Here is a 922,746-nt window from a genome sequence, read left to right on the forward strand (position 1 = left end):
GACGTCTCGCTCAAGGCCGTCGAACTCGCGGGCACCCTCGGTTACTCCCAGCGCACCCTGCTCGAGAAGTGGGGCCGCGACTCGAAGATCCTCGACATCTTCGAAGGGACGCAACAGATTCAGCAGCTGATCGTTGCCCGCCGGGTGCTCAACAAGACCTCGGCCGAGCTGAAATAGGCTGTTACGCAGTTCGGTGCGGGTCGAGGTTTTCGGCCCGCACCGATTTGCTTTGGTCGGCCAGGGGGCGTTCGTGCTGGGAACATGTCCGAGGCCGCTGCCGACGGCGCGGTTGCTCGGTGTGCGCTTTTCGATACCGTCGCTATCCGATGTCAAGTATTATTGGGATGTCACGTGAGTGACGCCGAGGGTGGGACCGCCCCCATAGACGGCCCCACCGGGTGGGTTTACCTAGCCCGCCAGACTCGGTGGACCAGGATGAGCGCCCCGGCGATTACGGCAGCACTGACCAAGACGATGCCGTAATCGACCGGGGCATCGCTCTTCTTCCTGCGATGTTTCCCCATTTCCCCACCACCTCCCTCCTGGGCGCGGCGTGTGGACCAAGTCCACCGCCCCTCGGCTGGAGGTAACGATCACATTACTGCATTGGGGTGACAGGAAATATCAATTCGCGTACGAAAGTTCCACTGCCCCAAGCCACTTCACCATTCCAATTGGACGAGCGACCGAAATTATCGCGCCGGGCCCATCCCCGCTTGCCGTGGCATCGAATCAACAAGTTAACCGGACGTAACAACCGGTCGGCCTACCGCGAAAGATTCAGCGGACGAATTTTCAGCAAGCGGTACCAGATGGGAGAGCTGGTTATGCCACTGAGTTTGAAGCGTCACCTCACCACCGCACTCGCCGCCACTGCCGCGGCAACCATTGTTTTCGCAGGTAACGCCGGTGCCGAGCCATCGGCGCTCGACTGGGGCGTCGCGGGTCAGCGGTTGCGCGCCGCCGCGGCGGGCGACCCGGACGCGACGCAGGCCGTCGACCGATTGCTGGCCTCCGGGCAGATTCCGGCGGCGGGGCAGGTGGCCCTGCCCGCGCAGCCGTTCCAGATACCGGCGCAATCGGATATCGGTCGCGGCGACGGCCCCGGTGTGTACGGCTCCGGGATCGCGCTCGGGTTGGACGGATTCCGGTTCGGCTTCTTCGGCGGGCCGGGCACCATCGCACCGGATCAGACCGGCGCGAAGCTCGAGGTGCTGTGGATCAACCTGTCCAACGGACGCAGCGGCACCGAGGTGCTGACAGAACATCAGGATGTCCCGGTAGACACCACGATTCGCACCCGTGTACTGGATCCGGGCGGCGGGCTCATCGTCGCCGCCGTGTACGGCAGCCTGTGGCACCGCTGGTCGGTTCCGGTCAGCGATGCCAACCCGGACGGTTACCAGTATCAGAAGGGCACCATATCGGTTCCGTCGTTCGGCGCCGTATACAACTGAGCGACAAACGATTCCGGCGCGGGCCGGTGCGCTCCCTCGTCTGTACGCACCGGCCCGCTTTGTTGGCGAGTGATGATCGCCCCGTGCTCACGATAGTTTGCGCACAGCGGTTGATCAGCGAACATCGAAGGGCCGGAAGGGATTTGAGACGGCAATCGCCGCTATAATCTTTGCGTTGCACGCAAGGATTAATTACCGAAGTTGCGCTGCGGGTCATGCCCGGATGGGTCGAGACTAATTCTCGACGGATCGGTCGCGCCGCCCCTCGCCGGGCGGCGCCGACTACCACCCCACCGGGACAGGAGCCCAATCATGCCCAGAATCGTGCGTCCGACGGCCTACGGCACACCCGATGTGCTCGCCGTGATCGAAGTGCCGACCCCGCGCGCGGCCGCCGACGGCGTGGTCGTCGAGGTCCGCGCCGCAGGAGTCAATCCGATCGATTGGAAGATCTACAGCGGGGCCTTCCACGCCGTGGACGACGACCACAGGGACGCCGCCGGCGTCGCCGCCTCGATGCCATCGATCGGTCTGGAGTGCGCGGGCGTCGTCACCGAGGTCGGCGCGGAGGTAACCGATGCGCGAGTCGGGGACGAGGTCGTCGTCTACCCCGTGACGGCCGCGTACGCCGACTACGTCACGGCCCCGGCCACGTCGATCTTCACCAAACCCGCGGGGATCGACTGGGCCCAGGCAGGTTCGCTGATGCTGGCCGGAACCACCGCGGTCCACGCATTGCACGCCGCGGGTGTCGGCTCCGGCGACACGGTGTTGATGCACGGCGGGTCAGGCGGGGTCGGCCTGATGGCCGTACAGCTGGCCACCGCGCAGGGAGCGACGGTGATCGCCACCGCCGCCGAACGCAACCACGCACTGTTGCGCGAACTCGGCGCCATCCCCGTCGAATACGGGCCCGGGCTCGCCGATCGGGTGAATATCGTTGCACCGCAAGGCATTACCGCCGCCGTCGACTTCGCCGGCACCGAGGAGGCGCTCGACGTTTCGCTCGAGTTGGTGGCCGACCGCACCCGGATCGCCTCGATCGCCGGGTCGCCACGACGCGCCACGGCAGGTATCAAGGTGCTCGGCTACGGGCCGGGGCAGGACGCGGGCACCGAAATCCGCGCCGCCGCCCGCGGCACACTCATCGAGCGGGCCGGGTCCGGTGCGCTGTGCGTCATCGTCGACACCACCTTCCCGCTCGCCGAGGCAGCGAAGGCGCACGAGGTCGGCATCCGCGGACACGCACCCGGCAAGCTCGTGCTGATCCCATGACGGGATTGTGAGCAGCTATCGATAGCCCCGCTTCAGCAGGTATTTCGCCCCTGCTTCGAAGCCCTCCGGGCCGAGTAGTTCGAAGCCGAAGGCGTCGGCCAGTCGATCGGTCGTATCGAATGCCGCGCAGACCGCGAGCGCGTCCTCGATCTGTTGGCGAGAAATGCCTGCCGACAACACTTCTCGCATGTCATCGGCGGCGACGGCGCCCTCGCGGGTCAGCTTGCCGAGCATGCGCAGCGTCGCGCGCAGGCCTTCGTCGATGGGGGCCGATTCCAGATCGGCGAGGACCGCTCGCACCTTCGCATCGTCCCGGTACGCCCGCGCCGCGGTCGCGGTGTGCGCGCCGACGCAGAACGCGCACTCATTGACCTCGGATACGAAGGCCGCCATCAGTTCTCGGTCGGCGATCGACCAGGCGGAGGTCCCGCGCATCGCCTCGTGCGTGAACTTCTTCGCCCTGGTTCCATAGAAGCCGGGACGGTAGAAGACGAGTTTGGCGGCATCGGGTATCGACTGCCCGGAGAACATCCGGATAAGGGCGAACAGCATCTTGGTCGCGGGACGGTAGCCACTGTTGAGGATTTCGAGTCGCATTACCCGGCCTCCGCCTCGGCCAAGGCGGCCAGCCCGGCGTCGTACATCCGGGCGGACCGGCCGACCGCCGCACATATCACCAGTTCGAAGAGTTGGTCCTCGCTGAATCCCGCCGCCTTCGCCGCCGCGAAGTCCGCATCGATGATCCGCACCGGGCTCGTGGCGACCTTGCCGATCAGGGCCCGCAGCGCAGGTGGAAGGTCGGTGTTGTCGAAGGCTTGGGCGCGCAATTCCCGAGACGCCGCACCCGCCCCGTACAACACGCCGTCCACCAGCGCACGGTGCGCCGCGCGCTTGTTGTTCCCATCCGCCACGCCGAGCCTCCGCTCCTCGCGCCCGCTGTGCCGGACTAGACGATAACCGGACGGTCCGACAACATCCGTCCACCGACCGGATACACCGCGCTCATCGACGACACGATCGGATGGCCTCGGTGACAGCGGCAAGCGCCAACAGCCGGACGACGTCGACATTGGCGTCGACCTGGCCCGTCGCGGCCGCGATGAATCCGTCGCCGTCGAATCGGGTGTGCGGCGGGGTCAGGGCGCGGGACAGTCCGTCGTGTGCGCCCTGCGCGACGATCTGGCAGGCGACCTTGTCCAGCCGCGCGTTGGTCAATACGGCGCCGATGGTGGTGTGCATGCGCGAACCTTCGAACTCGAAGGGGCGATCGAGTTGCGCCACCGCGTCGAACGAGATGTCACTCGCGCCGTCATCGATATCGCCGAAGGCATTGACCGCGCAGACGGCGCCGACGACGACATCACCCAATTGTCTTTCGGCATAACCGATTCCGCCGGGCACCCGAAGTCGCGGACCGCGCCAGTGCGAGACGTACGCGCCCGCGCCCGCGCCGACGCGGCCGTGCAGAATCTGTTCACCCGAGCTTGCTTCGGCGGCGGCGTATCCATGCTCGGCGGTCGGCCGCGCGGCGGGGTCGCCGACGCTCAGATCGAATAACCCCAGTGCCGCAACGATAGGAACGGGGCCGCCCGGCGTCGGCACGCCGCGCCCACGCTCTTCCAGATAGCGCATCACCCCGTCGGCGCTGGCGAGTCCGAAGGCCGAACCACCCGTAAGCACAATGGCATCCACCGTGACCACGGTCTTGTCCGGTGCGAGCGCGGCCAGTTCACGGCTCGCGGGTGCGCCGCCGCGAACCTCGCACGAGGCGGTCGTCCGCTCGGGCAGTATCAGCACCGTGCAGCCCGTTTCACCGACCGGGTCGGTCCAGTGACCGATGCGAACTCCGGGGATACCGATGGCCATATTCGTGTCTCCGATCCGCTCGTCAGCACGAATCCGCGCTGCCACAACGCTTCTCGGATCGATCATGCCACTCGGAACGAATCCCGATCGGCCCGGCGGGCTGGGGGTCGCCGGGCCGACCCGTGGTCATCGGGAATCCGGACGCTTACAGAGCACTACCGGTCGATGGCATGGTGGGAGCGGATCCGTCGCCGTCACGGTCCCAGTCGCCACCGCGGCGGTGGTGCCAGTCGCCGGGGCCGTGGTCGCGGCAGAAGTCGTCGCGATCCCATTGATTGCAGTGGTGCCAGTCGTTATCGATGAGTTGTATCGGGGAGCTGGACGCCACCGGTGCGGCCATCGCGGGCGCCGCCACCATGGCGGCGGGGACGGCGAGGACCGCGGCGGCTGCCGCGAACCGGGCAACGATTCGACGTCGACGAACCGATCGAACAGACATCATGTTTCCCTTCCGAGCGTGAACACCGTGCGAGTCGGCCCGAGCCGGGCCGCTCGAGCACTCACTACACTCACCCGGCCTGTGGAGAACCCGGCCTGGCGCTGTGAAGTTCCTGGGTCATCGATCCGGCGCTCCGGTCTGGAAAATATTGCCCGCGTTCATATATCGGTGAAATTCGATAACACTCGGAAAGCGAGCCGGAACAGGGTTTGCACGCGCAGCGTGAATCGCGGCCCGGCGGCGCACCGGCTCTAGTACGCTGAAATGCACATGGGGGCAACGCTTTGGGGATCCTCTCCCCTGATTCGTATGGAATGAAAGATCTTTCATCCCATAGCCGTCACCCCCGAACCTCTGACATCGAGGAAGGTACGATGAGCGCTGATCAGCCATTCTTCGACCCGGTGGCATACGGCAACGGTCCCGACGACAACGTTACCGACGCCACCGAGGCCGCCGCCGTCACCCACCACACCATCACGCTCGGCGGTCGCGAAATCGCTTACACCGCAACGGCGGGACATCTCGTCACGGTGGATCCGAGCAGTTCACAACCGAATGCGAAGATGTTCTATGTCGCATTCACCGAGGACGGCCAGTCCGAGGAAGCGCGGCCGGTCACCTTCTTCTACAACGGCGGCCCCGGCTCGTCCGCGGTTTTCGTCATGCTCGGATCGTTCGCGCCGCGCCGGATCGTCACGAATATGCCGGATTTCACCCCGCCCGCGCCGTATCGCATGGAGGACAATCCCGACAGCCTGCTCGACAAGAGCGACCTGGTGTTCATCAATCCGGTCGGTACGGGTTATTCGGTCGCGGTCGCGCCGCACAAGAACCGGGAATTCTGGGGTGTGGACCAGGACGCCGAATCGCTGAAGGATTTCATCAAGCGGTATCTGACCAAGAACAATCGGTGGAATTCGCCGAAGTTTCTCTTCGGCGAATCGTACGGCACTCCGCGCAGCTGCGTACTCGGCTACCGGTTGCACGAGGACGGCGTGGATCTGAACGGCATAACGCTGCTGTCGTCGATTCTGGATTACGGACAGTCGGGTAATCCGATCGGCATCCTGCCGACCGCCGCCGCGGACGCGTGGTATCACAAGCGGCTCGGAATCAACCCGCCGCCAACCGATCTCGCGAAATTCGTGGAAGAGGTCGAGCGGTTCGCGAGCGTCGACTACGCGAACGCGCTGCAGGCGTTCCCGAAGGCCGATCCGGCCACCGTCGACAAGCTCGCCGCGTACACCGGAATCGATAAAACCATCCTGACCTCGTGGAGCCTGGTCGTGAGCTGGCCGTTCCTGACGACCCTGCTCCAGGACAAGCATCTGGCCCTCGGCGCGTACGACGGCCGGGTCACCGGCATCGATTCGGGTATCGCGGGCCGGGTCGACCCGGCGTCGGGCGGCAACGACCCGACGATGGCCGCGGTATCCGGCGTCTACACCACGATGTGGAACAACTACCTGAACGAACAGCTGCTGTACACGTCGAATTCGGCGTTCACCGATCTCAACGATCAGGTATTCCAGAATTGGGATTTCAGCCATACCGATCCGACCGGCACGAAACGGACGGGACCGGCGCTGTACACCGCGGGCGACCTGGCCGCGCTGATGGCGATCAACGTGGACCTGAAGGTGTTGTCCGCCAACGGATATTTCGACTTCGTGACGCCGTGCTATCAGACGGTGATGGATCTGCAGAATATGCCGCTGGAGGATCAGACGGTGCGGCAGAACCTGACGATCCGCTTCTACCACTCCGGCCACATGGTGTACCTGGACGGGCACTCGCGCACCGCGCTCAAACAGGATCTGGTGCAGCTGTACGACTCGGCGGTAGAGGATAAGGAGGCTCGGCAGCGCATCCTCTCACTGCAGGCCGCCAAACGCTGAGACTCCCGCGGTGGCCGCGCACCGACCGATGCGCGGCCACGGCGATCAAGCCTTGGAAAACGTTGCCCGCCAGCGATTTACTTCGGCAACCTCTTCGATCTCGACCGCTCGCAGACCATCCGAGCCGAACGATTCGAGCTCGGTCCTGGTCAACGGCCACGGCGGACCGTCGACCGTCGCGCCCTCGGCGCGGATGCCGGAGATCACCACGAGTTCACCTGCGGGAGCGACCATTCGGCGGACATTCGCGATGGCGGGCTCCCGCACCGAAAGCGGCATCGACTGCACGGTGATCGACTCGACCACCAGGTCGAACGCACCGGTCCACGCCGCGGGCGGATCGAGCAGATCGGCCACCACATATTCGACGGGCGATCCGGGATTGCGTTGCGCCGCATCGCGGATCGCGGTTTCCGAGATATCGAATGCGGTGGTCCGGAATCCTTGTGCGGCAACGTATTCCGCATCCTTACCGTAACCGCAGCCGATCACCAACGCCCGCCCGGATCCGGCCGCCGCGCGCCGCTCGAACCATTCGACCAGTAGCTGATTGGGCGCATCGCGATCCCAAGGCACCGTCGCCTGCCCATTCGCCGCCGCAGCGTACAGCGGCTCGAACCAGCCGGTCGGATCGTCGCGGGTGACGAATCCCGCGGCCAGTTCCCGCGCCGCCGCGTCCGCCGCCTGCTGCCGTTCTTCAACCTTCCCCTTTTCAACCATTTCGAGCAGTCTGCCGCATACCGGCCCACCGATCGATCGAATATGTCGCAGTAGGCACTGTCAGGTGAAGCCGGAGGTACGCCTAATGGGCGCTGTCGGGCGAAGCTCGTCCTAGCCCGCGCACGGCCGGGAGCGAATGCGGAGGCACGCCTACGCTGCGATAATTGTCCTCTTGTCACGTATTACGTAGTTCCGTAACTTCACCGGCATGGGTCTAACGGAGCGGGTTGCGGAGTTGGAGCGGCGGGTCGCGGCGCTCGAGGGCGGCCGGACTCAGGACGACCATCCTTCGGCGGACGGCCAGGACCTATGGGCGGTGACCCGACTACGCGCGGAGTTCGCCGAATCCGGCGAACCGGGCGGCGGCGTCATGCTCGCCGGCTCGGTCCGCCTGCCGACCGAGGAGCGCTACGGCTGGCAGTCGCAGTTCGATACCGGCGGTCTGCTGGAGGACGGCTGGGATGAGGCCGCCGCGGATTGCCTTGCGGCACTTGGCAGTCCGGTACGGCTGCGCCTGCTGCGGGCCATCCTCGACGGCCGCAGGACCGCGGCGGAGCTCACCGAGCTCGACGGCGTCGGCACCTCGGGGCAGATCTACCACCATCTGCGGCAGCTCGCGGCGGTCGGCTGGTTGCAGACCGCCGGACGCGGGCGGTTCGAGGTGCCGCCGGTGCGCATCGTCCCGCTGCTGGTGGCGCTGGCCAGCGCTCGACGCTGAAGGACTGCGGCACAATACTTTTCGGCTAGCAGCCGTAGATCAGGCCGTACGTCTCATCCTTGTTCGCGGCCCGTTCCCGCAGGCAGCCGAATGCGACGACGCCCGCGTCGCTCAGCTGCACACCCGCGCGGTTCGTCGGGTCGACGCAGTACAGTCCGGTGGTGTCCATCCGGCAGACGAAGTCGTGCACGGTGATTCGCGAACCGTAGCCGAGTTGGGCGCCGTCACCGCGGAGGAACGGCCCCGGATCACCGTGGAACGAGCCGACGGTCAGCTCCGATCCGGGAAAGTCGACCCAGCCGCCGACCCAGTGCCCGACATCGTCGACGGGCCGCTGCGGTGGATTCTTCAATTCGACCAGACAGCTCAGGCCGCGAATCTGGTCCTGATAGTCACTGGTGCACTTGATCTTTCCCGTCGGGCTGACGAAAGCCCGGTCATCGCTTTGCAATTGGGTCGGGCCGCCATCGGATGGGCGCACCGTACCGTAGCTCGCCGCGTCCACCGCGGTACCGGCCTGGACCCAGGCCGCGAATTCCTTGATCGGCGTGCCCGGTTTGGGCGGCCCGGACTTCGCCGTTGTCGTTGCGGCGGTGCTCGTTCGGGAGCTCTCGGCGGTGACCGCACCGGCCGCGTCATGCGATTGATGATCCGCCGATGCGGCACATCCGGCCACGAACAGGAGTATGGCCGCAATGGCCGCGATACGCATGCGTGCACCCTATCGGCCGGTACCGGACCCGGCATCCGGGCCAACAATGGCTGCCGCCGTACGGAATTCGACCTACGCTCGGTACATGCGACTGAATGCCTTCGCCGATGACGTCATGGGCCGCGGTGACGCGGTGGCCCTCGCCGAGGCGGTCCGCACCGGCGCGACGACACCGGAGGAGTTGGCCGCGGCGGCGGCCGACCGCGCGGCACTGGTCGACCCGGCGCTGCACGCCATCGCCCACGCCGCATTCGACCGCCCGCGTTACGCCGACGACAAGGACGGTGCGCTGTACGGCGTCCCGACCTTCGTCAAGGACAACACCGATATCCGCGGACTGCCGACCAATCACGGCACCGCCGCGTTCCGCGCCGGACCCGCCCACCGCGACGGCGCATACGCCAAACAGCTGCGCAGCACCGGGCTCACCGTGCTGGGCAAAACCCGGCTGCCCGAGTTCGGCTTCAGTCCCACAACGGAATTCATGTCCGAGGCGCCGACGCACAACCCGTGGAACACCGACTATTCCGTCGGCGCCTCATCGGGCGGTTCGGCGGCGCTGGTCGCGGCGGGCGTCGTCCCGATCGCGCACGCCAACGACGGCGGCGGCTCGATCCGCATCCCCGCCGCGTGCACCGGACTCGTCGGGCTGAAACCGAGCCGAGGCAGACATGTCGACGGCGAGGCGGCCCGCACCATGCCGATCAATATCGTGTCCGAGGGCGTGCTCACCCGCACCGTCCGCGATACCGCCGCCTACCTCGCGGCCATCGAGGACTATCGGCGCAATCCGGCGCTGCCGCCGATCGGCCGGGTCGACGGCCCGGCCCGGCGCAGGCTGCGGATCGGCCTGATCACCGACAGCATCACCGGTGCACCGACCGACGAGCAGACCAGGGCCGCCGTGCTGCGCGCCGCGTCGCTGCTGGAGCAGGCCGGACACCGCGTCGAACCGATGGCGCTGCCGGTGACCAAGCAGTGGGCCGACGACTTCCTGCAACTGTGGGCGCTGCTCGCCGATATGGCCGCGTCCGCGGGCCGATTCGTGCTCGATCGCTCCTTCGATACGGCCGAACTCGACGGGCTGACCCGCGGCCTGCGCGCGCGGCACCGCGCCGCGATGCATCGCACGCCGGGTGCGCTGCTGCGGCTGCGCCGCACCGGCGAGGCATACGCGCGCATGTTCGCCAGGCACGAGCTGGTGCTGTCGCCGGTGCTGACGCATATCACCCCTAAGCTCGGATACCTCAGTCCCACAGTCGATTTCGACGAATTGCTGGAACGGCTGTTCAGCTATGTGGGCTTCACGCCGCTGAACAATGTCGCGGGCACGCCCGCGATCTCGCTGCCGATGGGTCTGGCCGCAAGCGGTGTTCCGATCGGCATCCAGCTGTCGGCCGCCTACGGTGACGAGCGCACGCTGCTGGAGACCGCGTACGAAATCGAGGCCGCGCAACCGTTTCCGTCGCTCGCCTAGGTATCTGTCACCGGGAGTCTGTGATACGCGACACTACCCACTGCTACGGTGAGGTTCCGTAGTCCTGGTGGAGGTGTTCGACATGAAGGTGGCGCACGCGCTCGAGGCGGTCAAGGCGCTGGGTGTTCTCCGAGCGAAGGGGGTCACCGACCCCACGAGGCCGTTGGAGACATTGCGAACCGTGCGGGAATCGCAGGTTCTCGGTCCGTCCGCCACGCTGACCAGGCATTCCGCCCGGGTCATCCCGCAGGCGCCCGCACTGGTCGACGAGCGCGGTGAGCTCACCTACCGGCAGCTCGACGAGCAGTCCACCGCGGTCGCCCGCGGCCTGCGCGCGGCGGGTATCACCGAGGGCACCGTGATCGGCCTGCTGGCCCGCGATCATCGCGGCCTGGCGCTGACGATGATCGCGGCGGGCAAACTCGGGGCGCGGATCGCGCTGATGAACACCGGATTCGCCAAACCGCAGTTCGCCGAGGTGTGCGCGCGGGAGAAGGTGCGGGCGGTGCTGCACGACAGCGAATTCCTCGGCCTGCTCGATGCGCTGCCGACGGACCTGCCGCGCTATCTGACCTGGGTGGACGAGGGCGTCGAGCTGCCGAGTGGCGCGCAGACGCTCGACGACTTGATCGCCGCGAATTCGACCGAGGAACTGCCGGCGCCGAGTAAGCCGGGCGGGTTCGTCATCCTGACCAGCGGCACCACCGGCCTGCCGAAGGGCGCGCCGCGCAGCAAGGTGACCCCGCTCAGCACCGCCCAGATGGTGGACCGAATCGCGTTCCCGCGCAAAGGAACTCAGGTGATCGTCTCACCGCTGTTCCACAGTACCGGGCTCGGCACCTGGCTGGTCGCCCTCGCGCTCGGCAACAAGACCGTGGTGCGCAGGCGATTCGACGCCGAGGCCACGCTGAAAATGGTGGCCGACCACCGGGCGGAAATGCTGGTCGCGGTGCCGACGATGCTGCACCGGATCGTCGAATTGGATCCGGCGATCCGCGCGAAATACGACACCTCCTCGTTGAAGTGCATCCTGCTGGCCGGATCGGCCCTGTCCCCCGAGCTGTGCGTCAAGGCGACGAAGGTATTCGGGCCGGTGCTCTACAACCTGTACGGCTCGACCGAATGCGCGGTGGCCACGGTCGCGACGCCCGAGGATCTGGCCCTCACCCCCGGCGCCGCGGGCCGCGCGCCCATCACCTGCGAAATCCGCCTCTACGACGACGAGGACCGCCGGATCACCACGCGCAACACCACCGGACGGATCTTCGTGCGCAGCGGCGCACCCTTCGAGGGCTACACCGACGGACGGCACAAGCAGATCATCGACGGCTATATGTCCAGCGGCGATGTCGGGCATATCAACGAGCACGGCCTGCTCATGGTCGACGGCCGCGACGACGACATGATCGTCTCCGGCGGCGAGAACGTCTTCCCGCAGGAGGTGGAGAACCTGCTGCTGGAGCGGCCGGACATCTTCGATGCCGCCGTGGTCGGGGTGGACGACGCCGAATTCGGCAAACGCCTGCGCGCGTTCGTCGTGCCCGAACCGGGACAGTCGCCCGACGGCGAGGAGATCAAGACCTACGTCAAGGAGAATCTGGCCAGGTACAAGGTGCCGCGCGAGGTGGTCTTCCTCGACGATCTGCCGCGCAATGCCACGGGCAAGCTGCTGCGCAGGGCGCTGGTGGAGTACGAGGTGTCCTGATATTCGCGCTCCGCACAGGCCGGGTCGGTCCGGAGTGAGATGCGAGACACATCGGTTTCACTAACGCTTGCTATTGTTAGCAGCAGCACTGGATCTCGAAGTTGCGGTCCGAATCACCCGAGTCCCGGCGGGTGGACCGCGGAAGGTTGTCATCGATGTCTTTGTCCTTCCCTGCGCTGAATGACTCGGTCCGCAAGGCGGGCGATCTCGCCTCCAGCGTCAACGTCATGGTCAAGCGGCGGTTGTTCAACCCGCTCCGGCCCGATCACGCGATGCGTTCCGCATTCAACATGCTCAAATTCGGACCGTTCGCCGGTGTCGTCATGCACGCCGCGCAGACCAGGCCACACGCCGGAGCCATCGTCGACGAGCGCGGCGAGCTGACCTTCGGCGAGCTCAACGAGCAGTCCAATGCGTTGGCCCGCGGTTTGCAGGCGCAGGGAATCAAACCCGGCGACGTGATCGCGCTGCTGGCCCGCGACCATCGCGGCATGGTGCTGAGCCTGGTCGCCACCGGCAAACTCGGTGTGCGCGCGGTGCTGATGAACACTGGCTTCGCCAAACCCCAGTTCGCCGATGTCGCCAAGCGCGAGAACGTCAAGGCCGTACTGCACGACAGCGAATTCATCGATCTGATGAGCGCCATCCCCGCCGAGATCCCGCGGGTGCTCACCTGGGTGGATAAAAAGGACAATGCCGACCCGTCGATCGAGACCATCGATTCACTGATCGCCGGACAGTCCGCCGCTCCCCTGCCCGCGCCCGATAAGCCGGGCGGCATGGTCATCCTGACCAGCGGCACCACCGGCACGCCGAAGGGTGCGCCGCGGGACAAGGTGAGCCCGTTCGCCTCGGCCCAATTCGTCGACAGGGTGCCGCTGCCCAACAACGGCACCATGATCATGGCCGCGCCGATCTTCCACGGCACCGGGCTTTCCCAATTCACCCTCGGCCTCGCGCTCGGCAATCGGGTGATCTTCCAGCAACGCCGATTCAACCCGGAGCAGACCCTGGCGAATATTGCCGAGTACCGGGCGGATTCGCTGGTGGTGGTGCCGACGATGCTGCAGCGCATCCTGGATCTGGACGAGACGGTGCTGGCCAAGTACGACGTCAGCAGCATCAAGGTGATCTTCGCGGCCGGCTCGGCGATCGCGCCCGACGTGGTCACCCGGACACTCGACCACTTCAACGACAGCCTCTACAACCTGTACGGCTCCACCGAATGCGCGGTGATGACCGTGGCCACCCCGGCGGATCTGCGCAAAGCGCCCACCACCGCGGGCCGCGCACCCGTCGGCATCCGGATCGTGCTGCTCGACGAGAACCGCAAGCCGATCACCGCGCCCAATGTCACCGGCACGATCTTCGTCGACAACGGCTTCGCCTTCAGCGGATATACCGACGGGCGCACCAAGGAGACCGTCGACGGCATGATGTCCAGCGGTGACGTCGGGCACTTCGACGAGGACGGGCTGCTCTACATCGACGGCCGCGACGACGACATGATCGTCTCCGGCGGCGAGAACGTCTTCCCGCTGGAGGTGGAGAATCTGATCGCGGGTCGCGAGGACATCTTCGAGGCCGCGGTGGTCGGCGTCGACGACCGCGAATTCGGAAAACGGCTGCGCGCATTCGTCGTTCCCGGACCCGATTCCAAGCGGGATCCGCAGGAGATCAAGGATTACGTCAAGGCGAACCTGGCCAGGTACAAGGTGCCGCGCGAGGTGGTCTTCCTCGACGAACTACCGCGCAATGCCACCGGCAAACTGCTCCGCAAACCGCTCATGGAGATGCGGATCGACGCCGACTGACTTCACCCACCCCGTCGGCTCCGCCTCCCTACCATCCCCGGGGGACGGGTAATCCTTCGGCTATCATCAGCGCGTGAGTTTCCAGGTCGGCCGCGCGGTTGCGGCGCAGCGCGGCGCGACGGCGCGGCTGCGCGGCGCGGCCGCCGGAACGACCTCGGGAGCGATATCCGTTGCGGCACATGGGTGGGCCTCCGGTGGCATGACACCGGATGGCACCACCTTCGCCCTGCTCACCGCCGCGGCGGCGGTGATCGGGGCGCTGGTCGCCGGGCTCGCGCCGCTGCGTGACACCTCGGTCGGGCTGGTCGCCGCACTGGTCGGCGGGCAACTGCTCGGCCACCTCACCATGGGTTTCAGCTCAGGGCATATGCATCACGGCGATGCGCAGCTGACACCCGCCATGCTCACCGCACACCTGGTGGCGGCCATTGTCGCGGCCGTTTTGATTCGCGGCGCGGAGGCCGCGTACCGGATCGGGTGCGCGGTGCTGTCGCGGGTGTTGCCGCTGCGGTACCACCCGCCCGCCGTCATCGGTCCGGCGTCGCTGCGGTCCGCGCATCGCGACCGGGTCATCCTGCGGATCTTCGCCGCGGAAACGCTGCGGACCCGCGGGCCGCCGATATCTGTTCATCTCTGATATTTCATTCCCGGACACACGCGTCTCGCGACTCATGTGGTCGCTGGTTTCACGGCGCGATTGTGTGCTGCCGCATGGGGGTTCGGCATCGTTCGCCGCACAGGTCGGCTGAGACCACGTCAGGCAGATCGGCCTGTTCAGCGGCATCCGGGGTTCCGTCGACTCCGAGAAACGAACAGATATGAGCATTACCGAGGACCTGAGTCCGCCGTCCACCGAAATATCCACGCCGCCAACGGAATCCGCACAGCGTAAACTTTCAGCGAAAGCGCTCTATCCGCTGGCGATGCGGCTGCACTTCTATGCCGGAATCTTCGTCGCGCCGTTCATCCTCATCGCCGCCGTCACCGGCGCGCTCTACGCGATCTCGCCGACGTTGGAGCGGATCGTGTCGCACGACCTGCTGTACGTCGACGGGTCGGGGCCGGAAAAGCCCTTGTCCGAGCAGGTTTCGGCGGCGGTACGGGAGCGGCCGGACCTGCCGCTGGTCGCCGTTGCGCCCGCGCCGGAGGCCGGGCAGACCACCCGGGTGATCTTCGGCGACACCACGCTCGGCGACGGTGAGCGGCGCGCGGTATTCGTGAATCCCTATACCGCACAACCGGTCGGCGAATCCGTCGTCTACGGCAGTTCGGGCGCGTTGCCGCTGCGGACCTGGATCGATCACCTGCACCGGGACCTGCATCTCGGTGAGCCCGGCCGCATCTACAGCGAGCTGGCCGCATCCTGGCTATGGATTATCGCGCTGGCCGGGCTGGTGCTGTGGTGGCGGCGGGTGCGCGGCCGCCGCAACCGCAACTCCGCGAAATGGCTGCTGGTGCCGGATCGTTCCCAGGGCGGTCGCGGTAAGTCGCTCAACTGGCATGGCGCCGTTGGTATTTGGGTGTTGCCGCTGCTGTTGATCATCTCGGTGACCGGCATGACCTGGTCCACCTACGCGGGCGACAATATCGCCGAACTGCGCAAGCAGCTGAGCTGGACCACCCCGTCGGTGAGTACGAAACTGCCGGGAAGCCAAGGGGCCGTTGCGCATTCGGGCGGCGAGCATGCCGAGCACGGTGCCGCCCCCGCGACCGCGCCCGCCGATCCCGCGGCGCGGATCGCCCAGCTGACCACGGTGTACGCGGTCGCGCGGGCCAACGGGGTCACCCAGCCCGTCGAGATCAGCGTGCCGGCCAAGGCGGATCAGGCCTTCGCGGTGAAGGAACGGCGCATGCCCGGCACATACACGGTCGATGCGATCGCGGTGAACGGGTTGACCGGCGTGGTCACCGATCGGCTGCCGTACGCGCAGTGGTCGCTGATGGCCAAGTTGACCAACTGGGGCATCCAGTTCCACATGGGTCTGATGTTCGGGTTGGCCAACCAGTTGCTGCTGCTCGCCGCCATGATCGGGCTGCTCGTTGTGATCGTGCTCGGCTACCGGATGTGGTGGCAGCGGCGGCCGATGCGGACCGGGGCGCGCATCGCACTCGGACGGGCGCCGCGGCGCGGCGCGATCCGGCAGTCGGCGTGGTGGCTGATGCTGCCGTTGGTGGCGGCCGCGCTGGTGGTCGGGTGGTTCGTTCCGCTGGTCGGGTTGAGCCTGCTCGGATTCGTCGCCGTCGATGTGGTCATCGGGATAGCGGGCAGGTTGCGCTCGGCTTAATGAGTTCTTTTACATACTTATAACTTCCCTTTACCTGGACGACTGACCGACTGAGCAGGATGGCCGTTGTCCCGCCATGCCCTCAGCAAATACTAAGGAACATCTCGAGTATGAAGATCACGAAGTTCGCCCTGGCCGCCGCGTTCATGAGCGTCGCGGTCGGCGTTGCCGCGGGCGCGAGCTCCGCCGAAATCAACGAAGGCCGAGGCATCGGTGTGACGGCGCGCACCGCGGATGGTGCGAGCATCATCGAAACCGATTCCGGCACAATGGTTGTCGAGGACGGGGTGTTCAAGGTCAAGGACGGAAACGGCGCGATGCTCGCGGGCACGCCGCTGAAATTCCGCCTCGACGATTTCGAATTCCCCATCGCCGCAACCATTTCCGGTCACACCGCCACCCTCACCCCGCAACTGGATATGGCGCATGCCGCCTACAAGCCGGTCGCGCTGCCCTTCGAGGACACCGCCCCCTGGAAGACGCCGTACGACCGGGAAAAGGATGCCTGGAGCCGAATGACCGGCACCGTCAGCCTCGGCGCGTCCATCGCCGCCATCGTCGGCGGCATCGGCGGCGCGGCCGTCGGCTGTGTCCTCGGCGGCTCACTCGGTGCGGTCGCCGCACTCGGCACCATCGTGGGACTGTTCGGCCCGTTCCTGCCCGCCGCCGTGGTCGGCTGCCTCGCCGGCGCGGTCATCGCCGCACCGCTCGGCGCCATCGCCGCCCAGTTCGTCATCACCGCGCCGGTGGCCATCGCCGCCGCCGTGCAGTACTTCAGCACGATCAATTCGCCGATGCCGAACAAGGCCAAGTGATGCGTTAAGTCCTTGCGGCACAATCGAACCCCGCTCGGCTCAGCAGCCGGGCGGGGTTCGTCCCATCAGAGGCAGTGGTCGGTGTGCCAGTCCATCACGTCACCCCAGGCCTGGAAGACCGGATCGGTGCGCAGCACGAGATCGCTTGGTGCGCCGTTCAATACCGCCGTTTCCGCATATGCCTCGATCAGCGAGTCGAGCTTTATTTCGGCGGGCGCGCTTGCCGCGAAGGCTTGGGCGCGGGCGGCGGCGCCCGCGCGATCCACCGGCGGGGTGTGTTCGAACAGATCCGTGAAAAGGCTGGTGACGTATTGCGACTCCGTGCAGAGATCGTAATTCGGCGCGGCGTTCGCGGCGCCGGCCCCCGACACTGTTGCGGCACCGGCGGCGATGACGAGGCCGGCCGCGGCAATGGTACGAAGCACGTGAAACTCCTTGTTGTCGAACCGGTCCCGATCCCGGGCACCGACGGAGATTCGAAGGCTAGATGCGGCCGATTTCAGTCGAATTACATTGCGCCGGTGTCATCTTCCCGGGCGAGGATCATGAGCTTTTCCGGGTCGGGAATGGGCACGAAACCGACCTTCTCATACAGCTCGTGCGCGTCGAGGGTGGACAGCAGCACCCGCTTCAACCGGTACGGTGCGAGGTGATCGCGGACGGCCGACGCCAGCCACACCCCGAGCCCGAACCCGCGGTGGGCACGGTCGACATACACATCACACAGCCATGCGAAGGTCGCCAGATCGGTGACGACCCGGGCGTAGGCGACCTGATTACCGAGGCCGTCGTAGACACCGAAATTCAGTGAGCCCGCCATCGACCGTTCGACGGTCTCCCGGTCGCGCCCGAGCGCCCAGAACGCGTCGGTGGACAACCAGTGATGCACCAGCGCCACATCGATGCGGCCTTCGTCCATATCGATCTCGTAGCCGTCTTCCCTGCGGTCGATCATGCCCTCGACACTAATCGCTTCGCCCGAAACCACTGCCGCCCAAGGCTTCTCCCCTCTGATCCGTACCAGCGTCCAACTTTTCGGCGTTTCGTGCGACATTTGCTAGCGAGTCGCGAGAATCGCCGACGCTGACCGAGCAAACTTTTAGCATCGAACAGGTTTTCGACGATTTCGAATTACGTTGGGCCGCATGGTTACTGCCAGACACGAAGCGATGCACGAGCTATTCAAGCGCGACCCCGGCGTCTTCGCCCGCGCGTTCCGGACGCTGGGCCTCCCGTTCGACGATCCGCTCGAAACAGACCTGCTCTCAACGGATCTGACGGAGACCGAGCCGCTGGAGCGCCGAGCCGACACGATCCTGCGTATCCGGACCGCTACCGGCACCTTCTTGCTGCTGGTCGAAGCGCAGGGAAAGGAAGATAACGACAAACCGGCATCCTGGGCGTACTACCTGGCGTTCCTGCGTGCAAAGTACACGCTGCCGCCGGTCCTGCTGGTGGTCTGCCAAAACCGGAAGGTGCAGGCTTGGGCGCGCGGACCGTGGAATATTGGTCCACCACGCTGGGCAAGTCTGAAGGTGCGCCCGCTGGTGCTCGGGCCGGACAACGTTCCCATCATCACCGATATCGAGGCCGTCGCAGCCGACATGCCGTTGGCCGCCCTGTCGATGATCACCCACGCGTACGAGCCCGTGGTCATGGACATAATGGAGCCGGTAGCCACGGTGCTCGAAAACCTCGAAAATAGATCCGACGCTCTCATCACCATCGAACTCATCGAACGTGGCCTGGTCGGCAGCCCGGCCCTTGAACCTTGGAGAAAACGGATGCCTGTGAAGAAGGAATGGTTCCAGGGACAGATCGCAACCGCACTATTCGACGAGATGCGGGAGGAGGCCAGGAACCAGGTCTACGAAGAAGCTAGGAACCAGGTCTACGAAGAAGCCAGGAACCAGATCTACGAAGAAGCCAGGAAGAAGCTCATACTCCGTAACCTGGAGATTCGTGGCATCGCGGTAGCAGCAGACGACCGCTCGAAAATACTGGCCTGCCAAGACGATGATCTACTCGACAGATGGTTCGACCGCTCCGCCGTCGCCAACACCATCGCCGACGTGTTCGCCTAGCATCGCGAATCCATCGAACGCGGCCTGGTCGGCACCCCGGCCCTCGACCTTTGGAGGCACTCGTGTCCGTCGATCCGTCCTGGTTCCAGGGACCCACCGCCCAGGCTATCCGTGAGGAAGGCCGCAAGGAGGCGGCGGTGCGCACAACGCAACAGCACATCCTCAAAAACCTGGAGATTCGTGGCATCTCCATCTCAGCCGCAGACCGCGCCAAAGTCTCGGCCTGCCGAGATATTGACCTGCTCGGTGAGTGGTTCACGCGCTCCATTACTGCCAACACCGTCGACGACCTGTTCAGCTGTATAAAGGAATCCAACTGAACACCGACGACGTGTTCCAATCTTGAACTAGCAATTTACTACTGAGAAGATCGCCGATATCTTGTAATTTCCGACGTTTGCCGCCGAGCCGAGTTCCGCTCAAAACTGCCGAATTCAGCTCGGCGGCAAGCTTTTACGCGACGTCGTCCGAAACTTCTTCGGCGGGTGGGGTTTCGGGTTCGGGTGGGACTACCGGGCGCAGCAGGGTCCAGGCCAGGAAGACCAGCGCCACGGCGATCATGGCGAGGCCGGACCAGAGGTTGATGTCGATGCCGCCGGTTTTGGCTTTTTCCTTGGCGGCGTCGGAGAGCAGGTCGGTGATGACGAGGATGATGCCGTAGAGGCCGAGGAGGGCGGCGACGATGGTGCGGATGTCGAAAAGCATTGGCGGAACCCCTTATCCGACGACGATGTTGAGGGCGATGACCAGGACGAGGGCGATGCCGGCGAGCAGGACGGGCCGCTGATACCAGGGCAGCGTTTCGGCCTCCGGGTCGGTGCGCCGGGATTTCGGGGTTTCGGAGTAGACGAGGCCGACGAGCTCGGCGGCGGGTTTCGGGGTGCTGACCTGTGTGACGAGCACGCTCACCACGATATCGACCACGAATGCGACACCCGCCGCGACGAAACTGGAACCCTGCCCGGACAGGTGGAACACATCCGCCTTGTGCAGGACAAAAACGATGATGGCCGAACCGGTCCCGCTGATCAGGCCGATCCAACCGGCCGCGGGCGTCATCCGCTTCCAGAACATGCCGAGGATGAAGGTGGCGAAAAGTGGCGCGTTGAAGAAGCTGAACAGCGTTTGCAGATAGTCCATCATGTTCTGGAATTCCGACGCGATGAAGGAGGTCAGGATCGCGACCACGGTCGCGCCGACGGTGGCCAGCCGCCCAACCGTCAGGTAGTAGCCGTCGGGCCGGTCCTTCTTGACGTACTGCTGCCACAGGTCATAGCTGAAAACCGTGTTGAACGCGGAGATATTGGCGGCCATTCCGGCCATGAACGCGGCGAGCAGACCGGCCAGCCCGACGCCGAGCAAACCGTTCGGCAGCACATCCTTCATCAAATAGAGCAGCGCCTGGTTGTAGGTGGTGTCACCGGTTTTCCCGCCCGACGATTCCGCCGCCTTGTACTCGATCATCTGCGGCACCAGCGCGGCGCTGATCATGCCGGGAATCACCACGATCAACGGTATGAACATCTTCGGGTAGGCACCGATGATCGGGGTGCGGCGGGCCGCCGAGATCGAATGGGTCGCCATGGCCCGCTGCACCTCGACGAAGTTGGTGGTCCAGTACCCGAAGGACAGCACGAATCCGAGTCCGAACACGATCCCGATCACCGAAAGGAAATTGTCGGAGAATCCGCTGAGTGCGTTACCCGGCCACGACTCCAGTTGCGCGGACCCGCCCGGCGAGTGAGTCACCTTGTCGCGCAAGCCGTCCCAGCCGCCGATCTTGTGCAGACCCACCAGGGTGAGCGGCAGCAGCGCGGCGACGATGACGAAGAACTGCAGCACCTCGTTGTAGATGGCGGCCGAGAGTCCGCCGAGGGTGATGTAGGACAGCACGATCACTGCGGCGACGATCACCGACACCCACAGCGGCCAGCCGAGCAGCACGTTCACGATCGATCCGAGCAGATACAGATTCACGCCCGCGATGAGGACCTGCGCGATGGCGAAGCTCAACGCGTTCACCAGATGCGCGCCGGTGCCGAACCGCCTGCGCATGAACTCGGGCACGCTGCGCACCTTGGAGCCGTAGTAGAACGGCATCATCACCACGCCGAGGAACAGCATGGCGGGCACCGCGCCGATCCAGAAGTAGTGGAAGGTCGGGAAACCGTATTGGGCGCCGTTGGCGGACATGCCCATGATCTCGACCGCGCCGAGGTTTGCGGAGATGAAGGCGAGACCGGTTACCCAGGCGGGCAGTGACCTGCCGGAAAGGAAGAAGTCGATACTCGACGAGACCCGCTGCCTGGCCAGCAGACCGATGCCGATGACGAAGACGAAATACAGTGCGACCAGGGCATAGTCGACCGGCGCCGCATCCAGCCGCAGGGTCGACCGGGCGAGCAGGGGTGAATCGGCAAGCGGCACAGGGGCGTCGAGCCCGATGAAGTCGGCGGGGCGGGTGAGCACAGCTTTCCTCCTGGATCCTCCGGGGGTACCGCGGTGCGGCGGCAGCGACCGCACGACCGCGCGCTACCGCTCACTGTGCGTGATTGTGCCGCAACGAGGAGGCGAAATCGGGCATTGAATCCGACCGTTTCGATCGATTCGCCGATTCAATCGAGCCGGTGCGCACCCGCCGACGGAACCACCACGAAGGTGCGCGGTTCCTCGAAACCATTGTGTGCGAACGCTTCTCGTACCGATGCGGCGACGGTCGCGGTTCGTGCGCGGTCGGTGAGCGCGATGGCGCTGCCGCCGAATCCGCCGCCGACCATGCGCGCGCCGTGCGCGCCCGCGGCGAGTGCGGTGGCGACCGCGGTGTCCAGTGCGGGCGTCGACACCTCGAAATCGTCGCGCAGCGAGTCGTGGGTCGCGGTCAGCAGCGGCCCGATCTCGCGCGGATCCGCACCGGCGCGCAGCTTTTCGACGACCGCGAGCACCCGCCGGTTCTCGCCGACCACATGCCGGGCGCGCCGCCGCAGCACCGGATCGCCGATCCGCTCGACGGCGGCCGGATCGGCATCGCGCAGGGCGGGCACCCCGAGTGCGGCGGCCGCGGCCTCGCACTGCGCCCGCCGCTCGGCGTATCCGCCGTCCACCAGACGATGCGGCTGTCCCGTATCGATCACCAGCAGCTCGAGACCGAATCGGGCGAGGTCGAAGGGGATCTGCTGGTACGCGGATCCGGTTTCGGCGCCGGCGAATCGGCGCACGTCGAGGAATAGCGCATGTCCGGCCGTGCACAGGATCGCGGCCGACTGGTCGAGCACGCCGGTCGGCGCGCCCGCGTAATCGTTCTCGGCGGCGCGCGCCATATCGATCAGTTCGCGGTCGGACAGCGTGGGCGCGAACAGATCTCGCAGCGCGATCGCCACCGAACAGGACAGTGCGGCCGATGAGGACAGGCCCGCACCGATCGGCACCGCACCGTCGAGCCGGAGTTCCACCCCGGCGATCGGCAGGCCGCGCCGCACGAATTCGGCGACGACGCCCAGCGGATACCGTGCCCAGCCGGGCAGCCGGTCGCGTTGGGCGGCCAGTTCGGTGAGCGCGACCCGCACCGGAGCTCCGGGCCGCTGGCGCGAACTCACTTGGGCGAAGCCGTCGCTGGTCACCTCGGCCGCACACGTCACCACCAGCGGCAACGCGATAGGCAACACATAGCCGTCGCTGTAATCGGTGTGTTCACCGATGATGTTGACCCGCCCTGGCGCCACCCATGTCTGCACCGGCCCACCCTACGAGAGCCGCCGATGACCCGAGACATGCCGCGCCAGCACGACTTTCGGTAAACGACCGACCGGCCGGACCGCCGCAGAATTAACCGCAAGATCAACCTGCAAAATGGGTTTCCGCAATCGGGTGGGCAACTATGATTCACACCACCGCGCGCAGCGGCCTGATGGCAACCCGCGCACCGGTTTTCCGCCATACCGGACGCCCGGATCGCGGCAGCTCACTCGACCGCGCTCGACGTGGTTTCGGCGCGACCGGAAAGATGGGTGAACCCGACTTGATTCGACTGTGCACCAGCGAAACTCACCGCGCCGTGCCCGCACCCCGCGCGACGCGCTACCCTGAGCATACGGCCCGCAATGCGATTCACTGCGCGGGTCGCATCCCTGTTGCGCCGAGCGCGGGACAGGGGACGGCTGTTCGTGCCATGATCAGATCAGTTGTCCAGTTTTCCGTGGCCGAACGAGCCGCGTCCGATCGGAACATCCGCTCGGACAACAACGCTCGGTTCTCATCGGCCCGCACGGTTCGATCGGCGCCTGATGAGCAATCGAATATCGAAGTCGCAGTGACGGATTCAACGATGTACTACACAGCGCGGTACACAGGGGACGGAGCGACCGAGGGGGGCTGATGACAGAGACCGAAAGCGAGCCGACGAGCCTGCCGAACATCGGAAAACGATGCTACGCACTGCTTCTGGGGGGAAGCGCGGCCGCGATCGGACTCGAGTTGTTCGCCGCGTCGCCGCTGGTCTCGCTGCTGACGACGCTCGCGGTGCTCGGCGCCATGCTGACCATGATCGCGATCGGCGTGCGGCGGCACCGGCCCGCGCGACCGCTGCCGTGGTGCCTGCTTCCGGTCGCGGCGCTTTCGCTCGCCACCGGAACGGTGTTGCGCGACACCGGCGGTCACGCCGTACACCTGCTCGACGACGCGTTCACCCTCGGCGGTTACGCCGGATTCGGCCTGGCCGCGCTGATCTGGCTGCGGCCGCGCCAGGTGCGCGGCAACTACGACATGCTGCTGGATTCGGCGCTGATCGGGCTCAGCGCGCTGCTCGCCTCCTGGACCTTCCTCATCTCACCGATCCTGCGCACGCATGCGACGACGCTGTCCACGGTGGTCGCGGCCGTCTATCCGGTGTGCGACGCGCTGCTGCTGACGTTGATCGCGCATTCGGTCGCCACCTCGGCCCGTTCGGAGACCTCGCTGCGCCTGCTGCACCTCGGCCTGTTCGCGGTGCTGGTCGGCGATTTCGGCTACAGCCTGGAAACCGTTGGCACCGCGGTGATCCGGAAGGAGCTGCTACTAGCCCCGCTACTGCTCGCGTACACGGTGGTCGGTTTGGCCGCACTGCATCCGACGATGAATGCCCTCGGCGCACCTCGACGCATCCACCCGCATCGTTCCCGGCAGCGGGCGAGCGTCATCGCGGTCGCGCTGATCGTGGCCTCACTGGTGCCGGTGGTCGGCGCGCGCCTCGCTCCGCTGGATCGGGTGGTGGTGTCGACACTGTTCGCGCTGTTGTTGATCGGTGTGCTGGTGCGCAGCGAACGGGCGATCGCGCGCAGCGCCCGCAGCGAGCGCCGCGCGCAGTACCAGGCCGACCACGACATGCTGACCGGACTGCTGAATCGGTCGGCCCTGCTGCGCGCGCTCAACCGGCACCGCGAGCCCTGGCGGACGACGGGCGAGCCCGGCGCCGATCAGCCGCTGTCCCTGCTGTTCATCGACCTCGACGGGTTCAAGATGGTGAACGACAGCTACGGGCATGCGGTCGGTGACGAGCTGATCGCCAACGCGGCCTCCAGGATTCGGCGGGTGATCCAGCCCGACGCGGTGGTATCCCGGTACGGCGGTGACGAATTCGTCGTGCTCGCGCCGCTGGATCGGCCGGGAGCGGCGCTGCTTGCCGAACGGTTGCTCGCCGCCTTCGTGCGACCGTTCGAACTCAGCGCGGGCGAAATCCCGATCACCGCCAGCATCGGCCTCGCCTGTGGCAGCCCGCGCAGCTCGAACGCCACCGTCTACGACCTGATCCGGGACGCGGATTCGGCCATGTATCACGCGAAGGAGTTTTCGCTCGGCTACTCCTTCCACGAGGACATCAGACACGCCCCACCGACCGCCGACTCCGGGCGCCGCATCTGGCGCCGGGAGACGGCGGTCTGAACCGCTCAGTCGTCGAGTTCGTCGAGCAGTTTGCGCGCCGCCTCCAATTCGGCCTGCAGCTGTTCCACTTTCGCGCGCTGGGCGCCGCGCGCCGCTTCCAGCACACCCGAAACCACATCGGCCACTTCCGGATGCAGCAGTTTGGCCGCCTGGGCCACCGCGGAACCCTGCACGGCGAGTCCGCGCACGGCCCGCTTCTTACCGCTCACCACATCGACGGACCATTCGCCGTCGGCGGTGCCGGTGAGGGTGATGGTCACCTCCGGCGTCTTCGCCTTGGCGGCGCGTGCGGCGGGCGCCTTCGCCGCCTTGGCGGCCGGCTTCGGGGCGGTCTTCTCGTCCGCCGGATCCGGTTGTGCCGGAACGGGTTTCGGCACGATCGGCGGGGTGTCCAGATCCGGGCGGACCTGGCTCTCGATGGGCGTGCTCGGCAGGGTCGACGGCTGGGTCACGGTGGATTCCTTCCTTGTTGTCGACTTCGGCTGGGCTGTGGATTGCTGTGCTTTCGATGCGCCTGCCTTCGGCGCGGCCGCCCGCGGCGGCTTGGTCAACGTCACTTCGGTCGGAGAAAAGGACAGTACATCCTTCGAGCCGGTCGGCCGCACCTGCAGGAAGTCGCCGACGGACGGGTCGCCGAGCGCGATCACCTTCCCGGAGCGGCCCTCCGGGACCCCGACCGCCGCCGCGGTGAACCACACCATGGGTGGGCGGCCATCGGCGATCTGCGTGGCGATCTGCTGAATCTCTGTGTCGGACAACGGGCGTGGCTTCGTTCTTGGCGACGGCATGGGGCACTCCGAGCGGTTTTCGTTGCGGTTTCGTTCGATGGCTGCGTGCACCGATGATGCCGCAAGGCACCGACACTTTCACCGACTGGGAGGCCAATCGATGTTCGTGACCGGCGGTCGCGCGCGTTTACCCACAAGTCAGCGAACTATCCGCTACATTCCTCGCCGATCCACTTCGACAAATCGCGAGGAGGAGTTCGATGCGTCTGTTCCGCCGTGCCGTCGCCGTCTCGGTGATCGCCGTCCCCGCGCTGACCGGCACGGCGGGCTGCGTTCTACATCAGATCCGCGCCGACGTGCCGCGCTCCGGCACCACCGCGGTGCTGAACTGCGTATCCCGGGCCAGGGTTCGCCCGTCCGATATTCCGATCACCTGCGCCGATCCCAACCATTTCATCACCGGGATCACCTGGGACAGCTGGGATGACACGTCCGCGCACGGCCGCGGCACCGACGACCGGAACCTGTGCGTCCCGGATTGCGCGGCCGATAAACGCCAGGCCGTCGAGGTCGAACTCGATCTGAGCAACCCGATCAACGGGGTGTTCACCCTCGTCACCATCACCGGCCCCTATGGCAAGCAGGGGAATTACGCGCTGCCCGGCTGACCTGGCGACTGCAACGCCGGATACCAGATATCGCCGAGCACCTCGGCGGCCTGTTCGGCGGTGACGTCGATGGTGCCCTGCATGGCCCAGCGGGTGAAGAACCGTTCCAACTGGGCCACCAGCAATTCCACCCGCAGCCGGGCTTCGTCCCGGCGCGCCTCGGGCCAGCGGGACAGGTACGAGGTCATGGATTCGGGCAGGGACATGATGCCGCGGCGGGCGATCTCGCGGAATTCCGGTTCCAGTGCGGTCGCCTCGTCCCAGGCGGGCAGCAGGTCCTTGTATTCGTGGAACCAGGCGATGGCGCGGGTCATCCAGGCGACGAATTCGGCGCGGGAACCGGTGTCGAGCACCCGGTCCAGGTCCTGGTAGAAGTGCCGCGCGCTGGGCGCGGTGCCCTGTTCGGCCACCGCCCGCAACACCTCCAGCTTGCTGGTGAAATGCAGGTAGAAGGTGGCGCGGCTGGCGCCGGCCGCCGCGGCGATCTCGTCCACCCGCACGGCCGCGTAGCCGCGGGCGGTGAACAGTTCCTTGGCGGCGTCCAGCAGCCGGGCCCTGGTCTGCGATTTCTGCTCATCGCGCAGCGTCGGCGTCTGCCGCGCATTCGGGGCCTTCACGGACAACCTCATTTCTTGTCGACGAAAAGCGTTGCCGTCCTGCGGCTTCCGGTGCACAAGTCTATGACTCAACCTTCGATAGACACAATGCCAGTCACTAGACATAGAGTCTAGTGACTGCTATTTTGTTGCCTACGTCACAGACGAGGACAACCGCATGACTTCACACGCACTCCCCCGGGTCGCCGTCATCGGCGCGGGACCGTCCGGGATCACCACCGCGAAACGCCTGCGGGATCACGGGATTCCGTTCGACTGCTTCGAGGCCTCCGACGAGGTCGGCGGCAACTGGTATTTCAAGAATCCGAACGGGATGTCGGCCTGCTACCAGTCGCTGCACATCGATACGAGCAAGTGGCGCTTGGCCTTCGAGGACTATCCGGCGCCCGCGTCGTGGCCGGACTTCCCGCATCACTCCCAGCTGTTCCGGTATTTCCGGGACTATGTCGACCATTTCGGCCTGCGCGACCGAATCCTGTTCAACACCAAGGTTGTTCACGCCGAACGCGGACCGGGCGGCGGCTGGCTAGTGCGCACCGCCGACGGGACGTCCCGCGACTACGACACGCTGATCGTGGCGAACGGACACCACTGGGATCCCCGAATACCGGACTATCCGGGCGAATTCGACGGTGTGCTGCTGCACAGCCATGCCTACAACGATCCGTTCGACCCCGTCGATATGCGCGGCAAGCGCATCGTCGTGGTCGGCATGGGCAATTCCGGGTTGGATATCGCCTCGGAACTGTCACAGCGGTTCGTCGCCGCGAAGCTGACCGTGTCGGCGCGGCGCGGGGTATGGGTGTTGCCGAAGTACGTCAACGGCCGGGTCGGTGACAAACAGAGTGTGCCGCAGTGGATTCCGCGCAGGGTGGCGCTGCGGCTCAAACAGCGGTTCGTCCGGAAATTCCGCGGCGAGATGGAGTTCTACGGTCTGCCGAAACCGGATCATCGCCCGTTCGAGGCGCATCCGTCGGCCAGTGAGGAATTCCTGCACCGGGCCGGTTGCGGCGATATCGCGTTCAAACCGGCCATCTCGGCGCTGGAGGGGCCGCTGGTGCGCTTCGCCGACGGCAGCACCGAGGAGGTGGACGTGATCGTCTGCGCCACCGGGTACCGCATCAGCTTCCCGTTTTTCACCGATCCGAATCTGTTGCCGGACAACGAGAATCGCTTTCCGCTCTTCAAACATATGGTGAAGCCCGGATATCCGGACCTGTTCTTCATGGGGCTGGCCCAGCCGCTGCCGACGCTGGTGAACTTCGCCGAGCAGCAGAGCAAATTCGTCGCCGCCTATCTCACGGGCAAGTACCGGCTGCCCACCGACGCCGAGATGACCGCCGCCATCCGGGCCGCCGAAAACCGCCGTATCGGACGGTATTACGACTCGCCGCGGCATACCATCCAAACGGAATTCGAACCGTATGTGCGGGATCTGAAGCGGGAGTTGGCCCGCGGCGCGAAACGCGCCGCCGCGGCCGGATACGCCCTGCCCGTGCCCGCACTCGCAAGCGTATGAGGTCCGCGATGTCTGTCGAGGGTTACTGTGCCGACGAATTCACCGGCGTACGAACGGAATTGGCGGGTCAGCTGGCATCGGGCGCGGAGGTGGGCGCCTCGGTCTGCGTGACGGTGGACGGCGAGCGCGTCGTCGATCTGTGGGGTGGGCACCGCGACCGGGAACGCACCGAGCCGTGGACCGCGGATACGCTCACCAACCTCTTCTCCATCACCAAGACCATGACGGCACTCTGCGCGCTGCTGCTCGTCGACCGCGGTGCGCTGGACGTGCATCAGAAGGTGGCGCACTACTGGCCCGAATTCGCCGCGAACGGCAAGGGCGGTATCGAGATCCGCCATCTGCTGAGTCACACCTCGGGGGTGTCCGGCTGGCAGCCGCCGATCGCGCTCGCCGATATCTACGACACCGCGGCCGCCGCGGCCCGGCTCGCCGCGCAACCGCCGTGGTGGGAGCCCGGTACGGCGTCCGGATATCACGCGCTCAACTACGGCCATCTCATCGGCACGGTGATCGAGCGGATCACCGGACGCTCGCTGGGCCGATTCTTCGCCGAGGAGTTGGCCGAGCCGCTCGGCGCCGACTTCCACATCGGCACCGGGCCCGAATATCGGCACCGCATCGCGCCGCTGATACCGCCGCCGACACCGGAATTCGATCTTTCGGTGCTCGACCAGGACAGTATCCTGGTCAAAACACTCACCAGCCCGCTGCTCGACGTGGCCGAAACCGCGACGCCCGCATGGCAGCAGGCCGAGAACGGCGCGGTGAACGGGCACGGCAATGCCAGATCGGTGGCGCGGGTACAGTCCCTGATCTCCTGCGGCGGTGTGCTCGACGGACGAAAGTTCCTGTCGGACAAGACAATCAATCTGATTTTCGAGGAGCAGTCCAACGGTGTCGACCTGGCGCTGCTGCTGCCGCTGCGCTTCGGCATCGGCTACGGACTGCCACAGCCGCAGACCGCGCCCGCGGTGCCGGACGGGCGGGTCTGCTGGTGGGCGGGCTACGGCGGCGCCATGGTGGTCAACGATCTGGACCGGCGAATCACCTTCGCCTACACCATGAATCGGATGGAACCCGGACTCGTCGGATCGGCGCGCGCGGATGCGTATCTGCGGGCCACCTTCGCCGCGGCCGAGGCGGTGGCATGATGCGCGCGCTGCAATTGACCGCACCCGGCACCCTGGAACTGCGCGAGGTTCCGGTGCCCGAGATCGGCCCGGCCGACCTGTTGCTGCGGGTGGGCGCGGCGGGGATCTGTCATTCGGATCTGTATGTGCTGGGACTGCCGTTCCGGATGCGCGATGACCCGCTCACTCTCGGTCACGAGGTGGCGGGCACCGTCGAGGCGGTGGGCAGCGCCGTCACCGGACGGACCGTCGGCGAGCGCGGGCTGGTGTACCTGTGCTGGTCGTGCGGACAGTGCCGGGAATGTGTGCGCGGCAACGAGAACGTCTGCCTCGCCGCCGGACGCGGTGCGATGCCGCCGTGCCCCGGCCTCGGCCCCGACGGCGGTATGGCGGAATACATTCGGATTCCGGCGAATTCGTTCGTGCCGATCGGCGATCTGGACTTCCCGCAGGCCGCCCCGCTGGCGGACGCGGCGTTGACCAGCTACCACGCCATCGAGGGCGCGCGCGAACAGCTGCGGCCCGGGTCGACGGCCGTGGTCATCGGTATCGGTGGGCTGGGACATGTTGCGGTGCAGATACTTTCGTCCACCACGACGGCCAGGATCATTGCGGTGGACGTCGACGCGAAGAAGTTGTTCCTCGCCGCGAACTATGGTGCGGACGAATGTGTGCGCAGCGATGCCGACGCCGTGCGATACATCCTGGACCGCACCGATGGTCGCGGCGCGGAGGCGGTATTCGACTTCGTCGGCGTCGACGCGACGGTGCGGCTCGCGGTGGAATCGGTTGCGCCCAACGGTGCTTACCGAATGGTCGGGCTGGGTGGGGGCGTCTCCGAGATCGCCGCGGTCCCGGCGGGCGGACCCGGTCTACCCTGGGGTGCGACGGTCCGGAAGTCCTACGGCGGCACCAAATCCGATCTCGTCGAAGCGGTCGCGCTCGCGCGGGCGAGCAAGATCACCGTCGAGGTCGAGCAATTCGATCTGGCCGACGGGCCCGCCGCATTCGAGCGCCTGGAGCGCGGCGATATCACCGGCCGTGCGGTTCTGATCCCATGATGAGCGGCGCCGATGATGCCGATATGACACGGAAATTGCCCAGCGACCGCATGCGGACGGTAGGACGGTTGAGCGATACCGGTGTGGCAAGGAGTTCGACGATGACGAAACAGGTTGACCTGCAAGCACTCACCGCCGAGGTGGCGGGCAGGCTCACCGGGCCCGGCGGCCCGTTCGAGTTGACCGTCGAGGAGGTGCTCGGCGCGCCGACCCCGCTCATGCGCAACCGGCGGCGTTCGCTCACCGAGGTCCTTCGGGCCTCGCTGACCTGGGGTGACAACGACTACCTGGTGACCGAGGACCGCCGCATCTCCTTCACCGAGCACGTCGCCGCCGTCGCAGCGCTGGCCACCGGGCTGCGCGACCGGTACGGCATCGAAAAGGGCGACCGCATCGGCATTCTCGCCGCCAATACGCCCGAGTGGGTATTGACCTTCTGGGCGGCGCAGACGCTCGGCGCGATCGCCGTCGGCTACAACGCCTGGTGGGCGCCGCGCGAAATCGCATACGGCATCGGACACACCGAGCCCGCGGTGTTGGTCGTCGACGCCAAGCGCGCCGCACTCGTCGCGGAGCTGGAAACGCGGATTCCGGTGCTCACCATGGAACGCGATATTCCCGGGCTCATCGCCGAGTACACCGGCGCCGAACTGCCGGAAACGCCGGTGGCAGAGGATGATCCGGCCGTCGTCATGTACACCAGCGGTACCAGCGGACGCCCGAAGGGTGCGGTGCATTCCCAGCGAAATCTGTTGGCGGTGGTCGAATATCACCGCTTCAACGATGCGATGGCCGCGGGTATGGCCGGCCGCACCGAACTGCCGAGCGGCAGGCGCTACCTGCTCACCTCGCCGCTGTTCCACATCGCCAGCCTGCACAACGGCGTGGTGCCGCGGGTGTTGAGCGGTGACGCAGCCGTGCTGTATCAGGGCGCGTTCGACGCGGATCGGGTGCTCGGGCTGATCGAGCGGGAGCGGATCACGCACTGGGGCGCGATGCCGACCATGGCCACCCGGCTGCTCGGCGCGGATCTCGACCGCTACGACCTGTCGTCGATGGCCGGGATGTCGCTGAACTCGGCGCCGTCCTCGGCGGCGCTGCAGCAGCGGCTGCGCGAGCGAATTCCGGTGGCGCGCACCGTACTCGTCACCAGTTACGGCATGACCGAATGCAGTACCGCGGCCACCATCACCAGCCCGGCGGAGCTGGCCGCCTTCCCGGATACCGTCGGGCGCCCGGTGATCGGCGCGACCGTGCAGATCCGCGACGAGCACGGCGAACCGGCGCCGGACGGCGTCGAGGGCGAGATCTGGGTGCGCGGCCCGTATGTCATGCTCGGCTACTGGAACGATCCGGACGCCACCGCCGCGGCGATCACCCCCGACCGCTGGCTGCGCACCGGCGATATCGGCATCATCGCCGATGGCAGGCTGCGGCTGTCCGGCCGCCGCTCGGATCTCATCCTGCGCGGCGGGGAGAACGTCTACCCGGTCGAGATCGAACAGGTGCTGGAGGATCATCCGGCGGTGCGCGAATGCGCGGTGATCGGCGTGCCCGACGACGATCTGGGCCAGCTGGTGGCCGCCCTGGTCGTCGTCGAGAGCGAATCCGCGACCACCGAGTCCGAGCTGCGCGAATTCACCGCCGAACGACTGGCCTACTACAAGGTGCCTGCCCGCTGGCGCCTCACCACCACCCCGCTGACCAGGAACGCCACCGGGAAGGTGGTGCGCACGGCGATCGAGGTTTGACAACGCGGGCTACCGTGGTGGTGCGGGCGTCTCAAAGTCGAACGCCGGCGAGGGGAGCCATCGTGCCGATATTTCACCATCGCGGCCGCGCCGTCGTCTACGACCGATGGGGCGACGGCCCACCGCTCGTCCTGCTGCACAACGCGGGGACCCAGCGGCACATCTGGGACGATCAGGTCACCGTGCTGCGCCGCTCCTATGAGGTGTTCGCGCTGGATCTGCCCGGCTACGGCGAATCGGAGCGGCCCGCCGACGGCTACCGGCTGACCGATTACGCGCGGCTGCTGGCGGAATTCCTCGCGGCGGGCGGCCATACCGATGTGGTGCTGATCGGTAACTGTCTCGGCGCGGCCACCTCGCTGCGCTACGCGATGACCCACCCGGACAACGTACGGGCGCTGGTGCTGATCAACCCGCTCACCTGGAATACCGTGTCCGGCGGCCGTTGTGGGCCGCTGGCCTGGGCCGATGCCCGGCTACCGCTCGGACCGCTGGCCGACCGGCTCGCCCTGCCCGGTCCGGTTGTCTCGCGAATCATCAACGAGCAGTTGGGTGTTCGCGGTAGGCAGCGCGGGCTGCGGCATTCGCCGCGGCTCACCGCGCACTGGGGCGATCGCGGGCGGCTGCGCGCGCTGCACGGGCTGGTGCAGGATTTCCCGAACTACCGCGAGCTCGACACCTTTACTCCCGCAGCGGATTTCCCGCCGCGCTGCATGATCTGGGGTAAGCAGAACCGCATCCTCTCGGCCGCGGCCGGTGCGCGCCTGGCGGATACGCTGCGCCCGCAGTCGAGCGCGGTGCTGTCGGATTGCGGCCATCTGCCGATGGTGGAGGATCCCGAGCGGATCACCGGCCTGATCACCGAATTCCTCGGTTCGGCCGCGGTGCGGCCGTATCGGGAGGCCGGACCGCTGGCCCGCTGAATCGGCGTTCCCGGAAACGGCAACAAACCTCGACGATTTCGCCCACTCGACGCACTCTCGCTGCCATGGGATCGAATGAGATGAACGGCGAAGTGTGGGACGCGGTGCTCATCGGCGGTGGCGCCGCCGGATTGAGCGCGGCCGTCACCCTCGGCCGGGCTGGGCGCAAAGTCGTTGTGGTGGACGATGATTCACCCCGTAACGCACCGGCCGCACAGGTGCACGCCTTCCTTACCCGCGACGGTATGCCGCCCGCCGAACTGTTGCTGCTCGGCCGGGCCGAGGCGTCGGGCTACGGCGCGAAACTGCTCGACGGCCGCGCGATATCGCTGAGCTGGCGTGGCGCGGAGCCCGGTTTCGTGATCGGGCTCGACGACGGCGCCGATCTGGTGGCGCGCGCGGTGCTGGTGAGCACCGGCCTGCGCGACGAACTGCCCGACATCCCCGGCCTGCGCGAACGTTGGGGCAGGGATGTGCTGCACTGCCCGTACTGCCACGGATTCGAGGTTCGCGACCAACCGATCGGTCTGCTCGGTGGCGGCGATCCGGATCTTTCCGTGGCACACGCCCAGCTGATCCGGCAGTGGTCGAACGATCTGGTCTACTTCCCCGGCGGGCTCGAACTGACCGGAGAACATCGGAATTCGCTGGCGGCCCGCGATATCCGTGTGGTGGACGGCGAGGTGGCGCGGGTGGTCACCGTCGATGACCGGCTGCGCGGGCTGGAACTCACCGACGGGCGAGCGGTGCCGCGGCGGGCGCTGTTCGTCACGCCGCGGATGACCCCGCACGACGAACTGCTGCGCGCGATCGGCTGCGATATCGATGAAACCGGTTACGTCACAATCGATTCCCTCGGCGCGACCAGTGTGCCCGGCGTATTCGCCGCCGGTAACGTCGCCGATTTCTTCGCCCAGGTGATCAATGCGGCGGCGGCCGGGAACGCCGCGGGCGCGGGAATCAACCGCTATCTGGTGGAACTGGACGTCGCCGCGGCCCGCGCGAAATTCCGCCCCGAGCAGCCCTTCTCGGCAGCTCTGGAGCAACTCGCACATCGGGTGCTGCACGGCGACGACGGATACGGGCTGTGATCCGGCCATAGGGGCGTACCTGGGCCAAACCGCTGCAAGAGCAACAGTGGCAGTGGCATACTGCGGCCAACCGGATACCTACTCGTGCTGAGGTGGCGGCGACATGACTGTTGCTGAAATCCAAGCCGTCCGGCCCTATCCGAAGCGGATGGGGCCGAAGGGTTCGTTCCTCTACAAAATGGTGACGACCACCGATCCAAAGGTGCTCGGCGTCCTGTACATCGTGTCGGCGATGTCGTTCTTCTTCATCGGCGGGCTGATGGCGCTGCTGATGCGCACCGAACTGGCCAGACCCGGTCTGCAGTTCCTTTCGCCGGAACAGTTCAACCAGCTGTTCACCATGCACGGCACGATCATGCTGCTGTTCTACGCGACGCCGATCCTGTTCGGCTTCGCCAATTGCGTGCTGCCACTGCAGATCGGCGCGCCCGATGTGGCGTTCCCGCGCTTGAACGCGCTGAGCTATTGGCTGTACCTGTTCGGCGCGACCATCGCCACCGCGGGCTTCCTGACCCCCGGCGGCGCGGCCGATTTCGGCTGGACCGCCTACACACCGCTGAGCTCCATCACCCACGCACCCGGCGTCGGCTGCGATATGTGGATCATGGGGTTGGCGGTATCCGGCGTCGGCACCATCCTCGGCGGCGTCAACATGATCACCACGGTCATCTGTCTGCGCGCGCCGGGTATGACCATGTTCCGCATGCCGATCTTCACCTGGAACATCCTGGTGACGAGCATCCTTGTGCTACTTGCCTTTCCGATCCTGACCGCGGCGCTGATGGCGTTGGCGATCGACCGGCATCTCGGCGCGCACATCTACGATCCGGGCAACGGCGGTGTCATCCTCTGGCAGCACCTGTTCTGGTTCTTCGGCCACCCCGAGGTCTATATCGTGGCGCTGCCGTTCTTCGGCATCGTCACCGAGATCTTCCCGGTCTTCAGCCGCAAACCGCTATTCGGTTACACCACACTGGTTTACGCGACGCTGGCGATCGGCGCGCTGTCGGTCGCGGTGTGGGCCCACCACATGTATGCGACGGGATCGGTGCTGCTGCCGTACTTCTCGTTCATGACCTTCCTCATCGCCGTGCCCACCGGGGTCAAATTCTTCAACTGGATCGGCACCATGTGGCGCGGTCAGTTGACCTTCGAATCGCCGATGCTGTTCTCGCTCGGCTTCCTGGTGACCTTCCTGTTCGGCGGTCTGTCCGGGGTGATCCTGGCCAGTCCGCCGCTCGACTTCCACGTCACGGACACGTATTTCGTGGTGGCGCACTTCCACTACGTGCTGTTCGGCACCATCGTGTTCGCCACGTTCGCGGGCATCTACTTCTGGTTCCCGAAGATGACCGGCCGCATGCTCGACGAGCGCCTGGGCAAACTGCATTTCTGGACCACGTTCATCGGCTTCCACACCACCTTCCTGGTGCAGCACTGGCTGGGCGCCGAAGGTATGCCGCGCCGCTACGCCGACTACCTGCCCAGCGACGGATTCACCACGCTGAACACCATTTCCACCATCGGCTCGTTCATTCTGGGCGCATCGATGGTGGTGTTCGTCTGGAACGTCTTCAAGAGCTACCGCTACGGCGAGGTGGTCACCGTGGACGATCCGTGGGGTTACGGCAATTCGCTCGAGTGGGCCACCTCCTGCCCGCCGCCGCGGCACAACTTCTACGAACTGCCGCGGATTCGGTCGGAGCGTCCGGCGTTCGAACTGCACTACCCGCATATGGTCGAACGGATACGCACCGAGGCGCACGTGGGCTGGGGTTCGCATGCGCGCCGGGCCGCCGATCTGGCGGAAGCGCACCGGGCCGCGGTCGCCCTCCAGGAGAAATCGGATGCGACGGAGCCGGGCCAGCCCGAATAGACTTTGCCGATTCGGCAACGAAAGTTGCCGAAGCAGGTCGCGCCGGTGGACAGTTGCCGCGTGGGCACGACACATGAGCACGGGGGCGACACCTCGATCGAATACTGGGAGAACTTCTATCAGGATCGCGAGCAGATCTGGTCCCGCTCGCCGAATCCGCTGCTGGTGCGCGAGGTCACCGGGCTGATACCGGGCGCGGCGCTGGATCTCGGCTGCGGCGAGGGCGCCGACGCGGTGTGGCTGGCGAGTCGCGGCTGGCACGTCACCGCGGTGGATGTCTCGGCCACCGCACTGGGCCGGGCCGCCGAACTCGCGGTGCGCGACGGGGTCGCCGAGCGGATCGACTGGCAGCGGCACGATCTCGCCGAAACTTTTCCTGCGGGCAGCTTCCAATTGGTTTCGGCACAGTTCTTCCACTCGCCGGTGGCGCGGGACGGTGAGCGGGAGAAGGTTCTGCGCCTGGCGGCCGACGCGGTCGCGCCGGGCGGCACCCTGCTCATCGTCGGCCATGCGGAATGGCCGTCCTGGGTGCGCGCCGGGGAGGAGCCGCGTCGCGACATCCACTTCCCCACCAACCGCGAGGTGCTCGACGCCCTGCAACTGCCGCAAGGAGACTGGCGCATCGAAGTCGACGAGTCGGTGCTGCGCGAGCTGACCGGACCGGACGGTCTACCGGCCACCCGTCACGACTGTGTACTGCGGCTGCACCGGATTCACTGATGGCACAGCGCGATTCGGCACATGCGGATCGGCCGACAGCGGCGCAACATCGGGTGTCGGCCGCTTGAATTGACCGTAACAGCCAAGGCGGTAACGGTATTCGAAAGTCGTACAACTGATCCGGCACCCGTTGTAACTTGTTCTAACATTGAGCGGCAAGCCCTCAACGTGGAGGAACGTGTCATGCCGCCGAATTCGACAGCCGCCGAACTACTCGCCGCGGTACAGGCCTCGCCGCGGGCCGTCACCGCGCACGACAGGGCCGCCTGGGTCGGACTGTTCACCGCGGACGCCGCAGTCGACGACCCGGTCGGCTCCCGGCCGCACACCGGCCGCGATGCCATCGAACGGTTCTACGACACCTTCATCGCGCCCAACACCATCGTCTTCGACGTATCGCACGATATCGTCTGCCCGCCGACGGTTTTCCGCGATCTGACGATCGAGATCACCATGTCGGCCGGTGCGGCGGTCGCGGTGCCGATGCATCTGCGCTACGACCTGGCCGACCAGGACGGGCTCTGGAAAATCGCTCGCCTGCACGCACATTGGGAACTCGGCCCGATGATCGGGCAACTGCTGCGCACCGGCGGACCCGGCCTGCTGGCCGGGCTTCAACTCGGCCGACGACTCGTCCGCCATCAGGGTGTCGGCGGCGCCGCCGGAATGCTGCGCGCGCTCGTCGGGGTCGGCGGCGCGGGTAAATACGAAGCGGAGCGGGTGTTCTCGGCCGCGGCCGCCACCGAGATCGGCGACATCCGCGGGTTGCTCGGCGCGGACGCCATCGTCGAACTGGGCGGAAACCGGGTCACCATCGAGGAATTCATCAATCGGACCCGGAATATGATGTGGGACAAGCTGATTGCCGCGGGCAATACGGTGACAGCGAGCGTGCTGATCGGCGAGGTCCCCGGAATCGCGCTGGTCGAATTCGTCTCCAGCACCGGCCGGATCACCGCGGTACGGCTCTTTCTCGATCGCTGATAAAGCGGCCCGAGCCGAACACCCATTGCTCCGGGTGCCCGGCTCGGGGCGCGGCCCAGCTCAGGCCGACACGGAAACCTTTGCCGCGGTATCGGTTTCCGCCGATTGCTCGGACCATCCCGGCGGCCCGAAGACGTAACCGAAGCGGCCGCGCCAGGTTTTCGCCTCGCGCACATCGCGCAGCAGTGCGCCGAGCTCGTGGTAGTTCACCCGCAGTGGGTTGTCGGTGCCGATATTCTTGGTGAGCCCGTAGCGGATCGGTTCGGATTCGGCGGCGAAACTACCGAATACGCGGTCCCAGATGATGAGGATGCCGCCGTAGTTCTTATCGATGTACGGCTTGTTCGAGCCGTGGTGGATGCGGTGGTGGGCCGGGGTGTTGAAGACGAATTCGATGGGCCGCCACAGGGTTGCGATCTTCTGGGTGTGGATCGGGAACTGGTAGAGCAGCCCGATACTCTGCAGCAGGAAGATCATCCACGGCGGAATGCCGATCAAAGCCGCCGGCACCCAAGCCATTCCGCGGATCAGGTTGGCCACCGGATGCAGCCACGGCAGCCGGATCGCGGTGGTGAAGTTGAAGTACTCGCTGGAGTGGTGCACGCTGTGCGCGGTCCACAGCAGCCGCACCCGATGGTCGGCGCGATGCGCCCAGTAGTAGCAGAAATCGGTGACCACCAAGCCGAGCACCCACACCCACCACGATTTCGCCGAAAGGTGGAGCGGGGTGATCGCGGCCGCGGCCACCACCGCCGAGAACGGCAGGATGTACTGCATCAGCGGCTTCACCAGGCGGCCGAGGAAGAAGGTCGCCACATTGGACGCGGTATCGCGGGCCGCGCCGCCGTTGTCCGGCCGATCCGGATCGCGCCGGTAGGCGATCCATTCCACCAGCATCAGCAGCGCGAATGCCGGCACCGCGTACCCGAGCAACTCCACCGGAGCCATCGACAACCTCCTCCACTCTGGCCTTCCGCAGCCACGGTACGGGCGCCTGCCTGCGGTTTCATCCCGCTGACGAGGGGTTTTCGGTCCCTCACACGGGGGACGCGCCGAACCGGGCGGCCGGGCAGAGTCGACCTCCGGCGCCCCCGGATCGGCTCGGTAGGATCGCCGCGACGACGGCAGGCGGAGGTGAGGGCTTGTGGACGTGAGCAGATCGCTGGCCCGCCAGTCGGTGGTGGTCGCGGTGGTGGCGGCCGTTATCGACACGCTGATGCTCGGGGTGTGCGGGATATTCGCCGTCGCACCGTGGCAGACCGGTGTCGTGCTGGCGGGCATCCTGGTGGCCGACCTCGCGCTGGCCGGACCGCCGCGCACGGCGGGCGCGGTGGCGCTGATCCAGGTGGCGCTGCGCTTCCTCGCGGCGATTCTGCTGCACCGGCACGGTTTTCCGGTCCGGTTCGCCGATGTCGGATTCCTGGTGGCCGGATACCGGGCGGGCGCCTGGCTGACGGGCCCGGAATCGGTGTGCACCATGCTCGCCATGTCGGCGGGCGTCGCCACGGCGAATATCGTGGCCGACAGCACCGCCGCACACGATTGGCGGATGCTGGTGGCCACCACCGTCGCGGGTGGTTGCGTCCCGTGGTTGGTCGGCCGGTACACGGCGGCGCGCAGCGCGTACATCGCCGACCTGGAACAGCGCGCCCGGCTGCGCGATCAGGAGCACCGAGCCGCCCTGGACCGCGCGGTCACCGACGAACGCGCGGCCATCGCCCGCGATCTGCACGATGTGATCTCCCATCACGTCAGCGCCATCGGCATCCACGCCGGCGCGGCGCGGATGGCACTCGCCGATACCGAAAATCCGGCGGCGACAAGGTCATTGACCGCCGTGGAGGCGAGCAGCCGGGCCGCCATGGTCGATCTGCGCCGCCAACTCGACCTGCTGCACGGCCACGAGGACGAGGGCCAGCGCCAGCCGGGTCTCGCCGATATCGACGAGCTGCTCGAGCGGGTACGCGCCGCCGGGTTGAATATCGAACTGTCCGAACGCGGTTCGGCGGTGCCGCTGCCGGATTCGTTGAATATCACCCTGTATCGGATCGTCCAGGAAATGCTGACCAACGCGCTGCGCCACGGCGACGGGGAAAACGCCCGCCTGACAGTGCGATACCGGCCGGACCGCATCGTCGTCGAGTCGGAGAACCCGTTGTGCGGCACACCCGCCGAGACCGGATCGCAGGTGCCGCGCGGGCTGGCGGGCATCCGCCGACGGGTCGATCTCTTCGATGGCGAACTCGACTACGGCGTCACCGGAAAGCGCTGGCGCATCACCGTTTCGATGCCGATCGGAGGACTATGAGCGGGCCGGTGCGGATACTCATCGCCGACGACCACAGCATGTTCCGCTCCGGCCTGCGCGCCGTCGTGGACAGCCAGGCCGACCTGGAGTGCGTCGCCGAGGTCGCGGACGGTCGCGCGGCCGTCGCCGAAACCGCCCGGCTGCGACCGGATGTCGCGATCCTGGACGTGCGGATGCCGAAGCTGGACGGGCTGGCCGCCACCGAGGCCATCGTCGCGGCGGGCGGCACCCGGGTGGTGGTGCTGACCACCTACGACAGCGATGCCAACCTCTACCGCGCGCTGCAGGCGGGCGCCAGCGGCTTCCTGCTGAAAAGCCTTCCCCCGGAAGAACTCGTCACCGCCATCCGGATCGCCGCCCGCGGTGACGCCCTCATCGACCCATCGATGACCCGGCGGCTGGTCTCCCGCTTCGCGACCACCCTGGCACCGCCGCCCGCACCGCCGGAGATGGATCAGCTGACCGCCCGCGAACTGGAGGTGCTGCTGCTGCTCGCCGATGCGCGCAGTAACGCCGAGATCGCGGCGGCACTCGGTGTCGGCGAGGAGACGGTGAAAACGCACGTCTCCCGGGTGCTCGCCAAACTCGGTGTACGCGACCGGATTCACGCCGTGGTGTATGCGCATCAGAACGGCCTGGCGCCACGCCGCTAGCCGGACTCGGTTAGACGAGACTCAAAGTCACGGTTTCATAACGCGGCCGGGCGGGTACACGCTTGATATGACAGTAAGGCGACACCGACAAGCGCGGATCGCCGGCCTGGAACTTGGCACAGCAATATTGTCACTATTGACCTGCCTATTCTTCGTCGGCGGCATTGCCGCGCTCTCCCGCTCCCCGATCATCGTGGCGCTCGCCGCCGTCAGCATCGTGATCGGGCTAGCCGTGACGCGCAGCATCCTCCCGCACGACAGGTAGCCGCGCCCGCGTCAACGCCAACTGGGTAACCACAGCTCCTGCTGCCAGCGCGACGGCGTGATCGGTGTCGCGGTGAGTATCGGGTGAATCCAGATGAAATTGGCGACGACGAGCCCGAGGTAGAGGCAGACCACAAGTCGACCGGTACCTCGACGCTCGCTGGAATCTGTTGCCCTGCCCAGTATTTCACCCAGCGGCAGGGCAATCAGCATGACCAGGAACGGTGCCATGACGGTGGCGTAGAAGAAGTACATCTGCCGGTCCAGCTCGATGAACCACGGCAGCCAACCCGCGCAGTACCCGGTGAGCACCGCGGCATACCGCCAATCGCGGTGCGCGATCGAGCGCCATCCGGCCCAACCGAGCGCCGGGAACGCGAGCCACCAGATGGCCGGGGTGCCGAGCAACATCAGCGCCGAAACACATTGGGGCGCACCACAACCGGCCCCGGGTTCCGGGCCGGTGTAGAGGTAGTAGAGCATCGGACGCAGACCCATCGGCCAGGTCCACGGTTTAGATTCCCAATTATGGTGTTGCCCTGAGGAATTCGTGAGATGTACGTGGAAGTTCAAAACCCAGGCACTGTTGTACCAGAGTGAGCGCAGCGCGTCCGGCACGAAGGCGAAGTAGCCGTCCCGGCCCACGGTCACCCCGACCGCGTAACGGTTGACGCCCGTTTCGCTGGCGAACCACCCGGCATACGAAAACAGATACACCGCAAGGGGAATCGCCACCAACGCGAACAGCGCGGGCCCGGCGTCGCGAACCAGCGTGCCGAGCAGCGGGCGCTCGACACCGTTGGCCCGCCGTGCCGCGAAGTCGAAACCCAGGCACAGCACCAGGAAACACAGCAGGAAGTACCCGCCGGACCATTTGGTGCCGCACGCCAACCCGAGCAGCACCCCGGCGCCGAACCGCCACCAGCGCACGCCGAGGCGAGGGCCATAGGGGCTCAACGCTATTCGTCCCTCGGCCAGCACCGGCGCGAACCGCTCGCGCACCTCGTCCCGGTCCACGATCAGGCAGCCGAACGCGGCCGTCACCAGCAACGCGAGGAATATATCCAGCATGCCGATCCGCGACGACACCATGCTGACACCGTCGGCGATCAGCAGAATTCCGGCGATCGCCCCGACCAGCGTCGACCGCGTCAGCCGCCGCACGATCCGGATCACCAGCAGCACCAACAGGGTTCCGCACACCGCCGCGGAAAACCGCCAGCCCCAAGGACTCCAACCGAACAGCAGCTCGCCGACGGTCATCAGCAACTTGCCGACCGGCGGATGGGCGACGAGCGGAAATCCGGGATTGTCCTCGATGCCCATCCCGTTGTTGAGGATTTCCCAGGCCTGTGCCGAGTAGTACTTCTCGTCGAAGACCGGTGTCCGGCCGTCCGTCGGCGATCCGAGGCCGACGAATCTGGTCACCGCCGCGAGCGCGGTGAGCGCGATGGTCACCAACCAGCCGCGCAGCCGATCCCGCGGCATCGGCTCCGCACCCGGCCGCAGCGGGGCGGGCCCGGTCATCGGCCGGGACTCGAAGGTAACCCCGGTCATACCTGCACACTAGGCAGTACCGGCGGATCGCTCAAGATCGCTGCGCCACACCGATTCTCGGCCAGCGGGGTGGTTCGGGCACACGAACCTGCGTAAACGCCCGGCAGCCGGGCGATCGATGTCGCGACGATGATCCCACCGTTATGCCGAATCGCTGAGCGGAAGGCGCAGGCGCACCACCGCGCCGCCCTCCGCGCGATTGGCGGCATCGGCGTGGCCGCCGTGCAGCGCGACGATCGAGCGGACCAGCGCCAAACCCAGTCCGTGCCCCTGACCGTGGCCGCGCGCGAAGCGACGGAAAACATGTGGCAGGACAGCCGGATCGAAGCCGGGACCGTCGTCGGTCACCGTGACGACGGCCTCGCGCCCTTCGACCTGCACGCCGACCCAGACGTGTCCGGCGCGGGCCACCGCGTTGCGGACCAGGTTATCGATCGCCTGCCGCAACAACACATCGTCACCGTCGACAACGGCCCGCTGAACATCGGTGAGTTCGACCGCCGCACCGCCCGCGGCCGCCGTCGCGACGATCTCCTCGGCGAGCAGATCCACCCGCAGCAGCGCACGAACCGGTTCCACCTGCCCCGCCTCCAGCCGGGCCAGGTCGAGCAGCTGCACGACGCCCTCCCCCGCGCGTTCGGTGGCGTCCCGGATTTCGGTGAGCGTGCGCACGTATTCGTCGGGTTCGCGCGGGCGGGCCAGCGCCTGACTCGCCGCGGCGCGGATCACCGCGATCGGGGTGCGCAGCTCGTGCGCCGCATCGGCGAGGAAGTCGCGCTGGGATTGCTGGGTGCGCACCAGCGGGGCCAGCATGCGGCCGGACAGCAGCCAGGCGGCCAGCGTCGCCAGCGCGACGACACCGGCGGCGGCGCCGCCGACGATCCAGCGCTGCCGCAGGATGACGGAATCGGTTCCGTCCAGCGAGGTCGCCGCCGCGACCACCTGACCATCGGGCCGGGCCCGCGCCGCCTCCAGATAGTGGCCGTCGACGGTCCAGACCTCGCGGAAGGCAATGCCGCCCGCCGGATCGTCGAGCACCCGATCGGCCAGATCCACCGGCGCGCCGACATCGGTGTCACCGAGTTGGTTGTAACCACCGTCGGCATCGAACAACCAGGCGTTGAACCGCAGCCCCTCCGGGGCCTGATCCGGTTTGGCCAGTGCCGCGATATCGCCGACCCGCTCACCTGCGGCCCCGCGCGCGGCCGTCTCGTCGCGATCGGCGAGCACACAGGCGAGATAGATCGCCGCCGCGCCCGCCAGCAGCAGCGCGCTCGCACCGACCGCGATCGTGAGCCGAATCCTGATCCGCCGCAACAACTCTCAACCCTCCGCGAAGAGCCGGAAGCCGACGCCGCGCACCGTGTCCAAGCGGGTGTGCTCGGTGGGCAGATCCAGTTTGCGGCGCAGCGTCGAGACGAAGACGTCGACGATATTCGAGGTGCCCTCGTAGTGCATATCCCAGACCTGCTCCAGCAATTCGGTGCGGGTCACGGTCTGCCCGGCCTGTTGCACGAAATACTGCAGCACGGCGAACTCCTTGGCGGTCAACGGAATCAGCACCTCACCGCGGAACACCCGATGTGTCGCCATATCGAGCCTGATATCGCCGACCCGCAGCTCCGATCCGCCGACGGTGACCGGTCTGCGCAATACGGCACGCACCCTGGCGGCCAGCTCACCGAAGTCGAACGGTTTCGTCAGGTAGTCGTCGGCGCCGGTGTCCAGACCCTTCACCCGCTCGGTGGCGCTGCCGCGCGCGGTCAGCACCAGGACCCTGGTGCGGCCGTCGGCCTTGAGCTGGCGGCACAGCGTCAGACCGTCACCGTCCGGCAGGCCGAGATCCAGCACCACCAGCGCGTAGTCGTTATAGGAGCACAGCTCGTCCGCGGCGGCCATGGTCGCGGCGTGATCGACCGCGTGCCCCTCCTCCCGCAGCCCGCGCACCAGCACCGGAGCCAGCCCGGCATCGTCCTCCACCACCAGCACACGCACCAGCTCAGTCGACCACATCACCACTCCCGCGCGACGCCCGGCATACGTTTGCCGCCGACTATCCCCGCGCGGGCGTTAAGCGATCATGAAGACGGGGTCATCGATTCGATCGCCGGTCTCGGACTCTGCCGCGGACGCCTGCGGGCGGGCCGCTGCCGGGACTCCGAACGAACCCGTTCGGCCAGTTCGTCCGGGACGTGCGCGATGATCTCCGATCTGGTGGCGACCATGAGCTTGCGGCGGATGGTCGCCACCTGAGCGTCGACCGTGCGGATGGAGCTGCCGCGGCGCGTGGCGATCACGCTGTTCGGCCAGCCCGCCGCGGCGAGGACGGCCACCTCCTGCTCCGCGGGCGAGAGTTCGGACCAGTGCGATGCGGTCTCGGCGGCGGGCAGTTGCTCGATCCGGAACCTGCCGAGCAGCAGACGTTGCAGCTCAGCGTGTTCCGGGCGCAACAATTCACCGCGGCGCAGCGCCGCCCGGTATTCCGATGCGCCGAGTACCGATTTGGCGGTGCGAGCGGCCGCATCGATCGCCTTCGCCGGAAAGATCAGCCGGTCGGGGGTGATACCGAGCGAGCGGTGCAGCGTCGACATGCCGCCGAGCACGTGCGCGAGTTCAGTCGCCGCCGCCGTCAGCTCGCCCGGCTCGGCGCCCGCCGCGATCCGTTCGGCGAGCAGGTTTTTCGACGCGACCATGAGGAAGTGCACGAACCAGCTGACCGTCCACAGATCGTCGGTCTCCATGTTGCGCTCCAGGGCGAACCGCCCGAAACGCACCGCCTCGCGCGGGTCTCCGTGCGCGTTCAGCGCCAGCATCCAACCCAGTTCGGCCCAGGCGATCGCGGCGCCCGCCGCGGCGTCGACGGCGCGGTCGAGATGCCGCCGCGCGACGGCGATGGCCTGTTCGGGTTCGCCGACGATCGAATGGGCCAGCGATTCGAACAGCTCGCTGCGCCCCATCCCGGCGCGATCACCCATCGCTTCGAATTTCGTTCTGGCCCTGGCCAATACGTCGATGGCCCGGCGATCATGGTGCACCAGAAGCAGTTCCAGGCCCCAGGTGCACTCCACCGCGGCGGGCAGCCCGATATCCCGCTCGGCCGTCTCGCGCCAGGTCCGGCGCAACACCGGATCGGTAAGGCATTCCGCCGCACATTCGTCCAGCAGCTGCGCGGTATAGAGCTGCCTGCCCTGCCACACCGCGATCCAGCCGATCAGCGCCATGGCCTCGACCCGCAGCGGGACCGCCGATTCGATGTCGCGGACGGCGGCCAATGCCCGCTCGGTCAGGCGCATTACGGCGCGGTTCGCACCGGTGATGAACGGAATCCGCAGCGCCATCAGCGTATTGGCGGTCTCCAGCGCGACGACGGCCTGCGTGGGCTCGGACAGGCCCGACTCGATCGCGAAGAGGACGTTCTCCCAGGCCGCGCGCAGCCATTCGATCCAGTCGTCCTGGCGCGGACTACACCAGAGCACCTGCCCGGCAACGACTTTGTCCCGGTAGTAGCGCCGGTGCCGGTCCAGCAGGGCGGCCTCGTCCAGACCGTCGACGCGGCGGCCCAACCGATCCCGCGCGAAGACCCGCACGCTCTCCAGCAGGTAGTACCGGACGGTCGTCACCGAGCTGCGGGCCGAGACCAGCGAACGCTCCACCAGCCGCTCCACCAGATGCTCGATCCGGTCCGCGGGCAGCGCGGCATCGGCGCAGACGGCGGTGATCGCGGCCAATTCCGCTCCGCCACCGCATGTTCCGCCGCAATCGATATCGAATCCGGTGACGAACACCGACATTCTGTCGAGCAGCAGTCGTTCCTCGGCCGTGCACAGCCCATACGACCAGGCGATCACGTCGTGGACGCTGCCGTGCCGCTCGGCGCCCACCCAGCGGTGGCACCACTGCATCCGCTTGTCGTCACGGTCACCGGTGAGCTCGCGCAGCACGGCGGCCACGGGCCGGTGCCGCAGCCTCGCCGCGGCCAGCTGGATGAACAGCGGATTGTTTTCCACTCGGCCACAGATCTTTTCGGCAATGTCGTGATGTTCGGCATCGCCGTGGATGGGCCTGCCGTTGCGTTCGGCCTGCCGCAGGAACAGCGTCAGCGCGTTCGGGCCCGAGAGCGGCGGTATCGCGATGAGGTGTTCGTCGAGCCAGCCGATCGGTTCCCGGCTCGTCGTGATCACCGTCAGCCCGGGAACCGCCTCGACCAGATCGATGATGAACGGCCCCACACCGGCCACTACGTGCTCGCAATTGTCCAGCACCAGCAGCGTCGCCCCGGCCCGGGTGAATATCTCGACCAGGCAGTCGCGCGCCGAGCGCCCGGCCATATCCGCCTTGGCGACCAGCTTCACCACTTCTTCGGCGATGACCTCACTCGTCGAACCGGGCGCCAGCCGAGCCAGCCGGGTCCAGTGCACGGGACGGTCCGAGACCTTGCGGTAGCGGCGCACCGCTTCCGCGGCCACCGCGGTCTTGCCGATACCCCCCGGCCCGACCAGGGTGATCAATCTCGCGTGCGGTGCGGGGAGCAACTGCTCGATCCGCTGCAATTCCGCGGCCCTGCCGACGAACTCGCCGATGGCCGCGGGCGGCGCCGGGACCGTCATGAGTACTCCTCCATCGCAACGCTTCCTGGCACGACCTCCTCCCGGACAGCACGGTACCGAGCGGCGTAGCGCGCGGCGAAGCCCTCGGTTCCCGGGGCGGCGACCATCGCCGGGCGGTTGCGGCGCGGCCTGCGTTCGGCCTCGCGCCGGACCCGGTCGGTGAGCTCGTCGGGCACCAGCGCGGCGATCTCGTTGCGGGAGGCCACCTTCAGCTTCTGCCGGATGACGGCGACCTGGACGTCGACGGTGCGCACCGAACTGTGCCGCCGGACGGCGATGGCGCTGTTCGGCCAACCCGCCGCGACCAGCACCGCGACCTCGTGCTCGGCATCGGAGAGCACATCCCAACCGGAACCGCGCCGGTGCGTGTCCACCGGATCCGGATCGGCGCGCAGCACGTCGAGCGCATGTCTGCGCACATCCTCGAAATCCCGCCAGCGCTGTGCGCCTTCACGTTCCGCCGCCGCATAGCCGCGAACGCCGAGCACGGCGCTGGAAACGGCTGCGGCCCTTCGTAGTTCGCTGCCCGAACCGCACGATTCGGCGTTCACGAATCCGGCCGCCCGATGGTATGCCCGGCCCGCCCCGACCAGCTGTGCGATTTCCCGTGCCGCCCACGTGGTTTCGGCGCCGCCGGACCCGTGCGGCGGCAGGCCCGTCGACAGCGCCTCCACCAGGGTCATGATGTAGCCGCCGACCGCGTACAGCGACGCCCTGGCGACCCGGGAGACCGGCGCGAAGCCCTCCACCCGCCGCCTTTCCAGCGCCCGATCGGCCAACCGCTCGGCGAAGTCGGCATCGCCGTGGACGAGCGGCGCCCACAGCGACATCAGCGCCGCCGACATCTCGACGCCGATCAGCGCCTCCGCCGGATCGTCGAGCGCGGTTTCGATGCCGAGCGAAAGGTTGTCCCAGGCCGCACGCACCCAGTCCAACGTCGGGCGGTCGCGCGCGCCGTGCCGGAGGGCGCCGTTGTCCATGAGCGCGTCGCGGTAGTAGCGGCGGTGCCGGGCGGCGAACCGCAGCACCTCGTCCGGATCGCGCCGCTGCCATCGATCGCGGGCGAAGATGCGCACGCTCTCGGTCAGGTACCAGCGCACCTCGGTATGGGTGAAATAGGTGGACAGCAAAGAACGTTCGGCCAGCTGATCGAGCAGCGGTTCGATCGCGGTACTCGGCAACCGGTCATCGTCCGCGCACACCGCCTGGATCACATCCGATTCGACGCCATTGCGCAGCATTTCGTCGCCGCCGGCCGGAAAACCCGGAGCGAACACCGACATTCGCTCCAGCAGCAGGCGCTCCTGCGGGCCACACAATGCATACGACCAGGCAATGGTGTCCGCGATACCGCGGTGGCGCGGTTCGACGCCCGCTCGCGCGCCGAGCGACCAGCGCAGGCGGCGGTCGTCGTGGTCGCCGGAGAGCTCGCGCAGCACCGCGGCCATCGGCTGCTGGCGCAGCCGGGCCGCCGCCATGCCGATGAACAGCGGATTGTGATCGACATGGCGGCAGATCCGAACGGCCATGGCGATCATGTCGGGGTCGTCGGGGACCGGCCGCCCGGCGCGCTCGGCCCGGCGCCGGAACACTTCCAGTGCGTCCGGGATGCTGAGCGGCGGTACCTCGACAATGTGTTCGTCGGGCAGGCCGATCGGTTCCGTGCTGGTCGCGATGATCGTCGAACCCGGTGCGGTATCGAGCAATTCGGCGATCAGCGGGCCGAGCCTGGCCAGCATGCGCTCGCAATTGTCGAGTACCAGCACGGTGGCGCCCGCGACCGATTGGAGCGAATCCACGCAGACCGCATCGGATTCGAGCTCGGCGAGCGCGAGCCGGCCGACCGGCCGGACCTGCGCGCGCAGCGCCTCAGCGGCCAGCCGGGACTTGCCGATACCACCGGGGCCGACCAGTGTGATCAGCCCGACACCGCGCCTCAGCAGCGTGCGGATGCGGGCCAACTCACTTGTTCGGCCGATGAATTCACTGGTAGACACCGGTAATCCGGTTCTGCCCAGCGAATTCACAGACATGTGTATCAAAGCTAGCCGACGGGTCGGTACTCCGCCACGGTGGTCAACGTTTGAATCAGGCGGGGGTCACCGTCTTTTCGCCGTCACGACGCGTGCACGGCGTGCTGGTAGTGCACCTGCACCACCGCACTCTCGTAGGCGGTGACGTCGAGCAGTTCCACGGCGGCGAGGTCGGTCGGTTTGCGGAACAGCGGCACGCCGCCGCCGAGCAGCAGCGGGTGGACGAAGAGCCGGTACTCGTCGATCAGGTCGTATTCCATGAAGGTCGCGGCCGTCTCGGCACCGCCGAACAGGATCATCGTGCGGCCCTGCGCCCGCAGCGCGCCGACCTCCTCCACCAGACCGTCCCGCACCACCCTGGTATGCCAGCCCGCGCCGCGCATGGTGCGGGAGAACACGATCTTCGGCGTCTGCTTCCACAGCCGCGCGAAGTCCACATAGAACGGCGAGATCGCCGGATCCGCGTCGGCGGTCGGCCAGAACGCCGCCATGATCTCGAAGGTCTTCCGGCCGTAGAGGAATATGTCGGCGGCCCGCAGCTCGTCGAGGTAGGACTCGCACAGTTCCTCGTCGACCACCGGCCAGTGGATCTCTCCGTCGGGCCCTTCCGCAAAGCCGTCGAGCGACATCTGCATCCACAGTTTCACGGTCCCCATCACACATACCCATCTGCTGTCTCGTACAACAGTCCGGATTCTGGCGACGGCGACGCCGCCGCGCATCGGTATGCCCGCATCGCCCGCATACGTAGGTAGGTATGTGAGCCGACGGTCACCGTTCGAGCTAGTTCAATACACCGTTGGCTAACGAGTCGCTAAACAGCGGCATATCACCGCCGCAGCCGCCGGACCCCGGGGCAGATGAACCCCCTCAGATGCCGGGAAGCACCTCGGCCAGCTCGGTGTCCTCCCGGAGATACCGAGCCATCGACCGATTGACCAGCTCCGTACTCGCCCGCCCCGGCACCGCGCTGGTCAGCGCGACCCGCTCCGCCAGCTGCGCGCGATCGAGCTCGGCGCGCTCTGACCGCCGGTAGGACTCCCACGCCGTCCGGCGGAAGAGGTCGACGAAGCGGCGGGCGATCCGGTCACAGTCACCGCGCAGTTTCTCCAGCTCGGCGACGATTTCCGCATCACCGATATCCGCTGCGGCCAGCTGCTCGGCGAGCCGGACGAGCTCTCGGTCGACCACCCGATAGGTCACGGCGTCCACCGGCTCGTACAGTCCGAGCCCGACCACTCGGGCCAGGCCGTTCGGGACGTCGCGGTAGCGCTCCTCCAGCTCGGTCGCGGCCACCGTATCGCCAATGGACGGCGCGGTCGCTTGTGGCGCATCCAGCCGCGTGACGCCGAGTACCGCGCCGAGGTCGTCACCGCGATCCCAGGCTTGCAGCAGCTCCCTGATGCCGTTGAGCTTGATTCCGCGATCCAGCAGTCTGGTGATCGTGCGAACCCGATTGAGATGCTCCGCCCCGTAGAAACCCGTCCGACCCTTCACCCGCGGTGGGGGCAGCACACCCCGCTCGTGATAAACCCGCAGGCTGCGCACGGTCGTACCGGCCTCGCGCGCCAGCTCGTCGATCGTGTATTCCACACCCGCTGCCATAGGTCTAAGCAAACCACACGGCGGCGCATCGAGAACGGTGCGGCGATGGTGGGGGAAGACCTCTCCCGGATCCGGATCGGGCATGGCCGGATCGTATCCGTGTCGCGGCGGACCCGGCACCGGCACGCTTCCCGCTGCCGGGAAGCACGGCCGTCGGCGCTACTTCTTCTCCGTCACGAAATACTCTGGGGGAACATCGAATACGCGCGCCAACGCGATGATCAGATCGAGCCGGGGTATCGCGTCACCGTGGATGAGCCGGTACAGACCGGACTGCGAGACCGGCACATCCGGATACGCCAACTCCAGGTGCTGCGCCAGCGCGTACAGCGTCAGCGAACGCGTCGTGCCGTACTCGGTCGAGACGACGGATTCGGCGATCAGTTCCGAAAGCCGGCTGGAGAAAACCGCCGCGGCCGCCTGCCGCGGCGTGAGTGGCTCCGCGCCGCCTCGATGAACGAAATCACCATCACCCGGCTGAGATTCCGATACCACGCTGATAGACACTACCGTCCCATCCGCAATTCGAGCCAATACCATCGAGTTACGCAGATCCGTTGGGGGCCAGTGGAATCGACGGACGCACCGCGACATAGTGAGCGACCGAGCCGATGAAATCGACAGGGCGCCCACCCGTTTCGAGGTATGGCCGCCACGGCGGCGGCGCCCCGCCGCCGTGGTGGCCCGGGTCGCGGTATGTCCGGCTACCACGACCTGCTCCCGTAACCGGATTGGGTGATTACGGAAGATGTTTCGCCAGTTATGACCTCCTGACAGCGAGAACGCTATGCCATCCCCAGCCATGGGAACGGCGGCGACCGTTGCCACCGGCGAGGCCGGAAATCAGGCGAGATCGCGGCACATACAGCCGGCGAGACAGTGGCGCAACTGATCGTCGTAACCTATCGGCGCATTCATCGGCCATCTGCTGTCGCGGCCCGACTCCGGTTGCGCGACGTCGTCGACGATCTGCACGAATTGTGCGATCGCGAGCCGATTCGCTTGTCCCGGATAGGGATACAGCAACAGGGAAGTCGGTGAATAGCCACCGCGGTAGTTCAGCGTGCGGACCGTGATCCCCGCGGCTTCTCCGGTGCGCAATCGCGCCGTCGACCCCATCAGCCTGGCTCGGTCGTCCGGATGGAAGACGTCGACGGGGCGGAACAGATAGTCCCATCGGATCCACGGCGCCGGATCGGTGAGCCAGTGCGAGATGCTGGTGTGTTCGGGCCGGACGACCGCGAGGTAGGTGCCCGCGCGGCGATGGGCCTCGCGCAGGCCGACCTGCTCGAGCGTCGGCGAATCCGACGGGACGTCGCCCGACGTGACGTCCTCCACGACGGACCAGACCTCGCGAGCCCTGCCGTCGGTGCGGGCGCGGGAGGTTATTCGCCAGCGGGCCGGCCGTCGCGAGCCGAGCAGAAGGGAGATCTCGACTTGCAGTTTGGCGCCGGGTTGCGGGTCGTAGAGCAGGTCCAGCACCTCGGCGTGCCGGTCGAAGGCGAATGCCCAGCGAAAGGCCTCCGCGATGGACATGCGCGGCACGTATTCCTCGTCCGTCATCTCGGCCACCCGGGTTATGGCCTTCGGCAATTGAAGGGTCTGAGTTTCGAGGTCCCATACCGTGCCCACCGCGGGCCGCAGCGCCGGGAGCGGCGCGCCGCGCGGCCCGAGCCACAGCCGCACCGCGGGTACGAACTCGCCCGGTCCGCGCACCGGCCGGATCCGCAATTCGTATGGCCCGGAGCGGGTTTCGATGGCGATGTCGACATTGCTCGCGCTGTCGCACGCCGCCCGCACCGCCTGAGTAATGCCCGCCGTTGTCATCGAGTCGTAGACCGCGGGCATTTTCGCCAACTGTCGTTGCAGTACGCGCTGGATGTCGGCGAAGTCCCGTGGGGCCGCGCCGACCGACGCGACGGACATCGTTCCGGGCGTCAACGTTTCCACCGTTATCCACGGCAGCACCGCGCTATCCGACACCTCAGATCGCATATGCCTCCACCAACCGTTCCTACATCGGCCCAGCTCGAGCCGCTTATGCCAAAGTATAATGTACCGTTATATAGCGGTACATTCAAGGTTACATCGGGAGGCCGGCTCCGATTCGGCAGGCCGCGAACCCGAGCGCCGCGGTCACGAAATACGCACCGCCGGAATTTGTTTCGCCGTCGACAGGTCAGCCGCCCGCGCCCGCGGGCTCGAGCGGCCGTCCGAGCACGATGTGCCGTCGCGGTGCGGCCATGGAGGCTTCGCCGCGCACCGGACGGACACCCGTGTGAATGATTCGCAGCGGCCGTTTGCGGTCCGCGGGCGCGACGCGGTGCCGGTCCAGATCCTCGACCACCCGACCCGCGTTGTCGTAGGCGATGCCAGCCCAGATCATCGCCCTCGGCGCGTCACCGCGGGCGATCAACGACTGCGCCAGGCGGCCGCACTGTCCCAGCAGCGGGCAGGCCTGGCAGCTGAGCACGGCCTCTCGCCAGGATTCCGGGTTGCCGACGTCGAGGTCCCAGTTGTCCGGCGTGTCCGCGCACGTCGGACGCACGGTGGATCGGGTTCGAGTTGTCGGAAGTTGCTCTGGCGCAACGCTGTTGCCGATCGGCCTATGGGTTGGGGTGAAGCTCATAACCGGTCTCCGGAGGATGCCGAGGGCACGCACGTGTCCACTGGTCTGGCGTCGTCAGGGCTGCTCAACAGTCCCCGGAAAACCCGGCGCTGAACGCCGGGCACTCGCACGGTATCCCGGCAAGCGCCCGGTCAGCAACCGAGCATGCCGCTATCCAACGGCACGCTACATTAGGATACTATCCACCGGTCCGTTATATGGCGGCTCATATCAGCACGGCTACCGGCCGATTCGCTCACAAGAAGCGCAGTGATGACGCCTTGCCGCCGAGCAGGGCCTCGGTGTGCTCGGCGATATTGAGTCCCTCGCTCAATGTCGCCCCGGCCGCGAGCCGCGCGATGAGCTTCGCCTCCGCCTCTTTGGTGGCCGCGGCGGAATCCAACAGGGATTCAACACATTTCGGATCGACGACGATAATACCCTCGTCGTCGGCCATGATCAGTTCGCCGGGTGCGACCGGCACTCCCCCGCAGGTTATCGAGATCTGTAGTTCGCCGAGGTCGGATGTGGTGCCCGCCATCGGTGTGACGAACCGGCTGTAGACCGGCAGTTCGCATCCGCGCACATACGCGATATCCCGGTACCCACCGTCGACGATGATCCCGCCGAGCCCGCGCGCCAGCGCACCTCGGGCGAAAAGTTCTCCGGCGTAGGCGATCTCGATACCGCCGCCGTCGACGACGAGCACATCGCCCGGCGCGGCCGCCTCGACGGCCCGCAGCACCCCGAAGAAGTCGCCCCGGCATCGGACGGTGAATGCGGGGCCGAGTATCCGCGAATTGGCCGAGCGCCCACGAATCCCGCTGTCCAGCACCCTGATCGACTTGTCCGCATCGCAGATCGAGGTCGTATCAACGGATTCGAACTTGGCGAGTAGCCGATTGTCGAGCACGGGACTCCTTCACGGTTTGGTCGCGACGACGATGTCGAACGGCCCCGGCAGCACCTCGATATTCCGGAACCCGAGTTCACCGAGCACCCGCACATAGTAGGTGACCTCACGCAGCAGACTGGAGCAGCTGTCGACGCCGAGTAGGAAATAGGACCAGAAGAACTGTCGCGCAAGGCGTTCGGCATCGCGGAACTCCTCGCAGATCAACAGGCGCCCGCCCGGCCCCAACGCCCGGTGCGCCTGCACCAGCAGCTCACGGGCCTGCTGAGGTTCCCAATCGTGCAGTACCCGAACGAAGGACAGCGCGTCGTATCCGGTCGGCAGTGGTTCGGCGAAGAAATCGCCGCCGACGAATCCGAGACGGTCACCGCAGGCCGATTCGGTGCGGGTCCGGTCGACCAGCGGCGCGACGGCGGGCAGGTTGTAGACATCTATACAGAGCCCGGGGGTGTCCCGCAGCAGATGCGCGGCCAAAGTGCCGTCCCCGCCGCCGATATCGAGCAGTCGCGTTTCGCCCGACCCCCAGAGCGCGTCCGCATGGATCCGGAAGGCCTCGGCGATAGGTCCGATCCCGGCCGCCATACTGCGCTCGAACCCCGCCACCTGCTCATCGGTATTCGGCGGCCAGCTGAACGCCTCCGACGGCATGCTGTGCTCGCCCCGGAGCACTTCGGGAAGTCTTCCGTGCAATGTCCGCCAGGGGTAACCGTCCCGGTCCTGCTCCAGCGACCCCGGCCCGAGGACATCCCGTACCGCGTCGCGCGCACCATCGATCGCGTGATAGCTGGTGTCGCGCAACGTATCCGACGAGTCGCGGCGGACGAACCCGATGCATTCGAGACAGTCCATCACTTTGTACAGCCGCATCGGCACGAGCCCGAACCGGTCCGCGAGTTCGCCCAGGGTGACCGGCCCGGCGTCCACCGCGTCGAGGATGCCCAGTTCCCATGCCGCCCGCAGCACGTCGATCGCCTTGTCGCCGTTGAACAACAGGCTCAGTAGTGCCCTCGGTGAGAGGCTCACGCGTGGGATTCCTTCCACTCCGCGACGAGCGCGTCCATGAAGGCATCCACCTCGTCGAGAGTGTTGTAGATATGCGGCGCGACCCGTAATCCCTCGCGCCAGCTGCATACCATCCCGCGTGCGGAAAGTCGTTGCTGCGCTTCGTGATCGCCCGGAAAACTCAGGCTGACCACCCCGCCACGCCGCTGCGTCGCTCGCGGTGTGAGCACCCGGATCCCGGCCTCGTCGGCCCGCGCCAACACCCGTTCGGTACACCGCAGCGAATGCTCGCGAATCGTCCGCACCCCCACCTCGGCGAGCAGATCGAGCCCGACCCGAGACAGCATGGCGGTCAACGGAATCGGCGTACCACCGGCCAGCCGCCTGGCATCGGCCGCCCAGTCCCGAGCCGGACGGAACGACAGCGGATCCGCGCCCGCGAACCACCCGGTCGCCGCGGGACGCAGTGTCGGCAACAGCTCCTCGCGCGCATACATAAACGCGGTGTGCGCCCCGCACAGCCATTTGTGCGCCCCGCCGAGCACGAAATCCGCACGGAGCGTACGCAGATCGATCGGCACCACCCCGACGGTCTGGAATGCGTCGACGATCACCAACGCACCCATCTCGTGTGCGCGGGCGACGATCCGCTCCAGATCGAGCAGGCCGCCGGTGAGGTAGCTGCCGTGCGCGACGCAGACCAGCAGGGTCCGCTCATCGATCGCCGATACCACTGCGTCCGTGTCGAATTCGACCGTCACCGGCTGGGCGCCATATTTCCCGAACCCCTGCCACAGAAACGGCACCGTTGGGAATTCCTGGTCGGTGATGACCACTTTCGCGCGCTCGGCAGCGAAATCGAAGCAGGTGGCGAGCCGGCCGAGCAGCGTGGTCAGATTCGTATCGATCACCACGGTTTCCGGTGTGGCGCCGAGGAATTCGGCGAGGGCACGGACGTAGTCGTCGAATTCGCCGAGCCAGCCGTACCAGGCGTCGTCGCGCCAGGTGCGCAGCGTCTCCCAGTAGCGCCGCAGTACCGCCTCGGCGCCGCGCGGTATCGCTCCGGTCGAATTGCTGTTGAGGTAGACGCAGGTCTCCAGCACGGGGAATTCCGCGCGCAGCGCATGGTTCATATGGCCGCGGACCTCCTGGTCTCGCCCGGCGCGTAACCGCCGTCGCGGCGCCAGCCCGCCGTCAGCTCGTCCCTGGCCTGCCAGAGGGCGCGGAACAGCGGTTTGGTCATCCGTCCCGTGAGCACCCTGGTCGGCACGCCGTCCAATGCGTGCACACCGTGACCGATGCCGATTGTCCTGCGCACCAACATGAAATGCGCGACCAGCCACAGCTGGAAGCGTTCGTCGAAGTCGATCAGCTGTTCGCAGACGCGTTTGATGCCGGGCGGCGCATCCGCCCCGTATACGTCCGCGATCCGGATGCCGCCGCGGTCGAGCAGCCGGTCCAGCGCCGCGGCGACGTACTCCGCCGCGGTGTGCACACCGTTGTAGCCGGGTGACTGTTGACCGCTGCCGTCGCCTAGGTTGCGCCGGATGACCTGATAGGTGTCGGGCGTCATGGATTCGAGCACCTGCAGTTCGCGCATCAGGCAGTCGGCGATCCGCACCACCCGGTCCAGCCGGGCGGACACCGCCCACAGCGCGTCTGTATCCAATTCGCCGACGACGCTCGCGAGTTCATGGGACAGCAGTTTGAGCCAGACCTCCTGGGCCTGGTGGACGATCTGGAACATCAGCTCGTCGGGATCGGTGAGCTCGTCGACCTCCGTCTGCAGCGAAAGGAGTTCGGCGGTGCGTAGATAGATTTCGTAGTCGGTGGTGCCGTCACCGACCCATGTCTTCAGGACCGGGTTGAATACCGGCTTGGCCAGCGCCTCGCGCAGCTGCTCCGCGGCGGTCCCTCCCCCCATCGCGCTCAATGCCTACCTCCTAGACCGAAAAAGCAAGTGCCACAATGGCAGATCCTAGTGCGCCGAGCCGCGATCCGGTTCGGTCAACGGATCGAAATCGGACCGCCGGGTAGAAACGCACCCCGGTGACCGGTGCGGCGGCCCAGGTCGCAGCGCCGATCCGGATGCGCACGCCGGGTCGCCAGATCCATCTGTCCACTGTCGGTAGACGGCTGGTTGTCGAGGATGGTTCAGCGTTCGGGTGCCGGCTGGATTCGATCAGGCTTGTGGGCCGTCTTGCCCGGGCGACGGCGACGCTCAATAACACCGTGGGACATACATTTTCGTGAGCCGAACAAATCGCGATCCCCTACCGGGTAATTCGGTCGCTGCTTTACCCCGCCGGAAATCGGGGTCGATATTCCGGAGCGGAAATCGAGCCGGAGTTTGTGCAGTCTCCGGAGCGCGGTCCGCGCCGGTCAGCGAATACTGTTGGGACGCTATCGGTTTGGTTCGCCCACCGGCCTCGTCGTCAAGTCGTGCGCGATCGGGTCCGCAAGGCGTACCGCTGGCGCGATACCGCGACGGGGCAGCGCCTGCCGATCATCGAGTCACAGCCCACTTTCCGCAGGCCACAAGGCATAGGAGTCACTGACCGAAAAAGAAAAGACCCGGAACCTGATGTTCCGGGTCTTTCCCTAGTAGCGGGGACAGGATTTGAACCTGCGACCTCTGGGTTATGAGCCCAGCGAGCTACCGAGCTGCTCCACCCCGCGTCGGTGAACACAACATTACACACGGGTGTGAAGCAGATGCAAATCGCCTGATCAGCCACCCATTCAACCGGCTCTACCGAACGCCGCGCGACACGCCGACGACCATTGGACCGGACATCACGCAACCCAATTGGGGATATCGGCGGCTTGACAAATTCCAAGATTCCTGCCGCATAACGCCGGAATTACTCGGCCCAACCCCCGAGATTTCCCCATGTCGATCTAGGTCAAGCTTCTCAAACGTGACCTGGATCACTATTTCACAGTGATCTCGGTCACATAACGGTACTATAACAGACCAGTCGGAATCCATTACTAAAGCTTAATTAACCTGCAAAAAGGCTAATATCCGTCCGATTCACTTCACACAATTCACCCGTTATCAAGATGTGATCGACGGTGATTTGTTCGTTACCGTCTGATCCACGGCCCGGAACAACCGGGAAGGGCCGAACTCGAACCGGCGAACACCGGCAACCCTGTCCCACGGTTCGAGTAACCCCGACGACCTGGGGACAGGGACCCGGTAACGCACCACCACCGGGCCGGCGGGCGCAGGGAGGGAAACGACATGTCTCACCACCGAAAGTTCAGCACCCGCGCCATCGGCTACATCGCAGTCGCAGGCGCCTTCGTTGCCGTACCGTTCGGTCTGTCCACCGGAACCGCCGCGGCCGCCGCCCACAACTGGGACGGCGTCGCGCAGTGCGAGAGCGGTGGCAACTGGGGAATCAGCACCGGCAATGGCTACTACGGCGGCCTGCAGTTCACGCAGAGCACCTGGAATGCCAACGGCGGCAGCGGTAACCCCGCCCACGCGAGCAAGGAGGAGCAGATCCGCGTCGCGGAGAACGTGCTCAACACCCAGGGCGCCGGCGCATGGCCGGTCTGCGGCCAGTACCTGAGGTCCGGCCAATCCTCCGGCGTCGCCGCCGAGGAACCCGCTCCCGCGCCCGCCCCCGCGCCGGCTCCCGCCCCTGCCCCGGCGCCCGCGCCCGGCAGCAAGCAGGCCCTGATCGAGCAGGCCAAGTCGACCGCCGCGCAGCTGGCCAAGCAGAACGGCCTGGAATCCCAGTACAACCAGATCCTGGACCAGAACAAGGATCTGATCGATCAGCTCAGCCGCTGAGGCTCGAGACATAACAGAAGCGGCGCTGCCATCACCGAGGATGGCAGCGCCGCTTCGTATTTCGACCGGTTTACCGTCCGGCCGCCTCGTAGGCCTTGATCGCCTGATCCAGGCGGGTCAATGCCGCACCCAACTTGCCGAGATCACCGCTGGTCTGCGCGTCGTGCACATTCGCGAGCGCCGAATCCAGTTCCCGCACAGCGGCATCCTTCGCACTCGGCGGCTGACCGCCCGCGGGCGGTGGCGGCGGCGGACTCTGGCTGGTGGGCGGTGGCGTGCCGCCCTGATCGGGCGGCGGCGGATTCTGGCCGGGCGTCACGTCGCCACCGGGAGCCGTTGCGGCACTGCCTGTTCCGGGGAAGATTCGGTCCAGCGCCGCGGCCAACGTCGGCTCGTAACCCACTTTGTTCACGCCGGTGGCCGGATCGCGGTAGCTCACCAGCACCCGCGCCAACTGCGGGAAGGTCGCGGTATTCGGCGCGCTGTTGCGTTCGGTGTACAGCGGCTCCACATAGAGGATGCCGCCGTCGGCGATCGGCAGGGTCAACAGGTTGCCGTAGCGAATCTTGTTGGAGCCCTGCAAGAGCGTCTTGTCGCGCGAGACCTCGTCGTTGATGGTCATGGTGTTCTGCGTCTGCTGCGGACCCTGCGTCTGGGTATCGGTCGGCAGCTGCAGCACGGTGAACTTGCCGTAGTTGTCCGGATCCGAATGAACCGAGATGTAGGCCGACAGATACTGCCGGTTGAAGCCGACCATGGCGCTGGTGAGGTTGAACGTCGGCTTACCCGACTTCAGATCGCCCGCAAGCACGTAGTACGGCGGCTGTTTGAAGGTGCCGCCCTCCATCGTCGGATCGCTCGGCACCGACCAGAAGGCGTTGTTGGTGAAGAACTCGACCGGATTGTTCACGTGGTACTTGGTGAGCATCTCGCGCTGCACCTTGAACAGATCCTCCGGGTAGCGGAAGTGCGCCCGCAGCTCCGGCGAGATATCGCTCATCGGCTTGACCGCGCCGGGGAACACCCCGCGCCACGCCTTCAGCACCGGATCGGTCGGATCCGTCTCGTAGAGGGTCACCGTGCCGTCGTACGCGTCGACGGTGGCCTTCACCGAATTGCGGATGTAGCTCACCTGTTTGCGCGGCACCAGCCGGCCCGTCTTCTGATCGACGCTGTCCTCGACCAAGCCCTGCAGCGAGGTGGATTGCGCGTACGGGTAGTTGTCGAGGGTGGTGTACGCGTCGACGATCCAGACGATGCGCTTGTTGACGACAGCCGGGTAGGCGGCACCATCGGTGGTCAGCCACGGCGCCACCTTCTGCACGCGATCGCGCGGGTTGCGGTTGAAGATGATCTTCGAATCGTTGCCGATCGCGCTGGAGAACAGGATGTTTCGCTCGGCGTACTTGGCCGCGAAGGCCAACCTGTTGAACCAGTTGCCGATCGAGACGCCGCCCTTGCCGTCGTAGGTGAACGACGCGTTGTCGGTGTCGTATTCGCGCGGCTGCTGACCGTTGACCGCGCCGACGATCGCGTAATCGGCGTTGGAATTGGCGATCAGCGGGCCGTAGTAGACGCGCGGCTGATCCACCTTGATGGCCTGGGTGACCTTCGGATCCGCCATCGTCGCCAGATCGCTGATGTAGGTCACCGAGCCGTCGGCGAATACCGGATAGCCGCTGTCGCCGGTGGACGATGCGGCCGTCGCGTCCTTGGCGGCCGCCTTGTTGATCCGGTTGGCGGGCGCGGCGACGAAACCGTTGCCGTGGGTGTAGACGGTGTGCCGGTTGATCCAGTCGGTCTGGTTGTCCTTGAGGCTCTGCGGTTCCAGTTCGCGCGCGGCGACGATGAAGTCCTGCAGCTGACCGTTGATGGTGTAGCGGTCGATGTCGAGCGGGTTCGGGAAACCGTAGAAGTTCTTCAGCTGCTGCAGCTGAGTGAACGTGGGCGACAAGATATTCGGGTCGAGCAGCCGGATGTTGGCGATGGTGGTCTTGTCCGCCGCGACATCGCGCGGATTCTTGGTGCCGTCACCCTTGTAGTTCTGGTATTCGATCTTGTCCGGGGTGATCCCGTACGCACTGCGGGTGGCGTCGATATTGCGATGGATGTATTCGCTCTCCTTGGTCGAGGCGTTCGGGCGCACCGAGAACTGCTCGACCACCAGCGGCCACACCGCGCCCACCAGCACCGACGACAGAATAAGCAGCGCGGCCGCCATCGCGGGCACCCGCAGATCGCGCAGCACGATGCCGGTGAAGAAGGCGATCGCGCAGATCACCGCGATGGACAGCAGGATCAGCTTGGCGGGCAACACCGCGTTGATATCGGTGTACGACGCACCGGTGAAGGTCGGCTCCTTACGGCTGCTGGACAGCAGCTCGTAGCGGTCGAACCAGTAGGCGATCGCCTTGAGCAGCACGAAGGTTCCGGCCAGCGAGGCGAGCTGCATCCGGGCCGGTTTGGTGAGCGTGCCCTCCCGGCCGGACAGGCGCAGACCGCCGAAGACGTAGTGGCTCACCAGATTCGCGAAGAACGCGATGACGACGGTGACGAACAGCCAGTTCAGCACCATCCGGTAGAACGGCAGATCGAAGGCGTAGAAACCGATGTCCAGATGGAACTGCGGATCGTTCTGCCCGAAGGAGCCGCCGTGCAGGAACAGCTGCACCGTCACCCAATTCGACTGGGCCACCAGGCCGGACAGCAGACCGAGCAGCACCGGGATACCGATGCCGAACAGCCGCAGCCGGCTCATCACGGTGGTGCGATAGCGCGCGATCGGATCGTTCGGGCCGTTCATCGGAACGAATACCGGGCGGCTGCGGTAGGCCAGCAGCAGCGCGAGCCACACCACCACCGCGACGAATGCCGCTACCGCGAGGAATAACAGCACCCGCGTCCAGAGCACGGTCAAATACACTCCGCGGAAACCGACCTCGCCGAACCACAACCAGTTCGTATAGGTATCGGTGAGCCGCGGCCCGAGCAGCAGCAGCGCCGCCAGGACGATGGCCGCCACCAGCAGCACACGGCTGCGTCGGGACAGCGAAGGTAAGCCGGTGGGGGGCCGCATGCCCACGATTCCACTCTCCCAAGGGTCCGGCGGCGCGCACGGCCGTACCGGCCGACGCGCCGCAGTCCGATGTTTGCGGTGGTCCTTACGGACCGTCTGCGGCCCACTCTACGGCGTGTGTCTGATTTGCTCCGTCGGCCTTCGCCGACGGCGATACTCTGCGACGGCTCCGCACGCGTTTGATTGGATGTGCAGCGTGACCGCAGACCTGCACGCCGAACTCGTCCTCGCCCGCTGCGTCCGCGAGGTGGCCGAATTCGTCGACGCCGAGGGTTGGGACCGTCCGCCGCAGATGTTCGCCCTGGTGCCGACCGCCGACCTGGTCGCGGCCGAACCCGGGTTGCTGGATCAGCTGGAGGACGGCAGCGAGCTGACTCCCATTGCCCAAGAGGCGTTCCCGGACGACATCACCGGCGGATCCATGGCCCTCGACGAATTCCTGGCCACCACCAGCTGGCCGCCCGCGGTGCGCGGCTGCATGCTGGTGCAGGAGATAGTCGTGCTGCCGCCGACCGCCGAGAGCACCCTCGACGACGCGCTGACCCCGCTGCTCGCCGATCACGACGCGGCCGACGCCGCCGCGCGCGCCGCGGCCGACGCCCATCCGGAGCGCAGGCAGGCCCGGCTGTTCGCGGCGGTGTTGCGGGAGGGCGCGTCGCTGTGCCTGCTACAGCTACGCCCCGAGGACGAGGACGATTTCGGCGGCGACCTCGACCTGCGCACCTACCCGAATCTGGCCCCGAACCTCATCGAGGCGCTGCACCACACCCTGGAGTGAGGCCGCTCACCCGCAGCTGGGCACATCCTTGCCCGCCTTGATGTCGTCTAGGGATTGCACTGCGCCGCTGAGGTTTTCGACCTTCACCAGGCGCAGCCCGTCGGGCGTGCGCTGCTTGGCCTCGTTGCAGTTGGCGGCGGGCACCAGGAAGGTCTGCGCGCCCGCCTCGCGCGCGGCGATCATCTTGTATTGAATGCCGCCGATCGGCCCGACCTTGCCGTCCTGATCGATGGTTCCGGTGCCCGCGACGAATTTGCCGCCGTCCAGCTCGCCGGGGGTGAGCTTGTCGATCAGCGCGAGGCTGAACATCAGACCCGCGGACGGCCCGCCGATATCGGCGAGGTTGAACGTCACCTGCATCGGCTGCCGCGCGCCCTCACCGGTGGTGATGCCCATATATCCCTTGGCGCTCGCGCCGGGCCGGGCGCCGAGCGTGACGGTCACCGTCTGTTCGGCGTTGTCGCGCAACACGACCACGGTGATCTTGCTGCCGGGCGGCTGCGCCGACACCGCGTCCACCACATCCTTGGGCGTGTTGACCGGCGCGCCGTTCACGCTGACGAACTGATCGCCCGCCCGCAGCGCATCCTTCGCCGGACCGTCCTCGCTGACGGCGCGCACCAGCACCGCGGTGGGCAGGTGCAGGTAGCGCATCACCGCGACCTCGGCGTTGCTCTCCGAATCGGAGAAGTCCTGCTGATTGGATTTGTCGATTTCCTCACGCGACTTGTCGGGCGGGTACACCTCGGCGCGCGGCACCAGTCCGTGATCGCCGCTGAGCCAGAACCCGAACGCCTCGAAGATATTCAGTCCGTCGCGCACCGAGACCGTTGTCATATTGAGGTGGCCGTCGGTCGGGTCGACGGGTACGCCGCGCACGTCGACCACCTGCTTGTCGTTCACCACGCCGAGGGTGTTCACGGTGGGTCCCGGCCCCAGTGCGACGAACGGCACAGTGACCAGACTCCCTGCGACACCGAGCACGACGACCGGGAGCAGAGCGGCGAGCAGGGTGAGGATCCGACGATTCACCCGGACCACAGTAGTGATCGCCGCTGGGAACAGCGGGCTCAGGCACGGATTTCGCGGCAGAGATTTCGCTCTGCGCGGACACCGCCGGATGACCGGCCGCCGCACAGAATCGTGTAAGTCCCGCCGCGTAACGTTAGGCATATGACTGACTTCCCGTTCGGATTCTCGAATCGCGATGACGACGAACGCAGGCGCGAAGAGGACGCGGCGCGCAAGCGCGGCGAAGATCCGGGCGCGAACAACCCGTTCGGCTTCGGGATCGGCGGACCGGGCACCGGGGGCTTCGACCCGGCCCAGCTGGGCCAGATGCTCACCTCGCTCGGTCAGATGCTCAGCGGTATGGGGCAGCCGGGCGCGCAGTCCGGGCCGGTGAACTACGACGTGGCCAAGCGGTTGGCCCGCCAGCAGCTGGGCGCGAGCGTGAGCCCGGTGTCCTCGGGTACCGCGAAGGCCGTCGCCGACGCCGCGCATCTGGCCGAGCTGTGGCTCGACGGCGCGACGACGCTGCCCGCCGGCGCGACCAGGACGGTGGCGTGGACCGCCAACGACTGGATCGAGGAGACGCTGGACACCTGGAAGCGGCTGTGTGATCCGGTGGCCGAACAGATTTCGGGTATGTGGTCCGCGTCGCTGCCGGAGGAGGCCAGGGAGTTCGCCGGGCCGATGATGGGCATGCTCGGCCAGATGGGTGGCCTCGCATTCGGTTCGCAGCTCGGGCAGGCACTCGGCCAGCTGGCCAAGGAGGTGCTCACCTCCACCGATATCGGCCTGCCGCTGGGCCCGAGCGGCACGGCCGCGCTGCTGCCCGCGGCGATTTCGGAGTTCAGCGCGGGTCTGGAGCAGCCGGAGAGCGAGATCCTGGTGTTCCTGGCCGCCCGCGAGGCCGCGCATCAGCGGCTCTTCGGGCACGTGCCGTGGCTGCGTCAGCAGGTGCTCGGCGCGGTGGAGGATTACGCGCGCGGTATCAAGATGGACTTCTCGGCGCTGGAGCAGGCGGCGCAGAACATCGATCCGATGTCGCTGACCGATCCGGCCAAGTTGGAGGAGATCCTGGCGCAGGGCACCTTCGAACCGCAGACCACCCCGGAGCAGAAGGCGGCGCTGGAGCGGCTGGAGACGCTGCTCGCCCTGATCGAGGGCTGGGTGGAGGTCGTGGTAACCGAGGCGATCGGCGATCGGTTGCCCGGTGCGGGCGCACTGGCCGAGACACTGCGCAGGCGGCGGGCCACCGGCGGCCCGGCCGAGCAGACCTTCGCGACCCTGGTCGGTCTGGAGCTGCGGCCGCGCAAGCTGCGCGAGGCGGCGGCGCTGTGGCGGCGGCTCACCACCGATGCCGGGATCGACGCCCGCGACGGGGTGTGGGCACATCCGGATCTGCTGCCCCATTCGACCGATCTGGACTCCCCCGCCGGCTTCATCGATTCGGTGATCGGCGGCGGCGCAACGGCTTTCGACGATCCGCTGGCCCAGCTCGCGGAGACCGAGGCGCGGGAGCGGGCCGAGCGCGGCGGCGATCAGGAGGACGGCCCGAAGGACACGGACGCGTCCTGACAGCTGTCCTGTGAATACCGCGAATTCCTGTGGACAACTCCGGTATTCACGGTAAAGGCGCTGGTCCGGGCCGCACATACTCGGGGCATGACGATTCGCCCGTTCGGTCCGATGCTGCATCCCGCGGTGCTCGTGCTGATCCGTCCCGGTGGGGTGATCCAGCTCGGCGTCGATCCGGAAGGTGCGCTGCTGCTGACGCCCACCGAGGACCGGCCCGATGCCGTGCACGCCCTGCGGCTGTTGGACGGTCTGCACACCAAACCGCAGATCATCTGGCGGGCCGGGGAATTCGGCATCGAGCCGGGCCGGGCGGTGGCGCTGCTCGCGGAGATCGATGCGGCGGGCCTGCTGGTCCGCCCGGAACATCCGGCCGCACGGATCCGGGCCGTGCGGGTGCACGGGCTCGGTCCGCTGGCCGACGCCATCTGCGCCGGTCTGCGCAGGCACGGCCTGCGTCCCAGCCGGTCGCGCGGCTACGGCCCGGAATCGACGGTCGCCGGTTGGCGCTGTGATCTCGCGGTGCTCACCGACGCCATGGTCCCGGATCCGCGCCTGGTGAACGACCTACTGCTGCACCGGATTCCACATCTACAGGTGCGGATCCGCGGCTACCGCGGCGTGGTCGGGCCGCTGGTGCTGCCCGGCGCGACCAGCTGCCTGCGCTGCGCCGACCTCATCCGCGCCGAATTGGATTCGGACTGGCCGCATCTGGCCGCCCAACTGCTGGACCGGGTCGGCCACGCCACACCCGCCGGTATCGCGGCCACCTCGGCGCTGGCGCTGCGCGAGTTGGAGGCGATCATGCGATGTTCGGCCGACCGGCAGCCCGACACCCTGGACACCACGCTGGAATTGGATCTGGAATCGCATCTCATGCGGGTGCGGCGCTGGCCGCGCATCGACACCTGCGAATGTCACAACCTCGCGTTCGGCCGGTCATGGGCGTGATTTATCCGGTCCGGCAACCGAACACGCCAAGATTGCCATGGCTAAGTAGCGGGTCCGTCGTTCATGATGGGTACGTGTCTGAGATCGTGCGCCGCCGCTCATCCCGCAATGCCAAGTTGGCCAAGATTCCGCTCGGTATCGCCGGGCGGGCCGCCGTGGGATTCGGCAAGAAGCTCGCGGGCGGAGATCGGGCGGAGATAAACGCGCAGCTGAACCAGAAGGCCGCCGAGCAGCTGTTCTCCGTGCTCGGTGAGCTCAAGGGCGGCGCGATGAAGTTCGGGCAGGCGCTCAGCGTGCTGGAGGCCGCGGTCCCGGAGGAATTCGGCGAGCACTACCGCGAGGCATTGACCAAACTGCAGGCTGCGGCGCCTCCGATGCCCGCGACAACCGTGCACCGGATGCTCGACCAGCAGCTGGGCACCCAGTGGCGGCAGCGCTTCGCCTCGTTCGACGACACCCCGGCCGCATCGGCCAGCATCGGCCAGGTGCACAAGGCGGTGTGGTCCGACGGCCGCGTCGTCGCGGTGAAGGTGCAGTACCCGGGCGCCGACGAGGCGCTGCGCGCCGATCTCAAAACGCTGTCGCGGATGACCGGCCTGATCGGTGCGGTGATCCCGGGCGCCGACGTGAAGCCGATCCTGGCCGAGATCACCGAGCGCACCGAGGAGGAGCTCGACTACCGCAACGAGGCGAACAATCAGCGCGCCTTCGCCAAGGGTTTCGACGGGCATCCGGATTTCGTCGTACCGAAGGTGGTCGCGGGCGCGCCGAAGGTGATCGTCACCGAATGGCTGGACGGCACACCGGTTTCGGCGATTATCAAGGCGGGCAACGAGGATCCGGAGGGCACCCGCGAACTACGCAACCGGGTCGCCGGGCTGATGGGCCAGCTCCACTTCTCCTCGCCGGAGATAGTCGGGCTGATGCACGGCGATCCGCATCCGGGCAATTTCATGATGCTGCCCGACGGCAAACTGGCCATCATCGATTTCGGCGCCTGCGTGCCGCTGCCCAACGGTATACCGGAGGAGCTCGGGCAGATCCTGCGACTGGCCGTCGCCGAGCAGTTCGACGAGCTCACCGAACTGCTCTACGCCAACGGCTGGATCATCCCCGGGCGCATCGTCACCGATCAGGAGATCGCCGACTATCTGCGCCCGTTCACCGATCCCATCCGCACCGAATCGTTCCACTTCACCCGCAAGTGGATGCAGCGGGTGGCAGGCAAGGCCTCCGACATCACCAGCCCGGAGATGAAAACCGCACGCGCGCTGCAACTTCCGGCGGATTACGTGATGATCTTCCGGGTGCTGGCCGGCTCCATCGGCATCTGCGCGCAGCTGGACGCGGAGGTGCCGTTCATGAAGCTGGCCAACACCTGGATGCCCGGCCTGCGCGAAGAACGTTCCGCCAGTTGAGGATTACTCCTCGCCGGGGGTGAACATCTTCAGATGGTCCAGCACCACGAACCGCGAGCCGGGGCTGGCCGCGGCCACCGCCTTGCGGAGTGGTTCCAGGCCACCCGCGTCGCGGGCCGGTTCGCCGAGCGGATAGTCGAAATCGTCCCAGTGCGTTGGTAATACGTAGCGCGGATGGCCGAGCACGTTCAACAGTCGGTTGGCGTAGTCGCGCACCTTGGCCCCGCCGACCGGCATCAGCAGCACATCCGGCCGCAGCCCGGCCAGTTCGGATTCGATGTAGTTGGAGCCGCCGAAGTTCAGCACGGTCATGCCGCCGCCGGTGACCTGATAGGCCAGCGTTCCGCCCTCGACGAGATCGCTGATCGTCTCCGGCGCCGGAATTTTCGTGCCGAGTCCGGGCCGGGTCCCCGGATACGGCACCTGCGCGCGCGGGCCGATCGCCGAATGCAGCGACGGCAGCACCTTGATCGAATATCCGTCGAAGGCAAGATCCTCGCCGCCGTAGGCGACCGCGAGCTGATCCTCGGGCGCGCCGAGCGCGATCATCAGGTTCAGGTGGGTTTCGGTGCCGATCACCGTCGCGCCGGTCTTCTTCGCCAGATACGGCACATCGGTCAGGTGGTCGTAATGCCCGTGCGTGACCAGGATGTGGTCGGCGCGCAGCTGCGCGGAATCCACATAGGAATCGATCAGCGCGGTGTCGACCGAGATCGGGGTGCGCGGATTCGGACCCTCTTTCGTGTAGGTGCCGGTCTTGAATCGGGTGAGCCACGGGTCGATCAGGACGACCTTCTTGCCGACCCGGATCTCCCAGCCGTTGTTACCCCACCAGCGCAGCGCGCCATCCGATTTGCCCGCCGCGGGTGTTTCGGGCGCCGGCGCGGGACCGGACCCTTTCGCGCATGCGGCCGCGGCCATCAGTGTCGCCGCACCGGCGCTCACTCCGAGCAAACCGCGTCTGCTGAACTCTGCCATGTGGGCACAACAACACGGATCCGGTGCGGCTGTCCAAGACCAGTCGGCGCGCCCACCGATATCCGAACCGATATCGTCGCAGCGTGGACCCCTTGCGCAAGCTGCGGTACTTCCTCGCCGTCGCCGAAGAATTGCATTTCGGACGGGCCGCCGAACGCCTCGGCATGGCACAGCCGCCGCTGAGCCAGCGCATCCGCGAACTCGAAAAGGAGCTCGGCGCACGGCTGTTCGACCGCGGCAGCCGACACGTCGAACTCACCGATGCGGGGCGGGTGCTGCTCATCGAATCCCGGGAGCTGCTCGCGCGTTGGGACCGCACCCGCACCCTGGTCGGCAAGGCGCATCGCGGCGAAATGGACGCGCTGCGGGTGGGAGTGCCGCCCGAACTGGCCGGGCGGGTGCTCGCGGCCATCGTCACCGCCTTCGCTGGGCGGCATCCGGAGATCCGGTTGGATCTGCAGGAGCTCAGCACCGCCGAACAGGTCCGGCTGCTCGCCGACCGTCAGCTCGACGCCGGGCTGCTGCAACATCCGGCCGATGTCACCGGCCTGGAGTTGGGACCGGCCATCGATACGCCGTTGGGCGTTGTGCTGCCGCGGGATTCGGCGCTGGCCGCCCGCGCCGAGCTGACCGTGGCCGACCTGGCGGGGCAGGGATTGGTGATCTTCCCGCGCGCCGCCGCGCCGGGACTCTACGACCAAACCCTGCACACCTGCCGCGAGCACGGCTTCCGGCCGACCGCGATCGTGCACGCGCGTAACCCGGAATTCGTACTGGGACTTGTGCTTTCGGGGCAGGGCGTGGCATTCGATCAGGGCGCGGTCGCGCAGAAGGAGCCGAGGGTGGTGTGGCGGCGGCTGCGCGACAATCCGCTCAACCGGCGGATGTCGCTGGCGTGGCCGTCTTCGGCCGCGCATCCGGTGGCGCGGGAATTGGCCGAGCTGATCGGGAAAGTGCTTCGGGACGACGGGGTTTCGAGGCTGGTGCCCGCCGAGGACGAGGTGCGGCCGTGGCATGTCGTCCAGCTGCGGCGGCCGTAATCGCCGGCGATCGGCGCTATCAGGTACCGCACCGGTCCGTGTGCCGTATCTCGGCGATCGCGGCCGCGGCGGCGGAGCCGATCACCCGGTCCACATCGGGCCTGCGCAGGTCCAGCGTCTGCGCGCGGGTGAAAACCGCTACCGCATAACGTGTTTCGTCGGGGAACTCGACTACGCCGACCTCGTTGCGCACACCGGGCAGCGTTCCGGTCTTGCTCCACACCGCCACGTCGGCGGGGAATGCGGCGGGCAAGCGCTGCTGGTTCACCTGATGGCCCATCAGCTCGCGTACCATCCGGCAGGCCTGCGGCGGGCCCGCCTCATCGCGCGCGATGAGTTCCAACAGCCGGGTCATCTCACGCGGGGTGCTCGCGGTCGTGCGTGCGGGATCGTATACGCGCATGGCGAATATCTCCGCAGCGGGCGATTCCCGGTAGCGGTGCGCGAATTCCGCCGCATCGCTCGCGCCGAGATCCTGCACCATCGTCAGCACCAGATCGCGCAGTGCGCCGACGATTCGGGTGCGCACCAACCCGAGTTCGCGCATCAGCGACCGCACATTGTCCAACCCGACCCGGTCGAACAACAGATCCGCCGCCGTACTGTCGCTCACCGACATCGCGAACAGCGCCGCATCCCGCAAACTCAACTCCACATCGTCGGCGCATCCCGACGTCCCGGCCCCACCCAACCGATCCGCCGCCTCCGCCCGCACCCGATCCCGCGGATCCACCTGCCCCGCCGCCACCTGCCGCGCGAACTCCACCACCAACGGCAATTTCACCACCGAAGACAGCACCACCAACTCATCCGCCCCCACCCCCACCTCTCCCCCACACCCCAAACACCGAGCATGCACCCACCCCCGCACCCCAACCCCCGCAAACATCTCCTGCACCCGCCCAGCATGCCCGGTGCCCGCCGCCCACTTCCATCGACCTCGACGATGGTCGTCGAGGTCAGCCAGCACCATGCGACAGATAGTGGGTCATCGCTCTGAGTCCGCGCTAAGGTTCTCTCTATATAGCTAGCTAGCTTGCTAGCACTGGCCATGCCACGAAGATGGAGACCGAGGAGAAGCTATGAGTGCTGCACTCGATTTCAACTCGTCCCTCGGGCTGGGCCCTTACACTGCGGATGATCTTCACAACAGCCCCGAGGAGGGGAAAGGCTTCGAGCTTTGGAACGGATGGCTGATCGAGAAGATGTCGCCCTCGCTTCGTCACAACCGGATGAGCCGTGGGCTGCGCCATCTCTTCATCGAAGCGGCGGCCAGGGCCGGGGCCGATGTCCTCGTCGAAGGCGGCGAGTACGAATTCTCGTTCCCCTCGGGCATTCGAAAGCCGGATGTCTTCATCCTGGATGCGAAGGCCGAGCAGATCGGCGTCGCCGAAGACGAGCTCTACATCGACCCCGCTGACCTACTGCTGGTTGCCGAAGTCGTCTCCCCGAGAAGCGGCAGCGAGGCGCACGATCGGAAGACAAAACGCGACGAATATGCGATGGCGGGCATACCGCACTACTGGATCGTCGACTTCCGCCCGGTTCCGCGGATTCTTGCCCTCGATCTCGAACGTGGCCGTTACGTCGCCAACCATGATGCTGTTACCGCCGACGAGGTGCTGGTGGTCGAGCGGCCCTTTGAGATCAGTGTCGCTCCCAATGCGCTGTTCGACCTCGGCCGCCACGACTTCACCTGAGCGGCAACAGGTTTCCGCGCCTCATTCGGAGTCGGGCAGTAGGGCGAAGGCTTCGATTTCCATCAGTAGGTCGGGGTGGACGAGGGCGGCCACTTGGACGGCGGTGCTGGCGGGTAGGTGGGCGGGGGTGATGTGGGCGTCGCGGGCGGTGCGGATCGCGGGGAGGTGGGCGATATCGGTGACGTAGTAGGTCAGCTTGATGACGTTGTCGAAGGTCGCGCCCGCGGCTGCGAGGCAGCGGCGCAGGTTCTCGAACACCTGGCGGGCCTGGGCGGCCGGGTCGCCGACGCCCACGACATTGCCGTCGGCGTCGAAGGCTATCTGTCCGGACAGCGCGACCATCCGGCCCGTTCCGATGACGACGTGGGTGTAGCCCTTGCCGGGAGCGACACCGTCCGGCTCGGCGATATGGGTGAGTTTCGTATCCTCCACCACCGCATCCTCGCATCCGAAGCATGCACGGCCCCAACCGTTCACGGCACCGGTATGTACAGCGCCTCGAACGGTCCTTCGCCGATCCCCGCGGTGTGATGGCCGCGCCCGGTGGTGTCGGTGACCAGCAGCAGGTCGCCGGGACCGAACCGGCGGCGAGTTCCGTCGGTCACCGCCACCTCGATGACACCACGCACCATCACCACCCATTGCTTGCGCGGCGCCGGATGCCAGGTGCCGCCGATCGTAGCGCTGCGCACGAATGCCATACCCGCCGCCGAGGGCAGCGCACCGAGGAACATCGGCGGAACGCCCGCGACAATGTGCTGCTCGGCCAGCGTGATTTCGGAATCCTTGAAGACCGTGCCGCCGTCGACGGTCACGACGGTGCTGTAGCGCAGGCTGTCCCGCTTCGCGTTCATGAACACAAGCATTGCCCGATATCGAGGCGCGCACGACTCCCTCCCGGGAATCTTGTTTCCGCACAATCACACTCGCGGTATTCGCACCGCATACAGCAGGTGCACAAGGCAACCGACGACGGCGGCCATGGTCACGCCGCTGCCGAGGAGCAACCGCAGGTCGGTGGGGAAGGCGCGGTAGAGGTTCGGGGTCAGGATGGGCAGCAGGCCCGCGGTGAGGGCGGCCGTCGCGGTGACCAGCGTTCCGTCGGCGGTCAGATCGATGCGTTCGAACATGCCGATGCCCGCGGCGACGATCATCGCGAAGGCGATGGCCGCGGTACCGCCGATGACCGGTCCTGGTAACGAATTCACCAGTCGCCCAATAGGTGCGAGGAATGCGGTGAGGACAAGCAGTACGCCGGTGCCCGCGGTGACGTAGCGGCTGCGGACGCCGGTGAGCCGGAGCAGGCCGATGTTCTCGCCGCTGGTGATCATGGTCGGCCCGCCGAAGAGTCCGGACAGCAGCGAGGTCACCGCGTCACCGCGGATGGTGCGGCCCACCGTATGCGGCGTATCCAGTTCCCGGCCGACGATTTTCGCGTTGAGCACGGTCTGTCCGGCCGCCTCGGCCATGGATCCGATGCCGAACACCAGCAGCGGCACGGTGGCCAGCAGATCGAAATGCGGTGTGCCGAAAGGGAACAGCCGCGGCAACTGCACGACGCCCGATCCGGGTTGCCAGTGGAATCGGCCGAGCGCGGTCGCCGCCACACATCCGGCCACCATGCCGAGCAGCACCGAGAGCCTGCGCCAGCCCACCGGGAGGATTCGGTGCGCGAGCACTGTGGCGAGCACCGTCACCGCGGCGAGTGCGGCGGCCGAGGCGGGCGGCTGATCGTTCGGCGCGGTGATCAGTGCGCCCGCGACCTTCACCAGGTTGACCCCGATGACGACGATCATGCTGGCGATCACCACCGCCGGCAGCCGGGTGACCAGCCGTCGCGCCACCGGCACCAGCACGAATCCTGCCGCCGCGGTGAGTATTACGGCACCGGAGGCGGTGGCCGGGCCGGATTCCTGCGCGATCTGGATGAACAGCACCACCGCCGCCCCGCCGGGCAGCATCACGAATGGCAGACCGGCGCCGATCCCGAAACGGCCACCGGATTGCAGTATCGTCCCGATACCGCTGAAAAGCAGTGCGGTGCAGAGCAATGCGCGGATCTGCCCGTCGTCGAGGTGCAGACCCCGGCCGATCAGCAGCACCGAGGTGATCGGCGTGGCGACCATCACAGCCATATGTTGCAGCGAAGCGACGAATGCCTTTGCCGGAGACGGTATTTCGTCGACCGGATGCGCCGATGTCACCCGGCCAACCACGGAATATCCTCTGCCCGATACCGATACGCGCGGAAGATCGCGTTCGAGATCCCCGGGAATACCTCGGCGGTGCCGGGGTCCGGATACGCGGTGAACGATGGCACCACGTACTCCCAGCAGATCCGTTGCGCTGCGGTGACTTCGAAGATCCGCCCGAACGCCGCCTCGGTGATCAGGGTGTTCCCGTTGGGCAGCCGCTGCGCGCCGCCCATGAACGGGGTGAAGAACGCCTCGCGCGGGGAGTCCTGATATCGCCACGCGATTTCCCCGGTGGCCGTGTCGATTTCGATGACCCGGCTGTAGGTCACCGACTCGCCGGTGCGGAAGGTGCCGTTGTCGAACACCAGGATTCGGCCGTCGCCGACGGGAGTCGCGTGATGCTGCTGCGCAACGGTGGCCCGGTCGGCCACGGACGTCACCTTGCCGGTATGCCGGTCGATCAGGATGACGGCGGATACGCTGCGCAGGCTGGCGACGACGGTGTCGGCGTCGAGCGGGTACACACTGTTGATCAGCGGCCAGTGCTCGCGCCAGTAATGCGGCTGCAGCGGGAACTCGGCCGGGTCCAGCTGGTCGGCCGCCTTCCACTCCCACAACGAACTTCCGTCCGGCGCAACCTCTTTGATCACATCCGCCCAGACAACCCCGTCGGCTTCGGTATCGGCGACGCCGCCCCGGATCCGCCCGGCCGCCGCGCCGGTCAGCGGTTCGACGGCGGTGTACAGGATGCGGCCGTCGTCGTAGTGGTGCGCGTCGTGATGCTGCAGCGGGTCACGGATTTCGTTGAGCAGCAGCCCATTCCGGTCATAGCGACCCATCGAACCGCCGCTGTATTTGCGCCACATGGCGAACGGCGCGTGTTCGAGCGTCGCACCGTTGTATGCCAGCGATCCGTCGGCGAGCAGACGCGCGTGCCGCCCGGGCCGATACGGCAGTTGCCAGCGATGCACCACCGACCCGGCGAGGTCGACAAGTTCGACGAGTCCGTTCGCGGCCAACGGCGCGTACAGCGTGTATCCGGGGGACGCCAGTTCGGGATCGCTGCCGATCAGCCCGGTACCGCGCCGTTTGAGCGTGTTCTGCTCCACCAAACCTCCTGAATATTCAGTGGCACTAAATATTCAGTACGCTAGTCCGGTAACGAACACTTCCGATCACGCTGATGTAAAAGCTGTGCTACTCAATAGCCGGATCCACAATGAGCGGAGGAGAGAGGTTGGTGCAGAGTGAGTAAGTCCTCGGAGCGCGGCGCGCCTCCCGCTCCGCACGCCGATCGCGAACCGCCGTCTGATCCCGCCCGCTGGCAGGGGCTTGGCGATGTCGTCCACCACCGCAGGCTCGCGGCCGGGCTCACGCTCGCCCAGCTGTCGACCGGATCGGGATTGTCGGCATCATTCCTCAGCCAATTGGAGAACGGCAGAACCAACGCGAGCCTGCGCTCCCTGCAACAGATTTCGGATGCGCTCGGCACCACCGCGACCGAACTGCTCGCGGCCGCCGACGCCGATCCGGATGCGCTGCTGGTCCGCGCGGGCGATAGCCTCGCCCAGGAGCGCACCGGCTCCGACGGCACGGTCCGCGCACTCGTGCACGGCGCGAGGGATCTGCGCGCCCTGGAATTCACCGGCGGAACCACCCGGGGCACCCGCGAATTCGCGCACGACAACGACGAATTGATCTATGTGGTGCACGGCAGCATCACCGTCGTCGCCGACGGTATCGAATCGACGCTGTCCACCGGCGATGCCTACTACTGCGCGGGCGGCAGTAAACATCGCTGGTGGGCGCACACCCCGGAGACGAAAACGCTACTGTTCGCGGTCGCCGACGGTCTCGTGGTGCGCCGCGCCACCCATCGACCCCGCTGACGGGGTCAACGCCGGACCGGGTCCGGCGCTCACCGCGTCAGCGGAAATCGTTGCGGGACAACGCAGACGAGCCGCACACCCGATCTCGGGGTGAGCGGCGCGTCTGCTTTCTCGTTCCTGGGCCCGGCTCGGGTCCGTATGCACGGGTGGGGCCTCAGCGACCGGAGGGAGGGAAGTCCCGGTTATCGGCATGAGCCCGATGAGGCTCATGCCGAAACCGCGATCTTGCGCGGACGACCACGCGGGCGCTTGCGGGCGATCACGACACCCTGGTCGAAGATCTCACCGCCCCAGACGCCCCACGGCTCGCGTCGATCGATGGCTGCGTTCAGGCAGCCCTTACGGATCGGGCACGAAGCGCACAGGGCCTTCGCCTCCTCCAATTGGACCGGGCTCTCGGCGAACCACAGATCGGGGTCCCCCACTCGGCACGGCACGGTGACCTCCCGGGTACGGGTCGGCCTCGCCACGGTCCGGCATGTCACGTCAGTAGTGGCCGACGGCCAGCTTTCTGCGGTGAACACGTCGTTCTCCTTCAGCTTTGTTGCAGCGGTTCGTTTCGTTCTTTCGGCGAAACCGGTGCCGGCGGCTGAGGAGCCGGAAAATACTGGCCACGGTTTCGCTTTGAGCGATCCGTGGCCAGGAGGTCTGGGAGTGGTCTCCCTACCTAGGTCGACATCTGTGTCGACCCCTGATCACGGACGCTGGGTGTGCGGTACGGCGGAGGCGGGCTGCCCGCATCGGCGCCGGCGCATAACCGGCCTCGATGACGAAGGCGCCGGAAACTGCTTTCGCGGTTACCGGGTGCTGCCAGCCAGCGCTGGGCTTGTCCTGTTCGACGGTGCGAATCGGCGAGTGCGTATCGATGACGTGCTTGTTCACCAGATGCAGCCGCTCGACGAATGCGCCGTCGAAGGACAGTCCGATCCCCTGCAAGGCGAGGAACCCCCGGGAGGCGGACACAGACGTATTCACCGCAACGCAATTGGCGCTGAAGTTCGTAATGCCGTTCATTGGTCTGCCTCCCTCCTTCTTCTCGTAATCGGTCTGTTCGATGTGCGCGCCGGAATCCCCTCCCGGTGCGTGCTTCCCACCATAGGCGACGGCCTATGATGCCGACAACCTATTTTCTACCTGCGGTTTTATGGGCTTGACGGCGCCGAGTCGCCACCAGCGCCAACACATCCGCGCCGTACTGATCGATCTTCTTCGCCCCGATCCCCGGAATCGCGGCCAGCGCGGCGTCGTCGGCGGGCAGCTGCTCGGCGATGGCGGTGAGGGTGGTGTCGGTGAACACCACGAATTCGCGCACCCGCAGTGCCTGCGCCTTCTCCTCGCGCCAGGTCTGCAACATGCCGAGCAGTTCGGCGTCCAGTTCGGCCGAACACCGCCTGCATCGCCCGAGCATCGTCGCATATGTGCCGATCAACGGCTTACCGCAGACCCGGCAATGCGGGCGGGCACCGTTGGCGCCGGTGTGCTCGACCGGCGCGGCGATCCGCGATGCGGGCGAATCGTCGGGGATCAGCCCGTTCAGGAAGCGCGACCGGCGTCGGGTGCGGCGGCCACCCTCACCGCGGGCGAGCGCCCATGACAGCCGCAGATGCTCACGCGCCCTGGTGACACCTACATAGAGGAGTCGCCGCTCCTCTTCCAGGGCGGCCTCATCGGCGACCGAGCCGTCATCGGCCAGCACATGTGCGATGGGCATGGTGCCGTCGGACAGGCCGACCAGGAAGACGGCGTCCCATTCCAAACCCTTTGCGGCGTGCAGCGAGGCGAGCGTCACACCCTGGACGGTCGGCGGGTGCCGCGCCTCGGCGCGGGCGGCCAACTCGCGCAGCAATCCGCCCAGTTCGAGTTCCGGATCGTGACCGACCAGTTCCTCGGTGAGCTGCACCAGCGCCATCAGCGACGACCAGCGCTCCCGCGCCTGCGCGCCCGCGGGCTCGGTCGCGGTGAGCCCGTGCGGTGCGAGCGCGGCCCGGACCAGCGTGACAAGCGCTGCGCCGCTGCGGGATTGATCGGGCAGGTCCTCGCGCGCGGCCACCTGACGCAGCGCGACCACCGCCTGCTTCACCTCGGGTCGTTGGAAGAAGCCCTCGCCCCCGCGCACCTGATACGGAATGCCGCGCTCGGTGAGCGCCTGCTCGTAGTTCTCGGACTGGGCGTTGATCCGGTACAGCACGGCGATTTCGGCCGCGGGCACGCCATCGTCGATCAGCTGTTTGATCGATGCGGCAACGGCATTCGCCTCCGCGGGCACATCCTCGTATTCGGCGAAGGACGGCTCCGGACCGTCCGAGCGCTGGCCGATCAACTGCAATCGGCTGCCCGCGATGCGGCCGCGCGCCACCCCGATCACCCGGTTGGCCAGCGAAACCACCTGCGGTGTCGAACGATAGTCGCGTTCCAGCCGGACCACCGTGGCCTCCGGGAAGCGACGGGAGAAGTCCAGCAGGTAGGCGGGCGTCGCGCCGGTGAAGGAATAGATGGTCTGGTTGGCGTCGCCGACGACGGTCAGATCGTCGCGGTCGCCGAGCCAGGCGTCGAGCACCCGCTGCTGCAGCGGGGTGACGTCCTGGTATTCGTCCACCACGAAACTGCGGTAGCGGCCGCGGAATTCATCGGCCACCGCCGGATAGTCCTCCAGCGCCGCGGCGGTGTGCAGCAGCAGATCGTCGAAGTCGAGCAGCAACCCGTCGGGCGTGGTCTTGAGCTTCTCGTATGCCGCGTACACCTCGCTGATCCGCGCCGGATCGTATGGGGTGTCGCGGTGCTGCCGCGCCGCGGCCGCCGGATAGTCCTCCGGGGCGATGAGCGTCGATTTCGCCCACTCGATCTCGCCGAGCAGATCGCGCACGCTGTCGGTGTGCGTCGGCAGGCCCGACGCGTGCGCGGCCTGGGCGACCAGCTGGAATTTGCCGTCGATCAGCCGCCACGGCACATCGCCGACGATCTGCGGCCAGAAATACCGCAGCTGCCGCAGCGCGGCGGCGTGAAAGGTGCGGGCCTGCACCTGATTCGCATCGCCGCCGAGGCCGAGCGCGCGCAGCCGGTTACGCAGTTCGCCCGCCGCGCGGGCGGTGAACGTCACGGCGAGCACCTGATCGGCCTTCACATGTCCGGCCGAGACCAGGTGGGCGATGCGATGAGTGATGGTGCGCGTTTTACCGGTGCCCGCGCCTGCGAGCACGCACACCGGACCGCGCGGGGCGCGCACGGCGGCGGCCTGCTCCGGATCGAGTGCGTCGAGGTCGGGGGCTGGCACGCGCTCAATGATGACAGCCCGCACCGACAAGAACCCGGGTGGCTCAGCCCCTGTCGCGCAGCATGCGCAGCGCCCCCGCGAAATGGGCCGCATCGGATCCGAGCGGGGCGAAGAATTCCTGATCGCAGTTCTCCACCGCGACCAGCGCCCGATTGACAAGGGCCGCACCGGATTCGGTCGGCGCGAGGGATTTGGCCCTGCGGTCGTGCGGGTGGTCGCGCCGCTCGATCAGGCCCTTCTGTTCGAGCGTGCGCAGCACCTGCGAGGTCATCATCGGGTCGGTGGCGGCGTGTTCGGCCAGGTCGCGCTGCATCACCGGCTCCTCGCGGCGGGCCGCGAAGTAGGTGAGCGAGGCGAGCAGCACGAACTGGACGTGGGTGAGGTCGAAGGGTGCGAGTGCCGCGCGCTGGGCGGCCTGCCAGCGGTTGGTCACCTGCCAGAGCAAGAGCCCGGGACTTTCGTCGGCGGCCGCGAAACGGGTGCGCAGGCCGGGTGTTGCGGATTCACTCATCGTCCTCCCTCACGCCGGATCGTATCGTCCAGCATCGCCGCGGAGATCACCGCGAAATCGTGTTCGCTGAGTTCGATCAGCCCGCGCCGCAACACGATTCCCCAGTTCGGCCCGCTCGTGAGCTCCAGTTCGGCGCGCAACCGCTCGATCGGGATCTCCCGCGCGTCGGTCCGGTAGTGCACCGCCCGCCGCCATGGCTCGAAGCAGCCACCGCCCGGAGCGGTGACTCCCTCCATGACAGCCTGCCAGGCCGGCCGATCGGCGACGACCCCGATGGCGGTGAAGGCGCGGACCGGCGCACCGGTCCGCATACCTTCCCGTGGCGAGTAGTAGACGAGGCCGTCGCCCGGCGTCATTCGTTCGATGCCGTGCCGCTTACCGTGATTGGCCTGGACGATCCCGAGTTCGGCCCCGCGCAGCACGTGTTCGCGCGAAACCACGTTGAGCCAGTACTTGGTCACACCCGCACCGCCTCGGCGGCCGCGACCAGCGCCTCCAGGTCGCGCTGCACACCCTTGGCCAGGTCGGCGCCCATGATCAGCTTCCAGAGCCCGCGCAGCGGACCCTCCATCGAGATGGTGACGGAAACCATTGTGCGACCGTCATTTTCGGTGACGTGATGGGCGAAAACCAGCCGCGCGCCGATCAGCTTGGAGACGTCGACGAATTCGGTATCGGTCAACCGCTCGACGATGAACTTCACCTTCGGCCCGCCCTTCGGCTTCAGCATTCCGGTGGCGCCCTCCGTGAACGGCCCGTCCAGGCGAACCCATTCGGTGTCGGCGTTCCACTCGGGCCAGGTGGCCATATCGGCCCACTTGGCGAAGAAGGCGGCGGGAGCGGCGGTCGAGGTGGCGTTTGCGGTGGCAATCTGTGTCATGTGAATAGTATGCGCGCTTACTAAATGGATGTCAATCCCGATCGCACGACGACGTTACGGACGCGCGAGATCCGATCTCGCCGGGGTGTTGGGGAGTTGACGGACGGCGTGGGTCGCGGTGGTGATGACGCCGTTGTCGTCGGTGAGATAGAAGGTGGGATAGGCCTGGATTCCGAAGGCTGTCGCGACGGCACCGTCGCTATTCGGTTCGCAGACGAGTGTGGTTGTCGGAGCGAGTGTTTCGACCATCGGGTCGGTCACGTCCCGGGTGGTGACCACGGCGAGGACGTGGTCGCGGGCATAACCGGCGCCCTGGATGTAGGCGATGAAGTCGGGCAGGTTGGTGCGGCAGTGCGGGCAATCGACCGCCAATAGCGCGATGGCGGCGGGGTGGCGCAGGTCGGTGTCGGCGAGGCGGCTGCCATCGATGGCATGGGTGGTGAACGCCGGAATCGGGGTGCCGACGGGTAGCGCGCGGGCGGTGGTGGTGCCGACGAGTTCGTCGAGCACGTCGGAGTGCACTCGTATGCGGCGCACGAGACCGTAGGTGACCAGCAGATTCAGTGCGGTGATGATCGAAAGCACGATAACGAGGATGTTCATCGCGGATGGTCCGGTTCGGTTCGGTTGTGGCGGGTGGGCGGCGGTGCCGGACGGATCAGGTCGGCCAGATCGTCGAAAACGATGAGGGATGCGCCGAGTACGACCCCGGCGAAGGCGGCGATCCACCAGTCGGAGATCGCGCGGGGGTGATGTCCCGTCGCGGTGGTGACCAGGCCGACGCCGGTAACCATGAGCAGCAACAGATTACGGACGAGCTGAACCCCCGATACCGGCCGCGCGGAGCGCCCGAAACAGTGGCACGCGGTGGTGGCGCCGCGGCGCACCGCCGCGGTGATCGCGATGGTGAACGCGGTGAGAGTCGCGGCGGCGAGGACGAACCCGGCGATACCGGGCAGCAGCAGCGTGATCGTGACGGCCCATTCGGTGACGATCACCGCGGTCGCCACCGACTCGGCCCGGCGTCCGCGCAGTCGTGGGACGAGCCCCGCGACCGCGGCCCGGAACCCGCTCCGGGCCGCGGCGCCGAACTTCGCGGCCACCGCGGCGGCGAAGACCGTGACCAGCGCGATCCGCGCCGCCACCGCCACCGAACCGATCGGATCGATCACCGGCGGGGCACCTCCTCAGCGCCTGGCCGGTCACCGGTCGGCGCGGCGCTCGGCCCGCTGCGGATCGATTCCGTCATCCGTCCCGACATTCCGCGCTTCGACCTACAGCGGCTCGCACAGACCGATACCGGACTTCTGGAGGATGCAATGGCCTTCACAGCATTGGCCGTCCACCTTGCACTCCTCCAACAATGGGACGCACATCCGGATGGGCGCGGGTGCCTTTCTGCGGATGACCATCTTGCAGGTGATGGTGTCGGCGATGCGGTCTATGCGTTCGATCAATGCACTAGCCATCAGGTTCATCTCCTTGCTCGCTGAACCCTGTGCACAGCTCCGGCGACCGCCGGTGCGGCCGTGACGACCGGCGCGGTGCACATCCTCAGGCTGCGCCAACCATCGGCACGACACGCCGAATCTCGAAATTAATTGTGCGACAATTAATTTCACCAAGCCGATGCCGGATGAACCAGGGGAAGGCGGTCGGTACGCGGTGGGCGCGGTCGCGGTGTTCGTATTGGGTCTGGCCTGGCGGGCGGGCCGCCGAGCGGTGGTGGCCTGTGTCGCGGTGAGCCTGGTCCAGGCGGGCGCCGGGGCGGTTTCGGTGCTGACGGTGCGACATGCCGTCGCGACCGTCACCGGCGCCCGGGAGGCGGCGACGGCACTGCTCGTACCCGCGGCCGTGCTGGCCGGGGCGGCATTGGTATCGCAGACGTTGTCGGGAATCGCGTCGTATCTGCAGGCGGTGCTCGGCGAAAGGACCGCACAACTGGCGGTGCGGCGGGTGATGGTGGTCGCGGCGGCAGCCGAATTGATCCGCTACGAGGATCCGTGGTTCCACGACCGCGTGGTGCGGGCGCGCACCACCGCCAACTCCTACCCGCGCACGGTGGTGCAAGCGCTGCTATCGGTGTTGCACACCGCCATCTACGGTGTCGCGGTCGCCGCCTCGGTGGCCGTGCTGGCCTGGATGACCGTGCCGCTGCTGTTGCTCGCGGTGCTGCCGATGTGGCTGGAAGCGCGCCGATCGAACCGCCGTTGGTACGAACTTGCGGTCTCCCAATCCGAAATTACGCGCGGCACAATGCATTTGGAGACCATGCTGACCGATCGCGCCGCGGCCGCGGAAATCCGCGCCTTCGCCGCCGGACCCACCCTGCTCGCACGTTGGCAGAACCTGCGGACCGAGTTGCTGACCGAGCAGATCCGGCTGCAGCGCATCACGGCGGTCCGGATGACCATTGCCCGAGCCGCGGGCGTCGCGGTGACGGTGGCGCTGATCGCGGTCCTGGCCGCCGCGGCCGAGGCCGGTGTGCTCACCCTCGCGACCGCCAGCGCGGTCGTCGTCGCCGTTCAACTGCTCATGGGACAGCTCACCAGCGTCGCGTCCACGCTGTCCATGGTCGGACGCGGGCGCTTGTTCCTCACCGACCTGATGGACTTCACCGAACTTCCTGCGGCGCAACCCGACCCGCCGCCACAGGCATTTCGTACGCTCGCCGCCCACCGGCTCGGGTTCACCTACCCGGGGACCGGCACCGCCGCACTCACCGATATCGACCTCGAACTGCGGGCCGGTGAGGTGGTGGCGCTCGTCGGCTGTAACGGCTCGGGTAAGACGACGCTGACCAAAATTCTCGCCGGACTCTATCCGCCGACCACCGGCCGACTGTCTCGCGACGGACAACCCCTCTCGGATGCCGACCGCCCGTCGCTGCGCGCCTCGGCCACCCTCGTACCGCAGACCCCGGGCCGATATCCGCTGTCGGCCACGGACAATATCGGCTTCGGCGCCGAACGACCCGATCCGGCCGCCGTGGCCGCCGCGGCCGACAACGCCGGTATCCACAGCCATCTCGCCGGACTGTCCGACGGCTACGACACCATCCTCAGCAAGGAGCGCAGCGGCGGCACCGATCTCTCCGGCGGGCAATGGCAGAAGATCGCCATCGCCCGCGGCTTCTATCGCGACACCCCGCTGCTCATCCTCGACGAACCCACCACCGGCCTGGATCCCGCCGCCGAGGCCGATATCTACCACCGGCTCCGTGCGCTACATGCCGGACACACCATCGTCCTGGTCACCCATCGCCTGGCCAATATCCGCGACGTGGACCGCATCTACGTCCTCGACGACGGCCGCGTCACCGAATCCGGCACCCACGACGAACTGATCGCCCGCCGCGGCGCCTACCACCGGCTCTACACCCTCCAAGCCGCCGCGTACCAGACAGAGCGGGCCAATGGAACAGGAGCAGACCGTCCGGCGTTGAATGTCGGCGTGACCGATGTGAACCCCACCCTGACGATGTACTCGACCACCTGGTGCGGCTACTGCCGCAGGCTGAAGAAGCAGCTGGAGGAGGCCGGTATCAGCTACGTCGAGATCGATATCGAACAGGATCCGGCGTCGGCCGAATTCGTCGGCAGCGTGAACGGCGGCAACCATGTGGTGCCCACCGTCAAATACGCCGACGGCTCCACCGCGACCAACCCGTCGTTGGCCCAGGTCAAACAGGCGCTGGCCGCAATGGCCTGACCCGATCAGTCCCGCGCCGCCCAGGATTCCAGGATGGTGCGGGCGATCGAGATCGATCCGGGCAGCAGCAGGCGCGTGCCCTCCCGCTTGGCCGACCAATCCCCCGCCGCCAGCGCATCGCGCACCTCGGTCCTGGTGAACCAGTACGCCTCGGCGATCTCTCCATCGGAGAACGCGAGCGACTGTTCCGGATCGGCGACGGCCGAGAAGCCGAGCATCAGCGAGCGCGGGAACGGCCACGGCTGGCTGCCCAGGTAGTGGATGTCGCGCACATCGACACCCACCTCCTCCTTGATCTCCCGCGCCACACAGCGCTCCAGCGATTCGCCCGCCTCGACGAATCCGGCGAGCAGCGAGAACAGCGTCTCCGGCCAGGTGTGCTGGCGGCCGAGCAGCACCCGGTCGCCGCCGTCGTGCACCAGGCAGATAACGGCCGGATCGATGCGCGGAAACTCCTCGTCGCCATTCGCGCCGACCCGCGACCAGCCGCCCTTCACCGCGGTGGTCGGCGAGCCGTCGGCACCGTGGAATCCGGCCTTGTCGTGCCAGTTGAGCAGGGCGACCGCGGTGCCGAGCAGCCCGATGACGCGATCGTCGAAGCCGCTGGACATGGCGCGCAGATCCGACAGCTCACCGCTGAGTTCCCGATCGCGCACCGCCCACACGTGCTTGCCGTCATCGATGCCCAAGAACACCGCCGCCTGGCTCGGTTCCGGCGCCAACTCGACGGCCTTGTCGAAGACCAGCGCGCCATCGGCCAGCCGAACCTGACCGCGCCGGTTCACCCGCAGCAATTTGGCGTCGGCCCAGCCGTCCTTCAGCGCCTGCTCGTCGCCGCGGACCTCCTCGGCCCGGTCGTGGGAGGAACGGGAAAGCAACGGAACAGCATTCAGCTCAAAGGACACGCCTCCGAGGGTAACGGGCGAGATTACTTGCCGGTGCGGCGGATATACAGCAGTTTGTCGCCCGCCTCCAGCGAATCCACCTCCGGCTCACCGACCCGCACCAGCACCGAACCGCGCACGACGCCGAGCACGATATCGCCGAGATGCCTTGGCGAGCCGCCGATTTCGGCTGGTTCCACCTCGCGCTCGGCGATCGCGAAACCCTCCTCCGGGGTGAGCAGGTCCTCGATCATCTCCACCACGCTCGGGGTGGCGGTGGCGATGCCGAGCAGCCTGCCCGCGGTCTCCGAGGACACCACCACCGAATCCGCGCCGGACTGGCGCAGCAGATGGGTGTTCTCGGCCTCGCGGATGGCGACCACGATCTTGGCGGTCCGGCTGAGTTCCCGCGCGGTCAGCGTGACCAGCACCGCCGTATCGTCCCGATTCGCCGCGACGATCACCGACGCCGCATGCTGTGCGCCCGCCAGGCGCAGCACATCCGATTGAGTCGCCGAACCGTGCACGGTGACCAGGCCCGCATTACCCGCGGCCGCGAGCGCGACGGCGTCGGTGTCCACCACGACGATATCGGCGGGCTGCACGCCGTCGCCGAGCATGGCGTCGATGGCGGTGCGGCCCTTGGTGCCGTAGCCGACGACCACGGTGTGATTACGCACTATGCGCCTCCAACGCTGAATCTTGAAAGCCTGCCTGGAGCGTTCGGTCAGCACGCCGAGCGTGGTGCCGACCAGGACGATGAGAAAAAGGATGCGCAGCGGGGTGATGATCACGATATTGGCCAGCCGCGCCGCCGGGCTGATCGGTGCGATATCGCCGTATCCGGTCGTCGAGAGCGAGACCGTCGCGTAGTAGAAGGCATCCAGGAAGGTCAGCTCGCCGCCCGCGTTGTCGTGGTAGCCCGAACGCCCGAAATACACCACCAGGGCCGCGGCGAACAGCAACGCGATGGCGAACAGCACCCGGCGCAACAGCGACCGCCACGGGCTGGTTTGTATCTCCGGGATCTTCAGCAGGCCGACGAGGGCGAAATCGGGGTGTCCGGCCAGCCCTAGCCGGGGCGCGCGTACACCGAACACGCTCGCGGTACTCGGCCGGCTCGACACGCACCGCAGCCTACCGGCTCCCGACGCGGTCGCGGGTCTCGACGCGAACCCTCGGCAAATGAAAGGGTGGCGGTCATGGCTGACAACACCCCATCCGACGGCGGCCGCAGGCCCGCGCTGTGGCTGGCCGCCCTGCTGTTCGTTTCCGGCATCCTGCATTTCGCCTGGCCGAAACCGTACGACGCGATCGTGCCGAGGGCACTGCCCGGCAAGGCGCGCGATTGGACCTACGCATCCGGCGCGGCCGAGCTCGGGGTGGCCGCCGCGCTGGCGCTGCCGCGCACCCGCAGCCTCGGCGGGCGGCTGGCCGCACTGCTGTTCGTCGCGGTCTTCCCGGCGAATGTGCAGATGGCCGTGGACGTGGTTTCGAATCCCAAAGCGCCGCAAGTGTTCAAGCTCGGCACGGTACTGCGGCTGCCGCTGCAGATTCCGCTGATCACCCAGTCGCTGAAGGTGAGTCGCCGGGCGCGGCGTTCCTGATCAGCTCCGCGAGTTCGGCGGGGCCGGCCAGGGTGCGCGGGGCGATGGTGCGGCCGGTGCGCACGTAATGGAATGCGGCGCCGACCTTTTCGAGCATATCGGCCTCGGGCGCGCCGGTCCGCGCCGCCATCAGGCGCGCCCAGGCCAGGCGGTAGACGGCCAGCTGCATGGCGACGGCGGGTTCCTCGGCGCGCGTCGGTTCGGCGCCGGTCTTCCAGTCGACCACGATCCAGCCGCCGCCCGGCTCGGCGAACACCGCATCCATCCGGCCGCGAATCACGGTGCCCGCGATGGAGGTTTCGAACGGCACCTCCACATCGATCGGGCTGCGGTTGGCCCACGCGGAATTCAGGAACGACTCCTGCATCTTGATCAGCTCCGCGTCCGCGGCGTCGGGCGCGCCGCCGTCGGCCGCGCCGGGCAGTTCGTCGAAGCCGAGCAGGCGGCTGGCGGCGAACCAGCGCTGCACCCAGGCGTGGAAGGCGGTTCCCCTGCGGGCCAACGGATTCGGCGGATACGGCAGCGGGCGGCGCAGGCGGGCGGCGAGTTTCGCCGGATCGGCGCGCAATTCCACCAGCGCCGTCGCGGGCAGCTGGCCGGGTAGTTCGACCTCCTGGGCGGCGGCCTCGGTGGCCGCGAATTCGGCGAGCAGGGCGTCGACGTCGGCGACCCAACCGTCCGGGTCGTCCGGGTCCGCGGCCGGTCGGTCACCGAATTCGGCTGGGGCGAAGTCGTATTCGGTGAGGTAGTCGTCGTCCGGGGGCGGGGTGAGGTCGGCGAAGTAGTCGTCGGGTGTGTGGCCGTATCCATCTTCGTGGGATTCATGGCCGACAGCGGTTTCCGCGAGGTGATCGTCGGCCGAGTCGGTTTCGATCGGCATTTCACCGGCGGATGCGGAATCGGCGGCGCGGTCGGGCCGTGCGACGGTTTCATTCGAGGTGCTAGCGGCCGATTTCTTTGGACGCGACCGCAATTCGTCCAGCGCCTGGCGAACCAACATGGCGCCCTGTTCGATGGGGTCGCGGCGATTGCCGAGAGGGTCGCGGGGCCATTCGGCGGTGGCCGGGTTATCGGTGAACGGGTTGACGGCGTCGATATCGGGGGCGTCGGCCCATTCGTCGACGGTGAGCACGCCGTAGGCGCGGCTGTCCGGGGATTCGCTCGCGCTCTTCAGTTCGAGCAGAAAGTCGGACGGCCCCTTGGGGGTGGTTCCGGTTTCGGCCCAGTGATGCGCCGAAACCAGCAGTGTGCGTTCGGTTCTGGTGAGCGCGACATAGAACAGGCGCCGCTCCTCGTCGATGCGGCGGCGATCCAGCGCCTCCTTGTGCGCCTTGATGGCGCGTTCCAGATCGGCGCGGTCGTAGAGCTCGGACAGGTCGAGGACCGGAACGCCCTCCGCGGCGTCGTCCTGTTGCCGATCGCCACGCAGGGTGGTGGGCAGTTCGGCGAGCGCGCCGAGCCAGGTGCCCGCGGCGGCGCCGGACGGGAAGACGCCGCGCACCACATGCGGTACCGCGACCACCTCCCATTCCAAACCCTTTGCGGCGTGCACGGTCAGCACCTGCACCCGGTCACGGGCGACCTCGACCTCACCCGGTTCCAATCCGTTCTCGACCGATTCCGCGGCGGTGAGGAAGGCGAGCAGGCCGCCGAGCGATGCGCCGGTATCGGCCGCGTACCCGGCCACCACTTCGGCGAAGGCGTCGAGATGTTCGCGGCCCGCGCCGGTGCCCGCCATGGCGCGGCGGGCCTGGGTCTCCACGCCGACGCCGATGGTGCGTTCGACATCGGCGACGAGTTCGGTCAACGGTTGACCGGCGCGCTCGCGCAGCGCGGCGAGCTCCCGGCCGAGCGCCTCGATACGCGCGTATCCGGCGGCCGAATACTGTTCCGCCGGACCGGGATCGGCGATCGCGTCGGCCAGACCCGCCTGTTCGGCCGGTTCCGGCGCCACCTCGCGCAGCGCGTCGGCGAGTGCGGCGCTGTCGGTGATCTCCGCCGCGTCACCGGTATGCGGGCGGATCGAGAGGTCCCGTGCCCGGCGGGCGAGCGCGGCCAGATCGGTGACGCCGATGCGCCAGCGGGCGCCGGTCAGTATCCGCATGGCCGCGCTGCCCGCGCCGGGTTCGGCGATGAGGCGCAGGGTCGCCACGATATCGGCGACCTCGGGTGTTGCCAGCAGTCCGCCGAGTCCGACGATCTCGACCGGCAATCCCTTGGCGCGCAATGCCTCCGCCAGCGGCGCGGCATCGGCGTTGCGGCGCACCAGGACCGCGGAGGTCGGCGGGACCGCACCCGCGGACCGGCGCTCGGCCCATTCCGCGGCAATGCGTTCGGCGATCCACTCGCGTTCGTCGGCAACGGTTTCGGTGAGCGCCAACGCGACGACGCCGGATCCGGCATCGGGTTTGGCGCGCAACGCGTCGACGGTGACTCCCCCGCCTTCGATCGCCTTGCGCCGCAACGGTTCCGCGACCAAATTCGCGAGCGCGAGCGCCTCCGGCGGATTGCGCCAGCTGGTCAGCAGGGGCAGGGTCGGCGCGGGAATCCCTGGGGCGCTGGGGAAGTCGGTCGCGAAACGCGGCAGGTTCGCCGCGGAAGCGCCACGCCAGCCGTAGATCGATTGCATCGGATCACCGACCGCCGTCACCGCCAGGCGCGACGCCGCGACGATTCCGTCCGCATGCGGCGATGATTCTCCCGGTATGCCGCCCTGCGGCTCGGTCGCGGCCGAATCCGGTGCCACCGCGCGCCGCTGGTTGTCGGGCCCGACAGTGCGCCGGTCCGGGCTCGATCGATCAGCGGATCCGTCCGCGGCGAATTCTCCCGCGCCGCCGAATAATGCGGACAGCAGCACGCGCTGGGCGTGGCCGGTGTCCTGATATTCGTCGAGCAGCACCAGGCGGAATTTGGCTCGTTCGGCGGCGGCCACCTCGGGATGTTCGGCGGACAACCGCGCCGCCAACGACATCTGCGCGCCGAAATCCAGTGCGCCCCTGCGCCGTAACGCCTCGTGCAGCCGCAGCACCAGCGGCAGCAGCGCGACCCGTTCGCGTTGCACCTGGAGAATGCCCAGCAGCGTCTGGCTGGGCCCGCCGCGCTGACGCGGACCGGCGGGCAGCGTGTGCACCAACTTCTCCAGCACGGTGTGCGCCTCGGCCAACTGCTCCGGTTCGACGAGGTGTTCGGCCAGCTGACCGGACAGCGCCAGCACCGCCTCGGTGACCGAGACCGGCGTGCGCTCGGTATCCAGATCGCCGTCCCAGGTGCGGACCACCTGGTGTGCGAGTTGCCAGAGCTGGGTCTCGGTGAGCAGCGTCGCCGCGGGCTCGACCGGCAGCAGCAGGCCGTGCTCGGACAGCAACCTGCCCGCGTACGAGTGGTACGTGCTGATCTCCGGTTCCGCACCGGCGAGCTGGGTGCGCAGCGCGCCCGACGGGTCCAGCTCGCGCAGCAGCGGCGACCCGGCCAACCTGGCCAACCGGGTGCGGATGCGAGAAGTCAGCTGCTGTGCGGCTTTTCGGGTGAAGGTGAGGCCGAGCACCTCATCGGGCAGCACCAGCCGGTTCGCCACCATCCACACGACGCGGGCGGCCATCGTCTCGGTTTTGCCCGCGCCCGCGCCCGCGACGACGAGCGTCGGGCCCGGCGGTGCGGCGATCACCGCGGCCTGCTCGTCGGTGGGGGCGGGCAGGCCGAGCGCCTCGGCCAGCCGCAGCGGGGTTACAGGGGCCACTACTCGTCGGTCACCTGCCTCCCGGCGTCCTGCACCGGGCAGCTGCCGGATACCGAGCAGTGGCGGCAGCCGTCGTTGCGCATGGCGAGATAGCTGGGGCCCCGGGTCGCCGCCGCCGCGTCGTGAATTGTGGTGCGCCACTTGTCGAGCGCCTCGGCGTCGAGCGGCGGCTGCATGCGCTGGGTCGCGCCCTCCTTGCTGCTCGGTTTGGCGACGTAGACCAGCCGGGCGCCGCCGGGCTCGCCGAGATCGCCCGCCGCCATCCCGGTCTGTTCACCCGGCTCCGCACGACCGGATTCGCCTGCCGCACCATCGGATTCAACCGCGTCCCGGCCGGATTCGGCGGATGCCACGCCGGTGTCGAGCGCACCCAACGCGGCGGCGACCTGATAGGTCGCCAGCTGGGCGTGATCGACGGCGGCCTGCTTGGTGACCGGCGTCTTCCCGGTCTTAACATCGACGATCACGAAGCGGCCGAGCGCATCCCGCTCCAACCGGTCCACCCGGCCCCGAATGCGTACGGGCCGTTCGTCTTCCGCGCGCGCGGGCAGCACACAGTCGACCGGCACCTCCACCCCGGCCTGGGTGAGCTCGCCGCGGGTATTGCGCACCCAGGACATGAAGGTCTCCAGCATGGCCTCGGTGCGCCGCCGCTCCTGCCGGGAATGCCAGCCGGTGCCCGGGTCGACGGCCTGCCAGGCCCGGTCCAGCGCCGCGCGCACCTGCGCCTCCGGCACCTTGCCTGCCAGTGCCTGCACCAGGGTGTGCACCAGGTTGCCCTTCACCGCGTGCGGGTTGTCGCCGTCGGTGCCGCCGTGCCGCTCCAGCGCCCAGCGCAGCGGACAGGTGCGAAGCAGCTCCACCGTCGACGGCGAAAGGGCAACGGCGGATTCGGTTTCCGCCCACAGCGGGTCGGCCGAGCTGAGTTCGGCGGTGCCGTACCAGTCGTCGGGGTGGGTGCCGGGCACACCGGCGTCGGCCAGCCGGGCCAGCTGCTCGGCCGCGCGTCGCCTGCGCTCCGGTTCGGATTCGGGATCGCAGACCGCGCCGCGCAGTTCGGCAACCAGCGCGTGCATCACCAGCGCGCGGCCCGGATCGACCACCGGCAGCACACCCGGTTCGGCATCGTCGTCGTGGCCGAGCAGTTCCGACAGGAAGCGCGACGGCACCAGATCTCGTTCGCCCGCAACCGATTCCACCGCGGTGACCAGTAGCGACCGGCGCGCCCTGCTGCACGCCACCAGCAGCAGCCTGCGCTCCTCCGCGAGGATCGGCGCGGCCCGGCTCACCCGCTCGCCCGGCTCGGCGATGCCCGCGGTGAGATCGATCAGATCCTCGGTGTTGAGCAGGGTGCCGCGCGGGCGCGGATTCGGCCAGATGCCCTCCTGCACCGCCGCCACCGCGACGACATCCCATTCCCGGCCCGCCGCGGCATGCGCGCTGAGCAGCGCCACCGCATCACCCGGCGCGGTGAGCGGCGCATTGTCGAACGGGATCTCCTGCTGGGCAAGGTACTCCACGAAGCCGTCGATGCTCGCGCGCGGCAGCCGGTCGACGTAGGCCGCCGCGGCGTCGAAGAGGCCGACGGCCGCGTCGAGGTCGCGGTCGGCCTGCATACCCGCCGCACCGCCGCGCCGGGATTGCGCCACCCAGCGCCGCTCCAGCCGCGAGGCGGTCCACAGCGCCCACAGCACGTCCTCCAGGCCCGCACCGCGCTTACGCGCCTTCGTCGCTCGCTCCAGCGCGCCGAGTACCCGGCGCAGCGGCGCGGACTCCACCTCGGTCAGACCGGCGAGGACGGCCGGGTCACCGATGCCGATCATCAAGTCGCGCAGCACTTCCGCCGAGGACATATCGGACAGGGAACGCCGTTGGCGCGCACCCTCGCTCGATTCCGGGCCGCGTTGGGCGGATCCGGTGTCGATTCCATCCACACCCGTTTGGTCGTCATCCGCGGACCGGTCGCCGATCGAGCGGCCGCCATCGTCTGAAACGGCTGCGACCGTGGCGTTTTCGGTGCCGGGCAGATCGGCATCGCGCTCTCCCCCGACGTGGTCTCCGTGGGAATCGGCAGTATCCCGGTCAGGATCTGCGCCGTATCGATCCTCACCGGAGGTCCACTGCTCATCGATGCCGTACCAATCGGATTCGTCGACCATCCGTTCGGCGTCGGTGAAATACCGTTCGGGCACTTGGTCATTCAGCGGGGCATCGGCCGATTCCACCGGCTCCCAGCCGGGTGCGGCCGAGCGTCCCCTGACCCGCTCGAATTCCAGGACGCTGCGGCGGATTCCGCGGCGCAACCGGCGCAGCGCGATCTGGTCCGCGCCGCCGAGCGGTCCGGACAGCAGGTCCAGCGCGTCCTCCGGCGTGAAGGATTCGGATCGCCGTCCTTCGGAAAGCAGTGCCCGCAGCGCGAGCAGCATCCAGGCCGCGCCGCGCCGCCGAGCCAGCGGCGTATCCAGCACCGGCTGCTGCACCGGCACCCCGGCGGCCAGCAGCGCCCGCCGCAGCGGGGCCAGCGAGAGCGGCACCGAGCGCACGATCACCGCCATCCGCGACCACGGGATCCCGCCCGTGAGATGGGCCCGCCGCAAATGGTCGGCGATCAGCGCGGCCTCCTTGGCGGGTGTCGCGAGCACCCGGACCCGGACCGAGGCGCCGTCACTCGCCTCCGCATCGGGCCGCGCGGGCACCGGAACGCGGTGCGGCGCACTGCCCGGCAACCTGGCCGCGATCCTGGCGACCGCCACCCGCACCGCGTCGCCGGAGCGGTGGTTGTCCCGCAAGATGATTCGCCGCTCGTCGGGGGCGTCGGGATCGGCGATGAAGCGCGGATCGGCGCCGCGGAAGGCGAAGATCGCCTGGTCCGGATCGCCCGCCAGCACCGTCGTCGCCGTCGCGCCGATCGCGCGAATCAGCATGGCCGCCTGCGGATCCAGGTGTTGCGCATCGTCCACCAGCAGGTATCGGATGCGTTCGCGTTCGGCCGCAAGCAGATTCGGGTCTCCGGCCAGGGCATCCAATGCCGCGCCGACGAGTTCGGCGGCGTCGAGTGCGGGCGCGGTGGCCTCCGGCGCGTCGACGCCGACCGACCAGCGCAGCAGCATCGACTGCTCGTAGCGGATGGCGAATTTGCCGGCGGCCACCCATTCCGGCCGGTCGTGTTCGCGGCCGAGGCGCACCAGATCCTCCGGTCCGAGCCCGCGTTCGGTGGTGCGCAACATGAGATCGCGCAACTGTTCGGCGAATCCGGTGAGGCCGAGCGCGGGCCGCAGGCGTTCCGGCCACAGCCCGCGCGCGCCCGCCGCGATATCGGCGAGGTCGCCGCGCAGCATTTCGCGCAGCACCGCATCCTGTTCGGCACCGGTCAGCAACCGTGGCGGCGGGTTGCCGTGCGCGGCGGCATGCCTGCGCAGCACCGCGAACGCGTAGGAGTGGATCGTGCGCACCAGAGGTTCCCGGGTGGCGCCGGGCACACCGCCCTCGCTGTCGGGATCCGGGGTGAGCCGCGCGGTAACGGCGTCGCGCACGGTCGCCGCAGCCCGCTTCGAATGGGTCAGTACCAGCACCGATTCCGGATCGGCCCCGCCGCCTACCCGGGACGCGGCCAGCTCGACAAGCAGCGCGGTCTTACCGGTGCCCGGGCCGCCGAGTACCTGCCACGGCCGCCAACCCGGCCGCACCGGCCCGGGCTCGGACAGCGCGTCGAAGAGTGCGCGAACGTCGGCGCCCCAGACCAAAGGCCGGGGTGCCGCCACATTCCGGCGAACAAGTCGCACCGCGCTATCCGATCGCACCACGCGGGCTATTGCAACAGACGGCCCTGACACGCCACGCGGCACATCGGGACACGCCACCGGCGCGCGAGTTTCGTCACACGGCAAAATGGGCCGGTGTCATCGCTGAACATCCACCGCTTCGGTCCCGCGGGCGCACCCCAGGTGCTCGCCCTGCACGGGGTGACCGGGCACGGCAAACGCTGGGAGCAGGTCGCCGAGCGGCTGCCCGGCGTCCGCGTCATCGCACCCGATCTGCGCGGGCACGGTCGATCGACACCGCTGCCGCCATGGGATTTCGAAACGATCGTCGCGGACCTGGTCGAGCTGTTCACCGCGGAGATCGCTGCGCCGGTGGTCCTGGTCGGCCATTCGTTCGGCGGTGCGGTCGGATTACATCTGCTCCAGCGTTATCCGGAGTCGGTGCGGCGGCTGGTGCTGCTCGATCCGGCGATCGGGCTGGATCCGGTCTGGCTCAACGAGATAGCGCTGGCCTCGCTCGCCTCCCCCGACTACACCGATGTGGCGGAGGCCAGGATGGACAAACAGGCCAGCGGCTGGGGCGAGGTGGATCCGCGCGTACTCGACGCCGAGCTCACCGAACATCTGATTCCCACCGCGAACGGCCGGGTCGGCTGGCGGATCAACAATGCGGCGATCAACGCCTACTGGGGTCAGCTGGCCCGCGAATTCGTGCTTCCGCCAACCGAATTGCCGACGGTGCTGGTGCAGGCGATGAAGGTGCGCCCGCCGTTCGTCACCCCGGAATTCCGGGCCGCGCTCGCCGCCCGGCTGGGCGACAATCTGACGGTGCACGAATGGGATTGTGATCATATGGTCGCGCAGGCCCGCCCGGATGAGGTCGCGGCGCTGATCCGCGCGGTGCTCTGACGTCATGGCCACCACCGACGCCGAGGTCGAGCGGGTGCGGGAACTCGTCGCATCGATTCCGCGCGGCCGGGTCGCCACCTACGGGGATATCGCGGCGGCCGCCGGACTGTCGACGCCGCGCACGGTCGGCTGGATCATGCGCACCGATTCCGCGGATCTGCCGTGGCACCGGGTGCTCGGCGCGAGTGGAAAACCCGCGCATCACCTGGCCGAACGGCAGCTGCGCCGACTCGCCGAGGAGGGCGTGCCGATCCGCGACGGCCGAGTGGACTTGCGCGCCGTGCGTTTTCCGTTCCACTGATCCGACGAATTCGTAACAGACCAGCACAACCGCGGTTACGGTTGAGTCATGTCCACCCGGCTGGCGTGCGTCGTATTCGATGCGGACCGCCCGCGGTTCGTCGCGGACTTCTGGTCCGAACTGCTCGGCTGGTCCGTGACGGTGGACCGGTCGGATCAGGTGGACGTGGCCGCGCCCGATCCGGACGGCCTCGATCTGGCCCTCACCTTCCTGCCGACGCGGCGAACCAAGAACGGCAAGAACCGCATCCACCTCGATCTGGCCAGCCGGTCGATCGACCATCAGCGGGTGCAGGTGGATCGGGCGCTCGCATTGGGCGCCCGGCGCATCGATATCGGACAGGGTTCGGTGCCGTGGGTGGTGCTCGCCGATCCGGAGGGCAACGAATTCTGTGTGCTGGAACCGCGCGAGGAATATGTGGACACCGGTGCGGTGGCGGCCATCGTGGTGGATACCCGCGATCCGGTGCGGCTTGCCGAATTCTGGTCCACCGCATCGGGTTGGCCGATGACGCACGGCGGCGCGCAGGCGGCCGGGCTGCGCTCGGCCACCGGGCTCGGCTCCTGGCTGGAGTTCGTGCGCACCCCCGACGAGAAGTGTGAACGTAACCGCCTGCACCTGGATCTCGCCGCGTTCCCGGCCGACGATCCGGCCGCCGAACTGCTTCGATTGTGTGCGGCGGGCGCCACTCAGGTGATGCCGGTGCACAATGGCGCCGCGCCGGGCCTCGCGCTCACCGATCCGGAAACCAACGAGTTCTGCGTGCTGCGACCAGCTCCCGATCGTTCGACCGTCTGAGGGGCCGGGTGACGGACCGGCCCCAGCCATCGGGACGGCCGGGCATAGCATTTCGGCCATGCGCAACCCAGGTCGTGGCCGGTGACGGCCGCCGATGCCATTGTGCTCGCCGGTGGGCGCGCCAGCCGGATGGGCGGGGTGGACAAACCCGCGATCGTCATCGGCGGGCGGTCCATGCTCGACGCGGCGCTGCGTGCCGTCGCGGGCTGCGAGCACACCGTCGTCGTCGGCCCGCACCGGCCGGAATTGGATCCGGCGATCCGGCAGGTGCGGGAGGTGCCGCCCGGATCGGGTCCGGTGGCCGCGCTGGGTGCCGGGGTGCGCGCGCTCGGCGATACGGCCGCGCCGCTGTTGGTGGTGCTGGCCGCCGATCTGCCGTTCCTGACGGAATCGACGGTGGCCGAACTGATCCGGCACACGGTGGAGTCCGGTGCGGCCGCGGTATTCGCCGAGGACGAGTCGGGCCGCCCACAGTACCTGGTCGGGGTCTGGCGTCGCGCGGCGCTGAAAAAGGCGCTGGAGCAATTGGATTCGCTGACCAATCAGCCGATGAAGGCGCTGGTGCCCGCGGATACGGTGCTGGTGCCGGTACCCGGAATCGCCGATTGCGATACCGAGGAGGCGGTGCGGCAGGCCAGGACGCGGGCGGGCGATCCGGTCACCGTCGCCGATCCGACTACCGTTGGGCGGGCCGCGCTTTCGCTCGACGAGGCGCGAAATATCCTGCGCACCCGAATCTCTCATCTGGTGGCCTACCGCGCGGAGCTGCGTTCGGTGCGCGGCGCCGCACTGGCCGAACCGCTGCGTGCCGCCGGACCTCTTCCGCGCTTCGATGTTTCGGCCATGGACGGATATGCCGTCGCCGGGGACGGTCCGTGGCGGCTGCGCCGCGATATCGGATTCGCGGGCGGGCAGCGGCCGGTGGGGCTGCTACCCGGCGAGGCGGTGCGGATCGCGACCGGCGCCCATGTGCCGGACGGGACCACCGCCGTGCTGCGCGATGAATTCGTCCGCATCGAGGCCGAGACACTGCACCGGCTGCCGGGCACCCCCGTTCGCGACGATATCCGCCGCAGGGGCGAGGACCGCAATCCCGGCGATCTCGTTGCGCCGGAGGGCACCTCGGTCGGCGATGCGTTGATCTCGGCGGCGGCCAGTGTCGAGGTCACCGAGGCCGGTGTGCGCGGCCCGGTGCGGGCGCGTATCGTCATGACCGGCGACGAGATCCGCGGCGACGGCCCACTGCACACCGGGCAGACCCGCGACTCGATCGGCCCGATTCTGCCGGATCTGTTGTCCTGGTACGGCATTCGGACCGTCGATCGCACCCATCTGCGGGACACCCCGAACGGCTTCGACGAGGTGCTCGGCGCGACAACGGATTGCGATCTGCTGATCGTCGTCGGCGCGACCGGCGGCGGAGCGGCGGACCAGCTGCGCGAGGCGGTCGCCCGAGCGCAGGCGCGAATCCTGGTGCACCGCCTGCGCTTACGGCCAGGTGGTTCGACTTTGGTCGCCGAGCTCGGCTCCGGAACGGTGGTGCTCGGGCTGCCGGGCAACCCGTTCGCGGCGATAGCCACCCTCACCGCGCTCGCGCCATCGGTGGTGGACGGGCTGACCGGCAGGCGCCCGGGCCGTGCGCAGACCGGCCCGCTGCACAATGCGGGCGCAATCGCCGGGCCGGTGCCCCGCATCGTGCCCGCCAGGATCGCGCCACAGGGCGGCTGGCTCGGCGACCCGAGCATCCGCACCGCCCACCTCGGCGGGCTCATCGATCGCGACGGGCTCGTCGTGGTGCCCGCCGGCGCCCGCGACGGCGATCCGGTCGAATTCCTGCCGCTGCGGCCGTAACTCACGGCCGGGCGAGAAATTCCGTTGCGCGGCGGGAATTGTCGGGCAATAATCCGCGACATGTCCCGAGAATTCGAAGAATTGGTCGCCGAGGCCGCGGCCGCCCCGGTGGAAGGCTGGGATTTCGGCTGGCTCGACGGCCGGGCCACCGAGCAGCGACCATCCTGGGGATATCAACGGCTGATGAGCGCGCGGCTCGCGAAAGTCGATGCGGCGCTGGATATCCAGACCGGCGGCGGCGAGGTGCTGGCCGGGGCCGGTGAATTCCCGCGCCTGATGGCGGCCACCGAATCCTGGCCGCCGAATATCGTGAAGGCCACCCAATTGCTGCATCCGCTCGGAGTGGTAGTTGTCGCGAATTCCGCGGAACCGCCACTTCCATTCGGCGACAATGCGTTCGATCTGGTGGTCAGCAGGCATCCGGTGCGGCCGTGGTGGACGGAAATCGCCAGGGTATTGCGGCCTTCCGGCACCTACCTCGCCCAACATGTCGGCCCGGCCAGCGTTTTCGAACTGGTCGAGTATTTCACCGGACCACAGCCGCCGGAAGTCCGGCGCGCCCGCCACCCCGACGACGAGCGCGCCGCCGCGGAAGCCGCCGGACTGGAAATAGTCGAGTTGCGGCCGGAGCGGCTCCGGGTCGAGTTCTTCGATATCGGCGCGGTGGTGTACTTCCTGCGCAAGGTGCCGTGGATGGTGCCGGACTTCGATGTCGATCGATATGCCGATACCTTGCGCAAGATGCATTCGGAAATCACGGCCAACGGATCTTTTCTCGCCCATTCCAGCCGATTCTTGATCGAGGCCCGTAAACCCTGACGACACGCCACACCGGCCCCGTCACGCCACATTTTCACTTTTCCCTTCCACGATTGATGCGGGGTAGCTATTGTGATGATCTAGGCGAAAACCTAATCCCCGGAAAGGACCGTGTGGAGATGACTGAAAAGTCGAAGAAAACGCCTAAGAAAATGCCCAAGCAGATGCAGCGCCAGCAGCAGCAACAGCAGCAGCGCCAGGAGCAGCAGGGCATGAACCGTGCCGGCTCGAATGCCGACAGCCAGCGGGACAGCCGGATGGGCAACAACCCGAACCAGGCGCAGCGCCCCGGCCAGCACTGATCGAAGTCTCATAACGCGCCGCCGGTCCTACCGACAGGACCGGCGGCGCTGCTGTGTCAATGATGCTGCGGCGCCGCACCTTCCACGCGCCGTGCGCCGAACCCTTGCGGAGCCGTACCAGCGGGCCTTGACTGGATACATGCGTGGACGGATCCGCCATTACCTCGGGGGTAATTGCCCGGCCTCGGCACCCGACCTATGTTCGGCTAACCCGAACAAAGGAGTGCCGCATGACCGCCTACGGATTCGCCCATCTGCGCAGCCGACGCCCGCATCCGGACATCATCGAGTATCTGGAACGCATCCAGGCGACCCTCGACCCGTTCGCGGGCGAATTCGTCATCCACGGCACACCCGTCGAGGTGGTGGAGGGCGATTGGCCCGGATCGATGGTGTTGATCGCCTTTCCGACCTTGGACCAGGCGCGGGCCTGGTATCGCTCGCCCGAGTACCAGGCCATCCTGCGGCTGCGCACCGACCACATCGACGGCGACCTGCTGCTGATCGATGGTGTCGGACCGGACTACGACCCGGCCCGGCGGGCCGCCCAGCTACGCGCCGAACCCGGATATCGCGCGGCGAGCTGACCGCGGCGGATGGGCCGTCGAGGCGGATTTCGGCCGCCGACCGGCGTCGGATACCGTTCACCAGGCGGTATGCGGTTCGCGACGAAGGATGCACCTGATGGACGACAGCTCTCTGACCTGGGACGACGGTGCGCTGGTCACCATCGACCAGCGCGGACTGCCGCATGAGGTGCGCGAGCTGCGCCTCGGCACCGTCGACGAGATCATCGACGCCATCCGGGCGCTGGCCATCCGCGGCGCGCCCGCCATCGGCATCGCGGGCGCGTTCGGCGTCGTCATCGCCACCCGCGCGCACACCGCGGCGGGTGTCGTCGACGTGCCGCGGGTCCGGGCCGAGGCCGAGCGCATCGCCGACGCCCGCCCCACCGCCGTCAACCTGGCCTGGGCGGTGCGCCGCGTCGTCGAGCGGGTGGCCGGGGGCGCCGACGCGGTGCTCGCCGAAACACTGGCCATGGTCGCCCAGGACAGCCGGGTGAACCGGGCCGCCGCGACCCACGCCGCAGATCTGGTGCTGCGGCTGTGCCCGGACCGGCCGCTGCGCATACTCACCCACTGCAATACCGGCCGCCTGGCCACCAGCGCCTTCGGCACCGCCATCGGCGCGCTGCGGGTGCTCGCCGAGCGCGGCGCCATCGAGGATGTCCTGGTCGACGAGACCCGCCCGCTGCTGCAGGGTGCGCGGCTCACCGCATGGGAGCTGGCCGAGGCCGGAATTCCGCACCGGCTCACCATCGATTCCGCGGCGGCATGGGCGATGGCCACCGGACAGGTCGACTGCGTGATCGTCGGCGCGGACCGCATCACCGCCAACGGCGACGTCGCCAACAAGATCGGCACATACGCGCTGGCCCTTGCCGCGCGGCACCACGGAATTCCGTTCATCGTCGTCGCGCCCGAATCCACAAGGGACACAACGATGGCGACCGGCGCGGATATCGTGGTGGAGCAGCGGGCCGCCGAGGAGGTCACCGGATTCGGCGGTGTCGCAACGGCTCCCGCGAACACCAGGGTTTTCAATCCGGCATTCGACGTGACGCCCGGCGAGCTGGTGACGGCCGTCGTCACCGAGCACGGCATCGTCTACTCGAACGAGGACGCGCCGGGCGACGAGATCGCCGGCATCGCCCGCGAACTGTATGCGCGGGGCTGGATGCCGGGCACCGCGGGCAATATCTCGGTGCGGTCCGGCGATCATGCGGTGATCACGGGCAGCGGGCTGTCCAAGGGCGAGCTGACCGCCGCCGATATGGTCACCGTGCACGTCGGCGACTCCACCCCGGTCGGGTCGCAGCGTCGTAAACCATCGGCGGAGACCACGATTCACGCCGCGGTGTACCGGACCAGGCCCGCCGCGGCCGTCGTGCACATCCATCCGCCCTATGCCACAACGCTTTTCACGTTGAACGGTGCGCCGGACGCGTCGACCACCCTGCGCGTCACCGATTTCGAGCTGATCAAGGGGCTCGGCGGACAAGATCCGGCGCTGATCGATATCCCGATCTTCCCGAACTGGCCCGACGTCGCGCGCATCGGCGCCGACATCGAGCGCTACCTGACCGAAAACCCCACCGCGCCACCGGTTCTCGGGATCGCCGGACACGGCATCACCGCGTGGGGGGACAATCTGTCGCAGGCACGCGACCGCGCCGAATGCCTGGAGGCGCTGTGCGAGCTGGTCGCCCGCACCGGTCGCCGCCACGCGTTCGCGACGCGCAACGAGATTCTCGAGATTGGACTGACATGACCCTGCTGCAGGTGATGGCCGCCGACAATGCGGCCGAGGTGCGGGTACGGACCACCGACGACGCGGTGATCGGCGCCGAATTGGCAAAGTACGGCGTCACTTACGGCCACTGGCCGGTGCTGGACGACGCCGCGGCGATCGCCTCGGACGAGCTGCTGGCCCGCTACCGCGACGAGGTCGGCGAGCTCAACGCCGACGGCCGCTACAAGCACATCGATATCGCGCGCATCCACCCCGACGACGGCAATCCGGAGTGGCCGCAGATCGCCAAGGGCGCGCGGGAGAAATTCCTGAACGAGCACCGGCACGCCGAGGACGAGGTGCGGTTCTTCGCCGCCGGACGCGGCTGCTTCTACCTGCACCTGGGCGAGGAGGTGCTGGCCACCGTGTGCGAGGCGGGCGATCTGCTCTCGGTGCCCGCGGGCACGCTGCACTGGTTCGATATGGGCACCAGGCCCGATTTCATCGCCATCCGGTTCTTCGAGGAGGAGGACGGCTGGATCGGTGATTTCAGCGGGGACCGGATCAGTGAAAGCTTCCCCACCCTCGACGAATTGCTGACCGCCCCGTGACCGCCGCGGTCGTCGTCGATATCGAGGGCACCACCAGCCCGACCAGTTCGGTGCGGGAGGACCTGTACGGCTATACCCGGCAGCGACTTCCGCGCTGGCTGGCCGAAAACCGCGGGGGCGCGGCGGTTTCCGTGGTCGAGGGCACGCGTGAGCTGGCCGGGCGGCCCGCGGCGGACGAGGCCGAGGTGGCCGAAATCCTGCGCGGCTGGCTGGATTCCGATGTGAAGGCCGAACCGTTGAAGGCCGCGCAGGGCATGATCTGCGCCGAGGGCTTCCGCAACGGTGCGCTGCACGGCGAATTCTTCCCCGACGCACCGCCCGCGCTGCGCGCCTGGCATGCGGCAGGCCTGCGACTGTACGTGTACTCGTCGGGATCCGAACGCAACCAGCGCGATTGGTTCGGCTTCGCCCGCGGCGGTGAACTCGCCTCACTCATCAGCGGCTACTTCGACCTGTCGACGGCGGGTCCGAAACGCGAGCCCGCCTCGTACGAGAAGATCGCGGGCGCCATCGGTACCGCACCCGCGGACATCCTGTTCCTCTCCGACCACCCGGACGAACTCGATGCCGCCACCACCGCGGGCTGGTCCGCCATCGGTGTGCACCGCCCGGGCGAACCGAATCCCCCGCGCCCACCACACCGTTGGATCGCCTCGTTCGCCGAACTGACGCTGCCTTAGCTCGGTAACCCACGAAAACGACCCGCCACCGATCGTCGGGACGGGTCGTTCAACGGTTCAGGCCTGGTCGTAGGCGTCCTGCAAGGTCTGCATTTCGATCTTCCGCATTGTGCGCAGGGCGGTGGCGACGGCGACGGCTTTGGTGGGATCGTCGCCTTCCATCAATTTGGGGAGGTCCGACGGGACCACCTGCCAGCTGACGCCGTATCGGTCGGTGAGCCAGCCGCAGGGACCGGGTTCGCCACCCTCGACGAGGGCGTCCCACAGGCGGTCGACCTCGGCCTGGGTATCGACGGTCACCTGGATGGAGGCGGCGTCGGTGAACGGATGGCCTGGGCCGCCGTTCAACAGGGTGACCGAGTGGCCGTCCAGTTCGAGCGATACGACGAACGCCGAACCGTCCGGGTTGCGGGTGATGCCGGTGACGTGCGAGTTGGGCACGATCGCGGCGTAGCGGGTGGCGGCCTCCTCGGCCTGGTTGTCGAACCAGAGGAATGTGGTGACGGACATTGGTGGCTCCCTTGTTCGTTCGGTTGACTTGCTGTCATCCCTTGGTCGGAACCGCGTGCACCGCTTCGACATATCTCGGCGAAGATTTTCAGCCGGACCGTAGTGGTAGTGCCGGCGGACCGGCGGGTGCCGGTGATTCTGGGGTCGGCCGGGCCGGTCTGATCTAATCGAACGACCGTCCAGTTTCTTTGATTCGGGGCGGTTTGTTCACGGGAAGGATTTGGATATGAGGAAGTCTGTCGCCATCGTGCTCGGCGGCGCGGCCGTCACGCTGGCCGCCGCGCTCGGCTCGGGTACCGCCGCAGCGGATCCCGTCACCGACGCGGTGGGCCCGGCGCTCAACATCGCCCCGGCCCAGACCCCGGAGCTCGACAAGCGCCGCACCGACTTCACCGGCGTCGGCGCGCTGATCGGCGCCGGCACCGGATCCGCGATGGCGGGCCCGGTCGGCGCCGCCGTCGGTGCTGCGGGCGGTGCGGCCGCCGGCTACGGCGTCGCGCTGGGCACCGAACAGCCGCGCTGAAGTAGCGCGTCCTGAGTAGCCGCGGCCACGGATGGCCGCGGCTACTTCTTTTTCGGCGGCAGGGTCCTGGCGTAGTCGACACCGCGATCGACCCACTCGCGCAGCGCCTCCTCGGTGCCGACGACCTCGGCGTCGACGCGCAGCCAGCCGTTCATCGTGCGGCCGCCCATGACCGCCGTTTCGACGTGGACGCGGGCGGTGAGCTCGTCGCTCTCCTCGGGATCGACCCGGACCAGCAGGCCGCCCGCGCGGTTGGCTGCCACCGCCATATTGCCGCCGACCAGGAAGGCCAGCCCACCGAACATCTTCTTCTCGGTCAGATCGGGTTCGGGCTCGATGAGCTCTCTGATCCGATCGGCCAGCTCTGTGTCGTATGCCACGCCCGCATTGTCCACCCGGGTACCGACATGCTCACACCCCGAGTGCGGCGGCGAACATCGGCCACGACTGGTGCACGTCGTCCTGCCAGTAGGACCAGGCGTGCGTGCCCGCCGGACGCAGGTTCACCGTCGCCGGGATGCCGAGCGCGGCCAGCTGGTCGATCAGCGGACGGGTGCAGGCGGCCACCACCGTCTCCATCGCCCCGCCGACCGCCACCCGGTCCAGCAGCCGCCCCGGATTGCCATCGATACCGGGATCGGTGAGCGTCTCGTGCGGGCCCGGCGCACCGTTTCCGGCCGAAATATAAAGGGCCACACCGCGTAACCGATCGGCATGCAGGGTCGGATCATGTTCGGCCCACGCCGGATTGGTCGGATCGCCCCACATATTCCCCGCATCGGCGCCGAAGGTGGCCAGCTGCGTGTACACCAGGGCGCGCGCCAGCGGATCGGTGGTGCGCGCGCAGCCGCTGTACGCCCCGACAGCTCGGTAGAGTCCGGGCGCGCCGATCGCCAGATCGAGTGCGGAGGTGGCCGACATCGACAGTCCCGCAACGGCATTGCGTCCGGTCATCTGGAAGCGGGCATCCAGCAGCGGCGGCAGCTCCCTGCTGAGGAAGGTGGCCCACCGGTTGCGGCCGAGCACCGGATCGTCGCGCAGCCAATCGGTGTAGAAACTGGCCCGCCCGCCCATCGGCACGATCACGTTGACCGGTTTGTCGGCGAAGAAGTTCACCACATCGGTGCGGGTGGTCCACGGACCGCCGTCCTCGCCGCCGTCCACCGCGTTCAACAGGTACAGCGCGGGCGCCGACCCATCCGGATGCGAAACCCACAGGGTGATCGGACGATTCATCGCGGCCGAATACACCACCACCTCGAATTGTCTGCCGCCCAACGGCCGTACGTCGAGTATGCGTGAATCCCCTTGATCGGCCGAGGCTCCGGTGACCGGAAGGCACACCAGGCAGACGATCAGGACCAAGCAGCGCAGCAGCCTGCGTATTCTCACGATTCCCTCCGGGTGGTCATCGGGCGTGTTCTCCTGGCGCGTGTACCCGCAAATCGGTGATCGCATCGGCCGCCGGTCCGTCGACCCGCATTCGTTCGGCGATGGTGCGACGCAGGTTACGCGGCAGCTCGGGCGCGATGCTGGACAGGTACGCGTACAGCCATTCGCTGCGGCCGACGAGGAACGGGAAGTCGGTGTTCATCATCTTCCGGATCACCAGCATCGGCACCGGCGCGTCCAAGGGGTGAAAGTCCTTGTTCCACAGGCCGGGAACGGCACAGCCCGGATAGAACTGGCCGAGCATCAGCCCCTGTTCGACGACGCCGGACTTCCGGGCGGCGTGCACCGAATCGACGAGGTGCAACCGGGTGAGGCCGGGAAACAGCGTGAGCGAGCAGAGCCGCGGATCCGGATCGGCCGAGCGCATGGCGCGGTAGATCTCGATGGCGTCGTCCACCGCGTCGGTCATCCGAGGCACGGTCAGCTCATCGCCGCCCGGCACCACGGCGGCCCACAGCGTATGCCGCTTGATCGATTGGCGCACAAAAGGACACACCGGACCGTCCCGGCCGAGATCGGGATGCGGGCGGGTCAGATAGCCGTCGATCCACTCGGTCAGTCCGGCGACCTCCGGATGCCCGTGGTCCCGTATATCGCGCCATTCGAGCCCGGTGCGGGTGCCGACGCTCGGAATCATGTTGCGAGAGTTCACTATCCGCTCCTCACCGGCGCGGCCGAACGCGCGAGGTGCGCGGCCAGAATCGGTCCGATGACGGCGACCACGTCGGAGTTGGTGAGCTGGGCATGGGTCGCGTCCACGCGGTGTTCGATCAGTTCGCCGGTGACGTACGGCCGCCAGATCCTGGCGTCGAGCAGTTCGGTCATACCGCGCGTCGCGGAGAAGTACAGCAGGTCGCCGTCGAAGACGCCGGGCCGGTAACCGTGTGAGAGGCCGACACCGTCCACATAGCCGCGGTGCAGCCGCGCCAGCTGATCCGCGGTCAGGCCGGTGCCGAAAGACGCTCCGGCAGCGGCCAATTCGGCCGCCGCCTCGGCGGCGGTGAGATCGGGTAGCGCGTCGGCGTCGACGGGCTCGTCACCCAGTAGATGGGTGAGCAGATCGCGCATGCGCGGTGCGGGCGGCGGATCCGCGCCATCCGGGATCACGACGCTGTCCAGCATCGCCAGCAATCCGACCGACGCGCCCATGGCACGCAGCCGGACCGCGACGGCGTGTGCGATCTGTCCGCCCAGCGACCAGCCCAGCAGGTGGTACGGCCCGTCGGGTTGCACCCGAATCATTTCCCGCACATAGGCATCCGCGAGATCGTCGATGGTGGTGACGGCGGGCACCGGACCGGTCAGCGCGGGCGCCTGTAGGCCGTACACGGGCCGGTCGGTGATATGCCTGGCCAGCCCGGCGTAACACCAGGCGAGCGGGACGGCGGAGTGCACGCAGAACAGCGGCGGCTGAAATCCGCTGCGCCGCAGGGGCAGAAGTATGCCGAGCGCGTCGTCGGCGGAATCCACGCCGTCGTAGGTGGCGATCCGGTCGGCGAGCGCCCGCACGGTCGGCGCGGTGTAGATCCAGCGCACGGTGACCGGGACGCCGGACGCCGCGGCCAACTCCGCCGAAACCGCGACGCCGAGCAGTGAATTGCCGCCGAGCTCGAAGAAGTCGTCGTCCAGGCCCGCCCGCTGCTCGGTCGCCCGCGCGAAATGCTCGGCCACCAGCCGCTCCAGCGCCGATTCGGGCGCCCGGTAGACGCGGGCCCGCACCACGGGTGCGGGCAAGGCGGCGCGGTCGAGTTTTCCGTTGGGCGACAACGGCAACTGGTCCAGTTCGACCAGCGCGGCGGGCACCGATGCCGCGGGCAGCACACCCCGCACCCGGCGTAGCGTTTCCGCCGCTTCGAACGAAAACCCTTCGGCCGCGACCACATAGCCGATGAGCCTGGCCTCGGGGCGACCCGCGTCGGCGACCGTGACCGCCGCCGCCGCGATCTCCGGGCCCGCCGCCAACGCCGCCTCCACCTCGGCCAGTTCGATCCGCCGCCCGCGCACCGCGACCTGCGCGTCGGCGCGGCCGAGGAAGTCGAATTCGCCGTCGGCACGGGTGGCCACGAGATCGCCGGTGCGGTAAAGGCGTTCGCCGGTGCCCGCCGGATCGGCGACGAATCGGACCGCGGTGAGCGCCGGGGCGCGATGATAGCCTCGCGCGACACCGGGCCCACCGATGTAGAGCTCACCGCGGCCCCCGAGCGGCGGCGGCCGCAGGCGCGGGTCGAGCAGCATGGTGCGCACGCCGGGCAGGGCCGGGCCGATGGTCACCGGTCCGTCCGGTGTCATCGCGCCGGTTTGCGTTGCCATGACGGTGGTTTCGGTCGGACCGTAGCCATTGCACAGCCGCACGTGCGGGGCCCACCGCCGTACCAGCTCGGCGGGGCAGGCCTCGCCGCCGACCACGACGAGTGCCAACCCCGGCACCTCGTCCGGGGCGAGCGTCGCGAGCACGGCGGGTGTGGTGAGGAAGTGGGTGATCGCATAATCCCGGATCAGCCCGGCCAATTCGCGGCCAGCGACAATCCTCGGCGGTTCCACCACCAACCGCGCACCGGCCGCGAACGCACCGAGCAATTCGAGCAGGTGCGCGTCGAACGACGGCGAATGGGCATGTAGCACAACCGAATCCGGATGCAACCGATAGTGCTCGACCAGGTAATCGGTGAGTGCGCCGAGCCCGCGGTGGGTCACCGTGACGCCCTTGGGTTTCCCGGTGGTCCCCGAGGTGTAGATCAGGTACGCCGGGTGGTCGGCGTGCAGTGGGCGCAGGCGATCCGCGTCCTCGATCGGATCCCCGGAGCGATCGGGCGCGGGCTGGTCGATGGTCAACCAGGCGACGCCCGAGCCGTTCGCACCACCATCCACCGTGACGGCACAGGCGACCTCGATCGGCCGCAGACGCGACGACCCGTAAGGCAACTCACCCAGCAATGCGGCCGATGTAATCCCGAGGCGGGCACCGGAATCGGTGAATACCGCGCCGAAACGCAGCGGCGGATCGGCCGGATCGATGGGTACGAAGCACGCGCCCGTCTTCGCCACCGACCACAGCGCGAGCACCGATTCCAGCGAGCGCGGCACCGCGACAACGACGCACTCCCCCGGCCCGGCCCCGTGTGCGATGAGTTCCCGCGCCCACCGCGACGAGGCCCGGTCCAGTTCCCGATAGGTCATGGTGCGCGAACCATCCTGGACCGCAACAGCATCCGGCATCATGCCCGCGCGCAAGAGATCGGGCAGCAGACGAAAACGGCCGATGTGGTGCGGGGCAAGCGGATACGCGACCGGCTCATCCAATGCCCTTACCGGACAATCCGCTTCGGCCGCCAGGAACCGGCCGAAGAAATCCAGGAAGAGCCGATGCTGCCAGGCGAGCGTATCGCGGTGGTAGCGCGCCGGATTGGCCTGGAAGTCGATTCGGGCCAGCCGCTCGTCCGGGCCGAGCTGATACCCGTTGACCAGCAAATCCTCCACCGGTCCGAGCGAAAGCAGGTGCACCGCACCGTGTACCGAGCCGAGCCGCAGCGGTTCGACGAAGCCGAGCACGTTCACCACCGGCCCGAATCCGCCGCGCACCGGCTGTAATTCACCGCGGTCGCGCTGAATGTCCTCGTACCGGTAGCGCTGATGGCGCAGCGCGCCGATGACCCGCAACCGGACCTGAGCGAGCGCCGCGCCGACCGTGCCGGTCCCGACGCCGGAAAGCCGCAGCGGCACCACATTCGAGATCGATCCGGCCGAGCGCCGCAGCGCCGCGGTCGGCCGAGCGGTGACCGGGAGGCTGAGCACGATGTCGTCGGCGCCGGTCATCCTGGCCAGGAAGCAGGCGAAGGCGGCGACCGTGAGTTCGGGGAAGGTGGCGTTATGCCTGGTCTTGGCGGCGGCAAGGCGCTGCGCGGCGGTCTCGTCCAGCACCCCGCTCACCTGCAGCGGATGTGGTTGCGGCGCCGCGGGTTGTCCGGCCAGGCTCACCGGATCACCAAGTCCGGCAACCTGTTCCAGCCAGTACGCGCGGTCCGCGGCGGACCGTGCCGAACCCTGGTAAGCCTGTTCGTAGTCGAGTAGCTCCGGCACCGACAGCGCACCGCATTTCGGCTCGGGCAGTCCACCCGCGGCCCGGTACAGCTCACCGATCCGCCGCAGTACCGCCGCCGCGCCGACACCGTCGAGCACGATGTGGTGGCTGCGCAGATACAGCAGATGGTGGTCGGGCCCGATCCGGTACACCGTCGCGACGGTGAGCGCGTCGGCCAGCGGATCGAGCGGCGCGCCGTAGTCGTCGGCCATATCGGCGAGGGCCGCGGCGACCGGATCCGGCCCGTCCGGCTCTACGAATCGGACCGGCAGTTCGGCGGCGGTGTCCACATACTGGCGCGGCTGTCCGTCCACCACCCGGAACCGCAGATGCGGCGATTGCAGTTCGCGCGCGGCGCGCCGGGCACACCGTCTGGTCAGCTCGATATCGACGCGACCACGCATTTCCAGATACATGGCCACGGTGAGCGGCACCGCTGGAAACAGTTGCTGCGCAACCCACCACCGTAACTGAGCCGTCGACAGTGGATGCAGCGTCACGCCGCAGTCGGCTGCCGTCAACACACCTCCCAGGCTGGATACCCCCGGCTAAAACTACGGCATCCTCGGCCTACCTGGTGTTATTCCGAAAGTGCGCGTCGGGATCAACCGCCGAGACCGACGGGCCTGATCACCATCGTATTCACATCGACACCCTCTGGTTGGGCGATTGCCCAGGCTACTGCGTCGGCGATATTCTCCGGCCGCAGCGCCAACGGCGGCGCGCCCTGGGGTCGATGGTCGAAGAACGGCGTGTCCACCGGGCCCGGCGCGATCAGCGTGACGCCGATGCCGTCACCGGTCACCAGCTGCCTGGTGTTCTCGGCCAGGGCGGTCACCGCCCATTTGGTCACCGAGTACATATTGCCCGGCGAATTCCGGAATCCCGCAACGCTTCCCAGCAATACGATCCGTCCGCGACTGTCCCGCAGCGCGGGTAGCGCGGCCTTGACCAGCAGCGCGGGCCCGAGCACATTCGTCAGCACCATCTCGCGCAGCCGGTCCGGGTCCGCGTCGGCGATGGTGTCGTGACTGGAGAATCCGGCGCTGGCGATCACGCAGTCGAGCCGCCCGAATCGGCGCACCGTTTCGTCCACCGCCGCGGCCATCGCCGGGTAATCGGTGGCATCGCCGGTGATCGCCAATACCCCGTCGGGCGCGTCGAGCCCGGCGGTGAACCGGGCCAGCCGGTCCGCATCGCGTCCTACAACCGCCACCCGATGCCCGGCCGCCAGCAGCTTTCGAGTCGTCTGCGCACCGATGCCGCTCGACCCGCCGGTGATCAGCGCAACCCGATCCATTTCTCTCCTAATTATCATTAGAACCCTAATGTTCGACCTTAGTCCGGCGCGACGACCCCCGCCAGCGTTGCGCCCGAATCCGCGCGTTTGGCTCGCCGCTCCAGCACCGCCATGACGATGGTCGGCAGGGTGGCCAGAACGGCGGCGGCGAGTACCCAGGCGAAGGTGGCACCGAAAGCCGCGGCCTGATCGGCGGGTTGAATTCCGTTGTCGCGCAGGCTTTTATCGAGGATGATGACGAATACGGCGGTGCCGATCGAGCCGCCGAGCCGCTGCATGATGTTGAGTTGCGGTGTGGCATCGCTGATTTTCTCCGGACGCAGGGTGCCCAGCGCGACCGTCATCGCGGGCATCACGGCCAATCCGATTCCGGCGCCGCGCACCACCATGGCCGCGGCGAGCACCCAGTAGGGCATATCGGCGGTGATCAGCATGAACGGCAGCGTGGCAACGATGCCGATTACGCTGCCCAGCACGCAGATTCGGCTGCCGATGCGGTCGAACACACGGCTCGACACCGCCATCGCCACCGCGGCGCCGATGCCCTGCGGCGCGAGCATCATGCCGGTATGCGCGGCATCCTGATGACGGACGAGCTGAAAATACAAGGGCAGCAACACCATCGCACCGAAGGTGGCCGCGCCGAAAATGAAGGTGGCAACCGAGGCGGAACTGAACAGCGCATCCCGGTAGAGCCGGACATCGAGCACCGGATGCGCCACCCGCAGCGAGCGCAGCACGAATGCCGCGAGCGCGACTATGCCGACCGCCGCTGTGATAAGCACCCGCGGCGCGGAGATCCCCAGCGAACCGGCCTCGGCCAGTGCGTAAGTCAGACAGGCCATGCCGAGCGAGGCCAGCGCCAGCCCGAAAACATCGAGCGGACCGGCCGATTCGGCGCGTTCGTCGGCGGGCAGCAACCGCAGGGCCAGTAGCAGCCCGATCACTCCCAGCGGCACGTTGATCAGGAAGATCCACTGCCAGCCGACGTTCTCCAGCAGCAGACCGCCGATCGTCGGACCGACGACGGGAGTCAGCACCATCGGAATCCCAACGGCCGCCATAACTCTCGCCAATCCCCGCGGACCGGCGGCGGTCACCAGGATCATCTGGCCGGCGGGAACCATGACACCGCCGCCGATCCCCTGGAACACCCGCGCGGCGATCAGCTCACCGACACCGCCGGACAGACCGCAGGCGATCGAGGCGATGACGAATACCAGCAGGGAAACCAGGTAGAGCCGTTTGGCGCCGATCCGCCGCACGGCCCAACCGGTCACCGGCAGGACCGCGGCCTGGGCGAGCAGGTAGACGGTGACCACCCATTGGATGGCGTCGAGCGAACTGCCCAGCGTGCCGGACAGCGACTTCAGCGCGACATTGACGACGGTGGCATCGAGGAAGGCGAGGATCGCGCCGATCAGCACGACCACGACGGCCCTGCGCGCCCGCGGCGTGAGCCCCGGCCGTTCGGAGGCGTCTTCGGAGAGGTTCGAAATTGTCACCCCGGAAGTGTCATCCCATAGGAATATTGTGTCAACCTACGGGATGATTAAGCCAACTCGCCGGTCAGTAGATGCGGTATCATCGCCGCATGACGTCCGAATCCGGTACCAAGCAGGGACCGCGCCGCTCCCCCAATGCCGAGGAGCGCAAACGCGACGCCGAACGCTCCCGGCAGGCGCTGCTGAGCGCGGCGTTGGATGAGTTCTCCGAGAAGGGATTCGACCGCGCGCGCATTCAGGACATCGCGGACCGGGCCGGCCTGAACAAACAGCTCATCGGCTACTACTTCGGCGGAAAAGAGGGTCTGTACCGGGAAATTCAGCGTGGTTGGCGCGAGAGCGAGGCCGATTTCGCCGATCCGGCGCTACCGCTCGAAGAGGTGGTCGACCGATACCTGCGCGCCGGGCTCGCCGACCCGCGCGCGGCCCGGCTCACCGCATGGCGCGGCCTGACCGCCGCCGACGCCGAATCCGACCTCGCCGAGGAGGCCCGGTCCGATCTGGCCAACCTGCGCAGGGCCAAGGAGCGCGGCGAGATCGCGGCGGAACTCGACCCGGCATTCATCCGAATAGTGCTGACGGCCATCGTGATGGCACCCGCCGTACTGCCCGGCACCATCCTCGGAATGACCGGAATACGGCCGGGCACACCGGAATTCGAGGACTACTACCGCACCCAGTTGCGCGGGCTCATGCGCCGGATCGCCGACGGCTCGGTCGATTCTCGGCCGGGCGGCGAGCCTGTCGAGTAGGACGCCGATCAGCCCACGGCCCACCATGCGGCGCTATTGGCGGCGAGTTCCGCTGCGCCGCCGTGAATTTCGAGTTTCTCGGCGCTGGAGAGCAGGAGTGCGCCGGGCACCGGCACGGTCACCGGCTCGTCGGTGAAGTTCACCGTGCAGCGAAAGGACGGTCCGCGGTCGAAGACCAGCACGCCTTCCGGTCCGGGCTGCCACGCAAAATCACTGTGGGACAACAACTCTCGACGTAGCACAAGGGCGCTGCGGTACAGCTCCAGCATCGAACCCGGCGTACCGGACTGCGCCTCGACGGTGCTCGCGGCCCAGTGATCGGGCTGCGGCAGCCAGGGCGCGACGTCCTGCGGGCTGAAGCCGAACGGCGGTTCGGCGCCCGACCACGGGATGGGCACTCGGCAGCCGTCCCGGCCCCGCTCGGTATGGCCGGATCGCTCCCAGATCGGGTCGGCCAGCACCTCCTCGGGCAGATCGGCCACCTCGGCGAGTCCGAGTTCCTCACCCTGATAGAGGTATGCCGATCCGGGTAGGGCCAAGGTGAGCAGTGCGGCGGCGCGCGCCCGGCGAGTGCCCAATTCGCCTCCGCCGTAACGGGTTACGTGCCGGACGACATCGTGATTGGACAGCACCCAGGTGCTCGTCGCACCCGCACCGGATACCGCGTCGATCGAGGCGTCGATCACCGAACGAAATTCCGCCGCATCCCATTCGGTGTGCAGATAGTGGAAGTTGAAGGCCTGGTGCAGTTCATCCGGACGCAGATAGTTCGCCAACCGCGCGGCATTCGGTGCGAACAGCTCGGCGGTCGCGATCCGTTCCCCCGGATAGGAATCCAGGATCTTGCGCCACCGCCGATGAATCTCGTGCACACCGTCTTGGTCCAGGTAGGGCAGCTCGGCAACGCCCATCAACCGCCACTGCCCGCCGTGTCCGACGTCGGGCAGCCCGGCCGCCTTCACCATCGCGTGCGCGACATCGATGCGGAATCCGTCGACGCCGCGATCCAGCCAGAACCGCAGGATCTCGTCGAATTCGGTGAGCACATCGGCGTTGTCCCAGTTGAGATCCGGCTGCCGCGCGTCGAAAAGGTGCAGGTACCACTGGCCGTCGAGCACCCTGGTCCAGGCCGGGCCGCCGAACAAAGATTCCCAGTCGTTGGGCGGCAGTTCGCCGCCCGTGCCGCGCCCGTCGCGGAACAGATAGCGTTCGCGCGCCAGCGAACCGGGCCCGGCGGCCAGCGCCTCGGCGAACCAAATATGCTGCGCCGAGGTGTGATTGGGCACCAGGTCGATCAGGACCCGCAGCCTGAGCCGATGCGCGTCGGCGATCAGCGCGGCGAGATCGTCCAGCCCGCCGAAGAGCGGATCGACGGCGCGATGGTCGGCGACGTCGTAGCCGCCGTCGGCCATCGGCGAAACGTAGAACGGTGTGAGCCATACCGCGTCGACACCGAGGGCGGCCAAATAGGGCAGCCGGGTGCGGATTCCGCTGAGGTCGCCGATGCCGTCACCGTCGCCGTCGGCGAAGCTGCGCACATAGATCTGGTAGATCGTCGCGTGCCGCCACCAACGCGACCCCGGGGCCGAGTTCTCGATCATGAATGTCCCTCTGGGATGAAGCTCTAGTTTGTACAGTAGCTGCACAAAGTAAGATACGGATATGCCCCGCACCGCACAAGAACCCGCGAAGAACGGCATCGGCGAGCTGCTCCTCGCGCTACACACGTTGGGCGGCAGTGCAACTCGGGCCGAGCTGACCGAACGGCTCGGTTGCGGCCGCAGCGTGACGGGTTATCTGCTGCGCGAATTGGATCAGCTCGGCATGATCGGCGTCGATCGCGAACACCAGCGGTCCGAGGGCGGGCGTCCCTCCCACCGGATCCGGATCGCCGACACCGGACCGGTGGTGCTCGCGATACAGCTGCACGCCGCCACGGTCAGCGCGGCCAGGGTCGCGCTCGGCGGCCGGATCCTCGAACGCGTCGACCGGGACCTGCCGAGCCGCGACGTCGCCGATGTGGTGCGCGAATTATGCTGTCTGGTAGTCGAATTGGCGCCGACTATACGGCCGCTGCTTGGACTCGGCATCGCCGTGCCCGGCCCGGTCCGGCTGCCGGATGGGCAGGTTCGGGCCGCGACACACCTCGGCTGGCCGCGATCGGTGCCGCTGGCGCGGCTGGTGCGCGCCGAATTACCGCCGCATCTCACCGATCTGCCGATCGAGGTCGGCAACGACGCGAACCTCGCCGCCTGGGCCGAACACCGCCACGGCGCCGGACGGGCCGCCGCTCAACTGCTGTACCTGACGACCACCCGGGTCGGTCTCGGTGGCGCGCTGGTGAGCGGGGGCCAATTATTCAGCGGCGCACACGGATACGCGATCGAGCCGGGGCACATCACCGTCGATCCGGCCGGTGCGCGCTGCCGCTGCGGATCCACCGGCTGCCTCGAGGTCGAGGCAGACCAGCGCGCCCTGTTGCGCGCCGCCGGGGTCCCGGATCTCCCGGACGGCGAAATTCCTGACGCCGCAGCGGAAGTGGTCGCCGCCGCCCGCGCCGGTGACGCCCACGCCCGCACCGCCGTCCGGCGACTGAACACCCGCCTCGGTAGTGGACTGGCCAGCCTGGCCAACATCATCGACACCGACCGCATAGTGCTCGGCGGAACCCTCGCCGCCCTCTACGAACTGGACCCCGCCACCGTCCGCGACCAACTCGCCGCCCGCGCCTTCCTCGTCGACATCGACGAAATCACCATCGCCCCCGAACAATTACCCGACAGCGCCCTCCTCGGCGCCGCCGAACTGGCCTGGCACCCCCTACTCACCGACCCCAGACGCACCCTCAACACAGCCCACCAACCCCAACGGGCTTGATACTGGTCAGCGGTTGGAAACTGGCACCAAGTCGCGGGTGGCGGTGTGGTAGCGGGTGGCGATTAGGCGGATTACGGCGGGGTGTACGCCGATGGGGGCGGCGACGCCGTCGGCGCCCGCGTCGTGTAGGCGTTGCTGGAATAGGCCGTGGGACAACAGGTATGAGGCGATGAAGACTCGTTTGTGGCCTGAATTGCGCAGTGCGGATACGACTTCCGGTACATGTGGGGCACCGGTGGCGATGTAGCCGACGGTGATCGGGGTGCGCAGGCGGTCGGCGAGCAGGGCCGCCGCGCGGCGAACGTCTTGGCGGGCACGGCGATCCGAGGAACCGGCGGCGGCGAATACCACCGCGTCGCCCGGCCGCCAGCCCGCGGCGTGCAGCCGCATCGCCATGACGTGGGCCAGTGCCGGATCCGGTCCGATGGCCGGGGTGACCGCGACCATCGGGTGGCCGCTGTCCGCGACCTCGCGCGGCACATCCTGGTAGACGTGGTACCCGGATGCGAGGAACGCCGGAACCACTACGGCGGGAACGGATTTCCGATCCAGATCGCGCAGCACCTCCGATGGCGACGGCCCGAGCACGTCGACGAACGCGGTGCGCACCCAGGGATCGCGAAACTCGGTGCCGGGCCCCGAAATCCCGGCACCGAGCTCCCGCGAAACCGCCTCGGCGAGCGTGCCGATGAGCTCGACTCCCTTGGTGCTCCTGGTGCCGTGCGCGACGAGTACCAGCGCGCTCACCACGTGCCCACCGCCTGTACGTAGCGCGGTGCGCGCACCGGGGTGCCGACGCCGGGCCCGGACGGCTGTGGGCTCTCGCACTCCTCCGCGGCCTCGATGGCCAGCCGATAGCCCCGTTTCACCACCGTCTGAATCGCTTTCGGGGTGCCGAGCCCGCTGCGCAGCCTGGCGATCGCCGTCTCGACGGCATGGGTGTCGTCACCGCCGCCGGGCAGCGCGGCCAGCAGCTGTTCGCGGGAGACCACCCGGCCCGGCTGCCGCACCAGCGCGCGCATCAGCGCCATAGGCGCCGGCGCGAGCTGGCGCACCGCACCGTCGACGACGACGCACGCACCGCGCACGCTGATGACGTGCCCGCCTGCCTGGATCCGGTTGGCCCGCCTCGGCAGTTCCTCGGCCACATGCCTGGCCAGCGCCCCGAGCCTGGCCCGGGCCGGCTGCGAGGTCGCGACGCCCAATTCCTCCAGCGGCGCGGCGGTGATCGGCCCGACACAGGCCGCGAGCACCCGCCCGCGGAACGCGTGCAGCAGCCCATCCAGCAGCCCGGTTTCCTTGGCGCGCATCAGCATCGACGCCACGGCGGGCGCACTGGTGAAGGTGACGCAGTCGAGGCCGCCGGTGACGACCGCCTCGATGAGATGGTCCATCGGCCCCGAATCCACCGGTGGCGTCCAGCGATACACCGGCACCGGGACGACATCCGCTCCGGCGCAGCGCAATACCTCGCAGAAGTCCGGCACCGGCTCCCATTCCGTTGTGGCGCCGTGCAATTGGACCGCGATCCGCACACCCTCGACTCCGGCGGCGAGCAGGTGATCCAGCACCTCCGCCGAGGATTCCGAGGCGGGCGACCATTCCTCGCGCAGGTCGGCGGCGCGGATCGCACCGGTGGCCTTGGGTCCGCGCGCCAGCAACCGTCCGGCGGCGAGGGTGTCGTGCAGCTGTTCGGCCAGCCCCCAGCCCTCGGCGGCCTCCACCCAACCGCGGAAGCCGATGCCGGTGGTGGCGACGGTGATCTGCGGCGGGGACTCGATGAGCCGCATGGTCACCCGCTCCAGCTCGGTGTCATCGGCCAGCGGGATTATTCGAATAGCCGGGGCCGCAACGACATTCGCACCGCGCCTGGTGAGCAGCGTGGCGAATTCATCGGCCCGGCGGGCGGCGGTGACGCCGACGGTGAACCCGGCGAGACAGGGACCGATCCCCGTCGGCTCGCCGCGCGATCCGGTGTCCATGGATCATCCGTCCGCGGGCAGGGCGGCGTCGACCGGCTCGTTCGACAGCGCGACGATGCCGTCGACCACCCGCACGGCGTACACGGGCAGCGCGGCGTCGGGATCGTCCAGGCAGTGCCCGTCCACCAGCGAGTACGCCTGCTTGAGCAGCGGCGAGGCGACCACCGGCACACCGCCCCGGTCCCCGACGATGCCGCGCGACATCACCGCGGCCCGCCCGATCGGGTCGATATTGCCGACCGCGTAGAGCATGCCGTCGGGCAACAGGAATAGGGCGGCCTGCTGGCCACCTTTCAGCAACACCGCGACGCCGCGGCCAGGGATCAGGTAGTCGAGCCGGCAGGCCTGCGTCCATCCGGTGATGGTCGTCGTCATGGTGCCGGGAATATCGATCACGGTCATCGGTGTCTACCTCCAAACGCCATACTCATTGGTACCGGCGTCCTGTTTCTGCACGGTTAAGTTGTCATTTCCCCTGCGTAGCGACAGGGATCGGGGGCATCCCCAGCAGCACGGGCACCTTGCGCTCGCCGCTTTCGTCGAAGGTGATGGTCGGATCGACCGCATCGGGTGCGTTGACGAAGGATACGAACCGGGACAGCTTCTCCTCGTCGTCGAGCACCGCCGCCCATTCATCCCGGTAGCCGGCGACATGCTGGGCCATGGCCGCCTCCAGGTCGTCGGCGATGCCGAGGCTGTCCTCGCAGATCACCTGCTTCAGATAGTCGAGCCCGCCCTCCAGCGCCTCCTGCCACGGCGCGGTGCGCTGCAGCCGGTCGGCGGTGCGGATGTAGAACATCAGGTAGCGGTCGATGTATTTGATCAGCGTCTCGTCGTCGAGGTCGCCCGCCAGCAGCACCGCGTGCTTGGGCGTGAGCCCGCCGTTGCCGCCGACATACAGGTTCCAGCCGTGTTCGGTGGCGATCACCCCGACGTCCTTGCCGCGCGCCTCGGCGCATTCGCGTGCGCAGCCGGAGACGGCCAACTTCAGCTTGTGCGGCGAACGCAGTCCGCGGTAACGCTTTTCGAGCAGCACGGCCATGCCGACCGAATCCTGCTGACCGTAGCGGCACCAGGTGGAGCCGACGCAGCTCTTCACCGTCCGCAGCGATTTGCCGTACGCGTGACCGGATTCCATACCCGCGTCGACCAGCCTGCGCCAGATCAGCGGCAGCTGCTCGACCCGCGCGCCGAACAGGTCGATCCGCTGCCCGCCGGTGACCTTGACGTAGAGCCCGAATTCCTTTGCCACCTCACCGATCACGATGAGCTGCTCTGGGGTGACCTCACCACCGGGCATCCGCGGCACCACCGAATAGGTGCCGTTCTTCTGCAGGTTGGCCAGGAAGTGGTCGTTGGTGTCCTGCAGCGCGGCCTGTTCGCCGTCGAGGATGTGATCGCTGGAGGTGGATGCCAGGATCGATGCCACCGTCGGCTTGCAGATATCGCAGCCGGTTCCGTTGCCGTACTTGGCGATAAGGCCGGAGAAGGTCCGGATACCGGTCACCTGGACGATCTGGAACAGCTCAGCTCGCGACTGGGTGAAGTGCTCGCACAGCGACTTGGACAACTCGACGCCGGACTGTTCCAACAGCTTCTTGAGCATGGGAACGCAACCGCCACAAGATGTTCCGGCCGAGGTGCAGCCCTTGATGGCCGGAATATCGCAGGCGCCGTCCGAAATCGCCCCGCAGATGGCGCCTTTCGACACGTTGTTGCAGGAGCAGATCTGCGCGTCGTCCGGTAGTGCGTCCGCGCCGAGTTCCGCACCCGCGGGCGAGATCAGCGCGGCCGGTTCGGCGGGCAGCGGGCGGCCGACCAGCGGACGCAGCGCCGAGTAGGCGGTGGCATCGCCGACGAGTATGCCGCCCAACAGGATTCGCGCGTCATCGGAAACGACGAGCTTGGCGTAGGTGCCCTTGGCCGCATCGTGCAGCACCACCGATAGCGCGCCCTCGGTGACGCCGTGCGCGTCACCGAAGCTGGCCACGTCGACGCCGAGCAGCTTCAGCTTGGTCGACATATCGGCGCCCGGGAATTCGCCCGCGCCGCCGAGCAATCGGTCCGCGACGATCTCCGCCGTCGTGTAGCCGGGCGCCACCAGGCCGTAGCAGACGCCCTCCACCGCCGCGCATTCACCGACGGCCCAGATATTCGGGTCCGAGGTCTGCAAACCGAGATCGGTGCTGACGCCGCCGCGCGGCCCGAGCTCCAATTCACAGTCGCGGGCCAGCTGATCGCGCGGGCGAACACCGGCGGAGAACACCACCAGCGACGCATCGATGACCGACTCGTCGGAGAGCGTAACCTTGAGCCGCCCTTGGCCTTCCGATTCGATCGACGAGGTGCCGACCCCGGTGTGCACATGCAGGCCCAGATCGGTGACGAGCCGTTCGAGGATCGCGCCGCCGCCCTCGTCCACCTGTGCTGGCATCAGCCGGTCGTTGTATTCGACGACGTGCGGAACCAGCCCGAGTAGCCGCAGCGCGTTCGCCGCCTCCAGCCCGAGCAGGCCGCCGCCGACGACGACGCCGACCGCACCCGGTCCGGCCGCCTCCGCCGCCGCCCGGATGCCGTCGAGGTCCTCCAGCGTCCGGTAGACGAAGCATTGCGCCAGATCGTGGCCCGGCACCGGCGGCACGAACGGATACGACCCGGTGGCCAGCACCAGCGCGTCGTAGGCGATGGTGTCACCGGCCGAGGTGGTCACCTTGCGGGCCGCCCGGTCGATGGTTTCGGCGCGCTGACCGAGCCGCAACTCGACCAGCTCATCACCGGCGTATTCGTTGCCGGGCAGCGCCAGCGCGGCGGCGTCCCAGCTGCCCACGTAGGAGGACAGGCCGACCCGGTCGTAAGCGGGCAGCGCCTCTTCGCTGAGCACGACCACCTGCCAGCGGCCGTCCTCGTCGCGCGAGCGCAGTGCCTCGACGAAACGGTGCCCGACCATGCCGTGCCCGACGACGACCACGGTCTTGCGCTGCGATGAGTTCATCGGTAAGTCCTCCAGTGGTTCGAAAGGTCAGACGCGGGCCGAAGCGGTCTCTGCGGAAGCGGTTTCGCGCACCTCGGCGACCTTGCCGGTGGGCCGCCGCAGGAACACCGCCCAGGTGAGCACGGCGCACGCCGCGTAGAACACCAGGAACACCCAGAACGCGTTGGTGGCGGATTTGGTCGAGGCGTAGGAGGCGCGCAGCACCATATTGATCAGCACGCCGCCGAAAGCGCCTACGGCTCCGGCGAATCCGATCAGCGCGCCGGACATGTTGCGCGACCAGGCGGCCTTCTCCGCGGTATCACCTTGCACACTCTTGGATTTGGCCTCGAAGATCGACGGGATCATCTTGTAGGTCGAGCCGTTGCCGATGCCGGACAGGATGAACAGCAGGATGAAACCGATTACGTAGAACCACAATTCGGCGTGCGTCGGGGCGCGGTGGCCGTTCTTCAGCCCGGTGACGACCAGGATCGCGGTCGAGGCGACCATGGCGACGAAGGTGTAGAGCGTGATCTTGCCACCGCCGAATCGGTCGGCCAGCTTGCCGCCGACCGGCCGCAGCAGTGAACCGAGCAGCGGGCCGATGAACGCGATCTGCGCGGCGTGCAGCGAGGCCTTACCCGCCACCGCGGCCAGCGCGGCGGCCTTCGCCGGACCGGACAGCGCCTGCGCCGCCTGGGTCAGCTCCGCGGTGAAGTTGATATTGAGCACCTGGCCGAAGGCGAAGCTGTAGCCGATGAACGAGCCGAAGGTACCGATGTAGAGCACGCTCATCACCCAGGATTCGCGGTACTTCAGCATCCGGCCCATCGCGGACAGGTCGGCCTTCTGGTTGCGCACGTTGTCCATGTAGAGGTACGCGCCGAGGGCCGCGATCACGATCAGCGCGAGGTAGATCGCGCACAGCACGCTGGCCTGCTTGCCGTCGCCGGTGTACTTCTGCCCGAGCGCGGCGATGATGGCCAGACCGATCAGCTGGATGACCGGCACGCCGAGGTTGCCGCCGCCCGCGTTCAGACCGAGCGCCCATCCCTTGAGCCGCTGGGGATAGAAGACGTTGATGTTGGTCATCGAGGAGGCGAAGTTGCCGCCGCCGATGCCCGCGAAGGCGGCCACCACCATGTACGTGGTGTACGACGCGGGATGCGCCATGAAGTACATGGTCAGCGCGGTCGGCACCAGCAGGGCGATGGCGCTGAAGGTGGTCCAGTTGCGTCCGCCGAATTTCGCCGTCGCGACGGTGTAGGGGATGCGCAGGATCGAGCCGATCAGCGTCGGCATGGCGACCAGGTAGAACTTGCCGATGACGTCGATGTGGTAGACGGCGGGCGGCATCATCAGCACCATCACCGACCAGATGGACCAGATGGAGAAACCGATGTGCTCGGCGAAGATGGACCAGATCAGGTTGCGCCGGGCGATGTCCTTACCGCCCGACTCCCAGGCCTCGACGTCCTCCGCGTCCCAGTGTTCGATATCTCTATTGCGTGCCAGCACACTCACCACGGGCCTCCCAGCATTCGGTTGGCCCAACGGTATGGAACGGGTATTGCGACAATGCTGCGCGCAATGACCGGCAAATCAACCCTTGCTCACCCGCGGCGCGACCGCGAGGTGAGGGTTATCAGTGCCAGGTGTCCTCGAGCATGCGCGGCTTGCTCGCGACCCACGCGCCGGCCAGCAGCACCAGCACCGCGACGACCAGCATGACGAACGGCGCCGCCCAGCCGCCGGTCGAGGTGTGCAGCATGCCGAACAGCACCGGCCCGACGCAGGCCACCGTGTAGCCGACGCCCTGGGTGAAGCCGGACAGCGATGCCGAACCCTGCGGGGTGCGGGTGCGCAGGTTGATCAGGGTGAGCGCCATCGGGAAGGTGCTCGGGCCGAGGCCCAGGATGATCACCCACAGCAGCGGCGCGCTCATCGGCGCGATCAGCAGACCGGCGAAGGCGATGAAGAAGCAGACCGCGCAGCCGACCACCACGATGAACGGATTGCGCAGCCGCGTGACGATCGTCGGCGCGCTCAGCGCGGCCACCAGGCCGACCAGGCCGAAGAGGCCGACCATGGTGCCGCCGAAGCTCGGGCTGGCGCCGGCCTCGGACAGGATCTTGGGCAGCCAGGCGAACATCGCGTAGGTGGTGAGCGAGGTCATGCCGAACATGGCCGCCATGCCCCAGGCCAGCGGCGAGCGCCAGACCTGACCCTTCGGTCCCTCGGCGGGCAGCGCGGTCTGGTCGGCCAGGTCGTGGCCGCGCCGGTCGCGCAGCACGCCGATCCACGGCAGCGCGGCGGCGAAACCGAGCGCCGCCCACAGACCGAGCGAGACGCGCCAGCCGTGCGCGTCGGCCAGCGGCACCGCGACCAGCGCGGGCAGCACCGTGCCCAGCTGCACCATCACGATGTACAGCGAGCTCACCGTCGCGAGCCGGTCGGAGAAATACCGCTTGACCAGCGGCGGGATGACGACGTTTCCGATGCCCATACCCGCGAGCGCGAGCGCGGAGAACAGCAGCAGCGTCCAGGTGTCGGACATGAGCACCCGGATCAGCATGCCCGTACCGGCCATCACCATGGCGACCAGCGCGGTGCGCTCCAGTCCGAGGCGGCGAACCAGCACGGGGGTGAGCAATCCGGACAGCGCGAACATCGCGGTGGGGATCATGCCGAAGACGCCGACCACCGCGGTCGAGTAGCCGATGTCGTGGCCGATCCGCTCGGCGAGCGGGCTGAACGCGGTGACGGCGACGCGCAGCGTGAACGCGGACACGACGATAGCGGCCAATACCAGGAGCCTGCCCTCGATCAGGGCGCGCTTTCGCTGCTCAACCCCGGCGAAGTCCGGGCGGGTCTGGGTCTCGCGGAGGGTCGAAGTCACCGCGAAATCATAGGATGACCCGACGATCACACACAACGATTTGTGACGAGCGGTACTCTGTTGCGGTGCAACCCGTCCGGCGCACCAGCCTCATCGCTCAAGTAACCGAACAACTACGTGCCGAAATTCGTTCCGGCCGTTGGCAGATCGGTGCCAGAATTCCCACCGAGCCGGAGCTCACCGAGCTCACCGGAACAGGTCGAAACACCGTGCGCGAGGCCGTCCAGGCCCTCGTACACGTAGGCATGTTGGAGCGCCGCCAGGGCTCCGGCACGTATGTGATCGCCGCCTCCGACCTCGGCGGCACCCTCGGCAAATATTTCGCCGACGCCGAGGAGCGCGACGTGCTCGAGCTCCGCCTGGCCCTGGATACCACCGCCGCCGCGCTGGCCGCCCGCCGCCGCGACGACGTCGATATCGCCAACCTGCGACGCCTGCTCGACGAGCGCAGCGTCAAGGACGAGGATGCGGCCAGCCGCACCGTCATCGAGGCGGATGTCGAACTGCACCGGGCCATCGTGGTCGCCAGCCACAACGCGGTGTACCTCGAGTTCTACGACTCGCTGCTGCCGACCATCGAACAGGTGATCCGTTCGCGCGTGTTCAAGGGTGACGACTCCTACGACGCCGAACATCAGGAGATGGTCCAGGCGGTGATCGATGGCGACGCGGATCGAGCGGCCACCGCGGCGCGCTGCTTTCTGGACGCGCTGATCGCCGACTATCCGGACGCCAGGTAGTACCGGATCACAGCAGGAGCCGGACCATATCCGCCGTGCGCGCGAGCCCCGGGAAGGCCTCGGGGGTCGAACGCGGATGCAGCGCATGTACCGCCAGCCGGAACATCACCGCGCGCAACAGCATCTGCGGCCACTCGGGTAGGTCCGCCCAGCGCTCCAGCAACCCGTCATCGGCCCCGCCCCAGGACAGCGCGTCCACCACGATCACCCCCGCCGCCCACGGCGCGGGCCGCCAGTAGGGCGTGATATCCGCGAGGCCCGGCGTGAAAACGCCTGCGAACAATACGGTTCCGAACAGATCGCCGTGCACCAGCTGCGCGGGCGTCTGCACCGGCTTGCGCAGGGTGGCCAGCTGATTGATCAACTCGATGCTGCGCTGCCCATCCGGTGACGTGGTCGGCAGCGTGCCGCCCGCCCGTAAACCGCGCAGCGGCACCGCCTCCCAGGCCGCCCGATCGGCCGCGACGAATACGTCGACGTCCACCCACGGCGCCACCGGCGGCTGCACCAGGAACCGCGGCCGCTCCAAGTGCGCGGTCGCCTTGTGTAGTCGCAGCGACACCGAAACCACCTCGTCGTGCCGGGGTTCCGGAGTGCCCTCCAGGTAAGTGTCCGCGCGCCAACCGGATACGACATATCTGCCGTCGGTCGCGCGCACCGGCCTGGCCAGGCGCAGACCGTCCACCTTCAGCGTCTCGCGGACCTTCGCCGACCACGCGGCCCGCGCGTGATCGGCGACCGGACTGAGCACCACGTCACCGAAGCGCCATGCACCGTCCCAGTCGTCCAATGCGACCGGGCCCACCTCGCGCAGCCCGAAGGTGGCGCGCACGTGATCGGGGGGTTCCAACGACGTCACGGGCGGTACCGTACCGCCGGTATGGAACGGGTTCCGTGACGCCGCGCCGAGGTCGCAACCGAAGCGATACCCCGGTCGATGCCGTATCCGATTCGCGGCGTTCACGGGCCCTGCGTGGTCACGCTTCGCTACCGCCTCCGGGCCTGACGCTCACGCCGCGGTGTCAGTTGTCAGTAGACCGGCAGCGACGGGTCTATCTGGTTGGCCCAGGCGATGATTCCGCCCTGCACATGGGTCGCGTCGGCGAACCCGGCCCGCTTCAACGCGGCCAGCGCCTCGGCCGAACGCACACCGGTCTTGCAGTGCAGCACGATCGGCCGGTTCTGCGGCAGCTCGGCCAGCGCCTCACCGGACAGGATGCGGTCCTTCGGAATCAGCCTCGCGCCCTCGATATGCACGATGTCCCACTCCACCGGCTCACGCACATCGATGATCTCCACCGGCTTACCCGCGTCGATCATCTCCTTGAGCTCCAGCGCGGTGATGGTGGATCCGGCGGCCGCGGCCTGCCCCTCCTCCGACACCACACCGCAGAACGCGTCGTAATCGATCAACTCGGTGATCGGCTGACGCTCCGGATCGCGGCGCAGCTTGATGGTCCGGTAGTTCATATCCAGTGCGTCGTACACCATCAGCCGGCCCAGCAGCGGCTCGCCGACACCGGTGATCAGCTTGATCGCCTCGGTCACCATGATCGAACCGATCGACGCGCACAGCACGCCGAGCACACCGCCCTCCGCGCAGGACGGCACCATGCCGGGCGGCGGCGCCTCCGGGTACAGGTCGCGGTAGTTGATACCGCGCCCGTCCGGCGCGTCCTCCCAGAACACCGACACCTGACCCTCGAACCGGTAGATCGAGCCCCAGACATACGGCTTGCCCGCCAGCACGGCGGCATCGTTGACCAGATAGCGGGTCGCGAAATTATCGGTGCCGTCGACGATCAGGTCGTATTCGCCGAACAGCTGCACCGCGTTCTCCGGCTCCAACCGGATCTTGTGCAGCCGCACATCGATTCCGGAATTGATCTCCAGAATCGAATCGCGCGCGCTGTCCGCCTTCGGGCGGCCGATATCGGATTCGCCGTGAATGATCTGACGCTGCAGATTCGACGCGTCGACCTCGTCGAATTCGACGATGCCGAGGGTGCCGACACCGGCGGCGGCCAGGTACAGCAGCGCGGGCGAGCCGAGACCACCCGCACCGATCACCAGCACCTTGGCGTTCCTCAATCGCTTCTGACCGTCCACCCCCAGATCCGGAATGATCAGGTGACGGCTGTAACGGGCGACCTCATCCCTGGTCAGCTCCGCGGCCGGCTCGACCAATGGCGGCAGGGACTTTGGTGATGACACGTCCAGGACTCCTCGAATCGAATTGGCCGATCGCAATATCTGTCTTTCAACACCGGCGGCACGACCGTTCTTCCCGACCATCGTCCTCCACCTCAGCCCCTCGGATACGGCCAGGGGTTGAAGTGGCAGGTCTTACCGTCCATCGGGACGACACCGCCCGGTTCCAGCGCGGCGATGTCGTTGTCGCGGACGCCGAAGGTCTGCTGCATCATCACCGGCGCCAGCCCGCCGTCGGTCTCACACGGCTGATGTTGGTGGTAGCCGATGGCATGGCCGACCTCGTGATTGATCTGGTACTGCCGATACGACCCGATATCGCCCTCGAATGCGACCGCACCGCGCACCCAGCGCACCTCGGAAAGCACCACCCGCCCGATATCGGCGTTGTAGCAGGACGAATCGATCGGAATTTCGAAACCGCATGCCTTGCGGGCGGTTTGGCGCGAGGTGAGGGAGATCCGGAATTCGGTGTCGCCCTGATCGACGCGGCGGAAGGCGAACCGTTTGTCATGGGTCCAGCTCTTCGGGTTCGCCAGGGTGGAGTCGATCATCTTGGCCACCGATTCGTCACCGCCGAATCCGGAGGTGTCGACGCCGTCCTCGATTTCCACGGTGTACCGGAAGACGTTCTCGGTGCCCTGACCGACCTGTGCGCCAGCGCCGGGAACGATATGCCAGGTCCCGGCGCCGGATTCGGTGAACGCGCCCCCGTCGGGCAGCGCGCCGGTCGGCAGGTCGGTCGGGAAGCGCCCGTCACCGGACGGCCCGCCGATGATGCCCTGGGTGGCGGCGCGCGGACTCAATTTGCCGAATCCCGGAATGCTCGTGGTCGGCACGGGCGCGTCGGTGCCGCGCACCGCGTCGACGATCACCAGCACGGTGACCACGAACAGGACCGGCAGTGCATAGGCCCGCCAACCGTAGGTGGAGACGAAACGTCCTAGGGCGCTTTGCTTTTTCGCGTTCCGCTCCGGTCTTTCGCGGGTGCGGCGGTCATCGGGCGCGGTGGGATCCCAGCGGGCCCGCAGCGGCTGATGCGAACGGTCCGCGGGTTGATAAAGGCCTAGTGGATCGTAGATTTCGACGCCGTTGTGATCGCGCAGCGGCGCATCCGGCTCCGGGGACGGGTCGGAGCCCCGCGAACGCTCCCGCGCGCTCGCACCGTCTCCGGCGCGCGACCGTGCATCCGGTCCGAACCCTGCCACGAAGCCCGACACTACGGAACCGGGGCCGCCGAAGCCAGCGGCCCTGGTGGCCATACCCGGTGCGAGCTAGGTCACCGAGTGGTACTTTCCCCTCCCGGACCGGACAGTGACTTGATACCGGGTATTGTTCATGGGATACCCGGTGCACACCCCCTCTTGCCGGGGAATCGACTGGGAGAGCCGAAATGACTGACCTCGTGGACCGGATGACGTCCCGCAGATCATCGTCGTCCGAGGCCATGGCGCCTACGAAGCGCGGTACCCGGCTGCCACGCGACGAGCGGCGGCAGCAATTGCTCCTGGCGGCGAGCGAGATCTTCGTGAACCGCGGCTACCACGCCGCGGGTATGGACGAGATCTCGCAGTGCGCCGGGGTGAGCAAGCCGGTGCTCTATCAACACTTCACCAGCAAGCTGGAACTGTATCTGGCCGTACTGCAGAACTACGTCGACATGCTGGTGTCGAGCGTGCGCCAGGCGCTGCGTTCGACCACCGACAACCGCCAGCGCGTGCGCGCCGCCGTGCAGGCGTACTTCGATTTCGTCGATAACGAAATGCAGGGTTTCCGACTGGTTTTCGAATCCGACCTGACCTCGGAGCCGCAGGTGCAGCGCCGGGTCGAGCAGGCCACCGAGGCCTGTGTCGACGCGGTCTTCGACCTGGTGGCGCACGACTCCGGATTGGACCCTTACCGGGCCCGCATCCTGGCCGTCGGCCTGGTCGGCGCCAGCCAGTTCACCGCGCGGTACTGGCTGGAGGCGGATCGGCCGATCCCGAAGGACGAGGCGGTCGACACCACGGTCGCGCTCGCGTGGGGCGGCCTCTCGCACGTCCCGCTGCATCCGATCGACTGAACACACGAGGAGAGCCCCTGGGTCACCCCAGGGGCTCTCCTCGTATCCGGCCGCGACTACACCGCGGCGAAGCCGACCCGGCCCGCGGCCGAGGTGCCGATCTCCACGTAGGCGACCTTGGAGGCCTGGATCAGGTACTTGCGGCCCTTCTCGTCGGTCAGCGACATGATGCCGCCCTGACCGCTGAGCGCACCGGACACCAGCTTCTCGACCTCTTCGGGCGTCTGCGAGCTGCTGATCACCAGCTCGCGCGGGCTATCCGCAATACCGATCTTGACCTCCACGGCCAACCTCCGAACCTAGAGTCCTTCGCTGTCGGAACAAGGCTAGTGCAGGGCAACCCGGGAATCGCATGCGCCCGCCTGCGCTGTCAGCGAACGTGCCGACCGGAATTCGCTACTTCGGCTCGACCAGCTGGATCTCGAGTTCGATCTTGACGGCGTCGCTGAGCATGCCGGGCAGCGGACCGCCGACACCGAAATCGGTGCGCTTGATGATGCCGGACGCGGAGAATCCGGCGTGCCGCTCGCCGGTGGCGGGATGCTCGCGCACACCGCCCCATTCCACCTCGAGGGTGACCGGCTTGGTGATGGCGCCGAGGGTCGCCTCGCCCTGGACGGTGAAGGTTTCGGCGACGGCGACCGGCTCGGTGGCGCGGAAGGTCAACGTCGGACGGTTTTCCACGTCGAGGAAATCGGCATTGCGCACGTGCGCATCGCGATCGGCGTTGCCGGTATCGAAGGAGTCGAGGTAAATGGTGGCGCCGATATTCGCGGTGCCGTCCGCGCCGACCACGAATTCGGTATCGAATTTGCTGAAGCCGCCGCGCACCTTGGCGATGCCGAGGTGACGAACGGTGAACCCGACCGAGGAATGGTACGGATCCAGCGTCCACGAGCCGGTTTTCAAAGATGTTGCGGTGGCGGTGTTCTCGGAAGTCGTCATACCGGCAAGAATTCCGCCGCGGCGATCGGGTAGCCAGACCGCCGTTATCCTGGACCTCCCAGGGCGAGGATAAGCGGACCGCCTCCCGGCATGATGGATCCATGGCTCGTAACGGTTTCGCGGAGTTCCTGGTCGCCCGCCGCGCCGAATTGCGCCCGGCCGACGTCGGACTTCCCGAGGGCGGCCGCCGCCGCACCCCCGGCCTGCGGCGCGAGGAGGTCGCCGTGCTGGCCGGGCTCAGCGCCGACTATCTGGCCAGGCTGGAACAGGGTCGCGACACCAATCCGTCGATGGCGGTGGTCAACGCGCTCGCCAAGGCGCTGAAATTGGAGGGCCCGGCCCGGCATCACTTCGGCTGGCTCGCCCTGACCAGTTGCGATCTCGGCACGCAGTGCCCGGGCAGCGACTCCCCCACCGAGGTTCCGGAGACCATCCACAGCATCCTGTGCGCGCTCCAGCCGACGCCCGCCTTCGTGCTGAGCCGCCGGCTGGACGTGGTGGATTGGAATGCCGCATGGGAGACGTTCGCGACACCCCTCGGCCTGCTGGACGATCCGGACCACGCCAACCTGGTGCAGTTCACCTTCGCGCACCCGTCGGCCCACCGCATCTGGCGCGACTGGTCGCAGGTCGCCGATCTGTTCGTCGCCGCGATACTCCGGTCCACCATCCGCTGGCCCGCCGATCAACGGCTCCGCGACTACGTCGAATACCTGTGCGGCTTCCCGGAATTCGCCGAACGCTGGAGCAAACACCAGCCGGCACTCCAGCCGACGGGCACACTGCATATCGAGCATCCGGCGCTCGGCCCGGTCGCCGTGCCATTCGAAACATTGGACGGCGCAGGCGATTACAGCGTCGCGGTCTGGCTCATCGAGCAAACCGCAACGCGCGCACCGGAACTGCGCCTGGTCCAGAACCGCGCCGTCAACGAGTGATCAGATGCCGAGCACGGCCATGCGTTCGGCGTGGCTGGCCTGCATCCGCTCGAACAGCGCGGCGATGCCGTTCAGGTCGCCGGTGGCGGTGAGCACCAGATCGGTGAGCTCATCGCGCTGGGCCATCACGTACTGCGCCTGGGTGATCGCCTCGCCGAGCAGGCGGCGGCCCCACAGCGTGAGCCGGTCGCGTTCGGAGCGGCTGGCCGCCACCGCGCGGCGCACCTCGTCGACGACGAACTCGGAGTGGTTGGTCTCCGCGAGCACATCCCGGACGACCGCCGCGACCTCGGGCGTCAGCGCGCCGGCGATCTCGGTGTAGAAGTCGGCGGCGATACCGTCACCGACGTAGAACTTCACCATCGATTCCAGCCAGGTGGACGGGTCGGTGGAGGCGTGGTAGGCGTCGAGGGCCCGCACGAACGGCGCCATCGCGTCGAAGATGTCGACGCCGCGCTCGGCCAGCGCCGATTCGAGCATTTCGAAATGCTCCATCTCGGCGGCGGCCATCTTGGCCACCGCGACCTTGCCGCGCAGCGTCGGCGACAGCTTGGCCTCCTCGGCCAGCCGGTAGAACGCGGAGATCTCGCCGTAGGCGAGCACCGCGAACAGATCGGTCACCCCGGGATGGTCGGCGAGGATGGGCGATCGGCTCGGGTCGTTCTGCGAAACACCTAGCGCGGTAGGTGACTGGGCTCCCATGCCGCACAGCCTAGTCGCGCACGGTGAATCCGGTTCGGCGGTCTCGCGGTTGCTCCCAGCGATTGGAAAAGACCACCCAGCATCCGAGATTCGGCGCTCACCGCTCCGACAGGAACTTGTCCAGATAGGCCCATGTGGTGTCGCGCGCGCCCGGTCCGGTCAGGATGCCGAGGTGGCTGCCCGGCGCGGTCTCGTACCGCACCTCGGCCGCGTTCACCAGCGTCGCGACGCCCGCCTCGACGGCGGCCGCCGCGGTGATCATGTCGTCGGGCCCGCCGACCAGCAGCACCGGCGCGGTGACGGCGGCGAGCTCGATCCGCCGCCGCCCCAGTCGCACGACGCCGCGCCCGATGTCGTTGTGCCGGATGAACCTTCCCCACAGCTGGTTGTAGAACCGGCCCGGATAGCCGGGCATCTCGGCCATGAACCGATCGATCGACTCCATCTTGGCCAGCGCCTCGGTGCTGGTGATGTTGTTGGCGACGAACCACGGCCTGGTCAGCTCGCGATCCCAGGCGGTGAGCCGGTAGGCGAGCCGGGTGAGCGCGGCCGGGACGCCGCCGACCGCGCGCACCGCGGTGGACATGCCGAGTCCGCCGGTGAGCCGGGCGAGCGCACGCACCTGCGGAATTCCGGCCATCCTGTCGTAGTCCAGCGGCGCGCCGACCGCGGTGATCGATCGGATCGGCAGTTCGGCGTGCGCCGCGGCGGTGAGCAGCGCCAGCGTGCCGCCGATCGACCAGCCGACGAGATCCACCGCGCGGCCGCCGCGATCGGCGCAGACCCGCAGGATCGATTCGGGCAGGATGTCGTCGATCCAGTCCTCGAAACCCATTCGCCGGTCGGCGAAGGTGATCTCGCCGTAGTCGACCAGATAGGGCGCGCGGCCGGATTCGAGCAGGAAACGCGCGACGCTCTGGTCCGGCCGCAGATCGAAGCAGGTCGCGGGCGCGGCCAGCGGCGGCACCAGGAGTACGGCGGAATCTGTTGTCTCGCTTGCATTTTCGAAACGACGCAGCAGACGGTGCGGCTCATCCCACAGCACCGTCGCCGGTGCCGGATCCGGCGCCTCGACACCCGGCCCGAAGGTGAGCGCCCAGGCATTGCGCGCGGCCAGCGTGACGTTTTCAGCGAAATTCACGAGCAGAATCTCTCACACTCCGGTACCGCCGGTAACACTCAACCCTCGTTCTTCCCCATCGCGATCGGCGTATTCGACGGCACCACCTCCGCCCGCACCCGCTTGACCAGCGGCGCGAACGCGGTGGTGAATTCCGCGATGGCATCCTGGGACAGCGCCGAGAGCGCACCGTGCCAAGCGGCCTCGTCGGTGGCCTTCTCCACGCGTTCCAGCAGTTCGCCGCCGCTCGCGGTCAGCGACGGATTCGTCGGCTCACCCTTCACCAGACCACCGGCGCGCAGCTCGTCCACCGCGTCGGCCCACTCCCGTTCGGAGATCCCGCGCGCGGTCCGCGTCACCGATTCGGTCGTCTTACCCGCCGCCACCTGCAGCACAAGTGCCTGACGCCCGGTGATGCCGTGCGCGACCAGCGCCGCGACATGTCCGTCGCCGCGATGCTCGCGCAGCGAGGTCACCGTCTGCCACAGCGCGCCGACCGGGTCGTCCGGCAGCCGCAGCGCGGCATTCGCGGCGTAGAGCGCGCGGCCGGTCGCGTCGGCGGCCCGCAGCGCGGGAGCCAGCAGCGCGGCCGCCCTGGCGGATTCCGCGTCACCCGCGCCGCATTCGCGCAGCACGCGGGTCGACAGGGCCAAACGCGCCTCCAGACAGTGCTGCGGCGTGGTCCGCGACCAGACGTCCGGCAGCGCCTTGGCGACCATATCGGGGTGGAATCCGGCGAAGGTCGCGAGCACGACGCCCGCCCCGACCTCCCCGAGTGGCGCGGCCCGGTAGGCGAAGTAGGTCTGCCAGTAGCCGCGCAGGCCCAGCGCGAGTCCGGACTCCTTCACCCCCGCTCCGAAATAGACGACATCGTGCAGCGGTTCGAGCGTCGTCCAGATTCGACGCGCCGGGTGAATTGCCATGTGCCGCACTGTACGTCGACAAACCGAGCGGGGAAACCGAACTATTGCGGCGAAATTACCGGCCCGGAATTCGAGCCGTGCACAATATCACGCTACAATCTTCCCGGACAACGGAAATTTCCCCGCCTTGACCGGTTTCGGGCGTGGTATCCGGAGTCCGAGAAAATGTGCGCGCACCTGATCCGCGTCACCCACGCGTCGCGCCGAAGATCCCGAGCTGGTTGGCCGTCGTCGTTTTTCGATGGCACCCGGGACCGGCAGCGACTGGCGGTGAGTATCACAGGCGGATACGTGGTCGTCGCGGACCGACCGGTCTGCCCCACGCCTCGTGCGCGCGTGACGCGCTGACGAGGAAGGCAAGAACCTGAGCAAGATCACCGTAGAACAGGAACCAGGACTGGCGGACACGCTGCTGACGGCCGAACTGGACGACACGCACACCGCCCCGAGTTTCGCCGAATTGGGCGTGCGCCCGGAAATCGTGCGCGCACTCGGCGAGATCGGAATCGAACGCACATTCGCCATTCAGGAACTCACCCTGCCGCTCGCGCTGGCCGGTGAGGATCTGATCGGCCAGGCCCGCACGGGTATGGGCAAAACCTTCGGCTTCGGTGTGCCGCTGCTGCACCGCATCGCCACCCCCGAATCCGGAACCACCCCGCTCGACGGCACGCCGCGCGCGCTGGTCATCGTGCCGACGCGCGAGCTGTGCATCCAGGTCACCCAGGATCTGGAAAACGCCAGCAAATACCTGACGAACCACAAAGGTCCCCTACGGGTCACCGCCATCTACGGCGGCCGCCCGTACGAGGCGCAGATCGACGCGCTGCGTTCCGGCGTCGACGTCGTGGTCGGCACCCCGGGCCGCCTGCTCGACCTGGCCGACCAGCAGCATCTGATCCTCGGCAAGATCGGCGTGCTGGTGCTGGACGAGGCCGACGAAATGCTCGACCTGGGCTTCCTGCCCGATATCGAGCGCATCCTGAATATGGTCCCGGAGAAGCGTCAGACCATGCTCTTCTCGGCCACCATGCCGGGCCCGATCATCACCCTGGCCCGCACCTTCCTCACCCGCCCGACGCATATCCGGGCCGAGGAACCACACGATTCCGCCGTGCACGACCGGACGGCCCAGTTCGTCTACCGGGCGCACGCGCTGGACAAGGGCGAACTCGTCGCCAGGATTCTGCAGGCCGAGAGCCGCGGCGCCACCATGATCTTCACCAGGACCAAGCGCACCGCGCAGAAGGTGGCCGACGAGTTGGCCGAGCGCGGATTCGCGGTGGGCGCCGTGCACGGCGACCTCGGACAGATCGCGCGCGAGAAGGCGCTGACCAAATTCCGCAAGGGCACCATCGACGTGCTCGTCGCCACCGACGTCGCCGCCCGGGGTATCGATATCGACGACGTCACCCACGTCATCAACTACCAGTGCCCCGAGGACGAGAAGACCTACGTGCACCGCATCGGGCGCACCGGCCGGGCCGGGCGCACCGGCGTCGCGGTGACGCTGATCGACTGGGACGAACTGAACCGCTGGGAGGCCATCGACAAGGCGCTCGGCCTCGGCATCCCGGAGCCGGTGGAGACGTATTCCCGTTCGCCGCACCTGTTTTCGGATCTGGGCATCCCGGAGGGCGCGACCGGCTTCATCCGCAAGCCGAAGCCGGAGCGGGATCCCGACGCGGTGGTCGAGGAGCGGCCCGCCCGCACCCCGCGCAAGCGGAATCGCAGGCGCACCAGGGGCGGTCAGCCGATCGACGTGAACGGTGTTGCGGCCGAGGCCGATTCCGAGGCAGCCGAAGCGGAGGCCGTCGAGGCGGTGGCCGAAAACGCCGACGCCGCAACGGTTGACGACGAGAACGCCGAAAAGCCCGCCCGTCGCAGGCGGCGTCGGCGCAAGTCGGCGGAGACCGGTGCGAACGGCACCGCCGACACCGAATCCGGTGTGGCGGTGCATGAATCCGGCGAATCCGACACAGCCGAGGCCGATACGGCCGAATCCGACGCGCCCGCCAGGCGCAGGCGGCGGCGCCGCCGGAGCGCGGACGAGCCGGGCACCGAAAACGGTTCGGCCAATGGCACCGTCGCGACCAGCGACAATGCCCCGGCGGAAAGGGCGGGCGCAACCGCGTCAGCCTGATCGCGCCGGATCGGCTAGTCTCGCAGACGTGCTCGCACCCGAGCGGCGAACGCGCGCCGACATCATCTCCGCAGTCGCGATCGCCGTGCTCGTGGTGGTCGCGGCGATCGTGGTGTGGGCGCGCGGCGATGCGAAGGGCACCGAATCGGTGACCGCCAGCCATCCCGCGCCGGTACCCGCTGTGGCTGATCAGCTGCCCACCACACTGCGCGAGCTGTGGCATGCGCCCGATTCGGCAAGTGCCCGTGCGCTCGTCGCGGGCGGTGTCGCGGTCACCGGCGACGACGGTTCCGTCGTCGGGCACGACCCGAAAACCGGTGCGCAGCTGTGGCTCTACAAGCGGGATATGCCGTTGTGCGGCGTGGAATCGCAGTTCGGCACCGTGATCGCGGACTACCGGGACCAGCGCGGTTGCAGCCAGGCCACGCTGCTGGCCGGCGAGGACGGCTCCCGCCGCACCGCGCGCAGCAGCTATATGGATCCGACGGTGCGGCTATCCGTCGACGGCACCTACGCGCTCGCGCTCGGCCCGAACCGGCTGGAGATGTGGCGCTCCGATCTGGTCCGCACGCTCGAATACGGCTACGTCGACGCGCCGGTGAATACGAAGACCCAGCCGCGCACCGGATGCAAGCTGTATTCCGCCGGTTCCAGCGCGACCCGGCTCGCGGTCGTCGAGCGCTGCCCCGGCGATCCGGCCGACCGGCTCACCGTGCTGAGTCCGGCGCCGAAGGACAATACGGTGCCGGAGGAATACGGCTCGCATGTGCTCACCGTCCCCGGCGGCGACGGGCTCGACGTGCGGGTGCTCGCGGTGTCCGACAGCCGGATCGCGGTTTACCTGCCCCCCGCCGCGGCCACCGCGGGCGAGGCCGCGGCCGGCCCGCGGATCGGCATCTACGACGCCTCCGGCAATCAGCTCGCGCTGCGCGACGCACCCGGCCCGATCAGCGACGGGGCCACTTCGGTCCGGATCGGCTCGGCCGACTTCGTCTTCACCGGCAACAGCGTGCTCGCTTGGAACGCAAGCACTTTCGACCAGCTGTGGAGTGCGCCGGGTGCGCTCGGCACGCCCGCGCTGATGGCGGGCCGGATCGTGCTGCCGGTAGCGGGTGGTATCGCCGTGCTGGATCCGGCCAGCGGCGCCGAACTCAGCCGGATACCCGTCGACCGGCCGGGTTATGACGGCGCGCCCATCTCGCTGTCCGTCCTCGGCAGCACGCTGCTGGAGAAGCGCGGCAACGAACTGCACGCGCTCGGCTGAAATCCACCCCCACGTCAAGTCCGCTGACCAGGTCGCGACCATGATGGTTTCATGTCCGCACTCGACGACGCCCGACTAGTCCTGCTCCGCCACGGCGAAACGACGTGGTCGGCCGCGCACAAGCACACCGGCCGCACCGATCTGCCGCTCACCGAGCGCGGCGAGGAGCAGGCCCGCGCCGCCGGACAGTTGCTGGCCGGGCTGAAGCTGCGGGATCCGCTGGTGCTCACCAGCCCGCGCGAGCGCGCCATCCACACCGCCGCACTGGCCGGATTCACCGAGACCGCCGTCGACGACGATCTGGCCGAATGGGATTACGGCGATTACGAGGGGCTCACCACCGCCGAGATCCGCGAATCCGCGCCGCACTGGACCATCTGGTCCGGCGCGGTACCGGGCGGCGAGTCGGCCGAGCAGGTGCGGGCCAGGGCCGACCGGGTGCTCGCCTCGGTGGAACCGGAGCTGACCGCGCGCGATATCGTGCTGGTCGGGCACGGTCATTTCTCCCGGGCGCTGATCGCCCGCTGGGCCGAGCTCGATGTCAGGGAGGGGCGTCGCTTCGCCATGTCGACCGCGGCGGCAACCGTGCTCGGTTACGAGCACGAGGAGCGAACCATCCTGGCGCACAACCTCGTTCAGCACACCGATGGAGCAATACTGTGAACGAATCCGGCACCCTGCGCCGCGCGACTCCGGCCGATGTCCCGGCCATCGTCGAACTCATCCACGAGCTCGCGGAGTACGAAAGGGCAAGGGATCAGGTCGAAGTCACCGTCGAGCAATTGCACGACGCGCTGTTCGGCACGGCCCCCGCGGTTTTCGCGCACGTGGTCGAGGAGAACGGCGAATTGGTCGGCTACTCCATCTGGTTCAAGAACTTTTCGACCTGGACCGGCACGCACGGTCTCTATCTGGAAGATCTCTACGTCCGGCCGGAAACGCGCGGAAAGGGTTACGGCAAGGCGCTGCTCGTCGCGCTGGCGCAGGAGGCCGTCGCGAACGGATACCGCCGCCTCGACTGGGCGGTGCTCACCTGGAATCAGCCGTCGATCGATTTCTACGAATCCCTCGGCGCGCTGCGCCAGGACGAATGGGTCGGTTATCGGCTCACCGGTGACGCGCTGGAAAAGGTGGCCGGGCAAACCCTTTGATCCGATGCGGATTTCGATTCGGCGACCATGGCCGACCACCCCGGAACAGGCCGTCGCGCTACAGGACGAACTGCGCCCGCTCGTCGATCCGGTGAATCCGCGCCCGCCGGATTTCCGCACGGTCGCCGGGCTGGATTCCGCCTATGCCGACAGCGGCGCGGTCGCGGCCGCCGTGGTGGTGCTGGATTGCGCGACGGCCGAATCCGTCGATTCGGTCGTCGTGCACGGCAGGACCGAATTCCCTTATGTGCCGGGACTGCTCGCGTTCCGGGAATTGCCGACCACCGTCGCCGCCCTGGAAAAGCTTTCCACCACACCGGATCTGCTGATCTGCGACGGCCAGGGACTGGCCCATCCGCGCCGCTTCGGCCTGGCCTGTCATCTCGGCGTGCTGACCGGAATACCGACCATCGGCGTCGCCAAAACCGTGTGGGGCGAATACACCGAACCGGGCCCGGAACGCGGCGCGGCAACGGATCTGGTGCTCGACGGCGAGGTGGTCGGCCGGGCGCTGCGCACCAGGGCCGGGGTCAAACCGGTCTTCGTCTCGGTGGGCCACCGCATCGACCTCGACACCGCATGCGCGCAGGTCCTCGCGCTCACGCCGAAATACCGGATCCCCGAAACCACAAGGCGCGCGGATCAACTGTGCCGCCGAGCGCTGAAAGAGGCTGCGGCTTAGACCGAATCGCTTCGCGACCTATTCGGGATCGATCCCGTACGACTGCGCGATATACCTCGTGGTCGGCGGCGCGAACAGCAGCCCGAGCGCCGTCACCGCGACGATGCCGAGCAGGGTTCCGTACACCGGCTGATGCGATTCGGTGAGCAGCGACCAGGTCACCGGGAGCAGCAGCAGCTGCGCGATCACCGCGATCGCCCGCCCCCATCGCTTGCCGAACAGCAGCCCGATACCTGCCGCGAGCACCGCACCGCCGAGGATGCCGAACCAGGCCGCGGTCCCGTATCCGCTGGCCTGGGTCTGGTCGTGGCCGAGCAGGCCGCGCACGATCAGCACCGCGGCGACGATCACCGCGACCGCGCCCTCCAGCGTCACGAGCGCGCCCGCCGCGCGCACCGTACCGGGAACCGCACCACCCTGTCCGCCGTCTGCCACGGGCCCATCCTCATCCGCCACGCGCCCAAGCCTAAACGCGGGTACTACCGGCTGTCGTTTCGGACGGCGTCCAGCTGCGTTTCAACCCGCGCGACGGTGGGAACTACGCTTCGAACGTGCGGACGCTGCTGATCGTGAACCCGAATGCCACCTCGACGACACCGGCGACCCGGGACCTGCTCGCGCACGCCCTGGAGAGCCGGACGCAGCTGACCGTCGCGCACACCCAGCATCGCGGCCACGCCGCGGAATTGGCCCAATGGGCATCGACCAACGAGATGGACCTGATCGTCGTGCACGGTGGCGATGGGACGGTCAACGAGACCATCAACGGCTTCCTGCCGCTGCCCGAATTGGCCGACGGACAGGCCTGGCTGCCCCGCCTCGGGGTGATTCCCGGCGGTTCGGCGAATGTATTCGCCCGCGCGCTCGGCATTTCCCCGGATCCGGTGACCGCGACCAATCAATTGATCGACCTGTTGACTCTCGACGACGATCGCCGGATCGGTCTGGGCCTCGCCGACGATCGCTGGTTCACCTTCAGCGCGGGCGTCGGATTGGACGCCGATGTGTGCGAGGCGATCGACAACAGTCGCGCCAAAGGGCACGCCGCCACGCCCGCCCGTTATCTTCGAACAACAGTGCGACAATTCTTCAAGACCAAACGGCACGCCCCCGAGGTAACCGTGGAAGTGCCGGGCAGCGAACCGGTGTCGGGTGTTCATTACGCCTTCGTAACGAACACAACACCGTGGACCTATCTCGAATCGACACCGGTGCACACCAATCCGGGCACCCGGTTCGAAAAAGGACTCGGCGTGTTCGCGGTACGATCGATGGCGGTGCTGCCGACCCTGCTACTCGCGCGGCAATTGCTGGCTGCCAAGGGAAACCCCAAGTCCCGCAATTTATTTCGCGATGACGACGTGGCGTCGGTGCGCATCGAAACCAAGGAACCCATAGGCCTGCAAATCGATGGCGACTACATCGGTAAGCGCAACGTGGTCGATTTCACCTCGGTTCCCGATGTGCTCGGTGTGGTGGCCCCGCGCCCGATCTGAACGCGAAACGCCGCGAAAAACATCGCGGTTGCGCTGCGAAAACCAGAGAGAGCGAGTACAAAGGACCGGGCAGGTTCCCCGAGCGGGGACCTAGTGAGCGTGAGCTTCCCCACGGTGCACCGCAAACCTATTGACATCTACGGTGTTCGTGAAAGCATTCACAAGCAACCGTGCGGAAACATTCGAGTCGCACAAGTGAACGGACCACAAACCATAGGCGCCCTTTGGGGTGCCCAGCAAAGGAGCAGAGGAATGGACTGGCGCCACAAGGCCATCTGTCGCGACGAGGACCCCGAGCTGTTCTTCCCGGTGGGTAACAGCGGTCCTGCGCTCGCGCAGATTGCCGATGCCAACCTGGTCTGCGCTCGCTGCCCCGTTACTGCCGACTGCCTGTCCTGGGCCCTGAAATCCGGACAGGATGCCGGCGTGTGGGGTGGTATGAGCGAGGACGAGCGCCGGGCGCTCAAGCGTCGCAACGCGCGCACCCGCACCCGCACCGTCGTCTAACCGACGACTTCCCGGTTACCGGGCCCACCAGCCCGGCCCGGTAACGCATTCACCCGGCACCCCAGGTGCCGGGTTTTTTGTTGTCCGAAACGGGCTCGCCCGAACCGAATTGGCGCGCGGCTCAGCGACCGGACCTGCGCCCCAACGGAACTCGCAGTACCGCATCGGTGCCGATATCGGCGCCGGGATGTAATCCGATGGAGCCGCCGAGTTCCGCGGTGACCAGCGTGCGGACGATCTGCAGACCGAGCCGGTCGGACGATTCGAGGCTGAAACCCGGTGGGAGACCGCGTCCGTCGTCGCTGATGATCACGTCGAGCCAGCGCGCCGACCGCTCGGAGCGAATGGTGACGGTACCGTTCTGTCCGGGATCGAAGGCGTGCTCGATGGCGTTCTGCACCAATTCGGTCAGCACCATCACCAGCGGGGTCGCGCGTTCCGCGGAGAACACGCCGAGCGATCCGGCGCGCCGCACCCTGATTCGCGCCGTATGCACCGTCGCGACATCGGCCATGATCGGCAGCAGCCGGTCGACCACCTCGTCCAGGTCCACCTCTTCGTCCACCGACATGGACAACATCTCGTGCACCGACGCGATCGAGGTGACCCGGCGCACCGATTCGGTCAGCGCGACCTGCGCCTCCTCGTTATCGGTTCGCCTGGCCTGCAACCGAAGCAGCGCGGCGACGGTCTGCAGGTTGTTCTTCACCCGGTGGTGGATCTCGCGGATGGTCGCGTCCTTGGACAGCAGGGCGCGGTCGCGCCGCTTCACCTCGGTCACATCGCGGACGAGCACCGCGGCGCCGGCCAGTTCACCGTGCGGACGCAGCACCAGGGTGCGCAGCAGTACGGTCGCGCCGCGCGCCTCCACCTCCATCCGACGGCCGGTGCGCCCGGCCAGCGCCGCCTGGATATCGCCGACCACCTCCTGCGCATCGAACGGATCGGTGATCAGCGAGCGGGTGGTCGCGGCCAGATCCTGGCCGGTCAGATCGTTCTGCAAGCCCATCCGGTGATAGGCGGACAACGCGTTCGGGCTGGCGTAGACGACGATGCCTTCGGTGTCGAGCCGGACGAAACCGTCACCGGCGCGCGGGCTGGAGTGGGTGGCCGCACGATCCTCGGTGGTCGGGAAGGTGCCGTCGGCGATCATCTGGCACAGGTCGTCGGCGCAGGCCACATAGGCGATTTCCAGCGTGCTGCGCACCCGGGAGCGCTGCACGTCGGTGTCCCGGCTGAGCACCGCGATGACGTCGTCGCCGCAGCGCACCGGAATGGCCTCGCGAATGGCGTGCACCGGATGCGGATGATAGACGCCCTTGGCCTCCACCTCGCTGTCCGCGCGCACGATCTTGCCGGTGAGCAGGGCCTCGAAGACCTGGGGGTAATCGTCCTTCGACGCCGTGCCGCCGACCATATCCTCCAGGTGCACGGTCGCCGCGGTGGTCGGACGGCACTGCGCGACACAGACCACATCGGCCCCGTCGGCGACGGGACCGGCCCCGACCCAGAGCAGCAGATCGGCGAAGGACAGATCGGCAAGCAGCTGCCAATCACCCACCACCCGCTGCAGATGATCCACGGCGACGCCGGGTAGGTCGGTGTGTTCGGCCAGGAGTTCGCTGAGTGTCGCCACGTTCGGTCTACCGCTTCGATATCGCTCTAGGAAATGACGGCGATCAGATCGCCCTGTTGTAGCACCTGACCCGGCGCGACCGCGATCGAGGTGACCTCGCCGTCGACCTCGGTGAGCACTGGAATCTCCATCTTCATCGATTCCAGGAGTACCAGCGTCTGGTCGACGTGCACCTTCTCACCCACCGCGACCTCGACGGTCAGCACGGTGGACACCATCTCAGCGCGCACTTCCTCAGCCATGACACCCCGTTCACTAGGTCGATTCCGGCAGCGGCCCGCATCCGCTGAAGGTACAGCCAACCACACATGAAACAATGGCCTTCAATCAGAAGGGAGACTACCGATGGGTAAGCGCGGACGTAAGAAGCGCAGTCGCAAGGGAAGCGCGGCCAACCACGGCAAGCGGCCGAACGCCTGAGCTGCACTGCCTGCAGACGCATCGAGCGGCATGTCCCTCCGTTACGGAAGAGCATGCCGCTCAGTGCTTTTGGGGGCTAGTCGGTTTCGATCTCGGTGACGGTGACCGTGCGCCGGATCTCCATCTTCAGCCGATCGCGCAGGCCCTCGGGCGCCCTGTCGCCACCGCATTTGCGGGTGAGCAGGCTCTTGATCTTCTCCTCGATGCCGTACGCCTCCAGACACGGCGTGCACTCGTGGATGTGCTGTTCGAGCCGGGCGCGCGTCGCCTCATCGCATTCGTTGTCCAGCATGAGCCAGACGTCGGCCAGCACGGCCGTGCAATCCAGCTCCATATCGGGGTCATGCTCGTGCTGCGTACTCACTGCTTGACCTCCTGACGCGCCGCACCGTCGCGGTTGAAACCACGTTCGCGCGCCACATCGGCGAGCAAACCCTTCAGTTGTTTACGGCCGCGATGCAGCCGGGACATCACCGTACCGATGGGGGTGCCCATGATGTCGGCGATTTCCTTATATGGAAAGCCCTCGACATCGGCGTAATACACCGCCATCCGGAACTCTTCCGGCAGCTCCTGTAAAGCGTTCTTGATGTCGTCGTCGGGTAGCGCGTCCAACGCCTCCACCTCGGCCGAGCGCAGACCCGTCGAGGTGTGCTCGGCGGTGGCGGCGAGTTGCCAGTCGGTGATCTCGTCGGTCGGATACTGCGCGGGCTGGCGCTGCTTCTTGCGGTAGGAGTTGATGTAGGTGTTGGTCAGGATCCGGTACAGCCAGGCACGCAGATTCGTGCCCTCCTTGAAGGATTTGAACCCCTGATACGCCTTGACATAGGTCTCCTGGACCAGATCCTCGGCATCGGCCGGATTCCTGGTCATGCGCAGCGCGGCACCGTAGAGCTGGTCGAGCAGCGGGAGCGCATCGCGCTCGAACCGCTGCGCCAGCTCGGCATCGTCGACCGCGGCACCGACCTCGTCCGGTTCGGTCGCCACGTCATCGTCGCTCGTCACACCAATCCCTTCGATCGCCGTACCAGCCAAATCTACCGGCAAGGCGTTTTCGAATGAGAAGCGCAGGTGTGTCGGGCGCTCTTCGACCAGAACAGGCACCGACCTCTCCTTCACGTCGATCACGGGTTTGAACCTCTGTACCTGCACATAACACGACACAACCGTCCGCTTGTTCCCGCAGCGACATCGGAGCATCGCAAAAAACCGGTACGAGACGAGTGCGCCGTGATATTAGGGTGACCCGCATGGCAAAGGGAGCCGCCACCCCGGCGATCACCGCGTTGACCAAAGCCGGTGTGGCCCACCGCGTGCACGAGTACAAGCACGACCCGCGTTCGGACTCCTACGGTGCGGAGGCGGTGGACGCGCTGGCCGCCGAACTCGGGGTCGGGCCCGCCCAGATCTTCAAGACACTGGTGATCGAATTGGGTACCGGCGCGCTCGCCGTCGCGGTGCTACCGGTGCCGAATACGTTGTCGCTCAAGGCCGCTGCCGCCGCACTCGGCGCGTCGAAGGCGAGTATGGCCGATAAGACCAAGGCCGAACGCACCACCGGATATGTGCTCGGCGGCATCTCCCCGCTCGGCCAGCGCAAACAGCTGCCGACCGTGATCGACGAATCGGCGCTGTCCTGGGACCGGATGCTGTGCAGCGCCGGGCGGCGCGGGCTGGAGATCGAACTCGCCCCGGCCGACCTGGTCCGTTTGACGTCAGCCGTCACCGCGCCGGTGATCTCGGGCTGATCACCCACGGGGATGGTAGGGAGGCGGAGCCGACCAGGGGTGGGTAAATTCCGCGGCCTCGACCGGGCGGGTTGCGCGGGGATCCGGGCGAATTGTGCGTTACTGGACGGATCAACCGGTCCGAGTCGAGGAGTGATGCGAGATGCGTGCGCGCCAGCTTGTCGTTGTCCTGTTCGGAGCCTCGTTGCTCACCCTCGGAACAGTGGTGCTGGACACCGCGACTACTGCCGCCGCGCCCGCTGTCATCCAGGTCGACGCCAACTACCCGCTCGACGGCAAGGACACCCCCGGCAACCCGCCGAAGAAGGATGAAAAGGCGGAGAAGGCCGAGAAATTCGGCGGTAAGACCACCAACAGCGTGATCGATCTGATCACCGGCGTGATCAAGTGCGCGTTCAACATCGCCACCAACAGCATCAAGTGCCCGCTCTGAACAACTGGTTCAGAGCAGGCTGATCTGCCCGGCCTGTTCGGTATCGGTAACGGGCGCAAGCAATTCCGGCCCGTTGTTCTTCACGCTGTTCACCAGTGGCGATACCGGGCGCACTGCGATGCCCGCCACGGCCGCCGCGGCCGGGGTCTCCAGCAGGGATGCGGGCGCGGGATGGTCCGGGTCCAGCCAGGCGTCCCAGTGTTCCTCGGGCATCGGCAGCGGCATGCGGTCGTGGATCTTGGTGAGCTCGCCGACCGAATCGGTGGTGAGGATGGTGCACGACAGCAGCGGATCGCTGTCCGGCAGCGCGCGGTCCCGCCACACCGACCACAGCCCGGCCATATACAGCCGGGAGCCGTCGGCGTTCGACATGTAATAGGGATGTTTGACGGCCTTACCGTTGCCCGCGGATTCGACCAGCCACTCGTACCAGCCGTCCATCGGCACCAGGCAGCGCCGGTATTTGACGGCGTCGCGGAACGACGCGGTGGTGGCGGCCTTGTCGGCGCGGGCGTTGAACAGCGGCTTGCCCTTCACCGGGACGCCGGGCTCGGCGACCTTGGTCCACACCGGGATCAGGCCCCAGCGCATCCGGCGCACCCGCAGTTTCGGCTCGTCGTCGGGGTGGCCGTGCTCGTGCCTGCGCACCACCGTGAGCACCTGGGTGGTGGGTGCGACGTTGTAACTGGTGAAGGTCCTGGCGTCGGCGGCGCCGGTCTCATCGATCGCGTCGAGGTCGGCGGCCAACCGGGCCGGGTTGGTGGTGGTCGCATAACGTCCGCACATATCCCGATACTCCCATCGTGTACCGACAAACTCGGGGACAATTGGACGATAGTGGGTGACCAGATGAGAGTTTTCACCTAGCATTCTCTCACGCGCCCAGGCTGCCCGCTGGCGAATCACGCAAGAGGAGAGATCCACCGTGACATCCACCGAGACCACCCCCGACCAGGACGTCCTGAAGTCGGTCGATCCGGCCACGGGCGAGGTTATCGCGACGCACCCGATCGCAGATGCGGACGCGGTGCGCACGGCCGTCGCCAAGGCCCGCACCGCCGCCGCCACCTGGGGTGCGCTGAGCTACGGCCGGCGCCGCGACCACCTGCTGCGCTGGAAGAGCCGCCTGGTGGCCGACGCCGACGAATTCACCGCGCTCATCCACCGCGAGAACGGCAAGCCGCTCGACGACTCCTTCCTCGAGCTCATGCTGGCCATCGAACATATCGACTGGGCCGCCAAACACGCCGAAAAGGTGTTGGGCCCCAAGAAGATTTCGCCCGGCATGTTCATGGCGAACTTCGCCGCCCGGCTGGAACACCGCCCGTACGGCGTCATCGGCGTGATCGGCCCGTGGAACTATCCCGTGTACACCCCGAACGGTTCCATCGCATACGCGCTCGCCGCGGGCAATGCGGTGGTGTTCAAGCCGAGCGAATACTCCACCACCATCGGCAATTTCCTCGCCGACGCGTTCGTCAGGGCGAATCCCGAACTGCCGGTAGGCGTATTCAGCACGATCAACGGCTTCGGCGCGACCGGTGCGGAACTGGTCAAGGCCGGCGTCGACAAGATCGCCTTCACCGGTTCGACCGCCACCGGCAAGCGGATCATGGCCGCCGCGGCCGAGACGCTCACCCCGGTGCTGCTCGAATGCGGCGGTAAGGATGCGGTGATCGTCGCCGCCGACGCCGACCTGAAGGCCGCCGCCGACGCGGTCGCCTGGGGCGCCACCGCCAACAGCGGCCAGACCTGCGCGGGCGTCGAACGCGTCTACGTGGACCGCTCGGTGCGCGATCAGTTCATCGCCGAGGTGAAGAAGATCCTCGCCGACGTCAAACCCGGTTCCGGTGCGGGGGCGCACTACGGGCCGATGACCATGCCGAGCCAGATCGATATCGTCAAACGGCATATCGATGACGCGTTGAAGCACGGCGGCACCGCGGTGCTCGGCGGACCGGATTCGGTGAAGGGTCCGTTCATCGAGCCGGTGGTGCTGGTGGATGTGGACGAGAACTCCGATGCGGTGCAGGAGGAGACCTTCGGGCCCACCGTCACCATCCGCACCGTCGACAGCGTCGACGAGGCCGTCGAACTGGCCAATGCCAATAAGTACGGGCTCGCCTCCGCGGTGTACTCGCGCAAGAACGGATTGGATATCGCGCGGCGGCTGCGGGTCGGCGCCACCTCGGTGAACTCGGTGCTGTCCTTCGCCGCCATCGCCGGCCTGCCGTTCGGCGGCGTCGGCGATTCCGGCATCGGCCGCATCCACGGTGCGGCCGGATTGCAGGAGTTCGCCCGGCCGCACTCGATCGCGGTGCAGCGCTTCGCGATTCCGGGCATGGCGCTGCTCAGCTACAGCCGCACCCAGTCGACCATGAAGCTGCTGCGGCGGTTGGTGCCGGTGCTGCACGGGCGGCACAAATAAACACACTCCGGTGGCGCGTCCATGTGACTCATGAGTCAAGATGGAAAGGTGAGTTTCTGGCCCGCTCCCCATGTCGACAGCCCCGTTCACGCGACGGTGACCCTGCCCGGGTCCAAGTCGATCACCAACCGGGCGTTGATCCTGGCGGCGCTGGCCGACGGACCGTCGACCCTGACCGGCGCGCTGCGCAGCCGCGACACCAACCTGATGATCAACGCGCTGCGCACGCTCGGCGCGACCATCGACGGCGCCGGTGACACGCTCACCGTCACTCCGGCGGCCGCCCTCGGCGGCGGCACCGTCGACTGCGGACTGGCGGGAACCGTGATGCGGTTCCTGCCGCCGGTGGCCGCGCTGGCCGGCGGCGCGGTGCATTTCGACGGTGACGAGCAGGCCAAGATGCGTCCGATCGGCACCATCCTGGACGCGCTGCGCGCGCTCGGCGCGCAGATCGAGGGCGACGGCCTGCCGTTCACCGTGCACGGACGCGGATCGCTGCGCGGCGGGTCGGTCAGCATCGACGCGTCCGGATCCTCCCAGTTCGTCTCCGGGCTGCTGCTCTCGGCGGCCCGGTTCGACGAGGGCATCGTCGTGCACCACACCGGTAAGGCGCTGCCGTCGATGCCGCATATCGAGATGACGGTGGAGATGCTGCGCCGCGCCGATGTGAAGGTGGGCGCGCCGACCGACAGCCGCAAGGCGCAGACCTGGACCGTGCATCCCGGCCCGATTCGCGCGGTGGACTGGGAAATCGAACCCGACCTGTCCAACGCCACCCCGTTCCTGGCGGCCGCCGCGATCACCGGCGGCGAGGTGAGCATTCCGCACTGGCCGCGCATCACCACCCAGCCCGGCGATGTGATCCGGGAGATCCTGGTGCGCATGGGCGCCGAGGCGCGCATCTTCGACGGCGTGCTCACCGTGCGCGGACCCGACCGGCTCGCCGGCATCGATATCGACCTGCACGACGTCGGCGAGCTGACGCCGACGGTGGCCGCCCTTGCGGCACTTGCGGATTCGCCGTCGGTGCTGCGCGGCATCGCACATCTGCGCGGCCACGAGACCGATCGGCTCGCCGCGCTGGCCACCGAGATCAACCGGCTCGGCGGCAAGGTCACCGAAACCGACGACGGTCTGGAGATCGTGCCCGCCGAACTGCACGGCGGCAGCTGGCACTCCTACGCCGATCACCGGATGGCAACGGCCGGTGCGATTCTCGGCCTGCGGGTGCCGGGCATCTCGATCGAGGACATCGGCACCACCGCCAAGACGCTGCCCAATTTCGTCGAGCTATGGGGCCGGATGTTGGGAGCCGCGCACTGAGCCCCGGACGTTCGGCGGCCAGCTACGACGAATCCGATGTGCGGGTGCGTCCGGGCCGCAGCTCCCGACCCCGCACGAAAACCCGTCCGGCGCACAGTGATGCGCAGGCGGCGATGGTGGTCTCGGTGGACCGGGGGCGCTGGGGATGTGTACTCGGCGGCGATCCGGCGCGCCCCATCGTCGCGATGCGGGCCCGCGAATTGGGCCGCACCCCGATCGTGGTCGGCGATCAGGTGGAGGTGGTCGGCGACCTGTCCGGCAAACCCGACACCCTGGCCCGCATCGTGCGGGTCACCGAACGCCGAACAGTGTTGCGGCGCACCGCCGATGACACCGATCCGTTCGAGCGGATCGTGGTCGGCAACGCCGAGCAGCTGTTCATCGTGGTCGCGCTCGCCGATCCGCCGCCGCGCACCGGATTCGTCGAACGCGCCATGGTCGCCGCGTATGCCGGTGGGCTGCAACCGATTCTGTGCCTGACCAAACACGATCTGGCCGCCGAATCCGAATTCGCTTCCGACTTCGACGATCTCGACCTGACCATCGTCTACGGCGGCCGCGACGACCCGCTGGAGCCGGTCCAGCACCTGCTGCTGGACCGGCTCACCGCGCTCATCGGCCACTCCGGTGTCGGCAAATCCACCTTGGTGAATCGCCTTGTGCCGGAGGCGGATCGGGCGGTCGGCGAGGTGTCCGGGGTCGGCAAGGGCAAGCACACATCCACCCAGTCCGTCGCCCTCCCGCTGCCGGGCGGCGGTTGGGTGATCGATACCCCCGGCGTGCGGTCCTTCGGCCTCGCGCACATCACCCCCGACGACGTCATCGCGGCATTCAGCGATCTCGCCGAAGCCATCGAGGATTGTCCGCGCGGCTGCACCCACCTCGGCCCGCCCGCCGATCCGGAATGCGCCCTCGACCTGTTGCCCGGCAAGGAACGCCGCGTCGCGGCCATCCGCCGGCTGCTCGTCGCACTCAACTCCAACGAGTCGTGGTGAAATCCGTTCGGCTGCAATAACGCTCGATGGAGCGATATCGCATTCCACAACACCGTCGGCCGCGATCGAACGGTCGCCGCCGCCGATATTGAAGTACGCGGTATCCCCCACCGGTCATTGCGCGTACTCCATGACAATCCGCGATATCAGATTCTTGGACTCCTCCTCGCCCAAAGCCATGTGCTGGAGCTGTGCCAGGGCACAGCGATATTGCCGAATCTCGTGCTCCTTATCCAGATACAGGCCGCCGGTGTAGCCCTGGATATAGATCAGCGGAGGTTCGGTGAGGTGCACAGTCGGATGTGCCGGAAACTCCATCATGATGAAGGCGCCGGTGATCAGGCCGATGCATGCGCCCATCTTCGACCGAGGTATCACCCGGATCGAGATATTCGGCATCGTCGCGACATCCAGCAGGTGGCGCAGCTGCCCGGACATCACCGCGGGGCCACCGACCATCGTGTGCAGCACCGTTTCCCCGATGAGCGCCCGCAGCTCCAGCCCGCCGGCGCGCCCGGTCAGTCGCCGCAGCCGCCGCCGGTGGATCTCGACTCGGTTTTCGACGAAATCGGTCGGTTGATTGGGATGTTCGATCCAAAGCACCGCCCGCCGGTAGTCGGACGTTTGCAGCAGCTCGGGCATCAGCGCGGGTTCGAATACGGTGAGCCGCTTCGCCCCCTCCTCGAATCCCAGGAAGACATTCGCATGGGCGGACAGCGGATCGCCGAAGCTGTGCCACCATCCGGACTTCTTCAGCTCGGCGACCAGGCCGACGAGCGCATTGGTCTCCGCTTCGCCCGCACCGTACATGGCGCACAGGATGCTCACATACAGCTCTTTGAGTTTCGGCCCCAGCTGACCGGATTCGATCCGCCACAGCGTCTGCTTCGACACCTCGATAGCCTTCGCCGCCGCGGCGGCGGAAACCCCCGCATCCTCGCGCAACTTCTTCAGCTGACGGCCCAGACTGCGCCGTGGAACAGACGATGCTGTCATTACGTAGCCTCACTATCGGTTGTAGTCGATTTTGGAATCGCCGCACGCGGCAAACTGGAAGAGCTACAACAACATTCACGACCGAAAGACAGATAAGTTACAAACCCCGATCCGGGAGTGTAGACCTGAACCAGACATCAACGTACCGAAAACAGCAAACCCCACGAGCCGGAATGCATTGCCGCATCGGCAATTTCGCCATTCTCGAAACAAGAGGTGCTCACCATGTACGACATTCCACCGAACGACCACAGCCGGCTCGACAACATGACCGCGTCGGATGCACACCGAATAATGCAGGAGCATATGAATTGCCCGCTAAACACCTGCGCCCGAAAAATCCAGGCCCGTCGCTTGCTGATCGAAATCGGCAGACTTGTACCCCGGCGATTCAGCTTCTGATAATCAGTCCGGTTTATTTCGGTTAATTAGTTGTGCCGCATGATTTCCGGCCGCGGTGGATGAGTTGTCGCGATGGTTGGGGGCAGGCGGGTTGTGGGTGGCGGGCGGTGGATGCGGCGTCTACCGTTGGCACCGGTATCGGCGCAAGGGAGTGATAGATGAGCATGCTCGAAAACCGGCCACACACCGCGCTTCTGGTGATCGATGTGCAGGATGCCTTCGTCGCGGGGACGTACGAGCGGGATGCGGTGATCTCGCGGATCGGCGACCTGGTCGCGCAGGCGCGGCGAGAAGACGTGCCGGTCATCTGGATTCAGCACTCAAATGACGAGGTCGCGATCGGCAGCGACGGATGGGCCATCGTCGCGGAGCTGAAACCGGCCGACACCGAGCGGCGGATCGAGAAGAAGTACGGCGACTCCTTCGAGGACACCGCGCTGGAGTCGATCCTGGCCGATCTCGGCGTCGGGCGGCTCGTCATATCCGGCGTGCAGACCGACGGCTGCATCCGCTCAACCCTGCACGGCGCGCTCACCAGGGGCTACGACACGATCCTGGTCAGCGACGCGCACACCACCGAAGACCTGACACAGTGGGGCGCGCCGGCACCGGAAAAGGTTATCGCGCACACCAATCTGTACTGGTCTTTCCAGGCGGCGCCGGGGCGGACCGCCGGAGTGGTCGAGACCAAGGATGTCGAGTTCCACTCCTAGACGGCCGGATTCGGCTGGGCGGCATCGAATACCGATGCCGCCCAGTGTCGTTGCCGGGCCGCGGCTTCGAATGGGTTAGAGTTACGCTGGCGCGCCGACGGCTCGGCGCCGGACCCGGGGGGAAGTGAAAACGTGACAACAGCGGCAGCACACGAACGAGTACTCGTCGACACCGTCTTGTTCGGCAATATCGTCGTCGAACGGACCGACACCCGCGTATCGACCCGTCTCGAGTCGGACGACTCGATCGTCGTCACCATCGAACGCAGCGGTCCACGTAAACGCAAACGTGTGCCGATCGGAACGCGCAAAGCCGACCGCTTATCCGCGCGGATCAACGATCGCAAGATCGCACTGTCTCCCGGAAAAGGGATCCTGACATTGCGATCGTATCGAGTCGTCGCCGAAATCGAAGGCCGGTATCTGAGCCTGCGTCCAGTGGACGTGGAGTCCAGCCTTTTCATCGGCGGAAAGCCGAATGAAGCCGAAAAGGAATTCGGCGAACTGACCGCCGGAACGGGCGGCACGATAGATATGGTGTGGGCGGTTCCGCGCACGGTGACCATCCTGAAAAAGAGTGTGGAGATCACCCCGCCGGAACCGACTATCGAGGACCTGCTCATCGGCTACGCCATGGCCGCGGCCTTCGGCACCGGCGGACTCCCGCTGACCGCCGTAGTACTCGGGCTGATGAATGCGTCACAGCCGGTCTGAACAAACGGCTAATCCACGAATACCCGATGCAGCTCGGAAAGCGGCGGTACATCGGCGACGAATCCGAATCGGCCGGCGCGCATCTCCGCGGCCGCGTCCGTGAAGGCGCGCAACGCGATTCGGGAAAGCGCGCCGCCGATGCTGATGCGCCGGACTCCGATTTCGCGTAATTGATCCAGCGTGATCGACGGATCGGCGAAGCCCATCACCACATTCACCGGTTTGCGCACCGAGGAGACCACCGCGCGCATCTGGTCGAGTGTGCGCAGGCCCGGCGCGTACAGCACATCGGCCCCGGCCTCCTCGAAGGCTTGCAGCCGCCGGATGGTGTCATCCAGATCGTCTATGCCGTACAGCAGATTTTCGGCTCTTGCGGTGAATACCAACGGATTCGGCAGCGCGCGAACGGTTTCCACGGCCGCGCGAACCCGGTCGACGGCCAGCGCGAAGTCGTAGATCGGAGTCCGGCTGTCTCCGGTGTAGTCCTCGATGGACGCACCGGCCGCACCCGCATCGGCGGCCAGTTCGATGGAGCGGGCCGCGGCGACGGGGTCGTCGGCGAATCCGTTCTCCAGGTCGACGTTCACCGGAAGCGGTGTGGCCGAGTCCATTTCGCGACAGTTGCGCAGAATCTCGGGCAGCGTCGCACGGGTGCGGCCGAGAACGTTCGCCACGCCGAGGCTGGTGGTGGCCAGCGCCTCGAATCCGAGCGCGGCCAACAGGCGGGCCGTTCCGGCATCCCACGGATTCGGCAGCAGCAGCGGTTCCGGCCGCTCGTGCAGGGCCCGGAAACGCGCGATCTTCGTCGCCTGATCAGTCATACGTTCACTCTGCGCGCCGACTCGTCATCATTCAAATGCATAATCCTTAGCCGTACGCATCAGGAATACTGATGGAATGACGTTCGAGGAGATCGAGGCCTTCCTCTGCATCGCGGAGGCGGGCGGATTCACCGAGGCGTCGCGGCGACTACATCGCTCGCAGCCGGCGATCAGCCGCCGGATCCACGAATTGGAGCGCGGCCTCGATACGAAGCTGTTCGAACGGGTCGGCCGCCGCATGCGACTGACCGATTCCGGACGCGCACTGCTGCCATACGCGGAGGCCGCGCTGGCCGCGCTCCGCGATGGCGAACAGGCCGTGCGGGACCGGGCCGCAACCCTCCCGCTCACCTTGCGGCTGGCCATCGTCGGCACGCTCGCCGATTCGCACATCGGCGACGCGCTGCGCGAATTCACCTCACGCACAGCGGATGTCACGATCGATCTGCGCACGGCGACCAGCCGTGAGGTGAGTGCGCTCGTCCGCGGCGGCACCGCCGATCTCGGCCTGCGCTACCACCCGGACACCGACCCGAAACTGGAATCGATCCCGCTCGGCGCGGAGCGGCTCTACCTGGTGGTACCGGCCGACCATCCGATCACCGCAGACCGGCTGCCGGACCTGCGGCCGCTGCGGGACGCCACCTGGCTCGGCTTCCCCGCCGAGCGCGGCGGCACCGGCTCGTTCCGCGGTCTGCTGGAGGGTCAGCTGGCGGCGGCGGGTATCACCGATCCATCGATAACCACCGTCGACAGCCTGACCGCGCAGAAGCGGTTGATCGAGGCCGGGCTCGGCGTCGCGCTCATGCCGTTGGCCAACATTCGCGAGGAACTGCGGATCGGGAGCCTCCGCGTAATCGACGTCCCGGCGATGAAGGCCGAAATCCCGGTCGTCGCCGTGCGCCGCGCGGGCGGCCACCCCGGCCGTGCCGCAACGGAATTCCTCGCCATCCTGACCGCAGGCGCCCCGAATCCGCACTGAGCCACACCGTTCCGTGCAAGCGGCACGCCGTTCGGTGCAAGCGACACGCAAGAGCCCGGGTGCAGCATGGATTTCATGGGTGAATACGTCATTGCCGGTGGTGTCAACACGTATTACGAGGTGTACGGCGAGGGTGAGCCGCTCGTGCTGCTACACGGCGGCGGCGCGAACGCGCTCAGCTGGTTGGCGCAGATACCGGAACTGGCCAAGCAGTTCCGGGTTTATGTGCCCGAACGGCGCGGCCACGGGCACACCGCCGATGTCGACGGCCCGATCAGCTACCAGATCATGGCCGACGACACCGCGGCCTTCCTCGAAACGCTGGAAATCGGCGCCGCGCACCTCGTCGGCTGGAGCGATGGCGGGATCGTCGCGGTATTGGTCGCCATGCAGCGGCCCGACCTGGTGCGCAAACTGGTCGCGATCGGCGTCTACGTCAACCGGGATGGCGAAACCCCTGGCTGCCGTGAGCTTTTCGAGGAACCCGCCAGCACCAGGATGGGCGAGATCGTCCGCGGCAGTTACACCGACGCCCCGGACGGACCCGACCATTTCCCGGTGATCTACGAGAAGCTGCTGCGGATGTGGCGGGAGGAGCCCAATATCGCCATCTGCGATCTCGCCGCGATCCAGGCGCCGACCCTGCTCATGCAGGGCGACGACGACGGGGTGACGGTCGAGCACAGCCTCGCCATGGCCAGGGCCATACCCGACTCCCAACTCGCCGTCGTCCCCGGCGCATCGCATGGCGTTCCCATGGAGAAGCCCGAGCTGGTGAACCGGATGATCCTCGACTTCCTCGCCGGGAATCAGCCGAGAAAGGTATTCGCCCTGCGTGATTCGCTTCCGGAGTACTTGCGGGAGCCTGCGGCGTCCGCCTGATCGGTCGGGGGCATGGTCCCGGATGTCGACCCCGCGCGGTAGGCTGCGCTCGATGGAGTGGCGAATGATGGTGCGCACGTTCCGGATTCAGCCGACCCGCGCCCCGGAACGGTCGATACCGGAGGTGATCGCACCATGCGCGTTCAGCGGATCGCGCGTTCCGCCGTCGTCGCGACGCTGGCCGCTGCCACCGTCATGACCTGGACAATGGCCGACCGGCGGGTCGACGGCCGGGCCATGCACTGGCGGGTGTGTACCGCGGGCTCGTGCGCGATGGCGGTACAGCTACCCGCATCGCGGCCGCTCGGCGCGCACCCACCGGTGCGTGGTCCGCAGGTACCGGGACGCACCGATCGAGCGCTGCCGCGCTGCGTACCACCGCACCCCGGCCCGCGAACCGGGCAGGCCCGGTCGCGGACGACGCCATCGCCGGTGGCCCGGCGCTGTGCCTTCACCGCCGCGCTCGCCCGATCGAACGCGGCGAGGGCGGCGGATCCGCCACAGCGCACCCGCGCCGACGATGCGGTGCGCATCGAAACCGTTGGCGGACAACACTGCCCGGCCGACCGGATCCCGGACAACCCGGCCAATTCGCTTCCGGCCATCCGCATCTGCCTGCGATGAGATTCTTTGCCCGGCAGGGCAATCACCGCGACCCAATGAACCGCAGCCCGGACATCGTGCCGAGTACGACGGCCGAACCCGATAGCGCCGGGGTGGCGAAATGCGGTAGCGGCCCGGTGCTGTGCTGCTCGATCACCCGCCCGGTCGCCGGATCGAGTGCGTAGAGGGCGCCGGAATGCCAGTCGACGGCCCAGATTCGATTCCTGTCGACAACCGGGGAACCGGTCGCGGGCACCGTGGCGCGCCAGAGCACCGCGGCCGTGCCGTCGGTGCCGATGCGCACCGCCGTAATGCCGTTGGCGCAGGGCAAATAGATCACGTCGGCGGCGACGGCGGCGGCGCCGAAGGCCCGGCAGTTGGTGAATGCCGGTGCGCGAGTGGATATTTCGCCTAGATTGCGGGCATCGAGCACATAACCGTTGCCCGCCTTGCCCGCGATCACGATATGCCCGCCGACCAGGGCCGGATTCATCGAACCGAGATCCTTGTCGGCAGCATTGTCCTGCGCCCAGGTCGCCGGGGCGAAGAAATCGGCCCGGCGCAGGTCCGCCGTCAGCGCGATCACCGAATCCGTTCCGTCATAAGCGGTTCCGGGCCCGGCGTCACCGTTGCCGACCGAGTAGTACAGCCGATCGTTCGCGATGACCGGTGGGCCAGGAGCCCAGATACCGCCACGCCCGCCGGACGACGCGCGATACCAGGTGACGGCGTTATTCGAAACATCCACAACCGCAACGGCTCCGGTGTATTCGCCGCAGTCGCCGAAATTGCCGCCGAATGCGGCGTACACGCGACCGTTCCAGAAGGCGAGCGCCGGGCGTTGCAGATATGCGGCGGGATCACCGAACGGCGGATCGACCGGAACCTGGGCGACCACCGCGCCGGAATCGGCGTCGAGGGTGTAGAGCACATGGTGGGCGTCGGCGGTTTCGGCGACCGCGTACAACCGGTGGGCCACCGCGTCGTAGGTGGGCTGCCCGGTTATCCCCTCCGGATCGATATCGCCACACGGCAGCTTCGACCGCGATATCGGCTCGGTGAGCCGGGCGCGCCAACGCACGGTCGAACCGGTCATGGCGTAGACCGAATTACGTTCTGTCGCAGCGTAAATCGTGTCCCCTGCCACCAGTGGCCGGCCGTAGACGGCCCCGTCGAGGGTGACAGTGTCACCGCCCGAGGGAGGAGGCGTCGTCTTCTCGGTCGGCGAACCGCCACCGCAGGCCGTCGCGAAAACCAGCACGCACGTCAACGCGGCGCCGAGCACACCGTTGCGTCGAGTTCGCATACTTCCAGTGTGCTTTCGGTCCACGACCATCGCGACCACCGGCCGCTCCCACTTCGAAGGCGCGACCCGGTGTCGAGGTGACCGCGCGTCAGCGCATCCGCGTGAAGGTGGCGTAGTGGTCGCCGGTGTACCAGGCCGAACCGTCGCTGCCGGTGACGATGCGCTCCGCATCGCGGTTGTGCCCCGGCAACTTTCGGTTGACATCCCATTCCAGGTAGTGGATCGGGTTGCCCGAGCCGTCCGTCCTCGGCAGCGTGCCCTCCCGGTTCGTCCAGGTGGTGCCGCCGTGCGTGCCCGAACCGTCGTTCGGCGGCCACTCCCCCGCGTCGATCTTCGCCAAGGTGTCCCAAGCGCGCTGCGGCACTGTGGCGTTCACCAGAACGACGGAATCCGCCCGCATCGGCTGCGGCGCGGCCGAAACACCGGCAACCACAGCGAATGCCGCGACGAGCACCGCGAAAACACCTGCGAATAGTCTTGTTCCAACCCCTGTCATGAACCGGCACGCTAACAAACCGAACCGAACAACAGGGTTCATCCGGTTTTCGGATCAATGACGAAATGTTTCCTGCGGAACTCAATTGGTGGGATCCGGCGGAAAGGCCCACTCCTCGAACCAGATACACCGTTCCGATTCGTCGAAGCGCAGAATCCACATGTCCCGCCAGCGAATCGGCGCGGCGCCCCCGTATTCGACCTCCACCCGGACCACCGCGGTCTCATCCTCGACCGCGACGACTTCGGATTCCATGGTGAAATCCTCGTCCGGGCCCTCCCGCTCGTCATCCCAGAATTCGGCGATGGCGGCCAGCCCGAGTATGGGCTCGGCCCACGGGGCGATCAGGTAACCGGCCTCCGGCGCGAACAGGTCCGCGAGCCCGTCGGTCCCCGCCGCGCGCCAGGCTCGTTCATAGCCGTCGACCCATTTCTCGACCGCTTTACGGTCCACGCTGCGTAAGCTACCCGAATTTTCCGCCGTCGCAGGGCGGTACCGCGAAGATCAGCCCCGGAAGGTTTCCCGGTGCACCGCCTCGTCCAACGGCCGCCCGGACCGCCATCCGAAACGCTCCAGATCGGGGACCCGCTGGAATTCGCGCACCGGTCCGGCACAGAGCCAGGCCACCGGCCGGATGCCGTCGGGCAGCCCGACCAGTTCGGACAGGAATCCGGGATCGTAGAACGACACCCAGCCGACGCCGACGCCCTCGGCCGTCGCGGCCAGCCACAGATTCTGGATGGCGAGCACGGCCGAATAGATGCCGGTCTCCGGCACCGTCGCCCGGCCGAGCACCTGCGGGCCGCCGCGCTGATGGTCGTAGGTGACCACGATGCCGGTGCCGCTCTCGACAATGCCCTCGATCTTGATCGGCTCGAAGGTCGCGGCCCGCTCCGGCGGCAGCGCGTCACGGAATTCGATCCGCTTCTCGGCCACATGGTCGGCGAACCTGCGCAGGGTGGCCCGCTCCCGCACCACCACGAAATCCCACGGCTGCGAATTCCCGACGCTCGGCGCCCGGTGCGCGGCGTCGAGAATCCGCCACAGCGTCGCATCGTCGACGACATCCCCGGTGAATTCCGCGCGGACATCGCGCCGCATCCGGATGACGTCGTAGACGTTCAGGTCTTCGGCATACACGAGGCAGAGTCAACCAGCCCCGACCCGGCAGGGCTCACCCGACCGGTTGAAGTTCCCGCGCCTGCCCGCGCCGCCCGAACCGGCGCTTGCCTGCCGCCAGCGCGGTGCGCAGACCCCGCCGCTTGCCGGTCACCGGGTCGACGGTGGGTTCGGTATTGCCGCCGAATTTGCGCTCGGAGGCGGTCTCCGGGGCGTCGTCGGCGGTGTCGCGCAGGTATTTGTTCGGCAGTGCCAGCTTGAGGATGGTGCGCCACGCCTTGAAGTACTGCACCGGCAGCGAACCGGTGGTGTACGGGAGGTCGTATTTGTCGCACAGCTCGCGCACCCGCACCGCGATATCGCGGTACCGATTGCTCGGCAGATCCGGGAACAGGTGGTGTTCGATCTGGTGGCTGAGGTTGCCGGTCATGAAATGGGTGAGCGCGCCGCCGGAGATATTGGCGCTGCCGAGCATCTGCCGCAGATACCACTCGGCGTGGGTCTCCCCGTCGACATCGGCCTTGGTGAACTTCTCCGCACCGTCCGGGAAATGCCCGCAGAAGATGACCGCGTTCGACCAGACGTTGCGGATCATATTCGCGGCCAGGTTCGCGGTGAGCGTCGAGACGAAGGCCGGGCCGGTGAGCAGCGGGAAGACGAGGTAGTCCTTCACGACCTGCTTGCCGACCTTGGTGAGTACCTCCTTGCGCTTGCGCTCGAATTCGGCGCGCGCGGGGGTGCCGGGCTTGTATCGGCCCGCGGCGAGTTTGCCGAGCTCCAAATGCTGGATGGCGACGCCGTATTCGAAGAACAACTGCAGCAGCAGGTTGTAGACCGGGTTGCCGATATTGAACGGCCGCCACTTCTGGTCCCGGGTGACGCGCAGCAGGCCGTAGCCGATGTCGTCGTCCATGCCGAGCACGTTGGTGTACTTGTGATGCAGGTAGTTGTGGGTGTGCTTCCAGTGTTTGGCCGGCCCGGTGTTATCCCATTCCCATGAGCTGGAGTGGATTTCCGGATCGTTCATCCAGTCCCACTGACCGTGCATGACGTTATGCCCGATCTCCATGTTCTCGATGATCTTGGCGGTGCTCAGCAGGGCAACGCCGGCCAGCCAGGCCGGGGGCAGGAAGCTCACGAAAAGTACCGCGCGGCCACTGATTTCGAGCGCGCGCTGCAGCCGAATGACGTTGCGGATGTAGCGGGCATCCTGCTCCCCGCGCGAGGCCTCGATCTCCCGCCGGATCGCATCGAATTCCGCGCCGAGCGCCTCGACGTCGGCCGCGGTGAGATGCGCGTATTCCTTGACATCCGAGATTGCCATGGCGGCTACAGTACCGTAACTTACGGCTCCGTAGGTTGTCAGGATCGCGTCAAGACTGTGGCAAATCTTCCATTGTGGATGTGACCTGAAGATGCTAGAAGCGTCAGGCCATGCGGCGACGGCGGACCCGCAGGATCGCCCGCTCTCGCAACGCCTTTCGTCGCAGCGCGACCTTCTCCTGCCTTGCCCTCTCCTGCAACGCCGACGTCGCCTCGCGCAGCGCGGCCTGCTCCTGGCGCGCCTTCTCCTTCAACGCCGCCTTGGCCTCGCGCAGCACTTCCTTCTCGTGCCGTGCCTTCTCCTCCAGCACCACCTTGGCCTCATACAGCGCCGAACGCAGCCCGCGCCGCTGCCCGGTCTCCGGATCCACCCCCAGCCAATGACTTTCGCTCCACCCGGCGGTGGGCAGGGTGATCCCGGCGAATTTGCGCTCCGACGAGGTTTCCGGCGCATCGTCGGCGGTGCGCTTCAGGAATCGGTCCGGCAGCGCCAGTTTGTGAATGGTGCGGAAGGCGAGCAGATACTGCTTGCCCAGCGAACCGGTGGTGTAGGGCAGATCGTATTTGTCGCACAGTTCGCGCACCCGCGCCGCGATCTCCGGATACCGGTTGCTCGGCAGATCCGGGAACAGGTGATGTTCGATCTGGTAGCAGAGATTGCCGCTCATGAACGCCATCACCGGGCCGGCCTTGAAATTCGCGCTGCCCAGCATCTGCCGCAGATACCACTCGGCCTGCGTCTCACCCTCGAGCTGTTCGATGGTGAACTTCTCGGCGCCGTCCGGGAAATGCCCGCAGAAGATCACCGCGTATGCCCACAGATTCCGCACCAGGTTCGCGGTGGCGTTCGCCTTCAGCGTCGATTTCCACGCGGGCCCGGTGAGCAGCGGATAGAACAGGAAATCCTTGGCCACCTGCCGCACGATTTTGCCGCCGAACTCCTTGTTCGCCGGCGAACCCAATTGGTAGCGCGGGGTTTTGGTGAGCTCCTTCTCGATGCTCCAGTCGTGCAGCGCGATACCCCACTCGAAGGTGGCGGCCAGCAGCAGATTCGCCAACGGCTGCACCAGGTGCAGCGGCTTCCACTCCTCGTCCCTGGTCATCCGCAGGATGCCGAAACCGAGGTCCTCATCCTTGCCGAGCACATTGGTGTAGGTGTGGTGCGAATAGTTGTGCGCGCGCCGCCACTGCGCCGACGGCCCGGTCATATCCCACTCCCAGGTGCTCGAGTGGATTTCCGGATCGTTCATCCAATCCCACTGGCCGTGGCTGACGTTATGCCCGAGCTCCATGTTCTCGATGATCTTGGCCACCGAGAGCAGCGCCGTCCCGGCCAGCCACGCCCATCGGTTGCGGCTGCCGAACAGCACGGCGCGCCCGGCCACCTCGAGACCGCGCTGGGCCGCGATGGTGCGCCGGATGTATTTCGCGTCGCGCTCGCCGCGAGCGAGCTCGATATCGCGCCGGATCGCATCGAGTTCGCGCCCCAGTGCCTCGATGTCGGCCGCCGTGAGATGAGCGAACGCCTGAATATCGGTGATGGCCACCGGGGTCCTTTCCCTACACGAAATTGCTTCGAGCCTACCCGCGCGAAATGTCGCGCCCTCAGACGTCGAGTGTGCAGTCGCCGGCCGCGGCGGAAATACAGGTCTGCACCTTGTCGCCCTCGCGGCGCTCATCACCGTTGCGCAGATCTCGCGTGTAACCGGAACTCAGTGTGACGACACAGGTTTGGCAGATGCCCATGCGGCAGCCGAACGGCATCTGGACACCGACCGACTCACCGGCCTCCAGCAGACTGGTCGCGCCGTCCACCGCCGCGCTGCGACCGGACTTGCCGAATGTCACGGTGCCGCCCTCACCCACCGCCGACCGCTCGATCTCGAAGCGCTCGACATGCAGCCGATCGCTCAGGCCCGCATCACGCCAGTGCCGCTCGATCTCGTCGAGCAGCGCGGCCGGGCCGCAGGCCCAGGTCTCGCGTTCGCGCCAGTCCGGCAGCGCCTCGTCCAAGGAATCCAGTGCGAATTTGCCCCGCTCACCCGTCAGATGCGGACGCAAGGTGAAGCTGGGATGCCGGTCGTGCAGTTCACTCAGTTCCGCGCCGAACATGATGTCCTCGGCGGTGCGAGCGGAATGGATGTGCACCACATCGGGCACCGCGTCGCGGCGATCCATCGCCCGCAACATCGCCATGACCGGGGTGATGCCGCTACCTGCGGTCAGGAACAGCACCTTCGGCGGCGGCGGTGACGGCAGCACGAAACCGCCCTGCGGCGCGGCCAACCGGACGATGGCGCCGGGCCGCACACCGTTGACCAGATGGCTCGACAGGAAACCCTCCGGCATCGCCTTCACCGCGATGGAGATCACCCGCTTGCCGCCATGCCCCGGCTCGTTCCAATTCGGCGGGCAGGTAAGCGAATACGAGCGCCAGTGCCAGCGACCGTCGATCAGGATGCCGATGCCGATGTACTGGCCCGGCTGATATTTGAAGTCGAAACCCCAGCCCGGCTTGATCACCAGCGTCGCCGAATCGGCGGTCTCCTTGCGCACCTCGACGACGCGGCCGCGCAACTCACGCACCGACCACAGCGGGTTCGCCAGATGCAGATAGTCGTCCGGCAGCAGCGGGGTGGTGACCCGCGCGACCGCGCCGCGCAACACGTTCAGCCGACCGCCCCGTTCGGCGACACTCGCGGCCGGGGCCTCCAGCCACTCCCGGACGCTCCGCACGGAAAATCCCCCACGTTTCGAGCTCATCGCTGCCGTTCGTCTCCTGTCTGGACCTGCCGTACCGCAGCAAGGTTACGGCATCGTAGGTTCCGATGGGTGGCGCAACCGGGCCCACCCATCGGCCCTCATCGAATCGCCGCGCGACGGCCTAGAGCAGTTCCAAAAGGAACGGCAGCTCCTGGGCCGCGTACCAGGCCAGTTGGTGGTCCTCGGCGTCGCCGAGCACGAATTCGGCGTCGGTGTCACCGAGATCTGCGGCGTCGATCACATCCACCGCCTTGGCCACCTCCGGCTCGGCCTCGGCCAGATCGACGTGCACCGAGGCGATCTTGCCGTACGGAACCGGGCCGGCCAGCTTCACCACCGCATCGTCCAGATCGGGCCGCAGCCGCGCGCCGCTCACATCGGCCGCGATCACCGCGCGCCGGTACACCGGGCCCGGGCCGCGGTCACCGGCGGGTGCGTCCTCGCCGGATTCGGTGATCCCGTCGCGTTCGGCGGCCAGCAGCCGCAGCGCGGCCCGCGCCGCCTCGCTCATCGCGACCTCGGCCAGTTCCTCGTCATCGCCCGAGGCGTACGCCTCGCGCAGCGCCGGGGTGACCGCGAACGCGGTGCCGCCGATCGCGCGCAGCTCCCGGTCGGCCACCAGCTCGCGCAGCATCGGCACCGTCGCGGGGATGTAGACCCGCATCGTGTTCTGATCAGAGACAGGCACCGAGCATCTCCTCCATGGACTCGTGCACCGACGCGGCGAGCACGCCGATGTCGGCCATCGCGTCGCGATCGGCATTGAGCCCGTAGCAGACCCGTCCGTCATAGGACGTGATCCCGATGCTCGATGCCTGGTTGCGCAGCAGCGGCGACACCGGATACATCTCCAGCATCCGCGCGCCGCCGATATACATCGGCCGCTGCGGACCCGGCGCGTTGGTGATCACCAGATTGAACGTGTGTTCTGCGAACGTACTCGCCGCCCGCACGCTCATCGCATGCAGGCTGGCCGGGGCGAAGCCGGCCATGTGCACCAGGGTGCGCGCCCGCACCCCGCGCCGATGTTTGCTGTTGGCCGCGGTGGCGTGCGAGATATGCGAAAGCCGCATCACCGGATTCGGTTCGCCCACCGGCAGATCGATCAGGAACGAGGACACCTCGCTGGCCGGATTCAGTTGCGCGGCGCCAGGGCTGTCCACATAGACCGACATCGGCACCACCGTCCGCACGGTCGACGATTCGATCAGCGCCTCGCCGCGCGAGAGCAGCCAGTTACGCAGCGCACCCGTGACGACGGCCAGGATGACGTCGTTGATCGAGCAGTCGAAACGCTTGCGCAGCTTGCGGTAGTCCTCCAGATCGGTGCGCACCACGGCGAAGCGGCGATTGCGCGAGGTCCGGATGTTGAGCGGGCTGTCCTGGGTGCCGGTCGCGGCGGCGCGCACCGCGCCGACCACCGAATGCACCGCCTTACCCGTCGAACCGATCATCCCGAGCACGCCGGACCGCGCCTCGCGCACCACCTCCAGCGCCTCACCCGGCTGGGCCGCCAGATGCGCGAGCGCGCCGATCAGCAGTTCGGATTCGGAGGGTTCGCGCGGCGCGTGCCACGCGTCGTCGGCGACCCCGCGCGGCGACGGGCCGGTATCGAGGATGACGTGGCCGATTTCGAGCGCGGTATCCCCGTCGACCAGCGCCGAATGCGTTTTGGTGAAGATCGCGCTGCGCCCGTCGGTGAGGCCCTCGATCAGGTACATCTCCCACAGCGGCCGGGTCTGGTCCAGCGGCCGCGAAGCCAGCCTGGCCACCAGGTCGAGCAGTTGCTCATCGGTGCCGGGACCGGGCAGCGCGGAGCGCCGGACGTGATAGGTGATATCGAATCCGCTGTCCTCCACCCACACCGGCCGCCCGAGCGCGAACGGGATCTCGCGCACCTTGCGCCGATATCGCGGCACCAGCGACAACCGCTCGTCGACCAGATCGACGAGCCGGTCGTAGTCCAGCGCGACCTCATCCGCGCCGCCGGAATTCCGGACGATCGCGAGTGAGCCGATGTGAATCGGATTGCTACTCGACTCGAGCCGATAGAACGACGCGTCCTGCGGCGTCAACCTCGTGATCACGCTGCCGCCTGCTCCCTTCGGTGCCATCCCTGGTCCGTGGCACACATGAATACATCGCCCCCGGATCCGCCGCGCGGGCAAGCTGTTTCGATCGAATCGTGCCGCCATCGCCAAGCGGACGGATATCGGCTCCGGAGTCCGAGCCGCGCTGCTCAGTGGTCGTCATATGCCGACACCGATCGTCCCCGATACGATCGGCCGGTATTCCGTCGGCATACCGAACGCCTTACATCGTACGATACGGATGACGAAACATGTTCCGGGCCAATCCGATTCGCTGAGAGGTCGCTGGCATCCCGGTGCTGGCCGGGACGGCGCGCCATCCCCAGTCCCGGGTAACCGATCCGGCGCACTTCACAGCAAGCACGGGTACGGTGAGACCCAGCGGGACATTCATGGCCGGAACCCGGGGGTGAGGCAGCACATCGTTGCTGGTCGGCGCCTACCATGGGTGCCGCATTAACATTGGGAATGCATCCGCGCCGTTGATACACACCGACCAGAGGACTGACGAGACCCGTGCCTGCGCTGACACTGACGAGGTTGCTACGGATTGGTGAGGGTCGCATCGTGAAGCGGCTCGCCCACCTCGCCGACGAGGTCATCGCGATCGGGCCGGACTTCGAGGAGCTCTCCGATGCGGAACTGCGCGCCAAGACCGAGGAGTTCAAGGAGCGCTACGCCGATGGCGAATCCCTGGACGACCTGCTGCTCGAGGCGTTCGCGGTAGCGCGCGAGGCGTCGTGGCGGGTGCTCAACCAGAAGCACTACAAGGTGCAGATCATGGGTGGCGCCGCGCTGCATCTCGGCAATATCGCCGAGATGAAAACCGGTGAGGGTAAAACCCTGACCTGTGTGCTGCCCGCCTACCTGAACGCGATCAGCGGCGACGGCGTGCACGTCGTCACCGTCAACGACTACCTGGCCAAGCGCGATGCCGAGTGGATGGGCCGCGTGCACCGGTTCCTCGGCCTCAGCGTCGGGGTGATCCTGTCCGGTATGACGCCCGCCGAGCGGCGCGAATCGTACAACTCCGACATCACCTACGGCACCAACAACGAATTCGGCTTCGACTACCTGCGCGACAATATGACCCATTCGCTGGAGGATCTGGTCCAGCGCGGGCACAACTTCGCCGTGGTCGACGAGGTCGACTCCATCCTCATCGACGAGGCCCGCACCCCGCTGATCATTTCCGGCCCGGCCGACGCCTCGTCCAAGTGGTACGCCGAATTCGCCCGTATCGCACCGCTGCTGAAGAAGGACGTGCACTACGAGGTCGACATCAAGAAGCGCACCATCGGCGTGCACGAGCAGGGCGTCGAATTCGTCGAGGACCAGCTCGGCATCGACAACCTCTACGAGGCCGCCAACTCGCCGCTGGTGAGCTACCTGAACAACGCCATCAAGGCCAAGGAGCTCTACACCCGCGACAAGGACTACATCGTCCGCGACGGCGAGGTCATCATCGTCGACGAGTTCACCGGCCGCATCCTGATCGGGCGCCGCTACAACGAGGGCATGCACCAGGCGATCGAGGCCAAGGAGGGCGTCGAGATCCAGCCCGAGAACCAGACGCTGGCCACCATCACGCTGCAGAACTACTTCCGCCTGTACGACAAGCTGTCCGGCATGACCGGTACCGCCGAGACGGAAGCCGCTGAGCTGCACCAGATCTACGGTCTCGGCGTGGTGCCGATCCCGACCAACAAGCCGATGATCCGCCAGGACCAGTCGGACCTGATCTACAAGACGGAGGAGGCCAAGTTCTCCGCCGTCGTCGACGATGTCACCGAGCGGCACGAGAAGGGCCAGCCGGTGCTGATCGGTACCACCAGCGTCGAGCGCTCGGAGTATCTGTCCAAGCAGTTCACCAAGCGCGGCATCCCGCACAACGTGCTGAACGCGAAGTTCCACGAGAACGAGGCCGCGATCATCGCCGAGGCGGGCAGGCCCGGCGCGGTCACCGTCGCCACCAATATGGCCGGTCGCGGTACCGATATCGTGCTCGGCGGCAACCCGGACATCATCGCCGACATCCTGCTGCGCAAGCAGGGCCTGGATCCGGTGGCGACGCCCGACGAATACCAGCAGGCGTGGTTGCCGACGCTGGAGCAGGTCAAGGCGCAGACCGAGGAGGACGCCGAGGCGGTGCGCGAGGCCGGCGGCCTCTACGTGCTCGGCACCGAGCGGCACGAGTCGCGCCGCATCGACAACCAGCTGCGCGGTCGTTCCGGCCGCCAGGGCGACCCGGGCGAATCCCGCTTCTACCTCTCGCTCGGCGATGAGCTGATGCGGCGATTCAACGGCGCCGCACTGGAATCGATCATGACCCGGCTCAACCTGCCCGACGATGTGCCGATCGAGGCGAAGATGGTCTCCAAGGCCATCAAGAGCGCGCAGACCCAGGTCGAGCAGCAGAACTTCGAGATCCGCAAGAACGTGCTCAAGTACGACGAGGTGATGAACCAGCAGCGCACCGTCATCTACAGCGAGCGCAACCGGATCCTGCGCGGTGAGGATATGGAGGGCCAGGTCGACGAGATGATCACCGATGTGATCACCGCCTACGTCGACGGCGCCACCGCGGAGGGCTATGTCGAGGACTGGGATCTGGAAAAGCTGTGGACCGCGCTGAAGACGCTCTACCCGGTGAGCCTCAACTACAAGGATCTGACCGGTGAGACCGAGGTCGGCGAGGCGGGCGATCTGACCCGCGACGATCTGCTGGAGGCGCTGCTCGAGGATGCGCACACCGCGTACGAGAAGCGTGAACAGGAGATCGACGGCCTGGCCGGCGAGGGTTCGATGCGCAATCTCGAACGGCAGGTGCTGCTTTCGGTGCTGGACCGCAAGTGGCGCGAACACCTCTACGAGATGGACTATCTGAAGGAGGGCATCGGCCTGCGCGCGATGGCGCAGCGCGATCCGCTCGTCGAATATCAGCGCGAGGGCTTCGACATGTTCGCGGCGATGCTGGAGGGCCTGAAGGAGGAGTCGGTCGGCTTCCTGTTCAACCTGCAGGTCGAGGTGCAGCAGCCACAGCCCGAGGGTGTCGCCGTCGATCCCGGTCTGCGTTCGCCGGTCGGCGCGTTCGGCGAGCAGCGTTCGCTGCCGACCGACGAGGCGCCCGGCAATGGTCATGCGGCGCCGGCGGCCTTGCGCGCCAAGGGAATCGACAACAGCGACCCGCGCGGTCTGAGCTACTCCGGCCCGGACGAAGGTGGGCACGCCGCGGTGCACGACGACGTCGACGAGTACGGTGACGGCACCACCCGGCGGGAGCGCCGCCAGGCCGCCCGCGCCCAGTCGAAGGACAAGCGGCAGCCGAAGACCCGGCGCAGGCACTGACCGCCAGAGCCGAATAGCGAAGGCGCCCATGGGATTCCATGGGCGCCTTTGCTTTACCGAAAAACCTTGTGGCTCAGACGCGTTCGAGAACCGCCGAGGCGCCGATGCCACCGGCCGCGCAAATACCGAGCAGCGCGGCGTTTTTACCGCTGCGCGCCAGCTCGTTGGCCATGGTGGTGACCATCCGCGCGCCGGTCGCGCCGAAGGGATGCCCCAGCGAGACCGAGCCGCCGTGCACGTTCAACCGGTCGATATCCACCGCGCCGACGGCGGTGTCCCGGTCCAGTCTGGTCTTGGCCCATTCGTCGCTGGCCAGCGCGGCGAGCACCGAAAGTGTCTGTGCGGCAAAGGCTTCGTGGATATCGACGAAATCGACATCGGCCAAGGACATTCCGGCCTTGTCCAGCGCGCGCGGCATGGAGATGGCCGGACCGATGAGCACCTGATCGGTGGGGTCGACGCTGACGTAGCTCCAGGACCGGAAGGCGGCCAGCGGTTGGTAGCCGAGTGCCCGCGCCCGCTCCTCGCTCATCAACAGCACCGCCGACGCGCCGTCGGTGAGCGGGCTGGCATTGCCCGCGGTGACGGTGCCGTCGGCCGCGAAGACCGGCTTCAGCCTGGCCAGTTTCGCGGCGGTGGTGTCGCCGCGCACCAGCCCATCGCGGGTGATCTCCTTGCCGTCGGGTGTGCGCACCCGCAGCACCTCGTCGTCGAAGCGGCCGGAATCGATTGCCGCGGCGGCCCGTTGATGCGAGCGGGCGGCGAACTCGTCCTGTTCGGCCCGGCCGATGCCGTGGATGCGGGCCATCTTCTCCGCCGATTCGCCCATCACCTCACCGGTGGTGCGCTCGGCGATCTTCGGCCGCCGCGGCACGATATCGGTGAACGGCGCCAGCTGCGCGACCGCCGAAAGGTAGTCCTTCGGCTTCGGCTTGCCGAGCGCGAGCGGCGCGGCCGCGTGCACCACCTTCTGCGGCAGCTTGACCTCGGCGTTGCTGGTGGAATCGCTGCCGCCGGCGATCATCACGTCGTATTCGCCGCGTTCGATGGCGGCGGCGGCCGCGGTCACCGCCTGCAGGCCGGATGCGCACGCCCTGGTGACGGTGTAACCCTCGCAGCCGGAATCGAGCCGGAGGTCGAGCGCGATTTCGCGGGCGATATTCGGTGCGGCGCTCGGCAGGATCACCCCGCCCCACACGATCGCCTGCACCTGATCCTTCGGCAGCGCGGTGCGCTCGAGCAGTCCGGCGACGGCGGCATCGGCCAGCGCGATCGAATCCATCCGCGTGTAATTGGTGAACGCCTTGCGGAACGGAGTCCGCGCCCCGGCGACGATGACAGCACGGCGAGCAGCAGTGGAAGCCATGCTAGTCCGCCTCTCCGCGCCTCTTGCCGATCGCAAGAGCGGCGAGACCCACGTTGCGGGCCGACGGCAAGATTCGTTGGCCCGGTTCTGGGCGTGCCCGACGAGTTACCCATGTCCTCGCGAAATCAATCATCACTGATCGATTTACTCATGAACCCCGACGAGATACCAGTACCCGGAGTAACGGTATTTCGGCGGACGCGAAGTTCCCCGCGCCGAGTGGCATCGCGAGGCTCGACCGGAGACCAGCTCAGCGATCCCCTCCAGATGCCGCTGAGCCGGTCTGCCGCGCGCCGTTGCGCAACAGACCGGGGCGCCCGTTCCGGCGAACGCCCCTGCCCGCTCCGGAACCGCAAGGCCGGGCGATGGTGCCACTCGGCGCCCTTCGACAGTAGCAATATTTCGATGAAGTTCTCAAATGCTTTCTACAAAGTTGGCTTCGGCTGCCGGATGGAACTACCATGAAGCCCACTATGCAGCGCACTTCGGAGCCGTCGCGGCAGAAGCGCTTCGGCCGCATCATCAGGGAACGCCGCGACGAGCTCGGCCTCACCCAGATCCAGATCGGGGATCTCGGCGGCCCATCCGCGCCCACGATCCGCAAGATCGAGGACGGCACCGCGACGATCAGCATCAGCACGCTGAACAAACTCGACGGGCCGCTGCGCTGGGTGCCCGGCAGCGCCGCCCGCACCTACGCGGGCGGCACCCCCACCGCGGACGAGCCCGCCGACCCACCGCAAACGGGCGAATCCGTTGTGGCGGGCCCGGATTCGATCCCCTTCGACATCGCCGACCTGACCGGGCTGCTCGCCGCCTCCGGCAAACTCAACGACGCGGTGGAACGCGGCCGCACCACCGATCCCCATGTGGTGGCGGCGATTTCGGAGCTCAACCGGGTGGTGTCCAAATTGTCCGCGCGCTACGCGACCACCATGCTGGAACGTAACGGCGGCCCGGGCAGGCAGCTGCACCCACTGGTCGAAATGGCCTTCGCGCATCTGCTGGAAACCCCGGCGGAGGCGGATGACGAGACGGAATTCGAGGAGCGCCGCTACCGTCGCTGGCTGGCCGGACGCGCCGAGACGGTGGACGCCGCCACCGAAACCCGGTTCCGGCTGCGCTGGCAGGCGGCCAACGGGGCACGGGCGGCGCGCAACGGGAAGGGAGCATGACGATGGACGACCAGACGGATCTGACCTTGAGCCATAAGATCAACCGGCTCTTCGCGGTCGTACATCCGCGCTCGGCCCCGGAGCGCAGCACCGAGACGGTGGCCGAACACGTCACCGCCCGGCTCACCCGCCCGATCGATGCCGCACAGTTGGAGCGGCTGCGCAGCGGCGAACTCGATCACCTAACCGATTGGACCCCGGCGGATCTCGAGGTACTAGCGGCGATCGCGCAGTCCTTCGGCGTCGCCCCCGACTACCTCACCACCACCGGAACCGCGGCGGCCGCCATCGACCGGGAGCTGGAACTGCTCGCCACCATGCGGGATGCGAATGTGGCGAGTATCGCGCTGCGCGGCGGCGATATCGACCAGGCGACGCTGACCCAGATCATCGCCGACTGTTAGGCCCGGTCACACCCGCTCGATACCGCGAGACCTCCGACCACAGCACGTCGCCCGCACCGCGCCGACTCGGTACGATCGTCTCCCGATGCAAGGCTGCAGTAGGGAGATCGCGTCGCATGGTCGGTATCGAACAACGGTTCCAGGAGCTCTCCAAAACCGTATCGATTCCCCAACCCTGGGATCTGACCGGCTATGTCGAGGCGGTCGCCGCATATCGCGGACGGCCGATCAGCCTGCATCCGATCGGGGCCGGCGTGCTGTCCGGCAGCGGCTGCGGCACCGGCAGCGGCCTGTGGATCGCCAAGCGTGACTCCGACGTCATCGTCTACGGCGCCGACACCACCCGGTGGCATGCCGAACACATCGTGGTGCACGAACTAGGCCACATGCTGCTCGGGCACGGCGCGGAACCGGAACCCCCGAACCCCCTTCCGGAACAGACGCTGGCGGCCGTCGCCGAACTGCTGCCGTCCATCTCGCTGGAATCGATCGCGCATGTGCTCGGCCGCACCGATTACGGCACCGCCCGCGAACGCGACGCGGAAACCTTCGCCGATCTGGTAATGCTCCAGGCAATGCGCCCACCGCGGCGAAACTCGTTGCTGCACAAGACATTTTTCCGCGATGGGCGGCTGTGAGATCTTGGTCCCGGCCGGTGCGTGACCGGCCGGGGAAACGCGTGACTTATGCGAGCCGGATGAGGCCGTAGTCGAACGCGTGGCGACGGTAGACGACCGACGGTCGGTCGGTCTCCCGGTCTTGGAAGAGGAAGAAGTCGTGGCCGACGAGCTCCATCTGGTAGAGGGCGTCGTCGACGGACATCGGGGTCGCGGAATGGACCTTGGTGCGCACGATATGTCCGGGGCCCGCGTACTCGGCGGGTTGCGCCGGCTCGGCGCGGTGGCCGTCGTGCTCATGCGCGGACCCGTTGGCCAGCGCGAACAGTGAGTCGTCTATCAGATCTGCGGTGGCCTCGGCGACGGAGACCGGGGTCTTCTCGCCGTAGTGCACCCGGCGCCGATCCTTGGTCCTGCGCAATCGGCTCTCCAGCTTCGCCGTCACCGACTCGAGCGCGGCGTAGAAACTGTCGGCGCATGCCTCGGCCCGGACGATCGGGCCCTTACCGCGCGCGGTGATCTCGACGCGCTGGCAGCTCTTGCGCTGCCGCCGGTTGCGCTCGTGGAACAGCTCGACATCGAAGAGGAATATCGACGGATCGAAGCGTTCGAGTCGGGAAAGCTTCTCCGCGACATAGATTCGGAAATGGTCGGGAACCTCGACGTTGCGTCCTTTCACTACAACGTCGGCGCGCGGCTCGCGCGTCTGGCCCGCGGGTTGGTCCAGCTCACCCATTTGCATGGGATTTGTGCTGAGCATCGAGGGCGTTACATCTGCCATGGGTCGTGATGACGTCGTCACGCGTACCTCCCGGATATGGCCGCACATACCGATTCACGTGCGGCGGGATTTGCCGTGCCGATCGACGATTCGCTCGGCACAAGTTGTCCGAGGCGCCACCTCCAAACTTCCGTTCGGTGTGTGATCGCGACGCTAGTACGACATTGGGCGGTCCGCCAGTGTTCACGCAAATTTCCCGGAGTCAAGCGCCGCACGTCACCAGAACGGCACATGCGCGCACCCCTACCCGCGCCAGCGCGCGGATCGATTCGCATGCCGTCGCACCGGTGGTCAGCACGTCGTCTACCAGCACGACCTCGGCATTTTCGGTGACCGACGCAACCTTGCCGTACCTGCGCGGGACCATAATTCGCCCGTGTAGATTGTGTTGCCGCTCACTGGCCGTCAAGCCCACCGAATCACGCACACCCCACCACACCCGCAACATCGGTACCACTTGGCTATCAGGCAGCCATCCCGCGGCCACCTGCGCGGCACGGACCACCGGATCGCCGCCGCGGCGCCGCGCCGCCGCCCGCCTGCTGGGCGCCGGAATCAGCACCAGCGGGCGATCTTTCGACCGCAACCGGGCCAGCGCCAGGGCCAACGCCAGGCCGAGCGGTTCGGCCAGATCGCGGCGGCCCTGCTCCTTGGCGGCGAGCACCGCGCGGCGGGCCGGGCCCGCGTACGGGCCGAGCGCCCAGCACGGCACCCCGGGATCGGTGCGCGGATGAATCCGCCGCGGCACCGCGGCCAGCGCGGCCGCACAGTCGGCGCACCAGTCGACGCCGGCGGTCCCGCAGCCGCCGCAGGCCGCGGGCAGGATCAGATCCAGCAGCGTGCGCATCGGCAGATTCTGCGGCAGCGGCGCGGGCCGTTCCGCGCGTCCCTACCCGGCGTGTTTCAGCCCGGCAGCACCGGAACCGCGTTGGCGCCCAGGTTCGGCAGCTCGCGCCAGTAGGCGTCGCCGACATCCGGCGCGGAGGCCAGCTCCAGAACCGCGCGGGCATCCGCGGCGTATTCGTGGTCGCCCGAACCGTCGACGAGCCGCACCGGCGGCGTCAGATTCCGGGCGGTCTGCGGGACCAACTGTGAGCCATCGATCGAAACGGTCGAGACCGGGTCGACATTGCCCTCCCTGGCGATGGCGATGGTGTCGGGGGTGAGCCAACTCAGCGAGACCGCGCGGGTGCTGAGCGTCACCCCGATCGGCAGCGGCGAGGTCAGCGCGTATGTCCCGTCCGGATGACGTTCGATCACCGCGACATACACCTTGCCATCGGCGACGAGCGCGGCGCGCACTCCGGTACGGGACACCCGTAGCTCCGTAATCGGCAGGCGCAGTGAAGAATTCGCGTTGGTGAGCGCGGAGATATCGACATCCTGCCGCGATACGGTGCCGGTGGCGCGATCGTTGACCACCCGGATCACCCGCTCGCCGTCCACCACCACCCAGGCAGCGGTACCGTCGGAATTCCAGGACGGCCTGCTGATCGAGCCGCCCTCGACCACCGGGAACGCGGTGCCGCCATAGCTGCCGATCATCAACGTCTGCGCCGGATCCGGCGCGGGCCGTCCGGTGGCCGCGACCGCGGCGACCAGCTGACCGTCCGGGGACAGCGCCACCGACTGCAGATTGTTCACCGCGCCGAAGTATCCGGGCGTCGGGTTGATGCTGCCGTTCGGCTCGACCTGCACCAGCCCGCCGCCGCGCAGGGCGTGCAGGCCGATCTTGTTCTGCGCGCCGGTCGCCGGGCTGAACGCCTCGACGTCGGCGACGGTATAACCGTTCGCCGCGTACCGCTCGTCGAGCGGCTTCCCGTCGACCGAGATCTGGTAGGGCCCGAGAATGCCCGCGCCCGAGAGGGTCAGCACCACCTGCGCGGCCAACAGCTCCCGATCGTGCGGGGCCAGTCCGGCGGCGCCGGAGAAGTCGATGTGCACGCCGCCGAGTCCGATGCCGACATCCTCCGCATCACCGTTGGCCTTGGTGATCGGACCGTGGATGGCCACCGGCGCGGCCAGCTCGTTGCGCAGCACCGAGGTCAGCGCGGGCTGTGTTCCCGCGTTCAGCAGGGCGAGCAGCCGCTGGGTCAGCTGGCCGTTCGGCACGGCGATCCAGCGCAGATCCGGTACCAGGGTGGTGCCGGTCGGATCGACGAAATACAGCACGTAGCGGCGGTAGAACTTGGCGAAGGCCGTCGAGTCCATGACCACGCCGTCGGGCGGATCGTCGATGCGCCATTCGCCGTCGACCTTGGTCATCTCGATCTTCTTCTCGAACGGATCGCTGACCGCCCGGTACGCGCCGTCGGCGGACAGCTCGCCGACGGTGCGCGCCCGGATCACATAGGTCGCCTTGTCTCCGGTGCGGGATTCGCGCAGCGTGTCCGGCTTCTCCACGATCACCGTGCTCGACGTGTCGTCCCAGTGCGTCGACGCCTCGGGCGTCATGAACTGCCTGGCGATGAGGTGCTTGTTCGCCGGATCGGCGCTGGCCACCAGGAAGTCGCGCAGCAGCAGATCCGGATCGCGGCCCTGCAGCGGCGGCGGCGGGCCGTCCGAGGTGGGCTGGCGGTTGATGGTGCCGAGTGCCTGCGGCGCGGTCGATTCCGGCAGGTTCGCGCATCCGCTGAGCGTCAGCAGCGCCAACAGCGCCGCGCCGAGCGCGTACACCCGGCGCCGACGCGGATATCGGTGACGCACCCTCATCACTGTACGTCCCGGCCCTCGGCGGATACGGCGTCACCGCTGGGCGTTGGCGCCGTGCCGTTTCCGCTCGGCCGGGAATCGGTTCCGGCGGGCCGTTCCGTCGCGGCGATCGAATTCGACTCGGCCCCATTCGGATTCGATGCACTGCCCGCTGAATTCGACCCGGTGCCATCGGAATCCACGGCAGGCCGCTCGGCAAGCGAATCCGGTTCCGCCGCAAAGGAATCCGTACTCTCGCCAGCCTCGATCGCACGCAACGGCGCGGCCTTGCGCGGCGGCGGCTCCAGCGAGAGCGGGCTCGCACCGAGCTTCTTGCCGCGCACCAGCGGCAGCGTCAGCCGGAAGCTGGCGCCGACGCCGACCTCGCCCCACGCCTCCAACCTGCCCTCGTGCAGATTCGCGTCCTCGACGCTGATCGAAAGCCCCAAACCCGTTCCGCCGGAACGCCGCATCCGCGACGGATCGGACCGCCAGAACCGGTTGAAGACCAGCTTCTCCTCCCCCGGCCGCAGACCGACACCCTGATCGCGCACCACCACCGAGACCGCGTTGGCCTCCAGATCGCCGCGCATCCGGATCAACACCGGCTTACCCTCGCTGTGATCGATGGCGTTGGCGAGCAGATTGCGCAGCACCCGCTCCACCCGGCGCGGATCCACCTCCGCCACCAGCGGATCGTCCGGCAGGTCGATGATCACCTCGGTGCCCGCATCCTTGGCCAGGTGCCGCACCGTGGAAATCGCGGCCCGCGCGCACATTCGCACATCGAGCGATTCCACCTGCAGTTCGGCCACACCCGCGTCGTGGCGGCTGATCTCCAGCAGATCGTTGAGCAGACCCTCGAATCGGTCCAGCTCGTTGACGAGTAGTTCGGCGCTGCGGGCCAGCGCCGGATCGAGTTCGTCGCTGCTGCCGTGGATCAGATCCGCGGCCATGCGCACCGTGGTGAGCGGGGTGCGCAGCTCATGGCTGACGTCGGAGGTGAAGCGGCGCTGCAGATTTCCGAATTCCTCCAGCTGGCCGATCTGGTTGGACAGGCTCTCGGCCATCTCGTTGAAGGCCTGCGCCAGCCGCGCCATATCATCCTCGCCGCGCACCAGCATGCGTTCCTTGAGCCTGCCGTCGGCGAAGCGGCCCGCGATCCTGGCCGCCGACCGGATCGGCAACACCACCTGCCTGGTGACCAGCGCGGTGATCGCCGCCAGCAGGATCAGCAGCACCGCACCACCTACGAACATGGTGCTGCGCATCAGCTGCAGGCTGCTCTCCTCACTGGCGAGCGGGAAGATCAAATAGATTTCCAGCGTCGGGATTTCGGCGCTGGGGCTGCCGATGATCAGCGCCCTGCCGTGGTATCCGTCCGGATCGTTGACCGTGGCGAACTGATAACTCACCTGGTTGCGCAGGACGAATCGGCGCAGTTCGTCGGGCACCTCCTGAATCGGCCCCGACGACATCTGCTGCTGCGGGGTGCCGCCGACGATGCTCAGCGCGGAATCGAAAGTGCCTGCGGCACCGGTGGATTGGCCGGTGCCGCCGCGGTTCGACAGCGCGTTGCGTGCGTCCGCGAGCCGCGACTGCTGGGTGCCGATATCGCGCACACCGGCCAGCTGGCTCTGCACGGTATTGCGGGCGCGGTCCATCTCCTCCACGGCCGCGTTGATCTTCGCGTCCAGCAGTCGATCGGTGATCTGGCTGGTGAGCACGACGCCGAGAATCGTGATGACGATCAGCGACAGGGTGACCGTCGAAACGATCACGCGCAGTTGCAGCGACCGACGCCACAGGTGGCCGAGGGCGATACCGACCGACTGGAACCAGGCCACCACCGGCGCCAGCGATCGTTCGAGCTTCCGGTACAGCTCACCGATCACGGGGGTCCGGCCTTGTAGCCGACTCCCCGGACGGTCAGCACGATCTCCGGGTTCTCGGGATCCTTCTCGACCTTCGCGCGTAGCCGCTGCACATGCACGTTGACCAGCCGGGTATCGGCGGCGTGCCGGTAACCCCAGACCTGCTCCAGCAGGACTTCACGGGTGAACACCTGACGCGGTTTGCGCGCCAGCGCCACCAGCAGATCGAATTCCAAGGGGGTCAACGAGATCTGCTGTCCGCCGCGGGTCACCTTGTGCGCGGGCACGTCGATGACGATATCGGCGATAGAGAGCAGTTCGGCCGGTTCCTCCTCGGTGCGACGCAGGCGGGCCCGCACTCGGGCGACGAGCTCCTTCGGTTTGAACGGCTTGACGATGTAATCGTCGGCACCGGACTCCAGACCGAGCACGACGTCGACGGTGTCCGTCTTCGCCGTGAGCATCACGATCGGGACCCCGGAATCGGCCCGCAACACACGGCATACATCGATGCCGTTCATGCCGGGCAGCATCAGGTCCAACAACACCAGATCGGGGCGGATCTCGCGAACCGCCGCCAGCGCCTGCGTGCCGTCGCCGACCACATGCGGGTCGAACCCTTCCCCGCGCAAGACGATCGTGAGCATCTCAGCGAGCGCCATATCGTCGTCGACGACCAGAATCTTCGGCTTCATAAGTACTATGTTGTCATCTCTCCGGCTCGGATCGGGCCGCCACGCCTACAGTCGTGACCCATCGGCGCACATCCAACCCTATCGGGCAATGATTTCGGTGAGCCGCGCAGCAAACGTTGCCGTATCGTCACCGGGCGTATGCACGGACCAGGGTCCGTACCAGTTCATCTCGGCCAAATCACAATAAACGGCGGCGGTGCGCTGTTGTAGTGCACCATCGCGTTCGTATGCGTCCAGTGCGCGATCACTATCGAGTTCGCCGCGCCTGCGCGCGCGTTCGGCGGCCACCTCGGTCGGCACGTCGAGCAGCACCTGTAGCGCGGGCACCGGCAATTCGAAGCGTTCGAATTCCAATTCGCCCACCCAGCGCACGATTTCGCCGCCGGCGGGCTGACCCAGCCGGGCCGCGTTATATGCCGCGTTCGAGGCCACATACCGGTCCAAGATCACGATGTCGTTGTCCGCCAACAACTTCAGCAGCTCGTCGCGGGCGCCGTACCGATCCAGCGCGAACAGCAAACCCATCCCGTTGACCGAATCGGCCAGATCGCCGTGCGCACCGCGCAGCGCCTCCGCCGCCAGATCCGCGTGCACCGAATGTCCGTACCGCGGAAACGCCAGCGTCTCCACCTTCGCGCCCCCGGCCCGCAGCCCATCGACCACGCCATCGATCAACGTCCGCTTCCCCGCGCCGTCCAGCCCCTCGACCGCAACCAACGCACCCATGAGCAGCGACCTTACCTGGTCAGCGCCCAACCCGACGCCCCGGCATCGGGTAAGAACACGAAGGCCGCCGGGGCCTTTCGGCGCCGGCGGCCTTCGGGGGACTGGATCAGTAGCGGTAGTGGTCGGGCTTGTAGGGGCCCTCGATATCTACGCCGATGTATTCGGCCTGGTCCTTGGTGAGTTTGGTGAGTTCACCGCCGAGGGCCTGGACGTGGATGCGGGCCACCTTTTCGTCGAGGTGCTTGGGGAGGCGGTAGACCTCGTTGTCGTACTCCTCGGGCTTGGTCCACAGTTCGATCTGCGCGATCACCTGGTTGGAGAAGCTGTTCGACATGACGAAGGACGGGTGGCCGGTCGCGTTGCCGAGGTTGAGCAGACGGCCCTCGGACAGCACGATGATCGACTTGCCGGACTCCTTGAACGTCCACAGGTCCACCTGCGGCTTGATATTCAATTTCGTTGCGCCGGAACGCTCCAGCGCCGCCATATCGATCTCGTTGTCGAAGTGGCCGATATTGCCGAGGATGGCCTGGTCCTTCATCGCCTTCATGTGATCGAGGGTGATGATGTCCTTGTTGCCGGTGGCCGTGATGACGATATCGGCTTCGCCGATGGCCTTGTCGGCGGTGACGACATCGAAGCCGTCCATCAGCGCCTGCAGCGCGTTGATCGGGTCGATCTCGGTGACCTGCACCCGAGCGCCTTGTCCCGCAAGGGATTCCGCGCAGCCCTTGCCGACATCGCCGTAGCCGCAGATCAGCACCTTCTTACCGCCGATGAGCACATCGGTGCCGCGGTTGATGCCGTCGATGAGCGAATGCCGGGTGCCGTACTTGTTGTCGAACTTGGACTTGGTGACCGAGTCGTTGACGTTGATGGCCGGGAACACCAGTTCACCCGCCGCCGCGAACTGGTACAGCCGCAGCACGCCGGTGGTGGTCTCCTCGGTGACGCCGCGGACCGATTCGGCGATCTTGCCCCACTTGGTCTTATCGGTCTCGAACCGCTCGCGCAGCAGGTTCAGGAACACCTTGTACTCGGCGGAGTGGTCGTCGTCCTCCGGCGGCACCACGCCTGCCTTCTCGAACTGGGCGCCGCGCAGCACCAGCATGGTGGCGTCGCCGCCGTCGTCGAGGATCATGTTGGCGGGTTCACCGGGCCAGGTGAGCATCTGCTCGGCGGCCCACCAGTACTCCTCCAGGGTCTCGCCCTTCCAGGCGAATACCGAAACGCCCTGCGGCTCGTCGACGGTGCCGTGCGGTCCGACGACGACCGCGGCGGCCGCGTGGTCCTGGGTGGAGAAGATGTTGCAGGAGGCCCAGCGCACCTGAGCGCCAAGTGCCACAAGGGTTTCGATCAGCACCGCGGTCTGCACGGTCATATGCAGCGAGCCGGAGATGCGCGCACCCTTCAGCGGCAGCACCTCGGCGTATTCGCGGCGCAGCGCCATCAAACCGGGCATTTCGTGCTCGGCGAGGCGAATCTCCTTGCGGCCGAACTCGGCCAGCGACAGGTCGGCCACCTTGAAATCGATGCCGTTGCGGACATCGGCGGTGAGGGTGGTACGTGCGGGAAGTTCTGAGGTCGTCATCTGCCTCTTTCAGCCTCTCCTGAATGTGTCGGTACCGAGGCAAGGCTAGCCGCCTGAATACCCCGGGAGCCGAGGCGGCCATACCGGCTGCGCCCCGGCCTGCGCAGGCTTACCGACGGACCCGTCCGGCTGCGCAAGTTGTGCGATCGTGCAACCGTCAGACGGTTGCTCCGTACGCGGCAAGGATACGTCGGCGCTTGCGGGGTTGGATATTCGCCAGGGTGACATCGCCGCCGTAGTGGGCGAGCACCCGATGATCCATCACGGCCCGCCACAGCGGCGGCAGCGCCGCGAACAGGATCATGCTCGCGTATCCGGCGGGCAGCTGCGGCGCCACCTGTGAGCTGCGCAGAGTCTGGTAGCGGCGGCCCGGATTGGCGTGGTGATCGCTGTGCCGCTGCAGGTGGAACAGGAAGATATTGGTGACCAGCCGGTCGCTGTTCCAGCTGTCCCGCGGCGAGCAGCGCTCCCAGTGCCCGTTGGGCCGCTTGGCCCGCAGCAGGCCGTAGTGCTCGACGTAGTTCACCGTCTCCAGCAGACCGATGCCGATGACCGCCTGCAGCAGCAGCCACGGCAGTGCGCGCCAGCCGAAGGCGGCGACCAGCCCGCCGAACAGCACCAGCGTCATCGACCACGCCTGCAGGATGTGGTTGTGCACGCTCCACCAGCCGTGGCCCTTGCGGGCGAGGCGGTCGCGTTCCAGTGGTAACGCCGAGCGGAAACCGCCGATCACGCTGCGCGGCAAGAACTCCCACAGCGATTCACCCAACCGCGCACTCGCCGGATCGTCCGGCGTCGCGACCCGCACATGGTGACCGCGATTGTGCTCGACGAAGAAATGACCGTAACCCGACTGCGCCAGCGCGATTTTCGCCAGCCAACGCTCCAAATGCTCTACCCGATGCCCCAATTCGTGCGCGGCGTTGATCCCGATACCGCTGACGAAACCCAGCGTCGCCGCCAGCCCCAGCTTGTCGACGAAGCTCAGCTCGTCACCCGCCCACATCGCGGCGGCGATGATCAGACCGATCAGCTGCACCGGCAGGAACAGATAGGTGCACCACCGGTAATACCGGTCATTCGACAGCAACTCGTAGTCCTCGTCGCGCGGGTTGCTGCCGTCCTCGCCGACCACCCAGTCGAGGACCGGGATGGCGATCAGCACGATGATCGGCCCGATCCACCAGAACACCGGCGCCCCGGTGTGCAGGACGAGCTGGGACGGGAGTAGCGCGGAGGCGGGAGCGATCAGTCCGAGAACCCACAGGTGACGCTTCGGGTCAGGTGAACCCGCCGGTTTGCCAACCGTTTGCACGTTTGCCCGCCTAAATATGTACCTTTTCTCCGTCGCATGACAATACTTGCAGACTTTACGTCCGTTACAGGCCACGGGCGTTCCTAAACGTGGGATCAATTACATCCCGTCCAGTTGGTTTTTAAGGGTGCCCTAATGTGTCGCAGGTCACCGCATACGCGCCGCTACCGCTATGTGGAATATCGCCGCTTCAGCGGCTCGCCTCCCGGGCGGCCAAGATCGCCTCGACATAGGGGCTCAGCAACGCGCTCAGCTCGGCCGGCGCATTGCGCCCCGGGGCGGGCGGCGTCGGGATGTAACTCAGCGCGATGCGGACGAGCGCGTGCGCGATGACATCCGATTCCTCGGCCGTCGCCGCCACCCAACTTTGCTGGAAGGCGACCGACAGCCGCTCGGTCGCCCGGTCGAGCAACGGTCCGGCATCGAGGGTGATCAGCCGTAGCAGATCCAATTTCACCTCGCCGGCCAGCAGCGACCGCACCAGCGGATCCGCTGCGGCGTCCAGGAAGAAACCGGCTAGCCCCTCCTTGAACGCGGCCCGCGCGTCGCCGACGTTGTTGACGATCGCCGAATCCACGTGATCGACCAGATCGTCGGCGAGGCGTAGCGCGTATGCCTGAGCTAGGCCCGCGCGAGAACCGAATTCGTTGTACAGGGTCTGCCTGCTGACCCCGGCCCTGGCCGCGACGTCACCGAGGGTGATCTTGGACCAGTCCCGCTCGGTGAGCAGTTCGCGCATCGCATCCAGCACCGAGGTGCGCAGGAGCTCCCGCGCCGCCTCCTGATAAGGGATCCGGGTTCCGGTACGCGGCATAGCAGCGACACTGGCACGGGAGGCCCACCTAGTCAAAACGCCCGGCCGACTTCACGAACGCTCGATCTCCACCATGTAGAAGTCGGACTTGGCCGCACCGCAGTCGGGGCAGCTCCAGTTGTCCGGAATATCCGCCCACCGGGTGCCGGGGGCGATACCGTCCTCCGGCCAGCCCTTGGCCTCGTCGTATTCGAAGCCGCACTGAACACATTGGTAGAGCTTGTATTCCGGCCCACCCGTCACCCGACCGCCGCCCCCCATCGAATCGCCTTGCGATGCTGTATTCATTTGATCCCAACCTGTTCGAAATCGATCTTCTCCCGCACCCCGCAGTCCGGACAGCACCAGTCATCCGGTACCGCCGCCCACGCCGTGCCCGCCGGAAACCCCTCGTGCGGTGCGCCTTTCGCCTCGTCGTAGACGTAATCGCAAACAGGGCAACGGTATACGCTCATGATCGAACTCCGGCGTGGCCATAGCGGGCGATCACCTTGTCCCGCTTGGCCGGATCAATATTTGCACGGGTGATGTCACCGCCATAGTGGGCCAGCACGCGCTTGTCCATAACCCGCCGCCACAGCGGCGGGAAGTAGGCGAGCAGGATCATGCTCGCGTAGCCGCTCGGCAGGTTCGGCGCGCCGTCCCAGCTGCGCAGCGTCTGGTAGCGCCGGGTCGGATAGGCGTGATGGTCGCTGTGCCGCTGCAGGTGGTACAGGAAGATATTGGTGACGATGTGGTCGCTGTTCCAGCTGTGCACCGGCGCGGGACGTTCGTAGCGTCCGGATGCGGTGCGCCGGCGGACCAAGCCGTAATGCTCGAGGTAGTTGACCGCCTCCAGCAGGCTGAAGCCGACCACCGCCTGCAGCGCCAGGTAGGGCAGGACTGCGATGCCGAACACCGCGACGAGCGCCGCCCACAGCACCGCCGACATCGCCCAGGCACTCAACACCTCGTTGTGCGGGCTCAGCGGCCGCTTGCCGAGCCGCGCCAACCGGGCCCGCTCCAACTGCCAAGCCGAGCGCAGACTGCCGAATACGGTCCGCGGCCAGAAGGCCCAGAACGTCTCGCCCACACGGGAACTCGCCGGATCATCCGGTGTCGCGACGCGCACGTGGTGGCCGCGGTTGTGCTCGATGTAGAAGTGACCGTAGAACGATTGCGCCAGTGCGATTCTCGACAGCCAGCGCTCCAGATCCACCTTCTTGTGGCCCAATTCGTGCGCGGTGTTGATGCCGATGCCGCCGATCATGCCGACGGTGATGGCCAGCCCGATCTTGTCGACAAGACGCAAGCTGCCATCGATGCCGAGCCAGCCGAGGTTCGGCGCGGCGATCAGATAGCAGGCCATGATCAGCGTCGCGTACTGGAACGGCAGGTACAGGTAGGTGAGGTACCTGTAGTACTTGTCGTTCTCCAGGTACTCCATCACCTCGTCGGGCGGGTTGTCGCCGTCGGGCCCGAAACAGATGTCCGCCAACGGAATCAGCAAGTACACCAGGATCGGGCCGAGCCAGAACGGCACCTGCGCCGCCCGGTGCCAACCGATTTCGTTGAACGCCCACACCAGCGGCAGACCGATGGTGAACAGGCCGGTCGGGGCGAACAGGCCCCAGAGCCAGAGATAGCGCTTGCGGTCGCGCCAGGCCGGTGCCGTAATTCGCGCGCCGGACCTGTCGGTATCCGTGGACATCGTTGTCTCCATTCCAGCGGCGCATCAGGTGTGACGCGCGGTACTACTGAAATGGACGATAGAGATCGATTTGTCGTATGTCTAGACAAATCAGATCATTTGTAAACTCGCCTGGATGTCAGCCGCGCAGCGGCACCTCCGCATTCTTCGGCAGCGCGTCGACCGGCCACCAGCGCAGATCGGTGGATTCGGCGCTGCGCACCGGCTCCGCACCCTTCGGCGCACGAATGCGGAAGAGCAGATCGAGATGCCGGGTCGGGACGCCGAGCGAGCAGGTGATCGAATGTGCCTGCACCCCATACAGTCCCGGATCGAGTTCGAGGCCGGGAATGCCCGACTCCTCGATCGCCTCGCGCAGCGCCGCATCGGACACCGTCTCGTCGAATTCCTCGCAGTGGCCGCCGAGTTGGATCCAGAGCCCGACCCGCGGATGCAGCGTCAGCAGCACCTCGCGTTCGTCATGCGAGAACACCAGCGCCGATGCGGTGATATGGCCCGGCGCGTACTCGCGCAGGCAGCCGCGCGGGGCGGAATCCAGGAAGGCCAGCAGCGCGACCGTCAGGGCACGATCGGAATCCGTTGGCGGCCGCCATGTTTCGAGCAGCGCGACGGCCGACTTGTGCAGCGATTCAGCACTCACAGCTCGACGAGCCCGAAATCCGGTGCGGGCACGGGCCGCGGTGCGAGCTCCTCCGGCGGATAACCGATCGCGATGGCGCCCAACGGATTCCAGTCCTCCTCCAGGCCGAGCACCGCACGGGTGATCTCCGGCGCGAAGATGGTGGACCCGATCCAGCAGCTGCCGATGCCCTCGGTGGCCAGCGCCACCAGCAGGCCCTGCACGGCCGCGCCGACCGCGACGGTGAACATGGTGCGCTCGGCGACGCGGCGGCGCTCGTCCGGATAGTCGTGCGCGCCGTCGGGCACGCAGAACGGGATGATCATCTCCGGCGCGTCGAACAGGATCCGGCCGCGGGCCACCCGCCGCTCGACGCTGTCCGGCGTGCGTCCGTCGCCGGCGAGGTCGGCGCGCCACTTCTGCGCCATCGCCTCCAGCAGCTGCTTGCGCAGCTCGGGTTTGCGCACCCAGACGAACCGCACCGGCCGGGTGTGATGCGGTGCGGGCGCGGTGAGCGCCACCGCCACCGCGGCCCGGATCCGCTCGGGATCCACGGGCGTATCGGCGAATTGGCGAATGGACCGGCGCAGCAGCACCGCCTCGCGCCTGCCCTTGTCGATCGCCTCGGCGGTGCCGAGCCAGAACAGGTCGTCGGTGCCGGTGCGCAGCAGATCGGCCGCGGTGGATCCGTCGTCGGTGACCGGCAGTCCGCGCACCACCGCCACCGGGATGCCGCCGAGCTTGCCCTTCACCAGATCCGCCGCCGCCGCCAGCTCGTCGGCGACGGCCACCTGGGTGACGTGCAGCTCGTTGCCCTGTCCGTCGACGGCGCCGTTGTAGTCGTGCAGCACCCGCAGTCCCGCGGCGCCGATGGCGGCGTCGATCTGGCCGCTGCGCCAGGCCCGGCCCATGGTGTCGGTGATGACCACCGCGACATTCACCCCGAGCCGCGCGGCGAGGCCGTCGCGCAGCGCCTTGGCGCTGGCGTCGGGATCGGTTGGCAGCAGCACCAATTCGCCCTTTTCGACATTGGAGCCGTCCACCCCCGACGCGGCCTGCACGATGCCGAGCCGGTTCTCGGTGATCAGGGTGCGGCCCTTGCGGGCGAGTACCCGCACCGCCTCGCGGTCGACGAGTTCGCGGCGAGCGGCGTCGCGTTCCTCCGGATCGAGCGGGGCGGCCACGATGCGCCCCTCGGCCTTGGCGACGATCTTGCTGGTGACGACCAGGATGTCACCGTCGGCCAGCCAAGGGGCCTTGTCGGCGAGTTGGGCGACCAGATCGTCGCCGGGCCGGAATTCGGGTAGGCCGACAACCGGCAGGATGCGCAGTTCGGATGCGGCGTGATCGGGCAACGCGGTCATTTCACTCCAGCCAATTCCAATGCCTCGCGGGCCATTTCGGCGGTGGTCTGCGGATCGGTCATGAGCAGCGGCACGCTGCGCACCTCGACGCCGGGCACCTCGGCGGAATCGGTGGTGTGCACCAGCCACCCGTCCAGGATCCCGGTCTCCGAGCGCGCGCCATAGTAGCGGCCGACCGCCTCCGCCGAGGTTTCGACGCCGATCACCGACAGGCATTCATCGGCCATGCCGCGCAACGGTTTTCCGTCGATGACCGGAGACAGCCCGACCACCTTGGCCTCCGTGGTGCGCAATGCGCCGCGAATACCCGGTACCGCAAGTATCGATCCGATGCTCACAACCGGGTTCGACGGGGCGAGCAAAACCGCGTCGGCGGCCGATATGATCTCTGTCACATTTGGTGCCGGTTTGGCTTGTTCCGCCCCAATTGTGGCGAATCCATGGGTCTCGATGCCCGCGCGGTACCGAACCCACCACTCTTGAAAATGGATCGCTTTACGTTCGCCAGGGTTCTCCGGATCGGTCACAACGACATGTGTTTCGCATCGGTCATCGGTTGCCGGCACCAGTTTCACGCCGGGCTGCCACCGCTTGCACAGCGCCTCGGTGACCGCCGAGAGCGGATACCCGGCGCGCAGCATTTCGCTGCGGATCAGATGGGTGGCGATATCACGGTCGCCCAAACCGAACCAATCCGGCTGCGCCCGATAGTTGGCCAGTTCCTCCTTGGCGTGCCAGGTTTCGCCGACCCGGCCCCAGCCGCGCTCGGTATCGATCCCGCCACCCAGGGTGTACATGCAGGTATCGAGGTCGGGGCAGATGCGAAGGCCGTGCATCCAGACGTCGTCGCCGACGTTGACGATGGCGGAGATATCCGCCTGCGGAAGCAGTTCCCTGACGCCCTGCAGGAATCGTGCGCCACCCACTCCGCCGACCAGGACGGCGATCCGGGGTCCGCTTGCGGGCGCGGTGCCCGCGTGTTGTCCACTCACATCCGCACAGCCTATGCGGTAGCCGCCGAACCGCGATTCACCCCATATTTGCTGGTCATTTGCCGAATGGCACTTCAAGATCGAAGTGGAATGCGGGCGCGGATAGTAACGGAATAGCGTCGGCGGCTTGACCATCGACACGTACGGCGTGTCTAATCACAGTCATGTCATTCCGGGTTCGCGCGAGAGTTCAAGGCGCGGACGGATTTTCGAACAGATGTTCCCATCGGGGTGACGAGCTCGGGGATGTCCGCGGGACTACGTCGCGGGGTAGTGCCGTCGGTGTGCGTGTTGGTCCGACGGAAATAATCATTCTGCGCTAACACACAGTGAGGAGGCGGAGCGATGGCCAATGAGCTGGTCTCGCCGACCGATTCCACCGCAGGCGCAGCACGTGGCGTCTGTGCAGACAACGGCCGGAAGGAACGAGAGGGGGGTAGCGAAGTCTCGTCGCCCCGGCTCAGCCTGGTCGTCACGGGCTTCGACGAGATGTTCGAGTCCATCGAGGAACAGTGGCAGGAACGTGCCCTGTGCGCGCAGACCGATCCGGAGGCGTTCTTCCCCGAGAAGGGCGGCTCGACGCGGGAGGCGAAACGGATCTGCATGGGCTGCGAGGTCCGGGACGAGTGCCTGGAGTACGCACTCGCCCACGATGAGCGCTTCGGCATCTGGGGCGGACTCTCCGAACGGGAGCGCCGCCGCCTCAAGCGCGGTATCAGCTAGACCTTCTCCAAGGCCGGCCCCGCCCTGGGAAGCGTGGCCGGGGCGGGCTGGCCTAAGTTCGTAGCATGGCTCGTTCTCGGAAGCGTCGTCCGCCGACCGCACGGTCGGTGATCCGCCGTGGGCGCGGAGTACGCGGGCCGATGTTGCCGCCGACGGTGCCCGCATGGCGCACCCGGGGGCAGAAATTCGACCGGCTGGTGCTCGAGGCATTCGCACCGCTGGACACCCGCTGGCACGACCGGCTCACCAAACTGGACATCGCGGTCGACGATGTGCCGAAAATCCGTCCGCTGCACCCCGATTCGGTCACCTGGCCGGATGAGGTGGTGGCCGACGGACCGGTACCGCTGTCGCGGCTCATCCCGGCCGGGGTGGACCGGCACGGCGCGGCGACCCGCGCCAGGGTCGTACTCTTCCGCAAACCGCTAGAGCTGCGCGCCAGCGATCCGGACGACCTGGTGGACCTGCTACGCGAGGTCCTGGTCCAACAGGTGGCCACCTATCTCGGCGTCGATCCGGACGTCATCGATCCGGAAGCGGAGTAACGGCGTCCGAATTCGGTTGTCCGCGGCGGAATTCACCTCCGCCGAGGCGTGTCCGCTCCCCATCCGACGGTCAGGGGGGTTACTCTCATCGGCGTGATCCCCATGCGTCGTTGCTGCCGACCCGGCTGCAAGAATCCGGCCGTCGCGACGCTCACCTACGTGTACTCGGATTCGACCGCGGTGGTGGGCCCCCTGGCGACCGTCGCAGAACCGCACTCCTGGGATCTGTGCGAAACACACGGTTCCCGGATCACCGCCCCCAAGGGTTGGGAGCTGGTTCGGCACGAGGGCGGATTCTCTTCCAGCACACCGGATGACGACGACCTCACCGCATTGGCCGAGGCGGTGCGCGAGGCCGGGCTGCGGCGCCGCGCGCCGGAGCCGGAACGGCAGCAGCGCGGTTACACCGGCTATCCGCCGCCCGCCCAGCGGGCCCAGCGCACCGGACGCCGCGGACATCTGCGGGTCCTCCCCGATCCGCCCAGCTGACGGAGAATCCGGGTCGATCGCGAAATGCGTTGCCGCCGAAGGCAAGAGCCGATGGGCGAGATGCGACCGACCGGTTGGCCGTGGCGACCTGCCGCACACCGGGGTGGACAGAATTCGCCTGAGCGGGCGCGCACACTAGTGTGGTGGCCATGACAGTCGCCCGCTCTGCCGAATTCGTGAACGCGGTGATCAAGGCCTACGACGTTCGTGGCGTGGTCGGAGAACAGATCGACGGTGACTTCGTCGGGGATGTCGGCGCATCGTTCGCGCGGTTGATGCGCGGCGAGGGCGCGACCCGGATCGTCATCGGACACGATATGCGCGAATCCTCCCCCGGTCTGGCGGCGGCCTTCGCCCAGGGCGTGCGGGCGCAGGGCCTCGACGTGACGCATATCGGACTGTCCTCCACCGACCAGCTGTACTTCGCCTCCGGCCACCTCGCATGCCCGGGCGCCATGTTCACCGCCAGCCACAATCCGGCCCGCTACAACGGCATCAAGCTGTGCCGGGCCAATGCGCTGCCGGTCGGCCAGGACACCGGACTGGCCACCATCAAGGCCGAAATCGTCGACGGCGTACCGGGCTTCGACGGCCCGCAGGGCACGGAGACCACCGTCGACCTGCTGCCCGATTACGCGAAGTTCCTGCACGGGCTGGTCGACCTGACCGGTATCCGGGAGCTGACCGTCGCGGTGGACGCGGGCAACGGTATGGGCGGCTACACGGTGCCGGCGGTGCTCGGCGGTCTTCCGCGGCTGAAGGTGGTGCCGCTGTACTTCGAACTCGACGGGTCGTTCCCCAATCACGAGGCCAATCCGCTGGATCCGAAGAATCTGGTGGATCTGCAGCGGCTGGTGGTCGAATCGGGCGCCGATATCGGCCTGGCCTTCGACGGCGACGCCGACCGGTGCTTCGTGGTGGACGAGAAGGGCGATCCGGTCTCGCCGTCGGCGATCACCGCGCTGGTGGCCGAGCGAGAGCTGATCAAGGAGCCGGGCGCGACGATCATCCACAATCTGATCACCTCGCGGGCGGTGCCGGAGCTGGTCGCCGAACTGGGCGGCACCCCGGTGCGCACCCGGGTCGGACATTCGTTCATCAAGCAGGAGATGGCCGCCACCGGTGCGGTATTCGGCGGTGAGCATTCCGCGCACTACTACTTCCGCGATTTCTGGGGCGCCGACTCGGGCATGCTCGCCGCGCTGCACGTGCTGGCCGCGTTGGGCGAGAAGGATCGGCCGATGTCCGAACTCGGCTCCTCGTATGCAACATATGCGAGCTCGGGAGAGATCAACTCCACAGTGGCGGACGCGAAGGAGCGGACGATGGCTGTGCTGAAGAACTTCGAGGGCCGAGCCCTCTCGGTCGACCGGCTGGACGGCGTCACCGTGCAGCTGCCCGACGATGCCTGGTTCAATCTGCGTGCCTCGAATACCGAGCCGCTGCTGCGGTTGAATGTGGAAGCTAGGACTTCCGAGGATGTAGACGTACTCGTAACCGAGATTCTGAGCATCGTGCGCTCCTGACTGGAATAGTGGAATCACAGACATTGGATTCGCCCGACCTGGGCTCGGTGTGGACGAAAACACAGCGCGATGAGGGGAGGTGGGACGCCCGATGATCGCTGGAACACCGGTGCTCGACCTGGACGATGCCGCATCACTCCAGGCAGCCGATGCCGGCGGCGCCCTGCGCTCGGCCGCCTCCGGCGGCGCTCAGGTGCGCGCCACCGCGGCGGCCGTCGGTGAGGACGCGCTCGCGCGCCTGAAGGATCTGCGTCCGCGCAGCGTGGTGTTGGTGTCCGGATCGGGCCGGGCCACCCGGGCCGCCGGACTACTCGTCGCCGCGCTCGGCGACCGCGTCGGCCTACCCATCGTGCCCGTCGCCGCGCTGCCGCCGTGGGTCGGTCCGCTCGATGTCGTCCTGGTTTCCGGTGACGACGCGGGCGACCCCCGGCTGATCGACGCGGTGGACCGGGCACTGCGCCGGGGCGCCGAGGTGGTTGTCGCCGCGCCGCACGAGGGCCCGCTGCGCGCGGCGGCGGCAGGCCGGGCGGCGCTGCTGGAGCCGCGAGTACAGGTCCTCGACCACAATCGGCTGCTGCGCTTCCTCGCCGCGGGCATTGCGGTGCTCGCCGCGGTGGATCCGGGCCGGGCGGGCGCCGCGGTGCCGGATCTGACCGAACTCGCCGACGTGCTGGACGCGGAGGCGCTGCGCGACGGTCCGCAGAACGAGGTGTTCCACAATCCGGCCAAAACGCTCGCCGCGCGCATGCAGCAGCGCGGGATCGTGCTGGCGGGCGATTCCCCCGCCGCGACCCAACTGGCCGAGCACGGCGCCGAGGTGCTGCTCGCCGCGGCGGGCAAGGTCGCGACGGCGGTGAATCTGGCCGAGGCGGTGGCAGCGAACCCGCAAATGACCGAGGCCGCAGGCCAATCCGCGCCCGGTTTCGATCCGCTCTTCCACGACGAACAGCTGGACGGTCCGGCGCCGGTGGAGCGGCTGCGGGTGTTCGTGCTCAGCGCCGACCCGGACCAGGTGGCCGCGCGGCGCAGGCTCGCGGTATTCGGCGGCGGTTCCGGACTGGTCGACGCCGATCTGGCGAGCGCCGATGTCGACCTGCTGCACACCGAGTTCACCGATCCCGGCGCGCCCGCACCCGCCGAGGAGCCCCGATCGGGCACGGGGCACGGCGGCAGCGAGTTGGAGCAGTTGGCGGTGCTGGCGCTGCGGCTGGAGATGGCCGCGGCCTACCTGCGGCTCATCGGCTCGCGCGGCGCCGCCACCACCGGATCCGGTGACTACGACGGGGGACGCTACTAGTGCACGAACTCGTTGGTGCACTGCGCAATTACGCATGGGGTTCGCGCACCGCGCTCGCGCAATTGTGCGGCAGGCCGGTGCCGTCGGCGCATCCGGAGGCGGAGCTGTGGTTCGGCGCGCATCCGGCCGATCCGGCGCTGGTGCGCATCGGCGGCGGCAAACGGTCGCTGCTGGAGCTGGTCTCGGACGATCCCGAGCGTGAATTGGGTTCCGCCGCACCGGAATTCGGCGGCAAACTGCCCTTCCTGCTGAAGATACTCGCGGCCGAGGAGCCGCTCTCGCTGCAGGCGCATCCGAGCCTGGCGCAGGCGCTGGAGGGCTATCAGCGGGAGAATCGCGCACGGGTGCCGCTGGATTCGCCGCTGCGCAACTATCGCGACGAGAACCACAAGCCCGAACTGGTTGTCGCACTGGAGCGTTTCGAGGCGCTGGCCGGATTCCGCGATCCGCGGCGCACCGTAGACCTGCTGCGCGCACTCGACGTGCCCGGGCTCGCGCAGTACGCGGACCTGCTTGCGGAGGCACCGGATTCGTCGGGTCTGCGGACGCTGTTCACCACCTGGATCACACTGCCGCAGCCCGCGCTGGCCACGCTGCTGCCCGCGGTGCTCGACGGCTGCGTGCGCTACCTCTCCGGCAAGGGCAGGCGAGCGTTCGGCGCGGAGGCCCGCACGGCGCTGGAATTGGCCGAGGCCTACCCGGGCGATGCGGGCGTGCTGGCCGCGCTGCTGCTGAACCGGGTGACGCTGGAGCCCGGCCAGGGTTTGTATCTCGCGGCCGGGAATCTGCACGCCTACCTGCGCGGGCTCGGTGTCGAGATCATGGCCAACTCCGACAATGTGCTGCGCGGCGGGCTCACCCCGAAGCACGTCGATGTGCCGGAACTGTTGCGGGTGCTGGATTTCGAACCCATCGACGTGCCGTTCGTGCTGCCGGAACCGGCCGGTGATGGTTCGGTGCGCTATCGCACGCCCGCGCCGGAATTCGAGCTGCGCCGCTTCGATCTCGCCGCGGGCTCGGGCCAGGCGCCGCTCACCGCGGCCGGGCCCGGCATCGTGCTGTGCACCTCCGGCGCCGTGCGACTGCTGCAGAACGGCACCGAACTGCTGGTGGAACGCGGTGGCGCGGCGTGGATTTCGGCCGCCGACAGCGATATCCGGGCACAGGCGGTGGATGGTGCGGCGCAGCTGTTCTGCGCCTGCGTCGGCGCGGGCAACTGACCGCTGTCCGGGTTGTCCGTTTCACTGATTTACGCTGTTCGAGCATGTTTCGCGACGGAGAGGACGGTCCATGTCGGCTGGCGGCGGCAAGAAGGCGATTATCGCGGCGCTATCGGCGAATGCCGGGATCGCGGCGGCGAAATTCGTCGGCGCGGCGCTCACCGGCTCCGGATCGATGCTCGCCGAGGCCGTGCACTCGGTGGCCGATACCGCCAATCAGGGTCTGCTGCTGCTCGGCCAGCGCCGCGCCGCGCGCGAGGCCGATGAGCTGCACCCGTTCGGATACGGGCGCAACCGGTACTTCTATTCGTTCATCGTCGCGCTGGTGCTGTTCACCCTCGGATCGATCTACGCGATCTACGAGGGCGTGCACAAGGTGCAGCACCCGGAGGAACTGAGCAATCCCCTTGTGGCCGTTGCGATCCTGGTGATCGCCATCGCGCTGGAGGGTTTCAGCTTCACCACCGCGATGCGGGAATCCGCACCGCTGAAGGGTTCGGCGAGCTGGTGGCGGTTCATCCGCAACTCGCGCAGCCCGGAACTGCCCGTCGTGCTGCTGGAGGACACCGGGGCGCTGATCGGTCTGCTGTTCGCGTTCGCGGGCGTCGGGCTGACCATGCTCACCGGCGATCCGGTGTGGGACGGTATCGGCACGCTGGCCATCGGCGCACTGCTCGGGGTGATCGCGCTGGTGCTGATCGTGGAGATGCAGAGCCTGCTGATCGGTGAGGGCGCGACGCCCGACGAGGATCGGGCCATCCGGGCGAATCTGGTCGACGGCACGCGAATCGACCGGGTCATCCATCTGAAGACCCAGTATCTGGGCCCGGAGGAAATCCTCGTCGCGGCAAAGGTTTCCATCGTGCCCGGCCTCGATATCGCCGCTATCGCCGCCGCCATCGACGACGCCGAGGCGCGGGTGCGCGCGGCCGTTCCGGCGGCGCGGGTGATGTACCTCGAACCGGATCTCTATCGCACGCGCTGACCGGCGAGCAGGTCGAGCGGATCGGTGCGGATGCCGAAACGCTCGCGCAGGACGTGCCGGGTGGCGTGCAGAGCGTTCATACCGTGCACACCCGGGCCCGGCGGCGTCGCCGCGGAGCACAGGTAGACGCCGGGAAGCGGGGTGCCGTAAGGGTTCCAGCGGGCGGCGGGACGGAATGGCACCTGGCGCAACGACATCGCGCCCGCGGAGATGTCGCCGCCGATGTAGTTGGCGTTGTGCGCCGGAAGTTCGGCCGCGGTGTAGACGTGCTTGGCCACGATCAGATCGCGGAAACCCGGTGCGAAGCGCTCGATCTGGGCGATGACGGCCTCGCTGACATCGCGGGTGGAGCCGTTGGGCACATGCGTATAGCTGTAGAGGGTGTGCCCGCCCGCCGGGGCGCGCGTCGGGTCGACCACGCCGGGCTGGATCGCGAGCACATAGGGACGTTCGGCGTGTTGCCCTGCGGCGACGGTCTTTTCGGCGGCCATCGCCTCGGCGCGGGTGCCGACCAGATGCAGGGTGCCGGCCAGCTCGCAGCCCGCCGCCCGCCACGGCACCGGGCCGGACAGCGCGAAATCGACCTTGCACGCCGCACCGCCGTAGCGGAAACGGTTGAGCTGCTTGGCATATCGCGGCGGCAGCCGGTCGCCCGCGAGGCGGAGCAGTTCGGCGGGGGCGGTGTCGAGGACGACGGCGCGGGCGCTGCCGAATTCATCGAGCGAATCCACCCGGTGGCCGAGGTGTACCTTGCCGCCCAGGCGCTCCAGCTCGCCGATCAGCGCGTCCGGGATGGCCTGACTGCCGCCGCGCGGGAGTACCCAGCCGCCCACATGCGCCAGGGTGCCGAGCAGCAGTCCGGCGCCGACGGCGGGCAGCGCCCTCGGCGGCGTGATCGCGTGTGTCGCAATGCCGCTCAGCATCGCTGGGGCGGCGTCGTCACGAAACCTGGTGTTCCACAGCGGCGATCCCTGCTCGAGCAGGCGAAGGCCGAAGCGGATCGCGCTGGGTATCGCGCGTGGGACATGCCGCAGATCCCCCATCGCGACATCCACCACCTCGGTCCAGTGCCGGACCAGCGGACCGAACAGCGAACGCCACGCCGCACCGTCCGGGCCGAGCCCGTCGACGGTGCGGTCGAGATCGCGCCAGGCCAATCCGGCCCGGCCGTCGTCGAGCGGATGGGCGTAGGAGACCTCGGGCGCAAGCAGGTCGACCCCATGCGCGGTCAGGTCGAAGGCGCGAAAAACCGGTGATGCCAATGCCATTGGATGCGCACCGGCGCAGACGTCGTGCCGGTAGCCGGGCAGCGTCAGCTCCGCCGTGCGCGAGCCGCCGCCTGCGGTGGGCTGCGCCTCGAAGACCTCGACCGAGAGACCGGCCTTGGCCAGGATCACCGCCGCGGCGAGTCCGTTGGGTCCGGAGCCGACAACCACCACATCAGGCATGTCACCCACGCTACCCGGGGTCACCTGGGCGTTCCGCACCTCCGATTGAGCTCTCGCACACAGTCCCAGCGCGATCGGGCCAGCGCGATTGGATCAGCGCGGCTGGGGCAGTGCCGCCAACCACTCACCGACGACGATCTCTAGCCGCCGATCGCGCAGTTCCGGGCGGAGCCTGCCGCTGCGTTCGAGGGTGGCCAGGCCGTGCAGAGTGCTCCACGCGGTTTCGGCGCGCGCACCGAGTTCGTCGGGGTCGGTGATGTACGGGCGGAACGGATTCTCGATCTCGGCGAAGGCGTCGCGCAGCGGCTGCGGCGCGTCGAGTCCGAAGACGAGGTCGACGTTGAGCACGAACATCGCGTCGTACAGCGCCGGGTTCGCGGCGGCGAAATCGAGGTAGCCGCGGGCCATGGCGGTGAGCGTCGCCGCATGAGTTTCGGTGCCCGCCTTGGCTTTTCGCAGTTCCTGGGTGAGGTCGACGCAACCCTGTACGGCGACGGCGGCGACGATCGCGGACTTTCCGGCGAAATGGCTGTAGAGCACCGGTTGGCTGTATTCGATGCGCTCGGCCAGCTTTCGCACCGTCACCGCCTCCCAGCCGTCCGCCTCGGCCAGCTCCCGTGCGGCGTCGATGATGCGCTGGTGGCGTTCGGCGCGTTCGCGTTCCTTGCGGGTTTGTGTGCTCACGAAATCATTCTAGCAACGCTAGACAACCTACCATCGCTTGTTTATCGTTGCTCGCAAGCCTAGCGCTGCTACGTTCAGGATCGACCGGCAAGGACTCTCAATGACCACCTCCCGCATCGCCACCGGGCTCGCCATCGTCGGCGCGGCCTTCATCCTCTACATCGGCATCAGCTACCTGGTCGCCCCGGAATCCACGGCCAGCGGATTCGGCCTCCCCGCCTGGCCGACCGGCGCCGCCGACGGCTTCCTGAACGTCAAGGGCGTGCGCGATACCGTGATCGGAATCGTGGTCATCGCCCTGCTGGTCGCCAAGCAGCGCTTCGCCCTAGGGATCACGCTGCTCGCCGTCGCCCTCATCCCGGTCGGCGACATGCTGACGGTCCTCGCCCGGCACGGCTCCACCGCCGCCGCCTTCGGCATCCACGGCCTCACCGCGGCGCTGGTGGCATTGACGGGCGCACTCCTGGTGCGCGAGCGCCGCGCCGCCTGAACCCGTCTCATGCGGGTGTGCCGCGAAACACACAGCGGCGTCGGCTAATTTGCGGCTGCCACTGCGTCACTACCACCGAACACACCACGAGCAAGGAGATTTCGATGGCGAACCAGCCGAAGGGCCCCGCATCCTACTTCCCGGCGATCGAGGCCAAGTACGGCAAGACGATCGAGGAGTGGAAGTCCCTGATCCGCGAGTCCGGCCTGACCGCGCACAAGGAACTCGTCGAATGGCTGAAGAACACCCACGGATTCGGCCACGGCCATGCCAACGCCATCGTCCAGCACCATCTGCACCCCGAGAAGTGGGCCGCCTGATCGCTATGCCGCCTCGGGACGAAATGCGTTGAGCCGCTGGGTCAAGCGGTCGCGGGCGGCGGGCCATTCTGGGGCGAGCATCGAGTAGAGGACCGTGTCGCGGGAGGTGCCGTCGGGGCGGATGCGGTGTGCGCGCATGACGCCCTCGCGCAGCGCGCCCAATCGTTCGATGGCGCGTTGCGAACGCAGGTTGCGGATATCGGTGTGCCAGGAGACGCGTTGTGCGCCAAGGGTTTCGAAGGCGTGCCGGAGCAGCAGGAGCTTCGCCTCGGTGTTCAGCGCGGTCCGCTGCCATGCCGCGCCGAGCCAGGTGTATCCGATCGAGATCGACCGATGCCGTTCGGAGATCTCGTAATACGAGGTGGTCCCGGCGATCTGCCCGGAAACCAGATCGATCTGCGCGAACGCCCGCCGCTCCGGATCGGCGAGGGTCTCGGCCACCATCTGTTCCGCATCGGCCAGGTCGACCGGCGCGCTCCTGCTCAACCAGGTCCAGATTCCGGGATCGCGCCCGGCCGCCAACAACCCCTTCGCATGCTCCTGACCCAGCGGCGTCAACCGAACGTGCGTACCGACCAGTTCTATATGCTCACTCCACTCACTCACCAGGCAACGCTAGCGAAGAAAGTGGCATTGCCGAATAGCCAATTCCACGGTATTCCGGAAGGCCACTTTCACCGCTCGGATGGCCGCCAGACATACCGGGTCTTCGGACGGCCCGCCCGCCCGTAGTCGGAGCGGCGGGTCACCAGGCCGTCCTCGGCCAGCTTCTCCAGATAGCGCCACGCGGTGATGCGGGAGACGCCGACGGTGGTCGCGGTATCGGCGGCGGTGATACCGTCCGGTGCGCCGCGCACCGCCCGCGAGATCTCGTCGAGCGTTTGCGGCGCAACACCTTTCGGGGCGGTGGCACGCTGGTCGGGTGTGCGCAGCGCGCCGAGGGCGCGATCGATGTCCTGCTGTGAGACGGCCGCCTCGCCCGCGGGCAGCGCGGCCCGGAAATCGCGATAGCGCTCCAGCTTGTCGCGAAATGCCGCGAAGGTGAACGGCTTCAACAGATACAGCACCACCCCGTAGGACACCGCGGTGCGCACCAGCGCCAGATCGCGGGCCGAGGTGATGGCGATGACATCCGGGCGCGGAGCCAACCCGGTCATGGCGGCGGCGACATCCAGGCCGCTCGCGTCGGGCAGGCCGATATCCATCAGCACCAGATCGATCGGCGCGCCCTCCGCGGCCGCGTCGGCGGTGGCGCGCATCGCCTCCCGGCCGGTATGTGCGATGGCGACCGGAACGAACCCGGGTATCCGCTCGACATACGCGCGGTGCGCCTCGGCGATCAGCGGTTCGTCCTCGACGATCAGGACACGGATCATCGGTCACCCCGCGGAATCCGCGCCGTCACGGCGCTTTCCGGCCGCACCTCGGTTTCGATGACGCCGCCGTAACGAGAGACCACCCGGTGCACCAGCGCGAGGCCCAACCCCTGATGATCGGCCTTGGTCGAATAGCCGCGCTCGGCCGCGCGGGCGAAGGTTTCCGGGGACATTCCGGGGCCACTGTCGGCAACCCGCACGTAAAGCACCGAATCATCATGCCGTACGGTCACTTCGACCCACCCGGCGGCATTGTCCGTCGCCGCGTCCAGTGCGTTATCGATGAGGTTGCCCACCAGCGTCACCGCCTCGTGCGCCGTCAGCGGCGCGGTGGAATCCAGCGCGGTGTCCTGGGTGACGGTCAGTTCGATACCCCGCTCGGCGGCCTGGTTCACCTTGCCGAGCAGCAGTGCGGCCAGCGCCGGATCGCCGACCGCCGCCAATAGTCGATCGATGAGCGCCTGGGACAGTTGCAGTTCCGCGGTCGCGAACTCCACCGCCTCCCGATAACGCCCGAGCTCCACCATGGTGACGACGGTGTGCAGCCGGTTCGCCGATTCGTGCGCCTGCGCCCGCAGCGATTCGGCGAAGCTGCGCACCGAATCGAGTTCGCCGAGGACGCCACGCAATTCGGTGTGGTCGCGAATGGTGAGCACGGTGCCGAGCGGGCGGCCCTCCCAAGTCACCGGATCCTGGTTGACCAGCAGGATGCGCGAATCGGTGACATGCATTTCGTCGCGAACCAGTCCGGGACCGAGCCGCTGGAACGAGACCGGCAGATCGTCGCGGCGGATCTCGCCGGGCGGCAGGTCCAGCAGCCGCCTGGCCTCGTCGTTCACCACATCCGCTCGGTCGCCCGCGGCGCCGAACACCAGCAGGCCCTCCCGGATCGAATGCAGTACGGCGTCATGGTGTTCGTACATGGTGCGCAGCTCATCGGGCGCCAACCCGTGCGTCAACCTGCGCAGCCGCCTGCTCAACAGCAGCGATCCGATGGTGGCGACGATGAGCCCGATCGCGGTGACCCCGAGGATCAGCGGCAGCTGAGCGCCGACCTGATCGCCGATCTTGGCCCTGGTCACCCCGGCCGACACCAGTGCGATGATCCGGTCGCCCGCATATACGGGCGTTACCGCGCGGATCGATGGACCGAGCGTGCCCGGGAATATCTCGGTGAACGTCTCACCCTTCAGCGCCCGGTCGATATTCCCGGTGAACGCGTGGCCGATCCGCTCCGGAACGGTGTGCGTGTACCGGGTCCGGTCGGGCGCCATCACCACGATGAAATCCATCCCGGTCAGCTTGCGGATCCGCTCGGTCACCGGTTGCAGCTGCGCGGTGGGATCCGGCGACTGCACCGCGGCCACCGTCGACGGCGCCTGTGCGACGCTCACCGCGACCGCGATAACCTGCTGCCGGGTCGCATCGTCGCGGCTCGATCGCTCCTCCAGTACGGCGAGTCCGGCGCCCGCGCCGATCACCAACGCGAGCACGATCAACTGCAGCACGAACGTCTGTCCGGCGAGCGACAACCGCCCAGGTCTCATGTACCGCCTTCTGCCTTTCCACTGAACGTAATGCACGAAACCGTGACCACCGTCACGATCGCGGCAACCATTCTCCATGGTCAGGCGTACTCCGCCCGATTCGGTACCACGTGAAGGAAAACCCACCCGTCATGGACACAACGCAACCCAAGCGGCGCGACCGCACCCACTGGCTGTACCTGGCCGTCATCGTCGCGGTGATCGCGGGCATTTTCGTCGGGTGGTTGGCGCCCAAAGCCGGCGAGGCGGTGGCGCCGCTCGGCACCATCTTCGTCAACCTGATCAAGATGATGATCGCGCCGGTCATCTTCTGCACGATCGTGCTGGGCATCGGTTCGATCCGCAAGGCCGCGACCGTCGGCAAGGTCGGCGGCCTGGCCATCGGCTACTTCCTGATCATGTCGACCGTCGCGCTCGGCATCGGCCTGGTGGTCGGCAACCTGATCCATCCGGGTACCGGCATGAATATCGCCAAGACCGCGAAGGCCGGTGCGGAATACGCGAAGACCGCGCACGCCGCGGGCGGCACCTGGGATTTCATCACGAATATCGTGCCGACCACGCTGCTGTCCTCGCTCACCGCGGGCAATGTGCTGCAGGCGCTGTTCGTCGCGCTGCTGGTCGGTTTCGCGGTGCAGGCGATGGGCGCGACCGGTGAGCCGATCCTGCGCGGGGTGGCCAGCATTCAGAAGCTGGTGTTCCGGATCCTGGTGATGATCCTGTGGCTGGCGCCGATCGGCGCATTCGGCGCGATCGCCAATGTGGTGGCCAAGACCGGCCTCGACGCGGTGCTGAAGCTGGCGACGCTGATGGTCTCCTTCTACCTCACCTGCCTGATCTTCATCTTCGGTGTGCTCGGCGCGCTGCTGTGGGCCGTCTCGCGGGTATCGATCCTGAAGCTGGTGCGCTATCTGGCCCGGGAATTCCTGCTGATCGTCGCGACCTCGTCGTCTGAGTCGGCGCTGCCGCGGCTGATCGCGAAGATGGAACACCTCGGCGTGGACCGCACGACGGTGGGTGTCGTTGTGCCGACCGGATATTCGTTCAATCTGGACGGTACCGCCATCTACCTGACCATGGCCTCGCTGTTCATCGCCGAGGCGATGGGCAAACCGCTGAACCTCGGCGAGCAGATCGGCCTGCTGGTGTTCATGATCGTCGCGTCGAAGGGTGCGGCGGGCGTCACCGGCGCCGGACTGGCCACGCTGGCGGGCGGTTTGCAGAGCCACCGGCCGGATCTGCTGGACGGCGTCGGCGTGATCGTCGGCATCGACCGCTTCATGTCCGAGGCCCGCGCGCTCACCAACTTCGCGGGCAATTCGGTCGCCACCGTGCTCATCGGCACCTGGACCAAGACGGTGGACGTGGACCGGGTGCGCGAGGTGCTCGACCGCAGACTGCCGTTCGACGAGAGCACCATGGTCGACGATCACGGCGACGCGCCCAGCGCGGGTCCGGAGGAGAAGGACCTCGTCACGGCATAGACCTGTTTCCCACCTGATTCGGTAAGACTGGGACGATCCGATCAGGACGAAGGGGCTCGCGCTATCAGCGTGGGCCCCTTCGCTTTTCAGACGCCCGCGGTCTCGCTGGTGCGGGCGGCGGCCCGGCCGAGGTGCACCGGCATGCGCTCGTAGCCGTGCAGGGTGAACAGCTGACGGCGCCGCGGCTGCCCGTCGAGGCGCAGATCCGGAAAGCGCTCGAAGAGGGCGCGCAGGGCGTACGCACCCTCCATCCTGGCCAGGCTGGCGCCGAGGCAGACGTGCACGCCGCTGCTGAAGGTCAAGTGCTCCTTGGCATTCGAGCGGGTGATGTCGAAGCGCGCCGGATCGGCGAAGACGGCGGGGTCGCGGTTCGCACCCGCCAGCGAGAGCACGATCGTTTGGCCCGCGCGGATCGGCACGCCGTCGACCTCGGCATCGGTGAGCGCGGTGCGCGCGGTGGTCTGCACCGGCGGATCGATGCGCAAGATCTCCTCGACGGCGTTGGGCCACAGGTCCGGTTCGGCGCGCAGCCGGGCCAATTGATCCGGGTGCGCGAGCAATTGGATGACGCCGTTGCCGATCAGGTTGACCGTGGTCTCGAAGCCGGCGCCGATGATGAGGCTGGCATTGGCCTTCAGCGCGAAATCGTCGAGTTCACCGCCGGTGACCATGGTGCTGAAGATGTCCTCGCCCGGTGTGCGGCGCAACCGTGCGATATGCGCGTCGAGGTAGTCGTTCATCTGCTCCATCGCCTCCTGCGCGCGGCGATACGCCTGCCACGAGATGCCGACGTCGAGCAGCGGGGACCCCCGGTCGCCCCAGTCCAGGAACATCTCCTGGTCTTCGTCGGGCAGGCCGAGCATTTCGGAGATGATCGCGATCGGCACCCGCGCGGAGAACGCGGCGACCAGGTCGGCCGAACCGCCGGACGGCAGCGCGTCCAACAGTTCCTCGGTGACCGATTCGACCCGCTCGCGCAGCCTGCCGATGGCGCGCGGGGTGAAGGCCGACGCGACCGGTTTGCGCATCCTGGTGTGGTCGGGCGGATTGATCACCAGCATCGCGGGCGGCTCGACCGGACTCGGTGGCAACGGGAACAGGGCGCCGAATTTCTTCAATATCTCCGGCGTATTGAAACTTTCGACGGTGCGCACACCGAAACGGTTGTCCCGCAGGATGGTTCGCACCAGCTCATAATCACAGGTGACCCAGGAGATCGGGGTGCGCTGCAGCCTTCCCTGCGCCCGCAGCTCCTCGACCAGCGGATACGGATCCGAAATCCCGCGCGGCCCGCCCATCAGCTGAGCGAAGGGCTGACCGCGCCGGGCCGCGCCGCGCAGCACCAACCGGGGCGTGCCCTGCACCGACAACCAGCGGAACAAGTACTGCGGCTTCATATTTCACCAACTCCATCGTTGTGCGGATGAAATCCACCGTACGGAACCGGATGAAATTGTGGAACGTCCCAGAGGCGGAGACGCACCTATACCGTGGTCGGACCCGGCTCAGAGCTGCGCTGTGACGCGCTCGCTTTCGATTCGCCTGTCCCGCAACGCCGGATCCGGATTCACCACCTGCACCAGCGAGGCCCCGGCCGCCAGCACCGCGACGAATCCGTCGATGAGCTCGTCGGCGGTCTCCCAGGGCGCGCTCGACAGCACCCGGTCGCCTTCGGAAAACCCTTGCCGCGCCGCGGATTTGCGGGCCATGGCGAGCACGTCGGCGACCGGGTGCCCGTCCAGCGCGACCCCGGCGCCCGCGGGCAGGAACTGGTCACCGTGCACGCGCACCGAGGTGGCGAAATCGGTGATGCCGACCGGCAGATCCCGGACCGGTGCGCCGAGCGCGTCCAGCGAGAGCGCGGCGACCTCGGCGATACCGTCGGTCTCGGCGAGCCGGTCGGCCGTCACCAGTGCCAGCTCGGCGTCCGGGTCGGGCCGCAGCACCACCTCGGTGCCCGCCCACCAGCAGCCGAGCAGTACGGCGGCGGTCTGCCAGTGCGCGGGCAGCAGCACCGCGACCCGCGCGCCCGCGCTCAACCCGAATTCGTCGCGAATCAGGTTGGCGGTCTTGGCCGCCCAGTTGGCCAGGGTGAGCCCGGACAGTTCGATGCGGGCGCCGGTGGCATCGTCGTAATAGGTGACGCGCGGGCCCGCGGGGTCGCGCGCGAGAATCGGGTCGAGCACCGCCTCGGTGAGGGTGTGCGTCGAATCGTGATCACGCATAGTTCAGTTCACACATTTCGGTCCGTTCTGGCCTGCGTCGATCGGTGGGGCGGGTGCGACGGGCGTCGCGCCGTTCGACGCCGTTGCCGACGTATCGAACATGCTGCTCGCCGCCGAGCCCGGACCAGAATAATCGCCCGCCAACACCACGCTCACCGAATCCGCGGACTGGGTGGTATCCGTCACCACGGTCAATCCGCCGAGCGCCTTGGCCACCGCCTTGGCCTTGGGGCTGGTGCTGTCGGCAGCGAGCACCCGGCTGCCCGGTACCGTTCCCCCGGTATAGTTCCCGACATCGCCGGTGCGGAAACCCTTGGCCGCCAACGACTGTGACACCTGTCCGGCCAGCCCGCCGACGGGGCCCGCGTTGTACACGTCGACGGTGACGGTGGCCGGATCCACCCCCACCGGAGCCTCGGGCGGTGCGTCCACCACCGCGGCGACATACTTCTTGACCGCCTTCGGATCCACCCGCACCACCGATTCGCCCGCCGCGGTCTCACCGTTCAGATCGGTCACCGGGACGGTCTCGAACCGCACCTTGCCGCCGGCCAGATCCTTGAGCTGTTGCAGGAAGGCCAGCACATCCCAGTCCTCGTCGAGTACGACGGTGCGGCCGACGCCGTCGCTGAGCTGCTTTAGTCGGCCGGGATTGCTGAGCGTCTTCGCGCTGAGTATCTGATGCACCAGCTGTGCCATGTACACCTGCTGGCGCACGATCCGGTCGAGGTCGCCGCGGGGCAGTTCGTGGCGCTGCCGAACGAAGCTCAGCGCCTGCGGACCGTTGAGGCGCTGGCGGCCCGCGGGGAAGTTGGCGCCGGACATCCATTCGTCGACCGGGTTGTTCAGGCAGACGTCGACGCCGCCGACCGCGTCGGTGAGCAGGACGAAGCCGAGCAGGCTGACCTCGGCGTAGTGGTCGACGGTGATGCCGGTCAAGTTGCCGACCGTCTTGATCAGCGCCTGGCGGCCCGCAAGGGTGGCCCGCTTCTCGGCCTCGTCCTCGGCGACGCCCTCCTTGATCAGCTTCAGCCGCTGGGTCTCCTTGGTCGCGCCGTACGCCGAATTGATCTTGCCCATGCCCAGACCGGGTATATCGACGTAGGAGTCGCGCGGTATCGAGATGGCGGTGGCCGACCGGCCGTCGTTGGGCACCCGGATCAGCACGATGGTGTCGGTATTGGTGCCGACCTCGTCGCCAGCGTGCAGCATGGCGCGCTCGGCGTCGGTGAGCGGATTGCCGTGCGCGTCGGTGCGGCTGTCCACGCCGACCAGCAGGATGTCGGTCGCGCCGTCGCGGCCGCCGCCGAGCCCGAGATCGCCGATCCGCTCGATATTCGAGATCAGCGCGTCGACGCTGTGCCAGGCCATTCCGGTGATGACCAAGATCAGTACCGCGGCGGCGGCGAGGATGGCCTGCCCGGTTCCGAACGTGGCAGCGCCGCCGTTCGCGCCGGATGCCGTTGACCGTGCCCAAGTCTGCCGCTGCGGTGACACCTGTATTCCTCTCGACACCCTCTCGACGAATTCGCGAACCGATCTCCCCACGACCGGTAATCCCCGGAGACCAGGCTAACGAACGGACCGGGCGGCGGACCTCAACCGCAGGTGCACCGGCGTGCCAGACTTGCGGCCGTGACCGACCAGATCGCACCATCCCGCCTCGTCGTCACCGGCGCGGGCGGACAAGTCGGCCGCGCGCTGCTCCGGCTCGCCGCCGCCCGCACGGGCACCGACTACCCCGGCGCACCGGCCGTAATCGGCTACGCCCGCACCGAACTGGATATCACCGATCCGGACGCGGTCCGCGCGGCGCTGCGACCCGGCGACACCGTCGTCAACTGCGCGGCGTTCACCGCGGTGGACCTGGCCGAGACCGAGGTGGCCGCGGCATACGCGGGTAACGAGACGGGTCCGGCGACGCTGGCCGCCGCCTGCGCCGAAACGGGGGCGCGGCTGATCCACCTCTCCACCGACTACGTCTTCCCCGGCAACGGGAGCTCCCCCTACGAGACAACGGATCCGACCGGACCCGCCACCGTCTATGGAAAATCGAAACTCGCTGGCGAACAAGCCATTTCGGCGATAGACGGCAATTCGACCATCGTCCGCACCGCATGGGTGTACACCGGAACCGGCGCCGATTTCGTCGCCACCATGCTGCGGCTGGAGCGCGAACGCGACACGGTATCCGTCGTCGACGACCAGCTCGGCTGCCCCACCTACGCCGTCGACCTGGCCGCCGGCCTGCTGGAGCTCGCCGCCCGGCCCGACGCGCCGCGAATCCTGCACGCCACCAATGCCGGACAGGCCAGCTGGTTCGAATTCGCCCGCGCCGTCTTCGAATTGGCGGGCGCCGACCCCGACCGGGTGCTGCCGTGCGATTCGGCCGCCTTCCCGAGACCCGCACCGCGCCCGGCATATTCGGTGCTGTCGAACCGGTCCTGGGCCGCGGCCGGGCTGACGCCGCTGCGGCCGTGGCGGGCGGCCCTCGCCGACGCGCTCGGCCCGGACCAACCCGCCGGCGTCGATTAGGCTTGCCGCTCGTGAACCCCGATTCCGCGGCCCCAGGTGGCCTTGTCGTCGTCACGGTGACCTACTCGCCCGGCGAGCACCTCGAGCACTTCATCAGCACCCTCGCCGCGGCCACCACGGAGAAGCCGCAGGTGATCCTGGCCGACAACGGATCGGTCGACGGCGTGCCGGAGATGGTGGCCGAGGCCAATTCGCATGTGCGGCTGCTGCGCACCGGCGGCAATATCGGCTACGGCGGCGCGATCAACCGGGCGGTCGCGGAGATCGATCCGGATGTCGAGTTCATCGTCATCGCGAATCCGGATATCCGCTGGGGCACCGACTCCATCGATCAGCTGCTCGCCGCCGCGCGCCGCTGGCCGCGGGCCGGCGCGCTCGGCCCGCTGGTGCTGGAGCCGGACGGCAGCGTCTACCCGTCGGCGCGGGCCGTGCCCGGACTGCTCGACGGCGCGGGCCACGCCATCCTCGGCACCGTCTGGCCGGGCAATCCGTGGACCCGCCGCTACCGCCAGGAGAACGAGCAGATCTCCGAACGCACCGTCGGCTGGTTGTCCGGCTGCTGCCTGCTGGTGCGCCGGGCCGCCTTCGACGCCATCGACGGCTTCGACTCGCGCTACTTCATGTACATGGAGGATGTGGACTTCGGCGACCGCATGGGCAAGGCGGGCTGGCACAACGTCTTCGTGCCCGGCGCGGAGGTCACCCACGCGAAGGGACATGCGGCGGGTCGCAATCCGGCAACTATGCTGCCCGCGCATCACGCCAGCGCGTACCGTTTCCAGGCAGATAGGCATCCGCACTGGTGGCAGGCGCCGCTGCGCCTCGCCCTGCGCCTCGGACTTGCGGTGCGCGAGCGGATTGCGGTTCGATCTGCGCTGCGCCGGCAGGCGCGCGAAGCGGGCAAAACGGCTTAGGCAAACAATCCCACCTGGACAGGGGACTCGATGGCAGGAAATGCAGGCACCGACGCCGTGGTTCTGGTCGGCGGACAGGGGACGCGGCTGCGGCCGCTGACCCTCTCGGCACCCAAACCGATGTTGCCGACCGCCGGCGTCCCGTTCCTGACCCACCTGCTGGCCCGCATCGCCGACGCCGGCATCAACCATGTGGTGCTCGGCACCTCGTACAAGGCGGAGATCTTCGAGGAACATTTCGGCGACGGCTCCGACCTGGGCCTCGAGCTCGAGTACGTCACCGAGACCAAACCGCTCGGCACCGGTGGCGGCATCCGCAACGTGCTGCCGCGGCTGCGCGCCGACAACGTGATGGTGTTCAACGGTGACGTGCTCGGCGGTACCGATCTGGGCGCGGTGCTGGATACGCACGAGTCGACGAACGCCGATGTGACGCTGCATCTGGTGCGGGTGAGCGATCCGCGCGCGTACGGCTGCGTGCCGACCGATGAGAACGGCCGGGTGACGGCCTTCCTGGAGAAGACCCCCGATCCGCCGACCGACCAGATCAACGCCGGCTGCTACGTGTTCCGCCGCGAATACATCGAGAAGATTCCGGCGGGCCGCCCGGTCTCGGTGGAGCACGAGGTGTTTCCGGCGCTGCTCACCGAGGGTGCGCGGGTGCAGGGACATGTCGACACCGCCTACTGGCGGGATATGGGTACGCCGGAGGATTTCGTCCGCGGCTCGGCCGATCTGGTGCGCGGTATCGCGCCGTCGCCTGCGCTGCACGGTCAGCGGGGGGAATCGCTGGTGCATCCCGGTGCGGGTATCGCACCGGGCGCACTGCTCATCGGCGGCACCTGCGTCGGCCGCGGTGCCGAGGTCGGCGCCGGTTCCCGATTGGACAGCACGGTGGTCTTCGACGGCGCGCAGATCGAGGCGGGCGCGGTGGTGGAACGCTCCATCATCGGCTTCGGCGCCAGGATCGGTCCGCGCGCCCTGGTGCGTGACGCGGTCATCGGCGACGGCGCGCAGATCGGTGCCCGCTGCGAACTGCTGCGCGGCGCCCGCATCTGGCCCGGCGTCGACATCCCCGACGGCGGCATCCGGTTCTCCACCGACGTTTAACTCACGCGCGAACCGACTCGGCTGTTCGCCTCATTCGAGGAGCCGAGTCGGTCCGCCGCGAGCGTTACCGGGTGTATTTCCTTCGGAGAAGGGCGCGGTTCAGGCTCAGGACGTCGGCCTGTCCCGGTGCCCCCATCAGCAGCAGCGCTGTCGCGGCGGCGCTGAAAACCGAAGCGCTGAACGGTGTTTCGAAGCCGGAGTAGGCGAACATCGAGACGGCGAAGACGAACAGCAGTGCCGCGCTCGCCGCGGCCGTCCAGCGCGGCCCGATGCCGAGTAGCAGTGCCGCACCGAGAACGACCTCGACGACGGTCGCGACCCAAGCGGCCGGGCCCACAAGGGAATCCGGCAGGTAGGGGGCCAGGTGGTGGGTGTAGTCGCGGAAGGCGTCGAAGGCGCCCCACGCCACGTGTGCGGTGCCGGGCGGTCCCCACAGCCCGAATCGGTCCGCGACGGCGGACAGGAATCCGGCGGCGAGCGCGCCTCGCGCGAAGAGCGTGGCCACCGGCCGAATCCGTGCCGCGGTAGGCGTTGAAATGCCGCTGCTCACATCGATTTCCGTTCGATCGGGGCGAGTCTGTCGGGGCGCGACCGCCATGGTGAGCGGCGCGCGTAGCGCGGCTGCCACAGGTAGCGGTAGATCAGGCGAAGCGGCGGTGGGAGCAGTGCGAGCGCCCAGGCCCGCGCAGCCGGCTCCGCACCGTCGAGCAGCCATGGGAAAAACCATGCGCCACCGCGTATTCCGATTCTGCGGCGCTGCTCGTCACCGAATGTCCGCCACTGCGCCACCGTGAGCGTCGCCGTCACGAGCGGCAGTGCGGCGGTTTCCTCGTGCGTCAGATGGTCTTCGAGGACCTCGGCGAGATTGTCGAACCGCGCCGCCAGGTCGGCGGTGCGCCCGTCGGCCAGATCCGCGTCGATCGCCGACAGCAGCGGATCGAGTCGAGCGTGCTCGGCGGCCATCTCGATGAGCAACGCCGTGCCGATTGAGTCTTCGGAGAGCTTCGACTGTAGTGCGGGCCAAAGGATTTCGTCTTCGACGGTGTGATGGACGGTGAGATACCGGTTGAAGGTGCGCCAGCCGTCGCGCACGGCGGCGAACGCCTCCGGGTTGTCCACCGAATCCGCTGCGGCGCTGCGAAATCGCCTCAGCTCGCGCCGAAAAGCGTTGTGCACCAGGATCATCATGGTGATGTCTGGACGGTTCATATCGAATGCCTCGATCGTTTCTCAGCCGATGGGAGTCGCCGCGCCGCCGTCGGCGACCTCGCGAATGGCGCCGACGGCGAGCACGCACGCCACGACAGCCGCGATGGCGGCGACGAGATAGGCGATGGCATAGCCATGTGCGAGCGAGTCGAGCCGGTTGTGGCTCGCGGTCGCCGCGATCGTCCCGAATACGGCCAACCCCAGTGCGCCACCCACTTGCTGGCAGGTGTTGAGCAGTGCCGAGGAGACCCCGCCCGCATCGGCGTCGACGCGCACCATCGCGGCCAATGTCAGGGGAACGAAGCACAGGCCGACGCCGCCGCCGGTCAACAGCAGTGGTCCCGCGAGATCACGCGCATAGGTGGAGCCCGCATCGAGGAACGACAACCAGAACAACCCGGCCGCCAGCGCGAGGGTGCCGATGCCGAGCAACAATCGCGGACCGGTCCGGCCCACCAACCTGCCGCTGAGACCGGCCGTCACACCCGCCGCGGCCGCGAAGGCGAGAAATCCGAAACCCGTTTCGACAGCACTGAATCCGAGCGCGATCTGCATGTACAGGGTGAGGAAGTAGAACACCGCGCCGATCGCCGCACCGACCACCAGCATGACGACATACCCGCCGGCCCGGTTGCGATCGGCCCAGACGCGCAACGGCATCAGCGGTGTGGTCTGCCGCATTTCGACCATCGGGAACACCAGCAGCGCGACCGCCCCGCCGAGCAACGGCCCGTAGGTGCCCGCGCTGCCCCAGGAATCCGATGCCGCGTGCATGAATCCGTAGACGATCAGCGATACGCCAGCGGTCGCGGCCAGCGCACCGGCGAGGTCGATCCGGCCGGACGATCCGGCCGAGGACCGGAATGCCTTGGGTGCGAACAGAAGTGCGCCGAGACCGATCGGCACGTTGACGAAAAGCACCCAGCGCCAACTCAATCCATCGGTGATCACCCCGCCGAGCACATTGCCGAGCGCGCCGCCTGCCCCCGAAACGGCGGCGTACACCCCCATCGCCCGATTGCGTTCGACGCCTTCGACGAAGGTCGCGGCGATCAGGGCCAGCGCCGATGGCGCGATCAGCGCGCCAGCGACCCCTTGTGCCACCCGCGCGCCGATCAGCCAACCCGGCCCCGGCGCCAGCCCGCCCGCCATCGAGGCGGCCACGAGTAGGCCCAGCCCCGCGACCAGCATGCGCCGCTGCCCGTAGACATCGGCCATGCGCCCGCCGAGCAGCAGCAGTCCGCCGAACGCGAGCGCGTACGCGTTGACCACCCACTCCAGACCGGTCGCGGAGAATCCGAGGTCCCGCTGAATCGTCGGCAGCGCGACATTCACGATCGATACGTCCAACACCACGGTCAACTGAGCCGCCGCGATCACCGCCAGCGCCAGCCACTTGCGGTCGGCGCCCACCCGAACGTCGGCAGGGACCATCACCTCACTGTCCACGGCCCACTCTCCTGAACTTCGTTGTGATCGACATCGTTTGCCCTTCACTTATGGAACAATTTGTACCGAAGATATGGAACAGTCTGTACCACAACTTTCTGTGGTGCAAGATGTCCCATAAGTGATCCGGACCAAACGAGCGGAGCGGCAGTGGACGAGGACGGGTTGGCCGCGGGCATGCCGGACCGCGGCCCGGACCCCCGGGTGGTGCGCAGCAGGCAGGCCGCGCTGACCGCGGCCCAGGATCTGCTGGCCGAATACGGTTGGACCGGCGTCACGCACGTCGCGGTCGCCGCGCGCAGCGGGGTCGGCCGCACCACGCTGTACCGGCATTGGCCCGACGTGGCGGCCCTGATCCACGACGCGATCATGCAGCGCATCGCCCAGATCCGGCCGACGCCGACGGGCGAACTGCGCACCGATCTGATCCGCGAACTCGACGGCCTGCGCCGCCTGCTGCATGACCCGGTCGGTGAGCGCGGCATGCGCGCGATACTCGACCGGGCACCGTTCGATCCGGCCTTCGGCAAGCTCAAATCCGCGCTCTACCAAGCCGGTTCGGCCGGTTTCCGAACCATCCTGGAATCCGCGAGAACGCGCGGCGAGCTACCGCCGGACGCCGATATCGACCTCGCGATCGATCAACTCGCCGGACCGCTCATCTTCCGCAGGCTGTTCGCCGAGCGCGATATCGACGAGGCATATGTGCACACCGTCGTCGACGGAGTGCTCAGCTGAAGCCGACGGCCTGTTCACCCCAGGCCGTGTGCATATCGCGGTCCGGGTTGTCGATGACGCGGTCGACGGTGTCGATGAGCATGGTGGTGCGGGTGGCCGGGCGGTACGGCGGCCAGTGCTTCGAGCCGTCGAGTGCGGCGGGGACACCGTGGGTGGCGAAGGCCAACCAGCGCCGCATCATTCGGCCGGACACCTCCATGGCCACCTTGCGACCGCCCAACCAGAAGGTCGGGTCGTGGTTGAAGGTGCCGAAATTGCCGAAGACATAAGGTAATTCGGTGGCGTGTCCGGCGCCGACCCGGGCCGCGCGCAGCATCGGCGTCGCGTGGTCGAAGCGGTACATCCAGGTCGGCGAGTGGCGGGCGTGCGCGTCGGCGACCCAGTGCGACGGCATCCGGAACGCGGCGTCGGTCGACATCGCCAGCGCACCCCTGGTCTTGTCGAGATCCGGGTAGGCGGAAGTGATTTCGGCGATCCGCTCATGCGGCAGATCGGGGTGGCTCGCCTCGATATCGCGCAGCATGGCGTTCACCGCGTCCGGCGTCACCGGCATGATCGGCGAGCGGAACAGCCGGAACAGCGAGGCCTCGTCCCGGTTGGTGCCGATGATCAACGGCACCCGATGCGAACGGCCGTGCTGGAAGCGGTCGATCGGATAATCGGGCACCAGATCGCCGTCCACCACCGGCGCGGCGGCCAGCCTGCCCGGTTCGCGCAGCGGCACCTCGTCGAGCAGGATGCCCGCGGCGTCGGTGATCCGTTCGATCGGGCAGGTGAGCAGCTCATCGGTGCGTTCGGCGGGCAGCTCGAGCAATTCCAGAAAGCGTTGCGCCACAACGGCCGCCCGCTCCCGGCCGAAGACGGTGGTGGCGGGCGGGCTCTGCGCGATCGCCCGGTGGAACAGGCCCGCGGCCCGCGGCGAAGTCAAAAGCGTTGTGACACAACCCGCTCCGGAGGACTCACCGAATATGGTGACATTGCCCGGATCGCCGCCGAACGCGGAGATGTTGTCGCGCACCCATTCCAGCGCCGCGAGCTGATCGTGCAGGCCCAGGTTCGGCACGAATTCCGGTCCGAGCGAAGACAGGTCGAGAAATCCGAGCGCGCCCAGCCGGTAGTTGACCCCGACCACCACGACGTCACCGGCTTCGGCGAGCCTGCGCCCGTCGTAGATGCCCTGTGCCGCGGTGCCGAGGCAGTACGCGCCGCCGTGCAACCACACCAGCACCGGACGCGGCTCGCCGTCGCCCGTCGGCTCCGGCGACCAGACGTTCACCCACAGGCAGTCCTCGCCGATCCGCAGGCCGGAGTCGAGCGGCACCATATTGCCGACGGTCTGCGGCGCGATATCGCCGAATTCGAGGCAGTCGCGGACACCGTCCCAGGCGTCCGGCGGGCGCGGCCTGCGGAAGCGATGCGGGCCCGCTGGCGGCGCGGCGTAGGGGATGCTGCGCCAGACCGCGACGCGGCCATCCCATGAGCCGCGGACCTGTCCGTATGTCGTTCGCGCGACGGGCGCGATCTCGCGCGTCTCCCAGGTCGGATCGAATTCGATCTGCGCACTCATATCCCGCAACCTCCTACCGACAGATCGTCGATGGCTACCAGTTTGCTACTGGTCGGTGCAGTCATCGATGAGCTGTTCTTCGAGGGTACGTCCCTCGCGCGGGTCGGCGCCGAGCGATTTGCTTCAGTCGCCGGGCACGGCCTTGTCGGCGTGCCTGTCGGCGTGTCCGAGATCACGCTCCGTCGCGACCCGATCGCGCACCCGTTGCTTGAGCACCGCGATATCCGGAAAGCCGCCGTCGGCCTTGCGCTCCCACACCTGTTCGCCGTCGACGGTGATCCGGAACACACCGCCGGAGCCCGGAATCAGCGCCACCTCGCCGAGTTCGGCGCCGAAGGTGCTCAGCAGCTCCTGCGCCATCCAACCGGCGCGCAGCAGCCAGCGGCACTGGGTGCAGTATTCGATCGCGACACGTGGCATGGTCGGCAACGCTACCTATGCCTCGATCGCGCCGTCGAGATACGTCCACGCGCCGTCGACCCGAACGAAGCGGCTGGTCTCGTGGAGTTCGCCGCGCCCGCCGCCCGAGCGGTAGTGCGCGACGAATTCGACGGTGCCCGCGTCGTCGAAGGGGCCGCCGCGTTCGGTGCGCACGATCTCGAGGAACAACCAACGCTGGCCCGGGTCCAGGGTGAGTTCGCGCGGGCGGGTCCGCGGATGCCAGGACCGTTTCAGATATTCGGCGTCACCGACCGCGAAAGCCGTGTAGCGCGAACGCATCAGCGCCTCGGCGGTCGGCGCGGCGCGCTCGCCCGCCAGGATCGGACCGCAGCACTCGTCGAATCGCTCACCTCGCCGGCACGGACACATATCCATACCCCCATCCTCTCTCAGCAAACCCTCGGCTCCGATCCGGATGGCCTCGCACACCGAATCACGAAATGAACGTGCAGGTTCCAACCACCCCGTCGAAGGAGCCAGTCATGAAGTTGCTCAATATCCTCAACATTCTCAGCACGGGGTCATCGGCCGCTGCCAGCGGTTTTTCCATGCTCAGCAGCATCATCAGCCTCTTGTCGATGTTCTGACACCCGCCAGATCGGTTGCGATGCGGGCGGTTTGCTCACGCCAGCGGCGCAACTCGGTGACGCTCGGGGCGAGTTCGTAGTCATGGTGGTGGGCGGCCCGCGACAGCGCCGCCCACACCGTGGCCACCTGCGCGGCCGCCTCCGCGCCCGCGAAGAAACGCAGCGCCAGCAATTGCGCGCGCATCGGGCAGCGCACCAGTTCGGGAGCCACCCGCAGCCACAGCTCGTCGACCGACTGTTCCAGCGCAAGCCGCAGAATCCACGCGGTGGCGCGCGACCACAGGCCGCCCGCATCGGTCACCGTGCCGGCCAACAGCCGGTCCACCGCATCGAGCCGCGCGCCGACCGACGGCCGCTCGGCCAACTCCTGCTCGAGTTCGCGACGCGCCGAACTACGTTGGCGACGACCATCTTTCGGCTTGCGACGCCGACCGTCCCCGCGTCTTCGGTCCTCCGTCATTTTGCCAACCAGGCCACGAATTTCTCGGTGTCGGCGATCAGATCCCGCATGCCGCGCCCGATCGGCACGTGCGCACCGGCGGTGGCATCGCGCAGCGCGTCGACCACCCAGCGGCCCTCCCGCGCGGCGAGATGCTTGTTCAGATCGTCGACCCGCGCGCCGACGCCCATCACCGCGAGCGCGACCATGGCGCGGGTGGTCTGCGCCGCCTCGATATGCCGTTCCACCGCGCGGTGATCCATCCCGCTGGACAACAGATTTCGGCGCGCCCTGGCCAGACTGGCCGCCTCGACGGCGGAGCGGCAGCAGGTGGCGACGAGTTCGTCGGCGATCCGCGGCGGCAGTTGCGGGGTGCGGACCAGCGAGCGGGCGTCGTCCAGGTAGCGGCGCACCGGATCGCTGGACACCCGCACCTCCACCACCGAACGCTCGCGCCGCTGCACCTCCAGCACCGTCGCGTCCAACTGCATCCGGCGCACCGCCTCGGCCAGGCGCTCGTCGTGGGTGAATACCACCACCTGCCTGGTCCACGCCACCGTAGCCAGCACCCTGGCCAGGCCGTCGACCTTCGCCGGATCCATTGCCTGCACCGGATCGTCGATCATGACGAACCGGAACGGGCTCTCCTCGACGGTGGCCCGCGGCAGAAACAGCGACAGCCCGAGCGCGTGCAGTTCGCCCTGGCTCATCACACCGAGCGCGGCGCCGTCCACCTCGTCGACGGTGACGTCGAGCAGTACCCGGCGCGCGGTTCCGGCGTTGCCCTGCAAGCGAATAGCGCCGAGTTCGACATTGCTCTGCTGCCGCAGCGTATGCCAGACCCAGCGGGCGGTGGTCTCCAGCGGCGCCATCCGCTCGCCGCGCAGACCGGCCGTCGCGGCCTTGAGCCAATCCTCGGCGCGGCGCACGGTGCGCAGCTCACCCGCGTTGGCGGCCACCGCACGCGCCCCGTCCAGCCAGGTCACCAGGCGTGGCACCAGCGGCGACCACACCTCGTCCAGCCGGTCCAGCTCCTTGCGGGTGCCCTGCTGCAGCAGGTCGAGTTCGTCGACGAGGCGGGCGTGCGCCTGCCGCAGGCGCTCGGGCAGGTCGGGGGTGTAGTCGGCACTGGTGAGCGCGGCCCATTCGGTCCAGGCCCGGCGCACCGCGTCGGTGTCGACGGTCGGCGGGTTGGCCGGATCGAAATCCAGTTCCGGCGGAACGTGATTGGGTAGTGCACGGGCGGCGCGCACCGCGCGGTCCAGTTCGTCGCGCGCGGTGCGCAAGGTCTGTACGCGGGTGCTCAAAGCCGCTATGGCGGCGTCGGTTTCGCGGGCCCACGCATGGTCCAGGGTGCGTGCGCCGCATACCGGGCAGGCGCAATCCCCCACCACCGCAACATGTTCCCGAGCCTGCCTGAGCAATTCCAGCACCCGCAGGTCGGATTCGGTGCTCGCGGTCGAGTCGCGGGCGATCACCTTGCCGTACTGCTCGATTCGCTCCGCGACCGCGTCCACCTCGGCTCCGCTCGGCAGCGCGAGCCGGACGATGGCGCGCAGTCCGGCGGATCCGACGGGATCGTCCGCGCCGCCGTGCATTTCGCGATGGATCGCGGACAGATCGGGTTGCGCCGGGCGCAGCAGCGCGGCCATCCGCACCGCGCGATCGTCGGCCACCGCACCGAGCACGTCGAGCAGTTCCAGTCGTTCCTGACGCGAATCACGTACCGCGCGTTCCAATTCCAGGCGACGGGCGCGGATCCGCTCCTGCGCCGCCGTCAACTCGTCGAGGCCGAGCAGCTGATGCAGGGCGTCGAACAGATCGCTCGGCTTACCGTCGACCAGCGCGCCCAATTCGCTGTAGGACAGGAACGGCCGGTACAGCTCGAGCCGGGTGGCCCAGCGGTCCACCGCGAATGCGGTCGGCGCGGCGGGCGGACGCTGTTCGGTCCAGTGCGCCTCGGCCAGGTCGGCGTCGGGCCGCCACTCCTTGGCGATGATGAGCCGTGGCGCCGGGCCGGTGGCGAGCAGTTCCAGTTCGATCCGGGTGGCATCGCCGTCGTGCAGGTTGCGCCAGCCCTCCCGCCATGCGGCGGAGCGGCCGTCCCAGCGGCGGTTACCACCGGTCAGCGCCAGTTCGGCGGCCTCGGCGAAACTGGATTTGCCGCTGCCGTTGCGGCCGACCACCAGCGTCAGGCCCGGACCCGGATTCAACCGCAGCGTCGCCTCCCGGCCGATGCCGCGGAAGCCGCGCACCCGGATCGCCTCCAGGAAAATTCCGGTGCCGTCGAATTCCGTTGTCCGATCGCCTGACTCGGTGCCGCCGAGCGCGCGCAGCACGGCCTTCGCGACCTCCGCGGTGACGCTCGGATCGTCCGCGAGCCGCCGGGCCACCACCTCGGTCAAACGTTGCGTACCCTCGCGTTGAATATCCTCGGTGGCCCGTGCGTCCGTGCGCATCAGCGAACCCCCTACAGCGGCCGACCGCAGCACGTCCTCCAGCCCCCGTACGCGGTGTAGTTTGTCGAAAGCTGTGCGAAACGCTACCCGATCGCGTCGGATTCGCCCACTTGCCCACCGAAGCTGCCCGCGGGGATGGTATTTGGCCATCGAGCGACCGGGGGCCGCGCTCGATGTCCACCCCTCGCCAACCCCGGCGGGCAGTTCGTTGGTGTAACACCCGATCCGGGTGGCTCGGACGAGCCGAACAAGACAGAATGCCAGAATCGGAAGCCTCACCGCAAGATGCTTCGGTCACCGAATCCGGCGTCCGCGCAGCGATTTCCGCGCGAAAGCCCGGGCTAGCACGGAGGATGTCGGTGGCCCGGGGTAGAAATTCGGCAACGGGAATTTCGGAGAGCGGAGAGCGAGCGGATGGCAGAGCGATGGACCGTCGCCGGGGTCGAGGCGCTCGCCCCCGATGCGAGCTCGGTATCCGCCGCCAGAAAACTCGCGGGCCGCTGGCGGGACACCGGATGCGGCGATGGTGCGCTGTGGGGGCTGTGCCGCGGCAGCGGTGCCGAACCGTATCGAACGGTCGTCGACCTGTCGGGGCCCGCGTACAAGTGCACCTGCCCGAGCCGGAAAATCCCGTGTAAGCATGCGCTTTCGCTGTTGTTCGACTGGGCGGAGGGCAAGGTCGGCACGGCGGGTGAGCCGCCGGGTTTCGCGGCCGAGTGGCTGGCCGCGCGGGCGGCGAAGGCGGCGGCCGGGACGGAAACCGTTGCGCGTACCGCGAATCCGGCGACGGCGGCGCAGCGGCGGGTGCGGGTCGGCGCGGGTCTGGAGGAGCTGGATATCTGGCTCGGCGATCAGGTGCGCACCGGACTCGGACAAACCGACCGTTCTTTCCAAACCTTCGAGGCGATCGCCGCGCGCATGGTCGACGCGCAGGCGCCCGGTATCGCCTCGGCGCTGCGCCAACTGCCCGCGATCGCGATGACCAGGGCCGAATGGCCGGAACTCATGCTGCGCGAATTCGCCAGACTGCATCTGCTCGCCGCCGCGCACCGGCGACTCGACGAGCTGGATCCCGCGCTACAGGCCAGCGTGCGCGGCCATATCGGCTATCCGACGCACGCGGAGACGGTGCGCGACGAACCCCCGGTGCGCGACCACTGGCAGGTACTCGGCCGCCGGGTCACCGAGGAGGAACGGCTCTACACCCGCCGAATCTGGTTGTACGGCCGCCGGACTCGGCGCTGGGCGCTGCTGGTCGACCATTCCTTCGGCACGCCGAACTTCGCCGCCGAGGTGCCCGCCCCCGGACTGCTCGCCGACGCCGACGTGCACTTCTATCCGGGCGCGGCGCCGCTGCGGGCGTTGTGGGGGGCGGGTTATGCCGCGGCCCAACCGTTCACCACCCTGCCGGTCGACGACGGTTCCATCGCGACCGCGCTGACCGAGCACGCGCGGGCACTCGGCGCCGATCCATGGCTGCGGTCCTGGCCGGTGCTGCTCACTGCGGTTACTCCCGTGCGGCACGAAAATTCATGGTACGTAGTCGAATCCGATGGCACAGCGCTGCCGCTCGCGGTACTCGACGAGCCGTGGCGGCTGCTCGGCATCGCGGGCGGATATCCGGTGACGCTGGCGGGTGAGTGGACCGCCGACGGTCTGGCGCCGATCTCGGTATTCACCGCAGGTGAGGTGACCGTGCTGGACCGGACCGATCCGGTGGGCAGGACCATCCCGAATCTGGTTGCGGCCCATGGTATTAACGCTGCGGCCCTGACTTCGGCCGCGCTGCTCGGCACCGCACGCCGCAACGCGGACGCCACCCAGCTGGCCGCACCGGTGGCCCGGGCCGCCGCCGGACTCACCGCGGACCCGGCACTGCGGCTGCTCGAAACCGCCGCGCTCGACGGGCTTTTCGCGCGCGGCGGGATATCCACCCGCAGCACACCGATCCCGGAACCCGCGGCCGAGGACCACCGGCGCAGGCTGCCCGACGATGCCGCCGCCAGCCTCGGAAGCATGCTGCGGGACCGATCACCGTTCCTGCCGGAATGGTTCGCGGCCGCCGAACCACACGACTATCGCGCACCCGACGAGTTATGCGGCCAACTGCTCGAATACGCGCGTACGAGCGCGGATTCGCGCGATCCGCTGCTGCGGCTGGCGGGCGAGCGCGGGCGCTGGCTGGCCGCACAGCATCCGGAATGGCGAACTCTGGTGCGCCCCGAAACACCATCCGACGAAATCTGGCGGTTCGGCTCGCCGCCCGAGCGCATCACCTGGCTGACCCGGCTGCGGGCCGCCGAACCCGAATCCGCGCTCACCGCGCTCACCGAGACATGGCCGAAGGAATCCGGCCCGGTGAAGGCGGAACTGCTCGCGGTACTGGCCGAAGGCATCTCGGCCGCCGACGAACCGCTGCTGGAGACCGCGCTCGACGACCGGCGCGCCGACGTCCGCCGCACCGCGGCCGGATTACTTGCGCTGCTGCCGGATTCGGCGTTCGCCCACCGCATGGTCGAGCGGGCGCAGGCCTGGGTGCCGAGCCCGCACGGGCACCGAATCGCCATCGTTGCGCACCGGCTCGCGGTGGAACTGCCCGATACCCTCGACGATGCCGCCCGCCGCGACGGAATCCACGACCGCCCGGTCGAATTCGCCTACCGCTGGGATGGCGCACCCGATCCCGCCGCGGGCTGGCTGCGGCAGCTGATGGCGGCGACGCCGCTGCGGCACTGGGGGCAGGTCTTCGGCGGTCCGCGCGAGGCCGTCACCGCGAAGATGCCCAACCGATTCCGCCAACCGATACTCGACGGCTGGGTGGATGCCGCACTCTCCCAAAGGGATTCGGCTTGGGCAGCCGCGCTCTTCGACGCCGGTGTCCCCTCGGATACGGCGATGCTGCGCCGCCGCGAACTCTTCGCGCTGCTGCCCGCCGCGGACCGGACCCAGCGCCTGCTCCGGCTGGACGGCTCATGGCTTTCGGAGCTGGAGGCGCTGCTGCCCGCGATGGGCCATCCCTGGCCGGATCCGCTTGCGCAGCACCTGATCCTGCTGCTGTTCGAGCGGGCGCGGGCCGCCGCGCGCAGGCCGGGCGCCTACGGCACCGGACCAGCCGCACACCGCTCGCTGCTCGCCGCCGCGGCCGTCCACTTCCCGTTCACCGCCGCGAGCGCGGTCGCCGTTGTGGCCCGCCGCTGCGCGGACGACAGCTGGCAGCGCGCCTTCGACCAGCTCGCCACCGCCATCAACCAACGCTCAGTAATGCTCGAGGAGTTGCGATGAGTACCGAATCCCCTGCGGGCCTGCTGCGTCCGCACGCCGAACAGTCCGACACCGCCGAACTCGCGGCGCTCGCCGCCGCCGACGATCGCCCGCGCCCGCCCTCGTGGCGGCTCTCGCCATGGGCGGTGGTCACCTATCTGCTCGGCGGCACCCTGGACGACGGCACCGTGATAACCCCGAAGTACGTCGGCCCGCGCCGCCTCATGGAGGTGGCGGTCGCCACCCTGGCCACCGACCGGGCGCTGCTGCTGCTCGGTGTGCCGGGCACCGCGAAAACCTGGGTGTCGGAACATCTTTCGGCCGCCATCTGCGGCACCTCGGCGCTGCTCGTACAGGGCACGTCGGGCACCGCGGAGGAATCGATCCGCTACGGCTGGAATTACGCCAGGCTGCTCGCCGAGGGCCCGAGCGACGGCGCACTGGTGCCGTCACCGGTGCTCACCGCCATGCGCACCGGCGGCATCGCCCGGATCGAGGAGCTCACCCGCATTCCGTCCGACGTGCAGGACGCGCTGATCACCGTGCTGTCCGAAAAGACGCTGCCCATCCCGGAACTCGGCGCCGAGGTGCAGGCCGCCAAGGGTTTCAATGTGATCGCCACCGCCAACGACCGCGACCGCGGCGTCAACGAACTGTCCTCCGCGCTGCGCCGCCGCTTCAACACCGTGGTGCTGCCGCTACCCGCCAGCGAGGACGAGGAGGTCGAGATCGTCACCCGCCGAGTCGCCCAACTCGGCGCCGCACTCGAACTGCCGCCCATCCCCGCCGCGGCCGAAGAGGTCCGCCGCGTCGTGCGGGTCTTCCGCGAATTACGTTCCGGCACAACAGCCGACGGCCGCACCAAACTCAAATCCCCCTCGGGCACCCTCTCCACCGCCGAGGCGATCTCCGTACTCACCAACGGCATCGCCCTGTCCACCCACTTCGGCGACGGAATCCTGCGCGCCTCCGATATCGCGGGCGCGGTGCTCGGTTCGGTCATCAAAGACCCGGTCGCCGACGCCGTGGTCTGGACCGAATACCTGGAAGCCGTTGTCCGAGAACGCCCGGACTGGGCCGATTTCTACCGGGCATGCCGCGAGGTGACGGGCTGACCGCCATGGCACCGCAGACGCCTGGCGGCGCGATCACGCGGGTATTCGGCATCCGACACCATGGTCCTGGCTCGGCGCGGTCGTTGCGGTTGGCGCTGGCGGAGTTCAGGCCCGACACGATTTTGATCGAGGGACCGGCCGATGCCGATCCACTCGTCGCCTATGTTGCGGCCGACGGCATGGTGCCGCCGGTTGCGCTGCTGGCCTACGCGCCGGATTCGCCCGCGCGGTCGGCGTTCTGGCCGTTCGCGGTGTTCTCGCCGGAGTGGCAGGCGCTCTGCTACGCGGTGGAAAACGCTGTGCCCGTGCACTTCTGCGATCTGCCAGCCAGTGCGGTCCTCGCGTTGGACGACGAGCCCGGCGACGGCATCGATCCGCTCGCCGAACTGGCCGCGGCCGCAGGATACGACGATGCCGAGCGCTGGTGGGACGCGGTTGTCGAATCATCCGCTGACGCAACGGCTTTCGAAGCGATAACCGAGGCAATGGGTGCGCTGCGGGATGCGGCCGAGCGGGGCGAGTTCGTGCGCATAACGCCTCCGGCCGAATCCGAGCGGCCGGTCACCGCACCGGAGGATCCGGACTCGGTCGCCGCGGCGACCGCGATCGACGAGCCCACCGAAGCGAATCCCCTTGGGCCCGAAGTAATCCGGATCGACGCGCACACGCTGCGCCGCGAGGCCTACATGCGCCAGACCATGCGCAAAGCGCTGAAGAGCGGCGCACAGCGCCTAGCCGTGGTCTGCGGCGCATGGCACGCACCGGCGCTCACGGGCGAACAGGGCAAACTCGGCCCCGCCGCACCCGATACCCGCATGCTCAAGGGACTTCCGAAGACCAAGGCGGCGCTCACCTGGGTGCCGTGGACGCATTCCCGGCTGGCCACCATCTCCGGCTACGGTGCGGGTATCGACTCACCCGGCTGGTATCACCATCTGTTCACCGAGACCGACCAGCCGATCACCCGCTGGCTCACCAGGGTGGCGGGTGTGCTCCGCGCACACGATCTGCCGGTGTCCAGCGCGCACATCATCGAATCGGTAAGGCTCGCCGATACTTTGGCGGCCATGCGGAACCGGCCGGTGGCCGGGCTCGCCGAGGTCACCGAGGCGGTGCGCGCGGTGATGTGCGGCGGCGACGAGACCGTCGTGCACTGGGTGGCCGCCGAACTCGTGGTGGGCGAGGCGCTGGGCAGCGTCCCTGAGAACGCACCGACGGTTCCGCTCGACGCCGATCTGCGCGCGAACATCCGCACGCTGCGGCTCAAACAGGAGCCGCAGGCCCGCACGGTCGACCTCGATCTGCGCAGGGAGCGCGAGGTCGCCAAATCGCGGCTGCTGCACCGGCTCCGGCTACTCGGCATCGATTGGGGCACACCGGCTTCCAGCGAGGTGCGCAGCACCGGCACCTTCCGCGAGACGTGGACGCTGCGGTGGCGGCCGGAGTTCGCCGTCGCCATCATCGAGGCCTCCCGCTGGGGCACCACCATCCGGACCGCCGCCGAGGCGAAGATTCTCGATCTCGCGGGCCGAGCGGGCAGCACGGTCGGCGAGTTGACGGCCGCGCTGGAACTGGCGCTGCTCGCCGACCTCGGCGGCGCCACCGACGGGCTGATCGCGCGGCTGGAATCCGTTGCGGCCCTTGATCACGACGTCACCCACCTGCTCGCCGCGCTGCCCGCCCTGATCAGGACGCTGCGCTACGGGGATGTCCGCGGCACCGACACCAAGGCGCTCGCGCACGTCGCCGACGGTCTGCTGGTGCGGGTGTGCGCGGGCCTGCCCGGCGCGGTCACCCACTTGGACACCGAGGCGGCGACCCAGCTGCGCACGCTGATCGACCAGGCGCACATCGCGATTCACACCCGCGACGACGCGTGGGCCACCGGCGAATGGCTGGCCGCGCTGCGCCGCATCGCCGACCGTGCCGAGGTGCACGGCGCGCTGGCCGGCCGCGCGGTCCGGCTGCTGTGCGACGCCGGGCTGATCGACGGAACCGATTCCGCGAAAAGGCTTTCCGCCGCCCTCTCGGTGGGCAACACCCCGGCGGCCAAGGCGGCCTGGATCGACGGCTTCCTCGGCGGCCGCGGACTGCTGCTGGTGCACGACCGAGAGTTGTTGCGCCTCATCGACTCCTGGCTGCGCGGCCTGCGCGAGGAGCAATTCGTCGAGGTACTGCCGCTGCTGCGCCGCACCTTCGGCGAATTCGAATCGGGTGAGCGCCGGGCCATCGGCCAGGCCGTCACCGAGAGTGGTTCGGCACCAGCGACTCTCACCGACGAATACGATATCGATCGCGGCATCGCGGCCATCCGCACCGCCGCCGAAATACTCGGAGTTTCCGCATGACCGAGGAAAACCACCTCCGGCGTTGGCGTTTGGTGCTCGGCGCGGCCGCGGAGCCGGAACTCGGCGGACTCGGCGGCTCGGGCGATTCCGACGACGCCGGTATGGATCGCGCGCTCTCGGCCCTTTACAACACCGCCGACGACCAGTCCGCGGGTGCGCGCGGCGGCGGCCTCGGCGGTTCCGCGCCGCGAGTCGCCCGCTGGCTCGGCGATATTCGCAACTATTTCCCGTCGACGGTGGTCGAGGTGATGCAGCGCGACGCGGTCGACCGGCTGAACCTGACCCAGTTGCTGCTCGAACCCGAACTGCTCGCGGCCGTCGAACCGGATGTGCACCTCGTCGGCACCCTGCTGAGCCTCAACCGGGTGATGCCGGAAACCACCAAGGCCACCGCCCGCGCGGTGGTCGAGAAGGTGGTGCGCGATATCGAACGACGCATCGCCGCGCATACCGTCGCCGCGGTGTCCGGCGCGCTGCGCCGCGCCGCACGCAGCACCCGCCCGCGGCACCGGGATATCGACTGGGACCGCACCATCCGCCGCAACCTGGCCAACTATCTGCCCGAACATCGCACGGTGGTGCCGGAGAAGTTGGTCGGCTACGGCCGCAAGGCCCAGGCGGTGCGCCGCGAGGTGGTGCTGGCCATCGACCAGTCCGGCTCCATGGCGGCCAGCGTGGTGTACGCGGCGGTGTTCGGCGCGGTGCTGGCGTCGATGCGCTCGCTGCGCACCTCGCTGGTCGTCTTCGATACCGAAATCGTCGATCTCACCGAACAACTCGCCGACCCCGTCGACGTGCTGTTCGGCACGCAGCTCGGCGGCGGCACCGATATCAACCGCGCCATCGCGTATTGCCAGTCGCTGATCACCAAACCGGACGACACGCTTTTCGTGCTGATCTCCGACCTGTACGAGGGCGGTATCCGGGACGAGATGTTGCGCAGGATCAACGCCATGAAGGAGTCCGGGGTGCGGGTCGTCGTGCTGCTCGCCCTCTCCGACGAGGGCGCGCCGTCGTTCGACCACGACAATGCCGCCGCCTTGGCCGCACTCGGCGTACCCGCCTTCGCCTGCACCCCGGACCGCTTTCCCGAGCTGCTCGCCGTGGCCCTCGATCGCGGCGATATCACCGCATGGGCCAACGGCGCTACTCCGTGAGCCCGTCGGCGACGTGTCCGTTGGTCTCCGCGACCTCGGCGGTCTGCTTGATCGCGGGCAGCAGCGACTCCCTGGCCAGACCGGTGAGCGCACCGGCCTGCTGAATGATCTCGGCCAGCGCCGAGGTGACGCCCTGCGCACCGTTCAAAACGGTGAACTGGCCGACGTGTTCGAACGGCGCGGCCGCGGCGGCCACGATCTCCGGCAGCCGCTCGGCCACCTGCTGGGCGATCACCGCCTCCTGGTTCTGGCTCATCGCCTCGGCCCGCTGCCGGATACCGGCCGCCTCGGCCTCCATCCGCGCCCGCACCGCATCGGCCTCGGCCAGACCCCTCGCCTTGATCGCGTCGGCCTCGGCCTGACCGTTCAGCCTGGTGGCCTCGGCCTGCGCCGATGCCCGCACCCGGACCGCCTCGGCCTCCGCCTCGGCCGCCAATTTCGTCTGTGCCGCAGCGGCTTCCGCGCGCAGCCTGGTCTCCTGCGCCTGCGCCTCGGCCTGATGGATATGCGCGTCGCGGGCCGCGGTGGCCAGGGTGGTCTGCCGGTAGGCCTCGGCGTCGGCGGGCTTGCGGATATCGACCTGCAGCTGTTGTTCGGTCTGCTGCGCCTGCAACTGCGCGACCCTGGTCTCCACCTCGACCACCTCCTGCCGCGCGGTGGCCTGGGCCAGCGGCCCCTGCTGCGCGGCCTTCTGGGTGGCCTGGTCGACCTCGGCCTGATAGCCCGCCTTCTTGATCTCGGTGTCGCGGCGGGCCAGCGCGATCTGCGCCTGTGCCGCCTGTTCCTGTGCGATGGCGTCGCGCTCGGCGTTGGCCCTGGCGATCCTGGCCCGCTGCTCGACCTCGGCCTGATGCGGAATCGCCAGGTTGGCAATGTAATTCGATTCGCTGGCGATGGACTGGATCTGGAAGCTGTCGATCACCAGGCCGAAGGATTCCATCTCACCGGAGCAGCGGTCGCGCACCTGCTCGGAGAATTTGTCCTGATCGCTGATCATGTCCTCGACGGTCATCGAACCGGCGATGGCGCGCAGGTGGCCGACGAAGACGTTCTGCACCTTGGTCTCCAGCTCCTGCGCCGGACGGTCCAGGAATCGCCGCGCCGCGTTGGCGATGGACCGGTAGTCGTCACCGACCTTGTACATCACCACACCGGTGAGCGCGAGGTTGATCTTCTGCTGGCTCACGCACGGCACGGTGATCTGACTTTCGTGCGCCTCCAACGAGATCCGGCGCACCTTGGTCAGGCCGGGGGCGACCAGCGTGCCTCGGCCGGTGACGATGCGGAAACCCATCTGATCGCCGGCGTCGGCTGCGCCGCGCCCGGCCCGGAAACCCGAAATGATCAGTGCCTCATCAGGTTCCGCGACCCGCCAGGCCACCCGGAACAGTATGAAAAGCACCACGAGGATCGCGATGACGATCCCGACAACGACCCCGATGAGGACGTCCACTGTGCACCTTCTGTTAGACGGTTACCACTTCGACGGTGCGTCCACCCAGGCTCCCAACCACGAGAACCTGGGCGTGCTTGGGGATGACGGCTTCACTGTCGGCGGCGCGCGCCAGGAACCGCTCGGTCCCCGCCCGCACCTCGATCACGACCTCACCCAGATGACCCGGCTTGATAGCCGCCGTCACCCTGGCGTACTTGCCGATCACATCCGCCGCCACCGACACCTCCCCCGCACCACCGCCGCTTCCGAACCCTGTCCACCGTAGACCCGAACCGGCCCGGCGGGAACGGTCTTGATGATTCCGCAACCGTTCTCGGGTCGGCGCGACCCGTTCACAGATCGGCGATCGCCGCCAGCGGTGGTGTCCTGGCCGCCCTGATACCGGGCCACAGCGCCGCGAGCACCCCGACCACACCGGACGCCAGCAACATCAGCACCAGTTGCGTCCACGGCACCGAGATCTGGTCCAGCCCCAGATCCCGCAGCGTGCGCAGGAATCCGACGCCGAGGCCGAGCCCGAGCACGACGCCGACCACCGCGCCGAAGATCGAAATCAGCACCGATTCCAGGTAAATGGTTCTGCGCACCTGCACCCGCTGCATGCCGACGGCCCGCAGCATCCCGATCTCCCTGCGCCGCTCGACCACCGACAGCGCGAGGGTGTTCACGATGCCGAGGATCGCGATCACGACGGCCAGCGCGAGCAGTCCGTAGAGGATGGCGAGCATGGTGTTGATCTGCTGGCCCTGAGTTCCCTTGAACTGCTCGTGATCCTGCACCTGCACGATGCGCAGCTGGTCGGTCGCCTTCTCCAGACCGGTGCGCAGCGCGGCCATATCGGCGCCGGGCTGCGCGGTGACAAGTACGAGGAAGTCGCTGCGGAATTTCTCCGGCGTCACCCGGTCGTAGACGGTCGCGGGCACCACCAGCCTGCCGAGCAGCTGGGTGTCCTTGTATATCCCGGACACCTTCAGCGAAACCTTCTCCGGCTCTTTACTGTTCAGCCCGACATTCAGCGTGGTGAGCTGAACCTGTTGTCCCACATGCCAATTCCGTTCGGCGGCCTCGGCCTGCGAGACCAGCACATCGGTGTCGCCGAGTGTCTTCGAGCCCTGCGCGATCTCGTAGTTCAGCACGGCGTCCAGCGGTCCGTCGGCGGAGGTGGCGATCAGCGTGTCGTTGCCCACCTTCAGGTTCGTGCCCCGGATCGCGACGACATCGCGAACGCCGGGAACGGATTTCGCCGCGCCACCGGTGGTCACCGGGATGCCGAGGAAGCTGCCGGGCGGTCCGGTCAGTATGTATTCGGCCTTGACGCCCTTGTCCACCAGCGCGCCGATGCTCGCCTTGGCCGAAGCGCCGAGCATGCCGATCGCCGAAACCAGCATAAGACCCAGCGTCAGCGCGAAAGCCGTTGCGGCCGTTCGGCGTCGATTGCGCACGGCATTGTTGCGGGCGATCCGGCCGATCGGCCCGAACAGTCTGGTGAGCGTGCCCAGCGAGCCGACGATGGGCCGGGACAGCGCGGGCGAAACCAGCAGCACGGCCAAAATCAGTGCCCCAGCGCCGATTCCGACGGTCTTCGCGGCATTGTCACCCGTGGACTGCGCACCGATGTACGCGACGACGGTGCCCGCCACCGCCAACACCGTGCCGAATACGGTTCGCAGCCGCAGCGATTCACCGATCGATGCGAATTCCTCGCGCATCGCTTGGACCGGTGGGATCCGGGCGGCCCGGCGCGCGGGCGCGTACGCACTGAGCACCGTCACCAGCACGCCGAGCCCGATCGAGACCAGCACGGTGCGCGGTTGCAGCGACATCGTCCCGGTCGGCAGGCCGACGTCGAATGCGTTGAGCAGTCCGGAAAGCCCGAACGAGAGGGCGACGCCCGCACCGAGACCTATTGCGCTGCCGAGTAATCCGATGACGAACGCCTCGGCGACCACCGACACGCCCACCTGCGCCCGGCTCGCGCCGACCGCCCGCAGCAGCGCCAGCTCGCGCAACCGCTGCGCGACGATCATCGAGAAGGTGTTGTAGATGATGAAGGTGCCGACCACGAGCGCGATGGCGCCGAAGGCGAACAGGAAGTAGTTGACGAACTTCAGCGTCTTGCCGACCTGCGCCTCCAGATCGGCGCGCAACTGGGCGGCGTCCTGAACCTTGAAGCCGGGCAGCTGTTTCGCGATCTGATCGCGCACCTGGTCCACCTTCGCCCCCGATGCGACGGCGACATCGATGAACTGCACGTGATACGGATCGGTGAACAGCGACCGCGCCTGCGCGTCGTCGAACAGCAGCCCGATGATTCCGCCGGTGTCGGAGGAGACCCGATAGATCCCGGTGACCGTGAGCTCGAGTGTGCTGTTGTCCCGCTGCTGTTGCGGCACAACGATTTTGGCCTTGTCGCCGACCTTCAGCCCGGCGCGCTGCGCACCGCTGGCGTTGATGGCGATCTCACCGTCGTGCGTCGGCGCGACGCCCTCGACGATCCGCTCCGGTTCCGCGACGGCGCGCTCCGGCGGCAGGTAGGACTGACCCCAGCTCGGCGCACCGCCGGTCTGCACCGGATGACCGCTCTTGTCGAGCAGGATCAGCGGCCCGCTGACCCGCGGCGCGACCGTGCGCACACCGCTGACGCCGGAGACGAGATCGACCGCGCCGACCGGAACACCCTGTGACATCTGCTCTTTCGAGCTGACCCGGATATCGACGCCCTTGATCTGACTGGAGAAGATGCCGTTGAAGGTGCTCTGCAGCGTATCGGTGAAGACGAAGGATCCCGCGATGAACGCGGTGCCGAGGATGACGGAGAGCAGCGTAAGCGCGAGGCGCACCTTGTGCGCGGCAAGGTTGCGCAGCGCGACCTTCCGCATGGGGTCGGCCATTACGCCTGCTCCAGCGATTTCATCCGGTCCAGCACGGTATCGGAGGTCGGGTCGCGCATTTCGTCGACGATGCGTCCGTCGGCGAGGAAGATAACCCGGTCGGCGAAGCCCGCGGCGTGCGGCTCATGTGTGACGATCACCACGGTCTGCTCGAATTCGTCGACGGCGGCCCGCAGGATGTTCAGCACCTCCTCCGAGGCGCGCGAATCGAGGTTGCCGGTGGGTTCATCGCCGAAGATGATCTCGGGTTTACCCGCGAGCGCGCGGGCGCAGGCCACCCGCTGCTGCTGACCGCCGGACAGCTCGCTGGGCCGGTGGGTGAGCCGGTCGGTGAGCCCGAGCCGCTTGAGTACGGTGTCGAGCCAGTCCTGATCGGGTTTGCGGCCGGCGATATCCAGCGGCAGCGTGATGTTCTCCAGCGCGGTGAGCGTCGGCACCAGGTTGAATGCCTGGAAGACGAAGCCGATTCGGTCCCTGCGCAGGCGCGTCATCTGTTTGTCGGAGAGGTTGGTCAGGTCGGTGTCACCGATCCGCACGGTTCCGGAGCTGGCGCCGTCGAGCCCGGCCAGGCAGTGCATCAGGGTCGACTTGCCGGATCCGGACGGACCCATGATCGCCGTGAACTCTCCCTTCGCGAACTCGGTGGACACTCCGTCCAGGGCCGTGACCCGGGTGTCGCCGGAACCGTAGACCTTGACGAGGTCGATGGCGCTCGCGGCGGCGCCGGTCGGCACCGCTGTGTCGATACCAGCGGGGGCGGTGCCGGAACCCAAAGCTTGCGAAGTCATGGTGTCCAGTGTGTAGACGATCGTCCGGCCGCGCCATCGGGGAAGTCCCCTAAGTGGAGCCGGTACCTCTACTTGGCCGGCACCGTTTCGGCGGCGTGCAGTCGCTCGATGAAGCCGTCGAGCGCTCGCGCCAATCGGCCCCGATCGGCGGCCAACGCGTCCAGCCCACTTTCCGCGATGGCCGTATTCATCACCTGATAGGTGAGCAGTCCGCGGCGGGTCGGGAAGACGAGAACCCGGCGGCGGTCGGTGTCGTCGACCTTGCGGTGCACCAGGTTGTCGGAGATCATCGCATCGATCAACCTGGTCAAACTGGCGCCGACCAGCAGTGTGGCCTCGGTGAGCTGTGACATCGAGCGGCCGGATCCGTCGGCGACCGCGGACAGCACATGCCAACGGCCGACCGAGGTTTCGCCGAGGCAGGTCGCGATCGCCTTATCCAATTCCTGTGACGCCCGGCGCACCAGTCGCGCCAAGTCTTCGAGCGCGGTGCTATCGTCCACCTCAGCACTATATCGACAACGCCGTATGAGAAAGCTTCAGACGGAAATATACGGTGGTGATCAGCGTTGGCGCCGTTCGGATTTCGTGACACGGTAGATATCGCACTGGTGGTGCCGCTGAGTGGTCCGGCAGGCATGTTCGGGCCGTCCTGTGAGGCGTGCGCCGATCTGGCCATCGATGACATCAATGCCGCGGGCGGCATACTCGATCGCCCGGTCCGGCTGCATCCGGTGGACGCGGGGGCACCGCTGCCGCTGTTGGCCGAGCGGATCGATCGAATGGTGAGCGCCGGAGCGATCGATGGCGTCGTCGGCTGGCATCTGTCCAACGCGCGCAAGGTGATAACGCCGCGCACCGCGGGCCGGGTGCCCTACGTGTACACCACCTTCTACGAGGGCGGCGAGGATTCCGACGGTGTGTACATGGTGGGCGAGACGCCCGATCAGCAGCTGTTCCCCGCGCTGCGCTGGCTGCGCGCCGAACTCGGGATCCGGCGCTGGTGCGTCGTCGGCAACGACTATGTCTGGCCGCGCGAAACGGCCAGGGTGACAAAGGATTTCGTGCGGACCACGGCGGATCTCGAGGTGATCGGCGAGATCTTCCTTCCGCTCGGCGGGCGCGATTTCCGCGGCGCGCTCGACCTGATCGGCGGTTCGTCGGCGCAGGGCGTGCTGCTGTTCATGGTCGGCGCCGACTGCGCCGCCTTCAACCGCGCCTTCGCCAGGGCCGGATTCGACGACCACCGGGTGCGCCTGAGCATGATGATCGGCGAGGACGTGCTGTACGCGGGCGGCGCCGCGAGCACGCACGGACTGTTCACCGCCTCCGGCTATTTCGAGAGCTTGGTGTCCAGCGCCGGGATGGATTTCGGGGCGCGGTACCTGCGTGAATTCGGGCCCGCCGCACCGGCGCTGAACAATATCGGCGAATCCTGTTACGAGGGGCTGCTGCTGTTCGCCTCGCTCGCCGAGACCGCGCGCAGCCTCGACCTGCGCACCATCGAGCGCAGCGCGGCCGGGGTCAGCTACGGCGGTCCGCGCGGCGAGGTGCGGGTGCGCGGCGCGCACACCACCCAGCCGGTGTACCTGGCGGGCGCGGACGCCCTGGAGTTCGGTGTGCTGGCCGAACTCTCCTCGTAATCCGAAGTTCACCTTGCGGTTTCGCCACGGAGACGCGCGTAGGTTTGTATCGTCACCGTACGAAATATACCCGCTTGAAAATATTTGAGGTGTAAAGTGCCGACCTACCAATTCATCTGCCGCCGCGGCTGCGGCAGCTTCGAGCGCAGCTTCGCCATGGCCGCCGCACCGGCGGTCACTTCATGCCCGCAGTGCGCGGGCGCCAGCCGCCGCTGCTTCGGCGGCGCGCTCGTCCAACCCGGCTCCGCCGCGAGCCGACTGTTGGAGGCCACCAATCGCACCGCGACCGAACCCGCCGTCGTCCATTCCCTGCCGGCCGGCCGAAGCGCAACGGTCACCCGCAATCCCTTGCACCGCAAGCTCCCTCGACCCTGATCCGGAAAGAGGTCACATCATGCCGGAACTGCTCTACCCGCTCGACTCACGCAAGCGGTTCACCGATCAGCAACTGGTCGGCCACAACCGCTGGCATCCGGATATCCCGCCCGTCGCCACCGTGAAACCGGGCGCCGAATTCCGGGTGCATGTGCGCGAGTGGTTCGACGGCGCGATCCACAACGACGATTCCGCCGAGGACGTGCTCAACGCCCCGCTCAGCACGGTGCACTGCCTGTCGGGCCCGTTCGCCGTCGAGGGCGCGCGCCCCGGTGATCTGCTCATCGTCGACATTCTCGATATCGGCCCCATCCCGCAAGAGGATTCGGGTCCGCTGGCCGGACAGGGCTGGGGCTACACCGGCATCTTCCCCACCGACAACGGCGGCGGATTCCTCACCGAACATTTCCCGGACGCCTACAAGGCGATCTGGGATTTCAGCGGCCACACCGCGACCTCGCGGCATATCCCAGGGGTCAGGTTCACCGGTATCACCCATCCCGGCCTGATGGGCACCGCGCCGTCGAAAGCGTTGCTGGCCAAGTGGAATGCGCGCGAGGCCGCGCTGATCGCCACCGATCCGCTGCGCGTGCCGCCGCTGGCGCTGCCGCCCGAACCGCGCGATGCCGTACTCGGCGCGCTCGCGGGCCCGGAGTACGACCGGGTCGCCGCCGAGGCAGCACGGACCGCGCCGCCGCGCGAGAACGGCGGCAATCAGGACATCAAGAACTTCACCCGTGGCAGCCGCGTGTTCTACCCGGTCTTCGTCGACGGCGCGAACCTCTCCGTCGGCGATCTGCACTTCTCCCAGGGCGACGGCGAGATCACCTTCTGCGGCGCGATCGAGATGGGCGGATTCATCGATCTTCGAGTGGATCTGATCAAAGATGGGATGGAACTGTACGGCGTCGCCGAGAACGCGATCTTCATGCCGGGTAGCGAAGGTCCGAATTACACGGAGTACCTTGCCTTTTCGGGCACCTCGGTGACGCTCGACGGTGAACAGCGCTACCTGGATTCACAGTTGTCGTTCGAGCGCGCCTGTCTGCACGCCATCGACTATCTGACCAAATTCGGCTACAGCCGGGAGCAGGCGTACCTGCTGCTCGGCGCAGCGCCGATCGAGGGCCGGTTCTCCGGTGTCGTCGATATCCCGAATTCCTGTGCCACCGTTTACATTCCGACAGCCATCTTCGACTTCCAGGTCACCCCGTCGGCATCCGGGCCGGTACGGATCGATCCAGGCCCCGGGGCGCCGCACGCATCCCGCTAGATATGCGAAAGCGCCGATCCCCCTGCAGGGTTGGACGGGATCGGCGCTTTCGGTTCGGTCGACTGCCGGATTACTTCGGCAGCGGCGTCACGCCACCGCTACCCGAGCTGAGCAGCTTGGCCAGGCCGGTGGCGAAGTTGGACGAGCCGGTCGGCGCCGGGGCCGGGTCCGCGACCTGGCTGTTGACCGCGGCGGGCGCGGCCGGGGCGAGCTCGAGGCCCTGGGCCGAGGCCAGGCCGGCGCCCGCGCCGACGATGGCGGCGGCCGCGGCGGCGACCAGGCCGAACGTACGGATCTTCTGCATGTGGCTACTCCCCTATTTCAGTGGTTCGGCGTCGAAGGTGCACGCCGACGCACAAGGAGTATCACGAATTCGCAACACTCGAATCGGGTGCGGATCCGGGCCGACTCACACCGGTAGCCAATGATTTGCCATCAACCTGAGCGGCGACCTGGACAATTGAACAGTAGTGCCCTATCGGATTCGACCCGGAAACCGCCGTAGTTCAACCGAAGTTTGCATCCCCGTCACACCGTGTTGATCACAGCTAACTCTCAGCCATCGTGAGATTTGGATCACACCAGGCGCTTCTTAACAGGTGATAAGCCCGCCAGCAAACGAAATCCTCAGTTCCGAACCACCCATTCGAAGGCCTCGGCCTTGGAGCGCGCCCCCTCCACCGCCCGCGACCGGTTGGGTTCGCCCAGCTCGGGCAGCAGCTCCTCGGTGAGCCCGACGAGTCCGGCGAGTGTGCTCGGAGTAAACCAGTCCGGCCTGGTCGCGAAAAGTATGTCCTCGCTAGCGGTATTGCCACTCGCTCCCGGCGCGAACGGGCAGCCACCCAAACCGCCGAGCGATCCGTCCACCATCGCCGCGCCCGCCGCGATGGCGGCCAGCGTATTCGCGACACCCATCCCCCAGGTGTCATGGCCGTGAAAAACGATGCGCCGCACCGGCGTTCGCTCACGCACCGCCGTCACCAGCGCGGTGACCTGCGCCGGATGCGCCTGGCCGAGGGTATCGGCGAGCACGATATCGGTCGCCCCATCGGCGCGGGAGTCGTTGGCAATGGCCAGCACTCGCTCCGGATCCACCGGACCGTCGAACGGGCAGGTGAAACTCGTTGCCAGACAGAGCTGGATCGCGCCGCCCGCGGCCGTCGCCAACCGAACCGCATCGGGCATGGCGGCCAGGCTCTCCTCGGTGCTGCGGCCGATATTCGCCCGGTTGTGCGCGTCCGATACCGAGAAGCAGTATTGGAAATTGCGCACACCGGCCGCGGCCGCCCGTTCGACGTGCCGCGGCGTCGCCACCCACACCCAACAGCGTTGCAGCTCTTCGGGTGTCAGTTCGGCGATCAACTCCATGGTGTTGGCCATCGGCGGCACCAGATCGGGCCGCGCCATCGAGCCGATCTCCAGTGCGGGCACGCCGAGCGCCAGCAACCGCCGCACCAGCCGCACCTTGCGCTCGGTCGGCAACACCTTGCCGGTCAATTGCAGTCCGTCGCGCAGGGTTACGTCCCGCAGCAGCGCGCTCAACGGTCCTCCCTGGCCGGTCCCAGCGTCCGGCCCCGCTCGTCACCCGGCTGCGGCGGCACGCACATCACACCGCCCCACGGCTTTTCGTGGCCACCGGCCGGATTCGGGTGCACGGTGGGACGCACATGTCCCGGCGCGCGCACCTCCCAGACGCTGCGCCCGGCCGGCCTGCGCCGCTCCCTGCGATGGCGGATCATCGTGCCTCCAGCGCGTCGATCTCGTTGTCGCTCATACCGAGTAGTCCGGACAGCACCTCGCGGGTGTGCTCGCCCAGATCCGGTCCGACATTCCGGATGGGCAGCGACTGCCCGCCGATCACCGGAACGATACCGGGAAAGCCGACCGTCTTCGGTTCCGCCGCACCGACATCCACCGAAAATTGCTGAATCATATTGCGCGCCTTGTACTGTTCGTCCGAAACGATATCTGCGGCGGTGTAAATGGGACCGCACGGAATCGCGGCGTCCTCCAGGATTTTCAGCGCTTCGTCGCGGCGGTGCCGGATCGTCCACTCGCCGATCGCGGCATCGAGACGGTCCCGGTTGCGCCAGCGGCCCGCATTGTCCTTCAGCTCCGGATCCGCCGCCAGGTCCGGCCTGACGATCACCTCCATATAGCGCTGGAAGATGGCATCGCCGTTGCCGCCGATGATGATGCTGGTGCCGTCGGCGCAGGGGTAGGCGTTACTCGGCGCGATACCCTCCATCCGCCCGCCGACCCGCTCCCGTTTGATGCCGTATGCGAGATAGTCGGGCACCAGCGATTCCATCACCGACAGAATCGCCTCGTTCAAGGCGACATCGATGATCCGCTCCCGCAACGGAATCGGCTCCGCGGCACGCTCCCGCTGGAACAGCGCCATCACGGTGCCGAACGCCGCGTAGATGCCCGCGATGGAATCGCCGATGGACACCCCGGTCCGCACCGGCGGCCGATCCGGATCGCCCACCAGCTCGCGCAGTCCGCCGACCGCCTCGGCCACCGCGGCGAAACCCGGCCGCTCGGCCAGCGGCCCGGTCTGGCCGTACGCGGAGATCCGGGTGAGCACCAGCCGCGGATTGGCCGCCTGCAAAACCTCCGGCCCCAGCCCCCACTTCTCCAACATTCCGGGCCGGAAGTTCTCCAGCAGCACATCGCTGCGCCGCACCAGCTCGAGCACCACATCGCGGCCCGCCTCGGTGCGCAGATCGAGGGTGATCGACTTCTTGTTCCGGTTGACGGTGCGGTAGAGCATCGAGGTGTCGCCGCCGTAGAGCCGCCAGTTGCGCAGCTCGTCGCCGACCTTCGGTCGCTCCACCTTGATCACCTCGGCGCCGAAGTCACCGAGAATGCGCCCGGCGGTGGGTGCGGCGATGTAATTGCCGAGTTCCAGGACGCGCACACCGTCCAGCGGCCGAATACTCATGCGGACAAGTTTGGACCATGCGCCGTTCGGCGGTCCGGGCGCACACGTTACGAGGCGAGCAGCGAGATCTCCTCGACGATCGAATAGTGCTCGGCATCACCCGCGATGACCGTGCTGGCCCGGCCGTCGACACCGACCGGGATATCGCCCGCCAGGGTGATCCTGGTGAGCTTGCGCGGCTGATCGTCGTAGTCGTCGACGGCGTAGTGCTGGGTGGCGCGGTTATCCCAGATCGCGACGTCACCGGGCGCCCAATTCCAGCGGACGGTGTGCTCCAGCCTGGTCACCCGATCCTGGAACAGGCGGAACAGCGCCTGCGATTCACCGGTGGACAGCCCGACGAAGTTCCGCACGAAATGCCCTACCAGCAGCGCCTTTTCCCCGGTTTCCGGATGCACCCGCACCACCGGATGTTCGGTTTCGAAGTAGCTGGATTCGAATTCGGCGCGGTAGGCCGATTCGTTCGGCCGGACCGGGTCGACATGGGTGGCGGCATAGTCGTAGACGTTGGTGTGCACCGCGCGCAGGCTTTCGGCCAGCTTCCGCAACGGCTCCGGCAGCGAGTCGTATCCGGCGACGGTCGATGCCCAGGTGGTAGAGCCGCCGTAGGGCGGCAGGTGCACCGCCCGCAGGATGGACGCCTTCGGAATCCGGTCGACGAAGGTGACGTCGGTGTGCCAACTGTTCGCCCGGCCGTGCTGGGAATCGATGGCCAGACTCTTGACCCCGTGCGAGGTGACCGTCGGATGCGGCGTGGTCGGGGTGCCGAGCAGTTCGGCGAATTCGTACTGCCCGTCCTCGGTGAGGTGGCCCTGTTCGCGGAAGAAGATCACCCGATGGTCGAGCAGTGCGCGCCGGATCACCGCGACGGTCGCCGCGTCCAGATCGCCACCCAGCCGGACATTGTCGACCCGGGCGCCGATATGCGCGCCGAGTTTGGTCACCGTTGCCGCCGTCATCGGCCGAGCACACCACCGAAACCCCAAGGCCCACCATGGTTTCGGTCGGCGTGATCCGAAGAACCGGCTCAGCCGATATGTTCGCGCAGGTAGGCCAGATCCTCGGCGACGCCATCGGCCGGCGTCTCCAGCACCACCGGCGCGCCCGCGGTGCGGCACACCTCGGCGAGCAGTTGCGGATCGATGGTGCCGTCGGCGAAATTGGCGTGCCGGTCGGCGCCCGAATTGAATTCGTCACGCGAGGAATTCAGGTGCACCAGATCGATCCGGCCGGTGATGGCCTTGATCCGATCGACGACACCGACCAGTTCCTCACCGCCCGCCCAGGCGTGACAGGTGTCGAGACAGAATCCGGCGCCGAATTCGCCGACCGCGTCCCACAGCCGGGCGATCGAATCGAAATGCCGTGCCATGGCGTGATTTCCGCCGGCGGTGTTCTCGATCAGGATGGGCACCGCGAAGCCGCCCTTCTCCTGCTGACGCTCGAACAGCTTGCGCCAGTTGACGATTCCCGCCTCGATCTCCGCATCGGACCGGACGTGCCCGCCGTGCACCACCAGGCCGAACGCGCCGAGCTCGGCCGCGGCCTTCGCCTGCTGGGCCACCGCATTGCGCGACGGCATCCGCAACCGGTTGTTCAAGCTGGCCACATTGATCTGATAGGAGGAGTGCACCACCACATCGATCGGGCTGGCCAGAATTTCCGCGGTCCGCGGATGCGGTTCGGGTTTATCCCAGCTCTGCGGATCGACGACGAACATCTGGATGACATCGGCGCCGAGTTTCTCGCCGAAGCCGATCGGATCGCTGTCGAGTCTGACATGAGCACCTATGCGCATGCGGGCCACTCTAATGAGTGGCACCGACAACACCGGAAAGTAAGGGGTGTTGCGTCCCGGTTGCGGTGCGAGATACATGGGTGAGATCCGCGGCCTCGGGAACCGGCGCAACTGCTATGGTTTCGATGTTTCCGTGGTCGTCGGGTCGCGATCACGCGTTTCCTTTTGCGGTACGCCTGTTCATCGGCGGGTCCCGGTGAGCGGCGGAAAGTGGGGCAGAAATGCTGGCCAGCGGCGATGTGTTCGCGGGCTATGTCATCGAACGGCAGCTCGGCCGCGGTGGCATGGGTTCGGTGTACCTGGCGAAACATCCGCGGCTACCGCGGATGACCGCGCTCAAGCTGCTCAACCGGGAGATGTTCTTCGACAAGGAAATACGGGCGCGGTTCGAACGGGAGGCGGACCTGGTCGCCCAGCTCGATCACCCGAATATCGTCACGGTGTACGACCGCGGGCTCGAGGACGACCAGCTGTGGATCTCGATGCAGTACATCGACGGTATCGACGCCGGATCGGTGGATCCGCATACGCTGCCGCCCGAACGCGCCGTGCAGATCATCAAGGAGACCGCCGACGCGCTGGACTACGCGCACGGCGTCGGGGTGCTGCACCGCGATGTCAAACCGGCGAACGTGCTGCTCGCCCGCTCCGGCGGCGGCCGAGGCGAGCGGGTGTACCTGACCGATTTCGGCATCGCCCGGCTGCGCGATGACACCGGCCACCTGACCCAGACCGGCACCTTCACCGCCACCCTGGCCTATGCCTCGCCCGAGCAGCTCACCGGCGCCACCCTCGATCACCGCTCCGATCAGTACTCGCTGGCCTGCTCGCTGTTCTGGTTGATGACCGGCAACGGGCCGTATCAGGCGACCAATCCCGCACAGGTCATCCAGGGGCACCTGCAGGCGCCGCCGCCCGCGCTGAGCAATCACCGCCCCGGTCTGCCATACGCCCTGGACAATGTGCTGGCCAAGGCGATGGCCAAACGCCCGGACGACCGGTTCGCCAACTGCACCGAATTCGCTTTGGCCGCAAGGCAGGCGCTCGGCAACCGCAGCGCGCCCGCCATACCCGTCGTCGGTCCGCGTCCGGTGACCGGGCCGCCGATTCCCAATCAGCAACCGCCGCAGACCAGTCAGCCGCATCCCACCTTCGGCCCGCAGTCCAGCGGATCGAATCCGCTTGTCGGACAGGGCGCTTACCCGCCGCCGACGCTGGTGGCCCAGCCGCAGCGGCCGCCGCAGACCAGCCCATACACCAACGGGCCCACCAACTTCCAGCCCCCGGTGCATCGGCCGCCGCAGCAGTTCACACCGCCGCCGCCACCGAAGAAGTCGAATGCGGGCCTGATCATCGCCATCTGCATCGGCGTCATCGTGTTGCTGGTGTTGGTGCTCGCGTTGATCGGCGCACTGGCCGACAGCTCGAGCAATGCCAGCGACAACGGCTCCTCGAGCACGAGCTCCGTTGCGGCACAGTCCACCTCGGGTGTGAAGAGCAGCTCCGGCGCGGCCGATGCCAAAACCATCAGCGCCCAGTTCTCCCGCATGGTGCCCGCGGGCGCCGACGACGGTACCGGCTTCGACAGCGCCCGCTGCTGGAACACCGACCCGAGCTTCAAACCGTCCACCTTCGACGGTGAGCCGAACTACGGCAACTGGGCATGGCAGTGGATCTGCTCCGGCGGCAACAACAATGACGATCCGCTCTACCGCTTCGTCATCTACAAGTCCACCGACGACCTGCAATCCGTCCTGAAGGGCTTACCCTCCGGCGCCACCAAGAGCACCGACACCAACGGCGGCAAGACCTACACCAACTACAAGTGGACCGACAGCAAATCCCACCAAATCCTCACGGTCTTCTCCGGCGGCGACAGGGACCGAATCCTGTTCGTATGCCACGACTATTCGTCCCCGGACGAACTGCTCAGCTGGTGGAAAAAGGCACCCCTGTAACCGAGAACCCGTACCGCACGAATTCGTGGGTCGGCTCGAAACCGATTGCCCGGTAGATCTTGTTAGAGGTGGGATTGGCGACATCCGCGAAAAGGCAGACGTCGGTATCGCCGCCACGGAGAACCCGCCCGATATGCGCGGTAAGCGCGCTTGCATAACCTTGACCACGCGCCTCGGGCGGGGTGTACACCGGCCCGATACGCGACCACCCCTGCACCGGGAGCTGGTGCGCCGCAACGCTTACCGGCTGGCCGTCGCGCTCCCAGAGCCACCAGCGGCCCGCGGCGATGCGGCGGCGGATCTGCTCAGCGGTCAGGCCGGGCATACCGGTCTCCGCGCGCATGGCGTCTATCCAACCAGAGCACAGTGGCACGTCGACATCCATTGCCCGGCGCGGGTTCCCGGCGACCTCCGGGATGCGCAGCTCTCCCAGCCGGTACAGCAGGTGCGTATAGAACCAGTGATACTCCTGACCTGACAGAGCGCACCATCGCCGCGCGAAAGACGTTGCGAGATCGGCAGTCCCCTCGACGCCATCGCTGTCCGGCACCGCGTCGGCCAGCGCTTCGGCCACTGCGGGCACGCTCGCGGTCGGCAGCGCACCGAGATAGATGGGACGCCCCGGAGCGCGTATGGCGACACCGACCACTTCGCCGCGGGAGCGCACAGTGAGCAGATACATCGGCTCGCCAGTCGGGTCCAGCCCAGCGGCGGTATTGACCACCGACGTGCTGATCATGGTGTGCCGCAGCACGTCTCGAAGAAGAAACCCTGCCGATTCGGCACGGAATTCCGCGATATCCGTGGTGATGTGGATCCGCATCGCGATGCGAGATCAGGTGGTGCTGTGGCTTTCTGCGCGGAGTTTGAGCAGGACCAGGCCTGCGGTGCAGGCGAGAATCAGTCCGGCGACGGTGATTTCGACGTGTAGGCCGGCCAGGCCGAGGCCGGCGCCGACGAGACCGCCGAGGAAGATCACCCAGCCGGCGATGCGCAAGATAAGCGTGGACAGCTTGCGCGCCTGCGGATTCGACACCTGGGGCTGGGTCGCGTTCGACACGGCCGATTCGGCTGTCGCGTTCGCGGCTTCCAGCGGGGTAGTCGAGTAAGCTCCCATCATCTACTCCTCGATGACGCCGTACAGACAAACGTCGCGGCGCGAACCGAGCAACGCGTCCCTCATCTTGGCACTGGCGTCTCATGCGTAACTTTGATCACACACGCTACGACTAGTCCCGGTAGTTCTACTACGACACGTGCCCACGACACGCCAACGAGATCAATTCGATATCTGAATTGTGGATGTTTAAGTCTGAATCGGGTCGGCCGACTAAGGTGAGCCCCGAAACACACGAGGAGAGTCACCCCATGGAGAGCAGCAGGGCCAGGATCATCGGTCCGGCTATAGCCGTAGGCGCGGTCTCCGCGGGTTTGATCCTCATCGGCGCCTGTGGCGTCGGCTCGCACGACACCTACGTGCCACCGCCGCCACTGAAGAACGGCCCGGCCATGGCGGCCGCGCAGGTGCACAGCGATGCCAGTTCCACCGCGCCGAAGGTCATCATCCCGCCCTCCCCCAGCTGGCAGATGGCGCCGAATGCGCCGCGCCTCAACGCCGGGTTCACCGTGCCGCCGTCATCCACCTCGACGGAAACCACGCCGCAGCCGGGTCAGCCGACCGACAGCGACGATTCGACGACCACCACACCGGCCCGCCCGACGACAACGTCGGACGAACCGCTCAGCACCACCCGGCCGCACCCGACAACGACGACGCGACCACCGCGACCGACCACCCATTCGGCCCCGGCCGACGATTCCGGCGACGACGGATAAGCAATACAGGGATAAGCAAAGGCGGTGCGGGCCAACAACTCTCCCGCACCGCCCGCCGCTCACAGTTCGGGCAGCGAATACTCCCCCGCCCGGTCGCCGAGCACCCGCAGATGCTCCAACGCACCGCCGAGGGTGTGCTCGATCGCGGTGAGCCTGGCCACGTAATGCCCCACCGGGTATTCGGCCGTCACACCGATACCGCCGTGCATCTGGATCGCCTCCTGCCCGATATGCCGTGCGGCACGGCTGATCTGGAGGCGGGCCCGGGACGAGACCACCGCGTCGGCGGTGCCGTCCGCCAGCGTGGCCGTCGCGTACAGGCTCATGCTGCGCGCGAGCTCCAGCGACACATACATGTTCGCGGCCCGCTGGGTGAGGGTCTGGAACTTCGATAGCGTGACGCCGAATTGCTTGCGGGTCTTCAGATATTCGGAAGTAAGCCGCAGCGCCTCCTCCATCGCGCCGACCGCCTCGGCGGCCAGGCTCGCCTGGGCCAGCGCCTCGACGGCCGCCAGCTGCGCGCTCGCATCGGTCGCGGCGCCGAGCAATTCGGCAGGCGCACCGGCGAATTCGAGCTGCGCGCCGCGCTGACCGTCGAGGGTGCGGTACGGCTTGCGGGTCGCGGCCGCGGCGTCGACCAGGAACAGGCCGGTTCCGCCGCCGGGCAGCCGCGCGCTCACCACCAGCTTGTCGGCGCAGTCGCCGTGCGGCACCGGATTCTTCACACCGGTGAGCGTGTACGAATCACCCTGCGCCACAGCGGCTGTCGTGATATCGGTGGCAGGCCAGCGCAGCCCCGGCTCGGCGTGCGCGAAGGCGAGCAGCAGATTGCCCGCCGCCACCTCCGGCAGAATCGCCTGCCGCTGTTCGGCACTGCCCGCGGCGGCGATCAGGCCGCCGGGGACCAGCACGGCATCCAGGATCGGTTCGGGCGCCAGCCTGCGGCCGACCTCGGCCAGCACGACCATGGTCTCCACCGGACCCGCGCCGACACCACCGTCCGCCTCGGCAAAACTCAGTCCGAGCACGCCGAGTTCGGCCAGCTGCCGCCAGACCTCACGGCTCCAACCCAGTTCGGTGTCGGTGACCTTGAGCCGGGTCTCCGGATCGTAGTTGCGGGCCAGCAGTTCGCGCACCGTGTCGCGCAACATGACCTGTTCTTCGGTGAGTTCGAAATCCATTGTCCTGCCTCACAATCCAAGGATCGTGGAGGCGATGATGGTGCGCTGCACCTCGCTCGAACCTCCGTAGATGGTCGTCTTGCGATAGTTCAGGTAGCCGGGGCCGGAGCGCTGCGCCCAAGCGGGCGAGGCGATCTCGTCCGCACCGACCGGCAGCGCGTCGGGTCCGGCGATGTCGAGGAGCAGTTCGGTGGCGGCCTGCTGCAGCTCCGAGCCGCGCAGCTTCAGCACCGAGGACGCCGGATTCGGTTTGCCATCGGCGGAATCGGAGATCACGCGCAGCTGGGTGAGCTCCAGCGCGAGCAGTTCGTTTTCCAATTCGGCGACCCTGGCCGCGAAGACCGGATCCGCCAACAGCGTGCCGGACCCCGTCTTGACCTGCGCCGCATACTCTTTCGCGACACCGATCTTGACCTTGGTGCGGCCGACGCCGGTGATGCCGGTGCGCTCGTTGCCGAGCAGGAATTTCGCGTAGGTCCAGCCCATATTCTCCTGGCCGACAAGCTGATCGGCGGGCACCCGGACGTTCTCGAAGAAGACCTCGTTCACCTCGTAGCCGCCGTCGATCAGCTTGATCGGCCGGATGGTCACGCCCGGCGACTTCACGTCGAACAGCAGGAACGAGATGCCCGCCTGCTTCTTCGGCGCGTTCGGGTCGGTGCGCACCAGGCAGAAGATCCAGTCGGCGTACTGGGCCGATGTGGTCCAGATCTTCTGTCCGTTGACGATGTAGGAGTCGCCGTCGCGCACCGCGGTGGTGCGCAGCGAGGCCAGGTCCGAACCGGCGTCGGGCTCCGAAAAGCCTTGGCACCACCAGATATCCAGGGCCGCGGTGGGCGGGAGGAAGCGCTGCTTGAGTTCCTGCGAGCCGAAGTGCGCGATCACCGGGCCGACCATCTGCGCGTTGAACGTCAGCGGCTCGGGCACCGAGGCGAGCTGCATCTCGTCCTGCCAGATGTGGCGCTGCATCGGCGTCCAGTCCTTGCCGCCCCATTCGACGGGCCAGTTGGGGACGGCGAGGCCGTTGTCATTGAGGATCTTGTGGGTGGTGACGATGTCGTCGCGGGACAGCTCACGGCCGTACTTCGCACGTTCGCGGATGTCGGACGGGATCTCGGTCCGGTAGAAGCTGCGCAGCTCGTCTCGGAAGGCCACCTCGTCGGGGGACAGGGCTGTTTTCATACACGACTCCCAATGTGTCTCGTACGTCCGAGTCCAACCTACCCCTCGGTAATTTGTCACTGTCGCGAGGATCACACAGGTGACGACATCCGGGTGTGGCCAACTCGAGACCTCGCACGGGCGAAAAGTCGAGCGACCTGGTAGCTTCTCGGCAGGCATGGGTCGGCGGCCCCATGGGTGTTCGGTAGCAAGGAGTTACGGTGAACGGCAGGACCATCGCGCACGTCGTGACGGCGGTTACTTCTCTCGGCATCGGCGCGGTTCTGACCCTCTCCGGCACGGCCGCGGCCGAACCGGCCCCGGCTCCCCCGCCGACACCGCTGGAAAAAGGCCTGACCAAGCTGGCCGAGGACGCGGGAACCGATCCCGGTAAGCAGGCCGGCGTCGCCGCGCTCAACCAGTACACCAAGCTGGTCGATATCGCCGCGCTGCAGAACATCGGCTCGGCCTTCGCACCGTTCGCTTACGCCGCACCGACTTTCGGCTGCGGTAGCAACGGACCGATCACCACCACCATCGCGGCCGTCACCACCACCGGACCGAATCTGGACGAGGGTTCGGCCCCCGGGCCCGGCACGCTGCGCTTCAGCGCCGCCCCCGCGACTCCCGGGCTGCCGATCTCGTCCGGACTCGTCGTCGGCTGGGTCAACCTGAACACCGGCGCCAGCGGCATCGACCCGCTCGACGATGTCACCCAATACAACCTGCCGTCGCTGTCCAAAACGGTGAACAGCGGCCCCGGCACCGTGCTCGCCTCGATGTGGGGCACCATCAACTACCCCAACACGCTCTGCGTGATGACCCCGACCGTCGGCACCTTCTTCGTTCCGGACCTGCCGGTCGAGGTCGTGCCCCCGCCCAGCGCACCGCCGATCGATCCGGACACCAAGAAGCCGCTCGTCCTCCCCGGCCCCGACGTCCACATCCCGGGCACGCCGACGCCGTCCGCGGCGCCGGCCCAGCCCGCCCCGGCCGCGGCGCAGCCGGAACCGCAGGCCGCCCAGCCCGCGCCCGCCGCCGCGCCGAGCCCGAGCAAGGCGCCGTCCGCGCCGCCCGCCAGCCTGGTGGGTCAGGCGGGCAACTGAGCCACCTTCGCGAAGAAGGTGCGGATATCGGCGGCGTGCGCGTCGGGAAGTTCCATCGCCACAAAGTGATTGCCGGTATTGCCGGTCGGCCAGTGCGCGATGATGTTGTCCCGCTCGGCAAGTCGGCGCATCAGCGGTGAGCCGCCCCCGTACACGCCCACCGGAACCAGCTTTTGGCCTGCGGGCCAAGCGAATCCGTCGGGGCCGAGGCCGTTGTACATCGGCCAGGACGAGGTCGCCGCGGTATCGGTGAACCAGTAGATGCTGATATTCGTCAGCACGTGGTCGCGGTCGTACGCATCCTCGAGATCGGCTGCCAGCGGCGCGAATTCGTTGAATTTGTGCACCAGCCAGGCCAGCAGGCCGACCGGCGAATCGGTCCAGCCGTGCCCGAAGGTCTGCGGGGCCTGACGCAGCAGCACGTGATGGTTCACCCCGGTCATCCACTGCTGCATGAGATCCCATTCGGCGCGTTCCTCCGGGGTCATCGTCGGCACATCGGCCGCCGTCGGCATGCCGATGCCCGCGTCGATGTGCACGCCGACGATCCGGTCCGGCGCGGCGATCGCCATCTCCTGCACCACGTACGCGCCGAGATCGCCGCCCTGCACGCCGTACCTGCGGTAGCCGAGACGGTCCATGAGTTGAACCCACATCTCGGCGACCTTGCGCGGGTTCATGCCGAGTTCCCTCGGCCCGGCGGAGAAGCCGAACCCGGGGACCGACGGGATGACGACGTGGAACGCCTGGCCTTCCACCCCGTGTGCCCGCGGGTTCGCGAGCAGATCAATGGATTTGGTGAATTCCACGAACGAGTTCGGCCAGCCGTGCGTGAGAATCAGCGGCAGCGCATCCGGCTCCGCGGACCGCACGTGCACGAAATGCACGTCGAGGCCGTCGATTTCGGTCAGGAACTGCGGAAGTTCGTTCAACGCCGCTTCCTGTGCGCGCCAATCGAATTCGGTGCGCCAGTACTCGGCGAGCTCACGCAGGTAAGCCACCGGAACGCCGCGGTCCCAGCCCTGCCCCGGCAGTTGCGCCGACCAGCGGGCGCGAGCCAGCCGGTCGTGCAGATCGTCGATATCGGCCTGCGGGATCTCGATGCGGAAGGGGCGGATCGCTGTGTTCGTCATGGTTACCACCGTAGAAACCATATAGGACCATTCATGTCCTAGTTTTCTGGAATTCTGTGACGCATGAACGGAACACCCGCTCGACTGCTGCACCTGCTCTCGCTACTCCAGACCCCGCGCGAATGGCCGGGCAGTGAGCTGGCCGAACGGCTCGGCGTCACCGACCGCACCGTCCGCCGCGATATCGATCGGCTCCGTGAACTCGGCTATCCGGTCGAGGCGACAATGGGCGCCGCGGGCGGGTACCGGCTCGTCGCGGGAACCGCCATGCCGCCGCTGCTGGTCGACGACGAGGAGGCCGTCGCCATCGCGGTCGGGTTGCGGATGGCGGCCGGTTCGGCGATCGCCGGGATCGAGGAAGCATCGGTGCGGGCCTTGACGAAACTGGAGCAGGTGCTGCCGAAGAAGCTGCGGCGGCGGGTCCGGGTGCTCGGTGCGGCGACGGTCGCGGCCGGATCGGATGGTTCCGTCGTCGATCCCGAGGTGTTGGTCGCCTTGGCGGCGACGGTAACCAACAGGGAGCGAGCGCGTTTCGGATATCTGTCGGGTTCGGGAGCCGAAAGTCGACGCAATGTGGAGCCGGTAGGGCTGGTGTGCGCTCGAAGGCGTTGGTACCTGGTGTGTTTCGATGTCGACCGGCAGGATTGGCGGACATTTCGGGTCAACCGGATTTCAGGGGTGCAGGCTACCGGTGCGCGATTCGTTCCCCGGGAGTTGCCCGCGGCGAACGCGGCGGCGTTCGTCGGTGGGGCACGGAGTGATTGGGGAACGAAAATGGTGCGGGTTCGGGTATTCATTCACGCGCCGGTCGGGCAGGTTGCGGGACGGTTGGGCGATCGGGAAGGGGATATCGTCGCGGTCGACGACGGGATTTGTTTGTTGGATGGTCGGCGGGACGATTCGATGGAGTGGTTGGCTCATCGGTTGATCGGGTTGGGGGTTGGGTTCGAGGTGGTGGGGCCCGGGGAGCTTATTGCGGAGTTGCGGAAGATTCGGGGGCGGGTTGATTCGGCGATTTCCGGTCGCGGCGATAACAAGAACTTGTGATTGACAAGGAAGGGGCTCACCGTGACATTCAAGTGATGACATTCAACGCGCTGTCACCACGCGCGGCGGCACGGCCGATTGGAATCGGAATCGCCCTGGCGTCACTGGGATTGGCCGCCGGATGCGGATCCGGCGCGCATTCCGATTCCGCGCCTGCCACATCGGCGACGAGCACGTCGCTCGCGCCCGCCCATACCGAATCAATGCCCGATATGTCAGCGAACGCCCCTGGCTACAAGACCGGCTACGGCATAACCTTCAAGTCTCCGAGCGGAAAGTTCATGTGCGGCATCTTCGACGATTTTGTGGGCTGCAACGGACGGTTCCCGCCGAAAATCCCGGTGCTCCGCGATTGCGGGGGCCGGATGATCAGACCCAATACGATCTCCGTATCGCGCGGAGCCAAGGCCAAATTCGTTCACGCCTGTTCGCCTTCGGCCGGTGACGATTCGAAGGTCCTGCCCTACAACACCGTCCTGCGTGTCGCCCAGACGCAGTGCGTGATTCACGAACAGACCGGCGTCAGCTGCGACACCGGCGATGGGCACGGATTCACCGTGTCCGATACCGCATACACGTTGAAGTAAGGGACAACTATCACCGCAAACCTTTTCGCCACCACCGCGGCGGCAGGCGTCCCCACCGAGGAACCGAACTGACCCGCGCGAAATCCGGTCGACCGCATCGACGCGGGCTGTCACGATGACGGTATGACAAGTCTGGGGGCTGTATTCCGTCCACAAAATCCGCCGGAACTACTGCGCGAGGTGGTGCACGTAGCCGATTCGACAGGCCTGGAACAACTTTGGTTGTGGGAGGACTGTTTCGACGAGGGCGGCGTCTCCACCGCCGCCGCCGCGCTGGCCTGGTCCGAGCGCGTACGAATCGGTGTCGGCGTGCTCCCGGTGCCGCTGCGCAATGTCGCGATCACGGCGATGGAGATCGCAACGCTGGAGCGGATGTTCCCGGGACGGGCGATCTGGGGAGTGGGTCACGGTGTGCAGTGGTGGATGGGTCAGGTCGGCGCCCAAGTCGGCTCACCGATCACGCTGCTGCGCGAATACGTCGACGCACTGCGGAATTTACTTGCCGGACAGCGAGTCACCGTGCAGGGCCGCTATATTCGGCTCGACGATGTGGCCCTCGGCTGGCCGCCGGCCGCCGCTCCGCCGGTGATCGGCGCGGCGACCGGACCGCGCACGCTCCAGCTGGTCGGGGAGGTGGCCGACGGCGTCATCCTGATGTCGGGCACCCCGCTGGCCGATATGCCTCGCATTGTCGAACTGGTCGAGAAGGGCCGTGCCGCAGGCGAATACCGTGGAGAGTTCTCGTTCGTCGTCCAACTGTTGACCGCCACCGGACCGGACGCTACCGACCGCGTGACGACCGAATTGCGGCGGATGGGTCATGACACCATCGACGGTCTCAGCGCCGTCGGTGATGCGCACGCGGTCGCCGACGCGGTCGCCCGGTGGGTGCAGGCGGGTGCCGATACGGTGATCCTCGAACCGACGCCGGACGAACCGGACCCGGCCGGATTCGTTCGGTTCGCCGGCGAGCAGGTTCGGCCGCTCATCGCATGACCTCAGGAGGGGGAGCCCATGACCTATCGCACCTTCGACACCGACTGGCAACGCCAATTGCCAAAGGACACAGCGGAGATCGTCGCCCGGGCACTGGCCTTCGCGCAGCGGGCGCACGGCGCGCAGACCCGGCCTGCGGGCGAACCGTATGTGGAGCATCTGCGCGAGGCGGTCGCGGTGCTGGTGGACGGCGTAGGCCGGATCGAACCGGACCTGCTGGTGGCGGCGGCCCTGCACGATGTGGTCGAGGACACCCCGGTGACCCTGGCCGAGGTCCGCGCCGAATTCGGCGACGGCCCAGCGGAACTCGTGTACTGGGTGACGCGCGACCCGGCACAGGAGAAGTCCGCCTATCTGAAACGGTTCGCCGCGGCGCCCGATGACGCGGTGCTGGTGAAACTGGCCGACCGGCTGAGCAATGTCCAACGCCTGCACACCCATCCGCGCCCGGCCAAGCGCGCAGCGTATTTCGCCGAAACGGTGGAGTTCATCCTGCCGCTCGCGGCGCGGCATCCGTGGTTCGCCGACTGGTTCGGGCAGTGGCGTACGGTGATGGAAAGCCGACTGTCCCAGGCGAATTCGTTCGGAGACGCGGCCGCCGCCTACGCCAAGGCGCGGCCGTCGTATCCACCCGAAGCCGTCCAGTGGCTGATACCGCCGCAGGCCGGTCTGGTGCTGGATCTCGGCGCGGGGACCGGCCAGCTGACGCGCGCGGCACTGGCGACCGGATTCGATGTGGTCGCGGTTGAACCATCGGAGGGTATGCGCACGGAATTCCGGCACGCGCACCCGGACGTACCGATCCATGCCGGTAGCGCAGAACGAATTCCACTGCCGGACAACGCGGTCGACGCCGTCGTGGTCGGACAGGCCTGGCACTGGGTGGATGTCGCTGTCGCGGTTCCGGAAATCGCCCGGATCCTGCGCCCCGGCGGACAACTCGGCCTGGTCTGGAACATCCGCGACGAGCGCCACGATTGGGTCGCCGAACTGGGCCGAATCATGCACCGGGGCATAGAGCAGGATATGGGCAGCGAAAACCCCTGCGTCGGTACGCCTTTCGCACCGATCGAACGCCGCGATTTCGAATGGACCTACCAGCTGTCCCGCGCCGACCTACTCGACCTGGTGGCCTCGCGCAGCTACGTCATCACCATGGAACCTCAACAGCGCGAACATGTCCTGGCCGAAGTGACGGAACTCCTGCACACCCACCCGGACCTGAAAGACCGGGACGTACTGGAACTCCCCTACCGCACCCGCTGCTCGCGCACTGTCACAGATCTTTCCGCGGATCGACCTGAACCGGCGTCGCCCCGGTGCGCCAGGTGATCCGGAGCGACAACTCACGCAGCCGCCAGCCTACGTCGTAGTACCGGCTGAGCAGTTCACCGATCTGCAGGCGATCGACCAAATCCGTTGCGGTTATCGTCATGTCGACCAAGGTCGGGCACCGGACTTGCGCGACCCTTGCATCGCGGTTGCACCGCGCTACTCGACGCGAAACCCGTTGACCCGGGCCAAGATCCGCTCCGCCTCGGCCGCGATCGAATGCACGATCTCGTCCGCGTGTGCCACCGAGGTGATCAGCCCGAGCGCCTGCCCCGCCCAGATCGGCATGGCGTCCGGATCCTCCCGGTCGATGGCCGCGCGCAGCTCGGCCAGTGCCGCGGTGTCGGCGCGGAGTTCGTCCTCGCGGTGCTGCCAGCGGTCGATGACGGTGTTGCGCAGGGTGCGGGCGGGATAGCGGTCGGGCCAGGCCGAGCCGCGGGCGATATCGAGGACGGTGTTGCGTTCGGTGTCGGCGCCGTGCGCGTCGAGCAGCGCCTTGGTCACCTCTGCGGTCACCACCGCCTCGAAGCTGGCCTCGAACCGGGTGCCGATGACCGCCCCCGCGGCGCCGAGCGCGAGCACGGCAGCGAGACCGCGCCCGTCGGCGATCCCGCCCGCGGCAAGCACCGGAACACCGGCGGCGAGATCGACCACCGATGGCACGAAGGACAGGGTGCCGATGGCCTTGCGGCCGACATGCCCGCCCGCGTCACCACCCTGCGCGACGAGCAGATCCGCGCCGACGTCGAGCGCGCGCCTGGCCTCGTCGAGGTCGGTGACCTGGATGATCAGCTTCGCACCCGCGGCGTGGACGGCCTCGGCGTACGGACTCGGATCGCCGAAGGACAGCATGATGGCGGCGGGCCGGGATTCGAGGGCCCTAGCCACCGTCGGCATATCCAGCCCCCACGTGAGAAAGCCCACACCCCAAGGCTTTTCGGTGCTGATCAAACCGAGTTCGCGTTCCAGGAAGTCCCGGTCGGCGCTGGTTCCCGCGCCGATCATGCCGAGACCGCCCGCCTCGGCGACGGCACTGGCCAGCGCGCCGCCCGCGACGCCGCCCATCGGGGCGCAGGCGATCGGGTGCCGCAGCGCGAGCAATTCGGTGAAGTCCGTTCGCAACATCCATCGAGCATAGGAGGTACGCAACCCGACCCGTCGGTAACAGAATCGGGAATTACATGAAGTCCCCTGTAACACACACTCTTTGGCAAGATCCGGGGATGCTCTACTTCGACGGCGCTCGCGGCCGTATGCACTATCGGCGCTGGCCGGTCGAAAACAACCTGGCAGTCGTGGTTCTCCTGCCCGGTCTCGGCCAGCACAGCAGCCACTATCACCGGTTCGCGCGCACGCTCACCGGTGCCGAAATCGAGATGTGGGCCCTGGATACCGCGGGCCACGGACTGAGCGAGGGCGATCCGAACAATCCGGGCACCCTGGCCGAATTGGTGGCCGACGCGCTACATCTGGTGGAACTGGCCCGGCTGGCGAATCCGGGCCGCCCGCTGATCCTGATGGGTCATTCGCTGGGCGCGGTCACCGCGCTCGGACTGCTCGGCGCCGCCGTCCCGGATCGGACGAGCGCGACCGATCTACGCGCGGTAGAGGGCAAGTATCCGGTGCACCCGAGCATCCCACCGGATACGGTCGCGGGTCTGGTGCTGTCCGGCGTGCCGAAGCGCGCGCTCGGCGGTGGTGTGCCCGGGGCGCCCGGCACGCCGCTGCCGCGCAGCCTGCCGATCCTGGCGGTGCACGGCGCGGAGGACCGTCGCGCACCGATTGATGCGATGAAGGTCTGGACTCGGCGGCATGATTGGGTAAGTTTTCTGGAGTACGCCGACGCCGGGCACGATCTGCTGCACGAACCGGTGCATGCGCGGGTCGCCGCCGACATCGCGGAGTGGATGCGGGGCACGGTCGTGGGGTTGGCTCGACACCCGTGAACTGAGCACGAATCGGAGAAGGGGGACGGCAGGTGCAGACGAACGATGTTGCCGCACTGAACAAGGCGGTCGACGATGGCCAGCTGTGGATCGACGGCGTGCTGGTCGCCGATGGTGCGCACGAGCGCTGCGCCGCCCGCTACGAACAGCTCGCGGATCGGGTCGAGGCCCAGATCCGCGTGCTGAGCGGAGCGACATCCCTACCCGGTTTCGGCGGTTTCGCCTCGGGTGACGCGCTGCGCGGCGGCTTCGAATCGAAGGCGGACAGCGCGATAACGCATCTGCGTGATTACGCCGATGCCGCGCGGGCGCTGGCCCAGACGTTCCGCGCGGCGGCGGCCGCGTACGACCGGGCCGACGGTCAGCTGGCGAGTGCGGTCAAGGCGACGGGAGCCGACAATGCGTAAATTGCCGCGCACCAAGGAGCGGGGAACGAACCAGTTCGTGGATCCGGAGTACGCACCGACCGTCGAGGAGTTCGACAACCTGTCGCACGCGGAGATCCACAAGAAGGTGCAGCTGATGGATCCGTCGGTGCTCACCGCGGGTCAGCAGGCCTGGCACGGATCCTCAGTCGGGCTGGCCGAGGCGGTGACGGACGCGCACACCGAGATCCGGTCGGCGATCGCCGACGGCTGGCGCGGAGCCGCCGCCGAGAAGGCGGTTGCCGCCGTGCGTTCGTTCGAGGAGAGCGGCCAGCGGCTCGCCGATGTGATGGCGACGGTCGCGCAGCGCCTCGGCCAGGCGGGCGATGCCGCGGAGGCGCTGCGTGCCGCGGTGCCGCAGCCGCATTCGGCCCGCCCGGATCTGTCGGCGGCCCTGCTGAATCCGTCCGCGGCGACGGCCAACGCGGGCATCCAGAAGTCCGCCGAGAGCGCCCGCCAGGATGTGGTGCGGGCGATGGACACCATCTACGCGTCGGCGTTCATCCCGACCGGCACCGGGGTGCCCGCGTTCGCGGACGAGACGCTGAGCCCGGCGGAGCAGCCGTCGACCGGCGAGAAGCGCACGGTCGCGGAAAATCCTGCGACGCAAACGGTTTCGCTGATCTCCGGTACACAGCCCAGCGAAACGCCGGTGGTCGCCGCACCCGAACCGCAGGCCGATCGGCCCGCGACGGCTACCGCGACACAACCCACCGCGATCATCGAAACCGCCCCCGCGACAGCCACTTCGGCGATCGATCCGGCGCACCCGGCAGCCGCCGACCCGGCGACCGTTCCGGCCACTACCCGAATCGCATCGTCCACCTCGACGGTTCCCACCACCGTCGCCGTGACCGAAACCGTTGCCCCGCAACCGGTTTCATCCATCGGATCGAGCGCAACGACGCCCACCGACGCGCAACCGGCCTTCGCCGCGACCCGCGCTGCGAGCACCTCCACCGATGAGAAGCGCAAACGCGATGAGCGGCAACGGGATTCGGATTCCAACTCGACCACCGATACGGTCACCGGTGTCGGCGCGGGCGCCGTCGGCGGCCTGATGGGCGGCGCGTTCGCCGCCGCGGAGGCGCCGCCGCGTTCCGGCCCCAGCGTCGCCGCCACCGCGGCGCGAGCGGCCCGCGCGGAGGACGAGGACGACGAACTGCACTGGATCGACGACGATCTCGACTACCTCGAACCCGCCGACGAGAGCACCGAACTGATCGGCGCGCTGGATCCCACCACGCCGCCGGTGCTAGGTGAGTGGACCGAACTGGAGTGAACTGGACCTTCACCCCGGATCAGTTCGCGCTGGCCTGGGCCCGCACCGATGGCGACCGCATTCCGTATCCGCTCGCCGTCCGGCGGTCCGCACGCGACACCGCCGAGCGCGAGGCGCAGCTGCCCGAACTCAATGCGTGGTGCGACGAAATGGTCGACGCGGATGTCGAAGCCGCGCTGCGGGTTCTCGCCAATCCGACCGTATGCGTCGAGGTATTCGGCGAGCGCGGCGCCGAATCGGAGGTGCGCCCCGTCCGGGTGCTCGGTGCGGCGGCGGGCAATATCGCGGTGGTCGCCGCGCAGCGCCCCGGCGCCGAGCCCGATCGCGGCGGCGAGGTGCGGCTGTATGTCGGCGGCGCGAAAACCCTTCCGGCCCGGGTTGTTTCGACGCTGCCGGAGAATGTGCCCGGCGGCACCGAGCGGTTGACCGCGCCGCTGGCCAAGGTCAACGAGGACAGCCGCGATCTGGTGACGGTTCCGGTGTCCGGGCCGACGGTTTCGGCGCGCATCCGCAGGCTGCTCAAACAGCCGCGCGACGGGATCGGGCAGCTGGTGGTCTCGGTGCGCCGCGATGACGAACTGCGCCCATTCGGCGTGCTGTGCTGGATCGATGTGGCGGGCGACGGCCGCTATGCGGTGCGCACCGGCGCCGACGTCGACGTCACCCCGGTCGGCGCCGAGGCGTTCACCGCGGTGCTGCGGCCGATGGTCACGGCGGCGGCGCGCAGCGTGCAATACGCCGAGCAGTGGTAATTCGCGAACCCGAAACCCACTGATCGCCGTTACGGTGGACGCGTGCCCCTATATGAGTTCGAAGGCAAACGCCCGCAAGTGGATCCGACCGCATTCATCGCGCCCAACGCGACGCTGATCGGTGATGTCCGCGTCGAGGCGGGCGCGTCCGTCTGGTACGGCGCGGTGTTGCGCGCGGATCTGGCCCCCATCATCATCCGGGAAAGGGCTAACGTGCAGGACAATTCGGTGCTGCACGTGCCGCCGGACGGGCCGATCGAGATCGGTGCCGGCGCGACCGTCGCGCACAGCGTCGTCGTGCACGGCGCCACCGTCGGCCCGGAATCCATTGTGGGGAACGGAAGTACGGTGCTCGACGGGGCGAAGATCGGCGCGGGCAGCATGCTCGCCGCGCATTCGCTCGTGCAGCCGGGTGCGGTGATCCCCGATGGTGTGCTGGCGGCGGGCTCTCCCGCGACCGTGAAAAAGACGTTGGAGCCGGGCAGTTCGGCGCTGCGCTGGGTGCAGACCAACACCGATTTCTATGCCGCGCTCGCGCAGCGGCACCGCACCGGCCTCATCGAGCTCTAGGCGAGCAGCGCACGTACCTCGTCGTCGTCGAGTTGGTGGAAGTCGCGATATGCCATGCCGACTCCGCCGAGCGAGCGCGGCACCAGCGGGCAGACCAATTCGTCCGCCTCCACCGAAACCCGTTGCAGCGCTTCGGCCGACGACACCGGGACCGCGACGACCAACCGTTGCGGCCGCTGTGCCCGCGCGACCCGGCAGGCCACCGCGACGGACGCGCCGGTCGCCATGCCGTCGTCGACGATCACCGTGGTGCGCCCGGCGATGGCGAGAGGTTTGGCATCGCCGCGCAACACCTCCCGCCGCCGCTCGAGCTCCAGCATTTCGGCCTGTTCGATCTCGGCGAATTCCTCCGGCGTTACGTCGATGTGCGCCAACACATCCGAGTTGAGCACCTGGACCCCGCCCTCGCCGATCGCGCCCATCGCGAGCTCCGGCTGCCACGGCACACCGAGTTTGCGCACCAGCAGGATGTCGAGATCGCCGCCGATCACCTCGCGCACCCCGGCCGCCACCGGAACCCCGCCGCGCGGTAATCCGAGCACCAGCGGAATCGCCGCGCGCAGGTGTTCGAGTTCACTACCCAGCGCACGCCCGGCGGACACCCGATCGGTATAGATCATCCATTCGAACGCTACTCCGCCGAGCGGCCGCTAATCGCGAATCGGGGCAATGCGTGGACCACCCTTCGAGTTGCCTAGGTCTCATCGAGTTGGGCCGGTGACCGGGCCGACCACGACCAGGCAGTAAACTCCTGGTCAATGAGTACCAATGAGGTCGACAGCGTTCCTGGCGACGAGAACCAGGAGACGTCCGGCCCCTCCTTCGCCGATCTCGGGATCGATGACCGCATCCTCGCGGCCATCGCCGATGTCGGCTACGAATCGCCGTCGCCGATTCAAGCCGCCACCATTCCGCCGCTGCTGGAGGGCCACGACGTGGTCGGGCTCGCGCAGACCGGCACCGGCAAAACCGCGGTGTTCGCCATCCCGATCCTGATGGGAATCCAGGCGTCGGGTAAGTCCCCCCGCGCCCTCGTGCTCGCGCCGACCCGCGAACTCGCGATCCAGGTCGCCGAGGCGTTCGGCCGCTATGCCGCGCATCTGCCCGGTATCCATGTGCTGCCGATCTACGGCGGCCAGAGCTACGGTGTGCAGCTTTCGGGTCTGCGCCGCGGCGCGCAGGTGGTGGTCGGCACGCCGGGTCGCGTCATCGATCATCTGGAGAAGGGCACGCTCGACCTCTCGCAGCTGCAGTACCTGGTGCTCGACGAGGCCGACGAGATGCTGAAGATGGGTTTCCAGGAGGATGTCGAGCGCATCCTCGCCGACACCCCGGCGGATAAGCAGGTCGCCCTGTTCTCGGCGACCATGCCGTCGGCCATCCGCAAGATCTCCAAGCAGTATCTGCGCGAGCCGGTGGAGATCACGGTCAAGGCCAAGACCGCCACCAACACCAACATCACCCAGCGCTGGGTGCAGGTGTCGCATCAGCGCAAACTCGATGCGCTCACCCGGATACTCGAGGTCGAGTCGTTCGAGGCGATGATCATCTTCGTGCGCACCAAGCAGGCCACCGAGGAGTTGGCCGAAAAGCTTCGGGCGCGCGGTTTCTCGGCGGCCGCCATCAACGGCGATATCGCGCAGGCGCAGCGGGAGCGGACCATCGGCCAGCTGAAGGCGGGCGCGCTGGACATCCTGGTGGCCACCGATGTCGCCGCCCGCGGTCTCGATGTGGACCGCATCTCGCACGTCGTGAACTACGACATCCCGCACGACACCGAGTCATACGTGCACCGGATCGGGCGTACCGGCCGGGCCGGGCGCAGCGGCGAGGCGCTGCTGTTCGTCGCGCCGCGGGAGCGGCACCTGCTCAAGTCGATCGAGCGGGCCACCCGGCATCCGCTCACCGAAATGCAGCTGCCGAGCGTCGAGGACGTCAACGCGCAGCGGGTGACCAAATTCGGCGACACCATCACCGAGAATCTGGCATCGGCGAATGTCGCGCTGTTCCGCAAGCTGATCGAGGATTACGAGCGCGAGCACAATATCCCGCTGGTGGATATCGCGGCGGCGCTCGCGGTCGGATCGTACGACGGCGACAACTTCTTCATGGAGCCCGAACCGGAACCGGAACGCCGGGAACGGGTTCCGCGGGAGCGTCCGGCCCGCCGCTTCGAGGACGAGGAGCGGTCGCATCACCGCGGCACCGGCGCGGAGCTGGCGACCTACCGGATCAGCGTCGGCAAGCGGCACCGGGTGGTGCCCGGCGCGATCGTCGGCGCCATCGCCAACGAGGGCGGGCTGCGCCGCAGCGACTTCGGGCATATCAGCATCCGGCCCGACCACAGCCTGGTCGAACTGCCCGCGCATCTGCCGGCGGAAACGCTGGAAGCATTGCGCCGCACCAGGATCAGCGGTGTACTGATTCAGCTGCAACTCGATCAGGGACCGCCCCAGCACCGCACGCTCAGCCGCGGCCCGCGCCGCGACCGCGACAGCGTCAAGCGATTCGAACGGCGCAAGCCACGCTCTTGAGCCGGGCAGGGTACGGCCCCTGCGGCGACGCTAGCTAAGGTGTTGCCGTCCGGTGTACCCGCGGGACGCACAGGAGGGGCGCGTTTGTTCGTGTTCGGAGATCGTGTCGTCTGCACCGCCGTTGATCTCGTGCGCGCGGCGCGCTGTGAATTCGCGATGCTGCGCGCCCTCGATCGCCGGATCGGCACGCTATCGGAGGTGGCCGAGCCGGTCACCGACACCGACACCGACACCGCAGGCGCGTTCGATGATTCGCACGCGCGCAGGCTCGCCGATCTGCGGGACCGGTTCGGCGGGGCGCTGGTCGATGTGCGGCTGCCCGCGCAGTTGCCCGACGATCCGGCGGCCAGAATCGCCGCGCTGCGAACCGCGCACACCGAAACCGTTACGGCGTTGCGGGCGGGGGTGCATGTGGTGCACCGCGCCACCTTCTTCGACGGAAGGTTCGCCAGCACCTGCGATTTCCTGGTCCGGGCCGGGCATCGGGTGCGCTACACCGTGCAGGGCACCCACCGGGGCGGGCCCGATACCGTCGGCGCCGCACTCGAACTCGCCGCCTGCGCCGACGCGCTGGACGGCAGCGGCGCGCTCACCGCGCCGGTGGTCCGATTGTTCACCGGCGAGCAGTACACGGATTACCCACTGAGCGAACTGCTTCCGATCTACGGTGCGCGCAGACGCAGACTGGAGCGGATCCTCGACGAGAAACTCGGTGAGCTGCTGCCCGCGCAGTGGGGCGATCAACGCTATCTCGCATGCGGACGGTGTCCGGACTGCACCGCGGCCATCGCGGCCGCCCGCGACCTGTTCCTGGTGGCCGGAATGGCGAACACCACGCGGGCGCGGCTGCGCGAGGCCGGTGTGCACACCATCGACCGGCTGGCCGTCACCCGGGCGAACGTGCGAGGTGTGTCCCCGCGCGCCCTGGCAACGCTGCGCCGCCAGGCCGAAATCCAGCTGCGCCGCGAGGTTTCCGGGCAGCCGACGCATGCGCTGGTCGACGCGATCGCGCTCGGCGCGCTGCCGCCGCCCTCACCCGGGGATCTCGCGTTGACGATCGCGGATGGCGTTGTCGAGCTCGGCAATTCGGATGCGGTGCTGCTCTCGTTCCGGGACGCCGAACTCGGGCGCGGCCTCACCGAGCTGCTGGAGCTGATCGCCGAGGAACGGCTGCGGCATCCGGATCTGCACATCTACCACTACACCTCGCGGGTGCGCGCGGATCTGCTGCGGCACACCGCCGCATGCGGGGTCGGCGAGGAGAGCGCGGGCGAACTGCTGCGGGCCGGTGTGCTGGTCGATCTGTATCCGATCGTGCGCAACGCGATGCTGGTCGGCGAACGCTCGTACGAACTGCCCGGACTACGCGGCCTCCTACCGGATTCGGTTGCGGCGGAACGGGATTGCGTCACCGTGCTGCGGCTGCGGGACTGGCTGCTGGACCGCGCCGCCGAACAGCATCCGGTGCTGCCCGCGCCGACGCTGGCGCCGATCGGCTCCTGGTGTCTGGTGCCGGGACCCGAGGAGCCCGGCCCGGACGACCTGGCCGATCCGCTGGCCGGGCCGTCATCCATCGAGGCGGCGCTCACCGAATTCGTCAACACCCTGGTCGATTCGCCCCCGCACCACCCCGCCGCGATGATGGCCGCGGCGCTGGGCTACCACCGTCGCGAACGCCAGCCGCTGTGGTGGGCGCATACCGACCGGCTCAGTCATCCGGTGGACGAATGGGCCGACGCGCCCGGTGTGCTCGTCGCCGAATGGGGCACCGTGGATACGAAATGGCATCGCAGTCCGAACCGGCCGACCATGCGCCGATATCTCACCTTGACCGGGCGGATCGGCAGCGGCGGCGCGAACTCGGTATTAGCGCCCGGCACAACGGTTTACACGTTCTACGACCATCCGGTGGCCGCGGGCATGGTCGCCGCGATCGGCAAGCGGGCCACCGCGAGCGCGACGGTGCTCGGCTGTTCGGTGGACGCCGATTTCGATGACACGGTCCGCCTGGAGGAATTGCTGCCCGAGGGTTGTGAACCGTACGACGAACTCCCGATCGCCATCGCGCCGGGACTGCCCGCCTGGGACGAAAGCACCGAGGACGCGGTCGAATACGCGGCGCAGCAGCTGCTCGTCGCGCTGCCGCGGATCCCGCACGGCGCCCTCTTCGACATCCTGAGCCTGCGCAGACCCCGGATGCGCCGGGCGCTTTCGCTACCGGAGGTGCACGGCGACCACGCGGCGGCCATCACCGCCGCCGTCCGTGATCTGGACGATTCCTATATCGCCGTACAGGGTCCGTCGGGCGCCGGTAAGACCTCCACCATCGCCCGGGTGCTGGAACGCCTGGTCACCGTGCACCGGTGGCGGATCGGCGTTGTCGCGCAGGCGCATTCGACGGTGGAGCAGCTGCTCGACGCGGTGGTGCGGGTCGGCGTGCTACCGGAACTGGTCGCCAAGAAGGACGTTCAGGCGGTGAAACCGGAGTGGGCCGCCATCGATGCGGCGCGCTATCCGCGATTCCTGGACAATTCCGTCAATGGGTGTGTGATCGGCGGCCTGCCAACGGATTTCGCGAACGACGCGATCGTGCCAGCGGGCAGGCTGGATCTGCTGGTCATCGCCGACGCGGGCGGTTTCCCGCTGGCCGATACCGCCGCGGTCGCGGTGAGCACCCGGAACCTGTTGCTGCTCGGCGATCTCGCGCCGTCCACCGCGCGGGCCACCCATCCGGAGCCCGTCGGCATGTCGGTGCTGAACTGGCTGATCCAGGGGCACGCGACGCTGCCAGCCGAGCGCGGCTACTTCCTGGACCGCACCTGGCGCATGCATCCGGCGGTTTGCGGGCCGATCTCCCGGCTCTGCTACGACAATCGGCTGCGCTCCAACGAAACCGTCACGCTGGCACGCAATCTCGAGGGCGTCGAGCCGGGAATCGAAACCGTCCTCGTCGAACATCACGGCAATGCCACCGAATCCGATGCCGAGGCCCGCGAGGTGGTGCGCCGGGTGCGCGCCATGCTCGGCGCGGCGTGGACCATCGGCGCGGTCACCCGGCGGCTGCATCCGCACGACATCTTCGTGGTCGCCCCATACGGCGCTCAGGTCGGCCGGATCCGAACGTTGTTGGCGCGGGCCAAGATCGAGGATGTGCTCGTCGGCACCGCGGACCGGTTTCGCGGCCGGGAGGCGGCCGTCGTCCTGCTCTCGATGACGACGTCCAGTCCGGCCGATGCCCCATACGGTATGCCGTTCCTGTTGTCGCGCACGCTGATTCAGGCCGCGCTGTGCCGGGCCATGTGGAAGGCGATCATCATCCGCTCGCCGCTGCTGACCGAATATCTGCCGCCGGACACCGGCGAATTGGCCGATCTAGCGGGTTTTCTCACCCTCAGCTAGAGCATCGCGAAGCGGGCCTAGCCGAAGCATTTGCCCTCGCCGCGGTAGGTCGGCACCGTCGTGCGCGTGCCTTCGGCGTCCACCAGATGCACCCGGTCGAAGCGTTCGCACAGTTCACCGGCCTTGGCATGTCGGAACCACACCCGGTCACCGATCCGCGTCTCGGCGGCGCCGGACAGCGGTGTCTGCACCTCGCCCGCGCCCTCGGTGCCGATCAACTTCAATCCGATGGGCCACACCGGTTTCGGCACCCGGGACGGTCCGGTCGGGCCGGAGGCGATATAGCCGCCCGCGAATACGGTCGCGATCGACGGCGTCGGTTTGCGCAGCACCGGGGTCGCGAAAAACAGTGCGGGCCTTGGGGTGAAGGCCCGATAGTGATCGAAAAGCGTTGGCACGTAGAGTCCGGAGCCCGCGGTCACCTCGGTGACGTCCGGATCGGCGATGCTCACCTCGATGGATCCGGTGCCGCCGCTGTTGACAATCTCCAGCTTGCCGACCTCGGCGCGCACCGCGTCGAGCACATTGCGGCGGCGCTTGCCGATTTCGGCGGCGGAGGCCCGCTTCACCAGCCGCACCGCGATATTGCTGTCGGGCAGTCCGGCGATCTGCGCCTCATAGGTCATCACGCCGACCACGTCGAAACCGCGCCGCCGCGCCGCCCCGGCCAACGCTGCCGCCTGTTCCGGCGTGCGGATCGGCGAGCGGCGGACGCCGAGGTGCAGCGGACCGATCCGCAGCGAGGCGTCCACGTCGAGACAGATCCGCGGCCGCACCAGCTCGGTGCCGACCGCGGCCCGGATGAAGTCCAGCTGCGCGATGTCGTCGACCATGAGGGTGATCGACTGCCGCAGCGTGTCGTCGGCGGCCAGTTCGGCGAGCCCGGACCGGTCGACCGTCGGATAGCCGAGCAGGACGTCGCGGGCGCCGAGTCCGACCAGCCAGATCGCCTCGGCCAACGAATAGGACATGATGCCCGCGAAACCGCCCGCCGCCGTCAGTCCGGTGCCGAGTACCTCCTCCAGCACCGCGCGGCAGCGCACCGATTTGCTCGCGACCCGCACCGGAACCCCGTTGGCCCGGCGGATCAGGTCCGCGGCATTGGCGCGCAACGCGCCGAGGTCCAGCGCGGCCAGCGGCGGATCCAGCTCGGCGGTGGCCGCGTGCAGACCCGCAATGGGCGACGTGACTGTCACCCGAACAACTCAACCACCAAACTGGTCATACGTCCAGCATGGCGCGCGGGTTCAGACCTCGACGGCCTTCGTCGCGAGGCTGCTCACCAGGTCGTCCAGGACGACCAGCATGGTTTCGTCGTTGCAGTCGGCCAACCACCGCAGCACCGTGCCCTGCAACACGGAAACTGTATAGGTCGCGATGGCGTCCACCGGCTCCAGCCACTGCGCACCGGAGCGATCCGCGCACAGCCGCAGAAATGAGGCCACCTCGGAGTCCATGTGCTGGAACGTCGCGGCCGCCGACGGGTCCGCGACACAGTCGGTGTGCACCTCCCAGTGCTTGCGCAGCGTATGCACGGTCTCCTCGTAGGCCCGGATCTGCTTGTTCGGGGTGGCCTTGACCAGCGGCCAGTAGGCACTGACCCCGGCATGCAGCAGCACCCGCAGCGCTCGAACTCCGGTGATATCGAGCGAGGCCGCGGCCTTCTCGATCGCATCGCAGATGGTCGGCCGTAACCGCGCCTCCGCTATATCTCCACTCGCACTCAACGACGACTCCCTCGGCGAAAGAATTCCCGCACCCTCGTCGGCGCGACCTTGCGGGTCGCGCGTGATGGTTCCCTGCTTGGAAATCCCCAGGCTGCCCGGTCCAACATTCATCAATGGTAGAAGGTTTTCAAGGTTTAAGAACAGGTTCAGTGGGTAATTCCAGACTGGAAGAATGTTTTGTTACCCAAACGGAACACCTCCGCGACCAACCGGTTGCGGCCGTAATCCGCTTCCTGGACGTCGATCTCGACCCTGCCCGGCCGAGACACAGACCATTCACGACTCTACGGACGAACCCGCGCGCCGAGGTGAACCTGTGGGGTATCACACAGGCGAACCGCACGAACCGGACATCTGGCCGTGCGGTGTTCGATCCGCGAACGACACCATCGCGATACCGCGGAATGGATAGCCTGGATCGGTGACTCTCTCGCCGCCCGCCGATCAGTTCTATCTCTCCGGAACATTCAACTTCCGCGACACCGGCGGTCTGCGCACCGTCGACGGCGCCCGCGTGCGCTCCGGCGTGCTGCTGCGCTCGGCCCAGTTGACCGGACTCGACCACCGCGGCCATGCGGCGCTGCGCGAACTCCGCGTCAGCGATGTGCACGACCTGCGCGGCATCAGCGAGATCGAATACCACGGTGCGGACAACCTGCCCGACGAGGTCCGGCTGCACGTCACCCCGTTCGATCCGCGAATGGGCAAGGAGCCGCCGCACGAGGCGCAGACCGAATCGGCGCTGGCGCATATGCACCAGGTCTACCGGATGTTCCCGCTCATGGCGGAGGCGAACGCGGCCATCGTGACGCTCGCCGAATCGCTCGTCCGCGGCGACGGCGCGGTGCTGGTGCACTGCGCGGCGGGCAAGGACCGCACCGGCTGGTCGGTGGCCACCATCCTGCGCGCCGTCGGCGTCAGCGAGGCGGACATCCTGGCCGACTTCCTGCTCAGCAATGCCGCGGTCCCCTCGCTGCGCGCCATGCTCACCCCCAAACTGTCCGCGGGCGAACAGCTTTCGGAGGACATCCTGGGCGTGCGCGAAGAATACCTCGCCATCGCGACCGCGTCGGCGATGGACGCGCACGGGCATATCGACACCTACCTGGAGGCCATCGGCCTGACCGTCGAGGTGCGCGAGCACCTGAAGAACCGGCTACTGGAGTGACCCCACCCGGCGCACCAACCCGTCCGGGTCGATGATGACCTGGGCGCCGGTATGGAACCAGGTTCCGGTGAAACCGGCCTCGGTGGCCATCGGATCGTTCCAATAGCGGCGGCTGACATTCGGTCCGCGACAGAGCAATTCGCCGTGACCGAGCTCGGCCCGCGGCCCGCACAACGCCAATTCGGTTCCGCCGAACGGGAATCCGAGCGCCGATCCGAGACCGTGGCCCGCGCTGTAGTCCACCGCGAGTCCGATACCGCAGGTTTCGGTCGCACCCCAGATCGACCACTGGTGGGCGGCCGGGAAGATATCGCGCAGCGCCGCCGCCAATTCGATGGAATCGGTTGGCGCGGCGGCCCGTTCGGATCGGTGACCGGCCGTGCTCACCCGGGCGACGCCGTCGGTGCACAGCCCGCCGGCGCGCAGCGCGGACAGTTCCGGCAGCAGCCGCGCGAAAATACGCGGGGTGGCCGAAACCATATCGATCCGCTCGGCCACAAGGGTTTCCGCGAGCCGGTCGGTATCCGGCGCGAGCACGACGGTGCCGCCGACCGCGAACGTCGACAGCATCTGATCGACGCAACCGCTGGCATGGGCCAGCGGCAGCAGCACCAGATTCCGCAGACCATCCGTCGGCAGATCCAGCGTGCCGACCACGGAACGTATTGCGGACAGCAGGTTTTCGTTCGTCAGCTCGACACCCTTCGGCGCGGCCGCATCACCGGTGTAGCACAGCAGCGCCAGATCGTTCAACGCGGCGCCGTCATCGATGAAGGCCGCGCCGTCCGGCAGTTCGAAATCGGCGCACCGGGAAGCGGATCCGGTCCGGCCCAGCACGAAATCCGCTCTGCTGTCGAGGATCACCTGTTCGGCGACCACATCGGGCAGGGCGTCATCCACCAGCACGGGCACCGCACCGCTCAGCAGCGCGCCGAGAAAGGCCCGCACCCAGCGCGCGCCCGCCGGCATCCGGATGGCCACCCGGTCGCCGTAACCGATGCCGTGCTCCTGCAGTCCGCCCGCGATGCGGGATGCGGAGTGCCACAGTTCGCGATAGGTGAGCCGGACGCCGCCGGACTCCACCACCGCCTCCCTGCCGCCGAACGCGTGCACCTGCAGGTCGAGCAGTTCGGTGAGCGCGGGTGTCAGGTTGCCGTAGCGCAGCACCCCGTCCGCGCCGCGGGCCAGCGGCGGATCGATGGCGTGCGGATGGGATAGGGGGTATTCGACCAGTAGCTGCGACATCCGTCCTCCGCGATCGAGCCGGCAGGCATTGCCGACTATATGACCGAAGTCACATCGATGCGCGGATAGGCGATGAACGTGTCCTGCTTGTCACCGGCCGGTATAGCTGGCCTTCCCCGGGCCGACCTCGAGAAAGCTGCGCACCGCGCCCTTCAGGTCATCGGTATCGAACAGCTGGCCCGACACCTCCGGCGTCACCGAATCCGCGTGTGCGACACCGCCGGAGCGCCACGCCTCGATGATCCGCTTGGTCGCGGCGTGCGCCCGGGTCGGGCCGTCGGCCAGGCGGTGCGTGAGATCCCTTGCCGCGCTTTCGATGTCCTCGTGCACCGCGTTGACGACGCCCCACTCGGCCATGGTCGCGGCGTCGTAGAGGTCGCCGGTCATCACGAATTCGCGGGCCCGGCCCGAACCCGCGCGCTCGGCGAGCCGCTGCGGTCCGCCCATCGACGGCGTCAGGCCGACGACGGTCTCCACCAGACCGAATTTCGCCCGCGGCGCGGCCAGGATGATGTCGCAGGCCAGTGCGATCTCGAAGGCTGCGGTCAGGGTCAGGCCGTGCGCGGCGAATACGACCGGGCACGGCAGCGCCTCCAGCGGATGGATGATCCGCGCGTACAGGGTGCGCCACAGGTCGGCGCCCTGGGCCGGGGTCAGGCCGTCGAAGACGTGCACGTCGACGCCGCCGGACACCACCTTGCCCTCGGCGCGCAGCAGCAGGGCGCGCGGCGGATGCGCGGTCAGCTCGGTCAGGTCCGCGGTCAACGCGTCGAGCACGGACTTGTCGAAGAGGTTGAGCGGCGGATGCGCGAGCGTCAGCGTCGCGACCTCCGCACCGCCCGATGTGGTCGTCCGTTCCAGCCGGGTGGGCTTGGTGTCGTTCATGTTCCGCAGCTTAAGCGCTGAATCTGAAACACTGAGACGGTGACCACACAGGCCTCGTACGTCGAACCCGGTGAGTACAAGCGCGACACCAACTACATCACCACCCGGATCACCGCCGACGGACGCGACGGCTACCCCGTCGAGCCGGATCGGTACCGCCTGGTGGCCGCGCGCGCCTGCCCGTGGGCGAATCGCACGCTGATCGTGCGTCGCCTGCTCGGCCTGGAGCAGGTGCTCTCGCTCGGATTGTGCGGCCCGACCCACGACAAGCTCAGCTGGACCTTCGATCTGGATCCCGGCGGGGTCGATCCGGTGCTCGGCATCCCCCGGCTGCGGGACGCGTATCTGAAGCGCTTCCCCGACTATCCGCGCGGGATCACCGTGCCCGCGATCGTCGACGTGCCGAGCGGCGAGGTGGTCACCAACGACTACGCGCAGATCACCCTGGATTTCGCCACCGAATGGACCGCCTACCACCGGCCGGGTGCGCCGCGGCTGTATCCGGAGGAGTTGCGCGCGGAGATCGACGCGGTCAACGACGTGGTGTTCCGCGATGTCAACAACGGCGTCTACCGCTGCGGGTTCGCCGGATCCCAGCAGGCGTACGAGGCGGCATACGACCGGTTGTTCGCCTGCCTCGACTGGCTCTCGGATCGCCTTGCCGCCCAACGGTTCCTGGTCGGCGACACCATTACCGAGGCCGATGTGCGGCTGTTCACCACGCTGGTCCGCTTCGACCCGGTGTATCACGGGCATTTCAAGACCAACCGGTGCAAGCTCACCGAGCTGCCGGTGCTGTGGGCATACGCCCGCGACCTGTTCCAGACGCCGGGATTCGGCGACACGATCGATTTCGGACAGATCAAGACGCACTACTACGTCGTGCACGCCGATATCAACCCGACCGGTGTGGTGCCCAAGGGTCCGGACCTGTCGAACTGGCTCACCCCGCACGGCCGGGAAGCGCTGGGCGGCAGGCCGTTCGGCGACGGAACCGCGCCGCCACCGCCGCCGCTCAGCGAACGGGTACCCGCACTGCCGTAGAGTTCTGATCAGCGTTGACGCAGAAAAAGGGGTGTTGCCGATGAGCAGCGGCGCGTTCGAGAAAACCGTGGTCGCGTTGTTGGAGAACGGGTCACGGTTGCAGGCGCCCGCGGTCGCCAAATACGTGGACCGGCTGCGGCGCTCGCATCCCGCCGAACGCCCGGCGCAGATCGTGGAACGGCTGGAGAAGCAGTACCTGCTCGCGGTCACCGGTAGCGGCAGCGCTGTCGGCGCGACCGCGGCGGTGCCCGGGGTCGGCACCATCACCTCGCTGGCCGCGGTCGGCGCGGAAACCGCATTCTTCCTGGAGGCCTCGGCGCTGTTCACGCTGGCGGTGGCGGCGGTGCACGGCGTCTCGCCGGAAGACCGGGCACAGCGCCGGGCCCTGGTGCTCGCGGTGGTGCTCGGCGATACCGGTATGGAGATCGTCGAGAAGACCGTCGGGCATTCGGCGAAGAACTGGGGCACGCTGCTGGCCACCCGGATTCCGGGACTGTCCGGTATGAACGATTCGCTGATGAAGCGGTTCATCGTGCGCTTCCTCACCAAGCGGATGGCGCTCACCGCGGGCAAGATCATCCCGGCCGGAATCGGCGCGGTGATCGGCGGCGTCGGCAACCGCGCGCTCGGCAGGACGACGATTACGAACGCGCGCAAGGCATTCGGCCCCGCGCCCGTGGTGTGGCCCGCGGACCGGCACCTGATCATCGACGCCGATCCGCTGCCCGCCATCGACGCCAACGGCACCGACCGATGAGCACCCGGCGGCCCGCCATCACCGTCTGCGGCCTGACCAAGCGTTTCGCGACGGCGTCGGCGGTGGAGAACGTCGGCTTCACCGTGTCCGAGGGCACCACCGCCGCGCTCGTCGGACCCGCAGGCTCCGGTAAGACGACCGTGCTGCGCCTGCTGCTCGGACTGATCGAACCCACTTCCGGCACAACGACTCTCGACGGCGTCGCGCACGGCATGCTGACGCCGCGCGGCCTGCATCCGGCCCGCACCGCACGCGACCATCTGCGGGTGTACGCGGCGGCGGCCGGAATTCCGGACGAGCGCGTCGAGCAGGTACTCGGCCAGGTCGGACTCGGCGAGGTGGCCGACACCAAGGCGGGCGCGCTGTCGCCCGGTGAACAGACCCGGGTGGCGCTGGCCACCGCGCTGCTCGGCGACCCGCGACTGCTGCTGCTCGACGAGCCCACCGCCGGACTGGATCCCGCCGAGCGCGGCCAGTTGCAGGATCTGCTGCGCAGGCATACCGCCCGCGGCGGCACCGTCCTGCTCACCAGCGAAAGCCTCGCCGCGGTGCTGCCCGGCGCGGATCAACTCATCGTGTTGAGCGCGGGATCGATTGTCTACCAAGGCACTCCGGCCCGGCTGCGGCGCGGTCATCCGGACCGCCTCGTCGTCACGGCGTCGACGCCGATCGCGCTGGCCACCATGCTCGCCGCCCGCGGCTACACCGATTCCGTCATGCGGCCGGACGGCAGGCTCGCGGTGGCCGAGGCGACGGCGGCGCAGATCGAGGACGCCGCAGCGGCCGCCGGGGTCAGGATCGACGGCATCGTCGCCGATCAGATCCACCCCGACCGGGTGCTCGCCGCGCTGACCAAACCCGCGAATCCGCCGGTGGTTTCCGGCCTCGCGACGCCCTACGGTATTCCCCGATGATCGAGATAATCCCGGCCGAGCTGCTGCCCGCCGTCAACTCCGAGATCCGCAAGGTCACAACGCTGCGCAGATATCAGCTGCTGGCCGCGGCGCTGGTGATCGTCGCGATCGTCGCGAGTTCCGGATTCGCGCTGATGTCCGGCAACGCCGATCCGAAGGGGCAGCCCGCCACCGGTACCGCGACGATCGGGCTGTATCTGGCGATGGCGGCGACCATCGTGGCCGCCGGGATATTCGGCGCGCTCGGCGCGGGCGAGGAGTACCGGTACCGGACCATGCCCGCCACCGTGCTGTTCACGCCGAACCGGGATCGCATCGCCATCGCCAAGTTCGCGGTCGCCGCCGGATTCGCGGTGGCCACCGCGGCGCTGGTCGAGGTGATCGGCGCGGGCTGCACGCTCGGCTTCGGGCGCGGCAAATTCGATATCGGGCTGAAGTTCTTCGCCGCGCTCGGCGGCGGGCTGGTCGCCGCGCTGTGCTGGGCGGTGCTCGGCACGGCGCTCGGGCTGCTGCTGCGCTCGGCGGCGGGTGCGGTGGCCGCGCTGCTCGGCTGGTTCATCGTCGTCGAGCCGCTGATCTGGTTGATCACGAATATGTTGGGGATACCGGGATTCGCGACATTGCTGCCGGGTTCGGCGACCGTCAGCACGGTCGTGGTCGGATCGTTCGCCAAGAGCCATTTTCTCGCGCCCGCACCCGCGGCGGTCGTCGTACTGGTGCTGTGGACCTCGGCGCTCGGCGTCGCCGCCTGGTGGTATCTGCGCCGTCGCGAGGTCTGAGCTGCGGCGGTGGGCGGCTGTCGGTAGGCGTCGCTATGGTCGATTGTTGTGAGTGTGCAGGGGGCTGATCAACCGGGGTGGATCCGGCGGCTGTGGACCGAAAGCCGGTCGCACAGCGTAGTTCTCGTAGGTATCGCATTCGTGGTGCTCGGCGGCGCCCTCATCGATATCGCCGGTCCGCTGCTGAGCAAACATGCGATCGATGCGGCCGGGGTGGGCGATACGCACGCGATCGCGGTGGTCGCGGCGCTGCTCCTGGGGTCGGCGGCCGTCCGGTATATCTTCTCGGCCGGGCGGCGCGCGCTGGCCGGGCAGCTCTCGCTGGACGTCCAGCATTCGCTGCGCGTCCAATTGCTAACGGCGCTACAGCGTTTGGACGGCCCGGGCCAGGACGGGATCCGCACCGGACAGGTCGTCTCGCGCTCGATCACCGATCTGCAGCTCGTACAGGGCCTGCTGGCTATGGTGCCGCTGTCGACCAACGCGCTGCTGCAATTCGTGCTCGCCGCGGCGGTGATGTTCTGGCTGTCACCGCCGTTGGCGCTGGCCGCGCTGCTGGTGGTGCCCGCGATGGCGGTGGTGGTGTACCGGATCCGGCCCCGGCTCTACGCGGCGACCTGGTCGGCCCAGCAGCGCGCGGCCGACCTGGCCCAGCACGTCGAGGAGACGGTCACCGGCGTCCGGGTGGTGAAGGGTTTCGGGCAGGAGGCCAGGATGGTCGACATCCTGGAGCGGCACGCGCGCACCCTGTATGCCGAACGACTGCGCGCCGCCCGCATCGATTCCCGATTCGCGCCGGCGATCGCGGCGATCCCGCAGGTCGGCCTGGTGCTGGTGATCGGGCTCGGCGGCTGGCTCGCACTGCACGGCCATATCGGGATCGGCACCTTCCTCGCCTTCGCCGCCTACGTCTCCACCATGACGTTCACCGCGCGCGCCATGTCGGCGGTGGTCATCGTCGCCCAGTTGACCAGGGCCGCGGCCGATCGCGTCTTCGAGATCATCGACACCGCGCCCACCATCACCGATCCCCCTGCGCCGCAACCGATTCCGGACGGTCCGCTCGGCATCGAATTCGCGGCGCTCACCTTCGGATTCGATCCGGACCGGCCGGTGCTGCGCGAATTCGACCTCACCGTGCGCCCGGGCGAGACGGTGGCCGTCATCGGGCCCGCCGGATCCGGTAAGAGCACGCTCGCGCTGCTGCTGCCGCGCTTCTATACGCCCGATTCCGGGCACATCCGACTATTCGGCGGCGAAAAGCCCACTGCCGCAGTGGATATCGCCGACGTATCGGCCGCCGACCTGCGCGGGGCGGTCGGCGTCGTCTTCGACGATCCATTCCTGCTCTCCGACACCATCGCCGCCAATATCGCGCTCGGCAGACCCGAGGCCACCGAGCCGGAGATCCGGCAGGCCGCCAAACTCGCCGCCGCCGACGACTTCATCGGCGAACTGCCCGACGGCTACGACACCGTGGTCGGCGAGCGCGGGCTCACCCTCTCCGGCGGTCAGCGGCAGCGGATCGCGCTGGCCAGGGCACTGCTCGCCCGGCCGCGCGTCCTGGTGCTCGACGACGCCACCTCCGCGGTCGACGCGGTAACCGAGGCCGCCATCTTCGACACGCTGCCCGATAACGGCGACCGCACCACGATCATCCTGGCGCACCGCGAATCCACACTGTCCCATGCCGATCGGGTGATCCGGCTGCCCGCGCCGTCCTCGCCCGCCGTCGGATCCGTTGCGGTGCAGGAGATCTCCAACGGCATCGGCGGGCTCGACGCGGCCGAATCGCCGGAACTGCGCCGCGATCTGGCGCGCCTGCCACCGGCGACCGAGGAACCCGGAATCGAGGGCGCACCGCTGCGCGAACCCGACCCCGGCTTCCGGTTCGTGCGCCTGCTGCGCCCGGTGTTGCTGGTCGTCGCCGCGGTGATCGGGTTGATGGCCTTGGACGCGGTGCTCGGCGTCACCTTCCCTGCACTGGTGCGCTACGCCATCGATCACGGTGTGAACGGCCATGATTCGAGCGTGCTCGGCCGGGCCGCGGCCATCGGCGCCGGGCTGGCCGTGCTCGGCGGTATCGCCGGTGCGGCCAATATCCTGCTCACCGCCCGCACCGGCGAGCGCGTGCTCTTCGGCTTGCGGGTGCGCAGTTACGCGCACCTGCAGCGGCTCGGGCTGGACTATTACGAACGCGAACTGTCCGGCCGCATCATGACCAGGATGACCACCGACGTGGACGCGCTGTCCACGTTCGTGCAGAACGGCGTCGCGACCTCGCTCGTCTCGGTGATCACCCTGGTGGGCATCCTGATCGCACTGCTGCTCGTCGATGTCGGGCTGGCCACCGTCGTACTGCTCGCACTGCCGCCGCTGGTGGTCGCGACGCTGATCTTCCGCCGGGTCTCCGCGCGCGCGTATTCGATCTCCCGCGAACGGGTTTCGACCGTCAACGCGGACTTCCAGGAAAATGTCGCGGGCCTGCGCGCCGTCCAGGCCAACCGCTACGAGCCGGCCGCCGCGCGCCGCTTCACCGAATACTCGACCCGCTATCGCGACAGCAGGTTGCGCGCGCAGCTGGCCATCGCGCTGTACTTCGGATTCGTCGCGGCCTGGGGCGATCTCGCGCTCGCCGCAGTGGTGTGGTTCGGCGCGCGGGAGGTCGCGCACGGCACGACCAGTGCGGGCACGCTGGTCGCGTTCATGCTCTATCTGGAGCTGCTGTTCGCCCCGATCGTGCAGCTCTCGCAGACTTTCGACGGATATCAGCAGGCCGCGGTGGGTCTGCGCCGGATCGGCGACTTGCTGCGCACCCCGTCCAGCATCGCCGCCGACCCGCCCGACGCGGTGCCCATCGACGGCCCGCTACGCGGCGCGGTCGACCTCGACGGCGTGCGCTTCCACTACCCGGGCACCACGCTGCCCGCCCTCGACGGCGTCGATATGCATCTCGCGCCCGGCGAAACGCTCGCACTGGTCGGCGCGACCGGCGCGGGCAAGTCCACCATCGTCAAGTTATTGGCACGTCTGTACGACCTGCCCGCCGATTCCCCGGCGCCGGTCCGGGTCGACGGCACCGATATCCGGCGCTACCGCCTCGCCGACTACCGGTCGCGACTAGGCATCGTCCCGCAGGAAGCGCACCTGTTCACCGGCGACGTCGCGAGCAATATCGCCTTCGGCAGACCCGATGCCACCGAGGCCGAGATCACGGCCGCCGCGGCGGCCGTCGGCGCGGCGGACATGATCGCGGCGCTGCCCGGCGGGATACATCATCCGGTCGGCGAGCGCGGCCGCGGACTGTCCGCCGGTCAGCGCCAGCTCATCGCGCTGGCCCGCGCCGAACTGGTCGATCCCGATCTGCTGCTGCTCGACGAGGCCACCGCGACCCTCGACCCGGCCACCGAGGACGCGGTGTTGGTAGCGAGCCGATCGCTGGCGCGCGGGCGCAGCACCGTCGTCGTCGCGCACCGCCTGGCGACGGCGGCGCGGGCCGATCGGATCGCGGTGGTCGATCACGGCCGGATCTCGGAAATCGGCACACATATCGAACTGCTGGCCGCCCGTGGGCCGTATGCCCGACTGTGGGCGGCGGCACGGCATACCGAAGGAATATTCTCGGTAACGGACGAGTCGTCATCGATGGAGTCGGGTCTGTCCGGTGGTCCGTAGATCCGCCGATTTGCTGCTGGGCCTATCCTCAGATAGGGCGCATCGGCGCGCATCCGCTGATCCCCGTGCCGGGCACGTCACAAACGTCGCAGCGCGAAGAACGAAATGAGGCGAACACCTGCTGTGAGCAGCTCAACTTCCCAGTTCGGACAGAACCAGTGGCTAGTCGACGAGATGTATCAGAAGTTCAAACAGGATCCATCTTCCGTCGACGAAAGCTGGCACGAGTTTCTGGCCGACTACACCCCTGAAGCGACGAGTGATTCTGGTAACAGCCAGATCGCTCCCGCCGCAACCGCGCAGGTGGCCACCCCGGCACCGGCTCCCGCGCCCGCGGCCCCCGCTCCGGCAGCTGCCCCCTCGGCAGTAGCCGCCCCGGCTCCCGCGCCCGCCCCGGCACCGGCTGCGACCCCCACCGCGCGTACCCCGAAGACCACGCCCGCGCCCACCTCGAACGCGGCGCCGACCTCCGGCGCGCCCAAGACCGAGGCCGCCGACGAGGCGAAGGTGCTGCGCGGCCAGGCCGCCGCGGTGGTCAAGAACATGTCCGCCTCGCTCGCCATCCCGACCGCCACCTCCGTGCGCGCCATCCCGGCAAAGCTGATGATCGACAACCGCCTGGTCATCAACAACCATCTGGCCCGCACCCGCGGCGGCAAGATCTCCTTCACCCACCTGCTCGGCTACGCGATCGTGCAGGCGGTCAAGAAGTTCCCGAATATGAACCGGCACTTCCAGGAGATCGACGGCAAGCCGAACGCGATCACCCCGGCGCACACCAACCTGGGTCTCGCGATCGATCTGCAGGCCAAGGACGGCAGCCGGTCGCTGGCCGTCGCGGCCATCAAGGGTTGCGAGACAATGACCTTCGGGCAGTTCCACACCGCCTACGAGGACGTCGTCCGCCGCGCCCGCGACGGCAAGCTCACCATCGAGGACTTCACCGGCGTCACCATCTCGCTCACCAACCCGGGCACCATCGGCACCGTGCACTCGGTGCCTCGGCTGATGTCGGGCCAGGGTTGCATCGTCGGCGCGGGCGCGATGGAATACCCGGCCGAATTCCAGGGCATGAGCGATGAGCGCATCGCCGAAATCGGTGTCGGCAAGCTGATGACGCTCACCTCCACCTACGACCACCGCATCATCCAGGGTGCGGAGTCCGGTGATTTCCTGCGCACCATCCACCAGCTGCTCATCGCCGACGAGTTCTACGACGAGATCTTCCACGGCCTCGGCGTGCCCTACGAACCGGTCCGCTGGCGCAAGGACATTCGCGAGCGCGGCGTCGACAAGAGCTCGCGGGTGCTCGAACTCATCGCGTCCTACCGCAACCGCGGCCACCTGATGGCCGACACCGATCCGCTGCGGCTGGTGAAGGACAAGTTCCGCAGCCACCCGGATCTGGACGTCACCCAGCACGGCCTGACCCTGTGGGATCTGGACCGCGAATTCAACGTCGCGGGCTTCCACGGCCAGGAGCGAATGAAGCTGCGCGATGTGCTGTCCATCCTGCGCGACGCGTACTGCCGCCACGTCGGTGTCGAGTACACGCACATCCTCGATCCCGAGCAGCTGCAGTGGATTCAGGAGCGGGTGGAGCAGAAGCACGCCAAACCGACTGTCGCGCAACAGAAATACATTCTGAACCGGCTGAACGCGGCGGAGGCCTTCGAAACCTTCCTGCAGACCAAATACGTCGGGCAGAAGCGCTTCTCGCTGGAGGGCGCCGAGGCCGTCATCCCGATGATGGACGCGGTCATCGACCAGTCGGCCGAGCACGGGCTCGACGAGGTCGTCATCGGCATGCCGCACCGCGGCCGCCTGAACGTGCTGGCCAATATCGTCGGCAAGCCCTACTCGAAGATCTTCACCGAGTTCGAGGGCAATATGAACCCGGCGGCCACCCACGGCTCCGGCGACGTGAAATACCACCTCGGCGCGCACGGCACCTACCTGCAGATGTTCGGCGACAACGAGATCGAGGTCTCGCTCACCGCGAACCCGTCGCATCTCGAGGCGGTCGACCCGGTGCTCGAGGGTCTGGTCCGCGCCAAGCAGGACCTGCTCGACAAGGGCGACGGCCCCGAGGGCTTCTCGGTCATGCCGCTCATGCTGCACGGCGATGCCGCGTTCGCGGGTCAGGGCGTTGTCGCCGAGACGCTGAACATGTCGGGTCTGCGCGGCTACCGGGTCGGCGGCACCATCCACATCGTGGTGAACAACCAGATCGGCTTCACCACCTCGCCGGAGAACAGCCGCTCCACCGAATACTCGACGGATATCGCCAAGTTCATCGGCGCGCCGATCTTCCACGTCAACGGCGACGACCCGGAGGCGTGCGACTGGGTCGCCCGCATCGCGGTCGACTTCCGGCAGAAGTTCCGCAAAGACGTCGTCATCGACATGATCTGCTACCGCCGCCGCGGCCACAACGAGGGCGACGACCCGTCGATGACCCAGCCGTACATGTACGACGTCATCGACACCAAGCGCTCGGTCCGCAAGGCGTACACCGAGAGCCTGATCGGTCGTGGCGACATCTCGCTCAAGGAGGCCGAGGACGCGCTGCGCGACTACCAGGGCCAGCTGGAGCGGGTGTTCAACGAGGTTCGCGAGCTGGAGAAGTACCCGCCGGAGCCGAGCGAATCGGTCGAGGACGACCAGCAGGTCCCGGCGACCGTCGTCACCGCCGTCGACAAGGCGGTGCTGCAGCGCATCGGCGATGCCTTCCTCAATGTGCCGGACGGCTTCAACGTGCATCCGCGCGTCAAACCGGTGCTGGAGAAGCGGCGCGAGATGGCATACGAGGGCAAGGTCGACTGGGCCTTCGCCGAACTGCTCGCCTTCGGCACCCTGATCGACGAGGGTCGCGCGGTGCGTCTGACCGGTCAGGACTCGCGGCGCGGCACGTTCACCCAGCGGCATGCGGTGATCATCGACCGCAAGACCGCCGAGGAGTACACCCCGCTGCACAACATCGGCAGCGCGAACCCGGGTTGGTTCGCGGTGCACGATTCGGCGTTGAGCGAATACGCCGCCGTCGGTTTCGAATACGGCTACTCGCTCGGCAACCCGGACGCACTCGTGTTGTGGGAGGCGCAGTTCGGTGACTTCGTCAACGGCGCGCAGTCCATCATCGACGAGTTCATCTCCTCCGGTGAGGCCAAGTGGGGTCAGCTTTCCGAGGTCGTGCTGCTGCTGCCGCACGGTCACGAGGGTCAGGGCCCGGACCACACCTCCGGCCGCATCGAGCGGTTCCTGCAGCTGTGTGCCGAGGGTTCGATGACGGTCGCGGTGCCGTCCACTCCGGCGAACTACTTCCACCTGCTGCGCAGGCATGCGCTGGACGGTATCCGCCGTCCGCTCATCGTCTTCACCCCGAAGTCGATGCTGCGCAACAAGGCCGTCGTCTCGGATCTGAAGGACTTCACCGAGTCGAAGTTCCGTTCGGTGTTCGACGAGCCCGCCTACGAGCAGGGCATCGGCGACCGCAACAAGGTCAAGCGCATCCTGCTCACCAGCGGCAAGCTGTACTACGAGCTGGCCGCCGAGAAGGCGAAGCAGAAGCGTGAGGATGTCGCGATCGTGCGCATCGAGCAGCTGTACCCGCTGCCGAAGTTCCGGTTGAACGAGGCGCTGGCCGGCTACCCGAACGCCACCGATATCGCCTGGGTCCAGGAGGAACCGGCCAACCAGGGCGCCTGGCCCTTCTTCGGTCTCAACCTCCCGGAAATCCTCCCGGACCGCTTCACCAAGCTGCGCCGCATCTCCCGCCGCGCCATGTCGGCCCCCTCCTCGGGCTCCGGCAAGGTGCACGCGGTAGAGCAGCAGGAAATCATCGACGAGGCCTTCGAACCCACCGCCTAGTCACCCAACCCCGACGCCGGGCCGAATCCGTTCTCTCCGAACGCGATTCGGCCCGGCGTTTTCGTTGTATGGGCCGCTATCCGAAGCGCCAGTGGGTGGCGCCGTGGGGTTCGGTGAGGGCGAGGGCGGCGGCGGTTTGTGGGGTGAAGCGGTAGAGGTGCCAGGGGGCGGGGCCTGCGCTTTGGGCGCTGTAGGGGGCGGTGATGGCGTCGCCGGCGCGTTCGGCGGGCCAGCCGAGACGGCGGTAGGTCGCGGTGACCTGGTCGAGTTCGTCGGGGTCGACGGTGCGATGCGCTTCGCCCTCGAGGACGAGGTCTACGTCCGGAAAACGGAATGACAAGGTGCACTGCGGGTTCGCGGCCAGATCACGCGACTTCCGGGTGCCGGGACCACTGGTGAAATACAGGTGCGCACCGTACAGCGCAACCCCGATACCCGCCGAATGCGGCCGCCCACCCGCACCGACCGTACCGAGAAATTGCGGCGTCTCAGGCAGACCGACACCCGCCTCGATGGCCTGCACGACGCGGCTCCACGGAAGCTCCGCATCACCGTAGATATTGAGATCACGGGCCGAGATCGGTTCGGGCAACATCATTTCCTCCTGTGGGGCCGGGTACCTCGAAATGACCACGCCCCCGTTCCCACCTGGACAGTATCCGCCTCCCCCTCCGCCACGAAAGCGCCGAATTCGGCCGTGGGTTGTACTGGGTGTCATCGTGCTCATGTTCGGCGGATGCTTCTCGCTGATCCAGACGGCCAATTCACCCTCGCCGACCCCCGCAACGACGCAGGCCCCAGCGCCCGCTGGCGATCCCATCGCCAACGGCGCGGTCACGACCACGACAATCCCGCCGCTGACGCCGAAGGCACCGACAAAGGCCGGGAAGAGCATCGTCTATGAGGTCATCTCGGATGCCGAGCTGTCTACGGTGACCTACTACAACGAGGTGTCCGATATTCAACAGGAGACCGATGTCTCCGCACCGTGGACCAAGACCGTCGTGAACAACTCCACCTATGTCATCGCCGGTCTGGGCGCCCAAACCAACGGCATATCCGTCACATGCCGAATCACGGTGGACGGCAAGGTCAAGGATGAGCAGACGGCCACCGGCAAATACGCGGTTGTGAATTGCACGGCGCCAATGTTCTGAGCGGCAACGGACGGCTTCCACACCCCGCATTCGAATGGAGCACACGATGCGGGGTGTTCAGCTTGGACACTGGGCGCGGGAAAACGAAGCGGCGAGTCGGACGGCTGTTCAACTGTTGTGCACAGGGCCGGAGTTATGCACATTTGGCGATGATGGGGTGGTTTGAGGGGGCGGGAGCGGCGACGATCTGGGGGTGGACATTCCGATACCGGTTTCTCGGCGGGCGGCGCTCGCGGATGGGTTTACCGACTATGAGCTACGCGGGAGGGGGTGGCAGCGGGTGCGGCGCGGGCATTACATCGATGCCGCGCGGGCACAGGGGTTGGATCGGGTTCAGCGGCATCTGGTCGCCGTTCATGCCGCGATGGCGGCGGCGAGTTCGGATGCGTTCGTTTCCCATATATCGGCGGCCGTCGCGCATGAGTTGACGGTCTGGTCGGTGCCGATGAGTCGGGTGCACGTCACGCGGAATCGCGAGTCGGGTGGGCGGATCCGGCGGCAGACGGTGGTGCATACCGGGCGGATCGAGCCGGACGAGTGGCTGGAGATCGGCGGTATCCCGGTGACGTCGGTCGCTCGTACCGTGGTCGACATCGCGCGCACCGAACCGTTCGAACAGGCTGTTGTGGTTGGCGATTCGGCGTTACGTGCGGGCAAGACCACCCGGGGCGAGCTGCTGGATCAGCTCGAACGGGCCAGTCGCCGGATCGGTACGCCGGCGGCCAGGCGGGTGTTGAGCTTTCTCGACGGTCGCGCGGAGGGTATCGGCGAGTCGAGAAGCCGTGTCGCTCTGCATAATTCAGGCATACCGAAACCGGAGCTCCAGGCATGGATCATCGATACGAACGGCTCGCCGGTCGGCCGAGCCGACTTCCTCTGGCCCGAGTTGGGCATAGTCGGCGAATTCGATGGAAACATCAAGTACCACAAGGAGTTGCGCGGCGAACACACCACCGAACAAGTGGAGAAATGCGGCGAAGATGCGCTGCGGGCGCTCGGCTGGTGCGTGGTGCGCTGGACTTGGGCCGAACTCACCGATCCCGAACCACTCCGCACCCGAATCCGAGCCGCGGCCGAAATCTCCCGCACCGCACCACGACTCGGCACCTGGCAGCCCTCACCGCGCCGTTGATACGGCGAGCCCTCACCCCCGCAGCGCGGCAGCCAGCTCGGGATTCAACGAAAGAGCAAGGGCCAGTAAGGATTCGACCAGCAGATCGATCAGCGAGGCGCGGGGAATCGGCTCACTGCGGAGCCAGGTGAGCGTGGTTTCCTCGACGAAGGCGATCCAGCCGCGCATGGCCAGCTTCAGGCGGGGCTGGTCGGCGGCAGCGGATACGGGCGCCTCGGTGAGGATGATGCCGATGATGGTGTCGCGGGTCTGATCCACCAGGCCGAGGAGTTCGGGACTGGTGCTGGCCGGTCCACGCAACAGCGCCGTGTACGGGGCGCGGTTCTCGCCGACGTAGTCGACGTAGCGGGCGATGGAGTCGCGCAGCATCTTCGGGATCGGCAGGCTCCGGTCCGGCGCGATCCGTTCCAGCAGCTGCCCATTGGCGTGCTGGACGATGGCGAGCTGGAAATCCTGTTTGGTCGGGAAGTAGTGGAACAGCAGCCCGCGGGAGATGCCGGCCTGTTCGGCGATTTCGCTGATGGAGATGTCTTCCAACGCGCGATCGCCGAGCATTTCGACGCCGAGGGTGATCAGCTGGAGCCGGCGTTCTTCCGGGCTCAACCGAACCCGTCTGCCGTTTTCTCCAGCACCACGCCCACTCATGCCGACAAGCTTACTGAACACTAGTCAATACTGTTGACCACTGCTCAATAAGCCCGTACCCTCGGGTACATGAGTCGCAAGGTTACAGACAATGCTGTCGGCAACCGCCCGACCCGACATGCCAAGACGATCATCATCGGCAGCGGTTTCGCGGGTCTGGGTCTGGCCATCCGACTGGCTCAGCAGGGCCGCACCGATTTCCTGGTACTGGAGCGCGGCAGCGAGGTCGGCGGTACATGGCGCGACAACACCTACCCGGGTGCGGCGTGCGATGTGCCCTCGCACCTGTACTCGTACTCGTTCGCGTTGAACCCGAACTGGTCCCGCTCGTTCTCCAAGCAGGGCGAGATCCAGGAGTACATCCGCGGTGTCGCCAAGCGCCACCGGGTGCTGGACAAGCACATCTTCGACTGCGACGTCACCGCGGCGCGCTGGAATGATGCCGCCGCGCACTGGGAGATCGAATCCAGCCGGGGCAGCTTCACCGCCGAAACCGTGGTCTCCGCGGTCGGCGCGCTGTGCGAGCCCGCACTCCCGGATATCAAGGGCATCAACGCCTTCGAGGGCCAGATCTGCCATTCGGCGCGCTGGAATCACGACGCCGACCTGACCGGCAAGCGGGTCGCCATCATCGGCACCGGCGCGTCGGCCATTCAGATCGTCCCGTCCATCGCGCCGAAGGTCGCCCACCTGGACGTCTACCAGCGGACGGCGCCGTGGCTGCTGCCGCGCATGGACCGCCCGTACCTGCTGCCCGAACGGCTCGCGTTCAAGTATCTGCCCGGCATGCAACGACTTTCGCGCGCGGCGATCTACGCGATAAGAGAAACCCAGGTGGTGGGCCTCGCGAAATTCCCGCCGCTGATGCAGGCCTTCGAACTGGTCGCCAAGGCGAAATTGCGCGCCGAGATCCACGATCCGGAATTGCGCGCGAAGGTCACCCCGAACTTCCGCATCGGCTGCAAGCGGATGCTGATCTCCAACGACTACTACCCGGCGCTGAGCCGCGACAATGTCGACGTGGTCACCGACGGCATCCGCGAGATCCGCGCCCACTCGGTGGTCACCAAGGACGGCACCGAACGCGATATCGACGCGCTGATCGTGGCCACCGGCTTCCATGTCACCGATTCGCCGACGTACAACACCATCTCCGGGCGCGACGGCCGCACCCTGGCCGAAGTTTTCGACGAAATCGGCCAGCAGGGTTACAAGGGTTCGGCGATCAACAACTTCCCGAATATGTTCTTCCTGCTCGGCCCGAATGTCGGCCTCGGACACACCTCGATGATCTACATGATCGAATCGCAGATCAACTACATCGCCGACGCGCTGGCCACCGTCGACCGGATGGGCTTGCGCACGGTGGAGGTGCGCCGCGAGGTGCAGGACGCCTACAACCGGGACCTGCGGCGCAAGATGGCCAACAGCGTCTGGATGAACGGCGGCTGCTCCAGTTGGTACCTCGACAAGCACGGCAACAACACCACGCTCTGGCCGGATTTCACCTTCGAATTCCGTAGGCTGACCAAGAAATTCGACGTGACCGCCTATGACACGACCACCGTCGCGTCTCGACCCGAATTGAAAGTGGTGGCAGATGAGCACAGCATCGCGTAGCGATTCCATCGGGGGTGGTGGCCGGGCGACGGGTGGGCGCAAAGATGCTTACTTCAGGGGCAAGGTCTGTGTGATCACCGGTGCCGGGTCCGGCATCGGTCGCGCGCTGGCCGAGAATCTTGCCCGCCGCGGCGCCAAACTGGCGCTCTCGGATATCGATAAGGAGGGCCTCGCCGAAACCGTGCGGCGCTGCGAAAAGTTCGGCGCCGAGGTGAAATCCGATCGGCTCGATGTCGCCGAGCGTGAGGCCGTGCTGCTTTACGCGGACGAGGTCAAAAAGCATTTCGGCGTCGTGCACCAGATCTACAACAACGCCGGTATCGCCCACTACGGCGACGTGATGAAGTCCTCGTTCAAGGACGTCGAGCGGATCATGGACGTCGACTTCTGGGGAGTCGTCAACGGCACCAAGGCTTTTCTGCCGTACCTGGTGGAATCCGGCGCCGGACATGTGGTGAACGTGTCCAGCCTGTTCGGCATCATCGCCATTCCGGGGCAGTCCGCGTACAACGCGGCGAAGTTCGCGGTGCGCGGCTTCACCGAGGCGCTGCGCCAGGAGATGCTGGTCGAGAAGGCGCCGGTGAAGGTCACCTGTGTGCATCCGGGCGGTATCAAGACCGCGGTCGCGCGCAACTCCACGGTGGTCGAGGGCGTCGATCAGCGAAGCGCGGCAGCACTTTTCGACAAGTATCTGGCGATCCACACCCCCGAGATGGCGGCCGAGACCATCACCGAGGGCGTCCGCAAGGGGCACGGCCGGGTGTTGATCGGCTGGGAGGCCCGGCTGCTCGACGCGCTCGTGCGCACCACCGGGGCCGGATATCACCGGCTCGTCGCCTTCACCACCCGGGGTTTCTTACCTCGGTAATAGATCGAAAGAAAACCCATGCGCGACATCGCCCTTCCATTGCCGGTCGCCAAGGCGGTGCTGCGTCCGATCTACGGGGTGACGCTGAACAAGCGGCTCCCGTGGCGGACGCAGCGCCTGCTGCTCGAATTGAGTTCGCGTGCACAGCCCGTGCCGAGCGGAACCGTCGTGCACAAGCTCCGGCTCGGCGGCAGACCCGCCGAACGGCTCACCGCGGGGTCCCGTGTCCCGGACGCGGCGATCCTCTACCTGCACGGCGGCGGCTATGCGGTGGGTTCACCACTGACGCACCGCTCGATGACCGCCCGGTTGGCCCGCGAAACCGATTGCGCCGTATACGCTCTCGACTATCGACTGGCCCCGGAGCATCCGTTCCCCGCCGCACTGGACGACGCCGAGGCGGCCTTCGCCGAACTCGTCGCCATCGGCTATCCGCCGGAACGCATTGCCATCGCCGGTGATTCGGCGGGCGGCGGGTTGGCGCTGGCCACCGCGCAGCGCCTGATCGCCGAGCATGATCAAACGCCTGCCGCGCTCGGACTGATCGCACCGTGGACCGACCCGAACGAAATCCCGTCGGGTGAGCGCGATCTGGTGATCAACAAGGGCTGGTCGCGGGCCTGCGCCGCCGCCTACCTCGGCGAAAATCCCAGCACCGCAGCGGGTTACGCACCGCTGCACGGCAGGCTGGCCGGACTGCCGCCGACGTATGTGCAGGTGGACGTCAGCGAACTGCTGCACGGCCAGTGCGTCACCTTCGTCGCGGCGCTGCGGGCGGCCGGTGTTCCCGTGCGCTTCACCGAGAGCCGCGGCCTGTGGCATGTCGCGCAGATCCAGGCGGCGCTGGTGACCGGGGCCGCCGCGGCGCTGAGCGAACTCGCCGAATTCCTCCGGGACGCCGTCCACCCCGTGAACAGGAGGTCCGACCAGGCGGCCCGGTGATAGGTGTCGTAGATTACTGGTGGGTAAACCATACGTGGAAGGGCACCGCACCGATGCGAGAGTTCGAAGTTCCGGCTTCTTACACCATCCCCGAAGACGCCAACATGTCCGACGGTGCCTTCCGGCACGCCGAGCAGACCCCGGGGCTGGTCGTGTTCAACAAGCCCGACGGTAAGGGCGGCTGGACCGATATCACCGCCAAGGAGTTCGCGGCGACGGTCACCGGTGTGGCCAAGGGTTTCATCGCGGCCGGGATCGAGCTCGGTGACCGGGTCGCCATCCTGGCGCCCACCCAGTACGAGTGGGTCGTGCTGGACTTCGCCATCTGGGCCGCGGGCGGCTGCACCGTCGCGATCTACGACAGCTCATCGGCCGAGCAGGCCAAGTGGATCCTGCAGGACTCCGGGACCAAGCTGCTGATCGTCGAGAACGCCAAGCACCGCGCCACCATCTCCGAAATCGAGGGCGACCTGCCCGCGCTGCGCGAGACGCTGCTGCTGGAGAAGGGCGCTATCGCGGACCTGACCGCCCGCGGCGCCGACCTCGACGACCAGGTCGTGCACGACCGTCGCGCCCAGGTGAAGGCGGCATCGCCCGCCACCCTCATCTACACCTCGGGCACCACCGGCCGCCCGAAGGGCGTGATGCTCTCGCACGCCAACATGTACGCGGAATCGGCCGCGGACCGCTCGGCCATGTCGGAATTCCTGCGGCCCGGCAACAAGTCGCTGCTGTTCCTGCCGCTGGCGCACGTCTTCGCCCGCGCGGTCGCGCTCGCCGCCTTCGACGCCGGTGTCACCGTCGCGCACAGCGCCGACTGGTCGACGCTGGTCGAGCAGTTCGGCGCGTACAAGCCGGACTTCATCCTCTCGGTGCCCCGGGTATTCGAGAAGGTCTTCAACGCCGCGAAGCAGAAGGCGCACGACGGCGGCAAGGGCAAGATCTTCGACGCGGCGGCCGATACCGCCGTCGCCTACAGCGAGGCGCTGCAGTCGGGCGGTCCCGGCCTGGTGCTCAAGCTCAAGCACGCACTGTTCGACCGGTTGGTCTTCGGCAAGCTGCGTGAGGCGCTGGGCGGGCGCTGCCTGTCCGCGGTGTCCGGCGGCGGGCCGCTCGGCGCGCGGCTGGGTCATTTCTTCCGCGGCGCGGGCGTCACCATCTACGAGGGCTACGGCCTGACCGAGAGCACCGCCGCGTTCTCGGTGAACACCCCCAAGCACATTCGGGTCGGCACCGTCGGCCGCCCGCTGCCCGGTCACGCCGCCGCGGTCGCCGAGGACGGTGAGCTGCTGCTGCGCGGCCCGGTGGTGTTCAACGGCTACTGGGGCAATGCGGAGGCCACCGAGGACGCGTTCGCCGACGGCTGGTTCAAGACCGGTGACCTGGGCGCCATCGATGACGAGGGCTTCATCACCATCACCGGCCGCAAGAAGGAGATCATCGTCACCGCGGGCGGTAAGAACGTCTCCCCCGGCATGCTGGAGGACGATCTGCGCACCGCCCCGCTGATCAGCCAGGTCATGGTGGTCGGCGACGGGGAACCGTTCATCGCCGCGCTCATCACCCTCGACCCGGAGGCGCTGCCCGGCTGGAAGGAACGCAACAACGTCGCGGTCGACACCCCCATCGAGCAGCTGATCGAGAACCCGGCGCTGGTCGCGGAGATCAACGCCGCGGTCGCCGAGGCGAACAAGAAGGTCTCGCATGCCGAGGCGATCAAGAAGATCCGCATCCTGCCGGTCGATTGGACGCAGGAGACCGGTGAGCTGACGCCGAAGATGTCGCTCAAGCGCGCGGTGGTCATGAAGAAGTACGCCGACGAGGTCGCCAAGATCTACAGCTGAGTTCGCTTGCGGCACAACGGCCCGTCCTCAATTAGGGGGCGGGCCGTTGTCGTCGCTACGGCAGCACCGGCCACTTGGCCGAGCCGAGTTCGCGGGAGATGGTCCGCGCGGTGGCGCGCACCGCGTCGACGATATCGGGGGTGGCGGGCCAGTCGGCGGTCGGCAGCACCACGCCGACAGCGCCGACGGCCGCACCGGTGCGATCGAATATCGCTCCCGCGATGGAGGATTCGCCGAGGACCGCCTCGTCCCGCTCGTAGGCGAGCCCGGATTCCCGTACCGCGGTGAGGGATTCGGCGAGCACATCGGGCGCGATGATCGTCTCCCCCGTCATGCTGCGCAGCGGGCCCGGGTCGGCAGGCGGGTGGAAGGCCAGCACCGCTTTGCCCAAAGCGCTTGCGTGCGCGGGTATTTCGATGCCGAGCTCGGGCATCTGGCGGCTGCCGTCCTGGCGCGGCTCGTGGTGGATGATCACCACATCGTCACCGAACAGCACGCCGACCCGCACGGCGAGACCGGTGCGGCGCGCCAATTCGTGTGCCCAGGTGAGTGATCGGGCACGCAGGTCGAGCGTATCCAGGTAGACATTGCCGAGCCGCAGCACCGCTGGCCCGAGCTGATAGCGCCCGCCGCCGCGCTCCTGCACCACCACACCGTGCGCGGCCAACGTCCGGACGATGCCGTGCACCGTCGTCGCGGGCAGCCCGAGTTCGGCGGCCAATTCCGACAGCGTCATGCGCCGCGCGCCCTGCAGCGCGAACAGGATCCGCACCGCCCGATCCACCGACTGGATCACGCCGCCTCCTTCCCGAGGGCTTGTGACCTAAGCAACACCAACGTATTCTACGAATTAGATTCGACATTATCGAATGGCATTCGAAAATACCTTTGGGCCGATCGAGGACACCGACGATGAAGAAACTGATCAACGATCCCACCGAGGTGGTGGACGACGCGCTCGCCGGGATGGCGGCCGCCCACCCGGAGCTGCGGATCGACGAGAAGAACCGGCTCGTCCTGCGCGCCGAACCGCCGAAACCGGGCAAGGTCGGACTGGTGTCCGGCGGCGGCTCCGGACACGAACCGCTGCACGGCGGCTTCGTCGGGTACGGCATGCTCGACGCCGCCTGCGCCGGTGAGGTTTTCACCTCGCCGGTGCCGGACCAGATCCTCGCCGCCACCACCGCCGTCGACGCGGGCGCGGGGGTGCTGCACATCGTGAAGAACTACACCGGCGACGTGATGAACTTCGATATGGCCGCCGAACTCGCCGCCGCCGAAACCGGCGGCGAGGTGGTCGCCGTCGTGGTGAACGACGATGTCGCCGTACAGGACAGCCTCTACACCGCGGGGCGGCGCGGCGTCGGCGGCACCGTGCTGGTGGAGAAGATCGCGGGCGCCGCGGCCGAACAGGGGCGTTCGCTCGCCGAGGTCGCCGCGGTAGCGCGCACCGTCAACGAGAACTCGCGCAGCATGGGTATGGCGCTCACCTCGTGCACCGTCCCGGCCGCCGGTAAACCCACCTTCCAACTCGGCGACGGCGAAATGGAGATCGGCGTCGGCATACACGGCGAACCGGGGCGCGAACGGGTGCCGCTCGCGCCCGCCCGCGCGGTCGCGGAAATGCTGGTCGCGCCGATTCTGTCGGATCTGCCGTTCCGCCAAGGGGATTCGGTGATCTGCTTCGTGAACGGGATGGGCGGCACCCCGCTCATCGAGCTGTACGTGATGTACAACGAGGTCGCCCGTCTCCTGCGCGGACACGGCATCGAGGTGGCGCGCTCGCTCGTCGGCCCGTACATCACCTCGCTGGAGATGGCGGGCTGTTCGGTGACGCTCACCAAGATCGACGACGAACTGCTGCGGCTCTGGGACGCGCCGGTCCGCACGCCCGCGCTGCGCTGGGGGATGTGACCATGAACGTCATCGATCCTGTTGCCTGGGTCCGCGAATTCGCCGCGCTGATCGACGAAAATGCCGACACGCTAACCGAATTGGATGCCGCCATCGGCGACGCCGACCACGGAAGCAATATGCGGCGCGGCACCGCGGCGGTGGTGGCGGCCTTCGCCGAGGCCGAACCCGATTCCGCGGCAGCGGCACTCAAGCAGACCAGCATGGTGCTGATCCGCAGTGTCGGCGGGGCGAGCGGACCGCTCTACGGCACCTTCTTCCTCCGGTTCGCCGCCGCCGTCGGCCAGGACGGCGTCGACGCGCCGACCTTCGCGAAGGCGTTCCGCGCCGGGCTCGACGGCGTCGTCGCCCGCGGCAAGGCCGAGGCGGGCGACAAGACAATGTTCGACGCGCTCGCCCCCGCCGCCGACGCGTTCGACGAAAAGCTCGCCGCGGGAGGCGAATTCGCCGACGCACTGGATGCCGCGCTGGTCGCGGCCGAGGCCGGGCGGGACGCGACCATTCCGCTGCAGGCGCGCAAGGGACGCGCCTCGTATTTGGGTGAACGCAGTGTCGGCCACCAGGATCCCGGCGCGACCAGCGCGGCCCTACTGGTGCGCGCGGCACGGCGGGCGCTGCGATGATCGGCATCGTCGTCGTCTCGCACAGCCGTCCGCTGGCGCGCGCCGCCGTCGCGCTGGCCGCCGAAATGCAGGGTGAACGGCCGGTGCGGGTGGAAATCGCGGCCGGACTCGACGAAGAGACCCTCGGCACCGACGCCGTCGCGGTCGCGGACGCGATCGACGCCGCCGACTCCGGCGACGGCGTACTCCTGCTGATGGATCTGGGCAGCGCGGTACTGTCGGCCGAACTCGCCATCGATCTGCTGGAATCCCCGCATGAGGTGAAGCTTTGCGCCGCACCGATTGTCGAGGGGCTGGTGGCGGCCGTGGTCACCGCGGGCAGCGGGGCCTCGCTCGATGAGGTCGCGGCCGAGGCGGATAGTGCTTTGCTGGGCAAGCGGTCTCAGCTCGGCGTGGGCGGGCAGACGCAACCGGCTACTCCCGAACAGGACACACATCCTCGACCAGGTGGCGAGGAAAAGCCGAGCGGCCAACCCCAACCAGCCGCAAACGCCACCCCCGAACAGGACACACACCCTCGGCCAGGCGGCGAAGAAAAGCCGAGCGGCCAACCGCAACCAGCCGCAGACGTTACGCCGGGGCAGGACACACGCCTCCGGCCCAGTGCCGAGTCGGGCGAGCACAATCCGTTCGTCACGAATTCTGGTGCACAGCAGGACAATTCGATAAAGCGGACCACCGTGGTTGTACGCAACGAGCACGGGCTGCACGCACGCCCCGCAGCACGATTGGTAGCCGCATTGCGCGGCATCGACACAGATGTCCGGTTGCGCAACCTGACCACCGGCGCCGGACCGATCTCGGGCCGCAGCCTCACCAAAATCGCCGCACTCGGCGTGCTCGCCGGACACGAAATCGAGGTCAGCGCAACCGGCCCCGACGCGGCAACCGCGATCGACCGGATACGCGCACTCGCCGATCGCTGGTTCGACGAAGAACCCACCGAGGCCAAGCGCAATGCCTCGCACACCAGAGCAACCGAATCGGCCCGTCCCGCAACAGCATCGCCCGGCGCCGCATCCGGGTCGTTCCACGCGGCCGAGCCGACCGACTCCGCCGCCGACCCATCCGGTGCCGTACCAACGGATTACCAGCCCGGACAGTCCGCCGCGCCCGTCGGCACGTCCAGTGCGTTCAACAACGCACCGGGATCGATCCGAACCACCCCCGAACCCACTGACCACAGCGGTTTGCCCACCGAACAATCCGTTGCGACACCAGCCGATCGCGAGCCAGGGCAGCCTGCCACAACCGTGAGCGCGCCCGCATCCAGCGACGCATCGGAATCGATCCGAACCACCCCTGAATCCGCCGACCACCCCGGCTCGATTGCCGAACAACCCGGTGCCGCACCAACCGATAGCGAGTCGGCACGGTCCGCCGCATCCCGAAGCGCACCTCGCTCGACCCGTCCCGCAACAGGATCGAACCGGGTCACTCCCGAAGTCCCGGCGAGCACACAGGGCGGAATCGAATCCGGGGGCAGCGCAAGCGAACCGACGGATGCGGGCGATTCGCGGACGCCAGGCACCGAGCTCGAGGATCGGCGGACCGGACCGTACCCGGCCTCGGCTGGGATCGGCATCGGGCCCGTATGGCACCTGGCCACAACGGAATTCACGCTGCCCGAGCGTCCGGTGGGCCCACCGGTGGATGAGCAACGGGCGCTCGATGATGCCATCGGCCGGGTGCGCGAGCAGCTTGTGGCGGATATCGCGCGCGGCGGCGGTCGTTCTCCTGAGGCCGATATCTTCGAAGCCCATCTGATTCTGCTCGACGACGAGGAACTGTCCGATGAGGTGCGGCGGCGGATTGCCGACGGTGCACCGGCGGCCACCGCGTTCGCTGCGGTATTCGAGGACGCCGCAGTGGAATTGGCGCGGCTGCCGGATGAGTATCAGCGGGCGCGGGCTGCGGATGTGCGTGCGGTGCGGGATCAGGTGCTGGCGATGCTGCTCGGGCAAGCGAGCGAGATCGTCACCCGCCCAGGCATTCTCGTGGCCGCCGATCTGACACCAGGGCAGCTGGCGGCATTGGACCGGTCGCTGCTGGACGGAATCGTGCTGGCCCAGGGCAGCCCGACCGCGCACAGCGCGATCCTGGCCCGTTCGAAGGGTATTCCGGCCGTGGTCGGCGCGGGCGCGGAAGTGCTGCGGATTCCGGCGGACACCGTTGTCGCGCTCGACGGTGGAAGCGGTCGGCTGGTGGTCGCGCCCGAGCCATCGGTACTCGCCGAATTCGAAACGCGCGCACGCGAACAGGATGAGCGGCGACGCGCGGCCGAGGCGGCGGCGCAGGAGCGGGCCGTCACCGAGAACGGCACCGAAATCCATGTCGCCGCCAATGTCGGCAGCGTCGCCGATGCGGTCGACGCGGTGCGCGCGGGGGCCGATCTCGCCGGGCTGGTGCGCACCGAATTCCTGTTCCTCGGCCGCGAACACGCGCCGACGGTCGCCGAGCAGACCGAGGTCTACCGGGAGTTGGCGAAGGTTTTCGACGGCCGCCGGATCATCCTGCGCACCCTCGACGTCGGCGGCGACAAACCGCTGCCCTACATCGACCAGCGACCGGAGGCCAACCCGTTCCTCGGGCTGCGCGGCATCCGGCTCGCGCTGGCCCACCCGGACCTGTTGCGCGACCAGTTGCGGGCCGTCGCCGCGGTGGCCGCCGACCATCCGGTGAGCGTCATGTTCCCGATGGTCACCGGGCTGGACGAACTCCAGGCGGCCCGTCAGATTCTGAATGACGTTACCCCGCAGTATCTTTCGCTGGAGATCGGGATAATGATCGAGGTGCCCGCTGCCGCGGCGAAGGCGGCGGTGCTCGCCGAATACGTCGACTTCTTCAGCATCGGCACCAATGATCTGACCCAGTACGCCATGGCCGTCGACCGCGGCAACGACACCATCGCGGCGCTGGCCGACCCGCTGGATCCCGGGGTGCTGCGCCTGATCGATCTGGTGTGCCGGGGCGCCGGGGACACCAGGGTCGCGGTATGCGGTGAGATCGCCGCCGATCCGGCCGCGGTGCCGCTGCTGCTCGGTCTGGGCGTCACCGAACTCAGCGTCGCCCCGCCCGCCGTCGCCATGGTCAAGGCACAGGTACGCACGCTCGATACGACGAGGTGCGGGGCGCTCGCGCGGGAGGCACTCGGCTGCGAATCGGCCGCCCAGGTGCGCAGGCTGGTGCGTCGACAGCCGTAGGGGTTCGAAACACCCTGCGGCCGAATATGTTCCGGCGGCAATAGCCGAAAACCGGTGTGCGCGCACCACGGGCGGCGTTGAATGGACGGCATCGTCGAGAGCCAGGAGGCCGCCGAGATGACCGGTTCCGCACGCGAATTGCTCGATGAGATCCAGACCGAGCTCGCACCCCAGGACGAGGACAATCGACTCGTGCCGCTGATCGTCGCGGGCAAGGCCCCGCGCGCGGTGTTCGCGGCGATCGCCACCGAGGAACATCGGATCACCGGCAGCGACTGGCGCAGTTTCCACGCGCTGGCCGCATGGGCGGATGAGCCGAACGCACGCGCGTTCTTCGGCGCGCTGGCCCCCGGTGAGCAACAGGCGCTCGGCATGATCGATGAGCTGCTTGCGGCGGCCGGGCCGGATCCGGGCCGGCAGCGCCCGCGCGCGGGCTGCCAGGCATATCCGGCGTTCATGGCGTGGCTGGCGCTCAATGCCGAATCGGCGGCGGCCGCGGCCGGAATCTTCGCCAACTTCAACGCCTTCGGGCGCTATTGCAAGAATGTCGCGGCCGGGATGCGCGAGCATTACGGCTTCGACGACAAGGCCTGCGCGTTCTTCGATTTCTTCGCCGCCGACGTGCCGGAGATCGAACAGCAGGCGCTCGCCGCGATCCAGGCCGGACTGGATTCCGGGCGGCTGATCCGCGCCGACGCGCACCTGTACGCCCGGCTGTTCCAGAGCTACGAACTGATGTTCTGGAATACCCTCGCCGACGAATTCGGCGGCTGAGGCGAGCCCGCCGGGCCGCGTCATCGAATGGTCACATTCATCGGCCCGGCTCGGCACTACGCTCGAATCCATGGCCGAACTGCGACTTCGGGTGCTCGCCGGGCTGGTATCGGCCGGACTCACCCTCGGCATCGCCGAACTGCTGTCGGCACTGTTCGGTCCCGACAGCGAACCGCTGAACGTGCTCGGCCGCACGGTGGTCGACGGCACGCCGTCCGGCCTGCGCGAGTGGGCCATCTCCTCCTTCGGCACCCACGACAAGACCGTGCTCTATCTGAGCATGGCGGTAGTCGCCGTACTCGCCGCCGGACTGATCGGCGCCATCGAGCGCACCACCCGTGCCGCGGGCACCATCCTGCTCGTCGCCTTCGGTCTGCTGACCGCGCTGTTCGCGGCCAACCGAGCCGGATTGAGCGCCGCACTGCCGATCGTCATCGGGGTAATCGCGGGCGGCTATGCCCTGCGCGCGATCACCACACGCATCGATGCCGCCGAGGCCACGCAAAACGCCTCCGCAACACCAGCATCCGCCCAACCGATCGGAAACAGTTCCGCCACAACCGAATCGGCAAGCCATACCGCCGACCCCGACCAACCTCCGACCGACGACGAATCCGCCGCGCACGATGCGGCGACATCCCAGACTTCGACGGCCACGTCACCAGCGGACACCTCCGTTGAACGCCGAAAGATTCTGCGCGGCATAGGAATTACCGCAGCAATCGCCCTCACCGCAGGAGTCGGCGGACGGGTGTTCGCGGCCGCCCGGCGCAATGTTTCCGGCGAGCGGGCGGCGGTGCAACTGCCGACGCCGAGCGGACCGCCCGCGCCGATCGATCCGAACAGCGATCTGCGGGTTCCGGGTCTGACGCCGTATCTCACCGCGAATTCCGATTTCTATCGGATCGACACGGCCCTGCTCGTCCCGCAGGTATCGGTCGACGACTGGTCGCTGCGCATCCACGGTCTTGTCGATCGCGAAATCCGTTACAGCTGGGCAGATTTGGCGAAGCGGCAGCCGATCGAGCGACTGGTGACGCTGACCTGCGTCTCGAATCCGGTCGGCGGCGATCTGGTCGGTAACGCCCGCTGGCTCGGCTATCGCCTCGACGAAATGCTGGCCGAGGCGGGCGTGCATCCGGACGCCGATATGGTGCTATCGCACAGCGTGGACGGTTTCACCGCGGGCAGCCCGCTCGCGGCGCTGACCGACGGCCGCGACGCCATCTTGGCGGTCGGCATGAACGGCGAACCGCTGCCCATCGAGCACGGCTACCCGGCCCGCCTGGTCGTCCCCGGCCTCTACGGCTATGTCTCCGCCACGAAATGGGTTACCGAGCTGGAGATTACGCGTTTCGACCGCGCCAGCGCCTATTGGACGAAGCGCGGCTGGTCCGCCAAGGGACCCATCAAAACCGGCACCCGCATCGACACTCCGGGCTCCCGCGCGCGCCTGAAGTCCGGCCGCGTCCAGGTGGCGGGCGTCTCCTGGGCGCAGCATCGCGGCATCCGCGCCGTCGAGGTACAGATCGACGACGGCGACTGGCAGCAGGCCCGCCTGGCCGCCGACCAGTCCATCGACACCTGGCGCCAATGGGTCTTCGACTGGGATGCCACCCCCGGGGCCCACACTATCCGCGCCCGCGCCACCGACGGCACCGGCCAACCCCAAACCGCCGCCCGCGCCGACGTAATCCCCGACGGCGCAACGGGTTACCCATCCATCACCGTCCAGGTCTCCTGACCCGATCAGTTCGGGGTCGGTACCGTCGACACATCGCCCGAGATCATTTCCTGATTACACGACATCAGTACCGCACTCGGTACCCCCACCCATCGGCGGGAACAAAATACGATGTGGCACTGAGGCTTCCCGAACCTGATTTATTGAATCGGCCGGAGACCTGTTGTCGTGCATGGATATAAGCGGTATGCATAGGAGAAGGTGACGTGTCGGGTCAACGGATTACGACGGCATTTGAACTCAGAGCTCTATTAGGCTCCGCGCTAGGTGCATTGGCCATCGCCGGCGCTACCGCGGCAGGGCCCACCGCGCATGCGGATCCGGTTGGTGGCGGCTGCTACGGCGGGACTCTGAACGTCAGGGGTGTGGCGGATTTTCGGCAGAACTTCCTCGGCGCGGTGACCAACTGCGCCGGCCCTGCCCTGCCCGGCATCATCGCCGGCTCCGTCGATGTGACAACGGTGAATGCGATCCAGAACGGCTTGTTCGCCCCTTCGCTGCCCCTGAACGGGGTAATTCGGTGGTCCAATGGTGAGACCAGCGACGTATCCGGAGCGAAGTCCCAGGAGACGCGGCTACGTCTTCGCTTCGACCTGAACATCACCGGCGGCCCGGGGGCTGGCGGCAGGCTCACCCTCGTCGCGGTGAAACCGGATGAGGACAGCAGCACTTACACGGTCTTGACCGCGAACTTCGCCTAGCATCCCGTGCCCCGCAAGCCGATTCAGCTTGCGGGGCCACAGGTTTCAGTGGGCGAAGGTATCCGCCTTGACCGGCGCGTCCTGCTTACCGCTGGCGGACTTGCCGTGCTGGACGAACAGCGCCGACGCGATGACGCCGATCAACAGCACCCCTGCCGGGAGGAGCAGGGACTGCCCCAGTGCCGTGCTGAAGGGATCCTTGATGAATTCCGGCATGGTCATATGCGCGGCGCCCGCCTCGCTGATCTTGCCGCCGCCGAGACCGTTGGCGGTGAGGCGGGCCGAGATCAGGGAGCTGATGGCGGCGCTGCCGAGCACCGAGCCGACCTGACGAGTGGTGTTGTAGATGCCCGCGCCCGCACCGGCCTGCTGCACCGGCAGGTTGTGGGTGGCGGTGCTGGCCAGCGGCGCCCAGATGCAGGCGTTCGCCACACCGGCCACCGCGGCCGCCACCAGGAACCAGCCGATCGACGCGTGCGGCTTCATCAGCGCCGCGAACCAGAACACCGAGGCGGCGTAGAGCGCGAATCCGATGGTCGGCACGATGCGCGGGTGCAACCGGTCGGCGGCCTTGCCGATAACCGGCGCGAGCACACCGGTGATGATCGCCATCGGCGCGAACACCAGCGCCGACTTGGTCGGCGACATATCGCGGACGCCCTGCAGGAAGAAGTACGAGGGCACCATCATCGAGGTGACCGCGGCGCCCATGGCGGCGATGGCGACGCTGGACAGCGCGAAATTGCGGTCCTTGAACAGTCCGAGCGGCACCAGCGGTTCACCGGTGCTGCGCGACTGGTAGTACACGAACCCGACGAGCACGAGCACACCGGCCGCGATCAGCGCCCAGATCACGCCGTCCCAGTCGCGGGTGTTGCCCTCCTGAATTCCGAAGACCAGCAAGAACATTCCGAGCGCGCTGAGCACGACGCCGGGGATATCGAATTTGTGCGGATGCGTCGGCAGCGCGGGCACCAGCCACATCGCCAACCCGAACGCGATGACGCCGATCGGCACGTTGACGTAGAAAATCCATTCCCAGCCGAGCCCGTCGACCAGCACACCGCCGAGGATCGGGCCGACCAGCGTCGCCAGGCCCGCGACACCACCCCACAGCCCCATGGCCGCACCGCGCCGGTCCGGCGGGAAGGTGCGGGTGATCACGGCCATGGTCTGCGGCGTCATCAGCGCGGCGCCGAGGCCCTGCACGGCGCGCGCGGCGATCAGCATGTCGATCGACCTCGAAAGACCGCACCACAGCGATGCCGCGGTGAAAACCGTCAGGCCGATCAGGTAGAGGTTCTTGGGTCCATAGCGGTCACCGAGCCGCCCGGTGACCAGCAGCGGCACCGCATAGGTGAGCAGGTAGGCGCTGGTGACCCAGATGACCTTGTTGATATCGGTCTGCAGGCTGGTCATGATCGCCGGATTCGCGACGGCGACGATGGTCATGTCCAGCAGGATCATGAAGAAGCCGACGACAAGCGCGAACAGCGCCAGCCACGGATTGCGTTGAGTGGACATGGGTTCGGTTCCTTGTCTGGGATCTACTCGGCGAAGTACGAACTGATCGGTATGTGTGCGCCCGTTAACTTTCCTGGACCTCGGTGAACATGTCAACCGGCCTTGGATGAATGACCCTCACACGGCTCGCCGTGCCGATCGCCGGTGGTCGCGTCGAATTGCTCCCACTCCATCGCACCGCTGGTCAGATCCGTGAGAAATTCGTCGACCCAGGCGATCTCGGCGGTCAACATCGCCCGCAGGTAGGGCAGTACGAGCCAGTAACGCCGTGGCACGCCACGGGAACCGGCCCAATCACCGGCGATGTCGATCTCGGCGAGCTCCCGGCGCAGCAGCTCCAGCCGCTCGTTCAGCAATGCGATGACCTCGGGCATCGGCAGGTTGTGCGCCTCGGCGATGCCGATCGGGAAGAGCGGATACTCGGCGGCGGGCGCGCGCAGGATCTCCGCGATCCGCTCCCGCATCGCGGTCCGGCCGCGCTCGGTGATGCGGTAGGTGGTCCGCTCGGGGCGATTGCCCTCCCGGCCGGTGCCTTCGGCGCGCACCAGTTCCAGGTCGGCCAGGCGGGCGACCGTGTGGTACAGCGAGCCGGGACGAACCTTCACCAGCACGTTCTGCTGGCGGCTGACCAGCAGCTGATACATCTCGTACGGGTGCATGGGCCGCTCCTCGAGCAGTCCGAGCACGGCGATCGCCAACGGCGTCACCGCAGTGCGCTCCTGCTGCCCCATATCCGCCGCCTTTCCGAGTCATCGGCAGACCATAGCCAGTGCTGCCGACATACCCCGTACTTAATATTCCACACGGAATATACGGCGCGGACTAAGCGCGTGACAAGGGAGTATCCGGTGCGAGATGTCGTGACGAGCCACACATCGGGCCCGGACAGTCTCAGAGACCGTGCTGATCCAGCCAGTCGCGCGCTAGGTCCGCGGGTTGGGCGCGTTCGTCGCGCATCCGGCGCACCATGGCGCTGAGGTCACCGGTATTCAGCTCGCCCGCAACGTAATTCAGCTTCTTGGCGCGCCGGTCGTCGAGCAGGCCCTTGCGGAACAACGGAATAACGTTCTCGGCCCGCACCGCGTATTCGGTGTCGGCGAGCACGACGAGACCGTCGGTATCGGCCGGATCGATCGGCGGCCCGGATAGCAGACCGACCTGAATCGAACCGTCCAACAATGCCTTTCGCAGCGCGGCCGGATCGGGCAGCGGCACCGGCGCCGCGCAGCCGGGTATGCGCAGCAACTCGGCAGGCAGCTCGAGCAGTCCCGGCACCGGGGCGACGCCGATCGCGCGGCCATCGCAGTGCGCGACCAACTCCGCGACCGAGTGCACACCGGCCGCCGCGGTCGTCAAGACCCGTGGCCGCATATCGGTGCCGTCCGCCGCGTCGGCGACCACGGTTCCGGCCGGCAACGCGCGATTCAACGCCTGGTTCACCTCGGCGGGCGTGCGCGCGTCCGAGCTGGAATCCAGTTCGGCCAGCAGCGCGCCGGTGTGCTCACCGAACAGCTGAACCCGATTAGCGTCGAGTGCGGTCAACCGGTCGGCGCGGCCGCCGAGCCCGGACACCACCGATGTGCGCGCCCCGGTACGCGCCAGCGCACCCGAATAGATTTGCGCGAGCAGATTCGATTCCGCCGAATCGCCCGCGCCGACCGTGACGACCGGCCCGGTCTCACCGCCGTTACCGCACGATACGGCCAGTACAGCGGTGGCAATGACAAGTGCGCGAACCAGCAACCGCCTCGACGCGGCCAACACCATCCGGCGACACCAACTCTCCGTAGCTACGAGGAACGCCATGCGGCGGGCAGTATGGACATCCAGAATGTACCGGTGGCTGTGCCGCCTTCAGTACCTCGCACCGCCCGCCATGCCGGAAGGACCCCAGTGAAGACCCTCACCCCACACAGTGGCCGAGCGCTGCGACTCGCGCTACGCGCCGCCCGTTTCCTCATCGCCGCGGCCGCACTCGCCGCGGCGATGATCCTATCCGCCTGCGGCAATTCGAATCCGCTCGCGAACAAGGGCGACTGCTCCGGCGACGGCATCACGGTCGGCTCGGCCGACTTCCCGGAATCGGAGACGGTCGCCGACGTCTACGCCGAGGCGTTGCGCGCCAACGGTTTCAACGTCGACACCAAACTGAATATCGGCAGCCGCGAGGCCTATGTTCCGGCCCTCAAAAAGTGCGCCATCTCAGTGATCCCGGACTACACCGGCAACCTGCTCCAGTACCTGGACAAGAACGCCACCGCGACCGAAGCCACCGCGGTGGACGCCGCGCTGCGCACCGCCCTCGGCTCCGACCTGGCGATCGGCACCCCCGCGCCCGGCCAGGATTCCGACGCCGTCGTCGTCACCAAGGCCACCGCCGACCGCTGGAACCTGCACAGCATCGCCGATCTCGGCCCGCACTCGGCCGAGGTGAAATTCGGCGCACCCTCCGAATTCGCCGAGCGCACAGTCGGTTTGCCCGGCCTGAAGAAGAACTACGGACTCGACGTCGCCGCGAGCAACTTCGTGCCGATCCGCGACGCCGGCGGCCCGGCCACGGTCAAGGCCCTGGTCGACGGTCAGGTCACCGCGGCGAATATCTTCACCACCTCCCCGGCGATCAAGCAGAACAACCTTGTCGTGCTCGACGATCCGAAGCACAACTTCCCGGCGCAGAACGTGGTTCCGCTGATCAGCGCCGCCAAGAAGACCGACAAGCTGCTCACCGTGCTCAACGCGGTTTCGGCCAAGCTCACCACCGACGAGCTCGTCAAGCTGAACGAGGCCGTATCCGGCAGCAGTAAGACCGAGCCCAAGGCAGCGGCGGCGGCATGGGTGGCCGCCCAGGGGCTGAACAAGCCGGTCGGTTAGAAGGGGATCGCGTTGTCCGATATCGAGTTTCGCGGTATCAGCAAGACCTATCCGGACGGCACGCACGCCGTCACCGATCTCGATCTGCGCATCGAATCCGGATCGTTCACCGTCTTCGTCGGCCCGTCCGGCTGTGGTAAGACCACGTCGATGCGGATGATCAACCGAATGATCCAGCCGACGGCGGGCACCATAACCGTTGCCGGACAGGATATTTCGACGGTCGACCCGGTGAAGCTGCGGCTCGGTATCGGGTACGTGATCCAGAGCGGCGGGCTGCTGCCGCACCGCACGGTCGTCGACAATGTGGCGACCGTGCCGGTGCTGCGCGGGGATTCGCGCCGGGCGGCCAGGGCGGCCGCACTGGAAGTGCTCGACCGGGTGGGCCTGGATCGCTCGCTGGCCGGGCGCTATCCGGCGCAGCTGTCCGGCGGCCAGCAGCAGCGGGTCGGGGTGGCGCGGGCACTGGCCGCCGACCCGCCGGTGCTGCTGATGGACGAGCCGTTCAGCGCCGTCGATCCGGTGGTGCGGGCCGAACTGCAGACCGAAATGCAAAGGCTGCAGGCCGAATTGCACAAGACGATCGTATTCGTCACACACGATATCGACGAGGCCATCACGCTCGGCGACCGCGTCGCGGTATTCGGCCGCGGCGGGGTGCTGCAGCAGTACGACGCACCGCAGGAGGTACTCGCCCAGCCCGCAACGGATTTCGTCGCCGGATTCGTCGGCCGCGACCGCGGGTATCGGGGCCTGTCCTTCCGCAGCGCGGATTCGGTTCCGCTGCACGAGATCCGGACCGCCACCGCGGAGACCATCGCGGCGCACCGGCTGGAGCGCGGCGATTGGGTGCTTGTGGTGGACGCGGACCAGCGCCCGATGGGCTGGGTCGACGTCACCGGCGTCGAAGGGCTGCGGGCCGGACAACCGTTGGCGGACAGTATGTCCGCAGGCGGCTCGCTGTTCACACCCACCGGCGACCTACGCCAGGCGCTGGACGCCGCGATCTCCTCGCCATCGGGAATCGGTGTCGCCGTCGACGATTCGGGCGCCGTGCGCGGCGGTGTACTCGCCACCGAGGTGGTGGCGCAGTTGGCCGGACAGCGGGCCACCGAGGACGCCGAGCGCAACCGGCACTACTTCGACAAAGGGTGACGGTATGCGGTATCTGATCGACAACTTCGCGGAGATCATGGGTTTCACCCGGACCCACCTGTATCTCGCGCTGGTGCCGCTGATCCTGGGTCTGGTGATCGCGATTCCGTTGGGCGCCTTGCTCCGTCGGGTGCCGTGGCTGCGGCGGGTGACCGTGACGGCCGCCAGCCTGGCCTATACCGTGCCATCGCTGGCGCTGTTCGTGATCATCCCGCCGCTCATCGGCACCTCGACCATCGACCCGCTGAACGTGATCATCGCGCTCACCGTCTATTCGACCGCACTGCTGGTGATCGCCGTTCCGGCGGCGCTGGATTCGGTGCCCGCCACCGTACTCGACGCCGCGGACGCGGTCGGCTTCGGCGCGCTGCGGCGCACGCTGACCGTCGACATGCCGCTGGCCGTACCGGTTTTCGTATCCAGTCTGCGGGTCGTCGTCGTCACCAATATCGCCATGGTTTCGGTGGGTGCACTGATCGGCGTCGGTGGACTCGGCAAGCTGTTCACCCAGGGCTATCAGCGCGACTATCCGGACGAGATCATCGCGGGCATCATCGTGACGCTGGCGCTCGCGCTGATCGCCGACCGGCTGGTGTATCTGCTCGGCCGGTTCGTGACGCCGTGGACCCGCGCCGATGCCCGGGCCACCCGAGTGAAAGGCGCTCAGGCGTGAATCTTTTCCTCGATGCCTGGCACTACCTCACCGACGGTGCGAACTGGGGCGGGCCGACGGGTATCGAAACCCGTATCGGCCAACACATTTGGTACAGCTTCCTGGCGGTGGCGCTGTCCGCGGTGATCGCGGTGCCGCTCGGTCTGGTGATCGGGCACACCCGGCGCGGGTCGGCGCTGCTGGTCGGTTTCGCCAACGCCATGCGCGCGCTGCCGACCCTCGGCCTGCTCACCTTCCTGGTGCTGCTGCTCGGCCTCGGACTGATCCCGCCGCTGCTGGCGTTGATCACCGTCGGCATCCCGCCGCTGTTGGCGGGTGCGTATGCCGGAATCGCCAATGTCCCAGCGGATGTCGTCGACGCCTCGCGCGCCATGGGCATGAACGAACGGCAGATCCTGTTCCGGGTCGAGATCCCGAACGCCATGCCGATCCTGCTGACCGGTTTGCGCGGCGCCACCCTTCAGGTGGTCGCCACCGCGACCATCGCCGCATACGTCAACCTCGGCGGTCTCGGCCGCTACATCTTCGACGGCATCAGCCTCTACCACTACGACCGCGTACTGGTCGGCGCCCTCCTGGTCGCCGTCCTGGCCATGCTCCTCGACGGCCTGCTCGCCTTCGCCACCTGGGCCGCCACCCCCGGCACCGGCCGCCTCCGGCGCGCGCCGGAGGCGAACTCCTGAACAGCCGGTGGCTCAGGCGATCAGGCCGAGGTCGTGGCGGGCGCCGCCGACGGCCGGGCCCGGGTCGGTGTCGATCACGCGGTGCATGAGTTCGGCGTAGACGTCGCGGAAATCGACGGTGGTTTTCAGGTCGCCGTTGTCGAGGTCCTTCAGGCTCGGTTCGTCGCCGTAGAAGCCGCCCTTGACGGATTGGCCCGCGACGAACATCGGTCCGGCCGTGCCGTGGTCGGTGCCCTGTGAGGCGTTGGCGGCGACGCGGCGGCCGAATTCGCTGTACGCCATGAGGACAACGTCGCGGCCGCGCGGATGACCCGCGATATCTTTCAGGAACGCCGAGACCGCCTCGTCGAACCGGCCGAGCAGCGCCTGCTGGGTGCGGCGCTCGTCGGCGTGCGTGTCGAAGCCGCCGAGGCTCACCGAGTAGACCCGGGTGGGCACCCCGGCCTTGATGCATTTGCCCACCAGATCCAGTTGCGCGGCAAGCGGATTCGCATCCTTCTTTCCGGTACCAAGCTTCGAAAAGGTCTGCGACACAGTCTGTTCGCCGCGGTATCCGAGGCAGACCGCGGCCTGCGACGGGGTGTCCCCCGGGTCCGTTGCGGCCAACCCGGCCAGCACCGCGGACATATCGGCGCTGAGCGGCGCCGAATTCGGGTCGAGTGCGGCGGCGGTGTGCTTCTCACCAAGTGCCAACTGTGGCAACACCGGACCGATATTCACCGCGCGGATCGGATCGTCACCGGTGGCGTCGAGCCAGCGCCCGATCCATCCGGTGGAAACCGGGCTGTCCGGTGACGCGGTCTGCCAGATATCCATCGACCGGAAGTGGCTGTGATCCGGATGCGGATAGCCGACACCGCGCACGATCGCCAGGTTCCGCTGCTTCCACAGATCCGTGAACCCCTTCATGGCCGGGTTGAGCCCGAGCTGATCATCGAGGTGCAGCACTTCGTCGGGCTGGTACGACAATTCGGGCCTGGCATCGTGATATGCGTTGTCCGCGTACGGGATCACCGTATTGATCCCGTCGTTGCCGCCGTACAGCGTGAGCACGACGAGAATTCCGGAATTCGGTGGCAGCGGCGAGGTCTGCGCCCGGTGCCGCAACTCCTCCCAGGAGACGAGCGAGCCGCCGGCCAGGCCGAGCGCGCCGAGCACCCCGCTGCCGACCAGGAACTGTCTGCGACTGACGTGAGGCATGATGCGATGACTTCCGTTCAGCTGGTGAGGTATTCGGGAGTATTGAGGGCGACCGCGGTCAACTTCGCCGGATCGTCGCGCATGGTGGCGAGCACCTTGGCGCTGCGGTCCGACCAGGCGCCGATGCCGAGCTGATAGCCGACGGCATCGATCCGGTCGGCCGGTGCGGTCGACGAAATCCGGCCCAGATCGGCCTTTTTCACGAGCGCTGCGGCCGCGGTGAGCCGAATCTGGGCGGCCGCGGTGGACATCCACGCCTGCCCGCGCGGCCAGCCGCCGACATTCGGTGGGTAGAAAGGCAATTGACCGAGGCTGCGCAGCACACCCATCAGCTTCTGCGCATCGGCGTCGGCGGTGAGCGGTACGCCGAGCGCCCGCACCGCGCCGACCAGCCATTCGATGGGTCCGTGCACGACGGTGTTGTGCGCGGCGGCGAATTCGTCATCGGTGAGGATGGCGACCACCAGCGCCGCGCCGTTGCGGCCGGGCCCGTACGCGGCGACGGCGCGATCGAGCGCCTGCGCCGAGGGCGGCGCGTCCGAGCCGAGCTGCTGCCACATCCGGCCCGCGACATAGCGCGCCGACTCCGGACGGGCGAGCACGATATCGCAGAATTCCCGCGCCCCCAGCGGACCGGTAACGCCCAGTAGGGTTTTCGACCCGGAGTCGTGGCGCTTGGCATTGAGCGTCACCGCGTCGTTGCCATCGATCGTCCACCCGGTGAGCGCCCGCGCGCCCTCGCGCACATCGGTTTCGGTGTAGCCGTTGCCGTGCCCGAGCGCGAACAGCTCCATGAATTCCCTGGACAGGTTCTCGTTCGGCGCCTTCGCCGAATTACTCGTTCCGTCAAGCCATCTCAGCATCGCCGCGTCGGTGAGCATCGCGTAGGCGAGCACGCCGAAATCCCCGGTGCCGAGCGTGCGGAATTTCTGGTTCTGCGCGACCAGCGCCTGCGCATCGCGCACCTTGGCCGCAGAGGTGGCGAAGTGGTTGTGCCACAACAGGGTCAGCTTCTCGTGCACCGGCTGGCGCACCGCGGCCATCCGGCGCAACCACCACATGGTGATCCCGGTGAGCTGATCGGTCAGTTGCGCTTGATACTGCTTGCGCTCGACGACCTGCGCGGCCTTACCCGGCGCCCTCGGTTTCGCGTATACCGGCAGCGGTGTCGCCTGAGCGCCCGGATCCGCGTCCGGATCGGCCGCGAGCGCCGCGCGCAAATAGTCGGCCGGATTCTGCTGCTGTACCGCGTCTATCTCGGGCCCCGTCGCACCGAATCCGGCCCGGCGGAGCATGCGCGCGGTGTGCATCCACTGCGCCGATTGCGTGCCCATGAGCCGAGTATCCGTCGCCACCGACCGTCCCCGACCCCCTCCGGCACCGGCCTTCAGGGAATCTTCAGACGCCGACCGACGCGAAGGGCGCCCCGTTCGCCGTTGAACGGGACGCCCCTATTTCGCGGAAAATGGCTTGTTACGCAACGCCCTCCGCGCGGGCGGCGGCCGCGACGGCCTCGGCGACGGCCGGGGCCACCCGCGGATCCAGCGGGCTCGGCACGATCTTCTCCGGCCCCAGCTCGTCGGCGACAACGCTCAGGATGGCGTCGGCGGCGGCGATCTTCATACCCTCGGTGATCCGCCGCGCACCCGCGTCCAGCGCGCCCTTGAAGACGCCGGGGAAGGCCAGCACATTGTTGATCTGGTTCGGGAAGTCGCTGCGTCCGGTCGCGACGATCGCGGCGTACTTGCGCGCGACCTCCGGGTGGATCTCCGGATCCGGGTTGGACATCGCGAACACGATCGACTCCGGCGCCATCGACGCGATGAGCTCCTCGGCGATCAGCCCGGCGGACAGGCCGAGGAACACGTCGGCGCCCGCGAGCGCCTCGGCCGCGCCGCCGGTCAGGCCGCGCGGGTTGGTGCGCTGGGCCAGTTCGGCTTTCACCGCGTTGAGGTCGCCGCGGTCCCGGCTGACGATGCCCTTCGAGTCGAGCACGGTGACATCCTCGACGCCCGCCGCGAGCAGGATGTTGGTGCACGCGACACCGGCCGCGCCCGCACCGGACACCACGACCTTGAGCCCGTTGATGGCGCGGCCCTGCACCTTGGCCGCGCCGTTGAGCGCGGCGAGCACCACGATGGCGGTGCCGTGCTGGTCGTCGTGCATGACCGGGCAGTCGAGCGCCTCGATCACCCGGCGCTCGATCTCGAAGCAGCGCGGTGCGGAGATGTCCTCCAGGTTCACCGCGCCGAAGCTCGGGCGCAGCCGGATCAGGGTGTCGACGATTTCGTCGACGTCCTTGGTATCCAACACGATCGGAATGGAATTGAGCCCGGCGAACTTCTTGAACAGCGCCGCCTTGCCCTCCATGACGGGCAGCGACGCGCGCGGTCCGATATCGCCGAGTCCGAGCACCGCGGTGCCGTCGCTGACCACGACGACCAAGCGGTCGGTCCAGGTGTAGCGCTTGGCGAGCGCATCGTCCTTGGCGATGGCCCGGCTCACCTGCGCGACGCCCGGCGTATAGGCAATGGAGAGGTCGCGCTGGTTATCCAGCGGCGCCGAGAGTTCGACCGAGAGCTTGCCCCCGAGGTGCCCCGCGAAAATTTCGTCGTGGGTGATTTCGGAAAGGGAGGCAGTGGCATTCGGTGCGTCAGTCACAGGTGACACGATTTCACTCCTGCTCGGGTCGGACAACCGGGGGAAGGGTTACCACCGGGTAATAGGTATTAGGGGATTCGAAACGCTCATCAGGTGCGCTGACCGGTACTTTTTCGAAACTCGATCGGTATTACGACCGACCGGCATTTCGAGGTTCGACATGGCGCCGCACTGATCTGCGAGCGGGAGCCGGACGGGTACATCCGGTGGAACATCCGAGATGACCAACGGGTCGCGACGGTGCGTCGCGAGGCGGTGGCCATCGATCTCCCTGACCCGGCGGTGGCGTGGATCGGGAATCCGCAACATTCTGCCAGCCGAGCAGACCACTTGCCAAACTGGTCTCCTCGGTCGTGCATGAGTCAACCGTATGCGCCCGGAATTACCCGGCGGTAAGGGAAAACTCGCGTCGGCGCAGGTGCGCGCGGTGAGCTGTCAGAGCGGCAGTGGGTCGCCCGCGGTGAGGTCGGTTTCGGCGGCGTCCGGCTCGATCACCGGTGGGCGATACCTCGGCGGTTTGGCGCGCTGCGGCGGTGCGGCGGGCCGGGTGAGCTCGCCGACGCAGTCCTCGGGCCGCACCCATACGGCGTCCAGACCCCCTGACGTCAGCCGTACCCGCCAATCCGCCTCGACCCCGGGGTGATCGGTGCGCCGGTGCATCCCTCGGCTCTCGGTGCGCGCCAGCGCGCTGTATTTCGTCCACCTGGCGACGGCGAGCAGCGCGGCCGCCTGCCGGGCCCGCAGCCGATCGATTCCGATTCCGCCCAAATCGAATTCGGCGCCCGGCCACATCGAGTCGAGTTCGCCGATGCTGTCCCGGAGGCTGCCCGCGCTGCGCCAGTAGCTGCGCCGCAGCGGCAGCGTGTGCTCCTGCACCAGCCCAACCACGGCCCGCGGATCGATCCGCGCCGCCGAACTCAACCCGGCGCCGGGTACCGCGCGGGCGCATCCTGGCGTGCCGCGCCGCCGCGCGAACCGCGCCGCGCCCGCACCCGCCCACACGCCGGAGGCGATGGCCCACGCCCCGCCCTGACCGCCGAATCCGCTGACCGCGCCGGTGATCGGCTCGCGGGTGGTCACATCGCCGGCGCCGAACAGTCCGGCGACATCGGTCGCGCAGTCGTCGTCGACCAGCCGCAACCCGCCGGTGCCGCGCACCGTGCCCTCCAGCACCGCGCGCAGCGGCACCCGCCTGGTCCGGTCGACCAGTCCCTGCCGGGACAGCCAGCGGCGCATGGCATCCGGGACGTCGTCGAGCGCCGCGTACACCCGGCGGCCGTCCGCCATCGCGGCGAAGGCGGCCGCTCGATGCCCGGACAGCACCGTGCCGGATTCGTCGTAGAGGGTGGCGAAATGCAGTGCGAGGCCGGAGGCGAATTGCGCGGAATCCACCACCGGCGAAAGCCCGTACGCACTGGAGAATTCCATACCCGATAGTCGCGCGCCCGCCTCGACCGCGAAGAGCAGGCCATCGCCGGTGGCGACATCGGTGCCCGCGCCGCCGGATAGGAAGGCGCAGCCGCCGGTGGCGACGACCACCGCGCCCGCGCGCACCGTCCACGGGCGGAAATCGTGCTGCGCCCGCACGCCGGTGGCGCCCGCGACGACGCCGTCGCGATCGGTCAGCAGTTGCATGGCCGGATGGTGGTCGAGGATGCGCACACCCGCGGCGATCACACTGCGGCGCATCCTGCGCAGATAACTGGCGCCGTCCAGATAGACCCGCAGCGTCGCGCCGACCGTATCGCCGGGAAATCGATAACCCCAACCCGCCAATTGTTCGACGCGCCGGTGAGTTTCCTCCAGCACCCGGTGCATCAGATCGGGATCGCCGAGCCCGCCGCCGTGCGCGTACGCATTGCGCACGGCCTCGTCGCGCGCCGAGCCCGGCGGAATATTCCACAGCGAGGTCGCGCCGACCGCCGACGGCCCGCTGCTGCCGCAAAGACTTTTGTCCGCCAGGACCACTCGGGCGCCCGCCGCGGCGGCGGAGACGGCTGCCCAAGTTCCGGCGGGACCCCCACCCAAAACCAGCACGTCCGTCTCGAGTTCCGTCACGAGATTAAATGTTCGGCCACAATTCATCGGGCCGCAACCATTACGGCAATATCAGCGCCACCACTGGGTCCAGAGCAATAATCCGGTGACGATAAAAACGACCATCGATCCGGAAAATGCCGCAAAACCTTGACGCCTGTCCGAATAAATCTGTGCCGCAACGGCAATCGCGCAGGCCGCCAGATGCCACAGCACGGTCATCGCGCCCGGTCCGGGAAATCCGCCGCGCACCGCGGCGATCGCGGTGCCGATCACAACGGCCGTGAGCACGAAGACGCCCGCGGCGGCCACGCCGCTCAACCCGCGCAGCACCATCACGACGACATCCCGATCCGCGCGTTCACGGGGCGATCACCGGCACCCCCGTCGCCTTGCCCGCGAGTTCCTCGAATTGCGCCGGATCGGTGGTGAATTGACCGAGCCGAATGGTCTTGTTCGAGCCGTGGTAATCCGACGATCCGGTGGTGAGCAGGCCCAACTCGTCGGCGAGCGTGGCGAGCACGGCCCGGTCCGCCGCGCTGTGGTCGGGATGGTCGAGTTCCAGACCGCCGAGGCCGAGCGTGGCCGCCTCGCGGATCGCCTCCTCCGCGATCAGCCGGCCACGCTTACGCGCTCTGGCATGTGCGAGCACGCTCACCCCGCCCGCCGCCGCGATCATCTCCACCGCGCGACGCAGCGGCGTGTCGGCCTTCTCGGCGTAGTACCTGCCGTGCGGGGCAAGTAATTCGGTGAACGCGGCATCCACCGACGGCACCACCCCGGCCGCCACCAGCGCCCTGGCCAGATGCGGCCGCCCCGCCGACCCGCCTGCCGAGGCGAGCACCTCGTCCGGGTCGATCGGCAGTCCGTCGGCGCGCATCCGCTCGGCCATCGCACGCAACCGCTCGACCCGCTCGCCGCGCAACCGCTCCCGCTCCTCGGCGAAGCCGCGGTCGGCCGGATCGAAGAGGTAGGCGAGCAGATGCACCGGAACGGGCCAGCCGTCCTCGCCGAGCGCGATACACGACATCTCCATACCGCGCACCAGCGTCAACCCATCGGGGCGCGCCTCGACCGCCTCCGCCCAGCCCGCGGTGGTGTCGTGATCGGTGATCGCGACGACGTCCAGGCCCGCGGCCGCGGCGTTGCGGACCAACTCGGCCGGGGTGTCGGTGCCGTCGGACGCGGTGGAGTGGGTGTGGAGATCGATGCGCACGACATCAGTCTTACCGTGCCACTGGGCAAACCGTGCGGAGACGTCGCGCTCGGTATTACAGCGCGGCTGCGCCCCGGCGCGGATCGCGGACATCGATGCCCGCCTCCGCCCACGCGTCGCGCAGCGCCTGCGCACCCCGCACCCGCACCCACGCCGCCTCGGTGGCGGTCACCGGCGTCACGGCGAAGTAGCGCACCGGATCCGCCCGTTCCGGCAACACCACATCCGGAATGTCACTGTCCCCCAACAACACCGCCGTGAACGGCGCGTCACGCCAGATCGGCTCACCCAGGTCGAGCAGCGCATCCGCTTGCAGCACAACACCTTCCACCGCGGGAGTGGCGGCGAGCACGCCGAGCGAACGGGCCAGCCCCGACTGCGCGCCCACCCCGGAGCGCAGCGTCAACACCAGCTCGGCGCGCGGGCCGCGCACCGGATCCGCAAGCGCCGCAGCCGGATCCCCCATCGGATGCCGCGACCCGCCGAGCGTCACATAGTGCACCAACTCATCGCCGGGGATCCGCAGGATCTCGATCGGCTCCAACCCGAGGAATGTCACCGAGGCGGAATCCACACCGGCACCGGCCATTCCGAAATGGTCCAGCACCTCGGTGCGGACCGTATGCACAACTTCCATTCGCTCAGATCGCCAACCGCGCCAGCATGTCTCGCGCCTGCTCGGCCGACTTCGGGTCGCACAGCACGTCGTAGCGCCCGGCCACCAGCTGCATGGTGGACGCGAAATCGCGGGTGCCCCTCGTCGCGGCGTACGGGATCGAGGTGGAGATGACCCCGAAGATGATGCCGCCGACGAGGCCGACGAGCAGCGGCCCGAGCGCGCCGCCGGTGGTGAACAGGCTCAACAGCAGGCCGAGGAACAGGCCGAGCCACGCGCCGGATACGACGCCGCCGCCGATGACCTTGCCCCAGTTCAGCCGGTACAGGACGCGCTCGACCTGCATCAGATCGACGCCGACGATGGTGACGTCCTGCACCGGGAACTGACCGTCGGCCAGATAGTCGACCGCCCGCTGCGCCTCCGCGTAGGTCGGATAGGAACCCACCGGCCAGCCCGATGGCGGGGTCGGCAGACCCTGACGGGCGCGATTGGAGTTCCCCAAGGGATTCGTCATACCGTCTATTCTGCTATTTCCGCGCGACTCGCGGAGGTGTGAAACGCGCGGTGCCCATTATTGAGACGAACGCGTCATTCCGGCGGCCCGGCCCTTGTCCGCGATTACCTGTGCCATTTTCGCGCTGGCCTCATCGATCATTTCGTCGCCGAGCATCACCGCGCCGCGTGCGCCGCCGGATTCGGAGGTGTGATACGCGTATGCCTCCAGGATCTGCTCGGCGCGATCGTAATCCGCCTGTCGCGGGCTGAAAATCTCGTTACACGCCTCGATCTGGGTCGGATGCAGCACCCATTTGCCGTCGAAGCCGAGCGCGGCGGTGCGCGCGGCCGCCCGGCGGAAGCCGTCGAGGTCGCGAATCTGCAAGTAGGGGCCGTCGATTGCCTGCAGGCCGTGTGCGCGGGCGGCGAGCAGGATCGTCATCAGGATGTGGTGGTAGGCGTCGCCGGTGTCGTAGCCCTCCGGCTGTTCGCCCACCACGAGCGTGCGCATATTGATGCTGGCCATGAAGTCGGCGGGGCCGAACACCAGGCTGCACACGCGCGGGCTCGCGGTCGCGATCTCGTCGATATTGCGCAGGCCCATGGCATTTTCCAGCTGCGGTTCGATTCCGATGCGGCCGACCGGCAGCCCACCGACCTTCTCCAGCTGGGTGAGCAGCAGGTCGAGCGCGCGCACCTGACCGGCATCGGTGACCTTCGGCAGCAGGATCGCATCGATATGCGCGCCCGCGCCCTCGACGACGGCGATCACGTCGGCATAGGTCCACTCGGTGGTCCAGTCGTTGACCCGGACCACCCGCAGTTGCTGGCCCCATCCCGAATCACGGAGCGCGGCAACGATATTGGCCCGCGCGGCCACCTTCGCCGCCGGCGCGACCGCATCCTCCAGATCCAGGAACACCGCATCGGCGGGCAGCCCCTTGGCCTTCTCGATCATCTTCGGATTGCTGCCCGGTACGGCGAGCACCGATCGACGCGGCTGCATGACACTCCTGTCCATCGTTTTCGGCGGCATACCTCTAGCCTTGCAGGCATGGCAGCTACCAGGGTGTACGTCGCCAGGCTGGCCGGCCTGGTGGTGCTGGGACCGGACGGCGAGTCTATCGGCCGGATCCGGGACGTGGTCGTCGCGATCCGCTACGACCGCCAGCAACCCCGCGTACACGGTCTCGTCGTCGAATTGCCAACCCGCCGCCGCATTTTCGTGCCGATGCTGCGCGTCACCGCGATCGACCCCGGCAGTGTGACATTGAACACTGGGACGGTGAGCCTGCGCCGGTTCACCCAGCGCCCCGGTGAACTGCTCGCACTGGCCCAGATCGCGGATTCCAAGGTGCGGGTCGGCGATCCGGATCTGCCGGATCTGCACGGCGTCGACGTATTCGTCGTCGATCTCGGCATCGAACAGACCAGGACCAGGGATTGGCGGGTGTCCAGGGTCGCGGTGCGCGGACATCGCCGCCTCGGGCGCAGGCGCGCCGTGCACGTCGTCGACTGGGCCGACGTCTCCGGCCTGACCCCGTACGAGATCGGGCGGCCGGGCCAGGACGTCACCGCGCTGCTGGAACAGTTCGAGAAGCTGCGCCCCGCCGATGTCGCGCACCTGCTGCGCGAACTGCCCGAGAAGCGGCGCATCGAGGTGGCGGTCGCACTCGACGACGAGCGGCTGGCCGACGTCGTCCAGGAGCTCCCCGACGACGACCAGGTGGAGCTGCTCGGCCATCTGGAGGTGCGCCGCGCCGCCGACCTGCTGGAGGCGATGGACCCGGACGACGCCGCCGACCTGCTCGGCGAGCTACCCAAGGGTGAGGCGGATTCGCTGCTCGCGCTGATGGATCCGGAGGAATCCGAGCCGGTGCGCCGCCTGCTGGAACACTCCCCCGACACCGCGGGCGGTCTGATGACGCCGAAACCGGTGATCCTCACCCCGGCGGCGACGGTTGCCGAGGCGCTGGCCCGGGTGCGCAACCCGGATCTGACCCCGGCGCTGGCCTCGATGGTGTTCGTCGTCCGCCCGCCCACCGCGACGCCCACCGGCAGATACCTCGGCTCGGTACATATCCAGCAACTCCTGCGTGAACCACCGGCACACCTGGTGGGCGCCCTGGTCGACACCGATCTGAAGACACTGCACCCCGATGTGCCGCTGGCCGCGGTGACCCGCTACTTCGCCACCTACAACCTGGTCTGCGGTCCGGTGGTGGACGAGGAGAACCACCTGCTCGGCGCGGTCACCGTGGACGATGTGCTCGACCATCTCCTGCCCGAGGACTGGCGCGAGCACGAAGAACTACACCCCGAGGGCATTCATTCATGATCGAGAAGAGTTCGGCACGTCAACGGCTGGAGACACCGGTCGAATCCCGTTTCCGCTTCGACTTCGACGCGGAGGCGATGGCGCGCACCAGCGAGCAGATCGCCCGATTCCTCGGCACCGGGCGGTATCTCGTCATCCAGACGGTGATCGTGGCCGTCTGGATCGCGCTGAACGTCTTCGCGGTGAGCCTGCAGTGGGATCCGTATCCGTTCATCCTCCTGAACCTGGCGTTCTCCACCCAGGCCGCCTACGCCGCGCCGCTGATCCTGCTGGCGCAGAACCGGCAGGACAACCGGGACCGGGTCTCGCTGGAGGAGGACCGGGTGCGCGCCGCGCAGACCAAGGCGGATACCGAATTCCTGGCCCGCGAGCTGGCGGCCCTGCGCATCGCGGTCGGCGAGGTCGCCACCCGCGACTACCTGCGCCGGGAATTGGAGGAGATGCGCGAGATCCTGGACCGGATCGAGGCCGCGACACCGAACGCGAACGGTCACACTGATAAAACGCCGAAGGCGCACCGCAAGAAAAAGGTCCGGCAACCGTCCCCAGTTCCGGTTTCCCCAGTCGTACCGGACGAACCGGACCCGCCGACACCTGGCATTGACGGCTCGTAGCTGGGGATTGACCGGAAATGCCAACCACTCACCTGACCGATGGGTAACCTGGAGGACGTTGTCCCGAGGGCGGGCTGGGCACGATGTCCCGGACAGCCCTCACGACGGTAGAGGATTGGTGTGGGCCGCATGCGAATATCTGCTCCGATAACCGTGTCGGCCCTGGTCGTCGCGGGTCTCGTCGCCACAGGATCCGCCTCTCATACCGCCCCCGCCGGTGCGCCGCCGCAGGCGCCGGAGGCATTGCTCGCCGCCGCGAGCAGCCAAGGCAAAGCGGACGACCCGTCCGGTTCCGAATTGTCTCGGACGGTTGGTTTACTTCCGGTGACCGCCGATCCGCCCCGCAAACTCACCGCGATGGCGCCGAGCGACGCGCCGTTCGCCGCAGCGGTGCCACTACAAGACATCGCGCTGCCGAATATCGGTGGCGCGCTTGGCATTCCCGAGATCGTCCTGGCCGCCTACCGCAACGCCGAATTGGCCATGCAGTCGGCGATGCCCAACTGCGGGCTGCACTGGAGCCTGCTGGCCGGCATCGGCCGCATCGAATCCGGCCATGCCGCGGGCGGGCGCACCGACGCCAACGGCACCACGGTCACGCCCATCTACGGCCCGGCCCTGGACGGCACCCTGCCCGGCAACCAGGTCATCAAGAACGTCGACGGCAGCTATGTGCGCGCCATCGGCCCGATGCAATTCCTGCCCGGCACCTGGGCGCTCTACGCCTCCGACGGCAACGGCGACGGCGTCGCCGATCCGAACAATGTCTTCGACGCCGCGCTGGCGGCGGGTAAATACCTCTGCGCGGGCGGCCTCGACCTGCGCGATCCCGCCCAGGAACTGCGTGCCGTGCTGCGCTACAACAACTCGATGGCCTATGCGGCCAACGTGCTCAGCTGGGCGACGGCCTACCGCACCGGCGGCGTGCCGACCCAGGTCACCATCTCGCCCGACCTGATCCCGCCGGGCAGCTCCACCCAGATCCCGGATATGACCGCGGTCAGCGGCACGGTCGCGACGACGAATACGCAGCCCCCACAGCAGCAGACCACGACACCGAACGCCCCGGCGCCCGCACCGACCCAGGTGATGATCAACATCCCGGGCCTGCCGCCGATCCCGTGCGGCATCTTCTGCCCGCCGCCCAAGCCGGTGAATCCGTGTGACCCGCAGGTGGTTCAGGCGCCCATACCCGGCATGCCCGCGCTGCCCGGCCTCCCGGGCAACCCGGCGACACCGCTGGCGCCCGGCCAGACCTTCGGCGCGACCAACGGCGATCCGAACGATCCGGCGCACCCGCAGGCGCAGCAGCCGGGCCAGCCCGGCCAGCCCGATCCGTCCAAGCCCGCGAGCTGCACCCAGCCGCAACAGCAGGCGGGCGGACCGGCCCAGCCGGCACCGCAGCCGGACCCGCAGCAGGCCGGTCCGCAACAGCCCGCCCCGGAGCAGGCAGTGGCACCCGCTCAGCAAACACCGCAGCAATCCCCCGGCGAAGCGGTGCAGTCGCAGCAGAACGCGGCGCCCGAGGTGGTCAAGACGCCAGAGTCCGCTCCGCCGCCCGCGGCCGCGCCGACCACGGCCCCGCCCCCGCCGGGAATCACCCTGCCGGGCGGATTCGTGATCCCGCTGCCGGCGCCGCCGCAGTGATCGTTTCGGTCGCGTAGATCGTTAGTTCAGATCAGATCACGGAGTAGTAACAAAAAGGTCTCGAATACGGTAGCCTCTCCCTCGTCCATCACGAGGACTCGTCATCGAGTCATTGGAGGGTCACCACACAGTGGGGCGTCATCGAAAGCAATCGCCGGCCACCGTCCGGCGGAGTTCGGTTATCGCATTGACCGGATTGGTACCCGCCGGGCTCGTCTCGGTCGGCAGCGCGTCGGTCGCGGGCGGCGCGGATCAGAGCGCGGTCACCGCCGCGCACATGTTCACCGCGGACGACCAATCCGACGAGGTTCCGAGACCCACCGCCGCCGCGGCACGCGCCGTGACCGAGCCCATCGCGGCATCGATCACCAGGCCCGGAGCCACGCCGGCCGCTCCACCGATCGTGAAAACCATTGCGCTGCCGGATAATCGGCAACCAGCCGACCTGCCCGCCGGACCGCTCGGCATCCCCGGCATCGCCATGGAGGCGTACCAGAACGCCGAACGCGCGCTGGCCGCACAGAATCCGGCCTGCCAGATGCCGTGGTCGATGCTCGCCGGCATCGGCAAGGTCGAATCGAATCACGCGTACAGCAAGGCCGACGCCGACGGCAACCCGCTGAGCCCGATCTACGGACCGGTGCTCGACGGCAGCCTTTCGGGTAACAACGTCGTCCGGGCGACCGACGGCGAACTCGACGGCGGCATGCGGACATACACCCGCGCGGTCGGGCCCATGCAATTCCTGCCGGAGACCTGGCGGCGCTACGCCGCCGACGGCAACGGCGACGGCATCGCCGATCCGCAGAACCTGTTCGACGCGGCGCTCACCGCGGGCAAATACCTCTGTGACGGCGGGCTGAACATGCGTGACCTGGCCCAGCAGACGCGAGCGATCCTGCGCTACAACAACTCCATGGCCTACGTCGCGAACGTGATGGCCTGGGAGACCGCGTACGCCAACGGGGTCGCGCCGAAGCCCGGCCAACTGCCGCGGATCTGACGCGCCTAAAATTCCGACCATGTCAGTGGTTACGGAATCGGATGTGCGAGCAGCCCTCGCGAAGGTCGACGATCCGGAGATCCGTAAACCGATCACCGAACTCGGCATGGTCAAGAGCGTCGCGATCAACGGCAGCGACGTCCATGTCGAGGTCTATCTGACGACGGCAGGGTGCCCGCTGCGCACCGAGATCACGCAGCGGGTCAGCCGGGCCATCGCCGATGTCGCCGGTGTCGGCGCGGTCACCGTCGATCTCGACGTGATGAACGACGAGCAGCGCACCGCACTGCGCAAACAGCTGCGCGGTGATTCCGCCGATCCGGTGATCCCGTTCGCCCAGCCGGGTTCGCTCACCCGCGTGTACGCGGTGGCCTCCGGTAAGGGCGGCGTCGGAAAGTCCAGCGTCACGGTCAATCTCGCGGCCGCCATGGCCGAACGCGGGCTGTCCGTCGGCGTGCTCGACGCCGATATCTATGGGCATTCGGTGCCGCGCATGCTCGGCACCGACCAGCGGCCCACCCAGGTCGAGCGGATGATCATGCCGCCGGTCGCGCACGAGGTGAAGGTCATCTCGATCGCCATGTTCACCCAGGGCAACACGCCGGTGGTGTGGCGCGGCCCGATGCTGCACCGCGCGCTGCAGCAGTTCCTCGCCGACGTGTTCTGGGGCGACCTGGACATTCTGCTGCTCGACCTGCCGCCGGGCACCGGCGATGTCGCGATCTCCATCGCGCAGCTGATCCCGAATGCGGAGATCCTGGTGGTCACCACGCCGCAGCCGGCGGCCGCCGAGGTGGCCGAGCGGGCGGGCGCGATCGCGCTGCAGACCCGGCAGCGCATCGCGGGCGTGGTGGAGAACATGTCCTGGCTCGATCTGCCCGACGGCACCCGGATGGATCTGTACGGTTCCGGCGGCGGACAGTCCGTCGCGGACCGGCTCACCCGCGCGGTCGGTGCGAATGTGCCGCTGCTCGGCCAGATCCCGATCGAGCAGTCGCTGCGCGAGGCGGGTGACGAGGGCACCCCGATCGTGCTGCGCGATCCGGAAAACCCTGCCGCACAGGCGTTGCGGGATATCGCCGACAAGCTGGCGGTGCGCCGCCGCGGCCTCGCGGGGATGTCCCTCGGCATCGACACCACGCGTCATCTGTAACCGCCGCGTCCGATTTCCGCCGCGCTCCCGCGTGCTCGGTGTCGGTGCGAGCAAATAAGCTCGATGCCATGCTCACGCTACTGCTGTACGTGCTGATCATCGGTCTGGTCGCTGCGGTGCTGTTCCTGCTCGCGAGCGCTGTGTTCGGCCGCTCCGAGGAGTTGGGCCCGCTGCCGGAGGGGACCACCGCGACGGTGCTGCCGGTCGAGGGGATCACCGGCGCCGATGTGCGTGCGCTGCGGTTCCAGCAGGTGGTCCGCGGTTATAAGGCGACCGAGGTGGACTGGGCGCTGGCCCGCCTCGCCGCCCGGATCGACGAACTGCAGGTGCAGCTGGCCCAGGCGCTCAACGGCGATGCCGCGACTGCCCGCCCGGCCGCACCCGAATCGGCCAACCGTTGACCGCGCCCGACACGCCCATCCGCTGTCCGTGGGCCGGGCCCGACGAGCTCTACCTGCGATATCACGACACCGAATGGGGCCGCGAGCTACACGGCGACGACGCCATGTTCGAACGCCTGTGCCTGGAGGCGTTCCAATCCGGCCTGTCCTGGATCACCATCCTCCGCAAACGTCCGGCGTTCCGCGCGGCGTTCGCCGGCTTCGCCATCGAGCGGGTCGCCGAGTTCGGCGACGACGATGTGGCGCGTCTGCTGGCCGATTCGGGGATCGTGCGCAACCGGTCCAAAATCGAGGCCGCGATCGCCAATGCGCGGGTTGCCCGCGACCTCGATATCGGACTGGACGACCTGCTCTGGTCCTTCGCTCCCGAGCCCCGCGCGCGTCCGAGGACGGTCGCCGACGTGCCGGCCACCACACCCGAATCCGTCGCTCTGGCAAAAGAATTGAAGCGGCGCGGATTCCGCTTCGTCGGCCCGACCACGGCTTACGCGCTGATGCAGGCGACCGGAATGGTCGACGATCACCTGGCCGATTGCTGGGTCGGGAGTGACCCGCCTGACACCGCCACGGCGATCACATTTCGAACTCAGGTATCCGTCCACTCCGGCGATAGGGAAGAATAGGACCGGTGTAGCTCGCCAAATGCCGGCGAGCTCACCTGTTGGTGACAACTGGAGTTCCAAGAAAGTGCGCAGAAAACCGCGCAGATCTGGAGGGAGCAGAGGATGGCGGCCATGAAGCCCCGCACCGGGGACGGTCCCCTCGAGGCAACCAAAGAAGGGCGTGGAATCGTCATGCGGGTTCCACTCGAGGGTGGCGGGCGTCTGGTCGTCGAACTCACGCCGGACGAGGCTGCGGCACTTGGTGACGAACTGAAGAGCGTCACCAGCTGAGTGTCCTCGGCTGAAACCTCGGCGCTGGTCGTCGTGGCCGGCCTGCTGGCCTGCCCGGAATGTGATCTCGCATTCGAGGTGCCAACTCGTGTCCTGCGCTGCGCGCGCGGACACAGCTTCGACATTGCCAGACAGGGGTACGTCAGCCTGTTGACCGGCGCGTCGACCAAGATGACCGGCGATACCGCGCCCATGTTGGAGGCACGTGCCGCCTTCCAGGGTGCAGGCCATTTCGCACCGATCGCCGACGCGGTCGCCAGGGCCGTCGGGTCCGCGGCATCGTCGTCCGGTCCGGTCGCGGAGATCGGCGCCGGCACCGGGTACTACCTGGCGAGCGTCCTCGATGCGACGCCCGCCGCCTTCGGCATCGCATTGGATGTGGCCAAACCCGCCGCCCGCCGCGCCGCCCGCGCGCATCCCCGCGCCGCCTCGGTACTCGCCGACGCCTGGCGCGGACTGCCGTTCCGCGACGGCACGATCGGCACGGTGCTGTCGGTTTTCGCGCCGCGCAATCCGGCGGAGGTCGCCCGCGTGCTGCGCACGGACGGTCGATTCGTCGTCGTCGCACCGACCGAACGTCATCTGGGTGAGCTCATCGGCCCGCTGGATATGGTGTCGGTGGATCCGGATAAGGATCGTCGCCTGGCCGAATCCCTGTCGAACCGATTCGAGCCGACCGATCGCGTCGTCGTCGACTATTCGATGAAGCTCGGCCGCGCCGATGTGCGCAATGTGGTCGCGATGGGTCCGTCCGCATTCCACGCCGAGCGGTCGGCCGATGCGGCCATCGCCGCGCTGCCGGATACTGTCGAGGTCACCGCCTCGGTGACGGTGACGTCCTACCGACCGGCGTAGTCCGCCACCCGCATCGGATCCCTCGGGAACCATTCGGCCGCGACATCGCGCATCAGCATCGCGGAGTCGAAGGCGATGCTGCCCGGTGGGAAATGCCGCGGATCCTCGAAGAAGCTGGACCGCACCTCATCGATTTCCAGCGGATGCAGTTGCCAACGTGCGACGGACAATTCGATCCCGTCCAGCAGGTGCGGATCGAGCCCGCTCGAATACCCCACCGAACCGCCACGGAAGAAATCCGTCGCCGCCGCGAGATCCGGGAACAGCGGGCTTCCGGAGAAGTGGTCGACCTCGTGCACATCGGCGCGCATCCACGCCGAACCATCTCGGCTGGTGAAAGCGATATGCAGCGCACCGGGCGCCGCCCGCACGGTGAAATCGGCGCGGTGGTGCGCACCCGGGAATATCCGGCCGCCGACAAGCACATTCAATACCGATCCGGTGTCGCGGCGCGGAATGTACACACCGGTTTCGACACCATCCGGACCGTCCCATTCGACGGCGATCCGATGTGCGGCGTTCTCGCTGTGGGTGCCGATGGCGGCGGGCAGTCCGGTCGGCCGGACCGCGCCGAGGCGGATCGCGCAGATCCCGGCGACCGCCCGATCGCCAACCAACTGCGGGCGCAGCGGCGCGGGCAGCAGTTTCGCGACCACTTCCGGATCGGCGCGGTAGTTCACCAGCAGCCGTCGTTCGATAACACTGGACAGGCGCGTCATCACGTCCCATCCCCCTCCGTGCGGAGTTATTGGACGCCTTCAGCCTTCCGGATTCGGCAGCGGTGTGTTAGGGCCGCAGTTCTCACGGCTTGCGGAGTCGCTGATACAGCGCGATAGTGCGCTCCGCGATCCGGGACCAGTCGAATTCGGCGATGGCTCTGGCCCGGCCCGCCGCGCCGAATTCGGCGGCCAGCACCGGGTCGCCCGCCACCTCGTTGACGGCGGCGGCCAGGTCCATTTCGTATTTCCGGTGGTCGGCCGGGTCGTAGTGGACCAGGCGGCCGGTGGCGCCGTCGGCGACCACCTCCGGGATCCCGCCGACATCGGAGGCGACCACGGCGGTGGCGCAGGCCATCGCCTCCAAATTCACGATGCCCAGCGGCTCGTACACCGATGGGCAGACGAAAATCGTCGCGGCCGAAAGGATCTGGCGAACCTGCTCGGTGGGCAGCATCTCCCGCACCCAGAACACGTTGCCGCGGGTGCGCTGCAATTCGGCGACCGCCTCAGCGGTCTCCACCTCCAGTTCCTTGGTGTCCGGCGCGCCCGCGCACAGCACCAGCTGGATATCCGGATCGAAATCGCGGGCCGCGGCGAGCAGATGCCCGACACCCTTCTGCCGGGTGATCCGGCCGACGAAGGCGACGATCGGGCGGTCCATCCGCACCCCGAGCACCGCGAGGATCGGCCGGGAACCGGCGAGCGGCGGACCCGGATGCCACACCGTCGCGTCGATTCCGTTGTGGATCACATGCACTCGATCCGGATGCAGCGCCGGATACGCGTCGAGGACGTCGTGGCGCATCCCCTCGCTCACCGCGATCACCGCGTCCGCGTATTCGACGGCATTGCGCTCCGACCACGACGACAGCCGATAGCCGCCGCCCAGCTGTTCGGCCTTCCACGGCCGCCGCGGTTCCAGCGAATGCGCGGTCAGTACGTGCGGGATGCCGTAGAGGGTTGCCGCGAGGTGGCCCGCCAGGCCGGTGTACCAGGTATGCGAATGCACCACGTCCACCTCGCCGGCGGCATCGGCCATGCGCAGCTGGGTGGACATCATCTGGAGCGCGGCGTTCGCGGCGTACAGCGACGGGTCCGGCTGGTGCACCACCGCGTCGGTGCGCGGCGCTCCCATGCAGTGCACGGTGACATCGCACAGCCTGCGCAGCTGCGAAGTCAGTTGCGTCACATGGACTCCCGCTCCCCCGTACACCTCGGGCGGATATTCGCGGGTGAGCATCGCGACGCGCAGCGGACCGGGGTCGTAGCCGGAGCCGACCCTCGAATCCCGTTCGGCAACGTTGCCCGAGTCTCCGCCCGCCAGCCCTCCGGTGCCCAAACTCACGCGTTCAAAAGTAGACGGTCACTCCGGCACGGGCCACTTACCGGCGTCCCACACGGTAGTTTGGGCAGTGTGAGGAGCCAGCCGCACGTACTCGGGATCGTGCTCGCCGGTGGTGAGGGCAAGCGTCTGTTCCCACTCACCGCGGACCGCGCCAAACCAGCGGTCCCCTTCGGCGGCGCCTACCGTCTCATCGACTTCGTACTCAGCAACCTCGTCAACGCCGGCTATCTGCGACTGTGTGTGCTCACCCAGTACAAGTCGCATTCACTGGACCGGCATATCTCGCAGACCTGGCGGTTGTCGGGTTTCGCCGGTGAATACATCACGCCGGTGCCCGCGCAGCAGCGGCTGGGCCCGCGCTGGTACACCGGCAGCGCCGACGCGATCATGCAGTCGCTGAACCTGATCTACGACGAGGATCCGGATTACATCGTCGTATTCGGGGCCGACCACGTGTACCGGATGGATCCGGAACAGATGGTGCAGCACCACATCGATTCCGGCGCAGGCGTCACCGTCGCCGGGATCCGGGTGCCGCGCAGCTCCGCCAGCGCCTTCGGCTGCATCGACTCCGACGAGTCCGGGCGCATCACCCAGTTCCTGGAGAAGCCCGCGCACCCGCCCGGCACCCCCGACGACCCCAATATGACATTCGCGTCCATGGGCAACTACGTCTTCACCACCAAGGTGCTGGTGGACTCCATCCGGGCCGACGCCGACAACTCCGACTCCGACCATGACATGGGCGGCGACATCATCCCCTCCCTCGTCGCCGCGGGCCAGGCCGGCGTCTACGACTTCGCCGACAACGACGTGCCCGGCGCCACCGAACGCGACCGCGGCTACTGGCGCGACGTCGGCACCATCGACGCCTTCTACGACGCCCACATGGATCTGGTATCGGTGCACCCGGTCTTCAACCTCTACAACCGGCACTGGCCGATCCGCGGCGCCGCCGAAAACCTGCCACCCGCCAAATTCGCTCAAGGCGGACTGGCCCAAGAATGCATCGTCGGCTCCGGCAGCATCCTGTCCGCCGCCACCGTCCGCAACTCGGTCCTGAGTTCGAACGTCATGGTCGAAGACGGGGCCACCGTCGAGGGCAGCGTGCTCATGCCCGGTGTGCGAGTAGGCCGCGGAGCCGTTGTGCGGCACGCGATTTTGGACAAGAACGTTGTCGTGGGCGAGGGCGAGATCATCGGGGTTGATCTGGAACGGGATCGGGAGCGGTTCGCGGTCAGTAATGGTGGGGTGGTGACCGTTGGTAAGGGTGTTTGGGTCTAGGTCGGACTAGTGTGTTGGCGTCTCGCGTGTCGGACGTCGTCGCACTCCGGTTTCCGAACCAAACACCCCGTACACCGAATGTTCGGTTCGAAGATGGGGTGCGGAAACTATGCCTGGCTCATCCCAGTTCGGTTTCGCTCTGCCACTTTTCGCGGTAGCGGAGCACACCCTCTGGCGTGCAATCCTCATGCCCGAACTCCACCCCGCAGCGGTCGCAGATATTGAACGAGGGTGTTCGCCCGTCCGCGCCCCAGGGCGGATCGCCCTGCGCGAGACCGCACACCCGACACCTGTCATCGCTAGTTCGAGAATTCACCGCGACCTCTCGCTGTGATTGAACGCCTCGCCGTCGTTGCGATCAGAGTCGAAGAAGCCCAGGCTTCCGACCGCGCGACACACCAGCGCGTCTCTGTCTTCCATGAACAGTCCGTAGCGTTCGCTCATCTCACTTGCCAGGGTCGTGGGCAGTTATGGCCTGCTGCAAGCCTTTTGGACCGAGTGTCGACTCGTAAGGCCCGAACCCCAAAGCGCCCACCACGATCAACACATCGTCGATCCTCCGGTCATCAGCCTCGGAGCTGAACGAAGCAATCCGATCGAGACATTCCGAGAAAACCCACCGAATCCGATCGGCCAGCACGCTCGGATCAGATACGGGACCGGTTACCGGCGCGTACGCGGGTGTACACACTATTAGGTCCGGTGCGCCATCCGACCGAAGGTTCTCCAGAATCTGCGCGTGGTCACGATTATAGAAACCACCATAGCGATCGTGCGCGAGATAGCTCGGCATGATCACGGCATCGCACCCGAAGCCGACTTCAGGCATGCTCCCCACCCGGAACCGCACTCCCGCCACATCCGCGAGAGCAGCCCGCCACGACGTGAGTTTATCCGCGAACCGCGCAGCGATCGTCAAAGCCAAGTACAACTCGCCCTCCCGTTGCACAGGTGTCGGTCATTCATATTTCGGATACCCAACAGACAAAGGAACTTGATACCGGCCCGCCAACTCGAGCAATCGGGCACGAACCTTCGACGGATCACCGATCCGAATACCGCAACTTATTCGATACTCAGAACTGTCCAACGCCTCGATTTCAACCACTCTTTCGCCCGATGAGTCGAACCCGACAAGCTCACACTCGATCACTTGCTCCAAAGCGGAACAAAACTCCCTTATCCCAGCCCGATCGAAGATCGCAGCTACACTGTCGATCGCACTCTGAAACTCCGCCCAACTGATACCGCCGGGAAACTTTTCCCATACCGTCGAAATCCAGAACCTTCCATTGCCAACGATTCGGATCGAACACATCGACAACCTCAGCGAACGGGATCAGATTGCACCCTGCGACATAGGGATTGATAACTTAATCACCCTGGGCACAACCAACTAGTTATCGCGGCTTGCTTCATCAAACCTCCGACAAGGTTCACGATGCCAACGCTTCCCCTGGTCAGAACAACCCACTGCGGAAGGTTTCCTTCGGCCAATTCCTTGTCGAGCAGCCACATTACGCCGAGCGGGCTTTTACGCTAACCCAATTCTCTCAGATCCGTCCTTTGCAGAGCATCTTCGACGACACTGGTTCGATCCCCGCAGCGCGCAGGATCCATAACTCGGTTATCCTATGGACATAAAAGGGATTACCGACTCGGGATGCACCGTTTCGGCAATCAGGTCAACTCTGCGTCCAGTAATTTCTCGAATTGCACCCATAAGCCGACCGACCTCCCGAAGACCACCAGCTGTCGCAATCATTTCACTTTCGCACTGGAGATCGATCACCGACTCTTCGAACAGCGTTGATGTCCAAATCTGTCCACCTTTCCGGAGTGTAAGCGTATACCCAGCATCAAAACTGTCGGCGAACATCGACGGCTCGATACGAAAGGGGATCGCAATACCGGCTCGCTCGAGCTTCCCTTGATAACCGAGCAGCAAGGCCGTGCGCAGCAGCGTATCCCACTTTACCGAGTCGGCACCTGGCGCGAATATCTCTACAAGCTCGCCGTATTCAGCAATCTTTCGCGCAATATCTTCGATCGTCATATAGCGTCTCAGATCTCGAGGAATCCAACAAAGCTGCCATCCTGCCGCCACCTTGCTCCTATATCGGGGAGTTTGAAATCATACACCGGCCCGAACTCGGCATTATGGTAGGATTGAAGTGCAGTCTTCGGGTTGGTCAGGATGTCCTCGATCAAGTGGTGTGCCATATCGATACGTTCCTTTCCGGAGCTCAAGAAAATCACACTCGTGTTCGGTCGTGTCATATGCTTTTGGTAGGCACGGGATGCAGCAGAATCTCCCGCCCTCCCGTTCAGTGGTTCCGTTGCATTGCGATATAACGTCTCCCTACACGGCGTCAATCCCAGCGGGTCAGACCATATCGTTGGATTGTGCGGGTAACAACCGGGGTTGGGCGCAGGTTCGAGCCCTAACGGATCCAGAGTCAGAAAGCGACCATTTGACGGATCATAGAATCTGTGCAGACTATAGTTCAGCCCGGTCTCCGGATCGTGACATTGCCCCGGGAACCTAAGTATGCAACCCGATTCGCGATCCCACGTGGAATTTCCCCATAAATCCCCGGTATCAATGCCTATCACACCACCTGATAGAGGGTCGACGAGTGCGGTCGGCGCACCGACGAGATCGGTTATAACCGCACGGAACTCGCGATCGTCCACCTCTCGTACGATTATTTGGCTAACCGGTTCATAGCCGTTAGGGGCGTAATCCCATCTGACTGTCGAATCAGTTGCAGCTTGCTCGATGAGATGAGTGACATCCCATGTGTAGTCGATTTGTTCGAGAACTGCACGATCCGATGCCAAACGTTGTTTCGTGACGCGACGGCCGAAGGCGTCGTAGGTGTAGTGCCACCACTGGTGGTCGGGGGTCCAGACGTCGGTTAGTTGGTCGAAGGCGTTGTAGTTGTAGTGCCAGGTGGTGGGTTTGCGGGAGGGGCGGGTGGTGGTTTTGCGGGTTAGGCGGCCGGCGGCGTCGTAGTGGTAGCGGGTGTGGCCGTCTCGGATCAGTAGGTTGTTGCGGTATTCGCGGCGGTCCCAGATCGGTGGGGTTTGGGGTTGTGTATCAGGGGGCGGTGGGGTGTAGGCGGCGGTGATGTTGCTCAGCGGGTCGTAGGTGTATTGCTCGGTGGGGATTCCGTTGCGGGTGAGGGTGGTTACGCGGCCTATGGGGTCGAGGTTGTATTCGGTTCGGGTTGTTCGGTTTTCGTGGGTGACGGTGTGGGTGGTGGGGTATCCGTCTGGGCGCCAGGTGAATTCGTCGTGGCGGATGGCGCGGTTGGTGGGGTGGGCGGTGACCTGCTGGTGGGTTAGGTGGCCTACCGGGGTGAGGGTGCGGTCGATGGAGATGTTGCCGATGCGCCAGCCTGTGGTGCGGCCGAGTGGGTCGTGGGTGAAGTGGATGCTGTTGCCGTCGGCGGTCAGGTCGGTGACGCGGCCGGTCGGGTCGTAATCCCAGGTTGTGACCGCGCCGGATGGGGTGGTGCGGTGGGTGCGGCGGCCGTGGGGGTCGTGTTGGTAGACCATCGGCGACTGGTCGTCCAACCGCTGACTGGCCAGGTTGCCGGTGACTGTGTGGGTGAAACTCAGTGTGTGGGAAGGGGTTTGGGCGGTGAGGACGCGGCCGACCGGGTCATGGGTGTAGCGGATCCAGTCGCCGGTGTCGGCGGTGATCGCGGTGAGGCGGCCGAGGATGTCGTAGGTGTGGTGGCGGGTTATGCCGGTTGCGGGGGTGACGGTTTGGACGCGGCCTGCGCGGTCGTGGGTGTAATTGGTGGTGGCGCCGGTGTAGTCGGTTTCGGTTGCCAGTCGGCCCGCGGGATCGTAAGCGTAGTGCCAGGTTTGGCCGAGGGGGTTGGTGACGGCGACGAGGTGGCGTTCGGTGTCCCAGTCGTATCTGGTTGTGGCGCCGTCGGGTTCGGTGCGTTGGGTGAGGAGGTCGAAGGGGCCGTAGTGGTAGCGGGTGATGCCGTTGTTGCGGTCGGCGTGGACGGTGAGGTTGGCTTCACCGTCCCAGCCCCAGACTTCGCTGTGGCCGTCGGGGTCGGTGCGGCGCAATAGTTTTCCCTCGGCAGACCAGGTGTAGGTAGTTGTCGCGCCGAGGGCGTCGGTGACGGTGACGGGGCGGCCGAAGTGGTCGCGATCGATAACGGTCACGCCGCCGTGGGGATCGGTTACCTGGATCGGTAGACCGGCGGCGTCTACTTCGATAATCGTATGTGCGCCAGTCGATTCGGTGATGGTGGCGACCGCGCCCGTCGGGTGGTGGGTGAATTCGGTGCGTACGCCTGCGGCATCGATGGTCGCGGTGAGGTTGCCTTCGGCGTCCCACTCGCGGTGCTCGACGGTGCCATCGGCTTCGGTGACGCTGGAAGGGCGATTGTGGGCCTGGTACCCCACGGTCAGTTGGTGGCCGTCGGGACGGGTGATGACGGCGAGGTCGCCGTCGGCGGTGTAGGTGTAGGCGGTGATCGCGCCGTCTGGTGCGACGACCCGCACCGGGCGGCGGTCGGCGTCGTAGTCGGTCAGGGTGCGGGCGCCGGTGGGGTCGATCTGGACGCGCATGCGGAGGTCGGTGTCGAACTGGAAGGTGGTGGTGTTGCCGAGGGAGTCGGTGTAGAGGGTTCGGCTGCCGGTGCCGTCGGGGAAGGTGAAGTAGTCGAATTCGGCATTGACGATGTCGGAGTTGCCGCGCTGCACGATGACGCGGCCGGCCTCGTCGTAGGTGTTCAACAGGGTGTTGCCGTTGGAGTCGGTCCACGACAGCATTCGGTGGTCGGAGTCGTAGGTGAAGTGGGTGGTGGCACCGACACCGTTCGTCACGGCGGTCAATTCGCCTGACTCATAAGCGAATTCGCGGACCACGGTGGCGACTTCGGCGGCGTCGAGGACTGCCAACCCGATAACTCGTCCATCGGCGGTGTCGACGCGAACTCGGTAACCGCCGGAATGCGATACCTCGGTGGGCGCACCATCGGCGTTGTAGTGGAAGCGAATTCGATTGTGGTGGCGATCGGTGATGGCGGTGATCGCGAGGTTCCCCAGTAGTTCGTCGACCCCGCCGAGCACCGGATCGGGTGCGAAATGCCAAGTGATTTCGCGGTCGGTATCGTGGACCCGATATTCGCCGCTGTCGGTGCGGGACATGGTCCAGCGCAGGCCGTGGTTGAGCGGGCGCACGGGAATATCGGGTGCGGTGTGCGGATAGGCCAGCAGAATTCCGTCTTCGCCGACGAATGTGACGCCGCTCTGTTCGACGACGACCCGCATATCCAGCGTCGCCGACCAGGACGGTCCGAACCAGCGGCCGAATCGATAGCTGGACCGATGTCTGCGCGCCAAAACCAGCGCGAGCACTCCGGGTAGTTCGACATCGGTTGCGGGAAGCAGGAATTCGCCGGTGGCGGCGTCGACGGGATCGCCACAGTCGGTGACCTGCTTCGGGGTTTGGGTATCTTTCGGATTGTCCTTCTTGGCCTGGTCGGTGACACCCTTGTCGTTCTTCGCCCGCTGCGTCGTCTCCGGCTTGTCCTGGGTAGACGGATTGTGGCTGGAAGGATGGGTGCCGTCCTCGGAATGCGTTGGCGTGTCGTGCGTTTCGGTCGGCTTGGTCGAAGTCGGATGCGTGTCGGTCGAGGTGGGGCGAGTCTCCGTCGAGGTCGGGTGCGTGGCGGTATCCGTCGACTTCCGCGCCGTCGACCGAGGAGTTTCGTGCGCTTTCCCCTTACCCGGCAACGCCTTCCGGATATCGGAGAACACATCCTTCAACTTCGCCAGCAGCGGCTTCAACTTGGCGAACGTGCTGGACAGCTTCCGGAACAGCGAGGAGATCGTCTTCAACGTCTTGGCGACATATGTCGCGGCCTGTGCCGCGACCAAAGGTGTTGCGATGCCGACGGAGAACACTTCCTCCGCGGCCCACGCCGCCAACCGCCCGACAGTCTGCGCCACCAGGTCCCGCACCGTTTGACGTACGGCGGCAACGATTCCCGCCGCCATCCGCACCGCGCTCGCCCCGGATTCGGCCGCCTTCGCTGCGGCGGCAAGCAGATTCGAGGTGTCGGCCGCGCGAGCCTTGTAAGCGTCGGCCGTGCTGCCCAGCCATTCGCCGGTATCGGATTCGACCGCGCGCTGATGCTCGGTGATGGTCGCACCGATTTTCTGCGAAACGTTGTCCCAGGTCTTGGCGAATGCCTCGATCTGATCCGGATCGCCCGCCACCCAGTTCAGCGCCTCCTGCAACGGACGCACATGTTCGATCAGGAACCCGACCCCGTACGAGGCGATGGTGCCGATCGGATCGATGACGACCGAGGCCACCTCCATACCGACACCGAGCACCCCGAGCCCGGATTCGATCCACGACCCGGACGAGATCGCATCGTGCAGACCCGTCACGGATTCGACAAGGCCCACACCCGAATACGACCGAGTGGAATCCTCCTTCTGCGCGATCAGCGGGTTGGACGATCCACTCACCGCATCGCACCCGCAGCCGTCAGCACCGAATCCCCCTCCGATCGCGATATCCGATGAGACGCCAGACTAGCCCAGGCCCGCCGAGCCGCCAACGGTGAAACCAGTTCCGCCGCAGCTCGGAAGCCTTCTGTTCGGCCCGGACCGGTCAGCCGATGACGAACGGCTGCGTTCCGCTTGTTGCCAGGACCGCGTTCACCGGCGGCCCCTGGACCAGGGTCGCGGTGGCGGTGCCGTTGGCTCCCGCGGAAATGGGGAGCACATTGCCCGGCGACCAAGCGAAACCCTGCCAATCGTGCAGCGCGCCATCGCACGGGATGAAGACGGGCCCGGCCAATTGCAGCGGCGGCGTTCCGCTCGCGTTGGCGCTGCCCCCGACCAGCGTGTACATCGTGCCGGTGAAGTTGACCGCGGCCTGGCCGCCACCCGGACAGCTGGCATTGCCGTACACCGTCACCGTGCCGAGACTCCAACCGAGCCGCGAGCCGAACGACACCGACGCGGGTGGGTCGGCCGAGGCCGGGCTTGCCGTGCTCAGCGCCGCGGCGACCACAATCATCAGAAGGGATATTCCGTAGCGCACCATGATCCGCCTCCTTCGGTATTCACCTTTCGGCAGCTCTGTACAAGATCGTATTCCCGATCGCGCGCAGATTTAACGGATCGGCGCAGGTCATGAGCGCAGGAATCGGGTTGCGGAACCGCCACGAAATCGAGATCGAATCACCGGTACGAAGCGACCGGAATCGGGTATTAGGTTGGGATCAGCGCGAAATGGTCGACCCTGCTAGGGACCGCAGATGATGTTCTTCAACAACGATGACGATCAGCTCGTCCCCATTCGACGGGTCAATTGGGGAAGGGCCGTGGTCGCATTGGGATTCGTGCTCGTGGGCGCGATTTTGGTGATGCTGTTGGTGAGTAATGCGGATTTCGGAAACAAGTCGCCCACAACGGTTCCGCATACTACGGGCAACTGCGAGCCGTTCTGCACGGCCCGGCCGACGCAATAGCGCTCATGGCGTCGGCGGCGCGGTGTTGGTGCAGAAGGGGTAGCACGGGCCCGAGGTGTATGGCACGCGACTCGGGTTCTGGTCGAAATGCGCACTGCTGACCAGCAGTAGAACGATGACCCCGAAGACGATGATCACTACGAACGAGACGACGGCCAGTGGAATCGCAGCGGGATATCGGTGCCTTGCTTCCTCCCCCATGTGCAGGTTCTCGACGAATTGCGATCCACGGTCCCACATAGCCGTACCTCCAGCGGGAGGCATACCCGACCATCCGGGACGTAATCAACCCATCAATCATCCCCTTGCGGCACAAAGCAATCCGTCGCCGACCGGAATGAGCACGCTGGTGAGTTCGGGATCCTCGGCGATGGCGCGGGTCGCCGCGCGCACCGCCTGCGTCGCCGGATCACGTTGTGCCGCATCGGGAACCCGCCCGCCGAGCAGCGCGTTGTACAGCAGGATCGCGCCGCCCGCACGCAGCAGCCGGACCGCCTGCTGTACGTATTGCGGATGTTCCAGCGGCGCGGCATCGATGAAGACCAGGTCGTAGGCGCCGTCGGCGAGCCGGGGCAGCACATCCAGCGCCCGTCCGTTGATCAGCCGGGTGCGGGCGGGCGGGATTTCGGCGGTGCGGAACGCCTCCTTGGCCGCGCGCTGATGCTCCGGCTCGGAATCGATGGTGGTCAGCGTGCCGTCCTCGCGCATGCCGTCGAGCAGCCACAGCCCGCTGATTCCGGCTCCGGTGCCCACCTCGACAACCGCCCGCGCGCCGAGGAGCTGGGCATACATGCTCAGCAACGCGCCGACGGACGGCGGCACCGGCGCCGCGCCGAGTTCGGTGGCCCGCTCGCGCGCGCTCACGAGTACCTCGTCCTCCACGACGGACTCCTCCACATAGGCAAGGTTCCGCTCCAGATTGGATGCCACGCCTAGAAGGCTAGGGCAGGCGAACGTTCCGGGTCGTATTCAGCGCACGAGTCGATCGCCGAAATGTCGCGTCGGATCACCGCACGCACCGGATCCCCCCGGCCGCGAACGGTCGGCAGATCGCCGGCAACCGCGAAAATCGGTTGCCCGTGCCGATCACGCTTGGCAGGTTTGGCGTTACGAATTCGGGTACCGCTGCGATACGACTGTCGGGCGCCGACGGATTCTCAGGTGTCCCTCAGGATCTCCATATCCCGGCCATACCGGGACAGGAAAGAGTTGGCACTACGCAAGACCAGCCGACCGCACCGGGCGGGACGCGGGAACAACGCCATAGCACATGACGTTGGTACCCGTACGACAGCGATTAGTAGATCGCTGTCGGGTTCCGTAACGACGGTCCCGAGTAGGAGGTAGCCCCATCCACATGGTCGATGCGGCGCGTGAGTACGCCACCCTGCCAGAGCCGAACCCGCCGATCGAGGCGGTCGCGGCCGATGACGAGTTGACCGGTACCGCGGCATTCGATGCCACCGGCGATCGATCCGTGATGCCGACCTGGGACGAACTGGTCCGCGAGCACGCAGACCGGGTCTACCGGCTGGCCTACCGCCTGTCCGGTGACGCTCAGGATGCCGAGGACCTCACCCAGGAAACGTTCATCCGGGTGTTCCGTTCGCTGTCGAACTACCAACCGGGCACGTTCGAGGGCTGGTTACACCGCATTACCACCAACCTCTTCCTCGATATGGTGCGGCGACGCAACCGGATCAGGATGGAGGCGCTGCCCGAGGACTACGACCGGGTGCCCGCCGACGGCCCCGGCCCGGAGCAGGCCTACCACGACGCCCGGCTGGATCCCGACCTGCAGTCCGCCCTCGACTCGCTGGCGCCGGAATTCCGCGCCGCGGTGGTGCTCTGTGACATCGAAGGTCTGTCCTACGAGGAGATCGGCGCTACGCTCGGGGTGAAGTTGGGTACCGTGCGCAGCCGGATCCATCGCGGCCGTCAGGCATTGCGGGACTACCTTGCGCATAATGGAGTTGAGCAGCGCTTCGCCGCACCGGTCGCCGGTGTCGACGAACACTGACGCGAAGATCGGGCGATCCGTCGGGCAACCGGCGATCCCTATGGGCAGCGGTCGAAGGGTGAACACCGAATGAGTGGCGAGTCCAGCACGTCCGGTCGTCGTCCGCGCTTCCGCCCCACCGAACATCTGGCCAGCGAGGCAATCGCGGCCTACGTGGATGGCGAGCTGCGGATGAATGCCTATCTGCGTGCCGCCCAACACCTTTCGCAGTGTCCGGAATGCGCCGCGGAGGTCGAGGCACAGCAGCAGGCGCGTATCGCGCTGCGCCGGGCCGCTCAGGTATCGATTCCGAGCAGCCTGCACGACAGTCTCACCCGGATCCCGCTGGCCGAGCTACCGGGCGGTGCGAGCGCCGCCGCGCAGGCGCAGCAATCGCCGCGCGAGACCCCCCGCAACGAGGCGGTTTTCGGCTTTCTGACCGATTCCTTGACCGCGACCCGGTGGACCAGCTGGTGGCGCAAGTAGAGTTTGGCGAGTGACCACCGAATCGACGAACACCGGATCGGCCGAGACCCCGGATGACGTCCGGGACGGGGTGTCGGATTCGGCGGCCAACAGGGGGAACCTGAGGCCGCCGGGCGCGCCCGTACTGGGGCCGCGACCGGTTTATCGGCCGCATATCGACAAGCACACGGCGCGCGCCTTCCGCCGCCCATCCGGCCAGGTCGGTTCGTTCGCCGAGGCGGCGCCGCGCGGCACGGATCAACCCAAATCGCCGGAGCTGGAACTGCACAACAGCCCGCCCGACACGGTACTCGCCGAGGCATTCGGCCGTCCGGCCGGCTCCACCGAACTACTGCAGCGCGATCCCGATGCCGCCGACCTGAACGGCGCGCCCGCCGCGCCCGCCGACCCATGGCGCGATCCGGCCTCCGGCGCCCGGCTCGGCGCGCCCGCGGTGCCGACACCGCAACCGGAGCCGCTGCCGCAGGCGCGCAAGCTGACCGCCCGCGAGGTGCTGTTCGGCTCCCGCGTCGCCCCGAAAGCCCTTGCCCTGCTTACGCTCATCGCGCTCGGCATCGGCGTGATCGGCGGCCTGGCCGGCCGGTTGACGGCGGAGACCGGTTCGACATTCACCTCGAAGAAGGTGACGCTCAGCCAGTCCGGCGAGGGCGACCGCCCGCACAATCAGGTCGCGAAGGTGGCCAATGCGGTGCAGCCGTCGGTGGTGACCATCCGGGTCACCGTAGGGGACAACGGCGCCACCGGTTCGGGCGTTGTGATCGATGGCGCGGGCTATATCGTCACCAATAACCACGTCATCTCGATGGCCGCGACGGATAAGACCAATAAGGCCGTCATCCAGGTGGTGTTCTCGGACGGCACCAAGGTTCCGACGCATATCGTCGGCCGCGACACCAAGACCGACCTGGCGGTGCTGAAGGTCGACGTCAAGAACCTGACCGTGATCAAACTGGCCAAATCCAGCGATGTGCAGGTCGGCGACGATGTGATCGCGATCGGTTCCCCGCTCGGCCTGAGCAAAACCGTCACCTCCGGCATCGTCAGCGCGCTGCACCGGCCGGTTTCTCTCAAGGGCGAAGGTAGCGATACGAACGCGGTGATCGACGCCGTCCAGACCGACGCCTCGATCAACCCGGGCAACTCCGGTGGCGCGCTTGTCGACCTGGACGGCCAGTTGGTCGGCATCAACTCGGCGATCCGCAGTGAGACCGGCGGTTCGGTGGGCCTCGGGTTCGCCATCCCGGTGGATGTAGTGACCCAGACCGCGCAGGCTCTCATTCGTGATGGCGTTATCCATCATCCGATGCTCGGCATCAGTCCTCGCACCAAGGCGGTCGCGAACGATGTGATGAGCGGAGCTGAGGTCGCCGATGTCGTCCCGGGAAGCCCCGCTGCGAAGGCGGGCATCGTCGAGGGCGATGTCATCGTAAAAGTCGGAGACCGTGATGTGACCGGCCCGGAAGAGCTCATCGTCGCAGTTCAATCACACCGGATCGGCGAAACGGTCAATATGACGTTGATCCGTGATGGCAGGCAGGTGAATGTGCCGGTTGTGCTGGAATCCGACTGAACAATCGCCCCGTCTTCGCCGATCTCACTACACGAAACACGTTCCGGCAGAATAGCTCTCGTGCTGAAACCGCTTGCGAGGTATCCTCGGTGAGTCCGGTGATCACAATGGGAGGGGTTTCAAATGCGCCGGTTCGTTTATTCGATTTTCACTTCCGCCGTCGTGGTGCCAGCCGGCCCTTGTCGGCTTCGCCGCATCAGCATCAGCTGACAAGACGGTTGCCTGGTATGACTGCCAGTCGGCGGGTGGAAAGGTCGCAACTGCGGCAGATGGTGTGCAGTACTGCTACGGCGGGCCCTACAACGGCTACGTAGTGGTCTGGCCTTCGTAGGAGTCGTCACACACCCTGTCTCTGCTTGAACCGACGAGGGCCGCCCCGGGTAGCCTGGAATCCATGTTCAGCGGTATCGGCTGGAGCGAGTTCATGATTCTGCTCGTTGCGGCCCTCGTCATCCTCGGCCCCGAGCGACTGCCCGGTGCGGTGCGGTGGACCACGCGCGCGCTACGTCAGGCACGCGACTACGCCAGTGGGGCGACCACCCAGTTGCGCCAGGAGCTGGGGCCGGAGTTCGAGGAGCTGCGCAAGCCGCTGGCCGACCTGAACGAGCTGCGCCAGATGAACCCGCGCACCATGGTCACCAAACATCTTCTCAACGGGGATGATTCGCTGTTGCGGGATCTGGAGAGCCAGCTGCCGAACAAGAACGACCTGTACGGCGGTACCACCGCTGCGGCACAGCAGTATCCGATGCCCGCACCGCAGAAACCGTTGGAGCGCAACGAGCGTCCGCCGATCGATACCGACGCGACCTGAATTCCGCCCTGGTCCGGGCGTGTCGGCGTCAAGCGGGCTAGACGCACGCGGCTGTCGAGCTGTCTAGACTTCGCACATGTCGGCCGATGACGTGGCGCGGGTTTTCGCGATCGAGGACAAGGTCGAGCGATTGAAGGCGGCCACCGAGGGGGTGGCGGCGGCCCAGCAGACCATCAACGAACTCACCCGCATTCGTCGAGCGGTCATTCGCGAATTACATGCCGAGGGTTGGACTTTCGCCAGAATCGGGGCCGCGGCCGGATTGTCCCGGGCGCGGATTCATCAGGTGAGCACCCAGGGGCCCGCACCGGAAGGTCTGTTCTTCGGACACGGCGCGCTCACCATACTCGCACCCGAGGTGCGGGCGGGTCGGATGATCGGCGCGCCGGATCCGACCGCCGCGCCGCGCCTGGTGGAACTGTTGCGCGAGTTGGGCTTCACGGTCACCGTCGAACATTTCCTGCCGGGCCGCCCGATCGACCTGAACCGGGACGGGCTCATCGTGCTCGGCGGGCCCGAGCTCTCCCCCAGCCTTCGGCAGCTGATCGTGGCCGATCCTCGGCTGCGGCGCGCGGTGGCGCGGGCGGGCGACGTGCGGCGCGGCATCGAGGATCGGGCGGCGCGGCGGGTGTATCGGCCCGGCGGCCCGGATCCGCACGACATCGCCTATCTCGCCCGGCTGCCGCGCCCCGACGGCCGCGGCACGGTGCTCATCATCGACGGTCTGCACCCGCCGGGATCGCTCGGTGCGATCCGGCTGCTGGCCACCCGGCTCGCGACCCTGCACGAGCGGGCGGCGAACCATCTCTTCTCGGTGCTGATCGCGGTGCGCTACGACCGAAATACTGGCGAACCTCTGGATACCGATTTACTGACCCCCGTCTACCGCCACGACCTGGTCGACGCCCGCACTGCCATTCCGCGCCCGCGACGCTGATTCCCCCATGTTTCACCCTTGTGACGTGCGGCCACACTAGTTATTTCCGAATGGAAATCAGGATAACGGTCGAGTAACAGGACGCTCGTCACCCTTGCGCCACCCCCGATAGTGCCTGAATGCTCAAGTAGCTCTAAGTTTGCTATCGAGTAAGTAGGTGGAGTCTTGTTCGCGTACTCGACACCCGGGGACAGCGTGTTGAACCTGTTCACCGAGCCCCCCGAAGTCCCAGGTCCCGAGGCGATCGATGCGGTAGCCGAGACCGAGACGGCGCCGATCATCACCACGCACCGCGTCACCTACAGTGACCGGCTCAAGGTCTTCATCGGCCCGTCGGAGACGGTGCAGAACTTCCTGCGCCCGCTGCGCAGGCTCGATGGATACGACCGCTACTCGGTCTGCATGACCCGCCTGCCCGCACCGATGCGCTCCCTCGACATCCCGGCAACGCCGAGCGCCGACCGCGGCGAGGACCAGCTGACCTGCATGGGTTCGGCCGACGAGCTGGTCATCGAGTTGCGCAGGACCGTCGACGGCGCGACACGCCGATACCTCGTCGGCACCCATCCCGACCGCGTCGGCGTGCCAGTGCTCACCATCTCCGTCCAACGCGGCATGCACCAGCTGCGGGTCCACTTCGACGAGGTATTCACCGCCGACGAGGCCGCCGAGATCCTCACCGCCTACTACCGCACCGGCGAGGTGCCATCCGAATTCACGCTGCGGGAGCTGATGATCCGATGACGCTGCTGTTGATCGTCGGCGCCGCCGTCATCGTCGGCGGAGTGCTCGCCATCATCGCGGGCGCGTTCGTGCGTGCGCGTTCCGAGAGACAATATCTACGGGTGGCCGATATCCAGGCTCGGCTGGCCGTCGAGCACGCGGCGGCCGACGAGCGAGACGAGCGCCTCGCCGGATCGGCGGATCTCGCCGACGAGACGGTCGCGTAAGAGGAAGGGACGGCGTTCGTGCGTACGATGCTCGATCAGCTGATCTCGCTGCTGCCCAACGGCCCGGTGGCGCTGGCCCGCATCGTCGATGCGACCGGTCCCGGCCCGCGGGAAACCGGTGCGGCGATGGTGGTGACGGCCGAGGAGACGGTTTTCGGTTCGCTGTCCGGCGGCTGTGTGGAATCGGCCGTGCTGGAATCGGCGCGGCAGGTGCTCGCGGGCGCACCGCCGGTCATCGATCGGTTCGGGTACGCCGACGGAATGGGTTTCGAGGTCGGGCTCACCTGCGGTGGCGAGATCGAGGTCTGCGTCGAGCTGGTCGATATCGACCGGATGCCGCTGCTGCTCGCATTGCGCACCGAGGTGATGGCGGGCAATCCCGTCGCGCTGGTGACAACGCTGAACGCGGGCAATGACTGGAAACTGTTACGGCCGGACGATTCCGAACCGTGGCACGGCATCGACCAGGACGCCAAAGCGCTGCTGGCCGCCGGGCACAGCGGGGTGGTCGGCGCCGAGGAGTGCGATGCCGAGCAGAATCCGCGGCCGCGCGCCTTCGTCCAGGTCTTCGCGCCGCCCGCCCGGATGATCCTGGCCGGCGCCAACGATTTCGTGCGCGCGCTCAGCCGCACCGGCCGCCAACTCGGATATCGGGTCACCGTGGTGGACGCCAGGGAGACCTTCGCGACCGCCACGCGCTTCCCGTCGGCGCACGAGGTGGTGGTGGACTGGCCGCACCGGTATCTGGCGGCCGAGCACGAGGCGGGCCGACTCGACGAGCGCACGGTGGTCTGCGTGCTGACCCACGACAGCAAATTCGACGTGCCGCTGATCGCCGCCGCGCTGCGCATGCCGGAACTCGCGTTCGTCGGCGCGCTCGGCTCGCGCCGCACCCACGCCGAACGCGCCGAACGCCTGCGCGCCGCCGGTGTCACCGACGCCGAACTGGCCCGGCTGCACAGCCCGTTGGGTCTGGATCTCAACGCCCGCACACCGGACGAGACGGCGATTTCGATCGCGGCGCAGATACTCGCCGAGCGCGGACAGGCGTCGGCCCGTCCGCTGTCGAGTACGGACGGGCCGATTCATCGCTGAGGCGAGCTGACTATCTACTACTCATCAAAGACGCAAGATCCAATTCGATCGGCAATCCGGCCAGCTCGAGAACTATTCGGTTTGCGCTCTCACCCATCTGTTCGTATTCGCCGTCGATCAACCGATAGGCCGCGAGACTGACTGGCTCATTGATATCAACTATCCAGTAATACTCAATACCGTACTCGGCGTATTCACTGAACTTCTCGACCTGATCTGTACGCCGAGTCCCACGGGACAGCACCTCCACCGCCAGCAGCACTTCCGACGCATCGGATCGTGGTATGCCTGCCTTTATCCCATCATCCGGTACAACGATCACATCGGGTACACGTACGGTAGCCGGTGGGTTCGGATCGATGACAACTTCGCTCTCCGTCAGCACCCCGTAGATTTCCGGCAGTTGCGGTTCCAACTGCGCCGCAAGCCGCCACACAGCGCGCTGATGCACCTTCATCGGCCTAGGACACACTCTTAGCACCCCCTCGACAAGCTCGTACCAACGGCTGTTGTCTTCGGGCAGCGCGATCCAATCTTCCAACGTCATCAGATGATCCGGGTAACCGAACCCCGTGGGCTCATGATCCGGAACGTGCATAGCAACCACCGTAACCTCCTCCCCACCCGGTCTTGGACCGGTATTCAGTCTTCCACAGTTCGGTGCCCGACGGCGGAAGCATACGGGCTCCCGCCGACAAGTCGAACAGTTTTTCGATAGGTCAAATGACCAGCTCAGAGCAGGTGTTCGAGGCGCACCGGGACTTCTCGGATGCCGCGGCCGGTGGCGTGGCGGACCGCGTTGATGATGGCGGCGGCCGCGCCGACCATGCCGAGTTCGCCGAGTCCCTTGACGCCCAACGGGTTCACCACCTGGTCGTCCACTTCGACGAAGGAGATATCTACCGCCGGTGCGTCGGCGTTGACCGGAAGTAGGTATTCCAGGAGTGAGGAATTGGCCCAGCGGCCGTCGCGCGGGTCGGCGATCGACCCTTCCATGAGAGCTTGGGACAGGCCCCAATTCATGCCGCCGAGCACCTGGCTGCGGGCGAGTTTCGCATTCAACACCCGGCCGGGCGCGAAGGCGCCGACCATCCGGCGCACCCGGATCAGCCCGAGTTCCGGATCGACGGCCACCTCGGCGAATTGCGCGCCGAAGCTCATCATGGCGTGCCGATCCGGATCCGCGGCCGGGCGCCACGTGCCGATCGTCTCGATATCGGTGAGGTGATTGCGGGTGAGCACCGCGTCGTATGGATCGACAAGGGACGGTTCGGCTTTCGGCCGCAGCCGACCGTCGACGCCCTCGATGAGGTCCGGGGCGTAGCCGTGCAGCGGTGACTGTTCATCGGCGATGGCGATGGCGATGAGCTGGGCCAGCAGCTCGGTGCACGCGGTGTGCACGGCGGCGCTGACCATGCCCGCACCCATCGAACCGACCGTCGCCGCGATATTCGGATATTCGGTGCTGCCGATATCGAAGCGAATCCGGTTGACCGGCAACCCCATCGCGTCGCCCGCCACCTGGGTCATCGCGGTGGCGACGCCGGTGCCGAACTCCTGGGTCGCGGCCTGGACGACCAATGAGCCGTCGGCACGCAGCCTGGCGTGCGCGCGCTGCGGCTGGCCGGGCAGGTAGACCGGATAGCCCGCGGTGCCGACACCCCAGCCGAGCAGCCAATTGCCTTCGCGACGTGGGCCTTTCGGTCGTCTGCCCACCCAGCCGAAACGCTGCGCCGCCTCTTCCAGGCAATCCAGGTAGCCGTCGGATGTCCACGGGTTACCGCTGTCCGGATCGGCCGCCGCATGGTTGCGGCGGCGCAATTCCACCGGGTCCATGCCGATTTCGGCGGCCAGCTCGTCCATCGCGCATTCCAGCGCGACCATGCCCGATGCCTCACCGGGGCCGCGCATGAAGGTCGGCGTCATGGTGTTGCCCTTGATGAGCTTGTACTGCCCATCCCAGTTGGGAATTCCGTACGCCTTGCCCGCGACCTCCAGCGACAGCTCCGCCCAATTGTCGAATTGCGAAGTGACGGAGAGCTTGTGGTGCCGAAGTCCGGTGATCCGGCCGTCGTCGTCGCAGACCAGGGTGACCCGCTGCTCCTGTTCCTCGCGCAGTCCGGTGCCGTAGAACATCTGCTCACGGTTCAGCACCACCCGCACCGGACGGCCCAATTCCCTTGCCACCAAAGGAGCCAGCGTCACATGCGGCCACATCATCGCCTTACCGCCGAAGCCGCCGCCGACGTAGTCGGCGATCACCCGCACCTTGCCGGGCGAGATGCCCAGGTGCGCCGCGATGGTCAGCTGCGAGGCCACAATGCCCTGTGACGCGTCGTAGACGGTGACCGAATCGCCGTCCCACATCGCCGCGGTCGCCGAACATTCGATCGGATTGTGGTGGTTGGCGGCGAAATGATATGTGACGTCTACGGAATGAGCCGCGGCCTTTTCCGCTGCCGCGAAATCGCCGCGGGACTGCTTGGCGGGCACCAGATCACAGAAGACCCGCTCGGGCAGGTACTGGTCGTCGCGGCCGTCGTCGAGGCGCACCATCGGCCTTCGCGCCTCGTAGTCGGCCTCGAGCAGCGTGGCCGCGTGCATCGCGACATCGATGGTGTCGGCGACCACCACCGCGATCGGCTGGCCGAAGTAGTGGATCTCGTTGTCCTGCATGGGAAAGAAGGTCTGGCCCGGCGCCGGACCGCCGTAACCGGATGGCATGACCGGAACGATGTCGACCTTCGGTAGGTTCAGGTGCGTGTACACGGCGACCGCACCGGCGCGCAGCGCGGCGGACGTATCGATGGATTTCACGGTGCCGCTGCCGATTTCGGCGCCGACAATAATGCCGTATGCGGCATTGGGCAGCGGAATCTCCGCGGTGAAGCGGGCCGCGCCGGTCACCTTGGCGCGGCCGTCGATGCGATCGAGTCCCCGGCCGACCAGGGCGGGCGCGGTCATTTCGCGCCCTTTTCGGTGACGATCTCCAGCGTGCGCACCAAAGTGCGTTGCGCCAGCGCGATTTTGAAGCGGTTCATCGGATGGCCGGAATCCGCCGCGTCGAGTTCCGCGGCGGCGGCCGCCGCGAAGTTGTCCTTGGTGGCCCGCTTGCCGAGCAACAGTTGTTCGGCGATATGGGCGCGCCACGGCTTGGTCGCGACGCCGCCTAGACCGATGCGCACATTGCGTACGTACTCCCCGTCCAAGTCCAGTGCGACCGCGGCGGAAGCGCCCGCGAATTCATAGGATTCGCGATCGCGGGATTTCAGGTAGTGCGAATTCACCGCGTACGGCAGCGGCGGCACATCGATGCGGACGATAAGCTCGTCCGGGCCGATCGGATGTTCCAGATGGGGGGTATCGCCGGGCAACAGGAAGAAGTCGTCGAACGCGAACGCCCGAATTCCCTTGGGCCCCTGCACATGTACCACCGCATCGAGTGCGGTGAGCGGGATCGCTACGTCGGAGGGATGCATGGCGAAGCAGTGCTCGCTGGTGCCGAGCACGGCGTTGCCGCGATGCAGACCGTCCAGCACGCCGCAACCGCTGCCCGGATCGCGCTTGTTGCAGGCGAAGGCGGTCTCGCGGAAGCCGGGGCAACGCACCTTCTGCATGAGGTTGCCGCCCATCGATGCCATATTGCGGATCTGCGCCGACGCACCCTTCCACAGTGCCATCGAAAGGAATGGAAACCGTTGCACCACAAGTGGATCGGCGGCCACTTCGCTCATCCGGACCAGCGCGCCGATGCGTAGCCCACCGTCCGGGGTGTGCTCCAGACCGGTGAGCGGCAGCCGGTTGATATCGACGACGTTATCCGGCCGCATCGCGCCGATGCGCAGCATATCCACCAAAGTTGTGCCGCCGGCCAGGAATACGGTGTTGGGCCGGGCGGCCACCGCGGCGAGCGCGGCCTCGACGGTGTCCGCGCGGGCGAAGGTGATGGGCCTCATTTCGCGCAGCCCATTTTGTCGCGGGCGGACTTTATCGCATCACGGATGTTCTGGTAGGCGGCGCAGCGGCAGATATTGCCGCTCATCCATTCCGCGATTTCCGCATCGCTGCCGGTGTGCCCCTCCTCGATGCATTTGACCGCCGACATGATCTGCCCCGGAGTGCAGTAGCCGCACTGGAATCCGTCGTATTCGATGAATGCCTGCTGCACCGGGTGCAATTCGTCCCCGTCGGCGACGCCCTCGATGGTGGTGATATCGCGGCCCTCCATGCTGAGCGCCAGGGACAGACAGGACAATTCCCGCTTTCCGTCCACCCAGACCGTGCAGGCCCCGCACGCACCCTGGTCGCAGCCCTTCTTAGTACCGGTGAGGTGCAGGTATTCCCGCAACGCGTCGAGCAGACTCACCCGCGGTTCCAGCGCGACCGGGTAGACGTGGCCGTTCACCCGCAATGTGGCCAATGTATAACCAGGACCGGCAAATTCGGGGCCCCGCAACTCGCTCTTGGGTAGTTCGTCAATGGTCATCGACTCATATCTCCTGCTCATCGGCGTACACCGGACCAGATCAGCTCGAATGACGAAAGGCGAGGATCGACCTCACAAATATCGTAGCGATCTTCCAGCAAACGCGCAGAGCATCGGAAACCACCCCAAAAGGTTTGGCCGTCAGTCGCTCCGGGCCGGAATCAGGCGGCGACCCGCGACGGGCGCAGCGTATTCATCGGCGGCCGATCCACCAGCGAGACCTCGGTGTGATGCGCCGTGAACGCGTCACCGATCAGCGGGAATTGGGTGAGCGCCGCGCCCGAGTCCTGCACCCCGCTGCGGCCGAGCACGGTGCCGAGAATCTGGCGGCTCATCACCCCGAGATCGGCGAGCGGACGGTTGCGGTGGGTGCGCACCCCCAGGTTGACCTGCCCGATGGCGGACAGGCCGAGCCGATCGAAGGTGTCGAGCAGCAAGCCGATCTCGACGCCGTAGCCGGGGGCGAAGGGTACCGAGGTGAGCAGTTCGCGGGTGCCCGCGTATTCACCGCCGAGCGGCTGCAATACCTGCGAGAGCTCCGGGCGCAGCGCGGCGAGCAGCGGGCGCGCAACCAATTCGGTGACCCGGCCGCCGCCGTGCGCGTCCACCGCGGCGCCCTGCCGCAGCGGACGCCGGTAGTACGCCTTGACCAGCTGGATCTCGTCGACGGTGAGCAGCGGACCGAGCAGTTTCGGCACGAAGGCCGGATCCGGATCGATCAGGTCGGAGTCGACGAATGCGATCAGGTCGCCGCCGGTGACGGCCAGCGAGCGCCACAGCACCTCCCCCTTCCCCGGCACCGGATCTAGTTCGGGAACGGCCTGTTCCCGGCTGATCACCTCGGCGCCCGCGGCGCGCGCCCGCTCCGCGGTGGCATCGGTGGAACCGGAATCGAGCACGATCAGCTCGTCCACCAGCGTGCCGAGCAGCGGCCGGATACTGGCCACCACATCGGCGACGGTGCGTTCCTCGTTGAGCGCGGGCAGCACCACCGATACGGTGCGCCCGGCCTTGGCGGCGACGAGTTCGTCCACCGGCCAGGCGGGTGTGTCCCAGGTTTCGACGGATTTCATACCAGTCCTCGCAGGGTGCGTGCGGGTGGCCGGATGCCCTGGATGGCGGCGATCATATCCACCACCCGCCGGGTCGCGGCGACCTCGTGCACCCGGAACATGCGGGCGCCCGCGGCCGCCGACCATGCCGTTGCTGCCAATGTGCCCTCCAGGCGTTCGGAAAGTCCGACACCAAGAGTCTCCCCGATGAAATCCTTGTTGCTCAGCGCCATCAACACCGGCCATCCGGTATTTACGAGAACGTCCACTCCCCGCAACAACGCGAGCCCGTGATAGGTGTTCTTGCCGAAATCATGGGTCGGATCGATCAGGATCGAATCCGCGCGCACCCCGGCCGCCGCGGCGTTCTCGGCGGCGTGCGTCAGCGTTTCGGTCACCTCGGCCAGCACATCGGCATAGCGCACCCGGTGCGGGCGGGTACGCGGGATCGCGCCACCGGTGTGGCTGCATACGATGCCGACGCCGCGGTCGGCGGCCACCCGGACCAGATCCGGATCCGCGCCCGCCCAGGTGTCGTTGATCAGGTCCGCGCCCGCGTCCACCGCGGCCTCGGCCACCTCGGCCCGCCAGGTATCGATGCTGATGAGCAGGTCCGGATACTTCTCCCGGATGGCGGCGACGAACGGGAGCACCCGCCGCGACTCCTCCGCCGCGTCGACGACGGCGCCCGGCCCGGCCTTCACGCCGCCGATATCCACCAGGTCGGCGCCCTCGTCCACCGCGCGGGCCACCGCATCCATGGCGGCGGCGTCGGTGAAGGTGGCCCCCTGTCGTAGAACGAATCCGGGGTGCGGTTGACGATCGCCATCACCAGCGCCCGGTCGGTCGCCACCGGCTTGCCGCAGAGGGTCGGGCGCGGCGCATCGGTGGAGCTGAACATGATCTCGACTGTACTGGTGCGCCCGCGAGCCGAATCCCGGTACTAGTTCTTGGGAGCGCGTCCTGCGGCGACGTCACCGGCGTAATCGTCGTAGGCGGGGATATAGCCCTCGGCCCGCCCGGCCAGCACGTACAGCGTGCTCGCGGGATCGGGCTGATAACCCTGTTTACGCAGTTCGACCTTGCGGCTCTTGAAGGTCGATGTCTGTTCGAGTTCGGCGACGACGCGAACGAACAGCGGAACCGCGTAACCAGGCAGCTGCTCGAACGCCGCCTTCGCCAGGGCGCGACCGTCGAATTCGGTGCCGGGGCGCAGCGTCACCGCCGCCATTCCGGCCTTGCCGTCGGCACCCGGTATATCGACGCCGAATACCACGGCCTGCTCGATTTCGGGCGCCTCGCACAGCGCGGCCTCGACCTCGGTGGTCGCCACGTTCTCCCCCTTCCAGCGGAAGGTATCGCCGAGCCGATCGACGAAGGCGATGTGATGCCAGCCCTGGTCGCGCACCAGATCGCCGGTGTCGAACCACACATCCCCATCGGTGAAGCCGTCGCGGACGAGCTTCGCCTCCGAGGCGGCCTTATCGGTGTAGCCGTCGAACGGTGAGCGCTCGGTCACCTTGGACAGCAGCAGCCCGACGCCACCCGTGCGCACCCGGCGCAGCCGTCCGTTCGCATCCCGGCGGGCTCGGCCGGTCGCGTCGTCGTATTCGACGATGGCGTACGGCAGCGGGCCGAAGCCCGCGGTGCGGTCCACCCCGAACGCGTTGATGAAGGCGACATTCCCTTCGCTCGCCCCGTAGAACTCGACGATCCGGTCGATGCCGAAACGCCGCTTGAATTCGTCCCACAGCTCCGGGCGCAAACCGTTGCCGACGCACAACCTGACTCGATGCTGCCGGTCGGTCGGCTTGGGCGGCTGGTTCAGCAGGTATCGGCACAATTCGCCGATATAGATGAAGCCGGTGGCCTCCTCGCGAATCACCTCGTCCCAGAACCGCGACGCCGAGAACTGGCGGCCGAGGGCGAAGGTGGCGCCCGAGGACAGCACCGACGACAGCGCGACGGTGAGCGCGTTGTTGTGGTACAGCGGCAGGCAGCTGTAGAGAATGTCGTTGCCGCGCAAGCGGACTCCGAGCCCGCCGAGCCCGGCCATGCTCTTGGTCCAGCGCTGGTGGGTCATCACGCTGGCCTTCGGCAGACCGGTGGTGCCGGAGGTGAAGATGAGAAAGGCGCGCTCACCGGCGGTGACCTGCGCGCACACCGCCGGATCGGCATCGTCGGCATCCTTTGCCGCACTTCGCAATTGCTCGGTGAACAGGATGTTCGCCGGCGGTTCGGCCAGCGAGTCCAGCGCCTCGGCGCACTCCTCGCCCACCACGTTGAGCACGCTGTTCAGCAGGCCGAAGCTGTGCGCGAGCACCTGATCGCGCTGATGGTGGTTCAGCAGGCCCACCGTCGCGCCGAGTTTCACCGTCGCCAGCACGAGCAGCAGAGTCTCCGGCCGGTTCGTCATCAGCACGCCGACCACGTCCCCGCGCGAGACACCGTGCCCGGCAAGCACATTCGCGTACCGGTTGACCTCGGCATTGGCCTCGCCGTACGTGTAGGCGCGCCCTTCGAACCGCAGGAAGGTCCGGTTCGGGTGGCGGTGCGCGTTGCGCTGGAAGTACAGGCCGACCGATGCCCGGTCGCCGGATCGCACCAGCAGGCCGAGGGCGCTGCGCGCCATACTCGGCGCGTCGAAGGCCATGCCGGGCAACCGCCGGACCAGGTCGAACAGGCTCACCGTCGAGCGGGCTTCGGTGTTCACGCGCAGATCTCCTATCCGCCACCGGTTTACTGTGACAGCCGGCCAGGGTGGAACCGACGGTACCGGAATTCGGCGGCTACGCCCCCGGTTTCAGCGCCTCGAAGGCCGCGGCGATATCGCCGACGACCGTGATCCGGTCCAGCTGCGCCTGCGGGACGACCTTGCGGTCGCGCAGTTCGCCCAGCCAGGCGAACAGCCCGCCGAAGAAGCCATCGTGATCGAGCACCACCACCGGCTTGTCGTGTTCACCGAGATACCCGCCGGTCCAGGTTTCGAACAACTCCTCCAGCGTGCCGATGCCGCCGGGCAGCGTGAGGAATGCGTCGGAACGCTGCTCCATGAGCAGTTTTCGCTCGCGCATGGTGTCGGTGACCAGCAGCTCGTCGGCGTCGACGTCGGCGACCTCCTTGTGCACCAGATGTTTCGGGATGACCCCGACGGTGTGCCCGCCGCCGGCCCGGGTCGCGGTGGCGACCGCGCCCATCATCGAGACGTGTCCGCCGCCGGAGACCAATTGCCAACCGCGCCTGGCGATTTCGGTACCGACCTTGGCGGCCAGCGCGAGCTGCGCCTGGTCGGTCGTGCTCGAAGAGCAGTAGACACACACCGAATAGGGGTCGCTCACCATTCATCCTCCGTACCTAGTGCGTCGGGTGCGGCACCCGCTTCGGCCGCACCCAATACGATCTGCACAATCTCGTCGACGCTGTCCGTCACATGCAGCAGCCCCAGATCCCCCGGCGCGATCTTGCCGGAGCCGCCGAGCGAATCGCGCAGCCAATCGACAAGTCCGGCCCAGTATTTCGTGCCGAACAGGATGATCGGGAAGCGCGTGATCTTGCGCGTCTGCACCAGCGTCAACGCCTCGAACAGCTCGTCGAGGGTGCCGAATCCGCCGGGGAGGCAGACGAATGCCTGCGAGTACTTCACGAACATGGTCTTGCGGGCGAAGAAGTAGCGGAAGTTGATGCCCAGATCCACCCACTCGTTGAGGCTCTGCTCGAATGGCAGCTCGATGCCGAGACCGATCGAATAGCCGCCCGCCTCGCTCGCGCCGCGGTTCACCGCCTCCATCGCGCCGGGCCCGCCGCCGGTTATCACCGCGAATCCGGCCCGCGCCAGCGCGGCGCCGATCGCCATGCCCGCGTGATATTCGGGATGATCCACCGTCGTCCGCGCCGAACCGAAGACCGCGACCGCGCGCGGCACCTCCGCGAGCGCGCCGAAGCCCTCGACGAATTCGGCCTGGATGCGCAGCACCCGCCACGGATCGGTGTGCACCCAATCGCTCGGGCCGTGCTTGTCGAGCAGATTCTGATCCGAGGTGCCGAGTCCTTCCTTGCGTTCGCGGCGGAACATGATCGGGCCGCGGAACTTGGGGGTGGATTTCGGCGCGCTGGCAACCTCGTGGTCGGCGGCATCGGTGGACATGTCACCACGCTACCGGTCAGCGCCCGCCCGTCAGCGGGTGGACGGGAGAAGTCATCGGACGTTCAAGCGCCCGGCTCGTCACCGATACGCGATGGTGACCGAGCGGTCTGTCACGGTTGTGAACCGGTCAAATAGCTGCGCAGTATCGCGGTCACCGCGGTGATCTGGGCGACCGGGACGTGCTCGTCCCGCTTGTGCGCGAGGTTCGGATCGCCGGGCCCGAAGTTCACCGCGGGTATGCCGCGGGCCGCGAAACGCGAGACATCGGTCCAGCCGTATTTGGCGCGCACCCCGCCGCCGCCGTGCCGGTGCACCGAGGCGATCAGGTCCTTGGCTGTCGGTGCGGTGAGTCCGGGCAGCGCGCCGGGCGCGGCGTCGGTGACCGCGAAATCCAGTTCCAGACCGGCGAATACCTCGCGCACGTGCTCGGTGGCCTGTTCGACGGTGCGGTCGGGGGCGAAGCGGAAGTTGACGTCCACCTCGGCGGCATCGGGCACCACATTGCCCGCGACACCACCGGACACCCGCACCGCGGACAGGCCTTCCCGGTAGACGCAGCCGTCGATGTCGACCTCGCGCCCCCGGTAGTCCGCAAGCCGCTGCAAGATGGGTGCGAGCCGGTGAATCGCGTTGTCGCCCAACCAGGCTCGCGCCGAATGCGACCGGGTGCCCGCGGTGGCGAGCCGGGCCCGCATGGTGCCCTGGCAGCCCGCCTCGACCCAGCCGCCCGACGGTTCGCCGAGGATCGCCAGATCGCCCGCAAGCCATTCGGGCAGTTCGCGCTCGATATGGCCGAGCCCGTTGAACTCCGCGGCGAGCTCCTCGCAGTCGTAGAAGATCAGCGTCAGGTCGTGCACCGGCTCGGCGACCGTCGCGGCCAGATGCAGGAAGACGGCGTCACCGGATTTCATATCGACGCTGCCGCAGCCGTAGAGCACGCGCTGCCCGGCGTCGTCGGTGACGAAACGGCCGGGCACATTGTCGGCGATCGGGACGGTGTCCAGGTGACCGGCCAGCACCACCCTGGTCGGCAGACCGCGATTCGTGCGCGCCAACACCACATTGCCGTGCCGCAGCACTTCGAATCCGGTGGTCTGTTCGCGCAGCGCGCGCTCGACGAGGGTGACGATGCGGTCCTCGTCGCGGGAAACGCTCGCGATATCGACGAGGGCGGCGGTCAGGTCGATCGGGTCGGCGTGCAGATCCAGGGTCACACGGATCAGCCTACGGTGAGTAACCTGTCTGGACGTGAGTACTCAGGGAGCAGCAGCAGTCGGCCTCGCCACCATCACGGCCAACGGAACCGTCCTCGACACCTGGTACCCGTACCCGGAGTTGGGCGAATTCGGTGAGTCGTGCACCAAGCGGCTGGATCCCGCCGACGTCGAATACGCCAAATTCGCCGAGCTGGCCGGCCCGGACGAGGCCCGGCGGGTGGAGGTGGCCGTCGTGCGCACCACCATCGCCGACCTGTCCGCCGCGCCGGTCGACACCCACGACGTCTACCTGCGCCTGCACCTGCTCTCGCACCGACTGATCCGGCCGCACGGCGCGAACCTGGACGGCATCTTCGGCCTGCTCGCCAATGTGGTGTGGACCAACCACGGTCCGTGCTCGCTGGAGGAATTCGAACTCACCCGGCTGAAGCTGCGCGCCCGCGGCCCGGTCACCGTGTACGGCATCGACAAATTCCCGCGTCTGGTGGATTACGTGGTGCCCGCGGGCGTCCGGATCGCCGACGCCGACCGGGTGCGGCTCGGCGCGCACCTGGCCGCAGGCACCACCGTGATGCACGAGGGTTTCGTCAACTACAACGCGGGCACGCTCGGCGCATCGATGGTCGAGGGTCGCATCTCGCAGGGCGTTCTGGTGGGCGACGGCTCCGATATCGGCGGCGGCGCGTCGATCATGGGCACCCTGTCCGGCGGCGGTAAGCAGGTCATCTCGATCGGTGAGCGCTCGCTGCTCGGCGCGAACGCCGGGCTCGGCATCTCGCTCGGCAACGATTGCATCGTCGAGGCGGGCCTGTACCTCACCGCGGGCACCAAGGTCGCCACCCCCGACGGCACCGTCGTCAAGGCCGCCGAGCTGAGCGGGCGCGACAACCTGCTGTTCCGCCGCAATTCGCAGTCCGGCGCGGTGGAGGTGGTGCCGCGCAAGGGAACCGGCATCGAACTCAACGCCGCACTGCACGCCAACGACTAGCCGAGCAGCTTCTTCTGCACCTTGCCCATGGCGTTGCGCGGCAGCGCGTCGACCACCCGGATCTCGCGCGGGCGCTTGTGCACCGAAAGCTGTTCGGCCACATGGTCGATGAGCTCTTTTTCGATGGAATCGGTTGGTGTGCCGCGCAATACGACGAAGCCGACGATGCGCTGGCCGAGGTCGGCGTCGGGCAGACCGACGACGGCGGCCTCGGCCACGGCCGGGTGGCCGAGCAGCACCGTCTCCACCTCGCCCGCGCCGACGCGGTAGCCGCCGGATTTGATCAGGTCCACCGATTCGCGGCCGACGATGCGGTGAAAGCCGCCCGCGTCGATGACGGCGACGTCACCGGTTTTGAACCAGCCGTCGGCGGTGAAGTTCTCTGCGGTCACCTCCGGGCGGTTGAGGTAGCCGTCGAACAGCATCGGACCGCAAACCTGTAGGCCGCCAATGCTTTCGCCGTCGTGCGGCACATCGTTGCCCGCCTCGTCGCGCAGCCGGGTGCGCACGCCGCGCACCGGTGTGCCGACCCAGCCCGGCCTGCGTTCGCCGTCGGCGCGGGTGGACAGGGTGATCATGGTTTCGCTCATGCCGTAGCGCTCGACGGGCGCGTGGCCGGTGAGCTCGCGCAACTTCTCGAATACCGGCACCGGCAGCGGCGCACTACCCGAGACGAGTAACCGCGCCTCACTCAATTGCTTTGCGGCAGTGGGGTCTTCGACGATGCGCGACCACACCGTAGGCACCCCGAAGTACAGTGTGCCGCCCGCGGCCGCATACGCCTGCGGCGTCGGTTTGCCGGTGTGCACGAGCGGGCTGCCCACCCGCAGCGGGCCGAGCACACCGAGGATCAGCCCGTGCACGTGGAACAGCGGAAGTCCGTGCACCAGAACGTCGTTCGGCGTCCAGGCCCAGGCGTCGGCGAGCGCGTCCAAGCCGGCGGCGATGGCGCCGCGGCTGAGCACGACACCTTTCGGCAGGCCCGTGGTGCCCGAGGTGTAGAGGATGAAAGCCGTTGTGGCCGGGTCGGGTTCGGGATAGGTGTGCCAGGACCTGGCGTGCAGACGCACCGGAACCACCGGCAGCTCGGTGCCGTCGGGCGCGTCGCCGAGCCAGGCCTGCGCACCGGAATCGGCGAGGATGTGCGCGAGCTCGGCGGCGCCGGAATCCGGCGGCACCGGCACCACGGTGACACCGGCGATCAGGCAGCCGAGCACGGCCAGCACGGTGGTCGCGGTGGGTCTGGCCAGCACGGCGACCCGGTCGGCCCGGGCGATCCGCTCGGCGACCGAGGTCGCCGCGCCGAGTAGATCGCCGCGCGACATGGTCACGCCGTCGATGGTGACGGCATTGGGGATATCGGCCCCCTGGGCAACGGCGATCGGGTTGAGGGAGCGGAGCAGCAGCGGCGGACCGAACGACATTCGCCCACGCTACTTCTCGGGCCGAGGACGCACCCACTCCGGTCGGTGCCCGTTGACACCCTTCCCGAGTCAGTGAGAAAGTTGATGCATAAGTTTCTCAACGACGAGAACGAGGTCGACGATGACCAGCCCGCTCCGCGCCGTCGTCCCAGCCGCAACCGGCGACGATTTCGACATCCGAGCAGTAATCGACGGCTCGGCCGCGTTTTTCGGCGCGGCGGCCAACGTCATCATGCAGCTGAGCCTGCCGCCGGTGGGCTACGGCGTACTGGAAAGCACCGTCGACAGCGGCAAGATCATGCTGCATCCGATCAAGCGGACCCGCACCACGCTGACCTATCTGGCGGTCGCGCTCCTCGGCACCGAGGATGAACGGGCCGCCTACCGCGAGGCGGTCAATCGATCGCATATCCCCGTCCGCTCCACGCCGGACAGCCCGGTGAAATACAGCGCGTTCGATTCCCGGCTGCAGCTGTGGGTGGCGGCCTGCCTCTACTGGGGCGCGCGCGACCTGTACGAACGCATGCACGGTCCGATGGACGAGACGGCCGCCGACGGGTTCTACCGGCACGCCGAGCGGCTCGGCACCACCCTGCAGGTGCGGCCCGGCATGTGGCCGGCCGACCGCGCGGCCTTCGATCGATACTGGGCCGAAAATCTGAACCGGACCAGTATCGATCCGCCGATCCGCGACTACTTCTGGGAGATCGTCGACCTGAAGATGTTCCCGCGCCCGATCCAGTTGGCGTTCGGCGGCTTCCACCGCTGGGTGACCGCCGGATTGCTGCCGCCGCACCTGCGCGCCGAAATGGGGATGCGGTGGAGTGCGCGCGACGATCGCGCGCTGGCGCGGCTGCTGCGCGCGGTCGGCCTGGTGGAGGCGCGAATGCCGAAGGCGGTCAAGGTTTTTCCGGTCAACGCCTTCCTGCTGGATATGCGGGTGCGCCGCAAGTTCGGCCTGCCGCTGGTATAAGACACGCCCGGCGACAATCGCGCATATTCGGCGTGTCGCATGGTGCGATCCTCGGTTGCTCGAGGTTATCTCGACTGAGCGCCAGCGCATACCGCCGACGCATGGACCCGGGAGGTAACCGTGGGCTATCGCAGGGTGGCACTGGCGGCCGTCGTCGGAACCGGAATCTGTCTCGCCTGCACCGCGACCAGGGCGGCGGCCGCCGAACACGAACAGGTGCCCCAGCGCACCGCGATCTCGCTGCGCTCGACCATCGGCCTGCACTGGGGCACCGCCAACGAGCACGAAGCCCGCAGCGGGCTCTCGCTGACCAAGCTCTACATCGTCGACTACGCGCTGCGGCACGGCGACGGCTCGGCGCTCGATCGCGAGCTGAGCGAGCGGATGATCCGCCTCTCCGACGACCGGGCCGCGGATTTGCTGTCCGCTCGCTATCCGGCCGCGATCGATGCGATCGCCAAGGAATTCCACCTGCACGAGACCCAAGCCGGCCCGGATTGGGGTTCGGCATCGACCAGCGCGGCCGATGTGGCCGACTTCCTGGAGCAGAAGCTGCGCGACGATCCGGCGTCACCGATCTTCGAATGGATGACCACCGCCTCGTCGATCGCCGCCGACGGCACCGAACAGGATTGGGGCACTTCGCATATGCCCGGCGTGCTCGGCAGCAAATGGGGTTGGTCGGATTACGGGCCGCCGGAGGTGGCCTCGACCTCGTACGGGCCGTGGTTCGCCGTCGCCGCGCATACGCACGGCACCGCCGCCGAGGAGACCGCGGATGTGCTCGACGCGCTGCCGGAGCTGACGCGCACATTGTTCCCGCTGTTCCTGTAGGTCCGCCCCATCGAATCGCCGCGCGATACCTGGCCCATCGAATCGCTATGCGATGCCTAGGTTTCAGGCACCCGGAACGATACGACGATGTGATCGCGGGCGAACCGGCGCGCGGCATCGTCGTCGTCGAGCGGGATCACCGTCTGTCTGGTGAGCGCGAGCGAAAGTGCCGTGCGCGCAATCATTTCGGCGAGCGGCGCCGGATCGTACGGGGGCAGCTTGCCCTCGCGTTGTAGCCGGGATATGAACTCCGCCAGGTAATCTCGGCCCAGCTCCAGCACCCGTGCGCCCCGCACCGTGAGCTGGGGCAGCACGATCTCCGGCTCCGTCTGCAGCAGCCTGTCCAGTAACTTGTTGCCGCGCAAGCCATTCAGGAATGCGACGAAGAGTTCGGCGATCTGATCCTCGGCGCTGGCGTCCCGTTCGATCTGCCGCTGCAACGCCGCATCGGCCTGCGCGACGAACTGCCGCGCCTGCCAGAGGCCGACGGCCTGGATCAGATCAGATTTGCTGGCATAGCGCCGGTAGAGGGTGGCGGGTGAGAGACCGCAGCGCCGGGCCACCTCGACCATGCTGGTGCGTTTGATGCCGAAGTCGAGGAAGGCGAGCAGTGCGGCGTCGAGGACCCGTGTCTGATTGCCGTCTTCCGGCCCGGCGTCGCGCACCCGGGCCAGCAGCCGATTGAGCCTTGCCATGGCATTCACCCCATCGATCGGCGAAACGATGACAGATTCAGCATCACATACCCTCAGGAATCGGTGCGGACGATTGACAGCATATCGAGACGATGAGAGATTTGTAGATGAATCATCTCACTATCGCTCAACGAGGAGCCGCGATGACCGCGCCAGCCCGGATCGACGAGTACGCCGAACCGATCACGCCGGAGACCGTGCAGGAGTACATCGACGGAATCGCCGCATTCCTCGGCGGCGTCGCCAATGTGATCATGCAGCTCAGCCTCCGCCCGGTCGGCCGGGGCGTGTTGGAGAGCACCGTCGACAGCGGAAAGGTCACCCTGCATCCGCTCAAGCGGATGCGCACCACGCTCACCTACCTCGCCGTCGCGATGATGGGTTCCGACGCGGAACGGGCCGCCTACCGCGCGGCGGTCGACGAATCGCATCGGCCGGTGCGTTCGACCGCGGCCAGCCCGGTGAAATACAACGCCTTCGATCCGAAATTGCAGCTGTGGGTCGCGGCCTGCCTCTACTGGGGCATCGACGATCTCTACACCCGCATGCACGGGCCGATGGATCCGGAGACGGCCGAGGCGTTCTACCGATACTGCGCTCGATTCGGCACGACGCTGCAGATGCGGCCGGAGCTGTGGCCCGCGGATCGTGCCGCCTTCCAACGGTATTGGACGGAGAACCTGGCCCAGCGCGGTATCGAACCCGCGCTGCGCGATTACTTCGACGACCTGATCGACCTGAAAATGCTGCCGCGCCCGGTGCAATTCACCTTCGCGCGGCTGCAGCGGTTCGCCGTCACCGGGCTGCTGCCGCAGCATCTGCGCGACGAGATGCGAATGACCTGGACCGAACGCGATCAGCGCCGATTCGATCTGCTGCTGCGCGCGATCGCCGCCGTGCACACCCGACTGCCCAAGCAGGCCAGGATGTTTCCGCTCAACGCCTACCTGTTCGATATGCGGCGACGGATGCGGCGCGGGCTGCCGCTGGTTTAGGCCCGCCACTAGCTCATATGCGGATACCGGTAATCCGTTGGCGGGACGAAGGTTTCCTTGATCGCGCGCGGCGCGACCCAGCGCAGCAGGTTCAGCGGTGAGCCCGCCTTGTCGTCGGTGCCGGACGCGCGGGCCCCGCCGAACGGCTGCTGGCCGACCACCGCACCGGTCGGCTTGTCGTTGATATAGAAGTTGCCCGCCGCGAAACGCAGTGCGGCGCCGGCCTGTTCGACGGCATTGCGATCCCGCGCGAAGACCGCGCCGGTCAATCCGTACGGCGCGGCCGATTCCACCTCGGCGAGCACCGCGGTGTACGCGCCGGGTTCGGCATCGTCGTAGACGTGCACCGACAGGATCGGGCCGAAATACTCGGTGGCGAAGGATTCGTCGCGCGGGTCGTCGGCCAGCAGCACCGTCGGGCGGACGAACCAGCCCTCGTTGTCGTCATAGGTGCCGCCGACCGGAATGGTGATGCCCGCCGACCTGGCCCGCTCGATGGCGGCGACATTCTTGTCGTAGGCGCGCCGATCGATCAGCGCCCCACCGAAATTCGACAGATCGGCGACATCGCCGTAGGTCAGCTCGGCGGTCAGATTCAGGAAATCGTCGCCCATCTCGCGCCACACCGAGCGCGCGATGTAGGCGCGGGACGCGGCCGAACATTTCTGGCCCTGATATTCGAACGCGCCGCGAATCAGCGCGGTGCACAGCGCCTTCGGATCCGCCGACGCGTGCGCGACGATGAAATCCTTGCCGCCCGTCTCGCCGACCAGTCGCGGATAGCAGTCGTAGCGGCCGATATTCGCGCCGACCTGCTGCCAGAGGTACTGGAATGTCTTGGTGGAGCCCGTGAAATGGATTCCGGCCAGCCGCCGGTCGGCCAGCGCCACCTCGGACAGCTCGACACCGTCACCGGTGACCATATTGATCACGCCGGGCGGCAGGCCCGCCGCCTCCAGCAGCCGCATGGTGTGGTACGCCGCGAGCGTCTGCGTCGGCGACGGCTTCCACACCACGGTATTGCCCATCAAAGCCGGTGCGGTGGGCAGATTTCCGGCGATGGCGGTGAAGTTGAACGGCGTGATCGCGTAGACGAACCCCTCGAGCGGCCGGTAATCCATCCGGTTCCACACGCCCGGACTCGACTGCGGCTGTTGTTGCAAAATCTCCCTGGCGAAGGCGACATTGAACCGCCAGAAGTCGATCAGCTCACACGGCGCGTCGATCTCGGCCTGCACGACCGATTTCGACTGGCCGAGCATCGTTGCGGCGGCGATGGTTTCGCGCCACGGCCCGGCCAGCAGGTCGGCCGCGCGCAACAGGATGGCGGCGCGCTCGTCGAAAGGCATCGCGCGCCAACCGGGTGCAGCCGCCGTCGCCGCATCGATCGCGTCCTGCGCCTCGGAATGTGTTGTGTCGGTGTATGTTCCGAGCACCTGCCGGTGCCGGTGCGGTGCGACGATATCGTGCCGGGTGCCGATGCCCGGTCGTGGTTTGCCGCCGATCACCAGCGGCACCTCGACGCAATGGCCCGAGATCTCGGCGAGCCGGGCGATGAGCAGCTCGCGCTCGCGGGTGCCCGGTGCGTAGGAGTGCACGGGCTCGTTCGCGGGTATGGGGACTACCGTGACAGCGTCCATACTCCAGGCTAACCCGGTGGCCGGGTCCCGCCCGTCAAGACACGGTTTGGTACGAATTCGCGCGTCAACCCGTATTTTTACCCCTACTACCGGCAATATGGCGTCATGCGCGTGCTGATTCAGCTTCGTCCGACGGCCGATGTGATCGCCGCGATCGCCGATCCGGCGGTCACGGTCACCGCCGGGGAGGTGGTCGGCGAACTGCCCGACACGGTCGTGGACCGGGCATGGCATCCCGTCGCGGTACCGCGCGCACTCCGCTTCGAGGACGGGCCGATGTATTCGCTCGCGCCGGAGCATGCCTCGGTGGTGGTGCGCGGCGAGATCGCCGAGACCGATATCGATGCCGTCGTACAGCGGCTGACCGCACAACCGGCGATCACCGGGGTATTCGCCGATCCGGTCATCGAGGGCATCATCACCTGTGGTGACAGCGACCCGGTCGGCACCTGGACCGATATCGAATCACTGCTGCACACCACCGATTTGGCGGCGTCGGGGCTGACCGGGCAGTCGGTGGCGCTCGCCGTCGTCGACACCGGGATCAACGCGGCGTTCGTCGAGCAGGCCCGCGGCAGCACGGTCACCATCGACGCGCGGCGCAGCTGGAATCCGCAGGGCGTCACCGGAACAGCGGGCCAGTTCCCGGTCGACCACGGCACCATGTGCGCCTTCGACACGATGATCGCCGCACCGCGCGTCACCCTGCTCGACTATCCGGTACTGCGCAGCACCCGCCAGGGCCAGACCGCGATGGACGGCCTGCTGTCCGACGCGCTGGCCGGGTACGCGCGGCTGCGCACCGTGCTCACCGACCAACCGGCGGCCACCCGGGCGCTGGTGGTCAGCAATAGTTGGGGCGCGTTCTCGCCCGATTGGGATTTCCCGGTCGGCCAGCCGGGGAACTACTCCGACAATCCGTCCCATCCGTTCAACATCATCGTCGGCTCGCTGGAGGCCGCGGGCGCCGACATCCTGTTCGCCGCGGGCAATTGCGGACGCGACTGCCCCGACGGCCGCTGTGGTTACGCCGATCGCCCGATCACCGGGGCGAATTCGCATCCGAGCGTGTTGAGTATCGGCGGCGTCGACACCTCGAACACCAGGGTGGGTTACTCCTCCCAGGGGCCGGGCCGGCTCACCGACAAGAAACCCGATATCTGCGCCTACACCCACTTCCTCGGCTCGACTGCTTTCGGCGCGGGCACCCCCGACTCGGGTACCTCGGCCGCCACCCCCGTCGCCGCCGGGCTGATCGCGGCCATCCGCACCCGTTACCCGGCCACCGCACTGACACCGGCGCAATTGCGAGATCTGGTGCGGCGCACCGCGATCAAGCACGGCAAGAGCGGTTTCGACTACGACTACGGTTACGGCGTCGCCGATGCGGCGGCACTGCTCGCGGCACTGAAGAACACCAGCGTTCGGGCGTAGCGTGGAGACATGCCGCTGTTGACCGTTCGGCTACCGAAAACCGCGACACTCTGCGACGCGTTGCAGAAGCTCCAATTGTCCGAGGCGGATGTCGATGTGGGATACGGACTGATTCCGGTCGATCCGGAGGCCGGATTGTTCGCGCTGCGAATCACCGATGCCGCCGCCGCCAGGCTTTCCGAGGAGGGCGGCCCGAATATCGAGATCTTCGCGGATCCGCGAATCCAGCCACCCGGCCCAAATCCGGAAACTACTGCCTAGCTTCGAGTTTCGGTCCTGCCAAACCGAAATCAGCTGCCGCTCAAGCGTTCTGCTGCCGCAGCGATCCGCTCATCGCTGGCCGTCAACGCGATTCGTACGTGCTCCGCGCCCTGCGGACCGTAGAAGTGGCCGGGCGCGGCGAGGATTCCGCGGTCGGCGAGCCAATCCAAGGTCGTCAGGCCGGGTTCGCCGCGGGTCGACCAGAGGTACAGCCCGGCCTCGGAGTGATCGATCCGGAAACCGGCCCCCGCCAACGCTTTACGCAACACCTCGCGCCGCGCCCGGTACCGCTCCCGCTGCCGCGCCTCGTGCTCGTCATCGCCGAGCGCCGCGGTCATCGCGGCCTGGATCGGGAGGGGCACCATCATGCCGGAATGCTTGCGCACCTCCAGCATTTCGCCGATGAGCTCCGGATCGCCGACGACGAATCCGGCGCGGTAACTCGCCAGGCTCGAGGTCTTGGACAGCGAATGGATGGCGAGCAGGTTCGTGTGGTCGCCATCGCAGACCTCGGGATCGAGGATCGACAGCGCCCGGCCCTCCCAGGACAGACCGAGATAGCACTCGTCGGAGGCGACGATGACGCCGCGCTCCCGCGCGAACGCCACCACCTTGCGCAGATGCTCCACCCCGAGCACCCGGCCGGTGGGATTCGACGGCGAGTTGAGGAAGATCAGCGCCGGGCGCTCCGGCCCGAGCCGGGTGAGCCCGTCGGCGCGCAACATCCGAGTACCGGCCAGCAGCGCGCCGACCTCGTAGGTCGGATACGCGACCTCCGGGATGACGACGAGATCGTCGGCGCCCAAACCGAGTAACCGAGGCAGGCCCGCGATGAGCTCCTTGGTGCCGATCACCGGAAGCACCGCCGACGGGTGCACACCGGTGATCCGATAACGCCGGGCCAGCGCGTCGACCGCGGCCGCGCGGAGTTCGGGAGTGCCGTGGACGGTCGGATATCCGGGCACCGCCGCGACCGCGTTCAGCGCGGTGCGAATCAGCGGATCGACCGGATCGACCGGGGTGCCGACCGAGAGATCGACGAGCCCGCCCGGATGCGCCGCCGCCCGCTCCTTCACCGAAGCGATGGTGTCCCAGGGGAAATCGGGTAGCAGCGCGCTGACCCGGGTGCGTCTACTCACTCGCTCGCCATCGGCGGGAGTTCTTTGATGAACGGCGGGTCGTAATCGACGGCGCCCACCTTGGTCGCGCCGCCGGGCGAGCCGAGGTCGTTGAAGAAATCGACGTTCGCGTTGACGTAACCGCTCCACTGGTCCGGGGTGTCGTCCTCGTAGAAGATCGCCTCCACCGGGCAGACCGGCTCACACGCACCACAGTCCACGCACTCGTCGGGATGGATGTACAGCATGCGGCCACCCTCGTAGATGCAATCCACGGGGCATTCCTCGATGCACGCCTTGTCCTTCACGTCAACGCACGGTTCAGCGATGATGTACGGCACTGCCGCTCTCCTAGTCTGTCCTCACCTCGGGATTACTCCGCCCGCGCAACAGTATCCCGGCACCCGACACGTTACTACCGGCCAGCCTCGCCTAATTATTTGGCCGGGCGAAGGCCCCGTCCTGCGCGGGGCATTCGCCCGATAAGGCGGCCGGGGCATTCATCCGACCGTCAACTGGAGGTCCGGCAGCGGCCCGCGCCGCTTCGGCACACCGTAGGTCGTGGTGCGCTCGCGGGTCGGCCGCCCGATGCCCGACGCGATATCCACCAGCTCGGCAACGGTTTTCGCGGAGCCGTGCTGCGAACCCGCCATCCGGGAGATGGTCTCCTCCATCAGCGTGCCGCCGAGATCGTTCGCGCCACCGTTCAGCATCATCCGGGTACCCGCGGTGCCGAGTTTGACCCAGCTGGTCTGGATATTGTCGATCCGGCCGTGCAGCATGATGCGGGCGAGCGCGTGCGCGGCCCGGTTGTCGCGAATCGTCGGACCTGGCCGCGCCGCGCCCGCGAGGTACAGCGGCGCGCTCTGATGGACGAAGGGCAGCAGCACGAATTCGGTGAAACCGCCTGTGTCGTCCTGGATTCCGCGAATCACCCGCAGATGGCCGACCCAGTGCTTCGGGCTGTCGACGTGCCCGTACATCATGGTCGAGCTCGACCGGATGCCCACCCGGTGCGCGGTGCTGATCACGTCGATCCACGCCGAGGTCGGCAGCTTGCCCTTGGTGAGCACCCAGCGCACCTCGTCGTCCAGGATTTCCGCGGCCGTGCCCGGAATGGTGTCCAGTCCGGCCTCTTTCAGCGCGACCAGCCACTCCTTGACGCTCTGCCCGCCGCGCGACGCACCGTTGACGATCTCCATCGGGCTGAAGGCGTGCACGTGCATCGATGGCACCCGCTTCTTCACCGCGCGCACCAGATCCGCGTAACCGGTGACCGGCAGATCCGGATCGATACCGCCCTGCATGCAGACCTCGGTCGCGCCGTCGACGTGTGCCTCCCACGCTCGGTCGGCGACCTCGTCCATGCTCAGCGTGAACGCGTCGGCGTCGCCCTTGCGCTGGGCGAAGGCGCAGAACCGGCAGCCGGTGTAGCAGATATTGGTGAAGTTGATGTTCCGGTTCACCACGTAGGTGACGTCGTCGCCGACGGTGTCGCGGCGCAGTTGATCGGCGAGCGCGGTCACCGCCTCGAGGTCGGCGCCGTCGGCGGTGGCCAGTGCCAGGTATTCGGCATCGGTGAGCCCGGCCGGATCGCGTTCGGCGGCGCGTAGCGCGGCGAGCACGTCGGCGTCGAGCTTCTCCGGTGCGGCGGCGGCCAGATCACGGGCCTGTTCGCGAATGGTGTCCCAATCGCCGAAGGCGCCCACCACCTCTTCGCCGAGCGCGGAATCGCTGCGGCTCACCGTATTTCGGCCATCGGTATCGATCGAGGTGTTCAGGTCGACGCGGCCCGCCGACTCCCACGATTCGTCCGGCTCCTGCCACGGCAGGCCGACCGGAATCGCGTCCGGCCGGGCCAGGCCGGTCACCGGGTCGCTGAGCGCGGCGACGTGCGCGCCGATCCGCGGATCCACCCACGGGTTGCCCGCCCGCACATACTTCGGATGCGCCGAAGTACGTTCGGCCAGTTCATAACCCGCGGATTCGGTGATCTCGCGCAGCGTCTCCAGATTCGGCCACGGGTGTTCCGGGTTGACGTGGTCGGGCGTCACCGGCGAGACACCGCCCCAGTCGTCGATGCCCGCATCGATCAGCGCGCGACAGTCCTCGTGCGACACCAGATTCGGCGGCGCCTGCACCGGCACGTCCGGCCCGAGTACCAGGCGGCTCACCGCGATGGTGGCCAGGAATTCCTCGATCCCCGCATCCGGCACATCGCGCATGGCGGTATCGCTCTTGGCCCGGAAGTTCTGGATGATGACTTCCTGAATATGCCCGAATGCCTTGTGCTGCTTGCGAATCGCCATAATCGATTCGGCGCGCTCGGCCAGCGTCTCGCCGATGCCGACCAGGATGCCGGTGGTGTAGGGCACCGAGAGCCTGCCCGCGTCGGTGATCGCGCGCAGCCGCACCGCCGGATCCTTGTCCGGACTTCCGTAGTGGCAGTTGCCCTTTTCGGTGAACAGCCGGGTCGCGGTGGTCTCCAGCATCATGCCCATGGACTGCGAGACCGGCTTCAGCCGGGAGATCTCCTCCCAGGTCATCACGCCGGGATTGAGATGCGGCAGCAGGCCGGTCTCCTCCAGCACCATGATCGATACGGCGCGCAGGTAGTCGATGGTGGAGTCGTAGCCGCGCTCGTCGAGCCACTGCGCCGCCTCCGGCCAGCGGTCCTCCGGGCGGTCGCCCAGCGTGAACAGCGCTTCCTTACAGCCGAGCGCGGCGCCGCGGCGGGCGATATCGAGTACCTCGTCGGGTTCGAGGAACATGCCCTCGCCCGCTGCCCGGAGTTTGCCGGGCACGGTGACGAAGGTGCAGTAGTGGCATTTGTCCCGGCACAACCGGGTGAGCGGGATGAAAACGTTACGCGAGTAGGTGAGCTGCTTCGGTCGGCCCGCCGAATCCAGCGCGGCATCGCGGGCGCGCGCCGCGCTGTTCATCAGGTCTTTCAGATCGTCACCGCGCGCATGCAGCAGCACGGTGGCCTCTTCGACGTTGAGCGTCACCCCGTCACGCGCCCGACGCAGCGCGCGGCGCATGGCCGAGGCCGCGGGCGGTGCGGAAGGAATGCTGGGGTGCGGCAGTTGAGTCACGTCCTCGATCATGCGCTAACCATCCGGGCATGTCTCCTTCCAGTGCCTGTGAGGGTGGACAACCTCGTCGCACACCACACTATTCCGGCCGCCGCCGACGAATCCGGAACGGATGACAACCGTCATGCCGGTGACCGATCGATTCGTGCAACCATGGGCAGCATGTCGCAGCCGCCCACGATCATGGCCGAACCGGCCTGGCGTCCCAGCGCCAAGGCGAAACTGCTGTGGACCATCCAAGCCGCGCTCGCCTGGGTGATTCCGTTCGTGGCCGAACTGATTTGGGCGCTGGTGGATACCGGGCACCGCGGCGCGCAGCTCGCCGTCTTCGCGATCACTCTGGCCGCCGCCGCGGTCAGCATCGGGGTGGTGCCGTGGTGGCGCTACGCGGTGCACCGGTGGGAGGTCACCGACGAGGCGGTGTACACGCGGGTCGGCTGGATCAATCAGGAGAGCCGGGTCGCGCCGATCTCCCGGGTGCAGACGGTGGACACCGAACGCGGGCCGCTGGAGCGCATGCTCGACCTCGCGACGGTGACCGTCACCACCGCGTCTTCGGCTGGGGCCGTGACCATTTCGGCGCTGGACCGGCCGGTGGCCGAGGAGACGGTGCGGCGGCTGACCGATATCGCCGCCCGGCACCGCGGTGACGCGACATGACGCAGACGGCTCCGGTCCGGCCGTGGCAGCGGCTGGATCCGCGAATGTTGCTGGTACATCCGGTCAATGAGGTCGTGCGGTACATCCCGGTGTTGATCGGCACGGTCATCGTCGGCAGCCGCGCCGACAATCCGCTGTGGAGCCTGATCCCGCTGGTGCTGATCGTGGGTTTCGCGGCGACCCGCTGGTTCACCACCACCTACCGGGTCGGTCCGACGCATGTCGAGCTGCGCACGGGTCTGATCCAGCGCAAGCGGCTCGCGGTGCCGCGCTCGCGGATCCGCTCGGTGGATATCGAGGCCGACCTGCTGCACCGGGTGCTCGGGTTGGCGGTGCTCGCCATCGGGACCGGACAACAGGCCGAAAAGAAGGAGCAGTTCAAGCTCGACGCGCTGGACGCGCGGCTGGTCCCGGACCTGCGCCGCGAACTGCTCGCCGACACCGGCACCGGCACCGGCACCGGCACCGGCACCGAAGACCTTGCCGGACAAGAGGTTACGAAGATAGAACCGACGGGCCGGGAGATCGCGCACTGGCAGGCGGGCTGGGTGCGGTACGCGCCGCTGTCGCTGACCGGGTTCGCGATCTTCGCGCCGATCGTCGGCCTCGCCTTCCAATACGGAATCGGCCAGGCGATTTTCCGCTCCGACGCGGTGCACAGCCTGCGCGACGGCACGGCACTGGTCATCGCGCTGGCGATCGCGGCGCTGGTTGTCGCGCTGGTGCTGGTGGTGGCGCTGGCGGCGTGCGCACGTTATCTGGCAACGTATTTCGGCTTGCAGGTGCTCGACGACGGGAAGACGCTGCAGATCCGGCACGGATTGTTCACCACGCGGCAGATCACCATGGATCTGGCCAGGTTTCGCGGCGCGACGGTGAACGAGCCGCTGCTGCTGCGGCTCGCCGGCGGCGCCGAACTCGAGGCGATCATGACCGGCGAGAAGCCGCGGGTGAAGATCCTGCCGCAGGCGCCGCGGGCGGCGATCGATCACACGCTCGCCCATCTGCTCGCACCGGACGCCATACACGATAAGCCCAGCGGCACAACGCAATTGATGCCCGGCCTGGTGCCGCTGGTCCCGCACGGGCCCGCCGCGCTGCGGCGCCGGTACACCCGCACACTGCTGCCCGTACTCGTCATCGCGGTCGTCATGCTCGCGATAAGGCTTGCGGGCGTGGAGTTTTCGGCATGGTGGTGGCTGATTCCGGCCCTCGGCACGGTGATCGGCATTCCGCTCGCCGCCGACCGGTATCGCGGACTCGGCCACGCGGTCATTCCGGCCGGCGGCGCCGCGCCGACCTGGCTCGTCACCCGCTCGGGTTCGCTGGACCGCGACCGCGACTGCCTGGAGGCGCCCGGCATCATCGGCTGGACGGTGCGGCAGACCTTCTTCCAGCGCCGGGCGGGAGTTGCGACGGTGGTCGCGGCGACGGCGGCGGGCAAGAAGCGCTACGCGGTGCTCGATATCCCGATCGACCAGGCATATGCGCTCATCGAGCAGGTGGATCCGGGACGCCTCGGCAAGCGCTGAACCTGGCCCTCGTGTCGCTATCGGCGCAGGGTATCGGCACCGCGTTGAATGATCGGCGTGGTGAACAGGCTGGAGCAGCGCGCTGCCGAACCGAGGATCGCCGACCGCCGGGTCCGGCGGATGCAGCGCGGCGACCAATTCCGATTGACCGCGCTCGGCGGACTGGCCGCGCTCTCGCTCGACGCGCTGTCCAGCGTCGCGTACGGCCCCGAGGCGATCGTGCTGGCGCTCATCGCCGCCGGCGAGGCGGCGGTCTCCTGGACGCTGCCGGTTTCGGTGGCCATCGCCGCACTGCTGCTGGTACTGGTGCTGTCCTACCGGCAGGTGATCGCGGTGCACCCCGACGGCGGCGGCGCGTATGCCGTGGCCAAACGGCATCTCGGCCGCTGGGCCAGCCTGCTCGCGGCGGCCAGTCTGGTGGTCGACTACGTGCTCACCGTCGCGGTCAGCCTCGCGGCCGGTGCGGCGAGCCTGGCCAGCGCCTTTCCGGTGCTCGCCGGCCATCTGCTGCTCGTCACGCTGATCGGGCTCGCGGTGCTCACCATCATCAACCTCATCGGGGTGGCCGAATCCGCGAAAGTCCTGATGGGGCCGACGATTCTGTTCGTCGTGCTGATCCTCGCGGTGATCGTCGCCGGATTGGTGCACTGGGAGCCGGTGCGGATCGGCACCGATCGGTCGCCGTTCGTCGCGGTCGAGGGTTTGGGAATCATCCTGCTGCTCAAGGCTTTTTCGGCCGGCTGCTCGGCGCTCACCGGTGTCGAGGCCATCGCCAACGCGGTGCCGTCGTTCCGCACGCCCGCGGTGCGGCGGGCCCAGCACACCGAGGTCGCGCTCGGCGTACTGCTCGGCGTCATGCTGCTCGGGCTGGCCTGGCTGATCCGGCGCAACGATGTGGTGCCGCGCGGGGAGGTGACCCTGCTGGCCCAGCTCGCGGCCGGCGCGTTCGGCACCGGCTGGCTCTTCTATCTCACCAATCTGGCCGTCACGCTGGTGCTGGTGCTCGCGGCGAATACCAGCTTCGGCGGGCTGCCGGTGCTGCTCTCGCTGCTGGCCAAGGACCGCCGGGTGCCATCGCTGTTCGGCGTGCGTTCCGAACGCCCGGTGTTCCGCTACGGCGTCGCGGCGCTGGCCGGGCTCGCCGCGCTGGTGCTGATCATCGTCGGCGCCGAAACTCACCGGCTGCTACCGCTTTTCGCGATCGGCGTATTCATCGGCTTCACCATCAGCCAGGGCGGCCTGGTACTGCACTGGTATCGCGAACGCGGTCCGGGATGGTGGCATCGGGCCGCCCTCAACGGATTCGGCGCGATACTCACCGCCGTCGCGCTGATCGTGCTGTTCGCCGAGAAATTCACCGAGGGCGCCTGGCTGCTGCTGATCATCGTGCCCGCGCTGGTGGTGAATTTCGCTCGCACCGAGAACTATTACGGCGATGTCGCCCGCCAGCTGCACCTCGGCGAGATTCCGCCGCGGCCCGAACCCGGTTCGGCGACACAGGCTTTGGTGGTGGTCCCGGTGGTCGCGATCAGCGAGGTGACGGCCCGCGCGCTCTGCTCGGCCCTGCGGATGCGCGGCGAAATCGTCGCGGTGGCAGCCGAAATCGATCCCGCATCGACCAAAAAGCTCAGCGCGCAATGGAAGGAATGGGATCCCGGCGTACCGCTGAAGGTGCTGCCCTCCCCGCACCGCAGCCTCGTCAACACCCTCGTCGGCTACGTGCGCAAGCAAACCGAAAAGGGCCGCCAGGTCACCGTTCTGCTGGCCCATATGGAGGCCAGGCGCTGGTGGCACCGCCCGCTGCACAACCCGCGCGGCCCGGTGCTCACCGCGGCCCTGCGCGCCCGCACCGACGCGGTCGTCGCGACGCTCGCGGTTCGGCTCGACTGAACCGGCACGTAAGCTGCTGCACCTATGGCACTCGGCGCAACCATGTACACCTTCACCGTTCAGCTGGCCGACGTCGACCGCGGGGTCTACGCGGATCTCGACGTCCGGGTGGCGCGGCATCCGTCGGAGACCGCCGAATTCATGCTGACCCGCCTGCTGGCCTACTGCCTGGAGTACGAGGAGGGCATCGCGTTCAGCGAGGGCGGCGTCTCATCGACCGATGAACCGGCGGTGCTGGTGCGCGATCGCACCGGGCAGGTCACCGCGTGGATCGAGGTCGGCGCGCCCGATGCGGAGCGGGTGCATCGCGGCAGCAAAATGGCCGACCGCGTCGCCGTCTACACCCATCGCGATCCGGCCAAGGTGCTGGCGCAGCTCACCGGCAAACGGATCCATCGCGCCGAGGCGATTCCGGTGTACAGCATCGACCGGAGTTTCATCGATGAAGCCGTCGCCGCCATCGAACGCCGCAACACCGTCACGCTTTCCGTCACCGAGCGGCTGCTGTATCTGGATCTCAATGGGACCGGGCTGAGCGCCCAAATAGCGGAATATGGCATCGCCGAGCCTATCCGGCGGGACCGGTGAGGATGGCCCTGGCGATTTTGCGGAAGTCGGCCACCAGACGGCTGCCGTCACCGGCGCGGGTCGCCACCACCACGTGGCTCGGCGGCACATCCTCGAGCGGTATGGCGGTGAGATCGGGACGCACGCGTTCGGCCGTCGGATCGGCGGGGACGATGGCCACCGCCTGACCGGAGGCGATCAATTCGAGTTTGTCCTCGAGCGTCTCGGCGAGCGGGCCGTCCGGTGCGCGACTGCCGTCGGGGCGAGGGTCGATGCGCCAGAAGGCATTCCACGCCGGATCGGGCACGCGGACCACGGGTTCGTCGGCGATGTCACCCAAGGTGACCGACTCCTTGCCCACCAGCCGATGGTCCCGCGGCACCAGCACGGCCCGAGGTTCGTCGTAGAGAATCGTCACGTGTAGTTGGTCGGTGGTGAACGGCAGCCGGGTCAGCACGGCGTCGACGTGGTGGTCGAGCAGCGCCTCGCGCGCTTTGCGCCAACCCAGGTGCGACGTCTGTATATCGGCGTCCGGATGGCGTCGGCGCAGTTCGCGCACCACCGGCGTGACGATCAGGTTGACGGTGTAGCCGATGACGATGCGATGCGGTTCGGCGGCCGCCCTGGTGTATGCCGCGGCCTGACCGGCCGAGCGCAGCAGCGCCTTCGCGCGCGGCAAAAAGACCGCACCCGCTTCGGTGAGCCCGACGCCCTGCGGCGTGCGATCGAACAGCCGAGCGCCCAATTGCTGTTCCAGACGCCGGATTTGGCGACTCAGCGACGGCTGCGCGACCCGCAGCGCGGTGGCGGCGCGACCGAAATGCCGATGCTCGGCGACGACGGTGAAGTACCGGACCAGGCGTAGGTCGAGATCGATCGCGGGTGTATCGGCCATAACTCCAGGGTATGGCACCGCCACCGGCGGCACTGCACGGAACTACCCCGTCAACTGCGGCGATGCCTTGAATGCATTGCGCTGTGCGAAACAGGCCTTGGACGCCGACGGCATCGCGCACCGAAGCTGAAAACACCGGCCCCGAAGCCGGTCAGCTGAATTCCGAAGGAGTACACAGTGCGCGTATTCGTCACCGGCGCAACGGGTTTCGTTGGAAGCGCCGTCGTCCGCGAACTACTCGACGCCGGACACGAAGTGCTCGGGCTCGCCCGCACCGATGCGGCGGCGGCCGCGGTCACCGCGACGGGAGCCGAACCGCATCGCGGCGACCTGACCGACCTGGACAGCCTGCGCGCCGGCGCAGCCGCGGCGGATGGTGTCATCCACACCGCCTTCGTCCACGATTTCACCGATTTCGCCGAGAACGTCCGGATAGATCGCCGGGCCGTGGAAACCCTCGGCGCGGCGCTGGCATCGTCGGACCGCCCGTTTCTGATCACCTCTGCCACCGGAGGTTTCGTACCCGGCGAGATCGCCACCGAGCACAGTGCGCCCGATCCCACGGCGTTCAACGCCGAGCGGATCGCCACCGAATCGGTGGCCTTGGCCTTCGCCGAACGCGGCGTGCGCGTCGCGGTGGTGCGGCTGCCGATCGTGCATGGCGACGGTGATCACGGCTTCCTCACCCAGTTGATCGATATCGCACGCACACAAGGAGTTTCGTCCTATGTCGGCGATGGCGGCAGCCGCTGGGCCGCCGTCCACCGCCTCGACGCGGCCCACCTGTACCGGCTGGCGCTCGAGGTGGCCCCGGCAGGTGCCCGGCTGCACGCCGTCGCCGAGGAAGGCATCGCGTTCCGCGATATCGCGGAGGTAATCGGCCGCCATGCGGGTGTCCCGACCGCATCCATTCCGGCGTCGGCGGCCGTCGACCACTTCGGCTTCGCGGGATTGCTCATCCAGCGGGACAGCCCGGTCTCCAGCGCCGCGACCCGGGAGTCGCTCGGCTGGGAACCCGTTCAGCCGGGCCTGCTGGCCGATCTCGAAAAGGGGCACTACTTCGGCCGGTAGTTGACCTCGATTCCTACCATCCGCGCGCGCCAACCCGTACCGTGTCTGCCGTATCCAACGGAAACAGCCGAGTTTCAGGGAGATTCGACGATGAGCTTTGTCCGGACCACCATGTTCGTGGGATTGGCCGCCGCGGCGCTGACCGCTGTCGGCTCGGTGTCGGCGAACGCGGAGGACTTCGACTACGCGCAGATCGCCAAGCAGACCTGCGCGCAGGCGGGCCTCGAATACACCGAAAGCATTTACCTGCCCGGTGATTCGCCCGCGTCGGCCACCTGCTACAAGCCGGGTCAGGACGGGGTCCAGTTCATTCCGCTGCCGAGCGGCACCCGCTGCGAGGTCGCGGATATGCCGCACAAGGTCGGTCAGGCCGACGGCCAGGGCAACTGCGTCACCGGATAATTCGCGACGGAACCGGGACGAGCGCGCTGCCCGTCCCGGTTTCGGTCACTACCGCGGCAGCACGCCCTCGATGGCCGCGATGAGTTCCGGATCGTGCGGATCGGTCTGCGGGCGGAACCGTCCGACGATCTTGCCGTCGCCGGACAGCACGAACTTCTCGAAGTTCCACGCGATATCGCCCGAATTACCTTCGGCGTCGGCGGTTTCGGTGAGCTCCGCGTACAGCGGATGCCTGCCCGGCCCGTTCACCTCGCTCTTCTCGGTGAGCGGGAAGGTGACACCGTAGGTGGCGGAACAGAATTCGGCGATCTCCTCGGACGTGCCGGGCTCCTGGCCCATGAACTGATTGCACGGCACGCCGACGACGGTGAACCCGCGCGCCGCGTACTCCTGCTGCAACTGCTCGAGTCCGGTGTACTGCGGGGTGAGCCCGCACTTGGACGCCACGTTGACGACGAGCGCCGCCCGCCCCTCGGTGAGCCCGCCGAGCGTGGTCTGCGCACCCGCGAGGGTGGTGACGGGGATATCCAGAATGTTGGTCACGGATCTTCCTCCTGATCGGTCATCGCCGACAGTACCGACCGGCACCCACCACCGCCGTCGGGGCGCATTCAGCCCACCATTTGCTGGGTTTATGCCGGAGCGCTTGCGATGTGCCCGGACGGAACATACCGTCATGGCTTCGGTTAGACCCAGTTCAGTGGAGAACACGTGCTCGTCCTTTTGGGTGTGGCCCTCGTCGTCGCGGGGTTCGCACTACGTCTCAATCCCCTCCTTGTCGTCGTCGTTTCCGGTGTGGTCACCGCACTGCTCGGCGGCCTGACCCCCACCGCGCTCCTCGACGCCGTCGGAAACGGTTTCGCGGGCAGCCGCTCGGTGACGATCTACGTCGTCACCCTGCCGGTCATCGGTTTGCTGGACCGTTTCGGGCTACAGCAGCAGGCCGCCAGGATGATCGGGAAGCTGCGCATGGCCACCACCGGCCGCCTGCTCGCCGGCTACATGCTGGCCAGGCAGGCGACCGCGGCAATGGGCCTGACCGGCATCTTCGGTCCCGCGCAGACGGTGCGTCCGCTGATCGGCCCGATGGCCGTCGGCGCGGCGGAACGCAAGTACGGTTCGCTGCCCGAGCGGGCGATCGAACGCATCAAGGGGTTCACCGCGAGCGCGGATACCATCGGACTGTTCTTCGGTGAGGACATCTTCATCGCGATCGGCAGCGTCCTGCTGATCACCGGATACATCAACACCGCCTACCACGTTCAGCTCGACGCGCTCGAGATCGCGCGGTGGGCGATCCCATCGGCCATCTGCGCCTACGTAATCCACGCCGGACGCCTGCTGTGGCTGGACCGGTGGCTGACCAAGAACTGCGCACAGGTGGTTGTCCGATGATCGACGCCGAATGGATCTACTGGGCACTGGGCCTGTTCTTCTGCACGATGGCGGTTTTCGCGCTGAGCCATCGGGAAAATCCGCGCCGCACGGGCGCCTTCGCGTTCTGGGCGCTGCTCGGAATGTCTTTTTGCTATTCGACTTTCGTCACCAACAAGACGGCAGCCGCCTGGCCGCTCGGGCTCGCGGTGCTCGCGGTCGGCGTGCTCGGCGGCACGGGTGCGCTCGGCAAATCCGAGATTCCCACCAGTTCCGTCGAGGAGCGCGAGGCCGCGGCCGAGCGGCTCGGTAACCGGCTCTTCGCGCCCGCGCTGCTGATCCCGCTGGTCGCGCTGCTCTTCGCGACGCTGGTCGCCTCGGTGAAGGTCAATGGAAAAGCGTTGCTCGCCAACGGAACTCCGGCGCTCACCGGCCTCGGCGCCGGGGTCATCGTCGCGCTCATCGCCGCCATGGCGCTGCTGCGGCCGGCAGGGCGTCCGAGCCTCGGCCTCGCGCTGCGCGAGGGATCCCGGTTGGCGCAGGCCATCGGCTGGGCACTGCTGCTACCGCAGTACATCGCCATCCTCGGCCTGCTGTTCGACAAGGCGGGTGTCGGTAAGCAGGTGGGCCGGCTCTTCTCGAATATCCTGCCGGACGGTTCACAATTCGCGGCCGTCGTGCTGTATTGCGTTGGCATGGCGGTATTCACCGTAGTGATGGGCAACGGGTTCGCCGCATTTCCGGTGATGACGGCGGCCATCGGCTGGCCGGTGCTGGTCACCCAGTTCCACGGCAATCCCGCGGTGATCTTCGCGGTCGGCATGCTCAGCGGTTTCTGCGGCACGCTGTGCACGCCGATGGCGGCCAATTTCAATATCGTGCCCGCGGTTCTGCTGGAGATGAAGGATCGCTACGGCCCGATCAAAGCCCAACTGCCGACGGCGATTCCGCTGCTGGCCTGCAATATCGCGATCATGTACGTCTGGGGATTCTGATGAGCCGGGTGCTGGTGACCGGATTCGAGCCGTTCGGCGGCGAGGCGCGCAACGCGTCATGGGAGGCGGCGCGACTGCTCGCGGGGCGGCCAACGGATATCGAGCTGTCGGCCGTCCAATTGCCTTGTGTCTTCGGCGCTTCCATATCGGTGCTGCGCGCCGCGATCGCCGAACACCGGCCGGATCTGGTCATCAGCACCGGAATCGCGGGCGGCCGCACCGAGATAACGCCGGAGCGGGTGGCGATCAACCTCGACGATGCCCGCATCCCCGACAACGCGGGTGCGCAACCGGTTGACCGCCCGGTGGTTTCGGGCGGTCCGGCCGCATACTTCAGTCGGCTGCCGGTCAAGGCGTCGGTCGCCGCCGTCCGCGCCGCCGGTATTCCGGCGTCGGTGTCGTTCACCGCGGGCACATTCGTGTGCAACCACGTCTTCTACGGGCTGCTGCATCTGATCGAGACCGAAATGCCGAGTCTGCGTGGTGGTTTCGTACATGTCCCGGCGGATATGCCGGTGCCGGTGATCGCCGACGGGCTGGCCGGGATCGTCCGGACCTGCCTGGAGACCGAACAGGATCTGGATATTCCGGCGGGCACTCTGCACTGAACTCAATTTGAGTGTGCCACAATATATTTCACAGCTCAGATGGAATCCCCACGGCACATGCAACCCCAAGCAAATGCGGCTGCCCGGCGGCACGCCGGGCTGGCAGGATGGCGGGGTCCAGCGATTCGGAGGGGACCGAATGACAATCTTGGTGACCGGAGCAACCGGAAATATCGGCCGGAAGGTCGTCGATGAACTACTCGCGCGCGGAGCGACCGACGTCCGCGCGCTGACGAACAAGCCCGCGGCGGCGGCACTTCCGGATGGAGTCCAGGTGGCGCAGGGCTACCTCGGTCGGCCGGAGACACTGCCCGCGGCATTCGACGGCGTCGACCGCATGTACCTCGCGCCGATGCACAAATCTCTCGAAGGCGTGCTCGAGCTGGCTCGCCGGGCCGGTGTCGAGTACGTGGTCGACCTGTCCGGCGAGCACGAGAGCTGGTGGGGTCATGTGACGCGGGCGGTCGAGGCCAGCGGCTTGGCCTGGACGCACCTGTGGCCGGCGGATTTCATGGAGAACACCAGAACTTGGGCTCCGCAGATCCAAACGACCGGCGCCGTGCGCGAACCCGACCCGAACAAGGCGAGCGCACCCATCGCCATGGTGGATATCGCGGCGATAGCGGCGCAGTCGCTGATGGAGGCGGGAGCCGAAGGTAAGGCGTACTCCCTCGCCGGTCCCGAGATCCTGACCCGCGCCGAACTGGCCCGGCAAATCGGTGTGGCTCTGGGACAAGATATTTCGTTCATCACCGCATCACGGGAAGAGACCATCGACGCGCTGACCCCATCGATGGGCGAACGCGCGGCCTGGTACGTCGACACCGTACTCGCGCATATGACGACGACGCCGACCGCGCCGACCAATTCGGTCGAGGAGATAACCGGCCGCCCCGCAACAACTTTCGCCCAATGGGCGGTCGACAACGTGGCGATGTTCCGGCAGCCGGTCACTCCCGGCTGAATACCGTGGCGTTCATCCGGAAGTAGATGAACAGCAGCGGCGGCACCAAACCGCAGAACACCAAAAGCAGGGTGCGCCAATCGCTCAGGAGCATGACCGAGCCGCCGGGACCTGAGCTCGCACAGGCCAGAAAGCCGATGACCCACGCGCCGAGCGGCAGCAGCATCACCCCGACGCGGTGGGTCACCGTGCGCACGCCCAGCACCAGCAGCACGTTCACCACGCCCGCGAGTACCCCCGTGATCGGCATCGCGACGCCGCCGATATAGCTCGGCAGGAATAGCACCTCCAGCACCAGCGTGATCAGCCCGTCCAGCACCAGCAGGGCGACGATGACCGGCCCGAGCACTGCTGACGGCCTACCCGCCCGATCGTCGAGCGCCGTCACGGCACCGGCGGGAAACCGAGCAGGGTCAGCAGCTGGCTCTGCATATCGACGAACGCGTACAGCGCCGACAGGTAGAGGTCGTGCTGCGCGGGCCAGTTCGGGCGCATGCTCTCGACGAAGGCCGCGATGGCGTTCTGCAGATCCCAGTTGTACACGGACCGCAGTCTAGTTATTTCTCGCCATCCAGCGGCAGATTGGCCACGACCGGGAATTCACCGGTGTAACCCATCCGCTGTTCGGCGATGGACAGCACCCGCCTGCGCGCTGCGTACCAGCCGACGATCAGCATCGGAATGATGACCGCCAGCGTCGCCACCGTCCAGGTGCCGATCGGATAGTCGAATCCGGTGAGCACCACCACGAAGAACAGGAACACCAGCGTCAACAGGCCGGTGTACGGCGCGCCGAACATGCGGAAGGCGGGCCGCTCCACCCGCCCCTGCTTCCACCAGCGCCACAGCTGCAGCTGGCACAGCACGATGGTGGTCCACGAGGCGACGATGCCGAGCGAGGCCATATTCAGCACGATCTCGAAGGCCTGATGCGGGACGACGCCGTTGAGCACGATGCCGCACAGCGCGATCAGGCTGGTGAGCAGGATGCCGCCGTACGGCACGCCGTTCTTGCCCATCACCCCGGTGAATTTCGGCGCGCTGCCGTTCATCGACATCGAGCGCAGGATGCGGCCGGTCGAGTACAGGCCGGCGTTCAGGCTGGAGAAGGCGGCCGTGAGCACGACGATATTCATCACGCTGCCGATACCGGGCACGCCGAGCGCGCCGAAGAAGGTGACGAACGGGCTTTCACCGGATTTGTAGCTGGTGTACGGCAGCAGCAGGCCGAGCAGCACCAGCGAGCCGACATAGAAGATCGCGATGCGCGCGATGACCGAGTTGATGGCGCGCGGCATGATCTTGACCGGATCCTCCGTCTCCCCCGCCGCGGTGCCGACCAGCTCGACGGCCGCGTAGGCGAACACCACACCCGAGGTGACGACCACCAGCGGCAGGACACCCGTCGGGAACAGGCCGCCGTGATCGATGATGACGCTCGGACCGGTGTGTTTGCCCTGCACGGTGAAGCGGCCGAGCAGGAAGACGGTGCCGATGATCAGGAAGGCGCACAGCGCGGTGACCTTGACCAGCGCGGCCCAGAACTCCATTTCACCGAACCATTTGACCGAGATCAGGTTCACTCCCAGCACGATCATCAGCGCGATGAGTGCGAGTACCCACTGCGGGATCGGGGAGAATCCGGACCAGTAGTGGAAATATTGGGCAATCGCGGTGGTGTCGGCGATACCGGTCATCGACCAGTTCAGGAAATACATCCAGCCCGCGACGAAGGCCGCCTTCTCACCGAAGAATTCCCGGGCGTACGAGACGAACGAGCCGGACGACGGCCGGTGCAGCACCAGCTCGCCGAGCGCGCGCAGGATGAGGAACACGAAGATGCCGCATACCGCGTAAACCAGGAAAAGCCCTGGTCCGGCCGTATTGAGTCGCCCACCCGCGCCGAGGAACAGACCCGTGCCGATGGCACCGCCGATGGCGATCATCTGTAGCTGACGTGGCTTGAGACTCTTGTGGTAGCCGTGGTCCTCGACGCTGAGGTGAGCCTTGTCGCCGACCGCTGTCATGAACCCGCCAAACCTCCACGTCGATGTCCTGGGATGAGAGCACGGTACCCGTCCCAGATAACCGATCAAACAGCAACCCAGCGGCTACTGCCAAATGGAACCGATCGGTCGATAGTCGAGTGCGGTGGCCTGCTTCCCGCATCCGATTACCCCGCCAGCGCGCCGTTCAATCGAGTCCGGCGAAGAGATCATGTTCACGTCCGTCCGGCCCGACCGGTCCCTTGACGCCACGCACGAGCACGAAATGCTCTTCCGGCAGCACCGGCTGCGCGATATCGTTCGACAGCGCGAACTCGCGCCCCGACGGCGCGACGGTGATCTGAGTCTCGTGCGCCCGCAACGCATTTCGCTTCGCGGCCAAACCGTCCGAGACGTCGACGACGGTGGTGACGGTATGACTCGGCACGCTGGCCAGCTCACCCTCGGCGGGCAACCGCCATCCGGACGGCAGCCCACCCGGCAGCCCGTCCACCGTGCGCTTGGCGAGCGCGTCGGTGTGCGCGCGCAACATATCGCCGTCGGTCACGGTCCAGTAGAACTTCGGTGTGTCCCAACCCTTTTCGGCCGCGAGCCGGACCGCCGCGGTGGTCACCTCGTGCGCCCGGATGTGGTCGGGGTGGCCGTAGCCGCCGCGCGGGTCGTAGCCGACGACGACGCGTGGACGCAGTTCCAGAATGATTTCGGCCATGGCCGCCACGGCCGCGTCACCGGAGTGGATGAATGCCCGCGGGTTCGCCTGCGACGCCATTCCGGCCATCCCGGAATCCCGCCAGCGGCCCGCGCCGCCGAGGAAGCGCGGCGGCGCGGCGTCCAAAGCCGCGAGCGCCCTGGTGAGTTCGAGGATTCGATAGCCGCCGAGCTGGTCGGCCTGTGCCGCGACCAATCCGGCCCACTGCTCGCCGATCACCTCACCCTCTTCACCGAGCGTGCAGGTCACCACGTGCACCGGAATCCCACGCATGCGGTAGTGCGCGATGGTGCCGCCGGTGGTGATGGATTCGTCGTCGGGGTGCGCGTGCACCAATAGCAGCCCGCCCGTCACGGCAGCATCCGCCACTGTGCGGCATCACCGAAGATGCCCGACTGGATACTGCCGGTGAGCGCGACACCGTCGACGCGCGGGCCCGCCGCGGCCACCACGTTGTCCTGCACGATCGGCAGCACCGTCGACAGCGCCCACAGCTTCGGCTCGGCCTCCGCCAGAATCCGTCCGACATCGATGCCGCGCAGTGCGTCATCGATCTGCGCCTGCAGCGTCGGATCGCATACCCCGGACAGATTGCTCGGCGCGACCCGGACGACCTCCGGGCCCGGCTGCGAATCCCCGTTCGACGCGGGCACATTCGGCGGTGGGCAGCCGTAGCGGGAGGCGAGCACGGTGGCCGGATCGGTGCCCGCCACCTCCCAGCCGACGATCGCGTCGACGGTGCTGTCGGCAAGCTCCTTGCCGTACAACGCATCCGCGGCGACGCTGCGCACGGTGGCATCTATTCCGGCGCTGCGCAATTGGTCCGCCGCGGTATTCGCGACGGCGATCGCGGTGTTGTCACCGGATACCGCGCCGATCCGAATCGAAAGCGCCTTACCGTTTTTCGCGACCGAACGCGGGCTCGGCGCGGGCGAGGTCGGCGAGGCGACCGGCGGCTGTTCCGGTGCGCGCCCGAAACCGGCCTCGGCGAGCAGCGCGAAGGCCTCGTCGGCCGAGGGGCGCGGCGGCACGGTCGGCGCGTAGCCGGGATCCGACGGTGCGAGCACCTGTGCGCGCACCGGATCCACCCAGCCACCGGTATGCGCGCCGACGGTGGCCAGCAGCGCGGGATCGAGTAGCGCGAGCACCGCCCTGCGCACCCGGATATCGGCGAAATCGCCACTGCGCCCGTTCAATACGAGCTGCAGCTCGCGCGCCTGCGGCGTAATCGATGTGCGCACCGAAGGGATCGCGGCCAGCTGCGCCTGTGTCGCGGCGCCGCCGTGCACAAGCGCCATCTGAGAATCGCTGGTGCGCAACGATTCCGCCAACTGCGCGGTGGTTCCACCGCGCTGCAGCCGAATCTCGTCCGGCGCGGCGGGCGTACCCCAGTACCGGTCGTTGCGCTCCAGCCGGATCTCGTCGCGCCCCTGGTCGAGGTTCTTCACCGAGAATTGCCCGCCGGACACCTTGATCGATCTGATCCACCCGGTCTGGAATCCGCCCGGCGAATCCTTCAGCAGATGCGAGGGCAGCAGATTGCTGAACAGCTCACGCCACGCGGGATACGGCTGACTCATGGTGACCGTGACGGTCTTGCCGCCATTGGATGACGCGATATCCGAAATATGCCGGTAGCCAGCGGAATCCACGACGCCGGGCTGGGTGATCATCTGCTGCCACAGGAACCGGAAGTCCTCGGCGGCGATCGGCGCGCCATCGGACCAGTTGGCCTGGTTGCGCAGCGTATAGGTGATGGTGAACGGCTCCTGTGCGGTGACATCCGCCGAGACGAGCAGTCCGAGATCGGGCACCCAATCGGTCGCGCCGGGCACGGTCGGGCTCGCCACCGGACGGAACGGGCTCGGCAGCACCATCGAACTCACCGCCGAGGTGGCGGGCGACTGATCGGACCGCAGATGCGGATTGAATCCGATGCCGATGTCGTCGATCGCCACCACGACGGTGTTCTTACTCGGCTTGGGCGTCGTGGTCTGCGGGCTGTCGCTGGCCTCCACCGGCGGGGGCGGATTCGCGGTGCAACCGGCGAGCACCGTCAACGATGCCGCCACCGCAAGCATGGCGCGCACCGTCGCGCGCCCGACCCCCGATGTCACCTTCGGCACTCTACCTCGCACTATGTCGGGGGCAGCGCCGGTGCGCCGCCCACATCGCCCTAATCCCCCGAGACCCGCTCCGGGTCCACCTTAGTTGTGCGAGAAGCGTTTACAGCGCCGCGCGGTCCCTGGCCTTGCGGCGGGAGAGTTCGCGGGCTCGCTCGGTGGCGCCGAGCACCACCTTGCGCACCCGGACCACCTCGGGCGTGACCTCGACGCATTCGTCGGCGGCGCAGAATTCCATCGCGCTCTCCAGATCGAGCTGCAGCGGCTTGGCGAGGGTTTCCATCACGTCGGCGGTCGAGCTGCGCATATTGGTCAGCTTCTTCTCCCGGGTGACATTGATGTCCAGGTCCTCGGCACGCGGGTTGACGCCGACGACCATGCCCTCGTAGGTGTCCGCGCCCGGCTCGACGAAGAACTGCCCGCGGTCCGACAGCTGGATCATGGCGAACGGGGTGACCGTGCCCGCACGGTCGGAGACCAGCGAACCGGTGTGCCGGGCCCGGATCTCACCGGCCCACGGCGCGTACCCGTGCGAAACGGCGTTGGCGATACCGGTGCCCCTGGTTTCGGTGAGGAAGTCGGTGCGGAAACCGATCAGGCCACGCGACGGAACGATGAACTCCATCCGCACCCACCCGGCGGCATGGTTGCTCATCTGCACCATCTTGCCTTTTCGGGCGGCCAGCAGCTGGGTGATACCGCCGAGGTACTCCTCGGGGCAGTCGATGGTCAGTTCCTCGTACGGCTCGTGCACCTTGCCGTCGATCTGCTTGGTGACCACCTGCGGCTTGCCGACGGTGAGTTCGAAACCCTCGCGGCGCATGGTCTCCACCAGGATGGCCAGCGCCAGCTCGCCGCGGCCCTGCACCTCCCAGGCGTCGGGACGGCCGATGTCGAGCACCCGCAGCGACACGTTGCCGACCAGTTCCTGGTCCAGGCGCGCCTTGACCATGCGCGCGGTGAGCTTGTGGCCCTGCACCCGGCCGACCAGCGGTGAGGTATTGGTGCCGATGGTCACCGAGATGGCGGGCTCGTCGACGGTGATGCGCGGCAGCGCGACCGGGTTGTCGATATCGGCGAGGGTGTCGCCGATCATGATGTCCGGAATGCCGGCGATGGCGACGATGTCACCGGCGACGGCGACCTCGCCGGGCTTGCGCTCGACGCCGATGGTCTGCAGCAGCTCGGTGATCTTCACCTGCTTGACACCGTCGCCGTGCATCCACGCGACGTTCTGTCCCTTGCGCAGCTCACCGTTGTGGATGCGGACCAGGGCGAGACGGCCGAGGAAGGCCGACGCGTCCAGGTTGGTGACGTGTGCCTGCAGCGGCGCGGCCGGATCGCCCTTGGGCGCCGGGATGTGCTCCATCAGCACGTCGAACAGCGCGTCCAGGTTCTCCGCCGCGGGGGCGTTGCCGTTTTCGGGCCGCTCCTTGGACGCCTTGCCCTCGCGGCCGGAGGCGTAGAGCACGGGCAGGTCGAGGGCCAGCTCGGCGGCCTCGGCGGCGGCGTCGTCCAGGTCGGATGCCAGGTCGAGCAGCAGGTCGTGGCTTTCCTCGACCACCTCGGCGATGCGCGCGTCCGGGCGGTCGGTCTTGTTGACGACCAGGATCACCGGCAGCGAGGCGGCCAGCGCCTTACGCAGCACGAACCGGGTCTGCGGCAGCGGACCCTCCGAGGCGTCCACCAGCAGCACGACACCGTCGACCATGGACAGGCCGCGCTCCACCTCACCGCCGAAGTCGGCGTGGCCGGGCGTGTCGATGACGTTGATCACGGTCACCGAACCGTCCGGGTGGTGGCGATGCACCGCGGTGTTCTTGGCGAGGATGGTGATGCCCTTCTCCCGCTCGAGATCACCGGAGTCCATCACCCGGTCGACCGGCTCGGCGCGCTCGGCGAAGGCGCCGGACTGGCGCAGCATGGCGTCGACGAGCGTCGTCTTACCGTGGTCGACGTGAGCCACGATGGCGACGTTGCGAAAATCGCGTGCAGACGACACGCCTGAATCCTCCTGCTGTAAGTGTCGATGCCGGCCCTGCCCATGGAGAACGTGGTGGAGAATCGACTTCACCGGGCAACCCTGGCCAGCCTCACACACTACCGGTAAAGAGACCGCAAAAGACCACGCGGGCCACTTAGGTTATGCTAAGCAATCATGGGCAAGGTTAAGGCGAAGCAGGTTTCCAGCCTGAAACCGAAGAAGAAGTGCTGTCGGAAGAAGACGCGCTGCTTGAAATGCCCTGTGGTCATCATGCGGATGAAACGCCTGGAAGCCGCGGGTGTTTGCGGCAAGGAATTGAAAAAGGGACTCAAGAAGGCCCGCGCCGCCTGATCCCCTACCGGCGAATGCCCGATGCCGCTCGGCCCGGTGGAGTAGAACCGAATTCATGAGCGCAGCACTGCTGACCGAGACCGAACTCACGCAAGCTCTCACCGGATTGCCGGACTGGACCCGCTCCGGCGACACCATCACCCGCACCGTTCAGGCGCCCACCTTCCTCGACGGCATCGACCTGGTGCGCCGGGTCGCCGAGGCCGCGGAGGCGGCCAACCATCATCCCGATATCGATATCCGCTGGCGCAAGGTCACCTTCACCCTCTCGACGCACGATTCCGGCGGATTGACCGCGCTGGACATCGCGTTGGCGGGCGAGATCGACAAGATGGCCGGATAGTTCAGGCCGCGCCCGAACCCGCGTCCACCGGCTGCGGACGCCCGAATCGGAACGTCCGCAGTCCTCGCCACTGCGCGAGCAGTTCGCCACGGCCGTGCCAGATCATCCAGCCGAACAGCACCAGCACCCCGGCGACATCCACCGCGCCGAGCCAGGACAGGATGCCCGGCCGGGAGATCGTCCAGATCGACGGCTGCAGGAACGAGAGCACCCACGGCACCCCGACCGCCATGGTGACGAGCCAGTACCCCGCGATGATCCGCGCGCCGGGCAGTTCCCGCACCGGCCCGAAAAGCAGCCAGAGCACGGTCGGTATCAGCCAAACCCAGTGGTGGGACCAGGAGATGGGCGAGACCATCAGCCCGAACAGCTGCACGATGAGCAGGGTGCCGAGCAGATCGTCGGGCCGCAGCGTGCGCCAGGCCAGCAGCGCGAGCACCGCCACGATCAGCGCCGCGGCCAGCCACCACGGACCGGATTCCACGTCGTAGCCGAGGATGCGGCTGATGGTTCCGCGCAGCGACTGATTCCACACCGAGCCGACCGGGCCGATCCGGTGCGCGTCACCGAGCAGGGTGCCGAAATACCGCCGCGCCTCCTTCGAATTGATCAGGAAGCTGAGGCCGACGGTCGCGCCGAACGCCACCGCGGACCACACGACCGTTGCCCAGCGCCGCCGCGCCGCGAAATACAACCCGCCGATCGCCGGGGTCAGTTTGATGCCGCCGATGATGCCGATCAGCGAACCCGAGATCCACCATCGCGCGCTGCGCACCGCGGCCATCGCGCCGAGCACCAGGAAGACATTGACCTGGCCGTAGTCGATGGTGGTGCGCACCGGCTCCATCCACAGGCCGACGGCGGTCCAGGCGATCGTCGCCGCGCGCCAATTCGGTTCGCGCAGACGCTCTTTGCCGATCAACAACTCCAACGCGATGCGGACCACCCAGTAGAGTGCGGCGACCGTCGCCAGCAGCCAGCCGATCGCGACGAGGGTGAACGGCAGGAAGTGCAGCGGGTAGAAGACCAGCGCGGCGAACGGCGGATAGGTGAACGGCAGCGGGAAGTCTGGCGTCTTCTCCGAATAGGTGTAGTCGTAGAGCCGGTCGGTGAGCAGATCGGCCGAACCGTTGACGTAGACGTGCAGGTCGACCAGGTTCATACCGTTGGGGGCCAGCAGCATCCAGCCCAGGCGGATCAATACGGACAGACCGAGCAACGGCACTGCCCAGCGGAGGCCGGCAGCGGCGGGACGTGCGTCCACCCGTGCGCTCTCTCGGTTCACAATCGCAGGCTTTCGAGTCGGGTCGTCGGCCTGGTTCCGGAACGGATCCGGGGTTGGGCGACGCGGCGGGGAGTGCTGTGCATTAGATTAGCCGCAGCGCGGGAGGCTCCGGCCATTCGCGCTAATCGCCGCGGCGTGAACGTCAGGCCCGGAGGCGGTAGCGCAGCGTGACCACGCAGGACCTGTGAGCGCCGCAATTCAGAAACTGATAACATTTGCATCACCTTTCACACCAGTAACAGACAACGGCGCTACCTTCTGTTCACACTGATCGTCCACGACAGCGGCGCCGCTCATAGTGAGCTGTACAACAGAGCGGCCTTATCCCTAGAGTGACCCCGGAAACGATGGCTTTTCAGGTAAGGACGGCTAGACCAGTGCTTCGCTACCGAGGATCGCGGATCGTGCTTTCCGTGCTCGCCATGACGGCGAGCGCCGCGCTCGCCGCGCCCACCGCATTCGGCGCTCCGGCCCCGGCCGCCCCCGCACCCGCGCCGGCCGCCCCGGTTCCCGTTCCGGCCTCGGTGCACACCGACACTGTTCCGATGGTCCCCGAGGGCGTCCCGATCGACGCCATCGCCTCGCTGGCCCCCGCCATCGTCGGCGCGATCGCCGGACCGGCCGACGTCTCCGGCCCGCAGACCGCCATCCTCGATCAGGCCCGCAGGCTGCTGGCGACGCTGAACCTGCCGCCGCAGGTCAAGGACACGCTCGACAAGATCATCACCTTCCTCGACGGCAGCGGCGGCGGTGGCCCCGACCTGCCGCCCAAGGACGGTCCGATGATCGCCCAGTTCCTCTACCCGACCATCGGCAAGGGCTGCATCGCACCTACCGCCGATTCGGTCGGCACCGCGCTCGCCGTCCCCGGTCCGGCCACCCTGCCGCCGCCGGGACCCAAGGCGGGCCAGGCCGGATTCGTCTTCACCGCGCTCGGCACCAAGGGCCCGACGCCGGTACAGGATCCGCCGATGACCGTCCAGTGGCTGAACCTGGACACCCGGCAGACGGGCGTGCTGCCGCTCACCGATGAGGCCAAGATCAATCCGGGCGGTCCGGCCACCCTGTCCGCCATCGCCGACACGGGTGCGGGCCGAATCGTCGCGGTGATTTCCGGTTCGCTCACCACCAAGGCCGACGACGCGGACCCGCGAACCTGCTCATTCCTGCCGACGCTCGGATTCTTCAGCGTCGCTTGATAATTCGTAAATCCGGGCAACCCCTGTGCATTTGCCCGGATTTATACAGGGGTGATGGCGCATCATCGGCCGCCGATTGTGGTAGACCACTTTCATGGCGACTATCGAGAGTTCGATAAGGCCCGATCGTTGTATCCGCAGCAGGCGTTCGCGCCGATCCATCCTGTCCTTCCGTTCAGAGGGCTCGATCCTGTCCATCGGTTCGGCGTATTCGATCCTGTCCATCGGCAGCGTCGGCTCGGTGCTGTCGATCGGATCGGTCGGATCGTTCGCCTCGGTGATTTCCTCCGCCTCGTTCGCCAGCGTCGGCTCGGCGTTCTCCGGGCTGTCGCGCTGGTCGTTGCTCTCCTGGCTCGGCGACCACCAAGCGCCGGAGACCCGCCCGACGCTGCGGGTGGTGCCGGACGACGAACCCGACCTGCGGGTCGCGCCGGTCTGTCACTGCCAGACCTAGGGCGTGCCCTAGGACCAGGCGCCGAATTCGGGCTGCAGGGCATTGTTGAGGTCGACGCCGACGCCGTCGATGGCGCGTTTGTCGACCTCGAACTGATGCAGGTGCGCGGAGGGGTGCACGAAACCCTTCGGCGTGCCCCAATTGTGCTGCCAGTAAAAGGACCCCAGGTTCGCGGCTGTGGCCAGCTCGATGGTGGGCGCGTTCGCGTAGACGCCGGTCTTCGCCTGGCCGAGCACCGACTGCCAGCCGAGTAGATACGGCGCGATCATGGTGGCGAAGTCGACGGCGCTCGGATTGTCGTCGATGGAGGCGTAGATGGGTGCGTCGTCCGGGCCGCCCGCGGCGCGGTGCAGGGCGAGGCCGCGATCGGCGTGCCGCTTGCCCGCCTCCAGCCCGCCGCGCCAGTCCGCGGTGGGCCCCTTGCCGAACTGGTAGCAGGACACGATCCGCAGCCCCGCGGCCCGCAGCTCGTCGACTTCGCGGGAGCGCAGCGGTTTACCGGCCATCCACTCCGCGCCGGTACGCCGGTCCGAGACGTAGCGGATCACCCCGAGATGGCCCGCGTCCCGAATGGCCGCGGCCGACGGGATGCCGCCCGCGTAATCGACCAGGGTTCCGATCGGCGCAGCAGCGGATGCGCGCGGCGCGGTGGCGGCCACCCCTACGGCGGCGGTGACGGCGAACAGCTGACGCCGGGACAGCGAGAACGAACGCATCGCAGAACTCCTTCGCGCAACCGCTGATGTGTGGCTGTGGGTGGATCTGCGACGGAGGCCGGTGAAACCCCTCGCGCCGCCGTTGTGGATCTGAGAGCTTGGAACGGGCCAGCGTACCCGGCGCACCTTCCCCAAGTGTCACTCGCGCGCCGGGAGCCTCGAACGTGCACTCATTTCACCACACTCACATATGAACCGCTAGGCCCATGCGATAACTCTGTTCACACTTGTAACACGTAAGTATTTCAAGATCATCGGACCCGATGTCGACGTTCAGGCAGCGCCGTCTATGCGCGCGGCGACGTCGATGGTGCGGTTCGACGGGTCGGCGAGTTCGGCGCGGATAACCCGGACCACCTGCGCGACAACCTGTTTGCGGATACCGGCCAGCGCGCCGAGTGTCGCCGCGCGCATGCCGTGCGCCTTGAAATCGAGTCGGACATCGGCGGTTTCGGGCGGCGCCACATCGATGACGATCAGCAGCGGGTCGGCGGCGCGCGCCGTCAGCACCAGCGGCACCTCGACCTCCGCGCGATATTTGTTGGCCTTCAACACATCGACGGTGATGTCCAGGCTCACCGGCAGCAGCATGTCGAAGACGATCGGGTCGGCCGGGAGTTCGGGCTCGGCGCGCTCGGCCAGCCGCGGCACCAGCACCGCGCCGCGCACCGTCACCGTCGCCGATTTGCGCGGACCGGTGCGCAGCGGCCCGACCTCGATCGGGCGACCCGCCATCCGCTCGACCACCTGGAACACCCGGTCCCGTGTGACGATGCGCTCGAAGAAACGGCGGCCGAACTCGCCGTAGTCGATCCACTCGAATTCGGCCTTGGTGCGATGTTCGGACCGGACGCCGGAAACCATTGCCTCGACGTCGAAGACGCGGCTGCGCCGCACCTGCGGATCGGCCAGCATGGCATTGACCCGATTGGCCACCTCGCGCTGCACCAGGCCGGCGATCGGGTCCAGGATCCACTCCCACGCCGCCTCGATGGCCTGCGCCCGCAGCACGAAGCTGACGTCGCGGGCAGTGAGCGGCGGGATGTCGATGACGATGAGTACCGGATCGGCGGTGCGCGCATGCATCGTCATATCGATCTCGACCACCGCCTCGAAGCGCAGTTTGCGCCCGCCGAGCAGGACTTTCAGCGATAGCGATACCGGAACGGTCACCTCGAAGGTGACGTGCGGACCGCTGCGCAGCACATGCGGCTCGCCGACCTTTCCCTCGGCGACGAATCCGGCGAGTCCGGCCGGGCCGATATTGAACGGTCCGATCTTCATGCCCTGACCGCCGATACCGGCCACCGCGGCCTCGATCCGGTCCTCGGTCACGGCGTGTGTGACGAAGCGTTCCCCGAAGTCGGCATAGTCGATCCAGGCGGGAGCGGCGTCATCCACCGTCCCGTCGGCTCCCATGGCCCGGCGCGTTTCGTCGGTCGGCTGCATCAGAATCTTCCGAAACCCTCACCCTTCGAACGGACATGCACACGGTACGCGACAAAGGTGTCGGTTCGGGGCATGGCGCGAATCGACGCGGGCGACTGTTTGAAATACGCGAGCCGGGATCCCCGCCCTGCCGATGAGGGGGAGGCAGGACGAGGATCATCGACGGTGCTGCCGGGCACCGCCGAATCAATCGTAGAGGTCAACGCCGGACGCGCCGACAGCGCACACTCCGAGCCGCGTCGATTGCGGCGCAACAACTCTCGGGTTCATGGATCACAGCCGCCCGAATCCGACAATTCCGGAATCGTCGGCCAGCGCGAAGCGGTGGATCCGAATACCGCCCAGTTCGTTGCCGCCGATCGTGGTCACCGTGCCGTCCCGTGCGGTGAGCACGATGTTCGTGTGTTGATGAAACGGGCTTGGATCGTTGTAGAGCAGCACGTCTCCGGTGCGCGGTTGATAACCCGATGCGATCGGCGCGAACCGGCCCGCCCCCTGGTAATACTCCTGCAGCGTGTAGACGCCGGGAATGCGCCATGATCCGGAGTTCGGATTCGCCAGCGGTGCGCCGGCCTCCCGCATCACCCAGCTGACGAAATCGGCGCACCACGGTTCGGTGACACCCTCGGCATACGTCGGACCGGTTCCGGGATGGTCGAATTCGCGCTCGAGCACCGAAACCAACCGCGCCTGAACAGGATCCAGCGCGGACCGATCGATATCGGGAAACTGGACGACTCGCGTGCCGACGATCGGCGCATCGGCCGAATTATCCTGCCACCAGCGCAATCCCACGGCACCGGCGCCCGCGAGCGCGACGATCGCGAGCACCGCCGCGATCCAGCGGCCGATCCGCCGCGGCGCGGCGGCGCGAGGTTGGGTCATATTCACTTCGACGAACCAACGGGCCCGTCGGTTCCATCGATCCGGCCGCGAATTAATTCGTTGCGGCTATCACGGTGACGGCGGTAGAGTTCTACCATCCTGTTCCGCGGGGGTAGACATTGGATATTGACTATGGGATTGAACATCAAAAACGAGAAGGTACACGCCCTGGTGCGCGAGGCGGCCGAGCGGACGGGTATGTCGCAGACCAGCGTTGTGGAGGAGGCAGTGAAACGTATGTTGAAAGAGCTCGACGCCGAACAAGGGACGGCACAAAAGTCTCGCCGAGAACGAATCGACGAGATCCTAGCGGATATCCACCGGATCATGACACCCGAGATGCGCGCGCTGTTGACCACGGATGACCTGTATGACGACGAGGGGATGCCAGCTTGATCATCGATGCATCCGCACTCGTGGCCATCATCACGGATGAGCCCGGATACGAGGTCTTCCTCGATCGGATCAAAAAGGCGAATGCCCGAATGATGTCCGTGGTCAACCACTTCGAGGTCGCAATCAAGGTCGACCGCCTGAGGAGTCCGGTACTGACTCGCCGCTTCGCCGAATTCGTCCGGGATGCCGACATAGAGCTGGCACCGGTATCCGTCGAACAGATGACAATCGCCCGAGAGGCCTATCGCGATTTCGGCAAGGGCAGCGGGCATCCCGCGCGATTGAATTTGGGCGACTGCTTCGCATACGCACTGGCAACGGTGACGCGTAGGCCATTACTGTACAAAGGCAACGATTTCGTCCATACCGACATCAAATCCGCTGTCTGACAACAGAAATCGCAGTCGATCATCGGCTCGGCCGAACAGAGAGGGGCGCATCCGTTCGGATGCGCCCCTCTTTTGCCGGACCTATCCTCTGAACCATGACCGACGACGAGTTCTTTCTCGAACCGAACATCGGCAAGCCGACCACCAAAATCGGATACTTCACCAGCAGAACCGGTTTCGAGCGATTCGCCGCCGCATATCGCGACGGTATGGCCGAGATGCCCCAGCCTGACGAAAAATCCTCCGTCACAACCTCATTCGGACCGGTCCGCGGATATCGCTGGGGCGAGCACGGCGGGACACCCCTGGTGCTGCTGTCCGGCAGGATGGCCTCGACCCCGATGTGGCGGGCGAATCTGCCGAGCCTGATCGCGCGGCGCACCGTATGGTCGCTCGACAGCATCGGCGAACCCGGCGCGAGCACCCAGCACAAACCCCTGGTCACGCCGGAGGATCAGGCACAGTGGCTGGCCGAGGCATTGGCCGGTCTCGGACTGGATCGCCCGCATCTGCTCGGCGACAGCATCGGCGGCTGGCTGGCCACCCAGGTGGCCATGTACCGGCCGGACAGCGCGGCCTCGGTGACGCTGCTCGATCCGGCGAACACCTTCGCGCCGATCACCTGGAAGATGATCGCGGTCTCACTCGGCAGCCTGCTGCCCGGTATGCCGATGCGGATGCGGTATTGGCTACTGAGCTGGATCTCCGGTGGCGCCCGCGCCGACGAGACGGTGCCGGAGGGCAGGCTGATCGCCTCCGCCATGCGGGATTTCCAGCAGGCGCAACCGGTTCCGGTGCGGCCCACCGAGGCTCAACTCGCCGAAATCAAGATCCCGGTGCTCGCCATCATGGCTGGTCGCAGCATCGTGCACGACGCCGAGCGGGCGGCCGCGACGGCGCGCAGCATTCCCGGTGCGCGGGTGGAGATTTGGCCCGAGGCCTCACACGCGATCAACGGCGAGTTCCCGGAACGCATTGCCGAATGCTTCGCCGAATTCACCGCTGAGTTGTCGTAAATCCGTGCCCAGCAACGACAGTGGGGCCGAACGTCATCGTTGACGTTCGGCCCCAAGGTCGTTCGGGCGCCATTGCCCGAGAGATCTTGCGCCGGGCGATTATGCGGCGGCGTCGGCTGCCTTGCGCATCGGAATGCACAGGCTGATCAGGATGCCCGCCGCCGCGGCGGCCGTCGCGATCAGGAAGGTGGTGTGGAAACCCTCCCGCGAGGGCAGCACGAACTTGCCGAGCTGCATGGTCATATGGGCGAGCACCACGCTCATCACCGCCGAGGAGGTGGAGGTGCCGATGGAGCGCATCAGCGAGTTGAGGCCGTTGGCCGCCGCGGTCTCGGTGATCGGGACCGCGCCCATGATCAGCGCGGGCATCGCGGCATAGGCGAGACCGATACCGCCCGCGATGATCATCGAGGCGACCATGATCTCCCACACGCTGTTCATCAGCACCAGCGCGCACAGGTAGCCCGCCGCGATCACCGCGGAGCCGAGCGCCAGGGTGACCTTCGGGCCGCGCGAGGCGGACAGCCTGGCCGACACCGGCGAGAGCAGCATCATCACGAAACCGGTTGGGGCCAGCGCCAATCCGGCGTTCACCATGGTGAGGCCGAAGCCGTAGCCGGTCTTCTCCGGGGCCATGAGCAGCTGCGGGAAGGTCATGGACATGCCGTACAGCGCGAAGCCGACCGCGATCGACGCGATATTGGTGAACAGCACCCGCGGCCGCGCCGAGACCCGCAGGTCGACCAGCGGCGACTTCTGACGCAGTTCGAAGAAGCCCCAGATCAGGAACACCACGACGGAGAGCCCGAACAGGCCGAGCGTGCTCGTACTGGCCCAGCCCCAGTCGGCGCCCTTGGTGATCGGGATGAGCAGTGCCAGCAGGGCGATCGAAAGTCCAACCGCGCCACCGAAATCGAAGCGGGCGGGGGTGTGCACCGGGGATTCGGGCACGAAGACGAAGCACAGCACGGCGCAGAGCAGACCGAGCGCGCCCGCGGTCCAGAACAGCATGTGCCAGTCGTAGTTCTGCGCGATCGCGGCGGCCAGCGGCAGGCCGAGTGCGCCGCCGACGCCGAGCGTCGCGCTCATGATCGCCATCGCGCCGCCGACCTTCTCGGCGGGCAGCTCGTCGCGCATGATGCTGATGCCGAGCGGAATCGCACCGACCGCGGCGCCCTGCAGCGAACGCCCGACGATCTCGGGCACCAGCGAGGAGAAGGTCGCGCACACGACCGAGCCCGCGACGAGCAGCACCAGGTTGGCGAAGAGCACCCGGCGCTTGCCGAACATATCGCCGAGGCGGCCGCTTATCGGGGTCGCGACGGCGCCCGCCAGCAGCGTCGCGGTGACCACCCAGGACGCGTTGGACGCGGAGGTGTTCAGCAGCGTGGGCAGTTTGGGAATGATCGGGATGACCAGCGTCTGCATGAGCGAGACGACGACACCGACCGTGCCGAGGGTGGCGATGAGGAGGGCGGGCGGTGTCTTGCGCCGATCGCCGGTGGAGACGGTCTTGGCAGACGCGTCGGCAGCAACAGTCATGAATGTGTACGCTACACATCCTATGTATGGTGCACAATTTGCTATGACCGTGATACCGGCGACATAGTGAGGGCCATGACCGGTGCCCCAGACAGCAAGGCATTCTCCCGTCTCGTCTTCGAGCTGACCCTGCTCTCTCGGCACTTTCCCGCCTCGGTACTGCGGCGGCCCGGCTTCCAACTGGACAGATCGGCGTTCCTGATCCTCACCCGCCTGGAAATCGACGCCCCACTGAGTCTGCGGGAGCTGTCCGAGGCCTTCCAACTCGACATCTCCACGATCAACCGGCAGGTGGCCGCGATGCTCAAGGCGGATCTCGTCGAGCGGGTCGCCGACCCGGAAGGCGGAATCGCGCGCAAGGTGCGGGCCAGTGCGAAGGGGCTGGAAATGCTCGCCGCGGATCGGCTGCAGAGCCACGACGGGATCGGTGCGGTGGTGGCCGACTGGTCCGACGCCGATGTCGCGCAGCTGAGCGCGCTGATCGCGCGGCTCAACGGATCGATAGAGCGACTGGAGCACAATCCGTGGCCGCGACCGCCGGAATTGGAGTGAACCGCAACGTCTTTCGTTGTCAGACGAGACGATTGACCGCCCGGCCCGCCGCCTTGACCGTCACCAGCACGGGCGCGGATTCCAGCGTCCGGATGGCGGGCAACGCGGCGAGCCGGGTGGTCAGGTAGCGGTGCAGTGCCACCGGGTCGGCGCACATGGCTTGGGCGACAAGGTTTGTCGCGCCCGTGGTGGCGGCGACGAAGGCCAGTTCCTCATGTTCGGCGAGTGCCCTTGCGACGCCGTCCAATTCGGCGGGCGCCACCGACATCCACAGCAGCGCCCGCGTGGTCGCGCCGAGTAGCGTGTCGTCGAATTCCACGTCGAAGAACAGCGATCCGGTCGCGCGCAGTTCGGCCAGCCTGCGCGTCACCGTCGCCTGGGACCAGCCGGTGGCCGCGGCCAGCTCGGCCAGGCCGGCTCGGCCGTCGCGGCTCAACGCGGTCAGCAGCGCCCGGTCCTGGGCTGAAAATCCGGATACCGCACGGGATTCCGAACGACCGGCCGGTGGCGACCAGTCGAGCGCGTCACGCTGGGCCGCGTCGAGGACGCCGCGGTGACCGTGCCAGGCCGTCGGTCCGCCGCGATAGGTGTGCAGCACCAAATGGGCGGAGCTGCCCGTGATGCCGGATGTGCGCGGAAGATCATGCAACAGAATCGATTTCGCGGCCGCACCGTGCGGGACATCGACGACGAAGAGTATTTCGGTGCCGCCGGAGATCAGCTTGACCCAGGACGTATCCGGGCGCCGGGCGAGCGCATGCGCGAGCTTCTGCGCCGTCGCGGTGGTCACGGTGAGGCGAACCACCCACTGCGACTGGCCCGCCCTGTCCGGATCGGGTAGGCCGACCACACGCAGGCCCGCCGCGCGCAGCTTGCGATAACGGCGGGCGACGGTCTGGGTGGAGACGCCGAGCACCGTCCCGATCCGGGTGAACGGGGCCCGCCCGTCGATGTTCAGGGCATGGATCAGACCGCGGTCCACCTCGTCGAGTGTGGTCATTTCTTTCACGATTGCCATCATTGCGGAAGTATTCCGCGAGATTCCAGTGGTAGATGGAGTTGGTGGCGGTGCGGCCCGATGCTGGAGCACGACATCGCCGAACCATCGGAAAAGGAAGTACCGCAATGATTCTCGTGACCGGAGCCACTGGGACGGTCGGCCGCGCACTGATCGACCGACTACTCGCCGCCGGCGCGCCCGTATGCGCGATGACCAGGACGCCCGCCACGGCGAACCTCCCGGACGCCGTCGAGGTGCGGCGTGGCGATCTCGGCGATCCGGCCACGATCGCCGCCGCGCTGTCCGGCGTCGACCGGGTGTTCCTTGTGTCCAGCGGTCCGGCGATACCCGAACACGATGCGAACGTCGCCGAGGCGGCGGCCGCGGCGGGGGTGCGCCGGTTGGTGAAACTCTCGGCGGGCCGGGCCGGTGACGACACCGCCACCGATCCGATCCCGACCTGGCATCGCGCGGGCGAAGCGGCCGTGCGCGCGGCCGGGGTGCCGTGGACCATCCTGCGGCCGTTGGGTTTCATGTCCAATGCGCTGCACTGGGCGGGTACCATCCGCGAAACGGACACCGTATACGCACCGTACGGCCAGGGCCGCATCGCCGCGATCGACCCCGAGGACATCGCCGCCGTCGCCGCCGCGACGCTGACCGAGGGCGGACATGCGGGCGAGATCTACCCGCTGAGCGGACCGCAGCCGCTCTCCCCCGTCGAACAGACCGAAATCCTCGGCGAGGTGCTCGGCCGGCCGCTGCGCTATGTCGAGGTGGCGCCCGAGCAGTCCCGGCAATCGCTGCTCGCATACGGGATCTCCGCCGAAATGGCCGATGCGATCATGGCGTTGCGGGCGACCGCGCTGTCGGCGTTCGCCTCGGTGGTGTATCCGACGGTGCGCTCGGTCACCGGTCGCGAGCCGCGCTCCTTCGCCCAGTGGGCAACCGCACATGCTGCGGCTTTCCGGCGGGAGACGGTCGCGCCGAGCACGCCGTAGGATCGGTGCGTGAGGTTCGGTCTCGGTTTGCTGGCCGTGTCGGTGCTCGCCGCCGCGTGCGATGCGGGCCCCGAGAACGAGTGGTCGGATTGGACCGTCGGCGTCTACTACACGGCGGTCCAGTCGTTCTATGACGGCCCGACGCATACGGTGCGCGGCTGCGCCGATTTCGACTGCACCGAATCGGACACCGAACTCGGCGAATTCCCGGACGATTTCATCGATGCGGTGCGCGATCAGGGCACCGGCCGGATCACCGACGGACCGCACGCGGGCGAATACCTGAACTGGTCCTACGATGTCGGTTTCCGCCTCGACAGCCAGCCGCGCGATCCGAACGGCGCAGTGCTGCAACCGTTCCGCAGCGCAGCGGCCGACGGGCTGGAACCCGGCACCCGGCTGCGGCTCACCGACTGCGGCATCATCGACGCCAAGGACGACCGCACCTGCGCCAAATTCAAGGCGGCGGAATGGGTTATCGGTGACGAGTCGACGCCGGGCCTCGGCGGCCCGAAGCATATCGACCTCTATGTCGGCGAGGAGACCGAGGAGGAGCTGCTCGACGCGACCGAGATCATCACCTTCGCCGGGGCTATGCTCGAACCGCTCGACTCGACGAGTCTTCCGTAACCTCCTGCGGCACAATGGTTTTCGGCTGCACACTGCGGCTGTTCAGCCAGGCGCCGACGAACATCAGCGCCGCGCCCGCCGCCTGCACCGGTGCGATGGATTCACCGAGCAGCACCCAGGCGCAGGCCAGGCCGAAGGCGGGCACCAGGAACATGGCCGATGCGGCGACCGCGGGACCGACCTGGCCGACCGCGCGGTAGTACAGGACATAGGCGAGTGCGGTCGGCAAAATGCCGAGATAGGCCTGATTGAGCCAGAATTCGAGCCCGAGGCCCGACCAATCGACCCGCGAGAACTCCGGCGTCGCGAAAAGTCCCAGGGCCAAACTGCCTGCGGCCGTGGCGTATATGGTGACCGTCGGGGCGGAGAGCCGGGACAGTATGGGCGCCCCGAGTACGGTGTACGCCGCCCAGCAGACGGCCGCGCCCAGAAAGATCAGATCGCCGAGGAGGCGGTTGCCGCCGGAATCCGGGATGCCGATGAAGAAGACGACACCGCCCGCGACCGCCGCGGTCAACCCGGCCGCACGCATCGGGGTGATCGCGGTGCGGCCGAGCAGCGCGGTCACCACCAGGGTGACCACCGGCGCGCACATCGGGACGATCACGCTGCCGTCGGCGGCGGGTGCCAGCGAAAGTCCCAGAAAGAAGCAGACGTTGTAGCCGAAGACGCCCACCAGGCCGAGCCCGCCGACCCGCGCCGCGTCACGCGGGCGCAGCCGCGGCAATCGCAGCACGACCACCAGCGCGATGGTCCCGATGAAGAAGCGGAGGAATCCGGCGACCTCGTGCGGTACCTCGCGCACCGCCAGCTTCGACGACGCGAACGCGCTGCCCCACAGCGCCATCACCAAGATCAGTAGCAGACGTATACGCACGTCATCGATCGTTGCCGGAGGCCGGGGCGCGGTATTGAACGCTGGTGCGGGGACAATGGACGGGTGGCGAACGGTGAGTGGGTGAATTATCGGCGAATGCCGGATCGGCCGGTCGAAGTGATGCACGCGCATTTCGAGCGCCACACCTACCACCTACACACCCACGAGACGTATTCGTTCGGGATCACCGAATACGGTGCGCAGAGCTTCGATTGCCGGGGCGCCGCGCGGGTGAGCGCGGCGGGCATGGTGATGGCCTTCAACCCCGACGAACCGCACGACGGGCACAGCACCACCGAATTGGGCTTCACCTATTCGATCGTGCATATCGGCCCTGATCTGGTGACCGATCTGCTCAGCGATCAGGCGGGCCGCACCACCGGGCTGCCGCTGTTCACCGATCCGGTACTGCCCGACCAGCTACTCTCCGGCGCGCTGCGCAGGCTGATCGGCGCACTGGACGGTCCGGCGACGCCACTGGCCGCCGATGAGGCGCTGGCCGCGACGGTATCCGCCATGGTGCGTCGCGGTGCACGTAACCCGTTGCGCCGCACCGTTGTTCCAATATCCGGCAACGGTTCCGATATCGCCGCGCGGGTGCGCGCACTGCTCGACGAGCGCTACCTCGACCCGCTCTCGATGGACGATCTCGTCGCCGCCAGCGGAGCCAGCCGCTTCGCCCTCTACCGCGCCTTCCGCGCGAATTACGGTCTGGCGCCGAGCGATTACCAGCGCCTGCTGCGGCTGCGCGCCGCCCGCAGACTCCTCATCGCCGGTCGCCCCGTCAGCGAGGCCGCCATCGAATCCGGCTTCGCCGACCAGGCGCACCTCACCCGCTGGTTCCGCCGCTGCTACGGCATCACCCCCGGCGTCTACCGAAACGCGGGCTGAACCCGGATCCGCGCCATTTCCGGCACCGCCGGGGCGACGGATTGAGCCTTAGCATCGCGCAGCGATTCGATGAGGGATGGGGCTAGAGACCGGCGGATTCGACGACCGATGCGACGACGCGGGCGATGTGGGCGGCGGCTCGGTCCGGGTCGGGTTGGCCGGCGTCGAGCCAGGCGATCACCGCCTCGGTGGTGAGGGCGGGGAGCAGGCGGGCGGCCCATTCGCGCCAGCGTTGGTCCGGAATACGTTGGGCGAGTTGGTGTTCGGCGATTTCGATGGAGTTGGTGCGCAGGGCGTCGGTGACGTCACGGAACTCCGGTTCGCGGGCGGCGTGGCGGAACAGCAGACGGAAGGCGTCCGGATCGGCGGCGGCCGCGCGGAGCAGCGAGGGGATGGCGGTTTCGCCGGATCCGACGGTGGCGCGCAGTCGCTCCCGGCCGTTTTCCAGGACGGCGCGGTAGAGGTCGGCCTTCGAGGCGAAGTGGCGGTACAGGATCACCGGCGTGATACCCGCCTCGGCGGCGATCGCGTCGAGGCCGGTGCCCGCGAAACCGCCTTGAGCGAAGGCGCGGGTGGCTGCCGCCAGGATTTGTTCGCGCCGCTCGGCCCTGGGCAGGCGCCTCGTCGCCACCATCCGAATCCTCCTCTTGTTTAGATCGGATTATACATTTACTCTTGTTTAAGTCATCTTATACAAGATTGTTTGTATACAGGAGGGCGTCGTGACGACCCCGATTCAGCTGCCGCTGGCAGGCGGAAATCCGCTGCACCCGGTATCGGAACTACGAAATATGTTGAAAACAGGCGTGATTCATCGCGCCCGCACACCGGTCGGCGATCCGGCCTGGTTGGTCACCGGATATGCCGAGGTGCGGCGGCTGCTCGACGACGACCGGCTCGGCCGCGCCCATCCCGAGCCGGAACGCGCGGCCCGCACCGGCGATTCGGCGCTGTTCGGTGGCCCGCTCGGTAACTTCGACACCGAACGCGCCGACCACGCCAGAATGCGTGCGCTCATGCAGCCGCACTTCACGCCGCGGCGGGTGCGGGCGCTACAGTCGCGGGTCGACGCGCTCACCACCGAACTGCTCGACGCGCTCGCCGAATCCGGCCCACCCGCCGATCTCGTCGCGAAACTCGCACTGCCACTGCCGATCCTGGTGATCTGCGAACTGCTCGGCGTGCCGTACGCCGATCGCGATCGCTTCCGGGGTTGGACACAGGACGCCGGGAACATTCGCGACCGCAGTATCTCCGAACGCGGCATCGCCGAATTATTCGGCTATGGACTGGAATTGGTGCGGCATAAGCGCGCGAACCCCGCCGACGACGTCATCTCGCGACTGTGCGCCATGCCCGATGTCTCCGACGAGGAGGCCGCGATGACCGCTGTCGGGCTGCTGTTCGCGGGCCACGAGACCACCGTGGTCGAGATCGGTAACGGCGCCCTGCTGCTACTGGCGAATCATGAACAGTGGCAGGCCCTTTCGCAGGACCCAGCACTGCTGCCGAATGCCGTCGACGAGCTGCTGCGGGCCCGGACCGGCGGCGGCAGCGGCGGCATCCCCCGCTACGCCCGAGTGGATTTCGAGTTCGCGGGCGTCCAGATCCGCACCGGCGATCTGGTCCTGCTCGACACCCACTGCGCCAACCACGATCCCGCCGCCTTCCCCGACCCGGACCACACCGACATCACCCGAAATGCCGCACACCACCTAACCTTCGGCTACGGAGCCCACTATTGCCTGGGCGCCCCACTCGCCCGCCTCGAATTGCGCACCGTCTTCGCCCAACTCATCCCCCGCTTCCCGAACATGCGCCTGACCGTCGACCCACAAGATCTCACCGTCCGCGAAGACACCCTCACCGGCGGCCTGACCGAACTACCCGTCACCTGGTGACCCGAACCGCTCACACCCTGTCCGACGATCCTGGTCTACCTCGGCGACGACTACGACTCCGGCTATCTCACCGCCGATCCGGGTGGCGCCATCGTCCGCATCTATCCGCGTGGGAGCTGACCACCTGTCAGGTCCGGTCGTCGCCGACCTCGGCACGGCGCGGTAACTCCGTGCCGCCCAACGGTTCTCCCGCTTCGACGCGCGCCTCCGGCTCGGCGCCCCGCCGATCCATCGCGTATTGCACCACCAGGGCTGCGAATACTATTGCGGCACCGAGGATCTGGTTCGGGTGCAGGACGTCGCCGCGAACGGTGATGCCGAGGATGACGGCGAAGATCGGCATCAGGTAGAAGGCCAGTCCGGCTTGCAGCGGGCCCACCGTCGCGATCAACCAGTAGTTGAGCAGAAACGCTACGGCCGTGCTTATGCCAAGGGCGACAAGGGAACCCACCACCGCCGGGGTGGCGTCGATCCGATGGCCGAGCTGCGGCGCCGCGACCACGAGCATCAGCACACCGGCGACCAACGCCTGGGTGGCCGCCAGCGACACCTTCGAATATCCGAGATTGCTGATCAAATGTTTGGCGTAGGCATAGGCGATGGCGTAGCAGACGGCACCGGCGAGGCAGGCGAGCTGGCCGAGCAGCGAGGACCGCGAGCCATCCGACCACGGCGCCATCAGCACGACGATACCGGCGAAGCCGAGCACCGATGCCGTGGTTTCACCGCGACTTCCCTTGTGCCGCAGCAATAACCAAACCACCGGTAGCGAGGCCAGCGGGGTGACGCTGTTGTAGATGCCCGCCATGCTCACCGACACCTGCTCCTGCCCCCAGGCGAACAGCAGCCACGGCAGCGCTTGGCCGAGCACCCCCATCACCAGCAACCGCACCCAAATTCCCCAGCCGCGCGGCATCCGGCTGCGCAGCACCAGGCAACATCCCAGCAGGATGGCCCCGCCCAGCCACAGTCGCGCCGCGACGATCTGGGCCGGGTCGGAGCCACCGAGGGCCACATCGACCAGTAGGAAATTCGAACCCCAAATGGCCGCGAGCGCGATCAGAACAAGGCGGCCAACGGCTTGCATGTCATCGTCTTTCCCACGGCGACCGGATACGCGTCGGCGGTGAAAATCCGCGGACCGCCCTCGGCGTACCAGGTCATGATCTGGGCGTCCAGCCGGGCCCGATGTTCGATGATGTCGACCACCACCTTGGCGCATTCGTTGCGTTCCTCGGCGCCGACGAAGGAGAATTGCGCGAGCAGATCCAGACTGACCGCCTCGTGCTCCTCATCCTCGTTGACACCCGAATGCGCGGCGATCGGCCGCGAGAATTCCTCCGGCAGTTCATGTTCCCGGCAGCGGGTGAGGAACAGCTCGAGGAAGTCCGGCTCCGGTTCCTCCATCGGGAACAGCGTGCTGAGAATGCCGAGCGGGAATTGGTAGGCGAGCACGCCCATGGTGGCCATGATCGACATGGTCGCGGGCAGCGGCTGCATGCGAAGCAGATCGTCGCGGGTGATGCCGACGGCCTGCAACGACTTCTCCAGCATCCGGTCGTGGTTGCGTTCCATTTGGTAGAAGGCCATGAATTGCTGCCACACATCGATTCCGATGTCGTCGCGCGCCAACAGCGGTGCGAGCGCGCGCGGGCACAGGTGGGTGACGTGCCAGTATTCGATGGCGTATCCGATGATCTGATTCCTGGCGATCGCCCCGGAAATCATCGCCTCGGTGAACGGGCTGCGGATATTCGCGCGCGCGGCGTCCGCGGCGCGTTTGAGATGCCCGTACGCGCCGACACCCGTCGTACCGCCGTCCAGCTCGTCCCCGCCCGCGTCGATGAGCATGCCCTGCTCGTCCAGCGCGGCCAGCACATCGTCGAATTCGGCTCGGCTGCCCGGGAATCCGGCGGCGAGGTCGTCGGTGGTGTGCGTACCGGATTCGAGCAGCGCGAAGAACTTTCGCGACTCCTCGGCCCGGCCCTCCAGGTATTCGAGTTCGATCCAGCGCTTTCCGTCCAGATAGGAAAGCCGGATGCCGTCGGCCAATTCGCCGATTTCGACCTCGCGGCGCAGGGCGGGGCGCCGCAACAGTTCATGACCGGACATCTGCCACTCCCGAGGTTGTGCCGGTGCGGACCAGCGGCCGCGCCGAATCGCTGTAGTAGTCCAGGATTCCGTTGAAGAATTCCGCGTACGCCTCCACGAACAGATGCGCCTTGCCGACCAGCCGCTCCAGCGTGCCGACCGGCAGCGGCGGCAGCGCCGCGAAGAATTCCCGGCTGACGCTGCCGTGATCGTGGCTCGCGTTCACCTTGGCATGTCTGCGCATCGGCTCGACGAAATGCGGTGCGATACCGGCGATTCCGCAGGCTCGCAGGAACGAGTCGTAGTTGGCGCCCTCGCCCTCGGCCTTTTCCAGCCTGCCCTCCAGAATGCCGATGGTGGCGATGAAGAACAGCGGATCGGTGCGCGCCCACCACGACAGCAGTTTGATCAGCCCCGATGTTGTCGGCAGCGGGCGGGCCGCGACCAGGGCCTGCCTGGTGATGCCGAGGTTCTCGAAGGCCTGGACGACGATATCGTCGTGCCGGTGTTCCTCGTGGTAGAAGTCGTTGGCCATGGAGCGAATGGCATCGCTGGTCGGGTAGGCCAGTATCGCCGAATCGAATTCGCATTCCCGGGACAGGAAGAACCAATTCTCCAGGCCGAACCCGTAATACACGTGTGGATCGACCTGTTCGGGCTTGTGGAGTATCGCCTCCCAGAATGGGCCCGCGAAAACCAACTCCTCCAGCAGCCGGTTCACCACGTGTTCGACGGCGCCGAGCACCACGAGCGCGGATTCGGTGGCGGGCGTCGAGCGATCATCGAGCAATCCGGAGATCTGCGCAGGCAGCAGCACCGTGGCCAGTTTGTCCTCGGGCAGGCCGCTGCGCGCCGAGATCTCGGCGATGGAGGCGGATCCGTCGGCCGCGCGCAATACCGTGCCGAGTTGTTCGGCGGTCACGCCCTCATCCGGTTCGACCTCGAATGTCACCTCCCCGCAACGTAATTCGAAGGTACCGGGAACCGCCTCCGACACCTCCGCCAGGAGGTGGGGCTTGTTGGGGATGGTTCGGGTCACCGCGCCGTCCAACCTTTCATGAGAATTCAGGGAGGGTGGGGCGCCCCCGCCGGGCCGCCCCACGTCGCTGCCGGATCACAGATGAACCGCGGTCAGCGCGACAACTTTCGAAGTACGACGGATTTTCATGACACCTCCCCTCGAGGAACACGCACAGCGCCAACCACTCGATGCTGACGCCGAGCGGCCAACGAATAGTCCGATGACCGGACCTTCCGAGCATAAACGAAGCATCGTCGACTGGTCATCGAATTCAGTTGAGGCAGTTGGATTTTGGCGAAACCCCGAGACAAACGTTTTGGGGGCAGGACATTTCGCGCAATTATCCGGCGAGGAAGCCGACGATACGGTATGTAGTATCCAATTACGTTGACTCACTGCACATTTCGTCAAGATTTCGAGCCGGTCGACCGTGATCTGCCGCGCAATTTGCGAAGAAATCGACCAAACGGTATGACCTTGCCGAGGTCGAGCCCCGCCCGCGTGGGCCGACTTGTTGATACGCACATACCAGCTGCGTGGTGCGGTCATATCCCTACCGGCCGACGCCGAAACAAATCCGGGACTCGAGCACGATTCGCCCTATCCGGGCTTGGACTGGTCATACTCCGCTTGCCGCGGTTCACCGGAAATGACCATCCAGTACCGGTGCAAAACAGCCCATCCACCCGGAATCCGGGGCATAGGATTGAACTCGGTTGGGTTTTGCCCGGAAAGTTGTTGGGTACCAACTGTTTGGGATGTATCGCCCCGGGCCAATGGAGGCTGCGATGACCGACACCCTGTTCGCCGATGTCAGCTACTACCAACCGCCGGTCGACGACTCCTACCCCTACGAGGTCTTCAGCTTCCGCTCCAACGACGGCACCTTCCAGGACCCCAACTTCGCCGCCAATTACCAATGGTCCACCAGCGCAGTCGATTCCGGGCGGCTGGCCTTCTTCATCGTCTATCTCTACCTACGCCCGAACTGGCTCGACACCGTCAACACGCACCGGAACATGGTGAGCGCGCTCGGCGGCCCACACCCGAAAATGGTCGCGATGCTCGATGTGGAATCCGGCGGCAACCCGCCCGGCGACGGCTCCGACTGGATCAACCGCACCTACTGGAACCTCGCCGACTGGCTCGGCGACCCTGCGCGCGTGATCGGATACGCCAACCCGACCGATTTCTACAACATGTGGCCCGTACGCCCCGACGGACTGCGGGTCGTCGCCGCCGCGTACGGCTACAACCCGGACCTGCCCGGAAAGATCGCGCACCAGTACACCGACGGCAACGGCTATGGTGGCGGCCTACCCGAGGGCTGTCCGCCGTTCGGCAACTGCGATATGAACTCCGCCGACGGCCTGGACGCCCAAGAATTCGCCGCGGCATGCGGCGTGGGGTCGGCGGCGCCCGAACCCACCTTGAACCAGGCCGATATCGATGCCATCGCCGAGGCCGTCGCGGGAAAGATATTGACACCCAAGTGGTTCGCCGAATTCATGGTCAGCTACATCGGGCCGATGGGCTCCGATGCCAAGGACGTCCGGGAACAGCTCCTCGGCGGCCGCAACACCGGTGAGAACGACGGCCATCCGCAGGGCGGATTCCGCACGCTGTACGACCTCGTCGCCGCGATCGCGGCGCATACCGGCGTGCCCGAAACCACCGACATCAAAGCCGGGCCGGAATCGGTCTGAATCGGGACACCTCGGGCTTCAACGAATTCGCCCTGCCGTTGACGAAATTCCTTGCGGCACCGGGGTAGACGCCGAATCCACTGATCGCCGGGCCACGCGGCGTCACCACCCGGCCCGCCCTGCTCGTCGTGGGCGGCACGGCACTGCTGCATCTGCACAGCGGTGGGCGGACCCCGGCTCGGAGCTGAAACCGCTACGCGGGCAAACGATTCCGTAGTTCGCGCAAGCGGATCACGATCTCCTCGGTCGCTTCCATCAGAGTGACGGGGGCGTCCAAGGCAATGATCGCGGCGACGTATTGCGTGATCAGCTCGGCGGAATCGGCGCTCAGGCGGATCGTGCACGCATCCGGCCCATCGGCGACGATCGGTCCGAAAACCGCGGCAAACAGCTTGTCCCGCAACGTATCCGCGGCGACGCCGACCCGCAGCACCGCATTGTGCCGGTAGACGGCGCTGTTGAGCGATCGGATCAGATAGGTCGCCGGATCCGGCGCGGGCAGCGGGCGCGGATCGAAACGGGCATGGGTCGGCAGCGGATCCGCGATTCGATCGACGCGGAAGGTGCGCCAACCGGTCCGGTCGAGATCGAAGGCGATCAGGTACCACCTGTCCGCGACGGTCACCAGGTGGTGCGGCTCGACGCGGCGAGCGCTGGCCGCACCCTGGCGGCGGTGGTCGAAACGCATCACCTCGTGATCGCGACAGGCCGATGCGAGCACCGCGAGCACCATCGGATCGGCACTCGGTGCGCGCCGTCCCGGTGCGGCGACGGCGGCGCCCGCGAAGGCGGCCAGCCTGGGCCGCAATCGTGCGGGCAGCACCCGTTCCAGTTTCGCCAGCGCCCGCATCGCGCTCTCCTCGATCCCGGTGACGCCGCCCGCGGTGATCAGGCCGAGCGCGACCGCCACCGCCTCCTCGTCGTCGAGCAGCAGCGGCGGCAGCGCCCGGCCGGACGCCAGCCGGTAGCCGCCCGCGGTGCCGGTGGTGCCGTGCACCGGATAGTCGAGCGCGCGCAGTCGGTCCACATCGCGGCGCAGCGTGCGCGCGCTGACACCGAGCCGCTCGGCCAGTTCGGCGCCCGGCCATTCCCGGCGGCTCTGCAGCAGCGACAGTAGGCGCAGCAATCGTCCCGGCATGTTCTTGCGCACATCGCTCACACCTCCATTCTTGCGGACAAGATATGGCCGCAATGGACCATAGCCTTGGCCGCATGATCGATTCGAGAGACGAATTCGCCGCACGCCTGCCCGTGCTCACCCCCGGCGACGACGGCTACGACGACGCGCGCACCGGCTTCCAACTGTTCGATCCGCACCGGCCCGCGGTGCTGGTGGCCGCGACCGATTCCGAGCAGGTGCGGACCGCGGTCGAATTGGCCGGGGAGCACGGACTTCCGCTGGCGGTGCAGGCCACCGGGCACGGCCGGGCCGTCCCCACCGAGGGGGTGCTGATCAATACTCGCCGGATGTCGGGGGTGCGGGTCGACCCGAAGGCACGGACGGCCTGGGTCGAGGCCGGAGCGCCGTGGCGGGCGGTGATCGACGCCGCCGCACCGCATGGTCTCGCACCGCTGTCGGGCAGCCTGCCCGGTGTCGGTGCGATCTCGTACACCCTCGGCGGCGGTGTCGGCGTACTGGCCAGGCGGTACGGCTTCGCCGCAGATCACGTGCGACGCATCGATCTGGTGACCCCCGATGCCGAAATGCACCGGGTCACAGCCGATTCCGATGCCGAACTGTTCTGGGCGCTGCGCGGCGGTGGCGGCGGTCTCGGCGTGGTCACCGGTATGGAGATCGATCTGGTGCCGGTCGCCCGGATCTACGGCGGCAACCTGGTTTTCGACATCGCACAGGTACCCGACGCGATGAGCGAATGGGCCCGCTGGACCGTCGATCTTCCGGACGAAATGACCTCGGCCGCAGTAACTCTCACCTATCCAGACCTGCCGGTGATGCCGGAACGGCTGCGGGGGCGACAGATCGCCCGGCTGCAGATCTGCTACGCCGGCTCGGCCGAGGAAGGCGCCCGGTTGGTGGCGCCGCTGCGCCGGCTCGGCCCGATCCTCCAGGACACCCTGCGCGAACTCCCCTTCACCGAATCCGGTGCGGTATTCGACGAACCGGAGCGGCCGCACGCCTATCGCGGCCGCAATGTCCTGGTCGACGCGCTCGACCCGGACGATCTGGCCGGGCTCACCAAGGTCGCCGCGCCGTCGGCATCGGTGATGACCATTGCCGGAGTGCGTCATCTCGGCGGCGCGCTCGCACGCGAACCCGGTGTCCCCAACGCTGTCGGCCACCGCGACGCCGCATACTCGGTTTCGGTTCTGTCCCTGCTGCTCGGTGACGAAACCGCGGCCGTCGCCGCGGTCCACCGCGCCGCGCTGGCCCCGTTCGCGCCTGCGGCACTTGGCATCTCACGCAACTTCACCTTCGGTCCGGTCGACGACGATGAGTTCCGCCGAGCCTTCGCACCGGATGATCACGCACGGCTGACCGAGCTGGTGCGGCGGTTCGATCCGCGCGGAATGCTGCGGTAGCGCAGGTCGCTGTCTACTACCTTCGATCGCGACGGAAAGCATCGCGTAAGCGCGGCGTTCCCTGCGTGGTGACCAAATCGACGCGGCCACCGATGTTTCGGTTTTCGGTGGCCGCGCGCAGCAGTGCGTCGGCCAGATCCGCACGCGAGGTGTACCGCCCCGGAATGCTCGATGGCGCCAAGGTGTAGTCAGTGATTCGAGTGTCGTCGAAGAGTCCGGAAGCCCGGATTATCGTCCAGTCGAGGCCGCTGTCTCGAACGATCGTCTCCATGCGGCCCAAATCGGCGTATGCGGTGCGCCCCAACCTGAGCAGGATCGGCATGAGCACCAGCCGGAAGAGCAAGGTCTCGCCCGGCGCCGGTTTGCCCGCAACGCACACCGAGCTGACGCAGACGAGTCGCCGAACCCCTTGCGCCGTCATGGCTTCGACGATGTTTCCGATGCCGTCGGAGAATATCGAGACGGGTTTGCGGGTTGTACGTGCCACCGAGTGCCGATATCACCGCGTCGTGCCCGCGCACCGCGCTCATTACCGAATCGGCATCCAACGCGTCCGCCCGCACGACCCGCACTTGATCGGCGATGGGGAACTCACCTGGGCGGCGAACCGCGGCGGTTACCTTGTGCCCCTTGTCGATTGCCTGCCGGACTACCCGCAAACCGGTACGGCCGTTCGCGCCGAACACCACGAGATCCACTTGATTCTCCACCCCACGGATATCGAGAATTACTCCGCCGCATAGCCTTTCAGCAGCGGGATGATGAGCGAATCGATAATTCGCCGGTAATACGCACCGTCTATCGGCGTTTGCTGGTCGAGCAGTCGATAGAAGATCATCGCGGGCACCACGTCCGCGATGAGCTCCGTATCGGCGCCGTCCGCGATTTCACCGCGTTCACGCGCCCGGCGGACGATGGCGGTGTAGGCCGCGCGGCGCGGCGCCGCGATGGCCCGGTCGACGGTTTCCCGCAGCCGCCGATCCCGATTTATCGCCGACGCCAACGCGGACAGGATCTCATCGCGGCGGCTGCTGCGATCGAGATACATTGCGCCGACGGCGATCAGATCCTCGCGCAGGCTGCCGGTATCGGGCAGCGGCTGATCCCAGGCCAGCGCCTGGATGGCATCGCGCACCAGCTCCGATTTGTCCTTCCAGCGACGGTAAACGGTCGCCCGGCCCGCACCGGCCCGCGCCGCGACCGCATCCATCGTCAACTTGTCGTATCCGACCTCGGGCAGGATTTCGCCGACGGCCGCGAGCAGCGCGCGGTCGCGATCCGGATCACGCGGCCGCCCAACAGGTTTCGATGCGGCCTCGCCGCCGGACTCGGTTGGCACGGCGTCAGCGTAGCTCGCTCGCAATTACGAAACAAGAGTGGCTTGTATCGGATCTCGCCTTACGATACGCCTGTCTACTTATCAGAATCCCAAGCGATCAGGACCTTCCATGACACAGCTCGCGATCGTCACCTACCCGGGTATGACGGCGCTCGACGCAATCGGACCGTATGAGGTCTTGCGCGGCCTGCCCGGCATCGAATTCAGATTCGTCTGGCACGAACCCGGTCCGATCACGACCGACAGCGGCGCGCTCATCCTCGGCGCGACACATACCTTCGAGGAGACACCCGCGCCGGATATCGCGCTGATCGGCGGGTCGAGCACGGCGACGATGGCGACCGCGGGCGATCCCGCGGTCCTGAAATGGCTGCGCGCGGTACACCGGACCACGACCTGGACGACGTCGGTGTGCAGCGGATCGCTGATCTTGGCCGCGGCCGGGCTGCTCGACGGCAAGGCCGCCACCGGCCACTGGGCCGCTCAGGGCGCGCTCGCCGGGCTCGGCGCCCAGCCGCGGCGGGGCGAACGGATCGTCCGGGACGGCAAGATCGTGACCGCCGCCGGTGTCTCGGCGGGCATCGAACTCGGACTCTGGCTGATCAATGAAATCGCCGGATGCGAGCGCGCCGAGGCCGCACAGCTCGCGATCGAATACGACCCGCATCCGCCGTTCGATTGCGGGCATCCGAACAAGGCCACGGCGCGAACCAAAGCCGCGGCCGCGGTGCTCGGCAAGGATATGGTCGGCGCGCGTGCCATCGGCGGCGAATTCGTCGCGGGCTCGAAGGTGCTGTGGGCCAGTGCGATTCGCCGGGCGCGGGCGCGCAGGCGCTGACTCCGTGCTCCGTTCCGGCGCGGCGGTGGTTGACTGTGGTCATGCTCGGTGTGCGTGAGGTCGAGGTATTCGAGGATTCCAGGGCGCGGTTGACGGCGATCGCCTACCGGTTGCTCGGCTCGGCGAGCGATGCCGAGGACGCGGTGCAGGACACGTATCTGCGCTGGCAGGCGGCCGACCGCGAGTACGTCGAGACGCCGACGGCCTGGCTGACGAAGGTACTCACCAACATCTGCCTCAACCAGCTCGCCTCGGCGCGGCTCAAACGCGAATCCTACGTCGGCCAGTGGCTGCCGGAACCGATCTTGGACGGTGACCGGATGCTCGGCCCGGCCGACACCGCCGAACAGCGGGAATCGGTTTCGATCGCGATGCTCACGCTGATGGAACGGCTTTCGCCCAAGGAACGCGTCGTGTACGTGCTGCGCGAGGCCTTCGGTTATTCGCACGGCGAGATCGCCGAGGTCCTCGACCTCAGCGAATCGAACTGTCAGCAGATCTATCGGCGCGCCAAACAGCATCTGGCGACCGGACGCACCCGCGTGCACGTCGACGCGGCGGCCGCCCGCAAGATAGTCGAGGAATTCCTCACCGCGGCACTGAGCGGCAACACCGACTCGCTGGTCAGGTTGCTGTCCGACGACGCGATCCACATCGGCGACGGCGGCGGCCTGGTGCCGTCCCTCGCACAGCCGATCGTCGGCGCGCTGGCCGTCGCCCGGTTCCTGCGCGGCAGCTTCAAACCCACCGAACACAAACGGAATATGCTCGGCGGCGCCCCCACCTTCTTCGCCGCGCTCGCCAACGGTGTGCCCGCAATGGTGGCCGTCTCCGGCGACCGCGTCGTCGGCGTCATGACCTTCGACCTGACAACCGACGGCGTCGCGGCCCTACACACCCAGGTCAACCCCGACAAACTCGACCGCGCCAGCCAACAGTGGGCCACCACGAACCACAGCCACCCCCTCCTCGAATCCTGGTGATTCGCTGGGGGTCTCGGTGGCTATGCTGGCACGGCTGATCGTTTGCTGGGAGGGGTGCCGTGTTGGGTAATAGCCAATCAGTGTGGTTGCGGGTGGATTTCGGGGTGGCGGAGACCTCGGCGGCGTTGCTCGGCGCTGACGGTGCGTCGTGGCCGCTGCGATTGAGCGAACGGGCGGCGGCAATGCCGTCGGGTGTGTATCTGTCGCCGTCGACGGGGCTCAAAGTCGGTGCGATGGCGCGGGAATACGGCGCGGCGGATCCCAATCGGTATGCGGCCGAACCGAAACGGTGGATCGAGGATGGGCGACCGGTCTGCGAATTGGGTGGGACGGCGGTGCCTGTGCATGTGGTGGTCGCGGCGGTGTTGCGCGCCGTGATCAACCGGGCACAGGCCGAATGCGGATGGCAGCTGCCCGCGGGGCTGGTGCTGACCCATCCACAGCGGTGGACGGCGGCCCAGACGCAGGTGCTGGTGGCGGCCGCGGCGGAGGCGGGATATGCGCCCGATCGGCTCCGGCTGGTCGCGGAGACGCCGGAAAACGTTCCGGCGTCCGGATATTCGGCGCAACTCGGGGCCGTGCCCACCGTTGGGTATCCGGCGCACCACGAAATCGCGCCGAACGGCGGATACCCTGCCCACCACGAAATCGCGCCGAACGCCGGATATCCCACACACCGCGAAACCGCATCTGTCGCAGCAGAATTCGTCACACATCCGGGCCCACTCGGTCCCCAATCGGGGGTTGCGCCGCAGGCGAATACGGCATCCCGCAGCTCCGTCCGGCTAACGGTGCTGATCGCCGTCGGCGTGGTCGTGTTGGTCGCCGCGGTGATTACCGGGCTCGCCATGATCGATTCCGGGGGCGGCGGGGAGCAGGGCCCGAAGGAACCGTTCGAGAAAATCGCCGTCGGTCGCTCACAAGGCGTCGGCTATACGACCGTCGACCCGGTCAATCACCGGGCGTACACGTCCGACACCTCCAGCAATACGGTGTCCGTCATCGACACCATTGCGAAGAAAACCATCACACAGGTGCAGATGGATTCCTCGCCGCGCTCGCTGGCGGTTGACCCGCAGAACCACACGCTCTGGGTGCTCAGCGGGCAATACCAGGATGGCTTGGGGCTGAAGAAGATCGACACCACGACCAACACCGTCGTCGGTACCGCGACGGCGCCGGGCAACACGCGAGAAATCGCGGTCCATCCCGTCACCCATGAGGTGTATGCCAGTCAGGCCAATGGTGATGTCGTGGACCGAACCACCGGCGCGCGGGTGGTGGCGTCGACCATCGACCCCACCACACTGCAGATCAACGGCCGGGTCCTGGCACCGGGCCACGGCATCGACATCGCCATAAATCCGGACAACGGACAGGTATATCTCTACGGCGGTGGCGATGTGAAAATCGTCGACCCGACCACCAAATCGGTGGTGAAACGGATCGAATCCCCCGTCGGCGGACAGCGGATGGTCGTCGACCCGCGGACGAACACCGCATTCGCGTCATCGGAGACCGGCATCGTGGTGATCGATCTCGCCGGCGGCACCTACGTCAAAACCATCGGCATCGGCCACAAAGTGTTCTGGCTGGCGATCGATCCCACCATCGGTAAGGTCTACGCACCCGAAACCGGCGCGTCCGGCACCGCCCGCCTCACCGTGATCGACACCGCGACCCGCGCCGTCGCGAGCGCGATCGATATGGGCGGCTCCGCCGAGGGCCTCGCGGCAGATCCGGTGTCCCACAAGGTCTATGTGCGTCCGCTGCGGTCATACGTGTACGTCGTCGACCCCTGCGCCTCGGTGCGGTGCGACTGACCCGTTGACGCGCTGGAGTTGGCCAGTGCGTCATATACCCAGTTGTGGGCCTGCCCCACGGTGACCCGGGTCCCGAGGAACCGCGCCGTCAGTTCCCAGTAGCAGTGGATACGGTGATCGGTGTCGGTTGCGTTGCGCAGCAATCGCTCCCGGAAACGCGGGGAATCGCGGTCTCCGCGCGCTCTGGCATGGGCGCCGACGAAGCGATCCAGTTCGCTGCCGCCGTGTGGCGGCACGCCTTCGGTCACGTGCGCGACGACATCGGTCATCACCTCGCTCACGGCTGAGTACAGTCCGAGGCGGTCGCGGATCAGCTCCGGCTCGCTCCGCCAGAGTTGTTGTCGCACAGTTTTTTTCATATCCGGATTGGCTGCGAGCGCGGCCAGCTCGGCATATGCGACGACCTCGTCGACGGACGGATCGGCGGGCGGCTCCGGGACATTCCAGTACACGTAGATGTCGATCTCGCGCCGCGGTATCGGGGCGAGGACGCGCCGCCAGAACCGCACCAGGCAATCGTGTGCCGCACCGCCGTCCTGTGCGGCGGCCAGCAAGGCGAGGCGCTCGGCCCGCTGCGCCGGAGCGGCCGCCTCGACGGCCCGCAGCGCCGCACGCCGCCAACCCAGCGATCTGAATTCGAGATCGAGACGGGCGCTTTCGGCGGAGACGGCATCGGCGATCGACCGGTTCCCGTGCAGCACATCGGTAATCGAGCCGAGTCCCAGACCGAGTGTGCGCAACCGCCGGACCAGCAGCAGTCGTTCGATGGCGCTTTCGGCGTCGAACATTCGATGCCCGCCCGCGCTGCGCCGGGATTCCAGAATGCCTTCGTCACAGTAGAACCGGATCGTGCGCACCGCGAACCCGGTGGCACGCGCCAATTCCCCGATGCTCACCAGAGCGCTTACCTGTGTGCTGTCTGTCACAACGTGTTGAACCTCCACCCCGGTGGAGCTTTTAGCGTACTGGCACCGCCGCATCGCACCGTTGCGGCACACACCGAGAAAGGGTGCCTAGTGGCAACAACGCAGGAAGAGATCGTCGCCGCCATCGGGGAAATCGTCGAGGAGGTGACCGGTATCGACGCCGCGGACGTGACGATCGAGAAATCCTTCGTCGAGGATCTGGACATCGACTCGCTGTCGCTGGTGGAAATCGCGGTACAGCTGGAGGACAAGTACGGCATGCGGGTTCCCGACGAGGACATGGCGAGCCTGCGAACCGTCGCGGACGCGGTGGCCTACGTGCAGCGGATGGAGGCCGAGAAGCCCCAGCTCGCCGCGGAGATGGAGGCGAAATTCAAGGAGGGCCAGGCGAATTGATTGCCGATCCACGGTTGAATCCCGCCGCCATCGAACTCGGCAGCTTCTTCCCACAGCCACCGGACACCGTCTGGCGCGCGTTGACGGAGCCGGATCTGTTGGCGCGGTGGCTACTTCGGCCGACCGGATTCGCCGCGACGGTCGGCACCCGGTTCCGATTCCCCATCCCGGACCCGCCGAACGACGAGATCGCCTGCGAGATACTGATATCCGAGCCAGGCGCGCGGCTGACCTACACCTGGACGTATCCGCCGCTCGACGGCATCGCCGATTGGACGATCCGCCCACAGGGCCGCGGCACCCGACTCCTGTTGACGCAGACGGGTTTCGACATCGGAGACCGTCGACAGCGGATGGTGCGCAATGCGCTGGAGCGACGCTGGAAGCGTCACGTCCTGCCGCGCCTCGGCGAGGTCATTCACCACTGACCCGGCCGTGCGGGCCTTCGAAGGCCTGGGTGGTGGTCGGGAAGGGCGCGGTCGTCAGTGACCTCGGATGTCTCGTCGCCAGCGGGCGGGCGGCATGCGGTAGCGGTTCTTGAACGCGCGGCTGAATGCCGCCTCCGATGTGTAGCCGACTCGCTCCGCGATGAGCGGGATCGAGAGGGCGGTGTCGCGGAGCAGGTCGGTGGCGGCGTCCAGGCGGACGTGCGCGAGGTAGGTGGCCGGTGGTTTTCCGACGCGGGCGGTGAATCGGGCGGCGAATGCCGACCGGGAAAGGTTGCACGCTCGAGCGAGTTCCTCGACCGTCCAGTCGTGGCCGGGGTCCCGGTGAATGGCGCTCAGGGATGGGCCTAGATGCGGGTCGAACGCACCGGCCAGCCAGTTCGGTTCGGCGTCCGCGCCCGCGGCCCAGGTGCGCATGATCTGAATGAACATCAGATCGAGGATGCGGGAGATCATCACCGCCGAACCCTGTGAGGGCGAACGCATTTCGATGAGAAGCATCCTGCGGGCGACCTCGAGCCCTTCCGGCACAGGGGTTCCCGCGCCGCCGAGGACGACCACGGCGGGCAGGCTCCCGAGCAGATGGCTCGCCTGCGGGTCGCCGATCGTGAATGTTCCGCAGAGCCAACGCGTTTCCCCGGGGGCGGTGATCGCTCGATTGCTGATGCGGTGGGAGTCGCCGCGCGGGAGCAGGACTATATCGCCGCGGCCTACCCGCTCGACGTGTGGGTGTCCGTCTACCCGGAGCTCGACTTCACCCTCTTCGATGATGTACAGGCTGCCGAATTCGGCGAAGTCGAGCGAAAAGGTCTGCGGCGGAGCGTATTCAGCGATCCGTTCGCCGCTCAGTCGAACGCTGCGAAGCAGCTCCGAGAGCAAGTCGTCGCCGACCGCGGGCGGATCGCCGGGTTTCTGTGGCGACCCGAGCGAATCAGCTTGCGTCGCTGGACGATCGGCAAGTTTTCCCGGCGGAGCGGTCATGGTCGCTGCCCATTCCTCTAATTACTGTCGACAACCGTGAGCGGGTGCGCTCGCTGGTATCAAACAGGATCAACCGAGAGGTAAGCCATGACGGAGCAAGGCAATCCTACCAAGATCAGCTTTATCTACTCCAACCCGACCGACCCGGACGCCTTCGAAGCAGCCTACCCCGAACAGCTCACGCTGGCGCGCAAGCTCCCCGGTCTGACTCGGCTGCAGGCGTCGAAGGTCTGGCCCAAGGAGGACGGCAGCCCGACCCCGGCATACCGACTGCTGGACCTGTACTTCGCCGACTACGCGGCCGCAAGCGCCGCCGCCGCGGAGGCAGGCCCCCTCGTCGCCGCCACCCGCGAGCACGCCACCGGGGGCGTCGCGATCGCATTCGCCGAAGTCATCGAGGACTGCTGACCCGGCGACGCGAATCCTCCCGGCCACACCGATGAATTCCGGATGGATCCATCGTCGATACGTCTGGATACACCGACAGCGGTCGGTGACAGCAGGTCCGGATAGTGAACGGGAGGCGCGGTGAGCGGTATCAGGGTGTTGGTGGCGGGGGCGAGCATCGCGGGGCCCGCGCTTGCCCACTGGCTACGTCGGCGGGGAGCCGAGGTGACCGTGGTCGAGCGGGCCCCCGAGCTGCGTCCCGGCGGGCAGGCGGTGGACGCGCGCGGGGTGACCAAGGAGGTCATCCGGCGCATGGGATTGGACGCGGCCGTGCGCGCGGCGCGCACCGAGACCGCGGGCGCGTACACCGTGGACGCCGACGGGAACGTGCTGGAGACCTTTCGCGCGGACGATGCCGGCGGCGACGGGTACATCTCGGAGATCGAGATCCTGCGCGGAGACCTGTCTCAGGTGCTCTACGACGACACCCGCGACGAAGTCGAGTACATCTTCGGCGACCGGATCGCCGAGCTCACCCAGGACGCGGACGGGGTCGACGTGACCTTCGCGAACGGCGACCGGCGGCGCTTCGATCTGGTGATCGGGGCGGACGGACTGCATTCGGCGCTGCGCGCGATGGTCTTCGGGCCGCACGAGCGGTTCGTCCGCCATCTCGGACTCGTGCTGGCCTTCTACAGCGTGCCCAACGAGTTCGGGTTGGACCGCTGGCTGCTCGACTATCAGGAGTCCGGGCGTTCGGCCGGCCTGCGACCCATCCGGGACGCCACCCGGGCGATGGCCATGTTGTCCTTTCCCTCAGGGGATTTCGACGTCGACTACCGCGACATCGCGGCTCAGAAGAGCCTGCTTCGCGAGCGGATGGCCGGGATGGGCTGGCTGACCCCGCGCATCCTCGCCCACCTGGATGACGCTCCGGACTTCTACCTCGACCAGGTCGCCCAGGTGACGATGGACCGCTGGTCGAGCGGACGGGTGGTGTTGCTCGGGGACGCGGCGTTCAGCTCGTCACCGATGTCCGGAGGGGGCACCGGACTGGCCCTGGTCGGCGCCTATCTGCTGGCCGAAGAGCTGGCCGCCGCCGAATGGGACCCGGAGATCGCGTTCGCCCGGTACGAGACTCGGATGCGTCCGTTCGTCGAGGCCAATCAGGAGATCGGCCGGTTGCACGTGCGCAGCCTCATCTCGCCCGAACCCAGCCCGGATTTCGAAGCCGAGTGGTTCGCCGAGTTGATCGAGCGCGCCATCAACGGCGTCGAACTGCCCGACTACGGAACTCCTGCCGGACCGCCGATCACTTCCTCCGCCAAGCCATAGGCGCAGATCCCGCGGCCGGATCGATAGCGGGAGCTGTCTCGGCAAGCAGCCATCGCTGTTTTGCGGTCGTACCCGATGGCAGGGCACTGTCAACCTGGCCGGGAACGTCCGCGCGATGGACCGGCCGTGTGCTCTCATGGGGTGACCCGCATCCCCACCGTGATGGAAAACCACTATGTCCGACAACGTAATCGACTGGTACGACTGCTCTGGCAAGCCCGACGGCAACTACGTTCACCCGAGCGACCCCACGAAGTTCATTACGTGCGTAGCCCAGAAGATCGATACGAGAGAAGCTGCCCGCCGGGCACCCGATACGACGCGGACACCGACACATGTATCCCGATGTGACGCAAGACAATCCGGCACCCGTTGAATGAGTGCGACCAAGTTCGTCGAGATCGATGGTCGGGGCTTCTGGGCGCTGGACGACGCGCTCGATGTGTGGCTTGCCTACTTGGTCGACCAGATCGGCGATCGGCTTCACGCAGACGATGCTTGGATTGCCGATTTGCGTGACCAGTGGGTTCTTGTCGCCGCGATCAGCGATTACGGCATCACGATCGACTTCGATACGCAAGAGCATCGCGACCGTATCCGCGAATTCGCCGAGGCCGCCCGTCGCGTCGCATCTGAGGTCGGCGATGTGACCGTGGATCGGTTGCGCCAGTGGCTGATTCTGGACGACATCGCCGTATCGGACGGCCACGCACGCCGCCCCGAAGGCGTCCAACTGAACCGCATACTCGAGGTCGCGGACGGGTTCATCGCGCTCCTGGACGGGCGGCTGCCTCCGGACCCGCCGGCGGGCTGGTGGTTCCTCGGAACCGGCGAGGGAATGAGCGAAATCGGCCGGTCGACTCGTCCCTCGAACCCGTAGTTAATCACCTCGGGCACATGACATTTCAACCGACTTCGCCGACAGGCGGGCGGTTGTGGCGGCGCATCACCCTGCGGTATCGCCTCCGCTCAGACTCCGGGGTGATCCCGGTGAATGCTGCCGGTTCCTACCGTCATCGGCATGCCTCGAACGAAGAAATTACGAGATACCCACGCCCACAGGATCATTCGTGGCAGCGTCGCGCTACTCGCGTCGGCCGCCGTCCTCGGGGGCTCGGCCGTGAGCGGCCTCGGCGTGGCCGTCGCCGATCCCACCGGCCAGCCCGTGAAGCCCACGGTGGCGGTGATCGGACTGGGCGGAACGATTGCGGGCGCATCGGATCGCCGCACGAACGTCGAGACCTACGAGCCCGGCAAACTCTCGATTTCGGACCTGGTCGGCTCACTGCGTCCGGAGGTCGCCGAGGTGGCCGACCTGTCGACCGAGGAATTCGGCCATCGGGGCTCCACCGATTACACCCTCGCCGACTACTACGACTTGGCCCGGTTGATCGATCAGCGGCTCGCCGATCACGACGCGGTGGTCGTGAGCAGCGGCACCGCGACCATGGAGGAGCTGGCGTACTTCCTGGATCTCACGGTGCGCAGCAGCAAACCGGTGGTCGTCACCGGGGCGATGCGGCCGTGGACCGCGATCGGTAGCGACGGGCCGCCCAACCTGTACAACGCGATCCGGCTGGGCGCCAGTGGACGGACGAAATGTTTCGGCACCACCGTCACCCTCAACGACCAGATCTTCCCGGCCCGCGACGCCGCCAAAACCGACTCCACCCGTCTGAACACCTTCACCACCCGCGAATACGGCGACCTGGGCACCATCGATGAGGCGGGAGTGCGCCTGCAGCGCGCCCCCGCCCGGATCAAGGATTGCGGCGACCCGGGTAAGTGGGAGACCCCGTTCGACCTGTCGACCATCACCCGCGAGTCGCTGCCTCGCGTCGAGATCGCCTCCGCCTACCTCGCCGCCGGCGGCGAACCCGTCACCGCTGTTGTGGAGGCCGGCGCCAAGGGAATCGTCTTCGCAGGCACCCCGTCCCCCGGGCAGATGACCGCAGCGACCGCGGCCGCTACCCACGGGGTCGCCGTGGTCGCCGCCAACGGATACGGTTCCGGCGCGATCTCGGTCGATCCGAAAGTCGGGGTGATCAGCGCCGGCGATCTGGCTCCGAAGAAGGCCCGCATCCTGCTGCTGCTCGCCCTGACCAAGACCGCCGACGCCCATCAGATCAGCGAGTGGTTCCGCGGCTACGGCAATGAGCAGTTCTGAGAGCCGCTTGCTCATCCAGCCGACCGCAAACTGCCCCGTCCCGGCGGTGAGATCGACTGCGGCCCAAGGGCATCCGCTCATACCGCTGAGCCGGCCGCTTCGTCCCTTCAATCGTTGGTCGTGAATGCCGCGTCAAGCAGGTCGATGAAGATTCCCGTGGGTGGCATGCCCCAGTCGCCGTTGACGTTTTGGGCGACGGTGCGGTGGCCGTCCTTGGTGCCGTACAAGTACGACCAGGTGCCGAAGATCATTCCGCCGTGTCCGTACACAGTGGTGCCGTTGGGCAGCGTTACCGACGAGATGCCGAGTCCGTAGCTGTAGCCGTCCAGCCAGGTGCCGTCGGGAACGGGGATCATGGTCAGCATCTCGTCGAGCTGGGCGGGCGGCAGAATACGTCCGCCGAGTAGGGCACTGAGAAATGTGGTGAGATCGTCTGCGGTGGAAATGATTTCGCCCACGCCGAAGGCGTAGGACGGGCTGATCTCGCTGACATCGTGGATCGCGGCTTGCGGGTCGGTGACCATCAGCGTCGAGTAATTGTGCACGTGCGGACCGCGGAAACCGGTGTCGGAACCGGGTGCGTAGGTGTCGGTCAGCTTCAGTGCACGGCTGATCCGATATTCGATGGCCTCGGCATAGGACAGGCCCGAGGCGCGTTCGACGATCATCGCGGCGACGACGAAATTCGTGTTGGAGTAACCCCATTGGGTGCCGGGTTCGAAGTCGGCGGGGTGGGATACGGCGATTCGTACCAGCTCCTCGGGGGTGAACTTGTCGAAGCGATGCTCGAGCAGTTCGGGTGTCCAGTGCGACTCGAGCATGCGTTCGTCCATGGTGTAACCGAAGATCCCGCTGGTGTGGTTGAGCAGCTGTCGGATGGTGATCTTGCGCCCGTCGTGGCCGTTGCCCTGTACCAACCCCGGTAGCCACTGCTCGACGGTGTCGTCGAGGCCGAGCTTGTGCTCGGCGGCCAGTTGCAGGATCAGGGTCGCGGTGAAGGTCTTGGTGATGCTGCCGACCCGGAACTGGTCGCGGGGTCCTGCGGGTCGGTTGCTGCCGGTGTCGGCGACGCCCGCCGACAGGAAGGACGTGGATTCGCCGTCGCGGATCTGGGCGAGGGCGCCGGGGTAGTTCTGTTGCGTCACGGCTTGTTCCAACACGTGCTGGACGGTGTGACCGGTGGTGTTCATCTTCAGCTCTTCTGGTTTCCGTTTCGCGGCTTTCGCGATGAGGAAAAGCTATGTTGCATTCGAATATTCGTCAATCATATATTGCGCAATAGAATGCTATATATGCAGCTAAAAGCTGTTTAATTGTTGCAACGATCTTGTCTATTAATGCAAGATGATCGTCATGCTGTGTTGCACTGAACGCCCGGGAGCGGCAGACTGGCCGCGCAGACCATCTCAGGAGGCAGCGTTATGCCGGGCAGCAGGCTCACCCACCGAGACCGTCGCGCGATCGCCGAGGGGCTGGCCGCCGACCTGTCCTACACCGAGATCGCCAAACGGCTGGACCGGCCGACCTCCACGGTCACCCGCGAGGTGATGCGCAATGGCGGTCCCAACGACTACCGGCCCGACCGTGCGCAGCGCGCCGCCCAACAACGGACCAGGCGTCGCCGCAACACCACGACCGCCCCGCCGCGCACCCCGGTAGCCCAGGTACCGGGACGCGACCCCGAGGCCGTCGAGGAATTCACCGCGCGATTGACCGAGCTGCTGACAGACACCGGTATGCCCCGGATGACGGCGGCCGTGCTGTCCTGCTTGTACACCTCCGATACCGGCAGCCTCTCCAGCGCCGAGCTGGTGGACAGGCTGCGCGTCAGTCCGGCCTCGATCTCCAAGGCCGTCGGCTATCTGGAGAATCAGGAACTCATCGGTCGCGCGCGTGATGCCGGGCGCCGCGACCGTTACATCATCGATGACGATGTCTGGGTCCGAGCCACACTCGCCAGCGCCCGAATGAACGAGGTTCTGGCCGACGCCGCTCGCGACGGTGTCGACGTGCTCGGCGCGGCGACACCGGCCGGGGCGCGGCTACGCGACATGGGGAACTTCCTGAATCAGGTTTGCCAGGACCTCACCCGCACCGCCGAACAGTGGCGCCACGCCGCCGGAAGCCCGGCCGACAACCTGGAACGAAACACCTGACTCCGGCAGCTGGCAGCAATCTGCCCAACCGGCCACGCCGTCAGCGTTCGCCGTCGGCTACGCACGAATGCTCTGCCCATGCCGCTGGGCGGGCGTTCTGCACAGCGAAATCCGCTGCTACACAGGGCATCCCATAATGCCGATTTCAGGCTGTCGTACTACAGCTGAAAGGACAACCGTTATGGGAATGTTTTTCCGCATGCCGGGCAGCCTCCCTCCGGACTCCCGCTGGGAAGGGATCCGATACATCTCCGACGGAAAGTATGTCGCTGTCCAGTCTCGGTTCGCCGGCAGCTATCCGCCGTTTGGCGGAATGACCGCGCCGTTCGTCTGGCTCGACCTTTTCCGCATCGAGAATGGGAAGTTCGTCGAGCACTGGGACGCGTTGTGCTCCGAGGTCACCTCCACCATGAGTGGTCACGGCCAACTCGACGGGCCGACACAGGTGATGCACCCACAGCAGGGTGAACGAAGCAAAGCCGTAGTGGACAGGTTCATCCGCACGGTACTGATCGATGGTCACGACGACCGGCTCGGCGAATTCTTCGACGGTGAACGCTACATCGAGCACGATCCGATGAGCGGTGATGGGGTGACAGGATTGCTGTCTACCCGGAATCAGCTCGCCCAGAGAGGGATTCGGGTCGAGTACACCGAGCTGCACCGCCTGATCGCCGACGGCGAGTTCGTGCTCGCGCAAAGCGAGGGCCGCTACGGCGACAAACCGTACGCGTTCTACGACATCTTCCGGGTCGAGGGCGACAAACTGGCCGAACACTGGGACATCCCGATGCAACAACCCGCCACCCTGGCCCACACCAACGGACTGTTCTGACCGGTTCGACCAAACAGTTCCTTCCGCGAACGGCGGCGTCGAATAATGCCGCCGAGAGAGCGGTTCGGAACGGCTATGCGGCACACGCGAAAGATCAACGCGCCGTGATCATCTCGGTGTCGCCAACGCACCGTGTTGGCGATGAGCGGATATTTGTTCTACGACACGGTGGGATCGACGTCCATGAATTGGTAATCGGTCACGATCGCGCCGGCAGCATCGACGACGATGAATTCCGTCCCCACGGCCAGGATCTCACCGCCGCCGGCCGGGACCATATGCCACGTGATCCGCACGGCATCGTGGTTGGTTTGATAGGTGTGCACGGTGAATTCGAAGCCTTTCGCGACGAAGTCGTCATGAGCCTCGGTGATTGCCGCGGCAATCCGTTCATGGCCGCGGTATTCCACCGAGGCGTTGGCGTAGTGACCGTCCGGCTCCCACAATTCCCGGATCTGTTTCGACCGAAGCTGGGGATCCGTCTCGTTCCAGACAGCGGTGTAGCGATCAATGAAATCAGCAATCGTGCTCATATATAACCCTTCTCGGTTCCGGGCACCCAGATCCGGTCGCGAATCCCGGTACGTCACACGAACTTTCGACCCAATCCACTTTTGCAGGCGGCCAATCGCGTGTCGATTACCCGGCAGGTAAGGACGGCCGGGATGTGTCAGTTCATGACCATTCATGTTGTCGCGCAGGCAATTCCGACCTTCAGCCCTCGGGAGCCGAGTATTCGAAGATCGATAGCGAGGTAACGGAGTCTACGGTGTACCCGTGACCACCGAATGGGATTCTTCGACACCCGGCCTGCTCGCGCTGCCCTCCGGCCGATTGATCCGCGGTCGAGCGCTTCGTCGGCCGATGCCCAGCGGCCCCGCGCCCGACTTCGGGGTGTATTTACTCGGGAAACAACCTCCGGTCGTCGCATGGTCCAGCAGGTGGATCCGGTGGCCCGACTTCTGGCTGCCGTCGGATCCGACCGACGCCCGCCACGCACTCCAGGAAGCATGGAAACGAGCCGAGGGTGCGCGAGTCGAAGTGGCTTGTAACGGTGGCCAGGGTCGAACCGGCACGGCACTTGCCTGTATCGCGGTGCTCGACGGCGTCCCCGCGAGCGAGGCGGTCAGCTACGTCCGCACGCACTACTCGCGACATGCCGTCGAAACACCCTGGCAACGCCGCTTCGTCCGCCGCTTCGCAGCACCAGCCGACCGTTGATCAGTCGATCCCTTACCGACACCACCACGCAGGACCGCTGCCGGAGCCGGATCGCCGCGCACCGGCGAGATACTACGGATTCGGATAACCTGAATCAGTGCAATACGAATCCGTAGTATCTGAACCGCTGCTGCTGACGCTGCAGCGAGCGACCCATGCGACCCTGCAAGAGTTGGCCGCGGCGACGGTCGACCTCGACTTGACCGACTCCGAAGCCAACGCCTTGGCCAACCTTGCCGACGGTCGAGGCCGCACCGTATCCGAGCTCGGCGCGGCCATCGGCATTCGCCCCACGACGCTCACCGGGGTACTCGACCGTCTGGAGCGCAAGAACTACCTCACCCGCGGCGCCCGTCGAGGTGACCGGCGCGCGGTGCTGATCGAGCTCACCCCGAGCGGAAAAACGGCTGCCGAAACGGTTCGACAGGCGATGGTCGAGCTGGAAACCCGGTTGCTCGAAGGTCTTTCGGCACGAGCGATCGGTGACGCGCGGCGAGTGCTGGAAGCGCTGGCGACCTCATGACCGCGTTCGACGATCTGATGACCGAGGTGATGGCCACGGCCGAGCACTTCGGCCACCGCGAACACGTGCACGTCACCTGGCTTGCCATCCGACGGTTCGGGCTTCCCGCCACGATTTCGATGGTCGACAGTGGCCTCCGGAGCACGGCTCGATACGCCGGAGTGCCACAGAAATACAACGCCACCATCAGCCGGGCATGGGTCGTCCTGGTCGCTCATCACCTCCAGCAGACCCCGACCGATGATTTCGGCGAATTCATCGGCCAGCATCCCGAACTGCTCGACAAACGCCTGCTCATGCGGTTCTATCTGCCCTCAACCCTGGCAAGCACCGCCGCGCGCGATGGCTGGGTCGAACCAGACCGGACCCGCCTTCCCGCTATATGAATTGCCCGAGGAACTCCCGAAAATGTGGACAAGGTTGTCCTATTCATAGGCGTTGCGCAGTGCGGTTTGGGCTCGCTCGACGAGTTTTTTAGCGGTGTGATCGGAAATGCCGAGCATCCGGCCGATCTCACGCCACGAACGTTCGGGACCGCCATCCAGACCGAACCGAAGTATCAGCGCTGCCGCCTGCGGTTCCTCCAGTCTGGCCAGCACCGCGGCGATCAACTCCAGCAGTGAATGCGTCACAGCGCTGTCCTCCGGCTGCGGAAACACCGTGCCCGGAATGGCCGCCGCCGCGGAATCGACATCGTCTGCGCTCGGGTCGGTGGCGGCGAGCTGTCGGTACAGGCCCAACGCCACCGCTGGGGACATGCCCAGCACGGCCGCCGTCACCGACACGTTGCCGAAGCGGTCGGCGAGCACCTGCCGTAACGCCACGGCCCGCCCGGTCAGGTCCGGCGGGATCACCGAGGGGAACTCTTGTTCGGCGATCGTCCGCTGAATCTCCTTGCGCACCCAATGCTGGGCGGTAGGCGCCGAACGGCACTCCCCGGGCCGGGTCGTAGCGATCGGACGCCACCAGCAGCCCCACCAGCCCGGCCTGCAACAGATCATCGCGTTGCATCCGCCAGACCCGATACCGTCCCGCTTCCCGCCGCACCAGCGGCAGGTATCGCAGGATCTGCTGCTCACGATCAGCGCCCACCTTGTACCTCCTGGAGGTGGGATACCGGTCACCCGCCGGTTCGCGAATGCCAGCGGTATCGGTATCTGCTCCGGTGAAGGAGGAAACGATATGAACGTGAACACTATTGAATGGAACCGGATCGAAATCGCGCCGTATGGCTGCGCTGTTCACCTTCCGGCGGGCTGGGAAACATTGCCGCCTGTCCCCTCCAATGGCCCGGAGATCCTGCGAGCCACCGGAGGTCCCGGCCGCCAGCTCATCGTCTTCAAGATGCGTACAGGTAGTAGCTCCACCGAACAGGTCGCGAGCGCAGTTGTCGAAAAGCTGAGCAGCCTCGGCTACGAAGACTTCGCCACCGACCAGGTTCGTTTCGCCGGACAGCAGGGAACCCGACTGGAATTCGTCTACCGAGGAGGTGACCGACCCGACCGCCGCTCACGCGAATACTTCGCCCTCCGCGGCCCGGTCGCGTTCTGCCTCGGCGTGGGTAGCTACGACTGGGACACAGACGAACCCGTCCTCGACGCGATCGCCACCCGCTTCGAACTGACCTAATCGTTACGGCCAGGCTGCGTTAACGCCCCGTCATGCCGCCGCGCGTTGGTCAAACCGCCCAAATCGGTTGGGCGGCAAGGTCTTCTACCGCACTCATATGCCCCACCCAGACACGGATGGGGCTCGGCAGACGAATTCCTATACATTGAAGCGGAATTCGACCCCCTTGACCTCTGACTGGAGACGTGCATCGCAAGTAACTTACCGAGGCCCCGCGCCGACCGAGGTGGTAGTGACACCCACTGCCGCACAACAGCTTCGGGCAACTCGGCTACGAGAGTAATGCGACCCGATCCAGGCCGAGTCAGGTTCCGAACCCGAATAACCTCTGGTGCTGCGCGCTGCGCCAGCGCTCCTGACGAACGAACCATAATGCCGAATGCCGTGCATCTAGATCAGACGCGAGTGTGACGTAGTGTCACTGCCATTCGCCTAAGTCTGCCTCGAAATCGGCTGTCAGCATTAGGGGCCAGTGTTAGGCCGACGCTGTCTGCGATGCGGTCGACCACCATTGCAACGGTTTTGGTATCGGTCCAGATTTGCTCGCCGAACTGTGGTTTGGCCAACTGTTCAAGGCAATGATCGAGTTTGTCCACGGCGAATTGTTCTCGGCGCAGCAGCAGATCTTCCTGGCCGACAACTCGCAGCACAGGCGCGAGGCCGAACCCGCGATCACGCAGTCTGTCCAGCACGGTTTCCCGCTCGGCAAGCAAGGCGAAGTGACGCACATCGTGTCCTGTCTCGCGCAGCCGCCCGACCGTTTCTGCGAAGTACTGGGGTTCGACGACAGTCATCGGCGCTATGACCGGCCCGTTGTGCTTGGCCAATACCAGGTCAAGGATCTCGTATACGCCGTGGCGCCAGCTGGCATGGTCTTGGAAATCGCCACGCAACGGCGCGGGCAGCATCCGATGCAGGCCGAATCCGACTTGCTCCGGGTCACAGATCACACTGCCGGGTAATCGCCGGTGCAGCTCGTGGGCGGTCTGGGTCTTGCCTCCACCGAATGGGCCATTGATCCACAGCAGCATGACCACGACACTACCGCCTGCGTGCGGATTGCCTTGGCGCCCAGAGGGTTCAGCGGCGAGCGAAGGTTTGCTGGAGACTCCACCTAGTGCCCTCCGCGTGCTACGGCACAACGGCACACTAACCGGTCCAAACATCCGCAACTGCCGCATGGCGCGCGGTTGGTGTCAGTGGCCGCCCTGGAGCTGAGCAATGAACTCAGCCCCTGTCCGATTGGACAGGGGCTCCAGATCTCTGCGCCGCGACAACCTAGCGCTGAGCTGTTATTTGTTCTTCGACGGTGAGGCTAACCCGCTACGGAATTCGACCACGGTGGAGTCGAATATCTGCACGCCGAACGCCCTGTTCACCCTTCGACTCGCGTTCCGGAACCGAATAACCTCTGCTCTGTATCCGCGGCCGGTCCCATCTCCGCTGGCGCTTGCTCGGCTGGCCCCAGTGAGAGGCGCAGGCAAACTCCCCATCGGGCTAGACGAGATCGCCACTCTCACCCGCAGCCACCTCGGTCATAGACCACTGAACCAGCCATGCTGACCGCGCGCTCATGCCACGTTCCGGGCGTTCGAGTAGCACAGTCCTGGCGGGTGGTCATCGCCGCAGCAGTCCGGATATCCTGCGGGCCATCTGTGGCATGCCCATTTCGCGCAGGCGATCGATCAGCCTCTCGTCTGCGCGGGATATTCTGTGGACCACCTCTGGCATGCCCACCTCACGTAGGGTGTCGAACAGCCCTTCGTCACGATCCACGGTGGATATCCTGAAGGCGACTTCTGGCATGCCGACCTCGCGCAGCTTGTCGATCAACTCCTCATCGGTCAGCCCGTCCTCGACCAGCAGCACCTCGATCTCGGCCAGCTTCGCTGGATCCGCCGTCATCGGATTCGTCTCCCTCGCTCGGATCTGCGACCCCGCCGCAACAGGTTACGGGATTTCGTCGACAGGAACCGAGCTCTACTACGACGCGTCTGGGCTCTGCTCGACAAAACGCAGAACACGGCCGAGCAGATGAGCGAACCGAGCCATGGAAAACAATCGACACCCGTACCATTTCCGCGTCGCTTACCGCACTCGGTCGACTGTGACCTCTCCAACACCCTTCCCCGCTACCGCGTGGCCGGCCCGAAGCAGCCGCACAGAATGTCCGAGGATCAACGCACCAAACGCATCTCGACATTCCCAACGCGCCATAATGTCACATAACGATCGTTGGACAATCATCAAAATCGGTTGGGCGACAAGGTCTTTCAAAGCCAGGTAGCCGATTACGTGGCCCCGCGCGATCCTCCTGGCCTTACCCCGGCTACCACTCGACCGACGTCCGCCGCCGCTGGAGCGCGGGCTGCCCAAGTCAGCCGCGCATCTGGCGCCGCCATTTTGGCAGGATTCGTTCGATCGAGCGCGACATAACATTCGATCCAGATTTGGCTACCGAAGGGTGGCTACTGGTTCGGGTGCGGCTCGGCGGGAGTGGGCGGCTGCGCAGGAGTCGACCGCCGGCCGATCCGTATGGCGATGAGCACAATGCCGGTGCCGATGACGACCGGGACCAACAAAATCAACCAGTGAAGTAGCACCCAGCTCATCTGGCAGTTCTATCACGTCCGTTGACCAGCCGCGACCGCGTAAGCACCAGCTACGCGAGTCAGGTCTGCTCGCTGAAGATCTCGACAGAGGTCTCGACCAAACGCACTTTCTATGCCGCCGGGCAGGCGTTGATCAGCCAGCCGAACTTATTCCAGATTGGTTGAGCGGCAGGGCTTTCCAATGCACACTCAGGCAGCTGACACGTCCCCATAAGCTTCTGCGACCCCGAGAGAGGCGCATAGACCGTCAGCAGAATCTCTACCAGCAGCGATACGCGCGCTGCCCTACTTCTTCGCAGAGGCTAATCCGCTACGAAATTCGACTACGTCGCCATCCGCCATGACGTAATCCTTGCCCTCCATGCGCACCTTGCCCGCGGCTTTGGCGGCGGACATGGAGCCTGCGGCGACGAGGTCGTCGAAGGCGACGATTTCGGCTTTGATGAAGCCGCGTTCGAAGTCGGAGTGGATGACGCCCGCGGCTTTGGGTGCGGTGTCGCCCTGGTGAATTGTCCAGGCGCGGGCCTCTTTCGGGCCCGCGGTGAGGTAGGTCTGCAGGCCGAGGGTGTGGAAACCGGCGCGGGCGAGCGCATGCAGGCCGGGTTCGGCCTGGCCGATGGATTCCAGGAGCTCGGCGGCGGATTCGGCGTCCAACTCGAGCAGTTCGGCCTCCACCTTGGCATCGAGGAAGACCGAATCCGCCGGGGCCACACTGGCTTTCAGTTCGGCGACCTTCGCCTCGTCGGACAGCACCGATTCGTCGGCGTTGAAGACGTACAGGAACGGTTTGGTGGTGAGCAGCGAAAGTTCTTTCAGCAGTTCACCATCCACCTGATCGCGGGCGGCGAAGAGCGTTTTGCCGCCGTTCAGGATCTCCTGCGCGGCCTTGGCGGCGTCGGCGACCGGCTTGCGGTCCTTCTTGACCTTCGCCTCCTTCTCCAACCGCACGACCGCCTTCTCCAGGGTCTGCAGGTCGGCGAGGATCAGCTCGGTCTCGATCACCTCGATGTCGGCGGCCGGGTCGACCCGGCCGTCGACGTGGATCACGTCACCGTCGGCGAAAACCCGCACCACCTGACAGATGGCGTCGGCCTCGCGGATGTTGGCGAGGAATTTGTTGCCGAGGCCCGCGCCCTCGGACGCGCCCTTCACGATGCCCGCGATATCGACGAAGGACACCGTGGCGGGCACGATCCGCTCGGAACCGAAGATCTCGGCCAGCTTGTCCAGCCGCGGATCGGGCAGCGGGACCACGCCGACGTTCGGCTCGATGGTCGCGAACGGGTAGTTCGCGGCCAGCACGTCGTTTTTGGTCAGCGCGTTGAACAGCGTCGACTTTCCGACGTTGGGCAGGCCGACGATTCCGAGGGTCAGACTCACGAGAAGGAGAGTCTACGCGGCGCACCCGATCGCCCGACCAGCGCACTCAGGGAATGAGCACAACCTTGCCCAGGTTGCCGCGCGACTCGATCACCTCGTGCGCCTTCGCCGCATCCGTCAAAGCGAATTCGGCGTGCACCGCGGGCTTCAGCTGCCGCGCGGCATAGAACTGCCAGAGTTCCTGCCGCCACTGCTCGTACAGCGCGGGCTGTCCCGTCGCGATCCGCGCCATCTGGAAACCGATCGCCGATTTGCCGCCCACCAGCAGGTCGTATGCCTGGATGACGCCGCCGCCCGAGCTGTATGCGACGAGCCGTCCGCCGGGCGCCAGCGCCGCGAGCACCGGGCCGAGCAGTTCGCCGCCGACCGCGTCGAGCGCGTAATCCGATGGCGTCCCCCACGATTCCTGCTGGTATTCGACCACTTCGTCGGCGCCCAGTCCGCGCGCGAAGTCGGCCTTGCTCATATCCGAGACGGCCGCGACGACCCGCCCGGCCCCGCGGATCCGAGCCAGCTGCAGCGCGAGATGCCCGACACCGCTGGCGGCGGCGGTGACCAGCGCGGACTCACCGTCCTTCGGATTCGCCGCCTCCAAGGCGCCGCGCGCGACCAGTCCGCTGCGCACCAGCGCGACCGCGTCCACCGCCGAGGCGCCGTCCGGGATCGGCGAGGCCATGGCCTCGCCGAGCAGGGCGTAATCGGCATAACCGTGCCCGAAGACCAGTCCGGTGACCCGATATCCGGGCGCGTATTTCGTGACGCCCTCACCGACCGCGACGATCTCACCGGCGACCTCACCGCCGAGCGCGATCGGCTCGCGCTGTTCGCGCACCTTCCGCACCACCGGCAGGGTCACCCCGATCGCCTCGACCCGGATCAGGAGTTCACCCGGCCCCGGCGTCGGCACCTCCACCGAGACCAACTCCAGCACCTCGGGACCGCCGCTGCGCTCGTACTGAACCCGCCGCATCACACCTCCAAAAACCATGCGAAGGCGTAACGGTAACGCGCGCAACGACATCGCCCGGCATCCGCGACGACCCGAGTGGGATACCTCACCACCCGGTTTAACCAGCGGCAACCCGGTGATCCGGTTGCGGGCGCCGCGTGAGGGCGTAGCGTTGCCGCCATGGCGCCGACCTCGGAAACGGTGTTCGCCGCGCCCGCACCCGCACTCGCCGGGTTCATCGACCGCTACGGCGGCTACCGGATGACCGGATTCGCCGCGGGGCTGCATCGCGGGCTGCCGTCGCCGCATATGACCTTCATCGTGTCGATCGGACCGACCATCGACGTCGTCGCGCAGACGAAACCGGATCGATCGCCGGACGACTACCGGTGCGTGCTCGGCGGCTTGCAGGCCTCGGCCGCCACCATCGCGCACACCGGGCATCAGGAGGGGGTGACGATCTCGCTGACGCCGCTGGGCTGCCGGACGCTGTTCGGTCTGCCCGCGAGCGAACTGTGGGAGACCTCGATGGAGTGTTCCGATATCGCGGGCCCGATCGGCATGCGGCTGTGGGAGGAGTTGCAGGGGACGACGAGCTGGGCGCAACGCTTCGCCGTCTGCGATCGCGTGCTGACCGCACTCGCCGATCCGGACCGGATCGTCACGCCGGAGCTCACCTGGGCGTGGCGCAGCGTCGTGCGCACCGGCGGCGCGGCGACCGTCACCCAGCTCGCCGACGAAATCGGTTGGAGCCGACAGCATCTCACGCGCCGGTTCGCCGCAGAATTCGGCCTCGGGCCCAAACTGGCCGCGCGGATCACCCGCTTCGACAGGGCGCGGCGGATGATCCAGCGGGTGCCGCCCTATGTCAGCATCGCCGAGGTCGCCGCCAGCTGCGGCTACTACGACCAGGCCCATCTGAACCGGGATTTCGCCGATCTGGTCGGCTGCTCCCCGACCGCCTGGCTGGCCGGGGAGATTCCATCCGTCCAAGACGCGCCGGGTTGGCTCGATTGATGCTTGGCGCATGACGAATCGAACGACAACGCCGCGCACCGCCGTCTGGCCGTGCCTGGCCTTCCGCGACGCCCATGCCATGGTCGAATACCTGGTCAAGGCATTCGGTTTCGAACAAGCCGGGCTGTACACCCGCGAGGACGATCCGTCGATCGTCGAGCACGGCGAGCTGCGCTGGCCGCTCGGCGGCGGCATCATGTTCGCCTCGACGAACCGGGCGGGCACCCCGTTCTGCCGGACCGAGGCGGGCACCGACAACGTCTATGTCGTCTGCGACGACCCGGATGCGCTGTTCGAGCGGGCCACCGCGGTCGGCGTGGAGATCGTGCGCGGACTGCGCGACGAGGATTACGGCTCGCGCGGGTTCAGCGTGCGCGATCCGGAGGGCAACCTCTGGAGTTTCGGCACCTACGCGGGCGAGTGACCACCGGGGCGGTCCGGGACCGCCCCGTAATCCCCTGTCCCCCTTGCTCTCTCGAAACGCGGCTCTGGACACACGAACGGTCGTGCGTTTGAATTGACGAATAGACAACAGGGGTCCGGCACCGCGCCGGTCGGTGGCGAGAATTGACACCGACCGGAACCGGCATGGCAGCATACGGATGGCAACACACGATGCGAGCGAACACGCGACCTCGCAGCAGCGGATGCCGGGGCCGAGAACAACGGTCGCCGGATCCCCGCAGGCGGGCCACCCGTACCCGCATCCGAAACCGGCCCGTGCCCAGGGCGGCCCGCTCGTAGGAAACGACAAGCGTGGCGCCGCAATACGGATTCGCAATGTTCAGACTTCACTAAGTCCGACATATCCGGCCCCCCGTTCGGATACGTTGTCAACGTTTAAGCAACACCAGTTCGATTTCCCGGGAGAGTAGTTCGCATGGCGACCATCGAATACCTCCGAACAGATCCCGACCTACCTCCCGTTGGTGTCGTGGACCGTTCGACCCTTACGCCGGCCAAGAAGGGCATCTTCCTCGCAATCGGCGTTATCGGCGCCATCGCGTGGGCCGTGCTGGCGATCGCCAGGGGCGAAAACGTCAACGCGGTATGGATCGTGGTCGCGGCGATCTGCACCTATGTGCTCGCCTACCAGTTCTACGCCCGGATCATCGAATACCGGATCACCAAGCCGCGCGACGATATCGCCACTCCCGCAGAGGAACTGGAGAACGGCAAGGACTACATGCCGATGGACCGGCGGGTCCTGTTCGGCCACCACTTCGCCGCCATCGCGGGCGCGGGCCCGCTCGTCGGACCCGTGCTCGCCGCGCAGATGGGTTACCTGCCCGGCACCATCTGGATCATCGTCGGCGTGGTGCTCGCGGGCGCGGTCCAGGACTACCTCGTGCTCTGGGCATCCAGCCGACGCCGCGGCCGCTCGCTCGGGCAGATGGCCCGCGAGGAACTCGGCGTTGTCGGCGGCGCGGCCGCGATCATCGCGGTGCTGGTGATCATGATGATCCTGCTCGCGGTGCTCGGCATCGTCGTGGTGAACGCGCTGGCCGCGACCAAGGGCGCCGACGGGCAGTTGCACGGCGGCAGCCCGTGGGGTGTCTACTCGATCTCGATGACCGTGCCCATCGCGCTGCTCATGGGTTTGTATCTGCGGTTCTTCCGGCCCGGCAAGGTCGGCGAGGTCTCGCTCATCGGCTTCGTCCTGCTGCTGTTCGCCATCATCTCCGGCAGCTGGGTCGCCGGATCCGGCTGGGGCCGTGACCTTTTCACGCTGTCCGGCACCACCATCGCCTGGATGCTGATCATCTACGGCTTCGTCGCATCGGTGCTGCCGGTGTGGCTGCTGCTGGCCCCGCGCGACTACCTGTCGACCTTCATGAAGATCGGCACCATCACCCTGCTCGCCGTCGGCGTGCTGATCACCATGCCGGTGTTGAAGGCGCCCGCGGTGTCGCAGTTCGCGGGCAACAGCAACGGACCGTCCTTCGCGGGCAGCCTGTTCCCCTTCCTGTTCATCACCATCGCCTGCGGTGCGCTGTCGGGCTTCCACGCGCTCGTCTCCTCCGGCACCACACCCAAACTGCTCGAAAAGCAGTCGCAGGCCAGGATGATCGGCTACGGCGGCATGCTCATGGAATCGTTCGTCGCGGTGATGGCGATGATCGCGGCCAGCGTCATCGATCAGCACCTGTACTTCGCGATGAACACCGCGGGCCTGGCCGGCAGCACCACCGACGCGGCGGCCGCCAAGATCAACGCGATGGGATTGGGCGGTGACCCGACCACCGGCGCCTATCTGACCGCGCAGGCGCAGGCCGTCGACGAACCGTCGCTGCTGGGCAGGGCAGGCGGCGCGCCGACGCTGGCCGTCGGCATGGCCCAGGTGCTGCAGGGATTCCTCGGCGGATCGACGCTGAAGGCATTCTGGTACCACTTCGCGATCATGTTCGAGGCGCTGTTCATCCTCACCACCATCGACGCGGGCACCCGCGTCGCCCGATTCATGCTCTCGGATTCGCTGGGCAACCTCGGCGGCGCGGCCAAGAAATTCAAGGATCCGTCGTGGCGTCCCGGCGCCTGGCTGTGCTCGGCAATCGTTGTGGCGCTTTGGGGTTCGGTGCTGCTGATGGGCGTCACCGATCCGCTCGGCGGCATCTACACGCTCTACCCGCTGTTCGGTATCGCGAATCAGCTGCTGGCCGCGATCGCGCTGACCGTCGTCATGGTCATCATCGTGAAGAAGGGCCTGGTGAAATGGGCTTGGATTCCAGCGATTCCGCTGTTCTGGGATCTGCTCGTGACGATGACCGCCTCGTGGCAGAAGATCTTCTCCGGCGATCCGAAGATCGGCTACTGGACGCTGCACTCCCAGACCATCGACAAGCGCGAGGCGTTCATCGCGGCCAAGGACGCGGGCAAAATCCTCGCGCCCGCAAAGGATCTGGCCGGGATGAACCAGCAGATCTCGGATATGGGCAAGATCATCCGCAACACCTATATCCAGGGCACGCTCTCGATCATCTTCGCGGTGCTGGTGCTGATCGTCGCGATCGTCGGCGTCCTCGTCTCACTGCGGGCCTGGCGGTCGGGCGGCGGCACCACCACCGAAACGCCGGAGGTGCCATCGAAGATCTTCGGGCCGAGGGGATTCCTCGCCTCCCCGGCCGAGAAGGAAGTGCAGAAGCAGTGGGATGAGCTGGTCGCCGCGGGCAAGATCCGCGCGCCCGGCGCGGCACATGCGCACGCGGGATAGGCATCGCATCGTGCAAGGATTCCGTGGAACGCGGCGGCCCGGCGACGGGTCGGCCGAATCCCTTGTGCCACAGGGCGGTCGGTCTGCTGGACCGGCCGCCCTGCGGCGTTTCGGTGCGGCCGCGCGCGGGCTGCTGTGGTGGTTCAACGGGATCCTCGGCGGCCAGGACTACCAGCGCTACGTCGCGCATCTGCGCAGGCAGCATCCCGGCTGCCCGGTACCGACGGAGCGCGAATACTGGCGGACCAGACATGCCGACGCCGACCGCAATCCCACCAATCGCTGCTGCTGATGGGGCACCCAACGGACAACGTGGGGGAACATGTCGGATTTCCGCTAGCGCAGCGGGCGAGCAGCTGACATTGTGGTGAGCGTGGCTATCACGGCTTTGGATTTCGAGCGCTGCTACCGGGCGGTCTCCACCCGGGACTCGCGCTTCGACGGACAGTTCTTCACCGCAGTGCGGACAACTGGAATCTATTGCCGCCCTTCGTGTCCGGCGATCACACCGAAACGCGCCAACGTCACCTTCCTACCCACCGCCGCCGCGGCGCAGCAGGCGGGTTACCGGGCCTGCCGCCGCTGCCTGCCCGATGCCGCACCCGGTTCCCCGCTCTGGAACACCCGCGCCGATCTGGCCGCGCGCGCCATGCGGCTGATCGGCGACGGCGTCATCGAGCGGGGCGGCGTGCCCGCGCTGGCCGCCAAGCTCGGCTACTCCCAACGCCAGCTGACCAGGGTGCTCACCACCGAACTCGGCGCGGGCCCTTTGGCTTTGGCGCGGGCACACCGGGCGCACACCGCGCGGCTGCTCATCCAGACCACGGCGATGCCGATGTCGGATATCGCATTCGCGGCGGGTTTCGCCAGCATCCGGCAGTTCAACGACACCGTGCGCGAGGTGTTCGCGGTGAGCCCGACCACCATGCGCACCGAGGCACTGCGCAGCAACGGCCGCAACCCCGGGCCCGTGCCCGCGCCGAACGGCACACTGACGCTTCGCCTTCCGTACCGGGAGCCGCTGGACCGATCCTGGCTGGAGTGGTTCCTCTCCTCACATGTGGTGCCGGGCGTCGAGGTATGGGAGGACCACACCTACACCAGGAATCTGCGCACCCCGCACGGGCATGCGACGGCGCGGCTCGGCTTCCAGCGCGACCATGTGCGCGCCGAACTCGCATTGCACGATATGCGGGATCTGGCGCCGACCGTGACGCGGCTGCGGCACCTGCTGGATCTCGACGCCGACCCGATCGGCATCGACGAGGCGCTCGGCGCCACCGGACAACGGCCCGCCGACGAAAACCGGCGCACCGCATACGGGTTCACCCCAGGCATTCGAGTGCCCGGTTGCCTGGACGGGCCGGAGTTGTTGCTGCGCACCATGATCGGCCAGCAGATCTCCATCGCCGCCGCGGCGACGCACACCGCGCGCCTGGCCGAGGCGCTCGGCGAATGCGTCGACGGCCCCGCGCCGCTGCTGTTCCCGACACCGGAGGCGATCGCCGAACGCGGCGGCGAGATCTTGACCGGACCGGCCCGCCGCGTCCGCTCCATCGTCGGCGCGGCCGAGGCGCTGGCCACCGGTGAGCTGGTGCTGCATTCCGGCCGCACCGCAACGGATCTGCGGCGGGATCTGCTCGCACTGGACGGGGTCGGGCCGTGGACCGCCGACTACGTCACCATGCGACTGCTCGCCGATCCCGATGTGCTGCTCAGCACCGATCTCGTGGTGCGCCAAGGGGCGACGCTGCTCGGCATCGACCTCACCGACACCAGCCGCTGGGCGCCGTGGCGGTCGTATCTCTCGATGCACATGTGGAAGGCGGCGCTGAACGGACGCGCCAACGCGCCGAAGGCGATGGCGGAGACCGTAATGCCCGTCTGACCGTCGGACAACGACTTTCACCGGATACGACGTGTCCGGCACCCGACGCCGCCTCGCGCGGCCCCCGTGCGAAAGGACGATAGACCATGACCGAGAAGACAATCGGATCCCGATCCGGCCGAATATCCACGCGCACCGCCGATTTCGCGACCGTCCAAACACCGATCGGGCCGTTCACCGCGATCGTCGACGACGAGGGCGCGGTGCTCGGATCCGGCTGGACCGCCGATCCGGAGGACCTGCGGACGGTGATCCATCCGGCCCTGCGCCCGAGCCAACTGCGGCAACGGGATTCGCTCGGCGCGGTCACCACGGCGATCGTCGATTACCACCGCGGCGGGCTCACCGCGATCGACGAGATCCCGGTGCGGCAGCGATCCGGCGAATTCCTGGAGCACGCGTGGGAGGTGCTGCGCAAGGTGCCCGCCGGAAGTCCGGTCACCTACACCGAATTCGCGGCGATCTCCGGTCGGCCGGATGCGACGCGGGCGGCGGCGAACGCGTGTGCGCGCAATGCCGCCGCCCTGTTCGTGCCGTGCCATCGGGTGTTCCGGATCGGCGGCGCGCTCGGCGGTTTCCGGTGGGGCCTGCCGGTCAAACGCTGGCTGCTCGACCACGAAGAACACTGAATTACGCTGCCACCGGGCCGTTTTCGATGAACTTCGCGCGGCCCGCCGAAAGGCCGAGCGCGACATTGATCGCCATCAGCACCAGCAGACCGATCAGCGCGGCATCCCAGGTGCCCGCCGCCGCGTGCGACACCTCCGCGAGCAGCGGGCCCGCCGCGCCGAGCAGGTAGCCGACGGTCTGCGACTTGGTGGACAGCGCGGCCGCGGTGTGGTGATCGCGGGTGCGCAGCACGTACAGCATGCTCGGAATCGTCTGTCCCGAACCGATTCCCAAGCCGAGCAGCACCAGCCACAGCGGCGCCGTCACCAGCGGTGCGAGCAGGATGCCGAGCACGCCGACGAAACACAGCACCGCCGAGAGCACCAGGTGCCGCCGCTGACTCTGCCGCCGCGCCGCCAGCGCCGGGCCCGCGAAACCGCCGAGCGCCAGCACCATCGCGCAGATCGAGAGGTAGAAACCGCCGGTGGTCTGATCCGTGCCCTTCTCGACATAGATCGATGGCAGCCACGCGAAAACCACGTACAGCACCAGTGATTGCATGCCGAAGTAGCCGGTTACGCTCCACGCCAACGGATCTCGCAGCAGCCAGGTCCAGGAGGGCGCCGCGGCGGCCTGTGCGGGCGCGCGGTCCAGCTGCGGAACGAGCGAGATGAGCGCCACCACCGCCGGAATCAGCGCGATGCCGAGCGCGCACGTCGTCGAGCCGGTCGCCTCGTAGAGCGGATACGAGACCGCGGCGGTCACGGCCGCGCCCAGGCTGACCACGAAACCGTAGACGCCCATCATCGCGCCGATGCGTTCCATCGGGAAACGCTTCTTCACCAGCACCGGGGTGATCACGTTGGCCACCGCGACACCGGCGCTCGCGATAATCGTGCCGACGAACAGCCCTGCGGTGCCCATCAGCCGCACCACCAGCCCGAGCACCAGCACAATGCCCGCGGCGAACAGCGCGCGCTCCTCACCGAGCCGGTTGCGCACCATGACGCCGACCGCGGCGAACAGGCCGAGGCACAGCGGGGGCAGCGTGGTGAGCACGCTGCCCGCGACGCCGCCGAGGCCGAGCACCTTCATCAGCGGCCCCGGTCCGGCGAACGCGATACGCAAGTTGAAACTCACCAGCACGAATGCGACCACCAGAAGGCCGATCGAGCTCGTCCGAGTCGGCCGAGAGGTCTGCAGAACTTGGGTCATGCGGGCAACTGTCGCGGCTCAACCCAACTCGAGCGCAAGGGTTTCTCAGCCGACCCCGGTATCCAAATCCATCGGCGCGATCCGGTTACCCGCCATCCGCTGGGCGACGACCTCCCGCACGTCCGGCCGGATGCGGGCTTGGGCACATCAGCAGATGTTCCAGCTGCTCCCGCATCTCGGCCAGCCGCCGCCGCTGCTCCTCGATGGCCAGGATCCGGTCACCGACCACCGTCCGCCACGCCACCTCGGCGGTACCCATCAACTCGGTTTCCGGCTCCACCCCACCATTCGACCGGGCGCGGCGGCTCCGTTCAATACGCCCGTCAGGCGACGGTGGTTTCGAGGTGGGAGCCGGTTCGGGTGCGGCGGACGTGCAGGCGGCTCGGGATGCGCTGGCGCATCTCGTCGACGTGACTCACCACGCCGACGACGCGGCCGCCCGCCCGCAATTCGTCGAGGACGCCCATGACGGCGTCCAGGGTGTCGGCGTCCAGTCCGCCGAAACCCTCATCGATGAAGAGGGTGTCCAGGACGATGCCGCCGGATTCGGCGGCGACGGTGTCGGCCAGACCGAGCGCCAGCGACAGCGACGCCATGAAAGTCTCGCCGCCGGAAAGGGTTTTCGCGGGGCGGATGGCGCCGGTGTAGTCGTCGCGGATATCGAGGCCGAGCCCGCCGCGACGCCCGTGCTTGCCCGCCCGGTCGGTGTGCACGAATTCGTAACGGCCACCGGACATTCGGCGCAGCCGCACCGAACCGGCCAACGCCACCTCCTCCAGCCGGGCGGCAAGTACATAGGAGCGCAGCGACATTCGCCGATTGTTCGCGCCGCGACCCGCTACCACATCGGCGAGCTGGTCCAGCTCATCGTGGGCGCGCTGGATCGGTGCGATGCGATCGATCGCCGCCCACAGCTGCCCGCCGAGATCCTCCAGCTGATTGACGCGATTGTGCGCCTCCGCATGCGCGGCCACCGCCGCATCCGAACGCGCACGGGCCGCAGCCACTTCGGCATCGAGCTCGGCCGGGTCGACGGGCTCCCGGTCGGCCGCGGCCTGGATCTCGGGTTCGGCAAGCACCGCGGCGGCATGTGCGCGAACCCGGTCGGCATCGACCAGTTCCGTGTCGATCTCCCGCTGACGCTGCGGTGTTCGGGTCGCCGCGGTAACCACCTTCGCGTATGCCGTGAGCAGCGCGATGTCATCGCGGGGTGCGCGAGGCTCGGCGATATCGGAATCGCTTGCCGCGGTTGGTGTCTCGGGTTCCAGCTCCGGCTCATCGAGGTCGAACAAGGCGAATTCCGTTGCGGCCGCCACCTCTTCGCGTACGACACTCGGGTCTCCCGATGCGCCCGAATCACCAGAAACCCCGCCCTTCGGCATGGTCGTTTCGGCGGCGGTGGCGGCCTGGGCTGCCGGGGCGGCTGGACCGGCGGTGTCGTCGACCGCTCCGGATCCGACCGGCGCATCGGTTTCGAATCCTTCCGGAATGAAACAGGCTGCGCGGGAGAGGTTTTCGACGCGGTCGGCGATGGTGGTGACCTGTTCGCGGGCGGTGATCGCCTCGGTGCGGGCGTCGCGCAGTTCGGTGGCGCCGGTGATGAGTGCGTCGAGGCGGGCGCGGCGGCGATCGATGGTTTCGTCGGCGCCCGCCGCGGTGCGCAGGCGGGTTCGCAGTTCATCGAGGCGGGTCTCGGCGGACGCGATGCGGGTGGCGACGGTGCCGCGACGGGTATCGGATTCGCGGAGTTCCTCGTGCAGACGGGTCTCCTCGGCGCGCAGGCGGGACAGCGCCGCGGTGAGTTTGTCGGCGTTGGCGGCGGATTCGGCGGCATCGGAGTAGCCGTCGGTGGCCCGGCGGAGGGCGGCGGCCAACTCGACCCGGTCGGTATCGCCGCCGCGCGCGATGAGCGCCTCGATCTCCTTCTCCAGACCGGTGATTCGATCGAGCAGCCGGTCACGCTCGCGTTCGGCGGCCTGTTCGGCGGCGCTCGCCGCATCCTCGGCCTCCTTGGCGACCGCGCTCGCGGTCGGACGTGCCGGGTCCGGGTGATCGGCCGAGCCGCACACCGTACACGGCACGCCGTCGACCAGCTGACCCGCCAATTCCGCCGCCATACCGGCCAATCGGCGCTCACGCAGCTCGAGCACCCGTTCCTTCGCGTCCAGGTGCGCCGTGCGCGCCCGATCGAAGTCCACCCGCGCATGGTCGAGACTCGTTCGCCGCGAGGCCAATTCGACGGCGGCGGCAGCAGCGGCCTGCAATCGCTCGCATTCTGCGGTGAGCACCGGCAGGCTGGCCGCGGCCGTCGTCGCCTCCCGTACCCGCGCCTCCATCCCCAGGATGGCGTCGGGCAACTGCGCACGCCGCCCGGTCAACTCGGCCACCCGATTTGCCAAAGCGCCTTCCTCCCGGCGCAATTCGGCGATCTCACCGGCCAACCGATCCGCATCCTCCGCATCGGCCCGCACCTCGTCCAATGCCCCGATCAGCCCACTCCACCGCCGGATGGCCCCATCCAAATCGGCATCGGCCCGCACCACAGGCACCAGATCCGCCCCCGGATCCCTATCGGTCGCTCCCAAAGACCCGTCCGGCGAGACCGCCCCCAATCGACTCGTCCCAGCCGCAATCGACCGGGCGGCCAATCCATCCGTCCCAGCCTCACTCGACCCAGCAGACAATCGATCCGACCCAACCCCACTCAACTCGACGGACGATCGACCCGTCCCAGCCCCGCCCGACCCAACGGCCAATCGGCCCGACCCGGCCCCACTCGACCCAGCGGGCGACCGATCCGACCCAACCTCGCCCAACTCGACGGACGATCGGCCGATCACAGCCCCGCCCGAGCCAGCGGTCAACTGATCCGACCCAACCCCATCCAACTCGACGGACGATCGGCCCATCACGGCCCCACCCGACCCGACAGGCGACCGATCCGATCCAGCCCCGCTCGACCTCGCAGGCGATAATCCGGAATCCGCGGGTTCCGGCGTATCCCGCTGCCCGACAGCCGATTTCCGCCCATCGGACCGCTCGGTGCCGGTATCGGCGGGTCGCTGCCATGCCCCTGGGACGTAGTCGGCGGGCTCGTACTCGATCAGGTCCTGGCCGCCGAGGTCGGCGCCCGCGGGTTCGAGGATGAGGATGGCGAGTCGTCGAGCGGCCGTATGGCTTTCGGCATCGCGGCGGCGGCTGAGGCGGACGGCGGAGCGGGCCTCGTCTATGGCGGCGGCGACCGGTTCGGCACGCCGCGCGGCGTCGAGTTCGGCGGTGAGCGCGGCGCGGTGGTCGGCGGTGGCCGCGTATGCGTCGAGCTGTGCGCGCGCCTGGGCCAGTCGGCGGCGCAGCTCACGCAGGCGGCGCTGTTCCTCGGCGCGATCGCGCAGTGCGGTGAATTCCCGTTGGCGCGCTTCGGATTCCGCGGCGGCGGTGCTGAGGTCCGCGCGGGCGGCGGCGAGCAGGTCCTGTGACCATGCGACGGCGTCCGGAATTTCCACCGCCTCGGTGACCGAGCGGCCCGCCGCCATCGTCACGCCGTCGATCAGGCGGTGGATGCTGTCGGTGCGGGATTTGAGATCGGCCTCCGATGCGCGCCGCTTATCCGCGAGCCACTGTTCCGCGGTGCCGAATCGCGCTGTGTCGAAGAGCTTTTCGAGCAGCTTTTCCCGATCCTCGTTCTCGGCGCGCAGGAATCGCGCGAAATCGCCCTGCGGCAGCAGCACCACCTGGAAGAACTGGTCGGCGCTCATGCCGAGCAGGCGGATGATCTCATCGCCGATATCCGGTATGCGGGAAAGGTTTTCGCCGCGGCCGTCCAACCAGGCCAGGGTGGCTTTCGCCGGGTCGGTCCGCATACCGGTGCCACGCAGTTTGGGTCGCTCGTACTCCGGAGTGCGGGTGATGCGCAACCGCCGCCCCCCGAGGGTGGCCTCCAGCACGACCTGCGGCGGCGTCTGCACCGGCGCATGGTCGGAATGCAGTCGCTTGCTCTCTCCGCGTGCGCCGGGCACCCGTCCGTACAGCGCGAACGCGATCGCATCGAGCACCGTGGTCTTGCCTGCACCGGTCTGCCCGTGCAGCAGGAACAGCCCGTCGGCGCCGAGCGTGTCGAAATCGACGACCGTGGTCTCGGCGAACGGGCCGAACGCGGTCATCTCCAGCCGATGCAGCCTCATGCGTGCCGCTCCGATATTCCTTGGCGACCGGCGACGAGCCTTTCCAATTCGCGCAGGGTCACGCGGCGACCCGATCGGTCGCCGTGTCGTGGGCTGACCTCATGCCGAAAGCTCCTGCGCGACGGCGGTTTCGGCGGTGACGGCGGCCCGCTCTGTCACCGACGCCGCGAGCGCCCGCTCCAGCCAAGCCATCTCGCCCGCCGTCGGTTCGCCCCTGACGTCGGTGAGGAAGCTGTGCGCTACTTCGGTATCGCGGCGGCCGTGCACCCGCTCACGGTAGCGCAATTCCGGATTACCTTCCGGCCGTTGCCATTCCATGTGCACCGCATGCGGGAATCTGGCGCGCAGTTTGCGCAGTGCGTCCACCGGCCGGGCCCGGTCGGTCAGGGTGGCCGACACGTAATGGTCCTCGGCCGCCGAATACTCCGGCGCGGAGAGCAATTCGTCGAGCGTGCCGGTGAGCCTGCTCAGCCCGCGCACGACGGGCAGGTCGCGCCGCTCGACCGAGCACAGCCCGTGTGCGTCCAGTTCCACCAGCCACACCGCCTTGCGATGCGAGTTCTCCGCGAACGAATACGGCAGCGGCGAACCGGAATACCGCACCGATTCGGACAGCGTCTGCGGCGAATGCAGATGACCGAGCGCCACATAATCGACACCGTCGAAGGCCGACAGCGGCACGGTTTCCACACCGCCCACCGAGATGGATCGCTCCGATCCGGTGGCCTCGGCGCCGACGACGAAGGCGTGGGCGAGTACGACGGTGCGCGGATTGCCGCGCGCGGCCGCGTCGGCCCGGATCCGGCCCATCGCGGCGTCCAGGATTTCGGCATGCGAACGTGCTTGCGGCACACCGAGTTCGGCTCTGGTGATCTCCGGCTCGAGGTAGGGGATGCCGTAGAAGGCGACCTCGCCGTGCGCGTCGGCGAGCAGCACCGGCTCGGCGCAGGCCGCGACCGTGGTGCGCAGATACAACCCGCCCGCCGCCGCGAAACTCGCGCCGGCGCCGAGACGCGCGGGTGAATCGTGGTTGCCGGAGGTGGCGACGATCCGGGCGCCCGCCGCGCGAATGGCCTCGAATCCGCGATTGCACACCGCGATCGCGTCGGCGCTGGGAATGGATCTGTCGTACACGTCCCCGGGCAGCACGACGACGTCGACGGATGCCGCGGCGACCAGGTCCGCGATGGCGGCCAGCGAACTGGCCTGGTCGGCAAGCAGATCGACCCCGTGGAACGTGCGCCCGATGTGCCAGTCCGAGGTGTGCAGCAGCCGCATGCCGCGAAACGCTAGGCCACCGCACCGACACGTTTCAATTGCCCGGCCACCCGTGTTGCGTTTGCCGCATGTCCGCCCGGCGTGTTCGACGGAGGCCGAATCGTGTCCGGCGGCACAGAAATGCCCGAACACCGTTGCACCCATTCGGACCTCGGAGTATGACCGCATCAACATCCGGTCGGTCGAGTTTGCCCGACACGCTGCTGCCCGGTTGCTCACCGCCCGAACTTGTCGGTGGGCTAGGGCACCATCTCTGCCATGACCGCACCGATGCTGTTCGCGCTGCTGATGGTGTTCGCCGCCGGGTTCGGCCTGGGCTGGCTCGGCCATGCCGCACGCACCGGCCATCGCGCCGATACCGCCGCGGCCCGAATGGCAGGCGCGGAGGCGAAATTGGCGGCCGTCCGGGAAAACGAGCACCTGCTCCGGCAGTCGTTGAGCGCCGCCAGCGAAGATTCGGCACGCAGGCATTCACATGCCATCGGAACAATGGTCGAGCCGCTGCGCGAGGCGCTCGGCGCGCTGAACCAGCACATCCAGCAGATAGAACAGCATCGCCTCAGCGCGTACGCGGGCCTGCGCGAACAGGTCGCGGGCATGCAGCGCACCTCGCATCAGCTCGCGGGCCAGACCAGTCAATTGGTTGCCGCGCTGCGGGCGCCGCAGATTCGCGGGCGCTGGGGCGAGATCCAATTGGAACGGGTAGTCGAGTTGGCGGGCATGTCCAGGCACTGCGACTTCGACACCCAGGTCACCAGGTCCGCCCGCGGCGACGGCACGGCCGACCGCGCCGGCTCGGTCCGCCCCGACCTGGTCGTGCACCTGGCGGGCAAGCGGCAGATCGTCGTCGACGCGAAGGTGCCGTTCACCGCCTATCTGGAGGCATGCACCACCGACGATCCCGATGCCCGCGCCGAACTGCTCACCCGGCACGCCAAACAGCTGCGCGCGCATATCGATCAACTCGCCGACAAGGCCTACTGGGCGGCATTCGATCCGGCTCCGGAGTTCGTGGTGCTGTTCGTCCCCGGCGACCCGTTCCTCGACGCCGCGCTGACCACCGACGCCGAATTACTCGAGTACGCATTCGGCCGGAACGTGATCCTCGCGACGCCGACCACCCTCATCGCGCTATTGCGCACCATCGCGTTCGGCTGGCGACAAGAGGCGCTGTCCCGGGATATGGCAACCGTGCAGCAATTGGGTAGGGAACTCTATGCGCGGCTCGGTATGACCGGTCGGCACCTCGACCGGCTCGGCGCGCAACTCGGCAAAACCGTCGAGGCTTTCAACTACACGGTGGCGTCGGTCGAGTCCCGGGTCATGGTGACCGCCCGGAAACTCCATGATCTGGAAATCGCCGAACAGGAGGTGCCAGCAATCCATCGGGTCGATTCGTGGCCGCGGGCGGTGGGGTTCGCAGACGCCGGCGATTAGCCGGGCATCCGCCGTGCCATAGCGCCGCCGGGCGCTACGACGGTTAGTGTTCATATTGTGGCTGCTTCCCAAAGTGCGCGATCCCGGGTGCCCGCGCCGCAACGTTCGATACTGCCGTCGGTTCCGGGTCTTCCGGTCGGTGCGGCGATCCTGATCGCGGTCGTATGCACGTTCGTGGGCTTCGTGATCGACGCTCGCGGCGGAGGTGACGACCTCACCTACTGGTTCGCGGGTTTCTATATCGTGGGCTGCGTCGCCGCGGTGCTCGTCGTGCGCTATAGAGGGCTGTTCACCACCATGGTGTTGCCGCCACTGCTGCTCTTCATCGCCGTACCGCTGGCCTATGAGCGGTTGGCCGGTCACACCTCGACCTCGCTGCGGGACATCCTGTTCAACCTGGCCATACCGCTGGTCCACCGCTTTCCGCTGATGGCGCTGGCCACCGCGATCGTGGTGGTGCTCGGCATCGTGCGCATTGTCATGAACCGGCGCGAGGACGACGCCACACCCGCGAAGGCGGCCAAGAAACCCCGATCACGCTCGACCGAAAGCCTGCGCCGGGCCGCGTCCAAGCGCGGCCGCGCCGACGACACCGACGACGAGACCGAAGCGCCGCGCCGGCGCAGGCGGCCACAGCCGGAGATCGACGACCCGGACACCGTGCAACATCTGCCGAGGGTGAACCGTCGCCCGCAGGCCGAGGTGGCCGACGGTCCGCCACGCGTCGCGGGCCGAGGTTATCCACGCGACGCCCGCACCCGCACCGGCCGTCCGGTGCCGCCCCCGAGGCCCGATCTCGATCAACCGCGCAGCACCGTCACCCGAGCACGCGGCGATATTCCGCCGCACCCCCAGCCCAATGTCCGCTACCGGGACCGCGATGCCGCGCCGCGCCAGCCGAATCCGAATCGTGCCGAGCTGCGGCCGAATCGGCGCGAACGCCGCGACCCGAACGACTACGACTACTGACTACGGTTCGGTGCGATAGCGCAGGCCCGCGATGGTCGGTTTCGGTAGCGAAACCGCCCGAGCCGACTGACGCGGCCCGGGCGGTTTATCGAAAAGCCTTGTGCGGCTGCCGAGCTCAGTGACGAGCCGTGCGCAGCTCGCGCGGCAGCGCGAAGACGAGCGTCTCGTTCGCGGTGGTCACCGGCTGTACATCGGCGAAACCGTGCTCGGCCAACAACTCCAGCACACCCTGCACCAGTATCTCCGGCACCGAGGCGCCCGAGGTGATGCCGATGGTGCGCACGCCGGCCAGCCAGGCCGGATCCACCTCACGCGCGTAATCGACCAGATGCGCCGCCTTGGCGCCCGCGTTCAACGCGACCTCGACCAGCCGCACCGAATTCGACGAATTGCGCGAACCGACCACGATCACCAGATCGCATTCCGGCGCCATCGCCTTCACCGCCACCTGACGGTTCTGCGTGGCATAGCAGATGTCGTCGCTCGGCGGATCCTGCAGTTTCGGGAAACGCTCGCGCAGCCGCTGCACCGTCTCCATGGTCTCGTCCACCGACAGCGTGGTCTGCGAGAGCCAGATCACCTTCGACTCGTCGCGCACGGTCACCTTGTCCACCGCAGCGGGGCCGTCGACCAGTTGCACATGCTGCGGCGCCTCACCCGCGGTGCCCTCGACCTCCTCATGCCCCTCGTGCCCGATGAGCAGGATGTCGTAGTCGTCGCGCGCGAACCGCTTCGCCTCCTGGTGCACCTTGGTGACCAGCGGGCAGGTGGCGTCGATGGTGTGCAGACCGCGGTCGGCGGCGGTCTCGTGCACGGTCGGCGCGACACCGTGCGCGGAGAACACGACGACCTGCCCCTCCGGCACCTCGTCGGTCTCGTTGACGAAGATGACGCCGCGGTCGCGCAGCGTCTCCACCACGTGCCGGTTGTGCACGATCTCCTTGCGGACGTAGATGGGCGCACCATGCTTCTCCAGCGCCTTCTCCACGGTTTCGACCGCGCGATCGACACCGGCGCAGTAGCCGCGCGGCTCGGCGAGCAGCACGCGCTTGCCGCCGTCGGCGCCGGTGGATCCGGAACCGGCCGAGCCCGCGATTCCGAGGTTCAGGGAAATGGCCGAAGACATGGGCCAAGCTTACGTGGGCGAGACGAATGGTATCCGCGCGAGGATCCAGCGCATTCACTGTCTCTGACAGTTCGCCTTTGCAGAACACACCATTTCCGGCAGGCTTAGGACCATGTTCCGACCACCGTTCCTGGCCAGGGTCGCCGCAGGCGCCGCTGTCTACGCACTCGAAGAAACCCGCCGGTTACCAACGGCGGCAGTGAATTTCCCGATTACCGCGATCAGCCAGCTGCTGCAGACCACCATGCACGTGCAGCAGTTCGTGACCAGCCTCGCCCTGAAGGGCGACGCGGTCTTCGAGCGGTTGACCAACACACCGGTGGCCCAGCCGGAATGGGCCACCTTCGACGAGGATCTCGAACCCGAACCGGCCCCGCGCGCCGAGGCCGCCGCCGCCCGGGTCAGCAGCTTCGACCGCTACACCGCCGACGAGCCCGCGGCGACCAACGGCCACACGCCCCCGGCCGCGACCATCCCGGAGACTGAAACCGAAAGCGCGGCAACAGAAGTCGCCGAACCCGAGGTCGCCACCCGGTACGACTATCTGAATATGACGCTGGCCCAGTTGCGCGCTCGCCTGCGCATGCTGACCGTCGAGGAATTGACCGCCCTGCTGGAGTACGAGCAGCAGACCCGCGCGCGAGCGCCGTTCGTGACCATGCTGACGAACCGGATTGCTACTGTGCGGGCTCAATGAACGGAGCATCGCGCGGCGATTCGGTGGGCGGCCGGGAGACGGGTGGGCACGAGCCCGGGCCGCCTTCGTCGTCGACGGTTGGCCGGGAATCATCCGGCCAACCCGACCGAGCCAACTCCGCCGAACAGCCGTGGCCCGTCCGCTCGGTCGCCATCAAGGTCATGCAGTGGATCGACCGGCTCGGCAGCATCTGGGTGGAGGGCCAGATCACCCAGATCAACGTCCGTCCCGGCGCGCGCACCGCATTCCTGGTGCTGCGCGATCCGTCGGCCGATATGTCGCTGTCGGTGACCTGCGATCCCGATCTGATCCGCGCGTCCGCCGTTCCGCTGCAGGAGGGCAGCCGGGTGGTGGTGTACGGCAAACTCTCCTATTTCACCGGTCGCGGCACGATCTCGTTGCGCGTCACCGAGATTCGCCCGGTCGGCGTCGGCGAACTGCTAGCCCGCATCGAGCGGCTCAAGGCGCTGCTGGCCGCCGAGGGACTCTTCGATCCCCGGCTGAAGCGGCCGATCCCGTTCCTACCCCGAACCGTCGGGTTGATCACCGGGCGCGCGTCCGCCGCTGAGCGCGATGTCCTTACCGTGGCCAGAAATCGTTGGCCCGCAGTGCGTTTCGAGATCCGCAACGTCGCGGTGCAGGGTCCGTCCGCGGTGCCGCAGATACTATCGGCACTGACCGAACTCGACCGCGATCCGGCGGTGGAGGTGATCGTGCTGGCCCGCGGCGGCGGCAGCGTCGAGGATCTGCTGCCGTTCTCCGATGAGGCGCTGTGCCGCGCGATCGTCGCCGCGACCACCCCGATCGTCAGCGCGATCGGCCACGAACCCGATACTCCGGTCTGCGATCTGGTCGCCGACGTGCGCGCGGCCACCCCCACCGACGCCGCCAAACGGATCGTGCCCGACGCGGCCGCCGAATCCGCCGCCATCCGCGAGCTGCGCGGCCGGGCCGCCGCCGCCCTGCGCGGCTGGGTCGACCGGGAGACGCGCGCGCTCGCCCAACTGCGCTCGCGACCGGCGCTCGCCGCCCCGCTGCGCGAAATCGACCGGCGCGCAGAGGAAGTCGAACGGCTACGAACCGCGGCGCGACGCTGCGCCGAACATCTCATCCGCACCGAGACCACCGCCACCCGGCATCTGCGCGAGCAGCTGACCGCGGTGGGCCCCGCCGCGACGCTGTCCCGCGGTTACGCTGTGGTCCAGCGCGTCAACGGGTCCGAGCGGCATGTGGTGCGCTCGATCGATGACGCACCGGCGGGCAGTCAGTTGCGCATCCGGGTGGCCGACGGCGCGGTGACCGCCGCGGCGCTCGGCACCCAAGCACTTGTCCCGAAACCCGATAAAGGGAGGAATTGACCTTGGCCGACCCCGGCACCCCGGACGACCAGCTGGCCGAAATCGCCGGCTTCGGCTACGAGCGCGCCCGCGACGAACTGGTCAACGTCGTGAAAATGCTCGAGCAGGGCGGCCTCGACCTCGACGAATCCCTCGCCCTCTGGGAGCGCGGCGAGGCACTGGCCAACCGCTGCGAACAACATCTCGCGGGCGCGCGCAAACGCGTCGAGGACGCGCTGTCCCGCGCCGACGCCGCGGACCCCGAATGACCATCCGCCGCGCCGTCCCCGATATCCACACCGCGGACCTCGCGGCCAGCCGCGCCTTCTACCGCCTGCTCGGCTTCGAGGAGGTGATGGACCTCGGCTGGGTCGTCACCATGGCCTCCCCCACCAACCCCACCGCCCAGGTCATCCTGATCGACGCGAAAACCGAAGCCCCCCAACCAGATATGAGCGTCGAGGTCGACGACGTAGACGCCATCCACGCCGCCGCCCAGGCCGCCGGCTCCGAAATCGTCTACCCGTTACGCGACGAACCCTGGGGCGTCCGCCGATTCTTCGTCCGCGACCCGAACGGCAAAATCGTCAACGTGGTGAGCCACCAACAGGATCCGCAGTGACCTCCCAGCCGATATACGCCGCTGCCTGAGCACAGATCCTGTCGACCAAAGACCGCACGGGTGCCACGTTTCAAGCGCTACCGGCAAGCGGTGTTGGAATTTGGAACCGGCACAGTCGTGAATCTGGAACCCTCCGCACCGCACGGTATTTGGACGCAATATTCAGATGCGCCGATCTCGCGGCGATCTCTAGCATTCGCGCAGTGCCTAACAACAACCACGAACTACCACTGGAGCTATTTCGTGAACGACCGGAGCTGGCCCCGAAGATCGCGCGCGAGGTACTGAAGCTACCGGTCCCCGACAAGCTGTGCTGGCGACTCGGGCCGGAGACCGTGACCGCGCTGGGTCCACTCGAATTGCGCCTCGACGTATCACTGGTCGGGGCCACCACGGACAAGCCGGAGTACGCGATCATTCAGGAGGTGCAAAATAGCTGTGCCAGTAGGGAATTGGACAGAATCCGAGCGAGCTGGCCAGAATATGTGACCAATCTGCGCAAACGCTTGAAGTGCCCGGTTGTCTTGCTGGCGTACTGCCCCAACAAGCGAGTCGCGGCAAAAGTCGGGCAGCCGGTCGAGACCGGACATCCCGGTTTCGTGTTCGCACCGGTGACCTACTGGCCAGGCAAGCTGCCCGCCGTGACCGACCCGGTCACAGCCGAGCAATGGCCGGAGTTGGTGGTGCTGTCGGCCCCTGGACATCTCGGCGATACCGAACGCCACGACGTGCTGGAATCGGTGTTACAGATGGTCACGACCTTCGGCGAGGAACGCGGGTTCGTCTACTATGACTACGTCAGTGCGCAGCTGCCGGAGGCAGCACGCCTGGAACTGGAGAAGATCATGACGATTTCGATCGACAAGTACGAGTGGAAAAGTGATTTCGCCCTGCGGCACCAGGCAATCGGGCACACCAAGGGCCTAGCCGAAGGCGAGGCGAAGGCGATCCTGACCGTTCTGGAAACGCGCGGTATCGAGATCGACGACGCTACCCGCGAGCGCGTGCTCGGTTGTTCGAACCTCGAACAGCTGAAGCAATGGGTGCGTCGGGCGGTCCAGGTGTCGACGGCCTCCGAGCTTTTCGACTGAGCGCCCCGAAATTCCACACGCTGGTAACCACTGCCCCAGAGATTTTCGACTAATACTAAAATAGACAACCGTAGGCCCCGGAACGATCACTGACTTCGGTCAAATCGCCGGGGCTACGTCTTTCCCTGTGGGCACCACCCGCGCCTCATCACCCCGCGCGGCTGGCGTCGGTGCTAAGTCAGAGCGCAGCTGCCGGAACGGGCTAGCAGGTGCCGTTGCCAGGGGTGCGGCCGGAGCTGTCGACAAAGCCCAGCTGCAGCATCTTCAACAGGTTGCACAGCAGCGACGCGTCCGCTGAGCCGGTGCTCGCGCCGATGGGCTGCGCAGCCGATACGGCCGAAATGGGTTCGGCGGCAGCCGATCCGACAGGCGCGAACACTGCGGCGGCGACGATGACAACGGCCAGGATCTTCTTCATTCGTATGTCCTCTATCTCGACGTCCCCGCCCCCCCCAAACATATTGGGGGACAACGCACTCAGGCCACACGCCCCAACTCCTGGTGACCCGGGGCCTCAGGGCTGGACGATGGGTGCGGAGTCGACGGCTTGGGCCAATGCGCGGAAGGCGGCGTCGTTGCCCGCGCCCTTGACCATTACCCGGGCGGTGCCGAAATCGGTGATCCAGGCGGTTTCTTCACCTTTTTCGGCGTAGACGGACCATTTCTGGTCGGCGATTTGAATGGAGCCGCTGGCGGGGCGGCCGTTCAACAAGAAGCGGGCCAGGGCCTGTTCGGTGCCGTTCGTCTGGGTCAACTGCATGTAGTTGCCCTGGGGGGTGATGAAGCCCACGGTACTCAACGGGCCGCCGCCGGGGCCGGTGATGGTGTCGCGGTGGCCGGAGTTGGGGGTCCAGTCGGTGGGTAACTGGGGATTCCGGACGGGGAAGTGCAGGGTGCGGGCGTCGTCACCGAGCGCGGCGGTGACGTCGAAGTGCGGGATCTGGCCCTGTGTCGGGCCGTTGGCGGCGAAGCTGCACTGGCTGGCCAGCCCGGCGAAAACCACCGCGATCAGCACCAACGGTATGAGTGACCAGAACAGGTCCTTGTAGTCGTTGAGGATGCGCGGCTTCTGATACGACACCAGGCAAGTATCCACTCAGTGCTGTCGATCACCTGACCAGGGGTGCGGGGAATGCACCAACTGAATGAGACAATCGACCGGTAATTACGACGCACAGGAGGCACCCCGCAATGACGGCATCTTCCCCGACCCCGAGCCGCCGCGAGGCGCCGGACCGCAACCTAGCGCTCGAGTTGGTACGCGTCACCGAGGCCGGTGCGATGGCAGCGGGCCGCTGGGTGGGCCGCGGCGATAAGGAAGGCGGCGACGGCGCGGCCGTCGACGCCATGCGCCAGCTGGTCAGCTCGGTTTCCATGCGCGGCATCGTGGTGATCGGCGAGGGCGAGAAGGACGAAGCCCCCATGCTCTACAACGGTGAGCTGGTGGGCGACGGCACCGGTCCCGAGGTGGATTTCGCGGTCGACCCGATCGACGGCACCACCCTGATGTCCAAGGGTTCGCCGGGCGCGATCGCGGTGCTCGCGGTCGCCGAGCGCGGCGCGATGTTCGATCCGTCCGCGGTGTTCTACATGGAGAAGATCGCGGTGGGTCCGGACGCCGCCGATGTGATCGATCTCTCCGCCCCGATCTCGGAGAACATCCGCCGGGTCGCCAAGACCAAGAATTCCTCGGTCTCCGACCTGACCGTCTGCATCCTGGACCGGCCCCGGCACGCCGAACTGATCCAGCAGGTGCGCGACGCGGGCGCCCGCATCCGGCTGATCTCCGACGGTGACGTCGCGGGCGCGATCGCCGCGGCCCGCCCGGATTCCGGCACCGACATGCTGGTCGGCATCGGCGGCACCCCGGAGGGCATCATCGCCGCGGCGGCCATGCGCTGTATGGGCGGTGCGATGCTGGGCAAGCTGGCCCCGAAGGATGACGAGGAGCGGCAGAAGGCCATCGACGCCGGCCACGACCTGGACCGCATCCTGTCCACCGAGGACCTGGTGTCCGGCGACAACGTCTTCTTCTGCGCGACCGGCATCACCGACGGCGACCTCCTGCGCGGCGTGCGCTACTTCGGCGGTGGCGCGTCCACTCATTCGATCGTCATGCGCTCGAAGTCGGGCACCGTCCGCATGATCGACGCCTACCACCGGCTGACCAAGCTGCGCGAGTACTCGTCGGTCGATTTCATCGGCGACGAGCACGCGGTACCCCCGCTGCCGTAACCGCAATGGCGGTGAGCCGCACGGGCAATCGGGCCCGTGCGGCTTTTCTTATTCCGGGCGCCGGGTGTGCGAATGACCTCAGACGTGGCTCCCCCACACCATCGCGCACAGGCATAGGGTCGAAACTATGACCGAGGAGACGCAGTACCGCATCGAACACGACACCATGGGCGAGGTTCGGGTTCCGGTGGACGCGCTGTGGCGGGCACAGACCCAGCGGGCCGTGGAGAACTTCCCGATCAGCGGGCGCGGCCTGGAGCGGGCGCAGATCCGCGCGCTCGGCCTGCTGAAGGCCGCCTGCGCCAAGGTGAACAAGGACCTGGGCCTGCTCGACGCGGTGAAGGCCGATGCCATCATCGCCGCGGCCACCGAGATCGCCGACGGCGAACACGACGACCAGTTCCCGATCGATGTCTTCCAGACCGGCTCCGGCACCAGCTCGAATATGAACGCCAATGAGGTGATCGCCTCGATCGCCAAGGCGAACGGCGTGGTCGTGCACCCGAACGACGACGTCAACATGTCGCAGTCCTCCAACGACACCTTCCCCACCGCGACACATCTGGCCGCGACCGAGGCGGCGGTGAAGGATCTGGTTCCGGCGCTGGACCATCTGCGGCTCGCGCTGCTGGACAAATCGACCGAGTGGCGCACCGTGGTGAAATCGGGCCGCACCCATCTGATGGACGCGGTGCCGGTGACGCTCGGGCAGGAGTTCGGCGGCTACACCCGTCAGGTGGCCGCCGGTATCGAGCGCATTCTGGCGACGCTGCCGCGGCTCGGTGAGCTGCCGATCGGCGGCACCGCGGTGGGCACCGGCCTGAACGCGCCCGCCGGTTTCGGCGCGAAAGTCGTTGCGGAACTGGTGAAATCGACCGGTATCGACGCGCTGTCCGAGGCGAAGGACCACTTCGAGGCGCAGGCCGCGCGCGACGGTCTGGTAGAGGCGTCCGGTGCGGTGCGCACGATCGCGGTGAGCCTGACCAAGATTGCCAACGATATTCGCTGGATGGGTTCCGGCCCGCTCACCGGCCTCGCCGAACTCCAGCTGCCGGATTTGCAGCCGGGCAGTTCGATCATGCCGGGCAAGGTGAATCCCGTTCTGCCGGAGGCGGTTACCCAGGTGGCCGCCCAGGTGATCGGCAACGACGCCGCGGTCGCGTTCTCCGGCGCGAACGGTGCGTTCGAGCTGAACGTCTACATTCCGGTGATGGCCCGCAATATTCTCGAGTCGATTCGCCTGCTGGCCAATGTTTCTCGGCTCTTCGCCGATAAGTGCGTGCGCGGGCTGGTGGCGAATGTGGAGCATTTGCGGACGCTCGCGGAATCGTCGCCGTCTATTGTCACGCCGTTGAATTCGGCGATCGGGTATGAAGAGGCGGCGGCGGTCGCGAAAGAGGCGTTGAAGGAAAAGAAGACGATTCGTCAGACGGTTATCGATCGTGGGTTGATCGATGAGAAGCTGACGGTGGAGGAGCTGGATCGGCGGTTGGATGTGCTGTCGATGGCGAAGGTCGACGACGGGAAGTAAAGCGGTTCAATAAAACACCGAGCGCCACCTTGGATAACTCATGGTTATCCTTGGTGGCGTTCGGGTTTCGAGTTCGCCCAGGCTGCGCCTGAGCATCGGTGTGAAGCGGACATTTCTGCGTTGTTCGCTATGCCCGCGCGAGGGTCACAGCAGAATACCGAGCGCCGCGAGAAGAGCGTGCACACCGATACCGGCGACAGCGGCGAAGGCCGCGATAGCTGCGAGCAACATGGTTCTTTCCTTTCTTGCTTCCGCATAAAGCGCGGATACCAGCTAATCGCGGGCTACGCGTGACCCGTTTCACACAATCACGCGAAAACAAGAAAAGGTAAGAATTTCTCGGCAAATCACCGCTACGAACGGAAAACCGGCGCGCAAACCCGCGCACCGGTCCCCGATTCACCCGCGCAGATGCGCCAACTCGGCCCGCGCCTTTTCGCCCTCTTCACCGAAATCGGTGCGGTCGAAAACACCCCACCGTTCCAGCAGCGGCTTGAACACCAGCTCATCCTCGCGGGCGCGATCGTAGATGCCCGCCTCGGCGAGCACCTCGTCACTGCCGCGCCCGTCGGCCAGCCGGACCGTCGGCACCTGGAAGTCGGCGATCCGGTCCGCGATGGCTCGCATCGCCTGATCGGGCGCCGTGTCGAGCCCGGCGGCGACCAGGTTCGCGAAGAACTCCTTCTGCAGTTCGTCATCGGCGGCGATGCGCTCGGACAGCGCGGTGACGATCGGGTTCTCGCCGAGCGCCGCGGTGTTGCGATGCCGGATCGCAGCCGCCTGCTCCTCGAATGTCAGCGTGGCGAGCAGGTCGAGCAGATGCATGGCGGGGCGGCGGAAGCCCGTCGTCATATGTGCCATCCGCAACCGCTCCAGTTCCACCGGGTCCACCGACCGGGTGACCATGAGGTAATTGCGGATCATGATCTCGTGCCGGTTCTCCTCGGCCGTCCAGCGGCCGACCCAGCGCCACCACGAACCGGTGCGCAGATACTTGCCGATTTCACGGTGGTAGGAGGGCAGGTTGTCCGCGATGAGCACGCTGACCGTGAGCGCCAGCTTCGCCACCTCGCCGAGCTCGGATTGGGTTGGGTCCCAATCGGTTCCGCCGAGGAAGGCGAAGTTGCTGCCGTCATCCCACGGGACGTAGTCGTGCGGCTGCCAGCCGTCGGCGATCGCGACGTGCCTGCGCAGATTCTGTTCCACCTCGTCCGCGAGTGTTTCGAGCAGCTCGCGGTCGGTCAAGAGATTTTGCACTCACACAACCTAGCTGCTGGGCCCGCAATGCGGGGCATGCGAATGGGAAGTTCGGCCGACCCGATCCGAGACGGCGTCCGAGATCCGTTGTGCGCCAATCTCGGACGCCGTTCGTCTCATGCCTTCGGGGTGACCGTGGTGTTACCGTCGACCCAGGTGATGGTACCCCCGGTGAAATCGCTCTCCTTACCGCCGGGGATGTCCTTCTCGTCGCTGGTCGGGTATCCGAGCTTGCCGCCGGGGCCGCCGTTGTCCTCCCACGCCTTGCGGATCTCGCCCCAGACGACGTGCGCACCGGTGTCCTTGCTCCAGACGATGGCGCCGCCGGTGAAGTCCTGCCACATGCCGTCGTTCGGCCCGGTTTCGGCCGCCTTGGTCGGCATGCCGAGCGGTCCGGTCGGACCGCCCGACTGGCCGTACTTCTCGAAGATATGGCCGGAGACCGCGATTTCCCCGCCCTGGGTCGCGATCTTGGTTTCCTCTGCGGCGCCGGACATCGCGCCGTCGCCGTGGTTCATCGGCGCGGTCGTGGTCATCGACGCGGAGGAGGAGTTCTTGTCCTTGTTGTCGTCTTTGCAGCCCGTGAGCACGAGCAGCGATGCCGCGGCGATCGCCGCGATGAATCCAGCCGATCGAAGAGCGTGGTGCATTTCCATCCTCTCGAAAGTGGCTACCCGCAGCCACCGCCGGACGCGGTGGCGCCGCGCGTAGCCTAGGCCGTCGTTCCGCAACGACCCGGCGAATCGAAGTGCGACTCGCCGGGCCGCGCTGAACAGGTATCGCCGCGGATAGTACCCGGCGCTTTGTGAGAGGAAACACACCCTGGGTATTAGCTGAACTCAGGGTCGGCGGCGATCAGGCGTTGGGGCCGTACTCCTCGAGCATCTCGGTCACCAGCGCCGCGATCGGGGACCGCTCACTGCGGGTGAGCGTGATGTGCGCGAAAAGCGGGTGCCCCTTGAGCTTTTCGATCACCGCCGCGATCCCGTCGTGCCTGCCGACGCGCAGATTGTCGCGCTGCGCGACATCGTGGGTGAGCACGACGCGCGAACCACTGCCCAACCGGCTGAGCACGGTGAGCAGCACATTGCGCTCCAGCGACTGCGCCTCGTCGACGATGACGAACGAATCGTGCAGCGACCGGCCGCGAATGTGGGTGAGCGGCAACACCTCCAGCATGTCGCGGCTGAGCACCTCCTCCATCACCTCACGGCTGGCCAGCCCGTCGAGCGTGTCGAAAACCGCCTGCGCCCAAGGCCCCATCTTCTCGCTCTCGGTGCCGGGCAGATAGCCGAGTTCCTGGCCGCCCACCGCGTACAGCGGCCGGAACACCACCACCTTGCGGTGGCTGCGGCGCTCCAGCACCGCCTCCAGGCCCGCGGTCAGCGCCAGCGCCGACTTGCCGGTGCCCGCCCGGCCGCCGAGCGAGATGATGCCGACGCTCTCGTCCAGCAGCAGATCCAGCGCGATCCGCTGCTCGGCCGAACGTCCGTGCAGACCGAACGCCTCGCGCTCGCCACGCACCAGCTGCACCCGCTTGTCGGGGGTGACCCGGCCGAGCGCGCTGGAGCCGCCGCCGAGCAGCCGAAGTCCGGTGTGGCACGGCAGTTCTCGAGCGGCGTCCAAATCGATCACGCTCTCGGCGTACAGCTGATCGATCTGCGCGGTGCTCACATCGAGTTCCACCATGCCGGACCAGCCCGAGGTGATCACGTCCTGCGCGTGGTACTCATCGGCGTGCAAACCCACCGCGCTCGCCTTGACGCGCAGCGGAATGTCCTTGGACACCAGCACCACCTCGCGGCCCTCGGCCGCGAGGTTCAGTGCACAGGCCAGGATCCTGGAATCATTGGTATCGGTGCGGAACCCGACCGGGAGGACCGCGGGGTCGGTGTGATTGAGTTCCACCTGCAACGTTCCGCCCTCGGTGCCGATCGGCACCTCCTCGTCCAGCCTGCCGAACTGCAGGCGTAGATCGTCCAGCATCCGCAGCGCCTCCCTGGCGAACCAGCCGAGTTCGTGATGATGCCGTTTACCTTCGAGTTCGCTGATCACCACCAGCGGTAGCACCACGTGATGTTCGCCGAACCGGGTCACCGCCCACGGATCGGAGAGCAGTACGGAGGTGTCGATGACGAAGGTCTTCAGAGAATCGAGCGAGGGGCGGGCCCCCTTGTTGTCCGACGGGACAGCGGCGTTGCCTTTCTTCGCGGAGCTGGACTTCGCCGAGGGAGCGGAAACGGAGCGTGCAGCAGTCACGGTGGGCTCCTTATTTGTCCGCACGGCACCCGCGCGAACCATCTCGCTGGACCGGTCCGTCCTGAATGGCGTCTATCGAACGCCACGAGGGCCGGGTGCCGGCCCCCTCGAACTGAATAGCTCAGTCACGGTCAGGACCTCCCGTACGAGCCACACCGACGCGGCCCGCACACCCGACGCTACCGCCGAACCGGCGATCGCGCTCACGCCAGGGAAGGCGTGTCCGTGAATTTGTCGTTAAACCCGGGGTCATGGGAGCGGACCCGGTCAACCGATAGAGTCGCCGGTATGGCCGTCAACGAGGAACTCGACAACCTGTCGTCGAAGGAGTTGCACGATCGCGCGGTGCGGCTGGCCGCACGTCGCGGCGACGTGAAGTACCTGTGGCAGTTGCTCACCCGGATACCGGCGGCGGAGGCCGCCGCGGGCAACCTGGGCGAGAGCGAGGCGGATATCAAGTACGTGCTGCCGCTGCTCGACGACTACATCCACGCCGGTGACGGCGCGGTGGCCGAGCAGCTGCGCCCGTTCTACCTCGACTACCTGCTGCAGCACTCGGAATAGTGTTGCGCTGCTAGGGATTTCCGTTGGAAATCCGGATCGCCGCGGCCGGGCAGGACTCCTCCGCCTCGCGTGCCGCGGCGTGCTGGGCTTCCCCCGGCGACGGATCGAGCAGCCGCACCGTGCCGTCCACTTCATCCTGATCGAAAACCGTTGGCGCGGTGAGCGCACACATGCCCGAGCCGACGCACAGCGTCCGATCCACCGTGATTTTCATCTCGTACCTCCTACTACCACGTCACTGGCAGACGATAAACACCGTAGACGTCCATGTCATCGCGCAGCGGCACTTCCTCCGGCGCGACGGCCAGCCGCAGGCCGGGAAACCGAGTCAGCAAGGCGGGTAAGGCGACTCGCATCTCGACGCGGGCGAGTTGCTGGCCGAGGCACTGATGGGCGCCGTGCCCGAACCCGATATGCCCGACCGCGTTCCGGCGAATGTCCAGCATGTCCGGATCGTCGAATTTATTCGGGTCGCGATTGGCCGCCTGGATGGACAGCGCGACCGTCTGGCCCGCCGCGATCCGCCGACCGTTGATCTCCACATCGGCCAGCGCCGTCCGAGATCCGGTGTGCGCGATGGTCAGATACCGCATCAGCTCCTCGATCGCGGGGTCGGCCAGCTCCGGATCGGTGCGCAAGGCGGCGAGTTGATCCGGATAGGTCAGCAGGGCGAAGGTGCCGAGCGCCAGCATATTCGCCGTGGTGTCCAGTCCGGCGCCGAGCAGCAGCGTGCCGACGCCCGCCAGTTCGTCGTCGGTGAGATCGGACGAGGTGAGATCGCTGAGCAGATCGTCGGCCGGCGCCGCGCGCTTGGCCACCACCAGTTCTCGGATATAGGCCTGACCCTGTGCGAACCCCGCCATCCGGTCCTCGGCGGAAACGTCCAGGCTGTTCGCCGACTCGACAAGCTTGCGGAAGGCGCCGCGTTCGGCGGCGGGCACGCCGAGCATTTCGCAGATGACAAGCGCCGGAATGGGATTCGCGAACGCCTCGACCAGATCTACCGGGCCGCCCGCGCGTTCCATCGCATCCAGGTGGGCGGTGGTGAGTTCGCCGAGATACTCGGTCAATTGCCGCATCCGGCGCACGGTGAACTTGCCCGCCAACAGTTTCCGGAATCGGGTGTGCTGCGGCGGGTCGATGCCGAGCAGGTCACCGGGTAGGGCGGGCGGCATCGATCCGGCGTCGGCCAACGGGTAGTGCCCGATCTCGTAACGCACGCTGAAGAGCGGATGGGCAAGTACCGCACGCACTTCCGCATGACCGGTGGCCAGCCAGCCCCGATGGCCGTCGGGAAAGATCATGGGAGTCAACGGATCTCGTGCGCGGATGGCGGCGAGTTCGGCAGGCGGGTCGAACGGTCTGCCCGCCGGACGCGCGATGGGCAGTGCCTCGAGGACAGGTTCGCTGTCCGGCATCGAGTGGGTCATGGCAGGTCCTTCTCTGATATTCGGGATATTAAAAACGCTACGTTGCATTCACTTGACGGACAACGTTATTGGTCGCGTTATATGCATTAATAGCAGGTAGATTCGAAAATTACGTTGCAATGACAATGCCGCAAAACGCACCGATATTGGCAACACCGTTGCAATGACAAGCCGGTGAACGCATACTGCCCAGCAGCGACCGAAGTCAGGAGAAGGACCGATGCCCGGCGGCAGGCTGACACAGGAGGACCGCAGGCATATCGCGGGCGGTTTGGCCCGCGGTCTCGGCTACGCGGAGATCGCCAGACAGCTGGCGCGTCCGACATCGACCGTCAGCCGGGAGGTGATGCGCAATGGCGGGCCGAGCCGGTATCGACCGGATATCGCGCACCGCGCGACCGAGCGCCGCGCCCGCAGACGCAAACCCGCCATCCCGTCACCTGGACCGAAAGATGCCGCGGCACAGGAATTTCTGGAGCATTTCGGGAAGCTCTTCCGGCAGAGCGGGATGCCGCGCATGTCCGCGAATGTCCTGGCCTGCCTATACGATTCCGACTCCGGCAGCGCGGTCGCCGCGGAACTGGCGGCGCGGCTGCGGGTGAGCCGGCGACCATCTCCTCGGCCGTCGGCTTCCTGGAGGAGCAGGAACTCATCCGGCGCGAGCGCGACGGCAACCGCCGCCGCGACCGCTACATCATCGAGGGGGACGCGTGGATCCGGGCGACCCTGCTCGGTGCGCGCCAGGCCATGGAGCTAGGTGAATCCGCCGGGCGGGCCGCCGAATTCCTCGGCCGCGGCACCCCCGCCGCCGCCCGGCTCAGCGAGGCGGGCGAATTCCTGGATTTCGTCGGCAAAACCATGCTGGCGCTGGTGGACGACTGGCGAAAGACGCACGCGCGGAGCCCGATTCGGCCGGCCGGCTAGCGACGCAATGCCGCCCGGTACGCGCCGGCGAGCGTGCCGCGCAGGAAGTTCGCCCAACTGAAGTGGTCGTGCCACAAGACGATTCGGCCGTCCCGGAGTTCGAAGGTGCCCTGCACCCAGAACGCGACGCGCACCGGACCGAAGCGCAGCACATCCGTGCGGTCGCTCAGCACCACATTGCCCGCCGCGGCGATGTGGTGCATTTCGGCGGAGAAGCCGAGCCAATCCCGATTCAGTCCACGGATCAGCGCGGCGACCCGGTCGCGGCCGCGCACATCCGGCAGCGAGGTGTTCTTCCAGACGATCTCCGGGTCGAGCAGTTGCACCGCCTCGGCGACCGCGCCGAGTTCCATCGCCGCGAAAAACTCGCGCACCGTGGTGATCGCGTCCTGTTGGAGTTCCGGTTCCTCGGTCATGATCCGAGGGTAGTCAGCGCCGGGCCGCGATGAGTACGCCCAGACCGTCGAGGATGCGGTCGATGCCGAAGTTCAGCGCGTTGTTCCGGCCCGGATCGTCAGCGGATGCAGTGCTGGCCGGCTCATCGGCGAATGCGGCGGCGACGGCCGGAAAGCGATCGCCGGCCGCGGTCATCATCAGGGCCAATTGCTCCACGACATCCTGCTCGGCCTGCTGGTGACCCGCCGCCCCGACCTGTTCGGCGAGGCTGCGGACGTGCCCGTTGAGCAGGACGACGGTGTCGAGTCGCTCCGATCCGCGCAGGCCGGTGCCGTCGAGTGCGGTGAGCGCGGCCTCCAACCAGCCCATTTCGTTCGGGCCGATGGGGCGCACACCGGTGGTGAGCCGGATCGTCCACGGGTGCGCGAGGTAGCGCTCGAACATCGTTTCCGCCCAGGTGCGCAGGCCGGCGCGCCACGGTTCCTCGGCCGAATCCCGTTGTGCCGCGGTCATATCCGGCGGCGCACCCATTCCGGTGTCGAACATCAGCGCGATCAGCTGCTCTTTGCCGGGAACGTAGCGGTACAGCGACATCTTGGTGAAGCCGAGCCGTTCGGCCAGGCGCTGCATGGACAGGTTGGCCAGACCTTCGGCGTCGGCGATGGCGATGGCCTCGGCGACGATCCCGTCCAGGGTGAGGGCGGGTTTGGGTCCGCGCTTCGGCCGCTGCTGGATGCCCCAGAGCAGTTCGGCGGTGGTTGGTGACGGCATATCGAGATCCTTTCAAATCCGGGTTGACAGGAAACTGTGTCCCTCATACTCTAATTCGTGTCCGACGGAAACAGATTACGACGGACGCAGAACTTGAAGGAGCTCAGCATGCGCAACCAGACCGTCCTCATCTCCGGCGCCAGCATCGCCGGGCCCGCGCTGGCCTACTGGCTGCAGCGGTACGGATTCGCCGTCACCGTCGTCGAGCGGGCGCCCGAACTGCGGCCGGGCGGTCAGGCCGTCGATTTCACCGGCGAGACACATCACGACGTGCTGCGGCGGATGGGCATTCTCGACGACATCTACGCCCACCGGACCGGCACCACCGACGTCGTGTACGTCGACGACAGCGGCAAGAAGCTCGCCGTGATGCCGGGCGAATTCACCGGCGGCGACGTGGAGATCCTGCGCGGCGACCTCGCCCGGATCATGTACGAAAAGACCTATCGGAATTGCGAATACATCTTCGGCGATTCGATCAGCTCGCTCACCGAGACCGACAACGGCGTGTGGGTGGAGTTCGAGAACGGTGCGCCGCGCGAGTTCGACCTGGTGTTCGGCGCCGACGGAATCCATTCGCGGGTACGGCGTTTGGCGTTCGGTCCGGAAAAGGACTACGTCAAGCACCTGGGCCACTACTACTGCGTCGCGGGTGCGAACCCGTGGCTCGCGCAACCCGCGGGCGAGCGGCAGCGGGTCACCTCGTACGGCTACAACACCCCCGGTCGCGTCGCCATCGGCGGAGGTTCGAAGGCGCAGCAGTTCTACGTATTCGCCGCACCGGAACTCGATTACCCCCGTGGCGATGTCGCCGCGCAACGGCAGATCGTCAAGGACACCTTCGCGGGCATGGGCTGGCAGGTGCCGCGCATGCTTGCCGAACTGGACGGTTTCGACGACATCTACCTCGACTCCGTCGCCATGGTGCGCAAGATGGACAGCTACAGCCGCGGGCGAGTCGCGCTGGTCGGCGACGCCGGGTACGGAAACACCTTGGGCGGCTTCGGAACCGGACTCGCCGTCGTCGGCGCGTACATCATGGCCGGTGAGCTCGCCGTTTCCGGCGGGGACCACGTCGCGGCCTTCGCCCGCTACGACAAGCTGATGCGTGGCTACACCAAGATGGCCGAGCAGAGCAATGCGGGCCGCTTCTTCGCCCCGAAAACCGCGCGCGGCATCAAGTTCCGCAACTGGTTCCTCGGATCGAAGGGGATGGACCTGATGGTGAAGATGGCCGAGAAGCAGAAGAACATCGACCTGCCCGACTACCCGGCGCTGGTCGCCGCCAACTGAATTCGGCTCGATCCGCCAAGGCTCTGGTCCCGGCGGATCGGCTGTGTTTCGATGGAACCCGGGCGGGGTGGGGCGCGTCTAAACGGGTCAGGACGGTACTGACGAAAGGGGCGACGGCGATGGGGGCCTCGACATGAGAAGGACCGACGGACGCACGATCTCCAATCCTGAGAACGTGCAAAGCTTTTCGCATCAGGCGATCAAGGACGCCGCCGACAAGATGAACCCGGAGGCGTTGCACAGCGCGCTCGATTCTTGGTCGTCGCTGTCGAATACGGTGACCAAAGCGGGCGAACAGTTCGAGACCGCGATCACCAAGACGATCGAGCAGCACTGGGAAGGCGCGACCGCCGACAAGGCGGTGCAGAGCATCCGTGATTTCGTATTGCGCGTCGCGGAATTCGGCAATGCGCTCGACCAGCAGAAGGATCCGCTCGCGGCGGCGGCGTCGGCCGCGGCGCTGTTCAAGGCCGCGGTGCCCGCACCGGTCACCGGCGCCACCGCCGAGGTGCGCAACGAACTGGAGCAGCAGGCCCGCGACGATATGAGCACGTATTACGTGCAGCCGTACAGCGCCACCGCGCCCACCATTCCGACCCTGCCGCCGCCGGTGGATGTGGTTGCGACACCGTCGGATACCGCGCCGGTGGTAGGTCCGGCGGTCGACGATTCCGGTCAGCCGCAGACACCTTCCGCGACGCCCACCGATTCGGACAGCTCGCCGGACAAGAAGCCGACGCAGCATGAGAAGCCCGAGGACAAAGACAAGCCGGAGAATCCGGGCAAGCCGGAGGAGCAGGCGAAATCCGACGACAAGGGCAAGAGTCCGGATAGCGCGAAGCAGGATGCCGTTGCGCCACAGTCCGTTTCGAATACCCAGCCGGTGCCCGCGACACAACCGGTCGCGGTAACCCAACCGGTCTCGTTCACGCCGTCCACCGATCGGACGTCCACCACATCGTACGTACCGACCGTTCCGCCGAGTCGAGTATCGACCGCACCCGCGTCGGTCGATACCCCACCGAGCCGGACAGGGACCCCGCATGCGCCCGGCAGCACCCACGGCACGCCGAACGCGCCGAGCACACCGGCACCGCACGGTCAGCCCGGGATCTCCCGCGCACCGCAACCCGTCGCACCGGCGGCGGCAGCGCAGCCCACGGTGCCCGTCAAGACCGGAACCACCGGTGGCGCAGGCTATTCCGGATTCCTGCCGCCGGGCGTCGCCGCCCGCCGCGAACAGGACGATGCCCACAAGTCGGCCAAATACCTGCGCTCCGAAGAAAACGCGAAGAAACTACTCGGCGAGGTGGAGAAAACGGTCCCGCCGGTCTTCGGCGCGTGATGCGCGCGCGAATCGCCCTGCGGGGCAGCGGAATTCGGGTCGGCCGGGGCCGTTGGCATTACCGGGTTCAGTCCAGCGGACTCCGGCGCGACAAGCCGCAACACGACGGGCTTCGGCACAGCCGAGGTCGGTGCAGCGGCGCGCAGCGCGGCCGGGTGCGGCGGGACAGGGGTGGGTGGTGAGTGTGCGGTGAATGCGGTGAAGGCGCAGTGGGCGCTGTCGGCGGAGCAGTTCGCCGCGGCATGGTTCGGCACCGGGTTGGATCGGATGCCGTTCCCGTTCCGGTTCACCAGCAGGTTTTCCGGGCTGCACGAATATCAGGCGTATCAGCGGCAATTCCGGCTCGAGTTGGCCAGGGAGGAGCGGGCGTCGCTGCAGCGCGCCATCCAGGTGCTGGCCAGACCGGACTGGCGGATCGAACTTTTCGGCACCGACAACACCCGCGACGGGGTGGAGATCCGGGTCGTCGGTTGCGCCACCCGCAATGGGATCGCGGTGATCGCCGAACAGTCGCCCGCGCCCGACGGCGGCCCGGTCCGGCTGCGCCGCTGCCGCCCCGACCAACTCGCCACCGAGCTCATCCGGGTGCTGCCCGAGGTGCCATCCGGCACAGCGGGCGAAAAGAGTTTCCTACTCGACGATCTCAACGACGACCGCACGGACCTGTCCGGCAACGCACCCGCCACCGAGGTCAAGGACCGCTACCGCCGCTTCTGGCGTCAACCCTGCGACACCAAGGGCACCGTCGTCGTCCTCCTGGGCCCCCGCAACGCCGCTCCCCTGCGCACCGGCCGCCTCCGCTGGATCGACACCACCGACGGCCGCTACTGCGAAATCCCCGCCAACCGAGCCCGCATGATCCGCCCCGCCACCATCAGCGATATCAGCAGGTATTTGGACGAGGCGATCATCCGCGCCAAGGCGCGATTGGATTAGCGGCGAACGCAGAGGCGGCGCTGCAACGACGCGGAATTCGGCGCGCTGGCACGGCAAACGCTCGCCGAGCTACGCCGTGCGGCGATCAGTCTTGCTGGCGGAGTTGGGTGTTGAGTTCGCGAGCTTCGTGGAGTTGGTCTTCGAGGGTGACAATGCGGCAGGCGGCGTCGAGTGCGGTGCCTTGGTCGACCAGTTCGCGGACGCGGGCGGCGAGCCGAAGCTGGTCGCGGGAGTAGCGGCGGTGGCCACCGGCGGAACGTTGCGGCGTGAACAGTTTCGCCTCGTCGAGGCTGCGCAGGAATGCCGGGGTGGTGCCGAGCATGTCGGCGGCGGCGCCCATGGTGTACGCGGGATAGTTGTCGTCGTCGAACCTGTCGTTGGTACTGGTGGGGTCTGGGGTCATGGACGCCCTTTCAACGCGTCGAGGACCCCGGTGCCGAATGGCACCGGGGTCCTGGAAGGGAATTACTACCGTCAACCGACGGTGAACTATCGATTCTGGGTACGCCCGGTAGAAAGCTGGTCACGGGCGACCCGACGGTGGATAACTCCTCCCTTCTTCTGATTTCCATACTTCACCTCTCATACGCGACGGCCCTTGACCTTAAAGGGGCTCGGTCCACGTGGCCGTCGTTCCTTCACTTCACGGGTAGTTCGTTACCCTCCCGTGCCATCAGGATCTTTTCTTTCATCGTGACGTAAGAGAGCTTACTTCCGACGCAAACGGATGTCTACACTCGCCACTACAGTTTTTCTGGACCGGGGACGCTACTCGCGCCTTCAGGCGCGCCCACCGCGCTCGGAAGTCGCTGGGCGCTACCCTGCCCGCATGGTCCAGCGCACATCCCGGCGACGGCGCTTCCGGCGTGGCGCCGGGGCGGCGTTGGTGCTCGGGCTGTGTGTCGGCGCGGCCGGGTTGGCGCTGTGGTTGAACCATCGCGACATCGCCGGGCCGCGGCAATCGGCACAGCCGTCGACGACATCGTTTCCGCCCGATGCGCAGCAGGCGCGGAATATGTTGAACGCCTTGACCGTAGCCTGGAACGACCATTGGGACTCATACGCCCGCAACGCATTCGGCCCCGGTTGGGCGGGCCGGGGCGGCGAACCGAGGCTCGCGGGCGAATGCACGGCGCGAGATGTGGTGCTGCGGCGGGATCTACGGGAAATCAAAGCGGCACAGCGTAATCCGTGCATCGTCCTCTCGGGTGTGGTCGACGATCCGTACAGCGGAATCCGCTTGTCCTACAACCGTTTCAAAGCGGGCGATATCGAGATCGACCATCTGGTCGCGCTCGGCGACGCATGGCGCTCCGGGGCCTGGGCCTGGCCGGACGAGCAGCGCGAACGGTTCGCCAACGATGTGGACAATCTGCTCGTCGTGCGCAAACAGGCCAACCAGGACAAGGGCAGTAAGTCGCCCGATCGGTGGCGTCCGCGTCCCGAATACTGGTGCGAGTACGGAAAACGTTGGGTGGCCGTCAAATCCCGCTACGGCCTGCACGTCACGCCGCCGGAGCGGGACGCGCTCACGCAATTGCTCGACGCTTGCCCGGCACCCTGACCCGCACCCGGGGCGGCGAGGTGCGCCGCGACTCGCAATCGCACCGACCTATCAGTCGATGCCGCAAGCGTTCTCGCGCCGGAGATGGTCGTGCGGGTGGCTACCCACCGAGCAGTTGCTGACGCCTAGCCGCTCAGGTGTTCGCGCGGATGGCGGCCTCCAGCATTTCCGCCTCGTGTTGGTGGCCGCGGGCGTTGGCGTGCAACGGTTGTGCGGGCTGCTCCGGGAACAACCCTTCGGACCACCGAATGTCTTCCGGCGCACAGGCATCCAGTCCGACGCTGGCCGGATAGACGTCGACGAAGACGGCATCGTGTGCGGCGGCCGCGGCGCGGGCCAGCTCGTTCACGGCGAGCACGCCGTTGTAGACCAGGTCGGCCTGCGCGGGCGGCAGCGGCACCTGCGGGAAGCAGCCGCCCGCCCGGATCCGTTCCAACTTGCCCATCACGAAGACCTTCGCGGCCGGCGCGCGATCGTGGATATCGGTGAGCAGTGCGTCGAGCACCGGCGTGACGGCGGCGCTGGATTCGCTGTCGCTGACGTAGTCGTTGATGCCGATATCCACCGAGACGATGGACGCGTCCGCGGTGAGCGCGTCGAGCTGCGGGGTGTCCGCGCCGCCGGGGATCTCCTGCGGCTGATACATGTTGATGATCTTCGCGCCGGAGCAGGTGGCGTCGCGCAGCATCAGGCCGAGCGCCGCGGCGGTCAGGTGTGCGTAGTTGCGGTCGGAGCGGAAACAGCCGAATGGCTTCAGCTGGGTCGGGATGAACGGTCCGGCCGCCCCGGATTCACCGAGCGCGACATAAACACCGGACGACCCGGCCGCAGACCATATCGAGGGCTGGGCGGCCGCGACGGGCATGCCGAGCACCGTCGCGACCAGCACCACTGTCCACAAGATCGATCGCTTGACCAACCTTCGTGCCTCCTGTCCGGACCTTCGCACCCAGGCTTAATTGTTTGCACACCTAACGGGAAATCCGCTACTGGTGTTACAAGTAAGCCCAGCTGTGAAGGCGTCCTGAACAGGGATGAAGCTCAGCCGAGCAGGCGCCAATCCTCCAGGCCCTGGTACAGCGGCACGCTCTGGGCCAATTTGGTGACCCGGGCCCGCAGGCTCTCCACATCCGAAGTCCCCGCCAGCGCGGACGCGATGATGTCGGACACCTCGGTGAATTCGGCGTCGCCGAAACCGCGGGTGGCCAGCGCGGCGGTGCCGATGCGCAGGCCGGAGGTGACCATCGGCGGCCGGGGATCGAACGGAACGGCGTTGCGGTTCACGGTGATTCCGATTTCGTGCAGCAGATCCTCGCCCTGCTGGCCGTCGAGTGCGGAATTGCGCAGGTCGACCAGCACGAGGTGCACGTCGGTGCCGCCGGTGAGCACGCTGATGCCCTTGTCCTTGACGTCGGCCGCGGTGAGCCGGTCGGCCAGGATCTTCGCGCCCGACAGCGTGCGCTCCTGCCGGTCGCGGAATTCCGCGCCTGCCGCGATCTTGAACGCCACCGCCTTCGCCGCGATCGCGTGCATCAGCGGGCCGCCCTGCTGACCCGGGAACACCGAGCTGTTGAGCTTCTTGGCGAATTCCTGCTTGGCCAGGATCAGGCCCGAACGCGGACCGCCCAGCGTCTTGTGCACGGTGGAGGACACCACGTCGGCGTGCGGCACCGGCGACGGGTGCAGCCCGGCCGCGACCAGCCCGGCGAAGTGCGCCATATCCACCCACAGGTAGGCGCCGACCTCGTCGGCGATCTCCCGGAACGCCGCGAAGTCCTGATGCCTCGGGTAGGCCGACCAGCCCGCGACGATCACCTTCGGCTTGGCGCCGATGGCGATCTTGCGCACCTCGTCCATATCGATGCGGTGGTCTTCCTTGCTGACCCCGTACGAATGCACCTCGTAGAGCTTGCCGGAGAAGTTCAGCCGCATGCCGTGGGTGAGGTGACCGCCGTGCGCGAGGTCGAGGCCGAGCAGTTTGTCGCCCGGTTCCATCAGCGCCATCAGCACCGCGGCATTGGCCTGCGCGCCGGAATGCGGCTGCACATTGGCGAATTCGGCGCCGAAGAGCTCCTTGGCCCGGTCCCGCGCGAGGGTTTCGACGACGTCGACGTGCTCGCAGCCGCCGTAGTAGCGCCGCCCCGGATAGCCCTCGGCGTACTTGTTGGTGAGCACGCTGCCCTGCGCCTGCAACACCGCGCGCGGCACGAAGTTCTCCGAGGCGATCATCTCGAGCGTGTCGCGTTCCCTGGCGAGCTCGCCTGCCATCGCGGCAGCGAGTTCGGGATCGAGCTCACCGAGGGACTGAGTATTGACAGAGGCGGTCGTCTGCGTCACCGCCCCAGTCTATGGGCCTCGTCAGCACCGGTGAGCACGGGGTTCACCGGCGTGGCGGGGCGGACCTGCGCCAACAGCGCGGTCAGCTGCGTTTCCACGGCGTCGAGCGGTTCGGTGGACTTCAGCGCACGCGCCTGCACGATCGCACCCTCCAGCGCACTGATCGCGAAACTCGCGTACGAGCGGGCCTGCTCGGCCGGAATTCCCTGATCCGCCAGCGCTTTCGCAATCCTGCCTGTCCATTCGGTGAAGGCGGCGGCAGCGGCCGCCTGCACCTCGGGCTCCGATTCGGCAAGCGCCGCACCGACAATCGGGCAGCCCGCGCCGAAGGCGCTGCGCTCCAGGTTCTTTCGCCACCAGCCGACGAGCGCGGCGGGCCACTGTCGCGGCGCGCCCGCGGCGGTGATCCGGTCGAGCAGCGCGCTCATCCGCGCGCCCGCGACCTCGGTGGCCGCCACCATCAGCTCGCCCTTGCCGGACGGGAAGTGCTGATACAGCGAGTTGCGCGAGGCGTTGCCGCGCTCGAGCAGCGCGGCGAGGCCCGCGCCGTGCACGCCCTGTTCGCGCACCAGCTCGATGGCGCTCTCGATCAGCCTGGTGCGGGGACCGGCGTTCATTTCCGATCTTCTCCTCACAGAAGGTTGCGTGGACCGATCGGTCCATGTTGCAATCATGACAGATATGGACCGATCGGTTCATCGAAAGGACGGAATTCATGGCCTCGCCCGAGCTCGACCTCAGCAAGCTGACCGGCCTCGAACTGCTCCGGCTCGGCATGACCACGCCGGACCGCCCGCCGTTCATCGGCGATCTCCTCGGCATGGAGGTCGAATCCCTCGAGTACGGCGAGGCCGTCTTCGCGCTGCGCACCCGCCCGGAATTCGCCAACCCGCTCGGCACGACGCACGGCGGCATCTGCGCAACCCTGCTCGATTCGGCGATGGGCTGCGCGGTGCACACCACCCTCGACGCGGGCGTCGGCTACACGACGCTCGAGCTGAAGGTCAACTACATCCGCGCCGTGCCCACCGACGGACAGCGCCTCACCGCCACCGGCTCCACCATCCACGTCGGCCGCACCACCGCCACCGCCGAGGGCCGCGTGGTCGACGCCGCCGGCCGGCTGATCGCACACGGCACCACCACCTGCGTCATCCTCGGAAACCGTTGAACCCCAAGGACCCCCGAATCCCGCCGACATCGATCCCCGGGGCGTGACAAATGTAACGAAACGGTGGCTTGCTACCGGTTTCATCGATGTCATTGTCCGAGTTGACATCAGAGGAGAGACCGTGTTCCTGGTTTCGTTGCCCACCAACCCCATCGAGGCGCTGCTGCGACAGCTATCGCAGATCGCCTGTTCCATCTCCTCCGGGCAGAGCTGCCCGGTCATCCTGTAGCGCGGGCATTTCCGGGCCCGGCCTGAGAAAACCCCTGGGCCGGGCCGGAATTCGCCGCCGTCTTCACATCGCGCGGATCGCGCCGGGCGTCAGTGGCTCATCGAGCAGCCTGCGGAACCGGTCGGCGCGGTCGTCGGCATCGGGGGCCCGATCGAGCCAGCCGCCGAGCAGCCGGTAGCCCTCGACGTAGGTGCTGATGTATGCCCGCCACAGCGGCGAGGACAGGAAGCGCAGCGACTGCCTGGCCCGCTCCGGTGTCACCAGACCCCAGCGCTGCAGGAATTCGGCCACCTCGTCGGCCGTTTTGCCGCGGTCGTGCAGCAGCAGCGCGGCATCCTGGCGCACGCTCAGCAGATTCGCCGAGGCGTTCGAAAGTCGTTCCGCCCGTTCACCGTCGAAGCGCAGCCCGAGGTCGGCGTAGATCTCCTGCGCCCACTTGCCCCACCCGGGTCCGACGATCGAGCGCAGCGCTAGATCGGCCAACCCCTCCGCCATCAGGCATTGCGGCGTGTTCACCAGGAAAATCGTCTGCTCGGCCTGCCCGGCGGCGACCAGCCCGGCCTCCTTGCGGCAGTGCTCGGTGTGGTGGCCCGGATACGACTCGTGCGCGATCAGCAGCGGCAGATGGGCCATGTGCTGCTTGAGATCCGAGTTGATTGCGACTCGGGAGTGATAGTTGCCCAGGTAGTAGTTGAAGCCGGACCACGGCTTGTCGCCGACGACCTCATAGCTGACGTGCTCGTGATCGGGCAGCGGATACCTGTCCCTGACCAGTTCGCGCAGCGCGCCGGAGAACGCCTCGACGCAGGCCGTAAGCCGCTCCGGCGGAATCTCGTCCGCCCGGCGATGCGCGGCCACCCGCTCGGCCAGCGGGCCGGCACCGGCCAACACCTCGTCCATCTGCCGATGCGCCTCGCGGTAGTCGGCGACATCGCCCGGTGCGATCTCGACATCGAAATAGGCGCGCACCTCGTCGACGAAACCGATCTCGTCCCCGGCGAATTTGCGCGCCGAACACTCCAGCGCACCCAGGTGCACGTCCAGGAATTCGGTGCGTTCGGCGGTCAGGCCCGCGTCGGGCAGCATGGTCCGCAGTTCGGCGGCGCGCTTGGCCAGATCCCTCGGCTCGGGCGCGGGCGAGTTCGCCACCGCTCTGCGCAGTTCGGGATCGCCGGTGTACGCATCGACGAAACCTTCCTCCAACCGGTCGAAAGCCAATCCGAGCCGCAGGTACTCGGTGACGAGCGGGTGCGCATCCATTGCGCCGACATTAGCGGGTTGCGGCCGAGCGTGACCTGACCGTCCCGTCAGCATCCCATCGGTTACCACCCGGTATCGGCACCCCGCGTTTCACACGATCATGGGGCAGAGCAGAATTCAGCTATGCGGCCTCAGTTGGACCGAATCGCGCACCCGGCATGCGGACTATGTTCGTGTTTGATTTCGGGGAGTGTCGGGTAAGTGGCACGGATGAGCAGCGAGGCGGTGGCATGAGCGAGCCGAGCCCCTATGTCGAATTCGATCGTAAAAAGTGGCGAACACTCCGCAAGTCGACTCCGCTGGTGCTCACCGAGGAAGAACTGATCGGACTGCGCGGTCTCGGCGAACAGATAGATCTCGAAGAAGTGGCCGAGGTCTATCTTCCGCTCGCCAGGTTGATCCACCTCCAGGTGGCCGCGCGACAACGGCTTTTCGCGGCCACCGCGACCTTCCTCGGTGAACAGCATCCGGATCGTCAGGTGCCGTTCGTGATCGGGGTCGCGGGCAGCGTCGCGGTCGGAAAATCCACCACCGCGCGTGTGCTGCAGGCGTTGTTGGCGCGTTGGGACCACCATCCGCGTGTGGATTTGGTCACAACCGACGGATTCCTGTATCCCACCGCGGAGCTGACCCGGCGCGGCATCATGCAGCGCAAGGGTTTTCCGGAAAGTTACGACCGGCGCAAGTTGCTGCGATTCGTCACCGAGGTGAAAGCCGGTGCGCCGGAAGTATGCGCGCCGGTGTATTCCCATATCTCCTACGACATCGTGCCGGACAAGCAGCACTGTGTGCGCCAGCCCGACATTCTCATCGTCGAGGGTCTGAATGTGCTGCAGACCGGGCCGCGGCTGATGGTCTCGGATCTGTTCGACTTCTCCATCTACGTCGACGCGCGCATCGAGGATATCGAAAACTGGTATGTGCAAAGGTTTTTGGCGCTACGCGCCACGGCCTTCGCCGACCCGGCCGCGCACTTCCACGACTACTCGCTGTTCACCGATGACCAGGCGACGGCGGAGGCCCGCAAGATCTGGAACAACATCAACCGCCCCAACCTGGTCGAGAACATCCTGCCGACCCGGCCGCGCGCCACCCTGGTGCTGCGCAAGGACGCCGACCACAGCATCAACCGGATTCGGCTGCGCAAGCTCTGATTTCGCCGGCGCGGCTACAACTTCCACGCCGCGTCCAGCCGGGCCGCGACATCGATATCGCGGGCGGCGGCAATATGCGGCTTGCGGATTTCTCTGGCGATGTAGCGCGCGATGAATCGCCGGATTTCCTGGTCGACGCTGGCGAGGATGCGCAGCAGTTGACCGCGAATGGTATCGGTGGCCACATTGATCCGGACGTCACCCGGCCGCGGTTCGGCGATATCGATGATTACCCGCAGCGGTTCCGCGGTGCGGGCGGTGAGCCGCAGATGAATGGTGCCGTCCACCCGGAAACGATGACGGTCTATGGCCAAATCTATGAGCATGTTCACATCGAGCGGGATGAACAGGTCGAAGGAAATCAACTCGTCGATGTGGCGGCGCACGCGCGGCTGTCCGAGTCGCACCTCGGCACTGGCCTTGGCGAGCCGGGCGGGCCCGACGCCGATGGGTCCGAAATCGAATGCGGTGCCGGTCAATTGGGCGAAGGCGCCGAGAATGCGCTCCTCCGATGCCGCATATTCCAGGAAACGCCTGCCGAATTCCTCGTAGCTGAGGTAGTCCGGCGTCGAGTTCTCCTCCACCAACCGGACGGTACGCGATGTTCTACGGTTCAGAGCCCGAATCGGCGATGCCGGGCCGCGTAGTCGCGTAGCGCGCGCAGGAAATCCACCCGGCGGAATTCGGGCCAATATGCCTCGGTGAACCATATTTCCGAGTATGCGCTCTGCCAGAGCAGAAAGCCCGAAAGTCGCTGCTCGCCGGAGGTTCTGATGACCAAATCGGGATCCGGCTGACCCGAGGTGTACAAATGCTGGCCGATCGCGTTGACGGTGACCGACTGCACCAGATCCTCGCCGGTCTCACCCGCGGCAATCTCCTGGCGCAGTAGCGACCGCACCGCGTCGGCGATCTCCTGCCGGCCGCCGTAGCCGACCGCGATATTGACGTGCACGCCGTTCTCCCGACCCTCGGTGCGCTCGGCCGCGGTGCGCATGCGTTTGGCGATGAGCTCGGGAAATCCGTCCAGCGATCCGACGATGCGGACGCTCCAATTCTGTTCCGGCGCGGACAGTTCCTCGACCACGTCGGTGATGACCTCGAAAACCGTCTCCAGCTCGTCCGGATCGCGCTCCAGGTTCTCGGTCGAAAGCAGATACACGGTGACCAGCTCGATGCCCTCGGCCTCACACCAGCTGACCAGCTCGGCCACCTTCAGCGCGCCGACCCGGTGGCCGTGACTGATATCGGTGAAGCCGTTTTCCCGCGCCCAGCGGCGGTTACCGTCACAGATCACCGCGACGTGCCGGGGATGTTGTTTGCCCGCCAACTGCTTGGACAGCCGGGCCTCGTAGAGGCGGTATGGCAGCAAACGAACCGGGTTGGGAAGCTCCACGGCGACCAACCCTACGCCCCGAGCGCCGGATACCGGCACCGACCGGGATTCACCGGTACAGTGATCAGGAGTAAACCTACGGTACCGTAGGTTACTGCTGGGTTGTCTTGGGAGGTTACTCGTGCCCGAATCGGTCGGCGCCGCGGACGCGGCCCTCTTCGGTCATCCGGCCGAAGCGCTGGTCGCGGCGGTGAAGCCGCGTATGCGCGGGTGGATACACACCTGGGCCGTCGGCATCGCCGCGATCGCGGTGATCGTGCTGATCGCCACCGCGAGCACCATATCCAAGACGGCGGGCTGGTCCACCCTCCTCTACGGTCTCACGGTCTGCGCGCTGTTCGGCATCAGCGCCGTCTACCACCGGGTGACCTGGCGGACCGTCGCGGCGCGAGTCCGCATGAAACGGGCCGATCATTCAATGATTTTCGTGTTCATCGCGGGCAGCTACACGCCGTTCGCGCTGCTCGGGCTGCCGGGGCGCACGGGACAAACGCTCTTGGCGGTGGTTTGGGCGGGCGCGCTGGCCGGCGTCGCGCTGAAGCTGCTCCGGCCGAGCGCACCGCGCTGGGTAGGGGTTCCGCTGTACCTGTTGCTCGGCTGGGCCGTCGTGCCGGTGGCCGGACAGCTGCTGCACAACGTCGGCGTGGTGCCGCTGGTACTGCTCGTCGTCGGCGGGCTGATGTACAGCGTCGGCGCGATCCTGTACGCCACCAAATGGCCAAACCCGTGGCCCGCCGTCTTCGGCCATCACGAATTCTTCCACGCCGCAACGGTTGTCGCCGCGCTGTGCCATTACGGTGCGGTCTGGTGGATCGTCCTGCCCTGAACTCGGGCCGACCGGTCACCCCACTTCGGCGCCCGCGCAATAAAGTCGAGGCGTGCTCCCCTTCGGCGGCCGACCGGCACGAACCATAACCGGATGTTGTTCGTGATCGAGTGGACGAACATCCGGATCACCCGGCTCATCGTCTGGGCGCTGCGCGCGCGGATCGGGCTGGCAGCGGTGGTGATCACCGCGAACGTCGGCGGCCTCGGGGTGATCGTCATCCAGCTGTGGCTCAACGGGTTCCTCGGCAGGCTCGGGCCGGACTGGTTGCGCGCCATGACCTTCGTCGGCATCTACCCGGTGGTCGGCTTCCTCGTCGGCGTCTGGTTGGCCGTGCGCGACCGCACCAGCTATTTCGGTTGGCTGGACGCGGGCCGCAAACCCGACCCTGAGGAAGCTCGCCGCCTGCTGCGGTTGCCGCTCGCCATCACCATCAGGGCGCTCGCGCTCTGGTTGCCCGGCGTGATCGTCGCGTCCGCGATCTTCGCGCATCTGAGCACCGACAACGATCCGGCGGTCACTACCGCGCTGTTCACCCTCGGCGGGCTGGAATCGGCCGCGCTCACCTTCCTGATCGTCGACCGGCTGATCCGCCCGACCATCCCGGTGGTCGCCGGGGTGCTCGGCGCGACCATGCACTGGAGTTCGTCGGTGCTGGCGCGGGTGGTCCTCACCTGGGCGGTGTCGGGGGCGATGCCGTTGCTCATGCTGATCGTGGTGCTCGCGGATCCGGCGGCCCGCGCGTCCGACCGGATTCGGGCCGCGATCTACCTGGCCGCCGTCGGCATCTCGGTCGGCGCGCTCGCCACCGCGTTCCTGGCCCGCGCGGTGGCCGCGCCGATGCGCACGCTGCGCCGGGCGCTGGACCGGATCACCAAGGGCGAGTTGGATGTTCGGGTGCCGGTCGGCAGCGCGAGCGAGGTCGGGCGGCTGGAGAATTCGGTCAACGAGCTCGCCGCGAACCTGCGCGAACGGGAGCGGATGCGCGATGTGTTCGGCCGCCACGTCGGGGCCGAGGTGGCCGAGCGGGCGCTCGCGGGCGGGCTGGACCTGACCGGTGACGTGCGGGTGGTTTCGGCGCTGTTCGTCGACGTCACCGGGTCGGTCGCGCTCTCGACCGGGCTGCCGCCACAGGAGTTCGTCGCCAAACTCAACCGCCTGCTCGCGATCGTCGTCGCGGCGACCGAGGAGAACAACGGGCTGGTCAACAAGTTCGAGGGCGATGCGGCGCTGTGTATCTTCGGCGCGCCGATCGCCTTGCGGGACAACGCGACTCCCGCGCTGCGGGCCGCCCGGCGGATCCGCGACGAGGTGGTGGCCATCGGCGAACTCGATATCGGGATCGGGGTGGCCCGCGGGCGGGTCTTCGCCGGTGACGTCGGCAGCGACACGCGGCTGGAGTACACGGTGATCGGCGACGCGGTGAACGAGGCGGCCCGGCTCACCGCCGAGGCCAAGGAGGTGCCGCGGCGAATCCTGGTGAGCCAGGCGGTAATCGATGCGGCCGCGCCGCACGAACGGGTGAAATGGGAGCTGTACCGGACGATTCCGCTGCGCGGTATGCCGGTGCCGACGCAATGCTGGACCGATGTGGACGGGGCTGCCCGGTCGGCGATCGATCCGGTCGAAACCCGTACCACCACAGCGCAATCAACCGACTCGCCGCATTGATACCGCCGCGCTGTGCACACTCGTGCCATCGGGGAACCGATTACGGCAGCCAGCCGGACCGGCTGATCACATCGGCCGCGATCTCGGCGACCGTGCGGCCGTCGGTCACGACCCGATGCGCCCGCTCCGGCGCGGACGTAGCCAACCGGCGGGCCATCGCCGCGCCGCGCTCGACATGCTCCTCGAAGGCGGTGCCGATTTCGCGCTGCGCCAAGCGTTTTCGAGCGGTTTCGTCGGTGCAGGTCAGCAGGATCGCGGTGATCTGCGGACGGTCGCCCATCGCGGCCGCCAATTGCTCTGTGACATCGGCGAATACGCTCGCGGTGTTCGTGTAGACCATTCGCCGGTAGCCGAGCGCCCGGTAGTTGGCCCACATCGCGGCCAGATTCCGTTCCGCCAGACCGTATTTCCCGGGATCCGGATACGCCAGGTCGAGGTTGTCGCCCTCGATCAGGCAGTGCCGAACGCCCGCGGCCGAAAGTCGCACGTGAATTTCGACGCCAACGCTGCTCTTGCCGACACCCGACCGGCCGCCGATCAACAATGCCCTGCTGGGTTCGGTCATCGCACCACTGTGCCGCACCAGGAGCGACGCGAGCCATCGAATATTCGTCCGAGGCGGGCCGCCGAGTGTGTCAACTCCAACCCGCGAGCCCGAAATGTGCACCGCCGCGGTACAGGCCGATACCGGCGACGGTGTACGGCTCGGTGTCGGCGGGCAGGTCGTCGAGCGGGAACCAGCCGAGCTCCGAACACTTCTCGAGCTCCCGGTTGTACGGCTCGCCGGGCCAGCTCTCGGCGCGAAAGACGAATCCGACCCGCCCCCGCCCGCTCGCCGAGCGATAGTGCAGCGCCGTCACCATGCGAATATCGTTGCGGGACAATACGATTCCGATCTCTTCGAACGCCTCGCGCAGGACTGCGGCGACCACATCCTCACCGTCCTCCAGCTTCCCCGACGGCATATTCCACATGCCGTCGGCATAACCGGTGTTCCTGCGCCGCGCCAGCAGCACCAGATCGCCTCGGGTGAGCAGGAGGAATACGTCTACCGGGCTCGTATAGGGCACGCCGAGACCTTAGTGGCCCCGCGCTTCACCGAAAGCCAGCGGTGTCCGGCGCGTATGGTGCAGCAGCAGACAGCTGATGGCGGTGGCCGTGGTCTCGATGGCCGACAGCAGCAGCGTGCCTGTCGGCGGAATACCGTCGACGGCGATGCCGACCAGGCGACCGAGGACCAATCCACCACACACCACCGCGACGAGCGACAGTGCGTGTGGGCGGGCGGGCGGCCAGAGGGCACCGAGTCCGAGGAATGCTGCGATGGTCAGGTGCATTCCGCCGTAGTTGGCGCGGATTTCGCTCAGTCCGGCGGTCGTCGTGGTGGTGAGGCCACCCCCGGCTGCCATCGCGGCAGGGCGGAGCATTGAATTGATACCGATCAGCAGGAATGCGGTGGCGGCGACCAGAAGAAATATTCGGGCGAGCCGGGAGGTACGGGTGTCGGTCACCGGTTCTCCGAACTCGAAACCGTCGGGCTCCATCCCGGGCCGCGAAATATATAGCCGAACGCATCGCCCCAACTGCGGCTGGATCGGAGGTCCCGGCCGATCGCGGCGAATTCGTGGGTAGCCACGCGCAGCGGGTTCTCGGTGTGGATGTTCTTGGTCAGGCCGTAGGTCACGCGTTCACGCTCGGGCTCGAAGGTGCCGAACAACCGGTCCCAGATGATGAGGATGCCGCCGTAGTTCTTGTCCAGGTACCGCGAGTTCGAACCATGGTGCACACGATGGTGCGAGGGCGTGTTCATGACGAATTCGATAGGGCGCCACAGCTTTCCGATTCGCTCGGTATGGATGAAGAATTGATAGAGCAGGCTGATCGACCCCTGCAATCCGATCATCCAGGGCGCGAAGCCCATCAGCGCCAATGGTGCCGTGAACGGCAGCGCCGTGAATGGTGTCCAGGTCTGTCGAAGTGCGGTGGACAGGTTGTACCGCATGCTCGAATGATGCACGACATGCGAGGCCCAGAACACCCGGATCGTGTGATGGGTGCGGTGATACCAGTAGTACGCCAATTCATCGGCCACAAATATCGCGACCCAGGTCAGCGGATTACTCGCGGGCAGATGCACCGGTGCGATCAGATACAGGCCCGCATAGGTGGTGACCACCACCGCACCCCATCCGATGCCGATCAGCACATTGCCGATGCCCATGGTGAGGCTGGTGCGGGTGTCGCGTGGTTCGTAGCCGAGTTCGTCGTCATCCGGCAGGAAATGATACGAAAGCATCTCCAGAACCATGACGACAACGAATACAGGAATCGCGGCCTGGATCAGGTCGAACATGATGGATCATTCTCCGCGGGCAGCTGATTCGAATCTGGTGACGAAGTCCGTGAGCAACCGATCGGCATAACTGCGGGCCTTTTCCGCGTCACGGTCGGCGATTATCTCCGCGAGCGCCATGCGGCTGGCTCGGTCGGTGAACTCGTTCACGGGCCACTCCGTCACCACGGGCAAGTTGATCGCACTGAAAGCGCTGATCAGTGAATTGTGTGCGAGCCGGTAGACGATGTTCCCGGTTCCTTCGATCACCGCGATCCAGAACCGGGTGTCGGCGAGCGCGAAATCCACGGCCGTGCCCTGCTCGGGGTAGGCACGCGCCGCCGCCATGACATCTTCGAGTTGCTCGTCGGACGCATTGACAGCGCATTGGCGCGCCGCGTCGGCGCCGATCGAGCGCTGCATGACGACGACGTCCCGCAGCAGCTCGAGCGGTGGCACGACACCCGCGGCCACCACCGCACTCAAGGTGTCGAGGCCGGCATTTTCGCGCCAGTCCGAGACACGCGTCCGACCGCCCTGACTGATCTGGATCAGACCCGTTTGCCGAATACGTTTGAGCGCCTCGCGAATCGCGTGCCGATTCACCTGAAACGACAGGGACAGTTCGCGTTCGGACGGTAGCGAATCGCCCGGGGCGATGCGTCCGCTGAGGATTTCCTCGACGATCCGGGTGTAGACGACGTCGGAGACCGCCGTCCGAGTGATGGGTGCGATGTCCACGACGCCAAGTTAGGCGTCAAACCAGTTGAATGTCAACTGGTTTGACCAGTTGACATTCATCGGCTACTTTCCTGGTCACCTCCGATCGGAAAGCACGGCTATGACGCTTACCCGGCCATCACGAATCCTCAACGGTCACCATCGTTTTCGTCGTCTCCGATCGGCTCCGCCGACCGAGGTGTCCCGGTGGCATCGGACCCGGGCCGCGCGAATGTTCCTTGCGGTGGTAGTCACCACACCGCTCGTGGCGCTTGCGCTGTACATGTGGACGATGTGGAATCCCACCGACACCCTGAACCGGATGCCGGTGGCGCTGGTCGATCTCGATCAACCCGCTCAGCAGGGCTCGACCACCTTCACCGCCGGGGCCGACGTCACCCGAAATCTGTTGGCCTCGCATGCATTGGACTTTCACGTCGTCGACCACGACGAGGCTATGACGGGCATATCCTCGGGCCGCTATTACTTCGCAGTCGAGATCCCCGCAGACTTCAGCCGGACGCTGGCCAGCATCGGCACCACGTCGACGGCGCCCGCACTGATCACCGTCACCTACAACGATCGCACCACGCTCATGGCCTCGAATATCGGGGCACGGGCCATGTCGGCCATCAACTCCGCCGTACTCGAGGGCATCGCGACCCGGACCGTGGGGACCTTGCTGTCGGGGCTGGACGGACTCGGCGCTGGAATCCGCACGGCCGCAGGCGGATCCACCCAGCTGCACGATGGGCTGAGCCAATTGGCCACCGGCGCGGACACTCTCGCCGAAGGAGTCCGCACCCAACTCGCACCGGGTGTAGCCGAAGCCGTCGCCGGTGGAGATCAGCTCGCCGCCGGAGCAGCCACGCTCGCCGCCGGCCTGAGCGGATTGCAAACAGGCACAGATCAACTCGGTGCCGGTGCGCAGCGGGTCGCGGCCGGCACGGACCAACTCGTCAACGCGGTGGATGCCACCGGACTCGCGAAGACCCTCAACGACCTCGCCGGACAGCTACCGTCCGGCACACTCGATCAGATCACCGCCCTGCTGAACGGGTTACGGCAGCTGCGGGCAGGCAGCCATCAAATCGCCGACCAGCTCACCGATCCCAAGGCCACCTATCGCAGTGGCCTCGACCAACTCGTCACCGGCGGCGGCCAGGTCAGCGACGGCGCGAACCGCCTGGCCACTGGCCTACACCAATTGGATACCGGCACCGGCAGTCTCGCCGCGGGCGCACTGCTGCTCCAACAAGGCCTGCACACCGCCGACGCCTCAGCCGGACAGTTGACCGACGGCCTGTCATCCGGCGCCGAGCAGATGGGCAACCTCGGCGACGCACAACGTCGAACCAGCCTGGCGCAACTGCTATCGACCCCGATCGGTACCACGGCGCACAACATCGCCCCCGCCCCCGGTGGTGGGCCCGGCGCGGCACCCATGCTGATGGTCCTGATCACCGCGCTGGTCCCGGTCATCGTGCTCATGTGCATGCGCGCACACCGCTTCATCGCAGCCGATGAACCCGCACCCCCGCTGGCGGTAGCCGCCCGCCGCACCGCGGTCGCCGGTATCGCGAGCCTGGCCGTTGTCGCCGTGCTGGGCACCGTCGTGTGGCACGCGCTGTCACCGGCACCGGCAATCGCCTCGACACCGCACCTGGTCATCGCCATCACCGCCGCGACCATCATGAACACCACGCTCGCATCGCTGCTGTTCACCGTCCTCGGCTATACCGCGGGTGTCGTCGGATCCCTTGCGGCACTTATGCTTCAGATCTTCTCCTACGGCGGCGTGTGGATGATCGAGACCCTGCCCGCACCACTGCGCTGGCTGCATCCGATCGCACCGATGACCTATACCCAGCACGCTCTCGTCCAATCCTTCGACACAGTGCCGGGTTTCAGCATCTCCCTGCTCGTCATCGTCCTGATAACCGTTGCCGCCGCGACAGCCAACGCCTTGGCTTACCGATGCGGCCGGACCCACTGGCCGCGAGTGATCCGCACCCGGACAGCCGAGGCCATAGTCTGCAGCGAATCCGAAACCGTAGGGCTCTGACGCCCAGTGCCGGCCGGGCTGCTTCCCCGGCCTGTCCCCAAAGTCCGGCCGGATGCAACCGCAGTCCAGCTGGTCGCCCGGCAAGGCGGAGGAGAAGCCGATATCGGAGTTGTATCGGCGAGGACAACGCGGCCGGACGGCAAGCTGGACTGCGGTGGCGCCGGATGGACTTTGAGGACAGAACCTAGGGGCGGGCGAGTGAGGCGCGGAGTTGCTCGGCGGTGGACACCGGTAAATCACAGACCGAACCGCGGCAGACGTAGGCGGCGGGTGCGCCGTCGTGCAGTGGACGGTCGGTGAGCAGGGGCGCGGAATCCGGTGCGGCGGCGAGGATTACCGAACCGCCGGGTGCGGCGGCCCGGGCGACGGCGAGCAGTTCCGCAGCGGTCGCGGGCCGCGCCGCATCGTGCACGACCGTCAGACGGGGAACCGAAGTCACCGCGGCGGTGGCGGATTCGGGCGTGGCGATGGCCACCTGCAGCGGTCCGCGCAACGCGGCCTCGGCGACGGTGAGCCAGTGGCCGCCCGACCGTGGGGCGCGCGCCAGGATGACCGCGCCGCGCGCGATGGCCTGATCGGCCAATTCGCGGTAGCGGGAGGCGTTTTCCGGATCGCTCACCGCCGAGGCGGTCAGCAGGGCCTCGGCCAGCGCCGACGCGCCCGCGGGTGTCGCGCCGTCGATGGGATCGCGCGGGCGGGCCACCAGCGTCTCGGCGTCATCTGCGGTGTCGAACCAGCTGCCGGGCGCGTCGGGGTCGGCGAAATGGTGAATCGCCTTATCCAGCAGGCGCTGCGCGTCGGTCAGCCAATTCGCTTGCCCCGTGGCCTGATACAGCGCGAGCAGGCCGGTGGTGAACCAGGCGTAATCCTCCAGGATGCCGGGTGAGACGCCGACGACACCGCCGAGCGATGCCCGCCGCACCCGGCCGTCGACGACGTGCTCGGCCAGCAGGAAGCGTGCGCACCCGGCCGCGGCGTCGATCCAATTCTGTTGTCCGAGTGCGGCTCCCGCCTCGGCCAGCGCGGTGATCGCCATACCGTTCCACGCGGTGACCACCTTGTCGTCTCGTGCGGGCTGCGGGCGCTTGTCCCGAACGGCCCGCAACGTCAACCGGATTCGCTGGAAGCGCGCGGAGTCCTCCGGATCCCGATACCGGGTGAGCACCGAGGTGCCGAGTTCGAAGGTCCCACCCGTCGTCACACCGAAAACCTCTGCGGCCCATGCGCCGTCGATCGGGCCGAGCTCGCCCATCAGCTCGGCGGGCGTCCACACATAGGTCGCGCCCTCGACACCGGGCCGCCCCGGTTCCAGGTGCGTGTCCGCGTCCAGCGCCGAGGCGAAGCCACCCGTCCCGGTCGCCAGATCGTCGAGTAGGAATTCCGCTGTCTCGCAGGCGATCCGGTGCGCGAACTCGGACCCGGTGCGGCGGGCCAGGTGGGCGTAGCCGCGCAGCAGCAGCGCGTTGTCGTAGAGCATCTTCTCGAAATGCGGCACCACCCAGGCCGCATCCACCGAGTAGCGGGCGAAGCCGCCCCGCAATTGGTCGTAGATACCACCACGGGCCATCGCCTCGGCCGTCCGCGAAACCGCCTGCAGCACTTCGGCTTTGCCGGTGCGTTCATAATCCCGCAGCAAACCCTCCAGCAATGCCGAGGGCGGAAACTTCGGCGCACCACCGAATCCACCGTACTTCGGATCCTCCTCGCGCAGCACCGCCGCGACGGCATGGTCGAGCAGTTCCGCGGTGAGGGTGACCCCCGCCTCCGGCAGCCCCGCCGCCTGCGCCCGCAGCGCCTCGGTCACCTGAGCCGACGCCTGATGCACCTCGTCGCGCCTCGTCTGCCAGGTATCAACGATCGCGGTGAGCAACTGGGTGAATGAGGGCATCCCACCCCGCGGCACCTTCGGGTAATAGGTACCGCAATAGAACGGCTCACCACCGGGCGTCAAAAAGCAGGTCATCGGCCACCCGCCCTGCCCCGTCATCGCGACCGTCGCATTCATGTACACCGCGTCGAGATCCGGCCGCTCCTCCCGATCCACCTTCACACACACGAAGTTCGCATTCATCAACTCCGCGGTCGCCACATCCTCGAACGACTCGTGCGCCATCACATGGCACCAGTGGCAACTCGCGTATCCGACCGACAGCAGGATCGGCACGTCCCGCGCTGCCGCCTCCGCCAACGCTGCGGCATCCCACTCGCGCCAATGCACCGGATTATCAGCGTGCTGACGCAGATAAGGCGATGTCGCACCAGCCAATTGGTTCATACCTACCAACCTCCTCGGTCAAGCCAGCACGCTCAACGATCGCCGGACGCCGTCTCGGTCCACAGGTTCAGGACTTGATCGAATGGCAACGCTGTCCTGTCACAAGCGCTGCGGACTCGTGCGCCATCACATGAAGGGTAGTGCGCCTCACATGACGAGCACACGGCCCGGGGCTCCGAGATGCGGACACCGGGAGACCCGGCTCATTTCAGCCGGTCACCGGTCACGAGGTGAATGTGCCACCGCTGCGGATTGCCGCCCGGAGATGCGCGAGCGGCCGCCGTCGGCACTCGGTCGAGCAGATCGCAATCCGCCGACCAGGCACAGTATTACGCCGAACGTGACCCATGCGACCAGCACGAACAGGGCGTGGGTCGCGCCGCGGCCGTCGAAGAAGGCGGTCGACCGGAGCAGTCGGCCTCCGGCCCCCGGCGGCAGCAGTTGGCCGAGCGCGCCGGACCATCCGGGCAGCATCTCCGGTGCGGTCGCGGTACCCGAAAGGGGGTTGCCGACAAGCATCATGATCACCGCACCGATCCCGATTCCGGCGTATCCGAGCAGCGATTCCAACCCGAGAACGGTCAGCGAGGTCGCCGCGATGGTCAGGCCGACAGCTCCGGCATTGGCCGGGTAGGACCCGCTCAGTGAGCCCAGCCAGAACTGCAGGACCGCGGCCACCGTCAGGCCGCCGGTGACCGCGAAAGCGACCGCGCCGATGGCTCGTTGGGCGATGCCGTGGACGAGCCTGGTCAACAGCACCGCGGCCAGCAGACCGCCCATCACCAGAGGCAGCGCGCCCGCGGACAGTCCGGCACCACGGGGATCGTCGGCGGGCAGCGCCGCGAGATCACGGACAGCGACCGGTGTACCGCCCGCTTGGCCGAGGCCGGTCGCCATGGCTTGCAGGGTCTGCGCGACCGCGGTGCTCGCGGCGGAGGCGACAATGACCTGCGGGGCACCGGAACTGAGGTCGATGGCCCCGTACACGCGCCGATCACCGATGAGCTTCTCGGCCGCCGCGGCGTCGGCTACCGCCGTTATCTCGAACCCGCCCGGCACCCGCTGTTCCAATGTGGTGCGAATCCGAGTGACCGCGGTGGGCGGCCCCGCGACTGCGATCGGCACATCGTGCACCGACGACCGTACTGAGGGCCAGGCGAAGGCGACGAGCAGGACACCGACGATCGCCGTGAGCAGGAGGACCGTTCCTGCCACCGCCGACCATCGGGACGCGGGTACATCGGTGGCGGTATTCATCTGTACTCCTTGAACATTGGGACTGTGACCGGCGCTCATCGCAGGGTGAGCGGGGTCTCGGTGTCGATGCGGGTCAGCTTTTGGGGATTGCGGACGTAGTAGAGGCCGGTGATGCGACCGTCTTCGACGCTCACCGCGATGACACCGTCGAGTTCGCCGTCGACGTGCAGAGCCAGGGCCGGGCCACCATTGACCGCGGTCGGCTCGACGGCGAGCGCGACGCCGTTCTTGGTGAGGCCGCCGACAATGAAGCGGGCCACCTTGTCCGCGCCGATAATCGGCCGTGGCGTGGCCTGCTTGATCCCGCCGCCGTCGCTGATCGCCACCACCTCGGAGGCGAGCACGTCGAGCAGGCCCTGCAGATTCCGGGTCTCGAGCGCCTGCCGGAAGGCTTGGAGCGCCACCTCGGCCTCTCGCGTGGTCACTATGCGGCGCGGGCGGCGCGCCTCGACGTGGCGGCGCGCCCGGTGGGCGATCTGGTGCACGGCGGCGGGCGTTTTGCCGACCGCCGCCGCGATCTCGTCGTAGCCGACCCCGAATGCTTCCCGCAGGACGAATACGGCTCGTTCGGTCGGGGTCAGTGTCTCGAGGACGAGCAGCAGTGCCATCGAAACACTCTCGGAGAGTTCGACATCGGCGGCCACATCGGGCGTGGTGAGCAGTGGTTCCGGCAGCCACGAACCCACATACGACTCCCGGCGGCGCTTCATCGAGCGCAGCCGGTTGAGCGCCTGCCGGGTGGTGATCCGAATCAAATAGGCGCGCGGATCGTCGACGTGCGCCGCATCGACGCCAACCCAGCGCAGCCAGGTCTCCTGCAGGACGTCGTCGACGTCGGTCACCGAACCGAGCATCTCGTAGGCGACGGTGAACAGCAGTTTGCGATGCGCGACAAACGTTTCCGTCGCCTCGACGGTGGTGTGGTCCATAGCCGAGATGTCTCCTTCGCTTCGACGGGCTCGAGCACAAGACACCGGATCGACGAGATTTCTGACAATCCCGGGGAGTGATCCACATCACCGGCCGATGCTGTCAGGAATTCGCGGGCTGTCTCGTTCAGGGAGCACCCGAACCAGACAGGAGCGAACCGTGCCGCACCGCATCGTCGTCCTCGGGGCCGGATACGCCGGAGCCTTCTCCGCCGGATACCTGGCCCGCCAACTGCATTCCGACGACTTCGAGATCACCGTCGTCAACGCCGAACCCGATTTCGTCGAGCGGCTGCGCCTGCATCAACTCGCCGCCGGGCGCGACCTGCGCCATCGGCCGCTGGCGGAAGTGTTCGCGGGCACCGGAATCCGGCTGCGGTTGGCCCGGATAACCAGCGTCGACGCCGCGCACAAAACCGTCACCATCGACGATGGCAATGCCACCGGCCGGATCGAATACGACACCCTCCTGTACGCGCTCGGTAGCACTGCCGCCGATCACGGCGTTGTGGGCGTCGCCGAGCACGCCTTCCATGTAGCGCAGCGACCGGCAGCGCTGCGCCTGCGCGCACGCCTCGATGAGCTGGGCGAGGGCGGGACGATGCTGGTGGTCGGCGGTAACCTGACCGCAATCGAGACCGCCACCGAAATCGCCGAAGCCCGTCCTGGACTCAGGGTCAGCCTCGCCACCAGCGGCGAACTGGGCGGCTGGCTGGGTCCGAAGGCCCGACGTCACCTGCTGCGCGCCTTCGACCGATTCGATATCACGGTCCACGAGCACACCACCATCGCGCGCGTCGAGAAGCGGGGGGCGATCGCCGACGACGGCACCGCCTTCGCCTCGGATGCGACCGTGTGGGCCGCCGGGTTCGCCGTCCATCCCATCGCCGCCGCCAGCGGACTCGAGGTTATGCCCAACGGGCAGATCACGGTCGACCGGCAGATGCGGTCGGTCTCGCACCCGGAGGTCTACGTCGCAGGTGACAGCGCCTTCATCATCGGCGAGAACGGTCATCCGCTGCCGATGTCCTGTGCTTCAGCGGGATACACCAGCGCGCAGGCGACGGCCGCGATCATCGGCGACCGGACCGGGCGCAAGATCAAGGCGACCGCGCTCACCTATTTCGGCAACCACATCAGCCTCGGCCGCAAGGACGCGATCTTCCAACTGGTCGATGCGGACGCGCGCGCGAAGCCCGGGGCCCTGTGCGGCCGGTCGGCGGCCCGGATCAAATCGGCGATCGTGGCGACCAGCGGCTGGGCGATCAGTCACCCGACCATGGGGAAACCGAGTCACAAATACCGCTCGGCCGCCGCCCGAGAGCACTCGCCCGAGCCGGTCGCCCGATAGATTCGTGCCGATGGACACTGCCACCGTGGCACGTTTCGAGGCCAGCCGCGATCGGCTGGCCTCCCTCGCCTATCGGCTGCTCGGCTCGGCCGCCGACGCCGAAGACACGGTGCAGGATGCGTTCCTGCGGTGGCAGGCCGCCGACCGGCAGTACCTCGACGCGCCCGAGGCTTGGCTTACCAAGATCGTCACCAACCTAGCGCTGGACCGGCTGCGTTCGGCGCAAGCACGACGCGAACGCGCGGTCGGCGCCTGGATGCCCGAACCGCTCCTGCACGGCGACCCGATGTTGGGCCCGGCCGACACCGTCGAGCAGCGTGAATCGGTGACCCTGGCGGTGCTGATGCTCATGGAGCGTCTGTCACCGGTCGAACGCGCCGTTTACGTACTGCGCGAAGCCTTTTCGTACCGTCATGCCGAGATAGCCGAGATTCTCGGCATCACCGAGTCCGCGAGCCAGCAGCACGCCCGCCGAGCCCGCCGTCGAATCACCGCCGCCGGCAAGGGAACCGACACCGACCAGGCCGCCGCGCGCCGAATCGTCGAGGCCTTTGCCAACGCCGCCGCCTCGGGCCGCACCGAACCCTTGATAGCTCTGCTGACCGATGACGCGACGGGAACCTCCGACAGCGCCGGAGTCGTGTTGGCCGCCAGGCTGATCCGATACTCGTCGCCCGAGCGGATCGCCCGCGCGGTACGCGCCGGCTTCAAACCGTCCCCGGCCAAGCGCAGACTCGCCGGCGGCTCCCCCTCGATCCATGCCGCCGTCGTCAACAACTGCCCGGCTATGCTCGCCACCCTCGACGACCGGGTGGTGGGCGTCACGATCCTGGAGATCCGAGACGACAAGATCGCAGGCGTGCGCGGCATCGCCACCCCGCACCGACTCGGTCGCCTCACCGAGGAGTGGCAGCGACAAGAGCATGCCGCACCGCTGATCGCTTCGTGGTAGCAGGTTCTCGCCAGATCCGCGAGATCAACTGGGGCCCAAAACTTTCCAACATCGAAGTCGTGGGCCATCACCTGAAGCGTAGTGCACCATCATCTGTCTGCCATCTGGCCAGGGTCGCTCAGCCGCACGAACACTGGCCGCCGTCCCGACCTATGCACCGTCAGACGTCCGCGGCGACCGAACCGCAACCGTGCCTGTCGAATCGATAGTCGTTGAGGCCGAAGGTTTTCTGGGCCCACATCGCGTGCACACCCGCGGTTGGTCGCAGGTACGGCGCGTCCCCGTGCTGATCGATGTAGTAGGTGTTGGATCCGGCGCAGGTCCGGTTGTGGAACATGGTCTTGCCCTCGCGGGAGTGCACGAATTCCATGAAGCGGTCCTGCGCCTCGGCGGTGACCTCGGCGCGGGTGGCGCCACGGCGGTGCGCGGCCCGGATCACCCGCATGGCGTGCTTGACGCAGATGTCGAAGGTGGCGAACAGTGACGAGCCGGTGACGCCGTAGGGGCCGGGGGTGAGGAACATATTCGGGAACCCGTGCACCGTGGTGCCCTCGTAGGATTGTCTGCGGTCGTGGTCCCAGCGCTCGTTGAGGGTTTCTCCGGCGGACCCGTACAGGTCGTAGGGCACGTCGAAGACTTTGAAACCTGTTGCCAGGACCATTGTGTCGATCTCCCGCTCGATGCCGTCGACGGTGCGGATCCCGTTCGGGGTGATCCGCTCGATGCCGTCGGTGATCAGTTCGACGTTGTCGCGCAGGTAGGTCCGGTAATAGGTGTTGGAGAACGACGGGCGCTTACAGCCGAAACCGTATGCGGGCGTGAGCTTTTCCCGTAGGGTCGGATCCTTCACCTGAGAATTCAGGAAGTTGCGCGCCATGGCCTCGGTGCCGCCGACGATGAAGGGTAGCTCCGCGTAGTGGACCGCGCCGAACGTCACGAACAGCTCAGCGAAGAGGTCGGTCGCCAGGCGCGCGGACCGCCGCGCCAACGGCAGTTTGTCCAAGGCGAGTCGGGTTATGCCGTCCAGCCGTGGATTCGGCTTCGGCAGCACCCAGATCGGCGTGCGCTGAAATACCTTCAGTGCGGCCACCTTCGGGGCGATCTCCGGAATCACCTGCAGCGCGGAGGCTCCGGTGCCGATCACGGCCACCCGCTCACCGGTCAGGTCGTGCGAATGGTCCCAGCGCATCGTGTAGTTCACGCGTCCGGCGAAATCATCCAGACCCGGAATAGTCGGCTTGGTCGGCGTGGAAAAGGTTCCATGACAGGCGAACAGGTAGCGCCCGGTCACCGTGCTGCCGTCGGTGAGTTCCAACCGCCACAGGTGATCGTCTTCGTCGAAACGCGCGACGGAGACCTCGCTGTCGAACCGGATGCGGTGCCGCAGGCCGTATTTCGCGGCACACCGCTTGGCATAGGTGAACAGCTCGGCTCCGGGTGCGAAGGCGCGTGACCACGCGTTCGGTTCGAAGCCGTAGCTGTAGCTGAACGACGGGATATCAACGGCCACACCGGGATAGGTGTTATCCCGCCATACGCCACCGACCTCGGATGCACGTTCGAGCATGACGAAGTCGTCGATACCCGCCCGGGTCAGCGCGATGGCGGCGGCCATACCGCCGAACCCGGCGCCGACAATGATCACCTCGTGCTCGGGTAGGCGATGCAAACCCTTGTCAGACATAGTTTTTCACCTTCCGTGACCGAGGGTGGCCGATTCAGGCCGCGGCGCGGCGTTCGATCTCCCGGATCACCGAGTGCATCAGCGGTAAACCGGCGGCGACGCGGTCGATGACGAGGTTCATCGGGCCACGCAGCAGTGAGTACTCCCGCCAGCCCGCCGGGGCGAAGGTGGCGGCGGCACGGCGGGTGATGCCGTCGGCGATCACGGTGGCGGCCCGCTCGGCGCTGATGCGCTGGTTGAACGGCCAGGGCAGGAACGAGTCCAGCTTGCGACCGATGGGGTCCTCGTCGATCGGCCGGGCCAGTGGCGTCCGAACGAAGCCGAAGTAGGCGAGTCCGGCGCTCGCGCCGACCGCGGCCAGTTCGATGCGCAGTGCGCGCCCGAGTTGTTCCACCCCGGCCTTGCTGATCATGTAGGGGGACAACCCGGCGGCGGGCGCGAACGCGGCGGCCGAGGCGACGATCACGACATGTCCTCTGGTGGCGGCGATCTGGTCGAGCGCGGGCCGCACGGTGTTGAACGCACCCACCAGGTTGATGTCGAGCACCCGGTCGAATTCGGCGGGATCGACGGTGCGCACGGTGGCCGGCGCCGGGGCGACCCCGGCATTGGCCACCACCACGTCGATGCGACCGAACCGATCGACCGCGGTGTCGATCGCCTGTGCCGTGGCGGTCCGGTCACGAATGTCGGCGGCCAGCGCCAGGGAGGTGGACCCGAAAGCCTTGGCGGCCAGGGTGATCGGTTCGGCGGCGACGTCGATCAGGACGAGTTTCGCGCCCCGGGAATGCAATTCGGCGGCCAGCGCCGCGCCGATACCGCTCGCGGCGCCGGTGACGACGACGACCTTGTCACGCACGTCGAAATCGCGACGGGTCGGAAACGGGAACATGGGCGGGCTCCTTTGCTCGCTCAGAGATCGAGGACCAGGCGGTCGGTGCAGCGGGATACGCAGATGAGCATCGAATCGGCCCCGGCGAATGCCCTGTCACCACCGTGCCGCTCGACCGTGCCGTCCAGCACCGTGGTCCGGCAGCTGCCGCAGAAGCCCTGCTGGCATGAATAGGGCACGCCGGGCACCGCCTGTTTCACCGCAGCCAGCACCGATTGCTGGGCTCCGACCTCGACAGTGATTGCGCTGCGGCGCAATTCGACCTGAAACGGGCTGCCGCCGAGTACCGGTGGCGGCGAGAAGCGTTCGGTGTGCAGCTCGTATCCGGTGCCCCGTGCGGTGAGGGTGCGCCGCGCACCGTCCAGAATCGGGGGCGGACCGCACACGTAGGCGGCCTCGTTCCGGGGCATATCGGCGAACAGGGCGGGAATATCGGGCACGCCGGATTCGTCGTCGGTGCGGATGTCCACTCGACCCGAGGTGTATCCGGCCAGCTCGTCACGGAATGGCATCGACTCGCGGCTACGGCCCAAATACACCAGCCGCCAAGGGATTCCGTGCCGGTGCGCGGTGCGCACCATGGGCAGGATCGGGGTGATGCCGATGCCACCGGCCACGAAGTAGTACCGCCGCGCCGCCACCATCCGGAAGGCGTTGCGGGGTCCGCGAATGTGCACGAGCTCCCCGGCCCGCAGGGTCTCGTGCACTTCTAGTGATCCGCCGCCGCCATCGGCTATGCGCCGCACCGCGATTCGGTATCGGAACCTGTCCTCCGGGTCGCCGCACAGCGAATACTGCCGCTGTCTGCCCGATGGCAGGAACACATCCAGATGCGCCCCCGGAACCCACCGCGGCAAGGCGCGCCCGTCCGGCGCGACCAGCGTCAGGCCGACCACATCCTCGGCCGCCGCGGTCACCGACTCGATGGCGAGATTCAGGTCGAATCCGGTGCGCCGCACCGGATTTGCGAGCGAGATCCGAGACGTCAGCGGGTTTACCGCCACCAGTCGCTTGTAGCCGCCGGCCAGGCCGAGCATCAAACGCATCCCTGGATGCACGTGTCCCGGGTCCGGAATGGGCGTGTCCCCATGCACCAATTCCTTCATTGCACGCCTCCCAACAACGTGCCCGTCGGCTCCGAGGGAGTTGATTTCATCGTGCCGACCTTTCCGGTCAGTGCTGGGCCGCGCGGGCGGCCGGTGAGGTCGCCAGATATTGCAGGGCCTTGTCGAGGCTGCCCATCGACGACGGGTGGAATCCCGGCGCGAGATAGGGCGGGATCTCGGTGAAGAAGAATCCGAATTTGGGTATCAAGCCGCGCCGCATCGCGCGAACGGCCTCGATCGGCCACGGCTTCCACCACCGATAGTCAGGGTCCTGGCGGTAGAGCCGGTCGACGACGATGAAAGTGGTGCCCAACAGGCCGATGCTCCCGATGGCGACGGTGCGGGCACGTCGAAGGTAACCGCCGTCGAGGTGCTGGAAGATATCGAACAACACGTTGCGGTGCTCGACTTCCTCGGCGCCGTGCCAGCGCAACAGATCCAGCATCATCGGATGCATGCCCGCGGTTTCGAGCTCGTCGACGTCGAGGAACCACTGCCCGATGATCGCGGTGAAATGCTCCATCCCGGCATAGAACGCCAGTCGCTCCCTGAGCCATTCTTGTTTGGCGCGACCGGTCAGCCCGTGATCGCCGAAGATCACGCGCAGCATGTGCTCGACGTGTCGCACGATCGAATCGATGTCGATGCCCTGTTCGGCCAGCCGCTCGTGATAGCCGCCGTGCGAGTTGGCGTGCATCGCCTCCTGCCCGATGAAACCGATCGCCTCCTCACGCAGGCGCTCATCGGTGATGTAGGGCAGCGCCTCGGCCACGCAGCCGGCCATCATCTGCTCGCCCAGCGGGACGATCAGATGCATCACATTCCACAGGTGCGACGCGAACGGTTCACCCGGGATGTAGTGCAAAGGCACGTCGCGCCAGTCGAATTCGACGTCGCGCGCGGCGATCACATGCGCTTCCTCGGTATAGGGCCGCGCCGTTGCGGTGTTCCTCGTCATGAGTCGAGAATACAAAGATACAAATCGAAGCGCAATGTATCTTTGTTCGGGCACGGTAATCTGACGCCATGCCAGCCGCCTCCGTCGATCCGCTCACCGATGACATCCTCGACGCCGCCCTGGCCGTCTTCGAGGACGTCGGCATCCGCAGGAGCACCATCGACGACATCGCCCGCCGGGCCGGCATCAAACGGGTCACCGTCTACCGCCGCATGGGTTCCAAAGACGATGTGGTCCGCGCCGTGGTCCTGCGCGAATCTCAGCGGATCATCGCGACGGTGGCCGAACGCGCGAACGCCACCGGCACCCTCGAAGACCGCATCGCGGCCACCTTCACCGGACTGGTCCTCGCCCTACGGGACCACCCCCTCTACACCCGCATGCTGCGACTCGAACCCGACACCACCCTGCCGCGCATCACCATCGACGCCGCCGAACCATTGACCTGGGCCATCCACGCCGCCGTCATGATCCTCGGCCCCGACCTACCCGACCACCTCGCCGATACCGACCTGCTCACCGAGCGCGTCGAAATCATCGCGCGCACAATCCATTCCCTGATACTCACCCCCAAAGCCGTCACCGACCTGCACACCGAAGCCCAGCTCACCCGCTTCGCCCACCGACACATCACGCCCCTCCTGACCGCACCCCTACCCGCCACCCAGCCCTGACGAGGCAAAGCGCACACACCGGTGGCGCGAGGTCACACCCCCCACGACCACGAATTCGCTTGCCGCGGAGCTTGGTCATATCGTCCACGCCAACGATTCGGCGTCCGCTGCTCGGATAGCTGCTCGCCGCAGCGCGAAATGTACTTAGGGCCGGCGCGGAAAGTACTTATGCGCGACTGATTCCCTGGCCTTCGGATCTCAATAGCGTTGTGGGCAACACGAACAACCACGGACGATCAGGAGAATCCGATGCCCTACTTCGACTCGCACGATGGCACCCGGCTGCACTACCAGGACTGGGGTAGCGGACAGGCGGTGCTGTTTCTCGCCGGTGGCTGGCTCAGCAGCACCTCCTGGGAGTTGCAGATGCTGCCGCTGTCCCGGCAGGGGCTGCGGTGCCTGTCCTACGACCGGCGTGGACACGGCAAGTCCGACTGGGTCGGCCACGGTTACGACTACGACACCCTTTCAGAGGATCTGGCGGCGTTCCTGGAACACCTCGACCTGCGCGATGTCGTGGTGGTCGCGCATTCCATGGCCGGTGGCGAGATCGTCCGGTATCTGACTCGGCACGGCAGCGACCGGATCAATCGGATCATGTTGGTCTCGGCGACCCTGCCGTTCATGGCTCAGACCGCCGACAACCCGGACGGTATCCCGAAGGCCGTCGCCGACGCGGTGAACGCGGCCCGCGCCGCCGACCGGCCGCTGTGGATGGAACAGAATGCGCAGGCATTCTTCGCAACCCACTTGGGCAACCAGGTGTCTTCCGCGCGCATCGCGTGGATGGTGCAGAAATGCATGGACTGCTCGTTGCTGGCGGCCGGCGCGGTGATGGAGACCATCTTCACCACCGACTTCCGCGCCGAACTGCGCGAGATCACGGTACCCACCATGATCATCCACGGTGACGCCGATGCCTCCGCGATGATCGAACTCTGCGGACGCAAGACCAAGGATCTGATCCCCGTGAACACCTACAAGGAATACCCGGCGACCGGTCACGGCATCATGATCACGCACGCCGCCCAGCTCAATGCCGACATCGTGGACTTCATCAAGTCCTGATCACCGCAAGGCAGAACCGGGACAAGCGATTTCGGTCACATGGCACCGAAATCGCTTGTCCCCGAAGGTTCCTCGGGGGATGGGAAGAATCACTGAGATTCTAATTATGTTCGACTGACGCTACCGCGGCGTAAATCTGTAGGTCGGATCCGAAATCCGGACGAATGACCGCTGACGTTCTTCGCTGACACCAGAGATTCCAGGTGTGGTCGGACGAAGTTCGGCGCGCGTCTGTGGGGCGTAGGGGAAACCGAATTGATTGTGCCGCAACAGGCCGGCGGGTTGTCGACTGCGACGATACCGCGCCGGGCCATTGTCGCGTCCGCGTGTGGCGCGGTGATCGTCGCGCAGATGGCGACCACTATTTACCTTCCCGGCATGCCAGCGTTGGGCGCGGATATCGGGGCGGGTGATGGCACACTTCAGCTTTCGGTCGCCCTGTTCGTGGTGTTCGCCGCGCTTCCGGTCGTCGCGTGGGGGCGGGCGGCGGAGCAGTTCGGCCGGGTGCCCGCATTCGTCGCGGCCGGACTGTGCTTCATCCTGGCCAGCGCGGGCCTGGCGCTGATCACGAACGCTCCGGAGCTGCTCACCCTGCGTGTGATGCAGGCGATCGGCGCGGGCGGTGTCGCGGTGGTCGGGCGGATGATGGTGAAAGACCTGTTCACCGGCGCCGAACTCGCGCGGCAACTCGCACTGCTCTCGATGGCATTCGTCGTCGCGCTCGGCGGCGGGCAGGTGATCGGCGGCATCCTCACCTCCACACTCGGGTGGCGATACGGATTCGCCGTATTGGCCGTGCTCGCCGTCATACCCGTTGTTTTCGCGCTGCGGGTATCGCTCCCGCCGCCGGATCGTAAATCCCGGGACAAGGGGACGGCTCGACGGCTGCTCGGCGACCGAGTCTTCATCACCGCCGCCGTCGCGGGCGGTATCGGATTCGCCATCATCGTCATGATCCAGCAGAAGTCCGCATTCGTCTTCTCGGACGGATTCGCGCTGCCGCCTTGGGTTTTCGGCCTCTTCGGCGTGCTGTACGGCGCGGCGTATTTCGCGGGCGCCACCTATGTGCGGCGGCGGGTGAGCGGGGTGGGCGCACGCGCGATGATGCGGCAGGGCGCCTGGATAATGCTCGCCGGTTGCGTACTGATCACCATCGTCTGGGTGGGCGATCTGCACCGGGCGATCGCGCTCCCGATCTTTCTCGCCGGATACGTCACAACGACCTTCGGACAGGCCACGCTGTTCCCCAACAGTGCGGCGCATGCCGTCAGCCACCTCGTCTCCGGCGGCGCGATCGCCGTCTCGTGGTGCGCGCTGATCCAGCAGGGTCTCGCGGGCGTCGCCTCGCTGGCAGGCCCGTCACTCACCGGGCTGCTCGCCTGGTCCATCGCCATCACCTCGCTCGCCGCCGTGAACGTACTGGTCGCCGCGGCTCCCTCGCCGACAAAGGAATAATCGAGTGGTCATTCACCAATTCGCCAATATTCGCAGGCAATTACAACTGAGCAATACCTTCTGGGATGACAGCACCACCCACGGCCTGGTCGATATCGTCGCCGCCGATATGCGCGACGGAATAGTCAACGACCGTGCCGGGCGGACGATCGTCAACTTCTCCTCGTATTCCTATCTCGGCCTGGACAGCGACCCGCGGATAATCGCCGGAGCCCATCGAGGTTTGGACGAAACGGCGACGATCAATTCGTCCATATCCCGCATGCGGATTCGGCTGTCGCTGCTGGAGGAGGCCGAGCAGCGCCTGTCGCTGACCTTCGGCGCCCAGGCCGTCACCGTATCGTCGTGTGCGGCCGCGGCATGGGCGACCCTGCCGCTGCTGGCCTCCGGGGAGTTCACCGACGGGCACCCACCGCTGGTGGTATTCGACAAGAACGCGCACTTCTGCCTGAACGCGATGAAACCGCTGGTCGCGGATGAGACCGAACTGGTCACGATCGACCACAACGATATCGAGGCGTTGGAACAGTTGTGCCGCAAGCATTCTCACGTGGCCTACATTGCCGACGGCGTGTACAGCACCGGCGGCGGGGCGCCGCTGGATGAGCTGCACCGGCTGCAGGACCGATACGGACTTTTCTTGTATTTCGATGAGGCGCACGGTATTTCGACGCTCGGTCGACGTGGCCGCGGTTATGTCCTCGGCGGCTACGACGGCTGGCGGGACCGGACCCTCATAATCGCCTCGCTGAACAAGGGATTCGGCGCGAGCGGCGGTGTCATCTTCTTCGGCCCGCCCGGCGACGATTCCCGCAAACCCACGTTACTGCGCACCAGCGGACCGCTGATGTGGTCGCAGCGAATCAATACCGCCGGTCTCGGAGCCATCGTCGCGTCCTGCGAGCTGCACGACGACGGCACCGTCGATCGGCTGCAGATCGACCTGCGTGAACGGGTGCGCCTGTTCGACTCGCTGGTCGATACCGACCTCGCCGGTGACGGGCTGCCCATTCGGTTCGTCAATATCGGCCGGGAGGACACCACCGTCGCCGTGGCGAAGGACATGCTCGACGCGGGCTTCTACACCTCCCCCGTCTTCTTCCCGATTATCCGCCGCGGCAGCGCGGGCCTGCGCCTGATGTTGCGAGCGGACTTGGAGCCCAACACGATTCGGCGCTTCGCCGACACCCTCACCGCGAGCCTCGCCGCCCATCGCGATCGGGAGGAGCTACCCGCATGACCGTAACCGTCGAGAACCACACCGAATTCGAGGCTCAGCGTCGACTGCTGCGCGACCGCTTCGCCGAGGTCGTATCGCCGCGACGCCGACCCGGTGACGCCAAACTGCCGGTGCGCGAACGAGTTAACCGCATACTCGACCCGGGAACACCTTTCCTGGAGATCGGCCGATTGGCCGCACACGAGGTGTACGACACCGACCTGCCCGCCGCCGCGCTCATCGTCGGCATCGGAACCATCCACGGCAGGCCCTGCATGGTGTTCGCGAACGACCCGCACGTCAAGGGCGGAACCTACTACCCGCTCACCATCAAGAAGCAGCTGCGCGGGCAGAAGCTGGCCCGCGAATATCGGCTCCCCTGTGTGTATTTGGCGGATTCGGGCGGTATCTACCTGCCGTTGCAGGAGGAGATCTTCCCGGACGAGGAGCACCTCGGGAAGATGTTCCGCAATATCGCGGAGATGTCGGCCATGGGTCTGCCGCAGATTTCGGCCGTGCTCGGCATCTGCACCGCAGGCGGTGCGTACATACCGGCGATGAGCGACGAAACGGTGATGGTGCAGGATCTCAGCACCGTCTTCCTCGGCGGACCGCAATTGGTGGAGGCCGCCACCGGGATCAAGGTCGACGCGCAGGCACTCGGCGGCGCGGCCCTGCATGTCCGGGAAACCGCCGTGGCGGACCATCTCGCGGCGAACGAGGAAGAAGCGCTGGCGATGGTCCGGGAAATCGTCTCGCGTACACCCGGCGACCGAGTGCGCCCACCCGCGTTCGAGGCCCTCGAACCCGTCGACGATCCGGCGCGGCTCCCGGCCCTGATACCGGCGACGACCAAGAAGGAGATGGACGTTCGCGCGATCCTGCGCTGCGTCGTCGATGCCACCTCCTGGATCGAATACCGCAAGGATTACGGCATCACCATCGTCTGCGCGACCGCGCGCATCGCCGGATACGAGGTCGGTATCGTCGCGAATCAGGGCGTGATCTTCCCCGACAGCGCGCTCAAGGCGACCAATTTCATTCAGATCTGCAATCAGCGCCGGATCCCACTGTTGTTCGTGCACAACGTAAGTGGGTTCATGGTCGGCGAGCAGTACGAGCGGGCCGGCATCGCAAAGCACGGCGCGAAGATGGTGAACGCCGTCTCCTGCGCCACCGTCCCCAAGATCTCGCTGGTGATCGGCGGCAGCTTCGGCGCGGCCAACTTCGCCATGTCGGGCCGATCGATGGGCGGCCAGTTCATGGCCATGTGGCCCAATGCCCGCTCCACCGGAGTCGGCGGCGAGCAGGCGGCCGCGGTGATGGCCATCCTCAAACGGGACCGACTGCGCCGCGAAGGCAAGGAATTGAGCGCCGCCGAGGAAGCCGCCATCAAGCAGCCGATCATCGACAGCTTCGAACGGCAGTCGCTGCCCGCCTACATTGCCGCACGCATGTGGGTCGACGCGGTGATCGAGCCCGAGGATACGAGATCCTGGCTCGCACAATGCCTTTCGCTGGCGCACGAACGCTGGGATCGGCCGGACCCGGCCGCCGCCACCTTCGGGGTGTTCCGGCTGTGATCACGAAGCTGCTCATCGCGAACCGGGGCGAGATCGCCGCCCGCATCGCGCGCACCTGCGATCGCCTCGGCATCGACTACGTCACCGTGAGCGTGGACGAGGACCGGACGCTGACCTATCACGACGCGGCGGTCGCGACCGTGCGCCTGGCGGCGGGCGGATATCTCGATGCCGCGGCGCTGGTCCGGGCCGCTACCGAAACCGGCTGCGACGCAGTGCATCCCGGTTATGGCTTCCTGTCCGAGAACGCCGCGTTCGCCCGCGCGGTCCGGGCCGCCGGATTGGTGTTCGTCGGCCCGAGCTCACAGGTGATCGAATCCATGGCCGATAAGGCGTCCGCGCGCCGGGTGATGGTCGACGCGGGTGTTCCGGTATTGCCCGGAACCCGGGAGGCGACCGACGATATCGACGCCCTGGTCCGCGCCGCGGCGGATATCGGGTTTCCGCTGATCGTCAAGCCCGCGGGCGGTGGCGGCGGCAAGGGTATGTCGGTGGTGCGCTCCGCCGCCGGGCTGCGCGAGGCGCTGGCCTCGGCGGCCCGCACCGCGAACGCGGCCTTTGCCGACCCGCGCCTGCACCTGGAGCGTTACGCCGAGCACGCCCGGCATATCGAGGTGCAGGTGTTCGGCGACGAATTCGGTTCTGTCGTACACCTTTTCGACCGCGACTGTTCGCTGCAGCGGCGGCATCAGAAGGTGATCGAGGAAGCGCCCGCACCGAGGATCCCGGACGTCATCCGAGGGCAGATCTTCGACGCCGCCGTGCGCGGCGCGCGGGCACTGCACTACACCGGCGCGGGAACCTTCGAATTCCTGCTGATAGGCGACGAATTCTTCTTCATCGAGATGAATACGCGGCTGCAGGTCGAGCACACCGTCACCGAGGAGATCACCGGCATCGACCTGGTGGACTGGCAGCTGCGGGTCGCCTCCGGCGCACCGCTGCCCGCCACCCAGGAGGAGATCACTTACGCGGGCGCCTCGGTGCAGGTCCGGGTGTATGCCGAGGATCCGTTCCGGTCCTTCCTGCCGTGCCCGGGCGAGCTCGAGGTCACCCAGTGGCCCGATGTCCGCATCGAGCGCGCCTTCACCCGCCGCCTGCACGTCACCGGTGGCTTCGACCCGATGATCGCCAAACTCGTGGCGACCGGCGCCACTCGGGCGCAGGCGCTGGCCGCCGCTCGGCGCGCCTGTGCACAGCTGCGCTGGCGCGGCATCTCGACGAACCTCGGATTCGTCGCCCACATCCTCGATACACCGGAAGTCGCTGCGGCAGAACATGATACGGCCTATCTGGACCGGATCGACCCGATCGAGGAGTTCACCGATCCAGACCGGCTCAGCGCCATCGCGGTGGCCGCGACGCTGACCGCACCCGACCGCGCCACACCGTGGTCGGCGGGCGCTCCGGCGGGCGACCGCGCCTGGTTGGATCCCGCGGGCCGCGAACTCGGCAGCATCGACCTCTCGGTCGACGGCCGCCCGTTCACGGTCCGGGTCAGCGGTTACGACGGCCGCGCGGTACTGCTGCGCACCGACACCGAAGCGGATGTGGCCGCGATTCACGTTGACGCGGAGACAGTTTCGCTCGACTCGACGCTCAGCACGGTCCGTCGTCTCGGCGCGGGCTGGGTCAGCCAGGTGGCAGGGGTTTCCCGGGAGGTGCGGTACGCCGAATACCGCACGCTCGGCGCGGCCGCGGCGGATCCCGAGATCCGTTCGCCCATGCCCGGCACGCTCGTGCGGCTCCATGTCGTATCCGGTACGCAGGTCGAACAGGGGCAGCTGCTCGGCGTGGTCGAGGCCATGAAGATGGAACACGAGCTGACGGCAACCCATTCGGGAATCGTCACCGTGACGGCGTCGGAGGGGGCGGTCGTCACCACCGATCAATCAATATTTCTCATCGAGGAGAGGAGCGCGGCGCAGTGATGCGAAAGCGACCGATAATGGCTCTCGCATCGGCAACGGCCGTGCTCGCATTGGTGACCGCATGCGGCGGTTCGGACACCTCGGCGCACCAATCGGCGCAACCGGTCAGCGGTGGATCGTTGACCTGGGGTGTCGAGACCGAGCCGACCACGCTCAATCCGCATCTGAACGGCCAGGGCAATACGCGACTGCTGCTCCGCAACGTCTACGAATCACTGCTGCAGCGGACCGCGGACGGCGGGGTCGTGCCATGGCTGGCCGACGGCTACGAGATATCCCCCGACGGCCTGACATACACCTTCACGCTGCGGGATGGCGTGCGATTCACCGACGGCAATCCGCTGACCGCCGCGGCGGTCGCCCTCAACTTCACCAGGATGAAGGATCCGGCGTATTCGGGCGGTTTCGGATCGGGTCCGCTGTCCAATCTCGATACGGCGGTCGCGCGGGACACGCGAACGCTGGTGCTGACGTTGAAGAATGTCTATTCGCCGTTCCTCGACTATGCGGGCACGCTGGATATCATCTCCCCCGCGGCATTCGATTCACCGCAGTTGAAATCCGGTGGCCCGGAGATCGCCGGTACCGGACCATTCATACTCGACCGCTACACCAAGGGGCAGGAAATCCACTTCCGGAAGAATCCGGATTACAACTGGGCGCCGCGGAATGCCAAACATCAGGGCCCCGCCTACCTCGATGAAATCACCTACCGGTTCCTGCCCGAATCATCGGTGCGCACCGGGGCACTCACCTCCGGGCAGGTCGATATCATCGAAGGCATTTCCGGAAATGACGCCGGACTGTTCGAAAACAACCCCGAATTCACCTATCAGCATGCGCTGAATGCCGGGAGCCCCTATTCCCTGTACCTCAATTCGACCTACGGTCCGGCGACCGACGAAAAGGTCCGCAAGGCGTTGATCGACTCCGTCGACGTCGACGCGGTACTGCGGTCGATATACCGCGGCGAGCGCACGCGGGGCTGGGGCATCACCTCCCCCGACGACGCGGTGTTCTACGACAAGAGCATCGAGCGGTCCTACGGAAACGATAAGGACGCCGCGAACCGTCTCCTCGACGAGGCCGGTTGGACGGCCCGGGACGACAAGGGATTCCGCACCAAGAACGGTCAGCGGCTCACCATCGAGGTGGTTCAGGCGCAGTCCACCGTCCGCGATCAGCGCGAGGTGCTGTTGCAGGCGATCCAGGCCCAGGCCAGGCAGAACGCCGGAATCGATCTAGCCATCTCCCTGGTCGACGCGGGCACCTACGCCGACCGCCGCAAGGACAGCAGTTACGGTTCGGTCGCCAACTCCGACACGCTGACCGGCGGTATCGATATCGAAAATCATTGGTACCCGGCCGCGACATTCGGCACCCTCAATTACAGCCGCGCCACGGATCCCGAACTGACCACATGGTTGAAAGCCGCTGCCGCGACACAGAATACGGGTGAGCGCGCCGGACAATACGCGCGTTTGCAGCGGTTCGTACTCGTCGACAAGGGATATGCGCTGCCGCTCTACCAGCCCGAAAACGAGATCGCATCCGCCACTCGCGTGCACGGCGCCGGTTTCCGGCCGTATCACCGGTTCCCGGAAAGCGCATACGACATTTGGGTCGACCGTGGTTAGCGATGCCGTCGTCACGGATATTCGGTTATACGCGCACCGCGCGATCGGGAAACGCGTCCTACTCCGGGTGTTGTCCGGATTCGGCGTGCTGTGGGGCGCGGCGAGCCTGTCTTTCGTCAGCCTTCGGCTCGCGCCGGGCGATACCGTCGACCTGTTGGTGGGCGAACAGCGGCGCACCCCGGAACTGGAGGCGGCCATCCGCGCCGAATGGGGGCTGAACGATCCGGTCGTCGTGCAGTATCTCCGCTATCTGTGGAATTGTGCGCACGGCGATTTCGGGCGTTCCTACATCCTGCACAAGCCGGTATCGGGAATCCTCGCCGCGCAGGCCGCACCGACCTTGACGCTCACCGCGGCCGCTCTGCTGGTGGCGGTGGTATTCGCGGTGGTCGTCGCGGCGACGACGGCACACCGGCGACGGTCCAGGGCGTTGGCGAATGCCGTTGAGCTGACGCTCGTTTCGACTCCGTCGTTCTGGTTGGGCATCGTCCTGCTCGCGGTTTTCAGCTTCCAACTCAAGCTTTTTCCGGTGGCTGGGAGCAAAGGGCTTGCCTCGCTTGTGCTTCCGGCTCTGGCACTCGGATTGCCGCTCGGCGCTGTCATCTCGCAGGTGCTGCGCGACGGATTGGAGCGGGCGCTGGAAGAACCGTTCGCGCTGACGGTGCGATCCTGGTCGGTCAGCGAGAGCGCGCTGCGGCTGCGCCATGGATTGCGCCATGCGGCCGTACCCGCGGTGACGTTGACCGGCTGGTTGGTCGGCGGCCTGCTCGGCGGTGCGGTGGTGACCGAGGCGGTCTTCGGCCGACCGGGACTCGGCAGGGTGACCGTCGATGCCGTACTGGCGAAAGACCTCCCCGTCGTGCTGGCCGTGGCGATGCTGTCCGCGCTGGTCTATGTCGTGCTGAGCACGATCGTCGACCTGCTCGGACTCCTGCTCGACCCACGGCTGCGCACCGGATCCCGGCGAGGTGAGCAGGGTTGAGGCCGACCACTCGTCGAATCATTCTGCGCACCTTCCGAATTCCGGCCGGTGTCGCCGCCGCGGCGCTGGTGCTGGTGGTGATCGCGATCGCGGTGATCGCGCCCTCGCTGCTGACCGCGCACGATCCGCTCGCGGCCGATCCGCTCGCGGCGCAGCTTCCGCCCGGCCCGCGACACTGGTTCGGGACGGATCACCTCGGGCGCGACGTCTTCACGCGCGTCGTCAACGGTGCGCGCTACTCGCTGCTCATCGGGATCACCGCGATCGCCATCGCGGTCGTCGCCGGGACCGCGCTCGGACTGGTCGCCGGGCTCACCCGCGGACCGGTCGACGAACTGATCACCCGATTCCTCGACGTGGTCTCCGCATTCCCGGATCTGCTGCTGGCACTGGTGCTCATCTCGTTCACCGGTCCCGGGACCACGAACCTGATCTGCGCACTCGGCATCGCATCGATTCCGCGGTTCGCCCGGGTGGTGCGGGCTCAGACGCTCGTCGTGCGGGAATCCGGCTATGTCGAACAGGCACGAACCTTCGGGCTCACCCGAATTACGTTGGTGCGACGCCATATTCTGCCGCACGCGGTCGCTCAGGTGCCGATACTCGCCACTATCGGTCTCGGTACCGCGATCCTCGGCGCCGCCGGACTGAGCTTTCTCGGGATGGGGCCGAAACCGCCTGCGCCGGAATGGGGTTCGATGCTCGCGGAGGGGCGCAACTATCTCCGCAATGCCTGGTGGATCGCGGTACTTCCCGGCGTGGCCGTCACCGCGACGGTCGTCGCACTGAGTTCGCTCGGGCGGCACTGGCAACGGCACTACGACGGAAGGTCGCGGGCGTGATGGGTCCGTCGGCTCGAAAGGATATGGCGTGAGCCTGGTCTCGATCACCAACCTGCGCATCGGTTTTCCGGCGAAGGAGGTCGTGAAAGGCATCGATCTGCATATCGATCCGGGCGAGGCCGTCGCGATCGTCGGTGAGTCCGGTTCCGGAAAGTCCGTCACCGCAAGGGCATTGGTCGGTCTCTCCGGATCCGGTGCCGTCGTGCGCGCGGACCGCCTCGAGCTCTTCGGACAGGACGCCCGCACCTATCGAGAGCGCCAGTGGCGCCGAATGCGGGGCAGCAAAATAGGTTTCGTACTCCAGGACGCGCTCGTATCACTGGATCCGCTGCGCCGGATCGGACAGCAGCTATCCGAGGCGCAGCGGGCGCTCACCGACCTGCGTGGGCGGGCGATCACCGAGCGCAGCGTGCGACTGCTCGACTCGGTCGGGGTCCCGGAACCCGAACTGCGGCTGCGGCAATACCCGCACGAACTGTCCGGCGGCCTGCGTCAGCGGGCGCTCATCGCGGCGGCCATCGCGGGCGATCCCCCACTGATCATCGCCGATGAACCGACCACCGCACTCGACGTCACCGTGCAGCGCCAGATTCTGGAACTGCTTGGGCAGCGCAAGGATTCGGGTAACGCGCTGCTGCTGATCAGCCACGATCTCGCGGTGGTCGCCGAATTGGCCGACCGAGTGCTGGTGCTGAAGGACGGCGAGATCGTCGAACACGGAAACACCCGCGACGTACTGATGCGACCGGCGCATCCGTATACGCGGGGACTGCTCGCGGCCGTGCCGTCGGCGTCGTCGCGCGGTACGGCGCTGTCCGATTCCGAGCGCCGGCCGCTGCCGCCGCGCCGGGTCGACGACACCCGAATCGTGTTGTCCGTGCAGCAGCTTCGCAAGACCTACGGTTCCGGACCGGCCGCGCGAACCGTGGTCGACGAGATCGATTTCGACCTGTTCGCCGGCGAAACCCTCGGGATAGTAGGCGAATCGGGCTCCGGGAAGACGACGACCGCGCGAATGGCGTTGAGCCTCATCGCGCCGACCGCCGGCCGTGTCGTCGTCGACGGCGAACCGTGGAGCGAATATTCCGAAAGTCGACTGCGCCGCCTGCGCGGCACCGCGCAGCTCATCGCGCAGGACCCGTTGAGTTCGTTCGACCCCCGTTACACCGTGGAACGCATCATCGGCGAAAGCCTGGACACCATCGGCGTCCGCGGGCGCGACCGGACCGCCCGGGTCCGAGAACTACTCGATGCGGTGCGACTCGACCGCGACCTCCTCGACCGCCACCCCCGCACCCTCTCCGGCGGGCAGCGGCAACGGGTCGCCATCGCCCGCGCCCTCGCCCCCAACCCCGCCCTGATCGTCGCCGACGAACCGGTATCCGCCCTCGACGTCTCCGTACAGGCCCAAATCCTCGACCTGCTCGCCGAACTCCAAGCGGAATTCGGCACCGCCCTCCTCTTCATCTCCCACGACCTCGGCGTAGTCCACCACATAGCCGACCGAGTGGTCGTCATGAAAGACGGCCGCATAGTCGAATCCGGCAACGCCGACTCGGTCCTCCAAACCCCCCAACACGCCTACACCCGCCACCTGGTCGCCTCGGTCCCCCACCTACCCGAACTCACCGACCGCGTCTGACCGGATCGAGTTATGCCGCAGTCGGATTCCGCGGTCAGACCCGGGCTGCACTGCGCGCGAGCTATTTTGAGCGCCTCTCGATCTCACGTTGCACAGTTTCCAGGACTTCGACGTCATCTGCTTCGTTCTCGATCTCGCGACGCCGCAGATCGAACTGCTCCCAGCGTTCCCCGGAAATCCGCTTGGCCTCGTCGGCCGAGACGGAGCCCGCATTCCGCAGCACGCTGCGCTCATAGAACTGGAGGAATCGATCGGTCTGCGTCACCCAGTCCGCCATGGTGATCGGCTCGCGTCGCGCGGCCCGATCCTCGGCGAAGTCGAGGAACATCGTGGTGAGCCGATTGAGATCGCCAATCTCCTTCTCCGCCAAGTAGTTCTTGGCGATATCTACATCACCCTTCCGGACGATGCTTCCCTTCCAACTGGTCAGGCCCATATTCGGCTTGCCTACATCGCAGCGATCCACGATGATCTCCGCCGCGGTGCGCCCGGACACCGCGAACAAGAGTTTGTTCTGGATCGTCTTGAAGAAGGTCTGGGCGACAACTGCTTTCGGGTCGTAGTCGACGGCGGAGGCGGAAAAGACCTCTTTGACCTTCTGATAGAACCGCTTCTCAGAAGCCCGAATGTCCCGGATCCGCGCAAGGAGCTCGTCGAAGTAGTCCACGCCCTGCGGCTCCTTCAGCCGGGCGTCGTTCATCGCGAAACCCTTGATCAGGTACTCGCGCAGCACGGTGGTAGCCCAGCGCCGGAACTGCACGCCCCGCGGCGAACGGACACGATAGCCCACCGCGAGAACGACATCGAGGTTGTAGTGCTCGATCTCGCGCTCGACCTCGCGACCGCCCTCCGACCGAACTATTCGGAATTTCCGAATAGTTGCCTCCATCACACACTCACCATCTGCATAGATGGTCTTGATGTGCTCATTTATGGTCGGCACGCTCTTGTCAAACAGCTCCGCCATCTGACGCTGCGTGAGCCAGACCGTGCCATCTACAGTGCGAAGTTGCACCTCGGTGCGGCCGTCCTCGGTGTTGTAGACGATGAACTCGCCTGAGGCGACGGCAGCGGCTCGGGCGTCGAGCTCCCCCGCCGCGCCGGCATCGGCGCCGAAGGTTTCTTCCATCCTGATACTCCTCATGTTCCGCGTGCGGCAGAGAACTCGAGGGCTACCAACAGAAGAAACCCAACAAACGACGACCCAACTATTCAGTCGTTTCTCGTACCGAATGGGAACAACGAGGAGCCCCGCCAAGACAGATGGATCGTAGACCGTGCTACCGACGCCGAGGTGCGGCCCGCACACGGTGGGGCAGAATGGCGAGGTGCGTGTTTGGCTGCTCGGGCCCTTTGAGGTGCGGACCGGGGATGGGGTTCCGGTGGAGGTTTCGGGTGCGCGGTTGCGGGCGTTGTTGGCCGCGCTCGCGCTGGAGCCGGGGCGGGTTGTCGGACGGGCGCGGCTGGTGGATTGGATTTGGGGTGAGGAGCCGCCGGCGGATGCGGTGAATGCCGTGCAAGCCTTGGTATCTCGGCTGCGCAGGGTGTTGCCGGACGGGTCGATCGAGGCGGAGTCCGGCGGGTACCGGCTTGCGGTGACGCCCGATGCGGTCGACGTGAGCCGATTCGAGTCGTTGGTCGCTCGAGCGCGCACCGCGGAGGATCCGGCGCGGGCGGAGCTGTTGCGCGAGGCATTGGGCCTGTGGCGCGGAACGGCCTTGCAGGACATCGCCTTACCGGGCAGCGAACCATTCGACGCGGCGGCCACCCGGTTGAACGAGCTGCATCTCGCCGCGCTCGGCGACCGGGTCGACGCGGATATTCGCCTCGGCCGCGGCGCGGACCTGATCTCCGAGCTGACGGAATTGACCGCCGCGTATCCGCTGCGGGAGGGTTTCGTCGCGGCGCTGATGCGCGCATTCGCCGAGGCGGGGCGCGGTGCGGAGGCGCTGGTCGCCTACCAGCGGATGCGTGAACGGCTCGACGAGGAGTTGGGTGTCGAGCCGTCGGCCGAACTCTCCGCGCTGCATACCGCGCTCCTGCGCGGCGAAATCGGCGGCCGGGCGGAGAGCCGCAGGACGAATCTGCGCGCGGAGCTCACCAGCTTCATCGGCGAGGACGACACCATCGCCGCGGTTTCCGATCTGCTCACCGAGCACCGGCTGGTCACCCTGACCGGGCCGGGCGGTTCGGGCAAGACCAGGCTGGCCACCGAGACGGCGCGCACGATGCTCGGCGAACTTCCGGATGGCACGTGGCTGGTGGAATTGGCGCCGGTGCGCGCGGGCGGTGACGTCGCGCAGGCCGCGCTCACCGCGATCGGCCTGCGCGACCAGGCATTGCTCGGCGGAGGCTCGGCCGCCGACCCGGTGGATCGGCTCGTCGCCGCGCTCCGGGACCGCATGGCGCTGCTCATTCTGGACAACTGCGAGCATGTGATCGAGGCGGCCGCGACATTCGCGGCCCGGCTACTCGGCGAATGCCGCAGGCTGCGGATCCTGGCGACGAGCCGGGAACCGCTCGGCATAACGGGCGAGGTGCTGTGGCAGGTCGAGCCGCTCGTATTGCCAAGGGTGGGTGCGGATTCCGCCGAGGTCGGTGCATCGCCCGCGGTGCGGCTGCTGCGGGACCGGGCCCGCGCGGTGCGCCGGGATATCGCCGACGACGAGCCCGCCATATCCGCGATGGCGCGGATCTGCCGGGCGCTGGACGGCATGCCGCTGGCGATCGAATTGGCCGCCGCCCGGCTGCGCACCATGTCCATCGATCAGCTCGCCGACCGGCTCGATGACCGATTCCGCCTGTTGAACAGCGGAAGTCGCACGGCGCTGCCCCGGCATCGAACCTTGCGCGCGGTAGTGGACTGGAGTTGGGATCTGTTGAGCGAGGCCGAGCGCGCCGTCCTGCGGCGGCTCTCGGTATTCACCGGCGGAGCGAGTCTGGAAGCGGCCGAACGGATTTGCGCGGACGAGACATTCGGCTCCGACCAGGTGCTCGAACTGCTGACCGCGCTGGTGGAGAAGTCGCTGATACTCGCGGACGGCGGTGGCGCGCCGCGCTACCGAATGCTCGACACCATCAGGGAATACGCGGCGCACCGGCTTACCGAGGCCGGGGAAGCCGAACAGGTCGGCCGGGCACACCTCATCTACTTCACCGAGCTGGTCGAGCGGGCCGACCCGCACCTGCGCCGCGCCGGACAACTGGAATGGTTGGCGACGCTCGAGGCCGACCACGCGAATATCGCCGCCGCCCTGCGCCGCGCGATCGCCGAAGGGCGGGCCGCGGCGGCGATGCGCCTGGTCGCGGCCGCGGGCTGGTACTGGCTGCTCAGCGGGCGCAAGGCCGAGGGCACCGAGTTGGGCATCGCGGCGGCCTCGCTGCCCGGCGAGGTGCCCGATGCGGTGCGGGCGATGGCGTATTTCTTTGTCGGACTGTTGGTCACCGCCGGATACGGCGCACCGGAGCAGGCGGAGAAATGGATCCATGAGGCGCACCGGTTGGCCGAACGAACCGACGGTGGTCATCCGCTGCTGAGCTTCATCGCGCCGTTCGAGGTGATACTGCGGGAGCCGATGGAGTTCGCCGCCGCGTACGAGCCGCTGCTCACCAACGACGATCCGTGGCAGCGCGCGCAGGGCAGGCTGCACCGCGGCCGGTTCCGGCTCCGGCTCGGCCTCGATGAGGCGGAGGGTGAGGCCGATATCGAACTGGCCCTCGCCGAGTTCCGCGCGCTCGGTGAGCGATGGGGGATTTCGCTCGCACTCATCTCGCTGGCCGATCATCTTGCGCTGCACGGTGAATTCGCGCGGGCGTGCGAATACTACGACGAGGCGATCGCGGCGCTGGCCGAGGTGGGCGCGACCGAGGACGCGGTGGGTGCGCTGGCCCGCCAGGCGCAGCTGTATTGGCTGCTCGGTGACGAGACCCGCAGCAGGTCCGCGATGGCCGAGGCGCAGCGGTGCGCGGAACAGATCGTCTGGCCCGACGCGCTCATCATCCTCGCGCTCGTGCAGGCGGAGTTGGCGCGCTGGCGCGGCGAGCCGGATGAGGCGTATGAGCAAATCGCCGTGGTGCGGGCGATCTCGGGCGATGCCGAGAACATCAGCGTCGATGCCAGGATCAATGATCTGAACGGTTATCTCGCGCAAGATCTGGAACAGGCTCGGGCATACCGGACCAAGGCGTTCCGTGGGGCCGTCCAGGACGGCTATCAGCCGCTGATCGCGCAGGTGTTGGTCGGAATAGCGGATCTCGCGCTGCGCCAGGGCCGGTACGAGCAGGCCGCGCAGCTGCTCGCGGCGAGCGACAGCGTGCGCGGCATGCCGGACCGCGCCCAACCGGATGTGGCCCGGATCGCCGATGACGCGCGAAATCGCCTCGGCGACATCGCATTCGCCGAGGCGACCCGGGTCGGCGGGCAAGCGGATTGGCGCGAGTTGGCCGAGCTCACGCTCGCTTCGTGAATTTCGAACAGCAAGAGGTCATTGACGATTCCCGTCCTCGGTCCGCGCCGCGCCGACGGGCCGCCAGCACGCGGTGGTCACCTGGACATGCCACGATGCCGCCAGGGCGACGACGGCCGCGCTTTCGAAGGGGTGACCCATGCGCACCACATTCGTAATGTGCAGCCGCGCCGAGTCGTCGTCGCCGTTCATCGAGGACAGCAACGCACGACTCGCCGCACGAATGGCCGGGTGCACATCATCGACATCCGGCACGCCATTTCCGGTGGATGCGCGAAAGCCGAACAGCGCGTCGGCATTCGAATCGCCGGCGAGATATCGACCGCAGTCGCGAATCAGCTCGAAAATGACACCGACCAGTTCGTCATCGGTGACCGAAGAAGTCAGGCGCAGAGCCGCATTGCCGAGTTCGTCCGCACTGTCCGTCGTGGCGATCCGCACAATTTCGGCGGCCCATCGAGAGAGCTCGTCCATCGTTCCCCGACCGCTTCTACTTCCGAAGGCTCAGGCCTCGACCTTGACGCCCATCGACCGCGCGGTGCCCGCGACGGTCTTCATGGCGGCTTCCAACGATTCGGTGTTGAGGTCGACCATCTTTCGCTGCGCGATCGACTTCAGCTGCTCGGCGGTCAGCGTGCCGACGGTGGCGTTGCCGGGCCGGGCCGAACCCGAGTTCGCGCCGATCGCCTTGCGGATCAGGAACGAGGTGGGCGGCGTCTTCAACCGCAGCTCGTAGCTGCGATCCTCGAATACGGTGACAACGGCCGGAATGACCTCGCCGCGCTGCTGCGCGGTCGCCGCATCGTATTCCTTCTTGATATCGATGGTCTTGACGCCGGTGGGGCCGAGCATCTTGCCGAGGTCCACCATGGCGGCATTGCCCGCCTCGAGGTTGAGCGTTACGACAACGCTGACCTTCTTCTTCTTCGGAGGCATCTTCGAGTCATCCTTTCCGTGTACTGAACATCAATGCCTCGCTCGCATGGCCTGGCAGAGGCTTTTCCCGCAGCTGACCACAAGCAGCTGCAGCCGCACACCAACCACCGGTATCCCGTTCAAGGGAATACCGGTAACGAGCTTTGCCGCAACACTGATCGGGTAGCGAATCCACTCTCATCGAATGCGCCGATGGACTGCGATCCATTTGCGGCTTCATCGCAAATCCGTTGGACCGCACTCCCCTTCTGAAGCATGGCCTCTGGATCGCACCAGCCCCGATGATACTGAAATTCGTTGCAAACGGCCAACTTACCGGAGCGGCGGAGGTTCAGTCAATTTCCGTACCAATACGATCACTTTACCCATCATTCGAAAGATCTTGCAGGTCAACCGAAGCAAACCCCAGCTACCGGCAGCCGAAGAGTAGCAGTCATCTGCCACCGGAAGCACGCGATTTAAATACAGTCTTGCACTTGACGTTACGTCAACCGCAAGTCACGAATAGTGAATACAAAGCAACCCCCTAGAAGTGGGGCCACAGCACATAGGGGTTACCGGCCACTTGTCCCGAAACTACTCCACCTGGAATTATCCGAGCGGCCCAACGCATTTCGCCACTTCGGCTCCGAATACTTATTGCGCCGTACCGACTTCGCACCTCACCAACGCACCGGCAACGCGCGCGGGTAGTGGCTGAACGGCGTGCTCACCAGCTCGACAGCGGTCGGATCGAGATCGAGCTTCAGCTCGGGAAAACGCCGAAGCACCCGGCCGATCCCCTCTTGCAACTCCACCCGCGCCAGCGCGGCGCCGAGGCAGAAGTGCGGACCGCCGCCGAAGGTCAAATGCTGCCTGGCCTCGGTCCTTCCGACATCGAAAAGGTCCGGATCGCTGAACTGTTCCGGATCCCGGTTGGCCAGATCGGGCCGGACGAACACCATGCCGCCGGCCGGTATCCGGACGCCGCCGATCGTTAACTCGGTGGTTGCGTACACCGCCCCGGCGAAGCCCGAACCGATTTGGGCAAACCGCAGGCACTCCTCGACCGCGGTCGCCATCGAGCCGGGTTCGGCCCGCAACCGCTCGCGCTGCTCCGGATACCGGAAGAGCGCGAGGAAGGCATTGCCGAGCTGGATGGCCACGGTCTCGAATCCGGCGGCGACCAGCAGGATCCCGGTGGACACCAGCTCGTGATGGGTCAGCGGTTCCTCGTCATCGGGTGCGCCGGTGAGCAGTTGGCTGAGCAGATCCCGCCCCGGATCGGCCCGGCGGCGTTCGACCAGTTCGTTCACGAACGCGCCGAGCGCACCCATCGCGGTGCCGAAGGCGGCCATCGAGCCGCCGGTGTTCCGCAGCCCGCTCGCCCACTCGGCCAGCCGGTCGTATTCGTCATCCGACATCCCGAACAATTCGGCGATAACCCGGATCGGCAGCCGGAAGGCCAGACCCGACATCAGGTCGGCGGGCTGCTCCAGCGCCGCGAACTCGTCGAGCAGCCGGTCGGTGAGCGCGCCGATCCGGTCGCGTAGATCCTCGGCCTGCTTCGGCCCGAACAGCGGCGTGATCACCCGCCGCCACCGGGTGTGGCCCGGCGGCTCGGCGATCGATGCGCCGAAATCGAATCCGTCCGGTGCGGTCGTTCGGGCCTGATCCCGGATCGGGCGCCGGGACAGCCGATCGTCCCGGAGCGCGGCGCGGATATCGGCGTAGCGGGTGAGCACCCAGGCGGTTTCGCCGCTCGGCAGCCTCACCTCGGGGACCGGCGAGTCATCCCGCAGCCTGCACAGTTCTCCCGGCAGCAGAAATGGATCGTCGCGGTGAAAGGGATAGGTCATGCTGTGACTCGTTTCCAACAGTGCGGCAAGGCTTTTCACACCTCGGATTCGGCGTGCAGCGTCCACGGCTTCGCGGCCAGATCGGATGGGATGCCGCTGCTGACCGTTGTCCGGTCGCCAGAGAGCATCGAGCTGTGCAGCCGGCGCAGGGTCGGCGATGGTTCGAGCGCCTGATCCTCGACCATCCTGGTGCGCAATCTGCGATAGACGTGCAGGGCCTCCGGTCGCCGGCCGGACCGGTAGAGCGCGAGCATCAGATGGGCGCAGAACCCCTCGTGCGTCGGATATTGACCGGCCAGGCTGGTGAGGTCGCCGAGTACCTCGTGGTGGCGGCCGAGGCGGAGATCGACCTCCGCCTTGCGGTCCAGCACATTCAGCCGCGCCTCCTCCAGCCGGCCCGCCAACATGCCGAGCGTATTCCCGACTCGGATATCGGCCAGCGGCCTGCCGCGCCACACCGCGAGGGCATCGGCGAAATGCTGTGACGCCTGTTCCAGATCGCCCATTTCCCGAGCGCGATGCCCGGCCGAGGACGCACGGTCGAAACGATACATATCCACACTCGCCGATTCCGCCGCGAGCATATAACCGCCGGAATGGGTTCGCAGATATTCCTTGACCGTTGCGCCATTGGTCGGCGAGGCGAGTTTCCGCAGCGCCATAATATAGTTCTGGATCACGGTCCGCGCGCTGCGCGGGGCGGAATTACCCCATATTTCGTTCGTGATCGATTCGACCGAAACCACGCTGTCGACATTCGCGGCGAGCAGCGCCAGAATTACGCGCGGTTTGGCCGCGGACGGCACGATCGACCGACCGTCGATACGTACCGATAAATTTCCCAGTAGGCTGATATCAAGCACCTTTCCTCCCCTCGAGTAACGAGAGTACGCACGCCGCTCTCATCGAACCGGAATTTGACTCAGGCGACCACGCTGTGCACCGGATACGGCGGTGACCGCAGATCCCAGCGCAGCTCGGACTCCAATTGTCCGGCCACCGAGATCAGCAGCTGATCGGAACCGGGCGGGCCGAGTAATTGCACGCCGATCGGTATGTCATCCGAATCGAAGCCGCATGGAATCGAAATACTCGGCCAACCGAGTACGCTCCACGGCCACGTGTATTGAAATGCGGTGATCACCGCCGTTCGCATTGCCGGATCGTCCAGCATATCGATGCAGTCGGCCGGAAGTGCGGGAATCGGAACGGTCGGGGCGAGCACGATATCGCAGGTTTCGAAGACCGCGCCGATCTTCCGCGCGGATCGCGATTCGGTGCGCCCGGCGAGCGCGGCCAGCGGACCGATGATCGAACCGAATCGGGTGTATGCCCGCGTGCGCTCGTCCAGTTCCGCCCCGGCGAGCGCACCGGCGACCCGGCCCGCCTGGTTGGCCGCCCTCGTGAAGAAGTTCAGGCCGACCAGCCAATCCTGCGGCAACTCGGCGTCGGATACCTCGTGCCCCAGTCCGCGCAGCGCCGCCGCGATGCGCAGCAGACCGGCCTCGATGTCGGCGTGCAGCGGTGCGGGGCCCGGCGGGAAAATCGCTCGGCGAGCCACGGCGATTCGGCGGGAGCGCACCGTGATTTCCGCCGCCCGTTCCGGATGAATGATGTCGAGCAGTAGCGCCGCGTCCGATACCGTCCTGGCCAATGGGCCGACGATATTCAGCTCGCTGGGAAATGCGGCGGACAGCATTTCCGCCCGGGCGGGCCTGGTGGGCCTGATACCGACCGAATTCGTCCATGCCGCGGGGATTCGAATCGATCCGCCGACATCGGAGCCGAGCGCGGCGGGCACCAGCCGGGCCGCCACCGCCGCCGCGCTGCCACCGGAGGATCCGCCGGGCGTGCGGTCGAGATTCCACGGATTCCTGGTGGCCCCGAATGCCGGACCGCTGGTGAAAGGCCAGCGGCCGAGCTCGCACATATTCGTTTTGCCGACCACGATGGCGCCCGCGTCGCGCAGCCGCCGCACAACCGCCGAATCCGCCGATTGCCTCGGGAACGTACCGGCGCATCCGTAGGCCGTCGGCTCACCTGCGACGTGCAGATTGTCCTTGACCGCGATCGGGACGCCGAGCAGCGGCGGCCGCTCGCCCGCGACCGCCAGCGCATCCGCCTCGGCGGCCTCCGCCAGCGCCCGTTCCCGGACAATGCGGAAGGCATTCAGATCGCGCTGACTTTCCTGTATCCGTTCGAGTGAACGAGATACCGCATCACGCGAACTCAATTCGCGTCGCGCTATCGCGGCTGCCATTTCCCGCAGCCCGAGACACGCCGCATCTCCGGTATCGTCGGCCACGAATACTCCTTCAACGTCCGTCGGTCATATTTATTCGGACGCGTCGCGGTCCGGCGATCGTCTCTGGTGGGTTTCGCACATTTTCCGGATGCAGCCGTTCGACTTGTCGACGAATAAATTCGAACACGTCCCCACCGCGCAGGTCTTCACCCGGCGCCAGCCATCGGCGTGCACCAGATATGCGAGCCAGAACAGACCCTCCGCCAGCGTGGGCTCGGTCCCGTCGGCGACCAGCGTCCACTGCGATCCGGGATCGACGCGCCGAATGCGAACGGTCACACCGGTGTCCCGCAACGCCGAATTCAGTCGCTCGGATGCCTCGTCCACCTTCCCGGCGCGCAAAGCGGCGCTCAGATCCCGGATCCTCGGATCGGAGTTCAGCATGGACTCCACCGCGGGCAGGTTGGGCAGATACATCAATCCGGCGTGCAGGGGTATCTTTTTCATTGCCGAAACCGAAATTCATCGACCATCGCGTCCCACATACCCCCGGGTATGAAATTCCGTTCAATACCTCAATTAATAGCAAGACAGTAACAGCATGATCTGCACGACGCAAGGGTAGGCACAAATTCCGGACCACCGTCCAGCGGAAGATCGGAACGATAGTGCGAAAACCCCTGACTGCAAGATCGAGCCGGTGGCAGAAAGTATTGGGTATTGACAGTTCGGAATAAATCGATAGAACGCGCCACCGGAGTGACATTGACGTTGCGTCAATGTCACTCCGGCAATTCACTTACGCCAATACACCCCGCATTGATCGATGGTGATCAGCTCGGGCTCCTGCTCGCCCGCGCTCTTCAGGTAGTCGTGCACCGCGAGCCGGCATTCGTCCAGGAAGTGATAGTCGTCCACCACCACATATCCACCCGGCGAGACCTTCGGATACAGGTGTTCCAGGGTGGCCCTGGTCGATTCGTAAAGGTCGTTGTCCACCCGCAGGATCGCGAGCCGCTCGACCGGTGCGCTCGGCAGCGTATCGGCCAGCCAACCGGGTAGGAAACGCACCTGTTCGTCGAGCAGGTCGTATGCCAGGAAATTATCCCGCACATCCGCTTCCGAACCACCGTTCAGAAATTCGTCTTTCATCCGCGCGGCCGCCTGCTCGTACTGTTCGGCGGTTAATTTCGCGTCACCGTATACATCGCTCATCCGATATCCGGTATCGGATGGCGGCTCCGGGAAACCTTGAAACGAATCGGCAAGCCATACCGTCCGGTCCGTGACGCCGTAAGCACGGAGCACACCGCGCAGGAAGATCATCGCGCCGCCGCGGCCGACCCCGGCCTCCAGGAAATCGCCGGGCACGCCATCGCGCAGCACCGATTCCGTCAGCTCCCGGAGGTTGTCGAGCCGAGCGAAGCCGACCATCGTATGCGCCCGGCTCGGGCAATCCAGGCCCGCCATCCGCGCGGCCGCGTCGAACGGCACGGCGGGCCCCCAAGCCGGGCCGATCGGCGGGTCGCGGTAGATCATGCCGGTCACCGCGCGTTTCAGCAGGTCCAGATACAGGTCCTGGTGCGCCATGGGTACGTCCTTCCTCAGGCCGCGCGGGTGAGCCCGTGCGGGGCCTTCCAGTGCTCGCCCTCGGTCTTGATGAACCAGTCGATCGTCTCGGCGAGGCCGTCGGCCAGCCCGCGCAGCGAGTCGGGTTCGATACCGACCGCACGCAGCGTCCGGGTGTCCGCGGAGACCGGGGTGGTCGGATCCTCGCCGGGGCGCATCGGCAGGTCGACGATCGGCACCCGGTCGAAGCCGCGTTCCACGATCAGGTCGATGGCCAGCTCGGCCATCTGCCGGATGGTGGTCGATTCGACCGGCCCGACCTCGACCACATCGAGCACCCGCCCGGCCGCGGCCGTCTCCAGCGCCGATACCAACGCCCGCGCGACATCGCCGACGTACACCATGTCCGACACCTGACGCCCGCCGCCGTACAACTCGACCGGCATACCGGACAACCCGCGGCACACCACCGCGGGGGTGATCTTGCGGACCTTGCTGGACCCGAACGGTGCGGCCGCCAATTGCCTTGGGCCGTAAGCATTTACCACCCGCACACAGTTGACCTTGGTGCCCCGGTCCCGGTTGTACATCCGGACGAATCGCTCGACGGTCGTCTTGGAGATCGAGTACGCGTTGTTCATCCAGTGGTTTCCCACGCAGATGTACACGCCGGGCAGGTCGTACTGCGCGATCGACTCGAGGAAGTTCAACCCGCCGAAGAGGTTGGTCTCCGCCGCCGGACGCGGATTGTTCAGCGTCTCCTGCGTGCCGAGCACCGCGGCCAGATGGATGACGGCGTCGCAGTGCGCGGCGAACTCCACCATCGCGCTCGCGTCCCGGATATCGCCGAGCATCACCTCCCAGCGCGCGTGCGGGCGGCGCTGATGGTCGAACACCACGGGCTCATGCCCGCGCTGTGTCAGTTCCTCGCACACATATGTGCCGATGAACCCGTTTCCTCCGGTTACTCCAACCCTCATGGCTCCTCCGTTGCCTCAGGTAACTGCACGTCACTTGCCGATGACCGGCGCCGTCCCGGCGACGAGCGCGCGCAGGTCGTCGGGCATCCGGTCCATGCGCGCCAGCTCGCCCATCCGCCGCCGCAGCCGTGCGGCGCGGTCGCGGAAGCCCGGATCGTCGAGCACCCGGCCGATCGCCGCACGCATCGCGTCCGCCGTGGCTGCCGCCGGGTCGACGACGGCGGCCACCCCGAGCTCACCGAGCCGGCGCGCGCTGGCCGGGTGGTCGCCGAAAAGCGGTACCGCGACCATCGGGACGCCCGCGCCGAATGCCTCACGGACACCGTTGAATCCGGCGTGCGTGATGAACAGGCCGCAGTGCCGCAGCAGCGCGCGCTGCGGCACGAACGACTCCAGCCGGACGTTGTCCGGGCGCGCGCCCGCCCAACCGTCCGGATCCATCCCGAGCGCGACGACACCGGTCACCGGCAGTTCGCCGAGCGCGGTGATGATCGCGTTCAGCAGCGCGCTCGCCCGTTGATCGAAGACGGGTGCGTTCATCCCCAGGCTGGCCAGCACCAGCGGCCCGTCGCCCGCCGGCAGCGGACACGGCTCGGCATCCGCCGCTTCGTCCGCGACGGAGGGTTGGTAGTAGTTCGCCTCCGGCCACCGCAGCTCGGGCGGGTAGTAGTCGGCGGGCACCAGCCCGATCCGGAACGAGCGCACCGAATGCCACGGATCGTCCACCTCGGGCAGGCCGAATCCGGCGCGCAACTGGTTGAGCTCGGCCAACGCACCGGGTGCCGCGCACGGCGAAAGCGGTGCGATATCGACGGTGCCGTGCGGCACGCCGAGGCATTGCGCGGCGATATACCCGCCGAGTTCGGTGGAATCGCGCAGTACGCAATCGGGCGCCAGCGGCCGCAGCGCATCGGTGATATCGGCGGCCTGCTGGTGGGTCCACGGTGTGATGAACGGATGCGCGGGCGGCCGGTCCGGTGGACCGGATCGCGGCCACGGCGTGCCGTTCGTGAGCGCGGCGATGATTTCGTCGGTGGACATCAGGCTCGGCACCGGCACCATCGGGAAGCCCGCGCGCTCGATCTTCTCGGCCACGCTCGGACCCGATACGACGACGACATCGTGACCGGCGGCCCGGACCGCGCGGGCCGCGGCGAGCACACCGACCAGGTGACTCGGATTCGCATGGCTGGATAGTGCGAAGCGCATCAGAAACCCACCATCTGCTCCGGCGCACCACTGCCGGAATAGAGCTTCGAATATTTCTCCCGCTGACTCGCCGCGTAGGCCCGCCAGGCATCCGGCGCCATCGTCACGCCGAGCGCCCGGTGCGGGCCGAGCGGCACCGTGTCACCGGTGGCCAGCGCGGCCCGGTCGGCGACCGCCGCCGCGACCTGCTCGACGGTCACGCCGCCGGGATCCCAGGTGGCGTAGAACTTGCCCTTCGTGAACGCCAGCGGCAGCAGCCGTCCGGTCAGGTACTCCGACCAGAACGCCATGGCGACGCCCGGAATGTGTGCGCTGGACCAGTCGTCAACGACCAGCACCCCGCCGGGGCCGAGCAGCCGCCGAGCGGTCTGGATATCGGCATGCGCGATGTCGTAGGTGTGCCCGCCGTCCACGTGCACCAGACGGCACGACCCGGCGGCCACCAGCGCGGCGAGTTCGGCCGACGGCCGCGCGTGCACGATCGGCAGCCGCTGATGGAAACGCAGATAGTTGCGCTCGAAGTCGGCCTGCCGCAATCCGGGATAGAACGCCGCGTTCTCGCTCCGGTTGTCCACGTCCTGTGCCGTGGAATCGAACAGGTCGCAGACGATCAGCGATTCGCCGCGGCGCGCGAAATAGCCGAGCAGAATCGCGCTTTTGCCGTGGTAGGCACCGATTTCCAGGATGTCGCCGGTAATTCCGGCGCGTGCCTGGATGTCGTCGATGGCGCCGAGCAGTTCCGCGTCGGTCGGGTAGAGCCACCCGTCCACGTCGTCATCGGCCGGTGCGGCGATCAGCTCGAGATATTCGGTCACACTCATATCAGTCGTCCTGTCGTGGTGAATGGGAGCGATCGCACCGATTGGGAGAACCCGTCGTAATCGATCCGCACCGCGGCGGGATCCACCATCGGGTCCAGGTCCAGCAGGCCGCGCAAGGCCGCGCAGACCTGGATCCGCGCGCTGGTCGCACCGAGGCAGTAGTGGGTGCCCTTGCCGAACGTGATGTTGTCCGCACGGCCGCGCGCCGGACAGAAGTCCAGCGGCCGCTCGACCCGGGTGGGATCGGTGTTGACAGCCGGAATATCAACCAGCACAGGTGTTCTCGGATCCAGATGGACGCCGAGGCAGTCGCAGGGCTCGGTCACCCAACCGGCGACGACCAGGAACGGCGGCACCAGGCGCATCGCCTCCTCGGCGACCTGCTCGATATCGAATTCACCGGCCTTCACCCGAGCGAGCAGCTCTCGGTCGCCGAACAGCGCACGCACCGAAACGCCTATGCCGGTACCGATTTGGGGCACGCCCGCCGCGAGCAGTTGGGCGATCGTGGCGACATCGGCCCATGCCGAGGTGTCGTGCGTCTCGGCATAGCGGCGCAGCGCGGCCATCAGCGGTGTCGGTCGCGGCTCGGCCAGCGCCGCACGCAGGCATCGCAGAGCCGCCGCGAAGGCCGCCAGATGTTTCTCGGGCAGCGCCAATACTCCCCGAAACCGTTGCCGCAGAACGAACATCAGCACGTGGTAGGCCTTGGTCAGCGCGGGCCGGCTCGGCTCGGCGAACCCCATCAGGTCGAAGGTGCTGCGCAGGCCGTATGGCGTGATGAACGTCGGTACCAGATCGCCGAAGGCGGGCAGCCCGCGGCGCAGGTCGGCGGCGATGGCATCGAAGCGGGATGCGAAGGGGCGCAGGGCCGCCGCAGTGTAGGCGCGGCGCAGTTCCAGCCCGAATTCCGGATGATTGGCGCCGCGCCGGTACCACAGCTCGAAGAACTGCTCGATGGTCGGAATGTCGTTGGCGGCGGGCAGCGGCACGGAACTCCGATCGGGATCGAGCGACATGCCGATATGCGGATCACGCAGCGCGATATCGGCGAGTTCGTGGGTGCGCACCACCCACTGACCGGTATCCGGCCACCACTCCAATCCCTTTGGCAGCGTTGTCTTTTCGGTCATATCCCACTCCTGCACGGCAAGGTCAGATAGCCCCGGGTCATGAATTCGCCGTACGGCCGCGCACCGGCGAGCGGCGCCGGAGCCGCGACATATTCGACGAGCGCGCCGAGCAGATGGCCGAGCGCCCGCCGGGAGATCAGCGCACCCAGACACGAGGTGGCACCGACACCGAACCCGAGATGGCGGGCGGCCGCCCGCGGATCCCGGTGGATGTCGAACCGCCCCGCATCCGTCCACTGCCGCTCATCCCGATTCGCCGATCCGGTCAGGCACACCACGAGCGCGCCCGCCGGAATCGTCACCCCGCCGATCTCGGCGTCGGTCCTGGCCAGCCTGCCGAGCGCCTGGGTCGAGGTGTCGTAGCGCAGCCCCTCCTCGACCGCACCGGCGATCAACGACCGGTCGGCACGCACCGCGCGATACGAATCCTGTTCGCGCAGTAGGGCATTCATCAGCGTGCCGAAGCTGAACACCAGACCCTGATGGGTGACCAGCGAGATCATCAGCCCCGTGCCGAGCACGAATTCGAGGTGCGCGCCGACACCGTCGCGGCCCGGAATTTCACCGGGGTGCGCGGCGAGGTATCCGACGAAATCGTCTACCGGAGAGGTCATCCGGTCTACCGCCTGTCGCGCGAACAGGCGGCGGATCTCGCGCGCCAGGCGCACCTGCGCGTCCTGCTCCCCGGCCTCGTATCCGGATTCCGTCCACGCCTGGAATAGCGGAAAGTCGGCGGCCGATACGGCGAGCAGCCCGGCGAGCAGCCGAGTCGTCAACGGCGCCGCATAATCTCGGATCAGATCCACCGGGCCGGCCGATTTTCCGAGTTCGGCTGCGGCAGCGGCACATTCGCGTTCGAAATCCGGCCAAAGCGTATCGACGAAGCCCGAGGACAGTGCCCGTCCGGTGGTACGGCGACCCGCCGAACGCCGCGCCGCATCCGCCGGATTCACCTGCGGCGCATGCGGAACCCGCCACGAGACCGCGCCGCCGCGCACCGCCGCCTGCAGCATACGCAGGAACGGCTGCCCGACCGCATCGAAAGTCGCTGCGTTATTGAAGATTTCGAGGCACAGGTCATATCTGCTGACAAACCAGCAGTCCCATCGCCGCGAGTAATGCACCCCGCCATCGGCGCGCAGCCGGGCGTATTCGGGATACGGATCGGCGATGAGCGTGGGCCCGGTGAGCTCCAGCGGCTCGCTGCTGGTGGAAATCTGCGGCGTGACCACGTCAAGACCTGCGAATCATCCGGTACCACATGGGTCCGGCGTCCGGCGTGCGCCGAATGCTGCCGGGTGTCGCCGACACCAGCTCCCAGAACGGCGCGAAACCGGTGTCGATTTCCTCCGGACGCACGCTGAGCGGCCCCTTGGTGAACGCGTACAGATACAGCGTCGCGCCGGGTTCGGCGAGGCGCGCGATGCGTTCGGCGTAACGCGGTTTCGCCTCGTCGCGCAGGCTGTGCGAGCAGCCGAAATCGAGTAGGAAATCGTATCGGCCGCGCAGTGCGTCCGGCGGCATGTCCACCAGGTCGCACTGGACGAATTCGATATCCACACCGTTGTCCGCCGCCTTGCGCCGAGCCTGTTTGAGGGCCTCCTCCGCGATATCCACACCGGTCACCGACCAGCCGTGCTGGGCGAGATAGACCGATTTCGATCCGGCGCCACATCCGAGATCCAGCGCCCGGCCGGGTCGCAGCGCATCCGGCCCCTCGATCAAATCGACCAGTTCGGGCATGGGCGGACCGAGATCCCACGGCGAAAAGCCGACCTTGTACGCGAAGTTGTAGGCCCGGTTCACCAACTTCGACGATTTCGCGGGCGGGTTCATCGGTCGATCCGAACCGGCTGATCGCCCGCGGCGACCTGATCCTTGAGCTCGGCCCAGCTGCGGGCACGATCGGCAACGGTGGTGAGCACGACGATATATCCGTCGGGATCGGTCGCCTCGACATCGACGGTATTCCAGGGCGTCAACAGCGGGCCGTGCACGGTGCCCTGCGGCAGTTTCGTCAATCGCTCGGCGATTTCCCGCATCGACTGCTCGGTCTCGGCATTCACCGTGAAGCTGAGTCGTATGCCGCGGCCGAGTGGGCCAGGGAGTGGTTCACGTGCCGGGCGCAGCAGCATATCCCGGTATTGCGCGCGCCGCAGATGCACAACGGCGAGTTGCCCGTCCGGACCCGTCAATTGTTTTTCCACCCAGAAGCCGAGCCCGTCCACATACCATTCCAGGGATTTATCGATATCACTCACCAGCAGGATTCCGAAATTCGGCATATCGGGGATATCGTCGAAACCGACACCCTCCGGCGCCCGCTCGTGGCTGGCGTGGTTCACATAATTCATAATGATTCCTATCCGCCGCTACGGCTGCGAGGTGTAGGGCAGCGCCCGGACTTCCTTGAGATTGTTGAATGTGTCTATCCGCGCCGCCGCCGGGTCGACGCATAATTCCGGTCGCCGCGTGAGCAATTCGCGAAGCCCGGTGCTTATCTGCAATCGCGCGCTGTTGGCGCCGAGGCAGTAATGCATGCCCTTGCCGAAGGTCAGCACGGCATTCGGGCGCACCGGGCACCCGCGGACCGGCTGCGCCGCCGGTTGCCGCGCCAGGTGCACGGCCGAAATGTCGATCGCCACGACGGTGCCCGGCTCCAGCACCATACCGAGGCATTCACAGCGCTCGACGACGAAGCGAAAGATATTGCCGAAAGGCGGCTGCACCCGCATCGCCTCCTCGGCGATCTCGCCGATATCGAATATATCGGAACGCACATTCGCCAGCAATTGCTTATCGGACCATATTTCGCGACAGGTTATGCTCGCACCGACGATCATCGGTTCGATACCGGCCATCAGCAATTGTCCGATCAACGCCGCGATCGGCCAGGTACCCGCCGACCCTTCGGCCAAGGTGCGCGCCGCATCCAGAAAAGGGCTGGACCGATCGCCACGGAGCAGGCGGTCGGTCAACGACTTCAAATATCGCATCACCGTTTCGTGCGCGCGAATCATTTCCGGGGAATGCTCGGTCTCCCCCAGCAGCTGCTGTTTGAACAGGTGGATGACCAGCTTGGAAACCTTGCTCAGATTCGGCCAGTCGGATTCGGGCACACCGATCATGGCGAACGTACTGTGCATCAGATACGGGGACAGGAATTCGGTCACCAGATCGCCCTCGGCGGGCATCTTCGCGGCCTGCGCGGCCGCGAGCTCGGTGAACATATCCGCGAACTCGGCCGTGGTCCGCACGGTGAACACCTTGCGCAATTCGGTGTTGAACTGCGTGTAGTTCGAATTGACGGTGTACCAGAGCTGGAAGAATCCGGAGATCGATGGCACCTCGTCCTCGCCCGGATACCGGGTCGGCGAGGTGGCTCCCTCGCGTTCGATACCGGCGACGATATGCCGATCGCGCAATACCGCGTCGGCCAGGTCCGGTCGCAATACCTTCAGCCGGTTTCGCGTGCTGTCCCACCGCAGGCCGTCAATTGTCGCCGTGACTTCCACGGTCGCCTCCAAATATCGTCAGTTGCTCAATCGACTCGCCCGGTGCTCGCGCACCGCCCGCAGCAATTCGGCTTCCGGGGTCACGCCGGCCACCTCGCTCAGCACGTGATGACCGAGGAATCCGAGGAAGGATTCGTGTTCGGGAATCAGCCCGAGCCGGTTGTTGTGGGTATGCAGAAAGGCCGCGAGCAGAACCTGCTCCCGCCTGGCGCGGGTAGCCGCCGGACCGGCCAGCTCGATCGCCGCGCGAATATCGTCGTCGAGCCCGCGCCACGCGGTGCCGATGGCGCGGTGGAACGGATCGTCGTCCAGGCGTTCCGGCGCGGCCAGCACTGCGGCCACATGGGTCGCCAACGCGCAGCGGCGCTGTTGCAGCAGCTGCGGCCAGACGCCGAGGAATTGTTCGAAGGTGTACGGCGACCAGAGCAGGCAGTAATGCCTGAAGAATTCCGCCATCTCGGCGGTGCTCAGCCCGGCCGCGCACATGCCGCGCAGCATTGTCGAGAATCCGATGCCGAGCCGCTTGGCCGAATCACCGGAAATCGTTGCCAGCGCGGCCAATACGATATCGCTGCTGCTGGTGAAGTACTCCTCCGCCAAGGCGACGCCGCGACGGCCCCCGTACTTTTCGTACTCCGGCGTGTATTCGGCGTACCGGACGGTGTCGGGTGGCTGCACCTCCGCGACATCCTCGTTCTCGAGGGCGGCCATCGTCGGCTGTGCGGCGCGGAACTCGTCCACATCGAAGCTCGCGCTGTCCGGAAACTCCGCGAGATATGCCGCCAGCTTTATCGCCACCTCCGCCGTCACCGCGTCCGCATCCGCCGCGGCGACCCGGAAACGCACCCGGACATGGTGGCCGCCCTGCCAGTAGCGCAGAAAGAAGGATTGCGAAATCCCACCGGACGAGCGCAGACCGGCGAGCACCGGAGCCAGGCCGTCGACCAGAAATTCGTCCTGCCCGTTGTATCGGTGCACGTGCAGGCTGCGCCACACCTGATCAGTTGTCATTGCCGCCTCCGGATAGGGTGAACTCGACGAAGAACTCCTCGGCGCTGTCCGGATTCCCGGATTCGGCATACCGTTCGGCGCCGGGCAGACATTCCTGGAACAGCACCGTGCCGCCATCGTTCGCGCGGGCCTGCTTGGCCAGCACATACATCAGGAATGGGTTGTGCGTATCCAGAGAGTGCGGCTTGTGCAGCCGCGCGCTGCGCGCCTCGATCGCCCACTGCCGGGTTTCCTCGAGCAGGTTGCGCTCCGAATCGGGCGTCCGGCGGGGTGCGAGCACACGGAAAAAGGTGGTTCGCGGTAAACCGGCCGCTTGCCGCCACGCGTCGAATTCCGCCAGCGCCGACAAATCCTGCCGCTCCAGCCCGGCGAGTGCGGGCAATTCGCTTACCGGGAAACGCCAGGATCGTCGATCGAGCACCAGATCGCCCAGCATCAAGCGCGGCCTGAATGGCTGACCCACCGACTGATGACGGTCGATCTGATCCCACAGCCCGCCCCGATAGGTCCGGGTCGGCGCGAATACGCACAGGAACCGGTACAGCATCGGCGCGGCGGCCGGATACAGAAAGTTCAACGGGGCCAGGTCGATTCGAGCGCCATCCACGGCGGATATCAATTCGAGCCTGCGCGTACGCCGGTCGGCGCGCACCAGGAGATCGGCGACGGTCAACGGCCGCGGACCATCCGGTTCGGCCACCGAACCCGGATACACCAGCTCCAGCGGGCACAGCCGCGGGTGCATATTGAAATTGAGGCCGAGCACCGCGGTGATATCGGTCTGCCGCGGTGTCGTCGCGGCGATGTGCGTACGGAGTTCGTCGGCCAGATTCCATTGCCCCGCACCGGATTCGAGCAGATCGCAGTACCGCGAGAAGAACACACCGTGTCCGGTGGTGACACCGTTGACCACCAGCAGGTCGTCGTCCAGCTGTATCCGATAGGCCGTCGAACGCCAGGCGGGCACCGTATCGGGCAGCGCGCGCACGAATTCACGCAGCCGCTCCGGGTCCAGGCGCACCGCATCGGCGGCGCCCGCCTCCGCGACCCGATCTCGCAGCAGCGCGAAGAATTCCGAACGCAATTCGATAACCCGCGCCGCGGCCGGATCGCCGAGTCCGCACATCACCGCGCTCGCCTCCTGCGGTGACAGTTCGTCGAATGCCCGGAAAAGCTCCGCTATCGGAACGGGCGGGCCGTCCTCGCCATAACGTCGCACGTAGAACGCGTACAGTCCCAATTTCTCGATCGTGGCGTCATCGAGGACCGGAACCAGCCGCTGGTACAACTCCAGATAATCGGCGTTCGTGGCAACCAGATCGCCCCGCCAACCCGCGGCCGTCGCACGGGTGCCGACATCCTCGTAGACCGCCGCGCGCATCGCCTCCTTGGCGGGTGGGCTGCATTGGCAGATATCGACGAATCGCCGCACGCAGGCCCGCAGCCTGCCGAGCAGTTCGGTGCGGGCCTGCGGCGAGGATTGCGCGAATCGGTCCTCGATTCCCTGTAGTTCCTCGAATATTTCGGCGCACGCGACGGCCTGCGCGGTACCGGCCGCGCGCAACCGCGCGGCGAGCTGTTCCGCGGTACGAGTGGTTTGGTCGGGTAGCCCCATACCGCGATAGCACAAGCCGACTTTCACCAATCCGTCGATGGTCTGCCGGGCCTGTTCCGCCGACAATCCGCCCGCGACCAATTTCTCGCGCAATTCGCACTCGAGCACCTGACCGTCACCGAGCACCTTGCGCAGCAACGTGATCAGATCGGTATTCCGCGCGCTGATCACCTTGTCCGGCGTGAAACCGTCATCGGCGCCCTCCAGCGGACGCCTGATGAATACGGCCCGGTCGCCCGCGCAGGACAGCGAGTTGTTGAGCCGTACCCGCAGCACCCGGTCCGCACCGTCGATCAGGCGCAGCTGATGCGCCATCCAGGCCAGCAGGCCGACGCTGAGCCGGACTTGCGAGAGACGTTGTCCCGGTGCCGATTTCGCCGTCCAATCGTGTGCGCCGATTTCGGTGAACGAGCCGAACGGGGACGGTTTGAACACCACCCGGTAGGCGAAGCTGGTGATGGTGCTTTCCATGCGCCGCGTCCGGCTCGGTTTGCGTCCGGTGTCGAACGGGTCGGCGGCGAAGGCCATCACCTCGCGATATACGTCCTCGCCCGACAGCTGCAGGCCGCGCTGGAAGTCCTCGTGCAGCGCCACTTTCGCCAGCGTCGTGCGTGCCTGCTCCAGCTCTGATCGGTAGGTGGCATCGGCCTGCGCCAGTAATGTCCGCCGTTGTTCCGCCGTCTGATTCCACTCGATCAGCAGATCCCGGCATGCGGTGGGCAGCAGCTCCAGCGGTGCGGCCGCCGATATCGGCCTTCCGTTGTGCACATCGCGGCGCAGCTTCAGCACCGCGCGCCGGTGTTCCGGTGACAGTGTCGGAATCGCTTGGTGCAACGCATCTTCCAGCCTTGCGGTACTGGCGTCGATATCGATTTCGTCCGCCCGCCGGAGCAGGTCCCATGCGCGCGCCGGAACCAGATCCGCGAGTTCGGACAGGCCGAGCGTGCCGCGCCGGAACAGCACATACGGGCTGAATCGTGGGTCTGGCCTTGTCATTCGAGCATCACCGCTATCTCCCAGTTCGGGTCGACACCGACAGCGCCGACCGATACCTGCGCATGCGTTCCGAAAGCCGTGCCGGACAGGCCATATGCTCGGTCGACCAGGTCCGCGTCGAACCCGAGCACCGGATGACTGCCGCTCCCGACCGCGGCCGCCGCGACCGTGAGCGCCTCCACCGCCGCCCCGATGCCGAACTGCTGCTCCCGATATCCGCGCATGCCACGGCCCGCCGCTCGAAAGTCGGTGGGTGCGACGGGATGTACGGTGAACGCCGCCAATTCGATATTGACCGTGTCGGCGAACAGCGCCCGCTGCAGGTCGGCGGCCGTAGCGCCGCCGTCTCCGACAGCGATCAGGCGGCCGTCCTCGTAGCGGTACCAGCCCGCGGGCACCTGCGCGACCCGATGTACCGCGCAGAACAGGTGAATATCCGTGCCGAGCACACCATCCGCGCAAGCCCGCAGTTGGCTCACCGCGTCGGCCGCCGACACGAGCACGGTGGCCAGATCCATGGCGGTGACGGTGGCGCCGGTGAAAAGACGCCCATTGGATCGCCTGTGGCGCAATACGTTCGGATCCAGTAGATCGATAGGTTTGGGTTCCGGTAGCGCGATTTCCCGACCCGAAATCGCAGACATCATCGGGCCGGGTACGTACGGTCCACCGGATACCGTCGGCTTGGCGGCCGCGTTCCAGGCATCGAACAGCGCCGATCGCTTGATCACCCGGGAACGTTCGATAACTGTTGGTACACAGTCTGATTCAGATGGCGAATGCGAATCGCGAACGGAACCGGGGTGTCCCAGACCGAGCAGCGAGACGCACAACTCCTCGGCCGGATCCAGTCCCAGCATCGCGCCGACCAGGTCCGCGGAAAAGTCGGCCCGCACCTCGACCCGCCCGAAGCAGGCGCTCGCCGACCGCACCAGGCGACCGAGCACGACACCGGTATCGACCGAGCCCAGGCGGGCGGCGAAGTTGCCGTACTTGTAGAAGTTCTTCCAGAACCTGTTGCACAGCAACAGCATCAGCGGCGGCAGATCCTCGGGTTCACCGATGGCCTCGCGGATTCCGTTGGCCCGCCCCAGATGCACGAGCTCGTTCCGATACGCGTCGTAGTGGCCGACCTGATTCGCGCCCGGCCACAGCACATACAGCTCCGTCGGATACATCGCCCCGCCGGAGGGTATCGATCGCCGCATCAGATATTGAGATCCGTGATATTCCAAGGCCGCTCGGCCCGGTGCGGATGGCAACCCGCCCGTGGCGTCCACGCGGATCCGATTCACCGCGAGGCTGCCCGCGAGCACCCTCGCCAGCCCGGATGCCGGATCCAGCCGAATGCGCCGCGCACCCGAGTAAACCTTGACCGGCCACGGTCCATCGGCCCAATCCACTTGCCAATCAGCCGGATTCGCGGATTGTGGATCGGTACGCAGCCGCGAGACGTAGTCGAAGAGTTCGTCCTGCCCGGTCACGGGAATGGATGGGGAACGCACCCGATCTCCTCTCCTTTGCCGCACTGACCGCGATAGGGAATGGCGGTCTCACCGGTGAGCCGGGGCAGCCCGCGCACCCGGCGATTCAGGTGACCGAATGTCATCGGCACGGTCCCGGGAACGAGCACCCGCACACAGGACAGCCCGTTGCGCCGTAATTCCGGCATGGTCTGATCCACCGCGAGCACGTCCAACCCGGCGGCCAGCATGCCCGAGAGCGCGGTATCCAGATCCGCGCACAGATCGGATTCGCCGGTCTGCAGCGTGCTCGCGATATCGCCGAGCGCGATTCGTTTCCCGTCGCGGTCGAGCAGGAAGCCATAGCGCGGACGCGCCTCGGGCAGCGCGCCGACCAGCGGGTGGTCGGCCATGGTGCGAATCAGCGTCGGATCGGCCAACATTCGCAGTCCATCGGCGCGCCGCCGCGGATAACTGTGCGTTGTGGCCTGCACACTGCCGATCAGCTCGTGTAAACCGCCGATGATCGCTTGAATCGGATCCGGATGCGCGCCCGAACCCGCGAGCACCCGCGGACCGTCCGGGAGACTGTTCTCGGCCACCAGCCAGAAGCTCGGCATCCCGTACTCCATGGTGGATTGGAATGCGCGGAATCGGAACCCGGTGAACAACTTGGCCTTTCGCAATAGTTGCCCGAGCCTCCCGCCGACACCGTCGAGGTCGACCTCGGGCAGCGCCAGCCTGCGATACCAGGTGAGCAGGAACGAATCCCGTTCTGCCACCTCGCGCAGCCCGTGCAGGATCGCCTCCTCCGGTGAATTGCCGAGGGCACAGCCGTTGGAGGTGTCGTACATGAAGGAGATCTCCCCGTCATGCCGCGGACCCCAGAAGGCCGCGCGCTCCGGAATGAGCACCGCCTGCTGTTTGCGGAACGAATACGCCCAGACCCAGTCGACAACCGTGTCCGGACTGAATTCCTGATAGCGAAACCCTTGTGCGGCATAGCTTTCCGCGGGATGGGTGCCGAGTTCGGGCGGGTAGACAGCCTCGTCCGCGATTTCGGCGTACGCGGCGCGCACCGGCGCCGTTCTGCCGCCGCGGAACATCCCGGCATAGCGCTCCAGCCCCTCCAGCACGGCGATCGTCCGGCTCGACCCGAAGGTATCGCCCCGGCCGATGGCGGGCTCACGGCGGCCCCATCGAGTAACCAATTCGACCGAACACGCGCCGATCGGGCTCTGCAGATCCTGCCGGAGTTCTTTGAACAAACCCAGCCCGCCGAACAGATATTCGCGCTCGATTACCCGCGCATCCACTTCCCTGGTGCGCAGGGCGCCCGGCGCGAGCTTCGGCAGCGGTGCGCCATGGAATTCCGGAATGGTGCCGGTGCTCGATTCACCGCAGTTGGCGCAGGTCGAATCGGGCAGCAGCAATTGCCGCTCTACCGTGCCCGTCAAACCGTCGATGACGATTACCTGGCCATCGACGAGATCCGGGTCGGCCAGGCACGCCCGCACCTGGAGCTCGACGATCCGCAGCAGGCCGGGCCCGAGCGTGCTCACGGTGAGGTCACGCGCCGCGACCTCGGCGAAGGTGTCACCGAGCAGATCCGGCCCGAACGACGAATTCGCCGTCCGCGTGACCAGACAGTGCGGGCATCCGGTCTGGCCCGCCCGCCACACCGGCCCGACGTAAACGAATGAGCGCCAGGTCCCGACGAACAGCAGCGAATGTTGCGCGGCAACGCATTCGAGAATGATGTCCTGATAGTCACCGATCCGGTTCAATTCGGCGACCAGCACCACGGATGAGCCGACCGACTCTTCGGAAAGCAGTTCGGCGAGGAATTCCGCGACGAAACCCTCCCCCACCACGGTCATCGTCCGGGCGGCGGTCACGATGTCACCCCCGGGGCCGCAGCGGCGAAAAGGTATCCATCGGCACCGAGGAAGGGCAGTAATTCCGACACATCCAGCACACCGGGATGACCGGTCAGCATGATGGCCGCTTCCTGCCAGTCGGCGACCGGTGGCGCGAGATGGGCGACCGTAGAACCGTTTTCCGCTACCGCGCGCAGTAAAGCGTTGCGCAGGGCGTGATCCGGATCCAGCCCGACCCCCGCGGTGGCCTCGATATCCGCGCCGCGCACCCACGCGCGCACCAACCCATTCGAAACATGTTCGTACGCGGCCGAATTCGGCGGCTTACCGATATCAGCGAGGGTTTCGAGCAGATAGTCGCGGACCGGGTGCTGTTCACCGGAAACCGATTGCCAGTCGAGCGAGCCGGGTGGCTCGGCATAGGCGGACGCGACACCCACCCGGTACCACGCCTCGGCCGCGGACCAACCAGCCCCGAAGACCCACCCCCGCGCCGGATGATCGGTGAGCTCGGCGATCCGGGATGCCTGCCACTCCAATGCGTACAGCACGGCCTGATTTCGCGCCTCGCGCGCCGAAATAGCCTGGCAGTGAATCTCTTTCGTACTCGGATGGGCGGCCGTGGAGTCCGGATCGGCGACCGTGCAGCTGCTGGACGAAAGCGGCAACTGACCGGCGTCCGCCTCGCCGACCGAATACAGCGGCCCGGTGATCGAATCGGTCCACCGGGTGGTGACCTCGACGATTCGGTCCGAAACCCCGATCAGCTCCACCGGATCGTCGGCCGCCGGAATGTCGAGGCGCACCGGTTCGCCGCGCAGCGCGGCGACATCCACCGGCCGCGCTGCCGTCATCCGGATATGACGGCCGCACAGCGGATGTTTGCGGCCGGTATGCGTACGCACAACGGGCGCAAAGGGTTCCGCGGTGACAACACTCCCGGCGCCGGTCGCGAGTTCGGCCAATTCCGCGAACAGCCGCTGCACCAGATGCAATGCGCCGATGGTCGCGGGCGCGGGCGCCAGTGCGGCCGGGCCGGAATCACCGACCGCCCGCGCGGCGATATTGCGGTGCAAGCATTCCCAACACCAGGAGTCGTCCGGGCTCGCGGGTGTGGCCGCCACGAAATCGCCGCACCCCCCGAGCACGCCGACAGACTTTCCGGCGGCCCGCAGACCGGCCTGTAATTCCGCGATCTCCGCCGCATCGCCGCGGTCCGTCGCCAGCAGCGCCCACCGCGCGTCGCGGAATTTCGGCACCCGGGTCAGCTCATCGAGTTGGAACGCGGATTCGATGGTCTCCCACTGGAATTGCGGATCCCTGGCGGCCGCGTCCCGCACGGTCTGCGCTATCGTCCGGTCCGGCGTGAGGACGGCCACCTTCGCGATCCCGAAATCGGCCAGCGCACCGACCACACCGCGCAGCGCGACACCATCGCCCGCCACCGCGACGAGCTGCGATCGCACGCGCAACAACCGACTCACCGGACGATCGCCGTGATGTTCGAGAAATGCGAGATGGGTGGCGTATCGCGTGCGCATCCAACCGGGTACCAGCTCCGGCTCGGCCTCGACCGCGCGGACGAAACCATTGCCCGCCAAGGTTTCCACCAGCTTCGTCACCGAACCGGCCGCGCCATCGGAAAGTCCCGCACACAGATCGCCGACCGTGCAGGTGCCGTCCAACCTCGCGAAAACCGCGGCCACCAGGTCATAAGCTCCGCCGCCGCGAATCGTGAACGACCCGATGTTATTTCGCAGCCATACGCCGTCTTCGTGTCGTACGTAGAACGCGTCGGCCTTCACCTTGAACCGACGAGTATCGGTATTGATCATCAAAGTTTCCCGTTGTCGCTGTAGGCAGCACCGGCCGCGATCTCATCGATGCATTCGATCCGGGTCGGCCGCTGCGCCTCGGCCAATGCCGCACAATGCGCGTACACGTCTTCGTCGCTCACTCGACCGACCACCTTGGCGACCAAGCGTTCCAATCCGGTCGGGGTCCGCTCGACCAGCACCCTGGCGTCCACCACCCCGCGCAGCTCGAGCAGATGCCGTTCGATATCCCGCGGATACACCAGCACGCCCATGAATTTCTCGCCGCCATCGGCCCGCCCCTGTAAGCAGAGGTTTCCGTCGCCGTCGAAGTGGCCGTAGTCGGTACCGCCGTTACCGGCGGTGAATTCCGCGCCGGGACGCCAGATGTATTCGCAGCAGTCCGGTCCGGCGACCCGGATCATGCCGATGCCATTCGGATCCGGATCGCTGATCCACACCGCCTTACCGGCGAGCGGCCGACCGACATGTTTATTGTGGCCCGGCGCCCGATCCACGGAGATCGCACCGGTTTCCGCCGTGCCGTAGATATTGGCCACCGCGACGCCGGAAAAGCGTTCGCGAATCAACTCGACCCGCGACTCGCTGAGGTGTCCGCCGCCCAGGAACAGCGTCACGCCACGCATATCGACCTTTTCGCGCAGGCCGAGACAGGCCGCGGCGGCCAGTGACGGAACGGCCAGGACGAACGCCTCGCCCGCGCGCCGGACCGCGGACCAATCATGCGGCGGAAATACGACCAGGTTCCGGCGGCGCATCAGGCTCGGCAGCACCGTCATGAAGAATGCGGCGGAGAACTGCAGCGGCAGGCAGGTGGCCAGGCTCGCGGGCAGTTCGCCGCCGAATATCGCCTGTTCGTAGTGCAGCGCGATCAGCTCCCACATATCGGCGTGCCCGATCGCGATTTTGGGAACACCGGAGCTGCCCGAGGTCGCCACACCCCACAGCGGCCGGTCCACCGATTCGAGAAATGGTTGTTCCAACTCGAACAGCGCGGGGACCAGCTCGCGCACCCCGACACCGATTGTCGCGGGCGAGGTCCACAGCAGCACGGTGTCCGGCACGGTCGCCACCGCGAAAAGCGAACAGAACGCCTCGAGACCCGCGGCCGGATCGACCACGTAGGTGCGCCCCGATGCGATAACGCCCGACCGCTCGATGCCGCGGCCGAGCAGCGAATCCCAGTCGGCGAACTCGGCGCCGAAGTGCACGCCCGTCTCGGCGGCCTTTTCGGGCGCGGTCAGGAAACCAGTAAACGCTGGACGGCCCATGCGCCCCATCCTTCGATAGTTTCCGGACGCTCCTCCGGAACGTCCCCGCAAATCCCGTTGTCCCGCAGATACGTCAGCACGGCCACCGTCTCCAGCGAGTCGAGCCGACGCGTTGATTCGTTCTCCTGCAACAAATTCCGCAATTCGCCGCACAGCCAGAACTCCTCCAGCGCCGCGGTGAAGTCCGCGGGTTTGTCATGGCTGGGAATATGTCCCGCTCCCTCGATCACCCGGCCGAACACCCGGGGACCCAACTGCCGCGCGTTCACCGCGGCAGTGTGCTCGACCGACTTCACCGTGCCATTGGCCAGCAGCACATCGGTGGACAGGTTTTCGACGTGCAGATATTCGAAAATCCGCGCCGCATCCGCGCTGAAGGCTCGCAGGGTGGCGCGCCACCGATCGCCGTGCAGGCGCGTATAGGTGGCGGCGAGATCGGGATGGTCCTCGGCCAATTGCCAGAAGCCGCCGAGCTGGGCGAGCAGCGCATCGCGACGGATCCCCGGCGCGAAACCCGAGAGGGCTAGGGAATTCACCAGATCCGGCCGCTCCGCGGCGCACCGGACCGCGATCGGACCCCCCGCATAGGATGCCGCGACAACCCGCGCCGGACCGAAACGTTCCAGCAGGGACACCACATATCCGAAGGCGTGATCCAGGTAATTCTCGGCGGCATCCACCGGGCACCGGCCATGGCCGGGCAGATCGACGGGTACTACGTCGTAACGCCCGCGCCAGGCCTCGATCTGCGAACCGAAATGCCCATATGCCGTGCCGAGCAGTCCGTGCAACAAGAACACTCGCGTTCGGCCGCTGCCAGTCATGCGGCTACTCCTCTACCTCGGACAATCGCCGGTCAGCCGACCGCGATACGCGCTTTTCCCTTCGCCGGATCGACGAAGTGACCGACCTCGGTGCCCCGTGCCTCGATCCGGCCGAGTATGTGGCGCGGCCGACGCAGATCCGCGACCAGGAATTGGGAGGTCTTCTCGTCGTTGCGGGCCGCGGAATCCGCGCGGTACGGCGCGACATCCGGGCTGCCGGGGCTGATCACGCCGGCCATGCCGATCGCCTGATCCTGGAATTCCTCCGGCTCCCTGGTGGTCAGCACCAATCGCTGATCCGGGCAGGTGAACGCGAGCACCGCCATCATCCGCAGATAATCCTTGTCGTTGATGCGGGTGGTATCGCGCGAGCTCATCGCGGGACGCATCCGCGGCACGGATAAATCCACCACCGCGCCGCGCTCACGCAAATGCGCGGCATGCGCTACCAGGTGCACCAATTCGACGGTGACATCCTCGTGCAATCCGACGAGCACGCCCGGGTTGACATAGCGGAAACCGGCGTCCAGCCAACGGTCGAACGAAACGACTCGCCGGTCGAAATCGGCCTTCGGCACGCCCATGGACGTTTTCCCCATGAACTTCCGATAGGAATCGCGGTCGTAGGTCTCCTGGAAGACGCACATGGTGACCGCTTCCTCATGGCCGACCCAATCGGCGAGTACGTCGATCTCGTCGGGCTCCATGCTGCCGATATTGAAGTAGATCCGCTCGAATCCCATATCGAGCGCGGTGCGTATGGCCCAGCCGATCCGGAAGGCGGTGCTGAGCCGCACATATTTGTCCTCGTACTCACCGGTCAGGAATCCGATACCCCGGACACCCTCGTGCTGGTACAGGATCTCGAGCTGCTGGATGATCTCGTTCCGCCCCGAAAAACGCCGATCCAGCCGCGCGTTGCCCTTGCGCATCGAGCACATCTTGCATTCCGAATCGCAATGATTGGTCGTATAGAGCGGCACAAAGGTGTGCAGGCGCGGGGTGCGCTGGGCACAGCGGGCCTCGGCCGCGATGCGGAGTTCTTCGGTGGTGATCGTTTCGTCCTGCCACAGCGCCAGCGCAACGGCGGCCCTGGACGCCGGAAGTTCGGCATCCATGCCCTGCTCGAAAATCTTCCGCGTATCGACGGCATTCGCCTCGGCGCGCACCGCTTCGATATCCGGCATCACGAAGTCGGCTGCGCCGGCTGAATTGATATTCATTGCGGCCCTTTCTGACAACGGGGCCTCACCGGCATTTACAAACCGCCGATCGCGTTCCCCGATTTCTTTTCCAGCAGAGCCGACCATAACATGGCTCGATTCACACTCCACCGAATCACCGGCCCGCTCACCTGCGGAAATGACCAATTCTGGAGATATCCGATGACATTGATTTATACCCGCTGGAGCGCGGCTATAGCGACCGTATAGCGCAATTAAAGGCACCGGCAGCAGTATTGACACCAAACAATGCCCTACCTACGATTTCCAATTGGGGCCGGACCTTCACATATTTACGAAGAGAATTGAGGTACTCCGTCATGGAGAACAACCTGCCCGCGCTGGATATCAACGCGCTCGAGATTTCCGAATTCCTGGACGACAGCCGCATGGACGACCGCGATGTGGTCGCCAAGGTGATGTCCGCATCCTGCACCACTTGTGAGTGCAGCTGCAGCTGCTCGTCGTAAATCGTCCGCTAGGGCCGATCTTCTCGGATTCCGACTGAAAGCGGTTGAGCAGACCGAGCCTGATGCCTTGACGGCGGCTCCGCGCCCGGCCCCCTTCGACCGCGCGGGGCCGCCCTCATGGATTCCACGATGGATCGACCATCCTGGAAGTCGAAAGGAATTCCGATGACATCCTCCCTGCCCTCGGTCGTGCCGGATCTACCGTCCAGCACCCCGGATCAGCGCATGCTGATGATCTACGTACACATTCCGTTCTGTCATTCCAAATGCACGTTCTGCGACTGGGTCCAGGCGATTCCGACAAAAGATCTGCTGCGCAAACCCGGCGATTCCGTCCGGCAGAACTACATAAAAGCGCTGTGCCGGGAGATCACCGAGCGCGGCGCCGCACTGACCGCCGCCGGGAATATCCCCTGCGTCATGTACTGGGGCGGTGGCACGGCGAGCAGCCTCGAGCCCGAGGAATCCACCGCGATCATGGACGCGATCCGATCGGCGTTCGATCTGAGTTCGGTGCTGGAGGCGACCATCGAATGCAGTCCGGACACCGTCGACGAGGCCAAACTGCGTTTCTACCGCGAGCTGGGATTCAATCGGGTATCCAGCGGCGTGCAATCCTTCGATAACGAACGCCTGCGCAAACTCGGCCGCAGGCACTCCGCCGAGCAGGCGGACAGAATCGTCTACGCGGCTCGCGAGGCCGGCTTCGAGGACGTGACGATCGATATCATGTCGGGCTTTCCCGACCAGGAAATCCCGGAACTGATCGCGACCGTCGACCGCGCGCTCGAGCTGCCGCTGAGCCACCTCTCGCTGTACTCCTTCCGGCCGACCCCGGGCACCTTCATGCGGCGCACCGTGAGCGCCGATGGCAAGCGCGATTACCTGCGCAAGCAGCAGGTGCTGTTCACCGAGGCGCGCAATCGCATCGGCACCCGGCTGGAGGAATACGCATCGGGATACTTCGGTAAGGTTTCCCCGTTCGCCGCCATGTATTTTCAGCTCCGGGCCGATACCGTCGGCCTCGGCTCCGGCGCGATCTCGCTGGTCGATCAGCAGTTCATGATGCACCGTAAAGGGCTGATCCATCAGTACATCGCGGATCCGCTCGGCTTCGATCTGGCGGTGCCCGCCGGTCAGGACCGGGTGCTGATCTCGTTCATCCAGGCCGGACTGGCGATGTTCGACGGCATTCTGCGCCAGGAATGGCAGATTTCCACCGGCACCGAATTGGATGAGGTCCTTGCCCGCCCGACCATCGCTCCGCTCATCGAACTGTTGCGCCGCCGCGGGCTTACCGAGGACGACCGGGGAATTCGGCTCGACCCGAAGGTCGCCGGGCTCACCCTGATCGAGCTCGCCTTCGAAATGGCCATGTCCCAACCGGAAATGGGTTGAGCGATGCCTGCGGCTACAGCGGGGTGGACCGAGATCTCGCTCCTTTCGGTACCGGAATCCGCGCAGTACACGGTGCTGCGCGAGGTGCTCGTACCCTTCCTCGACAGCGCCGTTGGTGCTGGCCTTGCCACTCGCGCGCTCTATCTCCGCGAATCCGAAGGCCGCGCCACCACCAGATTGGTTGCGCAACTGGATGTTTCACCGGACGCGGCGGCCGAGATCGAGGCGCGCGCACTCGCGCTGGCGCATCCCGGGGTAGCGGTCGCCCCGGCAGCGATCGTCCCGCTGGCCGATGGATCGGTCTTCGGCGGGAATGACCTGCCCGAGATAACCCGCGGCTTCCTGGCGGGCGTGCGGCCGACGGTGACGGATGTGCTCCGGCTCGGCGCGGACCGGCGCGACGATCTGGTCACCGCCGCACTCGATCTCATGGTCGCGCATCTGCCCGCGGTCGCGAATTCGCATGGGCCGGGCGGAGTTCCGCTCAGCTACCTCAGCTTCCGTTCGCATGCGGAGGCCTTCATCGCGACGAGCAAGAATCCCGACGGCCTCCGTGCCACCCTCGATGCCCGATACCGCCAGTCGCACAACGAGATCGAACAGCGGGTGCTCGAGATCTTCGAACAGCTGGATGGATCCGTATCGCCGCTGGCCGCGGCGTGGAGCGCCCGCGTGCGCGCCGCGAAGCCGGATATCATCGCCCGGCTCGAGGCCGGATCCGTTGTGGTGCATACCGAATACGCACAGGCGCATCGGCGGGAGCGAACGGACTTCGCAGCCAACGCATTCCACCGCGTGGTCGGCGCATCGGATGGATTACAGGACTACCTGAGCAACGATCCCCGGTTCCTCGCGGCCCGGATCCTCACCAGCCTGCTGTATTTGAGCCTGCACACCGTCGGCTTGACGCTGGTGGAGCGCTATTACCTGTGCTATGTGGTCAGCCGCGCCTGCGAGGCCATATATCGAGTCGACGGCGTCTCGCTCGTCTCCCGGATGACGACCAGCGATTAGCGCCGACACCTATCCCGGAAGGTTCACATGCCGTCGGATCAGCCCGTTCGCATCGCGTTGACCGGCATATCGGCGACGGGGCTCTGGACACTCCGAAACCGCGCGGCGTCGTCGATTAACGCGAACTCACCGTTCCACGACCACTGGGCCGAGAAACTGTATCGGTCCATCGACTTTCCGTTCGCGTCGAGGGCGACAACGTGATAATCACGGCCGAAGGACTCCTCATGTATTTGGCACCCGATGAAGTCACCGGGCTGCTCACCGATCTGGCGACCAGATTTCCCGGCGGAAATCTCATCTTCGAAACCGTGCCGCCGTGGTTCGTCGAGCTCAGCGCCGAGGGTGTACCGATCGCCCGCAATGCATCGCACCCGATGCCCGCATACCCCGAAGGGCCACAGCGTCTTTCGGCTTCCAAGATCATGGTCGATGTGTTGCGGCATATACCCTTCCTGCGCAACAACGGCTACTTCACCGGGCATTTCACGTTCACCGACTGAGCATTCAAAGATGCTACGCAGCACTATCTTTCGATTCCTGCCGGTCCATCTGCCGTCTTGCGCGCTCGGGATTACACGGGTATTCGCCGCATCCTGATGTTCCGCTCAGTGAACCATGTTGGGGCGCTGGTTGTTCCACGCCCTACCATCGGACTGACCGACCGCCCGTACCACCCGCCGGGCACGGTGTGGTGATCGAGGTCGAACCGCGGTGAGCGTGGAAATCGCCTGCCGTACGGACCGTTTCGGTCCCGTCAACGGGACGAAACGGTCATGATTACTCAGAGCACGCAAGGCCGCGTGCCCGGCGCGTACGGATCGCGACCTCTCGCATGCCGCGGGCAACGCAGCCCTCGAAGCGACTACCAACACGGAAACATGTTGGGCCAGTAGGGCTTTGACAGTCCAGAGGCGGCTAGGCATCCTGGGTGGAAGCCGGGCAGGCGGCATGATTCGGTTTGACCAAGGGGGTCAAGTATGACGAAGATCTCTACACTACTGGCGCAGGTCGATTCCGGCACGCTGGTCCTGCCGGAGTTTCAGCGCGGATTCGTTTGGACTCGCGATCAGGTCAAGAGCCTTTTCCGATCGCTTTATCTGAACTATCCGGTAGGGGGTGTTCTGCTCTGGGAAGCAGATGTTTCGGTGACTCCCATCCGTAAACAAGTAGATCAGGGCGTGCGCCTGCTTCTTCTCGATGGCCAACAGCGTATCACATCTCTCTACAGTGTGCTGCGCGGACATCCGCCGGAGTTCTTCGACGGTGATCCGGAAATGTTCAATCGCTTATGCTTCGATGTCGCCGCCGAGGAATTCCGGTTCATCGCGCCGCGGCATAATTTGGATAACAATCTGTTCAGCGTCAGCGAGGTCGTCGAGCGGGGAGTCGGCGACCACCTGGAGCGACTGGAATGCAACCGCGAGCAGCTGACACTGTACGTCAACCGCTTGAATCGGCTGGCGCAGATACCGGAACGCGATATGCCGGAACAGCGCATCACCGACGAGCACAAGACGCTCGATGCCGTTGTGGAAATATTCAACAAGGTGAATTCGTCGGGTACCAGACTGTCCAAAGCAGATCTTTCGCTGGCGAGGATATGTTCGCGACTGCCTCGGGCGCGACAGGATATTCGCCGGGAAACGAAGCGCTGGGCCTCGTTGGGCTATAAGTTCAGCACCGATTGGTTCCTGCGCAATGTCACGGCGGTCGCCGCGGGCCGCGTCGATTTCGCCTCGTTGGAAAATATCCGGCCGGACCGGTTCGCCGATGCGTTGAACGATACGCCCGGCTATATCGATTACTTTCTTCGCATTCTGGCGGACCAACTCGGCCTCGACCACGATCGGATATTACCGGGGCGAACCAGCATGCCGCTGATGTCCGCATTTCTGCACCAGCACGGCGGCAGTTTTCCGAATGCCGCCGAGCGCGACAAGGCGCTCTACTGGTTCATGGTCGCCTCGATAAGCGGGCGGCATCGCTCCTCCACCGAAACCACCCTCAACCAGGACATCGCCACCCTGGAGCGCGACGGAATCGACCGGCTGTTGACCTCGCTGATGGGCGAGAACGATACCTACGTGCTCGCCCCGTCGGATTTCGATGAATCGAATATCAACGCGCGAACCCTACCGCTCACCTATCTGCTCGCGGCACGCAGCGAAGGAACGCCGATCGACACCCCGGCCGAGCACGCCGATCTGGTGATACGACCGATATTCCCGCGATCCATGCTCCGCGTCATCGGCTTCCCGGCCCGATATATCAACGCGGTGGCAAATTACGTGTGGATCGACCGAGAGTGTCCGTGGGACAACTCCGCCGACAGTATCGAGGCGAATTTGGCGTATCTGGAGGAAATGTCGCCCGGCGCGATTTCCCGCCAGTGCATTCCGGAGGATCGGCGGCTGTGGCGCGTCGAGCACTATCCGGAATTCCTCGAACAGCGCCGGAAACTGCTCGCGGGTGCGTCGCAGAAGGTGTTGGAAGGACTGCGGCCCTGACTACACCTGCAGCACTTCCCTACCCAGATAGCCGAGCAGCCGCAGATGCGCCGGTTCCTCGGCGGCCACCAGGACCTCCGGGCCGAAGGCGCCCATCTTCCGGAAACGGTCGATACCACCCAGCGCCCGCATACCATCGAGCACCTGCGCGCAGAGTTCCTCGTCCACCAGGTCGGTGCGGTCGATGGCGACGGCGATATCGACGCCGTGCACCAGCACCTCGGTGAGATGGATGCGGGCGGCGGCCGATCCGGGAAGCGCGGCGAAGGACAGCTGCACCGTCGCGTCGAGCGCGTCCGGCCGATGCCAGGCCGCGCGGTCCACCTCGGCGGCCGCGGCGTACGCGCCCTGCGGATCCCCACCGAGCCAATCGGATTCGTGATCCGCGCCGGTGTTCATCCCGCTCACCCCGGCGGCGAAGACATGCATGTTGCGCACAATGTGATTGAGCACGGCCCGCACGTCCCACTCCGCGCACAGGGTGGGCGCGGACAGGTGGTCCTTGTCGACGGCGGCGACGATCGCCGCGGTCGAATCGATGGCACGGTCGATCTGTTCGATCACATTGTCCATGTGTCTTCCTTCGGTCGAGCGGGGATTGCTGCATTGGAACACATCGGGCCGACAGATTGGGCCACTTGGGAATTGCCTGTTCAACTAATCCAAATGTGTTGTCCAGGTAGCGTTTTGACGCTACAATCGCTTGCCGCGTGGACAATTACCAATCCATCTCGCTACAGTCTTCCCCGCCCCCGATGCGAAGACAACGGTCACTTCGAACTCGGTTGTGCCACAACTTCATTGCGCCCGGCGATGGCGGTTCCCCAATGGATCCGGCGAGGCGCCTGCCCACCCCGCCGGATCACCGCGAAATTCACCCCAGCACAGGGAAATTCGACCGGAACACGCCCCGCGGGTCCCGCGCCCGTTTGATCTCACGCAACCTGGCCAGCGTCACGTCATCGAATGCGGCGGCGGCCGACTCCTGCGAGTTGAGGAAGGTCAGCGGCTTCTTCCCACTGATATGCGCGCCGATCGCGCCGACGACCTCCGCCCGCCGAGCCGTTACCGCGTCGGCCAGATGCGGCAGCCCAAGCCCGAGCACATACAGCAGATACTGCTCGGCGATCGGACCGCGCGCACCGGCCGCGGGACGGGTGGCCAACGCACCGCCGAGATGCCGGATCTGAATATTCACCAGCGGCGCGACCGGCTCGTCCAACAGCGTTTTCAGCACCGCGTCACCGAGGTCGACGAGCAGTTCCGTCCGGCCGAGCGCGGGTGCGGGATCGGTCGGCTCGGCGGTGATCTCACCGATGTCGGCGGTGCTCATGATGCCGCGCTTGTCGACGACCGCCCCACCGATCCGGTCCAGTTCGGGCAGCAGCGCCTGCCCGTCCGCACCCGCGCCGAGATAGGCGATATCGAGTGCGACCATGGGCGGCGCATCCGGGAACTGCAAGCGGTGGAACCAAATCGACAGCTCGTCCGGTGCGTTCTCGGTGATCTCCCGGAACAACTCGAACACCGCCCTGGTCCGATCACCGGGCCACACGACTCGGCCGCCATACATCGAAGACGCTGGGAACAAATCGAATTCGAGTGCGGTCAGCACCGCGAAATCGCCGCCGCCACCGCGCAGCGCCCAGAACAGGTCCGGATCGGAATCCGCGGTGACCCGCGCCGCCGCGCCGTCGGCATCGACGATTTCGAAGGCGCGCACCGCATCCGACGCCCAGCCGTGCTTGCGGCTGAACCAGCCCATCCCGCCACCCAGCGTGTATCCGGTGACGCCGACCGCCGGATTGCTGCCCGCCAGCCCGGTGAGCCCGTGCGCGGCCGCGGCGAGCTGCACCTGACCCCACCGCGCCCCGGCGCCGACGCGTGCGACCCGCCGCTCGGCGTCGATCTCGACACCGTCGAGGCCGCCGGTGCGCAACAGGATCGCATCGTCCGCACCGCCCGCCGCCCCGTGCCCGGTCGGCTGCGCGAGGACCGGAACTCCGGCCCGCCGCGCGTAATTCACTACGGCCGCAACGTCTTCGGCATTGTCGGCGAGTACGACCGCGGATACCGGCTGATCGACCGTCAAAAGCCACGGCCGGGCCGCGGCGGCGAATCCCTCGTCGCCCGGCAGCAGTACCCGGCCGGGTAGCACCGCCTGTAGGTCTTCGAATGTCATTGCTATGTCCTGATTCTCGATGGGAAAACATGATCTCTTCCATGACGACGCAGGGCGAGCAAAGGTAACCGAGCGCTAACGTGACATCGGTCACCCGTCAGCTCCCCTGAACGCCGCGACCCCGCGCGCGAGCACCCATAGGCTGGTTCCCATGCCAGACGCCACCGAGGAACTGCGTGAGGTGCTGCGCCGCAGCCCGTTCCGGCACCGCCTGCGCACCGTGCTACACCGCTGGTACGCCGGCTACGACGCGCCGACTATGCCTCGGCAGTACCAGGGCGAGTTGGTGACCGACGATTTCACCATCGTTCGTCCCCCGCAGTTCCCGGTGCGCACCGTCACCGGCCGCGCGGCCTACCTCGACAGCCTGACCACCGCGTACACCGGACATCGCAACGCACACCACCTGCGCGGACTCGAACTCACCCCGGATATGTCGCACGCGACCGTCACCCACGATTTCGAGACCATCGGCCCGCAGCTGACCGGAACGATCCGGATGCGCTACGACATCGATCTGGTTCAGGATCCGGCCGGACGACTCCCCCGCTTCCACCGGCTCACCGAGACGATCCTCGGCACCGACGACACGCCGTTCGTCGACGGGTACGGCGAAAACCGCGTCCGCGCCTTCATCCACTACTGGCTGTCGCTGCTCGAGGAACCCGCAGCGACCGCGGCGCCGCTACGTGAGCTGATCTCGGACGAGCTCACGCCGCGCCTCGACGAGATCGCCACGCGCACAACGGCGGGACTCGGCACCCACCATCCGGCCGACCTGCGGATCGATCTCGCGGATCCGGAAAACTACCGCGTCACCATGGATTTCGAGTGGGTGGGCATCGATGCGAGCGACCGGCCGCGCACCGCGCGCACCCGGCACGACTGGACGCTGCGGGAATCCGGCGAACGCTATCCGCGGCTGCACCGGTACGAGGCCGAGGTGATCGAACCGCCCACCCCGATCCCGGCCGAGGACGCACTGGCCCGCGCGCTGCGGAACTAATAGGCGCTGGCGGCGAAGCCGTCCGTAGACCCGCGCACGGCCGGAGCGAATGCGGAGGTAGGCCTAACCCGTTCCGGCGGGGTGATCGGAGTCGGCCCCGTTCTCCGATTCGCGCCGGGCGACACCGTGTTCGGTGCCCTCGTCGGCCTCCTGATCCGGCTCCGGATGCTCCGGTTCGAAGGTCGCGGGCAGCTTCTTGATGTGCCGGTTCATCGACCGGATCAGCAATACGGTGCCCGCGAGCAGGATCAGGATGATCACCAGCGCGATCGGCGATGCCTTGCCGAACTCCGGGCCGGTCGGGTTGGCGGGCGTCTGCGCCAGCACCACCATGATCATTTGATGTCGTCCTCTATGCCGGCGAAGAGGTCGGTCTCCGGGAGGGACGTCTCGACCCTGGATTTGGCGAGCTCGAATTCCTCGGTGGGCCACAGCCGTTGCTGCATCTCCATCGGAATCGCGAAGAACACGCCGTTCGGGTCGATTTGGGTGGCGTGCGCGCGCAGGGCATCGTCACGCTGCGGGAAGTACTTGGCGCATTCGATCCGGGTGGTCACCCGGCTCATCCCGTCCGGACGCCCGGAGCGGAACTGGCGCATCCGGTCCAGCCACTCCTGCAGCGGATACGGCTCGCCGATCCGCTCGTATTCGGCGGCGAAGGTGTCCAGCCTGGCCAGCGTGAACCCGTGGTCGTAGTAGATCTTCAGCGGCGTCCACGGCTCGCCGGCGTCGGGGAAGCGAGTGGGATCGCCCGCCGCCTCGAATGCCGCCATCGACACCTCGTGGCACCTGATGTGGTCCGGATGCGGATAGCCGCCGTTCTCGTCGTAGGTGGTGATCACGTGCGGCTTGAACTCGCGCACGACGCGGACCAGCGCCTCGGTGGCCTCCTCCAGCGGAACCAGCGCGAAGCAGCCCTCGGGTAGTGGCGGCGGCGGATCCCCCTCCGGCAGACCGGAATCGACGAAGCCGAGCCAGTGCTGGCGCACCCCGAGCGCGCGGGCCGCCTCGGCCATCTCCTCCCGCCGGATCTCCTGGATGCGCTCCAGCACACCGGGCGTGTCCATGGCCGGGTTCAGGATGCTGCCCCGCTCGCCGCCGGTCAGCGTGACAATCAGGACCTCGTGTCCCTCGTCGGCATAGCGGGCGGTGGTCGCGGCACCCTTACTGGATTCGTCGTCTGGGTGGGCATGCACCGCCATGAGGCGAAGGCCACTCACGTCTCGTTCACCATCGCTCTCGGTCGCGGGTGTCTGGTCTTCGTTCCCTATAGTTCCATTCGACCCGATTTTGTTCCGACGTACCCCCCGGGAGCGAGCTGTCATGACCGAATCCGCCGGCGGTACCGATCTGCGCGCCGACCGGTACGGGATCAGACCCCGGGTGCGGCGCCGTTGGATTCCGCTGGTACTCGGCGTAATCGTGCTCCTCGCGGGTTTCGGCGTCGCCTACGCGTACTACCAGAACTTCGGTCCGTCGGATATCGATCCCGAACAGCTCGGCTACGTCGTCGACGACGATTCGACGATCACCGTCCACCTCAAGGTGACGCGCAAGAATCCGGAGCAGCCCGTCGTGTGCTGGGTGCGCGCGATGTCCCGCGACGGTTCGGAGGTGGGCAGGCGCGAGGTGCTGATCGAGCCGTCGAGCAGTGGCACGGTCGAATTGACCACCGTCGTGAAGGCCTCGGCGCGGCCGTCGGCAGGCAATATCTACGGCTGTTCCAGCCATGTCCCGGGTTACCTCCGGGCCGGGTGATTCGCACCTTTTGCCGTAGCGAACATCGGGAAAACAAACCCCGACCTGCATGTTTCCAATTCATGCTAAAATGGCGTCACACACGGTTCCGAAGTTCGGAGCCGTGTTTGCTGCATTGACGGCCAGCGCTGTCAGTTCCGGGAGTGCGCGTCAGCCCGGAGCACAGGCCTGTCGGGGTTCGACGAACTTCCCAGGATCGCTCTAGCCGTCGACTGGTGCGTGCCTGCGCTCCTGGTGGGTACTGCAGCGGTTATCAGGGAACCCGGCCCTGCCGGGAACAACTACTAGGGAGTGATCGAGATGACTGAGACGCAAGTGACCTGGCTGACCCCGGAGTCGCACGACAGGCTCAAGAGCGAACTCGACGCGCTCATCGCCAATCGTCCGGTCATCGCCGCGGAAATCAACGAGCGCCGGGAAGAGGGCGACCTCAAGGAGAACGGCGGCTACCACGCCGCGCGCGAGGAGCAGGGCCAGCAGGAGGCGCGCATTCGCCAACTGCAGGAACTGCTGAACAACGCGAAGGTCGGCGTCGCCCCGACCAAGTCCGGTGTCGCACTCCCCGGCTCCGTCGTGAAGGTCTACTACGACGGCGACGAATCCGATACCGAAACCTTCCTCATCGCCACCCGGGAAGAGGGCCTGAGCGACTCCAAGCTGGAGACCTACTCGCCGAACTCGCCGCTCGGTGGCGCGCTCATCGATGCCAAGGTCGGCGAGACCCGCGAATACACCCTGCCCAGCGGCAAGACCATGAAGGTCACGCTGGTCAGCGCCGAGCCCTACCACAGCTGATCCCCGCGGCCGAGCGCTTCTCCTCGGCCCGCAACTCCCCGGACGATAGAAGCGGCCGCGCCCAGTACCCAGGTGCGGCCGCTTCGTCATGTTCTCAGCCCAGCGCCTGCTCGATATCGGCGAGCAGATCGGACCCGTCCTCGATGCCGACCGAGAGGCGCACCAGATCCACCGGCACCTCCAGCTGCGAACCCGCGGTGGACGCGTGCGTCATCGCGGCCGGATGCTCGATCAGCGATTCGATGCCGCCGAGCGATTCGGCCAGCGTGAAAATCTTGGTCCGCGAGCAGAAATCGTGCGCGGCGTCGCGGCCGCCGTGCAGGCGCACCGAGATCATCCCGCCGTAGCGGCGCATCTGCTTATCCGCGAGCAGGTGCCCGGGATGTTCCGGCAGGCCCGGGTAGATCACCTGGCTGATCTTCGGATGACTGCTCAGGAATTCGGCCAGCTTCTCGGCGTTGTCGCAGTGCCGTTCCATGCGCAGAGCCAGGGTCTTGGCGCCGCGCATTGTCAGGTAGGCGTCGAACGGTCCCGGCACCGCGCCCGCGCCGTTCTGCAGGAAGGCGAATGCGGCGTCCAGATCCTTGTCGTTGGTGATCAGCGCGCCGCCGACCACATCGGAATGCCCGCCGAGGTACTTGGTGGTCGAGTGGACGACGATATCGGCGCCGAGCAGCAGCGGCTGCTGCAGGTAGGGGGTGGCGAAGGTGTTGTCGACCACCAGCTTCGCGCCGGCCGCGTGCGCGATCTCGGCGAGCGCCGGAATGTCACCGATGCTGAGCAGCGGGTTGGTGGGGGTCTCGATCCAGATCAGCTTGGTGTTCGGGCGGATCGCGGCGCGCACCTCGTCGGTGTTGAAGATGTGCGCGGGCGAATGTTCGATACCCCACTGGCTGAACACCTTGTCGATCAGCCGGAAGGTGCCGCCGTACGCGTCGTCCGGGATGACGATGTGATCGCCGGGGCGCAGGATGGCGCGCAGCGCACAGTCGGTGGCGGCCATACCGGATGCGAAAGCCCTTCCGTAGCTGCCCGATTCGAGCGCCGCGAGGTTCGCCTCCAGCGCCGCCCTGGTCGGGTTTCCGGTCCTGGCGTACTCGAATCCGCCGCGCAGCCCGCCGACTCCGTCCTGGGCGAATGTCGAGCTCGCGTAGATGGGCACGTTCACGGCGCCGGTCTGCGGATCGGGATCGAATCCGGCGTGCACGGCCCGTGTGGAGAATCCCAGCTCACTCATGTGCCCAGCGTAGTTGTAAGCCACTTCTGGGCAATCGGTCACCCGGCCCCTATTGATCCCGGCGTTCGCCGGGACGGCGGGGGAACCCCGAATAGGCTGGGCGCATGGTGACTGTGGAAGAACTGTTCGCGATCGATTCCCTGCTGTCCGACGACGAACGCGAGATCCGTGACACCGTCGCGGCCTTCGCGGCGCAGCGGTTGCGCCCGCATATCGCGGAGTGGTTCGAGGCGGGCACCTTCCCGGCCCGTGAGCTCGCGCCCGAACTCGGCAGGCTCGGCCTGCTCGGCATGCACCTGGACGGTTACGGATGCGCCGGAATGTCGGCGACCATGTACGGCCTGGCCTGCCAGGAGCTGGAGGCGGTCGATTCCGGTGTGCGCAGCATGGTTTCGGTGCAGGGTTCGCTGGCCATGACCGCGATCCACAAATTCGGTTCCGAGGAGCAGAAGCAGCGGTGGCTGCCGGAGATGGCGGCCGGGCGGGCGATCGGCTGTTTCGGGCTGACCGAGCCGGATTTCGGGTCCAACCCGGGCGGCATGCGGACCAGGGCCAAGCGCGACGGCGCCGACTGGGTGCTCAACGGATCGAAGATGTGGATCACCAACGGATCGGTGGCCGATGTCGCGGTGGTGTGGGCGCAGACCGAGGACGAGGGCAAACAGGTGATCCGCGGCTTCCTGGTGCCCGCGGGCACGCCCGGCTTCGCCGCCCGCGAAATGCATCACAAGCTGTCGCTGCGCGCCTCCATCACGGCGGAGCTGGACCTGGACGACGTCCGGCTGCCCGCCGATGCCGTGCTGCCCGAATCGCGCGGGCTCAACGCGCCGCTCTCCTGTCTGAGCGAGGCGCGGTTCGGCATCATCTTCGGCGCGCTCGGCGCGGCCCGCGACTGCCTGGCCGCCACCATCGAATACGCACGCACCCGTGAGGTTTTCGACAAGCCGCTGGCGGCCTACCAGCTGACCCAGGCCAAGCTGGCCGATATGGCGCTGGAATTCGGCAAGGGTCAGCTGCTGGCGGTGCATCTGGGCCGGTTGAAGGACGCGCACCGGATCCGGCCGGAGCAGGTGAGCGCGGGCAAGCTGAACAGCACCAGGGAAGCCATCGCGATCGCCAGGGAATGCCGCACCATCCTGGGCGCGAACGGCATCACGCTGGACTATCCGGTGCTGCGGCACGCGAACAACCTCGAGTCGGTGCTCACCTACGAGGGCACCGCCGAGGTGCATCAGCTGGTGCTCGGAAAGGCGCTCACCGATGCGAACGCCTTCCGCTGACCGGTAATTTGCCAAGAGGTGCCCGACTGGGCGGGATCAGCGCCGACGGGGTCGGATAAATGTCACAGTTTCATAAATTCTGTGCGGTTGCTAGCATGAGCGGATGTTTTTGCTCGGCCCCGCGTTGCTCGAAGTGTCGGCGCATCGCATTTTGACCCGCCTGCACCGCACGCACGGGGTGCCCGCGCTGGCCGCCGCCGCGCAAATGCCCGCACTGCTCGCCCGGCTCGATCAGCACGCCGCCGCGGTGCGCGACATCCTCGCCGTCGGCGTTCCGGATTCGGCGAAGGTTCCGGCGGGCGTACTGCTGGCCGGTTACGTCCGCGGCCTGCTCGACGAGGCCCGCACCGGTACCGGAATGGGCAGCGCGCCAAGCGATCTCGACGAGTGGGCGGAGGCCGACTGGTTGCAGTTGCGGCTGGCGGGCGTCTGCCTGCACGCCGCTCGGCAGGCCGCCTGATATCGAAATAGCGCCCGCCGCACCGTAATTCGCGGTGCGGCGGGCGCTTTACGTATTACCTTGGCGCTCAGCGCCTTTCCTGCGGGTTACCGTACTGCTGATACCCGCCCTGCGCATACTGCTGGCCCTGGCCGTACTGCCCGCCCTGTGCGAAACCGCTGCTGGTCATCGGCTCCTGCCACTGCTGGCCGCGGGCCGCCTGCTGATCCATCCACAGCTGCTCGCGCGCGACGTCCTCGCGGCCCCGCCGATACGCCTCGGCATGCCCCTTCACCTCGGGCATCTCCTGTTCCAGGCCGCTCAGCCAGCTCTCCCAGCGCTGCTGCATCGGGCTGATCATGCCGCCGCCGATGCCGACGATCAGGATGCCGCCGATCGTCGCGAGCACCGTGATCAGGATCGGCATGGTCACCGAGGTCGCGACACCGACCTGGTTCAGCGCGGCGACGATGCCGACGCCCCAGATGAACACCGAGGCGATCCGCCCGAGCATCGCACCGTAGGACAGGCCGCCGAGCATATTGGTGACCATCTCGCGCACCGCGTGCGCGATGGCGCCCGCGATCACCACGACGACGATCGCGACCGCGGCCCGCGGCAGCCAGGCGACGATGCCGTTGAGCATCGAACTCACCGGGTTCGGCCCGAAGACGCCGAAGCCGAGCTGCAGCGCGATCAGCAGAATCGCGTAGTACGCCAGCTTCGCCAGCAGATCGGAGGCGTCGTACCGGCTGCGCGAGAGCATCTGCCGGATACCGCCCCGCTCCACCAGCCGGTCGAAGCCGACCCGGTCGAGCACTCGGCGCACGACGGCCGCGACCACCCTGGCGATGATCCAACCGGCGAGCATGATGACCAGGAATCCGGCCAGCTTGGGGACGAACGTGGCCACGGAGCTCCACGCGTCCGACATTCCCCGCTGGAAATCGATAGCCAAACTGGAGGTGTGCATATCCCTTCCCTTCGCTATCCGATTACGCCATGGCATTTGCCGAGGCGAGCTCACGGAACCGTTCGCGGAGCGCTATTGCTCATGGTTCGCTCGTAAGCTCGCTCACTCGGCGGTTATACCCCTATGCAAGCACTTGTATGACAAATTTGCGCAGCATTTGCCAAATTGCCGATAGCGCTCGGAAGCGAATGCGGATGGTCAGCCGAGAATGCGGTAGCCGGTGGTCAGTCCGCGCGGGCATGCGACCGTCAGCTCGTCCTCGGCGTAACCGAAGGGCGGCCAGTGGTAGCCGCGCGACCAGGTTTTCTCGGAGCCGGCCAGGATCAGATCGCACAGTTCGGTGACGGCGCGCCGGGCGGGCCAGATGTGCTCGCGGTCCGGCGCGATGACGGCGTCCGCCGCCGCGGCGCGAATGTGCTCGATCAGCAGCAGCGTCGGAGCGAGCTCGGTGTCGTCGACGATGAGCAGCGCGGGCAGTTCGTAGCCCCACCGCTGCGCGAGCCATTCGACGATGCGCTCGTCCCGTCGCCGGTGCCTGCCCGAAATGTCTTGGCGCAGAATGCCGATTGCTGTTGGTGTTCCGGCCGTCCGCTCGGCGGGCGACACTCGCGCTGGTGGCACGCAGTCAAGGTTCGTCGTCGGCGCGGCCGAGTGCGATGGCGTGCGGCGGGGAAAATACTGGGCAAATGGTGGTCGGACCGGTCCAGCGCAACCGGCGAGCATCTATTCTGGCGATGGGTCCAGTAGAGAGGCCCGCACCCGTGATCGAGCGCAGCGAGGGCACCACAGGCACCGCACGCCCGGTCACGGCGCGGCCGAGCCCAGCGAGGACGCGTCGTGACCGGTCGGAATGAGCTGCTGATCGAGGCTAGATCGCGAGTGGAGTCGCCCGGATCGCCGGGCCGTCCGATGACTCGCCGAGAATTGGCCGACGCCGTCAACGACCACGTCTTCCGGGTGACCAATAAACCTGGTGCCGTCGACGAGCGGCATGTCGGCAAATGGGAGCGAGGCGAGACGACGTGGCCGAGGAAGCACTATCGCGCCGCATTGCGTGCGGTCCTGAATGTCGCGACGGATGCCGAGCTGGGCTTCGTCCGGCACCGGCAGTCCACGGATGACGAGGACGTGAACCGCAAGCAGTTCATCCAGGGTGCGCTCGTGATCGGTACGGGCGCAGCGCTTTCCAACGCGGCCCCGACCGAGGCCGAGTTGATCGAAACCCTGGGCGGGCCCACGACGCACTTCCGCAGGATGGAGTCCTCGGTGGCGTCGGACCGGCTGGCGCCCGCGGTGGAGGCGCACCTGAATCTGGTGGCGGGTGTGGTCCGCGATCGGCTGCGCACCTCCAACGGCTTTCGCACCCTTTCCGAAATCGCCGGTCTGGCAGCGTGGTTGGCGGCCGATCGGGGCGATGACGCGATGGCGCGCCGCCACTACATCGAGGCCATCCGCTATGCCGAGCGCACCCACCATCCACTGCTGGTCTCCTATATGACCGCCAGCCTCGGTCACTACGCGGTGGAAACCGGCGACGGGCGCGCTGGGCTGACGCTATTGCACAGGGCCGCAGCGCAACTCGGCGCCGAGGCGCCGGACAGCGCGAGCGCGTGGCTGGCCTCGCTGCTCGCCGTCGCCCACGCGTCCACCGGGGATCGCAACGGTGCGCTGGCCGCGCTGCAGCGGGCCGAGCGGCTCGCGGAACGTCAGCACGGCGAACCGCAGTGGCCGTGGGTATTCGTCTTCGACGGGACGAAAGCCGCACGGTATCAAGCCAGTACGCTCGCCAGGCTCGGCGACCACCGGGCCGCGAAGGTCGCGTTCGCCGCCGCCGCACCCGCCCTGCTCGCCGAGAAGCCGCGGGCGCTGGTCCAGGTGGAGCACGCCTATGTGCTGGCCCGCAGCGGCGATATCGAGGCGGGCTGCGCGCTTGCCGCACAGGCGCTGACCATCGGCCTCGCCTTCCACAGCGAGCGAATCACCAGGCTGGCCAGGGAGTTCCGGGCCAGCCTGCCCGGCAAGACCGCGGAGGCACGTCCGCTGGACGAGGCGCTGGCGACGCTGTACCGGCCCGACGAACCGTGAGCTCCGCGGTGACCACAGTTTCCGCCCGCGGATCGGTGGCCCGGCCATGACGCGCGTCGCGATCACCGGGCATCGAGGTCTGCCCGCGGACACCACCGCGCTGGTCGACCGCATGCTGCGCGGTGCGGTGCTGCGGCGGGCCGCCGACCTCGTCGGCGTGAGTTGTCTTGCGGACGGCCCGGATTCGCTGTTCGCCAGGGCGGTGCTCGACTACGGCGGCAGGCTGATCGCGGTGGTGCCCGCCCGGACCTATCGCGCCGCCCTACCCGTCGAGCATCATCGGATCTACGACGAATTACTCTCGGCGGCAATGAAAGTCATCGAGCTGGACCGCGACGAGTCGAATGCCGACGCGCATCTGGCCGCCGGTCTGCGGATGCTCGACGAGGCCGATGAGCTGCTCGCGGTCTGGGACGGCGCACCGGCACGCGGTGTCGGCGGCACGGCCGACGTGGTCGCCGCGGCCCGGCGGCGCGGGCTGCCCGTCACCGTGCTCTGGCCCGGTGGCGCGACCCGCGATTGATCTCAGTGCGCGACGAGTTCGCGCGGGCGCTCCCGGACGGCGCGCCGATCGTTCAGATAGCGGAACAGCCGCAGCAGCACCGGCAGCGCGAACACCATGAGCAGCAGCCGCAGACTCTGCACGCTGGTGATCAGCGGCAGGTTGGCGTTCATCGATTCGGCGGTCGCGAGTACGGCGTTGATACCGCCCGGCGTGGTGGCCAGGTAGATATCGGACAGCTCCAGATCGACGAACAAGGCGACGGTGAAGGCCAGCGCGGCCACCGCGCCGGAGAGCGCGACGATGGTCAGCGTCATCCCCGGGATCATCCGTGCCATCTCGATGACGACACCCCTGGTGAACCGGGTGCCGACCTCGAATCCGATGATGACGAACAGCAGATCCTTCAGCAGGTTGGTCGGGGCGTAGCCGTGGGTGACGCCGAGCGCGGTCAGCAGCGCGGTGATCAGCATCGGTCCGATCAGCGCCGGACTTGGCATATTGAGCCGACGGCCGAGCCAGATGCCTGCCACGCACAGCATCACCGCGATCGATAGACCCGCCACCTGGTCGCCGCGGCCGAAGAGCATCCAGTGCGGCAGATCGGGATTGGTGACCGACGCGGTGACCGATCGGGCGTCCGCGGCGAGACCATCGCCGTGCGAGAGCATCGATGCCAGCGCGGGCGCGCTCAACGCGACCATGGCCACGCGCAGGTACTGCATGAACGCGACCCGCCGCGGGTCGGCGTCCATTTCGTCGGCGCACGCTACCACCGCGGCGGAGCCGCCCGCGAGCAGGCCGAGGGTCGCGGTCGGCAGATCGACGCCGCTCACCCGCGCGAAAACCCAAGCGACGAGCACACTTACCAGCAGGGTCGCCACGGTGACGGCCAAAACCGGGAAGACCGCGAGGCCGATCGATGACAGCAGCGAGATCTCCAGGTAGCTGCCCATCAGCACGCCGAGCATGGCCTGCGCGCCCACCGAAATCTGCCTCGGCATCGGCGCGGGCAGCCGCCCGGACAGCGCGAGCACGGCGCCGACCACCATGGCCAGGATCATCTGTGGGGCCGGAAAGTGCACCCGGTCGAGCAATTCCGCGGCGGCGAGCACGCCGATCAGGAGTGCCAGCCAGCCGAATATTTGCCACCGGTTCATGCTTACAAAGCTTTGCAGAGTTCAGTGAACATCCCGTAACGAGGTCGTTATCTCAGCTAACAGTAGGTGTGATTCTGCGCATTTTCCGGTTCGGGGGCGACAAACGGCGCGTATGAGTGCGGTCTTACACACTGCCAGTTAATTCCACATGGAAGGTGTTGAAGTGGTAGCCAGATTCACTGCAGGCCGCATTACTGTCAATTGTTTTCAGCGACGGCGCGGTCCGGCAAACTATGCGCGGACGATCATTTCCGGTTCAGCCGCCGATGCCGGGACCCGGCGTCGGGACAACGTCGCGCGCGGTGATTTCCGTTGCGCAGCAATCACATTCGAGCCGCACATGCGCCTCGCCGGAGCAATCGCGATGGGCGTAGAGCACCGGCGGGCCGTCCGGGGCCATATATCTGTCGCCCCAGTCCTTGATGGCCATCAGCACGGGATAGATGTCGTGCCCCTTGCGCGTGAGCCGGTATTCCTCGTACGCGCCGCCATCGATCTTCCGCTTCTCCAGGATGCCGTGCTCGACCAGCCGATCGAGCCGGTCCTGCAGCCGACCGCGGGAAATGCCGAGCGCGGCCTGGAATCCGTTGAACCGGCGCACACCCGCGAAAGCGAATTTCAAAATCAGCAGCGTCCAACGGTCACCGAAGATCACCAGCGGCCGGGTGATCGAGCACGGAAAGTCGGCGAGTTCCGCGTAGCGCATCCGGTCATCCTATGCCCGAAACCGGCAGCGGCGTGTGGCGAACCGAACCCCTGTCGTTCGCGGTCGGCGAATGACAGGTATCTGCTAGTGCCCGCGCGGCAAAACATCTGAGGCGGTATGCATTTCATGCCTATATTGCGTTGATGGGGACGATGATCCATCGAGTGGCGACCGGTCTCGGCATCGCGGTTCTGCTGACGGGCTGCCAATCGGCGGATCACCCATCCGTGTCGTCGAGCCCGACCACCGTCGCGAGCCACCCGGTCGACACCACTCCGGTCGACGCGACCTGGAATGTGCCGAAAGTCTTTCTGGGCCAATGGAAGGGCGATGCCGTGAACGGTCCGGCCATCACCATGTCCATCGGCGCGGGTAAGAACTCCGAGGAGATCGCGACGACATCGACCGTCGACAGGCAGTCCGGCAACCGCTGCGAGCACGCCCAGCGGGTCATCCTGGTCACCGAAACCGAACTCACCTTCTCCGCCCGTCTACTCGGCGGCACGGGCTGCGCCGCCGACGGCGCGACGACAATCGTCGACCTGCGCCCCGACGGCGCACTCGACTACACCGCACCGGCCGGACCGACCGGAACCGTCACCGCGGTCCTGCGCCGGACCTCCTGAGTATCACCAATTAGCTTCTCGCACAGGCTATTACACGTACGGTAGGCCGAAGCCCATGCGGGAGCGGCGATTCAGGTGAGGTGGTCGAAATCGCCTCGCACCCAAGCGATGTGGCGATCGGCCGAGCGGCGGACGGCGGCGCGGGCATCGGTATCGATGGTCATGCCGAAATTGTCGTAGAGGCGGTCGAATTCGAATTCCTCCACCGATTTCGTGATTCGGTCGACCACCGCGCCCGACAGCGGAATCCGGTTCGGATAACTGCGCAGGAAGCTGACCGTCACGCGGTCCGGATTGGCTTTGATGGTGTCGGCGCTGAACAGCACGCCGCGCCCGCCCGCCCCGGCGCTCCAGTGCACGACCGCGCTGCCGGGAAAATGACCACCCACCTGACGCAGGATCACACCGGGCAGCAGATCGACCTGTCCGGACCACGGCCGGATCACCGGATCGGGCCGCGCGACCCACTCCATATCCGGCGCGGCCACCAGCACCGGAACGCCGCCGAGCGCATGACTCCACGCCACCTGCACGCCGTACATATGCGGATGACTCGCCACGATGGCGGTGACATCACCGAGCTCCCGCACCCGGCGCACCGCCTCGCCATCGACATAGGCGGTCGGATCCCACAGCAGATTCCCCTCGGAAGTGCGCACCAGCAGGGCCTGCTGCCCGATGCCGATATTCGGCGCGGTCGTCAACCCGAACAGGTCCGGCTCCAACTCCCGCACCTCGACCCGATGCTCGGTGGCGGCCAACTCTTCCAGCGTGGTCCACTGCTGCCCCTCGGCGGGCACCCACTGCCGCTCATCGGCACAGATCCGGCAGACCTCCGCCGCCGCGTCGTGCTCCACCCCACAAGTCGTGCAGATCTTCCACATGGCTCCCACTTCCTCGTACACCCAAGCCCGTTCTACGCCTGAATGCCATTGCTGGACAAGGCGCTTGCCAGTAGCCGAATACGAGAGGCGTAACAGTTGACCTGAACCATCCTCGAGGTTGGAGGATGGCGGCCATGACATCCGCAACCGCCGAACTGGACGCCATCCACGCCGTTGTCGCCGCCGTCGACAGGGCACAGCGCACCGAGGACGCCGACGCGTTCATCGCACTGTTCCACCCCGACGCCATTTGGACCACCGGCGCGGGCAAATTCCTCGACGGACGCGATGAGATCGAGGCATTCACCCGCACCGTACTGCCCGGTGCGACGAAGGACGGCTACGCGACCTACGAGCCGTTCCTGGTTCGCTTCATCCGCGCCGACGTGGCCGTTGTCAAAGTGCGCCAACGCTATTGGAGCAACGACGGCGAACTCCATTCGGAAGGATCGCCGCTGTACGGCATGACCAAGGAAAACGGCCGCTGGCTACTCACCTTCTGCCAGAACACCCCGGTCGCCGACCACTGACCGGCTAGCCGATGGACCCCGTGCTCAGGAAGCCGAGCAGATCGTGCCTGGTGATCACGCCGACCGGCTTGCCGTCCTCGACGACCATCAGCGCGTCGGTATCCGACAGCGCCTTGGTCGCGGCGGAGAGCGGCTCGCCCGCGCCGATCAGCGGGAACGACGGGCTCATATGCTGGGCGACCGAATCCGTCAGGTGTGCGCGCCCCTCGAATACGGCCGAAAGCAGGTCGCGCTCGGAAACGCTGCCCGCGACCTCACCGGCCATCACCGGCGGTTCGGCGCCGACCACCGGCATCTGCGAAACGCCGTACTCGCGCAGGATTTCGATGGCGTCGCGCAGCGTCTCCTGCGGATGGGTGTGCACCAGATCCGGCAGCGCGCCCGACTTACCGCGCAGCACATCGCCGACCAGCGGTTCGGCGATGCTGCCGTCGAGGCGGGTGCGCAGGAAGCCGTACGAGCTCATCCACTGGTCGTTGAAGATCTTGGACAGGTAGCCGCGGCCGCTGTCCGGCAGCAGCACCACGATCACCGCGTCCGGCTCGCGCCGCGCCACCTCGATGGCCGCGACGACGGCCATCCCGCACGAACCGCCGACCAGCAGACCCTCCTCGCGGGCCAGGCGACGGGTCATATCGAAGGAGTCGGCATCGGAGACCGCGATGATCTCGTCCGGGATCGACGGATCGTAGGCGGACGGCCAGAAATCCTCGCCGACACCCTCGACCAGGTAGGGGCGGCCGGTGCCGCCGGAGTACACCGAACCCTCCGGATCCGCGCCGATGATCTTCACCTTGCCGCCGGAAACCTCCTTGAGGTAGCGGCCGGTGCCGGTGATGGTGCCGCCGGTGCCGACGCCCGCGACGAAATGGGTGACCTTGCCCTCGGTATCGCGCCAGATCTCCGGGCCGGTGGTCTCGTAATGCGAATCCGGGCCGTTCGGATTCGAGTACTGGTCCGGCTTCCACGCGCCGGGAATCTCGCGGACCAGTCGATCCGAGACGCTGTAGTAGCTGTCCGGGTGGTCCGGCGGCACGGCGGTCGGGCAGACGACGACCTCGGCGCCGTACGCGCGCAGCACATTGCGCTTGTCCTCGGAAACCTTGTCGGGGCAGACGAATACGCATTTGTAGCCGCGCCGCTGCGCGACGAGCGCCAGCCCGACACCGGTATTGCCGGAGGTGGGTTCGACGATGGTGCCGCCGGGCCGCAGTTGCCCGGATTTCTCGGCCGCGTCGACCATCTTCACCGCGATCCGGTCCTTGGACGACCCGCCCGGGTTCAGGTATTCGATCTTGGCCGCCACCAGCCCGGCCTCGGGCTCCACCACCGAATTCAACCGAACCAGGGGCGTATTACCGACGAGGTCGACGACGTGATCCGCGATGCGCATGTCCCTATCGTTGCAGAAGATATCGATGTGAGTTGGCGCACGCCACACCATCCCCGGCTATCGATCGCCGACAAACCTCGTCACGCCGCTTAGGATCACCGGGCATGAGGCTGCCGAATCTGGTTTGCGCCGCCACTGTCCTGGCCGGATCCGCGGTCGCCGCCGCGGTCGGCTCCGGGGCCGATGCCGCCGCGGCGACCGTCCAATTGCCCCAGGTCCCGACCCTCGCGCACGGTGGACTGTGCTGGACCACCATCCGCACCTGGGCCGACACCAGCCCCGCGTGGCCCGGCCGCGCCATCATCAACGTCCGCGCGGATCCGGTTTCCGGAATCGGCCCCGGCAACTATCCCTTCGCACCCCTCTGCGAGATTCCCACCAAGGTTTCCTGGCGCAACACCAGTACCGGCGCGACGGGCGTCTACGAAAACGACGTCGTCACCGGCATTTACGGCAGCCTCCAGTACGCGTTGTTCCAGGACACCGGTCCCGGGCACGTCGAACTCACCGTCACGACCGATGCGCCGAGCATCCCGGCGAACGGCTCCATCGAGGTACCCGGCCCGCCGCCCGCACCCCCTGCCCCGCGATAGGGGTTCGTAGTGCCGTCGCGCAAGCCCCACTTCACAGACCCCGCGAGCGTATGATGAACGCTCGCAATTGCATCCATACGCAACAGCTGATTTCGTGAGCACATGGGTAACTCATCGGGAACGCCCAAAACCCAACCGCCTACTGACCGTCGGCCCGGAGTGTGAGTCTCGTGGTATCCAACGACCGGCGAAAAGTCGCGGAGAGGCGGATCAGCTGGCGCACGGCCGCGGTGACCAGCGCCGCGACCGTACTCGCCGGATCCGGCGCAGGCACCGGTGCGTGGGCCGCCTATCGACTGCTCATGTCCCAAGCCGGTGTCGCGCGCGGCGTTATCGGACAGGACACGTCGAAACCACCGGAGGCCGACGGTATATATACGGCGGGCTGCCTCGCCCCGCAGCGGTGGCGGATCGGCCTGCACGCCGATCTGCACATGATGATCTTCGGCGATTCGACGGCGGCTGGTGTCGGCTGCCTGAGCGCCGAGGAGGTGCCGGGCGTGCGCCTGGCGCGCGGGCTCGCCGAGGCCACCGGGCAGCGAATTCGCTTGAGCACCAAGGCGATTTCCGGCGCCACGTCGAAGGGACTGTCCGGACAGGTCGACGCGATGTTCGTCGCGGGCCCGCCGCCGGATGTGGCGGTGATCCTGATCGGCGCCAACGACATCACCAAGAAGCATTCCGTCCTGCAATCGGCGCGCCGACTGCGCAGCGCGGTCGCGCGACTGCGCCAGGCAGGCGCGGTGGTCGTCGTCGGCACCTGTCCGGATCTCGGTACCGTCACCGCGATTCCGCAGCCGCTGCGCACGGTGGTGCACAGCTGGAGCGTGCGGCTGGCCAGGGCGCAGACCACGGCGACGCTCGCGGCGGGCGGACTGCCGGTGAAGATGGGGCGCCTCATCGGCCGCGAATTCCTGGCCGAACCGGATCGGCTCTTCGCCGCCGACGGCTTCCACCCGTCCGCCGCCGGATATGAGCTCGCGGCGGCGCATCTGCTCCCGGTGCTGGTCGGCGCGCTCGCACAGTGGGATTCGCGGGCCGCGGCTGTTCCGTCGCAGCCTGCCGCGACGTAGATTCGATGGTGAGTTCAATACCCACGAGTAACTAGCATTCGCGAGTTACGGCGGCCCGCACCCGCGCGGCCACCCACCGTCGACAAAGGAGTCCTCATGCCAGAGGCCGTCATCGTTTCGACCGCGCGTTCCCCGATCGGCCGTGCCGCAAAAGGTTCCCTGGTGAGCATTCGGCCCGACGATCTCACGGTGCAGATGGTGCGCGCCGCGCTGGACAAGGTACCCGCGCTCGACCCCACCCAGATCGATGACCTGATCCTCGGCTGCGGTTCGCCCGCAGGCGAATCCGGCTTCAATATCGGCCGCGTGGTCGCGGTCCAGTTGGGTTACGACTTCGTGCCCGGCACCACCGTGCACCGCTACTGCGCCTCCTCGCTGCAGTCCACCAGGATGGCGTTCCACGCGATCAAGGCGGGCGAGGGCGACGTATTCATCTCGGCCGGTGTGGAAACCGTGTCCCGCTACCAGTTCGGCAGTGCCGACAGCTGGCCCAACACCAAGAACCCGCTGTTCGCCGACGCCGAGGCGCGCACCGCGACCGCGGCGCAGGGCGGCGGCCCGCAGTGGCACGACCCGCGCGAGGACGGGATCATGCCCGATATCTACATCGCCATGGGCCAGACCGCGGAGAACGTCGCCCAGTTCACCGGCATCAGCCGCAAGGAACAGGACGAGTGGGGTGTGCGCTCGCAGAACCGCGCCGAGGAGGCGATCAAGGCGGGCTTCTTCGAGCGTGAGATCACCCCGGTGACGCTGCCCGACGGCACCGTCGTCTCGACCGACGACGGCCCGCGCCCCGGCACGACCTACGAGAAGGTCGCGCAGCTCAAGCCGGTGTTCCGGCCCGACGGCACGGTCACCGCAGGCAATGCGTGTCCGTTGAACGACGGCGCCGCCGCGCTCGTCATCATGAGCGACACCAAGGCCAAGGAACTCGGCCTCACCCCGCTGGCCCGCATCGTCTCCACCGGCGTCTCCGGGCTGTCCCCGGAGATCATGGGTCTCGGCCCGATCGAGGCGTCGCGGCGCGCGCTCGCGTTGGCGGGCAAGACGATCGACGATATCGACCTCTACGAGATCAACGAGGCCTTCGCGGTGCAGGTGCTCGGCTCGGCCCGTGAGCTGAAGATGGATCTGGACAAGCTGAACGTCTCGGGCGGCGCCATCGCGCTCGGCCACCCGTTCGGCATGACCGGCGCCCGCATCACCACCACCCTGATCAACAACCTGCAGACCCACGACAAGCAGTTCGGTCTGGAAACCATGTGCGTCGGCGGCGGCCAGGGCATGGCGATGGTCATCGAGCGGCTCAGCTGAGTCGTTCCGAGTCGCGTTGGCGGCACCATGGCCGCCAACGCATTTCGGCCCCGGTCAACCGAAATCCTCGACAGTACTGAACTTTTGGTTATACGTCGGCGCGGTTGAGCACCCGGAACACGAAACCGGCCGCGGCCGCGCCCAGTAGCTCGACGATCAGGTACAGCAGCGTCGACGGGCCGAAGATCCCCATCGTTATACCACCCAGAAGTACCGCGGGATTGAAGGCGGCCCCGGAGATTCCGCCGACGGCGATGGCGCCGGCGGCCACGGTGAAGCCGATGGCCAGCCCGTAGAACGAGTTGTTCGGGTGGGCGGCGCTGGTGGCCACATTCAGCACGACGTATGCGAGGGCGAAGGTGAACAGGAGCTCGGCGACCAGCGCGTCGGCCAGCTGTGCACCCGACGGGCTCAGCGAATGACTTTGCGCGGCACCGATGATCATGCGGACAACGGCCGCTGCCAGCAGCCCGGCCACCACCTGCACGATCCAATAGCCAACTGCCACAAGGGGTCCGATCCGGCCGCGAACCAGGGCCGCCAGGGTCACCGCCGGATTGTAGTGTGCGCCGGAGATGTGGCCGCCCGCGTAGACCATCACCATCAGCACCGCGCCGATCGCCAACGGCGCCAATGAATTCCCGCTGTGCACCGCCGCTCCGACGGTGAAGACGAGAAAGAACGTTCCGATCCCTTCGACGATCAGCTTGCGCGCCGTATCCCGATCGAGTGCGTCGATGGCCTTACGCGGAGCCGTCGAGGTCGAGGTAGTCATTGTTCGGTCTCCAATTTCCAACTGTACTTCCGGAGCTGGGCGCCGGATTCGGTCCGGCGGTGCCTACCCGCAGTTCCCATTCGCGCCGGGACGCGGCGACGCCGTCGTGCCTGCGCAGCCGCGCGTCCGGATCGAGGCAGATCTCCTCGCAGTAGTCCGAAACGTCGCGGGTGAGGTTCGGCAAGGCATGCCCGCACACCCAGAACGCACCGGAGGCGGTGTCGTACGCGATCGGGAATCGGCAAGTGCCCACCTGAGAATCGAGCGGTCGATCATTCATATGCTGACTCCTCGTTTCCCCGCCCGACCGGACCGCCGAGCGAGCTCCGGGGCCAACCACAACGAATTCCGATGCCGCATAACCGAATCGGTCAGGCAGGCGAAATTCCGACCAGCCCGATAGGGGCAGGCAACACGTCGCGATGAACGCTTCGCCGGATGGGCGACCGTGTCCGCCGTCATCACTGATCCATCCACCGATAATGATCCGCACACAGGTTCGGCCGGGTAGGTCGATGAACCCCTGCTGCCATTTGAAACGTATTGCCCGCCAGCTCGGTTCAACCAGGAGCAAGCCTCGCGAACAGCGAAATCTTCACTGCCCCTCGGTGTCGTTGGCGGCCAAGCGCTCCCGCCATTGGTCCATGGCGTTCTGGAAGGCTTGGCTGACGAGGTCGAGGAGTTCGGCGGAGGTTTGGAAGCGGGTGCCCGCGGGGGTGGTGGCGCCGAGAATGCCTGCGGCGCGGCGGGATGCGGCGGCCAGGGCGTTGTTCATCTGTAGGCCGGCGAGCAGGCTGCGCAGCCAGATCTCGTCGTCGATGACGTAGCGTTCGCGGCGCTGGCCGGGGGGTCGTTCGCGGTTCAGCATTCCCTGTTGTTCGAGGAAGGCGATGGCGTTGGAGACCGAGGCGGGGCTTACGCGCAGGCGTTCGACCAGTTCGGCGGCGGTGAGCGCGCCGGAGTCGGTGAGGTAGAGGCAGGTCAGCACCCGGGCCTCCATGCGGGGCAACCCCTGTTGCACCAGTAGGTCGGTGAAGGATTCGGCGAATTCCCGCACCGCGTGCGGGTCGCGACCGTAGTTGTCCTCCGCGATCGGCGGCGCGGGCGGGCGGGGTTGTTTCTGTCGGCGGGCGCGGTCGCGGGTGGCGCGGTGCGCACCGTCGGCCCGGTAGCCATCGGGTCCACCGTTGCGGGTGACCTCTCGCATGATCGTCGAGGCCGGGCGCTCGAGGCGGCGCCCGATTTCGGCGTACCCGAGCCCCTCGGCCAACCCGGCCGCGATATCCCGGCGATCCTGCTCGGTGAGCCTGCCTCCGGGCATCGGCACCCGCCTCCTCTCCAACCAGCCCTGATGGCCGCGATCCGCAGCCAAGTATGCATTCAGCGTTAGCTCATTGCAAAGCAAAGCCCTCTAGCATCTTTGCATTCACTGTCATAATCATTGCAAAGCTACCTATTTGACGCCTTCTAACTGGGAAATTGCATCGATCTCTCTGTTGACGGTTCTCTAAACGCAATGTATTGTCGTAGACGTTCAGCGATTGCCGAACGGTTAGAGACAAGGAGAGATCAGATGAGCAAGACAGTGACTTCGAACCCGGCGACCGCGGCGTGGACCGGCATGGTGCCGGTCGAGGACACCGCGCTCGCGGTGACCGACACCGGCGGCACGGGTCGCCCCGTCATCTACCTGAACGGTTGCTACGCCGATCAAAAACATTGGCGGCCCGTGGTAGCCGAACTCGGCTCCGAATACCGGCACATCACCTACGACGAGCGCGCCCGCGGCAAGTCGAAGCAGTCGGCGGACTACTCGTTCGCGGGATGCCTGCGCGATATCGACGCCGTCCTCGCGGCGCGGGGCGTCGAGCGGCCGATCCTGGTCGGCTGGTCGTACGGCGCGACGCTCGCGGCGCACTGGGCCGAACAGAACCCGGACCGCGTCGCCGGCGTGGTGGCGGTCGACGGCGCAATGCCCTACGGCCTGACCGGCGAGGAGGGTCAGGAGCGTATCCGGAAACTGTTCCACCGCATGCGTTTTCTGCTGCCGGTGGTGCGCCCGCTCGGTTTGGCCGCGCGGATGAATGCCGCCGAGCACGCCGAAGTCAATATCGAGATCAACGAACTCGCCGCCGCGATGGCACCGATCCTCCAGCAGGTGACCTGCCCGCTGCGCTATGTCCTCGCCACCGGCTCCAACCTCGGCGGCGGCGCGGAGGAGATGGAAGCGGCGCGGGCCTCACTCGATCCGGTGCTCGCGGCCAATCCGAATCTGAAGGTCAGCGCGAAGGTCGCGAGCAACCATTCGCACATCCTGCGCAAGGACTTCCGCGCCGTCGCGGCGGCCGTACGCGAGACGGCGGCGGCATCGAGCCGGTAAACCACCCAATCCAACTGCACTACAACAGATTTCGAGGAGCACAGCCATGACCATCAACCTCACCGACCAGGACAAGCGCACCCTGCGCACCGCCGCGTACGGCGCCATCTCGCTGCTGGCCGCGGCCAGCGCCAAACCCCACCGGATCGCCACGGACGGCACCATCGCCCTGACCTCCGCCACCGGCCTGGTCGGGCGGGTGCTCGCCGAGAAGTCGACGGGCGTCGACCTGAAAGGCAGGTCGGTAGCCGAACTCGCCGACCAGGTGCTGCCCGCCCTGACGGCGTCGATGAGCCTGCTCGGGAAGCAGGCTCCGGCGGAGGCCGAGAACTTCCGCGGCACCGTCGCCGTCGCCATCGAGGCCGCCCAGCTGCACCAGGGCGCGCCCAGCCCAACCATGGTCGAGATGGCCAGGAAGATCACCGCGGCCATCGATGCCGCATGACCGGATGCCGACGCCCGAATGCCGCGTGTTACGGGGTCCACACCGGACCCCGTAACACGCTCTGCAGCAAGGGAAACCCTTCGGCTAATAAGTGTTGCTACCTACCAGTAGTCGGTGTTACGTTTTACCGGTAGTCAGCAACACTTACTAGCAGCGCAAATGTGAACGGGCGAAAGCCATGACGAAGAACAACACCTCCTCGACCGATGCGAAATGGACCGGCATGGTGCCGGTCGACGACACGGCCCTGGCCGTCACCGACACCGGCGGTCCCGGCATCCCCGTGCTATACCTCAACGGCCACATGGCATCTCAGCGAAACTGGCAGCGGGTCATCGCCGAGTTGGGGCCGCAGTGGCGGCACATCACCTACGACATGCGGGCCCGCGGTAGGTCGAAGACTTCGGCGGACTATTCGTTCGAGACGAACGTCGCAGACGTCGACACCGTTCTCGCGGCCAGGGGTGTGCGGCGGGCGCTGGTGGTCGGCTGGTCGTATGGTGCGTTCGTCGCGGCACATTGGGCCAGCCGCAATCCCGACCGCGCCGTCGGCGCGGTCCTGGTCGAGGGCGCGCAACCGTACGACTGGATCGATCAGATCGATATCGAGCAGATGCGAAAGCTGTGGCGGCGGTTGAGCTTTCTCATGGTGCTGCTGCGCCCGACGGGACTGGCCCCTCGGATGACCGCCGAGCAGATGGCCGAAAGCAATATCGAGGTCGGCATGATCGCCCGCGAGCGCGAGCTGGGCCCCGTACTGGACAACATCACCGTCCCGGCCCGGTACGTGAACGCTTCGAGGAGTTGGCTCGGATTCAAAGACGATGGGCGGCAGGCGATCCGCGCCAGCCTCGGCGCGGTGGCCGCCCGTAACCCGAACATCCGGATCAGCGCGACGGTCGCCAGCACCCACGGTTCGATCCTGCGCAAGGACTTCCGCGCCGTCGCCGACGCCGTACGCGAGGTCGGCGCCCTCGAGCACTGAGCAAACCGTGCGGACCATGACACCTGCACTCCCCCAAGACATCTCATGCAATTCAGAGGAAGTATCACCGTGCCCAGATTCGCCCCGGCCACCGCGATCGCCGCCGCCTTGATCACCGCCGCCGTCGGTATCGGCGCGGCCACCGCACCGGCCGCATCCGCCGAACCGGCGCCGATCGGCTACACCGCGACCACCGACGCCGAATCCGCCACCATCACCGTCGATTCCGGCACGCTATCCGTCGCGGACGGCGCGTTCACCATCAAGGCGCCCGACGGCACTGTGCTCGCCGGAACCGAATTATCCTTTCGCATAGACGATTTCATTTTTCCGATCGCGGCCGAAATATCCGGCGACACCGCCGTCCTCACCCCGCAGCTGGATCCGGCGAAGGCACTGTACAAGCCGGTCGCCCTGCCATACGAGGACCAGGCCGGATGGCGCACCCCCTACGACCGGGAGCAGGCGGCCTGGGCCCGCATGGCCAGCACCATCGGCCTCGGTGTCAGCGTCGGCGCCCTGGTCGGCGGGATCGGCGGTGCGGCGGTCGGCTGCGCGCTCGGCGCGATCGCGGCGGGCACCGTCGCCGCCGCCACCCTTGTCGGACTGTTCGGCCCATTCCTCCCGGCCGCGGCCGTCGGCTGCCTCGGCGGCGTCGCCGCGATCGGCGCACTGGGCACGGTAGCGGGCCAGCTGTTCATCACCGCACCGATAGCCATCGCCGCCGCCGCACAGTACTTCATCACCATCAACCAGCCATTCGATCCCGCGAGATAGCGCGACGAATGTCGTCGGCTCTCGATGGGTGTCAAGATGCCGCAAGGAATCCGAGGTCGAGCGGTATGCCGACGCTAAGGTGAACGTTGCGGACGTTACGTGGGGTGTAATGGCCTCGGGCGGTCCGGGACCCGCACTACTGGAAGCTTTCGGCAACGAGGGACCATCCCTAGGAGACCTGAGCGATGAGCGCGGCATATGCCGGGGTACCGAGCTACACCCACACCGCTATCTGGATCGGCAGCGGCATCTTCCTGATAGTCCTGGTGGCCCTGGTGATCTGGGTGGTGATCACCGGTCGCCGAGGCCGGTAAACCGAATTCAGCCGCGGCCGAGCTGAATCGCCTTGACCACCAACAGGATCGCACCGACGACCAGGTAGCCGCGCAAGGCCAGCATGCCGAGTTTCGTTCCGGCCGACCAGGTCACGGGCTCCAGCAGGGTCAGCGGCGGCATTCGCCAGCGGTTCTTCTCGGCCTCGTCGACCTTCGGGGCCGGTGGCGGCGCGGGCGAACGACGTTGCAGGTAACGCAGTATCGCGACGGTCACCACCGCGAGCGCCACCAGCGCCACCGCTAGATATTCGGCGGTGCGCACCACGTCCAGATCCGGGAAAAGCGTGGTGGCCATGAGGATTCCGGACAGCAGGAGCAGCGCGCCGACGATCACCCCGGCCACCACGTTCAGCCAGGTCCGGTTCACCCACGGCCCGAGGACCTGCGGGTCGTTGCAGAGCAGCAGCAGGAAGACGCTCGCGCTCGGCAGCAGCAGCCCGGCCAACGCCTGCACGGCCGTGGTGATCAAACCGAGTGGCGCGCCCGGAATCAGCACGATCACCGCGGCGACGATCACCATGGCGGTATAGGACAGGTAGAACTGCTTGGCGTCGCGGAAGCCGCGGTGCAGCGAGTGTTTGATGCCGAAGACGTCACCGAAGGCGTAGCTGGTGGCCAGGGTGACGGCGGCGGCGCCGATGATCGACGCGTCCAGCAGCACGATGGCGAATATCGAGCCGAGCGCCCGGTGCGCATCGCCGAGTAGATGCGCGATATCGCCCGCGTCCACGTATTTTCCGACCGTGCCGGTGGCGTTGGCCGCGTAGTCGGCGGTCATCAGGATCGCGGCGGCGCCGATCACGACGACGAAGGCGCCCAGCGCGGTGTCGGCTCGCTCGTAGCCGATGAACCGCGGGGTGATGCGCTTGTCGACGATATTGGACTGCTGGAAGAACAGCTGCCACGGCGCGACGGTGGTGCCGACCATGGCGATGATCAGCAGCACGGCATCGGAGGTGACCTCGCCCGAAATACTCGGCACCACGAAATCCTTTGCGGCGCGGCCCCAGTCGGGATGCGAGAGCAGCAGCATCGGGATCTGCAGCAGGGTGACGGCGATGAATACGAACATCGCCCGCTCCCAGCGCCGGAAGCTGCCGGTGGCCATGATGACCACCAGAACCACCGCGGCGAGGGGCACCACGACGTACCGGGAAATACCGAAATACGCTGCGGCCAGGCTTATTCCGATGAATTCGGTGACGATGGTGAGGAAGTTCAGCACGAACAGATCGCCGACGGAGAACCAGCCCCAACCGCGCCCGAAGCGTTCGTTGATGAGCCGGGCATGTCCGACACCGGTGACCGCGCCGAGCCGAACCACCATTTCCTGATTGACGATCAGCACCGGAATCAGCAACAACAGCACCCACAGCAGGCTGTAACCGTAGTTCTGCCCGGCCTCGGCATAGATCGCGACACCACCGGCGTCGTTGTCGCCAACCATGACGATGAGGCCGGGGCCCACGATGGCCAGCAGCGTGAGCAGTCGGGTGCGGAAGGTGCGCGGATGCTCGGTGTCGGTGAGCCTGATCTTGCCGAGGGCGCCTTCGATATCGCCCAGATGCGCCGAATCCAGCACCGCGGAACCATGTTTCGCCAAGGTCACGCGGATCGCAGATTCCGGTGCCGTGGAACGACTTTCGGGTGTATTCGTCACGGCTGCGTCACGCCGTCCTGCTCGGGGCCCTCGCGCACCGGCCGAGGCGCGGGCTCACGCCGCCGCCAATCCTCGGGGATGACCTCCTCCAGCACGTCGTCGACGGTGACGACGCCGAGTACCAGATCCGCCTCGTCGACGACGGGCACCAGGTAGAGGTTGTAATCGGCCATCAGCAGCGCGATATCGGTGATGTCGGCCTCCGCCGCGACGCGCACCGGATCGCTGTCCATGATGTCGGCGACCCGGGCCGCCGGGTCCGCCTGCAACAGCGTGATCGCCGAGACCATGCCCGTCAACCGGCCCTCGTCGAGCACATGCATCTTCAGCAACGCCTCCGGTTGCAGGCCGCGCGCCGCCGAGATCACCGATAAAGCCTGTGCCACAGTGGAATCCAACGGACACGAGACGAAATCGACGTTCATCAACCCACCGGCGCTGTCGGGATTGAAACCCATCAGGGTGATGACCTTGGTCCGCTGCCCGGCCGGCATCAGCTCCAGCACCCGGCGGCGGCGCGACTGACGCAGCTCCATGATCGAATCGGCCGCATCGTCGGCGCGCATGCGCCCGAGCAGGGCCGCGACCTCGTCATCGGGCATATCGTTCAGCAACCGGCTCGACTCGTCGGAATCCAGTTCCTCGAAGACATCGGCCTCCAGTTCCGGATCGCCGTGCACCTGATCGAGAATTTCGCCGCGCTCGCGCTTATCGGCATCCTCCAGCAGGTCGGCGATTTGGGCGGGTTTGAGCCCACGCAACCGGGCGCTGATACCGCGCGCGGTCAGCGATTGGCTGTGGCCGATGAGCGGTTCGAACGACTTCCAATCCCGGGACGCGTGCCCGCCCGCGGATTTGAGCAGTCCGAACAGGCGGGCCGGACGGCGGGTGTCCAGGCGGGCCACCACCCAGCCGCCGTCGGTCTCGTCGAGCTCGACATCGTAGGCGCGCACCAGTTCCGCGGCGGCGACATCGATCAGCCGGTGGCCGAGGATATCCGCCTTCAGCAGCACCTCACCCTCCCGGCGTTCGAACGAACGTAGGTCGATCTTGTTGACCGCCAGCATGATTCGATCGACGCCGAACTCGCCGATATGTTTCGGCGAGACGAAGACGTCGCGCCCGCCGACGCCGACGACCACACCGGTGATCGGCGGATACGCGCCGCCGCCGGACAGTCGCACGATCAAATCGTCGACGCGGCCGATGGATTCCCCGGAACCGGCCACCACCGGAGTCTTGAGTACCTGCGAAAGATGAATTGTCGCAGCCGATTCCGGCAACAATCGCGATGCCGACTCACTCATGCGCGCTCCTGTCTCGGCGTCACCGGCAAACGGCGACTACGGCCACCATGCACCCTGACCAGTGCTATCACACGAACGATGTCTCAACAGCGGATTTCGGACAGGAGAACGAAACCGCGAGCCGTCAACCGGATCGTGCGGAAACCCGATCGGCGATGCTCCTGACCGCGCACACCACGACTCGATAGACGAGTACCGCGGGCACGATCACCAGCACCACCATCCGCAACGCCACCAGCACGACGGTGACGGTCAGGTAGGCGAAACCCAGACCGTCCGGCGAACCGAACCCGTGTCGTTCCGACAGCACCGTCAAGGCTGGATGCAGGGCGAGATACAACGCGACCGGGATCAGCGGGACGCGGATGAGCCGCCATCCGGCGAGCAGCCACGGTTTCATCGTGCCAGCTCCGGTCCCGAGGTCAGGAATGCGAGCAGTAGCGCATTGCCGATCGCTCCCCCGGTCGCGAAGCGCAGACGGGTCCCGCTCCGCAGTGGCAGACCGGCGAGGTCGACGGTGCGAAACAGGCGGGTGAACACGTCGCGGTGGCCGAAGGCGCGGGCCGGGGCGAGCGCGAAACCGGTTGCCGAGACCGATATTCCGAGTATCACGGGACCACTGTCGATATCCCCCGCGCCGTCGGAACCCGCACCGTACTCGTGTATCGCGCTGAAGCCGAGGATATTTCGCTCCTGACCGAACAGCCCGTTCGCCAACTTCTCGGCGAGCGCCCGATCCGCGAAACCGGCGAAGTAGGCCGCCAGCCCGGTGCCGGAGGCGCGCGGAGCGTCGTGCGCGCGGCCGTCGACACCCATGCGCTGCAACACCAGCCCGGTGTCCCGATCGATCTGCACCGCACGCACCTGCCGCGCCCAGTGCGCGAGCACCGCGGTGTGGTCGACGCCGGTCGCACGTCCATGCACCGCGATCGCGGCTGCCACGGCCGCCACATCGGTGGGATAGGCCTCGCCCGGGAAGGTGTCGATCAGCGCGGTCGGCGAGGCGAGCAACCGCCGCTGGTAGGCGGCGATCAGCGCGTCGTGCCGGACCGCGAGGTCGGGCGGGAACGCCGGATCGACCAGGCGCGCCATCCCGAGCGCGAGCGCGGGATAGGAGAGGTAGGCGTGTCCGTGCGGACTGTCCGGATCCGCCAACCCGTCCTCGCCGTGCCAGGCCGCCGTGAACTCGGCCCGCATCTGCGGCAGCAGACTCTTGGCCGCCGCGCGAGTCACCATGGGGGCGTAGCGTTCTCGCCACTCGGGGTGGTCGAGACACACTTGGGCCAGTCCGAGCGCCGTCATCTGGTGCGCGAGCAGCCCCCACATACCCGCGACCGCATCGCCCGAGCCGTTGGCCTGCTGATCGTCGTCGGCGGCCTCGAAGGCCACCAATTCCTCGGCGAGCCCGCGCACCCGCGCCGGATCCCCGCGAAACCACGCGTCCGCGTCGCGACCGCACCACCAGCTCGGCAGTAATGCCGCGACCGACGCCGCGACCACGATGCCGAGTACGACCGTGAGACGAAACCTGCGACGCACCGGACCGGTCGAACTCCCCATGATCCGAACGTACCGTTCGCGGCGGTACGGCGAGTTCCATAGCTACTCATAATGATTCGATCAGGCCCGATCGGTCGAATATGCCTTGCGCCGAGATCCTCCCGGGGAGAGGCTGGTGCAATGTCATCCTATGAATCCATCCGTCGGGTCGTCACCGGCCACGACAGCACGGGTAAGGCCATCGTGGTCGCCGATGAGCAGGTGCCATCCGTCGCACCACCGGAATTCGGTGGGCGATGGGCGGTTTGGGCGGCCGACGCCCTCGTGTCCCTGCCGAACGACGGCGCCGCACCGGAGGCGAGCGACGTGCAGGTCCCGCCGCCGGGCGGCATCAGAGTGCTGAAGCTGGCCTTTCCGCCGAAATACAATCCGGACGCATTGCTCGAAACGACCGACCTCCTCGATCCGGAAACCCTGACCCGGGCCGGATTCCTCGCCGACCCCAACCCGCCCGGCAGCTACGGCTCACTGCCCGGCGTCGCGGGCATGCATGCCACCGCGACCGTCGACTGTGTGCTGCAGCTATCCGGCGAATCCGTATTCATCTTGGAGGACAACGAGGTTCGTCTGAAGCCTGGCGACTGGCTGGTGATCAACGGCGTTGTGCACAGCTGGCGCAACGACGGCGACGAACCGGCGGTACTCATGGGCATCATGATCGGCGCGGAGCACAGCGGTATCCCCAAGCGTTAGCTTGGACTCGTTGGCGGACAACGATTTCAGCCGACGGCGCCGCCATACCAGGTGGGCAGCGGGCGCGCCCCGATGGCGACCTGGTGGGCGGCCGCGGCGAGCAGGCGAGTGGAATCCAGTGTGGGCAAAGGTGATACGTCCGGCGTCACCAAAAGCGGGATCTCGGTACAAACCAGCGCGACGGCGTCGCAGCCGATACCGCGCAGGCGATTGATGATTTCGAGGTAGCGCTGCCGGGATTCGTCCGTGAACACCCCCTCGCACAGTTCGCCGAAGATGATGTCGTCGATGAGGCGGCGCTCGTCGGGGTCCGGGATCTCGGCATCGATTCCCTTGGCCGCCAAGACCCGTGGGTAGATCGGACCGGTCATCGTGTACTTCGTACCTAATACCCCGACCCGCCGATATCCTTGCGCCGCCGCCTTTTCCGCGACGATCTCGGCGATGTGCAGACCGGGCAGGGCAAGGTCTTCACCATCGGATTCCAGCGCCATATGCGCGGTATTGTCGGGGCAGACGAAGAATTCGGCGCCCGCGCGGGCCAGGCGATCCGCGCTGGTGGCCAAGATCTTTCGGATCACGCCGTACTCGCCCGCCTCCCATGCGGGCATGCTGCGGCCCATCGCGATGCAATCCAAGGTCACATCGGCGTGCTCGTGGGCGCCGAGATCGCGGGCGCCCTCCTGCGCCAGCGTCCGCAGGCAGAGCGACGCGCCTTCGACACTGTGCGCCAAGATCCCGACATGCCTCATCGTTCGATGTCGATCCATGCCGTCCATTTTCGGTGAAGACGATTCATCCTGAACCATTTCGACGAGACCGGCCAGTATCTTCGGCATTTGCTCAGACCGGATCCGGCAGGTGGATCGCGGCCAATTTGGCCGGGTCGATAACGATGTGGATGGCGGTGATCCGGCCTTCGGCGACGGTGAAGGCGATGACGGAGCGGGGAGTTCCGTCGGGACGCCACGACATGTGGCCGGGCAGACCGTTGACCAGCACCGGCCGGTAGCGGGCGACCTCGCCGGAGAATGTCCGAGCGCCCGCGGCGACCTCGGTGGCGCCGAGCACGACCACCACGCCGTCGGGCGTGTCGACGGTCAGCTTCACATTCGGGTCGAGCACGCGCAGCAGCGCTTCGAAGTCGCCGCCGAGGGCGGCGGTGTGGAAGGCCCGCACCACCTCTCGGCGCACACGGCCCGCCGGCCGGTCCGTGGCTCGGACCTTGCCGCGCGCCCGGCTGGCGATCATCTTGGCGGCATCGGCGGATTTGCCCAGGATCTGGCCGATTTCCCGGAACGATACCGCGAATATGTCGTGCAGGACGAACGCAAGGCGCTCGCTCGGAGTGAGCGAATCGAGTACGACGAGCAGGGCGAGGCCGACCGAATCGGCCAGCCCCACTTGCTCTTCCGGCGTCGGGTCGTCATCGGGGACCACCGAAAGCCCTTGCTCGTATGGCGTTTCGGGGTGCGCCTGGCGGGAACGCAACAGGTCCAGGCTGATTCGGCCGACCACGGTGGTCAGCCAGCCCGTCAGGTTGTCGATGGCCGCCGCATCCTGACCGATCAGACGCATCCATGCCTCCTGAACCACGTCCTCGGCGTCGGCGTGCGAGCCCAGCACCCGGTACGCGACGGCGCACAGCCGGGCGCGCTGGGCCTCGAATGCCGCGGTGACGCGGTCCGATGGGTCGGCGGTCGGCATTCCGTATCTCCATTCGTCGGCGCGACGACGCACTCGGCCGCCACACCTATGACGAATGCCGACGGAGAAAGGTAACAAGACCGCCGCTGCCGATCCCGGAAAACCGCCCCGCCGAACCACTTCCGGCTGCCACCATCTGGAATCGACCGCCTACCATCGGGAGCGACCATGCCGGTAGACCCCACCGATCCGGACACCTTCGAAGACGAACCGGAACTCGACATCGAAACGCCGGAAGCCGACGCCGCCGAACAACACGCGGACCTCGCACCGCACGAGGACGACTCGCTTACGTCGACCGATCCCGACGCCGCCGACGAAACCGATCGCGCGGAGCAGGCGCGGGTCGTCGAGATCGACGAGGACGACTACCGCTGATCCGCCTCGGATCGAGTTCGAGTTCGCCCCCTCCCACGGCCTGTTCTGCGCTCAGCCTCGACGTCTGATTCCGACGTTGAGGCTGGAGCTCGACTCAGGAGGGGTTGAAGACCCCGAAACCGCTGATGGTGTCACCGAACCAGCAAGTCTCGCTTTGCGTGTAGATGGTTCCGGGCCCCGATCCCGAGGCGATTGGGGTGGTGCCACCGCCGCCGCGTGGGCAGTCGATCTCGACCTGGTACTTGACGTACTCGCCGGCGGCTGCGGTGCACCAGCCCCAGTAGGTGCTGCCGCTGCCGCCGTTCGAGTAGCCGGCATTGACTCCCTCGTTGCAGAACACCCTGGTCTCCGCGTGGGCCACACCGGCGGGGATTACCGCCGTCCCCGCCGCCAGAGCCGCGGAAAGGGCTGCGATCAGGACGGGACGTGTCAGGAAACTGTGCATCGAAGTAATCCTCCGATCGATATGAAGATATCCGGACCACAGCCGGCCGGTTACCCATTGTTTATTACATAGTCGGTTATCTCGTGTGATGGGCAATCGAATGCGTTGGTATAGACGGTTCCGTTACCGCTTCCGCTGGCCCAGTTACTCCACCAGCCCTGATCGCCGTATGCGCAATCCATGGAAATCTGGTAATCGACATAGCCGCCGTTGGGATGGCACCAGCCCCAGAACCACTCTCCGCTGCCGCCGTTGGAGAACCCGGCATTCTGACCCTTGACACATTGGGTGTTTGGCGTACGCGGGGGTGCGGGAACCGCGATGATCCCGGCCGCCGCCAGGAGTGCGAATACTACCGCATTCGCTTTACGTCGGTGCATTCGAATTATTTCTTTACTTCGGTGTATTTGCATTATTTTCTCCAGGCGCTGGATTATCGGGAACGTATCCCCGGTCGACCGGGCCAGGCTGCCGCAGGTTGTCGGCAGCGCCCGCCGGTGGCGGCGACGTCGTCACAGCCGGGGCGGGCCTATTTGTGTTGCGATTGGACAGTGTGCTGCCAGGGATTGATCTGCAAGCCAGCGAGCGGCAATCCGACCAACCCACGGATACGACACGTGACATTGCAGCCCACGCGGCTGTCATCCAATTGATCGGCATTGATCGATGACGCCACCGATCAATTGGACAAACGGGGGATTTACAGGGCTATTATGGGCGAACCCGTGGGAGGTATCGCCTTATGGGCGCCGTGGGGCGACCGGAACGACCTCTTGATCCATCCGAAGGGCCAAGAGAGAACTTTGCCTATCAGCTTCGCCGGTTACGAAAATCGGCAGGCGAGCCGAAATATCGTGCGATGGCCCAGCTCGGTCATTATTCGGCGAACACTTTCTCAGAGGCCGCAGGTGGCAAAAAGTTCCCATCGTGGGAAGTAACCAGAGCATTCGTCGCCGCTTGCCACGGAGATGAACGAGAATGGCGCGAACGTTGGAATGCGTGCAGGCAAGCACTCCAGCAGCGCGGTACGGATCCGCGCAGTGACGCACGACCAGCAATGTCACGCGGCGAGCACGTGTCCGGCGCCGGGCGCTGGTCATGGCTACGGTGGCCGGCAGTCGGATCTGCCGCGATCGTGATGGCAATTCTGCTCGTGCTCGACCACAGACCGAGCGCCGTATTGCACTCGACCTTCATCGGTCAGGCGGATTTCGTCGCCTACTGCCAGGCGCAGAGCTACACGACAGCATCCCTGACCGGGCACACCGCGTACGACTGGAAATGCACCGGACCGCAAGAGCGCAGCGAGCCGATCAGCGCGGTGCGCGCCTGTCGCTGGCAGTACCACAGCGCGACCGCCACCGGCCGATACGACGACATCAATATCCCCAGTTCTTGGCAGTGCTGGGATCACGTCGACATCCTCGGCCGGGTCGACCTGGATGCGTATTGCCGCGCGCAAGGCTTCGTCCGGGCCACCCTGGATGGGCAGACTGTGGACACCTGGAGTTGCTTGGCCCCGGACGGCTCGCACAGCCGGATCGACCCCGACTCGGCCTGTCGCTGGCGATACGGCACCAAAGTGCTGATTGCGAATCCGGGGGTATACGACGAACCTTGGGATCGCTGGGATTGCTGGACCTGACGAGCTCCGAATTCTAATTGATAAGAAGTAGTTTCAATTATGAATGGTCGGGCGTATCGTTTCGATCATGACGAAACAGAGTTCGGTAATCCGGGCGATGATGCGGACTTCTACGGCAGTCCATCGGTTCGTCTTCTCGGCGAGCAAGGGCAAACTTCTGGGCCCGAATCGCTTCGGCGGTATGCCGGTGCTGATGCTGACCACGACCGGGCGAAAAAGCGGTAAAAAACGAACGACGATGCTCACCGCACCCGTTCAGGAAAACGGAACGTTCGTCGTCGTCGCCTCCGGAGGCGGCAGCGACAGCGCCCCGGCCTGGTTGCTGAACCTGCGAGACAACCCGATGGTCGAGGTCAGCGAGGGCGGCGACGCCCGGCCCATGCGGGCTCGCATCGCCTCCGCGCAGGAACGAAAGGAGCTGTGGCCCAAGGTGGTTGCCGGCTACCAGGGATACGAGGAATACCAGAAGAAGACCGACCGCGAAATCCCGCTGGTACTCCTCGAACCCGTGTGACAACCCGCCTACGATTGTCGCGTGGGGCAGGGTGATCGGATACATCTCAGTTCGTCCTTCGGCACCGCGGCGGCAGCGTATGCCGAGAACCGCCCGGACTACGCGCGGGCCGCGGTGTCGTGGGCGTTGGAGCACGCACCCGGTCCGCGAGTGCTCGACCTCGGTGCCGGAACCGGCAAGCTGACCGCGACACTGCTCGCATTGGGCGCGAATGTCATTGCGGTCGAGCCGGATTCGGCGATGCTCAGTGAGCTGCGCCGCGCACTGCCCGAGGTTCGGGCCATGCGGGGTAGCGCCGAGGCGATCTCGCTGCCGGACGCATCGGTCGATGCCGTGGTAGCGGGCAACGCCATGCACTGGTTCGACATGGACGTGGCCGGACCCGAGATCGCCAGGGTCCTCACACCGGGCGGCATCCTCGCCGGCCTGTGGAACGTCATGGACGACAGCGTCGACTGGGTCGCCGAGCTCGCACAAGTCGGCGGCGCCGCAGCCATCGGCCCACGCGACCTGCCCACCAGCTGGCGCACCGCGACCGCCGACATGCACCTCCCGAGAACCGGCGCGCCAACCCGATTCGACTCCCCGGAGCAAGCCGAATTCCCGCACGGCCAGCGCCGCACCGCCGATACCCTCGTCGCAACCCTCGCGACAAGAGCCGGAATCCTGGTCATGCCCCCACCCGAACAACAGGCAACCCTGACCCGAATCCGCACCTTCCTCACAAGCTGCCCGGAAACCGCCACCGGCGAATTCACCCTCCCCATGCTGACGGCCGTACTGCGCCTCCGGCGATTACCGGACGCGTAATCCGTTTGGGCGCAATAGGATACGAAATGGACTCAGTCAAAGCCCTGAGTTACGGCCCGATGACCCATGCCCGGTCAGATCGGTAGTGCGCCACGACGTGGGCGGTGTCGTAGGTGGGCCGGTACGGCCAGCGCTCCTGCACCATGCACTCGGGTGTTCGAGCCCAGTGTTTCCAGATTCACCGACAAGCGCCGCGCTGCCGCCCGTGCACCGAATACCTTGTCCTGCAATGGACTTGCCGCGTCGAGGTCAACGCCATCATCATCACTCGGCAGGTAATGCTCGTCGAAGTGCTCCCGCAGCATGGTCAGATAGGCCTCGACATGGTCGGGTTCCGCTCTCGACGGGCTGGGCTCGCGCCGGTTGTCGTTGGCTTCCAACCACGCATACAACCGATCCGGCGGCGCGGCCGGATCGACCTCGTCGGACCGGCGGATCCGCACCTCTCCCGAGGATACGCAATGCATGCGTATCGCACCGTCCTGAGCGATGCACCATTGACTCCAGCACCCCGACGCGTAATCGTCCGGGAATTGCTCATACCAGTGCGCGGTTCCGAACCGTACGCTCAATTCCTGTATGCGCCGGTACATTTCGGACTGCTTCTCGTCGGCGGATGCGTCCGGTTTCGCTACCAACGTATCGTCCTTGCAGAACACCAGGGTCCAGCCGTCCAGCGCCGGAGTGACGAACACCTCGGGGTAGAGATCCCAGAAACCGTTGATGCCCAACGCCTTCCAGTAATCCGGGTACATGGTCATCGGCCGTATCCCCTGCCATGGCGCGAATCCCATACGCATTGTCGCGGGAACCGGGTCGCGGAGATCGAACGCGTCCAGGACCGCGGCTTGATCAGTAGTTGGCAACGCATACCACGATCCGGCCAACCGCTCGAAATCCAACGGTTCGGGTGTCTCGACCCGCTGTTTCATCCGGATCAACCGCTGCAGCACTGCCAGATGGTCCGGCGGGAGGTGGTTCCACCCGAACTGGGCAAGCATGGTCATTGCCCCGTATCGCGCCAGCCGGTCCAACCGCGACACCGACCGCAACGCGGCCACCACACCCGTTCCGTACACACATAGAGCCGAAACTGCGTGCTCACGAACGCTTTCGAGCGAGCTGCCCAGTAGCGCCAAGACGATGGGCAGATGTCTGCATTCGTGCGTGGCAACGAGATCACTGTCCTCGGAAAGACAATCCCAAGAGAACTGACAGGACACCAGAGCGGCAGGAGAATGCTCGGGCAGAAAATCGGGCACGCGAGTCTCGCCCGGAAGTCCGAGCGTAATCCAAAGCCGCTCGCCCAGACCATCTTTCGGTGCCTGCGCCAGCGCATCGACCAAGGCGTCGAAATTCGTCGGCCGACGTAACACGCGGATACAGTCCGGCCAGGCATGGTCGAAACGGTTGTCGGCCAGTAGATCCAACATCATCGTGACGAGGGCTTCTGCCCGAGACCCGCGGGTATCCAGCCACCGCGCTCGACTTCGGACCCGAGGATCGGTATCGGTCAGCAGCCTCCGGAGTTGCTCGATGTCGAGACCACCGACCAGCAGGGCGAAGAAGTTGTCGCGATTCCCATCGTCCACAACTAGATCCAGCACATCCCAGATCTGACGCCGAATCCCCGGATCCGCATTGCCGATCAGCTGCCGCACATCATTCAGCAGCGATCCCGTCTCCCCATCCCTGAGCAACCACCAGCGATCGGGCTTTACGGAGTGCTCGGCCAACAACGCCCGCAACCGATTCGGGTCGATCCTCACCACATCCAGAACCTACCCAACACATCCGACACCGTTTCGAGCGTCGGACCCCGACAACGACGAGAGCACGCGTCGACCGAGCCCGCAGATGCTCATTGCCCGGAGACGACCGAACCTGCCGCCGGACTCCGGCAAGCATCCGCCCATCGGAATTACCGTGCGATGTAATGTCATGTCACCCAACCATTTTGGACGGTGGTCAACGCGCGATATCCGGCAGGTCCGGATACATGCTGTCAACCGCGTTCACCACGGCGATCTTGTAGGCGGCAGCCATACTCTCTGCACCTTGCCCGCCAATGGTCCAATCGTGCTGCGACTTCGCGGTCGGACAACACGTACGGTTCGGCACCGCCATGGGATATGAGGTTCGGTGAGGCCGGGCTCGAGGTCATGTCCAATCCGTGTAGATATTCGAGGCCTAGTGCGGCCATAGCGTCCGTTGGTATGCCGACATCAGCGCCCTCTACCCACGGCTTTGCCCAGCCATGGGCTGCTTCCCGAGTCAGATCACCCGCCAGCACTCGCCGCCAAACACTTTCGACCTCAGACCGCTTCGGCCATCCATATTCGATCACCATCGAGCCGATTATGATTCCTCACGCCGTTGGGTGACAGGTGCCCCGGATCGCACGAACATCGGCACAATCCGAGGTTTGCGAAATCGACTGACGGACAACGGCTACGGCTCACTCGAAGCCCGCGCAGCGGCTGTCCTCCTCGCTACGAGGTAGCATCCCGATCATGACCGATGACCGGCCATCCGGTCGATCGCGCCGGGGCACGCCGACCTCGTTCGTGCTGTACCGAACTCCCGGAGGCTGGCGGCACGCCACCTACCTTCGTGACCCCGCCAGCATCTTGGACGGATACCTCCGCGACATCCCGCCCACTGCCGCTGTCGAAGAAGCGCAGGCCGAATTGCATCGGCGGGCCGAGCTGGCGCACGAACGGAAGTTCCACGTGCGTTGGGAGCCCGCGGACAAGCCTGACTGGTGGACAGCGGAGGTCACAGACGCGGGACCGCTGCCCGAAGACGAGAACAACGGGCAGCGTGCCGAGCCGTAGCGGCATGAGCGCGTCATGCGATGACGCATCGCGGGTCGGGGAAATGAAACTTCTGGCACCATGTTGTTGCGGTGGTCATGATGGCGAAACGAGTCCGTATCGCTTGGCTGGTGCCGGGGGTCGCCGCCGTTGATCCCGAGACCGTCGGCAATGACGATTACTTCCCCGAACGCAGTCTGGCACGGTGGCTGGCAACCACCGGTCGCGAGCCGGTCGTGTACGCGTTCCCCAAATCCGGTGTCCGGCCCCTGCGCTCATGGCGACGTATTCGGCTGTCGATCTCCCAGGGCTGGCGCGCACGGTCGAATACCTGCCACTCCTCGAGCCGACCTATTACGCCTACCAGGTGGCGCAGGTAATCGAAGCCCATCTGAAGTCACCGCCCGAGCCCCGCCAGCCTCATCCACACTGAACTCGTCGATGACGACGAAGCCCAATCTCAGTGCCTCCCGCCGGACAAATCCGGCGAGGCGTCTGCGGGAAGCGGTTCGTGGTGATCCGCGGGCAGGCCGTCGAGGGAGATGCGCGGCAGCCGGTGCCACGTGCGCGGGCCACGCTCGCCGGTGATCTGGGTGGCACATCCGAGTCCGATGCTTCTCGAAATCCATTGTCGTGGGCCGCAATTCCGGTTGGCCGCGAGCGGTGCGTAAGTCAGTTGGCGCGCAAGAGGACTCGGGTGGCAGCGCCGGTCACCGGGGAGGTGCTTGTCACTACCTCCGTCACTCGAAATGCCGGATCCTCGAACGCGTCCTGGATCTGATCCACCGCGACATCGACCGGGCTCAGGAGGTCGGCGAGCGCGTCGAATTTCGGGGCGAGTTCGTCAGCGGTGGGATCGTTGAGCAGGCCCCACTCGTCCCAGAGGATCATTTCGTGCTTGTTCAAGGCCGCGAGGTCCTGTAGCAGGTTATATCTCAGCTGCGGCCAGCTTCGGGTGGACGACTCCGCCAAATCCGGTGCCACCACGAATCTTTCGGGGTCCAGTGCGCCGGACCGGCACTGCGTCCATGCCAGCGGGCCGGTGAGAAACCTGTCTCTCGGCACATCCAGCCTGTCGAATTCGTCCCGCTCGTCGAGTTCGGGATCGACCAGCCGCCAACGAGATTCGCCATGATCCCAGATCTCGGCGATCGCGTGGTCCACCGCCCACTCCGGCGTGAAGTACGTCGCGAACCCAACCCTGGACCGAGCCGGTATCCCGTGGTGGCGGGCGATGGTGACGAACAGGAGCGCGAAGTCGCGGCAACAGCCGACGACGCGATCGGTTGTCGCGCGAGCGCGACCCGGCGGTGCGGGATCCAATTCGTGTAGCCGCGTGAGGATTTCATCGGCGTAGCGCAGATCGATCTCGTGCACACGCTCGGCGGGGAAACCGTGCTCGGTGATGTCACCATTGGCCCGGTAGTGGAACGCCAGCCCGTGTGCAGCCGCATGAATGTCGGGCAGCGCCGGAACGACACCATCCAGCCACCACGACATCGCACCGGGATCGGTGAACGGGCTATGGGATGCGTAGAACATTTGTTCGTACACCCTGTCGTTCTACAAAATTGAATTCCGAATGTCCAGATCTCGGTGTTCTTCGATGTACGCCTCAGCCGTCGCCAACCCGAATCCCGCTGCGCTGGAAGATAATTGGCGAAAATCTATGCATAATCCGGCGTAATAGCTTCCGCAGCGGTAGTCGACGCGTGCTCACATGGCGGCAGGAACCCGCTCAGGCACGGCGAGTGCTCGACCTGCGCAGGGCTGGAAGCGCGCGAGGTACGCCACGGTTGGCCCGGTTCGCGCGGTGAGGTGCAGTCGGCAGGAGTCGGCCATGGTGTGCAACCACTCGAACGGGATCCAATGTGGATCGAGGAATTCGCCAACACCCAGGCGCCCGGTCGCCGAACCGCAATGCTGCGGCGGCAGCAATCGCACCGGCGCAGCGCCGTTGTGGCGCACAGCAGCGCCAGCGGGACCTCGCCGACAGCGGCCAGCACCAGTGCGATGGCGAGATCGCGTCCCGGGGCGGCGGTGACGGTGTCGAACCAGGCGTCGACGAGCAGGAGCGCCGCCGTTGCCGCGGCAATCGGCCGATAACGCCGATCGCCCTGCCGGACGAGCAACCCGGTGCTTACCAGCCCGATCGCCTCGAGGCTGTCCAAGCCCACCCATGCGATAGACCAGTGCCGGGCGACGGCCGTCGGCGACAGCGTCGCGGCCTGCGTGAACAGCCAGGGCAGCAGCACCAGACCAGCGGCAATCGGTACCGCACCGGCAATTGCGGTCCGGGACCCAGGTCGACGACGGAATCGACTCGGCCGCAGTAGTTTCCGTCGATATCCGCACATGATTGTCGGCTCTCCTCGTCGATTTCGATGGTGCTGAACAAGTTTCGAAGCGGGAGCGCGCGCGGTCGGTAGCGCGACCGTGCGTCTTCACGGTGGTACTGGTGCCACCTCGTATAGACATGCCTGTGTGGTGGCCCTCCCCCTCGGCGGCCCTCTACCGTGGACATATGCCGATGACGTTGCGTGTCAGTGCGGGCATGCGGCGGTTGTTCGGGTTCACGAACCGGCAGGCCGCGTGCGCGGGGGTCGGCGCACTGATCCAGGCCGGGGTGCTGCTGGTTCTGATCCTGCCGTGGCGATGGATTCCGACCGCACTGCCTCCGGTGACGATCGGCCTGATGACCGGACCGGTCGCGGCGGTGGTACTCGCTGCGCCACTGCTGACCATCTTGCAGCGCAACCGATTCCGCCTGGCGGACACCGAGATTCCCGCATCCCGTGATGAACGGGTCTTATGGTCGGTAACCCGGGCGCGGCAACTGGTGTATCACCTGATCATCGGACCGCTGCAGGCCTGCGCAATCATCGTGCTGGCGCTGTCGTGGCTCGCCGTGGCGGTGGCGGGCACGGTGCTGATATGGATGTGGCTGACGCCGATCGGCTGGCGACCCGTCACCACCCACGCCGTGGCCTGGACGATCGCGGCGGCCGTCATGGCTTTCGCCCTGGCGTGGGCGACCCCCGCCCTGCTGCGCGTCGACCGGTGGACCGCCCGAAAACTGTTGGGCCCGAGCCGCGAAGAACTCCTCGCGCGCCGGGTCGACGACCTGACCGAGAGCCGGGCGGGCGCGGTGGACGCGGCCGATGCCGAACGCCGCCGCATCGAACGCGACCTCCATGACGGTGTCCAGCAACGGCTGGTGTCGCTCGCGGTCAACCTCGGCATCGCCCGAGCGACGCTCACCGAACTACCCGACTCCGCGCGCAAGGTGCTCGAGGACGCGCATGATCAGGCCAAACAGACCATCGCCGAACTGGGTCACCTGGTCCGCGGCCTGCATCCACCGGTGCTGGAGGATCGCGGCCTGGACGCGGCGCTGTCCGGAATCGCCAGCGAGGTCCCGGTGCCGGTCCGGCTCGTGGTGCGGCTGCCGGTACGCCCGCCCGCTACCGTCGAGGCCATCGCCTACTTCGTCGTCTCGGAGGCGCTCACGAACGTGATCAAACATGCCCGCGCGACCGAGGCCGAGGTGACCGTCGACGGTACGGGCGATCGACTTCGGATAACGGTGTCCGACAACGGTATCGGCGGTGCCGACGCGGACGTCGGCACCGGGCTGACGGGGTTGGCCCGCCGCGTCGCCTCGGTCGACGGCCGTTTCGAGGTGACCAGCCCGCCCGGCGGCCCGACCCTGCTCACGGCGGAGCTGCCATGCGGGCGGTGATCGCCGAGGACTCGGTGCTGCTGCGGGTCGGCGTGGTACAGGTGTTGCGACTAGCCGGATTCGATGTCGTGGCCGAAGTAGCCGACGCGCAAGCGTTACTCGCCGCCGTCGACCAGCATCGGCCCGACCTGGCCGTCGTCGATGTCCGGATGCCACCGGATTTCCGGGACGAGGGGGTGCGCGCCGCGCTCACCATCCGGCGCGACCGGCCGGGCACGGCCGTGATGCTGCTCTCGCAATACGTCGAAGAACGTTATGCCGCAGAGCTTCTCGCGACACAGACCAGCGGGGTCGGCTACCTGCTCAAGCAGCGCGTCGCCGATGTCGAGGAGTTCGGCGAGGCGCTGCGCCGCGTCGCCACCGGCGGCACCGCCCTCGATCCCGAGGTGGTGGCGCAGCTACTGGTGCGCCGCGACCGCGGCCCGCTCGACCGGCTCACCCCGCGCGAACGCCAGGTGCTGGAGCTGATGGCCAACGGTCGCTCCAACGCCGGTATCGCCGCCCGGCTCGTCGTGAGCGAGCGCGCGGTGGCCAAGCACATCAACAGCATCCTCACCAAACTCGATCTGCCGCAAGACGATTCCGACCACCGTCGGGTACTCGCGGTGCTCCGCTACCTCGGCGCGCGGTGAGTGCGCGCCCGTCCTGCTCGATGTTCACCTACTCGGTGATCGAGGTTCCGGGTGACGATGTGAATACGCGGCACGGGCGTAGCGCGAGAGTTCACGCGCTGGCGATCGGCTGGTCGGGCACGAAAGAGGGCAGGCCGACACGCTGATAGGTGGACATCAAACGTCGGTAGCGGCGACGGTTGCGCGCCAAAGGGGTGTCGGTGGCCCACGTCGGTAGGGCGCAGTACGCCACACGGAAAAGTGTTGTTAGAACGACGAATTCGAGGTCGTGGCGGCGGGTCCAGCGGATGGGTAGCACCCTGCGGGCACCGGGATGCATTGTGCCGTAACCGAGTACGGCGGCTACATGTCCGGCCACCGGGCGGGCCAGCCGCCACAGCGGTTCGGTCGCGGCGGGAAAGAAGGGTGGGCGTGGGGCGCGGCGCACGGTTTCCATAGCGGCGATGAGAGTCGGTGTGACCGTCAGCTTTTCGGCGGCCATCTGGTCGTAATAGGCACACAGTTCGGGGTAGCCCTCGACCAGACGGGAACGGCCGGGTAGCTGCAGCGGCTCGGTCTTGGTTCGGACATGATCCCAAAGCGCCTGATTGTCTGCGGCACTGAGCTTTTCGCCGGTCAGGGCGACGAACGCGCCGCGGTACATGAAGAAGGTGCTGATCAGGATCCAGTTCCAATTCTCCGGGTTGAGCGCACTGTAGCGGGTGCCGTCGGGACCGATGCCCTTGACGTCGCGATGCAGCAGTTTGAGGCGTTCCATTTCGGCGGTGCTGTCGGCGTCTTCGCCGAGGAAGACGATCTGATCGGAGGCGGCGGAGCGCGTCGCCCGCTCCCACGGAGTGTTGCGGATGCGGCCGGTGCGCTCGAGCGCGGCCGATACCGCGGGCAACATCGTCTGGTCGAACAGCGCGGCGGCGAACAGTCCGACGAAGACCGAACCGGCCACCTCCTCGAATCGCTCGACGATGCCGGTGGCCGCGCCACTCGCGGGCAGGTTCATGACGTTGGACGCGCTGTGCACAGGGCAGGTCATGGGGACTCCTTCGTCCGAGCACTACCGATCATTCTGGTGCAGAATGGCACCAGATGTATCTGGTGCCAGAGTGCACCAGAACTGATCCGGGAGTCAAGGGCATGCGCGATAATCCCTGGATGGCAGCCACACGCAGTTACGGCGGCGAATCCGCGGACGAGCGCCGCGCCCGGCGCCGCGCCGCGCTCATCGAGGCCGCACTGGACCTGATGGCGGAGGGCGGACCGAACGCGGTCACCAAACGAGCCGTCTGCGGGCGTGCCCGGCTCAACGACCGCTACTTCTACGAGCATTTCGCCGACCGCGACGCCATTCTCGAGGCACTCGCGCAGGAGGTGACGGGGCAGGGGCTGGAGGCCGTCGTCACCGCGGCGCTCGCGCCCGCGCCCGATACCCGCGCCCAGGTGCACGCCTCCGTCGCGGCCGCCGTCGATTTCATGCTGGCGGATCCGCGACGCGGAAAGCTGCTGCTGCAAGCCAACTCGTCCGAGGTCGTGCAGCGGTCCCGGGTGACCAACACACGCACCATCGCCAACGTGATGGCCGCGATGACGCGCGATCTGCTCGGCGACCGAGCCCCGAGCCAACTCGATACCGATATGGCCGCCTTCGCCGCCGTCAGCGGCGTCATGGAGCTGTTCGCCGCCTGGCTGCGCGGTGAATATCCCACCGGCCGTGCGCATCTCGTCGAGCTGGTCACCGCGATGCTGCTCGCGGGCGTCGACATGTCAGCCCAACTTCCCACGGAGGGCTGAAAATACGAGCGGGCGGCCGCCGAAATTCGGCGACCGCCCGCGCTATGACCTACCCGGCTCGAAAGCCGTTCGCTACTAATCGTTCTGGAAGTAACTCAGCAGACGCAGGATCTCGACGTACAGCCAGACCAGGGTGACGGTGAGGCCGAGCGCGACACCCCATGCCGCCTTCTCCGGCGCCTGGGCCCGGATCAGCTGATCGGCGGCGTCGAAGTCGAGCAGGAAGCTGAACGCCGCGATACCGATCACGACCAGGCTGAAGATGATGGCCAGCGGGCCACCGTCGCGCAGGCCGAGACCGCCGGAGATGAAGAAGCCGGCGATCAGGTTGCCGAGCGCGAGCACCAGGACACCGATCATGGCCCCGACGATGATCCGGGTGAATCGCGGTGTGACCCGGACCGCACCGGTCTTGTATACGACGAGCATGCCCGCGAATACGCCGAAGGTGCCGAGCACCGCCTGCACGATGAGTGCGCTACCGCCGACGCCACCGAACTTGATGTTGGTGAACATGAACGAGAGCGCACCGAGGAACAGGCCCTCGAACACCGCGTAGGACAGCACGATCGCCGGGCTGTTCTGTTTGTTCGCGAAGCTCGCGACCAGCACGAGCACCAGGCCGATCAGACCGCCGCCGACCACGAACAGTGGCGCGAGCGCGGTATTGGCGTGGGTGAGGGTGTAGGAGATGATCGCCGACAGTGCAAGCACGCCCAGCGTGATGCCGGTCTTGATGACGACATCGTCGATCGTCATCGCCCGGGTGGCCGGGACCGGCTGGTATGGCTGGGTGTATTGGTCGTATTGCTGCTGGCCGTAGGGGTTGCCGTACTGGCCGAACTGGCCGGCGTTCGGCATACCCGTTCCGAAGTTGGCGTAGCCACCGCCCTGCTGCCTCGGCAAGTTTCTGAAGACCGGGTTGCTCGTGGTACGCACCTGCGTCCCTTTCTGGTGTCGTTTGCTGCTGTCCGTCGAGCCTTCGCTCGATATCCAACTGCTCGGTCCAACGTCCGACATCCGCGTCGAGTTCCCAGGAACCCGGATAGCCGGACAATTCGGACTCTACCGCTGGGGATCGTGCAAGCCCCGTACAGAACGCGTAACCGTGAATTTCCGATTGCGGCCGATCACTTCGGTCTGGCCGACCATGCGCTGGATCACACCCCGGTAGTTGAGATGTGAGTTGAAGACTGTCCACAGCTCGCCGCCCGGTCGGAGCACCCGCCCCGTCTCGGCGAACATCTTGATCGCCGAACCGGTGTGCACCGCGGCGCCGACGTGGAACGGCGGATTGCACAGCACCAGATCGGCGCTGTTGGCGGCCGCGGTGGACATGGCGTCGTCGCGGACCACCGTCACCCGGTCGTCGACGTGGTTGATCGCGGCGGTGGCGCGCGCCGAGGCGACCGCCGCGGCCGACTGATCGGTGCCGACCACTTTGATGTGCGGCCGCGCCTTGGCCAGCGATACGGCGAGAATGCCGGTGCCGCACCCCAGATCGATCGCATCGCGGGCATCGGGCTTCATCTGCTTCAGGTATTGCAGCAGGAATCGGGTGCCGATGTCGAGGCGGGCGCCGGAAAAGGCGGCGCCGTGCGCGATCACGTCGATGCCGAGATCGGCGATTCGCTCGCGCACCGGAAACGGCGGCTCCCCAACCGGTTTGGGACCCGTGACCAGGAGGGTGCGCGATTTCTGCCTGCCGCGGCTGGCGCGCACCTCGGAAAACGATTGGGCCAGAACGTCGTTCATGGAATGGGTCAGATATTTGTCGCGGCCGCCTGCGAACACCGTCACCTCGGGCGCGGCGTACCTGGCGATGGCATCGGCCACCTCGGCCAGCCCGCCGAGCATGCGCGGCAGGCGAAGCAGCACCACTCGGACATCTTCTAGCAACCGCTGGCCGAGTGGATGCGCGGCGTAGCGATCGGATAGGCCGACCGCGCGGGCGTTATTGGCCAGCGCTAGCTCGCCGGTCAGCAGGTCCTGATGCACCCGGACCTCGCGTAGGTCATGTCCGGCGATCGCGCCGATGGTCAGCGCGCCGTAACTGTCGCCGATAACCGCAACTTCCCCGCTACCCGCAGCGGCGAGAGCTTCATCGGCGACGTCGAGGAGCAGCCGATCGGCGGCATCCACCGCGTAGAGGTTCACCGCCTCCACGTCCGGATACCGCCGCAATCGACCGAGCACCTCCTCGACATCGCACACGGGTCAAGTGTGCTAGATCGTTGCCCATCGGTCACGCGCACCCCCGGATCCGCGTGTGTCCGGCAGCCGGTCCGGGTCGCAGACCTGCTGCGACACAAGGCTTTACCGGCCCGTGCCGCGACCGCCGGAGCGGGCCCGCGCAACCCGCCCGACGACGACTCGCCGCCGCCATTTCCTGTTCACTGCGAGATCGGCTGCCGCTCAGTACGATCTGGCCCCATGCGTTACAGGATGGTGTTGACCCTCGCCGCTACCGCGGCGCTGCTCGCCGGTTGCGGCGGTGGGTCGAACACGGATGCCCCGAAATCCACGACGGCCGCGGCGGCGGCAGGTGCGGCGACGCCGGTCGCACCGCTGAAGGACGCGCAATTGAAGGAAACGAAACCGGCCAACGGGGCGGCGCTCACCGTCACCGATATCGGCATCGAACACCATGAGGGCTTCGACCGGGTGGTGTTCGCGCTCGGCGGCGACGGCGCGCCGGGGTGGCGAATCGGCTACGCCGACAAGGCGGTTCAGGACGGCAGCGGTAAGACCGTCGATGTGCCGGGCAAATCGGTGCTGGAGGTGCGGATCCTCGGTTCGGCCAATCCGCCGGACAGTAAGGTCGCCGCGTACACCGGCCCCAACCCGACCTCGGATTCGAGCGCACCGGGCATCACCGGCGTCTACGAATCCGCCGTCTTCGAGGGCACCACGCAATTGTTCATCGGGCTCAACGGCGCGAAGCCGAATTTCTCGGCGGGTCCCCAGAGCAACCCGTCCCGGCTGGTCGTCGACATCGCCGCATGAGTCGGAACACACCCGTACGGCCTAGGGGTATACCGAACCGGTAGAATGACCGCCGTGATAGAGCAGCGCAAGCGGCGAGCGTCCGGGGCGGCCCGGATGCTCGGCCTGCTCGCGCTGCTCGCCGGGATCGTCGCGATGCATGCGGGAGTATTCGCTTTTCCCGCGCACGGCGAATCCGGCGCCGCGATGACACACCACGCCGCGTCCGCCGCCGTTGAATCGGCGAAAATGCCGGCGCACCAACAAGATTGCGGATCCGACGGCTGCGCCGCCGCGCACGGCGGCAGGCACGCGTGCGTCTTCGTGCTCGCGACCTTCGCCCTCGTGATCGGCCTGGTGGTGCTGGCCAGGCTGGCCGTCGACCGACCCGGCACCGGAATCGCGCTCCCCCGGCACTGGCGACCGCGCCGCGAGCGTCCACCACCCTGGACGGTGCTCTCCCGCGCCGAATTGTCGATTCTGCGGATCTGACAGGTCCACCGCGCCCCGCAACCCATTGCGCGAGCGCGGATTTCACCTGTCTTCGATCCGACCATCGGCAATTCCCCAGGAGATCAATCATGTTCACCACCCGTACCCGAATCGCGTTCGCCGCCACCGCGATCGCCACCGCACTGCTCGCCGCCGCCTGCTCCGGCAACTCCGATAAATCCGACAGCGGCATGTCCGGCATGCAGCACTCGGCGACGAGCGCCGCTGCGCCGACCCGCACCGATTTCAACGATGCCGACGTCACCTTCCTGCAGATGATGTACCCGCATCACGCGCAGGCCGTCGAGATGGCCCAACTGGTGCCGAGCCGCAGCCAGAATCCGGACCTGCTCGCACTCGCCGCCGCGGTGGAGAAGGCGCAGAGCCCCGAGATGCAGCGGTTCGCCGACCTGCTGCGGAGCTTCGGCAAGCCCGCGCCCTCGGCCTCGGGCCACATGATGTCCGGCATGATGACGCCCGAGCAGATGTCGGCGCTGCGGGCCGCCTCCGGCGCCGATTTCGACCGGCAGTGGCTGACCATGATGATCGAGCATCACAGCGGCGCGATCACCATGGCGCGGACCGAACTTTCCAGCGGTATCAACAATGACGCGAAACAGCTGGCCACCGGCATCGCGGCCGATCAGCAGCGCGAGATCGACACCATGCGGGGCATGCTCGCCAAGAGCTGATGCTCGCGGCCATACCGAATCCGTCATCGTGCGGTCAGCGAGCCGTCATCACCTGCGAAAACGCTGGCCGCCACGGATTTCCGGACCCGGCGGCGCCGACTAGATTCGAGGCGTGTCGAGTTGGTAGTGGTCCCGGACCGGTACCCGCGGATCGGCCCGCACCTCCCTGAGTGCGCACGGCCGGTCGGGTATCCGGTCCACGGAGTTCCTACGGAGATGGGAACGCCGGGACGGAGGCGGAAAGTTCGTACGCACCGGGCTTTCCGCTTCTCGTTTCCGCCGCACGCCGCCGAAGTCCTTGCGAAACCCATTCACCCGGCTGACCGGTATGTCAATCCCGTTGCGCGACCGAACCTTTGGTCGGCCGACGCGCCCGAGATCGGGCAACCCGCCCGCATCGCGAACAAGCGACGGCCGCGCCCGCGAATGCCGCCTACCATCGGATCATGGACTTCATTTTGTCGGGGATCGTCGTGGTCGTCGGGCTCGCCATCGCGGGCGCGGCGTATGTGGCCTTCCTGGTATTGCGCGGCCGGAAGTGATTTCGCCGAGGCCTTAGCGGCCGTGTGCCTTGCAGACGGTGGTCGCCCTGTCCTTGGTCGCATTGAACTTGTCGATCACGCCGTTGAGCGTGTCGGTGTCCGGATTCCGCTCCAGCGTGCCCGCGAGATTGTTCGCGTCGTCGCGGTAGTTCTTCAGCGCGGTGGCCACATCATCGGGCACCTCTTTGGTGATTTTCTGGTCGATCTTGTTCGCGGTGTCGCGCAGCGATCCCACCGCGGCGGCGGCCTTGTCCTTCTCGTCCGGTGCGTGGTTGTTGCTGGCATCGATATAGGCGTTGAACGACGCGACCGACGCCTCGTGCGCGTCCCGGTAGGTGCTGCACGCCGTGACGGCGGCGGTCTCGGCCGCGGCGGCCTTGGACGACGACGCCGCAATCGAGGAGGCGGTGACCTCGGAGGCATATGCCGCCAGATCCGACTGGTTCACCTGGGCATTACCCGTCACCTGCTTGCCGCAGGCGCCGATCAGCAGGATGCCGGCGGCAGTGGCCGCCGCGGCCGCGGCTAGTCCGGCTCGTTCCAGTCCTCGCATGATTATCCCTATCTCCCCGCAGGTGTTCCGGCCGCACACCCGGATATGAGCCGGACATTCCGACCGTACTTGCCCAGGTGCGTGTCGTCAGCACGGCATGCCGATATCGATTGTCAATCGGTACGCCACGGACCGGAACCCATCCGGCCCGAGGTGAATACTGTCAGGCTCGGACGATATCGGAGACCCCGAGTGCGGTCCGGCCGCGTCAAGCCAGGCCGTAATCGCGGACGAAATCCTCCGTCAGATCGATGACCCGGAAGTCTTGGTCCGGGCGGCCACCCGCGTCTCCAGGAGGCGGCGGATGGGCTGCGGCCAGCGGGTCCGTCTCGAAATTCGCTGCCGGAACGTCATTTCCGGATCCGGCCCGCGCGACCGGATCCGGGTGCTGGTCCGCCGACATGGTGTCCCCTTCCATTGATCACCGGTGGTATTGAGTCATCGCGCCGCCGGCCGCCCGCGTTCACAGGTTCGGGAAAGTCAGCTCGAAGACCGCACCGCCGTCCGGATGCGACGCCGCGGTGACGGTCGCGTCGTGCAACGCCGCCACCTGAGCGACGATGGCCAGCCCCAGCCCGTGCCCGGGTGCGGTGCGGGCGGCGGCCGAGCGGTAGAACCGGTCGAAGACGTGCGGCAGGTCGGCGGCGGGGATGCCGGGACCGTGATCGCGCACGGTCAATCGGCGCTCGCGCAGCACCACCTCGACCGTCGCGCCGGGCGGGCTGAATTTCGCGGCATTGTCGAGCAGGTTGGTGATCGCGCGGGCCAGCCGGGCGGGTACGCCGCGCAGCGTGACCGGTTCCAATTCGGCGTCGAAAGCGATTGTCGGCCAATGCCTGCGGGCCACCGCCAACCGCTCCGCGACCAGCAGATCGAGTCGGAGGTCCTCCCCGGATTCCGCGGCGGCCGCCGGATCCTCGGCGCGGGCCAGGTCGATGAGATCGGTGACCAGACCGGAAAGCTCCTCGGCTTGGGTGCGCAGCGCGGCGGCCGTTTCGTCGAGTTGCCGCGGCGCGCGGCGGAGCAGATCGATGTTGGCGCGCAGTGCCGTCAGCGGGGTGCGCAGTTCGTGCGATGCGTCGGCCACCAAACGGCGTTGCGCCGCACGGGATTCGCGCTCGGCGCTCAGCGCCTGATCGAGTTCGCCGAGCATGGTGTTGAAACTCGTTGCCAGACGGCCGAGTTCGGTCGAATCCGGGACGACGATGGGCTGGCGCGGATCGCGGGTCGTCGCGACCCGCTCCGCGGCCGCGGTGAGCGCGGTGACGGGCGCGAAGGCGCGGCGGCCCACCACATATCCGATCCCGATGGCCAACGCCGTACCACCCAGCGCCGCGGCGAACAGCGCCGCCGCGACCCGCCGCAGGCCGGTGTCGACGGTGTCCGAGCGCCGCGCGACCTGTACCGCGACGCCGGGGCGCAACTGGGCCGTGTACATCCGCATCGGATAGCCGCCGAAGGTGAAATCGCTGAAGTAGTCCGGCCGGGAACCCGTTGCGACGGCGCGGGTTCCGGCATCCACCGGCAGCAGGTCGGCGGAGTGATCGGATTCGATCCGGCCGTCCGCGGCCACCACCTGCACACAGCTCGGCGCGGCCAGGTACCGGCACGGCCCGGAGATCGCCGCGACATCGGGATCGACCGCGAACTGTCTGGTGATCCTGGTGGCCTGACTGCGCAACCCGATATCGAGCGAGCTGTTCAGCTCATGTGCCACAACGAAATACGCGGCGACCGCCATGGCGGCCAGCGAAAGCGCGATCGCCACCGCAAAATACACGGCGATCCGGCCACGCAGCGAACGAATCCCGATGCGCGACAGCATCATCGAGGCCCGAGCCGATAGCCGACGCCGCGCACCGTGTGGATCAGCCGCGCCCGCCCCGCATCCTCCAGCTTGCGCCGCAGATACCGCACGTACACCTCGAGCGAATTGGATGACGGCCCGCCCCAGATCCGTTCGATCAGCAGCTCGCGCGGCAGCGCCTGCCCGGCATTGCGCAGCAGCACCTCCAGCAGCGCGAATTCCGTTCTGGTCAGCTCGATTACCGCGTCGCCGCGCCGCACCTGGTGGGCCGCGGTATCCATCACCAGATCCGCACAGCTCAGCACCACACCGTCGGCGGGTGAGCTGCGTCGCACCAGCGCACGCACCCGGGCCAGCATCTCATCCAGGTCGAAGGGCTTCACCAGATAGTCGTCGGCGCCCGCGTCCAGGCCGTCGATCCGGTCGGCGACCGCATCGCGAGCGGTCAGCATGAGGATCGGGGTGCGGTCGCCGCGCGCCCGCAGCCGCCGGCAGGTCTCCAACCCGTCCAGAAACGGCATCAGCACATCGAGCAGCACCACCTCGGGCCGCCAGCGCTCGATTTCGGCGAGTGCCGCGGCGCCGTCCGCCGCACCGCGCGTCTGGTAACCCTCGCTGTCCAACACCCGCACGAGCGCCTCCCGCACCGCGGATTCGTCGTCGACCACCAGCACACGCATGTCCGCCGATAATACGGCCCGCAACTTCTCATCCAGTTCTCATCCCGCGCCGGAATCGTGCGACGGGTGCGATGGACAACCTTGAATCGAGCCGAGAAATCCGTGCTCGCGGCCCTGATCCTGGCGCTGTGCGCGACGGTGACGCTGGGCGTCGTCGCCCTGGTGCGAACCGAGCGCTCGCGAGACGCGGCCCGGGTGCGACTGGATGGCAACACCGTGGTTATCCCGATCGATGGCGGCTCCGCCCTGGTGGACACCACCTCCCTGGCAATCACCGCCGATCGCGGGCCGGAGCTATCGGCACCGGCACAGGGGGCGCTGGGGCGGCCCGGACCGGTGCGCATCGATGTGGACGCCGCCACCTGGACCTATCCGGACCAGGGACTCACCGTCACCGCCGCGGCAGAGCGCGGACGGTTGCGAATGACCGTGCACAGCGACCGCGACGGCCGCCTGGTGTGGCCGGTGACCGGAGCCGATCCGGCCGCGAGCGCGCTCCAGCTGCCGCGCGGTGAGGGCCTGTCGCTACCCGTCGCGGATCCGTTCTGGAACTCCACTGCGGCCGCACTCGTCGATCACCCGCTCGATCTGACCTCGGGGCTGACCATGCCCTTCTGGAGTTATCTGCTCGGCGACCGCGGCGTGAGCTATCTGGTGCCGACCGATATCGGCAGCACGCTGACGGTGTCCTCGGTGGACGGCAGGCTGCGCGCCCGCGCCGAACATGCCTTCGACACCCGCGCCGAAACACTCGACTACACGGTCACCTTCGCCATCACCGATGCGAATCCCGTTGCGGCAGCGCGAGATTACCGGCGCTGGCTGATCGACCACGGGCAGCTGGCCACGCTGCGGGACAAGATGGGGCGCAATCCGTCGATCGCCCGGCTGCTCGGCGCCTTCCACGCCTACGTCTGGGGCGATGGGCGCACACCCGATGCCGTGCGTCAGCTGCACGACCTCGGCGTGAGCCGGATGTGGCTCGGCTACGACTCGGGCGCGGACCCAATGTCCGCGGCCGCCGTCGACACCGCGAAGCAGGCGGGATACCTTGCCGGACCGTACGATTCGTACGCAAACGCACAGGATCCGGCCACCGCCGACAACCCGTCCTCCAGCTGGCCCGGGCGGCTGTGGCCGCAGGGATGTGTGCGGAAGGCGGACGGCACACCGGAGACCGGTTTCGGCAATCGCGGCTGTTACCTGAGTTCGCAAGCGCTGGCCCAGGATTCGGCGGTGTTGGCGGACCGCTACGCGCGGATGACGGCCAACGGCGCGAACACCTACTTCCTCGATGTCGACGCGGCGGGCGAATTCTTCGACGACTACAGCCCGGACCACCCGATGAACCAGCGCCGGGACCGGGAGAACCGGCTGGCCCGCATGCGGACGCTCGCCGAGGACCGGCATCAGGTGCTCGGCTCGGAAGCCGCGGGCGCCTGGGCGGCACCGGAATTGGCATTCGATCACGGCGCGCAGACCCCGGTCACCGATAAGCTGTGGCCGCTACAGCGCGACCGGCAGGTGTGGGGTGCGTGGGCGCCCGAGCGCGCACCGAAGGCGTTCTTCCAGCCGGTGGATCTGCCCGACGATATCGCGAAGGCGATGTTCGACCCCGCGTATCGAATTCCGCTGTACGAGACGGCATTGCATGATTCGATCGTCAACGTCGACCGCTGGGAGCTCTCCTATTACAAGCTGCCGCGACAGCGGACGATGCGAGCGCTCACCGCGATGTTGAACAACACACCGCTGAACTTCGTGCTCGATCGCGCGACCATCACCGAGCACGGCCCCGAGATCGCCCGGCTGCAAGGCTTTTTCGCGCCGCTGCACGAGGCGGCGGGCACCCTGCCGATGACGAAATTCGATTGGCTCACCGGCGACCGCCTGGTCCAGCGCACCGTTTTCGGTGACAACGCCCTCACGGTGACCGCGAACTTCGGCGCACAGCCCTACGGTGAGCTGCCCGCGGGATGCGTCGACGCGAAATTGTCCGGCGACGCCGCGCCGCGCAGACTCTGCCCGGGACAGTAGATGATCGGCCTGCTCCGCCCGCGCCGGATGGATATCGTATTCACCTGTGGCGCGGCACTTCTCACCGTGATACTGATCGGCCACCGCGAGGTGCCCGACCTCATGGGCCTCGGCATCGTGCTCGATACCGTCGCTCCGTGGCTCGGGCTCCTGATCCCCGTGCTCGCGGTCGCGGCGCTCGGGCTGCGCGCACCGCTCGGCGTCGCCGCGACGCTGGTTCCGCTGCTGGTGTGGGCACATCTCTTCGGAGCATGGTGGGCGTCGCATCCGGTGACGGTGGGCGACAAGCGGTTACGGGTTGTCACCCAGAATCTGTACGCGGGCAACCGACAACCGGCGGACACCGCACGCGCATTGGTCGCCATCGGCGCGGATCTCGTTGCCTTGCAGGAGGTTACGTCAGCGGATCGGGCGGGTGATGCCATTCTGGCCGACGCCTACCCCTACCACCACGCCGAGGGCACGGTCGAACTGTGGAGCCGCTATCCGCTGGGACGATCGGGCCCGGCGGATGTCGGCGCGGGTTGGCGGCGCGGATTGCGGGCACTGGTGCAAACCCCATTCGGCACGATCGCGGTGTACGTCGTCCACCTGCCGTCGGCGCGGCCCGGCGCGACCGCCGACCGGGATCGCGGCCTGCACACCCTCTCCGCCGAGCTGACCGCCGACCGTGCCGAAAACGTCGTCGTGCTAGGCGATTTCAATACCACGGACACCGACCGCAACTGGTCCGGTTTCGCACCGGGCTATTTCGACGTCCAACGCCGGGCGGGCACCGGCCCCGGCTTCACCTGGCCCGCCGGATTTCCGATCGCGCGCCCGGATCACATCCTGGTCCGCGGCTTAGAGGCGAGCGCCGCAAGCACATTCGAGACGCCCGGTCCCGACCACCGAGCCGTGACAGCGGTCATCTGCCGTTGAAGCAGTGGCTATTTCGGCAGATCGAGCCCGCCCACATCGGTGACCTTCCAGCCGCGCCCGCGATCGAGGGTGACCGTGTAGGTGACGGTCGATTCGTTGCCGCCGGGGCTCTGGGCATTGATCGTGCGGACGTCGAGGAAAACGTTGACCTTGTATGTCCCGCCCACTACCGAGATCACCTTCGACGAGATCGCGGTGGCGGTGGATTTCCACCGCAGCGGGACGATGATCTCGCGCAGTTTCGGTGCGGTGGTATCGAATTTGCTCGCCAGCTGCTCGGTGGTGTTCTCCTTCAGCCGGGCGACCCACCCGTCGATGTCCTGGTAATCGACACCCGCCGCACTCACCGCGTAGCCGGTGGCGAGCTGTTCGGCCTTCTCGAATTCGGCTGTCCCGGCGTCCCTCCCGGCGCGATCGGATTTCAAGGTGATGAGTTCGGCTTCCAGCCGATCCCGTTCGGCGGAGAGGTGGTCTCGATCCTGCTGTACCGAAAACAACAGCGTCACAGCGGAAATCAGCGCGATTGTAAGAACGACGACGATTGCGGCGAGTAACCCGACACCCAATGCCCGGCCGCCTCGGGCTCGCTCATTACCCGGCGGCTCCAGCGAGAGCGCGGGCATCGGCTTGGTCGCCGGCGTGGTGTCCGCGGAATCGATTCCCGGCTCGACACGGTCGGCCACGGGCCCTCCCCTCGATCACGGCGGGCATCCGACTCGCCGCCGCGGCGAACCGTATCACGAACGGATATGCGGCGGCCCGGATCACCGGGTAATAACCAGGCCGCGCGCACCGATGTATCGGGTATCGAGCATCGACTCGGTCCATGCCGCGGCGGAGGGCAGCCGCACGCGGCACCTGATTGCGGCGGTGTGGTTCGAATCCCACACCGCCGCAATCATTCTCAGGCTGCGATGGACTGCACGACCTTAACCGCGACCAGCACCACCGCGACGGCGAGGTACCCGCGCAGCGCGATCATGCCCGCCATGCGCAGCGAGGAGAACGCCGGACGCGTCAGCGTGTCCAGTGCCGGGGTGCGCCAGGCATCGCGGTCGGCCTCCAGGATGGCCTTGCGTTCGGCCCGGCTCAGCCGCACATCCTCGAGCTCCTCCACCTGGTCGGGATCGAGGTTGCCGAGTTCCTTCGCGGTCCGCTCGGCATCCCTGCGGTCGGCCCGGTGCTTGGCCAGTGCGATCACCCCGCCGCCGAGCAGGCCGATCAGCGCGCCGACGCCGAATCCGATCTCCAGGGTGGCCGTCGACAGATCGGGGAAGAAGGTGGCCGCGGTCAGCGCGAGCGAAAGCAGCACCAGCGACCACACGATGATGCCCGCGACGATGTTCTGCCGCGCGGTGTTCACCCACGGACCGAGCACCGCCTTGTCGTTGCACAGCAGCACCAGGAATACCGTCGCCGACGGCAGCAGCACACCGGCCAGCGCCTGCACGCCCTGGGTGAGCAGGCCGAGCACATTGTCCGGGCTGAACGAGACGGCGGCGGCGACGGCGAGCAGCAGGGCGTATCCGGCGTAGAACAGCGGGGCCTCACTGATCTTCCAGTGCAGCGAATGCCGCCTGCCGAGGGTGTCGCCCAGCGTGTACGTGGTGGCGAGGCCGACCGCGTTCGCACCGATCAGCGAGGCGTCCAGCAGCAGGATCGCGAACAGCGCGCCGACGGTCTGGCCCTTGTGGTCGTGCAGCGCCTGCGCCACCGCACCCGCATCGGTGAAGTTGCCGATCGCGTCGGTGCCCGCCAGCCCGAAGGCCGCGGCGGCCATGATCGCGACCGCGCCCATCATCACGACGACGATGCCGACCCACAGGTCGATGCGCTCGTACTTGATCCAGCGCGGGGTGATCCGCTTGTCGACGATGTTGGACTGCTGGAAGAACAGCTGCCACGGCGCGACGGTGGTGCCGACGATGGCGACGATCAACAGCAGCAGCGTCGAGTTCAACCCGCCGGGGAACGACGGCACAACGCCTTTCGCGGTCTCCGAGACGCTCGGATGCACCATGAACGCCAGCGGGAACATCACGATGTTGATCGCGATGAGCGCGAAAAGGAAACGCTCCCAACGCCGGAACGAACCACCGGCCACCACGGCGAACAGCAGCACCGCCGCCAGCGGAACCGAAATCGCCTTGGGCAGACCGAAGTAGTTCAACGCCATGGAGACGCCGATGAATTCGGTGACGATGGTCAGCGCGTTGACGATGAACAGATCGCCGACGCTGAACGCACCCCAGAACTTGCCGAACCGGGCGAAGATCAATCGGGCGTGGCCGACACCCGCGACCGCGCCGAGCCGGACCACCATCTCCTGATTCACGTACAGCACCGGAATCAACAGCGCCAGTGTCCAAATCAGCGCCATACCGTAGTTCTGCCCGGCCTGCGCGTAGGTCGCGACGCCACCGGCGTCGTTATCGCCGACCATGACGATGAGGCCGGGGCCGATGACGGCGAGCAGCATGCGGAACCGCTGCCAGCGGCTGCGGCCCTCCGCCGTATCGTGCTGTTTGATGGTGCCGAGGGCGCCGACGATATCGCCGACATGTGCCGAATCCAGTGCTGCCGGAGCGCCGTTGGCGGGGGCAACGGCTACCGTCGCGGTAGTTTCGCGGCGGCTGCCGCCATTCGAGAAGAAGGCCATCGCCATTCCCTCGCTTCCTGAAAATCATTGCTGCACAACAGCAGTGGTGAGACTTCAGTGATCCGTTCGACGCCGTCGTCGAAATGCGTATCAGTAGGTGGTGTGGCCGCCGAGCGAGGCGGTGAATATCGCGTTGCGGCCCCGGCTGGCGCGCAGGTTCGCCCGCTCCTGCGGGGTGAGGGTGTGCCGGGCACGCTGCTTGCGGGCCGACTCACCCAGTACCGAAAGCACGGTCAGGCCGGGCCGGGCGCGGTTCTTGCGAACCGACTCGCCCAGCATCGAGAACAGGGAAATGTGACGCGGAAAAACAAGGATCGCCATGGCGAACTCCTGACAGGAAAGTCAGTCACCACAACCTTTTTCGGGCACCACGAAATAACCCGGACGCCAAAGCACCGACCCCCTCACCAAAGCGGAATACGCCTCGTAGGTCGATGGGTGGTTTCAGGTTTCAGGCGGTAATCAGGCCGCGGCGAGCTGGTATCGATAGGGGTTTTCGAACCGGACTCGGATACGGACTATCGCCGGACTTCATAACGTCCCCCACCTCCTTGCTGCCGAGACGCACGCGAGCGTCGCTTACTCATGGCATCAGACCACGCGGAAAGGGATACCCACGCCTGAAACGGCGAGGTAGGCACCCCTCTCGTCAGAGCTTCGGCACTGTACGACGTATCCCCCTGGCAGGGAAGCCACTTTGGATCGCGCCTTAATCCGGGACGATCTGTCCTAGCCCTGGGCGTCTCTCGACGTCGTGGGACCAGTGGCCTTTGTTCGTACAGGAGCCTCGCCTAGCGAGGTGCTGACCTGAAAATGTTGCACCCAGACTGATCGAAAGTCAAATCAGTGCCGGTCGGTTCTTCGGTACGGGCTAGGTCGTTGCGACACAATCTTTTTCGGTCCGGTTGCGCAACTGGGGACGCAACCGGACCGAATTGCTCAGGATTCCGCCGGCGCCGCGGGCGGGGTGTTGAGCCGCTGGAAGAATTGGATCGCCGACGCGATGCCGACCGGAACGCCGAGCACGATCGTGCCCGCCGCCGCGCCGAGCGCGACACCGGCGACGATGCCCGCGAGGCAGCCGCCGACGGCGCCGGGCAGGAAGATCGGCGGCATCAGCACCGCGCCGACCACCGCGCCCGCGACACAGCCGACGCCGCCGCCGATGATGGTGCCGACCAGGCTGCCGACGCCGGTGGCCAGGCCGAATTGCGTTCCGGCGGCGCTCAGCGCGGCGTCGAAATCAGCCTGCGCATCGATCGGCTTCAGCGCCGGGCTCGGGGCCTGGGTCGCGGTTGCCGGATCGGTGCCGGGCGTCAGGATCGCGGTGTTGCCGTCGATCTTCGCGGCGATCGGGAAGACCTTGTCGTCCAGTCGGTAGCTCAGTGGCATACCCGCGGCCACGTGGCCGTCGGCGTCGAGCACGTCGAACTGGCCGTCCTTGGCGAAAAGGGTGCCCGCGTCGGTCTTGACCACGATGGACTTGTCGACGACGTTCGCGGTCCAGTGGATGCCGGGCGCCTCGGCGGCCGAATTCTGTTGCTGCGGAACCGCTGTCGACTCCGGAGCGGTGATGTTGAGCGCGCCGAGCGCGACCGCGGCGCCTGCCGCGTAGATGCTGAACTTCCTCATCGAAAAACCTTTGGAGCTCGGGTGGTATTCATACCGTTTTCGGGCATCACAAAACCATGGCGGGCGGATTTTGAATCCGATTTCTACCCGAATAATTCGGGCAGCACGAATTACGCGGTCGCGATATGGCGCGCGCCGCGGATTACGAAAGTGTTCATGGTCGTGTGACGAGAATCGCGACACGACGAGGCCCGGAAAGTCCGGAACTCGGATACGGATGGTCACCTATGGGCATCGGGTCTTTCCTCACCTCCTCGAGGCCGGGCGCACGGGGGCGCGAGCAGGGCGCACGCGAGGAAACCACCACAACGGAATCCGCTGGTGGGCACCCCTCTCGTCAGAGTTTCGGCACTGCACGACGTATCCCTCGACGGGGAAGCCACTTGGGATCGCCCCTTAATCCGGGACGACCTGTCCTGATCTTGGGCGTCTCTCGACGTCGTCAGATCAGTGGCCTGTGTTCGTACAGGAGCCTCACCTAGCGAGGTGCTGTTTACGGCGAAATCCTGTCATTCCGGATATCGGAAGTCAATTCGGACATTATTCGATTGCCGCGCGCCGATCGAGTTCCAGAATCATGGCGGTCATCGCGGCGCTGTACGCCGCGCTCGCCGCCGACGGGCGATCGGCCGGGTAATTCGAACGATGGGTGACGATCACCCCGTTCGGCAGGGTGACGGTGCGGTCCGGCACGGTGGCCACGCAGTTGCCGCCGGATTTGCCCACCAGATCGACGATTACGGTCCCGACGGCCATCGCGTCGAGTGTCGCGGCGTCGATGAGGATGGGCCCCTTCGAACCCCGGTGCACCGCGGCGCAGAAGACAAGGGCGGGCGGCTCGGCCGCGAGTTGGCGCCGCAGCACCTCCGGATCGCCGTCAGGATTGGCAAGAAAACGCTTCGCGCCCAGGTGGATCGCCGCGTCGGCCTGCTCCGGCCGATTGCCGATGGCGACCGCGGCATCGCCGGAGCGCACCGCCGTGCCGATGGCGGACAGCCCGGCCTGCCCGCAGCCGATGATCAGCGCGCGCATCGGATCCGATCCCGAAACCAACTGTCGCGCTTGTCCGTACGCGATTTCCCCGGCGATCCGGCTCATGGCCGAGAGCGCGTCTATCTCGGGGCGGTCGTGCGTCACGGCCTCGAAACCGACGGATGTGACACCGCGAGCGCGCAATTCGTCGATCAGCGCCGCGCGGTGGATCGGATCCTGAAATCCGACCAGCGTCATACCCGGACGGACCAGCGAATCCAGTTGATATGCGGGTGGTTTCACCCAAGCCACCAGATCGGACGCGCCGTACAGCTCGGCACGGTCGACGAGATCCGCACCGGCGGTGCGGTATTCGGTATCGGCTATTTCCACACCGCGGCCCGCGTCGTATTCGACCATGATCCGATGACCCGCCGCCACCAGCCGCCGCACACCGTCCGGAGTGAGCGCCACCCGCCGCTCAGCCTTCGCGGTTTCCCGTACTACCCCGGCAATCATTGCGCGACAACGGTTTCGAGCAGGCCCTGGCGCAGCAGCACATCGCGGTAGGTGTCACCCGCGCGGATGTCCAGGATCAGCCGCGTCAACCGGTCGAACAGTTCGTCGAGCAGGTCCGGCGACTCCTGGCCCGGCGCCTTGCGCGGTGCGAGCACATTGAGCCGGACACCGAGCCGCGCCGATCCGGTGCGGTCCAGCGCGACACTGTCCACGCCCGCCGCGGCCAGCAGCAGATCCTCCAGTTGCGCACTGGATTCGACGCCCGCCGCGGCGAGTAGGTCGTCGGCGAACGCGATGGTGCGGAACATGCCCTGCGAACTCCCCAGCGGCCGCAGGACCTGCGCGCCGACGCGGGCATTGATCGCATCGATATGCCTGCGCGCCCGGTCCAGCTGGCGGCGCATCAGCGTGCGATTGTGCGCGAAATACGCCTCCGGCGTGTGCTCGACGATCGCCCGCGCCAGGTGGATCGACTCGCGCTGGAACGAGATGGTGAGCCGCTCGCGGATCCTGGCCAGCCATTCGGCGTCACCGGAGCAGGCGGCGCCCAGCTTGCACGGACCGAATGCGTTGTAGCCCTTGGAATTTCCGGTAACCGTCAAGACCCGGTCGTACAGTCTGCCGCCCGGCAACGCCAGCGCGGCGATGGGGATGTGCCGCGCCACCATGGCATCGAAGGCCATATCGCAGATGATCGGCGCACCGCTGTCGAGCAGCACCTGGGCGATCCGGGCCAGCTCATCCGCCGAATAGTCCACCACCACCGGATTTCCCGGCAACGTCAGCAGCACACCGCACAGCTCGCCGCGGCTCGCGAAATCGTCCAGGCAGCGTGCCAGCAGCTCCGGATCGATCTTGAACGTCTGATCCGGCGCGACCGGGCAGGAAACGACGCGCAGCCCGAACTTCTCGACGTGAATGCTGGAACTCTTGTAAAACCCTTCCGGGCAGACGATTACGCCGCCGGGCCGGGCCAGCGTCGCCACCGCCTCCTCGAGCAGCATGGTGCTCGAGTACGGGCAGACGATGACCTCATCCGGATGCACCGCGATACCGGGGACAGCGATATCCGGCGCGGCCAACCGACCAAACAGCTTGTGCGCGGCCAACTCTCGCAGAATCAGCGGCTGCCGCTTGTCATAGAGCGCGCCATCGCGATATTCGTTCGCGTACTCGGGCGCGACGCCCGGATCCCGCATGGACATCAGCTCTCGCCATGCCCGGTCGAGCGCGGCGGCGGCGTCCGGATGCAGCGGCAGCCCGGTTTCGCCGTGGTAGGCGTCCAGCACGCCCGAGTACCAGCGCCCCTCGGTTCCGGCGAATTGCGCATCAGCGCCCAATTGCTTGCGCACCAGACGTTTTCGCGCCTCGGAACGTTTCGCGACGGTCGCGAGACCCGGCTCGTGCTGCCACGTCCCGATATCGGTCAGCGCGCTCGTCACGACCTTTTGCCTTCGACAGGCGAATCCCCCGGCGCGGGCATCTCCAGCCAGCGCCGTTCCAATGCCGCGCGGAACCGGTCACGGCAGTCGGCGAGCCGCTCGTATCCGGCCAGCTCCGGATCGGCGACCACATCGTTGACCACAATGGCCGATCCGGCGAGCTTCAGCGCGTAGAGCTTCTCGAAGCGGCGCACCGCGAACGCGACATCGTGCTTCAGCGCCGAGAAGCGGGTCGCCACCCGGGCCTGCCGCGAATAGTCGTACTCACCGACCGCGACATACTGTTCGTCGACGACGAGCATGCTCTGCGCGTTGCGCGCGTGCTCCCGCTTGACCAGCACGCTCTCCACGCCGGATCTGGTTTGCCGCCATAGTCTTTCGTCATAGGGCCAGACGTCGTCGATGGTGTCGAGCACGTACATCCGGCGCACATCGATCTTGGGCGGATGCGATTTGTCGGCCAGTCGCAGAATCGCCTCGTGATAGTCGTCGCCGACATCGCCGCCGATGGTGCCGAGGTCCGCGGTGTGGATCGCGCGGACCGAGCGCCGCGCCTGCTCGAGGATGATCAACCAGTCGCTCACCGTATTCCACTCCCACACGGTGGCGCTGCGCGACGGAATCTGGGTGATGATCTCCTCCGCCCGCTCCAACTGCCGGGCCGCGATCATGCGCAGCGGTTCGATCTCCTCCTTGACGCTCGTGGCATCGATCAGGCTCTGCGCGATGCCGAGCGCCCGATCGACGAGTTCAGGGTCCTTGCCGAGCAATACGTTGAAACGCATCCGGAGGTCGTGATACCCGCCGGTGCCGCCGCTCGAATTCGAATCGTCCAGCGCGGGCAATTCCGCGCCGAGCGCCAGGCTCAACCGTTCACGCAGCGGTAGCGGGGGTATCCGGGTACCGTTCTCGATCTGCTGGATCAGGCTGCGCGAACAATCGGCCTTCCTCGCGAGCGCCGCCTGGGTGAGCCCGCGTTCCGTGCGGAGCCTGCGGACCAGTTCACCGACCTCCTCGCGACCCGCGCTCGAACCAGCCATTTCACGTCTCCCGTCCTGCGCATGGGGTTGCCGTGCTCATCGTGTGTCATCCGGTCGTCATCATAGTCACGATGTGGCAAGGGTTGACGTTCGGAGCGCTGTCGGTTTCCCGAATGATGGCTGAGATCCGGATAGTTCGCGCGCCTCGGGAGCCGTCGGGATGATCCGGGCGGCTCGTTCCCGTCTCGACTCGGCCTGCGCGTGGCCAATCCCGCTGTTTCCGAGCAGTTTTGCCGACTCCGAGCCCGAATCTTGCTTAAACAATATCTTTTTGGATTTTTTCATATCCTGAGATATCACTGAGGCTTAATTGACACGCCGAAGTGGCGATCAATAGCATTGGTGTCAGCGCCACCCCGGCACTGGACCGGCTCACCCGCCGCAACCTGCGTTCGGACGGTGGCCGGATACGAGGAGGTGTCATGGCACTAGCGTTGACCGACTGGTTGATCACCAGCGACATCACCCCCGAAAGCGCGCGCTTCGTGCCGACCGCCGACGGTGGCCACTGGATCCTCAGCTGGCTCCCGGACATCCCGCTTTCCCGCGAGCGCGCGATCAGCGGCATGGTCCTCGACGAGACGCTGAGCGATCCCGACCCTGAAGATCCGCTGCTCGCAATGGAACTCGCCGCCATCAGGGCCGCGGACCTCGGCATGGAACTCGCCGAGGCCCTGCTGCGGCTCTACGCCCGCATCCTCGAACGCGACCGGCAGCACCCGCTGGCCGGCACCCCCCGGCTATTCACCGCCGCGTGAAGCCGGGTGACGCCGCTGCGGGGTCGGCGTCGCCCGGCTCCGCACTCAGTGACCGGAGACCACGTTCACCAGCTTCGGCGCGCGCACGATCACATTGGAAACCGCCCGTCCCGCAAGGGCATTGGTGACACCCGGCGCGGAAAGAGCCAGCCTGCGCAGCGATTCGTCGTCGATACCCGTCGGCACCTCGACCCGGCCGCGAACCTTGCCGTCGACCTGAAAGACGCAGACCGTGGTTTCGGCGGTGATCAAGGCGAAATCCGTAACCGGCCAACCGGAATCGGAAACCGACGGCCGATGGCCGAGTCGCTGCCACGCCTCCTCGGCGGTGAAGGGCGCGAAGCACGACGTCATCCGCACCAGCGCCTCCGCGCCCTCGCGGATGGCCGGATCGCTCGCGCCGGGACCGCTGTCGACGGCCTTGCGCAGCAGGTTCGTCAGCTGCATCAGCTGCGCGATGGTGACGTTCAGCCGCTTGGCCGCCATCAGCTCGGTGGCCTTGGCGATCACCTCGTGCACCGATCTGCGCACCGCCGCCGAACCCACCGTTTCCACGGAAACGCCTGCGGCACGGCCGATCTCGTCGGCCAGCCGGTACACCCGGGCCAGCCATTTGACCGCGCCCTGCGGTGCGAGATCGGCCCAGTCGATATCGTCCTCTGGCGGTCCGGCGAAGATCATGGTGACCCGCACCGCGTCGGGGCCGTACAGCTCGATCTGCTCCTGCAGGTTCACCAGATTGCCGAGGCTCTTGCTCATTGCCTTACCGTCCATCAGCACCTGGCCCTGATTGGTCAACCGGGTGAAAGGCTCGGTGAACGGCAGCATTCCGGCGTCGTACAGCACCTTGGTCAGGAACCGGGCATACAGCAGGTGACCGGTCGCATGCTCCTTGCCGCCGATGTATTCGTCCACCGGCAGCCAGCGCGCGATGCCGGCCGGATCGAACGGTCCATCGGCGTAATCCGGATTCGGATAGCGCAGGAAATACCAGGAGGAGTCGACGAAGGTGTCCATCGTGTCGGTATCGCGATGGGCCGGGGCGCCACAGCGTGGGCAGGCCACCTCGGCCCAGTCGGTCGCGCTGGCCAACGGTGAACGCCCGCCTTCCGGCCGCAGCTGATAGCCGGTCTCCGGCAGCCGGACGGGCAGCTGCTCGTCCGGCACCGCGACCTCGCCGCAGGTATCGCAGTGGATGATGGGAATGGGTGTGCCCCAATATCTTTGGCGGGACAGCAGCCAGTCGTGCAGCCGGTAGGTGACCGCGGGCGCGCCGCGGCCACGTTCGGCCAGTTCGGCGACGATCTCGGCCTGCGCGGCGACGCTGTCCGCACCGGTGAACCGGCCCGAATCGACCAGCACGCCGACGCCCTCGGCCGCGACGCCGGTCGCGGCCGGATCCGCCGCGCCGGTTTCGATCACGGTGCGCACCGGAAGTCCCAGTGCCAGCGCGAAATCGAGGTCACGCTGATCGTGCGCGGGCACGGCCATGATCGCCCCGGTGCCGTATCCGGCCAGCACGTAATCGGCGGCGTATACCGGAATGCGTTCGCCGCTCAGCGGATTCACCGCATAGGCGCCGAGGAACACACCGGTCTTGGGCCGGTCGGTGGACAGTCGCTCGATCTCCGTCGCGGCGGCGACGGAATCCCGATAGGTGATCAGGTCCGTCGTCCGGTCGGGCGCGCACAGTTCGGCCGCCAGCGGCGCATCGCAGGCGACGACGAAAACCGTTGCACCGTAAATGGTATCGGGCCTGGTGGTGAAGACGCGGACCGGATCGGAGCGGCCATCGATGGCGAAATCGATATGTGCGCCCTCGGATCTGCCGATCCAATTGCGCTGCATGGTCAGGACTTCCGACGGCCATGCCCCCTCCAGCTGGGCCATATCGTCGAGCAGCCGCTGCGCGTATTCGGTGATCCGGAAGAACCACTGGGTGAGCGCGCGCTTGCGCACCTGCGCCCCGCACCGCTCACACCGGCCCTGGATCACCTGCTCATTGGCCAGGACGGTCTGATCGGTGGGACACCAGTTCACCGTCGCGTCGGCACGGTAGGCCAGCCCGCGCTCATACATGCGCAGGAACAGCCACTGGTTCCAGCGGTAGTACTCCGGATCACTCGTATGCAGCCGGGTTCGCCAATCGAACGAAATGCCGAGCCGCCGAAAGGATTCCGCCTGTGTCGCGATATTCCGGTAGGTCCAATCCCGCGGATCGAGTTCGCGCTTGAACGCCGCGTTCTCGGCGGGCAGGCCGAACGAATCCCAGCCGACCGGGAAAAGCGTATCCGCACCGGACATCCGGGCGAATCGGGCCATCGCGTCGCTGATCGCGTAGACCTCCGCGTGACCCATGTGCAGGTCGCCCGACGGGTAGGGAAACATGCTGACGATATACCGGCGCTCGGCGGGCGCGCCGTCGCCGAGTAACCGGGAGACCTCGAAGGATCCGAGTAGATCCCACGACCGGAGCCACCGGTCTACGGTGGTTGTCGGATCGAAGGTCTCGTCGCTCGAATCGTCAACGGAAGAGGTCATCGTCAGGCTTCACTCGCTGTGGTCGAAATCGAATAGGGGTAAATGGGTGCGGTGACACACCCGCAAACCGCCGTCGACCCCAGAATGCCAGGGCCGACGGCCGATTGCGATCGTATATTGGCCACCGCGGCCCACCCGCTCTAGCCCGACCACACGGGAAAGCTGGTGCAGAACAACACATCTGATTCCGAATGCGACACCAGATGCGTATCGTGCCCGGTTCGGTTCAGCAGTTGCTCGGCGCCGGTCTGCCGTCGAACCGGTCGGCCAGGTAGGCAATGCCCTTGGGCGCGTTGAGCATCGCCGTGCCGTGATCGGCGCCGGGCAGCATCTCGAACAGCACCGGCGTCCCGGCGCGGCAGTACCGCTGCGCCACCTCCCTCGCCAATTGCGGACTCACCACATCCGCGGAGCCGTGCCACTGGTATAGCGGCACCCGCGGCACACCATCGAAGGTTTCCAGGCTGTTCTCGTGCAGGATCCGGATCTGGGCGGTGTTGACATCGTCGGGGGTGCCGTTGAAGTAATCGCTGAACCGCTTGTTCGCCGCCGACGCGACGATTTCCTCGGTGCAGGCGTTGGCAATTCGCCCGCGCAGCTGTTCACCGGCCGGATTCAACCAACCGTCCAGCGCCATTTCCTTCGGATACTCCCGTTCCAGCCCGACCGCCCCGGCGAAACCCAGACCGAACAGCACGTTCGGCTGTCCGCTCAGCTCCAGCGCGAGCTTGCCGATATTCACCGGAACCCCGCCCTCGGCGACACCGACGATCGGCAGTTCAGGCGCGTACTCCGGGGCGAGTGCGGCGGCGAAACCGGTCGCCATACCGCCACCGGAATAGCCGGCCAACCCGACCGGGCTGTCCGTCAATCCCGCGGGCGCGAACCGCTTCGACGCGCGCACGCCGTCGAGCACGATCCGGCCGCTCATCTTGGCGGCGCCGTAGGCGCTGTCCGGCCCGAGATGGTCGGCGACGGACACCGCCCAACCACGCGCCAGCAGCAGATTCAGCGCAGGCGCCTCCTTCACCTCGCCGGTGAACAGTCCGTGCGATGGCGCACACTCCAGACCGAGCGAGTTGATGAACGGCTGATACGCCACCAGCGGCCGGTTGCCGCCCCCGCCGAGCGGCAGCAGCAGCGTGGTGACGGCGCCGATCGGCGCACCCGCGGAATTCGTCGACCGGTACAGCAGTTGCCATGCGGTAGCGCCGAGGAATCCGGGAGCCGGAATCTGCCTGCTGCGCACCACATCTCCGGCACGGTAATTCCCGATATCGGCCGGGGCCGCATAGAAGGGATCCGGATCCGCGGCCGGGTATATCGTCGCGGCCTGGGCCGGACTCGCCGACGACAGGCCGATCGAAAGGGCGGCAAGTACACTGCCGACTTGCCAGTAGAGCCGCCTCAATCGTTGTCCTGCAAGGTATTTCATTATCGTTGCTCCGTTGCCGGTCGGGGGCTGCATCGATCTACTTGCGGTACTGCAACTTTCGGTGGAATCACGCCGCGGTGCGGAGCTCGTCGTCGAGCCCGTGCGCGGCCAGGATCCTGGCCCGCTTGCGCGGCTGGATATTCGCCTTGGTCACATCGCCGCCGAGGTGTGCCATCAGGCGCCGATCCATGACGTACCGCCACACCGGCGGGACCATGGCGAAGAGGATCATGGTCGCGTAGCCCGCCGGAAGTTGCGGGGACTCTTGGGAACTGCGCAACGTCTGATAGCGACGGCCCGGATTGGCGTGATGATCGCTGTGCCGCTGCAGATGGAACAGGAAGATATTGGTGACCAGCCGGTCGCTGTTCCAGCTGTCCCGCGGCGAGCACCTCGCCCACTTGCCGTTGCGCTTGCGCCGACGCAACAGCCCGTAGTGCTCGACGTAATTCACCGTCTCCAGCAGACCGGCGCCGAGCACGGCCTGCAGCAACAGATACGGCAGGATACGCCAACCGAATACCACGATCAGCCCGCCGAACAACACCAGTGTCATCGACCACGCCTGCAGGATGTGGTTCTGGATGCTCCACCAACCGAGTTCTTTCCGGCGCAGCCGCGTCCGCTCCAACTCGATCGCGGAACGGAAGCCGCCGATCACGCTGCGCGGCAAGAACTCCCACAGCGATTCACCCAACCGCGCACTCGCCGGATCGTCCGGCGTGGCCACCCGCACATGGTGACCGCGATTGTGCTCGACGAAGAAATGACCGTAACCCGACTGCGTCAGCGCGATTTTCGCCAACCAGCGCTCCAAATGCTCTACCCGATGCCCCAATTCGTGCGCGGCGTTGATCCCGATACCGCTGACGAAACCCAGCGTCGCCGCCAGCCCCAGCTTGTCGATCAGCCGCAGGTCGTCACCCGCCCACATGGCGCAGGCGATGAGCAGCCCGATCAGCTGGACCGGCAGGAACATATAGGTGCACCACCGGTAATACCGGTCATTGGACAGCAACTCGTAATCCTCGTCGCGCGGATTGTTACCGTCCTCACCCACCACCCAGTCCAGCACCGGGATGATGACGAAAATGATGATCGGGCCGATCCACCAGAACACCGGAAGGCCCGTCCGCAACACCAGCTGCGACGGCAGCAGCGCGCTCATCGGCGCGATGAGACCCAAAACCCACAGGTAGCGCTTGGGATCGCGTACCTTCTTACGTACTCCGAACGTCCTCATGCGCTATCCGGCCGCCACACTTCCGGGATTCAGATTCAGCGCGGATATCAGCTGGCCGAATATGACACCGAGCGGACCTGGTAATAACGGTTTCGGCGCGGGCGGCGGATTGTCATCCTGCTGTGCCACCTGCTGCACGATGACGCGGGCCTGCCGATGCCGCAGCGTTCCCATCGGATCGGCGGCGAGCTGCGGCGGTTCCGGCACCACGGTATCGGGCAGTGCCTGCGTGGTATCGGGCAGTGCCTGCGTGACACCCGGCTGGTCAGCGGTCCGCGGCAACGCCGACGACAGACTGCTGGCATGTGGTCGATCGATTCCGGAAACCGGCGGCGCCGCAACCCTATTGGTCTGGATGGCCCGATCGCCGATACCGATGGCGGCAGCGAGCAGGGCGGCCGTGGACACCACGACCATGCCCACCGGCGCGGCCGGCCGGCGAATTGTGTTGTGTTTACCCATGAGCTGCGTTCCTTCGAAACTGTCGATGATTCGCCGCATAGGCCGAATTTTCGAAAGCGAAGGTAACGGTTCGATATACCCGATGACCAGCAGAATAAGGGCAACTTCAAGCTTGTTAAGCGGCCTTCGCGCGACATGACGCTACCGTAGGTTCGGGTTAATTCAGTTGAGGCTACAATATGACCCAGGTCACAGTGCCTCGATTACTTTCAGATTGACGTAACTGTGATCAAACGGATATCATCGGCGCACAAACAGAGCGGCATCTCGAAAAGCTTTATTACAAAGGCTCGCGAGAGCCGATTCGCGGATGAACGCAACATAAACCCAGTGAATCCCAGTATTTTGCACGGTCCGCGCCGCTCGACGCTTGCCACGACCCATCCTACCGAGTATTCACTGAATTTTCAGTGCGCCGACTGAAAATTCAGTGACGGTAGTTCAGGCGCGGCCACCCGAGCCGTCGGCTCGCATCAAAGGTTACCGATGTCTGAATATTCTATGTCGACCACCAATGCCATAACACTACGCCAATTCGACTATTTCGTTAACACCGTGCAGCTCGGTTCCCTGTCCGCCGCTGCCAGGAAATTCGGGGTTACTCCGTCAGCGATGTCGCAGCAACTCGATGCCCTGGAGGGGTTATTGGGCAGAAAGCTGTTCGATCCGCAGTCGCGGCGCTCGACGCTCACCAAATTCGGTACCGAGTTCTTCGCGCAGGCCACCGATGTCGTCGCCACCGTCGACCGCGCCCTGACCATAGGGCAAACGTTCAGCGATGGCGTGATGACCATCGGGACGACGCCGACCATCGCCAACAAGTTGCTGCCGCCGCTGATCTACCGCATGCGCGCCGACCGCGGCACCGAGAATATCGAGGTTCGCTCGTACACCAATATCCGCGAGCTCTACTCGTCGCTGGACAACGGCGCCCTCGATATCGCCGTCGGACCACTCGGGCGCTCCGCCGCGCGGTTCGTCTACTCGTTCGGCGAGGAGGAACTTGTTGTCGCCTGCCACCACAGTCAGGAAAATAAATTTGACGGTTCGTGGGAGCGGCTGGCCGAGGCGCCCTGGATCCGCTGCGGTTCGGATTCCGATCTCACCGGCATCATCGCCCGGGAATCCGAACGGGCCGGAGTAAATATCCGCTATGCGGTGACGGCGCCGGATGTCACCGCCGCGCTGAGCATGGTCGAACACGGTGTCGGCGTCGCGCTGGTACCGAAGATGTCACTGCACGGATCGTCCCGGCTGCTGTCGACGGTGCGCCTGCCGCGGACGATCAAACGAGAATTGATCGTGCACGCCCGTGATATGTCGCTGCACGTCGAGAAATTCCTGGAAATCATTACCAACTCGGATGTGGTCCGGAAATTCGGCGCGGCGGGGCTGCTGGAAATCCGGCGTTCGGTCGCATTCCGGGTACCGCGCCGAAGCCCGGTCCCGGCCCGGCCAGTATTACAGGATGCGGAATGAACACCGAAAAAGTCGCGGCAGGTGTCGGCCTGAGTATCGGGACGGTGAATTCGGTGGCGGCCGCGGTCCGCGGCGGGCACCCGTCGGTGTTCACCCGCCGCAGCGGCGTCACGATCGATCGCGCCGGTACAGTACACCCCGGCGGCGGCCGATCCGGCACTGCGGTAACGGATTTCGCCGATCTGTCGGGTGATCCGGAACCGGTGGTCGTCGGCGGACGGATCTGGTCGGCCGCGAATCTCGTTGCGGCCGTAGTGCAAAACCTATCCGAATGCGTGCCGGGCAGACAGACCGTGCTGACCTATCCCGGCGGCTATTCGGATAAGCAGGTAGAGCTGCTGCGGCAGGCACTCGACCTGACCGGCGCGGGTACGGTGCGACTGCTGCCGGAACCGATGGCCGCGATCGCCTGGCTCGAGTACGAAAACGATTCGCTGACACCGGGTTTCGTGCTGGTCTACGATCTCGGCGCGAACAGCCTCGATATCACCGTGGTGCGGATCGGCACGGGCCCGGACGACCATGCGATCGTCGGTAAAACGTTGCGCTCCTACGGTTTCGGCGGCAGGCCGCTCGGTTCGGCCATCGCGCGACGCACCTTCGCCGACGCCTCCGATACTCGGTTACCGTCGACGCTCGTCGACTTCGGCGAGCTGCGGGCCCGCCATATCCGCGACAGCCTCGACCTGGTTCGCGATCAGGTGCGCGCCGCCGGTCTGTCCATGGCCGATATCGATCGAATCCTGTTGGCGGGTGGTGCGGTTCGGCCGCCGGAGGTCGCGGCGGTGCTGGCCGAGCTCGGCCGCCCCGTGGTGCAGGCGGCCGATCCCGGCCAGTGCGTCGCGACGGGGGCCGCCTGGTACGCCACCCGCATCGGCCGATCCGCCACCTCCGCGCCGCGGCAACGACCGTGGCCCGCCCTGGTAGCCGGCGCCGCATCGCTGTCGGTGGCGGCGCTGATGCTCGCCGCGCTGCCCGCCCCGCCCGGCGACTATCCATGGTCCCCGGCCCCAACGGTCGATCGTCTTCCCGATCTGCCCAGCGCATTCGTCGAACATCCCAAGCGCCTCGCATCGACCCCGAATATGCCGCTCCCGCAGGCTTTTACGCCCGCTGAGGCAGCTGATTCACCACCCGTCGCGACGGCGCAATCACCCGACCCCACGCAGTCCGACGGTCCGCCGCCCGACGAAAGCCCGAAACCGTCGCGGCATTCGGTCGCGGTGCCGTACCAGCCCGTGAACCCGGGACAGTTCGTCCCCGGTTATCCGTGGCCGGATGCCGCTGCGGGTCAAGATAACTCGCAGCCGACCGCTACCGCGGTCCCGCCCACCGGCACACCGGAACCATCAGCCAGCGAAACACCAACGGCCACAAACCAATCCGGCCAGCCACAGCCATTCACCCTCCCCGCGACACCGGGTGACGCGGTCGCTTCCGGCTCCCCGGCGCCCGCCCCGTCGAACGGCCCTGCCGCCACCGGAACATCCGGCGGCCCCGCCAGCTCATCGGGTGGTGACACCCCGAGTGGCAGGACAACCCCCGGCGGCGCATCCGCGGATCCCGGACCAGCGAGCGGCCCGGCACATCCGGCGGCACCGAACCATCCGGAAAGCCCGTCGCACCCCGGCAGTCCAGCCCACCCTTCGATCCGCTGAGATCGACGACGCACTACCGGAGGGCTCGCTCGCGGGGCACCAGGAGTGATAGCAGAGCCAACAGCAGCCCGCCGCCGAGCACATAGAGTCCCCATGTTCCGGAGAGCAGATGGCGATAGTCGCTGCGGAGTTGGTGGTCGAACCGCTCGTCCAACCGCCAGGCGAGCACACCCAGTGCCGCCAGTCCGACGAGCACGCCGAGCCAGCCCGCGATGCGTGAGCCGAACAGCGCCGCGATGAGCACGACGGCGGCGACGCCGAGCAGCACGATGATCAGCGAGGTCTGGAAGGATGCCGACTGGCCGCCGATCTGGTCCAGCGAGCCGCCGGAGGCGAACCCGTCGCGCAGGTCGGTCAGCCGGACGTGGCGCGACTCGACGGTGCCGATGAGCGGACCGAAGGCCCCGACCGCGATGGCGATCGCGCAGGCGAACAGCACCAGGTGTACGAAAGTACGCATACCTCCACGGTATTGGGAGATCACCTATTCACGCCGTAACGTCAAGGCCGGTGGACGCGTGTCCCGTATACGGCCCGGCCGGGGCGGCATCCACCACCCCGGCCGAATTCCTTGTGCCGCAACTCAACTCAACACGGTCGAACTCATCCAGTTGACCACCGCGACCTGGTAATCCTTAGTGTCCAGCGCCAGGTTGATCGCATGCCCGCTACCCGGCACCACGAAGGTCTGCAGCCGCGCCTTCGGGCTGAAGTACGGCGCCTCCTCGGCCAGCAGCGACTGCGGCGACGCGCAGACCACATACCCCGCACCGCAGGCCATCCGGTCGCGGCCACCGTTGACGATCATGACCGGCACGTCCATGAGGCTCGACTCGCCGGGCAGCGTCGTCATCAGACCGTCCGGATATTCGCTGATCGAGAACATCTCCTTGTTCGCCTCGTCGATCTTCAGCACCTCGGGATCGACATCGGCGGGGTCGAAGAAATCGTGTACGCGGGTGCCGGGCCTGCTGACCAGATAATTCGGATCGACACCGCTGTTGGCGAATTTCGGATCCTGTACCGCCGGATAGTAGGTGGCGATCACGCTGAACACCCCTGGCAGGTCCAGCGCATGCGAATACCCGGTGAGCAGCACCCCGTCGACATCATGATTGGCGATCTGCTCCATGATCGAGGTGGACGAGGTCAGCGAATGGCCGACCGTGACGACCTTCTCGAACGGTTGGGCGCCGGCGAGCCCGTGGCGCAGGGACTGCACCATATCGTGCAGTGCCGTCGCGGTGGTGTTCGCGGACAGCGACAGCGCGCGCGGATGTGTGCTGTCGCCATTGCCGAGCCGGTCCACGATGAGCGTCGCGAAACCCGCGGCATTCATCGCCCGGCGGAAATTGTATTTCTCTGGTTGATAGGGGAAGTCCCAATATGTTCCGTTGTAATTGGACCCCGACATCAGCACCATGACGGCCTTTGCCGATCGCGAAGGCACACACAGCGTTCCGACCAGCGTGCCCTGCGGCTGCTGGAAGGAAACCGGTTGGCAGCCATCCGATGACGCTTGATCGGCTTGGGCAATACCGGGCACGAAGCACAGTAGTGTTGTCACTGCGGATGCGGCCATGGCCCGTAATGAGGTTCGCACGCGACGCGCTCCCTTGGTGAATACCGCGAAACCATTTATGTGCAGCTATCAGTGAGGGAGGCTATAGCCCGCGCCGGTCGGTACGCAAGGTCACTCGCCGAAAATCGGCATGTGACCTTGTGGTCCTTCAATTCTGTTGCGGCAGCGGGCATAAGAACACCGGCCGGCCGAACCCTACTGTGCGCCAGCTGAACTCGAATCAGGTCTGATCACATTTCAGATTTGCTGGCCCTCAGTCCTTCTCGATCGGAATGAGCTTCGCGAAGTCGACCTCGGGTGCGTCGGGAGCTACCGCGCCTGCCACCACCTCGAATGCCCGCGCGTCCAACGCGGTGCAACCCAGCTTGGCCAGACTCTCGAATCGGTACTCGCTCTTGGCTTCTCGCATCGCGTTGTGCAGATCTTCCTCGGTGTCGTACATCGTGATCGAGAAGACCGTATTGTCCTGGCGATCAACGAAGAAGAAAATCTGGCGAGCGCCCTTGTCGCTCATGGCGTGCGGGATGGTCTCGTGCTGTAGGAACGGCAGCATCTTCGCCATGGATTCGGGATCTATAGGGCAGGATGCCTTCATCATGCGGGCGTAAAGCTTCTTCGTCACCGAGCCTCCTCCACGACAGGAGCGCCTTCAACCGACGAATCACAATACCGCACACAAACTTCCGCGCTTATCGCATAGTTGGTAGGCACGCGAAGTGCACCCGGGCCGAGGACGATGGCGTGTCGGCAGAACGGACACACCCGGACAACCTGGGCAGGTGAGAAGTACGGGAGGGTTCGTTCTACGATGCACGACATGGGCGCGCGAGCTGTGCATTTCGTAGGCAGTTTTCCGGCCGAGAGCACGGACGACGCGATGCGAGCCATGCTGGACGGCGCGGCTACCCGGCTGCGCACGCTGGCGACCGGCGAGACGAATCGCTATGAGTGGTATATCCAGCCGATCGTCGAAGATCTGGCCCGTCAGGGCCTGCTCGAGGTGAAGCGGCAGGGCAGCTGGCGCACCAGCTCGGACCGGACCCTGTACCAGGTACCCCGCGGCGTCGAATTGACCGGCGAAATGATGAATCTCGGCATTCCCGCCGAGGCCGAGGAGGCGCTGCCGGTCTTCCATCGGCTGCGCGAGGCCTACGAACTTCCCGACCTTTCGCTGCAGATCGGCATGCCGAGCGATTTCACGCTGGCCTTCATTTCCATGGGGGTGAACGGCGTGCGGAAACACCGGAAGGCGTTCACCGATGCCCTGGTCCGCGACATCGCCGCCGTGCAGAAACTGGTCGGAAACGATGTCCTCATCCAGATAGAGGCCACCGCGGAATTGGTACTGCTTGCCAAAACGCAGCCTTTTCACCGGTTCGTGGAGGCGAAATTGCGGCTGGGCGAGGGAATCGCCGCGATGGCCGCCGCCGCGCCCGCGGGCACCCGCTTCGGCGTGCACCTGTGCCTCGGCAGCATGCGCAACAAGGCGCGCACCACCATGCGCGACGCCCGACCGCTGGTGACGCTGGCGAATTCCGTTGCGCGGCATTGGGCTGCGGGCCGGCCGCTGGAATACATCCACGGCCCGCTCGCGGCGGGCGACAAGCCGCCGTCGACGAATCCGAAATGGTACGCACCGCTGGCCGACCTGGCCATCGGCGAAAACACCGGTTTCTACGCGGGATTCGTGCACGAAACGCCCACCGAGGCCGAGCAGGTGCGCACCCTGCACCTGGTCGAAGCGGCCCTAGGACGATCGGTGGACGGTGTCGCGAGCGCCTGCGGGCTCGGCCGACGGCCCCGCGAGATAGCCGACCGGATGGTAGTGCGCGCCGCCGCGCTGGCCGCGGCAGATTGATTCAGCATCGCGTAGCGATTCGATGGGGGGTGGTGGTCGGGTGACGGGTGGGCGTCAGGGCTTACGACAGACGCCTGCCAGAATCGCCAGCCGGGTGACCGGCAGGTCGTCGTCGAGCCACTCCTGCACGGATACCAGCCCGGGGGCGACCATTTCGAAACCCTCGCAGAACGCGGCAACCTGCGCGCGGGAACGGAACCTCGGCTGCGATGAACTGCCGTCGAGATCCGTGAGGGACTGGTCGATGAATTCCTTGGCGCTTTCGTCCCAGCCGTGCGTGAAGGCCAGGTAACTGCCGGGCGCCATCGCGTCGCGTAACTTCGAGAAAATCTCGGCCGGGCCTTCGTCATCCATGACGAAATGCAAAACGCCGACGATCAGAATGGCGACCGGTTTGTCCCAGTCGATTCCGGCCTCGGCGCGGCACCGCTCGATGACGAGCTCGGGATGGCGAATATCGGCGAGTATCGGAGTGACGCCCGCCGCGCCGGTCAGCATCGCGTTGGCGTGCACGTATACGACCGAGTCGTAATCGACCGAGGCCACCAGCGCCGATGGCTGGATCTTCTGCGCCACCTCGTGCACATTCGGCGAAATCGGAATGCCGGCACCGATATCAATGAACTGCCGGATCCCGTCCTCGGCGGCTATTTGCACGGCCTTGAGCAGGAACTGACGGCTGAACCAGGCCATTGTCTTGGTATCGGGCGCAATTGCGAGCATGCGATGGGCGGCAATCTGGTCGACCTCGTAGTTGTCCTTGCCGCCAAGCATATAGTTGTACAGCCGAGCCGCGTTCGGCTTGGTTGGATCGACGCCCGCCGGTACCCGTTTGCCGTCCGACACCGTACCTCCCTCGATATCCTCGCCCATCGTAACAAGCCGCGACCCGTCGGCTATGGGAAACCTGCGGCGGAAGGGCATCGTTACCGTGGGCATTCCGCCGCTCGACGAGCGTTGTCCCTCAACCGATTCGGTCGATCACCGACCGAATCAGCATGCCAGACCGCGACCCGCCCAATCGACAACACCGCTCCGCGAATCCGCGCCTGGATCAACCGATTCGGCGATTGCCCGACTTCCGGAATTACAACAAGTTTCAACGATTCGGCGCATCCGCGGCGGCGGGCCTCATGAGCCAATTCCGGCACGCTGGTCGAGGAACGGGGTCACCGCGTCGAGGAACAGGTCGGGACGTTCACAGAACGGCTCGTGCCGGGTCGGCAACAACACCACCTCGGCGTGCGGAAGCGCGGCGGCGATACCGCGCCGGTTCACCACCCACGGATTGATCGGATCGAATTTGCCCCAAACCACCCGCACCGGGATGTCCGGGAGTATCGGCGCCCGGCGCCGCAGGTCGAGCCGCGGTTCGGCGAAGCTGCGCCAGACCGAGCAGTAGACGTCCAGTCGGACGGGGTCGGCGGGGATCATCTCGGCTCGTTCGTAGACCGTGCGGACCCCGCCACGGTCCAGCGCGCCGAGATAGGCGCGGGCAAGGGGAGCCACCGTGCGCAGCGCCACACCGCGATTGCCCATCACCCGGAACATGGTGCGGGTCATCGCATTCAGCGGGGCGAAACCCGCCGACTGCACGAGCACCAGACCGGCGACAGCGCCGGGCCTGCATTCGGCGAGCCGGATCGCCGCATAGCCGCCGACGCTGTTGCCGATTACCGTGACGGTCCGAAAACCCATCGCGGCCAACGCATCCCACACCCGTCCGGTCACGTCGGCGAGCCGGCCCGCGGTGACGGACAGTGGGTCGAGCACCGTCGACTGTCCGTAGCCCGGCCAATCCACCGCCGCGATCGACCACCGCTTCGCCAGTGCGGGAACAATCTGATCGAAGTCCCGGTGATCGCCCGGATTCGCATGCAGCAGAAGCAAATTCGGCGCATCCGAAGGATCTCTGCCGGTCATGTGCACTGCGATTTGGCCCAATTCGGTGGGGACGTAGTGAATCATGGCTGCTACCAACCTTATCCGGCGTTGAGCGCCTCGAGGATCTGTGGGCGAGCTTTGGCCAGTTGTTCCTCCCAGTACTTCCAGCCGTGCGTACCGGTCGCCGGGAAGTCGTACCGTGCGGGGATGTCGAGCTGATTCAGCCGCGCCTGGAACGCACGGGTCGTCACCATGCACAATGCCTCCAGACCCATGGCTGTGGTCGTATTGAAAACCCCCACAGCCGAATCGGGATGATCGAATCGGCCCGGCAGACCGCTGGACGCGGAAATGTACATCGACAGACCGCGCAGTTGCGGTGCGAAGACGAACGGGTCCATGCGCAGCCAGTTCGGACTCCACGGCGGCGCCATCGCGTCCACGTTGTAGCGTCCGGCATCGAGCATGGCGATCCGCACCGCCTCGCGCATGCCCGGCGCGGACAGGTTCAGATTGCCCGAGAAGGATCCGGCGAACTTGAACTGGTCGCGGTGGTACGCGGCGAGCGCGAGGGCGGCGCTGCCACCCATCGATAGCCCGATCACCGCGTTATTGTTCTGGGACACACCGTAATTCGCCAGATAGGCCGGAAGCTCCTCGGTCAGGAAGGTCTCCCAGCGGTAGGTGTACTTCTGGCCGTTCAGATTGCTCGGCGCGTACCAGTCGGTGTAGAAGCTGGACTGGCCGCCGACCGGCATGACCAAGGTGATGTCGTCGTTGTCGAACATTTGCTGGGCGTTGGTCTCGAACGACCAGGCATTGCGGTCGTCCCGGGCACGCATACCGTCGAGCAGGTACAGCGCCGCATTCCCGCCGCGCTTGGCCCACTGCACCTGGACCTTGATCGGCCCCATGGTCGAGGGCACCATCAGTTCCTCGTAGCCGCCGGCCGGAGCACGGTGCGCGGGCCCCGGCGCCGCCGACGCGATGAGTGGATCCGCCGATCCGATGACCATCAGCAGGGTCAGCGTGGTGACCGCGATCAGCCGATTCAATGTGCGGCCGCCTCGAAGGCCGACTGCTTCGCCGCCCGCCGCGCCGAACGCCGGGCGAGGAACTCCCCGACCTCCGTCGCCCAAGTGACCACCCCGGCCAGCTGATAGGTGATCGGGCCGTGCCGCAAGGCCGGATTCTGCTTCTCGAACAGCAGGTGGCCGCCGATATTGAGCGACCACCCCGCCACGAACAGCAGCGAACCGACTCGCGGTCGCGCGAACAGCAGCGGCAACGACGCGACAACCATCGGAAGCCCGACCAGATGGGTGGCCTTGACGCCCGAACTCGTATGGATGGATTGGTAGTAGGCGAGCTTCTCGCTGAACGGAGCCGCCGGGGAGGGGGTCGACATGCCACCAAATTAGCTATGACCGACCGGTCGGTCAAGGCTGGCGAGGGGTCGGCTACCGCCATTCCTCGGGGTCGTTTGCGGAACCAGGCGCACCGCTTGGCATTCCGTCACGCGCCGCTCGAATTACCAACTGCAGCTGCGGATGAATTGCGGACTACCGCCGCCATAACCTGCGCCTGAATGGTGCCCCCAGTCGGACTCGAACCGACACTTTGCGGATTTTAAGTCCGCTGCCTCTGCCAATTGGGCTATGGGGGCGCGTCGGCCAGCGTACCGAATCGTACGGATGTACCGGAATGGGTTCGGGGGTTCGATGTGTCGCGGCCGGGCCCCAGAACGGCTGCCCCAGTAAGTAAGGGCAGCTCAGCGAGTTAACACCGGACGAGCGAACCCGATGAGCCAACTGGAAATCGGTCGGGTTGTGGAGGATGGCGTGGGTCGGCTGAAAAGCATTGCGGTGGGTGTTGTCACGGCCGTCGCGCTATCGCTGGGGTGTGCGGTGACCGCCCATGCCGCGGAGTTGAAGCACTGTGCGGTGAGCGCTGGGCGGGCGCCGGAGACGGCGACGCCGGAGGAGGTCGGGTTGGATCCGGACGCGCTGCGCGAGGCGGTGCGGTTCGCGGCCGATCCGACCCGGATGACGTTGCAGATATTCCGGAACAACTGCCTGATCGCGGTGGGTCCGAACACCGCGAAAGCCGCTGGGGTGCCGTGGAATCTGTGGAGCAGCACCAAGAGCGTGGTGTCGCTGCTCGCGGGCATCGCCATCGATGACGGCCGCCTGCGACTCGACGCGCCGATCGGCACCTATCTGCCGCCCGGCCTCGGCGATGCCGGGCATCGCGCCATCACCGTGCGCAACCTGCTGCAGGAATCGTCCGGTATGCAGGTCGCGGTGGCCTCGGAGGGCATAACCGGTCTGGCACAACTGGATCCGAATGTGGTCGCGCAGGCCCTCGGCATGCCGATCGACGAACCGCAGGGCACCGAATGGCGCTACAGCCAGCGCGGCGTCGACCTGCTCGCCTATGTGATCCAGCAGGCCGTCGGCGAGGATCTTCAGGTCTACGCGCAGCGAAAGCTGTTCGACCCGTTGGGAATCAAGCGCTCCGACTACTTCTGGGGCCGGGACCGCAGCGGTAACACCTACGGCTACGCCCATCTCGTGCTTCCGCCGGACGATTTCGCGAAACTCGGTCTGCTGCTGACCAATCGGGGCGCCTGGGGTGATCGCCAGGTGATTTCGCGGGACTATCTCGCGCTGGCGGGCAAACCGTCGCCGGTGCACGGCTGCTACGGCTTCCTGCTGGTGGTGAACGGCCCCGAATGCGGCAATATGTTCCCCGGCCTGCCGTCGGACGCGCTGCAGATGTCGGGCATGATGCGCCAGGACAATTTCGCGGTCCCCAGTCTGGGTCTGCTGGTGAGCTGGACCGGCGTGACCTTCCCCGGCAGCGCCGTCAGCTTCCCGCACGACGTGTTGCGCGCCGTCGCGGGCGCCTTCCGCACGCCCCGCCTGCCGGATCCGGGACCCTATGTGCAGCAACCGGATACACAGCTGTCCGATCCGATGATCTCCAACCCGGATGCCACGCTGGCCGCGCTCGGCATCGGTCCGATGGCCTATCCGGGCTGTAATCCGCTGTCCTGCTTGGGTAAACCGATGTCGGCGCCGTTCGCCAACTGGCCGCCCGGCTGCTTCATCCTCGGCTGCGTCGGCCCGGATCCCGCGACACCCGGAATACATTGAGGCCCAATGCTTTCAGGTCGATCCCGAACCGGTGCGCACCGCGTCGAACGCCTCGATGACAGTATCGGCGGCGGGCAGACCATAGTCGTCGGCGACATCGCGGACGTCGGCCGGGAGCGAGACGTCGGTGGTCACCGCCAGCAGCGCGAGTTGCAGCGTCTCGCCGAGCTGGATCATGCGGGCGCAGATGGCGGCGGTATCCATCTCCGGTGTCATATCGTTCCAGGCGACCTGGGTGACACCGGCGATGCGGTGGGTGCGCAGCGTCTCCTCGCCGAGCGCCTTCATGAATTCGACCGCGGCGACCAGACAGCGGTGGTTGGCGGTCTTCAGTTCCTGCCACGGCCGCACCTTTTCGATGAGTACGGCGGCGACGGTCGCGGCGGTGAACAGCCCGTCGCAGGCGCGGGCGGGTGCGGCCTCCGGCGGACCGCTCGGCGGGTGGGTCAACCCGGCCACGACGCTATCGATCCAACCGAGCACCAGATCGGTGCCCGTCGTATCGACGGGAGCGGCCGGCGCACTGATGCGGGGAGTGCGCCGACCGATCAAGCGTCGTAACCAGCGACGCATGGCTTGCCCTTCCGGAAGCTAATCCGCGGTGGATGTCCCGAGCAGCGAATGCCGCCGACCGTAGGCAAAGTACACCAGCAGCCCCAGCGCCATCCACACCAGGAAACGCAGCCACGTCTCCACCGAGAGGTTCAGCATCAGCCACAGGCAGGCCAGCACGGCGAGCACCGGGATGAGCGGAACCAGCGGCACCCGGAATCCGCGCGGCAGGTCCGGCCGGGTGCGCCGCAGGATGACAACGCCCACCGAGACCAGCACGAAGGCGAACAGGGTTCCGATATTCACCATCTCTTCCAGCGTGCCGAAATCGATGAAGCCCGCGAGCACCGCACAGACGACGCCGACCAGCGCGGTGATCCGGACCGGTGTGCCGTTCTGGCTGGTACGCGCCAGTTTTCGGGGCAGCAGGCCATCGCGTGACATGGCGAAGAGCACCCGGGTCTGACCGAGGTACATCACCATGACCACGGTGGTGAGCCCGGCCAGCGCGCCGATGGAGATGAGGTTCTTGGCCCAGTTCGCCCCGTGCAGTGCGAAGGCGGTGGCCAGCGTCGCATTGTCACCGGATAGCGCGGTGTAGGGCACCATGCCGGTGAGCACCAGCGAAACCGACACATACAGCACGGTGACGATGATCAGCGAGCCGAGGATGCCGCGCGGCACCGCCCGCTGCGGATCCTTGGTCTCCTCGGCCGCGGTGGCCACCACGTCGAATCCGATGAATGCGAAGAACACCAGCGAGGCCGCAGCCAGCAGACCGTACCAGCCGAAGCTGCTGTGCCCGCCGCCGGTGAAGAAGGAGAACAGCGACTGGCTCATTCCCTCGCTGGTGCCGGACGGCTGCGACGGCGGAATGTAGGGCGAGAGGTTCGACTTGTCGAAGTAGCTGAGGCCGACCACCAGCACCAGCGCGATCACCGCGAGTTTGATCGCCACCGCGACGGCGGACACCCGCGACGACAGTTTGGTTCCGGTGGCGAGCAGCACGCCGAGCACGGCGATCAGCAGCACCGCGCCCCAGTCGAAACTGATCGAACCGATGTGCACGATCGGCGAATGCGAGCCCATCACCTGGCCCAGATACTGCGACCAGCCCTTGGCGACCACCGACACCGCGAGCGCGAATTCCAGCACCAGATCCCAGCCGATGATCCAGGCCACCAGCTCACCGAAGGTGGCATAGGAGAAGGTGTACGCGCTGCCCGCGACCGGAACCGTCGAGGCGAACTCCGCATAACAGAGCGCGGTCAACCCGCAGGCCACGGCGGCGAAGACGAAGGCCAGCGAGACCGAGGGTCCGGCGACATTGCCCGCGGTGCGCGCGGTGAGGGTGAAGATGCCCGCGCCGATCACGACGGCGACGCCGAAGACGGTCAGGTCCCACGCGGTCAGATCCTTGCGGAGCTTCGAATCCGGTTCATCGGTGTCGCGGATCGATTGCTCGATCGACTTGGTGCGGAACAGTCCGCCCCAACCGGTCGAGCCTCGGCTGGTTGAGCCGCGAATGGCCACAGGGATCTCCTAACTTTCTGCCGGGTGCTAGTGCACGCCCGCCATTTGCCTGCTGATCCGCGGCGCGATGACAAGCACGACCAAACCGGCCAATATTGCCACGACGCCGGTGATGCCGAAGTAGGCGAGCTCGTGTTTCGGTGAGTAGTACTGGGCCACCACACCCGAGGTGGAGGTGCCGATGCCGACCGAGAAGAAGTACAGCGCCATCATCTGCGCGCGGAACGCCTCCGGCGCCAGCTGCGTGGTAACCGCCAGACCGGTCGGCGAGAGCATCAGCTCCGCGACCGCGAACGCGGCCATGATGAACACCACCGCGATGGCCGGACTCGATTTGCCCTCGCCGCCGGCCATCGGCACGAAAAGCCAGAAGGCCAAACCCATTCCGATCACGCCGAGCGCAAATTTGCGGGGCGTGCTCGGGGCGCGATTACCGAGCCTGGTCCACATGGCCGCGAACAGCGGTGAGAGCGTGATGATCCACACCGGCTCGATCGAGCCGATCCAGTTCGACGGTGCGGTCCAGCCGAAAATGCTCCAGTTCATCCGCTTGTCGGCGTACACCGCGAGCACGGTGAAGGTCTGCTGGAACAGCGACCAGAAGACGGCGTTGGCGATGAACAGCGGGATGAACGCGCGCACCCGGCTCTTCTCCAACGGGGTCACCTTGGGGCTGCGCAGCATCCGGGCGAAGTAGATCGCCGCGGCGACCGCGATGACGCCGGTGGTCACCTTCGGCAGATTGTGCAGGGTCACCAGGCCGGTGGCCCAGGCCGCCGCGACGAGGACGATGCCGAGCGCGACGAGCCCGACGAGCGGACGCGCCTCCTTGGCGGTGATCGGATTCGGCACCGTGCGGCCCGCATCGCCGAGGTTGCGCCGGAACACCACGTACTGGGTCAGGCCGAGCGCCATGCCGATGGCCGCCGCGCCGAAGCCGTAGTGGAAGCCGATCCGGGTCTGCAGCAGGCCGGTGAGCAGCGGACCGATGAACGCACCGGTGTTGATGCCGAGGTAGAAGAGGGTGAATCCGCCGTCGACCCGGCCGTCTCCCTTCGGATACAGGGTGCCGAGCAGCGAGGAGGCGTTGGCCTTCAACCCGCCGCTGCCGAGCGCGATCAGCGTCAGCCCGACGCCGACGCCGAGCAGGCCCGGCAGCACTGCCAGCGCGAGATGCCCGAACACTACGACGAGGCCGCCGTAGAAGACGGTGCGTTCCATGCCGAGGACCCGGTCCGCGATCCAGCCGCCGAGCACGGTGGCCAGATACACCAGTCCGCCGTAGGCGCCGACGATGCCGACACCGGTGGCCTCCGACAGGCCCAGACCGCCCTCGGTCACGGAGTAGTACAGGTAGTACCCGAGGATGGTGAGCATGCCGTAGAAGGAGAACCGCTCCCACAGCTCGACTCCGAACAGATTGACCAATCCGATCGGATGCCCGAACACCGTCCGGCGCGGAGCCGGTTGTTCTTCTGCTGTTCGGTCCTCGGACACACTGACACCCATTGCACGGACGATAGCAATTGACCGGCATCCACACCGAATGTCAGGACAAACAACGCCGTGGGGTCCATTTTGGCCGATTGGCCATAGCTATCCAGGCATTATTCGGGAAGTCGGGATGAAAACCCGGCCACAGCGATCTTGGGCAAACTTTCCGGCAATCGATCAGACAACGGGGCTTGGCAGCCGCTTCGACAGATCATCTCCGGGACGGCTACAGCCTACGGTCTCGGTGCGTGGGATGAAGGGTTGCCGCAGCGTGATCCTGCTCTCCGGGCGCCGCACGCGGTATCGCCATGATCGAACCGACAACGGTTCGCGGCGGGTGGATCGGCGAGCGCGACGGGCGCGGATGCGCCGCGCACCGCGGCAGCCAGCAACCGGTGCAACGGACAAGGACCGAAACCCGCTGCGGCCCGCCGGAATCCGGCGAACGACAGTGGGGAACCGGGACCGGTCATCCCCGTGCCCCCTCCCCCAGGGGGATAACCGACCGGTTGGTCGCATCATAACGTGGTGGACGGGTGTTCGGAAAATCGCCTACGGCGCACCGGGATCCGGCGACGCCGTCGCGAAATCGACGGCGCTGCCGGATAAAACGATCAATGCGCGGGCGCACCGACGAACGGCAGGACCGTCTCGCAGGTCACCGGCTCCGCATGCGCCGGATCCAGCGCGTTGAGCACCGTACGGACCGTGATCGGATCCGAGGTCAGCTCGTAATGTTCGGTGTAATCGGTGGGGCACAGATCCTGCAGCACGATATTGCGGACATTGGGTGCCGCGTCCAGCAGGCCGGTGGTGTACGGCGTCGCGATCTCGTCGTAGCGGCTGACGACCGTCGTGAAATCGATCGCGGGCGCGATCCGCGGATCCGGATTCAACACCGACAGGAACGGGTCGCCCGGTGAGAGCTGACACGGCCCGCACTGCGCGACGATCCGGTCGCGCACGCCGAGACTGTCGGCGACGGCGAGCAGCGGCTCCTGAGTTCCACTGACCGTCGAGCCGTGGAACGACGCGGCCAGCGCGATGTACTTGCCGATCGACGGCACGCCGCCCAGGTGGTTCAGGTAATAGAAGGGCACCGCGCCGCCCATCGAATGACCAACCAGGTCAACCTTTTCCGCGCCGGTGGCGGCGCGCACCCGATCGATGAACGCCGCGATCTGGCCCGCGCTGTCCGGCACCGGCGCGATCGCGCCGAGCGCGGGGCCGAGCGGACCGGCGCCATAGGTCGTGCTGAAAACGCAGTAGCCCGCCTTCGCCAGGACCGGGGACATGGTCCGCCAGGTGATGGTGTCGTTGCTGAGGCCGTGCAGCAGCACCACCGGATGCGGATGCGCCGCGCTGGGACGGCACGACCAGTCGTTCGCGCCCGGCGGCGGCTGGCCGGGCCCATTCAGCTGAGCCGCGAGCCCGGCCAAATAGCTGTACGGGGTCGGTTCGTCGGCGGCGGCGCGGCCCGCGGACCCGCCGAATACCAGTGCCGCGACGGCCACCAGCGGCGCGACCAAGCGCCAGGAAGAACGCATCATCAGTCTCCTCATCGGTGAGTGACCGGCGGCGGCCGAGGCGTGACCGACCGGTCGGTCATAGGCTAGTCTGTCGTAGAATCCCGTGCGGGACAATACGAAAGGAGGTTCCATGCCACGTCCGGCCGAACCAGGACGCAACGCTCTGCTGACGGCGGGCGTCGAAATCGCGGAGGACAGGGGGCTGCGCGGACTGTCGATCAACGCGGTCGTCGAGCGTGCCGGTATGGCGAAAGGAACCTTCTACCACCATTTTTCGGATCGGCGCAGCTATGTCGTCGCGCTGCACGACCTCTATCACGACGCGCTGACGCGAACCATCGTCGCGGCCGTCGCGGAGCTGCCGCCGGGCGCTGACCGGCTGCACGACGGGATTTCGGCCTACCTCGACGCCTGCCTGGCCACCCGAGGCACCAAAGCCTTTCTGGCCCAATCCCGTACCGACACCGACCTACTGGATCAGGTGCAGGCGCGCAACAAACTGTTCGCCGCCGCCATCGAACCCGACCTCATCGCGCTGGGCTGGACGGATCCGGCCGCGATCGCCCACCTCGTCATCGCCATGGTCGCCGAGACGGCCCTCGCCGAACTCTACGACCGCAAACAGCGGCCCGATCTGCGGAAAGCGTTGCTCGACTTGGTTATTCGCGAAGGCCGGTGAAGGGCCGATCAGGCGATGGAGAGCGCGATGCCGTCCAGGATGTCGTGCTCGCTCACGATCAATTCGGAAATGCCCGCGCGGCGGGCCAATTCGGCGGCCAGCACCTCGGTGATCACCGCGCCGCCGCCGATCACATCCACCCGGCCGGGATGCATCGGGCCGAGTGCGGCGCGTTCGTCGTGGTTCATGGCGATCAACCGATCGCACACCCCGGATAGCTCGTTCAGGCTCAGATGCGTGAGATGCACTCGCTCCGAATCGTATTCGGGTAGGTCGAGCGCGACGGCCGCCAGCGTCGTCATGGTGCCCGCGACACCCACCCAGGTGCGCGCGCCGTCGACCGGCACCTTCGCGAACGCCTCGGCCAGCCGCAGCGCCGCGAAATCCCGTGCGGCCGCGACCTGTTCGGCGGTGGGCGGATTACCGGGCAGGCAGCGCTCGGTGATCCGGACACAGCCGATGTCGGCGGAGAACGCCGCACGCACCCCGGATTCGTCACCGAAAACCAGTTCGGTGGAACCGCCGCCGAGATCGACTACGACGAAAGGCCCGTCGTCGCCGGACAATTCGCCGATCGCACCGGTGAACGACAGCCGCGCCTCCTCGTCACCGGAGATCACCTCGGCCTCCGCGCCCGGCACGACGGCGCCCAGCTCGGCGCGGGCCATGGCGAAGAAGTCATCGCGATTCGACGCATCCCTGGTGGCCGAGGTCGCGACCATGCGCACCCGCCGCACCTCGGCCTTGCGCATCAGATCGACATAGTCGGCGAGCGCGGCCCTGGTGCGCTCGATGGCCTCCGGCGCGAGCGAGCCGGTGGCATCGACACCCTGGCCGAGCCGCACGATGCGCATCTCCCGATGCACGTCGACCAGCCTTCCGTCGGGGCGGACGTCGGCGATGAGCAGACGGATGGAATTGGTGCCGCAATCGACGGCCGCTACCCGGTCACTCATTCGGCCTCTCCTCGTAGGTCGGCGTACTTCGGCCAGTCGGCCGGAATCGCGGTGCCGCGCAATCCATTATCGGCCGCCAGTGCCACCGCCTCGTCGCCGAGCGGATTCACCCCCGGGCCCTTCGCCAGCGCATGCGCGATGAGCACGTGCAGGCATTTGACCCGCTCCGGCATCCCGCCGCCGGTGAAATCCGTTCCGAGCGATTCGATTTCGTTCCGTTCGGCGAGGTAGCTCTCGTGCGCGGCGCGGTAGGCCGCGGCCAATTCCGGGTCCGCCGTGAGGCGTTCGGTCATCTCCCGCATCACCCCCGCCGACTCCTGCCTGCTCGCCTCGGCCGTGAGCCGTGGATCGGTCAGATAGAACAGGGTGGGAAAGGGGGTGCCGTCCGGCAACCTCGGCGCCGTCTTCACCACCGCGGGCACACCGTCGGGCGTGCGGTAGGCCACGGCGAGCACACCGCGCGGAGCCCGGCCCAATTGCTCGGCGATGATCTCGAGGTCGCGGTCGGTGGGTGCGGTCACCTGGGTCCTTCCGGTGCTGGTCCGGGCGGCGACGCGGGCGCGGCCGCAGGGGTTTGCTGGGGTTGGGAGATGGTGCGCCACAGATCCGTGTACCAGGGATCCGGCGCCTTCGGCGGGCCGGTCACCGGCGACGGGCTCGGCGCCTCGATACCGGGCACCTGCACCAGATACGGCGTCTCGCCCGGCATCACCAGCCGCAGCCGGTCCCGCGCCTGCGCCTTCAAATAGGCCGGATCCTGTTGCTGCGCACGGCGATCGCGCAACCGCGCCAGATCGGCCTCCAGCTCGACGCGCTGCTGCTGCAGCTGCTTGGCCTCGGACCGCTGCGCGAAATAGGTACGCATCGGCACCGCGAGGGTGAGCGCGAGTGCACACACCACGATCGCCAGAATGATCGCCTTACCGGTGGACAGCCCGAGGAACTTACGCTCGTGCCGCTCCGAATGACGATGCGCCGCATCGGATTCGAACTTCTGCCGCTCGGCCTTCTTCTCCGCGCGGGTGGTCCGCTTCGCGGCGGGCCGCGCCGCCGTCTCGTGCCCGGCGCGCGGGCGGGGAGTTCGCGACGTGCGCCGGTCCCCACGTCCGGACGGACCGGCGCCACGTCGCTCACTCATCTGAACCGCCTATCGGGTCACACTTTCGGTGGTCAGCCCTCGAATACGAAACGCGGGAACGCGACATCCCCGGCGTAGCGGGCGGAATCGCCCAGCGCGTCCTCGATGCGCAGCAGCTGGTTGTACTTGGCCACCCGCTCGCTGCGCGCCGGGGCGCCGGTCTTGATCTGACCGCTGCCCACCGCGACCGCGAGATCGGCGATGGTGGTGTCCTCGGTCTCGCCGGAGCGGTGGCTCATCATCGTCTTGTAGCCGTTGCGATGCGCGAGCTCGACGGCATCCAGCGTCTCGGTGAGCGTGCCGATCTGGTTGACCTTCACCAGCAGCGCGTTCGCCGCGCCCTTGGCGATGCCCTCCTCCAAGCGCTCCGGGTTCGTGACGAACAGGTCGTCACCGACCAGCTGGATCTTGTCGCCGATCTGATCGGTCAGCGTCACCCAGCCGTCCCAGTCGTCCTCCGACAGCGGATCCTCGATGGAGACCAGCGGGTACGCGGTGAGCAGATCGGCGTAGAACTGGGCCATCTCGGCGGCGCTGCGCACGGTGCCCTCGAACTTGTAACCCGTTCCGGCGGTGTAGAACTCGGTGGCGGCCACGTCGAGCGCCAGCGCGATATCGCTGCCCAGCTGGTAGCCGGCCTTCTGGATCGCGCCCGCGATCAGGTCCAGCGCCTCACGGGTGCCGCCGGCCAGATCGGGAGCGAAGCCACCCTCGTCGCCGAGGCCGGTGGACAGGCCCTTGGCCTTCAGCTCCGCCTTCAGCGCGTGGTACACCTCGGCGCCCCAGCGCAGCGACTCCTTGAAGGTCGGCGCGCCGATCGGGGCGATCATGAATTCCTGCACGTCGACGCTGGTGTCGGCGTGCGCGCCACCGTTGAGGATGTTCATCATCGGCACCGGAAGCACGTGCGCGTTCGGGCCGCCCAGGTAGCGGAACAGCTCGAGGCCCGAGGATTCGGCGGCGGCCCGCGCCACCGCGAGCGAGACGCCGAGCAGCGCGTTCGCGCCGAGCCGGGACTTGTCCGGGGTGCCGTCCAGATCCAGCAGCACCTGGTCCACGGTGCGCTGCTCGACGGCGTCCAAACCGATGACGGCGGGCGCGATCTCGTCGAGGACGCCCTCGACCGCCTTGCGCACACCCTTGCCGCCGTAGCGTTCACCGCCGTCGCGCAATTCGACGGCCTCGTGCTCGCCGGTAGACGCGCCGGACGGGACCGCCGCCCTGGTCAGCGTGCCGTCGTCGAGGGCGATCTCGACCTCGACAGTGGGGTTGCCGCGAGAATCGAGGATCTCGCGCGCTCCGACCTGTTCGATGATGGCCACGAAAACGACACTCCTTCGGCTGCGGGCACGGTAGGTCTCGATGGATGGCCGTGCGGGTGCGAGCCTATCGCAGCGGCATGAGTGTCAGGCCCGGAGGCGGTAGCGACGCGTAACCACGCGGGGCCGGAAACGCCGGATCAGGATCGGCGGCCCACGCTGTAGGCGGCGGCCCGCTTGCGGACGTCCAGCATGTAGGAGTTGGACTGGTTATAGGCCCACAGTGCCTTCTGCCAACCCTCCGCCGAGGTGAGGTCGCCGCCGCTGGCGCATAGGTAGCGGGCCGCGGTGAGGGCAGCGTCATCGATATTGTCCGGGTCGGCGACGCCGTCGCCGTTGGCGTCGACACCCCAGCGCTGCCAGGTTTCCTGGATGAACTGGAACGGTCCCATCGCCCTGGCGTACACCTCGTGCCCCGCCTTCGCGGTGGCCTCGTTGTCGAGAACCTTTGCCACACCCGGTGATCCGTCCAGCAGCGGACCGCGGATGGGCGGATCCACCTTGCCGTCGGGGCCGATCCGGGAACCGCCGTGGCTGCCGTGCTGCGTCTCCACCCTGGCGATGCCGGCCAGCGTCGTCCATGCGATACCGCATCCGGGACGGGACTGGGCCAGCACCGCGGCGGCGTAGCCGTACGCCTCCAGCGCGAGTACCGGAATGCCGAGCGCGCTCGCCTGCGGCTGTGCCCACGCCTCCAACTGAATCGCGGTTCGGCCGGGGCCGTTGACGTCGATCGGCGGTAGCGGGGTGCCGGGGCCGGGCGGAATGGTGTCCGGGATCGGCGGCAAACTCGGCCCGAAGGGGCCGCTGCCGCCACCGCAGGCGGCGATGAGGAGCACCAGCACCAGGGAGGTGATCAGACCGGCTCCGCGCCCCAGTCCCCCACCGATCTTCGTCAATCGCACCTCATCCATCATCCAGATGCGGCTTACCGGGAACTTGTGATCGACCGTGTCCTCGCCCCTAATCCGGTCAAGTGGGCTGACGCACCGGCGGCCGTGAGATATCGATCACTAGCCCAGCAGTTCCAGCGTCGCCCGATGGGTCGCCGCCGCCAGCACCGCGGTGGTGTCGCCCGCCTCGACGATCCGGCCGTCGTCCAACACGACCACCCGCTGACAGTGCCTGGCGACCAACGACATGTCGTGGCTGATCACCACCAGCGCCGTGCCGCGCTCGGCGCGGATCCGGTCCAGCAGCGCCATGATCGCGCCCGCCGTCGCGCCGTCGAGCGCCGAGGTGATCTCGTCGCAGATGAGCACCGCGGGTTCGGCGGCGAGCGCCCGCGCCAGCGAAATCCGCTGCCGCTGCCCGCCGGACAGCTCATAGGGGTATCTGGCGGCGAATTCCGGACCGAGGTCGACCGAACCGAGCAGCTCGGCGATATGTTGCGCCAGTTGCCGTCTCGGCACCTTGCCGATCCGGCGCAGTGGGCGCCCGAGCGTCTGCGCGACCGTCCTGCGCGGGTTCAACGCCGAAAGCGGATTCTGGGTGACCAGCTGAATCCCGTTGCCGCCGTATGGTCTACGTCTGCCTGCGCCGATCGGGACCGATGTGCCGCGCAACTCGAGCGTTCCGGTCGCGGACCGATGCAGTCCCGCGAGTACCCGCGCGAGCGTCGTCTTTCCCGCGCCCGACGCACCGACGACGGCGAGCGCCGAGCTCTCGGACAGGTCGAAGGCGATGTCGGCGAGGACCGGTCGGCCGTCGAATTCTGCACTGATTCCGTTGGCGCGCAGGACGTTTGCCGTGTCGACGCGCTGATTGACGTCATCACATTCGGCGTGCCCCAGGGTGCTTCCTGAATCCACGTGGGGTTCCCGAACCAAGATTGCTGACGAGACCGTGGACGATGAAGCATCTTCCTTGGCAAGATAATTCGCCGTCATCCCAGCGATAGCCCGGTCTGCAACCCCGCCCTGCGACCGCGTGTCGACCGGAGCCGTCGCGTCGTTTCGAGCATCCGATGCCGGACCACCGATGGCGGCCCCCGGCCGGTGGCCCACCGTGGCAGCACCGGCGGGCGAACCCGGTAGCGGCGAAACACCGATCGAATCGGCCCCGACAGCCTCGAAGTTCGATGAAATGCGGGCAACCGGAGTGGCGAGGTGGATGACGTCGGTGGCGATGGCGTCGATGGCCGCGGTGTCGTGGCCGGAGAGCAGGATGGTGGTGGCTCGTTCGGTGGCGATTTCGGTGAACAGGCGGGCGATTTCGGTGCGGAGGGCGCCGTGTAGACCTGCCAGTGGTTCGTCGAGGATTAGGACAGGGGTGTTGCGAATCAGGGCGCGGGCCAAGGCGACTCGGCGCTGTTGGCCGCCGGAGAGTTCGGCGGGGCGGCGGCGCAGGTGTTCGGCGGAGAGGCCGACCAATTCCACTGTCTCGACCAGGCTTTCACGCGACGGATGCGCGGCTACCTCGGCGAGCAGGCGGTGCACTCGCATGAGCGGGTTGAGCGCGGAGCCGGGATCCTGGCCGACATAGGCGATGTTATCGCGGCGAAAGCGTTGCAGTGCAGCGGGATTCAATGCGAAAACATCGTGCCCGAGCACAGTTGCCGAGCCGGTTCGGGTTGCGCCGCCCGGCACCTGTCCGAGGAGTGCACGCATGAGCGTCGTCTTGCCGGAACCCGACGGTCCGGTTAGTGCGGTGACGCTACTGGCTCGCAGTCGGAAGGTCTGCGGCCCGAGCAGTTCCCGCCCGTCCGCACAGCGCACCGCCAGCTCGTCCACCAGCACCGATTCGCGGGTATAGGTTGGGCCACAGGGTATTTCGCCGCGCAAGGCTGGCACGGCATCGATCGCTATTTCACCCATATTCGCTCCCTCGATGCTGGCGACCGTTCTCGGCACGCCGGATTTCGGCAGAGGTGCTGCTTCGCGTCGGCCTACGCGGACAATATCCGGCGATTTCCGCGGTTACGGGCCGATAATCGGGCGATATTGTCCGCTGCGGCCGGGCGTTCACCGCTCCCTCCCGAATGCGGATACCGCCAAGTTCACGCTCACCGCGACGATCGCGATGGCCAGGCTGGGCGCGAGCACCGCCCACGGGTTGAGCAGCATGCCAGAGGCGTTGTCGCGCACCATGACCGCCCAATTCGTCGCGCCGAGCGTTGTCGGCAGTTGCAGGAACGACGCGGTGCTCACCAGGTAGACGGCCTCGACGAAACGCAGGCCGAGCTGCGCGGCGAATACCTCGCGCAGATTGGGAACAACCTCGCGGAAAACCAAGTGCGGCAATCGTTCCCCGCTGGCCTGCGCACTCTCGACGTATCCGCTCGCGGCGACCCCGGCCGCTGCCGCCGCGAAAACCCGTGCGCAGTACGGAATGCCGAATAACAGCGCGACCACGACGAGCCCGTAGACTCCGGCATCCGGCCACGACGTCAGGACCAGCAGAATTCCGAGCACCACCGGAAGCAGAATGACGAAATCGGTCGCCGTCTCGATCCACCCGCCGATCCGCGGGCGCAAGGCCGCGACCGCGCCGAGCACGCAGGACAATCCGGTGACCAGCACCGCGATCACCGCCGCGAGCAGCAGCAGACCCCATCCGCCGTACAGCAATTGGCTGAGCACATCGTGTCCGAGCCGATCGGTGCCGAGCGGCGCGCCACCGCCGGGCGGCCCGAACGGAATCCCGATCGGCGTCTGCGCCGCATGCGGTGCCAGCGTCGGCCCGATCACCGCCAGCACCGTCACCAATACGGCGGGCAGCACGGTCAACCATCGAAACCACTGTGTGCCAGCGGGTTTCAGCGCACCGACGGTGCGCTCGACGGCACCGGCCGGCTCGACAGCGGTGGATTCCGCGGTCCGCCATCCGGATCGGCCATCCCTGTGGTCGTTCATCCGATACTCGCCACCTTCGGTGCCGAACCGCTGATCATTTACCGCGCATCCGGTTTCGTGGATAGTGCTCATCGACTCCCCCGCAGCGACCAGGCCCGGACCGCGTCGGCGAGCGCGAGCATGCACATGATCACCGTGCCGGACAGCGCGACCACCGCCGCGATCACCGAGACGTCCCGGTCGGCGACCGAACCGGCGAGCACGGCGCCGAGTCCGGGATAGTTGAAAATCGTTTCGACGACGAGCGATCCGCCGAGCACCATGCCGACGGTGGTCGCGAAACTCGCGACGATCGTCGGCAGCGCGAACGGCAGCAGATGCCGCAGAAGTACCGTACGCGTCGAAAGTCCGTCCAGCACAGCACTTTCCACGTGCGGAGCGCGAGCGGCGTCGGCGATGGCGGCGCGCACGACCCTGGTGTTCCAACCGATCTGCGGCAGTGCCAGCGCCAGCACCGGCAGCACGACCATATCCGCCCCGGCCGGGAATCCGGAGCGTCCGGTGATGGTCACTGCGGGCAGCCAGCCGAGGCCGAGCGCGAATACCAGGATCAGCAGTGTCGCGACGACGAATTCGGGCACCGCCACCGCCATCGTTGTCGCGGGTTGCAGCACCCGGGTGAGCACGGAACCGCCGCGCATCGCCCACCAGGAGCCGAGCGCCAGCGAGATGACGACGGTAAGCAGGATGGCCAGCCCGCCGAGCAGCAGCGTCGGCGGGAACTTGTCCGCGAGCAACTGATTGATCGGCATACCGCGCGCGGTGCGCCCGAAATCGCCGGTGGCGACGCCGGAGATCCAGTGCCAGAACCGCTGCGGCAGCGGCCGGTCCAAACCCAGCTCGTGCCGCTTCGCCGCCAACTGTTCCGGCGTGGCATCGCGGCCGAGCACCGCGCGGGCGGTATTGCCCGGCAGCAGTTCGACGGCCACGAAAACCGTTGCCAGCAGCGCGATCAGCAGGCCGATGCGCCGAATCAGGAGCCGTGCGACGGTGCCCACTACGCCAACCAGGCCCGTTCCAATTGCACCCTGGCGAAGCCGCCGAGGGTCGGCAGGTCGCGCACTCGGGAGGTCGCGATATCTACGCCGTCGGCCATGCCCCAGACGAGGTAGCCGCCGCGCTCGTACTGGATCCGCTGCACGTCCCGGCAGGCCTGGGTGTAGTCCGAATCGCTGCGCGCCGACAGCGCTTTGGCGGTGGCCGCGTCGAATTCGGCGTCTTTGAAGGCGGTTTCGTTGCGGTTGGACGCACTCGACATGAGGTTGTTCGCGTAGAACAGCGTGGAATCGTTGGTGCCCCAGGACACCGTGTACATCGGCGCCTTCAACCAGGTCTGGTCGTAGAAGACATTGGACTCCTGAGTGACCACCTCTAGCCGAAGTCCGATATCGGCCAGCTGGCTCGCGATCACCTTCGCCGATTCGACCTCGCCGGGCGCCTCGGCCTTGGTGTACAGCTGGTATGTGCGCCCGGTGTCGAAATTCGCCTCGCGCAGCAGGCTTTTCGCGCGATCGGTATCGCGGGTGCGCTGCGCGATGGATTTGTCATACACCGGATCGCCGGTGCCGAGGATATCGTTGGCGATCTGCCCGTAGCCCGAATGCACCTGGGAGACCAGCGCGTTGCGGTCCACACCCAGTCGCACCGCGGTGCGCACCCTGGCATCGGCGAACGGCCCGTCCGCCGCGCGCATGGCCAGTCCGAGCATGGTGTCGTCCGAACGCCGCACCACCCGCAGGTCACCGCGCCCGGCGGCGCTGCGGCCCGCGATCGCGCCGACATTGGACGCCAGGTCGATCTGGCCGGCGAGTACCGCATTGCCCAGCGCGGTAACGCTTTCGAACATGGTGACCTCGATGGCGTCCAGCAGCGGCGCCGGGCCGTGCCAGTGCTCGTTGCGCACCAGCCTGGCGTTGCCGCTCTGATACGACTCGAGCCGGAACGGTCCGGTGCCAACGGCTTTCGTGAAATCGGTGGTGTCCTTCTTGACGGTGAACGTCATCAGCCGGACCAACAGCGGCACTTGGGTGTTCGGCTCGGGCACGGTGAGCACCACGCGGTTGGGACCGTCGGCGACGATATCGTCAACGGCCACCGGCATTTTCGAGGCGCCGCCGACGGTGCGCAGCCTGCGCAGCGACCATACGACATCGTCGGAGGTGACCGGTGCGCCGTCGTGGAAGGTGGCGCCGTCGGCCAGGGTGAAGGTCCAGCGGCGGCGCTCCGGATCCGGCTCCCAGCTGCTGGCCAGCCGTGCGGCGACATTCGGGTTACCGCCGGGGACGGTAAGCGCGTCGTAAACCAGTGAGGTGATGAGGAAGTCGCTGTCGTTGCTGAGGTTGGCGTGCGGATCGCGCTCGATCCGGGCCGCGGCGCCCAGGGCGCCGACCCGCAGTGTCCCGCCGCGCCGCGCCGGACCCGGCGTTTCCGCCCCGTTCGAGCATGCGGCGAGCGGCAGCACCGCCCCCATGCCGAGGCTCGACCGGATCAGCTGCCGCCGACTGAAACCCATTGCGCTGCCTACCTCCTGGACGACCGATCGCCCACACCCGCCTACCTGAATCAGGAAAGGCTAGCCTAATGAGTCAGGTTTTCTCCACGCCTAGTGTTTCGGCAAACATTCAGCACTGAGCCCGATTCGCAATCATGCACTTCGGCTATTTCTGGGCGACTCGCTTAGGCAAGCCTTGCTTAACTCGCCACGACCGGCTAGCTTCGCAGATCGAGTCTTCACCCCCACTTCTCCACCCCCGCTGCGAAGAAGGGACTTTTCGGTGAAAAGCGTTCTCTCCGAACACAAGACGCTTCACCCAGATACCGTCGAACGTCGCGAGCTCTCCGCGGCCGCCGGCGCCGCGGTGCGCGAGCTCGCGCGGGAGATATGTACCACACTCGACGCTCGCGCCCAGGTCACCATGCCCGACACCGCCCGAACGCTGACCGATCCGGCGCTGCTCGAACAGATCGATGCGCGCGTCGGTGAACTTCCGGCGGAAATCCGTGCGACGCTGCGCCCGCCCGCCACCAGTGCGGGCGCCGCCATTGTCGGCCGATTGCCGCTCACCGACGCCGAATTCGGCCCCACCCCGCCGAGCTGGCGCGAGGCCGCGAGTTGGAGCGGCGATCCGGCGCGACGCGCGAGCTCATTCGAATTCGATGTGGTGATGCTGCTGCTCGCCCGGTCGGCGGGTGAGCCGTTCGGCTGGCACGGCCAGCAGGGCGGACGTTTGGTCAACAACATCGTGCCCGCCGCGGGCCACGAGAACGAGCAGTCCGGTGCGAGCAGCAAAACCCTGCTCAGCCCGCATACCGAGGATGCGTTCCACCCGGCGCGGGCGCATCTGCTGATGCTCGCCTGCCTGCGCAATCCGGAACTGGTCGGCACCACGGTGTCCTCGGTGCGCCGCGTCGAACTCTCGGCCGCCGAGCGCGCGCTGCTGCGCGAGCCGACCCTGCCCATCCTGCCCGACGTCTCCTACGGCACCGGACACGAAAACTATTCGCCCACACCGCTGCCCACGCTGTGGCACAACCCCGACGACGCCGAGACGCTGCGCTACGATCCCGCGTATACCCCCCTGGACGAGGCCGATCCGGAATTCCGGGCCGCTTACGCGCGCCTGACCGCGGAATTGGAGCGCGTCTGCGTCACCGCCGCGCTGGCGCCGGGTGAATTGCTGCTGGTGGACAACGACGTGGCCGTGCACGGGCGGGTCCCGTTCACCGCGCGCTACGACGGCACCGACCGGTGGCTCAAACGAGTGAATATCCGCCTGCCGCAACGGCGGCGGCGAAGTGAAGAAGCCGACGAAAATGGATATGGACAAACGATCGTTTCACCGTTCCGGGGAGGGCTACCCGCCGGACGGAGTTCTACAGAACGAGTTGCAGCTCATGATCGAGGACCCGTTGAACACCCGTGACCGCAGCACCCCATTGCGGGTGCTGAGCCGCAGCGACCTGGCCGCCGTGCCCATTACACCCGCCGATGTGGTGCATGCGGTCGAGGGCGCGTATCTCGCGCTGGCGGCAGGGGATTCGGATAACCCACGCAAGCTCAGCGTCGCCCATCCGGAGGGCTGGTCGGTCGCCTACGCCATGCTCGGCCGGGACGGTCGCCGCCGGGTGGTCGCGATGAAGACCTCGTACAAATTCGATCCCGGCCACGACCGCGCGACCAAGCGCTACTACACCACCATCACCCTCTACGACGACACCACCGGTGCACCGATCGCGATGATGGACTGCGCCCGCGTCGGCGCGCTGCGCACCCCGGCGGTTTCGGCGCTGCTGGTGCGCGAGACCGCGCGCCGCGGCGCGGAGAGCGTACTGCTCATCGGCACCGGGACGCAGGGCCGAAATGCGTTGCCGCACTTGCTCGCCGCCAATCCACAGCTGCACAAGCTGATGATGTACGGCACGCATCCGGAGGGGCTGGCCGCGGTGCGTGAACAGCTCGCCGAATACCATCCGCACGCGCTGCTGGAGATGGTCGAGGATCCGTACGCGGCGGCCGCGACCGCCGACGTCGTGCTCGCGACGGCGGGCCCCGGCACCGAGGTCGCGCTCGAATCCAGCCATCTCGCACCGGGTTCGGTCGCCGTGCTGGTCGGCTACGGGCTGGCGCCGTCGACGCTCACCGACGCCGATCGGGTCATCGCGACCAGCGCCGAGCAGATGACGCTCACCGGCACCGATATGGCCGGCCCCGATGGCAAGCTGCGCGCGGTGGACGCCGAACTCCCGCAGATCCTGAGCAGGCGCGCCATCGGCCGCGAATCCGACGAGCAGAAAATCTTCGTCTACAACAGCGGATTGGTGCTCACCGATATCGCCGTCGCGCACGCGCTCGCCGAGCGGGCCATCGCCGAGGGACGCGGCGTGGAGGTACCCCTGTGGGATTAGAGACCGGCGCCGTCGGGCGCAATGGCACGAAAGAGCCCGGCGGCACGTCTCCGATCTGTGCGGCGCCGATGCCCGCGCACCTGGACGAGTGGGAGCGCGGAGTCTTCGACGACCCGAATCTGTTGGGCGACATCGCATTCACGCTCGGCCGCCCTTTCCACCTGCTCTATCCGCAGCGGGTGGCCGCGAATATCCGCGATTTCCAGCGCGTCTTCGAGCGGGCCGGTGTCGAGGGCGCCGTCTACTACGGCAAGAAGGCGAACAAATCCGCGTGCGTCACCCGCGCGTGCGCGGAAAACGGTGCGGGCGTCGACGTTTCCAGCTCCGGCGAGCTGAGCGCCGCACTGGCCAACGGGATCCGGGGCGAGGAGCTGATGGTGACCGGCCCGGCCAAATCCGACGATCTGCTCTGGCTGGCCGCCCGGCACGGCGCGCTGATCGCCATCGACGATCTCGGCGAGTTGACACGGCTTGCCGCGCTGAAGGATTCGTCGCGAATCCTGTTGCGTGTCCTGCCGAAGGCCGCGACGAGCCGATTCGGGCTGACCGATGACGAAATCGGCAGCGCCATGGACTATCTCATCGACCGACGAGAAATTCGCCTGGAGGGATTCAGCTTTCACCTGTCCGGATACGATGCCGTCGCCCGCGCCGAAACGGCGGGCGAGCTGATCGACCGCTGCCTGCACGCGCAGACCCTCGGCCTGCCCGCCACCACGATCTCGATCGGCGGCGGCTTCGGCGTCGACTACGTCGCGGCCGAGGCCTGGGCGAATTTCACCGAGCACGCCGACCGCGACTGGTTCCACTCCGGTAAGAAATTCGATTCCTACTACCCCTACCACTTCCCGGCACCGGGCGCCGAAATGCTCACCGCCGTACTCGAATTCGATAATTTGGCGGATCGCCTGCGGGACAACACCATTCGCCTGGCCATCGAACCGGGACGAGCCCTGCTCGCCAACGCCGGATGCACCGTCTTCCGGGTGCAAGGCAGCAAAACCCGCTACGCACAGGGACATCCGTATCATCTGCTCACCGTCGACGGCACCAGTCTCAGCCTGTCCGAGCAGTGGTTCGAGAGCGAGTATCTGCCCGATCCGCTGCTCTGGCCCGCCCGTCCCGGTACCCCGACCCCCACCAGCATCGGCGCGGCCACCTGCCTCGACTCCGATATGCTCAGCTGGCGGCGCATTCCGCTACCCCGCGCCGCCGTCATCGGCGATCTGCTCATCTATCCCAATACGGCCGGCTACCAAATGGATTCGAACGAGTCGGCCTTTCACGAACTCCCGATCCCGCCGAAGGTCGTGCTGCACGCGACCGGGGACCGGTACCGCTGGACGCTCGAAACCGGATAATTCCGCCCCCGCCCAACGAAATCACACATCACACGAGGAGATCCTCCATGCCGCTCGTCACGCGTGTGACGGACCTGATCGGCCGCACGCCACTCTTCGAGCTGGCGACCACCGCGACCGGCACTCGGCTGCTGCTCAAACTCGAGCAGTTCAATCCCACCGGCGCGGCCAAGATCAGGATGGCGCGCGAGATGGTGCTCGACGCCGAGCGGCGCGGTTTGCTGCGCGATGGCGGGCATATTATCGAGTCCACGTCCGGGAATACCGGACTCGGCCTGGCGGTCGTAGCCGCCGAACGCGGGTATCGCTTCACCGCCGTCGTAGACCACCACGCATGTAAGGACAAACTGCGCGCGATGCGAGCAATGGGTGCGGAACTGGTGTTCGTCGCCGAGGAGGGCGACGAGGACCTGGCCACCTCGGCGCGAGAGGACCTGGCCGCGGCGATGGCCGCCGAACGCGCCGACGCCTACTTCACCGAACAGCACAACAACGACGCGAATGCCGTCGGCTACTACGCCGTGGCCGAGGAATTGCTGGCGGATGTGGAACGGGTCGACATCCTGCTGTCCGCGGTGGGCACCGGCGGTTCGCTGTTCGGCACCGCGACACGGCTGCGCCAGCTCGGCTGCGTGCCGTACGTCATCGGCGTCGAACCCGTCGGCTCGATCGCCTTCGGCGGGCCGGGCGGACCCTACTGGCAGTCCGGCACCGGCACCCCGCCCGGCGCCACCATCGGGACCGCCGTCGACTACTCGCTGCTCGACGAGGGCGTGAAGGTCTCCGATATCGCGGCCTTCGCCACCGCGCGTGCGGTCGCCGCCGAACTGGGACTGATGATCGGCGGCTCGGCGGGTGGTTCGGTGCACGCGGCGCTCACCAGGTTGGACGAATTCCCGCCCGGATCGACCATTGTCACGATCGTCTGTGATGGCGGCGAGAAGTACCTGGACACCGTCTTCGACGACGACTGGATGCGCGAGCGCGAACTCCTCGATCCCGCAGCGGAACTCGAAGTGCGCGAATTGCTCGGCCGCTATGCCCCGGCGGCGCGCAGGCCACTGGTGGACGCGCGATGAGGGCGGTCCCCCGGTGTCCCGCGAGACCGTGCGACACAGCGGTTTTCGAGTTCGACGCCGCGGCAGCGGAGGTCGGCCGGTGATCCTCTCGACGTTCCGCGGCGACGGACGGCGCCTGGCCGGACTCGCCACACCCATCGCGCTCACTCAGCTGGCCCAGATCGCGGTGTCCACCACCAATGTCGCGCTGATGGGCACGCTCGGCATGCGCGAGGTCGCGGCGGGCGGGCTGGCGATGGTGCTGTTCAACCAGATTCGCACCATGTGCGTCGGATTGATCACCGGCACCGGCAATCAGATCGCCAGCGCGACGAGTTCCGCTGGCAAGCGCGGTGTTTCGGCCGACCGGGAGATCCGGGACATCGTGCGATCCAGCTTCGTCATCGCGACGCTCGCCGGAATACTCGGCGGCGCAATCCTTATCGGCCTCGGCTGGTCGCTGCAGTGGCTCGGTCAGGACGCGGGCGTGCTCGCCGATGCCCGCCCGCTGATGGTGGCTCTCGCCCCCGGCCTGCTGCCCTGCCTGTGGTTCCAGGTGCTGCGCCAATACACCGTCGGCATGCAGCGCCCGCAGGCCCTGCTGCTGGTGACGCTCGGCTCGGTGGCGCTGAATCTGCTGCTGGCCCTTGCCTTCATCCGCGGCTGGGCCGGATTGCCCGCGCTCGGGCTCACCGGAATCGGCGTCGCCACCTCACTGGTCTTCCTGATCACCTTCGCCGTATTCCTGGCCATGATCCGCCGGGACGCGAAACTCGGTGCGACACTGCCGATCCGGCCGTGGCCGCGGGATACCGCCACCATCCGCGCCGAATTGAAGCTCGGCACGCCGATCGCGCTCACCTACGGTTCGGAGGCGGGCATGTTCTCGGTGCTCGCGCTGGTGATGGGCAGTATCGGGCCCGCGGCGCTGGCCGCGCACAATGTGGTGTATCAGATCATCTACATCGTCTTCCAGGTCGCGATCGGCCTGTCGCACGGTGCGTCGATCCTGGTCAGCCATGCCGTGGCCAGGGACGAATTCGCGCACGCGCGCGCACTGGCCTGGCTCGCGCTGCGCGCCGCCGCGCTCGTCGCGGTGCTCACCGGGGTGGTCTACGTCGTCGCACCCGATTGGGTGCTGCTGCCGTTCCTGCATTCGACCGACTCCGACACCATTCAGGTCGCGCACACCCTGCTGTTGATCGGCATCGTGCTCCAATTCTTCGATGCCGCACAGAACATCGGCACCGGATTGCTGCGCGGGCTGAAGGCGACCAACGCCGGTTTCCGGCTGTCGCTCATCGGCTACTGGTGCGTCGGCCTGCCCGTCGCCCTGCTGCTCGCCTTCCCCGCCGGGCTCGGCGCGGCGGGCGTTTGGTGGGGGCTCACCGCCGGGCTGGCCGCGACGGCGGCGCTCATGGTGCGGCGGTACTTCACCTTGCTCGGCGAGATGGACCGGGCGCGGGTCGCGGTCACCGCCGACGGCGAGCTGAGTCGGGCCTAGAACCAAGATCTGACACCGAACCCTCACCTTCCCGAAAGCATGTCGTCACCGTGCGTCGGGAATCCCGTCGGTAGCCCTTCGCTATTCTGGCGTTGGAATCGAAGCCAATGGCGGGCAAACCGCCGGGAGGGACGTTCGGGTCCGGTGCACATCTCCAGAGTCGCGGAGCATCCGCGGCCGGATCATGTTCTTTTCCACTTCAGCGACACCCATCTGATAGCCGGTGACGGTGAGCTGTACGACGCGGTCGACGCCGACCGGCGGCTGCGCCAGCTGCTCGCGCAGGCCCGGTCCAGCCGGATCAGCCCGACCGCGATCGTGATCACCGGCGATCTCACCGACCGGGGTGAGCCCGATGCGTACGACAAACTTCGTGCGCTGGTCGAGCCGGTCGCGCGGGAGCTGGGCGCGCCGATCGTGTGGGTCATGGGCAACCACGACGACCGCGCGACGCTGCGCGACCGACTACTCGGCGAGCGATCGTCCACCGCACCGTTCGACCGGGTGCACCTGGTCGACGGGCTGCGCATCATCGCGCTGGACACCACGGTGCCCGGCCACCACTACGGCGAAATCACCGACGCCCAACTCGCCTGGCTGGGCGAGGTGCTGGCCGAACCGGCCCCGTTCGGGACCATCCTCGCCATGCACCACCCGCCCGTCCCCTGCGTGATCGACCTCGCGGTTACCGTCGAGCTACGCGACCAGCGCCGCCTCGCCGACGTGCTCGACGGCAGCGATGTGCGCGCCATCCTGGCCGGGCATCTGCACTTCTCCACCTTCGCCAGCTTCGCGGGCGTTCCGGTCTCGGTCGCCTCCGCCACCTGCTACAGCCAGGATCTCGCGGTGGCGCGGGGCGGCCTGCGCGGCCGCGACGCCGCCCAGGCCTTCAACTACGTGCACATCTACCCGGATACCGTGGTGCACTCCGTTGTCCCGATCGATCAGGGCCGCACGGTCGGCACGCCGGCAACTCCGGAGGAAGCGGCCCGCAAATTGGCCGAGGAGGGCATCGTCATCCCGCCCGCGAGCCGCATCCCACATGTCATGCGGCACCGGGAGCCGACTCCGGAATCGGGTGACGAGGCGATGCGCTGATCCGCTCCCACGGCGCCGGATCCGGGAAGTAGCGGCGCAGGAACTCCGAAACCTCCTGCGTCCGTTCGGCTTCCGACACCTCGGGGAAGCTCCCGTCGTTGAGGCAAAAGAAGTCGACGTCGCGGCGCTTGGCCAATCCGGGCAGCAGCGCGAGCCCACTGCGGCTGGTGGTGTCCACGTACCGCACACGCGCCGACTCCTGTGGTACCGCGCGGCCGGTGAGCAGCGCGTAATAGTGGTACAGCGAGTTGGTGACGGAGATATCCGTCGCGGCGCGGAACCGGCTCGCCCGGGTCCGGGCGAAATCGGCGGCGAACTCCTCCTCCATCTCCAGTAATACGCTGCGCCGCAACGGAGCTGGCGTGTGTTCCAGATGCCTGGTGATGACGTGCCCGAAGCGCGCGGCGAGCAGTTCCCGATTCACCCGCGCGGCATTCTCGAATCCGCTGCGCCGCTCGTTGTTACGGCCCGGCCCGATCCGGGTGCCCGCCTCGATGAAGCGGCTCACCCCGCCGGGGGTGAAGAACATCGACGGACGCACCGGCCTGGCGAAGAACATATCGTCGTTGGAGTACAGGAAATGTTCGCTGAGTCCATCGATATGCTGCAGTTGGGATTCCACCGCATGGGAATTGAACACCGGCAGCCCGGATGTGTCGCTGAAGTGATCGATCGCACGGACGACGGTGACCTGCGGATGATCCGAAAGCCATTCCGGCACAGCCGAATCCGTCGCGATGAAGATGCGCCGCAGCCACGGCGCGTTCTTGTGCACCGAGCGCAGGGCATACTTCAACTCGTCGATCTGCCGGATCCGCGCGTCGGCGTCGTCACCCTCGCCGACCACGACACCTTCGAGCATTCCCGCACGGCGCGCGCGGAATTCGGGATCGGTGCCGTCCACCCAGGAGAACACGATATCGATATCGAAGCCGACATCGGTCGCCTGCGGTGCGAACATATCCACCAGCGTCGGCCAGCGCCGGTCGAACAGCAGCACCTCGGTGAATTCCACATCGGCGAGGTCGAAGACGGTGCGCGTCAACGCGTTCGGGCGCGGGCACGACACCGTGTCGCCGTGGTACTCCCACAGTTCCACATCGACGTGATGCGCCGGATCGGCATCGCGGCCGAGCCGGAATACGTTGTGCTGCACGTCGTTACAGCTGAATCCGGCGAGGACCGCGGACTTCAGCACGCGCCGCACCATGCCCGCCTGCGCCGCGTTCGCGGCCAGCACCAGGCGATGCCCGGTGTCGCGCACCAGCAGGAATGACACCTCGGCCGCCGCCAATTCGGCGCGCAGGTAGCCGAGGTCATCGATCATCGCCGCGGAAACCGCCAGGTTCCGGGCCACCGGGCGGGAAACCATATCCACCATGCCCGAATCCACCGCACCCATATCCACCATGTCCCGTCTTCCCATCTGTCCGAATTGCCGGAAATATCTATCGCGGGGCACCGCGCCAGCGATCCGACGCCCCGGCAACGTGTTTCGCATTGCCGAGGGGCCGCGCCGACGCGGTCGGAGTTAGGGATGGGGGATGGTGCCGCGATGCGAGTACGAACTCATCCGCCGAATAACAGACGATCGGATAACCATTCGTTTCACCTCACTCACGGCAGGACGCCAGTGGCGTCGTTTTCGGGTGTGGCGCAATTCACGCGCGCGACCGTCGGCCGGACGTACAACGAAGTGCGACACACAGGGGGCCGGACACACATCGGCCGGCGAATTTGGAGATGCCCCGAAGAAGGGCGCTCTAGGAATGATGCAACGGAGGTGGCCAGCCGTCAATCGGGACATCACTGCCCCGGTCATGCCCTTGCACTGCCAACACGCGCCGAGCACAGTACTTAGGATACCCTAACTAGCGAAGGAGTTCACGTCTTCCGCGCCACCGATATGGCTCGGACCTGGGACGCGGACCTGCCGATTCCGGATCTGCGCACCGCCTGAGCTCACCGACACCCCAGCGGGCAACGCGCGCACCGTCATAGACTGCAAACAGCGCGGCACTCCCCGTCGCGCGCGACGATCCATGAGGTGACGAAGATGGCAGGCGGAGCGACCCCCGCGCAGCATCAGGAGCAGTCGACCGACCATCCCGAATTGGACGTACTACCGGAATGGCCGCTCGACACCATCGGCGTGCTGGTCACCACCGACCCTGCGCCACATGCGATCCCGGTGTCCTGGCCGGTCCGTGCCGATGACCGGACCATCCTGATCAGCCTCAAATACGATCGCGGGTCGCTGGCCCGGCTGCGCACGCGCCCCGAGGTGGCGCTGCTGATCCTCAGCGGTGGCAATGTGGCGCTGTGCGCCAGAGGTACCGCGAAGGTGATCGTCGAGCAAATGCCGGACGCCGCCGAATACGCCGCGGTGCGGATCGATGTCGCGGTGATCGACGACCATCGGCAGTCGGCCTTCGCGGTGGCACAGGGCATCCAGCGCAATGTGCTGGACGACAGCGAATTGCGCGCGCTACAGGGCCGCGTCAAGACGCTACGCTCCTGGGCCGCCGACCAGAACTGAAGCGGCGCAACCATTCCGGCGCGGCGGATAATAATCGTGGGACAGGCGGCGCGACGGGCGTCGCACGAAAGGGGAAATGCAGCGTGAGCGTCACTCTGAACAAGGGCGGAAATGTATCGCTGTCCAAGCAGGCGCCCAATCTCACCCGGGTCGCGGTGGCACTCGGCTGGGATGTGCGCACCACCACGGGCGCGGACTACGATCTCGATGCCAGCGCGCTGGCTACCGGACCGAATCTGAAAGTGTTGTCGGACAGCCATTTCGTGTTCTACAACAACCTGCGCTCCCCCGAGGGCACCATCGAACACACCGGTGACAATCTCACCGGCGAGGGTGAGGGCGACGACGAAACCATCAACGTCGACCTCGGCGCGACGCCGCCGAATATCACCAATGTCTTCTTCGCGGTCTCCATTCACGAGGCCGACGCCCGCGGCCAGTCGTTCGGTCAGGTGCGCAACGCGTATATCCGCGTCATCGATTCCACCACCGGCCAGGAACTGGCCCGCTACGACCTCAGCGAGGACGCGTCCACCGAAACCGCGATGGTGTTCGGCGAGCTGTACCGGCACGGGGCGGAGTGGAAATTCCGCGCCATCGGTCAGGGTTACGCCTCCGGACTTGCCGGTATCGCCCGGGATTACGGCGTCAACGTCTAGGCTCTGCTGCCTGACGTCCACACCGCCGAGGGCACGGGGTGGTTCTCGGCGGTGATCGGCGTTCCGGTGGCCCGGTGTCCGGCGAGCCGGTACCGTCGGAAAACATGCTGGTCTTCGAGCACGGCGACGGCGGTATCGAAGCTCTGGAGCGGTTCGCGCGGCAGCTGATCATCCCCGGCTTCCTGCCGCTGGACAGCGTGCTGGAATACGTCGCCGAATGGGTCGCGGACGGCGGCCGAATTCCCTTGGCGCAGGCCGAGGCAGCCACCCGGCGTATCTGGCGGGAGCGGCTGGCCGAACAGCGGAACTGGACCGAGCCCGGCGATTACAACCGGTTACTGCTCGCCTATGCCGATCTGGAAAGCCAGGGCATCCTGGCCCGAATGAATTTCACCTGCTGCAAACAGTGCGCGACAACCGAAATAGATTTCGAGCGCACCGCGCACCCGAATCCGCCGGACTGGTATCGCTATCGCGAATGGGCGTATGTCTACTTCCATCAGCAAGACGGTGACCGGCTGGCCGAGGAGAATACCGAACTGCTATTCGGCTACAGCGCGTTCCGGCTGCTTCCCGGCACCCCGGCCGAGGTTTATCGGCGGATCGCCGCGGGCGATCGGCAACTCGAGAACGAGGTGGGCCTGCGCACCGATACCGAGGTCGGGCGGCGCATTGTCGCCGCGTTCACCCGTCAGGGATTGCGGGTGAGCTGGGGTGGGGATCCGGACACCCGGATCGGTGTCCGGATCGACGCGTGGCGCAAACCGCTGCCCGAATTCGACGAGTGAGCGGCGGTTCGCTTACGGCGCGGAATACAGTCCCTGCGCGAGCACCGGCCACGACGTGTGCAGGTCGTCCTGCCAGTAACCCCAGGAATGGGTGCCGGTGTCGCGATAGACGAAGGTGGCCGGGATATCGAGCTGATTCAACCGGTTCTGCAGGTTGTGCGTCGACCAGTTGACGCCCATTTCGATGATCGCGCCCAGCGCAACGACTTTCGGCGTATCGATCGGCGCCTCCATGCGGAACTTGTTGCCCGGCACATCGTACGCACCGGGGATGCCGCTGCCGGTGGAGACGAACAGGTTTGTGCCGCGCAGCTTTTCGGCGTTCAAGATGGGATCGTTCGCGGCCCACAGCGGGCTGTTCGTCGGGCCCCACATATTGGTGGTGTCACCGCCGCCCCAGGTCTCGACGGTGGCCTTCACCATGCGCTGGCCGATCGGGTCGCTGGTCTGCGCGATACCGCTGTACACCGCCGCGCTGCGCCACAATCCGGGCTTGGCGATCGCGAAGTTCAGCACCGAGGTGCCCGACATCGAAAGTCCCGCGATGGCGTTCACGCCATTGGTGCCGAGCGCCGCGTTCACCAGCGGCGGAAGTTCCTCGGCGATATAGGTTTTCCACTTGTTGGGACCGAGTACCGGATCATCCTTCAGCCAGTCGGTATAGAAACTCCACTGGCCGCCGATCACCTGCACGACATTGATGTTCTTGTCCGACAGGAAGGACAGCGCATCGGTGTTCTTCTGCCACGACGCGTCGTCGACGCCGCCGCCCGCACCGTTGAGCAGGTACAGCGTCGGCCGCGGCACCGAGGTGTCGGCCGGACGCAGCACATCGAGGGGTATCGCGGCATCCATTGCGGCGGAATGGATGTAGAGGCGGACGTTGCGGTCGTCCTTCACCTCGACCCGCTCGATATACGAGCCGTCCGGCGATTTCGCCGATGTGGAAACCGGATTCGGATCCGCCGACGCGGAATTACCGCCGACGCCGACCGATACGGCGGCCACCACCGCGGCCAGCACCAAACGCCTGAAGGTCAGACGACGCACGCCCACCCCACACTCCTCTCGTCGCGCCGAATGTTAACGGCACGCGACGGGTTTGGGAAACCCGGACCCTACCCGGCACCGGTGGTCGGGATTCTTTGCGGCGCCGAAGTTTTCACTCACCGCGCGGCATGTTCGGCCAGATACTCCGCCCACGTGCGCTTTCCCTCGGTCTCGAAGGTCAGATTGGCGCCGGCCCGGTACGCCCTGCCCACCTTGCCGGGCAACGGAATCGGCAGCAGCAGACGGCGTTTGCCCGTCGCACGCAGATAGTCCCGCACCATCGCGCCGAATTCGAGCACCTGGGGTCCGGCCAGGTCGGGCACCCGGCCCGCCGGTTCGGCCAGCGCCAATTCCACCAGGCGCGTTGCCACCTCGGCCGTCTCCACCGGCTGCAGCCGGATCGCGCGCGGATCCGGCACGATCGGCGACTTGGCGAGCGCCTGAAGCATTTTGAACACCAAATCGTGGAATTGCGCCGCCCGCAGGATGGTGTATGGAATACCCGATTCCTCGATCGCCCGTTCCGCGCCCAGTTTCGCCTTGAAGTAGCCGAGGTCGATGCGCTCGGCCGCGGTAACTCCGATGAACACCAGGTGCCGCACACCGGCTTTCGCGGCGGCGGCCAGCAAAGTGCGGGTGGTCTGCTCGTCGGTCTTGCCGTCACCCGCCAGGTGCACGATGGTATCGACGCCTTTTACGGCGGCATCGACACCCGCGCCGGTCTGTAGGTCGCCGACCACATATTCGATGCCGTCACCGGTCCGTGCGCCACGGCTCAGCACTCGCACCGGTCGACCCGCCGCGCGCAGCAGCGGCACCACCCGGGTGCCCAGCGTGCCGGTTCCACCGGTTACCAGAATCATCTGCTCAGTCATCGCCGTACTCCGCTCTCGTAGCGTTATCACCCCAATCGCGGGGAGTCACACATACGACGATGGAACCCTGGCGGGACGTGACATGAGGTGAGTCAGGCCACAGCTAGGCCCCCCATGGGATCGCTGCGCGACGCTAGTCCTTCGGAAAACCCACCACGAATCCGAAGGCGATCAACACCGCACTGACCACCCCGAGAATCGGAATCACCCACATGAAATCCATACCTACGCAGCGTAGTAACAAATCTTGCCACCGTCCCCCGATTCGGGGTTACTCGCCCCGTTCCGGTTCGACGGCACCCCATACCCGCAACGGACCGATTGGGGCACAACCGTTCTGAATGGCCGCCGCGAGATCATCCCCCTGCTCGTATCCGACGATCGCGTGGTTCGGCCACCTCCGCGCGACCGCCCGCAGACTTCCGGCCCACAGCTCATCAGCGGGTACGCCGAGACCGAACACATTGGAAATCCCCACCACATCCGCGTCGCAATGCACCACCGCACCGCAAACCAGTTCGTTCCCGACTCGCCCACCGAGCACCGTCACCGCATCGTCGTCGAGTAATTCGGCACGAAAAACGCTCGCGTGCACCGGATCCCAGGCCGCCGCCCATTCCGCCAACTCACTCGCCCCACGAACCGGCCCCCACACCTGCTCGGTCGCCGCCGGCACCCGCTCCCCCACCGCCCGATGAACCCATTCCGCCTCGAACAGAACCCGAAACCCATCCCCCGAAAGATCCAACACAGCAAAACTATCCTTCACCGAAGCCCCCGAACCCCGCTCGATCCGCCCCAAAACCTCTGCCCCACAAACCTTCTCATCAAACGTAACCGCATCCGGATAAAACACCGGCGTCCGCCGCCCACAAGCCCAAACCCCACCCCCAAACTCCCCAACCACCCCATGCACCCGACACACCGCAGCACACCACCGCGCATTCTCCAGCGCCGCAACGCCAACCCATCCCCGCCGCTCATCCAACACAACCTGATCCTTACCGCAACCGACGGAACCGCGCGCACCGTTCCGGGCATCGACTACGCAACACCCCACCCTTGCTCAGCACTGAGCGCCCGCCCATCGCTCCCCATGCCTACTGTAAAACCTTGTATAGAACCCACCTTCGACCGAGCAGCATCGTCCGAAGCGAGACTTCGGCTTCAGAAGGCAGCTTTTGTGACAGGCTACAATTACTTCGCCGATGATGAAGAAGATTACGTCGTACCCGCAGCTGAAACCGCAGGCGAGCAAGCATCCAATGTCCCACAGAAATCGGCGCTGATCGAGGTTCATATCGGCGCGGACAACCTACCCACCCAGGTCGATTTCAGTCGCGCGTGGAAATCTTCGTACGATCCGCGGGAATACGGTGAGTCGATCATGCAGGCCTACCGATACTCGCTCTACGAGCGCACCCTGCGTATTTCCGAATCCGGCACACGCCCGACTCCGAGCATTCCGCCACTACGGGAAATAGCTCCGAGCCTGCTGCAGACCCGAACATATGACGAGTACAACCAATTGTTCGGCAAGTTGATCGGCCAAGAGAAATACACCGCGCACGGCCCCGGCCTCAACGATTACGACGAGTCGACGCTGATCGTCGAAGCGGACCGAACCGGGCTGACCGCCATAACATTGGACGGCGACTGGGCCGCACGGACCGAACCATTCACAATCGCACAAGACATCGTCAACTGCTCCGATGCGATTCGAGCGATGAAACCGAGGCTGCGCACAGACATGTACCTGGACCAAGAGTCCGACACCGAATTGATGGCCCGTATCGTCCGGCACGAGCGCCAGCTACTGGAGAACGAGATCTGATGACAGAAGAATTCAAGGTAGAAGTTCAGCTCCTCGAAAACGTCGCCCGCGCATGGGACAGAACGGTGCAGTATGACCTTTCCGAAGCTGCCGTATCCATCGACACGTTGAAATTCTCACGCATCGAATTCGGCATATTCCAACTGGTTTGGCAACGGTACACCGAGACGGCTCAATACATTCAGGATCGACTGAGGGAGGGCAGCCAGTCCGCTGCTGAAATGGCGACAGCACTCAACAAGGTCGCGGCCGTGTTCGAACAGCAAGACCAGGATCGGGCATCAGGGTTGAAACAAAACGACGCAGAAATGGGTTTCCGGATCTAATGGGCGATTTCAATCAGAAAGACCTCGACACCGCCGTATCCGACTTCAAGACCCGGCAACAAGAATGGAGGAAACAGCCCGACGAGCTCAATGACCACTTCGATAGACTCAAGTATCTGAGCCCCGCCCTCTACTGGTCGATGACCGATGACCGCGACGAGGCCCAGGAAAAGCTGAAGAAACTACTGACTAAGATCGAAGAAGCTGCCGAGGGCATTTCCGCACCGTTCGTTTTCGTCCGATACGCGGCAGATTGGCAAACCGTCGCGGGTAAGGTTCGCAATGCAAACAACGAACAGGGGCGTCCGGAGCTCAACCTAGACGGTCATTGGGCCGGGAAGGCCAAGCTTCGATTCTCCGCATCACGAACAAGTCAGCAAACGGCGATGGCCACTTCGGCGGATCTGTGCGAGAAGGTTCACGAGCAGCTGATCAATCTCGCCAAGGCAGGCGCCGACTTCTATAAATCGCTGGCCGATCGATTCACTCAGTTCTTGGCCGGTCTGGCCAGCGCTTACGTGAAAATTTCCACCCTGGTCGAGGCGCCATTCGGCATCTCCGATGCCATCGATCTGATCGGCAAGGCAATCCAATTCGTAGAACAAACGATTGCCGACACCGCATTGCTATTGCAGAAGCAGCAGATTTCCGCGAACGAGCTGTTGAACTTGACCAACCATCAGAACGGTTTTCCGCAGCAGAACGGGAAGGATCATTGGCCCAACTCGGTGGCGCAGGGGTTCGCGAATTCCAGCGACTGGGAGCTGGCCAAATGACGGAGCGGTGGCCGACGAGCAGCAGGCTCGTAATGTCCCGCAATGTGATCGCCGCTTTGCTGATTGGCGTATCGGTCGTGATTACGGGCTGCTCAGCAAAGGGTCAACAAACCGAAGTACGTCGGTTCACGAAGCTGCCGAGCAGCTGCTCCGAGCTCACGAAACCCGTCACCCGAGAAATCCAGGAATATGCGGGTCGGCTCTATTCGGCGAGTGTCGAATTCAAAGATGCTGGGAGCAAATTAGTTTCGGCACCGCCCGATACACTCGGCGCCCTGTGTAGCGTGATATATCCGGACCAGACCACTACCGTTCAAATACCGGTCGGCGATCCGAGAATCCGGCGGGTCCTCATAACATTCCGACTGGAGACCGGCGACAAGCCTGTCACGGCCCAAAAGAGATACTTCGAAACCAGCGGTCAGGGATACGACGGAAAGACCTCGGCAGGCATCGGTGAAGAGTCCTATTCGGCGACCAGAACAAAGGATGGTTCGGCTGACGCAACGACGGCTTTTCGCATCAGCAACTTCTATGCGCAAGTATCGACGTCCGGGGAGAACGCTCCGCCGCAGCCGGGGCCTGGTATAACCGATTCGCCGCAACTTCGGTCGAACCTGCAGTCCGGCTCGCAACGAATCGCAAAGGCGTTGGCCGACAACGTCGATACGGTCCTAGGGGGCAAATAACGGCGGCTACTTGGCGTGGAGGGCGGTGAGCAGAGCGGTTGTGTGGCGGCGTAGGCCGCGGCGGGCGGCTGGGTCGTAGGCCTGGGGGTTGGCGCGGCTTTCATTTAGACCGTCGAAGTAGTGGCCGGTGCCTACCTCGTCGTTGATCAGATGTAGTACTGCCGCGCCACCCTCTTCGATGGTGCTGTGGGCGGGATAGTCGGCTTGCCGGACCATTGTTGTATTCATAAGTGACGCAGGGTGAATCGCGTTTACGGTTACGCCGGAGGGGGCCAATTCCGCTGCCAGGTCGAAGGTGAACATGATTTCGGCGAGTTTGGCGCGGCGGTAAGCGGAGACGCCGGAGTAGTCGTGTTCGAGCATGAGATTATCGAAATCGAGGGGTTCTTGGCCGATCGATGCGACGTTGACGATCCGGGACGGCGCGGAGCGCACGAGCAGACTTTGGAGCAGGTGGGTCAGCCGGTAGACCGCCAAATAGTTTACGGCGAAACGTAATTCGATTCCGTCGGCGCTGAGTTCCCGAGTGCCGCCCGGTGCGCCGAAGCCGATTCCGGCGTTGTTCACCAGCACATCGAGGCGGTCGGTGCGCGATTCGACCTCGGCGGCAAGCCGGTCCACCGCCGACAGATCGGCGAGGTCGGCGAGGATTATGTCCGGTTCGCGGCCGCCCTCGGCCAGAATCCGCGCGCGCACCTCATCGGCGCGCGCACGGTCGCGGCCGTGCAGCAGCACCCTGGCGCCCGCACGCGCGGTTTCGATCGCCAGATACCGGCCGAGCCCATCGGTTGCCCCGGTGATCAGGATGGTTCGTTCGGACACAGCGCACCGCCCTTTCATCGTCGTGCACACAGCACCGCATCGACGCTACCCGCGCCGAACCTGGAGTATGTTCCAGCCGATCCACCCTTGACCTGGAGTGCACTCCAACTCATAGCATTCGACTATGCGACTCGGAATTCATGTTCCCAACTTCGATATGCCGGGTGGACCGGCCGCGATCGCGCCGGAATTGGCGCGGGTCGGGGCCGCGGCGGAGGCGGCGGGCCTGAGCTGGCTTTCGTTCATGGACCACTATTTTCAGATCCCGCCGCGTGGTGTGGCCGAGCAGCCGATGCTGGAGGGGTACACCACGCTCGGCTATCTGGCCGCGCATACCGAACGAATCCGGTTGAGCCTGTTGGTGTCCGGCGTGACCTACCGGCATCCCGGCCTGCTCGCGAAAATCGTTACCACGCTTGATGTGCTGTCACAGGGCCGGGCCACGCTCGGTATCGGGGCGGCCTGGTTCGATCGGGAGCACGAGGGTCTCGGCGTGCCGTTCCCGCCGATGAAGGAGCGATTCGAGCGGCTGGAGGAGGCGGTCCGGATCTGCCTGCAGATGTGGGATCCGAATAACAACGGCGCGTTCGACGGCAAGTACTACCAGCTCGCCGAGACGCTGTGTTCGCCTGCGCCGCTACAGAATCCGCATCCGCCGATCCTGATCGCGGGCGGCGGCGAGAAGAAGACGCTGCGGCTGGTCGCCAAGTACGGTGACGGCTGCAACCTCTTCTACGACACCCCGGACGGTGTCGCGCACAAGCTGGATGTGCTGCGCGCCCACTGCGCCGACGTCGGCCGCGACTACGACGAGATCCAGAAGACGATCATCTACAACGCAGGCACTCCCGACGACGGTTTCGTCGAGCTCATGGCCCATTACGCGAAACTCGGCGTCGATATGGTGATGGTCGCCCCGCCCGGCGACTACCCGGCCGAGTGGATCGAGAAGGTCCTCACCCCCATCGTCCCGCGCCTGGCCGACCTGCCGACGAAGTGACGACCGTGGTGCGCACCACGACCGGTGCGCACCACGTTCGGAAAACCTATACCGGCCAGTACTTCCGCCAGTCCGCGGCCGTCAGCGGCACCCGTTCCCCTCGGTCCGCCTCCGCCGCGTCCTCCGCGGCCCGGACCGCATCGGCGAACACCAAAGTCGCCTTCCGTAAACGCTCTTCGGCACTTTCCGGCGCACCGAGGTGAACTACTCGAAGCGAGTCCGGAACCAGGTCGTCCGGCAGACCCGCCTTCGCGCTGCGGGCACGCACCTTCTCGGCCAGCGCCAGGGCGGGTTGCGCCATGGCGATGCCGTCGAGGCAGGAGCGTCGCGCCTTCTCGGCGGATTTCCGTTCCTCCCAAGCCTTTTCCTGCAGCGCGATCTTCTCGTCGACCGTCGCGGCCGGATCGATCACCGGCCCGGCGAGCTGCGGGCTGCGGTTCGTCAGCTTGGCCACCAGCGCCGCCGCCACCTCGGCGACGGTGAATTCGCCTGCGGCCTGGGCGATCCGGGAATGGAAAAGCACCTGCAGCAGCAGGTCGCCCAGTTCCTCCTTGATGGTTTCGGCATCCTCGTGCTGGATGGCGTCGAGCAGTTCGTAGGTTTCCTCGAGCAGATACGGCCGCAGCGAGTCGTGCGTCTGGGTGACCTCCCAGCCGCCGAAGCGCCACAGCCGGTCCATCACCTCGACCGCCTCGACGAGATCCGCGGTCAGCCGTGCGGCGTCGGAATCGGTCATCGCGCCCCGGAAACCTCGGTCGCCACCGTGAGATCGACTGCCCCCTGGGCCTTTCCGTCCAACGCCAGCAAAAGGTCGGCGACGAATTGCAGCAGCACCACATCGCGCACCCGCTCGGCGCCGACGCTGTCCTGCACCCGAGGCAGCGGCAGCTGCACCACCCCGCTTGCCGCCTTGTAGCTCGTGCTCGGATAGAGCCGCTTCAAGCGCAGCTGTTTGGAGTCGGGGAGGCTCAACAGTGGTGAAATCTTCAATGTCGTTCCGGTGACCGCGATTTCGGTGACGCCGTATTCGCGGGCCAGCAGCCGCAGTTTGGCGACCGAGACCAGCCTGCCCACCTCCACCGGCAGCGGGCCGTACCGGTCGACCAATTCGTCGACCACCGCGGCCAGCGCCGGATCGTCCTGCGCCGCAGCGAGTTTCCGGTACGCCTCCAGGCGCAGCCGGTCGCTGGCGATGTAGTCGGGCGGGATGTGCGCGTCCACCGGCAGGTCGATGCGCACCTCCTTGGGCTCCTCGACGGTGATCGGCTTGCCGTCGGCGGCGGCCCGATACGCCTCCACCGCCTCGCCCACCAGCCGCACGTACAGATCGAATCCGACACCGGCCACATGGCCGGACTGTTCGGCGCCGAGAACATTTCCGGCGCCGCGGATTTCGAGATCCTTCATGGCCACCGCCATACCCGCGCCGAGGTCGGAATTCTGCGAGATGGTGGCCAACCGGTCGTAGGCGGTCTCGGTGAGCGGCTTCTCCGGCGGGTACAGGAAGTACGCGTAGCCGCGCTCCCGGCTGCGCCCGACCCGGCCGCGCAGCTGGTGCAGCTGCGAAAGTCCAAGCGCGTCCGCGCGTTCCACGATCAACGTATTCGCATTGGAGATGTCGAGGCCGGTCTCGATGATGGTGGTGCACACCAGGACGTCGAATTCGCGCTGCCAGAAACCCTGCACGGTCTGCTCGAGCATGTCCTCGTGCATCTGGCCGTGCGCGACGACCACCCGCGCCTCGGGCACCAGATCGCGAATTCGCTTGGCGGCCTTGTCGATCGAGGACACCCGATTGTGCACGTAGAAGATCTGCCCGTCGCGCAGCAGCTCGCGCCGGATGGCGGCGGTGACCTGCTTGTCGTTGTACGCGCCGACGTAGGTGAGCACCGGATGCCGCTCCTCCGGCGGGGTGAGGATGGTCGACATCTCGCGGATGCCGGCCAGGCTCATCTCCAGGGTGCGCGGAATCGGCGTCGCGGACATGGTGAGCACGTCGACATGCGTGCGCAGCGCCTTGATGTGCTCCTTGTGTTCGACGCCGAAGCGCTGCTCCTCGTCGACGACGACCAGCCCCAGGTCCTTCCACCGCACGCCGGTCTGCAGCAGCCGGTGCGTTCCGACGACGATATCCACCGAGCCGTCTGCCATCCCGGCAAGCACCTCACGCGATTCAGCCGGATCAGTGAACCGAGACAGCCCCTTCACGGTGACCGGGAATCCGCTGACCCGCTCGGTGAACGTCTGCAGATGCTGTTGTGCCAGCAGGGTTGTCGGCACCAGCACCACCACCTGCTTGCCGTCCTGCACCGCCTTGAACGCGGCGCGCACCGCGATCTCGGTCTTGCCGTAGCCGACATCGCCGCACACCACCCGGTCCATCGGGACCGGCTTCTCCATATCGGCTTTCACCTCGGCGATGGCGGTCATCTGGTCGGCGGTTTCGGTGAACGCGAACGCGTCCTCCATCTCCTGCTGCCACGGGGTGTCCGGCCCGAAGGCGTGGCCGGGCGCCGCCTGCCGCGCCGCGTACAGCTGCACCAGCTCACCGGCGATCTCGCGAACGGCCTTGCGCGCCTTGCGTTTCGTATTCGCCCAGTCGGAGCCGCCGAGTTTGGACAGGCTCGGCATCTCACCGCCGACGTAGCGGGAGAGCTGGTCGAGCGATTCCATCGGAACGAACAACCGGTCACCGGGCTGGCCGCGCTTGCTCGGCGCGTATTCGATGACGAGGTATTCGCGCCGGGCGCCGCCGACGGTGCGCTCGATCATCTCGACGAAGCGCCCGATGCCGTGCTGATCGTGCACCACCATGTCGCCCGCGTTCAGCGCCAGCGGATCCACCTGGTTGCGCCGCTTGGCGGGCAGCCGCTTGCCATCGCCCGGCGCGGTGACCCGGTTGCCGGTGAGGTCGGATTCGGCGACGACGACCAGACCGGCGTCGTCGAAGATCAGGCCGTCGTGCAGCGAGCCGCACAACACGCCGACCAGACCCGGCTGCGGTTCGGCGCCCGCCGCCAGCACCGCCGCCGGGACGTCCGCATCGCCGAGCCGTTCCTGAATGCGTTGTGCCGTACCGTGTCCCGCGACGACGACCACCGCGCGGCCGCCGGTCGAGACGTGCGCGCGCAGCGAGGCGAAAATCGTCGCGACGAGTTCGTCGGAGCCGCGCGCGGCCGGGCCCGCCAGCACCGGCAGCACGACCTCGGCGGGATCACCGGAGGTGAGTGGGCTCAGCGTCCACCACGGCAGGCCTTGCCGGTCGGCGCTGGCGTGGATTTCGGGCAGCGGGCGATACGCCGAGGCCGCCAGGTCGAGTCCGTGACCGCCGAGCGGGGCCGCGCCGCCGAAGGAGGCCGCGGTCCACGACGCCTCCAGGAATTCCTCGCCGGTGCGCACGAGATCCGCCGCGCGGGTGCGGATTTTCTCCGGGTCGCACAGCAGCACATGCGTTCCGGTGGGCAGCACCTCGGTGAGCAGTTTGAGCTCACCCGGCTGCAATACCGGCAGCAGCGCCTCCATGCCCTCGACCGGAATGCCTTCGGCCAGCTTCTCCAGCATTTCGACCAGGGCCGCGTCGGCCGCGTTCTCGATGGCCACCTCGGCGGCCCGGTCCCGCACCGCGGGCGTGAGCAGCAGCTCCCGGCAGGGCGGCGCGACGACGAGGTCCACCTCGAGATCGGTGAGCGAGCGCTGATCGGCGACCGCGAACGGCCGCAGCTCGGTGACCTCGTCACCCCAGAACTCGACGCGCACCGGATGATCCGCGGTGGGCGGGAACAGGTCGAGGATGCCGCCGCGCACCGCGAACTCGCCGCGCTTGCCGACCATATCGACCCGCGTATACGCGAATTCGACCAGGCGCGTTAACAATTCATCGAAATCGAACTGTGCGCCGACGCGCAGCACGATCGGCGCGATATCGCCGAGTCCGGCGGCCATCGGCTGCATCAGCGAGCGCACCGTGGTCACCACCACCCGCAGCGGCTCCGGGAACACCTCGTCTTCCGGATGCGCGAGCCTGCGCAGCACCGCGAGCCTGCGGCCGACGGTATCCGCGCCGGGCGAGAGCCGCTCGTGCGGCAGCGTCTCCCACGAGGGGAACTGGGCGACCGCCGCGCCGAGGATTTCGGTGAGTTCGACGGTCAGATCGTCGGCCTCCCGGCCGGTGGCGGTCACCACGACCAGCGGTTTACTCGCGGCGATGGTGTGCGCGACGAACGGCCGCACCGCCGAGGGCGCCACCAATTCGACCGTGGATTTTCCGATCAGCCCGGCGACCGTCTGTAGCGCGGTATCGGCGCTCGCGGCCGCGGCGAGTCCGGCCAGCGGGGGACGATTGGGCATTGAACGACTCCTGAGCACGCACGTTTCGGTCGGCCAACCGAGTCTAGTTGGGCGGACCGACGCGGTTGCCCGCGCCCGGCGGCCGCGACCTACGGCACGTAGCGCCGCAACCGCCGGGCCGCGAATTCCCGGAAGTACGAAAGCTTTTCGGCGGGCACGATGGACGGAAGCAGGAAGTACCAGGCCCGTTCCATCCTGGTTGCCATCTGGTCCATGGTCTCGGTGCCCACCGCGATGATGTGCACGCCCGCGGTGACCTCCTGGAGCAGTACGCCGATCACCTCGGGTTCGAGATCGGCCTCCAGATCGCCCTGGGCGATGGCCCGTTCGGCGAGCACCCGGTAGGTGTCGCCCCAGGTCTTGGCGATGTTGTCACCCTGGGCGCCGCGATAGTCGCCGATCTGATGGGTCAGCTTGAGCATGGCGCCGACCATCGGATCGTTCATCGACAGATCGGCGACCACATAGGTGATGCCGATGCACGCCTCCAGCGCGGGCACCCGTGGATCGAAGAATCCCTGGCAGGAGCTGACCAGTCGCTCGTTGCCCTGATCGACCACCGCGCGGGCCAGTTCTTCCTTCGAACCGAAGTGAAAGTACAAGGCGCCCTTGGTCACATTGGACTGCGCGATGATCTCACTGAGGCTCGCGTTGGCATATCCCAACCGCAAAAAGACATCGGCCGCGCCCGCCAGAACGGAATCGCGGGTGATCTCCGCGCGCGCTTGCCTAGCCATCAGATCCGCCTGTCATCCAAAAACCAGCCATCCTGAAGTAGACCGACATCCCGAAGTTGACCGACATACCGCCCGAACAGCACCCAGAGGATGGGTGAACCGTACCACCAGGTGCCCGTCCAGCAGGCAATTCGAGCATTCGACCAAACCTTCTTCGCAATTCACTGGTTAACACGCGTGGTCAGTCCGCAGAACCGGTCCGCCATTCGGAACTCAGCTGCGGATCGGCCTCCAGGTGCTGTAGTCCGTTCCAGCAAAGGTTCACCAGGTGGGCGGCGACAACCTCTTTCGACGGTTTCCGCTCGTCCAGCCACCAGGTAGCAGCCGTCGAAACCATACCGACCAGTCCCTGTGCGTAGAGGGTGGCGAGACTGGTGTCGAATCCGCGCCTGTCGAAATCGCCCGCCAGGATGTGCGCCACCTGATTCACCGCCTCGTTGAGCAGACTCGAATAGCGGCCGTCGGCGGTCGCGGCCGGTTGGTCGCGCACCAGGATGCGGAAGCCGTCGGTGCGCTCCTCGATATAGGTCAGCAGCGCCAGCGCGACCTGCTCCAATCGCACCCGTGACCGATTCTGGGTGAGGGAGGAGACGATCATGTCCAGCAACATGGACATTTCGCGGTCGACCACCACCGCGTACAGCCCCTCCTTACCGCCGAAGTGTTCGTACACCACGGGTTTGGAGACCTGGGCCCGCTGCGCGATCTCCTCGATCGAGGTGGCGTCGTACCCGCGCTCGGCGAACAGCGCCCGCCCGATCTCGATCAACTGCTGGCGCCGCTGGGTGCCCGTCATCCGCGGCCGGGGCGCGCGTTGCTCACCCGATGACATCGAGCTCCTCCGCCTCTGTCGTGTGGTTACGCCGGTCGCTGGGACAGGGTCGGCTCACCCATGCTCTTACGAAATCAGTCGTTTGCGTTGAGGCTATCAAGCTGGCGCGCAATCGCTTTCCGCACCGGGGCCCGCTCGGCGGGTCGCCCGAATATCCAAGGCGGCAACCGATTTCGGGTCGCGGCGGCGCGGGGGCGGCGGGACGGCCGAGGCATCCGGCGGCGGCCGGGAGAAGTCCAGTTCGCGCGGGCGGGCATGGCGGATTCGGCTATGCGGTTCGACGTGGAGCGGGTACTCGTGCGAGGATCATGCCGTGCCGTGGCGCAGCGACGGATCTTCGATCCGCCGATGCGACGATCCGCCGTAGTGTAATGGCAGCACCTCTGATTTTGGTTCAGATAGTTCAGGTTCGAGTCCTGGCGGCGGAGCACACCGGCACGGTAACTATCGTTGGCCCCGCACATCGCTGAACGCGCAGCGAAACCCCAGTACGTACCGAGCAGCCCGCACGATGACAGGCAGCCGAGGGAGATCCATGCCACAGCAGACCGCCGTCGTCGTTCTCGCAGCCGGTGCCGGGACACGAATGCGGTCGAAGACCCCCAAGGTTCTGCATTCGTTGGCCGGCCGGAGCATGCTCGCGCACGCGCTGCATGCGGCGAACGAGATCGACCCTGCCCACCTCATCACCGTGATCGGCCACGATCGCGAACAGGTCGGCGCCGCGGTCGCCGCCGTCGCCGCCGAACTCGGCCGCGACATCACCTCCGCCATCCAGGAGGAACAGCTCGGCACGGGACACGCCGTACAGTGCGCACTCACCGCCGTACCCGCCGATTTCAGCGGCGACCTGCTGGTCACCTCCGCCGACGTGCCGCTGCTCGACGGGCACACACTGGGCGCGCTGCTCGACGAGCACCGCAGTTATCCGGAGCGCTCCGCGGTCACGGTGCTGACCTTCGTCCCCGAGGACGCGAACGGCTACGGCCGCATCGTGCGCGATGCCGAGGGCCACGTCGTCGAGATCGTCGAACATGCCGACGCCACCCCGGAGCAGGCGGCGCTCACCGAGGTCAACTCGGGTGTGTACGTCTTCGACGCCGCGGTGCTGCGCACCATGGTGCATCGGCTGTCCACCGCCAACGCCCAGCACGAGCTGTACCTGACCGACGTGCTGAAACTCGCCCGCGAGGCCGGGTATCCGGTGCACGGCGCGCGCCTGGTCGACTCGAACAAGGTCACCGGCGTGAACGACCGGGTGCAGATGGCCAACGCCGCAGGCACCCTGAACCGCTACATCCTGGAACGGCATATGCGGGCCGGGGTCACCATCATCGATCCGGCATCCACCTGGGTGGACGCCGGTGTGCAGATCGGCAGGGATGTCACGCTGCGCCCCGGCGTACAACTGCTCGGCAATACGGTGATCGGCGAGGACGCGGAGATCGGGCCGGACTGCACGCTCACCGATGTGGTCGTCGGCGAGGGCGCGCGGGTGGTCCGGACGCACGGCGAGAGCGCGGCCATCGGCCCCGGCGCGAATATCGGACCCTTCAGTTATCTGCGTCCCGGCACGGTCGTCGGCGCGTCCGGCAAGCTCGGCGCCTTCGTGGAAACGAAAAACGCCACCATCGGCGCACATTCGAAGGTGCCGCACCTGACCTATGTCGGCGACGCCACCATCGGCGAGCACAGCAACATTGGCGCGTCCAGCGTTTTCGTCAATTACGACGGAGTAAACAAGCATCACACCACGGTCGGCTCGCATGTGCGTACGGGAAGCGACACAATGTTTATCGCACCGGTAACCGTGGGTGACGGCGCGTATACGGGTGCGGGTACTGTACTGCGCAGAAACGTTCCGCCGGGGGCACTCGCGGTATCCGGCGGACCGCAGAAGAACATTGAGGGCTGGGTGCAGCGTTTCCGTCCCGGAACGGACGCGGCGCGCGCGGCGGCGGCAGCCAACGCGGCCAATGAGAAGTCGGATCCCCCAGACGAGCAAAAGGATGGCAAACAGTAGTGACCGCGTCATGGATCGACAACCAGAAGAACCTGATGCTCTTCTCGGGACGCGCTCATCCTGAGCTGGCCGAACAGGTCGCCAAGGAACTCGACGTCCACGTCACCCCGCAAACCGCCCGCGATTTCGCCAACGGCGAGATCTTCGTCCGGTTCGAGGAATCCGTGCGCGGCTCGGACGCCTTCGTACTGCAGAGTTTTCCCGCACCGCTGAACCAGTGGCTGATGGAGCAGCTCATCATGATCGACGCGCTCAAGCGCGGTTCGGCCAAGCGGATCACCGCGGTGCTGCCCTTCTACCCGTACGCCCGCCAGGACAAGAAGCACCGCGGCCGCGAGCCCATCTCCGCCCGCCTCGTCGCCGACCTGCTGAAAACCGCTGGTGCGGACCGGATCATCACCGTCGACCTGCACACCGATCAGATCCAGGGCTTCTTCGACGGCCCGGTCGATCACATGCACGCGCTGATCCAGCTGTCGGAGTACATCCGCACCAACTACAGCCTCGAACACATCACGGTCGTCTCCCCCGACGCCGGCCGGGTGAAGGTCGCCGAGAAGTGGGCCGACTCGCTGGGCGGCTCGCCGCTGGCGTTCATCCACAAGACCCGCGACCCGCTGGTGCCCAACCAGATCGTGGCCAACCGCGTCGTCGGTGATGTCGACGGCCGCACCTGCATCCTGATCGACGACATGATCGACACCGGCGGCACCATCGCGGGCGCGGTCAAGGTGCTGAAGGAGGCGGGCGCGGGCGACGTCGTCATCGCGGCCACCCACGGCGTGCTGTCCCACCCGGCCGCCGAGCGCCTGGCCGCCTGCGGCGCCAAGGAGGTCGTGGTGACCAATACGCTGCCGATCAGCGAGGAGAAGAAGTTCCCGCAGCTGACCGTGCTGTCCATCGCGCCGCTGCTGGCCCGCACCATCCGCGAGGTCTTCGAAAACGGTTCGGTGACCGGCCTCTTCAACGGCAACGCATAGATTCACTGCCGAACGGCGGTCCGGGTCTCGGCTCGGGCCGCCGTTTTGTTTCCGGATAGAACCGCCCGAACGGGACATACTGTGTCCATGGATACGGACCCGCTCGATATGGATATGGGTGACGACGAGCAGGCGGATGAGATCCGCGAATACGAGCGTTACGTCGAGGATCCGCCCGCCGATCTGGAAATCGGCTACCGGGAGAACGAGGACGACGGCAGGCTGGGCATCGGCGACGAACTCGCCCAGGAGTGGACCGCGCGCAATCAGCGCGCCGAGGATGCCGCGAACGACGACCGGCCCGCGGAGGAAGCCGCCATCGAGATCATCGACGACGACCGGCTCTGATCCGAACGCCCGCACCGCAGGAGGTGCCGGGGTCATCGCGTCGTGGTACCCATGACCTGAACCGGACGACCCGAGGAGGGCGCAATGACCACGCCACACGAGCAGCCGTCCGGCGACGATCGGCGCACCGATGACGAGGACATCTACCCGCCCCCGGACACCTTCCTGCAACGACTCGGCAACCAGGGTTTGTCGCTGTTCGGATTCCTCTGTGCCGCACTGGCTCTGCTGTTCTGTCCGGTCCTGTTCGGTCCGGCGGGCATTGTCATCGGCCTGCTGGCACACGGCAAAGGTGAATGGCTCGGAAAGTGGGCGGCGCTCGCCGCGGCGCTGGCCACCGTACTCGGCACCGTGCTCGGGCTCCTGTACTGGAACAGCGGTCTGCGCACCGGATCGACGGGGTAGGTTTTTCGGCTATGACGGAATTCGGCGGCTTTCCCCTCACCGGTCTGGATTTCTATGAGGATTTGGAGGCCGACAATTCGAAGGCCTTCTGGACCGCGCACAAGCACATCTACGACACCGCGGTGCTCGCCCCGATGAAGGCGCTGGTCGCCGAGCTGGAGGCGGATTTCGGCGCCGCCAAGATATTCCGGCCGTACCGGGATGTGCGGTTCGCCAAGGACAAATCGCCGTACAAGACGGCGCAGGGCGCGGTGGTCGGCACCGCACCCGGATGCGGCTGGTACGTACAGATAGGCGCGGCGGGGCTGTACGTCGGCGGCGGCTTCTATCAGGGTTCGCCCGCGCAGATCGCGCAGTACCGGGCGACCGTCGACGATGACGTGCGCGGCCCGGAGTTGGAAGCGATACTGGCCCGGCTGCGCAAGGCGAAATTCGCGATCGGCGGCGAACAGCTGAAGACCAAACCCAAGGGGTTCGATGCCGATCATCCGCGAATCGACCTGCTGCGGCACAAATCGCTTACGGCGGGTAGGGAATTCGGCGCGCCGGACTGGTTGACGACGCCGCGGGCCGGTAAGGAGATCCGCAAGGCCTGGGAGACGATGCGGCCATTCATCGAATGGCTTTCGGCAGTCGTAGGGGGCACTCGATAGGGGTTGGGCCAGCGGCGCGGACGCGACGCCGCTGAACCGTTCGGCGAACTCTACAGCCCCGGCAGCACGGCGGTGTGCTCGGCCGTGACGGCATCCAATTTGTTCGGATCCAGGTCGAGCCTGCGCAGGATGGTCGGGGCGATCTGGGTGAGCGAAACCTCCGCGTCCACCGAACTCTTCCCGATTCCGTTGCCCGCCACCACGATCGGCACATGCCGGTCATCCGGTGTCATACCGCCGTGTTCGGCGATCTTCGATTTGCCGCCGGTGTACACGGTGCCGGGGACCGCGCCCGCGTAGATATCGGGTACGCGCGGGTCGTCGGCGTTCACCCCGAAGAACTTTGCGGCATCCGCGCCCGCGTACACCTTGTCCCTGTCGATGCCGGATGCGGTGTACGGCTTCGGATCACCCTTGATGTCGGTGCCGGTCCCGTTGGTCTCCAACAGCTTTCGCTTGACGAAGGCGGCCGCGTCGGCCGAGCGGTCGGTCAGCCACATGATGATCGCCGAATCATCGATCGCATGCGCGACCAGCTTCGGGGCGCCGGGATGGGTTGCCGCCCATTCGGTATTGATCGCGTCGACGATCTTCTTGTCGTCGACACGGGTCAGCGTCGCCGGGTCGATCGGCGATTGACCGTGTTTGGCGGTCAGGATGATCGAGGTCTTATCGGTGAGCCCGGCCTTGTCCAGCGCCGTGACCAGACGGCCGACCTGCTGGTCGACGAAATCCAGTGCGCCGCTCAGCAGTTCGCCCGGCTTCCCGTCCGGCAGATAACCCTTGGACGCGGGCAGCTTCTGCGCCGTGGACACCGACTGGAAGTTCATGCCGAATATCGCGGGCACGCCGACCTGCTCGGTGCCGGAATGGTCCTTGCCCGCGATCTCGTTGACCACCGCGTCGGCCTTGTAGAGGTCGTAGCGGCGAGTGAGGTAATTATCCTTGGTCCAGTCGGCGTCCGAACCGGGTGCGGCGCTGTTGATCTCGGGGGTGAACAGGTCGTCGATCGAGCGACCACCCTTGCCATTGGCGATCACATAGGCCGGATGCTTGTCCGACCAGGCGGTGCGCTTTCCGGCCGCGTGCAGCACCGAGAAGACCGTGTTCACCTTCAGATACTCGTTGGGTGCCAACGGTTTACAGCTCGCCGGATCCACCGGCAGTTTGGCCTGATCGAGCAGGGCGCTCGGGTCGCCGGTCAGTTTGCCGGCGCCGTCGGGCAGGCCGGTCAACCCCTGGCCCGCGTCGATGCGGTGCTGATCCCTGTCGAGGTCCTCGGTGAGGGATACCTCGGTGCCCTTCTTCGCGTCCGCGCAATTCGTGGTGCCCGCGGGCAGCAGATCACGGGCCCAGGTGTCGTCGTAGTACACGCCGGTGGTCTTCGGATTGCCGCCGGAGATCGCGGCGATCAGGCCGGGGAAGGAGTCCGACGGAATCGGCGTCTGCGCGTTGGTGAACGACGCGCCGCGCCCGACCAGCTTCGCCAGCGCCGAATCCGGGTGGGACCGCACATATCCGGCCAGATCGGACTGATGCATACCATCGATGGACAACAGCAGGACATGCTCATCATGCTTGGTTTCGGTGTCCGCGGAACAACCGCTCGCGATCATTCCCATGGCACACGCGCAGGCCACCGCGATCCCGGATTTGAACTTATTCACCTGGTACTTCCATTCCTCGACATCCGGCAGCGACCGGAATCGGGGAAACGTAACCGGGTTCGGGTAACGCGGAGCTGACCGGGCGGTGATGGTTCAGCAAACAATTGACCGGGCCTGGGCGGACAATATCTCACGTTTTCGGGGCGATATTGTCCGCCCAGGCCGGAATTCAGCGGCGGCCCGCCAAAACCAGCGCGAAGCGATCGTCGGGATCGGTCCAGACCTGCTCGGTGTCGAAACCGGCTGCGGCCAGCTCACTTTCCAGTCCGTCGATGCGGAATTTCGCGGAGATCTCGGTACGCAGCTGCTCCCCTCGTTGGAAACGCACCGTCAAATCGAGCTCTCGGATTTCGACCGTCATATCTTCCGTTGCGGCCAAACGCATTTCGATCCACTCCTGCTCGGCGTCCCAGAGCGCGACGTGCTCGAACTTATCGGGCACGAAATCCGCCCCGAGGCGGGAGTTCAGTACGTGCAGCACATTTCGGTTGAATTCGGCGGTGACGCCCGCGGCGTCGTCGTAGGCGGGCACCAGGACGGCCGGATCGATCACCAGACCCGCACCGAGCAGCAGTTGCTCGCCCGGCTCCAGCACATCCCTGATGCTCGCCAGGAATTCGGCGCGCTCGGCGGGCACCAGATTGCCGATGGTGCCGCCGAGGAAGGCGATCATCCGGCGGCCGCCGCCGGGCAGATTGTGCAGAGTGTCGGTGAAATCGCTGACCACGCCGTGTACCGCGAGGCCCGGAAACTCCGCGGCGATCTGGTCCGCCGCATCCTGCAGCGCCGTCGCCGAGACATCCTGCGGCACATACGTTTTCAACGGACCATCGGCGGTGAGCGCGGTGAGCAGCAGCCTGGTCTTGGCGGCCGAACCGGCGCCGAGTTCCACCAGCACCTCGGCCTGGGCGGTGCGGGCGATCTCGCCGACCACCCGCTCCAGCAGTGCCCGCTCGGTGCGGGTCGGGTAGTACTCCGGCAGTTCGGTGATCTTTTCGAACAGCTCGCTGCCGCGCGCGTCGTAGAACCACTTGGGCGGCAACCACTTCGGGTCGGCGGTCAGGCCGAGCCTGGCGTCCGTCCGCAATGCGGAGGTCAGGTCCGCCTCGGATAGGTAGATGTCCAGGGTGGGTGCGGTCATTGCGCTAGGCCTTTCGTGTGCCTGAATCGAGGCGGTCGTCAACGGTTTTCGTGCTTTCCGGGGCGGTGAGCGGTTCGGCCGAGAGGTGGCCCGGCCGCGCGATCACCAGTCGCCGGTCGGCGATCGAACGCCAAGCCGGGTCGTCGTCGTACGGTTCGGAGGACAGGATTGCGCAGGAGTCGGTGACCAGCGCGTACAGCGAGTGGTGCACCGTTGTGGCCCAGAGGGTTTCGCCGTCGCCGAGCAGGAAGTTCAGCCGCGAGGTCGGTGCGTGCGCGAGGATCGCCTCGGTGATCAACCGCAGCGCCGTAGCGGGCGAATCGACGAAGCCGCCGGGCGCGATGGCGTCGAGCAGGCGGGCGAGCAGCACCCAGACCGTCGCCGAATCGGTCGGCGATTCGGCGGTGAGCAGCAGTTCGTCCTCGAAAAGCCGGCTGGCGCCGGCACTCAATGCGGCGGCATCCAGATCCGCGCAGACGGCCGTCAGCGTTCGCCGCCAATCCCGCACCGCCCCGTTGTGACTGAATGCCCAATGGCCGTGGACGAACGGCGCACACGCCGCCCGCTCCACCGGCATTCCGGAGGTCGCGGACCTGATCGCGCCGAGCACCGCCCGCGACGTCAATTGCGGCAGCACCTCGTCCACCGCCGGATCGGTCCAGATGGGCGCGGCATTGCGATACCGGCTCACCGACGGCTGTTCCGAAACAGCCTGGCGGGCAGTGGATTCCACCGCGTCGCCGGGCCGCTCGAATTCGGGGTCGGTCGGCGCACCGCTATTCGCCGCGGCGGGGTCACCGGCGTCCGCGCGATGGGCGAGCAGTTGTGCCGTATCGGTGGCCGCCGACTTCATGGCGACACTCGCACGCCACCAGGCGACGCCGAAGCCGTCGGCGTTCACCTTCGCGCTGCCGCGCATCTCGTTGGGCGCCCACGATTGGACGCGCAGGGAATGTGGTCCGCGGGTGAGGATTTCGCCTACGGGAACCGCATCGCCCAGGTAACCGATATGCCTACACATGGCTCAGTGCTCACCTCGTCCCAGGTCGCGGGCCAATCGGAAGCCGGAGAAGATCTGGCGACGGATGGGGTGGTCCCAGTTGCGGAAGGTGCCGCGGCAGGCCACCGGATCGGTGCCGAAGGAGCCGCCGCGCAGCACCCGGTAGTCGCCGCCGAAGAAGACCTCCGAGTACTCCCGGTACGGGAAGGCGCGGAAGCCCGGGTACGGCTCGAAACCCGATGCGGTCCATTCCCATACGTCGCCGATGAGCTGATGTACGCCGAGCAGCGACGCGCCGTCCGGATACGCGCCGACCTCGGCCGGTTCCAGGTGGCGCTGGCCGAGATTCGCGGTGCGGGCATCGGGTTCGGCGTCGCCCCAAGGGAATCGGCGCGACGCACCGGTCGCCGGATCGAGCCGGGCCGCCTTCTCCCACTCGGCCTCGGTGGGCAGCCGCTTGCCCGCCCAGTTGGCGTACGCCTCGGCCTCGAACCAGCACACGTGCAGTACGGGCTGTTTCGGCCGCAGCGGGGACATCACCCCGAACACCCGGCGCCACCACTGCCCGGCCGGATCGCGCTCCCAGAACTGCGGAGCGACCAGCCCGGCCTCCTGCCGGTGCGACCAGCCGCGCTCGGACCACAGCTCGGGCCGGTCGTAACCGCCGTCGTCGATGAAGGCCAGGTACTGCTCGTTGGTGACCGGCGCGGCATCGATCGCGAAGGCGGGCAGGTGAACTCGATGCGCCGGACGCTCATTGTCGAGCGCCCACGGATCGGTCGAGGTGCCCATGGTGAATTCCCCTGCGGGAACGATGATTTCACCGTCGATCGGGGCGGCGGCCCGTGGCGCGGGCGGTGCGGCGAGCACCGCGGCGCCGGTGCGCAGCTGATGGGTGGCCAGCATGGTCTCGTCGTGCTGCTGTTCGTGCTGGGCGATCATGCCGAAGGCGAATCCGCCGTCGACCAGCGGATCGCCGCGTAACGCATTGGCGTCCAATACATCCCATACCTTTTCGCGTACGGTGCCGACGTAGCCGCGGGCCTGCGCCGGATCGAGCAGCGGCAGCGCGGGACGGTTGACGCGGGCGTGTTTGAACGCGTCGTAGAGTTCATCGATATCGGCGCGGACCGGCTCGCGGCCGCCGACATCGCGGACCAGCCAGAGTTCCTCCTGATTGCCGATGTGCGCGAGATCCCAGACCAGTGGGCTCATCAGGCGTGAATGCTGGGCGACGAGTTCGGCCTCGTCGAGACAGTCGGTGAGGGTATGGGTGCGGGTGCGGGCTCTGCCGAGCACGTCGGCGATATCGGCTCGCAGTCGTTCGGTGGCGGAATTATCGGTGGGGTGCTGAATGGTCATGACGAAGTTCTTTCGAGCGAGATGCGAAGGACCGCAACGCAATGCGGCCATGGTCGGCGCGGATAGCGCGCTCACGAACCGGGCCTGGCACACGGATGATCCGATCGGCTCGCGCGAGCGCGCCGCCGTCACCGGCTATATCGGCCGCTGACGGATGGGGCGGGCTCATGCGACACCTGATCGCGTGTCGATGAGACGCCGCCGGATGGCGCTCGGGCGTCGCTATTCACCGGACGCTCGCCGGATACGACTCGGCCGCTGACGGACGGGGCAGACCCATGCGACGCCCGATCCTGGGTCGTTGGGAGGCCGTCACTGGATGGGGCGCGCGCGTCGATACTCGCCGGACGCTCGCCAGAGACCACTTGGCCGCTGACGGATGGGGCGGGCCTATGCGACGCCTGATCGTGGGTCGATGGAGCGCCGTCACCGGATGGGGCTGGGGCGTCGGTACTCGCCGAACGCTCGCCGGATCGAACTCGACCGCCCCCGGATGAGGTTGTGCGCGTGGCTGATTCCTCGACCGGGGTGCGGCCGCTACTACATCGGCGGATCGCGGCACCGATCTCGGTGACCGACGCCGAATCGCGCGCATGATCGGCGGCGAGCGTCAGCAGCTCTACCGCCACGGCACGAATCTGACTGTCGGCCAGACCATTACGCGCGGCATCCAACCAACGACCGGCGACCGGTGCTGCCACCGCCGTCGCCTCGGCCACCACGGCCGGACTCGACAACAGCGCGTCGAAGACGTGGATCGGCACCGTCCAGTCGTCGCCGGGCTGCGCGTCGAGGTAGCGGATCTCCAGGTGACCCGAGGCGCGCACGGGCGGGAAAAGCGTGGTGAGGTGGTAGTCGAGATCGCCGGCGTCGGGGCGGCGGCCGATCTCGTCGTCCAGCGCGCCGGACAGCCAGTCGGCGAAGGTCGCGCCGGGCGGCGCGGCCCAGTCACCGGGTGGGCCGTCGGGTCTTCGGACACATAGCAGCGGCACGTCCAGCGCCCAACGACCATAGGACGCAACGGGATCCAGCCATTCGTGCACCGGAGGGCGGGTGCGCGCCGGATCGAGCCGCAGCCAGGCTCGCATCCGCTGCGAAACCCATTCGCCCGCCGGGGCGCCGTGCAGCGCGGGCGAGCAGGCGAAGGCCGCGAGCAGTGCGGGCCCCATCGCGTACAGGGCGACCCAGCGGGCCGCGATATCGCCGCGATCGGCCCCGGCGTCCACGCTGACCTGCGTGGCCGCGGTATTGCACATCATGAGTTTGCCGAACGGCCCGATGCCGGCGAAGGACTGTTCCATGGCGCGGTAGCGCGGCAATCGCAGCAGGCGTCTGGCCCGGCGATCGGCGTCGGCGGCACCGGAAACGGTGCGGATGGAACGGGATTCGAGCAGGGCCCGCAACATTCGGGCATCGGCGCGCAGCTCGTCGCACAACCGCGCTGCGGTGGCGTACGGGGCGCTCGAGAGTTCGATCTGACCGCCGGGTTCGATGGTGACCCGGCTGCCCCCCGGCAATGGAAGCGCCGGTGAATCGGGGGCGATGGACCGTGGTGCATACGGTCCGAGGGCATCCGCCAGGACGGTCAACTGGGGACGCGGGGCGGCCGATGGGCCTGCGGCCGAACGCTCACCCTGCACGGTGAGCCACTCGAGTTCGGCGCCGATGAGCGCCGGTGGCCCCTGTTTGAAACAGATCTTGCCGATATAGGCCTCCGCCGCGGCGCGGGAGGATAATTCCCCCAGCTCAACGGCATTTTCGACCGATTCCGGATGCTCCAGCGCGACGGCCATGCCAACCTCCATCGTGGTGTGAGTCGCTGTCCGCTTGCCAATTCCGTTATCGCCGGGGGGTCGCGGCGTATTCCGCGATACCGACCAAACCAGGGTAGCGATGCCCACCGACAAGAAAACGTCAGAGATTTGTGACAGGTCTGTGACGGGTACGTCCGCGCTGCTAGATCACTCTTTCCCCGCCAATAGGGGATTCCGAGTCCCTGCCATCCGGAAGTTCGACCGGCTACGGTCGTCGGCATGTTGGATGAGGATCGGGTACGCGCCGACACCCCGGGCGTCGGCGCGGGGTTGGTATTCCTGGATAGTGCGGGCTCCTCGCTGCCGCCGCGGATCGTGACCGATACGGTCATCGCGCATTTGCGACGCGAATCCGAGATCGGTGGCTACCGCGCGGCGAACGAGCGGCTCGCCGATCTCGACGCGGTGAAAACGGCGATCGGCGAGCTGATCAACGCGGCCCCGGCCGCAATCGCGCTCAGCGACAGCGCCACCCGGTCCTGGGCGGATTTCTTCTATTCGGTGCCGCTGCGGCCCGGCGACCGAATCCTGATCTCGGGCACCGATTACGCGAGCAATGCCATCGCGGCGCTACAGCGCGCCAAGGCCACCGGAGCCGTCGTCGAGCAGATCCCGAACGACAGCAGCGGCCAGATCGATCTGGACGCGCTGTCCGCGATGGTCGACGAACGGGTGCAGCTGGTGTCGCTGCTGCACGTGCCGACCAACGGCGGACTGGTCAACCCGGCGGCGGAGGCCACCCGCATCGCGCATTCGGTCGGCGCGCTGGTGCTGCTCGACGCCTGCCAATCGATGGGCCAGCTCGCGATCGATGTCGCCGAACTCGGCGTCGACGCGCTCTCGGCCACCGGACGCAAATGGCTGCGCGGACCGCGCGGCACCGGATTCCTTTATGTGCGACCGGAATTGGCCGAATCGATGGAACCGGAGCGGCTGGACCTGCACTCCGCGCAGTGGACCGCGCCGGACGAGTACCGCCTCGCGCCCGATGCCCGCCGCTTCGAATTCTGGGAATTCGATGTCGCGGCCCGGCTCGGGCTCGGCGCCGCAGTGCGCTACCTGCTCGATCTCGGTCCGGAGAACGTGTACGCGGCCGTCGCCGCCCGCGCCGCGCACCTGCGCAAGGCGCTGCCGGAGATTCCCGGCGTGACGGTGCGGGATCTGGGGCTGCGGCAGAGCGGCACCGTATCGTTCACCGTGGACGGCATGGCCGCCGTCGAGGTGCGAGATCGGTTGGCGGAGCAGGACATCACGGTCACGGTCAGCTTCGCGAGCTCCACCCTGCTCGATATGACCGGCCGCGGTATCGACTCGCTGGTGCGCGCCTCCCCGCACGCCTTCGTCAGCTTCGCCGAGTTGGACCGATTCGTCGCGGCGGTCGCCGGGCTGCGACACGAATAACGCTGTCCCCGTGTAGGTTTCGACTTCCCGCGCGTGTGATGGCCAGCGCGGGAAGACCCGTCACGATAAATGCAGGTCGAGCACCTCGGTGACCAGCACCCGGGCGACGAGGGCGCCGTTGACGGCGGCGGGGGCCACCAGGGCGAGGCTGCGGTTGGCTTGGAGGGCGGCGATGCCGTGCAGGTTGGTCCACAGCAGCAGCGCGCGTTCCCGGGCCGCGGCACCCGTTGCCCCGGTGACGTCGCCGACCAGCCCGGCGAATCGGTCGTACAGCGGAAGCGTTGTGGCGCGCAGGTTTTCGCCGGAACCCTCCAGCAGGTCGTGGCGGAACATCAGGGTGAACATCTCCGGGCGCCGCCGGGCGAAGTCGACGTATTCGACGGCCATGTGCCGCAGGCGATCTCGTGGCGGCGCCGCCTCCGGTACCGCGGCGAAGCGCGCCGCGAGGTCGGCGAAGCCGCGGGCGGCGATGGCCGCCAGTAGCGCGTTGTGCGTGCGAAAGTGCCTGCGGGGCGCGCCGTGTGAGACACCGGCCGCCCGGGTGATCGCGCGCAGCCCGAGCTGCGCCGCGCCGACCTCCTCCAGGAGGTCGACGCCCACATCAACCAGTCGTTCGCGCAGCGGTTCGGCCATGTAGACATTGTCTGCTATCGCGAGTCGAGGCTCGTCGCCGGACCGTTGTGTCAATACCGCTACGCAGGATTCGTAGACATTGTCTACGCGATCGGGTAGACAATGTCTACGCGTTCGTTATCGGGAGGAACCCCTGTGTGGTACTGGCTGTTCAAATACGTCCTGCTCGGCCCCGTGCTGCGGCTGCTCGGCAGGCCGAAAATCGAGGGCCTGCACCATGTTCCGCGCACCGGACCGGTCATCATCGCGGCCAATCACCTGGCCGTGATCGATTCGCTATACCTCGCGCTGGTACTGCCGCGCCGGGTCACCTTCCTGGCGAAACAGGAGTACTTCACCGGCACCGGCCTGCGCGGACGCTTCAACCGCTGGTTCTACTCCGTCTCCGGACAGGTGCCGGTCGACCGCACCGGCGGCACCGCCGCCGCCGACGCCCTGGCCGCGGCCACCAAAATCCTTGAAGCGGGCGGTGTTTGGGCCATCCACCCGGAGGGCACCCGCTCACCCGACGGCCGGGTCTACCGCGGCCGCACCGGAACTCTCCGGGTCGCCATGACCACCGGCGCACCGGTCATCCCCGTCGTGCTCTCCGGCACCGACAAGGTGAACCCGCGTGGCCGCCGCACCTGGCGATTCGCCAAGGTGCACATAGCTTTCGGCGCCCCACACCACTACCCGCGCCTCGAGCCCACCGCCGTCCGCACCGCCACCGACGACCTCATGCGCGAACTGGCCACCCGGGCGGGACGCCCCTACGTCGACGAATACGCCGCGACCTTCTCCCGGTAGCGCCCCGCACCGTGAACCCACTCGCGCCCCGCCCCGTGTACCAACCGACCGGCGTTCACCAGGACATCCGTTTGCGGGGTTAACGCCGGTCCGTCAAGACGGGATAGTTGGGAGAGGCCGAGTGGCGGTCGAGTGGTGATGAGGGAGTCCGGATTTGAGCAGGTTCACCGACGAGATGTACGCGACGGCGCAGACGTCGGCAAGGGGGTTGGTGACAGGCGAGCCGAACGCGCCCCGGCGGCAGACCTGGGGTGAGATACACGCGGTGGCCCGGCGAATGGCGGGCGGGCTGGCCGCGGCAGGCATCGGGCACGGCGACGCGGTCGGCGTGCTGGCCGGCCTCCCGGTCGATATCGCACCCGCCTGCCAGGCGATCTGGATGCGCGGCGCATCGATCACCATGCTGCATCAGCCGACGCCGCGCACCGATCTGGTGGTGTGGGCCCGTGACACCGAGACGGTGCTGCGGATGATCGAGGCGCGGGCGGTGGTGCTCGGCGCCCCGTTCGAGGCGGCGGAGCAGATCCTGCGCGAGCGCGGCATCACCGTGGTGCGCATCGACCAGCTGCACGACGGTCCGGACACCGATCCGGTGCCCACCGGGGAATCCGATATCGCGTTGCAGCAGTTGACCTCCGGCTCCACCGGCTCGCCGAAGGCGGTGCGGATCACGCACGGCAACTTCTTCGTCAACGCGTACGCCATGTTCGACCGGGTGAAGTTCCAGCTCGACGACGACGTCATGGTCAGCTGGCTGCCGCTGTTCCACGATATGGGTATGGTCGGGTTCCTCAGCGTGCCAATGCAATTCGGTGCCGAGGTAATCTGCGTGACCCCGCTGGACTTCCTCACCAAACCGCTGCTGTGGGCCGAGCTGATCGATAAGTATCGCGGAACCGTCACCGCGGCACCGAATTTCGCCTATTCGCTGTTGGCCCGCAGGCTGGAGCAGGCCGATGACGACGCCCTCGACCTGAGCTCGGTGCGCTATATGTGGAACGGCGCCGAACCCGTCGACCCGGACACCATGGAGCGGCTGGCCGCGGCCGGAAAGCGCTTCGGGCTCAACCCGATGGCACTCACGCCGGTGTACGGCATGGCGGAAACCACACTGGCCGTATCGATTCCGGACCCCGGGCGCGGTCAGGTGCTCGACATCATCGATGCCGACCTGCTGGAGGCGCTCGGCAAAGCCGTTCCGGTACAGGACGAACACGGCCATCCGGGTACCGTGCGCCGTCTGCCGACGCTCGGTTATCTGGTCGATCAGCTGGAGGGCCGGATCGTCGACGCGGAACGCCAGCCGCTGCCCACCCGCTCGGTCGGCGTCATCGAATTGCGCGGTCCCGCGGTAACTTCCGGCTATGTGACGGTGGACGGCTTTCGCCCGGCACAGGATTCGCACGGCTGGCTGGACACCGGCGATATCGGGTACTTCACCGAGGAGGGCCTGATCGTGGTGTGCGGACGGATCAAGGACGTCATCATCATGGGCGGCCGCAATATCTACCCCACCGATATCGAACGCGCCGCCACCCGGGTCAAGGGCGTGCGCCCCGGCAACGCGGTGGCGGTGCGCCTGGACGCGGGCCAGAAGCGGGAGAGTTTCGCCGTGGTGGTGGAGAGCAACGACCACCAGGACCCCGACGCGGTCAAGCGCATCGAACGCGAAATCGTGCACGCGGTGTTCTCCGAGGTCGGTGCGCGGCCGCGCACCGTGACGGTGCTCGGGCCCGGCGCGCTGCCGAAGACGTCGTCCGGGAAGCTGCGGCGCGCGGCCACCGCCGTGCACCTGCGCTGACCCGCGCTGGCGTCCTCCCGTCGAACGTCGGGACCCGCAGGCCGCTCTCCCCTCATGCTCGGCCGCGGTCCCGGCGTTCGCCGGGAGGATGCCGCAATCCGCACCGCACGACACCGATGAATTCCGAACGGGTTCGGCGTCAACACAGGTAGTGCGCCCGAATACCCGAAGGAGTTCGACGATGCCCGTCGCGGAATTGAATCGAGAATTCAGCAGCCCCGGCTCGACACCGACGCCGTGGTCCGACGTCGAGGCCGTGCTCGACACCGCGGAAATGTTCTGGCTGTCCACCGTGCGCGGCGACGGCCGCCCGCATGTCGCCCCGCTGCCCGCGGTGTGGTCGCGGGATCGGCTGCACATCTGCACCGGCCCCCTCGAACAGAAGGCGAAAAACCTTGCGGCCGAACCTCGTTGCATCCTCACCACCGGAACAAATCAAATGAACAGCGGCTTGGACGTGGTCGTCGAGGGCACGGCGGTCCGAGTGACCGATCCGTCCGAATTGAAAACCCTTGCACAACTGTGGAAGTCGAAGCTCGACTGGGATTTTACGGTGCGCGACAATGGTTTCGGCGACAACGAAGGTAACCTCATCCACGTCTACGGGATCGTACCGAGCAAGATTCTCGCCTTCGGCAAGGGCGACTCGTTCACCCAGACCCGTTTCCGCTTTCGACCACAATGAGCCCGCTCGGAAATATCAAAGCCCCAACAGATTTCGCGAGCACATGGGTAACTCGTCGGGTACGGGCAAACTCAGCCACTCGAGCTACCGACGGCCGCCAGCGCAAGTCTTGCGGCATACGAGTCCGGCCTGAAACCGCGGAGAGGCGGGGGAGGTCAGTGCAATTGATTCTGTGCGGTTTCCAGGCCGACGCGCAGCAGCATCTCGACGGCATCGGCGGCCTGCTCAATGATCACCGGGACCTCCTTGCGCTCCGGCGTCGAGAACGGCTTCAGCACGAAATCGGCGGGATCCTGGCGGCCCGGCGGGCGGCCGATGCCGATCCGGGTGCGGATGTATTCCTTGGTGGTCAACGCACTGGAAACGGAGCGCAGGCCGTTGTGCCCGCCCTCGCCGCCGCCGCGCTTGAGTTTGATCGTGCCGAACGGCAGGTCGAGTTCGTCGTGTACGACGATCACCTCGGTCGGCGGCACGGAGAAGAATTTGGCCAGCGCGGCGACCGGCCGCCCGGATAGGTTCATATACGACCGCGGCTTCGCGATGAGCACCTGGCGGCCGTCCAGCCGGGCCTGCAACAGATCGGCCCCGGACTTCTTGTGCACGGCGAACCGGCCGCCGACGCGCTCTGCGAGCACATCGGCGACCAGGAAGCCGACATTGTGCCGGGTGCGCTCGTATTCGGAACCCGGATTGCCGAGTCCGACCACGAGCGCTGGTCCGGCGGAAGTTTCGGTCATCGCAACCGAGACCTACTCGGCGCTCTCGCCCTCGGCCTCGCCCTCGGCGGGCGCCTCGACCTCGGCGGCCGGGGCGACAATGACGTTGACGACCAGGGTCTCCGCGTCGGCGGCCAGGGTGACACCCTTCGGCAGTTCGAGCTGGCCCGCGGTGATCTGGGTGCCGGCCTCGGCGCCCTCGATCGAAACCTCGATGGACTCGGGCAGCTTCAGCGCGTCGGCCTCGATGGAGATGGTGTTGGCCTCCTGGGTGACCAGGGTGCCGGGGGCGGCGTCGCCGACCACGGTGACGTGCACGTCGGCGACGACCTTCTCGCCGCGCTTGATGATCAGCAGATCGGCGTGCTCGATGTAGCGGCGGATCGGGTGCACCACAACGGACTTGGTCAGTGCGAGCTGCTTCTTGCCGTCGATCACCAGGTTCAGCACCGCGTTGGTGCCGTGCTCGCGCAGGATGGCGGCGAAGGCGTGCGCGTTCACCGACAGGTGCTGCGGGTCGGCCTGGTGGCCGTACAGCACGGCGGGAACGTTGCCGGAGCGGCGGGTACGGCGGGCCGCGCCCTTACCGAACTCGGTGCGTACGGTGGCTTCGAGAAGGTTGGCGTCGGACATGACTGGATCTACTCCTACGGCTCTTCCGGGCTGTCAACTGGTGGCGATCACAGGGCGGGTGGAGGCCCTGGATCGAACTGGTCTGCTCGTCGGGCGAAGACCGCACGGGGACGGCCGGAAGCCGAGCCGCGTCGATCACGGTGTCGCAAGGTCTGCAAACACCCTCGCCGAGACAACCCGAACACTGTACCGCAAGGGCGGAACATGCTATGAATCGGCACCCCAAACCCGGTTTCCGAACGGCGGGAATGGTCGGAGTACGGCGCGCTACCCGGCTCACGTACCCTGGACAGGTTGCCGATTCGGTCGTCCAAGAAGGGTGTTGAAGTTGACCGCCTCCAGTGAAGGCGTCGCCGCAGAGGTCGCGCGCAGGCGCACGTTCGCGGTGATTTCGCACCCCGACGCGGGCAAGTCGACGCTCACCGAGGCGCTCGCACTCCATGCGCGGATGATCTCCGAAGCGGGCGCCATCCACGGCAAGGCGGGACGCAAGTCGACCGTCTCGGACTGGATGGAGATGGAGAAGGCGCGCGGCATCTCGGTGAGTTCGACCGCACTGCAGTTCAATTACCGCGCCGAGGGCTCGGATTCCGACAGCGTCATCAACCTGGTCGACACCCCCGGCCACTCCGATTTCTCCGAGGACACCTACCGCGTGCTCACCGCCGTCGACGCCGCGGTGATGCTCATCGACGCGGCGAAGGGTCTGGAACCGCAGACGCTCAAGCTGTTCCAGGTGTGCCGCCACCGCGGCATCCCGGTGATCACCGTCATCAACAAATGGGACCGCCCCGGCCAGGCGCCGCTGGAACTGCTCGACGAGATCAGCGAGCGCATCGGCCTCACCCCTACTCCCCTTTTCCTACCGGTCGGCATCGCGGGCGATTTCCGCGGTCTGCTGCGCCGCGGCCCCGACGGCGCCCCGCTCGAATACATCCACTTCACCAGGACCGCGGGCGGCGCGACCATCGCACCGGAGGAATCGCTGACGCCCGAACAGGCCGAGGCGCGCGAGGGCGATGTCTGGACCACCGCCGCCGAGGAGAGCGAACTGCTCTCGGCCACCGGACAGGACCACGATCAGGAACTGTTCCTGGCCGGGCAGACCTCGCCGGTCATCTACGCCTCCGCGATGCTGAATTTCGGTGTGCGCCAACTGCTGGAGACGCTGGTGGCGCTGGCGCCCGCGCCGGGTCCGCGCGCCGATGTCAACGGCGGGGCGCGCACCACCACCGATCCGTTCAGCGCGGTGGTGTTCAAGGTGCAGGCCGGTATGGATGCCGCGCACCGGGACCGGTTGGCGTTCATGCGGATCGTGTCCGGCGAATTCGAGCGCGGCATGGTGGTGACGCATGCGCAGACCGGCCGCCCGTTCGCGACGAAATACGCACTGACCGTATTCGGCCGGGAGCGCTCCACCGTCGACACCGCCTACCCGGGTGATGTGGTCGGCCTGGTCAACGCGACCGCGCTGGCGCCGGGGCACACGCTGTACGTGGATAAGAAGGTGGAGTTCCCGCCGATCCCGTCCTTCGCGCCGGAACATTTCGCGGTGCTGCGCGCGCAGAGCGCGGGCAAGTACAAACAGTTCCGCAAGGCGATCGATCAGCTCGACTCCGAGGGCGTCGTGCAGGTGCTGCGCAACGATATTCGCGGTGATGCCGCACCGGTGCTCGCCGCGGTCGGCCCGATGCAGTTCGAGGTGGTCACCGCGCGGATGATGGCCGAATTCAATGTGGAGACCCGGATGGAACATCTGGGGTACACCCTGGCCCGGCGCACCGACGCGGCCTCGGCCGACGAACTCGGTCGCCAGCGCGGCGTCGAGGTGTTCACCCGCAGCGACGGCGTGCTGCTCGCGCTGTTCAGCGACAAGTGGCGGTTGCAGTACATCGAGAAGGAACTGCCGAAGCTCACCCTCGAACCGCTCGTCGCCACCGCGGACTGAGCGCTCAGCCCGCTTCCGACGCCCGGGGCGGTTCCTGTCCGGGTTCCCGCTGGACGGATGCGATGCCGTCCTCCCTGGCGATCAAACCCCACCGGCTCGACGTCAAACGCAGGCTCGGCAGGTCGCTGAGCGAGAGCACCACCTCGTAGGTCCGCTCGTATCCGGTGTGCGCGATGCGCCACTGCCCGTCATCGCAGCGGACATAGCGATCGCTGTAGAAGGCCGCGCCGCGCAGCAGCATATTGTGGCCGGGGATCAGCACCGTATCGGCGAGATACCAAGTGCCGGTTGCGGTGTCGCCATCGATATCGATCTCGGGATGGTCGCAGCGGTGCTCGGTGATGACGTGCGGGCCGAGGGTATTGCGCATGAACGCGAGGAAGGCGTCCCGCGATTCGAACTGCAGGTATTCGCTGTAGGTCGCGGTCGCCTCGGGAATCATGGTGTCGGCGAACTCTTCCCACGCCTTGGTGTCCAACGCGCGTAGGTATCTGAATTTCAGGCGGTTGATCGCGAAGAAATCCGCCCAGTCCGGATCGCCACGCCCACGCGCGGAATCGACTCCCGGATCGACGTCGTCGGCACCGGTTCCCTGATCCATAACTCCACAATCCCATCCGTCGCCTACCGCACTTCACGGATTGCTCGATTTGTATCAGATTGCTATGACGCTTGGTCGGAAAACCGCCAGGAAGATCAACTTACATTCCGCGATTCGGCTCAGATCGTGAAGCAGGTCTTGCAGAAGTCCGCACCGAACTCGGTGAGCCGCAAGCTCTTGCGCACGATCTTCGGCGCGCGACCCGCCTTCTTCAGCGCCGCCTCCACCACCGGCTGCACCTCCAGCACCATGTAGCGACTGAGCACCACCGGATCGTCCGAGGTCAGCGTCAGGCCGAGGCGGTTGAGGTTGATCAGATACATGCGCGCCCGGTCCGGGTAGCGCACGCCCGCCTGCTCCGGCACCGAGGTGAGATCGCCCTGCACCAGCTCCGAACCGATGCCGAGCGGCCGATTGGTCCGCACATCGACCGAGGGCTGCGGACCGTTCTGCGACATGAACCGCAGAATGCGCGCCTCGTCGGGCGCCAGCTCGTCGAGGATCCGGTCATAGGCCGGATGCACGTCCTCGCTGAAGTAGACGTCGGCCGAGCGGGCGAGCAGCGAATCGCCGCGGCGGCGCAGCTCTTCGGTGGTCGCCGAGTGGAAGTGGGCGGCGGTCAGCGCGCCCTGCGGCACGCCACCGTTGGAAGTCGGTACGTAGCTGACGATTTCGCGCACCGAACCCTCGGTGACGCCGAGCGCGCTTCGGGCGATCGAGCGCAGCGCGTTACCGGTGCGCTCGGCCAGATCCGCGGACGATTCACCGTCCAATGCGGCCTGCGTTATCTCCTTGGTGACCTCGAAGGTGGTCTCGACCGCCCAACGGCTGCCGCGCACCGCGGTGCCCGCCGCCATCCCCGCCGCGCGGAAGACGCCGCGAATCAGCCGCGCCTCGTTGCTGATCTGGCGCCGTTCGACATCCGAGCTGCGCTCGACGGCGCGGGACCCGGCCCGGGCCACGTCCTGTCCGGTCCTGTCGTCTGCCACGTCTACTCCGATTTGCCCGGTGAACGGAATCCGCCCACAGATTATTGCCCCTCGGCCGGTGAAGTGTGTCTGTGACCGATATCTCCGAATTATGACCTGTGGCGCGGCCCACAAGCTGTCTGGGTCGATTTGTCGGTCACAGGGCGTTCCGTTTGTGCGGGTAGTGCTACCTTGAGGTGCCGGTGAGGCGGCGGTCACCGGATATCGGCAGGAGGGTGTCGTGTTAGAGAGCGTGTTCGGAATCCACCCAACCGTCCTGTTGGAGTTGGTGACGATCCCGCTGTTCACCGGAATCATCGGCTACATAACGAACTGGACAGGCGTGCTCATGCTGTTCAAGCCGATTCGGTTCCACGGCATCTCGGTGCCCGGGCTGCGCGCCTTATTCCCGTTCCTGCCCAAGCGAATTCAGGTGCTGCCGCTGCTGAGCTACGACGGCAGGCTCGGCTGGCAGGGCATCGTTCCGTCGCGCGCCGACAAGATGGCCAGCATCGCCGTCGACAAGGGACTCGCCAAACTCGGCAACATCGCCGACTTCTACCGGGAAATCGAACCCGACCGGCTCGCAGAACATTTCATCAATGTCGGTGACGAACGCATCCACGGCATCATCGAGGAAATTCTGCGTCGCGAGCATCCGCAGCTCTGGTACAACTTGCCGACCCAAGTGCGAGATATGGTGCACGCCAGGGTCAAGCAGCAACTGCCCCACATTCTGCGCGAGCTCACCGAGGAAATCGGCAACAACATCGATCAACTGATCGATGTGAAGCAGATGGTGATCCGCTACTTCCAGGCCCGCCCGCAACTGCTCAACCAGTTGTTCCAGGTGCTCGGCGCGAAAGAGCTGCGGTTCATGCAGAATTTCGGCTTCTACTTCGGTGCGCCGATGGGTGTCGTGCTGGTGGCGCTGCTGCACGTCACGCACTGGTCCTCGCTCGTGGTACTGCCGATCGGCGGCGTGATCATCGGCTGGACGGTCAACTGGGTGGGCATCAACCTGATCTTCGCGCCCGCGTACCCGAAGTGGTACTGCCCGTGGCGGCAGGGCCTGCTGATCAAGCGGCAGGACGAAATCACCCAGGGCTACGCGGATTTGGTGTCCTCACAGGTGATGACCGTCGCCAACATCGGCGACGAACTGCTGCACGGACCACGCTCGGATCGCACCATTCAGATGCTGGAGGACACCCTGCGCCCGGCCGCGGACCGAGCGCTCGGACCCGCCCGGCCCGCGGTGAAATTCGTGCTCGGCAGTCGCGAATACGATTCGCTGTCCGCGACATTGACCACCGAGGCGATGTCCATCGCGCCGATCGCGTTCGCCGACCCGGATTTCAATGTCCAGCAGGGTAAACAGGTCAACGAGTACATCGCACGACAAATGTCGCAGCTGAGCCCGCCGGACTTCGTGGATATGCTCCGCTCCGCCATCAAACAGGACGAATGGCTGCTTTTCGTGCATGGCGGCGTGTTGGGACTGTTTGCCGGATACGCTCACATCCTGGTCTTCGGAACGGGAGTGGCGACATCATGGTGGTAGGCGAATCTGCCGGAGGCAGCGACGAGTTCGATGCGGCCGACCCGGCGCCCACTCGCGAGATCGCCCGGCGGCCCGGCGCGGAGCTAGCCGAAATCCGCACGCGCAGTACGCCTTTCCAGGCCGTGCGGGGAGCGTCCGGGGTCGCGCGGGTGGCCTGGAACGCCGCGTACGGGGTGGCGGGCTGGGGTATCGATACCGCGCTCGGCGTCGCGGGCACCGTGCTGAAGGGCAGTATGGCGGGTACGCCGCCGCGCGAGGTGCTGGCCGACGCGCAGGCCGAGGTGCGCGACGCGGTGCGGCGGGCGCTCGGAATTCCGCCGCCCGCAACATCTTCCGAGCACACCCCGGTGCCGACGCTGCGCGAGCAGGGCGCCGCGCTGCTGCGCATGTCGGCGAGTCCGCACGCCGAACAGTCCGACGGTCATCCGGCATTCGCGGGCATGCTGTCCGAGCTCACCCCGGACGAGGCGCGGATATTGCGGTTCCTGCACCTCGACGGCGCGCAGCCGTCCATCGATATTCGGATCGGGCGGCCACGCGCGCTCGGTGCGGAGCGAATCGTGGCCGGGCTCAACCTGATCGGCGAACACGCCGGGCTGCGCTTCCCGAACCGCATCCAGCAGTACCTGACCAACCTGCGGCGGCTCGGACTCATCGATTTCACCAAGGACCCGCTGGACAACCCACACCGCTATCAGGTGTTGGAGGCGCAGTCACCGGTGCGAGAGGTGTTGAAGCGCTCCGGATTCGGCACCAAGGTGTACTACCGCAGCGTCACGCTGACCGCATTCGGCACCGATTTCGTGCAGACCTGTCTGCCGGTGGTGGTGCCGGACGGACGGGCCTTCGGCACCGACTGAGCACACCCCTAACGGGCGGCCGCGATGATCGGGCCGAGGCCGCCGTCGGTCATGATCGCGTTCGACGTGATCTGGTTACCGTTGACGAAAACCGACGGGGTGCCCTTGATGCCGCCGCCCAACACCTGCTTGGTGTTGTCACGGACGAACTGTTCCCACTTGTTGCTCGTAATGCACTGTGCCACAGCGGGATCGGTGTAACCGGCGGATTTGGCGATCTCGACGAGCCTACTGTCGGGCAGACCGTCGGTACCCTCTTTGGGCTGCTGCTCGAACATGGCGGTGAGCCAGGTCTGATAGTTCGCGGTGCCCGAGTCGGCGACGCAGTAGGCCGCATTGGCCGCGCGCGAGGAGTACTTGGTGGTGGATGCCCGGTCCAGGAACGAGATGATGTTGTATTCGATTACCGCCGAACCGTTCCCGGAGGCCTCCGCCAGCACCTTGCCGTTGGCCTTCTCGAACGCCTGACATGCCGGGCACTGCAGATCCTCGACCAGCCGGACCACGACCTTCGCCTTCGGATCGCCGACGCGCACCGCACCGGCCCCGGTGACATTCGACGGCCCGCCGGTGATACCCGCCGCCGGTGTCGCCGCGCCCGCGACGACCGAGCCGCCGTGCAGCACCAGCCCGACGACGACCGCGATCACGGCCACCAGCACGGCGAGCACCGCGACCACGACCGGCAGCGCGCCGCCACCCGCGCGCGGCGGCGCCGCATTTGCCGATACGTCGGGGTAGGTCACGCCGATCACCACGCTCTCGTTCGCCGGGGTAGTTCGCTCCGGAAACGATAGCGCTTCTGTTCCGGCCCGACGTCCACGGCGCGGGAACACCTCCGCAGTCGCTCGGCCATGCGTCCGTTCCGGCCATGCGCGAGCTGACGACGGCTCCGCCGACAACGCTCATCAGGCGTACCTCCGCATTCGCTCCGGCCGTGCGTAGAACTCCTCGTCGACAGCGACCATTCGGCGCTTGCATGAAGTCGGCCTCGCACGAGATCGACTCGCGCGAGGCCGCGGCTCAGTGCGTCGGGGTCGGCGCGGGCGTCTGTGACGGCTGGGTCGACGGTTGCGGCGCGCCGCTCGGCGGCGGCCCCGGCGGGCGTTGCCGGTCGAAGCGGTGCATCCGCTCCCCCGGCCCCCACCGGTGCGCGGTCATGTGGTGGCCGCCGTGATGGTGGTGGCCACCGTGGTCGCCGACCGCCAGCCCCGCACCGAATCCGGCCAGTCCGATGACGACGGCCGCGACCACCGCGGTCACGATTCGCAGCGGCCGCGACCCGCGCCAGCGCGCCGCGAGCGCATTGGACCTCGGCGGGGGCGCCGCCTGAGGTGCTGGATTCTCGTTCTCCGCCGGACCACTCCGCCCGGCGCCTTCCGCTTCTGTCATGGGTATGCCTTATGTCCGAATTACCCGACCTGATATCCGACGGTATGGCCGAACCTTGGGACCCTTCTGCACGACAGTTGTGGATGATCTGTGCGTTTCCGGCCGCCGTGACCAGCGCAAACTCCGATCACACCGCCGAGGTCACGGTTGTCCGAACCAACGGGTCAATGCGTCCCGCAGGGTGGTCCGCGCCGAATCGGCCGACGCGCCGGGATCAACCGCCCAGGCGATCCGCGCGTCCGGGCGGATCAACAGCGCGGCGGCCACCGGGTCGTCGGCATCCGCCGTCCGGACATCCACTCGATCGGCCCAATCGCCGGCGGTTTCGCGAATATCGGCTCGGTCCGCGAGGTCGAGCAGCACCGGGCGACCGGAGCGCATGAGTCCGGCGACGCTCGTGCGGCCGTCGGCGGTGGACAGTGCGAGATCCGGAGCGAAGGCGCCGACCAGCGGATGGGTATCGGCGGCGGGATACCTGATCTCGGCTCCGCTGAGCATGTCGCAGACGCGACGCACCGGCTGCTCGTCGCGCAGCAGTTCCTGGAAGATCTCCCGCAGCGCGATCGCGTCCTCGTCACCGCCGCTCGCCAGCGCGGCCTGCGCACGGCTGTGCCGCAGCGCGCGGGCACCCGCCGGATGCCGTTCGCCGTGATAGGTATCGAGCAAATCCGTTGGCGCCCAACCATTTACCGCAGCAGCAAGCTTCCAGCCGAGGTCGACCGCATCCAGCAGACCGACATTCAGCGCGATACCGCCCGTCGGGAACAGGTGGGCGGCGTCGCCGGCCAGGAACACCCGGCCGTCCCGGTAGCGCTGCGCCTGACGCGCCTGCGCGCGGAATCGGCTCAGCCAAATCGGTTCGCCCAACGGCAGATCCGCGCCCAATACGCGAGTGAGGCTGGCTCGCAGCTCCGGCAGCGTCACGGGTTGGTCGTCGCCGGGCGCGGCCGGATCGTCCTCGGTCGCCGAGACCAACAGCACCTCGGGCGTGAACGACGCGATGGCCACCATGCCCCGTTCGGTTCTGGTGAATCCCGACCGGACGACGCCGATGCCGGGGACATCCAGGTCGCCGTTGTCGAGCAAGGTCACCGAATCCGGCATGGCGAGGTGACCGAGCCGCGTCACCTCCGGATAAGTGGTGCCGGGGAACGGGATCTGCGCCAGCGCGCGAACGGTGCTGCCACCGCCGTCGCAGCCGATCAGATAGCGCGCCCGCAGCCGGTAATCCCCTTCCGGGCCTTGGATTTCCGCCGTCACGGAGGTGGCGTCCTGCTGCAGCGCCACGAGCGCGTGCCCGCGCCGCACCTGCGCGCCGAGCTCATCGGCCCGCTCGCCGAGTAGTCGTTCCAGCCGCGGTTGCGGGAGCAGAAGTAGCTGCATCCGATCGCCTTTCAACGGCGTGAAGTCGACATTCACTCCGCCGAACGGGAATCCGGGCGCCGTACCGTGAAAAGTGCCTGCTGGCAGCCGTTCCAGCAATCCACGATATTCGAGCATGCGCACGATGAGCCCGCCCAGACCGTTGGCCTTCGGCAGCTCGCGTGGGTGCGGTTGCCGTTCCAGCACAATCGGTTTCACGCCACACAGCGCCAGTTCGGCGGCCAACAGCAAGCCGGTCGGACCGGCGCCGACCACGATGACATCGGTGTCCATGACACGTCCCCCTCGTCTGAATCATCCGCTGCCAGTTTTGCCCGACGATCGGACCGTGTCAATCGAAATTGACGGCGGCGCGCTCGGCATCGAAGCGCGATCTCGATAGCGCAGATGGCGGTAGAATACGATCGACCGTATATATGCCGTGGAGGTGTTTCATGGAGACGTCGGATCAGCGGTTGCTGCGGGGGATGCGGTCGCGGCAGGTGGTTACGGCGCGGGCGGTGGATATCGCCTCGATCGACGGGCTGGAGAATCTCAGCTTCGGGCGACTGGCCGACGACCTCGGATTGAGTAAGGCCGGAATTCAGACGCTGTTCCGGACCAAGGAGAAGCTGCAGTTGGCCACCATCGAGGCGGCGGAGCGGGCGTTCGTGGACGCGGTGGTGCTGCCCGCGCGGCGGCGGCCGCGCGGGCTCGCCCAATTGCGCGCGCTGATCGAGCAGTGGCTCGATTACGTCGGCGAGCCGCTATTCGCCGGTGGCTGTTTCTGGGGCGCCAACCTGCCGGAATTCGACAGCAAACCGGGTCCGGTGCGCGATGCGCTCGTCGCACAGCGGCGGCAGTGGCTCGGCATAATCGCCGCCGAGTTGAGACAGGCCGTCGCCAACCGCGAGATCGCACCAATAGATATCGACCTCACGGCATTTCAGATAAACGCCGTACTCACCGCGGCCAATATCGAACTGCGACTGGGCGATACCGCCGCCGTATCGATGGTGCACCGAGCGATCGACGCCATACTCGCTCGACGCACCGAATCACACGTCCACGCATAGGTTTCGGCTTCCCACGCATGCGGTAGTGCGCGGGAAGCCGATTGCCGTGCATGAACCGGTCAGACGTTGTCGGCCAACTCCAGCCAGCGTTCCTCGGCCGAATCCTTTTCGGCCTGAACCTGTTTGAGCTCGGCGCCCAGCGGGGCGAGCCGGTCCGGATCGCTGGCGGCCTCGGCCAGCGCCGCGATCAGCTTCTGCTCGCGTTCGGCGAGTTTGTCGATGGTGCGCTCCAGGCGGCTGAGTTCCTTGCGGGCGGCGCGGTAGGTGGCGGAGTCGGTGGTCTCGGCCTGTTTGGGCTCGGCGCCTCGGGTCGGCGCGGCCGCCGCGGCGGCGCGCTTCTTCAGATACTCCTCGATGCCGCCGGGCAGGTTGGTGAGTTTGCCGTCGCCGAACAGCGCCCAGGTGGAGTCGCAGATGCGCTCGATGAGGTAGCGGTCGTGGCTGATCACCACGAGGGTGCCCGCCCAGTTGTCGAGCAGATCCTCCAACTGCTGCAGGGTGTCGATATCGAGATCGTTGGTCGGCTCGTCGAGCAACAGCACATTCGGCTCGGCCATCAGAATGCGCGTCAACTGCAGGCGACGGCGCTCGCCACCGGACAGATCGCCGACGGGGGTGCGCTGGCGGGCCGGGCTGAAGCCGAGCCGCTCGGCCAGCTGTCCGGCGGAGATCTCCTTGTCGCCGAGCATGATTCGCTGCGCGACCTGCTGAACGGCTTCCAACACACGCAGGTTGGTCGGCAGGTCGTCGAGTTCCTGGCGCAGCCAACCGATTTGCACGGTCTGGCCCTGAATCCGCTTGCCCGTCACCAGATCACCGTCACCCGCCAGGGCGCGCAGCAGCGTGGTCTTGCCGGAGCCGTTCACCCCGACCAGGCCGACCCGCTCGCCCGGCGCGAGCCGCCAGGTGAGATCGCGCACCAGCTCACGGCCGTCCGGCGTGCCGAGCGTGGCGTCCTCGAGCTCGATCACCACCCGCCCCAAGCGCTTTCGCGCGAACGCGGCCAGCGATACCGAATCGCGCGGTGGCGGCACGTCGGCGATCAGCGCCTCGGCCGCCTCCACCCGGTACCGCGGTTTGGAGGTGCGGGCCTGCGGGCCGCGCCGCAACCAGGCCAGCTCCTTGCGCGCCAGATTCCGCCGCCGCGCCTCGCTGGCGTCGGCCTGCCGTGCCCGCTCGGCCCGCGCGAAAATCCAGTCGCCGTAACCGCCCTCGTAACTTTCCACCTTGCCGCCCACCACCTCCCAGGTGCGGGTGGCGACGGTGTCGAGGAACCAGCGGTCGTGTGTGACGACGACGAGCGCACTGCGCCGCGACAGCAGATGCGCGGCCAGCCACTGCACACCCTCGACGTCGAGGTGGTTCGTCGGCTCGTCGAGTACGAGCAGATCCAGCTCACGCACCAGCGCGGCGGCCAGCGCGACCCGGCGGCGCTCACCGCCGGACAGGTTGTCCACCACGGCATCCAGCCCGAGATCCGCGATGCCGATCCCCTCCAGCACCGAGCGGATCCGCGGGTTGGCCGCCCACTCGTGTTCGGCGACACCATGATCGGATTGCACGTCCTCGGCCAGCCCGGCCAGCACCACCGAGCCGACGGTCGCGCCCTCGGGCAGCACGCCGCGCTGGGTGACCACGGCCATCCGCAGCCCGCCGAGCCTGCTCACCCGGCCGCTGTCCGGTTCCTCGAGCCCGGTCAGCACCTCGAGCAGTGTCGTCTTACCACCGCCGTTGAGCCCGACCACCCCGATCCGCTCGCCCGCGTGCACGCCGAGCGACACATTGTCCAGCAGCGGGGTGATACCGAAACTCTTGTTGACCTGTTCGAGGTTGATCAGGTTGGCCATGGATCCTTCCGGTGACTAGCGAGGGCGAAATACCCCGAACCAGCGTACCGAGCAGTCCCGACCGCCCCGACGCAAGCATCGTTTGCGCGACGGGCGAACCTCTGGTTACAGTTGGCTCACTCTGAAACGGAACTCTCCAGAAGTACTGCCGCAGAATGAGAGCCCTACCTCCACTCGGATGGTCATAGAGGGGGCGGCGCTGATTTGCCCACCCCTTTTTCGGAGGTTTCACCCATGCATGTCGGTATCGGCCTGCCCATTTCCGACCCATCCAGCCTGCTCGACTGGGCCAACCGCGCCGAAGACGGCCCGTTCCGCACCCTCGGCCTGCTGGATCGGCTCGTCTACGACAATCCCGAACCGCTGATCGCACTCGCCATGGTGGCAGGCGCCACCGAACGGATCCGTGTGCAGACCGAGGTGCTGATCGCACCGCTGCGCGACACCGCACTGCTCGCGAAGCAGGCCGCGACGCTGGACCGGATGTCCGGCGGACGGTTCGTCCTCGGCCTCGGGGTCGGCGGACGCGCCGATGACCACATCGCATCCGGCACCGATATCCGCACCCGCGGCCGCCGATTCGACGAGCAGATCGGCCTGATGCGCAGGCTGTGGTCCGGCGAACCGTACGGCCCGGACTGCGGCCCGATCGGTCCCGCCCCGGTGCGCCCCGACGGCCCGGAAATTCTGCTCGGCGGCTTCCAGCCCGTCGCGCTCGATCGGGTAGGCCGTTGGGGCACCGGCTTTCTCGCGGCGGCCGCGCCGTCGTGGGCCGGTGGGCTCTTCGATCAGGTTCGCCGCTCCTGGCGCGAATACGATCGCCCTGGCGAGCCACGGATCGTCGCACAGGTCAATGTCGCACTCGGCGCGCCGGACGTCGTCGACGACGCCCGCGCCGCGATGGGCGCGTACTACGAATTCAGCGGCCGCGCGGACTACATGCTCGCGGGCATGCTCACCACTCCTGACGAAATCCGCAGCACCATAAAGCAATTCGAAGATCTCGGCGCGGACGAGGTCATGCTCTACTGCTACGGACGCGATGCCGGACAGGTCGATCGGCTGGCCGATATCGTCGACTGAACCGCTCAGCGTTTGCCGGGCGTCTCCAGCACTCGGGCGCCCGGTACCGGTCCGCTGGCCGTGCGCACGCTGCGGCAGACGCCCGCGCCCGCGAGTTCCGCGGCCACCGCCACCGCCGCCGCCTCGCTGTCGCAGAGAAATGCGCAGGTGGGGCCCGAACCGGAGACCAACCCGGCGAGGGCACCCGCGCCGACGCCCGCCCGCAGGGTGCGGCGCAATTCCGGCTTCAGCGAGAGTGCGGCGGCCTGCAGGTCGTTGCCGAGCAGCGGCGCGAGCAGTTTCGGATCACCGGCGGCCAGCGCCTGCATGAGCTGCTGCGGTTCGCCGAGCCGCGGCGGATTCCCGTTCTCCCGCAACCGATCCAGCTCGGCGTATACCGCCGGGGTGGACAGGCCGCCCTTCGCCAACGCGATAACCCAGTGAAAAGTGTTGCGGGACAACACCGGAAGCAATCGTTCCCCCCGCCCGGTGCCGAGCGCGGTACCGCCCTGCAGCGCGAACGGCACATCGCTGCCGAGTTCCGCCGCGATACCGGACAATTCGTCCCGGCTGAGCCCGAGATCCCACAGTTCGTTGAGCCCGACCAGGGTGGCGGCCGCATCCGCGCTGCCACCCGCCATGCCGCCCGCCACCGGAATCCCCTTGGCGATCGCGATCTCCACCAGCGGTGCGCGCCCGGCCAGATGGGCGAGCCGGACGGCCGCCTTCCACACCAGGTTGGTCCGATCGGTCGGCACCTCCGCCGCGCCCTCGCCGCTTACCCGCACGGTCAGCGAGGCCGCGGGTGCGATCTCGAGGTCGTCGCTCAGTGACAATGCCTGGAAGACCGTGGTCAGATCGTGGTAGCCGTCCGCGCGCAGGTCGCCGACGCCGAGGTGAAGGTTCACCTTCGACGGCGCACGCACGGTGACTGGGCTGGGCACTACTGACAACACGAGACCCAAGCATAAGGGGCACGGCACGGCGAAGTCCGACCGAAAACCGGTACGCCGCCGATCTCGGCCCCGCGCCATCGGACAGACCGGGCGGAACGGATGGTGACCGACACCACTCACCATCGGCACTGCGCCGGTATATAACGGCAAGGGCACGCGGTCTGGGGGACGGCGAAACACTTGCGTAGCAGGCGAACCCGCGTGCGACCATTAGGGGTGATCGATCGGTCCCGGGACAGGGACAAAACCGAACCGTCCGTGCGGATATCGAGGACGAGCACCGAACGCCTCTGGTCCATTGTCGGGATATACGTCGCGGCAACACTTCTCGGATCCGCCGCGCTACTCGTGGTGCAGCGGTGGTCCGGAATAGATTCCGACGCATTGTCGCTGGTGCAGTTCGGCCCGGCGGTCGGGGCGCTGTTCTGCTGGATCCTCTTCGACACGACGCTGCGCGGGCTGGCCCCTACGCCGCTACCGACCGCGCGGGTGCGCACCGATCTCGGTTACCTCGTCGCGGCGTGTGTGATCTTCGGCGTCCTGCTCGCGGGTATGGCGGCGACGGCCGGGTACCACCCGCCCGGTCCGAAATCGTTCGGCGGCGTACCGTTCGGGCTACTGCTCGTACTCCAATTGATCGGCGCCTGCGGTGAGGAGATCGGTTGGCGCGGCCTGCTGCAGCCGGTGCTCGAAACGCACTATCGGCGCTGGCTCGCGATCTTGGTCACGGGCGTGATCTGGGCGCTGTGGCACGTACAGGTGATCGCCGCCGGACCGGTGATCGCGCTGTCCTTCCTCGTCTCGACCGTCACCTTCGCGATACTGCTCGGAACGCTCGGCAATGGCGGTGTGCGGCAACGTATAGCGGTGGCGACGGTCGGCCACTGGTTGATCAACATGATGACCTATCTGGCCGTCGGCGCGGATGCGCACACCAGCCCGCAGGTGATGCTGCTCGCGGTCGCCGCCGCGATCGTCACCGCGGCGCTCGGCCTGCGCACGCTACGCCGGGATTGACCCCTTGCCATCGAGTACCCATGGGGGGTATGTTTTCCCGTGCCGGGCGGATACCCCGGCACGGTATGATGAATACGAGCGAAGGAGTCGGACATGTCCACCAGCACCTACACCGTCACCGGAATGACCTGCGGGCACTGCGTGAACTCGGTGAAGTCGGAGATCGGCAAGATCGACGGCGTCACCTCGGTGGATGTCGACCTCGCCTCCGGCGCCGTCCGGGTGGAGAGCACCGCGCCGCTCTCCGACGCCGATATCGTCGCCGCGGTGGACGAGGCCGGTTACGAAGTCGCCGTCTGATGCGGGAAAGGCTGAAGCTCGCCGCGTTCGGCGGCGGGCTGATCCTGCTGTTCGGCGCGGCGCTCGGCGTCGGCGCGCTGGTCGGCGAGTCATCGCCGGCGGCGGATGACGAAAGCCCACCCGGCACCGGGCTCGCCGACTCCCACGACGGATATACGTTCGCCGATCTGACCGCGCCCACCGAGCCGAATCAGGTTGGGCCGCTCCGCTTCCGGATCACCGGACCGGATGGATCCACGGTCACGAAATTCACCGCGCAGCACGGTAAGCAGCTGCATCTGATCGTCGCCAGATCGGATGCCACCGGCTATCGCCACGTACATCCGGTCATGGATGCCGCGGGCACCTGGTCGATCGACTGGAAATGGGCCGAGCCCGGCTCCTACCGCATCTTCGCCGACTTCACGCCGGACGCAGCGGGCGACCTGGTGCTCAGCCGCACCATTACCGTCGCGGGAAATGCTGCCCCGCAACCACTTCCGCCGCCCGCGCGGACCGTCGCGGTGGACGGTTACCGGGTGACGCTCACCGGGGACCTGAACACCGCGGGCAGCGAGCTACGCTTCGCCATCAGCCGGGACGGCGCGCCGGTCATCGATCTGGAACCGTATCTCGGCGCATATGCCCACCTGGTCGCCCTGCGCGGCAACGATCTGGCCTATCTCCACGTACATCCCGAAGGCGAAATCGGCCGCACCCCAGCCGGTCCCGAGGTCGCTTTCCACGCACAGGCGCCCAGCGCGGGCGACTATCGGCTGTATCTCGACTTCGTGCATCATGGCGCGGTGCACACCGCCGAGTTCACCGTCGAATCCGCCACCGCGGCGGCCGATTCCGTCGCGCACACGCACGGCGGCGGCCACTGATGACCGAAGCGCACGCCCCGGCGCCACCGCGGCCGAACGCGGCGCCCCGCTCGCTCGAATTGGCGATCGGCGGGATGACCTGCGCATCCTGTGCGGCGCGAATCGAGAAGAAGCTCAACCGGATCGAGGGCGTGCACGCCACCGTCAACTATGCGACGGAGAAGGCGAAGGTCAGTCATCCGCCGACGGTCTCGCCGGAACGACTGATCGAACTGGTGGTCGGCGCGGGATACACGGCGCATGTGCCCGCGCCCACCGAACACGATGTGGTGCCGTCCGGCGATCTGCTCGGATTGCGCAGGCGACTGCTGGTGAGCATCGCGCTCGCGGTGCCGGTGATCGCGCTCGCCATGCTGCCCTTCCTGCAATTCACCGGCTGGCAATGGGTTTCGCTGGTGCTGACCGTCCCGGTGGTGTTCTGGGGCGGCGCCCGTTTCCACCACGCGGCGATCACGAACGCCCGGCACGGCGCGACCACCATGGATACGCTGATCTCCGTCGGCACGCTGGCGGCATTCGGATGGTCGGTGTTCGCGCTGCTCGCGGGGCCGGGCGGCGGATCCGGGTCGACCGGTATGGCGGGGATGAGTCTCACTGTGCCGCGCGGTGATTCGACCGCGCACGTCTATTTCGAGGTGGCGGCCGGGATCATCGTCTTCCTACTGACGGGGCGATATTTCGAGACCCGGGCCAAACAGCGGGCCGGCTCGGCGCTGCGCGCGCTGCTGGAACTCGGCGCCAAGGATGTGTCGGTCCTCCGCGACGACACCGAAATCCGGATCCCCATCGGCGAATTGGGCGTCGGCGACCACTTCCTGGTGCGGCCCGGTGAGAAGGTCGCCACCGACGGCGTTGTCGTCGCGGGTAATTCGGCCGTCGACCTGAGCATGCTGACCGGTGAATCGCTGCCCGTCGACGTCGGCCCCGGCGACGATGTCGCGGGCGCGACGGTGAATTCCGGTGGCCTGCTCACCGTGCGCGCCACCAAGGTCGGCGCCGACACGCAGCTGGCCCGGATGGCCGCGCTGGTCGAGGAGGCGCAGAACGGTAAGGCGCCGGTGCAGCGGCTGGCCGACGAGGTGGCCGGGATATTCGTACCCGTCGTGCTCGCGCTTTCCCTACTGACGCTGAACTTTTGGGTTGCGAACGGGGTCGGCGCGGCGACGGCGGTCGGCGCGGCCGTCGCGGTGCTGATCATCGCCTGCCCGTGCGCGCTCGGCCTCGCGACGCCGACCGCGCTGCTGGTCGGGACCGGACGCGGGGCGCAGCTGGGCATTTTGATCACCGGCCCGCAGGTGCTCGAATCGACCCGGCGCGTCGATACGGTGTTGCTGGACAAGACCGGAACCGTGACCACCGGCCGGATGGCGCTCGACTCGATCGTCACCGGCGCCGGGATCGACGAGCGGGAACTGCTCGCCATCGCGGCGACCGTCGAACACGGATCGGAGCATCCGGTGGCGCGGGCCGTCGTCGCGGCCGCCGAGGAGCGGGATATCGCGCGAATGTCGTTGTCGCGGTTCACCGATCACGGCGGTAAAGGTGTGCTGGGATCGGTCGGCGGGCGGGCCGTGGTGATCGGCAGGGGCGCGCTGCTCGACGAGCTGTCGATCGAAATACCCGAAGAACTCACCGCCGCAAAGGAAGTCGCGGAGGCGACGGGCCGCACCGCCGTACTCGTCGCCTGGGACGGGCTCGCGCGCGGCCTGCTGATCCTCGCCGACACGGTCAAACCCACCAGCGAACAGGCGGTTACCGAATTGCGCGCGCTCGGGCTGGAGCCGATCCTGCTCACCGGCGACAATGTGGCCGCCGCGCACGCCGTCGCGGACCAGGTCGGCATCCGCACCGTCATCGCCGACGTATTGCCGGGCGACAAGCTGGATGTGGTGCGGGACCTGCAATTTCGCGGCAAGATCGTCGCGATGGTCGGCGACGGCGTAAACGATGCGGCCGCGCTGGCCCAGGCGGATCTCGGCATCGCCATGGGCACCGGCACCGATGTCGCCATCGAGGCCAGCGACATCACCCTGGTGCGCGGCGATCTGCGCACCGTCGGCGCGGCGATCCGCCTGTCCCGCAAGACATTGCGCACCATCAAGGGCAACCTGTTCTGGGCCTTCGGCTACAACGTCGCGGCCATCCCGCTGGCCGCGGCCGGACTGCTGAATCCGATGCTCGCGGGTGCCGCAATGGCGCTTTCCAGCATCTTCGTCGTGACGAACAGCCTGCGGCTGCGCAACTTCCGCGGATAACCGGTTCAGTGTCATCCGGTGTCAGGTCGATGTCCGGCCCGTGTCAAGCGGGTCGGCGACGGTATCGGCGTGAACAGCACAGCACTTGCCTTCGGACTTCTGCGCGGGGATCGCGCCCTCGCCCAACTGATCCGTTTCGCGCTGGTCGGCGGTGTCAGCAACATTGCCTATGTCCTGTTGTTCACGGTCATGCACGGAACCGGGCCGCTGATCGCCAACACGGCGGGCTCGATTCTCAGCACCGTCATCGCGAACGAACTGCACCGGCGGCTCACCTTTCAGGCGGCCGGGCGGGTCGGGTGGTTCGCCGCGCAGTGCGAAGGCGGCGGGCTGGCGTTGATCGGCCTGCTGGTCAGCTCCGCTGTGCTGGCCGCCCTGCGGTTCTCGGCGCCCGATCTCGGCGATAGAGCGCAGGCGGGCGCGGTGCTCGCCGTCATGGCGGCGGTCGGCGGTCTGCGCTTCATCGCATTGCGCGGCTTCGTCTTCGGAGCGGGACAGCCGCGTCAGCACGGTGACGGTCCGGTGTCAGGACGGCGGGCGATCGTTGCCGCCATGATCAATTCGTCGAAGAAAATGCCACGGATCTGCCAGCGCACGACTGTGCTGGCAATGGCGGCCGCGCTGCTGACCGGGGCGGCGGGAGTGGCCGCCGCGGACGGCCCGGATACCGGGCAGGACCGCCCCGAGCTGCGCAAGGCTGTACAGGAGGTCGCCGAGTACTCCGGCATCACCGGGGTGCAGGTGCGGGTGCACGATCAGCGCGGCGAGTGGGTCGGCAGCGCCGGGGTACGCGAGTTGGGCAAGGCCGAGAAACCACCGACGGACGGGAAGTTCCGAATCGGCAGCACCACCAAGGCCTTCTACTCGACCGTGGTGTTGCAACTCGTGGGCGAGGGCAAGATCGGGCTGGACAGTCCGGCCGCCGATTACCTTCCCGATTTCGGGCTGGACCGGCGGATCACGGTGCGAATGCTGTTGCAGCACACCAGCGGTGTATTCGACTACACCGGCGAGTACTTCCCCGACGGGCGGTACGAACCGGGAATCCCATGGCAGGGCAAGGATTGGGTGGACAACCGGTTCCACACCTACCCGCCGGAGGAGCTGGCGCGCCTGGGGTTGGCCAAACCGCTGAAGTTCGCGCCGGGCACGAACTGGAGCTACTCGAACACCAACTACGTGCTGGCCAAGCTGATGATCGAGAAGGTCACCGGCAACTCCGACCGCGACGAGATACAGCGGCGAATCCTGCAGCCGCTCGGACTGCGGGACACTGTGGTGCCGGGCGATTCGCCGGATATCGCCGAACCGCACGCGCACGGCTACTACAAGTACGAAGACGCCGGGCAATGGAAGACGATCGACGTCACCCGGCAGAACCCCTCCTGGATCTCGGCCGCCGGCGACATGATCTCGACCACCGCGGATCTCCACACATTCTTCGCCGCGTTGGTCGGCGGGAAACTGCTCCCGCCCGCGCTGCTGACCGAGATGACCAAGATGCACCCGACGCCCCTCCCGACGATGAGCTACGGCCTCGGGCTGGAGATGTGGGACGTGGGCTGCGGGTCCGTCCTCGCCTCCGACGGCGGTGTCCAGGGCTACGGAACGATGGTGTACAGCACGCCCGACGGCAGTAAGACCCTCGAGGCCTCGGTGACCTACGTGGACGCCGACCAAAAGCACGCACCGGTGGAAGCGCAGCAGAAGGCGATGCGGCGCCTCACCGGCGCGGTGTTCTGCGACGGACAAGCCGCAAGCTGATCCCTTGTCATGCAAGCATTCACAGATACTCGACCGAACGGAACAGTCGAGCGGTTGCTGAGCGACCGCCACCCGCTGCCGCTGTCCATCGCGTTGCATCTCGTCCCCGGCGCACTGATCGTCGCCGCCTACCTCCTCATCGGCCAACCATTCGCCGAGGCCATCGGCTACCCGGCCCTCCTGGGTTGGGCGATCGCGCTGTGCCTGATTCTGCTCCCGATCCTGGCTGGGCTGCTGTGGCTGGGCCGCAAACGCAACGGCCACTTCTCATTTCGCGGTGTACTGCACTACACCGGCAGACCGCTCTCGCGCGGGAAGCTCGTGGCGATGGTCATCCCCCTCATCGGATGGATGCTGGTGGTGGGGTTCGCGCTGGCGCCGGTGAACAACTTCTGCAAAGGCTTCTTCACCTGGCTCCCGTACGCCGACACCGGCGACAGCCCGACCGCATACCTCGACGGGTACTCGCATTCGGTCATGCTCACCACGATGGCGATAAGCCTGCCGCTGACCGGAATCTCCTTGCCGCTCATCGAAGAGCTGTACTTCCGCGGCTTCCTGCTGCCCCGCATCGCACACCTCGGCAACCGGGCGCCGGTGGCCAGCACACTCCTGTTCTCGCTCTACCACTTCTGGTCCCCGTGGATGTTCTTGTCGCGCACGATCTTCACCTTCCCAGGCATATGGTTTGCCTGGCGAGACAAGGACATTCGACTATCCATCGGAATGCACGTCGGCGTCGACGCCCTACTGGCCGCATCCGGCCTCACCGCCATCGCCCTGAACCTCATCTAGGAATCCGCCGCCCGGACGCCTGGCATCGAGTCCCCAGCGGGTGCACCGAGGCGCGCCAGAAGTGCTCAATGCGGTATGTCCTGGGTATTGGTGAGCGGGTCGGTGAGCAGCCGCGTCGCGCTGAGCCAGACCGCGGACGGGTTCAGCCGATCCGGGAAACTGGCCACCATTGCGTCGAAAAAGGTTTGTGCGGAAGGTTTTTCCGATAGCAACCGCAGTGCGGTGCGCAGATAGTCGGCCGTTTCGTCGAGGACGCGTGGATCGTCGGCACGCTCGCGGGCCTTGTGACCGGCGACGACCGCGCGAGGCCGCAGCCGCCGAATGTGTTCGACGGCCCGCAGCCACGCTTCGAGGCCGCCGCCCGCACCCTCGGCGAGGTACTGGTGCACTCCGTTGTAGGCGACGTCCCCGGCGACCACCAGTCCGATCGACGGCACGTGCAACACCGTGGAATTGTCACCGTCGCTGTGCCCTACTTCGACGGCGTGTAATCGGTGGCCCTCGAGGGTGAATCCGGCTGCCGGGACAGGCTGTGCGGTCACGGGCGTTTCGCCGATCTGCCCAGGAAAGACGGTGTCCCAGAAGAGTTTTCGTTGTGTCGTGGACTCATGCATCAGCGCGATGGTCCCCGCGGTGGCGTAGACGGTCGCGCCGGGGAAGCGTTCGACCAGACGGGCCGCCCCGAACCAGTGATCACCGTGGCCGTGGGTGATGTAGATGTGCGTGAGGCGTTTGCCGGATCGTTGCACCCAGTCGCCTACTCGTTCGGTCTGTTCCCGAGTGAACGGGGGATCGACGAGTACGGCGTCGGAGGCGCCGAAGATCAGGGTCGACGCTATCGGCGACCACATCATCGTCTCGCCGGTCGGCAGCCGGTCCGCAAGCGGAATCGGGTCGTTCACGAATACCTCGTAGTCGGGCACGATGCGCTCAGGCATATCCCGCTCCTTTCCAGAGAGGTAGTACTATCAATACGATAGATACTTTCATTGAGAAAGTTGCTGGAGAGTGACTCATGACACAGTCCGAGGCTGATGCGATACGGCCGTACTGCCCGTACTACGCCGCGGCCACCGAGATGCTCGGCCGACGCTGGGCGGCCACCGTGCTGCGTGCCCTGGTCACCGGCCCGGCGCGGTTCAGCGATATCGCCGCGGTCATTCCCGGCATGACCGACAAATTGCTCTCGCAACGGCTCAAGGACCTCGAGGCCGACGGGCTCGTCGACCGGCTGGTACATACGGGCCCGCCGGTGCGGGTCGAATACCGGCTCACCGAGAAAGGCGCCGCCCTCAGCGAGGTTCTGCTGGCGCTCAACCAGTGGGCGCTGCAATGGATCGAACTGCCCCCCGACCACTGAACCGATCGCGGCTCGATCGGTGATCCCACGATCGACTGACACCGGCACACATCCGGCCGCCGCGCGGCGAGTTACCCCTGCGCCGCCAACCGGACGAAGGCGGCGGTGTCCAAGGTTTCGCCGCGGGCGGTGGGATCGATGCCCGCGGCGACCAGACGGCGTTCGGCCTCGGCCGCGGAACCGGCCCAGCCCGACAGGGCGGAGCGAAGGGTCTTGCGGCGTTGAGCGAAGGCGGCGTCGACGACCTCGAAGACGCGGGTGCGGTGGGCGGCGTCCATGGGCCAGGGTGGTTGTGCGTGGCGTTCGATGCGGACCAGGCCGGAGTCGACGCGCGGCACCGGCCAGAAGACCTGGGTGCCGATGGCGCCCGCGCGGCGAACGCTGCCGAAGAATCCGGCTTTGACGCTGGGGACACCGTAGGTTCTGCTGCCGGGTTCGGCGGCGAGCCGGTCCGCGACCTCGGCCTGCACCATGACCAATGTTGTTGCGATGCTCGGCAATTCGGCGAGCAGGTGGAGCAGGACCGGTACCGCGACATTGTAGGGCAGGTTGGCGACGAGTGCGGTTGGCGCGGTGGGTAATTCGGTTGCGGTCACCCGCAGCGCATCGGCGAGCACGACCGTCAGCCGATCCGCCAGCTCGGGGGCTCGGTCCGCGACGGTCTCCGGAAGATGTTGCGCCAGAACGGGATCGATCTCGACGGCGATCACCGAATCCACCACATCGAGCAGGGCGAGGGTCAGCGAACCCAGCCCCGGACCCACCTCGAGCACGGTATCGGCCCGGCCGACTCCGGCGGCGCTGACGATGCGCCGCACGGTGTTCGCGTCGTGCACGAAGTTCTGCCCGAGCTGTTTGGTCGGCCGCACGCCGAAGCGCTCGGCGAGCACCCGCACCTCGGCGGGTCCGAGCAGCGCGGCGCTCCCACGAGCGGAAACATCAGGTTCGGGCACTCGAAGAACCTATCAACCCGAGATCGCGCACTACTTCACCCGCGCCAGGAACGCGTCCATCGCCGCGTACATCTGGTCGTTCAGCTGGGTGTGCCGCCCGGTACCGGTCACGGTCTGGAAGTCGACCCCGTTTGCGGCGAACTGCGCGACGAGCGCGGCATGCAGCGGCGAGGGTACGACGGTGTCGGTCACGTTGAGCAGCAACAGGATCGGGCGGTCGTAGCCGCTGGTCGGCACGGTCAGATAGTCGGTGTAGGCGGCCCGGACGCGGTCATCGGACAGCGGCCGCGCCAGGATATCGCCGACCCCGAGCCCGGCCACCCGGTCGATGATGCCGTCGAGGCATTTCGTCCCGATATCGTCGAGCACGGATTTGCCCACCGGCGTCAGATAGTGGTCGACGTCCACATCCGGCCGCGCGGCCCGCAACCCGGCCAGGATGCTGACGAAGAAGCTCATCGCGCCATCACTGTTCGACACCGGCGGGATCCCGGGCCCGGCCAGCGGGAACACCTTCTCCACATCGGATTCCGGATCGATCGCGATGGTCCCGCGGAAGTCGAGGTCGGGCGCGTAGGTGCGCTGCAGATGCCCGGCGCCGAGCGCGGCCTGCCCGCCCTGCGATGCGCCGAAAACGCCCCAGGTGCGCGACAATTCGGGATGTGCCGCGCGGGCGGCGCGCACCATGTCGATGGTCGCGGTGGCCTCGGTGCGCAGTTCGAGATAGGGATGCGGCCCGGTGCCGAAGCGGCCGAGCCCGAGGTAATCGGTGGCCACCACCGCGAAGCCCTGCGACACCATGTGCCGGATCAGCTGATCCTCTTTAGCGCGGATCTCCTGATACGGATGCCCCGCCGGATCGGCCTGCCCGCCGCAACCCGCGCCCAACCCGCTGGTGCCGTGGTCGTAGGCCATCACCGGCCAGCCACCGGCAGGCGCCGGACCGGGCGGCAGATACAGCGCACCGCTGGCGGGCAGCGCGGCACCCGCGGAGTTACTGGTCCAGTACTCGATGACCGAACCATCGGACGCACCGTGCCAGCCGTCCGGCTGCGGCGTCGCCGAGATCAGCGTGCCAGGAGCCTGGGCCGGTGCCGGAATTGGTTGGGCCTGAACCGGATTCGCCTGAACAAGGAGACCGACACCGATGGCCGCCGCCACCATCCCACGCAGAACACGCACCGAACAAACCTCACAGACCCCGACACCGCAACGAACCCGGACGAGTGTACTGATTCCGATCGCCCGGCAACCCCGCCGCAATACTCCTGGGCTATTACTCCGCGCCCGCTCCGATGCCGAGCCTGCTGGTGCACGTCGGCCAGGCGCCCCAACCCTGCCGCGCCCTGGTCACCTCGGCGATGGCGATCTGCTCCTCGCGCGTCGCCATATCGGCGCGCGGCGCGTACCTGGTGCCGCCCTGCCGCTCCCAGGTGCCCTGATCGAACTGGATGCCGCCGTAATAACCGTTACCGGTGTTGATCGCCCAGTTGCCGCCGGATTCGCATTTGGCCAGCGCGTCCCAGATCGGGCCGTCCTTCACCGGCGGCACCTCGGTGCCCGGCTTGGCGCCCTTGCGGATGGTCTTCGGCTGCGCGGTGACCTTGACCGTCGACGAGAGCTGTTTGCGGCTCACCTCTCGGCCGTTGACCATGGTGACCGCGTAGGTCACGTCCTGCACGCCGGGCGCGCCTGGCGTCTCCACCACCGACCGGCTCATATTCATGGTCGGATCCTCGATGACGTTCTCCGGCGGGTCGAGCGGAACATCGGTCTCGGTCTTGTTCTCGACGCGCTTGCGGGTCACCACCACGCGCATGTTGTCGACCAGCGGGGTGTCCGGCGCCGGTTCGACGGTGTCCTCCTGGATCAGCGGGATGCCCGCGACCTTGAGGAATTCGCCGACGGTCGGCGCGGCCAGGCGCACGTCCACCGGGTTGCCGACGCCGTCGATCAGCGAGATCGAGCGGGGGCTCGCGATGCGCAGTGTCGCGCCCTCCAGCGGCAGCTTTTCGTCGCGATCCGCGACGTACATGTCCTTGGCGATATCGAGCTGGGCGGCGGCCTCGGCCGGGGTGAGCCCGGTGGTCCACACCTTCTCCGGCGCCTTGCCGTCGATGGACAGCTCCACCTGACGGGCCCGGTTCAGCGTGATGACCGAACCGTCGCCGACCGCGGATGCGAGCGCGGGCACCACCTTGTCCCGGACGGTGACGTCGACACCCGCGGCGCGGAGCACGCCGCGAACGTTGCGGGACATGGTGGTCATCAGCGACTTCTGACCGTCCACCACAACGGTCACCGTCTTGCGGTTCACGATCGCCAGGCCCGCGCCGGCGATCAGCGTCAGCAGCAGCGCCGCGATCGCCGCATAGAGCAGCGGCGATCGGGACTGGTTGATCCGCGTTAATGGGGACATGGTCACAGCACGATAACGAAGGGGTCAGGGGTGGACAACCGCTGCAACGTCAGCTGCGCATTTCAATATCACGATCAGATATCCCTGGCGCAGGTAAATCACGAAATGGGTCAATCGTAGTGATGTACACCACACTTGACGATCCAGGGTCCTTACCAATGAGCCCCGCGAGCAAACCCGGAGACGACGCCGACCGCACCGCCTCGAAATGCCCGAATTTCAGATTCCGTATATCCGCCGGGCGTTCGCCGTACTGATCTCGGCCAACTCCACCGGGTCCTGACTACGCAATTCGGCCAAAGCACGCATGGTGTACGGCAGGCAATACGGTTCGTTGGGCGCACCACGGAACGGATGCGGCGTCAGATATGGCGCATCGGTCTCCACCAGCAGTTGATCGTCCGGCACCACCTTGGCCGCCTCGCGCAATTCGCGCGCGTTCTTGAAACTCACCGTGCCCGAGAAACTCAGAATGTACCCCTCGGCGACACAGGCCAGCGCCATATTCGTATCCGACGAAAAGCAATGGAAGATAACGGTTTCCGGCGCGCCCTCATCGAGCAGCACGGTGAGCAGGTCGTGGTCGGCCTCGCGATTGTGGATCATCAGCGGTTTACCCACCCGCTTGGCCAGTTCGATATGCCAGCGGAAACCCTCGATCTGCGTTTCGATATCGGCGCAGCCGTCGAGTTTGCCCGGCCAGTAGTAATCGAGTCCGGTTTCACCGACCGCGACGACCCGCGGATCGGCCGCCAGCCTCGTCAATTCCGCCTTCGCCTGCTCGTCGAGCGCGTTCGCGCGGGTCGGATGCAGCGCGACCGCGGCGTACACACGGTCGTCCCAGTGTGCGGCCTCGACCGCCCACTGGGCGGCCTTCAAATCGTCGGCGACGGTGACCACCCGGCCGACGCCGACCGAGGCGGCGCGATCCATCATCACCTCGACCGAACCGGCGTCCGTCGCGCCGCACGCATCGAGGTGGGTATGCGCATCGACCAGCGGCGCAAGGGGTTCCGGCAGTTCCGGGGCCGGGCGCTTACTGGACATCGACGCCGACCCGGATATTCACGCGAGCGAAGAATGGCACGCGCATTACAGTAGACACACCATGAGCGAGTCTGAGCGCCCCGCCTTTTATCTGACAACGGCCATCGCCTACCCGAACGGTGCGCCGCACATCGGGCATGCCTACGAGTACATCTCGTCGGATGCCCTCACCCGCTTCAAGCGGCTCGACGGATACGACGTCTTCTTCATGACGGGTACCGACGAGCACGGTCAGAAAATGCAACAGACCGCGGCCGCCGAGGGCGTCGCGGTCGAGGAACTCGCGGCACGCAACTCGGATGTGTTCCAGGCGATGGACAAGAAACTGGACATCTCCTACGACCGGTTCATCCGCACCACCGACGCCGACCACCGGGCGGCCTGCGCCGCGATCTGGGAGCGGATGCTCGCCAACGGCGATATCTACCTGGACAACTACTCCGGCTGGTACTCGGTGCGCGACGAGGCCTTCTACACCGAGGAGGAGACGACGCTGCTCGACGACGGCACGCGCATCTCCACCGAGACCAAGACGCCGGTCACCTGGACCGAGGAGTCCAACTACTTCTTCCGGCTCTCGGCGTATCAGGACCGGCTGCTCGCGCACTACGACGCGCATCCCGAATTCATCGCGCCCGCAACGCGTCGCAACGAGATCGTCAGCTATGTGAAGGCCGGGCTGAAGGATCTGTCCATCTCACGCACCACCTTCGACTGGGGCGTCCCGGTGCCGGGTCATCCCGATCACGTGATGTACGTGTGGGTGGACGCGCTCACCAACTACATCACCGGCGTCGGCTTCCCGGATACGGAATCGGTTGCCTTCAAGAAGTTCTGGCCCGCCGACGTGCACATCATCGGCAAGGACATCACCCGCTTCCACACCGTGTACTGGCCGGCGTTCCTGATGTCGGCCGGGGTGGAACTGCCGAAACGCGTTTTCGTGCACGGGTTCCTGTACAACAAGGGCGAGAAGATGTCGAAGTCGGTCGGCAACGTGGTCGATCCGCTGGCCCTCGTCGACGAGTACGGCCTGGACGCCGTGCGCTTCTTCCTGCTGCGCGAGATCTCCTACGGCCAGGACGGCAGCTACAGCCACGAGGCCATCGTCGGGCGCATCAACGCCGACCTGGCCAACGAATTCGGCAACCTGGTGCAGCGCAGCCTGAAGATGGTGGCGCGCGATTGCGGTGCCGCGATACCGACCCCCGGCGAATTCACCGAGGACGACCGCGCGCTGCTGGCCCGGGCCAACGATCTGCTGGACCGCTGCCGCACCGAATTCGACGCCCAGCAAATGCATCTGGCGCTGGAGGCGATCTGGCTGACGCTCGGCGAGGCGAACCGGTACTTCTCCGCGCAGGCGCCGTGGACGCTGGCCAAATCAGGCACCCCGGAGGATCTGGCCCGCGAGGCGACGGTCCTGTACGTGACGCTCGAGGTGGTCCGGATCGTGGCGATCCTGGTGCAGCCGGTGATGCCGAGTTCGGCGGGCAAGATCCTGGATCTGCTGGCACAGCAGAACCGGACCTTCGCCGATATCGCGACGCCGCTGGTCCCCGGCGTGCCGCTGCCGGAGCCGGAGGCCGTCTTCCCGCGTTATGTGGAGCCGAAGACCAAGTAGCGCAAGGGAATTCGGTGGCGCGGCGGATCACCGCGCCACCGAATCTACGTCCAGCGGGCGAGCAGGCGCTCGGTCTCGGCGGTCAGCGCGCGCTGCAGGTACGGGCCGAAGCTGATCCGGCCGACACCGGCCTCGGCGAGGCGCGCCTTCTCCGACTTGTCCGGCAGCGCGACCACGCTGATCGGACGCGGCAGCTCACCGGTCAGGCGGCGCAGTTCGGTCTCGGGCTGGCCGGCGGGGAACAGCGAGTCGGCGCCCGCCTCGGCCGCCAGCCGCAGCCTGGCGATAACCCGGTCGGTGCGGTCGGCCTCGTCGCCGTCCTGGCGCAGGTACATATCGGTGCGCGCGTTGATCACCACGTGCACGCCCGCCGCGTCGGCGAACTGGCGCAGGCCGTGCACGAAATCGGCATGCTCCTGGGCCGCGCGCAGGCGACCGCCCTCGCTGTGCACGGAATCCTCGATATTGAGGCCGATCCCGCCCGCCTCCAGCAGACCCTCGATGAGCTGCGCGGGCTCCAGCCCGTAACCCGATTCCATATCCACCGAAACCGGCACCTCGACCGCCTCGGTGATCTGCCGGACCCGGGTGAGCAGTTCGGCGAACTTCATCCCCTCTTTGTCGGAGCGGCCGATCGAGTCGGCGACCGGATGGCTGCCCAGTGTCAACGCCGAAAAGCCCTGGGCCACGGCCACCCTGGCCGACCAGGCATCCCACACCGTCGGGAAAACCCCCGGATCGCCGGGCCGGTGCAGTTCCAGAAACGCTTTCGCCTTGCTTTCCAGTGACGTCATAGGACGATCATCCTCCGTATCGCCCGGCGGCACACGGTGAGATATCTCCGCGGGCGGATGTGTTGCGGCGCAGGCCGGGCGGACCTCAGTCCGCGCCGTCGCGGCGGGCCGCGAGCACCGCGTCGTACAGCTCGCGCCGGGAGACACCGGTTTCCGCGGCGACCTGCGCGCAGGCGTCCTTCAGCCGGACACCCTCCTCGGTGAGCGCCTCGACCTCGGTGACCAGGGTGACCGGATCGGCCGGTTTCGGTTGGGCCCCTTCGAGCACCACGGTGATCTCACCGCGTGCGCCGTCGACGGCCCAAGCGGCGAGTTCGGCGAGGGTGCCGCGGACCACCTCCTCATAGGTCTTGGTGAGCTCGCGGCAGACCGCGGCGCGGCGGTCCGGGCCGAGCACGTCGACCGCGTCGGCCAGGCAGTCGGCGAGCCGGTGCGGCGCCTCGAAGAAGACGCAGGCACGCGGTTCGAATACCAAGGCGCGCAACCATTCTCGGCGCTGACCCGATTTACGCGGCGGAAACCCGTCGAAGCAGAACCGCTCCACCGGCAGCGCGGAAAGCGCCAAAGCGGTTGTGACGGCGGAAGGTCCGGGCAGACAGGTCACCGGCAGGTCGCGTTCCACGCAGGCGGCGACCATTCGGTAGCCGGGATCGCTCACCGACGGCATCCCGGCATCGGTGACGAGCAGCACCGTCCGCCCGTCCGCGATCTCGTTGAGCAGGGCCGGGATTCGCGCGGTTTCCACGTGATCGTAGAAGCTGACCACCCGGCCGGTGATTTCGACGTCGAGCGCCTTCGCCAGCGAACGGGTGCGCCGGGTGTCCTCGGCGGCGACGATATCGGCGGTGCCGAGGGCATCGCACAGCCGCCGCGACGCGTCCCCGATCTCGCCCATCGGGGTCGCCGCGAGCACCAGCCTGCCCACCGTCTCGTCCGCCACCGCGCTCCCGTCTCGCCACCACCAAGCTTTGTCAGTAGCCTACGGAGTCGGCGAGTAGTGCCGGCAACGGCGTAGCACGTCCCGATGACATGCGTCGTTCTCACCGGTGCACGACCTGCCACCGAGTAACGCATACGATCGGGACGTGACCCAGGTGACCGACCAGCGCGCGACCGCACCGTTCGGGGCCGTGCCCTCCTGGTCGAGCCCCGCGCCACTGCGACCGACCCCGGACTTCGGCCCGACCGACACCCTGCGCGGCTGGCTGGTGACCGCATTCCTGACGGCCATCGCCGCCGTCACGCGGTTCACCCTGCTCGACTACCCCACCGATGCGAAAACCCCGGTCTTCGACGAGAAGCACTACGCCCCGCAGGCGTGGCAGATGCTCACCGGCGGTTGGATCGAGGACAACCCGGGCTACGGACTGGTGGTGCATCCCCCGGTCGCCAAGCAATTGATCGCGATCGGCGAATATTTCTTCGGCTACACCGGCACCGGCTGGCGTTTCTCCGCCGCCATGGCCGGAACCATCCTGGTGCTGCTGGTGATCCGGATCACCCGACGGATGGCGCGTTCGACGCTGATCGGCGCGATCGCCGGAATCCTGCTCATCGCCGACGGTTTGACCTTCGTGTCCTCCCGCATCGGCATGCTGGATATTTTTCTGGCCCTGTTCGTCACCTCCGCATTCGGCTGCCTGATCGTGGACCGCGACCAGACGCGGGCCAGGATGGCGCGCGTCGACGCCGAGGGGCGGATCGGGCAGAGCCGATGGGGTCCGCGGTTGGGCGTGCGCTGGTGGAGATTCGGCGCGGGCGTACTGCTCGGATTGGCCTGCGGCGTGAAGTGGTCCGGCGTGTATTACGCGATCGCGTTCCTGGTGCTGACGCTCGCCTTCGACTGGTCGGCCCGCCGCACCTACGGTGTGTCGCGTCCGCTGTTCGGCACCGCGATCCGGGACGGCGTCGCCGGACTGTACGCGCTGATCCTGATTCCGCTCGGCGTATACCTCGGCACCTACGCGTTCTGGTATTCCAGCGAGGACGGGATCGATCGCTACGCCGTCGGAAATCAGGTGGGCCGCGGCGGTTTCTTCTCCTTCATTCCCGACGCGCTGCGCTCGCTCTGGTACTACCACGGCGAGGTGCTGAAATTCCATGAGGGACTGACCAATTCGGCGGGCAACCATCACCCGTGGGAGTCCAAGCCGTGGACCTGGCCGATGGGTCTGCGCCCGATGCTCTACTACTACGCCGATAACGGCGTCACCGGCTGCGGCCAGAGCAACTGTGTGAAGGCCGTGATGCTGATCGGCACACCGGCGATCTGGTGGGTGGCCTTCCCGGTGCTCGGCTGGCTGCTGTGGCGCGGCATCACCCGCCGCGACTGGCGCTACGCCGCGGTGCTGGTCGGCTACGGCGCCGGACTGCTGCCCTGGTTCCTGACCCTGGACCGGCAGATGTACTACTTCTACGCGGTCCCGCTCGCACCGTTCCTGGTGATGGGGGTCGCCCTGGTGCTCGGCGATGTCCTCGGCCCGGCCAGGCAGGCAGGGGTGCCGCGCAGTCCGACCGGCACCTTCCTACCCGCCGCGCCGAACGAGCGTTACGCGCTCGGCCTTTTGGCGGTGTGCCTGTACCTGGGCCTGGTGATCGCCAACTTCATCTGGCTGTGGCCGATTCTCACCGCGCTGCCGATAACGCCGGGCAACTGGCACGACCATCTCTGGCTGCCGAGTTGGCGCTGAATTGCGATGCGCGGCATTAGCTCAGCCGGATTCCAGCGCGGATTTGACGTAGCGCAGGGCACTTTCGTCATCGAGACCGAGGCGGCGGGCCACCGCGACGTATTCGGTGGCCGCCCGGCCCGCCAGATCGCGGGTCGGGTCGCCGGATGAGGCGATGAAAGATCCCTGCCTGCCCCGGGTTTCGACCACACCGTCCGCTTCCAGCTCGCGATAGGCGCGGGCCACCGTATTCGGTGCGAGACCGAGTTCGGCGGCCAGCGCCCGGACGGTGGGAATCTTTGTGCCAGCAGTCAATTCGCCCGAACGAACCTGAGCGATGATGCCGAGCCGCAGCTGTTCGTACGGCGGCACCGCCGACTCGTGCGACACGGTGATGGTGAACATTGCTACCCCCTAATTTTCGCTCCCGACCGCCACCTCGTCCCTGGCCAGCGGGCACGACAGACACCGCGGACCCCCTCGCCCGGAACCGATTTCGGAACCCGGGATGCGCAGTACCTCGATACCGGCGTCTTCCAGGCGGGCATTGGTCATCTCGTTGCGTTCATAGGCGACAACGACTCCCGGCGCGAGGGCGAGGGTGTTGTTCCCATCGTCCCATTGTTCGCGTTCGGCGGTGACGCCGTCGAGTCCCGTATCGATTACCCGCAGCTTGCCGATCCCCATCGCCTCCGCCGCGGCGGGCAGGAACGGATCGGGTCCGCGCATGCTGACACCGCCGTCCCCGCTGCGCCCGCCGTAATCGTCTTCCCGATGAATCGTGAAGGCGCACAGCGAATCCCGCACCGCCGGATACATCACGACGGCATCGGTGTCGACCATGGTGCACACCGTGTCCAGATGCATCGTCGCCCGGTTCTGCGCAATGGGCACCACCAGCACGGTATGTGCCAGATTGTCGTCGAAAAGGCTGCGCGCCAACGCTTCCGCGCCCGCGGGCGAGGTACGCTCGCCGACGCCGACCGCGACGACACCGTTCGCCAGCAGCAGCACATCGCCGCCCTCGATCGGGGCGGTATGCGATTCGTATGCCCGCCGCACGCCGAGGAAGCGCGGATGGAAGGCGTATATGAGGTCGGTGAGCGAGGTTTCGCGGATCCGGGCGGGCAGCGCGAGCGAGGTGATGGCGACCCTGGGCCCGACCCAGAACGACGAATCCCTGGTGAACAGCAGATTCGGCAGCGGGTCGATGACGAAATCGTTGCCGTGGTGCATCCGCCGCACCAGCGAGGTGGTGGTGGGACCGAACGGCAGCTCGTCGAAGGTCATACCGGCCATCAAAATATCGGCCAGCTCCCCGGCCGGGACGCCGCGCAGGTAGGCGGCGAGTTCGTCGGCCAGCGCATGTCCGAGCCTGCGCGCGTCGACGGATGCCGAAATGCCCTGGATGCGGGCCGCGCCGCTGACCGAGAGGGTCTCGGCGAGCAGGTCGGCCAGCAGCAGCACCTCGACGCCGCGATCGCGCAGCACGCCGGAGAAGATGTCGTGCTCCTGTTGAGCGCGCTCCACCCAGGGGATTCCGTCGAAGAGCAGTTGATCGTTGTTGCGCGGGGTGAGCCTGCGCAACTCGTCGCCGGGGCGGTGCAGCAGCACGGTGCGCAGTCTGCCGACCTCGGAGGTCACCGCTAGCGGAACGTCAGGATCGTCTCCCATGCTCCGACCGTAGTTCCCCGAGGCCCCCGGAGCATGTAATTCCCACGGTTCGGACCTGAAGTCCGATTCTCGCCCGAGCGCAACCGAACCTGAAGTATTGTTGAGATGAATGGAGGAGCGTGCATGTCGACAGCCGATTGGCGAGCGAAAGAGTTGACCCCCGGTCAGCTGTCCGAGCGTAGTGGAGTCGCGGTGTCCGCGTTGCACTTCTACGAACGCGAGGGTCTCATATCGAGTCGTCGCACGAGTGGTAATCAGCGCAGATACGCCCGAGAAACGTTGCGGCGCGTGGCATTCATCCGCATCTCACAGCGGGTCGGCATCCCGCTCAGCGAAATCCGCGCCGCACTCGATCAACTGCCGGAGGGGCGCACCCCGACCCGCCGGGACTGGGAGCAGCTGTCCACCACCTGGCGAGCCGACCTCGACGACCGGATCAATCAGCTGATTCGCCTGCGCGACAGCCTCACCGGCTGCATCGGCTGCGGCTGCCTGTCGCTGGGCACCTGCCGTCTGGTCAACGAGCACGACCGGCTCGGCTCGGAGGGGCCGGGCGCCCGGGTGCTCGACGTGCACATCAACTGCCCACAGAAGCCTGCAGCCTGCTGAACCGGTCGCTGGCCCGGCGCATCACGTAGTTGTACGGGAACGCGAATTTCCTTGCCCACCAATAGGCGAAGCGAATATCGAACGAGGTGTAGACCAGGTAGCGGTTGCGCTCGACACCGCGCAGGATCGAGTGCGCCACCCGTTCCGGCGGCACCGCGTGGCCGGCGAATGCCGCCTCGAGCCGCCGCACCCGCGGATCGTTCCGGTCGACCCCGACCAGTTCGAAGGTGTGCACCAGCGGCGTATTCACCGCGCCCGGCACCACCAGGTGCACCGAAATCCCATGGCGCGCAAGGTCGAAACGCAACACCTCCGAGACACCGCGCAGGCCGTATTTGGCCGCACTGTACGCGGCGTGCCATGGGAAGGCCAGAATCCCGGCCGCCGACGAGACATTCACCAGCGCGCCGCCGCGCCCCGCGCGCATCATCGGCGGCACGAAATTCTCGATGACGTGGATCGGCCCCATCAGGTTGACCTCCACCATCTTTCGCCAATGCCGGTGCTCCAGATGCTCGACCGTGCCCCATGCGGAGGTGCCCGCCACATTCATCACGATGTCCAGGCTGTCGTGCGCTTCGTGCACCTCGTTCGCGAATGCGGTGACCGCGTCGTAGTCGGTGATGTCGAGTGCTCGCGCCGCGAGAACCGTGCCGCCCCCGGCCCGGATTTCGGCCACCGTTTCGTCGAGCCCCTCGGCATTGATATCGGTCAACACCAGCTCGGCCCCCGCCGCCGCGGCCGCCAGCGCCGTCGCCCGGCCGATCCCGCTAGCCGCCCCCGTGACCAGGGTCTTCGCCCCCCGAAACGTCCTGCGACCCATCCCGGCCTCTCATCTCGTCCGCCCGAACTCACCGCAGAGTACTGCGCGCTGCCGCGCCCCGTCTTCGAACCGCACACCCCCTGCTTCGAATGCTCGGTTCGAGGACGGGGTGTGACAGCCTCGGCCCGAGTCGCGAACCGCCGCCTGTGCGAAACCGCCAGCGCCGCATGCCGGCGCACCCCGCGCCCAGCTCGGGCGATTACGTCGTCGTAGCGAGACAACCACGCACCGACGCACCGATCACTCCCCGAACGACTACCGCCCCAGCACCGCCAGCATCCCCTGTACCGCGCGGGGCCAGGTGAATTCCTCCGCTCGGCTGCGCGCGGCCTGCCGACGGCCCGCGGGCGGCAGCGCCAGCACATTCGTCACCGCCTCGGCGAATGCCGATGGACGGTCGGCCGCGATCGCGCCGCAGTCGGCGGTGACGATATCGGCCAGCGCCGACGATCTGCTCGCGACGACCGGGGTGCCCGCCGCCAGGGCCTCCAGCGCCGCGAGCCCGAAGGTCTCGTGCGGGCCGGGGGCCAGCGAAACATCCGCGGTGGCAAGCAGCTTCGCCACCATCGCCCGGTCGGTGATGAATCCGGTGAAACGCACGGCGGGCTGGCCGCAGGCGAGGGGTTTCATGGCCCGCGCCCGCCGTTCCAGCGCCTCGCGCCGCGGACCGTCACCGGCCACCACCAGCCGCGCCTCGGTTCCCGCCTTGCGCAGTTCGGCGATCGCCTCGATGCTGCGATCCACCCGTTTCTCCATCGAAAGCCTGCCGCAGTGCACCAGCAGCGGGCGCCCGGGCACACCGAGATCCGCGCGCAGCCGGTGGTCGCGCCTGCGCGGGCTGAACAGCTCCAGATCGACGCCGAGCGGCACGAGTTCGACATTGCGCGCGCCGATGCGCTGGAACTCCGCACGCGCGAATTCGGTTGTGCAGACCACGATGTCGTAATCGTCGGCGGTGCGCCGATTCGCGAGGTCGGCGCAGCGGCGGGCCATCGCGCCCGGCAGCACCTGCCCGAGTAGTCGATCCAACCGTTCGTGCGAGATCATCACCCCGGCCACATCGCGGCGGCGGGCCCAGCGGCCGAATCCGCGCAACGTCAACCGATCCGATACCTCGAGCACATCGGGACGCAGCCCCGTCAACACATCGGCGACCCGGCGCGGATCGGCCGCCCGATATCCGCCGGTCCAGGGAATCGCCAAGGCGGGCAAGGTAATTCGGACCGCACCGGTGGGCAGCAGCTCCTCCGCGCGGCGGCGGCCCGGCACGATGAGCACCACCTCGTGTCCGGCCGCGACATAGCCGGCGCCGAGATGGTGCAGTGCGGTGCGCAGCCCGCCCGACCTCGGCCCGTAGAAGTTCGCCAGCTGAACGATGCGCACAACCGGATCGTGCAGCGAAACAGGTTATCCCAGGAACCGGTGCGCTCAACACCGCGTGAACAGCAGTGAAAGAACCCACGAACGAGGATTTATTCGGCGGGCCGCACCCGGATGAGGCCGTGCCCCGGCACTCCCGGCTGCCCGGCGAAGGTATGCCGGAGCTCGGCATGCGCGCGCAGCCAGTCGGTATCGGCGAACCGGATCCGCAGCACCAGCTCGTGCACATCGTCGGCGGCGAGTTCCGGATCGGCCTTCAACATCTCGTCGCAGATGCGCCGGTACCGCGCGGCATCGTCGGGGTGGATTTCGGGGCGTTCGGTCGCCCACCGGTCCAGCGGCGGCGGTGGCGGGCTCGGCCACTCGTAGATCAGGCCGAAGCCGAGTTCGACGAAGCCGACGCCCACCGATGAGCGCCGGGAAACCGCCCGCATCATCGACATATCCGCATCGGGGCGCGGCCTGCGCACATCGGTGACGTCGTGGATCAGGCCCTGGGTGCGGCGCACCGCCGGATTGGCCCGCGCGATCATCTGGAAGCGACGCACCCGGCCGTCGTCGCCGCGCATATCGACCTCGCCCTGCCAGCGACCGTCCACCCGCATCTCGCGGACCATGGCCATGTAGTCGAGCCTGCCGTCGAAGCGCACCATGGTGCTGAACACCTCGGGCGGCGTTCGGGTCACCCGGACGTCCTCGGGTGCGCGCGCCCAGGCCAGTTCCTCCAAACCCGGCCCGTGCTTTGCCAATTCGCTGTCGGCGTCCCAATCCCAGGCTCCGACACCACGTCTCGGCGGCGGCTGATCCCCCGGCCCGCCGACCCACACCTGCACCGCGTGCGCCGCACCGAAGGCGCACGGCACCGGAATCCCGAGCACGATCAGCGCGTCGTCGGAATATGTTGCGGGCAGGACGGATTCGACGCAGCGCCGCACCACGTCGGCGATCCGGTACACCGCAACGCTCGGCTCCCGCTGCACCCGGACCAGGCTCACCCAGTCCTTGATCCGGTCGCCGTCGGCCACCAGCGTGGGCTGGCGCTCATGCCCGAGCGTTTCTATCAACAGCCAATCCTGTTGAGTCATCGGCTTATTCGCCTCACCGAGCGGTCTGCCCGCGCCCGACCCTCGGCAGATCGAGATCCAGCGGGATCCGGCCGAGCGCCAGATGCGCCTCCACCTCGTCGGCGGGCATCGGCCGGGCGATCAGGAAACCCTGCGCGCGATAGCAGCCGAGCCCGACCAGAGTACGCGCCGCCACCGGTGTCTCGACGCCCTCGCCGACCACCCCGAGCCCGAACGAACCGGCAAGGCCGATAATGGATTTCACGATGGCAAGATCATCGGTACTGGCGCCGAGGCGCTGCACGAACCCGCGATCGATCTTCACTGCGTCGACGGGGAGCGCCTTCAAATGCGACAGCGAACTGTATCCGGTGCCGAAATCGTCGATGGCGATCTGCACGCCCATCCGCTTGAGTCCACGCAAGGTGACCTGGGTGCGGGCCAGATCCTGCACCACGACGTGTTCGGTGATCTCCAAGCACACCGAACTGCCATCGATGCCGAACAGCCGCAGGATGTCCTCGATCCGCTCGACGAAATCGAGGCTCACCAACTGCACCGGCGAGACGTTGATCCGCATCACCACATTGCCCGCCAGCCCTCGTCTGCGCCACTCCGCGAATTGGGCACAGGCCGAGCGGATCACCCAACGGCCAAGTTCCCCAGCGAGATTCGTCGCCTCGGCGACCGTGACGAACGCGGCGGGCGGCAATAGGCCCCTGGTCGGGTGCATCCAGCGGACCAGCGCCTCCAGCGCGACGATGCGGCCGGTGCGCAGATCGACCTCGGGCTGGTAGTGCAGCAGCATCGAGCCGTCGGCGACCGCACCGCGCAGGTTCAGCTCCACATCGTCCTGTAGCTCGAACTGCGCGCGCATCGCATCGGTGAAGACCGCGACCCCGTTGCCGCCACCGGATTTCGCGGACAGCAGTGCGTGGTCGGCGCCGCGCAGCAGGTCGGCGACCGTTGTCTCGCCCGGCATCCCGACCGCGACACCGACGCTGGCCCGCCTGCTCACCGATTCGCCGCCGACCACCACCCGGCGGCCGATCAGCTGCTGGATCCGCACGGCCTCCAGCTCCGCCGCGACCGCGTCCATCGGTTTGGCGGGCACGATGACGAATTCGTCGCCGCCGAGCCGGGCGATCATGTCGTTAGGGTCCAGATGCTCGCGCAACCGCGCGGAGAGGGTGCGGATGAAGTTATCGCCCGCGGTGTGGCCAAGGAAGTCGTTGAGCGCCTTGAGCCGATCCAGGTCGAGGAAGAACGTGGCCACCGGACCGGGACTGCCGGGGCGTAATCGGTCTTCCATATGTTCGAGCAGTGCCCGCCGATTCGCCAGACCGGTCAGGTCGTCGTGTAGTGCGATGTAGCGCAACTGCTCCTCGGCCACCACCCGGGCCTGTAGCTGCGCGAACAGTGCGGCAATCGCCTTGAGCACGTTGATCTCCCTGGTGCTCCATTCCCGGTCGCCCGCCTTCACGAAGCCGAGCAGTCCGGTCGCTTCGCCGCGCGAGACCAGCGGTACCGCGGCGGAGGTGAGGTGCGAGATACCCGGATCCCAGCCGATGGCCTCGCGGATCTGATCACACATGGGCATCGGCCCGGTGACGATCGGTTCGGTGGCGTGTTCCAGCCCGTGGAAGATGGATTTCGGGCGGTCGAAGTACACGATCTGCAGCGGGTCGGGATCCGGAACCCGGGTGCGCCGCGGCCATTCGGCGACCAGCACGGTTGCCCGTAGTTCGCGGTCGGTATGGCGCAGATATGCGTAATCGACATCGAAATGCTCGATCAGCCTGGCCAGCACATCCTCGGTTGCCGCCACCATCGTGGTGGCGTCGACACCCATCAGCTCAGCGGCGACCTGGGTCACCAGCGAGTCGAGCGTCCGCCGAGGCACCTTATCTCCCATCGCGCTAACTACGAGTGTCCGCACCCGGCGTCAGACGCCGCCGATCACGGGCAGTGGCAGCTACCGCATAGCTCGAGCGCGCTACCCACGTCATGGTCTCATGCCGGGGCACCGCCGGTAAGTCCAGGAAGCGACTCCGAACCGCCACCGGGACGCCCGTACCACCATCCGTGCCCGAATATCGCGGCGTCGGGACCGTAGCAGCGCGGGAACCCATCGGACCATGATGCCGCCGAAATCCGCCGGGGCGACGGTGACCGCTGGCGAAAGTCATGTCTTCCTACTCCATTACTGCGCGCCTGGCGCGGTCCGCGAGCCGTGCGACCCACTCAGCCTGCGACGCGCGCACGGTGAGGTGCCTAGGGCAGTATCGTTCATCCGGCAGGAATTGAACAGACATCCGGCAAATATTCCGAAACCCGATTGCGCGCCCCGATATTTCCCCAGGTCATATCGTCGCTGGCTAGTAACGGGCAAACCGTGACAACCGGTCGGTTCACATATAGCTAACAGCCAGCAAGCTAAACCAGGATCGAAATGAACAATTCGACCGATTCCGGACCACGCCAGACCTCGACCTCTTCGCGGTAGGCCCTGGTGATCTCGGCCGACGCCGTCGCGTCGTCCACCTGCGCCCACACATCCTCCACCGGATCGTGGTAGTCGCCGTTCGGTTCGAACCGGGCATACACCCCTTTCGGCACCTTGACCAGGACATCGCCCACCGGCACCGCGGCCGGATCCGGATAGTCGAAACACACCAACGCGTTGTAGTTACCCGCTGGATCCGGGACGTACACCGTGTACATCGGATGATCGGCCCGCGCCCGGTCCCGCAACCGATCCTTCAGGAATTCGATGAGATCGCTGTTGCTCACCTTGAAACTCGGACGCACCCGCGGCACCACCAGGCCGCCGTAGATCGCCTCACCACGCACGACAATCGCATAGGTCATCGCGTTTCGACCGCCAGATACAGGTCGATCTTGTACGCGTGCGGGTAGCACTCGAAATCTCCGGTGTAGGTCCGCTTGATCTGGTTGTGCTCCTCGGCGTACCCGATCTGGGTCCACAGGTCGGTCATCACCTGCGGGAAGTTACCCACCGAAGAGAATCTCGCATAGGTGCCGCGCGGCAGCCGGGCCACCACATGGCCGCGGGTCACCTCGTCGAACGAGGCGCACTGGTAGCCGACGATCTGCGTGTTGTAGGTGCCCAGCTCGCCGGTGTAGTCGGTATACGCGCTGGCCAGCGGGCCGCCGAGCTCCTGATGTAGGACCGCGGCCCATGCCGCCTCCAGATCGTGATCACGCAGTTCTCCGAGCGCACGCTTTGGGCTGCGCACCGGCAGCCCGGCAACCCACGTCTCGTCCCGCTCGACGATTTCAAACTGCATTGGAAGGAGCTCTCTCGAAGTGAATCCCGGGCCCGCGAGGGGGTCGCGGTGGCTCCGGTACGGTCGGAAAGGCCATGCTACCAACCCTTCCTGGGTGTCAGAGATCACATATTCGGCTCGTTATCCGTTGCGCCACGCCGCATGGCAGCCTGGATCGGGTGTGCCGCAGCATCGCCGAACTGGACAGCGCCGTCACCGAGTGCCGCGCCTGCCCCCGCCTGGTCGCCTGGCGCGAGCTGGTGGCGCAGGAAAAGCGTGCCGCATTCCGCGACGAAACCTACTGGGGACGTCCCGTCCCCGGCTTCGGACCGCCGGACGCGCGGCTGCTGATCGTCGGCCTCGCCCCCGCCGCGCACGGCGCGAACCGCACCGGCCGCATGTTCACCGGCGACCGCAGCGGCGATGTGCTCTACGCCGCACTGCATGCCGTCGGCCTCGCCAACCAACCGACCGCCACCCGGATCGACGACGGCCTGCGCCTGCTCGGTGTGCGCATCACCGCCCCGGTGCGCTGCGCACCGCCGGACAACAAACCGACCCCCGAGGAACGCGACCGCTGCCGCCACTGGCTCGACACCGAATTGTCGCTGCTCGCACCGAATCTGCGCGGCATCGTGGTGCTCGGCGCCTTCGGCTGGCAGGCGCTGCTGCCGGTACTGGCCGACGCCGGATGGCAAATCCCCCGCCCCAGACCGAAATTCGGCCACGGCGCACGAGTCACCCTGGCGCCCGCGAACGGCACGCGAAACCCATTGGAGCTCTTCGGGTGCTATCACGTGAGCCAGCAGAATACGTTCACCGGCAGGCTGACCCCGGCAATGCTGGAGGCGGTACTGGCCGAGGCCGGTGCGACGGCCGGGCTGCTCGGTCAGAACAGTGCCGAATAGTGGATCGCGGCGTCGGCGACCAGTGCGACGCCGAAGCCCGCAAAAGTGGCGGACCGCTTGTGTCAGCAATGTTCGCGGAAGATCAGATACTCACGCAGGTTCTCGGCGAGATCATTGGGGACGCCGGCAAAAACGACCAGATCCTCGACGCAGGCGAGCCTGCAGACTCTCGATGCCGCAGCAATCTGTGTGGCCAATTCGGTAGTGACACCTGGCAATTGGGCAAGGATGGATTCGGGAACGTTGTTGACATCGACGAGTCCGCCATCGTCGAACTCCCGTCGCAGATCCGGACGCCCGATCGCCAGCTCGGTAGCCAGATTCGGGTCGGTGGACAGCAATTGGCGTGCCTGCGCGCGACGGGCGCGGCGCTGCAGCGCCGCCTGTACTACGGGTTCGGTCACTATTGCCGCCTCCGGTGCCGGTGGATGGAGTGCGGCAACCTGCTCTCGATGTGGGGCTTGCTGGGTCATCGCCCCGACCACGCGATCGCGGACCCACAGAGCGTGGCCTGTGGCTCCGAACATCAGGATCACCAAGACTGTCGTGAAGATCGGGTCGCTATGATTCACTGCCGCGAATTCGATCACGGTTGCCACTGCGTAACCGGCTGCGCTCAACGCCAGCGACCGTGACCGTGCCGCAGCGGCCGCGACAGCGAACAGCACGGCGGTCAGCAGTCCCAAACTGAACAGCGGTACGAATGCCGCGATCCAGCTAGCCACTACCAACGGTCGTGACGGGCGGTGGCCCGAGATCTGCGCGGACGACATAGCGAGTTCCTTCTGTGCCCCTCCGCCCGACCCGAGGTGACAGAGACGGTATCGGGAATGGGTGCCGATATGTTTCATCCCGGTAGCCGGGACGGTGCAGTGCGGGCGATTCACCACGGTGTTAATTGAACTCGAAGCCGTGCTGACCGATGCCGAGGCGGCCGCCGGTCCGATCACGTCCGACCTTGCGGGGTGCTCGTGGTCAGCGCCAACCGCTCTCACATCTGACGAAATCGCAACACGCGGGGTATAGTGATTCCTATACTCGCTCCGGTGACCGATCAGGACTGGGAGATCTACGTAGTCGATGAGGTTCGAGAATGGATCGAGCAATTGGAGGGATCCGACTTCAACCGGGTGGTTCAAGCCATCGATGTATTGGCCGAACTCGGTCCCGGTCTTGGACGGCCGCTCGTAGATACCATCACCGGTTCGAACCTTTCAAACCTGAAGGAGCTGCGTCCCGGCACCGTCCGCATCCTGTTCGTCTTCGATCCGTGGCGATCGACCGTTCTCCTGGTTGCAGGCGATAAATACAAAAGGTGGGATTCCTGGTATCGCACAGCGATTCCGCTAGCCGAAGAACGTTACGCAACATACTTGAAAGAACGACGACAGGAACTGGAGGGGCCACGATGAGCGGATACTCGCGTTGGCGGGACATCCGCGGCGATTTCGTCGAGCGCGCGGGCGGCGAGGATGCGGTCGCGGTCGGCAGGGAGGAGCTACTGGCCGAGATAATCGGCCAAAGGCTGGCCGAGATCCGCCTGTCCCGCGGGCTGACCCAGCAGCAGATCGCCGACCGCATGGGCGTCACCAAAGGGCGGATCTCACAAATCGAGCGCGGAAATATCGCAGGCTACGAATTGCTGGCCCGCTACGCGACCGCGCTCGGCGGCCGATTGCGACAGTCGATTCACTTCGACGACGGGGAGACCGCAGCCATCGCCTGATCCTGGACGCCCAGGCGGTACTGGCCGAGGCCGGTGCGACGGCCGGGCTGCTCGGTCAGAACAGTGCCGAATAGTGGATCGCGGCGTCGGCGACGAGTGCGATGCCGAAGCCGGCGAACAGGATTCGGACGGCGGGTGGGCCGTAGGTGGTGAGTGCGCGGACCAGGCCGCGATAGAAGCGGCGGGCGCGCAGCGTTTTTCGGGTCGAGAGGGCGAGGATGAGAGTTGGGGCCAGCAGGGTGATGGCGCAGTAGGCCAGGACGATGGCGGGCCACAGCGGCGGCAGTGGATTCTGCGCGGAAAGCATGGCCAGGCCCGCGAGATAGGGCACCGCCGTGGGCGCCTGCCCGAGCCCGATGCCCGCGCCGACCAGTATCAGCAGCCATGGCCGGGTGCGGAAAGCCATTGCCCACGGCGGTGGTTCGCCGCGTGCGTGCAGCGGCAGGAAGGCGAGCGGAATCAGCACCGTGCCGAGAATCAGCTCGCCCCAATACCGAATCGTCGGGGTGAGTTCGAAATCGACCAGGCCCGTGAGGAAGTTGAGCCCGAGCACGGTACACAGACCGAATGCGGTGGTGACCAGATAGACGCCGAGCAGAAAGTTCGCCCCGCCCGGTACGGGCGAGCGGCGCTGCAATCGGCTGTCGGCGACGATGGCGGTGGTGAGCCCGATGACCAGGATATTCGGCGAGTCGAGTAGGGCGAATCCGATGAGCGCCAGCAGCAGTGTCAGCATCCCAACCGAACATACGGGACGTCTGGTCGGTTGCCGATCGAGCGGTCAGCGCTTGCGACCCACCCCGCCGACGATGCACTGCCGCACCGTGGACAGCGGCGAAAGCCGTGGACCGTCCGGCCACCAGTCGTCACACAACACGAGCCCCGGGTCCACCATCTCCAGATCGCCGAACATGGCCTGGATTTCGTCGCGGGTCCGGAACCGGCCGCTGCGCATCGGGCTGTGGATGAACTTTTCCTCCATCTGCTGGGCCAGTTCGGTCAGCTCGGGCGTCTGCGGATCGTAGAAGTGCGCGATCGCGACGTATGAGCCGGACGGCAGCGCATCTATATAGGTCCCCATGAGCTCGGCGGCATCGTCGCCGAGGTAGTGGTGCAGCGTGCCGATCTGGAACAGTGCGATCGGCCGCTTGAAATCCAGGTGTTCGCGCACCGCGGGCAGCTTCAGCACCTCGAACGGCTGGAAAATGTCCGCGGCGGCGATGATCGTGCGGCGGTTGTTGGCCAGCAGGGCCCTGGCGTGCGCCAGCACCATCGGATCGTTGTCGACGTAGACCACCGTCGATTCCGGGTCCACCCGCTGCACGACCTGGTGGGTGTTCTCCGCGGTCGGCAAGCCGGAGCCGAGATCGAGATACTGGTCTAGCTTGGCCTCCTTGGCCAGGAAGCGGCACGCCCGGATCAGGAAATCGCGGTTGGCCCAGGCCAGATCGGCGACCTGCGGGGCCACCGTCCGCACCTGCGCCAGCACCTCGCGATCGATCTCGAAATTGTCCTTGCCGTTCAGCGCGGCATCGTAGACGCGCGCGATGCTGGCGCGCGAGGTGTCGACTCCGACCGGGACCGCACTCGGATAGGCGGCGAATGACTGCGACATCGCTAACTTCCCCTTGCGTCGTTCGGTTTCGGCACCCCGAGTCTCTCGCATCGGCCGCCCGTCCGTGGCGATACCGCGCCGATGGATCGGCCCCTATCCGAAAGTTCCGGACCGCACCCGTCGGCCCGGTCCGGAGGGGATCACTTCACCGCGGCGACGATGCGGCGGCGGCCGTACTGCCAGATCGTGCCGACGGCACGGAAACCGGCCTCCCGCAACAGTTTTACGTGCTGCTCATAGCCCACACCGTTACTCTCCGGGTGCTCCCAGCGCCGCCGCTCCCGCTCGGCGACCGCGTGCGCGAGCTCGGGTTCGGCCTCGATCGCGGTCCACCATTCATTCCACGCCTCGCGGTCCGCGACGCCTTCGCGTTCGGCCTGACCCGCCGCCAACTCGTGTTCCAGTTGCTCGATATCCGTTGCGCTCGTTGGCATATCGTCGCCGTTGAGCAGGATCCCGCCGGGCCGGAGCAACTGCGCCGCCCGCGCGTAGAAGGCCGCGAGGTGGTCCGGTTCGAGCCAGTGCAGCGCGGTGGTGCTCACCACCGCGTCGACCTGGTCGACGGGCAGGGCCGCGAACCAGTCCGGATCGCCGAGATTCCGGTCGACGACTTCGAAACCGTAAGTGGCGCGGTTCAATTCGAGCAGAACCGGATCGGCGTCGACGCCGATGACGCGAGCCCGCGGCAGCCGGTCGCGAATGCGCGCGCCGAGCGATCCCGGACCGCAGGCGATATCGAGCACCACCGGATCGGGGCGGCCGGTCCGCGCGGCGACGGCATCGGCGAATACGGCGAACATGGTTTCGCGATCGGGCAGGTATCGCTCCTGCTGGCGATCCCAGCGCTCGATCCAGGAGTGGGCGGTGGCGGTGGTGAGCTGCATGACTGACGCTCCGTTACTGTCATACTTGATTACGACGGTAACGACTGTAGCGAAGGCGAGGTAACTGATCAAGTGCGATTAGACAGTCACATGGTGACCCGAGTGACGCGGGCCGCCGAGCTGGTGAACGCCGTTGTCCCGGGCGAGAGCCGGGGGCGCGCCTTCCCGCCCGCCGGCGACGACCGGGAATTGCGTGAGCGGGTGAACGGCATGATCACCGCCGCCTACCGGATTACGCTCGACGTCGCGGACGCGGCGGCGCTGGCCGCGGCCGCCGGACAACTGCGGGAGGTGTTCGGCGCGGTCGACGCCGGCGATATCGATTCGGCCGCGATCCGGATCAACGCGATGGTCACCGAATACGGCGCCCGCCCGACGCTGATCCGCCGCGGCGACGAACCGTGGCACCTGCACTTCCACGATCCGGACGCGCCCGTCGTCATGGGTATCATGGCCTCCTTCGCCGGCGGCTTCGCATATCTGCTCGGCACCGAATACGCCGAACGGGTCGGCGTCTGCTCGGCCGAACACTGCGACCGCGTGTACATGGACGTATCCCGCAACGGCACAAAGCGTTTCTGCAGCACCGCATGCCAGAACCGGACCAAGACGGCCGCATTCCGCGCGAGACGAGCCGAAGGCTGAGCCTTTCCGCCCGGACGACGCTTGGGCATACTGCGGAGATGGCGGATAACTACCTGGCGCAACGGGTCGCACTGGTCACCGGCGGCGGACGGGGTATCGGGCGGGCCGTCGCGCGGGCCTTGGCCGGGCGCGGCGCGACCGTCGCGGTGAACTGGTCGCGCGACGAGCAGGCGGCGAAAGATACTGTCGCGCAGATCGAATCGGATGGCGGCCGGGCGATCGCGGTACACGCGCCGGTACAGGATTTCGACGCGGTCGCCGCAATGGTCGAGCAGGTGACCGGCGAATTCGGTCCGATCGGGATTCTGGTGCACAACGCGGGCGTGGCCAGTCGCGGAAATACCGTGGCGGACACGCCGATCGCCGAGGTGCAGAAGCTGCTCGCGGTGCACGCGATCGGGCCGCACAACCTGACGCGGCTGGTGCTGCCATCGATGCGGCAGTGCCCGCGCGGCGATATCGTCATGGTGAGTTCTACTGCGGCACATATGCTTTCGGCGAACGGCGCACCGTACAACATGGGTAAGGCGGCATTGGAGGCGCTGGCCCATACCCTCGCGAAAGAGGAAGCGGCGCACGGTATTCACGTCAATATCGTGGCGCCGGGGTTGGTCGCCACCGATATGGGCGATCGGCTCACCGCCGCGCTCACCGGCGGCGCGGCGAAGCAGGCCGCCGATCTCGACGCGAGTTCACCGTTCGGCCACGTATGCCGCCCGGAGGAGGTGGCCGATGTGGTCGCCTTCCTGGTGTCACCCGCCGCGGGTTATCTCACCGGGCAGCGGATCGTCGTCGACGGCGGCGCGCAACCGCATCGCCCGTGAATTGCCCTGATATTCAACGCCGTCCGGACTTCTTGGGCGGCCGCGGCGTCAACGCGCTCGGCAGCCCGAGCGCCTGCGAGGCCTCGCGGGCGGCGGCGGTGAGCAGCGGGACGCAGGCGCGCACCTTCGCCCGGTCGAGGTCGAATGCCAAGGCGGAGACGCTGATTCCGCCGATCGGCTGGCCGTGGTGGTCGAGCACCGCCGCACCGAGGCAGCGGGTGTGCTCCTCGTTCTCCTCGTCGTCGACGGCATAACCGCGCTCGGCCACCGATTCCAGGTGCGCGAGCAACAGCTCGGGATCGGTGATGGTGCGTGCGGTCATGGCGGTCAACGGATTTCGGGCCAGCACCGCGCGCAACTCCGGCCGCGGCAACCCGGCCAGGATGGCCTTGCCGATCGCGGTGCAGTGCAAGGGAATCGACAGCCCGACCCGGGAGCGCATCACATACGCGCGGTCGCCCTCCAGCTTGTCGACGTACACCGCCTCGTCGCCCGAGCGCAGCGCGAAATGCACGGTGTGGCCGGTGGCCGCGCACAGCCGCCCCAGGATGGGGTGCACGATCTCGGTGATGCTCGCCGACTGCCCGGCCAGCGAGAGCAGGCGAACGCCGGGCAGGTACCGGTGTTCCGAATCGACGCGTACCCAGCCGAGTCCGGCCAGCTCCGACAGGATCCGGTGCACCGTCGAGGTCGGTAGGCCGGTGCCGCGGCTGATCTCGCTGACCCCATGGCAGTTCGGCAATGCCTCCAGCACCAGCACCACCTTGGCCACCGCGCTCGGGTGGCCACTCACCGAGCCAGCCACCCCCCGTCCACCACCAAAACGTGCCCGTGCACATAGGATGCGGCGGGCGAACAGAGGAAGACGATGGCACCGGCGATATCCTCCGGCGTGCCCCAGCGGCCCACCGGAATTCGCTCGGTGATGGCCCGGTTGCGTTCGGTATCGGCTTGCAGCGCAGCGGTATTCGCGGTGGTCACATATCCGGGAGCGACCGCGTTCACCCCGACGTCCCGCCCCGCCCATTCGGTGGCGAGCGCCTTGGTGAGTCCGGCGATCGCGTGTTTGCTCGCGGTGTAGGAGGCCACGTTGATACCGCCCTGAAAGGACAGCAGCGAGGCGATATTCACGATGCGGCCCGCGCCGCGGTCGAGCATGGCGGCGCCCATGGTCCGGGCCAGCAGGAAGGCCGCGTCCAGATTCACATCGAGCACCTTGCGCCAGTCGGCGAGCGAAACACCCACCGCCGCACCGCGACCGATGATTCCGGCATTGTTCACCAGCAGGTCGATCCGGTGCGCGGCGGCCAACGCGACAGCCGCGGATTCGACCGCGGCGAGGTCGGTCAGGTCGACGCCGACGGTGTCGCATGCCCGGCCCAGCGCCCGGATTTCGGCGGCCACCGGCGCGAGCCCGGCCGAATCACGGCCCCACAGCACGAGATCCGCGCCCGCGGCGGCCATGGCGAGCGCCGCGGCCCGGCCGATGCCGGTGCGCGCGCCGGTGACGAGTGCCCTGCTGCCGTCCAACCGGAACGGATCCGTCACGAGAGTTGCTCCGTCGCAACCAGATCCATGTCTTTGTAGGCCAGGTTCTCACCCGCCGTCGACCAGACGAACCGATAGGGGGCGGTACCGGCCCCGGTATGCACGGACCAGGGCGGACTGATCACCGCCTGCCGGTCGGCGACGATGATGCTGCGGGTGCGGCTCGGCTCACCGCACAGGTGCACCACCCGCTCGGCCGGATCCAGCCCGAAGTACAGGTAGATCTCGGTGCGCCGGTCGTGGGTGTGGCAGGGCATGGTGTTCCACACGCTGCCGGGCGCGAGTGTGGTGATGCCGAGCGCGAGTTCGCAGGACCGGGCGCCCTCTTCGTGCACGTACTTGCGCAGCGTGCGCTCGCTGGCCCGCTCCGCCGAACCGACCTGGACGGCCTGCGCGGCGGATCGCGGAATCAGGGTGGTCGGATGCGCGAAATGCGCTGGGGCCGAGACGATGTAGAAGACGGCATCACCCGCGACGGCCACCTCCTCGGTGCCGTGCCCGACGTAGACGATGTCCTCCGCGCCCACCTCGTGTTTCACTCCGTCGGTGGTCACCGAGCCGCCGCCGGACAGGCAGACTATGCCGAGTTCCCTACGGTCACAGAGCTTTTCGGCCCGGATTTCGGCGGGCGGCTGCAACGTGAGCTCGCCGCCGGCAGGTACCGCACCGGCGATGAGGAGGCGGTCGTGGTGCGACAGCGTGTAACGCACCTCGCCCTCGGCGAACAGATCGGTGATCAGGAAGCGCTCGCGCAGTTCCTCTGGTGTGAGCGTGACGAATTCGGTCGGGCTGGTGGCGTAGCGGACGTCCGTGCCGCGCGTTGCTGCATTCATCGGTCTCCTCCGGCAGCGCGTTTCCCGTCTGACGGGAAGTGCTTTCCCTCACATAGGACGCGGGTGAAGTATGCGGTATCGAGCAGAACGCGACAAGGCGTGAATGTCGCACAGCAAGGAGCGGTTCGCATGCGAATCAAGTCACGGTCGGTCGGCGCGTTGGTCGCGGGGGTGCTGGCGCTGGCCACGGCCACCGCATGCGCACCGGGCACGCAGGAGACGAACAACACCTCGAATGGCCCTGTCACGGTGGACTTTTCCAGTTTCAAGGGCAAACACATGACCTACCTGTACTTCACCGACGGGCCCGACCTGGACGCCACCAAGGCCGCGGTCGCCCGCTTCGAGCAGGAGACCGGCGCCACCGTCGACCTACAGGTCATCCCGTTCGCCCAGCTGAACACCGCGCTCACCGCGCGCATCACCTCGGGCACCGCGCCGGAGGTGGCCCGGGTACAGGACTGGCATCTCTGGGGCAGCGAATTACTGGATTTCACCAACTATTTCGGCAAGGCGTATCCGAACGAATTCACTGACGGCGCCGTAGCCACCGCCGTCGACAAGGACGGGCACATGTTCGCGGTGCCGAGCGATCAGACGATCAACGGCCCGTTCGTCAATGTCGACGCATTCCAGAAGGCCGGTGTCCCGGTGCCGGACGCCAACACCAAGTGGACCTGGCAGCAATTCGTCGACACGGCCACCAAGGTGGCCCAGGAAAATCAAATGTCCTCGGCCATCACGATGGACGTCTCCGGTAACCGGTTGAGCACCGTGCTCAGCCAGTTCGGCACCACGCTGATCGGCGCGGACGGTCAGGTCGCAGTCGACCAGGCCAAGACCGAACAGGCGTTGAGCGCGGTCAACGATCTGCTGCAATCGGGCAAGATGTCCAAGGAATTCTGGCTGGGTGCGGGCACCAATTATCGCGGCGGCAACGACCCCTTCATGGCGCAGCAGGCCCCGGTATATCTGTCCGGGCCGTGGCAGGTCGGCGCGTTCGCGAAATCCGCGCCGTTCAAATGGGCCGCGGTGCCGAATCCGTGCGCGGCCGAATGCGGCGGCTTCCCCGGTATGAAACAGATGGTGGCGTTCCGGCGCAGCAAGGAGCCGACGCTCGGCGCCGCCTTCGCGCAGTGGATGAACCGCACGGAGAACCAACGCGAGATAGATAAGGTCGCGTTCTGGCTGCCCACCAGGAAGGATCTGGTCTCCAGCCACGTCGAATACCCCTCGCGCGCAGCCGATATGAATATGTTCATCGGGCAGATCGCGAGTACGCCATCGGTCGATTTCAAGACCGCGGCGAGTCCGGCGTTCACCGGCGCGGCGAACGCACTGGTGAAGGAATTCGACAAGTACGTCGCGGGCCAGGAGAGCGTCGCCGATTGCGTACACAACCTACGCGATCAAGTGGACAAGATCGTGAAAGCGACCAAATGACGGCCGGTTTCCGGATCAACCGGCGCAAGGTCGCGCCGTACCTGTTCATCCTGCCGAATATGGTGCTGTTCGGGCTGTTCACCATCTACCCGGCGATCAACGGCTTCAACCTCAGCTTCTACGACAGCAATAACGGTCTGACCTTCCATGCGGTCGGCACCGACAACTACCGCCAGATTCTGGACAGCTCCGAATTCTGGGATGTCGCACGGCAGACCGCCCTGTTCGTCATCGGATTCGTCGCGCTCAGCACCGTGCTGGCGACCGCGCTCGCACTGCTGCTGCACGGCCAGCGGCGCGGGCGCGGCGCGCTGAGCGCCGCCTATTTCCTGCCCATGGTCGTCTCGCCGGTGGTGGTCGGCCTGATCTGGAATGCGGCGCTGAATCGGCAGACCGGGCTGGTGAATTCGGCGCTCGCCGCGCTCGGCCTCGGCCACCCCGCGTGGCTGGTGGATCCGCAGTTGGCGCTGGTATCGGTGATACTCGTCGGCACCTGGATCCACCTGGGCTTCTACGCCATGATCATGCTGGCGGGCCTGCAGGCCATCGACGAATCGGTGTACGAGGCGGCCACCATCGACGGCGCGGGCACCTGGCAGCGCATCCGGCTGATCACCCTGCCGCTGGTGCGGCCGACGACGCTGGTGGTGATCATGCTGGCCACCATTGCCGGATTCCAGGCCTTCGACTTCATCTACACGCTCACCGGCGGCGGCCCGGTCGGCGCGACAACCCTTCTCGTGCAATACGTTTACGTCAACGCCTTCCACGCGCCGGTCAGCTACGGCTTGGCGAGCGCAGCGGCGGTGATCCTGTTCCTCGTCGTATTCGCGGTGACCTTTCTCAACTACCTCGTCGGGCGGCGCAGGGAGGCACTGTGATCCAGACCGTCGAACCCGAGCGCACGCGTCCGGCCGCCACCTGGACCTCCACCACCGGGCGCACACTGCGGACCGGCTCGGTGCTGCGCGCGACGGTGCTCATCGCGGGCGCGATCATCGTTGTCGCGCCGCTCATCTGGGCCGGGCTCTCGTCGTTCAAGAGTCAGGCCGAGCTGGCCGCGCAGCCGCCGACGCTCTATCCGCAGCACGCCACCCTCGACAACTACCGAACCGGGTTGGCGGCCTTCGATTTTCCGCATTACCTGATCAACAGCGTCATCGTGACGGTGGCCGCGACGCTGCTGACCCTGCTGATCAATTCGATGGCCGCATTCGCTCTGGCCAAATACAACTTTCGCGGCCGTGACCTGCTGTTCCTGATCACGCTGTCCACCATCATGATTCCGCTGCAGGTGATCCTGCTGCCGGTCTATCAGGTGGTTTCCGCCTTCGGGATGACCAATTCGCTGCTGGGGCTGATCATTCCGCCCGCGGCGACGCCGACCGGCGTCTTTCTGCTGCGCCAATACATGCTCACGCTGCCCGATGAGACCATCGAGGCGGCCCGGATCGACGGCGCGGGTGAATTCGCCATCTTCCGGCGCATCGTGCTGCCGCTGTGCCGGCCCGCGATCGCGGTGCTCGCGATCTTCTCGATCATCTGGCGCTGGAACGACTTCCTGTGGCCGCTGATCGTCGCGCAGGACGAGAGCAAGCAGACGCTGCCGGTGGCGATCGCGAGATTCAGTAGCCAACAGGCTATTCCGTTCAATCAGATCCTCGCGGTCTCGGTCGTCTCGATCGTGCCGACCGTGGTGATCTTCCTGATCCTGCAGCGCCAGATCATCGCGGGACTGGTCCGAGGAGCGATTCGATGAGCAGATACCTTCCGGCGCACGCCGCACGGGAGCGGACCGTGCACGCACTCGATCGCAATGGTTACGTCCGGGACTGGTTGATCGCACCCATCTGGTCGGCGCCGTGCCGCGATCTGGACGAGGCACTGGCCGCCGACGGCAGCCCGTGGGGCGCGGACGGCCGCTGGGTGCTGACCAATGGACCCGATGTCGCACCGTTGAAAGAGCTGCTGTACGACCGGCTTCCGATCGATATCGCGGCGGATCCACCGACGGTGTCCGAGGGCGCGGCATTCAGCTGGCGCCCGACGGAACACGACATCCACGAAACAGCCTGGGAGCGCGCGCATACCGGCGCGGACGGCTTTCTCGACTGGAGCGAGTTCTGTTTCACGCCCGAATATCGCGCGGCCATCGCCGCCACCGTCCTCGAGGTGGATCAGGCGGAGGAGCGGACGCTCGAGGTGGCATGCACCGGGCCGGTCGCGGTCTACCTCGACGGCGAATTACGGCTGTTCACCAGGAATTTCACCTATATGGAACCGCGTCGCGAGCAACTGCGGGTGCGGCTGCGCTCCGGACGCACCGCCGTGCACCTGCTCACCTGGCAGCTGGCCTTCCGCGAATGCAGGCATATCGCGAGCCTACGGGTGATCGGGCTGCCGGTCCGGGTGGTCATACCGGCCCAGGGTGCCGATGAATTCCGATCGGCAGCAGCGGAATCCATACTCGACGCACTCGGCTGCGCGCCGTGGGCCAGTGTCGACGGCACCGTGACGCTCACCGGTCCGGCCGGTGCGCGCTATCTCGTCGAGTCGGACGGAAATCCGCCGACGGCGGTGACGCTCGTCGACGGCACCGCAAGCCTGACGTTACCCGGTGCGGCGGTGGATGATTCGACCGCTTCGATGCTCGCCACCGGCGAGACCACGCTGACGGTGCGGGTCGACGATCCCGCCGCCCCGGTGCTGCGGCGGTTGCGCGCGGCGCGCGTACCGGGCGTCCATCGCGCGGGTTCCGCCGACGGTCCGGCAATTTGGCGGTCCGAACTGCTGCGGCACGTCGCGGATGGCGTGCCCGGCGTTGCGCGGGCGCTGGCCCGGCATGCGCTGGAGTCCGGCGCGAAGCTGCGCGACGAAGATCTGGACCCCGCTCTGGCCATGATCGAATCGCGGTCCGACTGCGCCGATTTCGAAGCCGTCGGGCTCGTACATCTGTGGCGGCGGCTCGATGACGCGGTATGGTCGCCCACCCAGCGCGATCGGGTGCGGCGGGCGCTGCTCGGCTTCAAATACTGGATCGACCAGCCCGGCCTGGATGCCATGTGCTACTTCACCGAGAACCACCAGTTCGTCTGGCACACCGCGGAAACCCTTGTCGGCGAACTATTTCCGGACGAGGTGTTCGGAAATACGGGCTGGCCTGGCCGACGGCACGCCGCGCACGGACGCGAACTCGCCGCGGAGTGGATGCGACGCAAGCTGTCCGGCGGATTCAGCGAATTCGACTCCAACGCCTATCTCGCGATCGACGCCCTGGCGTTGGTGTCCTGGATCGAATTCGCCGCGGAGCTTCCGTTACGCCATTTGGCGGAGGCGTTGTTGGACAAGGCATTGCTGACGTTGGCCGGCAACTCGTGGCGCGGGGTACACGGTGCGGCGCACGGCAGATCCTATGTGCCGACCCTGCGATCGTCCCGCTTCGAGGAGACCGCGCCGATCATGTGGACGCTGTGGGGCGCGGGTTCCCTCAACACCGCGGTACTGCCCGCGACCGCGCTTACCACCGCAAGGTGTTACCGCACACCGGATCTCGTGCGCGCGGTGGCCACCCAACTGCCCGGCGAATGGGACGGGCGACAGGTATATCGCGGCGACTATCGCCAGCACCACGATCTCCTCGAACGACCGTACGGCTCCGATCTGCGGGTGTGGCGCACCCCCGACGCCATGCTTTCCAGCGTGCAGGACTACCGGTCCGGCCTGCCCGGATTGCAGGAGCATATCTGGGGCGCCACCCTCGGACCCGAAATCCAGGTCTTCGCAACGCATCCCGCGACGGCGAGCACATCATCGTCGGCTCGGCCCAATGCCTGGGCCGGGCAGCGGGTGCTTCCGCGCGCCCACCAAAACCGCGACACCGTGCTGGTGCTGCATCGCATTCCGGAACCGGACCTCTTCGGCATCACCCACCTCTGGTTCCCCACACCCCATTTCGATGAATGGATCCAGCACGGCCCTTGGCTGTCCGGGCGAGCTGGCAACGGATACGTCGCGGTGGCCACCGAGGGCGGTTTCCGACCGGTCAGCCGTGGTGACGAGGCGCGGCAGGCCTGGCTGCCGCGCGGCAGCGGGCTCGGCTACGTGGCGACCGTCGGCAGGGCCGCCACCGACGGCTCGTTCTCGGATTTCGTATCCGCACTCACCACACCGGATTTCGCGTCCGATTCGATAGCGGTGCGCACCCGCGACGGCCGCGCGCTCGCCCTCTCCTGGCCGGGTGCGTTCACGGTGGACGGCGCGGCGGATTCCGCCGAACCACCGCATCTCGACAATCCGGCGCTGCACCTTCCGTTCGGGGCCGACCGACTGGAGGCCGAGTGGGGCGGGCACCGGCTGGTGCTCGATCTGCGCGCGGGTCGTCGGGTGGAACCCGCCAGCGGCGTGCCGGGAGTGCGAAATGCGGACTGAGTGTCGACTATTCGAAAAGCCGTGCAGCACGCCAGAGTCCGGCGCTCGACTCCGTAGCGCCCAACGGCGAGGAAGTGCGGGCCATGCCGAGTGATCATGTTCGAAGCGCGATGCGCGACAGCACACCGGATTCCGGCGCGGATCTCACGTCCGCGCGGCAGGCTCCGCCGCCGTTGCCGCCGCTGGCCGACCTCTCGGCGGCGCGACTCGCCGAAATCGGGGATCGGCTCGTCGCCCGCACTTGGCGGCTGGGAATGCCGTCCTGGTTCTGGGGCGAGGGCGTATGCCTGCTCGGCATGCTGCGGCTGGCGCGGGCCCGGCGTCTCCCCGTCCCCGTCGAGGTGGTGGACTGGCTGCGGCACCAGCATGAGCGGGGCATCGACGTCGGCCACGTCAACAATCTCGCGCCGGGCACCGCCGCGGTGCTGGCCGCCGCCGAATATCCGGAGTTCGCGGATCCGGCCCTCCGACTCGGCGAGTGGTTCAACGAAACATGCTCCAGCACAAGAGCTTTCAATGGCGCACTGGAGCATTGGCCCGGCGGCGTCTGGGCGGACACCACGTTCATGGCGGGCGTCTTCCTCGGCCATCTCGGCGCGTACCGGCGCGACCCGGAGCTGCTGGCCGCCTTCGGCGATCAGCTGCTCGCCCACGCCGAGATACTGCAACACCCCGAGCTCGGGCTGTTCGCGCACGGATCGCACCGGGGTGAGACGCTGTGGAATTTCTGGGGCCGCGGCAATGCCTGGTGTGCGCTCAGCTTGGTCGAATTCCTGGAGCTCGCCGCGACGGCCATCGTCGACGACGCTCAGGTCCACCGGATCACCGCCGCACTGACCCGCCAGCTGATCGCGCTGGCGCAACGGCAACCGGCACACGGTGTGTGGAGCGTGCTGGTTGACGATCAACCGGAAAACGCCGGGATACTGGAGACCTCGGCCGCCGCGGGCATCGGCGCCGCCATGCTGCGCGCCGCCCCCCTGATCCCCGAGCACACAGAGACTTTCACGACGGCGGGCTGGCGGGCAATACGCGGCGCACTGGCCTACGTCGATGCCGAAGGCGGACTCACCCGAGTGAGCGCGGGGACCGTCCCGCAGCTGATCCCATTCGGCTACAGCGTAATTCGCGACGACCGCCCGCAACTCTGGGGCCAGGGCCTCGCCATGCACGCGGTGGCCGCGGCCCTGGAGAACTTGGCTCAGGCCCGCACCTGAACCTCGGGATCGACCGGTTCGGCCTCGGCCAGACCGAACCGGGCATGCAGTGCCGCAAGGGGTTTCGGTGACCACCAGTTCCGGGTGCTGAACAGGCGCATCAGCGCGGGAACCAGCAGCAGGCGGATGACGGTCGCGTCGGCGATCACGGCGAGCGCGAGCCCGATGCCGAAAAGTTTCATGATCGCCACCTCGGAGGTGGCGACGGCCAGCAGCACCACCGCCATCAGGCCGGCGGCGGCGGTGAAGATCGGGCCGGTCCGTGCGGTGCCCATGGCCACCGCGTGCGTATTCGCCTGTGGCGCACCGTCGGAGTCGAGCCATTCCTCCCGGATCCTGGACAACAGGAATACCTCGTAATCCATCGACATGCCGAATGCCAAGCAGAACATGAGGATCGGCATATAGAGATTGGTGGTGCCGGTCGGGGTGAAGCCGAGCAGCCCGGACAGATGCCCGTCCTGGAAGACCCACACCATCGCGCCGAAGGTTGCGGTGAGCGATAACGTGTTGAGCAGCAACGCCTTCAGCGGCAGCAACACGCTTCCGGTGAACAGGAACAGCACCGCGAGCATGACGACGGCGATCAGCGCGATGGCCAGCGGCAGCCGCGCCGCGATACTCGCGATGGAGTCGGCGTTGATGGCCGCCGCACCGCTGAACTCCACCGCGCCCGGCGGGTGCACCGCACGCAGCGCGGCCAGTTGTGTCTCGCCCTCCGGCGCCGACGGTTCCGCCCGCGTCACGATGGACAGATACGTGCCTGCGGCACTTGCCATTTCGGGAACTCCGGCGGCCACGCGCAGCCCACCGGCATAGACGCCCGCACTGGACAGCACCCCGCGCACGCCGTCGATCCGCGATAATTCCGCCGCGTACGAACCGATTTCGGCCGAGGGGCCATCGAATCCCGGCAGTGCCGCCACCAACCCGGCCGCCATATCCGCGTCGAAATCCCGGCGCAGCGCGTCGCTGACGATCCGGCTCGACGCCGACGTCGGCAGCACCCGATCGTCCGGCGCGGCGAATTGGGCCGACAGGAAAGGAGTTCCGAGCAAGAGCAGCACCGCGACTCCGGCGACCGCGACGCGCAGCGGCCGCTGCATCACCGCGACCACGAGCCGGTACCACCAGCTGCGCTCCGGTGGCACCGCGACCGCAGTCCCGCGACGTAACCACCGCCGCAACGGTTTTCGCAGATCCAGCGCATTCACCCGGTCGCCGAGCAACAGCAGCGCGGCGGGCAGGATCAGCACCGAGGCGCCGACCGCGGCGGCCACGACGGGTACCCCCGCGTAGGCGAACGACCGGAAGAACACCTGCGGAAATACCAGCAATGCCACCATGGCCAGCGCGACGGCGAGCCCCGAATAGACCACCGTCCGCCCCGCGGTCTGCACCGCGCGGATCACCGCGGCCCTGGTATCGCGGCCCGCCGCCAACTCCTCGCGATAGCGGCTGACGATGAACAGGCTGTAATCGATGGCGAGGGCGAGCCCGAGCGCGGTCGTCATATTCAGCGCGAAAACCGAAACGTCGGTCACCGCGGTGAGCGCGCGCAGCATGCCGAGCGTCGCCGCCGTCGCGAACAAACCGATCGCCACCGGCAGCAGCGCGGCGATCACACTGCCGAACACCAGCGTCAACAGGATCGCCGACACCGGAAGCGCGATGGCCTCCGCGACGATCAGATCCCGCTGGACGTGCGCGTTCACATCGGTGACCACCCCGGCCAGCCCACCGCCCCGCACCGCGACACCGTCCCGGTCCCGCTCGATATCCGCGGCCAGCGCCGCCGTGCGCCGCTGCACCTGGCTGTCGTCGCCCGCGATCTTGGCGACGATCAGCGCACCGCGGCCGTCCCGGCTGCGCAGGCCGAGCGCCAGATCCGGCCGGGTCGACCAAAATGATTGCACGCCGGTGACATTCGGATCGCTGCGCATCCGCTGCGCCACCTGCTCGGCAACCGCTCGCGCGGCCGGGCTCTCGACGCCGTCGGCGGCGGTGATCAGCACGACGTAGTTCGGGTTGCCGCCCGGGAAATTGTCCTGGATGAAGCGGTTGGCCCGCACCGATTCCAGATCGGCGGCCAGATAACCGCCGCTGGACAGGTGCCCGGGCACGGTGGCCCCGAAACCACCGCCGATCAGTGCCAGCAGCAGCGCCACCAGCAGCACGATTCGTGGTCGCGCGGTGGCGAATTCGGCGAATCGGGTCGGCATCGGTGCGCACCTCTCGGAACGGCTGCGACGAACGAGTCGATCGTATGGGCCGCAGGCTCCGCCGGCCGCAGAGGCCTTCGTCATAACACAATCCGAGGTACCATTTTCGCGGTCCAGACGAATCCAGGTGTACCGCTGCGGGATCGGAGACAGATGGGTCTCAACGTCAGGCGTTTTCTCGATATCGTCGGTAGTAGGCGGATGGCCGTCGCGGTGCTCGCCACCATCACCGGCTTCTACTACCTGTTCGTCGCCTTCACCAATTGTGTTGATACCGATACCAATCGGCGCGGCGTGGCCGCGGTGCTCGCCATGCGCTCGACCATCCACAATTCCGGCACCGACTGGCGGGCCATCACCAGCGGCAATGTCGCGCTCATCGCCTACATCCTCATCGTGATCTGGGAATTCCTCATCGCCTTCGTGCTGCTCGCGGCGGCGGTCGCGTGGCTGCGCGCGCTATCGGGGCGTCCGGCCCGGCTGCGCGCCGATCAGGATATTGCCGAGAAGCTGTCGAGCCTCGGGTGGACGATGGTGATCCTGCTGTTCGCCGGCGGCTTCCTCACCATCGCGGGCGAGTGGTTCCGCATGTGGGCCAACAAGGAGGTGAACGCCTCCTCGGCCGCGCTGCAGAATTTCCTCATCGCCGCTGTCGGCCTCATCCTGCTGCACCTGCCCGATCGCCCAGTACCGAATCGCCCAGTACCGAAGGGGCGTTGAACGTTTCGCCATCGCCGCGCGATAACCACGTGGGACTCTCCCCTCCGACACCCCATCGGCGTCGAACTACGAAGAACGGCAACGTGACTCGAGGGATACGTGGTTATCGACAAGAAGCCCAGGGCATTCCACCCGACACACGGCTCGCTGCTCGGCGGCCTGCTCGGGTGCGCGATCCTGCTGGCCGGAGCCATCTGGGCGGCTAATACTCTTCCGGCGCACAGCTATTCGTCCAATTCCGCACCGCTGATGATGGCCGGGTCCGGTGGGCTGATCCTCGCCGTCAGCGTATACGGGTACCACACCGGTAGGCGCAGGCTGGAATTGCGCGCCTGGCTGGGCAAGCACGGCCGCTCGGTCTGGGTGCCGTCGGAGCACACCCGGGTCCGGATCACCTTCCACGATCCCGAGACCAACCGGCCCAGCATCTTCGTCGTCGACGCGCTGTGGACCGATCCGGCCACCGGCCGCACCCACACCGCGACCAGCGCGCACCTGCGCGACGATCCGACCACCCACCTCAGGTCGTACCGCCGCGTCCTGGTCCGCTACGACCCGGCCGACCCGGCCCGCTGCCTGGTCGACCTCGCCGAACCGTAAGTTCCTTGACCTCGAGTGCGGTTGGGGATGAATCCTGGAGTCATGACTCGTCCTGCCGAAATGTGGAACACCGTCTATGACAACGACACCGCGCCGTGGGTGATCGGCGCACCACAACCCGCGATCGTCGCGCTGGAGAAGACGGGGCTGATCAGCGGCCGCGTACTCGATCCGGGATGCGGCGCCGGTGAGCACACCATCCTGCTGACCGAGCTCGGCTATGACGTGCTCGGCGTCGATCTGGCCCCTAGCGCGGTCGAATACGCGCGCCGCAACGCGGCGGACCACGGGGTCGCCGCGCGATTCGAGGTGGCCGACGCGCTGCGCTTCGGCGAACGGACGGACTGGGCGGGCGTTCCGGCCGGCTCCGCACCGGCCTTCGACACCATTGTGGACAGCGCGCTGTTCCACGTCTTCGGCACCGAACCCGAGGCCCGCGCCGAATATGTGAACAGCCTGCATTCGATCCTCAAACCCGGCGGCCTGCTGCACATCCTCGCGCTCTCCGACGCCGAACCCGGCATCGGCCCGCGGATCAGCGATACGCTGATCCGCGAATCCTTCGGTACCGGTTGGGAATTGGAGGATCTCCAGCCGTCCCGCTATCTAGGCAGGCCGATCGAGTCCGCACAGGAGGGCCGGTTCGACGGCATCGAGTTGGGCGAGGGCACGATCGATGTCGCGGCCTGGCTGACGCGGCTGCGCCGGATCTAGCGCATCCGCGCCAGGAAGTCGTCGATCGCCGCCCACATCGCCGGGTTCAGCTGGGTGTGCCTTCCGGTGCCGGTGACCGTCCGGAAATCGACGCCGTTGGCGGCGAACTGGGCCGCGAGCGCGGCATGCAGCGGGGACGGGACCATGGTGTCGGTGACGTTGAGCAGCAACAGGATCGGCGCGTTGTAGCCGCGTGTCGGCACCGTCAGGTACTCGGTGTACGTGTCGCGAATCCGCTTGTCCGACAACGGTTTCGAGAGTAAGTCGCCGATGCCGAGACCATTCACCCGCGCGTCGATGGCGGGCTGGCACATGGTGGCGATCTCGTCGAGCACGGTCCGGCCGAGCGGGCTCAGGTAGTCGTCGACGCGGGCGTCCGGCCGGGCGGTGCGCAGCCCGGCCAGGATGTCGGCGATGAAGCCGGTGGTGCCGTCCAGGCCCGGCAGCGCCGGAAGGCCCGGTCCCGCGGCGGGAAGCCCCTTTTCCACATCGGATTCCGGGTCGATCGCGATGGTGCCGCGGAAATCGAGGTCGGGCGCGTAGGTCTGCTGGAGATGTCCGGTGCCGAGCGCGGCCTGACCACCCTGCGACGGCCCCATCACTGCCCAGGTGCGCGAGAGGTCCGGGCGGGCCGAGCGCGCGGCGCGCACCAGATCGATGGTCGCCGTCGCCTCGGTCTGCCGCTCCAGGTACGGGTGCGGGCCGGTGTCGAACAGTCCGAGCCCGAGGTAGTCGGGCGCCACCACCGCGAAGCCGCGGTCGACGAGGTGGCGCATCATCGCGTCCTCCTCGCCGATGAAGACGGTCTGCGGCCCGGTGCTCGGATCCGATTTACCGCCGCAGCCCGCGCCGAGCCCGGTGGTGCCGTGGGTGAAGGCGACGATCGGCCAGCCGCCCGGCGGCGGTGTACCGCGCGGCACGAACATCGCGCCGCTGGCCGGGCGCGGGCTGCCGTCGGAACCGGCCATCCAGTAGCTGATCACCGAACCGCCGGGGATGTCGTGGAAGCTGTCGGGCTGCGGAACAACAGAGGTCAGCATCCCTGGAGTTTCCGCCGCGGCCGGACCGGCCTGCACCGTGAGCGCGGCACACGCCGATATCGCTCCCATCGCGACAAGACTCCGCCAACCACGGGAAACCCGCATCTGCCCATCCTCCGATTCGAACGACATCGTTCCTGTCAGGCAGCAGCCTATGCCGTGTCATGCATGCACAGCACCTCGACAATCGGGTGACAGCGAACACAAGGCAACCGCATCGGCTATGCGGTCGGCAGGGCTTCGAGCAGCGGATATCGGCCGTCAGCGCGCGGGACCAGCAGTCGCGGGCCGGGCGCGAAAACCGTCAACTGTTTCCAGACTCACATGGCCCTCGGCTTCGGTCATGGAATGGCTCGGCACGCGCCGCACGACAGTCACCTACCTGACCGGCCGGGATGCGATGTCTCCGATTCTGTTCTTCGCCAATCGAATTCGTGATCAGCCCGGAAATCCGACGCGGATCGTATGCGTAAAGGCTTGCCGCCCTGCGACACCGGGTACGCATCAGGTAGCACCCCTTCGAATGACTCGCCGTACCCGCTCCGGCTTCCGAAACGATGCGGCTTCTCATCGAAACAACCGGCCCACCAATCCGATTGACACGCGGCCGAAATTCGACCGCGCGCTCGCGCGGAAGGAGCGAGCATGACCGACTGGATCAGCACTCCCATCGAATCCACAATCCTGCGTGGGGTTCTCGAATTGGAGCGCACCGCACGCGGGGTATTGCCGCGCCGGTTGCCCGCGCGGGCGCGCCGCCAATTCCCGAACAGTTCCCTTTCCATGGTCGAGACGCAGCCGACGGGTGTCCGGTTGGCCTTCCGCACCCGCGCCACCGCGATCGAACTGGACGTGCTCACGACGCGGGTCACCTGGCTCGGCGCCCCGGCCCCGCTCAACAGCGGCTACGACCTGCGGCTGAACGGCAGCCCCGCCGGCCAGGACGAATCCGGCGCGGGAAATCTGCTGATCATCGACACCCGCACCGGGGCGGGGACCACCGAACCCGGACCGATGGGCACTGTCCGGTTCGCCGGGCTGCCCGCCGTGGCGAAGGATGTCGAAATCTGGTTGCCGCATACCGAAACCGTCGAGTTGATCGCGCTGCGCACGGACGCACCGATCGAACCGATCGATATCGGAGATCGCAAAGTGTGGCTGCACCACGGCAGTTCGATCAGCCACGGCGCCAACGCCGACTATCCGACCGGCACCTGGCCCGCCCTGGCCGCCACGCTCGGCCAGGTGGAACTGGTCAATCTGAGCCTGCGCGGCAACGCACTGCTCGACCCCTTCGTCGCGCGGAGCATCCGGGATACGCCCGCCGACCTGATCAGCGTCAAGATCGGCATCAACCTGGCCAATACCGATCTGATGCGGTTGCGCGGCTTCGGACCCGCGGTGCACGGGTTCCTCGACACCATCCGCGATGGCCATCCCGGCACGCCGCTGCTGGTGGTCTCGCCGATCCTGTGCCCGATCCAAGAGGACGCTCCCGGCCCGATCACACCGGACCTCAGCGGCGGGCGGCTGCGCTTCCGCGCCCCCGACCCACCGGCCGAGCCCGACCCGGAGCGCTTGACGCTCAACATCATTCGCGAGGAACTGGCCGCCATCATCGCACTCCGGGCGATCGACGATCCGGACCTGCACTACCTCGACGGCCGCGAACTCTACGGCGCGGCCGATTTCGCCGAACTGCCGCTGCCCGACGCACTGCATCCCGATACCGCAGGCCACCGCCGAATCGCCGAAAACTTCGCCAGGACAGCCTTTTCCGCCGATGGACCTTTCGGAGTTCATACCTGCCGACAGGTTGCCACCACGGCCTGATGTGGTCTACCGACCCGCTGCTATCCTGATGCCGTGATCTCTTTCCGTCAGATGTGGTGGCGGCCGTCCCGACGGCCCGCGTAGAACCATGTCCACGGGCTGTACGCAGCCCGTGAAGCCCGTTGCGCGGAAAGAGCTTTCGTACAGCCCTCCAATTTTCAGGAGCTGTACCATGAATTCCTTCACCGCTACCATGGCCCGCAGCGACCAGTTGGCCGCCGATGTCGCCGCCCATCCGGACCGCTACCGCATCCTCACCGGTGATCGCCCAACCGGCCCACTGCATCTCGGCCACTACTTCGGCACCATCGCCGAACGGGTCCGGTTGCACGAGCGCGGCGTCGACACCTTCATCATCCTGGCCGACTACCAGGTCATCACCCGACCGCGACGGCATCGGGCAGGTCCGCGACAATGTCTACGGCGCGGTCATGGACTACCTTGCCGCGGGCATAGATCCGGAAACCGCGACGATCTTCACCCACTCCGCCGTCCCCGCGCTGAACCAGCTGATACTGCCGTTCCTCAGCCTGGTCACCGAGGCCGAACTGCATCGCAACCCCACCGTCAAGGCCGAACACGGCGCATCGGGGCGGGCATTGAGCGCGCTGCTGCTGACCTATCCGGTGCATCAGGCCGCCGACATCCTTTTCTGCAAAGGGAATCTGGTGCCGGTCGGCAAGGACAACCTGCCGCATGTCGAGCTGACCAGAGTGCTGGCCCGCCGTTTCAACGACCGCTACGGCAAGGTGTTTCCGGAGCCCGATGCGCTGCTCACCAGCGCACCGGAGGTGCCGGGCCTGGACGGCAGGAAGATGTCCAAGAGCTACGGGAATGCGATCACGCTCGGCATGACCGCCGACGAGACCGCGGCCGTCATCCGGCGCGCCCCGACCGATTCGGAACGTCGTATCACCTTCGATCCCCAAGGGCGCCCGGGCATTTCGGCACTGCTGAGCACCGCGGCGCTATGCGCGGGCATCGATGAGCACACGCTCGCCGACCAGATCGGCGATCGCGGCGCGGGCGCGCTCAAACAGCGAACAACCGAATTGGTGAACGACTACTTCGCCGCCCATCGCCGCCGCCGCGCGGACTTGGCGCGGCAGCCGGATCTGGTCCGCGAGGTCCTGCGCGCCGGGAACCGGCGGGCCGCTGCGATCGCCGAGCGGACCCTCGACGAGGTGCGCGCGGCCATGGGCACCAGCTACTGATCCGCCGCGCCGAGCCGGAATTTCCAGCATGATCGTCCAATGGCACAAAATGCTGATTCGACAACCACCGCGACACCGGCGTTGACCTACGGCTCGTATCTTGCGCTGGACGAGCTCCTGAACGCCCAGCACCCGCGCTCGGACGAGCACGACGAGCTGCTGTTCATCGTCATCCACCAGGTGTACGAGTTGTGGTTCAAACAGCTGCTGCACGAACTGGGCCTGCTGCAGCAGAAGCTGGCGGCGGGCGACACCCCGCACGCGCTGCACACGCTGAAGCGGATCCTGACCATCCTCAAGGTGGTCGTCGCGCAGATCGACGTGCTGGAGACGATGACACCCCGGCAGTTCGCCGGTTTCCGCGCCCGGCTCGCCGCGTCGAGCGGATTCCAGTCCGCGCAGTTCCGTGAGCTGGAGGCGGTGCTCGGCCGCCGGGATACCGCGGCGTTCGCACACTATCCGGCGGACAGCACGGGCCGGGCGCGGATCGAGGCGGCGATGGCGCGGCCGTCGCTGTACGACTCGTTCCTGCGCTATCTGGCCGAGCAGGGCTATCCGGTCCCGGCCGGGTGGCTCGATCGCGATGTGCGCGAATCCGTAACGCCCGCACCGGAATTACAGGAGATCCTGCTGCGGGTCTACGCCGACGACGGCGGTCCGGCTCAGGTGGCCGAGCGGCTCGTCGACGTGGACGAGGGGCTGCAGGAGTGGCGCTACCGGCACGTGATGATGGTGCGGCGCACCATCGGCGACAAGCCGGGCACCGGCGGCTCCTCCGGCGCGGATTACCTGCGCGACACGCTTTTCCGGCCGGTATTCGCCGACCTCTGGGCGGTTCGGAGCCGCCTGTGATCACGCTCGAAGACCTACGCGGCACCCCGAACGCGTTGGCACCGCACTATTCTCGCTTCCGAGTGGACGAACGGGCGCTGCTCACCGGGCATTCCCATCAGGCGTGGCCCGATGTGGCGCTGCGCGGGCAGATCGAGGCGTTCACCGATGCCGCCGATGCGGTGGATGCCAAGTGGGACCGTGCGTTTCGCAAGGCCGAGGCCGTAAAGGACGGATTCCGGCGGATATTCGGCGATCCCGCAGCCGAACTCGCACTGAGCGCGAATACCCACGAGCTCGTCGTGCGATTCCTGTCCAGCCTCGATTTGCGCGCGCGGCCGCGCCTGGTCACCACCGCAGGTGAATTCCACAGCATTCGACGGCAATTGGCACGGCTCGCCGAGGCGGGCATCGAAATCGTCCGGCTGCCAACCGATCCGGTCGAGACGCTGGCCGAGCGGTTGGCCACCGCGATCGACGACCGAACGGCGGCCGTACTCGTCTCTGCGGTGCTGTTCGAAACCTCGCGCATAGTCCCGCGACTCGGCGAGCTGGCCGAGCGCTGCGCACACCTCGGCGTCGAACCACTGGTCGACGCGTATCACGCGCTGGGCGTCGTACCCTTCTCCGTGCCCGACCTGGGTTTGACCGAGGCGTGGCTGGTGGGCGGCGGCTACAAGTACCTACAGCTCGGCGAGGGCAACTGCTTCCTGCGCGTACCACCGCACGCACAGGAATACCGGCCGGTGATCACCGGCTGGTACGCGGAATACGGCGAACTGTCCGCCGGGCGCGACGACGATCTGGTGAGCTACGCGCCGGGCGGTAACCGCTTCGCCGGCGCGACCTACGATCCGACCAGCCACTACCGAGCCACCCACGTGTTCGACTTCTTCGCCGAACACGGACTCGACCCCGCCCTGCTGCGCCGAATCTCGTTGCACCAGACCGAATTACTGGCACAGCGCTTCGACGGACTCGATGCGCCGCCGGACCTGATCGACCGGGATCGCCGCGCACCGCGCACCGCGTTCGGTGGCTTTCTCGCGCTGCGCACGCCTCGCGCCGCCGAGCTGCGCAATGCGCTCGCCAAACGCGGCGTATCCACCGACAGCCGCGGTGATTACCTGAGATTCGGTCCCGCACCGTATCTTTCGGACCTCCAGCTGGAATCTGCGATGGCCGCGCTCGGCGACGCACTGCGCACGCTCCGGCCGTGAGCGCCGGCCCGGTCGCCACCCGGCGGCCGGGCCCGGGCCCTATCGAAGTCCGGACTGTGGAGGCACTGGGTGGGACTCCGAGGACGTGCCCTGGCCCTCGTCGGCGGGCCACAACCTTTCGGTGCGATATCACCCGCGTCTCGCCGGACCGACCGCGCCGGGAACAGCACGGTTAGCCAGAGCGTTGCAGAGAGTCGGAGCATTCACGAAAGCGAGGGACGACCGTGCGGGTCGAGATCTGGACCGATATCAACTGCCCGTTCTGCTACCTGGGCAAACGGCGATTCGAGGAGGCGCTCGCCGACTTCCCGGACCGCGCGGCCGTCGAGGTGGTGCACCGCTCATTCGAGCTGGATCCCGGATTGCCCGCGGACGAGACCGGGCCGGTGATCACGAAGATCGCCCGCAAATACGGGATCAGCGAGGCGCAGGCCGCGGCCAATGAGCGCGGCATCGGCGCGCAGGCCGCACAGCTCGGCCTGCCGTATCTGACCGATGGCCGCGACTACGGCAACTCCTTCGATATGCACCGCCTGCTGCATTTCGCGCGGGAACAGGGCAGGCAGGAAGCGCTGCTCGACGCCCTGTATCGCGCGAATTTCGCTGAAACGGAACACCTTTTCGGTGATACGGAGCGTTTGGTCGGCGTCGCGGTGGCCGCGGGCTTCGACGAGACCGAGATCCGCGCGGTGCTCGCCGATCCGGCCGCGTACGCCGACGCGGTGCGCGCCGACGAGCGCGAGGCGGCCGAGCTCGGCGCCACCGGTGTCCCGTTCTTCGTCTTCGACAACAAATACGGCGTCTCCGGCGCCCAGCCGTCGGCCGTCTTCACCCAGGCACTCGAACAGGCCTGGTCCGAACGCGAACCCGCGGTCCAACTGCTCGCCGAGGGCGACGCCTGCGGACCCGACGGGTGCGCGCTGAACTGATCAGCGCCCGCCGAGGCTGCCGCCGCCGTCGACGTCCAGCACCTGGCCGGTGATGTATCCGGCCTCGTCCGAGAGCAGGAACGCGGTGGCGGCGGCGACGTCGTCGGGTGTGCCGATGCGGCCCATCGGGATGGACGCGAGCGCGGCCGCCTCGCCGGCACTGCCCCGCGGGCGCGCCCGATAGAACAGTTCGGTGCCGATCGGCCCCGGCGCGACCGCATTCGAGGTGATGCCGTCCGTGGCCAGTTCGAGCGCCCAGGTTCGGGTGCAGCCGACCAGTGCGCTCTTCGCCGCGGAATACGAGGTGCGCTCTCGCGCGCCGTAAACCGCGCGCGAGACGATATTCACGATCCGACCGAAATGCCTTGTGCGCATGCCGGGTACGAGCGCCTGCACGATCTGCGCCGACGCGCGCACGGTGACCTCCCACACCAGTCGCATGGTCGCCAGGTCCAGTTCATCGATCGGCTGCGGCTCGGCGATACCCGCGTTGTTCACCACTCGGCCCACCGAATACTGCTCGGCGATCGTCCGCAGCGCCCGCGCGGTATCGTCGGCATCCGCGAGGTCGCAGCGCACGAATTCACCCGGGAACTCCGGCCCCGGCGCACTCCGCCCGACACCGATCACCCGGTAACCGGCCGTGGCGAGCCGATGCGTGATGGCCAGGCCGATCCCACCCGTCGCACCGGTTACCAATACATCCGATGAATTGTCGCCCATGGGCCGATTCTGGCACAGCGCAAGGCCTCTCGACCGCGATGGTGACGCGGGTAACCCGTCAGCTCGCTTTGGTCTCCACCGTGCAGTCGCCGTTGGTGTAGTTCTGGCCCGAACCGTGGTTGGCGATGGCGAGCACCAGTGGAATTCGGCCCGGCTCGGTCTCCAAGCTGGGGATCGTCAGCACGTTGTCGGATCCCCGCACCTGCGCCGAGACCTCGGACTGACCGTTGCGGCCGGTGTCGAGATTCGACCAGGTGACATGGAATTTCTGGTCGTACGGGGTATTCGATTTGGCGTCGGTGTGCGCGGTCAATTCGATCGCGCCGTTGCCGAGCTGCCGGACGAACACCTCACTCGACGCCTGCACCGAGAAGTCGTCCGGCGTCGGATAGGTTATGGTGCAGAGCTTTTCGGGCGCTCCATCCGGCGCCGCGAGCGCCGTGGCCGCGCCGCCGGTGAGCATCGCGATCACCGATAAACCTACGAATGTCTGCCTCGAGACCATCTCACCAATCCTCTGAATGTACTGAAAGACCTGGTATCCCTAGTCGAGCCCCGCCAGCATACGAACCCGTCCGCGCCGGCCGCAGGACCCAAGAATTCAGGCCACCCCTTGTCCGGTAAGGCAGTTCGGCCTGTAGGCAGCCAAATTCGCTATTTATCAGTCCAATTCAGGAACTAGCGATGGAACCCCTTTCGGCTCAACAGGTACCAAGCGCGGCACGCACGGCGTCCAGATGCCCCTGCACGATCGGCGCCGCCTGCTCGGCCAGCATTCGCACATCCGGCGACTGTCCGGTGGCGACCTCCTGGTTACCGGCGCTCAGCGCGGCCAGATGGCCGGACTCCTGAGCCTGCAACCAATTGATGTCGAAATCGCGGCCCATCTTCGGCACCGTGACCATCAGCGTCCGCATCTGATCGGAATCGGGCATCATCGGCAGCATGACGCCGTATCGCGCGGCCACCGTCGTGACCATGCCGTCCAGCCGAGTGTGATCGCGGACCAACATGGGCGCCAGATCCCGGATCGCCTGGCAGGACGACATGGCGGCAGCCCGCGCGCTCAGCGCGATTTCGGCCATATTCGTCTGATGCGCGGCACCCAGAAAGTTCTGATCCTGTTGCGACACAGTCGGACCGGCGGCCGGACCGGCATTCGCCGCACCGGCGGCGCCGACACCGACCGCTGCGGCACACAGTCCTACGGCCATCGCCCGTGACAGAGTTCCCATACTGACCTCCTGGTGGATAACGGCTCCCCGCGGCGCGATTACCCCGCATCCCCCGCCGTACACGGCCCGCCGAAACCCCTGGCAGACCGCGAACCATCCGCGCGTCCGCTACGGTTGTTCCCGAGTCGCACCTGCCGAACAGGAGAGGCCGATGCCGAACGACCGGACCGACGGTGTACCGACAGAGAAAACCATCGCCTCCTGGATCGAACAGCTCGTCGAGCTCGGTATCCGCAGACCCGGCTACCCCGCCGACGACGCGGCGGCCGCGGCGATCGCCGACCATCTCCGCGCCTTCGGACTGGAAGACGTGCGCCTCGAACCGATTTCGGTTCCGCACTGGGAGCCGGTCGCCTGGTCGCTGCGGGCGACTCCGGCCGGCGGCGAACCGCGCGATCTCCCCTGCTTCCCGCTGCCCTTCTCCGCACCGACACCCGGCATCGATGCCGAGCTCGCCGCCTTCGACGCCGGGGAACCGCATTCCGCCGCAGGCAAAGTCGCGCTCTGTGAGATCGAAATGCTGTCCGCGCCCGCGGATCTGCTGGTGACCGCCGGCAGCGCACCCGCCGATCCGGCGGGCCGGGTATACGACCCGGACGACACGCTCGCCGGTACCACCCAGCTCCTTCCGTTCAGCCCGGCATGGCACGACGTCATGGAGCCGGCGGCGGCCGCGGGCGCCGTCGCCTTCATCGGCGGCCTCACCGGCTATATCGGCGACTCGTACGAGTACTACGTGCCCTACGACGCCAAAGCTCGCCCGATTCCCGGGGTTTGGGTGCGCGCGTCCGACGCGGCATGGCTGCGTGCGCAACTCGGAGTCGGGTCGGTCCACATCCGGCTCGAGATCGAATCCAACACGGGGACAAGGCAATCGAGCAACGTCGTCGGCGAACTGCCCGGCGCCGACGCCGAGCGGGTGATCATCGGCTCGCATCACGATGGTCCGTGGGAGTCGGCGGTCGAGGACGCGAGCGGTGTCGCGCTGGTACTCGCTCAGGCGGCCTACTGGGCGCACCGCCCGGCCGAAAAGCGGCCGCACCGGCTGATTTTCGTACTGCACGGCGGCCACATGGCCGGTCTCGCGGGTCCGCGCGCCTACGTCGCAGCACATCGCGCCGAACTCGATGCCACCGTACTCGAGCTGCATCTCGAACATGCCGCACTGGAATACCGGCAGACCGCCGACGGCGACTACCTGCCAACCGGCCTGCCGGAACCGCGCTGGTTCTGCACCAGCCGGATCCCGGTGCTGGAACAGGCGGTATCGGATGCCATCGTCGCGAACGATCTGCGCCGCTCGATGATTCTGGCGCCCGACGCCGTCGGCGCGCATCCGCCCACCGACGCCGGGCACTACCACGACGCGGGTGTGCCGGTGGTCAACTTCATCACCACCCCGGCCTATCTCTTCGATCGGATGGATCGCCTCGACAAGGTCGATTTCGCGGGCCTGGTGCCGCTCACCAGGGCCGCCATTCGAATCGTCGAATCGACGGCGGGTATCGGCGCGGCGGAAATGCGCGAGCGGATGATTCGCTGATCAGTCTTCCGAATACCGGTAGAACCCCTCGCCGGTGGCTATGCCCAACTTGCCCTTATCGATGTAGTTCTCCTTCAACCACGCCGCGAAGCGCCGCCCCTGTTCATCGCCGTGCACCATGATGTTGTACGGCGTGGTGAGCCCGATGACATCGAGCATCTGGAAGGGTCCGACGGGGGCGCCGGTCGCGATCCGCCAGGTCTGGTCCACCGTCGCCGGTTCGGCGTAGCCGTCCGCGCCGAGTTCCAGCGCGGCGCGCAGCAGCGGGACCAGCAGCGAATTCAGTACGTAGCCCGCCTTTTCCTTGTGCAGCTCGATCGGCACCATTCCGATCGCCGCAGCGAATTCGGACACCGTACGGAACACCTCCGGATCGGTGTCGGGCGAGCCCATGATCTCGGCGGTATTGCGTTTCCACACCTGATTCGCGAAATGCAGCGCGAGGAACCGGTCCGGTCGCCCGGTGGCGTCCTTGATCGCGCTCGGCAGCAGCGTCGACGAATTCGTCGCGAAAATGGTTCGCTCCGGCGCCAGTTCGCTCAGCTTCGCATATGTTTCCTGTTTTATCTCCAGCACCTCGGGCACCGCCTCGATCACGAGATCGGCATCGCGCACCGCCGCGCCGAGATCGGCGACCAGCACGATGCCCGCCGCGGTCTGCTCGGCCTTCCCGTCGCCGCCGCCGGGAACCTCCGCGCGATATACCGCCGCGAGCGCGTCGAACCGGTTCCGCCCGGCCGCGAGCGCGGCGTCATCGATGTCGTATGCGGTCACCTCGAAGCCGTGAAACGCCGTCTGGTACGCGATCTGTGAGCCGAGTACCCCGGTCCCCAGCACCGTCACCCGGCGGATCTCCATCGCCACCGATCACTCCTTTCGAATACCGAAACAACGCTGTCGCCTCATCTTCGTCCATCGGTCGCCGCTGGGCGATCCACCGCCGACGGTGTCGGATGTGCCGCACCCGACAGCCGGGGCGTACCGTCAGCTATCGAGGCACGAATCACATTCGGCCACAACATATTCGAACGGGCACCCCGAGCACTGGGGACACTTTTCCCGGTGCCACGGCATCTTCCGGCTCCCTCGTGGACCGGGCCCGCCCATAGCCTTTCGCGGACCCCGTCGCGGTGGCGGGCCCGTGCGAGGAGTTTTGACGAAAATGCTGCTATCCGTTGTCATTCCGGTGCTGAACGAGGAGGACTGCATCGCCGCGACCCTGGACCGGCTCACCGCGCAGGACACCATCGACGAGATCGTCGTCGTCGACAACGGCAGCACCGACGCGACACCGCGAATCGTGCGCGAGTACGCGCTGACCCACCCGCGGGTGGTGCTGGTGGATGAGCCGAGGCGCGGTGTCGCGCGGGCTCGCAACACCGGATTCGACCGCGCGAGCGGCGATTTCATCGGCCGGACCGATGCCGACACCCACGTCGCGCCCGACTGGGGCGAGGTCATCGTGCGACATCTGACCGCGCACCCGGACACCGCCGCGCTGACCGGCATCACCACCTATTACGACTCGCCGATCGGCTTTCTGTTGAAATTCGGTCTCTGGCTTCAGAATCGGCGCGGCAAGCTGGGTGGTCCCGTCGGCAATATGCACGGACCCAATATGGCCATCCGCCGTACCGCCTGGCTGGAGATCCGCGAGCAGACCGTCGATCGCCCGGATGTCATCGATGATCTGGACCTGGCGCTGTGCCTGTCGAAGCGCGGGCTGCGCATAGAACAGTTGACGGATATGCGCGCCGAGACCTCCGCGCGCCGCCGCCGGACCAGTCCCCGCCGCTGGTGGCAGTTCCAGCTGTCGGGTCTGCGCACCATCGCCGGCCAGGGTTACCGGGTGATCCCGTATCACCGAGTGTTCGTCGTGGCCGCCTGGCTCGGCCACACCGCGCAGTGGCCGATCTATCGATTCTGGGATTTCGACAGCCGTCGCTTCACCCTCCTCCCGGCGAAGGAACGGCTGTTCCCGCTCAGCGCCGCGAATTGACTTCGGGCCGCGCGGCTTTCGCCCCTGCGGTACGGTGCAGCCAGCCTCCTACGCGCCGATGCACGGCCGGTGTGACCAGGTAGGTCATGATCGGCACGACGACCAGCACCACCAGCAGGGTCCGCGCGGGAACTATCCAATCCGGCACGATCATGCCGACGAGCATCGAGACGAGGGTGACCACCGGATACAGCCCGGCGAAGCCGACCAGAGCCAGCTTCCATTTCACCGGAGCAGTCGAAACAGGCTGCGTCACAACATCTTCCATTTCACGAACAACTCCTTGCACCAGATCGAATCTAGTGGCCGCGCCGGATGCCGAGAAAGATCGAAATCCACGGATTGAGTAAGCTGGCGTTATGAATCTGGAGCTGCGTCACCTGCGCTACGTGGTCACCGTGGCCGACGCGCTCAATTTCACCCGCGCCGCACAGCAGCTGCACATGTCCCAGCCCGCGCTCTCGGCCCGCATCAAATCGATCGAGCGCCATCTAGGCGTCGCGCTCTTCCGCCGCACCACCCGCTCGGTCGAGCCGACCGAGGCGGGCGCCGAATTCGCCGACCGGGCCAGGGAAATCCTGCGGCTGCTCGACGAGGCCGAACGCGAATGCCGGAATTCGGTGAACGGCACCGTACTTCGCGTCGGCTACTACGGTGCGGCGGCCCGCGAATCGACCACCGCCGTCATCGAGCGCTTCCGGGCCGAACATCCCCGAGTCGAGGTCGAACTCGTCCGGTACGGCTGGGAGGATCCCACCGCCGGGCTGCGCGCCAACGAGGTGCAATTGGCCTTCGTACGGCCGCCTTTCGATACGAAGGGCCTGCGCCTGCTGACCCTCGGTGTCGAACCGCGCATCGCCGGACTGCCGGCAAACCATCCGCTGGCTACCAGAACAACCGTCGACGTCACCGAATTACTAAGCGACCCAATCGTTTACCGCATCACACCGGATCGGGTCTGGGCCGACTTCTGGTATGGCGCCGAGGCACGCGTGCACGCCCCGCCGCCGCGGCGCATCGAGGTCCGCAATCTCGACGACGAGCTGCAGGCGGTGGCCGCGGGTCGCGCCATCACGCTGACCACCGCGACCGCCGCGACCTACTTTCCGCGCCCCGGCGTCACCTATGTCGCGCTCACCGGCCTGCCGCCCAGCAGTATGGCGCTGGCCTGGCGCGCCGATGAGACGGATCCGCTCTGCCACGCATTCATCGACGCCGCACGCGCATACGTGGCCGCCGGATAACGTCATCGATTATTCGGAAATCGGGGATCGGAAAAGCACACAGGGGAATCCCCAGTTGAACTCGCGCCATTCACGGGCCTATGTTGGCCGAAATTATCCGGTCCGGCCGACTTCGCGAGGATTACCATGATATCGATACCCGGAATTTACCGAATGTTTTCCGCCGTCGCCGGAGCCGCGGCGCTGACCGCCGCCGCGGTGGCCTTGCCCGCACCGGCCGCCGCCGCGACCATCCCCAAGTTCGATCACATTGTGCTGGTGATGTTCGAGAACACCGGCTACGACAACATCATCGGCAGTCCGGACGCACCGTACTTCAACCAGCTCGCCGATAACGGTGCGCTGTTCACCGACGCACACGCGCTCACCCATCCCAGCCAGCCGAACTACATCGCGCTGTTCTCCGGGGACACCCAGGGCGTCACCGATGACGGCTGCCCATACGACTTCACCGGCGTCGACAATCTGGGCAACCAGCTGAACGGTCACGGATACCGATTCGTCGGCTATTCCGAGGATATGCCGAGCGCCGGATACACCGGATGCAGCGCAAGCGACGGACAGTACCGCCGCAAGCACAACGGCTGGGTCGATTTCGACAATGTACCCAAGGAATCCAATCAGCCCTACTCGGCCTTTCCCACCGATTTCACCCAATTACCGACGGTGTCATTCGTGACACCGAATATGTGCAACGATATTCACGACTGCCCGGTATCCACCGGCGATTCCTGGTTGAAGGACAAGTTGTCCGGCTACGCCGACTGGGCCAAGGCCAACAACAGCCTGCTGATCATCACCTTCGACGAGGACGAGGGCACCGACGTCAATCGCATCCCGACGATTTTCTACGGCGCCACCGTGAACACCGGCCAATACGGCGAGCATATCGATCACTACTCCGTCCTGCGCACCATCGAAGATGCCTACGGCCTGACACCGGTCGGCAATGCGGCGGGCGCCACCCCGATCACCGACGTGTGGAATACCTCCGCCCGGTGAATGCGATCCCGCGCCCCTCAGTCGGGGATGTAGTCCCGCAGGGGCGCGGGGCGCAACCCGGCCGCATCGACGGCCGCCAGCGCCCTGGTCAGATCGGCGAGCACGGTGTCGTTGAAATGCAGCAGCACGATGTCGCCCGGCCGCAGCACCGGTGTCGGCGGGGTCGCGCCGCCCCAGGTGGTGAAGTCATAGGTCCAGGTCGCGAGGGCCTTGGCGCCGCAGGCCGCGGCAACCGTCCGAGTGGTGTCGTTATACGCGCCGAACGGCGGCCGGACCAGCCGCGGCTCCTGCCCGAATTCCGCCAATGTCCTTTCCCGCGCCCCGCACAGCTGTGTCCGCTGGCCCGCCGCGTCCAGCGCCGTCAGATCCGGATGGTCGATGGTGTGGTTCTCCACCCGCGACGGCCCGCCATCGACCAGCGCGTGAAAGTATCCGGCATCGTAGGAATAGGCGCCGGGCAACAGGAATAACGATGCGGGAATATGCCTGTCCAACAACAACTTTTGCGCGGCCGCATCGTGATTCCAGCCGTCGTCGAGCGTGATGAATACGACCGGATCCGCCGTCGCGACATGTGCGACGACGGGTACCGGGGTGGGCCAATCAGCGGACCACGCGGGTGGGCCGAATCCGATGAGCAGCAACACGATAGCGGAGAACAGTAGCGAAGCTTTCGGCATTCCCGCATGATCGACTTGCATAGGGGTTGAAATCAACTGGCGGGCAATACGTTTCAACTGGGGATCGGCGCGCCGCAATATATCCGTCGAATCGGCGGCGTCGAATTGACAGATAGTCGGCCGACCGCGATAGGGTCGCACCGTCCCGATCCGCCCGGCGAATTTCGGAGGTGCGATATATCCGGCAAGGTCGGCTCACCCGGATGGTGGCAGCAGCGGCTGGCGGCCGACGCCGCACCGCGGCTGACCCGGCAGCAGATCGTCGCCACGGCCGTCGAGGTGTTGGACGCCGAGGGCCTGGCCGGATTCAGCATGCGGCGGGTCGCGACCGCGCTGACCGGCCGCCCGGCCATCTCGTCGCTGTACCGGCACGTCGGCTCGCAGCAGGAATTGCTGCTCGAGGTCTTCGATTCGGTGCTCGGCGAACTCTTCGACGGGCATCCGGAAACGGCGCCACCGAGTTTCCGGCGTGGTAGCTGGCAGCAGCGGGCGCGCGCAATGGCGACGGCGCTGCGCGATGTCCTGCTGCGCCATCCCGCCGTGGTACCGCTGGCGGTTCCCGGACAGCCGCTCGGGCCGAACGCGATGCGCGCGCGAGATATCGGGCTCACCATATTCACCGATGCCGGGCTCGCCCCGGAGTCCGCGGCGCTGGCCTATATGAGCTTGTCCCACTTCATAATCGGTGCCACCTCGGTATATCTCGCCGCCGATGCCGACGACCGGTCGCGCGCCGAACTGGCCGAGCTCTACCGCTCGCTGCCCGCGACGAAATATCCGGCCGTGGTCCGCCACGCCGACGCGCTCGCCGGGGCGACCAGCGAGGCCGAGTTCGAATTCGGATTGCGCACCTTGCTCGCGGGTATCGCCGCACAGCTCTGACCGACGTTCCGGATTTCGATTGCCAGCGGCTTGCCCTTATGCGATCATCGATCACATGACGCGATCACTGATCGCACCTCGTGAGGAGTGGATCGATGCCGGAAACACTGCCTGATGACGACCTGCTGCCGCACTTCACCCGGCGCATCGTGACAACTGGCGATGTGGCGATCAACCTGGCCACCGCCGGTACCGGACCGGCCGTCCTGATGCTGCACGGATATCCGCAAACCCACGTGATGTGGCATCGGATCGCCCCGCGGCTGGCCGAGAAATATACGGTGGTGCTCACCGATATGCGCGGGCAGGGCGACAGCGCGAAACCACCTGGCGGCCCGACCCATCGCGAATACGCCAAACGGACCCTCGCCCGCGACAACTACCTGGTCATGACCGAACTCGGCTTCGAAAGGTTCGCCGTCGTCGGCCACGATCGCGGCGCTCGGGTCGCACATCGCATGGCCTTGGACTACGCGGACAGCGTCGCGGCCTTGGCGGTGCTCGATGTGCTACCCAACCGGTATACGTTGCGGCACATCGACTATCTGGTCGCGCAGAAGTACTTCCACTGGTTCTTCCTCGGCGTCGAGGATCCGCTGCCCGAGCGGCTGATCGCCGCCATGCCCGAGCAATGGGTCCGCAGCGCAATGACTTTCGCGGCAGGACCGGACTCGCGGGGCCTCGAGGAGGCGGCGATTCGCGAATACGTCCGCTGCTTCGCCGATCCGGCCGCGATCCATGCCGGTTGCGAGGACTTCCGGGCCGGCAGCCGCGCCGACCTCATGGACGACGACGCCGATCACGCACTCGGCAAACGCGTGACCTGTCCGGTGCTCGCGCTCTGGGGCCGGGACGGCTACGGCGGTTTCTACGGTGACGCGGTACTCGACGCCTGGCGCGAGTACGCGACCGACGTGCGCGGCCGCGTACTGCCCTGCGGTCATTGGGTTCCTGAACAGGCCGCACCCGAGGTCATTGCCGAGTTGACCGATTTTCTCGACGAACCGATGTCCGCACACACCTAGGAGATCGAGATGACGGACAAGAAATCCCGTATGCGCAAACAGTTCCGGCAATTGCTCGCCGAACAGAACGGCCCCATCCTGGTCCCCGGCGCCTACGATCCGGTGAGCGCGCTGCTGATCGCCGAAACCGGCTTTCCCGCAGTATATTTCGGCAGCTACGCGGCATCGGCCACGCTGCTCGGCCAGCCCGATGTCGGCGTCGTCACCATGCCGGAGATCGTCGGGATGACCAAGGCCATCGCCGATGTCGTCGATATTCCGGTGCTCGCCGACGCCGAGGACGGCTGGTCCAACGCCGCCAACATCTGGCGCGTGGTGCGCGCCTTCGAGGATGCGGGCGCGGTGGCGATCCACATCGAAGATCACATACTCGGCAAGCACACCGGAACACTCGGCCGGGACGAACATGCCCGCGTCACACCGCAAATCGCGTCGCGCGAAACGCTCGTCGGCAAGATCCGGGCGGCGGTCGCCGCCCGCACCGACCCCGGCTTCGTCATCATCGGCCGAACCGACCTCGGCTGGGCGGGCGGCACCGCCGACGAAATCCTCGACCGGCTCAACGCGTGCTTCGCCGCGGGCGCCGACCTCGTTTTCCCCGCGGGTATCGATCTGGAGATGCTGCGCGAGATCCGATCGAAACTTCAAGGGCCGGTGATGATTACCGAACACCGCGGCCAAACCCGCTCGGACGAGCAAGCATTGGGAGTCGACATCTCCATCCACACCTCGCTCACCCTGACCACCGCCTTCACCGCAGTCAAGACGGCACTCATCGAACTGCGCGACGGACCCGGCGGCCTGCCCTGGCCCGAATACCTGTCCCGCTATATGGGATTCGAGCAGTTCCTACCGTATGCGGCGTACGAACAGCGAGTGGCCCGATACGTCCGCTGATCAGCCCCCGATCATGCTCCGCCGCCACCGCGACTCCCTCCAACTCTCGACCTCGATCAACTCGGCAAACCGCACCATCAGCTTGAAATGTCATGCGTCCTCACCCAAATCAAGATCAGGTGCATCGCCGGGACTGCACCGCCCTTCGCGCCCGTCCGAATTTTTTTCCGACCCGGATTCGGCGTCTACGGGTCGCGGCGAGTGTTCAACGCATAGTCAACAGGACTCGAAGTCATAACCACGATATCGTCGCCGAATACCTTGTACCGCAATGATTCCTGCGGCCGATGACGTCGAGCGAACACTCCTAACGGAAGACAGCGGTTACCTGTTGACTTGATCGGCCTTCGGCTCGACACCCGACCGCCGACAGAATCGACAAGGGCTGCCTGCTCGTCGCACTGCCGTATTCGCTATCTGGGCAACGATATTCGCTGCGGCTGCATCGTCATCATGATGCAGGCCGGTCTGCCTGTTTGGAAGTCGCGAACCCAACGATCGCCGTAGCGGTCTGGCGGACCGGGCGCGAAGGGGAGGCGCCCGGCCGCACTGTCCTGACGGGTAACCCGTCAGGTTTTCAAATAGTACGCTTTCACAACGGTTTTCGGGTTTCGATGATCCCGCGCAGCGCCGTGAGCCAAGGCGACCAGCGCGGGTCGGGGCCGACACTGTCGTCCCCGGTCATATTGGTGCAGCTATAGGCGACCGCGACGCCCGATTCCGGGTGGGCGAAAGCGAGCCGCCCCCCGGTGCCCAGGTGTCCGAACGATCCGTCGCCGAGCATCGGGCTGACGGGCCGGGTCAGCTCATAGCCGCAGGCGAAGCGATGGGTCACCGGCAGTACGTTCAGGGGTGCGGGATGGCTCAGCCCGTCGGTCTGCGGTTGCCGCGCCCGGTCCACGGTGTCGGGCGACAGCAGTCGGACCCCGTCGACCTCGCCGATCGTCGCCGCGTACATCCGGGCAAGGGAGCGCGCATTGCCAATTGCGTTGCCGGCCGGTACTTCTGCCGCGTGGCCCGCACGGGTGTTCAGCAGTTCGATCCCGGCGTCCCTGGTGGCAACGGTGCCCAGCGTCGCGCGAACCAGACGCGCCGTGACATCGATCCCCATCCCGGCCAGCGCCGCCTCCACTTCCGCCGCCCCGGGCCACCGGTCGCGGTGGAACTGCGGGACCACCCGATCCTCCTCGGACTCCGGCAGACCGATCCATAAGCTCAGCCCGAGCGGTTCGGCGATTTCGGCGGCCAGGAAGTCGCCGACGCCCTTGCCGCTGACCCGCCGGATCAGCTCGCCGGCCAGGTAACCCCAGGTGATGGAGTGGTAGTAGATCGCGGTTCCCGGCTGCCACAGCGGAACCATCGGCTCCAACGCGGCCACGCACGCCGACCAATCCGTCAACTCTTGAACGCCGATACCCGCCTCTGGATCGAAACTCGACAGGCCCGCCCGATGCGACAGCAGCTGGGCAACGGTGATGTCGGACTTACCCCCGGCCGCGAATTCCGGCCAATACTCCCGCACAGGGGCGCCGATATCGAGTTGCCCCCGTTCGACCAGCATGTGCACGCAGGTCGCGGTAACGCCTTTCGACACCGACATCTGCACCGCCAGCGAATCCCCATCCCATATCTTCCCGGATATCGGATCTTGTCCGGTCCATAGATCGACAACAACCTCGCCGCCGCTGTACACGCAAAGTTGCGCGGCCCCCTCATCGCCGTTCTGTGCGAGCGCGAACGCATCACGCACCGACTCGAAGCCGTCTTCGACAAATCCTTCCACCGCCGCCTCCTGGACGAGATCCGCACGAAACCTGTTCGCCGCCAACAGTATTCGATCTACGAGGTCACCGCGACAGCGCCACTCGGTGTCGATGGTCGGCCAATTCGATCTGGAGCCGGTACGCGGCCTGCGCCGAGCGCGCGGCGTTCCAGCACGCCCGCCGGGTCGGCCGGAATTCGTACGTCTGGTCGAGTACGACTTCCGGGCTGGACTTCCGCGCCTCCATCCAGGTACGGCCATGACGCCGCAACAACACATAGCGACGCAGCCGATCCCGCAGGGTGTACCACGCGTAGGTCGCGGCCGAGAACCCCGCGGCCGCCAGCGACGCGAGTCCCAGCGAATTCTCGATGGGTTCGGAATGCCGGAAGAAGAAAGAATCCGTATTCGTATATTTCAACGCCAGATTCGCCACGTTGAAGACGCAGTAGGCGAATCCGAGGAAGTACGCCGTCGCGACACCCGCGAGCGCCCGCGCGAACGGACCTCGGCGCACCCACGACAGTTCGCGGGCGGTATACGCGAAGCCGACGAGCGTGCTGATGGTGAGCGGAGCGATGAACGCGATCCAGAACGCCAGCACCTTGCCCGTCACCTCGAAATGGTTCTGCAGAAATGGCACCGCCTTATGAGCCATCGGCGAGCGAAGGTAGGTCGCGATCATCGCGGACATGATCACGACGGCCGCCGAAACCTGAACCTTCGCGGACAGATTCCGGCCGGTTATATACGAACTAAACGCAAGAACCGGTATGGCCGAAAGAGCCCCGAATGTCATCCCGGCCAATGTCATCAGGTTCGTGACGCCGGTCAATCTTTGCAGCGCCGGACTGAGCACATCATCGGTGATGTACGGGACTCGGCATAGTTTCGCCAAACCCAGGGTGAGCAAGATCTGAGTGAACGGGTTCCGGATCCCCGTCGACCGACCCGGCCCCGCTCGGCCGCCGGACCGGATGCGTTCGGCAGCCAGTACGAGCAGAAAGATGGGTATGAGTGCCGAAATCGCAACTTTCACATCGCCCATCCGAAGGTAGCGGCGGCCCGTTCCAGCATCAGACGTCGCCGAGGCGTGAGGTTCTTGTCGGGAAACAAAGGGCGACTGAGGGATTCGGCGGCTTCCATCAGCAAGGTGGCGAACCATTCCGCCTGGCGTTCCAACGGTAGGTCGAAATTGGAACGCAGACACGCCTGCTGCGCCAAGAGCCGGGCCACCACCGCCGTCGGGATCGCCGGTGCGGTGCGGGTGAAATATTCGAGCCGTTCCTCGGCCGAAACCTCGTGCCCGAGCACGATATGCCCGAGCTCATGTGCGATGATGCCGTCCCGTTCGACCGTGGTCACCCCGGCCCGATGCCGGATGATGTCCTTCTCGGGCAACGGGATCCAGATACCGGAGAAGTCGATGCTCTCGTATTCGCCGAGCCCTTCGACGATTTCGACGGGCCGGTCACGCTGAAGGCTCAGTTCCTCCACGAAGCGTTGAATCGACCACGGACGGCGCAAGGTGAAGCTCGCGATAGCCCGCTCCGCGACAAGGCGATCCTGATCTACATCATCACTGGCCGAGGGACTCAAGGTAGTTCGTCAACTCCTGTAATGCGTCGTCACCCAGATGGTCCGCGCTCGGCCGCAAGGCGACGAAGGGAATTCGCTTGTCCCGCTGCGCGATCAGCAGGCTCAGCTGACGGTATGGACTGTGGTACTCGTCGGGGTCGTCGGAAAGGAAGTTCCCCGGCATATCGAAGTAGCGAGCCAACGCCGCGAGCAGGTGCTCGTCCGGCCGGTGCGCACCCGGCCGCCGCAGCGCGTCGATATCCGCTTCCGATACCGAAAGTGCTTGCGCCACAGTCGCCGTGGCAACCTCGACGCCATTGCTGTCGATGACCGTCGCGAACAGCATGTTCACCCGATCTTCCAATGGCACAACGCGGTTGCTCCGGCTCACCGGCCTTCTCCCTCGGTCAGGCTGATCCGGTCCAGCTTAGACCGCCACCGCCTGGTGAAGGTCGCTTCCAGAGCAGGATCCAGATCCGTTGCGGCGCCGGCGAGCCACCGTCGATACTGCTGGTTCTCCCGCTCGATTCCGGTCGCGGTCGGCGGCGTCGCCAACAGCGCACCGATGAGGCGTTCGATGCTCTTGGGAAGTTCGTGGCCCGGCCCGCCTGCTCGTTCGAGCACCTCGGTCGCCTGCGCGGCGGCAAGCCTGCCAACGGCCATACCGAGCTCCTCCTTCACCGCCCGCGCCGACTCCTGAACCGCTGCAGGAAGATCCGATCGCTCGAAGAGTTGGAAACAGCGATCGGCCGCGGCGATTAGGGTGTCCACCAAATCGATGTCGACCTCCACCACACGGAAGCTCAGCGGGTCCTTCCCGCGGCCCACGAAGGGACGGCCATTCGACAGTTCGATAGAGTCGCCACCCCAAAGCACCCTCGCCGCACTGCCTTTCACCCACCCGAACGCAATATCGAGCTGCTTCAACGTGTTCGGACTCGGCGGCGCGGTACCAGGCACCGGATTCTCGACCCGAGCCATCGTCGAAACGGAAGGCCCCCCGGCGGCACGCACCTGCGACCGCGTCAGCCCGAGTTCCTCGCGCCGATCGGCCACGATCCGGCCGAAACGCTCCTGCAGATCCCGCGTCACCACGAGGCGAACCCTATGCAACCCATGCCCGCCGATCTCCCTCTCCGTCGTAGGCCCACCCAGATCCATCGGGTACTCACCCAATTATCATCACATGCCACAAAACATTCACGACCACAAAACCGAATGTCATGATACTTTCATGCATGCGTTATCCGGCGCATTGAGTAGCACAACGACGTTTTGCTCGTACCTCGGACAGCGGCGAAAGTGAACAGCTCACCGGCCACCCGCGAGAATGCCGACTGGAGGGGAGACGACAATCAGCCCGGCCGGTGAGCGTTCCCCGAGCGGGTCGGAGTTCGGTCGGCCTTGGCAGCGTCTCAGCGTGTCCACCACTCGTAGGTGTCCGGAGCGGGTTCGACGAATTGCAACAGGCACCAATCGAAATGGGCCCGATAGACGCGGTTGTGCCCGGAGTCGGGGTCGATCGCTCTGAAGACCGCGATGTCTCCGGGCCCGCCCCAGCCATCGATCATGTGGGTCGGTCCCAGAGTCCCATCATGGATTTCGTTCCCCGTACACGACCACGGCGTCAGGTCAGCAATCGATTCCATCTTCGGCCGCGGACAATCGGGGTGCCGCAAAAGTTGCCTGAATAACGTCGGGTGATGCGACAGCTCCATCCACTCGATCCGCAGGCCGGGCCAGAACGGCAGATCCCGTCCCGCATACCGAATCTCGCGGTCGCCGTGCCGTTCAACCCGATCCGAATCCGGTGCACCCCAAGCCGTGACGTACTCACCGATGGAGCTGAATTTGTTGGTGGCGTCGGAGCCCCACCACCGTATCTCGGCCATCCTGGTCTCAGTACGAGTTGCACCGATCCGCTCGAGCAGATCCGCACCCGGGGAAGGGACCCGCGTAGACATCGCGTGAAGCATCGACAACTGGAAGTCATACAGCGTTGTCACAGATTCGCCGGTCATCGTCCCTCCCCGTCAGCACAATCGGAATCGAAGCTACCAGCGTGGCCGAAACACGGACTGCGCCCAGACGGGAGATCGTCCCACCTCCCGCATCCCCAACCCGGCCCCTCGACGAGATCTATGTCGCGATCTTCATCGACGCCATCGTGGTCAAGGCCAGGGGTCTGGCGCAGACTTCGTGATGGTCAGTTCTGTTGTAGCAGTGTGCGTTTGCGGAGTAGGTCGAGGTTGGCTCGACCGAACATTTGGCGTTTCAAAATTTTAATAGTTACATGGAATCTGACTGGTAACCACGCCATCCCTTGCGTCTATAACCACTGCCACTACCGCCGATGCGGCCCAAGGCATTACGGTCCACACCTGCCACGCCGTCGGCATCGACGCCCTCACCCGAGCTCAGCTCTACGTCATGCTCAGCCGCGGCAGCCTCGCCAACTACCTGTATCAAGCCACCGCACTGCGCGGGGATGAGCAGTCCGTCGTCACCGACCGCGCGATTCATCCCGACACCATCGTCGACCACTGGCATCACATTCTCTCCAACGAGGGAGACGACAAGTCCGCCACCACTTTTCGCCGAGACCTCGCAGACCCGGTAAACCGGATCGGCGCCGCCGCCGATGCCTACCACGATGCAATCGGCCGCGCCGCCGAACACCTTGCAGGCCCAAAAGTTCTCGCTGCCATCGACGCCGGCGCCGACCAGATCTGCATCGAACTCACTCGAGCTCCGGCGTGGCCCACCCTCCGACGACACCTGGCAATCCTGTACATAGACGGCATCGACCCTTTGGCCGCGCTGCAGGCGGCCACCAACCAGCGTGAACTCGACACCGCCAAAGACCCTGCCGCCGTGCTGGATTGGCGCCTGGATCCAACCGGACACCACCATGCCCACGGAGATCGACCTCTCCCCTGGCTGCCCGCATTACCCGACCCGCTCGCCGAGCATCCCAGATGGGGCCGATACCTCACCTGCCTGCACCATCTCATCGCCGACCTGGCCAGCCAGATCCGCACCAGCATCGCCAGCACCCCACCTACCGCGCATTGGACGAACTCCATTGCCGCCGACCGCGACCTCCTGACCGACCTCGCCGTCTGGCGTTCCGCTCGACGAATACCCGATACCGACGAACGTGTCACGGGCCCAAAAGAATTCGCCGTTGCACCGCGCCGTTACCAGCAGGAACTCCGCAACCGGGTGACCACGGTGTTGGGCAAGCTCACCGAACCGGTCAACCAATGGGCACCGCTGGCTCGCCGGATCGAGCCGCGCCTCCTCGACGATCCCTACTGGCCGATCCTCGCCAATCACCTACGCGATGCCGAAGTGCTCGGCACCGCGGTGGAGGAATTACTCCTCGCTACCGCAGCCGAGAAGCCATTGCCGTCACAGGAACCTGCGGCGGCCCTGTGGTGGCGGATCGCACCTGAATTCCCCGAAACCGGAGACCCTTCAAGCGAATTCACTCCACCGCCACTCGGTCCGCAGGACCCATCGGGACCAGTCGACCCACCCGAATCCGTCGGAGCTCCAGCGCCACCTCGCTCTCACGCTGACACCCAGTCAGCCACACGGCCAACCAGCACTGCCACACCGACGTCCCGGGCGCGGGCCACCCCGACGCACCGGTACTCCGAAAGAGGACAGGAAGGATCCGCTATGAGCACGAAAGGTTCATGGGACAAGATCACCGAAGCCCTAAACCACATCTCCGGACCAGGCAAGACCAGCGGCGACTGGGTTCGATACCTGTGCCCAGTCCATGAAGCCGACGGCCGACACCACAACCCGTCGCTCGGCATCACTTACAACCAAAACAAACAGAAGACCGTCATCCGCTGCTTCGCCGGCTGCTCCGACGAGGCCGTACTGGAACGACTCAACCTCCACGTCCGAGATCTATTCGACCGCCCACCTGACCACGAAAACCACAACCGGACAAGGACTTCGTACGGTCCAGCTCTGCAAACATCATTGATCGGCAGGGCTCTCCTTTCGGCAGGGCTGCCGCTCACCAAGCACAAAACGAACCTCGGCCGTGCGACGGGCCCCTCCCTACCCGTAGCGACCTACGTCTACGAGTGGCCGGATGGACGCCCAGAAGGCAAGGTCACACGTGTCCACACCCCACACAAACATGGTCGCGACAAGAGTTTCTGGCAAGAGCACTGGACCGAAACAGGCTGGCAGAAGGGCGGTTTCGCACACATACCATTTCGGCTACCCGAAGTCACCCAAGCTCTGCGCGACGGCGAGGACATTTATATCTGCGAAGGTGAGAAAGATGTTCTGATCGCCAAGCGCGCCGGCCTCATCGCCACCACCAATGCTGGAGGCGCACTCAACTGGCGACCCGACCATGCTGAATGGCTCTGCGGCGCTCACCGCGTCTGGATTGTCGCAGACCGAGACGCACCCGGCTACCGCCACGCTGCCGAAGTCGCTGAGACTCTGCGAGGATTTGTGGATGAGATCCGCATCGTCCAGGCCCGCGACGGAAAGGACCTGACCGACCACTTCAATGTGGGTCATTATGTTGACGAACTCGAACCGGTGCCGCTTCTCGATGAGCACTACGGCGGCAAGGCCGCGCCCAACGACGCCGATGGTTCCGGGAGACGCGATCCTGAAAGAAGCGCACCAATGCCTCGGCTTCCACTCCCGTCGCCTGCGGCTCTAATTCACGCTACTGAACGGTGGGAGGGTTTAGTGTGCTCCGCTCATGATCCTCAGACCCCAACTGACACCACCGATCACTTCAATGCTCTGGGCCTGTCGGCTGAAGCGGGCCATGAGCTCTGATTTCGATAGGCAGGTTCTCCATCCTGCGAGGTAGTTCAGCTGATGAATATCGAGATCATCAGCCCGGCCTTGAGGGTTTGCCCTGTACCGTTCTGATGCATCAAGACATCGAGTAGGTCGCCGGGTTGCAGGATCGGTTGCACACCAACAGGAATCGGCACGGCCATTTCGGACGAGAGAGTTGTGCCGACGCCGAGGACGAGCGTTCCGAGGGTGGAGACGACCACGCCTTTTTGCAGTTGTCGGACGCTGATGGTGACGTTGTTGGTTGCCGAGCCAGTGACCGTCGGATAGCCCGCGGGCGCGACGATTTGGAGGTCGGTGACGGTGTCGCCGCTGTAGAAGGCCTGCGAGTACACACCCGCCACAACCACCGCGTCCGGATCCGCCGCAGCCTGGGCAGGCAGCGTGACTGTGTAGATCATGGAGTCCTCGATTGGGAATTAGGTGATTTGCAGTGCGCTGGAGCTGCCGCCGGTGATGGTCGCCGGCCACGTTGCGGCGTTGCCCGAGGTGTCTTGAACCTCAACGGTGAACGTGTCACCTGCCGAGACCCGTACTACCGCACTGGCCTGCACCGGGCTGTTCGCAGAACTGGCGCTGGTGGCGATCGGCGTTCCGTTTTGCTTGATCCGCACAGCCAGGCTGTTCGAAGCAAAAGCGGCTCCTGGGTACCACGCGATGCTGACTCCGACCGTGGCGTTGGTCTTGGTGCCCTGTGCCACAAGCGCATCCGACGACACAGTCGAGCCGGGGAAGTGCGCGGTATCGGCAGTCCAACCCTTGATCTGTGTCCAGCTGTTGGTAGTCGGTCCGGTACGGTCGCCATTTTTGATCATTCCCGACGGCGCGAACAAATTGCCCACCAGAGTGCCGGTGCCGCCGAATGCGGCGTAAACGCCGGTCGTGGCTGACAACGTGCCCAAGCCACAGGCCGCTGCATTGGCGGTGGGCCATGGTCCGGTCTGGGGAGCCAGCAAGCCCGTGCCACCGAAGGTTGCCGGCAGGGAAGATCTCACGGCATTCACCGCCACAGCGAGCGTGGTAGTGCAGATGTAGGCCGCGTCGGCGACGGCCGCGGTCGCGGTGGCGGTGAACTGCGCGGGGACGGCGCGAATAGCACCGGCACCGAATACGAGCGCATAGCCGATCGTGCCCGTGCCGCCGAATGCGGCCGATGTCGGCTGTTGAACTGTTGTGGCGGCGGCCAACGCACCGGTTGCGTTGCCTTGCACGGACACAGAGCTGGTACTCGTGTACGCGGCGGCCAATGCGCCGATGCCACCGAAGTTCGCGCGGATGAATGGGGGAATGACGGGCACCGTGGTTCCGTCGATGACGACAAGGGGAGCCGTGGGTGCGGGCTGGGTGATCGTCGGCGCGCTCGGTGCCGCGACGATGTTGGTGGGCGGCACGGGCAGTATTGCCACGATCGCCGCAGATGCAGAGCTCAACTGTGTCTCCGAGTGTGATTCATGCAAATCCGGTCCGGCCGGATCCGGCGAAGCCGGAAGCCGCACGGCACCAGCCGCCTCGTCGAACACGGGATATGACCGGTGCCGCGGCTCCGTCCTGGTGCCTGCGTCGATCAGCTGATGGTGATGCTCGGGGTGACCAAAAGCGTGCTCGTCGTTGAGACCTGGGTGGTGGCGATCTGCACGCGGTCGATCATGTTGCCGCCGGTGGCGGCTGTCCACAGACCGGCGTAGGTCCAGGTGCCGGCAGGCACCGACATGGTCACCTGCTGGCCTGTTGCCGTACCGTTGGCCGCCGGATTCCATTTGACCGGTTGACGGGAGTAGCCGCCACCGGTGGCCTCAGTGGTCGGTGTGCCGGTCGGACCCGGGTCGGCACTGTGAATCGAGAGGAACAGCCCTGCACTACCGTTGTACTGGGTGTACTGGTTGGCCAGATAGTTCTGGGTGCCGGGGACGATGATGGACATGGATCGCTCCTTTTGTGGATATGAGTGAACTGATTTCGACGGTCTGCTAGGTCCGGATGACGCTGCCCTCGTACCACGCGTAACTGGTCGGTTGCGGGGTCTGATAGGTGACCAGCATCGTGTAACGCGAGTTCACCGGGATCGCATCGCATGTGGTGTTGGGGACGTTCCAGCTGGCCTGGGTCGAGGTCACCGTCGCGGGCCACGACCCGAGAGGTGTTCCGCTCGGCGAGGTGAGATTGATGGAAACTGTTGTGCCCGAAGGGAATGTCGCCCCGCCGGACGGCTGGATGGTCTGTACGAAGCTGGCGCCGGTGGTCAGCTTCAGCGGTTCGATGGTCGGCTGATACCCGAGGAATCCCGGGTCCATGGGTGCTGTCATGTGGTTCCTTCGGTCATTTCACCTGCTCGATAAGGCCAGCAGCACGGTGAGTCGCTGCCGTCCCAGTGATATCGACGCCCAGGTAGGTCTGGCCGCCGACGGTTATGAACGCCGCGGACACCCGGAGTGCCCTGCTAGAACCAGGGCCGACGGGCCGGTGGTGGTTAGCCGGCGTTGTGTTGTACTTCGTCCATCAATTCGCGTGACATGTGCAGATCCGGAATGCGGCCCGCGCGCGCAGCCTCGATCACGCCCCGCAGCACTCCCAACGCTTCCCGGAACAGCCCGGTGACGCGGTCCAATTCGCGGATCGACGCCTCCTGCGCCGCCTCCACCGCATCGAGACGGATGGTGACGTCGTGCAACTCGGACGACACCCGCGACAGCGTTGTCAGTGCCATCTCGTTGATGTCCTTCGCCGCCGCCACCTCATAGCGCATGTTCTCAGCGGGCTGGATCTTGCGTGCCCGCATCCAAGCGAACATCGCCGAAATACCGGTGCCACCGAGGAACAGCGCCGCAGTGAGCGCCGTGTGGATATCGATGAATTCCATCAGGCCACCTCTGAGCCCGACACACCTGCGAGCTCAACGGCTTTCGCTTCGAGTGCGGGCTCGTTTCGGATGATCCACACGTTGACGGTGCGTAGCGTTTCCATGACCGTCAACAATGCCGCGCCCACGGCAGCGACATCGGGCGGAGCCAACTGTAATAACGCTACCGACACCGCGAGGATGTTGATCACGCCCCCAAGTAACGACACCACAGCTTTCGCATTGCGAGCCACAAACGCGCTCGCAGCATTCTGCCTTTGGATGCCGGCGCTCCCCTGCACATCAGTCGGCGCCATGAAAATCTCCTCGAAGATAACGTCATACGGCGGGCACAGCGCCATGACTGGGTGAAAGGACGGCTGGTATGAAGGAGTGGTTGCGGCCGGAATACGTTCAGCGGCAACCTATTTCTCGAATACGTCAATCGTAACAACATGCACGCGACATCCCGGTTGAAACGACCAACAGTCGGAAATGCGCTGCGGAAAGAAGAAAGAATTCGAAACCTGCGATCCCTTTACGGATACAACATAGGTCGACAGCCTGCGGCAATACCGGCCGTCATCATCTGGATGCGAGCAGAGTTGATGCGATGGGTTGCTACGCCGCCGGTTTCGACCGATCGGCTGCCGCGTCATGTGACACGGCGGTATCCGTCCGCGCTGCGACAGCGGCGACTTCGTCTCGCAGGCTGGCCACGGCATCGACGAGGGTCACGTTCTGGCCCTGGGCGTTCTTACCCAGCTGTGGCCAGCCCTGTCCGTCGGGGCCGCGCAGCTGCTCCCAGATCTCCTGAACCTTCTGAAGCAGGTCCACCTGCTGCGCATCGGTCAGCGCCATGAGAACTCCCTGAGTAGTGGATAATGTCAGGCCCAGCAAGGCCCTCAGCTGGTCGAATGTGCCCGTGAAGGCATTCGCGTCGACAAGATGACCTGCGACACGCGCCTGATCGGTGAACTGCAGAATGTCTACTGCCTTGCCGCCGAAACCATTCCAGAAACTGGTGCCATCGCCTGGATACAACGTCGACGCAGCTCCCGAGCCTGCGACGTAGCTGGACTGAATCAACCCCGGCACCCGTGACAGGTCCGGGCACCCGATTCGCTGCCAGTACCAGCGTGGAATGTAGGACAGGTTGATCGTTCGTCCGTGCGCGTTCACCGCGTCAACGAACGCCCAAAAGGTGTCGATACCACCAGAATTGGCTTCGAAATCAACCATCGTCGCCGCGTCGCCTACATGCGAGACGAAAAGCTCCGCCTGAGCATTGACATCACAATCTGCACGAAGGTAGTGATATCCCGCGACGAGCAGCCCGTTGGCGTGCGCCTCGTCACGATAACCAGGCCAGGTATAGTCGACGAACCCGTCACCCTCGGACACCTTACAGAAGACGAATCCGAAGCCCTCGCGGGCAACCTCGGCCAGATCGATGTCTGGGCCGTTATTGTTGGAGATGTCGATACCGAAGATCGTCACGCTGTACTCCGAATGGATTGCGCTTACGTGGAATTCACTGCAAATTTCGCGTCAGCGATATCAGAGGTAAGACGCTCGGTTCGAGAAAGCCTTTGCGGCACGATAATTCGCTGGCGCTGTCAAGCGTAGCAACGCACATATGTCAGCCCCGGCGAAGTAACCAACAGGGTCGATGTCAGCCGAGCTGCTCGCGCATCCACGCCGGGATCTCGTCGGCGGCGCGGGGGTAGTCGGCGAGCTCCTGACGAATGTCCTGTGCGGTCGGCGTGGGAACCCATTCCGGTACGGAGTCCCAGGAGAAGTTCACCTTGAATCGATCCGGGTCTGTGATGGCGATCTGCCCGCTCAACCACGCACCCGACACCTTGTCGTAGGTGACCCGCTTGTACTCGGTCAGCAACCCTCGCAACGTATCCGACAGCTGCACGTTGGCCACGGAATCATCGGAGCGCGCGACCTGCACACCACCACCGCCTTCATGGCCGACCAACGACACCCAGAGCAGCGCGGACTTCCACCCCGGCTCCAGGAGCGCAACCGCCTCGTCGACCATCGCCCTCTCGTACACCTCGGGTCCGATCGCCTTTGACGCCAACGACTCCCACCGAGCGGTAATGCCCTCGCCACCGAGGTTCGAGTTGACCATCGTCATCATCTCGAACACCATTGGGGTCGGTTCCGTATCGCTGAACAACACGATCTCAACACCCTTGGCCGCTGTCACACCGACGTTCTTCGCCATACGGTTCACCTCGCCCGAACGCACGGCACCGATGTAGGCGTTCAATTTCCGCCGAAAATCCTCATTCAGCACCGCATCCGCTCCCTGGCCGTACCTGCGGTCCTCAGTCATCGCCAACAGCAACCGGCCATCCGGACCCACTGCAAGCTGGTCGATCCGGTCGTGTTCACGCACGGTCATTTATCGAGCCTATCCAATCGTTTGCATGTGTCATGGGCGCCCGACGAGGGCGGAGGAACATTCCGGGTTGCGCCTAGCCACCGATACTCGCGCGAGCCTGGGCGTAGGCGGGAAAACGTTGTGCAACTGCGGCATCGAAAGCCGAAGCCGCTTCCAGAGAGTCGTCTCGATGAAACTCCGAACGACCCAGATACCAAGCCATCAAATCAACGGCATCAGCCACACGCCCCTCCAGCACGCACAACACCACAGTCGCCCGCACCACGACCGGGTCAGGATTGTCATCCCACTCGACCGTCGCCGGCTGCCGCGCCGTCACCAGCAACACATCCAACGACCCCCGCCGCGCGAACCACTCGGCCACACCACCACAAACATGACCCATGAAATACGCCAGAAACTCATCAATAAAGTCGCGATGAGTAACCTCGAAATCCGCCAACGGAGCCGGCGGATCATCAAACGCCCCAAAGCTTATGGTGTCGATCGTCTTGCTACGAGTCGGAGCAAGACCGATCAGGCCTCGCACGATCTCATCGATCTCGGCTGACACGAGCGACGCAGACCCACTCACCATCACACCGCCATCACGATGTCGCTCGACATGAACTTCAACTGCCGCAGCCGTTCTCGGCACACCACTGTCAGCGGCGTTGAACCAGAGCCTTGTCCACCACGGATCGGGTGTGTCCGGCTCGGTGGACGGATAGCCGTCGAGAGGCTCGGACAGCGCGTACCCCTCCGAGATCATGGCCTCGGTCACCCGAGCCAGAATCAATTGCGTCAACTGCGCTTGGAGCTTTGCTGTCAACTCTGTCCGCCCCTTCCAGAAGAAACGCCACAACCCTACCGTTCGTCGGCATCACCGTGCTGTCAACGGCGTTCACCTGTCCAGCCGCGGCCCGGCCGCAGCGCGGGCTTTAGCCGATGAGCGGAGTTTGCGAGCTGTTTGTGGACCGATCGCACTATCTGTCACCCGGCATCGACGACAGCACCGTGGCGACCCTGCCTCATATACGTGAGAAGAACTCAGGATGTGTCGGATTCGTGAAAATCTGCGTCAGGTTCGGTGAGAACGAACAGTCACGCATGGGCGGAGGGCGCCGAAGATTCACCGTGCTGCCGCAGGTGCGGGTGTCGTGTCAGCGGAACTGGCATACCCGACGGCCACGCGATCGGCCCTCATTCCTGATAGTCGATGCCGTAAAACCCGTCCGGCCTGACCAGACGCATATGAATCGCCTGCCAGGTCATGTGCAGCTCTATCGTCATGTTCGGTCGATCCCATGAAATCGTCGCTTTGCGGCCGGGCTCATATCGGCTGGGCTCTCCGAGGATGTTCGTGAGGGCAGCGCGCAATTGGTCGAATGCGCCGGTCAGCCAGTCACTTAGGCCCGGCATGTCGGGGTCGGCCACATCCGCGACGTAGGTCGAGATCAGGTTGGTCTTGCGTGGGTTGCCGTACACGCTCGATTTAGGTCGGCCGACTCTCAGATTGGTTCGGAGGGACCCGCCCCCCGAGCTGTACTGGTTGGTGATCTCCCAGCCTGCGGCGGTACAGAACTGCTGGAGCCCGTCGGTGCTCCAGTCCCACTCGGGTCCCGTTGCGATGCGCGCGATTTCGACCGCGCCTTCGATATCGACCTGCATGGATGAATGCTACTTTCGTCGTGAGTCGGCGGGGACAACAGCCGACACTGCCGCCGTCACCGTGCGATAGCGTGGGTGCGGATGACGTGTCAGCGGAACCTGGCCACATACCCGGCGGCCACACGATTTTCCCGCTCGGCCGCGCTGAGACCCCGCTGACGCGGAACCGCGATACGCATGACCAATTGCTGATTCACCTCGGGCTCGGGCGTCGGAGTGCGGGGTGTCGTCGGTGTCGGGAAAGGGTGCGTCCACACGGGTATGGCGGCAACACTGTTCAGGGTGCCTCGGATGAGGTCGATCAGTGACGGATGGGCTGGTTCCGGGGTGCCGATGCCGCCGACAGGGAGATCGGCGGCAATGGGTCCGGCCGCCGGGTGGGCCTGCGGGCCGCCCGATTCGGGCGGCTTAAGCGAGAACGAGTCGTCGGGTCCGGGGTCGAAGCGTGAGACGGTGATCTTGCCGCCCGGGTCGGTTCGCACCAACCGGTAGTCGATCGCGGCGCGGCCCTCCAGCAGGTCTTGCAGCACATGCGTGCCGTGTTCCTGGTCGTACTTCTCCAACTTCGCACGCGCGGCCGAGCCTTCTTTGAATTCGTCGCGAAGATACTCCGGCGTACCCTGCTGAACCTTGATCTGTTTGCCATCGATCGTGACCGTGCGCGCGCTCATCCCATCGCCGCCCTTGAGCTCGAGATCGACAACCTGCCTGCTGCCGTCCGACAGGGTTTTCACGCCGATCCGGTCCGCAGTCCCCGGTCCCGAACCCTCGTGGATGATGTCGATGTTCTCGTGCTTGGCGATAAAATCACCACCGATCTCCCCACGAAGCTCCGACAGCTTGCTGACGATACCTTTCGAGGCACTGAGCTGCTGTGCAAGACTCTCAAGTAGTTTCTGATCGTCATCGGAGAATCCCGCTCGGTCAAGCTCTTCTAGTGTTCCTGGGAGCTTCGTTCGTGAGAGATCGTCGATCGTAACCGATCTCAGCGTTCCATCTTCGTTCCGGATCTTCATCGGTTTATTCGCGTCACCGATGAGGTTCTTCAACTCCGACTGGGCCTTGTCGCGAATCTTCTTGTTCGCGTCTTGAGCCGCGTCCACTGAATGCAGTTTGCGAGCGGTCTCATCGGGTAGCACCCCTTCGAATGGCTGGGGGTCAACCGGGTTTCCGAACTTGGAGATGTCGGACGGCACCTTGGCCCAAGCCGGCATATCTCCATAACCATTGGGGCCATGCCACTGAATATTTCCCTTCGGCATGATGACGGGCTTGGTCCCATTCGGCAGATCGTGCCAGTTGCCGTCCGGATCCATAACGGACCAATTCCCGTTCTCGTCGACACGGTACCCGTTGGGGACACCATCGCCATCCCCCTCGCCCAATCCACCGCCGCGGGTTCGGGGTGGCGGTGGATCGGTGGGGCCGCGGCCGCCGGGACCGCGACCTCGACCGCCGTTGGGTGAGGCGCCGAGGTCACCACCGCGCGAGGCGCCTCCGGAGACCCTTGCATCGCCGCCAAGTCCCAAGCTGTCCTGCACGTTTCGAATTCCATCGCGGATGCTGTTGACGACGCCGGTCAAGGCCGGCACCCGGCCCTGGATTCCCTCGAGTTCGGCGTCAAGTTGCGCCATGTGGTCCGCGACGAAGCCGTCGACGGCTGCTTGCCCATCGATGCCAAGATCGTCTTTCAGCGCTTGTAGTAACGGGGACAGCGGGGTGGGATTGAGCCCCAACGTATTCGGTTGTGCACCTGGGCTGTTCGGTGCGAGTTGCGAATCGTACGTGTGCGGATCCGTTGTCCCGCTGGGCAAATCGCCGACGCCAAACCTGCCTGTATTTGCGCTCACACCCGGATGTGGCCCTCTATATCCCTGCGGCAGTAATCCTTGGCCTTGCTGCTCTGCGGCGTTGAGGCCGTTGCGTAGGGCTTGTTGCCGGGCAAGCGCTTCGTTTATTGCTCGCTGGCGCAGGGCTTCGGCTGTTTCCGTGCTTTCACCGGCTGCGCGGGCCTGACTGTAAACGGCATCACCGGCCTGGTGGGAGATGATGTAGTCCTGGACCGCCGTCTGACGGGCGGCGGCTGCTTCTTCGGCGGTGGCGCCCGTGGCGATGGCGTCGCGGTATGCCGTTCGGCCTGCCATGGTCACACCGACGCGCTCGAGCAGGGCTGCTGTATCCAATCCCAGCATTTCCGGCCCCGCGAACAACGAGGCGATGTCGAGAGCGGTCCATGCGAGATCCGAGGGGGTGGGCCAGGGCCGAAGTTCACTTTCCGGCGGGACAAAGGGGATCTGCCAGTCCGTGGGCGATGTTGTCGTGTCGTTCGGGTCCCTTCCGAAGGGATGCGGGACCAGGTTGTGCTCGATCGGCGCCCAGACGAGGTTGTTGAAGAGATCACCAAGGACTTTGCCGTCGTGTTTGATTCCGTCTTTGAGTCCGTCGAACAGAGGGTCGTACACCGACGGCGTCGGTGGGGGCACGACATAGCTGTTGGTGACGACTCCGCTGGAGTCGGTGGTGATGACGATCGGTTCGCCGTTGGCGTTCTTGGTGGTGGTGACCGTATCGAGGGGGCGGTTCCCGACATAGGTCGTGGTGGAAGTGGTTCCGTCCCAGTTGATGTGGGTTTTCTGGACGAGGTTGCCGACCTTGTCGGTAATAGTGCTGTCGGTGACACCGCCAGCGATGCGGGTACGAGTGATGTTGCCCTTGCCGTCGGTTACGACAACGTCCTGCCAGGGTTTCTCGGCCCCATCGAGACCGCCGTGCTGGGTGGTGACCCGGTGGACGCCGTCGCCGAGGGTCTCGGTGAGGGTCCGAGTACCGAATCCGTCATCGGTCCACGTTTTGCCGCCGCTCTCAACGGTGGTGGTCAACCCGTGGGTGGTGCGGTCGACCGCCTGAGTGACCGTCCACGGTTTGTCGATGCCCTCGCTGCCGCCGCCAGAGGTTTGTAGCTCAGTACCACTGCGGGTGAGCACGCTCTTGGTGGTGGTTCCGTTGTCGTTTGTCCATTGCCCGGTCGTGATCGGTTTGTTGGTGTAGTCGACTACCGGAGGTGGAGCGGCCCGGCCAGTGCCTGCGGGCGGAATGACCTCGGTCTTGGTGTAGGGCCTTTCCTTACCGTCGCTGCCGCCGCCCATGGTGACCACGAGCGTCGAACCGTCGGGTTGCGGTGTGGAAATGACCTTCTCCCCCGCGACATTCCAGCTGATCTTGGAATTCGGGTTGAGCGGATCGGTCGGCTGCGGAGACATAGAATTACTCGCTGTCTTGAACTGAGGTAATCAGGAACCCGCCGCACACCGGCGGGAAGCGACGGAATCGCAACAAACAACTTGGATGTTTTTATAGAAAAACCGAAGGCACCCGTATTTCACTGGGTGCCTTCGGATTTGGATACGGCGTCTACGTCAGTAGCTGATGAACGCGCCGTCGAAGTAGGTGTTGGGGCCTGTGATGGTGCTGTTCGCGGTAGTCGAATATCCCGGGCACACAACCGATCCCGCAGCGAGATAGACCGTGAAGGTCTCCGCGGCTGCGGAGTTGGACATGCCGGAGGCCTGGTTGTAGCCCGAGCGCGTCGTCCAGGGGCCTGCTGTGCTCGGGGCCCACCACAAATCGCAGCCGATGCCGCTGGTGATCGGGCTCGCCAGGTAGTACGCGATCGAGATGGCGTACCAGCCGGCCTTGTTCACCTGTACTTGGCCGCGCCCCTGGTCGATGATCGTCACATTGCTCGGCGGAAGCCGAAGGGTGTCGAATGTGCCTGCCGGAAACCGGATTTCACCGCTGGGTGCGTTGACTGAGGAGAGCAAGCACTGCAGGCTCCAGCCGGTGCCGGACACGGTCGGGGCGGCCAGGTCGGCGGCGGTCAGTCCAGCGATGTTGAACGAGAACGACCAGAACAGCCCGGACCAGTAGTACTGGCTGCCGAACCCGAAATAGCGATTCGCCGGCCCGACCGGGCTCACCTTGCAAGAGTCGACCGCCGAGGCCACGGCCGCGCCGTTCACCACCACCTGATAGGTGTTGCCCACGCAATCGAGGGTCACCGTGTCACCGGTGTGCACCGATGCCGATTGGCTTGCCCACGTGGTGTAGGTGAAGTTGTTGCCCGTGCGGGTGCCGCAGCCGAGGTTCACTCCGGTGCGGCCGATTAGTGCCCACACGAAAGTTGACAGGTCCGAAGCCGCTCGCGCGATGAGGACTGCTCCGATGACATCGGAGCCTCGGTCGGTGCCCATGACCGCCGATACCGCTTGATCGTCGGTTCGTGTTGCGTGAGCGGTGTTCACAGCCAGGACGTAGCCGCTGTTCTGGTCGCCGTCCTGGGCGAGACCCACCTCGCCGTTGGCGACCACAAGATCGGCCACCGGGCCCACCTTGAACGTGGCGTAGTCGGGACCGAGTGTGGACCGGGTGAAGTTGTCGATAAATACGCTGCCGCCGCCGTCTTGCGCCTTCTGACCCGCTAGCAGGCCGCTGATCACCGTGGAGTTGGCGGCCGTCGAACCTTGCGCAGCGTTCGCCGTCGAATTGGCGGTTCCTGCATTTGACCGCGCACTGATTGCCGCGTTCAAGGCGTTCTGCGTGGCCAGGTTCATATTGCTGCCCGAGCCCGCGGCGACGGAGAAAGCGTTGGCGACCCCTGCTAGAACGGACGCCCGCGCGGATTCGAAGGTCACGGCTTGAAGTGCCGAGATGTTGCCGCCCACGGTGCCGGTGTAGGCACCCGCCGGGACGGATTTGTCGGGCGATGTCATGGGTCCTCCGTGCTAGAGCCAATTCAGCAGTGCGCCGTCGAAACAGGTGAAAGGGCCACTTAACGAGTTGGATGTATTGGTGGACAGGCCCGGCGCAACGACGGCGCCCTGCGGGAGGTACACAACGAACGAACCACTGGTGGCGTAGCTTCCGCCGCCGTTGTTGGAGTCGTAGGAATTACCGATCGCACCTGCCCGCAACATGTTCCAATTACCGCCGGGCGTCGGTGTGCTCCACAGTTCGGTTCGCATCGAGTTGTCGAGACCGGAGAAGTTGAACGCGGCGGTGATCAGATACCACCCTGCGCGGTTCACCTGGACCTGTCCGGCGCCCAGGCTGATGATCGTCACATTGTTGGCCTGTCGGACGGTGTCGAACACCCCGGTCACCCGCGTCCCCGCACCCGAGGGCTGGGTGTAACCGACGGTGCTGCCCCGCACAAGGCTCCATCCGGTGCCGGTGGCGATGGCCGGCTGCTGGTCGGCCGCGGTCATGGCGGCAACGGCGAACGAGAAGTAGCCCGAGTTGTTGATTACGTTGTACGAGCACCCGAAACCCACGGAACGGTAGCCGGGGCCGGTCGGGACGGTCCCGGCGGTGTCCGAGAAGCCAACAACGGGAACGTTGTTCACGAGCACCTGGTAGTTGCTGCCGACCGCAGTGAAGGTCACCGTGTCGCCGGTGTTGACGGTCGTCGAGCTCGAGGTCCAGTCGTTGTAGGTATTGACGCCATTGCTGCGCGTACCGGAGCCGATGTAGATCTTGTCTGCGTAGATCCAGGCGTAAGCGAACGTGAGGAGTCGAGGGTCCGCGCGCAGCATGATCCCGGTGGCGGAGTTGGGGGAATTGTTGGCCGCGCCCATCACTAACGACAGCGATTGGTTATCGGTCTGCAAAGTGGTGGTGTTCAGGGCGACGACAGAGCCGGTGCTCTGGTTGCTTCCGTTGGGATCCAACTCGACTTGGTTGTTGACGATGATCAGGTCCGCGACCTGGCTGGATTTGATCGGGTTGTAGTTCGGCCCTAGCGTCGCCCTGGCGAAGTTGTCACTGAGGGTGATGCCGGGCGTGCTCGGTGGAGGTGGGGGCGGTGTGAGCAATGCGATGGATGCGGCGTTGGCTGCGGCGGTGTTCTGTGCGGCCGATGCCGTCGACTGCGCGGTGCCTGCACCCGATGCCGCAGCCTGGGCCGCGGCCGCCGAGTTGGCATTGGCGCCGTTCATGTTCTGGCTGGCGGTGTTCACACCCTGGTACGAGGCCAGCAGGTTGGCGACCGTCGCCTGTTCGATACCGGCCCAGTTCACGGCTTGCAGGTTGGCGACGTTGTTCGGTGCCGACGAACCTACGTACGCGCCGGAGGGAACCTTCCTGTCAGGGGAGGTCATCGAATGTCCTTACAGTTCAGTAGCTGAGCAGAGCCCCGTCGAAATAGGTCCCAGGCCCGAGGATCTTGGCACCGTTAGGGATGTAGTAACCAGGCGCCACCACGTAACCCGCCGGGAGATAGAGCACAAAGGCCGCGCCCGCGCTATAACTCTGCGCCTGGGCCGTAAGTGCTCCCGTGCGTGCGATCTGTGGGGCCATGCCAGGGCCGGAGGCCATGCATACGTCGGCTCGGATTGTGGCGAGGCCGCTATCCAGCGTGTATTTCACGGTGATGCTGTACCAACCGGATTTCTGGATCTGGATTCGGCCTGTGCCCTGATCGAGCACGGTGACGTTGTTGGACGTCACCGGCCCGCTGAAAGTGCCGGTAGGAAACAAGTTCACGCCCGCCTGCGCCGTGACGCTCCCCTGGGCGGTCATCCGCAACGACCACCCTGTGCCGACCATCGGCGGCGGCTTCATGTCCACTGCTGTCAACCCGGCGGCATTGAACGAGGAATTCCCGCCGAACCGGCCCGTGGCGTAGGAGACTCCGAACCCGAACGACCGATTGGCCACACCGATCGGCGTCATCTGCGCACCATCAGGCCATTCCAGGATCTCCAGGCCGTTCACATAGAGCGTGTAGGTGGAACCGATTGCCTCCAGCAGCACCGTGTCGCCCGTATTCACCCGCGCCGAGGTCCATCTCGTCTCCGAGAAGGTGGTAATCGCGTCCTTGCGTATGCCATACCCCAGCGCGATGCGGCCCGAAGACACCTTCGCGCACGCGAAGGTGGCGAGATCCGACGCCGCGCGCGCGATGATGAACGTCTCGGGGCTGCCCCAACCGCCGCCGCTGCCCATCACCACCGACACCGCCTGGTCATCTGTCTGTGTGGTGGTTGTCGACAGCGCGGTCACGTTGCCCGAGCCCTGGTTGCCCACGCTCGGCAACCCGCACTGCTGGTTGGTGATAACCAGGTTCGCGACCTGGCCGGTCGTGAATGTGTTGTAGCCGGGTTGCAGTGACTGGCGGTTGAAAATGTCCGTGAAGACAGTGCCGCCATAGTTCAAGCCCTGCTGTGAGGCAGTCATACCGGCAACGACGGACGCGTTGGACGCTGTCGTGGTCTGCACGTTCACGGCTGTCTGCTGCGCGTTGCCGGCGCTCTGCGCGGCGATGTTCGCCGCGGACAGTGCGGCATGCGCGTTGTCCATCAGGTTCGTACTCGACGTGCCGACGTTGGAAAACGCGCCCATGACATTTGCGATGACCGCGTCCCGCGCTCCCACCCAGGTGACGGTCTGCAGGTTGGCGATGTTGTTGCCCGACGACGCCGAACCCCCGTACGCACCTGATGGTATGTGCCTATCGGGGGAGGTCATGACACCTCGCCCTCGGTATCGACGGGGTGGGCGTCGGCGTCGTCTTCCGAGGCCGTGCCTCTGGACAGCTCAGCCGGGTTCACCAGGTGCGCGAGGTCTCCGTTGGCGCGCAGCTGCTCGATGATCCGCGCGCGTTCATGCGCCGTCAGGTCCGCCATGTTCGGCGCGGTCGAGTGCGCGGCCTTCGGGGTGCCCTTCGGCAACCACTGCCCAGGGCCGTTGAGCCACTGGCCGACCCCGCCCGCGGGAGGGTGATATTCCTTGGTCTGCAACTCCGGATAATGCCGAAATCCGAGCTCCCACAAGTGCTTCGACCACTTCCGTAGCACGTCTGGGTGCACCGTCAGTGGTGCCCGCTGCTGGCCCGGTAGGCATACCAACGCCCAGAGGAACGCCTCGTCGGGCTTGTTCGGGTTGCAGTTCTCGTGCAGAGGAATAGTCATGAAACACTCCGGTCTTTGAAGAGAGAAGAAGATAGGTCAAGCCACGGCGGGCCGGTCGCTGCGCGCGGCGGCGTGATGCTCGACATCCAGGCGCGCGGACAGGCGGGACACCAGCACGGGATTCGTCGACACCACAACCGTATTCGCCTGCGCCTTGAACCCGCAGGCCGCACGGCCCTTCAGCGCGATGCCGATTCCTTCGCCGCTCGCGGACCAGTTTGTGCTGCCCTCGAACGCGATTCCCTGCCCGGCTAGGACGCCGCCTTTGGTGTGCAGGATCTGATGCGTCGGAGAGTCGGTCACCACAACGGAATTCGCGAAACCGACCGGGTCCAGCCTGCGGTCTGCGTCGAGGAGCTTCCGTTCGTGCACACCTTTGGCCTGCGACCGGTCCAGGCTGACCTGGACGTGGACCCGGCCGTCGTGGAGTTTGGCCAGCACGATGTCGTTGAGCTCATCGTCGTCGTACCCGAACATCGACAGCTTGATCTGCAGACTCTCCTGGCCGAGCAATGTCTTCAGCACACCGTGCACATCATCGCGGCCGACGAGGAACAGATACGCGTCGCCGTAGCCCGCCGTCAACTCACCTTCGGGCGTAAACCGGCCGAGCGGCGCCAGCCGTGGATCGTCGATCACGACAGCGTCTCCGGCTCATCCGCGTCAACCACCGCCATGTGTGCGGGAAGCTCGCGCCGGTCCACCAGATGCGCCAAATCGCCGTGATCGCGCAGCTGCCGCACCACATGCGCCCGCTCTTCTTCCGTTAGCTGGGTTACGTCCGGCAGATCCGGCACGCTCACCCGTGGTGTTCCCTGCGGCAGCCAGTGGCCGGAACCGTTGAGCCAGTGGTGATGTCCCCGCGCCGGCGGATGATATTCCTTGGCCTGATCTTCCGCATAGTGGCGAAAGCCCAAGTCCCACAGATGTTTCGACCACTCGCCGAGCGTGTAGGGGTGCACCATCAGCGGCGAGTTGCGCGGACCCGGAAGCCCGACCAATGCCCAGACGAACGCCTCCTCCGGCTTGGTCTGGTCACAGTGCTCTTGCAACGGAATAGACATGGAGTTCTCCAAGTGAAGTGGGCAGCCGCGAAAACCGAGGCATTACTACGGGATTCGCGCGATCGAATTCGCGCCGACGTCCGACGTCGGCTGCGTGGCCGGATAGGTCGAAGGCGCCCGGTTTCGCTGCGAGCGCCTGCGGCCTGGAATGGTGCAGAGTTACATCTGCACGGCGAGGGACATGATTTCGTCTACGACGTCGGCCAGGACGCGCATCGACTGCGCGAATGGCATGTCGTGGTCCTTGTCGGTGCCGAGGGTGATCTGCCACTGCGGGCTGGCATTTCGCGACCAGGCCAGTTCGAGCTCTGTGACCTGATCGATGTAGATATTGCCCGCGGGCATACCTTTGACAGTGGAGCCGACGCGGTCGCCGAGGAAGAAGTGTCCCTGGCCGGCGTCACCGATCAGATACGGTTGCCCATTGGCGACGGTGAGTTTGTGGGTGTGGTGAGTGCGGGTTTTCCACATGCCCTCGCCCAGCGTTAGCAGCGCACCCAGGGTGTAGGCGCGATCGGCGCTGGTTTCGAAATGCTCGAAGTAGTGCGACCATCCCGAAGCCTGCACCCGGTCGACGGCCCAGTGACGCTGCCAGGCGAACAGGGTGTCGGTGAACAATGCCATCGCGATCGTGTTCGCCACCTGGAAGGCGCCTTCGGTCAGTGCGGCCAGGATCGGTCCGGCGACGGGAACCACACCGAGCAAACCGCCCATGAGGAAGCCGACGAACTGGATCGCCGACGAAATCGCCTCGTTCACACCCGGAGCCGAGTGCCCACCGACCACGACCTGCACTGCGCTGGATGGCTGCACGATGAACTGCGATGTCTGGATGCCGCAATGGTCGTTCTGCCGGTATATCACCCACGGATTGGATGGCAACGTGCCCATGTATCCCGGTGTTTGGTAGGCAGCGGGCACGGGCACATTCGGGTCCTTCGACCGATGCTCGATCTCGTCGTAGAAGACGCCGTCGGCATCCTTCTCATACGTGTCCCAAATGTATTCCAGGCCGCCCCACACGCTACCGCGACGAGAGGTGCCGCTGAACCCGGACTTATCCAATATGTCGACCACCAAACACCCGTGACGAATATTCGCGCCCGGCCACGGCAGCGGATCACCCTGCAGCCAACGGCGCGTCTGCACCATCAGCTCAGCGGTCTGCAACGTGCCCGCCGCACAATCGTGCCAATTCTTGAACCGCGAACCGAAAATCGTCCACACCGAAGTGTCGCTGTCATACTGAGTCGGCTTCACCGCGATCAGCCAATTGGACATGTCCAGATTCCCCCACTGGCCCGAGTCCATCGGATCCGACGGCACAGCCCACGAACTGCCGTGCAGCCGTAGCAGATTCAGCATCAGCGCGGTCTTGAGCACCCAGATGCTCGGACCCGCGAGCATGAACTCGCGTGGGAACTGCACAACTTCGGGCAGGAACGGGTTGGACCAGCAGATGATGTGCTTGAGCTCCTCATACGAGTGCAGGAAGCTCAATTCGACTGTGGTGACGCCCTGTTCATCGGTCTTGAGGACGGCCTTCTCCAGCCGCCCGTCCCAGCGTGCGCCATCCTTGTCGACGGTGATGTGGACGTTCAGCGTAGTGCGCCCGGAACGGGGATCGTCGTTGTAGATATCCATGGCCCACCGGGCCAGATAATAGTCGTACGGCAGCACCAGAACTCCGACGCCGGTGTTGTTCAGTGTCCAGCGAAAGTCCGCGCTGATCTCCGCGCCACACACACCGCGCAGCACCCAGTTTCCGTCCCACAGCCGGACCAACGGCCGGGCGAACCGCCGCGCCCTGCGCTGCGCCTTGACGGCCTGTGCGGCGGTGTAGATTCCAGGCAGGTCGGTCACGTAGGTCATCACTGCAGCCCCCACGGACGCGACCAGTTACGCGGCTGCACCACCATCACCGACGCACCCGCGGGCGCGCCCGTCACCGAAACCGGCAGAGCGGTCGCCGGGGTGTACGGCGGCACCGGATACATGAAGCTGACACCGTTCATCTGCGCCCAGATCGGCGTGTTGTTGCGCGAGACGATCATCTCCTCCATCGGATCGGTGTCGATGGTCAGATCCTGACCCGAGCTGGTTTGCGGCAGAGGGATCTTGCGTGCGGCATAGGCGTCGTTGGCCCAGGAGTAATCGGGCAGTGTCCACTGCCCCGGCGCCGAGCACACCCAGCGCAGCCACATCGGCTGGTCCGTTGGATTCGACACGGTCACCGTGCCGGACTGGGATCCGTTGCTGCCGGTGGTATCGGCGGGCGACACCCAAGTCGCCGTCACGTCACTCTCGACCCACCACGGGTTGCCGGCAGTGCAGGTCATCACGACCTTCGCCCATTGCTTGAGATGCGGATCCTTCACGGGTTTGAAGTCCGGCTGCTCCGACATCCGCAGCGACAGCGAACGCGCGCCGAAGTCGGTGGTGACAGTAAGCACACAATCGCGGTCGTAGGCCCACGCCTTCCGCCAGGCGCTGTCCACGGCCTCCCAGGTGCGACCCGCCGTCTGAAAGATGTTCACGCCGAAGACCAAGTCGCGCTTATTGGTTCGGTAACCGCTGAACGACGAGCCGGTCTGAAACGCCGACTGGTTCCAGATCGTCGTCACCGGTGCGTCGTACAAACCGCTTGGCGCCGTGGCGAGTTCGACTCCCTCCCGGCTTCGTCCCGGGCCGGCGAGAGTCCACGTCGAGCCGTCGACCCCCGTCAACGTAATCATGGCAGCATTGGGCGCCACAAGTTCACCTCTGTTTCTGTAGGAAATTCGACTGAAGCGGGACCAGCCGATCGATGCCCGAAATTAGACGGAGTCAGAATTTGCCTCTTCTGGCCGAAATCGCCACGGCGGCAACATGAATCGCTGGCGCTGCAAGTGTAGCGCGCGGATCGTGACAGGCCCCCGATATGCCCAACAGCTCGCAGCTGGTCGGCAGTTCGCCGGATCAGGCGCCGGTCAGAGCGTGACGCTGTCCCCAGAGCTTGGCCTTCGCAAAGGCTTCGTGCACGTCGTGAGCCGAAATGTGCACAGTCATCGATCGATCCACATGCTCGCCAACGGAATTCGAATTTGCCCGAACCCTCGTCAGCGCCGCGGCAACCGAACGCTCTATCTGCTGGAGATACTTCGTCATATAGTTCGGATCGTCGTTGATGGCTTTCAACAACGGGCGATTCGCGTTAGCCGATGCAGCATTGACGATGAACTCACCGTTCGAGAGAAAAGCCGGAATCCGGTCACCGATCGATGATCCGGGGCCCTTCACATCACCGCCGTCTGCGCGCCGCAGCAGTGCGCCCTTCGGCAACAGCGCTGCATCGATCATTGGCTTTGCGAACATCGTTGCCGCCCCGCTGATCTCCGAGATCAACTGCGCGCCGACGCCGGAAACCAGGTCTGAGGGAGATGCCGGCACAAGCGGGGTGACGGCAGCGATCGTGCCTACACCGGAAGTTGCCGCGCCCGGCACCGATGGGTAGGGCATCCACGTGCGCGGATCGTATACTTGCGGCCGGTTGTGCTCGAACGAAGGAGGCGGCGGCAATGGGCCACCGGTACCAGGTATATAGCCCATACCCGCCATACCCGCGTCATCGAACATGCCATCCCATACGAATATCCTTCGCATCACCTTATCGGCACGCATGAAGTCGGCCATGGTCATTTCAGCATAGGCGAGCGCCTTGGTTCCGAGGTCACCCTTCGCTATGTATCCATCCGAGCCCCCGAAATAGATTTCCGCATTGTATCCGGCAGCAAGGATTTGGTTGAGGCTATACCTGGCCTTCATTCCCGCCGGGATTTGCGCCTCCCATTTGCCCTTTACCATTTTCAGATCATATGCAGCCGCCTTTACTGCAAGTTCTTGATCTTTCGCGAGATCCGACCAATTTTTATCGGCAAACCGCTCAGGAAATGCCTTCTTGACCTCGTTGAAGGTGTCCTCCTTCATGTTGGTCAAGCCAAGAGAGTTTGATTTACCGTCGTACATCTTCCGAAACGTGGACGTAGATTTCCTAATCGAGTCCTTTAATTCGCCTTGCGCCCCACCCCAAGTGAGGTTGGCGTCGGCCCCCTCATTGAAAACGATTGCCATGACAAGCCTGGGGTCTATTCCGGCTTCGTTACCGTACATGGCCGAGTAATGGGCCCATCTCGCAACGGTCGGGTCGACACCAGGTGGAGTTATGTGAGCGCTTAGATTCCAGTCGAATTGCAGCGCAGGATTGCTCCAGGTGGATGTCAGATCGGTCATGGTAAGTCCTTACGAAATATTACTGCTCGCGGTCTGCTGGTCAACCATCTCCACATATCACTTGAACCAGGAGCGCCTCGGCGGAACCGTCCCTCATGCCGAGAATCTGCCCCTTCGTCAATTCGGCTTCGTAGTATGGATTCTCGATAACCTTGCTGACTGAAATACTACAATTGTTCGGCCATCTCCCCGAGGCAAGGCCGACGTCGATGTCGAACCGCTCTCCCGGCAACGGATCCGGCGGTTTATCGTGTCCGATCGGTAAACGATCGGCCGTCAGCACCACGCCCTGAACCGCAATGACTCGGAGAACATCACTAGCCGGCGGACCTATGTAAAATGCCTCCGCCCAGGAGTCGTTGCCCAAGGTGCCGGATTTACCGGCAACCCGACTGAAGCCGACAACAGAAACCCCATTCAGTTTCCGTTGAGCTTCTGGCATTAGCCATACCCTCGCCGCCAATAAAGTTGCCCCCAATATTACAACTGTGGCAGAAAGGCCAATCGCCCACCGCCAACGTTTTGTAGGCCAACCCAGTCTCATGCGAATCCTAAGTAGTGCGCGATGTCATGTGTCCACGCCCGTGGGTGCCGCGCGCGATTGCATCTGCTCAGCAAGGCTCGACGTCTCACCGTCGAATGAGCGACGAATTCGCCAGAGCTGCACGAGAATCCGCCCGAGATCCATACGGAGCACCGCCCGGTTGACTGATCACCACATTGATGCGGCGATCCTGCGTCGCCGGCCAATTTCCGCCGAAGAGGCTTCGAGAATCCCGTAACAGCCCGCCCGGCACCTGCCTACGCTGGCGTCTCGTCGCCGAAAACGAACCCGCAATATCGGCTCCCATCCCAACCACACCTCCGGAGCCGAAACCGAGAACATTCCTAGCGTTATCGTAGAATTGCTTACGTACATCCCAGCCGTTGGGCGGCGTTTGGCCCGCTAGATGACCCATATTCACCAACTGTGACACTGCCAGGAAATTCTCTTTATCGGCCCAGTCACTGAGGTTGTTCCGATTCCAGTACCATTCCGCCGTACGAAAAGCCACATCTGGTCGCGCGGCCAGTTCGGGGTGATTCTCAAGGTCCAGATTCAGCGCTTCGCCAGCCGCGCGATAATTCCCACGTCCGGTCAGCTGAATAAAGCCGCGACCATGATAGCGAGGACCATCCCCCGGCTGGGTATTACCATACCCAGCATTGGGTTGACCCGGATCATATTGATGGAAGTAGGCGTCGTCCCCGTATTCCTCCAGCGTTCTGAATCGATCACTCTCCTCCGCCAGGGTAGCGAGAAAGGCAGCTTCACGCGCGGGCGTATTTATTCCGCCCTCTACCATGGCAGCATTGAGCCCGGGCAGATACGCCTTAGCCTTTTCCAGGGCGGCTTTGTCCTTCGCTAGATCAGGCACGATTGCCGTGAGTTCTTCGAGGGTCAGCGATCCCGGGGGTAGCACTTCATATTTATAGGCGTCGGGATGTTGCGGATCCTGTTGACCGAGATGTGTCCGCTTGTACTTCCAGCCATCCGAATTGAGGTCGATCTCCACCGGGCGGCCGTCGGCATCGGTCGTATTCCACTGATGGATCCGGTGGGCGGTCACACCGGGCTGGCCGGGATCACGGGTTGGGCTGGGATCGTCGATCAGCTGCGCCCGGGGAAGCCCCTGCTTTACAGGATTGATGAGTACATAATCGATAATCGAGTGGAAATCAAACGGCCGTCTCGGTTCGATCGCCTCGCGCAGAAATCGATTCGCATCACCTGCGATTCGATCGAATCCGGCCCAGACCAAACGAAGCAGATCCGGGGCGCTGTTGGAGAGCGGGAGCGGAGTGAATTCTGGCATATTGTACGAATCCTAGTTTAGGTAAGTGATCAGGCACACCAGTTCCGAAACTGCCGAAGCGAGAGGTCAGCTCGATAGGATCGCGAGTTCATTCGGGTCGAACAGTTCGCTGATACGCGCCCAAGGAATCAGCACCGGATGAAAGTCCCCGACCGCGTGAGAAACCTGGAAATAAACGGTCAGACCTTCTGGCGAGGGTATCCAGTCAGCGAATGAATCACTGCTGGGGGTAGGCGAGTCGAGTTCGGGCTCCCCTGCGGGGACCAGACTCGAGGCAAGAGCGGCCAGGGTGACCCAAGCGTGCGCCGGATCGCGCAACGCCGACGACAACTGAATGGGCCGCCTGGTGTCGGTGTCGATAACGACCGTGCCGACCTGATTGACCGGATGCGGGCCATCGAAGCTGTGCGTGGTGATCAATACCCCCGCCACGACGTGCGCCCCGATGCGGGTGACGCGACTGGATTCCGAACAGTTGTAGGGGAGTTGGCCGTCGACGACTCTGCCATCCATATTGGCCACCGCGTCGGACAGCACTGCACGTATGGCCGAGTCGAATCGCTCGCGAACCTCAGCGTCACCGTCGGTGAGCTGTGGCAGCGTTACGTCATATGTCAGTGTCGCGGTTTGCTCTCGAACCCGGATGGCGGCGGCGGTGTACGGTCCAGCCTTCTCCGGGGCGAGTTGACGGCATGGCGGCGTTCTGGTGGATAATCCGGTAGCCTGCCGAGTGGTCGGCCCCGCCGTCGGCTGCTCCGTGGGGTTCGAACCCCCGTTGTCGCTCGGACCACAGGCCGGCAGCAGCAAGACACCGATCAGAAGACCAGCCCAAATAGACTTACGCACAATACGGTTCCTCCATACATAGGCCGGAGTCGGCGCCGGAGTGGGACGCGCGTAGCGAAATCGCCGATGCCACGGGTGTATCGGACCGAGAATCGAAGGCGGCTGCCCTACCATCGCCCGAATGCCAGCATCCGGATGCCCACGGACCCAGTGTCGGCAGGCACGCGGTTCTCATTCGGCTTATTGGTTCGAACCTAGATTCGCTGATCGATGGCCCCCCGGGCACCGAGCCATGAGCCGGAATCGATTTGGACCTTGGCCATCGGTCCGGGCTGGCCGAAACTGGCTGAAACCCTGTTAGCGGCAACGACTTCTTGCCTGGTGGTCGGTCATGAAGCACCACTACGAAAATGACCCCAAGCACCAGGCCGATGACCCCGGCTGCCAGCCCAGCCACTTTGCCCAGTGGCCAACCCGTTCCCCCGCGCACGGGGCCAGGCTACCGCGAATCTGGTTGTCCCGTCGGCCGTTTGGGTTTCATACGAATGCCGATCTTCAGGCTTCGGTCAGCGCACGTCGTTGTTCCCACAGCTTGGCCTTCGCGAAGGCTTCGTGAACGTCATAGGCAGAGAGGTGCACGGTCATCGACTGGTCCACATGCTCTCCGCCGTTGTTCGGAGTGGCGCGGACCTTCGTCAATGCCGCAGCGACGGTCTGCTCTATCTGCCGAACGTACTTCGTCATGTACAACGGATCGTCATTGATCGCCTTCAGCAACGGGCGATTCGCGCTCGCCGACGCGGCATTCACTACGAATTCCCCGTCGGATAGATAGGCGGGAATCTTGTCACCGATCGACGAACCGGCCCCTTTGACATCGCCGACCGAAATGGCGCCGCCGCCCGCATGCTTCTGCGGTTGGATGTATGGGTTTTTCGGGTCGCCGAACGCAAGCGGCGGGCGAGCGGCGGTAAACATGCCGAACGTGCTCTCGAATGCACCCTGGTCCATCGTGATCTCGCGAATCTTCTGACCCGATTCAGGGGCTTCGATATACGTCGGGTTGTGATGTTCGTCGTACCCGGAAAAGATCACGACGTGCGCTGGGGCACCGACGGACTTGCCGGCCGAGCCGATCACACTACCCATTTGCGTGCTGGGCTCGGACCACAGGATGTCACCCGGCTTCAGATTTTTCAGATCAGGATGCTGCCAGCCCAGCTCATTCACCTTGTTGTATTGGGAAACAGTGTATGCCCCGATATCGATCTTGTGACCCGAGCCTTGATAAATCGCATACTCGACCAGGTGCGCACAGTCGAATCCGACAACTGAATCGTCGTTGTACTGCCGTGCGCCGCCGGCACTATCGGTATTCTCCGTGCCGGGAGGCGGCTTACTTGGACCGTCTATCCCGCCGCCACCCCAAGAATATTGCGTGCCCGGTGTGCCGTTAGCTGGAACCCAGGTTGGCCGCCCAGTGCGCGGTAGGTCGCTCACGCTCGGGCCGTTCCATGTTCTACCGTCCAAGCTATGCGTCATCCAATATTCCGCAGCATTGACGATATGTTGTCCCATAATATTACGAGCAGCTCCGGCGAACACCGTGGCCGCCGGTGCATTCGGCGTCGCCGGACTGACAAATACGTCAATGCCTTTGAAATAGGGATCCTGCGATTTTTCGACATGTCCGTACGGACTGTTAAAGTCTGGATCAGGAGAATTCTGAGCAGGTTCCTGATTCCTGGGTTCATCGACAAACTTCAGCATCGGCTGCAGAGCACCCGTCAATGGCGCGAGCATACCAGAAATCGGACTGATGAATCCAATGAAATCATCTAATATGGAGCGTTTCTGAATCAATTGATCATCCTGGTGTCATGCTGGGCCACCGAGTAAAGATGGCGCGCAGGCTTCAACGTGCCCGTCGATAGCTTGCAATCAGTTTCGCCGCATCGGAATTCACAGAGTCGCAACCGCGCATGAATCCCGTGATTCTGGCGATTTCGTAAATCAGGCTTGTCGTATTGTTGACGGCTGGCATGGCGTGCGGTTCGTCATACCCGAGATAGACCACCGCCTCGCAGTTTCTTCCGAGGACGGGATCCATATGTGTGACAACGGGAATTCCATCGATACTGACGCCGACCGAGTCCAGCCGAGTTGCAGTGCCGATGTATTGAAGTTTTATTTCCTCGGCGTCGGACCGGCACGAGCTCGCGAGTCCCGAGACGCCGAGGTCGAGACCGGATCCCGATACGTGCGCCACTGTTTCGCAGGGGTCGAGCTTGCCGAGCTTCGAGTCCGCGCGGGTGGGCGGGTTGTGCAGCATCGGGGCCGAGAACGAGACCAGTCGCTGCAGCGCCGGACACTCAGTCGGGGCCGCGTAGGTAACGATCATGGATTCCGTGGGAATCGTTACCTTGCACCCGTATTCGGCACTGATGTAGCCAGTGAGGTCTCCAAGTTGGACCCGGTTCCCGACCGGCGGATTCGTATGAAGAGGAACGGTCAGCTGAACACTCATCACTAGAAACCCGGTAGCGGCGTCGATACCGACATCGCACTGGTTTACGTCCCCATCGGGCCAAGGGCCGCCACCGACATAGTTCACCGTGCCCAGCTGGGCGGCGGCAGCACGGTCGACAAGTCCACAGGGATCCAACGTGCGGATCCGGTCCGCCTTCGCCAACCGGTCCTGTACATCCTTGGGCAGGGAAGTGCGATACGTCGAGCCGACAGCCGGGACCCGCTGATCGGATGACGTTGCCGCCGTGGGCATTTGCGAATCACTACCGCATGATGTCAGCGTGAGAACAGCAGTTGCGGCTGCCATGAGCGCCGCGGCCCGTCCACTCCCCATCGGTGTTACCGCTTACCCGCTGGCCGGACCGCAGTCGCGCTGAGCGGGCTCAGCACTGCACACACCGCAAATTTCATGCGGCACATGCTATCTCAGCATAGCGCAGCCGTCGTTCGATGTCGGCTCAGACATAACCGCAGCCATTATCTTTGTCGCAGAACCAAGTTGCGTCGTGATGATCAGATCCTCTCATCGACGGATGTTTTGGAGCAACGAATCCGAACCGTTATGGCCGATTACCCATCGGTTTTCCTCTTACCCATCTCGTAACCGGATGCTGACGCACACCACAGAATACGTTGGTGCACAACGGAGCCAGCCCGCTTGCTGCGGTATCCGCGTTGAGCGCGGATGGTTAGGCTGCCGGCGTGAGCCGATTGATATTCGTCGTTCCGATGGTGTGCTGGCTACTCGCGGCCCGGTCGCCTCGGCATCGCCTACGGATGGGGCTCGTGCTGGGGGCGATCGCCGTGGTCGAGCTGGTCGTGTCTTTTCTCGGATGGTGGCTGCGCCATTGCCAATACAGCGTCAAGGTATTGTTCGCTCTTGCCGGTGTCGGCGTTTTGGTAGTCGGGCTGATGGCGGACCGGCGAACAAGCGACGCGTCATCGAAGCGCGGCGCTATCGGTGCCGGACTGGCGGTTTTCTACTGTGCCACAAGCCTGCTCGGCGTACTGTACGTCGTACTGCCGTGCTCGGGAGAGCTGGATGGTCCCGGCGGCAACGGCGGGAAACTGGTCGTGGCTCCAGAGGCCGACCAACTGCTACCACTACCCAACGGACTCGTAGTCCTTGCGGATTCGACTCGGTGCTCGAGTACAAACCCCCGGCCCTCTGTATGGCGATTCAAATCCGGGTTGGCCAGAGAACGCACCGGAGGGTGCGATCACGGTCTGACTATCGAACTGGACCACCAAGGATGCCCACAGACACGGTAAGCACGACCGTTGGCCGCTTTCACATCGGCGTTGACAGCTCCGAAACATGCTGACGCCCAACGGAATCGTCCTCCCGCGCCTTCGGAAGTCTCCACTCTGGCTCCGACGACCAGCCCGGTATTGTTCGACCACGGGCCGTTCCCGTTGACATCACCCTTCGAGTAGAAGGTGCGGTCGTACCGGTCGACCCCGGACCCTTTTCGGTGATCTCGCCACGCATCTTGCGCTGAGTCCCCAGGAATCGCCGTCGCCCATAGTTCAATCGCTGCTTCTCATTCGATCGGAGGTTGGTTTCCGCTGCGGGCAGTGCGGCAGGCGATGATTCTTCGTGCACCTGTGCCGCTGATCTAAAGTGTTGCCGTGAGTAACCAATTCCCTTCGCGAACAGATGTTTTGGAGCGACGACTCCGAACCATCCTGACCGGCCACCCGTTCACGGTGCAACCGGTCCGCGATGGACTTCACATCGTGCGGCCGTACCAGGAGGAGCAGGCTCGGACGCCCTACCGCTACCGACTGGTCCTCGACCAGAGACGGAGTCGCGTCAGCACATACCGAGACTGGTTCCCAGGTGATCCCGGCGCCTATCCTCCCGACCGCGATCGGGAGGACCCGATTGACAACCTGATCGCAACGGAATTGGCCGGGTTGGGTTGGAAAGAAGGCCGCAGCGCAATCATGTGGCTGTTCGTCGTGCTCGCTGCGGCGGGTGCGATCGCGGGAATTACGGCCATTGTCCTAATCGCCATCGCGTTTCTGACATAGTCACAGCCGCACCGCATTTCGGCACCCCAGCGACGGGCCAGTGTCTCGACTACCACGATGAGTCGTCCTCGACGCCATCGCCGTGTTCGATATCGCCGACCAACTCCTCCGGTGTATCCGGCACCGGTGGAGGAGTGAACAGGTCGATCAGTGCCTGCATCGATGATGCTCGACGCTGCTCGCGGATGATCTCGGTCGCGGACATCGGCCGTGGCAGGGGGCGAACACTGGGTGGATCAGCCCCTGCGGCGGCGATGATGGTCGCCTGGACGCCATGGAGGGCATCGATGATCGCCATGAGCATGTAGGTATCGAGGGTGTAGCCCTCCGGCCGCGGACCGGCCGGTGTCTCCTCGACATCGTCCGTGCTGAGCGCTTCCTCCGCGTCGAGATGTTCTTCGGCGAGTTCACGATCCATCATTACCGCGCCGCGGTAATGGCTCCCGGTCGGCAGGCGGTCCTTGAACGCCATGATCGTGCGCCAGTCCCTGGTGCGAATATCGTTGGGCCCGAAGCAGTCCCGGACATCGATGCCGCGCTCGAGCAGGTCATAGTCGAGCGCGGCACCGAAGCGTTCCCAGAACTCTACGAGCCCTCGGATCCCCCCGGCAGCTCCGCGGCGCCCTGACCGAACAGGTGGGCGTAGAGGTCGCGCTGAAAGGCATACCATTCGTCGACAGACCGGTCGGCGAACAGATCTTCCACGGCGGCGGCGTGCTCGCCGAGCACGATCGCCATCTGCTCGTCATCGTCGCGGGTCGAGCGCAGGGCCTTCAGTTGGCCCCGGGTGACCGGTGGGATAGCGATATCCGCAGTGAGCCGATATGGGGCCCTGCGGCGGGAGGACAGCTCCTGTTGGAGCTCGTAGAACCGCCCCACACCGTCGATTTTGTTTTCGGGGGAAGGCTTTTCAGGGATTGCCACTTGAATTTCTCCGGTTGTATTGGAACTGCTCGGATTTCAGGCGCGCTTGCGCGGCTTCACCTCAGCGGCAGCCGCTTCGGCCTTTTCGGCGACCCGGTGACCGCGCGAGAAGACGGCGTTGATGTAGGCGGTGGCGTTCGGCACGAGGTATTCGCGCTCGCCATCGGTCATGGTGACGGGGAAATGGGCAGGGATGGCGGACATGAAGACCGGCTCCTTCTTCTCCGGATGAAGTACAAGGGAAAGGTGGATGCGTGCCGCGACCGGAGACACACGGCACGCAGCCACGTCTGAGAACCGTTGCTACTGAACGGTAATAGTGTTGGTGATGGCGGCGGAGGCTGTCGCCGGGGGCCATGCCGGGGTGGTCACTGGCGGGTTGAAGGCGATGCTGATGGTGCCGGAGCCCCCGGTTGCGGTCGGCGTCACGACTCCGGTCGAGCTGATGTTCACCGCACCGGACAGTCCGGTGCCCGCGGTGTAGGTCAGCATGCTCGACGGCACGACTCCCTTGAACTGATCGACAACGACCAGCTGGAACGACTGGTTGCTGCCCTTGGTCAGGGTCTGCGGGCCGGTGGGGGACGTGATGTTCAGCGCGGTCACGACGTACGGCATGCCGCTCGCGGCGACCACTTTCGCCCATCCCGGGCCTGCGTAGGAGTGCGCGACGGCGAAGCCAGCGACGTCATCCTTGAAGGCGACCATGGTCAGCTTCTGCGACATGACACCAGTCGGAACCCACTGCTCGCCACCGAATTTCGACACCGCGACCTTCGGCATGACCTTGATGACGTAGGTCGGCAGGGAATCGTTGCCGTCCTTGCCGATCACGATGGCCGAGTAGTAGGTGATGTTCTCGGCCGACGGCTGGGCGAACCACACCTCACCATTGGTCGAATTCGGCGTCATCGCATTCAGCGTGGCGCTGGTGGTCAGCTGCAGGTTCAGCGCGGTGGCGTTCTGCTGCGCCTCGAATTCGATGGCGGTGATGTCGCTGGTGATGTCGTTGCGCACCGCTTGCAGCTCACCGTAGGACTCGATTGGGGCGGCGGTGATGCCACGCGAGAACGCGATACCGGTCTTCTTGTCGATCAGACCGACCGACTGGAAGCCGGCGGGCAGGGTCTGCAGATTGCCGCCGGCGTCGGTGAAACCGCCCAGCGGGGCCTGTGTGCCGTAGGGCGCCAGGAACACGGCGGCGTCGAGCGGCTTGAGCAGCAGCGCACGCTGGGCAGCCTTCAACGCCGTCAGGGTAGTGGCAGTCAAAGTGTCTCCATTTCGAAGGCCCGGCGAGCCGGGCGGGATTGCGAAGAAGGCACCCACGGTGGGTGCCGTGAAGGCCCCGGCAGAGCTGCGGGGACGACCGGTGCCTGCCTGGGCAGGATCGGCGAGTTTGCGGTAACCCGTTGTGTGGTACCGAAATTCAGTAGCGGCCGAAAGCGAGCACGGCATCGTTGCGCCGGTCCCGGGAGAAAAGCGGATCGTTGACAGGCAAGTCCATTGTGATTGTGAATGCTCGATTCACCCGCGCATTCGCACCGAATGCCGTAGTCGGTACGGTGATCTTCGGAGTGGTGAAGCTGGTGATGTCACGTCCCGCATTCCGCAAGGCCGACCTCATCAGCGGGCCGATGTCCGGGCCGCCAGTGTCCTTCGGTACGGCACCATTCGACAGTTGCCGACCGTTCGAAGAGCCGTCACTGCCGGAGTAGTCATTGGCTTTGTCGGACAAGGCATTCTGCACCTGCTCGGCCACCCCAGCAAAGACCTTGCCGCCGACATAACTCTTCAGTGGGTCCAGGAAGTGGAACAGGGTGCCCGTTCGTGCGGTCGACAGCGGGCCTTCATCACCGTAGACATGTGGATCGAGGTTCGGGATGTGCCCGTGGATACGCAGCAGTTTGCCTGCGGTGGAACCGATGCTTTGCAATGGTTGGATAACTTGTTTGAAGGCCTCCCACGCGGCGCCCAACTCAGGTAAGGCGGCCTCGAGAGCCTTCTCCAATCCTTCATATGCGGTCTGACCGATAGCACTGGCCATGCCATTCAAAAATGGCGAGCCGGACACACCGTCCAGCGCAAACATGCCGTTGTACAACGACTGGCCAACGGGCACATCGGCTTGATCCGAATCAACGTCGCCGCCCTCTGAGTAACCCGGGGTAATGAGGCTGGAGTTGTTTGTCACGTCGTGTGACCTTTCGTATGAGCCGCCCGCCGGATAACGCCCGGTCGACCTCATACGCCAGGTTTATCCTTCGACCAGATCTGGAAGTTGAGCGAACGGCGAGAAATCAGCGGAAGATATAACGAAGAAGATCCGCAACAACGGCAACCGTCAATGTGAATGCGGACGGGTGGTGTAGATCCATCAGTTACTGACGCCGGGCTTCGATGCTGAAGGCGAGTTCGACCATCTGGTTGAGGGGGTCGAGGTCGGGGACCTCCATAAGCCCGCGGCTGCGGCGCAGTATGGGAGCGTGGAACTTCGGCTCGTTGGAAGTGATTTCCTCGACGAAGTCGATCAGCACGCTGTCGGACGTGGTTGCGGCGGGCGTGGCCAGCACGGCGTCACGCACCTGGATGGCCAAGTTCTGCGCCTGCTGGCGGTAGTTGCCGAACACGATGGTCTGCACCTGGGCCTTGTAGGTGATGGCGTTGACGTCAAGGGTGCCGCCGGTCTTGCGCACCCAGATCAGCGGCAGAGTGATCTGGCTGGCGGTCGATGGGAGCACGGTCGTGGTAGTGGCGACCGGAGCGAGCAGATCGCACAGGAACTGTTCGAAGTCCGGGAATTCGCCGCGCAGCGGAGTTGTCACTTCTCCTCCTCGTGTACGGACAAAACGCGGACCTCACAGGTCAGTCTGCCTGTGGGCGTGGAATTTACGGGTTCGGACGACGCGGTGGGCTCATGGGCCGAGCTGACGCGATCGTCGTGGTGCGTCATGAATGTCTCCGGTATGCGTAATCGAAATCGAATGACAGCGATGAAGTCGCGCCGACAGGGTGGACGGTGCCACCCTGTCGGCGTTGACGAGTGATCGTGCACAGTGGACTACAGGCCCAGCAGCAGCGGCAGGACGAGCGGAATGAGGTCGCCGATCAGCTTGATGATGTCTTCAACAACGGTGAGCACCTGAATCACCCCCTTCCCCTCGCAACCTGGTGAACGGCAGCCTTCACCGACAGACACGGCGGGGAAGGTCTGCAGACAGAATCAGCGTTATATGCCGATTAATATTGCGGCACAATCATTTTCGCTGCGTTCAGCATAGCGTCGGCATTGTGACGGCCCTCGGTAAGTGACCAACATTTTCCGCGACCGACCGAAGATCAACGACCGGCTTCGTGCAGACGCAAGACATCACCGATGCGATACACGATTTCCCCGCCCACACTGTGGCCGATCAACTTGCCCCTGGCCGCCCATTGACGAATAGCGTTGGCAGTCAATGGTTTACCCGAGAACCACGGTAGTATCCGAGAGAGTTCCGTTGCGGTGCCGACCATGTCGCGCGCCTGGGACAGCAATGCCACGCGGCGTTCCGCGACGGAATACTCGTGACCACAGCCCGAGCATCGCAACGTGGATTGCCCATCCATGGCGTAGAGCCGGATGCCACAGTCACACAGGCCAACGCACAGCCGCTCGGCAGGCCGGTCGATGATCGCCCGCGCCGCGTCGACGGCTGCAGGCAGGGCGGGATGGATTCCGTCGAGCACCGGTGCGTCGTCGGGGATGCGCGGGAGTTGCTTGCGCAAGAAGATTGCGTGGCCCTGAGATGTGGGCGGGACCGGTTCACCGGCCAGAAAAGCGACTCGCAGAGCGTAGTAGCGCAGGGTTCGAGCGAGCGCGGCGTGGGCATCGGATGCGCCCTTGTGGTAGGGCAGCGAGCGTCGGCGTACCCCGGCACCCGCCGTGCCGGTGAGTTTGGACGCACCGACGGCGTCGCCACGCGACAAGGTGGTATCCAATTCGACCAGTAGCCCGGGTATCGCGGCGAGCGCACGCATGACGTCGTCTCGTTGAGACAGATCTAGGGGTTCGCCGATCATGTCGTGGTCCAGCAGGCGAACACGACTGCGCCCGAATCTATTTCAACGTTCGGGCCGACGGAGGTAATGAGGAGCATGGCGGCAACTTAACACTCACTACAGTATGTTGCAAACAACATTGCCTAATTGTTCCCAAAGCGCCAGAGTTATTCAAGCATTTCATGTATGCAATTTTCAGAGTTGGTTGTACTCTTTGGGGCATGTCGACGCCATCGGCCATGTCAATGCCATCAACTGTGCCCCCTTGCCTCGGTCTACCAGGCTTCGTAGAACCTGCTTACGTACTCGATTGGGATCGGCTGCCCACCACGGCCGCAGCCCAGCGAGTGTGCGTCGACCAATGCCCCCGCGAGCGGTTCCGCGCCTGCGCCCAGGCAGCTCTCAGCGCGGGAACGCTCCTCGACGACGAAACCCCTTCGGTCGCAGATGGTGTGGTGATGGCCGGAGTCGTCTGCAGAGGAGACTCGATTACCGTCCGCCGCCTCCAACGAGCTCTCGGTCAGGTCAACGTGCAGGTTCGCCCCGGCCGCTGCCTGTCGTGCCAGCGGCCGATGACCACACGGCGACGGAAACGCCCCGGCTATGTGGTGCACGAATCCAATGGACGCTGCGGCGGCTGCAGGCGCGCCGAACAGCGTGCTGCCTGACGGCGCATACCCTGCGAGCAGGTGCCGGCACGTGTGGCGAGCGCATTGCTCATACCCGATTACGTTGCGTCACTTCAGAATCGCGTGCATGAGGTACACGTTGTAGCTGTTCCACGCCGACATGGTGAAGTACAGATCTCGGCCGGTAGACCACGGGTGGATGAACCCGCCGTACGCAGTCGGATAGTCCTCGGTGCTGACCAGCGGGACCGGTTCGGTCCACGCGCCCTGTGGTTCGGCTGCGGTGCGCAGCACGATCTGCTGGCGTACCACATCGAGATACACCATCTGCCATTGCGCGGAGCTCTGGTCGAAACGCACGGACAGTTCGCTTGCGGTGCCGGAAACCAAAGGCGTGGCAAGCAATTCGTTGGCTCCGTCTGCCGGAACCCAGGTACCGTTCACCCAGTACTGGTATGCAGATTTGTTGAGCACCTGGTCCCTGGGTACTCGGGCGAGGCCGATGACTCCGAGGCGCCCGTTCGGTGTGCCGAACATATAAACGTAGTCGCCGTGCGGAACCATCGCCGCGACCTGGAAGCGGCCGACTCCGAACAAGTTGTCCCAGCGGGCCCATTGCGACTTGGTCCAGGTGCGACCGTTGTCGTCTGACCAGGCGATGCCGCCGAGATTGGTCCACCACATGCCTGGGATGCGGCTCCAGTGGTTGACCGACATGTAGGTCAAGTATTGCCGGTCACCGATGGCGAACCCTGAGGTGGGGATGGTCGTGTGCTCTAAGTTCTTGATTTTGCGACTGTCCAGGATCTCGGCGGCATGGCAACGCCGGTTTTGGACGAAATCATCGAGGACGAGCCCGTTCGAGAGATCGCGGTCGGTGCTGTACGCGATGACATTGCTGCGCCAATCCTGTTGGTCGGTGCCTGCCCCGGTGGGCTGCCAGCCCTTGCCGAAAGTGTCGCCGAAGACGACGGCGATCTGGCCGGGCCGGGTCTCCCACATCAGGCCGAGGTCGGTGCCGTCTACCGACCAGCGCATGTCAGTGCGATTGGGCGAGCCATGCCCAGTCACCTGATTCACCAGTCGAACTGAATCCACCTGCGGCGGCGCCACCGGCGCGGCGACGGGTCCGGGTGCGGATGATTGCGGATCCGGGTTTGGTGCGGGCTGAGGCTCAGGGCCATCGCCGCCGGGCACCGGAATGGGAATGGGTTCGGGTTCGGGCTGCATCTCGACACGTGGCAGCGACAGCCCGCTGCCGGTGCCGCCAGGCATGGTGCTCGGCGTCGGGGTGAGATCGGTCGGGATGTCCGGGCACGGATTGACGCACGGATCGGACGGCAGCGCAGCGGGGTCGATCCGGGTGTTGTCGGGTTTGGGCCCGGGTATCGGGACCGGCACCAACTGCGGTATAGGGACCGGAATCTTGATGATCGAATTTGGTTGCGGCTGTGTGGGATCAGGATTTGGCTGCCGAGCAAGCGGATCGAATCCCGTTTCGCCACAACTGTTCATGGGCGGAGCGGCCCATGGATGGGCAGGAGCGGCCTGTGCAGGAGTGGCGGGAACCAAGACGGCTCCGAGAGTAAGGACACCGGAAAGGGCTAGTGCGGCAGAGCTTTCGGAGTGTAGTAGCGGGCGGCGATGCCGAAATCCCATCGGAGCGTGTCCCCTCGTCCAAGCTTGAACCGCACCACTGTAACGACCCGATGCCGAATTTGCATGCCGCCGAATAGGTCACGAGCGAGTCGACCTGATCGGCACTCGTCGCACAGTTGAGGGAGGGAAGAAAAGGCCCCGCCCTCGGACGGTTAGGAGCCCGAGGGCGGGGCGCGCCCCTGCTACCGCGCCGCCTACAACCGCGAGGGGTGGCGTGAGAGGGCGGGAGATGGAGCGGGAGGGGCGGGTTCTTGTGGGAGGCTCGGCTCACGCTGAGCTACCAAAAGGATTCGGGGGCTGCGTTGCGCACCAGGATCACGAATGTCGTTGCGGCTGAGACCTTTAACCTCTTACCGATGACTCGAGCCTATCGCCTACTAGGCGTCGATCCCGAAAAGATGACCAACACCGCGGGTCGGAAACTGCGCTCCGCGCAATTCGCGATCCGTCCTGCGTTGTCGTCGGATCAGCCATGAGCGTTGAGGATGACGGCAAGTCGATCGCAGTAGCCATCGCGCTGATATGCCAGGACGTGCTGGCCGCCATGTAAGTATCCGTCCATCAGTGCCGCAGCCTGCGCCCACAGCCGCCATGTGCGTATCGGGTGCACCCACCAGTCAGGCCGAGTCGGTTGCCAACAATTGGCACGGATGCGGTCGGACAGCGCCTGAGTCCAGCCGCCGAGCTGCGCGAAACTGAATGCGGAAACCGTGTCGGCGAGGGTGCGCAGCGGTGAGTCTGGCGAGCAGGAGGTGATTGCGTCTGCGGGATTGGCGACTTCCCAGGTCGGGATGTCCTCGGGCCATGGTCCGTGTTGACCGTTGATACCGAATCCCACCGGACGTGGATCGATCGAATCTCCCTCGCGGCGTAGGGGATTGGCGATGTTGGCGGCCCACGCGATGTCGCAGTCGGCGTATTGGCCGCGGGCCTTGGCTTCGAGGAACCTCGTGACAACTTCGGCGCCGAGGCTGTAGCCGAGCAGTCCGACGCGGTTCGGCGCGGCGCGGATCGCTGCCGCCAACGCTTGTACACCGTCGTTGATGGATTGCTCCTCCGAACACCCATCGAAGTCGGCTTGCGGATTGGCCGGGCCGATGCTCGCCGGATAATCGACGTCGAGTCCGATGAAGTACTTGGCACGGTCGAGTTTGCCGGTGACGGCACCGAGCAGGTTGTCCGGTGAACCCTGAGGCTCACCGGTGCCCCGACATGTCAGGACGGTAATCATGTGCGGCCCTTCCGCTCGAATCGATTGATACGGTCAGCCCCGAACGGACGCTCCGTGTGGCCATCCGGTTCTGGAACAGCTGCGTAGTGAGGTCCGGTAGGACCATCAACACCCATTCCGCCGGCGAGATTCGTCGTGTCGGCGTGATGTCTTGCAACGCCATTAATTTCGAATTGCTCGAGCCGAATAGACTTGAGTCGTACGCCGGGTCCCACCCCAGTGCATGCACGGAGGCGGGACCCGGAGCCCACCGGATCCGCAGCCTGCTACTGCATGCAGGCGAGAGACCACGAATCGGTGAGCAGCAATGCGGCAGGCTCGTCCCCGCGAGTCCTATTAGTTAGCCGGGGGCGTGCCGCAATTGGGTATTATCAGCGCAGAACCATCGCTGGGCATTGTACGAATTCGGTTGCGGCACAAGCCTATCACCGAGTTCATGACAATCCTTCAGAACACCCAACATGCCTCAACGGTCCACAAAGCACGCATTGGCGGCTTGCGTTGAGAGCGAATTCAACAGCGCGCGCCTGGCGGTATCCACCCAAATCCATTGCAGCCGCGCAATGGTAGCGATACCACACAATCGTGGGTCGATGGCGCGCACCGCAATCAATATCCTCGGTTCCGCCGACAATGAAAGTATGGATACTGGTGCGGACCAATCTTTCTCGCTCTGATCGACGTAGTCACACCAGTCCTGGATGCAGTCGCGGGCGATGCGCGCACGCGGGGGCCGAGGCGACGGAGCACCACATCGCCGAGCGCTACTGCACCGCCGATTTCACGGTGGATCATGCGGCACTCCAGGTGGCGGCGGTGGTTCCGGACTCCTGACAAGACGGCGCCGTGCTCGGCCGGAGCGGAGTCGTTCGGCGAGGTAGGTGCGGACTCGGTGACGGTGTTCGGCGCTGGAGCCGGGACCGCGTGTTGCGAGGATCTCGGCGGCCGGCAGCGGCCCACGTCCGCCCGGACGGGTGGCACGAATCAGGTAGGTGAGGTGACCGGGCATGATGCGCGGCAACGTTTCGTCGGAACGAAGCGGCCGGCTGTAGTACTGCCGTACCGCGGCGCACGCGGCGTCGAACCCCCAATGGGCGTCTCTCGCGGCGAAACCCCATGCGGCTCGGGTGCAGAGGTCATTCGACAATCGGTTGTCGTAGCCGACGATCAGCGAAATCAGTGCTATGACTTCCGACTCCGTCAGCATCATGTTCTTCATTCCGTCGGAAGCGACTCGAACGGATCGCCCAACAGAGTCAATGGCATTCGCTCGGAGTCGAGCACGACAACACTCGGCGTTGTTGCACCGTCGCGGGCTTGCTCGCGAGCACGCGCCGCGTGGAAGTCGGCGGCAGCCTGGCGGTGTTGGCGCTCCCGGGCGGTCATCCACCCCCCGGCCGGGTGCGTCCGTGACTCGCCGGAGCGGCGAATCCAGTTGCGCCAGGTCGCAGGCCAGTCCACCATCGCGCGACCAGTGGCACGGTAGTAGTCGGCGAATTTGCGGTGCTCGATTTGCAGATCGACGCCCGGGCATTCGGCCCGCATGGTTTCCACCAGCGTCGCATCGGGTCTCCACCCATCCGGAAGCACGGTAGCGCGGCGACGGGAGGGCATCGCCGCACCGGGCTCGAGGTTCTCATTGAAAATCGCTGCGGTCACATCCGATTCGTCGAATGGGCTCGGCAATGTGGACGGGTCGGCCGCCGGCCTGCGCAACAGTGCCAGGACCCGGTGTGCGCGCGGTTCAGCAGTCGACCAGCACGCCAGGTCTGGCAATCGGTCCCGCAGCTTCCGCAGTTCGTGCACCACCACGGCCTGCAGTGTCGGCGAACTGATGTCAGCGTAGTCATTGACTACTCCGATCGCCCCGTTGACCGACCGCATGATCCCATCGTGCTTGATGTGGGTACGGACCAGGATCTCCTCGGTGTCGACATCCACCACGACGAACTGTTTCTCTACCAATTCCGCTGCGGCCGTGAGGATGTGCATCGCCGCAGAGCCCCGCGTCTTCGAGGCCAGTCGGGCGGGATGCCAGTCAGTCACGCCACACTTCGACAGCCGGGGATGAGCCAGCAATCGCAGGTAGAGATGCTGAGCGGACTCGCTCAACTCGCTCCAGTCCTCATCGGCCCAGATGTCGATGCGGAGCTTGGCGTACTCACGCGGCATGGCCGCATCCCCGCGCGGCATCGGGATTGAACCGCACCAGCACAACCCCGCCACGGACCTCGGCCTCGAACCCGGACCCGAACGCCGCCGCACGGCCGTGCCGAATCCGATGCTTGGTCGAATGCGGATAGCGCGTGGGCCACGGGTACCGCGCCCAGCGACCCGGGTTCGCGCGTAACGCATTGGCAAACTCCCGGTTCGCCCGTTCACGGGCACGGGTTACCGGAGCGGGCACCTCGTCGACAAACACAATCATGGGGATGACTTTCTTTGGAGCAGGTCGATAAACGCAGAAAAATGGCCGCCCTGGAGGCGGCCCCGGTGAGCTAGGCGCTCCCGAGAACGTTCCAGACGTTACATATGGTTGCAACTAGTTGCAACCATAGACTGCAGAAATCAGTGCGCATACGTGCCTAAACGAGACCTAATAGAGGAATCTTGCATACATCTACGCCCATCCGGAGCCTCGCTAGAGGCTCCGGTTTCGTTGTCAGGCTTCCGTATACGAGAGGAGGTGGCGAAGGGTCGACACGAGTCCACACGTAAAGCACCCACGAAGGGGTCTGGGTAGGATGCAGCGAGGCACCTCCCTACAGCGGAACCTTTGCAATGTTGCAGGCAAGCACTGCCCTGGATCGATCTCACTGCAAGGATTGCAACCATCGCGCCACCATCCCTAACGGCGCCCCCAACCCCTGCAGCTGAACAAATCCACTTACTACCAGCGAGTAATCTAGCCGCTAACGGTCGGCTGCTCATGAGAGCAAACGTGTTATAGTGTGTGCAGCAGGGGGTTAAGTTACAACCAACTACCTAGCATCGGATCAATACCCATGAGCAGACGACGGAGCGCGCCGGTTCCGCTGGAGGTGAGCGAGGCGCTGCGGGAAGCCCGCGAACGACGGGTCCTGTCGCGCGAGAAGGCAGCCCAACTTGCCAACATCAGTACGAGCCTGTGGACTCAGATCGAGAATGGGGTTCAGTACAAGAAAGATCGCAAGGTCCAGACCACTACGACGGCCGACACTTTGCAATCAATGGCAGAGGCGGTCGGGCTCGACCCACAGGTCGTGTTGGTCAAAGCCGGTTTGGAATCCCCCAAGGAAACCGCACAGACCCCGCCATCAAGGGGCGGCATAATCGATCTTTCCGGGCTGTCCGAGTACGACCTGCATCTCGTGGCAGGCTACGTAGCCGGGCTCAAGGCCCGCTACACTCGCTGACCGACCCTGGCACAGAGTCAGCCGACCGTCGGAGGCTCATCCTCGCCTCAAGAGTGAGAGGCGTTGGGGCCTAGCTCCTCTCATCTTCGTACGGTGACAGCACCGCCGCCTTCTTAGCGACGGAATGCGGGCCACGGAAAAGGTGATGCAGGTGGCGCTTCAACCCACACGCAGGTGATGCCGCTCGGAAGCGTCTCTGTGCCCGCCCAAGACAAGCGATCCAGGCGACTAGGCGGAATGAGCCGGCGCTCCGATAGCTTGAGATTGAGCAAACGGTGCGTCAGTATCGAAACACTGACCCCCAGCCTGGCCGCGCAGAGTTCAATTGAATCGAACCGGGCCACAGCCTCTTGAAGGTTCTCGACAGGAATCAAACGGCGGACGACGAGATCGTGAACAGCAAGCTCCACTCTGATCCGTGGAAGCCGCCCCATCCGGGCACGCCGAACCATCCAGCTGCGTTCGAGGATGGCATGAGCGACTCCATGGGCAACTGCCTCATTGTGCTCGGCCGGGGGTAGCTCGGCCTGTACGATCACCGACCGTATATCGGGAACCCACACCACAATTGGCTCTACCGACGGCACCGTGCGCACATGAATACCGAGGTCGACAGCGTGTTCGCAAGCGTCGTAACCTAACGGCTCAGACATCCTTGCATTCCAACCTGTTCGCTCACTGCACTCATGTCATTACGTTATCGGTCCACGCCCCTTCTCACCCCACCTGTCAAGTACCGCACCGAGGCCTTGGCCTCTACTCCTCACCCCGAACCCGAGCGAGGCAATCGTCAATAATACGAAGATCGGTTTCAGGTAGATCCGACAAGTCCGTGACCCGTCCCAGCTCGGTCGACACCACCTCGACTGCCATTGGATAGCGCGGCCGACCGACCATCCGCGCGCATCAGCGATTCGTCGAACTCATCGGGCGTGTGCGCACCCGGCCGCCTGGTCATAGCAGAAATCGTACAGCCGACCAACAACGTGTGTTCCGCCGGGCTCTCGTCACCATCACCAACCAACTTGAACCGCACCAGGTTTGGCGCACACAGCGGGCACGAAACCCGGTGCGGTTCAATGGCCGCAGGCATTGCAGCACGTTCCGTGTGACGATGTATTGGGAAGTAACCGATGCCGTGCAGCATGGAATCCACAGGGAAGCAACGCATTTCGCCTGTCCCCTGTAGCTCTACAGGTCACTCACACAAGATTTCGCACACGCCCGGCTCCATCGAACGACAGCACCATAGTTCGTCAGTGTCCTACGCGGGCCATTGCTTGTTCGGGATAGCGGTCGCCTCGCACCGCGGCGGGGGGCACAGCTCGGGTGAGGCGGTGCAGTTGGTCGGTTGTGAGCGTCAGATCGGCCGCAGCCGTGTTCTGTTCGAGGTAGTGAGCTCGCTTGGTACCGGGGATGGGCACGATGTCCTCACCTTGTGCCAGCAACCAGGCGAGGGCCGCTTGGGCGGGGGTGCAGTTGATCTCGGCGGCGACCTGGGTGACGTTGCGGGCCAAGGCAAGATTGGCGGCGATGTTCTCCGCGGCGAATCGGGGCCAGTTCCGCCGGTCGTCCTGGCCGGTGAGCTGGTCACGGGAGTGTAGGGCGCCGCCCAGCATGCCCCGCCCGAGAGGGGAGTAGACCACGACGGTGACGCCGAGGTCGCGGCAGGTGTCGAGCATCTGGCCCTCCACCACGTCCCGGGTGAACAACGAGTACTCGAGTTGGATTGCCGCGACGGGATGGGTCGCGTGAGCACGGCGCAGGGTCTGGGGGTTGACCTCGGACAGGCCGATGTAGCGGACTTTGCCGCTGGCGACGAGGTCTGCCATGGCTCCGACTGTGTCCTCGATGGGAACGTGAGGGTCACGACGGTGGAGGTAATACAGGTCGATGTGGTCTGTGCCCAGACGTCGCAGTGATGCGTCGCAGGCCGATGTCACGTAATCCGGTGAGCCGTCCACAGCGGCGACCAACCCGGTGACTGGATCGTGGCGCAGACCAAACTTCGTCGCCAGGACGACCTGGTCGCGGCGGCTCCGGCGGAGCCATCGACCGAGCAACTCTTCATTGGCGCCGCGGCCGTACGCGTCGGAAGTGTCAAGGAAGGCAGCCCCCAACTCGGCGGCACGGTCCAGAGTGCGCATCGACTCGTGCTCGTCAGCGACGCCGTAAGCGATGGACATGCCCATACACCCCAACCCGACGGCCGGCACCTGAAACCCGGTTGCCCCGAGCGTCCGGTATCTCATGAATCATCCTCTCCTGCTTGGTTCTGTCTTATGTATTGAATGCGCGGGCCAGGTCCACCAGCCAGCGGACCTCATCGTCGTAGTCATCACCACAAGGCGCGGTGAGTTCATCTCCCTCCCCCAGTCGGGGCCGTTCAGAGCAGGCCTTAGCGGTGATCGCCGCCTTCAGCCGGGACGCCTCCACGGCCGCCAGCCAACGCTCTGCGGACAGGCCGTGGCCCTCCGCCTGTACTGGCGGATGAAGGGGCAAATAAGCGCGTAACGCGTGGCGTCCGTCTTGGATCTCGATAACCCTGCGGTACAGCCGGTAGCTGACATCCCGGAGTGTCAGCCAGTCGGCCAACCGGGTGCGGGGCATCGAATGCGTGAGCGCGATCTCCGGAGCGGCCTGGAGCAGCGCCCGCCACAAGGGGTAGAGCTGGGCGCAGGCCAAATACTCTTTTACCAAGGCATGCAGCGCCGATAGCCGCGGCCCCCACGATGGCATGGTCAGGCCGGCAGCGAACAGGATGACGCCGATCCCGGTGCTCAGTGAGGTGACAAATTCCCAGTCCAGTGGCCTGAGCCCCAGATGCACAGCCAAGATTGCGATCGCGCGGTGCAGGCAGAAAACAAGGTAGGCGGCTGCGCCAGCTGCGGCGACCCGCAGCCCCCGTCGCAGCCAGACCTGGCTGGACTGCCGCGCGTAACGCACGCTCAGCCGCACGACCTCGATCATTTCCGCGCCGAACGCGGTCACATAAACCAGCAGGTAGGCCGCACCCAGCGGCCGGTCGGCGTGCTGGACCAGGTAATGCGTAGCGCGGGCGTGGCCTGGCGTGAAGTCGGCGATCCACAACACGATCAACGCCAGAGCGAACACGCTGGCGGCAGCCATATATATGCCAGCGCGCGGCCGTGCCTGCTGGGTGGGGTGGACCCAAAACACCGCCGCCACCAACATCGCGGTGCTCGCAACCACACCTCCTAGCAGATGGTTAATAAGGATGGCGATGTCGGGCACGCCGATTTGCTCGTCCACCCACGCGGACACCGCTGGTGTTCCGAGGGCGAAGGAGATGCCTTTGCAAAAGAAGGTGACCAATAGAGCGATCAGCGATGGGTCACGTCGGCCCAGCCTCAGATCCCACAACTTGTACAGCAGCGCAAGCACGCACACGGCCGCACCTATGGGGAACACCACTTGCTTGGGATCAGCCATCCTCACTCCAGACAAGCTTGCACCGCGGTGGATAACTGCAATAGATCCACCTTTCGTCGCCCCATGATCCGCCGCGGCAGTGCATTCACCTCTATTCGAGAGAGGAGGCAAGCGGTTCACCGTTCACTTCCCCACCGGGGGGCCAGGGATTGGCTGAGTCGCTGAACCGGGCCGGGGTCGGCACTGGTGTCATCTGGTTGCCGAGTGATCCAGTGACGGGCTCGCTCCGCTAAGACTGAAGCCATCACTTCGGCCTCGGCCTCTTGGCGGTCGTCATACGCCGATCGTGGCAATACCGACCGCAGAAGCTCCAAATCCAGGTCCGGGAACAGCATTCGGGTCAATTCTCCGTCGACCAATCCCTCACCACTGTGCCCACAGATCATGTGGCCGAGCTCGTGCAGGATAATGTGCTCTTGACGCAGTCGGGTCGTACTGGCCTCGTAGAACACGAGATCTTCAGTATCCGTGGAAATCCACAGCCCACACGGCTGAGACACAGGCAGTGAGACCGCCACCGCGCGAATTGGCCGACCCCGTATGGCAGCGACGGCGGCCGTCAGTTCGTCGAGGTCGCAGGAAGCGGGCAACCCGAGTTCACGGATCCTTCGCTCAACGACGTCCTCCCCTGCACCGAGTGCCCGCGCAGTATCCTCGAGATCCCGCAGGTGCTCGAGTAGTCCCGGTGCTTCCAAACGGGCGAATTCGCGAGCGGTGTCGTAGATCGCGGCGAGCGCCTGCATCCGTTCGCGATGTGTCCGAACCGAACTCAGTTGCGCCCAGTCGGTCGCCACGAGATCGGATTCGATTTCGAATGTTCGCTTGCGCTGTTCGTCGGTCGCCGCGCCGAACCTACCGGTATCCACCGCTTCCCGGATCTGCTGGCGCACATCATCCAAGCGGATGAGGAGATAGAGCCGCAATCCGGCCAGCCGATCGTCGGACAGTCGGACCGCGGTGGACTCGTAATCCGCGAATAGCGCTGTGAGGCTCTGATTCTCACCGCCCATTCGAACGTCCAGAGCTTCGTTCAACAGATCCAGTCGCCGGGCTACCTCCTGCCCATTTCCCTTGATATCCGACAGCGGCAGGTCGACGTTGCCGATTGGATTGGCACGGTTCACCTCTGCGCGTACGGTCGCGGTTGACGTCTCGTCGATGTTGTCGCGCAACCACTTACGGGCATCACGATCGCAGAGGAATGCTTCAACACGTTCACCGGCTACGTCGCCTCGCTCATCGAGTTCAGTGATGCGGGCCCGATACGGTAGGGCGCTCCCGTGGTCCGGGGTGGCCGCGGCATCGCGGGCCGCACGGCTCAATGTGTCGAGCTCGTCCTGAAGGGCTTGAAGCCGTCCACGTGCGTAAGCGGGAACCTCGATCGGCTCCATATGCTCGCCGCTGCGGCCGAATTCAGCACTGTATGGCGCTCCTATCTCCAGGTCGCTGAGCAGTTCAGCGGCACGAGCTGCATGGCCTTCGGCTACCGAGCCGACTCGACGCTCACCACCAGGGACGGTGGCGTCGCGCCGATACTCGTAAACCGCCCATTCACCGTGGTGCAACACGACTTCGAGTGCACGATCGCTATCCGCTGGATCGGTGAACCGCACAAGTTCACCGGCATTCCGCGCGGCTTCGGATCGTGCTTGTGCCACTTCGGCCGGATCAGCCGATGTCTGACCGGTTTCCGCACGGCGGCCGTTTGATGGCAGGACATCTGGAGCCAGAGCTGTCAGTCGGACAATGCGGTCGTCGAAGTAGTTGAGGTGATCGCGGATTCGGTTCGGCACCGGAACCGGGGGCCAGCGACGTATCCCGTTCGCCTCCGTAGAGAGGACACCTCGCGACAGATCGCCCATCAGGTCACCAGCACGTCCGTAGCGTTCCGTTATCGTTCCGACGATCTGATAGCCCTCATCGCTACGAATGCCGTCGAAGGCAGCCCATCCGCCAGCAGACCATCCGATCGTGACGATTCGCTCGGGCTGACGGGTATCGGCAAATTCCATCTCCCAGGGCCGATTGCACAGCAGAGCCAGTTCTGCTGCGGCACGTTCCGCATCGAGAACAACTGAATCAGGCACAGGTTCGGCGAATCCCCGGCGCTTGACGGCTTCGATATGGCGGGGCCGAAGACCAGCAGCGAGGGCCGCCTGTTCGGCCTGCCAGTAACGCTGTTGGATCCTCCTCGGTGCGTCGGCGAGGGTGAGTCGCGTCGCTGTACTTGCCGCGGCATGGCACGCGGCTTCTACTTCAACCAACGCTTCGGCTTGCTCTGCCGTTAAGTCGATTTCGCCGATGACCTTGGCTAGCTCATCGAAATGTGTTTGCGCCCAATTCGATTCGTTTGCCAGTCGGTCGACCCGGATCCCGATCTCATTACGGGCACCGGAGGCTTCCCCGAGGACACGAGCTAGTTCGGTGCGCAATGCCAGCAAAGTGTCTTCCGTCTCGGCGAGAGCAGGATCTCCTACGCGCAGACCCGGGCCTTCCGCGCGGCCGATGGCGCTCTCGACCACCCCGACGTAGTCGGCGACGGCTGGAGCCAAAACCGCTGTATTCAAGGACATTACGCTCGGGAGGAACTTCAGCGCCCCACGATTCTCGGCGGGCTGGTTCAGATAGCGGATGTAGTGGTCCGGCGTGCGTCCATCAATGATTTCTTGCAGGTCGCCGTCGCCCAACCGGGAAACGGTACGCAGGCGAGCTTCGTAGGGACCGTTGTGCTGCTCGGCCAAGGTCGTCAACCACGCACGCGCACTCTGCTTATCGGAGAACCGCGCCGTGAGCGGAACCTGTAGCAGCTCCGGCAGGTCGGGAGCCACCGCCTGAGCGAACGCCACCGCATGACCGGGCGGTGCGAAATCCGGTTCCTCGGAATTGATTTCGAGCGTTGCCGTCCAGTATGCGCACCGCGTGATGGATTCGATCGCTGCTGCATCGAGACCTTCTGCGGCCGCTTCGGCGCGCAGCGTCCGGTAGCGACCTGCCAGCGCGTCGATGTCGGCGCTTTCGTCTGGGTAGTCGTGAGCATGCAGCCCCTGACGGGATGCGTGGATAGTCAGTTCGACCGCCGCCAGCGCCAGTTGCTCGCCGACGTCATCGACCGGCGGCACTTCGGCGCCGAGCTCGGTCAGCATCCGATCCCAATGTGCGCGCGCAAGGTCACCGCGGGGCACCACCTTTGCTATCTGCTGCGCGACCCATGCGTCCTCACCGACCAGATGAGGTGCCGTCAACATAGAAAGGATCTGCTCGCGTGTGGCATTGAGCTCGGCGTCGAATTCCTCGATGACTTCGAACGATCCGGTTTCGGCAAGTTCGATGAGGCGCCAAGCGTACTTGGTGGTCAGTCCATGCAGTACTGCCGCATCGAGTGGCTGGTGACCAGTGAGTCCAGCATGGGAATGCCGTATACCCAGCCGAAACGGGCCGTCCTCGGAGAACGCCGGAGTCGCGTGCGCGATATCGATGGGGCCGATGCCTAAGTCGAGTGCCGCTGTAAACCTTTCCGCCACCTGCTCGACGAGATGCTCTGCGATCGGATCGAGCGCAGGGCCGCGTGGCCCATAACTACGGAGCTCGGCGGCAGCCTGGTCGAGCGCTTCGATGGCCTCACGCTGATCGGCATCCAATGCGAGCGGCTGCTCCGCGCTGTCGCTGATCCACTTCTGGCGGGTAGCCGACACCCGAACCAAAGCTCGGGTGAGATCAACAGAGCCCTCGTAGTCGGACAGCGTGCCGATGGCGTCGCTGGGCAGTTGGATCGGCGGGTAGGTATCCACCTCGACGCCCAGCTTGGTCAATGCAGGGCCTGATTCGAGAGCATCGGTCAGACTGGAGAGCCTCTCCGCGGCAGCGAGATCACCGAGATAGATCCGCTCACCCGTCACCGGGTCGCGGGCGAGTGCGGCTGCGCGCCAACCGTTCTGGCCACCTGAAACTTCCACCAGCTGGCCATCACGCGTGGGCACTATTACCGATACGCCGGTGTCCAGCAACTCGCTGAGCTGTCTGCGGTAGCGGAACACCAAGTCGATGTCCTCGTGCCCGCGAACTCGACCAGCCGACTGTCCTTCACCGGATGTCGCCGAATCATCAGCCTCTGCAAGGGAATTCAATAACGCGAAGTAGCCCTCGGACTCCAGCACGTTCAGTACGCGCTCAGCCGCGGCGGCAGTGTCACGTGGATCGTCACTGCTAGAACCATCGCGCATCCGGCCGATCCGATCGTCAATGGTGATCAGATGGTCCAGAACATCGATGTGCCGGCTGATCGCAGGTTGGGTGCCGACCTGGACGATGGCGACGCGGAGTTGGTCGGTGCGCACCCACGCCTCGAAAGCGAAACCACAGCTCGGGTCTACCGCGAACGCGCGAGCCCAGGCGTAGTCCAGGCAAAGCCGCTTCACGGCAGCGGCATCAGCCGCCACACTGCCGGTGAATCGGGGCTCGGTATCGACCGCCACGGCGAGTAGGTGTAGGTCATTGCGGACGATCGACGGTGCGGCGTCCGTCTCGCGAAACAGCACCCGCATTCTGCCGGAATGGGGGTCGAACGCGCTCAGCGTAGCGTCGATCTGCCCGGATCCATTGCGTACCTTATCCATTAGCCACAGCCGGGCGCTGCGCTCGCAGTCGAACCACTCTCGGGTGGGGTACTGCTCATCGTGTTCGCGGTAGGCAGCGTGGTAGGGCGTCGGTAGCGGCTCCGCGGAGAAGTTTCTCGTGTCCATGACTACTGCCCACCGTCGTCGCGAAGGATGTGGCGGCCGAGCACCCGGTATTCGGTGGTGCTCTTGTATGTGGCGTTCATAATGGCCTCACTTTCTGAAAGGGCTTGTAGCTGTTGACTTCTCGTAGCTCAGGTGATGCGCCTCGCGCGCGCACCAGCCGAAACAGGACCTTCTTTGACGTACTCGCCAGGCTGCGGCGCTTCGATCTCCTGTCCGCTTCCGCTCGCGATGGCAACGTGTCCTGGGCCCGCGGGCCCGAAGTTGCTGAACAGCAAATCGCCCGGACGGGCGTGATCGAGGGGGACCTCGGCACCGACTTCCCACTGCTGCTCCGATGTTCGGGGCAGGGTATGACCGGTTGCCGCGAATACGGCCGCAGAGGTGAGTCCAGAGCAATCGAAGCCGCCGTTGCTCGGCCCGCCCGGTCCGCCGCCGCCCCAGACGTATGGCGTGCCGATCCATTGACGCGCTGCTGCGACGATCTGCAGACCGATATCAGTGCGGTCATTAGGCGCGAATTCGCCTGAGCCGCCCGGCATTCGGAAACTCGGCTCGGTGGCGAGTATGTGGCTGACGTAAGCCTGTGTCTCGGCGTAGGGCGGGACGCCACCGTACGCGAGCACTTTGTCGGAGCCGGCGTTGTAGGCGGCGAGCGCGAGCGCCGGGACGTCGCCGTGAACACGACCGGACACATTCCACTGCTCGGCTTGCGAGGCGAGATAGCACATGTACCGCGCCTGCCCAACGATTGCGTCGCCGTCGTCCCATACCGACGCGGCCCCGTTGCCGTCAGCGTCGATCACGAACGGTTGCCCGTCGAGCGGATCGATGGCTTTCGCGGTGTCGGGCAGGAATTGCGCGAGCCCTCGAGCTCCGGCGGGAGACGTCAGGCCGCGGACGAAGCCGCTCTCTTGTTGGTCTTGTGCAGCGAGCAGCGACGCGCTGATCTGTGGGCAGAGCGATCCGCCACGGCGGAACCACTGCTCGAGTTCCGGAGGCACCTTTCCTGGGGCCAGGTTGGCACCGGGTGCACCAAACCCATTCGTGCACAGTTGGTCTCGCGAAATACCAGGGGTGGCAGCCCCCGCCAGCCACGGTATCGGGTCGACGGGAGTACCACCCTCCAATCGGCCGCCAGGAACGACTTCGAAATGCAGATGCGGTCCGGTCGATTCACCAGCCGAGCCCACGTCCGCAATGTGCTGACCAGCTGTAACCTGATCACCGACCCGGACATGCATCCGGTCGTCGAACATGTGCCCGTACACCGTGGAGAACCGCTGGCCTTGTTCATCGACGGAGTCGACGACGATCCAATTCCCGAATCCGGACGCAGGTCCTGCGGCGACTACTCGGCCCGCCGCCGCAGCGAGGATGGGCGTACCCGCCGGAGCTGCGAAATCGACACCTTTGTGCGTGCCACCGCGGGCGCCGAACACGTCGGAGACGGTGAACGAGCCGCCCACCGGATGCGTCCGATTCGCCGACGGCGTCGGCAGCGATACGGCGGCTTCGGCATGCCCAACCATTTCGGCTCCAGACGCACAACCTGAGTCGCTGCTGGGTGCGATCACCAGCGCGACGAGCAGCACCATCCCGGCCGTCGAGCCGAGACCAGCGGTTGTCACCACGCTGGCGCTCATGCGACGCCGGTCCCGAATTGACTGAAGCGACTGTTCGTCTCATGAATTCCGGCCTCGATCTCGGTGCGGCACAGGTGCATCTGGAATGGGATGCCGGGACGCCGGTCCTCGCCGATCTTGAGCAAGAATTTGCCAGTGCCAGGTGGGCACGGCCGTGGCTGGCCGGGCTGAAGCGCTTCTCCGGTAAGCGCTTGCGGCGCCGACCAACTGGTGACCATTTCTCGCTCGCTGCTGGTGAACGGAGCGATGGAATCCAGGCGCGCCAGCTCTTCGGCGGGCAGCGCGCCGAACATCTTGGCGCGGGCGCGTTCGAGGAATCCGAGCGCCTTCGCGACGGCAGCCGGATTATGCAGCGACTGTAGGTCTTTGATGGTGTGGCTGATCATGATCAGCGCCGTGCCGATGCCGCGTTGCAACCTGGTGAGTTCGTCGACTCGATCGACCATGAAGTCCCCGAGACCCAAGACCTGCCACAGCTCGTCCATGACGACCTGGAAGTAACGCTGAGGTCCGTGACCGGTGTCGGCGAGGACGTGGGCGGCTTCCACCGAGGCGAAGCCGTCGGCCCAGCAGGCGAGCATCACGGCGGCCTTGAGCTTCTTGTCTCCGGATGGAATATGGGAGACGTCGACGCAGACAGCGGTGGCGTCGGTATCGATATCGGTGGTTGTGTGGCCGTTGAATACCGCGCCGAATGGTCCCTGTGTGAGCGCGCGTAGGGAACGGCGCAAACCCTTGATGGCGGAACGGTATTCGAGCACATCATCGGCACCGGCGTCGAGCATCAGCTCCTCTCCCCCACCGATGACGACTTCCAGCAAGTCCGACAGCAGCGGCGGCCGGTCAGGTGTGAATCCGCCTGGGCCGTAGAGGATTCGGAGGGCAGTGGCGATTAGCGTCTCTTCGAAATCAGCGACTCGTGCGCCGCGGATGAGTTCGATAAGTCCGGCTACCACGGTGACCTGTCGAGCCCGGAGTTCGGTGGCGACTTGTTGCGCCACTTCGAGATTGCCGCTGAGGATATCCGCGACCCGACCGAGGACTCCAGCGGCCAGCGGGTTGAGGTGTCCATGCCCGTAGCCGAGGTCGATGACTTGACCACCGACCGCCTCGACCAGCCGACGGTAGTCGGGCTTCACATCGGCAAGGATCAGTGGCGTTATTCTTTGGGCAACGCCGCCCAAAACAATTCGCCGAACGAGCGAGGATTTGCCAAAACCGTTGAGGCCCAATACGAACAGGCTGGGTGCGGTGATGAAGCTGCCGCGCATGAACCAGTTCATCGGGTCGAAGCACACCGGTGCGCCGGTGTGGAGGTGCGAACCCAATGGGGTGCCGATCAAAGGTGCTCCGGCACCGACCGACCACGGCCATAGTCCCGCGACCTGAGCGGTCGACGCTCGATATTCGACCGGCCGCGCCACTATCGCGCACCGACCGCCGCCGTATCCGAGATAACCTCGATCGCTCGGTCGAGCGACCAGGCGGTCGAACCTTTCCAGCTGTGTTGCAGCCGAACGGGTTTCAACAGCCCGGCGACGATTGTCGTCGGCTCGAAGGCGCTGTCCCGCCCACCAAGCCCGCAGCCCAGTACGAGCACGTCGAGTTCGCTCGAGCTGCGTACGTGTGGCGCCGTCGAGCAACTTCATGATGCTGCCCTCCGACTCGCCTCCCGCTTGAAGTCCTCCGCAGCGGCCCTCGGGCACTGTGCGGATGCCAACTGCGCAATAAGCGCACGGCGTGCCGCTGCGCCACGACCTCGCCCTGCCGTCAGACGAAGACATTTCCGCAACGCTCGACGTTCGGCGGCGGTGAATCCGCCCCAGACTCCGTGATCTTCGCCGCTGACCAGGGCGTGCGCCAAGCACTCTCGCCAAACCGGACAGGTCGCGCACCACTCTTTCGCGTCCGCACTCAGGTCATCGTCGAAGAACGGGTCGTATACGCCGCGGCAGGCCGCCTTGACCATCCAATCGCGGTTCATGACGACACCGCTTCCGATGGGCGGCGGGCCTTGTCCGCCGCGTCGAGAATCCGCCCTACGGTCGAGTGGTGCGTATCGACATCTCGACCGATCCGCCGATGCGACCAGCCCGCTTCGTATTTCAGGTGCAGAATTCGTGCGACAACCTGCGGGTCTCGCTGGCCGGTCGGGTCGGCCGCACAGACCTGTTCGGCGACCTCCCACCAGCGTTCCTCCGAAACTCCTTGCGATACAGTCTGTTCGGATTCAGCTGAGTCGGCCCAGTGATGAGTCGATAAATACTCGTTCCGACGCTGCGGGGCAACAGAATTCGAGAATCGCTGGTCGATCGACCCGTAATCGTGAGCCTCGGAGTGGGCACTGGTCCGAGCAAGGATGGCCAGTCCATGGGTCGCGGCGAGGAGGCTGACCGGCGCGACGGCAGCGATCGCAGCCGCGACGAGCGCTGGCAGCGGCCCCGCGTTGATCCATGCGTGAAAACCGTTGCCGGAGATACTAATAGAAGCGGCTCCGGTCAGTACCGCCCAGAAGAACCTCCGGTGCCGTCCGATATCCGGATAAGGCGCCAATGCCACGATCGCCACGGTGGACTGCACAATCGTCCCGTCGATGATGACGGGCCACAGCCACGCCAGCCGAGGCGGTTGTCCAGCCTTGATCGCGAGATCCCACAAGGCCGCGAACGACAACACGAAACCCGCGACACCGATCCCGATCGTGGTGACGATGGCAACGACGCGGGCCAGCAGGATGACCGACGGAACATTCGTTTCCGCTTGGTAGACAACAGATTTAGTCATCGCGATCACCCCAATGCCTTCGGTACGGTGGCATGTTCAGGAAGAATCACTCCGCACCCGAGCGAGGCCGCGAACGCGGCGGCTTGGTAGCGGTAGCAGCGCCGAATCTTCAACCGGGCCTGCGTCGACAGATCCCGAACAATTGCTTCGATGCCAGGCAGATCGCCGTCGAGGGGCTCGGTGACCGTGATCAGCACGCCGAAGCGGGCCAGACCATGTCCTCGTGCCTGCTCCTCGCGGGTGTGCTGGGTGGCCTCCACCCGCAACACCGCCGCCGCGGAGACGACGCCGCGTTCGGATTGCTGTGCGACGAGCGCGTTTTTGTAGTCGTCGTCGACGATCTCGGCAGCGTCCGCGGCGGTGTGCGGACGGAACACGAGCGCGACGCGCTTACGCGGAGTCTGCGGGTTCGGCGCCAAAAGGCGTTGCAGCACATGCTCATCGACGGCGCCCTCGGGAGCGGCGTCCATCTCCCAGGTCACCGACCGGCCACCGTCGTGGGTGTAGTGGTCCCAGCTCTCTTCGTGCGAAACCGGGCCGGTGTCGGACCAGTTCAGGCCGTGGCCCTCCGGGTCGGTTGCCGCTATTTCCAGATCCGCTTGCGCGGCTGGGTCGTAGCTGCGCCGGACGACCGCGATCACTTCTCCGGCGTTCATTGGTCGCGCCCGGACTCCGGCATCGGCCAGCGCGGCGCAGATGCCGGGCAGTCGGCGCGCGATCTCGACGGCCTGTTCCGCGGGGTTCTTGCGCCGTTCCGCCGTGGCGGCGGTGAAGGTGATCGCGCATCGGCCGGATAGCTGGACTCCGTCTGTCGGGAGTTCCTCCGCGAGCTCAGCCATCACCGCCTTCGCGATCGCTGGAGCACCGGAGCGGGTGATGGCGTCGATTTCGGCGAGCAGCCGGTTCCCGGTTTCCGGAACCGTATCGATGAGCGTGGTGACTGCCGCGATATCGCTGGTCTGGCCCAGCGAGGCGAGGAACGTGCCCCACGCGGCGACCCACTGATCGATTAGCGGTTGATCGACGGCTTCGTGGCCTTGTGGCCAAACCCGAAGCACGACAGTGTATTGGGCGAACTTCGGCAGATGGATCATCGCGAAGCGGTATCCGCCGGAATCGATCCCCTCATAGCAACGAGCTCCGGCGAGCAACCCGGGTAGCTGGGTGGTGCCACCCGGGATGCGGGAGAACCGCCCACCGCGGTAGATGTGCTCGCCGTGCCGCCGGGCCAGCATCCATCGGAGTCGAATCCAGCCGGTCTCGTATCCGGATCGGCCACCGTGGCGCCAGACGAGGGGCACCAACGCGATCACTCCCGCGCCGGCTACAACAAGGCCCACGCGGACACCCACCGCTACGCATGTCAACAGTGCGGTGATTACGACGAAGAATCCGAGAACCGTTTCCCCCCACCGCAATCCGAACAATCCCGCTGAGCGAGGGCGCTGCCACAATCCGTAAGAGCGACGCTCATACGTCGAGGCGGTGTCGTACACCTGCGTAGTCATCGGCGGATCACCCCCGACGGCCGAGCCTGGCTCGGACTATCGCCGGTCAGTCGGCCAGCGGCACGATCCGCACTTCGCGCCAGGGCGCCGGTTGTAGCAACCGCCGTGGACGATCGCCGTGAGGCAGTGCGTCCACCTGCACCTGCCGGTACGGCTCCGCCATTAGCTGTGCCTCCGTTTTGGGGCGGGCGAGGTGGCGGCGGCGAGTTGGGCGGCGGAACACTACCGCCGCCCGCCGAGCCCGACGGGCGAGGACCGCCACCGCCCGATACGAATCCGGCGGCACCGGCCGCGGCCGCGCCTTTGGCCCCCAATGCTTTCCCGCCCGTCGCCGCTGCGGCAACGGCCAACGCGGCAGCTCCAGCAGCACCGAGTCCGGAACCGCCGGCGCCGATAGTGGAAATAGCCGGTACGACCAGCCGCATCAACGCCGGAAGGACGAACGAGACACTGCACAACAGCACAACTCCGACCAGGATGCGTTGTGCCTGTTCCGAATTCGGCGTACCTGACGCGGGCTCGGCGCCGATCGATCCAGCGGTTGTGAACGCGATCATGTAGACGACAGCGGCGACCGGCTTCCACAGCAGGAAGGCGATCACCCAGCCGATCAGCTTCTGATACGACTGCATCCCGATCTTCAGCCCCGACGCTGCCGCCGCCACTGGCACGAATCCAACGGCAACGATCAATAAGCCCTGCCGAATCACTGCGAGCACACACTGCGCCAGGGCGCCGAGCAGCCCAACGACGGCTATGATCAATATCAGCCCTGGCGAAAAGGCTTGCAATTCATTGGTTTTCACCATCAGCTCGGCAATGCCTTTGGCATTGCCGCCGGTTGCGTCGTCTATCAACCAGGTCGATAACCGGTCACCTCCGCGGGTGCCGACGACGATGATCGCGCCGAACATCCACGACGACAACACAACTCGCGCATATAGCCGGAACCCTTCGGCCGCTTGGTCGAGCGTCGCACCACGGCGGGCCTCCGCCAGCCTGATACCGGTCACGATCGTGGAGGCGATCAGGAGTATCAGCTGGATGTCATATGTGTAGTCCGAGACCTTTGTGAACAATCCGCTGTCGGCGAGTTGCTCGTTGGGCAGCTTCGTCCACCAGACCAGTGACAATGTCAGCGCCTGGCCGAGTCCCTCCAGCAGAGAATCGACGACTTTACCGAAGGCCGAATCCCATGCCTTGTCCGCGATAGCGCCCGGCACGTCCTGTGGGTGGCTCGCGGCGTTGCCGCCCTTGCACAGCGCGGCGGCCGAATCACCGAGTGCCGATCCGATTCCGAGGGGAATCTTGGACAGCATGTCGTGCAACTGATCACACGTTGCGTCGAACCCATATGTGTTGCCGCCTGAATCCGGCTGCGCAAGCGCAGTATTCGGTACAGCCAGTGTCAGTGCGAAACAAGCTGCCAGTGCGACGATTACGCGTTTCACCATGGCGTCCACCCCTCGAGCGAGGTCAGCGTCTGGGCTACCGATCCAGCCGCCGGTACCGTCAACCGCCAGTCCGAGTCGACCCACGTCACCGCCAGCCGGATCACCCGCCAAGTCCGAGCACCGACGATGTTGGCAGGCGTGGCGAGCTCCACGACCGCGAAATCGGTGCTGTAACTGGGGATCCGGAACGCATCCGAGGCAACGAGGTACCGGGTAACAGCTTCGGGCCACAGCTGCGGCAGATGAGAACCGTCCCTGTCGATTTCGGCCTTCTGGGACTCGGTCAACACCATCTGACGGTCGTATAGCGCGCGATCGCTGGGATGCGCGACCGACCGGTAGTAGATCTGAGCAGCGGCAAGCGCGGCGCCCTGCGGCGTGTGGGCGTAGCCGACGACGAGGCCGTCCTCAACGCGCGCCGGACCGTCGGAGGTCGAAAACGGTACGGATGCTCCAAACACGCGCTGCCAACCGCCCGGATCACGGACACCGTGGGGTGCTCCAGTTAGCCAATCCGGCGCAGCCGGTGTGCGCTGAAGTGACGGATACTGCGGAAGTGGCTGCCCCACAGTATTGTTCGGCACATCAACACGGCGGCCGAGCATGTCGAGCTGCGGTGGCCCGAATCCCGTCGTAGGTGCTATCAACGACGGAGTGGGTGCGACAGTGACGGAGCCCGTCGCGCCACGAGATCCATGCCGAGCAACGACCGCGAATAATCCGCCGAGCAGAATCAGCATTACGAAGATCGCCGCCGCGATGGTAGATGGCGACGTCCATCGGTTCCGGCGATCGGAACCTCCGTCGGCCGCGCTCATCGCGGTGCCGCCAATGCGACAGTACCCGAGGGCAACTCGGCGATTTCAGTAACTGGATCCGTGGTTGCCGACGGCGAAGGAAGCCGCAAGCGCCAGTCGTTGCCGTTCCACACGACGACCGCGGCATTCGCAGTGCGCGAAGTGTCCGGATATTCGGTGAAGACCGTAACCGCGGCCTCTCCAGGTTGATAATTGGCAATGCGATAGCCAATGAGCCGCGGAGCCGACCTCGGTGACGCGGTTCCACTGATCGAGAGCAGTACCCGGTTGACCGCCCATGCATCAACAGCCGGGCCAGGCTCGATTTCGCCACCGATGACATGCGGCCACTGGCCGTCCGGCGCAACCGACAACCGCACCGTATGCGTGATCGCCGCAAGCGCCGCCCCTTGCGGCGAATGCGCGAATCCTGTTGCTGCACCGCCTTCTTCGTGGAGCGGTCCTTGATCGGCATGCGGCAACGCGATGCCTTGATACAGCATCCACCGCATGTTCGTCGGCGGCGCGAGCAAATCGGCCTGCGAACTGGATGCCTGATGTCCGCAGCCATTGACCAGGAGGGAGGTCAGCACCAGCGCCGCCACGGCGACTTCGCGACCTGCCAGACTCCAGCGACATGGCATGATTGAATTGCGCTGTCTACCTTTGGTATTCATCCGGAAACCTCCGTCCCCGTACATGATTACGACAGGATCGCGAGGGCAATCGCGGTAGAACTGGTGGCTACGATCGCGCCGAGCAGACTCATCACCACCCCGTGCGGCCCCTCGGACGAGGTGGCCTGGCCTTCATGGCGCATGATCCACATCCGCCCGGCCGCCACCAGTAGCCATCCGAGGCAAGCGACAAGTGCCACCCACAGCAACCAACTCAGAAGCGTGGTGAATGGTTCGACGACGTCGGACGGGAGTCGTTTATATGCGCTAATTGATTGAGCAGCAGCGATATTCATGAGACAGTCACCACCGCGTTCATGATCGCCGCCGCCGACGTGGCAATGACACCGCCAACCAAGGCGCCGATTACGATCTTCGGGGACTCCAGTGCGCCGCCGTTCCAGCGCTCCCACGCGAAACGCCCGCCGCCATAGATGATTCCGGCGATGCCTGCGAGCAGCACCACCCACATCAGCCACCGCATCAACTTCAACAGACCGTTGGATCCCGGCGGAGCCTCAGGTGAAATCTGGGTGATCTGCGTGTGCCAGTAGCCGACCATGTCGACCAAGATCGGCCCGGCGTTCACGATGTCACCCGCCAACAAGGCCGACGACGTGGCGATCCGAATGTGGCTGGGTTGGGGAAGCGCTGTCCTCGTTGGCTTTCCGAGGTATCGGTGCCGACCATTGGCGCGCGCCGAGGACCTTTAGGCGCGATAGGAACGTTGTTCATCTCTGAACCTCCCTGGTTCAAGCCCGCGTCGGTCGGACACTTGCCCTACCGCCGGGACGGTCGGATTTCGCATAACTCGTGCTTCAGGAGGCAATGTCGAGCCCTCCCTCCCGATCAACGCGGACGTCGGATGCAGTGGCCGCATCGCGGACGGCCGAATCAAGCTCGGCTCCCAGCCGAACGAGATCACCGGGGACGAATGCCTCTGAATGGGAGCGCCGCTGGCGCATTGGCGAACCCGGATTCCACTCCGGGAGATCCTTGATCGGCGTGACGAGCCATTCGTTGTGCCAGTTCACCCGCCACGAATGCTCGACCAACCCGGCCACGACACTGCGATAGCGGCGAATGTCGGACTGCAGCCGGCCCGGCCGAGCAGCGACCGTCACCAATCCGAGGACAGCGGACGGTCCAGCAAGACCGCAGGCGTGTTGCCGGAGTAGATCGTGCGCTGCGGTTATGCCCGCGATCGTCTCCCGCGCCACGACCACGACGAACCGCGATTCCGTACCGATCACCGCAGGCCAGCGTCCGCCGCAGTCAACCGTGTGAGGTAGGCACCGCTCAAGACAGCTCACTCCGGCGCCCCCGTGCGCACCCAGCAACCACGCCAGTGGCTGACGCTCCCCTACTGGAACCGGGCACGCCCAGATCGGCGCTCTCCGATGAGCCGGAGGTGCGACAACTCCCGCAATCGCCGGTGTCCGGTGACGGTTATCAAGCCAGGTCAGCATTGGTCCAGCTCCAGTCGCACTGCGGCAGAACGGCAATCGATGTAGTTACGGCGAACTACGTTGCTTCCCTTCGGTTCCGAATCCCGATCGATAGAAATCCGGATATCGAACCCGGTCATGCCGACTCGAAACGACGTGTTCATTTCCCTACCGCCTGTCCAGCACCGGCGATGTCCTTCGCCGCGGCGGCGAACCAGTCGGCTACGTACTGAACCGCGGTTTCACCGTTCGCCGCGACCGGCGTCGAACCGTATGCGGTATGGCGCTGAATCGTGTCCCAGTAGCGAACCCACGTTGCGGTATTCAGCAGATCCGAGTTGTCGGTAACGTTGTCCGTGACTACTTGAAATGCCTGCTGCACCAACCGATTCGATGTCGCAGGCGGGACCAACTGCACGACGGCTCCGGCCAGTTTCTGACCGAACAAGGCGAGGGCTGCAGCGGGATCGCTAAGCCCCACGGCTGTCAGCTCGGCGATATTCGACGGCGTCAGCATCGTGCGAGCGACGGTCACCACCGCGTTGAGCCCGATCGTCCCGACCTTCATCAATGCCCGAACAGCGGCGTTCACATCGACCGGTGTGCGTGGATCGGAAGCTTCGGCAATCCTGCGGGACAGCGACTTCTTCGGGGTAATCGATAGCTCCGAGAGCGACTGCCCTTGAATGTCTTCGTTCACAACCGCAGTCGCGGTCTTGATCGCGGTGAACGCCAGCGCCTGCGCGATCGAGGACAGCGACGCCACCGGATCTCCTCCGGAAAGTTCCGACTGGCCAGCGACATTCGCTACGGCCCGTAGAATCGGCGCGTTGTCCGGCGCATCGCATGCTAGGTCCGCCGGAACGCAGAACGTCGCCACTCGGCCGGTCAGCGGACCGAAGTTGGCGGCGAGATCACGCTGCGGTCCGATTCCACCGCCCGCGACGGGCGACTGGGTCACTACCGGAATCGCCGCCACCGCACCGCCGGAAGTACCGGGCGCCGGGTCAGGTCGCTGCTTATCCGGTGCACCTGGAAACACCGATGCCCCAGGATTTCTCGTTGGATCGGCAAACAACGCCACTGCGGCGACCCGGTCCGCCGGAACACCGCCACCACCGGAGCCGATGTCCTGGGCGAACATCGAGACGACGTTCGCGCCTTGGGAGTAGCCCACCAGCGCGAGTTGCGTCGACGAACACCGCTGGGTGATCTCACGAGCCTTGTCCCGCAGCCGATCCAGCCCACCGGCTACCGACTGCGCGTAGGGCGCCGAACCACCCGGCGTCGCGCCGCCGAAGCTCGCCTCGTACGGAATGTATTCGCGCGCAACAATATCCCCGGCATTCGCGAGCAACGGACGGAACACCGTCGACAACATTCCCGTGTCGGTTGTCGGTGCCGCATCCGGCGAGGACTCCCCTGTGCCCTGCACCCCGAGGGCGTACAAGGCCGGACACTCAGCTCCCGCCGAAGCCACTGTTCCGGGAACGGCTGCGACAGCACCGACGGTTAGAACCGCAACGCATCCAGCGACAACAAACCGTCCGCTGGTCGCATCACGCCGTCGACCACGGGTTGCTCGATCGGTGTCCATGAGCCCTCCTTGCCGAAACCTTTGTGTCAATTAGTTCTGAGATTAGCTCTTAAATTAGATCTGTCAAGAAAGTGGCCGACAATCACCAATTCGCAATCTCGCCTCAGCTGCGAAACAGGCGCTAACCTTGACTCACATCGCCGACGGAGAGGGTCCTAGTGAGCAAGGACTGGCCAGCTGTCGCCGCCGCCGTTCGAAACCGAATGGCCGAGCTGGACATGACCCAGGCGGAGTTCATCCACAAATCCCGCCTGGCGCCGATGACAATCCGGAACCTCCTCGGGGACGAACCGCCCCGCAAGGCGACTCGGCCGACACTGGCGACCGCATCGGAAGCCCTCGGCTGGCCTCGCGACCGACTCGAACGGATCCTGAACGGCGAAGCACCCCCCGACCCGGACGCCGACGACAAAACCATCGGCGAACTCGGCCGCATGCGACGCAAACTCGCCAAAACCCAGGACATCGGCCAGCTCGCCGAGGCCATAGCCGCGATCAACCGCCGCCTCGATCGAATCGAGAAGCAGCTCGTTCGTCGGCAAGCTGACGACGACGAACGGCCATGACCAGGCGTATTCGAGTCTCGAGCTCACTCAACTGCTTCCGAACAAGGTCGTCACCCACCCGACCGCGGCTGGAACCTCGGCAACGCCGAACCGGCGTACGCCCCGTCGAGCGTTTGGCGTTGTCGCCCATGGCACCACCTCCTTGCCGAGCACCACTCCTCACGTTTGCTGTGGTATAGCTCACAGTAGATCCGTACCCACCGGTCTGCAATAAACAAACAACAGAAAAACAACAAAAATGGTCTCTTTCTGAGCAAAATCTTGGATTTGGCCACAGGAGAGATACAATCTTGCTCATGGAGGGTGCCGCTGAACGGTTCGGCAGGATCGTCAGATCTCGTCGGCTAGCCCTCGGCATGACGCAACGTGACGTCAAGGCCGCGGGCGGTCCCAGCGTGATGACCCAGAACCACATCGAGAACGGCACCTCGCCACACACGCCGACGCCAACCACACTCGGCAAGTACGACCACGTTCTGCGCTGGAAAGTTGGAAGCGCCTCCGCCACCTTCTACGGCGGCGAACCGACTCCGTTGGATGCGCCCGCGCCAACCCCACCAGGACGCGAGGAATTCGCCCGCCTGCTAGAAGCGAACCCGACGATTCGGCTAGCGGCGCGCCGCCTGTCCGAGCTGTCGGACGAGGACGTCCGAACTTTCATGGATCTGCTGGCAATTGTCGAGAAGCACCGGGGGACAAACCAAACGGGAGGCTGACCCTGTATGCGCCGCTGATCGTGCCACCCCCGGCCGGATTCCCGGCCAGGTACTTCTGGCTGCGCCATAAGGTCGCCCGCCTGCTCCGCAATCTCGGCGTCGACGCCGCTGACGGCCACGAGGCAATCATCGACGCGTTATCTCGGCGCCTCGGTGCACCAATCCACATCAGGTTGTACTCGTTCCCCGTACCAGGCTTCTTCAGCTTCGTCATCGTGGATCCCGACCACGGGGAGTTCCACATCTTCGTCCAGGCGGCCACCAGCTACGAGCATCAACTGCATCTGCTGATGCACGAGGTCGCCCACATCATGCTCGGCACACTCGATCTCGGAGATTCCATCGTCGCTGGTACTCACCGCACCGGTGACTACTCGAATCCGGACGAACGAGATGCGGAGTTCGTTGCCCGGCTGATCAGTACCTGGATCGATTTACATGCCGGGGCCCGGTTGCCCATCCAGCCTGATCCGGCGGCCGAACGCCTCTCCCAAACTCTCCAAGACCGACTCGCGTGGTGAAAGGGGGCCGCCCACAATGAATTACGACTCTCCGACTAATCTGCCACTGCGGATAGGCGTCGTTGCGATCATTGCGCTGTGGCGTTGCTGGCAGATGACGCGCCGACGCCCCACCACCGCGTCCTTGACTATTACGGTGGCCATTCTGGGCTCCTGCGGCAGCTTGATCTTCGAGGCCATCGCACACGCTCAATCCAATGCGGGCACTGGGCGCGTGTACATCATGCTGTCGCTCCAAACGATCTGCTTGGCGATCATGCTAGTGGCGTTATGCGCCTACTACGCTGCTGCCGCTAATGCCCGGCAAGCACGTAATCTCGTTGTCCTCGTCGCCGGTATCGGCTTTGTCACGTGCGGAATTGCCCTCGGACTCGCCTTCCAGGTCCCCCCTGGTCGCGAGCTGTGGGATTTCCAGCATTCCGACACTCTGCGCTGGTACTTCGCCAGCACGCTGTTCTTCCCAGTAGCGACAGCTATTGGTGGCTTGCTCGCGGCGCGGGCCGCCCGCCGCACTTTCGGCGCGCTGCGTGTCGCGCTCGGTATGGCGGCCGTCGGCCTGTGGCTGCTTGCCGGGGTCGGCATCGTCACCCCCAGCAGCTATTGGAACGGCCGCAACAGCCCTGACTCGCTAGCCACGGTGGGCCCGCCGGGCACCGTAGGCGAACCGCTGAAAACGTTCATGTACGTCGGCTTCAACGCAGGCTGCGTGCTGGTGGTAATCAGTTGGGCCGCCGTAGCCGTCGCCCATCGCGCCCGACAACTGCGTGAGATGCGCGATGCCTGGCGAGACACCCGAGCCATGCGCAAGCTTCGCGATGATCTCAGCACTGTCGCGCCTGAGTTGTCGTTTCCCCGGACGGGCTGGACTCCCTTGCTGCTCAAACCACACGCAGCGCGCATGACCGCGCTCATCGAGTGCCGCGACCGGCTGATCACGCTCAGCCCGCGACTGGCCGCCGAATTGAAATCCGACGAATACGAAAACCCCCGCTCCGTGGCCGCAGCGCTGCTACAACTACGTGACATCGGCGCTCTCTATCAACCCCGCAATCAGGTTGAGGCTGTACCGATCCTCACCAACTCCGGCACGTACGGCCGAGACCAACTAATCGCGTTGGCCCGCAACTACTCTCGACAAGGCAAGGAGATTTCCGCATGGTGACCATCGTCGGCGGCGGAATCGCAGGCTCGGTACTCGCCGGAGCCCTCGCACGGCGCGGCGAGCAGGTCGCCCTCTACGAGCAACAGTCCGCTGGCCCCGGCGCCGGCGCGTTCCTGTTCATCGACGGCCGCGGCCACAACGCACTCACAACCCTCGGCGTATCCGAAGCCGAGCTGTACGAAGCGTCGTACCCACTGGTGGGGCTCCAGTACCGCAACAGCGCCGGATTCAGCGGTGGACGACCCAGCGCTGGACATCGCTTCTGGATGCGCCGAGCGCTGATGAAAATCCTGACCGACTTCGTCGACACGTCCGGCGCCGAACTGCACTATGGCAATCCGATCACCGATATATCTCTCAACGGATCCGGCTGCACACTCCATCGGGGCGATCAGACAACCATCGTCGACGACCTGATCATCGGTGCCGACGGAATCGACTCCGTTGTGCGAACCTGTCTGGAGCCCAACCGAATACCCGTCTACGCCGGTGACGTCGTGCTCTACGGAATGACCACCACACCCCTGGACCTCTCCACCGACCCCGCCGTCCTGCACTTCTTCGCCGAAATCGCCCCCGACAACAGCTCATTCAGCACCCTCGGACACATCTGGCGCCCCGGCGACGCCAACGCACTCTGGTTCCTCCGCATCGCCCGCGAACCCTTGACCGACGGCGACGACCTCGGCCTGCGACCAGTCGACGAATGGGCCGACGCCGTGCTCGAAGCGACACCGTCGAATCAGGAACTGGCCCAAACGTTTATCGAACACACCGAAGTCGTGCACGTCAGCAACGCACGCAACGTGCCCCTCGACAACGCCACCGAATCAACCGAACCCGCACTCCTCATCGGAGACGCCGACCACGCAATCACTCCCGCCGCCGGAGTCGGCGCCCGCGACGCACTCGAAGACGTACTTGCCGTCTATCAGGCTCTGGCATCAAATGAATCCCCTTCAGCTGCAATGGCACAACGGCGCAAGCAGATCACCGCAGAACGAGAACAGGTCCAGCGCGCCATGCGCCGTAACTGACGCATTCTGCCCTCACTGTGACGAGAGTCCTCCGCCCCGTCGTTCCGCGACTCGGACGTTTCGGAACGGCCATCGGAGAGTTCCGAAGTTCAAGGGCTCGAGGTAGAGATCAACTCGGCCCGTCAAACACCCTGACATGCCGATCACACAGCGTTATTGCTGCTCCGCTCTGCCCGGCGCGGACGCGATAAGCGCCGGTGGCGGCCTCGCGCTAGAGCCGTTCCAAGGCGATATCGCGCCCGTTCTGGATGAACGTGAGAGTGCTGCCATCCAGGCGCAGCGTCGTGTCGGTCGTGACCGAGGCGAATGTCGGAGCCTGGTCGCCGTTTGTTCCCATGAACGTGAACGTCATCGGCGGCTGTCCGGCGAAGGTGACCTGTAGGTCGTAGCCGACTGTTGTGATCGCCAGCTCGAATCCTGCACGCAGCCGGTAGCGACCCGCGAACTTCGCGAGTGTCGACTCGGCGGGTAGCTCGGGATCGTCTACCTTGATCGGGCAGTCCGGCCAGTCGTGTGCCTTCGCGATCGCGGCGAACATGCGTTGCACCGCATAGGTTCCGAGGTCGCTGTTGGTCATCACCGCGGCGCCGACGTCGAGGTCTCGGTAGGCCAGCAGGTGGCATCGGAAGCCTTCGTTCCCGCCACTGTGCCCGAACCTCGCGGGCCCGCTGGTGGACAGGAACGGCCCCAGGCCCACCGCGTCCAGCCCGCCGGTCCGATCCGGCGCGGTCGTAAGTATCTGCGGGGTCAGCATCTCGCGCGCGAGCCGCTGCGAGATCAGCCCGCCCGGCGCGCCCGCATACGCGGCCCGCACTGCGAGCGCGTACCGGCACAAGTCGCTCGGCGTCGTCCACAGCCCGGCGGTCGCCATCTCGGGGTAGACATACCAGCCGCCGGTGATGACATCACCGGTGACGTCATGTCCCGATGCCAGCACGCCGTGCAGCTGCGGCGACGGCGGCTGGGTGTAATCGCTGTCGGCCATGCCAATCGGGTCGAGCACGAGCTCACGCATCAGCGCCGGGAACGGCGTACCGGTCACGTCCTCGAGCAGCAGCTGCATCGCGAGCGTTCCGCCGCCCGAGTAGCGGAACTGCGTGCCAGGGATAGTGTCCACACGTACGCCAAACGTATTCGCCGGATACATCCCACGCAGGATCTGCACCGTGCTCGGCAGCTCGTCGGTGCGCCGATAGCCAGGGAACCCCGACGTCGTCAGGCCCGCCGAGTGGCTCGCCAACTGGCGCAACGTCACAACCGGCTGCCAGTCGTTGTTGCGTGGCAGCCGCCACGAGCGAAGCCTGGTGTTGATGTCGGCGTCCAGGTCCAGCACGCCCCGATCGACCAGTCGCAGCATCGCCAGCGCGGCGACCGGCTTGCTGATCGAGCACGCCTGAAATCTCGTCGTGCCTGTCACCGGCCGCGCCTCGCCGGCCGCCTGCACACCGCACACCCCCGCCTGCGCGATCTGGCCACCAACGATCACCGCCCAGCTGGCCCCGGGCACGCCGAACTGCGCGCACGCCTCTTCGAGAGCAGCATCGTAGGCGGGCACACTCATCCCGGTCCCCTTCAGCAGACGGCATCGCCGACATCATGCGGCCAGCTGGGATGTCGGATCAAGGACATTTCGGCCCGGCCCGAACCATCGTCCGGTACGTCGCCGATCCGACCGACTCGCCGCGCACCCGATATCCAACTGGATTGCGCGAGTTGACTACAACCGGCGCATGGGTGCACGGAAATCACCGTAAAGCGTTCTACATCGGGTGATTCGGCCCCGCCCCTGAAGCCTGGCTTCAGTCAACACTAGTTTCCTATAATGCCGCGTGGCGCACGGAATCAATCCCTCCACCGCGCGGCTGGCGGACATGTCTCCCGGAAGGTGAACCGGCTACGGTGCCGCGCGGCGGAGGTGGTTCAGCGACCCTGCGCCGCAATGGGAAGACTGCGCCGAGCACCCACCTTTCGGTAGTCGCGGGAATGATCAAACGGTAAGAACCAGACATACGCTCAGCAGGAGAACCGCCCCGATTTGAACCATGGCCGCCACACGCAGCATCTTGTACTTCAAGTTGGTACCTACTCGAAGGTCCTCCAAAGTGTGAAGATTGCAGTAGACCACCACTTTTCGTGCATAGGACTCCGCATCCTCCCAGCGCACGTCCTTTATCTGGTGCAGGGTGTCTATCGTCGTCACCTTGTAGGACTTCGCGATCCCAGCCGTCAGGGACATGATCGCCGTGATCAGCATCGCGATCAGAGCACACAAGAGCAACCATCGGGCGACACCACCAATGCTGAAGTCTCTACCCCGTGTGGCTGTCACCACGGTGATGACTGTGACGAGTCCCGTGGACGCCGAGAGCATGGTGGTGGCTCGACTGTTAGCCGCGTCGCGCCGGTCCAGCTCGGCCCTCAACTCCCCCGCGATGAAGGCCGAATACTCCATACCGTACTCATCCATAGTCGCGGCTGGCGGGCTGATCCGGGTGTGACTGGTCACGCGTCACCCGATCGAATTTCACCCAATCTTCCGGCGGGGGCGGATCCGACGCGGGCGCCGGAGAACTTCCACTACCCGATCCCTTGTCCGCAGCGTGGCTCTTATCCTGGCCAGTGTTCGATGCCATACCGGCACCACCTCTATCGAAGCAGGTTGATCAACATCTTGTACTGAATGACATCGCCCAAAGATCAGCTTTCGTGACGTGAAGGATCCACCGCCACGGTTGCGGCCGAGCTGGCCGCGGCTTACGAGTAGCAACATGCTGTATAGCCGCGACCCGCGCTGACCGAACCGGCCAGCGCAGGCGGGTCGGAAGATCAATGGGGTGGCCATCCGGGCCGACGAAAGGTTAAGTCCTGTCTACTCCGCCGACATTCGTCAGCACAGATCCTGTCCGGTTTCAGCGGTCAATTGATGTTCGTCGGAAACCCTGCCGAGATCGCCCGTGTAGCCAACATGTGGTGCAGAATTGAGGACATATGGACAATGTTGCACAGGCTGATGCGGACGCCGCTGTCGAGATAATCCGCGCCGCTACCACATTCGATTGGACCTGGGGACGTCGGGACATCGAACACTTCAGTGCATTGGTCGACTGGAAACCGGACGATTTCGGTAATGCGACAACAGTCTTCATGACGACAAGTGCTGCAATAAATCACCCTGTCGCCTGGTTCGAGCTAAACGATGGTTTGATACAAGAGTTTTCATTTCACGTTACCGATCGCGTCGACACCACAGAGCAAATATTCCTCATCGATGCCTTTGCTACCGTGAGCTCGCGAATCAACGATTTACTCGGTGCGCCCACTCGCCGATTGCCGGGCAGGCGACCAGGATTACAATGGGATCAGTCGAAATTGATAGTCGAACTACTTCAGCTGAATAAGAGCATTACGATAACGCTAATCAACCCAAAATACCGCAAACCTTCGAACAGCAGGACAGCTCTTCCTAACTAAGAGCATCTCCAGACTACCTTTCGGCCAACCATGCATTCGTGACAAGGCAAAGCCGTACCATGACCGATAAATCGGTCAAAAGCAACGCCGTCTCCTCACCCGCCCACCAGACCTCCGGAATCACGTCGACCACCTGGCCGGACGGCTGTCCGCATTCCCGAATCAAAGCTGCGGCCATGCGCTCGAATGCCGCACGAACGTCGGATCGGCCGGACTCGTCGTCGGCGGCTAGCGCTGTTACGGCGATCTCAATTCGCTCGGCGTCGCCGTTGCAGCCGTACAGATCGCAGCTACCGGATCCGAAACCGGCGTCGAACCATACATGATCAGCCGACTCGGCAGCCGGATGGCGCCACCCGAATACCGCTAGAAGCCTAATCAGATCATCCATTCGCCACGACCACACCAGTGATCGGAGCCGACGAGCCAGGTCGACCACCTCATCATCGGTCAGCGCACGCCATTCGGGTATTGGTTCTCCGTCCGGAACAACAGGGCTGGTCATTGCGGTCGACTCTCCTGCCGTATACCGAGCTGTGGGAGCTCCAGCGTGCGGTTGCCAGCGTTCTCGTTCCATGCGTCGTAGCTCAACCGGTCCGGGGTCGAGATCTGATACGCATCCCGAAGCCCAGTCACGACCATCGAGGCCAGGCGATGGTAATCGACGCTGGTCGCAGGCCATACCTGCTCGAACCACCAATTGCCGCCATGGTCATCATCGCGATCGCGCCACCCCGCCTCGGCGATCCAGCGGTGCATGTCTCGCGCGACCCTCAGCTCCGGATCGAACGAATCGTCACCACACAATTCGATCCAGGTTCTGTCTGCTAATTGCCGGAATTGTACGAACCGACGTTGTTCGGAGGGCACTCCAGCTTCGCCAATGATCACGACCGCTCCCGCGGGCAACCCAGCCAGTCGATTGGCCAGTCCCTCGCTGAATTCGGTCCAGTCCGTCATGCCCAGTCCTGTTCGTTCAGGGCGGCGGATTCGTCATCGAGAGCTATGCGAGCGTTGGTCACCAGGGACAGGTGCACTGCACTCGACAGGCAGGTCAACCGCAGAGTCGCGTCGTCGCCGACCCATCGAACTTCAGGTTGTTCACCCGGTATCAGCGTGGTGGGCTCGCCCAACGCTCCACGGAGTGCTGCTGTCATCTCCGCAAACGTATCCCGCAGCAGAACACCACTGCGCGCCTCACCGTCCGTGTTGTCGGTGACGGCCAATTCGATCGTGTCGGCTCGGCCATCACGTCCGAGGATGCTTCCGCTGGCCATGCCGAATCCAACATCGAGCATCACCCAGTCCGCCTTGGCGCGCAGGACCGTCCAGCCGAAGTGGGCTGCCAGATCCGATACGTCATCCATCTGCCACGACCAGGCCAAGGACTCGAGTCGTGTTGCCAAGTCGACGATCTCAGGGCCGGTCAACGACCGCCATTCGCTCATTCCACCACCCTAAACGTTCGAAAGACGGGCATTGTCAACGCTGAAGCTCCAGCAATACAGCAAATCACACCAACTGCACCGATTATAATTCTTCGACCGACAGATCGTACGCTCGACCCTGAAAATATCGAAACCTCCGTTGGGTCCAATTCTACAGAAAAGCGAAATAATTCGGCAAACGGTAACCAGACAAGCTGCGCGCAGTTGTTAACGTTCACGTTCACGATTCCGCTCTCTCTCGAGCGCCTGGTCGCGCGCGCGGCGCCTCAAAGTGTCCGCGTCGGGTGCGGCACGTACTGCTTCAATTGGGTTCACACCTTGGCCCAGCTGAACAAGTGTTGCTATGCCCACCTGTTGAGTGGGCACGCCCTTCTCGATAGCCTTGACGGCGTCCGCCAGATTCCGTGCCGTGGATCCGTATGGCACGAGCTCCGGCGCGCGACCAGGTAGCTGGTATACGAATGCATTCTTCTCCCGATCGAAACCTATCGGCTCATGCTCCAAACAAAGGGCGTATATTCGGGCATCAAATGTACGGGCATTCAATTCAGGGATTCGCAGCGCAGGATTTTGCTCAACAATGAGATTGTGCTGTTGAACCAGCTCCTGGGCCAGCGAGTCTCTGACCTGCGCTATCGTTTGTTCGCGGTTCTCGGCCAGCGCATCCATGACTTCATGCGCATGCTCGGGAACCAACCCCAAGTCCTGGACTGCTCGCATGTCGCGGGCGACTTCTCGCTGCTGTTGCTCGACGCCAACGGCCTGCTCGAGCGCATAATTGATCTCTAGCGCTTGCGCTAGATCCGGACGACCACCTTGCTCTCGTGCCGCTGCCAATTCCCTGATATTGCCATCGGCTTGGGTCAGGGCTTGTTCACGTGCCAACGACTCGGGCCCCTTGTCGCCGAGCACCCTTCGTGTGGCCTCAGCGACCAGGTCCTTATGCGCTACAGCCAACTCGGCTGCCGTAGCCCGTTGCCTGTCAACCAGTTCGGCCGCCAACAGTCGCTCGGCAATCTGTGATGCGTGTGGATCTAATCCCAGGCCGCGCAACGCGGCCACACTCTGCTCGTACTTCACGTCACGAACGAGATCCAGATTCTTTTGGGCAGCTTCTATGTGATTACTTGCACGCTGCAGGTCCGTCTCGAGCGCCTCTCTTGCCTTTGCGAGTGAATCTGCGAGCTGCTTCTCAGCATGCTCGGCGGCCTTGTTCGGCGCCGCAGATTCGATCGCCTGGGCGATACCACGGAGGACTATTTCCTGCTGACGCGGATCCAGTTGCTGCAAAAGCCTGGCACGTTGTTCCTCTATTGCTCTGGCTATGCTTTCTTCCAGCTCTCGCGCATCAATTGCACGAATCAGCTCGCGAGCCATTGCCCGGTCAACCCGTCCGATGACCTCTATAGTCGGCGGCTCCCCGTCGCGGTCGAGCCGGAATCGCGAGACGGTGATTGTGCCATCTCGGGAGACGCGGACTTTGTTGTACTCGAATTTCAGGGTTCCATCGGCATGTGCGCGGAGCAGCGCTTCACGCGCCTCCAGCAGTTTCCGTCCTTCCGGACCGTTCGGGTCGACACCGCGAGCGCGCATCTGCTCAGGAGTCTCCAACAGAATCCGCTCAAGGTTCTTGTCGATTGCGACGGTTCGTTCGAAATATTCAGGAGATCCTTGCTGTGCACGCCCCTTCGCGGTGTCGGCGGCCTCCAACGGCGACCCACCGCCCTTGCTTTCATTGGCCACCAGCGTGGGGTTCTCCCCCTGCACGAATGAGGTAACATCCAGAAGGTCACGGCCATCCCGGGCATCTTTGAACGGAGTCAGCAGAACGGAACTATCCCGCTCGGTGGCGTGCGCGATTCCTCCCACTTCGCCCATTTCCTTTGATACGGCGTTCATTTGAGGACCGAGATCGTTATAGCGCCGCGCAATGTCCTGCATATCGTACAGGCGATCGAGTTTCGCGAGCCTATCAGCTTCCGTCAATGACTTATCGCGAAGTATTTCCTGCTGCTTGCTATTAATGACTTCTCGGAGCTTATTGGCGCTCAATTCATCGATCTTCTGAACGCCGAATTCCTTCATATGCGGCTTGATCGCCGCAGCCTCCGCCGCCCGTGCAGCATCCTGGCGCGCCGCTTCGGCGGCCAGGGCGTCGAGTCGGTCGCTGAGTTCCTTCGAGACCACCTGATACCGATCGGCCGGACCCGACTCCGCGAAGTGCACAACGTCGGTCTCGGTTAGGTGATCTCGCACCCACGAGCTGCCCTTCCGCAGCTGAAAATTGACGTCCCGATACGTCCCTGGAGCGTCGTCCCTGTGGTGCCATCGGCCGTCCGGATCCCTATAGGAGTCCAGCCGGTCCCCCGGCTTTCGCAGCTGTCCGTCGTCGCCGCGGTACATGCCCGGCGGAACCGGACGATCATCGCCGGGGCCTGAGCGCTCTCGATCGACAGACTCACGGGTCTGGCTGTCACGTTCGTCTACCGGCCGACTGTCTCTCTCGATGTGGGGCGTGTCCGGGCGATAACCCCGTGGCGGATTCCACTGCTTATTGACCTCGTCAAATCTCTGCGGCGCGTTCGGGTCCGTATTCCGCTCCACATGCGGCGTATCCGGACGGTAACCCTGCGGCGGATTCCACTGCTTATTGACCTCGTCAAATCTCTGCGGCGCGTTCGGATTCGTATTCCGCTCCACATGCGGCGTATCCGGACGGTAACCCTGCGGCGGATTCCACTGTCTGTTGATCTCGTCGAACCGCCGCGGCACATTGGGGTCTGTATTCCGCTCGACATGCGGCGTTTCCGGGCGGTAGTCAGGTGGAGGATTCCACTGCTTATTGACCTCATCGAATCTCTGCGGGGCGCTCGGGTCCGTATTCCGCTCCACATGCGGCCTATCCGGATCTCGGTTGCTCGGTGTCGTACCGTCGGACTCATTTCGGTCAGGATCGCCACTGCTTCGGCCGTGGTCGTCAGCATGTCCGCCGAGGGGAACATCCAGTGGTTTGGCTGGCGTCGGTTCTTCGCTGTCGGCGTGGAGGGTGGTGTCCCGTCGGTCGTCTAGAACTCGAAGGTCCCGTGGCTCGGCCAGGTCCCTTCCAGTCGGTTCTGCATGTCGGCCCAGGCCACCGCGCGCGTCGTGGTCCTGTCGATCGGGTCGTACTCCATGGTCTGCTTGCTGATGGTCACCAACCGGTTGCCGGGACTCGGTTCCGGTGGTTCGGTCAGGGAGGTCGTTTCGACCTGGTAAGTGATCTGGTGCGGGTCTTCCTGTGTCCGTTCGATGTTCATGCGCCACTTGGGTGGGTAGATCTGGTTTTGCCGGACCGGTTGGCCGGTCCGGATCGCCTCGTCGTACATCTCGCCCACTGTCAGTGGGTGCAGGCTCGGGGCCGCGGTCACTACTCCCGTCCGTGCGTCGATCACGTAACTGCTCAGGCCCATCCCCGCCCCGGCCGCCATCTCTTCCGGCGTCAGCGCCTTCTGGCAGACCCAGGCGTACTCGCTCTGGTAGATGTGGAACTCCGGGATCGACGGGAAGATGCGGGCCAGATACCGCTGGGCTTCCTCCCGCGTTCGAATCTGTTCTGGCACCGTGTGGTCCTCCGTTCGCGTCGTTGACGATGAACTGCAAATACGCCGAGCGGTCGGTCAGATAGGCCGGTGGGTGATCCGAGTAATGGCTTGACTGGGGATCCCACCATACGGGCCCGTCCGCGTCGTGCGGGTACACCAGCACGGTCGCGTGTGCACCCTGCACCACCGGCAGGCCATTGTCGTAGACGAACGTACCGGTCCTCGGATCCCAAGCGTGCCAATAGTTTCCGACCAACGCCGAAGAGCCCGGCCCCATCTGTGCGACATAGTCGTGCAGCTGTTGGAACTGCTCTCTGATCGACAGGCCACGATTGCCGAAGCTCGCCCAGTCACGGCCGAGGTAGCTTGCCGCGCGGTCGGCTCCGCCCAATTCGCCGTTCGTGTCGAGCTTTCCGTCGGGCAGCAGATCCAGCCACCGTGGCACGCCGACCTGAGGGTCACCATGGTGCGCTGACAACGCGGCCAGGCACAGATCGAGACAGTTGTTGTTGCGGCCCGGCTGATCCATACCGTGGTCGTTGATCAGGGCACCGTACGGATTCGTCCTCGGATCGGCCGCAACCAGGAACCGGTTGCCGTCGCGCAGTGCGTCTTCCACCGCAGCTTGGAATGCCGGGTCTTCCAACGGTTGCAGCAGGTGTTGGCCGAAGACACGGTCGTCGGGCAGGCCGCGGAACTTGGCGGGGGTGTTGGCTCGGGCGATGTCGTTGCTGATCTGGCGGATATCGACCGGGTCGAGAGTGTGGGGGCCGGTGTCGGGCAATCCGAGTTGCTCGCGTATTCGATCGACCAGTGTTTCGGGTCTGTCGCCCGGATGCCAGGTGCCGGGACCTTGTGTGTGGTCGACGGTGGCGAACAGGTGGGCCGTGGACGGGTCGTTGGTGAACTCGACATCGACCATCAGCCAGTCGCCGCTGAGCAGTTTGTGGCCGGTGTTGAAGGCGCGGTCGGCCGCCCAGTGGGTGTTTTCCATCAGGTCGTGCAGTTGGCGCGGCGAGATGTGTTCACCCGTGGCGAGATGGATCCGCACGCGCACTACCGCGATATGCTCCGGGCCTTCGGCGTAGCGCCGCATTTCATAGGCGGGCGTGTCATGGGTGCCGCGGCGGGGGACGTCGACGACGCGGTTGTCTTCGGGCCTCCGCGTGCGATAGCTCTCTCGCGCATTGCGCGCACCCTCTGCCACGGGATCGGCCGGCCGCCGTTCCGGAGCCGCTGGGCGCCGCGGGGGCTCCGGGCTCGGCTCCCGCCAGACGCCCTCGTGGTCCCGGTTCGGCACACCAGCACGGTGGTCTGGTGCATGCCTTGGCCGGGGAACCGGTTGGTCCACCTCATGCGGCCCCGGAGTACGCGAATGCGGTTGGTGCGGAACAGGTTTCGTGTGGCTATCGGGTGGGCGCGGGGATTCTGGGTTCGGCCGGTGCGGGGCCGGTGACCGCGGTCGGTCCGAGGTCGGCGGAAGTGATTCCGGAGCCCGCGTCGTGTGCGGTGGTGTTGCTGGCGGTGAGTCCGGCGCCGGTGTCGACCGGTCCGCACGCGGCCACCAATCAGGCAGACGATCGGTATTCACGGCACGGTTCGGGTCCTGATGAGCCCACAGCGGCGGAGCCGACTCCGGTGCACGCTGTGGTGGCATCGGACGCGGCGGCTCTACCGGGTGATCCGTTGGATGTGGTTGAGGCGTAACCGATTCCGGGCGTTCTGTCCGGGTCGGAGCCGGGCGGTCGGGCTCTTCCGGACGGCGAATATCCGGACGTGCGCGTTCGGTCGGGTGCTCGGTGGGTTCCGGATGAGACCGGTTGGGCTGCTCGGCCTCACGCAGCGGGTGCGGGCGATCCTGTTGGTGCGCAGGCCTTCCGTCATGGTCAGGCGCCGCATCGGTGTGTGGCCGCTGCTCCGGCGTCCGCACATGCTCAGGTGCTGGCGAATTCTGTTGTTGGGCAGGGTCTTCAGGGGCTATTCGCTCGTCTGGCCGCGTTCCCGCTCGATCCGCTTCAGCTCCGACTCGCCCCACGACTGCCAGATCTTCGTCTGATCCTCGGTCGCGGTGGGGCGGCCCTTCTGTTCCAGTTTCTCTGTGTGCTGGCGCAGCCGATTCGACCATTCCTGGTCCTCGGGTGTCAGCGGCGGATCGTTCGCCAGTGCTGCTTTGACTATCTTGTCGAATTCCTCCGGTGTCATCGTGTCCTCTTCCTAGATCGAGTAGTTCTATGTAGAGCTTGTCGCCTACCTGGCGACGGTTCTTCACCAGGAATTGATTCCCTGGCGGGAACACAACTTCCTGCTGCTGGCCGGTTGCCCACGAGATGTCCTTGCCGTGCCGGGATTCGATGATGAGCTCGATGTTCCCGCCCAGCATGGAGGATTCTTTGTCCGAAGACGCGAAGCCGAGATCCTTGGGTGCGTGTTCTGTGCTGTACTCCTGGAGAAACTTCGCCAACTCGACCGGATCGTCGATCCGCAGCGATCTGTAGACGATTCCATCGTGATCGGGCAGCTTGTTCAATGCACTGACCAAGGCCCGGATCTCGGTGTCATACCGGTCGAGTAGTGCCCGGTCACCGTTGCGGGTTCCGCCGTTGAGTAACTCGTTGAACTGCATCTGCTGATTGCGGCGGATCAATTCGATCTCCGCGTCCGACAGCCGGGCAAGCTCAGGGTACTCAGCGATCCTCCTAGCGCGAATGTCCGCGGCTTCGGGACCGATGGTGCGGTTGCGGGCGTAGTCGCGTTCGGCAGCCGGGTCGTGGTAGTCGGGGTTGGCGTAGTACTGCTTGTCCTCTACGGGCAGTTTCGGACGGTCGATCACGCCGGGTTCGGATTCCGGTGGCGCCTCGTGCGGTCCCCGCTCGTGCGGACCGGGACGGGATTCGTCCGGCCGATGGCTCTCGTTGACGGGTCTGGGCTCGTGCGGGCTGCTGCTGGGGTGCGGCGGCGATACCGCGACCGGAATCGGTTGAGGCGACTGTTCGGCCCGGTCCCCGGTCCGGCCGTCACGGGTTGTCTGGTCAGGTGGAGGGCGGTTCGGCTCCTGTGATCGTTCCACGACTTCCAGCCGCCGAGGGGTGGGATCGGGGTACCGGCTGGGCGTGTGAGGTTCGCTGCCGCGCTCGACCGAGGGGGCCCGGGGTGTGTCGACAGTGCGCCGTGGCTGGTTTTGGTCCGAATGTGTTTGCGAGGGTTCGTATTTCGGTGGTTCGGCCCGGTTCGTATCTGGTGGTGGTGATGTGGTGTCGGTGCGCGTGGGCGGGCGGTTCGGTTCGCCGACGTCCGGGCGCGACGGTGGCGTCGAGTCGAGCCGTGCCCAGTGCGGAACTTCCTGCCGCGGCGTTTGCGGGATGTCGGGCCGCACCGACGGCGTGGCTTCGGGCCTGGGCCCCGGCGCCGGTTCATGCGCAAGCCGCTGCGTGGGTTCGGGTTTCGCTGGTTGCGTCGTCTCGGGCCGGCTGGGCGGCACCGATTCCGGTCGAGCGTGCGGGACGGATTCCGGTCTGGTCGACGGCGTCTCGGGCCGCGCGGGCGGGGCTGTATCGGGCCGGACAGGCTGTGGCGGCTCGGGTTTGACCGTCGGAGTTTCGGATCGTGGGAGCTGCGCGATGTCGGAGCGGACGGGTTGAAGCTGATCGGGCGAGCCCTGCCGCGCCGCGTCCGGCCGCGCAGACGGCGACGTGTCCGGACGGGATGGTTGGGCTGAGTCGGCCTTCGTCGATTGCGGCGCCTCGTGCCGTGCGGGCTGGGCAGCGTCCGTCCGAGCGGACTGAACGGAGTGCGGTTGAATCGGCTGGGCTGGTTGTGCCGTCTGCTGCCGGGGCGGCTGGGCAGCATCTGCTCGGGTCGGCTGAGTGGAGTCCGCGCGGGGTGGTTGAGCTGAATCGACCTTCGCCGGTTGCGCTGTCTCGTGTCGGGCTGGCTGGGCGGTGTCGGCCCAGGTGGGCTGGGCGGGGTTCGGTTTGGCCTGCTGAGGTATGTCCTGCCGTGCGGGCTGGGCAGGATCCGGACGCGCTGAGGTGCCGTTGTCGACGCGCGGCGTGGCTCCGGATCCTGTTGGTGTGGAAGGTGTTTCGGTCCTCGCCGGAGGAGTCTGGGGCGCTGTGGCGCTGGTGTCCCCGCGCGCCGGTGTGCCGGGATGTGCTGGCGTGCTGGTTGTTTCGGGTCGCGGCGATGGAGTTTGACCGACGTTTTGGGGCGATGATGTCGGGTGCGCCGAGTCGATCGGCGTGGCCGGCGCACTCGGGCGCTGCGCGACATCACTGCTCGGCGACGCTGCAGTGCCGGGTCCGCTCGAGGTTGGGGTGGCCGCCGGATTGCTTGTCTGCGTCGCGGATTCGGTGGTCGGGGCGTGCGGGGTGGCCGGGATATCCGCATGCGGCGACACTGCGGTCGGTGGGGCACTGCGCGGGGTTTCGACAGTGGCGGTGGGCGTGTCATGCGCTGCAGGCGAGGTGGTGCTGGCGGGATGCGAATCGGTGATGGTCGGTGCGGAGTCGACCATGTGCGGCGTGTCGCCAGGGCGGGTGACCGGCGGCAGATCTAGCGACCCATATCCACTCGATGATGCGGGAGAACCGGCGAACTCCGTGCCCGGGCCGGAAACCCGGGTCGGCGAGATCGTCGGGCTCGGCGACGAATCCTGTTGCGGTGCAGCCGGTCTTGCGTCCTGCCGTTGGGTCTCGGGTTGAGCCGGAGTCGACGACGGCTCAGGCTTACCGGATTGCCCGGTCTCCTGTGATGGCGGTGGCGCAGCCGGGTCGTGGCTGCCACTGACCAGTTTGTCGGAGTGGCTGTCGGGCCCCGGCTGGGTGCTGGTGTCGACGTTGGTCGATGTCGGTGCGGTATTCGTTTCGCGGGGGCCCGGACTGGCGGGCGCGTCCGGCGCGGCGCGCTCACCATTCGAATCGTGTGGTGCGGCCGCGGTGTCGGTGCCCGTGGGTGGTTGGTCGTGTGGGGCTTCGGTGGAAGGTTTTGCGCCGGTGAGGCTTTCGGTGTTCGGCTGGGAAATAGTTGGGTGATCACCATCAACGGTGGCGGGGCCTGGATGACCGGCCGTGGTCGCGGCCGACATCACGCTCCCTGCCGCCGACGCGGTGACCATGGAAGGGCTGAAGTCGAATTTGCCGCCGAAAGGCACCGTCGCCGCCGTGCTCGCGGTGAACGCGGCAGTATTAGCGGCGGTATCGAGTCCCGCGGTGAGCGCCGCCTGGCTCAACTTGGACGAAGCCGCCTCGGTCGCATCCTTACCGAGCCCGCCCGCACCCAAACCACCACCCAGTCCCCCAGCGATGCCACCGGTCAACGCACTCAAACCGAGCTGCTGCCAGTCCTTCGAATTCAACCCACCACGATGGCCCTCGAACCACTGCCACCCGCGGAAACCCGCATCCAAGCCGACGTTCTGCAGAATCCCCCAACCCGCGCCTTTCAGCGCGGCGCGCGCCGCAGCCTTGGCGGCAGCCCGGGACAGCATGCGTTTGATGAGCTGACGGATCGCCATACGGATTGTGATCTGGGTGGCCACCCGCGCGGCGACCTCCTCGGCCGCCGCAGCCGGCGCGAGGATCCCGGTCGCCGCCTGCGCCAATGCCGCGGCAGCTTGAATGGCGAAGATGACCAAGGCCCCGATGATCACCAGCTTGGTGTGCTCGATATCGGTCGCACCCTCATCGAGGCTGTTGCTGAGCGATCGGCTCCTCTTGATCAGATTTTTCAGCTCGCCCTTGTCCCCGCCGATCTTCTGCCAGAACTCCAGCAGCCCATCGTGGGCCTTACCCTCGGTAAGCGCGGCGAACACATCGCGCATCAGCCGTTCGGAATCGGTGTCGCTGCCGTCGAGCGCGGTAGCCATTTCCTCCCACGCCACCGCGACCCGACGCATTGCCGTCTCGTCGCCCTGGGGCCAGTCTCCTGCTCCGACAACCCATTTCGCGACCCATTGCAGGGTCCCGGGGATCTCGATGCCCATGTCAGGACTTGAGTTTGCTGGTCTTGTCGGCGTTCACCTTGTCCTGGGACTGGAGACCGTCGGCGATTTTCACCACGGCCGCACCGAGATTGGTGAACACACCAGCAAGACCGTCGATGTTCTTCAGTTCATCCTCGGCCGACTTCTCATAATCCTTCGCGAACGCCTGCCCGGTCTCATCGTTGCCCCAGCACTTACCCTCGGCATTGATCACCTGCCGCAGCTTGGACACCGCCGTCTTCACCGTGTTCGACTCATCATCGAAACGAGATCTGGTACCGCGCAACGCTTCCGGATCGACGTGCAGGTTCGTCATCGTCTGTCCTTCAAGTACGAGCTATTTCGGTAGTACTCGTCCTCTTCTTCCTCATCGAGGACCGGCTCAGGTGATTCCTGACGATCGGGTTGCGGAAACATCGACTGGAAGAGATCCTTGATCCCTGGCGCCCCCGGCACCAGATCCGACAAATCCGGTGCCGCATCGGCCATTTCCGCGATCGGAGCGAATGCCTGTCGGGCTCGTTCCGCAGCCGACGCGGCAGCCGCCTGCGCCGCCTCGGCCATCGAACGGCCGAGCTTCTCCGGCGTCGAACGTCTGAACGCCTCGGCCGCCAGGTGCACCTCCTTCGGCACTCCAGCCGCGTTGCACACCACCCGCACCAGCTTGTCCGACGACCATGCTTCGGCCGTCATCTGGGACATCTCCGCCTGCGCCGCAGCGATATCGCGCTGCTGCTGTTCGAACTGGGTCAACATCGACTGGACCTCTGCGTCCAGTGCCTCGCTCCGCGCCTCCAAAGCGGCCTTCTCGCTGGCGTCCATACACGCTCCCCGTTCCGAGATTTCGGTCCGTCAATCTATACCGACGCAACAGATCCGCGCCCGGTTCCCCTGGGAATCAGGCTGATTCACAACATTTTCCGGTCATGTGGATCCATTGATCGGCAGTTACCCTGCTGCAACAGCTATCCCGTCATCACGCCGTCCGGCAGTCCGCAAGTGCATCATGCTGCGGACTGTCTGAGGCCAGTCTCGACCACTCAGCTCCTTTGTTCGATTCCATTGCACATCAATCATTTTCATACAGGACATACTGTGCCAGCAGGTGTGCGAGATCCACCGAGCGCACAGTTCACCATCTGGCGTTCTCGTCATCTCTGAGCCGTTGCAGGGCGCGGTCGATCCACCCGGTGAACAGCGCAATCAGATCCTCGGGCGTCGCCGGGCGGACCGAAACATGCCGGTCGACGAGTTCGACGTACCGGCCGTCGTCGATGATGTCGTACCACTGCACCGTGTTCACCGGCTCCGGGCGCGAGTGCAACGGGCCGATGAGTAGCCCGGCCGCCCCGCCGCCGTTGGCGGGGCGCTGCAACAGCCGCTCGTACTGCTCGCGCGGTGACCTGCGACTGTGCTGCAGGTAACCGTCGCGACGAGGGCGTAGATCGTCCGGATGAAAGGTTGCCGATTTCTGCTTGCCCGGTTCGCAGGCGGGGACGGCCTTCACTACGGCCGTCGGCAGGGATTCCGGCCGAAACATGCGCACCCTGATCGGCCCGTTCCGCTCACCGAGGACAGCCTGTGACAGGACCACCGCACGGTATGGGTTGCGCGCTCCCACAATCCGGTACTCTTTGGCCTCACCGATACTGCCCTTGTATTTATGTGTGCCGCCGAGGATTTCGATGCGCAAGTCCGAAGTCGATAGCGTGTGCAGGGCGAGCTCGATCTCCTCCAACTCGTCTCGCGGGTAGCGGCTGCGCACTGCGGTGCGATGCGCGACAACGTCGTTTTCGTGAGTGAGGCTACTGAGGTAGTTCAGTGGGCGAGGGAACCTGTCATTTGCAGCGCTGTACCACAGAGCAGCGAAATCGTCTGTCTCCAATGTCCATTCAGGCATCAAAATCCGTTCGAATCGAGTCCTGGTTCCCCGACACGGTATACGTGCGTCCCGTACGCGGACGCAACGAAACCTTATGCGTGCCAAACCATTAGCTGTGCATGTGGCCTACGCTTCGCTCCTCGAGTTTCCACCGACTTCGTCGTCTGACACAGTCGGCGGATTCTCGCCGAGGACGCCGTCCGGCACGGTTGGTGGGATCTCACCCAGCAACTCGTCAGTGTTCTGCTGGTTGATGAGGTAGTCCGGGATCTTGTGAGTCGTTTCCTCGTCCGATCGGCCACGGCCAGCTCCTGGGGCACCGAACCCAGGCACACCGGCAGCACCCCGATTCGATGCGGTCATCGAGGAGGGGCTACCAGCCGCTCTAGCGACCGGCGAGGCCGGACTGCCCGGGATAGCAACACCCGGTTGGCCGGAGCGGATCCTCGGACTGTCAGGAACACCTGGAACGCCTGGTGTCGGCGTCCCCGTTCTGATTGGTGCAGTGCCGGTGGGGATCACACTGGTCGGAGTCGTACTGGTCGGAGCAGTCGGCGAGTCCTTGCTGAGCTTGGTCGGGTCAATCCGAGCAGGGTCCGGGCTCATAGGATCGGTCCCAGGAGACGTGGAAGTTGGGTTGGTCGCAGACGGTTTCGTCTGGTCGACTGCAGCCTGGTCGCCGGGCTTATCCGGAGTGTGAGGCTGGTTCGGATCGCCCGGGTTGGTACCGGGAGTGCCCGGAACGGTACCCGGCGTTACTGGATGCTGCGGACCATAGCTGATTTCGGTCGGTTGTGCCGGCGGCCCAGCAATATCCAAGGGATGGCTTGGGTTTATCGGCTTGGGAAGGACCGGGATGGCTGTCCAGGCTAACGAAAGGCTTGACGTAGTAGTCACGCATCGCGTCCTGCGCGGTCTCCGACCTGTCCTTTATCACGCTGTCACGTGCAATACCCACCCACGGCCAGGAGTCCTTGTGCCACCACGGTTTTTCGTTCGGCACCTCGGGGATCGCGCTTTTCGTTGACAGGATGCCTTCGGCCGCGTCATACACCCGTGAACCCAACTGCGTCAGTGGGTCGGTCAAATCATTAGCCGCACTTACGTAACGGGAGATCGAATCACGTGCCGCAGTCGCGGCGCTCCCCTCCCATGCACCCGCGATCGACTTCTGGATGCTGGATGCGAAAACGTCAAGACCAGCCTCCCAGTTTGCAGAGATATCGCTATATCGCGCGGCGACACTGAACGATTCGGTCGGGTTCAATGGGCTGAACGCATCTTTGATATCCCGATGCTTGAACGACCTCGTGTGCTCGCCACCATCACTGATTCGGGCTGGCTCGCTTCCGCTCATGACTGCGCCCCCGGCAGCGGAGCAACCGCTTCAGGCTGCCCTTTCCCAGACACATACTTCGCAGGATCGATCGGCGTCGGCTGCTGGGGCAATCTCGACAACAAATCCTTTACACGTGCCGCGAAAGCGCTATCGGCAGCCATGTACCGGTCCCGGATCTCCCGGTGCAGCGTCTGCAGATCCTGAACAACCTGGTAGTGCTGCTCGAGAATCGCGTGCACGCTGTTGTCCGAACCCTTTGCTTTCTCGCGGAACCGACCGACCAATGTCTGTGCCGAAGTCAACCGTGAGTTGCTCTCCCCCAAGCCCCACTTGCCGGTCTCGATTTCCGAGATAGCTCTCGCGTCTCGCTGCATCGCCTGGATCAGGTCCATGAATCGCTGGCAGTCGCGGTCGATATAGACGAAATCTTCCGGCTCGATCCGGAGCCCCAACCGGCCCTCTTTGGCCTCCGTGACAAGGTTTGCCAACGGCCCCCGTGACGTTGCGTCGTCACTCATTACGCCATCCCTCCCTCATCGGTCCATTATGGCGGGTGTCAGACACCCGCTGGCAGTGTGGCAACAACTTTCTCCGCCAACGTCATCCCCAACTGACAAGTGTCGGTAGCCCCTGTCTCCCGACGCGACGGCGGATTGTCGAGCCCGAACTCCAGACTGCCGCCCTTTATCTCGACGTTGATACTGCACACTTCGCTCGGGCTGGAATCTTCACGTCGAGTAGAAATCGCCTTACGACCACCGATCGTCAAGTCCCGAGTGTCCGCGAAGCCACGACCGCGAATGTATGGAATCGTCAGGTTCGTCACCCGAATATCTACGGCGTAGCCGTTCGAGCGGACCCAGCCACAGCCGCGCCATTTGACTCCGCCGGGACCGTCCAGATCCGAGCGGTTGTTCGTCACTGCCTTATGCAGCTTCTCCGAATCCAACACGCTCTGAGGCACATCCGTGCAGGGGTTGTATCCCGTCGGAGCATCTGCGGCAAGTCCGGACCCACTCGCCGTACTCGTGGTGGCAGGGGTCGAAGATTGCGGGGTTCCATCTGTCGAGGACCCGCACCCCGCCAGAAACGGCCCAGCCCCAAGCACTACCAGCAGGAACACTCTCGTTACCGCTCGCATCCTCACCCTCGCTCTGTGGGCACTGCATCGGCCTGATCCGACCCGACTATATCCGACAGCACCGACGGTCTCGGACCATCTGAAACTGGTTACCTATCTGCGAATATCGCTGTGTCAGATCGAATTAAGCCTTCGCGGGACCTCATGCCTCAACAGATCGGAAGCACCGGATAGCAGTCCGGTTCCGACGATGTTGAAATTTCGCCATTCCGCGATCGGTGCACCGCAACAACGATGATCGGCGCCTATCGTGACTGACGGACACGCCCACCGATCTCAACCCATCCATCCGGACGTGGCCGCGTCATGATCTGCGAGCCGTGGCCCTGCCGGATCGTCAGCGGGCGATTCAGGGCGGCGGTCAACAGTATCGCGGCGGCGCCGGTTGCCTCGTCCTCATCGATACCGTCCCCGCGGCCGGGGAAGCCGCGGGCCCGGATCTGACCGGCGTGCTCGTTCTGCCAGGCCCACGCATAGATCCACTCACCCTGAGGCGGAACTTCGAGCGCATCCACCTCGGCGGCCGATCCGAACTGCCTCAGGGCGCGCGGCGGCACCCAGTCGGATTGCGCTGCGATCCACGTGAATTCACCGTCGCGGCGAACATCCACGCGACCGGCGCGAGTGGTCAGTTTCGCCGCATCGAGCAACCACGCCGCGCCGACGCATGGATATCCAGCGAACGGCAGCCGCGACGAGGGCGTCCAGATGTCGATGGCACAGTCGATCTCGTCATCGACGAACACCGTCTCGCTGAACCCCAACGTGCGCGCGAATTCCAGCCGCTCCGCATCGGTCGCGACGGCCGCGCCATTGCGGACCACACCGAGCTCATTGCCGAAGTTCCCGTCAGGCCCACAGAACACGCGCACAACCTCATGGTCGATCACCGCGCTAGTAAACCGCATCGTCCTGAATGGCAAGGCTTCTCAACGCCCCCTCATATCGAGAAGGTCGGTGGCGATAACCGTTGCGATTTGGCGCGGTTGCAGGGCGGTGGTGTCGATGACGTGGGCTTCCCGGCCGTGCCAGAAGCGGGCGGCGTCGTAGTCGTCGAGGTGTTCCAAGCGCCATGACGAGTTCGGTTTGGCGGGATCGGTCGCGATCCGGCGCAGGAGTTCGTCGCGTTCAGCATGAAGAACGAAGTGATGCACTGGGACACAGGCGTTTTCGAGTCCGATGCGGATCTCTTGCCAGTATTGGTGGATCAGAACCGACTGCGGAACAATAAGGACGCCGCCGACATAGTCGAGGATCTGCGTGGCCGCAGCGACCACCAGCCCGCGCCAGGGCTGCCAGTCCTGGAAGTCTCTGACGGTTTCGGTGGCGAGGACGTGGCGAAGCATGAGCCCGACTTCCTCGGTATCGAAGACCCGCGACCCGGGCAGCAGTGCGGTCAATTCCCTTGCGGTGGTGGTCTTTCCGGATCCGAATGTCCCGTTCAGCCAGATGATCACGTTTCGAGCGTAGAACGTTCCTACCCTGACCGTCAGGTGAGTCTGCGGCGGTCGACGACGTGGTTGTCGCGCGGTTCCGAGCTGTCCCAGGCGTTCGTCCCCTACGAGGAGGGCTCGCTGTCGTCGGAGGTGACGACCGGAGGCTCCGGCCTGTCGGGGCGCAGGTCCAGTGGCTGAACCGACTGCAGCAAACCCCATTCGAACCACGCCGTGTAGCTGCGGTTGCGCCCGGACTCAGCATCGAGGGCTTCAAAGCCCATGATGACCCGATGATCGCCGAATCCGTCGAAATGGCGGAATGGGCCCAAGTCGCAGTCCTCGAACTCTTCTTGCGTACACGACCAGGGCGTCAAGTCCGCGACCGAATCCGGTCGCGGCGGCGGAACCCCGGGCTTGCGGAGCAGTCGACGGAAAATCACACCAGGGTTGCGGGGCACCTCCATGAGCTCGATCTGCAGACCCGGCCAGAACGACAGATCCCAACGGGCGTATCGCGCGATGTGCGCCCCGTGCGGGTGCGGCCCCTCCGAAACCGGTGCGCCCCACGCTGTTACGTACTCGGCGAGCGATTCGAAATGGTTCGTCGCCTCCGCCCACCACCACCGTTCCTCGGCGGCCGCAGTATCGGCGTAAGTGGCGCCGATCCGGTTGAGCAGGTCCGCGGACTGAACCGGGGCCGTCTGGCACATCACGTGCAGCATCCCCAACTGGTAGTCGTGCAGCGTCGTTACACGTTCGCCGATCATCGTCCCTCCCCCACGGCAGAATCCCCAATCGAAGCTACCAGCCTGGCCGAAACGACCTACGCTGCCGCTGCGCAGGCGGTCTGCGCGACGAGATCGACTGCGGGACAGGACGTCCGCACCGATTGGCGGATGTTTTCGTATGGGCCGGTCCAACCTACGATTGTGGAGATGCAGGCTTCTGATGCTCAGAGTATCGCTGCGGCGAAGGAACGCGGATGGCGGGAGATGGCAGTCATCGACGCTGCTTACGCCGAAGGCAGGATCGATAGGGAGTCATGGCATGAGGCCGTGCTGGAGCTGATCGAACCGGCGTATCTGGCGACGGATGATCCGCGGGCACAGTCCGGGTACAGCGGGGACGCGGCTCAATGGGAGACGGCTCGCCGTCCGCTGGTGCGGGCGCTGCCGTCCAAGGGTGACCGAGCGCTGAGTTTCCTGGACGTCGGCTGCGCCAACGGGCATCTGATGGAGACACTCACCCAGTGGGCGGCACAGGACGGCATCCGGATCGAGCCGCACGGGGTGGACATCTCCCACGCCCTGGCCGACTTGGCGCGCGAGCGCTACCCACAGTGGGCCGACCGAATCTGGGTAGGGAACGCTCGAGACTGGTGTCCGCCGCAGCGTTTCGACGTGGTGCGCACCGGCCTGGAATACGTGCCCGAGCGCGAGCGCCCGCAGTTCCTAGCCCACCTGTTCGAGTTCGTGGTCGCGCCTTCGGGGCGGCTGGTGATCGGCATGTTCAATGAGGAGGCCGACGAGGATATCTTGCAGCGGCAGGTGATCGAGCTCGGCTACATTGTGAGCGGTTCGCTGGCCGAACCGCACCGTCACCCGGCCGTGCGGCGCAAGGCGTTCTGGATCAACGCGCGATAGCACCAACCTACAAATCAGCACACCATAATGCCGCTGATGGGTCGGTTCAGGATGTGTGCGGCGCTTGATCGCGAACGCGCTGATCTGTCGATTTCAACGCAGGTGTCTTTGAGCGGCCGCGCACCATCCTCCTACGCCTCGCTAATATTCATGACGTTTGTGCCATGTCGGATTGGCTGGGCCACGCGGATCGGGGGCGGATGAGACAGATCCTGTTTGCGGTAGCGATTGCCTTGACGGTGTCGATCACCTTGACGCCGTTGCTGATTCGCTTGTTCAACCGGGCGAAGATGGGCCAGGAGATCCGCGCGGAAGGTCCCGCAAACCACCAGGCGAAACGTGGCACGCCCACCATGGGCGGCATCGCCATCGTTGCCGGTATGTGGGCCGGTTATCTGGGGTCGCATCTGATCGGGCTGCGTTACGACGCGCCGGGTGTGACGGCCTCGGGGTTGCTGGTGCTCGGATTGGCCACGGCGATGGGTCTGGTCGGCTTCCTCGACGACTTCATCAAGCTGTACAGACGCCGCAATCTCGGTCTCACCGCAAAGGGTAAATATGTCGGCCAGTTCGGTGCCGCAATCGTTTTCGGCATCCTCGCCCTGCGGTTCCCCGATAGCACCGGGCTGACCCCAGCCAGTCGGCACATCTCGATCATGCGTGACCTGAGCTGGCTGTCGCTCGTGCCTGTGCTGTTCGTGCTGTGGGCGTGTTTCCTGGTGGCCGCTTGGTCGAACGCCGTGAACATCACCGACGGACTCGACGGGCTGGCCGCGGGATCCATGGCCTTGACCCTGGGCGCCTACGTGTTGATCACGTTCTGGCAGTACCTCAACGCTTGCACCACTCGTCCCGGCGCAGGCTGCTACACCGTGCGCGACCCGCTGGACCTGGCGCTCATCTGCGCCGCGACAGCAGCGGCATGCGTGGGTTTCCTCTGGTGGAACGCGGCACCGGCGAAGATCTTCATGGGCGACACCGGATCTCTCGCCTTGGGTGGACTGCTCGCCGGGCTGTCGATCACGACCCGTACCGAACTGCTGATGGTGGTCGTCGGTGCCTTGTTCTGCGCCGAGATCCTCTCGGTTTTGTTGCAGATCGTGGTGTTCCGCAGAACCGGTCGACGGCTGTTCCGAATCGCGCCGATGCACCACCACTTCGAGCTCAGCAGCTGGCCCGAAACCACTGTCTCCATCCGCTTCTGGCTCCTCGCCGGACTGTCCGCGGCCGCCGGGCTGATGCTGTTCTACGGCGAGCAGCTCTCCGTCACCGGCTGACCCTGAAACGCACTCATCTGCCGTTTGGACCGGCCCACCGCGGCCGAACCCGAACACACCAACATGCCCGCACCGATTACGTGGCATCGGCCGTGAGCATTGAGGGCTGGGTCGATGTCTGTGGTGCAACGGGGCTCAGGAGCGTCGACAGGGCGTTTGCCAGTGGCTCCAGCATTGTCGGTGTATGCGGCGGAGTCAGGTAAACGATCGCGAGTTCCGTGCCCGCCGCACCGAACGCCGCAACATTTGCGGCCGTATCCGCCGGGTCACCGGTGTACGGCACCTGGCTGGACAACAGGATCTCCGCCGGGTCGCCGTCGGGTGCGGCGTCGGCGTGACACCGCGCCGTTGCATCGGCCTTGCCACCGGATTCCGGTGGCAAGGCCTGGCTTTCGGCTATTTCGTGATCTTGCGCAATACCCATTCCGCGAGGGTCGGTGTCACCACCGAATGTTCGGAATTATTGATGTTGCAACAGAATTCGGTGAGGTCGGTGTCGCGTGCCGACAGGTTGCGGAGGTCCTTGTGCAGGTCGACCGGCCAGGTGAGTGGGTCGAATTTCAGCGCGACCGAGCTGACCGAGGGTACGAAACAACTCCAGCGTTTGTCCTCGGGCAGTTCGATCCCGAGCGCGGTGGCGACCTGGCCGAACGAATCCAGCGTGCCACCGGGTGCGCCGTCCAGTGCGGGCACCGCCGTCGTCGTCGAGCGACGCATGGTCAGGCCGAGGTGCATACCGCCGATCCGCTGCTGATCTCCCATGTCGGGCTGGTAGCGCGCGGTCGCGCTACCAACGAGGCCGCCGAGGAATTTCTTGTCGAAGACGACCTCGCCGGGCGGCAGTGCGGGCCCCTGCCCGTCGGCGCGGCCGTTGGCGACACCCAGTTTGGTGGGTTGCTGCGGGAAGCCGCCGAGCTGTTCCAGCTCCTGCAGGAACTGACCACGTAACGGTGACGCGGTGGCCACCGGGCCCGAATATTTCGAGTTTTCCACCCAGGCCCACAACAGCTGTTGGGCTGCCGGGCTGCGCAGCAGCGCCGCCTTACTCGGCTTGGTCGGGTCGGCCGCTTCGAAAGATTCGAAGAAGTGCGCCATCTGCTGCAGGATCAGCGGCACCCATGCCCCGTTGTGCGGTGAATCCCAGGACAGATAGGTCTCGGTCTGGTGATCCGCGTCGGGGTCTGCCTCCATCGCGGCCAAGGCGTACCGGGTGATCAGGCCGCCCATACTCACCCCGCCGGTGATGAGTTTGGCCTGGCCTGAGCGTTCGGATTTGACCTTCTCGATGCACGCCCGCGCCACACCGGCGTTGACCTGGATGTAATCGTGCCGAGTGTCGAAGCCGAGCAGCACGATATCGATGCCCGCGGCCAGCAGCTGGTCGAACAACCGCTCGCCCGCGTCGGAGTAGGGCTCGTTGAACCACTGCCACAGCCCGTCGAGATCGCTGCGGCCGTAGTTGAATCCGTCGGCGAAGATCATCGGGCGGATCAGCCGCTCATGACCGTTGCCCAGGTAGACCGCAGCCGTGCCTTTACCATATTTCCCCAGGTAGGGATGCTCGGAGACGAGTGGCCATTCGAAATCCGGTGGCCGGACCGGCTCATTCGATCTGGCGGTCGGCATACCGAACCACGGCCCGGCCTCGGCCATCCTGGCCAATTCGTACAGTCCTGGGGCCGCCAAATCTCCCGCCGCCTTCTGCGGCGCCATCGCGACATCAATCCTGGCTTCTTGCGCCATCGTCGTTCCCCTTTGTGATTGCACAGAACAAACCCGAAATAGACGGGTTGAACACAACTGATGGGTTCGTGCGAAACAGGCTCCGGCAACGCCGTCGGAACATCCTGTGAGGGCGAATTGCATGTGAGTTCTACTGTAGGGCAACGAAATTCGGTACGGACGCATTTCGGCTCAGAAGAGTACGAGCGCACGATTCAGTACCGACTGGCCCGTCACGGTGAGCTTCGCGCGCGCTGCCTCCGCGGCCCCCGGAACGGGTCGGGTGTCAGGTCGCTCGGCCGGTGTACCGGCACGCCGCACGCTCGCATCGCCGCCGCAATCGCCTCGGCGGGAGATGTTCACCGACGAGGACCGGCGCTGGCAGCTTGCGCGGCGCCTGCTCACCGACGATAGCGTCGCCACCGCCGACCGGGCTCATGCCGCGACTCGCGGGTTTATGGGCCGCCGGTATGGACGCGAAGGCGGCACTCCTCGCACCGGGTGCTGCCTCGGCTCGACAAACTAGTGATGGCTGGTTTGTTGCTGTTACACATATCTGGCCGCGAGTGGGGAGCTTCTTGACCGCACTAACTGGCCGTCCTCGGGGGATTCCAACTGGCCGCTGACACGATAGGGAGCTGCCGGCACCCGGGCGGCAATCCAACAGTCGATCTCGCGCACCAAAGCTGCACACCGCGAGTCGATTTCATCCACTGTCTCGCGGCCTGTCAGCGTGGCTCGTTCCGTGGCCGGCCATCTCCTATGCGGGTCAGCCAGCTCCGCTGCTCAACCCAGGACCGGGGTGGTCATCAGCGGCCGACCCCTACATGCTTGTAGGAGTTGGTTTTTCGGTAGGACCGCGGCGCTCGTCATCACCTCGGCGCCGAACTGCTTACGCGGCGGGCGATGCCGCTGAGGATCGCGAGGCGGGTGATGGGCAGGTCGGGGTCGAGCCAGTCCTGAACGGGCGCTATACCCGGGTGGAGGAGTTCGAAGCCATCGACGAGCTGCGTCACCTCGGTAGTGGTGCGGTATCGGATTTGGGCGCTGCTACCGGCGGTGTCGGTCGTGGTTTGGTCGATGAGGGACTGGGCGCTTTCGCTCCAGGCGTGGGTGAACACGAGATAGCTGCCAGGGGCCATTGCGCTGCGGAATCGGGCGATGATCGCGGCGGGATGCTCGTCGTCCATCACGTAGTGCAGGACACCGACGAGCAGCATCGCAACCGGTTCCGACCAGTCGATTGCGGCCGTGCTCCGGCAGCGTTCGATGACATCGTCGGGATGGCGTACGTCAGCGAGTAACGCCGTGACGCCGGATCGCCCTGAGGTCGCCGCGGTGCAGTGTGCGTAGACGACGGGGTCGTAGTCGAGGCAGGCAACGACCGCGGAGGGCTGGATCTTTTGCGCGGTCTCGTGGACGTTGGGCTGGATCGGGATGCCGGTGCCGATGTCGACGAACTGCCGAATACCGTTCTCGGCGGCCAATTGCACTGCCTTCAACAGGAATTGGCGGCTGAACCAGGCCATCGTCCTGGTGTCGGGCGCGTTGGCGAGCATGCGGTGGGCGACGAGCTGGTCGATCTCGTAGTTGTCTTTGCCGCCGAGTAGATAGTTGTAGATCCGGGCCGCGTTCGGTTTGGACGAATCCACACCGATCGGAACCCGCCCACGGGCGTTCCCCGCGGTAGCGTTCATGGGGCCGCCACCTCGAACCGCCGGAAAATGAACCGGGCTAAATCGACCGCGGCGGCAACCACCAGTTCGTGCCCAGCCGGACGACGGTGGAAGCACCGCAAAACGAGCATGTCCGGCAACGCGGGCGCGGCCGCAAGACGTCTGACCAATTCGGGTTCCTACCATGTCATTTCGGGTATTCGGATCAGAATTTCAGCGCGCCGATTGAATTCGATTGCGCAGTAATGCATTTCGTTCGATCGGCGTCATTCTCAATGTCAGGGCGAGACGAGCAGTTCCGGGTGGAGTCATCGATCTGACCCATCCGAATCAACAGGAACCACCCCCGAAAACAACCGGCCATGGTCACGGCGAACCCGCGGTCCTGTCATTCGGTAAGCGGGCGCATTTGCGCACATATTCCATAACAATGGCGCCGGAAGGGCGGAACGTATCGAGCGGCGGCACCACCCATCTGCGGCGTCCACTGAGGTCGTCAGCCGGAGATGGTAAGACTATTTCTCCACCGACCGGAGCAACGGATACGTTGATGCGAAACGTCTCTGCGAATAGTCTTATGTCTTCGGTCGACAGGTCAGGGCGAACCAGGAATGTCCAGCGGCCAGATTTCGAATGCGAGACAATCGGCCCCAGCGTGCGGCGATTGTGCCGCATGGCGTCCTGTACGCGCGTGCCCAATTCGGCTGGCATGGCGATTGCGCCGACGACACCCGCCCGGACAATGATTCGATCGAATTCAGCATCTATACCAGCAGGAATGCCGCATATATTTCGATAATATGCACACCGGGATCGGGTTGTGTCGGACAACTGCGAGTCATCCATGAGCGCCACACTCTCTCCGGTATTGCCTACTCGCATGAACGAGCTCTGCCGCAAGTTTGAAACGGGTGGGCTCATTCATTACATCTACCGTTCGGCGGTCATTGACAAGGCTTTCATGCCCTGCACAGATGTCTCGCTTACTTGTTTCACGATCCACAAACATGACTCAGCTCCAATCGGTTTCCGGAAGGTATGTCGGCAAATCGCAGGTGCCCGCTTCCAAACCGCGTACGAGGTCGTTGTACGCCTGGACCAGCTCAGCCAGCCGACGCCACATCGGATGGATCTCTGAAACCGGTAGCTGCTCAGAGCATTTCGCTGCCCGGGCGATCCACGCCACCAGCTCCCCCATCGAGACCGGCGCCATCGTCGCCCCGCCTACGGCGCGCGGCATGGTGCGCGCGATCCAGTCGTTCACCTCGTCGATGATCTTGCTCGCACGCTGCCGAATATCAGCTGGGAGAGGGCCGTCGCCGAGCCGCGCGTAGAGCACACCGAGCCGGTACGCCCACCGCGCTAAATCAGGATCGGTTTCAACCTCCCACGACCGATGGAGTGCAGCGAGCAGCACATTTGCCCGCGGCAGCAAACCGATCGACGACGTCTTCGAATCGGATGGGCATGGGGCCGTTACCGGCGAACCCGTGAGGAGGGAATACGCATCCGGCAACATGCCGATCACCCCAGTGGAACCCAGCAACCGGGCGTGCGAGCCGGACCCGGAATATCGCAGTCCACTTCCAGCTGGCTGGCCAGTTGCCGAGGTGTAAGGCCAAGCAGTTCAGCCCCGTTCCTCACTTCCGACCAATCGGAGTCGGCAAGGTTCGGTGCACTGCACAGAATCATCGCGGCCTGTACGGCTGCCGACGCGACCTCCGTCGAGACCGTTCTTCCGGGCAACCACGGCAACGTGAAGTAATTTCCCCCGACCCACCACGCCGAGAGCATCCTGTCGGCGCCTGGCACTAGCTGCATCGCTATCACCCCTGCTGGCCTCGGTTATCCGAGGAGTCGGCCGTTTGGACCACCGCGGTTCCGGCACCGCGGCGTTGTCGCCCAGCGCCGACGACCAGGTGCGAATAAAGATCGTTGGCGTCGCGTCGACAATGACAACCGCAGAGCCACACAACAATCCGCCTACACCTCAGCGCACTGCGTATGACCTGCAAGCATGTATCGAGTCAAGCGCCGATACAGGAGGGATCTCAACGGCACGAATTTACGTCGGATACTGCATGGACCCGATCGGCGAATACGGCATGTGCGGCAAGGAAATACAACACGCCAGCCGTAAAGCCCTGGGCTGCTACTGATACCGCTGCCACAGTGCCGCCGTGCGCCCCGATCGGAGTGTCGCCAGCCGGTGAGCATGCTGAGCAGCCACGTCCGGGCGTTCGCCCAAATCGGGCAGGACGCTGGTCACCATGATCAGTTCGCGGATACGAGCGAGCACCGGCCAGTACGGCTCATCGCGAACATCGAAGCCGTAGGCGCCGACGAACTGGCGATAGAAGCTGGCGCGGTTGAATCGCGTGGCCCCAACTGCCTGCGGAACCAAATCCCATGCGAGCGGGCCGATTCCAGTCTCATCGAGATCACACAGCACGACCCGGCCATCCTCGTCCAACAGCAGATTTCCGATGTGCGGGTCGCCGTGAATGACACCCATCGGCATCGCACCCTTTGATGCCATGTAATCCTGCTCGGTCGCGAGCCATTGGTCACGAAGCCACGCGAGGTCACCGGACGAAATGGATGAATCGGCGCCGGCCACTCGACGCCGAGCCGTTTCGAACGGATTCCATGCAGGTACCGACTCATCGGGAACAAGGTGATGGAGCGCTCGTAGCGGGCTGGCCAGATCCTGTGCGGTCCAATCTTCCTTCACCGGCAGCTCGTGCCAGAACGTCACCGTGTATCGCTCACCGATATGAACCGGCTGATCACCTTCGACCAGCTGCGCTATCGGTGCGTTGCGGTCCACCAGCCATCGCGCGACTTCAACCAACCGCTGCCCGCGGGCATGTCCGACATCTCCGGACCCAACTCGTACGATGACGGGCGCCGCCAGTCGATAGACGGCGTTGACGGTGTACTTGATCAGTTCTGCCCCGTCCGCGGCCAAATTCATCTGCGCACAGGCATCCACCACCGCCGCATGCAATTCCGCAGCACGGCGCGGCGAGAGTTCGGTCGCCACTTCGCCATCCTAGTTCGCCCGCGAGCCGCGCCACCGCCCTTAACTCATCAATACTCTTGGGGCGGGCAATGCGAGCTGGTCGACCTGGTAGCAGATTTCCCGGACATCGGTGTGTTTCCGAAAAGCTTGTGCACCAACGCTCATCGTGCGCAGTCGATCCACGACGCGAGCACTGAGCACCTCGCCGGTAAGGGCGAGCGCCATATCGGCAGAGGCGACGGCAGAACCGATGTCGCCGAGCCGGAACAGGCAAGCCGCCGCGGTGGTGTGGTCAAATGCCAGACTGCGGATCGGTCGGTCATCGGCCGACGACCCGAGCGAATCCGTAGCTCGCTGCAAGGCGTGAATCGTGTACTGCTGCGCGATTTTCGGATCGTCAGACGCCAGCGCCAACTCGTTGAAGATGACCGACGTGAGGCCAGCCTGTTCACCCGCAGTGAAGAAGACTTCGTTCCAGGGATCCATATCCGTCGCACCGACTTGGCTGATCTCGTGCTCAGCCCTGGCCAACGAATCGTGCATCTGCCGCCGATTCCCCATCATCGCGTGCGCCCACGCGACATTGGTGTGCAGCCGCGCAGATTCGCCCGCATTCGACGCGTCCTGCGCGGATATCTGACCGAGCTGGAACATCCGCAACGCCTCACGTGGCCTACGCTCGGCCAGACTCATCCGTCCCAGTACGTACAAGATCGATGCGGTCAGGCTGTCCGCACCCACGCTTCGCGCATACGACAGCGCAAGGGTGAGATAGCTCCGAGCGAAACCGTGCTCGCCGATATCGTGATAAGCCCAGCCAATCAAGCGTGCAAGATCCGCCAACGCAATCGACATCGGTACGGCTGTCGTCTCATCCTCACAACGACCCAGCAGACCTCGGCTCCAATTCAGCAAGCCCGATGCGGAATCGACAACAGACAGACCACCGTGTCGCTGATCGAGGCCACGGAGGCTCGCGGTGACTCGTTGAACGAATTCGACGTCCGCCATCCCGACTTTGCCTGGAACCGGTACGTGCCCAGAGCCTTTGGGAAACCAGGGCACCAATTCGGCTGTCAGACCTACTGTCGCCGCAGCAGCGATTGCTGCGAGGAACCTTCGACGATCTGCCTCCACCACAGCCAGCACATCGGGCATCAAATGGTTCGGTATGCAGTCGCCGTCGAATTCGTCATCCTGCTCCGCGGCCATAGCTTCCGGGGTAGGCGCACCGAGCTCACGAAGCGTGACCGCGTAGTCGGGACCGGGCTGCTGGACCGCCCCGCATTCCCAGCGGGACACATGCTGCTGCTCGCAGGAAAGTTTGAGGCCCAACTCGGCGCCCTTGCTGTTCAGCGCGGCGGCGAACTCCTGCTGATTCAGCTTCAGAACGTCTTTCCGATAGGCACGCAGCCGACCGCCCCAAGCAGACACCCGATGAGCCGGGCCTGTCCTCGTCATCAGTCCGCCCCCAGCAGAGCACAACGGGATTCACTGCACCAATCGTTCGCCTGAGAACCGCAGTGCCGCAGCCGATGGGAAGACGCGCCTGACAACTGCATGGGAAGCCGTAATCCCTGATACCGCAGGAGTTCTCGCGACACCGATCTGGTTATGGGCCCGCCGTTCTCGACTATCAAGGATCCATCTCCCAAGCCAATCCGAATTGCTGAGCCATTGGAGATCCAGTTCGAGCTCATGTGCCACACGCTTCCGTCGATCCGTCACCGGCCGCGCACCAAGCAGCTTGCGCTTCCGGCGAACGACCATGCCTCCGTCCGCCGGAAGCAACCCGACGAGGCACCGTCCATGGAGTGGCGCCGCATAGGCTATTTCATGACCACTGTGATGAGTACCATACCGACTATATTTTAGAACTCAATCCCCTCAGCGCGGCGGTGAACGCAGATGCACGATCAAGCTCCGAGCGACAGTCAGGAGATTCCGATGCCGACTTCACCCATCGTTGCCCGGTGGGAGCTGGCCCTACGTCTTCGTCAACGACGCGAGGAGCTCGGCCTCAGCCCTGCCTCGATCACCAAGAAGCTCGGCCTGTCGCCGGCATATCTCTCGCACATCGAGAACGAGCGCAACTTGATGTCCGAGGACAAGCTCCGGCCTCTTCTCGACGTGCTGGACATCGACATGTCGGAGCAAGAGGAACTCCTCGCGCTGCACGCCATCGCCAAGGGCCGTGGTTGGTGGAACCGATACACAGCAACCTTCGGCACTGAGCTCATCCGCCTGTTCGGCCTCGAATACGGCGCCCACACCATTCGCGTCTTCGAAAGCGTGGCGATACCCGGGTTGCTCCAGTGCCCCGAATACGTTCGGGCGCTTATGAACTCGCCGTTCGGAGTTCGTTCACCGGTTCAGGCTGATCAACAAGCCGAGGCCCGGCTGCGCAGACAGGAACGACTGACAAGCAGCGAGCCGCTCCACTTCACCGCGATCCTCAACCAGGCCGCCCTACTTCAGCAGCCTTGGGGGCCGGACATCCGGCGAGCGCAGCTGCGTCACCTGATCGCGCTCAGCAAGGAGCATCCCGACACAATCGACATCCGCGTGCTGCCGTTCGACTCGCCTGCATGCCTATCACTCGGCGGCAGCAGCATCTACCTGATCGACTTCACCAGTCCCCGGCTGCCGACCCTGGCATGGTCCGAGAACGGGGCCCGCGGCCAGATCATCGAAGATGCGATGCAGGTACGCGAACTGAACCACCTCTACACCAGCGTGTTCGCCGTAGCGCCGAGTCGAGCGGAGTCCCTCGCACTGATTGAAAGAGTAGAAGGTCAGATAGGATCGAATACGTGAGCGATAGGCAGATCTCCATTCGCAGTTCGTGGTTCAAGTCGTCTTTCTCCAAGGACGCCGCCACCTGCGTCGAGATCCGCTTCAACGGCGAGACCGTGCTCATCCGCGATAGCAAGTACGACCCGACTTGCGAGTCGACACCACAACCGATCATCTCGGTGCCAGCCAGCGTGTGGCCACAGTTCACGGCGTACGCCCTCGGTCATCGGTCACCGAAGTTGGACGCTCTACCGTCGATCACGGTGCACCCGGATGGCGGCGCGACCATCAGCTCAGTTGACGGAATCTCGCTTACCTACACGTCTTTCGAGTGGGCCGCCTTTATCGCTGCCGTCGAGGCGGGAGAATTCGCGCTGATCGCCGCCTGATCGCCCGATCGCCTGTAGTGTCTCAAAACTCGTAGCGGAATCTCAGAATGTTTGGCGGTGGGTGGCGGATCCGCCACGGTTTTGAGACTCCGGTCCTGTGCGGACGGTTGGCGAATGATCTGCGCCAGTTGCGGTCCAGGCGAAAGAATTCCAGGACGCGGTTCAGCTGGATGTGGCCGGTCCGCTACACGGATGTGGCGAGCCGATCGGCGATCATCTGCTGCCGTCTGCCGTGTCAACATCATGGTATGTCGCAAATCCCTGGAGGCAGGACACCTTTCGACGACATCTACGACCGGCCCGACCCGCGTGAGTTCTTCAGCGTGCTCGGCCGGTTCGACTACCAGACCCCGCATCACGCCCAACCGGTGTTCCGCCGTTTGGTCATCGAGCGTCACCGATCGCGACCGGTGACGGTGGTGGATCTGTGCTGCTCATACGGCATCAACGCCGCACTACTCAACCACCACCTGACCCTTGCAGACCTCTACGCCCACTACACCTCCCCAGCGGTATCCGAGCTGGACACAGCCGAGTTGATCGCGCACGACAAGGACTTCTACGCCGCCCGTCGCCGTGACGATGCCGTGCCGGTGGTCGGTCTGGACATCGCCGCTTCCGCGATCGACTACGCGCTGGCCGTGGGCCTGCTCGACGCCGGTTTCACCGAGAACCTGGAGACCAGCACCGCATCCACGACCCTGCTGCGCACGGTCGGCGAAGCCGGATTGATCACCGTGACTGGTGGCGCGAGCTTCCTGACCGGCCGCACATTCCACCAATTACTGCGCGCCGCAAACGAACCGATGTGGGTCGCCGCGTTCGTGCTGCGCACCGGCTCCTATCGGCCCATCGCCGACGCTCTGGCCGAATACGGATTGATCACCGAGGCCGACCCGGGGCATACCGTCGCTCAGCGTCGATTCACCGACCTCGACGAACAGCGCTACGCCCTCGCCGCTGTTACCGCGACCGGTGCCGACCCCTCCGGAAAGGAAACCGACGGCTACTACCACACCACGTTGCATCTGTCCCGACCCTAGGACCCGGCTATGCCCACACCAGGTACTGAAGGCTCGAAGAACCGCCACGGATCTGAGACTGAAGGCCGTGGCGGTTCTGCGACAAGACGAGTAAAGCCCCAGGTCGGGAGAACTGCACTCCGCCACAACTTTCCGGACCCTACATCGGCCCCAAGTGCACACGGCAGACTTCACCAGGTTCACGTGTCCTGTGACAGTCAATCGTGCTCTGTGCGAATGAATCTTGCTCATGCTGATGGTTCTGCCACCGCAGTTTGCGCGTTGTCTTGATCGTATCGAGCGGGACACTGGCCGCTGCTGCGCAGTGCGGCGGCCGGTCATCCGGTGGAGGCGAAGAATTCCGCCGAGGATCTGTTGTCCTGGTGAGCCGGTGGTGGCGGCCAGCTCCGGGACTGACCATTGCGACGGGCGGCAACTGCAGGAAGAATCCGGACGAGACTGCGGCAAAAGCTGTTTCGGGAGGGACCGGATGATCAACGTAGATCCGTTCGACGGCTTGGCCGCCGAGTACCAACAGGTGGACCAGGTGCTGGCTGCGTTGAAGCCGCACGAGTGGAGCGCACGGTCGGCGGCGGCCGGATGGACGGTCGCGGACACGGTGCTGCATCTGGCTCAGACTGAGGAGTTCGCCTTGGCATCGGTCCGCGGGACCGACGCGGATATCCCGCGGCGCAATGGGCTCTCGGTCGACGAAGCAATGGACCGCCTGGTCGTGGCCGAGCGCGGGGCCTCGGGAACCGAACTGCTACAGCGCTGGCGGCAGGCATCGGCCGCGACGCTGGCCGGGCTGCGTGCCTGTCCGGAGGGTGCCCGACTGCACTGGGTCACCGTTCCGTTGTCATCGCGCACGCTGGCTGCGACCCGCGTCGCCGAGCACTGGGCTCACCTGCTGGACATCACAGAACCGCTCGGCATGAAATATCCGGACAGTGACCGGCTTTGGCTCATCGCCCGCCTCGCCCACCGCACTCTGCCGTATGCCCTTGCCTCGTCCGGCACGGAGGGTGGTCCGGTGCGCTGCGAACTCGTCGGTCCCGACGGCGACTTGTGGCTCTTCGGCGACGAAACCGCCGATTCGGTGATTCGCGGCTCCGCGGGCGAGTTCTGCCGCGTCGGCGCGCAACGCCTTAAACCCGAGGATACCGGCCTCATCACGCAGGGCCCGCATGCTGCGAAGGCTCTGCAATTGGTCCGTAACTACGCGCTCTGAACAACAGACCCCGACGCCATCGACCTTCGTTCAGCGAACGGCAACGCCCACGACAACGAGCAAGATCCAATGGCGAACCCACCCGATCCCAGGGCTTTCCGGCACCGTAGACCACCGCCCGGCGGGCCATCCAAAATTCCTCACCGCAGGTCAAGGCACCCATCTCAAGGACGATTCACTGTCACAGAACACAGAATGTCTGGCCATAGCTTGACCAGTTGGCCACAGTTTTGAGATTTCGCTTCCTGCTCCGGCGCAGGAACGGAGACTCTCGGACTCCTCGGTCGAACAGGTGTCGGGCGTGGTCGTCGCCGAACACGCGCTCCATGGCGTCTCCAGAAAGATGGCAGTTGTTTCGCCAGTACCTAGTGCTACCGATCTTCGCACCTTCCCCAGGTTTTGGGTCGTATCGACCTGACTGACCCTAGCCGATCAGGCTGATGAGCACTGACGGTGCGCACCGATACGTCCACACGGGTCAACATCTGCAATCAGCGCATCAGCGCCCTCGAGCTGCTGATATTGCATTGATTAGCGGCGGAGTGGACAGAAATTGGACCAGCATGCGCACACACTCCGGTCGCATACTGATAACCCCCTTATTGCGACCGTGTCGATCGAGGTCTACGGTCGGCTACGCCGCGCGTAGGTCGCTCGGCTTTCCGGGGAAGCGAGGAAGCATGATCGACGAGTTCATCTCGCGGGCAAGGCTCGCCAAGCTGGCGGGTGTACAGCGGCCCACCGTCACGACCTGGGCCAAGCGTCACTCGGACTTCCCCAAAGCAACGACCGGGTCGAACGACCTGAGACTAAACGATGCGATCGCCTGGCTCGACAAGCGCCCGATACCAGCGAAGGAGCTTGCGGCAGATGAGCCCGATGGGTGTACCTACGGCGAACGTGTGCGGCGACGCCAGCGGGCTGAAGCTGAGCAAGCGCGGCCAAAGATTCCGGAGTGGAAAGACGGGCCAGAAAGCGGACAGGCGCTTGGCGCCCTGCTCGGAGATCTGGCATCTGCGATCCGCGGTGAAGTTGGCTCGCAAGCCGACTATCTGACCTTCATATTGAGCCTCATCTTCTTACTCCGCTGCGGAGATGTGCAGGAGTCCGACCTGTTTTCTGACCGGTACGACTACAGAGCCGAAGATCAGATGCAGCGACTTGCCGGGTTGATAGATCAGACATTACGTCGGTACGCCATCGCGCCGGGCATGGGCGGCGCATTCGAAAGACTGCGCCCACGCGACACCCACTATGTCAATGTGGTGATCACGCTATGCGGTCAAATAGGCAGTGGGGCTTTCCGCTATCTAATGGACCGTTACATGGCCGAGGCCGGAAGTACCAGTGGGGAGTTCTATACCCCACGGGACGCGGCGCGCTTGCTCGCCGATCTGCTTATCGGAGGTAATGAGACAAATAAGGCGGCCGGACGAGTTCATGACCCATATCTTCGCGGAGGGGAGTTATTACTCGAGGCAAGCGCACGCCTACAACCGAACACCGATCAACCACTCTCAGGCGAGACGCCGAACCCAGATGCCTGGCGGCTTGCTGGAATGAATCTCGCTTTGCACGGGCAAATCGCCGAAATCAGGCTGAGTAGCCCTACACCATGGGAGGCTGAACCCGATTCTGATACATCCTTCGACTTTGTCTTAATGAATCCTCCTTTTAACCAACGCCAGCAGCAGGGCTGGTACTACAACCTTCGCCGGTGGCCGTTCGCTGAGCCGCCACGGCACAACGACAATTACGCCTGGCTACAGCTCGCCGTAGACCGGCTTTCGCAAGAGGGAAGAGCAGGAGTCGTCATGCCCAGCAGCGCTGGCGCGACTGCGGACAAAGCTGAGCATTATATTCGACAGCAGATGATTGAACAAGGCGCCGTCGAAGCTATCATCGCACTTCCACCGCAATTATTCCCGTCAACCGATATTGCAGTATCTATCTGGATTTTGCGAAAATCTACAGGACAGCCAGGAACCGTGTTGCTTATCGACGCGACCTCCATGGGCAGAAGACTCAGGACGGGGCAGGGCGGCCCCGCGCAACGACTGACCGAAGCCGCACTCGATATAATCCCGAAGGTTTTTCATCAGCGCCATCTGTTCACTCATGGTGACATACAGCCATTGAGCGATGGCGGTCGCGCAATGGCTGTAGAGATCGACACGTTGCGTCGTAAGGATTATTCTTTGAATCCGTCCGACTACCTTGATGTACCCAAAGCTCGCTCCGTCCGCCGTGCGCCCAGCGCCGCTCAGAAACAGCTTGCTCGATTGCATCAACTGCGCTCCCAACTCTCTCTCCTGGATTCGCAGCTGATGGACCTCACGTCAGTTGTGCAGCCAACCCCCGAAGGCACCCGAGCACAAGATTGGACATCGCGTAGTCTCTCCGAACTTTGCGAGATCCAAGCAGGTCCGTCCTACACACGGCTCGGGATCAAAGAGCGTGACGATCGAGGGACCGTGCCGATTGTGATGCCTCGGCACCTGCGAGATCGTCGAGTGGACGCTTCTGACGCCGAGAAAACAACGGACGACCGCGCACACCACCTCGACAAATTTCGTCTGCGCGAAAATGACCTTCTCTGCGTGCGATCCGGAGCAATGAGTGAACCGGCAATCGTCGACGACACACAGGCAGGCTGGCTGTTCGGTGCGAATCTGTTCAGGCTGCGCGTAGCTGACCCGAACATTATCGACCCTCGGTACTTGTTGGGTTTCCTCACCCTTTCCACCACTAAGCAGTGGATCCGTAGGCGGGCCGAAACCAACGTCGTCCCGACCATCAGCACACGGATGCTCGGTGAGCTCATCGTGACCGTACCCCCTATCAAAGTGCAGCGTCGGATCAGTGCCGCGCTGCTGATCCTCGACCAGCAGATCACGGTCCATCGCGAGTACATCGAAGCTGCGACCAGCGCGCGCACGGCATTCGCCGACGAGCTGATGACAGGTACATCGACGCTGCAATGACTTCCGAAGATCTTGAAGTACGCGACAACCAGAAACCGATCGTGGGAACGACCACCGGCTGGTTGGCCCCGCGGACCCTGTCCGGCACTCTCGGGATCGGCGGGCCAGTCGCGCTCGCCTCCTCCGGAGCACCCTGGTGGGTTGTTCTGCTTGTTACCACTCTTGCGCTGGTAGTCACTCTAGTGTTGGGCGCACTGACGCTGATCGTGCCAGTCATTGAGTCCAGCCTGCCGCAGAACTCAGACCATCGCCTTACCTGGTGGCAAAACTGGCGCTCCTCCACGCTCGCGCCGATCAATGAGACAGACGGCAACTCGAAATCGTCCACCCCCTCATCGTCGGTTCTTAGGTCGACGACTCGCCGTCCACCAGCCTTGCCCGTCAAGCGACGGAAACCCGGTCGCGAATGTGGCCGAGTACCCGAACCGACCGCCAAATGCCCCGAGGCTCGGCCTGATAACCACTCGCGCCATAACAAACAGTCACCTCGGCGATCTGATCGAAGACCATCTGGGGTCACCAACGGCGGTGCGCCCAGCGGTCGATCGCCAGCAGAACCACCCAAATCGAGCGAAGAGTAGACCCTGAGCCCGGAGGCAGTCGGTTCGCACTAAGGGCTAATATTAGTTCTATAATAGGCACCTTGGGCCGCAGCGGATCGGACCCACTACCCCTCGTGCCATAGGGCGGCCTTAACGCGTCCTCGCGGGCGTAGACACGGTTCCATGTACTATATAAGCTCTAATATTAGAGTCCAAGCGAAGTAACGAAATGGAGGTGGTACCGGAGGCTCACCCACACCGGAGCCGGTACCAGTTCGATTGGAGGCTCACATGACCACCGAGTCCAACCCCGAGCCGGATCGACAGTGGGCGCGCACGGAGGATGCTGCGGCCCACATCTGCTTCGATCCCGAAGTTCTTCGGCGGTGGAACCGGGAACGGCACAAGCATCCGTGGCTCCCGAAACCCCGACGAGTTGGCAACTCCCTTCGCTGGGATCTACGCGAACTCGACGAAGCAATCGACTCGCTGATCGACGATGACCTTGCGGCCGATACGGACAACCCCCACGAAAGCGCGTAGTGGAGCGCGGTCGTCCTCCCCGCAAGATCGGCGTCCCAGGGAAGGTGCACCTGACCGAGCTTGTGCCAGGCCGACATTGGGAGGCACTGGTTCGAGTGCGAGATGCGACCGGGAAACGTCGTCCGATCAAACGCGTTTCACCCCCGAAGTACGACTCCCGCGGGCGATACATCCCCGATCGCGACGGAACACGCGCTACGGAGGCGGTACTCGCTGCTGCGGCCGAAGTCCGACCACGGACGGGTAGCGAACTCAGTCCGACGATGACCGTTCGCCAGCTATGGACGGTCTACCGGGAATATTTGGTCAAACAGAAGCGCGCGAAGAACACTCTCGACCGCTATGACGTTGCAGCCGAGCTCTTCAGCGAAGAATTCGGCAGCCGCCGACTGTGTGAGGTGACGACTTCGACGGTCGAGGACTACCTGGAGTTGGTCGCGCATCGGAAGGGGCCGTCGTCCGGAATTACGGCACGCACCGTGCTCTCCGGAATGTTTCGGTTCGCGGTACGCAAGGATGCGCTGGCGGTGAACCCGGCCCGAGAAGCCGAGATGGCCAAAAACGTTGCGCCCAAAGGCCGAACCGGCGGCGCCCGTCAGATCACCGTCGACGAGCTTCGGTTCATTCTCACCGCCGTCCGAACCTCGCAGCTTCCATGTCCTCGTTTGCTTTCGAAGAAGGAGCGGGAACGAGCCAATCCGCTCAAGCGGTACCAGCCGCCTACTGTCGCCGCGTTCTGCGAGACCGCCGATCTGGCCGATTGGGTTGCTCTGCTCGCGGCCACCGGTTTACGGCGGAGCCAGTTACTCGGATTGCTTTGGACCGATATCGATCTCGACGCCGGGACACTCGAAACGACTGGCAAAGTCATCCGCGTCACCGGCGAGGGTTTGGTCCGTGTCGAGGAGGACAACGATCCCAAGAACCGCAAAGGTCGAATCGCGTTGCCCGACTTCGCGATCGAGGTCCTCAAATTGCGCAAGGAGGCCCTGGCCGAGCGAAGGAAGACCAAACCACCCGATCCGAAGGTCGAAGTCCCTGATCTGGTATTCCCTTCGCAGAACTGGACCCTACGCGACCCGAACAATGTGCAGCACGAATGGCAACGCGTTCGTGAGGCGCTGGGGATCCCCGACGACATCACGGCACACAGTTTCCGCAAAGCCATCGCGACAATCCTTGACGACGCCGGCCTGTCGGCACGCATCACCGCCGACCAACTCGGCCACGCCGACATATCAATGGCACACCGGCACTACATGGCCCGAGGCCGAGCTCACACCGAGGCAGCCGAAGCCATCAATCACGCGGTTACCGGCAGCCGCACTTGAAACGTCCCCTCGGTGCTTGACCTTCGTCCGCATCGTCTGTGTCAGACGCCAACCACGACGTCGAAGGGCCGGGCTCCGCATCGGTGAAATTGATCATCGCAACAGACGTTGGAACCGTACTGACTGTCCAGCCAAGTTGGACCAAGCTGCCCAACGCAGTCTCGGCTCGGTCGACACGCCCGACGGATTAGTCAACCTTTAGTGAACCCTCGGAACCCCGTGGTACAAATCAGGCCCGGCAGATACCGGGCCTGAGCAGCAACTTTGTGGAGCTAAGGGGAATCGAACCCCTGACCTTCTCGATGCGAACGAGACGCGCTACCAACTGCGCTATAGCCCCGTGCGGCTCCGGGGAACCGCGCTGTGCAACTGTAGCAAACACCGACCGCGGATTCCGAATCGGCCTGTTTACCTGCGGTTTCAGCCGGGGTTAGGCGCCGGCGGCGCGGCGCATTTCGCCGCCGGCGGCGCGGGTGCGGACGGCGCGGGCGGTGGCGGGGTCGAAGGGGTCGAGGTGTTCGAACATGGGGTCTTCGTCGTCGGGTTCGAGGAGGACGGAGCGGCGGCGTAGGGCTCGGGCGGTATCTCGGTCCATGAGGTCGGGTGGGCGGTGTTCGGCGCGGCGGGGGGCGGGTGCTTCGCCCAGTTGTTGGGCGCGGCTGAGGCGGGCGGCGCGGCGGCGGCGGATGTCCTCTTCCATGCGTACCTGTTTGCGCAGGTAGGCCAGGTAGGTGACGAGGATCAGGGTGGCGGCGCCGCAGCCCCACCACAGCAGTGGGGTGACGGCGATGGCGACGCCGCCGCAGCTGAGGGCGGCGAGGATGAGGGCGAGGACGGCGCGCTGGCGGAAGGTGTAGCGGGCGGCGCGGGCGATGGCGTCGGCTTCCGGGTCGAAGCCGCCGCGGCCGCGCCGGCTGGGCACGAATTCGTCTTCGTCGAATTCGTCGTCGCCGGAATAGTTTTCGGGCTCGTCGCGGACGCGGGCGGGGGCGGCCGACCGCGCCGGTGGTATCCGGGCCCGCGCGGGTTCGGGTTCGTCGACGAACGAATCCACCTCGTCATCATCGACCGATTCGTCGGCGTCCGTGGGGTGTTCGGCTTTCCCGGCCGGTTCGGCCACCTCGTGTTCGTGGGAATCGGTTGTGTCCGATCCGGTTTCGGCGCCTGCGGTTTCGTCGTCAGCCTCGGTGACGGGCTCTTCGGCCGGTGTCGTCATCCGATCCTCCGCATCATCGCTATGGGTAAACCTTCTCTGCGCTCGGGTCGGCCGATAGTCCGGGTCGCTTTCGTGCCCGGCGGCAGGCCCTTTCTTGGCACGCCGTTTGGAGCCGCCGCGGTGCAGTACCCGGGTGGCCAGTGCGGCGTCGGTGGTTTGCCGGATCCTCGGATGCCGGTCGGCGAGGATGGGGAACAGGACGAAGACCCAGAGCACGACCAGGCCGATCCACAGGATCGAATTAGGCATCGTGTCCGCACCTCCGTCCCCGCCTGGATTGTCCGTACGGCCTGTTCGTTTATCGCGTTCCGCCCCCGTTGCGTCTCACAGGCTCGCCATCGATGGCGCAGGACGCACCACCGACGTCCGTAGGTTAATTCGGCGTGGCGGCAGTTTCCGGCAGGCGCGCCGTGCACATGCGCCACACCCGTCACATTTCCACCATAACCGCGGCGCGCCTTGGCAATCGGGCGCGTCACGGCCGGGTGGCGCGACCCTCGCGAACGAGCCGGTCCAGCACGGTGCCGGTGACCTCCTCGACGGTCATGCCGACCAGCAGGTGATCGCGCCACGCACCGTCCACGTCGAGGTAGCGGCGCAGCAGCCCCTCCTCCCGGAAACCGACATTGCGCAATACCGCTTGGCTGGCCAGGTTTTCCGGCCGCACGGTGGCCTCCACCCGATGCAATCCGACGGGACCGAAGCAGTGGTCGAGCCCCAGCGCGAGCGCGGCCGTCGCGACCCCCTGACCGCCGACTTCCTTTGCCACCCAATACCCGATCCACGCCGAACGCAGTGCGCCGCGCACGATGTTCCCGATCGTCAGCTGCCCGCTGAACACCCCGTCCACCTCGATCACCAGCGGAATCATCGCGCCGCGCCGGGCCTCGGCCTTCAGACTCGACCACAGCGACGGCCAGTTGGACGCGTGGTTGCGCGCCTCCCACGTGCCGCGGCCGGTGGGTTCCCACGGCTCCAGATGTTCCCTGTCGCGCAAGCGAATCCGGCTCCAGGTCGCGGCGTCGCGCAGCCGCACGGGACGCAAGGTCACCTGGCCGGCGGCGACATGGGCCGGGCCGAGCCGCGCGGGCCAGCCGGGATGCTGGGTGACCCGGAAGACGTTCATCGCGTCCACGCCTCAGCCGCGCTGTGCGAGGAAGGCGACCCGCACCTCGTCACCGGTGCGGATCTCGGTTTCGTCCGGGTCGATGACGATCAGGCTGTTCGCCTCGGCCAGTGTGGCGAGCAGATGGGAGGAGCCCGTGCCGCCGCCGAGCGGCTGCACCAGGTATTCGCCGGTGGCCTCGTCGCGCATCAACTGCGCACGCAGATAGCCCTTGCGGCCCGCCATGGAGGTGATGGGGGTGATGGTCCTGGCGTGGATGATTCGACGCATCGGATGTCTGCGCCCCAACGCGATCCGGATCAGTGGCCGCACCATGACCTCGAAAACTACCAGCGCGCCAACGGGATTCGACGGCAACAGGAATGTCGGCACCTCATCGCGGCCGAGCCGCCCGAATCCCTGCACCGAACCGGGATGCATGGCGACCCTGGCGATTTCGAGTTCGCCGAGCCCGTCCAGCGCCTCACGCACCTGGTCGGAGGCCCAACCGCCGACCGCGCCCGCGATGACGACGACCTCCGAGCGCACCAACTGCCCCTCGATCACATCGCGCAGCCTGCGCGGATCGGCGCTGACGATGCCGACCCGGTTCACATCCGCGCCGGCATCGCGGGCCGCGGCCGCCAGCGCATAGGAATTCACGTCGTAGACCTGACCCGGCCCCGGCGTGCGATCGATATCGATCAGCTCACCGCCCACCGAGATCACCGACAGCCGCGGCCGCGGATGCACGAGCACCTTGTCCTGCCCGACGGCGGCGAGCAGACCCACCTGGGCCGCGCCGATGATGGTGCCCGCGCGCACCGCGACATCGCCGGGCTGCACGTCATCGCCGATGCGGCGCACGTAATCGCCGGAGCGCACCGCCTCGTACACCTTGATCCTGGCCCGGCCGCCGTCGGTGAAGTCAAGGGGCAGAACGGCATCCGCGAGCGTGGGCAGCGGGGCGCCGGTATCGACCCGAACGGTCTGGCGCGGCTGCAACCGGATCGGCTGCCGGGAACCCGCGCTCACCTCGCCGACCACGGGCAGTGTCAGGTCGACGAGTTCACCGTCCTCGTTGCGGATTTCGGTACCCGCCGCGGATACGTCGACGCTGCGCACCGCGTAACCGTCGATCGCGGCCTGATCGAATCCGGGCAGCGGGCGCTCGGTGACCACGTCCTCGGCGCACAGCAGACCCTGCGCTTCGGAGATCGCGACCCGGACCGGCCGGGGCGCGACCGCCGCCGCGGTCACCTTGATCTGCTGATCCTCAACCGAGCGCATCGAACCCTTCCCTGACTCCTGTCCGCACGCCCTGCGGGTGCCTGACGGTGAACCTTCATTCGTACCCGACGGTCCACCGTCGGCGAAAGCCGATGCGTGGCGTCAGTCGGTCGCCGTCAGCTGCGGATCCCAGTCCGGACCGAGCCGATGCTGCAGCCACTCCCGCAGAGCGGGGCCGTATTCCTCTCGTTCCAGAGCGAAATCGACCGCAGCACGAAGATAACCGCCCGGGTTGCCCAAATCATGGCGCGACCCACGGTGCACCACCACATGCACCGGATGCCCCTCCGCGATGAGCAGCGCGATGGCGTCGGTGAGCTGCAGTTCGCCACCCGCGCCCGGCTCGATGCGGCGCAGCGCGTCGAAGATGGCGCGGTCCAACAGGTATCGGCCGGCGGCGGCGAAGGTGGACGGCGCCTCGGCCAGCGCGGGCTTCTCCACCATTCCGTTGACCCGCAACACATTCGGGTTCACCGCATCCGGCACCGGCGCGACGTCGAAGACGCCGTACGCGCTGACCTGATCCTTGGGCACGTCGATCGCGCACAGCACCGATCCGCCGCGCTTGCGCCGCACCCGGCTCATCACGTCCAGTACGCCGCACGGCAGCACCAGGTCGTCGGGTAGCAGCACCGCGATGGCGTCCTCGTCGGGATCGAGCACCGGCTCGACCTGCGCGACCGCGTGTCCGAGCCCGAGCGGCTCCTCCTGCACCACCGACGCGACGTCGAGCAGCGCGGGCGCCTTGCGCACCTTTTCCAGCAGCTGGAATTTGCCGCGCTCGGCGAGCGTGCCCTCCAGCACCAGATCCTCGACGAAGTGCGCGACGACGCCGTCCTTACCGGGTGAGGTGACGATCACCAGCCGCTGCGCGCCGGAATCGGCGGCCTCGGAGGCGACCAGTTCGATACCGGGTGTGTCGACCACCGGTAGCAGTTCCTTGGGCACCGTCTTGGTGGCGGGCAGGAACCGGGTCCCGAGCCCGGCCGCGGGTACGACGGCCGTGCGGAAGCACGACCCACCGGCGGGTTTCGCGGTTTGCTCGACGTTCACGTCATCGGCCCCTGCTGTCATGTGCGTACCCTATCCATCCATTTCACCGTTGGGTTCAGCGTCGCCGACGCGGTTTCCCGGTGAGCTTAAGGTGATCTCCGTGGAGATGCCCGGTGACGCCGACAAACATGCATGGCGGATCGAAATCAAGGCTCGACGGCTGGCGATTACGCCGGAGGAACACGCCGCCGAGGCCATGGGCCTGGTTGCCGCCATGCGCGCGCTGCACCCGCGCGGTTGGGTGTGCGCCTATGTTCCGGTGGGCGACGAACCCGGTTCGACGGCGATGCTCGACGCGCTGCGCGCCGCGCACGCGCGGGTGTTGCTACCGATCACCGGCGCGCCCGGTCCCCTGCTCTGGTCGGAGTACGAGGGCCGTAACAGCCTGCGCCGGGCCAAGTTCGGGCTGTTGGAGCCGACCGGCGCGACGCTGCCCGCCAGCGCGGTCGGCTGGGCCGAACTCATCCTGGTGCCCGCGCTCGCCGTCGACCGGCGCGGGGTGCGGCTCGGCCGTGGCGCCGGTTACTACGACCGGACGCTCGCCGCGGCCCGTCCGGACGCGCGCCTGGTCGCGGTGGTGCGTGATGACGAGGTCGTCGACGAGTTGCCGGAGGAACCGCACGACCTGCGGATGGGCTGGGCGCTCACCCCGCGCGGCGGTCTGCTGCGGCTCGGCGATGGTGATCAAGGGGACACGACGGCCGCGGAATGAAAATCCGATTGGCGGTGTTGGCACTGTCGGCTGTAGAGTGCTAGATCGACGACCCAGCGGAGGAACCGAAGTGCCTACTTACTCGTACGCGTGCACCCAGTGTGACAACCGCTTCGACATCGTTCAGTCGTTCTCCGATGAGGCGCTGAGCGTCTGCTCGGAGTGCTCCGGGAAGCTGCGCAAGCTGTTCAACTCGGTCGGCATCGTCTTCAAGGGCAGCGGGTTCTACCGCACCGACAGCCGGGGTGGTACCTCCACGGCCAGCGAACCGGCCAAATCCGAGTCGAACGGCGCCGCCAAGCCCGACTCCGGAAAATCCGATTCCAGCGCCTCCTCGGCCGCTTCCGCACCCGCGCCCGCGGCCGTGGCCAGCTGATTTCCGGGTTATCCACAGCCTTTTCGTTATCCACAGGTCCCGGTTCTCCCGGGCGATCCGATGGGTGGCCGGTCATACGATTCGGCCATGACTCGATCGTTCGCCGATCTCGGCCGCGGCCTGCCGCTGTGGCATCGGCCACCATGGGCGGATGCCCTGCTCGCCCGGCGCATCGCGGCCGCCGTGCTCGCACTGCTGGCGCTGCTGCTGTTCGTCCGCGGCGATCCGTCCGCCGAACGCACCGAGGCGGTTGTCGCCGCCCGCGATCTGGCGCCCGGCCGACTCATCGAACCCGGTGATCTCCGCATCTCGGCCTATCCGGCGAAATCACTGCCGGGCGGCGCGGTCCGCGACCGGCAACCGCTGATCGGTGCGACGCTCACCGGCGCGATGCGCACCGGTGAGATATTCACCGATCTGCGCACCGTCGGCCCGCGTCTAGCCGCCGCCGCGAGCGGTGCACGCGATGCCCGGATCGTACCGATTCGCTTGGCGGACAACGCCGTTGCCGAAATCCTGCGGGCGGGTGACCGGGTCGATGTCGTCGGCGCCGATGAGCAGTCCGGTTCGGGTGCCCGCCCGGCGCGCACCCTGGCCACCGATGCCGCGGTGGTACTCGTCGCGGCGGGCGATGCCCGCGGTCGCGGCTCGCCCGAACGGGTGGTGCTGGTCGCGTTGGACGCACCGCGCGCGACGGCGGTCGCGGCCGCCTCGCTGCACACCGCGTTGACGGTCGTCTTCCACTGATCTCGAGATAACAACAGCTAGCGACCGGCTAGCGTTCACCATCTATTTGCCCTGGTGGTCGTCTAGCATCACACCGAAATACGGCAAGCGGGACCGCCAGCTCCATCGACAGAGGAGATATCGGCAATGCTCAAGGGTTTCAAGGATTTCCTGTTTCGCGGCAACGTCGTCGACCTGGCGGTCGCGGTGGTCATCGGCACCGCGTTCGTCGCCATCGTCACCGCGTTCACCAACGGCATCATCAACCCGATACTGGCGGTCTTCGGCGGCACCGATTCGCTAGGGCTCGGCTTCCGGCTCGTCGCCGACAAACCGGCGACCTTCGTGCAGGTCGGCCCGATCATCACCGCGCTGATCAACTTCGTAATCATCGCGGCCGTACTGTATTTCGTGCTGGTGGCGCCCGCGATGCATGCGCGCAACCGCTTCGGTTCGAAAGAGGATGCGGCACTTACCGATTCGGAGGTGCTGATCCAGATCCGCGATCTGCTGGCCGAGGGGCCGGACAGCGCGGGCGGGCGGCACGAATCGTGAGCCGGGTGAAAAAGCAAACGGGCCCGGTGCTTTCGCACCGGACCCGCTTCACCTGTCCGATCGGTTAGTCCCCTCCGAGCGGATCAGCCGAGGCTGAAGGGCTGGCCCCACAGCGTGACCCAAGTGATGACGTTGTCGGTCTCGATCTCGGTGCTGACGAACGCACGCGCCTGCGCGTAACCGCCGCAACCGGTCAGGCCGATGGTCTCATCGCCCCACGTCACCGAGCCGTGGCCACCGGTGAACTTCGCCTTCTTCGAGTGCGATTCCTGGCCGTAGTCGTCCGGAACTTCGCGGTCGATGATGTAGAACGACTTCGCCTGGCCCGGGCCGAGGTTCAGCGTGCCGCCCGTGCCCACGCCGGCGTCGAGGCTCTTGCCGTCGTAGGTGCCCGACGCGTTCGCCGAACCGTTCATGTTGCCGCCACCGATGTTCACCTGGCAGCCAACGGTGTAGCCCGGGAAGATCTTGCCGCCCTTGGCGGTGGTGTCACCGGAGATGTCGACCGACGCGGTGCCCGAAACCCACGCGTTGCGGTGCACCGGGGTGGCGCCCAGCGACGGGTTGATGTTCGCGGATTCGCCGGTCAGACGGACGGTGACCACGGTGCCGTCCGACAGCGTCTTGACGATTTCGCCGCCCGGCAGCGGCACGAAGGTGTCGGCGTTGGCCGCACCGGTGGACAGGAGGCCGATGGCCACGGTGGCAGCGGCGCCGAAACCGGCTACCTTCGCCACAGTCTTACGGTTGATCATTTGGTATATCCCTCTGGGGTTTTCGAGTTCGATTCGGCGAGAAGGGTTTTCGATGGGTTGAACACGTCAGCCGATGCTGAACGGCATCCCGTAGAGGGTGGTCTTCGAGTAGTCGTTGCCGATGATTTCGACAACGGTGTACGAGCGCGCCTGGGCGTAGCCACCGCAACCCTGCACATCGACCTGGAAGTCCTGGTACTCGACCGAGTAGGACCGGCCTTCTGGATGTCCTTCGAGTCGATCTGAACGAAGGCGACCTGACCCGGGCCGAGGTTCAGACCGATACCGCCGCTGACACCGGCCTTGGTCAGGCTGGCGGTGGCGCCGATGTTCGCGGAGATCGCGTTCTCACCGATGGAGACCTGGCAGCCGATGATGTAGCCCGTGTTGAGCTGCGAGGTGCCGTGGGTCGACGAGTTGTTGGTGCCGGGGTTGTTCTTCGGACCGTTGTTCGGGCCGACCTTGCCCTCGGGGGTAGCGGTGACTTCGGCGACGGCGTTGCCGGAGAGCCAGGCCACGCGGCCCGCGCCATTGGCCGCCAGCGACGGCGAGATGATGGCGTGCTCGTTGTTGTGCGTGATGGTCACATTGGGGCCGAGCTTCTGTCCGTCCGGCAACGGCACAAAAGTATCGGCGTTCGCGGCACCGGTCGAAAAGAGGCCCATTGCGACGGTAGCGGCGGCGCCGACCCCCGCGATCTGGACACCGCGGCGCAGACCGGCGGTGCGGTTGTTGCTCATACTTCCCCTCATCAGGTTCTAGCGGTCGGCCGCGGTGGGTTCGCCGCGGCCGAGGTATTTCCCTTTCAGGCCGACCGACCTGTGCTGGAATCTACTGCCCAGCAAGGGATCTTGCCGACCGTCTCGCCGCACAACGATTGCACAACGATCTTGGGTCGCGCCCATCCTAAGCTCTTCTGAGGAAAATCTCAGGATTTCCGATCAACTTACACCGAAACCTCGGCAACACCGCTACCATCCCGTGCGATGGCGAGGTTCGGCCACTCACATGGCGAAACGGGTCCGTCGCCGATGCAACGGACCTGTTCCTTTGGTCTCCTATCGAGCCCATCCCGCCTGACCTGCGGCGATGCCGCCATGAATCCGGCAGGGACAGGGCCGGACTCAGCCGAGGCTGAACGGCTGACCCCAGAGCGTCACCCAGGTGACGACGGTGTCGGTCTCGATCTCGACGCTGACGAACGACCGCGCCTGCGCGTAACCGCCGCATCCGGTCAGACCGATGGTCTCATCGGCCCACGTCACCGAGCCGTGGCCACCGGTGAACTTCGCCTTCTTGGAATGGTGCTCCTGGCCGTAGTCGTCCGGGACTTCCCGGTCGATGATGTAGAACGATTTCGCCTGGCCAGGACCCAGGTTCAGCGTGCCACCCGTGCCGACACCGGCGTCGAGGCTCTTGCCGTCATAGGTGCCCGACGCATTCGCCGAACCGTTCATATTGCCGCCGCCGATATTCACCTGGCAGCCGACGGTGTAACCCGGGTAAATGCCGCCGCCGGGGGCGCTGGAGCCGCCGGAAATTTCGACCGACGCGGTACCCGAAACCCATGCATTGCGGTGCACCGGGGTGGCGCCCATCGACGGGTTGATATTCGCGGACTCGCCGGTCAGACGGACGGTGACCACCGTGCCATCCGACAGCGTCTTGACGATTTCGCCGCCCGGCAGCGGAACAAAAGTGTCGGCATTCGCCGCACCGGCGGAAAGCAGGCCGATGGTGATGGTGGCAGCCGCACCGAAACCGGCCGCCTTCGCCATATTCTTACGGTTGAACATTATTCGTTTACCCTTCGAGGGGTTGAAAATCGCCGCAGCGAGAAAATTTTCGATCCGGCTCAGCCGATGCTGAACGGCATGCCGTAGAGGCTGGTCTTCGAGTAGTCGTTACCGATGATTTCGACAACGGTGACGGCGCGTGCCTGCGCGTATCCGGCGCAACCCTGGATGTCGAGCTCGACGTCCTGGTACTCCACCGAATAGGTTCCGACCTTGGTGATGTCCTTGTTGTCGATGGCGACCCATTTCACCTCGCCGGGGCCGATATCCAGCCCGATTCCGCCGCTGACGCCCGCCTCGGTGAGGCTCGCGGTGGCGCCGAGGTTGGCCGAGATCGCGCTGTCGGAAATGGAAACCTGGCAGCCGATGATGTAGCCGGTGGTGAGTTCCGAGGTGCCGTGTGTCGACGAATTGTTGGTGCCCGGGGCATTCGTGGCACCGTTATTCGGACCCGCCGTGCCCTCGGGGGTATCGGTGACTTCGGCGACGGCGTTACCGGAAACCCAGACAACGCGTCCGGCGCCGTTCGCGGCCATCGACGGGGAAATAATGGCGTGTTCGCCATTTCGCGTAATAGTTACACCGGGACCCATCTTCTGGCCGTCCGGCAACGGCACGAAGGTGTCCGCATTCGCTGCACCGGTTGAAAGCAGCCCGATGGCCACGGCCGCGGCGCCGCCGACGCCCGCGACGCGCACACCGAGACGCAAACCGTTGGTGCGGTTCTCGCTCATACTTCCCCTCATCAGGTTTCTAACAGTCAGCCTCGACCATCGAGGCTGGACAATGGTCCGCTCAGGCCCAGCCCAGTTTGTCGCCCTGGTGTTGCCGGTTTGTAACCGGCCGTTATTTCGGCGCAACAAAGTCGGGAGGCGCACGGAACCGAGCCGGGTTCCGTTGAGTTGGCAACTACGTGCGCAACTCGGGCCTGCGGGGTCCAATAGTCGGTTAGCTCGTGACGGACATTAAACCGCCGGTAATTCGGCCGCAACGTAGTGTTCTGCGAACCTGTGTATGTGATTCACGTCACAGTAACCTGTATGCATCTATCGCGTGACGTGCATAAATAGGTAATCAGAACAGACCCATCGGTCTGATAAGGGGAACAAAACGACCTAAAAGGGCAGTTGCGGCATACGCGCCAGCTTCGTAAAAGTATCGCTAAATAAACGACGAAACCGTAAGGATAACGGGCATATCACAACGCTATAGGTCGTGAATTACGTAGCAGGACCGTAGAAAAATACAGCTCAACCGTGATGCGGCGGCACTTGGGAGCGCAACCAGTCATCGGACGAACCGGCGGTATCCGGTTCGGGACCGCGCTCATCGCTCGTCGTATCCGGGAGGGTGTCGCCGAAGATCCGCGCCAGACGCGCGGCATCCCTCGCCCGGCGCTGCGCCGGACGAGGGTCGTCGGAATTCGGTGCCGGGGAGATTATTCGGCCAATCCGGACAGCTCGCCGATCACTCGGCTGGCCAGCGGCCCGAGGGTTGCCATGCCGTCGCGAACCGCGGAACGGGTGCCGGGCAGGTTTACCACGAGTGTGCTGCCGGATACGCCCGCCAGACCGCGGGACAGGCCGGCGTCGAGCGAACCCGCCAACCGGCCGGAGGAACGCAGCGCCTCGCTGATCCCGGGCAGTTCCCGGTCCAGCACCTGCGCGGTCGCCTCCGGGGGGACATCGCGGGGCGACATGCCGGTGCCGCCGACCGAGATCACCAGGTCGACGCCGCCGATCACCGCGGTGTTCAGCGCATTGCGGATCTCCACCTCGTCGGCCTGAACGGACACCGACGCGTCCACCAGGAAGCCCGCCTCCGTGAGCAGCTCGGTCACCAGCGGACCTAGCGAATCCTCTCCCCCATGCGCCGTTCGATCATCGACGACCACCACCAGTGCACGCCCCGCCACAGGAGCATCGATTTCCATGGTGCTCACCGTAGCGCCTAGGCCGGCGAGGTCGATCGCCGCGCCGAGATGCGCGGCGGAGTCCGTGGTCAGGGTTCCCTTACCGCCAGGTAGCAGCCGCATCATCGGCCACCGTCCGCGGGTGCACCGGCGAGGGTCACCTCGACGGTCTTCGGATTGTTGCCTTGATCGTCGGTGTAGGTGATCTTCACCTTGTCTCCCGGTGCGTGCGAACGGATCGCGGCGACGAGTGCGTCGCCGGAGTCGATGTTGCGGTTGTCCACCTTGGTCACCACGACGCCCGCCGGAATTCCGGCCTTGGCGGCCGGGCCGTCCGGCGTCGCCTCCAGCACCCGCGCGCCGTTGACGGGGTCCTGCGCCTGGATCTTGATGCCGATCTGGGCGTAGGTGGCGTGACCGGTCTTGCTCAACTCGTCGGCGACCCGGCGAGCCTGATCGACCGGAATGGCGAAGCCGAGGCCGATGGAACCGCTCTGCTGCTGCCCCAGACCGGGCATCTCACTCGCGCCGAGGGTCGCGATGGCGGTGTTGATGCCGACGAGTTTGCCGCTGCCGTCGACGAGCGCACCGCCCGAGTTGCCCGGGTTGATCGCGGCGTCGGTCTGGATGGCGTCGATTACCGGGTTCACCGCCGCCTGGCTCTGCGGCGCGCCCTCGCCCTGGGTGGAAACCGGGCGGTTCAGCGCCGAGACGATTCCGGTGGTGACGGTGCCGGACAGGCCGAGCGGCGCGCCGATCGCCACGACCGGCTGGCCGACCTGCAGATTCGCCGAGGTGCCCAGTTCGATCGGGGTCAGGCCGTTCTTACCGGAAACCCGGATCACCGCGAGATCCGAAACCGGATCGGCGCCGACCAGGGTGGCCGGTGCGGTGCTGTTGTCCGAGAACACGACCTGCATCTTGGCGTTCGGACCGGCGCCGCCCGCCACGTGATTATTGGTCAGGATCAGGCCGTCCGAGGAGAGCACGACACCGGAGCCCTCGCCCTCGGCCCGGGAACCGGCGACCTTGATGGTCACCACGCTCGGCAGCACTTTCTGGGCCACCGCCTGCACCGATCCCGGCGGGGCCGATGACGCGTTGCTGATATTGGGCTTCGGTGCGTCGAGGGCATTCGTGACGGTGGAGGTGCCGTTGTTGTGTGCGACGAGCGCGCCGACGGCGCCACCGGCACCGCCGCTGAGCACCGCGAGCACCACGGCGCCCGCGATCAGCGAGCCGCGCAGGGTGCGGCGGGGCTGCGGCGGCTGCGCGCCGAAGGCCGCGCCGGGCACCTGGCCGGGCGGCGGGGCAGGTTGTTCGAAGGACATCGCGGCATACTCCGGGCCGGGGAACGGCTGGGTCGGATTGGGCCCAGGCGGATAGTTCGCGAATACCCCGCTCTGGGTCGAGTATTCGGGCTGCGGACCGTACTGGCCCGTCCCACCGAATTGTGGCTCGCCGGAACCGAATTGGGGTTGTCCACCCGGCTGCGCCGGATCCGGCCGCCGCCACGCGGAATCGGGCTGCTGCGCCGAACTCGGCCGAACCTGCGACTCGGCCGGACCGTATGGCGGCGCCGCCGGACCGGACTGCGACGCCTGATCGAACCGCGGCTCCGCCGAACTGTTCGCGGCGGGCAGCTGCTCGGTCGGCTGATGATCCGGCGCGGTGTTCGCCGCCGACTCGTCCTGCCGGTCCTTCGACTCCTCGGTCATGGGCTCCTCGTTTCTCCTCACGTCTGCACCAAGCATGGTGACGACGACTGAGAGCGGACTGAGACCGCGCTTTCATTTCTCCGAGATGTACCTGCGGACACCCCGCTCACCAGGAAATACGATACGTAAGCCGGACATATGCGCCGCGCCGCTCACCCCACCGCCGGTGTGTCCGGGTTTCCCGGCTCGCCGGGCAGGACGATGCGGACCAGGGTGCCACCGCGACCGGAGGTGTCGATCGCGATGGTGCCGCCGTGTCTGGTGATGACCTGTTTGACGATCGCGAGGCCGAGACCGGAACCGGGCATCGAGCGAGACGCGGTGGTTCGGTAGAAGCGCTCGAAGACGAGTTCGCGCTCGGCGGGCGGGATGCCGGGGCCGCCGTCGTCGACGGTGAATTCGAGCAGGCCCGGGGCGCACTCCCGCATCGCGACCACGACCGAGGCGCCCGCCGGACTCCATTTCGCCGCGTTGTCCAGGACGTTGAGCGCCGCGCGTTCCAGCCCGGCCTCCTGCCCGAAGACGAACCACGGGCGCAGGTCTGCGACGAATTCGATGCCGGTGCGCCGCCGCCTGGCCCGCTCGAGCGCGCGTTCGACGACCTCGCCGAAATCGACTCGCTCGTAGATGGCCTCGGGTGCGTCCTCCCGCGCAAGATCGACCAAATCGCCGACCAGCGTGGACAATTCCTCGATCTGGGCCATGACGTCGGTGCGCAGGCCCGCCATATCCTCCTCCGGAATCGGCGGCGCGCCCGGCCTACTCGACGCGATGAGCAGTTCCATATTGGTGCGCAACGAGGTGAGCGGCGTACGCAATTCGTGACCGGCGTCGGCGACGAGTCTGCGCTGCCGCTCCCGGGATTCGGCGAGCGTGCGCAGCATGGTGTTGAAACTCTCTGTAAGCCTTGCCAATTCGTCGTCGCCGGAGACCGGGATCGGTGTCAGGTCGTCGGTGCGGGCGATGCGTTCGGTGGCGGCGGTGAGGCGCGCGACGGGCCGCAATCCGGTGCGGCCCACCGCGGTTCCGGCCGCGGCGGCCAGCACAACGCCGCAACCGCCGACCACGAACAGCAGCCAGGCGAGCCGGTCCAGTACTTCCCGCGTCGGTTCGAGTCGCTGCGAAATCACAAGGGTGGAACCGGAATTCGTGCGCCGGGCGAGCACTCGTTGATTGCTCACGGTGCGCAGTGACAGGCCCAGTTCCCCGCGCGCCACCGCGATCTCCGGCGCACCGACCGGCGGATTGGTCGGCTGCGGCGGAACGTAGGACCGCAGGTCGGGGAAGATCAGCGCGACACCGATATCGTTCGAATACAGGCTGGCCACCAGGATCGACTGGAAGCCGAGCCGTTCGATGTCGTGGTCGATCATCGTCGCCGCCCGCGCCTTCAACTGCGAATCCACATCGCTGTACAGCGAGCTGCGCACCATGGTGTACGCGGTGATCGAGGTGACCGCCACCGCGATGGCGACGACCGACGCGGCCAGCAGCGTCACCCGCCAGCGCAGCGAAACCGATTGGGTCAGCGGTGTCGGCGGACGCATTTCCGGCGGGTCCGGGGGTCGCGGCTGACCGAGGCCGGCGACAACGGCCCGCCGTGGGATGGTTCTCGACATGCCGCGCGGCCTACGGCGGGGTTTCGCGAAGTACATATCCGACGCCGCGCACCGTGTGGATGAGCCGCGATTCGCCCTCGGCCTCGGTTTTGCGGCGCAGATATCCGATATAGACCTCCAGCGCGTTACCGGATGTCGGGAAGTCGTACCCCCACACCTCTTCCAGGATGCGGCTGCGGGTGAGTACCCGGCGCGGATTGGCCATCAGCATTTCCAGTAGCGAGAACTCGGTACGGGTCAAACTGATCGAGCGTTCGCCCCGCGACACCTCACGCGTCACCGGATCCAGCGACAGATCCGCGAACTTCATCGCCTCCGAGGCATCTCCGGCATCACCCGCCGTGCGCCGCAGCAGTGCCCGCAAACGCGCGAGCAATTCCTCCAACGCGAATGGCTTCGGTAAATAATCGTCGGCGCCCGCATCCAGTCCGGCGACGCGTTCGGAGACCGAATCCCGCGCCGTCAAAACCAGAATCGGCAAGTCGTCACCGGTACTGCGCAGCCGCCTGCACACCTCCAGCCCATCGAGCCGGGGCATCATCACATCGAGTACGAGCGCGTCCGGTCGCTGCGCCGTCGCCTTCTCCAGGGCGTCGACCCCGTCCACCGCTAGATCGACGGAGTAGCCGTTGAAGGTCAGCGACCGGCGCAGCGATTCTCGGACGGCGCGATCGTCGTCGACTACCAGAATGCGCATGCGACCAGTCTGACCGCCGCGACTGAGAGGCGACTGAGAGGTCCGCTACGACACGCCGGGCGCGAATCGCCCATACCACACCAAGAACCTAGTCGTGTGACCAGGAGATATTGTCCGGCCGTCGCGGACGACGGATCGGCCGTTTGTGATCACCCCGGCAATTGAACGCGAAACTTGTTCTGCCCAGCCATATTCGAGCAATTGCGATGGCGCGCGCCCAGATTGCCGACGAACACTCTGCGCGGTATGTTCCGTCCGGTAAAAAGAAGACCTCTAGTCGGTTCTGCGCGTTGAATCCAAACATGAACAGCGGCACGCGGACTGGGGGGTCACCGGCGAAGCGGAGGCGACTGAAGCGGATGGAAGCTGCACCGCGGCCCTGGCAACTGAGCCTGTACAACTGGTCGGTCACCCGCAAGGTTGGCATCGTCCTGGTCCTGCCCGTGCTGCTGGCCACGGTCTTCGCGGTGCTGCGGATCAACACCGAACTGCGCACCATGAGCCAACTCGACGCGGCCACCGAGCAATCGAGCATCATCCGTCCGATCGTCAAGTTCAATACCGCGGCCGAACAACTCGCGGTCGTCACCACCGCCTCGTGGGGCAACGCGGCCGATCCGCAAACCGATACGGCCCTCGGCAAATTCGATCAGTCGGTAGCCGACCTGCAAACGGCGATGCACAATACCCGGCTGCTGTCGAAGACGACCGAGGAATTGTCGGCGGCCATCGCGACCGCGACCGCGATGCGCAACAACCTGCGCACCGGTTCGGTGGCGGCGCTCGGCCAGCAGGCCGACGAAATCGCCGGGCACACCGGCAACGCCATCGCGTACGCGCCGAATATCGACGACATCAACGTGCAGCGCTACTTCCTGCAGTTGGGCGCGATCCAGACGGCGCGGCGCAGCATGACCCAGGTGCGGTTGCTGATCACCGCACCGGGGGCGGGCAACAACCCGAGCGTGCGGCCGCGGGTACTCACCACCACCGGCGCGGAGATGACCATCATCGGCACCTACGCGATGATCAAGCCGGAGAACGCGGTCTTCGCGCAGCCGCTGATGGAGGCCGTGCAGGCCCGGCTCGGCATCTTCAGCCAGAACGTCGGCGACCCGACCAGCAATCCGACCGTACTCGAATCGCTGCAGACCAGCTCCGACACCTACGACAAGACCTCGGCCCAGCTGGCGGACCAGATCGATAAATCGCTGGCCAACGCCACCTCGACCTCACAGAACGACGCGCTGCGCGAGGCCGCGCTCGTCATCGGCATGCTGCTGGCCGGTCTGGCGCTCGCCCTCGCGGTGGCGCGCACCCTGGTGGTGCCGGTGCGCAGGCTGCGCCGCGACGCGCTGGAGGTCGCGCACACCAAACTGCCCGAGGAGCTGTCCGTGGTGCGCGCGGGCGGCACCACGCCGAAGATCGAGCCGGTCGCCGTGCGCGGCACGGACGAGATCGGCCAGCTGGCCCGCGCCGTCGACGAAATGCACGAGCAGGCCCTCAATCTCGCCGCCGAGCAGGCCCGGCTGCGGCTGCAGATCGGGAATATGTTCGAAACCCTCTCGCGCCGCAGCCAATCGCTGGTCGAACAGCAGCTGGCGCTGATCGAGGACCTGGAACACGACGAGGACGACACCGAACGGCTGCAGAGCCTGTTCCGCCTCGACCACCTGGCCACCCGGATGCGCCGCAACGGTGACAACCTGCTGGTGCTCGCCGGTACCGCGCTGCGCCGCGGCCAACTGCACCCGGTGCCGCTCTCGGATATGTTGTGGAGCGCGGTATCCCAGGTCGAGGACTATCAGCGGGTCGAGATCGGCGCGGTGCCCGACGGCGTCGTCGCGGGAGAACCCGCGGTCGATATCGAACATCTGCTCGCCGAGCTGATCGATAACGCGCTGCGCTATTCGCCGCCGACCACCCCCGTCGCGGTGACGGTCGCGCGCGCGGTGGACGGCGGCTACCTCATCGAGGTCACCGATCGCGGCCTCGGCATGGCGGAGGACGATCTGCGCACCACCAACGACCGGCTCGCCTCCGGTGGTGAGGTCACCATCGAAACCGCCCGCCGCATGGGCCTTTTCGTGGTCGGCAGGCTCGCGAAGCGGCACAACATAACGGTCGGCCTGCGCCGCACCTCGACGATGAGCCAGCAGCCGGGCATCACCGCGAGCGTGCACCTGCCCGGCACGCTGGTGGCGCCGCCGCTCGACGACACCGATCCGACCGGAATCGTGCCGCCGCTGTCCGTCGAATCCGCAAGGCCCGCACCGCCGCAACTGTCCGCCGCCGCGGCGCAGCAGCCGCGCACCCTGGTTCCGGTGCCGAACCTGCCGCAGTCGGGTCAGCGCGACAGCGGCGCGCAGCAGCGCGAAGCCGGCCTCTTCGGGCTGACGAGTTCCGGTCTGCCACAACGCAAACCGGCCATCCGGGTAGCGGAAACGCCGGATCAGCCCGCGATTTCGACGCCGGCCGGTTCCGGTCAGTTCCCGACCGGACCGTTCGGCCCGCCGACGCAGTTCACCGAGCCGGGCAGCGGTTCGCAGCCGATACCCCTTGTTCCCCAATCGCTCAGCGGCCCGCAGAGCCTGTTCGACGATGCCGATCCGGCGCCGACCGATATGTGGGCCGAGATCAAGGACGACGACGAGGTGCCGACCGGCCGCGTCTACCGCGAGCCGCCGACCGCGTACCGGCCCGAACGCTCCGGGCCGATCGAATTGCCGACCATCTCGGAAAACCGGGCGCCCGACCCGGATTCGCCGCGGCGCGGCCCGGATCCGCAGCGGCGCAGGCTCGATCCGGCCGAGGACACGGCAGCGCCCGCGCAGGAACCCTCGGCGACATCCACCCGGCTGCAGCCGGTGGCCGGATCCTCGCCGACCCCGATCTACCAGCGCATGGTCTCGGAGTGGCTGGTCGAACCCGCGGCGACGCAGGCGCCCGCGGACGGGTGGACCTCGCCCGCCGACGCCGGATGGTTGGCCGCCGAGGACGCCAGCCACCCGACCGCCACCGGCAGAACGGCCGGCGGCCTGCCGATCCGGAAGCCGGGCGCGCAACTGGTCCCTGGCGGCGTCACGCAGGTGGATGAGCAGGGCATCCGCGATCCGGAGGAGATCCGGAGCAACCTGACGAGACATCTCAGTGGGGTCCGCAGCGGGCGGGCCAATGCGCAGTACAACGACGGAGGGCTTGCATGACCAACGCGAACAGCACGGATGAGAACCTGAACTGGCTGGTCGCCCGCTTCACCCGCGACGTACCGGGGGTTTCCCACGCCGTTCTGGTTTCGGCGGACGGCCTGCTGCAGGCCACCAGCCCGCACCTGCCGAGCGATCGGGCCGAACAACTTTCGGCGGTGACCGCCGGTCTGGCGAGTCTCGCGGCGGGCGCGGCCTCGCTGTTCGACGGCGGCAAGGTGATGCAGTCCATCGTCGAAATGCAGCGCGGCTATCTGCTCGTCATGAGCGTCGGCAATGGTTCGCACCTGGCCGTGCTGGCCAACAAGTCGCACGATATCGGCCGCATCGGTTACGAGATGGCGCTGCTTGTCGATCGAGTGGGCTCCGTGGTCACCGCCACGGCCCGCACCGCCGTCTGAGCGTGAGATGGTCAGCCAACACGGTTCCGGACCACATCGACCAACAACTCGCGTCCGGCCGTACGCCCTCACCTCGGGGCGTACCGAACCTGCGGTCGACCTACCGCTGGAAGCGGTCATCGAAACCGTCAATTACAGCGCTTACATGGAGTGGCCGATCGGCGATATCCGTACCGAGATCCTGCGATTGGGCGTCCACCGGCTGTCCGTCGCCGAAATCGCGGCACACCTGGATCGTCCGCTCGGCATGGTTCGGGTGATGATCGGTGATCTCGTGGTCGACGGCGCGCTACGCGTGCATTCGACCTTGACCGACCAAGCGAGCTTTGACGAGCGTCGTTCTTTGATGGAGAGGACATTGCGTGGACTCCGTGCCTTATAGGAAGATCGGGCCCACCGGGACAGCCGGGCAAGAAGACGCGGAGCAGCGGGTCGCGTCGACCAAGATCGTCGTCGCCGGCGGTTTCGGCGTCGGGAAAACGACCTTCGTCGGCGCGGTTTCGGAGATCGTGCCGCTGCGCACCGAGGCGATGGTCACCAGGTATTCGGACGGGGTCGACGATCTGGCGGATACGCCGGAGAAGGAAACCACCACGGTCGCCATGGATTTCGGCCGGATCATCCTGCCGGGAAATCTGACGCTGTACCTGTTCGGCACGCCGGGTCAGCGCCGGTTCTGGTTCATGTGGGACGACCTGATTCGCGGCGCCATCGGCGCGGTGGTCTTGGTGGACACCAGGCGGCTGGAGGACAGTTTCGCGGCCGTCGACTTCTTCGAGGCGCGCAAGCTGCCGTTCCTGATCGCGGTCAACCGCTTTCCGGACGCGCCGCGTTTCCCGCTCGCCGAACTGCGCGAGGCGCTTTCGATCCGTGAGGGGGTGCCGATCGTCGATATCGATGCGCGCAACGCGATGGAGGTGCGCCAGTCGCTCGCCGCGGTAACCGAATACGCGATAGCGCAGCTGAAGGCGCTCGAGCTGGAAGGGATCGCCAGGCATGCCTGACGGTTCGATCCGAATGCTCGCCGAAAGCGCGTCGTTCGAACGGTTTTCGATGGGTTACTGGCTGGCCGCGCTGTCGTTCATCGTCTCGGTGGTCGGCACCGTTGTCGGCCTGGCCTGCGTGCTGAACGGGGCGCGCTCGGCCCGGTTCCGGATCGTCTGGGTGGTCTCGGCCGCGGTATCCCTTGGCGGCGTCGGTGTTTGGCTGACGATGGCGGTGGCGCTGCTCGGATTGAAGGTGCCCAACGGTGCGATCCGTTACGACGCCGGAAAATTGATCACCGCGATGGTGGTCGCGGTGGTGGCGGTGCTGGTGGGCCTGGCGTTGATCGGGCGCACTCGCAGAACACCGTGGCTGATCGCGGGCGGTTTGGTGATGGGTCTCGGCACCGGAGCGACCATCTACCTCGGGGTGAGTTCGGTGCGGGTGCAGGGTTCGGTGAATATCGCGCTGTGGCTGATCGGGATCTCGGTGGCTGTCGCGGTGATCACCGCGCTCGCCACGCTGTGGTCGTTCCAGACCTATCGCAATCACTTCGCGCGCGGCGCAACGACTTTGCTGTTCGGCATCGGGGTGGCCGCCAGCTACTACGTCGCGATCGCGGCGATGGATCTACACGTCGATCGGACCGTGCCCGCGCCGACCGGGATGGCGCTGTTCGATTTCGTCTTCCCGATGTTCGTTGTCGGTTCGCTGGGGCTGGCGGTGCCGATCTCGGCGGTGCTGATCGCGCCCGGCCGCGATTCGGGCTGGGGCGCGACCGCGACCGCCAACTGATTCGCCGGATCCGGCGAACGTCCGCGGACGTTCGCCGGATGATGGTGCGTCAGTTCGGATTCGGCAGTTCGCCCACCCGTTTGCTCGGGTCGATGATGCCGAACACCTCACCCTGCGGCGCGGCGATCAGCGCGGTGCGACCGACCGGCGAGTCGGCGGCCGCCTGCAGCACCGAACCACCAAGTCCCAGCGCCTTTTTCGCGCCGGCATCCACATCGTCGTACTGGAACCAGGTGAGCCAGTAGGACGATGCGGCCTTGGCCACCGCCGAATCGTCGCTGATGCCGCCGACCACCTCGGTGCGTCCGGGCGGGGTGAACGCGACGTATGCGGTGTCGCCGAAGTCGTATTCGGTATACCGGTAACCGAATACGTCGTGGTAGAAGACCTTGGACCGGTCGTACTCGCGGGTATGCAGCTCGTTCCAGGCGTAGCCGCCGTGCTCGTTGTGCAGTGCGGCGCCGTTGTGCGCCCTGGCCTGCCACACCGCGAAGATCGCGCCGCCGGGATCCTCACCGACGAACATCCTGCCGAACTCCATCACGTCGAAGGTTTCCAGCACCAGTTTGCCGCCCGCCCGCCGTACCGCCGCGGCGCTGGCGTCGGCGTCGTCCACCGCGATATAGGTGGTCCACCCCGACGGCATCCCGGCCAGTGCGGACGGCTTCGGCCCGATTCCGGCCGCCGCCGCACCATCTTTCGACGCCATTAGGTAACCGCCCGCGTCAGGACCGCCGTCCTGCAGCACCCAATCGAACAGTTCGCCGTAGAACCGGCCGGCCTTGACCGGGTCGTTCACCTGGCAATCGATCCAGCACGGCGTCCCCTGCGGCCAGGCCGCATTGTGTACGGGCATAGGTCATCTCCGTTTCGAATTGAGTATTTCGTCACGCGAGCCACCCACTAGTGAACCAGTCCGGCCGGTGAGATTTGCGCGGTTCGGCGATGCCGATGTGCCGGGGTGATGGCCCACTTACAGTGGGCGACATGCGTTTCGGTATTTCGAGGAGGGACCGGACTTGACTCCGGAGCAGGACGCCGTTTTGCGCGATATCCAGGCCCAGCTGGCCTCGGCACGGCACGGCATCGATCAATTGGCGGCCGAATCCACCGCGCTACGCGGACAGATCGACGAATTACGCAAGGAAATAGGCGATTTGGAGACCACGGCGGCCGAACTCGCCGATCGGCTGCGGCAGCTGCGCGGCGGGCGGCTACCGTGGCCGCTCTCGCTGCTGGAGGAACCGGCCGCGCTGGTGGCGTCCAGATTGACGGCGCTACTGTCCGACTTGCCCGGTTTGCCGGGGCCGCAACGGCTTGCGACGGTCGAGAACGAGTCGATACCGCACGACAAAGCGGATGCGTAGCGCGCCAGGCGAATTGGGGTGGCCGAGGGGCCGGACTTTTGGCGATGAGCGGGTTCTCGCCGGGAACCGGGAGAACCCGCCCTCGACGACGAGAGTACCGGCGTCCTGTTGCGTTCGCATCACTTCAAGGGGACTTTTACACCTGTCAAAAACCAACTCTCAGTAGGTATTTCACATTTTAGCAATCAGTCCGCAATCATGCGACGAGCAAGGAACCACGTAGTAGCTGGCGTACCGGTAACTTACCGGTTGCCAGAAACAGTGATCGTCATCAACCCGAATTCATCCGATCATCAGATCGTCACGTTCGGCCCAGCATCGCGCGCGTTCAGCGCCCATGACGAGCCGAATCGACTCAGAGCCGCGCCGGATCGATCAAACCGCGCCTGATCGCGGCGACGAGCCTGCGCGGCACCCGATGCACGACGCCGCCGACGGTGATCGGCACCAGATCCACCGGCGCCGCCTTCCACTGCGCGCGCCTGCTGCGCGTATTCGACCGCGACATCCTGCGCTTCGGTACCGCCATGTCAGCCCTCCTGCCCGCGGCGGATTCGCCTGCCGTACTTGCGTTCGAACTTCTCCACCCGGCCCTGCGTGTCGAGCACGCGGTGCGCGCCGGTCCAGAACGGATGCGAGTCGGCCGTCACATCGACCACCAGCAGCGGATACGTATTGCCGTCCGGCCACTGCACGGTCCGCGCACTGGTGGCGGTGGAACGGGTCAGAAACTGCTTTCCGGTACTGGAATCCTCGAAGACCACCGGGTGGTAGTCGGGATGGATACCTGCTTTCATTTCGCCTCTCCTCTCGGGCTTTGCTGTGCGGCAACGTCTTCCGCGGTCGATTCGCAGGGATCGGTGTGCCATGCGCCGAAGGGGTCATCCCATCGCGCCACCAGTTCGGGCGCGCGGCGCACCAGGTCCAGTTCGTCGTCCTCGACCAGCGCCCAGTGCAACGCCTGCCGGATATCGGCCGGATCGGCGTCGTGCACCAGGATCACCAGCGAGCTGTCTCGGTCGCCGAAGTCGTCGTCCCAGCGCAGGGCCGCGAGCGCGCGCCGTTCCGGATCCTCTTGCGCCAGTTCGTCTTCCGACATCGCGGCCAGCCAGCGTCCGGCCCCGCCGACCCGCAGCCCGCCGCCCGCGGACTCCAACCACACCACCTCGTCGGGTTGGGTGGCCAGCCAGATGCGGCCGCGCGCGGAAACCACACCGTCGAACAGCACGTCCAGCGCCTCGTGCAGCCGCGCCGGATGGAACGGGCGGCGTGCCGCGAATTCCATGAGCTGCACCCCGAAATCGCCGGTGAGCGGCGGCTGCCCGCGCAGCAGCGGCGCGTGCGCGTCGAAGATCCTGCCACGCCGGGCGTGTGCGGGAATGCGGGCGAGCAAAGCCGCCACCTGTCCCGCGGTGAGCCGGTCGGGCTCGTCCACCCAGGCCACCGGCGCGTCGGGCGCGAGCCGGGTGAGCACCGCGGCCAGCCTGCCGCGATCCACCGGATCGCCCGCCGGTCCGAAAGCGATTACGGCATCGGCGAATTCGACCTGACCGACGGCGAGCTGGGCGACCGTGCGTTCGTCGTCGGCATGCGCGAGCCCGCGTTCGGCGAGGGTGTCCTCGCCGGTGGCGTCGGCCAGCCAGTTGTCGGCGTCCAGGCAGGTGAGCACGGCCTCGACGCGGACGTCGCGCGCGGCTGGCCCGTCCACCCTGCCGACGACGCCGCTCACGACGACGTGCTCGATGGCGTGACAGATCGCCTCCGCCTCGAAGGCCGGATCCAGTTCCAGCACAATGCGATTCACCGAGTCGCGGGCGGCGAGCCGACATAGCAGCGGCAACAGGTCCAGTCGCAGCGTGCAGGAGACGCAGCCGTGCGCCAGCTCCAGCACGGTCGCGGTCTCCCGCGCGGCATCGCGGACGGTGCGGTGCACGATGCCCTCGCGCAGGCGGCTCAGGTCGTGCCGGACGACGACGGTGCCGGGCGGATGGTCCGCGGCGGGCGGCCGGGCGCCGCACAGCGCCGAAGCCGTGCGTTCCGCACCGATCGCCGCGCGCCCGGCGAAGCCCGCGACCAGCACCAGCGGAGTTCTGCGGTCGGCCACGGGCGAGATGGGATCAGGCGCAACCACCGATACCCCTTTCGACAATGGTTTTCATTTGCTCGCCGATCACGGTACAGTGCCGAGCGACCATTGTCGAAAATGATTATCATCTGCCGGAAGGAGGCTGCCGTCATGTCGACCCACTGCCAGGTCACCGGGCGCAAGCCGGGCTTCGGCAAGTCCGTTTCGCATTCGCACAAGCGGACCAGCCGCCGCTGGAACCCGAATATCCAGCGCAAGACCTACTACCTGCCGAGCGAGGACCGCCGCATCACGCTGCACGTCTCCGCGAAAGGCATCAAGACCATCGACCGGGACGGGATCGAGGCCGTGGTGGCCCGCCTGCGCGCCCGCGGCGAAAAGATCTGAGAGAGGACGCTTTTCATGGCATCCAAAGCGACCGAACTGCGTCCGATCATCAAGCTGAAATCGACCGCGGGCACCGGATACACCTACGTCACCCGCAAGAACCGGCGCAACGATCCCGACCGGATGGTGCTGCGCAAATACGATCCGGTGGTGCGCAAGCACGTCGATTTCCGCGAGGAGCGCTGAATGGCCAAGAAATCCAAGATCATTCAGAATCAGCGGCGCCGGGAGATCGTCGCCCGCTACGCTGCGCGCCGGGCCGAGCTGAAGGAACTGATCCGCCGGCCGAGCACCCCGGAGGACCAGCGTGCGGCGGCCGAGCGGGAACTGCGCAGGCAGCCGCGCGATGCCAGTCCGGTACGATTGCGCAATCGGGACGCCGCGGACGGACGACCGCGCGGTCATCTGCGGAAGTTCGGACTCTCCCGTGTACGTGTGCGCGAGATGGCCCACCGGGGAGAATTGCCCGGCGTGCACAAATCGAGCTGGTAGACAACCAACGATCTCGTGAGAAGGAACCCGTCATATGGCAGTCAAGCGAGCACCGTCGAAGAAGGTTCGCGCTGAACAGGCCCGCCGCCCGAAGAAGAATCCGCTCATCGCCGCGGGCGTGGAGACGGTCGACTACAAGGACGTGAACCTGCTTCGCACGTTCATCTCCGATCGCGGCAAGATCCGCAGCCGCCGGGTCACCGGACTCACCCCGCAGCAGCAGCGGCAGGTCGCCGTCGCGGTGAAGAACGCCCGCGAGATGGCGCTGCTGCCGTTCACCAGCCGCTGAGCCGGACGAAAAAGGCCCCCGATGTGCGAGACATCGGGGGCCTTGCTCGTTGGGTGCCGAAACGGATTACGGGATGGTGAGCACCTGGCCGACATTGATCGCGTCCGGGTTGGCGATACCGCTGGCGTTCGCGATGTCCTGGTAGCGGTTGCCGTCACCGTAGAAGCGTTCGGCGATGGCCCAGAGGGTGTCGCCCGGCTCGACGGTGTAGGTCTGCGCGGCGGGCGGGGGCGGCGGCACCTCCTCGGCGGCGGGTGCGGCGGCCTGCTCCGGTTCCGGGGCGGGCAGCGGGTTGTCGGTGTTGGTGCCGGAGGCCCACAGCGCGCTGCCGTCCTTGCCGTAGAGCACCACGTTCCGGTCGGCCTGCACCTGCAGCCGGTCCACATCCTTGCCATTGGTCTCGGTGGACCAGGCGGCGCCATCGCCCTTGTAGAGCACGAAGTTGCCGTCCTCCTGCAGCACCGCCCGCTCCACGCCCTGATCGTGAGTTTGGGTGGCCCACACCACATTTCCGCTCGGTTCGGTCAGCACCAGATTGCCGTCCGGCTGCAGCGTCAGAGTGTACGCACCGCCGGTCAAGGACTGACCCGATTTCAGTTCTTCTCCTACGCGCAGCGTGTCGCCCACGTTCGTCCTTTCGAAGAGTTACTGTGCAGAACATCCGAGAGAGATCGATGCCGCCGGAGGAACCGTGGCGGGCATCAATTCCTAAGTTAACGCTCTCGCCGCCATTGCGGAGGGATTACGCGCAGGGTTCGCGGAAAGTTCACTGTGTGAGCCGCGTCGCCGTGTTGGCTTGGCGCACAAACCGGCCGGTGCCCGTGTGGGTTAGCTGGGAAGGCCGCGGCGGGCGACCAGTTCCGGTCCGCACCCACTCAACTAGGGTGAGCCCATGAATCGGAAGTCTTGCGTACGGGCCTCGGTGCTGCTCGCCGCCGCACTGCTCGGCCTCGCCACCGCGGCCTGTGGCGGTTCGGATAACGGTGCGGCACAGGCGAATACGAGCGCCAAACGCACTTCCGCGGCGAACACCCCGGTGCCGGAGACCAAGAGCTCGATCGGCCGCGAATTCACCGCCGACCCGACAATCGTTGGGGCACACCCGATCTCGTTCGAGTCGTGGCGCAAGGTGGCCGAGGACAAGATCGCGGTCAACTTCCAGGTCGGTGCGCCGGAATGCTACGGCGTCGACGCATCGGTGACCGAGACCGATAAGGCGGTCACCGTCGAATTGCGCTCGGGGACCCGCGCCGACGCGACCGGACGGATGTGCACCATGATCGCCGTCTTCGGGACGCTGGAGCTGCCGCTGAAGTCACCGCTGGGCAATCGGCAGGTGCTGAGCGCGGTGTAATCGCAACGGCACGGATTCGCCGACCGCATCGGCACGAGCCCGGTAGCTGCGGGGATGCGCGAGATCTTGACCGGTCCAACCGGATTCCAGGTCCGCTGTGCCATCACCCGAAGCCGCCCGGCGATGGCACCCGCGAGCCGATCAGGGGTCTGAACGGTCGGATTGTCGGCCCAGACGAACAGACCGGAACCGCGTTTGCGGTACTGCGGCTATCGGAAAATTCCGTACGGTCGGCACGAATTACCGTGCATCCCAAACTCTTCCGCGCACCTACCGCGTGCCGCCGGGACAACCCTGCGATACTCGCCCCACCCGATCCGCTCTGCCACTGGAAAGGTCATGCTCATGTCAGTGCTCGACAAGCTCAAGGGCCTGCTCAAGGGTCGCGAAGACACCGCCTCTGACACCGACGAGGCCGCCGAGACCCTCGAGGGCAATACCAAAAAAGCCGAAACCACCGCGGAACCCGAAACGCCGACGGCGCAGGACAACTGACCCAAGCGAATCGAGCCCGGCCGGAACTGCTTCCGGACCGGGCTCGACCTGTGATTACCTCAGTGCGCGAAGTGACGGGACCCGGTGAGATACAGCGTCACATTGGCCTCGCGGCAGAGATCGATCGTGTCCTTGTCCCGGATCGAGCCGCCCGGATGCACGATCGCGCGAACACCGGCGGAGATCAGGATCGCCGGGCCGTCGGAGAAGGGGAAGAAGGCGTCGGAGGCGGCCACCGCACCCTTGGCCCGGTCACCGGCGCGCTCGACCGCGAGCTTGCAGGAGTCGACCCGGTTCACCTGACCCATGCCGACGCCGACGGCGGCCCCGTCGGCGGCCAGCAGGATCGCGTTCGACTTCACAGCACGGCATGCGCGCCAAGCGAATTCGAGATCACGCAGGGTCGCCTCGTCGGCGGGTTCACCGACCGCCAGCGTCCAATCGGCCGCGCTGTCGCCATCGGCGTCCAGGATGTCCCGGTCCTGCAGCAGTACACCGCCGCTCACCGGGCGCAGCTCCGCGCCCTTGCGCTGTGCCGGTTCGGCGACGAGCACCCGCACGTTCTTCTTGCGCTGCAACACCTCCACCGCACCGTTCGCGTAGGACGGCGCGACGATCACCTCGGTGAAGATGTCGGCGACCTGTTCGGCCATCTCCACCGACACCTCGCGGTTGGCCGCGATCACACCGCCGTACGCGGACACCGGATCGGTGGCGTGCGCCTTGCGGTGCGCCTCGGCGATATCCGCGCCGATCGCGATCCCACACGGATTCGCATGCTTGATGACGGCGACGGCGGGCTCGTCGAAGTCGAATGCGGCCCGCCATGCCGCGTCGGCGTCGGTGTAGTTGTTGTACGACATTTCCTTGCCGTGCAACTGCTTTGCCTGTGCCAGACCGGCCGGCCCGGCCTCATTGGTGTAGAGCGCCGCGGCCTGGTGCGGGTTCTCGCCGTAGCGCAGCACCGAGCCGCGGTTCCAGGTGGCCCCGATCCAGGCCGGGAAACGCTGCGCCCCTTCGGGTTCCACCGCGGGCACCGCGACATTGGTCATCCAGCTGGCGACGGCCACATCGTAGGTGGCGGTGTGCTGGAAAGCCTTGGCGGCCAATGCCGTTCGTTCGGCCAGCGTGAAACCGCCCTGCTGCGCGGCCGCGAGCACCCGATCGTAGTCGCCGGTATCGACCACGACGGCCACCGAAGGATGGTTCTTGGCCGCGGCACGCACCATGGACGGACCGCCGATATCGATCTGCTCGACGCACTCATCGATCGACGCCCCGCTCGCCACGGTCTGGGTGAACGGGTAGAGGTTCACCACCACCAGTTGGAACGCCTCGACGCCCAGTTCGACGAGCTGATCGACGTGCTCCGCCTTCCTGGTGTCGGCGAGAATGCCCGCATGCACCCTCGGGTGCAACGTCTTGACCCGACCGTCGAGCGTCTCCGGGAAACCGGTCAGATCCTCGACCTTGGTGACCGGAATGCCCGCGTCGGCGATCCGGCTCGCGGTCGAACCGGTCGAGACGAGCTCGACACCCGCGGCATGCAGGCCGGTCGCCAGCTCGATCAGTCCGGTCTTGTCGTAGACACTGACCAGCGCCCGGCTGATGGGCTTGCGTTCAACTGTGCTCACGGGGAATAACTGCCTTTCGTCCGTCGGAGACAATGCCTCGCGTCGCGACGGCGGCGACAACCTCCGCCAGCAACCGTCGCTCGACAATCTTGATGCGCTCGTGCAGGGTCGCCTCGTCGTCATCGGGCAGCACCGGCACCGCCTCCTGCGCAAGGATGGGCCCGGTGTCGACACCCGCGTCCACCAGGTGCACCGTCGACCCGGTGACCCGCACGCCATAGGCGAGTGCGTCACGCACCCCGTGCGCGCCGGGGAAGGACGGCAGCAGCGCGGGATGGGTGTTGATGATCCGCCCGCCGAACTGATCCAGGAAGGACGGGCCGAGGATTTTCATGAACCCGGCCGAGACCACCAGATCGGGCGCGTGGTCCGCGACCGCCTTGGTCAGTGCCGCATCCCAGGCGGCACGATCGGGAAAGTCGTTGAGCGCCACCGTGAAATGCGGAATGCCCGCGGCCTCGGCGTGCGCGACGGCCTGGCAGGCCCGATCGACGCCGACCGCGACGATCCGCGCCGGATAGTCCGGCGCCGCGGCCGCGTCGAGCAACGCGCGCAGCAGCGACCCGGTGCCCGAGGCGAGCACGACGACGGTGGCCGGGGCCGCTGCGGGCACCCACTGGGCATGCGGGGTCAGCGCTCTACTCCTGCGTTGTAGGTCCGGAAGACGGCTGGACGAACCGCCGCGGTAGAGCCTAGTCGGCGCGATTGGACGGGCGTTCGGCGGTAGCCGGGGCTAGGCCTTGTGGTCGCCGCTCGGCAGATCGCCCTCGACCACCTCGGCGTCGACGATGTCGTGTGCGTCATCGGCGGATTTGGTTGCGCCGATGGCCATTTGCTCCTCGACGAGTTCGCCGTCCACCTCTACGTGCAGGTCGGGGCCGTCGTAGTCGGTGTAGCGCTCATCGTCGAAGTAGGGGTCGTCTTCGGGGTAGTCGCGATCGTCGTCGTAGTCGTCGCGTTCGTAGTCGTCGCGTTCGTAGTCGTCGTCTTCGTAGTCGTCGTCCGCGTATTCGTACGAGTCTGCAACGTACGGCGATTCGACCGGCACCACGAACCAGCGGGCGAACAGCAATCCGAGATAGCCGGGCACGGCGAGCAGCGCGAAGGTGAGCATCACGAAAAGCGGCAGTTCGACACCGATATGACCGAAGTTGCCGAGTTCGCCGCCCGCGATCGCGGCGAGCACGGTCAGCAGCAGCGTGGCCAATGCCGCGGAGGTCAGCGTCGCCCAAGGCGCGGTGGCCCGATCCTGCGAGGTGCGCCCGCAATCCAGACCGCCGAGCACGCCGACCGCGACCGGCGCCACCAGCAGCACCACCCACCAGCCCGCCGCCGGACCCTCCGGTACCGCGGCCAGCACCGGCACCGCCGGAATCGGCCCGCCGACAACGTCGAACAGCCCCACCGACGCCGCACCGAACTGCGCACCGGCACCGACCAACACTCCCGTGGCCAGCAGCACCACATTCGGCAGATAGGCGAGCGAGAGCACGCTCAACCCGATGAACCCGGCGGCATTGCCCGCGCCGCGGTAGGTCTCGCCGATGCGCGACCAGTGCGCGAGAAAGGAGAGCACGGTGATCGCGGTGGCGCAGGCCAGCAGCCGCGCCGCGGTGCGGCCCGCGGCGAATATCGCGGCGATCACCCACTCCGGCGGGCGCACCAGCGCGATCAACTCCGGCTTGCTGCGCCCGGCGATACCGGCGGCCGCCGCGACGAGATGCAGTCCGGCGACCCAGCCGAACGCCACGAGGGTGTGCGGCGGTTGCAGCGCGATGACCCCCGACGCGTCCTCGGCGACGGCCAGACAGACCGCGGTGATCAGCAGCGGCCCGCCGAGCGCCGCCCCGACGATCCAGCCCAGATCCGCCCGGGACGCCCCCGGCTCGACCGCCGCCGCGCATTCCCTGGCCACCAGCCAGAGCAGCAGCGCCGTCGCGAGCAACGGCAGCAGGCCCAGCGTCGTCTTCCCGATGACAAGCGGAACCTGATGTGCGGCAAGCCAACTCGCGGCGATCGCACCGGAGACGCCCGCCATGCCGCCACCCGAGGTGAGCAGCGTGACGAGCACCAGCACCGTGATGACGATCAACGCGTAGGCCGCGGGCCGCGCCGCGACCAGCAGCAGCACCTTGGCCCGCTCCGGGGTCAGCGACAGAAACCCGGCCTCGTCGGCCTCGGCGCCACGACCGCCACGCCCCGGATCAGGATCCCGGTGCGGCTCGGCGGCGCGGCGCACGAGCGAATTTCTGGGGGAGCTCATGACAATTCAGCGTGGCAGCTCCCCCGGCAGGCAGCGGGAGGCGCGCCGTTCTATTACTTGTTCTCGTCGGACGGCCGGAAGGTGTGCGTGGGGTCCGAGGACGGATCCGACGTCTTCTCCGAGCCGAACGGCTGGTTCGGCTGACTCGTCTGGCCGGCGGGCTGCGCCGAACTCTGTTGGCCCTGACCGAAATTCAGCGAACCGTATGGCTGCTGCTGCCCCGGCTGGGCGGCGCCGAAGTGCTGGGTGGCCGCCGCCTCCTGCTGACCGGTCTGCGATCCGCCGTACGGCGAAGGCTGTTGCGGCGCACCGTAACCCGCGGGCTGCTGGCCGTAGCCGGCGGGCTGGCCCTGGTACTGCTGGGTGGGCGGGGCGGCGTAACCCGCCTGCTGGCCCTGTCCGTACTGGGAGCCGTATCCGGATTGGCCGTACGACTGCTGCCCGTAGGGCGACTGACCCTGCTGGTAGGACTGCTGACCGAAGGCCTGCTGACCGTACTGCTGTCCGTAACCGCCCTGGCCGTATCCGGCGGGCTTGGGCGCCGGCGCGGCCAGCACCCCGGATTCGAACAGCACGACGGCCACCGCCAGCGCGGCCTGCACGAACAGCAGGAACAGCACGACGTAGGCGCCCCACTCCAGCTTGACGTTGTCGCCCAGCTTGAAGGACTGGAACAGCAGGCCGACGAACGCGGCGACGGACAGCGCCGCAGCCGCACCCGCCCACTGCTGCTTGGGCAGCATCGAGAGCCCGGCCAGCACGCCGGCCGCGAGCGCGACCGTCAGCAGCGGGGAACCGAATCCGATACCGCCGTCGAACAGGCTGACCGTCTTACTCGTGCGGACGACGGAGCTGGTCGCGTAGGGCAGGAAACCGAGCAGGAAGTTGATCACACCGAGCGCAAGGACGCCGATCGTCAGGAAGAAAGGCAAACCCTTACCGGCCGCGCTCGAACCGGCACTGGTACCACCCTGCTGAGCGAAGCTGGGCGGTGTTGCGGGCGTCGGCGCGGGTGCGTTGTACCCGGAGCCCCCGGTCGGGTATGACATGTCGTCGTCTCCTAGGTCGAAGTTCGTACATGGTCTTCACGGCGTGGATCTCTTCCTGACGCTACTGCACTCGTCGACTCAGGTCACCCTCGACCGACCGGCCGTTCCGCCACGGAAACGGCCGATGACCCGGCCGCAACCGCTGAGCGGACGAAGTTATCCACAAGTCGGCGATCTTCCCGCGGGCGATATCCACAGGGCGGGCGCTTCACCCTTCCGGGGTCAACCGATCCACGTAGCGGCGCCAGCCGAATCCCGTCGTCGCGCACTCGGTCCGCAATTGCGCGGCCAGCTCATCCGCCGCCTCGACCGCACCACGGGCACGCAGCAGCGTGACACGCACCGTGCGCGCCGCGAGTAGCGGAATCCCCTTGGCCTCTGCGACGAATTCGGTGAGCAGCCGCTGCGCCTCGTCCAGTTCGCCCTTCGCGATCAGCACGCCGGCGAGTTCCGCCCGCGCCATCCCGGACGCGTCTCCCTCGTGCGCATACGCGGCGCGACAATACGATTCGGCCGCGTCGAGCTGCCCTTCCGCGGCTGCGACACCCGCCCTGATCAGATCGTTCAGCGGCAGGATCTGCCGGTCGTCGAGTCGGCGCGCGTAGTAGTCGGACCGTTCGACGACGGACAGCGCCGTCGCGAAATCGCCCAGTTCGAGCAGCGCCCGCGCCTCATTGCTGAACCCGCGGGACAGCCCGTGCTCGTTGTCGTATGCCTTGTCAACCTCGATAGACCGCCGGTAGGCCGCGAGCGCGGCCGCGGCGTCGCCGGAGTAGAGCAGCGCGCTGCCCAGCGCGTCGGCGAACGATGAGGCCTGAGTTTCCCGGTCTGCCAAGCGTTCACCGAGCCGGAGATGGTCGATTCCGGAGCGCAGGCTGGCCCGTTCGATATCGATGATGCCCTGGTAGTAGCGCACGGTCTGGGCCAATTCCAGATCATCCAGCGGTTCGGCGAGTACGGCCGCGCGCGCCAGTTGTTCGGCCGCCGCGTCCAGATCACCTGCCATCAGGAGGTGAAAACCGTAGTGGCACAGGCCCTGTGACAGTTCCGCGGGCGCCAGATCAGGCACCTCGACCAGTACGGCGAAATGCCTGCACGCCTCGGCGAACCGGGCGCGGGCCAGCCACGGCACATGCATGGCGATCGCCAGCCGCAGACCTTCGGCCGCCCGCGGCGTACCCGGCGCATTCTCCAGCGCGGCAAGGATATTCGGCCATTCGGCGAATACCGCGGCCACCGCGTCGGCGGAGGTGGCGCCCGCGGTCGTTTCGGCCGTCTCCACCAGGTTCCGGCACCATTCGAGTTGGAACGCCCGCAGCCGTTCGGTCTCACCGGCCTCGGCGAGCCGGGCGAGCGAATAGTCGCGGACGGTTTCCAGCAGCGCGAAACGCTTTGCACCGCCGTCGGATTGGACCGTTATGAGACTGCGATTGACCAGATCCGCCAGTGCGGGCGCGATATCGCCGACGTCCAGATCCGCGCCGGGCAGCACCGCCTCGGCCGCCTCCAGGGTGCAGCCGCCCGCGAAGATGCCGAATCGGCGCAGGACCGTGCGCTCGCGCTCGGCGAGCAGTTCATAACTCCAGTCCAGCGCCACCCGCAGGCTGGTGTGCCGCCCGCCGCCCGCGTCCCGTGCGCCGCCGACCAGCAGCCGCACCCGATCATCGATGCGCTTGGCCACCTGGGAAATCGTCATGGCTCTGGTGAGACCGGCGGCGAGTTCGATGCCGAGCGGCAGCCAGTCGACGGCCGCGCAGATGTGCACCACATCATCGCGTTCGGCCGCGGTGAGCAAACCGCGCACCCCGGCGCGCTCGGCGAACAGCTCGACCGCGACCCCGCGCTCCAGCGGCCCGAGTGGATACACCGTCTCACCCGGGATCGGCAAGGACGACTGCGAGGTCACCAGGATGCTCGAACCCGTTGCGGCGCCGACTATTCCGGTCGCGGCATCGATGACGTGCTCGACATTGTCCAGCACCAGCAGCGGCGGCGTATGCGCGGCGGTGACATTCGGCGATCCGGCTCCGAGCGCCGCCGCGATCGCGGCCAACGGGTCGCCCGGATCCGCGGAATCGTCGAGCAGACCGGCGGATTCGAGCGCGGCGAGCACGGCGGGCGCGACATCCTGCGGCTTGGCCAGCGGCGCCAACTCGACGAACACCACCGGCCGCCCGGAAGCCGCCGCGGCACGGGCCAATTCGACGGCCAGCCGGGATTTGCCGCTGCCCGCCACCCCGGTCACCGTCGTCGGCCCCACCTTCGCGAGACGTGTTGTCAGCGTGGCGATTTCCCGGCTCCGCCCGAGGAACACGGTATCGGGAGCACCCACCACCGGCTCCGATACCAGCCCGGATTGCGTTGCGGCCGAGTTGTTTTCACCGCCCGAAATGATGGTTCGCGGTGGGTGCAGCGCCGGATCGTGGTCCAGGATGCGCGCCTCCAGCGCGGCGGTATCCGGCGACGGATCGACGCCGAGCTCGTCCGCGAGCGCGCGGCGCAACCTGGCCAGCCGATCCAGCGCATCCCCTTGCCGCCCAGCGCGATACAGCGCCAGCGCCAGCAGCCCGGACAGCTGTTCGTGCAGCGGATGTCTGGTCACCAACCCGCTCAACTCGGCGAGCACCTCACCGGCCGCGCCGAGCTCCAGATCGGCCGTCAAACCGGCGACCGTCAGCTGCAGCCGCCAATCGTCAAGGCGCTCACCCTCGGCCATCGCGAAGGGAATCGCCCGCAGATCGGCCAGCGCGTCACCGCGCCAGTTGGCCACGGATTCGCGCGCGGCCGCACGCACCGCGGCCAGATCCCCACTGCGGCGGGCGGCGTGCATTCGCTGCGCCGCCGACTCCGCCGCCCGCAGATCCGCGACCACCGCCGCCGTTCGATAACCCGCGGGCGTGCGCACGACGACATCCGCGTACGGGCCGAGCGTCGAGCGCAGGCGGGAAACCACCACGCGCAGCCGCTGCACCGGCCGCTCGATCTCGGCGCCCCACAGATCCTCGGCCAAACGCGCGTCCGGCACCGGAACCCCGTCGGCCAGCGCCAGCCGCACCAGCACAGCCCGCTCCAGCGGTCGATCGATCGCGACGGCCCGACCCTCGGCCCACACCTGCACCGGACCAAGTCCCAGCACGTCCACGATCACAGCATCGCACGCGGAAACGGCGCGCGCGGTTGCCTCGACCCGCCGCGCACGCGGCACGCGCGCATGCGAGGCTTTGTCACGATGCTGACCTACTTCCAAGCCGTCGTGATCGGCGCACTGCAAGGCGTAACCGAACTCTTTCCCATCTCCAGCCTTGGGCATTCGGTGCTGGTGCCCGCCTGGATCGGCGGGTCGTGGAGCGATCTGGTGACCCAGGGCGACTCCGACAAGGGCACCCCGTACCTGGCGTTCGTGGTCGGCCTACACGTGGCCACCGCGCTCGCGCTGCTCGGCTTCTACTGGCGCGACTGGGTCGACATCATCGTCGGCTTCGTCACCACGCTCCGCACCCGCCGCATCGAAACATCCAGTCAGCGCCTGGCCTGGCTGGTGATCCTGGCGACGGTCCCGGTCGGCGTGCTCGGACTCGCGCTGGAACATCCGCTGCGCACCCTGTTCGCGAAACCCCTTGCGGCGAGCATCTTTCTGACGCTCAACGGTTTCGTGCTCATCGCGGGTGAGGTGCTGCGCAGGCGCAGCCAGCCGACGCTGGCCGAATACGGCCGCGCCTTCGCCGAGGCCGAGGCGCGGGCCCAGTCCGCCCGGGGTCTGCCCGTGGGTCCCGAGCAGGAAAGCGAGGCCAGGCTGGCAAGGCTCACGGTGAAGGACGCGCTCGGCATCGGTTTCGCCCAGACGGGTGCGCTGTTCGCGGGTATCAGCCGTTCCGGCATGACCATGGTCGGCGGTCTGCTACGCGGACTCGACCACGAGGATTCCGCCAAATTCGCCTTCCTGCTGGCCACCCCGGTCATCCTGGCGGCGGGCGTGCTCAAGCTGCCGACGCTGGCCGGCCCGCAGGGTGACGGCATCCTCGGCCAGGTGCTGGTCGGGTCGATCGTCGCCGGCGTGGCCGCCTGGCTCGCGGTGAAGTTCCTCGAGCGCTACTTCAAATCCAACTCGCTGCTGCCCTTCGCGGCGTACTGCCTCATCGCCGGGCTCGCCTCGGTCGTCCGGTTCACCATCTTCAACTGAACCGGGTCGGCCGCCGTTTCGTGTCCTCTTACGGAGACGAATGGACGCGAATGGCTTGTCAGGACGCTCGGTTTCCGCCCCGGCTGAGATCCCCCTGCCTCGGCCGGGGCCATGCTGCCCGAACCGAGCGGCCGCAATAACGAAGGCCGCCTCCCTAGCGAACCAGGAAGGCGGCCTTCGTCTTTCGCGCGAACAGATCAGGCCCGCCTCGTCCCCGCCGCCACCCTCAACGGAGACGCTGCGCGTCGCTGATCAGACCTCTATGGAGGCCTTCTCCAGGATCTCGCGGGCCAGCGCGGCGGTCTCGGACGGCGTCTTGCCGACCTTCACGCCCGCGGCCTCCAGCGCATCCTTCTTCGCCTGGGCGGTACCCGCCGAGCCGGACACGATGGCGCCCGCATGGCCCATGGTCTTGCCCTCGGGGGCGGTGAAACCCGCGACGTAGCCGACGACCGGCTTGGTGACGTTGGCCTTGATGTAGGCCGCGGCCCGCTCCTCTGCGTCGCCGCCGATCTCGCCGATCATCACGATCAGCTTGGTCTCCGGATCCTTCTCGAACGCCTCGATGGCGTCGATGTGGGTGGTGCCGATGACCGGGTCACCGCCGATGCCGATGGCGGTGGAGAAGCCGAAATCACGCAGCTCGTACATCATCTGGTAGGTCAGGGTGCCGGACTTCGACACCAGGCCGACCGGACCCTTGCCGGTGATGTTGGCCGGGGTGATGCCGACCAGCGACTCGCCGGGGGTGATGATGCCGGGGCAGTTCGGGCCGATGATGCGGGTCTTGTTGCCCTTCTCCACGTTGTAGGCCCACGCGTAGGCGGTGTCCTGCACCGGGATGCCCTCGGTGATGACCACGAGCAGCGGGATCTCCGCGTCGATGGCCTCGATGATGGCGTCCTTGGCGAACTTCGGCGGCACGAAGGCGATGGAGACGTCGGCGCCGGTCTCTTTGATGGCCTCGGCGACGCTACCGAATACGGGCAGCTCGACCGCGGCGCCATCCTTGTCGGTGTGCGACACGGTGGTGCCCGCCTTGCGCGCGTTGACACCGCCGACCACCTGGGTGCCCGCCTTCAACATCAGCGCGGTGTGCTTGGTGCCCTCGCCACCGGTGATGCCCTGGACGATGACCTTAGAGTCCTTGTTGAGGAAGATAGACATTTCCGGATTCCTTACTTGGCCGCTGCCAGTTCGGCGGCCTTGTCGGCGCCTTCGTCCATTGTCTTCGCCAGGGTGACCAGCGGGTGCGCGGCGTCGGCGAGGATCTTGCGGCCCTCGTCGACCCGGTTGCCGTCGAGACGGACGACCAGCGGCTTGGTCGCGGAGTCACCGAGGATCTCCAGCGCCTTCACGATGCCGTTGGCGACCGCGTCACAGGCGGTGATACCACCGAACACATTGACGAACACGCTCTTGACCTGCGCGTCGCCCAGGATGACGTCCAGACCAGCGGCCATCACCTCGGCCGAGGCGCCGCCGCCGATGTCGAGGAAGTTGGCCGGCTTGACGCCGCCGTGGTTCTCACCGGCGTAGGCGACCACGTCCAGGGTGGACATGACCAGGCCCGCGCCGTTGCCGATGATGCCGACCTGACCGTCCAGCTTGACGTAGTTGAGGTCGTTCTCCTTGGCCTTGAGCTCTAGCGGATCGGTGGCGTCGATATCCGCGAAGGCCTCGTGCTCGGGGTGCCGGAAGGCGGCGTTCTCGTCCAGGGTGACCTTGCCGTCCAGCGCGAGGATCTCGTTGTCCGGGGTGCGGACCAGCGGGTTCACCTCGACCAGGGTGGCGTCTTCGGCGATGAACACCTCCCACAGCTTCTGGATGGTCACGGCGGCCGCGTCGAGCACGTCGGCGGGCAGATGGCCCTGCTCGGCGATCGAGCGGGCGAAGGCCAGATCGACACCCTTGACGGCGTCGACCGGAACCTTGGCCAGCCGCTCCGGCTTGGTGGCGGCGACCTCTTCGATCTCCATACCGCCCTCGACCGAGCACATGGCCAGGTAGGTCCGGTTCGAGCGGTCGAGCAGGAAGGAGATGTAGTACTCCTCCGCGATGTCCTTCGCCTCGGCAACCAGGATCTTCTTGGTGATGTGACCCTTGATGTCCAGACCGATGATGTTCTGCGCGTGCGTGAACGCGTCCTCCGGGGTGGCCGCGTACTTGACGCCACCCGCCTTGCCGCGGCCACCGGCCTTCACCTGGGCCTTGATCATCACCGGCTTGCCGATTTCCGCCGCGATGGCGCGGGCGTCGTCGGCCGTATCCGTGACGCGGCCCTCGGACGAAGGCACTCCGTGCTTAACGAAGAGCTCCTTCGCCTGATATTCGAAGAGATCCATGTACTCACCGTCTCGTCTGCGTTGTGATGACAACGTCTTTGTTGGCGGCCCGACGTCGGAAGCGGGTCGGGTCGGACTCTAACCAGTCACATGGATGGCCCAACGGCCACATACATCCTAAGTGGCGCAGGTCACGGGCAGATATGCGCGTCCGGAAAAGCGCTGGCCAACGCTACTGACGAGTAGGTTGCCCACGGCACGGCAGGTAGAGCCGCTCCGGCCGAGCACGCGCCCGCCTACTACATTCTGTCGTCGAAAAGGTGCGAGCGAGTGCCCGACGAAACGTGGAGTATTCCGATCCGTTACGGTGATCAATCTCACATGTTTGGACAGAAGGCGCGGACCGCTTGCAGACCCTGCAATCGTTTCGTTACCGTTGTTGCGGTCGATGTCACAGCCAGGTCACGACTAGGAGGACGGCAAGCTTGATGCAGCATCCCGCTCCGCAGGCCAAGAGCCGTGCCCGTGGTGACCGCATGACATTCGTTACCCCCCTTATCGCCGAGCCGATCACGTGGCGACTCCGATGAACCATCGCGCGGCCGGTTCACAGACTTCATTACGCCCCACCCCCTCGTGGTCCGCGAACGAGCCGTGGGAGTCGGGCGACGAGCGCTGGCATCACACGGCGGATACCTGGGCCGACACCGGCGAGTGGGCCGACACCGGTGCCTGGTCGGTACCCGATTCCTGGGCCGCCGAGGAGGCGTTGCCCGCCGAGGAGACCGAACGGCCCCGCAAGTCCGCGCCCGTCGTCATCCCGGGCCGTCGTCCGGCACGCCGCGGTGGTGCGCACCGGATGCCCGCCCCACCCGCCGCCCTGAAGGGCCGCGCGGCAGTGGCCGCCGTCGCCGCGGGCGCCTTCGTCGCCGCGGGCCAGGCCGCGATGGCCACCACCGGAGAACCGGCCGCCGCCGCGGCCGACTACCAGGCCGAGGGCCAGGTACACGAGATCGCCAACCAGTCGATGAGCGTCGACGATCCGTCCGCGAGCGCGATATCGCCGCAGGTACTCACCGTCGCATCGCCGACGAACCTGAACCAGTTCAACGACATCCTGCAGAAGGGCCAGAAATACGCCCAGGACCTCGCCGCCAAGGAGGCGGCGAAGCTCAGGCCGCTCTTCACCCGGTTCGCGGAGGGCACCTTCACCTCGGGCTTCGGCGCCCGCTGGGGTGTACAGCATCTCGGCGTCGACGTCGCGGCGCCCATCGGCACGCCGATCCACGCCGTCGCCGACGGCACGGTGATCGAAGCGGGCCCCGCCGCGGGTTTCGGCATGTGGGTGCGGCTGCTGCACGACGACGGCACCGTCACCGTCTACGGGCATGTCGACACCACAACGGTGTCGCAGGGGCAGCGCGTGCTGGCGGGCGATCAGATCGCCACCGTCGGCAACCGCGGCTTCTCCACCGGCCCGCACTGTCATTTCGAGGTCTGGCTGCACGGCAGGGACAAGGTCGACCCGCTGCCGTGGCTGGCGACCAGGGGCATCAGCTTAGGACCTGAACGAGCTTGATACGCAAGGGATTTCCAGTAGATTACCGGCGGAGGACAACGTGGTCCGATGCCTCGAAAAACCACTAGCCACACGGGTGCCCGGACCGGAGGACGAACAGTTCCATGCACGTTGAGAAGCCCGAAGGCGCCCGGTTACGTCCATGAGCAGAGCACGCGCGCGTCGTTCCGAAGGCAAAGCCATCCCGGTTCAAGATCTCATCAACAACCTTCAGCAGTCGTCCGGATACGACGGTGGATACGACCGCTTCGATGCGGACGATTTCGGTTGGTCGGCGAATGACTCCTGGTCACAAGCGGATTCATACGACACCGAGTACGTCGAGCAGGACTATGGCGCCCCATTCGAGCCGAATTCGCCTGCTGCCCATCATGATTCGCACAACCAGGATTTCGGCTGGGAATCCGATCAATGGTGGGCCCCGCAGGGTGATTACCCGCCGCGCCCGGTCGAACCGGCCGCCGAACCCGTGGTCGCCACGCCGATCGTCCCGGCACGCAAGACTCAGCAGCGCAAGCCGCGCCGCGGTGGTGCGCACCGGCTTCCCGCACCGCCCGCCGCGCTGAAGGGCCGCGCCGCGGTGGTCGCCGTCGCCGCGGGCGCGGTCGTCGCGGCCGGGCAGAACGCCTTCGCCAGCATCGACAAACCGGCGGCCAATACCGTCGAATTCCAGGCCGTCGGCCAGGCGCAGGCGCTGCCCGGCGCACCCGATCCGGCGGCCACGCCGGGGCAGAATCCGGAAGCGCCCCAACTGCTTTCCGACTCGGGGCCCGCCAACGTCGGCCAGTTCAACGATATGCTCGACAACGGCGCCGCCTTCGCCCAAGAACTCGCGGCGAAGGCCGAGGCCCAGTGGCGTCCGCTATTCGTGAAGTTCACCTCCGGCACCTTCACCTCCGGCTACGGTGCCCGGTGGGGCGTCCTACATCCGGGTGTCGATGTCGCGGCCCCCATCGGCACCCCGATCGTCGCCGTCGAGGACGGCACCGTGATCGATGCGGGGCCGGCCGAAGGATTCGGCATGTGGGTGCGCGTACTCGGTGACGACGGCACCATCACCGTCTACGGCCACGTCAACACGGCCACCGTATCGGTCGGCCAACATGTGACGGCGGGCGATCAGATCGCCACCGTCGGCAACCGCGGCGAATCCACCGGCCCGCACTGCCATTTCGAGGTCTGGCTCAACGGCACCAACCGCATCGACCCGCTCCCCTGGCTTGCCACCCGCGGCATCAGCCTCGGCCCAGAACGCGACTGAACCCACTCAGGTGTGGTGATCAAGGGCACGCTTCCCGGGTTCGGGACGGGGGGATAGCTTTTGGGTATGGCAAGTACAACGTCGTACACCCAATTCATCGCGTTGCCGCCGGAAGCTGTTTGGGGGGTGCTCGGGGATCTGCGGCGATGGCCCGAATGGAATCCCGGCGTCGACTCGGTGCGGTTGCGCGGGCCGATGGAGCCGGGCACCAAGGGTGACTATCTGCCTAGGGGGCGGATTATCGGAACGATGCACGGACGGACCGCGCCGCCGTTCGTGCTCACCGCGATGCGTCCCGGATGCGAGCTGACCATCGAACAGCCGGAACCCGTTGGGCGCATGCGGCTTTCGTGGACGCTGACACCGCGCGACGGCGGCACCGAACTCACCCAGCGGCTCACCTTCAGCGGACCGTCCGCGCCCGCCATGCGCGGCATCGTCGCCGGGCTGCTGGAACACGACGCCCGAGTCTGCTTCGCCCGACTGGCTCTGCTGGCCGGAATCGAACCCGCCGCGGACGGGTTGACCGTCGTAATCGCCGGTGGCACTGGAGCATTGGGCAAACACGTGGCAGCGGATCTGACCTGTCGCGGGCCGCGGGTGAAAATCCTCACTCGACGTCCCGATCCGGCCCTGCCGTTCGAACAGATCCGGTGGGATGGCAGGAAGGTCGGCGATTGGGTTGACGCCCTGCGCAATTCAGGGCCCACCGCACTGCTCAATCTGGCGGGCAAACTGGTCGACTGCCGACCCACCGAACGCAATATCGCCGAATTGCGCAGCAGCCGAGTGGATTCCACCCGCGCCCTGGTCGAGGCCGCGGCGACGCTCGACCGGCCGATCGAATACTGGGTGCAGGCCAGCACCACCGCGATATGGTCGGATGCGGGCGAAATCCGGTGCACCGAAACAACTCCGCTGCCTGTCGGGCTGCCGCAGATGACCGGCGTCGCGGAACCGTGGGAGCGAGCGTTCGACGATGCCGAGGCCGCGCATCGAACCGTGTTGCGCACCTCGATCGTGCTCGACGCCCAGGCGCCCGCGCTGAAACGCCTGTGCCAGTTGACGAAAGCGGGTCTCGGCGGCCGGGTCGGCAGCGGTACGCAGTGGTTCAGCTGGATCCACGTCGAGGACTGGCTCGCCATCGTGCGCGCCGCACTCGGCCTCGACCCCCGAGTGTCGCTGCCGGACGGAATCGTCGTCGCCGCAACCGATTTCCCGGTCCGCAACCACGAACTGATGACCGTGCTGCGCAGGCGCCTGCACCGACCACCCGCCCCGCCGACACCGGAATCAGTGCTGAAGATCGGCGCGGTCCTCCTGCGCACCGACCCGGCACTCGGCTTGACCGGACGGCACGCGACCTCCGAAGTCCTGCGGAAAGCCGGTTTCGTCTTCCAGTACCCGACGCTGGACGAAGCACTGAGCGACCTCCTACCACGCTGAACGCAGCACAATCGTCCGGTGCGCGTCGCCGCCTGCGCACCAAATAGCTTCCCGCGCAGGCTATTAGCTGAAAGTTACGCGGGAACAGCGCTAGCGCCCGTCCTCGAAGTCCGGCCGGATGCATCCGCGTCGCCTGGCAAGGTGGAGGAGCCGATACCGGGGTTGTATCGGCGACAACGCGGCCAGACCGCGGAGGCGCCGGATGAGACTTTGCGGATAGGCGCTAGGGAGCGGCGACGATGGCGAGGCCGATCAGGGCGACGACCTTGGCCAGTTCCAGGGCGATGTACCAGTAGTGCGCGTGCGAGCGCGGCAGTTCCTCCCCGGCGAGGACCCGATCGGAACGGCGGGTGAGCGGCGGTCGGACGAACAGGATTTGGGCGGCCAGGATCGCGGCGGCGATGACGAGCCAAATCCACACGGCCGCACCGGATCCGGCCACGGCGGCGGCCGCGAGCAGCAGCACGGCGAGCACCACCTCGACCGTGTTCAGCGCACGGAACACCAAGCGCCCGATGCCGAGCCCGAGTGCCAGCGTGACGCCCGGCGCACGGAATTTCAGCGGCGCTTCCAGGAAAGAGATGGCCAGCACCATGCCGAGCCAGAGCATCGGCAGGAACCAGAGGAGGTGTAACGCCAACGTCTTCACCTCCGCGACCATACCGACGCATCGGGTGTCTCGTCAGAGGGCCAATGGCCTCCGCACGGCCCCTACAACTTCACCAACGTCCGGCTGTACTGCGGGATCAACCGGATCTTCCCGGCCGTACCGAAATCGATGGTCACCGTCGCCAGCGGACCGAATCCCTCGGCGGCGATCACCCGGCCGAGACCGTATTTGTCGTCGCTGACCCGATCGCCCACGGCGAGCACCAGATTCGTGTTGTTGCGGGTGACGCCGCCGGGCGCCGGGCGGCGCGGGCCGCGATCGCGCAGGCCGGGGCGCTGCTCGGACCAGCCGTCGCCGCGGGTCCAATCGCGGTCCAGGTCGTCGCCCTCGGAGCGCTTGCGGATGCCGCGGCCCGAGGGTGAGCCGGCCGGTTCGAGGCGTCGCCAGTCCATCAGGTGCCCCGGAATCTCCTGCAGGAAGCGGGATTCCGGATTCGAGACGGGTTGCCCCCAGCCGGAGCGAATCACCGCGCGGGTCAGGTAGAGCCGCTGACGGGCGCGGGTGATGCCGACGTAGGCGAGGCGGCGTTCCTCCGCCAGCTCGGTGGGGTCGCCGAGCGCCCGCATATGCGGGAACTGGCCGTCCTCCCAGCCGGTGACGAAGACGACCGGGAATTCCAGGCCCTTCGCGGTGTGCAGGGTCATCATCGTGACGACGCCCGCGTCGTCATCGGGCAGCTGGTCGGAATCGGCGACCAGCGAAACCCGCTCCAGGAAGGCGGCGAGTGAGCCGGGATCCGGTTCGCCATCGGCGGCCTCCGGCAGTAGCCCCTCGGCCCGCGCGGCCTCCGCGTTGTTATGCGCTTCGGAGCTGAATTCCCTTGCGACGCTGACCAATTCGTTCAGGTTGTCGAGCCGGGCGCCGTCCTGCGGATCGTCGGAGCTCTCCAGTTCGGCGCGGTAGCCGGTGCGCTCGAGCACCGCCTCCACCACATTGCCGAGATCCGGATAGGCCGAATCCTCCTGCGCCCCGGCGGCTCTGATCTCGTCGAGCAGGTCGAGGAATCCCGCGATGGCGCGCTGCGCCCTGGTGTTCAGCAGTGCGACCTTGCCGTCGGTCGCATCGCGCAGGGCCGCCGCGAAGCCGATGCCGCGCTGTTCGGCGTGCACCGCGACACATGCCTCGGCGCGGTCGCCGATGCCGCGGCGCGGGGTGTTCAGGATGCGCCGCAGGCTCACCTGATCCTCCGGGTTATCGAGAACCCGCAGGTAGGCGACGATATCGCGCACCTCTTTGCGCTCGTAGAACCGCACGCCGCCGACGACCTTGTACGGCAGGCCCATCCGGATGAAGATCTCCTCCAGCGCGCGGGAGTTGTTGTTGGTGCGGTAGAACACCGCGACATCGCCGTAGTTGGCGTCGCCCTGGTCTACCAGGCGGTCGATTTCCCGCGCCACGAACGAGGCCTCGTCGTGTTCGTTGTCGGCGACGTAGCCGACGATCAACTCACCCTCGCCGGAATCGGTCCAGAGCTTCTTGTCCCTGCGGTTCTCGTTGCGCGCGATGACCGCGTTCGCGGCCGAGAGGATGTGTTGGGTGGAGCGGTAATTCTGTTCCAGCAGAATGGTTTCCGCATCCGGGAAGTCGCGTTCGAACTCCTCGATATTGCGGATGGTCGCGCCGCGGAAGGCGTAGATGGACTGGTCGGCGTCGCCGACGACGCACAGTTCGCTCGGCTCCACCTCACTTCCTTCGGTGTGATGGCCGACCAATTCCCGCACCAGGACGTACTGGGCATGGTTGGTGTCCTGGTACTCGTCCACCAGCACGTGCCGGAAGCGGCGGCGGTAGTACTCGGCCACCTGGGGATGGTTCTGCAGCAGCGCGACCGTCTCGCCGATGAGATCGTCGAAATCGAGGGCGTTGGCCGCGCGTAGCCGCCGCTGGTATTCGGTGTAGACGCGGGCCACCAGCGCGGGCAGTTCGGTGTCGTCGGATTCCGCGTCGGCGCTCGCCTGTTCCGGACCAATCAGTTCGTTCTTCAGATTGGAAATCGCGGTCGACAGCAATCGCGCGGAATATTTCTTGACATCGATGTCGAAATCGCGGCTGATCATGGTGAGCAACCGGCGGGAATCATCGGCGTCGTAGATGGAGAAATTGGAATTCAGCCCCGGCAACAACGCGGCTTGCATGCGCAGGATGCGCACACAGCTGGAGTGGAAGGTGGACACCCACATGTTGTTGGCGCGCGGGCCGACCAGCCCGATGACCCGCTCGCGCATCTCGGCGGCGGCCTTGTTGGTAAAGGTGATCGCCAGCACCTGGCCGGGCGTCACCCCGCGCGCGGCGAGCAGATAGGCGATGCGCCGGGTGAGCACCGCCGTCTTACCCGAACCCGCGCCCGCCACGATGAGCAGGGGCGCACCGGTGTGCACCACGGCCGCACGCTGCTGCGGATTGAGACCGTCGAGCAACCGCGCGGCCTCTTCGGCGCGGCGCTGTTCCCGCTCGGCGCGACGCTGCGCGATCTCCGCGGCGTATGCGTCGTCGGCCTGGGGTTGCGTCTTGGGAGCCACCGTGATGTCCATCGCCCATCCACGCTACCGGCGGGCACCGACAGAGATGAAGTCCCATCCGGCGGATTGCGGCGCGGCGAACGGAACGTGAACTGCCCCCGGTGGACCCGGCCTGGCACAATGCCGTTCTCAGCAGATTTCTAAATAGAAGTGTTTTGCTTGGCTACCGGCCCGTGGCAGACTGGCGACATGACCAGCGCTCCACATCGGCCTCCGAGGCGGCTATCCGCCGGATATCGAGTTTGCCAACCTTGTTCGTGAGCGCTAAACCTTTCTGGGGGAACCCCACGACCCGCCAGGTCTTGTTTCACGGTGAAAGAACCGGTCGGTAACGCGTTCGGCTCGCCTGCCGATCCCTGTTCCGACACGAGGAGATGAATTGATGAGCACCCCTGCCACGACGACCGGGTCCGACTCGGCTCTGCCGCAGACCGAGGCCGAGATCGACAAGCTCCGCAAGGAGATCGATCGGCTCGACGCCGAGATCCTCGCCGCCATCAAGCGCCGCACCGAGGTCTCCCGGATCATCGGCCGTACCCGCATGGCCTCCGGCGGCCCGCGCCTGGTGCACAGCCGTGAGATGAAGGTGCTGGAGCGCTTCAGCGAGCTGGGCCAGGAGGGCCACACCCTCGCCATGCTGCTGCTCCGCCTCGGCCGCGGGCGTCTCGGCCACTGAACCAACGCGGCGTTCGCAAGGACATCCGCTGCCCCAAGGCCGCCCCGGGTGTATGCACCCCGGGGCGGTCGTTTCATGTCTCGGGTCAGGTGAGCGCGATGTACTTGGTCGAGAGGTACTCCTCGATGCCCTCGGTACCGCCCTCGCGACCGAAGCCGGAGGCCTTGACGCCGCCGAACGGCGCGGCCGGATCGGAGATGACACCCCGGTTCACGCCCACCATGCCGGATTCCATCCCCTCGGCCACGCGCAGGGCGCGATCCAGGTCGCGGGTGTAAACGTAAGAGACCAAACCGAATTCGGTGTCGTTCGCGGCGGCCAGACCCTCCTCCTCGGTCGCGAAGCCCACGATCGGCGCCACCGGCCCGAACACCTCCTCGCGCAGAATGCGCGCCTGCGGCGGCACCTCGCTGAGCACGGTGGCCGGGTAGAACCAGCCGGGACCGCCGGGCGCCTTGCCGCCGAGCCGCAGCCGCGCACCCGCGGCCACCGCATCGTCGACCAGGTCGGTGACGGTATCGAGCTGCTGCTCGTTGATCAGCGGGCCGAGGGTGGTGTTCGGATCGATGCCCGGCCCGAGCGTCACCTGGCTCGACATGGCATCGACCAGTTTGGTGGTGAACTCCTCCAGCACACCGTGCTGGACGTGGAAGCGGTTCGCGGCGGTGCACGCCTCACCGCCGTTGCGCAATTTGGCCAGCAGCGCGCCCTGCACCGCCGCGTCGACATCGGCGTCGTCGAACACCACGAACGGCGCGTTGCCGCCGAGTTCCATGGACATCCGCAGCAGTCCGTCGGCGGCCTGCGCCACCAGTTTCTTGCCGACCTCGGTCGATCCGGTGAAGGTGAGTTTGCGCAGCCGCGAATCGTTGAGCAGCGGCTGGGTGACCGCGCCGGACCGGCTGGTGGTGATCACCGAGAGCACGCCGTCCGGCAGCCCGGCCTCGTGGCACAGTTTGGCGAGCAGCAGCATGGTGAGCGGGGTTTCGCTCGCCGGTTTGACGATCATGGTGCAGCCCGCCGCCAGCGCCGGACCGATTTTGCGAGTGCCCATGGCCAGCGGGAAGTTCCACGGCGTTATGGCGAGACACGGACCGACCGGCTGCTTGTGCACCATGATCCGCCCGGTGCCGGACGGGGCGTGCAGGTAGCGGCCGTGGATGCGGGCCGCCTCCTCGCTGAACCAGCGGAAGAATTCGGCGCCGTAGCGCACCTCGTTGCGGCTCTCCGGCAGCGCCTTACCCATTTCCAGGGTCATCAGCAGCGCGAATTCCTCTGCGCGCGCGGTGATCTGCTCGAATACCGTGCGCAGGATCTCGGCCCGCTGCCTGGCCGGGGTCGCCGCCCATTCGGCCTGCACGGCGACCGCGGCGTCGAGCGCGCGCACCGCGTCCTCCGGGGTCGCGTCGGCGATTTCGGCCAGCACCTCCCCATTGGCCGGATTGCGCACCGCGAAGGTGCCTCCCCCGCTCGCGGCGACCGGACCGCCGATCCACAGCTGCGTCGGGACGGATTCGAGTACTTCACGTTCGGACACCATGTGGTTCAGGGTAGGCGAGTGCCTCGCGCAGGAGCTCGGCCCGGCGCGGGCTGAGGACGGCTTCGCCGACAGCGCCCATTCGGCCGCGGCCGCGGATGCTACCCCGGTTCGCATACCCGCGGCACATCGGAAATCTCACCGCGCGCATCCGCCGACGTCGGCGGCGCACCGAACCCGGTTCTCGTGCGCGCGCCCTGGGTGGTGAGTAATCTCGGCGGACGTGAGCAGCGACATCACCGCGACGGCGGCCTGGCGGAAACTGCACGACCATCACGCCGCCATCGCCGGTCGGCACCTGCGCGAATTCTTCGCCGAAGATCCGGAGCGCGGCCGGGAATTGACCGTCCAGGTCGGCGATCTGCACATCGACTATTCCAAACACCGCGTCACCAGGGAGACGCTCGGGCTGCTCGTCGCCCTGGCGGAGGAGGCGGGCGTCGAGCGGCGCCGGGACGCGATGTATCGGGGTGAGCACATCAACACCTCGGAGGATCGCGCGGTCGAGCACATCGCGCTGCGCCTGCCCGAGGGTGAATCGCTCGCGGTGGACGGGGCCGATGCGGGCGCGCAGGTGCACGAGGTGCTGCGCCGGATGGGCGAATTCACCGATGCGCTGCGCTCCGGCGCCTGGCGCGGTGCCACCGGGCAGCGCATCGCGACGGTGGTGAATATCGGGATCGGCGGTTCGGATCTGGGGCCGGTGATGGTGCATCAGGCGTTGCGGCACTACGCCGACGCCGGCATCGACGCGCGGTTCGTCTCGAATGTCGACCCGGCCGATCTGGTGGCGAAGCTGTCCGGTCTGGATCCGGCGACAACGCTGTTCATCGTTGCCTCCAAAACCTTTTCGACGCTGGAGACGCTGACCAATGCCACCGCGGCCCGGCGCTGGCTGGTGGCCGCGCTCGGCGAGGACGCGGTGGCAAAGCATTTCGTCGCCGTATCGACGAATGCCGAGCGGGTGGCCGCATTCGGCATCGACACCGCCAATATGTTCGGTTTCTGGGATTGGGTCGGCGGGCGCTATTCGGTGGATTCCGCGATCGGCCTTTCGGTGATGGCGACCATCGGCAAGGAGCGCTTCGGCGAATTCCTGGCCGGAATGCACACCGTCGACCGGCATTTCGCGACAGCGCCGCTGGAGGCGAACGCGCCGGTGCTGCTCGGACTGCTCGGCGTCTGGTATTCGAACTTCTTCGGCGCGGAATCCCGTGTGGTGCTGCCGTATTCGAACGATCTGGCTCGCTTCCCGGCCTACCTGCAGCAGCTGACGATGGAGTCGAACGGCAAATCGGTGCGCGCCGACGGCAGCCCCGTGACCACCTCCACCGGCGAAATCTTCTGGGGCGAACCCGGAACCAACGGCCAGCACGCGTTCTACCAACTGCTGCACCAGGGTACGCGGCTGATCCCGGCCGACTTCATCGGATTCGCCCGTCCCACAGACGATCTGCCGACCCGCGACGGCACCGGCAGCATGCACGACATCCTGATGAGCAACCTGTTCGCGCAGACCAAGGTGCTCGCATTCGGCAAGACGGCCGAGGAGATCGCGGCGGAGGGCACCGATCCGAAGGTGGTGCCGCACAAGGTGATGCCGGGCAATCGGCCGAGCACCACCGTACTGGCGCCGGTGCTCACACCATCGGTGGTCGGGCAGTTGATCGCGCTCTACGAGCACCAGGTGTTCGTCGAGGGGACGATCTGGGGTATCGATAGCTTCGACCAGTGGGGCGTCGAGCTGGGCAAGCAGCAGGCGCTCGCGCTGGCTCCGCTGCTGACCTCGACGGAAGAGCCTGCGCCCCAGGATGATTCGTCCACCGACGCGCTCATCCGCTGGTACCGCGGCAACCGTCAGAATTGATCGGCCGCGATGGTGTAGTAGCGGCCGTCGCGCTCGCGCAGCACCAGGTCGGCGCGCACGCTGGTGGCCGCGACCAGGTCGGCGTTGCGCAGATCGCTCTCGTCGACCTTGGCCGCCGCGTCATCGGGGGTGCGTCCGCCGCGGATATGCCGGTCCAACAGGCGTTTCGCGAGTTGGTCGCGCGGAACGTCCAGGTACCAGCACTCGTCGAGCCGTTCGCGGACGGCCGACCATTCGGCATGGGACGGGTCGCCGGTGAGGGTCGCGTCGACAAGCAGGTAATTGCCCTCGGTGATGACGATGGTCTGCTTCTCGAACACCACACCGCCCGGCACCGTTTCCTCGATGGACCGGTCGAAGGTCGGCCACGGCACCGGCTCGCCGAGCGCGGTGTCGCGCAGCTTGCGCAGGCTCGCGACGTAGCCCACCGGATCGAAGGTGTCCGGTTCCCCTTTGCGCGCAAGGCTTCCCGACGCGCGCAGCACCGAATTCGGCAGGTGGAAGCCGTCCATCGGGGCGATTTCCGCGATGGGGCCGCCCGCATCGGCATTGAGCTCGTCGCGCAGCGCCAGCGACAGGGTGGACTTGC

874 protein-coding genes, 4 tRNA genes, 9 pseudogenes and 2 riboswitches (2 of these 889 running past the window's edge) are annotated in these 922,746 nt (G+C 66.4%); of the genes and pseudogenes, 387 read left to right on the plus strand and 500 right to left on the minus strand.

Annotated elements, in window-relative coordinates; translation table 11 throughout:
* The 3 genes from LGY53_RS01380 to LGY53_RS01390 all read left to right on the plus strand — a co-directional run.
* A protein-coding gene (locus tag LGY53_RS01380) for an acyl-CoA dehydrogenase family protein (RefSeq protein ID WP_167477376.1) crosses the window boundary here: on the plus strand, positions 1–177 show its 3' portion. The gene continues 1,047 nt to the left of window position 1, outside the view; 177 of the gene's 1,224 nt are visible here — the last part of the coding sequence; its start codon lies off the left edge, out of view; it ends in the stop codon at positions 175–177.
* Positions 178–827: 650 nt separating this feature from the next.
* The gene (locus LGY53_RS01385; RefSeq protein WP_225724805.1) at positions 828–1,457 is read left to right on the plus strand and encodes a hypothetical protein; all 630 of its coding nucleotides are present in this window, start codon (positions 828–830) and stop codon (positions 1,455–1,457) included.
* Positions 1,458–1,769: 312 nt separating this feature from the next.
* Complete coding sequence (locus LGY53_RS01390; RefSeq protein ID WP_225724806.1) at positions 1,770–2,732, plus strand: NADP-dependent oxidoreductase; 963 nt, start codon at positions 1,770–1,772, stop codon at positions 2,730–2,732.
* A gap of 15 nt (positions 2,733–2,747) precedes the next feature.
* Here the strand turns inward: LGY53_RS01390 and LGY53_RS01395 are convergent, their stop codons facing one another.
* The 4 genes from LGY53_RS01395 to LGY53_RS01410 all read right to left on the minus strand — a co-directional run bounded on the left by LGY53_RS01395 (position 2,748) and on the right by LGY53_RS01410 (position 5,037).
* Entirely contained in the window at positions 2,748–3,329 is a 582-nt protein-coding gene (locus tag LGY53_RS01395; protein WP_225724807.1) for a carboxymuconolactone decarboxylase family protein, read from the minus strand.
* On the minus strand, positions 3,329–3,643 hold the full coding sequence (locus tag LGY53_RS01400) for a hypothetical protein (protein WP_225724808.1): 315 nt from the start codon (positions 3,641–3,643) through the stop codon (positions 3,329–3,331). Before LGY53_RS01400 ends, LGY53_RS01395 begins: the two co-directional genes overlap by 1 nt.
* 91 nt (positions 3,644–3,734) lie before the next feature.
* Positions 3,735–4,598, minus strand: coding sequence for a P1 family peptidase (locus LGY53_RS01405; RefSeq protein WP_225724809.1), 864 nt, complete (start codon positions 4,596–4,598; stop codon positions 3,735–3,737).
* 145 nt (positions 4,599–4,743) lie between these two features.
* Positions 4,744–5,037: a hypothetical protein gene (locus LGY53_RS01410; protein ID WP_225724810.1), complete on the minus strand. Its 294-nt coding sequence runs from the start codon at positions 5,035–5,037 to the stop codon at positions 4,744–4,746.
* Positions 5,038–5,411: 374 nt separating this feature from the next.
* Between LGY53_RS01410 and LGY53_RS01415 the strand changes: the two genes are divergently transcribed.
* Positions 5,412–6,938 (plus strand): S10 family peptidase, encoded by a 1,527-nt coding sequence (locus tag LGY53_RS01415; RefSeq protein ID WP_225724811.1) that lies wholly within the window; start codon positions 5,412–5,414, stop codon positions 6,936–6,938.
* Positions 6,939–6,983: 45 nt separating this feature from the next.
* Here LGY53_RS01415 and LGY53_RS01420 read toward each other — a convergent pair whose 3' ends face one another.
* On the minus strand, positions 6,984–7,658 hold the full coding sequence (locus LGY53_RS01420; RefSeq protein ID WP_225724812.1) for a bifunctional 2-polyprenyl-6-hydroxyphenol methylase/3-demethylubiquinol 3-O-methyltransferase UbiG: 675 nt from the start codon (positions 7,656–7,658) through the stop codon (positions 6,984–6,986).
* A gap of 208 nt (positions 7,659–7,866) precedes the next feature.
* Between LGY53_RS01420 and LGY53_RS01425 the strand changes: the two genes are divergently transcribed.
* The gene (locus tag LGY53_RS01425; RefSeq protein ID WP_225724813.1) at positions 7,867–8,376 is read left to right on the plus strand and encodes a helix-turn-helix transcriptional regulator; all 510 of its coding nucleotides are present in this window, start codon (positions 7,867–7,869) and stop codon (positions 8,374–8,376) included.
* Positions 8,377–8,401: 25 nt separating this feature from the next.
* Here LGY53_RS01425 and LGY53_RS01430 read toward each other — a convergent pair whose 3' ends face one another.
* Positions 8,402–9,088 carry a hypothetical protein gene (locus tag LGY53_RS01430; protein ID WP_225724814.1) on the minus strand — a complete coding sequence of 229 codons (687 nt, stop codon included), beginning with the start codon at positions 9,086–9,088 and terminating at the stop codon, positions 8,402–8,404.
* Positions 9,089–9,173: 85 nt separating this feature from the next.
* Between LGY53_RS01430 and LGY53_RS01435 the strand changes: the two genes are divergently transcribed.
* From LGY53_RS01435 to LGY53_RS01460, 6 genes are all read left to right on the plus strand, one after another.
* Positions 9,174–10,565, plus strand: a complete 1,392-nt coding sequence (locus LGY53_RS01435) for an amidase (protein ID WP_225724815.1) — start codon at positions 9,174–9,176, stop codon at positions 10,563–10,565.
* 82 nt (positions 10,566–10,647) lie between these two features.
* Complete coding sequence (locus tag LGY53_RS01440) at positions 10,648–12,270, plus strand: acyl-CoA synthetase (protein WP_225724816.1); 1,623 nt, start codon at positions 10,648–10,650, stop codon at positions 12,268–12,270.
* A 155-nt stretch (positions 12,271–12,425) separates the two neighbouring features.
* Complete coding sequence (locus LGY53_RS01445) at positions 12,426–14,084, plus strand: acyl-CoA synthetase (RefSeq protein WP_225724817.1); 1,659 nt, start codon at positions 12,426–12,428, stop codon at positions 14,082–14,084.
* 73 nt (positions 14,085–14,157) lie between these two features.
* Positions 14,158–14,721 (plus strand): hypothetical protein, encoded by a 564-nt coding sequence (locus LGY53_RS01450; RefSeq protein WP_225724818.1) that lies wholly within the window; start codon positions 14,158–14,160, stop codon positions 14,719–14,721.
* A gap of 181 nt (positions 14,722–14,902) precedes the next feature.
* Positions 14,903–16,369, plus strand: a complete 1,467-nt coding sequence (locus LGY53_RS01455; protein ID WP_374111110.1) for a PepSY-associated TM helix domain-containing protein — start codon at positions 14,903–14,905, stop codon at positions 16,367–16,369.
* A gap of 110 nt (positions 16,370–16,479) precedes the next feature.
* Positions 16,480–17,184 carry a hypothetical protein gene (locus LGY53_RS01460; protein WP_225724819.1) on the plus strand — a complete coding sequence of 235 codons (705 nt, stop codon included), beginning with the start codon at positions 16,480–16,482 and terminating at the stop codon, positions 17,182–17,184.
* A gap of 65 nt (positions 17,185–17,249) precedes the next feature.
* Here LGY53_RS01460 and LGY53_RS01465 read toward each other — a convergent pair whose 3' ends face one another.
* Both LGY53_RS01465 and LGY53_RS01470 read right to left on the minus strand, forming a co-directional pair.
* The gene (locus tag LGY53_RS01465; protein ID WP_225724820.1) at positions 17,250–17,609 is read right to left on the minus strand and encodes a hypothetical protein; all 360 of its coding nucleotides are present in this window, start codon (positions 17,607–17,609) and stop codon (positions 17,250–17,252) included.
* A gap of 83 nt (positions 17,610–17,692) precedes the next feature.
* On the minus strand, positions 17,693–18,139 hold the full coding sequence (locus LGY53_RS01470; protein WP_225724821.1) for a GNAT family N-acetyltransferase: 447 nt from the start codon (positions 18,137–18,139) through the stop codon (positions 17,693–17,695).
* A gap of 190 nt (positions 18,140–18,329) precedes the next feature.
* On the opposite strand from LGY53_RS01470, the gene LGY53_RS01475 reads away from it, so the two are divergent.
* Positions 18,330–19,268 carry a hypothetical protein gene (locus LGY53_RS01475; protein WP_225724822.1) on the plus strand — a complete coding sequence of 313 codons (939 nt, stop codon included), beginning with the start codon at positions 18,330–18,332 and terminating at the stop codon, positions 19,266–19,268.
* 62 nt (positions 19,269–19,330) lie between these two features.
* The gene (locus tag LGY53_RS01480; protein ID WP_225724823.1) at positions 19,331–19,588 is read left to right on the plus strand and encodes a hypothetical protein; all 258 of its coding nucleotides are present in this window, start codon (positions 19,331–19,333) and stop codon (positions 19,586–19,588) included.
* A 133-nt stretch (positions 19,589–19,721) separates the two neighbouring features.
* Here LGY53_RS01480 and LGY53_RS01485 read toward each other — a convergent pair whose 3' ends face one another.
* From LGY53_RS01485 to galK, 3 genes are all read right to left on the minus strand, one after another.
* Positions 19,722–19,973: a hypothetical protein gene (locus tag LGY53_RS01485; RefSeq protein WP_225724824.1), complete on the minus strand. Its 252-nt coding sequence runs from the start codon at positions 19,971–19,973 to the stop codon at positions 19,722–19,724.
* Between the two features lie 12 nt (positions 19,974–19,985).
* On the minus strand, positions 19,986–21,695 hold the full coding sequence (locus LGY53_RS01490; protein WP_374111126.1) for a sodium:solute symporter family protein: 1,710 nt from the start codon (positions 21,693–21,695) through the stop codon (positions 19,986–19,988).
* Between the two features lie 188 nt (positions 21,696–21,883).
* The gene (gene galK, locus LGY53_RS01495) at positions 21,884–22,999 is read right to left on the minus strand and encodes a galactokinase (protein WP_225724825.1); all 1,116 of its coding nucleotides are present in this window, start codon (positions 22,997–22,999) and stop codon (positions 21,884–21,886) included.
* 640 nt (positions 23,000–23,639) lie between these two features.
* Here galK and LGY53_RS01500 point away from each other — a divergent pair.
* Positions 23,640–25,181 carry a GGDEF domain-containing protein gene (locus LGY53_RS01500; protein ID WP_225724826.1) on the plus strand — a complete coding sequence of 514 codons (1,542 nt, stop codon included), beginning with the start codon at positions 23,640–23,642 and terminating at the stop codon, positions 25,179–25,181.
* Positions 25,182–25,186: 5 nt separating this feature from the next.
* Here LGY53_RS01500 and LGY53_RS01505 read toward each other — a convergent pair whose 3' ends face one another.
* Complete coding sequence (locus LGY53_RS01505; RefSeq protein WP_225724827.1) at positions 25,187–25,939, minus strand: DUF6319 family protein; 753 nt, start codon at positions 25,937–25,939, stop codon at positions 25,187–25,189.
* A gap of 230 nt (positions 25,940–26,169) precedes the next feature.
* Between LGY53_RS01505 and LGY53_RS01510 the strand changes: the two genes are divergently transcribed.
* Positions 26,170–26,577, plus strand: a complete 408-nt coding sequence (locus tag LGY53_RS01510) for a hypothetical protein (RefSeq protein ID WP_225724828.1) — start codon at positions 26,170–26,172, stop codon at positions 26,575–26,577.
* Here the strand turns inward: LGY53_RS01510 and LGY53_RS01515 are convergent.
* Positions 26,559–27,194: a TetR/AcrR family transcriptional regulator gene (locus tag LGY53_RS01515; RefSeq protein WP_374111111.1), complete on the minus strand. Its 636-nt coding sequence runs from the start codon at positions 27,192–27,194 to the stop codon at positions 26,559–26,561. The two genes, LGY53_RS01510 and LGY53_RS01515, sit on opposite strands and share 19 nt — an antisense overlap.
* Positions 27,195–27,351: 157 nt before the next feature.
* On the opposite strand from LGY53_RS01515, the gene LGY53_RS01520 reads away from it, so the two are divergent.
* The 9 genes from LGY53_RS01520 (at position 27,352) to LGY53_RS01560 (ending at position 38,252) form a co-directional block, all read left to right on the plus strand.
* Positions 27,352–28,713 (plus strand): NAD(P)/FAD-dependent oxidoreductase, encoded by a 1,362-nt coding sequence (locus LGY53_RS01520; protein ID WP_225724830.1) that lies wholly within the window; start codon positions 27,352–27,354, stop codon positions 28,711–28,713.
* A gap of 8 nt (positions 28,714–28,721) precedes the next feature.
* Complete coding sequence (locus tag LGY53_RS01525; protein ID WP_225724831.1) at positions 28,722–29,867, plus strand: serine hydrolase domain-containing protein; 1,146 nt, start codon at positions 28,722–28,724, stop codon at positions 29,865–29,867.
* Positions 29,867–30,907 carry an NAD(P)-dependent alcohol dehydrogenase gene (locus tag LGY53_RS01530; RefSeq protein WP_225725650.1) on the plus strand — a complete coding sequence of 347 codons (1,041 nt, stop codon included), beginning with the start codon at positions 29,867–29,869 and terminating at the stop codon, positions 30,905–30,907. The genes LGY53_RS01525 and LGY53_RS01530 overlap by 1 nt, the downstream gene beginning before the upstream one ends.
* Before the next feature lie 101 nt (positions 30,908–31,008).
* Positions 31,009–32,658 carry a class I adenylate-forming enzyme family protein gene (locus tag LGY53_RS01535; RefSeq protein WP_225724832.1) on the plus strand — a complete coding sequence of 550 codons (1,650 nt, stop codon included), beginning with the start codon at positions 31,009–31,011 and terminating at the stop codon, positions 32,656–32,658.
* A 62-nt stretch (positions 32,659–32,720) separates the two neighbouring features.
* Positions 32,721–33,581: an alpha/beta fold hydrolase gene (locus LGY53_RS01540; protein ID WP_225724833.1), complete on the plus strand. Its 861-nt coding sequence runs from the start codon at positions 32,721–32,723 to the stop codon at positions 33,579–33,581.
* Between the two features lie 65 nt (positions 33,582–33,646).
* A complete protein-coding gene (locus tag LGY53_RS01545; RefSeq protein WP_225724834.1) occupies positions 33,647–34,672 on the plus strand; it encodes an NAD(P)/FAD-dependent oxidoreductase in 1,026 nt (341 codons plus the stop codon).
* Between the two features lie 103 nt (positions 34,673–34,775).
* On the plus strand, positions 34,776–36,548 hold the full coding sequence (gene ctaD / locus LGY53_RS01550) for a cytochrome c oxidase subunit I (RefSeq protein WP_225724835.1): 1,773 nt from the start codon (positions 34,776–34,778) through the stop codon (positions 36,546–36,548).
* 60 nt (positions 36,549–36,608) lie between these two features.
* Complete coding sequence (locus tag LGY53_RS01555; RefSeq protein ID WP_225724836.1) at positions 36,609–37,268, plus strand: cyclopropane-fatty-acyl-phospholipid synthase family protein; 660 nt, start codon at positions 36,609–36,611, stop codon at positions 37,266–37,268.
* A gap of 183 nt (positions 37,269–37,451) precedes the next feature.
* A complete protein-coding gene (locus tag LGY53_RS01560; RefSeq protein ID WP_225724837.1) occupies positions 37,452–38,252 on the plus strand; it encodes a nuclear transport factor 2 family protein in 801 nt (266 codons plus the stop codon).
* 60 nt (positions 38,253–38,312) lie between these two features.
* Here the strand turns inward: LGY53_RS01560 and LGY53_RS01565 are convergent, their stop codons facing one another.
* Positions 38,313–39,200, minus strand: coding sequence for a sterol desaturase family protein (locus tag LGY53_RS01565; protein ID WP_225724838.1), 888 nt, complete (start codon positions 39,198–39,200; stop codon positions 38,313–38,315).
* Positions 39,201–39,396: 196 nt separating this feature from the next.
* On the opposite strand from LGY53_RS01565, the gene LGY53_RS01570 reads away from it, so the two are divergent.
* The 3 genes from LGY53_RS01570 (at position 39,397) to LGY53_RS43395 (ending at position 41,478) form a co-directional block, all read left to right on the plus strand.
* Positions 39,397–40,560 (plus strand): histidine kinase, encoded by a 1,164-nt coding sequence (locus LGY53_RS01570; RefSeq protein WP_225724839.1) that lies wholly within the window; start codon positions 39,397–39,399, stop codon positions 40,558–40,560.
* Positions 40,557–41,213, plus strand: a complete 657-nt coding sequence (locus LGY53_RS01575; protein ID WP_225724840.1) for a response regulator transcription factor — start codon at positions 40,557–40,559, stop codon at positions 41,211–41,213. Before LGY53_RS01570 ends, LGY53_RS01575 begins: the two co-directional genes overlap by 4 nt.
* 136 nt (positions 41,214–41,349) lie before the next feature.
* Complete coding sequence (locus tag LGY53_RS43395) at positions 41,350–41,478, plus strand: hypothetical protein (RefSeq protein ID WP_255665246.1); 129 nt, start codon at positions 41,350–41,352, stop codon at positions 41,476–41,478.
* 11 nt (positions 41,479–41,489) lie between these two features.
* Here the strand turns inward: LGY53_RS43395 and LGY53_RS01580 are convergent, their stop codons facing one another.
* The 15 genes from LGY53_RS01580 to LGY53_RS01650 form a co-directional block, all read right to left on the minus strand.
* Entirely contained in the window at positions 41,490–43,004 is a 1,515-nt protein-coding gene (locus LGY53_RS01580) for a dolichyl-phosphate-mannose--protein mannosyltransferase (RefSeq protein ID WP_225725651.1), read from the minus strand.
* A gap of 171 nt (positions 43,005–43,175) precedes the next feature.
* A complete protein-coding gene (locus tag LGY53_RS01585) occupies positions 43,176–44,354 on the minus strand; it encodes a sensor histidine kinase KdpD (protein ID WP_225724841.1) in 1,179 nt (392 codons plus the stop codon).
* A gap of 3 nt (positions 44,355–44,357) precedes the next feature.
* Positions 44,358–45,047: a response regulator transcription factor gene (locus tag LGY53_RS01590; protein ID WP_225724842.1), complete on the minus strand. Its 690-nt coding sequence runs from the start codon at positions 45,045–45,047 to the stop codon at positions 44,358–44,360.
* A 65-nt stretch (positions 45,048–45,112) separates the two neighbouring features.
* A complete protein-coding gene (locus LGY53_RS01595) occupies positions 45,113–47,641 on the minus strand; it encodes a hypothetical protein (protein WP_225724843.1) in 2,529 nt (842 codons plus the stop codon).
* Complete coding sequence (locus tag LGY53_RS44015) at positions 47,638–49,638, minus strand: LuxR C-terminal-related transcriptional regulator (RefSeq protein WP_225724844.1); 2,001 nt, start codon at positions 49,636–49,638, stop codon at positions 47,638–47,640. The genes LGY53_RS01595 and LGY53_RS44015 overlap by 4 nt, the downstream gene beginning before the upstream one ends.
* A 119-nt stretch (positions 49,639–49,757) precedes the next feature.
* Complete coding sequence (locus LGY53_RS01605) at positions 49,758–50,330, minus strand: dihydrofolate reductase family protein (RefSeq protein ID WP_225724845.1); 573 nt, start codon at positions 50,328–50,330, stop codon at positions 49,758–49,760.
* Between the two features lie 214 nt (positions 50,331–50,544).
* Positions 50,545–51,279, minus strand: coding sequence for a MerR family transcriptional regulator (locus LGY53_RS01610; protein WP_225724846.1), 735 nt, complete (start codon positions 51,277–51,279; stop codon positions 50,545–50,547).
* Between the two features lie 159 nt (positions 51,280–51,438).
* The gene (locus LGY53_RS01615) at positions 51,439–51,774 is read right to left on the minus strand and encodes a helix-turn-helix domain-containing protein (protein WP_225724847.1); all 336 of its coding nucleotides are present in this window, start codon (positions 51,772–51,774) and stop codon (positions 51,439–51,441) included.
* 348 nt (positions 51,775–52,122) lie between these two features.
* Positions 52,123–53,274 carry a GAF domain-containing protein gene (locus LGY53_RS01620; RefSeq protein ID WP_225724848.1) on the minus strand — a complete coding sequence of 384 codons (1,152 nt, stop codon included), beginning with the start codon at positions 53,272–53,274 and terminating at the stop codon, positions 52,123–52,125.
* Positions 53,275–53,458: 184 nt separating this feature from the next.
* Positions 53,459–53,827 (minus strand): hypothetical protein, encoded by a 369-nt coding sequence (locus LGY53_RS01625; RefSeq protein WP_225724849.1) that lies wholly within the window; start codon positions 53,825–53,827, stop codon positions 53,459–53,461.
* Positions 53,828–54,143: 316 nt separating this feature from the next.
* Positions 54,144–54,800 (minus strand): RraA family protein, encoded by a 657-nt coding sequence (locus LGY53_RS01630; protein ID WP_225724850.1) that lies wholly within the window; start codon positions 54,798–54,800, stop codon positions 54,144–54,146.
* A gap of 9 nt (positions 54,801–54,809) precedes the next feature.
* Entirely contained in the window at positions 54,810–55,823 is a 1,014-nt protein-coding gene (locus LGY53_RS01635) for a methyltransferase (RefSeq protein WP_225724851.1), read from the minus strand.
* Positions 55,820–56,935: an aminotransferase class V-fold PLP-dependent enzyme gene (locus LGY53_RS01640; protein ID WP_225724852.1), complete on the minus strand. Its 1,116-nt coding sequence runs from the start codon at positions 56,933–56,935 to the stop codon at positions 55,820–55,822. The genes LGY53_RS01635 and LGY53_RS01640 overlap by 4 nt, the downstream gene beginning before the upstream one ends.
* On the minus strand, positions 56,932–57,726 hold the full coding sequence (locus LGY53_RS01645) for a tryptophan 2,3-dioxygenase family protein (protein ID WP_225724853.1): 795 nt from the start codon (positions 57,724–57,726) through the stop codon (positions 56,932–56,934). Before LGY53_RS01645 ends, LGY53_RS01640 begins: the two co-directional genes overlap by 4 nt.
* Positions 57,727–58,407: 681 nt before the next feature.
* A tRNA-Met gene (locus LGY53_RS01650) sits at positions 58,408–58,481 on the minus strand.
* Between the two features lie 571 nt (positions 58,482–59,052).
* Between LGY53_RS01650 and LGY53_RS01655 the strand changes: the two genes are divergently transcribed.
* A complete protein-coding gene (locus LGY53_RS01655; protein WP_225724854.1) occupies positions 59,053–59,610 on the plus strand; it encodes a transglycosylase family protein in 558 nt (185 codons plus the stop codon).
* Positions 59,611–59,680: 70 nt separating this feature from the next.
* Here LGY53_RS01655 and LGY53_RS01660 read toward each other — a convergent pair whose 3' ends face one another.
* The gene (locus LGY53_RS01660) at positions 59,681–62,692 is read right to left on the minus strand and encodes a UPF0182 family protein (protein WP_225724855.1); all 3,012 of its coding nucleotides are present in this window, start codon (positions 62,690–62,692) and stop codon (positions 59,681–59,683) included.
* A 181-nt stretch (positions 62,693–62,873) separates the two neighbouring features.
* Here LGY53_RS01660 and LGY53_RS01665 point away from each other — a divergent pair, with 181 nt between their 5' ends.
* Entirely contained in the window at positions 62,874–63,464 is a 591-nt protein-coding gene (locus LGY53_RS01665; RefSeq protein ID WP_167477422.1) for a PPA1309 family protein, read from the plus strand.
* Positions 63,465–63,470: 6 nt separating this feature from the next.
* Here the strand turns inward: LGY53_RS01665 and LGY53_RS01670 are convergent, their stop codons facing one another.
* Positions 63,471–64,496, minus strand: coding sequence for a PDZ domain-containing protein (locus LGY53_RS01670; RefSeq protein ID WP_225724856.1), 1,026 nt, complete (start codon positions 64,494–64,496; stop codon positions 63,471–63,473).
* A 141-nt stretch (positions 64,497–64,637) separates the two neighbouring features.
* Between LGY53_RS01670 and LGY53_RS01675 the strand changes: the two genes are divergently transcribed.
* The 3 genes from LGY53_RS01675 (at position 64,638) to LGY53_RS01685 (ending at position 68,413) form a co-directional block, all read left to right on the plus strand.
* Positions 64,638–66,047, plus strand: coding sequence for a zinc-dependent metalloprotease (locus tag LGY53_RS01675; RefSeq protein ID WP_225724857.1), 1,410 nt, complete (start codon positions 64,638–64,640; stop codon positions 66,045–66,047).
* Positions 66,048–66,134: 87 nt separating this feature from the next.
* On the plus strand, positions 66,135–66,995 hold the full coding sequence (locus LGY53_RS01680) for a hypothetical protein (RefSeq protein WP_225724858.1): 861 nt from the start codon (positions 66,135–66,137) through the stop codon (positions 66,993–66,995).
* Between the two features lie 74 nt (positions 66,996–67,069).
* Positions 67,070–68,413, plus strand: coding sequence for an AarF/ABC1/UbiB kinase family protein (locus tag LGY53_RS01685; protein ID WP_225724859.1), 1,344 nt, complete (start codon positions 67,070–67,072; stop codon positions 68,411–68,413).
* 3 nt (positions 68,414–68,416) lie between these two features.
* Here LGY53_RS01685 and LGY53_RS01690 read toward each other — a convergent pair whose 3' ends face one another.
* Positions 68,417–69,391 (minus strand): MBL fold metallo-hydrolase, encoded by a 975-nt coding sequence (locus LGY53_RS01690; RefSeq protein ID WP_225724860.1) that lies wholly within the window; start codon positions 69,389–69,391, stop codon positions 68,417–68,419.
* An 83-nt stretch (positions 69,392–69,474) separates the two neighbouring features.
* Here LGY53_RS01690 and LGY53_RS01695 point away from each other — a divergent pair, with 83 nt between their 5' ends.
* On the plus strand, positions 69,475–70,431 hold the full coding sequence (locus LGY53_RS01695; RefSeq protein ID WP_225724861.1) for a LysR family transcriptional regulator: 957 nt from the start codon (positions 69,475–69,477) through the stop codon (positions 70,429–70,431).
* Positions 70,432–70,450: 19 nt separating this feature from the next.
* Here LGY53_RS01695 and LGY53_RS01700 read toward each other — a convergent pair whose 3' ends face one another.
* Entirely contained in the window at positions 70,451–71,320 is an 870-nt protein-coding gene (locus LGY53_RS01700; RefSeq protein ID WP_255664738.1) for a serine hydrolase, read from the minus strand.
* A gap of 193 nt (positions 71,321–71,513) precedes the next feature.
* Between LGY53_RS01700 and LGY53_RS01705 the strand changes: the two genes are divergently transcribed.
* Positions 71,514–72,131 (plus strand): Uma2 family endonuclease, encoded by a 618-nt coding sequence (locus LGY53_RS01705; protein WP_225724862.1) that lies wholly within the window; start codon positions 71,514–71,516, stop codon positions 72,129–72,131.
* A 21-nt stretch (positions 72,132–72,152) separates the two neighbouring features.
* On the opposite strand, the gene LGY53_RS01710 is transcribed toward LGY53_RS01705, so the two are convergent.
* From LGY53_RS01710 to LGY53_RS01725, 4 genes are all read right to left on the minus strand, one after another.
* Positions 72,153–72,563 (minus strand): RidA family protein, encoded by a 411-nt coding sequence (locus LGY53_RS01710; protein WP_225724863.1) that lies wholly within the window; start codon positions 72,561–72,563, stop codon positions 72,153–72,155.
* A gap of 41 nt (positions 72,564–72,604) precedes the next feature.
* On the minus strand, positions 72,605–72,985 hold the full coding sequence (locus LGY53_RS01715) for a hypothetical protein (RefSeq protein ID WP_225724864.1): 381 nt from the start codon (positions 72,983–72,985) through the stop codon (positions 72,605–72,607).
* Between the two features lie 66 nt (positions 72,986–73,051).
* Positions 73,052–74,347, minus strand: coding sequence for a uracil-xanthine permease family protein (locus tag LGY53_RS01720; protein ID WP_225724865.1), 1,296 nt, complete (start codon positions 74,345–74,347; stop codon positions 73,052–73,054).
* Positions 74,332–75,435 (minus strand): aryl-sulfate sulfotransferase, encoded by a 1,104-nt coding sequence (locus LGY53_RS01725; protein ID WP_225724866.1) that lies wholly within the window; start codon positions 75,433–75,435, stop codon positions 74,332–74,334. Before LGY53_RS01725 ends, LGY53_RS01720 begins: the two co-directional genes overlap by 16 nt.
* A 138-nt stretch (positions 75,436–75,573) precedes the next feature.
* Between LGY53_RS01725 and LGY53_RS44020 the strand changes: the two genes are divergently transcribed.
* The gene (locus LGY53_RS44020; RefSeq protein WP_225724867.1) at positions 75,574–76,215 is read left to right on the plus strand and encodes a helix-turn-helix domain-containing protein; all 642 of its coding nucleotides are present in this window, start codon (positions 75,574–75,576) and stop codon (positions 76,213–76,215) included.
* 206 nt (positions 76,216–76,421) lie between these two features.
* On the opposite strand, the gene LGY53_RS01735 is transcribed toward LGY53_RS44020, so the two are convergent.
* The 9 genes from LGY53_RS01735 to LGY53_RS01775 form a co-directional block, all read right to left on the minus strand.
* Positions 76,422–76,739 carry a WhiB family transcriptional regulator gene (locus LGY53_RS01735; protein ID WP_374111112.1) on the minus strand — a complete coding sequence of 106 codons (318 nt, stop codon included), beginning with the start codon at positions 76,737–76,739 and terminating at the stop codon, positions 76,422–76,424.
* A gap of 139 nt (positions 76,740–76,878) precedes the next feature.
* Entirely contained in the window at positions 76,879–77,229 is a 351-nt protein-coding gene (locus tag LGY53_RS01740) for a hypothetical protein (RefSeq protein ID WP_225724868.1), read from the minus strand.
* A gap of 109 nt (positions 77,230–77,338) precedes the next feature.
* Entirely contained in the window at positions 77,339–79,495 is a 2,157-nt protein-coding gene (locus LGY53_RS01745; protein WP_225725653.1) for an ATP-dependent DNA helicase UvrD2, read from the minus strand.
* Between the two features lie 34 nt (positions 79,496–79,529).
* Complete coding sequence (locus LGY53_RS01750) at positions 79,530–79,997, minus strand: MarR family winged helix-turn-helix transcriptional regulator (protein WP_167477432.1); 468 nt, start codon at positions 79,995–79,997, stop codon at positions 79,530–79,532.
* On the minus strand, positions 79,994–80,458 hold the full coding sequence (locus LGY53_RS01755) for an EVE domain-containing protein (protein ID WP_225724869.1): 465 nt from the start codon (positions 80,456–80,458) through the stop codon (positions 79,994–79,996). Before LGY53_RS01755 ends, LGY53_RS01750 begins: the two co-directional genes overlap by 4 nt.
* Positions 80,455–80,877, minus strand: coding sequence for an SRPBCC family protein (locus tag LGY53_RS01760; protein ID WP_225724870.1), 423 nt, complete (start codon positions 80,875–80,877; stop codon positions 80,455–80,457). The genes LGY53_RS01755 and LGY53_RS01760 overlap by 4 nt, the downstream gene beginning before the upstream one ends.
* 54 nt (positions 80,878–80,931) lie before the next feature.
* On the minus strand, positions 80,932–81,480 hold the full coding sequence (locus LGY53_RS01765) for a redoxin domain-containing protein (RefSeq protein ID WP_225724871.1): 549 nt from the start codon (positions 81,478–81,480) through the stop codon (positions 80,932–80,934).
* Entirely contained in the window at positions 81,477–82,049 is a 573-nt protein-coding gene (locus LGY53_RS01770; RefSeq protein ID WP_225724872.1) for a MauE/DoxX family redox-associated membrane protein, read from the minus strand. Before LGY53_RS01770 ends, LGY53_RS01765 begins: the two co-directional genes overlap by 4 nt.
* A 102-nt stretch (positions 82,050–82,151) precedes the next feature.
* Positions 82,152–82,355, minus strand: coding sequence for a hypothetical protein (locus LGY53_RS01775; protein WP_225724873.1), 204 nt, complete (start codon positions 82,353–82,355; stop codon positions 82,152–82,154).
* A gap of 151 nt (positions 82,356–82,506) precedes the next feature.
* On the opposite strand from LGY53_RS01775, the gene LGY53_RS43925 reads away from it, so the two are divergent.
* Positions 82,507–84,588 carry a mycoredoxin gene (locus LGY53_RS43925; protein WP_305082728.1) on the plus strand — a complete coding sequence of 694 codons (2,082 nt, stop codon included), beginning with the start codon at positions 82,507–82,509 and terminating at the stop codon, positions 84,586–84,588.
* A 5-nt stretch (positions 84,589–84,593) separates the two neighbouring features.
* Here LGY53_RS43925 and nudC read toward each other — a convergent pair whose 3' ends face one another.
* Positions 84,594–85,493, minus strand: coding sequence for an NAD(+) diphosphatase (gene nudC, locus LGY53_RS01790; RefSeq protein WP_225724874.1), 900 nt, complete (start codon positions 85,491–85,493; stop codon positions 84,594–84,596).
* 23 nt (positions 85,494–85,516) lie between these two features.
* Complete coding sequence (locus LGY53_RS01795; protein WP_225725655.1) at positions 85,517–86,572, minus strand: TrkA family potassium uptake protein; 1,056 nt, start codon at positions 86,570–86,572, stop codon at positions 85,517–85,519.
* A gap of 102 nt (positions 86,573–86,674) precedes the next feature.
* Here LGY53_RS01795 and LGY53_RS01800 point away from each other — a divergent pair, with 102 nt between their 5' ends.
* Positions 86,675–87,079, plus strand: coding sequence for a hypothetical protein (locus LGY53_RS01800; RefSeq protein WP_225724875.1), 405 nt, complete (start codon positions 86,675–86,677; stop codon positions 87,077–87,079).
* Here LGY53_RS01800 and LGY53_RS01805 read toward each other — a convergent pair.
* A complete protein-coding gene (locus tag LGY53_RS01805; protein WP_225724876.1) occupies positions 87,036–90,815 on the minus strand; it encodes an ATP-dependent DNA helicase in 3,780 nt (1,259 codons plus the stop codon). The genes LGY53_RS01800 and LGY53_RS01805 overlap by 44 nt on opposite strands.
* A complete protein-coding gene (locus LGY53_RS01810; protein ID WP_225725656.1) occupies positions 90,815–94,615 on the minus strand; it encodes an ATP-dependent DNA helicase in 3,801 nt (1,266 codons plus the stop codon). The genes LGY53_RS01805 and LGY53_RS01810 overlap by 1 nt, the downstream gene beginning before the upstream one ends.
* A gap of 96 nt (positions 94,616–94,711) precedes the next feature.
* Between LGY53_RS01810 and LGY53_RS01815 the strand changes: the two genes are divergently transcribed.
* From LGY53_RS01815 to mtnC, 10 genes are all read left to right on the plus strand, one after another.
* Positions 94,712–95,485, plus strand: coding sequence for an alpha/beta fold hydrolase (locus tag LGY53_RS01815; RefSeq protein WP_225724877.1), 774 nt, complete (start codon positions 94,712–94,714; stop codon positions 95,483–95,485).
* A gap of 4 nt (positions 95,486–95,489) precedes the next feature.
* The gene (locus LGY53_RS01820) at positions 95,490–95,786 is read left to right on the plus strand and encodes an MGMT family protein (RefSeq protein WP_225724878.1); all 297 of its coding nucleotides are present in this window, start codon (positions 95,490–95,492) and stop codon (positions 95,784–95,786) included.
* 48 nt (positions 95,787–95,834) lie between these two features.
* Positions 95,835–96,584, plus strand: coding sequence for a VOC family protein (locus LGY53_RS01825; RefSeq protein ID WP_225724879.1), 750 nt, complete (start codon positions 95,835–95,837; stop codon positions 96,582–96,584).
* Positions 96,585–96,665: 81 nt separating this feature from the next.
* The gene (locus LGY53_RS01830) at positions 96,666–98,435 is read left to right on the plus strand and encodes an NTP transferase domain-containing protein (protein ID WP_225724880.1); all 1,770 of its coding nucleotides are present in this window, start codon (positions 96,666–96,668) and stop codon (positions 98,433–98,435) included.
* Positions 98,436–98,495: 60 nt separating this feature from the next.
* Entirely contained in the window at positions 98,496–99,254 is a 759-nt protein-coding gene (locus LGY53_RS01835; RefSeq protein ID WP_225724881.1) for a methyltransferase domain-containing protein, read from the plus strand.
* A 119-nt stretch (positions 99,255–99,373) separates the two neighbouring features.
* Positions 99,374–99,556: a hypothetical protein gene (locus LGY53_RS01840; protein ID WP_225724882.1), complete on the plus strand. Its 183-nt coding sequence runs from the start codon at positions 99,374–99,376 to the stop codon at positions 99,554–99,556.
* Between the two features lie 230 nt (positions 99,557–99,786).
* Complete coding sequence (locus LGY53_RS01845; RefSeq protein WP_225724883.1) at positions 99,787–100,143, plus strand: DUF1330 domain-containing protein; 357 nt, start codon at positions 99,787–99,789, stop codon at positions 100,141–100,143.
* A 97-nt stretch (positions 100,144–100,240) separates the two neighbouring features.
* On the plus strand, positions 100,241–101,887 hold the full coding sequence (gene mtnA / locus LGY53_RS01850; RefSeq protein ID WP_225724884.1) for an S-methyl-5-thioribose-1-phosphate isomerase: 1,647 nt from the start codon (positions 100,241–100,243) through the stop codon (positions 101,885–101,887).
* Positions 101,884–102,459, plus strand: coding sequence for an acireductone dioxygenase (locus tag LGY53_RS01855; protein WP_225724885.1), 576 nt, complete (start codon positions 101,884–101,886; stop codon positions 102,457–102,459). Before mtnA ends, LGY53_RS01855 begins: the two co-directional genes overlap by 4 nt.
* Positions 102,456–103,139 (plus strand): acireductone synthase, encoded by a 684-nt coding sequence (mtnC, locus tag LGY53_RS01860; RefSeq protein ID WP_225724886.1) that lies wholly within the window; start codon positions 102,456–102,458, stop codon positions 103,137–103,139. Before LGY53_RS01855 ends, mtnC begins: the two co-directional genes overlap by 4 nt.
* 57 nt (positions 103,140–103,196) lie before the next feature.
* Here the strand turns inward: mtnC and LGY53_RS01865 are convergent, their stop codons facing one another.
* On the minus strand, positions 103,197–103,649 hold the full coding sequence (locus LGY53_RS01865) for a VOC family protein (RefSeq protein WP_225724887.1): 453 nt from the start codon (positions 103,647–103,649) through the stop codon (positions 103,197–103,199).
* 226 nt (positions 103,650–103,875) lie between these two features.
* Here LGY53_RS01865 and LGY53_RS01870 point away from each other — a divergent pair, with 226 nt between their 5' ends.
* Entirely contained in the window at positions 103,876–104,172 is a 297-nt protein-coding gene (locus LGY53_RS01870) for a hypothetical protein (protein ID WP_167477455.1), read from the plus strand.
* A gap of 41 nt (positions 104,173–104,213) precedes the next feature.
* Here the strand turns inward: LGY53_RS01870 and LGY53_RS01875 are convergent, their stop codons facing one another.
* From LGY53_RS01875 to LGY53_RS01900, 6 genes are all read right to left on the minus strand, one after another.
* Positions 104,214–104,552, minus strand: a complete 339-nt coding sequence (locus LGY53_RS01875; RefSeq protein ID WP_225724888.1) for a TfoX/Sxy family protein — start codon at positions 104,550–104,552, stop codon at positions 104,214–104,216.
* Between the two features lie 31 nt (positions 104,553–104,583).
* A complete protein-coding gene (locus LGY53_RS01880; RefSeq protein ID WP_374111127.1) occupies positions 104,584–105,558 on the minus strand; it encodes an alpha/beta hydrolase in 975 nt (324 codons plus the stop codon).
* Between the two features lie 22 nt (positions 105,559–105,580).
* Complete coding sequence (locus LGY53_RS01885) at positions 105,581–106,276, minus strand: DUF6875 domain-containing protein (protein ID WP_225724890.1); 696 nt, start codon at positions 106,274–106,276, stop codon at positions 105,581–105,583.
* Positions 106,276–110,226: a non-ribosomal peptide synthetase gene (locus tag LGY53_RS01890; protein ID WP_225724891.1), complete on the minus strand. Its 3,951-nt coding sequence runs from the start codon at positions 110,224–110,226 to the stop codon at positions 106,276–106,278. Before LGY53_RS01890 ends, LGY53_RS01885 begins: the two co-directional genes overlap by 1 nt.
* 80 nt (positions 110,227–110,306) lie before the next feature.
* The gene (locus LGY53_RS01895) at positions 110,307–111,002 is read right to left on the minus strand and encodes an SDR family oxidoreductase (protein ID WP_225724892.1); all 696 of its coding nucleotides are present in this window, start codon (positions 111,000–111,002) and stop codon (positions 110,307–110,309) included.
* Positions 111,003–111,040: 38 nt separating this feature from the next.
* Positions 111,041–112,507 (minus strand): DHA2 family efflux MFS transporter permease subunit, encoded by a 1,467-nt coding sequence (locus tag LGY53_RS01900; RefSeq protein ID WP_225724893.1) that lies wholly within the window; start codon positions 112,505–112,507, stop codon positions 111,041–111,043.
* Positions 112,508–112,596: 89 nt separating this feature from the next.
* On the opposite strand from LGY53_RS01900, the gene LGY53_RS01905 reads away from it, so the two are divergent.
* On the plus strand, positions 112,597–113,259 hold the full coding sequence (locus LGY53_RS01905; RefSeq protein WP_225724894.1) for a TetR/AcrR family transcriptional regulator: 663 nt from the start codon (positions 112,597–112,599) through the stop codon (positions 113,257–113,259).
* Positions 113,260–113,267: 8 nt separating this feature from the next.
* Here the strand turns inward: LGY53_RS01905 and LGY53_RS01910 are convergent, their stop codons facing one another.
* A complete protein-coding gene (locus tag LGY53_RS01910) occupies positions 113,268–114,860 on the minus strand; it encodes an alpha-amylase family glycosyl hydrolase (protein ID WP_225724895.1) in 1,593 nt (530 codons plus the stop codon).
* Between the two features lie 61 nt (positions 114,861–114,921).
* Here LGY53_RS01910 and LGY53_RS01915 point away from each other — a divergent pair, with 61 nt between their 5' ends.
* Entirely contained in the window at positions 114,922–116,136 is a 1,215-nt protein-coding gene (locus tag LGY53_RS01915) for an ROK family protein (protein ID WP_225724896.1), read from the plus strand.
* A 6-nt stretch (positions 116,137–116,142) separates the two neighbouring features.
* On the opposite strand, the gene LGY53_RS01920 is transcribed toward LGY53_RS01915, so the two are convergent.
* The 6 genes from LGY53_RS01920 to LGY53_RS01945 all read right to left on the minus strand — a co-directional run bounded on the left by LGY53_RS01920 (position 116,143) and on the right by LGY53_RS01945 (position 123,991).
* Positions 116,143–116,883, minus strand: a complete 741-nt coding sequence (locus LGY53_RS01920) for a sirohydrochlorin chelatase (protein WP_374111113.1) — start codon at positions 116,881–116,883, stop codon at positions 116,143–116,145.
* Positions 116,880–118,118, minus strand: a complete 1,239-nt coding sequence (locus LGY53_RS01925) for a uroporphyrinogen-III synthase (RefSeq protein ID WP_225724898.1) — start codon at positions 118,116–118,118, stop codon at positions 116,880–116,882. Before LGY53_RS01925 ends, LGY53_RS01920 begins: the two co-directional genes overlap by 4 nt.
* Before the next feature lie 3 nt (positions 118,119–118,121).
* A complete protein-coding gene (gene nirD, locus LGY53_RS01930) occupies positions 118,122–118,520 on the minus strand; it encodes a nitrite reductase small subunit NirD (RefSeq protein ID WP_225724899.1) in 399 nt (132 codons plus the stop codon).
* A 64-nt stretch (positions 118,521–118,584) separates the two neighbouring features.
* Positions 118,585–121,110 carry a nitrite reductase large subunit NirB gene (nirB, locus tag LGY53_RS01935; protein ID WP_225724900.1) on the minus strand — a complete coding sequence of 842 codons (2,526 nt, stop codon included), beginning with the start codon at positions 121,108–121,110 and terminating at the stop codon, positions 118,585–118,587.
* A gap of 27 nt (positions 121,111–121,137) precedes the next feature.
* Positions 121,138–122,619: a nitrate/nitrite transporter gene (locus tag LGY53_RS01940; protein ID WP_374111114.1), complete on the minus strand. Its 1,482-nt coding sequence runs from the start codon at positions 122,617–122,619 to the stop codon at positions 121,138–121,140.
* A 118-nt stretch (positions 122,620–122,737) separates the two neighbouring features.
* Positions 122,738–123,991, minus strand: a complete 1,254-nt coding sequence (locus LGY53_RS01945) for a CynX/NimT family MFS transporter (RefSeq protein WP_225724902.1) — start codon at positions 123,989–123,991, stop codon at positions 122,738–122,740.
* A 65-nt stretch (positions 123,992–124,056) separates the two neighbouring features.
* On the opposite strand from LGY53_RS01945, the gene LGY53_RS01950 reads away from it, so the two are divergent.
* Positions 124,057–124,731 carry a FadR/GntR family transcriptional regulator gene (locus LGY53_RS01950; protein ID WP_225724903.1) on the plus strand — a complete coding sequence of 225 codons (675 nt, stop codon included), beginning with the start codon at positions 124,057–124,059 and terminating at the stop codon, positions 124,729–124,731.
* A gap of 7 nt (positions 124,732–124,738) precedes the next feature.
* On the opposite strand, the gene LGY53_RS01955 is transcribed toward LGY53_RS01950, so the two are convergent.
* The 3 genes from LGY53_RS01955 to LGY53_RS01965 form a co-directional block, all read right to left on the minus strand.
* The gene (locus LGY53_RS01955) at positions 124,739–125,590 is read right to left on the minus strand and encodes a TIGR02569 family protein (protein ID WP_167477468.1); all 852 of its coding nucleotides are present in this window, start codon (positions 125,588–125,590) and stop codon (positions 124,739–124,741) included.
* Positions 125,591–125,760: 170 nt separating this feature from the next.
* Positions 125,761–126,945: an adenylyltransferase/sulfurtransferase MoeZ gene (moeZ, locus tag LGY53_RS01960; protein WP_225724904.1), complete on the minus strand. Its 1,185-nt coding sequence runs from the start codon at positions 126,943–126,945 to the stop codon at positions 125,761–125,763.
* 92 nt (positions 126,946–127,037) lie between these two features.
* Positions 127,038–128,150, minus strand: coding sequence for a DUF3152 domain-containing protein (locus LGY53_RS01965; protein WP_225724905.1), 1,113 nt, complete (start codon positions 128,148–128,150; stop codon positions 127,038–127,040).
* 185 nt (positions 128,151–128,335) lie between these two features.
* Here LGY53_RS01965 and LGY53_RS01970 point away from each other — a divergent pair, with 185 nt between their 5' ends.
* On the plus strand, positions 128,336–129,004 hold the full coding sequence (locus tag LGY53_RS01970; protein WP_167477470.1) for a TetR/AcrR family transcriptional regulator: 669 nt from the start codon (positions 128,336–128,338) through the stop codon (positions 129,002–129,004).
* A gap of 56 nt (positions 129,005–129,060) precedes the next feature.
* On the opposite strand, the gene LGY53_RS01975 is transcribed toward LGY53_RS01970, so the two are convergent.
* Positions 129,061–129,288, minus strand: a complete 228-nt coding sequence (locus tag LGY53_RS01975; protein ID WP_167477471.1) for a DUF3107 domain-containing protein — start codon at positions 129,286–129,288, stop codon at positions 129,061–129,063.
* A gap of 112 nt (positions 129,289–129,400) precedes the next feature.
* Positions 129,401–129,949, minus strand: coding sequence for a YceI family protein (locus LGY53_RS01980; protein WP_225724906.1), 549 nt, complete (start codon positions 129,947–129,949; stop codon positions 129,401–129,403).
* 101 nt (positions 129,950–130,050) lie between these two features.
* Between LGY53_RS01980 and LGY53_RS01985 the strand changes: the two genes are divergently transcribed.
* Positions 130,051–130,887 (plus strand): helix-turn-helix transcriptional regulator, encoded by an 837-nt coding sequence (locus LGY53_RS01985; RefSeq protein ID WP_225724907.1) that lies wholly within the window; start codon positions 130,051–130,053, stop codon positions 130,885–130,887.
* On the opposite strand, the gene LGY53_RS01990 is transcribed toward LGY53_RS01985, so the two are convergent.
* The 3 genes from LGY53_RS01990 to LGY53_RS02000 form a co-directional block, all read right to left on the minus strand.
* Complete coding sequence (locus LGY53_RS01990; RefSeq protein ID WP_225724908.1) at positions 130,888–131,589, minus strand: ferritin-like fold-containing protein; 702 nt, start codon at positions 131,587–131,589, stop codon at positions 130,888–130,890.
* A 97-nt stretch (positions 131,590–131,686) separates the two neighbouring features.
* Positions 131,687–132,730, minus strand: coding sequence for an alpha/beta fold hydrolase (locus tag LGY53_RS01995; protein ID WP_225724909.1), 1,044 nt, complete (start codon positions 132,728–132,730; stop codon positions 131,687–131,689).
* Positions 132,731–132,768: 38 nt separating this feature from the next.
* A complete protein-coding gene (locus tag LGY53_RS02000; RefSeq protein WP_225724910.1) occupies positions 132,769–133,632 on the minus strand; it encodes a hypothetical protein in 864 nt (287 codons plus the stop codon).
* 397 nt (positions 133,633–134,029) lie between these two features.
* Between LGY53_RS02000 and LGY53_RS02005 the strand changes: the two genes are divergently transcribed.
* From LGY53_RS02005 to LGY53_RS02025, 5 genes are read left to right on the plus strand one after another with little or no spacing between them, the layout of a single operon-like run.
* The gene (locus tag LGY53_RS02005) at positions 134,030–135,775 is read left to right on the plus strand and encodes a DEAD/DEAH box helicase (protein WP_225725657.1); all 1,746 of its coding nucleotides are present in this window, start codon (positions 134,030–134,032) and stop codon (positions 135,773–135,775) included.
* 28 nt (positions 135,776–135,803) lie between these two features.
* Positions 135,804–137,039 carry a hypothetical protein gene (locus LGY53_RS02010; RefSeq protein WP_225724911.1) on the plus strand — a complete coding sequence of 412 codons (1,236 nt, stop codon included), beginning with the start codon at positions 135,804–135,806 and terminating at the stop codon, positions 137,037–137,039.
* 51 nt (positions 137,040–137,090) lie between these two features.
* The gene (locus tag LGY53_RS02015) at positions 137,091–137,702 is read left to right on the plus strand and encodes an acid phosphatase (RefSeq protein ID WP_225724912.1); all 612 of its coding nucleotides are present in this window, start codon (positions 137,091–137,093) and stop codon (positions 137,700–137,702) included.
* Positions 137,699–138,190: a GNAT family N-acetyltransferase gene (locus LGY53_RS02020; RefSeq protein ID WP_225724913.1), complete on the plus strand. Its 492-nt coding sequence runs from the start codon at positions 137,699–137,701 to the stop codon at positions 138,188–138,190. The genes LGY53_RS02015 and LGY53_RS02020 overlap by 4 nt, the downstream gene beginning before the upstream one ends.
* A 4-nt stretch (positions 138,191–138,194) precedes the next feature.
* Complete coding sequence (locus tag LGY53_RS02025; RefSeq protein WP_225724914.1) at positions 138,195–138,872, plus strand: endonuclease V; 678 nt, start codon at positions 138,195–138,197, stop codon at positions 138,870–138,872.
* Positions 138,873–138,890: 18 nt separating this feature from the next.
* On the opposite strand, the gene LGY53_RS02030 is transcribed toward LGY53_RS02025, so the two are convergent.
* Positions 138,891–139,307 (minus strand): hypothetical protein, encoded by a 417-nt coding sequence (locus LGY53_RS02030; protein WP_167477479.1) that lies wholly within the window; start codon positions 139,305–139,307, stop codon positions 138,891–138,893.
* A 116-nt stretch (positions 139,308–139,423) separates the two neighbouring features.
* On the opposite strand from LGY53_RS02030, the gene LGY53_RS02035 reads away from it, so the two are divergent.
* Entirely contained in the window at positions 139,424–140,368 is a 945-nt protein-coding gene (locus LGY53_RS02035; RefSeq protein WP_225724915.1) for a diacylglycerol kinase family protein, read from the plus strand.
* 252 nt (positions 140,369–140,620) lie between these two features.
* The gene (locus tag LGY53_RS02040; protein WP_225724916.1) at positions 140,621–140,875 is read left to right on the plus strand and encodes a WhiB family transcriptional regulator; all 255 of its coding nucleotides are present in this window, start codon (positions 140,621–140,623) and stop codon (positions 140,873–140,875) included.
* Between the two features lie 121 nt (positions 140,876–140,996).
* On the opposite strand, the gene LGY53_RS02045 is transcribed toward LGY53_RS02040, so the two are convergent.
* Together LGY53_RS02045 and LGY53_RS02050 are read right to left on the minus strand one after the other, a co-directional pair.
* Positions 140,997–142,511 carry a sensor histidine kinase gene (locus LGY53_RS02045; RefSeq protein WP_167477481.1) on the minus strand — a complete coding sequence of 505 codons (1,515 nt, stop codon included), beginning with the start codon at positions 142,509–142,511 and terminating at the stop codon, positions 140,997–140,999.
* A 26-nt stretch (positions 142,512–142,537) separates the two neighbouring features.
* Entirely contained in the window at positions 142,538–142,753 is a 216-nt protein-coding gene (locus tag LGY53_RS02050; RefSeq protein ID WP_167477482.1) for a biotin/lipoyl-binding carrier protein, read from the minus strand.
* Positions 142,754–142,856: 103 nt separating this feature from the next.
* Here LGY53_RS02050 and LGY53_RS44340 point away from each other — a divergent pair, with 103 nt between their 5' ends.
* Positions 142,857–142,931, plus strand: a complete 75-nt coding sequence (locus LGY53_RS44340; protein ID WP_095887907.1) for a 50S ribosomal protein bL37 — start codon at positions 142,857–142,859, stop codon at positions 142,929–142,931.
* Positions 142,932–143,007: 76 nt separating this feature from the next.
* On the opposite strand, the gene rsrA is transcribed toward LGY53_RS44340, so the two are convergent.
* Both rsrA and LGY53_RS02060 read right to left on the minus strand, forming a co-directional pair.
* Positions 143,008–143,265, minus strand: coding sequence for a mycothiol system anti-sigma-R factor (rsrA, locus tag LGY53_RS02055; protein WP_225725658.1), 258 nt, complete (start codon positions 143,263–143,265; stop codon positions 143,008–143,010).
* Between the two features lie 26 nt (positions 143,266–143,291).
* The gene (locus LGY53_RS02060) at positions 143,292–143,918 is read right to left on the minus strand and encodes a sigma-70 family RNA polymerase sigma factor (protein WP_194252476.1); all 627 of its coding nucleotides are present in this window, start codon (positions 143,916–143,918) and stop codon (positions 143,292–143,294) included.
* A gap of 263 nt (positions 143,919–144,181) precedes the next feature.
* Here LGY53_RS02060 and ybaK point away from each other — a divergent pair, with 263 nt between their 5' ends.
* Both ybaK and LGY53_RS02070 read left to right on the plus strand, forming a co-directional pair.
* The gene (gene ybaK, locus LGY53_RS02065; protein WP_225724917.1) at positions 144,182–144,679 is read left to right on the plus strand and encodes a Cys-tRNA(Pro) deacylase; all 498 of its coding nucleotides are present in this window, start codon (positions 144,182–144,184) and stop codon (positions 144,677–144,679) included.
* A 142-nt stretch (positions 144,680–144,821) separates the two neighbouring features.
* Positions 144,822–145,112 carry a hypothetical protein gene (locus LGY53_RS02070; RefSeq protein WP_225724918.1) on the plus strand — a complete coding sequence of 97 codons (291 nt, stop codon included), beginning with the start codon at positions 144,822–144,824 and terminating at the stop codon, positions 145,110–145,112.
* A 9-nt stretch (positions 145,113–145,121) separates the two neighbouring features.
* On the opposite strand, the gene LGY53_RS02075 is transcribed toward LGY53_RS02070, so the two are convergent.
* Positions 145,122–145,898 carry an SOS response-associated peptidase gene (locus LGY53_RS02075; protein WP_225724919.1) on the minus strand — a complete coding sequence of 259 codons (777 nt, stop codon included), beginning with the start codon at positions 145,896–145,898 and terminating at the stop codon, positions 145,122–145,124.
* A 139-nt stretch (positions 145,899–146,037) separates the two neighbouring features.
* On the opposite strand from LGY53_RS02075, the gene LGY53_RS02080 reads away from it, so the two are divergent.
* From LGY53_RS02080 to rsgA, 3 genes are read left to right on the plus strand one after another with little or no spacing between them, the layout of a single operon-like run.
* Entirely contained in the window at positions 146,038–147,540 is a 1,503-nt protein-coding gene (locus LGY53_RS02080) for an aldehyde dehydrogenase family protein (protein WP_225724920.1), read from the plus strand.
* Positions 147,541–147,570: 30 nt separating this feature from the next.
* Positions 147,571–148,863 carry a 3-phosphoshikimate 1-carboxyvinyltransferase gene (gene aroA / locus LGY53_RS02085; protein WP_225724921.1) on the plus strand — a complete coding sequence of 431 codons (1,293 nt, stop codon included), beginning with the start codon at positions 147,571–147,573 and terminating at the stop codon, positions 148,861–148,863.
* Entirely contained in the window at positions 148,833–149,858 is a 1,026-nt protein-coding gene (gene rsgA / locus LGY53_RS02090) for a ribosome small subunit-dependent GTPase A (protein ID WP_225724922.1), read from the plus strand. Before aroA ends, rsgA begins: the two co-directional genes overlap by 31 nt.
* A gap of 114 nt (positions 149,859–149,972) precedes the next feature.
* On the opposite strand, the gene LGY53_RS02095 is transcribed toward rsgA, so the two are convergent.
* Positions 149,973–150,854 carry a helix-turn-helix transcriptional regulator gene (locus LGY53_RS02095; RefSeq protein WP_225724923.1) on the minus strand — a complete coding sequence of 294 codons (882 nt, stop codon included), beginning with the start codon at positions 150,852–150,854 and terminating at the stop codon, positions 149,973–149,975.
* A 560-nt stretch (positions 150,855–151,414) separates the two neighbouring features.
* Between LGY53_RS02095 and LGY53_RS02100 the strand changes: the two genes are divergently transcribed.
* Both LGY53_RS02100 and LGY53_RS02105 read left to right on the plus strand, forming a co-directional pair.
* Positions 151,415–151,969, plus strand: coding sequence for an isochorismatase family protein (locus tag LGY53_RS02100; RefSeq protein WP_225724924.1), 555 nt, complete (start codon positions 151,415–151,417; stop codon positions 151,967–151,969).
* A 132-nt stretch (positions 151,970–152,101) separates the two neighbouring features.
* Complete coding sequence (locus LGY53_RS02105) at positions 152,102–152,683, plus strand: hypothetical protein (protein WP_225724925.1); 582 nt, start codon at positions 152,102–152,104, stop codon at positions 152,681–152,683.
* Between the two features lie 8 nt (positions 152,684–152,691).
* On the opposite strand, the gene LGY53_RS02110 is transcribed toward LGY53_RS02105, so the two are convergent.
* A complete protein-coding gene (locus LGY53_RS02110) occupies positions 152,692–153,504 on the minus strand; it encodes an oxaloacetate decarboxylase (protein WP_225724926.1) in 813 nt (270 codons plus the stop codon).
* A gap of 76 nt (positions 153,505–153,580) precedes the next feature.
* Here LGY53_RS02110 and LGY53_RS02115 point away from each other — a divergent pair, with 76 nt between their 5' ends.
* The 3 genes from LGY53_RS02115 (at position 153,581) to LGY53_RS02125 (ending at position 155,992) form a co-directional block, all read left to right on the plus strand.
* Positions 153,581–154,486: a LysR family transcriptional regulator gene (locus tag LGY53_RS02115; protein WP_225724927.1), complete on the plus strand. Its 906-nt coding sequence runs from the start codon at positions 153,581–153,583 to the stop codon at positions 154,484–154,486.
* A gap of 75 nt (positions 154,487–154,561) precedes the next feature.
* Positions 154,562–155,368, plus strand: coding sequence for an alpha/beta fold hydrolase (locus LGY53_RS02120; protein WP_225724928.1), 807 nt, complete (start codon positions 154,562–154,564; stop codon positions 155,366–155,368).
* 135 nt (positions 155,369–155,503) lie between these two features.
* The gene (locus tag LGY53_RS02125; RefSeq protein WP_225724929.1) at positions 155,504–155,992 is read left to right on the plus strand and encodes a hypothetical protein; all 489 of its coding nucleotides are present in this window, start codon (positions 155,504–155,506) and stop codon (positions 155,990–155,992) included.
* A 22-nt stretch (positions 155,993–156,014) separates the two neighbouring features.
* On the opposite strand, the gene LGY53_RS02130 is transcribed toward LGY53_RS02125, so the two are convergent.
* From LGY53_RS02130 to LGY53_RS02170, 9 genes are all read right to left on the minus strand, one after another.
* The gene (locus tag LGY53_RS02130) at positions 156,015–157,277 is read right to left on the minus strand and encodes a PQQ-binding-like beta-propeller repeat protein (protein WP_225724930.1); all 1,263 of its coding nucleotides are present in this window, start codon (positions 157,275–157,277) and stop codon (positions 156,015–156,017) included.
* An 88-nt stretch (positions 157,278–157,365) separates the two neighbouring features.
* Positions 157,366–157,773, minus strand: coding sequence for a ribonuclease domain-containing protein (locus tag LGY53_RS02135; RefSeq protein WP_225724931.1), 408 nt, complete (start codon positions 157,771–157,773; stop codon positions 157,366–157,368).
* Positions 157,774–157,854: 81 nt separating this feature from the next.
* The gene (locus tag LGY53_RS02140) at positions 157,855–158,226 is read right to left on the minus strand and encodes a nuclear transport factor 2 family protein (RefSeq protein ID WP_225724932.1); all 372 of its coding nucleotides are present in this window, start codon (positions 158,224–158,226) and stop codon (positions 157,855–157,857) included.
* A 51-nt stretch (positions 158,227–158,277) separates the two neighbouring features.
* Complete coding sequence (gene bluB, locus LGY53_RS02145) at positions 158,278–158,898, minus strand: 5,6-dimethylbenzimidazole synthase (protein ID WP_167479738.1); 621 nt, start codon at positions 158,896–158,898, stop codon at positions 158,278–158,280.
* 49 nt (positions 158,899–158,947) lie between these two features.
* Complete coding sequence (locus LGY53_RS02150) at positions 158,948–160,216, minus strand: fatty acid desaturase (protein WP_225724933.1); 1,269 nt, start codon at positions 160,214–160,216, stop codon at positions 158,948–158,950.
* A gap of 103 nt (positions 160,217–160,319) precedes the next feature.
* Positions 160,320–161,762 carry a fatty acid desaturase gene (locus tag LGY53_RS02155; RefSeq protein WP_225724934.1) on the minus strand — a complete coding sequence of 481 codons (1,443 nt, stop codon included), beginning with the start codon at positions 161,760–161,762 and terminating at the stop codon, positions 160,320–160,322.
* 58 nt (positions 161,763–161,820) lie between these two features.
* A complete protein-coding gene (locus tag LGY53_RS02160) occupies positions 161,821–162,978 on the minus strand; it encodes a ferredoxin reductase (RefSeq protein ID WP_225724935.1) in 1,158 nt (385 codons plus the stop codon).
* Positions 162,979–163,099: 121 nt separating this feature from the next.
* Positions 163,100–163,642 carry a hypothetical protein gene (locus LGY53_RS02165; protein WP_225725659.1) on the minus strand — a complete coding sequence of 181 codons (543 nt, stop codon included), beginning with the start codon at positions 163,640–163,642 and terminating at the stop codon, positions 163,100–163,102.
* A 10-nt stretch (positions 163,643–163,652) separates the two neighbouring features.
* Complete coding sequence (locus LGY53_RS02170) at positions 163,653–165,065, minus strand: wax ester/triacylglycerol synthase family O-acyltransferase (protein WP_225725660.1); 1,413 nt, start codon at positions 165,063–165,065, stop codon at positions 163,653–163,655.
* A 519-nt stretch (positions 165,066–165,584) separates the two neighbouring features.
* Between LGY53_RS02170 and secA the strand changes: the two genes are divergently transcribed.
* Positions 165,585–168,416 (plus strand): preprotein translocase subunit SecA, encoded by a 2,832-nt coding sequence (secA, locus tag LGY53_RS02175; protein ID WP_225724936.1) that lies wholly within the window; start codon positions 165,585–165,587, stop codon positions 168,414–168,416.
* A gap of 73 nt (positions 168,417–168,489) precedes the next feature.
* Here the strand turns inward: secA and LGY53_RS02180 are convergent, their stop codons facing one another.
* A complete protein-coding gene (locus LGY53_RS02180; RefSeq protein WP_225724937.1) occupies positions 168,490–169,782 on the minus strand; it encodes an acetyl-CoA C-acyltransferase in 1,293 nt (430 codons plus the stop codon).
* A 461-nt stretch (positions 169,783–170,243) separates the two neighbouring features.
* Between LGY53_RS02180 and LGY53_RS02185 the strand changes: the two genes are divergently transcribed.
* The 3 genes from LGY53_RS02185 to LGY53_RS02195 all read left to right on the plus strand — a co-directional run bounded on the left by LGY53_RS02185 (position 170,244) and on the right by LGY53_RS02195 (position 171,999).
* On the plus strand, positions 170,244–170,957 hold the full coding sequence (locus LGY53_RS02185) for a helix-turn-helix domain-containing protein (protein ID WP_167477511.1): 714 nt from the start codon (positions 170,244–170,246) through the stop codon (positions 170,955–170,957).
* A 2-nt stretch (positions 170,958–170,959) separates the two neighbouring features.
* Positions 170,960–171,361, plus strand: a complete 402-nt coding sequence (locus LGY53_RS02190) for a hypothetical protein (RefSeq protein ID WP_225724938.1) — start codon at positions 170,960–170,962, stop codon at positions 171,359–171,361.
* 116 nt (positions 171,362–171,477) lie between these two features.
* Positions 171,478–171,999: a hypothetical protein gene (locus LGY53_RS02195; protein WP_225724939.1), complete on the plus strand. Its 522-nt coding sequence runs from the start codon at positions 171,478–171,480 to the stop codon at positions 171,997–171,999.
* Between the two features lie 46 nt (positions 172,000–172,045).
* On the opposite strand, the gene hpf is transcribed toward LGY53_RS02195, so the two are convergent.
* The 15 genes from hpf to cofD form a co-directional block, all read right to left on the minus strand.
* Entirely contained in the window at positions 172,046–172,720 is a 675-nt protein-coding gene (gene hpf / locus LGY53_RS02200; protein ID WP_225724940.1) for a ribosome hibernation-promoting factor, HPF/YfiA family, read from the minus strand.
* A 241-nt stretch (positions 172,721–172,961) separates the two neighbouring features.
* Positions 172,962–173,606, minus strand: a complete 645-nt coding sequence (locus tag LGY53_RS02205) for a ComF family protein (RefSeq protein ID WP_225724941.1) — start codon at positions 173,604–173,606, stop codon at positions 172,962–172,964.
* A gap of 56 nt (positions 173,607–173,662) precedes the next feature.
* On the minus strand, positions 173,663–175,471 hold the full coding sequence (gene lpqB / locus LGY53_RS02210; RefSeq protein ID WP_374111115.1) for an MtrAB system accessory lipoprotein LpqB: 1,809 nt from the start codon (positions 175,469–175,471) through the stop codon (positions 173,663–173,665).
* Positions 175,471–177,297, minus strand: a complete 1,827-nt coding sequence (gene mtrB / locus LGY53_RS02215) for an MtrAB system histidine kinase MtrB (protein WP_225725661.1) — start codon at positions 177,295–177,297, stop codon at positions 175,471–175,473. The genes lpqB and mtrB overlap by 1 nt, the downstream gene beginning before the upstream one ends.
* Positions 177,298–177,341: 44 nt before the next feature.
* Positions 177,342–178,019: an MtrAB system response regulator MtrA gene (mtrA, locus tag LGY53_RS02220; protein ID WP_011211146.1), complete on the minus strand. Its 678-nt coding sequence runs from the start codon at positions 178,017–178,019 to the stop codon at positions 177,342–177,344.
* Positions 178,020–178,097: 78 nt separating this feature from the next.
* Positions 178,098–178,745, minus strand: a complete 648-nt coding sequence (locus LGY53_RS02225) for a dTMP kinase (RefSeq protein ID WP_225724943.1) — start codon at positions 178,743–178,745, stop codon at positions 178,098–178,100.
* Between the two features lie 106 nt (positions 178,746–178,851).
* The gene (ahcY, locus tag LGY53_RS02230) at positions 178,852–180,336 is read right to left on the minus strand and encodes an adenosylhomocysteinase (protein WP_225724944.1); all 1,485 of its coding nucleotides are present in this window, start codon (positions 180,334–180,336) and stop codon (positions 178,852–178,854) included.
* A gap of 157 nt (positions 180,337–180,493) precedes the next feature.
* Positions 180,494–181,651: an alkane 1-monooxygenase gene (locus LGY53_RS02235; RefSeq protein WP_225724945.1), complete on the minus strand. Its 1,158-nt coding sequence runs from the start codon at positions 181,649–181,651 to the stop codon at positions 180,494–180,496.
* 190 nt (positions 181,652–181,841) lie between these two features.
* Positions 181,842–182,465 (minus strand): TetR/AcrR family transcriptional regulator, encoded by a 624-nt coding sequence (locus LGY53_RS02240; protein WP_225724946.1) that lies wholly within the window; start codon positions 182,463–182,465, stop codon positions 181,842–181,844.
* Positions 182,466–182,516: 51 nt separating this feature from the next.
* Positions 182,517–182,726, minus strand: coding sequence for a rubredoxin (locus LGY53_RS02245; RefSeq protein ID WP_225725662.1), 210 nt, complete (start codon positions 182,724–182,726; stop codon positions 182,517–182,519).
* Between the two features lie 23 nt (positions 182,727–182,749).
* Complete coding sequence (locus LGY53_RS02250) at positions 182,750–182,920, minus strand: rubredoxin (protein WP_225724947.1); 171 nt, start codon at positions 182,918–182,920, stop codon at positions 182,750–182,752.
* A complete protein-coding gene (locus LGY53_RS02255) occupies positions 182,917–184,155 on the minus strand; it encodes an alkane 1-monooxygenase (protein WP_225724948.1) in 1,239 nt (412 codons plus the stop codon). The genes LGY53_RS02250 and LGY53_RS02255 overlap by 4 nt, the downstream gene beginning before the upstream one ends.
* A 118-nt stretch (positions 184,156–184,273) precedes the next feature.
* On the minus strand, positions 184,274–184,795 hold the full coding sequence (locus LGY53_RS02260; RefSeq protein ID WP_225724949.1) for an NUDIX hydrolase: 522 nt from the start codon (positions 184,793–184,795) through the stop codon (positions 184,274–184,276).
* On the minus strand, positions 184,792–186,138 hold the full coding sequence (locus LGY53_RS02265; RefSeq protein WP_225724950.1) for a coenzyme F420-0:L-glutamate ligase: 1,347 nt from the start codon (positions 186,136–186,138) through the stop codon (positions 184,792–184,794). Before LGY53_RS02265 ends, LGY53_RS02260 begins: the two co-directional genes overlap by 4 nt.
* Positions 186,135–187,130 (minus strand): 2-phospho-L-lactate transferase, encoded by a 996-nt coding sequence (gene cofD, locus LGY53_RS02270; RefSeq protein WP_225724951.1) that lies wholly within the window; start codon positions 187,128–187,130, stop codon positions 186,135–186,137. The genes LGY53_RS02265 and cofD overlap by 4 nt, the downstream gene beginning before the upstream one ends.
* A 489-nt stretch (positions 187,131–187,619) precedes the next feature.
* Here cofD and LGY53_RS02275 point away from each other — a divergent pair, with 489 nt between their 5' ends.
* From LGY53_RS02275 to LGY53_RS02305, 7 genes are all read left to right on the plus strand, one after another.
* Entirely contained in the window at positions 187,620–187,853 is a 234-nt protein-coding gene (locus tag LGY53_RS02275; protein ID WP_041561325.1) for a WhiB family transcriptional regulator, read from the plus strand.
* Between the two features lie 65 nt (positions 187,854–187,918).
* Positions 187,919–188,398: a metallopeptidase family protein gene (locus LGY53_RS02280; protein WP_167477524.1), complete on the plus strand. Its 480-nt coding sequence runs from the start codon at positions 187,919–187,921 to the stop codon at positions 188,396–188,398.
* 102 nt (positions 188,399–188,500) lie between these two features.
* Positions 188,501–188,887, plus strand: coding sequence for a DUF3499 domain-containing protein (locus tag LGY53_RS02285; protein WP_167479744.1), 387 nt, complete (start codon positions 188,501–188,503; stop codon positions 188,885–188,887).
* Between the two features lie 149 nt (positions 188,888–189,036).
* Positions 189,037–190,413, plus strand: coding sequence for a phosphomannomutase/phosphoglucomutase (locus tag LGY53_RS02290; RefSeq protein WP_225724952.1), 1,377 nt, complete (start codon positions 189,037–189,039; stop codon positions 190,411–190,413).
* Positions 190,414–190,504: 91 nt separating this feature from the next.
* The gene (locus tag LGY53_RS02295) at positions 190,505–191,710 is read left to right on the plus strand and encodes a tobH protein (RefSeq protein WP_225724953.1); all 1,206 of its coding nucleotides are present in this window, start codon (positions 190,505–190,507) and stop codon (positions 191,708–191,710) included.
* Positions 191,710–192,930 carry a mannose-6-phosphate isomerase, class I gene (manA, locus tag LGY53_RS02300; protein WP_225724954.1) on the plus strand — a complete coding sequence of 407 codons (1,221 nt, stop codon included), beginning with the start codon at positions 191,710–191,712 and terminating at the stop codon, positions 192,928–192,930. Before LGY53_RS02295 ends, manA begins: the two co-directional genes overlap by 1 nt.
* Before the next feature lie 70 nt (positions 192,931–193,000).
* The gene (locus LGY53_RS02305; protein ID WP_225724955.1) at positions 193,001–193,915 is read left to right on the plus strand and encodes a cation diffusion facilitator family transporter; all 915 of its coding nucleotides are present in this window, start codon (positions 193,001–193,003) and stop codon (positions 193,913–193,915) included.
* On the opposite strand, the gene LGY53_RS02310 is transcribed toward LGY53_RS02305, so the two are convergent.
* Positions 193,900–195,363: an NAD(P)/FAD-dependent oxidoreductase gene (locus LGY53_RS02310; protein WP_225724956.1), complete on the minus strand. Its 1,464-nt coding sequence runs from the start codon at positions 195,361–195,363 to the stop codon at positions 193,900–193,902. The two genes, LGY53_RS02305 and LGY53_RS02310, sit on opposite strands and share 16 nt — an antisense overlap.
* Positions 195,364–195,456: 93 nt before the next feature.
* Positions 195,457–196,047: a TetR/AcrR family transcriptional regulator gene (locus LGY53_RS44025; protein WP_225724957.1), complete on the minus strand. Its 591-nt coding sequence runs from the start codon at positions 196,045–196,047 to the stop codon at positions 195,457–195,459.
* A gap of 100 nt (positions 196,048–196,147) precedes the next feature.
* Between LGY53_RS44025 and LGY53_RS02320 the strand changes: the two genes are divergently transcribed.
* Together LGY53_RS02320 and LGY53_RS02325 are read left to right on the plus strand one after the other, a co-directional pair.
* Positions 196,148–196,537, plus strand: coding sequence for a DUF4267 domain-containing protein (locus LGY53_RS02320; protein ID WP_225724958.1), 390 nt, complete (start codon positions 196,148–196,150; stop codon positions 196,535–196,537).
* A 104-nt stretch (positions 196,538–196,641) separates the two neighbouring features.
* Positions 196,642–196,857, plus strand: a complete 216-nt coding sequence (locus LGY53_RS02325) for a DUF4287 domain-containing protein (protein WP_225724959.1) — start codon at positions 196,642–196,644, stop codon at positions 196,855–196,857.
* A 3-nt stretch (positions 196,858–196,860) separates the two neighbouring features.
* On the opposite strand, the gene LGY53_RS02330 is transcribed toward LGY53_RS02325, so the two are convergent.
* The 3 genes from LGY53_RS02330 to LGY53_RS02340 form a co-directional block, all read right to left on the minus strand.
* Entirely contained in the window at positions 196,861–197,463 is a 603-nt protein-coding gene (locus tag LGY53_RS02330; protein WP_225724960.1) for a GNAT family N-acetyltransferase, read from the minus strand.
* Between the two features lie 68 nt (positions 197,464–197,531).
* Positions 197,532–198,233: a response regulator gene (locus tag LGY53_RS02335; RefSeq protein ID WP_225724961.1), complete on the minus strand. Its 702-nt coding sequence runs from the start codon at positions 198,231–198,233 to the stop codon at positions 197,532–197,534.
* Positions 198,230–199,780, minus strand: a complete 1,551-nt coding sequence (locus LGY53_RS02340) for a sensor histidine kinase (protein WP_225724962.1) — start codon at positions 199,778–199,780, stop codon at positions 198,230–198,232. The genes LGY53_RS02335 and LGY53_RS02340 overlap by 4 nt, the downstream gene beginning before the upstream one ends.
* A gap of 131 nt (positions 199,781–199,911) precedes the next feature.
* Between LGY53_RS02340 and LGY53_RS02345 the strand changes: the two genes are divergently transcribed.
* Positions 199,912–201,264, plus strand: a complete 1,353-nt coding sequence (locus LGY53_RS02345; RefSeq protein ID WP_225724963.1) for a cation:dicarboxylate symporter family transporter — start codon at positions 199,912–199,914, stop codon at positions 201,262–201,264.
* A gap of 86 nt (positions 201,265–201,350) precedes the next feature.
* Here LGY53_RS02345 and LGY53_RS02350 read toward each other — a convergent pair whose 3' ends face one another.
* From LGY53_RS02350 to LGY53_RS02360, 3 genes are all read right to left on the minus strand, one after another.
* Complete coding sequence (locus tag LGY53_RS02350) at positions 201,351–202,661, minus strand: cytochrome P450 (protein ID WP_225724964.1); 1,311 nt, start codon at positions 202,659–202,661, stop codon at positions 201,351–201,353.
* Between the two features lie 108 nt (positions 202,662–202,769).
* On the minus strand, positions 202,770–203,489 hold the full coding sequence (locus LGY53_RS02355; protein ID WP_225724965.1) for a TIGR03089 family protein: 720 nt from the start codon (positions 203,487–203,489) through the stop codon (positions 202,770–202,772).
* 3 nt (positions 203,490–203,492) lie between these two features.
* A complete protein-coding gene (locus tag LGY53_RS02360; RefSeq protein ID WP_225725663.1) occupies positions 203,493–204,860 on the minus strand; it encodes an LCP family protein in 1,368 nt (455 codons plus the stop codon).
* Between the two features lie 264 nt (positions 204,861–205,124).
* Between LGY53_RS02360 and rfbD the strand changes: the two genes are divergently transcribed.
* From rfbD to LGY53_RS02375, 3 genes are read left to right on the plus strand one after another with little or no spacing between them, the layout of a single operon-like run.
* A complete protein-coding gene (gene rfbD, locus LGY53_RS02365) occupies positions 205,125–206,024 on the plus strand; it encodes a dTDP-4-dehydrorhamnose reductase (protein WP_225724966.1) in 900 nt (299 codons plus the stop codon).
* An 11-nt stretch (positions 206,025–206,035) separates the two neighbouring features.
* Positions 206,036–206,938, plus strand: a complete 903-nt coding sequence (locus tag LGY53_RS02370; RefSeq protein ID WP_167477541.1) for a glycosyltransferase family 2 protein — start codon at positions 206,036–206,038, stop codon at positions 206,936–206,938.
* Between the two features lie 30 nt (positions 206,939–206,968).
* Positions 206,969–208,048, plus strand: a complete 1,080-nt coding sequence (locus LGY53_RS02375; RefSeq protein ID WP_225724967.1) for a sugar phosphate nucleotidyltransferase — start codon at positions 206,969–206,971, stop codon at positions 208,046–208,048.
* Between the two features lie 64 nt (positions 208,049–208,112).
* Here the strand turns inward: LGY53_RS02375 and LGY53_RS02380 are convergent, their stop codons facing one another.
* Genes LGY53_RS02380 through LGY53_RS02390 form a run of 3 tightly spaced genes read right to left on the minus strand, consistent with a single transcriptional unit; the run spans position 208,113 to position 210,706 of the window.
* On the minus strand, positions 208,113–208,553 hold the full coding sequence (locus LGY53_RS02380) for a MauE/DoxX family redox-associated membrane protein (RefSeq protein ID WP_225724968.1): 441 nt from the start codon (positions 208,551–208,553) through the stop codon (positions 208,113–208,115).
* A gap of 41 nt (positions 208,554–208,594) precedes the next feature.
* Entirely contained in the window at positions 208,595–209,257 is a 663-nt protein-coding gene (locus LGY53_RS02385) for a hemerythrin domain-containing protein (protein WP_225724969.1), read from the minus strand.
* A 21-nt stretch (positions 209,258–209,278) separates the two neighbouring features.
* Entirely contained in the window at positions 209,279–210,706 is a 1,428-nt protein-coding gene (locus tag LGY53_RS02390; RefSeq protein WP_225724970.1) for an MFS transporter, read from the minus strand.
* A gap of 150 nt (positions 210,707–210,856) precedes the next feature.
* On the opposite strand from LGY53_RS02390, the gene LGY53_RS02395 reads away from it, so the two are divergent.
* Positions 210,857–211,444, plus strand: a complete 588-nt coding sequence (locus tag LGY53_RS02395; protein WP_225724971.1) for a TetR/AcrR family transcriptional regulator — start codon at positions 210,857–210,859, stop codon at positions 211,442–211,444.
* On the opposite strand, the gene LGY53_RS02400 is transcribed toward LGY53_RS02395, so the two are convergent.
* The 5 genes from LGY53_RS02400 to LGY53_RS02420 all read right to left on the minus strand — a co-directional run bounded on the left by LGY53_RS02400 (position 211,437) and on the right by LGY53_RS02420 (position 216,937).
* Entirely contained in the window at positions 211,437–213,011 is a 1,575-nt protein-coding gene (locus LGY53_RS02400; RefSeq protein ID WP_225724972.1) for a carboxylesterase/lipase family protein, read from the minus strand. The genes LGY53_RS02395 and LGY53_RS02400 overlap by 8 nt on opposite strands.
* A 123-nt stretch (positions 213,012–213,134) precedes the next feature.
* A complete protein-coding gene (locus LGY53_RS02405; protein ID WP_225724973.1) occupies positions 213,135–213,431 on the minus strand; it encodes a SelT/SelW/SelH family protein in 297 nt (98 codons plus the stop codon).
* Between the two features lie 15 nt (positions 213,432–213,446).
* On the minus strand, positions 213,447–213,821 hold the full coding sequence (locus LGY53_RS02410; protein ID WP_225725664.1) for a YchJ family protein: 375 nt from the start codon (positions 213,819–213,821) through the stop codon (positions 213,447–213,449).
* A 195-nt stretch (positions 213,822–214,016) separates the two neighbouring features.
* Positions 214,017–214,499 carry a hypothetical protein gene (locus LGY53_RS02415; RefSeq protein WP_225724974.1) on the minus strand — a complete coding sequence of 161 codons (483 nt, stop codon included), beginning with the start codon at positions 214,497–214,499 and terminating at the stop codon, positions 214,017–214,019.
* Positions 214,496–216,937, minus strand: a complete 2,442-nt coding sequence (locus tag LGY53_RS02420; RefSeq protein ID WP_225724975.1) for an AAA family ATPase — start codon at positions 216,935–216,937, stop codon at positions 214,496–214,498. The genes LGY53_RS02415 and LGY53_RS02420 overlap by 4 nt, the downstream gene beginning before the upstream one ends.
* A 414-nt stretch (positions 216,938–217,351) precedes the next feature.
* Here LGY53_RS02420 and LGY53_RS02425 point away from each other — a divergent pair, with 414 nt between their 5' ends.
* Genes LGY53_RS02425 through LGY53_RS02440 form a run of 4 tightly spaced genes read left to right on the plus strand, consistent with a single transcriptional unit; the run spans position 217,352 to position 224,818 of the window.
* A complete protein-coding gene (locus LGY53_RS02425) occupies positions 217,352–220,219 on the plus strand; it encodes an SWIM zinc finger family protein (protein WP_225724976.1) in 2,868 nt (955 codons plus the stop codon).
* Positions 220,216–221,313, plus strand: coding sequence for an AAA family ATPase (locus tag LGY53_RS02430; protein WP_225724977.1), 1,098 nt, complete (start codon positions 220,216–220,218; stop codon positions 221,311–221,313). The genes LGY53_RS02425 and LGY53_RS02430 overlap by 4 nt, the downstream gene beginning before the upstream one ends.
* Positions 221,292–223,661 (plus strand): DUF5682 family protein, encoded by a 2,370-nt coding sequence (locus tag LGY53_RS02435; protein WP_225724978.1) that lies wholly within the window; start codon positions 221,292–221,294, stop codon positions 223,659–223,661. Before LGY53_RS02430 ends, LGY53_RS02435 begins: the two co-directional genes overlap by 22 nt.
* Complete coding sequence (locus tag LGY53_RS02440) at positions 223,658–224,818, plus strand: VWA domain-containing protein (RefSeq protein ID WP_225724979.1); 1,161 nt, start codon at positions 223,658–223,660, stop codon at positions 224,816–224,818. The genes LGY53_RS02435 and LGY53_RS02440 overlap by 4 nt, the downstream gene beginning before the upstream one ends.
* On the opposite strand, the gene LGY53_RS43930 is transcribed toward LGY53_RS02440, so the two are convergent.
* From LGY53_RS43930 to LGY53_RS02470, 5 genes are all read right to left on the minus strand, one after another.
* Positions 224,808–226,271 (minus strand): flotillin family protein, encoded by a 1,464-nt coding sequence (locus LGY53_RS43930; RefSeq protein ID WP_167477549.1) that lies wholly within the window; start codon positions 226,269–226,271, stop codon positions 224,808–224,810. The two genes, LGY53_RS02440 and LGY53_RS43930, sit on opposite strands and share 11 nt — an antisense overlap.
* A gap of 13 nt (positions 226,272–226,284) precedes the next feature.
* Positions 226,285–226,491, minus strand: coding sequence for a hypothetical protein (locus tag LGY53_RS02455; RefSeq protein WP_167477550.1), 207 nt, complete (start codon positions 226,489–226,491; stop codon positions 226,285–226,287).
* Positions 226,492–226,606: 115 nt separating this feature from the next.
* Positions 226,607–229,165 carry an ABC transporter permease gene (locus LGY53_RS02460; RefSeq protein ID WP_225724980.1) on the minus strand — a complete coding sequence of 853 codons (2,559 nt, stop codon included), beginning with the start codon at positions 229,163–229,165 and terminating at the stop codon, positions 226,607–226,609.
* Positions 229,165–229,953 (minus strand): ABC transporter ATP-binding protein, encoded by a 789-nt coding sequence (locus tag LGY53_RS02465; RefSeq protein ID WP_225724981.1) that lies wholly within the window; start codon positions 229,951–229,953, stop codon positions 229,165–229,167. The genes LGY53_RS02460 and LGY53_RS02465 overlap by 1 nt, the downstream gene beginning before the upstream one ends.
* A gap of 68 nt (positions 229,954–230,021) precedes the next feature.
* Entirely contained in the window at positions 230,022–230,456 is a 435-nt protein-coding gene (locus LGY53_RS02470; RefSeq protein WP_225724982.1) for a MarR family winged helix-turn-helix transcriptional regulator, read from the minus strand.
* A gap of 66 nt (positions 230,457–230,522) precedes the next feature.
* Here LGY53_RS02470 and LGY53_RS02475 point away from each other — a divergent pair, with 66 nt between their 5' ends.
* A complete protein-coding gene (locus tag LGY53_RS02475; RefSeq protein WP_225724983.1) occupies positions 230,523–231,596 on the plus strand; it encodes a substrate-binding domain-containing protein in 1,074 nt (357 codons plus the stop codon).
* 104 nt (positions 231,597–231,700) lie between these two features.
* Here the strand turns inward: LGY53_RS02475 and LGY53_RS02480 are convergent, their stop codons facing one another.
* The gene (locus tag LGY53_RS02480) at positions 231,701–231,934 is read right to left on the minus strand and encodes a hypothetical protein (protein ID WP_225724984.1); all 234 of its coding nucleotides are present in this window, start codon (positions 231,932–231,934) and stop codon (positions 231,701–231,703) included.
* Positions 231,935–231,990: 56 nt separating this feature from the next.
* Here LGY53_RS02480 and fmdA point away from each other — a divergent pair, with 56 nt between their 5' ends.
* Positions 231,991–233,244 (plus strand): formamidase, encoded by a 1,254-nt coding sequence (gene fmdA / locus LGY53_RS02485; protein WP_225724985.1) that lies wholly within the window; start codon positions 231,991–231,993, stop codon positions 233,242–233,244.
* A 70-nt stretch (positions 233,245–233,314) separates the two neighbouring features.
* On the opposite strand, the gene LGY53_RS02490 is transcribed toward fmdA, so the two are convergent.
* From LGY53_RS02490 to LGY53_RS02515, 6 genes are all read right to left on the minus strand, one after another.
* Positions 233,315–233,548, minus strand: coding sequence for a hypothetical protein (locus LGY53_RS02490; protein ID WP_225724986.1), 234 nt, complete (start codon positions 233,546–233,548; stop codon positions 233,315–233,317).
* A gap of 323 nt (positions 233,549–233,871) precedes the next feature.
* A complete protein-coding gene (locus LGY53_RS02495) occupies positions 233,872–234,786 on the minus strand; it encodes a hydroxymethylglutaryl-CoA lyase (protein ID WP_225724987.1) in 915 nt (304 codons plus the stop codon).
* Positions 234,783–234,983, minus strand: a complete 201-nt coding sequence (locus LGY53_RS02500; protein WP_167477557.1) for a hypothetical protein — start codon at positions 234,981–234,983, stop codon at positions 234,783–234,785. Before LGY53_RS02500 ends, LGY53_RS02495 begins: the two co-directional genes overlap by 4 nt.
* Positions 234,980–236,191 carry a CaiB/BaiF CoA-transferase family protein gene (locus LGY53_RS02505; RefSeq protein WP_225724988.1) on the minus strand — a complete coding sequence of 404 codons (1,212 nt, stop codon included), beginning with the start codon at positions 236,189–236,191 and terminating at the stop codon, positions 234,980–234,982. Before LGY53_RS02505 ends, LGY53_RS02500 begins: the two co-directional genes overlap by 4 nt.
* Before the next feature lie 47 nt (positions 236,192–236,238).
* The gene (locus LGY53_RS02510) at positions 236,239–237,150 is read right to left on the minus strand and encodes a TauD/TfdA family dioxygenase (protein WP_225724989.1); all 912 of its coding nucleotides are present in this window, start codon (positions 237,148–237,150) and stop codon (positions 236,239–236,241) included.
* Positions 237,151–237,218: 68 nt separating this feature from the next.
* Positions 237,219–237,989, minus strand: coding sequence for a deoxyribonuclease IV (locus tag LGY53_RS02515; protein WP_167477560.1), 771 nt, complete (start codon positions 237,987–237,989; stop codon positions 237,219–237,221).
* Between the two features lie 221 nt (positions 237,990–238,210).
* On the opposite strand from LGY53_RS02515, the gene LGY53_RS02520 reads away from it, so the two are divergent.
* Positions 238,211–239,947: a serine/threonine-protein kinase gene (locus tag LGY53_RS02520; protein WP_225724990.1), complete on the plus strand. Its 1,737-nt coding sequence runs from the start codon at positions 238,211–238,213 to the stop codon at positions 239,945–239,947.
* Here the strand turns inward: LGY53_RS02520 and LGY53_RS02525 are convergent.
* A complete protein-coding gene (locus LGY53_RS02525; RefSeq protein WP_225724991.1) occupies positions 239,919–240,701 on the minus strand; it encodes a GNAT family N-acetyltransferase in 783 nt (260 codons plus the stop codon). The two genes, LGY53_RS02520 and LGY53_RS02525, sit on opposite strands and share 29 nt — an antisense overlap.
* A gap of 81 nt (positions 240,702–240,782) precedes the next feature.
* Positions 240,783–241,067, minus strand: a complete 285-nt coding sequence (locus LGY53_RS02530) for a hypothetical protein (protein ID WP_225724992.1) — start codon at positions 241,065–241,067, stop codon at positions 240,783–240,785.
* 248 nt (positions 241,068–241,315) lie between these two features.
* Between LGY53_RS02530 and LGY53_RS02535 the strand changes: the two genes are divergently transcribed.
* The gene (locus tag LGY53_RS02535; protein ID WP_225724993.1) at positions 241,316–241,783 is read left to right on the plus strand and encodes a hypothetical protein; all 468 of its coding nucleotides are present in this window, start codon (positions 241,316–241,318) and stop codon (positions 241,781–241,783) included.
* A 59-nt stretch (positions 241,784–241,842) separates the two neighbouring features.
* On the opposite strand, the gene LGY53_RS02540 is transcribed toward LGY53_RS02535, so the two are convergent.
* Positions 241,843–242,964: an acyl-CoA dehydrogenase family protein gene (locus LGY53_RS02540; protein ID WP_225724994.1), complete on the minus strand. Its 1,122-nt coding sequence runs from the start codon at positions 242,962–242,964 to the stop codon at positions 241,843–241,845.
* Positions 242,965–242,973: 9 nt separating this feature from the next.
* A complete protein-coding gene (locus LGY53_RS02545; RefSeq protein ID WP_225724995.1) occupies positions 242,974–244,146 on the minus strand; it encodes an acyl-CoA dehydrogenase family protein in 1,173 nt (390 codons plus the stop codon).
* Positions 244,147–244,346: 200 nt separating this feature from the next.
* Here LGY53_RS02545 and LGY53_RS02550 point away from each other — a divergent pair, with 200 nt between their 5' ends.
* Positions 244,347–245,231: a hypothetical protein gene (locus tag LGY53_RS02550; RefSeq protein ID WP_225724996.1), complete on the plus strand. Its 885-nt coding sequence runs from the start codon at positions 244,347–244,349 to the stop codon at positions 245,229–245,231.
* On the opposite strand, the gene LGY53_RS02555 is transcribed toward LGY53_RS02550, so the two are convergent.
* Positions 245,216–246,364 (minus strand): epoxide hydrolase family protein, encoded by a 1,149-nt coding sequence (locus tag LGY53_RS02555; protein ID WP_225724997.1) that lies wholly within the window; start codon positions 246,362–246,364, stop codon positions 245,216–245,218. The genes LGY53_RS02550 and LGY53_RS02555 overlap by 16 nt on opposite strands.
* A gap of 63 nt (positions 246,365–246,427) precedes the next feature.
* On the opposite strand from LGY53_RS02555, the gene LGY53_RS02560 reads away from it, so the two are divergent.
* From LGY53_RS02560 to LGY53_RS02580, 5 genes and pseudogenes are all read left to right on the plus strand, one after another.
* A complete protein-coding gene (locus tag LGY53_RS02560) occupies positions 246,428–247,411 on the plus strand; it encodes a YafY family protein (protein WP_225724998.1) in 984 nt (327 codons plus the stop codon).
* On the plus strand, positions 247,408–247,998 hold the full coding sequence (locus LGY53_RS02565) for a hypothetical protein (protein ID WP_225724999.1): 591 nt from the start codon (positions 247,408–247,410) through the stop codon (positions 247,996–247,998). The genes LGY53_RS02560 and LGY53_RS02565 overlap by 4 nt, the downstream gene beginning before the upstream one ends.
* Before the next feature lie 123 nt (positions 247,999–248,121).
* A complete protein-coding gene (locus tag LGY53_RS02570) occupies positions 248,122–248,994 on the plus strand; it encodes an LLM class flavin-dependent oxidoreductase (RefSeq protein ID WP_225725000.1) in 873 nt (290 codons plus the stop codon).
* Positions 248,995–249,012: 18 nt separating this feature from the next.
* Positions 249,013–249,495, plus strand: a pseudogene (locus LGY53_RS02575) (HD domain-containing protein); the annotation flags it as partial.
* A gap of 48 nt (positions 249,496–249,543) precedes the next feature.
* Positions 249,544–250,326: a class I SAM-dependent methyltransferase gene (locus tag LGY53_RS02580; protein ID WP_225725666.1), complete on the plus strand. Its 783-nt coding sequence runs from the start codon at positions 249,544–249,546 to the stop codon at positions 250,324–250,326.
* 159 nt (positions 250,327–250,485) lie between these two features.
* Here the strand turns inward: LGY53_RS02580 and LGY53_RS02585 are convergent, their stop codons facing one another.
* Positions 250,486–251,451 carry a nitronate monooxygenase family protein gene (locus LGY53_RS02585; RefSeq protein ID WP_225725001.1) on the minus strand — a complete coding sequence of 322 codons (966 nt, stop codon included), beginning with the start codon at positions 251,449–251,451 and terminating at the stop codon, positions 250,486–250,488.
* A 98-nt stretch (positions 251,452–251,549) separates the two neighbouring features.
* Here LGY53_RS02585 and LGY53_RS02590 point away from each other — a divergent pair, with 98 nt between their 5' ends.
* The 5 genes from LGY53_RS02590 to LGY53_RS02610 are packed head-to-tail and all read left to right on the plus strand — an operon-like array spanning position 251,550 to position 255,301.
* Positions 251,550–252,272, plus strand: a complete 723-nt coding sequence (locus tag LGY53_RS02590; protein ID WP_225725002.1) for an alpha/beta hydrolase — start codon at positions 251,550–251,552, stop codon at positions 252,270–252,272.
* Positions 252,273–252,304: 32 nt separating this feature from the next.
* Positions 252,305–252,679 (plus strand): hypothetical protein, encoded by a 375-nt coding sequence (locus tag LGY53_RS02595; RefSeq protein ID WP_225725003.1) that lies wholly within the window; start codon positions 252,305–252,307, stop codon positions 252,677–252,679.
* Positions 252,672–253,979, plus strand: coding sequence for a hypothetical protein (locus LGY53_RS02600; protein WP_225725004.1), 1,308 nt, complete (start codon positions 252,672–252,674; stop codon positions 253,977–253,979). Before LGY53_RS02595 ends, LGY53_RS02600 begins: the two co-directional genes overlap by 8 nt.
* A complete protein-coding gene (locus tag LGY53_RS02605; RefSeq protein ID WP_225725005.1) occupies positions 253,961–254,731 on the plus strand; it encodes an ESX secretion-associated protein EspG in 771 nt (256 codons plus the stop codon). The genes LGY53_RS02600 and LGY53_RS02605 overlap by 19 nt, the downstream gene beginning before the upstream one ends.
* Positions 254,732–254,773: 42 nt before the next feature.
* Complete coding sequence (locus tag LGY53_RS02610; protein WP_167477577.1) at positions 254,774–255,301, plus strand: gamma carbonic anhydrase family protein; 528 nt, start codon at positions 254,774–254,776, stop codon at positions 255,299–255,301.
* Here LGY53_RS02610 and LGY53_RS02615 read toward each other — a convergent pair.
* Positions 255,298–255,921 (minus strand): phosphoribosyltransferase, encoded by a 624-nt coding sequence (locus LGY53_RS02615; RefSeq protein ID WP_225725006.1) that lies wholly within the window; start codon positions 255,919–255,921, stop codon positions 255,298–255,300. The two genes, LGY53_RS02610 and LGY53_RS02615, sit on opposite strands and share 4 nt — an antisense overlap.
* A gap of 138 nt (positions 255,922–256,059) precedes the next feature.
* Here LGY53_RS02615 and LGY53_RS02620 point away from each other — a divergent pair, with 138 nt between their 5' ends.
* Positions 256,060–257,835, plus strand: a complete 1,776-nt coding sequence (locus LGY53_RS02620; protein WP_225725007.1) for a DEAD/DEAH box helicase — start codon at positions 256,060–256,062, stop codon at positions 257,833–257,835.
* Between the two features lie 90 nt (positions 257,836–257,925).
* The gene (locus LGY53_RS02625; RefSeq protein ID WP_225725008.1) at positions 257,926–261,234 is read left to right on the plus strand and encodes a bifunctional RecB family nuclease/DEAD/DEAH box helicase; all 3,309 of its coding nucleotides are present in this window, start codon (positions 257,926–257,928) and stop codon (positions 261,232–261,234) included.
* A 17-nt stretch (positions 261,235–261,251) separates the two neighbouring features.
* Here LGY53_RS02625 and LGY53_RS02630 read toward each other — a convergent pair whose 3' ends face one another.
* Both LGY53_RS02630 and LGY53_RS02635 read right to left on the minus strand, forming a co-directional pair.
* On the minus strand, positions 261,252–262,430 hold the full coding sequence (locus LGY53_RS02630) for an amino acid deaminase/aldolase (protein ID WP_225725009.1): 1,179 nt from the start codon (positions 262,428–262,430) through the stop codon (positions 261,252–261,254).
* Between the two features lie 51 nt (positions 262,431–262,481).
* A complete protein-coding gene (locus tag LGY53_RS02635; RefSeq protein WP_225725010.1) occupies positions 262,482–262,961 on the minus strand; it encodes a TetR family transcriptional regulator in 480 nt (159 codons plus the stop codon).
* A 421-nt stretch (positions 262,962–263,382) separates the two neighbouring features.
* On the opposite strand from LGY53_RS02635, the gene LGY53_RS02640 reads away from it, so the two are divergent.
* Positions 263,383–264,129, plus strand: a complete 747-nt coding sequence (locus tag LGY53_RS02640; RefSeq protein ID WP_167477583.1) for a tyrosine-protein phosphatase — start codon at positions 263,383–263,385, stop codon at positions 264,127–264,129.
* On the opposite strand, the gene LGY53_RS02645 is transcribed toward LGY53_RS02640, so the two are convergent.
* Positions 264,118–265,374 carry a class I adenylate-forming enzyme family protein gene (locus LGY53_RS02645; RefSeq protein ID WP_225725011.1) on the minus strand — a complete coding sequence of 419 codons (1,257 nt, stop codon included), beginning with the start codon at positions 265,372–265,374 and terminating at the stop codon, positions 264,118–264,120. The genes LGY53_RS02640 and LGY53_RS02645 overlap by 12 nt on opposite strands.
* Before the next feature lie 90 nt (positions 265,375–265,464).
* Positions 265,465–266,259 (minus strand): enoyl-CoA hydratase/isomerase family protein, encoded by a 795-nt coding sequence (locus LGY53_RS02650; protein ID WP_225725012.1) that lies wholly within the window; start codon positions 266,257–266,259, stop codon positions 265,465–265,467.
* Between the two features lie 39 nt (positions 266,260–266,298).
* Between LGY53_RS02650 and LGY53_RS02655 the strand changes: the two genes are divergently transcribed.
* The 6 genes from LGY53_RS02655 (at position 266,299) to LGY53_RS02680 (ending at position 277,298) form a co-directional block, all read left to right on the plus strand.
* A complete protein-coding gene (locus LGY53_RS02655; protein WP_225725013.1) occupies positions 266,299–267,303 on the plus strand; it encodes a glutathione S-transferase family protein in 1,005 nt (334 codons plus the stop codon).
* Between the two features lie 40 nt (positions 267,304–267,343).
* Entirely contained in the window at positions 267,344–268,060 is a 717-nt protein-coding gene (locus LGY53_RS02660) for a hypothetical protein (protein ID WP_225725014.1), read from the plus strand.
* Positions 268,057–268,974, plus strand: coding sequence for an ATP-binding cassette domain-containing protein (locus tag LGY53_RS02665; RefSeq protein WP_225725015.1), 918 nt, complete (start codon positions 268,057–268,059; stop codon positions 268,972–268,974). Before LGY53_RS02660 ends, LGY53_RS02665 begins: the two co-directional genes overlap by 4 nt.
* A complete protein-coding gene (locus LGY53_RS02670) occupies positions 268,971–269,753 on the plus strand; it encodes an ABC transporter permease (protein ID WP_225725016.1) in 783 nt (260 codons plus the stop codon). Before LGY53_RS02665 ends, LGY53_RS02670 begins: the two co-directional genes overlap by 4 nt.
* Positions 269,754–269,801: 48 nt before the next feature.
* Positions 269,802–273,428 carry an ABC transporter ATP-binding protein gene (locus LGY53_RS02675; RefSeq protein WP_225725017.1) on the plus strand — a complete coding sequence of 1,209 codons (3,627 nt, stop codon included), beginning with the start codon at positions 269,802–269,804 and terminating at the stop codon, positions 273,426–273,428.
* A gap of 105 nt (positions 273,429–273,533) precedes the next feature.
* A complete protein-coding gene (locus tag LGY53_RS02680) occupies positions 273,534–277,298 on the plus strand; it encodes a multifunctional oxoglutarate decarboxylase/oxoglutarate dehydrogenase thiamine pyrophosphate-binding subunit/dihydrolipoyllysine-residue succinyltransferase subunit (protein ID WP_225725018.1) in 3,765 nt (1,254 codons plus the stop codon).
* Between the two features lie 76 nt (positions 277,299–277,374).
* On the opposite strand, the gene LGY53_RS02685 is transcribed toward LGY53_RS02680, so the two are convergent.
* Positions 277,375–277,893, minus strand: a complete 519-nt coding sequence (locus LGY53_RS02685) for a pyridoxamine 5'-phosphate oxidase family protein (RefSeq protein ID WP_305082701.1) — start codon at positions 277,891–277,893, stop codon at positions 277,375–277,377.
* A 130-nt stretch (positions 277,894–278,023) separates the two neighbouring features.
* On the opposite strand from LGY53_RS02685, the gene LGY53_RS02690 reads away from it, so the two are divergent.
* Both LGY53_RS02690 and LGY53_RS02695 read left to right on the plus strand, forming a co-directional pair.
* Positions 278,024–278,455 carry an MmpS family transport accessory protein gene (locus LGY53_RS02690; protein WP_225725667.1) on the plus strand — a complete coding sequence of 144 codons (432 nt, stop codon included), beginning with the start codon at positions 278,024–278,026 and terminating at the stop codon, positions 278,453–278,455.
* Between the two features lie 193 nt (positions 278,456–278,648).
* Positions 278,649–279,587: a hypothetical protein gene (locus tag LGY53_RS02695; RefSeq protein WP_225725020.1), complete on the plus strand. Its 939-nt coding sequence runs from the start codon at positions 278,649–278,651 to the stop codon at positions 279,585–279,587.
* A 12-nt stretch (positions 279,588–279,599) separates the two neighbouring features.
* On the opposite strand, the gene LGY53_RS02700 is transcribed toward LGY53_RS02695, so the two are convergent.
* On the minus strand, positions 279,600–280,232 hold the full coding sequence (locus tag LGY53_RS02700) for a TetR/AcrR family transcriptional regulator (protein WP_225725021.1): 633 nt from the start codon (positions 280,230–280,232) through the stop codon (positions 279,600–279,602).
* Positions 280,233–280,301: 69 nt separating this feature from the next.
* On the opposite strand from LGY53_RS02700, the gene LGY53_RS02705 reads away from it, so the two are divergent.
* Genes LGY53_RS02705 through LGY53_RS02720 form a run of 4 tightly spaced genes read left to right on the plus strand, consistent with a single transcriptional unit; the run spans position 280,302 to position 285,506 of the window.
* Positions 280,302–281,852 (plus strand): NAD(P)/FAD-dependent oxidoreductase, encoded by a 1,551-nt coding sequence (locus LGY53_RS02705; RefSeq protein WP_225725022.1) that lies wholly within the window; start codon positions 280,302–280,304, stop codon positions 281,850–281,852.
* Positions 281,833–282,720, plus strand: coding sequence for an SDR family oxidoreductase (locus LGY53_RS02710; RefSeq protein WP_225725023.1), 888 nt, complete (start codon positions 281,833–281,835; stop codon positions 282,718–282,720). Before LGY53_RS02705 ends, LGY53_RS02710 begins: the two co-directional genes overlap by 20 nt.
* 18 nt (positions 282,721–282,738) lie before the next feature.
* Positions 282,739–283,662: an alpha/beta hydrolase gene (locus tag LGY53_RS02715; protein WP_225725024.1), complete on the plus strand. Its 924-nt coding sequence runs from the start codon at positions 282,739–282,741 to the stop codon at positions 283,660–283,662.
* A 53-nt stretch (positions 283,663–283,715) separates the two neighbouring features.
* Positions 283,716–285,506 (plus strand): long-chain fatty acid--CoA ligase, encoded by a 1,791-nt coding sequence (locus LGY53_RS02720; protein WP_225725025.1) that lies wholly within the window; start codon positions 283,716–283,718, stop codon positions 285,504–285,506.
* A gap of 55 nt (positions 285,507–285,561) precedes the next feature.
* Here the strand turns inward: LGY53_RS02720 and LGY53_RS44030 are convergent, their stop codons facing one another.
* The gene (locus tag LGY53_RS44030; protein WP_225725026.1) at positions 285,562–286,302 is read right to left on the minus strand and encodes an IclR family transcriptional regulator; all 741 of its coding nucleotides are present in this window, start codon (positions 286,300–286,302) and stop codon (positions 285,562–285,564) included.
* 116 nt (positions 286,303–286,418) lie between these two features.
* Here LGY53_RS44030 and dhaK point away from each other — a divergent pair, with 116 nt between their 5' ends.
* From dhaK to LGY53_RS02755, 6 genes are all read left to right on the plus strand, one after another.
* Positions 286,419–287,420, plus strand: coding sequence for a dihydroxyacetone kinase subunit DhaK (gene dhaK, locus LGY53_RS02730; protein ID WP_225725027.1), 1,002 nt, complete (start codon positions 286,419–286,421; stop codon positions 287,418–287,420).
* Between the two features lie 2 nt (positions 287,421–287,422).
* Entirely contained in the window at positions 287,423–288,043 is a 621-nt protein-coding gene (gene dhaL, locus LGY53_RS02735) for a dihydroxyacetone kinase subunit DhaL (RefSeq protein WP_225725028.1), read from the plus strand.
* On the plus strand, positions 288,040–291,246 hold the full coding sequence (gene ptsP, locus LGY53_RS02740; RefSeq protein ID WP_225725029.1) for a phosphoenolpyruvate--protein phosphotransferase: 3,207 nt from the start codon (positions 288,040–288,042) through the stop codon (positions 291,244–291,246). The genes dhaL and ptsP overlap by 4 nt, the downstream gene beginning before the upstream one ends.
* Positions 291,247–291,327: 81 nt before the next feature.
* Positions 291,328–292,020 carry a hypothetical protein gene (locus LGY53_RS02745; RefSeq protein WP_225725030.1) on the plus strand — a complete coding sequence of 231 codons (693 nt, stop codon included), beginning with the start codon at positions 291,328–291,330 and terminating at the stop codon, positions 292,018–292,020.
* A gap of 70 nt (positions 292,021–292,090) precedes the next feature.
* A complete protein-coding gene (locus LGY53_RS02750) occupies positions 292,091–293,764 on the plus strand; it encodes a molybdopterin-dependent oxidoreductase (protein WP_225725031.1) in 1,674 nt (557 codons plus the stop codon).
* 272 nt (positions 293,765–294,036) lie between these two features.
* Complete coding sequence (locus LGY53_RS02755; RefSeq protein WP_225725032.1) at positions 294,037–294,465, plus strand: hypothetical protein; 429 nt, start codon at positions 294,037–294,039, stop codon at positions 294,463–294,465.
* 45 nt (positions 294,466–294,510) lie between these two features.
* On the opposite strand, the gene LGY53_RS02760 is transcribed toward LGY53_RS02755, so the two are convergent.
* From LGY53_RS02760 to LGY53_RS02770, 3 genes are all read right to left on the minus strand, one after another.
* Positions 294,511–295,989, minus strand: coding sequence for a DHA2 family efflux MFS transporter permease subunit (locus LGY53_RS02760; RefSeq protein ID WP_225725033.1), 1,479 nt, complete (start codon positions 295,987–295,989; stop codon positions 294,511–294,513).
* Positions 295,990–296,081: 92 nt separating this feature from the next.
* On the minus strand, positions 296,082–296,720 hold the full coding sequence (locus LGY53_RS02765; RefSeq protein WP_225725034.1) for a PadR family transcriptional regulator: 639 nt from the start codon (positions 296,718–296,720) through the stop codon (positions 296,082–296,084).
* Positions 296,721–296,880: 160 nt separating this feature from the next.
* Positions 296,881–297,756 carry a glycine betaine ABC transporter substrate-binding protein gene (locus LGY53_RS02770; protein WP_225725035.1) on the minus strand — a complete coding sequence of 292 codons (876 nt, stop codon included), beginning with the start codon at positions 297,754–297,756 and terminating at the stop codon, positions 296,881–296,883.
* Positions 297,757–297,975: 219 nt separating this feature from the next.
* On the opposite strand from LGY53_RS02770, the gene LGY53_RS02775 reads away from it, so the two are divergent.
* The 4 genes from LGY53_RS02775 to LGY53_RS02790 are packed head-to-tail and all read left to right on the plus strand — an operon-like array spanning position 297,976 to position 301,371.
* A complete protein-coding gene (locus LGY53_RS02775) occupies positions 297,976–298,860 on the plus strand; it encodes an ABC transporter substrate-binding protein (protein WP_225725668.1) in 885 nt (294 codons plus the stop codon).
* 12 nt (positions 298,861–298,872) lie between these two features.
* Complete coding sequence (locus tag LGY53_RS02780; protein ID WP_225725036.1) at positions 298,873–300,015, plus strand: ABC transporter ATP-binding protein; 1,143 nt, start codon at positions 298,873–298,875, stop codon at positions 300,013–300,015.
* A 4-nt stretch (positions 300,016–300,019) separates the two neighbouring features.
* The gene (locus LGY53_RS02785) at positions 300,020–300,688 is read left to right on the plus strand and encodes an ABC transporter permease (protein ID WP_225725037.1); all 669 of its coding nucleotides are present in this window, start codon (positions 300,020–300,022) and stop codon (positions 300,686–300,688) included.
* Positions 300,685–301,371: an ABC transporter permease gene (locus LGY53_RS02790; RefSeq protein WP_225725038.1), complete on the plus strand. Its 687-nt coding sequence runs from the start codon at positions 300,685–300,687 to the stop codon at positions 301,369–301,371. Before LGY53_RS02785 ends, LGY53_RS02790 begins: the two co-directional genes overlap by 4 nt.
* 12 nt (positions 301,372–301,383) lie before the next feature.
* Here the strand turns inward: LGY53_RS02790 and LGY53_RS02795 are convergent, their stop codons facing one another.
* From LGY53_RS02795 to LGY53_RS02835, 9 genes are all read right to left on the minus strand, one after another.
* A complete protein-coding gene (locus LGY53_RS02795; RefSeq protein ID WP_225725039.1) occupies positions 301,384–302,571 on the minus strand; it encodes a DUF1501 domain-containing protein in 1,188 nt (395 codons plus the stop codon).
* 17 nt (positions 302,572–302,588) lie between these two features.
* Entirely contained in the window at positions 302,589–303,905 is a 1,317-nt protein-coding gene (locus LGY53_RS02800; RefSeq protein ID WP_225725040.1) for a DUF1800 family protein, read from the minus strand.
* A 139-nt stretch (positions 303,906–304,044) separates the two neighbouring features.
* The gene (locus LGY53_RS02805; RefSeq protein WP_374111116.1) at positions 304,045–305,241 is read right to left on the minus strand and encodes an NADP-dependent malic enzyme; all 1,197 of its coding nucleotides are present in this window, start codon (positions 305,239–305,241) and stop codon (positions 304,045–304,047) included.
* Positions 305,242–305,667: 426 nt separating this feature from the next.
* Positions 305,668–307,317 carry an FAD-binding protein gene (locus tag LGY53_RS02810; RefSeq protein ID WP_374111117.1) on the minus strand — a complete coding sequence of 550 codons (1,650 nt, stop codon included), beginning with the start codon at positions 307,315–307,317 and terminating at the stop codon, positions 305,668–305,670.
* 24 nt (positions 307,318–307,341) lie between these two features.
* Complete coding sequence (locus LGY53_RS02815; RefSeq protein ID WP_255663542.1) at positions 307,342–307,605, minus strand: hypothetical protein; 264 nt, start codon at positions 307,603–307,605, stop codon at positions 307,342–307,344.
* A 25-nt stretch (positions 307,606–307,630) separates the two neighbouring features.
* Positions 307,631–308,485, minus strand: coding sequence for a PHP domain-containing protein (locus LGY53_RS02820; protein ID WP_225725044.1), 855 nt, complete (start codon positions 308,483–308,485; stop codon positions 307,631–307,633).
* A 55-nt stretch (positions 308,486–308,540) separates the two neighbouring features.
* Positions 308,541–309,122, minus strand: a complete 582-nt coding sequence (locus tag LGY53_RS02825; RefSeq protein WP_225725045.1) for a suppressor of fused domain protein — start codon at positions 309,120–309,122, stop codon at positions 308,541–308,543.
* Between the two features lie 4 nt (positions 309,123–309,126).
* Positions 309,127–309,618, minus strand: a complete 492-nt coding sequence (locus LGY53_RS02830; protein ID WP_225725046.1) for a general stress protein — start codon at positions 309,616–309,618, stop codon at positions 309,127–309,129.
* 57 nt (positions 309,619–309,675) lie between these two features.
* Positions 309,676–310,605: a CoA ester lyase gene (locus LGY53_RS02835; protein WP_225725047.1), complete on the minus strand. Its 930-nt coding sequence runs from the start codon at positions 310,603–310,605 to the stop codon at positions 309,676–309,678.
* Positions 310,606–310,653: 48 nt separating this feature from the next.
* Here LGY53_RS02835 and LGY53_RS02840 point away from each other — a divergent pair, with 48 nt between their 5' ends.
* The 9 genes from LGY53_RS02840 (at position 310,654) to LGY53_RS02880 (ending at position 318,503) form a co-directional block, all read left to right on the plus strand.
* Positions 310,654–311,937: a magnesium transporter MgtE N-terminal domain-containing protein gene (locus LGY53_RS02840; RefSeq protein ID WP_225725048.1), complete on the plus strand. Its 1,284-nt coding sequence runs from the start codon at positions 310,654–310,656 to the stop codon at positions 311,935–311,937.
* Complete coding sequence (locus tag LGY53_RS02845; protein ID WP_225725049.1) at positions 311,934–312,551, plus strand: DUF1003 domain-containing protein; 618 nt, start codon at positions 311,934–311,936, stop codon at positions 312,549–312,551. Before LGY53_RS02840 ends, LGY53_RS02845 begins: the two co-directional genes overlap by 4 nt.
* 129 nt (positions 312,552–312,680) lie before the next feature.
* Positions 312,681–314,198: a lytic transglycosylase domain-containing protein gene (locus LGY53_RS02850; protein WP_225725050.1), complete on the plus strand. Its 1,518-nt coding sequence runs from the start codon at positions 312,681–312,683 to the stop codon at positions 314,196–314,198.
* A gap of 130 nt (positions 314,199–314,328) precedes the next feature.
* A complete protein-coding gene (locus tag LGY53_RS02855; protein ID WP_225725051.1) occupies positions 314,329–315,201 on the plus strand; it encodes a lytic murein transglycosylase in 873 nt (290 codons plus the stop codon).
* Positions 315,202–315,220: 19 nt separating this feature from the next.
* Complete coding sequence (locus LGY53_RS02860) at positions 315,221–316,354, plus strand: Mrp/NBP35 family ATP-binding protein (protein ID WP_225725052.1); 1,134 nt, start codon at positions 315,221–315,223, stop codon at positions 316,352–316,354.
* 68 nt (positions 316,355–316,422) lie between these two features.
* Entirely contained in the window at positions 316,423–316,755 is a 333-nt protein-coding gene (locus tag LGY53_RS02865) for a DivIVA domain-containing protein (RefSeq protein ID WP_225725053.1), read from the plus strand.
* Complete coding sequence (locus LGY53_RS02870; RefSeq protein ID WP_225725054.1) at positions 316,752–317,378, plus strand: DNA-3-methyladenine glycosylase I; 627 nt, start codon at positions 316,752–316,754, stop codon at positions 317,376–317,378. Before LGY53_RS02865 ends, LGY53_RS02870 begins: the two co-directional genes overlap by 4 nt.
* A gap of 102 nt (positions 317,379–317,480) precedes the next feature.
* Entirely contained in the window at positions 317,481–317,648 is a 168-nt protein-coding gene (locus tag LGY53_RS02875; RefSeq protein ID WP_011211259.1) for a DUF3117 domain-containing protein, read from the plus strand.
* Positions 317,649–318,503: a putative RNA methyltransferase gene (locus LGY53_RS02880; protein ID WP_225725055.1), complete on the plus strand. Its 855-nt coding sequence runs from the start codon at positions 317,649–317,651 to the stop codon at positions 318,501–318,503. It abuts the gene before it with no gap.
* Here LGY53_RS02880 and LGY53_RS02885 read toward each other — a convergent pair.
* A complete protein-coding gene (locus LGY53_RS02885; protein WP_225725056.1) occupies positions 318,488–319,222 on the minus strand; it encodes a DUF2071 domain-containing protein in 735 nt (244 codons plus the stop codon). The genes LGY53_RS02880 and LGY53_RS02885 overlap by 16 nt on opposite strands.
* Positions 319,223–319,304: 82 nt before the next feature.
* Positions 319,305–320,474, minus strand: a complete 1,170-nt coding sequence (gene glgA / locus LGY53_RS02890; protein WP_225725669.1) for a glycogen synthase — start codon at positions 320,472–320,474, stop codon at positions 319,305–319,307.
* 162 nt (positions 320,475–320,636) lie between these two features.
* Between glgA and glgC the strand changes: the two genes are divergently transcribed.
* Complete coding sequence (gene glgC, locus LGY53_RS02895; protein ID WP_167477619.1) at positions 320,637–321,851, plus strand: glucose-1-phosphate adenylyltransferase; 1,215 nt, start codon at positions 320,637–320,639, stop codon at positions 321,849–321,851.
* Between the two features lie 312 nt (positions 321,852–322,163).
* On the opposite strand, the gene LGY53_RS43435 is transcribed toward glgC, so the two are convergent.
* The 5 genes from LGY53_RS43435 to LGY53_RS02915 form a co-directional block, all read right to left on the minus strand.
* Entirely contained in the window at positions 322,164–322,295 is a 132-nt protein-coding gene (locus LGY53_RS43435) for a hypothetical protein (RefSeq protein WP_255663511.1), read from the minus strand.
* Position 322,296: 1 nt separating this feature from the next.
* Positions 322,297–322,776, minus strand: a complete 480-nt coding sequence (locus LGY53_RS02900) for a hypothetical protein (protein WP_225725057.1) — start codon at positions 322,774–322,776, stop codon at positions 322,297–322,299.
* 702 nt (positions 322,777–323,478) lie between these two features.
* Positions 323,479–323,907: a hypothetical protein gene (locus LGY53_RS02905; RefSeq protein WP_225725058.1), complete on the minus strand. Its 429-nt coding sequence runs from the start codon at positions 323,905–323,907 to the stop codon at positions 323,479–323,481.
* A gap of 8 nt (positions 323,908–323,915) precedes the next feature.
* Positions 323,916–328,367 carry a DUF6531 domain-containing protein gene (locus LGY53_RS02910; RefSeq protein WP_225725059.1) on the minus strand — a complete coding sequence of 1,484 codons (4,452 nt, stop codon included), beginning with the start codon at positions 328,365–328,367 and terminating at the stop codon, positions 323,916–323,918.
* A 145-nt stretch (positions 328,368–328,512) separates the two neighbouring features.
* Positions 328,513–328,950, minus strand: a complete 438-nt coding sequence (locus LGY53_RS02915) for a hypothetical protein (protein ID WP_225725060.1) — start codon at positions 328,948–328,950, stop codon at positions 328,513–328,515.
* A gap of 214 nt (positions 328,951–329,164) precedes the next feature.
* Here LGY53_RS02915 and LGY53_RS02920 point away from each other — a divergent pair, with 214 nt between their 5' ends.
* Positions 329,165–329,377 (plus strand): hypothetical protein, encoded by a 213-nt coding sequence (locus LGY53_RS02920; RefSeq protein ID WP_225725061.1) that lies wholly within the window; start codon positions 329,165–329,167, stop codon positions 329,375–329,377.
* Between the two features lie 3 nt (positions 329,378–329,380).
* Here the strand turns inward: LGY53_RS02920 and LGY53_RS02925 are convergent, their stop codons facing one another.
* Both LGY53_RS02925 and LGY53_RS02930 read right to left on the minus strand, forming a co-directional pair.
* Positions 329,381–329,617, minus strand: coding sequence for a hypothetical protein (locus LGY53_RS02925; RefSeq protein WP_225725062.1), 237 nt, complete (start codon positions 329,615–329,617; stop codon positions 329,381–329,383).
* A gap of 57 nt (positions 329,618–329,674) precedes the next feature.
* On the minus strand, positions 329,675–330,307 hold the full coding sequence (locus LGY53_RS02930) for an O-methyltransferase (protein ID WP_225725063.1): 633 nt from the start codon (positions 330,305–330,307) through the stop codon (positions 329,675–329,677).
* A 427-nt stretch (positions 330,308–330,734) separates the two neighbouring features.
* Between LGY53_RS02930 and sigE the strand changes: the two genes are divergently transcribed.
* The 8 genes from sigE (at position 330,735) to LGY53_RS02970 (ending at position 337,228) form a co-directional block, all read left to right on the plus strand.
* Positions 330,735–331,397, plus strand: coding sequence for an RNA polymerase sigma factor SigE (sigE, locus tag LGY53_RS02935; protein WP_225725064.1), 663 nt, complete (start codon positions 330,735–330,737; stop codon positions 331,395–331,397).
* Between the two features lie 69 nt (positions 331,398–331,466).
* Positions 331,467–331,862: a zf-HC2 domain-containing protein gene (locus LGY53_RS02940; protein ID WP_225725065.1), complete on the plus strand. Its 396-nt coding sequence runs from the start codon at positions 331,467–331,469 to the stop codon at positions 331,860–331,862.
* A gap of 10 nt (positions 331,863–331,872) precedes the next feature.
* The gene (locus LGY53_RS02945; RefSeq protein WP_374111118.1) at positions 331,873–333,432 is read left to right on the plus strand and encodes a trypsin-like peptidase domain-containing protein; all 1,560 of its coding nucleotides are present in this window, start codon (positions 331,873–331,875) and stop codon (positions 333,430–333,432) included.
* Between the two features lie 394 nt (positions 333,433–333,826).
* A complete protein-coding gene (gene tatB / locus LGY53_RS02950) occupies positions 333,827–334,246 on the plus strand; it encodes a Sec-independent protein translocase protein TatB (RefSeq protein WP_225725066.1) in 420 nt (139 codons plus the stop codon).
* A 76-nt stretch (positions 334,247–334,322) separates the two neighbouring features.
* Positions 334,323–335,183, plus strand: a complete 861-nt coding sequence (locus LGY53_RS02955; protein WP_225725067.1) for a hypothetical protein — start codon at positions 334,323–334,325, stop codon at positions 335,181–335,183.
* A gap of 165 nt (positions 335,184–335,348) precedes the next feature.
* On the plus strand, positions 335,349–335,927 hold the full coding sequence (locus LGY53_RS02960) for a hypothetical protein (protein ID WP_225725068.1): 579 nt from the start codon (positions 335,349–335,351) through the stop codon (positions 335,925–335,927).
* Positions 335,924–336,133, plus strand: a complete 210-nt coding sequence (locus LGY53_RS02965; protein ID WP_225725069.1) for a hypothetical protein — start codon at positions 335,924–335,926, stop codon at positions 336,131–336,133. The genes LGY53_RS02960 and LGY53_RS02965 overlap by 4 nt, the downstream gene beginning before the upstream one ends.
* An 18-nt stretch (positions 336,134–336,151) precedes the next feature.
* Complete coding sequence (locus tag LGY53_RS02970) at positions 336,152–337,228, plus strand: XdhC family protein (RefSeq protein ID WP_225725070.1); 1,077 nt, start codon at positions 336,152–336,154, stop codon at positions 337,226–337,228.
* A 10-nt stretch (positions 337,229–337,238) separates the two neighbouring features.
* On the opposite strand, the gene LGY53_RS02975 is transcribed toward LGY53_RS02970, so the two are convergent.
* From LGY53_RS02975 to dapE, 10 genes and pseudogenes are all read right to left on the minus strand, one after another.
* On the minus strand, positions 337,239–337,826 hold the full coding sequence (locus LGY53_RS02975; protein WP_225725071.1) for a Uma2 family endonuclease: 588 nt from the start codon (positions 337,824–337,826) through the stop codon (positions 337,239–337,241).
* A gap of 134 nt (positions 337,827–337,960) precedes the next feature.
* Complete coding sequence (locus LGY53_RS02980) at positions 337,961–340,192, minus strand: xanthine dehydrogenase family protein molybdopterin-binding subunit (RefSeq protein WP_225725072.1); 2,232 nt, start codon at positions 340,190–340,192, stop codon at positions 337,961–337,963.
* Positions 340,189–341,184: a xanthine dehydrogenase family protein subunit M gene (locus LGY53_RS02985; protein WP_225725073.1), complete on the minus strand. Its 996-nt coding sequence runs from the start codon at positions 341,182–341,184 to the stop codon at positions 340,189–340,191. The genes LGY53_RS02980 and LGY53_RS02985 overlap by 4 nt, the downstream gene beginning before the upstream one ends.
* On the minus strand, positions 341,181–341,714 hold the full coding sequence (locus tag LGY53_RS02990) for a 2Fe-2S iron-sulfur cluster-binding protein (RefSeq protein ID WP_308102786.1): 534 nt from the start codon (positions 341,712–341,714) through the stop codon (positions 341,181–341,183). Before LGY53_RS02990 ends, LGY53_RS02985 begins: the two co-directional genes overlap by 4 nt.
* A gap of 161 nt (positions 341,715–341,875) precedes the next feature.
* A complete protein-coding gene (locus tag LGY53_RS02995; protein ID WP_225725074.1) occupies positions 341,876–342,787 on the minus strand; it encodes a glucosyl-3-phosphoglycerate synthase in 912 nt (303 codons plus the stop codon).
* Positions 342,784–343,667 (minus strand): annotated as a pseudogene (gene folP / locus LGY53_RS03000) (dihydropteroate synthase). Before folP ends, LGY53_RS02995 begins: the two are co-directional and overlap by 4 nt.
* A gap of 42 nt (positions 343,668–343,709) precedes the next feature.
* Positions 343,710–345,479, minus strand: a complete 1,770-nt coding sequence (locus LGY53_RS03005) for a long-chain-acyl-CoA synthetase (protein WP_225725075.1) — start codon at positions 345,477–345,479, stop codon at positions 343,710–343,712.
* A 76-nt stretch (positions 345,480–345,555) separates the two neighbouring features.
* Positions 345,556–346,107 carry a TIGR00730 family Rossman fold protein gene (locus tag LGY53_RS03010; RefSeq protein ID WP_225725076.1) on the minus strand — a complete coding sequence of 184 codons (552 nt, stop codon included), beginning with the start codon at positions 346,105–346,107 and terminating at the stop codon, positions 345,556–345,558.
* Positions 346,101–346,910, minus strand: a complete 810-nt coding sequence (locus tag LGY53_RS03015) for a TIGR00730 family Rossman fold protein (protein ID WP_167477642.1) — start codon at positions 346,908–346,910, stop codon at positions 346,101–346,103. Before LGY53_RS03015 ends, LGY53_RS03010 begins: the two co-directional genes overlap by 7 nt.
* Before the next feature lie 110 nt (positions 346,911–347,020).
* On the minus strand, positions 347,021–348,124 hold the full coding sequence (gene dapE / locus LGY53_RS03020) for a succinyl-diaminopimelate desuccinylase (RefSeq protein ID WP_225725077.1): 1,104 nt from the start codon (positions 348,122–348,124) through the stop codon (positions 347,021–347,023).
* Between the two features lie 34 nt (positions 348,125–348,158).
* On the opposite strand from dapE, the gene dapD reads away from it, so the two are divergent.
* Complete coding sequence (gene dapD, locus LGY53_RS03025) at positions 348,159–349,115, plus strand: 2,3,4,5-tetrahydropyridine-2,6-dicarboxylate N-succinyltransferase (RefSeq protein ID WP_225725078.1); 957 nt, start codon at positions 348,159–348,161, stop codon at positions 349,113–349,115.
* Here the strand turns inward: dapD and LGY53_RS03030 are convergent.
* Positions 349,112–350,539, minus strand: coding sequence for an acyl-CoA synthetase (locus tag LGY53_RS03030; RefSeq protein ID WP_225725079.1), 1,428 nt, complete (start codon positions 350,537–350,539; stop codon positions 349,112–349,114). The genes dapD and LGY53_RS03030 overlap by 4 nt on opposite strands.
* A gap of 121 nt (positions 350,540–350,660) precedes the next feature.
* On the opposite strand from LGY53_RS03030, the gene LGY53_RS03035 reads away from it, so the two are divergent.
* Both LGY53_RS03035 and LGY53_RS03040 read left to right on the plus strand, forming a co-directional pair.
* Positions 350,661–351,512 (plus strand): oxygenase MpaB family protein, encoded by an 852-nt coding sequence (locus tag LGY53_RS03035; RefSeq protein WP_225725080.1) that lies wholly within the window; start codon positions 350,661–350,663, stop codon positions 351,510–351,512.
* A 120-nt stretch (positions 351,513–351,632) separates the two neighbouring features.
* Positions 351,633–352,346 (plus strand): serine hydrolase, encoded by a 714-nt coding sequence (locus LGY53_RS03040; protein WP_225725081.1) that lies wholly within the window; start codon positions 351,633–351,635, stop codon positions 352,344–352,346.
* Positions 352,347–352,402: 56 nt separating this feature from the next.
* On the opposite strand, the gene LGY53_RS03045 is transcribed toward LGY53_RS03040, so the two are convergent.
* On the minus strand, positions 352,403–353,041 hold the full coding sequence (locus LGY53_RS03045; RefSeq protein WP_225725082.1) for a TetR/AcrR family transcriptional regulator: 639 nt from the start codon (positions 353,039–353,041) through the stop codon (positions 352,403–352,405).
* A 143-nt stretch (positions 353,042–353,184) separates the two neighbouring features.
* Between LGY53_RS03045 and LGY53_RS03050 the strand changes: the two genes are divergently transcribed.
* Positions 353,185–354,036, plus strand: a complete 852-nt coding sequence (locus LGY53_RS03050) for an oxygenase MpaB family protein (RefSeq protein ID WP_225725083.1) — start codon at positions 353,185–353,187, stop codon at positions 354,034–354,036.
* Between the two features lie 8 nt (positions 354,037–354,044).
* Here LGY53_RS03050 and pruA read toward each other — a convergent pair whose 3' ends face one another.
* On the minus strand, positions 354,045–355,676 hold the full coding sequence (gene pruA / locus LGY53_RS03055; protein ID WP_225725084.1) for an L-glutamate gamma-semialdehyde dehydrogenase: 1,632 nt from the start codon (positions 355,674–355,676) through the stop codon (positions 354,045–354,047).
* Between the two features lie 105 nt (positions 355,677–355,781).
* On the opposite strand from pruA, the gene LGY53_RS03060 reads away from it, so the two are divergent.
* Both LGY53_RS03060 and LGY53_RS03065 read left to right on the plus strand, forming a co-directional pair.
* Positions 355,782–357,110 carry a S8 family serine peptidase gene (locus LGY53_RS03060; protein WP_305082698.1) on the plus strand — a complete coding sequence of 443 codons (1,329 nt, stop codon included), beginning with the start codon at positions 355,782–355,784 and terminating at the stop codon, positions 357,108–357,110.
* Between the two features lie 9 nt (positions 357,111–357,119).
* A complete protein-coding gene (locus tag LGY53_RS03065) occupies positions 357,120–357,371 on the plus strand; it encodes a hypothetical protein (RefSeq protein ID WP_225725085.1) in 252 nt (83 codons plus the stop codon).
* A 29-nt stretch (positions 357,372–357,400) separates the two neighbouring features.
* On the opposite strand, the gene dapC is transcribed toward LGY53_RS03065, so the two are convergent.
* From dapC to LGY53_RS03080, 3 genes are all read right to left on the minus strand, one after another.
* Entirely contained in the window at positions 357,401–358,510 is a 1,110-nt protein-coding gene (dapC, locus tag LGY53_RS03070) for a succinyldiaminopimelate transaminase (protein ID WP_225725086.1), read from the minus strand.
* Positions 358,507–358,830: a ferredoxin gene (gene fdxA, locus LGY53_RS03075; RefSeq protein WP_194252452.1), complete on the minus strand. Its 324-nt coding sequence runs from the start codon at positions 358,828–358,830 to the stop codon at positions 358,507–358,509. The genes dapC and fdxA overlap by 4 nt, the downstream gene beginning before the upstream one ends.
* 159 nt (positions 358,831–358,989) lie before the next feature.
* Entirely contained in the window at positions 358,990–361,596 is a 2,607-nt protein-coding gene (locus tag LGY53_RS03080) for a bifunctional FO biosynthesis protein CofGH (RefSeq protein WP_225725087.1), read from the minus strand.
* A gap of 150 nt (positions 361,597–361,746) precedes the next feature.
* On the opposite strand from LGY53_RS03080, the gene LGY53_RS03085 reads away from it, so the two are divergent.
* The 4 genes from LGY53_RS03085 to LGY53_RS03100 are packed head-to-tail and all read left to right on the plus strand — an operon-like array spanning position 361,747 to position 366,254.
* Positions 361,747–362,244 (plus strand): PH domain-containing protein, encoded by a 498-nt coding sequence (locus tag LGY53_RS03085; protein ID WP_225725088.1) that lies wholly within the window; start codon positions 361,747–361,749, stop codon positions 362,242–362,244.
* Positions 362,241–363,776, plus strand: coding sequence for a PH domain-containing protein (locus tag LGY53_RS03090; protein ID WP_225725089.1), 1,536 nt, complete (start codon positions 362,241–362,243; stop codon positions 363,774–363,776). The genes LGY53_RS03085 and LGY53_RS03090 overlap by 4 nt, the downstream gene beginning before the upstream one ends.
* Positions 363,777–363,833: 57 nt before the next feature.
* The gene (locus LGY53_RS03095) at positions 363,834–365,666 is read left to right on the plus strand and encodes an APC family permease (protein ID WP_225732601.1); all 1,833 of its coding nucleotides are present in this window, start codon (positions 363,834–363,836) and stop codon (positions 365,664–365,666) included.
* 24 nt (positions 365,667–365,690) lie between these two features.
* The gene (locus LGY53_RS03100) at positions 365,691–366,254 is read left to right on the plus strand and encodes a YaeQ family protein (RefSeq protein WP_225725091.1); all 564 of its coding nucleotides are present in this window, start codon (positions 365,691–365,693) and stop codon (positions 366,252–366,254) included.
* Here LGY53_RS03100 and LGY53_RS03105 read toward each other — a convergent pair.
* Positions 366,235–367,128: a LysR family transcriptional regulator gene (locus LGY53_RS03105; protein ID WP_225725092.1), complete on the minus strand. Its 894-nt coding sequence runs from the start codon at positions 367,126–367,128 to the stop codon at positions 366,235–366,237. The two genes, LGY53_RS03100 and LGY53_RS03105, sit on opposite strands and share 20 nt — an antisense overlap.
* 177 nt (positions 367,129–367,305) lie before the next feature.
* On the opposite strand from LGY53_RS03105, the gene LGY53_RS03110 reads away from it, so the two are divergent.
* Positions 367,306–368,199 carry an SDR family oxidoreductase gene (locus tag LGY53_RS03110; protein ID WP_225725093.1) on the plus strand — a complete coding sequence of 298 codons (894 nt, stop codon included), beginning with the start codon at positions 367,306–367,308 and terminating at the stop codon, positions 368,197–368,199.
* 90 nt (positions 368,200–368,289) lie between these two features.
* On the plus strand, positions 368,290–368,601 hold the full coding sequence (locus LGY53_RS03115; protein ID WP_167477659.1) for a hypothetical protein: 312 nt from the start codon (positions 368,290–368,292) through the stop codon (positions 368,599–368,601).
* Between the two features lie 48 nt (positions 368,602–368,649).
* On the opposite strand, the gene LGY53_RS03120 is transcribed toward LGY53_RS03115, so the two are convergent.
* The gene (locus tag LGY53_RS03120) at positions 368,650–369,135 is read right to left on the minus strand and encodes a glutathione peroxidase (protein WP_374111128.1); all 486 of its coding nucleotides are present in this window, start codon (positions 369,133–369,135) and stop codon (positions 368,650–368,652) included.
* A gap of 177 nt (positions 369,136–369,312) precedes the next feature.
* Here LGY53_RS03120 and LGY53_RS03125 point away from each other — a divergent pair, with 177 nt between their 5' ends.
* The 4 genes from LGY53_RS03125 (at position 369,313) to LGY53_RS03140 (ending at position 372,542) form a co-directional block, all read left to right on the plus strand.
* A complete protein-coding gene (locus LGY53_RS03125) occupies positions 369,313–369,996 on the plus strand; it encodes a DUF969 domain-containing protein (protein ID WP_225725095.1) in 684 nt (227 codons plus the stop codon).
* The gene (locus LGY53_RS03130; RefSeq protein ID WP_225725096.1) at positions 369,993–370,970 is read left to right on the plus strand and encodes a DUF979 domain-containing protein; all 978 of its coding nucleotides are present in this window, start codon (positions 369,993–369,995) and stop codon (positions 370,968–370,970) included. Before LGY53_RS03125 ends, LGY53_RS03130 begins: the two co-directional genes overlap by 4 nt.
* A complete protein-coding gene (pcp, locus tag LGY53_RS03135) occupies positions 370,970–371,578 on the plus strand; it encodes a pyroglutamyl-peptidase I (RefSeq protein ID WP_225725097.1) in 609 nt (202 codons plus the stop codon). The genes LGY53_RS03130 and pcp overlap by 1 nt, the downstream gene beginning before the upstream one ends.
* 139 nt (positions 371,579–371,717) lie before the next feature.
* Entirely contained in the window at positions 371,718–372,542 is an 825-nt protein-coding gene (locus LGY53_RS03140) for an NAD(P)H-binding protein (RefSeq protein WP_225725098.1), read from the plus strand.
* Here the strand turns inward: LGY53_RS03140 and LGY53_RS03145 are convergent.
* The 6 genes from LGY53_RS03145 to typA all read right to left on the minus strand — a co-directional run bounded on the left by LGY53_RS03145 (position 372,529) and on the right by typA (position 379,382).
* Positions 372,529–372,930, minus strand: a complete 402-nt coding sequence (locus tag LGY53_RS03145) for a hypothetical protein (RefSeq protein ID WP_225725099.1) — start codon at positions 372,928–372,930, stop codon at positions 372,529–372,531. The two genes, LGY53_RS03140 and LGY53_RS03145, sit on opposite strands and share 14 nt — an antisense overlap.
* Positions 372,927–373,085, minus strand: a complete 159-nt coding sequence (locus LGY53_RS03150) for a hypothetical protein (RefSeq protein ID WP_167477665.1) — start codon at positions 373,083–373,085, stop codon at positions 372,927–372,929. The genes LGY53_RS03145 and LGY53_RS03150 overlap by 4 nt, the downstream gene beginning before the upstream one ends.
* A gap of 14 nt (positions 373,086–373,099) precedes the next feature.
* Complete coding sequence (locus tag LGY53_RS03155) at positions 373,100–374,569, minus strand: amino acid permease (protein ID WP_225725100.1); 1,470 nt, start codon at positions 374,567–374,569, stop codon at positions 373,100–373,102.
* A gap of 166 nt (positions 374,570–374,735) precedes the next feature.
* Positions 374,736–375,611, minus strand: coding sequence for an N-acetyl-1-D-myo-inositol-2-amino-2-deoxy-alpha-D-glucopyranoside deacetylase (mshB, locus tag LGY53_RS03160; protein ID WP_225725101.1), 876 nt, complete (start codon positions 375,609–375,611; stop codon positions 374,736–374,738).
* Positions 375,608–377,338, minus strand: a complete 1,731-nt coding sequence (locus tag LGY53_RS03165; protein WP_225725674.1) for an ABC transporter family substrate-binding protein — start codon at positions 377,336–377,338, stop codon at positions 375,608–375,610. The genes mshB and LGY53_RS03165 overlap by 4 nt, the downstream gene beginning before the upstream one ends.
* Positions 377,339–377,483: 145 nt before the next feature.
* Positions 377,484–379,382: a translational GTPase TypA gene (gene typA / locus LGY53_RS03170; protein WP_225725102.1), complete on the minus strand. Its 1,899-nt coding sequence runs from the start codon at positions 379,380–379,382 to the stop codon at positions 377,484–377,486.
* Between the two features lie 156 nt (positions 379,383–379,538).
* Between typA and LGY53_RS03175 the strand changes: the two genes are divergently transcribed.
* Entirely contained in the window at positions 379,539–379,715 is a 177-nt protein-coding gene (locus LGY53_RS03175) for a hypothetical protein (RefSeq protein ID WP_167477669.1), read from the plus strand.
* 55 nt (positions 379,716–379,770) lie between these two features.
* On the plus strand, positions 379,771–380,058 hold the full coding sequence (locus tag LGY53_RS03180; protein WP_225725103.1) for a 4a-hydroxytetrahydrobiopterin dehydratase: 288 nt from the start codon (positions 379,771–379,773) through the stop codon (positions 380,056–380,058).
* Position 380,059: 1 nt separating this feature from the next.
* Here the strand turns inward: LGY53_RS03180 and LGY53_RS03185 are convergent, their stop codons facing one another.
* Positions 380,060–381,343, minus strand: a complete 1,284-nt coding sequence (locus LGY53_RS03185; RefSeq protein WP_225725104.1) for a mannosyltransferase — start codon at positions 381,341–381,343, stop codon at positions 380,060–380,062.
* Positions 381,344–381,765: 422 nt separating this feature from the next.
* On the opposite strand from LGY53_RS03185, the gene LGY53_RS03190 reads away from it, so the two are divergent.
* Together LGY53_RS03190 and LGY53_RS03195 are read left to right on the plus strand one after the other, a co-directional pair.
* Complete coding sequence (locus tag LGY53_RS03190; RefSeq protein ID WP_225725675.1) at positions 381,766–382,542, plus strand: hypothetical protein; 777 nt, start codon at positions 381,766–381,768, stop codon at positions 382,540–382,542.
* Positions 382,543–382,636: 94 nt separating this feature from the next.
* Positions 382,637–382,996: a hypothetical protein gene (locus tag LGY53_RS03195; protein WP_167477672.1), complete on the plus strand. Its 360-nt coding sequence runs from the start codon at positions 382,637–382,639 to the stop codon at positions 382,994–382,996.
* 8 nt (positions 382,997–383,004) lie between these two features.
* Here LGY53_RS03195 and LGY53_RS03200 read toward each other — a convergent pair whose 3' ends face one another.
* The 3 genes from LGY53_RS03200 to LGY53_RS03210 all read right to left on the minus strand — a co-directional run bounded on the left by LGY53_RS03200 (position 383,005) and on the right by LGY53_RS03210 (position 386,046).
* Positions 383,005–383,712, minus strand: coding sequence for a DUF1906 domain-containing protein (locus tag LGY53_RS03200; protein WP_225725105.1), 708 nt, complete (start codon positions 383,710–383,712; stop codon positions 383,005–383,007).
* A 273-nt stretch (positions 383,713–383,985) separates the two neighbouring features.
* Complete coding sequence (locus tag LGY53_RS03205) at positions 383,986–385,161, minus strand: hypothetical protein (RefSeq protein ID WP_225725106.1); 1,176 nt, start codon at positions 385,159–385,161, stop codon at positions 383,986–383,988.
* Between the two features lie 273 nt (positions 385,162–385,434).
* Positions 385,435–386,046 (minus strand): CHAP domain-containing protein, encoded by a 612-nt coding sequence (locus LGY53_RS03210; RefSeq protein ID WP_225725107.1) that lies wholly within the window; start codon positions 386,044–386,046, stop codon positions 385,435–385,437.
* 132 nt (positions 386,047–386,178) lie between these two features.
* Here LGY53_RS03210 and LGY53_RS03215 point away from each other — a divergent pair, with 132 nt between their 5' ends.
* The 3 genes from LGY53_RS03215 (at position 386,179) to LGY53_RS03225 (ending at position 387,847) form a co-directional block, all read left to right on the plus strand.
* Complete coding sequence (locus LGY53_RS03215; RefSeq protein ID WP_225725108.1) at positions 386,179–386,442, plus strand: type II toxin-antitoxin system VapB family antitoxin; 264 nt, start codon at positions 386,179–386,181, stop codon at positions 386,440–386,442.
* The gene (locus LGY53_RS03220; RefSeq protein WP_225725109.1) at positions 386,439–386,831 is read left to right on the plus strand and encodes a type II toxin-antitoxin system VapC family toxin; all 393 of its coding nucleotides are present in this window, start codon (positions 386,439–386,441) and stop codon (positions 386,829–386,831) included. Before LGY53_RS03215 ends, LGY53_RS03220 begins: the two co-directional genes overlap by 4 nt.
* A 95-nt stretch (positions 386,832–386,926) precedes the next feature.
* Positions 386,927–387,847 (plus strand): alpha/beta fold hydrolase, encoded by a 921-nt coding sequence (locus LGY53_RS03225; RefSeq protein WP_225725110.1) that lies wholly within the window; start codon positions 386,927–386,929, stop codon positions 387,845–387,847.
* A 99-nt stretch (positions 387,848–387,946) separates the two neighbouring features.
* On the opposite strand, the gene LGY53_RS03230 is transcribed toward LGY53_RS03225, so the two are convergent.
* Positions 387,947–389,389 (minus strand): MFS transporter, encoded by a 1,443-nt coding sequence (locus tag LGY53_RS03230; protein ID WP_225725111.1) that lies wholly within the window; start codon positions 389,387–389,389, stop codon positions 387,947–387,949.
* A gap of 75 nt (positions 389,390–389,464) precedes the next feature.
* Between LGY53_RS03230 and LGY53_RS03235 the strand changes: the two genes are divergently transcribed.
* Positions 389,465–389,941: a MarR family winged helix-turn-helix transcriptional regulator gene (locus LGY53_RS03235; RefSeq protein WP_167477679.1), complete on the plus strand. Its 477-nt coding sequence runs from the start codon at positions 389,465–389,467 to the stop codon at positions 389,939–389,941.
* A 19-nt stretch (positions 389,942–389,960) separates the two neighbouring features.
* Here LGY53_RS03235 and LGY53_RS03240 read toward each other — a convergent pair whose 3' ends face one another.
* The gene (locus LGY53_RS03240) at positions 389,961–390,941 is read right to left on the minus strand and encodes an Lrp/AsnC family transcriptional regulator (RefSeq protein WP_225725112.1); all 981 of its coding nucleotides are present in this window, start codon (positions 390,939–390,941) and stop codon (positions 389,961–389,963) included.
* A gap of 125 nt (positions 390,942–391,066) precedes the next feature.
* On the opposite strand from LGY53_RS03240, the gene LGY53_RS03245 reads away from it, so the two are divergent.
* Positions 391,067–391,942: an SDR family oxidoreductase gene (locus LGY53_RS03245; RefSeq protein WP_225725113.1), complete on the plus strand. Its 876-nt coding sequence runs from the start codon at positions 391,067–391,069 to the stop codon at positions 391,940–391,942.
* Between the two features lie 9 nt (positions 391,943–391,951).
* Positions 391,952–392,572 (plus strand): hypothetical protein, encoded by a 621-nt coding sequence (locus LGY53_RS03250; protein ID WP_225725114.1) that lies wholly within the window; start codon positions 391,952–391,954, stop codon positions 392,570–392,572.
* Here the strand turns inward: LGY53_RS03250 and LGY53_RS03255 are convergent.
* Complete coding sequence (locus tag LGY53_RS03255; protein WP_225725115.1) at positions 392,535–393,449, minus strand: DMT family transporter; 915 nt, start codon at positions 393,447–393,449, stop codon at positions 392,535–392,537. The genes LGY53_RS03250 and LGY53_RS03255 overlap by 38 nt on opposite strands.
* Positions 393,450–393,512: 63 nt before the next feature.
* Here LGY53_RS03255 and LGY53_RS03260 point away from each other — a divergent pair, with 63 nt between their 5' ends.
* Positions 393,513–394,340 (plus strand): AraC family transcriptional regulator, encoded by an 828-nt coding sequence (locus tag LGY53_RS03260; protein ID WP_225725116.1) that lies wholly within the window; start codon positions 393,513–393,515, stop codon positions 394,338–394,340.
* Positions 394,341–394,422: 82 nt separating this feature from the next.
* Here LGY53_RS03260 and LGY53_RS03265 read toward each other — a convergent pair whose 3' ends face one another.
* Positions 394,423–394,974 carry a TetR/AcrR family transcriptional regulator gene (locus tag LGY53_RS03265; protein ID WP_225725117.1) on the minus strand — a complete coding sequence of 184 codons (552 nt, stop codon included), beginning with the start codon at positions 394,972–394,974 and terminating at the stop codon, positions 394,423–394,425.
* 157 nt (positions 394,975–395,131) lie between these two features.
* On the opposite strand from LGY53_RS03265, the gene LGY53_RS03270 reads away from it, so the two are divergent.
* Positions 395,132–396,241 carry a cytochrome P450 gene (locus LGY53_RS03270; RefSeq protein WP_225725676.1) on the plus strand — a complete coding sequence of 370 codons (1,110 nt, stop codon included), beginning with the start codon at positions 395,132–395,134 and terminating at the stop codon, positions 396,239–396,241.
* A 127-nt stretch (positions 396,242–396,368) separates the two neighbouring features.
* Here LGY53_RS03270 and LGY53_RS03275 read toward each other — a convergent pair whose 3' ends face one another.
* From LGY53_RS03275 to LGY53_RS03285, 3 genes are read right to left on the minus strand one after another with little or no spacing between them, the layout of a single operon-like run.
* Positions 396,369–397,328, minus strand: a complete 960-nt coding sequence (locus LGY53_RS03275; protein WP_225725118.1) for a DMT family transporter — start codon at positions 397,326–397,328, stop codon at positions 396,369–396,371.
* On the minus strand, positions 397,301–398,353 hold the full coding sequence (locus LGY53_RS03280) for an iron-containing redox enzyme family protein (RefSeq protein ID WP_225725119.1): 1,053 nt from the start codon (positions 398,351–398,353) through the stop codon (positions 397,301–397,303). The genes LGY53_RS03275 and LGY53_RS03280 overlap by 28 nt, the downstream gene beginning before the upstream one ends.
* A complete protein-coding gene (locus LGY53_RS03285) occupies positions 398,340–399,371 on the minus strand; it encodes a hypothetical protein (RefSeq protein ID WP_225725120.1) in 1,032 nt (343 codons plus the stop codon). Before LGY53_RS03285 ends, LGY53_RS03280 begins: the two co-directional genes overlap by 14 nt.
* Before the next feature lie 770 nt (positions 399,372–400,141).
* On the opposite strand from LGY53_RS03285, the gene LGY53_RS03290 reads away from it, so the two are divergent.
* Positions 400,142–401,059 (plus strand): hypothetical protein, encoded by a 918-nt coding sequence (locus tag LGY53_RS03290; protein WP_225725121.1) that lies wholly within the window; start codon positions 400,142–400,144, stop codon positions 401,057–401,059.
* Positions 401,060–401,252: 193 nt separating this feature from the next.
* Here the strand turns inward: LGY53_RS03290 and LGY53_RS03295 are convergent, their stop codons facing one another.
* Complete coding sequence (locus LGY53_RS03295) at positions 401,253–402,218, minus strand: YafY family protein (RefSeq protein WP_225725122.1); 966 nt, start codon at positions 402,216–402,218, stop codon at positions 401,253–401,255.
* Positions 402,219–402,271: 53 nt separating this feature from the next.
* On the opposite strand from LGY53_RS03295, the gene LGY53_RS03300 reads away from it, so the two are divergent.
* Positions 402,272–403,600, plus strand: coding sequence for an FAD-binding oxidoreductase (locus LGY53_RS03300; RefSeq protein ID WP_225725123.1), 1,329 nt, complete (start codon positions 402,272–402,274; stop codon positions 403,598–403,600).
* A 16-nt stretch (positions 403,601–403,616) separates the two neighbouring features.
* On the opposite strand, the gene LGY53_RS43440 is transcribed toward LGY53_RS03300, so the two are convergent.
* From LGY53_RS43440 to LGY53_RS03310, 3 genes and pseudogenes are all read right to left on the minus strand, one after another.
* Positions 403,617–404,087 carry an NAD(P)H-binding protein gene (locus LGY53_RS43440; protein WP_308102789.1) on the minus strand — a complete coding sequence of 157 codons (471 nt, stop codon included), beginning with the start codon at positions 404,085–404,087 and terminating at the stop codon, positions 403,617–403,619.
* Between the two features lie 40 nt (positions 404,088–404,127).
* Positions 404,128–404,310, minus strand: a pseudogene (locus LGY53_RS44345) (NAD(P)H-binding protein); the annotation flags it as partial.
* 17 nt (positions 404,311–404,327) lie between these two features.
* Complete coding sequence (locus LGY53_RS03310) at positions 404,328–404,939, minus strand: TetR-like C-terminal domain-containing protein (protein ID WP_225725124.1); 612 nt, start codon at positions 404,937–404,939, stop codon at positions 404,328–404,330.
* A 109-nt stretch (positions 404,940–405,048) separates the two neighbouring features.
* On the opposite strand from LGY53_RS03310, the gene LGY53_RS03315 reads away from it, so the two are divergent.
* The 3 genes from LGY53_RS03315 to LGY53_RS44035 all read left to right on the plus strand — a co-directional run bounded on the left by LGY53_RS03315 (position 405,049) and on the right by LGY53_RS44035 (position 408,583).
* Positions 405,049–405,777, plus strand: a complete 729-nt coding sequence (locus LGY53_RS03315) for a DJ-1/PfpI family protein (RefSeq protein ID WP_225725125.1) — start codon at positions 405,049–405,051, stop codon at positions 405,775–405,777.
* Positions 405,778–405,818: 41 nt separating this feature from the next.
* Entirely contained in the window at positions 405,819–406,760 is a 942-nt protein-coding gene (locus tag LGY53_RS03320) for an RNA polymerase sigma-70 factor (protein WP_225725677.1), read from the plus strand.
* A gap of 104 nt (positions 406,761–406,864) precedes the next feature.
* Positions 406,865–408,583 carry a YncE family protein gene (locus LGY53_RS44035; RefSeq protein WP_225725126.1) on the plus strand — a complete coding sequence of 573 codons (1,719 nt, stop codon included), beginning with the start codon at positions 406,865–406,867 and terminating at the stop codon, positions 408,581–408,583.
* Here LGY53_RS44035 and LGY53_RS03330 read toward each other — a convergent pair.
* Complete coding sequence (locus tag LGY53_RS03330) at positions 408,517–409,509, minus strand: MerR family transcriptional regulator (RefSeq protein ID WP_225725127.1); 993 nt, start codon at positions 409,507–409,509, stop codon at positions 408,517–408,519. The two genes, LGY53_RS44035 and LGY53_RS03330, sit on opposite strands and share 67 nt — an antisense overlap.
* Before the next feature lie 90 nt (positions 409,510–409,599).
* Between LGY53_RS03330 and acpM the strand changes: the two genes are divergently transcribed.
* Together acpM and LGY53_RS03340 are read left to right on the plus strand one after the other, a co-directional pair.
* Positions 409,600–409,905 (plus strand): meromycolate extension acyl carrier protein AcpM, encoded by a 306-nt coding sequence (acpM, locus tag LGY53_RS03335; RefSeq protein WP_167477697.1) that lies wholly within the window; start codon positions 409,600–409,602, stop codon positions 409,903–409,905.
* Positions 409,902–410,333, plus strand: coding sequence for an SRPBCC domain-containing protein (locus LGY53_RS03340; RefSeq protein ID WP_225725128.1), 432 nt, complete (start codon positions 409,902–409,904; stop codon positions 410,331–410,333). The genes acpM and LGY53_RS03340 overlap by 4 nt, the downstream gene beginning before the upstream one ends.
* 54 nt (positions 410,334–410,387) lie before the next feature.
* Here the strand turns inward: LGY53_RS03340 and LGY53_RS03345 are convergent, their stop codons facing one another.
* Positions 410,388–411,332 (minus strand): AraC family transcriptional regulator, encoded by a 945-nt coding sequence (locus tag LGY53_RS03345; protein ID WP_225725129.1) that lies wholly within the window; start codon positions 411,330–411,332, stop codon positions 410,388–410,390.
* An 87-nt stretch (positions 411,333–411,419) separates the two neighbouring features.
* Here LGY53_RS03345 and LGY53_RS03350 point away from each other — a divergent pair, with 87 nt between their 5' ends.
* The 4 genes from LGY53_RS03350 (at position 411,420) to LGY53_RS03365 (ending at position 415,221) form a co-directional block, all read left to right on the plus strand.
* On the plus strand, positions 411,420–411,740 hold the full coding sequence (locus tag LGY53_RS03350; protein WP_225725130.1) for an EthD family reductase: 321 nt from the start codon (positions 411,420–411,422) through the stop codon (positions 411,738–411,740).
* A gap of 120 nt (positions 411,741–411,860) precedes the next feature.
* Positions 411,861–413,054: an FAD-dependent monooxygenase gene (locus LGY53_RS03355; protein ID WP_225725131.1), complete on the plus strand. Its 1,194-nt coding sequence runs from the start codon at positions 411,861–411,863 to the stop codon at positions 413,052–413,054.
* A gap of 376 nt (positions 413,055–413,430) precedes the next feature.
* A complete protein-coding gene (locus LGY53_RS03360) occupies positions 413,431–413,934 on the plus strand; it encodes a hypothetical protein (RefSeq protein ID WP_225725132.1) in 504 nt (167 codons plus the stop codon).
* A 141-nt stretch (positions 413,935–414,075) separates the two neighbouring features.
* Complete coding sequence (locus LGY53_RS03365; protein WP_225725133.1) at positions 414,076–415,221, plus strand: asparaginase; 1,146 nt, start codon at positions 414,076–414,078, stop codon at positions 415,219–415,221.
* Between the two features lie 107 nt (positions 415,222–415,328).
* Here LGY53_RS03365 and LGY53_RS03370 read toward each other — a convergent pair whose 3' ends face one another.
* Positions 415,329–416,411 carry a serine hydrolase gene (locus LGY53_RS03370; protein WP_225725134.1) on the minus strand — a complete coding sequence of 361 codons (1,083 nt, stop codon included), beginning with the start codon at positions 416,409–416,411 and terminating at the stop codon, positions 415,329–415,331.
* A 231-nt stretch (positions 416,412–416,642) separates the two neighbouring features.
* Here LGY53_RS03370 and LGY53_RS03375 point away from each other — a divergent pair, with 231 nt between their 5' ends.
* Entirely contained in the window at positions 416,643–417,377 is a 735-nt protein-coding gene (locus LGY53_RS03375) for a GbsR/MarR family transcriptional regulator (RefSeq protein ID WP_225725135.1), read from the plus strand.
* 136 nt (positions 417,378–417,513) lie between these two features.
* Positions 417,514–418,212, plus strand: a complete 699-nt coding sequence (locus tag LGY53_RS03380) for a nuclear transport factor 2 family protein (protein ID WP_225725136.1) — start codon at positions 417,514–417,516, stop codon at positions 418,210–418,212.
* 158 nt (positions 418,213–418,370) lie between these two features.
* Here LGY53_RS03380 and LGY53_RS03385 read toward each other — a convergent pair whose 3' ends face one another.
* Positions 418,371–418,745 carry a nuclear transport factor 2 family protein gene (locus tag LGY53_RS03385; protein ID WP_225725137.1) on the minus strand — a complete coding sequence of 125 codons (375 nt, stop codon included), beginning with the start codon at positions 418,743–418,745 and terminating at the stop codon, positions 418,371–418,373.
* A gap of 331 nt (positions 418,746–419,076) precedes the next feature.
* Between LGY53_RS03385 and LGY53_RS03390 the strand changes: the two genes are divergently transcribed.
* From LGY53_RS03390 to LGY53_RS03400, 3 genes are all read left to right on the plus strand, one after another.
* Positions 419,077–419,433, plus strand: coding sequence for a protein-tyrosine phosphatase family protein (locus LGY53_RS03390; RefSeq protein WP_255663565.1), 357 nt, complete (start codon positions 419,077–419,079; stop codon positions 419,431–419,433).
* Positions 419,434–419,530: 97 nt separating this feature from the next.
* Complete coding sequence (locus tag LGY53_RS03395) at positions 419,531–419,956, plus strand: MarR family transcriptional regulator (protein ID WP_225725139.1); 426 nt, start codon at positions 419,531–419,533, stop codon at positions 419,954–419,956.
* The gene (locus LGY53_RS03400) at positions 419,953–420,342 is read left to right on the plus strand and encodes a hypothetical protein (RefSeq protein ID WP_225725140.1); all 390 of its coding nucleotides are present in this window, start codon (positions 419,953–419,955) and stop codon (positions 420,340–420,342) included. The genes LGY53_RS03395 and LGY53_RS03400 overlap by 4 nt, the downstream gene beginning before the upstream one ends.
* Before the next feature lie 39 nt (positions 420,343–420,381).
* Here LGY53_RS03400 and LGY53_RS03405 read toward each other — a convergent pair whose 3' ends face one another.
* Positions 420,382–420,858: an RNA polymerase sigma factor gene (locus LGY53_RS03405; RefSeq protein ID WP_225725141.1), complete on the minus strand. Its 477-nt coding sequence runs from the start codon at positions 420,856–420,858 to the stop codon at positions 420,382–420,384.
* 25 nt (positions 420,859–420,883) lie between these two features.
* Positions 420,884–421,201, minus strand: a pseudogene (locus LGY53_RS44350) (sigma-70 family RNA polymerase sigma factor); the annotation flags it as partial.
* Between the two features lie 99 nt (positions 421,202–421,300).
* On the opposite strand from LGY53_RS44350, the gene LGY53_RS03415 reads away from it, so the two are divergent.
* Positions 421,301–421,585, plus strand: coding sequence for a hypothetical protein (locus tag LGY53_RS03415; protein ID WP_225725142.1), 285 nt, complete (start codon positions 421,301–421,303; stop codon positions 421,583–421,585).
* 395 nt (positions 421,586–421,980) lie between these two features.
* Here the strand turns inward: LGY53_RS03415 and LGY53_RS03420 are convergent, their stop codons facing one another.
* The 4 genes from LGY53_RS03420 to LGY53_RS03435 all read right to left on the minus strand — a co-directional run bounded on the left by LGY53_RS03420 (position 421,981) and on the right by LGY53_RS03435 (position 426,547).
* A complete protein-coding gene (locus LGY53_RS03420) occupies positions 421,981–422,616 on the minus strand; it encodes an AAA family ATPase (protein WP_225725143.1) in 636 nt (211 codons plus the stop codon).
* Between the two features lie 586 nt (positions 422,617–423,202).
* A complete protein-coding gene (locus tag LGY53_RS03425) occupies positions 423,203–423,490 on the minus strand; it encodes a hypothetical protein (protein WP_225725144.1) in 288 nt (95 codons plus the stop codon).
* 992 nt (positions 423,491–424,482) lie between these two features.
* On the minus strand, positions 424,483–425,577 hold the full coding sequence (gene ychF, locus LGY53_RS03430; RefSeq protein ID WP_225725145.1) for a redox-regulated ATPase YchF: 1,095 nt from the start codon (positions 425,575–425,577) through the stop codon (positions 424,483–424,485).
* Positions 425,578–425,623: 46 nt separating this feature from the next.
* Positions 425,624–426,547 (minus strand): zinc-binding dehydrogenase, encoded by a 924-nt coding sequence (locus LGY53_RS03435; RefSeq protein ID WP_225725146.1) that lies wholly within the window; start codon positions 426,545–426,547, stop codon positions 425,624–425,626.
* 159 nt (positions 426,548–426,706) lie between these two features.
* Between LGY53_RS03435 and LGY53_RS03440 the strand changes: the two genes are divergently transcribed.
* The 6 genes from LGY53_RS03440 (at position 426,707) to LGY53_RS03465 (ending at position 433,271) form a co-directional block, all read left to right on the plus strand.
* Entirely contained in the window at positions 426,707–427,543 is an 837-nt protein-coding gene (locus tag LGY53_RS03440) for a helix-turn-helix domain-containing protein (RefSeq protein ID WP_225725147.1), read from the plus strand.
* A 10-nt stretch (positions 427,544–427,553) separates the two neighbouring features.
* Entirely contained in the window at positions 427,554–427,967 is a 414-nt protein-coding gene (locus tag LGY53_RS03445; protein ID WP_225725148.1) for a VOC family protein, read from the plus strand.
* Between the two features lie 456 nt (positions 427,968–428,423).
* Positions 428,424–430,754, plus strand: coding sequence for a carbon starvation CstA family protein (locus LGY53_RS03450; RefSeq protein WP_225725149.1), 2,331 nt, complete (start codon positions 428,424–428,426; stop codon positions 430,752–430,754).
* A gap of 100 nt (positions 430,755–430,854) precedes the next feature.
* Complete coding sequence (locus LGY53_RS03455) at positions 430,855–431,046, plus strand: YbdD/YjiX family protein (protein ID WP_225725678.1); 192 nt, start codon at positions 430,855–430,857, stop codon at positions 431,044–431,046.
* Between the two features lie 81 nt (positions 431,047–431,127).
* Positions 431,128–432,642: an Ada metal-binding domain-containing protein gene (locus LGY53_RS03460; protein WP_374111119.1), complete on the plus strand. Its 1,515-nt coding sequence runs from the start codon at positions 431,128–431,130 to the stop codon at positions 432,640–432,642.
* Positions 432,643–432,728: 86 nt separating this feature from the next.
* Entirely contained in the window at positions 432,729–433,271 is a 543-nt protein-coding gene (locus LGY53_RS03465) for a methylated-DNA--[protein]-cysteine S-methyltransferase (protein ID WP_225725151.1), read from the plus strand.
* A 1-nt stretch (position 433,272) separates the two neighbouring features.
* On the opposite strand, the gene LGY53_RS03470 is transcribed toward LGY53_RS03465, so the two are convergent.
* The 4 genes from LGY53_RS03470 to LGY53_RS03490 all read right to left on the minus strand — a co-directional run bounded on the left by LGY53_RS03470 (position 433,273) and on the right by LGY53_RS03490 (position 439,925).
* On the minus strand, positions 433,273–434,466 hold the full coding sequence (locus LGY53_RS03470) for an MFS transporter (protein ID WP_225725152.1): 1,194 nt from the start codon (positions 434,464–434,466) through the stop codon (positions 433,273–433,275).
* An 85-nt stretch (positions 434,467–434,551) separates the two neighbouring features.
* Complete coding sequence (locus LGY53_RS03475; protein ID WP_225725153.1) at positions 434,552–434,746, minus strand: hypothetical protein; 195 nt, start codon at positions 434,744–434,746, stop codon at positions 434,552–434,554.
* 43 nt (positions 434,747–434,789) lie between these two features.
* Positions 434,790–438,647: an AAA family ATPase gene (locus tag LGY53_RS43935; RefSeq protein ID WP_305082699.1), complete on the minus strand. Its 3,858-nt coding sequence runs from the start codon at positions 438,645–438,647 to the stop codon at positions 434,790–434,792.
* Between the two features lie 99 nt (positions 438,648–438,746).
* Positions 438,747–439,925 (minus strand): exonuclease SbcCD subunit D, encoded by a 1,179-nt coding sequence (locus LGY53_RS03490; RefSeq protein ID WP_225725154.1) that lies wholly within the window; start codon positions 439,923–439,925, stop codon positions 438,747–438,749.
* Between the two features lie 258 nt (positions 439,926–440,183).
* Here LGY53_RS03490 and LGY53_RS03495 point away from each other — a divergent pair, with 258 nt between their 5' ends.
* On the plus strand, positions 440,184–441,362 hold the full coding sequence (locus LGY53_RS03495; RefSeq protein WP_225725155.1) for a DNA recombination protein RmuC: 1,179 nt from the start codon (positions 440,184–440,186) through the stop codon (positions 441,360–441,362).
* A 57-nt stretch (positions 441,363–441,419) separates the two neighbouring features.
* Positions 441,420–442,331: a DUF6542 domain-containing protein gene (locus tag LGY53_RS03500; protein WP_225725156.1), complete on the plus strand. Its 912-nt coding sequence runs from the start codon at positions 441,420–441,422 to the stop codon at positions 442,329–442,331.
* Between the two features lie 115 nt (positions 442,332–442,446).
* On the opposite strand, the gene LGY53_RS03505 is transcribed toward LGY53_RS03500, so the two are convergent.
* Positions 442,447–443,457 (minus strand): 4-hydroxy-3-methylbut-2-enyl diphosphate reductase, encoded by a 1,011-nt coding sequence (locus LGY53_RS03505; RefSeq protein ID WP_225725157.1) that lies wholly within the window; start codon positions 443,455–443,457, stop codon positions 442,447–442,449.
* A gap of 112 nt (positions 443,458–443,569) precedes the next feature.
* Here LGY53_RS03505 and LGY53_RS03510 point away from each other — a divergent pair, with 112 nt between their 5' ends.
* From LGY53_RS03510 to LGY53_RS03530, 5 genes are all read left to right on the plus strand, one after another.
* Complete coding sequence (locus LGY53_RS03510; RefSeq protein WP_225725158.1) at positions 443,570–444,154, plus strand: lipid droplet-associated protein; 585 nt, start codon at positions 443,570–443,572, stop codon at positions 444,152–444,154.
* On the plus strand, positions 444,151–445,512 hold the full coding sequence (gene xseA / locus LGY53_RS03515) for an exodeoxyribonuclease VII large subunit (RefSeq protein ID WP_225725159.1): 1,362 nt from the start codon (positions 444,151–444,153) through the stop codon (positions 445,510–445,512). The genes LGY53_RS03510 and xseA overlap by 4 nt, the downstream gene beginning before the upstream one ends.
* A gap of 2 nt (positions 445,513–445,514) precedes the next feature.
* A complete protein-coding gene (locus LGY53_RS03520; RefSeq protein ID WP_225725160.1) occupies positions 445,515–445,760 on the plus strand; it encodes an exodeoxyribonuclease VII small subunit in 246 nt (81 codons plus the stop codon).
* The gene (locus LGY53_RS03525; RefSeq protein WP_225725161.1) at positions 445,757–446,113 is read left to right on the plus strand and encodes a VOC family protein; all 357 of its coding nucleotides are present in this window, start codon (positions 445,757–445,759) and stop codon (positions 446,111–446,113) included. Before LGY53_RS03520 ends, LGY53_RS03525 begins: the two co-directional genes overlap by 4 nt.
* A 203-nt stretch (positions 446,114–446,316) precedes the next feature.
* Positions 446,317–447,204: a hypothetical protein gene (locus LGY53_RS03530; protein WP_225725162.1), complete on the plus strand. Its 888-nt coding sequence runs from the start codon at positions 446,317–446,319 to the stop codon at positions 447,202–447,204.
* A 202-nt stretch (positions 447,205–447,406) separates the two neighbouring features.
* On the opposite strand, the gene LGY53_RS03535 is transcribed toward LGY53_RS03530, so the two are convergent.
* Positions 447,407–447,622, minus strand: a complete 216-nt coding sequence (locus tag LGY53_RS03535; RefSeq protein WP_225725163.1) for a hypothetical protein — start codon at positions 447,620–447,622, stop codon at positions 447,407–447,409.
* 96 nt (positions 447,623–447,718) lie between these two features.
* Complete coding sequence (locus LGY53_RS03540) at positions 447,719–448,285, minus strand: DUF4245 domain-containing protein (protein ID WP_225725164.1); 567 nt, start codon at positions 448,283–448,285, stop codon at positions 447,719–447,721.
* A gap of 110 nt (positions 448,286–448,395) precedes the next feature.
* On the opposite strand from LGY53_RS03540, the gene glpX reads away from it, so the two are divergent.
* Both glpX and LGY53_RS03550 read left to right on the plus strand, forming a co-directional pair.
* On the plus strand, positions 448,396–449,439 hold the full coding sequence (gene glpX / locus LGY53_RS03545; protein ID WP_167477727.1) for a class II fructose-bisphosphatase: 1,044 nt from the start codon (positions 448,396–448,398) through the stop codon (positions 449,437–449,439).
* A 127-nt stretch (positions 449,440–449,566) separates the two neighbouring features.
* Positions 449,567–450,970, plus strand: coding sequence for a class II fumarate hydratase (locus tag LGY53_RS03550; protein ID WP_225725165.1), 1,404 nt, complete (start codon positions 449,567–449,569; stop codon positions 450,968–450,970).
* A 399-nt stretch (positions 450,971–451,369) separates the two neighbouring features.
* On the opposite strand, the gene LGY53_RS03555 is transcribed toward LGY53_RS03550, so the two are convergent.
* The 3 genes from LGY53_RS03555 to LGY53_RS03565 form a co-directional block, all read right to left on the minus strand.
* Positions 451,370–452,227, minus strand: a complete 858-nt coding sequence (locus tag LGY53_RS03555) for an acyl-ACP desaturase (RefSeq protein ID WP_225725166.1) — start codon at positions 452,225–452,227, stop codon at positions 451,370–451,372.
* A 116-nt stretch (positions 452,228–452,343) separates the two neighbouring features.
* Positions 452,344–452,877, minus strand: a complete 534-nt coding sequence (locus LGY53_RS03560; RefSeq protein WP_225725167.1) for an LGFP repeat-containing protein — start codon at positions 452,875–452,877, stop codon at positions 452,344–452,346.
* A 205-nt stretch (positions 452,878–453,082) separates the two neighbouring features.
* Positions 453,083–454,375, minus strand: a complete 1,293-nt coding sequence (locus tag LGY53_RS03565; protein ID WP_255663572.1) for a PhoH family protein — start codon at positions 454,373–454,375, stop codon at positions 453,083–453,085.
* 399 nt (positions 454,376–454,774) lie between these two features.
* Between LGY53_RS03565 and LGY53_RS03570 the strand changes: the two genes are divergently transcribed.
* Positions 454,775–455,050, plus strand: coding sequence for a hypothetical protein (locus LGY53_RS03570; protein ID WP_167477732.1), 276 nt, complete (start codon positions 454,775–454,777; stop codon positions 455,048–455,050).
* Between the two features lie 10 nt (positions 455,051–455,060).
* Here the strand turns inward: LGY53_RS03570 and LGY53_RS03575 are convergent, their stop codons facing one another.
* Positions 455,061–455,264, minus strand: a complete 204-nt coding sequence (locus LGY53_RS03575) for a ferredoxin (RefSeq protein ID WP_225725169.1) — start codon at positions 455,262–455,264, stop codon at positions 455,061–455,063.
* A gap of 13 nt (positions 455,265–455,277) precedes the next feature.
* Positions 455,278–456,480 (minus strand): cytochrome P450, encoded by a 1,203-nt coding sequence (locus tag LGY53_RS03580; RefSeq protein WP_225725170.1) that lies wholly within the window; start codon positions 456,478–456,480, stop codon positions 455,278–455,280.
* 220 nt (positions 456,481–456,700) lie between these two features.
* On the opposite strand from LGY53_RS03580, the gene LGY53_RS03585 reads away from it, so the two are divergent.
* Together LGY53_RS03585 and LGY53_RS03590 are read left to right on the plus strand one after the other, a co-directional pair.
* Positions 456,701–457,237 (plus strand): helix-turn-helix domain-containing protein, encoded by a 537-nt coding sequence (locus tag LGY53_RS03585; protein WP_225725171.1) that lies wholly within the window; start codon positions 456,701–456,703, stop codon positions 457,235–457,237.
* Positions 457,228–457,404 carry a hypothetical protein gene (locus LGY53_RS03590; RefSeq protein WP_225725172.1) on the plus strand — a complete coding sequence of 59 codons (177 nt, stop codon included), beginning with the start codon at positions 457,228–457,230 and terminating at the stop codon, positions 457,402–457,404. The genes LGY53_RS03585 and LGY53_RS03590 overlap by 10 nt, the downstream gene beginning before the upstream one ends.
* On the opposite strand, the gene LGY53_RS03595 is transcribed toward LGY53_RS03590, so the two are convergent.
* Both LGY53_RS03595 and LGY53_RS03600 read right to left on the minus strand, forming a co-directional pair.
* On the minus strand, positions 457,401–457,820 hold the full coding sequence (locus LGY53_RS03595) for a limonene-1,2-epoxide hydrolase family protein (protein WP_225725173.1): 420 nt from the start codon (positions 457,818–457,820) through the stop codon (positions 457,401–457,403). The genes LGY53_RS03590 and LGY53_RS03595 overlap by 4 nt on opposite strands.
* A gap of 13 nt (positions 457,821–457,833) precedes the next feature.
* Positions 457,834–458,571, minus strand: coding sequence for a TetR/AcrR family transcriptional regulator (locus LGY53_RS03600; RefSeq protein ID WP_225725174.1), 738 nt, complete (start codon positions 458,569–458,571; stop codon positions 457,834–457,836).
* Positions 458,572–458,679: 108 nt separating this feature from the next.
* Between LGY53_RS03600 and LGY53_RS03605 the strand changes: the two genes are divergently transcribed.
* The 3 genes from LGY53_RS03605 to LGY53_RS03615 all read left to right on the plus strand — a co-directional run bounded on the left by LGY53_RS03605 (position 458,680) and on the right by LGY53_RS03615 (position 462,145).
* Positions 458,680–459,864, plus strand: a complete 1,185-nt coding sequence (locus LGY53_RS03605; protein ID WP_225725175.1) for an FAD-dependent monooxygenase — start codon at positions 458,680–458,682, stop codon at positions 459,862–459,864.
* A 175-nt stretch (positions 459,865–460,039) separates the two neighbouring features.
* Entirely contained in the window at positions 460,040–461,209 is a 1,170-nt protein-coding gene (locus LGY53_RS03610; protein WP_225725176.1) for a WXG100 family type VII secretion target, read from the plus strand.
* A 189-nt stretch (positions 461,210–461,398) separates the two neighbouring features.
* Positions 461,399–462,145: an ESX secretion-associated protein EspG gene (locus tag LGY53_RS03615; protein ID WP_225725177.1), complete on the plus strand. Its 747-nt coding sequence runs from the start codon at positions 461,399–461,401 to the stop codon at positions 462,143–462,145.
* A gap of 85 nt (positions 462,146–462,230) precedes the next feature.
* Here LGY53_RS03615 and LGY53_RS03620 read toward each other — a convergent pair whose 3' ends face one another.
* Positions 462,231–462,485 (minus strand): MerR family transcriptional regulator, encoded by a 255-nt coding sequence (locus LGY53_RS03620; RefSeq protein ID WP_225725680.1) that lies wholly within the window; start codon positions 462,483–462,485, stop codon positions 462,231–462,233.
* 489 nt (positions 462,486–462,974) lie between these two features.
* On the opposite strand from LGY53_RS03620, the gene LGY53_RS03625 reads away from it, so the two are divergent.
* Positions 462,975–463,709 carry an HNH endonuclease family protein gene (locus tag LGY53_RS03625; protein ID WP_225725178.1) on the plus strand — a complete coding sequence of 245 codons (735 nt, stop codon included), beginning with the start codon at positions 462,975–462,977 and terminating at the stop codon, positions 463,707–463,709.
* 133 nt (positions 463,710–463,842) lie between these two features.
* On the opposite strand, the gene LGY53_RS03630 is transcribed toward LGY53_RS03625, so the two are convergent.
* The 3 genes from LGY53_RS03630 to LGY53_RS03640 form a co-directional block, all read right to left on the minus strand.
* The gene (locus LGY53_RS03630) at positions 463,843–464,628 is read right to left on the minus strand and encodes a GDSL-type esterase/lipase family protein (protein ID WP_225725179.1); all 786 of its coding nucleotides are present in this window, start codon (positions 464,626–464,628) and stop codon (positions 463,843–463,845) included.
* Between the two features lie 122 nt (positions 464,629–464,750).
* Positions 464,751–466,046, minus strand: a complete 1,296-nt coding sequence (gene glyA / locus LGY53_RS03635) for a serine hydroxymethyltransferase (protein ID WP_225725180.1) — start codon at positions 466,044–466,046, stop codon at positions 464,751–464,753.
* Positions 466,043–466,663 (minus strand): TetR/AcrR family transcriptional regulator, encoded by a 621-nt coding sequence (locus tag LGY53_RS03640; protein ID WP_225725181.1) that lies wholly within the window; start codon positions 466,661–466,663, stop codon positions 466,043–466,045. The genes glyA and LGY53_RS03640 overlap by 4 nt, the downstream gene beginning before the upstream one ends.
* A 98-nt stretch (positions 466,664–466,761) precedes the next feature.
* Here LGY53_RS03640 and LGY53_RS03645 point away from each other — a divergent pair, with 98 nt between their 5' ends.
* Positions 466,762–467,217 carry a PaaI family thioesterase gene (locus tag LGY53_RS03645; protein ID WP_225725182.1) on the plus strand — a complete coding sequence of 152 codons (456 nt, stop codon included), beginning with the start codon at positions 466,762–466,764 and terminating at the stop codon, positions 467,215–467,217.
* 292 nt (positions 467,218–467,509) lie between these two features.
* On the opposite strand, the gene LGY53_RS03650 is transcribed toward LGY53_RS03645, so the two are convergent.
* Positions 467,510–468,706, minus strand: a complete 1,197-nt coding sequence (locus tag LGY53_RS03650; RefSeq protein ID WP_225725183.1) for a DUF885 domain-containing protein — start codon at positions 468,704–468,706, stop codon at positions 467,510–467,512.
* A gap of 230 nt (positions 468,707–468,936) precedes the next feature.
* Between LGY53_RS03650 and coaA the strand changes: the two genes are divergently transcribed.
* Positions 468,937–469,860 (plus strand): type I pantothenate kinase, encoded by a 924-nt coding sequence (coaA, locus tag LGY53_RS03655; protein ID WP_225725184.1) that lies wholly within the window; start codon positions 468,937–468,939, stop codon positions 469,858–469,860.
* A 14-nt stretch (positions 469,861–469,874) separates the two neighbouring features.
* Here the strand turns inward: coaA and LGY53_RS03660 are convergent, their stop codons facing one another.
* Both LGY53_RS03660 and LGY53_RS03665 read right to left on the minus strand, forming a co-directional pair.
* Complete coding sequence (locus LGY53_RS03660) at positions 469,875–470,444, minus strand: hypothetical protein (RefSeq protein ID WP_225725185.1); 570 nt, start codon at positions 470,442–470,444, stop codon at positions 469,875–469,877.
* A gap of 29 nt (positions 470,445–470,473) precedes the next feature.
* Positions 470,474–471,265 carry an isoprenyl transferase gene (locus LGY53_RS03665; protein ID WP_167477751.1) on the minus strand — a complete coding sequence of 264 codons (792 nt, stop codon included), beginning with the start codon at positions 471,263–471,265 and terminating at the stop codon, positions 470,474–470,476.
* Between the two features lie 193 nt (positions 471,266–471,458).
* On the opposite strand from LGY53_RS03665, the gene LGY53_RS03670 reads away from it, so the two are divergent.
* Both LGY53_RS03670 and LGY53_RS03675 read left to right on the plus strand, forming a co-directional pair.
* Complete coding sequence (locus LGY53_RS03670) at positions 471,459–472,082, plus strand: hemolysin III family protein (protein ID WP_225725681.1); 624 nt, start codon at positions 471,459–471,461, stop codon at positions 472,080–472,082.
* 93 nt (positions 472,083–472,175) lie between these two features.
* Complete coding sequence (locus LGY53_RS03675) at positions 472,176–473,753, plus strand: adenylate/guanylate cyclase domain-containing protein (RefSeq protein ID WP_225725186.1); 1,578 nt, start codon at positions 472,176–472,178, stop codon at positions 473,751–473,753.
* Between the two features lie 40 nt (positions 473,754–473,793).
* Here the strand turns inward: LGY53_RS03675 and LGY53_RS03680 are convergent, their stop codons facing one another.
* From LGY53_RS03680 to LGY53_RS44040, 5 genes are all read right to left on the minus strand, one after another.
* The gene (locus LGY53_RS03680) at positions 473,794–474,318 is read right to left on the minus strand and encodes an ATPase (protein WP_225725187.1); all 525 of its coding nucleotides are present in this window, start codon (positions 474,316–474,318) and stop codon (positions 473,794–473,796) included.
* A gap of 70 nt (positions 474,319–474,388) precedes the next feature.
* A complete protein-coding gene (locus tag LGY53_RS03685) occupies positions 474,389–474,823 on the minus strand; it encodes an NUDIX domain-containing protein (RefSeq protein WP_225725188.1) in 435 nt (144 codons plus the stop codon).
* Positions 474,824–474,832: 9 nt separating this feature from the next.
* Positions 474,833–475,264, minus strand: coding sequence for a DUF4345 domain-containing protein (locus tag LGY53_RS03690; RefSeq protein ID WP_225725189.1), 432 nt, complete (start codon positions 475,262–475,264; stop codon positions 474,833–474,835).
* Positions 475,261–476,106 (minus strand): sterol desaturase family protein, encoded by an 846-nt coding sequence (locus LGY53_RS03695; protein ID WP_225725190.1) that lies wholly within the window; start codon positions 476,104–476,106, stop codon positions 475,261–475,263. The genes LGY53_RS03690 and LGY53_RS03695 overlap by 4 nt, the downstream gene beginning before the upstream one ends.
* Before the next feature lie 6 nt (positions 476,107–476,112).
* The gene (locus LGY53_RS44040; RefSeq protein WP_225725191.1) at positions 476,113–476,826 is read right to left on the minus strand and encodes a FadR/GntR family transcriptional regulator; all 714 of its coding nucleotides are present in this window, start codon (positions 476,824–476,826) and stop codon (positions 476,113–476,115) included.
* Between the two features lie 100 nt (positions 476,827–476,926).
* Here LGY53_RS44040 and LGY53_RS03705 point away from each other — a divergent pair, with 100 nt between their 5' ends.
* Positions 476,927–478,870 carry a YhgE/Pip domain-containing protein gene (locus tag LGY53_RS03705; protein WP_225725192.1) on the plus strand — a complete coding sequence of 648 codons (1,944 nt, stop codon included), beginning with the start codon at positions 476,927–476,929 and terminating at the stop codon, positions 478,868–478,870.
* Positions 478,871–479,054: 184 nt separating this feature from the next.
* Here the strand turns inward: LGY53_RS03705 and LGY53_RS03710 are convergent, their stop codons facing one another.
* From LGY53_RS03710 to LGY53_RS03720, 3 genes are all read right to left on the minus strand, one after another.
* Positions 479,055–481,145 carry a thioredoxin domain-containing protein gene (locus tag LGY53_RS03710; RefSeq protein ID WP_225725193.1) on the minus strand — a complete coding sequence of 697 codons (2,091 nt, stop codon included), beginning with the start codon at positions 481,143–481,145 and terminating at the stop codon, positions 479,055–479,057.
* A gap of 216 nt (positions 481,146–481,361) precedes the next feature.
* The gene (locus LGY53_RS03715) at positions 481,362–482,402 is read right to left on the minus strand and encodes a hypothetical protein (protein ID WP_225725194.1); all 1,041 of its coding nucleotides are present in this window, start codon (positions 482,400–482,402) and stop codon (positions 481,362–481,364) included.
* 35 nt (positions 482,403–482,437) lie between these two features.
* Entirely contained in the window at positions 482,438–483,331 is an 894-nt protein-coding gene (locus tag LGY53_RS03720) for an RNA polymerase sigma-70 factor (protein WP_225725195.1), read from the minus strand.
* 160 nt (positions 483,332–483,491) lie between these two features.
* On the opposite strand from LGY53_RS03720, the gene LGY53_RS03725 reads away from it, so the two are divergent.
* A complete protein-coding gene (locus LGY53_RS03725) occupies positions 483,492–484,682 on the plus strand; it encodes an FAD-dependent oxidoreductase (protein WP_225725196.1) in 1,191 nt (396 codons plus the stop codon).
* Positions 484,683–484,692: 10 nt separating this feature from the next.
* Positions 484,693–485,634 carry a sigma-70 family RNA polymerase sigma factor gene (locus LGY53_RS03730; protein ID WP_225725197.1) on the plus strand — a complete coding sequence of 314 codons (942 nt, stop codon included), beginning with the start codon at positions 484,693–484,695 and terminating at the stop codon, positions 485,632–485,634.
* Between the two features lie 160 nt (positions 485,635–485,794).
* On the opposite strand, the gene LGY53_RS03735 is transcribed toward LGY53_RS03730, so the two are convergent.
* From LGY53_RS03735 to LGY53_RS03750, 4 genes are all read right to left on the minus strand, one after another.
* A complete protein-coding gene (locus LGY53_RS03735; protein ID WP_225725198.1) occupies positions 485,795–487,318 on the minus strand; it encodes an NAD(P)/FAD-dependent oxidoreductase in 1,524 nt (507 codons plus the stop codon).
* A gap of 34 nt (positions 487,319–487,352) precedes the next feature.
* Positions 487,353–488,210 (minus strand): short-chain dehydrogenase/reductase, encoded by an 858-nt coding sequence (locus LGY53_RS03740; RefSeq protein ID WP_225725199.1) that lies wholly within the window; start codon positions 488,208–488,210, stop codon positions 487,353–487,355.
* Positions 488,211–488,230: 20 nt separating this feature from the next.
* Entirely contained in the window at positions 488,231–489,316 is a 1,086-nt protein-coding gene (locus LGY53_RS03745; protein ID WP_225725200.1) for a PDR/VanB family oxidoreductase, read from the minus strand.
* Positions 489,317–489,383: 67 nt separating this feature from the next.
* Positions 489,384–490,274 carry a metal-dependent hydrolase gene (locus LGY53_RS03750; RefSeq protein ID WP_225725201.1) on the minus strand — a complete coding sequence of 297 codons (891 nt, stop codon included), beginning with the start codon at positions 490,272–490,274 and terminating at the stop codon, positions 489,384–489,386.
* 68 nt (positions 490,275–490,342) lie between these two features.
* On the opposite strand from LGY53_RS03750, the gene LGY53_RS03755 reads away from it, so the two are divergent.
* The 10 genes from LGY53_RS03755 (at position 490,343) to LGY53_RS03800 (ending at position 503,307) form a co-directional block, all read left to right on the plus strand.
* Positions 490,343–490,948, plus strand: a complete 606-nt coding sequence (locus tag LGY53_RS03755; RefSeq protein ID WP_225725202.1) for a TetR/AcrR family transcriptional regulator — start codon at positions 490,343–490,345, stop codon at positions 490,946–490,948.
* 249 nt (positions 490,949–491,197) lie between these two features.
* Positions 491,198–492,016, plus strand: a complete 819-nt coding sequence (locus tag LGY53_RS03760; protein ID WP_225725203.1) for an alpha/beta fold hydrolase — start codon at positions 491,198–491,200, stop codon at positions 492,014–492,016.
* Between the two features lie 336 nt (positions 492,017–492,352).
* Positions 492,353–493,471, plus strand: a complete 1,119-nt coding sequence (locus LGY53_RS03765; RefSeq protein WP_225725682.1) for an MFS transporter — start codon at positions 492,353–492,355, stop codon at positions 493,469–493,471.
* A 4-nt stretch (positions 493,472–493,475) separates the two neighbouring features.
* On the plus strand, positions 493,476–494,711 hold the full coding sequence (locus tag LGY53_RS03770) for an aminotransferase class I/II-fold pyridoxal phosphate-dependent enzyme (protein WP_225725204.1): 1,236 nt from the start codon (positions 493,476–493,478) through the stop codon (positions 494,709–494,711).
* Positions 494,708–496,273 (plus strand): acyl-CoA carboxylase subunit beta, encoded by a 1,566-nt coding sequence (locus tag LGY53_RS03775; RefSeq protein WP_225725205.1) that lies wholly within the window; start codon positions 494,708–494,710, stop codon positions 496,271–496,273. Before LGY53_RS03770 ends, LGY53_RS03775 begins: the two co-directional genes overlap by 4 nt.
* Entirely contained in the window at positions 496,270–498,204 is a 1,935-nt protein-coding gene (locus tag LGY53_RS03780) for a biotin carboxylase N-terminal domain-containing protein (protein WP_225725206.1), read from the plus strand. The genes LGY53_RS03775 and LGY53_RS03780 overlap by 4 nt, the downstream gene beginning before the upstream one ends.
* A gap of 17 nt (positions 498,205–498,221) precedes the next feature.
* The gene (locus LGY53_RS03785; RefSeq protein ID WP_225725207.1) at positions 498,222–499,841 is read left to right on the plus strand and encodes an ABC transporter substrate-binding protein; all 1,620 of its coding nucleotides are present in this window, start codon (positions 498,222–498,224) and stop codon (positions 499,839–499,841) included.
* On the plus strand, positions 499,834–500,823 hold the full coding sequence (locus LGY53_RS44045) for an ABC transporter permease (protein ID WP_225725208.1): 990 nt from the start codon (positions 499,834–499,836) through the stop codon (positions 500,821–500,823). The genes LGY53_RS03785 and LGY53_RS44045 overlap by 8 nt, the downstream gene beginning before the upstream one ends.
* Complete coding sequence (locus tag LGY53_RS03795) at positions 500,820–501,665, plus strand: ABC transporter permease (protein ID WP_225725209.1); 846 nt, start codon at positions 500,820–500,822, stop codon at positions 501,663–501,665. The genes LGY53_RS44045 and LGY53_RS03795 overlap by 4 nt, the downstream gene beginning before the upstream one ends.
* Before the next feature lie 28 nt (positions 501,666–501,693).
* A complete protein-coding gene (locus LGY53_RS03800) occupies positions 501,694–503,307 on the plus strand; it encodes an ABC transporter ATP-binding protein (protein WP_225725210.1) in 1,614 nt (537 codons plus the stop codon).
* A 61-nt stretch (positions 503,308–503,368) separates the two neighbouring features.
* On the opposite strand, the gene LGY53_RS03805 is transcribed toward LGY53_RS03800, so the two are convergent.
* Positions 503,369–504,436: a virulence RhuM family protein gene (locus LGY53_RS03805; RefSeq protein WP_225725211.1), complete on the minus strand. Its 1,068-nt coding sequence runs from the start codon at positions 504,434–504,436 to the stop codon at positions 503,369–503,371.
* Positions 504,437–504,635: 199 nt separating this feature from the next.
* On the opposite strand from LGY53_RS03805, the gene LGY53_RS03810 reads away from it, so the two are divergent.
* Complete coding sequence (locus tag LGY53_RS03810; protein ID WP_225725212.1) at positions 504,636–507,773, plus strand: BTAD domain-containing putative transcriptional regulator; 3,138 nt, start codon at positions 504,636–504,638, stop codon at positions 507,771–507,773.
* An 18-nt stretch (positions 507,774–507,791) separates the two neighbouring features.
* Here the strand turns inward: LGY53_RS03810 and LGY53_RS03815 are convergent, their stop codons facing one another.
* The 23 genes from LGY53_RS03815 to nocL all read right to left on the minus strand — a co-directional run bounded on the left by LGY53_RS03815 (position 507,792) and on the right by nocL (position 534,137).
* A complete protein-coding gene (locus LGY53_RS03815) occupies positions 507,792–508,247 on the minus strand; it encodes a hypothetical protein (protein WP_225725213.1) in 456 nt (151 codons plus the stop codon).
* Positions 508,248–508,277: 30 nt separating this feature from the next.
* A complete protein-coding gene (rplK, locus tag LGY53_RS03820) occupies positions 508,278–508,709 on the minus strand; it encodes a 50S ribosomal protein L11 (RefSeq protein ID WP_167477785.1) in 432 nt (143 codons plus the stop codon).
* Between the two features lie 662 nt (positions 508,710–509,371).
* Entirely contained in the window at positions 509,372–510,547 is a 1,176-nt protein-coding gene (locus LGY53_RS03825) for a cytochrome P450 (RefSeq protein ID WP_225725214.1), read from the minus strand.
* Between the two features lie 35 nt (positions 510,548–510,582).
* Positions 510,583–511,410, minus strand: a complete 828-nt coding sequence (locus LGY53_RS03830) for an AfsR/SARP family transcriptional regulator (protein ID WP_225725215.1) — start codon at positions 511,408–511,410, stop codon at positions 510,583–510,585.
* A gap of 59 nt (positions 511,411–511,469) precedes the next feature.
* Positions 511,470–512,852: an amidase family protein gene (locus LGY53_RS03835; protein WP_225725216.1), complete on the minus strand. Its 1,383-nt coding sequence runs from the start codon at positions 512,850–512,852 to the stop codon at positions 511,470–511,472.
* A 30-nt stretch (positions 512,853–512,882) separates the two neighbouring features.
* Positions 512,883–513,299: a hypothetical protein gene (locus LGY53_RS03840; RefSeq protein ID WP_225725217.1), complete on the minus strand. Its 417-nt coding sequence runs from the start codon at positions 513,297–513,299 to the stop codon at positions 512,883–512,885.
* Between the two features lie 288 nt (positions 513,300–513,587).
* Positions 513,588–514,382 carry a TylF/MycF/NovP-related O-methyltransferase gene (locus tag LGY53_RS03845; RefSeq protein ID WP_225725218.1) on the minus strand — a complete coding sequence of 265 codons (795 nt, stop codon included), beginning with the start codon at positions 514,380–514,382 and terminating at the stop codon, positions 513,588–513,590.
* Positions 514,383–514,396: 14 nt separating this feature from the next.
* The gene (locus LGY53_RS03850; RefSeq protein ID WP_225725219.1) at positions 514,397–515,341 is read right to left on the minus strand and encodes an NAD(P)-dependent oxidoreductase; all 945 of its coding nucleotides are present in this window, start codon (positions 515,339–515,341) and stop codon (positions 514,397–514,399) included.
* Between the two features lie 30 nt (positions 515,342–515,371).
* Entirely contained in the window at positions 515,372–516,550 is a 1,179-nt protein-coding gene (locus LGY53_RS03855) for a glycosyltransferase (protein WP_225725220.1), read from the minus strand.
* The gene (locus LGY53_RS03860; protein ID WP_225725221.1) at positions 516,550–517,371 is read right to left on the minus strand and encodes a class I SAM-dependent methyltransferase; all 822 of its coding nucleotides are present in this window, start codon (positions 517,369–517,371) and stop codon (positions 516,550–516,552) included. Before LGY53_RS03860 ends, LGY53_RS03855 begins: the two co-directional genes overlap by 1 nt.
* Positions 517,368–518,504, minus strand: coding sequence for a cytochrome P450 (locus LGY53_RS03865; RefSeq protein WP_225725222.1), 1,137 nt, complete (start codon positions 518,502–518,504; stop codon positions 517,368–517,370). Before LGY53_RS03865 ends, LGY53_RS03860 begins: the two co-directional genes overlap by 4 nt.
* The gene (locus LGY53_RS44050; RefSeq protein ID WP_225725223.1) at positions 518,501–519,736 is read right to left on the minus strand and encodes a cytochrome P450; all 1,236 of its coding nucleotides are present in this window, start codon (positions 519,734–519,736) and stop codon (positions 518,501–518,503) included. Before LGY53_RS44050 ends, LGY53_RS03865 begins: the two co-directional genes overlap by 4 nt.
* A 1-nt stretch (position 519,737) precedes the next feature.
* A complete protein-coding gene (locus tag LGY53_RS03875) occupies positions 519,738–520,340 on the minus strand; it encodes a bifunctional 2-polyprenyl-6-hydroxyphenol methylase/3-demethylubiquinol 3-O-methyltransferase UbiG (protein ID WP_225725224.1) in 603 nt (200 codons plus the stop codon).
* A complete protein-coding gene (locus LGY53_RS03880; RefSeq protein ID WP_225725225.1) occupies positions 520,337–520,858 on the minus strand; it encodes a VOC family protein in 522 nt (173 codons plus the stop codon). Before LGY53_RS03880 ends, LGY53_RS03875 begins: the two co-directional genes overlap by 4 nt.
* An 18-nt stretch (positions 520,859–520,876) precedes the next feature.
* A complete protein-coding gene (locus LGY53_RS03885) occupies positions 520,877–522,019 on the minus strand; it encodes a cytochrome P450 (RefSeq protein ID WP_225725226.1) in 1,143 nt (380 codons plus the stop codon).
* 18 nt (positions 522,020–522,037) lie between these two features.
* Positions 522,038–523,030 carry a thiopeptide-type bacteriocin biosynthesis protein gene (locus LGY53_RS03890; RefSeq protein WP_225725227.1) on the minus strand — a complete coding sequence of 331 codons (993 nt, stop codon included), beginning with the start codon at positions 523,028–523,030 and terminating at the stop codon, positions 522,038–522,040.
* Positions 523,020–525,641 carry a lantibiotic dehydratase gene (locus LGY53_RS03895; RefSeq protein WP_225725228.1) on the minus strand — a complete coding sequence of 874 codons (2,622 nt, stop codon included), beginning with the start codon at positions 525,639–525,641 and terminating at the stop codon, positions 523,020–523,022. The genes LGY53_RS03890 and LGY53_RS03895 overlap by 11 nt, the downstream gene beginning before the upstream one ends.
* Positions 525,638–527,146 (minus strand): hypothetical protein, encoded by a 1,509-nt coding sequence (locus LGY53_RS03900; RefSeq protein ID WP_225725229.1) that lies wholly within the window; start codon positions 527,144–527,146, stop codon positions 525,638–525,640. Before LGY53_RS03900 ends, LGY53_RS03895 begins: the two co-directional genes overlap by 4 nt.
* Entirely contained in the window at positions 527,122–529,002 is a 1,881-nt protein-coding gene (locus LGY53_RS03905; RefSeq protein WP_225725230.1) for a TOMM precursor leader peptide-binding protein, read from the minus strand. Before LGY53_RS03905 ends, LGY53_RS03900 begins: the two co-directional genes overlap by 25 nt.
* Entirely contained in the window at positions 528,999–530,819 is a 1,821-nt protein-coding gene (locus tag LGY53_RS03910; RefSeq protein ID WP_225725231.1) for a hypothetical protein, read from the minus strand. Before LGY53_RS03910 ends, LGY53_RS03905 begins: the two co-directional genes overlap by 4 nt.
* A complete protein-coding gene (locus LGY53_RS03915) occupies positions 530,819–532,090 on the minus strand; it encodes an AMP-binding protein (protein ID WP_225725232.1) in 1,272 nt (423 codons plus the stop codon). The genes LGY53_RS03910 and LGY53_RS03915 overlap by 1 nt, the downstream gene beginning before the upstream one ends.
* A complete protein-coding gene (locus tag LGY53_RS03920; protein ID WP_225725233.1) occupies positions 532,060–532,914 on the minus strand; it encodes an alpha/beta fold hydrolase in 855 nt (284 codons plus the stop codon). Before LGY53_RS03920 ends, LGY53_RS03915 begins: the two co-directional genes overlap by 31 nt.
* Positions 532,915–532,946: 32 nt before the next feature.
* Positions 532,947–534,137 carry a 3-methyl-2-indolic acid synthase gene (gene nocL / locus LGY53_RS03925; RefSeq protein WP_225725234.1) on the minus strand — a complete coding sequence of 397 codons (1,191 nt, stop codon included), beginning with the start codon at positions 534,135–534,137 and terminating at the stop codon, positions 532,947–532,949.
* Between the two features lie 320 nt (positions 534,138–534,457).
* Here nocL and LGY53_RS03930 point away from each other — a divergent pair, with 320 nt between their 5' ends.
* The 5 genes from LGY53_RS03930 (at position 534,458) to LGY53_RS03950 (ending at position 539,529) form a co-directional block, all read left to right on the plus strand.
* The gene (locus LGY53_RS03930) at positions 534,458–534,607 is read left to right on the plus strand and encodes a thiocillin/thiostrepton family thiazolyl peptide (RefSeq protein WP_167477806.1); all 150 of its coding nucleotides are present in this window, start codon (positions 534,458–534,460) and stop codon (positions 534,605–534,607) included.
* A 165-nt stretch (positions 534,608–534,772) separates the two neighbouring features.
* The gene (locus LGY53_RS03935) at positions 534,773–536,005 is read left to right on the plus strand and encodes a coproporphyrinogen-III oxidase family protein (protein ID WP_225725235.1); all 1,233 of its coding nucleotides are present in this window, start codon (positions 534,773–534,775) and stop codon (positions 536,003–536,005) included.
* A 3-nt stretch (positions 536,006–536,008) separates the two neighbouring features.
* Complete coding sequence (locus LGY53_RS03940) at positions 536,009–537,019, plus strand: lantibiotic dehydratase C-terminal domain-containing protein (protein ID WP_225725236.1); 1,011 nt, start codon at positions 536,009–536,011, stop codon at positions 537,017–537,019.
* 227 nt (positions 537,020–537,246) lie between these two features.
* Positions 537,247–537,522 (plus strand): hypothetical protein, encoded by a 276-nt coding sequence (locus LGY53_RS03945; RefSeq protein ID WP_225725237.1) that lies wholly within the window; start codon positions 537,247–537,249, stop codon positions 537,520–537,522.
* 477 nt (positions 537,523–537,999) lie between these two features.
* Positions 538,000–539,529, plus strand: coding sequence for a DUF262 domain-containing protein (locus LGY53_RS03950; protein ID WP_225725238.1), 1,530 nt, complete (start codon positions 538,000–538,002; stop codon positions 539,527–539,529).
* On the opposite strand, the gene LGY53_RS03955 is transcribed toward LGY53_RS03950, so the two are convergent.
* The gene (locus LGY53_RS03955) at positions 539,530–540,102 is read right to left on the minus strand and encodes a TIGR03086 family metal-binding protein (protein ID WP_225725239.1); all 573 of its coding nucleotides are present in this window, start codon (positions 540,100–540,102) and stop codon (positions 539,530–539,532) included.
* Between the two features lie 301 nt (positions 540,103–540,403).
* A complete protein-coding gene (locus LGY53_RS03960) occupies positions 540,404–541,711 on the minus strand; it encodes an FAD-binding oxidoreductase (protein ID WP_225725240.1) in 1,308 nt (435 codons plus the stop codon).
* A 151-nt stretch (positions 541,712–541,862) separates the two neighbouring features.
* Between LGY53_RS03960 and LGY53_RS03965 the strand changes: the two genes are divergently transcribed.
* Positions 541,863–542,717, plus strand: a complete 855-nt coding sequence (locus tag LGY53_RS03965) for a hypothetical protein (protein WP_225725241.1) — start codon at positions 541,863–541,865, stop codon at positions 542,715–542,717.
* A gap of 63 nt (positions 542,718–542,780) precedes the next feature.
* On the opposite strand, the gene LGY53_RS03970 is transcribed toward LGY53_RS03965, so the two are convergent.
* A complete protein-coding gene (locus LGY53_RS03970; RefSeq protein WP_167477814.1) occupies positions 542,781–543,056 on the minus strand; it encodes a hypothetical protein in 276 nt (91 codons plus the stop codon).
* Positions 543,053–543,937, minus strand: coding sequence for a mycothiol conjugate amidase Mca (mca, locus tag LGY53_RS03975; RefSeq protein ID WP_225725242.1), 885 nt, complete (start codon positions 543,935–543,937; stop codon positions 543,053–543,055). The genes LGY53_RS03970 and mca overlap by 4 nt, the downstream gene beginning before the upstream one ends.
* 103 nt (positions 543,938–544,040) lie before the next feature.
* Between mca and LGY53_RS03980 the strand changes: the two genes are divergently transcribed.
* Complete coding sequence (locus LGY53_RS03980; RefSeq protein WP_225725243.1) at positions 544,041–544,475, plus strand: DUF4307 domain-containing protein; 435 nt, start codon at positions 544,041–544,043, stop codon at positions 544,473–544,475.
* Positions 544,476–544,775: 300 nt separating this feature from the next.
* Positions 544,776–545,270, plus strand: coding sequence for a transcription elongation factor GreA (greA, locus tag LGY53_RS03985; RefSeq protein ID WP_225725244.1), 495 nt, complete (start codon positions 544,776–544,778; stop codon positions 545,268–545,270).
* Between the two features lie 94 nt (positions 545,271–545,364).
* On the opposite strand, the gene LGY53_RS03990 is transcribed toward greA, so the two are convergent.
* Positions 545,365–546,507, minus strand: coding sequence for a cystathionine gamma-synthase (locus LGY53_RS03990; protein WP_225725245.1), 1,143 nt, complete (start codon positions 546,505–546,507; stop codon positions 545,365–545,367).
* 104 nt (positions 546,508–546,611) lie between these two features.
* Here LGY53_RS03990 and LGY53_RS03995 point away from each other — a divergent pair, with 104 nt between their 5' ends.
* Positions 546,612–547,787 (plus strand): acyl-CoA dehydrogenase family protein, encoded by a 1,176-nt coding sequence (locus tag LGY53_RS03995; protein WP_167477818.1) that lies wholly within the window; start codon positions 546,612–546,614, stop codon positions 547,785–547,787.
* Positions 547,788–547,890: 103 nt separating this feature from the next.
* Entirely contained in the window at positions 547,891–548,247 is a 357-nt protein-coding gene (locus LGY53_RS04000; RefSeq protein ID WP_225725246.1) for a DUF6401 family natural product biosynthesis protein, read from the plus strand.
* A 67-nt stretch (positions 548,248–548,314) separates the two neighbouring features.
* Here LGY53_RS04000 and LGY53_RS04005 read toward each other — a convergent pair whose 3' ends face one another.
* Both LGY53_RS04005 and LGY53_RS04010 read right to left on the minus strand, forming a co-directional pair.
* The gene (locus tag LGY53_RS04005; protein ID WP_308102793.1) at positions 548,315–549,235 is read right to left on the minus strand and encodes a hypothetical protein; all 921 of its coding nucleotides are present in this window, start codon (positions 549,233–549,235) and stop codon (positions 548,315–548,317) included.
* A gap of 162 nt (positions 549,236–549,397) precedes the next feature.
* Positions 549,398–549,820, minus strand: coding sequence for a hypothetical protein (locus tag LGY53_RS04010; RefSeq protein ID WP_225725248.1), 423 nt, complete (start codon positions 549,818–549,820; stop codon positions 549,398–549,400).
* 288 nt (positions 549,821–550,108) lie between these two features.
* Here LGY53_RS04010 and LGY53_RS04015 point away from each other — a divergent pair, with 288 nt between their 5' ends.
* Together LGY53_RS04015 and LGY53_RS04020 are read left to right on the plus strand one after the other, a co-directional pair.
* Positions 550,109–551,284: a hypothetical protein gene (locus tag LGY53_RS04015; protein ID WP_225725249.1), complete on the plus strand. Its 1,176-nt coding sequence runs from the start codon at positions 550,109–550,111 to the stop codon at positions 551,282–551,284.
* Positions 551,285–551,330: 46 nt separating this feature from the next.
* Entirely contained in the window at positions 551,331–551,807 is a 477-nt protein-coding gene (locus tag LGY53_RS04020) for a hypothetical protein (RefSeq protein WP_225725250.1), read from the plus strand.
* A 2-nt stretch (positions 551,808–551,809) separates the two neighbouring features.
* Here the strand turns inward: LGY53_RS04020 and LGY53_RS04025 are convergent, their stop codons facing one another.
* Positions 551,810–552,946 carry an AbrB family transcriptional regulator gene (locus tag LGY53_RS04025; protein WP_225725251.1) on the minus strand — a complete coding sequence of 379 codons (1,137 nt, stop codon included), beginning with the start codon at positions 552,944–552,946 and terminating at the stop codon, positions 551,810–551,812.
* A 256-nt stretch (positions 552,947–553,202) separates the two neighbouring features.
* Complete coding sequence (locus LGY53_RS04030; protein ID WP_225725252.1) at positions 553,203–553,652, minus strand: helix-turn-helix domain-containing protein; 450 nt, start codon at positions 553,650–553,652, stop codon at positions 553,203–553,205.
* A gap of 143 nt (positions 553,653–553,795) precedes the next feature.
* Between LGY53_RS04030 and LGY53_RS04035 the strand changes: the two genes are divergently transcribed.
* Complete coding sequence (locus LGY53_RS04035; protein ID WP_225725253.1) at positions 553,796–554,278, plus strand: hypothetical protein; 483 nt, start codon at positions 553,796–553,798, stop codon at positions 554,276–554,278.
* A gap of 71 nt (positions 554,279–554,349) precedes the next feature.
* On the opposite strand, the gene LGY53_RS04040 is transcribed toward LGY53_RS04035, so the two are convergent.
* Positions 554,350–555,162, minus strand: coding sequence for an MBL fold metallo-hydrolase (locus tag LGY53_RS04040; protein WP_225725683.1), 813 nt, complete (start codon positions 555,160–555,162; stop codon positions 554,350–554,352).
* 134 nt (positions 555,163–555,296) lie between these two features.
* Between LGY53_RS04040 and LGY53_RS04045 the strand changes: the two genes are divergently transcribed.
* Positions 555,297–555,692 carry an SgcJ/EcaC family oxidoreductase gene (locus LGY53_RS04045; RefSeq protein WP_225725254.1) on the plus strand — a complete coding sequence of 132 codons (396 nt, stop codon included), beginning with the start codon at positions 555,297–555,299 and terminating at the stop codon, positions 555,690–555,692.
* 4 nt (positions 555,693–555,696) lie between these two features.
* On the opposite strand, the gene LGY53_RS04050 is transcribed toward LGY53_RS04045, so the two are convergent.
* A complete protein-coding gene (locus LGY53_RS04050; RefSeq protein ID WP_225725255.1) occupies positions 555,697–557,085 on the minus strand; it encodes a cystathionine beta-synthase in 1,389 nt (462 codons plus the stop codon).
* A gap of 104 nt (positions 557,086–557,189) precedes the next feature.
* Here LGY53_RS04050 and LGY53_RS04055 point away from each other — a divergent pair, with 104 nt between their 5' ends.
* The 3 genes from LGY53_RS04055 (at position 557,190) to LGY53_RS04065 (ending at position 560,068) form a co-directional block, all read left to right on the plus strand.
* Complete coding sequence (locus LGY53_RS04055; RefSeq protein WP_225725256.1) at positions 557,190–557,678, plus strand: hypothetical protein; 489 nt, start codon at positions 557,190–557,192, stop codon at positions 557,676–557,678.
* A gap of 170 nt (positions 557,679–557,848) precedes the next feature.
* Complete coding sequence (locus LGY53_RS04060; RefSeq protein ID WP_225725257.1) at positions 557,849–558,751, plus strand: SGNH/GDSL hydrolase family protein; 903 nt, start codon at positions 557,849–557,851, stop codon at positions 558,749–558,751.
* Between the two features lie 96 nt (positions 558,752–558,847).
* Positions 558,848–560,068, plus strand: coding sequence for an acetyl-CoA C-acetyltransferase (locus LGY53_RS04065; protein ID WP_225725258.1), 1,221 nt, complete (start codon positions 558,848–558,850; stop codon positions 560,066–560,068).
* Positions 560,069–560,156: 88 nt separating this feature from the next.
* On the opposite strand, the gene LGY53_RS04070 is transcribed toward LGY53_RS04065, so the two are convergent.
* From LGY53_RS04070 to LGY53_RS04080, 3 genes are all read right to left on the minus strand, one after another.
* Positions 560,157–560,843 (minus strand): MIP/aquaporin family protein, encoded by a 687-nt coding sequence (locus LGY53_RS04070; protein WP_225725259.1) that lies wholly within the window; start codon positions 560,841–560,843, stop codon positions 560,157–560,159.
* On the minus strand, positions 560,812–561,123 hold the full coding sequence (locus tag LGY53_RS04075; protein ID WP_225725260.1) for a hypothetical protein: 312 nt from the start codon (positions 561,121–561,123) through the stop codon (positions 560,812–560,814). The genes LGY53_RS04070 and LGY53_RS04075 overlap by 32 nt, the downstream gene beginning before the upstream one ends.
* A 315-nt stretch (positions 561,124–561,438) precedes the next feature.
* Positions 561,439–562,164, minus strand: coding sequence for a helix-turn-helix domain-containing protein (locus tag LGY53_RS04080; protein ID WP_225725684.1), 726 nt, complete (start codon positions 562,162–562,164; stop codon positions 561,439–561,441).
* A gap of 252 nt (positions 562,165–562,416) precedes the next feature.
* On the opposite strand from LGY53_RS04080, the gene LGY53_RS04085 reads away from it, so the two are divergent.
* The 5 genes from LGY53_RS04085 to LGY53_RS43470 all read left to right on the plus strand — a co-directional run bounded on the left by LGY53_RS04085 (position 562,417) and on the right by LGY53_RS43470 (position 565,744).
* Positions 562,417–563,223: an alpha/beta fold hydrolase gene (locus tag LGY53_RS04085; RefSeq protein WP_225725261.1), complete on the plus strand. Its 807-nt coding sequence runs from the start codon at positions 562,417–562,419 to the stop codon at positions 563,221–563,223.
* 46 nt (positions 563,224–563,269) lie between these two features.
* Entirely contained in the window at positions 563,270–563,668 is a 399-nt protein-coding gene (locus tag LGY53_RS04090; protein WP_225725262.1) for a hypothetical protein, read from the plus strand.
* Positions 563,669–563,846: 178 nt separating this feature from the next.
* On the plus strand, positions 563,847–564,653 hold the full coding sequence (locus LGY53_RS04095; RefSeq protein WP_225725263.1) for an alpha/beta fold hydrolase: 807 nt from the start codon (positions 563,847–563,849) through the stop codon (positions 564,651–564,653).
* A 69-nt stretch (positions 564,654–564,722) separates the two neighbouring features.
* Positions 564,723–565,430: a hypothetical protein gene (locus LGY53_RS04100; protein WP_225725264.1), complete on the plus strand. Its 708-nt coding sequence runs from the start codon at positions 564,723–564,725 to the stop codon at positions 565,428–565,430.
* A 185-nt stretch (positions 565,431–565,615) separates the two neighbouring features.
* Positions 565,616–565,744, plus strand: coding sequence for a hypothetical protein (locus tag LGY53_RS43470; protein ID WP_255663521.1), 129 nt, complete (start codon positions 565,616–565,618; stop codon positions 565,742–565,744).
* A 7-nt stretch (positions 565,745–565,751) separates the two neighbouring features.
* Here LGY53_RS43470 and LGY53_RS04105 read toward each other — a convergent pair whose 3' ends face one another.
* The 4 genes from LGY53_RS04105 to LGY53_RS04120 all read right to left on the minus strand — a co-directional run bounded on the left by LGY53_RS04105 (position 565,752) and on the right by LGY53_RS04120 (position 570,292).
* Positions 565,752–567,374 (minus strand): Nramp family divalent metal transporter, encoded by a 1,623-nt coding sequence (locus LGY53_RS04105; protein WP_225725265.1) that lies wholly within the window; start codon positions 567,372–567,374, stop codon positions 565,752–565,754.
* A 47-nt stretch (positions 567,375–567,421) separates the two neighbouring features.
* Positions 567,422–568,732 carry a magnesium transporter MgtE N-terminal domain-containing protein gene (locus LGY53_RS04110; RefSeq protein WP_225725266.1) on the minus strand — a complete coding sequence of 437 codons (1,311 nt, stop codon included), beginning with the start codon at positions 568,730–568,732 and terminating at the stop codon, positions 567,422–567,424.
* 124 nt (positions 568,733–568,856) lie between these two features.
* A complete protein-coding gene (locus tag LGY53_RS04115; RefSeq protein ID WP_225725267.1) occupies positions 568,857–569,132 on the minus strand; it encodes a hypothetical protein in 276 nt (91 codons plus the stop codon).
* Positions 569,129–570,292, minus strand: a complete 1,164-nt coding sequence (locus tag LGY53_RS04120; RefSeq protein WP_225725268.1) for a hypothetical protein — start codon at positions 570,290–570,292, stop codon at positions 569,129–569,131. Before LGY53_RS04120 ends, LGY53_RS04115 begins: the two co-directional genes overlap by 4 nt.
* A gap of 120 nt (positions 570,293–570,412) precedes the next feature.
* On the opposite strand from LGY53_RS04120, the gene LGY53_RS04125 reads away from it, so the two are divergent.
* Positions 570,413–570,985 (plus strand): cupin domain-containing protein, encoded by a 573-nt coding sequence (locus LGY53_RS04125; RefSeq protein WP_225725269.1) that lies wholly within the window; start codon positions 570,413–570,415, stop codon positions 570,983–570,985.
* A 26-nt stretch (positions 570,986–571,011) separates the two neighbouring features.
* Here LGY53_RS04125 and LGY53_RS04130 read toward each other — a convergent pair whose 3' ends face one another.
* Both LGY53_RS04130 and LGY53_RS04135 read right to left on the minus strand, forming a co-directional pair.
* The gene (locus LGY53_RS04130) at positions 571,012–571,755 is read right to left on the minus strand and encodes an aspartate/glutamate racemase family protein (RefSeq protein ID WP_225725270.1); all 744 of its coding nucleotides are present in this window, start codon (positions 571,753–571,755) and stop codon (positions 571,012–571,014) included.
* A 73-nt stretch (positions 571,756–571,828) separates the two neighbouring features.
* Entirely contained in the window at positions 571,829–572,692 is an 864-nt protein-coding gene (locus LGY53_RS04135; protein ID WP_225725271.1) for a sigma-70 family RNA polymerase sigma factor, read from the minus strand.
* A 168-nt stretch (positions 572,693–572,860) separates the two neighbouring features.
* Between LGY53_RS04135 and LGY53_RS04140 the strand changes: the two genes are divergently transcribed.
* Complete coding sequence (locus LGY53_RS04140) at positions 572,861–573,070, plus strand: hypothetical protein (RefSeq protein WP_225725272.1); 210 nt, start codon at positions 572,861–572,863, stop codon at positions 573,068–573,070.
* Positions 573,071–573,164: 94 nt separating this feature from the next.
* Here LGY53_RS04140 and LGY53_RS04145 read toward each other — a convergent pair whose 3' ends face one another.
* Positions 573,165–573,515 carry a hypothetical protein gene (locus tag LGY53_RS04145; RefSeq protein ID WP_225725273.1) on the minus strand — a complete coding sequence of 117 codons (351 nt, stop codon included), beginning with the start codon at positions 573,513–573,515 and terminating at the stop codon, positions 573,165–573,167.
* A 742-nt stretch (positions 573,516–574,257) separates the two neighbouring features.
* Between LGY53_RS04145 and LGY53_RS44355 the strand changes: the two are divergent.
* The 4 genes and pseudogenes from LGY53_RS44355 to LGY53_RS04160 form a co-directional block, all read left to right on the plus strand.
* Positions 574,258–574,491: pseudogene (locus LGY53_RS44355) on the plus strand (helix-turn-helix domain-containing protein); the annotation flags it as partial.
* A gap of 162 nt (positions 574,492–574,653) precedes the next feature.
* A complete protein-coding gene (locus tag LGY53_RS04150) occupies positions 574,654–575,160 on the plus strand; it encodes a hypothetical protein (RefSeq protein WP_225725274.1) in 507 nt (168 codons plus the stop codon).
* 67 nt (positions 575,161–575,227) lie between these two features.
* Positions 575,228–575,674 (plus strand): nitroreductase/quinone reductase family protein, encoded by a 447-nt coding sequence (locus LGY53_RS04155; RefSeq protein WP_225725275.1) that lies wholly within the window; start codon positions 575,228–575,230, stop codon positions 575,672–575,674.
* 21 nt (positions 575,675–575,695) lie between these two features.
* On the plus strand, positions 575,696–576,484 hold the full coding sequence (locus tag LGY53_RS04160) for a class I SAM-dependent methyltransferase (RefSeq protein WP_225725276.1): 789 nt from the start codon (positions 575,696–575,698) through the stop codon (positions 576,482–576,484).
* Positions 576,485–576,558: 74 nt separating this feature from the next.
* Here LGY53_RS04160 and LGY53_RS04165 read toward each other — a convergent pair whose 3' ends face one another.
* Positions 576,559–578,232 (minus strand): hypothetical protein, encoded by a 1,674-nt coding sequence (locus tag LGY53_RS04165; protein WP_225725277.1) that lies wholly within the window; start codon positions 578,230–578,232, stop codon positions 576,559–576,561.
* Positions 578,233–578,452: 220 nt separating this feature from the next.
* On the minus strand, positions 578,453–578,611 hold the full coding sequence (locus LGY53_RS04170) for a hypothetical protein (protein WP_225725278.1): 159 nt from the start codon (positions 578,609–578,611) through the stop codon (positions 578,453–578,455).
* A 386-nt stretch (positions 578,612–578,997) separates the two neighbouring features.
* On the opposite strand from LGY53_RS04170, the gene LGY53_RS04175 reads away from it, so the two are divergent.
* A complete protein-coding gene (locus LGY53_RS04175) occupies positions 578,998–579,321 on the plus strand; it encodes a hypothetical protein (RefSeq protein WP_225725279.1) in 324 nt (107 codons plus the stop codon).
* Between the two features lie 651 nt (positions 579,322–579,972).
* Here LGY53_RS04175 and LGY53_RS04180 read toward each other — a convergent pair.
* Both LGY53_RS04180 and LGY53_RS04185 read right to left on the minus strand, forming a co-directional pair.
* A complete protein-coding gene (locus LGY53_RS04180) occupies positions 579,973–580,842 on the minus strand; it encodes a transglutaminase-like domain-containing protein (RefSeq protein ID WP_225725280.1) in 870 nt (289 codons plus the stop codon).
* 125 nt (positions 580,843–580,967) lie between these two features.
* Positions 580,968–581,555 carry a hypothetical protein gene (locus LGY53_RS04185; protein WP_225725281.1) on the minus strand — a complete coding sequence of 196 codons (588 nt, stop codon included), beginning with the start codon at positions 581,553–581,555 and terminating at the stop codon, positions 580,968–580,970.
* Positions 581,556–581,830: 275 nt separating this feature from the next.
* Here LGY53_RS04185 and LGY53_RS04190 point away from each other — a divergent pair, with 275 nt between their 5' ends.
* Complete coding sequence (locus LGY53_RS04190; protein ID WP_225725282.1) at positions 581,831–583,042, plus strand: sensor histidine kinase; 1,212 nt, start codon at positions 581,831–581,833, stop codon at positions 583,040–583,042.
* Positions 583,030–583,674 carry a response regulator transcription factor gene (locus LGY53_RS04195; RefSeq protein WP_225725283.1) on the plus strand — a complete coding sequence of 215 codons (645 nt, stop codon included), beginning with the start codon at positions 583,030–583,032 and terminating at the stop codon, positions 583,672–583,674. Before LGY53_RS04190 ends, LGY53_RS04195 begins: the two co-directional genes overlap by 13 nt.
* A 91-nt stretch (positions 583,675–583,765) precedes the next feature.
* Here the strand turns inward: LGY53_RS04195 and LGY53_RS04200 are convergent, their stop codons facing one another.
* Positions 583,766–584,704: an oxygenase MpaB family protein gene (locus LGY53_RS04200; protein ID WP_225725284.1), complete on the minus strand. Its 939-nt coding sequence runs from the start codon at positions 584,702–584,704 to the stop codon at positions 583,766–583,768.
* A gap of 119 nt (positions 584,705–584,823) precedes the next feature.
* Between LGY53_RS04200 and LGY53_RS04205 the strand changes: the two genes are divergently transcribed.
* Complete coding sequence (locus LGY53_RS04205; protein WP_225725285.1) at positions 584,824–585,459, plus strand: TetR/AcrR family transcriptional regulator; 636 nt, start codon at positions 584,824–584,826, stop codon at positions 585,457–585,459.
* A gap of 75 nt (positions 585,460–585,534) precedes the next feature.
* Here LGY53_RS04205 and LGY53_RS04210 read toward each other — a convergent pair whose 3' ends face one another.
* On the minus strand, positions 585,535–586,398 hold the full coding sequence (locus tag LGY53_RS04210; protein ID WP_167477854.1) for a Bax inhibitor-1/YccA family protein: 864 nt from the start codon (positions 586,396–586,398) through the stop codon (positions 585,535–585,537).
* 126 nt (positions 586,399–586,524) lie between these two features.
* Complete coding sequence (locus LGY53_RS04215; protein ID WP_225725286.1) at positions 586,525–587,673, minus strand: class I SAM-dependent methyltransferase; 1,149 nt, start codon at positions 587,671–587,673, stop codon at positions 586,525–586,527.
* A gap of 219 nt (positions 587,674–587,892) precedes the next feature.
* Between LGY53_RS04215 and LGY53_RS04220 the strand changes: the two genes are divergently transcribed.
* The 3 genes from LGY53_RS04220 to LGY53_RS04230 all read left to right on the plus strand — a co-directional run bounded on the left by LGY53_RS04220 (position 587,893) and on the right by LGY53_RS04230 (position 589,628).
* Complete coding sequence (locus LGY53_RS04220) at positions 587,893–588,465, plus strand: hypothetical protein (RefSeq protein ID WP_225725287.1); 573 nt, start codon at positions 587,893–587,895, stop codon at positions 588,463–588,465.
* Between the two features lie 54 nt (positions 588,466–588,519).
* Positions 588,520–588,936, plus strand: coding sequence for a DUF6153 family protein (locus LGY53_RS04225; protein WP_225725288.1), 417 nt, complete (start codon positions 588,520–588,522; stop codon positions 588,934–588,936).
* An 89-nt stretch (positions 588,937–589,025) separates the two neighbouring features.
* Positions 589,026–589,628, plus strand: a complete 603-nt coding sequence (locus tag LGY53_RS04230; protein WP_167477858.1) for a DUF305 domain-containing protein — start codon at positions 589,026–589,028, stop codon at positions 589,626–589,628.
* Positions 589,629–590,183: 555 nt separating this feature from the next.
* Here LGY53_RS04230 and LGY53_RS04235 read toward each other — a convergent pair.
* From LGY53_RS04235 to LGY53_RS04250, 4 genes are all read right to left on the minus strand, one after another.
* A complete protein-coding gene (locus tag LGY53_RS04235) occupies positions 590,184–590,723 on the minus strand; it encodes a hypothetical protein (RefSeq protein ID WP_225725289.1) in 540 nt (179 codons plus the stop codon).
* Positions 590,724–590,931: 208 nt separating this feature from the next.
* Positions 590,932–591,126 carry a hypothetical protein gene (locus tag LGY53_RS04240; protein ID WP_225725290.1) on the minus strand — a complete coding sequence of 65 codons (195 nt, stop codon included), beginning with the start codon at positions 591,124–591,126 and terminating at the stop codon, positions 590,932–590,934.
* Between the two features lie 60 nt (positions 591,127–591,186).
* Positions 591,187–592,551, minus strand: a complete 1,365-nt coding sequence (locus tag LGY53_RS04245; protein WP_225725291.1) for a HAMP domain-containing sensor histidine kinase — start codon at positions 592,549–592,551, stop codon at positions 591,187–591,189.
* Positions 592,548–593,210 (minus strand): response regulator transcription factor, encoded by a 663-nt coding sequence (locus LGY53_RS04250; RefSeq protein WP_225725292.1) that lies wholly within the window; start codon positions 593,208–593,210, stop codon positions 592,548–592,550. Before LGY53_RS04250 ends, LGY53_RS04245 begins: the two co-directional genes overlap by 4 nt.
* A gap of 66 nt (positions 593,211–593,276) precedes the next feature.
* Between LGY53_RS04250 and LGY53_RS04255 the strand changes: the two genes are divergently transcribed.
* The gene (locus tag LGY53_RS04255; protein WP_225725293.1) at positions 593,277–595,247 is read left to right on the plus strand and encodes a glycoside hydrolase; all 1,971 of its coding nucleotides are present in this window, start codon (positions 593,277–593,279) and stop codon (positions 595,245–595,247) included.
* The gene (locus tag LGY53_RS04260; RefSeq protein ID WP_225725294.1) at positions 595,248–596,168 is read left to right on the plus strand and encodes an endonuclease/exonuclease/phosphatase family protein; all 921 of its coding nucleotides are present in this window, start codon (positions 595,248–595,250) and stop codon (positions 596,166–596,168) included.
* Between the two features lie 8 nt (positions 596,169–596,176).
* Here LGY53_RS04260 and LGY53_RS04265 read toward each other — a convergent pair whose 3' ends face one another.
* The 7 genes from LGY53_RS04265 to LGY53_RS04295 form a co-directional block, all read right to left on the minus strand.
* Positions 596,177–596,851 (minus strand): hypothetical protein, encoded by a 675-nt coding sequence (locus tag LGY53_RS04265; protein WP_225725295.1) that lies wholly within the window; start codon positions 596,849–596,851, stop codon positions 596,177–596,179.
* A 221-nt stretch (positions 596,852–597,072) separates the two neighbouring features.
* Positions 597,073–598,827, minus strand: a complete 1,755-nt coding sequence (locus LGY53_RS04270; protein ID WP_225725296.1) for an NRAMP family divalent metal transporter — start codon at positions 598,825–598,827, stop codon at positions 597,073–597,075.
* A gap of 90 nt (positions 598,828–598,917) precedes the next feature.
* Positions 598,918–599,148, minus strand: coding sequence for a hypothetical protein (locus LGY53_RS04275; RefSeq protein WP_225725702.1), 231 nt, complete (start codon positions 599,146–599,148; stop codon positions 598,918–598,920).
* Between the two features lie 313 nt (positions 599,149–599,461).
* Positions 599,462–599,633: riboswitch (M-box (ykoK) riboswitch) on the minus strand.
* Positions 599,634–599,766: 133 nt separating this feature from the next.
* Positions 599,767–600,459 (minus strand): hypothetical protein, encoded by a 693-nt coding sequence (locus LGY53_RS04280; protein WP_225725297.1) that lies wholly within the window; start codon positions 600,457–600,459, stop codon positions 599,767–599,769.
* 322 nt (positions 600,460–600,781) lie between these two features.
* A riboswitch (M-box (ykoK) riboswitch) is annotated at positions 600,782–600,952 on the minus strand.
* 47 nt (positions 600,953–600,999) lie between these two features.
* On the minus strand, positions 601,000–601,950 hold the full coding sequence (locus LGY53_RS04285; protein ID WP_225725298.1) for a hypothetical protein: 951 nt from the start codon (positions 601,948–601,950) through the stop codon (positions 601,000–601,002).
* Positions 601,947–603,392: a pyridoxal phosphate-dependent aminotransferase gene (locus tag LGY53_RS04290; protein WP_225725299.1), complete on the minus strand. Its 1,446-nt coding sequence runs from the start codon at positions 603,390–603,392 to the stop codon at positions 601,947–601,949. The genes LGY53_RS04285 and LGY53_RS04290 overlap by 4 nt, the downstream gene beginning before the upstream one ends.
* Entirely contained in the window at positions 603,389–604,432 is a 1,044-nt protein-coding gene (locus LGY53_RS04295; RefSeq protein ID WP_225725300.1) for a helix-turn-helix transcriptional regulator, read from the minus strand. The genes LGY53_RS04290 and LGY53_RS04295 overlap by 4 nt, the downstream gene beginning before the upstream one ends.
* A 422-nt stretch (positions 604,433–604,854) precedes the next feature.
* On the opposite strand from LGY53_RS04295, the gene LGY53_RS04300 reads away from it, so the two are divergent.
* On the plus strand, positions 604,855–605,190 hold the full coding sequence (locus tag LGY53_RS04300) for a hypothetical protein (protein WP_225725301.1): 336 nt from the start codon (positions 604,855–604,857) through the stop codon (positions 605,188–605,190).
* A gap of 45 nt (positions 605,191–605,235) precedes the next feature.
* Here LGY53_RS04300 and leuS read toward each other — a convergent pair whose 3' ends face one another.
* The 4 genes from leuS to LGY53_RS04320 form a co-directional block, all read right to left on the minus strand.
* On the minus strand, positions 605,236–607,731 hold the full coding sequence (gene leuS, locus LGY53_RS04305; RefSeq protein WP_225725302.1) for a leucine--tRNA ligase: 2,496 nt from the start codon (positions 607,729–607,731) through the stop codon (positions 605,236–605,238).
* Between the two features lie 226 nt (positions 607,732–607,957).
* Positions 607,958–609,166: a lipase family protein gene (locus tag LGY53_RS04310; RefSeq protein WP_225725303.1), complete on the minus strand. Its 1,209-nt coding sequence runs from the start codon at positions 609,164–609,166 to the stop codon at positions 607,958–607,960.
* Positions 609,167–609,233: 67 nt separating this feature from the next.
* Complete coding sequence (locus LGY53_RS04315; protein ID WP_225725304.1) at positions 609,234–610,409, minus strand: alkane 1-monooxygenase; 1,176 nt, start codon at positions 610,407–610,409, stop codon at positions 609,234–609,236.
* 3 nt (positions 610,410–610,412) lie between these two features.
* A complete protein-coding gene (locus tag LGY53_RS04320) occupies positions 610,413–610,871 on the minus strand; it encodes a hypothetical protein (RefSeq protein WP_225725305.1) in 459 nt (152 codons plus the stop codon).
* 486 nt (positions 610,872–611,357) lie between these two features.
* On the opposite strand from LGY53_RS04320, the gene LGY53_RS04325 reads away from it, so the two are divergent.
* On the plus strand, positions 611,358–612,350 hold the full coding sequence (locus LGY53_RS04325; RefSeq protein ID WP_225725306.1) for a LysR family transcriptional regulator: 993 nt from the start codon (positions 611,358–611,360) through the stop codon (positions 612,348–612,350).
* Positions 612,347–614,008 (plus strand): Hsp70 family protein, encoded by a 1,662-nt coding sequence (locus tag LGY53_RS04330; protein ID WP_225725307.1) that lies wholly within the window; start codon positions 612,347–612,349, stop codon positions 614,006–614,008. Before LGY53_RS04325 ends, LGY53_RS04330 begins: the two co-directional genes overlap by 4 nt.
* A gap of 13 nt (positions 614,009–614,021) precedes the next feature.
* Here LGY53_RS04330 and LGY53_RS04335 read toward each other — a convergent pair whose 3' ends face one another.
* The 3 genes from LGY53_RS04335 to LGY53_RS04345 form a co-directional block, all read right to left on the minus strand.
* Positions 614,022–614,468: a hypothetical protein gene (locus LGY53_RS04335; RefSeq protein WP_225725308.1), complete on the minus strand. Its 447-nt coding sequence runs from the start codon at positions 614,466–614,468 to the stop codon at positions 614,022–614,024.
* Positions 614,469–614,591: 123 nt separating this feature from the next.
* A complete protein-coding gene (locus tag LGY53_RS04340; RefSeq protein ID WP_225725309.1) occupies positions 614,592–615,590 on the minus strand; it encodes an alpha/beta hydrolase in 999 nt (332 codons plus the stop codon).
* Positions 615,591–615,843: 253 nt separating this feature from the next.
* A complete protein-coding gene (locus LGY53_RS04345) occupies positions 615,844–616,212 on the minus strand; it encodes a hypothetical protein (protein ID WP_225725310.1) in 369 nt (122 codons plus the stop codon).
* Between the two features lie 195 nt (positions 616,213–616,407).
* Between LGY53_RS04345 and LGY53_RS04350 the strand changes: the two genes are divergently transcribed.
* A complete protein-coding gene (locus LGY53_RS04350) occupies positions 616,408–617,448 on the plus strand; it encodes a hypothetical protein (protein WP_225725311.1) in 1,041 nt (346 codons plus the stop codon).
* A 54-nt stretch (positions 617,449–617,502) separates the two neighbouring features.
* On the opposite strand, the gene LGY53_RS04355 is transcribed toward LGY53_RS04350, so the two are convergent.
* From LGY53_RS04355 to LGY53_RS04375, 5 genes are all read right to left on the minus strand, one after another.
* Positions 617,503–618,321 carry an SAM-dependent methyltransferase gene (locus LGY53_RS04355; RefSeq protein ID WP_225725312.1) on the minus strand — a complete coding sequence of 273 codons (819 nt, stop codon included), beginning with the start codon at positions 618,319–618,321 and terminating at the stop codon, positions 617,503–617,505.
* Between the two features lie 258 nt (positions 618,322–618,579).
* Positions 618,580–619,416 (minus strand): alpha/beta fold hydrolase, encoded by an 837-nt coding sequence (locus LGY53_RS04360; RefSeq protein WP_225725313.1) that lies wholly within the window; start codon positions 619,414–619,416, stop codon positions 618,580–618,582.
* Between the two features lie 14 nt (positions 619,417–619,430).
* Positions 619,431–620,348, minus strand: coding sequence for an alpha/beta hydrolase family protein (locus LGY53_RS04365; RefSeq protein ID WP_225725685.1), 918 nt, complete (start codon positions 620,346–620,348; stop codon positions 619,431–619,433).
* 35 nt (positions 620,349–620,383) lie between these two features.
* Complete coding sequence (locus tag LGY53_RS04370; RefSeq protein ID WP_225725314.1) at positions 620,384–620,740, minus strand: DUF962 domain-containing protein; 357 nt, start codon at positions 620,738–620,740, stop codon at positions 620,384–620,386.
* Positions 620,741–620,921: 181 nt separating this feature from the next.
* Positions 620,922–620,998: transfer RNA gene (locus LGY53_RS04375), tRNA-Leu, on the minus strand.
* Positions 620,999–621,173: 175 nt separating this feature from the next.
* Between LGY53_RS04375 and LGY53_RS04380 the strand changes: the two genes are divergently transcribed.
* Positions 621,174–622,490: a serine hydrolase gene (locus tag LGY53_RS04380; RefSeq protein ID WP_225725315.1), complete on the plus strand. Its 1,317-nt coding sequence runs from the start codon at positions 621,174–621,176 to the stop codon at positions 622,488–622,490.
* A gap of 12 nt (positions 622,491–622,502) precedes the next feature.
* Here LGY53_RS04380 and LGY53_RS04385 read toward each other — a convergent pair whose 3' ends face one another.
* From LGY53_RS04385 to LGY53_RS04400, 4 genes are all read right to left on the minus strand, one after another.
* Positions 622,503–623,042: a hypothetical protein gene (locus LGY53_RS04385; RefSeq protein WP_225725316.1), complete on the minus strand. Its 540-nt coding sequence runs from the start codon at positions 623,040–623,042 to the stop codon at positions 622,503–622,505.
* 39 nt (positions 623,043–623,081) lie between these two features.
* Positions 623,082–624,575 (minus strand): amino acid permease, encoded by a 1,494-nt coding sequence (locus LGY53_RS04390; protein ID WP_225725317.1) that lies wholly within the window; start codon positions 624,573–624,575, stop codon positions 623,082–623,084.
* A 27-nt stretch (positions 624,576–624,602) separates the two neighbouring features.
* Positions 624,603–626,084 carry a peptide MFS transporter gene (locus LGY53_RS04395; RefSeq protein ID WP_225725318.1) on the minus strand — a complete coding sequence of 494 codons (1,482 nt, stop codon included), beginning with the start codon at positions 626,082–626,084 and terminating at the stop codon, positions 624,603–624,605.
* 599 nt (positions 626,085–626,683) lie between these two features.
* Positions 626,684–627,619 carry a triacylglycerol lipase gene (locus tag LGY53_RS04400; protein WP_225725319.1) on the minus strand — a complete coding sequence of 312 codons (936 nt, stop codon included), beginning with the start codon at positions 627,617–627,619 and terminating at the stop codon, positions 626,684–626,686.
* A 109-nt stretch (positions 627,620–627,728) separates the two neighbouring features.
* On the opposite strand from LGY53_RS04400, the gene LGY53_RS04405 reads away from it, so the two are divergent.
* Positions 627,729–628,277, plus strand: a complete 549-nt coding sequence (locus tag LGY53_RS04405) for a TetR/AcrR family transcriptional regulator (RefSeq protein ID WP_225725320.1) — start codon at positions 627,729–627,731, stop codon at positions 628,275–628,277.
* 8 nt (positions 628,278–628,285) lie between these two features.
* On the opposite strand, the gene LGY53_RS04410 is transcribed toward LGY53_RS04405, so the two are convergent.
* The 9 genes from LGY53_RS04410 to LGY53_RS04450 form a co-directional block, all read right to left on the minus strand.
* Positions 628,286–629,233, minus strand: a complete 948-nt coding sequence (locus LGY53_RS04410) for a Ppx/GppA phosphatase family protein (RefSeq protein WP_225725321.1) — start codon at positions 629,231–629,233, stop codon at positions 628,286–628,288.
* Complete coding sequence (locus tag LGY53_RS04415; RefSeq protein ID WP_225725322.1) at positions 629,230–629,754, minus strand: DUF501 domain-containing protein; 525 nt, start codon at positions 629,752–629,754, stop codon at positions 629,230–629,232. The genes LGY53_RS04410 and LGY53_RS04415 overlap by 4 nt, the downstream gene beginning before the upstream one ends.
* On the minus strand, positions 629,751–630,371 hold the full coding sequence (locus LGY53_RS04420; protein WP_225725323.1) for a septum formation initiator family protein: 621 nt from the start codon (positions 630,369–630,371) through the stop codon (positions 629,751–629,753). Before LGY53_RS04420 ends, LGY53_RS04415 begins: the two co-directional genes overlap by 4 nt.
* A gap of 32 nt (positions 630,372–630,403) precedes the next feature.
* The gene (gene eno, locus LGY53_RS04425; protein ID WP_225725324.1) at positions 630,404–631,693 is read right to left on the minus strand and encodes a phosphopyruvate hydratase; all 1,290 of its coding nucleotides are present in this window, start codon (positions 631,691–631,693) and stop codon (positions 630,404–630,406) included.
* A 137-nt stretch (positions 631,694–631,830) separates the two neighbouring features.
* Entirely contained in the window at positions 631,831–632,604 is a 774-nt protein-coding gene (locus LGY53_RS04430) for a lytic transglycosylase domain-containing protein (protein WP_225725686.1), read from the minus strand.
* Positions 632,605–632,703: 99 nt separating this feature from the next.
* Positions 632,704–634,506, minus strand: coding sequence for an ABC transporter ATP-binding protein (locus tag LGY53_RS04435; RefSeq protein ID WP_225725325.1), 1,803 nt, complete (start codon positions 634,504–634,506; stop codon positions 632,704–632,706).
* 147 nt (positions 634,507–634,653) lie between these two features.
* Positions 634,654–635,544 carry an ABC transporter permease gene (locus LGY53_RS04440; protein ID WP_225725326.1) on the minus strand — a complete coding sequence of 297 codons (891 nt, stop codon included), beginning with the start codon at positions 635,542–635,544 and terminating at the stop codon, positions 634,654–634,656.
* 68 nt (positions 635,545–635,612) lie between these two features.
* On the minus strand, positions 635,613–636,542 hold the full coding sequence (locus LGY53_RS04445; protein ID WP_225725327.1) for an ABC transporter permease: 930 nt from the start codon (positions 636,540–636,542) through the stop codon (positions 635,613–635,615).
* A complete protein-coding gene (locus LGY53_RS04450; RefSeq protein ID WP_225725328.1) occupies positions 636,542–638,056 on the minus strand; it encodes an ABC transporter substrate-binding protein in 1,515 nt (504 codons plus the stop codon). The genes LGY53_RS04445 and LGY53_RS04450 overlap by 1 nt, the downstream gene beginning before the upstream one ends.
* A 262-nt stretch (positions 638,057–638,318) precedes the next feature.
* Between LGY53_RS04450 and LGY53_RS04455 the strand changes: the two genes are divergently transcribed.
* The 6 genes from LGY53_RS04455 (at position 638,319) to LGY53_RS04480 (ending at position 645,470) form a co-directional block, all read left to right on the plus strand.
* Positions 638,319–639,467 (plus strand): TauD/TfdA family dioxygenase, encoded by a 1,149-nt coding sequence (locus LGY53_RS04455; RefSeq protein WP_225725329.1) that lies wholly within the window; start codon positions 638,319–638,321, stop codon positions 639,465–639,467.
* The gene (locus LGY53_RS04460) at positions 639,439–640,449 is read left to right on the plus strand and encodes an ornithine cyclodeaminase family protein (protein ID WP_225725330.1); all 1,011 of its coding nucleotides are present in this window, start codon (positions 639,439–639,441) and stop codon (positions 640,447–640,449) included. The genes LGY53_RS04455 and LGY53_RS04460 overlap by 29 nt, the downstream gene beginning before the upstream one ends.
* 68 nt (positions 640,450–640,517) lie before the next feature.
* On the plus strand, positions 640,518–641,810 hold the full coding sequence (locus LGY53_RS04465; RefSeq protein WP_225725687.1) for an alanine racemase: 1,293 nt from the start codon (positions 640,518–640,520) through the stop codon (positions 641,808–641,810).
* Positions 641,811–641,857: 47 nt separating this feature from the next.
* Positions 641,858–642,889 carry a PLP-dependent cysteine synthase family protein gene (locus LGY53_RS04470; protein ID WP_225725331.1) on the plus strand — a complete coding sequence of 344 codons (1,032 nt, stop codon included), beginning with the start codon at positions 641,858–641,860 and terminating at the stop codon, positions 642,887–642,889.
* A 79-nt stretch (positions 642,890–642,968) separates the two neighbouring features.
* Entirely contained in the window at positions 642,969–644,372 is a 1,404-nt protein-coding gene (locus tag LGY53_RS04475; RefSeq protein ID WP_225725332.1) for an MATE family efflux transporter, read from the plus strand.
* A gap of 144 nt (positions 644,373–644,516) precedes the next feature.
* The gene (locus LGY53_RS04480) at positions 644,517–645,470 is read left to right on the plus strand and encodes a phosphodiesterase (RefSeq protein ID WP_225725333.1); all 954 of its coding nucleotides are present in this window, start codon (positions 644,517–644,519) and stop codon (positions 645,468–645,470) included.
* On the opposite strand, the gene LGY53_RS04485 is transcribed toward LGY53_RS04480, so the two are convergent.
* Positions 645,418–646,872, minus strand: a complete 1,455-nt coding sequence (locus LGY53_RS04485) for a stealth family protein (protein WP_374111129.1) — start codon at positions 646,870–646,872, stop codon at positions 645,418–645,420. The two genes, LGY53_RS04480 and LGY53_RS04485, sit on opposite strands and share 53 nt — an antisense overlap.
* 654 nt (positions 646,873–647,526) lie before the next feature.
* Here LGY53_RS04485 and LGY53_RS04490 point away from each other — a divergent pair.
* The 3 genes from LGY53_RS04490 (at position 647,527) to LGY53_RS04500 (ending at position 649,456) form a co-directional block, all read left to right on the plus strand.
* Complete coding sequence (locus tag LGY53_RS04490; protein WP_225725335.1) at positions 647,527–648,009, plus strand: hypothetical protein; 483 nt, start codon at positions 647,527–647,529, stop codon at positions 648,007–648,009.
* Between the two features lie 83 nt (positions 648,010–648,092).
* Positions 648,093–648,668 (plus strand): TerD family protein, encoded by a 576-nt coding sequence (locus LGY53_RS04495; RefSeq protein WP_167477898.1) that lies wholly within the window; start codon positions 648,093–648,095, stop codon positions 648,666–648,668.
* A 104-nt stretch (positions 648,669–648,772) separates the two neighbouring features.
* Positions 648,773–649,456, plus strand: coding sequence for a hypothetical protein (locus tag LGY53_RS04500; protein ID WP_225725336.1), 684 nt, complete (start codon positions 648,773–648,775; stop codon positions 649,454–649,456).
* A 12-nt stretch (positions 649,457–649,468) separates the two neighbouring features.
* Here LGY53_RS04500 and LGY53_RS04505 read toward each other — a convergent pair whose 3' ends face one another.
* The 3 genes from LGY53_RS04505 to LGY53_RS04515 all read right to left on the minus strand — a co-directional run bounded on the left by LGY53_RS04505 (position 649,469) and on the right by LGY53_RS04515 (position 652,132).
* Positions 649,469–650,506, minus strand: coding sequence for an alpha/beta hydrolase family protein (locus tag LGY53_RS04505; RefSeq protein ID WP_225725688.1), 1,038 nt, complete (start codon positions 650,504–650,506; stop codon positions 649,469–649,471).
* A 116-nt stretch (positions 650,507–650,622) separates the two neighbouring features.
* On the minus strand, positions 650,623–651,381 hold the full coding sequence (locus tag LGY53_RS04510; protein WP_225725337.1) for an SDR family oxidoreductase: 759 nt from the start codon (positions 651,379–651,381) through the stop codon (positions 650,623–650,625).
* A 271-nt stretch (positions 651,382–651,652) separates the two neighbouring features.
* Positions 651,653–652,132 (minus strand): hypothetical protein, encoded by a 480-nt coding sequence (locus LGY53_RS04515; RefSeq protein ID WP_225725338.1) that lies wholly within the window; start codon positions 652,130–652,132, stop codon positions 651,653–651,655.
* A 159-nt stretch (positions 652,133–652,291) separates the two neighbouring features.
* On the opposite strand from LGY53_RS04515, the gene LGY53_RS04520 reads away from it, so the two are divergent.
* From LGY53_RS04520 to LGY53_RS04535, 4 genes are read left to right on the plus strand one after another with little or no spacing between them, the layout of a single operon-like run.
* Positions 652,292–653,215: a hypothetical protein gene (locus LGY53_RS04520; protein ID WP_225725339.1), complete on the plus strand. Its 924-nt coding sequence runs from the start codon at positions 652,292–652,294 to the stop codon at positions 653,213–653,215.
* A complete protein-coding gene (locus LGY53_RS04525; RefSeq protein WP_225725340.1) occupies positions 653,215–653,541 on the plus strand; it encodes a hypothetical protein in 327 nt (108 codons plus the stop codon). The genes LGY53_RS04520 and LGY53_RS04525 overlap by 1 nt, the downstream gene beginning before the upstream one ends.
* The gene (locus tag LGY53_RS04530) at positions 653,541–654,317 is read left to right on the plus strand and encodes a hypothetical protein (protein WP_225725341.1); all 777 of its coding nucleotides are present in this window, start codon (positions 653,541–653,543) and stop codon (positions 654,315–654,317) included. The genes LGY53_RS04525 and LGY53_RS04530 overlap by 1 nt, the downstream gene beginning before the upstream one ends.
* A gap of 44 nt (positions 654,318–654,361) precedes the next feature.
* A complete protein-coding gene (locus tag LGY53_RS04535) occupies positions 654,362–655,006 on the plus strand; it encodes a hypothetical protein (RefSeq protein WP_225725342.1) in 645 nt (214 codons plus the stop codon).
* Positions 655,007–655,012: 6 nt separating this feature from the next.
* Here LGY53_RS04535 and LGY53_RS04540 read toward each other — a convergent pair whose 3' ends face one another.
* A complete protein-coding gene (locus LGY53_RS04540; protein WP_225725343.1) occupies positions 655,013–655,828 on the minus strand; it encodes an SDR family NAD(P)-dependent oxidoreductase in 816 nt (271 codons plus the stop codon).
* 124 nt (positions 655,829–655,952) lie between these two features.
* Between LGY53_RS04540 and LGY53_RS04545 the strand changes: the two genes are divergently transcribed.
* Entirely contained in the window at positions 655,953–656,828 is an 876-nt protein-coding gene (locus LGY53_RS04545; protein WP_225725344.1) for an LLM class F420-dependent oxidoreductase, read from the plus strand.
* 46 nt (positions 656,829–656,874) lie between these two features.
* Here LGY53_RS04545 and LGY53_RS04550 read toward each other — a convergent pair whose 3' ends face one another.
* The 4 genes from LGY53_RS04550 to LGY53_RS04565 all read right to left on the minus strand — a co-directional run bounded on the left by LGY53_RS04550 (position 656,875) and on the right by LGY53_RS04565 (position 662,744).
* The gene (locus LGY53_RS04550; RefSeq protein WP_225725345.1) at positions 656,875–657,564 is read right to left on the minus strand and encodes a MazG family protein; all 690 of its coding nucleotides are present in this window, start codon (positions 657,562–657,564) and stop codon (positions 656,875–656,877) included.
* On the minus strand, positions 657,561–661,175 hold the full coding sequence (gene mfd / locus LGY53_RS04555) for a transcription-repair coupling factor (RefSeq protein WP_225725346.1): 3,615 nt from the start codon (positions 661,173–661,175) through the stop codon (positions 657,561–657,563). Before mfd ends, LGY53_RS04550 begins: the two co-directional genes overlap by 4 nt.
* Positions 661,176–661,264: 89 nt before the next feature.
* Entirely contained in the window at positions 661,265–661,912 is a 648-nt protein-coding gene (locus LGY53_RS04560; RefSeq protein ID WP_167477905.1) for a TetR/AcrR family transcriptional regulator, read from the minus strand.
* 181 nt (positions 661,913–662,093) lie between these two features.
* Positions 662,094–662,744 (minus strand): TetR/AcrR family transcriptional regulator, encoded by a 651-nt coding sequence (locus tag LGY53_RS04565; protein WP_167477906.1) that lies wholly within the window; start codon positions 662,742–662,744, stop codon positions 662,094–662,096.
* Positions 662,745–663,101: 357 nt separating this feature from the next.
* Here LGY53_RS04565 and LGY53_RS04570 point away from each other — a divergent pair.
* From LGY53_RS04570 to LGY53_RS04595, 6 genes are all read left to right on the plus strand, one after another.
* Positions 663,102–663,172, plus strand: a tRNA-Gln gene (locus LGY53_RS04570).
* Positions 663,173–663,279: 107 nt separating this feature from the next.
* On the plus strand, positions 663,280–664,767 hold the full coding sequence (gene glmU / locus LGY53_RS04575) for a bifunctional UDP-N-acetylglucosamine diphosphorylase/glucosamine-1-phosphate N-acetyltransferase GlmU (protein WP_225725347.1): 1,488 nt from the start codon (positions 663,280–663,282) through the stop codon (positions 664,765–664,767).
* Positions 664,767–665,747 (plus strand): ribose-phosphate diphosphokinase, encoded by a 981-nt coding sequence (locus LGY53_RS04580; protein ID WP_225725348.1) that lies wholly within the window; start codon positions 664,767–664,769, stop codon positions 665,745–665,747. Before glmU ends, LGY53_RS04580 begins: the two co-directional genes overlap by 1 nt.
* Positions 665,748–665,834: 87 nt before the next feature.
* On the plus strand, positions 665,835–666,095 hold the full coding sequence (locus tag LGY53_RS04585) for a hypothetical protein (protein WP_167477909.1): 261 nt from the start codon (positions 665,835–665,837) through the stop codon (positions 666,093–666,095).
* Between the two features lie 84 nt (positions 666,096–666,179).
* Positions 666,180–666,500, plus strand: a complete 321-nt coding sequence (locus tag LGY53_RS04590) for a hypothetical protein (RefSeq protein ID WP_225725349.1) — start codon at positions 666,180–666,182, stop codon at positions 666,498–666,500.
* 11 nt (positions 666,501–666,511) lie between these two features.
* A complete protein-coding gene (locus tag LGY53_RS04595; RefSeq protein WP_225725350.1) occupies positions 666,512–667,153 on the plus strand; it encodes a DUF2461 domain-containing protein in 642 nt (213 codons plus the stop codon).
* Between the two features lie 50 nt (positions 667,154–667,203).
* On the opposite strand, the gene LGY53_RS04600 is transcribed toward LGY53_RS04595, so the two are convergent.
* From LGY53_RS04600 to egtB, 4 genes are all read right to left on the minus strand, one after another.
* Positions 667,204–668,820: an alkaline phosphatase family protein gene (locus LGY53_RS04600; protein WP_225725351.1), complete on the minus strand. Its 1,617-nt coding sequence runs from the start codon at positions 668,818–668,820 to the stop codon at positions 667,204–667,206.
* 169 nt (positions 668,821–668,989) lie between these two features.
* Positions 668,990–669,961: an L-histidine N(alpha)-methyltransferase gene (gene egtD / locus LGY53_RS04605; RefSeq protein ID WP_225725352.1), complete on the minus strand. Its 972-nt coding sequence runs from the start codon at positions 669,959–669,961 to the stop codon at positions 668,990–668,992.
* Positions 669,962–669,965: 4 nt separating this feature from the next.
* On the minus strand, positions 669,966–670,982 hold the full coding sequence (locus LGY53_RS04610) for an ergothioneine biosynthesis protein EgtC (RefSeq protein ID WP_225725353.1): 1,017 nt from the start codon (positions 670,980–670,982) through the stop codon (positions 669,966–669,968).
* A gap of 3 nt (positions 670,983–670,985) precedes the next feature.
* The gene (gene egtB, locus LGY53_RS04615) at positions 670,986–672,323 is read right to left on the minus strand and encodes an ergothioneine biosynthesis protein EgtB (RefSeq protein ID WP_225725354.1); all 1,338 of its coding nucleotides are present in this window, start codon (positions 672,321–672,323) and stop codon (positions 670,986–670,988) included.
* Here egtB and LGY53_RS04620 point away from each other — a divergent pair.
* Entirely contained in the window at positions 672,322–672,474 is a 153-nt protein-coding gene (locus LGY53_RS04620) for a hypothetical protein (protein ID WP_225725355.1), read from the plus strand. The genes egtB and LGY53_RS04620 overlap by 2 nt on opposite strands.
* Before the next feature lie 364 nt (positions 672,475–672,838).
* Here LGY53_RS04620 and egtA read toward each other — a convergent pair.
* Positions 672,839–674,116: pseudogene (gene egtA / locus LGY53_RS04625) on the minus strand (ergothioneine biosynthesis glutamate--cysteine ligase EgtA); the annotation flags it as partial.
* Between the two features lie 240 nt (positions 674,117–674,356).
* Here egtA and LGY53_RS04630 point away from each other — a divergent pair.
* Positions 674,357–675,538, plus strand: coding sequence for an aminotransferase class V-fold PLP-dependent enzyme (locus LGY53_RS04630; RefSeq protein WP_225725356.1), 1,182 nt, complete (start codon positions 674,357–674,359; stop codon positions 675,536–675,538).
* A 60-nt stretch (positions 675,539–675,598) separates the two neighbouring features.
* On the opposite strand, the gene LGY53_RS04635 is transcribed toward LGY53_RS04630, so the two are convergent.
* Positions 675,599–676,171 (minus strand): TetR/AcrR family transcriptional regulator, encoded by a 573-nt coding sequence (locus tag LGY53_RS04635; protein ID WP_225725357.1) that lies wholly within the window; start codon positions 676,169–676,171, stop codon positions 675,599–675,601.
* Positions 676,172–676,306: 135 nt separating this feature from the next.
* Between LGY53_RS04635 and LGY53_RS04640 the strand changes: the two genes are divergently transcribed.
* From LGY53_RS04640 to LGY53_RS04650, 3 genes are all read left to right on the plus strand, one after another.
* A complete protein-coding gene (locus LGY53_RS04640) occupies positions 676,307–676,960 on the plus strand; it encodes a 1-acyl-sn-glycerol-3-phosphate acyltransferase (RefSeq protein ID WP_225725358.1) in 654 nt (217 codons plus the stop codon).
* Between the two features lie 154 nt (positions 676,961–677,114).
* Positions 677,115–678,761, plus strand: coding sequence for a fatty acyl-AMP ligase (locus tag LGY53_RS04645; RefSeq protein ID WP_225725359.1), 1,647 nt, complete (start codon positions 677,115–677,117; stop codon positions 678,759–678,761).
* A gap of 256 nt (positions 678,762–679,017) precedes the next feature.
* On the plus strand, positions 679,018–679,446 hold the full coding sequence (locus LGY53_RS04650; protein ID WP_308102799.1) for a pyridoxamine 5'-phosphate oxidase family protein: 429 nt from the start codon (positions 679,018–679,020) through the stop codon (positions 679,444–679,446).
* Positions 679,447–679,601: 155 nt separating this feature from the next.
* On the opposite strand, the gene pth is transcribed toward LGY53_RS04650, so the two are convergent.
* Both pth and LGY53_RS04660 read right to left on the minus strand, forming a co-directional pair.
* Positions 679,602–680,183: an aminoacyl-tRNA hydrolase gene (gene pth, locus LGY53_RS04655; RefSeq protein WP_225725361.1), complete on the minus strand. Its 582-nt coding sequence runs from the start codon at positions 680,181–680,183 to the stop codon at positions 679,602–679,604.
* A 12-nt stretch (positions 680,184–680,195) separates the two neighbouring features.
* The gene (locus LGY53_RS04660; protein WP_225725362.1) at positions 680,196–680,795 is read right to left on the minus strand and encodes a 50S ribosomal protein L25/general stress protein Ctc; all 600 of its coding nucleotides are present in this window, start codon (positions 680,793–680,795) and stop codon (positions 680,196–680,198) included.
* A 328-nt stretch (positions 680,796–681,123) separates the two neighbouring features.
* On the opposite strand from LGY53_RS04660, the gene LGY53_RS04665 reads away from it, so the two are divergent.
* Positions 681,124–682,743 carry a peptide chain release factor 3 gene (locus LGY53_RS04665; RefSeq protein ID WP_225725363.1) on the plus strand — a complete coding sequence of 540 codons (1,620 nt, stop codon included), beginning with the start codon at positions 681,124–681,126 and terminating at the stop codon, positions 682,741–682,743.
* 4 nt (positions 682,744–682,747) lie between these two features.
* Here LGY53_RS04665 and LGY53_RS04670 read toward each other — a convergent pair whose 3' ends face one another.
* Both LGY53_RS04670 and LGY53_RS04675 read right to left on the minus strand, forming a co-directional pair.
* Positions 682,748–683,344 (minus strand): nuclear transport factor 2 family protein, encoded by a 597-nt coding sequence (locus LGY53_RS04670; protein WP_225725364.1) that lies wholly within the window; start codon positions 683,342–683,344, stop codon positions 682,748–682,750.
* Positions 683,345–683,463: 119 nt separating this feature from the next.
* A complete protein-coding gene (locus LGY53_RS04675; RefSeq protein ID WP_225725365.1) occupies positions 683,464–684,333 on the minus strand; it encodes an Abi-alpha family protein in 870 nt (289 codons plus the stop codon).
* Positions 684,334–684,553: 220 nt separating this feature from the next.
* Between LGY53_RS04675 and LGY53_RS04680 the strand changes: the two genes are divergently transcribed.
* Both LGY53_RS04680 and LGY53_RS04685 read left to right on the plus strand, forming a co-directional pair.
* On the plus strand, positions 684,554–685,876 hold the full coding sequence (locus tag LGY53_RS04680) for a DUF445 domain-containing protein (RefSeq protein WP_225725366.1): 1,323 nt from the start codon (positions 684,554–684,556) through the stop codon (positions 685,874–685,876).
* Positions 685,867–686,736 carry an Abi-alpha family protein gene (locus LGY53_RS04685; RefSeq protein WP_225725367.1) on the plus strand — a complete coding sequence of 290 codons (870 nt, stop codon included), beginning with the start codon at positions 685,867–685,869 and terminating at the stop codon, positions 686,734–686,736. Before LGY53_RS04680 ends, LGY53_RS04685 begins: the two co-directional genes overlap by 10 nt.
* Positions 686,737–686,744: 8 nt before the next feature.
* On the opposite strand, the gene LGY53_RS04690 is transcribed toward LGY53_RS04685, so the two are convergent.
* From LGY53_RS04690 to LGY53_RS04700, 3 genes are all read right to left on the minus strand, one after another.
* On the minus strand, positions 686,745–687,482 hold the full coding sequence (locus LGY53_RS04690) for a thioredoxin domain-containing protein (protein WP_225725368.1): 738 nt from the start codon (positions 687,480–687,482) through the stop codon (positions 686,745–686,747).
* A gap of 277 nt (positions 687,483–687,759) precedes the next feature.
* A complete protein-coding gene (locus LGY53_RS04695) occupies positions 687,760–688,128 on the minus strand; it encodes a hypothetical protein (protein ID WP_225725369.1) in 369 nt (122 codons plus the stop codon).
* A 141-nt stretch (positions 688,129–688,269) separates the two neighbouring features.
* Entirely contained in the window at positions 688,270–689,784 is a 1,515-nt protein-coding gene (locus tag LGY53_RS04700; RefSeq protein ID WP_225725370.1) for an FAD-dependent monooxygenase, read from the minus strand.
* 161 nt (positions 689,785–689,945) lie between these two features.
* Here LGY53_RS04700 and LGY53_RS04705 point away from each other — a divergent pair, with 161 nt between their 5' ends.
* Positions 689,946–690,566 carry a TetR/AcrR family transcriptional regulator gene (locus LGY53_RS04705; protein WP_225725371.1) on the plus strand — a complete coding sequence of 207 codons (621 nt, stop codon included), beginning with the start codon at positions 689,946–689,948 and terminating at the stop codon, positions 690,564–690,566.
* A gap of 59 nt (positions 690,567–690,625) precedes the next feature.
* Here LGY53_RS04705 and LGY53_RS04710 read toward each other — a convergent pair whose 3' ends face one another.
* Positions 690,626–692,413 carry an ABC-F family ATP-binding cassette domain-containing protein gene (locus LGY53_RS04710; protein WP_225725372.1) on the minus strand — a complete coding sequence of 596 codons (1,788 nt, stop codon included), beginning with the start codon at positions 692,411–692,413 and terminating at the stop codon, positions 690,626–690,628.
* Between the two features lie 234 nt (positions 692,414–692,647).
* Here LGY53_RS04710 and LGY53_RS04715 point away from each other — a divergent pair, with 234 nt between their 5' ends.
* Positions 692,648–693,496 (plus strand): LLM class flavin-dependent oxidoreductase, encoded by an 849-nt coding sequence (locus LGY53_RS04715; RefSeq protein ID WP_225725373.1) that lies wholly within the window; start codon positions 692,648–692,650, stop codon positions 693,494–693,496.
* A gap of 5 nt (positions 693,497–693,501) precedes the next feature.
* On the opposite strand, the gene LGY53_RS04720 is transcribed toward LGY53_RS04715, so the two are convergent.
* Positions 693,502–694,431, minus strand: coding sequence for a 4-(cytidine 5'-diphospho)-2-C-methyl-D-erythritol kinase (locus LGY53_RS04720; RefSeq protein ID WP_225725374.1), 930 nt, complete (start codon positions 694,429–694,431; stop codon positions 693,502–693,504).
* Between the two features lie 258 nt (positions 694,432–694,689).
* Here LGY53_RS04720 and LGY53_RS44055 point away from each other — a divergent pair, with 258 nt between their 5' ends.
* The 7 genes and pseudogenes from LGY53_RS44055 (at position 694,690) to LGY53_RS04755 (ending at position 701,428) form a co-directional block, all read left to right on the plus strand.
* The gene (locus LGY53_RS44055) at positions 694,690–695,448 is read left to right on the plus strand and encodes a CPBP family intramembrane glutamic endopeptidase (RefSeq protein ID WP_225725375.1); all 759 of its coding nucleotides are present in this window, start codon (positions 694,690–694,692) and stop codon (positions 695,446–695,448) included.
* A 93-nt stretch (positions 695,449–695,541) separates the two neighbouring features.
* Positions 695,542–695,748, plus strand: a complete 207-nt coding sequence (locus LGY53_RS04730; RefSeq protein ID WP_225725376.1) for a heavy-metal-associated domain-containing protein — start codon at positions 695,542–695,544, stop codon at positions 695,746–695,748.
* Positions 695,748–696,614, plus strand: coding sequence for a hypothetical protein (locus LGY53_RS04735; RefSeq protein ID WP_225725377.1), 867 nt, complete (start codon positions 695,748–695,750; stop codon positions 696,612–696,614). The genes LGY53_RS04730 and LGY53_RS04735 overlap by 1 nt, the downstream gene beginning before the upstream one ends.
* Positions 696,614–698,869, plus strand: coding sequence for a cation-translocating P-type ATPase (locus tag LGY53_RS04740; protein WP_225725378.1), 2,256 nt, complete (start codon positions 696,614–696,616; stop codon positions 698,867–698,869). Before LGY53_RS04735 ends, LGY53_RS04740 begins: the two co-directional genes overlap by 1 nt.
* A 63-nt stretch (positions 698,870–698,932) precedes the next feature.
* Positions 698,933–699,355 (plus strand): annotated as a pseudogene (locus LGY53_RS04745) (GtrA family protein); the annotation flags it as partial.
* A gap of 123 nt (positions 699,356–699,478) precedes the next feature.
* Positions 699,479–700,633, plus strand: a complete 1,155-nt coding sequence (locus LGY53_RS04750; protein WP_225725689.1) for a serine hydrolase — start codon at positions 699,479–699,481, stop codon at positions 700,631–700,633.
* A gap of 9 nt (positions 700,634–700,642) precedes the next feature.
* Positions 700,643–701,428 carry a CPBP family intramembrane glutamic endopeptidase gene (locus LGY53_RS04755; RefSeq protein ID WP_225725379.1) on the plus strand — a complete coding sequence of 262 codons (786 nt, stop codon included), beginning with the start codon at positions 700,643–700,645 and terminating at the stop codon, positions 701,426–701,428.
* 65 nt (positions 701,429–701,493) lie between these two features.
* Here the strand turns inward: LGY53_RS04755 and LGY53_RS04760 are convergent, their stop codons facing one another.
* Positions 701,494–702,366 carry an MBL fold metallo-hydrolase gene (locus LGY53_RS04760; RefSeq protein WP_225725380.1) on the minus strand — a complete coding sequence of 291 codons (873 nt, stop codon included), beginning with the start codon at positions 702,364–702,366 and terminating at the stop codon, positions 701,494–701,496.
* A gap of 77 nt (positions 702,367–702,443) precedes the next feature.
* On the opposite strand from LGY53_RS04760, the gene LGY53_RS04765 reads away from it, so the two are divergent.
* Entirely contained in the window at positions 702,444–702,788 is a 345-nt protein-coding gene (locus tag LGY53_RS04765) for a helix-turn-helix domain-containing protein (RefSeq protein WP_225725381.1), read from the plus strand.
* A gap of 71 nt (positions 702,789–702,859) precedes the next feature.
* On the opposite strand, the gene rsmA is transcribed toward LGY53_RS04765, so the two are convergent.
* From rsmA to LGY53_RS04785, 4 genes are all read right to left on the minus strand, one after another.
* Entirely contained in the window at positions 702,860–703,741 is an 882-nt protein-coding gene (rsmA, locus tag LGY53_RS04770; protein WP_225725382.1) for a 16S rRNA (adenine(1518)-N(6)/adenine(1519)-N(6))-dimethyltransferase RsmA, read from the minus strand.
* Positions 703,742–703,771: 30 nt separating this feature from the next.
* The gene (locus tag LGY53_RS04775; protein ID WP_255664130.1) at positions 703,772–704,914 is read right to left on the minus strand and encodes a lipase family protein; all 1,143 of its coding nucleotides are present in this window, start codon (positions 704,912–704,914) and stop codon (positions 703,772–703,774) included.
* 103 nt (positions 704,915–705,017) lie between these two features.
* The gene (locus LGY53_RS04780; RefSeq protein WP_225725384.1) at positions 705,018–706,160 is read right to left on the minus strand and encodes a transglycosylase family protein; all 1,143 of its coding nucleotides are present in this window, start codon (positions 706,158–706,160) and stop codon (positions 705,018–705,020) included.
* A gap of 219 nt (positions 706,161–706,379) precedes the next feature.
* Entirely contained in the window at positions 706,380–707,207 is an 828-nt protein-coding gene (locus tag LGY53_RS04785) for a TatD family hydrolase (protein WP_225725385.1), read from the minus strand.
* 16 nt (positions 707,208–707,223) lie between these two features.
* Between LGY53_RS04785 and metG the strand changes: the two genes are divergently transcribed.
* Positions 707,224–708,831 (plus strand): methionine--tRNA ligase, encoded by a 1,608-nt coding sequence (gene metG / locus LGY53_RS04790; RefSeq protein WP_225725690.1) that lies wholly within the window; start codon positions 707,224–707,226, stop codon positions 708,829–708,831.
* A gap of 44 nt (positions 708,832–708,875) precedes the next feature.
* On the opposite strand, the gene LGY53_RS04795 is transcribed toward metG, so the two are convergent.
* Both LGY53_RS04795 and rsmI read right to left on the minus strand, forming a co-directional pair.
* Positions 708,876–709,625, minus strand: coding sequence for an isocitrate lyase/phosphoenolpyruvate mutase family protein (locus LGY53_RS04795; RefSeq protein WP_225725386.1), 750 nt, complete (start codon positions 709,623–709,625; stop codon positions 708,876–708,878).
* A gap of 85 nt (positions 709,626–709,710) precedes the next feature.
* A complete protein-coding gene (gene rsmI, locus LGY53_RS04800; RefSeq protein WP_225725387.1) occupies positions 709,711–710,565 on the minus strand; it encodes a 16S rRNA (cytidine(1402)-2'-O)-methyltransferase in 855 nt (284 codons plus the stop codon).
* A gap of 145 nt (positions 710,566–710,710) precedes the next feature.
* Here rsmI and LGY53_RS04805 point away from each other — a divergent pair, with 145 nt between their 5' ends.
* The gene (locus LGY53_RS04805) at positions 710,711–712,315 is read left to right on the plus strand and encodes a dolichyl-phosphate-mannose--protein mannosyltransferase (RefSeq protein WP_225725388.1); all 1,605 of its coding nucleotides are present in this window, start codon (positions 710,711–710,713) and stop codon (positions 712,313–712,315) included.
* 21 nt (positions 712,316–712,336) lie between these two features.
* Here the strand turns inward: LGY53_RS04805 and LGY53_RS04810 are convergent, their stop codons facing one another.
* Both LGY53_RS04810 and arcA read right to left on the minus strand, forming a co-directional pair.
* Positions 712,337–712,699, minus strand: a complete 363-nt coding sequence (locus LGY53_RS04810; protein WP_167477948.1) for a GntR family transcriptional regulator — start codon at positions 712,697–712,699, stop codon at positions 712,337–712,339.
* A 9-nt stretch (positions 712,700–712,708) separates the two neighbouring features.
* Positions 712,709–713,968, minus strand: a complete 1,260-nt coding sequence (gene arcA / locus LGY53_RS04815) for an arginine deiminase (protein ID WP_225725389.1) — start codon at positions 713,966–713,968, stop codon at positions 712,709–712,711.
* 123 nt (positions 713,969–714,091) lie between these two features.
* Here arcA and soxR point away from each other — a divergent pair, with 123 nt between their 5' ends.
* On the plus strand, positions 714,092–714,577 hold the full coding sequence (gene soxR / locus LGY53_RS04820) for a redox-sensitive transcriptional activator SoxR (RefSeq protein WP_167477949.1): 486 nt from the start codon (positions 714,092–714,094) through the stop codon (positions 714,575–714,577).
* Here soxR and LGY53_RS04825 read toward each other — a convergent pair.
* The 6 genes from LGY53_RS04825 to LGY53_RS04850 all read right to left on the minus strand — a co-directional run bounded on the left by LGY53_RS04825 (position 714,546) and on the right by LGY53_RS04850 (position 721,155).
* Entirely contained in the window at positions 714,546–715,400 is an 855-nt protein-coding gene (locus tag LGY53_RS04825; RefSeq protein ID WP_225725390.1) for an SDR family oxidoreductase, read from the minus strand. The genes soxR and LGY53_RS04825 overlap by 32 nt on opposite strands.
* Positions 715,401–715,655: 255 nt before the next feature.
* Entirely contained in the window at positions 715,656–716,783 is a 1,128-nt protein-coding gene (locus LGY53_RS04830) for a glycosyltransferase (RefSeq protein WP_225725391.1), read from the minus strand.
* 89 nt (positions 716,784–716,872) lie between these two features.
* On the minus strand, positions 716,873–717,865 hold the full coding sequence (locus LGY53_RS04835) for a GAF domain-containing protein (protein ID WP_225725392.1): 993 nt from the start codon (positions 717,863–717,865) through the stop codon (positions 716,873–716,875).
* A gap of 13 nt (positions 717,866–717,878) precedes the next feature.
* A complete protein-coding gene (locus LGY53_RS04840) occupies positions 717,879–719,759 on the minus strand; it encodes a bifunctional diguanylate cyclase/phosphodiesterase (protein ID WP_225725393.1) in 1,881 nt (626 codons plus the stop codon).
* A 521-nt stretch (positions 719,760–720,280) separates the two neighbouring features.
* Complete coding sequence (locus tag LGY53_RS04845; protein ID WP_167477954.1) at positions 720,281–720,715, minus strand: effector binding domain-containing protein; 435 nt, start codon at positions 720,713–720,715, stop codon at positions 720,281–720,283.
* Positions 720,712–721,155 carry a GyrI-like domain-containing protein gene (locus LGY53_RS04850; protein WP_167477955.1) on the minus strand — a complete coding sequence of 148 codons (444 nt, stop codon included), beginning with the start codon at positions 721,153–721,155 and terminating at the stop codon, positions 720,712–720,714. The genes LGY53_RS04845 and LGY53_RS04850 overlap by 4 nt, the downstream gene beginning before the upstream one ends.
* A 149-nt stretch (positions 721,156–721,304) precedes the next feature.
* On the opposite strand from LGY53_RS04850, the gene LGY53_RS04855 reads away from it, so the two are divergent.
* Entirely contained in the window at positions 721,305–722,042 is a 738-nt protein-coding gene (locus LGY53_RS04855) for a uracil-DNA glycosylase (protein WP_374111130.1), read from the plus strand.
* A gap of 62 nt (positions 722,043–722,104) precedes the next feature.
* Here LGY53_RS04855 and LGY53_RS04860 read toward each other — a convergent pair whose 3' ends face one another.
* Complete coding sequence (locus tag LGY53_RS04860; RefSeq protein WP_225725395.1) at positions 722,105–722,815, minus strand: hypothetical protein; 711 nt, start codon at positions 722,813–722,815, stop codon at positions 722,105–722,107.
* A gap of 273 nt (positions 722,816–723,088) precedes the next feature.
* On the opposite strand from LGY53_RS04860, the gene LGY53_RS04865 reads away from it, so the two are divergent.
* Entirely contained in the window at positions 723,089–723,454 is a 366-nt protein-coding gene (locus tag LGY53_RS04865; RefSeq protein WP_225725396.1) for a type II toxin-antitoxin system RelE/ParE family toxin, read from the plus strand.
* Positions 723,451–723,768, plus strand: coding sequence for a helix-turn-helix domain-containing protein (locus LGY53_RS04870; protein WP_225725397.1), 318 nt, complete (start codon positions 723,451–723,453; stop codon positions 723,766–723,768). Before LGY53_RS04865 ends, LGY53_RS04870 begins: the two co-directional genes overlap by 4 nt.
* A gap of 55 nt (positions 723,769–723,823) precedes the next feature.
* Here the strand turns inward: LGY53_RS04870 and LGY53_RS04875 are convergent, their stop codons facing one another.
* From LGY53_RS04875 to LGY53_RS04885, 3 genes are all read right to left on the minus strand, one after another.
* A complete protein-coding gene (locus tag LGY53_RS04875; protein WP_167477957.1) occupies positions 723,824–724,504 on the minus strand; it encodes a GAP family protein in 681 nt (226 codons plus the stop codon).
* Between the two features lie 45 nt (positions 724,505–724,549).
* A complete protein-coding gene (locus tag LGY53_RS04880) occupies positions 724,550–725,383 on the minus strand; it encodes an SAM-dependent methyltransferase (RefSeq protein ID WP_225725398.1) in 834 nt (277 codons plus the stop codon).
* Positions 725,384–725,523: 140 nt separating this feature from the next.
* A complete protein-coding gene (locus LGY53_RS04885; protein ID WP_225725399.1) occupies positions 725,524–726,267 on the minus strand; it encodes a trans-aconitate 2-methyltransferase in 744 nt (247 codons plus the stop codon).
* Between the two features lie 93 nt (positions 726,268–726,360).
* Between LGY53_RS04885 and LGY53_RS44060 the strand changes: the two genes are divergently transcribed.
* Together LGY53_RS44060 and LGY53_RS04895 are read left to right on the plus strand one after the other, a co-directional pair.
* On the plus strand, positions 726,361–726,912 hold the full coding sequence (locus tag LGY53_RS44060; protein WP_225725400.1) for a CGNR zinc finger domain-containing protein: 552 nt from the start codon (positions 726,361–726,363) through the stop codon (positions 726,910–726,912).
* 38 nt (positions 726,913–726,950) lie between these two features.
* Positions 726,951–727,736: an SDR family NAD(P)-dependent oxidoreductase gene (locus tag LGY53_RS04895; RefSeq protein ID WP_225725401.1), complete on the plus strand. Its 786-nt coding sequence runs from the start codon at positions 726,951–726,953 to the stop codon at positions 727,734–727,736.
* Between the two features lie 13 nt (positions 727,737–727,749).
* Here the strand turns inward: LGY53_RS04895 and LGY53_RS04900 are convergent, their stop codons facing one another.
* The 3 genes from LGY53_RS04900 to kduI are packed head-to-tail and all read right to left on the minus strand — an operon-like array spanning position 727,750 to position 730,117.
* Positions 727,750–728,529, minus strand: coding sequence for an IclR family transcriptional regulator (locus LGY53_RS04900; RefSeq protein WP_167477962.1), 780 nt, complete (start codon positions 728,527–728,529; stop codon positions 727,750–727,752).
* Complete coding sequence (locus LGY53_RS04905; protein WP_225725402.1) at positions 728,526–729,284, minus strand: SDR family oxidoreductase; 759 nt, start codon at positions 729,282–729,284, stop codon at positions 728,526–728,528. Before LGY53_RS04905 ends, LGY53_RS04900 begins: the two co-directional genes overlap by 4 nt.
* Positions 729,281–730,117, minus strand: a complete 837-nt coding sequence (gene kduI, locus LGY53_RS04910; protein WP_225725403.1) for a 5-dehydro-4-deoxy-D-glucuronate isomerase — start codon at positions 730,115–730,117, stop codon at positions 729,281–729,283. The genes LGY53_RS04905 and kduI overlap by 4 nt, the downstream gene beginning before the upstream one ends.
* 129 nt (positions 730,118–730,246) lie before the next feature.
* Between kduI and LGY53_RS04915 the strand changes: the two genes are divergently transcribed.
* The 5 genes from LGY53_RS04915 (at position 730,247) to LGY53_RS04935 (ending at position 737,205) form a co-directional block, all read left to right on the plus strand.
* Positions 730,247–731,560 (plus strand): ABC transporter substrate-binding protein, encoded by a 1,314-nt coding sequence (locus tag LGY53_RS04915; protein ID WP_225725404.1) that lies wholly within the window; start codon positions 730,247–730,249, stop codon positions 731,558–731,560.
* Positions 731,557–732,441 (plus strand): carbohydrate ABC transporter permease, encoded by an 885-nt coding sequence (locus LGY53_RS04920; protein WP_225725405.1) that lies wholly within the window; start codon positions 731,557–731,559, stop codon positions 732,439–732,441. Before LGY53_RS04915 ends, LGY53_RS04920 begins: the two co-directional genes overlap by 4 nt.
* Positions 732,438–733,319 carry a carbohydrate ABC transporter permease gene (locus tag LGY53_RS44065; protein WP_225725406.1) on the plus strand — a complete coding sequence of 294 codons (882 nt, stop codon included), beginning with the start codon at positions 732,438–732,440 and terminating at the stop codon, positions 733,317–733,319. Before LGY53_RS04920 ends, LGY53_RS44065 begins: the two co-directional genes overlap by 4 nt.
* Positions 733,316–735,988: a hypothetical protein gene (locus LGY53_RS04930; protein ID WP_225725407.1), complete on the plus strand. Its 2,673-nt coding sequence runs from the start codon at positions 733,316–733,318 to the stop codon at positions 735,986–735,988. The genes LGY53_RS44065 and LGY53_RS04930 overlap by 4 nt, the downstream gene beginning before the upstream one ends.
* A gap of 110 nt (positions 735,989–736,098) precedes the next feature.
* Positions 736,099–737,205, plus strand: a complete 1,107-nt coding sequence (locus LGY53_RS04935) for a glycoside hydrolase family 88 protein (protein ID WP_225725408.1) — start codon at positions 736,099–736,101, stop codon at positions 737,203–737,205.
* On the opposite strand, the gene LGY53_RS04940 is transcribed toward LGY53_RS04935, so the two are convergent.
* On the minus strand, positions 737,190–739,427 hold the full coding sequence (locus tag LGY53_RS04940; RefSeq protein ID WP_225725409.1) for an MMPL family transporter: 2,238 nt from the start codon (positions 739,425–739,427) through the stop codon (positions 737,190–737,192). The genes LGY53_RS04935 and LGY53_RS04940 overlap by 16 nt on opposite strands.
* Before the next feature lie 153 nt (positions 739,428–739,580).
* Between LGY53_RS04940 and LGY53_RS04945 the strand changes: the two genes are divergently transcribed.
* From LGY53_RS04945 to LGY53_RS04955, 3 genes are all read left to right on the plus strand, one after another.
* A complete protein-coding gene (locus LGY53_RS04945) occupies positions 739,581–740,147 on the plus strand; it encodes a DUF2165 domain-containing protein (protein WP_225725410.1) in 567 nt (188 codons plus the stop codon).
* A gap of 99 nt (positions 740,148–740,246) precedes the next feature.
* Positions 740,247–740,747 (plus strand): hypothetical protein, encoded by a 501-nt coding sequence (locus tag LGY53_RS04950; protein WP_225725411.1) that lies wholly within the window; start codon positions 740,247–740,249, stop codon positions 740,745–740,747.
* 42 nt (positions 740,748–740,789) lie between these two features.
* A complete protein-coding gene (locus LGY53_RS04955) occupies positions 740,790–741,461 on the plus strand; it encodes a cyclopropane-fatty-acyl-phospholipid synthase family protein (protein ID WP_225725412.1) in 672 nt (223 codons plus the stop codon).
* Here the strand turns inward: LGY53_RS04955 and LGY53_RS04960 are convergent.
* Positions 741,458–742,570, minus strand: a complete 1,113-nt coding sequence (locus LGY53_RS04960) for a lipase family protein (RefSeq protein ID WP_225725413.1) — start codon at positions 742,568–742,570, stop codon at positions 741,458–741,460. The two genes, LGY53_RS04955 and LGY53_RS04960, sit on opposite strands and share 4 nt — an antisense overlap.
* Positions 742,571–743,146: 576 nt before the next feature.
* Here LGY53_RS04960 and LGY53_RS04965 point away from each other — a divergent pair.
* The 5 genes and pseudogenes from LGY53_RS04965 (at position 743,147) to LGY53_RS04985 (ending at position 748,528) form a co-directional block, all read left to right on the plus strand.
* Positions 743,147–744,334 (plus strand): GDSL-type esterase/lipase family protein, encoded by a 1,188-nt coding sequence (locus LGY53_RS04965; RefSeq protein ID WP_225725414.1) that lies wholly within the window; start codon positions 743,147–743,149, stop codon positions 744,332–744,334.
* Positions 744,335–744,527: 193 nt separating this feature from the next.
* A pseudogene (gene trpS / locus LGY53_RS04970) lies at positions 744,528–745,548 on the plus strand (tryptophan--tRNA ligase).
* Between the two features lie 39 nt (positions 745,549–745,587).
* On the plus strand, positions 745,588–746,400 hold the full coding sequence (locus LGY53_RS04975) for a tryptophan 2,3-dioxygenase (protein ID WP_225725415.1): 813 nt from the start codon (positions 745,588–745,590) through the stop codon (positions 746,398–746,400).
* Positions 746,397–747,599 (plus strand): hypothetical protein, encoded by a 1,203-nt coding sequence (locus LGY53_RS04980; protein WP_225725416.1) that lies wholly within the window; start codon positions 746,397–746,399, stop codon positions 747,597–747,599. The genes LGY53_RS04975 and LGY53_RS04980 overlap by 4 nt, the downstream gene beginning before the upstream one ends.
* A gap of 224 nt (positions 747,600–747,823) precedes the next feature.
* Complete coding sequence (locus tag LGY53_RS04985; protein ID WP_225725417.1) at positions 747,824–748,528, plus strand: DsbA family oxidoreductase; 705 nt, start codon at positions 747,824–747,826, stop codon at positions 748,526–748,528.
* Here LGY53_RS04985 and LGY53_RS04990 read toward each other — a convergent pair whose 3' ends face one another.
* From LGY53_RS04990 to LGY53_RS05000, 3 genes are all read right to left on the minus strand, one after another.
* Positions 748,529–749,251, minus strand: coding sequence for an SDR family oxidoreductase (locus tag LGY53_RS04990; protein WP_225725418.1), 723 nt, complete (start codon positions 749,249–749,251; stop codon positions 748,529–748,531).
* A 58-nt stretch (positions 749,252–749,309) separates the two neighbouring features.
* Positions 749,310–749,756: a hypothetical protein gene (locus tag LGY53_RS04995; RefSeq protein WP_225725419.1), complete on the minus strand. Its 447-nt coding sequence runs from the start codon at positions 749,754–749,756 to the stop codon at positions 749,310–749,312.
* Between the two features lie 196 nt (positions 749,757–749,952).
* A complete protein-coding gene (locus LGY53_RS05000) occupies positions 749,953–750,486 on the minus strand; it encodes a DUF4142 domain-containing protein (RefSeq protein ID WP_225725420.1) in 534 nt (177 codons plus the stop codon).
* 151 nt (positions 750,487–750,637) lie between these two features.
* Here LGY53_RS05000 and LGY53_RS05005 point away from each other — a divergent pair, with 151 nt between their 5' ends.
* Positions 750,638–752,029 (plus strand): M28 family metallopeptidase, encoded by a 1,392-nt coding sequence (locus LGY53_RS05005; RefSeq protein WP_225725421.1) that lies wholly within the window; start codon positions 750,638–750,640, stop codon positions 752,027–752,029.
* Here the strand turns inward: LGY53_RS05005 and LGY53_RS05010 are convergent, their stop codons facing one another.
* Positions 752,030–752,887 (minus strand): 3-hydroxyacyl-CoA dehydrogenase, encoded by an 858-nt coding sequence (locus tag LGY53_RS05010; protein WP_255664142.1) that lies wholly within the window; start codon positions 752,885–752,887, stop codon positions 752,030–752,032.
* Between the two features lie 304 nt (positions 752,888–753,191).
* Here LGY53_RS05010 and LGY53_RS05015 point away from each other — a divergent pair, with 304 nt between their 5' ends.
* On the plus strand, positions 753,192–754,028 hold the full coding sequence (locus tag LGY53_RS05015) for a glycosyltransferase family 2 protein (protein WP_225725423.1): 837 nt from the start codon (positions 753,192–753,194) through the stop codon (positions 754,026–754,028).
* On the opposite strand, the gene LGY53_RS05020 is transcribed toward LGY53_RS05015, so the two are convergent.
* Positions 754,012–754,296, minus strand: coding sequence for a hypothetical protein (locus tag LGY53_RS05020; RefSeq protein WP_225725424.1), 285 nt, complete (start codon positions 754,294–754,296; stop codon positions 754,012–754,014). The two genes, LGY53_RS05015 and LGY53_RS05020, sit on opposite strands and share 17 nt — an antisense overlap.
* A 91-nt stretch (positions 754,297–754,387) precedes the next feature.
* Between LGY53_RS05020 and LGY53_RS05025 the strand changes: the two genes are divergently transcribed.
* A complete protein-coding gene (locus tag LGY53_RS05025; RefSeq protein WP_225725425.1) occupies positions 754,388–755,272 on the plus strand; it encodes a LysR family transcriptional regulator in 885 nt (294 codons plus the stop codon).
* A 153-nt stretch (positions 755,273–755,425) separates the two neighbouring features.
* Positions 755,426–756,274, plus strand: coding sequence for an alkaline phosphatase family protein (locus LGY53_RS05030; RefSeq protein ID WP_225725426.1), 849 nt, complete (start codon positions 755,426–755,428; stop codon positions 756,272–756,274).
* Between the two features lie 17 nt (positions 756,275–756,291).
* Here the strand turns inward: LGY53_RS05030 and LGY53_RS05035 are convergent, their stop codons facing one another.
* The gene (locus tag LGY53_RS05035; RefSeq protein ID WP_225725427.1) at positions 756,292–756,954 is read right to left on the minus strand and encodes a polysaccharide deacetylase family protein; all 663 of its coding nucleotides are present in this window, start codon (positions 756,952–756,954) and stop codon (positions 756,292–756,294) included.
* Between the two features lie 105 nt (positions 756,955–757,059).
* Between LGY53_RS05035 and LGY53_RS05040 the strand changes: the two genes are divergently transcribed.
* From LGY53_RS05040 to LGY53_RS05050, 3 genes are all read left to right on the plus strand, one after another.
* Complete coding sequence (locus LGY53_RS05040) at positions 757,060–757,836, plus strand: TetR/AcrR family transcriptional regulator (RefSeq protein ID WP_225725428.1); 777 nt, start codon at positions 757,060–757,062, stop codon at positions 757,834–757,836.
* A gap of 95 nt (positions 757,837–757,931) precedes the next feature.
* Positions 757,932–758,861 (plus strand): alpha/beta fold hydrolase, encoded by a 930-nt coding sequence (locus tag LGY53_RS05045; RefSeq protein WP_225725429.1) that lies wholly within the window; start codon positions 757,932–757,934, stop codon positions 758,859–758,861.
* A gap of 9 nt (positions 758,862–758,870) precedes the next feature.
* The gene (locus tag LGY53_RS05050; protein WP_225725430.1) at positions 758,871–759,758 is read left to right on the plus strand and encodes an oxaloacetate decarboxylase; all 888 of its coding nucleotides are present in this window, start codon (positions 758,871–758,873) and stop codon (positions 759,756–759,758) included.
* Between the two features lie 592 nt (positions 759,759–760,350).
* On the opposite strand, the gene LGY53_RS05055 is transcribed toward LGY53_RS05050, so the two are convergent.
* The 6 genes from LGY53_RS05055 to LGY53_RS05080 form a co-directional block, all read right to left on the minus strand.
* The gene (locus tag LGY53_RS05055; RefSeq protein ID WP_225725431.1) at positions 760,351–761,541 is read right to left on the minus strand and encodes a serine hydrolase; all 1,191 of its coding nucleotides are present in this window, start codon (positions 761,539–761,541) and stop codon (positions 760,351–760,353) included.
* A 64-nt stretch (positions 761,542–761,605) separates the two neighbouring features.
* The gene (locus LGY53_RS05060; protein WP_225725432.1) at positions 761,606–762,433 is read right to left on the minus strand and encodes a hypothetical protein; all 828 of its coding nucleotides are present in this window, start codon (positions 762,431–762,433) and stop codon (positions 761,606–761,608) included.
* A 122-nt stretch (positions 762,434–762,555) separates the two neighbouring features.
* Positions 762,556–763,017 (minus strand): hypothetical protein, encoded by a 462-nt coding sequence (locus LGY53_RS05065; protein WP_225725433.1) that lies wholly within the window; start codon positions 763,015–763,017, stop codon positions 762,556–762,558.
* A gap of 82 nt (positions 763,018–763,099) precedes the next feature.
* Positions 763,100–763,489 carry a hypothetical protein gene (locus tag LGY53_RS05070; RefSeq protein WP_225725434.1) on the minus strand — a complete coding sequence of 130 codons (390 nt, stop codon included), beginning with the start codon at positions 763,487–763,489 and terminating at the stop codon, positions 763,100–763,102.
* A complete protein-coding gene (locus LGY53_RS05075; RefSeq protein ID WP_225725435.1) occupies positions 763,486–764,154 on the minus strand; it encodes a helix-turn-helix transcriptional regulator in 669 nt (222 codons plus the stop codon). The genes LGY53_RS05070 and LGY53_RS05075 overlap by 4 nt, the downstream gene beginning before the upstream one ends.
* Positions 764,155–764,513: 359 nt before the next feature.
* Positions 764,514–765,119: a hypothetical protein gene (locus LGY53_RS05080; protein WP_225725436.1), complete on the minus strand. Its 606-nt coding sequence runs from the start codon at positions 765,117–765,119 to the stop codon at positions 764,514–764,516.
* 41 nt (positions 765,120–765,160) lie between these two features.
* Between LGY53_RS05080 and LGY53_RS05085 the strand changes: the two genes are divergently transcribed.
* Positions 765,161–765,301, plus strand: coding sequence for a hypothetical protein (locus LGY53_RS05085; protein ID WP_225725437.1), 141 nt, complete (start codon positions 765,161–765,163; stop codon positions 765,299–765,301).
* Between the two features lie 227 nt (positions 765,302–765,528).
* Positions 765,529–767,928 (plus strand): hypothetical protein, encoded by a 2,400-nt coding sequence (locus LGY53_RS05090; protein ID WP_225725438.1) that lies wholly within the window; start codon positions 765,529–765,531, stop codon positions 767,926–767,928.
* A 35-nt stretch (positions 767,929–767,963) separates the two neighbouring features.
* On the opposite strand, the gene LGY53_RS05095 is transcribed toward LGY53_RS05090, so the two are convergent.
* The 25 genes from LGY53_RS05095 to LGY53_RS05215 all read right to left on the minus strand — a co-directional run bounded on the left by LGY53_RS05095 (position 767,964) and on the right by LGY53_RS05215 (position 793,584).
* Positions 767,964–768,353 carry a hypothetical protein gene (locus tag LGY53_RS05095; protein WP_225725439.1) on the minus strand — a complete coding sequence of 130 codons (390 nt, stop codon included), beginning with the start codon at positions 768,351–768,353 and terminating at the stop codon, positions 767,964–767,966.
* 18 nt (positions 768,354–768,371) lie between these two features.
* Entirely contained in the window at positions 768,372–769,472 is a 1,101-nt protein-coding gene (locus tag LGY53_RS05100) for a hypothetical protein (RefSeq protein WP_225725440.1), read from the minus strand.
* Between the two features lie 44 nt (positions 769,473–769,516).
* On the minus strand, positions 769,517–769,873 hold the full coding sequence (locus LGY53_RS05105; RefSeq protein ID WP_225725441.1) for a hypothetical protein: 357 nt from the start codon (positions 769,871–769,873) through the stop codon (positions 769,517–769,519).
* 46 nt (positions 769,874–769,919) lie between these two features.
* A complete protein-coding gene (locus tag LGY53_RS05110; protein ID WP_225725442.1) occupies positions 769,920–770,255 on the minus strand; it encodes a hypothetical protein in 336 nt (111 codons plus the stop codon).
* 164 nt (positions 770,256–770,419) lie between these two features.
* The gene (locus tag LGY53_RS05115) at positions 770,420–770,809 is read right to left on the minus strand and encodes a hypothetical protein (RefSeq protein WP_225725443.1); all 390 of its coding nucleotides are present in this window, start codon (positions 770,807–770,809) and stop codon (positions 770,420–770,422) included.
* Positions 770,809–771,105 carry a hypothetical protein gene (locus LGY53_RS05120; protein WP_225725444.1) on the minus strand — a complete coding sequence of 99 codons (297 nt, stop codon included), beginning with the start codon at positions 771,103–771,105 and terminating at the stop codon, positions 770,809–770,811. Before LGY53_RS05120 ends, LGY53_RS05115 begins: the two co-directional genes overlap by 1 nt.
* 304 nt (positions 771,106–771,409) lie before the next feature.
* Positions 771,410–772,288: a glycoside hydrolase family 25 protein gene (locus LGY53_RS05125; protein ID WP_225725445.1), complete on the minus strand. Its 879-nt coding sequence runs from the start codon at positions 772,286–772,288 to the stop codon at positions 771,410–771,412.
* Positions 772,289–772,463: 175 nt separating this feature from the next.
* Positions 772,464–773,210, minus strand: a complete 747-nt coding sequence (locus LGY53_RS05130; RefSeq protein WP_225725446.1) for a hypothetical protein — start codon at positions 773,208–773,210, stop codon at positions 772,464–772,466.
* 73 nt (positions 773,211–773,283) lie between these two features.
* A complete protein-coding gene (locus LGY53_RS05135; RefSeq protein WP_225725447.1) occupies positions 773,284–774,021 on the minus strand; it encodes a hypothetical protein in 738 nt (245 codons plus the stop codon).
* 371 nt (positions 774,022–774,392) lie between these two features.
* On the minus strand, positions 774,393–774,860 hold the full coding sequence (locus tag LGY53_RS05140) for a DUF6301 family protein (protein ID WP_225725448.1): 468 nt from the start codon (positions 774,858–774,860) through the stop codon (positions 774,393–774,395).
* Between the two features lie 89 nt (positions 774,861–774,949).
* Positions 774,950–778,120: a hypothetical protein gene (locus LGY53_RS05145; protein ID WP_225725449.1), complete on the minus strand. Its 3,171-nt coding sequence runs from the start codon at positions 778,118–778,120 to the stop codon at positions 774,950–774,952.
* A gap of 156 nt (positions 778,121–778,276) precedes the next feature.
* The gene (locus tag LGY53_RS05150; protein WP_225725450.1) at positions 778,277–779,629 is read right to left on the minus strand and encodes a hypothetical protein; all 1,353 of its coding nucleotides are present in this window, start codon (positions 779,627–779,629) and stop codon (positions 778,277–778,279) included.
* 12 nt (positions 779,630–779,641) lie between these two features.
* Positions 779,642–780,874 carry a hypothetical protein gene (locus LGY53_RS05155; protein WP_225725451.1) on the minus strand — a complete coding sequence of 411 codons (1,233 nt, stop codon included), beginning with the start codon at positions 780,872–780,874 and terminating at the stop codon, positions 779,642–779,644.
* 157 nt (positions 780,875–781,031) lie between these two features.
* The gene (locus LGY53_RS05160; protein ID WP_225725452.1) at positions 781,032–782,384 is read right to left on the minus strand and encodes a hypothetical protein; all 1,353 of its coding nucleotides are present in this window, start codon (positions 782,382–782,384) and stop codon (positions 781,032–781,034) included.
* Entirely contained in the window at positions 782,381–782,827 is a 447-nt protein-coding gene (locus tag LGY53_RS05165; protein ID WP_225725453.1) for a DUF2744 domain-containing protein, read from the minus strand. Before LGY53_RS05165 ends, LGY53_RS05160 begins: the two co-directional genes overlap by 4 nt.
* A 36-nt stretch (positions 782,828–782,863) precedes the next feature.
* The gene (locus LGY53_RS05170; protein ID WP_225725454.1) at positions 782,864–783,466 is read right to left on the minus strand and encodes a hypothetical protein; all 603 of its coding nucleotides are present in this window, start codon (positions 783,464–783,466) and stop codon (positions 782,864–782,866) included.
* Positions 783,463–783,891, minus strand: coding sequence for a DUF2744 domain-containing protein (locus LGY53_RS05175; protein WP_225725455.1), 429 nt, complete (start codon positions 783,889–783,891; stop codon positions 783,463–783,465). The genes LGY53_RS05170 and LGY53_RS05175 overlap by 4 nt, the downstream gene beginning before the upstream one ends.
* A 159-nt stretch (positions 783,892–784,050) precedes the next feature.
* Positions 784,051–785,763: a phage tail protein gene (locus LGY53_RS05180; RefSeq protein WP_225725456.1), complete on the minus strand. Its 1,713-nt coding sequence runs from the start codon at positions 785,761–785,763 to the stop codon at positions 784,051–784,053.
* Positions 785,763–786,515 carry a phage tail protein gene (locus LGY53_RS05185; protein ID WP_225725457.1) on the minus strand — a complete coding sequence of 251 codons (753 nt, stop codon included), beginning with the start codon at positions 786,513–786,515 and terminating at the stop codon, positions 785,763–785,765. Before LGY53_RS05185 ends, LGY53_RS05180 begins: the two co-directional genes overlap by 1 nt.
* Positions 786,516–786,849: 334 nt before the next feature.
* Positions 786,850–788,160 (minus strand): hypothetical protein, encoded by a 1,311-nt coding sequence (locus tag LGY53_RS05190; RefSeq protein WP_225725458.1) that lies wholly within the window; start codon positions 788,158–788,160, stop codon positions 786,850–786,852.
* A gap of 40 nt (positions 788,161–788,200) precedes the next feature.
* A complete protein-coding gene (locus LGY53_RS05195; RefSeq protein ID WP_225725459.1) occupies positions 788,201–788,602 on the minus strand; it encodes a hypothetical protein in 402 nt (133 codons plus the stop codon).
* Positions 788,603–788,789: 187 nt separating this feature from the next.
* Positions 788,790–790,016 carry a glycoside hydrolase family 19 protein gene (locus tag LGY53_RS05200; RefSeq protein WP_225725460.1) on the minus strand — a complete coding sequence of 409 codons (1,227 nt, stop codon included), beginning with the start codon at positions 790,014–790,016 and terminating at the stop codon, positions 788,790–788,792.
* A 66-nt stretch (positions 790,017–790,082) separates the two neighbouring features.
* On the minus strand, positions 790,083–790,553 hold the full coding sequence (locus tag LGY53_RS05205; RefSeq protein WP_225725461.1) for a hypothetical protein: 471 nt from the start codon (positions 790,551–790,553) through the stop codon (positions 790,083–790,085).
* Positions 790,554–791,357: 804 nt separating this feature from the next.
* Positions 791,358–792,665, minus strand: coding sequence for a hypothetical protein (locus tag LGY53_RS05210; protein WP_225725462.1), 1,308 nt, complete (start codon positions 792,663–792,665; stop codon positions 791,358–791,360).
* Between the two features lie 52 nt (positions 792,666–792,717).
* Entirely contained in the window at positions 792,718–793,584 is an 867-nt protein-coding gene (locus tag LGY53_RS05215; protein ID WP_225725463.1) for a hypothetical protein, read from the minus strand.
* Between the two features lie 1,379 nt (positions 793,585–794,963).
* Here LGY53_RS05215 and LGY53_RS05220 point away from each other — a divergent pair.
* The gene (locus LGY53_RS05220) at positions 794,964–795,368 is read left to right on the plus strand and encodes a hypothetical protein (protein ID WP_225725464.1); all 405 of its coding nucleotides are present in this window, start codon (positions 794,964–794,966) and stop codon (positions 795,366–795,368) included.
* 49 nt (positions 795,369–795,417) lie between these two features.
* Here the strand turns inward: LGY53_RS05220 and LGY53_RS05225 are convergent, their stop codons facing one another.
* The 10 genes from LGY53_RS05225 to LGY53_RS05270 all read right to left on the minus strand — a co-directional run bounded on the left by LGY53_RS05225 (position 795,418) and on the right by LGY53_RS05270 (position 806,021).
* Positions 795,418–795,840: a hypothetical protein gene (locus tag LGY53_RS05225; RefSeq protein ID WP_225725465.1), complete on the minus strand. Its 423-nt coding sequence runs from the start codon at positions 795,838–795,840 to the stop codon at positions 795,418–795,420.
* Positions 795,841–795,953: 113 nt separating this feature from the next.
* On the minus strand, positions 795,954–796,247 hold the full coding sequence (locus tag LGY53_RS05230; protein WP_225725466.1) for a hypothetical protein: 294 nt from the start codon (positions 796,245–796,247) through the stop codon (positions 795,954–795,956).
* Positions 796,248–796,328: 81 nt separating this feature from the next.
* Complete coding sequence (locus tag LGY53_RS05235) at positions 796,329–796,496, minus strand: hypothetical protein (RefSeq protein WP_225725467.1); 168 nt, start codon at positions 796,494–796,496, stop codon at positions 796,329–796,331.
* 99 nt (positions 796,497–796,595) lie between these two features.
* Positions 796,596–797,618 (minus strand): hypothetical protein, encoded by a 1,023-nt coding sequence (locus tag LGY53_RS05240; protein WP_225725468.1) that lies wholly within the window; start codon positions 797,616–797,618, stop codon positions 796,596–796,598.
* A gap of 100 nt (positions 797,619–797,718) precedes the next feature.
* Positions 797,719–798,483 carry a hypothetical protein gene (locus LGY53_RS05245; RefSeq protein ID WP_225725469.1) on the minus strand — a complete coding sequence of 255 codons (765 nt, stop codon included), beginning with the start codon at positions 798,481–798,483 and terminating at the stop codon, positions 797,719–797,721.
* A gap of 187 nt (positions 798,484–798,670) precedes the next feature.
* Positions 798,671–799,114, minus strand: a complete 444-nt coding sequence (locus LGY53_RS05250) for a hypothetical protein (RefSeq protein ID WP_225725470.1) — start codon at positions 799,112–799,114, stop codon at positions 798,671–798,673.
* A 514-nt stretch (positions 799,115–799,628) separates the two neighbouring features.
* Positions 799,629–800,309 carry a DUF1922 domain-containing protein gene (locus LGY53_RS05255; RefSeq protein WP_225725471.1) on the minus strand — a complete coding sequence of 227 codons (681 nt, stop codon included), beginning with the start codon at positions 800,307–800,309 and terminating at the stop codon, positions 799,629–799,631.
* Between the two features lie 758 nt (positions 800,310–801,067).
* Positions 801,068–802,618, minus strand: a complete 1,551-nt coding sequence (locus LGY53_RS05260; RefSeq protein ID WP_225725472.1) for a DUF4185 domain-containing protein — start codon at positions 802,616–802,618, stop codon at positions 801,068–801,070.
* A gap of 466 nt (positions 802,619–803,084) precedes the next feature.
* The gene (locus LGY53_RS05265; RefSeq protein WP_225725473.1) at positions 803,085–803,849 is read right to left on the minus strand and encodes a PE-PPE domain-containing protein; all 765 of its coding nucleotides are present in this window, start codon (positions 803,847–803,849) and stop codon (positions 803,085–803,087) included.
* A gap of 1,215 nt (positions 803,850–805,064) precedes the next feature.
* Positions 805,065–806,021 (minus strand): hypothetical protein, encoded by a 957-nt coding sequence (locus LGY53_RS05270; RefSeq protein WP_225725474.1) that lies wholly within the window; start codon positions 806,019–806,021, stop codon positions 805,065–805,067.
* A gap of 833 nt (positions 806,022–806,854) precedes the next feature.
* Here LGY53_RS05270 and LGY53_RS05275 point away from each other — a divergent pair.
* A complete protein-coding gene (locus LGY53_RS05275; protein ID WP_225725475.1) occupies positions 806,855–807,244 on the plus strand; it encodes a RodZ family helix-turn-helix domain-containing protein in 390 nt (129 codons plus the stop codon).
* Positions 807,245–807,357: 113 nt separating this feature from the next.
* Here the strand turns inward: LGY53_RS05275 and LGY53_RS44360 are convergent, their stop codons facing one another.
* From LGY53_RS44360 to LGY53_RS05355, 16 genes are all read right to left on the minus strand, one after another.
* Complete coding sequence (locus LGY53_RS44360; RefSeq protein ID WP_225725476.1) at positions 807,358–807,897, minus strand: ImmA/IrrE family metallo-endopeptidase; 540 nt, start codon at positions 807,895–807,897, stop codon at positions 807,358–807,360.
* Positions 807,898–808,500: 603 nt separating this feature from the next.
* Complete coding sequence (locus LGY53_RS05285; protein WP_225725477.1) at positions 808,501–809,496, minus strand: aldo/keto reductase; 996 nt, start codon at positions 809,494–809,496, stop codon at positions 808,501–808,503.
* A gap of 28 nt (positions 809,497–809,524) precedes the next feature.
* Complete coding sequence (locus LGY53_RS05290) at positions 809,525–810,697, minus strand: MAB_1171c family putative transporter (RefSeq protein ID WP_225725478.1); 1,173 nt, start codon at positions 810,695–810,697, stop codon at positions 809,525–809,527.
* Positions 810,698–810,813: 116 nt separating this feature from the next.
* Entirely contained in the window at positions 810,814–815,436 is a 4,623-nt protein-coding gene (locus tag LGY53_RS05295; RefSeq protein WP_225725479.1) for a hypothetical protein, read from the minus strand.
* Positions 815,437–815,564: 128 nt separating this feature from the next.
* Complete coding sequence (locus tag LGY53_RS05300) at positions 815,565–817,031, minus strand: peptidoglycan DD-metalloendopeptidase family protein (RefSeq protein WP_225725480.1); 1,467 nt, start codon at positions 817,029–817,031, stop codon at positions 815,565–815,567.
* Positions 817,032–817,075: 44 nt separating this feature from the next.
* Positions 817,076–818,728: a hypothetical protein gene (locus tag LGY53_RS05305; protein WP_225725481.1), complete on the minus strand. Its 1,653-nt coding sequence runs from the start codon at positions 818,726–818,728 to the stop codon at positions 817,076–817,078.
* Positions 818,725–819,063, minus strand: a complete 339-nt coding sequence (locus tag LGY53_RS44365; RefSeq protein WP_374111121.1) for a WhiB family transcriptional regulator — start codon at positions 819,061–819,063, stop codon at positions 818,725–818,727. The genes LGY53_RS05305 and LGY53_RS44365 overlap by 4 nt, the downstream gene beginning before the upstream one ends.
* The gene (locus tag LGY53_RS05315) at positions 819,060–819,863 is read right to left on the minus strand and encodes a DUF2637 domain-containing protein (protein WP_225725692.1); all 804 of its coding nucleotides are present in this window, start codon (positions 819,861–819,863) and stop codon (positions 819,060–819,062) included. The genes LGY53_RS44365 and LGY53_RS05315 overlap by 4 nt, the downstream gene beginning before the upstream one ends.
* Positions 819,864–819,868: 5 nt before the next feature.
* Positions 819,869–821,371, minus strand: a complete 1,503-nt coding sequence (locus tag LGY53_RS05320; protein ID WP_225725482.1) for an SCO6880 family protein — start codon at positions 821,369–821,371, stop codon at positions 819,869–819,871.
* On the minus strand, positions 821,368–822,825 hold the full coding sequence (locus LGY53_RS05325) for a hypothetical protein (RefSeq protein ID WP_225725483.1): 1,458 nt from the start codon (positions 822,823–822,825) through the stop codon (positions 821,368–821,370). Before LGY53_RS05325 ends, LGY53_RS05320 begins: the two co-directional genes overlap by 4 nt.
* Positions 822,819–823,565 (minus strand): hypothetical protein, encoded by a 747-nt coding sequence (locus LGY53_RS05330; protein ID WP_225725484.1) that lies wholly within the window; start codon positions 823,563–823,565, stop codon positions 822,819–822,821. The genes LGY53_RS05325 and LGY53_RS05330 overlap by 7 nt, the downstream gene beginning before the upstream one ends.
* A gap of 74 nt (positions 823,566–823,639) precedes the next feature.
* Positions 823,640–824,299 carry a hypothetical protein gene (locus LGY53_RS05335; RefSeq protein ID WP_225725485.1) on the minus strand — a complete coding sequence of 220 codons (660 nt, stop codon included), beginning with the start codon at positions 824,297–824,299 and terminating at the stop codon, positions 823,640–823,642.
* Positions 824,300–824,325: 26 nt separating this feature from the next.
* Complete coding sequence (locus LGY53_RS05340) at positions 824,326–824,595, minus strand: hypothetical protein (protein WP_225725486.1); 270 nt, start codon at positions 824,593–824,595, stop codon at positions 824,326–824,328.
* Positions 824,592–824,861 carry a hypothetical protein gene (locus LGY53_RS05345; RefSeq protein ID WP_167479591.1) on the minus strand — a complete coding sequence of 90 codons (270 nt, stop codon included), beginning with the start codon at positions 824,859–824,861 and terminating at the stop codon, positions 824,592–824,594. Before LGY53_RS05345 ends, LGY53_RS05340 begins: the two co-directional genes overlap by 4 nt.
* A 256-nt stretch (positions 824,862–825,117) precedes the next feature.
* A complete protein-coding gene (locus LGY53_RS44075) occupies positions 825,118–825,768 on the minus strand; it encodes a DUF6668 family protein (RefSeq protein ID WP_308102804.1) in 651 nt (216 codons plus the stop codon).
* A gap of 139 nt (positions 825,769–825,907) precedes the next feature.
* Entirely contained in the window at positions 825,908–827,344 is a 1,437-nt protein-coding gene (locus tag LGY53_RS05355; RefSeq protein WP_308102805.1) for a cutinase family protein, read from the minus strand.
* Positions 827,345–827,547: 203 nt separating this feature from the next.
* Between LGY53_RS05355 and LGY53_RS05360 the strand changes: the two genes are divergently transcribed.
* The 5 genes from LGY53_RS05360 (at position 827,548) to LGY53_RS05380 (ending at position 831,346) form a co-directional block, all read left to right on the plus strand.
* A complete protein-coding gene (locus tag LGY53_RS05360; protein WP_225725488.1) occupies positions 827,548–827,910 on the plus strand; it encodes a hypothetical protein in 363 nt (120 codons plus the stop codon).
* A 296-nt stretch (positions 827,911–828,206) separates the two neighbouring features.
* The gene (locus tag LGY53_RS05365; RefSeq protein WP_225725489.1) at positions 828,207–828,626 is read left to right on the plus strand and encodes a hypothetical protein; all 420 of its coding nucleotides are present in this window, start codon (positions 828,207–828,209) and stop codon (positions 828,624–828,626) included.
* A 20-nt stretch (positions 828,627–828,646) separates the two neighbouring features.
* The gene (locus LGY53_RS05370; RefSeq protein WP_225725490.1) at positions 828,647–829,147 is read left to right on the plus strand and encodes a hypothetical protein; all 501 of its coding nucleotides are present in this window, start codon (positions 828,647–828,649) and stop codon (positions 829,145–829,147) included.
* Between the two features lie 16 nt (positions 829,148–829,163).
* Positions 829,164–830,309 (plus strand): DUF6545 domain-containing protein, encoded by a 1,146-nt coding sequence (locus LGY53_RS05375; RefSeq protein WP_225725491.1) that lies wholly within the window; start codon positions 829,164–829,166, stop codon positions 830,307–830,309.
* Positions 830,303–831,346 carry an NAD(P)/FAD-dependent oxidoreductase gene (locus LGY53_RS05380; RefSeq protein ID WP_225725492.1) on the plus strand — a complete coding sequence of 348 codons (1,044 nt, stop codon included), beginning with the start codon at positions 830,303–830,305 and terminating at the stop codon, positions 831,344–831,346. The genes LGY53_RS05375 and LGY53_RS05380 overlap by 7 nt, the downstream gene beginning before the upstream one ends.
* 211 nt (positions 831,347–831,557) lie before the next feature.
* On the opposite strand, the gene LGY53_RS05385 is transcribed toward LGY53_RS05380, so the two are convergent.
* Together LGY53_RS05385 and LGY53_RS05390 are read right to left on the minus strand one after the other, a co-directional pair.
* Positions 831,558–832,907, minus strand: coding sequence for a serine hydrolase (locus tag LGY53_RS05385; RefSeq protein ID WP_225725493.1), 1,350 nt, complete (start codon positions 832,905–832,907; stop codon positions 831,558–831,560).
* Positions 832,908–833,333: 426 nt separating this feature from the next.
* Positions 833,334–833,798, minus strand: a complete 465-nt coding sequence (locus LGY53_RS05390) for a hypothetical protein (RefSeq protein ID WP_225725494.1) — start codon at positions 833,796–833,798, stop codon at positions 833,334–833,336.
* Positions 833,799–834,334: 536 nt separating this feature from the next.
* Here LGY53_RS05390 and LGY53_RS05395 point away from each other — a divergent pair.
* Positions 834,335–834,817 (plus strand): DUF6301 family protein, encoded by a 483-nt coding sequence (locus LGY53_RS05395; protein ID WP_225725495.1) that lies wholly within the window; start codon positions 834,335–834,337, stop codon positions 834,815–834,817.
* Positions 834,818–834,830: 13 nt separating this feature from the next.
* Here LGY53_RS05395 and LGY53_RS05400 read toward each other — a convergent pair whose 3' ends face one another.
* From LGY53_RS05400 to LGY53_RS05460, 13 genes are all read right to left on the minus strand, one after another.
* The gene (locus LGY53_RS05400) at positions 834,831–835,256 is read right to left on the minus strand and encodes a DUF6301 family protein (RefSeq protein WP_225725496.1); all 426 of its coding nucleotides are present in this window, start codon (positions 835,254–835,256) and stop codon (positions 834,831–834,833) included.
* Positions 835,257–835,318: 62 nt separating this feature from the next.
* On the minus strand, positions 835,319–835,777 hold the full coding sequence (locus LGY53_RS05405) for a hypothetical protein (protein ID WP_225725497.1): 459 nt from the start codon (positions 835,775–835,777) through the stop codon (positions 835,319–835,321).
* Positions 835,774–836,265: a DUF6301 family protein gene (locus LGY53_RS05410; RefSeq protein ID WP_225725498.1), complete on the minus strand. Its 492-nt coding sequence runs from the start codon at positions 836,263–836,265 to the stop codon at positions 835,774–835,776. Before LGY53_RS05410 ends, LGY53_RS05405 begins: the two co-directional genes overlap by 4 nt.
* A 207-nt stretch (positions 836,266–836,472) precedes the next feature.
* Entirely contained in the window at positions 836,473–845,826 is a 9,354-nt protein-coding gene (locus tag LGY53_RS05415) for a toxin glutamine deamidase domain-containing protein (RefSeq protein WP_225725499.1), read from the minus strand.
* Position 845,827: 1 nt separating this feature from the next.
* A complete protein-coding gene (locus LGY53_RS05420) occupies positions 845,828–846,142 on the minus strand; it encodes a WXG100 family type VII secretion target (protein WP_225725500.1) in 315 nt (104 codons plus the stop codon).
* Positions 846,139–846,648 carry a YbaB/EbfC family nucleoid-associated protein gene (locus LGY53_RS05425; protein ID WP_225725501.1) on the minus strand — a complete coding sequence of 170 codons (510 nt, stop codon included), beginning with the start codon at positions 846,646–846,648 and terminating at the stop codon, positions 846,139–846,141. Before LGY53_RS05425 ends, LGY53_RS05420 begins: the two co-directional genes overlap by 4 nt.
* Before the next feature lie 310 nt (positions 846,649–846,958).
* Positions 846,959–847,726, minus strand: a complete 768-nt coding sequence (locus LGY53_RS05430; protein ID WP_225725502.1) for an ESX secretion-associated protein EspG — start codon at positions 847,724–847,726, stop codon at positions 846,959–846,961.
* 667 nt (positions 847,727–848,393) lie between these two features.
* Complete coding sequence (locus LGY53_RS05435) at positions 848,394–849,065, minus strand: WXG100 family type VII secretion target (protein ID WP_225725503.1); 672 nt, start codon at positions 849,063–849,065, stop codon at positions 848,394–848,396.
* A complete protein-coding gene (locus LGY53_RS05440) occupies positions 849,062–849,565 on the minus strand; it encodes a hypothetical protein (protein WP_225725504.1) in 504 nt (167 codons plus the stop codon). The genes LGY53_RS05435 and LGY53_RS05440 overlap by 4 nt, the downstream gene beginning before the upstream one ends.
* Before the next feature lie 38 nt (positions 849,566–849,603).
* Positions 849,604–850,188: a DUF3558 domain-containing protein gene (locus tag LGY53_RS05445; protein WP_225725505.1), complete on the minus strand. Its 585-nt coding sequence runs from the start codon at positions 850,186–850,188 to the stop codon at positions 849,604–849,606.
* Between the two features lie 245 nt (positions 850,189–850,433).
* A complete protein-coding gene (locus LGY53_RS05450; protein ID WP_225725506.1) occupies positions 850,434–851,078 on the minus strand; it encodes a PhzF family phenazine biosynthesis protein in 645 nt (214 codons plus the stop codon).
* Between the two features lie 39 nt (positions 851,079–851,117).
* Entirely contained in the window at positions 851,118–851,588 is a 471-nt protein-coding gene (locus LGY53_RS05455; RefSeq protein ID WP_374111122.1) for an ATP-binding protein, read from the minus strand.
* A 158-nt stretch (positions 851,589–851,746) separates the two neighbouring features.
* Positions 851,747–852,544 carry a hypothetical protein gene (locus LGY53_RS05460; RefSeq protein WP_225725508.1) on the minus strand — a complete coding sequence of 266 codons (798 nt, stop codon included), beginning with the start codon at positions 852,542–852,544 and terminating at the stop codon, positions 851,747–851,749.
* A 72-nt stretch (positions 852,545–852,616) separates the two neighbouring features.
* Between LGY53_RS05460 and LGY53_RS05465 the strand changes: the two genes are divergently transcribed.
* Complete coding sequence (locus tag LGY53_RS05465; protein WP_225725509.1) at positions 852,617–853,267, plus strand: trans-aconitate 2-methyltransferase; 651 nt, start codon at positions 852,617–852,619, stop codon at positions 853,265–853,267.
* Between the two features lie 200 nt (positions 853,268–853,467).
* Positions 853,468–854,544, plus strand: coding sequence for a phospho-N-acetylmuramoyl-pentapeptide-transferase (gene mraY, locus LGY53_RS05470; protein WP_225725510.1), 1,077 nt, complete (start codon positions 853,468–853,470; stop codon positions 854,542–854,544).
* A 76-nt stretch (positions 854,545–854,620) separates the two neighbouring features.
* Here mraY and LGY53_RS05475 read toward each other — a convergent pair whose 3' ends face one another.
* The 7 genes from LGY53_RS05475 to LGY53_RS05505 form a co-directional block, all read right to left on the minus strand.
* Positions 854,621–854,968, minus strand: coding sequence for a hypothetical protein (locus LGY53_RS05475; RefSeq protein ID WP_225725703.1), 348 nt, complete (start codon positions 854,966–854,968; stop codon positions 854,621–854,623).
* The gene (locus LGY53_RS05480; RefSeq protein ID WP_225725511.1) at positions 854,941–856,287 is read right to left on the minus strand and encodes a hypothetical protein; all 1,347 of its coding nucleotides are present in this window, start codon (positions 856,285–856,287) and stop codon (positions 854,941–854,943) included. The genes LGY53_RS05475 and LGY53_RS05480 overlap by 28 nt, the downstream gene beginning before the upstream one ends.
* Before the next feature lie 851 nt (positions 856,288–857,138).
* Complete coding sequence (locus LGY53_RS05485; RefSeq protein ID WP_225725512.1) at positions 857,139–857,963, minus strand: SAM-dependent methyltransferase; 825 nt, start codon at positions 857,961–857,963, stop codon at positions 857,139–857,141.
* A gap of 345 nt (positions 857,964–858,308) precedes the next feature.
* On the minus strand, positions 858,309–858,788 hold the full coding sequence (locus tag LGY53_RS05490; RefSeq protein ID WP_225725513.1) for a DNA-directed RNA polymerase subunit beta: 480 nt from the start codon (positions 858,786–858,788) through the stop codon (positions 858,309–858,311).
* Positions 858,789–858,954: 166 nt separating this feature from the next.
* Positions 858,955–859,470, minus strand: a complete 516-nt coding sequence (locus LGY53_RS05495; RefSeq protein WP_225725514.1) for a hypothetical protein — start codon at positions 859,468–859,470, stop codon at positions 858,955–858,957.
* Positions 859,471–860,094: 624 nt separating this feature from the next.
* On the minus strand, positions 860,095–860,988 hold the full coding sequence (locus tag LGY53_RS05500) for an aminoglycoside phosphotransferase family protein (RefSeq protein WP_225725515.1): 894 nt from the start codon (positions 860,986–860,988) through the stop codon (positions 860,095–860,097).
* Positions 860,989–861,027: 39 nt separating this feature from the next.
* Positions 861,028–862,401 carry a hypothetical protein gene (locus tag LGY53_RS05505; RefSeq protein WP_225725516.1) on the minus strand — a complete coding sequence of 458 codons (1,374 nt, stop codon included), beginning with the start codon at positions 862,399–862,401 and terminating at the stop codon, positions 861,028–861,030.
* A 513-nt stretch (positions 862,402–862,914) separates the two neighbouring features.
* Between LGY53_RS05505 and LGY53_RS05510 the strand changes: the two genes are divergently transcribed.
* The 7 genes from LGY53_RS05510 to xerC all read left to right on the plus strand — a co-directional run bounded on the left by LGY53_RS05510 (position 862,915) and on the right by xerC (position 871,805).
* Positions 862,915–863,784 (plus strand): helix-turn-helix transcriptional regulator, encoded by an 870-nt coding sequence (locus LGY53_RS05510; RefSeq protein WP_225725517.1) that lies wholly within the window; start codon positions 862,915–862,917, stop codon positions 863,782–863,784.
* Positions 863,781–864,152: a DUF397 domain-containing protein gene (locus LGY53_RS05515; RefSeq protein ID WP_225725518.1), complete on the plus strand. Its 372-nt coding sequence runs from the start codon at positions 863,781–863,783 to the stop codon at positions 864,150–864,152. The genes LGY53_RS05510 and LGY53_RS05515 overlap by 4 nt, the downstream gene beginning before the upstream one ends.
* A 248-nt stretch (positions 864,153–864,400) precedes the next feature.
* Positions 864,401–865,195, plus strand: a complete 795-nt coding sequence (locus tag LGY53_RS05520; protein ID WP_225725519.1) for a hypothetical protein — start codon at positions 864,401–864,403, stop codon at positions 865,193–865,195.
* Positions 865,196–865,565: 370 nt separating this feature from the next.
* Positions 865,566–866,405, plus strand: a complete 840-nt coding sequence (locus LGY53_RS05525) for a maleylpyruvate isomerase family mycothiol-dependent enzyme (protein ID WP_225725520.1) — start codon at positions 865,566–865,568, stop codon at positions 866,403–866,405.
* 680 nt (positions 866,406–867,085) lie between these two features.
* Positions 867,086–869,389 carry an N-6 DNA methylase gene (locus LGY53_RS05530; RefSeq protein ID WP_225725521.1) on the plus strand — a complete coding sequence of 768 codons (2,304 nt, stop codon included), beginning with the start codon at positions 867,086–867,088 and terminating at the stop codon, positions 869,387–869,389.
* 833 nt (positions 869,390–870,222) lie between these two features.
* Positions 870,223–870,474 carry a hypothetical protein gene (locus LGY53_RS05535; RefSeq protein ID WP_225725522.1) on the plus strand — a complete coding sequence of 84 codons (252 nt, stop codon included), beginning with the start codon at positions 870,223–870,225 and terminating at the stop codon, positions 870,472–870,474.
* A 263-nt stretch (positions 870,475–870,737) separates the two neighbouring features.
* Positions 870,738–871,805 (plus strand): tyrosine recombinase XerC, encoded by a 1,068-nt coding sequence (gene xerC, locus LGY53_RS05540; RefSeq protein WP_225725523.1) that lies wholly within the window; start codon positions 870,738–870,740, stop codon positions 871,803–871,805.
* 267 nt (positions 871,806–872,072) lie between these two features.
* Here xerC and LGY53_RS05545 read toward each other — a convergent pair.
* The 5 genes from LGY53_RS05545 to LGY53_RS05565 form a co-directional block, all read right to left on the minus strand.
* Positions 872,073–872,145 (minus strand) — tRNA-Ala (locus LGY53_RS05545).
* A 90-nt stretch (positions 872,146–872,235) separates the two neighbouring features.
* Positions 872,236–873,270: a gephyrin-like molybdotransferase receptor GlpR gene (glpR, locus tag LGY53_RS05550; RefSeq protein ID WP_225725524.1), complete on the minus strand. Its 1,035-nt coding sequence runs from the start codon at positions 873,268–873,270 to the stop codon at positions 872,236–872,238.
* Positions 873,271–873,496: 226 nt separating this feature from the next.
* Positions 873,497–874,147, minus strand: coding sequence for a GNAT family N-acetyltransferase (locus LGY53_RS05555; protein WP_167478000.1), 651 nt, complete (start codon positions 874,145–874,147; stop codon positions 873,497–873,499).
* A 12-nt stretch (positions 874,148–874,159) separates the two neighbouring features.
* Positions 874,160–875,416, minus strand: coding sequence for a gephyrin-like molybdotransferase Glp (glp, locus tag LGY53_RS05560; RefSeq protein ID WP_167478001.1), 1,257 nt, complete (start codon positions 875,414–875,416; stop codon positions 874,160–874,162).
* Positions 875,417–875,518: 102 nt separating this feature from the next.
* Entirely contained in the window at positions 875,519–876,490 is a 972-nt protein-coding gene (locus tag LGY53_RS05565; protein WP_225725525.1) for a UTP--glucose-1-phosphate uridylyltransferase, read from the minus strand.
* 85 nt (positions 876,491–876,575) lie between these two features.
* On the opposite strand from LGY53_RS05565, the gene LGY53_RS05570 reads away from it, so the two are divergent.
* From LGY53_RS05570 to mscL, 4 genes are all read left to right on the plus strand, one after another.
* Positions 876,576–877,181, plus strand: a complete 606-nt coding sequence (locus LGY53_RS05570) for a 5-formyltetrahydrofolate cyclo-ligase (protein ID WP_225725694.1) — start codon at positions 876,576–876,578, stop codon at positions 877,179–877,181.
* 70 nt (positions 877,182–877,251) lie between these two features.
* The gene (locus LGY53_RS05575; protein ID WP_225725526.1) at positions 877,252–877,557 is read left to right on the plus strand and encodes an FmdB family zinc ribbon protein; all 306 of its coding nucleotides are present in this window, start codon (positions 877,252–877,254) and stop codon (positions 877,555–877,557) included.
* An 87-nt stretch (positions 877,558–877,644) separates the two neighbouring features.
* Positions 877,645–878,304, plus strand: coding sequence for an SAF domain-containing protein (locus LGY53_RS05580; protein WP_225725527.1), 660 nt, complete (start codon positions 877,645–877,647; stop codon positions 878,302–878,304).
* Positions 878,305–878,430: 126 nt separating this feature from the next.
* Positions 878,431–878,838 carry a large conductance mechanosensitive channel protein MscL gene (gene mscL / locus LGY53_RS05585; RefSeq protein WP_225725528.1) on the plus strand — a complete coding sequence of 136 codons (408 nt, stop codon included), beginning with the start codon at positions 878,431–878,433 and terminating at the stop codon, positions 878,836–878,838.
* Between the two features lie 83 nt (positions 878,839–878,921).
* Here mscL and LGY53_RS05590 read toward each other — a convergent pair whose 3' ends face one another.
* The 8 genes and pseudogenes from LGY53_RS05590 to LGY53_RS05630 all read right to left on the minus strand — a co-directional run bounded on the left by LGY53_RS05590 (position 878,922) and on the right by LGY53_RS05630 (position 887,335).
* Positions 878,922–879,593: an MspA family porin gene (locus tag LGY53_RS05590; RefSeq protein WP_225725529.1), complete on the minus strand. Its 672-nt coding sequence runs from the start codon at positions 879,591–879,593 to the stop codon at positions 878,922–878,924.
* A gap of 66 nt (positions 879,594–879,659) precedes the next feature.
* Positions 879,660–880,333: pseudogene (locus LGY53_RS05595) on the minus strand (MspA family porin).
* A gap of 384 nt (positions 880,334–880,717) precedes the next feature.
* Positions 880,718–881,389, minus strand: coding sequence for an MspA family porin (locus LGY53_RS05600; RefSeq protein ID WP_225725530.1), 672 nt, complete (start codon positions 881,387–881,389; stop codon positions 880,718–880,720).
* A gap of 59 nt (positions 881,390–881,448) precedes the next feature.
* Positions 881,449–882,123 (minus strand): MspA family porin, encoded by a 675-nt coding sequence (locus tag LGY53_RS05605; RefSeq protein ID WP_225725531.1) that lies wholly within the window; start codon positions 882,121–882,123, stop codon positions 881,449–881,451.
* A 704-nt stretch (positions 882,124–882,827) separates the two neighbouring features.
* Complete coding sequence (locus LGY53_RS05615) at positions 882,828–883,322, minus strand: molybdenum cofactor biosynthesis protein B (protein ID WP_225725695.1); 495 nt, start codon at positions 883,320–883,322, stop codon at positions 882,828–882,830.
* 101 nt (positions 883,323–883,423) lie between these two features.
* Positions 883,424–885,019: a S1C family serine protease gene (locus tag LGY53_RS05620; RefSeq protein ID WP_225725532.1), complete on the minus strand. Its 1,596-nt coding sequence runs from the start codon at positions 885,017–885,019 to the stop codon at positions 883,424–883,426.
* Between the two features lie 152 nt (positions 885,020–885,171).
* The gene (locus LGY53_RS05625) at positions 885,172–886,638 is read right to left on the minus strand and encodes a HAMP domain-containing sensor histidine kinase (protein WP_225725533.1); all 1,467 of its coding nucleotides are present in this window, start codon (positions 886,636–886,638) and stop codon (positions 885,172–885,174) included.
* Positions 886,639–886,648: 10 nt separating this feature from the next.
* The gene (locus LGY53_RS05630; protein ID WP_225725534.1) at positions 886,649–887,335 is read right to left on the minus strand and encodes a response regulator transcription factor; all 687 of its coding nucleotides are present in this window, start codon (positions 887,333–887,335) and stop codon (positions 886,649–886,651) included.
* A gap of 359 nt (positions 887,336–887,694) precedes the next feature.
* Between LGY53_RS05630 and LGY53_RS05635 the strand changes: the two genes are divergently transcribed.
* Genes LGY53_RS05635 through LGY53_RS05655 form a run of 5 tightly spaced genes read left to right on the plus strand, consistent with a single transcriptional unit; the run spans position 887,695 to position 892,721 of the window.
* Positions 887,695–890,541 (plus strand): ATP-binding protein, encoded by a 2,847-nt coding sequence (locus tag LGY53_RS05635; RefSeq protein ID WP_225725535.1) that lies wholly within the window; start codon positions 887,695–887,697, stop codon positions 890,539–890,541.
* Positions 890,538–890,942, plus strand: a complete 405-nt coding sequence (locus LGY53_RS05640; RefSeq protein WP_167478013.1) for a roadblock/LC7 domain-containing protein — start codon at positions 890,538–890,540, stop codon at positions 890,940–890,942. The genes LGY53_RS05635 and LGY53_RS05640 overlap by 4 nt, the downstream gene beginning before the upstream one ends.
* A 7-nt stretch (positions 890,943–890,949) precedes the next feature.
* Positions 890,950–891,324, plus strand: a complete 375-nt coding sequence (locus LGY53_RS05645; RefSeq protein WP_167478014.1) for a DUF742 domain-containing protein — start codon at positions 890,950–890,952, stop codon at positions 891,322–891,324.
* Complete coding sequence (locus tag LGY53_RS05650) at positions 891,314–891,946, plus strand: ATP/GTP-binding protein (protein WP_225725536.1); 633 nt, start codon at positions 891,314–891,316, stop codon at positions 891,944–891,946. Before LGY53_RS05645 ends, LGY53_RS05650 begins: the two co-directional genes overlap by 11 nt.
* On the plus strand, positions 891,939–892,721 hold the full coding sequence (locus LGY53_RS05655) for an MHYT domain-containing protein (RefSeq protein ID WP_225725537.1): 783 nt from the start codon (positions 891,939–891,941) through the stop codon (positions 892,719–892,721). The genes LGY53_RS05650 and LGY53_RS05655 overlap by 8 nt, the downstream gene beginning before the upstream one ends.
* Before the next feature lie 49 nt (positions 892,722–892,770).
* Here the strand turns inward: LGY53_RS05655 and LGY53_RS05660 are convergent, their stop codons facing one another.
* Positions 892,771–893,577, minus strand: coding sequence for a VOC family protein (locus LGY53_RS05660; RefSeq protein ID WP_225725538.1), 807 nt, complete (start codon positions 893,575–893,577; stop codon positions 892,771–892,773).
* Positions 893,578–893,740: 163 nt separating this feature from the next.
* Here LGY53_RS05660 and LGY53_RS05665 point away from each other — a divergent pair, with 163 nt between their 5' ends.
* The gene (locus LGY53_RS05665; RefSeq protein WP_225725539.1) at positions 893,741–894,088 is read left to right on the plus strand and encodes a hypothetical protein; all 348 of its coding nucleotides are present in this window, start codon (positions 893,741–893,743) and stop codon (positions 894,086–894,088) included.
* 355 nt (positions 894,089–894,443) lie between these two features.
* Here the strand turns inward: LGY53_RS05665 and rpmF are convergent, their stop codons facing one another.
* From rpmF to mrf, 3 genes are read right to left on the minus strand one after another with little or no spacing between them, the layout of a single operon-like run.
* Positions 894,444–894,617, minus strand: a complete 174-nt coding sequence (rpmF, locus tag LGY53_RS05670) for a 50S ribosomal protein L32 (protein ID WP_167478018.1) — start codon at positions 894,615–894,617, stop codon at positions 894,444–894,446.
* A 1-nt stretch (position 894,618) separates the two neighbouring features.
* Positions 894,619–894,885, minus strand: a complete 267-nt coding sequence (locus LGY53_RS05675; RefSeq protein ID WP_225725540.1) for a type B 50S ribosomal protein L31 — start codon at positions 894,883–894,885, stop codon at positions 894,619–894,621.
* Positions 894,882–896,201 carry a ribosome hibernation factor-recruiting GTPase MRF gene (gene mrf, locus LGY53_RS05680; protein WP_225725696.1) on the minus strand — a complete coding sequence of 440 codons (1,320 nt, stop codon included), beginning with the start codon at positions 896,199–896,201 and terminating at the stop codon, positions 894,882–894,884. The genes LGY53_RS05675 and mrf overlap by 4 nt, the downstream gene beginning before the upstream one ends.
* Before the next feature lie 123 nt (positions 896,202–896,324).
* On the opposite strand from mrf, the gene rpmB reads away from it, so the two are divergent.
* From rpmB to rpsR, 4 genes are read left to right on the plus strand one after another with little or no spacing between them, the layout of a single operon-like run.
* Positions 896,325–896,561 carry a 50S ribosomal protein L28 gene (gene rpmB / locus LGY53_RS05685; RefSeq protein ID WP_225725541.1) on the plus strand — a complete coding sequence of 79 codons (237 nt, stop codon included), beginning with the start codon at positions 896,325–896,327 and terminating at the stop codon, positions 896,559–896,561.
* A gap of 15 nt (positions 896,562–896,576) precedes the next feature.
* Positions 896,577–896,747: a 50S ribosomal protein L33 gene (gene rpmG, locus LGY53_RS05690; protein WP_167478021.1), complete on the plus strand. Its 171-nt coding sequence runs from the start codon at positions 896,577–896,579 to the stop codon at positions 896,745–896,747.
* On the plus strand, positions 896,748–897,053 hold the full coding sequence (gene rpsN, locus LGY53_RS05695; protein ID WP_225725542.1) for a 30S ribosomal protein S14: 306 nt from the start codon (positions 896,748–896,750) through the stop codon (positions 897,051–897,053).
* A 34-nt stretch (positions 897,054–897,087) separates the two neighbouring features.
* A complete protein-coding gene (rpsR, locus tag LGY53_RS05700) occupies positions 897,088–897,342 on the plus strand; it encodes a 30S ribosomal protein S18 (protein WP_040695439.1) in 255 nt (84 codons plus the stop codon).
* A gap of 66 nt (positions 897,343–897,408) precedes the next feature.
* Here the strand turns inward: rpsR and LGY53_RS05705 are convergent, their stop codons facing one another.
* On the minus strand, positions 897,409–897,969 hold the full coding sequence (locus LGY53_RS05705; RefSeq protein ID WP_225725543.1) for a LysM peptidoglycan-binding domain-containing protein: 561 nt from the start codon (positions 897,967–897,969) through the stop codon (positions 897,409–897,411).
* Positions 897,970–898,234: 265 nt separating this feature from the next.
* Here LGY53_RS05705 and LGY53_RS05710 point away from each other — a divergent pair, with 265 nt between their 5' ends.
* On the plus strand, positions 898,235–898,696 hold the full coding sequence (locus LGY53_RS05710) for a hypothetical protein (RefSeq protein WP_225725544.1): 462 nt from the start codon (positions 898,235–898,237) through the stop codon (positions 898,694–898,696).
* A 345-nt stretch (positions 898,697–899,041) separates the two neighbouring features.
* A complete protein-coding gene (locus LGY53_RS05715) occupies positions 899,042–899,191 on the plus strand; it encodes a hypothetical protein (RefSeq protein WP_225725545.1) in 150 nt (49 codons plus the stop codon).
* Positions 899,192–899,250: 59 nt separating this feature from the next.
* Here LGY53_RS05715 and purH read toward each other — a convergent pair whose 3' ends face one another.
* The 5 genes from purH to LGY53_RS05740 form a co-directional block, all read right to left on the minus strand.
* The gene (gene purH / locus LGY53_RS05720) at positions 899,251–900,825 is read right to left on the minus strand and encodes a bifunctional phosphoribosylaminoimidazolecarboxamide formyltransferase/IMP cyclohydrolase (RefSeq protein WP_225725546.1); all 1,575 of its coding nucleotides are present in this window, start codon (positions 900,823–900,825) and stop codon (positions 899,251–899,253) included.
* Complete coding sequence (gene purN / locus LGY53_RS05725) at positions 900,812–901,438, minus strand: phosphoribosylglycinamide formyltransferase (protein WP_225725547.1); 627 nt, start codon at positions 901,436–901,438, stop codon at positions 900,812–900,814. The genes purH and purN overlap by 14 nt, the downstream gene beginning before the upstream one ends.
* Positions 901,439–901,558: 120 nt before the next feature.
* Positions 901,559–903,088: a DUF6350 family protein gene (locus LGY53_RS05730; RefSeq protein WP_225725548.1), complete on the minus strand. Its 1,530-nt coding sequence runs from the start codon at positions 903,086–903,088 to the stop codon at positions 901,559–901,561.
* Between the two features lie 53 nt (positions 903,089–903,141).
* Positions 903,142–904,137 (minus strand): DUF5336 domain-containing protein, encoded by a 996-nt coding sequence (locus LGY53_RS05735; protein WP_225725549.1) that lies wholly within the window; start codon positions 904,135–904,137, stop codon positions 903,142–903,144.
* A 208-nt stretch (positions 904,138–904,345) separates the two neighbouring features.
* On the minus strand, positions 904,346–907,279 hold the full coding sequence (locus LGY53_RS05740) for a BTAD domain-containing putative transcriptional regulator (RefSeq protein ID WP_225725550.1): 2,934 nt from the start codon (positions 907,277–907,279) through the stop codon (positions 904,346–904,348).
* A gap of 87 nt (positions 907,280–907,366) precedes the next feature.
* Here LGY53_RS05740 and LGY53_RS05745 point away from each other — a divergent pair, with 87 nt between their 5' ends.
* Positions 907,367–908,317, plus strand: a complete 951-nt coding sequence (locus tag LGY53_RS05745; protein WP_255664940.1) for an undecaprenyl-diphosphate phosphatase — start codon at positions 907,367–907,369, stop codon at positions 908,315–908,317.
* A 252-nt stretch (positions 908,318–908,569) separates the two neighbouring features.
* On the opposite strand, the gene sucD is transcribed toward LGY53_RS05745, so the two are convergent.
* Both sucD and sucC read right to left on the minus strand, forming a co-directional pair.
* Positions 908,570–909,484, minus strand: coding sequence for a succinate--CoA ligase subunit alpha (gene sucD, locus LGY53_RS05750; protein WP_225725552.1), 915 nt, complete (start codon positions 909,482–909,484; stop codon positions 908,570–908,572).
* Positions 909,485–909,495: 11 nt separating this feature from the next.
* On the minus strand, positions 909,496–910,662 hold the full coding sequence (gene sucC, locus LGY53_RS05755; RefSeq protein WP_167478033.1) for an ADP-forming succinate--CoA ligase subunit beta: 1,167 nt from the start codon (positions 910,660–910,662) through the stop codon (positions 909,496–909,498).
* Between the two features lie 526 nt (positions 910,663–911,188).
* Between sucC and LGY53_RS05760 the strand changes: the two genes are divergently transcribed.
* From LGY53_RS05760 to LGY53_RS05770, 3 genes are all read left to right on the plus strand, one after another.
* On the plus strand, positions 911,189–912,181 hold the full coding sequence (locus tag LGY53_RS05760) for a M23 family metallopeptidase (protein ID WP_225725553.1): 993 nt from the start codon (positions 911,189–911,191) through the stop codon (positions 912,179–912,181).
* A gap of 142 nt (positions 912,182–912,323) precedes the next feature.
* Entirely contained in the window at positions 912,324–913,442 is a 1,119-nt protein-coding gene (locus LGY53_RS05765) for a M23 family metallopeptidase (RefSeq protein ID WP_225725554.1), read from the plus strand.
* A 66-nt stretch (positions 913,443–913,508) separates the two neighbouring features.
* Complete coding sequence (locus LGY53_RS05770; protein WP_225725555.1) at positions 913,509–914,888, plus strand: DUF1731 domain-containing protein; 1,380 nt, start codon at positions 913,509–913,511, stop codon at positions 914,886–914,888.
* Positions 914,889–915,111: 223 nt separating this feature from the next.
* Here LGY53_RS05770 and LGY53_RS05775 read toward each other — a convergent pair whose 3' ends face one another.
* Together LGY53_RS05775 and pcrA are read right to left on the minus strand one after the other, a co-directional pair.
* On the minus strand, positions 915,112–915,537 hold the full coding sequence (locus LGY53_RS05775) for a hypothetical protein (RefSeq protein WP_225725556.1): 426 nt from the start codon (positions 915,535–915,537) through the stop codon (positions 915,112–915,114).
* 62 nt (positions 915,538–915,599) lie between these two features.
* Positions 915,600–918,089, minus strand: coding sequence for a DNA helicase PcrA (pcrA, locus tag LGY53_RS05780; RefSeq protein WP_225725557.1), 2,490 nt, complete (start codon positions 918,087–918,089; stop codon positions 915,600–915,602).
* Positions 918,090–918,459: 370 nt separating this feature from the next.
* Between pcrA and LGY53_RS05785 the strand changes: the two genes are divergently transcribed.
* Positions 918,460–918,753, plus strand: a complete 294-nt coding sequence (locus LGY53_RS05785; RefSeq protein ID WP_167478039.1) for a chorismate mutase — start codon at positions 918,460–918,462, stop codon at positions 918,751–918,753.
* Between the two features lie 85 nt (positions 918,754–918,838).
* Here the strand turns inward: LGY53_RS05785 and LGY53_RS05790 are convergent, their stop codons facing one another.
* Positions 918,839–920,293: an NAD-dependent succinate-semialdehyde dehydrogenase gene (locus tag LGY53_RS05790; RefSeq protein WP_225725558.1), complete on the minus strand. Its 1,455-nt coding sequence runs from the start codon at positions 920,291–920,293 to the stop codon at positions 918,839–918,841.
* Positions 920,294–920,513: 220 nt separating this feature from the next.
* On the opposite strand from LGY53_RS05790, the gene pgi reads away from it, so the two are divergent.
* Positions 920,514–922,157: a glucose-6-phosphate isomerase gene (pgi, locus tag LGY53_RS05795; protein WP_225725559.1), complete on the plus strand. Its 1,644-nt coding sequence runs from the start codon at positions 920,514–920,516 to the stop codon at positions 922,155–922,157.
* Here the strand turns inward: pgi and LGY53_RS05800 are convergent.
* On the minus strand, positions 922,148–922,746 hold the 3' portion of the coding sequence (locus LGY53_RS05800) for a nucleoside/nucleotide kinase family protein (protein ID WP_225725560.1). 115 nt of this gene lie beyond the right edge of the window; only the last 599 of its 714 coding nucleotides appear in the window; its start codon lies beyond the right edge, outside the window; the stop codon is at positions 922,148–922,150. The two genes, pgi and LGY53_RS05800, sit on opposite strands and share 10 nt — an antisense overlap.

Origin of the sequence: Nocardia sp. JCM 34519.1 (genome assembly GCF_020361265.1) — a bacterium.
GTDB classification, from domain to species: domain Bacteria; phylum Actinomycetota; class Actinomycetes; order Mycobacteriales; family Mycobacteriaceae; genus Nocardia; species Nocardia arthritidis_A.

Excerpts from the sequence above, each read along its gene's own strand:
- LGY53_RS01385 (WP_225724805.1), top strand. The coding sequence starts at position 828 with ATGCCACTGAGTTTGAAGCGTCACCTCACCACCGCACTCGCCGCCACT.
- LGY53_RS01390 (WP_225724806.1), top strand. The coding sequence starts at position 1,770 with ATGCCCAGAATCGTGCGTCCGACGGCCTACGGCACACCCGATGTGCTC.
- LGY53_RS01395 (WP_225724807.1), bottom strand. The coding sequence starts at position 3,329 with ATGCGACTCGAAATCCTCAACAGTGGCTACCGTCCCGCGACCAAGATG.
- LGY53_RS01405 (WP_225724809.1), bottom strand. The coding sequence starts at position 4,598 with ATGGCCATCGGTATCCCCGGAGTTCGCATCGGTCACTGGACCGACCCG.
- LGY53_RS01410 (WP_225724810.1), bottom strand. The coding sequence starts at position 5,037 with ATGTCTGTTCGATCGGTTCGTCGACGTCGAATCGTTGCCCGGTTCGCG.
- LGY53_RS01415 (WP_225724811.1), top strand. The coding sequence starts at position 5,412 with ATGAGCGCTGATCAGCCATTCTTCGACCCGGTGGCATACGGCAACGGT.
- LGY53_RS01420 (WP_225724812.1), bottom strand. The coding sequence starts at position 7,658 with ATGGTTGAAAAGGGGAAGGTTGAAGAACGGCAGCAGGCGGCGGACGCG.
- LGY53_RS01425 (WP_225724813.1), top strand. The coding sequence starts at position 7,867 with ATGGGTCTAACGGAGCGGGTTGCGGAGTTGGAGCGGCGGGTCGCGGCG.
- LGY53_RS01430 (WP_225724814.1), bottom strand. The coding sequence starts at position 9,088 with ATGCGTATCGCGGCCATTGCGGCCATACTCCTGTTCGTGGCCGGATGT.
- LGY53_RS01435 (WP_225724815.1), top strand. The coding sequence starts at position 9,174 with ATGCGACTGAATGCCTTCGCCGATGACGTCATGGGCCGCGGTGACGCG.
- LGY53_RS01440 (WP_225724816.1), top strand. The coding sequence starts at position 10,648 with ATGAAGGTGGCGCACGCGCTCGAGGCGGTCAAGGCGCTGGGTGTTCTC.
- LGY53_RS01445 (WP_225724817.1), top strand. The coding sequence starts at position 12,426 with ATGTCTTTGTCCTTCCCTGCGCTGAATGACTCGGTCCGCAAGGCGGGC.
- LGY53_RS01455 (WP_374111110.1), top strand. The coding sequence starts at position 14,903 with ATGAGCATTACCGAGGACCTGAGTCCGCCGTCCACCGAAATATCCACG.
- LGY53_RS01460 (WP_225724819.1), top strand. The coding sequence starts at position 16,480 with ATGAAGATCACGAAGTTCGCCCTGGCCGCCGCGTTCATGAGCGTCGCG.
- LGY53_RS01470 (WP_225724821.1), bottom strand. The coding sequence starts at position 18,139 with ATGATCGACCGCAGGGAAGACGGCTACGAGATCGATATGGACGAAGGC.
- LGY53_RS01475 (WP_225724822.1), top strand. The coding sequence starts at position 18,330 with ATGGTTACTGCCAGACACGAAGCGATGCACGAGCTATTCAAGCGCGAC.
- LGY53_RS01485 (WP_225724824.1), bottom strand. The coding sequence starts at position 19,973 with ATGCTTTTCGACATCCGCACCATCGTCGCCGCCCTCCTCGGCCTCTAC.
- LGY53_RS01500 (WP_225724826.1), top strand. The coding sequence starts at position 23,640 with ATGACAGAGACCGAAAGCGAGCCGACGAGCCTGCCGAACATCGGAAAA.
- LGY53_RS01510 (WP_225724828.1), top strand. The coding sequence starts at position 26,170 with ATGCGTCTGTTCCGCCGTGCCGTCGCCGTCTCGGTGATCGCCGTCCCC.
- LGY53_RS01520 (WP_225724830.1), top strand. The coding sequence starts at position 27,352 with ATGACTTCACACGCACTCCCCCGGGTCGCCGTCATCGGCGCGGGACCG.
- LGY53_RS01525 (WP_225724831.1), top strand. The coding sequence starts at position 28,722 with ATGTCTGTCGAGGGTTACTGTGCCGACGAATTCACCGGCGTACGAACG.
- LGY53_RS01530 (WP_225725650.1), top strand. The coding sequence starts at position 29,867 with ATGCGCGCGCTGCAATTGACCGCACCCGGCACCCTGGAACTGCGCGAG.
- LGY53_RS01535 (WP_225724832.1), top strand. The coding sequence starts at position 31,009 with ATGACGAAACAGGTTGACCTGCAAGCACTCACCGCCGAGGTGGCGGGC.
- LGY53_RS01545 (WP_225724834.1), top strand. The coding sequence starts at position 33,647 with ATGGGATCGAATGAGATGAACGGCGAAGTGTGGGACGCGGTGCTCATC.
- ctaD (WP_225724835.1), top strand. The coding sequence starts at position 34,776 with ATGACTGTTGCTGAAATCCAAGCCGTCCGGCCCTATCCGAAGCGGATG.
- LGY53_RS01560 (WP_225724837.1), top strand. The coding sequence starts at position 37,452 with ATGCCGCCGAATTCGACAGCCGCCGAACTACTCGCCGCGGTACAGGCC.
- LGY53_RS01565 (WP_225724838.1), bottom strand. The coding sequence starts at position 39,200 with ATGGCTCCGGTGGAGTTGCTCGGGTACGCGGTGCCGGCATTCGCGCTG.
- LGY53_RS01575 (WP_225724840.1), top strand. The coding sequence starts at position 40,557 with ATGAGCGGGCCGGTGCGGATACTCATCGCCGACGACCACAGCATGTTC.
- LGY53_RS01580 (WP_225725651.1), bottom strand. The coding sequence starts at position 43,004 with ATGACCGGGCCCGCCCCGCTGCGGCCGGGTGCGGAGCCGATGCCGCGG.
- LGY53_RS01590 (WP_225724842.1), bottom strand. The coding sequence starts at position 45,047 with ATGTGGTCGACTGAGCTGGTGCGTGTGCTGGTGGTGGAGGACGATGCC.
- LGY53_RS01595 (WP_225724843.1), bottom strand. The coding sequence starts at position 47,641 with ATGACGGTCCCGGCGCCGCCCGCGGCCATCGGCGAGTTCGTCGGCAGG.
- LGY53_RS01605 (WP_225724845.1), bottom strand. The coding sequence starts at position 50,330 with ATGGGGACCGTGAAACTGTGGATGCAGATGTCGCTCGACGGCTTTGCG.
- LGY53_RS01610 (WP_225724846.1), bottom strand. The coding sequence starts at position 51,279 with ATGGCAGCGGGTGTGGAATACACGATCGACGAGCTGGCGCGCGAGGCC.
- LGY53_RS01620 (WP_225724848.1), bottom strand. The coding sequence starts at position 53,274 with ATGCGATCTGAGGTGTCGGATAGCGCGGTGCTGCCGTGGATAACGGTG.
- LGY53_RS01640 (WP_225724852.1), bottom strand. The coding sequence starts at position 56,935 with ATGAACCATGCGCTGCGCGCGGAATTCCCCGTGCTGGAGACCTGCGTC.
- LGY53_RS01645 (WP_225724853.1), bottom strand. The coding sequence starts at position 57,726 with ATGGGGGGAGGGACCGCCGCGGAGCAGCTGCGCGAGGCGCTGGCCAAG.
- LGY53_RS01655 (WP_225724854.1), top strand. The coding sequence starts at position 59,053 with ATGTCTCACCACCGAAAGTTCAGCACCCGCGCCATCGGCTACATCGCA.
- LGY53_RS01665 (WP_167477422.1), top strand. The coding sequence starts at position 62,874 with ATGTGCAGCGTGACCGCAGACCTGCACGCCGAACTCGTCCTCGCCCGC.
- LGY53_RS01675 (WP_225724857.1), top strand. The coding sequence starts at position 64,638 with ATGACTGACTTCCCGTTCGGATTCTCGAATCGCGATGACGACGAACGC.
- LGY53_RS01680 (WP_225724858.1), top strand. The coding sequence starts at position 66,135 with ATGACGATTCGCCCGTTCGGTCCGATGCTGCATCCCGCGGTGCTCGTG.
- LGY53_RS01690 (WP_225724860.1), bottom strand. The coding sequence starts at position 69,391 with ATGGCAGAGTTCAGCAGACGCGGTTTGCTCGGAGTGAGCGCCGGTGCG.
- LGY53_RS01700 (WP_255664738.1), bottom strand. The coding sequence starts at position 71,320 with ATGTTTGCGGGGGTTGGGGTGCGGGGGTGGGTGCATGCTCGGTGTTTG.
- LGY53_RS01705 (WP_225724862.1), top strand. The coding sequence starts at position 71,514 with ATGAGTGCTGCACTCGATTTCAACTCGTCCCTCGGGCTGGGCCCTTAC.
- LGY53_RS01715 (WP_225724864.1), bottom strand. The coding sequence starts at position 72,985 with ATGAACGCGAAGCGGGACAGCCTGCGCTACAGCACCGTCGTGACCGTC.
- LGY53_RS01740 (WP_225724868.1), bottom strand. The coding sequence starts at position 77,229 with ATGAACGGCATTACGAACTTCAGCGCCAATTGCGTTGCGGTGAATACG.
- LGY53_RS01750 (WP_167477432.1), bottom strand. The coding sequence starts at position 79,997 with ATGAGTGAATCCGCAACACCCGGCCTGCGCACCCGTTTCGCGGCCGCC.
- LGY53_RS01760 (WP_225724870.1), bottom strand. The coding sequence starts at position 80,877 with ATGACACAGATTGCCACCGCAAACGCCACCTCGACCGCCGCTCCCGCC.
- LGY53_RS01765 (WP_225724871.1), bottom strand. The coding sequence starts at position 81,480 with ATGAACATCCTCGTTATCGTGCTTTCGATCATCACCGCACTGAATCTG.
- LGY53_RS01775 (WP_225724873.1), bottom strand. The coding sequence starts at position 82,355 with ATGAACCTGATGGCTAGTGCATTGATCGAACGCATAGACCGCATCGCC.
- LGY53_RS43925 (WP_305082728.1), top strand. The coding sequence starts at position 82,507 with ATGCCGGATGAACCAGGGGAAGGCGGTCGGTACGCGGTGGGCGCGGTC.
- LGY53_RS01800 (WP_225724875.1), top strand. The coding sequence starts at position 86,675 with ATGGCTGACAACACCCCATCCGACGGCGGCCGCAGGCCCGCGCTGTGG.
- LGY53_RS01820 (WP_225724878.1), top strand. The coding sequence starts at position 95,490 with ATGGCCACCACCGACGCCGAGGTCGAGCGGGTGCGGGAACTCGTCGCA.
- LGY53_RS01825 (WP_225724879.1), top strand. The coding sequence starts at position 95,835 with ATGTCCACCCGGCTGGCGTGCGTCGTATTCGATGCGGACCGCCCGCGG.
- LGY53_RS01835 (WP_225724881.1), top strand. The coding sequence starts at position 98,496 with ATGTCCCGAGAATTCGAAGAATTGGTCGCCGAGGCCGCGGCCGCCCCG.
- LGY53_RS01840 (WP_225724882.1), top strand. The coding sequence starts at position 99,374 with ATGACTGAAAAGTCGAAGAAAACGCCTAAGAAAATGCCCAAGCAGATG.
- LGY53_RS01845 (WP_225724883.1), top strand. The coding sequence starts at position 99,787 with ATGACCGCCTACGGATTCGCCCATCTGCGCAGCCGACGCCCGCATCCG.
- mtnA (WP_225724884.1), top strand. The coding sequence starts at position 100,241 with ATGGACGACAGCTCTCTGACCTGGGACGACGGTGCGCTGGTCACCATC.
- LGY53_RS01855 (WP_225724885.1), top strand. The coding sequence starts at position 101,884 with ATGACCCTGCTGCAGGTGATGGCCGCCGACAATGCGGCCGAGGTGCGG.
- LGY53_RS01865 (WP_225724887.1), bottom strand. The coding sequence starts at position 103,649 with ATGTCCGTCACCACATTCCTCTGGTTCGACAACCAGGCCGAGGAGGCC.
- LGY53_RS01870 (WP_167477455.1), top strand. The coding sequence starts at position 103,876 with ATGAGGAAGTCTGTCGCCATCGTGCTCGGCGGCGCGGCCGTCACGCTG.
- LGY53_RS01895 (WP_225724892.1), bottom strand. The coding sequence starts at position 111,002 with ATGGATCGGGTTGCGCTGATCACCGGCGGGTCGAGCGGCATCGGTGCG.
- LGY53_RS01905 (WP_225724894.1), top strand. The coding sequence starts at position 112,597 with ATGACGTCCGAATCCGGTACCAAGCAGGGACCGCGCCGCTCCCCCAAT.
- LGY53_RS01910 (WP_225724895.1), bottom strand. The coding sequence starts at position 114,860 with ATGATCGAGAACTCGGCCCCGGGGTCGCGTTGGTGGCGGCACGCGACG.
- LGY53_RS01915 (WP_225724896.1), top strand. The coding sequence starts at position 114,922 with ATGCCCCGCACCGCACAAGAACCCGCGAAGAACGGCATCGGCGAGCTG.
- LGY53_RS01925 (WP_225724898.1), bottom strand. The coding sequence starts at position 118,118 with ATGGACACCGGATCGCGCGGCGAGCCGACGGGGATCGGTCCCTGTCTC.
- nirD (WP_225724899.1), bottom strand. The coding sequence starts at position 118,520 with ATGACCGTGATCGATATTCCCGGCACCATGACGACGACCATCACCGGA.
- nirB (WP_225724900.1), bottom strand. The coding sequence starts at position 121,110 with ATGAACTCATCGCAGCGCAAGACCGTGGTCGTCGTCGGGCACGGCATG.
- LGY53_RS01970 (WP_167477470.1), top strand. The coding sequence starts at position 128,336 with ATGACTGACCTCGTGGACCGGATGACGTCCCGCAGATCATCGTCGTCC.
- LGY53_RS01980 (WP_225724906.1), bottom strand. The coding sequence starts at position 129,949 with ATGACGACTTCCGAGAACACCGCCACCGCAACATCTTTGAAAACCGGC.
- LGY53_RS01985 (WP_225724907.1), top strand. The coding sequence starts at position 130,051 with ATGGCTCGTAACGGTTTCGCGGAGTTCCTGGTCGCCCGCCGCGCCGAA.
- LGY53_RS01990 (WP_225724908.1), bottom strand. The coding sequence starts at position 131,589 with ATGGGAGCCCAGTCACCTACCGCGCTAGGTGTTTCGCAGAACGACCCG.
- LGY53_RS02000 (WP_225724910.1), bottom strand. The coding sequence starts at position 133,632 with ATGGCAATTCACCCGGCGCGTCGAATCTGGACGACGCTCGAACCGCTG.
- LGY53_RS02015 (WP_225724912.1), top strand. The coding sequence starts at position 137,091 with ATGTCCGCACTCGACGACGCCCGACTAGTCCTGCTCCGCCACGGCGAA.
- LGY53_RS02025 (WP_225724914.1), top strand. The coding sequence starts at position 138,195 with ATGCGGATTTCGATTCGGCGACCATGGCCGACCACCCCGGAACAGGCC.
- LGY53_RS02040 (WP_225724916.1), top strand. The coding sequence starts at position 140,621 with ATGGACTGGCGCCACAAGGCCATCTGTCGCGACGAGGACCCCGAGCTG.
- LGY53_RS02050 (WP_167477482.1), bottom strand. The coding sequence starts at position 142,753 with ATGGCTGAGGAAGTGCGCGCTGAGATGGTGTCCACCGTGCTGACCGTC.
- rsrA (WP_225725658.1), bottom strand. The coding sequence starts at position 143,265 with ATGGAGCTGGATTGCACGGCCGTGCTGGCCGACGTCTGGCTCATGCTG.
- ybaK (WP_225724917.1), top strand. The coding sequence starts at position 144,182 with ATGGCAAAGGGAGCCGCCACCCCGGCGATCACCGCGTTGACCAAAGCC.
- LGY53_RS02070 (WP_225724918.1), top strand. The coding sequence starts at position 144,822 with ATGCGTGCGCGCCAGCTTGTCGTTGTCCTGTTCGGAGCCTCGTTGCTC.
- LGY53_RS02075 (WP_225724919.1), bottom strand. The coding sequence starts at position 145,898 with ATGTGCGGACGTTATGCGACCACCACCAACCCGGCCCGGTTGGCCGCC.
- aroA (WP_225724921.1), top strand. The coding sequence starts at position 147,571 with ATGAGTCAAGATGGAAAGGTGAGTTTCTGGCCCGCTCCCCATGTCGAC.
- rsgA (WP_225724922.1), top strand. The coding sequence starts at position 148,833 with ATGGGGCCGGATGTTGGGAGCCGCGCACTGAGCCCCGGACGTTCGGCG.
- LGY53_RS02095 (WP_225724923.1), bottom strand. The coding sequence starts at position 150,854 with ATGACAGCATCGTCTGTTCCACGGCGCAGTCTGGGCCGTCAGCTGAAG.
- LGY53_RS02100 (WP_225724924.1), top strand. The coding sequence starts at position 151,415 with ATGAGCATGCTCGAAAACCGGCCACACACCGCGCTTCTGGTGATCGAT.
- LGY53_RS02110 (WP_225724926.1), bottom strand. The coding sequence starts at position 153,504 with ATGACTGATCAGGCGACGAAGATCGCGCGTTTCCGGGCCCTGCACGAG.
- LGY53_RS02115 (WP_225724927.1), top strand. The coding sequence starts at position 153,581 with ATGACGTTCGAGGAGATCGAGGCCTTCCTCTGCATCGCGGAGGCGGGC.
- LGY53_RS02120 (WP_225724928.1), top strand. The coding sequence starts at position 154,562 with ATGGGTGAATACGTCATTGCCGGTGGTGTCAACACGTATTACGAGGTG.
- LGY53_RS02125 (WP_225724929.1), top strand. The coding sequence starts at position 155,504 with ATGCGCGTTCAGCGGATCGCGCGTTCCGCCGTCGTCGCGACGCTGGCC.
- LGY53_RS02130 (WP_225724930.1), bottom strand. The coding sequence starts at position 157,277 with ATGCGAACTCGACGCAACGGTGTGCTCGGCGCCGCGTTGACGTGCGTG.
- LGY53_RS02135 (WP_225724931.1), bottom strand. The coding sequence starts at position 157,773 with ATGACAGGGGTTGGAACAAGACTATTCGCAGGTGTTTTCGCGGTGCTC.
- LGY53_RS02150 (WP_225724933.1), bottom strand. The coding sequence starts at position 160,216 with ATGGCAATCTCGGATGTCAAGGAATACGCGCATCTCACCGCGGCCGAC.
- LGY53_RS02160 (WP_225724935.1), bottom strand. The coding sequence starts at position 162,978 with ATGAGCTCGAAACGTGGGGGATTTTCCGTGCGGAGCGTCCGGGAGTGG.
- LGY53_RS02165 (WP_225725659.1), bottom strand. The coding sequence starts at position 163,642 with ATGCGGGTCTACATCCCCGCGACGGTGCCGATGCTGCGCGAGCTGGTG.
- LGY53_RS02180 (WP_225724937.1), bottom strand. The coding sequence starts at position 169,782 with ATGGCTTCCACTGCTGCTCGCCGTGCTGTCATCGTCGCCGGGGCGCGG.
- LGY53_RS02185 (WP_167477511.1), top strand. The coding sequence starts at position 170,244 with ATGAAGCCCACTATGCAGCGCACTTCGGAGCCGTCGCGGCAGAAGCGC.
- LGY53_RS02190 (WP_225724938.1), top strand. The coding sequence starts at position 170,960 with ATGGACGACCAGACGGATCTGACCTTGAGCCATAAGATCAACCGGCTC.
- LGY53_RS02195 (WP_225724939.1), top strand. The coding sequence starts at position 171,478 with ATGGTCGGTATCGAACAACGGTTCCAGGAGCTCTCCAAAACCGTATCG.
- hpf (WP_225724940.1), bottom strand. The coding sequence starts at position 172,720 with ATGCAAATGGGTGAGCTGGACCAACCCGCGGGCCAGACGCGCGAGCCG.
- LGY53_RS02205 (WP_225724941.1), bottom strand. The coding sequence starts at position 173,606 with ATGCGCACGCTGCTGGATCTGATCCTGCCCGCGGCCTGCGGCGGCTGC.
- lpqB (WP_374111115.1), bottom strand. The coding sequence starts at position 175,471 with ATGAGGGTGCGTCACCGATATCCGCGTCGGCGCCGGGTGTACGCGCTC.
- mtrA (WP_011211146.1), bottom strand. The coding sequence starts at position 178,019 with ATGAAGCCGAAGATTCTGGTCGTCGACGACGATATGGCGCTCGCTGAG.
- LGY53_RS02225 (WP_225724943.1), bottom strand. The coding sequence starts at position 178,745 with ATGGGTGCGTTGGTTGCGGTCGAGGGGCTGGACGGCGCGGGGAAGCGG.
- ahcY (WP_225724944.1), bottom strand. The coding sequence starts at position 180,336 with ATGACGACCTCAGAACTTCCCGCACGTACCACCCTCACCGCCGATGTC.
- LGY53_RS02240 (WP_225724946.1), bottom strand. The coding sequence starts at position 182,465 with ATGCCGCGTACCGGAACCCGGATCCCTTATCAGGAGGCGGCGCGGGAG.
- LGY53_RS02245 (WP_225725662.1), bottom strand. The coding sequence starts at position 182,726 with ATGGGGGGCGGCGGTCGGGTGACGGGTGGGCCGGAATACAAGCTCTAC.
- LGY53_RS02250 (WP_225724947.1), bottom strand. The coding sequence starts at position 182,920 with ATGAGCGTATACCGTTGCCCTGTTTGCGATTACGTCTACGACGAGGCG.
- LGY53_RS02255 (WP_225724948.1), bottom strand. The coding sequence starts at position 184,155 with ATGTCCACGGATACCGACAGGTCCGGCGCGCGAATTACGGCACCGGCC.
- LGY53_RS02265 (WP_225724950.1), bottom strand. The coding sequence starts at position 186,138 with ATGACCGCGTTGCCCGATCACGCCGCATCCGAACTGCGCATCCTGCCG.
- LGY53_RS02275 (WP_041561325.1), top strand. The coding sequence starts at position 187,620 with ATGTTCGAGTCCATCGAGGAACAGTGGCAGGAACGTGCCCTGTGCGCG.
- LGY53_RS02280 (WP_167477524.1), top strand. The coding sequence starts at position 187,919 with ATGGCTCGTTCTCGGAAGCGTCGTCCGCCGACCGCACGGTCGGTGATC.
- LGY53_RS02285 (WP_167479744.1), top strand. The coding sequence starts at position 188,501 with ATGCGTCGTTGCTGCCGACCCGGCTGCAAGAATCCGGCCGTCGCGACG.
- LGY53_RS02290 (WP_225724952.1), top strand. The coding sequence starts at position 189,037 with ATGACAGTCGCCCGCTCTGCCGAATTCGTGAACGCGGTGATCAAGGCC.
- LGY53_RS02295 (WP_225724953.1), top strand. The coding sequence starts at position 190,505 with ATGATCGCTGGAACACCGGTGCTCGACCTGGACGATGCCGCATCACTC.
- LGY53_RS02305 (WP_225724955.1), top strand. The coding sequence starts at position 193,001 with ATGTCGGCTGGCGGCGGCAAGAAGGCGATTATCGCGGCGCTATCGGCG.
- LGY53_RS02310 (WP_225724956.1), bottom strand. The coding sequence starts at position 195,363 with ATGCCTGATGTGGTGGTTGTCGGCTCCGGACCCAACGGACTCGCCGCG.
- LGY53_RS02320 (WP_225724958.1), top strand. The coding sequence starts at position 196,148 with ATGACCACCTCCCGCATCGCCACCGGGCTCGCCATCGTCGGCGCGGCC.
- LGY53_RS02325 (WP_225724959.1), top strand. The coding sequence starts at position 196,642 with ATGGCGAACCAGCCGAAGGGCCCCGCATCCTACTTCCCGGCGATCGAG.
- LGY53_RS02335 (WP_225724961.1), bottom strand. The coding sequence starts at position 198,233 with ATGATCCGTGTCCTGATCGTCGAGGACGAACCGCTGATCGCCGAGGCG.
- LGY53_RS02340 (WP_225724962.1), bottom strand. The coding sequence starts at position 199,780 with ATGAGACCTGGGCGGTTGTCGCTCGCCGGACAGACGTTCGTGCTGCAG.
- LGY53_RS02345 (WP_225724963.1), top strand. The coding sequence starts at position 199,912 with ATGGACACAACGCAACCCAAGCGGCGCGACCGCACCCACTGGCTGTAC.
- LGY53_RS02350 (WP_225724964.1), bottom strand. The coding sequence starts at position 202,661 with ATGAAGCCGCAGTACTTGTTCCGCTGGTTGTCGGTGCAGGGCACGCCC.
- LGY53_RS02355 (WP_225724965.1), bottom strand. The coding sequence starts at position 203,489 with ATGCGTGATCACGATTCGACGCACACCCTCACCGAGGCGGTGCTCGAC.
- LGY53_RS02360 (WP_225725663.1), bottom strand. The coding sequence starts at position 204,860 with ATGGCCTGGCACAGCGTCGACGCGCTGATCTCGAATATCGAGCGGATC.
- LGY53_RS02375 (WP_225724967.1), top strand. The coding sequence starts at position 206,969 with ATGGCAGGAAATGCAGGCACCGACGCCGTGGTTCTGGTCGGCGGACAG.
- LGY53_RS02385 (WP_225724969.1), bottom strand. The coding sequence starts at position 209,257 with ATGAACCGTCCAGACATCACCATGATGATCCTGGTGCACAACGCTTTT.
- LGY53_RS02400 (WP_225724972.1), bottom strand. The coding sequence starts at position 213,011 with ATGAGTGCGCAGATCGAATTCGATCCGACCTGGGAGACGCGCGAGATC.
- LGY53_RS02405 (WP_225724973.1), bottom strand. The coding sequence starts at position 213,431 with ATGCCACGTGTCGCGATCGAATACTGCACCCAGTGCCGCTGGCTGCTG.
- LGY53_RS02410 (WP_225725664.1), bottom strand. The coding sequence starts at position 213,821 with ATGTGTCCGTGCCGGCGAGGTGAGCGATTCGACGAGTGCTGCGGTCCG.
- LGY53_RS02415 (WP_225724974.1), bottom strand. The coding sequence starts at position 214,499 with ATGACGGAGGACCGAAGACGCGGGGACGGTCGGCGTCGCAAGCCGAAA.
- LGY53_RS02420 (WP_225724975.1), bottom strand. The coding sequence starts at position 216,937 with ATGCGCACGGACGCACGGGCCACCGAGGATATTCAACGCGAGGGTACG.
- LGY53_RS02425 (WP_225724976.1), top strand. The coding sequence starts at position 217,352 with ATGGCAGAGCGATGGACCGTCGCCGGGGTCGAGGCGCTCGCCCCCGAT.
- LGY53_RS02430 (WP_225724977.1), top strand. The coding sequence starts at position 220,216 with ATGAGTACCGAATCCCCTGCGGGCCTGCTGCGTCCGCACGCCGAACAG.
- LGY53_RS02435 (WP_225724978.1), top strand. The coding sequence starts at position 221,292 with ATGCCGCGAGGTGACGGGCTGACCGCCATGGCACCGCAGACGCCTGGC.
- LGY53_RS02440 (WP_225724979.1), top strand. The coding sequence starts at position 223,658 with ATGACCGAGGAAAACCACCTCCGGCGTTGGCGTTTGGTGCTCGGCGCG.
- LGY53_RS02460 (WP_225724980.1), bottom strand. The coding sequence starts at position 229,165 with ATGGCCGACCCCATGCGGAAGGTCGCGCTGCGCAACCTTGCCGCGCAC.
- LGY53_RS02465 (WP_225724981.1), bottom strand. The coding sequence starts at position 229,953 with ATGACTTCGCAAGCTTTGGGTTCCGGCACCGCCCCCGCTGGTATCGAC.
- fmdA (WP_225724985.1), top strand. The coding sequence starts at position 231,991 with ATGCCGGAACTGCTCTACCCGCTCGACTCACGCAAGCGGTTCACCGAT.
- LGY53_RS02490 (WP_225724986.1), bottom strand. The coding sequence starts at position 233,548 with ATGCAGAAGATCCGTACGTTCGGCCTGGTCGCCGCCGCGGCCGCCGCC.
- LGY53_RS02500 (WP_167477557.1), bottom strand. The coding sequence starts at position 234,983 with ATGATCCGCCATCGCAGGGAGCGGCGCAGGCCGGCCGGGCGCAGCGTC.
- LGY53_RS02505 (WP_225724988.1), bottom strand. The coding sequence starts at position 236,191 with ATGAGTATTCGGCCGCTGGACGGTGTGCGCGTCCTGGAACTCGGCAAT.
- LGY53_RS02510 (WP_225724989.1), bottom strand. The coding sequence starts at position 237,150 with ATGACGGCGGCAACGGTGACCAAACTCGGCGCGCATATCGGCGCCCGG.
- LGY53_RS02515 (WP_167477560.1), bottom strand. The coding sequence starts at position 237,989 with ATGCGCATAGGTGCTCATGTCAGACTCGACAGCGATCCGATCGGCTTC.
- LGY53_RS02520 (WP_225724990.1), top strand. The coding sequence starts at position 238,211 with ATGCTGGCCAGCGGCGATGTGTTCGCGGGCTATGTCATCGAACGGCAG.
- LGY53_RS02530 (WP_225724992.1), bottom strand. The coding sequence starts at position 241,067 with ATGATGGGAGCTTACTCGACTACCCCGCTGGAAGCCGCGAACGCGACA.
- LGY53_RS02535 (WP_225724993.1), top strand. The coding sequence starts at position 241,316 with ATGGAGAGCAGCAGGGCCAGGATCATCGGTCCGGCTATAGCCGTAGGC.
- LGY53_RS02540 (WP_225724994.1), bottom strand. The coding sequence starts at position 242,964 with ATGGATTTCGAACTCACCGAAGAACAGGTCATGTTGCGCGACACGGTG.
- LGY53_RS02545 (WP_225724995.1), bottom strand. The coding sequence starts at position 244,146 with ATGAAAACAGCCCTGTCCCCCGACGAGGTGGCCTTCCGAGACGAGCTG.
- LGY53_RS02555 (WP_225724997.1), bottom strand. The coding sequence starts at position 246,364 with ATGACGAACACAGCGATCCGCCCCTTCCGCATCGAGATCCCGCAGGCC.
- LGY53_RS02560 (WP_225724998.1), top strand. The coding sequence starts at position 246,428 with ATGAACGGAACACCCGCTCGACTGCTGCACCTGCTCTCGCTACTCCAG.
- LGY53_RS02570 (WP_225725000.1), top strand. The coding sequence starts at position 248,122 with ATGACAAGTCTGGGGGCTGTATTCCGTCCACAAAATCCGCCGGAACTA.
- LGY53_RS02585 (WP_225725001.1), bottom strand. The coding sequence starts at position 251,451 with ATGTTGCGAACGGACTTCACCGAATTGCTCGCGCTGCGGCACCCGATC.
- LGY53_RS02590 (WP_225725002.1), top strand. The coding sequence starts at position 251,550 with ATGCTCTACTTCGACGGCGCTCGCGGCCGTATGCACTATCGGCGCTGG.
- LGY53_RS02600 (WP_225725004.1), top strand. The coding sequence starts at position 252,672 with ATGCGTAAATTGCCGCGCACCAAGGAGCGGGGAACGAACCAGTTCGTG.
- LGY53_RS02615 (WP_225725006.1), bottom strand. The coding sequence starts at position 255,921 with ATGATCTATACCGATCGGGTGTCCGCCGGGCGTGCGCTGGGTAGTGAA.
- LGY53_RS02620 (WP_225725007.1), top strand. The coding sequence starts at position 256,060 with ATGAGTACCAATGAGGTCGACAGCGTTCCTGGCGACGAGAACCAGGAG.
- LGY53_RS02645 (WP_225725011.1), bottom strand. The coding sequence starts at position 265,374 with ATGTCGCAGCTACTGGTCGAATACCCCCTATCCCATCCGCACGCCATC.
- LGY53_RS02650 (WP_225725012.1), bottom strand. The coding sequence starts at position 266,259 with ATGAACGACACCAAGCCCACCCGGCTGGAACGGACGACCACATCGGGC.
- LGY53_RS02660 (WP_225725014.1), top strand. The coding sequence starts at position 267,344 with ATGAGCAGCGGCGCGTTCGAGAAAACCGTGGTCGCGTTGTTGGAGAAC.
- LGY53_RS02665 (WP_225725015.1), top strand. The coding sequence starts at position 268,057 with ATGAGCACCCGGCGGCCCGCCATCACCGTCTGCGGCCTGACCAAGCGT.
- LGY53_RS02670 (WP_225725016.1), top strand. The coding sequence starts at position 268,971 with ATGATCGAGATAATCCCGGCCGAGCTGCTGCCCGCCGTCAACTCCGAG.
- LGY53_RS02680 (WP_225725018.1), top strand. The coding sequence starts at position 273,534 with ATGAGGCGAACACCTGCTGTGAGCAGCTCAACTTCCCAGTTCGGACAG.
- LGY53_RS02685 (WP_305082701.1), bottom strand. The coding sequence starts at position 277,893 with ATGTTGCCCGAACCGATCTCGGCCCGTGATCTCAATATCTACGGTGAT.
- LGY53_RS02690 (WP_225725667.1), top strand. The coding sequence starts at position 278,024 with ATGTTCGGCGGATGCTTCTCGCTGATCCAGACGGCCAATTCACCCTCG.
- LGY53_RS02700 (WP_225725021.1), bottom strand. The coding sequence starts at position 280,232 with ATGAGTGGGCGTGGTGCTGGAGAAAACGGCAGACGGGTTCGGTTGAGC.
- LGY53_RS02705 (WP_225725022.1), top strand. The coding sequence starts at position 280,302 with ATGAGTCGCAAGGTTACAGACAATGCTGTCGGCAACCGCCCGACCCGA.
- LGY53_RS02710 (WP_225725023.1), top strand. The coding sequence starts at position 281,833 with ATGAGCACAGCATCGCGTAGCGATTCCATCGGGGGTGGTGGCCGGGCG.
- LGY53_RS02715 (WP_225725024.1), top strand. The coding sequence starts at position 282,739 with ATGCGCGACATCGCCCTTCCATTGCCGGTCGCCAAGGCGGTGCTGCGT.
- LGY53_RS02720 (WP_225725025.1), top strand. The coding sequence starts at position 283,716 with ATGCGAGAGTTCGAAGTTCCGGCTTCTTACACCATCCCCGAAGACGCC.
- dhaK (WP_225725027.1), top strand. The coding sequence starts at position 286,419 with ATGAAGAAACTGATCAACGATCCCACCGAGGTGGTGGACGACGCGCTC.
- dhaL (WP_225725028.1), top strand. The coding sequence starts at position 287,423 with ATGAACGTCATCGATCCTGTTGCCTGGGTCCGCGAATTCGCCGCGCTG.
- ptsP (WP_225725029.1), top strand. The coding sequence starts at position 288,040 with ATGATCGGCATCGTCGTCGTCTCGCACAGCCGTCCGCTGGCGCGCGCC.
- LGY53_RS02745 (WP_225725030.1), top strand. The coding sequence starts at position 291,328 with ATGGACGGCATCGTCGAGAGCCAGGAGGCCGCCGAGATGACCGGTTCC.
- LGY53_RS02750 (WP_225725031.1), top strand. The coding sequence starts at position 292,091 with ATGGCCGAACTGCGACTTCGGGTGCTCGCCGGGCTGGTATCGGCCGGA.
- LGY53_RS02760 (WP_225725033.1), bottom strand. The coding sequence starts at position 295,989 with ATGTCCACTCAACGCAATCCGTGGCTGGCGCTGTTCGCGCTTGTCGTC.
- LGY53_RS02765 (WP_225725034.1), bottom strand. The coding sequence starts at position 296,720 with ATGGGGCAGCAGGAGCGCACTGCGGTGACGCCGTTGGCGATCGCCGTG.
- LGY53_RS02770 (WP_225725035.1), bottom strand. The coding sequence starts at position 297,756 with ATGGTGTTGGCCGCGTCGAGGCGGTTGCTGGTTCGCGCACTTGTCATT.
- LGY53_RS02775 (WP_225725668.1), top strand. The coding sequence starts at position 297,976 with ATGATCCTATCCGCCTGCGGCAATTCGAATCCGCTCGCGAACAAGGGC.
- LGY53_RS02785 (WP_225725037.1), top strand. The coding sequence starts at position 300,020 with ATGCGGTATCTGATCGACAACTTCGCGGAGATCATGGGTTTCACCCGG.
- LGY53_RS02795 (WP_225725039.1), bottom strand. The coding sequence starts at position 302,571 with ATGCCTCACGTCAGTCGCAGACAGTTCCTGGTCGGCAGCGGGGTGCTC.
- LGY53_RS02800 (WP_225725040.1), bottom strand. The coding sequence starts at position 303,905 with ATGGGCACGCAATCGGCGCAGTGGATGCACACCGCGCGCATGCTCCGC.
- LGY53_RS02810 (WP_374111117.1), bottom strand. The coding sequence starts at position 307,317 with ATGAATTGTGGCCGAACATTTAATCTCGTGACGGAACTCGAGACGGAC.
- LGY53_RS02815 (WP_255663542.1), bottom strand. The coding sequence starts at position 307,605 with ATGGTGCTGCGCGGGTTGAGCGGCGTGGCCGCCGCGGGCGTCTTCGTG.
- LGY53_RS02825 (WP_225725045.1), bottom strand. The coding sequence starts at position 309,122 with ATGGAAGTTGTGCATACGGTCCGCACCGAGGTGCTGGACCATTTCGGA.
- LGY53_RS02830 (WP_225725046.1), bottom strand. The coding sequence starts at position 309,618 with ATGACGAATCCCTTGGGGAACTCCAATCGCGCCCGTCAGGGTCTGCCG.
- LGY53_RS02835 (WP_225725047.1), bottom strand. The coding sequence starts at position 310,605 with ATGCAGCCGCGTCGATCGGTGCTCGCCGTACCGGGCAGCAATCCGAAG.
- LGY53_RS02840 (WP_225725048.1), top strand. The coding sequence starts at position 310,654 with ATGGCAGCTACCAGGGTGTACGTCGCCAGGCTGGCCGGCCTGGTGGTG.
- LGY53_RS02845 (WP_225725049.1), top strand. The coding sequence starts at position 311,934 with ATGATCGAGAAGAGTTCGGCACGTCAACGGCTGGAGACACCGGTCGAA.
- LGY53_RS02850 (WP_225725050.1), top strand. The coding sequence starts at position 312,681 with ATGCGAATATCTGCTCCGATAACCGTGTCGGCCCTGGTCGTCGCGGGT.
- LGY53_RS02860 (WP_225725052.1), top strand. The coding sequence starts at position 315,221 with ATGTCAGTGGTTACGGAATCGGATGTGCGAGCAGCCCTCGCGAAGGTC.
- LGY53_RS02865 (WP_225725053.1), top strand. The coding sequence starts at position 316,423 with ATGCTCACGCTACTGCTGTACGTGCTGATCATCGGTCTGGTCGCTGCG.
- LGY53_RS02875 (WP_011211259.1), top strand. The coding sequence starts at position 317,481 with ATGGCGGCCATGAAGCCCCGCACCGGGGACGGTCCCCTCGAGGCAACC.
- LGY53_RS02885 (WP_225725056.1), bottom strand. The coding sequence starts at position 319,222 with ATGACGCGCCTGTCCAGTGTTATCGAACGACGGCTGCTGGTGAACTAC.
- LGY53_RS43435 (WP_255663511.1), bottom strand. The coding sequence starts at position 322,295 with ATGAGCGAACGCTACGGACTGTTCATGGAAGACAGAGACGCGCTGGTG.
- LGY53_RS02905 (WP_225725058.1), bottom strand. The coding sequence starts at position 323,907 with ATGACGATCGAAGATATTGCGCGAAAGATTGCTGAATACGGCGAGCTT.
- LGY53_RS02915 (WP_225725060.1), bottom strand. The coding sequence starts at position 328,950 with ATGGTGCGCTACGGAATATCCCTTCTGATGATTGTGGTCGCCGCGGCG.
- LGY53_RS02920 (WP_225725061.1), top strand. The coding sequence starts at position 329,165 with ATGATGTTCTTCAACAACGATGACGATCAGCTCGTCCCCATTCGACGG.
- LGY53_RS02925 (WP_225725062.1), bottom strand. The coding sequence starts at position 329,617 with ATGTGGGACCGTGGATCGCAATTCGTCGAGAACCTGCACATGGGGGAG.
- sigE (WP_225725064.1), top strand. The coding sequence starts at position 330,735 with ATGGTCGATGCGGCGCGTGAGTACGCCACCCTGCCAGAGCCGAACCCG.
- LGY53_RS02940 (WP_225725065.1), top strand. The coding sequence starts at position 331,467 with ATGAGTGGCGAGTCCAGCACGTCCGGTCGTCGTCCGCGCTTCCGCCCC.
- tatB (WP_225725066.1), top strand. The coding sequence starts at position 333,827 with ATGTTCAGCGGTATCGGCTGGAGCGAGTTCATGATTCTGCTCGTTGCG.
- LGY53_RS02955 (WP_225725067.1), top strand. The coding sequence starts at position 334,323 with ATGTCGGCCGATGACGTGGCGCGGGTTTTCGCGATCGAGGACAAGGTC.
- LGY53_RS02965 (WP_225725069.1), top strand. The coding sequence starts at position 335,924 with ATGACGCTGCTGTTGATCGTCGGCGCCGCCGTCATCGTCGGCGGAGTG.
- LGY53_RS02975 (WP_225725071.1), bottom strand. The coding sequence starts at position 337,826 with ATGCACGTTCCGGATCATGAGCCCACGGGGTTCGGTTACCCGGATCAT.
- LGY53_RS02980 (WP_225725072.1), bottom strand. The coding sequence starts at position 340,192 with ATGACCGCGCCCGCCCTGGTCGGCCGGGGACTCGATCGCATCGACGGC.
- LGY53_RS02985 (WP_225725073.1), bottom strand. The coding sequence starts at position 341,184 with ATGAGGCCCATCACCTTCGCCCGCGCGGACACCGTCGAGGCCGCGCTC.
- LGY53_RS02990 (WP_308102786.1), bottom strand. The coding sequence starts at position 341,714 with ATGACCATTGACGAACTACCCAAGAGCGAGTTGCGGGGCCCCGAATTT.
- LGY53_RS02995 (WP_225725074.1), bottom strand. The coding sequence starts at position 342,787 with ATGAAATCCGTCGAAACCTGGGACACACCCGCCTGGCCGGTGGACGAA.
- LGY53_RS03010 (WP_225725076.1), bottom strand. The coding sequence starts at position 346,107 with ATGGTGAGCGACCCCTATTCGGTGTGTGTCTACTGCTCTTCGAGCACG.
- LGY53_RS03015 (WP_167477642.1), bottom strand. The coding sequence starts at position 346,910 with ATGTCCACCGATGCCGCCGACCACGAGGTTGCCAGCGCGCCGAAATCC.
- LGY53_RS03030 (WP_225725079.1), bottom strand. The coding sequence starts at position 350,539 with ATGTCGTTCGGTCCGCCGCTGCTGCTCCGCTCCCTCAACCCGATCGCC.
- LGY53_RS03035 (WP_225725080.1), top strand. The coding sequence starts at position 350,661 with ATGACCAGCCCGCTCCGCGCCGTCGTCCCAGCCGCAACCGGCGACGAT.
- LGY53_RS03045 (WP_225725082.1), bottom strand. The coding sequence starts at position 353,041 with ATGGCAAGGCTCAATCGGCTGCTGGCCCGGGTGCGCGACGCCGGGCCG.
- LGY53_RS03050 (WP_225725083.1), top strand. The coding sequence starts at position 353,185 with ATGACCGCGCCAGCCCGGATCGACGAGTACGCCGAACCGATCACGCCG.
- pruA (WP_225725084.1), bottom strand. The coding sequence starts at position 355,676 with ATGGACGCTGTCACGGTAGTCCCCATACCCGCGAACGAGCCCGTGCAC.
- LGY53_RS03060 (WP_305082698.1), top strand. The coding sequence starts at position 355,782 with ATGCGCGTGCTGATTCAGCTTCGTCCGACGGCCGATGTGATCGCCGCG.
- LGY53_RS03065 (WP_225725085.1), top strand. The coding sequence starts at position 357,120 with ATGCCGCTGTTGACCGTTCGGCTACCGAAAACCGCGACACTCTGCGAC.
- LGY53_RS03080 (WP_225725087.1), bottom strand. The coding sequence starts at position 361,596 with ATGATCGAGGACGTGACTCAACTGCCGCACCCCAGCATTCCTTCCGCA.
- LGY53_RS03085 (WP_225725088.1), top strand. The coding sequence starts at position 361,747 with ATGTCGCAGCCGCCCACGATCATGGCCGAACCGGCCTGGCGTCCCAGC.
- LGY53_RS03090 (WP_225725089.1), top strand. The coding sequence starts at position 362,241 with ATGACGCAGACGGCTCCGGTCCGGCCGTGGCAGCGGCTGGATCCGCGA.
- LGY53_RS03100 (WP_225725091.1), top strand. The coding sequence starts at position 365,691 with ATGGCACTCGGCGCAACCATGTACACCTTCACCGTTCAGCTGGCCGAC.
- LGY53_RS03105 (WP_225725092.1), bottom strand. The coding sequence starts at position 367,128 with ATGGCCGATACACCCGCGATCGATCTCGACCTACGCCTGGTCCGGTAC.
- LGY53_RS03115 (WP_167477659.1), top strand. The coding sequence starts at position 368,290 with ATGAGCTTTGTCCGGACCACCATGTTCGTGGGATTGGCCGCCGCGGCG.
- LGY53_RS03130 (WP_225725096.1), top strand. The coding sequence starts at position 369,993 with ATGATCGACGCCGAATGGATCTACTGGGCACTGGGCCTGTTCTTCTGC.
- pcp (WP_225725097.1), top strand. The coding sequence starts at position 370,970 with ATGAGCCGGGTGCTGGTGACCGGATTCGAGCCGTTCGGCGGCGAGGCG.
- LGY53_RS03140 (WP_225725098.1), top strand. The coding sequence starts at position 371,718 with ATGACAATCTTGGTGACCGGAGCAACCGGAAATATCGGCCGGAAGGTC.
- LGY53_RS03155 (WP_225725100.1), bottom strand. The coding sequence starts at position 374,569 with ATGACAGCGGTCGGCGACAAGGCTCACCTCAGCGTCGAGGACCACGGC.
- LGY53_RS03165 (WP_225725674.1), bottom strand. The coding sequence starts at position 377,338 with ATGCTTGCGGTGGCGGCATCGTTGACGGTGCTCGCCGGTTGCACCGCG.
- LGY53_RS03175 (WP_167477669.1), top strand. The coding sequence starts at position 379,539 with ATGGGCAAGGTTAAGGCGAAGCAGGTTTCCAGCCTGAAACCGAAGAAG.
- LGY53_RS03180 (WP_225725103.1), top strand. The coding sequence starts at position 379,771 with ATGAGCGCAGCACTGCTGACCGAGACCGAACTCACGCAAGCTCTCACC.
- LGY53_RS03190 (WP_225725675.1), top strand. The coding sequence starts at position 381,766 with ATGACGGCGAGCGCCGCGCTCGCCGCGCCCACCGCATTCGGCGCTCCG.
- LGY53_RS03195 (WP_167477672.1), top strand. The coding sequence starts at position 382,637 with ATGGCGACTATCGAGAGTTCGATAAGGCCCGATCGTTGTATCCGCAGC.
- LGY53_RS03200 (WP_225725105.1), bottom strand. The coding sequence starts at position 383,712 with ATGCGTTCGTTCTCGCTGTCCCGGCGTCAGCTGTTCGCCGTCACCGCC.
- LGY53_RS03205 (WP_225725106.1), bottom strand. The coding sequence starts at position 385,161 with ATGCAGCCGACCGACGAAACGCGCCGGGCCATGGGAGCCGACGGGACG.
- LGY53_RS03210 (WP_225725107.1), bottom strand. The coding sequence starts at position 386,046 with ATGACCCAACCTCGCGCCGCCGCGCCGCGGCGGATCGGCCGCTGGATC.
- LGY53_RS03215 (WP_225725108.1), top strand. The coding sequence starts at position 386,179 with ATGGGATTGAACATCAAAAACGAGAAGGTACACGCCCTGGTGCGCGAG.
- LGY53_RS03225 (WP_225725110.1), top strand. The coding sequence starts at position 386,927 with ATGACCGACGACGAGTTCTTTCTCGAACCGAACATCGGCAAGCCGACC.
- LGY53_RS03230 (WP_225725111.1), bottom strand. The coding sequence starts at position 389,389 with ATGACTGTTGCTGCCGACGCGTCTGCCAAGACCGTCTCCACCGGCGAT.
- LGY53_RS03235 (WP_167477679.1), top strand. The coding sequence starts at position 389,465 with ATGACCGGTGCCCCAGACAGCAAGGCATTCTCCCGTCTCGTCTTCGAG.
- LGY53_RS03240 (WP_225725112.1), bottom strand. The coding sequence starts at position 390,941 with ATGACCACACTCGACGAGGTGGACCGCGGTCTGATCCATGCCCTGAAC.
- LGY53_RS03245 (WP_225725113.1), top strand. The coding sequence starts at position 391,067 with ATGATTCTCGTGACCGGAGCCACTGGGACGGTCGGCCGCGCACTGATC.
- LGY53_RS03265 (WP_225725117.1), bottom strand. The coding sequence starts at position 394,974 with ATGGTGGCGACGAGGCGCCTGCCCAGGGCCGAGCGGCGCGAACAAATC.
- LGY53_RS03270 (WP_225725676.1), top strand. The coding sequence starts at position 395,132 with ATGTTGAAAACAGGCGTGATTCATCGCGCCCGCACACCGGTCGGCGAT.
- LGY53_RS03275 (WP_225725118.1), bottom strand. The coding sequence starts at position 397,328 with ATGCAAGCCGTTGGCCGCCTTGTTCTGATCGCGCTCGCGGCCATTTGG.
- LGY53_RS03280 (WP_225725119.1), bottom strand. The coding sequence starts at position 398,353 with ATGTCCGGTCATGAACTGTTGCGGCGCCCCGCCCTGCGCCGCGAGGTC.
- LGY53_RS03290 (WP_225725121.1), top strand. The coding sequence starts at position 400,142 with ATGACCGACACCCTGTTCGCCGATGTCAGCTACTACCAACCGCCGGTC.
- LGY53_RS03300 (WP_225725123.1), top strand. The coding sequence starts at position 402,272 with ATGATCGATTCGAGAGACGAATTCGCCGCACGCCTGCCCGTGCTCACC.
- LGY53_RS03315 (WP_225725125.1), top strand. The coding sequence starts at position 405,049 with ATGACACAGCTCGCGATCGTCACCTACCCGGGTATGACGGCGCTCGAC.
- LGY53_RS03320 (WP_225725677.1), top strand. The coding sequence starts at position 405,819 with ATGCTCGGTGTGCGTGAGGTCGAGGTATTCGAGGATTCCAGGGCGCGG.
- LGY53_RS03345 (WP_225725129.1), bottom strand. The coding sequence starts at position 411,332 with ATGACCGCTCCGCCGGGAAAACTTGCCGATCGTCCAGCGACGCAAGCT.
- LGY53_RS03350 (WP_225725130.1), top strand. The coding sequence starts at position 411,420 with ATGACGGAGCAAGGCAATCCTACCAAGATCAGCTTTATCTACTCCAAC.
- LGY53_RS03360 (WP_225725132.1), top strand. The coding sequence starts at position 413,431 with ATGAGTGCGACCAAGTTCGTCGAGATCGATGGTCGGGGCTTCTGGGCG.
- LGY53_RS03365 (WP_225725133.1), top strand. The coding sequence starts at position 414,076 with ATGCCTCGAACGAAGAAATTACGAGATACCCACGCCCACAGGATCATT.
- LGY53_RS03370 (WP_225725134.1), bottom strand. The coding sequence starts at position 416,411 with ATGAACACCACCGGTCACACCGTCCAGCACGTGTTGGAACAAGCCGTG.
- LGY53_RS03375 (WP_225725135.1), top strand. The coding sequence starts at position 416,643 with ATGCCGGGCAGCAGGCTCACCCACCGAGACCGTCGCGCGATCGCCGAG.
- LGY53_RS03380 (WP_225725136.1), top strand. The coding sequence starts at position 417,514 with ATGCCGATTTCAGGCTGTCGTACTACAGCTGAAAGGACAACCGTTATG.
- LGY53_RS03385 (WP_225725137.1), bottom strand. The coding sequence starts at position 418,745 with ATGAGCACGATTGCTGATTTCATTGATCGCTACACCGCTGTCTGGAAC.
- LGY53_RS03390 (WP_255663565.1), top strand. The coding sequence starts at position 419,077 with ATGCCCAGCGGCCCCGCGCCCGACTTCGGGGTGTATTTACTCGGGAAA.
- LGY53_RS03400 (WP_225725140.1), top strand. The coding sequence starts at position 419,953 with ATGACCGCGTTCGACGATCTGATGACCGAGGTGATGGCCACGGCCGAG.
- LGY53_RS03415 (WP_225725142.1), top strand. The coding sequence starts at position 421,301 with ATGCGTACAGGTAGTAGCTCCACCGAACAGGTCGCGAGCGCAGTTGTC.
- LGY53_RS03420 (WP_225725143.1), bottom strand. The coding sequence starts at position 422,616 with ATGCTGCTGTGGATCAATGGCCCATTCGGTGGAGGCAAGACCCAGACC.
- LGY53_RS03425 (WP_225725144.1), bottom strand. The coding sequence starts at position 423,490 with ATGACGGCGGATCCAGCGAAGCTGGCCGAGATCGAGGTGCTGCTGGTC.
- LGY53_RS03435 (WP_225725146.1), bottom strand. The coding sequence starts at position 426,547 with ATGCGGCGGGTTCAGTACGAGCGCAGCGGCGGTCCCGAGGTGCTGGAG.
- LGY53_RS03440 (WP_225725147.1), top strand. The coding sequence starts at position 426,707 with ATGGCGCCGACCTCGGAAACGGTGTTCGCCGCGCCCGCACCCGCACTC.
- LGY53_RS03445 (WP_225725148.1), top strand. The coding sequence starts at position 427,554 with ATGACGAATCGAACGACAACGCCGCGCACCGCCGTCTGGCCGTGCCTG.
- LGY53_RS03450 (WP_225725149.1), top strand. The coding sequence starts at position 428,424 with ATGGCGACCATCGAATACCTCCGAACAGATCCCGACCTACCTCCCGTT.
- LGY53_RS03465 (WP_225725151.1), top strand. The coding sequence starts at position 432,729 with ATGACCGAGAAGACAATCGGATCCCGATCCGGCCGAATATCCACGCGC.
- LGY53_RS03470 (WP_225725152.1), bottom strand. The coding sequence starts at position 434,466 with ATGACCCAAGTTCTGCAGACCTCTCGGCCGACTCGGACGAGCTCGATC.
- LGY53_RS43935 (WP_305082699.1), bottom strand. The coding sequence starts at position 438,647 with ATGAGGCTGCATCGGCTGGAGATGACCGCGTTCGGCCCGTTCGCCGAG.
- LGY53_RS03490 (WP_225725154.1), bottom strand. The coding sequence starts at position 439,925 with ATGCGGCTGCTGCACACCTCGGACTGGCACATCGGGCGCACGTTCCAC.
- LGY53_RS03495 (WP_225725155.1), top strand. The coding sequence starts at position 440,184 with ATGACCGCACCGATGCTGTTCGCGCTGCTGATGGTGTTCGCCGCCGGG.
- LGY53_RS03505 (WP_225725157.1), bottom strand. The coding sequence starts at position 443,457 with ATGTCTTCGGCCATTTCCCTGAACCTCGGAATCGCGGGCTCGGCCGGT.
- LGY53_RS03510 (WP_225725158.1), top strand. The coding sequence starts at position 443,570 with ATGTTCCGACCACCGTTCCTGGCCAGGGTCGCCGCAGGCGCCGCTGTC.
- xseA (WP_225725159.1), top strand. The coding sequence starts at position 444,151 with ATGAACGGAGCATCGCGCGGCGATTCGGTGGGCGGCCGGGAGACGGGT.
- LGY53_RS03525 (WP_225725161.1), top strand. The coding sequence starts at position 445,757 with ATGACCATCCGCCGCGCCGTCCCCGATATCCACACCGCGGACCTCGCG.
- LGY53_RS03535 (WP_225725163.1), bottom strand. The coding sequence starts at position 447,622 with ATGAAGAAGATCCTGGCCGTTGTCATCGTCGCCGCCGCAGTGTTCGCG.
- glpX (WP_167477727.1), top strand. The coding sequence starts at position 448,396 with ATGACGGCATCTTCCCCGACCCCGAGCCGCCGCGAGGCGCCGGACCGC.
- LGY53_RS03550 (WP_225725165.1), top strand. The coding sequence starts at position 449,567 with ATGACCGAGGAGACGCAGTACCGCATCGAACACGACACCATGGGCGAG.
- LGY53_RS03560 (WP_225725167.1), bottom strand. The coding sequence starts at position 452,877 with ATGCACCACGCTCTTCGATCGGCTGGATTCATCGCGGCGATCGCCGCG.
- LGY53_RS03570 (WP_167477732.1), top strand. The coding sequence starts at position 454,775 with ATGGCCGTCAACGAGGAACTCGACAACCTGTCGTCGAAGGAGTTGCAC.
- LGY53_RS03575 (WP_225725169.1), bottom strand. The coding sequence starts at position 455,264 with ATGAAAATCACGGTGGATCGGACGCTGTGCGTCGGCTCGGGCATGTGT.
- LGY53_RS03580 (WP_225725170.1), bottom strand. The coding sequence starts at position 456,480 with ATGACCCACTCGATGCCGGACAGCGAACCTGTCCTCGAGGCACTGCCC.
- LGY53_RS03585 (WP_225725171.1), top strand. The coding sequence starts at position 456,701 with ATGCCCGGCGGCAGGCTGACACAGGAGGACCGCAGGCATATCGCGGGC.
- LGY53_RS03590 (WP_225725172.1), top strand. The coding sequence starts at position 457,228 with ATGGAGCTAGGTGAATCCGCCGGGCGGGCCGCCGAATTCCTCGGCCGC.
- LGY53_RS03595 (WP_225725173.1), bottom strand. The coding sequence starts at position 457,820 with ATGACCGAGGAACCGGAACTCCAACAGGACGCGATCACCACGGTGCGC.
- LGY53_RS03600 (WP_225725174.1), bottom strand. The coding sequence starts at position 458,571 with ATGCCGTCACCAACCACCGCCGAACTGCTCTGGGGCATCCAGCAGCGG.
- LGY53_RS03605 (WP_225725175.1), top strand. The coding sequence starts at position 458,680 with ATGCGCAACCAGACCGTCCTCATCTCCGGCGCCAGCATCGCCGGGCCC.
- LGY53_RS03620 (WP_225725680.1), bottom strand. The coding sequence starts at position 462,485 with ATGGGCGCCGCCGCCGACATGCTCGGCACCACCCCGGCATTCCTGCGC.
- LGY53_RS03625 (WP_225725178.1), top strand. The coding sequence starts at position 462,975 with ATGGTCCAGCGCACATCCCGGCGACGGCGCTTCCGGCGTGGCGCCGGG.
- LGY53_RS03640 (WP_225725181.1), bottom strand. The coding sequence starts at position 466,663 with ATGAACGCCGGTCCCCGCACCAGGCTGATCGAGAGCGCCATCGAGCTG.
- LGY53_RS03645 (WP_225725182.1), top strand. The coding sequence starts at position 466,762 with ATGGCCTCGCCCGAGCTCGACCTCAGCAAGCTGACCGGCCTCGAACTG.
- LGY53_RS03650 (WP_225725183.1), bottom strand. The coding sequence starts at position 468,706 with ATGGATGCGCACCCGCTCGTCACCGAGTACCTGCGGCTCGGATTGGCT.
- coaA (WP_225725184.1), top strand. The coding sequence starts at position 468,937 with ATGAGCGAGCCGAGCCCCTATGTCGAATTCGATCGTAAAAAGTGGCGA.
- LGY53_RS03670 (WP_225725681.1), top strand. The coding sequence starts at position 471,459 with ATGCGCGGGTGGATACACACCTGGGCCGTCGGCATCGCCGCGATCGCG.
- LGY53_RS03675 (WP_225725186.1), top strand. The coding sequence starts at position 472,176 with ATGTTGTTCGTGATCGAGTGGACGAACATCCGGATCACCCGGCTCATC.
- LGY53_RS03680 (WP_225725187.1), bottom strand. The coding sequence starts at position 474,318 with ATGACCGAACCCAGCAGGGCATTGTTGATCGGCGGCCGGTCGGGTGTC.
- LGY53_RS03695 (WP_225725190.1), bottom strand. The coding sequence starts at position 476,106 with ATGTTCGACCTGATCCAGGCCGCGATTCCTGTATTCGTTGTCGTCATG.
- LGY53_RS03705 (WP_225725192.1), top strand. The coding sequence starts at position 476,927 with ATGACGCTTACCCGGCCATCACGAATCCTCAACGGTCACCATCGTTTT.
- LGY53_RS03710 (WP_225725193.1), bottom strand. The coding sequence starts at position 481,145 with ATGAACCAATTGGCTGGTGCGACATCGCCTTATCTGCGTCAGCACGCT.
- LGY53_RS03715 (WP_225725194.1), bottom strand. The coding sequence starts at position 482,402 with ATGAATACCGCCACCGATGTACCCGCGTCCCGATGGTCGGCGGTGGCA.
- LGY53_RS03720 (WP_225725195.1), bottom strand. The coding sequence starts at position 483,331 with ATGGACCACACCACCGTCGAGGCGACGGAAACGTTTGTCGCGCATCGC.
- LGY53_RS03730 (WP_225725197.1), top strand. The coding sequence starts at position 484,693 with ATGGACACTGCCACCGTGGCACGTTTCGAGGCCAGCCGCGATCGGCTG.
- LGY53_RS03735 (WP_225725198.1), bottom strand. The coding sequence starts at position 487,318 with ATGTCTGACAAGGGTTTGCATCGCCTACCCGAGCACGAGGTGATCATT.
- LGY53_RS03740 (WP_225725199.1), bottom strand. The coding sequence starts at position 488,210 with ATGTTCCCGTTTCCGACCCGTCGCGATTTCGACGTGCGTGACAAGGTC.
- LGY53_RS03745 (WP_225725200.1), bottom strand. The coding sequence starts at position 489,316 with ATGAAGGAATTGGTGCATGGGGACACGCCCATTCCGGACCCGGGACAC.
- LGY53_RS03750 (WP_225725201.1), bottom strand. The coding sequence starts at position 490,274 with ATGACGAGGAACACCGCAACGGCGCGGCCCTATACCGAGGAAGCGCAT.
- LGY53_RS03755 (WP_225725202.1), top strand. The coding sequence starts at position 490,343 with ATGCCAGCCGCCTCCGTCGATCCGCTCACCGATGACATCCTCGACGCC.
- LGY53_RS03760 (WP_225725203.1), top strand. The coding sequence starts at position 491,198 with ATGCCCTACTTCGACTCGCACGATGGCACCCGGCTGCACTACCAGGAC.
- LGY53_RS03775 (WP_225725205.1), top strand. The coding sequence starts at position 494,708 with ATGACCGTAACCGTCGAGAACCACACCGAATTCGAGGCTCAGCGTCGA.
- LGY53_RS03785 (WP_225725207.1), top strand. The coding sequence starts at position 498,222 with ATGGCTCTCGCATCGGCAACGGCCGTGCTCGCATTGGTGACCGCATGC.
- LGY53_RS03805 (WP_225725211.1), bottom strand. The coding sequence starts at position 504,436 with ATGGAAGAAACCTTCGGCGCCGATGCCGGCGCGGCGGGGGAGCTCGAC.
- LGY53_RS03815 (WP_225725213.1), bottom strand. The coding sequence starts at position 508,247 with ATGGACGAGCTCTCTCGATGGGCCGCCGAAATTGTGCGGATCGCCACG.
- rplK (WP_167477785.1), bottom strand. The coding sequence starts at position 508,709 with ATGCCTCCGAAGAAGAAGAAGGTCAGCGTTGTCGTAACGCTCAACCTC.
- LGY53_RS03825 (WP_225725214.1), bottom strand. The coding sequence starts at position 510,547 with ATGACCTATCCCTTTCACCGCGACGATCCATTTCTGCTGCCGGGAGAA.
- LGY53_RS03840 (WP_225725217.1), bottom strand. The coding sequence starts at position 513,299 with ATGAAAAAGATACCCCTGCACGCCGGATTGATGTATCTGCCCAACCTG.
- LGY53_RS03845 (WP_225725218.1), bottom strand. The coding sequence starts at position 514,382 with ATGGCGCACCAGGACCTGTATCTGGACCTGCTGAAACGCGCGGTGACC.
- LGY53_RS03850 (WP_225725219.1), bottom strand. The coding sequence starts at position 515,341 with ATGAGGGTTGGAGTAACCGGAGGAAACGGGTTCATCGGCACATATGTG.
- LGY53_RS03855 (WP_225725220.1), bottom strand. The coding sequence starts at position 516,550 with ATGCGCTTCGCACTATCCAGCCATGCGAATCCGAGTCACCTGGTCGGT.
- LGY53_RS03860 (WP_225725221.1), bottom strand. The coding sequence starts at position 517,371 with ATGAGTGTGACCGAATATCTCGAGCTGATCGCCGCACCGGCCGATGAC.
- LGY53_RS03865 (WP_225725222.1), bottom strand. The coding sequence starts at position 518,504 with ATGACCGAAAAGACAACGCTGCCAAAGGGATTGGAGTGGTGGCCGGAT.
- LGY53_RS03875 (WP_225725224.1), bottom strand. The coding sequence starts at position 520,340 with ATGAACCCGCCCGCGAAATCGTCGAAGTTGGTGAACCGGGCCTACAAC.
- LGY53_RS03880 (WP_225725225.1), bottom strand. The coding sequence starts at position 520,858 with ATGAATTATGTGAACCACGCCAGCCACGAGCGGGCGCCGGAGGGTGTC.
- LGY53_RS03890 (WP_225725227.1), bottom strand. The coding sequence starts at position 523,030 with ATGACAACTGATCAGGTGTGGCGCAGCCTGCACGTGCACCGATACAAC.
- LGY53_RS03895 (WP_225725228.1), bottom strand. The coding sequence starts at position 525,641 with ATGACAAGGCCAGACCCACGATTCAGCCCGTATGTGCTGTTCCGGCGC.
- LGY53_RS03910 (WP_225725231.1), bottom strand. The coding sequence starts at position 530,819 with ATGATCAATACCGATACTCGTCGGTTCAAGGTGAAGGCCGACGCGTTC.
- LGY53_RS03915 (WP_225725232.1), bottom strand. The coding sequence starts at position 532,090 with ATGGGCCGTCCAGCGTTTACTGGTTTCCTGACCGCGCCCGAAAAGGCC.
- LGY53_RS03920 (WP_225725233.1), bottom strand. The coding sequence starts at position 532,914 with ATGACTGGCAGCGGCCGAACGCGAGTGTTCTTGTTGCACGGACTGCTC.
- nocL (WP_225725234.1), bottom strand. The coding sequence starts at position 534,137 with ATGAATATCAATTCAGCCGGCGCAGCCGACTTCGTGATGCCGGATATC.
- LGY53_RS03930 (WP_167477806.1), top strand. The coding sequence starts at position 534,458 with ATGGAGAACAACCTGCCCGCGCTGGATATCAACGCGCTCGAGATTTCC.
- LGY53_RS03935 (WP_225725235.1), top strand. The coding sequence starts at position 534,773 with ATGACATCCTCCCTGCCCTCGGTCGTGCCGGATCTACCGTCCAGCACC.
- LGY53_RS03940 (WP_225725236.1), top strand. The coding sequence starts at position 536,009 with ATGCCTGCGGCTACAGCGGGGTGGACCGAGATCTCGCTCCTTTCGGTA.
- LGY53_RS03945 (WP_225725237.1), top strand. The coding sequence starts at position 537,247 with ATGTATTTGGCACCCGATGAAGTCACCGGGCTGCTCACCGATCTGGCG.
- LGY53_RS03950 (WP_225725238.1), top strand. The coding sequence starts at position 538,000 with ATGACGAAGATCTCTACACTACTGGCGCAGGTCGATTCCGGCACGCTG.
- LGY53_RS03955 (WP_225725239.1), bottom strand. The coding sequence starts at position 540,102 with ATGGACAATGTGATCGAACAGATCGACCGTGCCATCGATTCGACCGCG.
- LGY53_RS03960 (WP_225725240.1), bottom strand. The coding sequence starts at position 541,711 with ATGACATTCGAAGACCTACAGGCGGTGCTACCCGGCCGGGTACTGCTG.
- LGY53_RS03965 (WP_225725241.1), top strand. The coding sequence starts at position 541,863 with ATGCCAGACGCCACCGAGGAACTGCGTGAGGTGCTGCGCCGCAGCCCG.
- LGY53_RS03970 (WP_167477814.1), bottom strand. The coding sequence starts at position 543,056 with ATGATCATGGTGGTGCTGGCGCAGACGCCCGCCAACCCGACCGGCCCG.
- LGY53_RS03980 (WP_225725243.1), top strand. The coding sequence starts at position 544,041 with ATGACCGAATCCGCCGGCGGTACCGATCTGCGCGCCGACCGGTACGGG.
- greA (WP_225725244.1), top strand. The coding sequence starts at position 544,776 with ATGACTGAGACGCAAGTGACCTGGCTGACCCCGGAGTCGCACGACAGG.
- LGY53_RS03990 (WP_225725245.1), bottom strand. The coding sequence starts at position 546,507 with ATGAGTGAGCTGGGATTCTCCACACGGGCCGTGCACGCCGGATTCGAT.
- LGY53_RS03995 (WP_167477818.1), top strand. The coding sequence starts at position 546,612 with ATGGTGACTGTGGAAGAACTGTTCGCGATCGATTCCCTGCTGTCCGAC.
- LGY53_RS04000 (WP_225725246.1), top strand. The coding sequence starts at position 547,891 with ATGTTTTTGCTCGGCCCCGCGTTGCTCGAAGTGTCGGCGCATCGCATT.
- LGY53_RS04005 (WP_308102793.1), bottom strand. The coding sequence starts at position 549,235 with ATGCCATGGCGTAATCGGATAGCGAAGGGAAGGGATATGCACACCTCC.
- LGY53_RS04015 (WP_225725249.1), top strand. The coding sequence starts at position 550,109 with ATGACTCGCCGAGAATTGGCCGACGCCGTCAACGACCACGTCTTCCGG.
- LGY53_RS04020 (WP_225725250.1), top strand. The coding sequence starts at position 551,331 with ATGACGCGCGTCGCGATCACCGGGCATCGAGGTCTGCCCGCGGACACC.
- LGY53_RS04025 (WP_225725251.1), bottom strand. The coding sequence starts at position 552,946 with ATGAACCGGTGGCAAATATTCGGCTGGCTGGCACTCCTGATCGGCGTG.
- LGY53_RS04030 (WP_225725252.1), bottom strand. The coding sequence starts at position 553,652 with ATGCGCTACGCGGAACTCGCCGACTTTCCGTGCTCGATCACCCGGCCG.
- LGY53_RS04035 (WP_225725253.1), top strand. The coding sequence starts at position 553,796 with ATGGGGACGATGATCCATCGAGTGGCGACCGGTCTCGGCATCGCGGTT.
- LGY53_RS04040 (WP_225725683.1), bottom strand. The coding sequence starts at position 555,162 with ATGTGGAAGATCTGCACGACTTGTGGGGTGGAGCACGACGCGGCGGCG.
- LGY53_RS04045 (WP_225725254.1), top strand. The coding sequence starts at position 555,297 with ATGACATCCGCAACCGCCGAACTGGACGCCATCCACGCCGTTGTCGCC.
- LGY53_RS04050 (WP_225725255.1), bottom strand. The coding sequence starts at position 557,085 with ATGCGCATCGCGGATCACGTCGTCGACCTCGTCGGTAATACGCCCCTG.
- LGY53_RS04055 (WP_225725256.1), top strand. The coding sequence starts at position 557,190 with ATGAGGCTGCCGAATCTGGTTTGCGCCGCCACTGTCCTGGCCGGATCC.
- LGY53_RS04065 (WP_225725258.1), top strand. The coding sequence starts at position 558,848 with ATGCCAGAGGCCGTCATCGTTTCGACCGCGCGTTCCCCGATCGGCCGT.
- LGY53_RS04070 (WP_225725259.1), bottom strand. The coding sequence starts at position 560,843 with ATGACTACCTCGACCTCGACGGCTCCGCGTAAGGCCATCGACGCACTC.
- LGY53_RS04075 (WP_225725260.1), bottom strand. The coding sequence starts at position 561,123 with ATGAATGATCGACCGCTCGATTCTCAGGTGGGCACTTGCCGATTCCCG.
- LGY53_RS04080 (WP_225725684.1), bottom strand. The coding sequence starts at position 562,164 with ATGCCCGGAGGCAGGCTCACCGAGCAGGATCGCCGGGATATCGCGGCC.
- LGY53_RS04085 (WP_225725261.1), top strand. The coding sequence starts at position 562,417 with ATGAGCAAGACAGTGACTTCGAACCCGGCGACCGCGGCGTGGACCGGC.
- LGY53_RS04090 (WP_225725262.1), top strand. The coding sequence starts at position 563,270 with ATGACCATCAACCTCACCGACCAGGACAAGCGCACCCTGCGCACCGCC.
- LGY53_RS04095 (WP_225725263.1), top strand. The coding sequence starts at position 563,847 with ATGACGAAGAACAACACCTCCTCGACCGATGCGAAATGGACCGGCATG.
- LGY53_RS43470 (WP_255663521.1), top strand. The coding sequence starts at position 565,616 with ATGAGCGCGGCATATGCCGGGGTACCGAGCTACACCCACACCGCTATC.
- LGY53_RS04110 (WP_225725266.1), bottom strand. The coding sequence starts at position 568,732 with ATGAGTGAGTCGGCATCGCGATTGTTGCCGGAATCGGCTGCGACAATT.
- LGY53_RS04115 (WP_225725267.1), bottom strand. The coding sequence starts at position 569,132 with ATGAAACCGTGGCTGCTCGCCGGATGGCGGCTCATCCGCGTCCCGCTG.
- LGY53_RS04120 (WP_225725268.1), bottom strand. The coding sequence starts at position 570,292 with ATGGGGAGTTCGACCGGTCCGGTGCGTCGCAGGTTTCGTCTCACGGTC.
- LGY53_RS04125 (WP_225725269.1), top strand. The coding sequence starts at position 570,413 with ATGTCATCCTATGAATCCATCCGTCGGGTCGTCACCGGCCACGACAGC.
- LGY53_RS04130 (WP_225725270.1), bottom strand. The coding sequence starts at position 571,755 with ATGGATCGACATCGAACGATGAGGCATGTCGGGATCTTGGCGCACAGT.
- LGY53_RS04135 (WP_225725271.1), bottom strand. The coding sequence starts at position 572,692 with ATGCCGACCGCCGACCCATCGGACCGCGTCACCGCGGCATTCGAGGCC.
- LGY53_RS04140 (WP_225725272.1), top strand. The coding sequence starts at position 572,861 with ATGCCGGTAGACCCCACCGATCCGGACACCTTCGAAGACGAACCGGAA.
- LGY53_RS04145 (WP_225725273.1), bottom strand. The coding sequence starts at position 573,515 with ATGCACAGTTTCCTGACACGTCCCGTCCTGATCGCAGCCCTTTCCGCG.
- LGY53_RS04150 (WP_225725274.1), top strand. The coding sequence starts at position 574,654 with ATGGCAATTCTGCTCGTGCTCGACCACAGACCGAGCGCCGTATTGCAC.
- LGY53_RS04155 (WP_225725275.1), top strand. The coding sequence starts at position 575,228 with ATGACGAAACAGAGTTCGGTAATCCGGGCGATGATGCGGACTTCTACG.
- LGY53_RS04170 (WP_225725278.1), bottom strand. The coding sequence starts at position 578,611 with ATGGCGGTGCCGAACCGTACGTGTTGTCCGACCGCGAAGTCGCAGCAC.
- LGY53_RS04175 (WP_225725279.1), top strand. The coding sequence starts at position 578,998 with ATGACCGATGACCGGCCATCCGGTCGATCGCGCCGGGGCACGCCGACC.
- LGY53_RS04180 (WP_225725280.1), bottom strand. The coding sequence starts at position 580,842 with ATGTTCTACGCATCCCATAGCCCGTTCACCGATCCCGGTGCGATGTCG.
- LGY53_RS04190 (WP_225725282.1), top strand. The coding sequence starts at position 581,831 with ATGACGTTGCGTGTCAGTGCGGGCATGCGGCGGTTGTTCGGGTTCACG.
- LGY53_RS04195 (WP_225725283.1), top strand. The coding sequence starts at position 583,030 with ATGCGGGCGGTGATCGCCGAGGACTCGGTGCTGCTGCGGGTCGGCGTG.
- LGY53_RS04200 (WP_225725284.1), bottom strand. The coding sequence starts at position 584,704 with ATGACCTGCCCTGTGCACAGCGCGTCCAACGTCATGAACCTGCCCGCG.
- LGY53_RS04205 (WP_225725285.1), top strand. The coding sequence starts at position 584,824 with ATGGCAGCCACACGCAGTTACGGCGGCGAATCCGCGGACGAGCGCCGC.
- LGY53_RS04220 (WP_225725287.1), top strand. The coding sequence starts at position 587,893 with ATGCGTTACAGGATGGTGTTGACCCTCGCCGCTACCGCGGCGCTGCTC.
- LGY53_RS04230 (WP_167477858.1), top strand. The coding sequence starts at position 589,026 with ATGTTCACCACCCGTACCCGAATCGCGTTCGCCGCCACCGCGATCGCC.
- LGY53_RS04235 (WP_225725289.1), bottom strand. The coding sequence starts at position 590,723 with ATGCGAGGACTGGAACGAGCCGGACTAGCCGCGGCCGCGGCGGCCACT.
- LGY53_RS04240 (WP_225725290.1), bottom strand. The coding sequence starts at position 591,126 with ATGTCGGCGGACCAGCACCCGGATCCGGTCGCGCGGGCCGGATCCGGA.
- LGY53_RS04245 (WP_225725291.1), bottom strand. The coding sequence starts at position 592,551 with ATGATGCTGTCGCGCATCGGGATTCGTTCGCTGCGTGGCCGGATCGCC.
- LGY53_RS04250 (WP_225725292.1), bottom strand. The coding sequence starts at position 593,210 with ATGCGTGTGCTGGTGGTCGACGACGAATCCGCGGTGCGGGAGGCGCTC.
- LGY53_RS04260 (WP_225725294.1), top strand. The coding sequence starts at position 595,248 with ATGATCGGCCTGCTCCGCCCGCGCCGGATGGATATCGTATTCACCTGT.
- LGY53_RS04270 (WP_225725296.1), bottom strand. The coding sequence starts at position 598,827 with ATGGCCTTCTTCTCGAATGGCGGCAGCCGCCGCGAAACTACCGCGACG.
- LGY53_RS04275 (WP_225725702.1), bottom strand. The coding sequence starts at position 599,148 with ATGGCGATCCTTGTTTTTCCGCGTCACATTTCCCTGTTCTCGATGCTG.
- LGY53_RS04280 (WP_225725297.1), bottom strand. The coding sequence starts at position 600,459 with ATGAGGAAGTTCAGCATCTACGCGGCAGGCGCCGCGGTCGCGCTCGGC.
- LGY53_RS04285 (WP_225725298.1), bottom strand. The coding sequence starts at position 601,950 with ATGATTGCCGGGGTAGTACGGGAAACCGCGAAGGCTGAGCGGCGGGTG.
- LGY53_RS04295 (WP_225725300.1), bottom strand. The coding sequence starts at position 604,432 with ATGGCTGGTTCGAGCGCGGGTCGCGAGGAGGTCGGTGAACTGGTCCGC.
- LGY53_RS04300 (WP_225725301.1), top strand. The coding sequence starts at position 604,855 with ATGGCACTAGCGTTGACCGACTGGTTGATCACCAGCGACATCACCCCC.
- leuS (WP_225725302.1), bottom strand. The coding sequence starts at position 607,731 with ATGACCTCTTCCGTTGACGATTCGAGCGACGAGACCTTCGATCCGACA.
- LGY53_RS04310 (WP_225725303.1), bottom strand. The coding sequence starts at position 609,166 with ATGAAATACCTTGCAGGACAACGATTGAGGCGGCTCTACTGGCAAGTC.
- LGY53_RS04315 (WP_225725304.1), bottom strand. The coding sequence starts at position 610,409 with ATGAGGACGTTCGGAGTACGTAAGAAGGTACGCGATCCCAAGCGCTAC.
- LGY53_RS04320 (WP_225725305.1), bottom strand. The coding sequence starts at position 610,871 with ATGGGTAAACACAACACAATTCGCCGGCCGGCCGCGCCGGTGGGCATG.
- LGY53_RS04325 (WP_225725306.1), top strand. The coding sequence starts at position 611,358 with ATGTCTGAATATTCTATGTCGACCACCAATGCCATAACACTACGCCAA.
- LGY53_RS04330 (WP_225725307.1), top strand. The coding sequence starts at position 612,347 with ATGAACACCGAAAAAGTCGCGGCAGGTGTCGGCCTGAGTATCGGGACG.
- LGY53_RS04335 (WP_225725308.1), bottom strand. The coding sequence starts at position 614,468 with ATGCGTACTTTCGTACACCTGGTGCTGTTCGCCTGCGCGATCGCCATC.
- LGY53_RS04340 (WP_225725309.1), bottom strand. The coding sequence starts at position 615,590 with ATGGCCGCATCCGCAGTGACAACACTACTGTGCTTCGTGCCCGGTATT.
- LGY53_RS04350 (WP_225725311.1), top strand. The coding sequence starts at position 616,408 with ATGGGCGCGCGAGCTGTGCATTTCGTAGGCAGTTTTCCGGCCGAGAGC.
- LGY53_RS04355 (WP_225725312.1), bottom strand. The coding sequence starts at position 618,321 with ATGGGCGAGGATATCGAGGGAGGTACGGTGTCGGACGGCAAACGGGTA.
- LGY53_RS04360 (WP_225725313.1), bottom strand. The coding sequence starts at position 619,416 with ATGATTCACTACGTCCCCACCGAATTGGGCCAAATCGCAGTGCACATG.
- LGY53_RS04365 (WP_225725685.1), bottom strand. The coding sequence starts at position 620,348 with ATGGTCATCGGATCGGCGGATCCACTCATCGCGTCGGCGGCGCCGGGG.
- LGY53_RS04370 (WP_225725314.1), bottom strand. The coding sequence starts at position 620,740 with ATGTCGACCCCCTCCCCGGCGGCTCCGTTCAGCGAGAAGCTCGCCTAC.
- LGY53_RS04395 (WP_225725318.1), bottom strand. The coding sequence starts at position 626,084 with ATGGGTGTCAGTGTGTCCGAGGACCGAACAGCAGAAGAACAACCGGCT.
- LGY53_RS04400 (WP_225725319.1), bottom strand. The coding sequence starts at position 627,619 with ATGATGCGTTCTTCCTGGCGCTTGGTCGCGCCGCTGGTGGCCGTCGCG.
- LGY53_RS04405 (WP_225725320.1), top strand. The coding sequence starts at position 627,729 with ATGCCACGTCCGGCCGAACCAGGACGCAACGCTCTGCTGACGGCGGGC.
- LGY53_RS04410 (WP_225725321.1), bottom strand. The coding sequence starts at position 629,233 with ATGAGTGACCGGGTAGCGGCCGTCGATTGCGGCACCAATTCCATCCGT.
- LGY53_RS04420 (WP_225725323.1), bottom strand. The coding sequence starts at position 630,371 with ATGAGTGAGCGACGTGGCGCCGGTCCGTCCGGACGTGGGGACCGGCGC.
- LGY53_RS04430 (WP_225725686.1), bottom strand. The coding sequence starts at position 632,604 with ATGGATGAGGTGCGATTGACGAAGATCGGTGGGGGACTGGGGCGCGGA.
- LGY53_RS04435 (WP_225725325.1), bottom strand. The coding sequence starts at position 634,506 with ATGGGTGAAATAGCGATCGATGCCGTGCCAGCCTTGCGCGGCGAAATA.
- LGY53_RS04440 (WP_225725326.1), bottom strand. The coding sequence starts at position 635,544 with ATGAACGACCACAGGGATGGCCGATCCGGATGGCGGACCGCGGAATCC.
- LGY53_RS04450 (WP_225725328.1), bottom strand. The coding sequence starts at position 638,056 with ATGGGTTTCAGTCGGCGGCAGCTGATCCGGTCGAGCCTCGGCATGGGG.
- LGY53_RS04460 (WP_225725330.1), top strand. The coding sequence starts at position 639,439 with ATGATCGAGGACCCGTTGAACACCCGTGACCGCAGCACCCCATTGCGG.
- LGY53_RS04465 (WP_225725687.1), top strand. The coding sequence starts at position 640,518 with ATGCCCGCGCACCTGGACGAGTGGGAGCGCGGAGTCTTCGACGACCCG.
- LGY53_RS04470 (WP_225725331.1), top strand. The coding sequence starts at position 641,858 with ATGCCGCTCGTCACGCGTGTGACGGACCTGATCGGCCGCACGCCACTC.
- LGY53_RS04485 (WP_374111129.1), bottom strand. The coding sequence starts at position 646,872 with ATGGGTGCGGTGGATTCGGGCATGGTGGATATGGTTTCCCGCCCGGTG.
- LGY53_RS04490 (WP_225725335.1), top strand. The coding sequence starts at position 647,527 with ATGGCAGGCGGAGCGACCCCCGCGCAGCATCAGGAGCAGTCGACCGAC.
- LGY53_RS04500 (WP_225725336.1), top strand. The coding sequence starts at position 648,773 with ATGCTGGTCTTCGAGCACGGCGACGGCGGTATCGAAGCTCTGGAGCGG.
- LGY53_RS04510 (WP_225725337.1), bottom strand. The coding sequence starts at position 651,381 with ATGACTGAGCAGATGATTCTGGTAACCGGTGGAACCGGCACGCTGGGC.
- LGY53_RS04520 (WP_225725339.1), top strand. The coding sequence starts at position 652,292 with ATGCACCCGACACACCGCAGCACACCACCGCGCATTCTCCAGCGCCGC.
- LGY53_RS04525 (WP_225725340.1), top strand. The coding sequence starts at position 653,215 with ATGACAGAAGAATTCAAGGTAGAAGTTCAGCTCCTCGAAAACGTCGCC.
- LGY53_RS04530 (WP_225725341.1), top strand. The coding sequence starts at position 653,541 with ATGGGCGATTTCAATCAGAAAGACCTCGACACCGCCGTATCCGACTTC.
- LGY53_RS04545 (WP_225725344.1), top strand. The coding sequence starts at position 655,953 with ATGCGACTCGGAATTCATGTTCCCAACTTCGATATGCCGGGTGGACCG.
- LGY53_RS04550 (WP_225725345.1), bottom strand. The coding sequence starts at position 657,564 with ATGACCGATTCCGACGCCGCACGGCTGACCGCGGATCTCGTCGAGGCG.
- mfd (WP_225725346.1), bottom strand. The coding sequence starts at position 661,175 with ATGCCCAATCGTCCCCCGCTGGCCGGACTCGCCGCGGCCGCGAGCGCC.
- LGY53_RS04560 (WP_167477905.1), bottom strand. The coding sequence starts at position 661,912 with ATGGCTAGGCAAGCGCGCGCGGAGATCACCCGCGATTCCGTTCTGGCG.
- LGY53_RS04565 (WP_167477906.1), bottom strand. The coding sequence starts at position 662,744 with ATGTCATCGGGTGAGCAACGCGCGCCCCGGCCGCGGATGACGGGCACC.
- glmU (WP_225725347.1), top strand. The coding sequence starts at position 663,280 with ATGCCACAGCAGACCGCCGTCGTCGTTCTCGCAGCCGGTGCCGGGACA.
- LGY53_RS04585 (WP_167477909.1), top strand. The coding sequence starts at position 665,835 with ATGGATACGGACCCGCTCGATATGGATATGGGTGACGACGAGCAGGCG.
- LGY53_RS04590 (WP_225725349.1), top strand. The coding sequence starts at position 666,180 with ATGACCACGCCACACGAGCAGCCGTCCGGCGACGATCGGCGCACCGAT.
- LGY53_RS04595 (WP_225725350.1), top strand. The coding sequence starts at position 666,512 with ATGACGGAATTCGGCGGCTTTCCCCTCACCGGTCTGGATTTCTATGAG.
- egtD (WP_225725352.1), bottom strand. The coding sequence starts at position 669,961 with ATGACCGCACCCACCCTGGACATCTACCTATCCGAGGCGGACCTGACC.
- LGY53_RS04610 (WP_225725353.1), bottom strand. The coding sequence starts at position 670,982 with ATGTGTAGGCATATCGGTTACCTGGGCGATGCGGTTCCCGTAGGCGAA.
- LGY53_RS04620 (WP_225725355.1), top strand. The coding sequence starts at position 672,322 with ATGACGAAGTTCTTTCGAGCGAGATGCGAAGGACCGCAACGCAATGCG.
- egtB (WP_225725354.1), bottom strand. The coding sequence starts at position 672,323 with ATGACCATTCAGCACCCCACCGATAATTCCGCCACCGAACGACTGCGA.
- LGY53_RS04630 (WP_225725356.1), top strand. The coding sequence starts at position 674,357 with ATGTTGGATGAGGATCGGGTACGCGCCGACACCCCGGGCGTCGGCGCG.
- LGY53_RS04635 (WP_225725357.1), bottom strand. The coding sequence starts at position 676,171 with ATGGCCGAACCGCTGCGCGAACGACTGGTTGATGTGGGCGTCGACCTC.
- pth (WP_225725361.1), bottom strand. The coding sequence starts at position 680,183 with ATGACCGAAACTTCCGCCGGACCAGCGCTCGTGGTCGGACTCGGCAAT.
- LGY53_RS04660 (WP_225725362.1), bottom strand. The coding sequence starts at position 680,795 with ATGTCCGACGCCAACCTTCTCGAAGCCACCGTACGCACCGAGTTCGGT.
- LGY53_RS04670 (WP_225725364.1), bottom strand. The coding sequence starts at position 683,344 with ATGGATCAGGGAACCGGTGCCGACGACGTCGATCCGGGAGTCGATTCC.
- LGY53_RS04685 (WP_225725367.1), top strand. The coding sequence starts at position 685,867 with ATGGTGGTAGGCGAATCTGCCGGAGGCAGCGACGAGTTCGATGCGGCC.
- LGY53_RS04695 (WP_225725369.1), bottom strand. The coding sequence starts at position 688,128 with ATGACAGAAGCGGAAGGCGCCGGGCGGAGTGGTCCGGCGGAGAACGAG.
- LGY53_RS04700 (WP_225725370.1), bottom strand. The coding sequence starts at position 689,784 with ATGGACACCGATGTCATCGTGGTCGGCGCCGGTCCGACCGGCTTGCTG.
- LGY53_RS04705 (WP_225725371.1), top strand. The coding sequence starts at position 689,946 with ATGGAGACGTCGGATCAGCGGTTGCTGCGGGGGATGCGGTCGCGGCAG.
- LGY53_RS04710 (WP_225725372.1), bottom strand. The coding sequence starts at position 692,413 with ATGGCCAACCTGATCAACCTCGAACAGGTCAACAAGAGTTTCGGTATC.
- LGY53_RS04715 (WP_225725373.1), top strand. The coding sequence starts at position 692,648 with ATGCATGTCGGTATCGGCCTGCCCATTTCCGACCCATCCAGCCTGCTC.
- LGY53_RS04730 (WP_225725376.1), top strand. The coding sequence starts at position 695,542 with ATGTCCACCAGCACCTACACCGTCACCGGAATGACCTGCGGGCACTGC.
- LGY53_RS04735 (WP_225725377.1), top strand. The coding sequence starts at position 695,748 with ATGCGGGAAAGGCTGAAGCTCGCCGCGTTCGGCGGCGGGCTGATCCTG.
- LGY53_RS04740 (WP_225725378.1), top strand. The coding sequence starts at position 696,614 with ATGACCGAAGCGCACGCCCCGGCGCCACCGCGGCCGAACGCGGCGCCC.
- LGY53_RS04750 (WP_225725689.1), top strand. The coding sequence starts at position 699,479 with ATGGCGGCCGCGCTGCTGACCGGGGCGGCGGGAGTGGCCGCCGCGGAC.
- LGY53_RS04755 (WP_225725379.1), top strand. The coding sequence starts at position 700,643 with ATGCAAGCATTCACAGATACTCGACCGAACGGAACAGTCGAGCGGTTG.
- LGY53_RS04760 (WP_225725380.1), bottom strand. The coding sequence starts at position 702,366 with ATGCCTGAGCGCATCGTGCCCGACTACGAGGTATTCGTGAACGACCCG.
- LGY53_RS04765 (WP_225725381.1), top strand. The coding sequence starts at position 702,444 with ATGACACAGTCCGAGGCTGATGCGATACGGCCGTACTGCCCGTACTAC.
- LGY53_RS04780 (WP_225725384.1), bottom strand. The coding sequence starts at position 706,160 with ATGTCCCCATTAACGCGGATCAACCAGTCCCGATCGCCGCTGCTCTAT.
- LGY53_RS04785 (WP_225725385.1), bottom strand. The coding sequence starts at position 707,207 with ATGTCCAGTAAGCGCCCGGCCCCGGAACTGCCGGAACCCCTTGCGCCG.
- LGY53_RS04795 (WP_225725386.1), bottom strand. The coding sequence starts at position 709,625 with ATGACGTCACTGGAAAGCAAGGCGAAAGCGTTTCTGGAACTGCACCGG.
- LGY53_RS04810 (WP_167477948.1), bottom strand. The coding sequence starts at position 712,699 with ATGTTCACCATCACCGTGTCGCACGAGTCGGCGGTGCCGCCGTACGAA.
- arcA (WP_225725389.1), bottom strand. The coding sequence starts at position 713,968 with ATGGGAGACGATCCTGACGTTCCGCTAGCGGTGACCTCCGAGGTCGGC.
- soxR (WP_167477949.1), top strand. The coding sequence starts at position 714,092 with ATGTCGACAGCCGATTGGCGAGCGAAAGAGTTGACCCCCGGTCAGCTG.
- LGY53_RS04825 (WP_225725390.1), bottom strand. The coding sequence starts at position 715,400 with ATGGGTCGCAGGACGTTTCGGGGGGCGAAGACCCTGGTCACGGGGGCG.
- LGY53_RS04835 (WP_225725392.1), bottom strand. The coding sequence starts at position 717,865 with ATGACTCAACAGGATTGGCTGTTGATAGAAACGCTCGGGCATGAGCGC.
- LGY53_RS04840 (WP_225725393.1), bottom strand. The coding sequence starts at position 719,759 with ATGGGAGATAAGGTGCCTCGGCGGACGCTCGACTCGCTGGTGACCCAG.
- LGY53_RS04845 (WP_167477954.1), bottom strand. The coding sequence starts at position 720,715 with ATGACCTATGCGATTGTCGTGCGTGGTGAGGCGATCTACGGCGGCCTG.
- LGY53_RS04850 (WP_167477955.1), bottom strand. The coding sequence starts at position 721,155 with ATGCAGTTTGAAATCGTCGAGCGGGACGAGACGTGGGTTGCCGGGCTG.
- LGY53_RS04860 (WP_225725395.1), bottom strand. The coding sequence starts at position 722,815 with ATGTCGTCCGCGCAGATCTCGGGCCACCGCCCGTCACGACCGTTGGTA.
- LGY53_RS04870 (WP_225725397.1), top strand. The coding sequence starts at position 723,451 with ATGAGCGGATACTCGCGTTGGCGGGACATCCGCGGCGATTTCGTCGAG.
- LGY53_RS04875 (WP_167477957.1), bottom strand. The coding sequence starts at position 724,504 with ATGCTGACACTGCTGCTGGCGCTCATCGGATTCGCCCTACTCGACTCG.
- LGY53_RS04880 (WP_225725398.1), bottom strand. The coding sequence starts at position 725,383 with ATGTCGCAGTCATTCGCCGCCTATCCGAGTGCGGTCCCGGTCGGAGTC.
- LGY53_RS04885 (WP_225725399.1), bottom strand. The coding sequence starts at position 726,267 with ATGCAGCTCACCACCGCCACCGCCCACTCCTGGATCGAGCGCTGGGAT.
- LGY53_RS04895 (WP_225725401.1), top strand. The coding sequence starts at position 726,951 with ATGGCGGATAACTACCTGGCGCAACGGGTCGCACTGGTCACCGGCGGC.
- kduI (WP_225725403.1), bottom strand. The coding sequence starts at position 730,117 with ATGAATGCAGCAACGCGCGGCACGGACGTCCGCTACGCCACCAGCCCG.
- LGY53_RS04915 (WP_225725404.1), top strand. The coding sequence starts at position 730,247 with ATGCGAATCAAGTCACGGTCGGTCGGCGCGTTGGTCGCGGGGGTGCTG.
- LGY53_RS04920 (WP_225725405.1), top strand. The coding sequence starts at position 731,557 with ATGACGGCCGGTTTCCGGATCAACCGGCGCAAGGTCGCGCCGTACCTG.
- LGY53_RS04930 (WP_225725407.1), top strand. The coding sequence starts at position 733,316 with ATGAGCAGATACCTTCCGGCGCACGCCGCACGGGAGCGGACCGTGCAC.
- LGY53_RS04935 (WP_225725408.1), top strand. The coding sequence starts at position 736,099 with ATGCGCGACAGCACACCGGATTCCGGCGCGGATCTCACGTCCGCGCGG.
- LGY53_RS04940 (WP_225725409.1), bottom strand. The coding sequence starts at position 739,427 with ATGCCGACCCGATTCGCCGAATTCGCCACCGCGCGACCACGAATCGTG.
- LGY53_RS04945 (WP_225725410.1), top strand. The coding sequence starts at position 739,581 with ATGGGTCTCAACGTCAGGCGTTTTCTCGATATCGTCGGTAGTAGGCGG.
- LGY53_RS04955 (WP_225725412.1), top strand. The coding sequence starts at position 740,790 with ATGACTCGTCCTGCCGAAATGTGGAACACCGTCTATGACAACGACACC.
- LGY53_RS04960 (WP_225725413.1), bottom strand. The coding sequence starts at position 742,570 with ATGGGAGCGATATCGGCGTGTGCCGCGCTCACGGTGCAGGCCGGTCCG.
- LGY53_RS04965 (WP_225725414.1), top strand. The coding sequence starts at position 743,147 with ATGACCGACTGGATCAGCACTCCCATCGAATCCACAATCCTGCGTGGG.
- LGY53_RS04975 (WP_225725415.1), top strand. The coding sequence starts at position 745,588 with ATGGCACAAAATGCTGATTCGACAACCACCGCGACACCGGCGTTGACC.
- LGY53_RS04990 (WP_225725418.1), bottom strand. The coding sequence starts at position 749,251 with ATGGGCGACAATTCATCGGATGTATTGGTAACCGGTGCGACGGGTGGG.
- LGY53_RS04995 (WP_225725419.1), bottom strand. The coding sequence starts at position 749,756 with ATGGTCTCGAGGCAGACATTCGTAGGTTTATCGGTGATCGCGATGCTC.
- LGY53_RS05000 (WP_225725420.1), bottom strand. The coding sequence starts at position 750,486 with ATGGGAACTCTGTCACGGGCGATGGCCGTAGGACTGTGTGCCGCAGCG.
- LGY53_RS05005 (WP_225725421.1), top strand. The coding sequence starts at position 750,638 with ATGCCGAACGACCGGACCGACGGTGTACCGACAGAGAAAACCATCGCC.
- LGY53_RS05010 (WP_255664142.1), bottom strand. The coding sequence starts at position 752,887 with ATGGAGATCCGCCGGGTGACGGTGCTGGGGACCGGGGTACTCGGCTCA.
- LGY53_RS05015 (WP_225725423.1), top strand. The coding sequence starts at position 753,192 with ATGCTGCTATCCGTTGTCATTCCGGTGCTGAACGAGGAGGACTGCATC.
- LGY53_RS05020 (WP_225725424.1), bottom strand. The coding sequence starts at position 754,296 with ATGGAAGATGTTGTGACGCAGCCTGTTTCGACTGCTCCGGTGAAATGG.
- LGY53_RS05025 (WP_225725425.1), top strand. The coding sequence starts at position 754,388 with ATGAATCTGGAGCTGCGTCACCTGCGCTACGTGGTCACCGTGGCCGAC.
- LGY53_RS05030 (WP_225725426.1), top strand. The coding sequence starts at position 755,426 with ATGTTTTCCGCCGTCGCCGGAGCCGCGGCGCTGACCGCCGCCGCGGTG.
- LGY53_RS05035 (WP_225725427.1), bottom strand. The coding sequence starts at position 756,954 with ATGCCGAAAGCTTCGCTACTGTTCTCCGCTATCGTGTTGCTGCTCATC.
- LGY53_RS05045 (WP_225725429.1), top strand. The coding sequence starts at position 757,932 with ATGCCGGAAACACTGCCTGATGACGACCTGCTGCCGCACTTCACCCGG.
- LGY53_RS05050 (WP_225725430.1), top strand. The coding sequence starts at position 758,871 with ATGACGGACAAGAAATCCCGTATGCGCAAACAGTTCCGGCAATTGCTC.
- LGY53_RS05080 (WP_225725436.1), bottom strand. The coding sequence starts at position 765,119 with ATGACCGGCGAATCTGTGACAACGCTGTATGACTTCCAGTTGTCGATG.
- LGY53_RS05090 (WP_225725438.1), top strand. The coding sequence starts at position 765,529 with ATGCTCAGCCGCGGCAGCCTCGCCAACTACCTGTATCAAGCCACCGCA.
- LGY53_RS05095 (WP_225725439.1), bottom strand. The coding sequence starts at position 768,353 with ATGATCTACACAGTCACGCTGCCTGCCCAGGCTGCGGCGGATCCGGAC.
- LGY53_RS05105 (WP_225725441.1), bottom strand. The coding sequence starts at position 769,873 with ATGTCCATCATCGTCCCCGGCACCCAGAACTATCTGGCCAACCAGTAC.
- LGY53_RS05110 (WP_225725442.1), bottom strand. The coding sequence starts at position 770,255 with ATGACAGCACCCATGGACCCGGGATTCCTCGGGTATCAGCCGACCATC.
- LGY53_RS05115 (WP_225725443.1), bottom strand. The coding sequence starts at position 770,809 with ATGGAATTCATCGATATCCACACGGCGCTCACTGCGGCGCTGTTCCTC.
- LGY53_RS05120 (WP_225725444.1), bottom strand. The coding sequence starts at position 771,105 with ATGGCGCCGACTGATGTGCAGGGGAGCGCCGGCATCCAAAGGCAGAAT.
- LGY53_RS05130 (WP_225725446.1), bottom strand. The coding sequence starts at position 773,210 with ATGACCGTGCGTGAACACGACCGGATCGACCAGCTTGCAGTGGGTCCG.
- LGY53_RS05140 (WP_225725448.1), bottom strand. The coding sequence starts at position 774,860 with ATGCAGGTCGATATCGAAGGCGCGGTCGAAATCGCGCGCATCGCAACG.
- LGY53_RS05145 (WP_225725449.1), bottom strand. The coding sequence starts at position 778,120 with ATGTCTCCGCAGCCGACCGATCCGCTCAACCCGAATTCCAAGATCAGC.
- LGY53_RS05150 (WP_225725450.1), bottom strand. The coding sequence starts at position 779,629 with ATGACATCGCCCGACAAATCCGTCCCGGCGGGTGCCTACACCGGCACC.
- LGY53_RS05160 (WP_225725452.1), bottom strand. The coding sequence starts at position 782,384 with ATGACCTCCCCCGATAGGCACATACCATCAGGTGCGTACGGGGGTTCG.
- LGY53_RS05165 (WP_225725453.1), bottom strand. The coding sequence starts at position 782,827 with ATGACTATTCCTCTGCACGAGAACTGCAACCCGAACAAGCCCGACGAG.
- LGY53_RS05175 (WP_225725455.1), bottom strand. The coding sequence starts at position 783,891 with ATGTCTATTCCGTTGCAAGAGCACTGTGACCAGACCAAGCCGGAGGAG.
- LGY53_RS05180 (WP_225725456.1), bottom strand. The coding sequence starts at position 785,763 with ATGACCTACGTGACCGACCTGCCTGGAATCTACACCGCCGCACAGGCC.
- LGY53_RS05190 (WP_225725458.1), bottom strand. The coding sequence starts at position 788,160 with ATGACCGATCTGACATCCACCTGGAGCAATCCTGCGCTGCAATTCGAC.
- LGY53_RS05195 (WP_225725459.1), bottom strand. The coding sequence starts at position 788,602 with ATGCCAGAAGCTCAACGGAAACTGAATGGGGTTTCTGTTGTCGGCTTC.
- LGY53_RS05200 (WP_225725460.1), bottom strand. The coding sequence starts at position 790,016 with ATGCCAGAATTCACTCCGCTCCCGCTCTCCAACAGCGCCCCGGATCTG.
- LGY53_RS05215 (WP_225725463.1), bottom strand. The coding sequence starts at position 793,584 with ATGCCCACGGCGGCAACGTCATCCGATCAGCGGGTCCCGGCTGTCGGC.
- LGY53_RS05225 (WP_225725465.1), bottom strand. The coding sequence starts at position 795,840 with ATGGCGTTCAAGGACCGCCTGCCGACCGGGAGCCATTACCGCGGCGCG.
- LGY53_RS05235 (WP_225725467.1), bottom strand. The coding sequence starts at position 796,496 with ATGTCCGCCATCCCTGCCCATTTCCCCGTCACCATGACCGATGGCGAG.
- LGY53_RS05255 (WP_225725471.1), bottom strand. The coding sequence starts at position 800,309 with ATGCGTGCGCTCGCCGCGATACCCGGGCTACTGGTCGAATTGGATACC.
- LGY53_RS05260 (WP_225725472.1), bottom strand. The coding sequence starts at position 802,618 with ATGGGATTTCGGCATCGCCGCCCGCTACTACACTCCGAAAGCTCTGCC.
- LGY53_RS05265 (WP_225725473.1), bottom strand. The coding sequence starts at position 803,849 with ATGATTACCGTCCTGACATGTCGGGGCACCGGTGAGCCTCAGGGTTCA.
- LGY53_RS05270 (WP_225725474.1), bottom strand. The coding sequence starts at position 806,021 with ATGCCGCGTGAGTACGCCAAGCTCCGCATCGACATCTGGGCCGATGAG.
- LGY53_RS05275 (WP_225725475.1), top strand. The coding sequence starts at position 806,855 with ATGAGCAGACGACGGAGCGCGCCGGTTCCGCTGGAGGTGAGCGAGGCG.
- LGY53_RS44360 (WP_225725476.1), bottom strand. The coding sequence starts at position 807,897 with ATGTCTGAGCCGTTAGGTTACGACGCTTGCGAACACGCTGTCGACCTC.
- LGY53_RS05285 (WP_225725477.1), bottom strand. The coding sequence starts at position 809,496 with ATGAGATACCGGACGCTCGGGGCAACCGGGTTTCAGGTGCCGGCCGTC.
- LGY53_RS05290 (WP_225725478.1), bottom strand. The coding sequence starts at position 810,697 with ATGGCTGATCCCAAGCAAGTGGTGTTCCCCATAGGTGCGGCCGTGTGC.
- LGY53_RS05295 (WP_225725479.1), bottom strand. The coding sequence starts at position 815,436 with ATGGACACGAGAAACTTCTCCGCGGAGCCGCTACCGACGCCCTACCAC.
- LGY53_RS05300 (WP_225725480.1), bottom strand. The coding sequence starts at position 817,031 with ATGGTGCTGCTCGTCGCGCTGGTGATCGCACCCAGCAGCGACTCAGGT.
- LGY53_RS05305 (WP_225725481.1), bottom strand. The coding sequence starts at position 818,728 with ATGAAGTTGCTCGACGGCGCCACACGTACGCAGCTCGAGCGAACTCGA.
- LGY53_RS44365 (WP_374111121.1), bottom strand. The coding sequence starts at position 819,063 with ATGAACCGCGATTGGATGGTCAAGGCGGCCTGCCGCGGCGTATACGAC.
- LGY53_RS05315 (WP_225725692.1), bottom strand. The coding sequence starts at position 819,863 with ATGACTAAATCTGTTGTCTACCAAGCGGAAACGAATGTTCCGTCGGTC.
- LGY53_RS05320 (WP_225725482.1), bottom strand. The coding sequence starts at position 821,371 with ATGACTACGCAGGTGTACGACACCGCCTCGACGTATGAGCGTCGCTCT.
- LGY53_RS05325 (WP_225725483.1), bottom strand. The coding sequence starts at position 822,825 with ATGGTGAAACGCGTAATCGTCGCACTGGCAGCTTGTTTCGCACTGACA.
- LGY53_RS05330 (WP_225725484.1), bottom strand. The coding sequence starts at position 823,565 with ATGCTGATTCTGCTCGGCGGATTATTCGCGGTCGTTGCTCGGCATGGA.
- LGY53_RS05335 (WP_225725485.1), bottom strand. The coding sequence starts at position 824,299 with ATGAATACCAAAGGTAGACAGCGCAATTCAATCATGCCATGTCGCTGG.
- LGY53_RS05340 (WP_225725486.1), bottom strand. The coding sequence starts at position 824,595 with ATGAATATCGCTGCTGCTCAATCAATTAGCGCATATAAACGACTCCCG.
- LGY53_RS05345 (WP_167479591.1), bottom strand. The coding sequence starts at position 824,861 with ATGGTCGGCTACTGGCACACGCAGATCACCCAGATTTCACCTGAGGCT.
- LGY53_RS44075 (WP_308102804.1), bottom strand. The coding sequence starts at position 825,768 with ATGCTGACCTGGCTTGATAACCGTCACCGGACACCGGCGATTGCGGGA.
- LGY53_RS05355 (WP_308102805.1), bottom strand. The coding sequence starts at position 827,344 with ATGGACACCGATCGAGCAACCCGTGGTCGACGGCGTGATGCGACCAGC.
- LGY53_RS05360 (WP_225725488.1), top strand. The coding sequence starts at position 827,548 with ATGGCCGAGCTGGACATGACCCAGGCGGAGTTCATCCACAAATCCCGC.
- LGY53_RS05365 (WP_225725489.1), top strand. The coding sequence starts at position 828,207 with ATGGAGGGTGCCGCTGAACGGTTCGGCAGGATCGTCAGATCTCGTCGG.
- LGY53_RS05375 (WP_225725491.1), top strand. The coding sequence starts at position 829,164 with ATGAATTACGACTCTCCGACTAATCTGCCACTGCGGATAGGCGTCGTT.
- LGY53_RS05380 (WP_225725492.1), top strand. The coding sequence starts at position 830,303 with ATGGTGACCATCGTCGGCGGCGGAATCGCAGGCTCGGTACTCGCCGGA.
- LGY53_RS05385 (WP_225725493.1), bottom strand. The coding sequence starts at position 832,907 with ATGAGTGTGCCCGCCTACGATGCTGCTCTCGAAGAGGCGTGCGCGCAG.
- LGY53_RS05390 (WP_225725494.1), bottom strand. The coding sequence starts at position 833,798 with ATGGAGTATTCGGCCTTCATCGCGGGGGAGTTGAGGGCCGAGCTGGAC.
- LGY53_RS05395 (WP_225725495.1), top strand. The coding sequence starts at position 834,335 with ATGGACAATGTTGCACAGGCTGATGCGGACGCCGCTGTCGAGATAATC.
- LGY53_RS05405 (WP_225725497.1), bottom strand. The coding sequence starts at position 835,777 with ATGACGGACTGGACCGAATTCAGCGAGGGACTGGCCAATCGACTGGCT.
- LGY53_RS05410 (WP_225725498.1), bottom strand. The coding sequence starts at position 836,265 with ATGAGCGAATGGCGGTCGTTGACCGGCCCTGAGATCGTCGACTTGGCA.
- LGY53_RS05415 (WP_225725499.1), bottom strand. The coding sequence starts at position 845,826 with ATGGGCATCGAGATCCCCGGGACCCTGCAATGGGTCGCGAAATGGGTT.
- LGY53_RS05420 (WP_225725500.1), bottom strand. The coding sequence starts at position 846,142 with ATGACGAACCTGCACGTCGATCCGGAAGCGTTGCGCGGTACCAGATCT.
- LGY53_RS05425 (WP_225725501.1), bottom strand. The coding sequence starts at position 846,648 with ATGGACGCCAGCGAGAAGGCCGCTTTGGAGGCGCGGAGCGAGGCACTG.
- LGY53_RS05430 (WP_225725502.1), bottom strand. The coding sequence starts at position 847,726 with ATGCCTGAATGGACATTGGAGACAGACGATTTCGCTGCTCTGTGGTAC.
- LGY53_RS05435 (WP_225725503.1), bottom strand. The coding sequence starts at position 849,065 with ATGAGCGGAAGCGAGCCAGCCCGAATCAGTGATGGTGGCGAGCACACG.
- LGY53_RS05440 (WP_225725504.1), bottom strand. The coding sequence starts at position 849,565 with ATGAGTGACGACGCAACGTCACGGGGGCCGTTGGCAAACCTTGTCACG.
- LGY53_RS05445 (WP_225725505.1), bottom strand. The coding sequence starts at position 850,188 with ATGCGAGCGGTAACGAGAGTGTTCCTGCTGGTAGTGCTTGGGGCTGGG.
- LGY53_RS05465 (WP_225725509.1), top strand. The coding sequence starts at position 852,617 with ATGGCAGTCATCGACGCTGCTTACGCCGAAGGCAGGATCGATAGGGAG.
- mraY (WP_225725510.1), top strand. The coding sequence starts at position 853,468 with ATGAGACAGATCCTGTTTGCGGTAGCGATTGCCTTGACGGTGTCGATC.
- LGY53_RS05475 (WP_225725703.1), bottom strand. The coding sequence starts at position 854,968 with ATGGGTATTGCGCAAGATCACGAAATAGCCGAAAGCCAGGCCTTGCCA.
- LGY53_RS05480 (WP_225725511.1), bottom strand. The coding sequence starts at position 856,287 with ATGGCGCAAGAAGCCAGGATTGATGTCGCGATGGCGCCGCAGAAGGCG.
- LGY53_RS05485 (WP_225725512.1), bottom strand. The coding sequence starts at position 857,963 with ATGAACGCTACCGCGGGGAACGCCCGTGGGCGGGTTCCGATCGGTGTG.
- LGY53_RS05490 (WP_225725513.1), bottom strand. The coding sequence starts at position 858,788 with ATGGATGACTCGCAGTTGTCCGACACAACCCGATCCCGGTGTGCATAT.
- LGY53_RS05510 (WP_225725517.1), top strand. The coding sequence starts at position 862,915 with ATGCCGACTTCACCCATCGTTGCCCGGTGGGAGCTGGCCCTACGTCTT.
- LGY53_RS05520 (WP_225725519.1), top strand. The coding sequence starts at position 864,401 with ATGTCGCAAATCCCTGGAGGCAGGACACCTTTCGACGACATCTACGAC.
- LGY53_RS05530 (WP_225725521.1), top strand. The coding sequence starts at position 867,086 with ATGATCGACGAGTTCATCTCGCGGGCAAGGCTCGCCAAGCTGGCGGGT.
- LGY53_RS05535 (WP_225725522.1), top strand. The coding sequence starts at position 870,223 with ATGACCACCGAGTCCAACCCCGAGCCGGATCGACAGTGGGCGCGCACG.
- xerC (WP_225725523.1), top strand. The coding sequence starts at position 870,738 with ATGACCGTTCGCCAGCTATGGACGGTCTACCGGGAATATTTGGTCAAA.
- glpR (WP_225725524.1), bottom strand. The coding sequence starts at position 873,270 with ATGCCTAATTCGATCCTGTGGATCGGCCTGGTCGTGCTCTGGGTCTTC.
- LGY53_RS05555 (WP_167478000.1), bottom strand. The coding sequence starts at position 874,147 with ATGAACGTCTTCCGGGTCACCCAGCATCCCGGCTGGCCCGCGCGGCTC.
- glp (WP_167478001.1), bottom strand. The coding sequence starts at position 875,416 with ATGCGCTCGGTTGAGGATCAGCAGATCAAGGTGACCGCGGCGGCGGTC.
- LGY53_RS05565 (WP_225725525.1), bottom strand. The coding sequence starts at position 876,490 with ATGACAGCAGGGGCCGATGACGTGAACGTCGAGCAAACCGCGAAACCC.
- LGY53_RS05570 (WP_225725694.1), top strand. The coding sequence starts at position 876,576 with ATGCCCGGTGACGCCGACAAACATGCATGGCGGATCGAAATCAAGGCT.
- LGY53_RS05580 (WP_225725527.1), top strand. The coding sequence starts at position 877,645 with ATGACTCGATCGTTCGCCGATCTCGGCCGCGGCCTGCCGCTGTGGCAT.
- mscL (WP_225725528.1), top strand. The coding sequence starts at position 878,431 with ATGCTCAAGGGTTTCAAGGATTTCCTGTTTCGCGGCAACGTCGTCGAC.
- LGY53_RS05590 (WP_225725529.1), bottom strand. The coding sequence starts at position 879,593 with ATGATCAACCGTAAGACTGTGGCGAAGGTAGCCGGTTTCGGCGCCGCT.
- LGY53_RS05600 (WP_225725530.1), bottom strand. The coding sequence starts at position 881,389 with ATGTTCAACCGTAAGAATATGGCGAAGGCGGCCGGTTTCGGTGCGGCT.
- LGY53_RS05605 (WP_225725531.1), bottom strand. The coding sequence starts at position 882,123 with ATGAGCGAGAACCGCACCAACGGTTTGCGTCTCGGTGTGCGCGTCGCG.
- LGY53_RS05615 (WP_225725695.1), bottom strand. The coding sequence starts at position 883,322 with ATGGAAATCGATGCTCCTGTGGCGGGGCGTGCACTGGTGGTGGTCGTC.
- LGY53_RS05620 (WP_225725532.1), bottom strand. The coding sequence starts at position 885,019 with ATGACCGAGGAGTCGAAGGACCGGCAGGACGAGTCGGCGGCGAACACC.
- LGY53_RS05625 (WP_225725533.1), bottom strand. The coding sequence starts at position 886,638 with ATGTCGAGAACCATCCCACGGCGGGCCGTTGTCGCCGGCCTCGGTCAG.
- LGY53_RS05630 (WP_225725534.1), bottom strand. The coding sequence starts at position 887,335 with ATGCGCATTCTGGTAGTCGACGACGATCGCGCCGTCCGAGAATCGCTG.
- LGY53_RS05635 (WP_225725535.1), top strand. The coding sequence starts at position 887,695 with ATGGAAGCTGCACCGCGGCCCTGGCAACTGAGCCTGTACAACTGGTCG.
- LGY53_RS05640 (WP_167478013.1), top strand. The coding sequence starts at position 890,538 with ATGACCAACGCGAACAGCACGGATGAGAACCTGAACTGGCTGGTCGCC.
- LGY53_RS05645 (WP_167478014.1), top strand. The coding sequence starts at position 890,950 with ATGGTCAGCCAACACGGTTCCGGACCACATCGACCAACAACTCGCGTC.
- LGY53_RS05655 (WP_225725537.1), top strand. The coding sequence starts at position 891,939 with ATGCCTGACGGTTCGATCCGAATGCTCGCCGAAAGCGCGTCGTTCGAA.
- LGY53_RS05660 (WP_225725538.1), bottom strand. The coding sequence starts at position 893,577 with ATGCCCGTACACAATGCGGCCTGGCCGCAGGGGACGCCGTGCTGGATC.
- rpmF (WP_167478018.1), bottom strand. The coding sequence starts at position 894,617 with ATGGCGGTACCGAAGCGCAGGATGTCGCGGTCGAATACGCGCAGCAGG.
- LGY53_RS05675 (WP_225725540.1), bottom strand. The coding sequence starts at position 894,885 with ATGAAAGCAGGTATCCATCCCGACTACCACCCGGTGGTCTTCGAGGAT.
- rpmB (WP_225725541.1), top strand. The coding sequence starts at position 896,325 with ATGTCGACCCACTGCCAGGTCACCGGGCGCAAGCCGGGCTTCGGCAAG.
- rpmG (WP_167478021.1), top strand. The coding sequence starts at position 896,577 with ATGGCATCCAAAGCGACCGAACTGCGTCCGATCATCAAGCTGAAATCG.
- rpsN (WP_225725542.1), top strand. The coding sequence starts at position 896,748 with ATGGCCAAGAAATCCAAGATCATTCAGAATCAGCGGCGCCGGGAGATC.
- rpsR (WP_040695439.1), top strand. The coding sequence starts at position 897,088 with ATGGCAGTCAAGCGAGCACCGTCGAAGAAGGTTCGCGCTGAACAGGCC.
- LGY53_RS05710 (WP_225725544.1), top strand. The coding sequence starts at position 898,235 with ATGAATCGGAAGTCTTGCGTACGGGCCTCGGTGCTGCTCGCCGCCGCA.
- LGY53_RS05715 (WP_225725545.1), top strand. The coding sequence starts at position 899,042 with ATGTCAGTGCTCGACAAGCTCAAGGGCCTGCTCAAGGGTCGCGAAGAC.
- LGY53_RS05730 (WP_225725548.1), bottom strand. The coding sequence starts at position 903,088 with ATGAGCTCCCCCAGAAATTCGCTCGTGCGCCGCGCCGCCGAGCCGCAC.
- LGY53_RS05735 (WP_225725549.1), bottom strand. The coding sequence starts at position 904,137 with ATGTCATACCCGACCGGGGGCTCCGGGTACAACGCACCCGCGCCGACG.
- LGY53_RS05745 (WP_255664940.1), top strand. The coding sequence starts at position 907,367 with ATGCTGACCTACTTCCAAGCCGTCGTGATCGGCGCACTGCAAGGCGTA.
- sucD (WP_225725552.1), bottom strand. The coding sequence starts at position 909,484 with ATGTCTATCTTCCTCAACAAGGACTCTAAGGTCATCGTCCAGGGCATC.
- sucC (WP_167478033.1), bottom strand. The coding sequence starts at position 910,662 with ATGGATCTCTTCGAATATCAGGCGAAGGAGCTCTTCGTTAAGCACGGA.
- LGY53_RS05760 (WP_225725553.1), top strand. The coding sequence starts at position 911,189 with ATGAACCATCGCGCGGCCGGTTCACAGACTTCATTACGCCCCACCCCC.
- LGY53_RS05765 (WP_225725554.1), top strand. The coding sequence starts at position 912,324 with ATGAGCAGAGCACGCGCGCGTCGTTCCGAAGGCAAAGCCATCCCGGTT.
- LGY53_RS05770 (WP_225725555.1), top strand. The coding sequence starts at position 913,509 with ATGGCAAGTACAACGTCGTACACCCAATTCATCGCGTTGCCGCCGGAA.
- pcrA (WP_225725557.1), bottom strand. The coding sequence starts at position 918,089 with ATGGACATCACGGTGGCTCCCAAGACGCAACCCCAGGCCGACGACGCA.
- LGY53_RS05785 (WP_167478039.1), top strand. The coding sequence starts at position 918,460 with ATGAGCACCCCTGCCACGACGACCGGGTCCGACTCGGCTCTGCCGCAG.
- LGY53_RS05790 (WP_225725558.1), bottom strand. The coding sequence starts at position 920,293 with ATGGTGTCCGAACGTGAAGTACTCGAATCCGTCCCGACGCAGCTGTGG.